This window comes from Variovorax xiamenensis (assembly GCF_050916385.1).
In the GTDB taxonomy this organism is placed as follows: domain Bacteria; phylum Pseudomonadota; class Gammaproteobacteria; order Burkholderiales; family Burkholderiaceae_C; genus Variovorax.
The window spans coordinates 2,098,930-2,990,855 of record NZ_CP139038.1; the positions used below are offsets into that span (position 1 = coordinate 2,098,930).

Below are 891,926 nucleotides of genomic sequence, written 5' to 3' on the forward strand. Positions count from 1 at the left end.
CTGATCAAGCAAGCTGCCTCGGCAGCTCCCAAGGCGGCGGCCTAAGCCGACCGCACGGCGATGCTGCCCGCACTCGAAGCCGCCGAATTGCCGGCGGATGCGATCGAAGTAGGGCGCATCGCCGATGCCTGGGGCATCAAGGGCTGGTTCAAGGTCCTGCCCCACAGCGCCCAACCCGAGGCGCTTTTTTCTTCCAAGCGCTGGTTCCTGCAGGCTCCCGGAGCCTCGGCGAGCACAGCCTTCCGGCTCGCGATCCGCGAAGCCAAGGAACATTCCGACTGCATCGTTGCCACGTCCGAAGACGTGCCTGACCGCAATGCCGCCGAGGCGTTGCGCGGTGCGCGCGTGTTCGTGCCGCGTTCGAGCTTTCCGACGGCCGGCGACGACGAGTACTACTGGGTCGACCTGATCGGCCTGTCGGTGGTCAACCGCGAAGGCGTCGCGCTCGGCACGGTGCGCGAGCTGCTCGCAACCGGACCGCAGACCACCCTGGTGCTGGCTGCCGAAGAAGACGGCAAGGCCATCGAGCGCATGGTGCCCTTCGTCTCCGCCTTCGTCGACAAGGTCGACCTGCCCGGGCGGCTTATTACGGTCGATTGGCAGCCGGACTACTGACCGGCGCCCCGCGCGGCATGCGCTTCGACGTTCTCACGCTCTTTCCCGAACTGTTCGCGCCCTTCGTGGTCAGCGGCGTGACGCGCCGTGCCTACGAGTCGAAGCAGGTCGAGGTGGTGCTGTGGAATCCGCGTGACTTCGCGCAGGGCAACTACAAGCGCGTGGACGACCGGCCGTTCGGCGGCGGCCCCGGCATGGTCATGATGGCCGAGCCCTTGTCCGATTGCCTCGATGCGGCGCTCGCCGCACGTGGGGCCGAGGCGCCGGTCGTTCTGTTTTCCCCCATTGGCGAAGCGCTGCGGCACGAGGTGGTCGAGCGCTGGTCGGGGAGCGAGGGCGCTGTGCTGATCTGCGGCCGTTATGAAGGCATCGACCAGCGTTTCATCGACGCGCGCGTCACCCACCAGATCAGCCTGGGCGATTTCGTGTTGTCCGGCGGCGAGATTGCGGCCATGGCGCTGCTCGACGCCGTGGCGCGGCTGCAGCCGGGCGTGCTCGGCGACGAGGCCAGCCACGTGCAGGACAGCTTCAATCCGGCACTCGACGGGCTGCTCGATTGCCCGCACTACACGCGGCCCGAGCAATGGAACGGGCAGGGCGTTCCGGCGCCTTTGCTCTCGGGCCACCATGCCCAGATCGAGCGCTGGCGGCGCGACCAGCGCCTTGCCATCACGGCCGAGCGGCGCCCCGAGCTGATCGACGCGGCCCGTGCGGCAGGGCGTCTTGGCAAGGCCGATGAGGCTGCGCTGAAAAAAAAGCTATAATCCACGATTCCCCGATCCTCTGTCCGGCCGCGCCCGGTCTTTTTGCGGTCTTCCCGTGAAAGCCAAAGGCGCCTTTTGTGTAGCCCGGCACGATCGAATATCAGGAAATCATGAACCTCATCCAGACCCTCGAGCAGGAAGAAATCGCCCGTCTCGGCAAGACCATCCCCGAATTCATGCCCGGTGACACGGTCATCGTCAGCGTGAACGTCGTCGAAGGCACCCGCAAGCGCGTGCAGGCCTACGAAGGCGTCGTGATCGCCAAGCGCAATCGCGGCCTGAACAGCGGCTTCACCGTGCGCAAGATCTCCAGCGGCGAAGGCGTGGAGCGTACGTTCCAGACCTACAGCCCGCTGATCGCCGGCATCGAAGTCAAGCGTCGTGGCGACGTGCGCCGCGCCAAGCTGTACTACCTGCGCGACCGCAGCGGCCGTTCGGCACGCATCAAGGAAAAGCTGCCGAGCAAGTCGACGGCTGCATCGGCCGCGTAATAGCTGCCTTTCCTGTCGTGCAAAAAGCCGCCGCTCTGGCGGCTTTTTGCATTGTTGCCCCCGCTCAGCGACAACTTTCCCTTTTTCCGCTCTACTTCGTCCACCCGACTCCGGCACCTTTCATCTCTTGACCAACTCGTCCACTTCCCCGCAGGCCGCCTCCGCCGAAATCGTCAATGCCGTGGCGCCGCCCACGCTGATGCAATTCGACCCGCGCAAGGTGCCTTTCGTGGCTGGAGAGACCGAGGGATTGCCGGCGGTGGCAGCCGCGCAGCTGACGGCGCAGGCACTGCGAGCGCGTTTTGCGACCCCGCCCGCCTGGACGCCCGAACTGCGCCGCGAGCCGCGCATGACCGATCGCGTGCCCGCCCAGGCGGCGGTGCTGGTGCCGATCGTGCAGCGCCCTCAGGGCGCGACGGTGCTGCTGACCGAGCGCACATCGAACCTGTCGACCCATTCGGGCCAGGTCGCATTTCCCGGTGGCCGTGTCGACCCGGAAGACGCCAACATCGCCGCTGCCGCGCTGCGCGAAGCCTGGGAGGAGGTCGGCCTTTCGGCTCGATACATCGAGGTGCTCGGCAGCCTGCCGACGTACACGACGGTGACCTCGTTCATCGTGACGCCCGTGGTCGCGCTGGTGCAGCCCGACTTCGAGCTCACCATCAATCCCTACGAGGTCGCCGAGGCCTTCGAGGTGCCGCTCGACTGGCTGATGGACCCGGCCAATCACCGCCATCACACCGTGCCCGCGCCCGATGGCACCCGGCGCCAGTGGTACTCGATGCCCTACCAGGACGGCCCGGACGAGCGCTTCGTGTGGGGCGCGACCGCGGGCATGCTGCGCAATCTCTACCGCTTCCTCGCGGCCTGAATCCAGCCTGAATACGGCCTGAACCTTCAGGCGCTCTCGCTATCATCGAAGGATGAGCTTTTTTGCCATCCTGTGCGCGCTGCTGATAGAGCAGGTGCGGCCGCTGGGCCCGCACAACCCCGTGTACGGCGCGGTGCTTGCGTGGACACGCTGGACCAGCCGCAACTTCGACGCGGGCAAGCCGCATCACGGATGGATCGCCTGGGGGCTCGCGGTGTTCGTCCCCACGCTCGGCGCGCTGGGCGTCCACTGGCTTCTGGTGCTCACGCTCGGCCTGCCTTTCGCGGTGCTCTGGAGCATTGCCGTGCTCTACGTCACGCTGGGCTTCCGGCAGTTCAGCCACCACTTCACTGACATCCGCGATGCGCTCGACGAAGGCGACGAGCCTCTGGCGCGCTCGCTGCTCGCGCACTGGCAAGGCGTCGACGCGGCCGACCTGCCGCGCAGCGAGATCGTGCGCCACGTCATCGAGCACTCGGTGATCGCCGCGCACCGCCATGTGTTCGGCGTGCTCGCATGGTTCTCGATCATCGCGGCCGTCGGCCTCGGGCCCGCGGGCGCGGTGTTCTACCGCATGAGCGAATTCGTCTCGCGTTACTGGGCGCACAAGAACGGCGCCGCGGTTCAGCCTTCGAGCGTGTCGGTGCAGGAGGCCGCGGATCGCGCATGGCATGCCATCGACTGGCTGCCCGCGCGCATCACCGCGCTGGGCTTCGCGGTGGTCGGCAGCTTCGAGGAGGCGATCGACTGCTGGCGTAATGACGCGCAGCGCTTTCCCAACGAGAACGACGGCGTGATCCTCGCGGCCACCTCGGGCGCGGTGAACGTGCGGCTCGGCGGCGGTTCGCTGCGCCCGATCCCTGTTGCCGACCCGCTGCCGCGTGCCCAGGCTGGCGAATCGCTGGCCGACGGTCGCCGCACCGACAGCGGCAGCACGCCCGGCCGCGAGCCCGAGCCGGGCCATCTGCGCAGCGTCGTCGGCCTGGTCTGGCGCTCGGTCGTGATGTGGATGGTGCTGCTGGCCCTGCTGACCCTGGCTCGCCTGCTCGGCTGAGCGAAAGGCCAAAGCCATGCCTCAGCAGCAGCAGCAGCCGGTGCCGGCCTTCTGGAGCCCGCGGATCGCCGCGCTCGAACCCTACGTGCCCGGCGAGCAGCCGCGCATCGCGAACCTCATCAAGCTCAACACCAACGAGAACCCGTATCCGCCGTCGGCGGTGGCCGTGGAGGCCATCCGGCGCGCGGCCGAAGAGGGCCTGGAGCGCTACCCCGACCCCACCTCGTTCGCGTTGCGCGAGGCGGTCGCCCGCCGGCACGGCCTGCAGCCCGGCGAGGTATTCGCCGGCAACGGCTCCGACGAAGTGCTTGCGCACGCCTTCTTCGCGTTCTTCCAGCAGGCCGAGCCGTTGCTGATGCCGGACGTGAGCTACAGCTTCTACAAGGTCTACGCGCAGCTCTACGGCATCGCCTGCGAGCAGCAGCCTGTGGACGAAGGCCTGCGGATCGACGTCGACGCGCTTGCGGCCCGCGCGCGCCAGGGCTGCGGGGGCATCGTCGTCGCGAATCCGAACGCGCCGACCGGCATTGGCCTGCCGCTCTCGCGCATCGAGCAGCTGCTCGACGCCTGTCCTGATCGCGTGGTGCTGGTCGATGAGGCCTACGTCGATTTCGGTGGCGAGAGCGCGATGCCGTTGATCAGCAGGCATCCGAACCTGCTCGTCGTGCAGACCCTTTCGAAGTCGCACGCGCTGGCCGGCTTGCGCGTGGGCTTTGCCTGCGGCCAGTCTCATCTGATCGATGCGCTGGTTCGCGTGAAGGACAGCTTCAATTCGTACCCGCTCGACCGCCTGGCCTCGGCGGGTGCCATCGCCGCGCTCGAGGACGAGGACTGGTTCCGCGACGCCTGCCACAAGATCGTCGACACCCGGGAGGGCCTGGCCCTCCAGCTCGAAGACCTGGGCTTCGAGGTGCTGCCGTCGCAGACCAACTTCGTCTTCGCGCGCCATCCGCGCCGCGACGCGGCTGAACTGGCCGCCTTGCTGCGCGAGCGCGCGGTGCTGGTACGGCACTTCAGGCAGCCGCGCATCGCGCAGTACCTGCGCATCAGCATCGGCACGCGGGAGCAGTGCAGCGTGCTCGTGCAGCGCCTGCAGGACATCCTCGATACATCTCCTTGAAGGAAACGCTGGCAATGCCGATCCAAGACACCGATCCGCGCGCCGAGGCTTGCGCAGGCTTCTGGGAGGCCGTGAGCACCCGGCTCGAAAGCCTTCGGGCCTTGCCCGCCCGGGAGCTGATGGAAGGGCTGAACGCGCTGCTGGAGCCCCACTTCCCACGGCTGGCGGCCGAGGTGGCCGGTGATCCGCCCGAGTTCAAGCTCGTGCTTACCGCACATGGATCGGTGGACGACTTCGAGGACCTGATGATGCTGGTGCAGTCCAGCCCCAGGCTGCCCCGCGTCGAGGTGGAGGCCTTTCGTCAGCGGGCGAGCGACGGCTTCGGCATGCGCATGAACAACTTCGAGCTGGCCAGCTCCGAGGTGCTGGTGAAGCACGAGCCCTATCGCGGGCGGGTGGCGCTGGAGATCGGCTTCGCCAAGCCGATCCCGATGGACATGCAGGACCACGCCCGCCACATGAGCCTCATCATGCTCGACCACATCCTGGGCGAGTACGACTTCGCGGTGAAGGTGGGCGCGGTCGACTATGTCGATGCGGATGCGCAGGCGGACTTCAGCGGCGTGCCACTCGACGATTTCGTTCCCCTGTTCGACGCCTGCTGGCGAGACGAGCTCGGCCATACCGGGGCGTTTCTTCCGGGCGAGCATGCGTGGTCGGGCGTGAGCGCGACGCGCACGGCCGAGGACGGCCGCGAGATCGAGATGATCGTCATGCGCAACGACACGGCCACCGCGCTGGTGGGGCGTGCCGACCTGTGCCATCGCCTGTCAGTGGCGGTTCCGGTCGAATCGGGCGAGGAGCTGGAAGAGGCCCGCGCCTATGAAGACCGGCTGACTGCGCGGCTGCAGGTGCACGAGGCCGGCTGCTGCACGCATGTGGTGCTGGAGGAGGGCGTGCGCACCATCCACTTCCAGGTGGCCGACCCCGATAGCGCGATCACGCAGGCGCAATCGCTGCAGGACGACATGGAACTGTCGTCGACGATGGAACTGGTCTTCGATCCGACCTGGCAGTCCTACCGGGTCTGGCTCGGCTGAGGGCGTCGCCGCCGTTTGCGGTCGGTCAGTACCGCTTCTGGCTCAGCTCGGCGAACAGCTCGCCGTAGATCCTGTAGCGGCTCGCGCTGATGGCGCCCGGCGCATCGGCGGTTTCCACGTTCGCGATCACGCCGCAGCCCGGCTCGTGCAGATGGGTGCAGTTGTAGAACTTGCAGTCGCCGGCATGCTCGGCGATATCGGGCATGAGCCCGGCGAGCTGCATCGGCGCGATGTGGTTCAGGCCGAATTCCTGGAAACCGGGCGAATCGATCAGTCCGGTGGTACGAGCCTCGTCGATCCAGTACCAGGTGGTGCTGGTGGTCGTGTGCTTGCCCGAGTTGAGCGCCTGCGAAATCTCTTGCGTCAGCACCGCCGCGCCGGGCACCAGCAGGTTGGTCAGCGTGCTCTTGCCCGAGCCGGACGGGCCCAGTACCAGGGTAGATTTTCCGGCCAGCAGCTTCATCAGCGAGGCGTAGTCCGCCTCCGCAGAAGCCTTCAGCGACAGGGGCAGTACGCCGTGGTGCATGCGGCGATAGGGTGCGAGCCTGGCCCATGCGCGCTCGAAGGGCTCGACCAGGTCGCTCTTGTTGAGCGCGATGATCGGCGCGATGCGCTCGGCCTCGGCGGCGATCAGCGCGCGGGCCAGCTGATGCTCGGAAAACTCCGGCTCGGCCGCGATCAGGATCAGCACGTGGTCGAGATTGGCCGCGAACGACTTGGTGCGGATCTCGTCCTGCCGGTAGAAGAGATTGCGCCGCGGCAGCACCTGCTCGATGGTGCCTTCGTCCTCGCTGGCCTGCCAGTGCACGCGGTCGCCGACCACGGCCTGGCTCTTCTTGCCGCGCGGATGGCAGATCAGCCGTTCGCCCGTGGGCGTTTCGACGAGGCAGTGACGCCCATGGCTGGCGACGACGAGCCCTTCATGGAGGGCCTTTGCGGCAGCCGATGCTGCCGCTGCGCGGCCGGGTTTAGCCAAGGGCGCGTTCCATCAGGCGGCGGGAGTGGCGCCGACCAGCGCGTCGGCCTGGCGGGCGCAGTCGAAGTCGGTGACCGACAGGCCGTTCACGTCGTGCGTGTTGAAGCGCACCACGCAACGGTTGTAGTGCACCGACAGGTCGGGGTGATGGTCTTGCGTGTGCGCCACGAAGGCCAGCGCATTCACGAAGGCGATGGTCTCGAAATAGTTGGCGAAGCTGAAGGTCTTTTCGATGGCGACATCGGCGCCGTCGCCCGTGAGCTTCCAGCCGTCGAGGCGCGCCAGAGCGGACACGATCTCGGTGGCGCTCAGCGCCTTGCGGGGAGGGAGGTTCTTCCAGTCCTTGGGCTTGAACATGCTGCTCATGATGGGCTTCTTCGGGATGTGAGGGGAGGTCGGATCAGGCCGCCGTCGCCATGCGGGCGAGACGTTCGGAAGCAGGGGGGTGCGAATAGTAGAACTTGACGAACACCGGGTCTGGCGTGAGCGTCGATGCGTTGTCCTGGTAGAGCTTCAGCAGAGCGGCCGAAAGGTCGGCGCCGCTGGTCTGGGCTATCGCATAGGCATCTGCCTCGAATTCATGCTTGCGCGAAAGCAGGGCGGACAGCGGAGCAACGAAGAAGCCGAAGACCGGCACGGCGAGCATGAACAGCAGCAGCGCCAGCGCGCTGTTGGGCGCAGCCATGTTGGGCTGCACGCCCAGGCCGGCATAGAACCAGAGTTGCGTCGACACCCAGCCGAGCAGCGCGAAGCCGGCCAGGCTCAGCGCGAACATCGCGACCAGACGCTTCACGATATGCCGGTGCTTGAAGTGGCCGAGTTCGTGCGCCAGCACCGCCTCGACCTCGCCGGCATTGAGCTGGCGCAGCAGCGTGTCGTAGAACACAACGCGCTTGCTGGCGCCGAAGCCCGTGAAGTAGGCGTTGGCATGCGCGCTGCGCGTGCTGCCGTCCATCACGAACAGGCCTTTTGCAGCGAAGCCGCAGCGCTTCATGAGGGCCGTCACGCGCTCCTTGAGCGTGGGGTCGTCCAGTGGTTGGAACTTGTTGAACAGCGGAGCGATGAAGGTCGGATAGATCAGCATCAGCAGCAGGTTGAAGCCCATCCACGCGCCCCAGGCCCACAGCCACCACAACTGGCCGGCCGCGCCCATGAGCCAGAGGATCAGCGCCGCGATCGGCAGGCCGATCAGGGTGCCAAGAAGCGTCGACTTGAGCATGTCGGCCAGCCAAAGCTTCCAGGTCATCTTGTTGAAGCCGAAACGTTCTTCGAGCCGGAAGGTCTGCCAGAGCGTAAAGGGCAGCTCGAGCAGGCCGCCGATTCCGGCGAAGACGGCCAGCAGCACCAGTTGCTGCAGCATGCCGCCGCCCATCCAGCCCAGCAGGAGCTTGTTGAGCAGGTCGAGGCCGCCGAGCAGGGTCCAGCCTAGCAGCAGTACAGCGCTCCATGCCATCTCGATCAGGCCGAAGCGCGCCTTGGCGATGGTGTAGTCGGCCGCCTTCTGGTGGGCGGCGAGGGTGATGGTCTGTGCGAAAGCGGCCGGCACGATGCCGCGGTGTTGCGCCACGTGGCGGACCTGCCGCGTGGCCAGCCAGAACTTCACGAGCAGGCCCGCGACGATCGCGGCCGCGAAGGCGATGGTGAAGATGAGCGAATAGGACATGGATCGGCGAGTTTAGCCCTCGCTATCTGGGGCCGCAGCCCTTCGACGACAATCCTGCGATGCCCGAATCCCTTGACCCGACGTCTCCCGCGGCCACGCCCGTACTGAAGAAAAGCGACCAGAACCTGGTCTGGCTGGACTGCGAAATGAGCGGTCTCGACCCCGAAAAAGAGCGCCTGCTCGAAATCGCCGTGGTCGTGACCGGCCCCGACCTCACCCCCTGCATCGACGGCCCCGTGCTCGTCATCCACCAGAGCGACGCCGTGCTCGATGGCATGGACGCCTGGAACAAGGGCACGCATGGCCGCAGCGGCCTGATCGACAAGGTCAAGGCCTCCACCCTCGACGAAGCCGCCGCCGAGCAGCAACTGCTCGAATTCATCGCCAAGTACATTCCGCGCAGCGGCTCGCCCATGTGCGGCAACACCATCGGGCAGGACCGGCGATTCCTCGTCAAGTACATGCCCAAGCTGGAGGCCTATTTCCACTATCGGAACCTCGACGTGAGCACGCTGAAGGAACTGGCAAAGCGCTGGAAGCCCGCGGCTTACAACAGCTTCAAGAAGCAGCAGGCGCACACGGCGCTGGCGGACGTGCACGAGTCCATCGAGGAGCTTGCTCACTACCGCGAGACCTTTTTGCGCCTCGCGGACTGAGTCAAGGCTAGGGATTAGGTAAAAACCCGAATCCATGCCATAATCGCAGGCTTCGCTGACAGGGCAGGTATTTTTGGGCCCGGCCAGCGTTTCTTGCATCTCCCTATCTTGCACACCGCGCCCGATCGCATTCGCTGATCAAAAAAGGGCCGCAGCCTCGGGCATCCGCCCGGAGTTGAATGTCGTTGGATGGTTGATGTTTTTAACCACCAACGGGGCGCCGCCTACGGCAGCGCTCGCGTTTGAGATTGACATTCATGACCGACGCTTTTGAAGCGCAGGGCGAGTTCGCGCCTGTGCAATCCGCTACCCACAACGAATTCACCGCCGCCGCGGACACCGTGTCCGAGGCTCCCATCCTCGAAGCGCTGGACGGCACCGCTCCCGAAGCGGCTGCCGCCGAAGAGCCCGCTGCTCCCAATGGCTTCATCAAGCTGGGCCTTGCGCCCGAGCTGATCGCCGCCGTGGCGGACATGGGCTTCACCCAGCCCACCGCCGTGCAGGAAAAGGTCGTTCCCATCGCCATGGGCGACCAGGACGGCGCTGCCAAGTCGGCGCGCTTCGTCGACCTGATGGTCTCCAGCCAGACCGGCTCGGGCAAGACCGCCGCCTTCCTGCTGCCCGTGCTGCACACGCTGATCAAACGCCAGGCCGAAGCCGAAGCCGAAGCCCGGGCCGAGTTCCAGCGCCTGGCCGCCGAAGCCGCTGCCCGCGGCGAAGCTCCTCCCAAGAAGCCGAAGCGCAAGGACCCGACCAACGCCCGCCATTTCAAGGCCGCCACCCCCGGCGCCCTGGTGCTGTGCCCGACGCGCGAACTCGCGCAGCAGGTCGCGCACGACGCCATCGAACTGGTTCGCCACTGCCGCGGCCTGCGCATTGCCAACGTGGTGGGCGGCATGCCCTACCAGCTCCAGATCGCCCGCCTGCAGAACGCCGACCTCGTGGTCGCCACGCCGGGCCGCCTGCTCGACCTGCAACGCTCGATGCAGATCAAGCTCGACCAGGTCAAGTTCCTGGTTGTCGACGAAGCCGACCGCATGCTCGACCTGGGCTTTGCCGACGATCTGGCCGAGATCAACCAGCTCACCATCGAGCGCCAGCAGACCATGATGTTCAGCGCCACCTTCGCGCCGCGCATCCAGCAGCTGGCTGCTCGCGTGATGCGCGAGCCGCAGCGCGTGACCATCGACAGCCCGCAGGAAAAGCACGCCAACATCAAGCAGGTGCTGTTCTGGGCCGACAACGCCCAGCACAAGCGCAAGCTGCTCGACCACTGGCTGCGCGACACCAGCATCAACCAGGCCATCGTGTTCGCCAGCACGCAGGTCGAGTGCGACGGCCTCGCCAACGACCTGCAGCAGGACGGCTTCAGCGCCGTCGCGCTGCACGGCGCGCTGAGCCAGGGCCTGCGCAACCGTCGCCTGATGGCGCTGCGCAACGGCCAGGTGCAGATCCTGGTGGCCACCGACGTGGCTGCGCGCGGCATCGACGTGCCGACCATCACCCACGTCTTCAACTTCGGCCTGCCGATGAAGGCCGAGGACTACACCCACCGCATCGGCCGCACCGGTCGCGCGGGCCGCGACGGCATCGCCGTCACCTTCGCCGAGTTCCGCGATCGTCGCCGGATCATGGACATCGAGCACTACAGCCGCCAGCAGTTCAAGGCCGAAACGATTCCGGGCATGGAACCGCAGCAGCGCATGCCCCAGTTCCGCCCGCAAGGCGACTTCGGCGGCCGCGGCCGCGACGGCCACTCGCGCGATCGCAAGTTCGGCGGTGGCGGTGGTGGTGGCTACCGTGGCGGAAATGGTGGCGGCTACGCCGGCGCCAGCGGCTTCAACGACCGCAATTCGCGTGCCCCGGGCCCGCGCGGCTTCCAGGGCCAGAACGCCGGCTTCGGCGGTGGTGGCCGTGACGAAGCCGGCTACGGCCGCAAGCCCGGTTGGGGCGACAGCGCTCCGCGCGGTGGCCACGGTCACGCCGGCGGCGGTGGTCGTGGCGACGGCGGTGGCTTCGCGCCCCGCGGCAATGGCTCCGGCCATGGCGGCGCCGGCAAGGTGTTCGTGCCTCGCGACACGCAAAAGCGCGCGTTCAAGCCCGGTCGCTGATCCTCTCCAAGTGGCCAGACGGCCACTTTGCCCCCTTCAAAAGCCCACGTTCGTGAGAACGCGGGCTTTTTTCATTGCGGGTTTCCGAGCACATCGGCTTCGTTGAGTTTGATTGACATCTGAATCGATGAAAAGTAATGTAATGGCGCATCGCTTCCCCGGAGCCACTTCCCGGCTGCCGGTTCATCGACACCTGCTTTTCGACTTTCGACATGAAAATTGCGATTCTTGGGGGTGGTCATGGCGCCTACGCGGCTGCCGCGGACCTGTCTGAAACCGGCCATGAAGTGCGCCTCTGGCGCCGCGATGCCGCAGCGCTCGAGCCGCTGCAGCGCGCCGGGGCGATCACGCTGAAAGACGCCGATGGCCCGCGCGAGGTGCCCATCGCGCTCGCCACCGCCGACATCGGTGCCGCCATGCGAGGCGCCGAGCTGATCGTCATTCCCACGCCCGCCATCGCCCAGCACGACATTGCGCTCGCCATGGCGCCGCACCTGGTCGACTGCCAGGTCGTGTTCCTGCCGCCGGGCACCTTCGGCAGCTACGTGATGGCGAAGACGGTGAAAGAGGCGGGCAGCCGCGCCGACGTCGCCTGGGCCGAGACCGGCACCTTGCCCTATCTGGCGCGCAAGCACGGGGAGCGCGAAGTCAACGTCACCATTCGCGCCATCCGCCTGCCGACCGGCGTGTACCCCGCCCGCAAGGAGACGCAAGCCATCGAAGTGATCCGCAAGGCCTATCCGGCCGTGCATGGCTGCGGCGATGCACTCTCGGGTGCGCTGATGAACGCGGGCCCCGTCATCCACCCGCCGCTGATGGTGATGAACGCAGCGCCGCTGCAGCACTTCGAACGCTGGGACATCCACAACGAAGGCACGCAGCGTGCCGTGCGCGACGTGACCGACCGGCTCGACCAGGAGCGCATGGCCGTTCGCGAAGCCTTCGGACAGGGCGCGCCGCACTATCCGCTGGCCGACCACTACAACAACGACCAGTGGATGTATGGCGACGCGCACAAGCAGCTCGTCAAGTCGGGCGACTGGCGCGAGAACATCGACCTGCACACGCACCGCTACATCACCGAGGACACCGAGCTCGGCCTTGCCTTCCTGGCCTCGGCCGCGCGCCATGCGGGCGTGGATGCACCGATTGCGCACGGCCTGCTGGCCATCGTCGGCGGCTTTCTCGGACGCGATCTGCGGCGCGGCCCTCGCACCTTCGAGAGCCTGGGCTTCGCCGGTCTGAGCACGGCACAGCTCAAGCAGAGGCTTCACGATGGCGAATGAAGCGGCTTCGCCGCCACGCTTCGCAGCCGTGGGCGCGGGCCGCATGGGGCGCGGCATCGCGATCGCGTTCGCCTATGCCGGTCACCGCATCTCCCTGATCGACCTGCGCCAGCGCTCCGACGATGCATGGCAGCGCCTGCGCGACGAAGCGAAGGCCGAGATCGAGGCCAGCCTCTCCGGGCTCGCGCAGTTGGGCGTGATCGACGATTCGCAGATAGGCGCCATCGCCGGGCGTGTCGACTTCGTCAACGCCGCTGACGCCCCGCAGGCACTGGCCGCCGCCGAACTCGTGTTCGAAGGCGTGCCCGAAACCATGGAGGCCAAGCGCGAAGCATTCGAGCAGATCAACCGCCATTGCCGCGACAACGCGATCCTGACCTCGACCACCAGCAGCATCCTCGTGACGCAGCTCGCGTCGCTCGTGCGGCTGCCAGGGCGCTTCCTCAACATGCACTGGCTCAACCCGGCCTACGTGATCCCCGTGGTCGAGCTGAGCTGCCATCCCGGCACCGATGCCGCGGTGCTCGCGCGCACCAAGGCGCTGATGGAGCAGATCGGCAAGCTGCCCGTGGTTTGCGGTGCCTCTCCGGGTTACATCGTGCCGCGGCTGCAGGCGCTGGTGATGAACGAGGCCGCGCGAATGATCGAGGAGGGCGCGGCCACCGCCGAGGAAATCGACAAGGCCACGCGCTACGGCCTCGGCCTGCGCTTCGCGGCGTTGGGTGTGGTCGAGTTCATCGATTTCGGCGGCTGCGACATCCTGCATCACGCGAGCCGCGAGATGTCGGCCTCGCTCGATGCCGGCCGATACACCGCGCCGGCCATCGTCGGGAAGATGGTCGAGCAGGGGCGGCTGGGGCTCAAGAGCGGCAGCGGCTTCTACGAGTACGAGGGCCGCGACGTCGCCGTCTACCGGCGCGACGTGCTCTCGCGCACGCTCGGCGAACTGAAGCACGCTGGCCTGTGGCGCGCACCTGCCGACCGGACCTTGTCATGAGCATCCGCCGCGCCTTTGCCGACCTGTCGGTGGGGCAGGTGCACTACGCGGCATGCGGCGACCCTGCGGCGCCGGCTGTGTTGCTGCTGCACCAGTCGCCGCGCAGCTGGGCCGAGTACCGTGCGGTGCTGCCGTTGATCGGCGGGAGCCGCAGGGTCATCGCGATGGACACGGCAGGCTTCGGCGACTCCGCCGACGGCGGCGTGCCGGCAAGCATCGAGCAATGGGCGCGTGTGGCTGGCGAGCTGCTCGATGCATTGAACATCGGGCAGGCCGACGTGGTGGGGCATCACACCGGCGGCGTCATCGCGGTCGAGCTCGCCGCGGCGCTTCCGCAGCGCGTTCGCAGCCTGGTGCTGTCCTCCACTCCGTATACCGACGAATCCTTTCGCCGGGCGCGGGCCGAGCGCCCGCCCATCGACGAGGTGGCACCGAGCGAAGACGGCTCGCATCTCACCGCGCTGTGGCAGAAGCGCCAGGGCTTCTATCCGGCCGGTCGCCCCGATCTGCTCGAAGCCTTCGTGCTCGACGCGTTGAAGGTCGGGCATCGCGTGGAAGAGGGGCATCGCGCCGTTGCGTCCTACCGCATGGAAGACCGCATCGGCCTCGTTGCGCAACCCGTGCTGATCGTGCGCGCCACCGAAGATCCCTTTGCCGCGCCCCATGCGGCGGAACTGAAGCATCACCTGCCGCAGGCACGCATCGTCGATGTCGAAGGCGGCATGGTGCCGTTGCCCGATCAGTTGCCTGAGGCCTTTGCGCGCACGGTGCTCGACTTCCTGGAGACGCTGCCTTGAGAGCCGTGCGCATCCACGGCTTCAATGAAGCGCCAGTGCTGGAAGAGGTCGCCGACCCTGTGGCGCGGCCCGGCCGAACCATCGTGCGCATGGAGGCCGCGACGGTAGGGCACATCGACCGCACCGTGTGGCGCGGGAGCTTCCTGCGTCATCCGCCGATGCCGTACACGCCGGGTGTCGAGGCAGCGGGCGTCGTCATTGCGAGCAAGCGCTACGAAGCAGGACAGCGCATCTGGCTGCGCGGCAGTGGCCTGGGCACGCTCTTCGATGGAACCTGGTGCGAACAGATCGATGCGCCCGACGAAGCGCTCGGCCCGTTGCCGGATGCCGTGTCGATGGCGCTGGGCTCGGCATTCTTCTCGCCCACAACCTCGGCGTGGGTGGCGCTGCACGAGGTCGCGAAGCTGCAAGCCGGCGAACAGGTGCTGGTGACGGGTGCGAGCGGTGCCGTCGGTTCGCTCGTAATGCAGCTTGCGCGCGATGCGGGTTGCGTAGCTGTCGCCGTGGCACCGGAGGCTGGACCACCACCGGCCGCCAGCGCCGATCTGCTGATCGACACGGTCGGCGGAGACGTGCTTGCTCGCACGCTGCCCGCAGTGCGCCCGGGTGGGCGGGCCGTGCTGGTCGGCTACACCGCCGGGCCTTTGCTGTCCCTGGACATCGCGCACTTTCTCCAGCGCGACGTGGCGCTGCTGCCTCTCAACATGTTCCGGCGCGAAGCACAGGGTCGCGCTGCGGCTCCCGAATTGCTGGCGAGGCTGGCGGACGGGCGCCTGCATCTCGAAGTGCGACCGTTCGCGCTCGCGGACGCCGCTTCCGCGCTCGACTGGATCTCACAGCGCGGCCATCGCGGCCGCGCGGTTTTCGTGCCCCACCTCTGAGAGGCGGAGCCCGGAAGTCTCACTCTTCTTCCGGTTCGTCGCCCGGTACGCGCACGTGCAGGTCGATCATCTGCCGCAGCGTCTGCTTGAGCTCTTCCGCGCGCCGCAGTCCGAAGGGCTCCAGCACGCGCCGCTCGTGCTCGCGCGCCAGCTCCATCAGGTGCTCCACCGCCTTGAGTCCCTTGCGCGTGATTCGCACCAGCGTGATGCGGCGATCACTCTCGTGGGGCAGGCGCTCGACCTGCCCGCGTGCTTCCATGCGGTCCAGCAGCCGCGTCACCGTGGGCTGCTTGGTCACGGTCACCTGCGCGAGCTGGCCGATGCTGATCGGCTCGCTGCCGGCGAGCGAGGCCATCACTCGCCACTCCGACACGGAGAAGCCCTGCTGGCGCGCCACCTCGTGGAACTCCGAGGAGATCAGCTGGCTCGCCTGCGCCAGCAGCGCGGGCAGGTAGTCATCGACGAAGCGATGCGATTCGACGGGTTGATCAGCCATGAAGGCACCTCACAGTCGCCACGGGCACGCTGCTTGCATGTCTAGGGTAATTCATGATTGTGGATACATTCATTTGTCAACATTATATGAACCGCGATGCAGCTCCCGAAACTCATCGTCCCACGATAGACAACAAGGACCCAGATGGCCGAGCGTTCATTCGTTGAAGAAGTCAAGAAACTGCGGCTTTCCGGGGGAGAAGTCTTTCGTGGCGAGGGCATTCTCGCGGTCACCAAGGCCTTGCTGGAGTCGGGAGTTTCCTACGTGGCGGGCTACCAGGGCGCGCCCATCTCGCACCTGATGGACGTGCTGGCCGACGCACAGGACATCCTCGCCGAGCAGGGCATCCGCTTCGAGAACAGCGCGAGCGAAGCCACCGCGGCCGCCACGCTCGCAGCCTCCGTCAACTACCCGCTGCGCGGCGCCGTCACCTTCAAGGCCACCGTGGGCACCAACGTGGCTTCCGATGCGCTGGCCAATCTGGCGTCGGGCGGTGTGACTGGCGGCGCTCTCATCATCGTGGGCGAGGACTACGGCGAAGGCTCGTCCATCATGCAGGAGCGCAGCCACGCCTTCGCGATGAAGTCGCAGATCTGGCTGCTCGATCCGCGTCCCAACCTGCCGAGCATCGTCGATGCGGTGAAGCAGGGCTTCGATCTCTCCGAAGCCAGCAACACGCCGGTGATGCTGCAGCTGCGCATCCGCGCGTGCCACGTGCACGGCCACTTCGTCGCTGGCGACAACAAGCGCGCGAAGTTCACGCTGAAAGATGCGCTCGAAAACCCACAGCGCGACGTAGGCCGAATCGTTCTGCCGCCCGCTAGCTTCGTGCACGAGCAGGAAAAGGTGAAGGACCGCTGGCCCGCGGCCGTGCGCTTCATCGAGGAGCGCAAGCTCAACGAGTTCTTCTCGGAAGACGCCGACGACATCGGCATCATCGTGCAGGGCGGCAGCTACAACACCCTGATGCGTGCGCTGGAGCGCCTCGAACTGGCCGACGTCTACGGCAACACCAAGGTGCCGCTGTACGTGATGAACGTGGCCTACCCCGTCATCGAGAGCGAGGTGATCCGCTTCTGCGAAGGCAAGCGCGCGGTGCTGGTGGTGGAAGAGGGGCAGCCCAACTTCGTCGAGCAGAACCTCGCGACCATCCTGCGCCAGGCCGGCTCTTCCACCGTGCTGCACGGCAAGGACATGCTGCCGGTGGCCGGCGAGTACACAGCGGCCGAACTGCTCAAGGGCGCACGCAGCTTCTGCGAGCGCTATGAACGCATTGCACCCTTGCCGGTGCCCGCGCCCGTGCGCAAGGTGATTCCTCTCATCGAGGTCGCCGAACCCGCAGTGCCTTCCACGTCGCTTGGCGAAGTGGTGCACGCCCGCCCGCCGGGCTTCTGCACCGGCTGCCCCGAGCGTCCCATCTTCAGCGCAATGAAGCTGGTCGAGCGCGAACTCGGCCCGCACCACGTGAGCGCCGACATAGGCTGCCACCTGTTCTCCATCCTGCCGCCCTTCAACATCGGCAACACCACCATGGGCTACGGCCTGGGTGGCGCGGGTGCCGCGGCGCTCAACGCGCCTGCAGGCAAGCGCGCGATCTCGATGATGGGCGACGGCGGCTTCTGGCACAACGGCCTCACCAGCGGCGTTGCCAACGCGGTCTTCAACAAGAGCGACAACCTCACCATCGTCGTCGACAACAACTACACCTCGGCCACCGGCGGGCAGGACATCCTTTCATCGAATGCCGTCAACAAGACGCGCAGCACCGGCCACGAGATCGAGAGCGCGGTGCGCGGCGTGGGCGTCAAGTGGGTGAAGACGCTGCGCCGCACCTACGACATCGCCGGCATGCGCGATGCGCTCAAGGAGGCGCTCACCACCCGGGAGAAGGGCCCGAAGGTCCTGATCGCCCAGTCGGAGTGCATGCTCAACAAGCAGCGCCGCGAGAAGCCGCTGGTGCGCAAGGCCATTGCCGACGGCAAGCGCATGGTGCGCGAGAAGTTCGGCGTCGATTCCGACACCTGCACCGGCGACCACTCCTGCATCCGTCTTTCGGGCTGCCCTTCGCTGTCGATCAAGCCCAACCCCGATCCGCTGCGCACCGACCCGGTCGCGACCGTGCTCGACAGCTGCGTGGGCTGTGGCGTGTGCGGCGAGGTCTCGCACGCCGCCGTGCTGTGCCCTTCGTTCTACAAGGCTCAGATCGTGAGCAACCCCAGCCGCTGGGACCAGCTTCGCGAGCGCGTGCGCGCGGCCGTCATCGGCTGGCTGCAGCGCGGCGAAGCGCGCCGCCGTGAAGCCTATGCCTTCTGAAGCGATGACGACCACCAAGCCTCAACCGATCAAGATCGCGATCCTCGCCATGGGCGGCGAGGGCGGCGGCGTGCTCGCCGACTGGATCGTCGACATGGGCGAGGCCAACGGCTACGTCGCCCAGACCACTTCCGTGCCGGGCGTGGCCCAGCGCACCGGCGCGACCATCTACTACGTCGAGCTGTATCCCGTGGCGCAGGCCGACGCCGACGGCGGCACGCCGGTGCTCGCGCTGATGCCTCTGCCGGGCGACGTCGACGTGGTGCTCGCGTCGGAGCTCATGGAAGCGGGCCGCGCCGTCCAGCGTGGCCTCGTCACGCGGGACCGGACGACGCTGATCGCCTCCACGCACCGCGTTTTCTCCATCGCGGAAAAGAGCGCAATGGGCGACGGCCGCGTCGACAGCGACCAGCTTCTCGCACACACCGCGACTGCGGCCAAGCGATTCATCCGCTTCGACATGGCGCAAGCCGCCGAGGCCTCGGGCAGCGTGATCAGCGCCGTGCTCTTCGGCGCGCTCGCGGGCTCGGGCGTGCTGCCTTTCAGCCGCACGCAGTTCGAGGCGACCATCGAACGTGGCGGCGTGGGCGTGAAGCCCAGCCTCAAGGCCTTCGGAGCCGCATTCGCCCGCGCACAGGATGCCGGCGGCGATGAACCGGCGAAGGAAGCTCCGGCTGCCGTCCCGGTACCGCAGCCGCGCCACCCCGCCGTGCGCGCGCTGGTCGAACGCGTGCAGCGCGAATTTCCCTTGCCCGCGCAAGACCTGCTGCTCGAAGGCGTGCGCCGCCTCATCGACTACCAGGACCCACCCTACGCCGGCCTCTACCTCGACCGCATGGCCGCGGTCGCGGCGCTGCCGGGCAACGACGACCATCGCCTGCTTCGCGAGACCGCGCGCCATCTAGCGCTCTGGATGTCCTACGAGGACACAGCCCGCGTCGCGGCCCTGAAGACCCGTGCGACCCGTTTCGAGCGCGTGCGCGGCGAGGCTCGCGTGCAGCCGGGCCAAGTGCTCGCCATCAACGAGTACATGCATCCACGCCTGCAGGAAATCTGCGAGACCCTGCCCGGCGGCATCGGCCGCTGGCTGATGAACTCGACGCTGCCGAAGAAGATCGTCGAGCGCTTCACGCAGCACGGCCGCGTGATCCAGACCAGCTCCCTGCGCGGCTATCTCATGCTGCGCGCCGTGGCGGCATGCCGGCGCTGGCGCCTGTCGACCATGCGCTATGCCGAGGAGAACCGCCGCATCGAGGAGTGGCTGCAACGCATCGCCGCCACCGCGCAGCGCAACCCCGAGCTCGCCGTGGAGCTGGCCCAGTGCCAACGCCTCGTCAAGGGCTACAGCGACACGCACGAGCGCGGCATCCGCAACTACGACACCGTGATGCGAGCCTTCGAACGCGCTGGCACCGCGCTGGCACCGGCCACGCTGCGCGAGCTGCGCGACGCAGCGCTCGCCGACGAGCACGGCCACAAGCTGCAGGCTGCACTGGCGCAGCACGCATTGGCCTGAAGAGAGAACCACGAAGATGAGCACCCCCTCGGCCACCATTCCGCTGCGCGTCACCGAGGCGCGGCAACTGAATCCGCTGATCCGCATGCTTCGCCTGCGTGCCGAGGATGGCCGTGCGCTGCCCGGCTTCGCAGCCGGTGCCCATATCCGGGTGCAGGTATCGCTGGCCGATGGCAAGACCGACTGGCGCCACTACTCGCTCATCAACTTCGACACCGCGCGCAACGCAACCAACGCACCGATCGAATACGTGATCGCGGTGCGCAAGGAGGCCGAAGGCCGTGGCGGATCGCGCTTCATGCACGAAGGGCTGGAAGAGGGCGACGCCATCGCCATCGAGCCGCCGAAGAACGACTTTCCGCTGCACACCGGCCCGGGCGGCACGGTGCTCGTGGCGGGCGGCATCGGCGTGACGCCGCTGGCCACCATGGCTGCGCGCCGCCGTGCCGAAGGCGCGGCCGTGCGCATGCACTACGCCGGCCGCAGCCGCGAGCTGATGGCCTTCCTGCCCGAGCTCCAGGCCTTGCTGGGCGAGGACCTGCGCGTGCATGCCGACGCCGAGGCCGGCGCGCCGCTGAACATCGACGCGCTGCTCGACAGCGTTCCCGCCGGCGACCGCCTGTATGTCTGCGGCCCCAAGGTCATGCTCGACGCGGTGCTCGAACGCACCCAGGCGCGCGGCTGGGAACACGACCGCGTGCACTTCGAGCTTTTCACCGAGCCTGTCGCGGAAGAGGGCGACCAGCCCTTCGAGGTGGAGCTTGCCCAGTCGGGCCAGAGCTTCACCGTGCCGGCGGACCAGAGCATCCTCGACTGCCTCATCGAGCACGGCTGCGACCCGATGTTCGACTGCAAGCGCGGCGAATGCGGCGTGTGCGCCGTGCCCGTGCTCGAAGGCGAGATCGACCACCGCGACTACGTGCTCACCGCCCGCGAGAAGGCGCAAGGCAACGTCATGCAGATCTGCATCTCGCGCGCCAAGGGTGCGCGCCTGGTGCTGGACATCTGAAGCAAGGAGACATGAACGCCATGACCTCGTACAGAGACAACCCCGACGCAGTCCGCGCGCTGGTGCAGAACGACCGCGTGCACCGCGATCTCTACACCAGCCAGGAACTCTTCGAGCTTGAGCAGGAACACTTCTTCGCCAACACCTGGAACTACGTCGGCCACGAGAGCCAGCTGCCCAAGCCGGGCGACTGGATCAGCAACGAGATCGCCGGTCGTCCGCTGATCGTTGTGCGCCACTCCGACGGCAGCGTGCGCGCGATGATGAACCGCTGCGCCCACAAGGGCTCGCGCCTGGTCAACGGACCCTGCGGCAACACCGGCAAGTTCTTTCGCTGCCCGTACCACGCCTGGACCTTCAAGACCGACGGCGCGCCGCTCGCGATCCCGCTGAAGACCGGCTACGAGAACACCCAGCTGCACGAATGCGAGTCGGGCAAGGGCCTGACCACCGTGAAGCACGTGCGCAGCCACCGCGGCTTCATCTTCGTGAAGATCAACGACGCCGGGCCGGACTTCGAGGAGTACTTCGGCGACTCGCTGAGCTCCATCGACAACATGGCCGACCGCTCGCCCGAAGGCGAACTCGAAATCGCCGGCGGCTGCCTGCGCTTCATGCACCAGTGCAACTGGAAGATGTTCGTCGAGAACCTCAACGACACCATGCATCCGATGGTGGCGCACGAGTCCTCGGCCGGCACCGCCAAGCGCATGTGGGCCGACAAGCCCGAGAGCGAGCCCAAGCCCATGGCCGTGGAACAGTTCGTGCCCTTCATGTCCGACTACAAGTTCTTCGAGGACATGGGCATCCGCACCTACGACAACGGCCACAGCTTCACGGGCGTGCACTTCAGCATCCACAGCAAGTACAAGGCGATCCCCGAGTACGACAACGCCATGAAGGCGCGCTACGGCGAGGAAAAAACCGCGCAGATCCTCGGCATGGCACGGCACAACACCGTGTACTACCCGAACCTCACGATCAAGGGCGCGATCCAGGCGATCCGCGTGGTCAAGCCGATCTCGGCCGACAGGACGCTGATCGAGAGCTGGACCTTCCGCCTGAAGGGCGCGCCGCCCGAGCTGCTGCAGCGCACCGCCATGTACAACCGCCTCATCAACTCGCCGTTCTCGGTGGTGGGCCACGACGACCTGCAGGCCTATCGCGGCATGCAGGCCGGCTTGCACGCGAGCGGCAACGAATGGGTGAGCCTGCACCGCGACTACGACCCGGCCGAACTCAAGGGCGGCGAGATCACCACCGGCGGCACCAACGAGCTGCCGATGCGCAATCAATACCGCAGCTGGGTCCAGCGCATGACGGAGACGATGTGATGGCCGGCAACGCACCAGAAGTCACCCGCCAGGACCTGATCGACTTCGTCGTGAACGAGGCGCACCTGCTCGACACGCGCCGCTACGAGGAGTGGAACGCGCTCTTCACCGACGACGCCTTCTACTGGGTGCCGCTGATCCCCGACCAGGAAGACGGCCTCAACCACACCTCGCACCTCTACGAGGACAAGCTGCTGCGCGACCTGCGCATCGAGCGCCTGAAGAGCCCGCGCGCCTTCTCGCAGCAGCCGGCGAGCCGCTGCCACCACCTGCTGCAGGTGCCGGTGGTCGAGGAGTTCGATGCGGCCGCCAACCGCTACGTGGTGCGGACCTCGTTTCACTACACCGAGTCGCAGGGCGACGAGCTGCAGTTCTACGTCGGCACCTTCTTCCATCACCTCACGATGCAGGACGGCGCGCTGCGCATGACGCTCAAGCGCGTCAACCTGCTCAATTGCGACGCGGCCCTGCCGGCCGTGCAGCTCTTCATCTGACAGGGACGCGATGCCACACGCCACCGTCCATCAAGTCTTCGCGGCCACAGCGGCGCGTACGCCGCAGGCCGAGTTCCTGTTCACCGAATCGGTGACGGCAGCAGCCTACGGCATCGAAGCGGGCGCCATCCGCTGGGGCGAGGCTGCGACGCAGATCGACCGTCTGCGCACGGCCTACGCGCAGGCCGGCTACGGCCATGGCCACCGCGTCGGCCTGCTGCTGGAGAACCGGCCCGCCTTCATCTTCCACTGGCTCGCGCTGAACGCGTTGGGCGTGAGCGTGGTGCCGATCAATGCCGAGATGCGCTCGGCCGAACTGGTCTACCTGATCGGCCACAGCGAAATCGGCCTGGCCGTGACGCTGCCCGAGCGCGCGGCCGACCTGCGCGCCGCGGCGGCACAGGCCGGCATCGCCTTCGAGACGATGGGCCCCGACGACGCCGTGCCTCCTGCGAAGACCGCGGCGCCGCGTGCCCACGAGCCCGTCGGCGTCGACACCGAATGCGGCCTGCTCTACACCTCCGGAACCACGGGGCGCCCCAAGGGCTGCATCCTGAGCAATGCCTACTTCCTGCGCGCGGGCGAGTGGTATGCGGCGCTCGACGGCGTCTGCAGCATCAGGCCCGACAAGGAACGCGTCATCACGCCGCTGCCGCTCAACCACATGAACGCGATGGCCTTCTCCACCATGGTGGTGCTGGTCGCTGGCGGCTGCCTGGTGCAGCTCGATCGCTTCCATCCGAAGACCTGGCTGGCGAGCGCGAAGGAAAGCGGCGCGACCATCGTCCACTACCTCGGCGTGATGCCGGCCATGCTGCTGTCCGCGCCTGCATCGGCGGCCGACCGCGACCACGCCATCCGCTGGGGCTTCGGCGCCGGTGTCGACCGCAAGAATCACGCACCCTTCGAGGAACGCTTCGGCTTCCCGCTGGTCGAGGCCTGGGCCATGACCGAGACCGGTGCGGCCGCCTGCATCATGGCCAACCGCGAGCCACGCCTCGTGGGCACCAGCTGCTTCGGTCGCCAGGAAGACTTCGTCGAGATCCGCCTCGCGGGAGAAGACGGCAGCGATGTCGGCGTCGACGCTCCGGGCGAATTGCTGGTGCGCTCGGCAGGCCCTGACCCGAAGCGCTATTTCTTCTCCGGCTATCTGAAGGACGAGGAAGCCACGCGCGAAGCCTGGGCCGACGGCTGGTTCCACACCGGCGACCTGGTGCGCCGCGATGCCGAGGGCAACTTCTTCTTCGTCGATCGCAAGAAGAACGTGATCCGCCGCAGCGGCGAAAACATCTCCGCTGTCGAGGTCGAGAGCGTGCTCAACCAGCATCCGGCCGTGAAGGCATCGGCCGTGGCCGCCACGCCCGACGAAGTACGCGGCGACGAGGTGCTGGCTTGCATCGTGGTTCGCGAAGGTGTCGATGCCTCGCAGCGCGATCAGGTCGCGGCCAGCATCGTCGAGCACGCGCTGGCCCAGCTCGCTTACTACAAGGCGCCCGGCTACGTGGCCTTCGTCGATGCGCTGCCGCTCACGCCCTCGCAGAAGATCCAGCGCGGGCAACTGCGCGAGATGGCGCAGTCGTTGCCCGGCCAGGCCCATTGCATCGACACACGTTCGATGAAGAAGAGGCAGGCATGACGGCGAAGCGGCTTTCCTACGAAGGCGTCGCGGTCGCGGTGCCCGTGACCGTGCCCTATGTGCGCTACTCCACGCGCACGGCGCACTGGTTCGTCGGCCAGGCCATCGAGGCGCTGGTGAAGGCGAGCGGCGTGGCCAAGGAAGAGATCGACGGCCTGTGCCTCAGCAGCTTCTCGCTCGCGCCCGACACGGCCGTGGGCGTCACGCAGCACCTGGGCCTGTCGCCGCGCTGGCTCGACCATGTGCCCACCGGCGGTGCCTCGGGCGTGATGTGCCTGCGCCGTGCCGCGCGGGCAGTGCAGGCGGGCGACGCGGACATCGTCGCTTGCGTGGGCGCCGACACCAACCACGTCGACTCCTTCCGCCAGACGCTGGGCAGCTTCAGCAACTTCGCTCGCGATGCGAGCTACCCGTACGGCTCGGGCGGCCCGAACTCGATCTTCGCGTTCATCACCGCCAACTACATGCGCACCTACGGTGCCAGGCGCGAGGACTTCGGCCGCATCTGCGTGGATCAGCGCACCAACGCGCTGGGCAACCCCAATGCGATGTTCAAGAAGGCGCTGACGCTCGACGAGTACATGGCCGCGCGGCCCATCTCCGATCCGATTCATCTCTTCGATTGCGTGATGCCCTGCGCCGGCGCCGACGCCTTCCTCGTGATGAGCGAGGAGCGCGCGCGCGACCTGGGCCTGGCGCACGTGGTGATCCGCGGCGCCATCGAGCGCCACAACGCCTATGCCGAAGACCCGGTGATGGTGCAGGGCGGCTGGCGCAAGGACCGCGACGACCTCTACGCGCAGGCCGGCATTCAGCCCGCAGAACTTGACTTCGTGCAGACCTACGACGACTACCCCGTCATCGTGATGATGCAGTTCGAGGACCTCGGCTTCTGCGAGAAGGGCGAAGGCCCGGCCTTCGTACAGGCCAACACCATGACCTTCGACGGCAGCTTCCCGAACAACACCAGCGGCGGCCAGCTCTCGGCGGGGCAGGCAGGCGCTGCGGGCGGCTTCCTCGGCATGGTCGAGGCGATCAGGCAACTCACCGACCAGGCCGGACAACGTGCCGTGCCGAATGCCCAGTCGGGCCTCGTCGCCGGCTTCGGCATGGTGACCTACGACCGCTGCCTGTGCACAGGCGCGGTGATCCTGGGGAGACCGGAATGATGAGCCCCCACGTTTGCCGCTTCGCGGCTGCACTTCCCCCCGAGGGGGCCGCGCGCCTGCCTTGGGGCGGCCCGGCGGAGGCGCCATGACGATGCCCCTGATGCGCCCCCCGCGCAAGAACCCGGTGCTGCGCACCCGGCAGATGAATCTGCCGCCCGGCGCGCGCGGTCGCGTGGCGCTCGGCCTTACCGCTGCCGCAGCCGAAGGCCGCTTCGAACTCCAGACCTGCGACGACTGCGGCACGGTGCAGTACCCGCCGCGCGAGGTCTGCCACAAGTGTCTCTCGGCCGCGCTGCGCTGGCGCGAGCAGAGCGGCGAGGGCGAGCTGCTCGGCAGCACCACGCTGCATCACAGCAACGACCTGTTCTTCCGCGAACGGCTGCCCTGGCGGCTGGGCCTGGTGCACCTGGATGCCGGCCCCACGCTCATGGTCCACCTGCACGGCGAGGTCGGCGACGCGCCGCAGCGCGTGCGCGTCGGCGCCCGGCTCGACCGCGCGGGCCAGGCCGTACTCATTGGTTTTCCGAATGAAGGGAGTCCCCACATGGCCGACGACAAGATGCTGCGCGAGATGACCAGCGACCCCAAGTTCCGCAAGGTGCTGGTGACCGACGGCAAGACCGAGACCGGCCAGGCCATCGTGCGTGCGCTGGTGAAGGCCGGCGCCGACATCGTCTGGGTCGGCCACGCCGAGCCCTGGAAGAAGATGGGCGACGGGCTTGACGACATCTCGGCGCTGCCGCAGGTCACGCTGGTGCCGCTGGATTTGACCAACGGCCGCCAGGTGACGGAGCTTGCCGGCTCCATCGGCGGCAAGGTCGACATCGTCATCAACAACGCGGAGGTGCACCGCACCTTCGGCATCGGTGCCCGGCGCGGCACGGACGTGGCCAAGGCCGAGATGGACATCAACTACTTCGGGCTGCTGCGTCTCGCGCAGGAGTTCGGGCCCGCGCTGAAAGGCCGCTCGGCCGATGGCGTGACGGGCGCGACGGCCTGGGTCAACCTGCTGTCGATCTATGCACTGAGCAACTTCCCGCCGCACGGCACCTTCAGCGCATCGAAGGCGGCGGCGCATTCGCTCGCGCAATGCCTGCGCGCCGAGATGCGGCCGGCCGGCATCCGCGTGATCAACGTGTTCCCCGGGCCCATCGACGACGAATGGAACCAGCACACGCCGCCGCCCAAGCTCGCCCCCACCGCGCTGGCCAACGCCATCGTGAAGGCGCTGCGCGACGGCGTGGAGGACGTGTACCCCGGCGACGTGGCGCAGGAGTGGCTGGAGCGCTGGCGCGACAACCCCAAGGTGCTGGAGCGCGAGCTGGCTGCAGGCGGCTGAGACAGGAAGCACAAGAATGACCACCACGACCGAACTGATGTCCACCGCCGAGATCCTCGGTGGCCTGGTGACCGCCATGGCCAGCGGCCGCATCCGCGTGATCGACCTCACGCAGACGCTGACGCCCGAGTTCCCGCAGATCGCGCTGCCGCCCGAGATGGGTCAGTGCTGGCCCTTCCGCATCGAGGAAGTGTCGAAGTACGACGAGCGCGGCCCCGGCTGGTACTGGAACAACTTCTCCTGCGGCGAACACACCGGCACGCACTTCGACGCCCCGATCCACTGGATCTCGGGCCGCGACCTGCCGAACAACTCGGTCGACACCATTCCCGTGCAGCACTTCGTGGCGCCGGCCTGCGTGATCGACTGCTCGCCGCAGGTGAAGGACGACCCCGACTACCTGCTGACCCTCGAGGACATCGAGGCCTACGAGGCCGCGCATGGCCGCATCCCGAAGGGCGCATGGGTGCTGATGCGCACCGACTGGTCGAAACGCACCGACCCCGAGGCCTACCAAAACTTCGACGAGACGGGCCAGCACACGCCGGGCCCGAGCACCGCGGCCGTGCGTTTCCTGGTAGAGCAGCGCGACGTGCTGGGCTTCGGCTCGGAGGCCATCGGCACCGATGCCGGACAAGGCTATCACCTGCGCCCGCCGTACCCCTGCCACTACTACATGCACGGCGCGGGCCGCTACGGGCTGCAGTGCCTGAGCAACCTCGACCTGCTGCCGGCCTCGGGCGCAGTGCTGATCTGCCCGCCGCTGAAGATCGAGAAGGGCAGCGGCAGTCCTCTGCGCGTGCTCGCGCTGGTAGGAGCGCAAACATGAGCGCAGCACCCAAGGTCGCAGCCGTCACCGGCGGCAGCGCCGGCATCGGCAAGGCCATCTGCGAAGACCTGCTCGCGCAGGGCTACGAGGTGGTGTCGCTCGCGCGCCGCAAGGCGGAGATCGATCACCCGAAGCTGCACAGCATCGAGGTCGACCTGAGCGACCGCGCCGCCACGGGCGAGGCGGTGCGCGAGCTGGTCGAGCGCTTCTCGCCCACCACCATCGTCCACAACGCAGGCGTGATCCGCGCCGCGCTGCTGCCCGAGGTGAAGCTCGACGACCTCGACGCGCTGGTCGATCTGCACCTGGGCTGTGCGATCCAGCTCGTGCAAGGTGCATTGCCCGCGATGCGTGCGCATCGCTTCGGCCGCGTGGTGCTGCTGTCGTCGCGCGCCGCGCTGGGCCTGGCCACGCGCACCAGCTACTCGGCCACCAAGGCCGGCATGCTGGGCATGGCGCGCACCTGGGCGCTGGAGCTCGCGGCCGACGGCATCACGGTGAACGTGGTGGCACCGGGGCCCATCCGCACAGACATGTTCTACGACGTGATCGAGGCCGGCAGCGAGAAGGAACGCGCTCTCGCCGCCTCGGTGCCCGTCAAGCGCCTGGGCGAATCGGCCGACGTGGCACGCGCCGTGCGTTTCTTCGCGGATGCCGACAACAGCTTCGTCACCGGCCAGGTGCTGTATGTGTGCGGCGGCACCAGCGTCGGAAGTCTCGCCCTCTGAGTTCGCAGTTTTTCTCACGTCCAACCAAAACCACCTCTGGAGCATCGCCATGAAAGTCATGAACCGAATTCGCACACTCGCGGCCGTGGCCGTGGGCCTCGGCGCGCTGAGCGCCGCGGGCGCGTGGGCCGCCGATCTCAAGGTCGGCTTCATCACTTCGATGTCGGGGCCGGTGTCGTCGCTCGGCATTCCCTACGACAAGGGAATGAAGGCGGCCGTGGCCTACAAGTCGGAGGTCGGTGGCCGCAAGGTGCAGGTGATCCAGCTCGACGATGCGTCCGATCCGTCCACGGCCGCGCGCAACGCACGCAAGCTGATCGAGGAAGACAAGGTCGACGTCATCATCGGCACGGCCGGCGCGCCGGGTTCGCTTGCCATCGCCGGCGTGGCGCGTGAGACCAAGACGCCGCTGATCTCCATCGCCAACGCCGACCTGCCCGGCGATGACGGCGCGTGGATGGTGACGCTGCCGCAGCCCGCGCCGCTGATGATGGGTGCGATGGTCGAGAAGATGAAGCAGTCGGGCGTGAAGACGGTGGCCTATATCGGCTACTCCGATGCCTGGGGCGACTTGGTGTACGACGCGCTGATGAAGTCGGCGCCTGCTGCCGGCATCAAGGTGGTGTCGAACGAGCGCTATGCGCGCGCCGATTCGTCGGTGGCCGGCCAGGTGCTGAAGATCGTGGCGCTGCGCCCTGATGCGGTGATCACCGGCGCCTCGGGCACGCCGGGCGCGCTGCCGTACCTCGCGCTCACCGAGCGTGGCTACAAGGGAAAGATCTACGGCATGCATTCGTTGATCAACCCCGACTTCATCCGTGTCGGCGGCCCCTCGGTCGAAGGCTTGCTGGCGCCCACGGGCCCCGTGGTGGTTGCTGAGCAACTGCCCGACAACAACCCGATGAAGAAGATCGCGATGGACTTCCGCGCCGCCTTCCAGAAGGCCAACGGCGCACCGCCCACCGACACCTTCTCGGCCTACAGCTTCGATGCGTGGCTGATCTATCTCGACGCCGCGCAGCGCGCGCTGGCGAGCAAGGCCGAGCCAGGCACGCCGCAGTTCCGCCTCGCGCTGCGCGATGCCATCGTGAGCACGAAGGAGCTGGTGGGCACGCACAGCGTCTACAACTTCAAGCCGACCGACCGCTATGGCTCGGACGACCGCTCGCGCGTCGTCGTGAAGCTCGAGAAGGGCCAGTGGAAGCTGGTTCCCTGAAGTCCCCGACCTGAAAGCCCCAATGAAAAAGATCACCCGCATCCTCGCCGCCACTGCCGTCGCACTGGCCGCGGCGCAGGCCATGGCAGCCGACCTGAAGATCGGCTTCATCAGTTCGCTCTCGGGCCCGGTGGCCGCGTTGGGCGTGCCCTACGAGAAGGGCATTCGCGCCGCGATCGCCGAGCGTCCGGAGATCGCAGGGCGCAAGGTGCAGCTCATCGTGCTCGACGACGCGTCCGATCCCACCACCGCCGGCCGCAATGCCCGCAAGCTGGTGACCGAGGACAAGGTCGACGTGCTCATCGGCACCTCGGGCGTGCCGGGCGCGATGGCCATCGCCTCGGTGGCGCGCGAGCTCAACACGCCGCTGATCTCGCCCACGCCGGTGACCATTCCCGGCCCCGAGGGCGCGTGGACGGTGACGGTGTCGCAGCCCTTCCAGCTCATGGTGGCGGGCGTGGTCGATCGCATGAAGAAGTCGGGCGTGAAGACGGTGGCCTTCATCGGCTTCTCGGACGCGCTGGGCGACCTGGCCTACGACTCGCTGGTCAAGAGCGCCGACGCCGCCGGCATCAAGGTGGTGGCGAACGAGCGCTATGCGCGCAGCGATTCGTCGGTGGCCGGACAGGTGCTGAAGATCGTCGCGGCGCGGCCTGATGCGGTGTTCGCCGGCAACTCCGGCACGCCGGGCGCGCTGCCGTACATTGCGCTGGCCGACCGCGGCTACAAGGGAAAGATCTACGGCACGCACGGCCTGATCAACGCCGACTTCGTGCGCGTGGGTGGCGCTTCCATCGAAGGCCTGCAGGTGCCCAGCGGCCCGGTGCTGGTGGCCGACCAACTGCCCGATACCAACCCGATCAAGAAGGTGTCGATGGGCTTTCGCAATGCCTACCAGAAGCTCAACGGCGCGGTGCCGACCGATGCCTTCTCGTCGTACACCTACGACGCGTACCTGCTGCTGGCCGACGCGGCCTCGCGCGCCAAGGGCGAGCCGGGCACGCCGGCCTACCGCACGGCGTTGCGCGATGCCATCGTGAGCACGAAGGAGCTGGTGGGCACGCACGGCGTCTACACCTTCAAGCCCGACGACCGCTACGGCTCCGACCAGCGCGGCGTGGTCATTGTGCAGATGACCAAGGGCCAGTGGAAATTGGTCCCGTAGCCCCGGACCGTCCACCGAGCACATTGCCATGACCACCTACCGCAACCGCCCCGATCTCGTCGCGGCGCTGGTGCAGGACGACCGGGTGCACCGCGACCTGTACCTCAGCGAGGAGCTTTTCGTGCTGGAGCAGGAGCACCTGTTCGCCGGCACCTGGGTCTTCCTGGGCCATGCGAGCCAGGTGCCGCAGGCCGGCGACTTCATTACGCAGGAGATCGCGGGGCGGCCGCTGATCATGGTGCGCCAGCCCGACGGCGATGTGCACGTGCTCTACAACCGCTGCGCTCACAAGGGCACGCAGCTGGTGACGGACGAGTGCGGCAACACCGGCCGCTTCTTCCGCTGCCCGTATCACGCATGGACCTACAAGCTCGACGGCGCGCCGCTCGGGCTGCCGCTGAAGAACGGCTACGAGGGCACGCAGCTCAAGGCCTGCGAGTCGGGGCAGGGGTTGTCGGTGGTCAGGAACGTGAAGGTGTACCGCGACTTCGTGTTCGTGCGGCTCTCCGACACTGGGCCGTCGTTCGAGGACTACTTCGGCGAGGTGCTGGGCGCCCTCGATAACATGGTCGACCGCTCGCCTGAAGGCAAGTTGACAGTGGGCGGCGGCGTGCTGCGCAACATCGTCCACTGCAACTGGAAGATGTACCTGGAGAACATCAACGACACGGTGCATCCGATGTCCACGCACGAGTCGGCCACCAGGGCGGCCGAGGCGCTGTGGGAAGGCCATGCGCCCACTGACCCCAAGCCGATGGCGATGGAGCAGATCCTGCCCTTCGGCTCGGGCTACGAATTCTTCGACAGGATGGGCGGGCGCGTTTTCGCCAACGGCCACAGCGTGCTGGGGGTGAACTTCAGCATCCACTCCAACTATGCGCAGTTGCCGGAGTACGAGGCCGCGATGCGCGCCGCGCACGGCGAGGAGCGCGCAGCGGAGATCCTGCAGCGCTCGCCGCAGAACTCGGTCTTCTTTCCGAGCCTCTCGATCAAGGGCTCGCCCCAGGCCATTCGCGTGATCCGCCCGCTGGCGGCCGACCGTACGCTGATCGAGGCCTGGAGCTTCCGCGCGGCTGGGGCGCCCGCGCTGCTCTTCGAGCGGGCCATGAGCTACAACCGGCTCGTGTTCTCGCCGATGTCGGTGGTCGCGCACGATGACGTGCACCTGTTCGAGAGCATCCAGCAGGGCTTGCGCGCGGGCGGCAACGAATGGGTGAGCCTGCACCGCAACTTCGATCCGGCCGAGAAGCTGCAGTCGACGATCACCACCAACGGCACCAACGAACTGCTGATGCGCAACCAGTTCCGTGCATGGGCAAAGGCCATGGCGGCAGGCATGGAGGCCACGGCATGACGGACCCGCGCGATTTCGTCGCCCACGAGGCGGCGCTGCTCGACGAGCGCCGCTTCGACGACTGGCTGGCCCTCTTCGCGGAAGACGGCCACTACTGGGTGCCGCTGCTCGGCGCGGCCCAGGCCGATCCGTTCTCGCACAACTCGCTGGCCTATGAAGACCGGCTGCTGCTGCAGCTGCGGGTGGATCGACTGAAGAATCCGCGTGCGCACTCGCAACACCCCGCGAGCCACAGCCAGCATGTGCTGCAGCCCTCGCGTGTCGATCGCGAGGAGGGCAGCGAGGCGTGGCTGCGCACGCCGTTCCTCTATGTCGAGGCGCGCGGCGAAGGCCAGCTCCTGCTGAGCGGCACGGCACGCCACCACCTCGTTCGCACATCCACCGGCTGGCTGATCCGCGAGAAGCGCGTCGACCTGCTCAACGCGGGGCGTGCCCTGCCGGCCATCCAGCTGTTCATCTGAGTTACCCACCCACCTCTGTCCATTCCAACAATCCTCACCGGAGCTACGACATGAAGAGCCTGATGCAGACCTTGACGCGCGGCACCCTTGCCGCCGCGCTGACCGCCTGTGGCATTGCCAGCGCCATCGCCGCCGACCTGAAGGTCGGCCTGAGCGTGTCGCTGTCGGGGCCGAACTCATCGCTGGGCGTGCCCTACGCCAAGGGCATGCAGGCCGCGCTGGCCTACAAGCCCGAAGTGAACGGCCGCAAGATCCAGCTGGTGGTGCTCGACGACGGCTCCGACCCCACCACGGCCGGGCGCAACGCGCGCAAGCTCATCGAGGAAGAGAAGGTGGACGTGCTGATGGGCACCTCGGGCGTGCCGGCTGCCATTGCGATGGCGCAGGTCGGCAAGGAGGCGAAGACGCCGATGATCGGCCTCACGCCGATCCTGCTCGACCCCAACGAGAACCCGTGGGTGATGACGGTGGCCCAGCCCACGCAGCTGATGATCGACGCGGTGGTCGAGCGCATGAAGCGCAACAACGTGAAGACCGTGGGCTACATCGGCTTCTCCGACGCCTGGGGCGATCTGGTGTACGAGGCGCTGATGAAGGCCGCGCCCGCTGCAGGCATCAAGGTGGTGAGCAACGAGCGGTATGCGCGCGCCGACGCCTCGGTAACGGGGCAGGTGCTGAAGATCGTGGCGCTTCGCCCCGACGCGGTGATGACCGGCGGCGCCGGCACGCCGGGCGCGCTGCCGTTCCTGGCGCTGCAGGAGCGCGGCTACAAGGGCGGCGTGTACGGCCAGCACGGCCTCATCAACCCCGACTTCGTGCGCGTGGTCGGCGCCGCCGGCCAGAACGCGCTGATGCCCACCGGCCCGGTGATCGTGGCCGAGCAGCTGCCGGCCGAGTACCCGACCAAGAAGATCGCGACCGATTTCCGCGCCGTGTTCCAGAAGGTCAACAACGCGCCGACCAGCGATGCCTTCTCGGCCTACTCCTTCGACGGCTGGCTGGTGTTCGCCGATGCCGCCTCGCGCGCGATGAAGAAGGCCGAGCCGGGCACGCCCGAGTTCCGCGTGGCGCTGCGCGATGCCATCTTCAGCACGAAGGAAGTGGTGGGCACGCATGGCGTCTACACCTTCAAGCCCGGCAGCCTCTACGGCGTGGACGAACGCGCCCGGGTGATCGTCAAGCTCGACAACGGCCAATGGAAGCTCGCACCTTGAACCTCTCGCTTTCGACTTTCCGGAGGACCGCGCGATGACGTGGGACGTGGCGCTGATCCTTCTCACCGACGGCCTTGCCAACGGTGCCATCTACCTGCTGGCCGGCCTCGGGCTGGTGCTGATCTTCTCGGTCACGCGGGTGGTGTTCGTGCCTTTCGGCGACATCGCGGCCTTCGCGGCGCTGTCGCTCGCGGCCTTCGAGACCGGCCGCGTGCCGCCGACCATCGGCATGGTCGCGGTGCTGGCGGCGCTGGCCCTGGCCACCGAAATCGGCAGCCTGCTGCGCCGCGGCGAGGCCGCGCGCATTCCTAAGGCGGTGCTGACCTGGGGCGTGCTGCCCGCCATTCCGTGCGTTCTGGCATGGCTCGCGGCGCGGCCCGGCGTGCCGGTGGCGGTGCATATCGCCGTGGCGGTGCTGCTGGTGGTGCCCATCGCGCCGCTGCTGGCGCGGGTGGTATTCCAGCCGATCGCGGATGCCTCGGTGCTGGTGCTGCTGATCGTGTCGCTGGCGCTGCACTTCCTGTTGTCGGGCCTGGGCCTGCTGTTCTTCGGGCCCGAGGGCTCGCGCACCACGCCGCTGACCAGCGCCGTCTTCACGCTGGGCGAAGGCTTCACCGTGAGCGGGCAGGTGGTGCTGATGGTGGGGGCGGCCATCGTGCTGAGCGGCCTGTTCTTCCTGGTGTTCGAGCGCACGGTGGCCGGCAAGGCGCTGCGCGCGACGGCGGTCAACCGGGTGGGGGCGCGGCTGGTCGGCATCCGGCCCGTGCGCACCGCGCTGCTGGCGTATGGCTGCGCCTCGTTGCTGGCGGGGCTGATCGGCGTGCTGATCGCGCCGGTGACGACGATGTACTACGACTCGGGCTTCATCATCGGCCTGAAGGCCTTCGTGGCGGCGATCATCGGCGGGCTCGTGAGCTACCCGATGACGGCCGTGGGCGCGCTCGCGGTCGGCGTGGTCGAGAGCTTCGCCTCGTTCTGGAGCGGCGCGCTGAAGGACGTGATCGTGTTCAGCCTGCTGATCCCGGTGCTGATGCTGCGCTCCTTCATGGCCGCGCATGCCGAAGAGGAAGAAGACGAGGTGGACGAATGAACGGCAATCGCAAACGCATGGCGTGGATCGCCGTCATCGTCGTCCTGCTGGCACTGGTGCCGGTATTCGCGGGCAGCTTCACCGTCTCGCTGCTGAACGACATCGGCATCGGCGCGCTCGTGGCGCTGGGCCTCGTGCTGCTGACTGGCGTGGGCGGCGCAACCTCGTTCGGGCAGGCGGCCTTCGTGGGCATCGCGGCCTATGCGACCGCATGGCTCACCACCACGCAGGGCATGTCGCCCTGGCTGGGGCTGCTGTTCGCGCTGCTGCTCACGGGGCTGTCGGCGCTGGCCATCGGCATGCTCACGCTGCGGCTGGGCGGGCACTTCCTGCCGCTGAGCACCATCGCCTGGGGGCTGTCGATCGCGATGCTGTTCGGCAACGTCGACGCGCTGGGGCGGCACACGGGCCTGTCGAACATTCCGGCGCTGCAGATCGCCGGTTGGTCGCTGGCCGATCCGCGCGCGATGTACTGCCTGATCTGGACGGTGGTGGGGCTGGCCTGCCTGTTCAGCCACAACCTGCTGCAGTCGCGGCCGGGGCGTGCCATTCGCGGGCTGCGCGGTGGAGCGACGCTGCTGGCGAGCGTGGGGGCGGATGCATACCGCGTGCGGCTCTCGCTCTTCGTCACCGCTGCGCTGCTCGCGGGGCTGGCGGGCTGGCTCTATGCGCACATGAACCGCTTCGTGAGTCCGTCGCCCTTCGACGTGCGCGCCAGCATCGAGTACCTGCTGATGGCGGTGGCCGGCGGGCTCGGACAGCTCGGCGGCGCGCTGGTGGGCGCCGCGCTGGTGCTGGTGCTGAAGAACGGCCTGCAGGACGTGCTGCCGATGCTCACGCAGCGCGCAGGCCAGCTGGAGGCGGTGGCCTTCGCGGCGCTCTTCATCCTGCTGTTGCACTTCGCGCGCGGCGGCGTGATGGGGCTGCTGCGCCGCTGGACGCGTCGTCGCGCCGGTACGCGCGGACCTTCGCGCCACGAGGGGCCGGCCGTCGATCCGCTGCCGCATCGCACGCTGCCCGCGCGCGGTTCGCCGGTGCTGTCGGTGAATGGCGCGGTCAAGCGCTTCGGCGGGCTGGTGGCGGTGAACGACGTGAGCTTCGACGTGAAGGCCGGCGAGATCGTCGGGCTGATCGGGCCCAACGGCGCGGGCAAGTCGACCATGTTCAACCTGCTGACCTGCACGCTGCCGATGAGCTCGGGCCAGGTGCGCTTTCTCGAGCATGACATCGCCGGCATGCCGCAGCGCGAAGTGGCGCGCCTCGGGCTGGCGCGCACCTTCCAGCACGTGAAGCTGCGCCCGCACATGAGCCTGCTCGACAACGTGGCGCTGGGCGCGCATTCGCGCACGCGCTCGGGCATCCTGAAGGCGGGCCTGCGGCTGGACCGCACGGAAGAGCAGCAGATCCTGCAGGAGGCGCAACGCCAGCTCGACCGCATCGGCCTGGGCGATCGGGCGCACGAGCAGGCGGGCAGCCTGCCGCTGGGCACGCAGCGCATCCTCGAGATTGCGCGCGCGCTGGCCGCGGACCCGGTGCTGCTGGTGCTCGACGAGCCCGCCGCCGGCCTGCGACGCAAGGAAAAGATGGCGCTCGGCGACCTGCTGCGCAAGCTGCGCGAGGAGGGCGTAACCATCCTCATCGTCGAGCACGACATGGACTTCGTGATGAAACTGGTGGACAGGCTGGTGGTAATGAACTTCGGCTCCAAGCTCGTGGAGGGCGTGCCTTCGGCGGTGCGCGCGGACGAGCGCGTGCAGGCGGCTTACCTGGGGAGCGTCGTATGACCGCGATGCTGGAGATTGGCGACCTGCATGTGTCCTATGGGCAGGTGGAGGCCGTGCGCGGCGTGTCGCTCGACCTGCAGCCGGGCCAGATCATCTCGGTGATCGGCCCGAACGGCGCGGGCAAGACCACGCTGCTGGCCGCTGCCATGGGTCTGCTGCCCTGCAAGGGCACGCTGCGCTTCGAAGGTGAAGACTTGCAGGGGCTCGACGTGGAGGCGCGCGTGGAGCGCGGCCTGTGCCTCGTGCCCGAGAAGCGCGAGCTGTTCGGCGAGCTCACCGTGCTCGACAACCTGCAGCTCGGCGCGTTCGCCAAGCGGCTGCGCGGCGATGCGATGAAGAAGCGGCTGCAGTCGGTGTACGACCGCTTTCCGCGGCTGGCCGAACGCCGTGCGCAGCGTGCCGACACGCTTTCGGGCGGCGAGCGGCAGATGCTGGCGGTGGGGCGCGCGCTGATGTCGGCGCCGCGGTTGCTGATGCTCGACGAGCCCAGCCTGGGGCTGGCGCCGCTGATCGTGAGGGACATCCTCGCCATCGTGCGCAAGCTGCGGGAAGACGGCGTCTCGATCCTGCTGGTGGAGCAGAACGCGCGCGCGGCGCTCGAGAGTTCGGACCACGGCTATGTGCTGGAGACCGGCGAGATCGCGCTGTCCGGCGCCTCGGCCGAGTTGGCGAGCGACTCGCGCGTGCAGGCCACCTATCTCGGCGGAGGCACGCACGATGACGACTGAAGCCCGTGCCGTGCCGCCTGCGCAGCGCACGCTGCCGGCGATGCTGCAGCGGCAGGCCGGGTTGTTCGGCTCGCGCGCGCTGCTGCGCATTGCGGGCGGAGATTGGACGCATCGCGATGCGGCGCAGGTCGCAGCCATGCGTGCCGGGGCATTGGCCGCCGCCGGCGTGGCGCGCGGCGATCGCATCGCGGTGATGTGCGGCAATCGCGTCGAGTTTCTCGAGAGCTTTCTCGGGGCGGGTTGGCTGGGTGCGTCGACGGTGCCGGTCAACACGGCGTCGATGGGGCCGCAGATCGAATATTTCCTCGCAAACAGCGAGGCGAAGCTGCTGGTGATCGAGGCTGGTTTTCTGGAGCGGCTCTCGACGGCGGACCTGGCGCGCACCAGCCTGCGCGAGATCTGGGTCGTCGGCGAAGCGGCCGCCGCCTGGCCGGCACCGGCCGGCGTGGGCGTGGCCGCCTACCCGAAAGGCGGCGAGCCTGTCGCCCCCGCGCCGGTGCAGCCCGGCGACCCGCTCACGATCCTCTACACCTCGGGCACGACGGGGCCCGCCAAGGGCGTGGTCTGCCCGCATGCGCAGTATTTCTGGTGGGGCGTGAACAGCGCGGAAGTGCTCGGCGTGGGCGCCGACGACGTGCTCTGCACCACGCTGCCGCTGTTCCACATCAACGCACTCAACACTTTTGCGCAGGCCTCGCTCACCGGGGCCAAGGTGGTGTTCGAATCGCGCTTCTCGGCGTCGGGCTTCTGGCCGACGATGCGCGCGAGCGGGGCGACCGTGGTGTATCTGCTGGGGGCGATGGTGCCGATCCTGCTGGCGCAGCCCGAGGGCGAAGGGGAGCGCGACCATCGCGTGCGCACCGGCCTCGGGCCCGGCGTGCCGTCGGCCGCCGGTGCCGCGTTCAAGGCGCGCACGGGCGTGTCGCTGCTCGAGGGCTATGGCTCGACCGAGACCAACTTCGCCATCGCCACCGCGCCCGATTCGCCGCGCGGCGGCGTGATGGGCTGGCTGCGCCCGGGCTTCCAGGCGCGCGTGGCCGATGAGGACGACGTTGAACTGCCCTCTGGCGAGGCAGGCGAGCTGCTGTTGCGAGCGGATGAGCCTCATGCTTTCGCAAGCGGCTACTTCAACATGCCGGAGAAGACCGTCGAGGCCTGGCGCAATCTCTGGTTCCACACCGGTGACCGCGTGGTGCGCGATGCGGATGGGGCCTTCCGTTTCGTGGACCGCATCAAGGACGCGATCCGCCGGCGGGGGGAGAACATTTCTTCCTTCGAGGTCGAGCAGGTGCTGCTGAGCCATCCGGGCGTGGCTTCATGCGCCGTGTATCCGGTTCGTTCCGAACTGGCCGAGGACGAAGTCATGGCCGCGCTGGTGGCGCGCGAGGGCGCGGCGATCGACCCCGCCGAGCTCGCGCGCTTCTGCGAAGGCCGCCTGCCGTACTTTGCCGTGCCGCGATATATCGACGTGCTGGCCGACCTGCCGCGCACCGAGAACGGCAAGGTGCAGAAGTTCAAGCTGCGGGAGCGCGGCGTTGGGCCGCAGACCTGGGACGGCCGGCCCGCGAAGGCCTGAGCATGACAAACGCGGCGCCGCAGCTTCCTCTTTCCGGGCGCGTGGCGTTCGTGACGGGAGCGGGGCAGGGGCTGGGAGCAGCCATCGCGCGAGGGCTGAAGGAAGCTGGAGCGCGCGTGGCCCTGGCCGACATCGATCTTGCGAACGCCGAAGCGGTCGCAGCGGAGATCGGCGGGCTCGCATTGCAACTCGACGTGCGTGACGAGGCGGCGTTCTCCGGCTGCTTCGATCAGGCGGTCGCGCATTTCGGCGCCGTCGACATCATGGTCAACAACGCGGCACGCACGCCGACGACTTCGCTCTGGGACATCACGCCCGGGGAATGGGACGACGTGCTGGCCATCAACCTCCGCGGCAGCTTCTTCGGCTGCCGTATCGCCGGGCGCCACATGCGCGAGCGGGGCGAGGGGCGCATCGTCAACCTGAGCTCGATGGCCGGGCAGCAGGCCAGCAGCGCGACGGGCGTGCACTACGCGGCGAGCAAGGCAGGTCTGCTGGCACTGACGCGTTCGTTCGCACAGGAACTGGCGCCGCATGGCGTGACGGTGAATGCGCTGGCGCCGGCGGCAATCTCGAGCCCCGCGCTCGATGCCATGGAGCCTGCGCGGCAGCAGGCGTTGCGGGCTGGCATTCCGGTCGGCCGCTTCGGAATGGCCGAAGAGGTCGCTGCCGCGGTGGTCTATCTCGCATCGCCGGCGGCCGCCTTCATGACTGGCGCCACGCTGGACCTCAATGGCGGCCGTTTCATGCGCTGACAGCTTCGCCGGCGCACTCCGCTAAAATGGTTCACAACTAAATCATTCAGGCATGCAATCAAATTCACTGACTGGCCGGCACGCACTCGTCACCGGCGCGGCGCGCGGCATCGGGGCGGAGATCGCCCGCACGCTGGCTGCCGAAGGCGCCGTGCTGACACTGCTCGGGCGTGATCGCGAGGCGTTGCAGCGCGTGGCCGATTCGCTGGCGGGCAGCGGGCACGGGCTGGCCGCCGCCGACGTGGCGAGCCCGGAGGCCGTGCAGGCGGCGTTCGCGCAAGCTCGCGCGGCGCGTGGGCCCGTCGCGGTGCTCGTCAACAACGCCGGCGCGGCCGAGAGCGCGCCTTTCCTCAAGACTTCGTTCGAGCTCTGGCAGCGGATGCTGTCGGTCAACCTCACCGGCAGCTTCCTCTGCGCGCAGGCCGCGCTGCCGGACATGCTCGATGCAGGCTGGGGCCGGATCGTCAACATCGCCAGCACGGCGGGGCAGAAGGGCTATGCCTACGTCGCGGCCTACACCGCGGCCAAGCATGGTGTGGTCGGGCTCACGCGCTCGCTGGCGCTCGAAGTGGCGCGCAAGGGCATCACGGTGAATGCCGTGTGCCCGGGCTATACCGACACGGATATCCTGCGCAACAGCGTCGCCAACGTGGTCGGCAAGACCGGGCGCAGCGAGGCCGATGCGCTGGCGGAGTTCTCGAGCGTGAATCCGCAGAAGCGCATCGTGCAGCCTGCCGAAGTGGCCGACGCCGTGCGATGGCTGTGCGGCGAAGGTGCCGCGTCGGTCACCGGGCAGTCGATTTCGGTTTCAGGGGGAGAAGTGACATGACACGCAACAACGACGCATCGCACGCCGTGCTGAGCGATGCTGAAGAACTCGGCCACGAGGCCCGCGCAGGCCACGAGGACCACGCGATGCTCAAGCTGTGGCTGCGCATGCTGGCCAGCACCACGCAGATCGAGGCCGAGATCCGTCGCAGGCTGCGCGACCGCTTCGGCATCTCGCTGGCGCGCTTCGACTACATGGCGCAGCTCTATCGCTACAAGGACGGCCTGAAGATGCGCGTGCTGTCGCGCTACCTGATGGTGACCGGCGGCAACGTCACCGGCCTCACGGACGAGCTCGAGCGCGAAGGCATGGTGGCACGCTCGCCCAGCCCCGACGACCGTCGCGCGTGGATCGTGAGCCTCACGCCCACCGGACGCCGCACCTTCGAGACCATGGCGAGCGAACACGAGCAATGGATCCTCGAGATGTTCTCGGGGCTCGACATGAAGACGGTCAAGCAGTTGCATACGCAGCTCGGCCTGCTGCGCGTGCACGTGATGCGCGGCGAGCCTGCGGGCGAGGAGAGTTGAACATGGGCGAGAGCAGCGAGTTCTGCAGGCCGCGGCTGATCCGCTTTTCGGATTGCGATCCGGCGGGCATCGTCTTCTATCCGCAGTACTTCGTGATGCTCAATGGTCTCGTCGAGGACTGGGTGAACGAAGGCCTTGGGCTCAGCTATCACGGGCTTGTGGCGCAGCGCCGGATCGGCCTGCCGACAGTGAAGCTCGAAGCCGATTTCCGCGCGGTGAGCCGCATGGGCGATCAGGTGGCGCTGGGGTTGACCGTGGAGCGCCTGGGTTCGCGTTCGATGACCTTGCGGGTGCGCTGCTTCGAGCCGGTCGGCGGCGAAGTGCGCATGCAGATGCAGCAGGTGCTGGTGACGACGTCGCTCGAGACTCACCGGGCCGTCGCGATTCCGGACGACATGCGCGCAGCCATCGTGCGCAGCGCACCCGAACTGGGCTGACGGGCAGTCAGGGCGCGGGCTCGTTGCCGGCTGCGTCCTGGGCGCGTTTCTTCAGCCAGCCGGAGAGTTCCTTCTTTCCCTTGGCGTTGGCGCCGCGCCACGCTTCGCGCGCTGCGGCAATGAAGCGTTCTTCCGCCGCATCCGGTACCTCGCTGGGGCGGTCTTCCTTGTCGAGCCAGCCGGCCTCCACATTGCAGTGCCTTTCGATCTGCCTTGCCAGGTTGTCGCCGATGGGGCGGGAGCTCTTGATCTGGCTCCACATGCTGGGGGAAATCTCGATCTTCTTCGCGAACGCCTGGTCCAGCCCCTTGGCTGGCAAGCCTGCGGCAACGGCCTCTTCGAGAAAGCGGCGGTGCAGCGCAAGCGCATTGCGGCGGCGCGCGACGGTGATATTGGGCACTGTTCAAAAACAACAACAAGACAAAAAAAGATTGTCCCGGTTGTTGACGCAGTCGTAAACACTATTTACAGTTGCCCCCAATCGCGGCCCCAAGCCGTATCCTTTTTCCAACCCCTAACGGCCGACAGCGGCAATTTTTGACTCAGGAACCATCGTGAACACCGCACTGATCCTCACCAGCATTCGTCCCACATCGGGCCGATCGCTCGTGCGCGTCTGGGCGTGCGGTGGTTTCGACGGCATGTCGTCGGTCCGACCGAATCAGCACCAGAGCCACGTGTATTCCACGAAAGCTGCAGCGAGCCTGCGTTTTGGAAAAACCGAGGATCAGGTGCCACCGGGTGGAGGTTGCGCATAGGCGCAGACCTTCCAAGCTCTCTTGTTCAGAGGCCCGGAGACCGCAAGGTTCCGGGCTTTTTTGTTTTGTCGTGCGATTTTCTTGTTTGCCATTCCGGGTGTGCCTTCACCACACCGCCAGAGCCCACCGCGTAGACGGTCTGGCGGGATGTGCAGGAATTGATCACTCCTGTGCAGCGACGTCGTACGGGACAGCGCCCAGCGCGCTGTCCGTCGCGTGAGGACACAACCGAAATGGAAAACGGGCAGCCGTTTCTCGAACAACAACACCGAACCCGAGCGGGACCGGGCCATGCAGATGGTTCTCCCGCGGAAACCGGCCGCAAAGATTGGGCGGCGCCGGAACTCGTAACCGGACACTTTTTTGTTTACACCCGCGTTAGCTCAATGGATCAGAGCACTTGCCTACGAAGCAAGGGGTTGCACGTTCGAGTCGTGCACGTGGGGCCAGTTTTTTTCTTTGTTCCGCTGTCACGTCACCAAGGAGTAGTCACCATGCGCAAGCGCAACACCCCGATCCGGATGATCGCCGTGCGTCCGGCACAGCCGCGCGAGCGCACCACGATGCTGGCACTGGCCCGGCGCTTCGGCTTCGTCGCCAATGCACATCGCGCGAGCGAGTGTGAGGCGGGGCGCGAAGCAGCACCCGACGGGCTCGATCTCGACCAGCGCGTTCGCGCCGTCGGCGAGTGGTGACCCGACTGCCCGTCATTTCTTCATGGTGCGCGTAGCTCAATGGCAGAGCCGCGGGTTGTGGTCCCGCTGACGACGGTTCGATTCCGTTCGTGTACCCCACGGCTTCGTTTCTTCATTCATCAACCTTGCAACCATCGCCGCGAAAGGAGGCGATTCATGCACCCTCACGTCCTGCAACTCGACATTCAGGGCACGCCGCAAGCCTGGATCTCGCTGGAGCAGGCGGTGTTGCACTACGCGACCGGATCGGTCGCCTGGGAAGACGGCGGACTGCCGCTGGCCACGCTGCGCGGCGGCTTCAACGTCGCGCGCGGTGTTCAATCGCGTATCGAGGTGGCGCCGATCATCGCGCTGCGCGGTGCATCGAAGATCAACCTCTTCGAGGTGATTCCGAGCGTCACCAAGAGCAAGCTGCTGCGCCGCGACCGATACACCTGCGCGTACTGCGCGGGCGTCTTCCACGAACGCGACCTGCAATGCGAGCACGTGCTGCCCGAGTCGCGCGGAGGCCCCTGGACCTGGACCAACCTCGTGAGCGCATGCGCCGTCTGCAACAACCGCAAGGCTGCGCGTACCCCGGAGGAAGCGGGCATGCCGCTGGTCTACCTGCCATACGTGCCGAGCCGCTACGAGAACTTCCTGCTGGAAGGCCGCAACATTCGCGCGGACGTGCACGAGTGGCTGGCGAAACGGCTGCCCAAGGGCTCGCGGCTTCAGTAGGGACTGAGCGGTGATCTTGTCCGGCGCCCATGAAAAAAGCCCGCTGTCTTTCGGACGGCGGGCTTTTGTTCGTACGGGAGATTGCTGGTCAGCGCCCGACGCCGAAGAAGCGGTAGGCAATCACGCCCGCTGCCGCCAGGCCGCCCACGATCGCCAGGATCACCTTGGTTGCGCGGCCCGAGCCGCGCTTCGAACGGGGCCAGTGGTCCGGCCCGATCAGGTCGATGGGGACGGTGGGTTTGCCTATGTCGGACGCCTTTTCCATGGGAGGAAATATAGCTCACGCCCGAAAGCCGGCCCGGAATGGGGCGCATTCTGTGGCCGTCGTGCATCGCCATCGAACTCGGCGGCGACCGGGCAAAAAAATACCCGCATGAGCGGGCCGAACGAGCCGCTTGGCTTCGAAGTTGATATCCCTGTGTCTTTCTTGTTGCGCTGCGTGACAGCACATGCAAGATGCCATGCCGGATGGGTGCCGTTTGCAGCTTTAGGGGCAAGCGGCTTGTAGGTGATGGAGTAAACCGTGAAATATTCCCTTATGAACAAGAAAATCATCCTCGAAAGTTTGACGCGAGCACTGGAGAGCTGGGTTCGCAATGCTTCTGCAGCGCAACTCTGGCATGTGCACCAGGAAGGCGGCCTCGGTGCGGTGATCGAGGCGAACGATGAGGTCGTGCAGGTGCGCATCGTCCTCGGTGGCACGCCCGATGCGTTGTCGGACATCGGCAAGACAGACGGGCGGCTACCAGTCACCGAAGCTTTTCTCGGCACTGCAGCCTGGGGAGCACCGCCGGCGCAGGGAAACCCCGCGCGCGAGCAGTGGTTCATGTCGAGCGAACTGGCGCATGCCCATGCACGGCAGTACGTGGCGGCCGAAGTGGCAGAGCGGCGGGATCTGCTGGAGCGTTGCGTCGACGAGTGGATCGCGCGACAGGGCGGTGCACCCGAATCGGGCTCGTGACCAAGCCCGCGAGCCGAGCAAAGAAAAAGCCTCCTCAGGAAGACCTTGAGGAGGCTTTGACGAAAAAATAGCGCGGAGACCGCGCTATTTTTGTGTTGGTGGTGGGCCCTGAGTGACTCGAACACTCGACCTACGGATTAAGAGTCCAAGGGCAACCTGAGAAAAATCAACAACTTACCTTCGGATTTTGTTCCGCAACCGCAAAAATCAGGGGTCTTGAAACCCAGCATCCATGCGGGTGTCTTGGAAATTGCGGAACAAATCCCGCGGCTATTTGGGCTCCTTCTTCGGGGCTGCGATCCACACCTTCTTGCCGATCTTGCGGCGGATGTACTTCGAGGTCATGGCTTCGGTCGAGTGGCCCAGCAGAGTCTGTGCATCCTTGATGCCGGCCGACTCGTCAGTATCCGTGGCCGCCTTCGCACGCAGGTCGCGAAACTGGAACGTGGTGATGTCGATGCCCGCGCTTTTCCTGGCCTTGTCGAAGCGCCTGCGCAGCATCGCGGCAGTCATCGGAGCGCCGCGCTCGTTCACCAGTATCGGGGCCGATTGCTTAGGCCTGGCCGCCTTGAACATGCGGATCTCCTCGATCAGTTCTTCCAGCGCGTTCTCCACCACGATCCGCAGCTTCGCCTGGGTCTTGCCCTGGCGCACCCGCAGGTACTCGCTGCGGATGTGGTCCTCGCTCATGCCGAGCACGTCGGCGGGGCGCTGGCCGGTGATGTGCGCAAGGCGCAGGGCGAAGCGCAGGGGCTCGCAGGAGTGCTCCAACACCCGGTTCAGCATGTCGTCATCGACGTAGGCGTCCCGGGCCGTCTCGCGGAATCCTTCGATGCCTGCGCACGGATTCGACAGCTTCGTGAAGCCGTTGGCCCGGGCGTAGTTCCACATGTGCGAGATCAGCGCCTTCTCACGATTGGCGCGCACTTGGCCCCACTTCGCGGGGATCGGCACGATCTTGCGGCCGTTCTTCACGCGCTCGACGTTCTGGGCTTCGGCGATCTTCACCGCCTCTTTCACGCGCCAGTGCAGGTACTGATTGATGTGCTTCGGCTCGATCTTGTCGAGCGGTGCCGGCGGCGTGCTCGTGCGTGGGCTCCAGAACCGGCGTCAGTACGAGGCCAACTGGTGCCTAACGCTCGTGGAGGCGTCATGAAGCTCCATTGCGCCCTGTGCGGCGGCGAAGGACACACCGCGCCGCATTGCCCTTGGAGGCTCGCATGCTTTTCCCAGATCTGAGAACCCCGCTGCTCTGGGCCCTTGGCTTTGGGCTCGCGGCAGCGCTGACGACGGCCGGCATTGAACGCACGCGCGCGTCCGCCGCACGCGCTGAAGCTTCCGCTGCTCGCAAGGAACTAGCGAACCTCCGCGCCACCGCCGCCGAAGTCGCCCGTCTGGCCGAGCGCGCGGCCCGCAACACCGAACAGACCTGGCGCTCTCGCGTCGATGGAGTGATTCAAGATGGCCAACAACAGATTGCCCGTGCTCGGGACGATGCTGACCGCGCTGGTGCTGCTGAGCGCCGGGTGCGCGCACAACTCGACGCCTTCCGTTCCTCCGTCCGTGCTGCCGGCGCAGCGCCCACCACTGCCGGTGGAGGCCCGCCAGCCGAAGCCGCCCTCGATCTGCTTACCGACCTGCTTGGCAGGAGTGGAGCGGCTCTTCGAGAACTTGGGCAGTTCGCTGATGCTGCCCACACCGCTGGCATCACCTGCGAACGCTATGCCGATGCGACTAATCGATGAGAGCTCCAATTCCAAAAATTAGTTCTTTTGACTAAATCTGACTGCTGATTGGTTTGAGTTGGATGGGGTGTTCCCCTTATTGGTGCACGAGGCAACTTTGTGACACAAAGATGACGGTGGAGCGATGCGCCTCGAAGGGGCCAAAACAAGAACGTAGGGAACATGCACCCGACCACGATAACCATGGCCGCCGCTGAGGCAGCGAGTGAAAGCCATATCAAGTACCGCCGTGATATCGATGGTCTGCGCGCCATCGCCGTCGTCTCCGTGCTGCTCTTTCATGCGTACCCGCAATCCATGTCGGGGGGCTTCGTCGGAGTAGACGTCTTCTTCGTGATCTCGGGATTCCTGATTACCAAGGTCATTGCAACAACCCAGGAGCAGGGCACGTTCAGCATCGGCGACTTCTACAGCCGTCGGACTCGCCGCATCTTCCCCGCGCTGGCGGTGGTGCTCCTAACCTGCCTCGCAATCGGCTGGCAGATGCTGGTGGCTGAGGATCTGGTGCAACTGGCAAAGCACGTTGTGGGCGGCGCGACCTTCTCGTCGAACCTATTCCTATGGCAAGAGGCCGGCTACTTCGATGCGGCTTCCGAAACGAAGCCGTTGCTGCACCTGTGGTCGTTGGGCATCGAAGAGCAGTTCTATATCGTATGGCCGCTGCTGATGTGGCTGGGGATGCAGAAGCGAGTGCGGCCAATGCTTCTTATCGGCCTCACAGCACTCGCCTCGTTTGCCGTGAACATCTTCGGCATTGGTGAGCATCCGACAGCGACCTTCTACTCGCCGGCCTCGCGCGCGTGGGAGTTGCTGATGGGGGCGGCGATGGCTTTCATGCCCTTGAGCCGTAGCGATGCTGCAACGAGGGCGGCACGCAACGGAGCATCCGTTGTCGGCATCGTTCTCATCATCGCAACGACTGTTTTTCTGGATCCGTCGCGCACTTTCCCGGGCTGGTGGGCACTTCTGCCCGTGTGTGGGACATGCCTTGCAATATGGGCTGGACCAACTGCAACGCTCAATCGCTATCTTCTTTCGAGCCGCTTGATGGTTGGTGTTGGGCTGATCAGCTTTCCTCTGTACCTCTGGCACTGGCCGCTGCTCACGTTCGGCCGAGAGGTGATGCCAGAACTGGTGACAAAACCTGAGGCGCGCGGCGCACTTCTTGTGGCCAGCGTGGTGCTTGCATGGCTCACTTATCAGTTCGTCGAGAAGCCTTTGCGCTTCGGGTCAGGCGCTCGCGTGAGGGTCTATGGGTTAGGGGCAGTGATGCTGCTGATCGCCTGTTCAGCTGCTGCGATCTACAAGGCAGGTGGCGTACCAAGTCGCTATCCGGATGTCATTCAACATGCGACGCGCTACGACTTGCCAGGATTCCACAAAGCGATGCGATGGAAGACGTGTTTCCTGGAGTTTGGCGAAGGCCCCACCGACTTCGCGCCTGAGTGCATCGACAAAGGTCATCGGCCGTTGGTTGCAATTTGGGGGGATTCGACCGCCGCTGCCATGTTTCCAGGGTTTCGTGCATTGGCGCAAAAAACGGGAAACTTCCGGCTGGCGCAGTTCACAGCATCAGGGTGTCCGCCGCTGCTGGGGCGTCGGGCGAAATATCGGCCCGCGTGCCCGACTACGAACAAAAAGGCGATCGCCGCGATTCGACAGCTGAAGCCCGCGGTCGTTGTTCTTGCGGCTAGTTGGCAGATATACGAGGCGGACCACCTACACGGCACCATCACTGCGCTGAAGGACTCTGGAGTGTCCCGTGTGGTGGTGCTAGGACCGGGGCTGATCTGGAACTACCCACCGAGCCGCATCGTTCTTCGTCATTGGCGACTCGACCCATTGCATCGAGTGCCGTCCCCTCGCTTGGACTACTTGAAGCATGGGCACTACGAAGGGTGGGGCGACCGCCACGATCAGGAGTTCCGCCGGACGTATCGCACCGAGGAAATCACGCGAGATATAACCATGAAGGCAGGGGCTGAGTACGTTTCGCTCGTGAATGAACTTTGCAACGCGGAGGGGTGCTTGATGCGCGCGCCAGACAGCGGGTATTCCTTCTTTCTCGACACGTCGCACCTCAATCCGAACGGTGCCGAGTTTCTTGTGCGTGCCATTGCGCCACAACTGGCGCTGGGCGACGCTCCCGCAAGTGGCCGTACACCCTAAGAGCTATCTTATGATCCGCAGGCTTGCCGGCCGGGAGAGCTGGCACAGGACTAAAAATGAAAAGAATGCTGGCGGGGATCGCTGTCGCGATGATGGCTATGGCGCTTGTGTCTTGCGGAGGGGGGGGGGGTGGTGGAGGAACTGCTGCTGGCCTTTCAGTTGCTCAGCTATCTCCGTCTTCCGCCGACCCTTCTGCCACGGCTCAGTCCAGCAACTCGAAGTCGGAAGTAGACCAAGCGACCTTTGTCCAAGGGCTGGCCGCTCAGCAGGCCGATCAGGGTGGTGGTCTCGCCTCAGTGTTAGCCCAGGGACCTGGGGGCGTTGAGTTCATCAAGCAACGCCTCACCGAGGCCGGGGACCTCTCGCCGAGTAGACGGCGATTGTTTGCATCTCTCGCCGCAACAGCCAAGATTGCGTCAATTCCAAATCCAAACCCTGCGCCTGGGCAAGACGTCGCGATCAATTTGATTTTTCCTTATGTGATCGGTTCGGGTGGCTATAAATATAACGTTTTTGCGGGTAATCTTGCGTATGACGCAAGGCGAGATAGATTGTATGTCCCCATAAGTAATGGAAAGTTCGGAATAATTAAGAATGCGAGTGAGGCAAAAGGCGATGTCCTGATGAAGGCCTTCGCGGTGCCAACTCCAATGGATACATATAGCTCTCTTTATTTGGACGTCGAAGGCGACACTCTTTGGATGGTCGGTGCAACCGATTCAAGTGGTTGGTATTCCTCTATTGTAAAAATAAAAGGAATAAGCACTGTCGAAAAAAGTCGTACGTTGGACGATCAATTGAAATCTACTTTGCATTCAAGTCTCTTGACGGTATGGCATGTGGGATCGTACTCATTCACCGGCACATTCGCATTGGATGTCAAGCGCTCCGTGATCTATAAGGAATTTGGCGCTGTTTTTGATCTCAATGAGATTGCCCCAGTTCCACTGTCTGATCGGTTTGACGGGTTCGGCGACTATCCTCTCAACACCACCAAGGCATGGAACACCTTGCCAGTTCGAAAATTCTTCGATAGCCCGAAATATCTTACCGGCGTTGCACTGGACACAGTAAGAGATCGACTTTATTTCATCGATAGCGCTCGTAAACAGCTTTTGATTGTTGATGGAGCAAGTGTTGCTACAGGGGCTGTTATTCCGGTTGCAATAAATCTTCCTGATTCCCTTGCTTCCTATTCTTCTTTGACGTTCGACGCAAAGAATGACCGGCTTTACATCGGGGGAGCAAAAAATGATGCGTACATTATCAATAATGCAAGCACGCTCAATGCGGAGTCAATAATTCCTGCTGCATACGTTTTTGCTGAGCCGAATCCGACGACAACATGGAATGACGTATGGGGCATTGCCGTACCTCAGTAGATTGTCGCTAGTACTTCTTCAATGGATTGCCACTGTCCCTTCGGCAAGTGTCCGATATGCGTACGCGGAGCCCGCTTCGAGTGGCGCTAGCTTTGTGCTGTAGGTGCCTGGCACCTTGTGCCTGAAGACGGGGACATGAACGGACCGCTCTCCGTATTCCATATCCTGCTCGAACTCCACCCAGCAACACCATGCGTCACCACGCTGACCGATCGTGACGGCGACAAAGTAGCCTCCGAGTTCGAACGAACCGCCCAGTTCGAGGTAAGACATGCCGGTGCTCCACTGTTGAGGTTGCTGCCATGTTCCGCAGCGGCCGTTGGTGGTGCAACTGGCAGAAGATCAGGTGACACGCGAGCGGGAGAACGGGCGGAGCAATCGCAGATGAACGCGGTGTCGCTGGCGCGATCTGTGAGCGCTGGGCCGGCGCAACCGAGCAACTGTGAAAACAACAAAGCCCCACCGCGATGAAGCGTGGGGCTTTGTTGGGTCTTCTCAGCGGGGTGGGATTGGATACCCACTCTTGCTTTCGCGCGTCACCGCCGAGTGAACACTACCTGTCTGGGACACGGTAGATCGATTTTATCCTTGCTCGTCGCCAGACTTGAATAGCCCGCGCAGCTGCTTGCGTCACTTCCATGGCGCCATTGCTCTCTTATCGCCCCGGCGCTCAGCACCCTTGGCTGCGGCCTCCTTCTCGGCGAGTTCGTATTGGTCGCGTTCCTAAGGGGCTGCTCGCGGGCATACCAGGCAGGTGCATACGTCCGCCGCGGCGAGCAGAGGGCGAGCAGGGCGCCTGCTCGGTATTTGCGAGCGGCCTTTGAGACCTGCCGGCTCATGGACAATGAGTTCATGAAATCCATCCGATACATTGTCTCGATCCTGGTGTTTGCGGTAACTGGTCTAGCTCAGGCGGAGCAAGCCATGGCCGGCATAGGCGTAGCCACTTGCGACGTTTGGCTCAACGCAAGGAAGACGCCGCAGCAGGATAGAGAGGCTGTCATCGAAGGATTGATGCTCGCGTGGGTTCAAGGCTTTCTTTCGAGCAAGAACGCCACCGGGGCAAAAGGCAGCTCGGTCCTGGATGTACCGTCCCCCGAGACCATCGGGAAGGTGATCGACAAGATCTGTGGGGACAATCCAGATTGGAAGATCTACATAGTCGCTGATACCTTTGCAACCGTGCTCACCGACCAGTATCGAGGCAGCGGGCGCAAATAATCTGACGTCACTGCAGCGCCATTTCGGCGCCGTCGGCGGCCACCAAAAAGAAGGCCCACCGAAGTGGGCCGAATCACAGACCGGTGTGGTCTGCAGGGAGTTCCTCCGCAGGAGCTCCGCGGAGGTGGATAGTTTGTTGTGCGGGGCGCCAAATCTGTCGTGGTGAACAGTCACGTCGCAAGGCAACAAGAGTGAAGCGAGTGCAGCAGGGCGCCCATGAAAAAGCCGCCTCGAGGGCGGCTTTGGGAATGTGGTCGTGAACTCTTACGCGGTCCACGCTACGGCAAATTCTTTTGCATGAAGTCATTGTTGTTTTTCTCGTCGTAGTGACTTCGACGCGCTGGCGTGAGATTCAGCTTGCCTGGCCAGGCACTGCCCAGGAGTTCTGAGCGTGGCGCGATTGTATCAGGCGGGCGCGTGCCGGATCTCGACCGGTCCGATGCCGCTGTAGACCGTGGCGCTGTCTTTCAGGGAGGTGACTGTCCAGCGCCCCTCGCGCTGGCCCGGTGTGACCTTGTAGTCGTCTGGGCCCAGCGGGAGAGGGTGTTCCTCGCGCGCAGTGCTGCTGTACCAGGCTGGCGTGTAGAGGGTGGTGGTTTCGGCTGGGAAAATTTCGGCTTGGCTCATGGACTGGTTTGCGCTAGCGGCTTGCCGAAGTGGCTGGTGCGTTTGCCTGAAGCTTCAGGATCTCGGCTGCGCCAACATCGGCCGGAACCTCTTCCAGAGCCCAGCTCTCCGTTATGGTGCCTACTAGGAGCGCCCCTTGGGTTAGCTTGAGTCGTGCGTAGCTTCGCTGCTTCGGATGCACGCGAACATCGATTACAAGGTCCTTCATTAACTTGTCCCAATCCCACTTTTGCGTCACCTTGTAGGCGTCGGGAGGAAGACTCACAACAGAGTACGTGTTTGCTCCCACGGAGGCGATGTGGACGCCATCGGCATAAAAATAGGCGTTCCGCGCGTCAGAGAAAAAGGCCGCGGGGCGATAGATGACCAGTTCTCCGTTGTTCGTACCGGCAGTCCAAGACGCAGGCCTGGGTAATCCCTTCGGCGCACACCCGGCGAGCAACACGGCGCCGATCAACCACCAAAGATTTCTTCGCATGAATTCCCTTCCTCCTGAGATTTGAGCTGGCAAGTCTATGTCCTTGTGACTGCGTTCCCTGCTCACGAAGAAACCGCGAAACCGACGACTGTGAGGAATGTCTGTCGCGTTGCTGGCGTCACTTTGGCTTCGCGTCTCCAGGTGTGCGCCGGGATCGATGAGTGATGCGGAAAAGAAAAAACCTCCCAGTCTTTCGACGGGAGGCTTTTCTATTTGCGGAACACGTTCTGCGATTGCGGAACAGTGCTCTCATGGAAGTAGCGCGAGAACCGCGCCGTTCCTAGTGTTGGTGGTGGGCCCTGAGTGACTCGAACACTCGACCTACGGATTAAGAGTCCGCTGCTCTACCAACTGAGCTAAGAGCCCTTGCTTTGAAAACGTTTAGTGTTTTCTGGCAAGACCACGAGTATATCCCAGAATTCGCACCTTTCCAAAAAATTTGTGACTTGCAGCGTTAGGATTCGTCATCACCGATGGGGCAGGGCCCCTTAAACAGGAGAACTTCGATGAGCGACGCCAGCACCACGCCCCATGTCCTGATCACCGGCGCCGCAGGCGCGCTGGGCCGTGCGGTGGCCCAGCACTTCATCGACCAGGGCGCACGCCTCGCGTTGGTCGACCACCACGCGGGTCGCCTGGCCGAAGTGTTCCCGGGGCTCGACAACTCGCAGCATCTCCTGCTTTCGGGCGACGTGACTTCCACGGCCGAGATGGCTGCTCTTGCGGAGCAGACGCTCAAGTCCTTCGGTCGCATCGACACGCTGGTGCACATCGCGGGCGGCTTCGAGATGGGCGAGGCGACGCATGCGCTCACGCGTGCGAGCTGGGACCGGATGATGAATCTCAACGCATGGTCGTTCGTCGCGGTGACGCAGGCCGTGCTGCCCTCGATGATCGAGCGGCGTTCCGGCAGCGTCATCGCCGTCACGGCGAAGGTCGCTGCGCGCGGCGTGCCGGCCATGGCGGCGTACATCGCGTCGAAGAGTGCGCTGCAGCGACTGGTGGAGGCCATGGCGGCCGAGGCGGCACCGCACGGCGTCAATATCAACAGCGTGGCTCCGAGCGTGCTCGACACGCCCGCCAACCGGCAGGCCATGCCCGATGCGAACCCGGCCGAGTGGGTGTCCACGTCAGTCGCCGCTCAGACCGTTGCCTTCCTCGCATCGCCGGGCGCGGTTGCGTTGCACGGGCAGCATCTGACGCTCGATACCTGACCGAGCGCAAAAAAGAAAAGGCCTTGGCGGATGCCAAGGCCTTTTCTGTGTCGGTTGGTGGAGAGGAGGAGGATCGAACTCCCGACCTCCGCATTGCGAACGCGGCGCTCTCCCAGCTGAGCTACCCCCCCAACGCAGGTCGAATTTTAGCCGGAACTGCCGTTTTGGCGCATGTCGCCGTGCCAAGATGCGCCCCTCGCGAAACACGGAGCAAGAGCGCATGACCTCGTTCGATCCTGCCTGGCTGGAAGGCATGTACAACAACCTTGCGAGGGTCAAGGATCACCCCGCGTATTTCGAGCGCTGGGCGCGTGAATCGGCTGCGGCGCGGGAGGCCCTGCCGGCCCGCATCGACCTGCCCTACGGCCAGGGCGTGAACGAAACGCTCGACATCTTTCCCGCGCCGGTTCCCGATGCGCCGGTGCTGGTCTTCATCCACGGCGGTTACTGGCGTGCGATGGATAAGAAAGATCACTCCTTCATCGCCCCCGCCTTCAACGATCGCGGCATCTGCGTGGTCCAGCCCAACTATGCGCTTTGTCCCGGTACGCCGGAGCAGCCTGTCACCGTGCCCGGCATCATGCTGCAGATGGTGCGCGCGCTCGAGTGGACATGGCGCCACATCGCTGCCCACGGCGGCGATCCGACACGAATCACCGTCGCGGGCCACTCGGCCGGCGGCCACATGGCGGCGGCCCTGCTGGCCTGCGATTGGAAGTCGGTAGCGCCCGATCTGCCTGCGCACCTGGTGCGCAACGCGCTGTCGATCTCGGGTCTCTACGATCTGCGCCCGCTGCAGCGCACGCCATTCCTCGAAAACACGCTGAAGTTGACCGACGCCGACGTCCTGTGCGCAAGCCCCGCCTCGTGGCCCGCGCCGAAGCGTGGCCAGCTGTACACGGTGGCCGGCGGCAGCGAAAGCGAAGAGTTCATCCGCCACAACGCGATGATCCGCGAGGCGTGGGGTCGCAACACCGTGCCGGTGTGCGAAGTGCTTCCAGGGCTCAACCACTTCGACGTGGTCGATGCACTCGCCGATCCGGCGCACACGCTGCACCGGCACGCGGTGCAGCTCCTGGAAGCCTGAGGGGTCTTACATCAGCAGGTGTTCGCCTGCGTTGTCGCCGCCCAGCGTGACGTAGTTGACCTTGCGGATGTCCATCAGCGTGCGGCCGCCCGCGTAGCTGATGGAGCTCTGCACGTCCTGCTCCATCTCGACCAGCGTGTCGGCCAGCTTGCCCTTGATGGGCTCGAGGATGCGCTTGCCCTCGACGTGCTTGTATTCGCCCTTGTTGAAGTCGCTGGCCGAACCGTAGTACTCCTTGAAGAGCACGCCGTCGACCTCGACGGTCTTGCCGGGCGACTCCTCGTGGCCCGCGAACAGCGATCCGATCATCACCATCGAAGCGCCGAAGCGCACGCTCTTGGCGATGTCGCCATGGTCGCGGATGCCGCCGTCGGCAATGATCGGCTTGGTCGCCACGCGGGCGCACCACTTGAGCGCCGACAGCTGCCAGCCGCCCGTGCCGAAGCCGGTCTTGAGCTTGGTGATGCAGACCTTGCCCGGGCCGATGCCGACCTTGGTCGCGTCCGCGCCCCAGTTCTCGAGGTCGATCACCGCTTCGGGCGTGCCCACGTTGCCGGCGATCACGAAGGTCTTCGGCAGCTTCTGCTTGAGGTAGCCGATCATGTTCTTCACGCTGTCGGCATGGCCGTGCGCGATGTCGATCGTGACGTACTCGGGCACGAGGCCCTGGGCCACCAGCTGGTCGACGGTGTCGTAGTCGGCCTTCTTCACGCCGAGCGAGATGGAGGCGAACACTCCCTTGGCCTGCATCTCCTTGACGAACTTGACGTTGTCGAGGTCGAAGCGGTGCATCACGTAGAAGTAGCCGTTCTGCGCCAGCCACAGGCAGATCGACTCGTCGATCACCGTCTTCATGTTGGCGGGCACCACCGGCAGGCGGAAGCTGCGTTCACCCAGCGTGACGCTGGTGTCGCACTCGGAGCGGCTCTCCACGCGGCACTTGCGCGGGAGCAGAAGGATGTTGTCGTAATCGAAAATTTGCATGACCAGGCTCCTAGGAAGGAATCGTTGAAGGAAACGAATGAGCGCTTGGTCCGGCCGGCTCCTGCGGTGCGTTCTGCAAATGAAACGCCCACAAAAAACCGGGCGCAAGAAACTTGGGCCCGGTGATTGATTTTACGCGGACTCGCGAAGGCAGGTCTTCCGCTTCTTCATATAACCCGCATACGCCGTGGTTTCTACAATTGGAGGATGTTGTTTAACGATCCCGCGGCTGACGATGGCCATTCCCCGGCGCTGCCGCTGCTCCAGAACCTGAACGCGGAGCAACTCGCCGCGGTCACGTTGCCCGAAGGCAACGCTCTCATCCTGGCAGGCGCCGGCTCCGGCAAGACGCGCGTGCTCACCACCCGCATCGCCTGGCTGCTGCAGACGGGCCAGGTCTCCGCGGGCGGCATCCTCGCCGTGACCTTCACCAACAAGGCCGCGAAGGAAATGATGACGCGCCTGACGGCGATGCTGCCCGTCAACGTGCGCGGCATGTGGATCGGCACCTTCCACGGCCTGTGCAACCGCCTGCTGCGCGCGCACTGGAAGCTGGCGAACCTGCCCTCTACCTTCCAGATCCTCGACACGCAGGACCAGCTCTCGGCCATCAAGCGCCTGATGAAGCAGTTCAACGTCGACGACGAGCGCTTCCCGGCCAAGCAGACCCAGTGGTTCATCGCCGGCGCCAAGGAAGACGGCCTGCGGCCTGACGCCATCGAGGTGCGCAGCGACGACGACCGCAAGAAGGTCGAGCTCTACCGCCTGTACGAAGAGCAGTGCCAGCGCGAAGGCGTGGTCGACTTCGGCGAGCTCATGCTGCGCAGCTACGAACTGCTGCGCGACAACGAGCCGGTGCGCGAGCACTACCAGCGGCGCTTCCGCCACATCCTGATCGACGAGTTCCAGGACACCAACCGCCTGCAGTACGCGTGGATCAAGATGCTCGCCGGCAATACCGTCGAGGGTCGCTTCGTGCCCGGCCAGCACAACAGCGTGATCGCCGTGGGCGACGACGACCAGAGCATCTACGCCTTCCGCGGCGCGCGCGTGGGCAACATGACCGACTTCGTGCGCGAGTTCGACGTGCGCCACCAGATCAAGCTGGAGCAGAACTACCGCAGCTACAGCAACATCCTCGACTCCGCCAACGAACTCATCGGCCACAACAAGAAGCGCCTGGGCAAGAACCTGCGCACCGACCAGGGGCCGGGCGAGCCCGTGCGCGTGTACGAGTCGCCTACCGACCTGGCCGAAGCCCAGTGGATGGTCGAGGAAATGCGCCAGCTCGTGCGAGACGGCTACGAGCGCAAGGAAATGGCCGTGCTCTACCGCAGCAATGCGCAGAGCCGGGTGATCGAAACGGCGCTCTTCAATGCCTCCGTGCCGTACCGTGTGTACGGCGGATTGCGCTTCTTCGAGCGCGCCGAAATCAAGCACGCGCTGGCCTACTTGCGCCTGCTCGAGAACAAGGACGACGACACCAGCTTCCTGCGCGTCGTCAACTTCCCGCCGCGCGGCATCGGTGCGCGCACGCTGGAAACCCTGCAGGACGCCGCGCGCGCAGCCAACCGTTCGCTGCACGACGCGGTGAGCGTGGTCGGCGGCAAGGCCGGCGCCAACCTCACGGGCTTCGTCGCCAAGATCGACGTGCTGCGCGAGCAGACCCAGGGCGTGAGCCTGCGCGAGATCATCGAACTGGTGCTCGACCACAGCGGCCTCGTCGAGCACTACAGGGCCGACCGCGAAGGCGCCGACCGCATCGAGAATCTGGAAGAACTCGTGAACGCGGCCGAGAGCTTCGTCACGCAGGAAGGCTTCGGCCGCGACGCTGTGGCGCTGCCTGTCGACGAACTGCGCCAGTCCCCCGCGAGCCAAGGGCTCGACCCGAACCGCCCGGTGCTCGACGAGCCGCTCGCGCCCGATGCCGAAACGGGCGAAACGCTGAGCCCGCTGGCCGCCTTCCTCACGCATGCCGCGCTCGAATCGGGCGACAACCAGGCGCAGGCGGGGCAGGACGCGGTGCAGCTCATGACGGTGCACGCCGCCAAGGGCCTGGAGTTCGACTGCGTGTTCATCACCGGCATGGAAGAGGGCCTGTTCCCGCACGAGAACTCGATGAGCGACTTCGAGAGCCTCGAGGAAGAGCGCCGCCTGATGTACGTGGCGATCACGCGCGCCCGCAAGCGCCTGTACCTGAGCCACTCGCAGACCCGCATGCTGCACGGCCAGACCCGCTACAACGTCAAGAGCCGCTTCTTCGACGAACTGCCCGAAGGCGCCCTGAAATGGCTCACGCCGAAGAACCAGGGCTTTGCGCCCTCGGCCTTTGGCTACGGTGGCGGCTACGGAAGCACGCGCGGTGGTGCCGGCGGTTACGGTGGGGGCTATGGCGGCGGTTCAGGAGGCGGCGGTGGCCGCGACAAGGACACCTTCGCCAGCCCGCCCGTGCCGCCACAGAAGACGGCGCCCTCGCACGGCCTGCGCTCGGGCATGCAGGTGTTTCACAACAAGTTCGGAGAAGGCACCGTGACCGCGCTGGAAGGCACCGGGGACGATGCGCGCGCCCAGGTCAAGTTCGCGCGTCATGGCGTGAAGTGGCTGGCGCTGTCGGTGGCCAAGCTCACGCCGATCTGATGATGAGCTGATTCCGGCGCTGCCGGGGAGCGCCGTTCCGGCGGCGCTCAGTCCGGCTTGAAGGTGTCGCGGAAGGTGAACCAGTTCGACGCCTGCGTCATCGCGGCGAGCGTCAGCACCGTGCCGAGCATCAGGATATTGCCAGCGGTCATCGCGCCGGTGTCCGAGCCCAGCGAGCCCACGCCGATCACGATGGTGCCGACCAGTGCCGCCGCCAGCAGGCCGAGCAGCAGCACGCCGCACCATGCCAGCCAGTACAGCGCGTAGGCGCCGAAGTTCTTGAACATCGCGACTAGGCTGAAGAAGATGCTCTTCACCGGCTCCACCCGATGCCAGTGAACCAGCGCGGGCGCATGCCAGATGGCCGCGATCAGCGGCAGCGTCAGGCACATCTGCAGCAGGTTGGCCAGCTGGAAGCGGCTGCTTTCCATCACTTCCTTCGCGGGAGCCTCGCCGGCGAAGTAGCTGCGCATGAACTGGCCGCCGTCGACCAGTGCGGTCACGAACACCGTCAGCAGGCAGTACACCGCCGAGATCACGCCCAGCACTGCCAGCGAGCGCCATTCAGCCCGCATGGCCTGCGCCACCGACAGGAACATCAGTGCGCCGGTGGGCTTCCTGGGGCCGACCGCGCCGGAGCCGTCGTCGGCGGCTGCCTTGTCGCTGGCCGAGGCGTCGGCCACCGAGGCCGCGACCATGAAGCCCAGCGTGGAGAAGGGCAGGAGCACGAACGGCAGGAACCTGCCGATCACCGGCAGCTGGGAGATGGTCGAGATCAGCGCCATGAACATCAGGAACAGCGAGACGAAGGCCAGCGGCTGCCGCCAGAAGTTCCTGAGCCCGAGGCGGACCCATTCCACGCCGGTTCGCGCCGGCACGAGGTTGAGTTTCATGTGTGAAGTTCAGGCAGCCAGCAACGGCTCAAGGGCCTGCGCCATGGCGTGCGGATGGGTGGCGCGCTCGCGCAGCACGCGCTCGAAGTGCGTGGGGTCATGGGGCTTGAGCATGCTCGCCTCGCGCGGCAGATGGAAGTCCCAGAGGCGGGAAATCCAGAAGCGCAGCGCCGCGGCGCGCAGCATCGCGGGCAGCAGGGCGCGCTCGGCCGCGTTCAGCGCGCGCACGGACTCGTAGGCCGACAGCAGCGCGTCGGCGCGCTCAGGGTCGTGGCGGCCGGTCGGCAGGTCGATGGCCCAGTCGTTCAGGCACACGGCCAGGTCGAACAGCCAGGTGTCGGTGCCGGCGAAGTAGAAGTCGAACACGCCGGTCAGGCGCGGGGCGGCATCGGCTTCGCCGTCGGTCGCGAACATCACGTTGTCGCGGAACATGTCGGCGTGCACCGGGCCTCGCGGCAATGCCGCATAGGCCGACGACTCGGCGATGTGGTTCTGGTAGGCCAGCTCGGCGCGCAGCAGGGCGGCCTGATGCTCCTCGATGTACGGCAGCACCACCGGCACGGTTTCGTTCCACCAGGGCAGGCCGCGCAGGTTCGGCTGGATGCGGGGGTAGTCGCGCCCTGCGAGGTGCATGCGCGCCAGCATCGCGCCCAGTTCGGCGCAATGCGCAGCCGTCGGCGCCAGCTCGCTGCGGCCCGAGAGCTTCTGCACCACTGCCGCGGGCTTGCCGGCCACGACGTGCAGCAGGTCGCATGCTGCCTCGGCGGGTACGGGCGGCTGGCCCTTGCGGGGCTTCTCACCGGCATCGGGGCTGGCGGCCGGCACGGGGGCGGGCACCGGCAGGCCGGCGTCCGCCAGGTGTTTCATCAGACAAAGGTAGTAAGGCAGCTGCTCGGCGCTCAGGCGCTCGAACAGCGTCAGCACGAACTCGCCGGACTCGGTGGTCGCGAAGTAGTTGGTGTTCTCGATGCCGCCCTCGATGCCGCGCAGCTCGCGCAGCGGGCCCAGGCCCAGGCTCTGGACGAGCGCGTCTGCCTCGCCGAAGCCGACTTCGGTAAAAACTGCCATGGCGGTACTCAGCGCCGCATTGCTGCCGCGAAAACCAGAACGGAAGACCTCATTGCGGTCAGAACTTCAGCACGTTCCAGACGCGGGGGCCGTTGGCGCCCGTTTCGCTCGAACCCTGGCGGCCCGTGGCGGCGTCGGCCGGCAGCACCTCGTAGCCCGGCATGTTCGACTTGGGCTTGACGTTGATGCTCTGGGTGCGGCCGCCGTAGCGGACTTCGTCGACCGAGGCGCCGCTGTCCTCGGTGTGGATGTTTTCCACCTTCTGGTTGCGTCGACCCTCGGCCTTGGCCTGCTCCTGATTCGGGAGCGCTTCAGCAGGGGCTGCCGCGGGGGCGGGCGTGGCCTGCTGCTGCGCCTGCACGGCGGCAAAGGGGGTTGCGAAGGCCAGCGCCAGCAGGATGCGGCGGGCGACCAGGAGTGTGGAGCTAGGCATGCATGCATTGTAGGCGCGCGCCCGGTTCCGGGGCGTCGGTTGCCACCTCGTGGCGTCGTGGTTCCGGGCGCTGCTCCGGGCACGGCAAAATGCCCCGATGACCGACAAGAAAACGCTGCTGCTCGTGGATGGCTCGAGCTACCTCTACCGCGCCTTCCACGCCATGCCCGACCTGCGGGCCGTGCCCGGCGACCCGAAGAGCCCGGCGACCGGCGCCATCCGCGGAATGATCAACATGATGACCGCGCTGCGCCGCGAGGTGCGCGCGGACTACGCAGCCTGCATCTTCGACGCGCCCGGCAAGACCTTCCGCGACGACTGGTACCCCGAATACAAGGCCAACCGCTCGCCGATGCCCGACGACCTGCGCAGCCAGATCGACCCCATCCACGAAGTGGTGAAGCTGCTCGGCTGGCCCGTGCTCAGCGTGCCCGACGTGGAGGCCGACGACGTCATCGGCACGCTCGCCAGGGTGGCGGCCTCGCAGGGCGTGGAGGTCATCGTCTCCAGCGGCGACAAGGACCTGAGCCAGCTGGTCGACGAGCACATCACCATCATCGACACGATGAACGGCAAGCGGCGCGACGTGGCCGGGGTCACGGCCGAGTTCGGCGTGCCGCCCGGCCTGATGATCGACTACCAGACGCTGGTGGGCGACTCGGTCGACAACGTGCCCGGCGTTCCGAAGGTCGGCCCCAAGACGGCCGCCAAGTGGCTGCTCGAATACGGTTCGCTCGACGCGCTGCTGGAACGCGCGGCCGAAGTGAAGGGCGCCGCGGGCGAGAACCTGCGCCAGGCCATGGAACAGCTGCCGCTGAGCCGGCGCCTCGTGACCATCCGCACCGACTGCGATCTCGACGGCCACGTCACCGGCCTGCCCTCGCTCGAAGGCCTGCCGGTAGGTGCGCCGCAAACGGCCGAACTCAAGCCGTTCTACGAGAAGTTCGGGTTCAAGAGCCTGGTCAAGGCGCTCGAGGCGCAGGCCGTGCCGCCCGAGCTGATCGAGGAGAGCCTGAAGAAGAAGGCGGCTTCCGCGGGCGCCGGCACCGACCAGGGCGGCCTGTTCGACGAGCCCTCCGACATGCAGGCGCTTGAAGCCGCTTCGCCCGCGAGCAACCTGAAGTACGACACGATCATGAGCTGGGAGCAGTTCGACGCCTGGCTCGCGAAGCTCGAGGCGGCCGAGCTCGCCGCGATCGACACAGAGACCACCTCGCTCGACGAGATGGTCGCGCAGATCGTCGGCGTCAGCTTCAGCGTCACGCCCGGCGAGGCCGCCTACATCCCGCTCACGCACAACTATCCCGATGCGCCCCAGCAGTTGCCCATCGACGAAGTGCTGGCGAAGCTCAAGCCCTGGCTCGAGAACGGCGCGAAAAAGAAGCTCGGCCAGCACATCAAGTACGACCGGCACGTGTTCGCCAACCACGGCATCGAGGTGCAGGGCTACGCGCACGACACCATGCTGCAGAGCTACGTGCTCGAGGTGCACAAGCCGCACGGCCTCTCCAGCCTGGCAGAACGCCACCTGGGCCGCAGCGGCATCTCGTACGAGGACCTGTGCGGCAAGGGTGCGCACCAGATCCCGTTCAGCCAGGTCGACATCGCGAAAGCCGCCGAATACTCGTGCGAGGACAGCGACCAGACCCTCGACGTGCACAACACCCTGTGGCCGCGCCTGCAGGCCGACGAGAAGCTGAGCTTCATCTACCAGCTCGAGATGGATTCGAGCGAGGCGCTCTACCGCGTGGAGCGCAACGGCGTGATGATCGACAGCCCCACGCTGGCTGCGCAGAGCCACGAACTCGGCAAGCGCATCATGGAGCTGGAGCAGGAGGCCTACGAAATCGCCGGCCAGCCCTTCAACCTCGGTTCGCCCAAACAGATCGGCGAGATTTTCTTCACCAAGCTGGGCCTGCCCGTGGTCAAGAAGACGCCGAGCGGCGCGCCCAGCACCGACGAAGAGGTGCTCGAGAAGCTGGCGGAAGACTATCCGCTGCCGGCCAAGATCCTCGAGCACCGCAGCCTGTCGAAGCTCAAGGGCACCTACACCGACAAGCTCGGCCAGCTCGCCAACCCGCGCACCGGACGCGTGCACACGCACTACGCGCAGGCCGTGGCCGTCACCGGCCGGCTGTCGAGCAACGACCCGAACCTGCAGAACATCCCGATCCGCACGCCCGAAGGCCGGCGCGTGCGCGAGGCCTTCGTGGCGCCGGCGGGCAGCGTGATCGCCAGCGCCGACTACTCGCAGATCGAGCTGCGCATCATGGCCCACATCAGCGGCGACGAGTCGCTGCTGCGCGCATTCACCGAGGGCATCGACGTGCACCGCGCCACGGCCGCCGAGGTGTTCGGCTCCACGCCCGACCAGGTGTCGAGCGAGCAGCGCCGCTACGCCAAGGTCATCAACTTCGGCCTGATCTACGGCATGAGCAGCTTCGGCCTGGCAAAGAACCTCGGCATCGAGAACAAGGCCGCGGCCTCGTACATCGAGCGCTACTTCGCGCGCTACCCGGGCGTGAAGGCCTACATGGACGAGACCAAGGCGCTCGCCAAGGAGCAGGGCTACGTCGAGACCGTGTTCGGCCGGCGCCTGTACCTGCCCGAGATCAATTCGCCCAACGGCCCGCGCCGCGGCGGCGCCGAGCGCGCGGCCATCAATGCGCCGATGCAGGGCACGGCGGCCGACCTCATCAAGCTCAGCATGGTGAAGGTACAGAACGTGCTTGACGAGGAGAAGCGCGCCACCCGGATGATCATGCAGGTGCACGACGAACTGGTGTTCGAGGTGCCCGAGGCCGAGGTCGAATGGGTGCGCACCGAGATCCCGCGCATCATGGCCGGCGTTGCCTCGCTGAAGGTGCCGCTGCTGGCCGAGATCGGCGTCGGGCCCAACTGGGACAAGGCGCACTGAAAGAGAGAAGAGAACAGCAAGAAGAAGAGAGCAGGGAACGAACAAGGACGAGACAACCAGTCAGCCACAGAAGAAAGAACCGCAAGAACATGAACCGATTCCCGCACCGCAAATTCCTGCTCGCCGCCGTCTGCGCCGCGTTCCTGGGCACAGCCTTCGCGGCGCCCGACGCGAAGATCGCCGCGCTCGCCGCGAAGGAAAAGCCCGCCCTGCTCGACACGCTGAAGGAGCTGGTCTCCATCGAGTCCGGCAGCCGCGACCTCGACGGCCTCGAGAAGATCTCCGACCTGATTGCCGCGAAGTTCAAGGCGCTGGGCGGCGAGGTCGAGCTGATCGACCCTAGCGCCGAGGCCTACCGCATGGAAGACACGCCCGAGAAGATCGGCCGCGTGGTGCGCGCCACCTTCAAGGGCACGGGCAAGAAGAAGATCCTGCTGATCGCGCACATGGACACGGTCTACACCGTGGGCATGCTCAACAAGCAGCCCTTCCGCATCGACGGCGACAAGGCCTACGGCCTGGGCATCGCCGACGACAAGCAGGGCGTGGCCGTCATCACGCACATCGTGTCGATGCTGCAGTCGATGAAGTTCAAGGAATACGGCACGCTCACCGCGCTCATCAACGGCGACGAGGAAATCAGCTCGCCCGGCGCGCGCGCGCTCATCACCCGAATGGGCAGCGAGCACGACGCGGTGCTGTCCTTCGAGGGCGCCTCCGTCAAGGACGACAAGCTCTCGCTCGCCACCGCGGGCATCGCCTCGGTCACGCTGAACGTCACCGGCAAGGCCTCGCACGCGGGCTCGGCGCCCGAGCTGGGCGTGAACGCGCTGTACGAACTGTCGCACCAGATCCTGCAGATGCGCGACCTGTCCGACCCGGCCACGGGCCTGAAGATGAACTGGACCATCTCGAAGTCGGGCACCAACCGCAACGTGATCCCGGCCAGCGCCACCGCCGCGGCCGACGTGCGCGTGCTGAAGGTCAGCGACTACGACCGCATCGAGCAGCAGGTGAACGAGCGTGTGAAGAAGCAGCTCATTCCCGAGGCCAAGGTCGAGCTGAAGTTCGAGCGCCGCCGTCCGCCGCTGGAGTCTTCCGACGCCTCGATCGCCATGGCCCGCCATGCGCAGCAGATCTACAAGGACGAGCTCGGCCTGCCGCTGGGCGCCGACGACAAGGCAGCCGGCGGCGGCACCGATGCCGCCTTCGCCGCGCTCAAGACCAAGGCGCCGGTGGTCGAACGCTTCGGCCTGCAGGGCTTCGGCGCGCACTCGGCCGATGCCGAATACGTGCTGGTCAATTCGATCGAGCCGCGCCTGTACCTCGGCACGCGCATGGTCATGGACCTGGCCCGCGGCAAGGCTTCCTCCGGCAACTGACACACCAGCCGCCGCTCGCGATGCGCCTGCGCCACATCGAGGTCTTCAACGCGATCATGCTCACGGGCAGCGTGAGCGCGGCGGCGCGGCTCATCAACATCACGCAGCCGGCGGTCAGCCGCACGCTGCAGCATGCCGAGCTGCAGCTGGGCTTTCCGCTGTTCCAGCGCGCCAAGGGGCGGCTCACGCCGACCACCGAGGCGCTCACGCTGTATCCGCACATCGAGCGGCTTTTCGCGCAGCTCGACGAGGTGCAGCGGCTCGCCTCCAACCTGCGCACGGCGGGCGACACGGGCGAGCTGCGCATCCTGAGCGTGCTGGCGCTGAGCTACGACATCCTGCCGCGCGCGCTCAAGGCCTTCCGCGAGAAGCATCCGGGCTACTCCATCACCGTGGAGTCGCTGCACTCGCCACAGATCATGTCGGCGCTGCTGCTGCAGGAGGCCGACGTGGGCTTCGCCTTCAGCCCCGCGGTGCATCCCTCGCTCACGCAGGAGACGCTGGCCGACAGCCGCATGGTGTGCATCGCGCCCAAGGGCATGCTGCCGCGCGCGCTGGTGCGCAGCGGCGCGGTGGCGCTGCAGGACCTCGTCGACCGGCCGGTGATCGGCCTGGACAGCCGCGACCCCGTGGGCACCAGCCTGAGCCAGGCCTGCCGGCAGGCGGGCGTGGGCTTCCAGCAGGCGGTGGTCACGGTGCAGACCTACCACGCGGCGCTGGCCATGGCGCACCACGGCATCGGCATCGCGCTGGTCGACGGCTGCACTGCGCGCTCGGCCGACCGCGAGAAGGTCGATCTGCTGAGGCTGGAGCCGCACATACCGGTGCCGATACGCGCGCTGCGTTTCGCGGCGCGGCCCGACTCGGTGGCGGTGCGCGGCATCACGCGCTGCATGCGCGAGGCGATCGAGCAGACCGTCTGAGAACCGTGGGGCGAAAGCCTGCCGGGCCATAATCCGGCGCCATGCACGCCTTCCGAACCTTCCGCTCGCTGTACCGCCTGGTGCTCGCGTGGTTCATGGCGTCGCTGCTGATCGCGGCGGCTTCGCCGATCGTGCATCCGCAGGCCATCGAGCTGGTGTGCTCCAGCGCCGGTGCGGTCAAGGCCATCGTGCAAGGCGACGATGGCCCGGTCGAAATGGGCACCACCGCCATGGACTGCCCGCTGTGCCTGGTCTCCGTGCCGCTTCCCGTGACGGCGCAAGTCACGCTGCCGACGCCGCTGCCGCTGGGCCGCGCGCTGCAGTCCATTCCAGCCGCCCGCATCGCGGCGGCCACGGCCTCGCCGCTCCCCGCGCGCGGGCCGCCGACGCTCTCCTGACACCGTTTCCTCCTTCACTCGTCGCCGCCCGGCAAGCACCGGCGGCGCGGTGAGCTTCCGGTCGTCATGCGGCAGGCGTTGCTGTTCGGGCACGCCGCCGCAAAGAGAGATTCCATGCCACGTCGTTCCCTTTTCACGGGCGGTGCCGTCTTGCGCGGGGCCTTGCCTTCCCTTGTTCCATCCACTTCCGCGGTCGGGCTGCTGGCCCTGTTCGGCGCTTCCGGCGCGCCGGCATGGGCCCAGCAGCATGCCTTGCCGCAGATCGAAGTGACCGAGAGCACGCCCGCGCCCAATGGCCGGCTCGACCTCGACACGCCTTCGGACACCGCGAGCCGCCTCGGCCTCACGCCGCGCGAAACGCCAGCCTCGGTGACGGTGGTGAACCGGGCCGTCATCGATGCGCGCGGCGCGCAGAACACGCAGGAAATACTGCGCGCGATTCCGGGCATTACCGCGCACGACGCGCCGGGCAACATCGGCGTGAGCTACCGCGGCTTCGGCAGCAACTCCATCGCCCAGCTGTTCAACGGCATCAACGTGCAGTATTCGATCGCGGCCCGTCCGGTGGACAGCTGGATCTACGACCGCGTCGAAGCCATCGGCGGCCCGTCGAGTTTCCTCTTCGGCTCCGGGGCGCTGGGCGGCTCGATCAACTACATCACCAAGGTCGCCGAGCGAGGCGACTTCGCCGAGGCGCAACTGCGGCTGGGTACGCAGAACCTGAGGGAGGCCTCCTTCGGGCTCAACCGCCGCATCGCAGGCGAGGGCGGCGCGGGCAGCCACTACGCACGCATCGACGTGAACCGCCGAGAGGCCGACGGCTGGACCGACGGCACGCGCGGCAAGGCCACGCAGATGGCGGCCTCGCTGGTGTCCGACTTCGGCGGCGGCGTGAAGCACACGCTGGCCTACGAGTACCAGGACGAGCACGTCGACCGACCCTACTGGGGAACGCCGGTGCTCAACCCCGTGGCCGGCACGATGCGCATCGACCGCGACATCCGCTTCAAGAACTACAACAGCGCCGACGGCATCTACGCCCAGCGCGTGCAGTGGCTGCGCTCGGTGACCGAGTTGCAGGCCACCGATGCGCTGCAGTTCAGGAACACCTTCTATGCCTACGACGCGTTGCGCGACTACCGCAACGTCGAGAGCTATCGCTACAACGCCGCCAACACGGCGGTGAGCCGCTCCGGCGCGCTGCTGCAGCGGCACGACCAGGACCTGGTCGGCAACCGCGTCGAGGGCATCTACAAGGGGCAGCTCGGCGGCCTGCGCAGCGACTGGGCCTTCGGGCTGGACTTCAGCGTGAACCGGCAGACGCGCTTTCCCAACAGCCTGCCGGCGGTGGTGAGCACGGTGAACCCGTACGTCTTCGCCACCGAGCGCTTCTTCGAGGTGCCGGGCATGGTTCCGGGCTTTCGCCCCGACCGCAGCAACAAGGTCACCACGACGGCGCTCTACCTCGAGAACCGCACCGCGCTGCAGCCGTCGCTGCACCTGGTGACGGCGCTGCGCCACGAGCGCATCGACCTCGACCTGGTCAACCGGCGCACAGTGGACGCCGCCAATCCGGCGACCTTCCATCGCGGCTACAAGCCGACCACCGGGCGCATCGGCCTCGTGTGGGACGTCGCGCCCGGCGCCAGCCTCTACGCGCAGTACGCCACCGCTGCCGATCCGCCTTCGGGCGTGCTGTCCACGGCTTCCTTCGCCGACGTGCGCAACAACAGCGAGCTCACCACGGGCCGGCAGGCGGAGGTCGGCGGCAAGCTCGATTTCTGGCAGGGCAAGGGCACGGCCACGCTCGCGGCCTACAGCATCCGCCGCAGCAACATCGCGTCGCAGGACCCGAACAACAGCGCGCTCACGGTGCTCGTCGGGGAGCAGTCGTCCAAGGGCGTGGAGCTGGCGCTGGGGCTGCAGCCCACGCCACGGTGGTCGCTGCAGGGCAACCTCACCTACGTCGATGCGCGCTACGAGCGCTTCACGCAGGGCGGCGTTTCGCTCGCGGGCCGAACGCCGACCAACACGCCGGCCGTGGTCGCCAACCTCTGGGCGTCGTATGCCATCACGCCACAGCTGCAGACCAGCGCGGGGCTGCGGCATGTCGGCAAGGTCTATGCAGATGCGGCCAACACGACGAGCTGGCCGGCCTACACGCTGCTCGACCTGGGGCTGAGCTGGAAGCTGAGCCCCTCCGTCACCGTGGTGGGCCGCATCCGCAACGTGACGAACCGCGTCTACGCGGCGAACGTGGGCACTACCTTCGCCTACCTCGGTGCGCCGCGCACGGCCGATGTCGCGCTGCGCGTGAGTTTCTAGCGGGAGGAGAAACGCCATGCATTTCAAGCGCTGGCTGTTCCTTGTCCATCGCTGGCTGGGCATCGTCGCCTGCGCCTTCTTCGCGATGTGGTTCGTCTCGGGCGTGGTGATGATGTACGTGGGCTACCCCAAGCTCACGGAGGCCGAGCGGCTGCAGCACCTGCCGCCGCTCGATGCGTCGCAGCCGCTCCTGGGGCCGGCCCAGGCGCTGGAGGCTGCGGGCATCGAAGGGCCGCTGCAGACACTGCGGCTGGCGGTGGCCAGCGGCGGGCGAGCGGTGTACCTCGTCGTGCCCGCACGCGAGGCGGCACCGGGTGCGCGACGGACTCCACCGGGCAGCGGCACGGTCGTGGTCGATGCGCTGACCGGCGGCGTGCTGCGCGAGGTCGACCGCCAGCGCGTGCTCGCGAGCGCCGAGGCCTATGCCGGTGCCGGTGTGGCGGTGGACTATCGCGGCAGCATCGACGAGGACGCCTTCACGCATTCGCGCGGGCTCGATGCCCATCGCCCGCTTCACGTGGTCGAGCTGGCCGATGCGCAGGCGACGCGGCTCTACGTGTCGGGAAAGACCGGCGAAGTGGTGCGCGATGCGCCGCGCGCGGAGCGCCTCTGGAACTACGCCGGCGCGTGGATTCACTGGCTCTACCCGCTGCGTGGAACCGCGCTCGACCCGTACTGGGCCGACATCGTCAACTGGCTTTCCATCGCCGGCATCGCCGTCGCGCTGACGGGAACGGTCGTGGGCGTGATGCGCTGGCGCTTCAGGCATGTCTACAGGAGCGGATCGCACTCGCCGTACCAGGGCTTCATGATGCGCTGGCATCACATCAGCGGGCTTTTGTTCGCGCTCGTCACGCTGACATGGATCTTCAGCGGGCTGATGTCGATGAACCCATGGCGCGTGTTTGACGGCAAGGCAGCCGCGCTACGCGTCGATGCGATGAACGGCGGGGCGCTGACGGTGGGCATGGAGGATGCTTCGCCAACTGCCGTGCTGGCCTCGACGAGCGGCGGCGTGCGCGAACTGAACTGGGTGCGGCGCGCGGGGCAGACGCTGGTGCTGGCCAGCACCGCCGCGGGCCGGCCCATGGTGCGCGATGCGATCACCGCCCAGCCGTACACGCTTGACGCCGAAGCACTGAAACGCGCAGTCGCCCGCCTGCTGCCCGAAGCGATCGCGCGCATCGACGTGCTGCGCGCCTACGACAACCACTACTACGCGCGCGACGCGCACACCATGACCGGCGGCACCGACAAGCCGCTGCCCGTCTGGCGCGTCGTTTTCACCGATGCTCCCGCGAGTTGGGTGCACGTCGATCCGCTGACCGGCACCGTCCTCGGCCGCATCGACAGCCATCGCCGTGCCAGCCGCTGGCTATTCGCCATGCTGCACAGCTGGGACTGGCTGCCGCTGCTGGAGCGCCGCCCGTTGTGGGACGTGGTGCTGGTCGTCCTGAGCCTCGGTGGCGCGGTGCTGAGCCTGACCGGCGTGGTCATCGGCTGGCGGCGCCTCGGCCGCAAGCTCAGGGGTGCGAAGCCCCGGGGTCCAGCGCCTGCGCAATCCGCAGCGCCGAGCCGAAGGCCAGCGTGAAGCCCAGCGCGCCGTGGCCGGTGTTGAACAGCATGTTCGACGGCGCGCCCTGCAGCCGCCCGATGATCGGCAGCCCCTTGGGCGTGGCGGGGCGCATGCCGGTCCACGGGTGCAACTCTTCGAGCCGGCTCGCATGCGGGAAGAGGGCGCGCGTGGCGGCCGACAGCGTCTCGATGCGCGTGGCCGGAATGCTCGCGTCGTGGCCCACCAGTTCGGCCATGCCCGCCACGCGCAGGCGAGAGCCGATGCGCGCGAACACCACCTTGCGCGCGCTGTCGGTCACGTTCACGCGCGGTGCGGCGCCGGGGGCTGGGTCGACCTCTACCGTGATGCTGTAGCCCTTGAGCGGATACACCGGCAGGTAGGCGCCGAGCGCACGGCCCAGCTTGTGCGAGGCCGAGCCCAGCGCCATCACGAAGGCGTCGGCCTCCAGGTCGCCCTGGCTGGTGGATGCTGCGGCGACGCGGTTTCCACTGCGTGCGAAGCCGTGCACGTCGACGCCGGACATGAAGCGCACGCCGCGCTCGCTCAATGCCTTCGTCAGCTCGATGCACACCTTGAGGCAGTCGGCCGCGCATTCGCTCGGTGTGTGGACGGCGCCGGCCATATGGCTGCGGTAGCTGGCGAGCGCGGGCTCGATGGCGACGCACTCCTCGGGCGTCACCAGCCGCTGTTCGCTGCCCATGGTGCGCTGCAGCTCGAGCTGCGCCCGCGCGCCTTCGAGCGATGCCTGGCTGGCGTACAGCACCAGCTTGCCGGTGGCGGAGAAATCGCAGTCGGGCGAGAGCTCCGCGCGCATGGTTTCGAACTCGACGCGGCTCGATGCGGCCAGCTCCAGCAGCCTCGCGGTGGTGTCGCGCGAGGTGCGCGCGTTGCAGGCCGCGAGAAATTCCATGCCCCAGCGCCACTGCAGCGGATCGAGCTGAGGCCGCAGCTTGAGCGGCGAGGTGGGCGACAGCAGCAGCTTGGGCAGCTGCTTCCAGATCGACGGGTCGGCCAGCGGCTGCACGTACGAGTAGCTGAGCTGCGCGCCGTTACCGCCGCTCGCGCCCGAGCCGGGGGCGGCGCGGTCGATCACGGTGACCTGATGGCCCTGGCGCTCGAGCTGCCAGGCGGTCGCCAGGCCCACGATGCCGGCGCCGAGCACACACACATGCATGGGGGCAGCTTTCCGGAGATTGAATTGACTGGATCGGGAACGGTGAGCGTGACTGTAGGCGCGCGCGGCCCCGGCCGGAAATGCCAAAAGAACCGCCGCCCATAACCTTTGGGCATGGATCAGCTTTCTATTGGAATTTGTGGTTTTGTTTCTCCCCTTCCTACACTGGCCGCCTGTTCAGTTCAACCGAATGAAGGCTCGAATGAAACTCTCCGTCCTGATGGCTTCCATGGCCGCCACGGTGCTCTTCACCGCCACCGGCGCGCACGCCGCCGACACGCTCGCCAAGATCGCCGAGTCCGGCAAGATCACGCTGGCCTACCGTGAATCGTCGGTGCCCTTCAGCTATCTGGACGGCCCCAACAAGCCGATCGGGATGGCGGTCGAGCTCTCCAACGCGGTGGTCGAGGCGGTGAAGAAGAAGCTGAACAAGCCCAACCTGCAGGTCGCGCTCATGCCGGTGACCTCGCAGAACCGCATTCCGCTGATCACCAACGGCACCATCGACCTGGAGTGCGGCTCCACCACCAACAACACCGCGCGCGGCAAGGACGTGGCCTTCGCCATCAACCATTTCTATACCGGCACGCGCCTGCTGGTGAAGAAGTCGTCGAAGATCAAGAACTACGCCGATCTCGCGAAGAAGACAGTGACCAGCACCACCGGCACGACCAACGTGCTGGTCATGCGAAAGTACAACAGCGAGAAGAACCTCGGCATGGACATCGTGCTCGGCAAGGACCACGCCGATGCCTTCCTGCTGGTCGAGAGCGACCGCGCCGTGGCCTTCGCCATGGACGACATCCTGCTGTACGGCCTGATCGCCAACTCCAAGGCGCCGACCGACTACGAGGTGGTGGGCGACTCGCTCCAGGTAGAGCCCTATGCCTGCATGCTGCCCAAGGACGACCCCGCCTTCAAGAAACTGGTTGACGACACCTTCGCCGGCATGATGAAGAGCGGCGAATTCGAGAAGCTCTACAACAAGTGGTTCATGCAGCCGATTCCGCCGAAGAACGTGCCGCTCAACCTGCCGATGAGCCCGCAGCTGAAGGAAAACCTGAAGGCGCTGAGCGACAAGCCCGCGACCTGACAACGGCGCGGCGAGAGAGAGAAAGAAAAGGAAGTTGCAGTGACGCAGGTTGTCGGCATTCTCGGAGGCATGGGCCCGGCGGCGGGCGCCGACTTCGTGCGGCTTTTCGTGCAGGCCTGCACGCAGCAGATGCGTGCGCGCGGCGAGCCGGTGCGCGACCAGTCCTTTCCCGAGCACTGGCTCGCGCAGGTGCCGGTGCCCGACCGCACCGAGGCACTGGCTTCGGCCGACCAGGGTGCGCACCAGCCGCTGGAGCCGATGCTGCAGGCGCTGGGCCGGCTGGCGGCGCTCGGCAGCCGCACGGTGGCCATCGCCTGCAACACGGCGCATGCCTGGCATGCCAGCCTGCAGGAGCGCTTTCCGCAGGTGGAGCTGCTGCACATGGCGCGCGAGACGGCGCGCCACCTCGCGGCACAGGGCGCGACGGGCGTGGCGCTGATGGCCACCGAAGGCACCTACCGCATCCGCCTCTACGAACAGGCGCTGGCCGAGGAGGGGCTGGAATGCCACGTGCCGCTGCCCGAAGAGCGCCAGATCATTACGCGCGGCATCTTCGACGGCGTGAAGGCCGGCAACATGCAGCTCGCCGAGCAATGCTTCTCCGAGGTGGCGCTGCGGTTGGCCGGGCGCCATGGCCCGGTCACCATCGTCATGGGCTGCACCGAGGTGCCGCTGGGCCTGCAGGGTTCTGCCGCGGTGGCGGGGCTCGACCTCGTCGACCCCGCGCAGGTGCTTGCCGCGGCACTGGCCCGGCGGGCGTACGGGCCGCACCAACCCCAATGAAGTTCGGGGCATAGGGTCACCGGCCGATTTCGCCTACATTGCGGCGTGCGTTTTTTCACAGCGCCACGTCCCTTGTCCGACGATCCAACCGGAGCCCGATTCATGCCTCTCGACAACGACAGCCGTTCCGACTTCGATTCGCTTCGCCCCGGCGACAGCACCGAGCAGGGCGCCACGCGCCGCACCGCCCTCAAGGCCGCCATCGGCGTCGGCTATGCGGCCGCGGTGATGCCGGTGATGGCGCAGACCGCCATCAGCACCCCGGCGGACGGACTGAAGGCCGGCCCGGTCAAGTACACCGTCAACGGCTTCGAGGTGCCTGCCTATGCCGCCGCGCCCGAGGGCAAGACCGGCCTGCCCGTGATCCTGGTGATCCAGGAGATCTTCGGCGTACACGAATACATCGCCGACACCTGCCGCCGCTTCGCCAAGCTCGGCTACCTGGCCATCGCGCCCGAGCTCTATGCGCGCCAGGGCGACCCCCGCGGCTACACCGACATTCCGAAGCTGCAGGCCGACATCGTCAGCAAGGTGCCCGACGCGCAGGTCATGGCCGACCTCGACGGCGCCCTGGCCTATGCCAAGGCCAACGGCGGCGACACCAGCAAGGCCGGCATCACCGGCTTCTGCTGGGGCGGGCGCATCGTCTGGCTCTATGTGGCCACGGGCAAGGTCAAGGCGGGCGTCGCCTGGTACGGCCGCCTGGTCGGGCAGGCCAGCGAATTGACGCCCAAGCACCCCGTCGACATTGCCGCCGGCCTGCAGGCGCCGGTGCTCGGCCTCTACGGCGGAAAAGACCAGGGGATCCCCCTTGACACGGTTGATAAGATGAAAGCAGCTCTGGCAACCGGGACCCCGGCGGCCAAGGCGTCGAGCTTCGTCGTGTACCCTGAAGCGGGACACGCGTTCCATGCCGACTACCGCCCCAGCTATGTAAAGAGCGCGGCGGAAGACGGCTGGCAACGCGCCACGGCCTGGTTCAAAGCCAACGGCGTCGCCTGAACGGCGCCCGTCAGCCAATCCCCGCCGAAGGCCGTCCACGTGACGGCCTTTCTCTTTTTATGAACGGTATGCGGCCCTGAAACAGTCTCGGGGGCCGTCTTTCTTGCGCAAGCAGCTATGAATTTGATAGTCATCATCGCGGCGACCCTGGTTGCCGGTATCGGAAGCGTGTGGGTCGCGGCCCTGCTGTTGAAGGTGGGCGTGCGCAGCGGCTCGGGCGGGGTGAACCCGCAGCACCTGCTGAGCCTGGCGGCCGGCGCGCTGCTCGCCACCGCCTTCATGCACCTGCTGCCGGAGGCCTTCGAAAGCCGCATCGAACCCGCGCTGCTGTTCGCCGTGCTGCTGTTCGGGCTGGTGTTCTTCTTCCTGCTCGACAAGGCCGAGCTGTGGCACCACGGGCACGAGCATCACCATGGCGAGGAGAAGAGCGGGGCTGGCGGCCACGGGGGGCACGACCATCACCATGGCCACGATCACTCCCACGGCCATTCCCACGCGCACGACCACGGCCCCCGCACCGGCGGCTGGGCCGTGCTCACCGGCGACAGCGTGCACTGCTTCGGCGACGGCATCCTGATCGCCTCCGCCTTCACCGCTGACCTGCGCTTGGGCCTGGTGGCAGCCCTCGCGGTGCTGGCGCACGAGATTCCGCACCACATCGGCGACCTCGTCGTGCTGCGCCAGAGTTCGGCCAACCAGCGCGCGGCGCTGGTGAAGGTGTCGCTCGCAGGCACCATGACCGCGCTGGGCGGCATCGTGGGCTGGTGGCTGGTCGACCAGCTGCATGGCTGGCTGCCTTACTTCCTGGTGCTGGCGGGCAGCAGCTTCGTCTACGTGGCGCTGGCCGACCTGATTCCGCAACTGCAGAAGCGCCTGCCCGCTCGCCAGACGGCCGCGCAGATCCTCTGGCTGGCCGCGGGCATCGTGCTGGTCACGCTGGTGAGCCGCCTCGCGCACGGCGAGCACGGGCACGACCACGGCCATGACGACCCGGGCCACGGGGAGCATGGCCACGTGCACAAGGACTGACCGGCCGGTCGGCGGACTGGCTGGCTTGCTGGCTGATTGGCGGCGCGAAACTTTCCGACACCGACGCCGCGCGCCGGATGAACCGGAACGGCCGAAACAGGCGCACCATAGGGGGCCTGTCAGAAATCAGCCGAGGACCAGATCATGAATGCCACCGCGCGATCCGCTTCGCCCGCCGAAGACGATGAGGACAACACGCCCGCAGACGATTTCGAGGAGCCCGATGCCGACGTCGGCGACGATCTTTCGGAGGAAACGGGGATCGATCTTTCCGATGCGAGCGAGCTCGACGCGGACAACGTGCCGGCCGACGAGGAGTTCGACCGGGTCATGAACGCGCCTGATTGAGCCCTCTCAGGCAGCCGTTTCGCGCCGCGTGATCACCTGCCCGTTGCGCACCCCGCAGTGCGCGCCGTTGCGCCAGGTGAGGGCGCCATTCACGATCACCGCATCGATGCCTTCGGCAGGCCGCATCGGCGATTCGTAGTTCGCGGTGTCGCGCACCGTCGCGGCATCGAAGATCACCACGTCGGCGTGGTGGCCCGGCTTCAGCGTGCCGCGCTCGTGCAGGCCGAAGTTGCGCGCGGTGAGCCCCGTCATCTTCCACACGGCAGTCTCCAGCGGGAACAGGCCCACGTCGCGGCTGTAGTGCCCCAGCACGCGCGGGAAGGTGCCCCACAGGCGCGGATGCGGCTTGTCGCCCAGCGGAATGCCGTCGGAACCGATCATGGTCTCGTCGAAGGAGAGGATGCGCTGCACGTCGTCCTCGTCCATCATGAAGTAGATCGCGCTGCCGGGCTGCAGCCGTTTTGCCGCCTCCTCGCCCGACACGCCCCATTCGGCCGCGATGTCCTTCAGGTCGCGGCCCGCGCATTCGGGGTGCGGCACGCTCGAGGCGATGAGCACGCGGCCTTCCATCATTCCGCGATCGGTGCGGATCATGGTGGATCCGGCCGTGTAGGGGTAGCAGTCGAGGCCGATGCACTGGTGCTTCATCGCCTCCTGGATGAAGGGCAGCGTGACCTTCGTCTTGCCGAAGTTGCGCGTGTTCTGCACCTTGTGGTGCGACACCACCACCGGAATGCCGAGCGCGCGCCCGATGTGGAAGGTTTCCTCCAGCGACTCCATCACGCGGTCGCTCTCGTCGCGCATGTGCGTCACGTACAGCGCCTTGCGCGAACTGAGCGGGCGGCCGACCTCGATGATTTCCTCGGTCGTGGCCTTCACTGCCGGCGGATAGAAGGTGCCGGTCGACAGGCCGATGGCGCCGGCCTGCATCGCTTCCTCGACCATCGCCTGCATGGCCTTGATCTCGGCATCGTTCGCGGGCCGGTCGAGGGCGGCCATCGCCACCGCGCGCAGCGTCGAATGGCCCACCATCGCCGCCACGTTCACCGACAACGGCGTCGCGCGCAGCGCATCGAGGTACGCGGCGAAGCTGGTGAAGCGGCCCTCTGCGGGCGAATCGAGCAGGCTCAGCGGCATGGGCAGATCCATCTCGGCGCGCAGCGGAGCGGCGCTGATGCCGCAGTTGCCCGCCACCACCGTGGTCACGCCCTGCGACACCTTGAACGGCATCTGCGCTTGCGACAGCACGGCCTGGTCGTCGTGCGTGTGCGAGTCGATGAAGCCGGGGGCGACGATGCGTCCGGTGGCGTCGATCGTCTGCTCGGCCGTGTGACCCGCGAGCTTGCCGATGGCGACGATGCGGTCGCCCACGATGCCGATGTCTGCATCGAAGCGCGGCGCCTTGGTGCCGTCGATCACGGTGCCGCCGCGGATCAGCAGTTCGTAGTGGGGGAGCTTTTCGGACACGGGATGAATCCTTTCTTCAGCGGAAATGGCAGGCGACCAGATGGCTTCCGTTCGCGGACGACGACGGCCGCTCGCCCAGCTCCGGCGCCTTCTCCTTGCACACGGCCTGCGCCATCGGGCAGCGGGTGTGAAAGCGGCAGCCCGAAGGCGGATTGGCCGGGCTCGGCGGGTCGCCCTGCAGCAGCATGCGACGCGCGGGCGTGCGCGGGTTGGGCACCGGCACCGCCGACAGAAGAATCTCGGTGTACGGATGCAGCGGCGCGGAGAACAGCGTGTCGCGGTCGGCGATCTCCACGATGTGGCCGAGGTACATCACCGCCACGCGATGGCTGATGTGGCGCACCACCGCGAGGTCGTGCGCGACGAAGAGGTACGCGATGCCGAATTCGGCCTGCAGGTCCATCAGCAGGTTGACCACCTGCGCCTGCACCGACACGTCGAGCGCGGACACGGGCTCGTCGCACACGATCAGCTTCGGGTTCAGCGCCAGGGCGCGCGCGATGCCCAGCCGTTGCCGCTGGCCGCCCGAGAACTCGTGCGGAAACTTCTTCACCGCTTCCGGCCGCAACCCCACGCGCGAGAACAGCCACTGCACGCGCTCGCGCCGTTCGGCCGATGCGCCCATGCCGAAGTTGCGCAGCGGTTCCGCCACGATCTCCCCGGCCGTCAGCCGCGGGTTCAGCGAGGCATACGGGTCCTGAAAAATGATCTGCAGGTCGCGCCGGCGCATGCGCATGTCTTCGGCGGAAAGCGACAGCAGCTCCTGGCCTTCGAGCTCCACCGAGCCCGAGGTCGGCTCCACCAGCCGCATCACCGACTTGGCCGTGGTCGTCTTGCCGCAGCCCGACTCGCCGACCAGCGACAGCGTCTCTCCGCGCGCGACATTGAAGGAAACGCCGTCCACCGCCTGGATCGATGGTTTGGCCGGCCGCAGCCAGCGCTTGGGCGTTGTGTAGTGCTTGCGCAGGTTGCGCACCTGCAGCAATGGCGTTGCAGCGGTTGTCGTCATGCGGCGATCTCCTCGGCACCTGCCCAGTTTTCTTCGACTGCGAAGCAGGCCACAACGTGGTCGCCGCCTTGCTGTGCCAGCCTCGGCGTCTCGGCGCGGCAGCGTTCGCGCGCCTGGCTGCAACGAGCCGCGAAGGCGCAGCCGCGTCCCAGTTCGTGCGCGGCCGGCACCAGCCCCGGAATCTCGGTGAGCCGCGTGCTCGCGGTGTTCATCGCGGGCATCGAGGCCATCAGCGCGCGGGTGTAAGGGTGAAGCGGGCGGTCGAACAGGTCGACCACATCGGCTTCCTCCACTTTCTTTCCGGCGTACATGACGACCACGCGGTCGCAGCTCTCGGCCACCACGCCGAGGTCGTGCGTGATCATCACCACGCCCATGCCCAGCTCCTTCTGCAGCCGCTTGATGAGGTCGAGGATCTGCGCCTGGATCGTCACGTCCAGGGCTGTCGTCGGCTCGTCGGCGATCAGCACCTCGGGGTTGCAGGCCAGGGCCAGGGCGATCATCACGCGCTGGCGCATGCCGCCCGAGAGCTGGTGCGGGTACTCGTTCACGCGGCGCTCCGGCTCGGGGATCTGCACCACGCGCAGCATCTCGACCGCGCGCTTCATCGCGTCGGCGCGGCTGGCCTTCTGGTGCAGCTGCACCGTCTCGGCGATCTGCCGGCCCACGGTGAGCACCGGGTTCAGCGAGGTCATCGGTTCCTGGAAGATCATCGAGATGCGGTTGCCGCGGATCTGCCGCATCTCGCGTTCGTTCAGCTGCATCAGGTCGGTGCCGCGCAGCCGCACCGCGCCCATGTGGCGCCCGGGCGGCGTGGGCACCAGCCGCAGGATCGACAGCGCGGTCACGCTCTTGCCGCAGCCCGACTCGCCGACCACGCCGAGCGTGCGGCCCGCGCGCACCGTGTAGGAGACCCCGTCGACCGAACGCACCACGCCCGCCAGCGTGTGGAAGTGCGTGCGCAGGTTGTCGACCTCGAGCAGCGGCTCGCCGGGGGCGAGCGCGGTGTGGGACATGGTGATCGTCATGGCATGTCCTCCTTCACAGTTGCCGCGCCAGGCGCGGGTCGAGCGCGTCGCGCAGGCCGTCGCCCAGCAGGTTGATGGCCAGCACCGTCGCCGCCAGCAGCAGACCGGGGTACAGGATGATGTGGAAGGCCACGGCCACGAAGTTGCGGCCCTCGGCCATCATGTTGCCCCAGCTCGGCGTCTGCGAAGGCACGCCCACGCCGAGGAAGGAGAGCGCGGCTTCCGTCAGCACGGCGGCGGCCGCGACGAAGGTGGCCTGCACGATCAGCGGCGCCACGGTGTTCGGCAGCACGTGGCGCACCAGGATCACCGGAAGGCGCGTGCCCACCGCATGCGCGGCTTCCACGAAGAGCTGCTCGCGCAGCGTGAGCGCCAGCGAGCGCACCAGCCGCACCACGCGCGGTATCTCGGGCACCGTGATGGCGACGATCACCGTCGTCAGGCTGGCGCGGGTCACGGCCATGAGCGCGATGGCCAGCAGGATGCCGGGAATGGCCATGAGGCCGTCCATCACACGCATGATCGGCCCGTCCGCCCAGCGCACGAAGCCGGCTACCAGCCCGAGCGCGACGCCGAAGAAGGTGGCCAACAGCGCCACCGAGGCGCCGACGATCATCGAAACGCGTCCGCCCCACACCGCGCGGCTGAACACGTCGCGGCCCAACGCGTCGGTGCCGAACCAGTGCTCGGCCGAAGGCAGCTGCATGCGCGCGAGCGGGTCGATGTCCTGCGGGTCGTGCGTGGCGATCCATGGCGCGGCGATGGAAAGCGCCGCCACCGCGATCAGCAGCAGCGCGCCGACGATCAGCGTCGGGTGCTTGCGCAGCCAACGGAAGCGCGGCGGAACGAAAGGGGCCTCGACCGGCTGCGCGACTTCGGCGGCAGGCGTCGCGGGCATGTCGATGTCGCTCATGGGAAGTACGGTGGACATGAAGCGGTTCAATACTGGATGCGCGGGTCGAAGAGGCGGTAGCTCAGGTCGATCAGCAGGTTGATCAGCACGTACACCCCCGCCGACAGCAGCAGCACGCTCTGGATCACCGGGTAGTCGTGCCGCTGCACGGAATCGATCACGAGACGGCCCACGCCCGGAATGGCGAACACCGTCTCGGTGACCACCACGCCGCCGATCAGCAGCGCGATGCCCGCGCCCACGGTGGTGGCGATGGGAATGGCCGCGTTGCGCAGCGCATGCCCCAGCACCGGCAGCACGCCCAGGCCCTTGGCGCGCGCGGTGCGGATGTAGTCCTCGTGCAGCACCTCGAGCACCGTGGCGCGCGTCATGCGCGTCACCAGCGCGATGTAGACCAGCGCGAGGTTCACGCAGGGCAGCACCAGCGAGCGCAGCCACTCCACCGGGCCCTCGGCGAAGCGCACGTAGCCCTGCACCGGGAACCACGGCAGCTGGATCGCGAAGCTGTAGACCAGCAGGTAGCCCACCAGGAACACCGGCACCGAGAAGGCCAGCACGGCGAAGAGCATCACCAGGCGGTCGATCCAGCTGCCCGCGCGGTACGCCGCGAGCGTGCCCAGCGGCACCGACACTACCAGCGTGATGAGCATGGTCAGCGCGGCGATCGACACCGTGGGCTCCAGCCGCTGCCCCAGCAGTTGCGTCACGGGCATCTGCGTGAAGATCGAGGTGCCCAGGTCGCCGGTGAAAAGCTTGCCGATCCACAGCCCGAACTGCTGCCACAGCGGCAGGTTCAGGCCCAGCGCGGCGCGCAGCTTCTCGATGTCTTCCGTGGTGGCGAGGTCGCCCGCGATGAGCGCGGCCGGATCGCCCGGCGAGAGGTGGATCAGCAGGAACACCACCACGGCCACCACCGCCATGACGGGCAGGGTCGCGATGAAGCGTCGAACGATGTAGCCCATGGCGATGCCCTCGAATCCTTGTCGTTACTGCCGGTCGAGCGCCCAGACCGTCGGCATGCCGGACCAGAGCTTGTCCAGCCCCTTCAGGCTGGTGCGCGCGGCGAAGGCGGCCGAGTACTGGCCCGCGTTGATGTAGGGCACGGCCTCGTATGCGCGAGCCTGGAAGGCGTCGAGCAACTCCTTGCGCTTGGCCGGCACCGTTTCCTTCAGCCATGAAGTGCGCAGGTCGTCCAGCTGCTTGTCGCAGGGCCAGCCGGGCAGGGTGTTGCCGCAGGCCGCGCTCAGGTAGGCGTTGCTGATGGGCGAGTTGGCGTCGAACTCGCCGGCCACGGTGACGTACATGTTCCAGCCGCCCGCGTCGGGTGCGTCGCGCTTGGCACGGCGCGCGCCGATGGAGGCCCAGTCCATGGTCTGGGCATCGACGTTCAGGCCGATGCTCTTCATGGTCTGCGCGGCCATCAGCGCCTCGGCGTTCAGGTAGGGCACGTCGCTGGGCACCAGCAGCACCACCTTCTCGCCCTTGTAGCCGGCGTCGGCGAGCATCTTCTTGGCCTTCGCCACGTCGGCCTTGCGGTAGGGCTCGGCGCCGGCGGCCGTGTCGTTGGGGCTGCCGCAGATGAAATAGGTCGCGCAGTAGGCCATGCGCATGTCCAGCGGGAAGCCCATGGCCGCCATGAAGCGTTCCTGGCTCACGGCCTGCAGCAGCGCCTGGCGCACCTTCGGGTTGTTGAAAGGCGCGTGCAGCTGGTTCATCACCAGGAAGCCCTGGTAGGCGCCGCCCGAGCCGATCTTCACGCCCGTGTCCGCACGCAGCGGCGCGATGTAGTCGGGCGGCAGCTGCTCGATGATGTCGACCTCGCCGCGCTTGAGCGCAGCCACCGCGCTGTTGGCGTCGGGCAGGTAGAGCCACTCCACGCGCTCGAAATTGCTCTTCTTGCTGCCGGCCAGGCCGCTCGGCGGCTCGCTGCGCGCCACGTAGTTCGGGTTGCGCACGAACACGGCCTTGTTGCCCGGCACCCATTCGTCGCGCTTGAACACGTACGGGCCGGAGCCCAGCACTTCCGTCAGCGGCGCGGTGGCCGGCATCTTCGCCAGCCGCTCGGGCAGCACCACCGGCGGAAAGCCCGAGGGCTTGGCCAGCGCGTCGAGCACCATGCCGAAGGGTTCGTTGAGCGTGAGCGTGAAGCTGCGCGCGTCGGTGGCCTTCCACTCGGCGCCGCTGGCCGTCATCGCACGGCCCAGGCTGTCGCGTGCGGCCCAGCGCTGCAGCGAGGCGACCGCGTCGGCCGAGGTGACGGCGCTGCCGTCGGAGAACTTCAGGCCCGGGCGCAGCGTGAAGCTCCACTGCTTGCCGTCCTTCGAGGCGGTGTACTTCTCGACCATCTGCGGCTGCGGCTTGCCGTTTGCGTCCTGCGCGAAGAGCGTGTCGTACACCATGTAGCCGAAGTTGCGCGAGATGTAGGCGGTGGTGAAGGTCGGGTCGAGGATCTTCAGGTCGGCATGGGCCACCACCTTCAGCGTCTTGGGCTGTGGCGTCTGGGCATGCGCGGGAAGGCTCGCCGCGAAGGCGGTGGAAAGGGCCAGGGCGGCGAGAGCGCCAAGCGTCCGTCGTTTCATCGTCGGTTCTCCGGTGAGGGAAGGCAGCAGGAAAAAGAAGGAGGAGAGCGGCTCAGGCCGCGACGCCGATCGGCCACTTGGGCAGGCGGGCCTTGCGGTAGGGCAGCGTATTCAGATCGAGCGTGACCGCACCCGGCGCGCCCGCGTAGATGACGTGCTTCGCCACCTTGGAGTACGACGCGTAGAAATGCTGCGACGACTTCACGACGATGATCTTCTTCGCGGCAAGGTCGCAACCGAGCTGCGTGAACAGGTCGGTGCCCATCGCCTGGTTGCGCAGCGTGATCAGCACGACTTCGATGCCGTTGGCCTCGACCAGCGCGCAGTCGCCCATCAGCGTGGGCGTGCCGGCAAGGCCGGTCATCACCAGGTCGTGCTTCAGCGCCTTCACGGTGCACTCGACGTCCAGCGGGTCGCCCGACAGCGGGCTGATCTTGCCGCCGATGCGCATCTGCAGCCTGGCGCCCACGCCGGCATCGAAGGCGATGCGCACCGCGATCGGGTCCCACAGCGGGCCCAGCGCCGCGTTGGTGATGCCGCGCTCGACCATGCGGCGCAGGATGAATGTGGAGTCGCTCGCCGCGCCGCCGCCGGGGTTGTCGGCGCCGTCGGCCAGCACCACCGGGCCGCCGTCGAAGGCCAGGGCCTCGTCGAGCGAGGCATCGATGCCGGGGTAGTTCACGGTGAGGCCGTCGCGCATGGCGATGACCTCGTCGGCGAGCTGGCGTGCAAGCAGGTCGGCCTGGGCCTTGTCGCCGTCGGTGTAGACCAGCACCTTGGTGCCCATCTCGGGCACGTCGCCCCACGAGAAGCCGTGCGTGAGCGAGATCGACAGCACGCCGTTCCTGCCCTCGAGCGACTGCATGCGCTCGACGAAGCCGCGCGCGGGCTGGCGCGAGGTATGGACGGTGACGATCATGTCGCAGTCGACCACCGCGGGCACCGGGCGCACCTTGCCCTCGACCGTGGCGGCGCAGATGTCGACCAGCTCCAGCCCGCGTTCGAGCACGTCGGTGTGCGGGTACTCCTTGAAGGAGATCATCACGTCGGCGTTGGAGATCATCTCCGGCGTGAGGTGGTTGTGCGGATCGAGCTCGGCGCCGATCACCACGTCGGGCCCGACGATCTGCCGCACGCGCGCCAGCAGGTCGCCCTCGCAGTCGTCGTAGCCGTCGGCCACCATCGCGCCGTGCAGGCCGAGCAGCACCATGTCGACCGGCAGCACCGCGCGCAGGTCGTTCAGCAGTTCGTCGCGCAGCGTCTCGTATGCGTGGCGCGTGGTGGTGCCGCTGGGCTGCGCACCGGCCACCATGCCCTCGAACAGCGTCCAGCCCTTGTCGGCGCCGCGCATGCGCGCGGCCCACAGCGGGCCCGAGAACAGTGTCATCGCGTCGGGGTGCTTGCCCGCGGGGAAGTAGCCGCGGTCCTTGAAGGAGGCGAGGCCGGTCGGCATCGGGCCGAAGGTGTTGGTTTCGGTGGCAAGGGAAGCACTGAAGACGCGCATGGTCGGACCTCGTGGAGTGGTTCTGTGTGTGTTGTCGGGAACAGGCCGGGATCGAGCCGGGATCAGCCCGCGGCCGCGCGCAGCCGTTGCGGGCCCAGCATCTCGGCCGTGAGCCCGAAGGAGGCGATGCGTTCCGGCAGCGGCAGTCCGCGCGCCAGCGCGGCGCAGGCCTCGCCCATGGCGGCCGAGGTCTGGATGCCGTAGCCGCCTTGCGCCGCTACCCAGAAGAAGCCGGGAACGCCGGGCTCGAAGCCGCCCACCAGGTCGCCATCGGCCACGAAGGAACGCAGGCCGGCCCAGGTGCGCGTGGGGCGCCGGATGGCGAGCGTGGTCGCTTCCTCGATGCGGTGCATGGCGATGGCGATGTCCATCTCTTCCGGCTGCACGTCCTGCGGCTCGACCGGATCGGCGTTGGCCGGCGAGCCGAGCAGCATGCCGGCGTCGGGCTTGATGTACCAGCCCTCGTCGGCGCCGAACACCATGGGCCAGTGCGCGACGCTCTGGCCTTCGGGCGGCGCGAAGATGAAGGCCGAGCGCCGGCGCGGCTCGATGCCCAGCGGCGGCACGCCGGCCAGGCGCGCGATGGTGTCGACCCAGGCGCCGGCCGCGTTCAGCACCACCGGAGCCTCGTACACCGCGCCGCCGGCTTCCACGCGCCAGCGTTCGCCCTTGCGCTCGATGGCCGTCACGCCCGCGTCGCAGACCAGCTGGCCGCCCGCGCGCCGCATGCCGCGCAGGTAGCCCTGGTGGATGGCGTGCACGTCCATGTCGGCGGCGTCGGGCTCGTATACCGCGCCCTGCACCTGCTCGGGGCGCAGCGCCGGCACCATCTCGCGCGCCTCCTCGCCGCTCAGGCGCGAGGCGCCGGCGCCCATGTCGCGCAGCACCTGCCAGTGGGCTTCGAGCTCGGCCATGTGCTCGGCGCCCGCGACCATCATCGCGCCGCGCGGCGTGAGCAGCGGGTGCTCGCAGAAGCCTTCGGGAGGATGTTCGAGGAAGGCCCGGCTCGCCATGGTGAGGGCGCGCACCTGCGCGGTGCCGTAGCTCTCCATGAAGAGCGCGGCAGAGCGGCCGGTGGAGTGGTAGCCCGGTTGCGATTCGCGTTCGAGAAGGATCACGCTTGCGTGCGGCGCGAGCCAGTGGGCCACCGAGGCCCCGGCGATACCGCCGCCGATCACGAGGAAGTCAGCCACGACGGGCTCTTGGGTGCTGGAAGTCATCGCCGAAAAGTGTAGGAAGAAATTTGCGGATACGCAAATTGATTCAGGGGTGCCAAGGGGAAACCATGATGCACCGCATCGGTGAAATTTGCGTTCGCGCAATTTGCGTATACGCAACTTCCGGGCCCGCGTCATGCGGGTTGGCATGGATGGCGCGGGCCCTGGCTGGCAGAATCCACTGGCATCACAAGAGAAAGCCAAGCGTGAATCCACACACAGGGACCAAGACGGGCACCAGGCCCAGGGATGAGCCGCCCACGCTGGACCGCGCCACCTTCGGCAACCGCCTGCGCGCCGCGCGCAAGCGCTTCGGCTGGACGCTGGCGCAGCTGGCCGAGCGCTCGGGCGTGTCGATCACCACCATCTCGCGCGCCGAGCGCGGCCAGCTCGCGCTGGGCTACGAGAACTTCACCGCGCTGGGCCGCGCGCTGGAGATGGACATGAACGCCATGTTCGCGGGCGCCGGCGTCAAGCCCGCGCAGCTCGACGGGCCGGTGGTCACGCGCGCGGGCAAGGGCGTGGTCTACAAGGGGCTTTCCATCGCCTACGAATTCCTCGGCACCACCGCGGCGGGCAAGCAGATGAGTCCCATCGTCGGCACGGTGCACGCGCGGCAGATCCATGGGCCGGAAGATTTCGTGCGGCACGGTGGAGAGGAGTTCGCCTATGTGCTGTCGGGCGAGATCGAGGTGCACTTCGACAACGGCGACGTGGTGCGAATGGCCAAGGGCGATTCGCTCTACTTCGACAGCCGCCTGGGCCACGCCTACATCAGCGTGAGCCGGCAGCTCGCGCGCATCGTCGGCATGACCATCGGCGAGAGCGGGCACATGAAGTCGGCGCGGGAAGCGCCTGCGCTGAAGCCGGTGCGCAAGCCTGCGACGGTGAAGAAGACCGGTCGCGGCGTAAAGGGTTGAAAAGGGCTGAAAAGGACTGGATGAAAGGCGACCCGCGATGAGCCTGGCGAGCGACGCTGCCTTCTGGAACCGTATCTCGCGCAGGTACGCGAAAGGCACGATCGCCGATCAGGCCGGGTACGAGCGCACGCTGGAGCGGACCCGGTCCCTGATGAGCCCGGACGCGAGGGTGCTGGAACTGGGCTGTGGAACGGGAACGACGGCGCTGCGGCTTGCGGGCCACGTGCGCGAGTACCTCGCGACGGACATCGCCAGCGGGATGATCGCGATCGCCGACGAGAAGCTTGCCGCGGCTGCCATTCCGTCCCTCGCATTCCGCGTCGCGACCGCGGAGCAGCTCATGCCGGATGCCGCGCATTTCGACGTCGTCCTCGGGTTCAACTACCTGCACTTGGTCCGCGATCTGCCGGGCACGCTGCGCTGCATTCACGCGCTGCTCGGGCCCGAAGGACTGTTCATTTCCAAGACGCCTTGCGTGGGCGACATGAATCCGCTCATCGGGCGTGCCTTGCTGCCGGCGATGCGCGCGATCCGCATTGCGCCGCATGCAGCTGTCTTCTGCGCGACAGGCCTGGGCCGGTCGATGCATGAGGCGGGCTTCGACATCCAGGCCACGGAGCGCCATGCCTCCAGGGGAAAAGACAAGGACAGGCGCCCCTTCATCGTGGCTCGCAGGCGCTGAGCCTGTTTGGGTTTTCCGGAGTGCGTCGTTGCGCGTTGCGCCGCTATGCTGGCGCTCGCGACTCACTACATGAAAAGAGAATCCTCATGACCATGCGCTCCCCGTCCTTCCTTCCCCTGCGTTCCATTGCACTGGCCTGCGGCCTCGTGCTCGGCGCCGCCGCGGTGCAGGCCGCTCCCGATGCAAAGCTGCTCGCCGCCGCCGAGAAGGCGCAGCCCGCGGTGATCGACAACCTCAAGGAGATGGTGCTGATCGAATCGGGCAGCCTCAACGTCGACGGCCTGCTCAAGATGGCCGACGTGGTGGAAGGGCGCCTGAAGGCCGCCGGCTTCAAGACCGAGCGCCGCAAGGCCACGGGCGGCGCGGGTGCCGACATCGTGATCGGCACGCTCAAGGGCACGGGCAAGCGCAAGATCATGCTGCAGGGCCACATGGACACGGTGTACGCGCCGGGCATTCTCAACAGCCAGCCCTACAAGGTCGACGGCAACCGCATCTACGGCCCCGGCATCGCCGACGACAAGGGCGGCCTCGCGGTGATGCTGGCCTCGCTGAAGATCCTGGCGGACGCCGGCTGGCGCGACTACGACACGCTCACCGTGCTGATGAACCCCGACGAGGAAGTGGGCTCGGTCGGCTCCGGCGAACTGATCGCCACCATGGCCGACCAGCACGACACGGTGCTGTCGTTCGAGCCGACGGTGGCGAAGTCGGTGGTCAAGGGCGAGTCGCTGCTGCTGGGTGCGGCCGGCATCGCCACCGCCACGCTCGAGGTGAAGGGCCGTGCGTCGCATGCGGGCGCCGCGCCCGAGCTGGGCCGCAATGCGCTGTACGAGCTGTCGTACCAGATGCTGCAGACCAAGGATCTCGCCAAGGACATTCCCGGCGCGACGCTGAACTGGACCGTGGCGCGCGCCACCGGCCCGCTCAACCAGATCACCGAGAAGGCGCAGGCGCAAGGCGACATCCGCATCACGCAGCCCGGCGCCGAGAAGAAGCTCGCCGAGGCGCTGCAGGCGAAGATCGCCTCCGGCAAGCTGATTCCGGATACCGAGACCACGGTGAAGGTGGAAGTGGGCCGCCCGGCTTTCATCGCGGGCGACAAGGGCCGCGCGCTGGCCGAGAAGGCGCAGGCCATCTACAAGGAAATCGATCGCGACCTCGTGCTGACGCCCATGACCGGCGGCGGCACCGACGCGGGCTACGCGGGCCGCTCGGGCAAGGCCACGGTGGTCGAGAGTTTCGGCCTCGCGGGCTTCGGCTATCACGCGCGCGACGAATACATCGAGGCCGACTCGATCGTGCCGCGCTTGTATCTCGTCACGCGGCTGCTGACGGAGATCGGCAAGAACTGAGGCCGGTGACGAGAAGCGCCGCCGGCATGCGGCGGCGCGGGTGCGTCATCACTATTGCTGTTGCTGCCTCGGGTCGCCGGGGCGGTGTTGCTGTTGTTGCTGCCGTGCCGCGGCCGCGGCGGCCATGCGCTGCTGTTGCTGCTGGGCCTGCTGCTGCTGGTGCTGCGCTTGTTGTTGCGCCTGCTGCTGCGCGCGGGCCTGTTGCTGCTGCATCTGCTGCTGACGCTGTTGCTGCATGGCCTGCATCTGCTGCTGTTGCTGCATGCGCGCGGCCTGCTGCTGAGCCTGTTGCTGTGCCTGCTGTTGGCGGCGCATCTGCTCCTGCTGGGCCATCTGCTGTTGCTGCTGGCGGGCCTGGTTCTGCGCCTGTTGCTGCTGCATGGCCTGCTGGCGCTGGACCTGCTCCTGTTGCCGCTGGGCTTGCTGCTGCGCGCGCGCCTGCTGGTCGGCCTGTTGCTGGCGGCGCATCTGGTCCTGCTGCGTCTGCTGGCGGCGTGACTGCTCGAGTTGGGCCTGCTGCTGGCGTTGCTGCTCCTGCGCGGCCTGCTGTTGCTGGCGCTGCTGCGCGAGCTGCGCTTGCTGGCCTTGCTGTTGCTGAGGCTGCATCAGGCCCCGCGCCTGGCGTGCCTGCTGATCGCGCGCCTGTTGCTGGGCCTGCTGTTGCGCCTGTTGCTGACGGCGCATCTGCTCCTGCTGTGCTGCCGCCTGTTGCTGCTGCTGGCGGGACTGGTTCTGCGCCTGCTGTTGCTGCATGGCCTGCTGGCGCTGGATCTGCTGCTGTTGCCGCTGCTGGGCTTGCTGTTGTGCATGCGCCTGTTGCTGCTGCTGTTGCTGCGCGAGCGCGGCCTGCTGCTGGAGGCGCTGTTGTTGCTGTTGCTGCTGCGCCTGCTGTTGTTGGGCCTGCTGCTGGGCGAAGAGGGCCCGCTGCTGCTGTTGCTGCACCTGCTGCGCGGCGCCCGGGCCCGCGGCGAAGTTGGGCGGCACTCCCGGCGGCAGCACGCCGCGCGGTCCGCCGTTGTTGTTATAGACATTGACGTTGCGCACGTTGTTGACCACCGTGGTCGAGCGCGAGACGTACGTGCTGTTGTTGTAGACCACGGCGGGGCGGGCAAAGGCCGGCTGCACCGCGGGGCCGCGGTCGCGCCAGCGCGGCGCGCCCCAGTTCATGTTCCACGAATGCCAGCCCCAGTCGTGGCGCTCCAGCGCGGCGCCCACGATCACGCCCGCGCCGAATGCGAGCGCGCCGGCGGCCAGCACCTGGCCGCCGCTGTAGCCCGGCGACACCACCTGGACCGGCGGTGCATAGGCATAGCCCGGATACACCGGCTGCGGCGCGCCGTAGATCACCTGCGGGTCGTAGGCAGGCACATACACCACGTCGGGCTGCACGGGCTCGATGGTGATGAACTCCTGCGGCGGCTCGATCACCGCCGGGCCCGCGTACACGGGCTGCACGTCGGGCGCGGGTGCGTAGTTCGGCGGCGGCGCGGCGCTGGCCACGCGCATCTTGTCGTTGTTCTTGAGGCGGCCTGCCTTCGCCGCGCGCTGGCGCATGACCTGGATCGCGTTCATCACGTCGGCCGGGTCGTTGTAGTAGGCCTGCCCGAGCGCCTGGGTCCACGGGATGTTGCCGGCCATCTGGTCAAGGACGGGACGGAAGGCGGTGAGCGACTTCACACTCGGGTCCCACGATTGCTGGTTGGCCGCGTCGGCCAGCGGACCGGCCTTGAGATTGCGGTTCTGCGCGAGCCATTCGTGCGCCGCGGTGATCTGGTCGGGATAGGTGGCACCGGCCAGGACCTGCGCCACCAGCTTGTCGGGGTACAGCGCGATGGGCGCGACCATCTGGTAGAGCTGCTCGGCCGATGGGGGCGTGTAGGCGGCCTGCACGGGAGCGGCGGCGGGCGGCTGCGTCTGGGGCACGGAGGGCGCCGGGATGCCGCTCGCAGGTTCCTGCGTCGAGGCAACGGCCGCGGGGGTGTTCGTGGGGGACTTGTCGCAGCCTGCGAGGACGAGGGCGCCGATGCACAGCGAGATCGTCAACAGCCGCGGGGCGGTGGAGAGATTTTTTGTCATCTGGAGTTCCATGAGGACGCCGGCGTCGTGCCCGGAACTTCTTCAACGATGCGCGGCGGCAGGCGATGACAGAGCCTGCGCCGCGGATGCAACGGTCTGTGTCGGTTCCGTGCCGTCAAGCCTGTCGGCGCAGAACCACACGGCCCGGAGGCCGCGGCCTCCTTACTTGGAGCCGCCGGTGTACTTGGTGACGGTGGCGGCGCTCACGTGGTAGCCGCTCACGCCCATCATCGAGTCGTTGCGCAGGGTCTGCAGCTTGCCGGTGACCCACACGGTGTCCATGGCGCGGAACTTGGCGCCCTTCTGCGGCACCACGTGCAGGATCTGGTTGGCAGGCGGCGGCGGCGTGTGGATGCAGGCGCCGAAGTAGGGCACCAGCAGGAACTCGGTGACCTCGCCCTTGGCTTCTTCGAGCGGCACGATGAAGCCGGGGATCTTGATCTCGGTGCCGTTCATCGCCGGATTGGTCGGCGCGTTGTTCGACACCTCCTGCATCTTCATGAGCAGTTCGTTGGCGCGCGGGTCGCCGTCGTCGAGCGCGCTCAGGTCCATGCCCTTGAACTCCTTGGCTGGGTCCCAGTCCTTGGGCACCAGCTCTTCCCAGGTGATCTGGCGCGGCTGGCCCGGCGTGGCCTTGGCCGCGGCCGCTGGCGCGGCCTTGCCGCCCAGCGGGTTGGTGGCGGTCGTGTCCTTGGGCGCGGGCTCGGCGGCCCAGGCCGCGGCGGCGAGGCCGGCGCCTGCGATCAGCATCGAAAGCCAGGTGAAAGCTTTGCTCGTGGACAACGTCGACAACGTCTTTTCTTGTGCGAAGGGCATGGTTCAAATCCTCGGCGAGAGGCCGTCTGCAAGGGAGAGGCGATAGGCGCGGATGCCGGGCAAGAGGCTCGCCAGCCATCCGGCGACCAGCAGGCTTGCCATCAGCAGCCATTCGTTCAGTGTAGGTTCGGAAAGGCTCAGTGTCAGCCCGAACTGCGACTGCAGCCATGGCGAGAGCAGGGCGATGCCCAGCACCGCCATCACCAGGCCCAGCGCCACGCCCAGCACGGTGACCATCGCGCCTTCGAGCGCGAGCAGCGCCAGCACGTGGCGCAGGCCCGCACCCACGGCGCGCAGCACCGCGAGTTCGCGGCGGCGTTCGTTGAGGCCGGCCATCACCACCGACACGAGCCCTGCAAGGCTCACCAGCGCGACCAGCGCCGACATCAGCAGCAGCGCGTTCTCGCCGATGCCGATCACGCTCCACAGTTCGTCGAGCGCCACGCCGGGCAGGATGGCCATCAGCGGCTCGCCGGTGTAGGTCGAAATCCAGCGCTGCACGCCGAACACGGCCGCGCGGTTCTTCAGGCCCACCAGCACGGCCGTCACGTTCTTCGGCGTGAGGTCGAACTTGCGCACCTGCTCCGGCGAGATGTGCACGCCCGGCATCGGCGCGCCGCCCACCCATTCGAGATGGATGGCTTCCATCGCCGCGAGGCCGATGTGCACCGTGCGGTCCACCGGCGTGCCGGTGCGCGCGAGCACGCCGACCACGGTGAAGGGCTTGTCCGCGTGCTCCGCCACGTTGAGCTCGCCGCTGCCGTGCGCGAGCGTGATCTTCTGGCCCACGTGATAGCCGAGCTTGTCGGCCACCTCGGCGCCGACCACCGCGTCGAACAGCTCGCTGAAGGGCTTGCCTTCGCGCAGCTTCAGCGTCTGCCTGTCGCCGTAGCGGAAGTGCGCGAAGTAGTCGGTGGAGGTGGCCAGCACCGCGAAGCCGCGATGCGAATCGCCCAGCGACAGCGGCACGACCCAGTCGACGCCCGGATGCGCGGACAGCGCCTGCACGCTCTTCCACGAGATGTTGTTGGTGGCCGCGCCGATGCGGAACACCGAGTACAGCAGCAGCTGCGTGGAGCCTGTGCGCGCGCCGACGATCAGGTCGGTGCCCGAAACTGAAGACGCGAAGTTCTCGCGCAGCTCGGTGCGGATGCGTTCCACGCCAAGCAGCAGGAATGTGGAGAGCGCGATGGAGAACACCGTCAGCGCGAGCGTGAAGCGCCGGTTCCAGGCGCTGCGCCATGCAATGGAAAAGAGTGCCTTCATGCATCCACCGCCATCGCGCTGGTGGCCGCGCGGTTGATCTCGGGCAGCAGCACATGCCGCGCGAAGCGCTGCGCGATGCGCTGGTCGTGGCTCACGAACACGAGCGCGCTGTGGTGCTCAGCGCAGGCAGTGAGCAGCACATCGAGGAAGGCCTCGCGCCGGTCTTCGTCGAGCGCGGATGTGGGCTCGTCGGCGATCACCACCTCGGGCTGGCCGATGAGCGCACGCGCCGCGGCCACGCGCTGCTGCTGGCCGACCGAGAGCTGCAGCGCCTGGCGGCCCCACAGGTTGCAGTCCAGGCCCATCTGGTCGAGCAGGTGCTCGGCCTCGCCGCGCGAACTGCCGTTGCGCGATGCATTGGCCTCGCGCCGCTGCGAGAAGCGGCAGGGCAGCAGCACGTTGTCGATCACGCTTAGGTAAGGCAGAAGATTGAACTGCTGGAAGATGTAGCCCACGTGCGCCACGCGGCTGCGGTCGCGCTGCGTGCCCGAGAGCTTCGACCAGTCATGGCCCAGCAGCGTGACGCGGCCTTCGTCGGCCACCAGCACGCCGGCCAGGAGCGACAGCAGCGTGCTCTTGCCGCAGCCGCTCGGGCCGTGCAGGAACACCGATTCGCCGGCTGTGATGCGAAAGGCCTCTATGTCGATGCATGGTGCCTTGGCGGCCGGCCAGCTGAAGCGCAATGCTTCGGCTGCGAGCACGACGCGCAGGGCCGAGGCTTCGGCCTGTGGATGGTCGCTCACAGTGTCACTTGCCCCAGCTCAGGCGTGCAGGCTGGGCCGCCTGCGCACCGGCGGGGCGCTTCAGCTGGCGCTTGAACTGGCCCTGCGCGGTGGCGATCTGCGAGTCGATCTGGCGCAGGCCCTTGAACGCACCGAACAGGTTCAGATCGATGAACTTCGCGGCGGCCGCGTTCGTGCAGTTGAAGGAGAAGGTGGCGTCGAGGTCGGCATGGCCGACAGGCTCGTTGGGGTCGGGGTTGCCCAGGCCCAGTGCGCCGGAGCGCAGGTCGACCGGGCCCAGCTTGCAGTTGGCGGCCGGGTCGACGATGAAGAGCTTGTCCGCCGCGCGCAGCTGGGCGACGGCGTCTTCCACGATCTTCTTCTCGGCGTCGGTCTTGGGGGCGCGCTCGAAGCCGACGATGTTGTCGAGCGGGGATTCCATGTCGATCACCACCGTGGGGCCGTCGACGGCCACGTCGAGCTTGAGCTGGCCGTGCACGTGTGCGTGCTGCTGCTGGGCCTGTGCGGTGAGGAACGGGGCGGCCGCGAACATCGCGGCGGCTGCGATTGCGAGACCGGTGGTACGTCGGAGTCGGATGTGCTTCATGGTTCAGCGCCTTGCCGGGTCGGCAGCCCCGGCGTATTGCTCCATTCGCTCCAGCTGCCGGCATAGAGCGCGGTCGTCCCGAATCCCGCGATCTGCATGGCAAGCAGATTCGGCACGGCGCTCACGCCGCTGCCGCACTGGTGGACGACGGTCGCCGCGTCGCGTTCCGCGAGCAGCGCTTCGAACTCGGCACGCAATTGCGATGCCGGCTTGAACTTGCCGTCGGGGCCGAGGTTCTCGGCGAAAGGCCGGTTCAGGGCCCCGGGGATGTGACCGGCGATCGGGTCCAGAGGTTCCACCTCGCCGCGGTAACGTGCACCGGCGCGTGCGTCGATCAGGTTCTGGTCAGGCTGGCCCAGCCGGCGCAGCACCGTGTCGGTGGTCACGAGCTTCGCGATGGGATCGCTCGCGACAAAGTTCGATTGGAAGCGCGCGGGCTCCTCGCGGCTCGTGACTTCGCCGCCCGCGGCCTGCCAGGCCTGCAGCCCGCCGTCGAGCACGGCCACGGCGTCGTGGCCCATCCACTTGAGCATCCACCACAGGCGGCCGCAGTAGTTGGCGCCGTTGCGGTCGTAGACCACGGCCTGCATGTCGTTGGCGAAGCCGACGCTGGAGAGCCACGCAGCGAACTTCTCGCGGCTGGGCAGCGGATGGCGTCCGCCCGATGCGGGCAGGCCGTCTTCCTTCGCCACCACCACCTCGCCGTGGGCTCCGGGAGCGCCGTGCTTCGCGCTGAGATCGGTGTCGAGGTTGGCGTAGAGCGCGCCCGGAATGTGCGCGGCCTCGTACTGTTGCGCACCGGCTTCGGGCTTCATGAGGTCGAAGCTGCAATCGAACACCATGAAGGGCTGCTTGCCGGCCTGCAGCTGCTGGAGCTGTTCGACGGAGATGAGGGTGGTGTACATGGCGCTTGCTCCTTCGAAATCTGGAAATGCGGTTGCGTGCTTCAGTGTTCCTCGGCCGGCGCCTTGGGCACCGCCCGTTGTCGCAACACGGTTGCAGCAATGCCGCTTGCGATGATAAGGGCCATGCCGGCCCAGCCGGCCGCGTCGATGCGGTCGTCGAACAGCACCACGCCGTAGAACGCCGCGAAGACGATGCCCGAATACTGCAGGTTGGCGACCACCAGCGTGCCGGCCTGCGTCTTGGCGGTGGCGTAGGCGCGCGTCATGCACAGCTGGCCGAGCGCCGCGAGCAGGCCGATGGGCAGCAGCCACAGCGCATGCTGCCACGTCCAGGCGTTGCCGCCCGAGAACCCGGTGAACGCGGTGGCGATGGCGCCGGCCACGGCCGAGCCGACCGCGAAGTAGAAGACGGTACGCAGTTCAGGCTCGCCGATGCGCGACAGCGCCACCACCTGCATGTAGGCGAAGGCGGCCGTCAGGCCCGACAGCAGGCCCAGCAGCCCCGCGAAGCCTTCGTTGCCGTTCACGCTGGGCTTGAGCATGAGCACCACGCCCACGAAGCCCGCGAGCACCGTCATCGCCAGCGCACCCTGCAGCGGCGGGCGCTCCACGCGGCCGTCGCGCCCGGGCACCGGCACCCAGGCCAGCAGCGCGCCGCCGACCAGGAAGGCCGCGACCCACACGCTGCTCATGTAGTTGAGCGTGACGGCCGTGGCCAGCGGCATGTGGGCGATGGCATAGAACCACGCGCCCAGCGACACCACGCCGATGGTGCTGCGCCAGGCGTGCATGCCCGGGTACTTCGTGGCCAGCGGCACGCCGCGGTTGCGCGCCAGCAGCCAGAGAAAGACGATGCCGATCAGGCCGCGCCCGAGCACCATTTCGCCGCTGTTGAACCACGCCGAGGCGATTTTCACGACCACGCTCATCGTGGCGAACAGGAAGGCCCCCAGCACCATCCACAGCGCTTGCATCGTTTCGAATCCGGATCAAGAAAAAAGAAAGCCCCGGCGAATGCGGGGCGGGATGAGGCTCGGGTTCAGGCGGGTTGCTGCATGGCAGCTCTGTACCACTCGTGGAACTGCTGCATGCCGTCTTCCATCGGGCTCTGGTAGGGGCCGGTCTCGTTGTCGCCGCGCAGCATCAGCGCGCGGCGGCCGGCATCCATGCGCTCGGCGATCTCGTCGTCTTCCACGCAGGTTTCCATGTAGGCGGCCTGCTGGGCCTCGACGAACTCGCGCTCGAAGGCGACGATTTCCTCGGGGTAGAAGAACTCGACCATGTTGAGCGTCTTCGTCGGGCTCACGGGGTGCAGGGTCGACACCGTGAGCACGTGCGGATACCACTCGACCATCACGTGCGGGTAGTAGGTCAGCCAGATGGCGCCGTACTTCGGCGGCTTGCCCTCGCGGTACTTGAGCAGCTGCTCCTGCCACTTCTGGTAGACCGGGCTGCCCGCGCGGCCCAGGCGGTTGGCCACGCCCACCGTCTGCACCGAATAGCGCGGCTTGAACTCCCAGCGCAGGTCGTCGCAGGTGACGAAGCTGCCCAGGCCCGGGTGGAACGGGCCGACGTGGTAGTCCTCGAGGTAGACCTCGATGAAGGTCTTCCAGTTGTAGTTGCACTCGTGCAGCTCGACGCGGTCGAGCGCGTAGCCGCTGAAGTCCAGGTCGGCCTGCGGGCCGAGGCCGGCCATGTCGGCCGCCACGTCGGGGCCCGAGCCGTCGGGGTTCTTCTCGAACAGCAGGCCGTTCCACTCCGTGAGCGGGTAGTTGTGCAGGTTCAGGCAGGGGTCCTGCTCGAAGTGCGGGGCGCCGATCAGCGTGCCGGTGGTCCGCGGGTCGGCCGCGGCGTAGGTCCAGCGGTGCAGCGGGCAGACGATGTTGCCGCCGGACTGGCTCTCGAGCTGGCCCCGGCCCTTCAGTATCAGGGCCTGGCGGTGGCGGCAGACGTTGGAAATCAGCTCCACGCCCTTGGGCGTGTGGACGAGCGCACGGCCCTGGTGCTCCTGGGGCAGGGTGTGGAAGTCGCCCATTTCGGGCACGGCCAGGCGATGGCCGACATAGCGGGGCCCTCGCGAGAAAAGGTTCTGCATTTCGCGGGCGAAGAGCGCCTCGTCGAAATACGCGGAAACTGGAAGTTGGCTCGCGGCCTGCTGCAGTTGAAGACTTAAATCAGACATGGAGGACCTGACCAAGCTCCCCACAGGGAGGAAAGGAAGAAAAAAGAACGGAAGGCGCCGCCGGATGAGTTGGCTGGGCGGCCCGAAGCAGTGTTGAACGTCGTCAACGAGAGAAGTTCGCATTGTACCCGGGGCCATTTTTTCGTCCCCCGGGGCTTTCCATGCCATTTCGCGATGTGCGATGGGCGCTCCGCCAGCGGCAAAGGTTTGAAACAAGCGTGGACGTCCGGGCCGTCCCCGGGGAGGGCAGGCCGGAACCGCGCGCCATTTGTCCCGGTCCCGGTCCTAAAATGCCTCGTTTCACCCACGTTTCGCTTGCATGCCCAAGGTGCCTCCCCCTTCCTCGTCCAGCCCGGCGGCAACGCCCGACACGGGTCCGCTGCCTGCCAGTTACGAAGCCGGGCTCCAGGAGCTGGAGCAATTGGTCGCGGAACTCGAATCGGGTCAGCTGCCCCTGGACCAGCTGCTAGTCAGTTACCAGCGCGGCGCGGCGCTGCTCGCCTTCTGCCGCGACAAGCTGCAGGCGGTCGAAGACCAGATCAAGGTGCTCGATTCGGGCAGCCTCAAGGTCTGGACGCCTGAATGAGCGCCGCCACGCTGAATTCCGCCCACTGGGATGCCCGCACGCTTGCCGGCTGGAGCGAACCCCATCTGGCGAATGTCGAATCGGCGCTGTCGCGCTGGGTCGGCGTCGATGCCCCGGTGCTCCTGGGCGACGCAATGCGCTATGCCGTGCTCGACGGCGGCAAGCGGTTGCGGCCCCTGCTGGTGCTGGCCGCCAGCGAGGCCGTCGGCGGCAACAAGGCCGCCGCCCTGCGCGCGGCCTGCGCCACCGAGCTGATCCACGCCTATTCGCTGGTGCACGACGACCTGCCGTGCATGGACAACGACGTGCTGCGCCGCGGCAAGCCCACGGTGCACGTGAAGTTCGGCGAGGCCGACGCCCTGCTGGCCGGCGACGCGCTGCAGGCCCTGGCCTTCGAACTGCTGACACCCGAGGGCAACGAGGTTCCCGCCGCCACCCAGGCCCTGCTGTGCCGCCTGCTCGCGCGCGCCGCGGGCAGCCAGGGCATGGCCGGCGGCCAGGCCATCGACCTGGCCAGTGTCGGCATCGCATTGAACGAAACGCAGCTGCGCGAAATGCACCGCCTGAAGACCGGCGCGTTGCTGCAGGGCAGCGTCGAGATGGGCGCAGCCTGCGGCACGGTGAGCGCCGCGGCGCTGGCCGCGCTGCGCGACTACGGCGCGGCCATCGGCCTCGCGTTCCAGGTGGTCGACGACATCCTCGACGTCACGGCCGATTCGCAGACCCTGGGCAAGACCGCCGGCAAGGACGCCGCGGCCGACAAGCCCACCTACGTGTCGCTGCTCGGCCTCGATGGCGCCCGCGCCCAGGCCCGCCAGCTGCTGGCCGACGCGCTCGCAGCGCTGGAGCGCAGCGGCCTGGCCGACACCGCCGCGTTGCGCGCGCTGGCCCACATGGTGGTCGACCGCGACCGCTGAGAGAAAAGAACAAACCTCCCCCATGGCTGCACCGCTGCTTCCCACACTCCACGACCCTTCGCCCATCCGCAAATACGACCGGGCCCAGCTGCGCCAGCTGTCCGACGAGGTGCGCGCCAGCGTGCTCGACAACGTCTCCCGCACCGGCGGCCACCTGAGTTCCAACCTGGGCACCGTCGAGCTGACGGTCGCGCTGCACCACGTGTTCAACACGCCGCACGACCGGCTGGTGTGGGACGTGGGCCACCAGACCTATCCGCACAAGATCCTCACGGGGCGGCGCGAGCGCATGCCCACGCTGCGGCAGATCGGCGGCATCTCGGGCTTTCCGCAGCGCACCGAGAGCGAGTACGACACCTTCGGCACCGCCCATTCGTCGACCAGCATCTCGGCCGCGCTCGGTATGGCCATGGCCGCCAAGCAGAAGGGCGAGGACCGCCACACCGTGGCCATCATCGGCGACGGCGCGCTCACGGCCGGCATGGCCTTCGAGGCGCTGAACAACGCGGGCGTGTGCGACTGCAAGCTGCTGGTGATCCTGAACGACAACGACATGTCGATCAGCCCGCCGGTGGGCGCGCTCAACCGCTACCTCGCGCAGCTGATGAGCGGCAACTTCTACGCCGCCGCCAAGAACGTCGGCAAGAGCGTGCTGCGCAACGCGCCGCCGCTGTTCGAGCTGGCCAAGCGGCTGGAGCAGCACGCCAAGGGCATGGTCGTGCCGGCCACGCTGTTCGAGCAGTTCGGCTTCAACTACGTCGGCCCCATCGACGGCCACGACATCGACTCGCTGGTGCCCACGCTCGAGAACCTCAAGCACCTGGAAGGCCCGCAGTTCCTGCACGTGGTCACGAAGAAGGGGCAGGGCTACAAGCTGGCCGAGGCCGATCCGGTGGCCTACCACGGCCCCGGCAAGTTCGACCCGCAGGTGGGTCTGGTCAAGCCGGCTTCGGCGCCCAAGCAGACCTTCACGCAGGTGTTCGGCCAGTGGCTGTGCGACACCGCCGCCGCAGACGGCCGCCTCGTGGGCATCACGCCCGCGATGCGCGAGGGCTCGGGCCTCGTCGAGTTCGAGAAGCGCTTTCCTGACCGCTACTACGACGTCGGCATCGCCGAGCAGCACGCGGTGACCTTCGCCGCCGGCCTGGCCTGCGAGGGACTGAAGCCGGTGGTCGCGATCTACTCGACCTTCCTGCAGCGCGCCTACGACCAGCTCGTGCACGACGTGGCGATCCAGAACCTGCCGGTGGTGTTCGCGCTCGACCGCGCGGGCCTCGTGGGCGCCGACGGCGCGACGCACGCGGGCGCTTACGACATCCCGTTCCTGCGCTGCATCCCGAACATGAGCATCGCCTGCCCGGCCGACGAGCGCGAATGCCGCCAGCTGCTGACCAGCGCCTACGAGCAGAACCACCCGGTGGCGGTGCGCTATCCGCGCGGCTCGGGTGCGGGCGTGGCGCCGCACCTCACGCTCGATGCGCTGCCTTTCGGCAAGGGCGAGGTCCGGCGCGAGGGCAAGGGCATCGCCATCCTCGCGTTCGGCACGCTGCTGTATCCGGCTCTCACGGTGGCCGAGTCGCTCGATGCCACGGTGGTCAACATGCGCTGGGCCAAGCCGCTCGACGTCGAGCTGCTGCTGAAGGTGGCGGGCACGCACGATGCCATCGTCACGCTGGAAGAGGGCGCGATCATGGGCGGCGCTGGCAGCGCGGTGCTCGAGGCGCTGCAGGCTGCCGGCGTGCAGAAGCCGGTGCTGCAACTGGGCCTGCCCGACCAGTTCATCGAACATGGCGATCCGGCGAAGCTGCTGGCCGGCATCGGGCTCGATGCGATCGGCATCGAGGCCTCGATCCGTGAGCGTTTCGTGCGCAACAGCGCAGGGTAAACCCCCGCCGGAGGCCTGTAAGCGCGTTTTTACAATCGAGAAGACTTACCCAAAAGTCCCCAACGCGGTCACAAGCCGCGTTTCGTTTTTTTAAAAGAACCCGGAGTGAATTCAATGGATCGTCGTTCCCTCATCAAAAACGCCGGCATCGCCGGCGTTTTGGCCGCCGGCATTGCGCCCGCCGTGCATGCGCAGACTGCCGTGCGCTGGCGCCTGGCGTCGAGCTTCCCCCGTTCGCTCGACACCATCTTCGGCAGCGCCGAAATGCTGTCGAAGACCGTCAAGGCGCTGTCCAGCGGCAAGTTCGAGATCTCGGTCCATCCCGCCGGCGAACTGATGCCCGCCTTCGGCGTGGTCGACGCCCTGCAGGGCGACACCCTCGAAATGGCGCAGACCGCCGCCTACTACTTCACCGGCAAGGACCCGATCTTCGCGTTCAGCTGCGCAGTGCCCTTCGGCCTGACCGCGCGTCAGACGGACTCGTGGAAGGAATACGGCAATGGCCGCAAGCTGCTCGACGCCTTCTTCGCGCAGTACAACTTCCGCACCGCCAGCGCCGGCAACACCGGCACGCAGATGGGCGGCTGGTATCGCAAGGAAATCAAGACGGTCGCCGACCTGAAGGGCCTGAAGATGCGCATGGGCGGCGGCGTGTTCGGCGAGGCCATGGCCAAGCTGGGCGTGGTGTCGCAGAACATGCCTGCCGGCGACGTGTACCAGGCGCTCGAGAAGGGCACGCTGGACGCAGCCGAATTCGTCGGTCCCTACGACGACGAGAAGCTGGGCTTCAACAAGGTGGCCCCGTACTACTACTACCCCGGCTGGTGGGAAGGCGGCGCCGACCTCGAGTTCTTCATCAACAACAAGGCCTACGCCAAGCTGTCGGACGAGAACAAGGCCATCCTCGACGCGGCCACGAAGGTTGCCGCTCGCGACATGATCGCCAAGTACGACGCCTTCAACCCGGTGGCGCTCAAGCGCCTCGTGGCCGCCAAGACGCAGCTCAAGCCGTTCCCGAAGGAAGTGATGGACGCGGGCTTCAAGGCCTCGATGGAAGTGTTCGCCGAGCACGAAGCCAAGTCGCCCGAGTTCAAGAAGATCCACCAGGACATGCGCGCATTCCAGCGTGACCAGATCCTGTGGAACCGCTTCTCGGAGTACCCGTTCAACCAGTACATGAACACCGTCAAGATCTGATCCTGCCGCGGTTCCCATGAAAAAAGGCCGGCCCGTGCAAACGGGCCGGCCTTTTCCTTTTGTCTGGGCGCGACGATCAGGGCTTCTGCTGCTGCTTGAGCGCGTCCTGCATCGCCTTCATGGGGTCGTCGCTCTCCGTGGAAGGCGCAGGTGCAGGCGACGGCGACGGCGACGGCGCGGCGTCGGGCGTGGCAGGCGCGCCGGGCTGGGCGCCGGGCGGGGTCTCGACGGTGCCGCCATAGGGGTCGGCGGGCGTCGCATCGTTTTCCGGTTGCAGGCTCTCGCGCATCTGCGCGCCGATGTCGTCGAGGTTGACCTTGACCTCCTTGTCGAGGCTGCCCGTCACGATCTGCGGGAATGCGATCAGCACGCCCACCATGGTGAGCTGGATCAGCACGAAGGGCACGGCACCCTTGTAGATCTGCATCGTCGTCACCGGCTCCATGACCTTCTGGGTCACGCGGTCCACGTACTGCTTGTCGGGGGCCACGGAGCGCAGGAAGAACAGCGCGAAGCCGAACGGCGGGTGCATGAACGAGGTCTGCATGTTCACCGCGAGCAGTACGCCGAACCAGATCAGGTCGATGCCCAGCTTGTGTGCCACCGGCGCCAGCAGCGGCACCACGATGAACGACAGCTCGAAGTAGTCCAGGAAGAACGCCAGGAAGAACACCAGCACGTTCACCGCGATCAGGAAGCCCACCGGGCCGCCGGGCAGCGCCGACAGCAGGTGCTCGACCCAGATCGGCCCGTCCGCGGCCTGGAACACGAGGCTGAACACCGTGGCTCCGATCAGGATGAACATCACGAAGCTCGACAGCTTGGTGGTCGAGGCCAGGGCCTGCTTGAGCAGCGGCATGCTCATGCGCCGGCGGATCCAGGCCATGACCAGTGCGCCGACCGCGCCCATCGCGCCGCCTTCGGTGGGCGTCGCCACGCCCAGGAAGATGGTGCCCAGCACCAGGAAGATGAGCAGCAGCGGCGGGATCAGCACGAAGGTCACGCGCTCGGCCAGCCGTGACAGCAGGTTGAGCTTCAGGCCCTTGTTGATCAGCGCGATCACCAGCGCCACGAACACGCCGCCGCACATGGCGACCACCACCTTCTCGTCGGTTGCCACGAAGGTGACGGGCTCGCCCTGGAACCAGGTGTGCACGGCCTCCATGTTGCGCGCCAGCACGACAGCCACGACAGCCGACAGCGCCGTGATGCCGACCAGCGATGCATAGCCGCCGCTGCCGTTGGGTTCACGGAAGGTGCGCGCCTCCGGAGGCAGCGCGGGAACCTGCGAGGGCTTGAAGATCGCCAGGAACACCACGTAGAGCACGTACAGGCCCATCAGCATGAAGCCGGGCAGGAAGGCACCCTTGTACATGTCGCCGACGCTGCGGCCGAGCTGGTCGGCCATGATGATCAGCACCAGCGAGGGCGGGATGATCTGCGCCAGGGTGCCGGAGGCGGCGATGACGCCGCTGGTCAGCCGGCGGTCGTAGCCGTAGCGCAGCATGATCGGCAGCGAGATCAGGCCCATCGAGATCACCGAGGCGGCCACCACGCCGGTGGTGGCAGCCAGCAGCGCGCCGACGAAGATCACCGCCAGGGCGAGGCCGCCGCGCATCGGGCCGAAGACCTGGCCGACGGTGTCCAGCAGGTCCTCGGCCATGCCGCTTCGCTCTAGGATGAGGCCCATGAGCGTGAAGAACGGCACCGCCAGCAGGGTGTCGTTGGCCATGATGCCGATCAGGCGCTGGGGCAGCCAGGCCATCACCGAGGGCTGGAACACGCCGAGCTCGATGCCGATGAAACCGAAGAACAGGCCGCAGGCGCCGAGGCTGAATGCGACGGGAAAGCCCAATAGCAGGAAGCAGATCAGCCCCGCGAACATGATCGGGGCGAAGTTGGAAACGATGAATTCCATGATGTTCTTGTGCTCGACCGTTCAGTGCTGCGGCTTCGGCGCAGCGCCCGTCTCGGCGGCATTGGCCGCGTCCTTCTCGGCCTGCAGGCGCAGGGCTTCGATCAGCTCGGCCTCGGCCGTCTTGTCGGTCAGCCGGCCCATCGGGTCGGGGCCCTGGCCGCGCAGGAATGCGATGCGCTTGATGAGTTCCGACCAGCCCTGCAGCAGCAGCAGGACGAAGCCTGCCGGCAGCGCCGCCCACACGGGCCAGCGGATCAGGCCTCCCGAGTTGCCGGACATCTCGCCCGACTGATACATCTGGAGCACGACCGGCACCGACAGATAGAGCACCGTCAGGCACAGCGGCGTCAGGAAGAACGCGAATCCGATGATGTCGATCCAGACCTGCTTGCGTTTAGACAGGCGGCTGTTGATCACGTCGATGCGCACGTGCTCGCGGTGCAGCAGGGTGAAGCCGGCCGCGATCAGGAAGGACCAGGCGAACAGATACCACTGGACTTCGAGGAAAGCGTTCGAACTGGTGTTGAACACCTTGCGCACGACGGCATTGAGCGCGCTGATCACCGTGGCGGCCAGGATCAGCCATATCGCATATTTGCCCACCTGGGCGTTGAGCCAGTCGATGGCCCGGGAAAGCTTCAGCAAGCCTTGCATCACATCTCCATTTTTGTATTGGATTGCCTCCATATACGAGCGCACCCGACGCACCGGCGTTGTGCGCCGGCGGGTCGGGTGCATGAGGCGGAGCGGATTCTATCGGTGTAATCGAAAGTGTCGTTTCGGGGCGTACCCGAGGGCCGGGCCATGGCCATAATGGCTCATGGCCCAGACACCGCGCCCCCTGCCGGCTCCGGCTGCCGCAATGCCCCAGTCCATCGACTCTCCCGACATGTGCCGGGCCGGCCGCGACATGCTGTCGCTGGCGCTCATAGACGCCCGAAATCACACCTTGCACCTGCTGTCGCTCTTCGAGCAGGCCCTTGGCCAGGACATGCGCGTGGCGCCTGCGCCCGACGTGGTGCCGCCGGTGTGGCTTGCCGGCTACATCGGCTGGTTCGCCGAATGGTGGATCGGGCGCAACACGCAGCGGGCGTTCGGCGACGACTGCCCGTCGCGCCCGACCCGGCTGGCGTCCATCGAGCCCGGCGCGGACGACTGGTGGAGCGTCCAGCAGATGCCCCGGGCGCAGCAGCACGGCATTGCCGACCTGCCCGATCTCTCGCAGACCAAGGCCTATCTTCTCGACACCCTGGAAAGCACGCTCGAGCTGCTCGACAACGCGGCCGAGACCGACGCCGGCCTCTACTTCTACCGCCTCGCCCTGTTCCACGAGGACATGCGCGGCGAGCAGTTCGTGGTGATGGCGCAGACGCTGGGGCTGCCCCTGGGCGTCGAGCAGGCGCCCATCGCCGTCACGCGCGAGCCGCTGCTGCTGCCGGCAACGCGCTGGGAGCTGGGCGTGCCCGAGAGCGGATTCGCCTTTGCGCAGGAACGCGCGGCGCACCGGGTGGACGTGCCCGAGTTCGAGATCGACGCGCAGCCCGTCACCTGGAACCAGTACATCGAGTTCGTCGAGGACGGTGGCTACGACCGCGAGGAGCTCTGGCACGGCGAAGGCTGGCGCTGGCTCTCGGCGCAGATCGAGGGGCGGCGCGGGCCGCGCCATGTCGAGCAGATCGGCGCGGCGCGCAACGGCACGGGCGGCTCGGTGCTGCAGCAGCGCTTCGGCGCGACCGTTCGCGCGGCCGGCCACCACAGCGCGGTGCACCTGAGCTGGTGGGAGGCCGACGCATGGGCGCGCTGGGCCGGGCGGCGCGTGGCGACCGAGGTCGAATGGGAGATCGCCGCCCACACGGCGGCGCGACGCGGCTTCCGCTGGGCCGACGTTCACGAGTGGACCGCCGGCACCCTGCAGCCCTGGCCGGGCTACCGGGCCGATCCGTGGAGCACGGGCACCGAGTTCGACCCGGCCGCGGCCTTCGGCCGTGCGCGCGTGCTGCGCGGCGCCTCGTTCGCGACACGTGCCCGCCTGCGCTCGCCGCGCCGCCGCGGCTTCGCGCTGCCGGAGCGCGACGACGGCTTCTTCGGCTTCCGGACCTGCGCGCTGTAGCCGCGCCCGGCGCTCAGCGCTCGCCGCCGGCTTCGGACGACAGCGGCGGCGCCACTTCTTCCAGCGGCTTGCGTTCCGCGTCGGGCGCATGTCGCAGAGCCAGCAGCCCCGCCACGATGACCAGGGCGGCGCCGATGCAGTAGCCCACCATCACCGCGCCGCGGCTGCCGGTTTCGATCAGCAGGCCGAACAGCAGCGGCGCCGCGAAGCCGCCGGCGCCCATGCCCACCGCATAGAAGATGGCGATGGCGATCGCGCGCATCTCCAGCGGAAACACCTCGCTCACCGTGAGATACGCCGAGCTCGCCGCCGCCGACGCCAGGAAGAACACCGCCGACCAGCACAGAGCCTGCCCGCGCGCGTCCAGCCAGCCCTGCATGAAGGCCCAGCCCGTGAGCGCGAGGCCGACGCCCGCGAGCACATAGGTCAGCGCGATCATGCGGCGCCGGCCCACGCTGTCGAACAGCGGGCCCAGCAGCAGAGGCCCCAGCACGTTGCCCAGCGCGAACGGAAAGATGTAGAGCGCCACGCTGCCTTCGGGCACGCTGTAGAAGCGCGTGAGCACCAGCGCGTAGGTGAAGAAGATCGCGTTGTAGAAGAAGGCCTGCGAAATCATCAACGCCAGCGCGACCAGACTGCGCTGCGGATAGCGCTTGAGCAGCACGCGCGCCACCTGGCGCATCGGCGGGCTCTCGGGCCGCGCAGCGGTGTAGTTCACGACGAAGCCCTGCGGCGCCGGCAGCGGCCCGTGCTGCGCCTCGACCTCCGCCTCGATGCGCTCGACGATGCGCTTCGCTTCTTCGGCCCGCCCGTGCGCGACCAGCCATCGCGGGCTCTCGGGCACATGGCGCCGCACCAGCAGGATGGCCACCGCCAGCACCGCGCCCAGCGCGAAGCCGGCGCGCCAGCCCCACACCGGGCCGATCACGCGCGTGTCGAGCAGCACGAGGCTGAGCGCCGCGCCCAGCGCCGCGCCGATCCAGAAGCTGCCGTTGATCGCGAGGTTGACGCGCCCGCGCACGCGCGCCGGAATCAGCTCGTCGATGGCCGAGTTGATGGCCGCGTACTCGCCGCCGATGCCCAGCCCCGTGACGAAGCGGCACAGCGCGAAGAAGGCGAAGTCGGGAGAAAAGGCCGTGGCCAGCGTGCCGACCGTGTAGACCACCAGTGTGAGCAGGAAGAGCTTCTTGCGCCCGAGCCGGTCGGTCATCCGCCCGAAGAGCAGGGCGCCCAGCACCGCGCCCGCGACGTACACCGAGCCCGACAGCCCGATCTCGCCGGCCGTGAGCCCCAGCGTGTCGGGCCGCTCCAGCACCGCGCCGATGGAGCCCACCAGCGTGACCTCGAGCCCGTCGAGCACCCAGGCCACGCCCAGCGCGATCACCACGCGCCAGTGCCAGCGCGACCAGGGCAGTCGGTCGAGGCGGGCGGGGATGTCTGTCTGCAGCGTGGTCATCGGCGGCCCGGCAGATTCTGGGAACCTGCGGGCCGCGGGGCTGTAGGACCGCGCCGCTCACGGGCCGTCGCCTGGGCGGCGGTGCGGCGGCCCCTGTAGCGCTAAAGGATCAGGCCGTTTCGGCCAGCGCGTCGGCCAGTGCGTTCACCAGCCGGTCGATCTCGGCCTTCTCGGCGATGAAGGGCGGGGCGAGCTGGATGGTGTCGCCGCCGTAGCGCACGTAGAAGCCCTTCTTCCAGCAGTTCATCGCGATCTCGTACGGGCGGCGCGCGGGCTCGCCCGGCAGGGCCGCGATGGTGAGGCCGGCGGCCAGGCCGTAGTTGCGGATGTCGGTCACGTGCTTGCTGCCCTTCAGGCTGTGCACCGCGTTCTCGAAGTGCGGTGCGAGCGCCTGCACGCGGCCGATCATGTCTTCCTTCTGCAGCACGTCGAGCGCGGCGATGCCGGCGGCGCAGGCCACCGGATGCGCGCCGTAGGTGTAGCCGTGCGGGAACTCGAGCATGTACTCGGGTCCGCCCGCCGCCATGAAGGTGTCGTAGATGTCCTTGTTGGCGACCACGGCGCCCATCGGCTGCGCGCCGTTGGTGACCTGCTTGGCGATGTTCATGATGTCGGGCGTCACGCCGAAGGCTTCGGCGCCGGTAAGCGCGCCGCAGCGTCCGAAGCCGGTGATGACCTCGTCGAAGATCAGCAGGATGTTGTTGGCGGTGCAGATGTCGCGCAGGCGTTTGAGGTAGCCCTTGGGTGGAATCACCACGCCGGCCGAGCCTGCGAAGGGTTCGACGATCACGGCCGCGATGTTCGACGCGTCGTGCAGCGCGATGATGTCGAGCAGGCGGTCGGCCAGCTCGGCGCCGTTGTCGGCCATGCCGCGCGTGAAGGCATTCGAGGCGAGCTGCGTGTGCGGCAGGTGGTCGGCCTCCACGCCCTGGCCGAAGAGCTTGCGGTTGGCCGCGATGCCGCCGACCGAGATGCCGCCGTAGTTCACGCCGTGGTAGCCCTTCTCGCGGCCGATCAGGCGGGTCTTGCTCGCCTGGCCCTTGGTGCGCCAGTAGGCGCGCGCCATCTTCAGCGAGGTGTCGGCGGCTTCGGAACCGGAGCCGGTGAAGAACACGTAGTCGAGGCCGGCGGGCGTCATTTCCTTGATCCGGTTGGCCAGCTCGAAGGAGAGCGGGTGGCCGAACTGGAAGGCGGGCGAGTAGTCGAGCTTCGCGATCTGGCGGCTCACCGCCTCGGTGATCTCGGGGCGGCCGTGGCCCAGGCCCGAGCACCACAGGCCCGAGAGGCCGTCGAAGATCTTGCGGCCGTCGGCGTCGGTGAAGTAGGCGCCCTTGGCCTCCACGATGAGCCGCGGATCGGCCTTGAAGTTGCGGTTGCCGGTGTAGGGCATCCAGTGCGCTTCGAGCCAGGCGGCGTCGGTGCGCACGGCGGGCGTCGGTTCGGTGACGGGCGTTGCGATGGTCATGGCGTTTCCCGCGCGCTAGCGGGCTCCGGGGTGATGGGACGCGCCGATTGTTGATAGAGCCTTCAGTGTGGAGAATGGCGCAATATCAATGTTCACTTGACGTTTCATGCAAGTAAAGGCGAAAGCCCGAAACGGTGCCCAGGGCACCCGCAACCGCGCCGTCCTGGGGCAGCTCAGCGACATGGACCTGCGCCTGCTCAAGGTGTTCAAGAGCGTGGTCGACTGCGGCGGCATGGCTGCCGCCGAGCTGGAGCTGAACATCGGTACATCCACCGTGAGCCGCCACGTGAAGGACCTGGAAACGCGCCTCGGGCTGGTGCTATGCCGCCGGGGCAGGGCGGGTTTCGCGCTCACGGCCGAGGGGCAGCGCGTGTACGACGAGACGCTGCGCCTGCTGGCCTCGGTCGACGCCTTCCGCGGCAGCATCGACGACATCCACAACCGCATGGGCGGGCAGCTCGATGTGGCGCTGTTCGACAAGACGGCGACCAACCCGCAGGCGCACATCGGTGAAGCCATCGCCCGCTTCACCGAGATCGCGCCCGAGGTGCGGCTTGCCGTGCACGTGGGCTCGATCAACGCCATCGAGCAGGGGGTGCTGGAGGGCAATTTCCAGATCGGCATCATTCCTGCGCACCGCGCCTCCAAGAGCCTCGTCTATGCCGACCTGTTCGACGAGACCATGCTGCTGTACTGCGGCGCGGGGCATCCGCTCTTCGGCGTGAGCCACGACAAGCTCACCTGGGCCCGGCTGCGCGAGCACCATTTCGCGGGGCTGGGCTACCACTCGCCCAACATGGAGCTGAGCCACCGCGCGAAGCTCTCGCGCATGGCCACGGGCTTCGACCAGGAGGCGATCGCGACGCTGATTCTCTCGGGGCGCTTCCTGGGCTTCCTGCCCGACCACTACGCGCAGGTGTTCGAAGAGCGTGGGCTCATGAAGGCGGTGCTGCCGTCGCGCTTCAACTATGCGTGCCGCTTCGTCAGCCTGCTGCGGCGCTCGCCGAAGCCGTCGCGGGCGGTGCTGGCGTTCCAGGAGTGCCTGGAGCAGGCGCACCGGAAGTAGAAGTCAGCGGGTCAGCGCGGCCCGCTCGGCAGCAGCAGGTGCTTGGCGCCGATGTGCGCTTCCATCTCGTGCATGTGCTGTTCGGCGTCGACCATGTGCTCGGTCATCAGCCGGCGCACCTCTTCGGCGTCTTCCTTGCGGTAGGCCGCGAGCAGCTGCGTGTGGTAGTCGACGTTCGCCTCGCCGAAGTGATGATGGTCGAGCGCCTTCTTGTAGACCACGAGGTCGCGCAGCAGGTCGTTGAGGAAGCGGCACATGAAGGAAAGCACCGGATTGGGGCAGCTTTCCGCCAGCATGGTGTGAAACGCCAATTCGGCTTCGCGCTGGATGCGCAGTTCGTCCTCGCTGGTCGGCTCGACCGTGCACAGCCGGACGTTCTCTTCCAGCTTCCCGAACTGCTCCGGCGTCAGCCGGCCCACCACGCTCACGGCCAGCTCGGGCTCCAGCGCCTTGCGCAACTGGTAGATGTGATGGCCGTCGAGATGGTGGAAGTGCAGGAAGTTGCGCAGCGGCTCCGATGCATGGTCGACGGACACCTGCTGCAGGTAGGCCCCGCCGCCGGGGCCGGTGCGGATGGAGATCAGGCCGCGCACCTCCAGCGCCTTCAGCGCCTCGCGCACGGTGCTCTTCGAATAGCCGAAGAGCTCGATCAGTTCCTTCTCGTTCGGTAGCCGGTCGCCGGGCTGCTTGCGCTCCGCCACGATCCATCGCTTGACGTCTTCGACGATGACGTCCGAGAGCTTCTGCCGCTTAGGACGGTTCTGCCCCACTCTCATTGAAACGCTCCATGCCCATCGGGAGATGCGCGGGATGCGCAACAGCGCGCGATCTTAAACGGCGCGGTACGCGGGGTCGGTCTGGTGTTGGGCACAGGGCTTGCTAGCGGGTTTTTACCAACATATTAATCCAATTTATCCGCTTAAATTCGCCGCGACCGCAGGCGCCTCTCTCTTCCTTCTCTTCCTTACTTCCCCACCACGACCGGAGAACTCATGCAACGCAGACAACTTCTTCAGCTGGCCGCCCTGTCGGCTGCCCCCGCCTCGCTCCTGGGCGGCCGTGCCGCCTTCGCCCAGTCGGCCGACGCGATCCGATTCGGCTGCCCGGTCCCGATGTCGGGAGCCTTCGCGGCCAACGGCAAGTTCGCCGACCTGGGCATGAAGCTGGCGATCGAGCAGTACGGCAGCGTGCTGAAGCGCCCGCTGGCCTATACGGTGCTCGACACCGAGGGCAAGCCGGCCACCGCCGTGCGCAAGGTGCAGGAAGCCTCGCAGCAGCAGGGCGCGAAGTTCTTCGCGGGCGGCATCCTGTCGTCGGAAGCGCTGGCCATGGGCAAGGAGGCCGAGAAGGCCGGCGGCCTCTTCATCACCACCGCCGGTGCCGACGAGATCACCGGCAAGGACTGCAACCCCGCCACCTTCCGCTGGTCGGTGCCCACCTTCGGTGCGATCGAGCAGACGGTGCGCCCGCTGATCGCCTCCATGCCGAAGGCCAAGCGCTGGTACACCATCACGCCGCAATACGTGTTCGGCGACGGCCTGCTGAGCGCCGCCAAGAACATCTTCCAGGAGAAGGGCATCGAGCACGTGGGCAACAGCTACCACTCGCTCAACGAGAAGGAGTTCAGCGGCTACCTCACCAACGCCATGGCCGCCAAGCCCGACGTGCTGCTGCTGCTGAACTTCGGCGCCCAGTCGTCGGCCGCGCTGCGCCAGGCGGTGAGCTTCGGCATGCACAAGAACATGACGATCCTGATGGCCTGGGCCTCGGGGCTCGAACAGTTCGACGAGCTGGGCGCGGACCTGTGCGACGGCGTCTACTTCGGCGCGCAGTACTGGCACACCGCCGACACACCGCTCAACAAGGACCTGGTGAAGCGCACCGCCGACAAGCTCAAGATCGTGCCCAACTACAGCCTCGCCGGCTCGTACATCTGCACCAAGATCCTGATCGACGGCATCGTGAAGGCCGGCTCGGTCGACCAGAAGGCGGTGATCGCCGCGCTCGAAGGCATGAAGTTCGACGGCCTCACCGGCAGCGAGGAGATCCGCAAGGCCGACCACCAGGTCATCAAGGACTACTACCTGCTCAAGGGCAAGGCCAAGTCGAAGATGAAGGACGCGGCGGACTACGTCGACGTGGTCAGCTCGGGCAAGTCCTTCCTCCCGGTAGACAAGACCGGCTGCAAGCTGGCCTGACGCCGCCCGGACCGATGCCTTCGCCCGCTCCCGTTCCGGGTGCGGTGGGGCCCCGGTCCGCCCGCACGTACCTGCGCGTACACCTCGACTCCCATGTCCGTCTACCTGCTACAGACCATCAACGGAATCGGCATCGGCATGCTGTATTTCCTGCTGGCGGTCGGCCTGTCCATCGTGTTCGGCCTGCTGCGCTTCGTGAACTTCGCGCACGGGGCCTTCTACCTGCTGGGCGCCTACCTCTGCTTCCAGGCCCTGCAATGGGGCATGAACTTCTGGCTCGCGCTGGTGCTGGTGCCGCTCTTCGTGGGCGCGCTGGGCTGGCTGGCCGAGAAGCTGCTGCTGCGCCGCGTGTATGCCAAGGCGCATGAGTTCCACATCCTCGTGACGGTGGGCCTCGCGCTCGCGGTGCAGGAGATGGTGATCGTGTTCTGGGGCCCGCTGGGCAACAGCGTCGCCACGCCCGACCTGCTGCAGGGCGTGGTCATGTGGGGCTCGTTCGTCTATCCCAAGTACCGGCTCTTCGTGATCGGCTTCACCGCCGTGCTCGCGGTGCTGCTGTGGTGGGTGCTCGAGGGCACGCGCCTGGGCAGCGCGGTGCGCGCGGGCAGCGAATCGACCGAGATGGTGTCGCTGCTCGGCATCAACGTGTTCCGCGTGTTCAGCCTGGTGTTCGCGCTCGGCGCGGCCACGGCGGCGCTGGCCGGCGTGCTGGCCGCGCCCATCCGCGGCGCCGAGCCCTTCATGGGCGTGGAAGCGCTGGCCGTGGCCTTCGTGGTCGTGGTGATCGGCGGCCTCGGCAGCTTCGGTGGCGCGCTCGTGGGTGGCCTGCTCATCGGCATCGTGCAGAGCCTGATGAGCACCATCTGGCCGCCGGGCGCGAGCCTGATGGTCTACATCGCGATGGCTGCAGTGCTGCTGCTGCGCCCCCATGGCCTGCTCGGCCGCAAAGCATGAACGGACACGCCATGCCGAGAAAAATCACTTTCCTTCTGGCGTTCATCGCCGTGCTGGGCCTGCCGCTGGTGCTGAGCTCGGGCTCGCTCGCGAGCGAGGTGCTCATCTACGCGCTGGCCGCGCTGGGCTGCAACCTGCTGCTGGGCTACACCGGGCTGCTTTCTTTCGGGCAGGGCATATTCTTCGGGCTGGGCAGCTACACCATCGCGATCCTCCTCACGCGGCTGCAACTGCCGATGCCGCTCGCGCTGCTTGCCGCCGTGGCGATGGGCGCGCTGGGCGCGGCGGTGGTGGGCTGGGTCGCCATCCGCCAGCGCGGCACCTACTTCGTGATGCTCACGCTGGCCTTCGCGCAGATGTTCTATTTCATCGCCTACACCGCCACTGGTCTCACCGGCGGCGACAACGGCCTGCTCGACGTGCCGCGCCCCGGCTTCATGGACACGCCGTGGAAGTACTACGCCTTCGTGGCCGTGATGTTCCTCGTCGCCTTCGGCCTGCTGCTGCGCGTGACCGACTCGGTCTTCGGCCGCACGCTGCTGGCCATCCGCGACAACGAGGACCGCGCCGCCGCGGTGGGCTACGACCTCAAGCGCTTCAAGCTGCTGGCCTTCGTGATCTCCGGGGCCGTCACCGGTCTCGCGGGCGGGCTGCACGCGATGATGACCGGCATCGCGCCGCTGTCGAACGCCGAGTACCACACGAGCGAGATGATCCTGGTCATCACCGTGATCGGTGGCACCGGCAACCTGTTCGCCTCCGTGCTGGGCTCGGCCTTCTACGTGCTGCTGGCCGACTGGCTCTCCACGCTGTGGCCGCGCTGGCTGCTGCTGCTGGGGCTGCTGCTGATCGGCGTGAGCATCGGCATGCAGCGCGGGCTCTGGGGGCTGGGCGAGGGCGCATGGAAACGCATCTTCCGCAAGGCTCCGGCCGCGCCTGTTGCTCCTGTCTCGCCTGCCGCGCAAGGAGAAAAAGCATGAGCGACGTTCTCATCGAAGCCGTCGGCGTCACCAAGCACTACGGCAAGTTCGCGGCGCTCGGCGGGGTCGACCTGAAGATCCGGCGCAACACGGTGCACTCGGTGATCGGCCCCAACGGCGCGGGCAAGACCACGCTGTTCCACATGCTCACCGGCACCGGCATGACCACCGGCGGGCGCATTCTGTTCGACGGCCATGACGTCACGCGCGAGCCCGACCACAAGCGCGTGCAGCGCGGCATGGCGCGCTCGTTCCAGGTCACCGCGCTGTTCGCGAGCCTTCCGGTGCGCGAGAACCTGCGCGTGGCGGCGCAGGGCGTGTCGCCGCGCCAGGCCATGAACTGCTGGCGTGCGCCGGTCGGCGAACTGGCCTGCACGCGGATCGTGGACGAGGTGCTGCAGCGCATCGGGCTGGAGCGCCTGGCGAACACGCCGGCCGGCGAGCTCTCGCACGGCCAGCAGCGCCGGCTCGAAGTGGGCATGGCGCTGGCCGCGAGGCCGAAGGCGATCTTCCTCGACGAGCCGACCTCGGGCATGGGCATCGACGACCTCGACGACATGAAACAGCTGATCCGCGGACTGCGCGACGCGCACACCGTGGTGCTCATCGAGCACAACATGAACATCGTGATGGACATCTCCGACACCGTCACCGTGATGCAACTGGGCCGCGTGCTGGCCGAGGGGCTCCCGGGCGACATCCGCGCCGATGCGCGCGTGCGCAACGCATATCTCGGCAACATGATCACCGGAGGCAAGGCATGAGCAACATCCTTGAAGTCGAGGGCCTGCACGCGCACTACGGCAAGAGCCACGTGCTGCAGGGCGTGTCGATGACCGTGGGCGAGGCCGAGCTGGTCACGCTGCTGGGGCGCAACGGCGCCGGCAAGTCGACCACGCTCAAGAGCATCGCTGGCGCGGTCGCGCCCACCGGCGGACGCGTGCGCTTCCAGGGTGCCGACATCGCGGGCATGCCGGCCCACCGCATCGCCACGCGCGGCGTGTGCCTGGTGCCCGAGCACCGCGGCATCTTCAAGCTGCTGACGGTGGAAGAGAACCTGCTGCTCGGCCTGCGCCGCCAGTCGCCCTGGCAGCTGGCCGACATCTACCGCATCTTCCCGCGCCTTAAGGAGCGGCGGCGCAACGGCGGCGGGCAGCTCTCGGGCGGCGAGCAGCAGATGCTGGCCATCGGCCGCGCGCTCATGAACCACCCGCGCCTGCTCATCCTCGACGAGCCGGTCGAAGGCCTGGCGCCGGTGATCGTCGAGGAGATCGTCGCGCAGCTCAAGACCATCAAGGCCGCCGGCGTGGCGATCCTGCTGGTCGAACAGAACCTCGAAGTCTGCGTGCAGCTGGCCGACCGCCACTACATCGTGGAGCAGGGCGTGATCGTGCACGAGGCCGGCAACGCCGACTTCATGGCCGACCACGAAGTCAAAGACCGCTACCTGGGCGTGGGCCTCGCCTGAGGCCTGCCGCCGGACCATTCCTTTTCGCAAAGCCATGAAGAACTCTCACAACGAACTCCGCATCGACGGCGGGCGGCTCTGGAACTCGCTGATGGAACTGGCGCAACTGGGCGCCACCGAGAAAGGCGGCGTCTGCCGCATCGCGCTGACCGATCTCGACCGCCAGGGCCGCGACCTGTTCTCGCGCTGGGCCCGCGAGGCGGGCTGCGAAGTGCGCGTGGACGCCATCGGCAACATCTTCGCGCGCCGTGCAGGCCGCAACAACGTGCTGCCGCCGGTTTCCACGGGTAGCCACATCGACACCCAGCCCACGGGCGGCAAGTTCGACGGCAACTACGGCGTGCTCGCCGGGCTTGAAGTGATCCGCACACTGAACGACGCCAAGGTCGAGACCGAGGCGCCGCTCGAAGTGGCGGTGTGGACCAACGAGGAAGGCTCGCGCTTCGTGCCCGTGATGATGGGCTCGGGCGTGTTCGCCGGCGCCTTCACGCTCGAGCATGCGCTGGCGCAGCGCGACAACGATGGCGTGAGCGTGTCCGAAGCGCTGGCCGCCATCGGCTACGCGGGCAGCGCGCCGGCCTCGGCCGCTACATCGCCCGTGGGCGCGTACTTCGAGGCGCACATCGAGCAGGGCCCCGTGCTCGAAGCCAACGAGCGCGTGATCGGCGTGGTCGAGGGCGCGCTGGGCCAGCGCTGGTACGACGTGGTTGTGCAGGGCATGGAAGCCCATGCCGGCCCCACGCCGATGGAGCTGCGCAAGGACGCGCTGCTCGCTGCCTCCGAACTCGTGATCGAGGTCAACCGCATCGCGCTGGCCCATGCGCCGCATGCGCGCGGCACGGTCGGCTGGATCGACTCGTATCCCAACTCGCGCAATGTGATCCCGGGCCGCGTGAAGCTCAGCGTCGACCTGCGCGCGGCCGACGACGTGGTGCTGTCGGCCCTCGACGCCGCGCTGAAGGAAACCGTGCAGCGCATTGCGGCGAAGGCCAAGGTCGAGATGTCGGTGGAGCAGGTGGTGTACTTCCCGCCGCAGCCCTTCACGCCGAAGCTGGTGTCGGCCGTGCGCGGTGCGGCGCAGGCGCAGGGCATGAGCTGGATGAACGTGATCAGCGGCGCGGGCCACGACGCGGTGTACCTGGCGCGCGTGTGCCCCACCGCCATGATCTTCGTGCCCTGCCTCGACGGCATCAGCCACAACGAGATCGAGGACGCGCAGCCCGAGCACCTGGAGGCCGGCTGCAACGTGCTGCTGCAGGCGATGCTGCAGAGCGCGGGAGTCGCGCCGTGAAGGCCTGGCGTCTTGCCCTCGCGGCGCTGACCCTGGCGTGGGCCGCTGCGGCGCCGGCCGCCGAGCCCATCCTCGTCGGCCAGTCCGCCGTGCTGACCGGCCCGCTGGCACCCAACAGCCTTGCGTTCATGGAAGGCCAGAAGCTGCTGTTCGACCAGCTGAACAAGGCCGGCGGTGTCGGCGGGCGGCCCGTGAAGCTGATCACCTACGACGACGTGTATGCGCCGGACAAGGCGGCGGCCAATGCCGAGAAGCTGCTCGGCAGCGACCGCGTGGTCTGCCTCTTCGGCACCATGGGCACGGGCATCGGCGCGGCCATGGTGCCCGTCGCGGCGAAGTACGACAGCTTCATCTTCGGCGGGCTGACCGGCGCGGCGGTGCTGCGCGGGCCGAAGGTGCCGATCTATCACGTGCGCGAGTCGTACGCCGACGAAGTGCACCGCGTGATGAACCACCTGAAGACGGTGGGCGTGGTGCGCATCGCCGTCGTGTCGAGCGACGACGCCTACGGCAAGGGCATCGAGAAGGACGCGCTGGAGGCGCTGCAGAAGAACGGGCTGGCCCCGGTGCTGACGCTGCGCTTCGATCCGCAGGAGAAGGAGCCGGCGCGCACCGCGCAGCAGGTCATCGCCAGCGGCGCGCAGGCGGTGTACGTCATCGCGGCTGGCATGCCGGCGATCAACGTCATCCGCGCGCTGGTCGCGGCGCCGGTGCATCCGCAGATCTACACGAACTCGGTGGCCAGCTCCTTCCTGCTCTACAAGGAGCTGGGCGACAAGAGCCGCGGCATCGTGCTGTCGCAGGTGATGCCGCCGTTCTGGAAGACCCGCTTTCCCATCGTCGACGAATACCAGCGCGCGCGCAGGAGCGCGGGCAGCGAAGGCGAGGGCTCCTACCTGGGCCTGGAGGGCTACATCACGGCCAAGGCCTTCGCGGAAGCGCTGCAGCGCGTGAAGGGGCCGGTGACCACCGAGTCGCTGCGCCGCAGCATCGAGGCTTCGCCTCCCATGGACCTGGGCGGATACACGCTCGCCTTCAGGCCCGACAACCGCAACGGCTCCAGCTTCGGCGACATCACCATGCTGGCCAGCGGTGGAAAGTTTGCGCAATGAAAGTACTGATCGCACGTCTCAACCACGAAACCAACACCTTCTCGCCGGTGCCCACGCCGCTCGCGGCCTTCGGGCCCGACGGCCCGACCTTCGGCGAGCAGGCCTACAAGGACAACAAGGGCATGCGCACCGCGATGTCGGCCTTCATCGACCTGGCCGAAGCGGCTGGCGCTGAGGTCGTCACGCCGGTGTCTGCCTCGGCCAATCCGAGCGGGCCGGTCGATGCGCAGGCCTACACCGTGCTGACGCAACGCATCGTCGACGCGGCCCCGGGCTGCGACGCGATCCTGCTCGACCTGCACGGCGCGATGGTGGCGCAGAACAGCGCCGACGGCGAAGGCGACCTGCTGGTGCGCCTGCGCGCAGCGGCGCCGGGCGTGCCCATCGGCGTGGCGCTCGACCTGCATGCCAACGTCACGCCGGCGATGGTGGATAGCGCCGACGTCATCGTCGGGTTCAAGACCTATCCGCACGTCGACATGTACGAGACCGGCGAGCACGCCGGCCGACTGCTGCTCGACCTGCTGGCTGGCCGCAGTAAACCCGCGATGCGCTGGCACCGGCTGCCGCTGATGGCGCATACGCTGCGCAGCGCATCGTTCATCGGCGCGATGAAGCGCGCCATCGAGGCAGCTTGCGAGGCCGAGAAGTCGGAATCGCTGGCGGTATCGATCCTCGCGGGCTTCTCGCTGTCGGACATCGAGGCGCCGTGCATGAGCGTGATCGTCGTCGACGCGCATTCGCCCGAGCGCGCGCAGGCCACGGCCGACCGCATCGCCGCGCAGATGTGGGCGGAGCGCGAGGCCTTCGTCTACCGCAGCGAGCCGTTGAAGGAATCGGTCGCGCGCGCGAAGCTGATTGCCGAAGGCGCGACGCGCCCGGTGCTGCTGCTCGACCACGGCGACAACTGCATGTCGGGCGGCAGCTGCGACACCATGGACGTGCTGCAGGAGGCGCTCGCGCAGGGCCTGCACGGCATCGGCGTGGGGCCGCTGTGCGACCCCGAGGCCGTGGTGCAGCTCATCGCCGCGGGCGAGGGCGCGCAGGTGACGGTGGCGCTCGGCAACAAGGTCTCGCTCGCGGGCATCGGCCTCGAGAAGACGCCGGTGCGCCTGACGGGCACGGTGCGCAGCATTTCGAACGGCGAGTACGTCATCACCGGCCCCACCTACACCGGCCAGCGCAGCAGCATGGGGCGCACGGTGCTCTTCGACACGGGCGCGGCGCGCATCGTGGTGACAGAGCGCACGCAGGAGCCGTGGGACATCGGTGTCTTCGAATGCGCGGGGCTCGATCCGCGAAAGGAACGCTTTCTGCTGCTCAAGTCGCGCATGTACTGCCGCCCTGTCTTCGAGCCGCTCTCGGCCGCGCTGGTGGAGTGCGACAGCCCCGGTGTCACCAGTTCGGACTACAGCCTGTTCCCGTTCGGCAAGGTGCGCCGGCCGGTCTTCCCTCTCGACGCAATGTGATCTTCAGCTTGGGCGGCCGAATCTCACTACCATCGCTTGCGACAAGAACCGAGAGGAAACACCGTGAAGCGATCCCTGCTGTCCCTGCCCGCGATCCTGATGGCGCTTGCATGCGCCGCGCCGGCACAGGCCCAGACCCTCAACTGCAATCGCGACTTCGCGCAGAGGGGCGATTCCAAGTTCACCATCCTGCAGAAGTGCGGCGAGCCGGTGTTCAAGGACAGCTTCTGCGCCAGGCCCGACCCGAACCCGCAGGTGATCGTGCCGCCGGCTTCCTCCACCGGAAGCAAGACCGTCATCGTCAACAACAACAGCAATTGCGACCAGAGCGAGGAGTGGACCTACCGGCCGGGTTCGGGGCAGTTCGAGACGATGCTGCTGTTCCAGAACGGCGAACTCAAGAGCATCCGCTACGGCAGCCGCATTCCATGACCTGAGAGGTCATCGACGCTGATCGCGTGCGACGCGACCATTCCCTCACCCCGCGATGTTGCGGGTCTGAACACCGAAAGGAATGGTCACCATGAACACCGCCGCACACGACGCCACCGCGATTGCCCAACGCTACATCGCCGTCTGGAATGAAACCGACGCCGCACGTCGCGCGGCGCTGATCGAAGCCGGATGGACCGCCGACGCGCGCTACGTCGATCCGATCACGCAGGCCAGCGGGCACGAGCAGATCAGCGCGCTGGTCGGCGCGGTGCACCAGCGCTACCCGGGCTTCCGCTTCAACCTGCTGGGCAAGGCCGACTCGCATGGCGATCACCTGCGCTTCTCGTGGACGCTGGGGCCCAGCGGTGCCGAAGATTTGATCCAGGGCACCGACTTCGCGCAGGTCGATGCGGGCAAGCTGCGTTCGGTGACGGGCTTCCTGGACAAGGTGCCGGTCGGCGCCTGAACGAAGGCTGAACGGCCGGGGCCTGCTTCAGTCCGGCGCCCCGGCAGGCCGCCCGCGCCACAGCTTGCGGTAGACGGTCGCGCGGCTGATGCCCAAGGTGCGCGCGGCCTCCGCCACATTGCCGCGTGCATCGGCCACCGCCTTGCGGATCAGCGCGGTTTCGACATCGCGCAGCCTGGGCCGGCTGTCGGCGGAAACGTTTGCGGTGGACGTGCCGGCGGCACCGCCGCGCTGGGGCCGCACCTGCACACGCAGGCCCGACCACAGCGGAACCTCGAGCACCGCGTCGCCGCGACGGGCCGCGTCGAACATCATGTGAAGGGGCAGTGCGAACAGGTCGTTGAAGTTCAATGCGTGTTCGCTGCGCGGCAGCGGCTGGTGAAGCATCTGCCGCGCAGCCGCGTTGGCGCCGGTGACGGTGCCCGCGGCGTCGATGCACAGGAGCCCTTCAGTGGCCTCGCTGCCCGAACCGCCGGGCCATGCCAGGTGCAGCAGCAGTTCGCAGGGCTCGCGCATCACCAGCATGTTCTCGATGTTGCGCGCCGAAAGGGTGGCCAGGTGGCGTAGCTCGGGCCGCTCCACCACCTGCACGCCGGTCAGGTCGAGCATGCCGATGCAGTCGCCCAGGGGACCGAAGAGCGGAGCGCCGGCGCAGCTGTAGACGCTGGTGTCGTCGAAGAAATGCTCGCCGCGGTGCAGCCACACCGATTCCTGCTCCGCCAGCGCGGTGCCGATGGCGCTGGTGCCGATGGCGCGCTCCGAAAGATCGACGCCGATGCGTCCGATGTCGCGCGCGTAGCGGCTTGCGGCATCGGTGCCGTCGGGCAGGTTGCCCACGTCGACCACGATGCCCTGGGCATCGGTGAGAACGGCGAAATAGCGGGTGTCGGCGATGGCGCGGGAGAGCTGGTCGATGACCGGTCGGGCCGCCGCGACCAGTGCCCGGTTGCGCTCGGCGATGTCGATGCTGGCCGACCGGCTCACCGGCTCGAAGCTGACGCGCTGCTGGGGCCGGCGGCCGGCCTCGATGCAGCGCTGCCAGGAGCGGGTGATCCACGAATCGATGCAGGCGGCGCCGCGCGCGCGGGGTAGCGACTCGCCTTCGATCAGTTCGCGGCGGGCTTGGGCAATGGCCAGGGAACGCTCAGGAGGCTGCGAAACGATTGATACAGACATCGTGGTTTTTCGCGCATGTATGCAGGCTTTTCCTGGCCCGCCGGATGGCAAGCTGTTTCATTTTGAGAATTTCGCGCGGTCTGTGCAAGTGTCAAGGGTTTTGCCTAGGATAGTGCGAAAGGTCGGCATCCAAGATGCCTTCGCTGAAATAGCCATCACCTTTTACGGAGACAGCCAAATGCAGGTCGCTTTCAAGGTCAACGGCCGCCAGGTCACGGTCGACGCTCCTCCCAACACCTTCCTCGTACACGCGCTGCGCGAGCATCTCCATCTCACCGGAACCCACGTCGGCTGCGACACCGCCCAGTGCGGCGCCTGCACCGTCCACGTCAACGGCAGGGCCGTCAAGTCGTGCAATGTGCTGGTGGCCCAGGCAGCCGGCGCCGACATCACCACCATCGAGGGCATCGCGGAGGCGGACGGCACCATGCATCCCATGCAGGCGGCCTTCAAGGAGTGCCACGGCCTGCAGTGCGGCTTCTGCACCCCGGGCATGGTCATGAGCGCCATCGACCTGTGCACCCACCACCCCAAGTCGAGCGAGTCCGAGATCCGCGAACTGCTCGACGGCAACCTGTGCCGCTGCACGGGCTACCAGAACATCGTCAAGGCAGTGAAGATGGGCGGCGAGGCCATGGCCTCGGGCACCCCCGTCAAGGCAACGGCCGCGGCCTGAGGAGAGCGACATGGGCGCTTCCGATTTCTCGAACCTGCCCCACATCGGCGAGGCGGTACGGCGCAAGGAGGACTACCGCTTCCTCACCGGCGCGGGCAACTACACCGACGACATCACGCTGGCCAACCAGAGCCATGCGGTCTTCGTGCGCTCGCCGCACGCCCACGCCGCCATCAAGTCGGTCGACACCGCCGAGGCGCTGAAGATGCCCGGCGTGATCGGCATCTTCAGCGGCAAGGACATCGAGGGAAAGATGGGCGGGCTGCCCTGCGGCTGGCTCATCAACAACCCCGACGGCACTCCCATGAAGGAGCCGATGCACCCGATCCTGGCCATCAAGAAGGTGCGCTACGTGGGCGACCACGTGGCCATGGTGGTGGCCGAGACGGTCGAGCAGGCGAAGAACGCGGCCGAGGCGGTGGTGGTCGACTACGACGTGCTCCCCGCGCTCGTGAGCGTTGCCGACGCGGCGAAGAAGGCCGGCGGCGTCACTCTGCACGACGAAGCGCCCGACAACCAGTGCTACAAGTGGGCGCTGGGCGACAAGGCGGCGGTCGATGCGGTGTTCGCCGGCGCGGCGCACGTGACCAAGCTCGACCTGGTCAACAACCGGCTGGTGCCCAACCCCATCGAGCCGCGCGTGGCCATCGGCAGCTACAACCGCGCGGGCGACGACTACACGCTGTACGTGTCCAACCAGAACCCGCACGTCGAGCGCCTGCTGATGACGGCCTTCGTGCTGGGCCTGCCCGAGCACAAGGTTCGCGTGATCGCGCCCGACGTGGGCGGCGGCTTCGGCTCCAAGATCTTCCTGTATGCGGAAGACGTATGCCTGACCTGGGCGGCCCGGCAGCTCAACCGCAACATCAAGTGGACGGCCGACCGCTCGGAGTGCTTCCTGTCCGACGCGCACGGCCGCGACCACGTGAGCCACGCCGAGATGGCGATGGACAAGGACGGCAAGTTCCTCGCGCTGCGCGTGCACACCGACGCCAACCTGGGCGCCTACCTGTCGACCTTCTCGACGGCAGTACCCACCATCCTCTACGCCACGCTGCTGGCGGGCCAGTACACCACGCCGCAGATCTACGTCGAGGTGGATGCCTGGTTCACCAACACCGCGCCGGTCGATGCCTACCGCGGGGCGGGCCGGCCCGAGGCCACCTACCTGCTGGAGCGGCTGGTGTCGCGCTGCGCCTGGGAAATGAACCTGGGGCAGGACGAGATCCGCAAGCGCAACTTCATCACCGCCTTCCCGTACCAGACGCCGGTGGCGCTGCAGTACGACACCGGCGACTTCCACGCCTGCATGGACAAGGCCCGGGTGCTCGCCGAAGTCGACGGCTATGCGGCGCGCAAGACGGCGAGCGAAGGCAAGGGCAAGCTGCGCGGCATCGGGTATTCGAGCTACATCGAAGCCTGCGGTATCGCGCCTTCGAACATCGCGGGTGCGCTCGGCGCGCGTGCGGGCCTGTTCGAGTGCGGCGAGATCCGCGTGCACCCGACCGGCAGCGTGACGGTGTTCACCGGCTCGCACAGCCACGGGCAAGGGCATGAAACCACCTTCGCCCAAGTGGTGGCGGCGCGGCTGGGCATTCCGGTGGAGAACGTCGACGTGGTGCACGGCGACACCGGCCGCGTGCCATTCGGCATGGGCACCTACGGCTCGCGCTCCATCTCGGTGGGCGGCGCGGCCATCATGAAGGCGCTCGACAAGATCGAGACCAAGGCCAGGAAGATCGCCGCGCACCTGATGGAGGCGAGCGACGCCGACGTCGAGTTCGCCAACGGCGAGTTCACGGTCAAGGGCACCGACAAGAAGATCCCGTTCGGCCAGGTGGCGCTCACGGCCTACGTGCCGCACAACTACCCGCTCGACAAGCTCGAGCCGGGCCTGAACGAGACCGCCTTCTACGACCCGACCAACTTCACCTTCCCGGGCGGCACCTACATCTGCGAAGTCGAGGTCGACAGGCAGACCGGCGAGGTCAGGGTCGACCGCTTCACCGCCGTGGACGACTTCGGCACCATCATCAACCCGATGATCGTCGAGGGCCAGGTGCACGGCGGGCTGGTGCAGGGCATCGGCCAGGCGCTGCTGGAGAACTGCGTCTACGACAAGGAAACCGGCCAGCTGCTCACCGGCAGCTTCATGGACTACGCCATGCCGCGCGCCGGCGACTTCCCGCAGTTCAAGCTGGACACCGTGTGCACCCCGTGCACGCACAACCCGCTGGGCACCAAGGGCTGCGGCGAGGCGGGGGCCATCGGCTCGCCACCGGCCGTGATCAATGCCGTGCTCGACGCGCTGGCGCCGCTGGGCGTCAAGGATTTCGACATGCCTGCTTCGCCCGCCCGCGTGTGGGAAGCGATGCAGGCCGCAGCCGCCAACCCCTGAACTAGAACAAAGAAGGAATCACACCATGTATGCCTTCACACTCGAACGGCCCGCCTCGGTGGCCGACGCGGCAAGACTCGTGGCCTCCGGCGCCAAGCCGCTGGCCGGCGGACAGACCCTGCTGGCTTCCATGAAGCTGCGCCTCTCGGCCCCCGAACAGCTCGTGGACCTGAGCGGCATCAAGGAACTCACCGGCATCGCGAAGAACGGCAGTGCCATCACCATCGGAGCCATGTCGCGCCACCTCGACGTGGCGAACAACGCCGACGTGAAGGCCGCCTACCCGGCGCTGGCCGACCTGGCCTCGCGCATCGGCGACCGCCAGGTGCGCGCGATGGGCACCATCGGCGGCTCGGTGGCCAACAACGACCCGGCCGCGTGCTACCCCAGCGCGGTGCTGGCCTCGGGCGCGACCATCGTCACCTCGAAGCGCGAGATCGCCGCCGACGACTTCTTCCTCGGCCTCTTCACCACGGCACTGGAAGACGACGAGCTGATCACCGCGATCCGCTTCCCGATTCCGAAGCGCGCCGTGTACGAGAAGCTGCGCCAGAAGGCGTCGAACTTCCCGCTGGTCGGCGTGTTCCTCGCGCAGTACGACAGCGGCGTGCGCGTGGCGGTCACCGGCGCGGGCAACGGCGTGTTCCGCCATGCGGGGCTGGAAGACGCGCTCAACAAGAGCTTCACGGCCGCAGCAGCCACGGCCGTGAAGATCGATGCGAGCGACCTCAACAGCGACCTGCATGCCTCGGCCGCGTATCGGGCCAACCTGATCAGCGTGCTGACCCAACGCGCAGTCACCAAGGCCCTGGGCTGAGGAAGCCCGGGGCGCTTGCTTTGCCTGCTCATCGGAAGACGCGACAGCCTCGCGTCTTCCGCTACGCTTCGCCATGATCTTCCCGAGCATCGACTCCCTTTCCGCCGGACTCATGCAGGCCGGCTACTTCGCCGACCGCCGGCTGGCCACGGCCGTGTTCCTCGCGCTGAAGCTGCAGCGCCCGCTGCTGCTCGAAGGCGAACCCGGCGTCGGCAAGACCGAACTGGCGAAGGCGCTTTCGACGGCGCTGGGCCGCGAGCTGCTGCGCCTGCAGTGCTACGACGGCCTGGAGCAGCGCGAGGCGCTCTACGAATGGAACTACGCCGCGCAGTTGCTGCACATGCGCGCGGCCGAGGCCACCGGCGCGGCGCGCGACGTGGAGGCCGAGGTCTACCAGCCGCACTACCTGATCCGCCGGCCGCTGCTGCAGGCACTGCAGACCCCGCTGCCGGGTGCCGTGCTGCTGATCGACGAGGTCGATCGTGCCGACGAGCCCTTCGAGGCCTTCCTGCTCGAGTACCTGGGCGAGTACCAGGTGAGCATTCCCGAGCTGGGCACGGTGCGGGCGGTGGCGCCACCCGTCACCATCCTCACGAGCAACCGCACGCGCGAGCTCAACGATGCGGTCAAGCGCCGCTGCCTCTATCACTGGCTCGACTACCCGGAGCGCGAGCGTGAGCTCGCCATCGTGCGTGCGCAGGTGCCCGAGGCCGGCGAAAAGCTGTCGGCCCAGGTGGCCGCCTTCGTCGCGCGGCTGCGCGAGGCGCCTTTCGCCAACGCCTTCCAGCGCGCGCCCGGCATCGCGGAGAGCGTCGAGTGGGTGAGGGCGCTGATTGCGCTCGACACCGTGGAGCTCGATCCCGAGGTGGTGGTCGACACCGCCGGCATCCTGTTCAAGCAGCGCGACGACGTGGCCGCGCTCACGCAGGAGCTGGCGTCGGACCTGCTCAAGCCCGAGGCGTGAGTTGTCGATGGCAACCACTGGCGTGCAGCAACTCGGCGACGTCCGCAGCGGCAAGCTGGCGGGCAATATCGCCGCGTTCGGCCGGGCACTGCGCCGTGCGGGCGTTCGCACCGACGCCATGCGCATCGCGCTGGCCGCCGAGGCCGCCACGCTGGTGGGCGTGGAAGACAAGCTCGACCTGAGTGCCGCCATGGAGGCGGTGATGGTCAGCCGCGAGCAGGACCGCATGGTGTTCCGCGAACTCTTCGATGCCTGGTTCCGCGACCCGGAACTGGCCAACAAGCTGCTCGCCCAGATGCTGCCGAGCGCCGAAGGCAAGGCCGAGCCCTCGAAGCGTCGTCCGCGCGTGCGCGAAGCCCTCAGCGCGCCGCGCACCCTCGCCAAGCCGGTGGAGCCGGCCAAGCCCGACCGCGAGATCGAGTTCGATGCCGCCATGACCTCGAGCGACAGGCAGCGCCTGCAGCATGCCGACTTCAATGCGCTCGGCGCCGCCGAATACCGGCTGGTCGAGCGGCTCGCGCGCGACATCCGCCTGCCCATTCCCGAACTGCCGTCGCGCCGCCTGCGCGTGGCCGGCGACGCGGGCCGCCAGCATGCGCGCATGCACTGGCCGGGCGTGCTGCACGAGGCGGCGCGCACCGGCGGCGAGATCATGCGTCTGCCCAGGCTTGCCCGGCGCGAGCAGCCGTTGCCGCTGCTGGTGCTGGTCGACGTCTCCGGCTCGATGGAGCGCTATGCGCGCCTGCTGCTGGCCTTTTTGCATGCCGCGACCCGGCGGGCCGGCCGGCGCGACGTGTTCGCCTTCGGCACCCGGCTGACCGACCTGACGCCTGCCTTCAGACTGGCCGACACCGACGCGATGCTGGGCGCCGCCAGCCTCGCTATCGACGACTTCGCGGGCGGCACCCGCTTCGGCGCCTCGCTGGCCGAGCTGCGCCGCGCGCACGCCCGTCGCCTGACCGGCCGCCGCACGCTGGTGCTGGTGATCAGCGACGGCCTCGACACCGGCGAGCCCTCGCTGCTGGAGCAGGAGCTGCAGTGGCTCAAGCGCCATTCGCGCCGACTGCTGTGGCTCAACCCCCTGCTGCGCTTCGAGGGCTACGCCCCTCTGGCGCGTGGGGCCGCCGTATTGCACCGGCAAGCGGACGCGATGCTGGCGGTTCACAATCTCAGCGCACTCGAACAGCTCGCAGCGAGCCTTGCCGCCCTGATGCGGTCGGGCCGCTAGCGGCGCACGGGAAGGAAGACAAAGGAAACCCACCATGGAAATGCTCGGAAACCGCCGCCTCGGCGTCACCCAACAACAGGCCTGGGAAGCGCTCAACGATCCGGAAACACTGAAGAAGTGCATTCCCGGCTGCGACAAGTTCGAGCTCACGGGCGACAACCAGTACAGCGTCGCGCTGGCGGTGAAGATCGGCCCGGTCTCGGCCAAGTTCAACGGCAAGGTGCTGCTGTCGGACATCGTGGCGCCCGACGGCTACAAGCTCACCTTCGAAGGGCAGGGCGGCGTGGCCGGATTCGCCAAGGGCTCCTCGAGCGTCACGCTCAAGCCCGTGGCGGCTGAAGCGCCTGTTGCTATTGCCGCATCGGCGGACGCTGGCATCGCGCACGAGGCGGATGCCGCCACACCGCCTGCTCCCGCCGCAGGCTGCGAGCTCGACTACACCGTGCAGGCCCAGGTCGGCGGCAAGATCGCCCAGCTCGGCCAGCGCCTGATCGACGGCGCCGCCAAGTCCACGGCCGACGACTTCTTCAAGCGCTTCGAGGCCGAGATGCAGAGCCGCTACGGCCCGCCGCCCGCGCCCGCGGCGGAAGCCGCCGAGCCGCCTGCCGAGAAGGCGGGGATGATGTCCGGCCTCATGAAGAAGATCGGCCTCGGCAAGAAGGACGACAAGGACGCGCCCGCCGCACCGGGCGGCGACGCCGCCTGACACGCCGGACAGCACTGTCATGGAAAACCTCGACGTCATGGTGCTGCGCACGCTGCGCGACTGGCGGCGTGCCGGCAAGCGCGCGCTGCTGGCGACGGTGGTGCGAACCTGGGGCTCGTCGCCCCGGCCGGTGGGCTCGATCATGGCCCTCGCGGAAGACGGCGCGATGGTGGGGTCGGTCTCGGGCGGCTGCATCGAGGACGACCTGATCGCGCGCTACAGCCACGCCCACGGAAAGGCCGAAGACGTGCCGCTGGGCGCGCCCCCCGCGCTCGTGAAGTACGGCATCACCGCCGACGAGGCACACCGCTTCGGGCTGCCCTGCGGCGGCACGCTGGAGCTGCTGCTCGAATACGCCCCCGATGCCGGCTCGCTCGAGCTGCTGGTGGCACAGCTCGAGCAGGGCAGGCTCATGCAGCGCACGGTGACGCTCGCCACCGGCGCGGTGCGGCTGGCGGAGGCGACGGCACCCGACGAGCTCACGGTGAACGACACCGAGCTGACGAACACCTTCGGCCCCGAGTACCGCATGCTGCTGATCGGCGCCGGCCAGCTCGCCGAGTACCTCGCCACCATGGCCAAGTTCAGCGGCTTCGCGGTCACGCTGTGCGATCCGCGCGCCGAGTACCGCACCGCGTGGTCGCTGCCCGGCGTGCACATCACGACCGACATGCCCGACGACGCGGTGACCGCCTTCAGGCCCGACCGCCGCAGCTGCGTGGTTGCGCTCACGCACGACCCGAAGCTCGACGACCTCGCACTGCTGGAAGCGCTGCAGAGCGAGGCCTTCTACGTCGGCGCCATCGGTTCGCGGCGCAATGCCGACGCGCGGCGCGAGCGCATGATCGAGCACTTCGACCAGACCGAGGAATCGCTCGCGCGGCTGCGCGGGCCCATCGGCATCTACATCGGCAGCAAGACGCCGCCGGAGATCGCGGTGAGCGTGATGGCGGAGATTCTTGCGGTGAAGAACGCGGTGACGCTGCCGCGCGAGATGGAAGTGGCGCAGGCCAAGGAGCGGCTGCTGGCCGCTTGACTTCGCTGCAGCCTTTTTTCTATCAGCCCTCGTAGGGCGGGATCGGTCCCTGGTCCGAAGGCGAGGGCGGCGGCACCTCGCCATTCTTCTGCCGTTCGCGGAACAGGGCGGCGCGCATCAGGAAGATGGTGGTGACCGGCGTGGTCAGGGCCACGAACAGCACGATCAGCACTCCATGCAGCGAGAGGCTGTGGCCCTGCACCGAGAAGTACACGATGGTGGCGACCGTCATCGACCACACGCCACCCGTGGCGCCCAGCGTGGGCGCGTGGATGCGGCGGAAGAAGGTCGGCAGCCGCACAAGCCCGAAGGAGCCGATGGCGGCGAAGGCCGCGCCCAGCACCGCGAAGACGGCGGTGACGATCTCGGCCCACAGCGGCAGCGGGCCCAAGATGAAATCGTTCATTCGATCACCTCCCCGCGCAGCAAAAACTTGGCCATCGCCGTCGAGCTCACGAAGCCGAACAGCGCGATCAGCATCGCGGCGGCGAAGTACACGTCGCTCGCGTAGACGATGCCCAGCACCAGCATCATCAGCATGCCGTTGATGTAGAGGCAGTCCAGCGCCATCACGCGGTCTTGCGCGGAAGGGCCGATCAGCAGGCGCGCGACGGCGCAGAGCATCGCCACCGCCAGCAGGAACAGCGCGAACTTGAGCGACCAGAAAAGGATGGGCGTCATGATTCGAAGATCTCCATCAGCGGACGTTCGTAGCGGCTCTTGATCTGCGCGATGAAGGCCGCCTCGTCCTCGAGGTCGAACACGTGGATCAGCAGGGTGCTGCGGTCGAAGGCCACCTCGCCCCAGGCGGTGCCGGGCGTGAGGCACATGATCATCGAGAGCACCGCGAGACCGTTGGGATCGCGCATGTCGAGCGGAATGCGCAGGAAGCTCGCCTGGATGTGCTCGCTGCGGCGCGTGAGCAGCGCGCGCGACACCGCGAACACCGACATCGACATGTCGTAGAGCACGACGGCGCACAGCCGCAGCGCCACGCCGGGCCGGCGCATGCGCACCGTGGCGGGCCGCAGTCCCTTGGTCAGCAGCGGCACGGCAATGGCGAGCAGCACGCCCGAGAGCAGCGTGCTGGCCTCGAGCGACTGGTTGAGCAGAAGCCAGATGACCAACAGCGCGAGGGACAGGGGCGGGGAGGGGATCAGGCGTTTCATGGCGCGGCGCCCTTTCCTTCGGCTTTGGCGGCGGGCGCAGGGTTGGGCACTTGCCGCGCCTCCATGACCGCCGCACGGTATGCAGCAGGCGTGCGCAGGCCCTCGGCGGTGGCCATCGCATGGCGCAGCACTGGTTCGGCCCAGACGGTGAGCGCGATGCAGGTCACGATCAGCCCGGCCACCGGCAGCACCTCGAGCGCTGGCAGCGAAGGGAGGTTGCCGTGCGGCTGGGTCCAGAAATGCCGGATGCCGGTGCGGGTCAGCGCGATCAGGGCGAGGAAGCCGGAGGCGATCAGCAGCACCAGGAAGGTCCAGCCGGCCGTACTGATGGCGCCGCTGCCGCCCATGAGTCCCGAGAGCATCGCGAACTTGCCGACGAAGCCCGACAGCGGCGGCAGGCCTGTCAGCAGCAGCGTGCAGATCATGAAGCTCAGGCCGAGGAAGGCGACGCCGGCCGGGATCGCCCGGCCGTAGAGCGCCTGCGCGTCGTCGTCGAGGTTCACGTCGCTCAGCGCGCTCAGGTCCTCGGCCAGGAACGGCGCGTTGCCCGCGGCCTCGTGCGGCGCCACGCTCATGCCGGCATTGCGCCAGCGCTCGATCATGTCGATCAGCAGGAAGAAGGCGCTCACCGCGAGGGTGGAACTCAGCATGTAGAAGAGCGCGCCGGCCCACACGGCCGGCTGCCCAAGCCCCACCGCGGCGAGCAGCGTGCCGGCCGAGATCAGCACGCTGAAGCCCGCGAGGTTCGACAGCCGCTGCGTGCCGAGGATGCCGAGGGCCGCCACGAACAGCGTCGCGATGCCCGCGCCGACCAGCACCGGCTGGCCGAAGGCGGCCGATGCGCCGGTGTCGGGCGCGAACAGCACGGTCCAAAGCCGCAGGATCGTGTAGACGCCCAGCTTGGTGAGCAGTGCGAACACAGCGCCCACCGGCGAGACCGCCGATCCGTAGGCCGGCACCAGCCAGAAGTTGAGCGGCCACGCACCGGCCTTGGCGAAGAAGGCGGTGAAGAGGATGGCCGTGGCCGCGTGCACCAGGCCGCGGTCGCCTGGCGCGAGCTCGGCGATGCGCATGCCGAGGTCGGCCATGTTGAGCGTGCCGGTCACGCCGTAGAGGATGGCCGCGCCGATCAGGAACAGCGAGGACGCCGCGAGGTTGATCGCGATGTAGTGCAGCCCCGCCTGCACGCGCAGCCGGCCCGAGCCGTGCAGCAGCAGGCCGTAGGAGGCCGCGAGCATCACCTCGAAGAACACGAACAGGTTGAACAGGTCGCCCGTGAGGAAGGCGCCGTTCAGGCCCATGAGCTGCAGCTGCAGCAGCGGGTGGAAATGCACGCCCGCGCGGTCCCAGCGCGAGGTGGAATAGATCGACGCGGCGAAGGCGACCACGCCGGTGAGCGCCACCATCATGGTCGAGAGCCGGTCGGCCACCAGCACGATGCCGAAGGGCGCGCGCCAGTTGCCCGGCAGGTAGACACCGATGGAGCCCGGCCCGCCACCGGTGTCGGGTGCGTTCACCCAGCGCAGCAGCGCGAGCGCCGCCAGCAGGCCGACGAGGCCCGAGACCACGCTCAGGGCCGACTTGGCGCGCCGGCGGTTCTCGCCCAGCAGCAGCATGAGCGCGGCCGTGAGCATGGGCACGAGGATCGGCACCGCCACCAGGTGCGGCATGCTGAACTCGAGCAGCCGGTCGAGCAGATGGAAGAGTTCTGTCACTCCGCCTCCTGCCTTTCTTCACCGTCCACGTGGTCGGTGCCGGTGAGGCCGCGCGAGGCGAGCATCACGACGAGGAAGAGCGCCGTCATCGCGAAGCCGATCACGATGGCGGTGAGCACCAGCGCCTGCGGCATCGGGTCGGCCGTGTTGGCCAGCGTGGCGGCCAGGCCCTTGATGAGCACCGGCTCGCTGTCGACTTTGAGCCGGCCCATGCTGAAGATGAAGAGATTGACCGCGTACGAGATCAGCGTCAGGCCCATGATGACCTGGAAGGTGCGCGGGCGCAGCAGCATGTAGACGCCCGAGCCGGTGAGCACGCCGATGGCGAGTGCGAGCACGATTTCCATCAGCTGGCTCCTCCCTCGGTGGCAGCAGCAGCCTCGGCTTCTTTTTCAGCCTGCTCGTCGGCCCAGCGGTGGCTTCGTATCGACTGGTGGGCCAGCGCGGTCAGGATCAGCATGGTGGCGCCGAGCACCAGCGCGAACACGCCGATGTCGAAGAAGAGGGCACTCGGCACGTGGACTTCGCCCAGCAGCGGCAGGTGCAGGTGCGCGGTGTGCGTGGTCAGGAACGGGTAGCCGAAGACCACCGCCCCGCCGCCGGTGGCCAGGGCCAGCAGCAGGCCCATGGCGATCCAGCGGCGCGGGTAGATGCGCAGGTGCTCTTCCACCCACTCGGTGCCCGACACGATGAACTGCAGCACCAGCGCGACCGACATCACCAGCCCCGCGACGAAGCCGCCGCCGGGCGCGTTGTGGCCGCGCATGAAGAAGTAGACCGACACCAGCACCGAGACCGGCAGCAGCAGGCGCACCAGCACGGCCGGCACCATCAGGTAGCCGACGGCGGTGTCCTTGGCGCGGCGCGGGTTCAGCAGGTCGCTGCTGCCGTCGTCGGCCTGCAGCCGCTGCTGGATGGGCAGCGCCATCGATTCGATGGCGGGGCGGAAGCGCCGCAGCAGCGCATACACGGTGAGCGCCACGATGCCCAGCACGGTGATCTCGCCGAAGGTGTCGAAGCCGCGGAAGTCGACCAGCATCACGTTGACCACGTTGGTGCCGCCGCCCTCGGTGAGCGCACGCTCGAGGAAGAAGGGCGAGATGCTCTGCGGGAAGGTGCGCGTCATCATGGCCCAGGCCAGCGCGGCCATGCCGCTGCCCGCGATGGCGGCGATCAGCAGGTCGCGGCCGCGGCGTCCCCAGGGCTTGAGCCGTGCGCGCGCGGGCTGCACCACGTCCTTGCTGCGCATCGGCAGCCAGCGCAGGCCCAGCAGGATCAGCACGGTAGTGACGGCCTCGACCACCAACTGGGTCAGCGCGAGGTCGGGGGCCGAGAACCAGATGTAGGTGACGCACGAGACCAGGCCCGCGCCCGCGGCCAGCATCAGCGCCGCCAGCCGGTGGAACTTGGCCTGCCACGCGGCAGCCACCGCGCAGGTGCCGCCGATGAGCCAGGTCATGGCGAACATCGGCGAGAAGGGCAGCAGCTCGCGCGTGCCGGGCGCGGCGGGCGTGAGCCACAGCGAAGCGCTTGCGCCCGCGACGGCCACCACCACCAGCAGCAGCAATTGCCACTGCATGCGCTTGGTGCCGAAGAGGCGGCGGCTGCGCCGGCCGGCCTCGCTCAGCAGCGCGATGAGGTGCTCGAAGATGACCTGGCCGTCGAAGCGATGCAGCAGCGGCGTGTTCTCGAGGCCGCCGCGCGCGCGCTGGCGGCGCTGCAGCAGGTACAGCGCGGCGCCGCCCGCCAGCGCCACGAAGCTCATCAGGAGCGGCAGGTTGAAGCCGTGCCATACGGCCAGGCTGTATTCGGGCAGCGTGCCGCCGACGACAGGCGTGGCGGCCGCCGCGAGCATCGGCCCGACCGACCATGCCGGCGCCACGCCCACCACCAGGCACAGCAGCACCAGCAGCTCGACCGGCACCCGCATCCAGTGCGGCGGCTCGTGCGGATGCTTGGGCACCTCGTCGCCGCAGGGCGGGCCGAAGAACACGTCGAACACGAATCGCGCCGAGTAGGCCACGCTGAAGATGCCGGCCAGCGTGGCGATCAGCGGCAGGCTGAAGTCGACCCACGGCGTGGCCTGGATGAACACCGTCTCCGCGAAGAACATCTCCTTCGAGAGGAAGCCGTTGAGCAGCGGCACGCCGGCCATCGAGGCGCTGGCGATGATGGCCAGCGTGCCGGTGATCGGCATGAGCCGCATCAGGCCGCTGAGCTTGCGGATGTCGCGCGTGCCGGTCTCGTGGTCGATGATGCCGGCCGCCATGAAGAGCGAGGCCTTGAAGGTGGCGTGGTTCATCACGTGGAAGACCGCCGCCACCGCCGCGAGCGGGCTGTTCAGGCCCAGCAGCAGCGTGATGAGCCCGAGGTGCGAGATGGTGGAGTAGGCCAGCAGCGCCTTCAGGTCGCGCTGGAACATGGCGATGAAGCCGCCCAGCAGCAGCGTGATGGCGCCGGCGCCGCCCACCATCCAGAACCACTGCTCGGTGCCCGAGAGCACGGGCCACAGCCGCGCCATCAGGAACACGCCCAGCTTCACCATGGTGGCCGAGTGCAGGTAGGCCGACACCGGCGTGGGCGCGGCCATGGCGCGCGGCAGCCAGAAGTGGAACGGGAACTGCGCGCTCTTGGTGAAGGCGCCCAGCAATATCAGCGTGAGCGCCGCCGGATAGAGCTCATGCGAGCGGATGAGGTCGCCCGAGGCCAGCACCTTGTCGAGCTCGTAGCTGCCGGTAATGCGGCCCAGCACCAGCACGCCGGCCAGCAGGCACAGCCCGCCCGCGCCGGTGACGGTGAGCGCCATGCGCGCGCCGCGCCGTGCGTCGCGGCGGTGGTGCCAGTAGCCGATCAGCAGGAATGAGAACAGGCTGGTGAGCTCCCAGAACAGCACCATCTGGATGAGGTTGCCCGAGAGCACCACGCCCATCATCGCGCCCATGAACGCGAGGAAGAACGAGAAGAAGCGCGGCACCGGGTCCGAGGCCGACATGTAGTAGCGCGCATACAGCACCACCAGCGCGCCGATGCCCAGCACCAGCATGCAGAACAGCCATGCGAAGCCGTCCATGCGGAACACGAGGTTGAGGCCCAGGGCCGGCAGCCATTCGATCTGCTGGCGCAGCACGCCGCCGTTGGCGATCTGCGGGAAGAACCATGCGGCCTGGATGGCGCAGCCCAGCGCGACCAGCCCCGCCAGCGTCGACTCCCTGTTGCGCGCGTTGGACGGCATCAACGCGGCCAGCACGCTGGCAATGAAGGGGAGGGCGACGAGAAAGACCAGGGGCATTGGGGTCGATTCTATCGGCGCACCCTATGGAAAGCCTTATCTATAACCGCAAGACATAAGGCAGTTTTTCACCTGGTTTTCATGCGATTCAGGAGGAGAACGCCTGCACCGTGCGGATCCCGAGCCAGGTGAGAAAAAGCGATCCGCCGAGATGGGCCGCTGCCGTCACCATCGCCACGCCCAGCCTGCCTTCCAGCAGCATGGTCGTGACTTCGGCCGAGAAGCTGGAGAAAGTGGTGAGGCCCCCGAGGAAGCCGGTTACGAGCGCGAGGCGCCAGACCGGATCCAGATTGGGCAGCAGCTGGAAGGTGGCGACCGCCAGGCCGATGAGGTAGCCGCCGATCAGGTTGGCTGCCAGCGTGCCCCAGGGCATGAGGCCGCCGACGCCGAACCAGAGGGCCAGGCCCCAGCGGGCCAGTGCGCCGATCGAGGCGCCGATGCAGATGGCGAGAATCGGAAGAAGCATGCCCCGATTGTCAGGGAGCCATCTGCTGCGGCAGCCACGTCACCAGTTGCGGCACGAAGTAGATGATCAGCACCGCGGCCACCATGAGGAAGAACATCGGCAGCGTGACGCGCGCGATGTAGAGCAGGTCCTTCCCGGTCATGCCCTGCAGCACGAACAGGTTGAAGCCTACCGGCGGCGTGATCTGTGCCATTTCGACCACCAGCACGATGAAGATGCCGAACCACACCGGGTCGATGCCGGCCGCGTTGACGGTCGGCATGATCACGCCCATGGTCAGCACGACCATCGAGATGCCGTCGAGAAAGCAGCCGAGCACGATGTAGAACACCGCCAGCATCAGGATGAGCTGGAACTTCGACAGGCCGAGCGAGCCGATCCATTCGGCCAGGTGGCGCGGCAGGCCGATGTACCCCATGGCCAGCGTGAGGAAGGCCGCGCCCGCGAGGATCAGCGCCATCATGCAATACAGGCGCGTGGCGCCGAGCAGCGCTTCCTTGAAGCTGTGCCAGGTCAGCGAGCCCTGTGCGCCCGAGATGACCATCGCCCCCACCACGCCCACGGCCGCCGCCTCGGTGGCAGTGGCGATGCCCGCGTAGATGGAGCCGAGCACCGACAGGATCAGCAGCGCCACCGGAATCAGCGACATCGAGGCCTTGAGCTTCTCGGCGAAGGGCAGCTTCGCGTCGGCCGGCGGCACCCGCTCGGGGTTGCGCAGTGCCCAGAACATGATGTAGCCCGAGAACATCAGCGCCAGCAGGATGCCCGGGATGACTCCAGCGATGAAGAGCCGCGCGATCGACACGTCCGCGCTGACGCCGTAGACGATCATGATGATCGAGGGCGGGATCAGCAGGCCGAGCGTGCCGGCGCCAGCCAGCGTGCCGATGACCATGTCGTCGGGGTAGCCGCGGCGCTTGAGTTCGGGCAGGCTCATCTTGCCGATGGTGGCGCAGGTGGCCGCGCTCGACCCCGACACCGCGGCGAACACCGCGCAACCCGCCACGTTGGTGTGCAGCAGCCGGCCCGGCAGGCTTTGCATCCAGGGGGCCAGGCCCTTGAACATGTCCTGCGAGAGCCGCGTGCGGAAAAGGATCTCGCCCATCCACACGAAAAGCGGCAATGCTGTGAGCGTCCAGCTGGAGGCCGAGCCCCAGATGGTCACGGCCATGGCATCCCCGGCGGGGCGGGACGAGAAGATCTGCATGGCGATCCATGCCACGCCCGAGAGCGTGAGGCCGATCCAGACGCCGCTGCCCAGGATGAGGAAAAGCGCGGCGATCAGGATGCCCGCGATGGCGATGTCACTCATGGCGAAGCGCCTCCGTCTCGGCGGCCTTGGCGGGGCGGCCGCGCCACTCGATCACGAATTCGTCCAGCGACGCCACGGCGAAGACGATGGCACCTAGCGCCATCGACAGCTGCGGGATCCACAGCGGAGTGGCGTCGTTGCCGGTGGAGATGTCGTGGTAGTCGTAAGACTGCCAGGCCAGGCGGATGCTGTACCAGGCGAAAAGCAGCGCGAGCAGCGCTGCCGCGCCCATGGCCCAGCGCTCGAGCCAGCGCTGCGCCGAAGGATGCAGGTTCTGCAGGATCAGCGTCACGCGGATGTGTTCGCCACGCTTGAGCGTGTGCGCGAGCGCCATGAAGCCCGCGCCGGCCATCAGGTAGCCGGCGTAGGCGTCGATGCCGGGAATGTTGAAGTGGAACTGGCGGCCGAGGATGGACAGCAGCACCATCGCCAGCAGACCGATCATGAAAAGCGCCGCCAGTGCGGCGGCGCTCATGTAGAGAAGATCAAGCGTCTTGCGCATCGGATGCAGTTCAAGTCCGCTTCACATCTTCTTGTAGGCGTCGATCACGGCCTGGCCCTCGGCGCCGGCCTTCTCGGTCCACTCCTTGATCATGGTGTCGCCGACCTTCTTCATGTCGGCCTTCAGCTGCGCGGAGGGAACGTGCACAGTCATGCCGTTCTTCTTGAGCAGGTCGAGGTATTCGAGGTTCTTCTTCTTCGACAGGTCCCAGCCGCGCTTCTCCGCATCCGCGGCGGCCTTGAGCACCGCGTCCTGCGTGGGCTTGTCGAGCGCGTCGAAGGCCTTCTTGTTCATGAGCACCGCGTTCTTCGGCAGCCAGGCCTGGGTGTCGTAGAAGTTCTTGATGTACTCGTAGGTCTTGGTGTCGTAGCCGGTGGAGCCCGATGACATGTACGACTCGATCACGCCCGTGGCCATGGCCTGCGACAGCTCGGCCTGCTGGACCGTGACGGGCTGCGCGCCGACGAGTTCGCCGATGCGCGCGGTGGCGGGGCTGTAGGCGCGCCACTTCACGCCCTTCAGGTCGGCGGCCGAAGCGATTTCCTTCTTCACGAAGATGCCCTGCGGCGGCCAGGCCACCGTGTACAGCAGCACGATGCCCTGTTCGGCCAGCTTCTTCTCGAGCGCCGGCTTTTGCGCCTGGTAGAGCTTCCAGGCGGCGTCGTAGCTGTCGGCCAGGAACGGAATGCCATCGGCACCGAACATCTGCCATTCGTTCTGGTAGTTCACCAGCAGGATCTCGCCGAGTTGCGCCTGGCCGCCTTGCACCGCGCGCTTGATCTCGGGCGCCTTGAACAGAGAGGCGTTGGCGTGCACCGTGATCTTGAGCTTGCCGCCACTGCCTTTTTCCGCGTCGCTCGCGAACTGGGTGATGTTCTCCGTGTGGAAGTTGCTCGCCGGGTAGGCGGTGGGCAGGTCCCACTTGGTCTGCGCGAAGGCTGCGGCGCCGAGGGTCAGGCCAGCGAGGGCAATGCCGAACTTGTGATTCATGAGCTCTCCGGAACGTATGAAAGTGAAAACGTAAATGAGCTTACGTGCAAATTCCGGGCCACTTCCTGAGGCTTTTCCCTGCCATCGCGTGCATGCTCGCGCGCATGAAAAAGCCGCCCGAAGGCGGCTTTGCATATTTCTAATGGAGCGGAATCAGGGCTTGGCGGCCTTCGCTTCCTTCGTGCCCTTCGCTTCCTTCGATGGAGCAGGTGCCGCGTCGCTGAAGCTCTTGCCGTTGACCGTGAGGCCCTCGGCCGACAGCTTGGCCGCCTTCTTCTCCTTCACGCCCTTCACGCGCTGCATGAAGTCGGGCCAGTCCTTGAACTCGCCTTGCTTGCGTGCATCGAGGATGCGCTTGGACATCGACGGGCCGACGCCCTTGATGCCGTCGAGATCGGCCTCCGTGCCCTTGTTGACGTCGACGGCGGCAAACGATGCGACCGCGAACAGCATGGCCGTGGTAGCCAGGATCTTCTTGAACATGGTGATGAAAACTCCCTGTATTTGTTGATGAGTGAAAAGCCGACGGAAATGTCGGCCCGCGCTCAACGAGGCACAAAAGCAGGGCGTTGACGCATGGAGGCCTTGCCGGCATCCATGTGACCATTGTTCAGAAACGTGATCAGAGTTCTTCGACGCGGCGCGGCGGATAGCTGTCCCAGGCCTGGCAGCCGGGGCAATGCCAGAAGTACTGGTGCGCCTCGAAACCACAGGCCGCGCAGCGGTAGCGCATGAGCGGCCGCGTGGCCTGGTCGAGCGCGCGCTGCACCTGCGGGTGGAACTGCTCGTGCTCGAAGCGTTCGCCGGCGAGCCAGCGCGAAGCCGCCACCAGCGAGGGCTGCTGCGCGAGGTGTGCGATGTAGCCGTCGCGCGGCGTGGGGTTCGGCTCTTCCGTGGTCGCGGATGGCTTGCCGCCGAGCGCCATCAGCGCCTCGAGCACGTCGATGGAAGGCGACTCGACATAGCGCCGCTGCAGCAGTTCGAGCGCCTCGGCTTCGCGGTGCGCGGCCACGGCCGCTTGCTGCAGCGCGGCGGCATAGAGCGGCAGCGCCAGGGGGGCGGTGTCGCTCAGGGCCACGAGCGTGTCGAAGGCCGCATTCGCTTCACCGTTGCGCAGTTGCAGGTTGGCGGTGTCGATGGCCGGGCGCGGTGCCTGCGGCGCGAGTTCGACGGCCTGCCCCAGCAGCTTTGCAGCACCGGGCAGGTCGCCCGCCGCCACGCGCTCGGTGGCCTGTTCGCAGAGGTGATGCGCGCGACGCGTGCTGTAGCTGGCCTGGTCGGACTCGTCGAGCTTCTGCGCCACGTCGGCGGCCTGGGCCCATTCGCGCGAGCGCTCGTAGATGGCCAGCAGCGACAGCCGGGCCTCGTTCTCGTAGCGCGTGCCTTCGAGCTTCTGCAGCGCGGCTTCGGCCCGGTCGAGCAGGCCGGCGCGCAGGAAGTCTTGAGCGAGCGCGTGCTGCGCGCGTTCGCGGTCGCTGCGGCTCAGGTCGCCCCGGCCCAGCAGGTGCTCGTGCACGCGCACCGCGCGCTGGTACTCGCCGCGGCGGCGGAACAGGTTGCCGAGCGCGAAGTGCAGCTCCTGCGTGTCGGGGTCGTTCTGCACGGCCTCGATGAAGGCATCGATGGCCTGGTCCTGCTGCTCGTTGAGCAGGAAGTTCAGGCCGCGGAAGTAGGCCTTCGGTGCCTGGCGGTTCTCGAGCTTGAGTTGCCGGATGTCGAAGCGCGATGCGAGCCAGCCCAGTACGAAGGCGACGGGCAGGCTGATCAGCAGCCAGCTGGGATCAAAGTCCATGTTGACGTGCGGCGGGGAGGTCGGTTGTGGCGATGGCCGGCGTTGCCACTGCTGCCACGGCGGCGGCAACCGCGGTCGTGGCCGCCGGAGGCGTGGAGGGCTGGGCGGCTTCGCCTGTGGACGGTGCCTGCGCGGCTGCGGCGCGGTGCTTCCACCAGCCCGGCAGCATGCCCAGCGCGCCCACCACGAGGCCGCCCGCGAAGGCCGCGAGCACGACCAGCACCAGCGGCGCGCGCCAGTAGGTGCCGAAGAAGAAGTAGACGGTCGCGTCGTGCTGGTTGTTCAGCGCGAAGGCGAATAGCGTAAAAAAAATGGCTGCCTTGAGCAGCCACAGGAGGTATTTCATAGCCGTTCCCGTTGCCGGGAGCATTCTACGTTTGCGGGCATTCCGATCGTCCGCGCGTCAGGCCTTGCGGCTCTTGGCTTCCTTGCCTGCGTCGAGTTCGGCCGTCTTTGCATCGACGGCTTCGCGCAGCGCCTTGCCGGGCTTGAAGTGCGGCACCCGCTTCTCGGGAATCTGCACGCTCTCGCCCGAGCGCGGGTTGCGGCCGATGCGCGGCGGACGCCGGTTGACCGAGAAGCTGCCGAAGCCGCGGATCTCGATGCGGTGCCCGCGCACCAGCGCGTCGCTCATCGCGTCGAGGATGGTCTTGACGGCGTATTCGGCATCGCGGTGCGTGAGCTGTGCAAAGCGGGCTGCGAGTTCTTCGACGAGGTCCGAGCGTGTCATAGGCCAAACATAAACGAAAAACGTGGACGAAAAAAAAGACAGAGCGGCCCCAGGGCCTGCTCTGTCTTCGGACTCAGCTTACTTGCTGTCGTTGTTGTCCAGCTTGGCGCGCAGCAGGGCGCCCAGGCTGGTCGTGCCCGCGTTCTCGCGTGCCGACTGCTGGCTCAGGCTGGCCATGGCGCCTTGCTCGTCGACCATGTCCTTCTGCTTGATCGACAGCTGGATGTTGCGGGTCTTGCGATCCACGTTCACGACGATGGCCGTGACTTCGTCGCCTTCCTTCAGCACGTTGCGGGCATCTTCGACGCGGTCGCGCGAGATTTCCGAAGCACGCAGGTAGCCGACGATGTCTTCGCCGAGGTCGATTTCAGCGCCGCGGGCGTCGACCGTCTTGACCTTACCGGTCACGATCTGGCCCTTGTCGTTCACGGTGGTGAACGTGGTGAACGGGTCGCTGTCGAGCTGCTTGATGCCCAGCGAGATGCGCTCGCGGTCGACGTCGACTGCCAGCACGATCGCTTCGACTTCCTGGCCCTTCTTGTAGTTGCGAACGGCGGTTTCGCCGGCTTCGTTCCACGAGAGGTCGGACAGGTGAACCAGGCCGTCGATGCCGGCAGCCAGACCCACGAACACGCCGAAGTCGGTGATCGACTTGATCGGGCCCTTGACGCGGTCGCCGCGCTTCGTGTTTTGAGCGAACTCTTGCCACGGGTTGGCCTTGCACTGCTTCATGCCCAGGCTGATGCGGCGCTTGTCTTCGTCGATTTCCAGGACCATGACTTCGACTTCGTCGCCCAGCGAGACGATCTTGTTCGGAGCGATGTTCTTGTTGGTCCAGTCCATTTCGGAGACGTGCACCAGGCCTTCGATGCCGGGCTCGAGCTCGACGAACGCGCCGTAGTCGGCGATGTTCGTGACCTTGCCGAACAGGCGGGTGCCTTGCGGGTAGCGGCGCGAAACACCCATCCACGGGTCGTCGCCCATCTGCTTCAGACCCAGCGACACGCGGTTCTTCTCGGTGTCGAACTTGAGGATCTTGGCGGTGATTTCCTGGCCGGCCTGAACGACTTCGCTCGGGTGGCGCACGCGACGCCATGCCATGTCGGTGATGTGCAGCAGGCCGTCGATGCCGCCGAGGTCCACGAACGCACCGTATTCGGTGATGTTCTTGACCACGCCGCGCACCACTGCGCCTTCCTTCAGCGTTTCCATCAGCTTGGCGCGTTCTTCGCCCATGCTGGCCTCGACCACGGCGCGGCGCGACAGCACGACGTTGTTGCGCTTGCGGTCCAGCTTGATGACCTTGAATTCGAGGGTCTTGTTCTCGTACGGGGTCAGGTCCTTGATCGGACGCGTGTCGATCAGCGAGCCCGGCAGGAATGCGCGGATGCCGTTGACCAGGACCGTGAGGCCGCCCTTGACCTTGCCGCTGGTGGTACCGGTGACGAAGTCGCCCGATTCCAGAGCCTTCTCGAGGGCGAGCCACGAAGCCAGACGCTTGGCGGTGTCGCGCGAGAGGATGGTGTCGCCGTAGCCGTTTTCAACGCTGCCGATGGCAACGGAAACGAAGTCGCCGGCCTGCACTTCGAGTTCGCCCTTGTCGTTCTTGAACTCTTCGATCGGCACATACGCTTCGGACTTCAGGCCGGCGTTGACGACGACGTGGTTGTGTTCGACACGCACGACTTCGGCGGTGATGACCTCGCCCGTGCGCATTTCGGAACGCTTCAGGGACTCTTCGAACAGATCGGCAAAAGATTCAGACATTTATGTTTCCTTCCGTCAGGCAGGGTTGACAGGCGCTCTTGCGAAATTGCGTGCGGCTGCTGTGGGTCTGTAGACGGCGGTTTTGTGGGCGTGAGCCCGGTTGGTTGAACAACCAGCAGGCCGGTGCGCTGTCGCGCGGAAGGAGCCTGCTGGAGCGGTATGCGCCTTGGGATATTCCGTCTGGCGCGGGCTTTTCAAGCGGACCCGGAAAGCCGTGTCTTCAATTCGATCAAGCGGACTTGAACGGTTGAATTTCCTGCCACCAGTCCAACACTGTGTCGATCGATTGCTCGATGGACAACTGGGAGTTGTCGAGGTGGCGGGCGTCCTGCGCCGGCTTCAGGGGGGCGACGCTGCGGGATGAATCCCTGGCGTCACGGGCCTCCAAGTCGGAGCGAAGACTGTCGAGTGTAGTCGAAATTCCCTTTGAAATCAACTGCTTATGCCGCCGTTCGGCCCGCTGGGCGGCGCTGGCCGTGAGGAAGACCTTGAGCGTGGCGTCGGGGAAGATGACGGTGCCCATGTCGCGGCCGTCGGCCACCAGGCCGGGCAGCTGGCGAAAACGCTGCTGCAGGGCCAGCAGCGCCTCGCGCACGGCCGGCAGCGCGGAGACGCGGGAGGCGTCCATGCCGGCGGCTTCGGTGCGAATCTCGTCGCTCACGTCCTCGCCGTCCAGCAGCACCTTGCCTTCGGTGAACTGCAGGGGCAGGGCGGCGGCCAGGGCCGCGACTTCGGCCTCGTGCTGCGCATCGGCGCTCAGGCCGGCGCGGCGCACGGCGAGGCCGGTCACGCGGTAGAGGGAGCCCGAGTCGAGGTAGTGGTAGCCCAGCAGGCGCGCCACTTCGGCCGCCAGCGTGCCCTTGCCGGAGGCGGTCGGGCCGTCGATGCAGATCACCGGCATCTCGGTGGCCTCGGCCACGGAAAAGAGCGTCTCGAAATAGTCGGGGAAGGTCTTGGCGACGCAGTGCGGATCGAGGATGCGCACCGGCACCCCCCCCGGATTGAACGCCGCCAGCGAGAAGCACATCGCCACCCGGTGGTCGTCGTAGGTGCGGATGCTCGCCGGGCGCCAGCCGGCCTGCGCCAGCGGATGCACCCGGATGAAATCAGGGCCGGCCTCGACCGTGGCGCCGAGCTTCTGCAGCTCGTTGGCCATGGCGTCGATGCGGTCGGTTTCCTTCACGCGCCAGCTCGCGATGTTGCGCAGCGTGGTGGGGCCGTCGGCGTAGAGCGCCATCACGGCCAGCGTCATCGCGGCGTCGGGAATGTGGTTGGCGTCGAGGTCGATGGCCTTGAGCGGCCAGGCGCCGCGGCGGATTTCGAGCCAGTTCGGCCCGCTGTCGACCAGCGCGCCCATCTGGCGGGCGGCGTCGATGAAGCGGATGTCGCCCTGGATCGAGTCGGCGCCCACGCCTTCGATGCGGATGCCGTCCTTGCCGGAAACGCCCGTGGCGATGGCGCCGAGCGCGATGAAATAGCTGGCGGACGAGGCGTCGGCCTCGACGTGGATATCGCCCGGCGAGCTGTAGCGGCTGCCGGCGGGAATGGTGAAGCGCTCCCAGCCGTCGCGCATCACCTGGATGCCGAAGCGCGCCAGCAGGTTCAGCGTGATCTCGATGTAAGGCTTGGAGATCAGCTCGCCGACCACCTCGATCACGATGTCGTTTGCCGCCGCCAGCGGCAGCGCCAGCAGCAAGGCGGTGAGGAACTGGCTCGACACGTCGCCGCGCACGCGGATCGGGGCGTCGAGCACCAGGTCGCCGTGCGGCACCGGATGGATGCGCAGCGGCGGATAGCCGGGGTTGCCAAGGTAGTCGATGCGGCAGCCCAGCTGTGTCAGCGCGTCGACGAGGTCGCCGATGGGGCGCTCGTGCATGCGCGGCACGCCGCTGAGCTCGAATTCGCCGCCCAGCAGCGACAGCGCGGCCGTCAGCGGGCGCATCGCCGTGCCGGCATTGCCGAGGAAGAGGGGCAGCAGCGCCTCGCTGGGCTTCAGCTGCCCGCCGAGGCCGGTGATGCGCAGCGTGCCGCCGACCGGATCGACGCCGCAGCCCAGGGCGCGCAACGCGTCGAGCATCACGCGGGTGTCGTCGGAGTCCAGCAGGTCGTGGATGGTGGTGGTGCCGCTGGCGAGCGCAGCCAGCAGCAGCACGCGGTTCGAGATGCTCTTGGAACCCGGCAGCCGAACCGTGCCGGCCGCGCCCGCGAGGGGCGGGAGGTCGAGGAAAGTCGTCGAGAACATCTCAGTTGTCCTGCTGCTGCGACGAGGTGTCGGTGGCCGGCTTCCAGGCCGCCCGCGTCTTGCTGGCGGCGGCGATCGACAGTTCCAGGCCCTGCAGGTCGCTTGCGCCCATCATCGCCTCGAAGTCGTCCAGTGCCTTGCGGAAGGCGCGCGACTGCTCCAGCACGTGCTCGCGATTGGCCAGAAGCACGTCGCGCCACATGACCGGATCGCTCGCGGCGATGCGCGAGAAATCGCGGAAACCCGGCCCCGCGAGGCTCAGAAAGCGCTCGCCCTGCGGCTGCGCGGCCAGGCCGTTGATGTACGCGAAGGCCAACAGGTGCGGCAGGTGGCTCACGGCGGCGAAGGCACCGTCGTGCTCCTCGTGGGTCATCGTGACGACGTTGGCGCCGATGCCGCTCCACACCTGCGTGGCGCGCTGCACGTTGGAGCGCAGCGTGGTCTTCACCGGCGTCAGCACGACCTGGCGGCCGGAGAAGAGCGAGGCCTCGGCATGCTCGATGCCCGAGAGTTCCTTGCCGGCAATGGGGTGCGCCGGCACGAAGTTCGCGAACTGGCGCTGCAGGCCGTTGCGCGCCGCCTCGATCACGTCGCCCTTGGTCGAGCCCACGTCCATCACCAGCGTTTCGCTCGAGATGCCGTGGCGGATGGCCTTGAAAGTGGCTTCCGACGCGGCCACCGGCACCGCCAGCAGCACGATGTCGGCACCCGACACCGCCAGCAGCGCCGAGGGCGCCGCCACGTCGATCACGCCGAGCTGGCGCGCCCGTTCGGTGGTGGAGGGCGACTTGCTGTAGCCCACCACGCGTTTCACCAGCTTCGCGCGCTTGAGTGCGAGCGCGAAGGAGCCGCCCATCAGGCCGCAGCCGATCAGTCCCAGTTGTTCGAACATGCTGTCTCTGTGTGTCTGCCTGCCGATCAGGCCTTGACGGGGTATGCGCCGAGCACCTTGTAGAAGGCGCAGAGGCCGCGCAGTTCGGCCAGCGCGGCAGCCACGTTGGGCTGCGAGGGGTGGCCGTCGAGGTCGATGTAGAAGTAGTACTCCCACTGGCCCGTGCGCGCGGGGCGCGACTCGAAGCGCGTCATCGAGACGTTGTTGACCTTCAGCGGCACCAGCAGGTCATGCACCGCGCCGGGCCGGTTTGGCACCGAGACGATCAGGCTCGTGCAGTCGCGGCCCGAGGCTGGCGGCATGGCCAGCGTCTGCGGCAGGCAGATCACCGAGAAGCGGGTGCGGTTGTAGGAGTCGTCCTGGATCGCGTGCGCCACGATGTGCAGGCCGAAGCGCGTGGCGGCGCGTTCGCCGGCCAGCGCGGCCCAGTTCGGGTTGGTGGCCGCGAGGCGTGCGCCCTCGGCGTTGCTCGACACGGCGCGCCGCTCGGCGTTGGGCAGGTGCTTGGACAGCCAGGTCTGGCACTGCGCCAGCGCCTGGGGATGGGCCAGCACGGCCTCGATGCCTTCGAGCGAGTTGCTGCTGCGCAGCAGGTGGTGGCGAACCAGCAGGCTGACTTCGCCGACCACATGGGTGGGCGAGTGCAGGAACAGGTCGAGCGAGCGCGTGACCACGCCTTCGGTCGAGTTCTCGACGCCGACCACGCCGTACTGGGCGCTGCCCGCGGCGGTGGCGTGGAACACCTCGTCGAAGCTGGCGCAGTAGATCAGGTCGGCGGCGCCGCCGAAGTACTCGATGGCGGCCTGTTCGCAGAAGGTGCCTTCGGGGCCGAGCACGGCCACGCGTTGCGGCGACTCGAGCGCCAGGCAGGCCGACATGATCTCGCGCCAGATGGCGGCCACGTGGATGTCCTTGAGCGGGCCGCCATTGCTCTTCTGCATCTTGTCGATGACCTGCGCCACGCGATCGGGGCGGAAGTACGGCGTGCCTTCGCGCTTCTTGACCTCGCCGACCAGTTCGGCCACATGGGCCCGCTCGTTGAGCAGGCTGAGCAGTCGCTGGTCGAGCGAGTCGATCTGCACGCGCAGATCGGCCAGGCTTTCGGAGTTGTCGGGAGAAGAGGAGGGTGGTGTGGGTGCGGAGGCGGTCATCGGTGCGAGCGGCTGGGCATGCGCCTAGGCATGCGATCGCTCGAATTCTCGCATGTAGGCCACCAGAGCCTGCACCCCTGCCAGCGGCATGGCGTTGTAGATGCTCGCGCGCATGCCTCCGACCGACTTGTGGCCCTTGAGCTGCAGCAGCCCGGCTTCGCGCGCGCCGGCCAGGAAGGCCTCGTTGCGGCCCTCGTCGGCCAGGAAGAACGGCACGTTCATGCGCGAACGGCAGCCCGGGTCGATCCGGTTCGCGTAGAAGTCGGAGCCGTCAATGAAGTCGTACAGCAGCTTCGCCTTGGCGATGTTGCGCTGTTCCATGGCGGCGACGCCGGTGTGCGAGCCTTCGGTCTGCTCCAGCAGCCACTTGAACGTGAGCCCCGCCATGTAGATGCCCCAGGTCGGCGGGGTGTTGTACATGGAGTGGTTGTCGGCCACGGTCTTGTAGTTGAAGGCGCTCGGGCAGATCTCGAGCGCATGGCCCAGCAGGTCGTCGCGCACGACCACGATGGTCAGGCCGGCGGGGCCGAGGTTCTTCTGGGCGCCACCGAAGGCCAGGCCCACGCGGCTCCAGTCGACGCCGCGCGAGGCGACGTGGGAGGAAAAATCGATGACCAGCGGCGCGTTGCTGCCGAGTGCGGCCAGGTCAGGCAGTTGCTGGAACTCGATGCCGTTGATGGTCTCGTTCGAGCACACGTGCACGTACGAGGCATCCTTGGAAAGCTGCCAGGTCGCGGGATCGGGCAGCTTCGTGTGTTGGTCGTCGGCGTTGCTGGCGGCCACGCGCGCGGTGCAGTAGCGCTGCGCTTCCTTGTGCGACTTGGTGCTCCAGCTGCCGGTGATGACGAAGTCGGCGGTCTTGCCGCGCGACAGGTTCAGCGGAACGATGGCGTTCTCGCCGAGCCCGCCGCCCTGCATGAACAGGATGTGGAAGTGCGAGGGAATGGCCAGCAGGGTGCGGATGTCGGCTTCGGCCTGCGTGCAGATCGAGCCGAATTCCTTGCCGCGATGGCTCATCTCCATCACGCTCATGCCGCTGCCCTGCCAGTCGAGCATTTCGGCGGCGGCGCGTTGCAGCACCGCCTCCGGCATGGCAGCCGGACCGGCCGAGAAGTTGTAGGGGCGCTTGCCGGCCGGCGTCTGCTGCTGGGTCACGTTGCTCTTACTTCTTGGCTGGAGCCTTGGCAGGTGCCTTGGCGGGAGCGGCGCCGTCGGTCGGAGCGCCGAGCGCCTTGGCGACGGCGGTGTCGAGCGCCTGCATCTTGGGCTCGACCGTGGCACGCGTTTCGGTCACGAGCTTTTCGGTCAGGGCCGTCTGCATCTTGGGGTTCAGTTCCTGGTACTTCTTGCTCAGGGGCGAGTTGATCCAGGCCAGCAGCTGCTTGAGTTCGTCTTCGTTGAAGTTCTGCTCCATCAGCGGGGTGAGGGCGCCGGGCGCCAGCTGCACGGCCTTGTCGCGCACGATGGGGTAGGTCTCGTCGAAGTACTTCTTCAGCTCGGCGTCGGCGGCCTTGGCGGCGGCTTCGCGCTTGGCTTCGGGCACTTGCGTCTGCAGGTATTGCGAACCCGCCTGGGCGATCGGGGCGCTCGACTGCTCGACCAGGCCGCGTGCCAGCGATTCGATGCCGGGACGCTGGATGTCGATGAACTGCTTGATGAGCGCGGCCTTGTCCTGGGCCATGGCTGCCATCGAGCTGCTTGCCAGGGCGACCGTCAGAAGTGCGAGTTTGATTGTTTTCACTGAGGATTCTCCGTTGAAGATGAGGAAGTATCGTCTGCGTCAGGCTCGGTTTCGCCGTTCGCGTCGTTTTCGACGATACGTTGTAGCCCGCTGAGTTTGGCGCCTTCGTCGAGCCCGATCAGCGTAACGCCTTGCGTCGCGCGACCCAGCTCTCGAATTTCGGCAACCCGGGTGCGCACCAGCACACCCTTGTCGGTGATGAGCATGATCTCATCATCGGCGTGCACGAGAGTGGCGGCGACGACCTTGCCGTTGCGCTCACTCTGTTGAATCGCGATCATGCCCTTGGTTCCCCGTCCGTGACGGGTGTATTCGGTAATGCTTGTTCGCTTTCCGTAACCATTTTCCGTGGCGGTGAGCACGCTCTGCTGCTCGTCCTCGGCCACCAGCATGGCGATCACGCCTTGTCCGGCCTCGAGCGACATGCCGCGCACGCCGCGGGCATTGCGGCCCAGCGGGCGGACGTCTTCCTCGTCGAAGCGCACGGCCTTGCCGCCGTCGCTGAAGAGCATCACGTCGTGCTTGCCGTCGGTGAGTGCCGCGCCGATCAGGTAGTCGCCCTCGTCGAGGTTGACGGCGATGATGCCGCCCTTGCGCGGGTTGCTGAACTCGTCGAGCGCGGTCTTCTTGACCGTGCCCATCGAGGTCGCCATGAACACGTACTGGTCCGCCGGGAAGTTGCGCTTTTCACCCGTCAGCGCGAGCGCGACGTTGATCTTCTCGCCTTCCTGCAGCGGGAACATGTTGACGATGGGACGCCCGCGCGAGCCGCGCGAACCCGCCGGCACTTCCCACACCTTGAGCCAGTAGAGCCGGCCGCGGTTGGAGAAGCACAGGATGTAGTCGTGCGTGTTGGCGATGAAGAGCTGATCGATCCAGTCGTCGTCCTTGGTGGTGGTGGCCTGCTTGCCGCGGCCGCCGCGCTTCTGCGCTCGGTATTCGCCCAATGGCTGGCTCTTGATGTAGCCGCTGTGCGAGAGCGTGACCACCATGTCGGTCGGCGTGATCAGGTCTTCGGTCGAGAGGTCGTAGGCGCTGTGCTCCACCTGGCTGCGGCGCGCGCCGACCTTCGACTGGCCGAACTCCTGCTTGAGGGTGCCGAGTTCGTCGCCGATGATGGTCGAGACGCGCTCGGGCTTGGCCAGGATGTCGAGCAGGTCGTCGATCTCGGCCATGACTTCCTTGTACTCGGCGACGATCTTGTCCTGCTCGAGGCCGGTCAGGCGCTGCAGGCGCATCTGCAGGATTTCCTGGGCCTGCGTTTCCGACAGACGGTAGAGGCCGTCGTTGCCCATGCCGAACTCGCGCTCGAGGCCCTCGGGGCGATAGTCGTCCGCGTTGACCACGCCGCCGTCGGCGCGCGTGCGCGTGAGCATCTCGCGCACCAGCTTGCTGTCCCAGCTGCGCGTCATGAGCTCGGCCTTGGCCACGGGCGGCGTGGGCGACTCGCGGATGATGCGGATGAACTCGTCGATGTTCGCCAGCGCCACCGCCAGGCCTTCGAGCACATGGCCGCGCTCGCGGGCCTTGCGCAGGTTGAAGACCGTGCGGCGGGTGACCACTTCGCGGCGGTGCTGCAGGAAGACCTCGATCAGGTCCTTCAGGTTGCACAGCTTCGGCTGGCCGTCGACCAGCGCCACCATGTTGATGCCGAAGGTGTCCTGCAGCTGCGTCTGCTTGTAGAGGTTGTTGAGCACCACCTCGGGCACTTCGCCGCGCTTGAGCTCGATGACCAGGCGCATGCCCGACTTGTCGGACTCGTCCTGGATGTGGCTGATGCCTTCGATCTTCTTCTCGTGCACCAGCTCGGCCATGCGCTCCTGCAGCGTCTTCTTGTTGACCTGGTAGGGGAGCTCGTCGACGATGATCGCCTGGCGCTGGCCGCGGTCGATGTCCTCGAAGTGGCACTTGGCGCGCATCACGACCTTGCCGCGGCCGGTGCGGTAGCCGTCCTTCACGCCGTTGATGCCGTAGATGATGCCGGCGGTGGGGAAGTCGGGCGCGGGCACGATCTCCATCAGCTCGTCGATGCTAGCCTGGGGGTTGCGCAGCAGGTACAGGCAGGCGTCCACCACCTCGTTCAGGTTGTGCGGCGGGATATTCGTGGCCATGCCGACCGCAATACCGCCGGAGCCATTGACCAGCAAATTCGGCAGCTGGCTCGGCAGCACCTTGGGCTCTTTTTCGGAGCCGTCGTAATTGTCCTGAAAGTCGACAGTTTCCTTGTCGATATCGGCCAGCATTTCGTGCGCAATTTTGGCCAGCCGGATTTCCGTATACCGCATTGCGGCTGCGTTGTCTCCATCGACAGACCCGAAGTTGCCCTGGCCGTCGACCAGCATGTGGCGCATCGAGAAGTCCTGGGCCAGGCGAACGATGGTGTCGTAGACCGACTGGTCGCCGTGGGGGTGGTACTTACCGATGACGTCGCCGACGATACGGGCCGACTTCTTGTACGGGCGGTTCCAGTCGTTGTTGAGCTCGTGCATCGCGTAGAGCACGCGGCGGTGCACCGGCTTGAGGCCGTCACGGGCATCGGGGAGCGCTCGGCCCACGATCACGCTCATGGCGTAATCGAGATAGCTGCTGCGCATTTCCTCTTCGAGACTGATGGGCAGGGTTTCTTTTGCGAAGGAGGTCATGAGCGAGGGGCTGGCGGCAGGAAGGCGAAATTTTACGCTGTGAGGGGTGTCGCACCGCCGCAACACAAGGCGCCTATTCCGCCTCCGTCCTACGCTTCCGGGCCGTCCGGCGGGCTGTTTGCCAAAGACCCTATGGCACAATCGCCTCAACGTTTTGGGTGGTGGTCACTTAAAGCGTCCTTGATTCGCAGCGCGGCTGCGGCTTTTTCCCCAAGAGGAGAACCATGAAGAAACTGAATAAAGTGGCGATGATGTTTGCAGTCGCTGCGCTCGCCACTGCCGCCGGCGCGCAGACCCGTGTCACCGCTGCGGACGGCGGTCCTACGATCGACAACTGGCAAAACGGCACCGGCGAACTGGTTTGGAAGAACGGCACGAATGAACTGTGCTGGCGCGATGCCAACTGGACGCCTGCTACGGCTGCCGCTGGTTGCGACGGTGCTCTGGTTCCTGCAGCTCCCGCTGCCGTGGCTCCGACCCCCGGCGCCCCGACCCCCCCGCCCGCTGCCCAAGTCGCCGCTTCGAAGGTGACCTTCGCTGCTGACGCCTTCTTCGACTTCGACAAGTCGGTTCTGAAGCCCGAAGGCCGCGCCAAGCTGACCGATCTGGTCGAGAAGATCCGTGGCGTCAACCTGGAAGTCATCATTGCCGTGGGCCACACCGACTCGATCGGTACGGACGCCTACAACCAGCGTCTGTCGGTGCGTCGCGCCGAAGCCGTCAAGGCCTTCCTGGTCTCGAAGGGCATCGAACGCAACCGCGTCTACACCGAAGGCAAGGGCAAGAAGCAGCCTGTGGCTGACAACCGCACCAAGGAAGGCCGCGCCAAGAACCGTCGCGTGGAAATCGAAGTGGTCGGCACCCGCGCCAACTAATCGATCGATTCCATCGACCATGAAACCCCGCCTCGGCGGGGTTTTTTTATGGCTGCCGAATTCGCGATTGATCTTCGGTAAAGGCTATGCAGTATTTCTCGGACTTCGCCCGTTTCATAATCGCTTCATGACAGAAAACCTGAATGCGGATCCGGCCGAACTGGCCAAGTTTTCAGAACTCGCGCATCGTTGGTGGGATTTGGAAAGCGAATTTCGCCCGCTCCATGAAATCAATCCATTGCGCCTGGAATGGATTGACGGTATTGCCCCGATTTCGCAGCGTCGCGTGCTGGATATCGGCTGCGGCGGCGGAATCCTGGCCGATTCGATGGCCCGCAAGGGCGCCGATGTCCTGGGCATCGACCTCGCAGGCAAGGCGCTCAAGGTCGCGCAGTTGCATGCGCTGGAGGCTGGAACCCGCGGCGTGAAGTACCGCGAGATCAGCGCCGAGGCGCTGGCGGCCGAACAGCCGGGCAGCTTCGACGTCGTCACCTGCATGGAGATGCTCGAGCATGTGCCGCAGCCAGCTTCGGTGATCCAGGCCTGCGCCACGCTCGTGAAGCCGGGTGGCTGGGTGTTCTTCTCGACGATCAATCGCAGCCTGAAGTCCTTCCTGCTGGCAATCGTGGGCGCGGAGTACGTCCTTGGCATGCTGCCCCGTGGAACTCATGAATATGCAAAGCTGATTCGTCCCAGCGAGCTGGCGGGCTATTGCCGTGCAGCGGGCCTGGACCTGCGGCACACACGCGGAATGGAGCACAACCCCTTGACCCGGCGCTACTGGCTCAGCGGCGACACCAGCGTCAACTACATGTTCGCCACGCAGAAGCCGGGATCGCAAGGATGATGGGCGTTGAAACGAAGGCCGTGCTGTTCGACCTGGACGGCACGCTGATCGACAGTGCGCCCGACCTCGGCGCCGCAGCCGACAAGATGCGCACCGACCGTGGCCTCGATTCGTACCCGCTGGAGCGCTACCGCCCCATGGCCGGGGCTGGCGCTCGCGGCATGCTCGGCGTGGCATTCGGCATCACACCGGAATCGCCCGAGTTTCCCGAGCTGCGTGAAGAGTTCTTCGTGGCCTACGAGCGTCGCATGCTGCTCAACACGCATGTGTTCGATGGCATCCAGGCGCTGATCGAGGCGCTGCAGGAGCGCGGGCTGCTGTGGGGCGTCGTCACCAACAAGTCGATGCGCTTCACCGATCCGCTGACGCAAGCCATTCCGCTCTTTGCCAGTGCGGGAGCGGTGGTAAGCGGCGACACCACGCCGTTCGCCAAGCCGCACCCAGAGCCGCTGCACGAGGCCGCGCGCCGGCTCGGCGTGGCGTCCGAGGCGTGCATCTACGTTGGCGACGACGAGCGGGACATCATCGCGGGCCGTGCTGCGGGCATGAGAACGGTCGCGGCAACCTATGGCTACATGGGGCCGCAGGCCGATTCGACCCTCTGGCAAGCCGATGCATCGATCTCTTCGCCCCTCGAGCTCTTGAAGTTGCTCAATAGCGCCTAAAATACTGTTCCCTTGGGGCTGCACTGGTTTCGACGTGGGTTCGGAGTCGCAGCGGGGCATGTCGAGCTGAATGCGCTCGTAAAACAGATTCAAACAAACTAACTGCAAACGACGAACGTTTCGCACTCGCTGCTTAATTGCCAGTGAGCCTTGCAACAGTTGGCCGATGGGCTGGGCAAGGGGGTCTGGAGCAATCCTGACCTCCCGGCTGCAAGGATAACTACATGGGCTGGCTCCGATCCGGGTACCTTGGGTCGGGGCGAGAAAATAGGGTACTGGCGTCCGGTTTAGCGTGTGACTGCGCGACTCCGGAAGCGAGACTTAAAACAGATCACTAAACATGTAGAACTGCGCGATGAAGGCTTGCGGACGGGGGTTCAAATCCCCCCAGCTCCACCAACATTACGTCCGAGGGCGTTCACCGACATCCGGTGAGCGCCCTTTTTCATTGGGGGAACGCCTTGCGCATCGCTTGTGTGGACGTCGACTACCGGCCCGACATGGCGGTCGCCGCCGCGATCTGGTTTCGTGGTTGGGACGCTGCAGTGGCCGAGGCGCAGGCTGTCGCCGGTTTCCGTGGCGGCGTCGCGCCCTATGAGCCTGGTGCGTTCTACCTTCGGGAGCTGCCCTGTCTGCTGGGCGTCTTGCGCGAAGGCCCTCCCGCCGATCTCGTGATCGTCGACGGATATGTGTCGCTGGACGAGGGCCGCGCGGGCCTGGGCGCTCACCTCCATCAAGCCCTCGACTGCCAGACACCCGTGGTCGGAGTGGCGAAGACACGCTATCGCAGCGCCAGCAACACCGTGGAGGTGCTGCGTGGCACAAGCTCGTCGCCGCTGTTCGTGACGGCTGTTGGCATCGACGTAGCCGTCGCGGCCGATGAGGTCAGGCGCATGCATGGCCCCCACCGCGTGCCCACCCTGCTCAGGAGCGTCGACCAGCTGGCCCGTCACGAACTGCCGACGCGGCTGATCGAGCATTGAAACGGTCGCTGTCCAACAGCCTCACCTTGCCGACGCAAATTTGTCTGACTATAGTCAGACGATGAGGCAAGACCAGATCGACGCAGTACGGCGGTTCAACCGCGCAATCACCCAGCGAGTCGGCGCGCTGGACGACGCCTATCTCTCCCGCGGGCGCTCGCTCGGGCTGTCACGGCTGCTCTGGGAAATCGAGCCGGCCGGATCCGAGGTCCGGCTGCTGCGCGCCCGGCTCGGCCTGGATTCGGGCTACTTCAGCAGGCAGTTGCGTCGCCTGGAGGCAGACGGGCTGGTCACCACCGATGCAGACGACAGCGATGGCCGCGTGCGCAGGGTGCGACTCACCCCCGAAGGCCTCGCCGAGCGGGCGATGCTCGGCAGTTCATCCGACGAACTCGCCGCATCGATGCTGGAGCCCTTGACCGAGCCGCAGCGGGATTGCCTGGTTGCCGCGATGGCCGATGTGGAAAGACTCGTCCTGGCATCGCAGGTGCGAATCCAGATCACAGATCCACGCGAGCCCGATGCACGCCATTGCCTGCGGTCGTATTTCGAGGAGCTCGGTCGCCGGTTCGACGCGGGCTTCGACCCTGCGCAGAGCATCTCCGCCAGCGACGAGGAGGTGACCTTGCCGAACGGCCTGTTGCTGGTGGCGACCCTGCAAGGGGCACCTGCAGGGTGCGGCGCGCTCAAGCTTCATCCCGACACCGGCATCGCCGAGGTGAAGCGGATGTGGGCGTCGCCTGACGTTCGCGGCCTCGGACTGGGGCGTCGCCTGCTCGATCGACTCGCCGAAGAAGCTGCGTCGCGCGGCATGCTGACCTTGCGGCTGGAAACGAACCGCTCGCTCACCGAGGCAAGGCATCTCTACGAGACCGCGGGCTTCGTCGAAGTCGAGGCGTTCAACGACGAGCCGTATGCGCACCACTGGTTCCAGAAGGATCTTCAGCGCCCCTGAGAGCAAGCGCCGTCACGCACCAGCGACAAGGGACTCGCGTTCGACCTGCGCCCGCGCAAGCCGCCCCAGCCGTCTCACGCCCGCGTCGATCCGCTCCGTCCACGCATGCCCCGCGCTCAGCCGCAGGCAGTTGCGAAAGCGCCGGCTCGCCGAAAACACGTCGCCGGGCGCGAAGCAGATACCGTGCTCCAGCGCTTCCTCGAAAAGCGCGCGCGAGTCGAAGTGCTTCGGGAGCTCCAGCCACAGCATGAAGCCGCCCGCGGGCCGGCTCACCTTGGTCTCGGCTGGAAAGCTCGCCTCTATCGCGCGCACCATGCGCGTGAGGTTCTCCTCGAGCACGCGCCGCATCCGGCGCAGATGCACGTCGTAGGCGTTGCTCGCCAGGAACTCCGCCACCGCGAGTTGCGGCAGCACCGGGCTGCAGAGGCTGAAGGCCAGCTTGCGCTCCATGACCTTCTGCGAATAGGCACCCGGCACGATCCAGCCCACCCGGTAGCCCGGCGCGAGGCTCTTCGAGAACGAGCTGCAGTAGATGACCGTGCTGGCGCCCTTGTTCAGCGCGATGAAAGGCTTGGGCCGGTTGCGTCCGAAGTGGACATCGCCATAGACATCGTCCTCGATCAGGGGAACGGCGTGCTCCGACAGCAGCGCGAGCAGCGAGAGCTTGTCGGCCTCGGCCATCGCGAACCCCAGCGGATTGTTGAAGCTCGACGAAAGCACGCAGGCAGCGACCGGCTCCTTGTCGAGCAGCCGCCCCAGTGCCACGATATCGACGCCGCGAAGCGGGTCAGTGGGCAGCTCCAGCGCTTTCAGGCCCAGCACTTCCAGCGTGTGCAGAAGCCCGAAATAGGTGGGCGACTCGACGGCGATGGTGTCGCCAGGCCTGGCCACTGCGCCGAGTGCGAGCGTGAGCGCCTCGGTGCAGCCGCTGGTGACGAGCACGTCGTCCGGCGAGAGCGCATGCCCGATGCGCATCGATCGCTTCGCGATCTCGCGGCGCAGCGCCGGTTCGCCGCGCGGCGGGCTGTACACGTTGTGGCGCGGGCCGTGCTGGCGCGCCATGCGTGCCAGCGTGAGGTCCAGGCGCTGCGATTGCAGCAGGCCCACGTCGGGCACCGCGCAGCCGAGCGGAACGAGCGACATGTTCGAAGCGTGCTCCAGCAGCGTCGCGACCACGCCGCTGATCGACACGGTCGATGCCTTCGCGCGAGGCCGTGAAGTGGAGGGCAGGGCGAATGCCGCATGGCGGGCATTCGATACGTAGAAGCCGGACTGCGGCCTCGCCACAAGAATCCCCTGGTCTTCCAGTTGCCGGTATGCCTGCAGCGCGGTCGCGATGCTGATCCGGTGCTGCTCGCTGATGGCGCGCACGGACGGAACCCGCATTCCCGGCGACAGCGCGCCCTTGTCGATCATGCCGACGATGAGGTCGGCGAGCTGTTCGTAGCGATAGGGGGCGTGCGCTTCCATGGGCGCGATTGTCGAGGGCAGCGGTGCGGTTCGCCAAGCAAACTGTGATGGTCGAAAAAGAGAAAAACTGTGGCTGTTGCAGTCGGCTTCCGCTCGATACGATGCCTTCACCACAGGCATTCACAACGGATTCGGGACCAAAGAATGACAGCTGTTCAAGAGAGCCTTGCCGGCGACCGGCAAGCCGCAAGGCGCGAGGCGAACTCTCCGCCATGGCGCGGAAGATTCCCCTACAACGAGATCATTTCCCTGCTCGACGTGAACCGCCCGTTCAACCTGGCGGAGAGCACTTCGCAGGACCTGAGCCTGGGCGAACTGCTGGAGTTGCCCGGCCTGGAGAACATCCGCGACCTGAAGCTCGGCTACGGAACCTCCGCCGGCGCGCTCGCGCTGCGGCAGGAGATCGCGGCTGCCTGCAAGGTCCTGCCGGAGCAGGTCATCACGACGCAGGGCGCGGCGCTGGGCCTTTTCCTTCTTGCCTTCGAAGCCTGCCGCGCGGGCGACGAGGCCGTGCTGGCGACGCCATGCTTTCCGCCGAGCCGCGACTGCCTCGTGGGCGCCGGCGTGACGGTGCGTGAGGTGAAGCTCTCGTTCGAGAGCGGCTACCGGCTGGAGCCGCAGCGCTTCGCCGCCAGCCTGACGCCGAAGACCAAGCTGGTCAGCATCGCGTCGCCCCAGAACCCGAGCGGCGTTCGCATCTCCCGCGCGGACGTGCTCGAACTCCTCGGGCTGATGCAGAGGCTGTCTCCGAACGCGCTTCTCTTCATCGACGAGACCTACCGAGAAGCCACCTATGGAGACGGCGCGGAGGTCGAGAGCTTCGCGAGCCTCGATCCGCGCATCGTCACCGGTTCGTCCGTGTCGAAGGCGCTCGGCGCGCCGGGGCTGCGCACCGGCTGGCTGACCGTCGCGGACCCGGATCTCAGGTCGCGCCTCACGGTCGCGAAATTGAACACCGTGATCTCAGGATCGGTCCTCGACGAAACGCTCGCCGCGGCCCTGTTGCGCAACAGGCAACGCGTGCTCGCACCGAGGCGCCGGCTTCTTGCAAGTGCGCTGGAAGAGCTGTCGGGCTGGTGCCAGCGCGAGCACGAGCGCATCGAGTGGATACGGCCCGGCGGCGGCGCGCTGTGCTGCATGAGGCTGCGCGCCGACGCGTTCGACGATGCCGCCGTCGCGCGATTCTGGCGCGTGCTGCCGGAGCACGACCTTCAGCTCGCATCGGGAAGATGGTTCGGCGAGAGCGACAGGGTGTTCCGGCTGGGCTTCGGGTTCCTGCCTGCCGCGCGTCTCGGACCCGCGCTGGCCGCGCTTTCGTCGAGCCTCGACGCGGCCACGCGATGAGCGGCGCACGAGCCGTGCATTTCCCCCTGCAGAACTGGAGCAAGGAATGAAGGTACGCATCGCATACATCGAAGAGCCGCCTTTCTACTGGACAGGCCCGCACGGAGCCGCGACCGGCGCGGACATCGAGTTGGCCGACGTGGTGCTGCGGGCGATGGGAGTTTCGAACATCGAGCACCACCCGACAACTTTCGGCGAGCTTCTGCCCGGCCTGCAGGAAGGCCGCTGGGACATGAACGTGCCGATCTTCATCACGCCCGAGCGCGCGAAGCTGGTCGCCTTCAGCGAACCGGTCTGGGCGATCGGCGACGGCTTCCTGGTGCCACGCGGAAATCCGAAGGCACTGACGGGCTACAGGGCGGTCGCGTCCCGCAGCGATGCCCTGCTGGGCGCGGTCGTCGGCACTGTGCAGATCGACTCCGCAAAGGCAGCGGGCGTGAGCGACGGCCAGATCGCGACTTTCAAGGATCAGCCCACGGCCATCGCCGCACTGCTGGCGGGAAAGATCGATGCCTACGTGAGCACCACGGTCGGCAACCGCGCATTCGCGGCAACCAGCAAGGACGTGGAAGCGGTCGCCGAAGACGAGGGCGTGGGCGGGCGGGCGCCCGCCGGCGGCTTCTCGTTCAACCGGAAGAAGCTGGAGCTCGTGCAGGCGGTGAACAGGCAGCTGCGCGCTTACCTGGGCACGCCCGACCACCGGACTCGGATGGCGAAGTACGGCATCGAGGCGGCAGAAATCGACAGCGTGGTCGCAGCAGGAGGGCATGCGCGATGAAAAGATCCTTCAAGGTGGTCGACGTCTTCACGTCCAGGCCCTTCCTGGGCAACCCCGTCGCGGTGATCCTCGACGCAGAAGGGCTCGACACGGCGCAGATGCAGGCCATTGCGGGCTGGACCAACCTGTCTGAAACGACTTTCGTGCTCCCGCCGTCGTCGTCCGAGGCCGACTACCGCCTGCGGATCTTCACGCCGCGCAACGAACTACCCTTTGCCGGCCACCCGACGCTGGGCAGCGCGCATGCGATCCTGGAAGCAGGGCGTGTAGCCGCTCGCGATGGCGGGCGGTTGATACAAGAGTGCGGCATCGGCCACGTCGAACTGGGCGTTGCGCAAACGGGCGACGGCCGCCGCCTGAGCTTCGAACTGCCGCCCGCGAAGCTGGACGCCGTGGGCAAGGCGGACCTGTCGGAGCTGGAGTCGATCCTCGGCTGCAGGCTGAAGATCGAGCCGGCCATCGTGAACGTCGGGCCGGTCTGGCTCATCGCGCACCTGGAGGATGCGGCCAGCGTCGTCGGCCTGCGTCCCGATCTTGCGAAGCTGGCCGCCTTCGAGCGCCGCCTCGGCATCACCGGCGTGACGGTGTTCGGCCCGCATCGTTCGGGAGACGCCGCGATAGAGGTGCGCACCTTCGCGCCTTCGTGCGGCGTGGATGAAGACCCGGTCTGCGGAAGCGGCAACGGCAGCGTGGCCGCATTCCTCCGGGCGCGAGGCCTGCTGCCAGCCGGCGGAAAGGACTACGTGGCGACCCAGGGGCAATGCGTGGGACGCGATGGCCGCATCGAAGCGAGCGTGGATGCCAATGGACGCATCCGCATCGGCGGTGCCTGCATCACGTGCGTAGACGGCTCGATCGCAGGCTGAAGGAAAGAAAAGAGGTCAGCCCCGCATCCACGCCTCGAACGCATCGGGCAGCACATTGGCGCCGCAGATCACCGAGGCCACGCGCTTGCCGCGATAACGCGCGGGGTCCTCCAGGATGGCGGCAACGCCAAGCGCGGCCGAAGGCTCCACCACGAGCGCGGCATGCCGGTACAGCAGCCGCATGCCTTCGAGGATGCTTTCTTCCTCGACCAGAGGAACGCGGTCCGCCACCGCCAGCAGGTCGTCGAGTACCGCCGGAATGGGGCATCGGCCGGCGACGCCGTCGGCAATGGTGTCGGTGCGCTCGGTGGTCACGACAGTCCGCGCACGCCATGACATGGCCATCGCAGGCGCGCCGCGGGGCTGGATGCACACGACTTCCGTCGCCGGCGAAAGGCTCTTGAAGACATGCCCCACGCCCGTGGCCATGGCTCCGCCGCCGAGGGCGAGCAAGACCGTGTCGATGCGGTCGACGCCTTCGACGAGTTCGAGTCCGATGGTGGCCGCGCCTTCGCAGGTGTCGAGGTTCTCGCTGTCTTCCACGAGGACTGCGCCGCCGAGCGCCGCCAGTTCCCGGGCGCGCGCGCGGGCATCGTCGAAGTCTCCCTCGACGAATTCGATCGTCGCGCCCAGCCGGCGGATTCTTTCGATCTTGGCCGCGTTGGCGTTCCTGGCCGCAACCACCGTGACGGCGACGCCGCGCGCGCGTCCGCTGTACGCGAGCGCCTGACCGAGGTTGCCGGCGCTGGCGCAGACAGCGGCCCTCGGGCCCTGGCTGCTCGCGATCCGCGAGGCCACCAACTCTGTTCCGCGTCCCTTGAAGCAGCCGACAGGGTTGGCGGTCTCGAGCTTGACGATGAACTCGCAGCCCAGGACTTCGCCGAGCGCGGGGCTTTCGAATTGCGGGGTGTCGCGAAACACGCGGGCGATCTCGCGCCTCGCTTCGCGGATGTGCTGGAGATCGAGTCTTGTGGCGGGCTGGTCGGTGTGCATGGAGCAAACAAGTACGGCTACCACGTCGGAGCGCGGCGGCCTTCTTCGGTCAGGAATTCGACCAGCGTGGGCAGCGACGCATCCATGGGCCGGTTGGCGTGGATGCGCATCACGTAGCCCCACGAGCCGGGCATGCTCAGGCCGGGCGTCAGCGCCACCAGCCGGCCGCGGGCCAGTTCCTCGTCGATCAGCGGCGCGCGGCCCAGCGCGATGCCCACGCCCGCCGCGGCGGCCGCGACCACGGTGCTCAGGCCGCTGAGCACCAGCGGGTCCTGTCCGGCGCCTTCCGGCAGGCCCAGGCGGAGGCGCCAGGTGCGCCAGTCCGTCTCGGGGCTGTCGATGTGCTTTTCCTGCAGCCAGCGGTGGCGCGCGAAGACGAGCGGGTCGTCGCGCTCGTGCGGCGCGACCAGCGCAGGGCTGCACACCGGCACCACGGTCTCGCTCATCAGCGGTATGTCTCCGGGCGCCGCCAGGTGCGGACCGAGATCGCGCACATGCAGGAATGCGAGGTCGATGTCCTGCGCCTTCCAGGCCGGGTCCTGGCTGGCGTGCAGGAACACCTGGACGTCGATGTCGGGATGCAGTTCGACGAAGCGACCGATCCGCGGCGCCAGCCACAGGGCGGCCAGCGAGGGATTGGCCGAGATGTTCAGGCTGCGGCGCTGCCTGCCGCGGGCACTGGCGCGCGCATTGCCGCAGGCGGTTTCCAGCAGGGTCAAAGCCTGTTGTACCGACGCCAGCAGCGCGGCGCCCGCCTCGGTGGTCTGCGCCCGGCGTACCGTGCCGCCCCGGTGCAGCAAGCTCACGCCCAGGTCGGCCTCCAGCGTACGCAACTGGTGGCTGACGGCACTCTTGGTGACGTTGAGTTCCAGCGCGGCGCGGCTCAGGCTGCCAAGACGGGCAACGGCTTCGAACGCGCGCAAGGCGGCCAGGGGCGGCATGGGGATCGGTATGGCAGGCAGGTGGTCGAAGGGTGCAATTTATCTCAACCTTCGATTGAAAAACTATCGCTTTCGCGCGGATGGCGGATGCGTGACCATCGCGGCTTCGCAGGAAGCATCGACACACATGTACTTCGACATCAGGCTCTGGCAATTGACCGCGGGACTGCGCTTGCGCATGGCCGGCGGCATCTTTCTGGGCTTGCTCGCGCTGGCCGCCGGCATCGCCCGCTACGTATTCCTCGGCCAGCTGCTGGCGCGCGTGTTCGAGGGCGCCCCCGCCGGCGACTGGATCGCGCCGGCCGCCCTGGTCGGTGCGATGGTGCTGCTGCGCGCCTGGCTCGACCATCTGCGCACGGTGCAGGCCAACCGCTCATCGGCCGACGTGCAGCAGGCGCTGCGCGCGAAGCTGTACGACCGCATCGTCGCGCTGGGCCCGGCCTGGTTCGCGACGCAGCGCACCGGCGGCGTGATGCTGACGGTGGTGGACGGCGTGGAGCAGCTGCAGACCTTCTTCGGCCAGTACCTGCCGCAGGTCGTCATCGCGGCGGTGGCGCCGTTCGCGATCTTCGCGGTCATCGCCTTCTGGGACGTGCCGACCGCGCTGGTGTTCCTGGTCGCGGCGCTGTTCGCGCTGTTCGGCCCGATGGCGGTGCACATGCTGGACCGCCGCGCCAGCCTGGCGCGAAGCCGTTCCATGGACGAGTTCGGCGAGGAGTTCCTCGACGCTGTGCAGGGCCTGCCGACCCTGAAGTCCTACGGCCAGGGCAAGGCCTGGGGCGAGCGCCTGGCCGCCCGTGCGCGCAAGCTGTCCGACAGCACTTTCTGGGTGCTCTCGGTCAGCCTGCTCACGCGCGGCATCAGCGACCTGGGCGTGGCGCTGGGTGCCGCGCTGGCGCTTGCGCTGGGTGCCTGGCGCGTGGCGGCCGGCGACATGAGCGTCGAGGCCCTGCTGATCGTGCTGATGGCCGGCACCGAGATCTTCCGTCCGCTGCGCGAGCTGCGTTCCGTCCTGCACCGGGGCATGCTGGGGCAGTCCGCCGCGGCCAGCATCCACGCGCTGACGGATGCCCAGCCGGTGACCGTGCCACCCACCGTGCCGGCAGCAACAGCCGCGCCGGCGCGGCTGGAGCCCACCATCGAATTCGACGGCGTGGCGTTCTCGTACTCGCCGCAGCGCCCCGCTCACCGGGGCCTGTCGTTCCGCATCGCGGCCGGCGAGCGCGTCGGCATCGTGGGGCCGAGCGGCGCGGGCAAGTCGACCATCGTGCGGCTGCTGCTGCGCGAATGCGTGCCGCAGGGCGGCACCGTGCGCGTGGGCGGCCAAGACATCAACAACCTCGACACGCAGACGCTGCTGGGCCAGATCGCGCTGGTGAGCCAGGACATCACGCTGTTCCACGGCACCATCGACGACAACCTGCGGCTGGGCCGCCCCGACGCCACGCATGAACAGGTGCGCGCCGCGGCCCGCGCCGCCAACATCGACGACTTCATCATGGCGCTGCCGCAGGGCTACGCCACGCCCATCGGCGAGCGCGGCCTGCAGCTTTCGGGCGGCCAGCGCCAGCGCGTGGCCATCGCGCGTGCGCTGCTGCGCGACGCGCCCATCCTCATCCTGGACGAAGCACTGTCGTCGGTGGACACCGAGAACGAGGCGCTGATCCAGCAGGCGCTCGACCGCCTGATGGCCGGACGCACCACGCTGGTCCTCGCGCACCGGCTGGCCAGCGTCATCGGCGCCGACCGCTGCCTGGTGCTGGACCAGGGACGCGTGGTCGAGCAGGGCCGGCACGCCGAGCTGATGCGCCAGCAAGGCCTCTACCACCGGCTGATGCGCGAACAGGCCCTCGACCTGGCGGCCACCGACACGGCGAGCGCCACTGTGCCCGCTGCGGCGCGGTCCGCCTCGCCGCGCGCTTCCGGCAATGGCAATGGAGACGGCGACAGCGATCGCGAACCGGCAGCGCGCCCCCTGGACGACGACGCCGACAAGGTCGGCTGGAAGGCCACCCTGGCCACGCTGTTGTCGGTGGTCCGGCCCTGGCGCGGCACGCTGGTCGCCACGATCCTGCTGGGCGTGGCGCGCGTGGCGGCCTTCATCGGTGTCGGCGTGCTCGGCGCGCTGGTGGTGGCCGCGATCCGCGACGGCCGCGACACCTCGGCGCTGATCGTCGGCCTGCTGATCGCCGCGCCGCTGGCCGCGCTGTTCCACTGGCTCGAGTCATGGCTGGCGCATGCGATGGCCTACCGGCTGCTCGCCGACATGCGCATCAAGCTCTACGACAAGCTGGAGCGGCTGGCGCCGGCCTACCTGCTGCAGCGGCGCTCGGGCGACCTGGTGGCGCTGGCCACGCACGACGTGGAAATGGTCGAGTACTTCTACGCGCACACCATCGCACCGGCGATCGTTTCGGTCCTGGTGCCGCTGTCGGTGCTGGGCTTCCTGGCGGTGTACAGCTGGCCCGTCGCGCTGGCGCTGCTGCCGTTCCTGGCCTATGCCCTGATGTCGCCCATCAGGGGGCGACGCAAGATCGACGCGCTGGGAGATCGGGCCCGCCACGCACTGGGCGAGATGAGCGCCCATACCGCCGAGACCATCCAGGGCCTCGCAGACCTGACCGCCTTCCAGGCCACGGGCCGCCGCCGCGAGCAGTTCCTGGAGGTCGCGGACCGCAGCCGCGCCAGGCGCCTCGACATCCTGCACGACCTGTCTCGCCAGACAGCATGGTTCGAAGTCGCCATGGGCCTCGGCGGCCTGACCGTCGCCGTGATCGGCGCATGGCAGGTGGCGACCGGCGCCTTGCCCGCCGGCATGCTGCCGCTGCTGGTGCTGATCGCGTCGGCCACCTTCCTGCCGGTGTCGGAGATCTCGCAGGTCGGCCGCCAGCTGGCCGACACCATCGCCGCCACCCGCCGGCTGCATGTGGTCAACAGCGAGCCCGAACCGGTCGTCGATGGTCCGCTGCTTCCGCCGGTGTCCGCCCATGGCTTGTCGCTGGCCTTCGAGCGGGTCTTCTTCGCCTATCCCGGCAAGACGCAGGATGCGCTGCGCGACCTCAGCTTCACCGTTCCGGCAGGCGCTACCGTGGCCGTGGTCGGCGCGTCGGGTGCCGGCAAGAGCACCGTCGCCAGCCTGCTGCTGCGGTTCTGGGACCCGCGCCAGGGCACCGTCAGGCTCGACGGCGCGGACGTGCGCGAGCTTCGGCTGGATGGCCTTCGCGAGCGCGTCGCGCTGGTGTCGCAGGACACCTATCTGTTCAACGACACGCTCGAAGGAAACATCCGCCTGGCCCGGCCCGATGCGAGCAGCGAAGAGCTGGCCCTTGCACTGGAACGTGCCGCCCTCACGGCCTTCGTGCAGAGCCTGCCCGACGGCCTGGCCACGCGCGTCGGCGAACGCGGCATGCAGCTGTCCGGCGGCCAGCGCCAGCGCATCTCGATCGCCCGCGCATTCCTGAAGAACGCGCCGGTGCTGATCCTGGACGAGGCCACCTCGCACCTGGACACGCTCTCGGAAATGCAGGTGCGCGGCGCGCTGGACGCGCTGATGCGGCACCGGACCACGCTCGTCATCGCCCACCGTCTCTCCACCATCCGCGACGCCGACCTGATCCTCGTGCTGGAGGAGGGCGCGCTGGCCGAGGCCGGCACGCACGAGCAGCTGTTGCGCAAGCAAGGCATCTACGCGAAGCTGGCCAGCCATCAGGGGGCAGGCGTGGTGCAGCCGTTGCGGGCGCAGGCATGAAGCTCGCGACTGTCGGATGTTTTCACCTTCGAGCGGGCCAGTCATGACGACGCGACATTTTTCCTTGCCTGCTGCGAGGGGCGGCCTGCTCGCACTGCTGGCGGCGTTTCTCTTCGGTGTGAGCACGCCGCTGGTCCAGCATTTCGGCAAGGGCGTGGGCGCCTTCACCACGGCGGCCTTGCTCTATGCGGGAGCGGCGGCAGTCGGCCTCGCGTCCCGCCAGCGGGTGGAGCGGGAAGCCCGAGTGGTGCGCGGCGACGTGCCGCGCCTGCTGTCGATGGCGGCCTTCGGCGCGGTGCTCGGTCCCGTGGCGCTGGCCTGGGGCTTGCAGCACACGAGCGGCACCAGCGCTTCGCTGATGCTGACCCTGGAGGCGCTGTTCACCGCGCTGCTGGCGCGATGGCTCTACCGCGAGACGATGGACCGGCGCGTGTGGGCGGCCATGCTGCTCCTGCTCGCGGGAGGCGTGGCACTGGTCCTCGACCAGGGGCGCAGCGGCGGTCCGCAGCTGTGGGGCCTGCTTGCGGTGCTCGTCGCGACGGCCTCCTGGGGCGCGGACAACACGCTCTCCCGGGCTCTTGCGGAGCGCGACCCGGGCCAGGTGGTGCTGGGCAAGGCCGCCATCGGCGCCGCCGCGACGGCAGTCCTGGCCGTGGTGCTGGGCGAGCCTGTTCCGTCGACGGCCGCCGCGCTCATCCTTCTTGCCGTGGGGGCGAGCGGCTACGGCCTCAGCCTGCGCTTCTATCTGCTGGCGCAGAGGGCCTTCGGTGCCGCGCGAACGGGCTCGGTCTTCGCCTTCGCGCCGTTCATCGGCGCGGCCTTCGCGATCGCGCTCGGCGATCGAAGCGGAACCTGGATCATGGCCATCGGCGGCATGCTGATGATGCTTGGCGTGGCCCTTCACCTGATCGAGTCGCACGCGCATGAGCACGTGCACGAGCGCCTCGAGCACGAGCACGCGCACCGCCATGACGACGGCCATCACGACCACACGCACAGCGTGCTGCCGGAAGGCTCCCACAGCCACGCGCACGTGCACGAGCCGATGCGCCATGCCCATGCGCACGTTCCCGACGCGCATCATCGGCACGCGCATTGAATCGCGCGCTTCCGGCCCGGCCTGTAATGAGGCGAAATGGATCGGCCCACGCGCAACCGCCACACTGCCTTGGTTCGGTTGCCATCAGTGGCGCAGATGAGTAAGACGATCGTCTTCTTCACTCCACGGCCGACATGCGCGACAGGATTCCACGGCGCGCGACGTTCGGGCCATTGCTCCACCTGCTGACATTCCGGCATCCCCGCCAGGGCTGGTGACGGGGACGCACTTGTCCAGCCATCCACTCGAGCAAGGAGCGACCACCATGTCTTTCAAGATTCTCTGCTGCGACGGCGGCGGCATTCGCGGCGTCATCACGGCGCTGCTGATCCAGGACCTGGATCGGAGCTTCGGCATCGTCAAGAGCGCGAACGGTTTCGCGGGCACTTCCACCGGGGGCCTGATCTCGCTGGGGCTCGTGAACAACGTGGCCATCGGCGACATCGTCAGCGTCTACGAGAACGACGGGGACCAGATCTTCAAGCCCAACGGCTGGCTGCTCGACGCGCAGGCCAGGCAGCAGGACAAGCCGCCGGCGCAGTCGACCGAGGAACTGCTGGGCAGCGGCCCGGGCATCTTCGAGTGCCAGTACGTCAACACCGGCCTGCAGACCGTTGCGCAGAACCTCGTGGGCAATGGCGCGCTGTCGTCGGCAAGCCGCTTCGTGGCCGTCAATTCCGCGCGGCTGTGGGACGCGAGCGAGAAATGCTGGGAGCCGTGCACCATCTCCAACGGCCCGAGCAACGCCTACCGCGGCATCAGCATGGTCGACGCCGCGCTGGCCACCTCGGCCGCGCCGACGTACTTTCCGCCGTACCAGGTGGGCAGCTTCGGCTACTTCGCGGACGGCGGCACCTTCGCCAACAACCCCTCGATGACGGCGCTCGTGGAGGCGATCTACCAGGGCTACGCCAGCGCCCCGTCGGACATCGTGATGCTGTCGCTGGGCACCGGCGTCAATCCGGTCGGCATTTCGCCAGGCTCCGTGCCCAACCCGCTGGACTGGGGCGTCACGCACTGGCTCTGGCCGTTCAGCAGCGGCACGGTGCCGGCGACGGCGCTGCTCAATCTCACGATGGACGCCACCGCGGAGCTGGCGGCGATCCAGGCCGGCCAGATGCTGGGCGGCAACTACATGCGCGGCAACGTGCCGCTGGCCCAGCCGTTCGCTCTGGACGACTACAAGAACGTGGGCCAGCTGGTGAGCGCGACGCAGAACTACATCAAGACCTCGCCCGACTGGGCGGCGGTGCGCAACTGGGTGGAGCAGAACTGGAGCTGAACGGGGCAGGGGGCGCCGGGCCCTGAAGCCCGCGATGCGCCGGCGTTCTCCCCGTAGTTGCTGAACTGCCTGCCGGCTCCGGCATCGAGCCCGGAGCCGCGCTTCGTCTTGCCACGCCTGCCTTTTCCGGCGTGGATCTCCCAGGCTGCCTTCGTCGGCAGTCCGCACGTGCCTTCCCCAATCTGGGGCGCGCCGGTCCCCGAATCGGGGCCGGGCCGCATCTTGAGCACCACATTTGTCTTCGGCGAAGGTGCATGAGCCTTGTATACCAGTGGCACGGTTCGTGCGACCCGGCGCCCGCGCGGCTCGGGCGACCGGCCGCGCACTCGAGATCGAACCCACACAACCACTACTCATCGTTCAGGCATCATGAATTTCGGCAAATTGCAGATGGTTCTCGGACTGGCGCTCAGCGGTTTCCTGGCAACTGGCGCAGTGCATGCGCAAAGCGCGCTGGACACCATCCTGAAGAACAAGAAGATCGCGATCGCGGTTCCCCCCGACTTCCCGCCCTACGGGGCGATGGACCGGGACTTCAAGATGCACGGCCTGGACATCGACATGGCCAACTACATCGGCGCCAAGCTCGGCGTGGAAGTCGACCTGATCCCCGTGACCAGCGCGAACCGCATCGCGTACCTGCAGAAGAGAAAGGCCGCGCTGGTCATTTCCACCCTGGGCAAGAACCCCGACCGCGAGAAGCAGATCGACTTCACCGCCGCGTATTCACCGTTCTACCAGGCCATCTTCGGGGCGAAGACGCTGAACATCAGGAGCTTCGCCGACCTGTCCGGCAAGTCGATCGCCGTCACGCGCGGCTCGGTCGAGGACCAGGAACTCAACAAGGTCGCGCCGGCGGGTGCCGACATCAGGCGCTTCGACGACAACACCCGGACTGTCTCGGCCTTCGTCTCCGGGCAGGCGCAACTGATCGCCACGGGCGCGTCGGTCGCGAACACCATCATGACCAGCAACCCCTCGCTCGGCACCACCTACAAGCTGCTGCTGAAGGAGAGCCCGAACTACATCGGCGTGCCCAAGGGCGAGGACGCGCTGCGGCTGAAGGTGAACGGCATCATCGAAGAAGCGAAGAAGAGCGGCGAGCTCGACCGGCTGTCGATGAAGTGGCTGGAGCGCCCGGCCGGAGAGCTGCCACAGTAGGCAACAAAAAAAGACGGAAGCTGTCGCGCCACGCGGAGGGCGCCGTCGCCGCTGCGATGGAAGAGCGCATGATGGCGGCCGGCCTCCGTGAGCGCGAATGCCGTGAAGCACCGGCTCGCAAGGAGCGGCTGCTTTTTCGACAAGTTTCCTGGAGACACGAGTGAATCGGACGGAGATCCTGGCTACGGCGATCAGCATGGCCCGAGACGGGCATGGGTTCACGCCGACCCATGCGCTCGACTGCATCGTTGCAATGATCGGCGAGGAGAACCCGCTGGGCGATCTCCACGATGCGAACGTCGAGCGGCTGCTGCGACTGGCCGCATGCATCTGGAGCCTGAAGCGCGAGTCGCTTCAGCCGTAGGCGTTGCACGCCGCTGTTCCTCCAGGCTTCGATACCCCCTGATCCGCGCAAGCACGCCAGACGGGCGTGAGGTGATCGCCGTTGCATTCGTGCCGGCGCAGGGCTGACGCGGGCTTCTCTTTTCGAGCGCGAGATGGTGGGCAAGGAGTGCCCGGCCGCGGGGCGATTTTCCGGTCGGCTGCTCGAAAACCTACACCCGATCCTCATTCCCCTATAAGCGAAACATTTTGTTGCGCTATGTAAGATTTCTCCCATGTCGAGGAGCGGCATTTGTTCATTCTTCATTGGGAAGAATGCCTTAACAACCAGGAGAGATCGGATGAATTTGTGTTACAGGACGGTATGGAACGCGGCGCTGGGCGCCTGCGTCGCGGCAGCGGAGAACGTGCGCGCGACGCGAGGCGGCAAGGCAAGCGGCTCGCGGCGTACCGCCACGGCAGGCGCGACCTTGGCGCTGGTCGCGTTGGCCGCCGGTGGAGTCGCGCAGGCTGCGACCTTCAACGCCGCCAGCGAGGCGGAACTGATCACGGCCATCAATGACGCCAACGCCAGCCCGGACCTGGCCTCCACCATCACCGTCACCAAGGCCATCACCGTCACGACGTCGTTGCCCCAGCTCTCGTCGAAAGTGACGGTGAATACCGGCACGTTCGCCACGACCATCGGGTCGGCTGCCGGGGCAACGCTGGACCTTCAGACTGGTGCAACCTATCAAGCCGCAGCAGTCCAGGTGGGGACTACTGCCAACACGACCGGAACCGTGGTTGCCCAGGGCAGCGGCACGACGCTGTCGGGTACGACCCTGACGACAGGGGCCGGTCAGAGCACGATCAGCATCCTGAAGGGTGCTTCCGCGGTATTCACGGGCAACCTGAGCACCGGGGCGGGCTCGGCCACCATCAACGTCGGGACAGGTGCCTCGGTGTCGGCGGACAACCTGAACTCGGGAACAGGCCAGACCACGATCAATGTGACTGGTGGCGGAAAGATTTCGGTCGACACCAACGCCAATCTGGGGGGCGGCAATGGCGCGGCGAACGGCGGCGTCACCAACGTCGTGGTGAGTGGTACCGGTTCTTCTCTGCGATCCGTCGGTGCGGGCGGCTACTACCACCATGCCGGCACGCTGGAGGTTTCCGACGGTGGCTTCGTCGGGGCCAACACGGTGCAGGTGGGGTTCAGAGCGGGCGATGTCTTCACTGCGACCGTGACTGGCGCAGGGTCTGTTTTCGGCAGCATCAACAACAATCTGAGTTTCGGCGGAGCAGGAACGGCAACTGTCACCGTGGCAGACGGAGCCAAGCTGACGTCAGGCACCAACGGGAGCAACCCGCTCTTCCTGGCCAATTCGGCGACTGGCGTGGCGACCTTGAACATCGGTGCTCCAGTGGGAAGCGCTCCTGTCGCGCCCGGTGTCGTGACCGCAAGCGGCATTACCTCCAGTGCCGGCCAATCGACGATCAACTTCAACCACAACGCGAGCAACTATGAGTTCGCGGTCCCGGTCGGAGGAACTGTCGCAGTCAATCAGATCGGCAGCGGCACGACCGCGCTGACGGGGGCCAACACCTACACCGGCGGTACCACCATCACCTCCGGCACGCTGCAGCTTGGCAACGGCGGCACCACCGGCTCGATCTCCGGCAACGTCGTCAACAACGCCACGCTGGCCATCAACCATTCGAATGCCTTCGGCTTCGCCGGCGCCATCAGCGGCGGCGGCGTTCTCCAGCAGCTGGGCGCGGGCACCACGACGCTGACCGGAACCAACACCTACACCGGCGGCACCGTCGTGCAGGCCGGCCGGCTGCTGGCCGGCAGCGCCGGTGCCTTCGTGCAGAACACCGCCTACACGGTCAACGGCGGCACGCTGGACCTGGGCACCTGGGACCTCACCGCCTCCAGCCTTTCCGGCACCGGCGGCACCGTGGCGCTGAACGCCCAGACCCTCACCGTCAACCAGGCCGGCGACAGCACCTACGCCGGCGCCATCACGGGCACGGGCGGCGTCGTCAAGTCCGGTGCCGGCGTGCTCACGCTCTCCGGCACGAACAACTACAGCGGCACCACCTCCGTGACGCAAGGCACCTTGCGCGCCGGCGCAGTGAACACCTTCAGCTCGAAGAGTTCCACCGTCGTCGCCAATGGCGCGACGCTCGACCTGGCGGGCCGCAACCAGACCCTGGCATCCGTGAACAACAGCGGCACGGTGAGCCTCGCCGGCACGACGCCGGGCACCGCGCTCACCGTCACCGGCCCGTGGGTCGGCAACGGCGGCACGCTGCGCCTGGGCACGGCACTGGGCGACAGCAGCAGCGCGAGCGACAAGCTCGTGCTCAGCGGCGCGACCGCCATCGCCAGCGGCACGACCAACGTGCAGGTGAGCAACCTGGGCGGCCTTGGCGCGCTGACCACCGGCAACGGCATCGAAGTCGTCAGCGCGATCAACGGCGCGACGACCACCGCGCAGACGACGAAGAATGCCTTCGCGCTCGCGGGCGGCCACGTCGATGCCGGCGCCTACGAGTACCGGCTGTACGCAGCCGATGCAAACGGCGCAGGCGAGAACTGGTATCTGCGCTCGACCGTCGCGGCGGTGCCGCCTGCCAACGGAGGCGGCAGCTCGGGTGGCGGCGTGGTCGTGCCGGCCTATCGCGCCGAAGTGCCGCTCTACGCAGTGCTGCCCGAGCAGTTCCGCCAGGCCAACCTGTCGATGCTCGGCAGCCTGCACATCCGCATGGGCGACAGCGGCCGTCCCGCCACCAACGACGCGGGCCCCGCCATCCCCGGCCAGAGCTACCGCCAGGCCTGGGGCCGCATCATCAGCACCGACCGCACCACCAGCCAGTCGGGCACCGTGAGCCCCACCAGCGAGGGCCGTCTCACCGGCTTCCAGGCCGGTACCGACCTCTGGGCCGATGCCAACTGGCGCACCGGCGTCTACGTCGGCCAGCTCGACGGCGACATGCGCGTCAACGGATTCGCCAGCGGCCTGCTCAACCTCGGCGTGGGCATCAACGACCTCAAGAACCGGTACTTCGGCGTGTACGGAACCTGGAAGAACGACGGCGGCCTGTATGTCGACGGCGTGCTCCAGGGTGGTCGCCACCGCTATACCGCATCGCCCGCGCTGGGCCTGGGCAGCAGCGGAAAGGGCAGCAGCCTGCTGGCGTCGATCGAAGTGGGCCAGCCATTCGGCATCGCTGCCGGCTGGACCATCGAGCCGCAGCTGCAACTGGTGCACCAGCGCGTGAGCCTGGACGACACCGGCATCGTCGGCGCGCTGATCCGCCAGGACAGCCACGACGGCTGGCTCGTGCGCGCCGGCGTGCGGGTCAAGGGCGAGATCGACACCAGCGCGGGCCTGGTGCAGCCCTATGCGCGGCTGAACCTCTACCACTCGGGCGGCGGCACCGACGTGGCGCGCTTCATCGGTCCGGCCGGCTTTGCCGACATCGCCACGCGCACGGGCGGCAGCAGCGGCGAGCTGGCATTGGGTGCCTCCTGGCAGCTGAGCCGCAGCACCAGCCTGTACGGCGAACTGGGCAAGCTGTGGGACATGAGCGGCGACGCGCGCAACAGCAGCGACATCAACGCCAGCATCGGCGTGAAGGTGCTCTGGTAAGGCGCCACCAGCGGGAGGCCGGCGACTATCTTCTGGTGTCGTCGGCCTCGAGCCGCGAGGTCTGCGACGGCAGCTCGCCGAACAGCCCCTTGTAGCTGGCTGCGAAGTGGCTCAGGTGGATGAACCCCTGGTCCGTCGCCGCCTGCGCCACGCTCAGCTCGGCCTGGCTGGTCGAGCCCAGGCGCTGCCGCACGAGGTTGAGCCGCAGGTTGCGCAGGTAGTGCGTTGCCGTCGTGCCGGTCACCTGCCTGAAGCCGCTCTGCAGGCTGCGCCTGCTGGTGCGCAGGCGCCGGCACAGCGCGTCGATGCCGGGCGGTGAATGCCCGCTGCCCGCCACGATGCGATGGCACTCCTCGACGATGAAACCGGCCGATGAGCTTGCGACGCTCTCACGCGAGCCGGCGGCCTGTTCCAGCAGATCCCGCAGCGACTCGAAGAGCATCGTCGGGGCCATCGGGGCGTCCATGCCCGGCTGCCGGGTGGCCGGGCGCTGGAGAAGCTGCCGCAGGTCCTGCCGCACGCGCCGCAGCGCACCGGCCGGCGCCTGCAGGACGTGGCGCGAGAGCAGCGAGCGCGCCTGCTGCGACAGGGGCCGCTCGTCGAGCAGCCGGCGGAAGTCTTCCTCGCGGAAGGTGACCGCCAGCAGCTCCATTCCCTTGGGGCGCTGGATGGTGAACTCCTCGCCGCTGCCGAGCACGAGAAAACTGTCGTCCCGCAGTTCGCGCCCCTGCACGCGGGGCGTTGCGTCGGGGGCGCCCTGCAGCAGCGCAAAGCAGATCTCGCCCGCGGGAAGGCAGCCTTGCTGCACCACCCGTTCGCTCATCCACTTGTGGAACACATGGACGCCGCTGGCGGTGGCTTCGGTCAGCGAACTGCGCATCGCGCCCGAAGAAAGCTGCGAGTAGCGCTGGTTCCATGCCGGCGCCGATGCACCGTGCACATGGAAATCGTCGAACACATCCACCTTGACCGGCATGGCGATCATTTCCTTGCGGTTGCTGCGCGTCACGTCATCGCATCGATTTGCCGATTTGGGCTACCGCTCCCGCCGGGCGCCAAAACATACTGGGCCGCCCGCCGGGCAAGCAGAGCAGAAGAGAAATTCTATGACCATGACCCAACAGCAGATACAGCAGGACATGATCGGAGAGTGGGCGAGCATCGCCCCTGAAATCCGTCCGAGCGCCAGCAAGAATCCCGACGGCAGCCTCAAGCCGTTCTACCTGAGCCGCGAGTTCAGGTACCTCGAGGGCGACGTCTTCGAGCTCGCCATCCTCAACTCGGCCGACCCCTACGGCAAGGTGCCGCTGGCGCGCATCTTCATCCGGGGCCATGTGTCCTGGCGCGGCCCTCACCCGATCTCCGTGGGCGCGCAGAAGGTCGACTTCGTGGCGGACGAGGCTTATGAAGTGACGCCGCTGCACCCCGGCTTCGTGGAACTCCTGAACAAGGTCGCCGCGCAGGGCTACGACAAGTGGGAGGCGCAGAAGCCGCAGAGCATCTTCGGCAAGTCCTTCGCGCCCTTCGGCCTCGTCGCGGGCCGGAACTTCATGGAGTACGACCTGGTCCACATCTACCGCGGCATGTTGTTCTGGGGCGCCCGCAACATCGATGGCCGCGGTTTCGACAGCGAGGAGAACAGGCCGACCAATCTGCAGATTCCGCTGGTGCGCAGATAGGCCGGCCGCTCCCCGCGAACAGAGCGCATCGATAGCGGCACCCGGCAAGGGTGCCGTGTGCCCTCAGAAGTTGTGCGAGATGCCGAACTGCAACCCCCTGGCCCCCGCACCCGGCACGCCGGCCGGCGACGAATCGCTCACGACGTACGCCGCATTGCCGCGGTTGCGGATGTGCGAGTAGGTGCCGTACAGCGCGGTGCGCTTGCTAAGGTAGTGCACGTAGCCGATGGCGTACTGCGTGGCGTCGTCGCCGTCGATGCCCGGACCCGAGCGGCTGGATCGTGCCGCCGAGGCCTTGATGACGCCCGGGCCCACCGGCACGCTCACGCCCAGCATCACGTTGACCTGCTTGTCGCCGTCGGCCTTCTGCCGGTAGTAGTTGGCGTAGAGCTTCGCGACGCCGAAGTCGTAGGTGCCGCCGATGCTCGCCACGCGGTAGTCGGCGATGCCGACCGGCGTCACGCCGTAGGCGGCCGCGACGTCGATGGTGCCGTTGGACCAGCCCAGTCGCGCGCCGCGGTAGCGTGAACCTTCCTGGCCTTCGGGCAGCGCGTACATCGCCTGCCCGTAGAAGCCGCCCAGGCCCTTCGGCAGGAAGTAGCCCACCGAGTTGTTGGCCCGCGCCAGCGTGCGCGCGCCGCCGAGGCCGAAGGGCCAGCCCTCGACGATGTTGGCGGAGCCGCCGACGCCCACGGTGCCGAAAGGCGAGAACTGCGAGATGTTCCAGAAGGTTGGCGTGTAGTCGCGCCCGAGCCGCACTTCTCCGAAGTTGTTGTGCGACAGGCTCAGCGTGGAGCGCCGGTGGAAGCCGGTGCCCTGTATCTCGCCCGTGTCGGGCAGCAGCGCCATCTCGAGCCAGAAGCTCGCGGCCAGCCCGCCGCCCAGGTCTTCGGTGCCGCGAAAGCCGAGGCGGCTGGGGAAGATGTTGCCTCCCTGGTCCATCGACTTGACCGAGGCGCCACCTGTCTTCGGCCAGGTGATGTTCATGTCCAGCGTACCGAACATCTGCACGCTCGATTGCGCGCTGGCGCCCGCGGTGGCCGCCATGCAGATCGCACCCGTGAAGGCGCGCGGCAGCAGCCTGCGCCGTGGCACGGCGGCGGCAGCAGCGGGCGAGTGGTTGGTTCTGATCCTCTTCATGCTTGTCTCCTCGTTGTAGAAATTCGAAAGGCGTGCGCCGGCGCACGGCGCTTGCGCCGCAAGCACCGTGGCGTGGGAACCCGGGGGTAAGGAAAGATGGCGCGGCGGCGTGCTGCGGCCGCGCCGGGCACCGTCAGTCGATGCGGATGTTCTTGGCCTTGATCAGCCGGCTCATGGCCTGCGCTTCGCGATCGACGGTGGCGGCCGCCTCGGCGGGCGTGCTGCCGATGGGGTCGAGGCCGGCGTCATTGATCAGCTTCGCCAGCTCGGGCGAATGCGTGATGGCGACGATCTCCTTGTTGAGCCGCTCGATGATCGCGGGCGGCGTCTTCGCCGGCACCCAGAAGCCCAGCCAGGTGAAGACCTCCACGCCCGGATAGGTCTCCGAGAGCGTGGGCACGTTGGGCATCGCCGCGCTGCGCTTGTTGCCGGTGTAGGCCAGTGCCTTCACGCGCCCCGACTTGATGTTGGGCAGCGCCGAGACGGGCGGCTCGAACCCCAGCTGCACCTGGCCGGCGATGAGGTCCGGCGCGGCGCTCTGCTTGTAGGGCACGTGCAGCAGCTCGATGCCCGCGGCTTCCTGGAACAGCTCGAATCCCAGGTGCGAGGTGGTGCCGGAGCCGTAGGAGGCGAAGGAGATCCTGCCCGGCTCCCGCTTGGCCATCGCGACCAGTTCGGGAATGTTCTTCACTGGCACCGCGGCATTGGCGAGGATGAACGACCCGCCCTTGAGCGCCTGCGTGACGGGCACGAGGTCGTTCTTCGCGTCGTAGGGCATCTTCGAGAGCAGGAACGGCGTCATCGTGAACGGGTTGCTCGTCGAGAACAAAATCGTGTAGCCGTCGGGCGCAGCCTTGGCGACCGCGTCGGTGCCGATGGAGGCCAGCGCGCCGGGCCTGTTCTCGACCACCACCGGCGTGTTGAGCGCGCGGGCCAGCCGGTCCGCGTAGGCCCGGGCGAAGAGGTCGGAGCCGACGCCTACGGGCGTGGGCGTGATGATCCTGATGGGCCGGCTGGGCCAGGCGGCCTGGCTCCATGCGGTGGCGGACAGGGTGGCGGCGGCCAGCGCCGCCAGCAGCGGACGTGCGAATTTCATTGTCTTGTCTCCTTGTATTTGCTTGTCTCGAGAGCCGGTGCCGCTCAGGCAGGCAGCGGTGGATAGGCCGTGCCGTCGAGGCCCGGCACCACCACATGCGACGGGTCGTTTCCGTGCGCCTGCAGCTGCTCGACCGCGTAGTCGGTCACGCAGCCCGATAGCAGCTGCCGCGGGTCTTCCAGCACCACGCGCAGCCGCGTGTTGAGAGCCCGCCAGTCGTCGGGCCCGGCAATGGCCGGCATCTCCGCGACCGCGCGTGTGTCCGAAGTCAGCACGGGGCGCGTGGTGGATTGCGGCTCGTAGCGCGGATAGCCCTCGTACATCAGCGACCCGAGCTCGCTCACCGCGCGTGTATGCGCCCAGAGCTGGCGCATGGGCGTTTCGAAGGCGCGCACCGCGGCGATGTCCGAGGTCGCGTCGGGCGGCAGCGTCGGCGCATGCGGCGCGATGAAGAGCCGGTCGAGCGAGAGCTCGTGGCGCGAGGCGCCGAGGATCATCGCGGCCACCGAGTTGGTGGTCCACGTCACGCCGGCGGTGGGGCGGCCCTGGCGGCCGACCACCAGCGCCATCGCGCGCGACCAGTCGATCCGGTGGCCGTGCAGCCAGGCGATCACGCGGTGGCTGATGTCCATGCCGACCAGGAAGAAGGTCGCGATCATCACCGCGTTCATCGGCACCGTGGCACCGACCGCGGAGCCGGTGGCTTCGAGATAGTGCTCGCGCATGTCGGCGGCGGTGAACGACTCGGGCCGCTGCAGCGCGCGCTCCAGGTAGCGCTCGGTGAGCACGCAGGAGTAGTGCACCAGCTCGGCGATGCGCTGCTCGCGGCCGCGATACGCGGCCACCGCGATCACGTCGCGCCACAGCGCGACCGAGTTGGCTTCGCGCGCGCTGCGCGTGGCCGCCAGCAGGCGCTCGGCCTCGCGGCGCCACAGCATGCCGTCGGGCTCCACCAGCCGCATCTGCAGGATGGAGGCGACGGCCGGGCCATGGTGGGAGATGCCGGCGAGTTCCTTGAAGCCGCGCGTCGAGAGGCGGAAGCCCTGGACCTCCGGGTCGCGGCCTCCGCCCGGAAACAGAACCACGTCGGCGCTGGTGGCGACGATGAGCGGGTCCGCCGCGGTGGCCGCGCCGGTCAGCGCGGCCAGGTTCGCGCCGATGCCTTGCGGGCCGCCGGTGTAGGTTTCGAAAAGGCGCAGCAGCTCGGGGCTCTGGTGCGGGGCGTGGGGTGTGTTCATCGGGTCACCTCTTGCGGGTTCACCTGTTCAGCGCGAGCCGGTAGACGCGGCTCGGCGTGCGGAAGCGCACTTCGGCGCTCAGGCTGTTTGTGACGACCAGGTAGCGCTGGCCGCCGGACTCGAAGCTGGCGGCATCGGTGCCGCCCGAGGTCGGGAAGTTCTGCACCGGCACCAGCTCGCCGCCGCGCATCCGGTAGATCACCGACTGCAGCTGCGTGATGGGCGCTTCGCGCGTGCCGTGCAGGAAGTTGACGAGCACCAGCCAGCCGCCGTCGCCATTGCCTTCGCTGTCTGGAATCCATTCGAACTCCCGGCCTCCGGGGCCGCTGAGCACCTGGTGCGGCACGAAGCGCCCGTCGCTCCACTTGTACAGCGTGGTCTTGTCATGCAGGCAGGCGAAGGCGAGCCAGTGCGCGCCCTCCGCGTCGAAGCGGCAGAAGGCGCGGCCGCTGCGGCCTTCGAGTTCCTGCCAGGGTTCGAAGCGCTCGCCGTTCCAGCGCAGCAGTTGCGAGGGCACCGACTGGTCGGCATAGGCCAGCAGCCTGTGTCCTTCCACCTCGAAGAAGGCCCAGTTGTATCCCCAGCCCGAGCGCACCGTCTGGAAGAGGCGGAAGGCCTGGCCGTCCCATTCGAGGATGCGCGATTCGGCGCCGGAATCCGCCGGCGTCTCGCCGTGCGACACGCCCTGCGCCAGCGCGAGGAAGTGCCTGCCGTCGATTTCGAAGTGCGTCCACTGCTTGGCCGCCATCGTCTCCACCCGCTGCAGCACCTCGAAGCGCCCGTCGACCAGTTCGAAGATGGTCGACTGCGTGTGGAGCGAATACGGGTCCGAGCCGGTGCGCAGGCTGGCGGTCGCGACGAAGGCGCGCGTGCCGATGCGGAAGAACTCCGCGTCCTCCCCGCCGGGCACGGGCAGGCGCGCGTGCTCGACGAAGCGGCCGCCGTCCTGTGCTCCTTCCTGATCGTCTTCCCACCGGTAGACCAGCGCATCGACGTCGCTGTTGCCCAGCGTCATCTGCGCGGGCTGGCCCGCGACGTCCTGCGCGAGCTGCGGCACGAAGAGATAGCGCACGCCACCGTCCTCGAAGATGCCGGCCGCGCGCGCGCCGGAGGTGTCGAGTTCCTGGATGCAGTCCATGGTCGCGTTCCCTTTCAGAAGCCGAAGAGCCGCGCGGGGTTGTCGACCAGCACCTTGCGGCGCGACGCCGCATCGGGAATCCAGTCGCCCAGCAGGTTCAGCAGCTCGCCGGTGTCGCGTCCGCCCTCGGGAATGTGCGGCCAGTCGCTGCCCCAGATCACGCGGTCGGGCACGGCATCGACGATCGCCTGCGCCAGCGGCCTGAGCTTCGCGTAGTTGCCGTCCTTGGCGAGACGATAGGGGCCCGAAAGCTTGAACCACCCGCGTCCATCGGCAACGGCGCGCAGCAGCCGGTCGAAGTCGGCGCGCGTGAGGCCGTCGGTTTCGAGCATGTAGCCCATGTGGTCGATCACGAAGTCGGTCTCCAGCGACGGCAGCACCGGGATGAGATCGCGCACCACCCAGCCCGGCGTGTAGAACTGCACGTGCCAGCCCAGCGGCTGCACGCGGCGAATGCTGCGTTCGATGAAGGCCCGCAGTTCGGCCGTGGGCAATTGCGAGCGCAGGAACAGGTCCAGCCGCAGCGCGCGCACACGGCGGCGGTGCAGCTCGCGCAGCGCCTCGTCGCTCAGGTCGTCATCCACCATTGCAACGCCGCGCGCGCAGTCGCCGGCGGCATCGAGCGCGTCGAGCATGCAGCGGTTGTCGGTGCCGTAGAAGCTGGGCTGCACGATCGCGAAGCGCTCCACGCCCAGCGTGCCCAGCGCGCGCTGGAGCTGGCCGAGATTGCCGTCCGGCAGCGTGTAGTGCGGGCGGTCGACGCGCGGGTAGCGGTCGGCCGGGCCGAAGACGTGGACGTGCGCATCGCATGCGCCGGCAGGCACTTCGAAGGTCGGGCGCGCGAGCGTGTCGGCATCGCGCATGGGCTTGGAGGTCAGGGTCTCGTCGGTCATTGGAAGAGCGAGGGAAGGGGAAAGGAAAAGAGAAGGAGGAAAGGGAATGCGCGGATCTCAGTCGAGGCTGACGCGCCCGCTCGCGAGCAGCGCGCGGTGCGCGAAGGGCATCGGCACGAGCGTCAGCCCGAGGGCCGACAGCACGAGCGCGCGGCGGCGTCGCTGTCGATTCGCCATTTCAGGCCGCACGCGCATGCAGCGACTCCTGCACCACCGCGTAGTTCGCCAGCGCGTTGCGGGCGCGCTCCTGCATCGCGAGGGCCAGCACGTCGGTGTCGATGCCCGTCATGAGAAAGGGCACCGCGCCGCGCGCCAGCAGCTCTGCGTTGAGTGCCGCGTCGGCGATGCCGCCGATCGACAGCGGCTTGCCCGCCCGCTCGCATGCGCGCAGGGCCGCCTCGAATGCCTCGGTCACCAGCGGATGCCTGTAGTCGCCCGGCACGCCCAGCTCGGCGCTCAGGTCGTTGGCGCCGATGCTCACCAGGTCGACGCCGGGCACGCGCGCGATGGCTTCCGCGTTGGCGATGCCCAGCGGGCTTTCGATCAGCACGTTGACCAGCACCGTGTCGTTGGCCAGCCGGTAGGTCTCGGCCGCGGGCAGGCGCTGGAATCCGAACTGGGGCAGGGCGGCGATGGCCGAGCGGTGGCCGTGCGGCGGAAAGCGGCAGGCCGCGGCAAGGTCGGCGGCCTGCTCGGCCGTCTCGATGCGCGGAAAGATCAGGCCGGACGCGCCGGCATCCAGCAGCCGCCCGATGGCGCCGTATTCGCGCTCGGGAACGCGCGCCAGCGCCATCAGGCCCAGGTCGTGGGCCGCGGCGCACAGCGCGCCGGCGGCGTCCAGGGGAATGGTGCTGTGCTCGAGGTCGATCCACAGCACGTGGTGCCCGGTCGCCTTGGCCAGCCGCGCGATGTCGGGTGTGCGGCACAGGCGCACGCCGAATGCCGCCACCGGCTCGCGGCGCAGCAGCCGCCGCAGTACTGGATGGCCCTGGAAAGTAGGGGAAGCAGGGGGCTCCTGCGTTTTGTCTCTGCCTGTCATGCGGTCATCGTAGGCAGACTGGCATATATTTGGAAATACCGATTTCAGCCTGATATCCATACTTCATAAATATCATGGAACTGCGCCACCTGCGCTACTTCGTAGCGGTTGCCGAAGAACTCAACTTCACGCGCGCGGCACAGCGGCTGCACATCGCACAGCCGCCGCTGAGCATGCAGATCCGCGCGCTGGAAGAAGAGCTGAAGGTCCAGCTCTTCGAGCGCGACAGGCGGCGCGTTTTTCTCACGCAGGCCGGGCGCCATTTCCTCGATCGCGCGCAGGCCATCCTGCGGGACGTGGACCACGCCACCGGCGAGGCGCGCAGCGCGGCATCGGGCGAGATCGGGCGCATCGCGCTGGGCTACACGGCTTCCTCGATGCTGTCGCTGGTGCTGCCCGCCGCGCTGCAGCGCTTTCGCGAAGAGCAGCCGCAGGTGGTGCTGACGCTGCACGAGATGACGTCGCTGCAGCAGCTCGACGCGGTGCACGAGCGCGTGCTGGACATCGGCATCCTGCGCCGCCCGGACGTGGTGATCCCGGAAGACCTGGTCATCGAGGAATGGCACCAGTCGCCGCTGGTCGCCGCGATACCGCGCGGGCACCGCCTGAGCGGCGGGCCGATCCGGCTGGCCGACCTGCGCGACGAGCCGCTGGTGATGTACCCGCGAGACGCGGGCATCGGGCTGTACTGGAAGGTCCAGGACCTGTGCGCGAAGGCCGGCTTCCGGCCGCGCATGGTGCACGAGGCGCGCGACGCCTCGACCATCGTCGGGCTCGTCGCGGCCGGCACCGGCATCGCACTGGTGCCGAGCGACACCAGCTGCATCCATCTGCAGGGCACCGTCTACCAGCCGGTGCGCGACAAGGGCGCGGTGACGAGCCTGTGGCTGGCGCGCCGCGCGTCGGACCCCAGCCCCTTCACCGCGCAGATGATCGGCACGCTGCGCGCGGAGCGCAGGCGTGCCTCGGCGAAGGCGCCGCGTCAGGTGCAGGTGTAGTTCGCGGCTGCGTTCGCGTCGCCCGATCCGTTGTACTTCGGGTACCTCGGGTACTGGCACACGGGCATGCTGCGGGCCGTGCCGCCGCTCGTGAACGAATAGGTCATCCGCGTGGGCGCGTTGCCGTCCTCGACCCAGCCCATGATGGCGGAGGCCCAGTCCACTTCCTGCAGCGATGCGCCCGCGCCGTGACCGCCGCCCGGCACGATGAAGAAGCGCGTGGCGGTATCGGGATCGGCGAGGCCCATCGACTTCGCGATGCCGGTCATGGTCGTCCAGTTGCGATAGTGGTCATTGGGCGAGAGCAGCGCATCGCTGCCGTCGTGCCACGAGATCAGCTTCTTTCCCGAAGCCACGAAGCTGGCGATGGCCACCTTGTCGTGATCGGCTCCGGCGCGCGCGAGACCGGAGCTGAGCATGTAGAAGTCGGTGTCCAGCACGAAGCCCGACTGCCTGGCCGGCGTGAACCAGGCCGCGTCACCGCTCGCCAGGAAGGCGAATCCGCCGCCGAGCCCGCCCCAGCCGAGCCCGAGTCCGTTGCCCCACGAATAGCCCGAGAGCACGGTGCTGCCGTTCGAGAGCTTGAGATCGGAGAGGAAGGACTTCAGCGTGCCCACCTGCGCCGCGCTCAGGCAGATCGATGGATCGGTGCTGGCGCCTGCCATGCCACATTGCAGGACAGCGGGATCGAAGGTGCAGGCCTGCGGATTGCCGATGAGGTTGTCGCTCGCGCCGTCGAGCGAATCGCACGCCGACAGCGCCGCGGCGTAGGCGGCGCCGGTCTGCGCGGGGCTCAGGGCGGCGGGCGTGCCGGTCAGCGAGGCCGCGCGCAGCCAGGCGCTGGTCTGTCCCGCCATGTCCATGGTCTCGCAGCCCGAGACGATGCCGTCGAACTCCTGGGGCCAGCGCTGCGCGACGATGTAGGCGTTGCGTCCTCCGTTGGAGCAGCCGTTGAAGTAGCTGCGCTTGGGCAGAGAGCCGAAGAAGGCCTTGGCGACCGCCTTGCCGAAATGCATGGTGGTGCCCAGCGCCGCATAGGCGTAGTCGGTCGCCGACTGCTGGCCATCGGCGGTGCCGTTCGCCCATACCGCCGGTGCCGCCTGCGCGGGTACGTTCGCACGGTTCCCGCCGTTGGAGGCGGCGTACACGGCGCCCTTGAGGGCGAGTGTCGGATCGACGGCAGTCACGGTGCCGCCCGCATCGGTCGTCACGGCGCTGGCGATGCGTCCGTCGAAGCCTCCGCCGCCTTGCTGCCAGTAGCGGCCGCTCCAGTTGTCGGGCACGTCGATCTCGATGTCGAGGAACGGCGCGCGTGTTCCCAGCACCTGGCAGAAGCCCGACGAGTACAGCGGCGCCTTGGCTTCGAAACGAGTCGTCTGCGTGACCGTGACGCCTTCGATGACCTGGCCCTTGAGCGAGCCGCAGGTGCTGCGAAGCTGCTCGGCACTGGGGGACGAGGAGGCCGCCGGAGGCGGTGCCGCGGGTGCCGGCGCAGGCGCGGGCGCAGGCAACGGAATGAAGCCGGCGCCCCCGCCACCGCCGCCTCCGCAGCCATGAAGCGCGAGGCCTAGGGCCAGCAGCAGGCCATGCCGCGCAAGGGTGTGGGGCAGGCGTTTTTCGTCTTGCATCGTCGTTGTCTCCGGTGAGTGTGTTTGTGTGCCGCTTCCTCGGCCTGGGCCGATGGATCGGGTGCGCTTTTCGTCGCCTCAGCATCCCGACCGAACGGTCGGTCGGGATGGCGGGCGAGATTAACGCAGCAGCGAGAGCCGCAGCAAGCGGCGGCAGGTCGGGACTAACCCCTAAGATCGGCGATCGCGCCACCTGGCGCCGGCCCTCTCACCTCGACCGATGACCGCTGAACCTTCCTCCCCACGCTCCGGAGACCACCGCAAGCTGATTGCCAGGAACGCGGCCGAGCTGTTTGCCCGAAAGGGCTATGCCGCGACGTCGATGAACGAGATCGCCGAAGCCTGCGGGCTCTCGAAGCCCGGCCTGTACCACCACTTCAAGGACAAGGCCGAAGTGCTGCTGTTCATCGCGGAGGGGCATGTCTCGCGGCTGGTAGACATCGTGACGGGCGTGGAAGCGCTCGAGCTCGCCCCGGAGCAACGGCTGCCCGAGCTGATCGAGGCGTTCATGCTCGAGTACGCGGAAGCGCAGAACGAGCACCGCGTCCTGACAGAGGACGTGCGCTTCCTGTCACCCGAGGCGCATGCCCGAGTGCTCGACAAGGAACGGATCGTGGTGCAGGTGTTCGCGAATGCGATCGCCGCGGCGCGGCCGGACCTGCAGGCCTCTCAGCTTCACAGGCTGCTGACGATGTTCCTGTTCGGCATGCTCAACTGGATGTTCACCTGGTTCCGGCCCGAAGGCCGATTCACGTATGAGCAGATGGTGCCCATCGCGACGCAGCTCTTCGTGAATGGGATCTCGGGGCTCGAGGTCGAGTCGGTCGAGCCGCGCGAGCCGTAAGGCGATTGATCTGTAGCGTTTGCGGAACGGCAATCGCGCGCTCAGTGCAGCTCGCCTTCCAAGGTCGGCTGCAGCGCCTTGTTGCGCGCCACGATGTAGCTGGCCAGCGCCTCCAGGGCGCGCGAGCTGATGAGCCAGCCGGAAATCTTGCGCACCCGCGTCTCAGAGTGGTATTGGAGTCGGAGGGAGGAGCTCAGCGCACGCATGTCATAGCGCTGGGTCACCGCGATCACGCCCTGGATCGGCACTTCCGTATTGGCCAGTGCGCCGCGGATGAGGACGCGATCGGCGAACACCTCGATGCGGCGGTGTCGCAGCCACAGCCGCAGCAGTATCTGGAGCACGAGCACGCCGAGAGGCACGCCGATGATCGCCGCCCAGGTGGCGCCGTTCCAACTGGCGATCTGTTCCACCATCAGCTCGCGCTTCTTGAGCCATCCGATGAGGGGCGCGCACAGCGCGATGCACCACAGGCCCCAGACGGCCAGCGAGATGATGCCGAATGGCGCGACGTAGACGTGGAACGGGCTGCTGCGCAGTACATCGCCGGCGCGCACGGCTGAACGGACTTGCTTCATGTGGCCTCCCTCTTTTTTTTAGAGCCGGCCGCAGCATAGCGCCCGGCTGGAGCGGAGGAACGGCTACGCCGGAGTCGCGGCGACTTGGCTCATGGCCGGCGGAGCTTGTCCGCCAGCAGCCTGATCGAGCGGTCGTACGTCGAGCGGGTCGCAGGGACTGCTGATCTGGTTCCCGTCGAACTTCACGCGCAGGAACGGGCCGCTCGCTCCCGATACCGTGCCGAACCTGCCGTCGCACAGCACACGGCTTCCTCTTTCGAGATCAAGTCCGTGCTGCCTGCAAATCTCCTTGATGGTCATCTTTGTTGCTCACAGGTTTTAATTGTTAGCAAATTGTTGATGGGAGATCGGCTGGCTTCTCCTGCCGGGATTCGCTCGCGTGCGTAGGACAGGTGCTGCAGACCGTGTACGGCGCAGCTGGCGCTGAACGGGGAAGCGCTATTCCGGTATTGCGTCGGGCGACGCTCTGTTATCCAGGCTCAGTAGCACTGGAACAGGACGCCCTGTTCCGCGGGAGCCTTGCCGAGCCAGCGCGGCGTCTTGTCGCGCGCATCGCAGTAGTCCGAGGCCTGGACGTAGGTCACGGCGCGCAGCACGCCTTCGCGGACTTGCGTCACCTCGTTGGGGGGAGTCGAGCAGCCGGCGACGAGGACCAGGGCAAGCGGAAGCAGTGTGCGCCAATTCATCGCGGCATTCTAAGACCGAGGATCGTTGGAGCTGCGCCCGCGGCCGGGGTAGAGATACTGGAAATACTCGCCGGACTGGCCGAACAATTGCCGCGCCAGCTGCACCGGATCTTCGCCCTTGTGCTTCTCGTAGAGCACCGGTCCCCAGATGATGAAGCCGTCGATGCTGAGGCTCCTGGGGGACGGCTCGATGGCCTTCCATGCATGCGCGAACTTCGAGATCCAGGCGAGCGCGTCCTTGAGCGCATGGTTGGGCGGGGAGGTCGTTTCTTCGGTCGGAGACATTGCGGACATCCTTGTTGAAAAGACTGTACAAATATACAGTAAACTATGTCCATGGAAAACATGCCCGCCACGCTCTGGATCGCCGCCTGCGCCCATCGGCTGCGGCAGCAGTGGCACACCGTGGACGCCCTCGAACTGGAGGACGTCGCGCGGGGCCTGTGGCGCGATGCGCGCCTGCGCGCCATGTGGCCGGAAGACGCCGCGGCCGACTGGCTTCGGCCGGTCGCCCGTCCGGCCGAACGCCGCGCCGATGAATGTTCCTCCCATCCCAGTTTCTCCTTGACGGGTAAACCGTCCCCCGCTGGTCAACCTGTGCGGGGGCCTTGATGCAATGCCAAGCAGATAGGCTTTTTCAAGCCCGGCCACACGGCCGGGCTTTTTTTATGCGCGCGACGTTTCTTTGTGCCGATGCCCCGTGCAGCCTCGCTTCTTTTTGCCCGGACGCACGGCTATAGTCGGCCAGCACTGTCACATTGCAGTCACCGCCCGCAATCGCCTCCCAGTGCTCGTGCTACCCGCCCAGATCCCGAAAAGGACGCCCGTGCCGGATTCCCTGACTTCCGAGTTGACCAGCTACTACGACACGGTGCCCTATGACTCGCATCCGTTCCCGCAATCGGCGATGGAGCACCTGGAAGCGCTGGCCTTTCTCTTCGGCCTCGACGTTCCTTCCCCCGCAACGGCCCGCGTGCTGGAACTCGGCTGCGCGGCCGGCGGCAACCTGATTCCCTTCGCGGCGCGCCATCCCGAGTCGCGCGCGGTCGGCGTCGACCTGTCGACGGTGCAGGTGGCGCAGGGCACAGCGGCCATCTCGCGCGCGGGGCTCTCGAACATCGAGCTCAAGGTCTTCAATCTGGCGGACATCGATGCCTCGTTCGGCCAGTTCGACTACATCGTCTGCCATGGCGTCTACAGCTGGGTGCCGGGCCCGGTGCAGGACGCGATCCTGCGCATCTGCAGCGAGAACCTCGCACCCGACGGCGTGGCCTACGTGAGCTACAACGTGTACCCCGGCTGGAAGGCGCGCGAGATCGTGCGCGACGCGATGATCCTGCGCGGCGGCCCCCGCGACACGCCCGACGAAAAGCTGTCCTACGCCCGCGGCATGCTCGATTTCCTCGAGCAGTCGGCCCGCGCCGACAGCGTGCTCAAGAAGACGCTCGAAGAGGCGATGCCCATCGTGCGCAACGCCAACAGCTCGTACCTGCTGCACGAGTTCCTCGAGCCCTGCAACGCGCCGTGCTATTTCAAGGAGTTCGTCGCGCGCGCCGAGGCCCGCGGCCTGGCCTATCTCTGCGACGCGGAGCCCTCGACGATGTTCGTGCAGAACTACGGCGAGAAGGTGCGCGATCCGCTGCTGCGCGAGTGCGGCGGCAGCCAGGTCCTGATGGAGCAGTACCTCGATTTCCTGGTGAACCGCACGTTCCGCCAGACGCTGCTGGTCCGGCAGCCGCGCGCCGGGGGCATCCGCTACAAGCTGGAGCCGGCGCGCATCCGCCAGCTCGAGTTCGCCGGCATGTTCAAGACCGAGGACGGCGCCGCGCTGGCGCTCGACGCGCGCGAGCAGCCCTGCAACGCGCAGCGCGGCCTGAAGGTCACGCTGCGGCTGCCGGTGCACAAGGCGGTGGCCCACCTGCTCGACACGCGCTATCCGGCCTCGATGTCCGCGGCGGCGCTCATCGACGCCGCGGTGGGGTTGACGGGGCAGCCCGCGGCGGCGGTCGAGCCGGTCGTGATGGCGATGGTCGAGGAACTGCTGATCCTCGGCGCGCTGCGCTTCAGGCGTTCGCCGGTGCACACGGCCGACACGGTTTCCGGCCTGCCCCGGGCGTTGCCCGCGGTGCGCGGCTCGGTGGGCCTGGTGCCCGGCGCCAACGTCACGACCAGCACCTGCAACCAGTGGCACGAGCATGTGACGGTGTCGCTGCTCGAGCGAAGCCTGCTGCCGCTGCTCGACGGCACCCGTTCGCACGAGGCGCTGGCCGAGCATCTCGAAGCCGAGGTGCGCGGCGACCGCCTGCGCTTCGTCAAGGACGACAAGCCGCTGACCGAGCCGGCGGCCGTCAGGGAGTTCGCGCGCCAGCAGGTCGCGATCGCGCTCGATGCCCTGCGCCGCAAGGCACTGCTCACCGGTTGATCCCACTACAACACTTCAGATTCTTCAACACGCTCTAGAGGAGACTTCTACATGCAACAAATCCACTGGACTCCCAGGCTGCGCAGCGCCGTCGCGGCGGTGCTCGCGCTGGCGGCCGCCGGCGCGTCGAATGCCGCTTCGGTGGCACCCGTCGCGGCCGAGAACGGCATGGTCGTGAGCGCCCAGCACCTGGCCAGCAAGGTCGGCGTCGACGTGCTCAAGCGCGGCGGCAACGCGGTCGACGCGGCGGTGGCCGTGGGCTATGCGCTGGCGGTGGTGTACCCCGCGGCCGGCAACCTCGGCGGCGGCGGCTTCATGACCGTGCAGCTGGCCGACGGGCGCAAGACCTTCCTCGATTTCCGCGAGAAGGCACCGCTGGCCGCCACGGCCAACATGTACCTCGACAAGGACGGCAACGTCATCAAGGGCCTGAGCACCAAGGGCCACCTCGCCGTGGGCGTGCCGGGCAGCGTCTCGGGCATGGAATACGCGCGCGAGAAGTACGGCACCATGAAGCGCGGCGAGCTGCTCGCCCCCTCGATCCAGCTGGCCGAGAAGGGCTTCGCGCTGCAGCAGGGCGACATCGACCTGCTCGCCACCGCCACGGCCGACTTCAAGGACGACGCGGCCACGGCCGCCATCTTCCTGAACAAGGGCGAGCCCTACAAGGTTGGCGACAAGCTGGTCCAGAAGGACCTGGCCAAGACCCTGCGCGAGATCAGCGCCAAGGGCACCGACGGCTTCTACAAGGGCTGGGTCGGCAGCGCCATCGTGGCGTCGAGCCAGGCAGGCAAGGGCCTGATCACGCAGGCCGACCTCGACCAGTACAAGACGCGCGAACTCGCGCCGGTGGAATGCGACTACCGCGGCTACCGCGTCGTGTCGGCGCCCCCGCCGAGCTCGGGCGGCGTGATCATCTGCGAGATGCTCAACATCCTCGAAGGCTATCCGCTCAAGGACCTGGGCTACCACTCGGCACAGGCCGTGCACTACCAGATCGAGGCCATGCGCCACGCCTACGTGGACCGCAACAGCTACCTGGGCGATCCCGACTTCGTGAAGAACCCGCTCGAGCGCCTGCTCGACAAGGGCTACGCCGAGAAGATCCGCGCCGTCATCGACCCGAAGAAGGCCGGCGTCTCAAAGGACATCAAGCCAGGCGTCGCGCCGCACGAAGGCAGCAACACCACCCACTACTCGATCGCCGACAAGTGGGGCAACGCGGTCTCGGTGACCTACACGCTGAACGACTGGTTCGGCGCCAAGGTCACGGCCGCCAAGACCGGCGTGCTGCTGAACGACGAGATGGACGACTTCACCTCGAAGGTGGGCGTGCCCAACCTCTACGGCCTGGTGCAGGGCGAGGCCAACAAGATCGAGCCGGGCAAGCGCCCGCTGAGCTCGATGAGCCCGACCATCGTGTCCAAGGACGGCAAGCCGGTGATGGTGGTCGGCACGCCGGGCGGCAGCCGCATCATCACCGCGGTGATGCTGACCATGATCAACGCCATCGACTACGGCATGAACGTGCAGGAAGCCGTCGACGCGCCGCGCTTCCACCAGCAGTGGCTGCCCGACGTCACCAACGTCGAGACCTACGCGCTGAGCCCCGACACGCGCAAGATCCTGACCGACATGGGCCACAACCTGGGCGTGCCGCAGCCGGCCAACCACCTGGCGGCGATCATCGTCGGCGCGCCCTCGCTGGGCGGCAAGCCGGTGGGCAACAACCGCTTCTACGGCGCCAACGACCCGCGCCGCAACACGGGCCTGGCGGCAGGGTACTGATCCTGCGGCAAACTCGAAGGCGGTCGTGCCCCTTGCGGCGCGGCCGCTTTTTCATTTCTCCATGCATCTGCAAGACATCCTCTATACCCAGGGCTTCGGCACGCGCCGCGTGTGCGCGGGGCTGGTCCAGCAAGGCCACGTGAGCATCGGCGGCGAGGTGGTGGACGATCCGTTCGCCGACATCGACCCCGAGGGCCTTCAATACACGGTGCAGGGCACCCCGTGGGAGTACCACGAGAAGGCCTACCTGATGCTGCACAAGCCCGCCGGCACCGAGTGCTCGCAGAAGCCCTCGACCTACCCGAGCATCTACACGCTGCTGCCGTCGCCGCTGCGCCTGCGGCCCAACAAGGGCGCGGTGCAGGGCGTGCAGGCCATCGGCCGGCTCGACCAGGACACCACCGGCCTGCTGCTGCTGACCGACGACGGGCAGTTCATCCACAAGATGGGCTCGCCGAAGCACCACGTGCCCAAGGTCTACGAAGTGACGGCCAGGCACCCGGTGGACGAGGCCCAGATCGCGAAGCTGCTGGCCGGCGTGGTGCTCGATGACGACCCGAAGCCGGTGCGCGCCGCCGCCTGCGAATCGGACAGCCCGCTGCACCTGCGGCTCACCCTCACCGAGGGCAAGTACCACCAGGTCAAGCGCATGCTGGCGGCGGTTGGTAACAGAGTGGAGGGGCTGCACCGCTCGCGCATCGGCGACCTGGCGCTGCCCGCCGACCTGGCGCCGGGGCAGTGGCGCTGGCTGACCGCCGACGAAGTCGCGGCCCTGCGCGCGCCGGCCAAGCCCGCCAAACCGGCGAAAGCGCCGAAATAGAAGGGAAAAGCGGGGGAAAGGGCACAGTCCCGGTCAGCCAGTCTTAAGGGCCGGCCGTTAACATTCCGAACTCTCTCCCGGAACCTTCCCTTGCGACTTTCTGCCCGACCGAACGGCCGCCGCGTCACGGCCTTCCTGTTTTCCTGCCTGACGGCTCTCGCGATGTATCCGGCCGCCGCCACGGCAGCCGAGCCGCCCCCGATCTTCGTGCTCAACTCGCTGGATGCGAACGTGAGCGTGATCAATCCCGTCGACTGGTCGGAAAAGCTGCGCATTCCCACCGGCAAGGAGCCGCACCACATCTACATGACGCCCGACGAGAAGTCGGTCATCGTGGCCAATTCGGCGGGCGACTCCCTGACCTTCCTGAACCCCCGCACGGCGGAAGTGCAGCGCGTGGTCTACGGCATCATCGATCCGTACCAGCTGCAGTTCTCGCGCGACATGAAGTGGTTCGTGACGGCCGGCAACCGCCTGAACCACGTGGACGTCTACCGCTGGGACGGCAAGGACCTGAAGCTGGCCAAGCGCATCGCCAGCGGCAAGACGCCCAGCCACATCTGGATCGACAACACCAGCACCATCGCCTACGTGACCATGCAGGACAGCGACGAGATGATCGCCGTCGACCTGCCCACGCAGACCATCAAGTGGCGTGTGGCCACCGGCACCATGCCGGCCGACATCTTCGGCGTGCACAACGACAAGACGCTGCTCGTGGGCCTGACCGGCAGCGATGGCGTGCAGGTGTTCGACGTGGCCGGTGCCGAGCCGAAGCTGGTCGGCAAGATCCCCACGGGCAAGGGCGCCCACGCCTTCCGCTCGGCCGGCGACGGCAAGAGCGTTTTCGTGAGCAACCGCGTGGCCAACACCATCAGCCGCATCGACCTGGCGACGCTGAAGGTGGTCGCGACCTACCCGGTGCCGGGCGGCCCCGACTGCATGGACGTCTCCGCCGACGGCAAGACGCTCTACGTGACCTCGCGCTGGGCCAAGAAGCTCAGCGTGGTCGACCTGGCCAGCAACAAGGTCGTGCGCCAGGTCAATGTCGGCCGCTCGCCGCACGGCGTGTGGACCCTGGACCATGCGAAGCGCATCTAGGCGCGCCGGGGTCGCCGCCGCGGTCTCGATGGTCGTCCTGGCTGCGGCGCTCGCGCCCGGCGCCTGGGCGGCGCAAGAGCCGACCGCCTGCGAGAAGCCCGTCTACCTGACCTTCGACACCGGCCACATGGGCATCGCCCCGCTGGTGGCCGACGTGCTCAAGCGGCAGGACGTGCGCGTCACCTTCTTCGCCGCCGCCGAGCGCACCCAGACCGACGGCGACAGCCTCGACGACCACTGGGCGCCCTGGTGGAAGGCGAGGGCGGCCGAGGGCAACGAATTCGGCTCGCACACCTACGACCACTCCTACTGGCGCGCCGACGTGAAGGGCACGCCGCCCAGCTTCCGCATCAAGCCCTCGGCCGGCCCGCAGAACGGCAAGGAATCGACCTGGAGCGCGGCCGAGTACTGTGCCAACATCAAGAAGGCCTCCGACCGGCTGGCGGCAGTCACCGGCAAGAAGCCGTTGCCGCTGTACCGCGCGCCGGGCGGCAAGACCTCGCCCGCGCTGCTGGCCGCCGCCGAGGGCTGCGGCTACAAGTACGTGGGCTGGGCACCTGCCGGTTTCCTCGGCGACGAGCTGCCGAGCGAGAAATTCAGCAACGCGAAGCTGCTGACGCAGGCGCTGGACACCATCCGCCCCGGCGACATCCTGCTCGCGCACCTGGGCATCTGGTCGCGCAAGGATCCGTGGGCCCCGGCCAACCTCGAACCGCTGATCGTCGGCCTGAAGGCCAAGGGCTTCTGCTTCCGCACGCTGCGCCAGCATCCGGACTTCAAGGCCTGGATCGCCTCCCACCCCTGAACGACGAGTTTCCTGATCGTGATCGACTGGCTGACAGACGCCTTTTCCGCCATGCAGGGCTGGTTCTTCGAGACCGTCGTGCAGCCGCTGGTCTACGCCGTGGGGCTGGGCGGCTGGACCGAGGACGCCTTCGACGCCACCGGCTGGCTGCTGGTCGGCGTGATCCAGATCCTGGTGCTGCTGGCCGTCATCGGGCCGCTGCAGCGCTGGCGCTCGGTGGAGCCGGTGGTCGACCGCCACGCGATCCGCATCGACGTGCTCTACACGCTGATCCACCGGCTCGGACTGTTCCGGCTGGCGCTCTTCTTCACGCTCCAGCCCTTCTTCGACGACGCCCTGGGCGCGCTGCGCACGGCGGGGTGGGGCACCTTCCACCTCGACGAGGTGTGGCCCGGCGTGACCGACATTCCGTGGGTGGCCTTCGCCATGTACCTCGTGGTGCTCGACTTCGTGGGCTACTGGATCCACCGCGGCCAGCACCAGTTCAACTGGTGGTGGGGGCTGCATTCGCTGCACCACTCGCAGCGGCAGATGACGATGTGGAGCGACGACCGCAACCACCTGCTCGACGACATCATCCACGACACGCTGATCGTCATCGTGGCGCAGCTCATCGGCGTGGCGCCCGGGCAGTTCATCGCCTTCGTCGCCTTCACCCAGCTCAGCGAGAGCCTGCAGCACGCCAACCTGAGGGTGAGCTTCGGCGCCATCGGCGAGCGGCTGTGGATCAGCCCGCGCTTCCACCGGCTGCACCACAGCATCGGGCTGGGTCACGAATCGAACGGCGCCAGCACGCTCGGCGGCCATAACTTCGGCGTGCTGCTGCCGTGGTGGGACATGCTCTTCGGCACAGCCAACTTCGAGAACCGCTACGACCCGACCGGCATCCGCGACCAGGTCGAGCCCCGCGCCGACGGCCGCGTGCGCGACTACGGCCGCGGTTTCTGGGCCCAGCAATGGCTCGGGCTGAAGCGAATGGTCGGGCGCGGTTGAGGGGCTCCGGGCCCTGAAAGGCGCGCCCGAGGCGTTATCCTCGCTGACTCATGCGCCTGCTCCTCGACTCCTTCTGGCGCGCGGTCGCCTATTGCATGCTGCCGCGCGTGATCGTGCTGTCGCTGCTTCCGCTGGGGCTCATGATCGTGCTGGCCGCGGCGCTCGGCTACTTCTACTGGGACGCCGCGGTGGCCTGGACGCGCGGCGCGCTCGACGCCTGGCCGCTCCTGTCGAGCTTCTGGGCCTGGATCGGCCGCCTTTTCTCCGGTGACGTCACCTCCGTGCTGGCCTCGCTGGTCGTGGTCTTCGCGGCCACGCCGGTGATCGTGGTGATCTGCCTGCTGATCGTGGCCGGCTTCATGGCGCCCGCGCTGACCAAGCTGGTGGGCGATCGGCGTTTTCCGGGGCTCGAGCAGAAGAAGGGCGCTTCGTTCCTGGGCAGCGTGGCGCGTTCGCTCGGCGCGACCGTGCTGGCGGTGATCGCGCTGGTGGTGTCGATGCCGCTGTGGCTCATTCCGCCGCTGGTGCTGATATTGCCGCCGCTGATCTGGGGGTGGCTCACTTACCGCGTGATGAGCTTCGACGCGCTGGCCGAGCATGCCAGCCCCGAGGAGCGCGCCGCGCTGATCCGCGCCCACCGGGTGCCGCTGCTGTGCATCGGCGTGCTGTGCGGATACCTGGGGGCCGCGCCCAGCATCGTCTGGGCCTCGGGCCTGCTGTTCGCTGCCGCCTTCTTCGTGCTGGTGCCGATCGCCATCTGGATCTACACACTGGTTTTCGCCTTCTCGGCTCTCTGGTTCGCCCACTACTGCCTCGACGCGCTCGCGCAGCTTCGCGCCCGGCGCGCGGCCGCGGAGGCTTCGGCCAACGGCGGCACCCCTGCCATCGAGGCCGACGAGGCCAGCAAGGCCGCTCTTTCCCAATGGGGTTCTCCATGACTCGCGCATTCGGTCTCATCGTCGTCGGCGACGAGATCCTCTCCGGCAAGCGTGCCGACAAGCACATGGCCAAGTTCATCGAACTGCTCGCCACCCGCGGCCTGCAGCTGGGCTGGGCCGAATACGTGGGCGACGAGCCCGCGCGCATCACGGCGGCGCTGCAGCGCGCCTTTGCCGGCGGCGACATCGTCTTCTCGACCGGCGGCATCGGCGCCACGCCCGACGACCACACCCGCCAGTGCGCCGCGAAGGCGCTGGGCGTGCCGCTGGCGTTGCACCCCGAGGCCGAGCTGCTGATCCGCGAGCGCATGCAGGACACCGCGCGCGAGCAGGGCCTGCCCTACGAGCCCGACCGGTCCGACAACGTGCACCGGCTCAACATGGGCGTGTTTCCCGAGGGCGCCACGCTCATCTACAACCCGTACAACAAGATCCCCGGCTTCAGCGTGGGCGACGTGCACTTCGTGCCGGGCTTCCCCGTCATGGCCTGGCCGATGATCGAATCGGTGCTCGACGGCCGCTACGCCGGGCTTTTCGCCAGCAACGCGGTCGCCGAGAAGTCCGTGATCGTTTTCGGTGCCATGGAAGCGACGCTGACGCCGCTCATGGAAGCCATCGAGGCCACCCATGCCGGCATCAAGGTGTTCAGCCTGCCCAGCGTCGACCACCCCACGTACGGCCGCCACATCGAGCTGGGCGTCAAGGGCAACGCCGAGCGGCTCGATGCCGCCTACGCCCAGCTGATCTCGGGCCTGCACACTTTTGACGCCAAGCTTGGCACCGAATTGGTGCGATAAAAGTCATTGCACCAAAATGGTGATATTTCGCCTCCATTTGGGTTTCGAGGCGGCCATCGAAGCCTCATCCGGTGAGGTGACAATGGCACAGAAACTGCATCCCACGTCCCTGTATTCCTAACCACCATCCAACTCAGGAGAAACTGATGGCAAAGACCGTCGCCGATGTACTCAAGCTCGTCAAGGAAAACGAGGTCAAGTTCGTCGACTTCCGCTTCACCGATACCCGCGGCAAAGAGCAGCACGTGACCGTGCCGGTCTCGGCTTTCGATGAAGACAAATTCACCTCGGGCCACGCATTCGACGGCTCGTCCATCGCCGGCTGGAAGGGGATCGAAGCTTCGGACATGCAGCTCATGCCCGACCCGAACACCGCCAACATCGATCCGTTCTTCGAAGAGACGACGATGATCCTGACCTGCGACGTGATCGACCCCGCCGACGGCAAGGCCTACGAGCGCGATCCGCGTTCGCTCGCCAAGCGCGCCGAGGCCTACATGAAGGCATCGGGCCTGGGCGACACCGCCTACTTCGGTCCGGAACCCGAATTCTTCGTGTTCGACGGCGTGCGCTGGAAGAACGACATGTCGGGCTGCTTCGTGAAGATCGAGTCCGAAGAAGCCTCGTGGAACACCGACAAGGAGTTCGAGCACGGCAACTCCGGCCACCGTCCCGCTGTCAAGGGCGGCTACTTCCCGGTTCCCCCGGTCGACAGCTTCCAGGACATGCGCTCGGAAATGTGCCTGGTGCTCGAATCGCTGGGCATTCCGGTCGAAGTGCATCACCATGAAGTGGCCAACGCCGGCCAGCTCGAGATCGGCACCAAGTTCAGCACGCTGGTGCAGCGCGCCGACTGGGTCCAGCTGCAGAAGTACGTGATCCACAACGTGGCCCACGCCTACGGCAAGACCGCCACCTTCATGCCCAAGCCCATCGTCGGCGACAACGGCTCCGGCATGCACGTGCACCAGTCGGTCTGGAAGGACGGCAAGAACCTGTTCGCCGGCGACGGCTATGCGGGCCTCTCGGACTTCGCCCTGCACTACATCGGCGGCATCATCAAGCACGCACGTGCCCTGAACGCCATCACGAACCCCGGCACCAACAGCTACAAGCGCCTGGTCCCCGGCTTCGAAGCCCCGGTGAAGCTGGCCTACTCGGCCAAGAACCGCTCGGCCTCGATCCGCATCCCGTTCGTGCCCAACCCGAAGGGCCGTCGCGTCGAAGCACGCTTCCCCGATCCGCTGATGAACCCGTACCTGGGCTTCGCCGCGCTGCTGATGGCCGGCCTGGACGGCGTGGAAAACAAGATCCATCCGGGCGAAGCCGCCAGCAAGGACCTGTACCACCTGCCGCCGGAAGAAGACGCGCTGATCCCGACCGTCTGCCACAGCCTGGACCAGGCCCTGGAAAACCTGGACAAGGACCGTGCGTTCCTGACCAAGGGCGGCGTGTTCACTGATTCCTACATCGACGCGTACATCGACCTGAAGATGCAGGAAGTCACGCGCTTCCGCATGGCGACCCATCCGGTCGAGTTCGACATGTACTACTCGTTGTAATTGGTTCGCCCCCAGGCTTCGCGCACTTCGTGTCGCTGCGCCAACCCCCTTCCGGGGGCGATACCTGCGGCCCGGCTGAGCCGGTTCCGCGGTATCTCCCGAAGGGGGCAGGGCCTGATGTAAGCCTGATGGGTTATGGAAGGACGGCTGGGCCGTCCTTTTTCTTTGGGGTGGAACATCTGGTCACTTTCGCCGTCGAATTGCACGAAAATGCGCCTTTGTCGCCGCTCTCCACCGATACACATGAAGACAGCTTCCCTCATCTTTCTGGCCGGTTCACTGATCGCGTTGCCGGCGCTCGCGCAGGAGCGCGTCTGGCGTTGCGGCAACGAGTACACGAACAACGCGACGGTCGCGCAGCAGAAGGGCTGCAAGATCATGGAAGGCGGCAACGTCACGGTCGTGCAGGGCACCAGGGCTTCGGGCGGCGGCTCCGCTTCTTCCTCGTCGAGCGGCTCGTCCGCTGCGCGTTCGCCGGCTGGCAGCCCGCGGATTGAGGGCGTCGACCAACGTGCCCGTGACGGCGAGGCGCGCTCGGTGCTCGAGGCCGAACTCAAGAAGGCCGAGGCGCGTCAGGCGGAGCTGCAGAAGGAATACAACAACGGCGAGCCCGAGAAGCAGGGCAGCGAGGGCCGCAACTACCAGAAGTACCTGGACCGCGTCGCCGAGATGAAGGCCGAGCTGGCACGCAACGAGAGCGACATCGCCGGCATCCGCCGCGAGATCGGACGCCTGCCGGCCAAGCAGCAGCCGCAGTAATCGTCATGGTGTTCGGGAAGAAGGCGGCCAGCGCCAACTCGCGCTTCCAGTCCTTCGACCTGCTGTCCACGCTGATCGCGGTGGTCGACAGCAAGGGCTCGGTGCTGTTTGCCAATGCGGGACTCGAAGACGCACTCGGCACCTCGCGCCGCACGCTCGAAGGCTCGCAGTTCGGCGCATGTTTCCATGAGCCGCAGGTGCTGCGCACGGCCATCGACGGCGCCAGCAGCAACGACTTTGCCACGCTGCGCTACGAAGCCTTCCTGCGCCGCGTCAACCACGAGCTGATGCCTGTGCAGGTTTCGCTCGCGCATGGCGAGAAGAAGGGCGAGCTCATCATCGAGATGTCGCCGCTCGAGCAGCAGGTGCGGCAGGACCGCGAGGAGCGGCTCATCGACCAGGCGCAGGCGAACAAGGAACTCATCCGCAACCTCGCGCACGAGATCAAGAACCCGCTGGGCGGCATCCGCGGCGCGGCGCAGCTGCTGCAGATGGAGGTCGAATCGCGCGACCTCATCGAGTACACCCAGGTCATCATCCATGAGGCCGACCGGCTGCAGACGCTGGTCGACCGGCTATTGGCACCGCACCGCCGCCCGCACGTGGTGGGCGACGTCAACATCCACGAAGTCTGCGAGCGGGTGCGCTCGGTCATCCTCGCGGAGTTTCCGCGCGACCTGCACATCGAGCGCGACTTCGACGTCTCCATTCCCGAGTTCCGCGGCGACCGCGAGCAGCTCATCCAGGCCACGCTCAACATCGCGCACAACGCGGCGCAGGCGCTGGCCGAGCGCCGCGCGGCGGGTGATGCGCAGATCACATTCAAGACGCGGGTGGCCCGCCAGGTGATCTTCAACAAGCAGTGGTATCGATTGGCATTGGAATTGCATGTAATCGACAATGGACCGGGTGTGCCGGACACGATCAAGGACCGCATCTTCTATCCGCTCGTATCGGGCAGGGAAGGCGGAACTGGGCTGGGATTGACGCTCGCACAAACTTTTGTGCAACAGCATCACGGCGTGATCGAGTGCGACAGCGTCCCGGGCCGAACCGATTTCAAGATATTGATACCGCTGCCCTAGCGCAGCCACCGGCAACAGAGGAGATGCATGAAGCCGATCTGGATAGTTGATGACGACCAATCGATTCGCTTCGTGCTCGAGAAGGCTCTGCTGCGCGAAGACCTGCCCACGCGCAGTTTCACCAACACGCGCGAGGTGCTCGCGGCACTCGAACAGGCTGCCGACGACGATCAGCTCGCGCCCCAGGTCCTGGTGAGCGACATCCGCATGCCCGGCGGCTCCGGGCTCGACCTGCTCGACAAGATCAAGGCCCTGCACCCGGGCCTGCCCGTCATCATCATGACGGCCTTCTCGGACCTCGACAGTGCCGTCTCTGCCTTCCAGGGCGGCGCCTTCGAATACCTGCCCAAGCCCTTCGACCTGCCGCGCGCAGTCGAGCTCATCCGCCGCGCGGTCGACGAGAGCCAGCGCGAGGAAGTGGCGGAAGAGCGCATGGTCGCCGCGCCCGAGATGCTCGGCCAGGCGCCTGCCATGCAGGACGTGTTCCGCGCGATCGGCAGGCTTTCGCAGAGCAACGTCACGGTGCTCATCACCGGCGAGTCGGGCTCGGGCAAGGAACTGGTGGCGCGTGCGCTGCACAAGCACTCGCCGCGCGCCAACGGCCCCTTCGTGGCCATCAACACCGCCGCCATTCCGAAGGACCTGCTGGAGAGCGAGCTCTTCGGCCACGAGCGCGGCGCTTTCACCGGCGCGCAGACCATGCGCCGCGGGCGCTTCGAGCAGGCCGAGGGCGGCACGCTCTTCCTCGACGAAATCGGCGACATGCCCTTCGACCTGCAGACGCGCCTGCTGCGCGTGCTGAGCGACGGTCATTTCTATCGCGTGGGCGGCCACAACTCGGTGAAAGCCAACGTGCGCGTCATCGCGGCGACCCACCAGGACCTGGAGCAGCGCGTCAAGCTCGGCGGCTTCCGCGAAGACCTGTTCCACCGCCTCAACGTGATCCGCCTGCGCCTGCCGGCCCTGCGCGAGCGCGGCGAGGACGTTCCCGCGCTCACGCGCCACTTCCTGCAGGTGAGCGCGCGTCAGCTCGGCGTGGAGCCCAAGCGCATCTCGGATGCCGCATTGGCGAAGCTCGCGGCATTCAATTTCCCGGGCAACGTGCGCCAGTTGGAGAACATCTGCCACTGGCTGACGGTGATGGCGCCGGCCCAGCTGATCGAGGCGAAGGATCTTCCGCCGGAAGTGATGGCCGGCGGCGCTGCTGCCGAGGCGCACGCTGCAGCCGAAGCGCCAGTCGTTTCGTCGGCCGTCGCGGCACAGCCCGCGCCAACGCTGCCGGCAACGAGCGGCGAGTCGCCGGCTCCTGCGTACGCAGTCCCGGAGCCTGTCGAAGCTCATGCTCCCGCGGCGAGCACCGTCAGCAACTGGGAAAGCGGCCTCGAAGCCGAGGCCCAGGCCCTGCTGGCGGCCGGCCGCACCGATGTGTGGGACGTGCTCTCGCGCCGCTTCGAGTCGAGGCTGATCCTCACCGCGCTGGCCAATACGCGCGGGCGCCGCATAGAAGCCGCGCAGAAGCTGGGCATCGGGCGCAACACCATCACCCGGAAGATCCAGGAACTCGGCATCGAATGAAAAAGGCCCCTTCAGGGCCTTTTTTCTTTCAGCGGCTTCTCTGCCCCTGGGTCAGCGAGTCGATCTGGAACTTGTCGCTCCTGTCCCAGAGCCAGGTGTCCACGTAGGTGTGGCCGCCCAGCTTGCCCGGGTTGGGCAGGGGAGACGCGGCCTTGATCATCTCCGCGATCATCGGCGCCACTTCCGGCGCATGGCTCGGCGTTCGGCTGAAGGTGACGTTGACCACCTTGCCCGTCGCATCGATGTCGGTCTCTACCACCACCACGGCATACACCAGCGGCGGCAGCTTGCCCTTGTAGATGCGGCTCGCGTACTTGTTGTAGAGGTGGCGCGCGCCGATCTTGCGATAGGTGCGCACCGCGGGCGTCTGCGCGGTGATGAGCCGCACCGTCGGCACCTCGCGGCCGTCCGTCGCAGTCTCGCCGGTGGGCGAGGCCGTGGTGGCCTTGTCGCCTTCCTCGGCCTTGTCGGCCGGCTTCAGCAGCGAGCAGGCCGAGAGCGCCAGCGCTACAGCGACCACCGCCAGTTTGCGCGCGACCATCGGTCAGGCACCCCGGTCGAGATCGAGCACCACCGGCGCGTGGTCGCTCGGCTTTTCCCACTTGCGCGGCACGCGGTCGATGACGCAGCCCTTCACGCGCGGCGCCAGCGGCTCGCTCACCAGGATGTGGTCGATGCGCAGTCCGCGGTTCTTCTGGTAGCCCAGCATGCGGTAGTCCCACCATGAATAGCTTTTCTCGGGCTGGTCGAACATGCGGAAGCTGTCCTTCAGGCCCAGGTCGAGCAGCGCCTTGAAGTGGTTGCGCTCCTCGGTCGTGTGGTGGATCGTTTCCTTCAGGCCCACGGGGTCGAAGCTGTCCCGGTCCTCGGGCGTGATGTTGAAGTCGCCCAGCAGCACGAGGTCGGGGTTGGCCACCAGCTCCTGGCGCAGCGCGTCGCGCAGCGCGTCGAGCCACTTCATCTTGTATTCGAACTTGTCCGTGCCCGGCGCCTGGCCGTTGACGAAGTAGCCGTTGACCACGCGCAGCGGGCCCGATGGCGTCTCCACGGTGGCCGCGATCACGCGGGACTGGTCGTCGCTGAAGCCGGTGATGTTCTTCACCACGTCGCGCACTGGCGCGAGGCTCAGGATGGCAACGCCGTTGTACGTCTTCTGGCCGAACACCGCGGCTTCGTAGCCGGCCGACTTGAGCACGTCGAGCGGGAATTTGTCGTCCGTCATCTTGAGCTCCTGCAGGCACAGCACGTCGACCGGGTTGGCGATGAGCCAGTCGAGCACGTGCTGCAGGCGCGCGGTGAGTGAGTTGACGTTCCAGGTGGCGATTTTCATGAGGCTCTCGGAGGTCCTGATTTCAAGGGGATTTCGTTTTTCTCGATCTCTTGCTGTCATCGCATGCCCAGGCAAGGCCCCCGTCTTGGCCGGGGACGCTGCAGTATGGCGGCGGCGCGCGGGCGGCCAGCTTAGCAAAAGCACTCGATTTCCCCGTGGCACGCAGGGTAAGCAGGTGAAACGGAGAGAGAGGAGACAAAGGAGGGGCGGCATTGCCCGCCGGCCGGCGCACGAGGGTGAACGGAGCCGTGACCCCGGAATGCATCCATTCGCCACGCCAGGCGTCTGCCTATTGCGGCAGGAATGCGGGATTCGACGCGGGGAGCTCCCCATCAAGCTCGCGTTCATAGATTTCCAGCGGCTGCGGTACGCCGAACAGGTAGCCCTGGCAAAGGCAACACCCGTGGCGCACCAGGAAGTCGCGTTGCGCAGGTGTCTCCACGCCCTCGGCCACGATCTCCAGTTCGAGGCTGCGCGCCATGCCGATGATGGCCTGGATGATCGACTCCACCTTCGGGTCGAGCCCGATGCGGTGCACGAAGAACTTGTCGACCTTCACCTGGCTCAACGGCAACTGGGTCATGTAGGACAGCGACGAGTAGCCGGTGCCGAAGTCGTCCATGGAAAACCGGATGCCCAGCGCGGCGAGCGCTTCCATCTTCCCGATCGCGTCGGCCACCTTCTCGTGCAGCAGGCTCTCGGTGAGTTCCAGCTTGAGCTTGTGCGGATCGGCGCCGGTGCGCGCCAGCACCTGGCTCACCTGGTCGACGAAATCTCCCTCGCGGAACTGCCGGGCACTCACGTTGACCGACAGCTGGAGGTGTTGCCTGTGCGGGTCATCGCGCCATGCCGTGAGTTGCCTGCAGGCTGTCTCCAGCACCCACAGGCCCAGCGGAATGATGAGCCCGGTGTCTTCCGCCACGTCGATGAACTGGCCCGGCAGCAGCAGCCCGCGCACCGGGTGGCGCCAGCGCACCAGCACTTCAGCGCCCACCACCCGGTTCTCGCTGGTGACCTGGCTCTGGTAGTGCAGCACGAACTGCTGCGCCGCGATGGCGGCATGCAGTTCGTTTTCCAGCGCGGCGCGGGCGGTGATGCGGGTCTGCATGTCCGCCTCGAAGAAGCGCAGCGCGTTGCCGCCGTCCGCCTTGGCGCGGTACATGGCGATGTCGGCCTGCTTGAGCACCTCCTCGATAGAGGCCGCATGGGCATCGAACAGGGATGCCCCGATGCTGCACGTGCCGTGATGGTGCTGCGCGCCGAGCCGGTAGGGCTGGTTCAGGTGCGCGAGGATGGCAGCGCCCACGGCCTGGGTCTGCGAAGTGGCCACCGCGACCTGGTCGCTCAGGTTCTCCAGGACCACCACGAACTCGTCGCCGCCCAGGCGCGCCACGATATCCCCGGCGCGCAGGCGGCTCCTGAGCCTCTGCGCCACCTGCTTGAGCAGCAGGTCGCCGACATCGTGGCCGAGCGCGTCGTTCAGCGTCTTGAAGTTGTCCAGATCGAGAAAGAGCAGCGCGCACAGCCCCGGGTGCCGCGCGGCGTCGCCCGTGGCCTGGTGGAGCCGGTCGAGCAGCTGCCGCCGGTTGGGCAGGCCGGTGAGCGTGTCGTAGAAGGCAAGGTGTTCGATCTCGCGTGCCGCGTGCTTGCTCTGCGTGATGTCGCGCAGGATCACGATGAAGCGCGCGCAAGGCGCCTCGGCCTTGCCGGTGGGGTCGTCGACCGGTTCATTGACCGTCTCATCGACGGCCTCGCCGGTCGCCTCGCCGATCGCATCATCAAGCGACTTGCGCGATGCCGAGATCTCGAACCAGGTGCGCTCGCCGTTGTCGCGCCGCTCGAACTGGCGCCCGGCCGAATAGCCCTTGGCGTGGGCTTCGCGCAGCGCCGCCATCACGTGCGAGGCGGCCGCGGCCGGCAGCAGCTCCTGCAGGGTGCGCCCCACCGGGTTCTCGAGGCCGGCGGCGGGGAAGGGCAGGCGCGGCGCGTGGTGGCCGTGGCAGCGACCCTCCAGGTCCACCTCGAGCAGCAGGTCGGGCAGGGCGTCGAGGGTGGCCTGCAGCTGCGCCTTGCTCTCGATGATGGCAGCCGTGTGGCGACGCTTCTCGGTGATGTCGTGGTAGACGCAGACCATGCCGCCGTCCGGTGTCCGGCTGCGCGTGGCGCGGATCACCTGGCCGTTCTTCAGCAGTGCCTCCTGCTCGGAGTGCGGCTGCTCCATCTGCGGCGCATTCAATGCCGACCAGCCGGCGGGCCCCCGGCCATGCACCACGTGCTGCGCGGTTTCGTCCATGATGCGCCGGAAGGGCAGCTGCGGCGCGATCATCGATGCGGTCCATGGAAACATCGCGACGAAGCTGCGGTTCCAGGTGAGCACGCGGTGCTCGGCGTCCAGCAGGATGAAGCCGTCGACCATGGATTCCAGTGCCTGGTCCAGCGTGGCCTTCGACCGCACGAGCTCCATGCGGGAGCGCCATTGCCGGCGCAGCTGGACATGCGTGAAGCGCGCCACCGCCATGATCATCAGCGCGATGACCGCGCCGGTCCACGCGATCAGGTCCCGCTCGCGGCGCCAGTCCCGCAGCGCTGCGCTCAGCGGCATGCTCGCCACTATCAGCAGGTTGCGGTGCAGCGTGGGACGGGCCACCACGATGGCCGGTTCGCCGCTCAGGCGCGCGGCCATGCGCTGCGGCTTGCCGTCGCTGGTCTGCTCGTGCAGGGGCGGTTCGAGTTGCCTGCCGGCGAGGTCGTCTCGCGGCGGCAGGCTAGCCAGGAGCGGGCCGGCGTCGCGCTCCAGCGTGATCTCCAGGTCGCGCAGGCCGGCGCCCTGCGTCATGATCGTCGCGAGCAGCGACAGCTGCACCTCCGCCACGGACAGCATGCGCGAGCCGTCCGCGAGCCTCACGGCGCGGGCGAGGTACAGCACCTTCTGCGAGGTCACCATGCTGATGGCCGGTACGCTGATCGCCAGTGTCGACACGGGCTTGGCCAGCACGCTGTCCACGAAGCCCGCGGGCAGGGCGAGCGGCAGATGATCGCCACGCCGGTCCGAGGAGGCCACCACCGCGCCGCGCCCATCGACGAAGGCGACGTGGCGCACGAGCAGGTTCTGCCGCACGAGGTTCTCGAGCAGCTGGTGCGGGCCGGGGCTGCTCGCGTCGTCGCCGGCGCTGGCGGCCTTCGAACCGCGCAGAATTTCGTTGGCGCCCGCGAGCAGCATGTCGACGCTCAGCAGCGCGCGATTGAGTGCCGCTTCGGAACCGGTCACGAAGCGAACCGTCTGGTTCTCGTGATCGGTGATGGCCTTCTGCCTGGCTTCCCAGACGATGACGGAGGCCACCGTCCCGACGGTAGCGAGGAAGGCCAGCGCCACGCCATAGATGATGGCGGTGATACGGCGCGGAAATCGGGGCGTCACTGTGCTGCTGTCCGGGCCTGGACGCCTACCACCGGTGCGACCGTCTGGTTCCACACCGTGGCGCATACCGGGCCGCAGCGCTGCACCCACCCGGGCAGTACGCGGCTCGCGAAGATGTCGCGGCGGCGGGCCTCGTCCTGCGGCGAGGGCCGCACGGCCACCATGCGACCCTTGGTGGGCCTGCCGCAGCCCGCGGCGCCCGTGTTGCAGGCGATGCCTTCCTCGGTTTCCCGCTCCGACTGGGCCCACACCGCGGTTTCCAGCCGCGGCAGTTCCTTGCGCAGCAGCGCCTGCAGGTCAGGCGGCAGCGCGTCGAAGCTCTCGCGGTTGGCGGCGAAGACCGCCACGCCCCAGTTCAACGGCATGGCATAGAGCACGCTGGTGACCTGATGCAGGCCCAGCGTGTGGCCGGACATGGTGCCGGTGATGACGCAGTCGGTGTTGCCCGATTTCATGTTCGCCATGATCTGCGAGAACTCGGTGTACACCGGCGTACCGCCGAGCGCGGTGATGAAGTCGGCCTGCGTCGAGCTGGACACGCGCGTGCGCCGGCCCGCGAGGTCGCCGAGCTGCTGCATCGGCTTGCTGCAGAACACTACCTGTGCCGGATAGATGTAGACCGCCAGCACCTCCACGCCATAGCGTTCGCGCAATGCCCGCGACAGGTAGGGGCGGAATGCACCGACCACCCGGCGCAGCGTGGCGACGTCGGGGTTCAGCCCGGCCATGTCGGGCGCGCCGAGTTCCGGCAACTGGGTGGAGATCTGGCTCATCAGCGCCGTGCCGAACGGCACGACGCCCAGCTGCATCAGGTTCAGCATTTCCTGGCCGGGCACACCGGCGCGGTCGAAGGGCACGATGCTGGCGGTGTAGCGTCCACCGGACAGCGCCGCGAGGTCGCGCGTCCAGAACTGCTCTTCCTGTCCCGTGTACTGCGTGACCCCGGCCAGTCCTCCGACGATGCGCAGGCGCTGCACAGGCGCCGTCTGCGCATGGCACAGCGATGCGACGAACATCAGAAGCGCGACGAGGTAGGCCAAGGTGACGTCGAATGAGCGAGAGGGGCGGCTCCCGAGTGCGGGAAGATGAGGCGGCGAGCTTCATCATGGCACGGGAACGCTGGGCAGCGACATGCCGGGGCGTCACGTGTTGCGCGGCGGGGACGCTTGCATTCGAATGACGGCAGGCAGATGCGATCGCACTCGACCGCGCGGAGGTTTCACGCTTTCCTCCATTGGCAGCGAGGGGTGACCGCGACTTTTCCCTTCGAGAAACGCCAGATGCTCTGGGTGCCACACGCGGCACACCCCCCAATCTGCACCGCCCGGACGCTCAGCGCGAGAGCCCCGTTTCGTACCAGCCCCGCGAGCGGTTCACGATGGCCACCACTGCCAGCATCACCGGCACCTCGATCAGCACGCCCACGACCGTGGCCAGCGCCGCGCCCGACTGGAAGCCGAACAGGCTGATGGCCGTGGCGACGGCGAGCTCGAAGAAGTTGCTCGCGCCGATGAGCGCCGATGGCCCGGCGACGCAGTGCGCAACGCCGAGCCTGCGGTTCAGCAGGTAGGCGAGCCCCGAGTTCAGCACGACCTGGCACAGGATAGGCACGGCCAGCAGCGCGATCACCAGCGGCTGCGCGATGATCGCCTCGCCCTGGAACGCGAAGAGAAGCACCAGCGTCAGCAGCAGTGCGCCGATGGACCAGCGGCCGAGCCTGGCACCCACGGCCTGCAGGTGCGCCTGGCTCTTCTTCAGAAGATGCCGGCGCAGCACCTGGGCGACGACGACCGGAACCACGATGTACAGGCCCACCGAGATCAGCAGCGTGGCCCACGGCACCGTGATGGACGACAGCCCCAGCAGCAGCGCCACCAGCGGCGCGAAGCCCACGACCATCAGCGCGTCGTTGAGCGCCACCTGCGACAGCGTGAAATACGGGTCGCCGCGGCAGAGCTGGCTCCACACGAAGACCATCGCGGTGCAGGGCGCCGCAGCGAGCAGGATGAGGCCGGCCACGTAGCTGTCGAGCTGGTCCGCCGGCAGCAGCGGCGCGAACGCGTGGCGGACGAAGAGCCAGCCCAGCAGCGCCATCGAGAACGGCTTGACGAGCCAGTTGACCACCAGCGTCACGCCGATGCCGCGCCAGTGCGTCTTGACCTGCCCCAGTGCCCCGAAGTCGATCTTCAGGAGCATCGGCACGATCATCACCCAGATGAGCAGGCCCACAGGCAGGTTGACCCTGGCGACTTCGAGGCGCGCCACGGCCTGGAACACGGTCGGGAACCATTGGCCCAGGGCCACGCCCGCGACGATGCACAGCGCCACCCACACGGTGAGATAGCGCTCGAAGCCGCCGATCGACGGCGGCGCGGCTGTTTCATCCGCGCGAAGCGGCGCGATGGACGACATCTCCTCAGGACCTTGCCAGCTCGCGGGCGGTTGCCTGCAGCACCATCCTGTCGAGGCTAGCCGCCGGCAGGTTCACCAGCAGGTCGAGGCGGTGGCGGATGGCGTGCAGGGTCTGGCGGAAGGCTTCGCGCTTGTGCTCGTCGTCGCCGGTCGCCTCGGAGGGATCGGCGTAGCCCCAGTGGGCCGTCGCCGGCTGGCCGGGCCAGTAGGGGCAGGCCTCGCCCGCGGCGTTGTCGCACACGGTGACGACGAGGTCCATGCGGGGCGCATCCGGTTGGCCGAACTCGTCCCAGCTCTTGCTGCGCAGGCCCGAGGTGGCGATCCCCGCCTTCTGCAGCGCCTCGATGGCCATCGGGTTGGGCTGCTGGTTCGCGCGCGGGCTGCTGCCGGCCGAATAGGCCTTGAAGCGCCCGGCACCGATGTCGTTCAGCACCGCTTCGGCGAGGATGCTGCGCGCCGAGTTGTGCGTGCAGAGGAAGAGCACGTTGAGCGGGGTTGCGTTGGTGTCGTTCATGAGAAGAGGCTCAGCAGCAGGTGGTGGCCTTGCCGGGAGTGACGCAGCATGCGGATGCTTGCTCGAGAGGCTTGCCGTGAACGGGCACTGAGTCGAGCGTGCGGTAGTGCTCCCAGGCGATGCCCTGCGGGTCGGTCACCCAGTGCTTGTCGCTGCGGGCGTAGCAGCAACTGGTTTCGCCCTCGTCGAGCAGCGACCGGTCGGCCAGTTCGGCGCGCGAGCGCAGCTCCTGCAGTTCGCCTTCGTCCTCGGCCTGGATGCCGAGATGGTCGATGCCCTGGCCGCTGCCGAATGTCGAGATGGCGAAGTTCACGCGCGGGTCTTCGAGCATCCACTTTGCGTAGTCCCGCTCGACGCGCGTGGGCTGGGCGGCGAACAGGCGGGAATAGAACGCAATGCTCCGGTCCAGGTCGTCGACATGCAGGTGAACGTGGAATCGCTTCATGAGGTTGCTCCGTGGGGGTTGCAGGACTTGGCTTTGCCATCGACGCCGCAGTCGGCGCCGGCGCAGCAGTTCTCGGTGAGGAAGCCCAGCAGCGCATTCATCTGCTCGAAGGCGGCGCGGTAGACCAGGTTGCGGCCGCTGCGCTCCTGCGTGATGAGGCCGGAGTTCGTCAGCTCCTTCAGGTGGAACGACAGGCTGGTGGCCGGCACGCCCATCGCCTCGACCAGCGCCCCGGGCGTCAGGCCCTCGGGGCCGGCGACGACGAGGGCGCGAAAGACGCGAAGGCGCAGGGGCTGGGCCAGCGCCGCGAGGGATTGAATGACTTTTGATTCTTCCATGATTCGAGAATATTTGAATTATTGAATCGATGCAACCCCGGCGTGGATCTTCAATGCCATGTCTTTCGCACGTCTTCCGTAATTCGAGGAAGACAGGAAGACACGGCGCGGCCGGGACCTATTCCGGCTGCTTCAGTTCTTCCCGCAGCAAGGCCTTCGGCGAAGGCCGTGCCAGCATGCCGTGCCTCAGGCTCCACACGCACGCGCCCAGCCGGAGCAGCCTCTCCACGTTGGCGTCGTGCAGGGGGCTGTGCCTGTCTTCCAGCTCTATCAGCTCGCTGATGCAGTCGAGCGCGTCGGCGGGCGTGAAGCCGACGCCTTCGCGGGCCATGCCGATCACCGTCACGAGAACGTCGGTCTTCTTCATTTCATCCTGTTCCCGGTGGGCGGGCCGGTGCGCGCGTCAGCGCACGCCGGCGACCATGCGCACCTCGCTGCACAGGCGCGGGCCGTAGTCCTCGCAGCGTGTCGCGAAGCCGTAGGCGGCCGCCCGGCGCAGCGCGAAGGTGGTCACGTCGCGCAGGTAGGTGCTGCCCGGCTCGCGGCCGGCGGCGGCGCGGGCCTCGAAGTCGGCCTGGAAGTCGCGGGCCCATTCCTCGCAGAGCCTGTAGCGATCTCCATGAGGGTCGATGAAGCCCGCGCGCGCCAGCGTCTGCGCGATGTCGACCAGCGGGACCGTGATGGGAATCTCGTCTTTGCGTGCGCGCATTGCCGGCCCCTCAGAACTTGCCCAGCACGTTCAGGAACCACCCCTTGCTGCGGTAGCTCATGTCGGTGAGGTTGTCGGAGTAGTCGGTGAAGTTGTAGCCGATGCCCACCTTCAGGTTCTCGTTGACGTGGTAGTACGCGGCCGTGACCCAGCCGCTCTTGCGGTCCTTGAGTTCCTTGGCGCGCAGCGTGCGCCATTCGAGCATCCAGTCCCAGTTGCGCACCAGCTTCCAGTCGACGCGCAGCACCGCGAGCTCGGCCGAGCTCTTGAACCATGGCGACGAGTTGTCGCGGCTCGCGCGCAACTCGCCGCGGCGCCAGGCGTACTTGCCGCCCAGCGTCCAGCGCTCGTTCAGGTCCCAGGTGGCGTCGATGGCGAAGACGTGGCTGCGCTGCTGGTAGTCGATGCCAGTGGTCGAGACGGTGCCCAGCGTGGAATCGACACCGCCCGACACCACCTGGCCCGGCGACGAGAGGTCGTACAGGTAGGTGTACTTGAAGAGCAGGTTGAGCTTGTCGTTCAGCGCCGGGCGCAGCGCGTAGCCGAGCATGGCCTCGGTGTACTTGGCGGCGGCCAGCGTGCCGGTGGTGCTGTCGCTGTCGGCCCAGTTGAACTTGCCGATCCAGCGCGAGTCGTCGTCCACCTTCCAGCTGAAGGAGTTCTTCACGAGCCAGCTGGTACGGGTCTCGGCCGTGGTGCGGTCCTTGCGGTATTCGAGGCCGCCGCTGTACTTCAGGCGTTCGCTCGAATAGCCGCTGGTGAAGGCCACCGCCTGGCGGCGCGTGGCGCCCAGGGTCTCGGCGCCGACCCAGCCGTTCTCGAAGTTCACGCCGAAGGTCCAGCGCGTGTCGGGCGCGTACTGCACGCCATAGGCGTGCGTGAGGCCCGGCTGCGTGCCGGTGGCCTGGCGGTGCTCGGTGAACATGGTGAGGCCGTCGCCCACGCGCGAGCGCACGCCGGTCACCAGGCTGCCGCCGCGGCCGATGAGGTTCTCGTCGGTGCGGCCGGTGTCCGACACGTAGGTCATGTAGACGCTGGAGCGGTCGTCGTACTGGTAGTCGACGCCGGCCTTGCCCGCGAAGCCGCCGTCGCCGGTGGAGAGTTCGCCGCGCAGCGCGAGCTTGTCGTTGACGCGGTAGCGCCCACCGAAGCCCAGCCGGTCGTTCTCCAGCCGCGTGCCGGTGCGCCGCAGTGTCTTCTGCGCGAAGCCGTAGGCGCTCCAGCGGTCCGCTCCGGTGTATTCGAGCTGCACGGCCGCGTCGGCGCGCTCGCCCGACACCGCCTGCGTGGTCGGCAGCGATGGGCTGGTGATGAGCGAGTCGCCCGTCTTGTCGTCGTAGCGCAGGCCGAGGCCCAGCTTCCATTCCGGCGACAGGGCCAGCGAGTACTGCGCGTCGAGCACGCTGCTGTTGTAGCCATTCTGCTCATCGCGGCGGTCGGCCTTCAGGCGCAGCTCGCCGTTCTCGCCCTTCTCGCCGAAGGGCACGGAGGCCTGCACGCCGACCTGCCGCGTGGCGTTGCTCGCGTACTGGCCCGGCGCGGAGAAGCCGGCGTCGCGCGACTGCGCATAGGCGCTCACGCGGCCGCCGCCGCGGATGTCGAAGTCGCCCAGGTCGGCCTGGCCTTCGAGGCGCCAGGCGTTGGCGCTGCCGGTGGGGCCGTTGCCCAGGCCGTTGGTCAGCGAACCGTTGCGCCCGGTGAAGCTGAAGCCACCGTCCATCGAGTCGAGCTGGCTGGTGCCCGGGCCCCGGCTGCGCGCGAACTCGCCCTTGAGGTAGGTGTTCTCGGTCTTGCGCAGCGTGATGTCGGCGCCGGCCAGGCGCTGGTCGCCGCCGATCTGGTCCTGGCGCGAGGCGGTCACGCCCACGCCCACGTGGTCGTTGGCCCACCACGAGACGCGGCCGCCCACGGCCAGCGTGTCGAGCGAGGTGGCCAGCGGCGTGTATTCGTAGTCCACCACCAGGTAGGTCGGCATGCCGGTGAAGCCGCCCGCGCGCACCAGCGAGCCGTCGTCCGACAGGCTGGGCAGCGGCGCGGACAGCAGCACGCGGCCCTGCAGGTAGTCGATCTCGTAGTCGGTGGTGGGCACGAGCTGCGTGCGCTTGAGCACCAGGCCCGAGTCGCGGTCGCGGATCTCCAGCGTCACGCGCTCGGCGCCGCGCGTGATGTCCTGGTTGCGCAGGTAGTAGAGCGAGCCGCCGGTGCCGCGGAACTCTTCGCGCGCGGCCAGCGTGCCGGGCTCGGCCGCGAAGGCGTCGATCTTCAGGCGCGCCTCGCCGAAGGAGGTCGACTCCTCGCCGAGGTAGCGGCCGTGGAAGCCGTAGAGGCCGCGGCTCACGCGGGTGAGTTCGGTGTCGCCGAAGTTGAGCTTGAAGTTGCCCCACATCGCCTGCGAGCGGCCGTCGTCCACGCGCAGGTAGAAGCGGCCCTGCGTGGGCGCGTCCTCGATGGTGGTGGAGTCGTCGCCGAAGGTGCTCCACGAGTCCTCGGGGTCGAAGCGGCGGAAGAGGGAGGTCGGGTCCTTGCGATCGAGGTTGCGGAACAGCTCCTTCAGCGGGCGCTCCTCGGTGTCGACGCTGGCCGTGAGCGTCCAGCGGTCGTTGAGCTGGCCCTTGGCGTAGCCGGCGATGCGGCCTTCGCTCCAGCCGCCACCGCCGTAGCGGTTCTTGTCGTTGGTCATGATCGCGGCCGGGCCGCTCACGCTGTTGCTGCCCACGGTGAGGTCGGCCTGGCCCACGAAGAACCAGTCGCTGGTGGGCAGGTCGAAGTCGCGCCGGTAGACGCGCGTGGCGCCCTGCGCGTCGGTGACGGCGATCTCGCCGGTCTGCACGCGGCGCGGCACCAGCTGCTGGAACACGAAGCGCCCGCTCTCGTCCACCGGCACTGCGAAGCCCAGCGCACGCACGCTCTCGCCAGGGCGGATGGCCGCGCCGCTGGCGGTGACGGTGCCCGCGCTCAGCGGAATGTTGGCGATGGCGATGTTGTTCTGGCCGTAGCCGCGCAGCAGCTCGCGCGCCGGGTCGGGCGGCGTGCCGGCCTCGGGCTTGTGGCGCCTGGCCATCGTGAGCGAGAGGTCGTCGGTCTCGTCGAAGCGGCCTTGGCGGTCGTACACGCGCACGCGGTAGTAGAGCTTGCCGGTCGCGCTTTCGGGCATGCGATCGAGCAGGCCCTCGGGCACCTGCCATTCGCCGCGCAGGCCGGCGTCCAGCGGCACGGTGGCCAGCAGGCGGCGTTGCATCGCCTCGTTGGCGGTGTACACGCGCAGCTCGGCCTTCGAGGTGAAGAGCAGGTAGTTGCTGTAGCCCGCGAAGCGCACCGTGTCGCCGGCCACCGCGGTGGTGGGCCAGGCGCTGGCGCTCAGGCGGCGCGGCTGCGAGAGGTTGTCGTACTGCAGGCGCAGCTGGTTGCGCTCGAGCTGCACGTCGACGCAGCGCTGGCGGTCGGCACTTGTGGTGCCATCGGCCGCAGGCTGCTTGCCGTCGGTCGACAGCAGCTGGCCATCCACGCTCAGGCGCAGCGGTGCGTCGTCGGTGCCGAAGGCTGTGAAGGTGCGGCAGACGCCGGGGTCGACTGATGCTGAAGCCGGTGCGGCTGCAACGGGCGCATCGCGCCAGTACACGCGCACTTCGACGCGGCGGTTGGCGGCCCAGTTGGCAGGGTCGGTGGCTGGTGTCGCAACGGGCGCATCGGGGCCGCGCGAGCTCGCGGATGCGGCCGTCTCCGGCAGCCCGAGCCGCTGCGTGAGATAGCGCGCGGCCTGCTGCGCGCGCGCCAGTCCCAGCGCGTGGTTGTCGGCGAAGCGTTCGCGCGACTTCGCGCTCAGCGCCTGCGTGTCGGTGTGGCCGACGATCTCGAAGCGCAGTCCGTCGCGGCCCTTCACCTGCTCGGCGATGCGGTCGAGCTGCACACGGTCGGCGGGGGAGAGCGCGTCGGCGCCGGAGTCGAAATGCGGCGTGCTGGCGTCGCTGCGTTCGACGGGCATGGCGACTGGCGATGCCGCCGCGGCCTTCGGCACTTCGCGCTCGTCGCCGAGCACGAAGGTGGCCTTGGGCAGCTCGCGTTCGCTGCTGCGCGGCAGGTGGCGCGTGGCGTCGATGTCGACTGCGCGCGGGTCGGCCGCGGCGCGGTCGAGCATGCGGCCGCGCACGGCGGTTTCCTGCGCGGCGGCCAGGCCCATGCTCAGGCAGGCGGCGGTCACGGCGCCGGCAAGGGCCATGCGCCTGGGCAGCGTCTTCTTGTTCTTTCTTCTCATGTGGGCTCGCTCGATCGGGTTCGATGTCTGGGGGCGGGGCATGGCAGCGGTGTCTTTTCCTCGCGTCATGGCTTCACCTCCCCGGAAGAGGCGGCGGCAGGCACCAGCTCGATCTCGACGTCCAGGTTGAAGAGCGGCGGCTCGTTGCGCGAGGCGCGCTGCTCGCCGAGCTGCTTCCAGCGCGAGAGCACCGCGGCCTTCACCGCGTCGGTGCGGTCGCGGCCCAGCGATGCAGGCTCGCCCGGCGCGGCCTTGTAGGCCAGCCGCAGCACCGAGGTCTTCTCGGCCAGCACGGTCACCGTGCGTTCGAGTTCGCCCGCGAAGGCGGCGCGCAGCGTGGCGGCGCCGTCGTCGAAGGCCGCGCCCTGCAGCGCGAGGCGCACCACGCGGTGCACGGTGGCGCCGAAGTTGATCTTCAGCACCTTGCCGCGCGTGGCGCGCTCGGCCGCCGGGTTCTCGCTGGTGGTGCGATAGCCCGAGGGCAGGGTGCGCTCGTCGAGCTTGAGCACCAGGTTGCTGCCGGTGCCTTCCTTCGGAATGGCGGCGCAGGCGATGTGGTAGCGACCCTCGGCGTCGGTGGTGGCCAGCACGCCGTTGACGGTGGCGATGCGCACGTTGGCCAGGCCCGGTTCGCCGTCGTCCTGGTAGCCGTTGGCGTTCCTGTCGTCGTAGACCTTGCCGATCACGTCGGTGCAGTCGAAGAGGGCGTCGGGCACCACGCGCACGCTGGCGGTGGCCAGGTTCGACAGCGTCCTGCCGCCAACGCCCTGCGTTGCCACGACCTGGTTGACGAATTCGCCTTCGCCCACGCCGACGCCCACGCCCGCGACCATCAGGTATTCCTTGGTCTCGTTGGGCGCGAAGTTCTGGCCGGGCACCACGACCTGGCGGCCGCTGATCTGCGGGATCACCGGCAGCGCCACGCCGCCGGGCAGCGTGCGCACGCTGAGCGAGCCCTGGATGTAGCGGAAGCCCGGCGGCAGGGTGTCGACCACGGCCACGCCCGGCACGGCCGTGCCGCGCGTGTTGCGCGCCGTGATGCGGTAGGGCAGTAGTTCGCTCTTCTTCACGGTGAGCTTCGAGGTGGTCTTGCGCAGCTCGATGAGCGTGGCGTTCGACGGGTCGAGCGGAATGTTGTTGGCCACCACGTGCTGGCCGCCGCCGCCCGGCATGTTGAACACCATGTAGTAGCCCGCGCCCGGCACCAGTGCCGCGCCGGGGCTCACCACGCAGGGGTTGGTCTGCGCGGGTGCCGGTCCGTTGGCGGGCGCCGCGCACGACTGCGTGCCCAGCGCGCCGGCCGCCGCCGGATACATCGTCGATGGCAGGTAGGCGCCCGGCGGGGTGACGACCAGGCGGTATTCGCCGGCCGGCGCGCCCGGCAGCACGAAGAAGTCGTAGTAGCCGCTCGGGCCGGTGGTGTAGCTGTCGCGCCCGTCGAGCAGGTGCTGCGCGGGGTCGAAGCCGGCCGGGCCGACCAGCTTCACCACGGCGCCGGGCACGGGCGTGCCGCTCACGCTGTCGTAGACCACGCCGCCCGGGTCGTAGGGCAGGTCCTGCTTCTGCACGTTGGCGCCCGCGTTCACGCGCACCTTGATGCTGAAGCGCGGATCGCTAGCCGCGGGCGTCGGGTAGGGGCCGTTCGCGCCGTTCTGCGCGGTGTCGGTCGGCCACACGCCGCCCACGACGCGGCCGTCGGGCGAGCGGAAGCGCACGCGGTATTCGCCGGGCACCAGGTCGCCGAAGCGGTAGCTGCCGTCGGCGTTGGTGGTCACGGTGTAGAGCACGGTGGCCGCGTTCTCGGCGCAGGCGTTGCCGCCGTCGGCGCAGCGCAGCAGCTCCACCGTCCAGCCTTCGCCCTGGCCTTCGCCCGATTCGCGGCTGCGGTTGTGGTTCTGGTCGAACCACACGGTGCCGGTGAGCGACGCGGGCTGGTTGCTGTGCTCGGTGAAGTCGTAGCCGGTGCCGTGGGCTTCCAGGCCGGTGAAGTTCACGCGGATCTGGTTCGGGCCCTGCGCGGTGCCGCCCAGCGTGCCGGGGACGGCGATGCCTTCGTCGTAGCCGGTGGGCTGTGTTTCGGTGACGGTGTAGCCGCCGCTGCCGGGCAGGGGCAGGCCGGGCAGCTCGTAGCGGCCGTTGGCGTCGGTGACGGCAGTGCGCGTCACCGGCTGGCCGGCGGCGTCGGTGCCGGTGAGCGTGATGGTCACGCCGGCGATCGGCAAGTCCTGCGGCTCGCGCTTGCCGTTGCGGTTGGCGTCGTTGTAGACGGTGCCCGCCAGCGACGCGCCGCGTTCGCCGAAGTTGTAGTTGTCGCCGTTGCCGCCGCGGTAGGCGATGGCGCTGATGACGTCGTTGCCCAGCGTGCCGGTGACCGCGCCCTCGACCGTGCCCACGGCGTCGAGGCCGTCGGCGTACGTCACGGGCTGCGTCTCGCGGATCGTGTAGCCCGCAGCGTCGGCCGGCAGCAGGCCTGTGAAGACGTAGCGGCCGTTCGCGTCGGTGACCACCGTGGCGTTCACCGCGAGGCCGCTGGCGGAGCGGCCGGTGAGCGTGAGCGTCACGCCCGGAATGCCGGCCTCGGTGGGCTGGCGGATGCCGTCGTTGTTGGTGTCGACGTACACCCAGCCCGCGATCTGGCCGCCGCGCTCGCCGAAGTTGTAGTCGATGCCCGCGTCTTCCGACACCAGTGCGAGGCCGCCGAAGCGGTCGTTGGTGCCGCCGGGGTTGGCGGTGCCGCGCGGCGCGCCACCCACGGTGCCGAGCGACTCGGGGCCGTCGGCCACGCCGGCGGGTTGCGTCTCGTCGATCTGGTAGGTGCCGGGCGTGAGCGCGTCCACCAGGTAGCGGCCGTCGGCGGCGGTCTGCACCGTGCGGTCGACCGCGTTGCCCTGGAAGTCGGTGCCGGTCACGCGGATGGTGGTGCCTGCGATGCCGGGCTCGCCGCTGTCGCGGGTGCCGTTGGAAGGCGCCACGTCGGCGTACACGTAGCCCGAGAGGCTGGCGGGCTTCACGGCCGAGAAGTTGTTGCCGGTGGAGCCCGCGCCCGCCGCGCCGAGCACGATGTTCTGGATGACGTTGGCGTTCGAGCCGTTGGGGCCGTTGGTCACGCCGCTGCCGCTGGTGGGAACCGCGCCCGGGGTGCTGCCCGCGCCGCTGACGTTGCCGGCGCGCGTGATGCCGGGCAGGTAGCCCGCGGGCCGCGCCTCGGTCACGGTGTAGCTGCCCGGCGCGAGGTTCGGGAAGCTGTAGTCGCCATTGGCGTCGGTGACGGCTGTGCGCGACACCGGCTGGCCGTTGACGTCCGTGCCGGTGAGCGTGATGGTCACGCCCGCCAGGCCCGGCTCGGTGGCCGGCGCGCCCTGCGCGCCATTGCCGTCGCGGTCGTAGTACACGCGGCCCGAGATGCCGCCGGGCAGCAACTCGCCGAACCAGTACTCGCCCTGCGTCGCCGGCACGCTGGTGCCCGAGACGGTCACGCCGGTGATGACGTTGCCCCCGCCTTGCGGCGTGCCGGGCTGGCCGTTGTTGTTGGCCTTGCCGGGCGCGTAGTTGGCCGGCTGCGTCTCGGTGATGGTGTAGCCGCCCGCGCCCGAGGGAGGCACGTTGCGGAACTCGTAGGCGCCGGGCGTGCCGGTGGCCACCGCGAGGATGTTCACCGCGTTGCCCGCGGCGTCGGTGCCCGTCAGGCGCAGCTCGACGTTCGGGATGCCGGTGTCGCCGGCCTGCGGGATGCCGTCGTTGTTGCCGTCGACGAACACGCGCGTCGTGATGCGGGTGAGCTGCTCGCCGAAGTTGTAGCCCGTGCCGTTCACGTTGGAAGCCAGCGTGATGGCGCTCACCACGTCGTTGCCCACCGTGCCGCCTGCGGAGCCGGCCGCGTCGGCGCCGTCGACGAAGCCGGCCGGCTGCGTCTCGGTCAGCGTGTAGCTGCCGGGCGTGAGGTTGTTGAAGGTGTAGTTGCCGGTGCCCGCCGCCGTGGTGGTGGTCAGCGACACCGGGTTGCCGTACATGTCCGTGCCGGTGAGGGTGACGCTCACGCCGGCGATGCCGGGGTCGCCCGCGCTGGCGGTGCCGCTGTAGTCGGCGTCCTGGTAGACGCGTCCGGCCAGGCTGGACGCACGCACCTCGCCGAAGTTGTTGGCGCTGGAAGCGCCGCCCGTGCCGAGCACGATGTTGTCGATGCGGTTGGCGTTGGAGCCGTTCGGTCCGTTGCCGGTGCCCGGCGGTACGGTGCCGGCTGCGCTGCCCGCGCCGCTGACGGTGCCCGCGCGGGTGATGCCGGGCAGGTACGCGGCAGGCTGGTCTTCCACCACGCTGTAGGTGCCGGCGGGCACGGTGAAGCTCCAGTTGCCGGCGGCGTCGGTGGTGGTCGTGAGGGTGATGGCGTTGCCCGAGCTGTCGGTGCCGCTCAGGCGGATGGTCACGCCGGCGATGGCGGGCTCGCCGCTGTCGATCAGGCCGTTGCCGTTCAGGTCTTCGTACACGCGGCCCGAGAGCGCGCTGTTCTGCACCGTGACGCTGCCGTCGTTGAAGTTGTTGCCGCCGTTCGGGTCGGTGCCGCCGTTGGTGTCGCCCGAGCCGGTGGTGACGATGTGCGCGCGGTTGGTCAGCACGGTGCCGTTGGCCGGCGCCGCGCCGCTGAAGCGCACCGGAATGCGCACGGTGGCCGTGCCGTTGGCCGGCATCGAGGTGATCGCGCAGCTCACGGCGGTGCTGCCGGCCGTGCCGGTGCAGGTGGGCGCCGCGGGCGTGAAGCTGCCGCCCGTCACGGTGAACACCGGCGGGCCGGCCAGCACCAGCGATGCGGGCAGGGTGTCGGTGAAGCTGGTGGTCTCGGCGCTGTCGGGGCCGTTGTTGCGCAGCTGCACGAGCCAATCGAAGGGCACGGCCGAGGACGCGGTGGTCACCGGCGTGGTGGTGCCGGCCATGACGGCGGTCTTGGAGACCACCTGCACGTCGGCCTTGAAGCGGAAGGTGGTGTTCTCGGCCACCGCGTTGTTGCCCTGGACGGTGTCGAAGGCGTTGCGCGCGGCGTCGAAGAAATCGACCCTGGCGTTGTTCTGGAAGGTGCCGCGCGAGACGCCGCGCAGCACCACGCGGAATTGCAGCGCGTTGGGCTCGCCCGTGGATGTGGCGCCGGTGCCTCCCAGTGTGGGAATGGTGAACACGATCTGCCCGCCGGCCGAGCCGATGGCGGCGCCGTTGGCCAGCGCGAAGGTGGTGCCGCCCGGGGCGGTCACCGACACCAGCGTGGGCGGCAGCTCGCCGCCGGGGCCCGGCAGCGGCAGCGTGTCGACCAGGCGCACGTCTTCCGCCGTCGAGGCGCTGTTGTTCGACACCGTGATGGTGTAGCCCACGTCGTCGCCCACGTTCACCGGGTCGACGTCGTCGCGCTTGGTGACGACGAGGTCGTACGCCGGCGCGGTCACCGTGGCGGGCACGGCGGCGCTGTTGTTGGTCGTGCTGAGCTCGGGCGTGGCCGTGGAGACCTGCGCGTTATTGGTCACCGTGGAGCCGTTGAGCACGTACAGCGGCCGCGCGCGCACCGTGACGGTCTGCTGCACGTTGCGGTCGAGCGAGGTCCAGGCGCACTCGAGCTGGTTGTTGGTTCCGCCGGTGCCCGTGGGCTGGGTGGTGCTCGGCACCGTCGAGCAACTGCCGCCGCCGGATGCAGTTGCCGAGATGAACATCAGGTTGGCCGGCAGCGTGTCGACCACGTGCACGTCGTAGGCGCGGCTGAGGCTGCCCTGGGCGAGGCTCAGGTTGCGCGCGGTGAGCGTGTAGGTGAGCAGCTGGCCCACCGGCACCGAGGCGGGGCTGGCCGACTTGGTGACCGTCACGTCGGTGCGCGCGAGCAGGTACGCGGTGGCGCTGCCGTCGTTGTTGCCCAGGTTCGGATCGGCCGGCGTGGTCGCCAGCGCGTTGGCCGTGTTGTTGATCTGGAAGCCGTGATCGGTGGCCGAGGCGCCGTCGCCGTAGTGCTTGGCGACGACCCGGATGACGGGGCACAGCGGCAGCGCGCTGGCGGGGTCGGTGCTCGCGCGGCAGACCGGCAGGGTCGACAGCGTGCAGTTCGACAGCGACGCTTGTCCGAAGCCGCTGCCATTGGCCGGCAGCGCGCAGGCGCCGGCGAAGGTGCCGCCGTTGGCCGTCTGCGAGACGCTGCCCGCGCCGATCACCTGCGCGAAGGCGTCGGTGACGACCACGTTCTGTGCTTCGGAGGGGCCGGCGTTGACCACCTCGAGTTCCCAGGTGACGTTCTGGCCCGCGACCTGGCGGTTGCCCGCGCTGTCGCCGATGCCCACCACGCGCTTGAGCACCTTCACGTCGGCCGCGGTGGCGGTGTCGTTCACGCCGGTGCCAAGGCTCACGCAGTCGTTGCCGGTGTTGGCGTCGGGGTCGGCGCCGAGCGTTGGCGCGGCCGCTGGCAGCGCCACGTTCACGCACATGCTGTTGACGATCTGGCCGCCGCCCGAGGGCAGTGCCGGGATGGTGGCGTTCACGATGATGTAGCCGCCGTTGCGCGCGCTGTTGCCGGCGGACAGGTCGACGCTGATGTCGGAGGCGAGCGTGCGCGTGCAGGTCACGGTGGCCGGGCCGGGCACCGGCGTGGCGGGCGTCGGGACGACGGTGGCGCCGCCCTTGGTCACCGTGCAGGTGTAGCCGTCGCGCTGCGTGACGCTGTTGATCTGCACGCCGGCCGGCAGGTCGTCCACCAGCTGGATCGTGCTGCCCGCGAGCAGGCGCGTGCTGCCGAGGTTGGTGCTGCCGACCTGGTAGTCGAAGGCCTGGCCCAGCGGCACGTTGTTCTGCGGCCAGCCGCGGCGCTTGTCGGCGCGGAAGTCGGTGGCCGATACGGCCACGTCGGCCGGCACGCTGCCGGTGGCCGAGTTGGCGATGGGGCCGGTCGCGCTCACGGTGGCCTCGTTGACGACGCCGGTGCCGGCGGTCATGGCGATGACTGGCACCACGATGTCGCCGAGCGCCACGTTGGCGCCGTTGCTGCCGCCGATGTTGCTGCGCGTGCAGCTCACCGTCTGGCCGCTGACGGAGCAGTTCCAGCCGGCGGCGGCATTGATCGGCGTCTGGATCGCGAAATTGGCGGGGATGGTGTCGCTCAGCGTCACGCCGGTGGGCGGGCTGCCGCTGAAGCTCGGGCTCAGCCTGAAGTTGAAGCGCTGGCCCACCAGCAGCTGGCCGCCGTCATGGCTCTTCGCGAGCGCGAGCACGTAGCCCGCCGTCACGGTGGTGTTGGCGGTGATCGTGTTGTTGGTGGAAACGCCGTCGCCCACGCCGCCCACGGCCGCCACGGCCGGCTGGTGCGTGATGGTCGAGCCCGCGCCCGCGGTGACCACGCCGTTGATGCTGAAGGTGCGCGTGTTGCTGCCGGCGCTTGCCGGCGTGGCCGGCACGTTGCAGGTCAGCAGGCTGCCGCTGATCGAGCAGCCCGAGGGCAGGCCGCTGCCGGAGACCGACAGGCCGGTGGGAATCGGGTAGGTCAGCGTCGAGCCCGTGCTGGTGTCGGGGCCGTTGTTGGTGACCGTGAAGACGATCGGCACCGTCGAGCCGCTCGGCGCGTTGACCGGCGCGCTGATGGTCACCGCCATGTCCGCGCCCTGGTTCACAGTGATCGTCTTGGTCTCGCTGGAGCCGCCGTCGCTGGGCGTGGCGGTCACGCTCAGCGTGCCCTGCGCGACCGTGCGCAGCAGCACTTCGAAGTTGCGCAGCTGGTTCGCCGCCAGCGTGATGCCGGAGCAGGTCAGCGTGCCGGGGCCGGCGGAGCCTACCGACACGGTGGCCGAGCAGGTGCCCACGGGAACCGCGCCGGTGCCCATGTAGATGCTGTTCCCTGGGATCGTGTACGTGAAGGACGCACCCGGCGCGCCGATCGGCAGGCTGTCGGTCTCGGCGATGGTGACGGTGCTCGTCACCGTGCCGCCGGCGGGAAGGATGTCCGGCGAATGCACGAGGCTCGACACCTGCGGCACCGCATGCGCGGCCGTGGCGAAGAGCAGCCCGGCAACGGGCGCGGCAAGGCGCGTCAGGCAACGGCGCCAAAGGCCGTGGCGCAGGCGCGCGGCGTTGGAAGACACGTCGCGCCGCGCCTGCGCGTGCGACAGATTCGATGGGGTCCTGAACATCCCGTCCCTCGTGATGGCTCTGGTGGCCGGGCACCGTTTCTTGTCGCGCCGTGAAGGCGGCGGGTGCTCCGGAAAGGGCGGGATTCTTCGGTGGGCCCCCGAAGGGAGCCTTTGCGAATCAGGACGAAAGCTTTGCTAATGATGACATTTGTTTACCAATGCAACATAATGTGAACTGAATGTGAACTAATTCACGCTGCTTTTAGGCGACGCACTCCTACGCTCGACGCCCATGTCCTACTGGTCGACCACGCCGCCCCGGCGCGCGCACATCCTCGTCATCGACGACAACATCGAAGAGTTGCAGTTGCTGCTCGGCGTGTTGCGCGAGGCGGGGCACCGCATCAGCCTGGCGTTCGATGCGCTGGAGGGCTATCGCCGGGCGACCGCGCTGCAGCCCGACCTGGTGCTGCTCGACGTTCGCATGGGCGCCACCGACGGTTTCGCGACCTGCCGGCTGCTGAAGGCCGACCGCGTTACGGCGCGCATCCCGGTGATCTTCGTGACCTCGTCGAGCTCGGTGGAAGAGCGCCTCACGGGCCTGCGCGAAGGCGCGGTCGACTACATCCTCAAGCCCTTCGAGCCGGCGGAAGTGCTGGCGCGCGTGGCCGTGCATCTCGCTCTCGCGAGTTGCCGCGATCAGGCGAAGGCCTGCATCGAGGAGGCCGAGAGCGCGTTGGAGCATGCCAGGGGTGAGCCAACCACCGACCACGCCGACCGCGTGCTCGCGCAGGCGGTCGAACGGCTGGTGCGTTCCGACCTCGCGAACGTGCCGGCGCTGCCCGCGCTGGCGGCGAGCGTGGGCACGCACGAGAAGCGCCTGTCGCGCGTGTTCAAGGAGCAGACCGGCCGCACGGTGTTCGAGTTCGCGCGCGAGGCTCGGCTCGCGGAGGCGCAGCGGCTGCTCGCGAACTCGGCGCTCAGCGTGGAAGAAGTGGCCCTGGCCGTCGGCTTCTCGGGCGCGGCCAATTTCTCGACCGCATTCCGCGAACGCTTCGGCACCACGCCCACCGCCTTTCGCCAGGCAGGGGCAGCGCCGGTCGCGCCTCCGTCGGTGCCTTCGGCCTGACGCGGCACCGGCAAAGGCGGTGACCACCCCGGGCCTTCGCGGCGTTCGCTCGCTCCTGCTTTGCGCCGTCTTCTGGCTGATGGCGCTCCCCGCCGCCTGGGCGGACATGCTGCGCATCGACGACGAGACCCGCTGGCCGGTGCTGCTCGACACGCGCGCCGAACTGTTCGAAGACACCAGCGCGCGCATGTCGCTCGACGAGGTCGACGCGCTGCCAGGCGAAAGCCCGGACGGATTCCAGCCCGGCACTTCCGCGCGCATGCGGCCGGGTTTCTCGACCTCCGCCTTCTGGATGCGGCTGACGGTGGTCAACGGCAGCACCGCGATCCAGCCGCTGCGGCTGGTGCTCGACGCCACATGGCTGCAGCATGTCGACTTCCACGCGCGCCGCGAACTCGCCGGCTGGGCCACCTGGACGCACGAGCGCGCGGGCGTGTCGGTGCGTCCGGTCAAGTGGCGCGACCGTGACCGCGTGCCCACGCTCGATCTCGACCTGCGTCCCGGCGAGCAGGCGCGCGTGCTGGTGCGCGTGCGCACGGACAGCAGCGTCAAGCTCGTGCCGAAGCTGTATTCGGCCGACGCCTGGCGCACGTCGGAAAGCAGCCACGCGCTGCTCGACGGCCTGCTCATCGGCGGCCTGCTGGTGCTGTCGGTGTATTCGCTGTCGCTGTGGGTCATCTCGCGCAACCTGGCGATGGCGCTACAGAGCATGGGCTTCGCGCTGGTGGCGCTCTACGAGAGCACCTATCGCGGCCACGCGCGGCTCGCGCTGTGGCCCGACAGCATCGAATGGAGCTACCGCGCGGCCGGCGTCACCGCGGGCTGCTGCGTGCTGTCGCTGATGTTCTACCTGTACACGGTGTCGCGGCGCGGCCCGGTGCGCGTGCCCGGGCTGTCGTTGTTCGTGGTGCTCGCGGTGGCGCAATGCGTGGTGGTGCTGGGCACGCTCTTCGGACCCTACGCGCCCTTCGCGACGGCGGGCACGCTGAGCGCGCCGCTGGTGGTGCTGTCGCTGACCGTCAGCACCTTCATCTACATGCGCCGCGCCGGGCCGGGCGGGCGGCTGGCCTTTCCGGTGATGAGCATCATCACCGTCGGCGTGTGCCTGCGCCTCGTGGAACTGGCGATGCCCTCGCACATGCTTCCCGGCTTCGACGCCTATGCGCTGGGCTTCCCGGGCATGCTGGTCGGCCTCGTGGCCCTGGCTGTGTGGGCGCATCACCTGTCGCGGCAGCGGCACTCCGCGCAGCGCACGCTGGCGCACTGGCAGGCGGAAGAACAGCAGCGCCTGCGCGAGGAGGTGGAGCGCAAGACCCATGCGCTGAACGCGGCGCTGGAGCAGGCAGAGCAGCAGTCGCGCGAGCAGACGCAACTGCTGGCCTACATCAGCCACGACCTGCGCGCGCCGCTGTCGACCATCATCGGCAACGTGCGCCGGCTCAACGAAGACGGCTCGGCGCCGCCCGATCGGCTGCAGGCCATCGAGCGCAGCGCGGCCTACCAGCTCACCCTCATCGACGACCTGCTCGACTACGCGAGAAGCGAGTTGCTGCCCTTTTCCTTCGAGTCGAAACCCGTGCACCTGCGCGCACTGATCGACGACATCGCGCAGTACGCCGACACGCTCGCGCAGCGCCAGCACAACCGCTTCGAGCTCGACGTGCTGGGCGCGCTGCCCGCTGCCGTGTACCTCGACAGCAAGCGCTTCCAGCAGCTGCTCTTAAACCTGCTGTCGAACTCCGCGAAGTTCACGCGCGACGGCACGATGGGCCTGCGCGTGCAGGCGCGGCCGCGCGAGGATTCGTGGCGGCTCGAGTTCGACGTGTGGGACAGCGGCGTCGGCATCGAGAAGGAAGAGCAGGCGCGCATCATGCGGGCCTTCGAGCAGGGAGCGCCCAGCTCGAACGGACACGGGCTCGGCCTGACGATCGCGCGGCGCATCGTGCAGCACATGGGCGGCAGGCTGCAGCTCGAAAGCCGTCGCAACCTGGGCACGCGCGTGCGCTTCTCGGTGATCGTGAAGGAGGCACCCAAGGAACTGGTGCCCGTCGTCGCGAAGCCGCTGCCCATGCCCGTGCCCGCATCGGCCCGCAGCGCCGGCAGGCGCTTGCCGGTGCCCGCGATCGCGCCGCTGCCCGCGGCGGTGCGCGACGAACTGGAGACGCTCGCGCGCGACGGCCGCTGGAGCGACCTGCACGATTGGGCCGACCGCCTCGCGGCCGACGCGCGCCATTCGGCGCTGGTCGAGGCAGTGCGGCACGCGCTGGACCTGCTCGACTTCGAGCACATCCGCCTGCTGGCGCGCGCGACGCCGAACGCGAGCCAGTGAACGAGCTTCGATCCGAAGGCGGCCGCTGCTATTGCGGCGAGGCCGGTGCCTGCGTTTCCTTCGGAGGTGTCTGCGCCTGCTGCTGGGCCTGCTGCGCATCGGGCGCGGCAGCCGGCTCGCCCGTGTCGTGATGCTTTATCGCGATGCCCTTGACGAGGTGGCGGGGCAGGTGGTGCGTCTTCCGCAACTGGGCCAGCGCCTCGCTGCGCGCCGGCTCGCATACCGGTAGAAACATGTGCAAAACGCTCATGGTGTCGTCCCGTGGAGTAACCGGCGGACATTGTGAGCGCATGAAGTCCGCAACGGGGGAATCGCCCTCCCGGCGCAGATGGCTTCGCCGGAGGGCGGCTTCACCTGAAGATCACCATGGCAGCGAGTAGGTCTTGGTGTTGGTGAAGCTCTTCATCGCCTCCAGCACGCCTTCCTTGTAGCCCAGCCCCGAGTCCTTGATGCCGCCGAAGGGCGTGAGTTCCAGCCGGTAGCCCGGCACCTCGCGCACGTTCACGCTGCCCACGTTCAGCTCGCGGATGAATCGCGTGATGTAGTCCATGCGGTTCGTGCACACCGCGGACGAGAGACCGTAGGCCGTGCCGTTGGAGATGCGGATCGCCTCCTCGATGCTCGAGAAGCGGATCACCGGCGAGACCGGCCCGAAGGTCTCGTGCTTCGCGACGGTCATCCCCGGTTCGACGTGGTCCAGCACTGTGGGCGAGTACAGCGCGCCGCGGCGCACGTTGCCGCACATCAGCTTCGCGCCGCCGGCAATGGCCTCGCCGACCACCGACTCGAACTGCCTCGCCGCGGCCTCGTCGATCACCGTGCCCATGTCCGTGTGCGGGTCCATCGGGTCGCCGTACTTCAGCGCCTCGGTCTTGCGCACCAGCAGCTCGACGAAGCGGTCGGCCACCGCCTCGTGCACCAGCATGCGCTTGATGGCCGTGCAGCGCTGGCCCGAGTTCTTGTAGGAGCCGCTGGCGGCCAGCGTCGCGGCTTCCTCGACGTCGGCGTCTTCCATCACGATGATCGGATCATTGCCGCCCAGCTCCAGGATCTGCCGCTTGTAGACCGCCTTGCCCGCGATGTACTTGCCGATGGCCACGCCGCCGGTGAAGGTGACGAGGTCGACGTCGGCGCTGGTGAGCATCTCGTCGGCAATCTCTCGCGGGTCTCCGGTGATCACCGAAAGCATCTGCGGCGGCAGCCCCGCCTCGTACAGGATGTCTGCGAGGATGAAGGCCGAAAGCGGCGTCTTCTCGCTGGGCTTGAGCACCATGCGGTTGTTGGTTGCGATGGAAGGCGCCACCTTGTGGATCACCTGGTTCAGCGGATGGTTGAACGGCGTGATCGCCGTGATCGCGCCCTGCAGCGGCTCGCGCAGCGTGTAGACCTTGCGGCTCTTGCCGTGGTGCGTGAGGTCGCAGGAGAACACCTGGCCGTCGTCCACCAGCGCCTGGTTGGCGGCGAACAGCAGCACGTCGGAGGCGCGGCCCACCTCGTACAGCGAATCCTTGCGGCACAGGCCCGACTCCAGCGTGATGGTGCGCGAAATCTCGTCCAGGCGCGAGGCGATGAGCTCGCCCGCGCGCATCAGGATGCGGTAGCGCTCGTAGCGCGTGAGCGTGGGCCTGTAGTCGCAGGCGATGCGGTAGGCGCGCCGCACGTCCGCCAGCGTGGCCTTCGGCACGGTGGCGATCACTTCGCCGGTGTAGGGATAGGTCACCTCGATGACCTCGTCGCGGTAGACGCGTTCGCCGGCGATGCGCAGGGCTTCGTAGTGGACTTCGGTGGTCTTTTGCAATGGCTGGTTCATGGCGGGCCTTCCGGGCGGTTACTGGGCGTGGTTCAGCGCGAGGTCGAGCGCATCGAAGTTGCGCAGCCGGCGCCCGGCCGCGATGCCTGAGACCGGGCGGTTGCAGATCAGCGGCACGCGCTGCTCCGAGACGCCTCCGTGCGAGCGCAGCGGCACCTCCAGCGCCGAGAGGTCGTGCCGGCTCGCAGACGTGCCGATGACCGTGCTGCGCTCGCTGACGACCACGATGTCGCCGATGCGATCGGGCGGCAGCTCGAAGCGCTGGGCCGCGTCCTTGCGCGAGAGCACGAGTTCCATGCCCGGCAGGCTCTGCAGCCGGTCGATCCAGCCCGGCACGCGGGCCTCGTCGGGCGCGTACACGGTGGCGAAGGAGCCGAGCGCGCCGTGGTGCACCACGTAGGGGTCGGTGATCGGGAGGATGACGCGCGCCTCGTCCTGGCCGTACCAGTCGTCGAGCACGTCCTGCAGGTAGACGACCTTCGGCGCGCCTTGCGCGTCGTGCTTGTCGTTCATGCCGTGGTCGGCGGTGAGGACGATGGTGGCGCCCAGTTCGTCGAGCCGTGCGAGGTAGCCGTCCATCATCGCGTAGAAGGCATTGGCGGCGGGACTGCCGGGTGCGGCCTTGTGCTGCACATAGTCGGTGGTCGAGAGATACATCAGGTCGGGGCGGCGCGACTCCATGAGCTTCACGCCGGCCGCGAACACGAACTCCGACAGCTCCGCGCTGTACACGGAGGGCACGGGCATGCCGACCATCGCGACCACGCCGTCGATGCCGTTCTCCTCCACGGTGGCCTGGTCGGCTTTCTCCGACGAGAAGCAGATGCCCTTCATGCGGTGGCCCAGCAGCTTGCGCAGCTTGTCCTTGGCGGTCACCACGGCGACCTTCGCTCCGGCATCGGAGAAGGCCGCGAGCACCGTGCCGGCGCGCAGGTACTTCGGGTCGTTCATCATCACTTCCTGGCCGAGCTCGCGGTCGAAGAAGTAGTTGCCGCAGATGCCGTGCACCGCGGGCGGCGCGCCGGTCACGATCGACAGGTTGTTCGGGTTGGTGAACGAGGGCACCACGCAGTCGGCCAGCAGGTCGGCGCCGGTCTTTCTCATGCGCTCGATGTACGGCGCCACGCCGGCGGCGATGGCTGCGTCGAGGTAGGCGGGCTCGCAGCCGTCGACGCACACGACCACGACGGGGCGGCTCATCCAGCGATAGCTGCGGGCGTTGACTTCCAGCGATTCGGGTTTCATGGCAGAGGGTTCCTTGATGGAGATGGATGGATCGATCGATCGGTTGGATGAAGGGAAGGGCGGCCCGCCTCAGCGCCGGATGAAGACCGCGATGGCGGCGCTGATGAGGCAACTGGTCGCGACGATCGGGAAGACCATCGACGTGCTGCCCGAGTGGTCCAGCAGCCGGCCGATCAACGGTTCGCCCAGGCCCGCCAGCAGGTAGGAGAAGAAGTTCATGACGCCGGTGGCCGTGCCCGAGCGCTTGGCTCCCACGAGGTCGGGGCACAGGGCCCAGAAGGAGGAGGCTGGGCCGTAGACGAAGAAGCCCGCGAGAAAGAGCAGCGCCAGGCCGGCGATGCTCGTGGGCGTGAGGTACATGCCGATGGAGGCGGCCGCGCCCAGCAGCATGTAGAGCACGATGGCCTTGTAGCGCTTCGAGCCGAAGACGCGGTCGGAGATCCAGCCGTTGGTGAGCGCGCCGAAGGCCATGCCCACGGGCAGAGCCACCGAGATCCAGGCCGGATCGATCATGCCGTCGGCCATCTTGCTCCAGTCCTTGCCGAGGAAGTGCACCGGCACCCAGACGATCAGCCCGTAGCGCGCCGCGTTCTGGAAGCCGATGGCGAGCGCGGCGATGAGCAGCCTCGGGTTGCAAAGCACGGCCTTGTAGCGGCTCCACGAGCTTTCTTCGGGTGCGACGTGGCTCGCGGTGGCGGCCTTCGCGTCTTCCGCGTTGGCGATGCCGGTGTCGGGCGACTTGAAGCCCAGGTCCTCGGGGCGTTCCCGGGCGATCAGGTAGAACGCGATGCCGCCCACCAGCATCAGCAGCACGGGCAGCCTGAAGATCCAGCGCCAGTCCAGGTGCAGCACGTTGACGACGATGATGGAGGTGACGAACGAGAGGATCGACGCGCACCCGGCCGCGAAGGTGTAGAAGCCGAACACCTTGCCGCGCTCGCCGGTGCCCCACCAGTTCGACAGCAGTCGGCTGCCCGGCGCCCAGCCGAGCGCCTGGAAGTAGCCGTTGACGCCCCATGGAATCGCGAGCGTCCTGAAGCCGACGGCGAAGCTCACCACCCAGTTGGCCGCGCACGAAAGGATTGCGCCCGCGGTCATCACGCGACGGCCGCCGAACTTGTCGGCGAGGTTGCCGTTGATCGCCTGGCCGATGGCGTAGCACCACAGAAGGCTGGCCGAGGCCCAGCCCAGCACTTCCTTCGACAGCCCGAATTCCTTCTGCAGGCCCGGAATGGCGAAGCCGAAAGTCTGCCGGCCGGTGTAGAAGAAGAGATAGCAGAACATGGCGGCCAGCAGCATTCGCCACTGCGCGCGCCGGAATGAAAGCTCATGGGGCTGCGCGTACGCGCCGGCCTGCAAACCCTGGTTCGCCAATTGCATGTTTGTCTCCTGTGCTTGACGGGCGTGGACCCGTGGGGCCGGCTGTGGCGCCGGCGTTGTTTTTCTCGAGGCTTTGCGGCTCCGGCCGGCTAGGCCGACACCGCGCCGATGAAGTTCCTGCCGCGCGCTCCTTCCATGGCGCGCGCGATCATGGCCGTGGCCTCGGCGTCCGCCACGCCGTAGTCCGCGAACTCGGTCTTCACGCCCAGCCCCTGCAGGAAGCCGCGCAGATGCAGGGCACCGGCGCGCAGGTCGGGACCGAAGAGGCGCTGCAGCGTGCGGTCGCGATCAGGGGAGCGCGCCCATGCCTTCTCCAGCACGATGGGCAGCGTGAACGAGCAGGCGATGCCGTGAGGCAGGCCGTAGCGCAGCGTCATCTCGTACGAGATCGAATGGGCCAGCGCCGTCTTCGTGTTGGAGAACGCGAGCCCGGCCTTGAGCGCGGCCATCGCCATGCGCTCGCGCAGTTCGATGCTGCGCAGGTCTTTCACCAGGGCCGGCAGGCATTCGAAGATGTCCTGCACGGCCGAGACGGCGAAGGTGTCGGAGACCGGGTTCGCATTCACGTTCCACACCGACTCCAGCGCATGGGACAGCGCATCGAGCCCGGTCGACACGGTGGTTCCCGCCGGCACCGAGAGCATCAGCTCGGGGTCGACGATGGCGGCCTCGGGCCAGGTGGCCTCCAGGTGCAGCGAATACTTCTTCTGCCGGGCTGCGTCCCAGATCGTCGCCCAGGGCGTCACCTCGCTGCCGGTGCCGGCCGTCGTCGGCACGGCGATCAGCGGCTTGACGCTCGCGGGCTCGAAGGACTTGCCCGCCGACAGCAGCTCGACCAGTTCGTCGAAGCGGCCGCTGGCCGTGCCCACCATCAGCGCCTTGGCTGTGTCGATGGCGCTGCCGCCACCGACTGCCACGATCGCGTCGCAGGCATCGGGCGACTGCCAGAAGCGGTCGTACAGGGCGCTCAGGTGCGCCACGTCGGGGTTGGGCCGCACGTCGTCGATCACCTCGACCAGCGAGCCGGGCAGGAGCTTCTCGAGGCGCTCGACCAGCCCGAGCTCGCGTGCCTCGGGAAAGGTGACGACAGCGACGCGGCGGCCGGCGAGTATCGACGGGAGCCGTTCAAGGCTGCCTCGGCCGCTGTGGATGGATACGGGGTTGCGATATGCGTGGGGCATCGGGTTTGTCTCGTGTCGGCGGTTGTTTCGGTGGCTTCTCTTTTCGCTGCTTCTGCATCGCGCTGTGCCGCGCGTTTCTTTCTTGGTGAAGGCAGTGTCGAAGCGGCCCGAAGTTCCGTCCAATCGCATTTCCGGTGTGCGCCTGGTCGAAAACCGATGGATGAACGCCCCGCGCCGGCATCGCGACCCGGGGAAAGCGCCCATTCGCGCGCGGGCGCGCCTGTGAGAGGCTGCACGCCCCCGGGGCCCGAATCCATGTTCCACCAGTACTACAAATCGATCAGATGCTTTCACGCCGTGGCGAAGACCGGCGGCTTCACCTCGGCGGCGCAATACCTGCACATCGGGCAGCCGACGGTGACCGACCAGGTCAAGTCGCTGGAGACACGCTTCAACGTGGAGCTCTTCCTGCGCAGCGGCCGCAGCGTGAAGCTCACGGCGGCGGGCGAGCGGCTCTATGCCATCACGCAGGGCCTGTTCGGGCAGGAAGAGGAGGCCATGCTCTTCCTGCAGAGCGCGCGCAAGCTCAAGGTGGGGCTGGTGCGCGTCGGCGCGGTGTCGCCGCCCATCGCGATGGAGCTGGCGCGCAACTTCAAGGAAGCGCATCCGTCGCTGGACATCACGGTGTCGATCGGGTCGGAGGAGTCCACCCTGCAGGGCCTGCAGGACTTCAGCATCGACGTCGGCATCGTCGTCGATCCGGCCGGGGCCGAGGGCCTGCATGTCGAGCCCTACCGCACGGAGCGCATCGTCGCGGTGGTGCCCGAGGGCCACGCATGGACGAAGCGCAAGTCCATCTCCACTCGCGACATCGAAGGCGAGACGGTCATCATGCGCGAGCCCGGCTCCAAGACCCGGCATCGCGTCGAGCGCGCCTGCCGGCAGCAGGACGTGAACCTGCACTGCGCAATGGAGATCAACAGCCGCGAGGCCATCCAGCACGCGGTGGCCAACGGAATGGGCGTTTCCTTCGTCACGCAGGTGGAGTTCATCCCGCTGCCGGGACTCGTGGCTGTTGCCATCGACGACGACCAGCTGTCGATCAGCTATTCGTTGTGCTGCCTCTCCATCCGCAGGGAACGGCCGCTGATCGATGCCCTGTTCGCGGTCGCGCTCGGATGAGCCCCGGGTGAACCTCCGGGCTGGGCCCGGTGGCTGCGGGATTCCACCAAGCTTGCGCTCCAGCCTGAGCGGCGCATACTCCGCCAAAAGCGCCACAAGCCACTCGTCGGCCCCTCCGGGGTTCCGGGCGACAGCCAGGAGACACGCGTTGCAGCGAACGAACATTGCCAACCCGGCCTACTTCCACAAGGTCGTCGATTGCCAGTACGCCTGCCCGGCGCACACTCCCGTCCCCGAGTACATACGCATGATCGCGCAGCGCCGATACGGCGACGCGTACATGGTCAACTGGGTTTCCAACGTCTTCCCCGGCATCCTCGGGCGCACCTGCGACAGGCCCTGCGAGCCGGCCTGCCGGCGCGGACGTGTGGAAGAAAGCAATACAGAGGCCCCGGAGCCGGTGGCTATCTGCAGGCTCAAGCGCGTGGCCGCCGACATGAAGGAGGACGTGCGCGCCCGCATGCCCAAGCCCGTGCCGAAGAACGGCAAGCGCGTCGCCTGTATCGGCGCAGGGCCGGCCTCGCTCACCGTCGCGCGCGACCTGGCGCCCCTGGGCTACGAGGTCACGGTGTTCGACGGCGAGGCCAAGCCCGGCGGCTTCATCCGCACGCAGATTCCGCGCTTCCGGCTGCCCGAGTCGATCATCGACGAGGAGACGGGCTACGTGCTCGACCTGGGCGCCGAGTTCCGCGGCGGCGAGCGCATCGATTCGATGAAGGCGCTGATGGGGCAGGGCTGGGACGCGATCTTCGTCGGCTGCGGCGCGCCGCGCGGTCGCGACCTCGACATTCCGGGTCGCCAGGAAGCGGCCGCGAGCATCCACATCGGCATCGACTGGCTGAGCTCGGTGTCCTTCGGCCATGTGAGCAGCATCGGCCAGCGCGTGATCGTGCTGGGCGGCGGCAACACGGCGATGGACTGCTGCCGCTCGGCCCGGCGCCTGGGCGGCAGCGACGTGAAGGTCATCGTGCGAAGCGGCTTCGAGGAGATGAAGGCCTCGCCCTGGGAGAAGGAAGACGCCGCGCACGAGGGCATTCCGATCATCAACTTCCACGTGCCCAAGGCCTTCGTGCACGACAACGGCAAGCTCGTGGGCATGCGCTTCGAGATCGTGAAGGCGGTCTACGACGACAAGGGCCGTCGCACGCTGCAGCCCACGGGCGAGCCCGATGCGTACTTCGAGTGCGATGAGGTGCTGGTGGCGGTGGGCCAGGAGAACTCCTTTCCCTGGATCGAGCGCGACTGCGGCATCGACTTCGACAAGTGGGGCCTGCCGGTGCTGGACGCGAACACCTTCCAGTCGTCGGTGTCCAACGTGTTCTTCGGCGGCGACGCGGCCTTCGGCCCGAAGAACATCATCTCCGCCGTGGCCCACGGCCACGAGGCCGCGGTGTCCATCGACAAGCTGCTGCGCGCGGAGCCTATCGAAGTGCGTCCGCCGCCGATGACCAACCTGGTGTCGCAGAAGATGGGCATCCACGAGTGGAGCTACGACAACGACACCTCCAACGACCTGCGCTACAAGGTGCCGTGGGCCAAGGCCGAGGCGGCGCTGGCCAGCATCCGCGTGGAGGTGGAACTGGGCTTCGACGCCGCCACCGCCTTCAAGGAGGCAGCGCGCTGCCTGAACTGCGACGTGCAGACGGTGTTCAACGAGCCCGCCTGCATCGAGTGCGACGCCTGCGTGGACATCTGCCCGATGGACTGCATCAACTTCGTCGACAACGGCGAGGAGGAGGGCCTGCGTTCGCGGCTCAAGGCGCCAGCGCTGAACCTGGCGCAGGACCTGTACGTGTCGGGTGGGTTGAAAACGGGCCGCGTGATGGTGAAGGACGAGGACGTCTGCCTGCATTGCGGCCTGTGTGCCGAGCGCTGCCCGACCGGTGCCTGGGACATGCAGAAGTTCCTGCTGAAGATGACGCTCGCGGGTCAGGAGAAGGGCCAGGAGCAAGTCCGGAAGGAGCCCGCATGAGCACGAAACGGATCGAGGCGGTCAACGACTTCGTCATCAAGTTCGCCAACGTCAACGGCTCGGGCTCGGCCTCGGCCAACGAGCTCTTCGCCAAGGCCATCCTGCGCATGGGCGTGCCGGTGAGCCCGCGCAACATCTTCCCCAGCAACATCCAGGGCCTGCCGACCTGGTACGAGGTGCGCGTGACCGAGCAAGGCCACCTGGGCCGGCGTGGCGGCACCGACATGATGGTGGCGATGAACCCGCAGACGTGGGACGCCGACATCGCCGAACTGGAGCCCGGCGGCTATCTCTTCTACGACAGCACGCGGCCGCTGCCGCCCTCGAAGTTCCGCGACGACATCCGCGTGATCGGCATGCCGCTCACCGAGATCTGCAACGCCGTCTACCAGGACCCGCGCCAGCGGCAGCTGTTCAAGAACATCGTCTACGTGGGCGCGCTGGCCATCCTGCTGGGCATCGAGCCCGAGGTGGTCGAGAAGCTCTTCGGCGAGCAGTACAAGGGCAAGGAGAAGCTGCTCGCCTCCAACGTGCAGGCGCTGCACCTGGGCTGCGACTTCGCGCGCGAGAACCTGCGCGAGCCCGTGGGCCTGAAGGTGCGGCGCGCCGACCGCGTGGGAAACAGCATCTTCGTGGACGGCAACAGCGCGGCGGCGCTGGGCTGCGTGTACGGCGGCGCGACAGTGGCGGCGTGGTATCCGATTACGCCTTCGTCCTCGGTGGCAGAGGCCTTCCAGAAGTACTGCACCAAGTTCCGCGTGGACCAGTCCACGGGCCAGCACCGCTTCGCCATCGTGCAGGCGGAGGACGAGCTCGCATCGATCGGCGTGGTGGTCGGCGCCGGCTGGAACGGCGCGCGGGCCTTCACCGCGACATCGGGGCCGGGCATTTCGTTGATGACGGAGTTCATCGGGCTGGCCTACTTCGCGGAGATTCCGGTCACGCTCATCAACGTGCAGCGTGGCGGTCCTTCCACCGGCATGCCCACGCGCACGCAGCAGGCCGACATCCTCTGCTGCGCCTATGCGTCGCACGGCGACACCAAGCATGTGCTGCTCTTTCCCGAGGACCCGCACGAGTGCTTCGAGCATGCGGCTGCCGCGCTGGACCTGGCCGACAGGCTGCAGACGCCGGTGTTCGTGATGACCGACCTGGACATCGGCATGAACCAGCGCCTGTGCAAGCCCTTCGAGTGGGACGACAGCAAGGCCTACGACCGCGGCAAGGTCATGAGTGCCGAAGAGCTGGAGGCCGGCCGCGACTTCGGCCGCTACAAGGACGTGGACGGCGACGGCATTCCGTGGCGCACGCTGCCGGGCACGCATCCGACCAAGGGCAGCTACTTCACGCGCGGCACGACGCGCGATGCCTACGCGCGCTATTCGGAGCGCGGGCCGGACTACATCTACAACATGGAGCGGCTGCTGAAGAAGTTCGCGACCGCGGCCACGCTGGTGCCGCAGCCGGTGCTGAAGCCTGCTGCCCGGAAGACCGACCTGGGCGTGATCTATTTCGGCTCGACCAGCCCCTCGATGCACGAGGCGCTGCAGGAGTTGGAAGAGCGCGGCATCCATCTCGACGCGATGCGGCTGCGGGCATTTCCGTTTCCCGACAGCGTGGTGCAGTTCCTTGCGCAACATTCGCGCGTGTTCGTGGTCGAGCAGAACCGCGACGCGCAGATGCGCAGCCTGCTGGTCAACGAGCTGGATGCCGATCCGGCGAAGCTGGTGCGGGTGCTGCACTTCGACGGCACGCCCATCACCGCGCGCTTCATCGTCCAGGCGATCGACACGCATGTCGGCAAGACGGCGCATGCGCCAGGCAACACCGGTGCGAAGGAGCCCGCATGACCTACCTCGCCAAGCCCAGGCTGCGGCATCCGACGCTGGCCACCAACAAGGTCGGCTACACGCGGCGCGACTACGAAGGAAAGATTTCCACGCTGTGCGCGGGATGCGGGCATGACTCGATCTCTGCCTCCATCATCGAGGCCTGCTGGGAACTCGACATCGAGCCGCATCGCGTGGCGAAGCTCTCGGGCATAGGCTGCAGCTCGAAGACGCCGGACTACTTTCTCGGCGCATCGCACGGCTTCAACACCGTGCATGGCCGCATGCCCAGCGTGCTGACCGGCGCCAACCTCGCCAACCGCGACCTGCTGTATCTCGGTGTCTCCGGTGACGGCGATTCGGCCTCCATCGGCCTGGGCCAGTTCGCGCATGCGATGCGGCGCGGCGTGCGCATGGCCTACATCGTGGAGAACAACGGTGTCTACGGCCTCACCAAGGGCCAGTTCTCGGCGACCGCCGACCAGGGCTCGAAGAGCAAGAAGGGCGTGGTCAACACCGACAGCCCGGTGGACCTGGTCGCCATGGCGCTGCAGCTCGGCGCGAGCTACGTGGGTCGGGGCTTCTCGGGCAACAAGGCGCAGCTGGTGCCGCTCATCAAGGGAGCGATCAGCCATGGCGGCTCGGCCTTCATCGACGTGATCAGCCCCTGCGTGGCCTTCAACAACCATCCGGGCAGCACCAAGAGCTACGACTACATCCGCGAGCACAACGAGGCGGTGAGCCGCATCGACTTCATCAGCGGACGGGAGGAGATCGCCGTGGACATGGAGCCCGGCGAGGTGATGGACGTGCGCCAGCACGACGGCACGCTGCTGCGCCTGCGAAGCCTGCACCCGGACTACGACCCGGGCGACCGCTTCGCCGCCATGGCCTACATGCAGCGTCATCACGAGATGGGCGAGGTGGTCACGGGGCTGCTCTACGTCGACCCGCTGGCCACCGACCTGCACACGGCACTCAACACCTGCGACCGGCCGCTCAATGCATTGGGGCCGGAACAGCTGTGCCCCGGCGCCCAGGCGCTGGAGCGGCTCAACGCCTCCTTGCGCTGAGCAACGGCCGGCGGCACCATTCAGAGTTCGACTCACGGAGGGCGCATCATGTCCGAGCGCACCGTTTTCCAATCGATTTCGCGCAAGCACGTGCTCAGCGTGGCTCCCCAGGCCACGGTACGTGACGCCGCATGCGTGATGACGCGCGCCAACTGCGGCAGCGTGCTCGTCATGGAACTGCCCGACACGCTGCTGGGCATACTGACCGAGCGCGACCTCATGACCCGCGTGCTCGCCAAGGGGCTCGACCCCGACGGCACGGCGGTGCGCGAGGTGATGACGCCCAACCCGATCTGCGTGCCGCCGGAGACGCTGGTGTCGGACGCCGTGGTGCTGATGCTGGAGCGCGGCTTTCGCCATCTGCCGCTGGTGGCGGGAGCGAAGGTGCTGGGTGTGTTCTCGGTGCGCGACGCGCTGCCGAGGGAGATCGGCGCGGCGGTGAGTTTGAGCGAGTTCAGGGAGCAGGTGAACGACGCGCTGGGGTGAAGGGGCAGAGAAGCCCTTTCAGGCAATCACGTAGTCGGGATACTGCTTGCAGATCTCGTTCACGGCACTGAGCGTGCCCGACAGATGCTTGCGCACCGCGGCCTGGGCTGCGTCCGGGTCCTTCGCCTCGATCGCGCGCGTGATGGCGCGATGGTCGCGCAGGATCGCCTCTGTCTTGCCGGCGGTGGGCAGGTGCAGGCGGCGCAGGCGGTCGACGTGGCCGGAGACGCGGCCCACAAGGTCCCAGAGGCCCAGCACGCCGCCGGCTTCGTACATCAGGCGATGGAACGTGCGGTCTGCGTTGACGAAGTCGCCGTAGCGCTGCGAGGTTGCCAGCGCTGCTTGCTGGGCGATGACGCCTTTCAGCTGGTCGACAAGGCCCGGTGATTCTTCGACGGCCAGCTGGTGCACCAGTTCCAGCTCGATGGAGCGCCGCAGGAAGTGCGCTTCGCGCGCCGCGGAGATGTCGATTCGGCTGACCAGCGTCGCGTGCTGAGGGAACACGTCCACCAGTCCTTCCTCGTTGAGCCGAAGCAGGGCCTCGCGCACGGGCGTCTGGCTCACGCCGAAACGGTCGGCGAGCTCCTGCCGCTGCAGCACGGTTCCGGGAACGAGCTCGAGCGCGAGGATGGCTTCGCGCAGTTTCTCCAGCACCTGCGGCGCGGCAAGGCGGGTGCGGTCAAGTCGGATCTTCGGGGAGGCGCTCATCGCGGGCGATTGTGTCATTGACGCACTAATATACTAGTGTTTTAATTCGATGGACGACGCCGGCGAAGGTCGGCAAGGCCGCACCTTTCACGCAGCGGCCATGGAGACAACCCTTGACGAAACGCACCTACGAATCCCTTCGCAGCGCCCGCTGGTTCGCGCCTGACGATTTCCGCTCCTTCGGCCACCGCTCGCGCGTGCTGCAGATGGGCTACAGCTACGCCGACTGGATGGGCAAGCCCGTCATCGCCATCGTCAACACCTGGAGCGACGCCAACCAGTGCCACTCGCATTTCAAGCAGCGCGTGGAAGACGTGAAGCGCGGCGTGCTGCAGGCGGGAGGCTTCCCGCTCGAGCTGCCTGCAATCTCGCTTTCGGAAAGCATGGTCAAGCCCACGACCATGCTCTATCGCAACTTCCTCGCGATGGAAACCGAAGAACTGCTGCGCAGCCATCCGATCGATGGCGCCGTGCTGATGGGCGGCTGCGACAAGACCACGCCCGGCCTCACGATGGGCGCGCTCAGCATGGGCATTCCCTTCATCTACCTGCCGGCCGGCCCCATGCTGCGCGGCAACTGGAAGGGCAAGGTGCTCGGCTCGGGCTCCGACGCCTTCAAATACTGGGACGAGCGCCGTGCCGGCCGCCTTGGCGAGCAGGCATGGGCCGAGATGGAAGCCGGCATTGCCCGCAGCCACGGCACCTGCATGACCATGGGCACGGCCGCCACCATGATGGGCATCGCCGAGGCGGTGGGCCTGACGCTACCGGGCGCATCGAGCATTCCTGCGGCCGATGCCAACCACATCCGCATGAGCGCCGACTGCGGCCGCCGCATCGTCGAGATGGTGTGGGAAGACCTCACGCCCGCGAAGATGCTCACCCGAGCCAACTTCGAGAACGGCATCGCCTGCGCGATGGCCATGGGCTGCAGCACCAACGCCGTCATCCACCTGATCGCGATGTCGCGCCGCGCCGGCCACGCGGTGAGCCTCGAAGACTTCGATGCCTTCAGCCGCCGCGTGCCTGTCATCGCCAACATCCGGCCCAGCGGCGATGCCTACCTGATGGAAGACTTCTTCTATGCGGGCGGCCTGCCCGCAATGCTGGAGCGCATCCGCGGCCACCTGCGCACCGACGCGCTCACTGTCAACGGCCGCAGCATCGGCGAGAACATCGAAGGCGCCGAGGTCTACAACGACGACGTGATCCGGCCGCTGTCGAACCCCATCTACGCCGAAGGCGCGCTGGCCGTGCTGCGCGGCAACCTCGCGCCCGACGGCGTGATCATCAAGCCCAGCGCCTGCGCGCCGCACCTGTTGAAGCACACCGGCCGTGCGCTGGTGTTCGACGACTACCCGTCGCTCAAGAAGGCGGTGGAAGACCCGGAACTCGACGTGACGGGCGAAGACATCCTCGTGCTGCGCAATGCCGGCCCGCGCGGCGCCGGCATGCCCGAGTGGGGCATGCTGCCCATTCCGACCAAGCTGCTGAAGCAGGGCGTGAAGGACATGCTGCGTCTCTCCGATGCACGCATGAGCGGCACCAGCTACGGCGGCTGCCTGCTGCACTGCTCGCCCGAAGCGGCCATCGGCGGGCCGCTCGCACTGGTGCAGACGGGCGACCGCATCACGGTCGACGTGCCCGCGCGTCGCATCCACCTCGAGATCGACGACGAAGAACTCGCACGCCGCAAGGCCGCATGGACACCTCCGCCGCCTCGCTACGAACGCGGCTACGGCTGGATGTTCGGCCGCCACATCAGGCAGGCCGACGAAGGCTGCGACTTCGACTTCCTCGAGACCAGCTTCGGCAAGCCGGTGCCCGAGCCCGACATCTTCTGACCCGTCCTTCAACCCGACTTCATCTCGACAACGGAGACCACACGTGAATCCCGCCACCCGCGAGCAGCTCATGAAGGTGAGCACCGCCACCCTTTGTACGGCCCTGTTCAAGCGCGGCCTGCGCCACCAGTTCATCCAGGATGTGCGTCCGCTCAACCCCGGCTTGCCCAACATGGTGGGCGAGGCCTTCACGCTGCGCTACATGCCGGCGCGTGAAGACCTGAACCAGATCAGCGTCTTCCTCGACCGCGACCATCCGCAGCGCAAGGCCGTGGAGCAGTGCCCCGAGGGCGCGGTGCTCGTCATCGACAGTCGCAAGGACGCGCGCGCCGCATCGGCCGGCGGCATCCTCGTCACCCGGCTCATGAAGCGCGGCGTGGCCGGTGTGGTCACCGACGGGGGCTTTCGCGACAGCCCCGACATCGCGAAGCTCGGCTTTTCCGCCTACCACCAGCGCCCCAGCGCGCCCACCAACCTCACGCTGCACCAGGCCATCGACATCAACGTGCCCATCGGCTGCGGCGACGCGCCCGTGTTCCCCGGCGATGTGATCGTGGGCGACGCCGAGGGCGTGATCGTGATCCCGGCCCACATGGCCGACGAGATCGCCGCCGAGGCCACCGAGATGACTGCCTTCGAAGACTTCGTGCAGGAGAAGGTGCTCGAAGGCCGCTCCATCCTCGGCCTCTATCCGCCCACCGAGGAGCAGAGCCGCACCGACTTCGCGGCGTGGCGCCAGGCCAACGGCCGCTGAGCCCGCATCGACAACAGAAATCCAAGGAGACAAGACATGCGTTTCATCCGCCTCGCCGCGGCGCTGCTTTCGGCTGCGCTCGTTCCGCTGGCCGCGCCGGCCCAGACAACCGAATGGCCCGCCGCCAAGCCGATCGTGTACGTCGTGCCGTTCACTCCCGGTGGCTCCACCGACATCGTCGGCCGCACGCTGGCACAGAAGCTCGGCGAGAGCCTCAAGCAGTCGGTGGTGGTCGACAACAAGCCCGGCCAGGCCGGTGGCATTGGTGCCGCCTACGTGGCCAAGGCCGCGCCCGACGGCTACACGCTCTTCGGCGGAACCATCAGCACGCACGCCATCAACGCCAGCCTCTACAAGAAGCTCTCCTACGACCCGATGAAGGACTTCGAGCCCGTATCGCTGGTCGCGCGCCTGCCCAACGTGCTCATCGTCAACAGCCAGCTCGGCGTGAATTCGGTGGCCGAGCTCGTCGCGCTGCTGAAGAAGGACGAGAGCAAGCGCACCTTCGCTTCGTCGGGCTCCGGCACTTCGACGCACCTCGCGGGCGAGATGTTCGCCGACCTCATCGGCGTGAAGCTCACCCATGTGCCGTACAAGGGAACGCCTCCGGCATTGACCGACGTGGCCGCGGGGCAGGTGCCCTTCATGTTCGACCAGGTGACGGCAGCGCTGCCGCTGGTCAAGAGCGGCAAGCTCAAGCTGCTGGCGGTAACCACCGCCAAGCGCATCGCCCTGGTGCCCGACCTGCCGACCATGATCGAGTCGGGCATCCCGGGCTTCGAGATGTCGTCCTGGCAAGCGGTGTACGCGCCCAAGGGCACGCCCAAGCCGATCGTGCAGCGCCTCAATGCCGAGATCGTGAAGGCGCTGCACCAGCCCGACGTGCAGGCCAAGCTCTCCGGCCAGCTCGCGATGGAACTCGTGGGCAGCACGCCCGAGGAGCTGCGCGATCACATGGCCAGGGAGATTCCACGCTGGGCCGAGCTGGTGAAGAAGTCGGGTGCGGTGGCCGACTGACCGGGCATCCTCGAACAACCATCCAAGGAGACATCCGATGCAGAACAAGACCGACAACGAACGGCGCCGATTCCTGAAGACGGCCGCGGGCGTCGGCACCGCCGCTCTCACCGGAATTGCCGGTGCGCAATCCTTCGACTTCAAGCCCAGCCAGCGCTACCCCGATCCGGCGGTGCTGATCCTCGACCCGAGCTTCACCAGGTACCGGCTCTATAGCAGCACGCTGGAGCAACTCGGGTCCGGCATGCGCTGGGCCGAGGGCCCCGTGTACTTTCCCGAGCATGGCTACCTGCTGCTGAGCGACATCCCGAACAACCGGCTCATGAAGTACGACGAGAAGACCGGCAAGTTCAGCGTGCACAAGACAGGCGTCAACTACGCCAACGGCAACACCCGCGACCGCCAGGGCCGGCTCGTCACCTGCGAGCACTCGGTGACGCGACGCGTGGTTCGCACCGAGAAGGACGGCCGCACCACCGTGCTGGCCGACAACTACCAGGGCAAGCGCCTCAACGCGCCGAACGACATCGTCGTGAAGTCCGACGAGACGGTCTGGTTCACCGACCCCACCTTCGGCATCAACGGCGAATGGGAGGGCAGCAGGGCAGCCTCCGAGCAGGCAACGACGAACGTCTATCGCATCGCAACGGACGGCAAGCTCACCGCGGTCATCACCGACCTCGTCAACCCGAACGGCATCGCGTTCTCGCCCGACGAGAAGAAGCTCTACGTCGTCGAGTGGAAGGGAACGCCCAACCGAAGCATCTGGAGCTACGACGTGTCACAGGACGGCACGAGCGTCTCGAACAAGACCAAGCTCATCGACGCCGATGGCCCAGGCTCGCTCGACGGCTTCCGCGTCGACCGCGACGGCAACCTCTGGTGCGGCTGGGGTCATTCAGGCGCCATCGCGTCCGAGCCCACCGACGTCGGCGGCGGTATGAAGGCCTACCTGCCCACCGGCAAGTCGGAGGAAATGGACGGCGTGAAGGTCTTCAACCCGCAGGGCAAGCCCATCGGCTTCATCCGCCTGCCCGAGCGCTGCGCGAACCTGGAGTTCGGCGGGCCCAAGCGCAACCGGCTCTACATGGCGAGCAGCCATTCGCTTTATGCGCTGTATGTGGAGGCGCACGGGGCGGTGTGAGCGGGGCGGCGGCGTGCGGCGCCCTCGGCATATCAGTACTTTCTCGGGACCAGCACCTTGGTGGTACCGCCTTTGCGTGTGTTCTGGTGGTGCTCCATCAGTTCGTCGTAGACGGTGGGAAGGTCCAGGCAGAGAAAATTCTCGGCATTGATGTTGGCGATCACGCTGACAGTGGCGCCAGCGCTGCCCAGAAGCGTGCGCTTCACTCCGTTGTGAAGGGTTGCAAGAATCAGCTTGTCGTGTTGCAGCCGCTCCTGTCCGCCCACCACTGTCACGGGCGTCTGAACATAGACCTTGCCGCCGCTTCGCATCAGCTGCGAGGCGGCGGCCTGTACGAATCCGTATTTGTCGTAGGCCGCCTCGTCTAGGAAGACTTCCACTTCCGCGCCTTCTTTCGCCATCCAGCACAGAAAAGGCACGACGCTGTAGTCGTCGTCGCGGCCGGCAGTGCTCACAAGGAATTGCCGCACTGTGATCTTCACCGCATCCCGCAGGTTTTCCACGATGAAGTCGCTGATGTTGATGGTGGGCGCGAAGGCGGCTTGCACGCGGACGGATTTGCTGTTGTATTGCGCGAGCTGCTGGCCGAAGGCCTGCCAATCCTCCGAGTCGACGGAGTAGGGGGTGCTCAGCAGCTGGAAGTAGCGCTGGTAGAGCGGTGCAAGCTTGGCGCTGCGGATGTAGATGCAGCTCTCGAAGTTGCCGCCGTCCATGGCGGAGAAGCTCACGTTGGGCGAGCCGGTGACGATGCCGTCGTTGTCCAGTATCCAGAACTTGTTGTGCATCAGCCCCGTCTGCGTGTGCCCGCCGGGCAGCTTGAGTTTCAAGCTGCCGAACTGGGTGACGGTCTCGCTTTCGTAGTCGAGGAGGGCGGGCTCCTCGCGCTTGCGCGCCAACTCCCGGATTTCCGCGTATTTGTAGATGAAGGTCGGATCCTGGGAGGCCCTGAGCAACTGTTCCTGCAGCTTCGGGTTCGGCGTGCCCAGCTTGAGCGTGAGCTTGATCTTGTGCTTGACGATGTATGCCAGGATGCTGCCCCCGTCGCCGGGGCTGATCGGCATGAACTTGTCTACCGCCAGCGAAAGGTTCCTCGTGGTCGCAAGAAGGCCCAGTATCTGGCTCTTCATCGTGAGGCCCGATCCCGAGCCGAATCCTCGTGCATCGTCCACGTAGCGCCGCAGCACGATGACGGCTGCCTGATGCCAGCGCCTGCATACCCGTGCGAGCAGGCCGACGCTGCGTTCGTCGAACAACTCGAAGAGCTGAACAAGAATGTCGCTCAATAGAAGCGGATGCGGCGGCATCGCGACCGTCAGTGCCTTGCCCGACGGCGTCGGAGTCGGGATCGTAGCCTTGCTCGGTGGCTTCGACGTTGTCGCCTTGCCGATAGGGACCACTGTGCGCACCACCGGCTGGCTAGAAGAGGGCACCGTTGCCGTGACCTCCTGGCGCAGGGCGGTGCCCTTGCAGTGAGGGCATGTCTTCACTGCGACCCACGCGTTCTCTGTGGTTCGTCCGCAGATTGGGTTGAGGCAGGTATAGCGCGCCATGATGTCCAGGGTTGAGTACGAGCGCTCTCAGAGCGCAATCACATCCGCAATCGGCTTGTTGGCCTTGAAGCACGACAGCGCCTCCATCTGCTTCCACGCCTGCAACTGCGTGAAGTTCGTCTGGTACTCGATGTAGCAGGCTGTCAGCGCCTCGTCGATGATCTTGTCGGCCCGCTCGAAGAGGATCTGGTTGTCCTCCAGGTCGCGGAAGTAGGTGCGCCAGGTGTCGCGCTCCTTCGATTGCCCCAGCAGCGTGAGATAGGCGCTGTAGTAGAGCGAGTTGAACGCCCGCCCGATGTTGTCCTGGTACACGGTGAATTCGCCGCCGCCGCCCGCGCCCACGCCGACCGTCAGGTCTGCCTCGATGCCCAGCTTGGAGCCGCCGAACGCCGACGATTCGAACTCCAGCGAGAAGGATGCGCCCACGCCCGCCGACAGCGATCCCTTGGCCGTGCCCTTGATGATGTCGTAGCCGCACATGCGCACCGAGAGCGACGCCTCGCCCTTGATGCGCGCACCGGCGAAGGCCTCGGCGTCCACCTTGAACTTCACGCCGTCGACCGTGGCGTTGAATTCGACCTCGGCCTTGGCCATCGCGCCCGCGAATGCCTCGGCGCTGGCTTCGATCAGGAAGATGTCGGACACGTCGATCTTCGCGTCGAGCTTGATCTTCACGCCCACCATCGCCTCGACGCTCGCCTTGGCCGTCACGCCCTTGCCGCGCTCGTAGCTTGCTTCCGCCTCGGCGCTGGCCGATGCGCCGGCGAATGCCTCGGCCTTGAACTCGGCGCGCAGCCCGGTGATCTCGATCACGCATTCGCCCGTGGCACGCACGCCGTAGCCCACGGAGGCCTCGGCCTTCACGGCTTTCTTGAATTCCTCGTCGGTCCAGGTCACCTTGCTGAACTTGCCGTTCTCGCCACCGCGCATGAGACCGGTCTCGACCGTGCCACTGGTCTGCAGCCATGGACGCGGATCGCCGAACTTGATCTTGGTGAGGTCCTTGCACAGCACATCGAGAAAGAGCCGCACCTTGGCCGGCTCGTTGTTGCCCATGTACTGCAGCGAGAGCGACACGTCGTCGAGGTGTTCACCGCCGTTGCGCAGGCCGTCCATCCAGAACTTGAGCAACTGCTTCTTGCGCACGATGAGATCGCGGCGCACCGCGTTCACGGCCATCTTGTCGGCGACCGTCGCGAGCTCGTTGGGCAGGCGCAGGATGGGCATGTCCAGCAGGCTGCCGAACTGCCGCTTGTACTCGGCGTTGAAGTCGTTCATCTTCTGCAGCACCAGGGCGGGCTCGGGCGAATGCGTGCCGCGCGTGAGCTTCTCCAGCATCTGCTTGTAGACGTAGAGAAACTGCAGGAACTCCTGCGCGAGCGCCTTGCGCTCCTTGCTGGAAGGGCCGCCGATCACCTTGCCCAGCAGCTTGAGCCAGGCCTTGGTCCTGGTGTTGAACTCGCCGCTGGGCAACTCGGCCCAGACGACTTCGTACTTGTACGTGAACTTGGCGCTCGCGAGCGCGTTGAACAGGGGAGCGGAGGTGGCCATTGTGACGTTGTCGGGAAAGAGCTTGAGAAGGGAGCGACATGCAGGCGTCGTGCTGCAAGCCGGTGGCGGGAAATCGTGATTGAGGTTGCTGCTCCTGCCCCGCTGGTCAGCGGGCGAAGCCGACAGGCTGTGTGTCCGGGAACTCGAAGAAACTCCGGGTTTCCTTGAAGTCCTTGTACGTGTCAGGAACCGCATCGAACCTGCGTGTCGCTTCAGCCGCACTCGCGAAGAGATAGAACTTGTACCAACGTTGGTTGCGCCGGTACGACAGCGTCTCCTCGTCCAGCCAGCCAGTGAGGCCCTGTGTCTTCCATGCACCTTCGACAGCCTTGAAAGTCGCCGAGCCGTTCTCGTCTGTGCCCGGATGCGAGATCGCTACGACTTTCTTGCCCAGGTCCTTGAAACGGATGGCCGCGAGTGGCACGCTTGCACGGATCAGTACTTCGCGTGTTCTGATGACGTCGCGCGCGGCTAGGTGCTGTTCCTCGGCAAGCTCCCTCTGGGCTGCATTCTGGTGAGTTGAACTGAACGGGGTCAGCAGTGCGTCTGCTGTGGTGCTGAAATGATGAAGTGCGTCTGGCGTGTGGAGGTCGTAGATGTTCTGTCCTGGAACAAATGCGAGGTCGATGAGAACCTTGCCGAAGACGCTCCTGAACTCCTCGCCACGGGTCGAGTAGACAGTGCGCGAGGTGGTGGTTGCCGATATGAAACGCTTGTACCAGCCGCGCGTGTGACTCAGGATCTGCTGGTCGAGACTCAGCACTGAACCTTCTTCAACATCGTGTCTGCCATTGGCGCCTTCCTTGCGAATCTCCAGGTCGGAAGCCGATGTACCGCTGCCGGCAGCTCGCAGGGCTGAATTGGTGGCGAGTTGAAGCGAGTCATCCTGGTTGAGCCCTCGGGCAACATATCTTCTGATGAAGTGCTGGGCTCCATCTCGCTGATACCCGATGTAATGCTGGTGAGGCTTCGTGCGCTTGACGTAGATGGTGTTCACCACATCAGGCGGCTGGGGAGTGAGCAATTCGAACCTGTCATTGCCGCGGTAGACATTGCCGATGACGACTGGAGCGACCGCCGTGCCTACGGTTGTCCGCGCTTGGACGAGGATGTTCCATGAATTGGTTCCGGTCGGGGTGTGGGTGAGTGCCCCTATCGAATCCAGAGCGGGACGGGGGGCGTTGTGCTGCGCCCATGAGAACGGCCAGTACCTGTCGCGGTAGTCGCTCAGAACCCGCTCTTTGAGATTGCCGACCAACTGGTCTATGGTGGCGGTGCCGATGCTCAGGTACTTCTCTTCAAAGGCAATCTGGTGCTTCTTGACATATGAGAAGTCGGACTGCCCATTTTTTTCGGACATCGCTTTCTGCAGTGCCTTGGACGCAGTTTCCGCAGCTGACTTCCTTGCTCCCTTTTGTCCGGAGAAGTAGCTTGCTACCAGCCCGCACATGTATGCGAGATGGGAGCCCGGGATTGGTGGGGCGCCGGTGGGTTCGAAGATGTACTTGTCTCGCATGGCAGGCTCCGTAGCATCGGGCTTGAAATTGGCGCTGATAGAGGTTGTCCAAGCGCGCTCTAGAGGTCCGGCCTGACGCCGATCATCGAGAAGTAGCGATTCAGGTCCCCGTCCTCGCGCAGCACTTCCTGCATCAACTGGGGCAGCGGCATGCGCCCCCAGGCCACTGCGCGGTTCACCAGATAGGGCGTCGGGCTGTGCGGCTCCTCGCGCATCAGGTAGGCGGCGGCCAGCTCCAGCAGTTGATAGGCCTCGGCGCGGCTGCCGATGCGGCCGCTGGCCAGGGGCTGCGGAAGCGTCTCCGCGGCGTGGGGGAAAGAGGGGGAAGGGGCGTCGCTCATGTGGCTGTCGTCCATCGGGGTTGTGGCGGGCGCGAAGTCGTTCTCTGCAGTCCAGTTGGCGGGCGGTGCCATCGGCAGGGCGGGCTTCACTTCGTCGCGCGGATCGCGGTCCTGCAGCAGGCTGCGCAGCGCCTGCCGCATGCGCGCGAGCATCTCCATCAGCCTCGACAGGCTGGGCGCGTCGATGCCCATGCGCTCGTCGAGCAGGGCATCGAGTTCGCGCCAGGCGTCGACGGCCAGCGCCACCTGGTCATCGAGTGCCGCCAGCGCATGCAGGTCTCGCGCGGCACGGTCGAGGATGTCCTGGCGCGACACCGTCTGCGCGCTGGGTTCCTCGGCCACTTCCTTCGCCTTCGACTTGGCGTTGCCCGCGGCAGCCGCCGCCCCAACGCCGTACTCGCTGCTCAGTGCCCGCTGCCAGTCCCCCAGGTTGATATACGGCGGAGAAAAATCCGGCCATGCCAGCAGCGGCACGCGCATCAGCAATGCCTGCGCAAGGGTGTCGTTGATCCACACGAAGGTGGCCGCGCGCATGTCGGCATCGCCGTCGTCGCCGATGCGCGGGTGCACTTCGCCCCAGTAGTCGCGCGCCAGGCCTGCGAGCAAGCGGGCCCCGGCGATCAGCCCGTCGATCGCATGGCGATGCGTCCAGGCCTCGGTGAGCCACGCGGCGACCTGCAGGTCCTTGCTGCGCCGCTGCAGCACCTCGGTGCACAGCGTCTCGACGGCGCGCCAGTCGGCCTTCTTGAGCGGGCGGGTCCATTCGCCCATCGGCAGGCTGGCGTCCTCCTCCGAGCGCGCATCTCGGATGCGGGCATGGACGGGGTCATAGCGAAGCGATGGGCCGGCGGGGCCGTCGATGGCGTCTTCCAGCGGCGCGAGAAAGGCCGCGAGGTCGGGCGCGAACGCGCTGCCGGCCTCGGCGATGTTCAGGGGAGCGAGCAGGGCGGCCATCAGGGCATGTTCCATTCGGGAGCGCGCGCGGGGAACGCGGTGGGCCAGATCAGTGCGTTCTTCTTTCCGGCGGGGCTGGCGGCGATGCGCAGGAACACGCGCGCGCGTCCTCCGTCGGGCGCTTGCGCGGCGTCGCCGGCCGACTGCGCCACCAGCGGAAACTCGAACTTCAGCAGCTGCGAGCGGCCGTCGGGCCGCTGCGCCGGGTCGCCTTCGCGCTGCCGCTGCGCCAGCGTGAACAGCGCCCACGGGTCGGCGAAGCGGAAGCTCACGGTCTGGCCGTCGGTGATGAGCGCGTGCTGCTGCGGATCGGCGCGTGCCATCAGCGGCGAGTCCTTCGCGATGCGCAGCACCAGCGCCACCGGCATGCCGTATTCCCAGCGCAGCGTGCGCGGAGCGTCGCGCAGCCTGAGCACCTGATCGCCCACCTCGAAGGACCAGTCGATGATCTTGTTGCCTTCGATCTCGGCCGTGGTGTTCGCGCGGAAGTCCACGCTCAGGTCATAGCCCGGCGAGGCGCCTTCCTCGGTCGGGAACAGCGGCTGCAGGAAGTCGCGCGCCCGGGCGAACTGCTCGGTGAAGCGGCGCGCACCCGCGCCCGGCATGCCTGCGTTGCGCACGCCTGCGTCCGCGCCGCGGTTCTCCTTCAGCGCGCGTGCCAGCGGGTCGAAGGCGCGCGCCAGGTCGTTCACATCGGCCGGGTCGGCGAGTTCGAAGGAGCGCCCCGTCGCCGGGCCGAACGGGTGGCGGCCTGCCAGCGAGCGGTTGAAGCGGGTGGAGAACTGCGTCCACAACTCCTGCTGGTCGCCGAACTGCAGCTCCTGGCAGCGCGCGAGCAATGCGCTGTAGATCTGCTGGTGACGGTCGGCGAAGTAGTCGCCGACGCGCGTCGCCGGCGCCTTGCCGGCGAGCTTGGCACCGCAGGTCTCGCGGTCGATCTCGGCACCGGTCGTGCCCAGGAACTGCTCGAGCAGCAGCAGGCTGCTGTTCGGGTTCTTGAGCCGGTAGCGCTCCAGGTCGCGGTTGATCGCCTGCCAGCGCTGCGCGAGCACCGAGCCGGCGCCCGCGCCGTCGAGCGCCGCGATGTAGGTGTCGGCCAGCTTGCCCAGCATTTCGGTGCGGCTGAACTGCTGGCCCAGGTAGGCCGCGAGCGAGCCCACGTCGGATACGCCGAAGGCCACCAGCATCGGCCCGCGTTCGCCGCGCCAGCCCTGGAAGTCGCGCCCGCGCATCGCGTACAGCTCCGACTGGTTGAAGGCCTCGTCCACGGACTCCAGGCGCTGCAGCGCATCGCGCGAGACCATCGCGCGCAGGTCTTCGGCGCGCGAGCCCGCCCCCAGTTCGTAGAGCAGCGCCTGGAGCTTGGCGAGGCGCTGGCGCGAGGCTTCGTAGGCCGAGGCCTGCGTGTCGGTGACGCGGCCGCCATCGCCCATGCCGTTCGCGGCCTCGGCGACCTGGTCGACCACCAGCTGCGCGAAATGCGCGTTCAGCGCGCCCTCGATGCCGGGGCGCAGCGTCGCCGGGAATGACTGCAGGCCTTCGCTCATGTAGCGCTTGCGGATGTCGCCGACGGCCAGTGCCTGGTCGAGCCGCGGCAGGTCCCATGCGGCCAGGCCGCGCATGCCGGCGCCCGGCAGCTCGCGATCGCGCGCGGGGGCCATGAAGGGCTGCGCGAGCAGCGCGGTGAGCGCATCGCGCAATGCGATGCGTTCGGGCGCCAGCGCGAAGCGGCCATCCTTGTCCTGCCACACCAAGCCCGGCTGCGAGCCGCCGAAGCGCAGGTTGAACTCGGCGCGGAATTTCTGGAAGGCGTCCTGCGCGCGGCCTCGCACCGCGTCGGCCGACTCCAGCCCCAGCAGCCGGTTCTGCTCGATGCGCGCGATGGTGCGGTCGTAGGAAGAGCCCAGCACCAGCACCGGCTGGCGCATCCAGCCGCCCTTGCCCGAGGCGACCAGGTCTTCCTGGTCCTTGATGGCCGCGATCACTTCACGGAAGCTGGCCGTGGTGCGCGCGAAGGTGCCGGTGCTCGCGAGCGAAGGCAGCAGCCGCGCGAGCGATTGCTCGGACACCAGCAGCTCGTTGTTGACGAAGAGCCGTGCGTCGAGTTGCGCCGTGCCCTTGTCGAGCGCGCAGCGCAGTGCCGATTGCACTGGCGCCAGCGGAATGGCCAGCGCGTTGCCTTCGGCCGCCTGGCGGAAGTAGCGCAGGTTGCGGCTCAGGTCGGCCGGCAGCTCGGCACCCAGCGCGTAGCGCACGGCCACGCGCAGGTCCTCGGCATTGCCGGTGGCGGGCTGGCGCAGGCGCTCCACCGCCTGCAGCGCGGCGTCGAGCTGCTCGACCGAGCCCAGGTAGCGCTGCAGCGCGCCGAACTCGGGCTGGTCTTCCACCAGCAGGCCGTTCTTGCGCGGCGCATCGCCGATGGTCTTGAAGCTCGGCGGCAGGCCGCAGCTCGCGCCGGTGATGAACTCGCCGGTGGCCTCGTCCTGCTCCACGCCGCTGAGCTGACTCACGCGGGCCATCAGCTCGCGCCGCAGCGTGCTCACCGCGATGTCGCCGAACTCGCGCTCGATGCGCTCGATCACGCGCTCGTTCAAGTCGTCGAAGGGCTGCCACGAGCCGGGCATGAAGAAGGAGTACGTGCCGTCGGTGCGCAGCCGCTCGTTCATGGCCAGCAGCGACAGCGCCTTGTTGCGATACCAGGCGGTCGGAATGGTCTCGCCCCGCTGCAGTGCGCGCATGCGGTATTGCGCGTCGTGCTGCAGCTGTGCGAGCGCCGACACCAGCGTCGCGTTGTGCCGGTGCAGCTGCCAGGTGGCGACCATCAGCCCGATGCCCCAGCCGCCGAGGAAGATCACCGCCGCCCAGCGCAGCGCGCGGTGCAGCACCGGGCGCGTGAGCGTCTGCGTGCGCGAGGGTCGCGTGAGGCCGTACTCCAGGAAGATCTTCTTCTCGAACAGGTCGCGCAGGAAGGCCGGCTGGCGCATGAGCTGCGCGATCAGGTCCCCGCCGATAGGCTCCAGGTCCTTGTGGCCGTAGGCATCGTGCTGGGCATCGATGGCGGCGACCGTCTGCGCCGACTCGCCGGCGTCGCCCGTGAGGTAGATGCCGCGGAAGAAGAAGGGCTCGTGGTACGCGCTCGGGCGCATCAGCTCGTCGACGTACAGCTGCAGCTGGCCGCGCAGCGCCTCGATGCGCGAGGGCAGCAGCAGCTGCGGGCCGGCGCCCTGCGGCTCCGTGCCGGTGGCGAAGAGTTCGGCCGACACGTCGGACACCGAGCGCACCACGGTGCCCACCGCCTCGTCGACCCACGCCGGCTGATAGGTCGTCGACAGGTCGTAAGGCGAAGACCAGCCCAGCATGCTCGCGCGCAGCGGCTCGGGCAGGGCGCTCGCGAAGGCGCTGAAGCCTTCGAGCTGCTCCGCGCCGGTCACCAGAACGTACACCGCGAAGCGCATCGCGAAGCGGTTCTGGGCAAGCCACAGGCGGCGGTGCGCGAGCTTGGCGCGCTTCGAAAGCTCGAGCCGCCCGTCGGTGCTGTCGTCCAGCAGCAGCGCCGCCGGAATGGTGATGACCACCGAGTCGAAGGGCCGCTGCGGCCGGTAGGCGCGGCACATGCCCAGGAACTCGTCCCACGGCTTCTCGGAGGCGTCGTCGTCATCGGGCGAGCCGAGGTACGCGCCCTGGATGTCGATGACCACGCCACGATCGAAGAAGTGCCACGAGATGCCCTGCGTGGCCGCCGCCGAGGCCGATTCGGTGCTCAGCGCGCTCGCCACGCCCGACTGTTCGATGGGCAGCTGCCGGTGGTCGTCGCCCTCGTTGAGCAGCATGATCCAAGGGATGCCGTAGCGGTCCGCGCGCGAGGCGATGTTGCCTTCGATCAGCTCGACCGCCTGGCGGAACGAACTGCGCAGCGAGTCGAAGCGGATGCGCGCGACCTTCGGGTCGCTCGACGGCTTGGCGTGCGAGCGCCGCGCCGCGAAGTACAGCACCATGCCGAGCACGAGCAGCACCACCAGCGTCAGCACCGCGATGGAAATGAGGAAGAGCTGGTCCGTCAGCATCGCGACGACCTCCGGTGAATGCTGTGGAGACGCGTGTCGTTCATCGCTGGTAGGCCCCCGATGCTTCGACCGACCCCGGCTGCAGCACCTGCCGCACCGGCCACGACTGCCACAGCCACAGAAGTTCCGACACCGCCAGCAGCGTGGCCACGCCCAGCAGGAAGAGCACCGTCCAGCGGCTCAGCGTGGGCAGCTTGCGCGGCGCGATGTGCGAGAGCGTGCTCGCGTAGGCCCGCTCGGACACCACGCGATCTCGGCCCGAGAAGTCGGCCGGCCGCTGGTAGACGAACTGGAAGAGTTCCTCGCGGTAGCCGAGCAGGCGGGCTTCCTCGCCCGCGCCTCGGTACTTGCCCTGGAAGCCCAGCGCGAGGGCGAAGAGGTACAGCCGAGCGATGTCGCGCTTGGAGGGCTCGCGGCCCGAGAGCAGCTCCTCGATGCGGCTGAACACCAGGTCGCCCGCGATGTTGGTGCGGAACAGCGACGACTCCAGCAGGTGGCCCGTCCAGTGCTCGCGGCCGATCCACGGCGTGTGCAGCAGGATCTCGTCGGCCAGCGCGGCCTTTAGGTAGCGCGCGTCGGCCACGTTCTCCAGCTCGAAGCGCGAACTCTCGCGGCGCGATTCGAGCGACTGCAGCTCCAGCAGGTTCTCCAGGTGGCGCGCCAGCGTCTGCGCCACCGCGTCGATGTCGCTCTCGCGCGATTCGGCGGTGCGGTCGCGTGCCTTCACGATCTCGTCGTAGAAGGCGCGGAACTGCCTCGTGATGTGGTCGTCGACCGCAAGGTCGGGGAGGTTGCGTGCCATGAGGCGTCAGTCCTTGATGAACAGCACGATTTCCTGCGGAGGCTGCGCGGTGGCGCCCTCATTGGCGTTGGCGATCACCAGCAGTTCGCCGGGAACGGTCAGCGCCGCGCTGGTCTGGATCGCGTAGAGCAGGTAGCCCGAGCCGGTGCGCAGGCCGAGCTCGTCGGCCGACTCGATGCAGCGGCGCACCGCGCCCAGCACGCGGCGCTCGCGCAGCGAGGGGTAGGCCGACTGCGAGCCGACGATGGCACTGTCCATCCAGGCCAGCAGGTCCTTGTCGGACTGGCCGCGCAGGCCGATCACGATGCGTGCGCCGGCCACCCACTGCGGCTGCAGCGTGGTCTCGAAGGCGCCCTGGCGGAAATCGAACTTGTGCTCGCGGTACTCCTGGCTGACTTCCGACACCGCATCGCGCAGCGCCAGCAGCAGCGGCTGGAACACGCGCGACGGGTCGGCATGGTCGTAGTCCATTGGCACCGGCGGCACGCCACCGGGGCGCAGCAGGCTCAGCGAGGCCAGCAGCGCGCACAGCGACCAGTACATCGGCAGCGGATGCAGGTGCGGCGTGCGCAGCACGGCCTCCGCGTGCGGCAGGCCCGACAGCAGGCTGCGCAGCCGGTCCTTCAGCTCCAGGTGGGCAAGGCGGTCATCGATGCGCGAGGAGGGCACGGCAGTCTGCTTGGCCACGAAGGCGGCCTTGCCGCGCAGCTGGCCCAGCAGGGCGGAGGCGGCGGTCCACAGCGGGTTGTCGCGCGCCACCTCCAGCAGCGGCGGTTGCGCATCGCCCAGCTTCACCACCTCGTTGTCCTTGAACACCTGGCCCAGGCGCAGGTGCACGTGGGTGCCAGGGGGCACTGTGCCGGCGCTGAGCGCGAGGCGCGGCAGCATGCGCGGGATGTTCGCGGGCTCGGCGTCCGACACCGCGTCTTCCACCGGCGCGCCGGCCACCGAGCGGAAGCGCACGGTAGCGGCGCGATGGCGGTTGGGCGCGGTCACCGGCAGCGTGAGGTAGATGTCCAGCGGCTCGTTGGCCAGCCGCTCCGCATACGGCGCAAGCGAGAGTTCGAGTGCGCCGTGCGCGGCCTCGGCGGCCGAGAACTGAATCGCGGTGCCGTCCGGCAGGATGGCTTCGAGCGACAGCACGCGCAGCAGGCCGGCGGGCAGCAGTCCCTGGTCGAACACGAGGCGGCGCACGCCCCAGGCGAAGGGCGCGGCGGCCAGCATCTGCCAGGCGACGAGGGTGTCCATGCGCGAGGAGAACTGCTGGAAGTGCTGCGGCGACAGCAGCATGCCTTCGTGCCACTCGACGCGGTCGGTGATGGGGGCGGCGCGGTGCAGGTCAGACATGGTGTTCTCCCGCACGGCTGGAATGGAATTCGGTGTTCACTTGAGAAAAATCCGGGTTGTTCAACGCGACGCGGCGGACACGTCGAAGCTCTGTGCATCGAAGCGGGCGACGATCGAGCCCTTGAGGTCTTCCACCCGGATGCGGTTCGCACCGGGCGTCGTGTAGTTCGCGAAGACGAGCACCGCCGCCACGCGCGGCGAGCCGATGGCGCCCGAGGGCACGCGGATCGTCTGCCCGGGCACCAGCTCCCACGAGAGGTACGACAGGCTCTGCGGAAAGGTCTTCTGCAGGTCGGCGCGCGCGCCGAACCACTTGGCGGCCGTGAGTTCGGTCACGCGGGCGAGCATGGCGTCGTCGAGCACCATCACCACGTCGACCGCGATGGGGCTGTTCTGGTTGGCGCCGGGCGCGGCCGAGAGCGTGAGCTCGTTCCAGTTCACGCGCGTGCCCTTGGGAAAGAGGCTGCCGCACGCGGCGAGCAAAGAGAGGAGCAGCAGCGCCGCCATCCACCTGAGAAAGTTCTTCGTCGTCCGGTTCATCGCGGAATTCCTGTGTTCGCCGTGGCGGAAGATGCGTGCGTGACCGCCGACTGCGCCTGCCGCACGCCCACGGCGATGCCCATCAGCAGGATCAGCACCGAGGCCAGCACGCTGCAGCCCGCCAGCAGCGCGACGTGCCCGCGTGCGAACACGAAGCGCAGCGGCTGCGCCGGCGCGGTCTCCGCGGCGGGAGCCGTCACGCGCTCGGAGGGCAGGCCCGCGGACACCACGGAGATCAGCGCGCAGGTGGCCAGCAGCGTCAGCACGTTGCGCGGGCCCTCGCAGATCAGGTCGATGGCCAGGAAAAGCGCCAGCGCGGCCTCGATGGGCAGCTGCAGCATCGACAGCACGATGCCCGCGTAGCCCACGTTGGTCATGCTGTTGTTGCCGGCCGAGGCAAAGGCCGCGATGGTCGCGCCGATGCCGATGGTCGCGATGTCGGCCGCGCCCAGCGTGCGGTCGTAGAGGTTGGCGACGAAAAGCGCCGCCAGCACGTAGTAGAGCGCCGAGCCCGCGCGCAGGAACACCGAGGCCGTGGGCACCACCAGTTCCACGATGCCGCGGCTGAAGCCCAGGCGCGCGCTCATCGCCTCGATGGTGTGCGGAATGCTCGCCGTGGTGCTCGACGACATCAGGCTCACAAGCATCGGCGTCTTCAGGTGCTGCAGCACCTCGGCCAGCGGCTGGTTGCCGCGCCGGTGGATCACCGCGATGGCCAGCGCACCCAGCAGCGCCACCAGCACCACGAAATGCAGCAGGAAGCCGCTCATCGCGCGGATGGTCACGGCGTCGGTCTGCGACAGCACGTGCGCCGACATGCCGAAGGCCACCACCGGCAGCAGGATGTTGGCGCGCGCGATGATGAGCTCGAGCGTGCGGTAGATGCCCTCGAACATGTGGTTGAGCGCCGTGTGCTGCGTGCGCGCGAGCGCTGCGAAGGCCAGCCCGAAGAGCAGCGCGCACGAGAGGATGCCCAGCGAGCGGCCCTCCGCCAGCACGCGGAAGAAGTTGTCGGGCAGCAGCGTGGCGCGCGGGCGCTCGATGGGCGTCGCCTGCATGCCGTTGTCGTGCAGCCGCATCTCGATGTCGCCGCCGTCGCCGGCCCTCTGCACCAGTTCGCCCAGGTGGGTGCGCGACGCGGCGTCGAGCTGCGTGCCCGGCGCGTTGATCCAGCCCAGCGCCAGACCGGCCGCCGCGCAGCTCGTCACCAACAGCAGCGCGAGGCCCGCGATCATCAGGATGCGCCGCCCCGGAAAGGGCAGCCCCATGGTCTGGCGCAGGCCGAAGAAGGTGGCTACCACCAGCAGCGGAATGGCCGCCATGCTCACGATCGACAGGTAGACCTGCGCCACCGCATATGCCACGTCGCCCGCCACGGGCAGGTACACGCCCGCGACACCGCCTGCCGCCATGCACACGAGCAGGGCGAACAGGCTGTGGGACATGCGCGTCAGGAAACCCATGTCGGCTTGTTCCATCCCTTGTCGAGCGCGAAGGCGACCGTGGCGCGGGCCAGTTCGAGCGAGCTGTCGACCAGGGTGAGGGGCGTGTGCTCGGCGGCATGCGCGGCCTGCGCGGCGATGGGAAGTTCGGTGCAGCCCATGATCACGGCGGTGGCGCCGGTGGCGGCCAGCGCTTCCAGTGCGCGCCCGAATGCGGCCGCGCCGGCGTCGATGTCGCCGCCCTTCACGGCGCGGATGCAGGCGTCCACGTGGTCCTGGCCGGTGGCGGTATCGGGTACGAGGAAGTCGATGCCGCGCTCGCGCAGCGCCTGCTGGTAGAAGCCCGAGGCCAGCGCGCCGCGCGTGGCGAGCACCGCCACCCGCATCGGCCGGTCGTCCGGTGCGGTGGCGATCGCGGCCACGCACGACTGCGCGATGTGGATCACCGGCGCGCGGCTGTGAGCTGCGATCTGCGCGTACCAGTGGTGCGACGAGTTGCAGGGAATGGCGATCACGCCCACGCCGGCGTCGTTGAGCACGTCGATGCCCGCGAGCAGCGCGTCCAGCGGATCGGGGCCGGTGCCCAGGATGGCGCTGGAGCGGTCGGGCACGTGCGGCAGGTTCGCCACGATCACCGGCAGGTGCTCCTGGTCGCGCGTGGCGGGGGTGAGCTGGATGATCTTGTCCATGAAGTCCACCGTTGCCGATGGGCCCATGCCGCCGAGAACGCCGATGCGTGACATGAAGGCGCGCTCCCTAGATCTTCAGCGGCCGCGGGCACACCACGGCCACGGCGGCGGTGTTGCCGATGACCAGCACCAGCGTGCGCAGCATGTCGCACACAGGGTCCACCGCCAGGAACAGGATGAAGGCCGCCTCGAAGGGCAGGCCCAGGTAGGTGCAGGTCATGCCGATCAGCGACACCGTCACCAGCCCCGTCATGCCGGCAGAGGCGAAACCCGCGAGCACGGAGGAGGTGAGCACGATGCCGATTTCCACCGGCGTGAGCGAGCGCCCGTAGATCTGCGCGATGAAGAGCGTGGCGCACACGTAGTACACGACCGGCCCGATGCGCAGCAGCGACACCGTGAGCGGCACCAGCAGCTCCACGCGCGAGCGCGCGAAGCCCAGCCGCGTGACCAGGCTCTCGATCATGATCGGCATGCAGGTCGCGCTGCTGCGCGTGGCCAGTGCCAGCGCGAAGGGGCCGCGCAGCGCGTTGAGCGTCTGCCCCAGCGTGCCGTTGGAGCGCTTCCAGATGATGACCGCCGCCACGGCGAGCAGCAGCGCCGACACGACGAGGAAGGCCACCACGAAGGCGCCCATCGCGCGCAGCGGCTCGATGCCCGTCTTGCCCAGCTGCGCCGCGCTCATGCAGAACAGCACCACCGGCAGCGGAAAGCTCAGCCAGCGCATCAGCGTCTGGCAGGCGTGGTAGACGGTCTCCAGCGCCTGCGTGAGGCCGTCGGAGATGCGCGTGGGCACGTGCCCCACCGCCAGGCCGAAGAGCAGCGCGAACACCAGCGTCTTCAGCGTGTCGCCGTTGGCCAGCGCCGAGAAGATGTTGGCGGGCACCAGGCTCACCAGCATGTCGGCGAAGCTGGCGGTCTTCTTGACCTCGTCCACGCCGCGCAGGTTCATGGCCGTGTCGCTGGCGCTGAGGTCGCCGCCGACGATCTGGCCGAAGGTCTGCATGGTGCTGGCGGGCAGGTTCTCGCCGGGGCGCAGCACGAGCAGCGTGACCGCGCCCGCGATGGCCACGAAGGCCGAGAAGCCGAGGAACACCAGCGCCACGCGGCCCAGCAGGCTGGCCGTGCCGCCGTCGCGGAACAGCCGCTGCAGGCTGAAGATCACGGCCGAGACCATGAAGGGCAGCGTGATCATCTTCAGCAGGTCGACATAGATGTCGCCCACGAAGGCGAGAGGCGTGGCGAGCAGCGGTGCGAGCATGCCGAAGGCGACACCGGCGCCGAGGCTGATGATCACCACCCACGGGTTGAGGACGAAGGCGTAGATCCTGGAGGTATTCATGATGGTTTGCGTGTCCTGTGCCGTTCAGCGGTCGAGTGCCTGCAGCACCTTCTGGATGTCCAGCTTCTCCGCGCGCTGCGCGAGGAACTGGTTGACGTAGGCCAGCAGCGTGGTGTCGGTCACGGCCACGCCGATGCCCAGCGTGTCTTCCAGGTCCTTCAGCGTCACGGTGCGCAACACCAGCGAGACGGTGGGGTCGGCCTTGAGCACGCGCTTGACCTCGAACTCGTCGCGGTAGGCGCTCACGATCTCGCCCTTGTGCACGGCCACCAGCACGTCGTTCCAGGTGGGGTACTCCTGCACCTTGGCGTGCGGGAAGTTGGTGCGTGCGTAGTCGGCGAACGACGACTTGGCGATCACGCCGATGCTGCCGTTGAAGTTGCGGATGACCTCCGGCAGCGGGCGCCCGTGCGCGAGCTGCGCGAACTTCACGCGGTTGAGGATCAGCGAATGGTTCAGCGTGAGGTAGGAGTCGCTGAAGGCGATGGTCTGCGAGCGCGCCAGCGTGCGCGACAGCTTGCTGATGGCCAGGTCGGCCTGGCCGTTGGCCAGCAGGTCGACCACCGCGTTGAAGGTGCCGGCCTCGCGGTTGAAGCGCAGCTTCACGCCCAGTTCCTTGGCGAGCGACTGCGCGAGGCCGACTTCGAGCCCGGTCCACTGGCCGCTGTCGTCGAAGAAGAAGAAGGGCGGCGTGTCGACCTTGAGCATGGCCACCACCAGCTCGCCGCGCGTCACGATGCGGGCGATGTCGGGCGCGAGCAGGCGGCCGTCGGGCACGCGCACCAGGCCGTTGACGAGCAGGGGCGGCGTGGCGGGAGCGGCCGGTTCGACGGCGAAGGTGGCGGCCGCCGGTGCCGCCGGTGCCGCAGGTGCAGCGACGACGGGCGTCGCGACCGCGGCGGGTACAGCGGTCGCGGGCGCGCTGAGCGTGCCCTGCGCCACGGGCCTTTCGCCCGCCGCGAGCGCACCGGTGCCGGCGCAGAGGCCGGCGAGCGCCAGCAATGTGGGAAGGGCAAGGCGGCGAAGCGCGTTGTGCATGCCCGTGAGGTGTCGTGCGTTGTTCGACATGCTTGGAGTCGGTTTGGTCATTGGGTGGAGGCCGCGGGAGCGGGCGCCTGTGCGGGTGCCGGTGCGGCGGAAGGGGGTTGCTGCTGCGCCGGTGCAGCCGCGGCGGGCGCCGGCAGCGGCGCGGGCGCCAGCAGCTTGCCGATCTCGATGCCCATCAGGAACAGCAGGACGCACAGCAGCACCAGGCAAGCGGCGGTGATGGCGACCATGCGGGAACTCATCGTGAAAACGTATTGGGACATGGGGTAATCGGTGCGTGCCGCTCGTTCGTCGTGGTGTCAGGGAACCATGGAAGTGAATTGCCCGGGCGCGACCACCTGGATCACGCCGCCCCAGTTGCAGGCGAGCTTGGAGCTGTCCTGCAGCGCGGGCATGTTGCCGACCAGCACCGTGGGCGAGCCCGGCGCCCAGGGCGCGGCGGTCACCGGAATGCAGGGCATGGGTGTGAAGGCGCCGAGCGCGGCGGCCGTGGCCGCGGCCACCATCGGGTTCGACATGCTGTTGCAGGTGCCGAACGGCATGATGTTGACGATCGGCTTGCTGTCCATGATGTTGGCGCCCGGCGTCCCGCCGGTGAGCACGCCGCTCGCGGGCAGCACCACGAGGTTGGATGGCGCGGCGCCGAAGCTGCATTGCAGCGTGGCCCCCATGCAGACGTGCATGCCCATGGCTCAGCCTCCCCTCACCAGTTTTTCGAGGCTCTTCATGAAGCCCGGCGATGCGGCGGTTTCCACGATCTCGCGGCCAGCCTGGTCGAAGCGGCGCAGGCCTCCGTGCGGCTTGCCCTGGCGGTAGGAGACTTCTTCCATCAGCTGCCCGTTGGGCCAGAAGCGGCGCAGCGGGCCGTGCAGCACGTTGGCCACGTAGGTGGACGACTGCGCCACGCCGCCGCCTTGCGCGTAGTCGATCACCTCGCCGTCGAGCAGCCCGGCGCGGTAGCGCTCGCGCCGCAGCATGCGGCCTTCGTTGAAATAGCTGGCTTCGCCTTCGAGGCGGCCGGCCGCGTAGGGCAGGCGCGCCGTGACGTCGCCCGATTCGGCATACGACACCGCCTCGCCGTGCTGCACGCCGCGCACGTGCTGCTGCGTCTGCATCAGCTTGCCGCTGGGGTAGTAGCTGCGCGTGATGCCCTCGGCCACGCCGCCCAGGCGCTGCGTTTCCTGCAGCAGCTGGCCGCGTTCGTCGAAGAGGCGCATCGTGCCGTGCGGCAGGCCAGCCTGGTAGGAGGCATCGAGCGCCGGCTTGCCCGCCGCGGAGAAGACCTGCATCGGCCCGTGCGGCAGCTCACCGACGAAGGAGGCGCGCACCACCGTCTGGCCGGCGTCGTCCAGCGTCTCGCGCACGACCATGGCGGGCACGGCGGCGAGGTCCTTGGCGGGGAGTGAAGAGGGAAGTGCCATGGCGCCGCTCAATTGATCTTCACCAGCCCGCCCTTGAGCGTGACCATGCCGCCGCCCTCGACGGCGTTCATGCCCGAGGCCTTGCTGCTGATGGAAGGCGCCTCGTTCGAGAGCGAGGCACCGCCCTTGGCCGACAGCGCCACGCCGGCTTCCGCCGCGAAGTTCATGCCCGCGTTGGCGCCCAGGTTGGTGCCGGCCTTCAGGTCCAGCGTCTGGGCCGACTTGATGAGCAGCGTTCCCGTCACGTCGATCACCAGGTTGCCCGTGACCTTGAGCTCGTAGTTGCCCGTCACCGTCTGCGTGAAGTTGGCCTTGTTGTCGTGCGTCTCGTTGCCGGTGACCTCGAGCGCGCGCGTTCCCTTCACCGAGTGGGTCTCGTTGCCGGTGTCGACCTTGACGGTGCGATTGCCCTTGGTGACGGTGTGCAGCTCGTTGCCGGCCATCACCGTGGTGGTCAGGTCGTTCTCGACTTCGGTGCGCATGTCCTTCTGCGCATGCATGTAGAACTCCTCGGAGTCCTTCTTGTCCTCGAAGCGCATCTCGTTGCCGGCCTCGCCGGCCTTGGTCGAGCGCGAGCGGATGGTGCTCTGCGAGGAACTGCCCGGCAGGGCGACCGGCGTGGCGTGCGTGCCGTTGTAGACGCTGCCCGAGACCAGCGGCCTGTCGGGGTCGCCGTCGACGTAGCTCACGACCACTTCCTGCCCGATGCGCGGCAGGAAGAGCGCGCCCCAGCCTTCGCCGGCCCACATCTGCGAGACGCGGATCCAGCACGAGCTCTTCTCGTCCTTCTTGCCCAGGCGGTCCCACGGGAACTGCACCTTGATGCGCCCGTGCTGGTCGGTCCAGATCTCCTCGCCGGCGGGGCCGACCACCCGGGCGGTGTGGCTGCCGGCCACCACCGGCCGCGGCGTGAGCAGCGGCGGACGGAACGGCGTGGCGGGAGGCAGGGTCTCGAAGCTGTTGCCGTAGTGCTCCAGATCGGCGTGGTGCCGCACGCTGTGGACCATGTGCTCCGCGTTGAGGTCCGCGCGCGGATGCTCTTCGAGCGTGAAGGTGGTGCCGGGCGTGAGGTAGTGGCAATGGCTGTCGCCGCGGCCCGACTGGCCGCCGGCCTGGTGCCCTTCCACGCGGATGCGCGCGCGCGCCTGGCCCGCCGACAGCGCCACGCGCGAGGGGTATTCGTAGTCGGAGCCACGCCCGGCTTCGGCGTCGAGGCTCTTCAGCAGGCTGGTGTCGGGCGTGAGGAAGTCGTAGTCGTCCACCGTGTGCGACTTGGTCACCAGCCGCGCGTCCGATTCGAAGCGCGTCACGGCGTGGGCATGCGCGAAGCCTTCCTCGGCGCTGCGCACGAGCAGCTTCTCGGCGTGCTGGCACGGCGTGCAGGCCGAATTGCTGTCCGCCAGCACCAGCGTGTGCTCGCCGTCCGCGAAGGTGAAGAAGTAGAAGATGCCTTCTTCCTCCATCAGCCGCGAGACGAAGTCGAAGGCCGTCTCGTCGTAGCGCACGCAGTACTCGCGCGGCGTGTAGCTGCCGCTGAGCTGGAGCTTGAAGGTCACGCCGAAATCGCCGAGCACCTTCTGCACGATGTCGGGCGTGCTCAGGTTCTGGTAGATCACGCGGTCGCGGCCCAGCGTGAGCAGCCACATGCGCGGCACCAGTTCGAGCGTGTAGGTCGCGAAGTCGCGGCTGCTGCCCATGTAGGTGAAGCGCGAGACGATGCCGTTGAAGAAGCGGCTTTCCTTCTCGGGCCGCTGCAGCACCACCGTGGCCGAGGTGCCGATCACGGTGGCGGAGTCCAGCGCGTCGTCGGAGGAGCGCATGGTCAGCGAGCAGGCGAAGAGCTGCGACAGGCCCTCGGCGGCCTGGAAGGATTCCAGCAGCAGCGTGTCGGGGCCGAACGCGGTCTTCACCGTCAGAAAGGCGGCGTGCTGGGTGAAGCCTTCGCGCATGTTCATCGCTTCGTCAGCTCAGCGTGGCCGGCTCGAAGCCGAAGGAGAAGGCACCGTCGGCGCTCACGCCCATATGCACCGCGGTGAAGGCGGCGGCCATCGAGATGCGCTCCAGCACCTGGCGCGAGAGCTCGGGCAGCACCGCGTGGGCCAGGATGTGGTCGATGTTGCGGGCGCCGCTGTCCACCTCGGTGCAGCGCGCGGTGATGGCGTCTTCCACCTGCGTGTCCCAGGTGAACTCGGTGTGGTGGTTCAGCGCGAAGCGCCGCGCCAGCTTGCCGAGCTTGAGGTTGACGATGGAACGGATCTGTTCGTCGCCGAGGTGGTGGTAGGGCACCAGCGCCAGCCGGCCGAGGAAGGCGGGGCTGAACTGCTTGAGCAGCTCGGGGCGCAGGCGGTCCACCAGTTCCTCGGGGTCGGGCCGGCGCCCGCCCTGCGAGGCCTGCGTGATCACGTCCTGCGCGGCGTTGGAGGTCAGCAGGATCAGCGTGTTCTTGAAATCGATCTGCACGCCTTCGCCGTCTTCCATGATGCCCTTGTCGAACACCTGGAAGAAGAGCTCCAGCACGTCGGGGTGCGCCTTCTCCATCTCGTCGAGCAGCACCACGCTGTAGGGGCGGCGGCGCACGGCTTCTGTCAGCACGCCGCCGCGTCCGTAGCCCACATAGCCGGGCGGCGCGCCCTTGAGGCTGGAGACGGTGTGGGCCTCCTGGAACTCCGACATGTTCACCGTGATGACGTTGCGCTCGCCGCCGTACAGCAGGTCGGCCAGCGCGAAGGCGGTCTCGGTCTTGCCCACGCCGCTCGGGCCCACCAGCATGAACACGCCCACCGGCTTGCCGGGGTCATCGAGATCGGCACGGAAGGTGCGCACGCGCCGCGCGATGGCGTCGAGTGCGTCGTCCTGGCCGACCACGCGCTCGGCGAGCTTCTCCTTCAGGTTGAGCACCGTGTGAAGCTCGTCGGTCATCATCTTGCCGACCGGGATGCCGGTCCAGCCGGAGATGACTTCGGCCACCATCACGCCATCGACGCACACCGGCACCATGGGCTCGTCGTTCTGCAGCGCCTCCAGGCCTTTCTCCAGCCGGCGCAGCGCGGCGGTGAGCAGGGCGGGCTCGTTCTCCTCGTCGGCCGGCGGTGCGTCGCTTCGCAGGCTGTCGGCGATCTTCCGGCGCAGAGCGACGATCTCCATCACCGCGTGCTTTTCCTCGTCGACCTTGTCGGACAGGCGCTTGTGCTTCTGGCGCAGCGTGTCGAGCCGCGCGGAAAGGGCCACGATGGCTTCCTGGTGGTCGCCGCCCGTGGCCGCTTCGTGGCGCAGCACGCGCAGTTCGCTCTCGCCCGTGGCGATGTCGCGCGCGGCCGATTCGAGTTCGGCCGGCAGCCCGTTCTGCCCGATGGCCACGCGCGCGCAGGCTGTGTCGAGCACGCTGATGGCCTTGTCGGGCAGCTGGCGGCCGGTGATGTAGCGGTGCGAGAGCTTCACGGCCTCGCGCACCGCGTCGTCGACGATCTCCACGCCGTGGTGCTTCTCCAGCGTCTCGACCATGCCGCGCAGCATGTCGATGGCGACGTCCTCGCTCGGCTCCTCGACCTTCACGACCTGGAAGCGCCGCGCCAGCGCCGGGTCGCGCTCCACGTATTTCTTGTACTCGGCCCAGGTGGTGGCGGCGATGGTGCGCAGCTCGCCGCGCGCCAGTGCCGGCTTGAGCAGGTTGGCCGCGTCGCCCTGGCCCTCGGCGCCGCCCGCTCCGATGAGCTGGTGCGCCTCGTCGATGAACAGGATCACCGGCGTGGGCGAGGCCTTGACCTCGGCGATGACCGACTTGAGCCGGTTCTCGAACTCGCCCTTCACGCCTGCACCGGCCTGCAGCAGCGCGAGGTCGAGCGAACGCACAGACACCTGGCGCAGCGCGGGCGGCACGTCGCCCTGCACCACGCGCTGCGCGAAGCCTTCGACCACGGCTGTCTTGCCCACGCCGGCCTCGCCGGTGAGGATGGGGTTGTTCTGGCGGCGGCGCAGCAGCACGTCGATGATCTGGCGGATCTCGCCGTCGCGGCCGCGGATGGGGTCGATGGCGCCGTCGCGCGCGAGCTGCGTCATGTCGACCGTGTACTGGTCGAGCGATGGCGTGGCCGAGCTGCTGCGGCGCGCGGTGGGCATCTGCATCGCACCTGTTTCAGGAGCCGGTTGCGGCGCGGCAGGCTGGCTCGCCGCGGGGACTGAAGGCGCCGGTGCGATCGGCGCCGCGGCCAGTGCCGCGCCCGCCGCGTCTTCCGGCGAGGACTGCAGCAGGCCGGCCAGCTCGTCGCGCAGCGAGCCGCGCGGAATCTGCAGCAGCGCGGGCGCGGCGTCGACCAGCCGGCCGCGCAGGCGGTCGACTTCGAGCAGCGCCAGCATCAGCGTGCCCGAGCGCACGTGCTGCTGGCCCAGCAGCATCGAGCTCATGAGCCAGGCTTCCTGGAAGAGCGGCGCGAAGTCGGGCGCCAGGCTCGGCGTGCGGCCGTTGCCGCGCTTGAAGGTGTCGAGCGACTTCTGCAGCTGCGCCTGTACCGTGTCGGGCCGGATGCCGAAGCGGCCGAACACCAGCCGCAGGTCGGGCGCCTCGTTGTCCACCAGCTTCATCAGCAGGTGCTCGATGTCGACGTTGTAGTGCGTCTGCTGCACGCACAGCTCGGCGGCCTGTTCCATGGCGCGCTTGCACTCCGGATTGAGCCGGCCGAGCAGGGTGCGGATGTCGATGTCCATAGGAGAGCGTGTTCGGATCAGCCGCGGGGCGCGTCGCCGCCGTCGCTGGTCAGGGTGTGTTGAACGGGCGGCAGCGCGCCGCGGAAGGTCGGGCCGGCGACCCACGAGGTCCAGCCCAGGCGCATCGGGTTGGCCGCGCCGAGCACGCTGCTGCGCGCCTCGGCGGGCGCCAGCCGCAGTTCCATCTCGACCTTCAGGTCCTGCGGGAGGAAGCGGCGCACCAGCCACTTGGCGAGGGCGTGGTCGGCCCCCTTGGGCAGCAGGTCGCGAAGCCGCTGCTGGCTCAGGTCGCTGAAGACGAGGCGGATGCCGGCGCCCTGGTCCCACACGCGCTTGCCCAGCACGGCACCGCCGCCCAGCGGCTTGCGCATGTCCAGCCGCGCCGAGGCGTCGGGCTCCAGCGCCAGCCAGCGGCCGCGGAACTGCGTGCCGTCCACCTGCACGCCGAGGCGATCGCGCAGCAGTGCCAGCAGCGCTGTCATGCCGCGCGGCGCGCCACCGAGCAGGCCGGCATGGCGCAGCCACAGCGCGGAGCCGTCGGGCGCGCGCACGCCGGCGCGCAGGCCGAGCGCGCTGGCGGCGTCGAGCGTGGTGGCCAGCGTGGAGCGCGCGGGCGACTGCGGGTTGAGCGCGACGTGGTGCTTGCGGCGGCTGCGGTACAGGAAGGCCAGGAAGCGGTGGTTGAAGATGTCGAGGAAGTCCGCCGTGGCGTGGTCGCGCTGCTGGCGGCGCTCCAGCAGCATCTCGGTGAAGGGCATCGGCAGCGGGCCGCCGCTGCCGGCCAGCGAGAGCGTGGGCGTCGTGAGGGAATAGGGCTCGCCGGTGGGCGCCCCGGTGCCGACTTCGCGCACGTCGCTGGCTTCGAAGGCGAGCGAGACGAAGGCGTGCAGCCGCACGGCTTCGCGTTCGCGCGGGCCCTGCGAGCGGCCGACCGGCACTGCCTCGGGCGCGGCGCGCTCGAGCAGGCTGATGGCCTGGAACAGGTTGAAGTCCTGCGGGCGGGCGGCGAGTTCTTCGACGATCACAGCACCACCTGACGGCCCGTCATCGGCGCCCATTGCTTGCGGATCTCGTCGCCGCTGCGCACCGCGAGGCGCACGAAGGAGTTGACCGAGGTGTACATCGCGAAGAAGCGCGCGAGCACCGCCGACATCATGAGCGGCGAGCCGCCGACGAAGGCGTCGTCCTCGAATTCGAGCGTGACCTGCGTGCCGCGGCAGTAGCCGCGCCATGCCTCGGTGCCCACATGCGCGGTGACGCCACGCGCCGAGAGGCCCGCGATGCCGCGGATCTGCGCGTGGTCGCGGCGGCTGTCGGAGGCGAACAGCAGCAGCATCTCGCGCAGCTGCTCGCGGCCGGTGGAACCATCGACCAGCGACTGGTGGTTGAGCGTGAGCAGCGACACCAGCCGCCACAGCGTCTCGCTGCCCAGCGGCGGATCGCGCTGCGCGGTGGGCTCGTACAGGCAGCGCACGTGCGTGGGCTGCGGCGGGCCCTCGGCCAGCAGGCGCGCGCCCACGGGCACCTGTTCGGCCAGGCGGCGGTTGGTGCACAGCAGGTGCGCGTAGACCACAGGCTGCGCGGGACGGACGTGCGACTTGCCCTGGTCGACGAAGGACAGGAAGACGTCGGTGCCGGGAATGTTCTGGCGCAGGCAGGGCTCGCGCCGCGCCGACCAGAAGACCGCGCGGTCCTTCACTCCCGGCGCGCCATCGACGTGGCCCAGCGCGGCGAAGCCCGGCACGTTCACGGGCTTGTCGGCGTCCGGGTCGGAGGCCACCACGGAGACGATGGAATGCACCTCGGTGGTCGCGTCGCGCTGGCGGTCGGGCACCAGCATGTACTCGTAGTGGCGCTGGTCCATCGCCAGCGGCTCGCTCACGCGCGGGAACAGGTTGACGATGGGCGTGCAGCCGAGCTGGAAGTTGTCGGCGTCGATGTAGCGCAGCGCGCGCGTCGACCGGTCGAGCTGGAACGCGAGTTCGCAGCGGCGCCCGCTGCCCAGGCGCGAGCGCAGGTGGTGCAGGTCGAAGAAGTGGAACTTGCGCGGGAACGCGAAGTACTCCTGCAGCAGGCCGTAGGCGGGCTGCGCGTTGGCGGGCTGCGGCAGCACTTCCTCGCCTTCGGCGAAGCCGACCTCGCGCCATGCGTCGGCCGGCAGCATCTGCGCCATGCCGCCTTCGGGAATGACGGCCACCGACTTCACGCCCGACACCAGCGCGTCGTACAGCGGCATCGTGGTCATCCAGTCGCCCTGCAGGTGGATGCGCAGGCTGTCGATCTCCAGCTCGGAGAAGTCGGCCTCGGAGTCGCACTCGAGCACCAGCCGCAGCACCGCGTCGGTGTCGATGGCGGCATGCGAGATGCGCAGCGGCCACAGCACGGTGTCCCAGGCGGTGCGGAAGCGGCAGTCCTGCGACTGGGATTGCGACTGCGACGACGGAGAAGTAGTGCGCGCATGCAGCATCGTGTGGCGCGGCACCCTGAAGCCCGCCGTGACCTTGCCCTGCGCCGGATCGAGCCCGAACTGCGCCACCGACATCGACGGCAGCGGCTGCACGAGCGAGGGGCAGAGGTTGTCGAGCAGGGCGTAGGCGACGTCCGGAAATTCCTGGTCGAGGTCGCGATGCACGCGCGCCGAGAGAAAGGCGACCGACTCGATCAGCCGTTCGGTATGCGGGTCGAGCGATTCGCCGCCGTGCAGCGAGAGACGCGAGGCGACCTTGGGATAGCGCTGGGCGAAGTCCGCCCCCTGTCCCCTGAGGTAGGACAGTTCGCGCTTGTAGTACTGCAGCAGGTCGCTGTGCTGGATGTCGGACACGTCAGGCGACTTTCATCAGGCTGTCCGGCGCGCCGAGCAGCATCTCGAAGTCCACGCGGCGCAGCGCGAGCCCGGCCCGCGCCTGCGCGCCGATGCGCACCAGCGCCACTTCGTGCCGGTTGGGCGCGGGGCTGACCTGCACGCTCACTTCCGACAGGCGCGGCTCGTAGCGCGAAACGGCCGTGCGCAGAAGCGCGGCCAACCTCTGCAGGTCGGCCGCGTTCTGCGAGCTGAACACGGAAAAATCGGGAATGCCGTACTCCAGGACGGTGCCGCTGCCTTGTGCGTAGTCATCCGCCGAAAGCGGCGAGCGCGTGTTGAAGAGCCGGCGCAGCTCGCGGCCGATGGAGTCCTGCACGGACTCCATCGTCTCGAGATGCGCGGCACCGCGCACGTGCTCGGACTGCGCCGACGCCAACCGGTCGAACAGGGGGGCGACGCCCCCTTTGACGAGTTCGGACACGGTGGTCGGCGCCCGAGGTCAGCGGCGCCTCATCAGGCCACCGCGACGTTCTTCGAGAGATCCCAGCCGAACGGAGCGATGCCTTCCTGGCCGCCTTCTTCCTTCTGCTTCGTGTAGTCGACCTTGATGGCCGCGTAGTTCAGGGAGATGCTTTCCTGGGGCAGGTCGCCGCCGCTGGAGACCGAGAAGCCGCTGAGGATCACGTCGGTCAGCGTCACCACCATCAGGGGCAGCAGGCCGCTCTTGTCCTCGCGCGGGAAGGTGATGACGGTGTCGCCCGCGAACACCTCGCCGCCGGCGAGCTTCTGCATCAGCTGGGGCGTGGCCGAGTCGCTGGTACGCGTCACGGTGATTTCGGAGAAGCTGGGCTTGCCCGCGGTGCGTTCCTGGTTGGAGGTGCCCGAGGTCACGGCGAGGCCGGCGCCGAACTGGAAGCTCTGCACTTCCATTTCGTCCTTGTGGCCTTCGATCTGGGTCTGGCCGGTGACGCCCGGCATCTTGAGGTAGATAGGCATTTCTGGATTTCTTTCTGTCGGTCGGTTGGTTGTCGACGTTGATTGACGGGATGCGGTGCGATCAGGCGGCGGCTGCCGGCAGGTCGGCCACGAGGCGGATCGAGGCCGAGAGTTCTTCCAGCTGGAAGTGCGGCTTCAGGAAGGCGATGGCGCGGTACGAGCCCGGCTTGCCCGGCACTTCGGTCACGTCGACGCGGGCCTGGCTCAGCGGGTACTTGGCCTTCATGGCCTGCGGCGCCGACGGGCTCACCAGCACGTAGTTGGCGACCCAGTTGTTCAGGTGCTTCTGCATGTCGGCCTGCGTCTGGAAGCTGCCGATCTTGTCGCGCACGATCACCTTCAGGTAGTGGGCGAAGCGCGATGCGGCCAGGATGTAGGGCAGGCGGGCCGAGACGGCCGCGTTGGCGTTGGCCGCGTCCTTGTCGTAAACCTTGGGCTTGTTCACGGTCTGGCCGCCGAAGAAGGTGGCGGTGTTCGAGCCCTTGGAGTTGACGATGGCGATGAAGCCCAGGTCGCTCAGTTCCTTCTCGCGGCGGTCGGTGATGGTCACTTCCGTCGGCGGCTTCAGGGCGATGTCGCCTTCGTCCGTCTTGTAGGCGTGGGCCACCATGCCGTCGACCTTGCCGCCGCCTTCCACGCCGCGGATGGCGGTGGTCCAGCCGTACAGCGAGTGCGCCTGCGTGATGCGAAGGCCCAGCTGGTAGGCCGCGTTGGCCCACAGGTACTTGCCGTGGTCGGTGCCGTCCACGTCTTCCTCGTAGTTGAAGTTCTCCACGGGAATGGTCTTGGCGCCGTAGGGCAGGCGAGCCGCGTAGCTGGGCAGCACCAGCGACACGTAGCGCGAGTCTTCCGATTCGCGGAAGCCGCGCCACGAGGCGAGCTCGGCGCTCTCGAAGGTCTTCGACAGGTCGCGCGGAATGCCCAGCTCGGTGAACGACTTGAAGTCGAACAGGGCCGGCGCGGCGGCGGCGATGAAGGGCGCGTGCGCGGCGGCGGCCACGCGGGAGATGCGCTCCAGCAGGGCGATGTCCTGTGGGTGGCGGCCGAAGTAGTAGTCGCCGATCAGCAGCGAGTAGGGGTGGCCGCCGTAGGTGCCGTATTCCTCTTCGTAGATCTTCTTGAAGAGCACGCTGGTGTCGTGGTCGACGGCGGTCTCCAGGTCCTTCAGCAGGTCCTTCTTGCTCACGTTGAGCAGGCGCAGCTTGAGGTTGCTGCCGGTCTCGGTGCCGAACACCAGGTCGTGCAGGCCGCGCCACGAGGCTTCGAGGGCCTGGAACTCGGGGGCGTGCAGGATCGCGTTGAGCTGGTCGGTCAGCAGGCGGTCGATTTCGGCGACGCGCTCGTTGATCAGCGTGACCACGCCCTTGTCGGGGCTGGTCTTCATGCCTTCGTCGAGGATCTGCGAAGCAAGCTGGCCGATCAGCTTCTTCGCGTAGGCGCCCTGCGAGGGCTCGGTCGTCATGTTGCCTTCGTAGACGATCTTGTCGAGCAGGCTCATGTCACTGGTCGTGACGGTGGTTGCTGCTGCACTGCCGGCTTCGGCGGCTTTGGATTTGTTGGCCATCTCTATCACCATTCATGAATTGCCGGTCGCGCCGCGAGGGGGCAGCGGCCGGCGTGGTTGATCACGCTGCCGGTGCTTCGGCTTCGGGGGACGTCTGGGGAGCGGCTTCCGAAGAAGCTGCAGCGGAAGTCGAGGCCGGTGCGGTGTCGGCTTCGGCCTTGGCCTGGCTCTGGACCGTCTTGAGGTCTTCGCTGTTCTGCACCACGCGCTCGAGCAGGCCGTCGAGTTCGTCGTTGCCGTCGAGCTTGGCCAGCAGGTCGCGCAGCTGCTGGCGCGCTTCGAGCAGCTTGGCCAGGCGGGGCACCTGGCTCACGATGGCTTCGGGATGGAAGTCGGCGAACTCCTTGAAGTTCAGTTCGATCTTCAGGTTGCCGTCGCCCTTCATGGTGTCGGGCACCGAGAGGTCCAGGCGCGGGGAGACGTTGCCGAGAACGCCGTCGAAGTTGTCGCGGTCGATCTCGACGAAGCGGCGCTCCTTGAGCTTGGGCAGCGGCTGCTCGGGCTGGCCCGACAGGTCGGCCAGCAGGCCCACCACGAGCGGCAGCTCCTTCTTTTCGACTGCGTCACCGATCTCGACGTCGTAGGTGATCTGGACGCGCGGAGGACGATTGCGTCCCACCCATTTTTGCAAGCTGTTCGACATTGTTCGCTCTCAGAAAAGGTTGAATTGACAAGAACACACGTTGGAGTTTTCGACGCTGCTGCGCCCTGTGAAGGCGCCCGCGCGGCCCGTTGCCGTTGCAGTCCCGGCATGCATTGAGACGAACGAAAGATACAAATCGAGATATCTGCTAACAATCCCCAGAATTGGGTAGGTACCCCGTGAAGCGGGTAGAACCCGGGGAAAAAGCAAGCTTCGGATCTGGGAAAAATCTTGTAATTGGGTGCTTTGTCACGTAATTGACACTCAAATGGCCGGCGTGCTACCGGAAAGGCGCACGAAGGTGCGCGTCCGGTCAAGCGGATGAGGAGCGGGGGAGGAGTGCAGGACGTCCGCGTGCCGGCCGATGCACGCGGAAAAGAGGGCTACTTGTAACAGCCGATGTGGAGGGGCCGGGGCCGTTGCCGCGGCAGTGGAGCGATGCCCGCGCGAAGGAAAACGCCGGGGCGTCTTCCTAGAGTTCGATGAATGCCGAGGTGGCCTTGTTGAGTGCGAGCATGCCCTTGGCCGTGATCGATTCGACCTGGGCGAGCTGCCGGATCGCGCGCGCATCGGGCGCACGGTCCGAAGGCGGGATGAATGCTGTCACCAACTCTGCCGCACGCAGCACGCGCAGCCTGTCGATGTCGGCCGGCGTGTGGATGACATATGGCAATTTCTGCTCGGCGATGACCCGAAGAAATTCCATGGACATGAGCCGTCTCCTTTTGGTTGAGGGCGTTCCGGACATTGTGCGCACAAACAATTAGCGTTGTCTAAACCCTGCGCTGTGCGTGCCTTTGCGTGCGTGTACCGAAGTGTTCTTTTCGTACCGCGAAGGCGATGAAGGTGCCAGTTTGTTTGAGGCGACCTGCCTGCTGGCTGACCTGCAGGGAGGCTAGTTGATGGCCTGCACGGGCCACGCGGCGGTGTCGGGCATCACGATGTGCCAGCGCACCGGATCGATGCCTTCGAAGGTCGTGCGATAGCGATCGGAGGTGCGGCCTTCGCCCGTCACATCGCGTATCACGATGCTGTCGATGCGCCGCGGATGCGAGCGAAACGTTTGCGCGTAGATCTCGGGGTCGGCTTCGCCCGAATCGCCCACCAGCACGAAGCGGCGCTGCGGAAATTCGGCGAGCAGGCGCTCGATCACGCCGAGCTTGTGTCCGCGCGAATCGTCGTCGCCGGGAATCAGCGTGCGCCACGTCGTGCTCTCGCGCAGGTGCATGCTGCCCTGCGGAAAGTCGGCGTTGCGGATGAAGTCCGAGAGCGCCGGATAGAGCTGCACGGGGCTCGCCGAAAGATAGTGGAAGCGCGTGCCGGGCACCTTCGCCAGTGCGCGATACCAGGCCGCCATGCGCGGTGCCGCCTCGAAGCGGCGCGCGAAGGTGTTGAGCAGCATCTCGCGCCGCTCGCGCACCTGCGTGCGCTTGATGGTGTCGTCGATGTCCGAGATGACGGAGATGCCCTGCTCGGGCACGACGAGCGCCTGGCCCCTGAAGCGGTGCAGCAGTTCGCCCGGACCGGTCACGCCATGGAACTGCACCCACTCCTGCGGCGAAGGCGAAGTCGGCAGCAGCGGCGCGCGCGGCATGTCGATCACGATGCGCAGGTTGCAGCGGCCGTCCTTGCCTGACGGTGGCATCGTCACGCGCGTGGAGCTGCCGTCGAAGTCGATGTCGATCACCTTGCCTTCTTCCGACTCCGCGTGGAAGAGCGCGGTGCGCTGGTTGAAGCGCAGGCGCGCGGCGGGCGAGAGCTTCTTCAGGCTGAGGCCCAGGTAGCGCGCGAAGGCCGCGTTGAGGCCCCAGCGGTTCTCGCGCTCGAAGATCCATGCATGGATGTCGACTTCGAGCCGGCCGTCGGCGGTGGGGCGTGCCGTGCCCGTCATGAAGAGCGCTTCCTCGTCGGGCTCCAGGGGCTCCGCGGCGTGCAGAAGCCGCATCGGAGCAAGGCCCGCGAACAGCGCCGCGCCGGCGATCACAGACCGGCGCCGCAAGCCGGACGGAAGCGGCCGGTGTGCGACGCCTTTGTTCATGGCCTCATTTCGCCGCGGGGGGCGGGGGCGATGCGCTCGTAGGTCACGAAGCTGAAGCCCAGGCCTTCCTTGGCGGACACATGCGATTCGCGCTGTGTCTCGCGCCACGAGGCGGCATCGAGTTCCGGTGCGTAGGCATCGCCTTCGTAGTCGCGCGCGACCTCGGTCACCACCGCGCGTTGTGCGAGCGGCTCGGCCTCGGCATAGATCTGAGCGCCGCCGATGACCCAGACGGCATCGACCTGCGGTGATTCGCACAGCGACAGCGCCTCCTGCAGGCTGCCCGCGCGCTGCGCACCCTCGGCCTGCCAGCCGGCCTGCCGCGTGACCACGATGTTGCGCCGGCCCGGCAGCGGGCGGAAGCGCGGCGGCAGCGAGTCCCAGGTCTTGCGGCCCATGATCACCGGCGCGCCCGCGGTCTGCTGCTTGAAGTGCGCCATGTCCTCCGGGATGTGCCAGGGAATGGTGTTGTTCACGCCGATCACGCCGTTGGCGGCGCGGGCGAAGATGATGTTGATGCGGGGCTTGCTCATACGGCCACGGGCGCCTTGATCGCGTCGTGGTGCCGGTAGTCGAGCACCTCGAAGTCCTCGTACTGGTAGTCGAAGATCGAGGCCGGCTTGCGCTTGATGTTCAGCGTGGGGTACGGGTAGGGCGTGCGGCTCAACTGCAGCGCCACCTGCTCGGCGTGGTTGCTGTAGATGTGGCAGTCGCCGCCGGTCCAGACGAAGTCGCCCACGTCGAGGTCGCACTGCTGCGCGATCATGTGCGTGAGCAGCGCGTAGCTCGCGATGTTGAAGGGCACGCCCAGGAAGATGTCGGCGCTGCGCTGGTAGAGCTGGCAGCTGAGCTTGCCGCGTTCACCCTCGGCCTGCGGCGGCGCCACGTAGAACTGGAAGAAGGTATGGCAGGGCATGAGCGCCATCTTCGAGAGCTCGGCCACGTTCCAGGCGCTCACGATGATGCGGCGCGAGTCGGGGTTGGTCTTCAGCGTCTTGATGACTTCGGCGATCTGGTCGATGTGGCCGCCGTCAGGCGTGGGCCAGCTGCGCCACTGCACGCCGTACACTGGGCCGAGGTCGCCGTCCTCGCGCGCCCATTCGTCCCAGATGGTGACGCCGCGCTCCTTGAGCCAGTTGTTGTTGCTCGATCCGGTGAGGAACCACAGCAGTTCCTGGATGATGGACTTCAGGTGCACCTTCTTGGTGGTGACCAGCGGGAAGCCCTCGTTCAGGTCGAAGCGCATCTGGTGGCCGAACACGCTCTTGGTGCCCGTGCCCGTGCGGTCGCTCTTGAAGACGCCATGGGTGTCGACGTGGCGCATGAAATCTTCGTACTGGGAGCGGACGGGGCGGGCGGGCGTGGAGATCATGGAGGAGAGGCTTCCGGGGGGATCTGGCGGGAGGCTTCGAATTTTAAGTGCCCGGGCGTAGCATCGCCCGGATGAGCCCGAACCACCCCCACGACGATCACCAGCATCACGACCACGACCACGGCCACGGCCACGAACACAGCGAGCTCGGCGAGATGGACCTTCGCGTGCGCGCCCTCGAGAGCGTGCTCGCGCAGAAGGGCTACATCGACCCGGCCGCGCTCGATGTGCTGATCGACACCTACCAGACCCGCATCGGCCCGCGCAACGGCGCGAGGGTGGTGGCGCGGGCCTGGGTCGATCCGGCCTTCCGGCAGTGGCTGCTGGCCGACGCCACGGCGGCGATCGCGTCGCTGGGCTACACGGGCCGCCAGGGCGAGCACATGGTGGCGGTGGAGAACACCGACGACACCCACCACATGGTGGTCTGCACCCTGTGCAGCTGCTACCCGTGGCCGGTGCTGGGCCTGCCGCCCACCTGGTACAAGAGTGCGCCGTACCGCTCGCGCGCGGTGAGGGACCCGCGCGGCGTGCTCGCCGACTTCGGCACCACGCTGCCCGAGACCACGCGCATCCGCGTGTGGGACTCGACCGCCGAGGTGCGCTATCTCGTCATTCCGCAACGACCCGCCGGCACCGAAGGCCTGGGTGAAGAAGAGCTTGCCGATCTGGTCTCGCGCGACTCGATGATCGGCACCCGGCTGGCCGGCGCATCCACGGAAGCGGAGGGCGCCGCATGAGCTACGCGACGAAGGCCGACCTCGGCGGCCAGCCGGGCTTCGGCAAGGTGGTGCCCGAAGCCGAGGGCGAACTCTTCCACGCCGGCTGGGAACCGCGCGCGCTGGCGCTGGTGCTGGCCATGGGCGCGACGGGCTCGTGGAACATCGACGCGAGCCGCTCCGTGCGCGAGACGCTGCCCGACTACAGCGATCTGAGCTATTACCAGATCTGGCTTCGCGCGCTGGAGCAGCTGATGCTGCAGCGCGGGCAGGTCTTTCCGGACGAGATCGAGAGCGGGGAGATGCGCCACCCGGCCGCGCCCGTGGCCCGCGTGCTGCAGGCGGCCAATGTGCCTGCCGTCCTTGCCAAGGGCTCGCCCGCCGAGCGGCCGGCGGTAGGCCCGGCGCGCTTCGCGCAGGGCCAGCCGGTGCGCATGCATCTCGGCAAGGTCGACCACCACACGCGCCTGCCGGGCTATGTACAGGGCAAGCGCGGCACCATCGTCCGCGTGCATGGCGCGCATGTGTTCGCCGATACCAACGCGCAAGGGCTCGGCGAGCAGCCGCAGTGGCTCTACACGGTGGAGTTCGACGAAGCCGAGCTGTGGGGCGAAGATGCGCCGCGCCAGAATCTTTCGGTGTCGGTCGACGCGTGGGAAAGCTATCTGGAGGCGGTGGCATGAGCGGCATGCCTCTTTCGCCCGGCATGCCTCGCGATGCGGACGGGCCGGTGTTCAGCGCGCCATGGGAGGCCCAGGCTTTCGCGATGACGCTGGCGCTGCATGAGCGCGGCCTCTTCACGTGGCCCGAATGGGCCGAGGCCCTGGCCGCGCAGATTGCCGAGGCTCAGGCCGGGGGCGACCCCGACACCGGCCAGACCTATTACCGCCACTGGCTTCGCGCGCTCGAGAAGCTTGTCGCCAGCAAGGGCGCCAGTTCGGATGGCGAGCTGGCCCGCTACCGTCATGCCTGGGAGCACGCGGCCAGCCGCACGCCGCACGGCCAGCCGATCGAGCTGAGTGAACAAGACTTTCCCGCTCGCCACCCCTGAGCTTGACCCGTTCTCGAAGCGGGTGATAGCCTGCCGCGCCGTCTTCGGCCCAGGTTATCTCCCGACAAACAAAGAAAGAACAGAACGGACAACATGACGACTCTCTCGCGCCATCTCTCCTTCGCTTCCCCGGCCACGAAATCCCCGGCACCCGCCCGCCGCCGCATGCTCGCGGTTGCCCAGTGCACTGCGCTCGCATGCGCGCTGCTTGCCGGCAACGCCATGGCCCAGAAGCCGCATCAGGGCGTGCTCGACGCGGCCACGCAGAGCAAGGACGGCGCGCTCAAGATGCTGGAGACGATGGTCAACATCGATTCGGGCTCGACCGATACGGCAGGCCTGGCCAAGGTCCGCGAGATGGCGGTGGAAGAACTGCGCAAGCTCGGCGCGCGCATCGAGACCTTTCCGGCGGAGCCGCATCCCGGCACCAACGTGGTCGCCACGCTGACGGGCCAGGGCAAGAAGAAGATCCTGATCCTTGCGCACATGGACACCGTCTTCAAGGAAGGCACGGCCGCCGCCAAGCCCTTCTACATCAAGGACGGCCGCGCCTACGGCCCCGGCGTGATGGACGACAAGGGCGGCGTGGTGGCCGGCCTTTACGCGCTGAAGATCCTGCAGCAGGTCGGCTTCAAGGACTATGGGCAGATCACCTTCCTGCTCGACACCAACGAAGAGACCGGCTCCGTGGGCACCAGCGCGCTCATCGAGCGCGTGGCCAGGCAGCATGACGTGGCCTTGAACCTGGAGCCGGGCCGTCCGGCCGACGGCCTCGTGGTCGAGCGCAAGGGCTCGGCCACCGCGCTCATCGAGGTGAAGGGGCTCGCTGCCCACGCGGGCGTGGCGCCCGAGGCAGGCCGCAACGCTGCGATGGAAGTGGCGCACCAGGTGCTGCAGCTGTCGAAGACGGCCGATGCGGCGAAGAAGACCACCGTCAACTTCACGGTGCTCACGGCCAACGGCCCGACCAACGTGATCCCCGCGACGGCCAGCGCCAAGGGCGACGTGCGCGCCGCCACGCCCGAGGAACTCGACCGCGTGGAGAAGGACCTGGTCCGCATCTCGCAGAACAAGCTCATTCCCGAGACCGAGGTGCGCGTGCGCCTGATCCGCGGCCTGCCGCCGATGCCGCGCTCGCCCGCGTCCGACAAGCTGGTGGCCATGGCCGAAGGCATCTACGCGGAGATCGGCAAGAAGCTCACCATCGAGAGCAGCGGCGGCGCGGCCGACGCGAGCCTGGTGGCGGGCGTCGGCGTGCCGGTGCTCGACGGCTTCGGCATCGTGGGCGGCGGCATCCACACGCCGGAGGAATACGCGGAGGTCGAGAGCGTGGTGCCGCGGCTCTACCTGCTCTCGCGCATGCTGATGGACCTGTCCAGCAGCAACTGAGGCCGCTCAGCCGCGCTTCGGAATGCCCAGCCCCGCCACGACGGCGGGGCGCGCCACGAAGGCCTCGAGCGTGCGCGCCACGTTCGGGAAGTCCTTGAAGCCGACCAGGTCGGCTGCCTCGTAGAAGCCGATCAGGTTGCGCACCCAGGGAAAGGTGGCGATGTCGGCGATGGTGTAGCTGTCGCCCATGATCCATGCGCGGTCGGCGAGCCGCTTGTCGAGCACGCCCAGCAGGCGCTTCGACTCGTTCACGTAGCGGTCGCGCGGGCGCTTGTCTTCGTAGTCCTTGCCCGCGAACTTGTTGAAGAAGCCGAGCTGGCCGAACATCGGGCCGATGCCGCCCATCTGGAACATCACCCACTGCAGGGTCTCGTAGCGGCCGGCGGCGTCCTGCGGAATGAGCTTGCCGGTCTTCTCGGCCAGGTACACGAGGATCGCGCCCGACTCGAACAGTGCCAGCGGCTTGCCGCCGGGCCCGTTAGGGTCGAGGATGGCCGGGATCTTGTTGTTCGGGTTGAGCGACAGGAACTCCGGCGACATCTGGTCGTTGGTCTCGAAGCTCACCAGGTGCGGCTCGTAGGGCAGGCCGGTTTCCTCCAGCATGATCGACACCTTCACGCCGTTGGGCGTGGGCAGCGAGTACAGCTGCAGCCGGTCGGGGTGCTGCGCGGGCCACTTCTTCGTGATGGGGAAGCTCGAGAGATCGGTCATGAAAGGGTCCTTGAGAGAGGCAAACTGCAAGCGCTGGATTCTGCCCGGGCCGGTACCCGGGCGTGCGCGTGCGGTCTTGCCCTCGGTCAGATCCCGAGCCAGTTCATCAGCGAGGCTTCGACGTCGGCCGAGGGCTTGACGAAGCCCACGTAGCTCGATGCCGCCAGCGCGCGCTTGCCCGCGTCGGTCTGCGCCAGGCCCAGCAGCGCGTCGCGCGCTGCATTCACGGTGGCTGCGTCGAGCTTGCTGGACGCGAGCCATTGCTTGATCGGCACCGCGCGCGATTCCGCGCAGATCTTGCCGCCGCCGTCCTTCCAGGTCTTGACCACGTTCGAGGCGGCGGTGGCGCCGTAGGCCGCGAAGCCGTTCTGCACATAGAAGGGCACTGCCTCCTGGAAGCGGGTGTTCGTCACCTTCACGGCCGTCGCGCCCTGCAGGCCCTGTTCGCGCAGCATGGCGCGCGTGATGACGGAGGTGATGGAGTCCGCATCGGGCATCACCAGCTGCTTGCCGGCCACGCTCTTCCAGTCGGAGATCGGCTGCTGCTCCTTGCACAGGAACGACACCTTGTAGTCGGTGTAGCCGGTGGTCCAGGCGAAGGCCTTGTATTGCCCGCTCTTGATGGCGCCGAGCGCCACGTGCGAGGGATGCACGAAGGCCAGGTCGACCTGCTGCTGCTTGAGCGCATCGCGCGCGCCGTTGTATGAATTGAGCACCTTCACCGTCACCGGCTGCTTGAGCGCCTTGGAGAGCACCTCGGCGATGGGCTCGAAGCGGGCGGTGATCTGCGCGTCGGACACGTCGTAGCTCACGCCTTCGCTGACGCCGATCACCAGGGCATGCGCCGAGGCGCTCGCCGCGAGAAGCACGCCCGCGGCGACGCGGACGGTGGTGCGAAGCGAAGGATGAAGGGGCTGGCGTTGCATGGCGGGGCTTTCTTCGGAAGGAGGGTGGTTGTGAATTTTGTAACTAAATTATTACATTGATCCAGTCTGGTGCACCAGGCCCGTGCGATCGATGACGCGCCGATGGCGGCCGATAGTAGGTTCGTGCTACGGACTGCGCATTGACGCGGGTCAACGGGCCGGCCTCGGGCGGCAGCACGCCCTGCCATTTATCGGAGGCGGAATACAAGGCGCGCCAGCTTTGTCCGACGCGATCGGAGTCCAGGGGCACGCAGACTCCTGCCGTCATCAATCGGAGGAAAAAGAGATGAGAAGTCGCAGTCGACGAGGCCATCAGCAGCCGCAGTCCGGGTCCCAGCCCCAGCCGTTGCGGGGCGAGCTCTGGCTCCTGTTCGCCATGGCGGTGCTGATCGCAACCATTGCCCTGTTGCACCTCGCCGTGGAACGCGAGCGCGCGGGAGGAGCCTTCCAGTTCGACCTCCAGCAGCTGCTGTCCGAGGCGCCCGCCAAGAGCCCGGTGACGGCGATGAGCCTGCCGCAGGAAATCCGTTGATGCCGGCGAAGCACCGGCCCGCAAGTCTCGCGCTTGCCGGCATGGATGTCGCCATCGAGCGCCGACCGGGGCGGTGATTCGCGGCTCAGGTGCCGGAGAACTGCCGCAGTAGAACCCTGAAGCCGGGACGCCGACGCTCAGTGCTCGGCCGCTTCGACGATCACCCTGGCGACCGCCTCGGGCTGGGAGGTCATCACGACGTGCGATGCGCCCTTGACCACCACCGTCTTCTGAGCGTTGGCGCGTTGCGCCATGAAAGCCAGCGCAGCAGGCGGAATGTTCTTGTCGCGATCGCCATACACGAACCATGAGGGCACCGATTTCCATGCCGGAGCCTGCGCCGCCTCGTTCAGAGCCGCCTCGGCGATGGGCCGCTGCCCCACGGCCATCAGGCGCGCCTTGGCGAGCGGAACGTCGGCCGCGAACTGCGCTGGAAACTTGTCCTGCTGGATGTACAGGTCCTTGCCGCCATCGGCGAGCGGCACCGCCGGCGCCAGCGTGGGGCCGAGCGTGCTGCCGGGGAACTTGCCCGTGAGGCCGAGCGCCGTTTCGCCGGCTTCGGGCGCGAAGGCCGCCACGTAGACCAGCGCCTTCACGTTCGGCTTGCCGTTCGCTGCGGCAGAGATCACCGAGCCGCCATACGAGTGCCCGACGAGCACCACCGGCCCCTTCACCGAATCGACGACGCCGGCGACGTACGCCGCATCGAACGAGGGTCCGCGCAGCGGGTTCGCGGCGGAGATCACGGAATAGTGCCGCGCCTGCAGGCGCTGAACCACGCCGTCCCAGCTCGACGAATCGGCGAAGGCGCCATGCACGAGCACGATCGTGGGCTTGGTGGACGAGGCGGGGTCCGCCGGCTGCGCGAACGAGTGCAGGGGCGCCAGCGCGGCCAGGCCGAGCGCATGGGCCATCAGGGTCGTGGCGAGACGGCGAGAGAACTTCTTCATGACGATTCTTCCTTGGTTGAACTTGGGGGAACAGGATCGGGATCGACCTGGGTCGACGGCGCTGAATCTATGGGCGATGCGAAGGAAGTCCGGCCCGGTCTGTATGCCTGTGTGTCCGAGGGGCGTGCGGTGACATTACTTTTCAAGCGGACCGACCGAAACCGCCGCGGCGCAGGCCCGCGCCTAACAACGCCTAACACCAGCCAACGACCGCAGCGCCAATCTCGCGATCGGCGGAGTTCCAATGGCATCCGTACCCGAGTGCATCCCGTATGCGCCCGAGTGCGCCCGAAGACGGGGAGAAACAAGAACAACGGCGGGCTCCGTCCCGCGCCCACGCATTTCGCGGCCCGGCCGGCCGCAAGAGGCTCACATCCATGCCCATGCAACATCAGGAATCCGCCGGACAGGAGGAGGCAGAAGCAGTCCTGCCGGATGCTCCCGTGGTCGCGCGGCACGGAGCCTCGTCGGTGCGATACCGGGACTTTCGCGAGCTGGGCGCAGGCACGCCGCGCCTGGAGCGCGCACGGGCGCACGGCGTGGCCTCCTCGCTCGTGGCCGGGCGCGGCCAGACCACGCCGACCACCGCCGCGCTGCTTCAACGGGAGTACTCGTTGCGCCACGTGCTTCGCGACGAATGGGCCGCGGTGCCGGTCGCGCTGGTGCCCCATGGAGAGAGCTTCCTGCTGATCCTGAAGGACCCCGGCGGCGAGCCGCTTCCCCGCAGCGGCGCACCGTGTGCCGATGCGGGCGTCTTCGTCGAGTTCGCGCTGCGCCTCACCGCCGCCGTGGGCGCGATGCACGCGGCCGGCGTGCTGCATCGCGCGCTCACGCCCGATCGCATGCTGCTCTGCGAAGACGGCCGGGCCTGTCTCACCGGCTTCGGCCAGGCAGCCACCGTCGGCGGCGAGGACAAGGCCGCGGGCGACGACCAGCTCTCCTGGGACGAGGACAGCTTCAACTACATGGCGCCCGAGCTGGGCGCGCGCATGAACCTGCGCGTGGATGCGCGGGCCGACCTCTACGCGCTCGGCTGCATCTTCTACGAGTCGATGACCGGCAGGCTTCCCTTCGAGGGCGCAGACGCCGCCGCGCGCGTGCACGCGCATGCGACCCGCGTCGCCCGTGCGCCCGCCGAGCTGGTGCCGGGGCTTCCGGAGCAACTCTCGCTGCTGGTCATGAAGCTGCTCGAGAAGACGCCGGAGCACCGGTACGCGGACGCTGCCGGCGTGCTGGCGGACCTGCGGCGCTGCGAGACCCTGCTGCGCCAGCACGGGCGCATTCCCCGTTTCGCGCTCGATGCCCATTCGACCCTGCGCAAGCCCGGCGGCACAGGCCCTGTGCTCGGACGCGACGCCGAGCTGCAGACATTGCTTTCGCTCTACCGCGAGGTCGCGGACAGCGCCCGCTCGCGCGCGGCCTGGGTCTCGGGCCCGTCGGGCATCGGCAAGTCGACGCTCCTGCGCGAGGCGGTGGCCCGCATGCAGCACCCGGGCGCACCGCTGCTTGCCGCGGCCAAGAGCGAGCAAGGGCGCCGCGGCAAGCCGTATGCGCTGCTGGTGGAGGCGCTCGATCCGCTGCTGCAGCACGTGATCGGCTGCGCGAACGAAGAGTTCGCGGTCTGGCGCAATCGCATCGCCGCCGCCGCGAAGCCGGTGGAGCGGACCCTGGCGGGCCTGCTGCCGGCGCTCGGCGTCATCCTCGGCGCGCCGTCCGGACAGCCTGTGCCCGCGCCCCCCGACGCGGCCCCCGCGCTTGAGCGCGAGCGCGTGCTGCAGGGCATGGCGCGGCTGATCGCATGCTTCGCCGCGCCCACGCGTCCGCTCGTGATGCTGCTCGACGACCTGCAATGGGCCGACGTCGAAACCCTGCAGGTGCTCGAGCGCCTGCTGTATCAACACGACGATGCCGCGCTGCTGCTCATAGGAACCTTCCGCGACAACGAGGTGGATGCGGCTCATCCGCTGCGCGCGGGCCGGCTCGCGGAGGTGCCGCAAGCCGCGCGCATCGAACTCGGTCCGCTGGACGAAGGCGCCTTGCGCGAAATGATCGCGCTCACGCTGCAACAGGACGCGAGCGTCGTCGGCGAACTGGCCGACCTCATTGGCCGGAAGACCGAGCGGAATCCGCTCTTCGCCCGGCACCTGCTCCATCTGCTGGCCGACGACGGCCTGCTTGCCTACGACGCGGAGACCGCCTCGTGGCGCTGGAGCCTCGAACAGCTCGCGTCCCACCCCGGCGCCGACACCGTCGGCGACCTGATGGCGCGCCGCTTCGAACAGCTGCCCGCGGAGACACAGGCGGTCCTGCGCGTGATGGCATGCCTCGGTCACCGGACCTCGGGCGACGAACTCGCGCTGGCGATGGACGTGCAGCCCGGAGCCGATGCGGCCAGGCGCCTGCAGGCCGCGCTCGACAGTGCGCGCGAGGCAGGCAGCATCCAGCGCGACGGTGAGGACTGGGGCTTCTGGCACGACCGCATCCGCGAAGCCGCCTACGCCTCGATCCCGCCTGGGGAGCGGCCGCGCATGCACCTGCAGATCGTGCGCCGCCAGCTGCGGCATGCGTCCGACTCCGCGCGGGTGTTCTCGCTCGCCGCGCAAGCCGGCCTCGCACGTCCGGCCGTCGATGCACCGCAGGAGCGACGCGACTTCGCGCGGCTCAACCTCGAGGCCGGCAGGCAGGCGAAGGCCGCGACCGCCCACCATTCGGCGCTCGGCTTCTTCCGCGCCGCGCTCGCCTTCCTGGGCGAAGCCGACACCAGCGAAGACGGCCTGCACGCGCGCGCGCTCTGTGGCGAGGCCGAGTTCATGACCGGGGCGCTGGAGGCCGCGGAGGGCCGCCTGTCGGCGCTGGAGGAGGTTGCGGGAGACGGCATCTTCGGGGCCGATCTCGCGCGCCTGCGTGCTGCGCTGTACACCACGCTCGGCAACTTCGACCGGGCACTGGACGTGGGGCTGGCCTTCCTGCGCAAGTCAGGCATCGTCATGCCGAGGCGGCCCGACGCCGCGGCGGTCGACCGGGAGCACGCGGTGCTGCAGGAATGGATCGACCAGCACGGCATCGGGGCCCTGCGCCAGCTGCCCGTCGTGGCCGACCCGCTGCGGCGTGCGATCACCGACATCTTCGCGGACCTGATTCCGCCGGCGCTGTACACCGACCAGGACCTGGTCGACCTGATCCTGCTGCGCATGATCGGCCTCAACATTGCGCAGGGTCACTCCGACGCCTCGGCGGACGGCTATGTCTGCATGACGCAGGTCTTCGGCGTGCGCTACGGCAACTACGCCGCCGCGCGGGAGTTCGGCGCGCTCGCGCTGCACCTGGTCGACGAGCGCGGGCTCGCCCAGTACCGGGGCCGGGTCTACATGACCTTCGGCACCATGGTGGTCCCGTGGACGCAGCCGGCACGCGCGGCGCGCGACTACATCCGGCGCGCCTACGACGTGGCCGTGGCGAGCGGCGATCACACCTTCGCGATCTACTGCGGGCGCAACCAGGCCACGGGCATGCTCTTCGCCGGGGAATATCTCGGCGATGTGCGGGACACGGTCGAGCGCGGGCTGGCGGTTGCGCGCGACGCGAATTTCCAGCTCGTGATCGAGGCACTGCTGGCCCAGAAGGTGTTGCTGGCGCAGCTGCAGGACGGGACCATCGGCGATCGCGAAGAACAGCCCAGCCCGCCGCGGGAAGACCAGCCCGCCACGCTCGTCGACTTCGCCTACTGGGTGTACCGCCTGCAGGCGGCGCTCCTCGGCGGCAGGCTCGCCGAGGCGATCGAGGCACGCCACCGGGCAGAAGCCTGCGCGGCCTCGGGCCGCACCTTCGCCGAGAGCGGGGACCTGCCGTTCTACGGCGCGCTCGCCTTGCTCGCGCTTCCCACGCGCGATGCGTTGCAGCAGGCCGCGCTGCAGCGGGATGCGAAGCAGCTCCAGGCCTGGAGCCAGGCCTGCCCGGCCAACTTCCTGGCCCGCTTCCAGCTGGTGCGCGCGGAGATGTGCCGCATCGACGGCGATCCGCTCCCGGCGGTGGAGGCCTATGCGCGGGCGGTGTCGCATGCGCGGCGCCACGGCTTCACGCAGGTCGAGGCACTGGCGGCCGAGCATGCCGCGGCCTTCCATGCCGGGCGCGGCGACGACCTGTCCGCGCACGGCAACCTGCGCCACGCACGCGGCGCGTGGCAGCGCTGGGGCGCCACGGCCAAGGTGCGCCAGCTGCAGGCCTCGCACCCGGGGCTCTTCGAGATCGAGGACCCGGTGCCGAACACGCGGCGGATGCAGGGGCTCGACGCGCAGGCTGTCCTGCGCATCTCGACTGCGCTCGCCGGCGAGATCGTGCCGGTGCGCCTGGTCGAGACGCTGCTTCGCACCGCGCTCGAGAACGCCGGCGCCGAGTCCGGCACGCTGGCGCTGTTGCGGCACGAGGCGTGGCAGGTGCGTGCCCAGGCGCGGGTGCTCGACGGTGCCGTCACGCTCACGCAGGAGGGCGTCGCCTTCGATGCAGGGACGTTGCCGGTCTCCATCGTCCAGGCGGTCGCGCGCACCCAGCAGCACGTCGTGGTGGACGATGCGCGCGAGAGCGCGTCGCTCGCGCAGGACGACTACATCCGCCGCCGGCGTCCGCGCTCGATCCTGTGCGTGCCGCTGATGCGTCACGCGATGCTCGTCGGCGTGCTCTACCTGGAGAACAACCTGGCCTCCCACGTGTTCACGCCCGCCAAGGCGGAGGTGCTGGAGGTGATCGCCTCGCAGGCGGCCTTCGCGCTGGAGAACGCGCGGCTGTACGAGGAACTGATCGACCAGAACCAGCAGCGCGCGCAGGCCGAAGAGCAGCTGCGCAGCACGCTCGCCGAACTCGAGCGCGCGACCCGCCTGAAGGCGATGGGCGAGCTGGTGGCTTCCATCGTGCACGAGGTCGGCCAGCCGATCGCCGCGGTCGACACCTCGGCCAGCGCCGCGCTGCGCTGGCTCGACCGCAGCCCGCCCGACATCGGCGAGGCCCGCGAGATGCTCACGCACATCAGCAGGAGCGCATTGCGCGCGCGCACCATCATCCAAGGCCTTCGCGCCAAGGCGCGCAACGCGGAGCCGCAGTTCGGCGTCTTCGATCTCGGCGAGGCGCTGCGCGAGGCGGCGACGCTGGTCGCCGGGGCGCTCGACACCATGGGCGTCACGCTGGAGACGAAGGGCCTGGACACGCCACTGGCCGTGCACGGCGACCGCGTGCAGCTGCAGCAGGTGGCGGTCAACCTGCTGATGAACGGGGCCGAGTCGATGGCTTCCCTCCCGCCCGGCCCCCGCCCGCTGTCGATGGCCTGCGTGCACGACGACGACCACGTGCGCATCGTGGTGGAGGATGCCGGGCCGGGCGTCGTTGTCGGAGCGGCGGAGCACCTGCTCAAGCCGCTCTTCACCACCAAGTCCAACGGCATGGGCATGGGGCTGGCCATCTGCAAGTCGATCCTCGATGCGCACGGCGGAACGCTCGAGCTGCGGCAGCGCGAGCCCACCGGCATGCGCGCCGTCTTCAGCCTGCCTCGGCCGGGCCCCGGCCATCGATGAAAGGGCAGGCAACCCCGATGCCCTCACCAACCTTTCGTTTCATGCGTCCTTCCGATCCACTCCAGGCACCCCTTCGTTGCGTGTTCATCGTCGATGACGACGAGCTCGTGCGCGATGCGCTGAGCAGCCTGCTGCGCTCCATCGACCTGGCGGTGCACGCCTTTGCGACGACGGAGGAGTTCCTCGCCGCACCGCGCTCCGGCGAGCCCTCCTGCCTGGTGCTGGACGTGCGCCTGCGCGGCCAGAGCGGCCTTTCCTTCCAGCAGGCCCTGCTGGAGCGCGGCGAGCCTCACATGCCGATCGTGTTCATGACCGGGCACGGCGACATCGCCATGACCGTGAAGGCGATGAAGGCCGGGGCCGTTGATTTCCTGGCGAAGCCCTTCCGCGATCAGGACATGATCGACGCGGTGATCGCCGCGCTGGATCGCGATGCGCGGCGCCTGGAGAGCGAGCGCCTGCTGCAGGCCGCGCGTGCCTGCTGGGAATCGCTCACGCCGCGCGAGTGCGAGGTGGTGCAGCACGTGGCCGGCGGCCTGATGAACAAGCAGATCGCCGATCGCATGGGCATTGCCGAGATCACGGCCAAGATCCACCGGGGCCAGGCGATGCGCAAGATGAACGCGCGCTCGGTTGCCGAACTGGTGCGCAGGATGGAGGCGCTGGGTGTGGTGGAGAGCGCCTGCTGAGGCGGTGGCATACCTATGGATGATGGCGCCGCGCGCTGGCGCCGGTATCCTGCAATCCTGGGCAGGGGCGGGAATGTTCCTGTGCCTTCACCGGAAACCCCCGGGGTAGAGAACGGGCTTCCTCCTTGTCCCTGTCAGCAGCCATCGAACTCGTTTCCATCGTCGACGACGATCCCTTCGTTCGCGCCGCGACGAGCAGCCTCGTGCGCTCGTTCGGATGGGAAGCCCGCGCGTTCGAGTCGGCCATCGACTTCCTGGCCTCCGACGTTCCGGCGCGCACGCGCTGCCTCGTCTGCGACATCCAGATGCCGGCCATGGACGGCATCGCGCTGGTCGAACGCCTGGAGCGCGAAGGCCTGCGCCCGCCCGTCATCTTCATCAGCGCCTTCGCCAACGCCCGCACGCGAGAGCGCGTGAAGGCCAGCGCCGCTCTCTGCCTGATCGAGAAGCCGATCGACGCCGCCGAGCTCGAGGCCTGGATCGGCCGTGCGCTGAGCCGGGACTGAAGCGCCGGGAGGTCGGAGGAGGCGGGGAGAGCCGGCCTCGCGCCACCCCGGCGCATGAAGAGGGCAAACCTTCGTAGGGGGGCGACAAACGCTGATGCAATGGTGTGCGCTCCCCCTCGCGTGATGTCATCTCTCCCATGCCGGCCCGTGCGCCGGCAGCAGGAGAAAACCAATGACGAAGAAGTCCCGCGCATCCATCAGTTCCTTCCATCCGGCGTGCGCATCCGACGCGCGCGCCGGGACCGTTTCGAAAACCATGCAACCCGGCCGCCGTTCCCAAGGCCTGGCGTTGGGCACGGCGCGCGCGATCGCGGTGGCCACGCTCGGGCAGAACGTCCATGCCGCGACGCTGTCGCCGCTGAGCTGCCCGCTCGACGACAGCCTGCGGTGGATCGTGTGCGTGTCGGTGCTCGTCGGCCTGATGCTGCTTGCCGTCTTCCTCTGGCTGGAGGCGATGGATCACCGCGCGGGCGCGGCGCGCCTGGCGCGTGCCATCGAGCACCGCGGCAGCGGCGCCGGCGTGCCCGAGCTCGCTGAAAGCGGCCCGCGCGCCATCGTGCGGCTGGCGCGAGCGATCAACAACCTTCGCCGCCGCCAGGCCGAGCGCGACGTGGCCCACCTGGACGTGCAGGCCGCCTACGCGCACGACCTGCGTACGCCGCTGACCCGCATGGGGCTGCGCTGCGAAATGCTGGAGGACCACGCGCTGCGCGAAGCCATGGAGCGCGACCTTGCCCAGATGCGCGAACTGGTCGAGGCCAGCGTGGCCAGCGCACGGATGCAGCGCAGCGTGGCCGAGCCGCTGCAGCGCGTCGATGCCGACGGATTGCTGGGCAACCTGATGCGCGACTATCGTGAGGCCGGCCGGGCGATCGTTCTCGACGGCCGTATCGGACAGCCGGTGATGGTCTGTCCACTCGCGCTGCGCCGCGTGCTCGCCAACCTGATCGACAACGCGCTGCGCTACGGTCGCGACGTGCGGGTCTGCGCCAGCGTCGATTCGACGAGCCTCGTGCTGGCTGTGGTCGACTCGGGCCCGGGCATCCGGTCGGCACAGATGGAGGCGGTTTTCGCACCATGGGTCCGGGCAGGGCAGGGCGGTTCCGAAGGCAAGGCCGGGTCGGGTCTCGGCCTCGCGATCGCCAGGCGCCTGGCCCGCTCGATGCAGGGCGACCTGCAGCTGCAGAACCGCCGCTGCGGCGGGCTCGAGGCACGGCTCACGCTGCCGCTCGTGGTCGCATGACGCAACCCCGGTCAGCGCAGCGACCTGAACGCCGCGCGCACTTCCTGGCTGAACAGCGCCGGCTGTTCCCACGCGGCGAAATGACCGCCGGTGTCGACCTCGTTCCAGTAGATCAGGTCGTGGTACGCGCGGTCGGCCCAGCTGCGCGGCGCCTGGTAGATCTCGCCGGGAAACACCGTCACGGCGGCCGGCAGCGAGATGTCGACGGCGTTGAAGTTGTTCGAATGGTCTTCCCAGTAGATCTGCGCGGCCGAGGTCGCGCTGTTGGTCAGCCAGTACAGCGAGATGTCGTCGAGCATCTCGTCGCGCGCAAGCACCCGCTCGGGCACGCCGCCCGAGTAGGTCCAGGTGGCGAACTTGTCGTAGATCCATGCGGCCTGGCCCACGGGCGAGTCGGCCAGCGCATAGCCCAGCGTCTGCGGGCGCGTGACCATCATCGCGGAGTAGCCCGAGCTGTTTTTGTAGAAGTCGTCCAGCTTGTCGAAGGCCGCGCGCTCCTTGGTCGACAGTCCGGCGGGCGCGGGGCCGCCCGCGGCGAGGATCGAGGCGATCTCGGCGGGCACGGTGCCCGGCATGTTGACGTGGATCGCCATCAGGCCCGGCACCTTCTGCATCGCCATGCGATGCGAGATGACCGAGCCGCAGTCGCCGCCCTGCGAGACGAACTGCCTGTAGCCCAGGCGCGCCATCAGCACACCCCAGGCGCGCGCGATGTGGTTGGAGTCCCAGCCGGTGCCCTGGGGCTGGCCCGAGAAACCGAAGCCGGGCAGCGAGGGCAGCACGAGATGGAACGCGTCCTGCGCGCGGCCGCCGTGGGCGGTGGGGTCGGTCAGCGGGCCCACGACCTTGAGCAGTTCGAAGATCGAGCCCGGCCAGCCGTGCGTCATGATCAGCGGCATCGCATCGGCATGGCGCGAGCGGATGTGCGCGAACTGGATGTCGAGGCCGTCGATGGTGGTCACGAACTGCGGAATGGCGTTGAGCCGGGCTTCGCCCTTGCGCCAGTCGTAGTCGGTGGACCAGTGGCGCACCAGCGAGCGCAGCGTGGCGAGCCGCACGCCCTGCGAGTCGTCGGCGACGGTCTCGGCGCTCGGCCAACGGGTGGCGCCGAGCCGCCGGCGCAGGTCGACGAGGGCCTCGCGGTCGACGCTGATGCGGAACGGCCGCACCGAGGTGTCGTCGGGGCCGGAGGCGCTGGACGGCCGCAGCATGGCGAAGGCACCGGAGGCCGCCGACGCCGCGCCGAGGGCGATCGACGTGGCCAGGAGGTGGCGGCGCGAGAGGGATGGATGGAGGGTGTTCATGCAGGCATTTCCGTGAAGTTGAAACGCCTCCATTGAAGTGGGCGGATGTATCCCGCGTGTGTGAAGAAAGGGCCGAATCGCATGCGCAGGTACCTCGGGGGCGGGCCGACACACGGCCATACAAATCGGCCTGCGCGGGGCGTGCTGCGACCCTCGGTTATGCTCCGTCCGCCCGCGCTGCCGAGGCGGCCGGCGGGTTCGCCGGGCCGATCGGATCGATCGCGTCCGGCCTGGCATTGCACCGCCTGCGCGGCACGCCGCAGTTCCCCATCTTCATGAGCGACGACACCTCCTTCAAGACCGCCGGCCCCATCTCCTTCGGGCCGTTCACCCTGCGCGTCGCGCAGCGGCTCCTCGAGCGCGACGGGGCGCCGGTGGATCTCGGCGGACGGGCGATGGACGTTCTGCTCGCCCTGGTCGCCAATGCCAACACCATCGTGAGCAAGCGGGAACTCATGGCGCTGGCCTGGCCCGGCATGGTCGTTTCGGACGGCAGCCTGCGCTACCAGATCGCGATGCTGCGGCAGGCGCTGGGCGACGGGCAGGACGGCGCGCGGTATCTGTCGAACGTCGTCGGCCGCGGCTACTGTTTCGTTGCCCGCATCGCCCCCGCGGCCGCTGCCCCCGACACGCAGCCGGAGCCCGAGGCGAGCCCTGTCGAACCCGGTCTTCCCGCGCAGCCGGTGGAACTGCTCGGCCGTGCGAAGGACCTGGCCGCGATCCCGGCCCAGCTGGCCAGGACGCGGTTCGTCACCATCGTTGGCTCGGGCGGAGTGGGCAAGACCTCCGTCGCAGTCCGCACGGGCCAGGACATGCTCGGCGACTTCAACGGGGCCGTGGTGTTCGTGGATCTTTCGATGCTGCTGGACCCCGGCCTGGTGCCGAGCGCCATCGCATCGATGCTGGGGCTGTCGGTGCGTTCCGCCGACCCGATACCGAGCCTGATCGCCTACCTGCGCGAAAGGCGGATGCTGCTGATACTGGACAACTGCGAGCACGTGATCGCGGCTGCCGCGTCGCTGGCCGAGCGCATCTTCCAGGCGGCGCCACGCATCCACATACTTGCCACGAGCCGCGAGGCGCTGCGCGTGCAGGGGGAGCACATCCATCTGCTCGATCCGCTGGACAACCCGCCCGACCAGCCCGGTCTTGCGGCGCGCGACATCCTCATGTATCCCGCCACGCGCCTGTTCGTCGACCGGGCCGGCGCCAGCGGCGCGATGCCCGAGCTGAACGACGAGGACGCACCCGTCATCGCGAGCATCTGCAGAAAGCTCGACGGGGTCGCGCTGGCCATCGAACTCGCGGCCCGGCGCGTTGCCGCCTACGGACTCCAGCAGACGGCAGCCCTGCTCGACGAACGCCTGGCGCTCTCGTGGCTCGGGCAGCGCACGGCGCAGCCACGGCACCAGACCCTGCAGGCCACGCTGGACTGGAGCTACGAGCTTCTGGACATGCCGGAGCGCCTCGTGCTTTGCCGGCTGTCGGTCTTCGTGGGTCACTTTTCGCTGGAAGCCGCGCGCGAAGTGGCAGCGGACCAGGAGCTGACGCAGGTACAGGTGGTCGATGCCGTCGCGAGCCTCGCGGAAAAATCGCTGCTCTCCATCCGGCGCTCCGGCACCTCGACCCAATACCGCTTGCTCGAGAGCACCCGCGCGTACGCGCATTCGAAGGCCGGAGTGGATCTGGCTGACTCGGCTGCGCGGCGCCACGCGGTCTACTTCCGCAAGCGCCTGGAACAGATGGCCGAGCAGGACGACGCCTTCTCGCGCGACGCAGCACGAGCGTCGGATCTCGCGGACCTGGGCAACGTGAGGGCCGCGCTCGCCTGGTGCTTCGATCGCGCCGATGCCAGGGAGCTGGGCGTTTCCCTGGTGCTGGCGGCAGTGCCGGCTTTCATGGCGATGTCCTTGCTGGCGGAGTGCCACGACTGGTCGAAGCGCGCGCTCGTCGAGCTGGGTACGGGCTTGGCAGGCAGCGCCGCCGAGATGCATCTGCAGGCGGCCGTCGGCCTCTCGCAGATGTTCACCCGCGGCCACAGCGACGAGGTGCGGCACGCGCTCGAACGCAGCCTCCAGGTGGCGGAGGAGCTCGGCGACTCGCGCAGCCAGGTCGAGCTGCTGGGCCGGCTGCAAATCTTCCATGAGCGCATTGGCGACTTTGTCGAGTCGCTCAGCCATGCCAGGCGCTGCGCCGCCGTGGCAGCTTCGATCGACGATGCGACGGCGCAGGCAACGGCCAATTCGCTGGTGGGCCTTTGCCATCACCTGGTGGGCGACCAGCCCCGTGCGCGCCACTTCCTGGAGGCGGCGATCGCCGGCGCCCCGGTGTCGCGGCAGCGCAGCAGCATCCACGCCGGCTTCGATTTCCACAACCGCGCATGCATCGCGCTGGCCAGGACCTTGTGGCTTCAAGGGCAGCCTTCGCAGGCCGTGGTCGTCGCCCAGCGCGCGGTCGAGGAGGCGCGGCACCTGAACCACCCCGTGACGCTGTGCATCGCCCTGATATGGGCCGTGTCGGTCTACATGTGGGTTGGCGACCTCGCGCGCGCCGAGCAGGACATCGACCGGTTCATCGCCTACGCGGAGTCGCATTCGCTGACGCCGTACCTCGCCGTAGGCCGCGGCGTCAAGGGCGAACTCGCCATCAAGCGCGGTGAGGCGGCGCGGGGCGTTCAGGCGATCCGGGATTCGCTGATCGAGCTGCGTGCGTCACGCTACGAGTTGCTCACCACGTCGTTCAACATCACGCTCGCCGAAGGCCTGAACGCCATCGGCAGGAACGGTGACGCGCTGGAGCTGATGAACGACACGCTCGCACTGGTGCACGCCAAGGGCGACCTCTACAACCTGCCGGAGCTTCTTCGCGTGAAGGCGCGTGCCCTCTCGGGTGCCGTGGCGCCGAATGCGGCGAGCGCAGAAGAGTCGCTGCTCGAAGCGCTGGCGGTGAGCAGGCAGCAGGGCGCACGCTCGTGGGAGTTGCGCGTGGCGATGGACCTGGCCCGCCTGTGGGAGAAGGCCGGGCGCGGAGGCGAAGGCAATGAGCTGCTGGCCGGCGTGCTCGCCCAATACGCCGAGGGCTTCGAAACAGTAGATCTGCAGGAAGCCGAGCGGCTGCTCGACGTGTCGATGGACTAGGGCAGGGTGCGGCCTGCTGCCCTTGCAGCCACGCCGCGCTTCCTTGATGAGGAACGAGCGGCGGGCTGCTGCCGGGAAAGGACCATCTGTATTTCCCGGACTCAGGAGCGATGGAAGCGGATGCGCATCGGTGGCCGCTTACAGCGTTCCCTCGGTCACGCCGCGGGCCGCCGTTGCGCGTGCCTGCGCACGCACCGTCGCGCGGTCGAGCGTGCTGGTGAACGTACGAGGCGCGTCGGCATTGGCGCCGTCCGCGTAGATGTTGCCGGCGCGGGCTGCCGCCACGGCTTCGGCACGCGTGTCCGCGCGCATGGCCAAGGTGGGCAGCGCGGGAGCGACGTCTGCCGAAGCGCCCTCGCGATAGGGGTCGGCGCCGTGCGAGGCAACGACGGCCTCGGCCCTGACGCTGGCGCGGCTCGCGCTCGAATGGAACTGGAGCACGCCCTGGTATTGCTCGGCGCTCGCGCTCAAGGCGAACAACGAGGAAACGGCAGCGGCGGCGAGGAGAACAGAAGCTTTCATGATGAATCCTTTCGGGTAGGTGATGACGATTCGGAAGAGCGGTTGTCAGTCGGATCGCATGTGCTTTTCCGAACTGATGGAGAGATTGTTCGGCTCATGAGGCACCTCGCGATCGATTTGCGTATGCCTCTGTATCCGGGCCGTGTTCGTCAACACTAAATTTCAAAATCTCAGGTGCGAGCCATCGGCTGCGACCCATCAGGGCGCGAGCCGCGTGAACACGTAGTCGTGGTTCTTCACCAGCGACTGATGGCAGGCAAAGCAGGTCTGGTGCTGTGCCAGGTCCGCGGGCTTGCCGTCGATGAAGCGGCCGAAGCCCCAGCCGCCGGTGGCGGCGTATTTCTTCGAGTCCTTCACCATCACCTGCACGGTGGTGGCCGCGCCCGGAATGGATGCCGGTGCGAACTCCGGCGACTGCACATGCTTCCAGGCGAGCTTGACGAGCACGGTTCCGTCGGGAAAGGGCAGCGTGCCCTTGTCGTAGGCCTGGATGGCCTTGGCGTTGCCGAGCACGGCGCGCAACTCGTTCAGCGGCTCCGCCTCGATGGCGGGCGCGATCAGCTGCCACTGCCGGTAGCCCTTGGGGATGGTGACGCCGTAGATCGGCGATGCGTCGGAGCCTGCCGCGGCGGTGCGGGTCTCCTTCGCCGCGATGGGCGCGACCGCGAAGGTGGCCAGGGCGGCAGCGAGCGCGAGGAGGCCGAAGCTGGCGAGCTTCGCCGGCGCGCCTTTGAAGGAACGGGGCGATGCCTCCGCTGCGTCCGTGCCGGAAGGCTGGTGCGTGTGTGGATTGTTCATGGGTGTGCGGTGTTGGTTGGACAAGGTCGAAATGCCAACAGGACGCTGGCTCGCGCCCCGGGGCGCGCCGATGGTCTGCCGCCTTCTCCCTTGTCCCCGCACGTTGCGTATGCGCGTGTATCGCGCTTCGCCGGTCCACACACTACGTTACGGGGGGCGATCGCACCTGCGCATCGGTCCGGTGCATCTCCAGCGCGGCGTGCACCGTCTTCGCCACGTGCACCCGCCTCGCGCATCTCGTTGCGAGATACACCGATCTTCAATCCATATGAATATTGCGTGGAAACCCGCAGCAGCGCCGCGGGTGCGGACGCGACCATCGCCTGCAGCCGAACCAGGCGAAGGAAAGCGACGCACCCATGAGCACCAGCACCATCGCGCAGCCCTACGAGGGCCGCTTCGACAGCACCTCCGATGCCGTCTACCGCAAGGTCGGATGGCGGCTGATTCCGCTGCTCTTCCTCTGCTACATCGTGGCCTACCTCGACCGCGTGAACGTCGGCTTCGCCAAGCTGCAGATGCAGGGCGACCTGCGGTTCAGCGATGCGGTCTACGGACTGGGCGCGGGCATCTTCTTCATCGGCTACTTTCTCTTCGAGGTGCCGAGCAACGTGGTGCTGCACCGCGTGGGGGCTCGCCGCTGGATCGCGCGGATCATGATCACCTGGGGCCTGCTGTCGGCGGGCACCATGTTCGTGAGTTCGCCCACCTCGTTCTACGTGATCCGCTTCCTGCTCGGTGCGGCCGAGGCGGGCTTCTTCCCCGGCATCATCCTGTACCTCACCTACTGGTACCCGGCCGCGCGGCGCGGCAAGGCCACGTCGCTGTTCCTCGCGGCGATCCCGTTCGCGGGCATCCTCGGCGGGCCCTTCTCGGGCTGGATCCTGCAGGGCATGGGCGGCGTCAACGGCTGGGCCGGCTGGCAGTGGCTGTTCCTGCTGCAGGGTCTGCCGACAGTGGCGCTGGGCCTGGTCGTGTGGCGCTACCTCGACGACCGCGTGAAGGACGTGCGCTGGCTCACGCCGGCGGAGCGCGAAATCATTGCACGCGACATCGCCGCCGAGGCGGCCGGCAAGACCGAGCCGCGCATCGCCAGCGTGCTGGGCAACGGCCGCGTGTGGCTGCTGGCGCTGGTGTACTTCGCCTACACCTCGGGGCTTTACGGCATCTCGTTCTGGCTGCCCAGCATCATCAAGGCGGCGGGCGTGAAGGGCGCTCTGGACATCGGCCTGCTCAGCGCCATTCCGTGGACCTTCGGGGTGGTCGCGATGTACTTCATGGCCCGCAGCGCGGACCGCCGGCTCGAGTACCGCTGGCACAGCGCGATCGGCGCGGTCGTCGGCGCGGCGGGGCTCGTGCTGAGCGTGGCCTCGCACGGCAACGTGACGCTCGCGATGGCGGGGCTCACGCTGGCCACCATGGGCATCATGTCGACCTTCCCGGTCTTCTGGGGCATGCCCACGGCCTTTCTCGGCGGCGCGGCGGCGGCCGCGGGCATCGCGCTCATCAACTCGTTCGGCAATCTCTCGGGCTTCAGCGCGCCGTATCTCATCGGGCTCATCAAGGACGCGACGCAGAGCACCGACGCGGGGCTGCACATGCTGGCGGGCCTGCTGGTGGCCGGTGCGGTGCTGGTGCTGTTCGTCAAGCCGGGGCGCGCGGCATCGCAGCGCTGACCGGTATTCAGGAGGTTCCCCATGGACTCGGTCGTGAACATTCCCGTGCGTTCGAACACGCGGCGTTCCCCGTCGCCGGAACTGCTTGCGCTGTTGCAAGGCAGGTTCGCTGAACGCTTTTCAACCAGCAAGGTCGTGCTGCTGCAGCACGGCACCGACGAATCGACCTACCCGCCGCAGCCGCCCGACGCGGTGGTGTACGTGCGCAGTACCGAGGAGGCGGCCTTCGTGGTGCATGCCTGCGCGCGCGAGCGCGTGCCGGTCATCGGCTTCGGCGTGGGTTCGTCGGTGGAGGGGCATCTGCTGGCCGTCGAGGGCGGCGTGTGCGTCGACTTCTCGCAGATGAACCAGGTGCTGGCGATCCGGCCCGGCGATCTCACGGCCACCGTGGAGGCGGGCGTCACGCGCGGGCAGCTGAACGCGGCGCTGCAGGGCACGGGGTTCTTCTTCTCGGTCGATCCCGGTGCCGATGCGTCCATCGGCGGCATGGTCGCCACTGCGGCATCGGGCACCAACACAGTCCGCTACGGCACCATGCGCGACAACCTCGTGAGCCTGACGGTGATCACGGCCGAAGGCGAGATCGTGCGCACCGCCTCGCGGGCGCGCAAGAGCTCGGCGGGCTACAACCTCACGCAGCTGTACTGCGGCTCCGAAGGCACGCTGGGGCTGATTGCCGAGGCCACTGTGCGGCTGCATCCGCATCCCGAGACGTACGCGGCCGCGGTGGTGCACTTTCCGTCGGTGCGCGCGGTGGTCGATTGCGTGATCGAAGCCATACAGATGGGCGTGCCGCTGGCGCGCGCGGAGCTGCTGGACGCGCTCACCATCCGCGCCGTGAACGCCCACAGCCGCACGACGCTGGGCGAGCACCCGACGCTCTTCCTTGAGTTCGGCGGCAGCCAGGCGCAGATAGACGAGCAGGCGGCCATCGTGCGAGAGATCGCGGCCAGCCATGGCGGCGGCGCCTTCCAGTGGGCGAAGCTGCCCGAGGAGCGATCGCGCCTGTGGACGCCGCGCCATCACGCGTACTTCGCCTGCCTGCAGCTGAAGGCGGGCTGCCGCAGCCTGAGCACGGATGCCTGCGTGCCGCTTTCCGCGCTCGCGCAGTGCATCGAGGAGACGCAGGCCGACATCGCCGAGCATGGCCTGCTCGTGCCGGTGCTGGGTCATGTCGGTGATGGCAACTTCCATTGCCTGGTGCTCGTGGACCCGGGCAATGCCGCGGAGAACGAAGGGGCCGAAGCCTTCAGCCACCGGCTGGTGCAGCGTGCGTTGCGCCACGGTGGCACTTCGACCGGCGAGCACGGAGTCGGGCTGCACAAGATGAAGTACCTGGTCGAGGAACATGGCGAACACACGGTGGCGCTGATGCGCGCGGTGAAGAAGGCGCTGGACCCGCACGACATCTTCAACCCCGGGAAGGTCGTCGCCCTGGCCCAGGGCTGAAGAGCGGGTGTGCGATCTAGAATTTCCGGCCTCGCCCGCGCCTCGCGGCGAATGGCCGGAGGTGCCTCGATGGAGTTGCGTCAGTTCAAGTACTTCGTTGCCATCGTGGATTGCGGCAGCCTCTCTCGCGCCGCGCAGCAACTCTTCATCGCGCAGTCGGCCCTGAGCAAGCAGATGGCCGAGCTCGAGTCGGAACTCGGCACCCAGCTGCTCCTGCGCAGCCGCAACGGCGTCGCGATGACGGAAGCCGGCAAGGTCTTCTATGAATACGCGCAGGGCATCACCAAGCAGGTGCACGATGCGAAGGCAGCGGTGCATGTCGCTGCCGAGTCGGTGGCGGGTTCGGTGGTGGCGGCGCTGCCGCAGAGCGTGTCGCCCATGATCGCGTTGCCGCTGATGCGCGCTGCGGCGCGGCGCTATCCCGACGTGGTGCTGCACCTGAACGAGGAACTCACCGGCAACATGGCCGACCAGCTGCTGCGCGGCCGCGTCGACGTGGCGGTGTTCTCGCCCACCATGCCCGCGGAAGACATCCGCTTCGTTCCGCTGGTCGAAGAAGACTTCGTCTTCCTCGATTCGCCGCAGAGCCCGCATGCATTGCCGCCCGGCGACGTGAGCATCGCGCAGGCCACCGCGCGGCCGCTGGTGTGGCCCGCCCATGCGCACGGGCATTGCACGCGATGGCTGGTCGATGCGGTGCTGGAGCAGGCGGGGCACCCGGCTGCGCGGGTGGCGGCGGAGATCAACTCGGTCTACACGCTGAAGGCGGCGGTGGAGGCGGGGCTCGGGCCGACGATCATGCCGTTCGGACTCGCGCAGCGTGAGGTGCAGGAAGGGCGTCTCGCCGCGCATCGCATCGATTCGCCTTCGATGCACCGCACGCTGGGGCTGTGCGTGTCGGTGCATCTGCCGACCACGAACGCGAAGCGCGCGGTGTGCACGTTGATCGGCGACGTGGTGCGCGACCTGTGCGAGAGCGGGCAGTGGGCCGGCGCGCGTGCACTCGCGCCGGCGAAGAGAGCGAAGTAGGGCGGTGCTGGCGCCTCAGGCGCGGCGCTTGCGGGCCGCGGGCGCAGCCTTTGCCGGAGGCGTGAAGAGGCGCATGATGGCTTGGCGCACATCCGCCTGCATGTTCTCGATGGCCTTCGCGTCGCCCGACATGTGCTTGAGCAGCGCCTGCTGGAAGAGCCCGTCGAAGAGCGCGTAGGTGGCCGGGGGCGACATGCCGGGCTGCTCGCCCGAAAGCTCGGCGAAGCGGCTCATGATGCGCCAGATCATGTCTTCGAGGCTCTTGTCGATCTGCACGACATCGGCGCGGAAGGCTTCCTCGAAGAGCGCCTGCGAGCGCAGGTCGTACCAGAGGCGGTGCACGTGGCCTTCGTCGCACAGCGTGTCGCCGAGGCTCTTGAGAAAGCCGTCCATCAGCTCGTCGTAGGTGGTGGCGCTTTCCACCGCGTGGTCGTAGCGCGTGACGCAGCGGGCCTTGTACTGCTTCACGCTGCAGATGATCAGGTCGACCTTGTCGCTGAAGTAGTAGTGCAGCACGCCGTGCGAGAACTCGGAGTTCTGCGCGATCTCTCGCAGGCTGGTGCGTGCGTAGCCCAGTGCCGCCAGCGTTGTCAGCGCGGCTTCGCCCAGCTCGGCGCGGCGCTCGGAGAACTTGTCGACCCGCGCCTTGGGCACTCGTTCAGCGTGTTTCTTTACCCGTTGATGTGTCGTCATTGAAAGCCGGGCCGCATGCATGCCAGCCCCTGTGTTCCTCGTGATTGCAGACCATAGCACGCAAGCGGGAGAACCCGCATCCGGCGTGCCACGGATGCCATTCTAGAAAATCTTGACGAGTGACAAGAAAAATCTTGACAGTCGTAAAGTCGATTTCTAGGATGGCCGCTCCATCTCACAACATATCCACAGGAGACAAGTGATGGCCAAGTTCGACTTGAAAGGGCGCCGTGCGCTCGTGACGGGTGGTGCGCGCGGCATCGGCGCGAGCATCGCCGAGACGCTGGCCGCCGCCGGCGCGTCCGTGATGATTGGCGACGTGCTCGCCGACCTGGGGCGCGAAACCGCCGCCAGGCTCTCCTCCCCGGGGGCGAAGGTGGGCTTCGTCCCGCTCGACGTCACCAGGGACGGCGACTGGGCCTCGGCCACCGAGACCACGGTGAAGGAGCTCGGCGGCTTCGACATCCTCGTCAACAACGCGGGCATCGAGATCACCTCGCTGGTGGTCGACGTCGACGGCGACGACCTGCGCCGCATGCTCGACGTGAACGTGGCCGGCACGCTGCTCGGCATGAAGCACGCGTTCCGCGCGATGCGCCCCGGCGGCAGCGCTGGCAAGGGCGGGGCGGTGGTCAACATCGCATCGGTCGCCGCCACCATCGCGTTCCCCGCCATCTCCGGCTACTCCGCCACCAAATCCGCCGTCGATCGCGCCACCCGCGTCGCCGCCATGGAGTCCGGCAAGCTGGGCTACGGCGTACGCGTGAACTGCATCTACCCCGGCCTCGTGCCCACCGAGATGGGCATGAAGCTCGCCCAGGACATCGTGGCCGCCGGCCTCGCACCGAGCGTCGAGGCGGCCGTGGGCGACGTGGTCGGCCAGACGCCCCTGGGCCGTCTCGGCGAAGTCGGCGACATGGCCGACGTGGTGGTGTTCCTCTGCTCCGATGCGGCCCGGTTCATCACCGGCGCGGGCATCGCGGTGGACGGCGGCATGGGCATGTAACTCACACAGTCAAGCAATCAGGAAGGAGACAAATCATGAGCAGCAACAGCAAGAAGAAGCCCGTCGTCGTCTACGGCGCCTCCGGCTACACGGGCCGGCTGGTATGCGAATACCTGCGCGAGTACAACATCCCCTTCATCGCCGCGGGCCGCAGCGCGCAGAAGGTGGAAGCGGCGATGAAGTCCAACGTGCCCGGCATCGAGACCGCGAGCTACGAGGTGGTGGAGGTGGCGCATTCGGTCGAGGCGCTCACCGAACTCTTCACCGGCGCCTCGGTGGTCCTCAACACGGTCGGCCCCTTCGCCCGTTTCGGCCCCGAAGTCGTCGATGCCTGCCTGGCCGCCGGATGCCACTACACCGACACCACCGGCGAGCAGGACTGGCTCATCACCCTCGACCAGAAATACGGCGCCCGCTTCGCCGCCGCGGGCCTGCTGCTCTCGCCCGGTCTCGCCCACATGTACACCACCGGCGAGATCGCGGCCCAGCTGTGCCTGGAGACGCCCGGCCTCGACACGCTCGACATCGCCGTGTTCTGGGGCGGCAGCCCGACGATCGCATCCACCCAGACCATCCTGGTGAATGCCGCCACCTCGAAGGCCTTCTACCTGGAGCAGAACGAGTACGTCGAATGGCAGCCCGACGCCGGCCTCTACCACCTGTCCATTCCGGGCCAGCATGAAGCGGCACTTGCATTGCCCTGGGGCGGCACCTCGCACCCGGTGTGGTTCAAGCGCGATCCGCGCGTGGCCAACGTGAAGGTGCTCGGCGGCGTCTTCAACAAGCCCCTGATGCAGGGCGTGCCGCACATCGTTGCCGCCGCGCTCAAGGCCACCGAGGGCATGAACGACGAGGACCGCTATGCCGCGCTGGCCCAGACCGCTTCGGGCGTGATGAACACCATGCCCCCGCGCGAGAACCCGCGCATCAACAAGTCCGTCGATTCGGTGCATGCCTCCGGCCCGCTGGGCCGCGTGCACTGCGTGATCTTCGGCAACTGCAACTACAAGCAGACCGGCCTGCTGCAGGCCTATGCGGCAGCCTCGCTGCTGCAGCAGCCGCCACGGCGCGCCGGCTTCGCATCGGGCTGCCAGGCCTTCGGGCATCGCGAACTGCTGGGTGCGCTGCGCGGCTTCGGACTGGTGCAGGAGCCCGTGCTCACGCGGATGGGCTGACTCCCATGCGCCTCGTCGACTATCTCGACAAGGGCGCCCAGCTGGGCGCCCAAGCGCCATGCCTGACCATGGCCGGCAAGGACCTCAGCTATGGCCAGGTCCAGCGCATCAGCTGGCGCGTGGCGCGCGGCCTCCAGCGCGCCGGCATCGGGCCGGGGGACAAGGTGGCCGTGCTCTCCAGCAACGACGCGACCGCCTTCGCCACGGTGTTCGGCATCTCGCGCGCGGGCTGCGTGTGGTGCCCGATCAACCCGCGCAACGAGGCGAGCGAGAACGCCTTCGTGCTCGATGCCTTCGATTGCGCCTGCCTTATCTTCCACGGCAACTACGCGGCCATGGTCGAGCAGATGCGCTCGCAGCTGCCCAAGCTGCGGGCGCTGGTGTGCCTGGACCAGCGGCAGCCTTTCGCGCCCTCGATGGACGACTGGCTCGAAGGCCTGGACGATTCGCCGCTCGACATCGCCCCGCCGGACGACGTCGCGATGATCGCCGGCACCGGCGGCACCACCGGCCAGCCCAAGGGCGTGATGCTGTCGGGACGCAACCTCGAGGCGATGTCCGCGCTGACGCTGATGGGCTATCCCTTCGAAGGGCGGCCCGTCTACCTTGCGCTGGCGCCGCTCACGCATGCGGCCGGTGTGCTGTGCCTGCCGATCATGGCGCTGGGCGGGCAGGTGGTGATCATGCCCAAGCCCGATCTGGCCGAGTTCCTCGGGCTCATCGAGCAGCACCGCGTCACCCACACCTTCCTGCCGCCCACGCTGATCTACATGCTGCTGCAGCATCCGCAGCTCGCGCAGACGAGGCTCGATTCGCTGCAGTGCTTCTGGTACGGCGCAGCGCCCATGTCGTCGGCGCGGCTCGAAGAGGCGCTGCAGAAGATCGGCCCCGTCATGGCCCAGCTCTTCGGCCAGACCGAGGCGCCGATGATGATTTCCATGATGTCTCCGCGCGAGCACTTCAACGCCGACGGCACCGTCGCGCGCCATCGCCTCTCGTCGGCCGGCCGTCCCGGGCCGCTGGTGCAGGTCGGCGTGATGAATTCCGAAGGCGCGCTGCTGCCCACGGGCGAGAGCGGAGAGATCGTGGTGCGAGGCTCGCTCGTGATGCTCGGCTACTACAGGAACCCGGGCGCGACCGAAGAGGCTTCGCGCCACGGCTGGCACCACACGGGCGACATCGGCTATCTCGATGCCGACGGTTTCCTCTACATCGTCGACCGCGCCAAGGACATGATCATTTCGGGCGGCTTCAACGTCTATTCGGCCGAGGTCGAGCAGGTGTTGCTGCAGCACCCCGACGTGCAGGACAGCGCCGTCGTCGGCCTGCCCGACGAGAAGTGGGGCGAGCGCGTGGTGGCGGTGCTGCAACTGCACGACGGCAGGCAGGTGGATGTGGAGGACATCAAGGCCTTCGTCAAGGCGCGCATCGGCAGCGTGAAGGCGCCCAAGCAGATCGAGGTGTGGCTCGAACTGCCCCGTTCCAAGGTGGGCAAGGTGCTGAAGAAGGACGTGCGCACGACGCTGCTGCAGCGCGCCGGCCAGCCGGGCTGACCTGATCAGCCGCCCAGCCCACCGGCCTGTTCGTAGTGGTCGTGGTGCGCGCGGCGCAGCTCGAACTTCTGGATCTTGCCGGTCGAGGTCATCGGCAGCGCCGCGAGGAAGATGATCTTCTTCGGCACTTCGAAGCCGCCCAGGTGTCCCTTGCAGTGCGCCGCGAGCACGGCCTCGTCGAAGTCCGCGGGCGCATCGGGCCTGCGCGTGACGAAGGCCGTGATGGCCTCGCCCCAGCGCTCGTGCGGCAGGCCCACCACCGCGGCGTTGAGCACGGCGGGGTGCCGCAGCAGCACTTCCTCGACCTTGATCGACGGCACGTTCTCGCCGCCCGACTTGACCATGTCCTTCAACCGGTCGAGAAAGATCAGCTGCCCGTCGGCGTCGAGCTTGCCCAGGTCGCCCGAGTGGTGCCATCCGAAGCGCTGCGCGTTCGCCGTCGCCTCGGGGTCGTTGTAGTAGCCCAGCATCACGTTGGGGCCGCGGAAGACGATCTCGCCGACTTGTTCCGGCCCGAGCAGCTCGCCGTCGTCGCCCATCACCGCGACCTCGTTCACTAGCGTGCCCACGCCCCAGTAGGAGCCGAAGCGCCTGCGCTGTTCGTGCGCCTCGAAGATGGTGGCACCGGGGTACATCTCGGTCTGGCCGGAGACGAGCGCGAAGTCGGGACAGAACTCGTCGAGCAGGCGCAGCAGCAGCGTGCGCGACATCGGCGCCATCGCGTACACGCAAAGCCGCAGGCTCGAGATGTCCCGCGCGGCGCGTTGCGGGTGCGCGAGCAGCGCGCCGTACATCATCGGCAGCCCAACCATCACCGTGATGCGATGTCGCTCGATGGCCGCCAGCACCGCGCCGGGGTCGAAGCCGCGCAGCACGACCAGCGATCCGCCCACCGCCAGCGCCGACATCAGCACCGTGTGCTGGCCGCAGTGGAAAAGCGGCAGCACGCTGCTCCACACGTCGGCGCGCTCGGGGCTGCTGCCCCATTCGACCATGTTGCTCAGCAGCACCGAATGCACCGAGGCGTGCGAATGCATCACGCCTTTCTGGCGACCGGTGGTGCCGCTCGTGTACATGATGAGCGCGAGCTGCGTGCTGTCGATGGCCACGTCGGGCAGCGTCGCGGGGCCCTGCGCGATGGCCTGCGGCACGGTCGGCACGCCGGCGGGCGGCGCGTCGCCATCGAGCACGCAGAGCATCGGCGCCACGCCTTTCGCCTCCAGCAGTTCGCGCAGCTCGGGCCTTGCGTGCAGCGCGGTGTCGATCACGAGGTGGCGCACGCCGGCGTGGCCGAGGATGTAGCCGATGGCATCCACCGTCAGCGCGGTGTTGATCGGCACCCACACCAGTCCGGCCTTCTGGATGCCCAGCATGGCGACCACCATCTGGATCGAGTTGTTGCACAGCATGCCGACGCGGTCGCCGCCGGCGAGGCCCAGCCCCAGCAGATGGTGCGCGAAGCGGTTCGATGCGGCGTCGAGCTCGCCGTAGGTCATGCGGTGCTCGCCCTCTATCAGCGCGATGCGCGCGCCGAAGCGGCGGGCGCTGCGATGGATCACGTCTCCCAGCGCGATGCGCGAGATGCGCGAATGGAACTGCGGCGGCACAGGGCCGGTGGCGGCTGCGGGCATGCTCTTCGTCTCCGTTCTTCGATGGTGGGCGCAGCCTAAGGCCGCACGCCGGACCGCGTCTTGCGAAGACTGGCTGCCGCCCGCAGCCGGAGCGGGCTGCTAGAAGCGCGCCTTGAGGAAGGCCGAAGGCCCCTGCAGCTTGACCTTCAGGCGCGAATCGGCAAAGTCGTTCTCGCGCGTCAGGTCGATGTTCGTCACGCCGTAGGCCAGCACCACGCCGATGTTCTTCACGGGGAACCACTCCACGCCGGCCGAGGCGTTGTAGATGTTGCCGTGGAAGCGGCCGCTGCTCTTCCACACGCCCGAGGCGTCCGCGAACAGGCGCAGGTCGGGCGTGATGGCGTGGCGCACGCCTATCTCGAGCAGCGGCGCCACGGTGCTGCCGCTGGAGCTCTCGCTCAGCGTGCCGATCTGGCCGTTCACCGAGGCGAGTGCGGTGGTGCCGAGCGTCGCGCGGTAGTAGGCCGCGCCGGCGCCGAGACCCAGCACGGTGTTGCCCGAGCCGATCCACCATTTGTAGGAGAGCTTGGCGAAGTCGAGCTTGGTGCTGAGGTTCGCGTTGCCGAAGGTGCTGAGCGTGCCGAAAGGCCCGAGCGAGGTGCTGCTGTCGACGTTGCCCGAATAGTCGCGCTTGTACCGGTAGTAGTCGAACGAGATGCCCTGGCTGTCGCCGAGCAGCAGGTCGGCGGAGATGCGCGGCATGGTGACGCGGCCCGGCTTGACGTCGCCGGTCTGCAACGCGCCATAGGCCGTGCCGAAGGAGGCGTTGAGCTTCGGGTCGGCGCTGAAGCCGCCGACCGAGAGGCTGAAGCGATCGAGCGCGGGCGAGGGGTCGGCGAAGGCCGGCACGGCGGCCAGCAGCAGGCCGGCGCCGAGCATCGCGGGATGGCCGAAAAGGCGGGAGCAGGAAGGGGCGCAGGAACGGGGGCGGCGAAGCAGCAGCATGAAACGAATCCTCGATGACCCGGATGGGGCGGAATGAATGGATGAATGCCGCGGGCGCGTCGTGACGCGGACGTGCTGCCGGGCGGGGCTCCCTTGCGAACAGCGACGACACTAGTGGCCCGCACGCGTGCCGCGGATGCGCGGAATGCCGCACTGGTTGTAGGAATTCCTCTACGCCGGGACGGCCGGTGCGCGCCTTGGCGGGCGCTACAGTGCCGGCATGCGCAGACATCTCTCCACCACCACCGGCCCCCAACGTCTTCTCTATGGCGCCGCCGCGGGCTGCGCCGTCGCCGCCGCGCTGATGCCGGTGCCCATGAGCGGCATGGCCCGCGGCCTGGCCGGATGGGGCGCGGGCGTGGCGGTGCACCAGGTGCTGGCGTGGTGGCTGGCCTGCGCTTTCGATGCGAAGCGCACGCGCGAGCGGGCGCAGTCGCTGGACCAGCCCAACGTGGTGATCCTGGTGTCGATGCTGGTGGTGGTGGCGATGAGCGTGGTTGCCATCGCGATGCTGCTGCAGCAGGTGAAGGGCCTGAGCGGCTGGGAGCGCGCGGCGCACATCGCGCTTGGCCTGGTGGCGCTGGCGGGCTCGTGGCTGACGATGCACACCATCTACGCCTTCCACTACGCGCACCGCTACTACATCGACCAGCGGGACGGAACGCCCGACGGCGGCCTCGACTTTCCGGGCAAGGACGACGCGCCCGACTACTTCGACTTTCTCTACTACTCGTACGTGATCGGCATGACCTCGCAGGTGTCCGACGTGCAGGCGACCTCGAAGGAGATGCGGCGCATCACGCTGCTGCACAGCGTGCTGGCCTTCGCCTTCAACATGCTGGTGCTGGCGCTTTCCGTGAACGTGGTCGCGGGTGCCGTGTAGGCGCCCCGCGATGCACGCTCAGGCCGGGGCCTTGCGCGGCCAGCCCGGCTTGACGATGCCTGTAGACAGCGCCACGCCGCACACGATCACCACCGCGCAGATCAGCATCCACTGCGTGATGCTCTCGCCGAGGAACACCGCGCCGTAGAACAGCGCGAACACCGGCACCAGGAAGGTCACGGTCAGCGCGCGGGCCGGGCCGGCGCGCTCGATCAGCCGGAAGAACAGGATGTAGGCCACCCCCGTGCAGGCGATACCCAGCGCCAGCAGCGCGAGCCATGCGCGCAGGCTGGGCATCTGCGCGGGCCAGAGCAAGAAGGCGGGCAGGGCGAGGAACACGGTGGCGCCGATCTGGCTGCCGGTGGCCGTGGTCAGCGCGGGCACGCCGCCCAGGTAGGCGCGCGTGGCGCTGGCCGAGATGCCGTAGCAGAGACACGCGCCCAGGCAGGCCAGCACCGCGAAGAGCGCGGCATTGCTGCTGGCGCCGGCGTGCAGGCCGGCGCTGCGGCTGGCGAGCATCGCCACGCCGGCAAAACCGATCAGCAACCCGACGAGGCGCCAGTTGGCGGGGCGCTCGCGGAACCAGGCCCAGGCCACGAGCGCGCCGAACATCGGCGTGGTGGCGTTGAGCACCGCCGCGAGGCCGGTGTTGATGGTCAGCAGCGCGAAGCAGAAGAGCGCGAAGGGCATGCCCGAGTTGAAGACGCCGACCAGCAGACTGGCCTTCCAGTGCTTCGCGAGCGATGGCCCCTGTCCGCGCAGCAGCGCGATGGGCAGCAGGAACAGCGCGGCGATCGCCACCCGCACCGCGGCCGTCGGCAGCGCGCCGAACTCGGCGGCGCCGATGCGCATGAAGAGGAAGGAGGCGCCCCACAGCGCGCCCAGCAGCACCAGGTCGATGAGCCAGGCGGTGGGCGCGAGGGGTTTGGCAGCGGCGGTGGTGGCGGCGGTTGCGGGTGCGTTGTTGTTCTGCGTTGTGGTCATGCGTCCTCGGTCGTTCTTTTCTGTGCGCTGCTGTTGCGCTGATGGCGCCGGTGGCGCCGATTGCTCAGATCGCCTTTTCGAGCTGCAGCAATGCGGTCTTGCGTTCGAGCCCGCCAGCGTAACCGGTCAGCGAGCCGTCCGAGCCGAGCACGCGGTGGCAGGGCACGATCACGCTGATCGGGTTGCGCCCCACGGCCGCGCCCACCGCGCGCACCGCGGCGGGGTTGCCCACGTTGACGCTCAGCGCGCCGTAGCTCGTGGTGGCGCCGGCCGGAATGGTCAGCAGCTGCTGCCACACGCTCTGCTGGAAGGCGGTGCCGTGCGACAGGTCGAGCTTCATGTCGAAGTTGTCGCGCCTGCCGGCGAAGTAGTCGCGCAGCTGTGCGGCGGCCTCGACCAGCGCGGGGTGGTCGTCCCTGGTGACCCAGCCGCTGGTGTCGGGCCAGTGGCGCTGCTGGTCGAACCAGACGCCGGCCAGGCCCTTGTCGGTGGCCGCCATCGTGATGCCGCCCAGCGGCGTGTCGATGTGCGAGGTGTAGATGACTTTGCTCTTGAACTTCATGACGTTTCAGGCTGCGACGCCTGCCGTTGCGATGAGGGGAGATCCGGCGTCGTCCGCCGGAAGAGGTGAAGGGGCCGCGGCGGGCGCATGCCAGGCCCGCAGCACCGCATAGCTGCGCCAGGGCCGCCAGGCCTGCGAGGCTTCGCTGGCGGCGCGCGCGGTGGTCACGCCCAGCGCCTTCTGCAGCGCGACGTCGCCGGCCGGGAAGGCGTCGGGCCAGCGCAGCGCGCGCATCGCGATGTACTGCGCGGTCCAGGCGCCGATGCCAGGCAGCTCCTGCAGCGCCGCGATGGTGGAAGGCACGTCGGCTCCCGCATGCAACGCCAGCTTGCCGGCAGCCACTTCGCGGGCGATGGCGTGCAGCGCGGTCTGCCGCTGCCGCACGATGCCGAGGCGGCCCAGTTCGTCGCCGCTCGCGGCGGCGATGGCGGCCGGCGTGGGAAAGAGCCGGTTCAGCCCTTCGACGGGCGTGGCCAGCGGTTCGCCGAAGGCCTCGACCAGCCGCGAGCCCAGCGTGCGTGCCGCGGCCACGGTGATCTGCTGGCCCAGCACCGCGCGCACCGCAAGCTCGAAGCCGTCGACCGCGCCCGGCACGCGCAGTCCGTCGCCGTGCGGGAAGGCCGCGTGCAGCGCCGCATTGATCGCCATCGGCTCCGCATCGAGGTCGAACAATGCCCGGGCACGGCTGATGACGATGGGCAGCACCGCGGCCAGCGAATCGCTGACCGAAAGCAGCATCTGCTCGCGCTCCAGGTCGAAGCGCAGCTGCAGCCAGCCGGCGTGCGCCTGCCCGCCCTGCTGGATGCGCAGGGTGCGGGTCAGCTTCACGTATTGCGGCGTGCTGCCCTTGGCGGGCTCCTTGCCGTCGGCCGTGGAGACGACCTCCACGCCGCGCAGCGCACGGCGCGCGAAGAAGCCCAGCATGGCGCTGGCGTCGTAGGGCGGGCGGAAGCCCAGTCGCACCTCGATGGCCTTGCCTTCGCCGCCGCCGGTGCCGTTGTTGTCCCCGGCGCGCCGCAGTGCGCTGGGATTCAGTCCATAGTGCTCCAGGAACGCCGCATTGAAGCGCCGCACGCTGGCGAAGCCGCTGGCCAGCGCCACCTGCGTCATCGGCAGGCGCGTGTCGGCGATGAGCTGCTTGGCGGCGAGCAGGCGGCGCGTCTGCAGATACTGGAGGGGCGAGACGCCGAACTGCGACTCGAAGATGCGCCGCAGGTGGCGGTCGCTCACACCCAGTCGGGCCGCGATCTGCGCCGCGCCGGGGCCGTCCTCCGACCACGCATCGGGTTCGTCGATCAGCCGTGCCGCCTGCAGCGCGAGGATGCGCGAGGCGTCTTCGGTTGACCAGCTGGCCGCGCGCGGCGCCAGCTCGGGCCGGCAGCGCAGGCAGGGGCGGAAGCCCGCGGCTTCGGCCTGTGCCGCATGGCGGAAGAATCGGCAGTTCTCGCGCCGCGGCAGCTTCACGCGGCAGACGGGGCGGCAATAGATGCCGGTGGATGTCACTGCGGTGAAGAACGACCCGTCGAAGCGCGCGTCATGCGTCTTCATCGCCAGGTAGCAGGCGTCGCTCTCGAGCGCTTCGGTGGAGGTGTGGTTGGCAGGCATGGAGAAATGATACGGTTTCGACTCGTTTCAACTGGCCGTTTCCGGACATGTGGGCCCCCGGAGCCTTGCCTACAATGCCTCGTTTACAAATCCAACAGGGAAACGCCTTTCATGCAGCTCAGCGCGTCGATCTTCAAGGCCTATGACATTCGCGGCGTCGTGCCGGTCACTCTCGATGCGGAGGTGGCTGAAGCACTCGGCAGGGCCTTCGGCAGCGCGGCCCGTGCGGCAGGCGAGAAGTCGGTGGCGGTGGGACGCGATGGCCGCCTGTCGGGCCCCGCGCTGGCCGACGCCCTGATCAAGGGGTTGGTGGCCACCGGCATCGAGGTCATCGACGTGGGCGCGGTCACCACCCCGATGCTGTACTTCGCGGCCCACACGCTTTGCAAGAGCGGCATCCAGGTCACCGGCAGCCACAACCCCAAGGACTACAACGGCTTCAAGATGGTGCTGGCCGGCCGCGCGATCTACGGCGACGAGATCCAGGCCCTGCGCAGGACCATGGAAGCCGGCACCGCCCAGCTCGCGGAGGGCGGCAGCGTGCGCAAGGTCGACGTGGCCCCGGCCTACATCGAACGCATCGCGGGCGACATCAAGCTGGCGCGCCCGATGAAGATCGTGGTCGATTCGGGCAACGGCATCGCCGGCGCCTCGGCCCCGGCCATCTTCCGCGCCCTGGGCTGCGAGGTGACCGAGCTCTACAGCGAGGTCGACGGCAATTTCCCCAACCACCACCCCGACCCGAGCAAGCCCGAGAACCTGAAGGACCTGATCACGGCGCTGGCCAAGGGCGACGCGGAACTGGGCCTGGCCTTCGACGGCGACGGCGACCGGCTGGGCATCGTCACCAAGGACGGCCAGAACATCTTCCCCGACCGCCAGATGCAACTCTTTGCACAGGACGTGCTTTCGCGCGTGCCCGGCGGCACCATCGTCTACGACGTGAAGTGCTCGCAGCGCCTGGCGCCGGCCATCGAAGCCGCGGGCGGCAAGCCGATGATCTTCAAGACCGGCCATTCGCTCATCAAGGCGAAGATGAAGGAAATCGATTCGCCGCTGGGTGGCGAGATGAGCGGCCACATCTTCTTCAAGGAGCGCTGGTTCGGTTTCGATGACGGCACTTATGCAGGTTGCCGCCTGCTGGAGATCCTGAGCAAGAGCCCGGACGCGAACGCCGTGCTCAACGCGCTGCCCACGAGCTTCTCGACGCCCGAGCTGAACGTGGCCTGCGCCGAGGGCGAACCGCACGCGGTGGTCGACAAGCTGGTGAAGGGCGCGAGTTTCGCGGCCCCCGCCAAGGTCTCGACCATCGACGGCCTGCGCGTCGACTGGCCCGATGGTTTCGGCCTGATCCGCGCTTCGAACACCACGCCCGTGCTGGTGCTGCGCTTCGAAGGCCAGACGGAGGCCGCGCTCAAGCGCATCGAGGCCGAGATGCTGGCCCTTTTGAGAACCGCGAAGCCCGACGCCAAGCTGGCCGAAGCCGCCCACTGACAATCGAGCCCGTGCGTTCCCTGCTGCTGCGCCTCTACGGCGTCTTCACAACCATCGTGCAACCGCTGGTGCGCCGCAAGCTGCGGCGCCGCGCGGAGGCCGAGCCGGGCTATGGCGCAGCCGTGGAGGAACGCTTCGGCTACTACGACGAAGCCACCACCGGCCAGGCCCAGTGCTGGGTGCATGCGGTCTCACTCGGCGAGACGCGCGCGGCGGCCATCCTGATCGCCGAGCTGCGGCGGCAGTATCCGGGCGTGCCGATCCTGCTCACGCATGGCACCGCCACCGGCCGCGAAGAGGGCGCCAAGCTGCTCGAGCCGGGCGATACGCAGGTCTGGCAGCCCTGGGACACCCCGGGCGCCGTGCGGCGCTTCCTGGACCGCTTTCAGCCGCGCATCGGCGTGCTGATGGAAACCGAGGTGTGGCCCGAGATGACGGCCGCCTGCGCCGAGCGCCGCATTCCGCTGGTGCTGGCCAATGCGCGGCTCAACGAGAAATCGCTGGCGGCCGCCGAGCGCCTCGCCTGGCTGGCGAGGCCTGCGTATTCGGCCCTCACGGCCGTGTGGGCGCAGACCGAGGCCGACGCGCACCGGCTGGTGTCGCTGGGCGCCAAGGTCGCCGGCATCTACGGCAACCTCAAGTTCGACGCCACGCCCGACACGCGCCAGCTCGCAACAGCCACCTCGCTGCGCGAGCGTCTGCCCAAGCCGATGGTCGTGCTCGCGAGCTCGCGCGACGGCGAGGAACGCATGCTGCTGGAGGTGCTCAAGCGCTTCGGCGCGACTTCGCCGGTGCCGCCCGAGCAGGGCGCGATCCGCTCGATTGCCAAGCGCGTGCACGACGTGCAATGGATGATCGTGCCGCGCCATCCGCAGCGCTTCGACGAGGTGGCGGCGCTGATCGAGGCCGAGGGCTTCGCGGTTGCGCGCCGCAGCGCGGCGGGCCAGCCGGCAGAGGCCGAAATCTGGCTCGGAGACTCGCTCGGCGAGATGGCGCTGTACTACGGCCTGGCCGACGTGGCGTTGCTCGGCGGCAGCTTCGAACCACTGGGCGGGCAGAACCTGATCGAGCCGGCGGCCTGCGGCTGTCCGGTGGTCATGGGGCCGTCCACATTCAACTTCGCAGAAGCGGCGCAGCTTTCGCTGGCTGCCGGCGCCTCGCTGCGCGTCGAGGGCATGGAGCAGGCCGTGACGGCCGCCCTGAAGCTGGTCGAGAACCCCGAGCGCCGCGCCACGATGGCGCAGGCCGCGCTGGCGTTCTCATCGTCCAACCGTGGCGCGGCCGAGCGCACGGCTGCCGCGGTGCTCGCCATCGCCCAGGCGGCGGAGCCGGTGACGGAGCAGGGTGCGCCGGTGGAACCCGGCGAGCCTGCGCGGGCCGAGCCCACGCTGGACTGATCGAAGCGAAAGCCGGAAAACGCGCTTGCTCAGCGCACCGGCGGATTCAGGATCACCGGCGGCACGGGTGCCGAAGGCATCGTCGGCGCCGGAGGATTGAACTGCGGCGTCTGCACCGGCGGGACCACGGGAATGCTCGGCGGCGCCACAGGCACTGCGGGCACCGCGGGCGACGTCGTGCCGCGATCGGGGCCGATGGCCGGCGGCACGGCAGGCACGCTGCCGCTGCTCGCCAGCGTCGCGTTGATCGCGTTCATGTCGTCGGTGGTCAGCGTGCCGTTGGCCTGGCGCAGCTTCAGGTTGCCCAGCAGCACGTTGTAGCGCGCCTGCGCGAGGTCGCGCTTGGTCTGGTAGAGCTGGCTCTGCGAGTTCAGCACGTCGATGTTGATGCGCACGCCCACCTGGTAGCCGAGGCGGTTGGCATCGAGCGCGCTCTGGCTCGAGGCCTCGGCGGCTTCCAGCGCCTTCACCTGCCCCGCACCCGAGACGAGCCCGAGGTACGCCGCGCGCGTGGCCTGCGCCACGCTGCGGCGCGTGCCTTCGAGCACGCTGCGCGACTGGTCTTCGAGCGCCAGCGTTTCCTTGATGCGGTTCTCGGTGGCGAAGCCGGCGAAAAGCGGCAGGTTGAAGGTGACGCCCACGGTGGCCGCGTTGACGCGCGTGCCCACGGTGCTCGTGCTGGTGCCGGTCGGGTTGCGCGTGACGTTGTAGCCCAGGTTGGCGTCCAGCGTGGGCTTGTGGCCGGCCTTGGCCTTGTCCACTTCGAGCCCGGCCACGTCGAGTCCGAGGCGGGCCTGGCGGATGGCGGGGTGCACATCGTCGGCCTGCGAGACCCAGGCGTTGATGTCGGCGGGCGTCGCGGTCGGCAGCACCACCGGCACTGCCAGCGGCACCGGCACGCTGCCGGGGCGGCCCACCAGCTGGTCGAGCACCACCTTCTTCACCTGCAGGTCGTTCTCGGCCGCGATTTCCTGCGCGATCACCAGGTCGTATCGGGCCTGGGCCTCGCGCGAGTCGGTGATGGTGGAGGTGCCGACCTCGAAGTTGCGCTTGGCGGAAGCCAGCTGCTCGGCCACGGCGACCTTCTGCGCGCGCACGAGCGCCAGGCTGTCCTGGCTCGCGAGCACGTCGAAGTAGGCCTGGCTCACGCGCACGATCAGGTCCTGTTCGGCGATGGTGAGCACCGCCTGCGCGATGTCGGCCTGGCGCTTGCCCTGCTCGTAGGTGGCCCAGTTGGCGGGCCGGTACAGCGGCTGCGTGGCGTTGATGCCGACGTTCTGCGTGTTGAAGTCGCGCGACGCGGAGGTGCCCCGGCCGGTGCCCGTGAGGGTGTCGATGTCGAGGTCGCTGCGCGTCACGCCGGCCGTGAGCCCCACGGAGGGCAGGATGCCGGCCTTGGCCTGCGCGGCGCGCGCGATGTTCGCGTCGTACTGCGCCCGCGCACCCTGGTAGGTGGCGTCGAAGCCGCGGGCGGATTCGTAGAGTTCGTTCAGTGTCTGGGCCTGGGTCAGGGCCGGCGATGCGAGCAGGGCTGCGAAGGTGGTTGCGAGCGCTGCGGAAAGAGGCGAAAGCCGGGGCCTGGAAGGCATTGAACGTCCTTGGGGAAAGAATCAGTAGCGCGGGACCGTAGGGTCGTGCGAGGACCAGGCGTCGATGCCGCCCGCCACGTTGGCGAGCTGGTCAAAGCCGTTCTGGTTCAGGAAGGCGGCCACGCGCTGGCTGCGCGCGCCGTGGTGGCACAGGCAGGCGATGCGTTGGCCGTCATTCAGCTCGGCCAACCGCCCGGGGATCTCGTTCATCGGAATCGCCACCAGGGTGAAGCCCTGGGGCGCGACGCTCGCCGTCTGCAACTCCCAGGGCTCGCGCACGTCGAGCAGCACGGGGGCGGCGTCGGCGTTCTGCGCGAACCAGGCGGCGAGGTCGGCGGGGCGGACTTGGTCGATCATGCTTCGGTCAACCGTCTGCTCAGAACGCGAAGCGCGAGGGCTCGGGGAAGTTCAGCAGGCGCGGCGCCATCGTGTCCCAGGGCTGGACGGTGTCCCACTTGCTTTCGCTGGTGCGGGTGACGAAGTGGGCGCGCATCATCGGCTCGTCGCCGACGATGGCCGAGAGACGGCCGCCGACCTTGAGCGAACCCAGCAGGTTCTGCGGAATGCGGGCGACGGAACCGCTGAGCACGATCACGTCGAAGCTCGGGCCGCTGGGCAGGGGCACGGCGCCGTCGGCATTGCGCACTTCGACGTTGGTCACGCCGTTCTGGCGCAGCGTCTCCGCGGCACGGGCGGCCAGCACGGGGTTGATTTCGAGCGACAGCACCTGCGCGGCGCGGGCGCCCAGCAGGGCGGCCATGAAGCCGGAGCCGGTGCCGATCTCGAGCACGGTCTCGTGCTTCTGGATGTGCAGGTCCTGCAGCGTGCGGGCCTCGACCTTGGGCGACAGCATGATCTCGCCGGGCACGGAGCCGTCGAGCAGCGGCAGTTCCATGTCGAAGAACGATAGCGTGCGGTGCGCGTCGGGCACGTAGTCCTCGCGGTGGATTTCGGCCAGCAGCTCGAGGATGTCGTTGTCGAGCACGTCCCAGGGGCGGATCTGCTGCTCGATCATGTTGAAGCGCAAGCGCTCGAGGGTGGGGGTGGGGTTCATGGCGTGGCTTTCCTTGTGGGCTCAGGACAAACCTTCAATTTTAGGTGCCACCGATGACACCCCCGGTTCGGTCGGCCTTCCGGGGCGCACGCTGAGGCCGTTGATCACCACTTCCGCCTGGGTCGCCAGGTACTTTTCGGGGTCGAGCGCCGCGGTGCCGTCGACGCAGACCATGGCCGAATGCTTCCAGAGCATGAGAAAGACCATGGGCGCGACCACCGAGTAGATCGCGTGGTCGATGTCCATGGGCGCGAACTCGCCGCTGTCGATGCCGCGCTGGAAAATGCGCCGCAGCAGGTCGTGGCCGGGGCGGACCACCTGCTCGCGGTAGAACTCCGCCAACGCGGGAAAATTGGCGCCCTCGCTCATCATGAGCTTGGTCAGGCCCGAGGCCTGGGTCTTGCCGACGCGTTCCCACCACACGTTCATGCAGTAGCGCAGCATGTCGGCGGTGGTGCCCTCGAAGGCCTCGAACTCGGCATTCCACTCAGTGAAACGGCCGCCGAGGTTTTCGATGACCACGGCCTTGAACAGTTCTTCCTTGCTCGGAAAGTAGAGGAAGAGGGTGCCCTTGGAAACGCCGGCGCGCGCCGCCACTTCCTCGGAGCGGGTGGCGGCGAAGCCCTTTTCGACGAACAGATCGAGCGCGGCCGCCAGCAGTTCGCCGGGGCGCGCCTCCTTCCGGCGCTCGCGCTTGGCGCGGACCGGGCAGATCTTGTCGACGAAGGAACGGGGCGTGGACATGCTCTTAATGACTCGTTGGTTAGTAATGTAGTGACGGGCATCCGTCACGTCAAGCCGCGACAATATCGGGTTCGCCTTTTCAACCTCCTCCGGAGCAGCACCATGTCCACATCATCGTCGCCCACCGAAACCATCGTTTTGGGCGGAGGCTGCTTCTGGTGCACCGAGGCGGTTTTCGACCGGGTCCAGGGCGTGCTCGACGTCGAATCGGGCTACTGCAACGGCCAGACCGTCAATCCGACCTACGAGCAGGTCTGCACCGGCCGCACCGGCCATGCCGAGGTGGTGAAGCTCGAATTCGACCCGGCGCAGATCAGCCTGCGCGAGATCCTCGAGATCTTCTTCGTCGTGCACGACCCGACCACGCTCAACCGCCAGGGCAACGACGTCGGCACCCAGTACCGCAGCGGCATCTACTACACGGATGAAGCGCAGAAGCAGGTGGCGCAGGACGTCATCCGCGAGATCGAGGCCAGCAAGACCTACCACTCGCCCGTCGTGACCGAGGTTGCGCCGCTGGCCAACTATTCGACGGCCGAGGCCTATCACCAGGACTACTTCCTGAACAACCCGAACCAGGGCTACTGCGCGTTCGTCGTGGGGCCGAAGGTCGAGAAGTTCCAGAAGACCTTCGCGTCGCGCCTCAAGGCCTGAAGCCAGCTTCTTCGTGCACGTCGCCATCCGCCAGCACCGCACCCGCTCGACCCGCGCGCTCGTCTGCGTGCTCGCGGTGGCGCTGTGGTTCGCGGGCACGCTGGGGCTGATGCACCGTTCGCTGCACGTGCCGGGCCTGCCGGCCGCCGTGGCGCAGGCCGCGCAGGTGGTGCACAAGCACGCGGGCCATCACCTGGCCAGCCTTTTCGGCGATCACACCGACGCCGAGTGCCGGCTGTACGACCAGCTTTCCCACGGCTCGGCGGCGCCCGGCGTGCCGCTGGTGGTGCTGCCGGTGCTGCTGCCATCGGCCACTTTCGCTTTCCTGCAGGGCGAGGCTCTCGCCCGCTGGGTCGCGCTCTTCGACGCGCGCGGCCCGCCTTCCACTCGCTGAATCCCCTGTGTTCCGGCTGCTGCACCCGCTTCGCGCGCGGTGGCGGCTGGTCGTCCCTTGATTCACCGAGTGTCCATTCATGACTCCCAATTTCCGTCGCAACGCCATCGGCGTTGCCGTTCTTTCGCTTGCCTCCTTCGCAAGCATGGCCCAGACGCAGGCGCCTGATACCGCCCAGGCCGCCCCGGCCGCCCAGCCCCAAGCCGCCGACGCCGCGAGCCTGCGCGAGATCACCGTCACCGGCAACCCGCTCGGGGCCTCCGACCTGATTGCGCCGACCACCTCCCTTTCGGGCGACAAGCTGTTGCTTCGCTCCCAGTCGACCCTCGGCGAAACGCTGGACAACGTGCCCGGCGTGAGCAGCAGCTACTTCGGCCCCAACGCGAGCCGGCCGATCATCCGCGGCCAGGACGGCGACCGCATCCGCATCCTGCAGAACGGCGGCGCCGCGCCCGATGCCTCGTCGCTGAGCTACGACCACGCCGTGCCGGTCGATGCGCTGGTCACCGAGCGCATCGAGGTGCTGCGCGGGCCCTCGGCGCTGCAGTACGGCGGCAGCGCCGTGGGCGGCGTGGTCAACGTGATCGACAACCGCATTCCCACGGAGCCGATCAACGGCTTCGGTGGCCGCGCTGACCTGGGCTACTCCACTGGCAACAAGGAGAAGAACGGCGGCGTGGTGGTCGAAGGCGGCAACGACCGCATCGCGCTGCACGTCGATGCCTTCAACCGCGACTCCAAGGACGTCTCGGTGCCGATCAGCCTCGAGTGCAGCAAGCCGGGCTCGCCTTGGACGGCGCGCAAGATCTGCAACTCGGCCAACGAGGCGAACGGCGGCGCGTTCGGCGGCACGGTGTTCTTCGACCAGGGCTACATCGGCGCCTCGGTCAGCAGCTACCGAAGCAAGTACGGCACGGTGGCCGAGGACGACGTGACCATCAACATGAAGTCCGACCGCTACGCGCTCGAGGGCGAGTGGCGCCCGGGCGGCTTCATCAGCAGCATCCACGCCAAGCTCAGCCACACGAACTACCGCCACACCGAGTTCGAGGGCGGCACGCCCGGCACGACCTTCTCGAACATGAGCAACGACCTGCGCATCGAGGCGCGCCACCAGAAGATCGGCAACTTCGAGGGCCTGGTCGGCTTCAGCAGCGAGACCAACCGCTTCGCCGCCGACGGCGAGGAAGCCTTCGCGCCGCACAGCCGCACGCGCACGAACGCGCTGTTCCTGTTCGAGGAATACGGCACTTCGTGGGGCCGCCTGAGCTTCGGTGCGCGCACCGAGCAGGTCCGCATCCGCTCGCTGGGCTACCCCGACGATCCGACGGTCACGCGCTTCGCCATCGGCGAGCGCACCTTCAATCCGCACAGCGCGGCCTTCGGTGCGCTGGTGAACCTCGCGCCGCAGTGGCAACTGACCTCGAACCTCGCCTACACCGAGCGCGCGCCGAAGGACTACGAACTGCTGGCCAACGGCCCCCACGTCGCCACCGGCGCCTGGGAAGTGGGCGACCCGAACCTGAAGAAGGAGAAGTCCACCGGCTTCGACCTGGGCGCCCAGTGGAAGTCGGGCCCCAACACGGCCCGCGTGAACGCCTACGTCACGCGCTTCAGCAACTACATCGGCCTGACGGCGACGGGGCGCAACCTCGACGAGGAAGGCAACGTGGCCGAGCCCGGCGCCACCGACACGCTGGCCGAGTACGTCTACGGCGGCGTGCGCGCGCGCTTCACCGGCATCGAGGCCAACGGCAACCTGCGCCTGCTGGGCTCCGACGGCTTCGCGCGCATGGACGACGCGGGCACGCTCGACCTCGAATGGCGCGGCGACATCGTGCGCGCGAAGAACCTCGACACCGGCGAGCCGCTGCCGCGCATCGCGCCGCTGCGCCTGGGCGCGACGCTGGCCTACAACAACGGCCCGTGGGGCGCACGCTTCGGCTTCGACTACAACGCCGCGCAGCGCCGCGTGCCCTCGGTGGGCGCGCGCGAGACCGATGCCTACACGCTGTGGAACGCCGCCATCACCTACCGCATGAAGGTGCAGCGCGCCAACCTCACCTGGTACGCGCGCATGGACAACATCACGAACAAGCTGGCCTACAGCGCGACCTCGATCCTGACGACGACGGTGTACCCGAACGCCCCGCTTCCGGGCCGCTCGCTGAAGGTCGGCCTGCGCGTGACCTTCTGAGCCTGAGCGCAGGGGAGGGCGGCGGAAGCCCCTCGGCTATCCTCGCCGGGTGAATTCCTTCGTCATCTCCTCGCTCGTGCCCGTGGTCGTGCTGATTGCCGCGGGCTACCTGGCCGGCAAGCGGCGCTGGATCGGCGGCGGCGCGGTGAAGGACCTCTCGCACCTCATCTTCCTGCTGCTCGCGCCCGCGCTGCTGTTCCGCGCGATGAGCACGGTGCACGTCGAGCAACTGAGCCTGAAGCCGGTGGCGGCGTACTTCATCGCCTCAGGCCTGCTGTTCGCTGGCACGCTGGCGCTGCGCGGCTTCAACCGCACGGCGGCGGTGATCGCGCTGGCCAACACCTACAGCAACACCGTGATGATCGGCATCGCGCTGATCGGCCTGGCCTACGGCGAGGAAGGCATGGTGGTGCTGCTCACTCTGATCTCGCTGCATTCGCTGGTGCTGCTGACCAGCGCCACCGTGGTGCTGGAGCTGGCCGTGGCGCGCGAGCAGGCCGGTGCCTCCGGCAGCGAGAAGCGCCCGTCGATGGCGCGCACCGTGATGCGCGCGCTGCGCAACGCCATCATTCACCCGGTGCCCTTGCCGATCATCGCGGGCCTGCTGTTCGCGCAGACCGGGCTGGTGATGCCCGAGGCGCTCGACAAGCCGATCCAGCTTCTCGGCCAGGCCTTCGGCCCGATCGCGCTGGTGATGGTGGGCATCACGCTCGCGCTCACGCCCATCGGGCGGCACTGGCGCGGCGCGCTGGTGCAGGCGCTGGTGAAGAACCTGCTGCATCCGCTGCTGGTGGCGCTCATCGGCTGGCTGCTGGGCGTGCGCGGCATTCCGCTCACGGTGATGGTGGTGGCCGCAGCGCTGCCCATTGGCGCCAACGTGTTCCTGTTCTCGCAGCGCTACCGCACGGCCGAAGACCTGGTGACGGCCAGCGTCGCGGTCTCGACGGTGCTCGCGCTCGCCACGCTCACGCTGGTGATGATGTGCGTGCAGTGGCTGCCCTGAGTCCTTCCGTCTCCTTCAGTCTCCTTCCCTTGGCGTCCCGCGCACTTTCGCCTTAGCGCTCCAGCGCGGCCCGCCTATGCCGTTCGGCAGGGTGGCCGTTTGGCGAGATGCCGCGCGGGCTTCGGGCCCCTACATTTCCGGGCTGATGATTCACCCGGCGCGCTCTTCGCCCCTTCTTGCTATGGCGGTGGTCGCGACGGTGATCGCGCTGCACGGCCGTCCCGCACAGGCTGCCGAGACAGCCGCCGAGGCGCCCAAGCCGTGCCGCACGCCCTGCCTTTCGGTGAGCGTGCCGCGCGGCGAGCCGACGGAACTGCCGGGTGCGGGCAAGGCAGACAAGACGGAAAAACCGGAAAAAACGGAGAAGGCCGAGGAGGGGCCGTCGAAACCGAAGCCGGTGGCCAGGGTCCGCCCGCAGCCGGCCGCGCCGCCGCCATCGCCACAACCACCGGTGCAACGCGAAGCCGCCGCCGCGCCACGCCCCGCGCCGTCGAAGCGCTGCACCGAAATCAACATGCGCGCCGCCGTCGGCGAGCCGCTGTCGGACCAGGACATGAAGACATTGAGGAGCCAATGCTGATGACGACCCCCACTCACCGCGCTCGCCTGGCGCTGCGCGCGTTCGCGCTGTGCGCCGCCGTGCTCGCCGCCGCCTGCGCACACCGCCCCGCGCCCGGCAACGCCATGCCCTTCGACCAGGCCGTGAACCAGGCGGTCGACGACCTGATGGTGCAGACCCAGAAACTGCCGGCCTTCCTCGCCAAGGTGGAGTCGACGCTCGCGCAGCGCCGCATCGTGATCGACCCTCTGCTCGAAGGCGCGAGCGGCCAGCAGACCGAGGTGACGCGCGTGGCCGAGCAGCGCATCGTCCAGCGCATGCAGGCGCAGTTCAAGCAGTTCACCGTCTCGCCCTTCAACGCCACCGAGATCGGCAACGCGCAGTACGTGCTCAACGGCACGCTGGTGCGCGACAAGGACGCCTCGGGCGCTCCCTACCGGCTGAACCTCGCGCTCACCGAGATCAAGAGCGGCGTGGTGATCGCGCAATCGGTGACGCGCATCAGCGACGCCTCGCTCGACACCCGCCCCACCGCCTTCTTCCGCGACAGCCCGGTGAATGGCAAGGACCGCGGCGTCGAGGGCTACATCCGCACCGCCGAAACGCAGCCCGGCCAGGCGGCCGACGCGCTGTACCTGGAGCGCCTGCCGACCGCCACCGTGCTGCAGGAAGCCACCGCCGCCTACGAGGCCGGCCGCATGAGCGAGGCGCTGAGCCGATACGAGGCCGCGTCGAAGCGGCCCGACGGGCAGCAGCTGCGCATCTACAGCGGGCTGTACCTCACGCAGTCGCAGCTCGGCCGCACGGCCGACGCCGAGAAGACCTTCGGCACCATCGCGCGGCTGGGGCTCGAAACCAACAACCTGAGCGTGAAGTTCCTGTTCAAGCCGGGCTCGACCGACTTTCTTTCCGATCCGAAGATCAGCGCCGCCTATCCGATGTGGCTGCGCCAGATCGCGCGGCAGGCGGCGCAGATCGATTCGTGCGTGGTGGTCACGGGCCACACCAGCCGCACGGGCTCCGAGGCGGTGAACGAGCGGCTGTCGCTGCAGCGCGCGACCAGCGTGAAGGCGAAGTTGGTGGGCGAGGCCCCGCCGCTGTCGAAGAAGCTGCGCGAATCGGGCATGGGCTTCCGCGAGAACATCGTCGGCACAGGTGCCGACGACGCGAGCGACGCGCTGGATCGGCGCGTCGAATTCAAGGTCGTAGGTTGCGAGGCCTGACGACGATCCGCCTCACGGAGCCAGGCGCTCGCGCACCCAGTCCGCGCCTTCGAGCCTGTAGCGCAGCCGGTCGTGCAGCCGGCTCTTGCGGCCCTGCCAGAACTCCCAGCGGTCGGGCACCAGCCGGTAGCCGCCCCAGTGCGGCGGGCGCGGCGGCGAGAGCAGGTGCTTGGCGGCGAACACGGCGGCGTTCTTCACGAGCACTTCGCGCCCGCTGATCACTTCGCTCTGCGGGCTGGCCCATGCGCCGATGCGCGAGTCGAGCGGGCGGCTTGCGAAGTAGGCGTCGCTTTCCTCGGCGCTGGCCTTCTCGACGCGGCCCTCGATGCGCACCACGCGCTCCAGCTCGACCCAGTGGAACTGCAGCGAGGCATACGGATTGCCCGAGAGTTCGCGGCCCTTGCGGCTTTCGTAGTTGGTGTACCAGACGAGTCCGCGTGCGTCGTAACCCTTGATGAGAACGATGCGGCTGGAGGGCCGCAGGTCGCTGCCCACGGTGCACAGCGTCATCGCGTTGGGCTCGGGCACGTGGGCGTCGACGGCCTCGGTGAGCCAGCGTTCGAACTGCTTCAGCGGATCGCCTGCGCTGCGGGTCTCGTCGAGCTCGGCGCGCTCGTAGCTCTTGCGCAGCGCGGCCAGCTCGTCTTTGGAAAGAGGAGAAGTCATGCCGGGATTGTTGCGCACATACTCCGCCCATGACGATGCAGAAGGCGAATTCCCCGGTGGTGATCGTGCTGGCCTCTGGCCGTGGCGAGCGCTTCGTCGCGGCTGGCGGCACCGGTTCGAAGCTCAAGGCGTTGCTGGCCGGAAGGCCGGTGCTGGAGCGCACGCTGGACGCGGTGCGTGCCAGCGGCCTGCCGTGGCACGTGGAAGACGCCGGGCATCCCGGCATGGGCGACTCGATCGCGGCCGCGGTGCGAGCCACTCAGGACGCTGCGGGCTGGCTGATATTGCCGGGCGACCTTCCGCTGGTGCTGCCGCAGACGCTGCAGGCCGTGGCGGCCGCCCTCGCCGGTACGGTGAATGCAGTCCAGCCGCAGTACCAGGGCGAGCGGGGCCACCCCGTGGGCTTCGCAGCCGTGTGCGGCGAGCAGCTTGCTTTGTTGGAAGGGGCGGCCGGCGCGGCATCGGTCCTGCGGGCGATGCGCGCCATCGATTCGGTCGCAGATCTCGCGGTGGACGACGTGGGCGTGGTCACCGACATCGACACGCCCGAGGCGCTGGCGCAGGCCGAGGCGCTGTGGCTGGCGCGCGGGGGCGCCTAGCCTCCTGCTTTTTCTTTCCCGTTCAGGGCTTCGGGATCACCGAGCAGGCGATGCGCGGGCCCGAATTGCCGGCGGGCTGCGTCGTGAAGTCGTCGGGGTCGCGGTGCACCACGAGTGCGCGGCCGACGACGCTGTTGGTGGCTCCCGGGGTGAGCGAGATCGAGTGGTCTTCCACGCTGAAGCGGGCCACGCCCTTGGCATCGGCCACCAGGCTGGGCAGCTCGCCGGCGTGGCTGCCCGGCGCGCCGAACTTGCCGTGCGTGCCGCCGGTCGGATTGAAGTGGCCGCCCGAGGCATTGCCGTTGTCGCCGCAGTCGCCCTTTTCGTGGATGTGGAAGCCGTGCTCGCTGCCCGGCACCAGGCCGCGCACTTCGCCCGCCACGCGCACGCCATGGTCGAGGGCGGTGAAGGTCACCGTGCCGCGCGTCGGGTTGGGCGTGATCGCTGCGGTCGGCACCAGCTCGACGGCGGCGCTGGGCTTGCCGCCCATGCTGCCGCAGGCGGCCAGCAGGGCCGAGGCGAGGAGGGCGGCGCCGGTGGCGATGAGACGACTTTGGTTCATGTGTTTTCCTTGAAAGGACCGGAGTTTTGGGAAGGGTTGTCTGAAGACCCCGGAACATATACCGGAGCCTGCGGCGCATCGCAATCGGACAGCAGCTGTTCCTTCGCCTCGGCCAGCGCCACCAGCCGCGCCAGCGCGGCATCGTGGATCGAGTGGCGCTGCAGCTCCAGCAGCGTCTGCTGGGCGTAGTCGAGCGAGCTGCCGTAGCGGCCGACGGCGTTGGCGAAGATGTGGCGGTAGCGCTCGTCGCTGAGCTGGCCGGTGAAGTTGGGGCTGCGCCTCGAGAGCGTGAAGGCCAGCGCGCGCACATTGCCCTCGGCCGTGCCGCAGCGCAGCCACTTGGGGTCGTACACCCCGGTAGGCATTTCGCGCAGCCAGAGGCGGCGAAGGGTCTCGAGGCCCTCGGCCCTGGGCACGCGGAACACCATGCCGCGGCAGCTGCCGCCGGAGAGCAGCCCGAACACCAGGCCCGGCGTCTGCACGCTGCCCCGGTTCACGCGGCTCCACATCTTCAGCGCCCGGTGCCAGCCGTGCACCCAGGCCGGCCTGCGCTCGGAAAAGCCGAAATCGGGCCGCCAGATCAGTGAGCCGTAGCCGAAGAGCCAGAGATCCTCGTGCCCGCCCCAGTCGGCAATGGCGCGCTCGAGCATCGGCTGCGGGTCGCGCAGGGGAGTGGGCATGGGGTCGAGTCCCGGCGGACCGGGGTTCGGCGCCGGCTCCGACACGGAAGTGCCGGAACCGCCACCTACAATTTCCTGATCATGGTTCACCGCACCATTATTTACCGGCCCCTTCCCTACGGAGCAAGACCCCCGATGAGCGACGACGACAGCCAGCAGAACTTCATCCTCGGATTCGTCATGGCGTTGATCGCCCTGGTGATCTTCTTCGTGATCGGCATCGCCATCTGGCACAAGGGCCACGGCGGCGTGGCGGTCGCCAAGCCGCCGGTGGTGACGGCCATGACGACCACGATGCCGCCGGCACCGCCGGCCGAGGCGGCGCCCAAGGTGGCCGAAGTCACCGAGACGGTGACCGTGGTCATCCCCGACGGCGCGAGCATCCGCGTGGTCGACGGCGTGGTGAACTTCTATTTCGCGACCGGCAGCGCCGATCTCGCGCCGGGCGCCGCCGAGGCCCTGGCCGCGGTCATCAAGGGCGTCGAGAGCGGCCGCAAGGCGGTGGTCTCGGGCTTCCACGACACCACCGGCGACGCCGCCATCAACGAGCAGCTCGCGAAGAAGCGCGCCGAAACGGTGCGCGACGTGCTCGTGGGCCTGGGTGTTCCGGCCGCCAAGGTCGACCTGCAGAAGCCCGCCGTGACGGCCGGCTCGGGCAACAACGCCGAGGCGCGCCGGGTCGAGGTGAAGCTGGTCGACTGAGGAGCACAGCCTCGCCGCCAGCACAGGAAGCCCGGCCATGCCGGGCTTTTTTGCGTGCGCCGGCTTTCGGCGTGCGGATGGGTAAATTCGTATTGCCCTGCGCCCGGATTTCATCGGGTATTCGCGCCTGACTTGTTACCATGGGCCCCAGGCCCAAAGTCGCCCGTGCGACAGCAGCAAGAGCCATCGACTCCCCATGAGCAGCAGCACCAACCCCACCGTACGCGACGTCACCGATCGCATCCGCGAGCGCAGCCAGGGGCTGCGCGGCGCCTACCTCACCCGCCTTGCCGAGATCCGCAACCGCGACCGCGGCTCGGACCGCATGGGCTGCGCCAACGTCGCGCACGCCGTGGCCGGCATTCCGGCCAGCGACAAGTTCCGCGTGGTGACCGAGCGCGCGCCCAACATCGGCATCGTCACCGCCTACAACGACATGCTCTCGGCTCACGCGCCGTACCAGGGCTACCCGGACATCATCAAAAACGAGGCCCGCGGCCTCGGCGCCACTGCCCAGGTGGCCGGCGGCGTGCCCGCCATGTGCGACGGCGTGACGCAGGGCACGCCCGGCATGGAGCTCAGCCTCTTCAGCCGCGACCTCATCGCCATGAGCACCGCTGTCGCGCTCACCCACGACATGTTCGACGCCGCGCTCATGCTCGGCGTGTGCGACAAGATCGTGCCGGGCCTGCTGATCGGCGCGCTGCACTTCGGCCACCTGCCCACCGTGTTCGTGCCCGCCGGCCCGATGCCCTCGGGCCTGTCGAACAACGCCAAGTCGAAGGTGCGCGAGCAGGCGGCGCAGGGCCTCGTGGGCCGCCAGGGCCTGCTCGATGCCGAGATGGCCGCCTATCACACGCTCGGCACCTGCACCTTCTACGGCACCGCCAACAGCAACCAGATGCTGCTGGAGGCCATGGGCCTGCACGTGCCCGGCACGGCCTTCATCCAGCCCGGCGACGCGATGCGCGAGACGCTCACGCGCGAGGCCGTGCGCACGGTGCTGGGCAAGGCGGGCAATGCGCCATTCGACTGCCCGCCCATTGGCGTGATGGTCGACGAGCGCTGCATCGTCAACGCGATGGTCGCGCTGCTGGCCACGGGCGGCTCCACCAACCACCTGATCCACTGGGTGGCCGTGGCGCGCGCCGCCGGCATCCTGATCGACTGGGACGACTTCTCGAAGCTCTCCGACGTGGTGCCGCTGCTGACCCGCGTGTACCCCAACGGCAGCGCCGACGTGAACGAGTTCCAGGCCTCGGGCGGCCCCGGCCTGGTGATCGGCGAGCTGGTCGATGCCGGCCTCATGCACGCCGACGTGCTGACGGTTCGCTCGGGCGGCATCCGCGAATTCGCGAACATTCCGTCGCTGGCGGAGCAAGCTGGCGGGCAGGGCGGGAAGCGCCTGCAATGGACTCCGGGCGCCGCACTGCAGAACGATGCCGTCACCCGTCCCGTCGCCAATCCGTTCAGCGCCACCGGCGGCCTCAAGCTGCTGAGCGGCAACCTGGGCCGCAGCGTCATCAAGGTTTCGTCGGTGCCCGACGACCGCCACGTCATCGAAGCGCCCGCGCGCGTGTTCGACTCGCAGGCCGCGCTGCAGAAGGCGTTCACGGCGGGCGAGCTGGAACGCGACGTGGTCTGCGTGGTGCGCTGGCAGGGCCCGCAGGCCAACGGCATGCCCGAGCTGCACAAGCTCACGCCGCCGCTGTCGGTGCTGCAGGGCAAGGGATTCCGCGTCGCGCTGGTCACAGACGGCCGCATGAGCGGCGCGTCGGGCAAGATCCCGGCAGCGATCCACGTCTCGCCCGAGGCCGCCGCGGGCGGGCCGCTGGCCAAGGTGCGCGACGGCGACCTGATCCGCCTCGATTCCGTCGCGGGTACGCTCGCCGTGTTGCTGCCCGAGGACGAATGGGCCGCGCGCGAGACCGCGACGCTGCCCGATGCACAGCGCATCGCCGACGGACACGGCCTGGGCCGTGAACTGTTCGCCGGCATGCGCCGCAATGCACTGACCGCCGAAGAGGGCGCCTGCTCCTGGCTGTGACCAGGGCGGCCTCGAAGGCGATGCGTACGTAACGAATTGGAGCCAGGAAAATGACTGAAAAACTCACCCCCCTCGACGTGATGCGCGACGCACCGGTCATCCCGGTCATCGTGCTCAACGATGTGAAAGACGCCGTCCCGCTCGCCCGCGCCCTGGTGGCCGGCGGCATCCGCATGCTCGAGGTCACCCTGCGCACGCCGCAGGCGCTGCAGTGCATCGAAGCCATCGCCAGGGACGTGCCCGAGGCCGTGGCCGGCGCCGGCACCATCCGCAGCGCCGCCGACGCACAAGCTTCGGCGCTGGCAGGCGCGAAGTTCGGCGTGAGCCCGGGCTACACGCGCGCGGTCGGCAAGGCCTGCCACGACATCGGCCTACCGCTTCTGCCCGGCGTGGCCACCGGCAGCGAAATCATGACGGCGCAGGAAGACGGCTACACCCAGCTGAAGTTCTTCCCCGCGCTGCAGGCCGGCGGCCTTCCCATGCTCAAGGCATGGCAGGGCCCGTTCGGCGATGTCACCTTCTGCCCGACCGGCGGCATCCATGCCGGCAACGCGGCCGAGTTCCTCGCGCTGTCGAACGTGGCCTGCGTGGGCGGCTCGTGGATCGTGCCGACCGACGCGATCCGCGACGGCGACTGGACCCGCATCGAGCAGCTGGCACGCGCCGCGAGCCAGCTGCCGCGCTGAGCGTCATTGCCATGAGCAGCGCGGATTTCGACGCGAGCGACCTCAAGGTCATCGCGTTCGACGTCTTCGGAACGGTGGTCGACTGGCACAGCGGCATCGCCGCCGAGGTCGAGCGCGTGTTCCCGGGCGTGGACGGCGCGGCCTTCGCGCTGGCGTGGCGCGCCGGCTACCAGCCGGCCATGAAGGCCGTGATGGAGCGCATCGCCGCGGGCGAGGGCGGCTTCACGCTGCTCGACGAGCTCCACCTGAGCATGCTCGACCAGGTGCTGCACGACTTCAGCCTGGCCGATCGCATCGACAGCGCCGCCAGGCGCGACCTGAGCCGAGCCTGGCACCGCCTGCCGGCCTGGCCCGATTCGGTGGCGGGGCTCGCGCGGCTCAAGAAGAAGTTCACCATCTGCACGCTGTCGAACGGCAACATCGGCCTGCTCACCGAGATGGCCAAGCGCGCAGGCCTGCCCTGGGATTGCATCCTGTCGGCCGAAGTGTTCAAGGCCTACAAGCCCGATCCGCGCACCTATCTTGGCGTGGCGGGCGTGTTCGATGCGACGCCCGGGCAGGTGATGTTGGCGGCCGCGCACCACGATGACCTCGCGGCCGCGCGCGCCTGCGGCCTGAAGACGGCGTACATCGAGCGCCCGCACGAGTTCGGCCGCGCGAGGCCGAAGGATGTGTCGCCGGTGCCGGACAACAACCTGCACGCGCGCGACATCGGCCAGCTGGCCGATCTGCTGGGCTGCTGAGGCCCGGGCCGCTCAGTACCCGTAGGCCGCGCCCGAGCGCCGGTTGTCCGCCGCGCCGCTGTAGGTCGCGCCGCCATTCGCGTCGTGGGTCACCGCGATGCCGCTGATGCCGCTCAACAGCCCGGTCGCCTGCAGCGTGCTCGGGGTGTAGCCGTAGCGCGTGCGCATGTCTGCCGCCAGCGGCGCTAGCGCCGAGCCTGCCTCCAGTTCGGCGATGCCGTTCTGTCCCGTGAAGTTGGGTGCGTTCACCGCGGCCTGGATGTCCAGCCCGTAGACCACGTTGCCCATGAAGGTCTTCACGATGTAGTCGGGAATTGGCCCACCGCCGGCCGAACCCCACACCAGCCGCAGCCTGCCCGAGCCGTCGAACGCGATGGCGGGCGAGATCGACGTGCGCGGGCGCTTGGTGCCGGCATAGCCGTTGACTTCCGATCCGCTCAGGGCGGTGCCGGCGGAGAAGTTCGACATCACGTCGTTGAGCATGATGCCCGCCGCCTCGATGTGCGCGCCCCAGTGCGTGTTGATGGTGGTGGTCATCGACAGCGCGTTGCCGTAGCCGTCGACGATGGCGAGGTTGCTGGTGGTGTTCCAGTCCTCGTCGTGCGCCGTGGTGCCGGAAGCAGCCTTCGCGAGCATCGTCCTGCGCGGCTTGCCTGAGTTGGCGGCGGCGGCCATCGTGTCGTAGCCGGCCGGGTCGGTGGCCACGAAGCTGCCGATGTTGCCGGTGGGCACGGTGGAGAAGGCGGTGTCGCCGATCTGGGCGGCGCGGTTGTCGAGCTCGATGTCGCTCAGCAGCACCGAGGCGCGCGAGTTCACGTTCGACCATGCCGGATCGCCGATGACCGCGCGGCGATCCGCGTTGGCGAGGCGGCTGGCCTCGTTCGCCAGGTAGACGAAGCGCGGCGTGTCCAGCGTGTTCTCGGCCGTCGCCTGCTTGCGCTCGAGGATGCCCAGCGAATAGAGCGTGACGAAGCCGCCGAACGAGGGCGCGGGCTGCGTGTAGATGGTGGTGCCGAAGCGCGAGCCGACCAGCGGCTTGCGTTCCACCGCCTTGTAGGCCTGGAAGTCGGCCGCCACCATCAGGCTCGGGATCGATGCGATGGTGGTCGCCACGCTCGGCGAGCCGGCCGTGCCCGCGCTCGGCAGGATCGACTTGCAGGGCAGGCTGTCGACGGTGGTGCGCTTGACGATGGCTTTCACCGTGTCGCCGGCCGGGTCGTAGAAGGCCGCGGCGCCGCCGTCGCGCACCAGCTGCATGGTCTGGGCGAGTTCGGGGTTCTTGATGAGCGTGCCGACGGGCAGCGGCTTTTCCTTCTTCGCGTCGGTCGCGTCGCAATACCGCTTCGCGATGTCGGGGTAGGCGCAGCGCGCGGCGCCGCGCACGGTGTTCGCGGAGTTGACCCAGGCCGCGACGCCGCTGCCGGCGGCCACCGGGTTGCCGTCGTCGTCGAACTCGGCGCTGTCGGCATACAGCGTCGAGTACATGTACTTCGTCATCGGGAAGCCGTTGCGCGCGAGATCGATGGCGTCGTCCCACAGCGTGTTCCAGGGCTTCCTGCCGTAGGCCTTGTGCACGAGGTCGAGCACCGCCACGGTGCCCGGAATGCCAACGGCGCGGGCCGAGATGTTGGTGTTGCCCTGCTGCGAGGAGATGCTGGCGCCGACGGTGTTGAGGCCGGTCTTGCATTGGTTGTATGGGGCGGTGCTCGAGATGTCCTGCGCCACGGCCTGGTAGATCGATGCCGCGCCACCCGTGCTCGACGGCGCAGCCGAAAGCCCGTCGAAGGTGCGCACCCTCTTGCTGGCCGCGTCGTAATAGGTGATGAGCGCGCCGCCGCCCAGTCCCGAGGCGAAGGGCTCGGCGGTGCCCAGCACGGCCTGTACCGCGATCGCCGCATCGATGGCCGTGCCGCCGCCCGCGAGGATCTTGCAGCCGGCCTTCGAGGCCTCGTAGTGGGCCGAGGTCACCATCATGTTGGTACCGGTGATGCCGGCGGTCTGGCCGTGCGGCGTGCCGGTCTGCTGGGTGCACAGCGCCGGGTCGAATCGCACGGCGGGCGGCGAGCTGCCAGGAGGCGGTGCCGCAGGCGGCTGGGTCGCCGCGGGTGGCGGTGCGGCCGCGAAGCCGAAGGAGGAACCGGAGCCGCCGCAGGCCGCGAGCAGGGCCGTGGCAACTGCCGCCGCAGTGGCGGCGGGCAGGAAAGACGTGGGAGTGCGCATCGGAAGGGGGATTCAGCGGATTCGTATGATTTCGAATCTATTGCAACCCCCGTGCCACCGGGACCCTCGCTTTCACCGAGGCAGCACTGGTCGGCCTCGCCGGCCAGCTTCAGTCGGCGAGCAGTTTCTCGACCGTGCGCAGGTTGCGCGTGGTGGTGCCCGACTTGTAGCGGGCCTTGCCGAGCAGCTTGGCGACCGGCGTGTCCAGGCTCTCGCCGCGAGGGCACTGCCAGTACAGAACGCCCTTGCCACGTTCCAGCCGCTCGGTGGCGGCATCGACCGCGCCGGCCTTTTCCATGATCTCGTCGAGCATCGCGGCGTCGGAGCCGAACACGATGTACGGATGGCGCTCCTCGTCGATGCGCTCGAAGGGGTAGCCCTCGGCCATCGCGGCCACGGTCTTCTGCGTGAGCAGGACGATCCATGCGTCGTAGTCGAAGCGCTTGCGCAGCGCCTGCTCGATGCGCGTGCGCAGCGCGGCGGCATCGCTCTCGGCGGTGTCGAACAGCACGTTGCCGCTGGCGAGCACGGTGCGCACCGCACCGAAGCCCAGTTCGACGAAGAGCGCCTTCAGGTCCGCGCTCTTGATCGTGATGCCGTTGACGTTCACGCCGCGCAGCAGCGCGACATGGCGGGTGGTCGTGGCTTGTTTCTTCGTGCTCGCCATGGGGCCGCCCCGCAGTGGCTCAGCGCAGGCCGCCGCCGGTGGCGTTCTCGTCGCGCTGGATGAGTTCGATCTTGTAGCCGTCGGGGTCCGTGACGAACGCGATCACGGTGGTGCCGCCCTTGACCGGGCCGGCCTCGCGCGTCACGTTGCCGCCCGCGGCCTTGATCTTCTCGCAGGCCGCGTAGGCGTCGGGCACGCCGAGCGCGATGTGGCCGTAGGCGGTGCCGAGCTCGTAGCTCTCGGTGCCCCAGTTGTAGGTGAGCTCGATCTCTGCCTGGTCGGGGTTGCCGTTGCCGTAGCCGATGAAGGCGAGGCTGTACTTGTACTCGGGGTTCTCGGAAGTGCGCAGCAGGTTCATGCCGAGCACCTTGGTGTAGAAGTCGATGGAGCGCTGCAGGTTGCCGACGCGCAGCATGGTGTGGAGGAGTCGCATCTCGTGGTGCCTTGCTTGTAGTTGTGGGAAGTAAGCCCGCTATTGTGGGCCTGCGGGCGCCGCGATCAAGCGGCCAGGGTCAACAGGTGGGCCTGGTGGCGCTTCAGGAATTCCATCAGGTGCTGCGGGTATTCGGGCACCACCGCGTTGCGCACGCTGGGGCGGGCGGCCAGCGCCTTGCGCCATGCGTCGACCTTGGGCAGGGCGTCGAAGATGTGCGAGTCGCTGATCGCGTCGAACACTTCGAAGTAGCGGAACACCGGCGCGAAGACCGCGTCGACGAGGCTGAAGCCGTCGCCCGCGAAGTAGGGGCCTTCGCCCAGCGCCGCTTCCACGCGCTGGAACTTGGCGAGCAGGGCCTGGCGCTTCTGCTCGAACACGGCGGCGTCCTGCGTGGTCTCGTAGCCCCAGAGATCGCCGAGGATGGCCGAGCCGAATTCCATCCATGCACGATGCTGGGCGCGGGCGAGCGGGTCTTCGGGGTGCAGGCGTGCGCCGGGCTGGGTTTCTTCGAGGTACTCGCAGATCACGTTGCTCTCGAACAGCACGGCCTCGTTGCCGTCAGGGCGGCGCACCTTCAGCAGGGGCACTTTGCCGAGCGGGGAGATGTCGAGAAACCACTGCGGCTTGTTCGCGAGGTCGATCACGACGCGCTCGAAGGGCACGTTCTTTTCATGCAGCGCGATCGCCGCGCGCTGCACGTAGGGGCACAGCAGGTGGCTGACGAGGGTGAGGGCTTGCTGGGTCATGGGGCTCTCCGTTTGCTGGATCGGTTGTGTCTGGATCGCGGCGATTCTTGCGATCCCGAACAACCTTTTCCCGGAAAGCCCATTAGCGAAACGGGCGTCTTGTGCTAGACCGGATCGACGGCGTCGGTATCGATCCAGTGCGTGATGCGCCCGCCGTGCATCACTCCGATGCGGTCAGCCATGGCATGCGCCTCGGCTTCGTTGTGCGTGACGAGGATGGCCGTCTGCCCGGCATGCTTGAGGATGTCGCGCACCTCCACCGTAAGCCGTTCGCGGGTGCCGCCGTCGAGGTTGGAGAAGGGCTCGTCGAGCAGCAGCAGGGCGGGCGAGGGTGCGAGCGCACGGGCCAGCGCAATGCGCTGCTGCTGGCCGCCCGAGAGTTCGTGCGGGTAGCGCTCGCCCGCGTCGGCGAGGCCGACCAGCGCGAGCATTTCGGCGACGCGCGATTGCTGTTCGGCGCGGCCCAGCCGGCGCAGCCCGAAGGCCACGTTCTTCGCGGCCGACAGATGCGGAAACAGCGCGTATTCCTGGAACATCATGCCCACGCGCCGCTGCTCGGGCGGCAGGTGCTTCTGCGCGGAAGACAGCAGCGCGTCGCCGAGCCTGATCGTGCCGGCGCGCACCGGCTCGAAGCCCGCGATGGCGCGCAGCACCGTCGTCTTGCCGCAGCCCGAGGGGCCGAACAGGCAGGCGATGTCGCCCGCGTTCAGCGCCAGCGAGAAGCCGTCGACGACGGTGTGCGGGCCGCGTGGCGTGTCGTAGGCGAGCCTGATCGCGTCGAGTTGCAGTGGGGAGCTCATGTCATGTCTTCTCGGCGGCCAGTGTGGCCGAAGGCGCGCCCAGCTGGTTGCGCGCGAGCAGCACCACGGGCAGCAGGCCGGCCAGCACGATGGCGAGCGCGGCGATCGCGCCTTCCTCGTAGGTGCCGCGCGCGGCCTCGGCATAGAGCCAGGTGGCCAGGGTGTCGAAGTTGGCGGGACGCAGCAGCAGCGTGGCCGGCAGTTCCTTCATTGCGTCGACGAACACCAGCAGCGCGGCGGCGGCCATGGCGGGCTGCAGCAGCGGCAGGTGCACGCGGCGCAGCGTGCCGGCGGTGGTCTCGCCGAGCAGCCGCGAGGCCTGCTCGATGGCGGGTGGAATGCGCGAGAGGCCGGCCTCGATGCCGCCGACCGGCATCGCAAGAAAGCGGATCGCGCAGGCCACGACCAGCACCACGCCGCAGCTCATCAGCGGCAGGCCCTGCCAGCCAAAGGCCGTGGCCAGCGCCGAATCGAAGGCCAGCGCCGGCGTGAGCAGGCCGATGGCCAGCACCGTGCCCGGCACCGCGTAGCCCAGCGTCGCGGCGCGCGCCTGCCAGCGGGCACGGCCGGGGCCCGAGCCCTGGCTGCGCGCGGCCCATGCGACGACCAGCCCCGCCGCCACCGCGACGGCGGTGACGCCCGTGGCCAGTGCCAGCGTGTTGCCCAGGCTCGCGACCAGCCCCTGAGAAATGCCGCCGCCCTGGCGCAGTCGCTTGGCGCTTTCCCAGACCAGGTAGAGGGCCGGCGCCACGAAGCCGATCAGCACCGGCAGTGTGGCGGCCGTTGTCGCGGCCCAGGCCGCGCCCCCGCGCAGGCGGCGCGGCTGCGCCGCGCGCATGCGCTGCGCCGAACCGAAGCGCTGGTGCCGACGCCCGTTGCGCTCCAGCCAGACCAGCGCGATCACCACGAACAGCATCGCGCAGGCGATCTGCGCGGCGCCCGCGAGGTCGGAGCGCGTGATCCAGGTCGTGTAGACCGCCACCGTCAGCGTGTTCACGCCGAGAAATTCGGAAGCGCCGATGTCGTTGAGCGTCTCGAGCAGCGCAAGGCTCAGCCCCACGGCCAACGCAGGACGCGCCAGCGGCAGCGCCACCCGGAAGAACGCGCCGCGCCGGCTCTCGCCGAGCATGCGCGCCGCCTCCATGAGGTGCGCGGGCTGCGTCATGAACATCGCGCGCGCCGTCATGTAGACGTACGGATAAAGCACGAAGCCCAGCACGAAGATCGCGCCCGGCATCGAGCGCAGGTCGGGCAGGCGGAACTGGCGCGGGCTGTCGAAGCCCAGCATCCAGCGGATCGCGCCCTGCACCGGGCCGATGGGATGCAGCAGGTCGAGGTAGGCGAAGGCGACGATGTAGGTCGGCATCGCCAGCGGAAGCAGCAGGGCCCAGTGCAGCGTGCCGCGTCCGGGGAAGTCGTGCGCCGTCACCAGCCAGGCGCAGCCGGTGCCGATCACCAGCACCAGCGTGCCGACGCCGGCAAGCAGCACGGCCGTGTTGAGCGTCGCCTGCGGCAGCACGTGGGCGAACAGCGGCCCCCAATGGCCGAGGCCCGACCCGAACGCGAGCCACGCCAGCGTGAGAACCGGCGCGAGCACACCGATGGCGACAAGGAAAGACGCGCAGCGCCAAGCCGGGCCTGCGGCTTGCAGGCCCGGCGGCTGGCGCCGCGGGAAGATCATTCAGTCAGTCGCCGGCAGGCATGCCCGGCGCTCGTCGCTGTCACTGGTCGAAGCCAACCTTGTCTACCAGGGCGCTGGCCTGCTTGCGGTACTTGGCGATCTCGGTCAGCGGCAGCGGGTCGACCTTCAGCTCGCCGATGGACTGGCCGATGATCGGGTCGAGCGCCACGCCCTTGCGCACCGGGTACTCGTAGTTGGTCTGCGCGTACAGGGCCTGTGCCGGCTCCGACACCAGGAACTCGAGCAGCTTGACCGCGTTGGCGCGCTGCGGTGCGTTCTTCGCCACGGCAGCGCCGCTGATGTTGACGTGCGTGCCGCCGCTCTTGGCGTTGGCGAAGGTCGGGCGAATCACCTTGATGGCATCGCCCCACTTGCGCGCGTCGGTGCCTTCCTTGGCGCTCTTCATCTGGCCGACGTAGTACGAGTTGGCCAGGCCCACGTCGCAGATGCCGCCGAGGATGTCGCGCGCCACGTCGCGGTCGCCCCCGGTGGCCTTGCGTGCCAGGTTGGCCTTCACGCCGCGCAGCCATCGCTCGGCCTTGGCCTCGCCGTCGTGCGCGATCAGCGAGGCGACCAGCGCGGTGTTGTACGGATGCTGGCCCGCGCGGATGCAGACCTTGCCCTTGTACTTGGGGTTGGCCAGGTCTTCGTAGCGGAAGCTGGTGAGCGGCAGGCTCTTGTCGGCGTAGAGCACGCGGGCGCGCAGCGAGAGCGAGAACCACTGGCCGTCGGCGCCGCGCAGGTTGGCCGGAATGGCCGATTCGAGCGCCGCCGACTTCACGGGCTGCGTCACGCCGCCGTCGACGAGGTCCATGAGGTTGCCGATGTCCACGGTCATCAGCACGTCGGCGGGCGAGCGTGCGCCTTCGGCCTTCACGCGCTCCAGCAGACCGTCCTTCACGAAGACGGTGTTGACCTTGATGTTGCTCTGCGCACTGAAGGCCGAGATGAGGGGCTGGATCAGCGCCGGCTCGCGCGTCGTGTAGAGCGTGAGTTCTTCGGCGGCCTGCGCGGGCAGGGCGGTGGCGGCCAGCCAGGCAGCGCCTGCGCCAAGCAGTGCGCGCGCGGCGCGGCCTTGGACGCGTGAGCGTTGTTCGGTCATGAGGATCCTCCAGGAGCGGGTGTTCTAGAAAGCTCCGGCGCCGGCAGAAGATGGTGTTGCCGGGTGTTGCGAGTGCCGGATGAGAATAATTATCACTGGGGCCGCGAATTGCGATGCCTTTGGACTTACAGGTTGAAGGCCTACTGCAGATCGTTGCAAGTACGGCGCCTTCGCCGCTCGACAACTGGCGACCGGACCGCTAAAACGGCCGATGCTTTTTTCCTGAACCGGAGGGAGTGCCGATGAGTGGTCGAGAGTTCTGTGCGCCCGACAACGCCAACTATCCGAAGTGGACGTCGTGGGATGCCTTCAAGTGGAAGCTGATGCCCGAGCGCTTCGGCGGCGGCTTTCCGTACCTGGACAACTACAAGGACGCGTGGGTTCTCTACAACCGCCTGCGCATCGTCGCGGTGGCGAAGAAGCACAACATTCCGCCCGTGCTGCTGGGCAGCGTGGCCTGGGCCGAGGTGGGCGGCAAGCCCGACGGGACCAAGCGGCCCGCCTTCGCCTTCCGCACCTTCGACTGGAGCGGCCCCGACTGGGTGGACCGCAACCTCACGATCACCAAGCCGCCGGGCGAGACCTCGTTCGGCGCGGTCAGCATCCAGATGCGCGCCGCCGTGCGCGAACTGGGGCTCGACGCCGACACCCTGACCTACTCGGACGAACTGCGCCTCGTCTCCTGCCTGGAGACGGACCTCTTCAACCTCGAGATCGTGGCCAGGCACCTGCAGGGGCTGGTGGAGCACGACTACCCCGGCGCCGACAGCTCGAACCTGTCGGAGGAGCAGTTCATCGTGGCCGGTGCGCGCTACAACCGCGGCATCGAGCGCAAGCTCTCCGACATCGTCGACTCGCTGAAGGCCGCGCCGGGCAGCTCGGGGCGCGAATACTCGTCGTATGGCCGCGCCATGGTGAAGCACCGCGAGCACGTCGAATCGCTGCTCAGCAGGTGAGCGGGCCGCCGACCCGATGAGCCTGAAGCGGTCCGTTCTTGCACCGATCTTCGCGGTGGTGTCGGCGCTCTATGCGCTCTTCTGCGCCGCGATGCTGTTCGCCATTCCGCGCAACCGCTACGAGTGGATGCTGGAAGACCCGGCGATGCGCGGAGACGGCATGACCTTCTGCACCCTGCCCATCGACCACGGGCTGGACGCGAGGATCGAGTCCTTCGCGTACCTGGTTCCGCTGCTGGTCGTGGCCGTGGTGCTGTCGGTGCGGCGGCGCAGGCCGCACTGGCTGCTGTGGGTGGGGCTGGTGCTGGTGGTGCTGTGGGGCGTGCGCTTCGTGGTGCTCACGCCGTCCTGCCCCGCCCGCTAGTGCCGGGACTCAACGCGCCGGAGGCACCTCGAACACCAGGCAGGTGGTCGTGGCATGCGCGTACAGCGTGCCGTCGGGGCCGTAGAGGCGCGCCTCGGCGGTGGCGAGCTGCTTGCCGCAGTGGATCACCTTGCCTTCGGCGCGCACGCGCTGCACCTTGGGAGTGAGGCCCTTCACGTAGTTCACGCCCAGCTCGGCGGTGGTGTAGGCGCGGCCGGGCGGCATCATGGTGTGGACCGAGCAGCCGAGGGCGGAGTCGAGCATCGTCGCGACCCAGCCGCCGTGGATGGTGCCCAGCGGGTTCAGGTGCTGCGGCAGCGGCGTGCCCTGGAAGATGGCCACGCCCTGGCGCACCTCGAGGATCGTGAAGTCCAGCGTCTTGGCGATGGCGGCATAGGGAATGTCGCCATTGAGCATCGCCTGCATGATCTCGAGGCCGGTCTTGCCGGCGATCTGGTCGGGGCGGGCGAGACCGGGGCCGGGGCCCGTTTCGAGGCGGTCGGTGATCCTGCGTTCTTCTGCGATCCAGGCCTCGAGCTGGCTGGGGTTCTGTGTCATGCCTGTGTTCCTTCTGGGGGCTTTGTCCCGGGGTGTTGATTGCATATGCAATAGTTGCACATACAATAATATCCCATGGACACCCCCACCAAGCCACGCGGCTGCACCAGTTTCAAGGTGCGCCAGCTTTCGCGGCGACTCTCGCAGCACTACGACGCCGAAGTCTCGCAAAGCGGCCTCAAGACCACGCAGTACTCGCTGCTGTCGCACCTGGCGCGGCTCGGTCCCACGCGACCCGTCGACCTGGCGGCCGAACTCAAGATGACCGCCTCCACCCTCAGCCGCAACCTGCAGCCGCTGATCGTGGCGGGCTGGATCACGCAGGGCGCGGGCGCCGATGCGCGCAGCCGGCTGGTGCAGCTCACCGAGGACGGCGAGGTCAAGCGGCGCGAGGCGCTGGCGCACTGGAAGACCGCGCAGCAGAAGCTGAATGCATTGTTGGGCGTCGAGCGCGTGCTCGCGCTGCACCTGCTGATCGACGAGGCCATGGAGCTGCTGGGCGGCGAGGAAGAGCCCGCCAGCGACGACTGACCCTTCAGCTTTTTCTTCACCAACCCCCATTCATTCATCGTGCGCCGGGGCGCGCGAGGGACCCGTTTCGCCTTTTTCTTCCTCCCATTCAATCAAATCCAACAGCAGAGGCCCCATGTTCGCCACACCCGTTTCCGCATGGCTGCAGCGCCGCGGCATTCACTACGGCTGGATCGTCGCCGCCATCACCTTCCTCACCATGCTGACGATGTCGGCCGCGCTCGGCCTGCCGGGCGCGATGCTGCAGCCGCTGGGCAAGGAGTTCGGCTGGAGCACCGAGCAGATTTCCTCGTCGCTCGCGCTGCGCTTCGCGCTCTTCGGGCTCATGGGGCCCTTCGCCGCCGTGCTGATGGAGCGCTACGGCCTGCGCGCGGTGATCTGCACCGGCCTTGCGCTCGTCGGCCTGGGCATGGCGCTGGTGACCATGGCTTCGCAGCTGTGGCAGCTCTTCGTGTTGTGGAGCCTGATGCTGGGCCTGGGCACCGGCATGACGGCGCTGGTGCTCGGCGCGGTGGTGGCCAACCGCTGGTTCGTCGCGCGGCGCGGGCTGGTGGTGGGCATGCTCACGGCCAGTTCGGCGACCGGGCAACTGGCCTTCCTGCCGCTCGCGGCCTGGATGATCGAGCACTGGGGCTGGCGCTCGGCCATCGTGCCGGTGGTGATCGGCACCATCCTCATCGGCCTGCTGGCGCTGTGCTTCGTGCGCAACCGGCCTTCCGACGTCGGCCTGCTGCCGTACGGCGAAGCTCCGGGCACGCAGCCCGCCGCGCCCGCAGCTGCAGCCCCGGCCATGAACTTCGCCACGCCGTTCCGCGTGCTGAAGGAGGTCTCCACCAACCGCACCTTCTGGGTCCTGGCCGGCACATTCTTCATCTGCGGCCTGAGCACCAACGGGCTCGTGCAGACGCACTTCATCTCGCTGTGCGGCGACTACGGCATGAGCGCAGTGCCCGCGGCCTCGGTGCTCGCGATGATGGGTGCCTTCGACTTCGTCGGCACGATCCTCTCGGGCTGGCTCTCCGACCGCTACGACAACCGCAAGCTGCTCTTCTGGTACTACGGCCTGCGCGGGCTGTCGCTCTTCTGGTTGCCGCACTCGGAATTCACCATCTACGGCCTCGGCATCTTCGCGATGTTCTACGGGCTCGACTGGATCGCAACCGTGCCGCCGACCGTCAAGCTCGCGGGCGCTGCCTTCGGCCCGGCCAAGGTCGGCCTGGTGTTCGGCTGGGTCTTCGCTGCGCACCAGCTGGGCGCCGCCACGGCCGCATACGGCGCCGGCTTTGCCCGCACGCTGCTGCTGACCTACACGCCCGCGCTCTACACCGCAGGCGCCGCATGCCTGGTGGCGGCGCTGATCGTGATGACGATCCGCCGCCCGGCCGCGAAGTCCGGCTCTCCGGCCACGCCTGCCGCGGCCCGCGCCTGAACCTGCCGGAGCTGACGTCATGACGACTCCTCAACACGGCACCGAACTCGATCCGCGCACGCGCCGCCTGCTCGAGGCGCCCATCGTCCCCACGCTGCTGCGCCTGGCCGCGCCCAACGTGCTGGTGATGGTGGCGCAGGCCTCCGTCGGCCTCATCGAGACCTACTTCGTCGGCAAGCTCGGCACCGATGCATTGGCCGGCATGGCACTGGTGTTTCCCATCGTGATGCTGATGCAGATGACCTCCAGCGGTGCCATGGGCGGCGGCATCGCCTCGTCGATCGCCCGCGCGCTCGGCGCGCGCCGCCGCGACGACGCGGACGCGCTGGTGTGGCACGCCATCGTCATCGCGCTGGGCTTCGGCCTGTGCTTCACGCTGGCGCTGCTGCTGGGCGGGCGCTGGCTCTACGGCGTGATGGGCGGCTCCGGGGCCGCGCTCGACGCGGCGCTCACGTACTCGAACTGGGTGTTCGCCGGCGCGACGCTGGTGTGGCTCTTCAATTCGCTCGCGGCCATCATCCGCGGCACCGGCAACATGTCGGTGCCGGCCAACGTGACGGTGGTGGGCGTGGTGTTCCTCATTCCGGCGTCGCCGCTGCTGATCTTCGGCGTCGGGCCGCTGCCGGGCATGGGCATCGCCGGCGGCGCGATGGCGCTGCTGCTGTACTACCTGCTGGGCTCCATCGCGCTCATCGCCTACCTGCGCTCGCCGCGCAGCCTGCTCAAGCCCACGCTCGACGCGCTGAAGCTGCGCTGGCCGCTGTTCTGCGACATCCTGCGCATCGGGCTGGTGGGCGCTGTCTCGACGGTGGCGACCAATCTTTCCATCGGCATCGCCACCGCGCTGACCGGGCATTTCGGGTCGGGTGCGCTGGCCGGCTACGGCACGGCCTCGCGGCTCGAATACCTGCTGGTGCCGCTGGTGTTCGGCCTGGGCGCGCCGCTGGTGGCGATGGTCGGCACCTGCATGGGGGCGGGGCTGCGCGAGCGGGCCCTGCGCGCCACCTGGGCCGGCGCTGCCCTGGCCTTCGCGCTGACCGAGGCCATCGGCCTGGCGGCGGCGCTCTTCCCGCGTCCGTGGCTGCTGCTGTTCGGCAACGACCCGACGATGCTGGAGACGGGCTCGCACTACCTGCGCGTGGTGGGTCCGATGTACGGCCTCTTCGGTGTCGGGCTGGTGCTGTACTTCGCATCGCAGGGCGCGGGCCGGCTGCTGTGGCCGGTGCTTGGCAACATCGCGCGGCTCGCGGTGGCCGGCACGGGCGGCTGGCTGGCGCTGCGCTGGGGCGGTGGGCTCACCGGCGTGTTCGCGGCGCAGGGCGTGGCGCTCGCGGTGTACGGCGTCGTGATCGCGTCGGCCATCGCGGGCGGAGCATGGTTCGGCCGCGTGGGCTGGCCGCGTACCACCAGCGGGCTGCTGCGGCGCATGGCTCAGGCCTGAACCGGACGATCAGTTTCCCAACGACGACTTCCATCAACGAAAGACGCATCATGAAAATCAAGGACTCCGTGGTCTTCATCACCGGCGCGAATCGCGGCCTCGGTCTCGCATTCGCCAAGGCAGCATTGGCTGCCGGCGCCCGCAAGGTCTATGGCGCGGCGCGCGACCCGAAGAGCATCAGCCTGCCGGGCGTGACGCCGGTGGCGCTCGACGTGACGCAGCCCGCGCAGATCGAGGCGGCCGTGCGCGCCTGTGGCGACGTGACGGTGCTGGTCAACAACGCGGGCATCTCGCGCGGCTCCAGCTTCCTCGGCTCGCCCGATGCGGTGGCCGCGGCGCGCGCCGAATTCGAAACCAACTTCTTCGGCCCCTGGGCGCTGACGCAGGCCTTTGCGCCAGTGCTCGCGGCCAACGGCGGCGGGGGCGTGATCAACGTGCTGTCGGCGCTGGCCTGGACCACTTTCCCGAGCGTGGCGACCTACAGCGCGACCAAGTCGGCGGCATGGTCGCTGAGCAACGGCCTGCGCAACGAGCTGGCCGGGCAGGGCACGACGGTGACGAGCCTGCACGTGGGCTACATGGACACCGACATGGCGGCGCATGTGCAGGGCGCGCCCAAGGCATCGCCCGACGATGTCGCGCGCCAGGCGCTGGCGGGCCTCGAAGCGGGGCAGCCCGAGGTGCTTGCCGACGAGCCTTCGCGACAGCTCAAGCAGGGCCTGTCGAGCCCCACGCCTCCCTATGCCGGCACGCCGCAGGCGGCCTGAACGGGCAAAGACCCGGGCACGGGGCCCAGGTCTTGATGCCGATCAGTAGCGGTAGGGGTTGTTGGGACGGCGGTCGTAACGGTTGGGAACACCGTCGCCGTCGTTGTCCCGTCGGCCGTAGCGGCGGCGGTCGTCCCAGCGGCGGTCGTAATGATGGTCGCGGCGGTAGCCGGGGCCGTAGTAGTGGCGCGGCGGAGGCGGCGGCGCGTAGTAGCGCCGGGGCGGCGGCGGTGCGGGCACGACGTACACCTGCGCCTGGATGAAGGAGCCGCCGGTCTGTGCCTGTGCGGGTGCGGTGAACGCAGCCAGCGAGAGAAGGGCCGCGGCGCCGAATGCAAAAGAAAGCTTTTTCATGTGATCCCCCGGTTATGAGTTGGAAGCCTCATCCTCGCGGCCCTTTGTTAAGTTGGTGTAAGGCTTGAGCGAAATCGGATGAAGAGCTGTAAGCCGGTGCGCGCAGGGCGCGGCACAGGCGAGACACAATTGTGAATGGAGTTTGCACCGCGGAACATCGTCCGCGGGTAGGCCATCGGCTCTATCGGCCGAAGGTTCAGCCGCGCGGCGCGGGCAGGAGGCGGCGCAGGGCCTCGAAGAACAGGTCTGACTGCTCGCGCTCGCCCTGGATCTGCGCCGCCACGTGCGCGGCCAGCTTCGGGTTCACAGGCGCCAGCGGGCGGCCGGTCGATTGCGCGATCACCTGGTGCAGGCAGGCGCGCTCCAGGTAGTAGAGATCGTCGTAGGCGTGGGCGATGGTGCCGCCGGCCACGATCACGCCATGGTTCGCGAGAAAGGCCACGTCCTTGCCGGCCATCGCGCGGGCGATGCGCTCGCCCTCGGCGTCGTCGAGCGCCAGGCCGTTGTACTCGGCGTCGATGGCGATGCGGTTCATGTAGCGCATCGCGTTCTGGCTCGCGGTGGGGTCGAGCGCGCGGTCGACCGTGATCGTGAGCGCCGTCGCGTAGGGCATGTGGCAGTGCAGCACCACCGCATGGCCGGTGAGCCGGTGCACCGCGCCGTGGATGAAGAGGGCGGTGGGCTCCACGCGATGGCGGCCCGCCAGTACCTCGCCGTGCACGTCGATGAGCACGATGTCGTCGGGGCCGATCTCGCTCCAGTGCAGCCCGCGCGGGTTGATGAGGTAGCGGTCCTGCGTGCCCGGCAGCATCACGCTGAAGTGATTGCAGACGCCTTCCGAAAGTCCGTGATGGGCGGCGGCGCGCAGGGCCAGGGCGAGGTCTTCGCGCAGCTTGCGGACGGCGGGGCTGGCGTAGGTGGCATCGGCGGACATCGGTGGGGTCTCCATTTCTTTCTTGTTGCTCGTGAGGTTCAGGCGCGGACGAGGCCCTTCCAGGCCGCGACGAACTTGTTGGCGTCCTCGCGCACGGCGGCAGCCTGCTTGCCCGGCTTGTAGAGCGAGGAGCCGATGCCGAAGCCGGCGGCACCGGCCGCGCGCCATTCGGCCATGTTGCCGGGCGCGATGCCGCCCACGGGCATCACCGGCGTGCCGGCCGGCAGAACGGCCAGCAACGCCTTCACCACGGCGGGCGAGGCGAGCTCGGCCGGGAACAGCTTGAGACCGGTGGCGCCGGCCGCGAGCGCGCCGAAGGCCTCGGTCGGAGTCATCACGCCGGGCAGGCACACCATGCCCAGGCGCACCGCCTCGGCGATGACCTCGGCGTTGAAGTTGGGCGAGACGATCAGCTCGCCGCCCGCGGCATGCACCTCGCGCACCTGCTGCGCGCCGAGCACCGTGCCGGCGCCGACCAGCGCCCGCGGAAAGCGCTTGCGCATCAGCGCGATGCTTTCGAGCGGCTGCGGCGAGTTGAGCGGCACTTCGAGCAGCCGGAAGCCGGGCTCGACGATGGCGTCTCCGACATCGGCCGCCTCGGCGGGAGAGAGGCCGCGCAGGATGGCCACCAGCGGCAGCTCGCGCATCGCTGCATCGAATTTTTCTTTGGGGGTGGGGGAGGTCATGCCGGAATTCTGTCGGAATCGAGAAAGCCGGACAGCGCGTGCAGTCCGGCCCAGGTGGCTTCGGCGCCGAGCGTGCGCGTGGCGACGCCGGTGGCGCGCAGGGCCAGCGTGTAGCGCTCGGTGAGGTTGGACGAGCCGATCAGGATCACCTCGCCCGATGCCTGCAGCGCCTGCGTGCGCAGCTCCTCGCCGATCAGCAGGCCCGAGAGGTAGCTCGACAGCTCTTCCTTCGGCATGCGCTCGAACAGCGCGAGCGTGCGCGTGCCGAAGGCGTTGTGCAGCAGGCCGTGTCCGTTCTCGGAGCGGGTCACGCCTTCGAGAAAGGCCGCCTCGTCGAGCGGTGCCGAGGCGTCGAGCGTGCGCGCGAGGATCGAATGCTGGCTCAGCAGCGCGTAGAACTCGCCCGTCATGTAGGTGCGGAAGCCCGCGACGCGGCCCTTCTTCACCGAGGCCCACTTGTTGTGCGTGCCGGGCAGCACGAAGACGCCTTCGCTCAGCCCGGTGAGCTCCATCGCTCCAAAGATCTGCACCTCTTCTCCGCGCATCACGTCGGGCACGCCGGCGTGCTCGTCGCTCAGGCCAGGCACGATCGCGATGCGCGCACCCGGAATGGCGTCGATGTCGATGATCCTGCGGCCCACTTCAACGCGGCCCGCGGGGCAGGCGCAGTAGGGCGCTTCCACCCAGCCCTGCTTGCTGCCGGCCATGCCGGAGATCAGGCAGCGTGCGCCGTCGAGGCGCATCCAGTCGCCGAAGAGCTTGTCGAAGACGGCCGGAAAGCCGCCTTCGGGCACCGTGAGGATTCCGCGCGCATCGCTGCGCTCTTCCAGCACCTTGCCGCCGGCGTCAAGCAGCGCGCCGCGCAGTGAACTCGTGCCCCAGTCGATTGCTACCAGTCTTGTCATCTAGTGATTGTCGCGCGGCACGAAGGCCCCGCGGCGGCCGCGCAGGAAGGCCAGGTCGGCCCCCTGGTCGGCCTGCAGCACTGTGTCGACATACAACTTCCAGTAACCGGATTCGAGCGGCGCCTTGGGTGCGACCCATTTCTCGCGGCGCTTCGCGAGCTCTTCGTCGCTCACATGCAGGTGCAGCTTGCGGTTGGGCACGTCGAGCTCGACGATGTCGCCGTCCTGCACCAGCGCCAGCGGGCCTCCGGCGGCCGCCTCGGGCGCGGTGTGCAGCACCACGGTGCCGTAGGCCGTGCCGCTCATGCGCGCGTCGCTGATGCGGACCATGTCGGTGATGCCCTTGCGCAGCACCTTCGGCGGTAGCGGCATGTTGCCGGCCTCGGCCATGCCGGGGTAGCCCTTGGGGCCGCAGTTCTTGAGCACCATCACGCAGTTCTCGTCGATGTCGAGGTTCTCGTCGTCGATGCGCTTGTGCAGGTCGTCGGCGTTCTCGAACACCACCGCGCGGCCCTTGTGCACCAGCAGTTCGGGCGTGGCCGCGCTGGGCTTGATGATGGCGCCGTTGGGCGCGAGGTTGCCGCGCAGCACGCAGATGCCGGCCTTGTCCTTGAAGGGCTCGGCCTGTGTACGGATGACCTGCGGGTTAAAGTTCTCGGCGTCCTTCACGTTCTCCCACACGCTCTGGCCGGTGACAGTGAGGATGTCCTTGTGCAGATGGTCTGCGATTTCCTTGATGACCACCGGCAGGCCGCCTGCGTAGCAGAAGTCTTCCATCAGGAACTGGCCCGAGGGCTGCAGGTTCACCAGGCAGGGCAGCTCGGAGGCGAGGCGGTCGAAGTCCTCCAGCGTGAGCTCGACGCCCATGCGTCCCGCGATGGCCAGCAGGTGGATCACGAAGTTTGTCGAGCCGCCGATGGCCGCGTTGACCTTGATCGCGTTCTCGATGGCCTGGCGCGTGAGGATCTTCGACATGTTCATGTTTTCATGAACCATGCCGACGATGCGCCGGCCCGCCTGCCGCGCGAGCACATTGCGGCGGCCGTCAACGGCGGGGTAGGCCGCGTTGCCCGGCAGGCCGATGCCCAGCGACTCGACCATGCTTGCCATGGTGCTCGCGGTGCCCATCGTCATGCAGTGGCCGTGGCTGCGGTGCATGCAGCTCTCGGCCTCGAAGAACTCCTGCAGCTTGAGCGTGCCGGCGCGCACCTGTTCGCTCATCTGCCACACGCCGGTGCCGGAGCCGAGCTCCTGTCCGCGCCACTTGCCCGAGAGCATCGGGCCGCCCGACACGCCGATGGTCGGCAGGTCGACGCTGGCGGCGCCCATCATGAGCGCGGGCGTGGTCTTGTCGCAGCCCATGAGCAGCACCACGCCGTCGAGCGGATTGCCGCGGATGCTCTCTTCAACGTCCATGCTCGCGAGGTTGCGATACAGCATGGCGGTGGGCCGCAGCAGCGTCTCGCCGAGCGACATCACAGGGAACTCTAGAGGGAAGCCGCCTGCTTCGTACACGCCGATCTTCACCTGCTCCGCGAGCGTCCTGAAGTGCGAGTTGCAGGGCGTGAGTTCGCTGAAGGTGTTGCAGATGCCGATGACCGGGCGGCCGTCGAACTGGTCATGCGGAACGCCCTTGCCCTTCATCCAGCTTCGGTAGATGAAGCCGTCGCGGTCGTGTCGGCCGAACCATTGCTGGCTGCGGAGTTCTTCGGGTTTCTTCCTGGGGGCGGTGCTCATTGGATGTCTCTCTTTGTTGTCGAAACCTGCGCCGGATCGTCAGGGTTTGTCCTGCCGATAGAGCGTTTCAATCATCATATGATAAGCGCGAACAACGCGCCGGACCCTTAGTGTTTTCGAGCGACGGGATACCAGTTTTCACATCACGCATGATCAAGAACATCCACGGTCGCACGCTCGAACTCCTCGGTGAAGCCGTGGTGTCGGGCCGCTATGCGATCGGCGCATCCATCCCTTCCGAGCCCGTGCTGGGCGAGGAGCTGGGCGTGAGCCGCACCGTGGTGCGCGAGGCCATCAAGTCGCTGGTGGCCAAGGGCCTGATCGTGACCGGCCCGAAGGTCGGCACGCGCGTGCTGCCCAAGGACAAGTGGAACTGGTTCGACCCCGATGTCATCACCTGGCAGGCTCGCGCCGGCCTCACGCCCGAGTTCCTGCGCGACCTGCAGGACCTGCGCCGCGCGGTGGAACCGGCGGCGGTGCGGCTGGCCGCGGAGAGGGCCACCGAGGAAGACATCGACGAGATCGAGCGTGCCTATGCAGGCATGAAGGAAGCGGTGGAGAACGGCGGTGACTACGTCACCTTCGACCTGCGCTTTCACAATGGCCTGCTGAGTGCCGCGCGCAACAGGATGATTGCGCAGATGAGCAAGGTGCTCAACGCATTGCTGCGCACCAGCTTCGAGATATCGACCACCAAGCCCGACGGGCCCACGCTCTCGCTGCCGCTTCATCGCGCGGTGCTCGACGCGGTGATCGCGCATGACCCCGACGTCGCGGAGCGCGCGATCCTGCGGCTCATCGACGGCGCCCGCCAGGACATCGAGGATGTGCTGGGCTCGCGCCGCCGCCTGCCCCGCCTGAGCAGGCCGCCACCCAGGCTCAGGGCCAGCTAGCCGCGCGGGCAGCACGGCTCTTGCGTTTCACGTCCGGTTCTTTCACCCCACGCTCGCATGTCGAGCAGATTCCACCCAGAAGAGAAGGAGACAACGTCCATGAAACTCGTCAAGTCGCTGATCGCGCCGACGCTGGTCGCGATGGGCCTGCTGTCGGCAGGCCACGTCGCCGCGCAGGAAAAACTCACCGTCTGGTGGGTCAAGGGCTTCTACAAGGCCGAGGACGATGCGCTGTACGCGGCCATCAAGAAGTTCGAGGAGAAGAACAAGAACGTGAAGATCGAGCTGTCGCAGTACCCGATCCAGGACATGATCCCCAAGACCGTGTCCGCGCTCGACTCGGGCAGCCCGCCCGACGTGGCGTACGCCGACGTGTACGACTTCCAGGTCACCGGCAAGTGGGCCTACGACGGCAAGCTCGAGGACATCAGCAGCGTGCTCACGCCCATGAAGGACCGCTTCGCGCCCAACACGCTGGAGACCACCTACCTCTACAACGACCAGACGAAGAACAAGGCGTACTACGCCTTCCCGATCAAGCAGCAGACCATGCACATCGAGTACTGGCTCGACATGCTGGCCGAGGCCGGGTTCAAGGAGTCCGACATTCCCACTGGCTGGAAGGACTACTGGTCGTTCTGGTGCGAGAAGGTGCAGCCCGCCAGCCGCCAGAAGAGCGGCAAGCGCAACTTCGGCATCGGCATGCCGATGGGCGTTGATTCGAGCGACGCGTTCTATTCGTTCCTGACCTTCATGGACGCCTACAACGTCAAGCTGGTGGACGACAACGGCAAGCTGCTGGTCGACGACCCGAAGGTGCGCACCGGCCTGATCGGCGCCATGACCGACTACACCATGCCCTACACCAAGGGCTGCACGCCGCCTTCTTCCACCAGCTGGAAGGACCCGGACAACAACGTCGCCTTCCACAACAAGACGACGGTGATGACGCACAACGCGACCATCTCCATTGCCGCCAAGTGGCTCGACGACTCGAACAACGCATCGCTCACGCCCGAGCAGCGTGAAGAGGCCCGCAAGAACTACACCGAGCGCATCCGCACGGCAGGCTTCCCGAACAAGCCCGACGGCAGCAAGATGGTCTACCGCACGGCCGTGAAGACTGGCGTGGTGTTCAAGGACGCGAAGAACAAGGCGCGCGCCAAGGAGTTCGTGTCGTTCCTGCTGCAGGAAGAAAACCTCACGCCTTACGTCGAGGGCTCGCTGGGCCGCTGGTTCCCCGTGACCAAGACCGCGCAGCAGCGTGACTTCTGGAAGGCCGACCCGCACCGCCTCTCGGTCTACAACCAGTACGCCGCCGGCACCGTGACCTTCGAATTCACGAAGAACTACAAGTTCACCGTGCTGAACAACGAGAACGTCTGGGCCAAGGCCATGAGCCGCATCGTCACCGACAAGGTGCCGGTGGACAAGGCCGTGGACGAGATGATCGCCCGCATCAAGACGGTGGCGGGGCAGTAAGCCGCGCACGTACGGCACACGTCGCCACCAACAACAGCAGCTGCATGCCATGAGCGCCACTGCCACCGCCGCCGCGTCGACCACACCGGCGCCTGTCGTCAATCTCGGAGCGCGGCATGCGCGCTGGCAGTTCTGGGGCGCGGTCATGGTCGTGCCCTACCTGCTGGTGTTCGTGGTGTTCGTGCTGTACCCGGTGGGTTATGGCCTCTGGCTCGCCCGCCATCCGCAAAGCTACGTGAAGCTGGTCGAGGATCCGATCTTCTTCCGCTCGGTGATCAACACGGCCATCTTCCTGGTCGTGGCGATCAACCTCAAGATGCTCGTGGCGCTGGTGCTCTCGGGCTTCTTCGTGACGTCGCGCTGGTGGATCAAGATCGTCTCGGCGATCTTCATCCTGCCGTGGGCGATGCCCTCCATTCCGACCATCCTGTCGATCCGCTTCATGCTGAACCCGGAGTGGGGCGTGATCAACAGCACCATCTTCCGCCTGACCGGTGCCGACGGCCCCAACTGGCTCAACGATCCCTCGCTGGCGCTGGCCTTCGCGATGCTCGTGCACATCTGGAAGTCGCTGCCGTTCTGGACGCTCATCCTCGTGGCCGGCCGGCTGGCCATTCCCACCGAGCAATACGAAGCGGCATCGGTCGACGGCGCCTCGTCGTGGCAGAAGTTCCGCTTCGTGAGCTGGCCGGCGCTCAAGACGCTCTACATCACCTCGCTGATCCTCTCGATGATCTGGACGTTGGGCGACTTCAACAGCGTCTACCTGCTCACCGGCGGTGGGCCTGCCGACCTGACGCACGTGCTCGCCACGCTGGGCATCCGCTACCTGCGCCTCGACCAGGTCGACCTGTCGATGGCATCCATCGTGGTGGCAATGCCGCTCGTGCTGCCCCTCGTGTACTTCATGATGAAGAGGCTCTCGAAATGAGCCCCCACGTTCATCACTTCGTGTATTCACTGCCCCCCGAGGGGGCGCCCGCCCTCCTAGAGGCGGCTCGTCGGAGGGCGGTATGAAGCGCTGGACCCCCAAGGCTGTGCTCACCGAGGCCCGGCTGCTGCTCATCGGCATCCCGGTGCTGCTGTGGACGCTGATCCCGGTCTACCACATGGTGCTGTTCGCGATCTCGTCGAAGGACTCCGCGACCTCGGGCCACCTGTGGCCCAAGAATGCGACGCTGGACAACTTCCGCATCGTGTTCCAGCAGAAGCACTTCTACCTCGACCACTTCTGGTTGCAGTTGTGGAACTCGCTGCTGATCGCGGTTTCGGTGGGCGCGCTCACGCTCTTCGTGGCGACCACCGCCGCATTCGCCATCAGCCGGCTGCGCGTGCGTGGCGGGCGCACGGTGATGAACATGGCGCTGTTCACGTACTTCATCCCGGCCGCCTTCCTCGCGGTGCCCATGTACAAGACCATGGGCAACTACGGCCTGCTCAACAGCCAGTGGGCGTTGATTCTTGCGATGGTGACCATCGCCTCGCCGTACTGCATCTGGGTGCTGAAGCAGGCTTCCGACAAGCTGCCCTATGAGCTCGACGAAGCCGCGCGCATGGACGGCGCCTCGCCGCTGCAGCTGTTCCGCCTCGTGTACCTGCCGCTGATGGTGCCTTCGCTGGTGGCCGTGGGCACGTATTCGCTGCTGCTGGCCTGGAACGAGTACCTCTATGCCTTCCTGCTGCTGTCGAACGACAAGAGCGTGACGCTGGCGGTGGCGCTGGGCAACTTCCTGTCGGCCGACGATTCGCCGTGGGAACTGCTGATGGCCACCGGCCTGATCTACGCGCTGCCACCCGCAGCCATTTACTACGCATTCAAGCGCTACATGGTCGGCGGCATCACAGCCGGCGCGGTCAAGAGCTGAGAGAGCCCACGCAGGAAACGAAAAAATGGCATCCGTATCCTTTCGCAATATCCAGAAATCCTTCGGCAAGGTCCAGATCATCAAGGGCCTGGGCTTCGACATCACCGACGGCGAATTCGTCGTGCTGGTGGGCCCCTCGGGCTGCGGCAAGTCGACGCTCCTGCGCATGCTCGCGGGCCTGGAGGACATCAGCGGCGGCGAGATCGTCATCGACGGCCGCGTGGTCAACGACCTCGAGTCGAAGGACCGCGACATCGCCATGGTGTTCCAGAGCTACGCGCTCTATCCGCACATGACGGTGGGCGAGAACATGGGCTTCAGCCTGCGCCTGCGCAATGCCGAGAAGTCCGTGACCGACGAGCGCGTGGCCAAGGCCGCGAAGATCCTCAACCTCGACGCGCTGCTGGGCCGCTACCCGCGCGAACTCTCGGGCGGCCAGCGCCAGCGCGTGGCCATGGGGCGCGCCATCGTGCGCGATCCGAAGGTTTTTCTCTTCGACGAGCCGCTGTCCAACCTCGACGCCAAGCTGCGCGTGGCGATGCGCGCCGAGATCAAGGCGTTGCACCAGCGGCTGAAGACCACCACCGTCTACGTGACGCACGACCAGATCGAGGCCATGACCATGGCCGACCGCATCGTCGTGATGCACGACGGCATCGTGGAGCAGATCGGCACGCCGCTCGACTTGTACGACCGGCCCGACAACCTGTTCGTCGCGCAGTTCATCGGCTCGCCGTCGATGAACGTGATCGAGGGCACGGTGCGGCGCTCGGGCGGCGAATGCTGGGTGGAGTCGCAGGGCGCACGCTGGCCGGTTCCCGCCGCCACCGCGGTGCCCGACGGCCAGCCGGTGCACTACGGCATCCGGCCCGGCGACATGACGCTGGGCGGCGGATCGCACGGCGTGGAAGCCAGGGTCGTCGTGGTGGAGCCTACCGGCGCCGAGACCGAGCTGCTGGTGCAGGTCGGCGAAGCCCGGCTGGTGCTCGCGGTGCACGGCCGCGTCGACGCGGGGCCGGACGACACGGTGCGGCTGGCCATCGAGTCCGAGAACGTGCACCTGTTCGACCGGCAGACCGGCCGGCGCATGGGCTGAGCCGGGCCGTTCGGCTTCAGGCCGTGCGCAGCCGCAGGAGGGCGCGCACGAAGCCGTGGTCCGAGCGCGAGCGGTCGCGCCCTTCGTGCAGGTGGTCGTTGAAGTAGTCGACGCGCCGCACGTCGCCCAGGCTGTGGCGGCTGGTGGCGACGAATTCCTCGCTCACGAGGATCTGGTCGAGCACTTCCGGATAGCCCTGGTGGATGTGCGAGTAGGCCACGTCCTTCTTGAGCGCCGACTCGCCCTGCATCTCGTAGGCGTTGAACAGCGCCACGTCGCGCGCGGCCTTGTCGTAGGCCACTTCGGAGGTGGCCGCCACGAGTTGCGTGGTCACGCTGTGCGGGTTGTCGTTGAAGTCGCCCATCACCACCAGCGGCACGTTCGTGCCCTGCAGCAGGTCGATCACGATGCAGCGCAGGGCGGCCGCTTCGGCGCCGCGCATCAGCAGTGAGCGCAAAGAGGCCATCACGCCCACCTTGCGGTCGTCGCGGTCCTCGAGATGATTGCCTTGCGCGTCCTGCAGGAACTTGGGGCGCTTGGACTTCAGATGCACCGTGAGCACATGCACCTGCTGGCCATGCTTCATGCGCACCGTGGCGAGCAGGGGAGGTCGCTCGAAGCGCGTGTGGGGGCCGAGCCCCGGCACATCGACGCCGAAGCCCGGCGGAAAGTCTATGAAGGAGCGGATCTCGTCCACCTTCAGCCGCGTCGCGATGCCCACGCGCGGCGTGCCCTGCGCACCCGGCGGCGCGGGCGTGCCCTCGGGGCTGCCGGGCGGCGGCGTGTTCTCCGCGCCGGGCGCCGAGATGAAGTCGTAGCGCAGGCCGCTGCGTGCGATGCAGGCCTTCAGCGCCGACTCGTCCCACACCTCCTGCACCGCCAGCACGTCGGCATTGAGCGCGTGGAAGCGCTCGCCGGCCCACTCGATCTTCCGCTCGTACTCGCGTTCGGTGTAGGCGTCCTGGTTCTCGTAGTACACGCGGTTCGGCGTCGCGAGGTTGAGAAGATTGCAGGTGGCTACGAAGAGGGTGGCGTAGTTGGGCGGGATGTATTGCATGGCGTGACGATTGTGGCCCGGGTTACGATTCCCGACCAAGGTGCAGCCGCCATGCCATTCGAGGCCGAGGCCGGCGGCACAAACAACAACGAAACGAGGGAGCCGCCCCGGGGCGGAATGTATGAAGTTGATCCATATCACCGCGTGCGCCGTGTCGGCGTTGCTCGCTGCGGGCTGCGCTTCCAGGGGCAATCCGTCGATGTCCTTCGGCGGCAAACTTGTCGAACACAGCTTGCTGCGCATCGACGATCACGTTTCCTTTGCGCTGGAAGACGGGCCCGAGACCCGCAACTTCACTGTCTCGTGCAATGCCGAGCAGGCGTGGTTGCTCTACTCCGACTTGCGCACCGGCCGAAGCTATCCGGTGACCGGGCCGCGCTTTGGCGTGCGCAAGGAATTGGTGGAGCGCCAGGCACAGGCACTGAAAGCGTTGCCCGAGGTCGAGCGTGCGTGCCGAGCGGCGCGGCCCGACTGGCGCGAAGTGCAACGTAGCCCGGACGGGACATTCACGCTCATCGACATCGCAAGCGTCGACACATCGAACGGCGCATTGCTCTTCTGGGGCGCGTTCGACTATCCGCGAATGGACTTCGACTTGCCTTACCGGGCCCCCTTCGGCCAGAAGCGCGAGCGCTTCAGGCTCGAATGCCTAACGAAGTCCTATGCCCAGGTGAGCGGCTTCGACATCGACGAGCGCAGTCGTGTCACGGACGGGCGGGTCGATGGCGCCAAGGCGAAGTCGAGCGCTATCGGCACCGATACGAATTCGGACTACCAGGCGCTCTTCAAGGCGGCCTGCAGCGGCGCTTCGGCGGCGCAGGCGCTACCCGTTTTCGCTCCTCGCGCCAAGTCGATGCCCGATTCCCGAGGCCTGACGGCACTCAGCTCGGAGGTGACGAACGCCGTTTCGCGATCGGGCCTTCCCCCGGCGCCCAAGCGCCTGAGGCGCGTCGTGCTCGAAGGCACATGGACCAGGGACGGGAAGACGACTCCGACCCGCAGCGAGGTCCAGATCGACGCGGACGCCACAGCTTCCATTTTCCGGACCCGCACCAGGGAGGCCGACGGCACACGGGGGCAATTCGCCTCGTTCGCAGGTTTGGTCGATTTGAGTGCCTTCGTCAACTTTCTTCCCAGCTCCGCCACGATCAGCCAGGTCGTGACCGATCTCTCGCTGGCCGGGGACTGGCAACGCATGACCGTCGGCTCCGAGTTGCGTTACGCCACGAAGAAGCTGAGCCTGTTCAGCACGATGGGTGGAACGACCTACGACTACACGACTGTCTGCAAGATCGTCGGCGTCAGCGCGGCTGCCGAACTTCACGCCGATCTGAGCGGCGAGGCCAAGCGCCTGCAGTGCCGTATGGAGCCCGACTCGCTCGGCCGGACCAGCACCTATGCCTACCTGACCGACTACGGATACGCGGTGCAGCTCGGGGAGGCCGGGGCAAAGCCGCCTTCCGAAGGCGTCAAGAAGATCACGGCGGTCGAGCAATGAGCGGCGTGTCCATCACACATCGGCGTGGTTTTCTGTGCAACCTGGGCAGGTGATGACTTGTGCAGCCGTGCCTGCCCTCGTCGCATGCGGCTCCGGTCCCCGGATGCCGCCGCCGTTGCCCAAGATCACTCGCGTCATGGTGATCCCCGTCGCCCCCATCGAAAAGATGTACACCGAGAACAAGAGCATCCCTTTGGGCGTGCTGTGGCAGTCGCTGGCCGACCGAATCAAGGGCGCCGATTTCAACGAGCGCATGGAGGCAGTGCGCCGCGGGATGGGCCCCAAACTGACGACTGCGCTGGTGCAGCAGCTGAATGCGCAGGGCTACCAAGCAGAAGCGCTCGGAGGCGTGTCGCGTCCGGCGGCGTCGCCGGACAACATCGATTACAGCCGGCTGCCAACCACCGAGCCGGTGTTGCACGTGTACTTCAACGAGGTCGGCATGTATTCGGCGCGCTTCTCCACCGACTATGTCCCGCGGGTCAACGTGAGCGCCTACCTGATGGATTCGAAGGACGGGGACACCGTCTATTCCGAAACCCTGTACTACGGGGCCGATGCGAGTGGAGACAAAACGGTCAATGTGCCGGCCGACCCCGGCCACCGGTGGGGCAGCTTTGGCGAGCTGGTCGCCCAGCCGCAAGCGGTTGCCGCGAGCTATGACGCGGCGGTAGTCGCGCTTGCAACCCGCATCGCCAGGAACATCCAGGCACAGACGGCACCACCTCCTCTGAGGGCGGTTGCTGCCCGAGGGCAAAAAAAGAAAGGGCACCGAGGTGCCCTTTTCAATTTTCAAGCAGGCGTGCTGCTCGCGGCGCCTTCTCAGCGGCCGAACGAACGGCCACCGCCGCCGCCGGAGCGGTTGCCACCGCCGTAGCCGCCGCCACCCGAGCGGCCACCGCCGCCCGAACGGTTGCCGCCACCGTAGCCACCACCACCGCCGCCCGAGCGGCCGCCGCGTCCACGGCCACCCATGTGGTCGACGCTCGTGCGAAGCGGATCGGGCTGGCCGGCGCCGCCGCCACCGACCGATTCGGCGCGCAGGTGCGCGACCTGGTTGGCCTGCGTCGGGCTGTGGCTGTTGCCGTGGTGGCGCGGCTGGCGCTCCTCGTGCGGTGCGTGATGATGGTGCTGCGGCGCGCGCGCCGGGCCCTGCGGGCCGCGGGCTTGCTGCGGGCGGACGCCCTGGCCGCGCGGGCCCTGGCCTTGACCCTGGCCCTGACCGCCGCCATTGGCGCTGCGGCCCTGGCCGTTACCGCCGCCCTGGCCACCGCCACGGCGCTGGCCGCCGCCATTGCCACCGCCGTTGCCGCCACCCTGGCCGGCCTTGTTCTCGCGGATGCGCTGCAGCATCTCGGTGCGCGCAGCCTTGGCGGCCGCCTGCATCACTTCACGGCTCGGCGGACGGCCGGCGCCGCCCCAGATGGTCTGGCGGCCCATGGCGATGGGCTCGGCGCGCTCGCCTTCCTCGGGGCCGTAGCCCTCGATGACCTGCACGGGGATCGTCTGCTTGGTGAAGCGCTCGATCTCCTGCATGAAGCCTTCCTCGTCCAGGCAAACGAAGCTCACGGCCTCGCCGCTGGAGCCGGCGCGGCCCGTGCGGCCGATGCGGTGCACGTAGTCTTCGCTGACGTTCGGGATCTCGTAGTTCACGACGTGCGGCAGCTCGTCGATGTCGATGCCGCGGGCGGCGATGTCGGTGGCTACCAGCGCGCGCAGCTCGCCGCTCTTGAAGCCGGCCAGTGCCTGGGTGCGGGCGCTCTGGCTCTTGTTGCCGTGCAGCGCCATCGCCTCGATGCCGTTCTTGGTGAGGAATTCGGCCACGCTGTTGGCGCCGAACTTGGTGCGCGTGAACACGAGCACCTGGCTCCACTTGTTCTCGTTGATGATGTGCGCGAGCAGCGCCTTCTTCTTGCCGCGGCCCACGGGGTGGATCACCTGGGTGATGCGCTGCACCGTGGTGTTGCGCGGCGTGACCTGGATGCTCTGCGGGTTGCGCAGCAGCGTGGCGGCCAGGTCGCGGATCTCGTCGCTGAAGGTGGCCGAGAACAGCAGGCTCTGCTTTTCCTTGGGCACCAGCGCCAGCACCTTGCGCACGTCGTGGATGAAGCCCATGTCGAGCATGCGGTCGGCTTCGTCGAGGATCAGCATCTGGACCTGGTTCAGGTCGAGCATGCCCTGCTGCTGCAGGTCGAGCAGGCGGCCGGGGGTGGCCACGAGGATGTCGACGCCGCTCTTGAGCTTGCTGATCTGCGGGTTCATGCCCACGCCGCCGAAGATCACGGTGGAGCTCAGCTGCAGGTACTTGCCGTAGGTGCGCACCGATTCCTCGACCTGGGCAGCGAGTTCGCGCGTGGGGGTCAGCACGAGGGCGCGGATGCCGGTGCCGCCGAACTTGTTGGTGGCGCTGCGGCTCATCGTGAGCTTGTGCAGCATCGGCAGCGTGAAGGCGGCGGTCTTGCCGGTGCCGGTCTGGGCGCCGCCGAGCAGGTCATGGCCCTCGAGCACCGCGGGGATGGCTTGCGCCTGGATGGGGGTGGGGGAGTCGTAGCCGTGTTCGTGCACAGCCTTCAAGATGGCGGGAGCCAGCTTCAGTTCGTCAAAATTCATTGGAAACAACAAGCGCCATACACGGCGCGGTGGCATCGGCCCGCCAGGCGTTTCTTGGACAACGCCGAGCCAGTCAAGGCAGATGAGGGTCAGGGGTGGGAGCCGGAAAGTCCGCCCTTGCAAAAGGGTGAAATGGACCTTTCTTCGTCCCCGGCAGAGAGCCGGTGTTGCGGGCAACTGGACCCGGCAACGGGGCCTATTGTCGCATGAGTCGATAATCGGTGGTTTGCCGCGCCCGAATGCCTCCATTCCGGCGGCCGCGCATTCCCTCGAATCCCGCTACCCAAGGTAACAAACCACACATGGCTCAATACGTCTATTCGATGAACCGTGTCAGCAAGACCGTGCCGCCCAAGCGGCAGATCTTGAAAGACATTTCGCTGTCCTTCTTCCCCGGCGCCAAGATCGGCGTGCTCGGCCTGAACGGCTCGGGCAAGTCCACGCTGCTCAAGATCATGGCGGGCGTCGACAAGGAAATCGAGGGCGAGGCGCTGCCCATGCCCGGCCTGACCATCGGCTACCTGGAGCAGGAGCCCAAGCTGAACCCCGAGCACACGGTGCGCGAATCGGTCGAGGAATCGATGGGCGCCGTCAACGCGGCCAAGAAGCGCCTGGAAGAGGTCTACGAGCTGTACGCCGCCGAAGACGCCGACTTCGACGCACTTGCCGCGGAACAGGCCGAACTCGAAGCCGTAATCGCCACCGCCGGCACCGATTCCGAGCACCAGCTCGAGATCGCCGCCGACGCCCTGCGCCTGCCGGCCTGGGACGCCAAGATCGGCGTGCTCTCCGGCGGCGAGAAGCGCCGCGTCGCGCTGTGCCGCCTGCTGCTGAGCAAGCCCGACATGCTGCTGCTCGACGAACCGACCAACCACCTTGACGCCGAATCGGTCGAGTGGCTCGAAGTGTTCCTGCAGCGCTTCCCGGGCACCGTGGTGGCCATCACCCACGATCGCTACTTCCTCGACAACGCCGCCGAGTGGATTCTCGAACTGGACCGCGGCCGCGGCATTCCATGGAAGGGCAACTACAGCACCTGGCTCGAGCAGAAGGGCGAACGCCTGGCGCAGGAGCAGAAGAGCGAGGAAGCCCACGCCAAGGCCCTGAAGAAGGAACTCGAGTGGTCGCGCCAGAACCCGAAGGCCCGCCAGGCCAAGAGCAAGTCGCGCCTGGCCCGCTTCGAGGAGCTGAGCGACGTCGAATACCAGAAGCGCAACGAAACGCAGGAAATCTTCATTCCCGTGGCCGAGCGCCTGGGCAGCCAGGTGTTCGAGTTCAAGAACGTCAGCAAGTCCTTCGGCGACCGCATGCTGATCGACAATCTGAGCTTCAACATCCCCGCGGGTGCCATCGTCGGCATCATCGGCCCGAACGGCGCCGGCAAGTCGACGCTCTTCAAGCTGCTCGCGGGCAAGGAAAAGCCGGATTCGGGGGAGGTCGTCATCGGCCAGACCGTGAAGATGGCCTTCGTCGACCAGTCGCGCGACGCGCTGGGCGACCAGAAGACCGTGTGGGAAGACATCTCGAACGGCCTGGACATCATCAACGTCGGCAAGTTCCAGATGGCCAGCCGCGCGTATGCGGGCCGCTTCAACTTCAACGGCGCCGACCAGCAGAAGAAGGTCGGCACGCTGTCGGGCGGTGAACGCGGCCGCCTGCACCTGGCCAAGACGCTGATCGCGGGCGGCAACGTGCTGCTGCTTGACGAACCGTCGAACGACCTGGACGTGGAAACCCTTCGCGCGCTCGAAGACGCGCTGCTCGAGTTCGCCGGCACGGTCCTGGTGATCAGCCACGACCGCTGGTTCCTCGACCGCATCGCCACGCACATCCTCGCGGCCGAAGGCGACAGCCAGTGGACCTTCTTCGACGGCAACTACCAGGAGTACGAGGCCGACAAGAAGAAGCGCCTGGGCGAGGAAGGCGCAAAGCCCAAGCGCATGCGCTACAAGGCCCTTAAATAAGGCTCGCCCCCAGGCTGCGCGCACTTCGTGTCGCTACGCCAACCCCCTACCGGGGGCAACACCTGCGGCCCGGCAAAGCCGGTTCCGCGGTGTTCCTGGAATGGGTTCAGACTGCTTCGGCAAGAGCGCGCGGTTCCGCAAGGGGCCGCGCGCTTTTTTCATCGTCCGCCGCGAACACGTCGCGCGCCGCGAAGATGCCGTTGAGTGCCGCCGGGAAGCCCGCGTACACGGCCATCTGCATGATGACTTCGATCACCTCGTCGCGCGTCACGCCGACGTTCAGCGCGGCCTGGATGTGCACCTTCAGCTGCGGCGTGGCATTGCCCATGGCGGTGAGCGCCGCCACCGTCGCGATCTCGCGGGAGCGCAGGTCGAGGCCGGGGCGCGAGTAGATGTCGCCGAAGGGAAACTCGATCACCAGGCGGCCGAAGTCCGGCGCGATGCCGGCCAGGCTCTCGACCACCTTGACGCCGCCTTCGCCGTCGATCTCATGAAGCCTGGCCAGGCCACGCGCGTAGCGCTGGTTGTCGCTTTGGCCCTGGTCTTGTTGTTTGTTCGTCATTGCTCGTCTTTCCTTCCCGGGCCTTGCCCGACTTTGGAGGACGTTTCTGCGTCTTCTCGACCTCGCGGTAGTGGTCGATCTTGAACGACAGCGCCTGCATGGATTGCTGCAGCGCCGCCACCTTGGCCTGAACTCCGGCGAGGTGCTGTTCGAGCATCTCGCGCCGTTCGCCGACGCTGGCGTCCCCCTGGCTTCGAAGCCTGACGAAGGCCTGCATGCCCTGGATGGACATGCCGGTCTCGCGCAGGCGCAACAGGAAATCCAGCAGGTCCATGTCGGCGCTTGCATAGCGCCGCTGACCGCCCGGTGCACGGGACACCGCGGCGATCAGCCCGATGCGTTCGTAGTAGCGCAGCGTGTAGGCCGTGAGGCCGGTTCGTTCCGCGACTTCCGCAATGGTCAGGCTGGTTTCCATGGCATCGATTCTCGAAATTAGAGCGCGCTCTAAGTCAAGCGCGTTGTCGAACTATTTTTGAAAGCCGTCCAGGTCGGCCTCCAGCCAGCCGCGCAGGCTGTTCACGAAGGCCAGGGCCTGCACGCGAGGGAGGTCGTCCACCCGCACGACCGCTTCGGCAAGCTGGCCGCCGCGCACGCGGTTGGCGCGGCCGATGCCGTTCAGCAGGCCGCAGTGCAAGGGCGGCGTGACCCAGCGGCCGTCCAGCAGCAAGGCGATGTTGCCGCGCGTGCATTCGGTGATTTCGCCGTCGCGGTTCCACAGCAGGGTGTCGAACACGCCCGGGGCGCTGGGCGCGAAGGCTTCGTAGTGGGCGCGGCGGGTGGTCTTGAATCGGGTGAAGTCGCCCTGGGCTTCGTCGAATGGCCGCTCTGCGAGTTGCAGGCGCACGCGCGCCGGCGGCGCTTCCATCGCGAAGGCCTCGGCACGCGGCGTGCCCTGCGCATCGAGCAGCAGGCGCACGCGCCACATGGCCGCGGCATGACGCGCCTTCAGTCCATCGAGACAGCGGGAGACCGTCTCCTCGTTCCACGGGCGGCCGAAGTGCGTTGCCGCGGCCGCCATGCGCGCCAGGTGCGCGGGCGCGTCGCGCAGTTCGCCGTCCGCCAGCGCGAGCGTTTCGAGCAGGTCGAACGATGGCGTCGAGGCCTGGCCTGCCCGGTCCAGGAAGGCCCGCTTGTGATGCCATTCCTCCCACTCCGCATCGGCCCGCGCATCGGCCGTGATGCCGCTGCCGATGCCGCAGCGCGCCTGGCCATCGCGCAGCGTCACGGTGCGGATCGGCACGTTGAAAGTCGTGTGCCCGCCGGGCCGCACGACGCCCACGGCGCCGCAGTACACGCCGCGCGCCTCGTGCTCAAGCTCGCGGATCATGCGCATCGCGCTGACCTTGGGCGCGCCGGTGATCGAGCCGCAAGGGAACAGCGCCCCGAAAACGTCCGCCAGTGTGGTGCCTTCGCGCACGAGCGCTTCGACGTCTGAGGTCATCTGCCACACGGTCGGCAGCGCCTCGGTGTGGAACAGGCGCGGCACGCGCACCGAGAAAGGCCGCGCCACGCGCGAGAGGTCGTTGCGGATCAGGTCCACGATCATCACGTTCTCGGCCCGCTCCTTCGGCACGGTGCGCAGCCGCTGTGCGAGCGCTTCGTCCTCGGCGGGCGTGGCGCCGCGCGGGGCCGTGCCCTTCATGGGCCGGGTCAGGATGCGTTCGCCCTCCCAGTCGAAGAAGAGCTCGGGCGACACCGACAGCACTTGTTCTTCGCCGGTGTCGATGAAGGCGGTGTAGCCGTCGGGCTGCGCCTGCCGCAGCGCCATGAACAGGGCCTGCGGATCGCCATCGAAGCCGGCGCGCAACGCTGCGGTGTAGTTGAGCTGGTAGAGCTCGCCGTCCGAGATCGCGCGATGGATGGCCTGCATGCGGCTGTCGAAGTTCGCTCGCGGAAGATCGAGCTGCCAGTCGATCGGCTGCAGGGCAGCGTCGCTCGTGGCCTCAGACCACGGCAGCGCTTCGTCATGCACGCCGAACCACGCCAGCGGTCCATCCGCCGCATGCACGGCGAATGCGCGATCGAAGGCCGCGGCGGCCTCATAGCGCAGATAGCCCACGCACCAGCGCCCCTCGCGCGCCAGTGCCTCGACGGCATCGAGCACGGGCCGCACCTCGGCCGCTGTGCGCGCCACCAGCACGCGCGAAGGCGCGCCGAAGCGCAGGCGCAGCCGGCCGACCCGGCCGACATCGCCGCGCGGCCGTGCGAAGTCGATCAGCGTGCCCAATGCTCCGGCCGTTGCCTCGTCAGGTGGCATCGTTCGCGGCGGCGGTCGTGGCCGCGCCGGGCACGCCGCCCTGCGGCGTCCTGGCCAGCACCCGCTTGCGCACGGCGTAGATGTTGTTGCGCAGCGCATAGAGCTCGTCGGCGTACGACAGCGGCACCGCCACCTTGTTGACCACGCGGTCGAGCTGGTCGAGGTCTTCGAGCAGGTCCTTCTGTTCGCCTTGCTGGGCGTCGACCTTCGCCTCGATGTCGCGCAGCCGCGCATACCAGCGGAACACGCGCCGGCGCACGCGGAACTGGTACAGCGGCGGCACCACGCGGCTCAGCGGCAGCATCAGCACCAGCAGGCCGCCCAGCACCAGCCACATGCGTTCCACGAGGTTGCTGGCCCAGAAGGGCAGGTAGCGCTGCCACACCGGCGGCGTGCCGTTGATGGCGCGGTCGCCTTCGGGGCTCACCGGCAGTTCGCTGGTGCGGGTGTTGGGGAAGTCGCGCGCCCGGTTGAACCAGCCGGCGCCGCTGTGCACCGACTGCGCCGCCTGCGCGAAGAGCTGGCGCAGGGCGGGGTGCGTCTCGTCGCGCGACAGCAGCGAGGTGGTGGCCGCGAGCAGCGACACGTCGTGCGGCGGCATGTCCTTCGCCAGGTCGATCATCCCGCGCGGCAGCGTCACCGACGAGAGGAACGGAAAGCGCCGCGAGTAGGCGTCGGCCTGCCCGAAGTCCATGAGCTTCACCGCGTCGGAGCGCAGCAGGCGCTGCACCTGCGGCGACTGCGGTGCGGAAGACAGCACGATGGCGTCGAGGATGCCGGCCTCCAGCGCCTCGGCGGCGGATGCCTGCTCCAGGTTCGACAGCAGCAGGTCGTCGGGGCCCAGCCTGTTGGCCTTGAGCATGCGCTCCATGATGTCCGGCAGCCCGCTGCCCTGCAGGTCGATGTTCACGCGCAGGCCGCGCAGTTGCGCGAGCGAGGTCAGCGTGGCGGTCTTGCGGTCGATCTTCTGCGCCGAGTCGGTGCGGTAGAAGAGCCAGATCGGTTCGTAGAACAGGCTGCCCAGCGAGGTGAGGCCGGCTTCCTCGTCGGCCACAGGGTCGGCGCTGCCGCCGCGCACGAAGCCCACGTCGGCGCCGCCGGTGCGCAGCAGCTGCAGGTTCTCGGTCGAGCCCGAGGTGGGCTTGAGCTCCACCTCGATGCCGCTGTGCTTGAGCGCCTCCGCATAGCGCTTGCCGAACTGCGCGTAGGCGCTGCCCGTGGGGCCGGTGGCCAGGGTCACGTGCTTGGGCGGCTGGGGCTGCAGCCACCAGTAGGCGGCGATCAGCAGGCCGATGACGATGAACACGATCGGCCCCGCCGAAGCGATCAGGTCGCGGATCGACAGCAGTATCAGCTTCAGGGTTCTGGGGAACGCCATGGTGATCCCTCCGGTTTTCAGCCGCGCGCCTTGCCGAGATCCGCGGCGCAGGGAATGTGCAGCTCGCCCACCGTCACCGTGCGCGCCGCATGCACCGCGCGCAGCGTGGCGATGGCGACTGCCTCGGCGGCCATGGTGCTCAGCACCGTCATGCCGGGGGCCTCGCCCTCCAGCGGCACGCGGCCGGTGGCCAGTGCGAACAGCGTGTCGCCGTCGCTCATGGTGTGCACCGGGTTGATGGCGCGCGCCAGGCCGTCGTGCGCCACGGTGGCGAGCCGGTTGGCCTGCACCTTGGTCAGCACCGCGTCGGTGGCGATCACGCCGATGGTGGTGTTGGTGCCGGCGAGCAGCGGCTTGGGGCTCAGGCCGCGCAGCAGGGCGCGGCGGGTGTCGAGCAGCGCCTTGCCGTCCTCGGTGCGTGCGCCGGCCACGGGCTGGCCGGTGTCGTGGTCGATCACGTCGCCCAGCGAGTTCACCGCGATCAGCGCGCCCACCGTGACGCCGCCGACCCTGACGGAGGCGGTGCCGATGCCGCCCTTCATCGCGCGGTGCACGCCGAAGAGCTTGCCCACCAGCGCGCCGGTGCCGGCGCCCACGTTGCCCTCGGCGGGCGCGGCGGTGCTGGCGGCTTCGCAGGCGGCATAGCCGGCCGCGGCGTCGGGACGGATGCGCGCGTCGCCCATGGGCAGGTCGAACAGCACGGCCCCCGGCACGATGGGCAGGGTGCCGAAGCGCACGTCCATGCCGATGTTGCGTTCCTCCATCCAGCGCATCGCGCCCTCGGCCGCCGCGAGGCCCCAGGCGCTGCCGCCCGCGAGCATCACCGCGTGCACCTGCTGCACGAGGTTGCCGGGCGCGAGCAGGTCGGTCTCGCGCGTGCCGGGCGCGGCGCCGCGCACGTCGACGCCGGCCACGGCGCCCTCGCGCGCCATGATCACGGTGCAGCCGGTGGGGCGGCGGGTTTCGGTGAAATGGCCGACCTCGATGCCGGCGACGTCGGTGATGGCACCGGCGGAATGGGAAGAGGGGGATGAGGAAGACAGGGCAGACATGGCGGCCGATTATGAGACCGCACCCTCTACGATCTCCGCCATGACGGTTGCAAGAAGTTTCTCTTCCGCGGGCGCTGCCCGACACGTGGTGGTGATCGGCGCTGGCGCGGTCGGCAGCGCCACCGCCATCGAAGCACTGCGCGCGGGCCTGCGCGTGACGGTGGTGGAGCCCGGCGAGCCGGGCGGCCAGCACGCGACCAGCTACGGCAATGCCGGCTGGCTCTCATCGCACTCCGTGGTGCCACCCGCGCTGCCGGGCGCATGGCGCAAGGTGCCGGGCTGGCTGGCCGATCCCCTCGGACCGCTGGCCCTGCGCTGGCGCTACCTGCCGCGCGCCTTGCCGTGGCTGCTGCGCTACCTGGCCTCGGGCTGGACCGAGGCGCGCGTGCAGCGCACCGCCGACGCGCTGCGCACGCTGCTGGCCGATGCCCCGGCTCTGCATGCGCAACTGGCCGCCGAAGCCGGCGTGCCCAAGCTCGTCGAGCGGCGCGGGCTGCTGCACGCCTATCGCTCGCGTGCCGAGTTCGAGGGCGATGCGCTCGGCTGGCGCGTACGCGGGCGTACGGGCGTCCAGTGGGAAGAATGGCAGGAGGACGAACTGCGCCGCCGCGAGCCCGACCTCGACGCGCGCTACACGCTCGGCATCTTCGTGCCCGAGGCCGGCCACTGCCGCAACCCGGGCGCCTACGTGGCCGCGCTGGCACGGCATGCGCTCGATGCAGGCGCCGAACGCGTCGCCACCCGCGCGACGGGCTTCCGCATCGAGGGCGGCCGGCTACGCGCCGTGCTCACCGAGGCCGGCGAGATCGCCTGCGACGGCGCCGCCATCTGTGCCGGTGCACGTTCCGGTCCGCTGGCCGCCGCGGCCGGCTCCGCGGTGCCGCTGGAGTCGGAGCGCGGCTATCACGTGGTCGTCGAGGACGCCAAGGTCGGACCACGCACGCCGACGATGGTGGCCGACGGCAAGCTCATCGCGCACTGGATGGACGGCGGCCTGCGCGCGGCGGGGCAGGTGGAGATCGCCGGCCTCGAGGCCGCGCCCGACTGGCGGCGTGCCGAGATCCTGCATGCGCATCTGAGGTCGATGTTTCCCTCGCTTGCGCTGCCCGAGCCGGGATCGCCGACTCCCGTCAGGCACTGGCTTGGACACCGCCCGAGCCTGCCCGACGGACTGCCCTGCATCGGCCCGGCCGCCGCTACTTCAGACGTCGTGCTGGCTTTCGGGCATGGCCACGTCGGCCTGTGCGGCTCTGCGCGCACGGGGCGGCTGGCGGCGCAACTGCTCGCGGGAGCCGCGCCGGAGATCCCGCTGGCGCCCTTCGACCCGGCGCGCTTCTAGAGTTCGGCGCGCTCCAGTTCGGCGAGCAGGGCGCGCGTGGCGCGGCTGAGAAAGGCCGAGCGGCGCACCACGCAGGCCACGGGAACGCGCACATCCAGGTCGTCGATGCGGATCAGCGCGAGGCTTCCCCGCGCGACTTCCTCGGCAATGCCGCTTTCCTGCAGGAACGCGAGCCCGAACCCCGCCTCGACCAGCCGCTTCTGCGCCGTGAGGCTGTCGACGGCGCTCCAGTCGATGCGCTCCACGCCGCGCACGAGGAACTGCGAAAAGATCGCCTCCGCGTGCGGCTCGGCACGACGTGGCGGTTGAGGAAAGGCCAGCCACCGCTCCTTCGAGAGCCGCACCAGCGACTTCAGCCGCTTGCCCGCCAGCGGATGCGAGGGCGCGCAGGCGACCACCAGTTGCTCCTGGTGGATGACTTTGCACAGCAGGTCCGTCGACGGGTCTTCGTAGTAGCGCAGCCCCACCGCCACGTCGCTGGCGCGCACCTTCTCGCTGACCTCGGCGCTGGTGGCCGTCTGCAGGCGGATGTCGAGGCCGGGCAGCGAAGACCGAAGCTTCGCGAGCACCGACGCGAGGCCCGAACTCGCCAGCGTGCCGACGGCGGCGACGTGCACCGTTCCCGCCGCGTCGGACTTCGCGGCCTGCACGGCGGCCACCGCATCGCCGAGAGCGGCCGCAACCTTCTCGGCGTGCGGCAGCAGAGCCTCGCCCGCCTGGCTCAGCCGCAGCCCGCGGCCGACGCGCTCGAAGAGCGGCGCGTCGAGTTCCTCCTCGAGCAGCGCGAGGCGGCGGCTGATTGCCGACTGCGTGCGCGAAAGCGCGGTCGCGGCGGCGGAGACGCCACCTTGCCGGTGGACCATGAGGAATGTGGCGAGTGCTTCCGAATCCATGAGACGCAATCCATGCAAGGAATCGATGGGTTGAAGAAATATTATGCGTTTGACGCACGTCGGAGCGAACTCCACCATCGGGGCCTTTCATCGATCACGCCGGAGCTGGAATGGACCCGAAGACACGCATGGCGCGCGGCCGCGCCTTTCTCGAACTGCATCGCGCGAACCGCGGCTTCGTCATGCCCAATGCCTGGGACCCGGGCAGCGCCGTGCTTCTCGCGGCGGAGGGCTTCGAGGCGATAGGCACCACCAGCGCGGGCATCGCGTTCTCGCTGGGCCGGCCCGACTACAACGTCAGGGATTCCCGCCTCGCGGTGAGCCGCGAGCAAATGCTCGAAGTGGTCGGAAAGATCGCCGGGGCCGTGTCGATCCCCGTGAACGCCGACCTGGAGGCCGGCTACGGCGATGCGCCGCAGGACGTGGCCGACACCGTCCGCATGGCGATGGACGTTGGAGCCGCGGGCGGCAACATCGAGGACACCGATGCCGCGCATGGCCGCCTGTTCGACGAGGAACCGGCCGTCGCCCGCATCGCGGCGGCGCGTGCCGCGATCGACGCGGCGGGCGGCGGCTTCGTGCTGAATGCGCGCACCGACGCATTCCAGTTCCCGGGCAACGGCGCGCTGCGCATCGCGATCCAGCGCGCCAACCGTTTCATCGAGGCGGGCGCGGACTGCGTGTTCGTGCCCGGCGTCACCGATCCCTCCCTGGTCGCGACGCTGGCGCGCGAGATTGCGGGGCCGCTCAACATCGTGATGGGGCTGAACGAGGCCGGCGCCAGCGCCTGCGGCCTGATCGAAGCTGGCGCCCGGCGCATCAGCGTGGGCGGCTCGATCGCCCGCTCGGTCATGGCGCTCGTGAGGCGCAGCGCGCAGGAGCTGCATACGCTCGGAACGGTGTCCTACGCGAGCAGCCAGATCCCGCAGCGCGAGCTGAACGCGGTGTTCGAAGCCGCGCTGCGGGCGGGCCTCAGTTCGCCGGCGTCAGCGACAGCACGGTGAGCGCGCCGTCGACCTTGTCGGCCGTGAACTGAACCTTGTCGCCCGGCTTCACCTTGGCGAGCAGCGCGGGGTCGCTCACGCGGAACACCATCGTCATGCCCGTCATCTCGAGGTTGGGAATGTCGCCGTGCCTCAGCGTGATCTTCTTCGCGTCGACATCGATCTTGCGCACCTCGCCTTCGACGGAGGGCAGGGCGGCTTGAGCGAAGGCGGCCGCGGCGAGCAGTGCGGCAGAGAGGGCGGTGAACAGTTTCTTCATGATGGATTCGCTTCCTTGTTGGTGTTTCGTCGAGGTTGGTTCGATTCAGCGATAGCTCTGGTAGACGCGCGTGCTGCCGTCGGCCAGCACCAGCAGCACGTCGTAGGGGTCGCGCTGGTCGCCGTAGGCGGGGCCGTCCATGCCCGGCGAGCCCACCGGCATGCCGGGCACGGCGAGGCCGACGGCCGTGGGCTTCTCCTTGAGCAGCCGCTGCACTTCGCGCGCGGGCACATGGCCTTCGATGGCGTAGCCGCCGACCAGGCCCGTGTGGCACGAGCCCAGCTTGGCGGGCACGCCCAAGCGGTTGCGCGCGGCCGTGTTGCCTTCGTCGTGCACGCGGGTGGCGAAGCCGTTCTTGTTGAGGTGCTTCACCCAGTCCTGGCAGCAGCCGCAGTTCGGGTCCTTCCAGATCTCGACCATCGGCGCGGCGGCCATCGCGGTCGTCGTGGCGAACGGCAAGGCGGTGGAGGCCATTGCCAGCAGCATGTTTCTTCTGCGCATGGCGTTCTCTTTCAGGACTTGCCGGCGGCAGGCAGCACGCGCACGCGGCCGGCCATGCCGAGCTCGTAGTGGTCCTTCACGAGGCAGGCGAAGTCGAAGTCGCCCGCGCGGTTGAAGGTCCAGACCATGCTGCCGGTCTTGCCGGCGGGCACGTGGACCATCCACGGGTCGTCGTGCTCCATGTCGGGAAACTTCTTCATCATGGCCGCGTGGGCCTCGATCTCGGCGGTGGTGCCGAGCACGAGTTCGTGCAGCTCCTTGCCGCGGTTCTTCAGCCGCAGGCGGATGGTGTCGCCTTCGCGCACCTCGATGACCGAGGGCGTGAAGGTCATGTCGTCGGCCATCGCGATGTCGATGGTGCGCTTCACCGCGCTGCTCTTGCCCGCGATGCCCCAGGGCTTCTGCTCGGGGGCGAGTTCCGCCGCGCCTTTCGGCTTGGGGCTGTTGTGGGCCTCGTGCGCCAGCGACGCAGTGGCTGAAACCGCGAGCGCGAGGCCCGCGACGATGGACTTGAGGTGTGTCTTCTTCATGAGGTGAGCTCCGTAAAGAAAAGAGGGAGAAGAGAAGGGGTCAGTGGTTGTGAGCGTCATGCCCCGATGGCTTGCGCACGGTCGCGTCGGGCTTGCCGCCCTTCGGCGGCGCAGGCATTTCCTTGCGGGTTGCCGGCGGCACGTTGGTGTTCGGCACCTCGCGCGCGACCGTGCCGGCCGGATGCCTGAACCAGCCCGGATCGCGGTAGTCGCCCGGCTTCTGGTCGCGCCGCACCTTCAGCAGCGTGAACATGCCGCCCATCTCGGCCGAGCCGAAGGGGCCCGTGCCGGTCATCATCGGCACGGTGTTGTCGGGAATGGGCATCTCCATCTCGCCCATGTCGGCCATGCCCTTGTCGCCCATCACCATGTAGTCGGGCACGAGCTTGCGGATCTTCTCGGCCACGCCCTTGTGGTCGACGCCGATCATGGTCGGTACGTCGTGGCCCATCGGTCCCATCGTGTGGTGCGACTTGTGGCAGTGCAGCGCCCAGTCGCCTTCCTCGTCGGCGATGAACTCCATCTGCCGCATCTGGCCCACCGCCACATCCACCGACACCTCGGGCCAGCGCGCCGTGCGCGGCACGGGGCCGCCGTCGGTGCCGGTCACCTCGAACTCGTGGCCGTGGATGTGAATGGGGTGGTTGGTCATCGTCAGGTTGCCCGCGCGGATGCGCACGCGGTCTCCCTTGCGCACGTTGAGCGTGTCGATGCCCGGGAACACGCGGCTGTTGAAGCTCCAGATGTTGAAGTCGGTCATGGTGTTGACCTTGGGCGTGGCGCTGCCGGGCTCCACGTCGAAGCTGCCGAGGAGGAAGCAGAAGTCGCGGTCGACCTTCTCGATCAGCGGGTGCTCGGCCTTCGGGTGCGTGACCCAGAAGCCCATCATCCCCATCGCCATCTGCACCATCTCGTCGGCGTGCGGGTGGTACATGAAGGTGCCGGGGCGGCGCGCGGTGAACTCGTAGACGAAGGTCTTGCCCGGCGGTATGTGCGGCTGCGTGATGCCGCCCACGCCGTCCATGCCGTTGGGCAGGCGCTGGCCGTGCCAGTGCACGGTGGTGTGCTCGGGCAGCCTGTTGGTGACGAAGACGCGCACGCGGTCGCCTTCGACCACCTCGATGGTCGGGCCGGGCGACTGGCCGTTGTAGCCCCACATGTTGACCTTGAAGCCCGGTGCCATCTCGCGCACGACCGGCTCGGCGACAAGGTGGAATTCCTTGACGCCCGCGTTCATGCGCCAGGGCAGCGTCCAGCCGTTGAGCGTGACTACAGGGTTGTAGGGTCGGCCGTTGGGTGGTGAAAGCGGTGGCGCGGTGGCGGTGGAGCCCTGCGACACAGGTTCGGGCAGCGCTGCCATGGACACGCGGCTCACGCTCGTGGCGGCGACGGCCGTGGCCGCGCCCGCGAAGAAGTTGCGGCGGTTCATGTCAGTGGCCTCCCGTTGCCGGAGCTTCGGCGGCCGAAGCGGTCTGCAGCGCCGACATGCCGCCGGGCGAGCTGCCCGTGAGCACCAGCTGCAGGTCGGTGTCGGCGATCCAGAAGTCGCGCTGCGCCTCGATGCCCGCGTTCACCGCGAGCATGCTGGCGCGCGTCTCGCCGAGCAGTTCCCACACGCTGGCGAGCATGCCGTTGTAGCGCAGCACCATTTCCTCGTTGACCTTCCTGCGCAGCGGCAGCACCTCGTCGCGGTAGCGGCGGGCCAGCGCATAGGCCGTGTTCCAGCCCTGCCATGCCTCGCGCGCCTCGCTCGCAGCGAGCACGCCCACGTCGCGCACGCGCGCGGCCGACTGCAGGTACTGCGCCTCGGCGCGGCCGTTGCGCGACTGGCCCCAGTCGAAGATCGGTATCGGCAGGTCTAGCTCGAAGCCGCGCTGGGTCTTCTTCGTGCGGTCGGCGTCGTTGTCGAAGGTGGTGTTGCGCACCACGCCCAGTTCCATCGCGTTGATGACGCTGGTGGCATGCGTGAGGCCGAGCGAGCCGGCCACGGCGGTGTTCTGCGCCTGCGCCGAGCGCACGTCCAATCGGTCGCGCAGCGCCAGCGCCTGCACGTCGCCGAGTTCGGGCGCGGCCTTCGGCAGCGGCGGCAGGCGATCGGGCAGGGTGTAGCGGGCGGCGCGCTCGCCGTTCAGGCCCATCAGGCGCGTGAGCTGCTCGCGCGAGGCGACGGCGGCCTGCTCGGCGCGCGCGAGCTGCGCGGCCGCGTCGGCCAGCAGGAGCTGCTCGCGGGTGCGTTGCAGCGCGCTCCAGTTGCCGACCTGAGCCATGCGGTGCGCGAGCTCGGCACCGGCTTCGGCGGCTTCCTTCGCGTCGCGCAGGTAGGCCACGCCCTGCTGCGCCGCCACCGCGCGCACCCAGGCGCGGCGCGTGTCGGCGGCCAGCATCAGCACGCTCTGCGCGGCCTGCAGCTTGGCCGCCTCGTGCCGCTGGCCGGCCCACCGGGCCTGCCATGGCAGCGTGACGAGGCCCAGCACGTTGAAGCTGAGCATGCGCTCGAACTCGCGCTCGCGGCCCTGCGCCAGCCGGCTGAACGAGAGCACCGGGTTCGGCAGGCTCGCGGCCTGCACGCGATCGGCATCGCTCAGCTGCAGGGTGGCGAAGGCGTCCTGTACGCGCGGGCCGTTGATGAGCGCGATGCGCACCGCGGATTCGACGTCCAGCGGCCTGGCGAGCAGCTCGTCGACGTTCTTCTGCGAGGCCTCGTCGGGCGTGCGCTGGGCGGAGGCGCCCGCCATGAGCGGGTTGCCCGAAACCAGCGCCTGCACGTCGGCGCTGCCGCCGTCGGGCGAGAGGCTGGCGCAGCCGGCGAGCACCAGCACGGTGGCCAGCGCGGCGCCGGTCCTGATGAATGGAAGCAGGGGCCTGTCGCCGACCTCGATCGGGCCGGGCGAGCGGGCTTTGCTACGCTTCCGATAGCGATGAGTGCCGGCGGCATGCCGGCGGATGAGGGAATTCACTTTCGATCTCCATGAGCAATACGACGGACGCCGCGAGCCGGAAATGGCTCACCGCGGACGGACTACGGGCAGGGAGATCAGGAAATGGGCGGCTTCAGGCCCTGGACGGGCTCCGCGCTGGCGAAGCGGGCCGCGTGGGCCGCGGGCGACGCCTGGGGCGCGCCATGGACGATGGCGACCAGGGGCATGCCGCCGAGTGCCACCGTGTGGCAGACCTGGCATGCGACGCAGGTGCCGCAGCCCTGGTGGTCGGTGTTGTGGTTGGTGCTGTTGCCGCCGCCGTCGTCATGGCCGGCGTGGGCCGACATGTCCATCGCCATGTCGCCGCCCGCATCCATCGCCTCGTGGCAATGGGCTTCGGCCGCGGCGGAAGCCACTGTCGCGGCCTCCATGGCCATCGGCAGCGAGTGCCGCACCATCTCGACCGCCATTGCATCGCCCAGCCAGCCGCGCACGGGCAGCAGGACGATCATGAGGGCAAGCAGCAGGGTGCGCATGGGGCGGGATGATAAACCGGCGTATCGGGCGGCCGGTCAAGACACCAGCTGGCCGCGGGCCTTGTCGACCCACACCTGCAGGTTGTCGAGCAGGTCCTTCTGGCTGAACGAGCAGCTTTCCTCGCTGAAGAGCGCGCTCGATTCCAGCCGGTCGAGCAGCCCCAGCAGCACCTCGCCGTAGCGCGGGGGCAGGGCGCCCAGCAGCTCGATGCTGGCGCGGGCCTCGTCCGACAGCGTGGTGACGGAGCCGCCACCGGTGCGCAGGGCCGCGACGCGCGCGGCGACGGCGTCGAGCTGCTGCAGCGCGGCGCTCACGACGCGTTCTTTCCGGGAGGCGGCAGCGAGAGGCCGCGCTCGCGCATCAGGTCGCGCAGGATGTCGGGGTAGTCGGTGATGATCCCGTCGGCGCCCCAGTCCATCAGCCGCTGCATGTCGGCGCGCTGGTTCACCGTCCAGGGCAGCACCTTCAGGTCGAGCTTCTGCGCCTCGCGGATGACCTCGGGCGTAAGGTCGGCGAAGGCCGGCGACCAGATCACCGGCCCCGGCGCGTTGGCCGACGCGGCCCTCACCATCTGCGGCACCGAGGCGAAGCTGGCCGCGTCGAAGCCGTCGGTCCAGCGCTTGTCCTTCAGCGTGCGGGCCGTGCTGAGATAGGCGCGCGGCATCTGCGGCGCGAGCTTGCCGACCAGCGTGAGCGTGCGCCAGTCGAAGCTCTGGATGGTCACGCGCCCGGCCATGTTCGCCTTGTCGATCTCGGCGAGCAGCGCGCGCACCATCGGCTCGGGCGCGGCGGTTTCGTCGGGCTTCGAGGGATCGATCTTGGTCTCGATGTTGAAGCGCACCGTGGCGGCGTCGGCGCCGCGCGCCTGCACCTGCGCGAAGAGCGAGGCCAGCGTGGGAATGCGCTCGCCGTCGCGCGGAATCTGCAGCGCGAACAGCTTGCCGTAGTTGCTCGCAGGGTTGATGCGGCCCACGTCGTAGGTCTGCAGCTGCGCCAGCGTGAGCGTGCGGATCGGCGCGCCGCTCTTCGGCGCCAGCCAGGCGCCGCTCGCGTCGCGCGTGTGATCGGGGTTGAGCGAGGTGTCGTGCGAGATCACGACCACGCCGTCGGCCGTGAGCCCGATGTCCAGTTCCAGCGTGGTCACGCCCATGTCGACGGCATTGGAGAACGCGGCCAGCGTGTTCTCGGGCGCCAGCCCGCGCCCGCCGCGGTGGGCCTCGAGGTCGAAATGCTGCCTGGCCTTGGGTGCCACGGCCGCGCAGCCCGCAAGCACAAGGAGAAGGGCGGAGGCGATGAGTGTGTGTTTCTTCTTCATTTGAGCTGTACCTTGATTCCGTTGTCCTGCACCGTGATGTCGCCGATTTCGTAGGTCTTGCGCCCGACGGTGAGTTCGTCGGCGGTGAAGCTGCGCAGCACCTGTCCCTGCAGGAGCTCCTGGGCGACCACTGCGCCCACCTTCTGCAGCCGCTCCGCGTCGCGGCCTTCGATGCCCTGCAGCTCGAGGCGCTCGGCCTTGGGCTGGTCCAGCCGCAGCGCGCGCGCCGTGGTGTCGTACCTCAGCGCGCTGCTGACCGACACCACGCCCTGCACAGGCGAGGCTGCGAGCAGCGGGCTCGCGATGGTCAGCGTGGCGGTGATGGCCGCGCGGTTGGCCTTCGAGTCCAGGCCCAGCTGCGGATCGCGCAGGCCGACCATGAAGATCTCGGCATAGCGCTCGGCCACCGGAAAGCGCTTGGCGATCTGCGTCTGAAGCTCGTCGCGGCTGGCGGTGTATTCGCTGGTGAAGAAATTGAAACCGGCCAGCGCCGCGAAGGGCGCCTGCAGGGCCGTGACGCCCAGCAGCGCGCGCAGCACCCGGCGGCGGGAGGTGGGGGGATGCATGGGACGGAAGTTCATAGCCGTCGGAGCTTGCCACAGGCACGGGCGGTTCCCTGAAGCCGGCCCCGGCGGCGCTGAATTTTTAAACGGCATGTAAATTTTTCCGTACCGAAGGTAAAGATATGTAGTGCGAAATGGCTATATTCGGCGTGCGCACCAGGCAGCATTCCTGCGCCTACAGGAATGCCCACCCATGCGAGCGACGGGAGGCGGCTCGAGTGCCCGCCCGTTTCACTCCCACACGGATGCTTTTTCATGCTGCTTCAACCCGATGGCACCGGGGATGCTTCAGCGCGCCCGGCAGGCCTTGCAGTGCGCGACGACGCGGCATCGCCGCCGGCCCGGCCTTGCGCCAGTTCCCACTTTGCTTCCGCGATGGCCTGGATGGCGGTCTGGGCCATCGCGTGGATCTCGGTGCTCTCGGCCCTGCACCTCACGCCGCCGACGGATTCGGTCGAGCAGCTCACCTGGGTGCGCTCCATCGAGTGGGGCTATCACAAGCACCCGCCGCTGCCCACGATGATGATCTGGCCACTGGTGCAACTCTTCGGCATCCAAGAGTGGGTGGTGGGCGCCGCCGGCGCGCTGGTCATTTCGGGGGCGCTCGTGATCTCGTGGCGGCTGGTGCGCGAGCTGGCGGGCAATCATTTCGCGGCGCTGGCCATGCTCGGCTCGCTGAGCGTCACCTACTACAGCGGCCGCACCAACTTCTACAACCACAACACGGTGCTGCTGCTCTTCGTGGCGGCCGCCGCGTGGTTCTGCTGGCGCGCCTTCGCCGATCGCTCGCGTGGGGCCTGGCTCGCGCTGGGGCTCATGCTCGGTCTTGGCGCGCTGGCCAAGTACCAGGTCGCGCTGGCGGCCCTCAGCGTGATCGCCTTCTGGCTCCGGCAGCGCGGCTGGCGCGACCCGCTGCATCTGCACGGACTGCTGAGTGCCGCCGCAGTCGCCGCCGTGGTCTTCGCGCCGCACCTCTGGTGGCTGGTGGCGCACGACTTCCTTCCGCTGCGCTACGCCAGTCACACCTCGCTCGGCGCCGCGATGGGCTGCGCGCAGCGCGCGGCCCACGCGCTGCTGTGGCTGGCTGACCAGTGCAACCGCCTGAGCCCGGCGCTGCTGCTGGCGGCGGGCCTGTTGTGGAAGACGCGGCGCGGCGCCGGGCCGGCCGTGCGCGAACCGGGGCCGCCGCTGCCCGAGGTCCGCGCCGATGCCCGCGCATTCCTCTTCATCTGGGGCCTGCTGCCGCTGGCGACGATCGTGCTGATCGGCCTGGCGACCGGTGCCGACCTGCAGTTCCAGTGGGGCACCGCCTTCATGTCCTTCACCTGCGCGGCGCTGATGCTGCTGCTGCCGATGAGCCGCTGGCACCGCATCGAGCGCCGCGACGCGACGACCGGTTTCCTGGCCGTGCAGATCCTGCTGTTCGCGATGACCTGGGTGATGTCGCCGATGAGCGGGCTGGGGCTGTCCAAGAGCCGTTCGGGCGGTTTCCGCTCGGAACACTTCGCGGCCCGCATCGGCCCGCCCGCGCGCATCGTGCTGGGCGGGCCGGTCATGATCGTCGGCGGCTCCTCGCGCATCGCGAGCGCCATCGCGCTTCGCCTGCCCGAGCGACCGCTGGTGCTGCTCGAAGGCGATCTGGTCGCAAGCCCGTGGGTGTCCGTCGCGCAGATCGAGCGGCATGGCGTGCTGTGGGTGGGCGACGAGCGCTCGCTGCCGCCGCCGCCCGGCCTCGAGCGGCATTGGGTGACCGGCAAGCTGTGGTGGGCCGTGCAGCTGCCCAGGCCTGACCTGGACTGAAGCCGGACTGAACCCGGACTGAAGCGGCTCAGGCGCCGGCGACGCGCAATTCGTAGCGGGCGAAGCTCCGCTCGCCCTTGTGCATGACGCTGTGCAGCGAGAAGCCGAAGCGCTCGTACAGCGAGCGCAAGGGTGCCCGGTCGGCCACGCAGTCCAGCCTCAGGTACGGACGGCCGAGCTGCGCGGTGCGTTCGCGCGCGAACTCCAGAAGCCGCATCGAAACCCCGCGTCCCGCCCAGGCCCGGCTCACCGCGAGCTTGTGAACGTAGAGCGAGGTGCCGGCTTCGATCTCGGGCCAGAAGCCCGGGTCTTCGAGGTCGAGCCGCACCACGCCCGCCACGCCACCCAGGTCTCCGCCTTCGCGTGCGATGAAGTAGCCGCCGGCATCGGTGTCGCGCTGGATGCGCTCCAGCCCGACGTCGCCCGCCGACCAGAGCGGCCGGCCCTCGCCGGCGATCCACTGGGCGGCTTCGTTCAGCACGGCCGCGACGGTGGCGGCCTCGGAGGGCTTGGCTTGTTCGATCTGCATGGGGGCAGGAGCATAGCGACGCCGGGGCTCAGGCATGCCTGACGACGTCGAAGCCTTCTTCCGGCGAAGGTGCCGCGAAGTGGCTGCTGATCAGGTCGAACTGCTCGTCCGTCGTCTCGAAGGGATGCGTGCCGCTCGCGTTGCGCGCGCGAAGCCGCTCCTTGCAGACCGCGTCGGGCACGTCGAGAAAGTGCAGCGCGTGCGCAGCGCCGGCCGCCTCGAAGATGCCGCGCATCCACTGGCGGCTGGCCACCGTGTTGGCGGGAAAGTCGAGCACTACCGACACGCCGGCCCGGAGCAACCCGGCCACATGGGGCGCCATGGCCTGCTTCAGCCGGCCCGCGCAGCGCACGTAGTCGGGCAGTTCGCGGATCTCGCCGGGGTAGAGCGCGGCGAGCCATGCGTCCTCGCTGATCAGCACCGTGCCCGGCGCCGTTGCGAGCTGCTTCGTGAGCGTCGACTTGCCGGCGCCGATCTTGCCGCAGACCATGTGAAGCACGGGGGTGGATGTGGCGGTCAATTCGTTTCTCCTGCTGGATGGGTCTTGAAGACACCCCGGAAACGAAAAACCCGCCTCCTGGGGCGGGTCGCGTGGCATGTGCCTGTGAAGCTGCGCGCTAACCCGCCATCCCTTTCGGGATGATGCGAATGATCGGCGCGATGTACAGGCAGGCCACGGGCAGAGGATAGCCCAGGCCGCTCTGCGCGGTCGTCAGTCGTGCAGCGACGACAGGAACTGCTTCAGCTCCGCCGTCTGCGGATTGCCGAACAGCTCCGCCGGCGGCCCCATCTCGTGGACGCGGCCCTGGTGCATGAAGATCACGCGGTCGCTGACCTTGCGCGCGAAGCTCATCTCGTGCGTGACCATCAGCAGCGTCATGCCCTCGTCGGCCAGCGACTCCACCACGCGCAGCACCTCGCCGACCAGTTCGGGGTCGAGCGCGGAAGTGATCTCGTCGCACAGCAGCACGGCCGGCTCCATCGCCAGCGCGCGGGCGATGGCCACGCGCTGCTGCTGGCCGCCCGAGAGCTGGTCGGGCATGGCGTCGAACTTCTCGGCCAGGCCCACGCGCGCGAGCAGCTTGCGCGCCTGCGAAGCGGCTTCGAGGCTGCTGCGCTTCTTCACCAGCGTGGGCGCGAGCATCACGTTGCGGCCCACCGACAGGTGCGGGAACAGGTTGAAGCTCTGGAAGATCATGCCCACGCGCTGGCGCAGCTCGCGCATGGCCATGGTGCTTTCGTGCAGCAGCGGCTTGCCGTCGACCGTGAGAGAGCCCTCCTGGAACACCTCCAGCCCGTTGACGCAGCGAAGCAGCGTGCTCTTGCCCGAGCCGCTCTTGCCGATGATGGCGATCACCTCGCCGCGCTTCACCTCGAGGTCGATGCCCTTGAGCACCTCGTTGGTACCGTAGGACTTGCGCAGCGCGGTGATGCGCACGATGGGGGCGCCCACCGAGGTGGCGGGTTGCTGTTGCGGCTCAAGCACGGCGGCCATGGGATTTCCTCTCGAGATTCTTGGCGTACAGGCTCACCGGGAAGCACAGCACGAAATAAAGCAGGGCCACGCAGCTGAACACCACGAAGGGCTGGAAGGTGGCGTTCGAAATCATGCTGCCGGCCTTGGTGAGTTCGACGAAGCCGATCACCGACGCGAGCGCCGTGCCCTTGATGACCTGCACCAGGAAGCCCACGGTGGGCGCAATGGCGATCTTCACGGCCTGCGGCAGGATCACGTGGCGAAGCTGCTCGCCGAAGCTCAGCGCGAGGCTGCCCGATGCTTCCCACTGTCCCTTCGGGATCGAGGCCACGCAGCCGCGCCAGATCTCGGTGAGGAAGGCGCTGGTGTAGAGCGTGAGCGCCACGCTGGCGGCGGTCCACGCCGACACATCGATGCCGAAGAGGGCGATGCCGAAATAGGCCAGGAAGAGCTGCATCAGCAGCGGCGTGCCCTGGAAGAGCTGCACGTACAGGCCCACGGCCTTGCCGATCGCCTTGCCGCCGCGCAGCCGCAGGAAGAGCAGCAGCGCGCCCACGATGCCGCCGCCGATGAAGGCGATGAGCGAGAGCACGACGGTCCAGCGCAGCGCCAGCAGCAGGTTGCGCAGGATGTCCCAGAGAGAGAAGTCAGCCATGTTGGTGAAAGTGCCCGTGTTCGCTCAGCGCCCGAAGAAGAACTTCGGCCCCGCCCAGTCGAGCAGCCGCCGCAGCGCCACAGACAGTGCCAGGTAGACCAGCGTGGCGACGATGAAGGCCTCGAAGGCGCGGAAGTTTCGGCTCTGGATCAGGTTGGCCGCGTAGCTCAGCTCCTCGGTGGAGATCTGGCCGCACACCGCCGAGCCCAGCATCACGATGACGATCTGGCTCACCATCGCGGGCCACACCTTCTTCAGCGCCGGCGGCAGCACCACGCGCAGGAACACCTGCGAGCGGCTCAGTGCCAGGCTCACGGCCGCCTCGATCTGCCCCTTGGGCGTGGCCTCGATGCCGGCGCGGATGATCTCGGTGGAGTAGGCCCCCAGGTTCAGCACCATCGCGATCACCGAGGCCACCTCCGGCGTGAGCTTGACGCCCGCCGCCGGCAGTCCGAAGAAGATGAAGAACAGCTGCACGATGAAGGGCGTGTTGCGGATCAGCTCCACGTACGTGCCCACGACGGCGCGCAGCCACCCGGGGCCGTCGGCACGCGCCCACGCGCAGAAGGTGCCCACGATCATGCCCAGCACGGTGCCGATGGCGGTCAGGCCGACGGTCCATGCCACGCCGCGCAGCAGCAGCGGCCACTCGGAGAGCACCGCACCGAAATCAAACTCGATGTTCATAGGTCAGTCTGTTCGTGGAACGCCGCGAAACCGGCTTCGCCGGGCCGCAGGCGTTGCCCCCGGCGAGGGGGTGTGCGCAGCGACACGAAGTGCGCGAAGCATGGGGGGAGTGCCCGTTCAGACGGGAAGGTCGCCGGCGGCCTTGCCGAGCCACTTCTTGGACATGGCGTCGAGCGTGCCGTCCTTCTTGGCCGCCGCGATGATCTCGTTGACCTTGGTCTTCAGCGCGGTCTCGCCCTTGGCGACGCCCACGAAGCAGGGGCTGTCCTTCAGCAGCAGCTTGAACTCGGCGCTCACCTTCGGGTTCTTGGCGAGCATGTCGCCGGCGACCGCCGCGCTGGTCGCGAGGGTCTGCGTCTGGCCGGCCACGAAAGCGGCGATGGTCGCGTTGTTGTCCTCGAAACGGCGGTAGTCGACGTTCGGCGGCGCCACCTTGTTCAGCTCCTGGTCTTCCATCGCGCCGCGCGTCACGGCCACGGTCTTGCCGGCCATGTCGGCGAAGCTGGTGAGCTTCATGCTCTTGGCCGCATACACGGCCTGGAAGAAGGGCGCGTAGGCCGACGAGAAGTCGATCACCTTCTCGCGCTCGGGGTTCTTGCCCAGCGTGGAGATCACGAGGTCGGCCTTCTTCGTCTGCAGGTAGGGGATGCGGTTGGCGCTGGTCACCGGCACCAGCTCGACCTTCACGCCGAGCTTGGCGGCGATGAGTTCGGCCATTTCAACGTCGAGGCCCTGCGGCTTCATGTTCTTGTCGACCGAGCCGTACGGGGGGTAGTCGGTGGGCACGGCGATCTTGATGGTCCTGGCCTTGAGCACGTTGTCGAGCGCGTTCTGGGCATGCGCGGCGCCGGCCGAGGCCAGCATGGCGGCGGAAGCGAGCGCGAGGGCGACGCGGCGTTTGGATGCAGAGAAGGTCATAGCAAGGCTCCTAGGTAAGTCGAAGAATCGGAATCGGGTGGCGCGCCGGGCTTGCGGCCCTTGCCTTTGGGTGCGGTCGTGGGCGCCGCCGTGTTCTGCAGCGGCGCCAGCGCGTCGCGCAACTGCGCCAGCGGGTCGGTGGGCGCCTGCACGCGCAGCGCCGACTGCACCGTGCCGATGTGCTCGGCCATCAGCGCCTCGGCGGCGGCGTGGTCGCCGCGCTCCAGCGCCGCGACGATGCGCACGTGGTCCTCGCACGACTGCACCGCGTCGTGCGTGGACTGGTAGAGCATGGCGATCAGCGTGGTGCGGGCCGTGTAGTCGCGCAGCGTGTCGGCCAGCAGCGTGTTGCCCAGGCACTCGGCCAGGCACACGTGGAAGTCACCCAAGAGGAAGCTGCGGTTGCCGACGTCGCTCTCTTTCAGTGCGGCCTTTTCACGCTGCAGGTGCGCCTTCAGCTGGCGCAGGGCGGTCTTTTCGATCTTGCCGGCGGTGCCCGCGCTGCGGATCAGGCCCAGCTCGATCACGCGCCGCGCCTCGAAAGCCTCGCGCGCCTCGTCCTGCGAAGGCTCGATGACGAACCAGCCGCGCCGCGCGCTCACCGTGACGATGCCGCGCGCCGCCAGCCGGGTGAGGGCCTCGCGCACGATGGTGCGGCTGCAGTCGAACAGCATCGCCAGCTGCTGCTCGCCCAGGCGCGAACCCGGCGCGAGCTTCTGCGCCATCACCGCCTCGACGATGCGTGCACTGATTTCGGATGCGGAAATGGCCATATGCCTGCATACCAGCAGCTTCTGTGCCAACTGGTATGCAAGATTTGCGCACCTGAATGGAGCGCGGCCCGGCGCGGGGCCCCCGCGGCGTGCCCCGGTTCAGTGCCGGGCGCGGCCCAGCGCGCTGGCCGGCAGCGCCAAAAGCATGAGCAATGCCGACAGCACCAGCGCCCCGCTCAGCACGTACAGGCTGGCCGTGAAGCCGCCCGTCAGCGTCTTGAGCCAGCCGACCATCATCGGCGCCACCAGCCCCGCGCTGCCGCCGATGGTGCTGATGAGCGCGATGCCCGCCGCCGCCGCGCTCTTCGACATGAAGTTGCCGGGCACCGCCCACAGCACGGTGAACGCCGCCGAGATGCCCATGGCCGCCAGCGCGAGGCACAGCACGGCGGCGATGGCGTCGTGCATGAAGAGCGTGGTGAGCGCCAGCCCGGCCGCGCCGGCGACGGCACTGAGCGCGAAGTGCCAGCGCCGCTCCTTGCTGCGGTCGGAGTGCCGCCCCACGACGATGTTGGCCGCGATGCCCGCCACAGCCGGAATCACCGAATAGAAGCCGATCTGCAGCACGCTCAGCCCCATCGACTTCAGGATCGTGGGCTGCCAGAACGACAGCGCGTAGATGCCCAGGATGATGAGGAAGGACATGAAGCCGATCAGCCAGACCCGCCCGTCGCGCATCGCCGCGCCGAAGGTGTGGCGCTCGGCGGCGCCGTGCGCGGCCTGGTCCTCGGCCAGCAGGCGGGCCACGCGCTGCTTCTCGGCGGCGGAAAGCCAGGCCGCCTGCGCCGGGCTGTTCGACAGCCAGCGGAAGGCCGCGATGCCCAGCAGCACGCTCGGCAGCCCCTCCAGCAGGAAGAGCCACTGCCAGCCGCGCAGCGACAGCACACCGTCGAGATACGTCATCGTCAGCCCGGCGATCGGCCCGGCCACGATGGGCGCCGCGCCGAAGGCCATGAAGAAGAGCGCCGTGGCCTGCGCGCGCCGGTGCGAGGGGAACCACAGCGTCAGGTAGAACAGCACGCCCGGCGCGAAGCCCGCCTCGAACACGCCGATGAGAAAACGCAGCACATAGAACTGCGTGGGCGTGGTCGCGAACATCATCGCGGCCGAGGCCAGTCCCCACAGGCCCATGATGCGCAGGAGCGTCGCGCGCACGCCGACCTTCGCGAGCATCAGGTTGCTCGGAATCTCGAACACCGCGTAGCCGATGAAGAAGATGCCCGCGCCCAGGCCGAACACGGCGTCGCTGAAACCCAGCTGGTCCTTCATCTGCAGCTGGGCATAGCCCACGTTGGTGCGGTCCAGGTAGTTCAGCACGTAGCAGGCGCACAGCAGCGGCATCAGGCGCCAGGTGATCTTGCGGAAGAGGGTCGCGTCGTCGCGCGCGCTCGCGTCGGTCGAGGTGTCCGGCGAGCGCGCCTTGGCGGCATCGAGGGCGGCGGTGTTCATCGATGTGTCTCCTTCGTTCTTCTTGAATGAGCTTCAGGCGGTGGTTGGCGTGCCGTGGCTGGTCTCGCCCCAGAGGTGGCTGGTGGGCGCTCCCGGGAACAGCCAGTGCGGCGTGCATTCGGCCGAGGGCACCACGTTGCTGAAGCCGTGCGCGGCAGAGGTGCCGGCGAGCGTCTTCTCCAGCACCATCGACAGGTACTGGTCGTTGCTGCTTTCCTGCGTGTTGCCGTTGAGGATCACCTCCGCGCCGGTTGCCTTGGCATAGCGGCGGATGCCGTTGTGCCGCGACTGCATCGGCGCCCAGCTGTCGGCCGACACGCCGTTCTCGCTGCTCACCCGCAGGCCGTCGCCGCTGCGGTAGACCAGCGAGTGGTTGCCTTCGGTATGGCCCGGCGTGTGCACCAGCGCCAGCCCGCGGCCGAGCTGGATGCTGCCGTCGAAGGGCACGATGCGTTCGGTCGGAATGCCGTCGAGGCCGTGCGGGCAGTACCACTCGGCCTGCACCGGCAAGAGGCCTTGCACGCTGGCGAGTTCCTGGCGGTGCACCAGCAGCCTCGCATTCGGCAGCAGGCCCGGCGTTCCGGCGCTGCCCAGCCAGCGGCGCACGTCCTGCGTGTGCAGGTGGTCGTAGGTGATGTAGTCGATCTGCTCCGGCGCGATGCCGCAGCTCGCCAGCGCCTGCGGCACGGTCTGGTAGACCGGCGCGATCGCCTTGTGCAGGAACTTCGGTGTCTGCTCGGCCAGTCGCTTGAAGTAGGGCGTCTCGTTGCCGGCCTCGAAGTCGGCCGGGGTGAACAGCAGTGTGCGCAGCTGGCCCTCGAAGTCGTCGTACTGGATCAGCACGGTGCGCGCCAGCAGATGCACCATGTGCGGCTTGAGCAACTGCTGCGAGTAGACGCCGGTGAAGGCGAACCACGCGGGATATGGAATGCGCAGCAGGTTGAAGCTGCGCGCGAAGCGCACCGGTGGCGCATCGAGCAGGCGCTCGCGCAGCCCTTCGGCGGCGTGGCGGATGGCGCGCAGGCGGTCCTGCGGCATGGCGGCGTCGCGCGCGCCGTCGAAATCCGCCAGCTGCGCGAGCCCGGAGGGCTCTGGGTCTCGGATCATGTGGGTCTCCTTGTCTGCCTCGAAGGAAGCGAAGCGAAATGGATGGGGCGCGCTCAGTACATCGAGCGTCCGCCCGAGATGTCGAACACCGCGCCGGTGCTGAACGAGCAGTCGTCCGACGCGAGCCAGGCGGCCATGGCCGCCACCTCGTCGACCTCGACGAAGCGCCCCATCGGCACGCGCGAGAGCAGGGCGGTGCGAAGCTGCTCCCGGTGCTCGGCAGGGACGGCAGCGAACACCTCGGTGTCGGCGGCCGAGGGCGTGATGCAGTTCACCAGCACCCCCGACGAGGCCAGCTCCTTGCCCAGCGACTTGGTGAGCGCGATGAGCCCGGCCTTCGAGGCGGAGTACGCGGCGTTGAAGCCGTTGCCCTCCTTGCCGGCAACCGATGCGATGTTCACGATGCGACCGCGCCGCCGGGCGAGCATCGCCGGCACGATCGCGCGGCAGCACAGCCATGCGCCCGTGAGGTTGATGTCGAGCACGCTGCGCCACTGCGCGGGCGTGTGTTCCCAGGCCGGCACGGTCGGGCCGAGCACGCCGGCGTTGTTGACGAGGATGTCGATGCCGCCGAAGCGCTCCTGCGACTGCGCGGTCGCGCCGGCGATCTGGTCTTCGTCGCGCACGTCGACGACTGCCGAGGTGGCGGTGCCGAGCGGCGCGAGCGTTTCCAGGGCATCGGCGAGCGACGACGCATCGAGGTCCCACAGCGCGACGCTCGCGCCGGCCGCGAGGTATCGCCGCGCGATTGCCAGCCCGATGCCGCGCGCGCCGCCGGTCACGATGGCATGCCGGCCCGCGAGCGCGTCGCCGCGCAGCGCGCTCATGCGGCCGCCGTCTCGGCTGCGCGCGCGGTGGCCGGCTGCTGGCCCAGCAATCCGCCGACCAGCGCGGCGACATGTTCCGCCGGCACGCCCGCCAGCAGCTGCCGCAGCATCGTCAACGTGTCGAAGTACACGCGCTCGCATACCAGCCGGTCGCCCTCGAAGATGAAGAAGGCATTCATGCGGCAGCGGAAGCTGTTGCCGGTCGGCGGCAGGCCCTTGAGCGGACCCTTGTGCGTGCCCAGCAGCCAGAACTCGACCACCACCGAGTCGTCGGCGTGGCGCAACTGGATGATCTCGTGGCGCTGGTCCGGAAAGGCCCGGCGCGTGTCGATGTAGTACTGGCGCACCTCGGCGGTGCCGTCGTGTACTTCGCCGCTGGGAATCAGCTCGTAGTGCGGATGAGGGAAGGTGCCGAGCACCGCGTCGAAGTCCTGCCTGGTCTCGTCTGCGAAGTGGTCGAGCACGAGGCGCTCGCGGCGGGCCTGGAGTTCGGTGCGTGGGGTGTTGTCGTTGCTCATCGGGGTGTGCTCCATGTGACAGGAATGGCTGCTGACATCGGGTTGGCGCGAATGCGCCTGCCCGGGCTCGCTGCGTACTATCGGCACGCCCCTGAAACAAGACTGTCCGGTGTTGGCAATCGCCGCTACGGACAAACCCGCGATGCCACGCACGCCCCCTTCATCCCCCGACACGCCGCCGGACGCGCAGCCTTCGCCGGTGCACAACGGCGACATGCGGCTGGCCGAAGACGTGCAGCAGCGCCTGCTGGCCGTGGCGCACCGGCGCACGCTGGCGCGCGGCGAATCGCTCTTCCACAAGGGCTCGTCGCCCGATGCGCTCTTCGGCGTGGTGGCCGGATCGCTGCGCGTGAGCGTGGTCGCGCCGGGCGGGCGCGAGGCGGTGATCGCGATGCTCGAACCCGGCCACTGGTTCGGCGAGGTGTCGCTGCTGGTGGGGCGCGAGCGCGTCTACGACACCTGCGCGGTCGATACCACCGAGATGGCGGTGGTCGCGGCGGCCGACTTCCATCGCCTCGTGGCCGAGCATCCCGACGTGCACATGGCCTTCACGCGGCTGGTGTGCCTGCGGCTGCGGCAGGCGCTGGCGTGGATCGACGATGTGATCCTGATGCCGCTGCCGGTGCGGCTCGCGCACCGCCTGCTCACGCTGGACGCGCGCGCCGAGGGCACGGGCGAGGGCGGCGGCACGCTGCTGGGCGTGTCGCAGGAAGACCTGTCGTTCATGCTCGGCGTGTCGCGCCAGAGCGTGAACCGGCAGTTGAAGCTGTGGGAGGAGGACGGCACGCTGCGCGTGCGCTACCGCAGCATCGAGCTGCTGGACCGCGCGCAGCTTGAGCGGCACGCGGCCACGCCGCCCTGAATGAACTCCGCGGGTGGTTCAGTCCATCCGCGCGCCGGATGCCTTCACCGCCTTTTCCCAGCGCGGTGTCTCCGTCGCCAGGAAGCGCGCGAAATCCTCGCTGCCCAGGAAGGCCGGGTCGGCGCCCTGGCTCACCATGCGCTCGCGTACTTCGGGGTTGTTGAGCACCTGCTTGAAGGCGTCGCTCAGCTTGGCGACCACGTCCTTGGGCGTGTCCTTCGGCGCGAGAAAACCGTAGAAGCCCACCACCTCGAAGCCCTTGACGCCCGACTCGATCACGGTCGGGATGTCGGGCAGGGCGGGGTTGCGCTCGCGGCTGGTCACGGCCAGCGCGCGCACCTTGCCCTGCTTGTGATAGTTGGCCGCCTGCGGGATCGACTCGGCCATGAATTGCACCTGCCCGCCCATCAGGTCGGTGAAGGCCGGCGCGCTGCCGCGGTAGGGGATGTGCACCATGAAGATGCCGGTGGCGGTCTTGAACATCTCGGGCACCAGGTGGCTGATGCCGCCGTTGCCCGCGGAGCCGTAGTTGACCTGGCCGGGCCGTGCCTTGGCGTAGTCGATGAACTGCTTCAGGTTCTGCACCGGCAGCTTGGGCGTGACCAGCAGCGCCAGCGGCTGCATGGCGGTGCGCGCGATGGGCACGAAGTCGCGCTGCGTGTTGTAGGGCAGCTTGCTGTAGAGCGCGCCGTTGATCACCGCCACGCCGGTGTTCGCCAGCATCAGCGTGTAGCCGTCGGCCGGGCTCTTGGCGACCGCGTCGGCGCCCACCGAGCCGCCGGCGCCGGGCTTGTAGTCGACGATCAGCGGCTGGCCCAGCACCGCCTGCAGCTTGTCGGTGAGCAGGCGCGCGTGCTGGTCGAGCGGGCCGCCGGCCGGGAAGCCGATGACGATCTTGATCGGCTTGTCGGGAAAGGCGGCCATTGCCGCCGTGGCGCCGAGGCCGATGGAAAGGACCGCGAGCGCGGTCCGGATGGGCTTGTTGTTCATGATCCGTCTCCTGTTTTTGTGAGGAGACGATCATAGGCAGCGCCCTCAGCCGGCCAGCGTGGCCTTCAGCGTGATCTCGGGCACGCTCGCCAGCGCCTTCGACAGCGGGCAGCCGGCCTTGGCGGCGGCCGCGATCTGCTGGAACTTCGCCTCGTCGAGGTTCGGCACGCTGGCGTCGAGCTCGAGCGCGATGCGGTCGATCTTGAAGCCCTCGCCATCCTTGGCCAGCCGCACGGCGGCCCGGGTGTCGATCTTCGTGGCCGCCAGGCCTTCCTTTTCCAGCGCGAAGGCGAAGGCCATCGTGAAGCAGGCGGCGTGCGCGGCGCCGACGATTTCCTCGGGGTTGGTGCCGCGCCTGTCGTCCTCGAAGCGGCTGGCGAAGCCGTAGGGGTAGTCCTTCAGGGCGCCGGTCTCGGTGCTGACCAGGCCCTTGCCGGTCTTGCCGGCGCCTTCCCAGTGAACGCTCGCGTGCTTTTCTGCTGCCATGGAAGCTCCTTCGGTGGGTGAGTGGGTGAGTGGGGTGGAGGATGGAGGGGGAGGCTGCAGGTATCGCGCGGAAGCCGGCGCCTGTCTGTAGTCGCAGGGCGCGTCCGGTGAAGGCCGGCATGTGAGAAGAAATGGCGTCACCTAGGCGACGCCCCCGGGGGCTTCCCCGATGCGAGCGGCGCACGCGGCGGCTTAGGCTGGCGGGCATCGCTCTTCCCGTCCTCCCCGTCCTCCCGCCCGTGCTCACCATGGAACAACGCCCGCATCACAAGTTCTGGCCCAAGCGCCTCCCGCACTCGATCACCGTCCCCGCCACCTCGCTCTGGCACAACCTGGCCACCTCGGCCGCGCGCTATCCCGACAAGCCCGCGCTGGTGTTCTTCGGCCGCGTCGTCAGCTATCGCGAGTTCGCGGCCCAGGCCGAGCGGCTGGCCGGCGCGCTGCATGCGCTGGGCGTGAAGCGCGGCGACCGCGTGATCCTGGACATGCAGAACTGCCCGCAACTGGTGATCGCGCATTTCGCGATCCTGCGCGCCAACGCCGTGGTGGTGCCGGTCAACCCGATGAACCGGGCCGAGGAGCTCAAGCACTACATCACCGATCCGGACGCCAAGGTGGCGATCATCACCGGCGACCTGGCTGGCGAACTGGCCAAGGCCAGCAATGCACTGCCGCCCGAGCAGCGGCTGGCCCACATGATCGTGACCCAGTTCACCGATGCCTTCGACGCCGACGCATCGGGCGACGACGCCCCGGCGCCCGCCTGGAAGGAGTGGCTCACCACCCGCCACCCGCTGCCCGAACTGGAAGGCGGCAAGGTCGTCGCCTGGACCGACGCGCTCGAGGCCGGCCACACGCCGCCCGAGCATGTGGTGGGCGCCAACGACATGGCGCTGCTGCCCTACACCAGCGGCACCACCGGCCTGCCCAAGGGCTGCATCCACCACCATTCGAGCCTGATGCACAACGCCTTCGCCGGCCTGATGTGGGGCGGCTCGACCTCGGAGACGGTGGTGCTGGCCGTGGTGCCCATGTTCCACATCACGGGCGTGGTGAGCATGATGCACACCGCCATCCTGGCGGCGGCCACGCTGATCATCATGCCGCGCTGGGACCGCGACGTGGCCGGCCGGCTCATCTCGCGCTGGAAGGTCACGGCCTGGAACAACATCCCGACCATGGTCATCGACCTGATGGCCAGCCCCAACTTCGCGAACTACGACCTGTCGAGCATGACCTACATCGGCGGCGGCGGCGCCGCCATGCCGCAGGCCGTGGCGCAGCGACTGCTGGAACAGTACGGCCTGAAGTACCAGGAAGGCTACGGCCTCACCGAGACCGCCGCACCCTCGCACACCAACCCCTCGGACCACCCCAAGCAGCAGTGCCTGGGCATTCCGTTCATGAGCACCGACGCGCGCGTGGTCGACCCCGACACGCTGAAGGAAATGCCCATCGGCGAATCGGGCGAGATCATCATCCACGGCCCCGAGGTGTTCCAGGGCTACTGGAAGCGCCCCGACGCCACCGCGGCCGCCTTCGTCGAGTTCGAGGGCAAGCGCTTCTTCCGCTCGGGCGACATGGGCCGCATGGACGAGGACGGCTACTTCTTCATCACCGACCGCCTCAAGCGCATGATCAACGCCAGCGGCTTCAAGGTGTGGCCGGCCGAGGTCGAACTGCTCATGTTCCGCCACCCCGCCATCCAGGAAGCCTGCGTGATCTCGACGAAGGACGACTACCGCGGCGAATCGGTCAAGGCCGTGGTGGTGCTGCGCGCCACGCACAAGGACACCACCGAGCAGCAGATCATCGACTGGTGCCGAGAGAACATGGCGGTTTACAAGATCCCGCGCAAGGTGCAGTTCGTGGACGCGTTGCCCAAGAGCGGGAGCGGGAAGGTGATGTGGAGGCTGCTGCAGGAGGCGGAGAGCGAGGCGAAGTGAGGCCGCGGCCGCTTACTTGCGGCCCAGCGACTTCAGCAGCTTCCCGGCTTCTTCCCTTCCGTTCGGCGTGACGTACTGCGCCGCCACCGCCTTCGTCAGGTAGTCGACGACCTTGCGGTGGTTCTTGTGCGGGCCTTCCCAGAGGAAGAGGCGGCCCAGCTCGAGCGCCGCGTCGCCGTCGCCCTTGGCGTAGGCGCGTTCGAACCAGTAGCGGGCCCAGCGGAAATTGCCCTCGTCGCGGTAGCAGATGGCGAGGTTGGCGCAGCCTGCCACGTCGCCCGCCCTGGCAGCCTTGCGGTACCACTCGCGGGCGGCGGCGCTGTCCTGCTTCACGCCGATGCCGTGGTCGAGGAAGTAGCCGACGCTGTTGAGCGCGTGAATCTCGCCGGCGGCGGCCGCCTTGAGGAACAGCGACAGCGCCTTCTTGTGTTCGCCGGCGTCCCAGGCGTCGTTCGCCGCGGAAAACCAGTCGTCCCGGGTGGGTTCCTGCATGTGAGAGGTCTCCTTCGAAGCGCCGTTCTGAAGAACGCGAGAAAGAAAAAAACTGTGTCCCGATCCCTCCCGGCGCATGGATCACTTAGCCTTGATCGGTTTGGCGATTCTGCCAATCTCCAGGTCTTTCCGGCTCTTTCATGCACTTTCGCGCGCTGCTTTCCATTCTTCTTTTTCTTGCCTTTCCCCTTCTTTCCCAGGCCGCTCCCCGCAACTGCCTCGTCGTCGGCATCAGCGACGGCGACACGCTCACCGCCCGCTGCGGGCGCATCGGCGCCTACGAGCGCGTGAAGGTGCGCATCGCCGCCATCGACGCGCCCGAGAAGGCCCAACCCTACGGCCAGCGCAGCAGGCAGGCGCTGAGCAGCATCTGCTTTCGCGAGCAGGCGCTCATCACCGAGATCGACACCGACCGCTACGGCCGCACCGTGGCAGACGTGAGCTGCAACGGCGAGGACGCCGGCAGCCGCATGGTGGCCGACGGCTGGGCCTGGGTGTACGACTACAACCGCCTGGCCACCAAGCGCGGCGGCGGGCTCTTCAAGCTGCAGGACAGCGCACGGGCGCGCCGTGCCGGCCTCTGGGCCGACCCGAAACCGACGCCGCCGTGGGAATGGCGCAAGCACCAGCGCGAGGAGCAGTCGCACGGAAGCGGCGGCTGGGGCGCCCACTGGGGCAGCCTTTTCTAGCCTTCGGCGCGGGCTCGAGGGGAAACACTCGTGTCATGGCAAATTCACGCGATCGCATGACCATCGCGGGTTCCCACAATCCCCCGCGACAAGAACATGGCCAAAGACTTCGCCCGCATGGAGGACTCCAACCCGTCCGCCAACCCCACGATCCATGAAGTTTCCGACCCGGCCCGGCGCGTGTTCGTGCGCGGCGGCATGGCGGCGGCGGTGGCAGGGCTCTTCGGCCCGCTGGCGGCCGGCACGCTGGCCGGATGCGCCACCACCGGCGGCGGCAGCAGCAACGTGAGCGGCCTGGGTCGCGCCATCGGCTTCAAGAGCGTTCCGATGGCGGCCGTCGACACCGTGGTCGTTCCCGAGGGCTACAGCACGCAGGTTCTCTACCGCTGGGGCGACCCCACCGGCATCGCGGGCGCCATGCCCGCCTTCAAGACCGACGGCTCCAACACCGCCGAGGAGCAGGCGCTGCAGGCCGGCATGCACCACGACGGCATGGCCTTCTTTCCGATCGAAGGCTCCAACCGCGGCCTGCTGGTGCTGAACCACGAATACGTCGACGACGGCCTGCTGCATGCCGACGGCATGAAGACCTGGACGCCCGAGAAGGTGCGCAAGTCGATGAACGCGCACGGCGTGTCGGTCATCGAGCTGCAGCGCGACGGCGCGGGCAAATGGACGCAGCTCGCGCCTTCGCGTTTCGCCCGCCGCGTCACCGCGCTCACGCCGATGACGCTGAGCGGTCCCGCCGCCGGCCACGCCATGCTGCGCACCGCCGCCGACCCCTCGGGCACGCAGGTGCTGGGCACCTTCAACAACTGTGCCAACGGCCATACGCCGTGGGGTACCTACCTCACCTGCGAGGAGAACTTCGCCGACTACTTCGAGGGGCCCGACTCGCCCGACGCCCACCAGAAGCGCTGGGGCATCAAGAAGGGCAACGGCGCCAAGTACCGCTGGCACGAGCACGAGGCGCGCTTCGATGTGTCGAAGCACCCGAACGAATCGAACCGCTACGGCTGGGTGGTCGAGATCGACCCGCAGGACCCGAGCTCCACGCCGCGCAAGCGCACCGCGCTGGGCCGCGCCGCGCACGAAGGCGCCGCCACCGCGCTCACCAACGACGGCCGCGCCGTCATCTACATGGGCGAGGACTCGCGCTTCGAATACATCTACAAGTTCGTGAGCCGCGACGCGGTCAAGCCCGGCGGCGCCGCCGCCAACCGCGACCTGCTCGACCACGGCACGCTGTACGTGGCCCGCTTCGACGTGGACGGCACCGGCGAATGGCTGCCGCTGACGCAGGGCAAGGGCGGCCTCGTGGCTGACAAGGGCTTCACCACGCAGGGCGACGTGCTCATCAAGGCGCGACAGGCCAGCGACCTGCTGGGCGCCACGAAGATGGACCGCCCCGAGTGGACCACGGTGGACCCGCTCACCAAGGAGGTCTACTGCACGCTGACCAACAACAGCAACCGCGGCGGCGCCGGCCAGCCCTTCATGGACGCAGCCAACCCGCGCTCCAACAACACGATGGGCCAGATCATCCGCTGGAAGGAAACCGGCGACCTGGATGCAACGAAGTTCGCCTGGAACCACCTCGTGCTCGCGGGCGACCCGAAGCAGACGCGCTACGAGGCGCAGGGCAACATCAAGGGCGACACCTTCGGCAGCCCCGACGGCCTGATGGTCGACGCGCGCGGCGTGCTGTGGATCGAGACCGACGTGTCGACCTCCACGCTGGGCAAGGGCGAGTACGCCAACATGCCCAACAACCAGATGCTGGCCTGCGACCCGACCAAGGGCGAGATCCGCCGCTTCCTGCTCGGCCCGGCCGGCTGCGAGATCACCGGCCTCACGGCCACGCCCGACCTGCGCACGCTGTTCATCAACATCCAGCACCCGGGCGAGCCGGCCAACGAGCGCAGCGACCCCGACCGCCCGCTCGCCGTGTCGAAGTGGCCCGACGGCGCCGGCCGGCCGCGCTCGGCAACCATTGCCATCACCAAGAACGACGGCGGTGTGATCGGGACCTGAACCTGAAGGCGCGCGCGCTTCAGCAGGTTCCCCAGCATCGCAGCGAGGGCACGAAAAGCCCCGCCGCGAAGCTGACGCCGCAGAACACCAGCAGGATCAGCGCCGCCATCTTCAGCCCTTCGGCGCTCCATCGTGGTGCGAAGCTGCTGATGAGGAAGCCCGAGGCAAAAGTGCCCTCGAGCCGCTCGGCGCCGCCCCAGCGCAGCACCCAGAGGCAGAAGAGGGCCTCGGCGGCGTGCGCCACCATCCACACGAGGAAGGACAGCATTGCCGCGGGCCCCGTCAGGATTCGCTCTTGCCCTGCACGTCGGCCACCACGCGCGCATTGCGCTGGAAGCTCCAGTAGGCGCTGGCCCAGTCCATCATCACGACCACGCGGTTGCGAAAGCCGATCAGGAAGTAGGCGTGCGCGAACAGCCAGAACAGCCATGCGAGCCGTCCGCTGAAGCGCAGCGGGCCGAAAGGCGTGCCCAGGTCGACCACCGCCGAATTGCGGCCGATGGTGGCGAGGTTGCCGTAGTCGGCATAGCGGAACGGCACCGTCGGCTGGCCCGCGATGCGGCGCAGGATGTTGGCGGCCGCCGCGCGCCCCGCCTGCTTGGCGCCGGGCGACACGCCGGGCACCGGCTTGGGCGGCTTGCCGGGCGCGTGGCTCATGGCGGCGGCGAGGTCGCCGACCACGCTGATCTCTGGGTGGCCCGCGAGGCTCAGGTCGGGCTCGACCTTGATGCGGCCCGCGCGGTCGCATTCGACACCCGTGGCCGCGCCGAGCATGCGTCCCAGCGGCGAGGCCGCCACGCCTGCGGCCCACACCACGCAGCTGCTATCGATTCGGTAGCTGGTGGCCGGTGCGCCGTCCGCGCCGCCACCGGTCTGCACTTCGAGCCCCGTGGCATCGATGGCGGTCACCCGGGCGTTCAGGCGCACTTCGACGCCGAGCTTTTCCAGCTGTTCCTGCGCCTTGCCGCTCAGCGATTCGGGCATGGCCTGCAGCACGCGCGGGCCGCCCTCGACCAGCAGCACCTGCGCGCTGGCGGGGTCGATGTGGCGGAACTCGCCCGACAGCGTGTGCTTGGCGATCTCGGCCAGCGTGCCGGCCATCTCGACGCCCGTGGGCCCGGCGCCGATCACCACGAAGGTGAGCAGCGCGCGGCGGCGTTCCAGGTCGGCGGTGATCTCGGCGGTCTCGAACGACAGCAGCACGCGGCGGCGGATGTCGAAGGCGTCGGCCAGCGTCTTCAGCCCGGGCGCCACGGTGGCCCATTCGTCGTGCCCGAAATAGCTGTGCGTGGCGCCGGCCGCGACGATCAGGTGGTCGTAGGGCACGCGGTCGCCGTTGGCCAGTTGCACCGAGCGCGAGGCCGGATCGATGCCGCTCACCTCTCCCAGCAGCGTGGTGATGTTCGGCTGCTTGCGGAAGAGCCCGCGCACCGGCGCCGCGATGGAAGGCGCGGCGAGCCCGGCGGTCGCCACCTGGTACAGCAGCGGCTGGAACAGGTGGTGGTTGGTCTTGTCGATCACCGTCACGTCGACGTCCGCCTTCTGCAGCTTGCGCGCGGCTTCGAGTCCGCCGAATCCGCAGCCGACGATGACGACTTTGGGCCTGCCCGATGGGTTGGTCGTTTGCATGCGTCGGATGATACGCAGCCGCCCTGCACGCCCCGGCGTCTTGTGCCACAGTGGCTGCCCCTTGCGCCTCTTTGCGCTCCCTCGTGCTCTTTGCCGAAGTCGCGGCGGCAGGCCTGCGGCGTTTTGTCCTACGTGCCGCCGCGACCCGGATGGGCTAAAACTTGCGGCTGACCCGACTGGAGATTCCATGACGCTTTCCCGGCCGACCACTCAGGCGGCGGGCGCGCTGCGCGACAGGTTTCGCGAAGTGCGCGCAACGAGCCTGGCGCTTGCCGCGCCGCTCTCCGCCGAAGACCAGTGCATCCAGTCGATGCCCGACGCGAGCCCCACCAAGTGGCACCTCGCGCACACCACCTGGTTCTTCGAAAGCGTGCTGCTGCAGCCGCATGCAGGCGGCTACCAGCCCTTCGACGCGCGCTTTCTCTATCTCTTCAACTCGTACTACGAGGCGCTCGGCCCGCGCCATCCGCGCCCGCATCGCGGCCTGCTGACGCGCCCCTCGCTCGACGAAGTGCACGCGTACCGTCGCCACGTCGACGAAGCGGTGGTGGCGCTGCTGGAAGACGGCGGCTTCGACTGGGCCGCGATCGAGCCCATCGTCACCCTGGGGCTGAACCACGAGCAGCAGCACCAGGAACTGCTGCTCACCGACATCCTGCACGGGCTCTCGTGCAACCCCATGCTGCCGGCCTACAAGCCGGCTGGCGGACCCGCCTTGCGCCTTGCAGCCGTACCGCCCGCGATGCGCTGGATCGAGCGGCACGGCGGCGTGGTCGAGGTGGGGCACGACGGCGCGGGCTTCTCCTTCGACAACGAGACGCCGCGCCACCGCGCGCTGCTGCAGCCCTACGCCATTGCAGATCGCCTGGTGAACTGCGGCGACTATGCCCAGTTCATCGCTGACGGCGGCTATCAGCGGCCCGAGCTGTGGCTGTCCGACGGCTGGGCCGCGGTGCAGGCCAACGGCTGGCGGCATCCGGCCTACTGGCTGGCGCAGGACGATCCGAGGCTGCACTTTGCTGAAGGATCTTTTTCTTCTTCCCCTTCGCCGCAGAACACCGGCGGCTGGCATGTGTTCGGCCTGCACGGCGTGCGGCCGATGGAGGCCGACGCGCCCGTGTCGCAGCTCAGTTTTTATGAAGCCGCCGCATACGCCGAATGGGCCGGCGCGCGGCTGCCGACCGAGTTCGAATGGGAAGCCGCATGCGACGCGCCCGGCATCTCGCAGATGACGGGGCATGTCTGGCAATGGACGCGGTCGTCGTACGACCCGTACCCGGGCTTCAGGCCGCTGCCGGGCATCGCTGCCGAATACAACGGCAAGTTCATGGTGGGGCAACTGGTGCTGCGCGGCGGCAGCGTCGCCACGCCGGCGGGGCATGCGCGGCCCAGCTATCGCAACTTCTTCCCGCCGGCGGCGCGCTGGCAGTTCACGGGGCTGCGGCTCGCGAAAGACCTTTGATCATGCGCAATCCAACTTCCTCGTCCTCGCTGTCGTCTTTCGTGCCCGCGAAGGCACGGCAGAAGCCCGCTGCTTCGCCGTCGCAGGCGGTGGCTGCAACGCCGCCCCTGTCGGAGTTCGGCCGCGAGATGCAGGCGGGGCTGGCGCGTTCGCCGCGCAGCATCTCGCCAAAGTTCTTTTATGACGCCGCCGGCTCGCAGCTCTTCGACCGCATCTGCGAGCTGCCCGAGTACTACCCGACGCGCACCGAGTTGCGCATCCTCGGGGAGTGCGCTGGAGAGATCGCCGGGCAGATCGGGCCGAACGCGGAGATCGTCGAGTTCGGTGCCGGATCGCTGACCAAGGTGCGGCTGCTGCTCGATGCGCTGGAGACGCCGAAGCGCTACCTGCCCATCGACATCTCGGGCGAGCATCTGGAGGCGGCGGCTGCGCGGCTGAAGGCGGACTATCCGGAACTGGCGATTCAGCCCATCGCGGCCGACTACACGATGCCGCTGGTGCTGCCTGCTCCCATGGCTGGTTCCGGCCGGCGGGTGGGGTTCTTTCCGGGGTCGACGATCGGGAACTTCGAGCCTGACGAGGCGCTGGCCTTCTTGCAGCTGGCTGCGCGGATGTTGCGGGGGGGCGGGTTGCTGATTGGGGTTGATCTGGTGAAGGATCCTGCGCGGTTGCATGCGGCCTACAACGATGCGCAAGGGGTTACCGGGGAGTTCAATCTCAACCTGCTGCGGAGGGCCAATGCGGAGCTTGATGCTGACTTCGATCTTGAGGGGTTCTCGCATGCGGCGTTCTACAACGCGCCTCGGCAGAGGATCGAGATGCATCTTGTGAGTCGGCGGGTTCAGAGCGTTTCTTTGAATGGGCAGGTTTTTGGGTTTGAAGAGGGCGAGACTATTCATACGGAGTACTCGCATAAGTTCACTGTTGAAGGGCTTCGGGCGTTGGCTGTGAGGGCTGGGTTTCGGCCGGGGGCTGTTTGGACTGATCCGGAGAGGCTTTTCAGCGTGCACTGGCTGGCTGCTTAGGTTTTTGCTGGGGTTTGGTTTCCCGGGGCCGGGAGTTCCGCCCGGCGGCGGACCTACTTTCTTTTGCTTCGCCAAAAGAAAGTAGGCAAAGAAAAGGCGACCCCACTGTCTGCGACCCCTGCGCTTCGCTCCGGGGCAACCTGCGGTGCTCGCGTTTCGTGGGGTCTCGCCCAAACTCGCTTCGCTCAAACAAGGGCGAGCCCTTATCCGCGAAACGCTGCGCTCCTCGGCGCAGCCAGAGGGGAGGGGAGACGTACGGGCCATCGCGTTGCTCGGCCTCCAAGGCACGGCAAGCGCTTCGCGCCTGCCGTGCTTGGAATGAGGCATTGGGCCGGTTGAAGCCGTCGCGATTGAATTGAGATTCCGGGCCGAGCGAAGTGAGGGCCAGTGTGGGCTGTTCAGAGGCCGAGCGCAGCGATGGCCTGCTCGGTCTCCAACTCCCTTCTGGCTGCGCCGAGGAGCGCAGACGTAGGAGGGATAAGGGCCGCAGCTGCTTGAGCGAAGCGAGTTCTGCGGACCCCCCCCTACGTCGAGCACCGCAGGTTGCCCGTAGCGAAGCGGAGGGACGCAGACAGTAGGGTCGCCTTTTCTTTGCTTACTTTCTTTTGGCGAAGCAAAAGAAAGTGAGTCGGCCGCCGGGCCGAGACCCGGCCCCGAAAAGCAAACTCCCAGCAGGGGTAGATAACAAGCACCGAGAGGCCAAAGCCGTGGCAACGGCACAATAACCCCCGAAAGCGGCACCCGGCCGCCCCCGGAGACCCCCAAAACCATGAAAGCAACCTGGAACGGCGTAACCATCGCCGAAAGCGACGACACCGTCCTCGTCGAAGGCAACCACTATTTCCCGATGAGCTCGCTCAACCGCGACTTCGTCACCTTCAGCAACCACAGGACCACCTGCCCTTGGAAGGGCACGGCGAACTACTACTCGCTGCTGGTCAACGGCGAGCTCAACACCGACGCCGCCTGGTACTACGCCGATCCGAAGCCCGAAGCCGAAGAGATCCGCGACCGCGTCGCGTTCTGGAAGGACGTGAAGGTCAGCGCGCAGTGACCACCGCCGCATTCACTCCCCCGTTCATCGCGCCCGCCGAGCTGCCCGCGGCTCTGCGCGAACAAGGCTATGCCGTGCTGAGCCCCCAGGGCGTGGGCGAATGGCTGGGCTTGCCGGTCTCGCAGCTCGAGGCGCTGCATGCCGACTGGAACGATCTTCCGCCCGACGACTACCTGAAGGACGGCGGCCGCTACCGCACGCGACGCCATGCCTGCTTCACGGTCGAGGCCGACGAGCAGGCCACGCTCGCGCAGGTGCCGCATCGCGCGCACTGGCAGCCGGTGGAATACAACGCGCTGCACGGCGGCATGCAGCGCTGGTTCGCGCCGATGCTCGACGCCACCATCGCGCAGCCGGTGTGGCAGCGGCTGCTGCAGCAGCTCGGCAGGGCCAGCAGCGAGATGCGCGGCGCGGCGCAGCGCTGGTACGTGGAAGCGCACCAGTTCCGCATCGACACCGCCGGCGGCATCGGCCGGCCGACGCCCGAGGGCGCGCACCGCGATGGCGTGGATCTGGTGGCGGTGGCGCTCGTGAGCCGGCATGGCATCAAGGGTGGTGAGACGCGTGTGTTCGAGGCCAACGGAAGGCGCGGCGAGCGCTTCACGATGACCGAGCCGTGGACGCTCCTGCTGCTCGACGATGCGCGCGTGATCCACGAGTCGACGCCGATCCAGCCGCTCGAAGAAGGCGGCGAAGGCTGGCGCGATACGCTGGTGATCACCTGCCGCGCCGAGGGTTTCCAGGGGGATTGAACCCAGGCGATATCGGGGCTTGCCCTTGCTGGCACGAGTCCTACAGCCCGCGCCACGTAACAGCGGTTAAATTCGGGGCCCCGGTCCCTTGTGGGCCGAGTCTGTCTGCGAACGAAAGCGAGGTCCCGCCATGTTCAATCACATCCTGGTTCCGATCGACGGCTCCGAAACTTCCATGCTCGCCGTCAGCAAGGCCAGCGGCCTCGCGCTGGCCTTCGGTAGCCGCATCACGCTGATCCACGTGATCGACAACTACCCCTTCATCGGCGTGGGCGCGGACTACGCGCTCGGCCAGAACGAATACCTCGCTGCGGCTACTGCCAGTGCCAATGCGGCTCTCGCGCGAGGCGTGGCGGCGCTCGCGGCCGAGGGCCTGCACAGCGACCAGCGCGTGATCGACGGCCACGTGGTGCACGAAGGCATCGTCGACACGGCCATCGCCATCGCGGCCGACCTGATCGTGATGGGCTCGCATGGCCGCAGCGGCATCGAGAAACTGCTGCTGGGCAGCGTGACCCAGCGCGTGCTGCAGGACGCGAACATGCCGGTGCTGGTCGTCAAGGGCGGCTGAGCGCCCGGTCCGTCAGTTCCAGCCAGGCGGCCGGTTGAAGAAAAGGCTCTGCTGCGTCACCGGATGCACGAACCCCAGCTCGCTCGCATGCAGCAGCAGGCGAGGCGCACGCGCCTGCAGTGCGGCGTCGCCGTACAGCGCGTCGCCCAGGATGGGATACCCGATCGACAGCAGATGCACGCGCAGCTGATGCGAGCGGCCGGTCAGCGGCTCCAGCAGCACGTGCGTGGATGCCGGCTCGCCGGGCAGCACTGAAACGGCCTTCCATCGGGTGAGGCTGGGCTTGCCGGCCGGGTCGATCTTCTGCAGCGGCCGGCGCGGCCAGTCGGCCATCAGCGGCGCATCGATCAGCGACCACTCTTCTCGCAGCGGCATCGCGCCATCGACGACGGCTTCATAGCGCTTGTGCACCTGGCGCTCGGCAAAGGCCGCGCTCAGCGCGCGCTGCATCTCGATGCCGCGCGCCATCAGCACGAGGCCGCTGGTGGCCATGTCGAGCCGGTGCACGATCAGCGCATCGGGCCATTGCCGCATGGCGCGTGCGCTGAGGCAGTCCTGCTTGTCCTCGCCACGGCCGGGCACGCAGAGCAGGCCGGCGGGCTTGTCGAGCACCAGCAGGTAAGGATCTTCGTGAACGGGTTGCAGCTGCGGCGGTGAAACGGTCATGGGCGCCGCCGAGTGTAGACAGCAGGGCGGTGGCGGGACTGCGGAGGCTCCTTGCCCACGCCCTTGCCCACGCTCACGCCCCGCTCATCCGGCGTCGGCTATCCTCGGGCGAATGTCCGGCCCCGCCCAAGCCTCCGCTTCCCCTTCTTCTCCCGACGCCCAGGCCACATTGCCGGCCGCGGCGGTTTCTCCCCCCAGCTTTTCCGACCTGACGCGCGAGCGCCCGTTCATGCAGATGTGGACGGCGCGCCTCTTCGGCACGGCCGCCTCGCAGATGCTGCTGGTGGCCATCGGCTGGCACATGTACGAGCTCACGGGCAGCGCCTGGGACCTGGGCCTGGTCGGCCTCTACCAGTTCGTGCCGGCGCTGCTGCTGGCGCTGCTGGCCGGCCATGTGGTCGACCGCCACCATCGGGGGCGCATCGTGGCGGCCTGCTTCGCGGTGCAGGGGCTGGTGGCGCTGGTGCTGCTGCTCGCGGTGCTCGAGAAGCACGACACGCGCGCGCTGCTGCTGGGGCTGTCGCTGGTGCTGGGCGCGGTGCGGGCCTTCCAGATGCCGGCTCAGCAGGCGCTGACGCCGCTGCTGGTGCCACCCACCATGCTCGCGCGCGCGATGGCCTTCAGTTCGGCGGGCATGCAGGGCGCGATCATCGGCGGACCGGCCCTGGGCGGCCTGCTGTTCGTGGCAGGCATGGCGGTGGTCTACGGCGCCAGCGTGGCCTTCTTCGCGGTTGCCTGCGCGCTGGTGCTGCGGCTGCGCTACGCCTACACGCCGGCTGCTCGCGAGCCGGTCACGCTGTCCACGGTGTTCGCGGGCGTCGACTTCATCTGGAAGCGCAAGCCGGTGCTCGGCGCCGTCTCGCTCGACCTGTTCGCGGTGCTGCTGGGCGGCGCGGTGGCGCTGCTGCCGATCTATGCCAAGGACATCCTGCACACCGGCCCCTGGGGCCTGGGCCTGCTGCGCAGCGCCCCGGCCGTGGGGGCTCTCGTGATGTCGATCGCGCTCACGCGCCGGCCGGTGGAGCGCCACGTGGGACGCACGCTGCTGCTGGCCATCGGCATCTTCGGGCTGTGCATGGTGGTGTTCGGCATCTCGAAGAGCTTCGTCGTCTCGCTGATCGCGCTCGCGGTCTCGGGCGGCGCAGACATGGTCAACGTGGTGATCCGCCAGACGCTGGTGCAGCTGGAGACGCCCGATGCCATGCGCGGCCGGGTGAGCGCGGTCAACTCGATCTTCATCGGCGCGAGCAACCAGCTCGGCGAGTTCGAGTCGGGCGCAACGGCGGCGCTGCTCGGGCCGGTCGGCTCGGTGGTAGTGGGCGGCGTCGGCACGATGCTGGTCGCGCTGACCTGGTTCAGGATCTTCCCCTCGCTGGCGCAGCGCGACCGGCTGGTGGTGGCGGCGCCTTCGGTCAGGCCACCGGCCTGATCAGTCCGCGAACAGGGCGCGTGCGCCGGGCACATCGAGCGTGATGTCGCCGAGGGCCTGCGCCACGCAGGGCAGGATCCAGCCCTCTGCCTTTTCCTCGGCGCTCAGGCCGGGCCATTCGATGATGTGGCGGGTTTCGCCCGCGAGCCGCAGGCAGATGCAGGTGCGGCAGGTGCCGTTGCGGCACGAGCTCGGCAGCTCGATGCCCGCGGCCTCGGCGGCTTTCAGCAGGGTGGTTTCGGCGTCGGCCTCGAAGCCGAGGCCCGAGGGCTCCAGCCGGACCTTCATGGCCGTTGTCGGGGTTGCTGTTGTGGTTGCTGCTGCTCGCGGCGTTGCTCGCGCAGCATGAAGAGGTAAAGGCTCTCGACCTTCTCGCGCGCCCACGGCGTCTTGCGCAGGAACTTGAGGCTGGAGCCCACGCTCGGGTCGAGCGTGAAACAACGGATGGGAACGAGCTCGCTCAGGCGCTGCCACCCGTAGTGACCGGCCAGCGCCGTGACGATGGCCTCCAGCGTGACCCCGTGCAGCGGGTTGCGCGGCTGGGCCTGTCTGGGCGTGGGGTCTGCGGGGGCGGGTGCTGGCGCCGGCGAGTCGTTCGTCGTCACTTCTTACTTGTTCTTGAGCTTGCCGCGGGGAATGACTTCCGTCGTGACCGTGCGGACCGGCTCGATGCCGCCGGTGCTCACAGGCTTGGGCGGCGAGGTGTCTTTCTTGGGTTTTTTCGCTTCCTTGTTGCTGCGCTGCTGACCCTTGGCCATGTCGGTTTCTCCTGTAGTTGCGACGTATGCGGCACGCAGTTTAGCGGTGCGGCGACAATATGCGGTTCCATTCGATTTCCCGCATTCATGTCAGATTACGAAGTTCGCCCCGCGACCCTGCGCGACGCCAAGGCCGTCGCAGAAATCCACGCTCTCGCCGTCAAGGCAGCCTACGAGGGCATCCTCCCCGAGGAAGAGCTGCGCACCCTGGCCCCGGCCACGCGCGAAGCCAAGTGGCGCGAGGCCATCGAATACAGCGAGCCGCAGGTGTGGGTGGCCGTGTCGGGCAGCGAGATCGTCGGCTTCGTCGGCTTCGACCGCTCGCGCGACCCCAAGACGCCGCCCACCACAGGCGAGATCTGGGCCATCTACGTCAAGCCCGAGCACTGGAGCAAGGGCGCCGGCGTGGCCCTCTGGGACGCCGCACGCGAAGGCCTGGAGGAAGAGGGCTGCACGACGGTCACCATCTGGGTGCCGATCCGCAACGAGCGCGCCATGCGTTTCCACGAACTCGCGGGCTTCAAGCGCGAGATGAAGACCGCCAAGACCACCGCCTTCGGCACCGTGCGCGTCGAAGAGATCCGCCTGAAGCGCGACGTGGCCTGACATGGACGCCGCCGGCAGCAACACACTGGGCCACGCCGCGCGCGTGCGCTCGCACCAGCGCCGTACGACCGCTGTGCAGTGGATTCGTCGCACCCACGGCTGGTTCGGCCTCTGGGGCGCCGTGCTGGGGCTGCTGTTCGGCTTCAGCGGCATCTGGCTCAACCACCGCAACGTGCTGAAGCTGCCACAGGCCCAGGAGCGCTCGCGCGCGCAGCTGGCGCTGCCCGATCCGGTGCCGGAAACGCCGGAGGCCATGAGCCGGTGGCTGCAGGAAGCGCTGCGCATGAGCGGCCCGCCCAATTCCAGCCGCATCGAGCCCGCCAAGCCCGTCGCATGGGCGGACAAGAGCGACAAGAACGCTCCCGCGCTCACGCAGCCGGCGCACTGGATCTTCAACTTCGGCGGCCCCAACGAGATCGTCCAGGCCGAGTACTGGCAGGGCAACCGCTCGGTGGGTGTCACCACCACGCACAACGGGCTCGTCGCCACGCTCACCAACATGCACAAGGGCGGCGGCATGCCGCTGCCCTGGATCCTGCTGGTCGACACGCTGGCCGGCAGCCTGATCTTCCTGTCGATCTCGGGCGTGGTGCTGTGGATGCTCACGCACCGCCGCCGCCGCGTGGGCCTGGCGCTGTTCGGCGCCTCGCTGGCGGCCGTGCTGGCCATTGCGCTGAGCGCGCTCTGAGCCGGCCGGCTCCTGCCGTTCGTTCTTCAGGGCGCCGGCGTACGGGTATTGCAGGGGCGGATCGCGGCTGCGGATAAGCTCGCCGCTTCTTTTCAGCCCCGACCCTGCCCATGGCCTCCAGCCTGCTCCTGCTGCTCGACGACATCGCGACCGTTCTCGACGACGTATCGGTCCTCACCAAAGTAGCCGCCAAGAAGACGGCCGGCGTCCTCGGCGACGACCTCGCGCTCAATGCCCAGCAGGTCACCGGCGTCAAGGCCGAGCGCGAGATCCCGGTGGTGTGGGCCGTGTGCAAGGGCTCCTTCATCAACAAGGCCATCCTCGTGCCGGCCGCGCTGGCCATCGGCACCTGGCTGCCCTGGCTGGTGACGCCGCTGCTGATGATCGGCGGCGCCTTCCTGTGCTTCGAGGGCGCCGAGAAGCTGGCGCACAAGTTCCTGCACAAGAACGCACATGACGCCGACACGCAACGCCACGAGAAAGCCATCGCCGACGCCTCGGTCGACGTGGTCGCGATCGAGAAGGACAAGATCAAGGGCGCGGTGCGCACCGACTTCATTCTCTCGGCCGAAATCATCGCCATCACGCTGGGCACCGTGCAGGGCCAGCCCTTCACCACCCAGCTGAGCGTGCTGGTGGGCATCGCGCTCATCATGACCATCGGCGTCTACGGCCTCGTGGCCGGCATCGTGAAGCTCGACGACGCGGGCCTCTACCTGAGCCAGCGCGCGAGCGCGGGCGCGCAGGCCCTCGGCCGGGGCATCCTGGCCGCGGCGCCGTGGCTCATGAAGGCGCTGTCGGTGGCCGGTACGGCCGCGATGTTCCTCGTGGGTGGCGGCATCCTCGTGCACGGCGTGCCGGCATTGGGCCACGCGGTGGAAGACTGGGCCAAGGCCACGGGCGGCGTGTTCGGCACGCTGGGCTCGATGGGCGTGAATGCCGGCGTGGGCATCGTGGCCGGCGCGATCGTGCTGGTCGTGGTGGAACTGATCGGCAAGATGCGCGGCAAGAAGGCCTGACGCGGGCCCGTCGGCACCAACGAAACCCGCCGCAAGGCGGGTTTTTTTATTGCCGGCGCGATTTGCCCAGCTTCACCAGCTCGACCACGATCAGCACCGTGCCCAGCACCAGCGCGAACCAGCCCACCAGATAGGCTCCCGCCACCATCTCGAACCAGCGCGTGCCCTGCAGGAAGCGCGGCCCCAGCAGGACGGCGGCGCCGATCACGAGGCAGAGGATGCCGCGTTCGAGTGTGCGGAGGGGGCGGGATGGTCGCGTCATGGGAGCGGGAGTTTAACGGTGCGACATCAGTAGCTGACGTTCAGGCTAACCCCGGAATAGCCGATGTATCCGTAGATCGCGATGTAGAAGTCGCCAGGCGGCGGATTCCCGATACTCGCGATCTCATTGCTGCCATTGACGTAGGGGCGAATGTCCCAGGCCGTTGCACTCGGCAGGCCGCCAAAACGGATGTACATGTCACCGTCGCCGCCGGCTGGCCCGGCCATGCTGACGTTCATTTGCGTAATGCCGGGTGGCACTGTGATCTTGAAGTACTTCCAGCTTCCTGCCGCGCCGGACAGGCCTTGAGCCGGTTGGCCATTGTTGAGTGTCGTAATCGCTGGCTGGGTGTCGATTTTGTACGAGCGGACCTTCACATCGAAGCCGGACACAGCGTCGTAGGCATTCCAGGCGACAGTGAAGTTGCCCGCGAGGTCGCTCGCGACATTGGCATATCGGCCAGCGATGCCCGGCAGATCGACCTGGAATTCGTTGCCGATGGGTGTGCCGTCGCTGGCGAATTGCTGCGCCACGACGATGGGCCATGTCCCCGGCGTCGGGTTGTCGATGTTCCAGGCGGCGAAGAAGCCGCCATCTTCCATCATGCTCACGTTCAGTAGCGAGAAGACGGAAGATGCAGCTTTCGTGATGCGGATGGGGGACCCTATGGCTGCGCCTGTCGAGCTGTACCGTTGAACGTACGCGTTCTGGAGATTGTTGGCCTCGTACGAATTCCACGCGATCACGAAGTTGCCGTTCGGACTCATGGCGAGAGATGCGCCATCCTGCGTGGAGGGGGCCGTGACCACCGGTGTCGCGTTGATGAGAGGCGCGCCGGCGCTGTTGAAGCGTTGCATCCAGACATCGCCCGCGGTCGAGGGGTTGTCGACGGTCCAGGCGACAGTGATGTTCCCCGATGCATCGGAGGCGATGCTGTTGGCAACCACCACAGCCGTAGATGCAGGAGTGACCTGTACCTCGCTGCTCACTGGCACCCCGGCGATATTGAATCTTCTCAGCGCGAGCCAGCGGTTGCCACCGGAACTGACGGAGTAAAAGGCCGAGAGATTTCCATCGAAATCGAAGCCGATGCAGCCACCTTCAGCGCCCGGATTCGGCCGGAAGGCATTTGCCCGGAGATTGCCATTTCGGTCGTAGAGAGTGATTTCCGCAAGACTGCCAATGACTGCGAAGTTCCCGACGCGATCTGCCGCGATGCAATTTCCTCGCGGCACGGGAAACTTGACAGGGGAAAGCACGCCTGAGGAGTTGATCCGCTGAACATAGGTCATGTTCGTAGGCGAGTCTCGCCACATCACGAGCTTTTCCCCATTCCTTCCCGCAGTCAGCGAGAACTGGCCCGAGAGTTCCTGAGTGCCAGCCGTGCTGGTGTTGACCATGACTGGATCACCGAGAGGTCCCGCCTGAGCGGAGGTCGCGACTCCAAAAAGCAAAGCGCTGCTCAGCGCTCCCAAAAAGCGCTTCGATGAAGCAAACAACATAAATTCCCTCTTCCTCTGTTTCGATTTCTAGTCTTCGATTGGCGGCTCGAAGAAAAGCCGATTCATTTGTGCGAGGCAGTCCCGAGCCTTGTCCTGTCAGTGTGTCATGGCACCACGCATCGCTGCCGGGTGGCCTTGCAGCGGAAAAGACTTCCCAGTCGGCATCAGCGTATCGCCATCGAGCCGCAGGATCGTGATGTCCTGGTCGATGAAGTTGCCCACGTACAGGTACTTCCCGTCGGCGCTCCACACCGCCCCCTCGGGCAGGCCGCGCACCACAACCTCATTGGCGCGCGTGACCTTCTTGCCGTCGATCTTCAGCAGCACCACCGAGCCGTTGCGGTTGTAGAAGTAGGCGTTCTTCGCTGCGTTGCTGCCGCGCAAGATAACTGCCACGGCGTGCCGGCCGGTCGGGCTCACGGCCAGGCCTTCGGGGCCGTCGCCGACGACCACCTTGTCGATCACGCGCGGCGGCGCGGCTTCCATGTCGATCACGCTGACCGTGTCGACCTGGCCGTCGGAGGCGCCCGAATTGCCGTTGTCGGCCGTCAGCGCGAGCTTGCCGTCGGGCGTCACGTCGACGTTGTAGGGCCACAGGCCGGCGGCGAGGTCGACCTTGTTGTAGCTGACCTTCTCGCCGTTCACGTCGAGCAGCGCGATCTTGTGGCTCGGGAACTTGGCCGCCAGTGCGCGCTTGCCGTCGGGCGTGAAGCGCACGTGCGCCACCGAGTCGCCCATGGCGACGGTGTCGACCAGCGTCACCTTCTTGCCCGAGATGCGCAGCACGCTCACCGAGTTGTCGGCGCGGTTGGCCACCAGCGCGAGGTCGCCCGTGCGGTTGATCGACAGGCCCGAGGGCTGCTTGCCGACCTGCAGCGTGTCGAGCAGCTTGGGCGGCGTGGTGGTCAGGTCGATCACGAAGAGCCGGTTGTCGGGCACCTGCCTGCGTGCGCCGTTCTCCTCGACCACGTTGAGCGAGTTGGCGACCAGCGCCAGCGTTTCGCCGGGCGTGATCGCGAGGTTGGTCGGCGGGCCGGCGATGGTGTTGTCCAGCTGCAGCGTGCCGAGCACCTTGGGCGCCAGCGGATCGGTGCCGATGTCCAGCACCTGCACCGTGTCGCGTCCCATCGGGCCGAGGATCACCGCGCCGGCGTCGTTCCACGACTGCTTCTCGTCGTTGGCGACCAGCATCAGCTGGCGCTGGGGCACGGTGGGGGTGAGGTTCGTGCAGCCGGCGAGTGCCGCGAGGGCAAGGGCCGCGAGCGCGGCGGGGCGGAACTTCATGATCGGTGTCTCCGGTGTTGTTGTGAGCGCGCATGGTAGCGAAGGGCGCCAGGGAGGGACACGGGCGGCGGCCGGCACAATCGACGGCCCGAACCTCCCGAGGCAGGAAGACCCATGACCATCGAGATCCCGAAGGAAGCCCGCCAGCAGGCCATCACCTCCATCGAGCGCTATTTCCGCGAGAACATGGAAGAGCCCATCGGCAACATCGCGGCCGGAGCGCTGCTCGGCTTCTTCCTGGAGGAGATCGGGCCGCTGGTCTACAACAGGGCGGTGACGGAGGTGCAGGAGCGGCTGCAGTCGCGCATCTCCGAGATCGACCTCGAGGTGCACGAGGACGAATTCCAGTACTGGCGCAAATTCGACAAACAGAAGAAGGGCCGCTAGCAAAGCCGGACGGCGTGGCGCCTGCGCATCGCGACCGGTTCAGAAATGCTTCAAAACGTTGCAGAATTCGGGGCCATGCACCTTCACCGCACCTTCCAACGCCGCGCAGCCTCTCCCGTTCTGCGTGCCCTTGCGGCCTTGCCCTTCGTGCTCGCCGCATCCTTCGCCACCGCACAGCAGGACCCGTCGGGCTTTCCGCTCGACTCGGTCGGTTACCTGAACGAGGAGCTGCCCCGCATGGAGGCCGCCATCGCCGCCAAGGACCGCAGCTTCTTCCACGGCGCGATGGTCCGCACGGTGCAGTTCTCCGAACGCTGGGGCTTCAAGAGCAAGGCCAATCCCGAACTCGCCGCATACCCCATGTGCACGGCGGCGGTGATGGACTACGCTGTGGTCGGCATGTGCAGGCTCGCTCCCTCAGAGGAGTGCGAACCGGGCCTGGCCTCGCGCTTCGACGCGAACGTGCAGCGCTGCCGCGAAGTGGCGGCAAGAAAGTAGCCGAACAGCCGAAAGAGACACCCGCCATGGACTACGCCGCCCGCTACAAGACCCTCGCCATCGAGCGCCGCGGCGCGAACGGCGCGGTGCTCGACATCCGGATGCTGGCGGCCAACGGCAAGCTGCCCACGGCGGGCCATGACGGCCATCGCGAGCTCGCAGAGATCTGGCGCGACGTGTCGGCCGACGACAGCGTGCGCTGCGCGGTACTGCGGGGCGAGGGGCTGGGCTTCTCGGGCGGCGGCGACCTGGCCATGGTGCAGGACATGACCACCGACGACGCGGTGCGCCAGCGCGTGTGGCGCGAGGCGCGCGACCTCGTCTACAACATCATCAACTGCGACAAGCCCATCGTGAGCGCCATGCACGGCCCGGCGGTGGGCGCGGGCCTGGTGGCGGGACTGCTCGCCGACATCTCCATCGCCACGAAGAACGCGAAGATCGTCGACGGCCACACCCGCCTGGGCGTGGCGGCGGGCGACCATGCAGCCATCGTCTGGCCGCTCCTGTGCGGCATGGCCAAGGCCAAGTACCACCTGCTGCTGTGCGAGCCGGTGAGCGGCGAGGAGGCCGAGCGCATCGGCCTCGTGTCGCTCGCGGTGGAAGAGGCCGACCTGTTGCCGCGCGCCTACGAGGTGGCAGACCGGCTCGCGGCCGGCAGCCAGAGCGCCATCCGCTTCACCAAGTACGCGCTCAACAACTGGCTGCGCCAGGCCGGCCCGACCTTCGACGCATCGCTGGCGCTCGAATTCATGGGCTTCGCGGGCGCCGACGTGCGCGAGGGTGTCGCCTCGCTGCGCGAGAAGCGGGCTCCCGACTTCGGCTGAGGCGAAGCCCGGCTTCCTGATTCGTCAGGCCTTGCGCAGTCCCTGCAGCGTCTGCAGCAGCACGACGCGCGTCTGGCCCAGGATCATTCCCTTCCACTCGTCGTTGTCGCAGTAGAAGCCGTCGCGCAGCCGCGTGCGGATCTCGCGCTTCTGCGCTTCCGGCGCCTCGGGGTGGCGGCGCAGCCAGGTGTCGGCGCGCAGGCGGTCGAGCACTTCCAGGTCGGGCAGCGTGCCGAACTCGAGGCCCATCGGCGCGATCTTCGCGTTCGGGCATTCGTCGTAAGCGGTCGAGATCACCGGGCCCGACACGTCGGCCGAGGCCGAGTCGCCGGCGAAGGGCGCGAACACGTCGGCGCCCCACCAGTCGTGGGCTCGCGCCAGGTCTTCGGGTGTGTTGCGGCCGGGGTAGATCTTCTCGCCATGGCCGTAGGGGCCCAGGCCCGTGTGCACGTCGATCCAGCCGAGGTGCGTGGCCGATGCGGCGTACTTGCGCAGGATCTTGCGGATGGTCCTGTTGCTCCACGAAGGCCCCGTGCCGCCGTAGAAGAGGCCGTCGGGCGAGGTGTACTGGCCGCGCGTCACGGCGGCGCGGAAGGCGCGCATGCCGTGCTTCGCCACGTAGGCGGCCACGGCCGCTTCGTCGGCGGGCGTCGGCGGCCAGGTCGCGGGCAGCACCAGCGGCTCGACGTCGGCGTATTCGGCGTTCACCGGCAGCGGCGCACCGAAGTCGATGTGGTTGCGGTTCAGGTCGATGTTGTCTTCGTTCGTGCGGTGCAGGTGCGAAAAGCCGTGCGGGTTGACCGCGTGCACCAGCAGCAGCGAGACGCCGGCCTGCTCCAGCCGCGAGAGCAGGTCCGCGTCGTTGAGCGTGGCGACCTGCGTGCCCGAGCCGCAGAAGCCTTCGGGGCCGTGCGTGCCGGAGCTCACGAGCAGCACCTTCTTCGCGTCGATGGCGCCGATCAGCGCGACGTCGGTGGCCAGTTCTTCGCCGAGCGCGCCCTTGTGCGCCTCCATCACGAACGACTCGACGGCGGCGCCGCGCTGCGCGGCGGCCTCCAGGAACTTGGCGCGGGCTTCGACGTAGGTGCCCGAAAAGAACCGCGTGGCGGCGGTGGGTTGTGCTTGCATGAAGTGGGGACTCCTGTGCTTGGAATGATGAAGGCCGTCAGGCGTTTGCGTGGGCGCCGGCCGCGTCGATGTCGCGGCCCGTATGGTCGCGCAGCCAGAGCAGGCCCAGCAGCGAGACCACCGTCATCGCCACCAGGTACCAGGCCGGCGCGAGCTTGCTGCCCGTGGCGTTGAGCAGCCAGGTGCTGATGAAGGGCGCGAAGCCGCCGAAGAGCGCCACGCCCACGCTGTACACCAGCGACATGCCGCTGGCGCGCACCGCCTTCGGGAACATCTCGGGCAGCATCGTGATGCCGGGCACCGTCTGCACGACCAGCCCGAAGCTGAACACGCCGAGCACCACGAACAGCACCGTGGGCGTGGGCGAGGCGTTGAGCCACAGGAAGCCGGGGTAGATAAGCAGCGCCAGCGCGACGCGGCTCCACACGATCAGCGTCTTGCGGCCCACCACGTCCGACAGCTTGCCGACGAAGGGCGCGAAGGCGAACGAGATCAGCCCGGTGAGCGCGGCGCCGAAGAGCGCCACCGAGGGCGTGAAGCCCAGCTCGCGCACGGCGTACGTCGGCATGTAGAAGGTCACCACATACGCGGCCGTGGTGCCGCCGACCAGCGAAAGAATGGCCGCCAGCACCGTCCTGCCGTGCTGCGTGCAGACGATCTTCAGGCTGCTCTCGCGCGGTGCGGCGGCCTGCTGGGGCGAGATGTGCAGCGATTCCTCGAGGTGACGGCGGATGTACATGCCCACCGGCGCGATCAGCATGCCGATGATGAAGGGAATGCGCCAGCCCCAGCTCTGCATGGCCTCCTGCGAGAGCGAGGCCGTGAGCACGCCCACCACCACCGCGCCCATCAGCACGCCCAGTCCCTGGCTCGCGAACTGCCAGCTCGCCATGTAGCCGCGGTTGGCCGGCGTGGCGTGCTCCACCAGCAGAGTGGTCGATGCGCCGACCTCGCCGCCGGCCGAGAAGCCCTGGATCAGCCGCGCCAGCACGATGACGATCGGCGCCGCGACGCCGATGGAGGCATAGGTGGGCGTGAACGCGATCAGGGCGCAGCCCAGCGCCATCAGGAAGATGGTGAGCGTCATGGCCTTCTTGCGGCCTGCGCGGTCGGCGTACGCGCCGATGACGATGCCGCCCAGCGGCCGCATGATGAAGCCCACGCCGAAGCTGGCCACCGTCAGCAGCAGCTGGCCGTAGGAACTGAAGGTCGGGAAGAACAGCTTGCCGATCACGAGCGCCAGGAAGCCGTAGACGGTGAAGTCGAAGAACTCCAGCCCGTTGCCGATGGTGGTGGCCACGATGGTCTGGCGGCGGCGCGCGGGGGAAGAGGACGGCGCGGGCCGGTTGCTTGGGGTGCTCATGTGTCTCCAGTGTTGGCTTTGCTTTTCGGAATGTCGGTCGAAGGTCTACGCCTTGGCCGCGCCGGATGCTAGAGATTCGCCGCTGTCATGAAAAGACAATAATTGGGCGTCGAAGATAACTTTTTGTTTTCATGAAACCCAACCAGCTGCATGCCTTCGTGGCCGTGGTCGAGCAGTTGAGCATCCGGGCCGCCGCGCGCGTGCTGGGCATCTCTCAGCCGGCCGTCACCAAGATCGTGCGGGAGCTGGAGCGCGAGGTCGGCGCGCCGCTGGTGGAGCGCAGCGTCAAGGGCGTGCAGCTCACCGAGTTCGGCAAGGCCTTCGCGCCGCGCGCAAGGCTGCTGCTGGCCGACATGCAGCGCGCCCGCGACGAGATCGCGCAGATCCGCGACGGGCTCACCGGCAAGGTGGCGCTGGCCGTGAGCACCTCGTTCGCGCTCACGGTGCTGCCGGCGGCGTTCCAGGACTTCCACGCGCGCCTGCCGGCGGTCGACGTGCAGTTCAGCGAAACCGTGCTGCCCTGGATGCTCGCGCGCCTGCGCGAAGGCTCGCTCGACTTCGCGGTGGCGCACGTGGTGCCGGGCCGGCTCGATCCGCAGTTCGAGGCGATGGAGCTCTTTCCGGTGAAGCTGGTGGTGGGCATGCGCGAGCACCATCCGCTGCGCGGGAGTCGCTCGATCCGCGACCTCTACAAGGCCGAATGGATTCTTCCCGGCGACGACCACTTCAGCGGCCGCGAGGCCGTGTCGCCGCTGCTGCCGCTGGGCCTGCCGCAGCCGGCGCGGGTGATACAGGGGCAGTCGGTCACGGTGGCGCTGGCGCTGGTCGGGCAGATGGACCTGGTCGGCCTGTTCGTCGAGCCGCTGGCCACGCTGACCTTCAAGCGCCACGGCATCCGCCGCGTGGAGATCGAGGAGCAGTTGCCGATGCTCAGCGTGAGCGTGATCAAGCGCCGCGGGCAGTTGCTGACGCCGGCCGCGCAGCATTTCGTCGAATGCATCCAGCGGGCGTCGGCTGCGGCGATGGCGAGTTAGACGGGTGGCGGAAAGTCGATGCCGGTCTCACCCGCATTCCAGGGCTCGTACTTGTGCATCGCGCGCTCGAAGAGAGTTGAGGCGGTCCAGCCCGAGAGCCATGCCTGCAGCCGCGGCCAGGGTTGGGCGCCGAACCACGCCGCATCGACCATCGCGAACTGGCGCACGAAGGGCATGAGGGCGGCGTCGGCCAGCGTCGCGTGGGCACCGGTCAGTTGCGGCGAGTTCGACAGACGGGCTTCCAGGTCGCGCAGGAAGGCCGCGCCGCGCTCGCGTGCGGGCTCGCCGCCGTCCGCATGCCGGTCGGGGTACTTGTAGCGGTCGAGCTGGGGCTTGAAGCCGTCGTCGCAGGCGGCGACCAGCGCGAGCATGTCCTGCAGCGTGCCGGTTTCGGGCCGAAGCCAGCCTGCCGGGTCGCTGCGGCGCAGGGTCCACAGCATCACGTCGAGGCTCTGCTCCAGCACCGTGCCGTCTTCGGCGACCAGCACGGGCACCGTGCCCTTGGGCGAAGCCGCGAGCATCTCGGCCGGCTTGTTCTTCAGCGCCACCTCGCGCAGCTCGCACTGCTGGCCGCTGGCGACCAGCGCGAGGCGGGCGCGCATCGCGTAGGGGCAGCGGCGGAACGAGTAGAGGACGGGCAGGGCGGACGTCATTCGATTCGGACAGACGAAGCGGCCGATTTTCGGACATGCCCGGGCGGCGTTTTTCAACACAATCGGTACCCATGGGCGAACGCCTCTTCCTCCGGCTCGACGACGACCCCCTGCACGGGCCGGAGTCGGGCGTGCCCGCCGGCGCGCTGAGCGCGTTCCCGGTCGGTGCCGCGCTGCGCGGGCATGTCTCGCACATCATGCTGTATCGCGAGAGTTTCGCCGCCGGCCACGAGGTACGCGAACGCGTGCTGCCCGACGGTGCCGTGCGCCTGGTCTTCAATTTCGGCGACGCACCCTCCGTCGGCGACGTGGAAGGGCACGCGCTGGAGGCCATCGGCGCGTCGGCCGCGCCGGTGGTCGTGCGCATGCGGCGGAAGGTGGAGGGGCTTTCCGTCACCCTGCGTCCCGGCGCTGCTGCCGCGCTGCTGGGCCTGCCGGCCGGCGAGATCGGCGGCACTGCCGTGCACCTCGATGCGCTGTGGCGCGGCGAAGGCGCGGAACTGCTCGAACGCATGACCGAAGCGCCCGACGATGCGGCGCGGGTGGCGATGCTGCAGGCCGTTCTGCATCGCAGGATTCGCGACAGCGGCGCCGCGGGAAATGCCATTGCGATGCATGCCGCAGGGCTCATCGCCGGATCGGACGGGCGGCGCCCGTTGCGCGAGGTGGCCGCCGCCGTCGGCGTCGGCGAGCGACGCCTGCAGCAGCTCTTTCATGCCCACGTGGGGCTTTCGCCGCGCGCGTGGAGCCGGCTCGCGCGCATGCACGGCTGCCTGCGCGCGCTGCGGCAGCAGCCTTCGCCGGCCTGGGCCGAGGTGGCGCTGGAGGGCGGCTTCTACGACCAGTCGCATCTGGTCAACGAGTTCCGCGCGCTGTGCGGCGTCACGCCCACCGAATTCCTCGACCAGGCGGTTTCGGGTTCTTCCAAGACGCCGGGCTGAGCGCTGGCTATCTTCATCCGCTCTGAGGCCAACGGATCAAAAGGAACGAACAGGATGAACAACGAAGAGAACACGGCAGGCGGCCCGCTGAAGGACTGCGTGGCGGTCGTGACCGGCGCGAGCCGCGGCGCTGGGCGCGGCATTGCGATCGAACTGGGCGCCGCCGGTGCCACCGTGTACGTCACCGGGCGCAGCACGCGCGCGCAGCCCGCCGCCACCTACGGCCAGCTGATGGCCCTGTCGGACATGTCGACGCTGCCTGGCAGCATCGACGACACCGCCGACGAAGTCACCCGTCTTGGCGGTCGGGGCATTGCGGTGGGCTGCGACCACACGAGCGAGCACGACGTGGCCGCGCTCTTCGCCCGCGTGGAGCGCGAGGCCGGCCGCCTGGACCTGCTCGTGAACAACGCCTGGGGCGGCCACGAGACCTTCACCGGCGTGTTCGAGGCGCCGTTCTGGGAGCACCCGCTGTCGAACTGGGACTCGATGTTCGACCGCGGCGTGCGCAACCACCTCCTGGGCGGCCGCTGCGCCGCGCCGCTCATGGTGCGGCAGAAGAAGGGTCTGATCGTCACCACCACCTTCTGGGACCGCGGCCACTACCTGCGCGGCAACCTCTTCTACGACCTCGCCAAGGCGTCGATGACGCGGCTGGCCTTCGGCATGGCGCAGGAGCTGAAGCCGCATGGCGTCGCCTCGGTGGCGGTGTCGCCCGGCTGGATGCGCACCGAGTTCGTGCTGGCCGGCCACAAGACCGACGAGGCGCACTGGCAGGAGCGGCCCGAGCTTGCGCGCACCGAGTCGCCGCGCTACCTTGGCCGGGCGATCGCGGCGCTGGCCGGCGACGCCCGGGTACTGGACAAGAGCGGCGAGGTGCTTCGCGTGGCCGACCTCGCACGCGAATACGGCTTCACCGACATCGACGGACGGCAGGTCGCGGCCTTCGAGATGTAGCGGCTGCATCGGCGGCAGAGGCAGCGGCGGCACAAGGCCGGCGCAGGCCGGGGATGGCAGCCGGTGCAGGCGAAGACTGACAGGCGCATGCGGTCGTGCGGTGAGGAAATTCCGTTCTTCGTTCCTTCCGGAGGCGATTCATCGTGACCCAGGCATCACAGACACAACAGCAGCAGCTCAGGCCCGCCATCGAGCTGGCCCGGGCCAGCCTGGCCCGCTTTCCCAACGAAAGCGCCGAATACCGCACGGCCCGCACGGCGCTCCTGGCCGAGGAAATCGAACTGCGCCGCCACCTGGAGCGCGTGGCTCGGCAGCGCCGCGAACTGCCGCCCGGAGGCGTTGTGCCCGAGGACTATCTCTTCGAAGGCCGGGAAGGGCCTGTGCGGCTCTCCGGGCTCTTCGGCCGGCACGGCACGCTCATCACCTACAACTGGATGTTCGGCCCCAAGCGCGAGCGGCCGTGCCCCATGTGCACTTCGCTGCTGAGCTCCTACGACGGCGAGATGCCCGACATCCTGCAGCGCGTGGCGTTCGCGGTGATCGCCCGCTCGCCGATCGAGCGGATGACGGCCTTTGCCACCGAGCGCGGCTGGCGCTACCTGCCGCTGTATTCGTCGGCGGGCAACACCTTCAACCGCGACTATGCGGGCGAGACGCCCGACACCGGCGACAACGCGGCGTTCAACGTGTTCCGCCGCGAAGGCGACGGAACCATCCGGCATTTCTGGGCCGGCGAAATGGGCCCCGGAACCTCCGACCCGGGGCAGGACCCGCGCAGCGCGCCGGACCCGATGCCGATCTGGAACCTGCTCGACATGACGCCCGAAGGCCGGGGGAAGGACTGGTATCCGAAGCTGGCCTATTGAGAGCGCGCAGCCAGATCGCGCACGTCGATGCGGAAGCGCAGTTCGGGCGTGCCGCCGAGCCCGGGCAGCTTGACGAACTCTTCGACCAGCACGCCGCCGTTGGCGCGGATCACCTGCTGCGAGGCGATGTTGCTTGGGTCCGTCGTGATGTCCACGTGGTCGAGGCCCTTGGCGCGCGCCTCGGGCAGCAGCTCGCGCAGCGCCGCCTTGGCGTAGCCCCGGCCGCTTTTCCAGGGCACGACGGCGTAGCCGATGTGGCCCAGGCAGTAGTCGGGCAGGGCGTTGGTGCCGGCCTGCCAGCGAAGCTGGATGCTTCCGCAGAATTCGCCGTCCCACATCCAGCGCCGGTAGCCCGGCAGCCGGGGCACGGTGCCGCCATCGGGCAGGGTGACAGGCGGGCCCTTGGCCTCGGGGTCGACGAGGCTGGCGAGAAAGCGTGCGGAGTCGATGCGGATCTGGGCGAGTTCCTCCCGGCCTGCTTCGGGCCGGAGGTTGTTGGGAGACCAGCCGCGCTCCAGCGCCGCGATGTAGCTTGAGAGATGTTCCTGCGAGGGCCAGACGAGTTGCATGGAGAGCCTTTTTCCTTTTCCTTCAGTAGGAGCGCAGCGCGATTCCCCAGCGCCCATCGGTCCGCACGACGATCCACAGGTTGACGTGCGTGCTGAGCACCGAGCCCGCCGCATCGCGGCGCGTATAGGTCACCACGAAGTGCACCTTGTCGTTGCCGGCCAGCACCGGTTCCTTCTTCTCGTACTGCGTGCGCGCCCAGCCGGTGGCCTTGAGCGTGTCGAAGAAGTCGTGCGGATGCTGGCCCGGGCCGGCCCAGTCGAGCCGCTGCGCGCCCGACAGCATCACATGCGGGAAGTGCAGCTCGGCGTCCATGCCGCGGGTGTCCGATGCGTTGAACGCGGCGGTGAAGCGGTCGAGGCAGGCCGAGGCGGCATCGACCGCTGCGGCATGGGGCTCGCCGGAAGGCGGTGGCGCGACGAAGGCGGAGAAGTCGGAGAAGTCGGAGCGGGCGGTCATGCCGCCGATGGTAGGCGAAGGCCCCGGCGCCGCAACAAATGCAACGCAGTTGCATTGGATTCATATAATGCAATCCTGTTGCATATATGGAGCCTCCTCCCATGGCCGACCGCCTCCCCGTCACCGTGCTCTCCGGCTTCCTCGGCGCCGGCAAGACGACGCTGCTGAACCACATCCTCCACAACCGCGAAGGCCGGCGCGTCGCGGTCATCGTCAACGACATGAGCGAGGTCAACATCGACGCCGCGCTGGTGCGCGACGGCGGCGCCGAACTCTCGCGCACGGACGAGAAGCTGGTGGAGATGAGCAACGGCTGCATCTGCTGCACCCTGCGCGAAGACCTGCTGGTGGAGGTGAGGCGCCTCGCGAAGGAAAAGCGCTTCGACCAGCTGGTGATCGAGTCGACCGGCATCTCGGAGCCCCTGCCGGTGGCCGAGACCTTCACCTTCGCTGGCGAGGACGGCAAGAGCCTGTCCGACGTGGCGCGGCTCGACACCATGGTGACGGTGGTCGACGCCTTCAATTTCCTGCGCGACTATGGCTCGCCCGACAGCCTCGGCCAGCGCGGCCAGTCGCTCGGCGACGAGGACACCCGCACGGTGGTCGACCTGCTGATCGAGCAGATCGAGTTCTGCGACGTGCTGGTGGTGAACAAGACCGACCTTGTCACGCCCGAGGAGCGAGAGCGGCTGATGGCGATATTGCGCAGCCTGAACCCGCGAGCGCGCATCGAAGTGTCGGAATTCGGCCGCGTCGCGCTCGACCGCGTGCTCGACACCGGCCTCTTCGACTTCGAGCAGGCCGAGCAGGCCCCGGGTTGGCTGGCCGAACTGCGCGGCGAGCATGTGCCCGAGAGCGAGGAATACGGCATCCGCAGCTTCGTCTACCGCTCGCGGCTGCCGTTCCACCCGATGCGCTTCTGGAAGCTGGTGCAGAGCGAATGGGAGGGCGTTGTGCGCTCCAAGGGTTTCTTCTGGCTCGCCAGCCGCGCCACCCGCGCAGGCTCGTGGTCGCAGGCCGGCGGAGCTTGCCGCTACGGCGCGGCGGGCTTCTGGTGGGCGGCGGTACCGCGCGAGCACTGGCCGACCGACCCGGATGCGCTGGAGCTGATCCACAAGAACTGGGACCCGGCCACGGGCGACGCCCGCCAGGAGCTTGTGCTGATCGGCATCGGCATGGATGAGGACGCATTGCGTGCCCGGCTCGACGCCTGCCTGCTCACGGAGAACGAGATGCGCTTCGGCGCCTCGTGGTGGCAGAACTTTCCGGATCCGTTCCCGTCCTGGAACGTCTAGAGAGCGGCTAGCGGGCGCAGTCGCCGCAGGTGCCGTGAAGGGTGAGGGCGGTGTGGCGGGTGTCGATGCCCTGCTTGCGCAGCGCGCGGCCCAGGCGACCCATCACCTTCGGCAGCTCAGGGTCGGAAGGCAGCGCCAGCACCTTGTGGCACTGGTCGCATTCGAAGGTGTTGCCCGACTCGGCTTCCACGTGGCGCGAGAAGCGGTTGACGCGGTCGGCGCCCACGCGGCGGTCGCACAGGCCGGCCTCGACCAGCCGGTCCAGCACCCGGTAGACCGTCACCCGGTCGGGCGCCTCGCCGGCGGCGGCGGTGTAGGCGGCGGCCACTTCCTCGTGCGTCAGGGGTTGCGAGCTGTGCTCGATGAGTTCGAGCACGGTCTGGGCGGCGCGCGTCACGCGCAGGCCGCTTTCGCGCAGCAGCGTTTCGCTGTCGAACGGGGCGGCGCGCGGGGGCTTCGGGTGCGAGGGCGTTGTCTTCATGCGGTCTTCTTGCGAAACGCCATTGTGTTGCATCCCGGGGCACCATGGGTAGCGGGCGGCCGAATCGCCCGCCCGGCATGCCAGATAATCGCCGCCATCTCCGAGACAGACAGACCACCGGGCGGCACGAACAGCATGGACACAGAGCGGGACGGCGACGTACTCAGCCATGTGCTTGCGACGTACAGGTCCGAAAGGGCCGTGACCGCGCGCTTCTCGCTGTCCGCCCCCTGGTCGCTGCACTCGAGCGGCGTTGCCGGCCCGCTGATCCGCATGTGTACCGGCGAGCCCTACTGGATCGCGGTGGACGGTGCCGAGCCGGTGCAGGTCGCGCCGCACGACATCGCGATGCTGCCGCAGGGCGGCGCGCACACCGTGTCGTCGGCGCCGGGGCTGCAGCCGATGCCGTTCCGCACGCTGATCGAGGCGCACTCGGTCGGCCGGCATGGCGACCATCCCATCGTCTTCTCGCACGGCGGCGGCGGTCCGGCCACCGAACTCTTCTCGCTGCACCTGTGGATGCCCGCGCAGGGGCTGGGCTCGATCATCGGCAGCCTGCCGCCGCTGATCGTGCTGCGGCAGGCGCAGATTCCCACCACCGCCTCGCTCGCGCAGGCCATGGAGTCGCTGGTGAACGAGACCATCGCCCAGCGCCCGGGCTGGCAGCTGTCGGCGGCGCGCATGGCCGACCTGCTGCTGGTGCACATCCTCTGCGAGCACCTCTACGCCCAGCCGCAGGCTCACGAGCACGGCGGCAGGTTCGGCAGCCTGCGCGGGCTGGACGACGAGAGCATCGCCCGCGCGATCTCGCTGATGCACGAGAAACCCGGGCACCCGTGGTCGGTCGCCTCGCTGGCGCAGGCCAGCTACCTGTCGCGCACCGTCTTCAGCGAACGCTTCCGCGCGCTGGTGGGCGTGACGCCCATGCACTACCTGGGCTCCTACCGCATGACGCTGGCGGCCGAGAAACTCAAGAACCGGCAGCTGAGCCTGCACCAGGTGGCCGAGGCGGTCGGCTACGAGTCGGAGAAGGCGTTCTCGCGCGCCTTCCAGCGCTGGACGGGCATGACGCCCAGTGCCTACGCGCGCCGGCCTGAAGCGGACTGAATCCGCTTCCCCGTACGCCCGGTGCCCAAATCCGGCCTGCCGGAGGTTGAGGCCGCCACGCGCGCGCCGAACAATCGGCGCATGGCCACCATCCCACGCAAGAGAGTCATTCCCGAAGTCCGCAACCCCGCGCTCGAACTGTCGCTGGTGAAGTCCATCGCCACCGGCGACAACGCCCAGCGCGCCACGACCGTGCGCGACACCGACGGCGAGCCGCTGACCGCCTTCGAGGGCGCCAGCAACCCCTACCTGGAGCACCAGCGCAACGACCTGCTGCTGAGCCTGCAGCACATGCGCAGCGAAGGCCACGACGAGATGGTCTTCATGTGCATCACGCACTGCAAGGAGCTGACCTTCAAGGCCATCCACTGCGAGCTGGCCAACATGCAGGCGCGCATCCGCGCCGACGACGTGGCCGGCGCGCTGCAGCTGGCGCCGCGCGTGAAGGCGCTGCTCGAATTCCTCGGCAAGACCTGGGACGTGCTCTCGACCATCACGCCGCACGGCTTCAACCAGTTCCGCAACACGCTGGGCATCGCCTCGGGGCAGCAGTCGTACATGTACCGGCATGTGGAGTTCATCCTCGGCAACAAGTCGGTGCCGCTGGCGCGTGCGCATGCCAACAACCCCGACGTGTGGCCCTGGATCGAGCGCGCGCTGAATTCGCCGAGCCTCTACGACGACGTGCTGGCGCTGATGCACCGCCGAGACATCGCGGTGCCGTCCGAGGCGCTGTCGCGCGACTGGTCGGCGCCCTATGTGCCGAACCCTGGCGTGGAGGCCGCGTGGCTGTGGGTGTACGGCGATCCGACGCCCGAGAACGAGCTCTACCGCCTCGGCGAGGCGCTGATGGACATCGCCGACGTGTTCTCGCAGTACCGCTGGCGGCACTTCGTGTCGGTCGAGCGCATCCTGGGCTTCAAGCCCGGCACGGGCGGCTCGGCCGGCGTGGGGTGGCTGCGCAGCGTGGTCGATCACCGGTTCTTTCCCGAGCTGTGGTCGGTGCGCACGCAGCTCTGAGCCTTCTTTTATTTCCCCCCAGGAGCTTTCGTGTTCGATCAATTGCCGGCCTATGCCGACGACCCCATCCTTGGCCTCTTCGAGGCCTACAAAGCCGATCCGAGGCCATTCAAGGTCAACCTCGGGATCGGCATCTACTGCGACGAAGCGGGGCAGGTGCCGGTGCTCGAATCAGTGCGCGCCGCGCGCGAGGCTGGCGTGGGCGCCCGCGGCCCCAGCGTCTATCTGCCCACTGAAGGCGGAGAAGCCTATCGCCACGCGGTGCGGGACCTGGTCTTCGGCAAGGGCGTCGACGACATCGTGGTGGTGCAGACCGTCGCCGGCACCGGCGCGCTGAAGGTCGGCGCCGATTTACTGAAGGGCGTGCTGCCCGACGCCGCGATCTGGATGCCCGACCCGACCTGGGCAAACCACGCGGCCATCTTCGCCGGCGCGGGTTTCCGCGTCGAAAGCTATCCGTACTACGCGAAGGCGACCAGCGGCTTCGACCTCGATGGCGCCGTCTCCGCGCTGCAAAGGCTGCAGGCCGGCAGCGTGGTGCTGCTGCACCCTTGCTGCCACAACCCCACCGGCGTCGATCCGACGCAGGCCGAGTGGCATGCGCTCCTCGACGTGATCGGACAGCGCGGCCTGTTGCCCTTCTTCGACATGGCCTACCAGGGCTTCGCGCACGGCGTGGACGAGGACGCATGGGCGGTGCGCGAATGCGTGCGGCGCGGCATCGCCTGCCTGGTGGCGAGCTCGTTCTCGAAGATCTTCTCGCTGTACGGCGAGCGCGTGGGCGCGCTGAGCGTGCATGCGCCATCGGCCGACAAGGCGCGGCTGCTGGGGCAGCTCAAGCTGGCGATCCGCCGCAGCTACTCGTGCCCGCCGGCACTGGGAGCCGCGCTGGTGGAGGCGGTGCTTTCCGACCCGACGTCGAACGCGCAATGGCGCGGCGAGCTCGATGCGATGCGCGGCCGCATGCGCGCAATGCGCACCAGCCTGCATCGCAAGCTGGGCGAAGCACTGCCGGGGCGAGACTTCGGATTCCTCGTCTCGCAGAACGGCATGTTCAGCTACTCGGGGCTTTCGGCCGCGCAGATCGAGGCGCTGCGCTCGCGCTTCGGGGTGTACGTGGTGTCGTCGGGGCGCATCTGCGTGGCGGGGCTCAACGCTTCCAACATCTCCCATGTGTGCGAGGCGCTGGCCGACGTGTGTTCCGGCGGGGGCGGGCGATGAAGCAGGGCGGCAGCATCCTGATCGTCGGCGCCGGCATCGCGGGCTGTTCGGCCGCCATCGCGCTGGCCCGCAAGGGCTTCGGCGTCACGCTGGTCGAGAGGCAGGCCGAGTGGCGCTTCCAGAGCTCGGGCATCTTCATCTACGGCAACGGGCTGGAGGCGCTGCGCCGCGTCGGCGTACTGCCGGAGATTCTCGATGCCGGCTTCGCCATCGAGGACGGGCGCAACGTGTACCTCGACCATCGCGGCGAGCCGATCGTCGACGTGTTCTATCCGCGCTCCAGCGGCGGCGCGGCGCCCATCGTGGGCATCAAGCGCGCGGAGATGCACCGCATCCTGGCCACGCAGCTGGACGTGCTGGGCGTGGAGATCAGGCTGGCGACGACGGTGGCGAAGATCGATGCGCCTGCTGGCGGCGATCGCGCGGAGGTCGTGTTCTCCGATGGCACCGCACGGCGCTTCGACCTCGTCGTCGGCGCCGACGGCATCCGCTCGCAGCTGCGCGAGGCCGTCGCCGGCCCCATCGCGCCGCGCTATACCGGCTTCGGCGTCTGGCGCAGCGTGCACGAGCGGCCGCGGGAGCTGGACGCCAAGATCATGATGATGGGCATCGGCAAGCGGCTGGGCATCATGCCGATCAGCGACGACAGGCTCTACATCTTCGGCACTGTGAGCGAGGCGGCTGGGCGCTGGTATCCGAAAGAGGACTGGCCCGCGCGGATGCGCGAGCGCTTCGCCGAGTTCGGCGGGCCGGCGCGGCAGTTTCTCGATCAGCTCGGCGCGGATTCGGAAGTGCTCTACACGGCGGTCGAGGAGGTGCAGGCACCGCTGCCCTGGTATGCGGGCCGCGTGCTGCTGATCGGCGATGCGGCGCATGCCTCCACGCCCTTCATGGGGCAGGGCGGTGCGATGGCGGTGGAAGACGCGGTGGTGCTGGCCGACATGCTCGCGCGGCACGGCATCGCCGAAGCCACGCTGCGGGCGTTCGGCGAGCGCCGGTTCCCGATGTGCCGCTTCGTGCAGGAGGCATCGCGCAAGGTGGGCGAGGCGGGCGCGATGGAAGACGCCGAAAGCTGCGCCCGGCGCAACGCTGCCATGCGTGAGGGGGCGCAGCAGCAGGTCGATGCCTTTTACCGGCAACTGGCCGGGTTCGCGCAGCCGCATATGCCGGAACCGGCCTAAGCATCTGACAAATGGGTCGTTCGCTTGCGGGCGGGGGCGCGACAGAATCGCGCCCTTTGTTTCCTGCAATCGAAAGTTCGCCATGCGTGCCCATTCCCCTCTGTCGAAGCTGCTGAAACCCGCCCTCGTGCTCCTGGCGTGCGCTTCGCTGGGCATCGCCGCGCAGGCACAGACGGCCGCGGTGGCCTATCCATCGAAGCCGGTGCACATCACGGTGGCGAACACGCCCGGCAGCTCGCCCGACGTGCTGGCGCGCTACCTGGGGCAGCGCCTGTCGGAGCAGTGGAAGCAGCCGGTGGTAATCGACAACCGCGCCGGCGCCGCCGGCATCCTGGCGGCCGACGGGCTGGCCAAGGCGCAGCCCGACGGTTATTCGCTGCTGGTGGGTGCGGACGGGCCCATCACCATCCTCCCGAACATCCAGGCCGGTCTTCCTTATGACGCACGGCGCGACCTGGTGCCGGTGGTGTCGCTCGGGCAGATCGACTTCGTGCTGGTCGCCAACCCGAAGACGGGCTTCCGCACGGTTGCCGACTTCGTTCACGCGGCGAAGGCCCGCCCGGGGCACATCAACTACGCCTCCGCCGGCAACGGCAGCCCGCAGCAGCTGAGCATGGAGCTGCTCAAGCAGAAGGCGGGCATCTACGTCACCCACATTCCGTACCGCGGCGGCCCGCTGGGCATGCAGGACGTGATCGCGGGGCAGGTCGACGTGATGTTCATCGCGGTGGGGCCGGCGCTGCCGCACATCCGCAGCGGCCGGCTGGTGGCGCTGGGCACCAGCGGCGAGAAGCGCCATGCGCTGCTGCCCGAGGTGCCGACCGTGGCCGAAAGCTACAAGGGCTATCGCTCGGGCACGTGGTTCGGCCTGTTCGCGCCGGCGCGCACGCCGCAGCCGGTGCTCGACGCCATCGCCTCGGAGGCCGGGCGCATCGTGCAGGCCCCTGCCGCCCGCGCCGAACTCGCGGCGCAGGGCATCGAGGCCACGGGCTTCCAGCAACGCCAGTTCCAGACGCAGGTGTCGGCCGAATACGAGCGCTATGCGCAGATCGTGAAGGCCGTGGGCATCAAGGCCGAGTAGCAACGCCGCCCAGGGTTCCGCCTGCGGACGTAACGGCAGGGCTCTACATCGAAACGTTGTGCAAGTCGGTCTACCGGCCGTTTCCGCGGCTCGGGCGGGGCCGGGATGCGCTAAGGTCCGGGCATCCGCGTTCCTGAATACCTTCGCCCGACCATGTCCCGTCCTTCCATCGAGATCGAAACCGCCCCCAACCCCACCGCCACGGTGATCGTGATGCACGGCCTCGGCGCCGACGGCAACGACTTCGTGCCCATTGCCGGCGAGCTCGACCTCTCGGCCGTGGGGCCGGTGCGCTTCGTGTTCCCCAACGCGCCGGTCATGCCCGTGAGCATCAACGGCGGCTACCAGATGCCGGCCTGGTACGACATCGTGGTGCCCGACCTCGAGGCTGAGGAAGACGAAGCCGGCCTGCGCCGCTCGCAGGCGACCATCGAGGCCGTCATCGCCGGCGAGAAGGCCCGCGGCATTGCCGCCGGACGCATCGTGGTGGCCGGCTTCTCGCAAGGCTGCGCGATGGCGCTGATGACCGGCCTGCGCCACACCGAGCGGCTGGCCGGCATCGTCGGCCTCTCGGGCTACCTGCCGATCGCCGCCACCACAGCGGCCGAGCGCCACGCTGCCAACCACGAGACACCGGTGTTCCTCGCCCACGGCCGGCAGGACCCGGTGGTGCCGTACGCCGCGGCCGTGCGCACGCGCGAGAAGCTCGGCGCGCTGGGCTACAGCGTCGAATGGCACGAATACGACATGGCGCACTCGGTGTGCATGGAAGAAGTCGCCGACCTGAACCGCTTCCTGCTGCGGGTGCTCGGCTGAACCTGAATCAACGCTCGCACGAAGGAGCCGCAAAATGATCCTCGTCATCGGACACGCGCTGGCCAAGCCGGACACCCTGCAGGCCATGCTCGCCATCAGCACCGAGCACGTGCTGCGCTCGCGCGCCGAGCCCGGCTGTATCTCGCATGAAGTCTCGACCGACGTGCAGGAGCCGCTGCGCCTGACCTTCGTGGAGCGCTGGAGCGACATGGACGCACTGCAGGCGCATTTCCGCGTGGATGCCTCGCGCGCCTTCGCCAAGGCGCTTTCGGCCATGGCCGAGGGCACGCCGCAGATCCATGTGTACAGGTCGGAAGAAGTCGACCTGACGGCGGGGCGGGCCAAGGCCTGAGATTCACCCTGGAACGCCGGCAGCTATCAAAAACATAGCGCGCAACAGGGTAGCCAGCCCCGGGATTCCCTGCACAAGCAGTGCCCGCTTGCCCGTGCTACCTTCCAGCCCCTCAGAAGATTGATGGGTCATAACAATATGAGCAACAGATTGCAGGAGAGGTTGGGCGCACTTTCAGCCGCACGACTGAAGGGCATGCGACGTGGAATCGAGAAGGAAAGCCTGCGCGCGCTGCCGGACGGCAAGCTCGCGCTGACGCCGCATCCGCTCGCGCTGGGCTCCGCGCTCACGCATCCGCACATCACCACCGACTTCAGCGAATCGCAGCTCGAACTCATCACGGGCGTGCACGCGGACGTCGACTCGGCCCTCGAGGAGCTCACGCGGGTGCACCAGTTCACCTACCGCGTGCTCGACGGCCTGGGCGACGAGCGCCTCTGGGTGTCGAGCATGCCCTGCGGCCTGCCCACCGACGAGACCATTCCGATCGGCCGCTACGGCTCCTCGAACGTGGGCCGCGCCAAGAGCGTCTACCGCATGGGCCTGAGCCACCGCTACGGCCGCCGCATGCAGACCATCTCGGGCATCCACTACAACTGGTCGCTGCCCGACGTGTCCAGCGAACAGTACTTCGCCCTCATCCGCAACTTCCGCCGCCAGGCCTTCCTGCTGCTGTACCTGTTCGGCGCCTCGCCGGCGCTGTGTTCGAGCTTCGTGGCCGGCCGCCCGCACGAACTGCAGCCGCTGGGCGACGGCAGCATGTTCATGCCGCACGGCACCTCGCTGCGCATGGGCCGCCTGGGCTACCAGAGCGACGCGCAGGCCTCGCTGGCCGTGAGCTACAACAGCCTCGAAGGCTACGGCGCCTCGCTGCAGGACGCGCTCACGCGCCCGTGGCCGGCCTACGAGGCCATCGGCATCCGCAACCTCGGCGGCGACTACAACCAGCTGGGCACCAGCCTGCTGCAGATCGAGAACGAGTTCTACGGCACCATCCGCCCCAAGCGTGTGATCAACCCCGGCGAGCGCCCGCTGCACGCGCTGCGCGAGCGCGGCGTGGAGTACGTCGAGGTGCGCCTGATGGACCTCGACCCCTTCGAGACCGTCGGCATCAACGCGCAGACCATGCGCTTCATCGACGTGTTCCTGCTGCACTGCCTGCTGAGCGACAGCCCCGACGACACGCCGCAGGAAATCGCCGACCTCGCGCAGAACCAGCACCTCACGGCCGCGCGCGGCCGCGAGCCGGGCCTGAAGCTGCGGCGCAACGGTGCCGAGGTGACGCTGGCCGACTGGGGCCTGGAGCTGGTCGAGCAGTGCCTGCCCATCGCCGCCGCGCTCGACGCGGCGCAGGGCAGCGGCACGGCCCATGCCGACGCTGTGCGCGCCGCCGCCGCTGCGCTGCGCAACCCCGACAGCCTGCCTTCGGCCCGCGTGCTCGCCGCCATCGAGAAGGAACACGCCAACTCCTTCGTCGGCTTCGTGCGCGCCCGTTCCGAGCAGACCCGCACCACGCTGCTGGGCCTGCCGTTCTCGGTGGCGCAGCAGGCCGAGTTCGAGCAGATGACGGCCGAGTCCATCCAGGAACAGAAGCGCATCGAGGCAGCCGACACCATGCCCTTCGAGATCTACCGCGAGCAATACGTCTCGCCCGCCCGCCTGGGCATGCCGCGCAGCCGCGCGGCGGTTGCCGCCTGACTCTCCTTTCCTGACGCGCTGGCGACTGGGCCAGCCGCCAGCGGGCTGCCTCGCGGTCGCTTTCTGGGGTAAAACGCCACGCTGCCGCCTGGGGAAGGCATTCCCGGCGCGGCAACGAACAACGGCAACTCCCATGGAAGGCGACACAGAGACATGAGCAACGGCAGCAGCAACCTCGATTTCAAGGGCCGCGTGGCCATCGTGACCGGCGCGGGCGGCGGCCTGGGCCGCCAGCATGCGCTGGCACTGGCGGCGCGCGGAGCGAAGGTGGTGGTCAACGACCTGGGTGGCGCGCGCGACGGCTCGGGCGGCTCGGTGAGCGCCGCGCAGGCGGTGGTTGACGAGATCAAGGCCGCCGGCGGCGAGGCCATTGCCAACGGCGCCTCGGTCACCGACTTCGAGGCTGTGCAGGCCATGGTCAAGGAGGCGGTCGACGCCTGGGGCCGCGTCGACATCCTCGTGAACAACGCCGGCATCCTGCGCGACAAGAGCTTCGCCAAGATGGATTTGGCCGACTTCAGGCTGGTGGTCGACGTGCACCTGATGGGAGCCGTGAACTGCACCAAGGCCGTCTGGGCGCTCATGAACGAGCAGAAGTACGGCCGCATCGTGATGACCACCTCGTCCACGGGCCTGTACGGCAACTTCGGCCAGAGCAACTACGGCGCCGCCAAGCTCGCGCTGGTGGGCCTGATGCAGACGCTGAGCATCGAGGGCGCGAAGAACGACATCCGCGTGAACTGTCTTGCGCCCACCGCCGCCACCCGCATGACCGAGGACCTGTTCCCCAAGGAAATGCTCGAAGCCTTCCGCCCCGAGGCCGTGGTGCCCGCCATGCTGGTGCTGGCCGCTCAGGACGCGCCCAACCGCACCGTGCTCTGCGCGGGCGCCGGCACCTTCGAGGCCGCGCACATCACGCTGACGCAGGGCGCCTGGCTGGGCATCGAGGCCGATACGCCCGAGCAACTCGCGGCACGCCTGTCGGAGGTGACCGACCGCGAAGGCGAGGCGGTGCCGCAAAGCGGCGCTGCGCAGGGCGCCAACGAAGTCGCCAAGGGCATGGCGAACGCGAAGCGCGGCTGATTCCGGCACCGTGTTCATGGCGCTTGACCTAGAGCGCACTCGAGCATTTCCAATGAATTCACCGGGTATCCGGTTCATTCAACAAGAGGAAATCAAGCCATGAACACGATCGAGAACAAGGCCCTGGTCCAGCACATCCACGACGAGCTGGACAAGGGCAACGGCCAGGCCTTCGTCGACAGCCTGGCCGACGACGCGAGCTGGAAGCTCGAGGGCAGCACCGCGTGGTCGCGCACGTACCGGGGCAAGAAGGCGATCCGCGAGGAGCTGCTGAACCCGCTCTTCGCCCAGTTCGCCGCGCCCTATAGGAGCCGGACCGAGCGCGTCATCGCCGAGGGTGACCGGGTGGTGGTGCTCTTCAGCGGCGACGTGCCCACCAAGGCCGGCAAGCGCTACAACAACCGCTATTGCTACGTCTACCGAATCGAAGGAGGCAAGGTGAAAGAGCTGACCGAATACTTCGACACCGCGCTGGTGCAGGAGGCGCTGCTGCCTCCGGCCGTCGTCCATGCCGGCTGAAAGAGGGACTCCCTTCCACATCGGCGAACTGGCCACGCGCACCGGCCGCACGGTGCACGCCATCCGCTGGTACGAGACGCAGGGGCTCGTGCCCGGCGTGGCGCGCGACGAGGGCGGCCGGCGGCTCTACGTCGAGCTTCACGTGGGCTGGCTCGACCTGATGGAGCGGCTTCGCCGCACCGGCATGTCGATCGCCGAGATGCGCGAATACACCGCGCTCGCGCTGCAGGGCAAGGTCACGCTGCGCGAGCGGCGCGACATGCTCGCCGCGCACCGCGAGCGCGTGAACGAGACCATCGCCGAGTGGAAGAGGGCGCTCTCGCTGGTCGAGCGCAAGATCGACTTCTACGACGAGTGGATGGCCAGCGGCCACCGCCCGCCGCTCATTGCCGCGGAGCCCTCGGCCGCGCCCGCCAGGCGCAGGCGCGGCGCTACTCGGCGATGAAATCCGGATCGGTGCGGATCGAGCCCCGGTCCCGGTGGTTGTGAAGCCGCCCCAGCGTGTTCTCGATCAGGCGCTTGAGCTTGTCGGACGCGCCCCGGAAGGCCTCGTCGAGGCTGGCCGCGTGCTGCGTCACCGCCAGCGGCTGGTGGTGCGCCAGGCGCGCCTCCATCACGCAGCACTTGTCGGCGCTGCCGGCCTTGTCGTGGTTCTCGTCGCTCAGGTGCACCTCGACGCGCGTCACGTCGTCGACGAAACGGCTCAGGTTCTGCTTGATCTCCGAATCGGCCCAACGCTCCAGCGCGTCCTTGTTGGTGATGCCGTTGCTCGTGTTGACCTGGATCTGCATGCAATATCCCCGCTGGATGGATGAACGAGGCCCCACTGTGCACCCTGGGGCGCCCGGGGGCGCGTAGGCCTGTTCCCTACCCGCGCGCCGGGCAAGGGCACAGGTGCCGCGCCGGCCCGCTCAGCTCTGGATGTACGTGGTGAGCTGCTCGATGGTGGCCTCGTGGTCCGAGATGATGTCGTCCATCAGGTCCTGGATGGAGATCATGCCGACCACCCTGTCGCCGTCGACCACCGGCAGGTGGCGGAACTTGCGCTGGCTCATGAGCGCCATGCAGGCGCGCGTGCGGGTCTGCGAGGTCACGGTCATCACGTCGGGCGTCATGATCTCGCGCACCTTCACTTCCTTCGAGTTCTTGCCCTGCAGCGCGACCTTGCGGGTGTAGTCGCGTTCGGAGAGAAAGCCCACCAGCTTCTCGCCGTCCATCACCATCAGCGCGCCCACCTCGAAGCGCGCCAGGATGGAAAGCGCGTCGAACACGCTGGTGTCGGGGGAGGTGCGCCATGCCGCGGAATCATGGCGCTTGAGCAGTTCGGAGACGGGTTTCATCGTGTGCAACTCCATGAAGGGTTTTCGATTCGACCGACGCTCGGGCGCCGCACTCGCACAAATCATAGGGGCGATGAATGACCGTGCGGCGCAAAAAACTCTAAGGGATTGCGCGTGTGTGCAAGACACGCGCAATGCGCGAGAACTTAAGGCTGCGCAGCCGGCGTCGCGACGAACACGCGGCTCAGCGCCACGGCATCGCCCACCACCGCCTTCACGAGGCCCTTCTCGTCGAACTGCACCTGGAACTCCGACCAGCTGTCGCGCCAGTAGCGCCACACGGGCGCGTCGAGGCTGGGGTTCTCGCTGGCCACCGGGTAGGCGATGGCCATGAGCACCTGCTCGCGCGTCATGCCGGTCATCACCTTGCCGGCGAGGATGGCGTCGCGCACCGGGGCGGGGAAGGTGGCCATCTTCTGCTTCGGGTCCTGGGTCACCACGTAGCGCTGTGCGAAGGTGGGCAACGGGATGTTGCGGCTGTAGTCGTTCTTGATGCGCTGCTGCTTGCCGCCGAGCTCCACGCCGAACCAGCGGAAGTCGTAGGTCGTGACGCGCGCCGGAGTGCCCACCGCCACGATGCTCGTGCCCTGTTCGTCGTAGTTGATGTCGCTGATCGAGTCGCCGTAGGTGCGCATGTTGCAGCACAGGAAACCGCTGACCAGCGGGCCGGGCGGCGGGGAGGGCCGCTGGGCATGGGCGACGGTAATGGTCGCGGGCACGACGGTGGCTGCCAGCAGGGCGGCAGCGGCAAGGCGCTTGAGCATTTTGATTTCCCTCGGAGTTGTTGGAATCGCCGCCCGTGGCGGCGAAGGGATTCTAGGAGCGAACAATCCGAGAGCGAAGGCAGAATGCGCGCCTGCAGCTATCGAAAGCGTAGCAACCAGTTTGCGTTCAGGTTCCCGGTTCACAATGCGCACCGGCCCTGTCCAGGCCCCATTCCCCACACACAGAGACAGCGCGAAAGAAAGAAGAGCCCACCGATGGCGATCCAGTGGTTCCCCGGTCACATGTATTCGACCCAGAAGGCCATCACCGAGCGGGTGAAGGACATCGATGTGGTCATCGAGCTGCTCGACGCGCGGCTGCCCGGCTCCAGCGCCAACCCGATGCTGGCCGAGCTCACGGCCGGCCGGCCCACGCTGAAGGTGCTCAACAAGCAGGACCTGGCCGACCCCGAGCGCACCGCGCTCTGGTTGGCGCACTACAACGCGCTGCCGGCCACCCGCGCCATTCCCCTCGATGCGAGCCAGACCACCCCGGCCCAGCAGATCGTGAAGGCCTGCCACGAGCTCTCGCCCAACCGTGGCGGCCTGGCCAAGCCGATGCGGGTGCTGATCTGCGGCATTCCCAACGTGGGCAAGTCCACCCTCATCAACACGCTCACCGGCAGCCGCAAGGCCAAGACCGGCGACGAGGCCGGCATCACCAAGCTCGAACAGCGCATCACGCTGGCCGACGACTTCTACCTGTGGGACACGCCCGGCATGCTGTGGCCGCGCATCATCGTGCCCAGGAGCGGCTACAACCTCGCGGCCAGCGGCGCGGTGGGGCGCAACGCCTTCGACGAGGAAGAAGTGGCGCTGGAGCTGCTCGGCTACCTCAAGTCGAGCTACGCCGCCGGCATCGCCGCACGATTCAAGCTCGTGGAGCTCGACACCGAGACCATGGCCGACATGAAGGACGAGGCCCTGCTCGACACCATCGGCCGCAAGCGCGGCGCCCTGCTGGGCAAGGGCCGCGTCAACCTGCAGAAGGCTGCCGAAATCGTGATGCACGAGTTCCGCGCCGGCAACCTCGGGCGAATCACGCTCGAGACGCCCGAGGAGTTCGCCGTGTGGCTGGTCGAGGGCCAGCGCGCCGACGCCGAGCGCGCGGCGAAGAAGGCCGCGCGCAAGCAGAAGGGCAAGCCGAAGGCCGAGGCCGGGCAGGACGACTGAGGCGGCCGCGATGCCTGCCGGGCGTGACGACGATGCTTCGGCCGCCACGGCCTGGCACCACGCACTGGCGAGGCGCTTTCCCGAACTGGCGCCGGCGTCCCTGACGGCACTCGCCGCGCAGGCGCGCCGTGAGACACCGGCTGCGCAAGCGACGCTGCTGGCGGCGGGCGATGTCTGGCAGCACGCCTTCTGGGTCGAGCGCGGCATGCTGCGGCTCTTCTACATCGACAGCGAAGGGCGCGAGTCGAACAAGAACTTCCACGCCGAGAACGCATTCATCTGGCCCGTGACCGAGGCAATGCAGCGCGAGCCCGCGGCCTTCTTCATCGCCGCACTGACCCCGGCCACCGTCTGGCGCCTGCCGTACGGCGCGCTGCAGGCCGAGGTGGGCGAGCTGCCTTCGTGGACGGCGCTGAGGCTGCAGGCGCTCGCCGGCCTGCTCGACGACAAGATGCGGCGCGAACAGACCTTCCTGCAGTGCACGGCACGCCAGCGCTACGAGGCCCTGCTGCGGGAACGCCCCGAGTGGACCGGCCGCATCCCGCTGCGCCACCTGGCTTCGTACCTGGGCATGACGGACGTGTCGCTGTCGCGGCTGCGCGCGGAGATGGGACTTATCGAGGGTTAAGGCGCCGAACGCGCGGCGGCGGGACAGTGCAGGCTTTTCCTTTCCCGCAGGAGGAGCCCCCGCAATGTTCTCTCGTCGACCGGCCATGCCGCCCTCGCTCGCCTGCCACGCGCTCGCCATCTTCTGGCTGGGCGTGATGGCCGGCTTCTTCTGGACCTACAGCGCCAACGTCAATTTCGCGACCCTGGAGATGGACGGCGCCACCTACGCGCGCGTGCAGTCGGGCCTGAACCGCAACGTGCGGCACGCGATGTTCTTCGGCTTCTTCTTCGGTCCGCCGATGCTGTGCGCACTGGCATTGGCCACGGCCTGGAGCGCGCGCCGCAGAGGCTGGTGGCGATGCCTGCTGCTGGCCGGCGTGCTCTACGGCCTGGGTATCGTGGTGTTCACGGCGCAGGTCAACCTGCCGCTCAACGCGTACACCGAATCGTGGGATCCGCTGGCATTGCCATCCGACTGGGCGCGCACGCGCGAGCGCTGGAACGCCGCGAACCTCTGGCGCACGGTGGCCAGCGCACTGGCCTTCGGGCTGGCGCTCGCGGCCCTGTGCGCGCGGGCCGTGGCGGCCGCTGCTCAGTCCAGCGCGAACAGCGCCGCGGCAGCCTCGTCGAGTGCGGCGACCCTGCGCGAGTCGGAGCCCGGGCCCGCCGCCTGCAGCGCGCGCTGATACATGGCCACGCGCGTGGCCGACACCGGCCTGCACAGCGGCCTCCCGCGCGTCTGCGCGACGCCTCGCCCCGGCACCACGTAGCGCCCCGGGTTGAGTCGCGCGAAGCGGATGTACGCCTGCAGCGCGGGGAGGACATCGGCGTGCAGCGCGTTCATGCGCTTCTCGGCCTCCTTGCCGATCTGCGCATAGCCCTTCGCGTCCTTCGTGACGGGCAGGCCGAGGATGTCGGCCATGTCGATCTCGAAATGCGTGAAGTCGCCGTACGGGCGCTTGCAGTCGATCACGAAGCTGCTCCAGTTGGCGTGCTGCAGGAGGCGGATGTGCTCGTCGGTCACGTCGAAGCTCGCGCGCTGCCCGAAGGGCGGCTGGAAGGCGTAGTGGCCGGCCACGAAGCTCGAATGCAGGAAGAAGGCGGCCGCCACGTTCACGAAGCGGTCGAAGGCCGGCGAGCTGCCGCCGTCGAGCACCTCGCCGAACTGTTCGAGCGTCATGTCGGGCGGCACGATGGCCGGCGCGCCCGATTCGCAGCCGACCCACTCGGCGTGGCTGCGGCGAAACCAGTCGATGTCCGCCTGCGTGATCTCGATGCTGCCCGGCTGGGGCGCCGCCGGGGCGGCTGCGGGCGCGTCCTGCGACTGGCCGCAGCCCGACGCGGCCAGCAGGGCGGTTGCGGCGCATGCGGCAGAAAGTACCAGCGCATCCCGCCGATGGAACCATCTCACGTTGTTCTCTCCACTGAAAAAGCTGTCTATCTCTGTCTGTTCGGCGAACGAGGATGCCATGCGGGCCTGACATCTGCCTGAGGAAGCCTCGCGCTCGGGCGCCCGGGGAGGCGGTGTAGGCTCGCCGCATCGACATCGCAAGGAGCGACATGACCGAAGCAGCGCAGGACCGGGACGACGAAGATGATCTCTCGCCCGGCTGGGACGCCATCACCGCCGCGGTGGAGCGCCTGTACCCCGGCCAGGAGCCGAAGCACTACGCCACGGTCATCAAGTGGATGCTGGGCGGGCCCGACCCGCTCGACGGCGTGAGCGTGTGGAAGCGCATGGAGCCTGTGCCGCACTGGCACTACCTGAGCTACGGACTCAGCGAGCTCTACGCCAAGGAATCCAGCGATGCCGAAACCAGCGGCTACGGCTTCGAGCTGACCTTCCGCGTCGCCTGCGAGCCCGACGATGAAGTTCCGCCCGCATGGGCCGTCAACTTCCTGCAGAACCTCGCGCGCTACGTGTTCAAGAGCGGCAACGTGTTCGACGACGGCCACTGGATGACTGCCAACGGCCCCATCGCACTGGAGCGCGAGACGCTGATCCGCTCGATGGGCTTCGTGTTCGACCCCGAGCTGCCGGCCATCGACACGCCGAACGGCCGCATGAGCTTCATACAGGTCGTGGGCCTGACGGATGACGAGGAACGCGCCGGCAAGCAATGGGATACACGCAAGCTGCTCGACGCGCTGCTGCCCGCGATGCCGCTGTGGGTGACCGACCTCGCGCGGCCTTCGCTGCTCGACGATGCCGAAGTGCGCAGGCGCGTGGAGGAGGGCGCGGCGCGCGACGGCTCGTCCAGCGGTTTCCTCTTCACCGACGTGCTCGGCTGGGAGACGAGCAAGCGGCTGCTGCGCGCGCCCGTCACCGAGATCACCATCGGCGCGCGGCAGGTCGACGAGCTGGTCGCGCTGCTGCCGCTGCGGCTGCCTTTCGGGCGCGACTTCCACTTCGCGAGCCGCGAGCGCGCACTGGTCTTCGCGCATGGCGAGGCCGACGGCGTTTCGGAGGAAGACGGCAGGCTCACGCTGCAACTGAGCGACGCCACGGTGCGCGAGCTGGCCCGCACGCTGAAGCCGGTTGCCGGCACCTACGAGGTGCAGGGTCTTGGCGCCGTGCGCTGGAAGGTGCAGAAGACGACAATCAGGGACCCGCAGGGGAACGTGGTCCGCACCGTAGGCTGACCGCCACGCCCCCGGTCGCCAACGCAAGCCAGCCCACAGCCAGCACCACGAATCCAGATGCAACGTCTCACGCGTCAACGCAACGCCGTCTTCTCCGCCTTCAGCGACGCGGGCCGCGTCCTCACCGCTCCGCAGATCCTGGCGCATGCGCGCGAGATCGTTCCCGAGATCAGCCTCTCGACCGTCTACCGTCAGGTCTCGCTGCTGCTGGCGGACGGCGAGATCGCCAAGGTCGAACTGCCCGGCGAGCCCGCCCGCTACGAGGTGGCGTGCAAGCCCGAGGCGCATGGCAAGCCGGGCCACGGCGCCAGGCACGCCGATCACCACCATCACTACTTCCATTGCTCCAGTTGCGGGCAGGTGTACCTGCTGCATTCCTGCCCCGGCCCGATGGACGACCTGGTGCCGAAGGGCTTCCAGGTGAAGAGCCACGAGGTGACGCTGCACGGGGTGTGCGCGTCGTGCGCCGGTACGGGAACGGCCGACAAGGCGCGCGCGGGCAAGGCGCACTGAAGGGTTCTGCTTTCATCCGGCTTTCGATTTATTGAGAATGAATTCTCAATAACGTATAGTCGCGGGTCCGAATCCTCTGGTTCCGATCCCGACCATGCAAGTCCTGTCCTCGCTCAAAGAAGCAAAGAAGCGCCACCGCGATTGCCAGGTGGTGACGCGGCGCGGCCGCACCTACGTCATCTGCAAGTCCAATCCGCGCTTCAAGGCCCGACAGGGCGGCGCGAAGAACAGGCACAAGCGCTGAGCGCCCAAACCCGGCGGCGCCCCGGCTGAATCGCCGGCGCCGCGGGTTTCCCCATCACTGAACGACCGCTTCGGCGCGCGTGCGCCGGCGCGTGGCTGCGCTCGTCTTTTTTTCTCCTCATACCGGGTTCCTTCCATGCTCCGAGCCACCGGCCTCACCAAGCAATACGGCGCGCACACCGCGCTCGACAGCCTCGACCTCGACATCCGCGCGGGCGACATCTACTGCCTGCTGGGCGCCAACGGCGCGGGCAAGACGACGACCATCAACCTCTTCCTGAACTTCGTCGAGCCGACTTCGGGCACGGTCGAGATCAACGGCATCGACGTCGTTCGCCACCCGGTGGCCACCAAGCAGCACGTGGCCTACATCCCCGAGCAGGTCACGCTGTACGGCCCGCTCTCGGGGCTGGAGAACCTGCGCTTCTTCGCCGGCCTGGCGCTGGGCCGGGAGCTGCCGCGCGAACGGCTGCTCGGGCTGATGACCGAAGTGGGGCTCGACCACGCCGCGGCCGACCGGCGCGTGTCGGCATATTCGAAGGGCATGCGTCAGAAGGTGTGGATCGCGGTGGCGCTGGCCAAGCAGGCCAAGGCGCTGCTGCTCGACGAGCCCACCTCGGGGCTCGACCCGCAGGCCGCCAGCGAGTTCTCGGGCCTGCTGCGCCGCGCGGCCGACAGCGGCGTGGCCGTGCTCACCACCACGCACGACCTCTTCCACGCGCAGCAGACCGCCACGCGCGTCGGGATCATGAAGCGCGGCCGCCTCGTCGAGAGCCTCGACGGCGAGGCGCAGATCGCGAAGACCGATCTGCAGTCTCTCTACCTGCAGCACATGAGGGCCTGACATGCTGACGAGCTGGATCGCACGCCGCGAATTCCTCGAACGCCTGCGCGACGGGCGCCTCTACTGGGCCGGCGGACTGGTCGCGGTGCTGCTCTTCACCGCACTCGCGGTGGGCTGGGCGCACCAGCGCGACGCACAGGCCGAGCAGCGCGCCGCGCAGGCCATGGACTACCGCGACTGGCTGCACCAGGACCGGCGGCATCCGCACGACGCCGCGCACCAGGGCATGCATGCCTTCAAGCCCGAGGCGGTGCTGTCGATGATCGACCCGGGCATCAACCTCTTCATCGGCAGCACCGTGTGGCTGCAGGCGCATCGCCAGAGCGAGGTGAAGTTCAACGCAGCGCAGGACGCGACCGGCCTGCAGCGCTTCGGCAATCTGTCGGTGGGCTGGATATTGCAGGTGCTGGGCCCGCTGCTGGTGATCGTGCTGGGCTTCAACGCCTTCGCGGCCGAGCGCGAGCAGGGCATCCTGAGGCAGACGCTGAGCCTGGGCGTGTCGCCGCTGCGGCTGCTGTACGGCAAGGCCCTGGCGCTCGCCTCGTCGCTGACGGCGCTGCTCGTGCCGGCGGCGCTGGTCGCGGCGGTGGCCGTGTCGGCGGGTGCCGAGGCGGGCGAGCGGCTCGATGCGCTGCTCAGGCTCGGCGCGTGGTCGCTCGGCTACGCGGTGTACCTGGGCATCTTCGTGTTCCTCGTGCTCGGCGTGTCGGCCGCTTCGTCGACCTCGCGCATGGCGATCACGCTGCTGCTGGCCATGTGGATCGCGCAGGCGGTGATGGCGCCGCGCGTGCTCTCTGAGCTCTCGCGCGCATGGTTCCCCAGCCCGACGCGGCTGGAGTTCAACCGCGAGCTCGGCGCGGAACTGAAGACCGTGTCCGACGATGTGTGGCGCAGGAACTTCGGCTCCACCGAGCGCTGGGGCCGCGACGTGCCGCTGAGCAAATGGGGCATCGCGCTGCGCCTGGACGACCAGGCCTCCTACCCGGTGTACGACCGTCACTACGGCCGCCTGTGGAACACCTGGGAACGCCAGCAGGCGGTGCAGGAATGGAGCGGCCTGCTGGTGCCCATCCTCGCCGTGCGCAGCTTCTCGATGGGCATGGCGGGCACCGACTTCGCGCACCACCGCAGCTTCACCACCGCCGCAGAACTGCACCGCCGCCACATCCAGGACCTGATGAGCGAAGACCTGGTGGCGCACGCCGATCCGCTGGGCGACCGCCATTTCGCCTACCAGGCCACGCCGGAACTGTGGGCGACCGTTCCGCCGTTCGACTACCACCCGCCGCGCGTGGGCTGGGCGCTGGCGCACCAGGTGCGCAGCTTCGCCGTGCTGTGCGCGGGCCTGCTGCTGGCCGCCGCCTTCGCGGCCTTCGCCGCATCGCGCCAGCGCGCGCTCTGAAGGAGGCAGCACATGACGATGAACACGACCGCCTCCGCTTCTTCCATCTCAATCTCCATCGACCGTCCACCGCAGGGCCGCCGCCTGCTGGCCGTGATGCGCCAGGAGTGCCGCCTGATGCTCGCCGAGCGCACGCTGTGGGCCGTCGGCGCGCTGTTCCTGCTGCTGGTGGCCTATGCGCTCGGCAACGGCCTGCTGCAGACCGCGAGCCGCGATCGCGCACAGGCGGCGGTGGCGCAGGCCGACCGCGACACCCGCGCCGCGCAGCGCGTGCTGCTCGAAAGCATCCTCGCGGGCACCGCGCAGCCCACGCCCTTCGAGAACCCGGCCGATCCATCGCGCATGGCCAGCAGCTACGGCGGGCATCACGCGATCCTGCCGAGCGCGCCGCTGGGCCCGGTCGCGCTGGGGCAGAGCGACCTGTACCCGAGCCAGTTCAAGGTCACGAACCAGAGCCGCGTGGTGTTCATGAACCCCAGCGACATCGAGAGCCCGTGGCATCTGCTGAGCGGGCATTTCGACCTGGCCTTCGTCATCGTCTACCTGCTGCCGCTGCTGATCTTCGCGCTCGGCTACAACCTGCTGTCGGCGGAACGAGAGAACGGCACGCTGCGCCTGCTGCTGTCGCAACCGTTGCGGCTGCGCACGCTGCTGGCGGGCAAGCTCACGGTGCGCGCGGCGGTGCTGCTGGGGCCCGCCGTGCTGCTGCCGGTGGCCGTGCTGCTGGTGGCGCGGCAGGCGGGCCTGGCAGGCTCTCCGGGCGCTGCGCTGTGGTGGTGGGCGCTGCTGGTGGGGGCGTACGCGCTCTTCTGGTTCGCGCTGGTGGTGGCGGTGAATGCCTTCGGCGCTTCGTCGGCGACGAACGCGATGGTGCTGGTCATCGCCTGGGTGCTGCTGGTGCTCGTGGTGCCGGTTCTGCTGAACCTGGCCGTGACGCAGGCCAGCCCTGCGCCATCGCGCACCGAGCTGGCCACGCGCCAGCGCATCGTGACGGCCGAAGCGATGAAGCGCCACGCCGACCTGATGAGCACCGATTACCGCCACGTGGGGCGCGGCGCGATCCTGGTGCCGCGCGACGGCAAGATCGAGATCGCCGGCCGCGCGCTGGGCAACTACCTGATCGAGAAGGAGGTCGACGAGGCCATCAAGCCCGAGCTCGACCGCTTCGACGCGCAGCAGGCCGGCCAGCAGGCGCTGCTGGCGCGCTTCAGCGGCGTGTCTCCGGCGGCCGTGGCCTACGAGGGCATGACCGCGCTCGCCGGCACCGGCACGCGGCGCCAGGCGCGTTTCGAGGCGCAGACCATCGCCTACCACGAGGCGTGGAAGAGCTTCTTCTTCCCGCGCATCGACGCGCGCGACGCGCTCGTGCCCTCCGAGTTCGACCGCATTCCCGCATTCGCGTGGCAGGAGGAGCCTGCCAGCCTCGTGCGCGGGCAGGCCGCGCTCGCCCTGCTGCAGCTGCTGGTGCCGAGCCTGCTGCTGTTCGGGCTGGCCGCATGGCGGCTGCGGCGGTTCTCCGTCGCGTAGCCGTCGCCCCGGCTTTCTTTCCTCACAGCACTTCCAAGCAAGCAAACCCAAAATGACCATGTTCATCCGCACGGCCATGGCGGCCGCCGCCGTCACCGCATTCCAGGCTTCCTACGCGCAGGAGGGCGCGGAGCTCGGCACCATCACCGTCGAAGGCAGCCGCGACGCAAGCGGCCTGCATCTGGAGGATTCGAGCGGCACCGCTTCGCGCCTGGGCCTTTCGGTGCGCGAGACGCCGGCCTCGGTCGAGGTCCTGCAGCAGGACACCATGCAGCAGCGCGGCGCGCGCACCTTCAGCGAGGCGCTGCGCGGCATGACCGGCCTTACCGGCGGCGGGCCGCCGTCGTCGCCGACCACCTTGTCGACGCGCGGCTTCACCAGCCTCATGTACCTGTACGACGGCGTGCGCAGCTCCGGCGCGGGCGTGACCAACCGCGTGCAGGACACCTGGAACTACGAGCGCATCGAGGTGCTGAAGGGCCCGGCCTCGGTGATCGACGGCGAGGGCGCCATCGGCGGCGTCGTCAATTTCGTGACCAAGCGGCCCGACCGCAACAATCCGAACAAGGAGGCGCTGCTTTCGTACGGCAGCTACGGCTCCACCCGCGCGGCATTCGGCTTCGGCGGCGCCCTGGGCGACGCCAGCGCCTACCGGCTGGACTACAGCCGCAACGACACGAAGGTCGGCACCATCGCGCGCAACGGCGAGCGCATCGACCACTTCACCAGCGGCCTGATGGTCGACTTCGGCGGCTCGGTGAAACTGGATCTTTCCTTCGACTACCTGCGCGACAACAACCAGGCCTACTGGGGCACGCCGCTGGTGCCGGCCAGCTTCGCCACGCAGCCGACGAACGTGGTCAGCACGCCCGACGGGCGCGTGATCGACCGGCGCCTGGCGCGCAGCAACTACAACGTGCCCGACGACGAGAACTCGTCCGAGACCTACTGGCTGCGCGCGCGCCTCACGGGCCAGCTCGACGGCGGCTGGTCGTGGCGCAACGAGTTCTCTGCCAACAAGGCGAACCGCGTGTTCCGCAACTCCGAGAGCGCGGTCTTCGTTGCGCCCGCCAGCATCGCGCGCGACCAGACGCTGATCACCCACGACCAGGACTTCTGGCTCGACCGCTTCGACGCCACGCACAAGGGCACGCTGGGCGGCATGGACAACCGCTTCGTCGTCGGCGGCGAATACAGCGAGACGCGCTTCGGCAGCCAGCGCCGCTTCTCCAACGGCAGCGCCGCCACCGCCAGCCTGTTGCGCGTGCCGGTGTTCGATCCGTACATCGCGCCTTTCAACGACAGCCTCGCGCTCACCACGGGCGCCGGCAACCGCACCAACACCACGTCGAACGTGAAGGTCACGTCGGCCTTCGTGGAAGACGCGATCAAGCCGGTGCGCGACCTCACGCTGGTGGGCGGCCTGCGCCACGACCGCACCGAGGTCGACCGGGGCATCGCCGACCTCAACGTGGGCAGCTACACGCGCTTCGGCGCCAGCTACCGCTCGACCTCGGGGCGCATCGGCGCGGTGTACGACATCACGCCGCAGTCGAGCGTGTATGCGCAGTACACCAACGCGACGCTGCCGGTGAATTCGCTCTTCCTGCTGTCGGCTTCCAACGCGGCCTTTCCGATGTCGCGCGGCAAGCAGGCCGAGGTGGGCTTCAAGCAGAGCATTCCCGAGGCGAACCTGGAGTGGACGGCGGCCCTCTACAAGATCGCGCTCGACAACGTGCTCTCGCGCGACCCCAACGATGCCCGCAACACGGTGAACAACGGGCGGCAGTCTTCGCGGGGCATCGAGCTGTCGGCCGTGTGGCGTCCGACGCGCGAATGGACGCTGGCCGGCAACCTCGCCGCGCTCGACGCGCGCTACGACACGCTGGTCGAGGCCGGTGGCGTCTCGCGCGTGGGCAAGACGCCGCCGAACGTGCCCGAACGGGTGGCCAATCTTTTCGCGACCTACCGGCCCGAGGGATCGAAGTTCGAGTACTTCGCATCGCTCAACCACACGGGCCGCATGTACACCGACAACGCCAACGAGATCCGCATCAACGCCTTCACCACGCTCGACGCCGCGGTGAGCTACCGGCTGCGCAACGCCTTGCTGAGCTTCCGCGTGCGCAACCTGACCGACAAGCTCTATGCCACCTGGGTGGGCCGCTCGACCTCGCAGGTGCTGCTGGCGCCGCGGCGCACCTTCGAGCTGTCGGCCAAGTTCGACTTTTGAACGGGCCTGCTCAGCGCATCTGCAGTCGCGCGTCCTTCGGATAGCCGATGGTGTAGTCGGCCGTCACGCGCGCCGTCTGGCCGGCTGCCAGGTCGAGCTGCCACATGGCCAGGCCGGGCTGCTTGTTCCAGGCCAGCTCGGCGGGCTGCGGCGAGAACTCCGAAGCCACGCGCACCTTCTCGTCGACCGACACCGGGGCGGCCTCGAGCACCTGCACCGTGACCGGCGTGCGGTGGCGGTTCTCGACCACGTAGGCGCGCTGCACCTTGCGCTCGGCGCGCGAACCGGCGAAGCCGCCGGTGCCCTGGTTGTCGCGCTCGGGCTCGGCCTGCACGCGCACCAGTTCGTCGCGGCCGAAGGAGAGCGTCAGGCGTGCATCGCTCGGTGCGTTCCACCGGCCGCTGCCCACGAAGGCGCCGTCGCGGTACAGCTGCATGGGGCCGGCGGGCCACACGCCGGCGGGCTGGTCGAGTTCGGCGACGAGGAAAGCGCTGGCGTCCACGCGCGGGCTGGTGCGCGCGGCGAGCTTGGCCGTGTCTTCGTGCTGGCCCAGCGCCATGGTCACGCGCTGTCCGTTGGAGGGCACGTCGATGGCCTGCGGTACGGAGAATTCGGTGGCGAAGCTGTTGTCGAACACGCTCACGTCGAACAGCGGCTCCACCCGGCGCTCGCGGCTGTCCATGGATTTGCTGGCCATGATGGGCGACGGCGCCATGGCCGCAACTGGCGCGGCGGGGTAGGCCATCTCGGTCGCCGGACGCGGCGGCGGCTCGATGCCGATGCGCCATGCCGTGGGCAGGCGGCCGGTGGTCTCGCGGCGCGGCTGGCCGGTGGAAAGCACCAGCTTCACGCCGCGCCAGTCTTCGCCCGTGGACTGCGCCACCAGCGCCTGGCGCTCGATGCGCACCTTGCGCGTGGTGGTGTCGAGCAGCGCGCGGTAGGTGGGCGTCCAGCCCGGGCCGTTGACCTGGTAGCTGAGCTTCACGTCGGCATCGGCGCCCGCGGCCAGCGTCACCGTCACGGCCGTCACCTGGCCGCCGTTGCCCTGGGCGCGCGTGCGCTCGGCCAGCAGCGGGTTGAGCTGGCGGTCGATCTCGGCCTGCCTGCGCTGGATCTGGTGTTGCTTGAGCAGCGAGTCCTGCCCGGTGCGGCGCATGGCCTCGGTCATCGCGGCGAGGTTGCGCGCGTCCATCGGTGCGCGAGCGCCTGAAGTGGCATCGCTGCCGCCTGCCAGCCCCTTGAGGTAGCCGGTGACCATGCCGAGCGCGTCGGTCTCCGCCTGCAGGGCGGCCTTCTGGTCTTCGAGTTCGCGGATGCGGCCGTCGAGCGGACTGGTCGAGCATCGCGCGGAGAGTTCGCGCTGCTCGCTGAGCACCGAGGTCTCGCCGATGCGCACCGAGGCATCGGCCGATACCTGCAGGCTCTGCACGTCCAGGCCCGCGGGCAGGCAGGCGAAGGTGACCGACCGGGCGCCGGCCGCGACACGCGCCACGCGCTCCACGGTGGCGCTGCCCGGGTAGACCTTGACCTGCGTGATGCGCGAATCGGCCGCTGCCGGGGCCTGCGGCGTTGCGGCCTGTCCCTGGGCGCTGAGGCTCAGTACCAGCAGGACGGCGGCACCGGCGGTGGCGCGGAGGAGGGCGGAAGTCGATGCTTTCATGGAGTGCCTTTGGAGCGGAAGTGATGAATGACCCCTGCTCATACGGACGACCCCGGCGAACGGGGTTAAGGCATCGTCAAAAAAATTTCACGCAACCCTGCGGCGCTGTCGCCAATGCAACCGCCGCGGCGTTTCCGGTCGCGCGCGCGACGGCGGATGCCGGGTGTGCTTCATAGAGTGGCCGCATCGTCTTTCCACCAACCCAGGACAAGGACACACAGCCATGCTCGACACCATCCAGGCCATCAACAAGACCGCCGCCTTCAACCGCTGGGCCGGCTTCGAAGTCACCAGCGCCGCCAACGGCGAAGCCGAACTGCGCATGAACTGGCGCGAGGAGGACATGGGCCAGTACGCCGGCTTCCTGCACGCCGGAATGATCGGCGCGATGCTCGACACCGTGAGCGGCTACGCGGCCGCCACCGTGGCGGGCCGCGTGCTGGCATCGCACTTTTCGGTGAACTGCATCTCGCCCGCCATCGGCCACGCATTCGTGGCGCGCGGGCGGGTCGTGAAGGCCGGGCGCAAGCAGGTGTTCGCGGTGGCCGAGCTCTATGCGCAGGGCGACAGCGAGGGCGCCGATGCGCTCAAGCTCGTGGCGACGGGGAACGCAATCCTGGTTCCGGTCGAAGAGCCTGCTTCGGCGCCGAAGAAGCCAGCGGCCGCCGCCTGAGCTTCAGTCCGAAGAGCGGACGCAGCAGGTTGGTGCGGCGGATCAGCCCGTCCGTCAGCAGCCAGCAGCCGAGCAGCGTCAGCGTCACCAGCAGCGCGGGCTCGATCACCGGGCCGAGCGCGAGCGGCGCCAGCAGGCTCACGCCGGCGATGATCAGCGTCTGGTGCAGCACGTACCACGGGTACACCGACTCGTTGGCCCAGCGCAGCCAGGGCCACGGGCGGTTCAGGTAGCGATGGCCGTGACCGAGGATGGTCGCGACGGCCAGCCACAGGTAGAGCATGCGCAGGGTGTCCATCAGCAGGCCCGAGGGGGGAGCCTTCACGCCTGCGCGCAACGCGATGAAGGTGGCGATGACGGCGACCGCCAGCGCGAGCGACACGCGGCGCAGCCGCTCCAGCTCCTTCCACACGCCGGTGTCCACGCCCATCCAGTAGCCGTAGAGGAACATCGTGAAGTAGAGGCTGTGCAGGTGGAAGTCGCGCACCAGGTTGTGCGTGGCCGGGAAGTGCGAGGCCAGCAGCATCGTGAACACCAGCAGCGGCACCACCGGCAACAGCAGCAGCCTCCAGCCGCGCAGGCCGTTGAAGGCGCGCCGCACCCACTGGCCGGTGGCCGAATTCCACAGCGGCAGCGTCAGCGCTACCAGCGCGGTGTAGATGAAAAGGTAGGGCAGGTACCAGAGGTGGTTCCAGGTGATGCCGAACTCCGCGCCGTCGAAGGCCTGCTTCGGCCACGGCTGGGCCATCGACAGGTAGCGCAGCAGGAAGGCGCCGAAGCCCGGTGCGACCAGCCCGTTGGCCACGCCTTGCGCGTAGGCTTGGTAGGGCACGACTACCGCCATGCCGAAGGCCAGCGGCAGCATCAGCCGCAGGCCCCGGCTGCGCAGCAGTCCCCATGTGCCCTGGCCCCGGCTCAGGAAGCCGAGCGACACGCCCGAGATCAAAAAGACCAGGTCCATGCGCCACAGGTTCAGGACGCGCATCGGCCATTGCAGCCACTCGGCCGCGTGCGGGCTCTTGAGGTGCCAGGGCCAGTCGGCCACGTAGTACATGCCCACGTGATAGAGGATGACGAAGAGGAAGGCCAGCGCGCGCAGGGCGTCGATGTCGTGGCGGCGGTGGTCGGGCGGGATGTGGGCGGCGGTCATGAACGGTTCCTCGAAGCGGGAAGGTCGCCATGCTCGGCCCGGTCGCCCCCGCGCGGCGCGGCCAGGGGACGGATCGTCCCGGCTTTGTGACGAGCGGTGGCCGGCGGGGACGAAATCCGGGGCGAAAAAACCGGCCCCGGGGCCTGTTTTCGCGAGAATTCCCCGCATGGGAGACCCCCGCAAGAATCTCTACGAGCGCTACGCACCGATCCGCCGCCCGCTGGAGGTGGCGTTCTGGATCGTGCTGATGAGCCTGCAGGCCGCGTTCAGCACGATGGTGGCGATCATGGATGTGCGCACGCGCGCCGTGCCGCGGCCCAACTGGGAGGTCGCGACCTGGGAGGTGTCCAGCCACCTGGTGCTGCTGCTCCTGGTGCCGGCGCTGTTCGCGGTGGAGCGCCGGCTGTCGCCATTGGTGCGCACCCGCCCGCTGCGCTTTCTGGCGTGGCATGCGGCGGCGAGCGTGGTGTTCAGCGTGGTCCACGTCGCGGGCATGTTCGGGCTGCGCTCGCTGGTCTACGCCATGGCCGGCGAGCGCTACGACTTCTGGAGCTGGGTCGGGCAGTGGGGCTACGAGTACCTGAAGGACGTGCGGGTGTACGTGAGCATCGTCTTCGGCATCTGGGCCTACCGGCTGTTCCTGCTTCGGTTGCAGGGGGAGGCTCGGGTGCTGGATGCGCCGGAGGAGGGGGCCGCGATGCCGCCTCCGGCTCCGGCGCCCGCAGTGGCGGAACCGGAGGGTTTCGAACCCTCGATGCCGGAAACACCCCAGCCCCCGCCGTCGCCACCATCGCCGCCCGCGCGCCCCGAGCGCTTCCTGGTGCGCAAGCTGCGCCGCGAGTTCCTCATTGCCGCCACCGACATCGACTGGCTCCAGGCCGAGGGCAACTACGTCGGCCTGCACGTCAACGGCCACGACTACCTGCTGCGCTCCACGCTGACCGATTTCCTGACCCAGCTCGACCCCGCGCTCTTCGCGCGCGTGCACCGCAGCCATGCGGTGAACCTGGGGCGCATCAGGGAAATCGAGCCGCTGGACGGCGGCGACGCCCGGCTGCACATGCACGACGGCACCACCGTGCCCTGCAGCCGCCGCTACCGGGACGCCCTGCGCACGGGCATCGGCGCGGCCTGATCCGGTGCGCGGCGGGCCGTGACCGGCCCGTTATTGGTTCATTTCGCACCATGAGAGAGCCTTCGGGCACCATTTTTGCTTCATTGGCCGGCCGCGCTGGTTGATTCGGGTGCGGCGCACCAATTCAAACCAAAAATCCGCAAGAAGCTCCAATGGACGCACTCAAACAGGGCGCAGATGCGCTGTTCATCCTTCTCGGCGCCATCATGGTCCTGGCCATGCACGCCGGCTTTGCCTTTCTCGAACTGGGCACCGTGCGCAAGAAGAATCAGGTCAATGCGCTGGTGAAGATCCTGGTCGACTTCTCGGTCTCGACCATCGTGTATTTCCTGGTGGGCTACGGAGTGGCCTACGGCACGCATTTCTTCGTGAGTGCCACCGAACTGTCGGCAAAGAGCGGCTACGAGCTGGTGAAGTTCTTCTTCCTGCTGACCTTCGCCGCGGCCATTCCGGCCATCATCTCGGGCGGCATCGCCGAGCGCGCCAAGTTCTGGCCGCAGCTGATCGCCACGGCGGTGATCGTCGGCTTCGTCTATCCGCTCTTCGAGGGCATCGCCTGGAACAAGCACTTCGGCATCCAGGACTGGATCGCCTCGCTCACCGGCCACGAGTTCCATGACTTCGCGGGCTCGGTGGTGGTGCACGCGGTGGGCGGCTGGCTGGCGCTGCCGGCGGTGCTGCTGCTGGGCGCGCGGCGCAACCGCTACCGGGGCGACGGCTCGCTGAGCGCGCATCCGCCGTCGAACATTCCCTTCCTGGCCCTCGGCGCCTGGGTGCTGTGCGTGGGCTGGTTCGGCTTCAACGTGATGAGCGCGCAGAGCATCGACAAGATCTCGGGCCTGGTGGCCGTCAACTCGCTGATGGCGATGGTGGGCGGCACGCTGGTGGCGCTGGCCATGGGCAAGAACGACCCGGGCTTCGTCTACAACGGCCCGCTCGCCGGCCTCGTGGCGGTGTGCGCCGGCTCCGACCTGATGCACCCGCTGGGTGCGCTGGTGGTGGGCGGCGTGGCGGGCGGCATCTTCGTCAAGCTGTTCACCCTCACGCAGAACAAATGGAAGATCGACGACGTGCTCGGCGTGTGGCCGCTGCATGGCCTGTGCGGCACCTGGGGCGGCATCGCGGCCGGCATCTTCGGCACGCAGGCGCTGGGCGGCATCGGCGGCGTGAACGTGTGGGCGCAGCTCATCGGCACCGTCATGGGCGTGGCCTGGGCCGCGCTGGCCGGTGCGGCGGTGTACGGCGCGCTGAAGGCTGTGGCGGGGCTGCGGCTGTCGCAGGAAGAGGAATACGACGGCGCCGACCTGTCGATCCACCATATCTCGGCCACGCCGGAGCGCGAGGTCAACTGGTAGGCTGGCGCCCTGCAGGGCCGGCCTGCCTCGGCTATTCTCGGCGCCCCTTCAAACCACCGAGGAGCCGAACCATGACAACAACACCCGCTCGCTGGCTGCGCAAAGGCATCGCCGCGCTGGCCGGCAGCCTGCTGATGCTTTCGTTTTCTTCCACGGCGCTGGCCGGCGCGCCGCAGGTCAAGACCCAGGCGCCGGGCTTCTACCGCATGATGCTCGGCGACTTCGAGGTGACGGCGCTCTTCGACGGCACCCTCGACCTCGAGCCCAAGAAGCTGCTCACCAACACCACCCAGGAACAGGTCGGCAAGCTGCTCGACCGGGGCTTCGAGAAGGACGCCGTGCCCACCTCGGTGAACGGCTACCTCATCAACACCGGCAGCAAGCTGGTGCTGGTCGACACCGGCGCCGGCGGCCTCTTCGGCCCCACGCTAGGCAACCTGCAGGCCAACCTCAAGGCCGCGGGCTACCAGCCCGACCAGGTCGACGACGTGCTCATCACCCACATGCACGGCGACCACGTCGGCGGCCTGGTGCAGGACGGCAAGCTGGTCTTTCCCAACGCCACCATCCACGCCGGACAGGAAGACGCCGACTTCTGGCTGAACAAGGCCAACCTGGAGAAGGCCTCGGCCGAGATGAAGGGCTTCTTCCAGGGCGCGATGGCCTCGCTGAACCCGTACGTGGAAGCCGGCAAGTTCAAGGGCATGAAGGGCGGCACCGAGCTGGCACCCGGCATCAGGGCCGTGCCGGCCCACGGCCACACGCCCGGCCACAACATCTACGTGGTCGAGTCCAAGGGCCAGAAGCTGGTGCTGTGGGGCGACCTGATGCACGTGGCCGCGGTGCAGTTCGCGCAGCCGCAGATCACCATTTCCTTCGACGTCGACTCGAAGCCCGCCGCCGTGGAGCGCAAGAAGGCGTACGCCGATGCGGCCAAGGGCCGCTACCTGGTGGGCAGCGCGCACCTGCCGTTCCCGGGGCTGGGCCACGTGCGCGCCGAGGGCAAAGGCTACGTCTGGGTGCCGGTGGACTACCAGCAGATCCGGTAGTCGACCCGGGGTGAAGGTTGAGCGTCGCGCGCCGGTGTTGCCGCGCGGGCGGGCGCGAACGCGCGCCCTGTAGCAAACTTGCCGGTCGCTTCGCTTCAACCATTCGCCCCATGACCCAAGCTCCCCCCGCCCTCGAAGTCCTTCCCCGCGATCTCTCCGCCTACCGCAAGGGCAACGTGGGCGTCGACTACGTGCACCGCTTCGAGTCCGGCAAGCCCGGCCCGCACGTGCTGATCAACGCGCTCACGCACGGCAACGAGATCTGCGGCATGACGGCGGCCACGCACCTGCTCGACAACAACGTGCGCCCGAAGATCGGCACGCTCACCGTGAGCTTCGCCAACGTGGCCGCCTACGAGTCGTTCAACGAGGCGCTGCCCTTCGACAGCCGGCAGCTGGTGCACAACCTGAATCGCATCTGGTCGCCGGAATGGCTGGACGGCACCGAAGACAGCCCCGAGCTGAGCCGCGCGCGCGTCCTGCGCCCGGTGGTCGAGGCGGCCGACCACATCCTCGACATCCACTCGACCAGCCAGCCCGTCGTGCCTTTCTGGGTGTACCCGGGCTTCGAGCGCAACGCCAAGGTCGCGCTGGCCATCGGCCGCCCCTCGGTGCACCTCGTGATGCCCGACGGCCTGGGCTCGGGCACGCCGCTCATCCAGTACGGCAGCCACGGCGGCCCGGACGGCAAGGGCGTGGCGATGGTGGTCGAGTGCGGCCAGCACTTCCTGCGCTCGGCCTCCGACCTGGCCACCGCCGTCACCTACGACTTCCTCGCCTACTTCGGCCTCGTCGACAAGGACCCGGCCACGCCGCCGGCCGAGCCGCAGCGGCGCTTCCAGCTGCTGCAGACGTTCGTCATCAAGTCGCCCGACTTCGCCTTCGTGCGCCCGCTGATTGGCTTCGAGACCTTCGCCAAGGGCGAACTGATCGCGACCAACGGCGACGAAGAGATTCGCGCGCTGTGCGACGACTGCACGATCTTCATGCCGGCCCAGCGCGCGATCGTGGGGCGCGAGGCGGTCTACCTGACCAAGCCGATCTGAGGCTGGTCGGCAGAAACGACCGCCGCGCCCGCAATGAACCGCTGGTGCGGGCGTTGATTGCGTGGCGCAGCGACGTCTTCAGACGTCTCGGCTCATGGAGCGGCAAGGCTCAGGATTTCAACAGCTCCGCAATCTGCTCGCGAAGCGATGGCAAATCGTGCTGGATGGTTTGCCAGACGATGGTGTGGTCGATGGTGAAGTAGCCGTGGGAAAGCGCGTTGCGCATCTCGTAGGCAAAACGCCAGGGAACGGCGGGGTGGGCAGCGGCGAATTCCGCGTGGTGCTTCACGATGTTGTTGCTGGCTTCCCCGATCACTTCCAGGTTGCGTACCACTGCATCCTGTGTTTTCCGGTCGACGAGATAACTGTCGGCGGTAGCGCCGCTCGTGTAGTCGTGAATACTGTCGATCGCTTGCAGGATATGACCCAAGTAATCCGCCACACGTTGCGGATCTCGTCGACTCATACCGGTACAGCCTCGCGCAGCACCTGATCGCGAAACTTGAGAGGCAGGCCGTTGGGCGTGAGCACGTCTACTTCCATGCCCAGAAGGTTCTTCAGTTCGTACCTGATGGCTCCTATGTCCATCAGTGTGGTTTGCGCCGTGGGCTCCACCAGCAGATCGAGATCGCTGTCGGGCCCGTCTTCGCCGCGCAAAGCGGAACCGAACACTCGCACGCTGCTGACGTGGTGACTCAGCGCGATCTCCCGGATGCGATCGCGATGCTGGAGCAGAGCTTCAGAGGGGCGCATGAGGCCGAGTGTAATGTGGCTCCTCGTTGGATCTCAGGCCGGAATGAACAACGCCGGGTCCACCATCGCCCGGTTCAGCATCACCGACCAGTGCAGGTGCGGCCCCGTCACCCGTCCGGTCGCGCCCACGGCGGCGAGCTGCTCGCCGGTCTTCATCACGTCTCCGACCTTCACGTCGATGCGGCTCAGGTGGCAGTACATGGTCAGCAGGCCGCCGCCGTGGTCGAGCCAGACGGTGCCGCCGTTGAAGAAATAGTCGCCCGTGTCGATCACCTTGCCGGGCAGCGGCGCGAGTACCGGCTTGCCGGTGCCTGCCGCGATGTCCATGCCGCTGTGCGGATTGCGCGACTGGCCGTTGAACACGCGGCGCAGGCCGAAGGAGCTGGAGCGGCGGCCGGGAACGGGCACGCGCATCTGCAGCACGGTGTCGGGGCGCATGTCGGTGAGGGTGGCCATCACGCCGGTGAGGTGGTCGCGTTCCTTGACATAGCGCGCCTCGTCTTCAGGCGACAGGTCGACGGTGCGCGGCGCCACCGTGAGGCGCTGTTCGCGGTATTGCTTCGGGGCGATGGTGTAGGCGATCTGGCGCTCGGGCTTGCCTTCGGCGCGCACCGTGATGCTGGCTTCGCCGGGTTCGGCGGCGAGGGGAATGCCGGCCAGCGCGGTCCATTCGATGGCGTCGCCCATCACCAGCAAGGGGATGTCACCCGCAAAGGCCTGCGGCCGCCTGGCCGACGGGCCCAGCGACAGGCGGGCCACGCCACCGGGCACTTGCGATGCGCGGGGCCATACACCGGGCGTTGCCGCGGGCTGCTTCTTTGTTGCCGTCGGCTTGGTCGCGGCGCCGGTGTGCATCGCGGCGAGCAGGCCGATGGTGCCGAGCACGGCGCCGCGGCGGTTGAGTACGAGAGGGTCGAAGGAAGAAGAGGGCGTTTGCTTCATGTGAAGAGGACGGAATGAGTTGGATGGAGGGAGCTATTCGCTCCAGGTTCCGGGCGCGAGGCCCTCGAGCGTGTGGGGCCCGATCGAGGCGCGGATGAGCCGCAGCGTCGGCAGCCCCACGGCGGCTGTCATGCGCCGCACCTGCCGGTTGCGGCCTTCGCGGATGGCGAGTTCGATCCAGGCGGTGGGGATGCTCTTGCGCTCGCGGATGGGCGGCTGTCGCTCCCACACCTCGGACGGTGGGGCGAGCAGCCGCGCCCTGGCCGGGCGCGTGGGGCCGTCGTTGAGCTGCACGCCGTTGCGCAGCGAGGCGAGCGCCGCCTCGGTCGGCTCGCCTTCTACCTGCACCCAGTAGATCTTCTCCATCTTGAAGCGCGGATCGGCGATGCGCGCCTGCAGCTTGCCATCGTCCGTGAGTAGCAGGAGCCCCTCGCTGTCGGCGTCGAGCCGTCCGGCGACATAGACGCCCGGAATGTCGATGAACTCCTTCAGGCCGCGCCAGCGGCCCTCGGGCGTGAACTGGCTGAGCACGCCATAAGGCTTGTTGAAGCGGATCAGCCGGGGGGAGGAAGCGGAGGGCGAAGAACGAGAGGGCGGAGGGCTCGGACGATTCATGTGCCGACAGGATAGCCCGGGTCTGTCCTGCAACCTCCGGCGGCCGCGGCGGCTCCAATCGACTGGTTCATGACACAGGGGAATCCGGTATGACGACGATGCGAAGCTCCATCCAACTCGCGTGCACGGTGGCCGTGGCCGGCCTTTTGCTGGCGGCATGCAACAGCCCGGGCATCCGGGTGGGCGGCGCGCCCGAGGCCAGCGTGAAGAACTGCGTGGCAGCGGCGGCGCGCGAACTGAAGGTGCCGCCGGCCAGCATCGTCGCCGACAAGGGCACGACGCCGCGCGACGGCGTCTACACGGTGAACCTGAAGGTCGGGCCGCAGGGACGCTCGGCGGTGTGCACCACCGACGAGAACAGCGCGGTGATCGGCGTGGTCTACAAGCAGGCCAACTAGGGAGTAATGTAGGTGAACGCGTCCTAAGTCAGATCGAAATGGCTAGTTCCTTGCGCCTTTGGGCACCTTGCATTGCTAGCAGTTCGATTTGATCCGCCAACGCGGAATGATGATTGGCATCGGGATAGCGAAGAATGAATAATCTTCTTATGGATTTTGAGAGATTGTCAATCTCTAGTTGATTTTTCCCAGCCATAAACGCGTAATGTGGACGCGTGTCGGAAAAACGGTATGCGTGCGACTCAACCAGCAATGAAACCGCCGGGTCATCCATTGAAAACCCAATAAACAAAAAGGTATGGGTTAGCAGTAAAGTGCTGATTAGATCTTGGTAGAATTGATTGGAAAATGCTGCGCGCTGAAAACTTGTTTTGTCGAATACAATGTTCTCGGGTTCGTCAATGGAGCCGTGAATTTTTATTAAATAAGATTCTTCGTCTCTGAATAATTTGAATGCTTGTTGGTCAATTTTTGAAATTACACGAGGGTAGCGCGATGCGTTGGATTCATTCCATGCATTTTCAATTAATTTGTCGAAGTTTGTTGTTACAACAATTCTTTGGCCAAGGGAGATGATGGCCCTGTGAAGCCTGGAGACGTCTGCAGCTTGTTGAAATTCTGCGGTAAGAATTGAAGACCATTGATCTGCCAAGTTTGATTTTAGTAATTCGCTGGCGATTAGGTAGTCTTTTGACTTTAAACGTTCTTTTACAAGTTTTTGAATTTTCAGGGGAGCATTTTTTGCCGCGTCTTGAAGAAAAGAAGCCCAATCCTTAAAGCTGCTCCCGCTGTATGGTTTTGCCCATTTTGATGCTCCGGCCCCAATAAAAACTACAACTCTCCGGCGAGCGATGTCTGCGACTAGATCGGCATTAAATGTCTGTGATTTAGTCATCTCGATGCAGATTATTTGAGATTTTGTGCAAATCTTGCGGAAAGAGCATCGTAAATCGCTCGCGCTTGAGCTCGCGTAGTCGTATAACTTCCCTTTGCGTTCACTGTAATCATTGGCATGTGAAGAGTTTGGGATTTAGGTGCCAGACTTGCTAAATGCTTGATATCTCCGAGATGAGGGTTGAACTCTCCTTTGGGAAATAATGTGCCTAAGTGATCCTTGATCGCCGCAGGAAGCTGCTGCTTGATGGCGTTATATGCTTCCACAACTCGAGGATTTCCGTTTTCGGCTTTCTCCTTGTGCTGCTGGGTTACATATCCTAAAAAGGATAACTGTGCGCGCTTATTCCATTCGTTTATCTCGTTGGGGTCTTCTGCTAAATTTAGTCCGTTGGACAATTCTTTTTGCCAAACTTTAAGTGCTTGGCCAATGTTTTTGATCGCCCACATGGAGAAAATGTCAATTGACATTGGAACGATGAAATGATCCGCAGATAAAAGAACTGATCGATTGATTGCCCCGAGTGAAGGCCCCATATCGAAGAATATGAAGTCATAGTTTTTCGAGACTCGAGAGATTAATTCGGAAAAAATAAAGGTGGTTCGAAGCCCTCGAGTTCCGCCTGCTTTTGCATCTCTCCAATCTTGGGCAAGCCAATCTTCTTTTAATGCTAAGCGAGGGTCTCCAGCAATTAAGTCAACTCCGAATTGATTGATTTTTCGAACTGGCAATTTGTTGGAGTAGCCTTTTCCCATGGAAAGAGGCTGGATGACGTCAAATATGGTCTTTGCGGGAAGGTCGACGCCATAAGTGGATGCAAACTCTGAGTCGTCGAGCAAATATTGTGTGAGATTGCATTGCGGATCTACATCGATTACCAGAATTTTCTGATGTAAATTTAGGGCTAACTGAGCAGCCAGGTTGGCGACCAAAGTTGTTTTTCCCACGCCACCTTTGTTGTTAAAAAAACATATTGACCGGGCCCCGGTCCTTTTGTTTTTTTCTAGTGTCTTTTCGGTGGTGACGTGTAGAGGCGTTTTTTTAATAGCCATTTCATTCCTGAAGAGTGTTAGTTGACCGAGCTCGGTAGTCATCGGAACATTTGGGTTTCTTCATTTGCCCCAGCTGTCCCGCATCCCGGCCGCGCGGTTGAACACCGGCTTGCCGACAGTGGCGCTGGCCTTCGCGTCGAGCACGAAGTAGCCGTGCCGCTCGAACTGGATGCCGACGCCGGGCTCCGCCTTGGCCAGCGAAGGCTCGACGAAGGCCGAGCACACTTCCAGGCTCTGCCTGTTCAGCTCTTCCAGCAGTTCGCCGCTGCCCGGATGGGCTTCGGCGAACAGGCGCTCGTAGAGCCGCACTTCGGCCTGCACCGCGTCGGCGGCGGCCACCCAAGTGATGTTGCCCTTCACCTTGATCGCGTCGGCGCCGGGCGTGCCGCTCTTGGTGTCGGGCACCAGCTTCGCCTGCACTTCGACCAGCTTGCCGTCGGCGTCCTTGGTGCCGCCGATGCACTCGATGACGTGGCCGTACTTCAGCCGCACCTTGTTGCCGGGGAACAGGCGGAAGAAGCCCTTGGGCTGCACTTCTTCATAGTCGGTGCGCTCGATCCAGACTTCGCGGCCCAGCTTGAACTCGCGGTGGCCCATCTCGGGGTGGTGCGGGTGCACCGGGGCCGAGCACGAGTCGAGCGCGTCGTCGCTACCCATCAGCTCGCCCCAGTTGGTGATGACCAGCTTGACCGGGTCGAGCACGGCCATGGCGCGCGGGGCGACGGGGTCGAGGGTGTCGCGCAGCGCGGCCTCGAGGCTGGCGTAGTCGATCCAGCCGCCCGACTTGGTGGTGCCGCTGCGCTCGCAGAACAGGCGCAGCGCCTCGGGCGTGTAGCCGCGGCGGCGCAGGCCGGCGATGGTGGGCATGCGGGGGTCGTCCCAGCCGTCGACGTACTTTTCTTCGACCAGCTGGCGCAGCTTGCGCTTGCTGGTGAGCACGTGGGTCACGTTGAGGCGCGCGAATTCGTACTGGCGCGGGTGCGGGCTGGCGACGAGGCCGCCTTCGGCGAGGCGGTCGAGCAGCCAGTCGTAGAAGGGGCGCTGGTCTTCGAACTCCAGTGTGCAGATGCTGTGGGTGATCTGCTCCAGCGCATCCTCGATGGGGTGCGCGTAGGTGTACATCGGGTAGATGCACCACTTGTCGCCCGTGTTGTGGTGATGGGCCCGGCGCACGCGGTACAGCGCGGGGTCGCGCATGTTGATGTTGGTGCTGGCCATGTCGATCTTCGCGCGCAGGATGGCGGCGCCGTCGGCCACCTGGCCGTCGCGCATGGCGCGGAAGCGCGCGAGGTTCTCCTCGGGCGTGCGGGTGCGGAAGGGGCTGTCGGTGCCGGGCGTGTTGAAGTCGCCGCGGTTCGCGCGCACTTCCTCCGCGGTCTGCTCGTCGACGTAGGCCAGGCCGGCGCCGATGAGGTATTCGGCGGCCTCGTACATGAAGTCGAAGTAGTCGCTCGCGAAGTATTCGTGCGGCTGCAGCGTGCCGGGGGCGCTGGGGCGGTCGGCCAGGTAGGTCTCGTAGCCGAGCCACTTCACCGCGTCGCGGATGGAGTCGACGTATTCCTGGTCTTCCTTCTCGGGGTTGGTGTCGTCGAAGCGCAGGTGGCTGACGCCGCCGTATTCCTTGGCCAGCTCGAAGTTGAGCCAGATGCTCTTGGCGTGGCCGATGTGCAGGTAGCCGTTGGGCTCGGGCGGAAAGCGCATGCGCACCTTGGCCGGATCGGCCATGCCCTGCGCGTGATGGGCGGCGTTGCCGGGCGATCCGCCCCACTTGCGGCCAGAATAGGCACCCTGTGCGAGGTCGTTCTCGATCACGTGGCGCAGGAAATTGCTCGGAGCGGCGGTCGTTTTGGTACCGTTTTTGTCGGTCGGGGAGGTCATCGTGGCATTTTAGGGTGCACCCCTCGTGGGTTACCTTTGGCAACTTTCTTCACAATGCCGAGTGCACCCTCTTTGCATTTGCCGCGTTCAATACACCACATGGGCGGTTCATACCCGAACGCAGCCCGACCAAACAAGGAGTGCAGGATCATGAGCTTCACACGTTCAACCTTTTTCAAGTGGGCTGCCGCCGGCGCCGTGGCAGCCGGTGCATTGTTTGCCGCCACTTCGGCCAGCGCCCGCAGCGACGTGAGCTGGTCGATCGGCGTCGGCGTTCCAGGCGTTGCAGTGGGCGTTGGCGGCCCGGCCTACTACCCGGCACCGGTCTACGTGCCGCCGGCCCCCGTCTACTACGCGCCGCCGCCGCCGGTTTACTACCGCCCGCCGCCGGTCTATTACCGTCCGGCCCCGGTCTACTACGGCCCGCCGGCTTATTACGGCCCGCGTTACTACGGTCGTGGCTACTACCGCGGACATGGCCACTGGCGTTAAAACGCCACGGCAATCGTGACTGAATGAAAAAAGCCGGCCCCGAAAGGGCCGGCTTTTTCTTTGGGCGCTCGCCCGCCCGATTTCACATTGCGCGAAAAAGATGGGCGTACAGGCGGCTGACCGGGATCTTCTCGGCCCGCCCGCGCAGCATCAGGTGCAGCTTGCCGGCCTCGTCGCGGTGCACCGATTCGATGGCCGAACTGCGCACCACCACCGCCCGGTGCACCTGCCAGAAGGTGTCGGCGTCGAGCTGGGGCAGCAGCTGCTTCAGCGGCGTGCGGATCAGGTATTCGTGCGTGGCGGTCAGCACGCGCAGGTATTTGTCGGCCGCCTCGAAATACAGCACTTCGTCGATCGGCACCATGCGCACGGTGCTGCCGCCGGCGTCGCTCGCGGCGATCATGCGCAGCGGAGCGGGCGCGGCCGAGGCCGCTCCGGCTCCTGCCGCGCCCAGCACCTGGCGCCACTGGGCGAGCGTCTGCTCGAGCGCCGCATCCGCCAGCGCGGGCGTCGGCGCCGGCTGCCGCGCGGCCAGCGCCTGTTGCAGGCGGCCAACGGTCTTGCGCAGTCGGTCGGGCTGCACCGGCTTGAGCACGTAGTCGATGGCCTGGGCCTCGAAGGCGCGGGCGGCGTACTCGTCGTAGGCCGTCACGAACACCAGCTGGGGCATGGGGGCCTCGTCGGCGGGCCAGCAGTCGGCCAGTTCGGCTGCGGCGCCGAGGCCGTCGAGGCCGGGCATGCGGATGTCGAAGAAAAGAACCTGCGGCAGCAGCCGCAGCGCCTCGCGCACGGCGCTGCGGCCGTCGCCCGCGGTGGCGACGATCTGCAGTTCGGGCCAGGCGGCGGCCAGTTCGGCCTTGAGGGCCTGCGCGAGCAGGGGCTCGTCTTCTGCGATGAGGGCGGTAGGGTTGGTCATCTTGTTGTTGTCGTGTGGGGGCGCATTCAGGCGGGCGCCGGGAAGCTCAGCGTGGTGCTGGTGCCGCCGGAAGGCGAGGGCCCGATGTTCATGCGGCCGTGCGCGCCATAGACGGTGGCGAGCCGCTCGCGCACTTGCTCCAGCCCGAAGCCGCTGCCTTCCGAGGGCGGCGCCGCGCCGAGGCCCACACCGGTGTCGTTCACCTCGATCACCAGCTGGCCGGCTTCCGTACGCGCACGCACGACGATCTCGCCGCCTTCCACCTTCGGCTCCAGCCCGTGGCGGATGCTGTTCTCCACCAGCGGCTGCAGCAGCAGCGGCGGCACCGGCGCGTCGCGCAGGTCGGGCGGCAGCTCGAGCGTGTAGCGCAGCCGGTCGCCCATGCGCACCGACATCAGCTCCAGGTAGTCGCCCAGCCGCTCGAATTCGGCCGACAGCGGATGCGAGAGCGCGCGCGAGCCGCTGAGCGTCATGCGCAGGTAGCTGTTGAGCCGGTCGAGCATGGCCACGGCGCGCGGCGGATCGACGGTGATCAGCACCCGCAGGTTGGCCAGCGTGTTGAACAGCATGTGCGGCTCCAGCTGCGTCTCGAGCAGCTTCAGCCGGGCCTCGGTGGCATTGCGCTGGGCCAGTTCGATCTGGCTCTGCATGTGCTTGCTCTTGCCGAGGCTGTAGAAGAAGAAGCTCATGCCGATCGCCGCGATGATGGTGATCGTGATGCCGGTGGCCAGCTTGTGGCCCTTGAGGTCGAGGAAGTCGAATGCCGGCGCGCCGATCCAGGCGTCGCCGGCGAGGTTGCCGACGAAGAAGCCGACGATCACGCCCCCCGCCACCAGCAGCATGCCCCACGGCCACTCGGGCCACAGAGACTCGCGGTGCCCGCTGATGAAGAGCCGGCCGAGGTCGATGAACAGCCACGTCACGATGCCGATCGACAGCGAGTACACCATGTGGGCGACCCAGTTGTCGCCGCCGGTGATGGTCAGCGCCGTGGCGATCAGGCAGCAGAAGACGACGGTGATCAGCCCATGCCGCAGCATGGACTTCAGGTTCTCGATCCTGAATTTGCCGGAGGCGTCGGCCGCGGGCTGGACCAGGCTCATCCGCGATCCCGCGAGCCCAGCGCGCGGCGCTCGCGTTCGACCAGCCTGTCGTAGAAGCCGCCGCCGGGCGCGATGAGCCAGATCACCGCGCCGTGGATCAGCAGCCCCAGCCCCCAGCCCATGAGCGGGTACATCGCCCAGCTGCGGCCGTTGGCGGCCGAGATGGCGACCAGGCCCAGGTTGACCAGCACGTAGACCAGGGCGTGGATGTACCAGCCCATCTTGGCGCCGGCGCGGCGGCGAGCGAGGCGCTCGATGTCGGAGCGGGAGGAATCGGAAGATGCGTAGGAAGTCATGACAGCTCCTTGTATTGGACAGGAATGAAATCGGTGGCTGCAGCGTGCTGCGGCGCCGCCTGCAGGGCCGCGCGCTGGCGCAGCTCCTCGGTCGTGTCGCCGGGGCCGTCGGGCTTCCAGCCCGGCGGCTTCACGAGGTAGCCGACGAAGGCGCGCACCGAGCGGGCCGAGGCGAGGTCGCGAAAGAGCGCGCGCCACTGGCCGAACTCGATCTCCAGGATGTTGTGCGTGGTGACCGGGTTGACCAGCCCGTAGCGGCAGGGCACGTCGGCGCGCTCGGGGATGTAGGTGCCGAACAGGCGGTCGAACACGATGAGCACGCCGCCGTAGTTGCCGTCCAGGTATTCCAGGTTCGAGGCGTGATGCACGCGGTGGGCCGAGGGGGTGTTCAGCACCCATTCCAGCGGGCCGAGGCGCGGAATCCAGGTCGCGTGGATCCAGAACTGGTAAAGCAGGTTCAGCGTGAGCATCAGCAGGATCACCCGGGGCGGCATGCCCAGCAGCGGCGCCAGCATGAAGAAGGCCAGGGTGCCGGTGAGGCGGCCGGTCCAGCCGAAGCGGTAGGCGGCCGACAGGTTCAACTGGTTCGGCGAGTGGTGGATGGCGTGGGTGCACCAGAACCAGCGCACCCGGTGCGCCGCGCGGTGATACCAGTAGTAGCAGAACTCCTGGCCGATGAAGCAGGCGACCCAGCCGCTCCAGTGGTCCATCGGCAGGGTGAAGAGGCGGTGGGCGTAGAACCAGTCCATCGCCCCGGTCCAGAAGGCCAGCGGCAGCAGCCAGCGCAGGGGGTATTCGCGCACCAGGAAGTCGAAGACCGAGACGCCGGCTGCCTTCCAGTCGTAGCTGCGCCAGCCGTTGCGCCACGACAGCGCCAGCGCCTCGGCGATGGAGGCGACGAGCACCACCGTGACGGAGATCTTGAGGATCAGCAAGAGCGCGTTCATGGTGGTGTGTCTTCTTCTGGAAGTCGTGGCTCTGGAATCTTAGGCGGCGCGGGCGGCCGCGGCCATGGCGTCAGTACGGATGGCCAGCTTCCACAGGCGCACGGCGCGGGCCGCGAAGACACCGGTGAACGCGCCGTACAGCACGGGCACCACGAGGGCGAGGGTGGCGTCGTGGCGCAGCTCGGGGTGCATGGCCAGGGTGGCGCCGACCACGTACTTGGTCAGGAAGATGCCCATCATGAGCATCAGCGGCACCGGGCTGCCGGCCACCTGGAACTGGCGCGTGGCCGCGTCGTAGCTGGTGGCGGCGGGCAGCGGGCGCTGCAGCACGAGGGCCGCCATCACGGCCGCGGCGGCGGCCCAGCCCAGCAGGGCGCCGAAGGAGTCTCCGAAGACCGAGACCACGCCGTAGACCGACAGGCCGCCCATGGCGACGGGCATCAGCGTCACGCGGGACAGGCTCACCTGGTTGGCCAGCAGCTGCCGGGCGCCGAGCCACAGCAGCAGGAAGAAGACGGCGAACACCCACTTGGGCGTGTGAAGGATGATTTGCATCAGCATGGCGGCACTCCGTGGAAGGTGAAGGAAAACTTGAAAAACTGCGGGGAGGGAATCGATGGGGTGGACTGTGCCGACGCCCGCCCGGCCCCGCCATCGCCGTGCGACGGAATGCACGCACGCGGCGCGAATTGCAGCCCGGCAGCGTGAATTGCAGGGGGCGGCGGTCAGCTTTACCGTCGCTTTACGGCCCAGCAAAGAGCGGGACTACCATCCGCGCTGTACTACGCTGGTCCGCACCTCTGCACCTTTCGCACGCACCGTCCATGGAACAAGAAAAACCAACCGAGCCTCTGCCTTCCACCGTGTCTCCCACGCATCCGACGGTACGCAGACGCCGCTGGATGGGCAGCCTGCTGGCACTGTTGCTGCTGGCGGTGCTGGGCGGCGGCGCCTGGTATCTGGTCCAGCGCTCGAAGATGCCCGTCGCCGGCCCCGGTGCTGGCCCCGGCGCCGGCCGGCAGGGCGGGCCCGGCGGCCCGGGAGGCCCCGGCGGGCGGGGCGGCGGCGGCCCGGCCTCCAGCACGGTCGGCATCGCCACCGCCAGGCAGGCTGACATCCCGGTGCAGCTCGAGGCACTGGGCACCGTCACGCCGCTGGCCAACGTGATCGTCCAGCCGCAGGTGTCGGGCGTGCTCACGGCGGTGCTCTTCCAGGAAGGGCAGATGGTCAGGAAGGGCGACGTGCTCGCCACCATCGACCCGCAGCCGTTCCAGAACGCGCTTGGCCAGGCCACCGGCGCGCGGCAGCGCGACGAGGCGCAGCTCGCGGCGGCGCGCGTCACGCTGCAGCGCTACCAGACCCTGCTGGGCCAGGACTCCATCGCCCGCCAGGACGTGGACACCCAGGCCGCGTTGGTCAAGCAGCTCGAAGGCACCGTGGCCATCGACCGCGCCAACGAGAACACCGCCAAGCTCAACCTCGCCTGGAGCCGCATCACCGCGCCGGTGAGCGGGCGCATCGGCCTGCGGCCGGTGGACGCGGGCAACTACATCTCCACCGGCACCACCAACGGCGTGGCGACCATTACCCAGATCGCGCCCATCGACGTCGAATTCGCCATTCCGCAGGACCGCGTGCCCGAGGTGCAGGAGCGCCTGGGCCAGGGCGCCAAGCTCGACGCCACGGCCTTCGACCGCACCCGCACGCGCCGGCTCGCGAACGGCACCTTCTCCACGCTCGACAACCTGGTCGACACCGCCACCGGCACCGTCAAGGCCAAGGCCCGCTTCGCCAACGCCGACAACGCGCTGTTCCCGAACCAGTTCGTCAACCTGCGGCTGCTGCTGCGCACGGTGGCCAGCGCTGTCGTGGTGCCCGTCACGGCGCTGCGCCACGGCCCCAACGGCGACTACGTGTACGTGCTGAACGACGACAGCACCGTCTCGCAGCGTCCGGTGACGCGAGGCGAATCGAGCGTGGACAACGTGGCGATCATGTCGGGCCTGAAGGCCGGCGAGCAGGTCGTGACCGAAGGCGGCGACCGCCTGAAGGACGGTGCGCGGGTGCAGACCCAGGTCGAGCGTCCGGCCGGCGCGGCATCGGCGCCCGCCGGCGGTGCGCGCGGCGGACGCCGGCATGGCGGTGGCGGCAGCAACGGCGGCGCTGGCGGTCCCGCAGGCCCCGGCGCGCCGAAGGCCGGCGAAGCCGGTCCGGCCGCTGCTGCTCCGGCGGCTCCTGCAGCCCCCGCGGCCCCGTCCGCGACCCCGGCACCTTCGGCGGAACCGGCGCCCGCGGCCCCCGCCAAGCTCCCGACCGCCGAGCAGCGCCAGCGCATGCTCGATTCGGCCAAGGACAACCCCGAGCAGCTCGAGCGCCGCAAGCGCTTCCTCGAGGCACTCGACCGCGGCGACCCGGCCGCGCTGGAGCGCTGGCAGCGCATGTCCGAAGGCCGCGGCGGCGAAGGCGGGCAGGGCGGGCGCAGCCAATGACGAACAACGGTCGCAGTCGCAGTAACTGCAGTGGCACGGAGGCTTGCCTGTGAGCCCGTCGCGCCCGTTCATCCTCCGGCCGGTGGCGACTTCGCTGCTGATGGTCGCCATCGTGCTGGCCGGCCTGGTGGCGTTCCGCTTCCTGCCGCTGTCGGCATTGCCGCAGGTCGACTACCCGACCATCCAGGTGCAGACGCTCTACCCCGGGGGCAGCCCCGAGGTCATGAGCAACACGGTCACCGCGCCGCTGGAGCGACAGTTCGGCCAGATGTCGGGGCTGGACCGCATGAGCTCGACCAGCGCCGCGGGCGTGTCGATCATCACGCTGCAGTTCTCGCTGGGCCAGACGCTGGACGTGGCCGAGCAGGAAGTGCAGGCCGCCATCAACGCCGGCGGCTCGCTGCTGCCGGCCGACCTGCCGGCGCCGCCCGTGTACGCCAAGGTCAATCCGGCCGACGCGCCGGTGCTCACGCTTTCCATCACCTCCGACACGCTGCCGCTCACCGACGTGCAGAACCTGGTCAACACCCGGCTCGCGCAGAAGATCAGCCAGGTCTCGGGCGTGGGGCTGGTGTCGCTCAGCGGCGGGCAGCGCCCGGCCGTGCGCATCCAGGCCAACACCCAGGCGCTGGCGGCCAACGGCATCGGGCTGGACACGCTGCGCACGGCCATCTCGGCGGCCAACTCCAACGGCGCCAAGGGCAGCTTCGACGGACCGAAGCGCGCCTACACGATCAATTCGAACGACCAGCTGATGACGGTCGACGACTACAAGAACCTGATCGTCTCGTACAAGAACGGCGCGCCGATCCGCATGGTCGACGTGGCGCAGGTGGTCAACAGCGCCGAGAACAACCAGCTCGCCGCCTGGGCCGGCAACAAGGCCGACGGCACCAGCAGGCTGTCGCCCGCGATCATCATGAACGTGCAGCGCCAGCCGGGCGCCAACGTGATCGCCACCGTCGACGCCATCAAGCGGCAGTTGCCCGAGCTGCAGGCCGGCCTGCCCGCCGGGCTGAAGATCGAGGTGCTCAGCGACCGCACGGCCGGCATCCGCGCCTCGGTGCAGCACGTCGAGATGGAGCTGGTGCTGGCCGTGGTGCTCGTGGTGCTGGTGATCTTCGCCTTCCTGGGCAGCCTGCGCGCCACCGTCATCGCGAGCATCGCGGTGCCGATCTCGCTGATCGGCACCTTCGGGCTGATGTACCTGCTGGGCTACAGCCTCAACAACCTGAGCCTGATGGCGCTGACCATCGCCACCGGCTTCGTGGTGGACGACGCGATCGTCATGATCGAGAACATCGCGCGCTACATCGAGGAAGGCGAGAAGCCCCTGCAGGCCGCGTTCAAGGGCGCCACGCAGATCGGCTTCACCATCATCTCGCTGACCGTGTCGCTCATTGCGGTGCTGATCCCGCTGCTGTTCATGGGCGACGTGGTGGGCCGCCTGTTCCGCGAGTTCGCGGTGACGCTGGCCATCACCATCCTGATCTCCGCCGTGGTGTCGCTCACGCTGGTGCCGATGATGTCGGCGCGCTGGCTCAAGCATGAGGAAAAGAAGGAGCCCACCAACAAGGGCTTCGGTGCACGCGCGCAGCGCTTCTTCAGCGGCGTGATGGTGCGCTACGACCGATCGCTGCACTGGGTGATCGACCACCAGGCGCTCACGCTGCTGGTCGCGCTGCTGACGCTGGTGTTGACGGTGGTGCTCTACCTCTCGATTCCGAAGGGGCTGTTCCCCACGCAGGACACCGGCCAGCTGCAGGCCCGCGTGCAGGCCGCGCAGGACGTGTCGTTCGAGCGCATGTCGCAGCTGCAGCTGCAGGCGGCGCAAGCCATCCTCGAAGACCCGGCGGTCGAGAACCTCAGCTCCTTCGTCGGCGTGGACGCCGCCAACAACACCATGCTGCACACCGGCAGCATGCTCATCAACCTGGCGAAGAGCCGCGACAGCCAGCAGGAGGTGATGGACCGCCTGCGCGAACGCGTGCGGCAGGTTGCGGGCGTCACGCTCTACCTGCAGCCCACGCAGGACCTCACCATCGACGCCGAGACCGGCCCCACCGAATACCGCATGTCGCTCGAAGGCGTGGACAGCGCCGCCATCACCGAGTGGATGAAGAAGCTGGTGGCGAAGCTGCAGGAGTCGGACAAGGTCCGCAACGTCAGCAGCGACGCCGGCGCGCAGGGCCTGGCCGCCTTCGTGAACGTGAACCGCGACACCGCGGCGCGGCTGTCGATCACCGCGAGCACCGTGGACGACGCGCTCTACAGCGCCTTCGGCCAGCGCATCGTCTCGACGATCTTCACCGAGACCAACCAGTACCGCGTGATCCTCGAGGCCCAGCCCGGCATGGTGAACACGCCCCAGACCCTGGGGCAGCTGAGCCTGATCGCCGGCTCCGGCACCGCCACGCCGCTGTCGGCCATTGCGCAGATCAGCGAGCAGCAGGCGCCGCTGCAGATCACGCACGTGGCGCAGTACCCGGCCAGCACGCTGAACTTCGACACCGCGCCCGGCGTCTCGCTCGGCGCTTCGGTCGATGCCATCCGCGCGGCCGCGAAGGAAATCGGGCTGCCGAGCAGCGTGACCATGACCTTCCTAGGTGCCTCGGGGGCCTACGAGAAGTCGCTGTCGAACCAGCTGTGGCTGATTCTTGCAGCTGTGGTCTGCGTGTACATCGTGCTGGGGGTGCTGTACGAGAGTTATGTGCATCCGCTGACGATTCTTTCCACGCTGCCGTCGGCAGGCGTGGGGGCGCTGCTGGCGTTGATGATCACGGGCAACGACCTGGGGGTGATCGGGATCATCGGGATCATCCTGCTGATCGGCATCGTGAAGAAGAACGCGATCATGATGATCGACTTTGCCATCGATGCGGAGCGGACTCAGGGGAAGTCTCCTCGGGAGGCTATTCACCAAGCCGCCTTGCTGCGGTTCCGGCCTATCTTGATGACTACGCTGGCGGCGCTGTTTGCTGCTGTGCCGTTGATGTTGAGTTTTGGGGATGGGGCTGAGTTGCGGCGGCCGCTTGGGCTTGCGATCTTTGGGGGGTTGATCGTCAGTCAACTGCTTACTCTGTTCACTACGCCTGTTATTTATCTGGCGTTTGATCGGCTGGGTGGGGGGAGTGCTCGGCGGGTTGTGATTGAGGAGGAGGCGGTTTGACTTGGTTCGCCTCTTGTCGTTTTGCTTTCCGGAGCCGGGTCTCGCCCCGGCGGGCGACCTACTTTTCTTTGCTTCGCCAAAGAAAGGTAGGCAAAAGAAAGGCGACCCTACTGTCTGTGTCCCTTCGCTTCGCTACGGGCAACCTGCGGTGTTCGGCGCAGGAGGGGGTCCGCAGAACTCGCTTCGCTCAAACAGCTGCGGCCCTGATCCCTCCTGCGCCTGCGCTCCTCGGCACAGCCAGAAGGGAGTGGGACGCGCCATCGCTGCGCTCGGCTACCGAACTGCCTGGACTGGCCTTCGCTTCGCTCGGCGGGGCATTAAGGCACCGCGGCTCCAACAGACCCTTCGCCCGATTCCAGGCGCCGCAAGCGCGAAGCGCTTGTGGTGCCTTGGTGGCCGAGCAACGCGACGGCCCGTGCGTCTCCCCACCCCTCTGGCTGCGCCGAGGAGCGCAGCGTTTCGCGGATCAGGGCTCGCAGCTGTTTGAGCGAAGCGAGTTCTGCGAGACCCCGCGAAACGCGAGCACCGCAGGTTGCCCGCAGCGAAGCGGAGGGTCGCAGACAGTGGGGTCGCCTTTTCTTTGCTTACTTTCTTTTGGCGAAGCAAAAGAAAGTGAGTCGGCCGCCGGGCCGAGACCCGGCCTCCGCCCTCCGCAAGGAGAGCAGCAATGAACTTGTCGCTCCCCTTCGTCCGCCGCCCCATAGGCACAGTGCTACTGACCATAGGCGTAGCCCTGGCCGGCATAGCCGCCTTCTTCGTCCTCCCGGTCTCCCCACTCCCCCAGGTCGACTACCCCGTCATCTCGGTAAGAGCAGCAATCCCCGGCGCCAGCCCGGAAACGATGGCCACCAGCGTAGCCACCCCGCTGGAGCGCCACCTGGGAACAATCGCAGGCGTCAACGAAATGACGTCCACCAGCTCGGTAGGCTCCACCCGCGTCACGCTGCAGTTCGACCTGAGCCGCAACATCGACGGCGCAGCAAGAGAAGTGCAGGCCGCGATCAACGCGAGCCGCATCGACCTGCCCGCCACGCTGCGCAGCAATCCGACCTACCGCAAGGCCAACCCGGCGGCGTCGCCGGTGATCATCCTGGCGCTCACGTCGAAGACCAAGACGCCGGGCCAGATCTACGACGCGGTGTCGAACATCGTCAGCCAGCGCCTGTCGCAGGTGGACGGGGTGGGCGACGTGGAGATCGGCGGGGGCTCGCTGCCGGCGGTGCGCATCGAGCTGCTGCCGTTCGCGCTCAACCGCTACGGCATCAGCACCGAGGACGTGCGCGCCGCCATCCAGGCCTCGAACGCCAACCGGCCCAAGGGCATGGTGCAGGGCGACGGGCGCAAGCTGCAGATCTACACGCAGACGCCGGCGCTGCGCGCGAGCGACTACGCGCCGATGGTCATCGCCTGGCGCAACGGCGCGGCGGTGCGGCTGCAGGACGTGGCGGAGGTGGTCGACGGCGTGGAGGACACGCGCACGCTGGGCCTCTTCAACGGCGAGCCGGCGATCATCGTGCTGATCACGCGGCAGCCCTCGGCCAACATCATCGAGACCGTCGACAGCGTGCGGGCGCTGCTGCCCGAGCTGCAGGCGCAGCTGCCGCCGGACGTGACGCTGCAGGTGGCGTCGGACAGTACCAACTCCATCCGCGGCTCGCTGCGCGAGGTGGAGCTCACGCTGGTCATTTCCGTCATCCTGGTGGTGCTGGTGGTGAGCCTGTTCCTGCGCAGCGTGCGCGCGACGATCGTGCCGGCGGTGGCGACGGTGGCGGCGCTGCTGGGCACCTTCGGGGTGATGTACCTGCTGGGCTTCAGCCTCAACAACCTGAGCCTGATGGCGCTCACGGTGGCCACCGGCTTCGTGGTGGACGACGCCATCGTGGTGCTGGAGAACACGAGCCGGCACATCGAATCCGGCATGACGCGCATGAAGGCGGCGCTGCTGGGCGCGAAGGAAGTGGGCTTCACGGTGCTGTCGATCAGCGTGTCGCTGGTGGCGGTGTTCATTCCGCTGCTGTTCATGGGCGGGCAGGTGGGGCGGCTGTTCCGCGAGTTCGCGGTCACGCTTTCGGCGGCGGTGCTGATCTCGCTGGTCATCTCGCTGACCACCACGCCGATGATGTGCGCCTGGCTGCTCAAGCCCGGCGGCGAACACGACAAGAACAAGCCGCAAGGGCGCATGGGCCGCATGGCCGCGCGCAGCTACGACTGGGTGCTCAGGCAGTACGAGCGCAGCCTCGACTGGGCGCTGGACAGCAAGGCGCTGGTCATGCTCATTCTGGTGGCGGTGATCGGGCTCAACGTGTATCTCTTCAGCGCGGCGCCCAAGGGCTTCTTCCCGCAGCAGGACAGCGGCCAGCTCAACGGCGGCCTGCGCGCCGACCAGAGCATCTCGTCGCAGGCGCTGGCGGCCAAGCTGCGGCAGGTGGTCGACATCATCCGCAAGGACGAGGCGGTCGACACCGTGGTGGGCTTCACCGGCGCCGGCCGGGCAGGGGGCGGCTTCATGTTCGTCAACCTGAAGCCTGCGAACCAGCGCAAGGACAGCGGGCTGGCCGTGATCGCGCGGCTGCGGCCGCAGCTCAACCAGGTGACCGGCCTGCGCGTGTTCCTGGGCACGGTGCAGGACGTGCGCTCGGGCGGCCGCGCCAGCAACTCGACCTACCAGTACACGCTCAAGAGCGACAACGTCGCCGACCTGCGCAACTGGGCCGTGAAGCTGGCCGACGAACTGAAGATGCAGCCGGTGCTGACCGACATCGACACCGACCAGGACCAGAACGGCGTGGAAACGGTGGCCAAGGTCGACCCCGACAGCGCGCGCCGGCTGGGACTGACTTCCACGGCCATCGACAACGCGCTCTACAACGCCTTCGGCCAGCGGCAGGTGGCGACCATCTACACCGAGCTGAACCAGTACCACGTGGTGATGGAATGGGCACAGCGCTACACGCGCAGCCCGAATTCGCTGAGCGACGTGTATGTGCCGGCCACCAAGACTTCGGTGGTGGGGGGGCAGACCGTGACCACGCAGGTGGCGGCGAGCAGCACGGCGACGGGGTCTTCTTCGTCCTCGTCCGGGTCCTCTTCGTCATCGTCATCGTCATCGTCCTCGGCCGCCACGGCCACCGTGCCGGTGTCGGCCAACGCGGCCCTGCGCAATGCCTCGACGGGCAACGTGCTGAGCAACACCGCCACCGCGCTGGTGCCGCTGTCGGCGGTCGCGAAGTTCGAGGAGCAGTCGGTGGCCACCTCGGTGAGCCACGAAGACGGCGAGCTGGCCACGACCATCTCGTTCAACCTCGCCGAAGGCGCCAACCTGGGCGACGCGCGCGAGGCCATCGCCAAGGCCGAGGCCAACATCGCCATGCCCACCAACGTGCGCGGCGCGTTCGCGGGCACGGCGGCGAGCGCGCAGCAGTCGCAGGGCCAGCAGGCAATGCTGATCCTGGCGGCGCTGATCGTGATCTACATCGTGCTGGGCATCCTGTACGAGAGCCTGGTGCACCCGATCACGGTGCTGTCGACGCTGCCATCGGCCGGCGTGGGCGCGGTGCTGGCGCTGCTGATGTTCCGCATGGAGTTTTCCATCATCGCGCTGATCGGCGTGTTCCTGCTGATCGGCATCGTGAAGAAGAACGCCATCCTGATCATCGACTTCGCGCTGGAGGCCGAGCGCTCGCGCGGGCTCACGCCGCTGGAGGCGGTGCGCGAGGCCTGCCTGCTGCGCTTCCGGCCGATCCTGATGACGACCATGGCGGCCGCGCTCGGCGCGCTGCCGCTGGCCATCGGCTTCGGCGAGGGCGCCGAACTGCGCCGGCCGCTGGGCGTGGCCATCATCGGCGGCCTGATCGCGAGTCAGCTGCTGACCCTGCTGACGACGCCGGTGGTGTACCTGCTGCTCGACAAGCTGCGCCGCCGCAGCGCCAACGAACACCAGCTGAGCCGCGCGACGGCAGCCTGAGCGAGAAACGACAACGACATGAACGCACTGTTTTCTTCCACTTCACGCTTTTCGCTTTCGGCGCTCGCGCTGGCCGCCATGCTCGCGGGCTGCGCGGTCGGCCCGCGCTACGAGCAGCCGGGCACGGCCGTATCGGCCGGCTGGAAGGAGCAGAAGGCCGCCGAAGGCTGGCTGCCCGCCGCGCCGGCCGACGCGCTCGACCGCGGCGAATGGTGGAAGCTCTTCGGCGATGCCACGCTCGACGAGCTGGCCGGCCGCGTGCAGGTCTCGAACCAGAACATCGCCGCGGCGGTGGCCAATTACACGCAGGCCCAGGCGCTGGTGCGCGGCGAGCGCGCGGCGCTGTTCCCGTCGGTGTCGCTCGACGGCAGCGGCAAGCGCTCCGGCACGGTGGGCGGCAGCAGCACATCGAGCCCGTCGAACAGCTTCTCTGCTTCGCTGGGCGCGAGCTGGACGCCCGACGTCTGGGGCCGGCTGCGCGAGGCCGTGAGCAGCGCGCAGGCCAACGCCCAGGCCAGCGAGGCCGACCTGGCCGCGGCGCGGCTGTCGGCCATCGGCGACCTGGCGACCAACTACTTCTCGCTGCGCGAGGCCGATGCCGAGATCGTGCTGCTCGACGAAACCATCCAGGGCTACCAGCGCGCCTTCGACATCACGAGCAACCGCTATGCCGCCGGCATCGCCGCGCAGACCGACGTGCTGCAGGCGCAGACGCAGCTGGTCAATGCCAAGGCGGACCGCGTGGGCCTGCAGCGCACGCGTGCCACCTACGAGCACGCGATTGCGGCGCTGATCGGCGTGGCCCCGGCCGACTTCAGCCTGCCGGCCGCGCAATGGACGCCAACGGTGCCGGGCGTGCCGCTGGGCGTGCCCTCGACGCTGCTGCAGCGCCGGCCCGACATCGCGGCGGCCGAGCGTTCGGTGGCGGCGGCGAATGCGCAAATCGGCATCGCGCGCGCGGCCTACTTTCCGAACATCAGCCTCACGGCCTCTGTCGGCAGCAGCAACGTCAGCCGCGTGAAGGACCTCTTCGGCTCGTCCAACACGCTGTGGGGGCTGGGGCTTTCGGTGGCGCAGGTGGTGTTCGACGCGGGCGCGATCGCGGCCAACGTCGATTCGGCCAAGGCAGCCTATGAATCCAGCGTGGCGCGCTATCGGCAGACGGCGCTCACGGCCTTCCAGGCAGTGGAAGACCAGCTGACGGCGAGCGCCACGCTCGCGCAGCAGGAAGGCCTGCGCCGCGAGGCTTCGGCGGCGGCGGACAAGACCGAGCAGCAGCTGCTCAACCGCTATCGCGCGGGGCAGGTGAGCTACACCGACGTGGTCACGGCACAGGCCGCCGCACTCAGCGCGCGGCGCACGCTGGTGCAGTTGCAGGTCAACCGCCAGACCACGGCCATCGCACTGATCCAGGCGATGGGCGGCGGCTGGCAGGCCGGCTGGATGGACGGTGCCGCGCAGGCGCAGCCCGCCGCTTCACCCACCGCGCCCGCCACGCAGTGAGCGCGGCGAGCGTCGACGCCTGACCGGCTCAGGCAGTCGTCAGTGCGCCGGACGGTCGATGGTGTGGCCCAGGTAGTCCTTGTCGGTCACCAGAACCCAGAGCGCCAGCACCAGGATCACCGCGGCCACGAGCACCGCGTTGACCATCGCCGACTCGTTGCCCCGGAAGCCCAGCACCCAGGGCGACACCGCGAGCCAGGCCGCCAGCGCGACCTCGGTCCATTCTTCCCACTGTCGGGGCACGAAGGTCGCACCCAGAGCCACCGCGCCGAGCACGATGCCGGTCGCCACCATCGTCCACATGGCGGCCGTCATGCCCGAAAAGCCCAGGACCCAGGGCGAGACGATCAGCCAGGCGCCGGCGACGGCGTTGACGGGGTCTTGCCAATGCTTCACTTGCTTCATGGTCATTACCTCCTGTCGCGACAAGGCGCCGCGACAAGGTTTTGGACCCGTGGCGCAGGGGAGGGGTTCCTGACGGCGCTGCCCGGTTCCTAGAGTGGCAGCTCCAATGTTTCCCACTTGCGCAGCATGGTCACCTGGCGGCGCAGGTAGTCGGTGGGCATGGCCTGGGAGCCCCAGACGGGAACGCGCCCCGCGTACTCGCCGAGCAGCCAGAACTGGCGTACTGCCATGAAGCGCGGGATGGCTGCGAGGTCGGCATCGGGCACAGGCCGTGCCTCGCGGTAAGCGGAGATGAAATGCCGCCACTGCTGCTGCGCCTTGTCGCTCAGGACGCCATCGGCCGTGTGGGGATGCAGGCCCCACGGATAGACGGCCAGTTCGTAGGCCAGGTAGCCGGGGCCCGATTCGTCGAAGTCGAAGAACACCGCCTCGCGCCGCCCTTGCGCATCGTCGCCCACGATGAAGTTGTTGCTGCCGTGCGCGTCGCCGTGGCACAGCACCCAGCTGAGTTCGCCGAGGGCCAGGATGGCAGCGTGCAGGCGCTCGCCGAGTTCCTCGAACCGGGGGCGCAGCTCGACCGTCATGGTCGGCGCGCGCAGCAGGCCTTGAAGCGGTCGCAGGAGCAGGTAGTCGAGATCGAGGCGATAGGCGCTATCGGGTCCGCGATAGCTTTCGCCCGCCGCGTGCAAGCCTGCAAGTCCGCGCGCGAAGGCTTCGATGTCGGCGGCCGAGTCGCCGGTGAATTCGCCGGTCAGATGCTCGAACAGCATCAGTGGCCGCGGGCCTTCGGGCAGCTGTACCTGGACGGCGATTTCGCCGTCGGCGGTCGGCACGCAGCGCGACACGCGGCATCCGGCTCTAGCCCAGTGTTCCAGCGCGGCCGACTCGAACTGCAGGTTGGGCGCGCCGCGCGGCCGTTCGGCACTGAGGCGGGCCACGACGCGGCGCCCGTCGGCAAGGCCCAGGCGGTAGACCTGGTTGAAGCTGCGGCGCAGGAATTCGCTCTCGACCACCTCGCCGAGCCCGTAGCGCTCCTGCACGAGCATCGCGATGCTGGCGGCCGTCGGTGTGGATTGCGCGATTTCCAGTTTCATCCGACGCTCCCGAAAGGAAAAAGGGCGCGATTATGCGGGCTTGCGGCAGGCGGGCCCGGAAACTCGTCTTTCCACACAGGAGATCGTCGATGCGCAACTTGGCCAAGCACTGGATCGCGGGTTTTCTCTTTCTGGCTGCATCGTCGGCTGCGCAGGTCCAGGCGCAGACCACGCAGAAGGTGGTGGACATTCCCACCCGGGCCGGCGTGACGCAACGGATGCTCGTGCTGTCGCCGCCCGCGCCGAAGGCCGCCGTGATCCTGCTCGCGGGCGGGCACGGCGGGCTGCAGATCTTTCCGAACGGCTCGTTCGGCTGGGGCGCCGGCAATTTCCTGGTTCGCACGCGGCAGTCGTTCGCTGATCAGGGGCTCATGGTCGCCGTCGTCGATGCGCCGTCGGACAGGCAGAGCCCGCCCTACCTGAGCGGCTTTCGCCAGAAGCCGGAGCACGCGGTCGACATCAAGGCGGTCATCGCGTGGATGCGGGAGCAATCGAAGGTGCCGGTGTGGCTCGTGGGCACCAGCCGCGGCACGCAGTCGGCGGCCTACGTCGCCACCGAGCTTGCGGGCGCAGAAGGGCCGGACGGCATCGTGCTGACTTCGACCATCCTCACCGATCCGAAAGGGCGGCCCGTGCCGGCGATGCCGCTGGAGAAGATCCGCGTGCCGGTCCTGGTCGTGCACCACGAGCAGGACGGCTGCCCGCTCTGCGCGTTCTCCAGCGCGCCCGGGCTCATGGAGAAGCTCGCGAACTCGCCGCGCAAGGAACTGCTGGCCTTCAGGGGCGGGGAGAGCAGGGGCGATCCTTGCGAGGCGATGGCGTACCACGGCTTCAACGGGCTCGAGCAGGAGGTCGTTGCGAAGATCGCCGGCTGGATCCTCGCCAGATAGAAGCCAGAAGTCGAAAGCCGAAACAGGACAGTTGCCATCCGCCGGAATGCGTTTTTATAATTGAGCACGTACTCAATCAATAAAGAATTCCGCCGCAAACCATGGCCAGACCCAGAAGCGAAGACAAGCGCAACGCGATCCTCGATGCAGCCGTTGCCGAGTTCGCCGTGCGTGGTGCGTGGAGCACGCCCACCTCGGCCATCTCGCGCGCAGCCGGCGTTGCCGAGGGCACGCTCTTCACCTACTTCGCGAGCAAGGAAGTGCTGGTCAACGAGCTCTACCGCCAGCTGAAGACCGAACTTGCCGAGACCATGCTCGCCGACTGGCCCGAGGAGGCCGACCCCAGGACCAAGTTCCGCCACATCTGGGACCGCTACGTCTGCTGGGGCGTCGACAACCCGGAGAAATTCAAGGTGATGTCGCAACTCAAGGTATCAGACCAGGTGAGCGACGAAAGCAAGGCCGCCGGCATGGCGCCGTTCCTGCGGCTCGAGGTGCTCGCCAAGGACTGCATCGACAAGAAGCTGATACGCGACCAGCCGCTGCCGTTTCTCGGCGCGATGCTGGGCGCGATGGCCGAGGCCACGATGGTCTTCGTCGCGCAGGCGAAGAGCAGGAAAGGGCGCGCCGACTACTGCGAAGCCGGCTTCGAAACCTTCTGGCGCGGCATCGTCGTCGCCTGATCTCACGCACGCAGATTCCCACTTAAGAGAACCGCACCATGCCCAAGCTCAAGCGCCGTCATTTCGTCCTTGGCACCGTGGGGGCCGTCGGCGCCCTCGTCGTCGGCTGGTCGGCCACGCCGGCCGCACCGCGGCTCGTGCCGGCCGAGCCGTTGCCGGTAGCGCCGGGGCAGGTCGCGCTCAACGGCTGGGTCAAGGTGGGCAGCGACAACACGGTCACGCTGATGATGTCGCAGTCGGAAATGGGGCAGGGCACGCACACCGGGCTGTCGATGCTGCTGGCCGAGGAGATGGGCGCTTCGCTCGACCAGATCCGGCTCGAGACCGCGGGCTCCGACGCCATGTACAACAACCAGGCCGCGATCCTCGACGCGCTGCCTTTCCGGCCCGGCGACGAGGGCGCCATGAAGCGCTCGACGCAGCACGTGGTCGGCAAGCTGCTGCGCTCGATCCCGGGGCTCTCGGGCACGGGCGGCTCCTCGAGCATCACCGACCAGTGGCAGCCGCTGCGCGAAGCCGGCGCGTCGGCGCGCGCCATGCTGGTGGGCGCCGCGGCCGCACTGTGGCAGGTGCCCGTGGCCGAGTGCCGCGCCGAAGCCGGGCGTGTGCTGCATGCCGGCGGCAGGAGCGCCAGCTTCGGCGAGCTGGCCCCGAAGGCAGCGCAGCAGCCGCTGCCGACGCAGGTGGCGCTGAAGAAGCCGGCCGACTTCAAGCTCATCGGCCAGCCCGCGCGGCGCGTCGACGGCGCGGCCAAGCTCGACGGCTCCGCCACCTTCGGCCTCGACGTGCTGCCGCCGGGCCTGCTGTACGCGAGCATCGCGATGTGCCCGACCACCGGCGGCCGCGTGGCGAGCTTCGACGCCACCGCCGCGCAGAAGCTGCCCGGCGTGCGCAAGGTGATGGCACTGGAGCCGGTCGGCGCCACCCTCATCGGTACCGGCGCCACGCCGGGCGGCGTGGCGGTGATCGCCGACACGCCGTACCACGCGATGCGCGCGGTGAAGGCGCTCGCGATCGAATGGGACCACGGCCCGGCCGCCAGCCTTTCCAGCGCAGAGATGATCGAGCGCCTCTCGCAGACGCTGCGCAACAAGCCCGGCAATGCCCAGCTGAACGACGGCGACGTGTCCGCCGCGTTCCGCTCGGCCGCCAGGACCGTCGAGGCCGAGTACCGCGTGCCCTTCCTGGCCCACGCGACCATGGAGCCGATGAACTGCACCGTGCAGTTCAAGGACGGCAAGGCGACCGTCTGGGCGCCCACGCAGGCACCGGGCTTCACGCGCAATGCAGCGGCCAAGGCGCTGGGCATCGACGCCGCAAAGGTCGAACTGCATGTGACCTATCTGGGCGGCGGCTTCGGCCGGCGCTACAGCACCGACTTCGTCACCCAGGCAGCCACGCTGGCGCGCGAGACCGCCGGCGCGCCGGTGCAGCTCTTCTGGTCGCGCGAGGAAGACATGGCGCACGACTTCTACCGGCCGGCCTACGTGGCGCACTGCAAGGCGGCCTTCGACGCCGCCGGCGCGCTGGTCGCCTGGCAGACCACCACGGCCGGCTCGAGCATGGGCGCGCCGTCGTTCATGGACACCAGCACCGATGGCGCATGGAACACCGCCTACGCCTTTCCCAACGCGCGCGTCGCCCACGAGCCGGTGGAGTCGGCCATGCCCACAGGCGTGTGGCGCTCGGTTGCGCACTCCCAGAACGCCTTCTTCGTGGAGAGCTTCATCGACGAATGCGCCGCCGCCGCGGGCAAGGACCCGGTGGCGTTCCGCGCCGCGCTGCTCGCGAAGGACGAGCGCCATCTGCGCGTGCTGAAGCGGGTGGCCGAGCTGTCGGGCTGGGGCCAGCAGCCACCGGCGCCGGGGCCCGACGGCGTGAAGAGGGCGCGCGGCCTCGCGATCCACCGCTCCTTCGGCAGCATCGTGGCGCAGGTGGCGGAGGTGTCGGTCTCCCCGGACAAGCAGGTGCGTGTGCACCGCGTGGTCTGCGTCATCGACTGCGGCGTGGCCGTCAACCCGAACCTGATCCGCCAGCAGATGGAAGGCGCGATCGTCTACGGCCTCTCGGCCGCGCTGCACGGAGAAATCACGGTCGAGAAGGGGCAGGTGCAGCAGAGCAACTTCCACGACTACATGCCGCTGCGCATGAACGAATGCCCGGCCATCGAGGTGGAGATCGTCGCCAGCGGCGAAACGCCCGGCGGCGTGGGCGAGCCCGGTACGCCGCCCATTGCGCCAGCGGTGGCGAACGCGGTGTTCGCGCTCACCGGGCAGCGGCTGCGCAGCCTGCCGCTCAAGCTCGCCTGAACCGGAAGAAAGCCAGCAAGGAAGGAAAGAACCCCATGACCACCACGCTCACCGTCAACGGCAAGGCCGTCACCGTCAACGCCGAACCCGACACGCCCCTGCTGTGGGTGCTGCGCGGTGAAATGCAGCTCGTCGGCACCAAGTTCGGCTGCGGCAAGGCGCTTTGCGGCGCCTGCACCGTGCACCTCGACGGCGAGGCGGTGCGTTCCTGCGTCACGCCGCTCGAAGCGGTGGGAAGCCGCGAGGTCACCACCATCGAGGGCCTGAAGGGCAGGGAGGCCGACGCGCTGCGCCAGGCCTGGACCGAGGTCGACGTGGTGCAGTGCGGCTACTGCCAGAGCGGCCAGCTCATGTCGGCCTGCGCGCTGCTCAAAAAGTCGCCCAAACCAAGTGATGACGACGTTTCGAGTGCCATGAGCGGAAACATTTGTCGCTGCGGGACCTATCCGCGCATCCGCGCGGCGATCCACCTCGCGGCGCAGACAGCCGCGAATTGAGGCGCCGGCCAGGGTTTGGGGGACCTTGGAGCCTGTCGGGGCGGGTTAACGCTTTTGGCCCAGGGCAGTTTACAAAAGTTAAGAAAATTTCCGTAATCATCGAAAAAGTCCAGAAATAAAATTTTTACGGAAACAGGGGATATGAAGCTTTTGTACGCCGCCGTACCATCCGCGCGGCCCGCTCCTGGCCGCCCCCAGTTCCCGACTTTCGATGACCCCCCCAGATCCTTCACGGACCCGAGCGTTGTCCGTGGCCGACACCCTGCGTGACCGCATCTTCGATGGCGAAATCGCACCCGGCTCCCACCTGATGGAAATATCGCTGGCCAACGAGCTCGGCGTGTCGCGCACGCCCGTTCGTGGCGCCATGGCACGGCTGGCCGACGAGGGGCTGCTGGTGTATCTGCCCAACAAGGGCTTCCAGGTGCGCCGCTTCAACGCCAAGGACGTGCACGACGCCTTCAGCGTGCGCGCCACGCTCGAGGGCATGTGCTGCCGCCTGATCGGCGAGGTCGGGCTCGACGGCACGGCCCTGGAGCAGCTGACGGCCATGCTCGACGAGCAGCACGAGTTGCTGCACCACACCGGGGAATGGTCCGACGGCCGCGCCGCGCGCTGGCAGGACCTGGACCAGGCCTTCCACCGCAAGCTGCTGGCGCTGGCGGACAACCGCTGGCTCACCGAGGCGGTGCAGCGCGCCAGCCAGCTGCCGATCATCTTCGACAGCAAGCTGCGCCCCCACAACCGCGACGCGTCGATGCTGCTGCACAAGCACGAGCAGGCCCTGCAGGCGCTGGCGGAACACTGCCGGATCGTCGAGGCGCTGGGCCGGCAGGAATCCGCCGCCGCCGATGCCGCCATGCGCGACCACATCAATTCCAACCGCGACCTGCTGGTGCTCTACCTGAGCCAGAAGAACCCGACCCGCGTCCGGGCGCTGGTCTGAAAGAGGAAAAGAAGAAGGCGAAGGCGGCAGGCCCCCGCTAGCCGCCGCGCGCCGCCGGCGCCGTGAGGTAGGCCCCCGACTCGAAGAGCTGCGCCTCGGCCTGGTCGATGCGCCGGATCACCGGCTTGCCTGCGCGGCTGGCCAGCAGCTCGACCAGCGCTTCCGTCACAGCCACCCCGGCCGCGACCGAGGGAAAGAAGGAGGGGCTGTTGATCGTGAAGAGCAGCGTCTCGTCCGCCAGCAGCGACAGCGGCGAGGCCACGCTGTCGGTGATGGCGACGATGCGGCAGCCCGCCGCCTTGGCTGCCTGCGCCACCTGCAGCGCCTCGCGCGAGTAGGGCACGAAGCTCGCCACCACCAGCGCGTCGCCCTTGGCGAAGGCGCGCTGCTGCATCTCCAGCGAGCCGCCCTGGCCGTCGACCAGGTGCACGCTGGCGCGGAAGAGCCGGTACACGTAGACGAATGAAAAGGCGATCGGGAAACACGCCCTGAAGCCGGCGGCGTGCACGGCCGGCGCCTTCTCGATCAGCGCGCAGGCCTTCTGCAGCGCCTGCTCGCTCTGCTGGTGCGTGGCCTCGAGGTTGCGGCGCTGCACCTCGAACATCTCGCCGGTCAGCGTCTGGTCGCTCGCGCGGCCGACGAGCTGCTTGGCCCGGCCGCCGTAGGTTTCGGAGCCCAGGCCCATCTCGGCGGCAAAGGCCTCCTTCAGCTGCGGCCAGCCCTCGAAGCCCATGTGCTGCGCGAAACGCACGAGCGTGGCGGGCGTGCTCTGCGAGCGCGTGCCGACATTGCGCATCGAGCCCGTGACCACTTCGTTGGGGTGGTCGAGCACGTAGCGCGCCACCTGCTGCAGGGCGGGGCTCAGTTCGTTGAAACGCTGGCGGATCTGCTCTTTGGCGCCCATGGCGGTGTCTCTCTTTGGCGGGGTTGGAACGAATGTACCGGAGCAGCGAAACATCGGCAGTTGACGGAACAAATGTTCCAAACAATAATTCGACGGAAACGTTAGTTCCAAATCCCGAATACAGCCGCCTGCAGCCATGACGCACGTCTTCCACCGCCATCTCCGCCAGACCCCGCCCGTTGCCGTGGGCTCCCACGGCATGTTCATCCGCGACGCCGAAGGCCGCGAATACCTCGACGCCTCCGGCGGCGCCGCCGTCTCGTCGCTCGGCCATGCCCACCCCGAAGTGATGGCCGCGATGCACGCGCAGATCGACAGGCTGGCCTATGCCCACACCAGCTTCTTCACGAGCGAAGTCGCCGAGCAGCTGGCCGACGAAATGATCGGCTCCGCCCCCGAGGGCATGAGCCATGTCTACCTGGTGAGCGGCGGCTCCGAGGCGGTGGAGTCGGCGCTGAAGATGGCGCGGCAGTACTTCGTGGAAATCGGCCAGCCGCAGCGCACGCACTTCATCGCGCGCCGCCAGAGCTACCACGGCAACACGCTGGGCGCGCTCGCCGTGGGCGGCAACGCCTGGCGCCGCGAACCCTTCGCGCCCATCCTCGTGCCCGCCACGCACGTGTCGCCCTGCTATCCATACCGCGAGCAGCGTGCCGACGAGAGCGCCGAGCAGTACGGCCTGCGCCTCGCTGCCGAGCTCGAAGCCGCCATCCTCGCGCAGGGCGCCGACCGCGTGATCGCCTTCGTTGCAGAGACCGTCGGCGGCGCCACGGCCGGCGTGCTCACGCCGGTGCCGGGCTACTTCAAGGCCGTGCGCGCGGTGTGCGACAGGTACGGCGTGCTGCTGATCCTCGACGAGGTGATGTGCGGCATGGGACGCACCGGCTCGCTGCACGCCTGCGAGCAGGAGGGCGTGGTGCCCGATCTCATGACCGTCGCCAAGGGCCTGGGCGGCGGCTACCAGCCGGTGGGCGCGGTGCTGGCGCAGCGCCGCATCGTCGAGGCGATGTCCAAGGGCAGCGGCTTCTTCCAGCATGGCCACACCTACCTCGGCCACCCCATGGCCTGCGCCGCCGCGCTGGCGGTGCAGCAGGTGATCCGCCGCGACGGCCTGGTCGCCAAGGTGCGGGAAGACGGCATCGCCTTCGGCGCGATGCTGGCCGAGGCGCTGGGCTCGCACCCGCACGTGGGCGACATCCGCGGCCGCGGCTTCTTCTGGGGCATCGAACTGGTGGCCGACCGCGCGAGCAAGGCGCCGTTCGATCCGGCGCTGAAGGTCAACGCCACCGTCAAGAAGGACGCGATGTCGCGCGGCCTGCTGTGCTACCCCTTCGGCGGCACGGTCGACGGCCGCCAGGGCGACCACGTGCTGTTGGCGCCGCCCTTCATCGCCACGCGGCAGGACCTGCAGGAGATCGCCGCGCGGCTCGCGGCCTCCATCGACGCGGTCACGCGCGCGGCAGCGGCCGCCATGGCGCGCTGAGCGCTACCACTTTCCCCTTCGTTTTTTCTTCAACCATCGTTCCGAGGAGCGTTCCATGCCCAAGCTTCGTCCGCTGTTTCCCTTCGTCGCTGCGCTCGCGGCAGTCTTCGCCACCCTCGTGCCGCTCACGGCCGCGCAGGCGCAGGAAAACGACACACTCGCCAAGATCAAGGCCAGCGGCTCCATCACCTTCGGCTATCGCGAATCGTCCTTCGGCTTCTCGTACCTCGACGCCAACCTCAAGCCGGTGGGCTACAGCATCGAGATCTGCAACCGCATCGTCGAGGCGGTGAAGAGCGAGCTGAAGATGCCGGCCGTCGATATCAAGTACCAGGCCGTCACCTCGGCCAACCGCATTCCGCTGGTGCAGAACGGCACGGTCGACATCGAATGCGGCTCCACCACCAATCTCGTCGAGCGGCAGAAGCTGGTGGCGTTCTCGCCGGACATCTTCCGCTACAACGTGCGCATGCTGGTGAAGGCCGATTCGGGCATCAAGAGCATTGCCGATCTGCAGGGCAAGACGGTGGCCACCACCAGCGGCACCACCTCGTTCCGCCTGCTGCGCGAGGCCGACCGCGGCCGCAACCTGGAGGTGACCAACCTCGCGGGCAAGGACCACAGCGACTCCTTCCTGCTGGTGGAAAGCGGCCGCGCCCAGGCCTTCGTGCTCGACGACATCCTGCTGGCCGGCCAGATCGCGAATGCGCGCAACCCCAAGGACTTCATCATCACCGGCGAGAGCCTGCGCACCGAGAACCAGTCGCTGATGTTCCGCAAGGACGATCCGGCCTTCAAGGCGCTGGTCGACCGCGTGGTCTCGGGCATGATGAAGTCGGGCGAGATGGAAAAGCTCTATGCCAAGTGGTTCATGTCGCCGATTCCGCCCAAGGGCATCAACATCAACTACCCGCTGAATGCCGAGACGAAGGACGCCTTCGCGAATCCTTCCTCCAAGGGCATCTGAACCATTTCCCTTGAACCCATGACCCGCATTGCCCTGATCCACGCGCTCTCGCATTCCGTCGCGCCCATCAACGAAGCCTTCGCGCGCGACTGGCCCGAGGCGGTGCGCATGAACCTGCTCGACGACAGCCTCTCGGCCGACCTGGCGCGCAACGGCAAGGGGCTCGATGCCGCGATGCACGAGCGCTTCCAGCGCCTCGCGCAGTACGCGGTCGATACCGGCGCCCAGGGCATCCTCTTCACCTGCTCGGCTTTCGGGCCGTGCATCGAGGCGGTGGCGCGGCGGCATGCGGGCATTCCGGTGCTCAAGCCGAACGAGGCCATGATCGACGAGGCGGTGCAGGGGCAGCAGGGCAGGCTGGGGCTCATCGCCACATTCGCGCCCACGCTGGCGTCGATGCCGCCCGAGTTTCCGCAGGGCACCCTGCTCGAAACCGCGCTGGCCGAGGGTGCGCTCGATGCGCTGAATGCCGGCGACACGCAGCGCCACGACGCGCTGATCGCCGCACAGGCGGCAGCACTGCGCGAGCGCGGCTGCACGCGCATCGCGCTGGCCCAGTTCAGCATGGCGCGGGCCCGCGCCGCCTGCGAGGCGGCCAGCGGCCTGCCGGTGCTCACCACGGTCGACAGCGCGGTGCGCGCACTGCGCCGCCGCACCGGGGCCGGCTCAGCGTAGGCGCGAAGACTCGATCACCGAGAACAGCGCCGTCATCGCGATCTGCGCGGCGTCGCTGCGTCCGAGGTTGCGGGCGATGCCGGTTTCGCGGTCGGTCGCCTCCAGCCCCTGCGACAGGCGCCGGTAGATGTCCGCCGAGGGCATGCACGCCGAGGTGCCCAGTGCGTCGCAGTAGGTGTCGGCGAGCACGCCCGCGAGCTGCTCGCTCTGCTCGTTGGAAAGCTTCATCGGATCGCCGGTGAACACCGAGGCGATGCAGTGCATCAGGTAAGCCTGTGTTTCCAGCGAGAACGACTGTTGCCGCACGTAGCATTCGACGGCGGCCCAGAACAACGGCTCGGAAGTGCGGCGCCAGCTTTCGAGAACCTTTCGCGCCTTGGCCACCAGGTCGGCATGCGTGTCGCCGGGCTCGGTGGGGCGCAGCGCCAGCCCCTGCAGCGTGAGCGCGGCCTCGGAGCCGGCCGCGCCGAGGATGAAGCTCCAGAACTTCCAGCGGGCGTACCACTTCTTGTCGTGCGCGGGGTCCAGCGGCTCGAGCAGCCAGAAGTCGATGCTCTGCACCGCGTCGCCGCGCTGCTCGGCCACGTTGCCATCGCCCAGGTCGAGGGCCGCCATGCCCGACTGCATGCGGTCGGCCGCGATGTGGCCCTGCGCGACGATGCCCGCGCTGGAGCCGGCGCGGTCGATGTCGAGCAGCCGCTGCATCAGCTGTTGCAGCTCGTGGGCCGACGCGCCGGTGGCCTCGGTCACGCGGCGCATCGAGGCGCACTGCTCGCGCTCCAGGTCCTGGGCGTTCTTGCGGCGGTCTTCGCCGTGATCGTCGAAAGTCGAGGCGTGTTCTTCGAGTCTGTCGCCGGGCGTGAACGTTCGCATTACCAATGGCTCCTTCGGCATCACATGCCTTCTCACACCCTCGACTGTGTGTCAACGCGACGTGTCTGAACATCACCGGAACAGGGGAGTCTGAGCCCGGGCTGACTTGCCCCCTCGCGATAATGGCCGCACTTGAAAAGGAGTCCGCGTGGATATTGTTTTGCTGGCCAAGGCCGCCGTCATGGGCATCGTCGAAGGTCTCACCGAGTTTCTTCCCATCTCTTCGACCGGCCACCTGATCCTTGCGGGCTCCCTGCTCGGCGGCTTCGGCGACAACCGGGGCAAGGTCTTCGAGATCGCCATCCAGACCGGCGCGATCTTCGCGGTGATCCTGGTCTACTGGCAGAAGATCAGATCGACCGTCGTCGCGCTGCCGCGCCAGCCCAAGGCGCAACGCCTCGCGCTCAACATCTTCATCGGCTTCCTGCCCGCGGTGGTGCTGGGCCTGCTGTTCGGCAAGGTCATCAAGGAGCACCTGTTCATTCCGACCGTGGTGGCCAGCACTTTCATCATCGGCGGCTTCATCATCCTCTGGGCCGAGAAGCGTCCGCCCGGATCGGTGCGCGTCGAGCATGTCGACGACATGACGCCGTGGGACGCGCTCAAGGTCGGCCTGGTGCAGTGCTTCGCGATGATCCCGGGCACGAGCCGCAGCGGCTCGACCATCATCGGCGGCATGCTGCTGGGCCTTTCTCGCCAGGCGGCGACCGACTTCTCGTTCTTCCTCGCCATCCCGACGCTGATCGGCGCGGGCGTCTACAGCATCTACAAGGAGCGCGCGGCGCTGTCGATGGCCGACGTGCCGCTGTTCGCCGTGGGTCTGGTGTTCTCGTTCATCAGCGCCTGGCTGTGCGTGCGCTGGCTGCTGAAGTACATCAGCAGCCACAGCTTCATTCCCTTCGCCTGGTACCGCATCGCCTTCGGCATCCTGGTGCTGGCCACGGCGTGGACCGGCACGGTCGTCTGGGCCGATTGATCCGGCCTTGACGCTTCAGTCCGCGGCGCCCAGCAGGGCGCTCGCGGCCTTCGCTTCCTGCCGCACGGCCACCGCAATGGGGCCGTCGATGGCCGGATCGAAGCCGCCGGTGGCACCCAGCGCGGTGATCACGGCGCAGACCCTTCCCGCATAGTCGTACACCGGCGCCGCCACGGCGCTGATGCCGCGCAGGTAGGTGTCCTTCACGCTGGCGCAGCGCGCCTGCCGCACCTCGCGGCGCAACTGGCCGATCGGGTCTTTCGCATCGAGCAGCGCGCGCATTTCCGGCGTGGCCTCGCCCAGTTCCTGCTCGGCCAGCGCCACCACGCGCGACTCGTCGAGCAGGCCCAGGAAGGCGCGGCCGGTGGCCGACCACAGCATCGACATCACCGAGCCCGCGCGCACGTTCACCGTGACCGGCAGGCCCGGCTCCTCGAAACGCACGATGGTCGGGCCCTTGTTTCCCATCACCGCCACGAAGCACGTCACCTCCAGCGATTCGCGCAGGCGGATGAGGCAGGGCTCGGCCGCGCGGATCGGGTCGGCCTGCCGCATGGCGGCCAGGCCGATCTGGATGGCTTCCGTGCCCAGGTAGTAGTGCTGCGAGGCGGCGTCCTGCAGCACGAGGCCGGCCTCCATCAGGCTGGCGAGGTAGCGGTGCACCTTCGCCGGGCTCTCCGCGACGTGCGCCGACAGCGCGGTCAGGCTGCTTCGTCCGCCCAGGTGCGCCAGCCCCTTGAGCACGGACATGCCGGTTTCGGCGGATTGCACGCGCTGGCGGCGCTCGCGGGCGGGGGAGGAATCGGATGGCGAGGGCTGGGTCATGACGCTCGGATGTTAGGTGCTCGGTCGATGTGGCCGGGTAAACCCGCTATCCATGAATTACGCAATGCGTATGATAATTACGCAATACACAAAATCCAGTACGGAGACTCCCCATGAAGAAGCACTTCGCCCGCTGCCTCGCGGTTCTTTCGCTGGCTGCCGTCGCCGCGGGCGCCGGCGCCCAGCAGGCCTTTCCCGCCAAGCCGATCCGCTGGATCGTTCCCTACGCGGCCGGCGGCGGCTCCGATTTCCTGGCGCGCACGGTCGCGCAGACGCTGTCCACCCAGGTCGCGCAGCCGGTGCTGGTGGACAACAAGCCCGGCGGCAACACCGCGCTGGCCGCGTCCGAAACCGCGCGCGCTCCGGCCGACGGCTACACGGTGCTGTCGGCGGACAACGGCACGCTGGTGTTCAACCCCGCGCTCTACAAGTCGCTGAGCTACAGCCCCACCAAGGACCTCGCGCCCGTCACGCTGATGGGCAAGTTCCCGATGATCCTGGTCGTCGGCGCCAACTCGGGCTTCAGCTCGGCCAAGGACTTCATCGCCCAGGCCCGCGCCAAGCCGGGCGGCATCAACTACGCATCGGCCGGCGCCGGCAGCCCGCACCACCTCGCGATGGAGCTGCTGAAAGTGGAGGCCAAGCTCTTCATGGTCCACGTGCCGTACCGCGGCGCGGCGCCCGCGCTGGCCGACGTGGTCGGCGGGCAGCTGCCGGCCATGATGGTCGACCTCGCAGCGGGCTCCGGCTTCATCAAGGGCGGCAAGGTGAAGGCCCTGGCGGTGGCCAACCCGACCCGCCTGCCGCAGCTGCCCGATGTGCCCACCTTCGCCGAGCTCGGCTACAAGAACGTCGAGGCGGCCGCGCTGGTCGGCGTGGTGGTGCCCTCGGCCACGCCCGCCGAAGTGGTGAACACGCTCAACCGCCAGCTCGTGACCGCCATCAACGAGCCCTCGGTGCGCACCCGCATGGTCGACTTCGGCGTGGAGCCGGTGGGCAACACGCCCGCGCAGTACGCCGCGCTGCTCAAGAGCGAGACCGAGCGCTGGCACAAGCTGATCCGCGACCTGAAGATCACCCTCGACTGAACCTGCCCGCCATGTCCGATACCGCCACGTCCTCGCGCACCTCCGGCTGCCCCGTCGCGCACGGCCCGCTGTCTTCCGAGCGCACGCCCACCGGCTGCCCCGTGAGCCAGCGCGCCGCCGGCTTCGATCCCTTCGAGGACGGCTACCAGCAGGACCCGCCCGAGTACGTGCGCTGGGCGCGCGAGCAGGAGCCCATCTTCTTCAGCCCGAAGCTGGGCTATTGGGTGCTCACGCGCTACGAGGACATCAAGGCGGTGTTCCGCGACAACATCACCTTCAGCCCGTCGATCGCGCTGGAGAAGATCACGCCCACCGGCGAGGAAGCCAACGCGGTGCTGGCCTCGTACGGCTTCGCGCTCAACCGCACGCTGGTGAACGAGGACGAGCCCGCCCACATGCCGCGCCGCCGCGCGCTGATGGACCCCTTCACGCCCGAGGCGCTGAAGCACCACGAGCCCATGGTGCGCGAGCTGGCGCGCGAGTACGTCGACCGCTTCATCGACGACGGCCGCGCCGACCTCGTCGACCAGATGCTGTGGGAGATTCCGCTCACCGTGGCGCTGCACTTCCTCGGCGTGCCCGAGGAAGACATGGACACGCTGCGCAAGTACTCGATCGCGCACACGGTCAACACCTGGGGCCGCCCGAAGCCCGAGGAGCAGGTGGCGGTGGCGCACGCGGTCGGCAACTTCTGGCAGTACGCCGGCAAGGTGCTCGACAAGATGCGGCAGGACCCCGACGCGCCCGGCTGGATGCAGTACGGCATCCGCAAGCAGATGCAGCACCCCGAGGTCGTGACCGACTCGTACCTGCACTCGATGATGATGGCCGGCATCGTCGCCGCCCACGAGACCACCGCCAACGCCACGGCCAACGCGGTGAAGCTGCTGCTGCAGCACCCCCATGTGTGGCGCGAGCTGTGCGAGGACCCCGGGCTCATTCCCAATGCGGTGGAGGAGTGCCTGCGCCACAACGGCTCGGTCGCCGCGTGGCGCCGCATGGTCACGAAAGACACGCAGGTCGGCGGCGTCGATTTGCCTGCCGGCTCGCGCCTGCTGATCGTCACCTCGTCGGCCAATCACGACGAGGGGCATTTCTCCGATGCCGACCTGTTCGACATCCGCCGCGACAACGCCAGCGACCATCTCACCTTCGGCTACGGCTCGCACCAGTGCATGGGCAAGAACCTGGCGCGCATGGAGATGCAGATCTTCCTGGAGGAGTTCACGCGCCGGCTGCCGCACATGCGCCTTTCGGAGCAGCGCTTCACCTACGTGCCCAACACGTCTTTCCGTGGCCCCGAGCATCTGTGGGTGGAATGGGACCCGGCGGCCAACCCCGAGCGCGCGAACCCGGGCCTGCGCGACGTGCGCGTGCCGGTGCGCATCGGCGAGCCTTCGGCGCATTCCATCGCGCGGCCGGTGGTGGTGCAGGGCGTGACGCCGGTGGCCGACGGCATCGTCAGGCTGCGCCTCGCGTCGCCCGATAGCAAGCCGCTGCCGCGCTGGACTGCCGGCGCGCACATCGACGTGGAATGCGGCACGCCGGAGCTGTCGCGCCAGTACTCGCTGTGCGGCGACCCCGACGACACGGGCGCGTTCGAGATCGCCGTGCTGCACGAGCCCGAAGGGCGCGGCGGCTCCGCATGGGTGCATGCGAACGTGAAGCAGGGCGACCGGCTGCGCATCCGCGGCCCGCGCAACCACTTCAGGCTCGACGAGTCGCTGAAGAAGGCGATCTTCATCGCCGGCGGCATCGGCATCACGCCGGTGAGCGCGATGGCGCGGCGCGCGAAGGCGCTCGGCATGGACTACGAGCTGCACTACAGCGGCCGGAGCCGCGCGAGCATGGCCTTCGTCGACGAGCTGGCCGCGCTGCATGGCGAACGCCTGCACGTGCATGCCGCCGACGAGGGCCGGCGCAACGACCTGCGGGCGCTGCTCGCGCAGCCGGTGCAAGGCGCGCAGGTCTACGCCTGCGGTCCGCTGCGCATGCTCGAGGCGCTGGAAGACTGCTGCGCCGCATGGCCCGAGGGCGCGCTGCGCGTGGAGCATTTCGAATCCACGCTGGCCACGCTCGATCCGTCGAAGGAACACGCTTTCGAGGTGGAGCTGAAGGATTCGGGCCTCGTTCTCACCGTGCCGCCCGATCAGACCCTGCTGACCGCGCTGCGCGCCGCGAACGTCGACGTGCAGAGCGATTGCGAAGAAGGCCTGTGCGGCTCGTGCGAAGTGCGCGTGCTCTCCGGCAAGGTCGATCACCGCGACGTGGTGCTCACGCGGGTGGAGCGCGAGGCCAACACCAAGATGATGTCCTGCTGCTCGCGCGCCTGCGAGGGGCGGCTGGTGCTGGAGCTCTGAAGCCTCAGCCGGCGAGCGGCATGCGCAGCGCCACCCGGGTCTCGCCGGGGCGCGACTGCAGGTGCAGCTCGGCGCCCAGGCGGCGCGCCCGCGTGCGCAGGCTGCGCAGCCCCGCTCCGGCTGTATGGTCCTCGACCGCGAAGCCGCGCCCGTCGTCGCGCACGCTGAGCTGCAGCTCGGCGCCCGCGCGCGCCACCGTCACGTCCACGCGCCGGCTCGCGCTGTGCTTTAGCACATTGGTCAGCGCCTCCTGCAGGAAGCGCATCAGGTCCAGGCTCTGCGAGGGCGGCAGTTCCAGCGTGTCGATACCCGACACCTGCCAGCGGCAGTCGATGCCGTTGGCGTCGAGCAGCTCCGAACTGCGGTGGCGCATCGGCACCAGCAGTTCGCCGAGCGCACGGGCGCCGTCGTCGCGGCCGGTGGCGTCGATGATCAGCCGCAGGTCGTCGCGCAGGCGCTTGAGCATGGCGAGCAGCTCGGGCGCGCTGAGGTTCTCGGGCTTGCGCTCCAGCGTCGCGATGCTGCCCACCAGCATGCCGCCCAGGCCGTCGTGCAGGTCGCTCACCAGGTTCACGCGCTCGCCGATGCGCGCATGGGCCAGTTCCAGCGCATGCTGCTGCGCCAGCGTGGCGGCCAGCTCGGCCTTGGCCGCGTTCACTTCCTCGATCAGCTCGGTGTTGAAGTTCTCGATGCGCCGCAGGCTCTGCGCGAAGCGCGCGGCCTGCGTCAGTGCCATGCCCAGCAGCAGCACGTACGACGACATGTTGGTGTAGTAGATGTTGCTGTCGATCACCTGCGTGAACACCAGCAGGTCGTGCGCGCCCGTTACCGCCGAGAGCGCCATGAAGGGCGCGATGGAGCGCACCGGGCTGCCGCGATGGCGCCAGCCGTACACGAGGGCGCAGCTGTTCACCACGATGACCGTGAGGCCGCCCACCAGCGTCCAGATGGCCCGGTGCACCGCCAGCGATGGCTCTGGCGCCAGCCACAGGTCGAGCACGCCGGCCAGCGCCACCAGCGCGGCCGCGCGTTCGAGCCATGGCAGGCGGCGCCCGCAGTAGCGCAGCACGAACAGCAGGTACGACACGCTGAACACCAGCAGCAGCGAGGTGTTGAGCGCCTGCCAGTGGTGATTGGAGCCGAACGGCCAGGGGCTGGTCGCGATCTGGTTGTAGGCGAACAGCAGCCACAGCACCGACATCGCCGCGAACCAGCCATAGGCCGTCTCGCGCCGGCGCAGCCACCACCAGGCGGCGAAGAAGGCCGAGACCGCCGCGCTGACCGCGAGGCCCAGCACCTGCAGGTCGCGCCGCACCAGCCGCTCGCGCTCGAAGCGCGACTGCACGGCCGCCGGCTCGCCGATCTCGACCGGCCCCAGCCCCGCCTGGTAGGGCGCCAGCCCCGACACGCGCACCAGCAGCGTGTTGGTGCCGGGCTTGAGCAGCGGCGGCGCCAGCAGCCAGTAGCGCGGCGTGTTCCAGGCGCGCGTGAGCGGCTCGACCAGGCTTTCGTCGCGCGAGATCGTCGTGCCGTTGAGCGAGACCTCGCCGGCCATGTTCAGGTAGTTCAGCAGCAGGCCGGCTTCACGCACCTGCTCGGGCTGCTCCCAGGTCAGGCGGTACCAGACCACGCCGTCGAAGCCGGGCCAGCGCGTGGCCCAGCTGTCGGGCAGGGTGACGGGCGCCCAGCCTTCGGCGGGCGCGGCGGTGTCCTGCCAGCCGGCGCCGCGCACTGCCTCCACGCGCAATGAGGGCGCGGCTCTCTCATCGGCGGCGAAGGCCGGGCAGGCCGCGGCAAGAAGCAGCAGCAGCGCGCCCGTCAGCGCAGCAAGCCATGCCGCCGCGCCTCGAAGACCGCTTCGGTGCGCGAGCTGACGGCCAGCTTGCGGTAGATGTTCTTGGTGTGGCATTCCACGGTCAGTCTGGAGATCGATAGCGACTCGGCCATGTCGCGATTGCTCAGGCCCTGCGAGACGAGCTCCAGTATCTTGCGCTCGCGCCGGGTGAGCGCGGCCGGTGCTTCCCCGGAGGCCTGCACTGCCGCCTCGGTCGGCGGCTGCTGGTGCGTCGCCAGCCAGGCGAGGATGTGGCGCGCGATGCTCGGGTCGATGGGCGCGCCGCCCTGCTCGATGCTGCGCAGCGCGATGCCCAGCTCGACGTCGTCGCGCTCTTTCAGCAGGTAGCCGATGGCGCCCGCGCGCAGCGCCGCGAAGATGATCTCCTCGGTGCGCCATGCCGAGATCACCACCGCCGGAACGGCCGGATGGTGCGCCTGCAGCCAGCCGATGAGCTCCACGCCGCTGCCGTCGGGCAGGCCGATGTCCACCAGTACCACGCCGTAGCTGTGCTCGCCCAGCAGTTGCCGGGCACCGGCGACGCTGTCGGTCACCGAGATGCGGCTCTCGTCGCAGCCGAGGGTGGACAGCACGTAGCGCAGTCGCTCCTGCATGGCCGGATCGTCCTCGACGATCAGCGTGGGGCTCAGCGAAACGGGTTCGGCGTCTTCGGTCGGAAGAGGGGACATGCGGCGGATTCTTCGGCCAGGCTGGCGCGGCTGGCGCAACGTATTTACTTATTTTCCAGGCTTGTTGCCAACTATTGCCGCGCAGGCCTGCACATGATCAGGTACGCCGAGTTCGTGACCGGCTCCAGGTGCTCCGCCTCGCCACGAAAGCCCAGGCGCTCGTAGAAGGCCACGCTGCGCGGCGTGAAGGTTTCCAGGAAGCAGGGCACGCCCGCCGCGTCGGCCTCGGCCAGCGTGGGCGCGAGCAGTTGCGCGCCCAGCCCGCGCCCCTGTGCGGCCGGCGAAATGCCGAGAATCGACAGGTACCAGGCATGCGAAGGGGCCACGGCCGGCGAGCGCGCGGCCATGAAGTCGACGATGCGGCGGTAGTTGTCGTGGCCCCTCGGGCCCAGCGTGGCGGCGAGGTACTCGCCCTTCGCCGCCGACTCGGCCGCGTCGGTCGCATCGGCGCGTGGCAGCAGCCAGGCCGCGGCGCCGAGTCGTGCGTCGTCGGCTGCGAGGTAGCGGCCGGTGCGCGCGGCCTCGCCCAGCGAATAGGCGAAGTAGTCGGCGAGCACCGCCTTGCGCGCCGGCATGTCGTGCTCGAAATCGACGGAGATCGCCAGGTAGAACGGATCGACGATCAGTGCGTCGGCCAGCGTGGGCGCTGGCGGGAAGTCGGGCTGCATGCGGAATCGGCTGGGTTCGGGAATGACCCGGGCGATTCTAGGGAGCCCGCCCGGGCACGGCCTTAGTCCAGCGTGATGCCCCCGCTCAGGTTGAGCACTGCGCCGGTCATCGCGCCGGCGCCCGCGGAGGCTGCAAACAGCGCGGTGGCGGCCATCTGGTCCAGCGAGGGCAGCCGCTCCACCAGCAGGCCGGGCGGCTTGGCCGCGAGCATCTGCTCGACCGTGAGCCCCATGCTTTCCGCAGCTGGCCGGAACACCTCGCGGGCATGCGAGCCGGCCGTCACAGCCTCCGGAATGGCATGCGAGCGGATGCACACGGTGCGGATATTGAAGGCTGCCAGCTCGCCCGCCATGTGGCGCGAGAGCGCCTCCACGCCTGCGCAGGCCACCGCGTGGCCCAGGTAGCCCGGCCCCGGCAGGCGCGAGGCCGGCGTCGATACCGAAAGAATCACGCCGCCGCCACGCTTCGCCATGTGCGGCGCCACGGCCTTTGCCGTGAGAAAGCAGCTACGGGTGTAGGCCTGTACGGGAAGGAAGAAGTCTTCCAGCGGCAGTTCCGCGAGCGGCGTGCCCTGCACGTGCATGACGCCGATGGCGTTGAGCGCGATGTCGATGCCGCCGGCGCGCCCGGCAACTTCGGCGGCGTGGCGCAGCATGGCCTGCTCGTCGAGCGCATCGACCACGGCCGCTTCCGCGCGCCCGCCCTCGGCCTCGATGGCCCGTGCCGCCGCGTCGAGCCTGGCGCGGTTGCGCCCCGTGATGAACAGCCTGGCACCTTCACGCGCGAAGGCCCGGGCCACCGCGCCGCCGATGGCACCGCTGCCACCGTGAATCACCACGCACTTGTCCTTGAATGTCTGAGGCATCGTCTTCTCCTTGGTTTGCCGCCCGCGAAATGCGTGCGTTCCAGCCAAGGACGGGCGGCGACGGCCCGATCCGACAACACCGGCTGATTTTTTTCTTTTTTCTTTCAGACCTGCGGAATGCGCGCCGGAATCACGCCCGGGTCGTACCAGGTGATCGGCCGGATCTCGAACACGCCGCCCTCGAAGGCCAGCCGGTGCGCGGCGTGGGTGGCTTCCTCCACCGACTCGCACTCCACCACGTAGATGCCCATGAGCTGCTCCTTCGTCTCGGCGAAGGGGCCGTCGGTGACCAACGGATGCAGGTCGCCCGCGCGGCGCACCGTGCTGGCCACGTTGGGCATCAGCCGCAACACGGTGCCGAGCTTGCCCTGCTCCTGGAGATCCTCGCGCAGGTCGGTGTGGCGTTCGAGCATCTCCTCTTCGACGCCGGGCTCCCAGGCGGCCACCGTGGATTCGGAGCCGTAGATGAGGATGGAATAGAGCATGGTCTTCCTTTTCTTTCCTTGGTTCGTGGCGGGTGAGTCGAATCGGGTCAGTTGGTCGTGCCGAGGCGATCGAGCATCGCGCGGATGTGCGCGGCCTCGGCGGCGGTGCGGGCCATGCCGAGGGCGCGCGCGAATGCGGCTCGGGCTTCATCGGCGCGCTCCAGTTGCATCAGCAAAGCGCCCCGCAGCCCGTGGAAGTGGAAGTAGCCGTCCAGCGCGCCCGCCAATGACTCTGTCAGCGCCAGCGCGGTCTGCGGTCCGTGCAGCTTGTGTACCGCCACCGCGCGGTTGAGCGTGACGACAGGCGAGGGCTGCACGACTTCGAGCGCGGCGTAGAGCCGGTCGATCTCGGCCCAGTCGGTGTCTTCGGCGCGCGCGGCCTGCGCGTGGGTGGCGGCGATGGCGGCCTGCAGCTGGTAGGGGCCGGGCCTTCGCTGCCGCAGCGCGCCTTCGACCAGCGCCAGGCCTTCGTCGATGAACGCGCGGTTCCATCGCGCGCGGTCCTGGTCCTCGAGCAGCACGACCATGCCGCCGGCATCGAGCCGTGCCTCGGCGCGCGCATGCTGCAGCAGGAGCAGGGCGAGCAGGCCCATCAGCTCGGGCTCGCCGGGGAAGAGTTCGAGCAGCAGCCGCGCGAGGCGTATCGCCTCTTCGCACAGCGCGCCGCGCACGTGCTCCTCGCCACCACTGGCCGAATAGCCTTCGTTGAAGAGCAGGTAGACGGTGGTGCACACGGCCGCCAGCCGCTCGTCGCGCTCGCGCCGGCCCGGCGTGTCGAAGGGAATGCCGGCCGTGGCCACGCGTTTCTTGGCGCGGGTGATGCGCTGCTCCATCGCGCTTTCGCCGACCAGGAAGGCGCGCGCGATCTCGCGCACCGACAGGCCCGAGACGATGCGCAGCGCCAGCGCGATCTGCTGCGTCAGCGGCAGCTCTGGATGGCAGCAGACGAAGAGCAGGCGCAGCACGTCGTCGCGGTAGTGCGCCTGGTCGAGCTGCTCGACGAGCGCCGCTTCGGTGTCGTCGAGGTCGGAGACGAGCGCATCGTCCTCGGGCAGCGGCTCGTGCTGGCCGCGCCGGCGCACTTCGTCGAGCGCCGCGTTGCGCCCCACGAAGATCAGCCAGGCCAGCGGATCGCGCGGCGGGCCGCTCTCGGGCCAGTGGCGCAGGGCGCGCAGGCTGGCTTCCTGGAAGGCTTCCTCGGCCGTGTCGAGCTCGCGGAAGTAGCGCAGCAGCGCGGCCACCGCGCGCGGGCGCGAGGCGGTCAGCGTGGTGGCGATCCAGGCGGTGTCGTCGTCGGTCATGCGGTGCGCTTGTTTGTCCTTCGTTCCTGCTCACCCAAGGACGCACCAGTATGCGTCGCGCCGACACGCTCGGCAAAATCGGACGCACTTTCCTCAACGAACAAGAAATGGAGCACTGCGAATGACGCTGGCAATGAGCTGGAGCGAATGGGCCGATCACGACGGCATCGGCCTGGCCGAACGGGTCCGCAAGGGCGAAGTGACGGCGGTGGAGCTGGCCGCGCAGGCGGCGGCCGGTATCGCCAAGCTCGATCCGCAGCTCGACGCGGTCGTCGAGGTCTTCGACGACGTGGTGGCCGATCCGCTGAAGGACGGCATGAACCCCGAGGGCGTGTTCGCGGGCCTGCCCTACCTGATGAAGGACCTGGGCCCCACGCTGAAGGGCCGGCTGCAGGAGTTCGGCTCGATGATGATGCAGGGCCATCGCCCGGCGGCCGACAGCTTCCTCACGCAGCAGCTACGCAAGGCGGGCCTGAACATCGTGGGCCGCAGCACGACGCCGGAGTTCGGCGTGTGCAGCTCGGCCGAGAACGCCTTCCATGTCACGCACAACCCCTGGGACCTCGAATACACCACCTGCGGCTCGTCGGCAGGCACCGCGGCGATCGTGGCTGCCGGCGTGCTGCCGCTGTCGCACGCCACCGACGGCGGGGGCTCCATCCGCATTCCGGCGGGCGTGAACGGCAACATCGGGCTGAAGGTGTCGCGCGGCGTGTTCTCGCTGGCGCCGGGGCTGTCGGACCTTTCGGGGCTGGTGTCGATCCAGGGCTGCCACAGCCGCACGGTGCGCGACACGGCGGCCTTCGTCGATCACTGCCGCGGCGGCGCGCCCGGCGAGTTCATGCCCTTCTGGTCGCCGGCCGAGCCGTACAGCGAGCTCATCAAGCGCGACCCGGGGCGGCTACGCATCGCGCTGTCGCACGAGTGGGGAGACTTCCGCGCCACGCCGCATTTCGTGGCCGAGCTGGAGCGCGTGGGCAAATTCCTGGAGGGGCTGGGCCACCATGTCGAGTGGGTGCTGCCGGAGGTGGACTTCAAGACGGCCTTCGACGCCCAGACCACCTGCTACATCAGCAACTTCGCGCAGGTCATCGACGGCCACCTGCACCGGCTCGGGCTGGAACGCCCGCCGGCCGAACTGCTGGAGCCGATCAACATCAAGATCTGGGAAGCCGGGCTGCACACCTCGTACACCGAGCGCGCGAAGATGCAGGCGGTGTTCAACACCACCTCGCGCGCCTTCGGCGACTTCTTCCAGCGCTGGGACATCATCCTCACGCCGATCACCGCGCTGCCCACGCCCAAGGTGGGCACCAGCGAGTACCTCACGACCAGCACGAACCCGTCGGTCTACGACTGGTTCGCCAACCTCTGGCAGAACTTCGCGTACACGCCGCTGGCCAACCTGTGCGGCATGCCGGGCATCTCGCTGCCGATGGCCGAGCAGGAAAACGGCATGCCGCTGGGCATCCAGGCGCAGGCGGCACAGGCCAACGACGGGCTGCTGCTGCAGCTGGCCGCGCAGATCGAGCGGGCGCTCGGGGGCAAGTGGAATGCGGGGCGCAGGCCCGGGGTGCACGTCACGCAGGCGTGACGGGGCTGCAGCCCCTCAGAGCAGATTGCGCAGCGCGGCCTCGATGGCCGCCGCCGTCGCCAGCGGCTTCTCCATGGGGAAGAGGTGCGTGCCGTCCATCATGGCGATGCGGCCCTTGGTGACCTGCTGGGTCATCGTCATGCCCACGCGCTTCATCTCGGCCGACTGGCGCCCGCCGATGAAGGCCGCCTTGCACTTGAGCGGGTGCGCGCGCAGCAGCGCGCCCAGGTTGTGGGGCAGGGTGTTGTAGATGGCGGTCTCGACGTCGCGGTCGAAGCTCAGGGCCCGGGCGTCGTCCGCGTCGAAGGTGCCGTGGTCGATGTAGTCGTGCAGCACCTGCTCGTCCCACTTCGCGAAGGCCTTCTTGGCGCGGAAGTGCTCGAACACCGCCTCGCGGTGCTCCCAGCTGTTCTTGCGCTTGCGGCTGATGGCGCCGGGCGAGACGCTCTTCATGAGCGGCGTGCGCTTGACCACGTTGAGCGTGTTCGCGCGCCAGCCGCCGAGGATGGGCGAGTCGATCAGCAGCACGCCGCGCGCCAGTTCGGGGTGCAGGGCGGCGCACATGAGGCTCAGGAATCCGCCCAGCGAATGGCCGATGAGGAACACCGGGCCGCCCGCGCGATCGGCGCGAGCCTTGGCGAAGTCGGCCAGCTGCTGCACCAGGTGCGGCCAGTTGTCGGTGACGGGGTACTTCGGGTCATGCCCGAATTTCTCGATGGCGTCGACCTCGAAGCCGCGGTTGCGCAGGCTGTCGAGGACGACTCGGTAGGTGCTCGCGGGAAAGCTGTTGCCGTGCGAGAAGACGACGGGGGGCATCACGGCTGCCGCCGGGCCGCCCCAAGGCGGCCGAGCCTCCCCCTCGGGGGGTGGAGAAGCACACGAAGTGGCAAGCCGGGGGGCATCATTTTCAGATCAACTTTTCGTCGGGGGTCGAGATCTTGCGCAGCGGGCTGTGGCGCGTGGCGGGCATCTTCAACGGGTGCTCGGTATGGCTGTCGTCCCAGACCGGGTCCTCGATGCTGTCGAACACTTCGCGCAGCTTCTGGCCCCAGCTGTTGTGCACCATGCGGTAGTAGGGGTTGTCGGCGTCGATGCAGATCACGCGGTCGGTCTCGAGCTTGTTGGCCTCGTAGACCACCATGTCCAGCGGCAGGCCGACCGACAGGTTCGACTTCATGGTCGAATCCATCGACACCAGCGCGCACTTGGCGGCTTCGTCCAGCGGCGTCTCGGGCGTGAGCACGCGGTCGAGCACGGGCTTGCCGTACTTCGACTCGCCGACCTGGAAGTAGGGCGTCTCGGTGGTGGCCTCGATGAAGTTGCCGGCCGCGTAGACCAGGAAGAGGCGCATGCCCTCGCCCTTGACCTGCCCGCCGAAGATGAAGGACACGTTGAAGTCCAGCCCCGCGTGCTTCAGCGCCTCGGCGTCGCGGTCGTACACGTGTCGAACCGCCGAGCCCAGCACGCGGGCGGCGTCGAACATGCTCTTGGCGTTCCAGATGGTGATGGGCTCGCCCTGGGTGCCGTCCTCGCGGGTTTCGCGCAGTTCCTCGATCTGGAGGATTTCGCGCACCGACTGCGAGATGCTCAGGTTGCCCGACGACAGCAGCACCATGACGCGGTCGCCCGGCTGTTCGTACACGATCATCTTGCGGAAGGTGCTGATGTGGTCCACGCCCGCGTTGGTGCGCGAGTCGGAAAGAAACACCAGGCCGGCGTTGAGTTTGATGCCTACGCAGTAAGTCATGGGTTCAGGTTCATCTGGCATGAACTGTGCCGGGTCATGCGGCGCCGAGTTCACGTTTGTTCAGTTTCTGAAGGGCATACAAGGCATCGAGGGCCTCGCGTGGGCTCATCGTGTCGGGGTCGAGCGCGGCCAGCGCGGATTCTACGGCGCTGGCCATGGGTGTTTCGGCCACCGGGGGCGGCGCGAACAGGTCGACCTGTGCACGAGTTTGCGCATGTTGCGATTCAAGTGCCTCCAGCGCCTGCCGCGCGTGGTTGACCACCGCCGCGGGCATGCCCGCCAGCCGGGCCACCTGGATGCCGTAGCTCTTGCTGGCCGGACCGGGCTGCATTTCGTGCAGGAACACGATGTCGCGGCCCGCCTCGGTGGCGCTCACGTGCATGTTCACCGCGCCGTGGTGGGTGGCCGGGAACTCGGTCAGCTCGAAATAGTGCGTGGCGAACAGGGTGAAGGCCTTGCTGCGGTCGTGCAGCTGGGCGGCGATGCCGGCGGCCAGCGCCAGGCCGTCGAAGGTGCTGGTGCCGCGGCCGATCTCGTCCATCAGCACCAGCGACTGCGCGGTGGCGCTGTGCAGGATTTGTGCGGCCTCGGTCATTTCGAGCATGAAGGTCGACTGCGCGTTGGCCAGGTCGTCCGCCGCGCCGATGCGGGTGTGGATCGCGTCGATCGGCCCGAGCCGGCAGGCGGCCGCCGGCACGTGCGAGCCGATGGACGCCAGCAGCACGATGATCGCCACCTGCCGCATGTACGTCGACTTACCGCCCATGTTGGGGCCGGTGATGACCTGCATGCGCTGCTGCGGTCCGAGCTGCGTGTCGTTGGCGATGAAGCCGCCCGACGACTTCTCGGCCAGCCGCGCCTCCACCACCGGGTGGCGGCCCTGCTGGATCTCGATGCAGGGGTGCGACACGAAGCTCGGTGCGCGCCAGTGCAGGGTGTGCGAGCGCTCGGCCAGCGCGCACAGCGCGTCGAGCGTGGCGATGCCGCCGGCAAGCTGCGTGAGCGCGGGCACCGAGGGCTGCAGCGCGTCGAGCAACTGCTCGTAGAGCCACTTCTCGCGGGCCAGGGCGCGATCTTGCGCGCTCAGGGCCTTGTCCTCGAAGGCCTTCAGCTCGGGCGTGATGAAGCGCTCGGCGTTCTTCAGCGTCTGGCGGCGGCGGTAGTTGTCGGGCACCTTCGAGAGCGCGCTCTGCGTCACCTCGATGTAGAAGCCGTGCACGCGGTTGAACTGCACCCGCAGGTTGCTGATGCCGGTGCGCTCGCGCTCGCTGATCTCGAGCTTGAGCAGGAAGTCGTCGCAGTTCTCGCTGATGGCGCGCAGTTCGTCGAGCTCGGCGTCGTGGCCGGTGGCGATCACGCCGCCGTCGCGCACGAGGGCGGACGGATCGGGCTTGATGGCGCTGGTCAGCAGGGCGGCGCAGCCCGGCGGCGGGGCGAGCCGCTCGACGATCTGGCCGAGCAGGGCGGACGCGCCCGGCAGCATCGGCGCGAGCTGCTGCGCCTTCGCGAGTGCCAGCTGCAGCGCCAGCAGTTCGCGCGGGCGCACCTGCCGCAGTGCGATGCGCGCGGCGATGCGCTCCACGTCGCTGGTGTTCTTGAGTTGCTCGCGCAGCGTGCGCCAGGGGGCGGCCGTGGCGCCGAGCACCGTGGCCTGCAGCGCGCCGATGGCTTCCAGCCGGCCCTGCGCCTCGGAACGGTCGCGCCGGGGCGAGAGCAGCCAGCGCTTGAGCAGGCGGCTGCCCATGCCGGTCATGCAGGTGTCGAGCAGCGAGAACATGGTGGGCGAGTCTTCGCCGCGCAGCGTCTGCACCAGTTCGAGGTTGCGCCGCGTGGTGGGCGGCAGCTCGATCAGGTCGCCGTCGCGTTCCACCGAAAGGCGCTGCACGTGCGAGAGCGCGCGGCCCTGCGTGTGTTCGGCATAGCCCAGCAGCGCGGCGGCCGCGGCGTGCGCGTTGGTGAGCGATTCGGCGTTCCACGCGGCCAGGCTGTTGCTGCCCATCTGCTCGGCCAGCTTGCGCTCGCCCAGGCCGCCGTCGAACTGCCACGCCGGGCGCAGCGAGAGCGTGAAGGGCGTGGCGGCGCGTGCGGCCTTCAGGCGCTGCTCGAAGGCGGGTGTCACTTCCGCGCTGTACAGCAGCTCGCTGGGGCCGATGCGGGCGATCCAGGCTTCGAGCGCGTCGGAGGGGCACTCGGCCAGCCGCAGCTCGGCACCGGTCACGCTGAGCCAGGCCAGCCCGCAGAAGTTGCGCGAACCCGCGTGCACCGCGAGCAGCAGCGAATCGCTCTTGTCATTGAGAAGCTCGGTGTCGGTCAGCGTGCCGGGCGTGACCACGCGCACCACCTTGCGTTCGACCGGCCCCTTGGCGGCGCCCACTTCGCCCACCTGCTCGCAGATGGCGACCGATTCGCCCAGCTTGATGAGGCGGGCCAGGTAGGTGTCGACCGAGTGGAAGGGCACGCCGCACATCACCACCGGCTGGCCGGCCGACTGGCCGCGCTGGGTGAGCGTGATGTCGAGCAGGCGCGCGGCCTTCTCGGCGTCGGCCCAGAAGAGTTCGTAGAAATCGCCCATCCGGTAGAACAGGAGGGTGTCCGGATGGTCGGCTTTCAGGCCCAGGTACTGGGCCATCATCGGCGTGTGCCCAGAGAGGTCTGTCTTGTTCATTTCAATCAGTAGCTTGCGATCCATGCCGCCGGGCTCCGGGGCAGGTGAGGGACATCCGTAGGCATTCTCCGCGCGGCGCTGCGTTCAGTCGGCATGGCGATTGCCCCCGAGCCGCCATTGCCTCGTCTTGAGCATGAACAGCTCGAACAGGCCGGGCGCCATCGAGCGGTCGCCGGCCTCCCATTGCTGCCATCCGCGCAGCGAGGCCTGCACCGTCTGGGCGGCCTCGGTCTGCGTGAGGCCCGCGGCAATGCGGGCGTCGCGGACGGCGGCGGGTGCCGGGCTGGATGGCTTGTTCGGGGAGGGCATGGGGAGCGTGGCGCCGCGGCGCGTGCGGACACGGGTGAAAGTGCCGCGGGCATTCTACGTTCAATGCGCGTATCTCCAGGCCGTTGCGCCGGTGCCGGGCGCGCCCTCAGGCATCGGCGAATTCTTCCTCGCTCACGGCGCGGTTGCGCCCGCTTTCCTTGGCCTTGTACAGCGCGCGATCGGCGGCTTCGACGAGCAGCTGTTCCGGCTCGTCCGAGTGCCGGGCTTCCAGCGCCGCCACGCCGATGCTGACCGTGACCCGTCCATGCGGGCTGGCGCTGTGCGGGATGTCGAGCGCGAGGACCTGGGCGAGTATCTGTTCGGCGACCTTCCGCGCGCCCGGCAGGTCGGTGCGCGGCAGGACCACCGCCAGCTCCTCGCCGCCGTAGCGCGCCACCAGGTCGCCCGGGCGCCTGGCGCTGCGCCTCAATGCCGTGGCGACCCCCTTCAGGCACTGGTCGCCGGCCACGTGGCCGTACGCGTCGTTGAAGCGCTTGAAGTAGTCCAGGTCCAGCAGCAGGAGCGACAGGGCCGTGCCCTCCCTGGCCGCGCGGCGGCACTCGTGCGCCAGCACTTCGTCGAAGCTGCGGCGGTTGGCCAGGCCGGTGAGCTGGTCCTGCGTGGCCAGGACCTCCAGCCGGCGGTTGGCCCGCAGCAGGTCTTCGCGCGCGGCCAGCAGCGAAGCCTCGGCGCTGATGCGGCGCTGGATGTTGACGATCAGCCGCCAGCCCACGGCGGCGACGATCGCCAGCAAGGCCCCCACCACGCCGATCGTCAGCAGCGCCTGGTGCCTCCAGGCCTTCAGCGCCTCGTCGCGGCCGAGCGCCACGGTGGTCAGCACCGGGTAGCGGTCGCTCTTGCGGAAGGCGTAGAGCCGCTTCATTCCGTCGATGCTGGAGCGGAACGACGCGGTACCCGACGTGCCGCCGAAGTGGCGCTGGAAATTGGCCGATCCGGAAAAATCGAGCCCGATGGCTTTTTCGCTGTAGGGGTAGAGCACCAGCATCTGCCCGTGGTTGGTGGTCAGTCCGATGGTGCCGGTGCCGGGGAGCGCGATGGTCCCGAACGCGCGCAGGAAGTTCTGCAGGCCCAGGCCGACGACCACGACACCGGCGAACCGGCCTTCGGCGTCGTCCAGCCGGCGGCTGACCGTGATTCCCCATTCGCCGGTGAAGGGGTTGCGGATCGGTGGGCTGATGAGGACGTCGTTCGAGCGGTTTTCCCGGTGGTGGATGAAGTACGCCCGGCTGGCGCTGTTGATGCCTTTCGTGAGGGGCCCCTTGGAGTACATCAGCCAGTCGCCCCCGGCGTCGAGGACGGCCAGGCCGTCGAGCTGGTCGAGCAGGCGCTTCTGGCGCTCGACCAGCGACTGCACGCGCTGCAGCCGCTCGGGCTCGTCGCCTTCGCCCTTCAGCGTCTCGGCCACGCCCTGCAAAAGCATGTCGCTCTGGGTGAAGACGCCCTCGGCGTAGATGTTCAGCGCATTGGCCAGGTTGAGATTGTTGGTGTCGGCCGCGGCCAGCGTCTGGTCGCGCGACGCGTACAGCTGCCAGCCCGTGGCCGCCGACACCGAAAGCATGACGGCCAGCAGCAGGAACTTCGCAAGGCGAACGTCCCGCTTCACTTGAGCACTCCCTCGAACGAGGCTGTTTCCATGACTTTCCGCTCCCTGTCTGTCTTTCTGTGCAGCGTCGGTGGCGCGCTGCTCGTCTTCTCGTTTTGTTCTCATCCGCCAGGCAAATCGACCCGCACTCTATACGACCCGGCTGAAGCGGCGGTGGCGAAGCGGTGGGCCGGCGGGGGCTTGCGGCCCTCGTGGCACCATCGGCGGCTTTCGCCAACGTGAACTCCGGGAGATACCGATGCTGATCAACTGCGTCGCCTACGAAAACGGCTCCAAGCTCGCCGACATATCGGTCGAGGACATCAGCGAGTACATCGGCCGGCCCGGCTGCTTCGTCTGGGTGGCGCTCAGCGATGCCTCCGACGACGAGCTGCGCGAGATGCAGAAGGAGTTCGGCCTGCATCCGCTGGCGGTGGAGGACGCCCACCACGGCCACCAGCGACCGAAGATGGAGGAATACGGCGATTCGCTCTTCGTCGTCATGCACCTGGTGGAGCCCTCGGCCGAGGGCGAGCACTGCATGAACGTGGGCGAGGTCGACGTGTTCGTCGGCGCCAACTACGTGCTGTCGGTGCGCAATCGCAGCAAGCAGGGCTTCCTGGGCGTGCGCGAGCGCTGCGAGCGCGAGCCGGACCTGCTGCGCCACGGCGCCGGCTTCGTGCTGTATGCGCTGATGGACGCGGTGGTCGACCGCTACTTCCCGGTGATCGACGCGCTGGAGGTGGAGCTGGAATCCATCGAGCAGCAGATCTTCGGGCAGGGCGGCGCGGCGCGAGACAAGATCAAGCAGCTCTACGATCTCAAGCGGCGCAGCATGGTCCTCAAGCGCGCGGTGGCGCCGCTGGTGGAAGCGGCCGGCAAGATGCACGGCGGGCGCGTGCCGCAGATCTGCATGAGCTCGCAGGAATACTTCCGCGACGTGGGCGACCACCTGGTGCGCATCAACGCATCGATCGACGCGATGCGCGACACCATCGCCACGGCGATCCAGGTGAACCTGTCGATGGTCACCATCGAGGAAAGCGAAGTCACCAAGCGCCTGGCGGCCTGGGCCAGCATCTTCGCGGTGTGCACCGCCTTCGCCGGCATCTGGGGCATGAACTTCGAGAACATGCCGGAGCTGAAATTCCGCTACGGCTACGGCATCGCCCTGGGGCTGATCGTCAGCACCTGCGGCTATCTCTACTACCGGTTCAGGCGCGCCGGGTGGCTCTGAGCGGCTTCGCGTGCTCGCCGAAACCTCGGACGGGCGCATTGCTAATGCCCAACTAATAAACATGTAGACAATCAAGTCCCTTATGAAAAGGGACTTCACCCAGCGCTTCGGCTTTCTCGTCAAGAGCGTGGGCAAGCTCTACGGCGAGGAGTTCGACCGCCTCGCGCGCGAGCGCATCGGACTCACCAGCGCCCAGTGCCGCCTGCTCGGCGTGCTGGCCATGCACGGAGGCCCCGACGAGGTCGAGCCGCTCTCTCAGGCCGAGCTCGCGCAGCGGCTGGACCTGACCCCGATGGCCGTGGCCGGCCTGTGCGACCGCATGGCGGCTGCCGGCTGGATACGCCGCGAGCCCAGTCCCACCGATCGCCGCGTCAACAAGATCCATCTGGAGCCCAGCGCCGAGAAAGCGCTCGACAGCGCGCTCGGCATCAGCGACGGGCTCAACGCCCGCGTGATGTCGGTGCTGTCGCAGGCCGAGCGCGCCCAGCTGCTGGGCCTGCTCGCCAGGGTGCACGGCAGCCTCGTGGAGATCACCTCGCCCGGCGGCCGCAAGCCATCATGAGCGTCGCGCCCGGAACCACCGTGCCGCATCGCGGCATGATCACCATCTCGATCATGCTGGCGACCATCATGCAGGCGCTGGACACCACCATCGCCAACGTGGCCCTGCCGCACATGCAGGGCAGCCTGCAGGCCTCGCAGGACCAGATCACCTGGGTGCTGACCTCGTACATCGTGGCCTCGGCCATCGCGCTGCCGCTCACGGGCTGGCTGTGCGGGCACTGGGGGCGCAGGCGCGTGTTCATCATCTCGGTGATCGGCTTCACCGTGGCCTCGGCGCTGTGCGGGCTGGCGACCTCGCTGGTCGGCATCGTGGCGGCGCGGCTGCTGCAGGGCATCTTCGGCGCGGCGCTGGTGCCGTTGTCGCAGGCTGTGCTGCTGGACATCAACCCGCGCGAGAAGGTCGGCCAGGCCATGGCCATCTGGGGCGCGGGCATCATGGTCGGGCCCATCCTCGGGCCGCTGCTGGGCGGCTGGCTCACCGAGAACTTCGACTGGCGCTGGGTCTTCTTCATCAACCTGCCGGTGGGCGTCTTCGCCTTCTGGGGCATCGCGCGCTACCTGCCCGAAAGCCGGCCGCAGGGCGAGCGGCTCGACATCTTCGGTTTCGTCACGCTGAGCATCGCCATCGGCATGCTGCAGCTCTTTCTCGACCGGGGCGAGCAGCTCGACTGGTTCGAGTCGTGGGAGATCAAGCTCGAAGCCGCGGCCGCGCTGGTGGCCTTCTGCTTCTTCGTGGTCCACACATGGACGGTGCAGGGCGTATCTTTCTTCGACCGCGACCTGCTGAAGGACCGCAACTTCGTCACCGGCCTGCTGTTCGCGTTCATCGTCGGCATGATCCTGTTCGCGACGATGGCGCTCTTGCCCAACTTCCTGCAGGGCCTGATGGGCTACCCGGTGATCTACACCGGCGAGGTGACGGCGCCGCGCGGCGTGGGAACGATGATCGCGATGATCATCGTCGGGCGGCTGGTGCAGCGCATCGACGTGCGCGCGATCATGGCGCTGGGCTTCGGCCTCACGGCGTTCTCGCTCTACCAGATGACGCGGCTCACGCTGCAGATGGACAGCACGCTGATCGTGGTCTCGGGCTTCATCCAGGGGCTGGGCATCGGCTTCACCTTCGTGCCGCTTTCAACCGCCACCTTCGCCACATTGGCACCGAGGCTGCGCAACCAGGGCACGCCGATCTTCAGCCTGCTGCGCAACATCGGCAGCAGCGTGGGCATCTCGATCGTGCAGGCGCTCCTGACCGAAGGCTCGAGCAAGGCGCATGCGCAGATTGCGGCGACCGTGGCGCCGGGCAACGCGGCGCTGTCGACCCTGCCGCAGATGATGTCTCCCGACACGGCCACGGGGCTCGCGCTGCTCAACGCCGAGGTGACGCGGCAAGGTGCGCTGATCGGCTACCTCGACGACTTCGCCATCATGATGATCATCACGGTGCTGGCGATTCCGCTGCTGCTGCTGATCCGCAGCCCCCGGCGCAGCGCGGTGGCTTCGGGCCCAGCCGAAGTGCCGCACTGAGCCGGGAACGAAGCACGGCTTATTCGTCGTGCGAATCGTGCGTGGCCGCCGCGCCGCGGCGCCAGTAGCCCGAGGCCCGTGTCCATTTCGGGTTCGCGCCGCGCTCGCCCACCAGGTGCGCGCGCAGCGCCTTGGCGATGGCCGATTCGCAGCCCACCCACGTATGGAAATCGCCGGCCGGCAACTGCATCGCTTTCAGCGTTTCGAGCAGCACGGGGCTCTGGCCCGGCTCGGTGCCGCGGCGGTGCGCCCATTTCAGGGTGAGTTCGGCCTGGGTGTCGAACGGGAGCTCGTCGGCTTCGCTGTCGACCTCGGCCAGCACCACCACGCGCGCGCCGGCCGGCAATTCGGCAAGGCGCCGCGAGATGGCGGGCAGGGCGGTGTCGTCGCCGATCAGCAGGTGCCAGTCGAATTCGGTCGGCACGATGAACGAGCCGCGCGGGCCGCCCACGCCGAGGATGTCGCCGGGCCTGGCCTGCTCGGCCCATTGCGTGGCGGGGCCGGCTTCATGCAGCGCGAAGTCGATCTCGAGCGTGCCGGCCTTCGCGTCGTGGCGGCGCGGCGTGTAGTCGCGCATGGTGGGGCGGCCTTCGGGCCAGACGGGGCCTTCGGGGCCCATGGCGGGCAGGCTCAGCTTGCCGGTGGCGGCGTCGGGAAAGAAGATCTTCGCGTGGTCGTCGAAGCCGGGGCTGTTGAAGCCGGCGAGGTCGTCGCCCGTGAGCGTGACGCGGATCAGGTGCGGCGTCACGCGCTGCACGGTCTTCACCGTCAGCCGGCGAAAGCGCAGATCGTGACGCACCCGGCGGGGCGTGCGATCGGGTGCGGCGGGCGCTGCGGACGATGGTGATGTACTGAAGTCAGTCATTGCGGAAATCCTGTTGCGAGACAGGGTTGGTTGGGATTCGTGTTGCCGCCGGCCCCTCAGATCCTTTCGATCTGCTGGGCCGCGGCGTCGAGCACCGCGGCGAATTCGTGCGCCTGCTGCTCGGTGAGGGGCGCGCCCGTCAGGCGCATGCGCATGGCCATCTTGAGGTTCTCTATGGCGCGCGTGACTTGAGGCGGGCGTCCGCCGCGCGGGCCTGCGCCGTCGACGCCGCCACTCATGCGGGCCATCATGGCGTCGGCCATCTCGCGGTTGGCTTCGAGGAACTCGCGGCCGCTGGCCGTGATGCTGTAGCTCTTGCGGCCGCCGTCTGCGGCTTCGACGCTGAGGTAGCCCATTTCCTCGAGCAGCGTGAGCGTGGGGTAGACCACGCCGGGGCTGGGCGCGTAGCTGCCGCCGAGGCGGTCTTCGATGGCCTTGATGAGTTCGTAGCCGTGCGAGGGCTTGTCGGCAATGAGCTGCAGCAGCACGAAGCGCAGGCCGCCATGGCCGAATACGCGCCCGCCGCCGCCACGCCCGCCGCGGTGTCCGCGGCCGCCGGAAAGACCGTCTTCATGCTCGCCGCGGGCGGTGCGGCAGTGGTGATGGCCGAAGTGGAAATGTCTCATGGTGGGGATCCTTCTTGAGGTATGTCGGAATTATTTTAGATATATCTAAAATAAAGTCAAACCGATACCCGGCCGGGCGGTTCGCCGCATGGGCAGCCCGCCGCGTCTGCGTTGCGCCGTGGGTTCTGTTTGCTAGCGTGCCGCCGGCACGTTCTTCTGGTCCGCGTCCGTCAGCGTGCGCAGGAACGCAGCCACGTCGCGGATCTCCGCCTCGGTCAGCGCCGGCTTGTCGCCACGCTTCTGGCCGAAGGGTGCATCGGTGTTGATGTTGGCGTGGTACTGCTGCGGCAGGTCGTCGTACTGCTGCACGATGCCCTTTGCCGAGCGCGCATACCAGCGCTGCGGCGAGGTGTCGCGCTGCGCATAGAAGCGGATGGCGTCTTCGAGCGAATGAAAGACGCCGTTGTGGAAGAAGCTCTGCCGCACCGCCACGTTGCGTAGCGTGGGCGTACGGAACAGGCCGCAGTACTCGGGGTGGTCCTTCATGTCCGTGCGGTAGGGGCCGCACAGGCCGAGGTCATGAAACCCGGGATCGGCATTCGCCTTCAGCTTGCGGTTGCGCGGCACGGCGAGCGCGATCAGGCCGAAGTCGGTGAAGAGCGGAAACGCCCCGTCCTGCGTGCGCTGGCTGATGTGGCACGAAGCGCAGTTGCCCTTGTCCTCGTCATTGAAGAGCCGCATTCCGCGCGCCTCGGCCACGCTGAGCTTCGCCTGGCCGCGCAGCACCGCGTCGTACTTGCTGGTGAACGGATAGAAGTCTTTCGGCGACTGCTGGAACACCTCCAGCGCAAGGCCCGCCGCCTTGAAGGCCGCCTTCGGGCTGTCGAACACGTCTTCGCCGAAGGCCTGGCGCATGTCGCCGGCATAGGGCGCGCGCGCGAGCTTGGCGACCACGTCTTCTTCCGACGCGTTGGCCATCTCTGCGGGCGAGAGCAGCGGCATGGCCGCCTGCTCGTGCGCGGAGCCCGCGCGGCCGTCCCACATGTGGCCGCCGGTCGGGCCGGCGTCGATGCTGTCGTCGCCGTCGTTGTCGTGGTGATGTTCGGTGAAGGCGATGAGCGTCTGCAGGTAGCGCAGCGACGGCGCGGCGCGCGGGCCTTCCTGTCTGCCGTCGGCGCCGCCGAGCTGCACCGACAGCGCATTGGGCGGCCCCCACGCATGCTGCGGATCGTGGCAGCTCGCGCACGAGGCCCTGCCCGATGCCGAGAGGCTGCTGTCGAAGAAGATGCGCCGGCCGATCTCGGTGAGCTGCGCGGCGCTGGGCTGCGGCCTGCCGGGCACGGGCGCGTAGGTGGCGCCGACGTAGGCCGGCGGTGCGGGAGGCGCAGGCGTCGGTGCTGCCTGCGGCGCCGCAGGGGGTGTCGGCGACGACAGCTCGGGGTCCCGTCCGCATGCCGCCAGCAGGCCGCAAAGCAGCAATGCCGTGGCCAGCAGGGCCGGGCGGCGATGGAGGAGGGGCGACGTCGCAAGCACGTGAAAACGGGAAGAAAAACAGGCGGGCCCGCAGGGCAACCCGAGAGGGTCTGTCTCGCATATGTCGGCCGCGTGACAACCCTGGGGAGATTTCTTAGCCCTGAATTAGCAAGCCCGATGTACGAAGAATTGCAACGTGGCTGTCATGGGCCGGGCAGAGCATCACGCCGCCCGGCCGCCGGTCGGGTTCATCCAAATCTCATAACTCCACACATGATGACCCCCTCCCAACCTAGCGAGAAGGCGTCCTCTCGCGGACGCAAACTGGTACGCCACCTGAGCCCCTGGCCGACGGCCATTGCGGCAGCGGCGATGGTCGCTGCCTGCGGCGGCAGCGACAGTGGCCCGGGCTTCTTCGGGTTCCCCTCCGGCGGCAGCACCGCGACCACGACCTCTGGCGTCGTCACCGGCAGCTATTACCGCAATGCCAAGGTCTGCATCGACGCGAACAACAACGGTCGCTGCGACAGCGGCGAGGTGAGCACCACCACCGACGCCAACGGCGCCTTCACACTCTCGGGCCAGGGTGCCGTGGTGGCCGAGATCGGCACCTCCAGCAAGCGCTTCGACCCGGCCACCAACACGGAAACCGCCGTCACCCAACCGCTGGTGTTTCGCGCACCGTCGGCCGCCAATGGCGTGGTGAACGCCATCAGCACTGAGCTCGTCGCGCTGATGGACGGCAACGGCGGCAACCTCGCCGCCGCACGCACGGCCCTGGCCACGCGCCTCGGCGTGCCCGAAGCCCAGCTCCTGGCGGACCACAACAAGGTGACCGATTCGGCCATCAGGACCGCGCTGCAGAACGAGATCGACCAGTCCATCGAGCGCATCGCCGAGGCAGTGGCCGAAGCCGGCCCGGGCGGAGACGTCGTCGCCGCGCTGCGCAACCGCTTCGCGCTCGACAAGATCACCAACGTCGTCGTCATCTACGCCGAAAACCGCGGCTTCGACAACCTCTACGGCCTCTTCCCCGGCGCCAACGGCATTCCGGGCGTGAACCCGACCTCGTCGACCAGCACGCCCGAGCCGCAGAAGGACTTCGACGGCTCGACGCTGCCGACGCTGCCGCCGGTGTGGGGCGGTGTCACCGCTTCCGGCCAGACCACCACGATCACGCAGCAGCAGACCGTGGGCATGCCCAACAAGATGTTCCAGATCGACGCCGACGCAGGCTTCTTCAACACCGGCACCAAGATCGACCAGACCATCATCTCGCGCGACCTCGTCCATCGCTTCTACAACAACCAGATGCAGATCGACGGCGGCAAGAACGACAAGTTCACCGCCTACTCCGACGCTGGCGGCCTCAGCATGGGCTACTACGACGGCTCGAAGATGAAGCTCTGGCAGGTGGCCAAGAGCTTCACGCTCGCCGACAACTTCTTCATGGGCGCCTTCGGCGGTTCGTTCCTGAACCACCAGTACCTCGTGTGCGCCTGCGCGCCGCTGTACCCGAACGCCGATGCCAGCACCTCGCCCGCCAAGGCTTCCATCTCGGCCATCGACACCGACTCCAGCGGCAACTTCGTGCGCCTCACGCCCGCCGCCAACGCGCCGACCTCGGTGCTCAACGGCGCGCCCACGTACCTCAACGACAGCACGATCACGCCGAAGGATGCCGCCGGCAACTTCTACGCCGTGAACACCATGCAGCCGCCGTACCAGCCCAGCGGCAACGCGCCTGCAAGCGCCGACACGACCAAGCTGTTCGCCGACACAACCAAGGCCACCACGCTGCCGCCGCAGACGCAGACCACCATCGGCGACCTGCTCACCGCCAAGGGCCTGAGCTGGGCCTGGTACGGCGGCGCGTGGAAGGACACCACCGCCATCGCGACGGGCAACCGCCAGTTCCCGGCCGCCGTGCCGCCGGCTGCGCAGACGCCGAACTTCCAGTTCCACCACCAGCCCTTCAACTACTACGCGGCCTTCGACCCGAGCGCCCACCCCGACGCACGCGCCGCCCACCTGAAGGACTTCGACGCCGACTTCCTGAAGGACGTGTCCGCCGGCACGCTGCCCGCCGTGAGCTTCTACAAGCCGCAGGGCAACCTCAACCAGCACGCCGGCTACGCCAGCGTGGCCGATGGCGACGCGCACATCGCCGACGTCATCGCCAAGCTGCAGGCCAGCCCGCAGTGGAAGAACATGCTCGTGGTCGTTACCTACGACGAAAACGGCGGCTTCTACGACCACGCCACCGTGCCGAAGGGCGACCGCTGGGGCCCCGGCACGCGCATTCCGGCGCTCATCATCTCGCCGTTCGCGAAGAAGGGCTTCGTCGACAAGACCCAGTACGACACCGCCTCCACGCTGCGCTTCATCACGCACCGCTGGTCGCTCACGCCGCTGCAGGGCCTTGTCGACCGCGACGCCGCGCTCGTGAAGAACGGCAGCCACCCCATGGGCGACCTGACCGGCGCGCTCGACTTCTCGAAGTCCTGAGCGGCATTGCTCCAGAAAAAGGGGAGGCGGGCGTGGAGCCCGCCTCCCTTTTTCATTCCGGCTGACGCCGCGGCAGGAGTGAAGAATTCATCAGAATCCGGGCCCGCGCGCCTGTGTAGCATCGGTCCCTTTTCGTGCTGCGGCGCGCGTATCGCGCCAGGCCGGCACCCGCTTGCCGGCCGCGTAGCCCTTCTGTTTTCAATCACAGGGATTTCCATGGGAATGATGGATGCGCTCGGCCACGCGCTGATGGACAACCAGGAGCTTCACTTCGACACCGCCGACGTGCTCGCGGGTGAAGAGCAGTGGCTGGTCACGCTGAGTGCGCCGCTGTCCGCCTTCAACGGCGACTTCGTGAATGCGGTGGCCACCGGCAAGGACGACGACGTGCTGCGCGAAGGCATCGCCGATATCTGGAGCGTGCACGACCGCGCCAGCTTCGAGCAGACCGCCCGGTGGCTCGTCGAGGAGGGCCAGCGCTCGGCCTATGGCCCCGTGTGGAAAGCAGTCGCCGCGGTCGATACGGCGACGCAGGAAACGCCCGCCGTCCTGCGCATGGTCATGGACGCCTTCTTTCCCTCGTTCTTCCAGATCAAGGCGCGCAAGAGCCTGGACTACCGCGAGCTCGCAGCGCAAAGCGGCAAGTCGATGGCGGAGCTCGGCCAGCTGATGGCGGGCAGCAGGAGCTGGGTCGATGCGTTGCGCAAGCATTTCAAGGCTGCGCCCGGCCAGATCTCCAACCTCGTCGCATGGGACGCAGTGCGCTTGGCCAGCCTGTCGCGCTGGGCGGTGCAGTTGGGCTACATCGAGCGCGCGGAATTCGCGGGCTTTGCCGGCGGGCTTGCGAAGCAGATGCGCGCGGCATACACCGATTGGTCGCAGGTGAGCGCGGCGTACATCGCGGGCGGCCTGATCTGGAAGTACTCCGACGCGCGCGAAGAGCACCTGCTTCGCACCAACCGCATGCTGCTGAGCGAGGCGCGCAGCCCTTATCGCAGCGTGCCGTTCGCCGGAAGCATCGGCAGCTGATCCACCCCGGCGCCGGGCTCGCCTGCCGTTGTCGCCGATGCCGGCACGGGCAGGTGCAGCCGCAGGCTGGTTTCCCCCGGCTGCGAGCGCACGGTGAGCGTGCCTCCCAGCGCGCCGGCGCGCGTGCGCATGTTCGCCAGCCCCTTGCCCGCGAACGCGGCCTGCGTGTCGAAGCCCCGGCCGTTGTCGCGCAGCTCGATCTCGATGGCAGGCTCCGCCGAACCTTCCACCAGCCTCGCGCCCAGGCTGGCCTGCGTCGCCTGCGCATGCGCCATCAGGTTGCCGAAGGCCTCGAACAGCAGCATCTGCAGCTGGTGCGATTCGCGTGCGCTCCAGCCCGTCATCGTCGGCAGCGAATCCACGTCCCACTGCAGGTCGATGCCGGCCGCCTGAAGGCGCGGCCCGAGGCGGTAGCGCACGCTGCCCAGCGCGGAAGCCACGTCGCCTTCGCAGCCGTGCATGGCGTCCACCGTGAGCTTGAGCTGGTCCACCGCGTCCCGCAGATGCAGCGCAACGTCGCCCATGGCGGCGCCGGGCTGCTGCGCCATCTGCAGCAGGCCGACCAGTTGGCCGCCGAGGCCGTCGTGCAGGTCCTGCGTGAGGCGCTGGCGTTCTTCGAGTGCGCCGCGTGCTTTTTCGCCTTCGCGTTCGCGCGTGAAGACGGCTTCGAGCGCCGCATTGCGCTCGGCCAGTTCGGCTTCCAGCGAGGCATTCATTTGCGCCATGGCGCGCACGTCCTTGCGCATGCGCTCGGCGATCACCCAGGCCAGCGAGATTGCGAAGCCCACCCAGGCAAAGCGGATCCACGGCACCACCGCATAGGCTTCGGGCGAGGTGCGCATCACCCAGTTGTCGCGCGCGGCGCTCAGCACCACCAGCACCACCGCCACGCCCAGCACGCGATGCTCCAGCACGGAGCTGCGCACCGCCACCCGCACGACCACCACCACCATCGCCAGCCCGGCCAGGAAGAAGAGGATCTGCCATGCCGGCATCAGCCACAGCAGCGGCACCGTGATGCCGATCGCAGCCGTGACGGGCGCCAGCAGCGCCAGCAGGCCCAGGAAGCGCGCAAGCCGCGTGTCGCCCTTGCCCACCACCGCCAGCGCGAAGCGGCACAAGAGCGGCACCGCCGCCTGGAACGCCGCCAGCGGCACCACGCCCCACCACGGCCAGGGCAGCGGCGCATGCGTGAACAGCACCCGCGCCGTCTGCACCGACCAGAGCAGCTCGCCCAGCCCGTAATAGAGGTACACCGATTCGCGCTGCCGCAGCCACACCAGCAGCGACAGCGCCCCCAGCACGCCGCTCACGATGGCGATGAAGCGCCCGCCGCTGATCTGCCAGAAGAGGGCGCTCTCGTACAGCGGCCGTATGTCGGCCTCCGTGCCCGCCACCACCGGCGACAGCCCGCCCTGGCGCGCGGCCTGCGCCCCGATGACGATCTCCACCCGCTGCACCGTTGCCGTTCCCGCCGCCGGCAGCGCGAAGTACTGCGGCGTGAAGGAGGCGTCGTCATAGGGCCCGGGCGGAAAGGTGCCGAAGCGCGCCAGCTCCTGCCCGTTCACCAGCACCCGAAAGCTGTTGCCGATGCGCGGCACGAAGAGTGCGCGCGGCACGTTCGGATCGGTGACGGGAACGTCGAACGCGAACATCGCCTCGCCGTCGATCGCGCCTTGCCGCTGGTCCCAGTTGTAGGGAAGCTGCACCGCGTGCGGCTCGGGCGGCTGGGCCGAGGGGTGGTTGCCATGCAGCGTCAGCGTGAGTTGCGCCTGCTCGACCACCGTGACGGCTCGGGCGGAGAACCCCCAGCCGGCGCCCAGTACTGCGAGCACGAGCAGTACCAGCAGGCGCAGTCCGAGCATTTCTTTTTGTTGTTGTCGTCGCATGACGCGTACGACTTTAGCAATCTTTTTTCACAATTCGGGGCAGGAATTGCCCGTCCTCGCGAGAAAGCAACGCTCAGGCCCTGGCCTCGATGATCGGGTCCAGCTTGGCTCGCAGGCGCCTCACCGCCAGCTCGTGCTTCAGCGTCTGCGGCCCCCGCCCGTAGGTCGCGGCCTTGCGGATCAGCCGCAGCTGCTCGCGCTGCAGATGCGTCTTCAGGCGCCTTGCGCGCCAGCCATACGTCCAGCCCATTTCGCGGCGTACCTTGTAGCGCTGCATCGGCGCGCCCAGCCGCACCCATTCGTCGTCGCGGATCAGGTCGCGCTCCGGCACGAACCAGGCCGCCAGCGCGTGCAGGTACGTACCGTTCTCGCGCGCCGCAACCTGCCAGAAGAGGGCGGTCACGATGATCGCGGGCAGGCCCTTGATCACCAGCATGACGGCCATCTCTCCGTAGCCGCCGTCGAACAGGTCTTCGAGAAAGGGCGAGTTCCAGATGAAGTGCATCGCCCATGCGAGCACGAAGCACAGCACCGCCACCGCGATGCGCACCGCCTTCGGCCGCTGCGGATGCAGCAGGAACCACGCAACGCCGAACGAGGCGATCGTCGTGTAGGCCGCATGGCTCCACAGCCCGCTCAGCAGCCCGCGCGTGAACAGGTTGAGCAGCACCGGGTAGACCTGGTTCTCCAGCGGAAAGTGCACCGCCGACTTGACCGTGTAGCTCAGGTTCTCCACCACCTGGAAGCCCAGCCCCACCATCGCGCCGACGATCAGCACCGAGAGATACGTCTGGAACTGGTTGCGCGCCACCAGCACCATCAGGATGACGCCCGCGAGCTTCAGGAACTCCTCGGTGATCGGCCCCGCGACCGCCGGCCCCCATGTGGCCACGAACTCCGGCGACACCAGCTTCGCGCACAGGCTCTGGATGGCCACGTTCGCCGGCGCTGCAAAGTAGACGGCGCCCATGCCGCCCCACGCGAAGGCCAGCACATAGGCCTCGGTCGAGTGCTGCTCCAGCAGGTCGAGCATGCGGAAGGCCTGCACGAAAAGCAGCGTGTAGATGCCCCACACCGTCAGCCCCAGAAAGGCCGTGACCGGCACCACGCGCACGCCCAGCCAGAACATGTAGCCCGTGTAGAACAGGCCGTTCAATATCAGTGCCGCCAGCACCCAGAACGCCACGCGCCGAGGCTGGAAGAACGAGTCGGTGCCTACCGGCCAGCCGGCCACTTCGGTCACCTGCTGGCCGCTTGAGCCTCTCTGGCCGCCTTGATCGCCCTGGTCGAACACCGGCGGGTTCATTGCTCGGCCTCCAAGTCCATCGAGTCGAGCATCGAGCGCGCCTCGGTCAGCGCCTCGTCCATGCCGTCGTCGGCGCCCCAGAAGTCGATCTGCACCAGCGACTTGCGCCGCACGTCGACCACCTGCCAGAACCGGCCCGCCAGCTTCGAGCTGTAGTACGCGAAAGTCTTGCCCTGCAGGCCCCAGGAAGTGATGAAGTCCGACACGTCGCCGTCGATCTGCAGACGCTGGCCGCGCTCCATCAGCCGCTGCTGGCGCACCAGCGGGCCGTCGGGCCCGCCCGCCCACGGGAAGGTTGTCACGAGGAACTTGTGGCCGCCCTTGAACAGCATCAGCGACTGGCCCGCCTTGGAGCGCGAAACGTCCATTTCCCACCCCTCGGCCGGCACGAACCTCGCCTGGCCCGCCTCGACCGTCTGTCCGGGCTTCAGCGGGCGGTTGCCCGGCGTGTGGCGGTCCCAGAAGCCGAGGCCGCCCACGTAGGCAGCAATGGCAAGGAGCACCGCCAGCGCCCCCGGCCAGGTGCGGTACGGTATGCGGCGTGAGGGCTCGTTCATCCTTTGATCGTGCCATACGATTGCCCGCCGCCGAGCGGCCGCGCCGGTCGATGCGGCATACTCCCCACCCCCTCAAACTCACCAGAATTCCGCTGAATGGACAAGGAAGTCGACCCCCGCGTACTCACTGTGATCGACGAGATGCGGCTCTCGGGCCCTCGGCTCACGCCGGTGGAAATCGTCGCCAAGATGGGTGTGTTCGACGCGCGCGACAAGCCATTCGAGCACGCATGGCTGGCCACCGGCGACAACGTCATCGCCACCATCTGGGCCGAATGGGTGAACCTGGCGGCCAACGGGCGCTGGTTCTACCTCGAGTCGCTCGACGTTCACCACCGCGCCGGCGGCGGCGAGCGCAGCGCCCAGCAGGTGCAGCGCGCCAAGGACCGCCTCGCGCTGCTCAAGCGCAGCTATGACGCCGGCAACGGCTTCCGCGCCGTGGTGCAGACCAACCGCATCGCCATCCTCGAAGTGGAAAGCAACAAGGACGCCAAGGTGTCCACCCGCGTGCGCGACGACGACGAATGGCACGTCGCCAGCTGGGAGCCCGACCAGAAACTCGCCGTGCTCGTGCGCGGCCCGCGCGGCTGGGTGCCCAGCGAAGCCGAAGTGCAGGCCGCCCGCGAACGCGGCAACGTGCCGCAGAAACTCTCCGCCGCGTCCAAGGCCGCGGACGACGCCAAGGCCACGCCCGAGGCCGTGCAGGCCGCCGCCCTCGAATACGTGGTGAAGCACTTCACCGGCTACGGCTACAAGGCCGAGAACATGACCGGCAAGGGCTTCGACCTCGAAGTGTCCAACGCCAAGGGCCAGACCCTGCTGCGCGTGACCGTCAAGGGCACCGCGCCCGGCGTGCCCAGCTTCAAGCTCAGCAAGGAAGAAAGCGACTGCTCCAAGCGCGAGCCGCTGTGGCGCCTGCTGGTGGTGACCGATGCGGGGAGCGGGGTGGCGCAGCACAAGATCTACAAGCCGACGGAGATCAGTTCGGCGCCGGGGTTTGATCCGGCTTGATTGAACAGTGAGCGGCCCTAGGCCGCACTGTTGCCCATCGCCATGAAGCCTCTCTGGGTCGAGTTTCCCCATATCCCCTGGGGAAGCATTGGCTGGCGCATGGGGTGGGGCGAAGACTACTGGGTCAAGTGGAGCGCCTTCTTCCTGGCGCTGGACTCACAAGACCGCGACCGCTATCGAAACGCGTGGCCCGAGCCGGAGCCTTGGAGTGGCCTCTACGCATTTATCGAGACAGGCCTCATGCCGGAGGGAGCGGAGGAGCATCGCAGGAAGTTGGCTGGTCCGCATTCGGTTCCTGATGCCGATGAGATGACCATCTCTGACTACTATCGAACTGTGTGGTTGATCAGGCGCTACATGACTCCACTGGGGTTGCATGACGTTCCGGCACGCTTCCCCACGCCAGACCTCGGAAAAGCTCCCGATGAAGAGCATGTCAACTTCTATTCAGAGCCCAACGGCGCATGGTGGCGCCTGTCGTGCCTGAAAGTCGGCGGAATGCTTCTGCATCGGCTAACTCGGGCGGCCGAACCAGATCGCCTGCTGTTCGGCAATCAGTGACTGTCGACCAAGCGAAGCTGTCGCGTCGAACTGCGTCACTTCAGTGAGCAGCAGCCCCTAACTGTCATAGCTTTGTGTCTCGCCGCATCGCCCCGGCAGATATCTCATCGATTCGAGAAATCCTCGACGAATTCTTTTCTCTCGCGCGGCTTTCCCTTCTCTACAGTGAATGCCCCTGCCGCAAGACGCCCCTTCTTGTGGGCGACGAACACTGATCGTGAAAGGAGCTCTCCCCAACAGCTGACCAAGTGAACTGATGAACCGCCTACCTCACGGCGGGTTGCCGGTGCTCCTCGCTGCACTGGTGCGAACGTGAGGCACAAAAGGCGACGGCCAGGGCGCGCAAACACCCTGACCGTCTGACCACATGACGTGCAGTACTTTGGAAAGGAAGCACACCAAATGGCTAAGCGAATTATGGCCGGGCGTCCCACGCCCAAATCTTCCCGCCGCAGCAGCAACACCACGCGCGGCACCACCACCAAGCCCACGGCGCCCACCCCGACGCCCGACGAGGCAAGGGAACTACTCGAAATCAAACTAGCGCAGCTGAACTCGCTGCTTTGGTGCTGTTATGGCGACGGCAACGGGTGGTTCGAGGAGGCGGGGGAGAAGCATCGGGATCACATGCTCTGGATTGCCTCTGATCTGGCTCGGGAGGCGGAGATGTTGTTGGAGGCGAGTAGCAAGGGGTAGGGGCAGGCCGGGATCGGCTGACGACCCCGGGGCATCCCACAAAAAAGGGATGCTCTAGAACTTTCCTCTCCGCTAATGTCGCGCCGAGGAGGGTTCCCATGCCGATCCCAAACTTGTTCTACGGGCACCAAGATGCCCTGATGAGAGGCGCATCGCCCACGACGCTTGCTGTGGGCGATTCCTGGTTCTGGTATCCGTTCGACAACCTACTCGGCGAGATTGCGGGAAGCCGCCCGCTGCAGTCGATCGTCGTTGCCGGCTACAACGGCTCCGAGGCGTCGGAATGGAAGGGCAAGTACGCCGACTCCATCAAGACCACCTTCGACATGTACGCAAGAGGCCCTCTTGTGAAGGCTCTTCTGCTTAGCGGTGGCGGGAACGACATCGTGGGCCAGACGAACTTCCCGAAGCTGATCAAGGCCAACTGCTCGGCCTGCCAGTCGGTTCCAGCCTGCTACTCCGATGGTCAGCCGTCCATGGCGTTGGACAAGATCATCGGGCACTACCGAAGGCTCATCAAACTCTTCAGAACATACAGCCCGACCGCCGCTGTTGTGCTCCACAACTACGACGATGCGTACGCGACGGGAGAGGGGGTCTTTGGGCCTGCCGACTGGCTCAAGGTGCCGATGGAGAAATGCAGCGTTCCTGTCTCTCTGCGCAAGGACCTCTTCGCAGATCTAGTAGCTGCGTTCGGCAAAGCCCAGGGTGCGTTAGCGGCAGAGCCCGGCCTGGGAAAGATCGTTGCATTGAAGACGGCGGGCACATTGACGGTGCGTCAGTGGGCTAACGAGCTACATCCCACTCCAGATGGGTTTCAGCGGCTTGCGGAGCGGAAGTTCTTGCCGGCGTTGGACGTTGTTTGGTAGCGGCCGGCAAGGCCCTACAAGAGAAATCCGAAGAACTACGGAGGTCGGAAGATGCATTGGACCGCGACAAGTGCAGCCGCAGTGGTACTCACGCTGATTCCTTGGACGTCATTCGCTTTCGAGTTGTCGCCAGACGGAACTTCTTTCGAGAAGAAGCTTGCGCGAAAGGGTCAGCCGACCGGAGATAGGTTGTTGAGCAAGCTTACGGACTTGGGCGTTCGAAAGTTTGGCAGTCCGGTTCATGAAGAGATTGCGAACCGGTCACTAGATTGCGATGGAGACGCCGACATTTGCGCGGACCCTGATTGGGATCCGGCACAGGCCTATGTGCTCGCCGGGGTACGTTGGAATGACGACCCGCCATTCAGGTTCGAGTCTTCATTTGGCAAGTACGGAGGATGCAAAGCCGGAGACACGGTGCGCCTTGTTGTCCAACCGGAGTGCTGGGGGCGAGTGTTCTATGACGGCAAGAAGAGGGCTGCTCGCGGCGAAGTGCTGAATGCCAAAACTGCTCCGCTGCTCGTGCGGTCTCATTTCGGGGATATGCAGTTCCTTCACGCGATGGGCTCAGTCGATGGTGAGCCACCGGATGTCACCTACAGCCGCATCATGATGTGGGCCGAGTTCACGTGGAAGGTCGCGACGAAGAAGATTCCCTCTGACGCCATCGTTGCGAATCAGGACGTGACTGGTATTCGCGATGTCTTCGGGATGAATGGCTGGAGCGTGCAAGACCTCTTTGCTCTAGGAAATCCGAACATCCGCAAGCCGGCATATTTGGGAGCCGTTGCATTCGGGAGCCTCTTGCATACGGTTCAGGATTCGTTCTCTCGTGCGCATGTCGAACGAGAGCAAGTGACGAAGGGGGCTAAGTGTTCCGGTGTCGCAAGCGACTACGCGGCACCAGGGCGTATCAAAGAGTTCCACTCCTACAGCCATCAAGATGCGGACAAGCACTCTGATGCGGACGTTCGTGCTGCGTTCTCGATTCACTGGGCTTCCGGAGCACCAAGCGCGGTGGACGTAGGAAGAGTGCTTGCACAGTTTTATGACCGTCAAGCGGAGTGGATGGAGGTTCGGCCGTATGTGGAATGCGTATTTCGGTTGGCGCCGAATGCGACGGCTGCGTCTCCTGGTGACTACGCGGTTGATTGAACGGCGCGCGACTCATTGAGATTTCAAATGATTTGCCGTGACTATCTCTTTGGTGGCGTAGCGGGTAGTTCACTAAGCCAAGAAAATTCTCCGCTGTCGGTCGACAATGCACTAGTTTAGGAAAATGAGATGGCAAAGAGCTACCGCCGCCTGAATATTTTTATGGCAAAGCCATTAGGCGAAGGCCAAACTTTTGAGAACCTGCTCGCTGACGCACCAGTGGACACTTACTCAACGGCAGATGCCTTGGGTATCGATGGGGCCCTTTACGTGCGGCGAAGCGCGGAGAAGAGGCCTAGCTGGGGTTCTGTGCTCGACGAGGTTGCGGGCCACGTCATACTGGGTCTCGCAAATCAATCGAGTTCTGCGGTGCTGCTGCTTCGAGTGGATGGCGACATCTTTGCTTTTGCCTTTGGCTATGGCCGGTATCTAATCGAGCAGTCGCTTTTTGTTCAGGACTTTGGCCTCCGTACAGCGCTCAACACGCTCGACGACAAGTCACTGCGCAGCGTCGATTTGCATACCCTAGAAGACCAGCCTGTTCAGAAGAAATCTCAGGCTGCTCGCGACTCGGAGGTAGGGGTGTTCGGCATCGACATCCTACGGGACGTTCTTCGCGCCGTGACGGGTGTCCCCAAGCGCGGAGTTGGCCTTATGCACATCGCCGGTGGAGACGCGATGTTCTCTTTTGGTGCCGACATGGAAGCTGCGGATTTCCCTACATTGGCCCGCAGCGTCAAAGGCTACTACACCAACGACGACTACAAGACGTCCTTCTCGTGGGTGGACAACGTCCGCAAGGTCAAGGACGATGCCTCAATCAATGCGCTGAACGCGGAGTTGGTCCAAGCTGTCTCTGTGCGTAATCCTGGAATCATGGTCACGCTGCCAGAGATCGGCGCATGGGACACGATCCTAGGCTTTAGCTTTACACGGAATAAGGACGGTGTGCGTCCCGTTATCGATTCGGCCGACTACTTCGACACCATTCCTGATTTGGCGCGTCTAACCATCGAGGGCTTAAAGCGCGACCGGCTTTTTGTTCACGACGTCGATGGCAACATTACCGAACACTCCGTGTATCGCTGTATCTACTTCGAGATCGTCGACGGCGACAAAACGAAGATCATCTTCGATGGAAAGTGGTACGAGGTTGATGCAACATTCATTGGCCGTATCGCCGAGATATTGAACCTGGTCCAGATATCTACCCTTACATTCCCAGCAGTTGAAGTTTGGGAAGAAGGGGGTAAATCGAAAATTGAGTCCGAGGGCGACTACAACATTCGAGCGGCCGCGACGCATGGATATTTCCTGCTGGACAAGAAGCTCGTCAGGACCGACAGATCCACATCGCCCATAGAACTCTGCGACCTCCTGACTCCTGCTAAGCAATTGGTGCACGTAAAGCATCGCAAGGGTGGATCGGCTGGACTGAGCCATCTCTTTGCTCAGGGCGGAGTGGCCGCTGAAATCATGCTTGGTGACAAGGCGTTCCGCAAAAAGGCGCGAACGGTGCTGCGCGGGGTAAATCCAGCCGCACGTGATCTTGTGCCCTTGGACATCCTCAGGAGCGCCGACTATGAGATTGTTTTCCTTATCCTGGGCGAGGGCAGTGCGACGCTCAAGCAGAACTTGCCGTTTTTCAGCAAGGTCAACCTATCGAAAGCTTTCGAAAACCTCACCCAACGTGGATTCCGGGTGTCGATTTCTGGCGCGCCAACGACACCGCGTTTGATCCCTTAATCAAGAAGTCTGTGCAGGCGGTAGAGCCCGGATTGGGAAAGCTAGTTGAGCGTAAGACGACAGGTGCTTTGGTGAAGGATCAATGGGCCACCGAATTGCATCCCACGCCTGAGGGGGTTCGACAGCTCAAAAAAGTGAAGTTCTTGTTGGTGCTGGATGCTGTGTGATTGCAGCTAGCAGAAGGCAGCAAGAGAAGAGCAAAGAAGTACGACGGCCGAAAGATGCAATAAACCGCGACGAGCGTAGCTGCTGCGGCGTTCCTGTTGAGCCGGGGAGCGTAACGAATGTCCTGGGGCCAAGAGACTACTAAGCGCGCCGCCCCTTACTAACATGGAGGCCATGAAGTGCTCAAGAGCATCAAGAGGATTAAGGGGCTGGGAGTGTTTGGCGATTACGCTCCCCCCGCCGGGGCTGCTGAATTCGGCGTCAAAAACATCATCTACGGATGGAACTACTCGGGAAAGACGACCCTCTCGCGCGTGTTCTCCCACTTGGAGCGCGGCGACTATCCGCCGGATCTTGGCGGCTACAGCTTCGTCGTCGACACAGACACTGGATATGTCAACGAGGGCAACGCCAAGACCTGCGACCACCTTGTGCGTGTCTTCAACTCGGATTTCATTCATGAAAACCTGAACTTCGGGGGCTCCACGGCGCGTCCCATCCTGCTTCTGGGGGCTGAGTCCGAGGAGGCTCAAAAGAAGATTGCTGAACTGACCGACCTGCGGAAACGGATCAATCAGGCCTTTGCAAAGCAGGAGAACAAGGCGACTGCGGCCGAGAAGGCCCTTGGTGACCTTAAGAAGAAGGCGGCGGGCGCCACCAAAGATGCCCTGCAGCTCACCGAGATCTACACAGCGACACAGCTCGAGAAGGATCTGACCACCGTCGCGATCGGCGTGGACTGTAAGTTGTCCGACGAGCAACTCGAGGCTGACACGAAGCTTGCTCGAACGTCGGAGCAAGACGCGTTGCCGCCGATTGACAAGTTGGACGCCCAGAGCTCGTTGCCTGACGTCTGGAACGACGCCCGTAAGCTGCTCGCGCAGAAGCCAGAGATGGTGCATGTGATCGGATACCTCACTCAAAACACCGCGGTCGCGCGTTGGATTGAGATCGGACTTCCGTTGCATGAGCACAAGGAGATTTGCGAATTCTGCGGAAACTCTCTGAGCGCGGAGCGGTTGGAGGAACTCCACGAGCACTTTTCAAAGGATCAGGCTGACTTCAAGGACAAGCTTGAAATGCTCCTCGAACGTGTTTCCCAGGCCCAGCTGGCATTCGCTCCAGCGAGCGCGCTGACGGTGAATGCGCAGTTTCGAGATCGCTATACGGCAGCAGCTGACACTGCGCAAGCAGCGGGCGAAGCGCATGACAAGCTCGTAGCCGAGTTGGAAGGAGAGGTGCGAGAGAAAATCGCGGCGCCCTTCGCCGCCCGAGAGATTGCGACCCTTGACGAGACTGCAGTGAACACCTGGATCAAAGCGGGAGTGGCCTTGGACAAGGTGATCGGCGAGCACAATCAAGTGGCTCAGCACTTCAAGCAGGAGAAGCTCGAGGCGATCAAGCGTGCCAAGCTTCATCATGCCCAAGCCTTTTATGAGCGCGAGGATCTGGACGGACGTGCGGGGAAACAAAAACGATATGGCACGCGAGTGCAGAAGCTGAAAGCATGTGGAGACTCGGTCGAAAAGCAGAGGATCGATCTGGAAGCCACGATCAGCCAATCGCAAAAAGGCCGCGAGGAAATCAACCAGCGCATCGAGAACCTCCTTGGCTCGGACAGCGTGCAGATCAAGGTGCTGAAGATTGCGGGCGAGGAGCGATTCCAACTGGTGCGACGTGACGGCAGCATCGCTAAGCATCTAAGCGAAGGCGAGAAGACGGCCATTGCCTTCTCGTTCTTCCTAACAAAACTCAAGGAACTCAAGGACTTCGACAAGGCGATCGTCTATATCGATGATCCGATCTCTAGCCTTGACAGCAATCACATCTTCCAGGTTGCCGCAATCGTTCGTGAGATCTTCTTTGAGCAGGCCGGAGGGCCGGGAGGAGAGTGGAAGACGAAGTGCCAGCAGGTCTTTTTTTCCACGCACAACTTCGAATTCTTCGGACTTCTCCGCGAGCTGCCGGTGAGCGCGAAGAAGACCTCAAATTACTTGATCAAGCGAGTCTCGCCAACCGCATCGACTTTCGGGAATATGCCGGATTCGATGTCCAAGTACTCCTCGGAATATCACTTCCTCTTTTCGGTGCTAGATGATTTCAGTAACGCCACAGACAAGTCCGACTACAAGGTGCTGATGCACATTCCCAATGCGGTACGTCGCTTCGTAGAGCTCTACACCTACGCGAAATATCCTGATTCGGTCAACGGAACGGTGGACCAACGCGCCGAGAGGCTGTTTGGCCTGGAGAAGTCCAAACGCATATTGAAGGTTCTGCACTACTTCTCACACGCCAACAACATCGAACGCATTGCCTCGAATACCGACCTGATCTGCGACATCGAGGCTGCGGTGGATGATCTGATCTCTCTCATCGAAGTGCAAGACCCATTGCACTTTGAAGCGCTTAGATCCGCCCTTTGAGACGGCTCAATCATGTCGCCGATGCAGGCCTTCGGGTTCGGGCCCTGCGTTTTCGAGCGCATGCGCGCGCTTTCTACGGCAACAGCCTTTGCTGCCGCCCCTCACCTCTGCGGCATATCCTTCGCCGAATACCCAAGACTCACAGTCGAATCCTCCGGAATAGGCGGCATAGTCGCACTCTAGGCCTGCCAATCCGCCCGCATCGCAGCAAGCCTCTCCGGCTCCTTCTTCGCCGGATTCGTCTGCTCGCGTTCATCGCCGAGATGTTGAACAGGTACTCGCTCCCGTCCACCTGCAGATACTTCCAATCGTCGTTGCGCATGGCTTCCTGAAAGCAGTGGCCGCGCCAAGAGTCGCCGCAGCGGTGGTGCCGGCGCAGTGAAGGAACTGGCGACGGTACATGGCCCTCCTGGGGAATGAGGTGCGGGCGAGCATGCCGCCGCCCCTTGGTGTCCAATGCCACACACCATGGACATCGAGCCCTTCACCCCCGCCGATGCCGCGCGCCGCGCGCGACTGGAAATGCCAATGCTCTACGCCTGGCTCAAGCCCGACGAGGCAGTGCAGGCCGCCATCGCCGAGCACCGCGCACAGTGGGTCTGGCGCAAGCAACCCAAGCCCAGCTTGCCGAAGCCGCACCGGTTGCACATGACGCTGTGCCACATCTCGCCGCAGGGCGATGCCGCCGTCGAAGGCATCCGCCAGGCGTTGGGCGAGTTGCGCATGGAAGAAGACTTCGAGCTGCTGCTGGACTGGTCCGGCGTCTGGGCCCACAACGGCATCGCCATCGTGCGCCCGCAGCCGAACGCCGCGCTCGACCGGTTGCATCTGGCCGTGGTGCGTCAGCTCGCGCCGTGGCTGTCGGGCCGCCACGATGACTGGTCGCCGCACATCACCATCGCTCGCAAGGCATCGGGGGCCGCCGCGCCTACCATGCCGCCTGTTCGCTGGCCGGTGCGCGAGTTTCAGTTCGTGCGTTCGTGGCTGAAGACGCGGCCCGTGTGGCACGAGGTGCTGGCGTCCTATCCGCTTCAGTCTTCCGGCAGGAAGGCCGGGTTGTAGACCACTTCCCACAGATGCCCGTCCAGGTCCTGGAAGTAGCCCGCAAAGCCGCCCCAGAAGGTCTTCTGCGCCGGCTTCACGATGGTCGCGCCGGCGGCCTCGGCCTGCGCCATGGTGGCCTGCACTTCGGCTTCGCTGTGCAGGTTGTGGCCGATGGTGAAGTCGGGCGAGGCGCTGCCGCGGCGTGCGATGCCGCTGTCGTGCGCCAGGCTGTCGCGCGGCCACAGCGCCAGCTTCAGGCCGGGCTGCAGGTCGAAGAAGGCGACCGCGCCGTGTTCGAATTCCTGGCCGATGACGCCCGGCGTCGCCAGGCCCAGGCCGTCGCGGTAGAAGCGCAGCGCGCGCTCCAGGTCGTCTACGCAGATGGTGAGAACGGAAATACGGGCTTTCATGCGGGAGGCTCCTGCTTCGCAGTTGTTGTTCAATGGAAGCCCCGAGATTGCTCCACGCCATGTCCGCCGACTTGAACAAAACGGCCACGCCACCGCTCGCGCAGGAGGTCGGCCGCTATGCCGAAGCCCCGGTGCCGCCTTCCTTGCGCGGCATCTTTGCCTGCCAGTGGATGCATGTGCTGCCCGCTGATGCCGCCGGCACGCTGCCGCTGCTGGTGGTGCCCGATGGCTCGATCGACCTGCAGTGGATCGATGGCGTGGTGCGCGTGGCCGGCCCCGACCGACAACCGCATGCCGAAGCGCTGCGGCCCGGCACGCGGGTGCTGGGCCTGCGCTTCCATCCCGGTGCGGCGGCCGCGTGGCTGGGCATCGACATGAGCGCGCTCGCGGATCGCCGCGTTGCGCTGCGCGATCTGTGGGGTGCGCGTGCGGCGGCATGTTTCGCCGCGGATTCGTCCGCCCAGTTCGTGCACAAGGTGGCTGCGCGGCCACAGCCAGCCGCCAATCTCACGCCCGATGCCGCAATGGCCGAAGCCTTCCGCTTGCTGCAGTCCGGCATGGCCCCTGAAGACTCGCCGCTGCGCTGGCTCTCCGAGCGCCTGCAGCAGCCCGAGCGCACGCTGCGTCGCCGTTTCGTGAAGCACTTCGGCTATGGCCCGCAGACGCTGGCACGCGTGCTGCGCTACCAGCGCTTTCTGCAGCTGGCGCGTGCGGAGCTATCGACGTCGTTGGCCCATCTGGCCGCCGAGGCTGGCTATGCCGATCAGCCGCATCTGGCGCGCGAAAGCCGGCGTCTGGCGGGGCGCCCGCCATCGGCGTTGCCGCGCGATCAGGCTTCCAGCACTTTGACTTTCGGCCAGCGGGCGGCGTAGTTTTTCTGTTCCACGCGTTGCCGGTAGGTGGCCAGGCTCACGCGCGTGGGGTTCCGGCGCACGATGCAGCCGAACAGGTCGTCGAGGCCGTGGGGCGCGATGACGCTGATCGAATCGTCTTCATTGAGAGCCAGCCCGACACAGGTGGCGTATTCAGGCCATGACGCCACCGCATCGTGCAGCGAACGCAGCGGCTCTACAGCGTGCCCGAAGTGCCCTTCGAACCAGTGATGCACCGCCGCCTGGTTGGTGACTTCCCAAGGCGCGCCGGGCAGGGCGGAGCACAGGCGAGTTTGAATCTCCGCGTCGCGCTCGGGACTCAGGTCTGTTGCGTCGAAGTACGCAACATCGACATCCGGCAGGTGCGTGGGTGTCGAGTAGCCGTGCAAGGCGTCCCACACCAGATTGCGGACCGCACCGGCCCCGATGCACCATGAGGCCAGACCTTGGTCACGCACCGCGCGCAGGGCGGGTGCAAGCCATGAGGAGCGTCGCGCAAGTTCGCGAAGGCGCTCCTCCATTTTATTCGTTGATGGTGTCGGCATGCAGATCCAGTTTCCCTCGCCGCAGAGACGCCGCCCGGCGTCTCTGACGGAAGGGCAGGATGGTAGTAGCCCTGCTGCCGTCGCCGATCACCTCTGCGGCATGTCCTTCACCGAATAGCCAAGGCTCACAGTCGCGTCCTCAGGAATCGCCGGCATGGTCGCATTCCAGGCCTGCCAATCCGCCCGCATCGCAGCCAGCCTCTGCGGCTCCTTCTTCGCCAGATTCGCCCGCTCGCGTTCGTCGCCGGGAATGTTGAACAGGTACTCGTTGCCGTCGACCTTCAGGTACTTCCAGTCGCCGTCGCGCATGGCTTCCTGCCCGCGATGGTTCATGCGCCAGTGCAGCGGGCGGCGGAAGCTCTTCGACGCGTCCTTGAGCACGGGCATCAGCGAGACGCCGTCGAGCGGGTAGTCGGGGTGCGCGGCCACGCCGGCTGCATCGAGCATGGTGGCCGACCAGTCCATGGTCATGCACAGCTGGGTGCTTTCGCCGCCCTTGCCGATCACGGCGGGCCAGTGCGCGATCCATGGCACGCGGATGCCGCCTTCGGTCAGGTCCATCTTGCCGCCGACCAGCGGCCAGTTGTCGGAGAAGCGTTCGCCGCCGTTGTCGCTGGTGAACACCACCAGGGTGTTGTCGGCCATGCCGTGCTTCTCGAGCGCGGCCATGATCCAGCCGATGCCTTCGTCCATGTGATGGATCATGCGGCGATACACGTTGATGTTGCCGCCGGCCAGGTCGAACAGGTTGTCCTTGATGCTCGGGGCCTTGGCTGCGTCGTCGCGGGTTTCCCACGGCCAGTGCGGGGCGGTGTAGTGCAGGCTCAGGAAGAAGGGGGCGTCCTGCTTTGCCATGCGCTCCACGTAGTCGACCGCGCGCTTCGAAAGGATGTCGGTGAGGTAGCCCTCTTCCTGCCTGTCTTCCTCGCCGAACCACAGGTCGTGGCGACCGGTGGAGTCGCAATGCGTGAAGTAGTCGACGCCGCCCGACATGGGGCCGAAGAACTCGTCGTACCCCGAGCGCAGCGGGCCGAAGGTGGGCGGGTAGCCCAGGTGCCACTTGCCGATGAGGGCGGTCTGGTAGCCGCTGGCCTTCAGCAGCGAGGGCAGGGTGGGGTGGTCGGTGGGCAGGCCGAGGGTGGTGCTGCCGCGGCTCTTGCTGTTGATGGGCTCCTCGGCCGCGCCGCGCAGGCGGTACTGGTAGCGGCCGGTGATCATGCCGAAGCGCGTGGGCGAGCACACGGGCGAGTTCGAGTAGCCCTGGGTGAGCTTCAGGCCGTTGGCGGCAAGGCCGTCGAGCACCGGCGAGACGGGGCCGAACACAGCGTCGCGGCCGCCGTAGCAGCCGAGGTCGGCATAGCCGAGGTCGTCGGCCACGATGAAGATGATGTTGGGTCTTGCCATGTGTCTCTTTGGTCTTTTCTCTGAACTCTGAAGGAATGGGTCAGGGCTGGTAGCCCGACTTCTGCACCACCGGTGCCCATTGCGTGCGGTAGGCCTTGAGCATCGCGGCGGTCTGCGCCTGCGTGCTCACCACGGGCGTCATGCCCGAGTCCTTGAACTTGCGCTGCGTGTCCGCGTCCTGCATGACTTCGCGGATGACGGTGGCCAGGCGCTCGACCTTCTCCTTGGGCATGCTGGCCGGGGCGAAGAAGGTGTTCCAGCCGGTGGCGGCGAGGTCGAGGCCGGCTTCCTTGAAGGTGGGCACGTCGGGTGCGAAGGGCGAGCGCTTGGTGCCCGAGATCGCGAGGATGCGCGCCTTGCCCGCGGTGTGCTGCGGCACGACCACGTCTTCGGTGTCCACCGCGATGGGAATCTGCCCGCCGATCAGGTCGTTGAGCAGCGGGGCCGAGCCGCGGTAGCCGATCACCTGGGTCTGCACCTTGGCCTTCTCGCCCACCATGAGGCCGAAAAAGTGCGGCAGGCTGCCGGTGGCGGGCACGCCCACGTTGGCCTGCGCGGGGTTGGCGCGCATCCAGGCGAGCAGGTGGTTCAGCTCGCGCACGGGCAGGGTGGGCGACACGGCTAGCGCGAAGTTGTAGTCGTTGACGTGCGACACAGGCACGAAGTCGTGGTCGGGGTCGTAGTTGTTGTCCTTGAAGACCAGCGGCGCCACCACCATCACGGCGGGGTTGGCGAGCATCAGCACGTTCTGGCTGGCGGGCGTGGTCTTCACCTGCTGCGCGGCAAGGCGGCCGCCGGCGCCGGGCTTGTTGTCGACCACCACGGGCACGCCCAGGCGCGAGGTGAGCTTGTCGCCCACGATGCGCGCCACGCGGTCGGTGGCGCCGCCGGGGGCGTAGCCGACCACGATGCGCAGCGGGGTGTCGAACTTGACCGGTTGTTGCTGGGCGACCGCATGGGTGGCGAAAGCCGTCGCGAGGCCGGCAATGGCCAGCATGCCGGCGAGGCGGCGGGTCATGGAGAGGGATTGGGTCGGCAGCATGGTGAGCAAGTCCTTGTCTTCGTCGTTCAGGCGATGGCACGCCAGTGTGGCCGCGAGATCCGCAGTTGCGGACGATTCTGTAGACGCGGCGCTCGATTGTTCAAATCAACCATTACCCGGACTTACCCTTTGCTCTCTTCCTGCCTGCTCAGTCGACCTTCATGCCCGTGGCCTTGACGATGCGCCCGTAGCGCGCCTGGCTGGCGGCCAGGTGCTCGCTGGCGGCGCTGCCGGTTTCGCCGAGCGGCACCATGTCCAGCGAGGAAAGGCGCGACTTGATCTCGGGCAGCGCCAGCGCCTTCTGCAGCGAGGCGCGCAGCGTCTGCATCACCGGCTCGGGCGTGGCGGCGGGCACCATGGCGAGGTAGAGCACCTCGAATTCCAGGCCCTTCAGCCCCAGCTCGCCCACGGTGGGCACCTGCGGCAGCAGCGGCGAGCGTTGCTTGCCGGTAACAGCCAGCGCGCGCAGCTTGCCTGACTGGATCTGAGGCAGCAGGCCCGGCGTGGCCAGGATGCCGGCCTGCACCTCGTCGCCCATCAGCGCCAGCACGGCCGGCGCGTTGCCCTTGTAGGGCACATGCGTGATCTTCGCGCCCGTCTCGCTGGCAAAGATCTCGGCGGCGATGTGGCCGGGGCTGCCGTTGCCGGCCGAGCTGAAGGTGGCGGGCTCGGCCTTGGCCTGGGTAATGAACTCGGGCAGCGTCTTGGCCTTCACGCCCTGCGCCACGCCGAAGGCCAGGCCCGAGGAGCTGAAGATCATCAGCGGCTTCAGGTCCTTGACCGCGAAGGGCATCGAGGCGTACAGGTGCGGGTTGATGGTGAAGGTGCTGTCGATGCCCATCAGCACCGTGTAGCCGTCGGCTGGGGCCTTGGCGACGAAGTCGGCGCCGATGTTGCCGCCCGCGCCGGGCCGGTTGTCGACGATGAAGGGCTGCTTCAGGTCTTTCTGCAGCGCGTCGCCCAGCGCGCGGGCGAGGATGTCGATGGGGCCGCCCGCCGGGAAGTTGGTGAGGAACTTCACCGGCTTGGTGGGGTAGGGCGCATCGGCCGCGAAGGCGCTGGTGGCGGTGGCTCCGGCCCCAAGGGCGAGCGCCGCGCAGGCTGCGGCAATGGCGAGGCGGCGGCGGGTGCCGCCGAAGAAGGTGCTGGGCGAACCGGTGGTCGTCATGTCGTCTGTCTCCGTTATCCGGCCGACTCTAGGTGCCTGACGGGGGCGGCACAACTGAAAGCTCTTCTGCCAGCTATTCCGGCTGGTTATATTGAAGCTGCCACTCTCCCAAGGAAACGCCGTGTCAGCCATGAACTTTGCGCGCCTGAAGATGCGCCATCTGCAATGCCTCGTGATGGTGGCGCAGGAGCGGAACCTCGTGCGCGCCGCCAAGGCGCTGTCGCTCACGCAGCCGGCCGTCTCCAAGACGGTCGCCGAGCTGGAAGAGATCGTCGGTCGCCAGCTGCTGCTGCGGCGCCGCCGGGGCGTGGAGCTCACGCCGACGGCCGAGGTGCTGGTGCGCCACGCGGTTTCGGCGCTGCGCGGGTTGCGAGAAGGGATGGGCCTGGCCATGGACCAGCCCGAGGCCGACCAGCTTCGCGTGGCCGTCGGGGCGCTGCCGAACATGGTGGCCAACCTGCTGCCGGAGGTGGTCGTCGCGCTGCACGCCTCGCACCCGGCGCTGCGGGTGCGCGTGGTGAGCGGCACCAACGCGCAGTTGATGACGCAGCTGCGCCAGGGCGAAATCGACCTCGTGCTCGGCCGTCTCGCGCAGGCCTCGGCCATGGCCGACCTGGCCTTCGAGCAGCTCTACAGCGAGCCGCTGCTTCTTGTGGCGCGGCCGGGGCATCCGCTGGCGGCGCGGCGCAAGCCGCCGCTCGATGCGCTGGCGGGTCATCCGCTGGTGCTGCCGGTGTCGGGCACGCTGATACGGCACACGGCCGATGCATTCCTCATCGCGCAGGGCATGGCGCTGCCAGGCAGGCTGGTGGAGGCCACCGACACCAGCTTCGTGCTGGGGCTGCTTCAGCGCTCCGATGCCGTGTGGTTCGCGCCGCAGGGGGCGGTCGAAGGGCTGATCGAGCGGGGAGAGCTCAAGCGGCTGGCCATCGACACCACGAGCACAGAGGGGCCGGTGGGGCTCACCGTGCGGCGCAGCGACGCGCCGGGCGAGGGCGCGCGGCTGCTGATCGAGGCGATTCGCGAGGTGGTGACCACGCGCAAGAGCCGGCTTGCCCCGAAGGCTTCAGGGGTTCTTAATAAATAGATCGACTAGTTAGTCTAATAATTGGCGCATGACCGAACACCCCAAGTCAGCGCCATGAGAAAGATCGACCCCGAACGCCAGCAGGCCAAGCGCCGCCAGATCATGGAGGCGGCCGGCAACTGCTTCGCCCGGCGCGGCTTCCACGCCACCACTACTGCCGAGATCTGCGCCGAGGCCGGCATGAGCCCCGGCAATCTCTTTCATTACTTCGAAAGCAAGAGCGCCATCGTCGAGGCCATCGTCGAAGAGGAGCGCGCCGACACCGCTGCGTACTTCGCCGCGCTCGACGAGTCTTCCGACCTGCTGGAGGCGCTGCTCGACTTCCTCGACGCGGTCATGGCCTTTGCGGCCGACAAGACCTATGCCCGGCTGGCGCTCGAAATCGCCGCCGAGGCCACGCGCAACCCGGCCATCAACACGCAGATGGCAGCCGGCGACGCGCAGACCCGCGCCGACATCACCAGGCTGCTGCGCGGCGCCATGGCGAGCGGGCAGGTCGATGCAAGCCTCGACCCCGAGCAGGCCGCGAGCTGGATCGTCGCGCTGATCGACGGCGTGTTCTCGCGCCTCGCCATGGATGCGGGCTTCGACCCGCAGCGCGAGGCGCCGATGCTGCGGCTCATCGTGAGCCGCTTCCTGAAGGCCGGAGGCGCCCGATGAGCGCCTTCGTGTCCGCGCCCGCATCGGTGCACGCGTATGCACCGGCGCAGCGCCCCGCGTGGGACCGCGCCAGCGGCCGCGTGTTCGGCAAGGTGGCGCTGGTGACGGGCGCGGCGTCGGGCATCGGGCGCGCGGCGGTGCTGCGGCTGGCCGCCGAGGGCGCGACCGTGGTCGCCACCGACGTCGACGGGAAGGGCGGCGAGGAAACCGCCGGCCTTGCGCGCGCCACCGGTGGGCGCGCCATGTTCGTCGCGCACGACGTGAGCAGCGAGTCCGCCTGGAAGGAGGTGATCGACGTGGTCATCGCCGCCCATGGCGCATTGCACGTGCTCGTGAACAACGCCGGCATCGCGCTCGCGGGCAGCACTTTCGAGATGAGCGTGGAAGACTGGCGCCGCCAGCTCGCGGTGAACCTCGACGGCGTGTTCCTGGGCCTGAAGCACGGCGTGCCGCTGATGTCGAGGTCGGGCGGCGGCTCCGTCGTCAACATGTCGTCGACGGCCGGCCTGGTCGGCAATGCGGGGCTGTCGGCCTATTCGGCCAGCAAGGGCGGCGTGCGCATGCTCTCCAAGTCGGTGGCGCTGGAGTGCGCCCGCGCTCGCAACGGTGTGCGGGTCAACTCGCTGCACCCGGGCGTCATCGATACGCCGATCTGGAGCACGAATGCCCGCGCGCAGCAGCAGCCTGAGCAGCCGGGTGGCGGCGTGGCGTGCAGCCTGAAAAGGCTCTGGCGCCGCGCGGTACTCGGCGCGGCGGGGCGCAGCGCGGTGCCGCTCGGCCATGCGGGCACGGTGCTCGACGTTGCCAACGCCATCCTCTATCTCGCCAGCGACGAGTCGCGCTACGTGACCGGCAGCGAGCTCGTCATCGACGGCGGCCTGACCGCCGCCTGAAGCATGCAGGGCATGCAGAAAGAACACATGTCGTCGCTACCCAATCTCCCGGCGCAGCCCGGGGCCGCGCGAAGCCGAGAGCGCCAGTCGCTGGTCGATGCCTTGCGTGGCTTCGCGCTGCTGGGCATCCTCGTGGTGAACATCGCGAGCTTCTCCTCGACCTACTACGGCCTGGGCATACCCGACCCGATGGCGCAGTCGGTGCTCGAACGCGCGGCGCTGCTGGTGCGCACGCTGGTCTTCGAGACCAAGTTCTACCTGCTGTTCTCGTTCCTCTTCGGCTACAGCTTCACGCTGCAGATGCAGTCGGCCGAGCGCGACGGAAAGGCTTTCGCGCCGCGCATGGGGCGTCGGCTGGTTGGGCTGTGGGTGCTGGGGCTGGTGCATGCCGTGGTGCTGTACCACGGCGACATCCTCACCACCTACGCGGTGCTGGGCGCGGTGCTGCTGGTGCTGCGGCGGCGCGGCGATGTGTTCATGGCGCGCTGCGCCATCGGGCTGGTGCTGCTCACCTCGCTGCTGTGGGCGGCCATCGGCTTCCTGCTGACGAAGGCCGGCGTGCCGAACGACACGCGCACCGCCTACGCGGATGCCGTAGCGGCGCTGGCGGCGTATCGCGGCACGCCCTTCACCGTGATCGTGCAGCATCTGCGCGAGCTGTCGCAGATCTGGTGGATCACCGGGCTGGTGCAGGCGCCCACCGCGCTGGCGATGTTCTTCGCGGGCTTCATCGCCGGGCGGCGCGAGCTGTTCGTGAATGCCGATGCGTACCGGCCGCTGTTCCGGCGTCTGCTGCTGTGGGGGCTGGTCATCGGTCTGCCGGGTGCTGCGGTATATGCCTTCCCGTCGATCCGCCTGGACAACGCGGTCAAGGAACTCTACGGGCTTGCAGCCACGCTGCTGACGGCGCCTTTCCTCACCGCAGCCTATGCGGCCGGCATGGTGCTGCTCATGATGACGCCGCGCGGCCGGGTGCTCGAAGGCGTGCTGGCGCCAGCGGGACGCATGGCACTGACCAACTACCTGCTGCAGTCGCTCATCTGCGCATGGCTCTTCCTGGCCTACGGTCTGCGCTGGATCGGCACCGTGGGCCCGCTGGCCGCAACGGGCATCGCCTTCGTCATCTTCGCGGCGCAGCTCGTGCTGAGCCGCTGGTGGCTGGGCCGCTTCGTCTATGGGCCGGTCGAATGGCTGCTGCGTGCCTTCACGAACCTGGAGCTTCCGCCGATGCGCCGCAAGCCCATGGCGCCGGCTCAGCGCGGCAGCAGTGTCGACAGCTGATACACCGCAAAGGCCAGCAGGATCACGCCCGAGAGCCGGTTGATCGACTGCATCGTCTTTGCGCTGAGCTTGTGCCGCACCGACGACACCATCGTCGACAGCCCCAGCCACCACAGCGCGGAACCCAGGAACACGCCGAGCACCATCGTCACCGCCTGGCTGCCGCCGGTGGCATGGCCCGTGGAGATGGAGGCGAACACCGCGACGAAGGAAAGGATCGTCATCGGGTTCGCCAGCGTCAGCAGGAAGACCGACAGCGTGGCCTTCAGCGGCGTGGTGGCGTCCGCCGCCTGGCGGGCCTGCGTGGCGACCGGTGCGCGAAGCAGCTGAAAGCCCATCCATGCGAGGAAGGCCGCTCCGGCCAGCGCCAGCGGCACCCGTGCCGCCACCATCGACGCGATGACGGCCGATACGCCCAGCGCGCCGACGGCGCCGTAGCAGGCGTCGGCCAGCGCGGCGCCCAGCCCGCTGAGGAAGCCGATGGCGCGGCCGTGCGCGAGGGTGCGCTGGATGCAGAGCAGGCCGATGGGGCCGACGGGCGCTGCGATGGAGAGGCCGATGACGAGGGCCTTGAGGAAGAGGGTAGAGTCCATTTGTAAATTGTCTTTACCTCGTCGGCTGAAGAAAATGGCGAAGCTCAGGCGGAATGCGCCTCTTGCCTGAAATTCAAGACGAATCCCTCGCCGGAGCCTGAAATCCATGGAAATCGACAGCAAGAACTGGCAGATCCTCGAAGTGCTCCAGGCCGATGCGCGCACCTCGCTCACCGCGCTGGCGCGGCAGGTCGGCCTGTCGGTGCCCTCGACCTCGGAGCGCGTGAAGCGGCTGGAAGAATCCGGCGTGCTCGCCGGCTACCGCGCCGTGGTGCCGCCGCGCCAGGCCGGCTACACGGTGATGGCGCTGATCGGCATCACCACGCCGCAGCCCGACAAGGCGCGGCTGCTGAAGCTGCTCGAGGGCAGGAAGGAAGTGCTCGAATGCTTCCACGTGACGGGGCAGGACTCGTACGTGCTGAAGGTGGTCGGGCGCGACATCGAGCACCTCGAAGCCTTCGTGAGCGGCATCAACCACCTGGGCGAGACGCGCACGTCGATCGTGATGTCGGTGCCGATTCCGGCCCGCGCCGTCACCCCGCCGGACGTGAAAGACCCGCCACGCCGCTAGGGCGGAGGCAAGGGCCGCGACCAGAGCCACGCCAGCACGCAGGCCATGCACCCGATGGCCAGCGCGGCCAGCCACGCGCGGTGCGCGGTGAACGACACGATCACCGCGCACGCCGCCATGGTGATGGTGGCGCTCCATTTGGCGCGGCGGCTCACGGTGCGGCCGTTGGCCCAGTTGTGCAGCAACGGGCCGAAGAGGCGGTGGTTCAGCAGCCATGCGTGCAGCCGCGGAGAGCTGCGGGCGGCGGCCCATGCGGCCATCAGGATGAACACTGTGGTCGGCATGCCGGGCACGACCACGCCGATGAGGCCCAGAACAAGGCACAGCACCGCGAAGGCATAGAGCAGCGCCCGCGTGAGCGCGGATTTGCGTTCGGGGGGCGGCTGCGGGTTCAAGGCCGGATCAGGCCGGGGCCTGTCCCTGTTGGGGCAGCGACTGCGGCTGCTGTTCGCGCTCGGGCAGGCCATCGGCCGAGATGCGCATCTTCGGCAGGAACTGCGGGTACTCGCGCTGCATGAAGTCGATCAGGCCCTCGCGCACGCTGCAGCGCAGGTCGAAGGTCAGGCCCGAGGTGGCGGCCGTGCACAGCACGCGGATCTGCATGGTGCGCTCGGTGGCGTCGGTCACGCGCAGGTTGAAGAAGCGGCCGTCCCACTCGGGCGCGGCCTTCACGATGCGCTCGACCTCCGCGCGCAGCGGCGCGAGCGGCATGCCGTAGTCGACGTAGATGAACACCGCGCCCAGCAGTTGCGACGAATGCCGCGTCCAGTTCTGGAAAGGCTTCTCGATGAAGTAGGTGAGCGGCAGGATCAGCCGGCGCTCGTCCCAGATCTTCACGACCACGAAGGTGCCGGTGATTTCCTCGACGCGGCCCCATTCGCCCTCGACCACCAGCACGTCGTCGATGCGGATGGGCTGCGCCAGCGCGATCTGCAGGCCGGCGATGAGGTTGCTGAACACCGGCTTGGCGGCGAGACCGGCCACGATGCCGATCACGCCCGCCGAGGCCAGCAGGCTCGCGCCCACCTGGCGCGCGCCGGGGAAGGTCATGAGCATCATCGCGCCGCCGGCCACGATGACCACCGACATGGCGGTGCGCGCCAGCACGCGCGTCTGCGTGAGCACGCGGCGGGCCTGCAGGTTGTCGGCGATGTCGGAGGGGTTCTGCGCCAGCACGCCCTCGGCAAAGCCGCTGATGGCCTTCACCGTGAGCCAGGTGGCCGCGGCGATGAGCAGCAGGCCGGTGAGGTGGCGCACGTTGCCGATGAAGCGCAGGTCGTCGGGCGCACCCTGCCACACCACGGTGAGCGCCACCAGCGGGAACACCAGCCGCGCGGGCGCCCTGCAATTGACCACCAGCGCATGGAGCGCCGGCGCGGGGCGGGTGATCCGCCTGAGCACGAGGCCGACGATGCGGTGGGCGAGAAGAGAGAGGGGAACTGCGATCAGTGCGGCAATCCAGGTGCCGAACCAGGGGTGGGCGAGTATCTCTTTGGTCATCAGGCGGTGGTCGTCTTCGCTTGTTCTGTTGTCTCGTTCAGAGGTTGAAGAATGCGCGCCGCGTCGTCGCGCAGCTGCGTGGCGAGTGCCGTGGCCAGGTCGAGCCGGCGAAGCAGCCAGGGGCTGATGTCGTTGTCGAACGGGTCGGGCAGGGGGATCGGGCCGCCGACCGTGGTCGAACCGGCACTCTCGGGGTGGGAGGGACCGGTGGTTGGAATAGTTCCGATGGCCGCCTCGATGCGTTGCGCGGTGCGGCCGATGGGCCCCTCGACCTCCGCAGGCGTGAGGCGGTCGCGGCGCAGCACCAGCATCGACTTCACTGCGCTGAGCTGCGCGAGCAGCTGGTAGCTGTGGGCCTGCAGGTGTTCCAGCGGCTCCAGCGGCGGCTGCACCGCGCGCGGCTCCGACAGCGAGCGCTGCGTGGCCTGCACCAGCGCCGAGAGGCTGTCGTAGGCCTCGCGGCGCGCAAGGCGCCATTCGAGCTCGGGGCTGCTGTCGATGGCCTTGAGCTGGCCCAGGCCGAGCGCGAGCCGTGCATGCCGTGCCTGCGCGGTGAGCACGCGCGACACCAGCGCCGGGATCTGCGTGCGCTCCCACGAGGGCAGCACGTAGCAGAAGCCCCAGGCCAGCGCCGCGCCGATGAGCGTGTCGGCGATGCGCTCGAAGAGCGCGAAGATCGGCGCGATGCCCACGTTCAGCATGTGGGCCTGTACCAGGCCGAGCACCGTGGCGGCCACCGCGGTGATGAGATAGCGCCGCACCGCGAAGCTGTGCGCGATGGCCTGCGCCACCGTCACGATGACCAGCAGCGCCAGCGCCGACGGGTGTGCAGACAGCAGCCCCACCGCGAGCACGCAGCCCAGCAGCGTACCGGCCACGCGGGCGTTGCGGCGCTCCAGCGTCTGCGAGAGGCTGCCGCGCAGCACCACCACGATGGTCAGCAGGATCCAGTAGTCGTGAGAGCCCCAGGGCATCGACACCGCGATGGCGTAGCCGGCCGCGATGGCCAGCGCGGCGCGGATGGCGTGGCGCAGCGGCGGCTGGTCCCAGCTCCACAGCGTGAAGAAGGGGCGCAGCGACCAGTCGGTGGGGCTCACGAAGAGCTGCCAGTTGGCGCGCACCACGGCGAGGTTGGGCTCGGCGTCGCCGCGCGCCATGGCCGACAGGCGCAGCACCTCGTCGTTGATGTGGCCGATGCGGCTGGCCAGCCCGCGCGCGAGCATGGCGGCCGTGGGGCCGATGTGGCCGCCGCTGGCGGTGCTGTCGTCGGCCGAGACGTGGATGGCCGCGAGGCGCGGGCGGCGGTCGGCCACGGCGTCGGGCTGGCGGCCCAGCAGGAGCGAATCGGCCAGCGCGATGGTTTCGTCGGCGAGCTCCTCGAGCACGTGGCGCATCTCGATGAGCGCCTCGGCATGCGCGGGGTGGGCGCGCAGGGTGTCGAGGTCGAGCTCGCTGGCCAGCAGCTGGTCGCGCATCTCGAGCACGATCACCAGCATGGCCGCCAGGCGCTGGCGGCGCGGGGTGCGCGGCGATTCAAGCACGATGTCGCGCGTGGCCTGCAGCTGGTCGGCCAGCGCGGCCTGCTCGCGCAGCAGCTGGCCCAGCATGGGTGCTGGCGTGTCGCGTATGTCGCGGGTCTCGTCCTGCGGCAGGAACTGGCTGGCCTCGGTGCGCATGAGCGCGGCCAGCGAATACAGCACGTCGGCCACCGACTGGGTGCGAAAGCGCCCGTTGAGCAGCAGGTTGGCCAGCGTGGCCCAGATCACGTAGAGGCCCGCGCCGATGCCGAAATGCCAGGTGCGCTCGATGGCGTCGGCCATGCCGGTGGGCGCCGGCGTGGCCATGGAGAACACCATCGAGAACATCACCGCGATGGCGATCGGGATGCCCCGCTTGCCCCAGGCCATGGCCAGGAAGGCCATGAAGGTGGCGGGCACCAGTACGAGGCCGAGGCGGATGGGGGCGCTGTGCAGCATCTGCACCGCGAAGAAGAGCGGCAGGCCGATGAGCGGCGCCGGCAGCATCTGCAGGAACTTGCCGCGGCGCGGGCCGGGCAGGTCGGGCGGCGCGGTGACGATCACGCCGGTGGCGGCCGCGGAGGCCGCGATGGTGCCCAGCCAGAGGTGCACCCCGCCCGAGATGAACAGCAGGCCCAGCGCGACGGTGAGCCCGCTCGCGACGTAGTGGCTCAGCGCGATGCGCAGAGCGGCACGGACCCGGGGCGCGGCGTTGCTGGGCCCCAGCATCGTCACTTGGCGGAAGAGTTGCCCTCGGGGGGCATCCCGTTGGTGGGCGCTTCGCGGCGCACGCGCGTGAGCTTGCGGGGGGCGGGAGCCGCGGCCACGGCGGGAGCGGCGCCTTCGGCCTTGTCGTCAGCGAAGTCGACCACCGTGCTGCGCGCATAGAGATCGACCGAGGCGTCGGCCGCGCTCGACTTGGTGGACGCCGACACGGCGCGCACGCGGTCGCTGGCGCGCAGCTTGTCGTCCACGTTGGCGAACTTGGAGTACTTGGCGAGCAGCGGCACCAGCTGGCCGTACACGCGCGGGGCGCCGGCCAGGCATTCGCGCTGGTCGATGAACTCGGGCTCGCCCGTGAAGTTGCCGATCAGGCCGCCGGCCTCGGTGACCAGCAGCGAACCCGCTGCCACGTCCCAGGGGTTCAGGCCGGTCTCGAAGAAGGCGTCGGTGAAGCCGGCCGCAACGTAGGCCAGGTCGAGCGCGGCGGCGCCGGGGCGGCGCAGGCCGGCGGCGCGGGGCATCATGTCCGCCATGATGGCCAGGTACTGCTTGAAGTTGTCGCCGGTGCGGAAGGGGAAGCCGGTGGAGATCAGGCACTCGTTGAGCCGGGTGCGCTTCGAGACGCGGATGCGGCGCTCGTTCATGTAGGCGCCGCGGCCCTTGGTGGCGGTGAAGAGGTCGTTGCGGGTGGGGTCGTAGACCACGGCCTGCTCGATCTTGCCGCGCACCGACAGCGCGATGGACACGCAGTAGACCGGGAAGCCGTGGATGAAGTTGGTGGTGCCGTCGAGCGGATCGATGATCCAGACGTAGTCGGAGTCCTTGGCGCCGTACTGGCTGCCGGATTCTTCCGCCAGGATGCCGTGCCCCGGGTACGCGCCGAGCAGCGTCTCGATGATCGCTTGCTCGCTGGCGTGATCGACTTCGGTGACGAAGTCGTTGACCTGCTTCTGGGAAATGCGCACGGCCTCGACGTCGAGGGCGGCACGATTGATGATTGCGCCAGCGGCGCGTGCGGCCTTGACGGCCACGTTGAGCATGGGATGCAGGTTGGGGGACGACATTGGATTGTGGGAAGAACGGAGGGGAGAGCCCCGGAGACGGCCCGGCGATGCGGGCGGCGAGAATCGGGGGATTTTACCGGCTCCGCCCGTTAGTGTCTCCAAACCCGTCATGCGCACCCGTTTCATCCTGATCCAGACCAGTCACGCCGGCAATGTGGGCGCCGCCGCCCGCGCCATGAAGACCATGGGCTTTTCCGACCTGGTGCTGGTGGCTCCGCGCTGGGCCAACGTGCTGCGGCGCGAGGAAACCATCCAGCGCGCGAGCGGGGCGCTGGACGTTCTGGCCAACGCCCGCATCGTCGAGACGCTCGACGAGGCCCTCGACGGCGTGACCCACATGTGCGCCACCGCCATGATCCCGCGCGACTTCGGTCCGCCCACCCGCACGCCCCGGGAACACCTGGAGCCGCTCGCGAAAGACGGGGAAAAGGGCGACCAGCACGTGGCCTTCCTGTTCGGCTCCGAGCGTTTCGGCATGCGGAACGAGGACGTCTACCGCTGCAACGTGGCCCTGAGCATCCCCACCGACCCGAAATTCGGCTCGCTCAACCTGGGCGCGGCCATCCAGGTGATCGCCTACGAATGGCGGCTGGCGCTGGGCGGCTACGAGGTGCGCGAGGCCATCCAGCCCGTGCAGGCTGCCGACGCGCAGGCCGTGACCGGGATGCTCGACCACTGGGAGCGCTCGCTGGTGGAAATCGGCTTCCTCGACCCCGAGGCCCCCAAGAAGCTCATGCCCAGGCTGCGGCAGCTCTTCAACCGCGCCCAGCCCACGCCCGAGGAAATCCACATCCTGCGCGGCATCGCCAAGGCCATGAGCGACGCCACGCGCCCGCCCCGCGGCGGCGCGGGCTCCTGACGAAGCGACTAAAACCCCATCGCCCGTACGCGAAGACCCCGGGCCTTAGACTGCGCGGCCCCTATCGATATAACGACAACAGACAGAAGGCATAAGGCAGCGATGTTCTCCAGACTGCGCGCCGACATCCGGTGCATCCTCGAACGCGACCCGGCCGCCCGAAGCGCCTGGGAAGTGATCACGGTCTATCCCGGCTTCCATGCCGTGGTGCTGCATCGCTGGGCGCACGCCTGTTGGACCCATGGCTTCAAGTGGCCCGCGCGCTTCATCGCGCACTGGGCCCGCTGGCTGACCGGCATCGAGATCCACCCCGCGGCCAAGATCGGCGAGCGCGTGTTCTTCGACCACGCCATGGGCGTCGTCGTGGGCGAGACGGCCGAGATCGGCGACGGCTGCACCATCTACCAGGGCGTGACCCTGGGCGGCACCTCGCTCTACAAGGGCACCAAGCGGCATCCGACGCTGGGGCGCAACGTGGTGGTGGGCGCGGGCGCCAAAGTGCTCGGCGGCTTCGTGGTGGGCGACGGCGCCAAGGTCGGCTCGAACGCGGTGGTCACCAAGCCGGTGCCCGCGGGCGCCACGGCGGTGGGCAACCCGGCGCGCATCATCGAGGCCGAAGCGGCAGCGCGGCGCGAGGAAACCGCCTCGCGCATGGGCTTCTCGGCCTACGGCGTCACGCAGAACGACGACCCGCTGAGCCAGGCGCTGCGCGGTCTGATCGACAACGCCTCGGGCCAGGAGCACCAGATCGCGCTGCTGTGGCAGGCCATCGAGAAGCTGTCGGCCCAGCCGGGCAGCAAGGACTGCGTGCCGGGCGACGCGGCGCGCGACGAGAACTTCGAGGCCGACAAGCTCACGCAGCTGATCGGCAAGTAAACGGGGCGACGGGCGCTTGCCGCAAGGCCGCGCCCGTCATGGCCCGTCATAGGCCGTCGTTCAGCGGGCCGTTTCCAGCTGCGTCACGGTCGGCTTGCCCTTCACGATCTCCACATGGAACCGGACCTTGTCGCCGGGCTTGAGCGCGTCGAGCATCTTCCTGTCGGCCACGTCGAAGCCCATGGTCATGGCCGGCATGGCGAGGTTGGGGATGTCGCCGTGCTTGAGCACGACCAGGCCCTTGGTTGTGTCGATCTTCTGGACGACCGCGTCGGTCATCATGGCGCCCGCCTGTTGGGCCGGCTGCCCTTGCGCGGGCATCTTCATGGACGACATTTCGTCCTTCGACATCTGAGCGTGCGCGACGGCAGCCGAGGCTGCAAACAGTGCGAATGCGAGGGAGTGCGAGACTTTCATTGGGTAGCTCCTTGGTTCGGGGTGAGAGTGGGGGGAACAGCAGACAAGGCAGGACGCGCCGCATGGCCGCGGCGGCGCAGCAGGTACCAGGCGGCGGGAACGACGAGCATGCTCAGCAGCGGCGCGGTGACCATGCCGCCCACCATCGGCGCGGCGATGCGCGTCATCACCTCCGAGCCGGTGCCGCTGCCCCACAGGATGGGCAGCAGCCCGGCCATCACGACCGCCACGGTCATGGCCTTGGGCCGTACGCGCAGCACGGCGCCTTCGCGAATGGCGGCGAGCAGCGTCTCGTCGTTCGCCGGCTCGCCGGCTTCGAGGCGCCGCGCCAGCGCGTTCTTCAGGTAGACCAGCATCACCACGCCGAACTCGGCCGCCACGCCGGCCAGCGCGATGAAGCCGACCACCGTGGCCACCGAGATCGAATGGCCCAGCGCCCAGATAAGCCAGAAGCCGCCGACGAGCGAGAACGGCACGGCCGCCATCACGAGGGCCGCGTCGGCGAACGACCTGAAGAGCAGGTACAGCAGCACGAAGATCACCGCCAGCGTGACCGGCACCACCAGCTTCAGCCGCTCGGTCGCGCGTTCCAGGTACTCGAACTGGCCCGACCACGACACCGCATAGCCCGCGGGCATCTTCACGGCCTTGTCGACCGCCGCCTGCATGTCGTTGACGGCAGAGCGCAGGTCGCGGCCGCGCACGTCGACGTAGACCCAGCCCGACAGCCGGGCGTTTTCGCTGCGCAGCATGGGCGGGCCGTCCTCGACGGTGATGCGCGCGACGTCGCCCAGCAGAAGCTGCGCGCCCTTGTCGGTCACGAAGGGCAGCTGCCGCAGCCGCTCCAGCGAATCGCGGATCTCACGCGGGTAGCGCAGGTTGATCGGGTAACGCTCGCGGCCTTGGATGATCTCGCCGACGTTGTCGCCGCCAATGGCCGTCGACACCACGGCCTGCACGTCCGCCACCGAAAGCCCGTAGCGCGCGGCGGCGAGCCGGTCGACATCGACGTCGATATAGCGCCCGCCCGTGAGCCGCTCCGCCAGCGCGGAGGAAACGCCGGGCACGCCCTTGAGCGCCGCCTCGATCTGCGTGGTCAGCGAATCGATGGTCGCCAGGTCCGCGCCCGCCACCTTGATGCCGACGGGGCTCTTGATGCCCGTGGCCAGCATGTCGATGCGGTTGCGGATGGGCGGCACCCATACGTTGGTCAGGCCCGGCACCTTGACGGCGCGGTCCAGCTCCTCGACCAGCCTGTCCGGCGTCATGCCCGCGCGCCATTGCGACCTGGGCTTGAACTGGATGGTGGTCTCGAACATCTCCAGCGGCGCGGGGTCGGTCGCGGTGTCGGCGCGGCCGGCCTTGCCGAACACGCGGGCGACCTCGGGCACCGTCTTGATGAGGCGGTCGGTCTGCTGCAGGAGTTCTGAGGACTTCGACGCCGACAGCCCCGGCAGCGCCGAGGGCATGTAGAGCAGGTCGCCTTCGTCCAGCGGCGGCATGAACTCGCCGCCGAGCCGGCTCAGCGGCACGGCGGTGAGCGCAAGCAGCAGCGCGGCGATGGCGAGCGTTCCCTTGGGAAAGCGAAGCACCAGCTCCAGCGCCGGCCGGTAAGCCGCCATCAGGAAGCGGTTCACCGGATTGGCCTCCTCGTGCGGGATGCGTCCGCGTATCAGGTAACCCATGAGCACCGGGATCAGCGTCACGGACAGGCCGGCCGCCGCCGCCATCGCGTAGGTCTTGGTGAAGGCCAGCGGCGAGAACAGCCGTCCCTCCTGCGCCTCGAGCGAGAACACGGGCACGAACGAGAGCGTGATCACCAGCAGCGAGAAGAAGAGCGCGGGCCCCACCTCCACGGAGGCATCGGCGACGAGCCGCCATCGCTCCGCTGTCGTAGGCTGCCGGCCTTGTGCGGTCTCGAAGGCCTCGAGGTGCTTGTGCACGTTCTCGACCATCACGATGGCGCCGTCCACCATCGCGCCGATGGCGATCGCGATGCCGCCCAGCGACATGATGTTGGCGTTGACGCCCTGCCAGTGCATGACGATGAAGGCTGCCAGGACGCCGACCGGCAGCGCCACCACCGCCACCAGCGCCGAGCGCAGGTGGAACAGGAAGACCGCGCAGACCAGCGCCACCACGACGAACTCCTCGACCAGCTTGCCGCGCAGGTTCTCCACGGCGCGGTCGATCAGCAGCGACCGGTCGTAGGTCGGCACGATCTCCACGCCCGGCGGCAGGCCGGGCTTGAGCTTCTCGAGCTTCGCCTTGACGGCCTCGATGGTCGATCGGGCGTTCTTGCCCGAGCGCATGACGATCACGCCGCCGGCCACTTCGCCTTCGCCGTCCAGCTCGGCAATGCCTCGGCGCATCTCGGGGCCGACCTGCACCGTTGCCACGTCGCGCAGCAGCACCGGCGTGGCGCCCGTCGCCGAAAGCGGAATGGCCCGGAAGTCGTCCAGCGAACGCAGGTAGCCGCGAGAGCGCACCATGTACTCGGCCTCGGCGAACTCGACGACCGAGCCGCCCGAGGCCTGGTTGGCCTTCTGCAATGCCTCCACCACCGTCTGCTGTGTGATGCCGAGCGCGCGCATGCGGTCGGGGTCGAGCACCACCTGGTACTGGCGCACCATGCCGCCGATGCTGGCGACCTCGGCCACGTCGGGCACGGTCTTGAGCTCGAACCTGAGGAACCAGTCGTTCAGCGCGCGCAACTGGCCGATGTCGCGCGTGCCGGTGCGGTCGACCAGCGCGTACTCGTAGACCCATCCCACGCCGGTGGCATCGGGGCCCAGCGACGCGTTCGCGCCCGGGGGAAGCCTGCTCTGCACCTGGTTGAGGTACTCGACCACGCGCGAGCGCGCCCAGTAGGGATCGGTCTTGTCGTCGAACAGCACGTAGACGAAGGAATCGCCGAAGAACGAGTAGCCGCGCACCGTCTTCGCGCCCGGCACGCTGAGCATGGTGGTGGTCAGCGGGTAGGTGACGAGGTCCTCGACCACCTGCGGCGCCTTGCCGGGGAAGGGCGTGCGGATGATGACCTGCGTGTCCGACAGGTCGGGCAGTGCATCGAGCGGCGTGCGGGCGACGGACCACCAGCCCGCGGCCACGAGGAACAGGGTCGCGATCAGCACCAGGAAGCGATTGCCGACCGACCAGCGGATGAGGGCGGCGATCATTGCTTGGCGCCCTGTTGCACGCGCTGGACGGAGACCAGCTCGTAACCCGTGGGGCCGCCTTCCATGAACTCGAAGCGGACCTGGTCACCGGGCCTGATTCCGGCGAAGGCATCCGGCGACGCCTTCGCGAAGCCCATCGTCATGGCCGGCCACTTCAGCGTGGCGACGGGGCCGTGCGAGATCGTGATGCCGTCGGGCGCCACGCTCTCGACCTTGCCTTCCGCCTTGTGCAGCGTCGCGGCCGGCGGGGCTGCGGGCGCAGGCGTGGAGGGAGGTGCGGAGGCCGCCATGTTGCCGAGCACGGAGCGCAGCCGGGCTTCCGAGTCGATCAGGAACTGGCCGCTGGCGACCACCTGCTCGCCTTCATTCAGGCCCGCGAGGACTTCGGTGTCGTCGCCCAAGTCCGCGCCAGGCGACACATCGCGCGGCTCGAAGGCGCCATCGGCCTTGCGCACGATGACGACGGCGCGCCTGCCGGTGCGGATGACTGCTTCCGCGGGCACGACCAGCCGCGTGCTTGCAGGGCCGCCCACCTGCAGGCGCAGCAGCATGCCGGGCGTGAGCCCGCCGCTCCTGTTGTCGACCTCGAAGCGGGCCTTCAGCGTGCGCGTCGAGCCGCTGATCTCGGGAAGCAGCTCGTCGAGCGTCCCGTCGAAGGAGCGGGTCGCGTCCGCCTGGAGCACCGCCTTGACCTTCTGGCCGCGCGCGAGACGCGCCGCCTGCGCTTCCGGAATCTCGGCCACGGCCCAGACCTTCTCCAGGCCCGCGATGCGGAACAGCGTCATACCTGGCGTGACGGCGGCACCTTCGCGCACGCCAAGCTCGGCCACGACGCCGTCGGACGGTGCGGAGAGCACATAGCGCGCCTGCGCCGTGCCGCTTTGCTCGCTGCGGCGGACGAGCTCGTCGGGAATGGACATGGCCCGCATGCGCTCGCGCGCTGCGGCCACGAGTTCCGGCGCCACGCCTGATCGCCTGAGCGCCAGAAGCTCGTTCTGCGGCCCCAGCCACTCCGGCGCGAAGACGGTCGCCAGCGCTTGGCCCTTGCGCACACGCTCCATGGGCGCGCGCACCGAAAGGCGCTCGACGTAGCCGGCGACGCGCGTCTGCACCGCGATGTTGAGTCGCTCGTCGAATTGCACGCTGCCCACCGCATCGAAGGACGCGGAGGTCTCAGCCCTTCGCACGGCGGCAAGGCGGATGCCGAGGTTCTGCTGTACTCCCGGGCTCACCTGCACGCCGCCTTCGCTGGCCGTACCGGTCGAGCTGTCCGCGTACACAGGCACCAGCTGCATGTCCATGAAAGGCGACTTGCCGGGCTTGTCGAAGCGTTGGCCGGGCACCATGGGGTCGTGCCAGTAGAGAACCTTGCGGCCGTCGGCCGCCGACGTGGCGGGCGGCGTGTCCACGGGCTGCGCCGTCTTGCGGCCCAGGTAGAAGGCGCCCGTAGCGAGCAGCAGGGCGGCCAGCAGCGACGCGCCGATCATGCGGATTCTGTTCATTGCGCCACCTCGGCAGTGAGCGGCCGGAAGGCCAGTTGGACTTGGGTTTTCGCAAGATCGCGCTGCAGCGTCAGCAGCTTGCGTTGCGCCTCGACTTCGGCGTGGCGCGCCTCGAACAGTGAGACGAGGCTGCCCTGGCCGGATCGGTACGAAGCCGTCGCGACCGCGGTTCGCTGGCCGGCGGGAACGACGACGCTGGCGCGGTATCGCTCGATGCGTTGTTCCAGGCGTTGCGCGTCGCTGCGCAGCGACCGGTATTCGGCCGTCGCCGCCCGGGTCGCTTCGGCCAGGTCGGCCTCGGCCTTCGCTGCCAGCGCCAGCTTGGCGGCGGTGTTCCGGTCCTGGCGTTCGCCGGGGGCGACGGGCAGGGGGATGCTCACGCCCACCGACACCATGTCGGCATAGCCGGTGCGCTGGCCGTAGGCGATCTCCCAGGTCCAGTTGGGCTTGCGGTCGGTCGCGGTGACGTCGGCGGCCCGCCTTGCCACTTCGAGGTCGCGCTGCATCGCCGCGACCGTGGGGTGCGCGGCCACGTAGCTTTCCTCGGAAGGCAGTGCGATGGCGCCGGGAGGCTGCAGCCCATCGGGCGGCACGCCGGTCCAGCGCTCGAAGGCCACGGCGGCGGTGCCCTGCTGCTGCAGGACGTCGGCCGTCTCGTCTTCGGAGGCGCCTCTTGCGCCGGTCAGCGCCAGCGCTTCCTGGCTGCTGGCCGTGGCGGAGGACAGGCGTGCGCGCGATGCTTCGAGCTCTTCGTGCGCATGGTGCTCCATGAGCCTGGCGAGCTTCAGGCTCTCGCCGGCGTAGAAGGCGTCGACATAGGCGAGCGCGGCCTGCCGGCGGGTGTCGGCTGCAGCGGCCTGCACCAGCAGCGTCTCGCGGCCGACCGATGCGTCGGCGGCCGCCTGCCGCGCGGCGCGCTTCTCGGCGGACAGCCATTCCTGGCTGATGCCGATGCGCTTCATCGTCATCGAGTCGCTGGTCGTGCGAAAGCGATCGGGGCCGGTCGCAGGCAGGTTGTCGATGCCGATGCGCAGCGTGGGGTCGGGAAGCTGCGCGGCGGAATGCGCCGCTTCGGTGGCGCTGGATGCGCCGGCACGGGCGGCACGCGTGGTTTCGGAGCGCCGGACTGCAAGCCGGAGCGCTTCCTCGAGGGACAGGGGGGCCGCCGTGGCGAGGTACGGCAGCAGCGCGGCGGCCAGCACGGCCGCGCGCGGGAAAAGAATGGACATGAAAACTCCGCGGACGAACGAGGTGATCGCTGGCAGGCGGACAAGCCGCGCCAGCACCGGTCAGTCGACGGAGATTTCAGACTCGCAGTCTGAGCGTGGAGAGAAAAACGGGATCGGGCGGTGGATGCTGCCGCTCGGGCACGGCCTGCCGCGGAAGGGCATGGCCTTCCGACGCCAGCACCAGCGGCATGACCACGACCTGCACGATGGCCGGCAGCGAAGGCGTGGCCAGCTTCACGGGCTCGAAGGAGAGCGACATGTCGGCCGCGTGCTGGAAGCACAGCACCGGCTGGGCCATGTCCATGCCTTCGCAGGGAGCGCCCGTCGCCATCATCTCGGCCATGGAATCCGTGTCTGGCGTGCCCGGGCAGACATAGCTCGCCAGTGCCAACTGCGAGAACAGCAGCGACATGACCACGAGAAGCGCGGTCAGGCAGCGATGGATGGAATGCCGGCGGGCCATGTTCGGAAGGATGAGGGAGCGCAGTGTAGCGTTGCGTGCGCCGGTCCGGCTTTCGACCTTCTTCAGGCCGAGCGTTTCGCTCCGGTACCGTGCAGCGAACCATGCACGTGCCCCGCGTGCTGCCCGAAGGTCTCGGGCGCGAGCGCCGCGGTGTCCAGCTCCTGCAGGATGCCGCAGGCGCTCGCCGATTCGGGGCCGCAGCATTGCTGGCGCAGCGCCTTCAATTGCTTTTCCAGCGTCTTCAGCTCGGCGATGCGCGCGGCCACGTGGCCGATGTGGTCGTCCAGCAGCTGGTTGACCTCGCCGCAGTCTTCCTGCGGTGCGTCGCGGAATTTCAGCAGGCTGCGGATCTCGTCGAGCGTCATGTCCAGCGAGCGGCAGCGGCGGATGAAGCCCAGGCGCTGGGCGTGGTCTTCGTCGTAGATGCGGTAGTTGCCGTCGGTGCGCGCGGGCTCGGGCAGCAGTTGCTCGCGCTCGTAGTACCGGATGGTTTCGACCGGCGTGTTCGCGACCTTGGCCAGTTCACCGATTTTCATGATGCGGCAAATGAAAGGGTGGAGATGGGTGGTTGACTCTACACCTGCTTCAGGGTTTCCAATCGATTCCATGACGAATCAGAACGCCCTGAACCCGCCCGTGCCGCGCGCGCATGCGCACCCTCATCCGCATCAGCACTCGCATGCACACGAGGAGGGCCACGGCCATGACCATGCGCACGAGCACGCGAAGCCGCAGGCGGCCGATGCATGCTGCGGCTGCAGCGGCAGCAGCCACTCGGCGATTCCCATGGCGCCCGACGCGAGCGACGTGCCCACCGGCGCCTTGCTCTTTCGCATTCCCACCATGGACTGCGCGGTGGAGGAATCGGAAATCCGCCGCGCGCTGGAGCCGATCGCGGGCGTCAAGGCCCTGCGCTTCCGGCTCGGCGAGCGCACCATGGCCATCACCACCGACGACGGCGTGCTGCCCGAGGCGCTGGCCGCCATCCGCAAGGCTGGCTTCAAGCCCGAGCCGCTGAATGCTTCAGGAGCGCAGGCCGCAGCCGCGGCGCCCGCGAAGATCGCGGGCATGAGCGCAGGGCTCGCGCGGCTGGTCGCGGCGCTGGTGCTGGCCATCGCGGCCGAGTCGGTTTCCTTCATGGGGCTGGAGGGCAAGGGCTTCATGGTGCTCGAGATGGGGCTGGCGCTGGGCGCCATCGGCCTCGCGGGCCTCGACACCTACAAGAAGGGCTTCGCGGCGCTGGTGCGCGGGCGCCTGAACATCAACGCCCTGATGGCGGTGGCCGTCACCGGCGCCTTCATCATCGGCCAGTGGCCCGAGGCCGCGATGGTGATGGCGCTCTACGCCATTGCCGAACTCATCGAGGCTCGCGCCGTGGACCGCGCGCGCAACGCCATCCAGAGCCTGCTGGCGCTCGCGCCCGAGCAGGCCGAGGTGAAGCAGGCCGACGGTAGCTGGAAGACCGTGATGGCCAGCGAGGTTGCGCTGGACGCCATCGCGCGCATCCGCCCCGGCGAGCGCGTACCGCTGGACGGCGTCGTCACCGAAGGCACCAGCGCCATCGACCAGGCGCCGGTCACCGGCGAGAGCATTCCGGTCGACAAGACCATCGGCGACCAGGTGTTCGCAGGCACCATCAACCAGACTGCCGCGCTTGAATTCCGCGTGACGGCCGTGGCTGCCAACACCACGCTCGCGCGCATCATCCACGCGGTCGAGGAAGCGCAGGGCTCGCGCGCGCCCACGCAGCGCTTCGTCGACAGGTTCGCCGCCATCTACACGCCCACCGTCTTCGTGCTGGCGCTCGCCATCGCGGTGCTCACGCCGTTCTTCATGGACTGGACCTGGCTGCAGGCCATCTACAAGGCGCTGGTGCTGCTGGTCATCGCCTGCCCGTGCGCGCTGGTGATCTCCACGCCGGTCACGGTGGTGAGCGCGCTGGCCTCGGCCGCGCGGCGCGGCATTCTGATCAAGGGCGGCACCTACCTCGAGGAGGCGCGCAAGCTCAAGGCGGTGGCCCTCGACAAGACCGGCACCATCACCGAAGGCAAGCCGAAGCTGGTGGAGTCGTCGCTGGTCGGCGACTCCTCTTCGGGCGACGAAGCCGCGGTGTTCGCCATTGCCGCCAGCATCGCCGGCCGCTCCGATCACCCGGTGTCGAAGGCCATCGCCGAGGGACTGAAGAGCGAGCAGGGCGAAGTCGCCGACTTCACCGCGCTGCCCGGCCGCGGCGTGCAGGCCGCGCACGCGGGGCAGGTCTACGTGCTGGGCAACCACCGGCTGATCGAGGAGCGCGGCCTTTGCACGCCGTCGCTCGAAGCCGAGCTCAAGCGGCATGAGGAAGCCGGCCGCACCGTCACGCTGCTGGCGTCCGACAAGGCCGTGCTCGCGCTCTTCGCCGTGGCCGACACCATCAAGGAATCGTCGCAGGCGGCGGTGGCAGAGCTGCGTGCGCTCGGCGTGGTGCCGGTGATGCTCACCGGCGACAACACCGCCACCGCGAAGACCATCGGCGCCCACGCCGGCATCGAGGATGTGCGCGGCAACCTGCTGCCCGAGGAGAAGCTCGACGCCGTCAAGGCCATGCAGCAGCGCTACGGCGCCGCGGCGATGACCGGCGACGGCATCAACGACGCCCCCGCGCTAGCGCAGGCCGACATCGGCTTCGCGATGGGCGGCGCCGGCACCGACACCGCGATGGAAGCGGCCGACGTGGTCATCATGAACGACGACCTGCGCCGCATCCCCGAGACCATCCGCCTCTCGCGCCGCGCGCACTCGGTGCTGTGGCAGAACATCACGCTGGCCCTGGGCATCAAGGCCGTGTTCTTCGTGCTCGCCGTGTTCGGCAGCGCGACGATGTGGATGGCGGTGTTCGCGGACATGGGGGCGAGCCTGCTGGTGGTGGCGAACGGGCTGCGGTTGATGCGTACCGCCAAGGACTGAAGGTGAATGCGGGGCGCGAGGAGGGGGCGGCCGATGAGAGCACGGAGTGGTTCGAGCGGGCGCGGCAGCTATTCACCGAGGCCTATCGCGCGAACCCTCATGCGAAGTGGGCGGACGAGCACGCCGGGCACTGCGCCCTTGCCCTGCAGGAAGTCGCGGCGGGGCACGGCGCGGACCTGTGCGCGCAGTGGAAGCGGGTGACGTACGAGGCGCTCAAGCTGGAGAAGCACTTCGGCCCTCTGAAGGCGTGAAATCCGCTTGCGAATCCCTCGACGAGCAGTACGACCGCCTCGGTGCCCCTGCCGCTGAACCAGTGGACCAGCCACTGGCCGGCCGACACGGCTTCGAACTAACATAGGCCGGATTTCCCCTCCAACTCCAGCCCTTCGATGTCCGTCACTTCGCTCCTGCTGCAGCTCATCGTCATCCTGGTCACCGCCCGCTTCTGCGGATGGGTTCTCCGCCATGTCGGCCAGCCTGGCGTGGTCGGCGAGATGGCGGCGGGCCTGATGCTCGGGCCGGTCGTGATGGGGGCGCTCTTTCCCTCGCTGCATGCGCAGCTGTTCTCCAAGGAATCGCTGCAGGGGCTCTCGTCGCTTTCCACGCTGGGGTTGGTGCTGTTCATGTTCGTGGTCGGACTGGAGCTGCGGGCCTCGCAGGGCGTGCGCGAGCAGCTTCGCTCGGCGGGCTACGTGGGCGTGCTGAGCGTGGTCGTGCCGATGGCGCTGGGGGTTGCGATCGCGCCGGCGCTGCATCCCGCGCTGGCGCCGGCCGGCGTCGGCTTCTGGCCCTTCGCGCTGTTCATTGCGGCGGCGCTGTCGATCACGGCCTTCCCGGTGATGGCGCGCATCCTGAAGGACCGCGGCATGACGCGAACGCCCTTCGGCCAGCTTTCGCTGGGCGCGGCGGCCGTGGTCGACGTGTTCGCCTGGATCCTGCTGGCCTTCGTGGTCGCGATGGTCGGCGCGGGCGAGGGCTACCAGGGGCTGCTGAAGATCACGCTCGGCATGGCGGTGGTGCTGGCGGCGCTGTTCCTCGGGCTCAAGCCGGCCTTCGCATGGCTGCTGCGCGTCAAGGCGCCCGAGGGCGAGCCTTCGACCACGGTGATGGCGGCGCTGATGATCGGCCTGCTCGCGACTTCGCTCGCCACCGAGTGGCTGCATCTGCACGCGGTGTTCGGCGCCTTCCTCTTCGGCGCCTGCCTGCCGCGCGACGACCGCCTGCTGAAGTCGCTCACCGAGCGCATCGAGCCGATTTCCATCGTGGTGCTGATGCCGCTCTTCTTCGCGCTCGCCGGGCTGGGCACCACGCCCAACGCGTTCTCGGGTGCCAGCCTGGGGGCGATGCTGCTGATCGTGGGCGTGGCCACCGTGGGCAAGATCGCCGGCGGCGCGGCCGGCGCGCGCATGGCGGGCTACGGCTGGCGCGACAGCCTGGCCACCGGCTCGCTCATGAATGCGCGCGGGCTGATGGAACTCATCGTGATGAAGATCGGCCTCGACGCGGGGCTGATCGGCCCCGAGCTGTTCACCATGCTGCTGGTGATGGCCCTCGCGACCACCGCGATGACGGGGCCGCTCATCAACCTGTTCATCGGCCGCAAGGCCGCGGTCGCGGCCGATGCCGCGCACGCCAAGCCCTGATGCCGGTCACTACTGACGCGCGACGGTGAACCCGATGCGCGTCTCGCCGCTCCGGCTGGCCGCGAACACCCGCCCGCCGTGCATGCGGGCGATGGCTTCCACGATCGACAGGCCCAGCCCGTGGTGGCGGGTCGAGCCGTCGCGGGCCTGCGCGGCGCGGTAGAAGCGCTCGAACAGGCGGGGCAGGGCGGTGGGGTCGATGGGCTCGCCCTTGTTGACGACAGCCACGGCGAACTCGCCTGCGTTCTCCTCGCCGATCTCGATGCGTATCGTCGAGGCCGGCGCTGCGAAGCGGATCGCATTGCCCAGCAGGTTGAAGAGCGCGCGGCGGACCAGCGCCGCGTCCACGTCGGCCATGGCATCGCCGCGCACCTCGGCGCGCAGGCCGGCTTCTTCCAGCATGGCGTCGTAGAAGTCGATCACGTCGGTGGCCTGCGCGGCCAGGCTCGTCGCGGCCCGGGTGCGCATCGGCGCGCCGCGCTCGGCCTGCGAGAGAAACAGCATGTCGGTGACGATGCCCGAGAGCCGCCCGACCTCCTCGAGGTTGGACGCGAGCACGGTCTGCAGCTCCTCGTTGCTGCGCGGGCGCGTGAGCGCGAGTTCGGTGGAGCCGATCAGGTTGGCCAGCGGCGTGCGCAGCTCGTGCGCCACGTCGGCATTGAAGGATTCGAGCTGCACGTAGGCGCGCTGCACCCGCAGCAGCAGCGCGTTGAACTGGGTGATCCAGGGGCGCAGTTCCTCCGCGAAGTCCGCGGCGTCGATGGGCTGGTTGGCCTTGTCGGGCGCCATGGCGGCGGTGCGCTCGGTCAGCGTCTTGAGCGGCTTCAGGCCCCGGCGCACCAGCCACATGCCCGTGAGCGAGACCAGTGCGGTGCCCAGCACCACGGCGCCCAGCAGGGTCCATGCGAGGCGGTGCAGCAGTTGCGCCTCCTGCGCGGTGTTCACGCCGATGCGTACTGCCAGCTGGGTGGTGGCGCCGGCCTGCGTCCAGGGCACCTCCACGTCGCGCAGCATCCACTTGCCGCCCGCCGCGGGCCTCGATTCGAAGAGCAGCCTGCCGCCGGCGGAGATCGACAGCGTCACGTCGTCCTGCATCGAGAAGAAGTCGTCGAGCTTGTGGCGCAGGAAGACGAGGTCGCCGCCTTTCTCGGCCTCCAGCAGCAGGTGCTGCACCAGCACCGCCTTGTTGGCGAGCTCTTCCTCCTGCTTCTGGCCGAAGTTCCAGGCCGTCACGAGGTAGATGGCGAAGCAGATCACGCTCAGCCCGAACAGGGTCTGGGCTGCGAACCAGAGCGACAGGCGGCTCTGCAGGGATTGCGGCCGGGCGGTCAAGTCAGGACCAGGAGCGGTCTTCCAGCACGTAGCCCATGCCGCGCACCGTGTGCAGCAGCTTCACCTCGAACGGATCGTCCAGCTTGCTGCGCAGGCGCCGGATGGCCACTTCGACCACGTTGGTGTCGCTGTCGAAGTTCATGTCCCACACCTGCTCGGCGAGCGTGGTGCGCGAAAGAATCTGGCCGCGCCGGCGCAGCAGCACCAGCAGCAGCGTGAATTCCTTGGCCGTGAGGTCCAGCCGCGCGCGGTTGCGCATGCACTTGCGGCTGACCAGGTCGACCTCCAGGTCGGCCAGCCGCAGCACGGTGGATTCCTGCGGTTTGCCCCGGCGCAGCAGGGCCTGCACGCGCGCCAGCAGCTCCGAGAAGGAGAAGGGCTTGACCAGGTAGTCGTCGGCGCCCTGTTGCAGCCCCTGCACGCGGTCCTCGACCTTGTCGCGGGCCGTGAGAACCAGCACAGGCACGTTCTTGGTGCGCCGGATGGCCTGCAGCACGGCGAAGCCGTCGATGCCGGGCAGCATCACGTCGAGCAGGATCAGCGCGTAGTCACCCTCAGTGGCGAGGTACTTTCCCTCGATGCCGTCGCGGGCTATGTCCACGACGTAACCGTTCTCCTCCAGCCCCTTCTTGAGGTAGTCGCCCAGCTTGGGCTCGTCTTCTATCACCAGGATGCGCATGGACGAATAGTAGCGAAGCACTTTAGATACGTGGGTTACGTTTCGGTAATCCTATTGACGGACAAAGCCGCACCCCGGCGTCATACATTGCGCCGGGGCCTGCATCCCGCAGGGCCTGCGCCTTGCAGGGCCATTGCCGGAATGCCCGCTGCAGGCCATCGATATACTTTTTGCCTCCATGCGCCGCTGGTTCCTCATCTTCATGCTCGCCCTGCTGCCGTTCCAGTTCAGCTGGGCGTCGGCATCGGCGTACTGCCAGCATGAGCGCGACACCCGGCCCGACCACTGGGGCCACCACGAAAGCGAAAGCCGCGGCACCGACCGCAGCCACAGCGGCGAGGGTGCGCAGAAGAACTCCAGCACCCAGCCCAACGCGGTGGTCGGCGATTGCGCGGTCTGTCATTTCGGCCACGCCCAGCACGCAGACGCGCTGGACGAGCCGGTGGAATCCGTGGCGCGCGTGGCCCAGCCGCTGCGCGCGACGCCCGACGAGCGTTTCGCCTCGCATGTCTCCGACGTTCCGGTCCGCCCCGACTGGTCTCTCGCCTCCTGATTCGGCGAGAGAACACGACCCCCTTCTGATACCAACCATCAGCTAGCCGAGCTCTCGCCGAATTCGTCCGTCCGTTGTTTCGCAACCCAGGAGAATTCGATGCGCACGCTCTTCGTGCCGCTGGCCGTGCTGGCCATGGCGGCGCCCCCGGCTTTTTCGCAGGTCGCCCAGGCCTCGGCGGGAGCCTTCTATTCACAACCCGCGCAGCCCGGCGCGGCCATTGCACCCCGCGTGCAGGAGCCCGCGGGCCCGCTGACTCTTCGCAGCGCCGTCGCCATGGCGCTGCAGGCCAACCCCGGCCTGTCTTCCGCATTGCGCGAGCAGGAGGCCACCGAGGCCGCCATCGTCCAGGCCGGCGCCTGGCCCAACCCCACGCTCGGTGCGCAGCTCGAAGACCTGCGCCGCGACAACCGTACAACCACGCTGCAGCTGAGCCAGCCCATCGAACTGGGCGGCAAGCGCTCGGCCCGCGTCACGGCGGCCGAGCGGGCGCGCGACCAGGCCGCGTCGGCGCTGGCCGGGCGCCGCGCCGAGATCCGCGCGGCCACCGTCACGGCCTTCTTCGACGTGCTGACCGCGCAGGAGCGCCTGCGGCTCGCGCAGGATTCGGTCGGGCTCGCGCAGACCGCCACCCGCGCCGCAGCCAACCGCGTGGCGGCGGGCAAGGTCTCGCCGCTGGAGGAAACCAAGGCCCGCGTGGCCGAGGCCGGTATCCGCGTCGAGCTGATGCAGGCCGAGGGCACGCTGCGCTCGGCGCGCCAGCAGCTCGCCGCGCTGTGGGGCAACCCGAATCCCCGCTTCACGCAGGTGGATGGCGCGGTCGACCAGTTGCCCGCCACGGCCTCCGGGCAGGACATCGCCGGCAGGCTCGCCGATGCACCGGTGATACGGCAGGCACGGCTCGAGGTCGAGCGGCGCAAGGCGCTGACCGACCTGGAGCGCGCCAAGCGCATTCCCGACGTGACCGTCTCGCTCGGCGCCAAGCGCGTGCCGGCTTCCGAGGGCGAGACCGGCAGCAGCCGGCGCAACCAGGTGGTGCTGGGCCTGTCAGTTCCGCTGCCGATCTTCGACACCAACCGGGGCAACGTCGCCGAGGCCCTGAGCCGTGAGGAAAAGGCGCGCGACGACCTCGCCGTCGCCGAGCTGCAACTGGGCACCGACGTGGCCCAGGCCACCGAGCGCCTGCGCTCGGCGCACGCCACGGCCGAGACGCTGCAGCGCGACGCGCTGCCGGGCGCCGAGAGCGCCTACAAGGCCGCGACCAAGGGCTTCGAGCTGGGCAAGTTCAGCTTCCTCGAGGCGCTGGATGCGCAGCGCACGCTGTTCCAGGTGCGCGCGCAGTACCTGCTCGCGCTGGCCGACGCGCATCGCGCGACGGGCGACCTCGACCGGCTGCTGGGCAACGAGGGCGACGCAATCCCTTCCGCGACGGCGACGACAACAACAACGACGCCCTCTGCACGCTGACAGGCAAACAAGGAATTCCACAGATCATGAACACAGAAGAACGCAAGACTTTCGCCGAGCGCGTCGGCAAGAAGCAGCTGGTCGCGATTGCGGCCGTGCTCGCGCTGGGCGTGGGCGCCGGGGCGCTGATCCTGCGCAGCGCACCCGCCAAGCCCGAGGCGGCCGGCCATTCGGAAGCTGCCGGCCATGGCGACGGCGAGCATCACGAGGAGGGAGGCCACAAGGAAGAGGGCAACAAGGCCTCCAAGGCCGGCGACGACCACGACCACAGCCATAGCGAGGCCAAGGGCCACGGCGACAAGGAGCACCACGCCGAGGAAGGCAAGGGCGAGGCCAAGGCCGCCTCCGGCGAAGCCAAGGGCGAGGAGAAGTCCGCCGCGCACAAGGAGGACGAGGAAAAGATCGCCTTCACCGACGAGCAGGTCAAGGCCGCCGACATCTCCATCGAAAGCGCCGGGCCCGCGCGCATCAAGCTGTCGCTGCAGCTGCCCGGCGAGATCAAGTTCAACGAGGACCGCACGGCCCACGTGGTGCCGCGCGTGGCGGGCGTGGTCGACAGCGTCTCGGCCAATCTCGGCCAGGAGGTCAAGCGCGGGCAGGTGCTCGCGGTGCTGTCGAGCCCGGGGCTTTCGGAGCAGCGCAGCGAGCTGCAGTCGGCGCAGCGCCGGCTGGAGCTGGCCCGAACCACCTACGAGCGCGAGAAGAAGCTGTGGGAGGAAAAGATCTCGCCGCAGCAGGACTACCTGCAGGCCGAGCAGGCCATGCAGGAGGCGCGCATCGCCGTGGCCAACGCCAACCAGAAGCTGCTGGCGCTGGGGGCGGCGCCCGGTTCGTCGGCGCTGGGCCGCTACGAGCTGCGCGCGCCCTTCGACGGCATGGTGGTCGAAAAGCACATCTCGCTCGGCGAATCGGTGGGCGAGGCGGTCAACGTCTTCACCATCTCCGACCTGTCGACGGTGTGGGCCGAGATCAGCGTGGCGGCCAACAACCTGAACCTGGTGCGCATCGGCGAGCCGGTGAAGATCCGCTCGACCGCCTTCGACCAGACCGCGACCGGCAAGGTGTCGTACGTCGGCTCGCTGATCGGCGCGCAGACGCGCACCGCCACGGCGCGCGTCACGCTGACCAACCCCGAGCGCATCTGGCGCCCGGGCCTGTTCGTGAACGTCGAGCTGGTGGCCTCCGAGACGGAGGCGCCGGTGACGGTCGCGGCCGACGCGGTGCAGACCGTGGAAGACAAGCCCACCGTGTTCCTGCGCGTGCCCGGCGGCTTTTTGCCGCAGCACGTGCAGACCGGGCGCAGCGACGGCAAGCGCATCGAGATCGTCGGCGGGCTCAAGCCCGGCGCGGCCTACGCCGCCAGCGGCAGCTTCGTCGTGAAGTCGCAGCAGGGCAAGAGCTCGGCCACGCACACCCACTGAGGAAGCCCGCATGTTCGAACGAATCATCCGCTTCTCCATCGAGCAGCGCTGGCTGGTCCTGCTCGCCGTGTTCGGCATGGCCGCACTGGGCATCTTCAGCTACCAGAAGCTGCCCATCGACGCCGTGCCCGACATCACCAACGTGCAGGTGCAGATCAACACCGCCGCGCCCGGCTACTCCCCGCTGGAGACCGAGCAGCGCGTGACCTATCCGATCGAGACCGTCATGGCCGGCCTGCCGGGCCTGCAGCAGACGCGCTCGCTCTCGCGCTACGGCCTCTCGCAGGTCACTGTGATCTTCAAGGACGGCACCGACATCTACTTCGCGCGGCAGCTCGTCAACGAGCGCATACAGTCCGCGCGGGAGAGCATGCCGCGCGGCATCTCGCCGGTGATAGGGCCGATTTCCACCGGGCTGGGCGAGATCTACCTCTGGACCGTCGAGGCGGAAGAGGGCGCGAAGAAGGCCGACGGCAAGCCCTATTCGCCCACCGACCTGCGCGAGATACAGGACTGGATCATCAAGCCGCAACTGCGCAACGTGCCGGGCGTGACCGAGATCAACTCCATCGGCGGCTTCGCCAAGGAGTTCCAGATCGCGCCCGACCCGGCCAAGCTGCTGGCCCACGGCCTCACGATGAGCGACATCGTGCTCGCGCTGGAGCGCAACAACGCCAACGTGGGCGCGGGCTACATCGAGAAGCGCGGCGAGCAGTACCTCATCCGCGCGCCGGGGCAGGTGAAGTCGGCCGAAGACATCGGCAACGTGATCCTCGGCAACGCCAACGGCATTCCGCTGCGCGTGCAGGACGTGGCGGAGGTCGGCATCGGCCGCGAGTTGCGCACGGGCGCCGCCACCGACAACGGGCGCGAGGTGGTGCTGGGCACCGTGTTCATGCTGATCGGCGAGAACAGCCGCACCGTGTCTCAGGCCGTCGACAGGAAGATGCAGGAGATCAACCGCACGCTGCCCGCCGGCGTGAAGGCGGTGACTGTGTACGACCGCACGGTGCTGGTCGACAAGGCCATCGCGACGGTGAAGAAGAACCTGTTCGAGGGCGCGGTGCTGGTCATCGCGATCCTGTTCCTGTTCCTGGGCAACATCCGCGCGGCGATCATCACCGCGCTGGTGATTCCGCTGTCGATGCTCTTCACCTTCACCGGCATGGTGAACCAGAAGGTCAGCGCCAACCTCATGAGCCTGGGCGCACTGGACTTCGGCATCATCATCGACGGGGCGGTGGTGATCGTGGAGAACTGCGTGAGGCGCCTTGCCCACGCGCAGGCCCACAAGGGGCGGCCGCTCACACGCAGCGAGCGCTTCCACGAAGTGTTCGCGGCCTCGCAGGAGGCTCGGCGCGCGCTGCTCTTCGGCCAGCTGATCATCATGATCGTGTACCTGCCGATCTTTGCGCTCACGGGCGTCGAGGGCAAGCTGTTCCACCCGATGGCCTTCACCGTGGTGATCGCGCTGCTGGGCGCGATGATCCTGTCGATCACCTTCATTCCGGCTGCAGTCGCGCTCTTCATCGGCAACAAGGTCAGCGAGAAGGAAAACCGCCTGATGGTTTGGGCCAAGCGCGCCTACGAGCCGCTGCTGGCGCGCGTGATGGCTGCCAAGCCGCTGGTCATCACCTTCGCGGCCGTGGCCGTGGTGCTGTCGGGCCTGCTGGCTACCCGCCTGGGCACGGAGTTCGTGCCGAGCCTCAGCGAAGGCGACTTCGCCATCCAGGCACTGCGCATTCCGGGCACCAGCCTCACGCAGTCGGTGGAGATGCAGAAGCAGCTCGAAAGCACGCTGAAGGCGAAGTTCCCCGAGATCGAGCGCGTGTTCGCGCGCACCGGCACGGCGGAGATTGCGTCGGACCCGATGCCGCCGAACATCTCGGACGGCTACATCATGCTCAAGTCCGAGAGCGAATGGCCCAAGCCGAAGCGTTCGCGCGCGGAGGTGCTCGCGGCGGTTCAGGAAGAAGTCGAGAAGCTGCCGGGCAACAACTACGAGTTCTCCCAGCCGATCCAGCTTCGCTTCAACGAGCTGATCTCGGGCGTGCGCAGCGACGTGGCGGTGAAGATCTTCGGCGACGACATGGACGTGCTGAACAAGACCGCCGCCGAAGTGGCCGGCGTGCTCAACGGCATCGCCGGCGCGGCCGAGGTGAAGGTCGAGCAGACCACCGGCCTGCCCATGCTCACGGTGAACATCGACCGCAGCAAGACCGCGCGCTACGGCCTCAACGTGGGCGACGTGCAGGACGCGATCTCCGCCGCCGTCGGCGGGCGCGAGGCGGGCACGCTGTTCGACGGCGACCGGCGCTTCGACATCATCGTGCGGCTGCCCGAGGACCTGCGCACCGACCTCGAAGCCATCAAGCGCCTGCCCGTGGCCCTGCCCAAGGGCGCGGGCGCCGAAGGCCTTCGCACCAGTTTCATTCCGCTGGGCGAGGTGGCCACGCTGGACATCGCGCCCGGCCCCAACCAGGTGAGCCGCGAGGACGGCAAGCGCCGCATTGTGGTCAGCGCCAACGTGCGCGGCCGCGACCTGGGCTCCTTCGTGGCAGAGGCCGAGGAAGCCATGCGCAACGTGAAGATCCCCACCGGCTACTGGACCGTGTGGGGCGGGCAGTACGAGAACCTCGCCTCGGCCACGCAGCGGCTGCAGATCGTGGTGCCGGTGTCGCTGCTGCTGGTGTTCACGCTGCTGTTCGCGATGTTCGGCAACATCAAGGACGGGCTGCTGGTGTTCACCGGCATTCCGTTCGCGCTCACGGGCGGCATCGTGGCTCTGTGGATGCGCGGCATTCCGCTGTCGATCTCGGCGGCGGTGGGCTTCATCGCGCTGTCGGGCGTGGCGGTGCTCAACGGGCTGGTGATGATCTCCTTCATCCGCAACCTGCGCGAGGGCGGCCTGCCGCTGGACGCAGCGATTCGCGAAGGTGCGCTCACGCGCCTGCGCCCGGTGCTGATGACCGCGCTGGTCGCCTCGCTGGGCTTCGTGCCGATGGCCATCGCCACCGGCACCGGCGCCGAGGTGCAGCGGCCGCTGGCCACGGTGGTGATCGGCGGTATCCTGTCGTCGACCGCGCTGACGCTGCTGGTGCTTCCGCTGCTCTACCGCATCGCGCACCGGCGCGACGAAGAAGAGGCAGAAGAGGCGCAGGTGGAAGGGCGGGAGCAGGCCCACGGCGCGCCGCTCGATCCTTCAGGTTCTTCACTGCGAGGTTCCCATGGCACATGAGCATTCGCACGCCACCGGCGGCAACGAGAAGGCGCTGCGCTGGGCGCTGCTGCTGACTTCGGTCTATCTCGTCGCCGAGGTGGTGGGCGGGCTGGTGTCGGGCAGCCTCGCGCTGCTGTCCGATGCCGCGCACATGTTCACCGACACCGTGGCGCTGGCGATCTCGCTGACCGCCATCTGGATCGGCAAGCGGCCAGCCGACAGGCGGCGCACCTTCGGCTACTACCGCTTCGAGATCCTGGCGGCGGTGCTCAACGCGGTGCTGCTCTTCTTCGTGGCGATCTACGTGCTGTACGAGGCCTACCGGCGCATCTCGGCGCCGGCCGAGATCCAGTCGACCATGATGCTGCTGGTGGCCGCCGGCGGGCTGGTGGTCAACCTCATCGGCATGCGGCTGCTGGCGTCGGGCAAGGACGAGAGCCTCAACGTGAAGGGGGCGTACCTGGAGGTATGGGCCGACATGCTGGGCTCCATCGGCGTGATCGTCGGTGCCATCGTCATCCGCTACACGGGCTGGGGCTGGGTCGACTCGGTGATCGCCGTGGCCATCGGGCTGTGGGTGCTGCCGCGCACCTGGCGCCTTTTGCGCGAGAGCCTGAACGTGCTGCTCGAAGGCGTGCCCGACGAGGTGGATCTGCCCGCTGTCGAAAGTGCGCTCCTGGGCAGCGAAGGCGTAGCGAGCCTGCACGACCTGCATGTGTGGGCGCTGTCCAGCGGCAAGGTGAGCCTGAGCGTGCACGTGGTGTGCACGCCGGAGACCGGCGACATGGCGCCGCTGACGCAGCAACTGCGCGCGATGCTGGCCGAGCGCTTCGACATCCACCACTCGACCGTGCAGGTCGAGCGGGTGCCCTGCGAGCAGGCGGCCGATACGCACGGTTTCGGGGCGGCGAAGGTCTAGGAAAGGTTCCGAGGCCGATTTTTTGGAAGAAAGAGCGATCCGGCTGTCACAGGCGCGTGCGGCCGGACGTCTTGCAGGCGAGGGTCGCCATCGGGGCGCTCCTTTCGCACTCTTTCTCGACCAAGGAATCACCATGAAAATCGTCATCATCGGAGGCTCCGGCCTCATCGGCTCCAGGCTCGCCGCACGGCTGCGCCAGGCCGGCCACGACGTCAACGCCGCATCGCCCTCCACGGGCGTCAACACCCTCACCGGCGAGGGCCTGAAGGAGGCGCTCGCGGGCGCCCGGGTCGTCGTCGACGTGGCGAATTCGCCCTCGTTCGAGGACGAGGCGGTGCGCAACTTCTTCGAGACCTCGGGACGCAATCTGCTCGCGGCCGAGGTGGAGGCCGGCGTGGCGCATCACGTCGCGCTGTCGGTGGTCGGCACCGAGCGCCTGCTCGACAGCGGCTACTTCCGCGCCAAGCAGCTCCAGGAAGACCTGATCGAGGCTTCGCCCGTGCCCTACACCATCGTGCAGGCCACGCAGTTCTTCGAGTTCGTGGGTGGCATCGCGGCGTCCAGCGTGCAGGACGGCGTTGTGCGGCTTTCGGACGCGCTCATCCAGCCGATGGCGGCCGACGACGTCGCTGCGGCGCTCGCCGAAGTCGTGACCGAGCTCCCGGCACGCGGCCGGATCGAGATCGCCGGGCCGCAGGCCGTTCCGCTCGATGCGCTGGTGCGACGCTTCTTCGAGGCGACGGGCGACACGCGCAGGGTCGTGACCGATCCTGGGGCGCGCTATTTCGGCGTACGCCTCGACGACCGCTCGCTGACGCCCGGCGCCAGTCCGCGCCTGGGGGCGATCCGCTTCGACGAATGGCTGGCGCAGCGCGCGGCGGCCTGAGCGCGGAGGACAGACAGCCATGACCCGTCTCATCAAGACCATCTGCATCCCGCTCGGCATCGCCCTCGGCGCATTCGCCGCGATGCCCGCCTCGGCGGCCCCCGAAGCCGCCGTGACCGTGCTCAGCACGAAGGACCTGGCGGACATGCCCGGCAAGGAGGCTATCGTGCTCGCCGTGGACTTTCCGCCTGGCTCGGTCGACCCCGTCCACCGCCACGACGCCCACGCATTCGTCTACGTGATCGAGGGTTCCATCGTGATGGGCGTGAAGGGTGGCCAGGAGGTTACGCTGACGCCCGGCCAGACCTTCTACGAGGGCCCGGGCGACATCCATACCGTGGGACGCAACGCGAGCGCTACGAAGCCGGCGAAGTTCATCGTGACCATGGTGAAGAACAAGGGCGTGCCGTTCTTCATTCCGGTGAAGTAGCGCCGGGGCTGCCATTTCAGCTTGCCGGGCCGGGGTGTTGGACAATCGCGCCCGGACTACCTTCCCATGCACGCAGATCGATGAGCAGCAGCCGCTACGACAACAAGTCTTTCACCCCAGCAAAGACCGAGGCGCGCGCGTCGCAGCGCCGCAGGGTCCACGGCGGCTCGTCGGCGCAGCCGCCCATGGCCTTCGATGTCGGCTACGCAGCGGCGCCTCCCGCCGCGCCCGTGCGGACCTGGCGGTCGACCGTGGTGGGCATCGCGATCGGTTTCGGCATCGTGCTCGCCTTCGCCATGAAGTGGCTCATGGCCTACCAGATCGACAGCGCGCAGGAGCGCCACGAGCAGCAGAAGGCAATGCGCGCGGCCGCCGCGCGCTGCTACGAACTCGCCTCGAACGCGGCGATCAACGCCTGCCTGAAGGACGTGGAAGCCAGGGGGCGCGAGGCCCAGTAACAGCCTCAGCGGGCGCGGATGGCCGATTTCGGCCGGAACGCCTTGCAGACCGAGTCGTCCGTCTCGAGGTAGGGCCCGCCGATCAGGTCGATGCAGTAGGGCACGGCCGCGAAGATGCCCGGCACCACCTGCACGCCCTCGGTGTCCTTCAGCCCTTCGAGCGTCTCGGCGATCGACTTCGGCTGGCCGGGCAGGTTGATGATCAGGCTCCTGTCGCGGATCACCGCCACCTGGCGCGAGAGGATCGCGGTGGGCACGAAGCGCAGGCTGATCTGGCGCATCTGCTCGCCGAAACCCGGCATTTCCTTGTGTGCCACGGCCAGCGTGGCCTCGGGTGTCACGTCGCGCAGGGCGGGGCCGGTGCCGCCGGTGGTCAGCACCAGCGAACAGCCGGCGTCGACCAGCTCGATCAGCGTGGCGCTGATGCGTTCGGCCTCGTCCGGAATGAGGCGGGGTTCGAACTCGATCGGGTTCTTCAGCGCCCGGCCCAGCCATTCCTTCAGCGAGGGCAGGCCCTTGTCTTCGTAGGTGCCGCTGGAGGCGCGGTCGCTGATGGAGACGATGCCGATGCGCACCGGGTCGAAGGAACCTTCGCTCATGCGTCTTCTTCCCTGTCCTGCGCGGCGGCAGCGGCGGCATGGTCGGCGCCGCCGTGGATCGCCAGCTGGGCGCGCACCACCTGGAACACTTCGCGATAAGCCTTGCCCTGGCGGGGCGCTTCGCCGGCGGGGCCGGCCTTCATGTCCTTGCGGGCCTGGCGCACCAGGGCGCGCAGCTGCTGGGCGTCGGTGGCGGGGTGGGTTTCGATCCAGCCGCCGAGGGCGTCGTCGTCGGCAATCAGCCGGTCGCGCCAGCGCTCGGCCTCGTGCAGGGCGGCGACTTCGGCTGCGGGCACGGTGTTCTGCTCGGTCAGGGCCTGTTTCACGGCCTCCAGTACTTCGGGCTCCAGCTTGCGCATGAGCTTGCCGATGAACTGCATCTGGCGGCGCTTGCCCTCGAAATTGGTGATCCGCTTGGCCTCGGCGAGGGCTTCGACCAGCTTTTCGTCGAGCTGGAGCGCGTCGAACAGGCCGGCGCGCAGGGTGAGCAGCTCGGCGCCCAGCTTCTGCAGCTCTTCGCTTTCGCGCTTCAGGTCGGTGCGGCTGGCGTCGTCGGAGCCCTTGAGCTCGCGCTTGAGCTCGAGGTCGAGCTCGCTGCCTTCGGCCACGAAATGGCCGCGGACGTAATAGCCTTTTTTGGGTTTGCGGGACATGGGATGGATTCTGGGCCGCGCCGTGCAGCGTTGCAACGCGCGGCGGGAAGCTGGGGAAAACCGGAAATGGGGGGCGCAAGTATCATAGCCACCACATGACGACATCCTCCTCGCGCGCCGATTCCGGCTTCGCCTACAGCCGCTCCTTCTTCGAAAACCTGGTCGACACGGCCCTGGCGCACGCCAAGCGGCTGGGCGCCACCGACGCCGGGGCCGAGGCCTCCGAGGGCTGCGGCCTGAGCGTCTCGGTGCGCAAGGGCGAACTGGAAAACGTCGAGCGCAACCGCGACAAGTCGCTGGGCGTCACGGTCTACGTGGGCCACCGCCGCGGCAACGCCAGCACCTCCGACTTCTCCGAGGCGGCCATCGCCCAGACGGTGCAGGCGGCCTACGACATCGCCCGTTTCACCGCAGAAGACCCCGTGAGCGGCCTGCCGGACGAGGCGGACATCGCCAAGGAATACCCCGAGCTCGATCTGTTCCATCCCTGGGACGTGACCAGTGAGCAGGCCGCGAAGCTGGCCCTCGAGTGCGAAGAAGCGGCCCTTTCGACCGACAAGCGCATCACCAACAGCGAAGGCGCGGGCGTCTCGGCCCAGCAGAGCCATTTCTTCAGCGCCCACACGCATGGTTTCCGGGGCGGCTATGCCAGCTCCCGGCACTCCATCTCGGTGGCGCCCATCGCCGGCAAGGGCGACGACATGCAGCGCGACGCCTGGTACAGCTCCATGCGCTCCGCGGACGAGCTGGCCAGCCCGCAGGCCGTTGGCCGCTATGCCGCCGAGCGGGCGCTCAGCCGCCTGAAGTCGCGCAAGATCAAGACCACCGAATGCCCGGTGCTGTTCGAGTCGCCGCTGGCCGTGGGCCTGCTGGGCTCGCTGGTGCAGGCCGTGAGCGGCGGGTCGCTGTACCGCAAGAGCACCTTCCTGCTCGATTCGCTGGGCAAGCCGGTGCTGCCCGCGCACGTCGACGTGGCCGAAGACCCGCACCTGCAGCGCGGCAAGGGCAGCGCTCCCTTCGACGACGAAGGCGTGACCACCCGGGCGCGCAAGGTGGTCGACGCCGGCCGCCTCGAGGGCTACTTTCTCTCGACCTACTCGGCCCGCAAGCTGGGCATGAAGACCACCGGCAACGCCGGCGGCTCGCACAACCTGACGCTGAGCTCGCGCCTGACGAAGCACACCGACGACCTCGACGCCATGCTCGCCAAGCTGGGCACCGGTCTCTTCGTCATCGAGCTGATGGGGCAGGGCGTGAACTACGTGACCGGCGACTACTCGCGCGGCGCCAGCGGCTTCTGGGTCGAGAAGGGCAAGATCGCCTTTCCGGTGCAGGAGATCACCATCGCCGGCAATCTCAAGGACATGCTGCTGGGTATTGAAGCCATCGGGGCGGATGCCTACACTTTCGGCGCCAAGACCACCGGATCGGTCCTGGTGAACCGCATGAAGGTCGCCGGCGCCTGAAGGCTGCGCCACCGGCCTGCGCGCGAGGGGCTTGTCGAACCATGAGACATAACGCGGCGCGAAAACCGGAACTCGAGCACGAACTGATGCGCGACCCGAGGCTCGGCTTCGAGCCGGCGGGCGGCAGTTCGGTGCGCTGCCTGCAGCACGGCGTGCCCTGGCCCTTCGACTGCTGGCACTACCACGACGAATACGAGCTGCAGTGCATCAACCGCAGCAGCGGCGACGCCTTCGTCGGCGACCACATCGGGCACTTCGAGCCCGGCTATGTGGCGCTGGTGGGGGCCAGGCTGCCCCACACCTGGATCTCGCACGACGTGCCGCCCGAGGGCATCGCCGAGCGCAGCATGGTCATCCACTTCCGCGACGAGCCGTTGCGCAAGGGCACCGACCTCTTCCCCGAGCTGAAGGCTGTGCTGCCGATGCTCGACCGGGCGAAGCTGGGCATCGAGTTCTTCGGCATCGGCGACCTGGTGCGCGAGCGTTTCCAGCGAGTGCAGGGCCAGGAGGGCATGGCGCGGCTCTCGGCCTTCATCGGCCTGCTGCACGAACTGGCCCGATGGCCAGACTGGCGGCAGATTTCGAGCACGGCGGAGCCCGTGGCCGAGGATCCGAGCGTCAACACGCGCATGCGCCGCGTACTCGACTATCTCGACCGGCACTTGACCGAGGAACTCTCGCTGCCGGCCGTGTGCGCCGTGGCCAACATGGCCGAGAGCAGCTTCTCGCGCTGGTTCCACCGGCACATGGGCGCCACCTTCACCGACTTCGTCACGCGGCTGCGCGTGGCCAAGGCCTGCGAGATGCTGCAGAAGTCCGACCGGCTGGTGAGCGACATCTGCTACGAGGTGGGCTTCGCGAATCTCGCCAACTTCAACCGCCGCTTCCTGCAGCTCAAGGGCATGACGCCCTCGGCCTACCGGCAGCAGGCGCAGGACCGCTTCGGGCTGCGCACCGCGCAGAACACGCCGCTCGCCACCACGGACTGAGCTGCTGCCGAGGCTTCAGGAGACCGTGTCCTGCGGCGTCAGGTGCCGTGTCAGTGCCCAGAACGCCAGCGCTGCGCCGCTGACGAGGGCCCCGGCAATGCAGACGCCGTTCCAGCCCGCATGGGCGTACACCATCGTCGAGGCCATCGACCCGGTGGCCGAGCCGACGGAATAGAAGATCATGTACCCGGCCGTCAGCCGGCTCTGCGCCTCGGGGCGCACGCGGTAGATGAGGCTCTGGTTGGCCACGTGCACCGACTGCAGCCCGAAGTCGATGACGACCACGCCGGCCACCATCGCCCAGATGGACCACGGCAGCATCGCGATGAGCGGCCACGACAGCAGCATCGCGCTCAGGCCGATGAAGGTGGTGCGCTGCGCGCGGCCACGATCGGCCTGGCGGCCGGCGCGCGCGGCACCCAGGGCCCCGGCCGCGCCCGCGAGGCCGAAAAGACCCACCTGCGTGTGCGACAGCGAGAAGGGCGGGGCGGTCAGCGGCAGCACCATCGGCGTCAGCATCATGGTGATGGCCATGAAGATCAGCATCGCGAGCACGGCGCGGATGCGCAGCACCGGCTCCTGCGCGAAGAGCGCGAACACCGAACGGATCAGCTGCGCGTAGGAGATGCCCGGCGCGGGCCGCGTGCGGCTCGGCAGCACCATCCACAGCAGTCCCGAGACGACCAGCGTGGCCGCCGCCGACGCCAGGTACACCGAGCGCCAGCCGAAGAGATCCGACAGCGTGCCCGAGACCGCCCGCGCCAGCAGGATGCCGATGATGATGCCGCTGGTGACCGTGCCCACCACGCGGCCGCGTTCGCCCGGCGCGGCCATGCTCGCGGCGTAGGCGACCAGCACCTGCGTCACGACCGCCAGCACGCCCATGGCGGCCATTGCCGGCAGCAGCACCGCAGCGCCCGGCGCGAGCGCCACGGCCAGCAGCGCGGCCACCGACAGCAGCGACTGTCCGACGATCAGCCGCCGCCGGTCGACGAGGTCGCCCAGCGGAACCACCAGCAGCAGCCCCAGCCCGTAGCCGATCTGCGTGATGGTGATGACCACGCCGACCGTCGCGGGCCGGATGCCGAAGGTGTGCGACAGCGTGTCCAGCAGCGGCTGGGCGTAGTAGACGTTGGCCACCGCGAGTCCGCAGGCGACTGCGAACAGCAGCGCCAGCGCGCCCGATATCGACGGCGTGGGGCACGGCCGTGCCCCCGCCGCATCGGCGTTCAGTTCCATGGCGGCTCTCCTCAGGCGTTCAGCGCGTCGTGGAAACGCTCGATGTGGGTGGCGATCGCCTCGCCGAGCTCCTCGAGCGCGAAATGGCCGGTGTCGAGCAGCTTGAAGTCGACTTGCCGCAGATCGCGCTGGTAGGGGTAGGCGCCCGAGGGCGGAAAGATCACGTCGTTGGCGCCCCAGACGATCAGCGTCGGCGGCTGGTGCTGCCTGAAGTACGCCTGCCAGGCGGGGTAGAGCGACAGGTTGCTGCCGTAGTCGTACAGCAGCGCCGCCATCGCGTCCTTGTTGCCGGGGCGTGCCAGCAGGGCGCGCTGCAGCAGCCAGCTGTCGGGGTCGATGCGTTCCACGTCCTTCATGCCGTGGGTGTAGTTCCACGCCAGGGCTTCGTCGGACATGGCGGCCTCGCGGATGCGCGCGTAGTTGGCGGGCGACGGGTCGCGCCACAGCTCGCGCGCCAGTCCCCAGAAGCTGTCGGGCAAGCCTTCCTCGTAGGCGTTGGCGTTCTGCACGACCAGGAAGTCCACCTTCTCCGGATTGCGGTTGGCCAGGCGAAAGCCCACCGGGCCGCCGAAGTCCTGCATGTAGAGGCCGTAGCGATCGAGACCTAGCTGCTGCGTGAGCTTGCCCACGATGTCGGCCAGATGGTCGAAGGTGTAGCTGAACTCCACGACCGAGGGCGCATCGCTGTGCCCGAAGCCGGGGTAGTCCGGCGCGATGACGTGGAAGCGATGCGCGAGCCGCTCGATCAGCCCGCGATACATGAAGGACGAGGCCGGAAAGCCGTGCAGCAGGAGCAGGGCGGGCCGTGCCGGGTCGCCTGCCTCGCGATAGAAGATCTTCAGGCCGTCGATGGTGGTGGTGCGGTAGTGGGTCATGGCGGTGCGGCGGGGTGCCGGTTCTGGTTTCAAAAGAAGACCGGTCGGATTCTATCGATCTGGTTTTACATTGCAACCGATATGGCGTGCCCGGCACCTGGTACGAATCTGCCTCCGGCAAAACCCCAAGCAGGCTGGTCATCAAAATACCAGTGCCCCGGCTCGCGTGTACGCGGCGCCGCGCCGCCGCTGCCTACGCTTCGTCCCACCTGTTTCCGCCGCGATTCCCCGGCAATCCACGACAGGCTCAAAGGAGACAAAAGCGATGGCTGTTCAAGAAAACCGGCGCCGGCTGAAGGGCTGCGCGATGCTGCTGGCGGCGCTGGCCGCATGGGGCGGCGCGGCCCAGGCCCAGCAGGTCTGCAAGGAGGATCTGCGCGTCCTGTCCCAGCCCCGTGACGGGCTGACCCTGCTCGAGAAGTACAAGGACGAGTTCAAGGCCCTCAGCGGCGCCTCGTTCAACATCGACAACCTCAACGAGAACGACCGCCGCACCAAGACCCGCGCGGACGCCTCCACGGTGGGCAAGTACCACGTGTACTACGTCGACGAGGCGAACGTGCCGCTGTTCGCCCAGTCGAAGTGGATCGTGCCGCTGGCGAAGTACTACCCCGCCGACTACGACTACGCCGATTTCGACCCCGGCCGCCAGAAGGTCGCCACCTTCGACGGCCAGGTCTGGTTCGCGCCGCTCACCGGCGGCGGCGACCTGCTGGTCTACCGCAAGGACCTGCTCGAGAAGGCCGGCATCAAGCCGCCGACCACGCTCGACGAGTTCGTCGCCGCGGCGAAGAAGCTCAACGATCCGGCCAACGGCGTCTACGGCGTGGCGCTGCGCGGCCAGCGCGGCTCGGGCGCCAACGTGTGGCGCTGGATGCCGTTCTTCCGCGGCTACGGCGGCCAGTGGTTCGAGGGCGACAAGCCCGTGTTCGATTCGGCCGCCGCGGTGAAGGCCACGCAGACCTACCTCGAGCTGTTCAAGTACTCGGCGCCCGGCACCAAGACCGGCGGCTGGGACGAGTCCACCGGCGCCTTCCTGGCCGGCAAGGTGGCGATGCTGGTCGAGTCGACCCCGCTGGCGGGCAATGCACTCGACCCGAAGATGTCGACCGTGATCGGCAAGGTCGCCTACCTGCCGCCGCCCACGCCGCTGACCGGCGGCGGCTACGGCCATGGCCTGGCCATCGGCGCCAAGGCCAACAAGACCGAGGAGGCGAAGAAGTGCGCGGGCCTGTTCGTCGCCTGGGCCACTTCCAAGAAGCAGGAGCAGCGCCGCCTCGCGGAAGGCCAGTTCGGCGAGCTCAACCGCACCAGCGTGCTCTCGAGTCCCGAGTTCGCCAAGCGCTACGGCGCCGACCTCGGCAAGGCGCTGGCCGACACCGGCAAGGTCACGGCCGTGAACTTCTGGCAGGACCCGGCCTGGCCCGACCTCGGCGACCGCTGGGGGATCATCCTCGAAGAGCTGATCACCGGATCGCGTACCGACATCAAGGCCGGCCTCGACGAACTCGACGGCTACGCGAAGCAACTGGTCGCGCGGCGCAAGAAGTAATGACGCTCAGGGAGAAGAAAAAGAAGACGACGAGGCTGCCACTCGTCTTCATCGGGCCCGGCCTGCTGGTGCTTGCAGTGCTGGCGCTGGTGCCCACCCTTTTCGCGATCGGCATCTCGCTGCAGGACCGCGAGCTGGGCCAGGCCGACACGGCCTGGGTCTGGCTGTCGAACTACACCCAGCTCTTTTCCGACCGGCGCTTCCTCAACTCGGTGCGCGTGTCGCTGGTGTGGGAGGTGCTGACGGTCAGCGCCACCATGGGCCTTGCGGTGCTGCTGGGCGTGCTGATGTTCCAGTGCACCACCGCGCGCTGGCGCAACGTGCTGTCGATGCTGTTCATCGTGCCGGTGCTGCTGCCGCGCGTGTCGGCCGCCTTCGTGTGGAAGTTCGCCTTCCATCCGCTCTTCGGCCTGCTGACCTGGCCGTACAAGGCCATCACCGGCGAGCCGCTCGACCTGCTGGCCAACCCGCTCACCGCGCTGCTTACCGTGGCTTTCGTCGACGTGTGGCAGTGGGGCCTCTTCTTCGCCGTCATCGTGCTCAAGCTGCTCGAGACCCTGCCGCCGCAGCCCTTCGAGGCCGCGCGCATGGACCACGCGAAGACCTGGGAGGTCTACGCCTACGTGGCGCTGCCCATGCTCAAGGCGCCGCTGGTGAGCCTGTGCTTCGTGAAGATGGTGGAGTCGCTGCGCGCCTTCGACCTCATCTACGTGATGACCCGCGGCGGCCCTGGCATCTCGACCGAGACGCTGGACATGTACGCCTTCTCGCAGGGCTTCATCGAGTCGGGCCGCATCTCGTATGCCTCGGGCATGGCGGTGCTGATGATGATCGCCTCGACCGTGGCCTTCACCTACATCTGGAAATGGACGCGGCCGAAATGAGCGCTGCTGCAAAGAAGAAGTTCTCCGTCGGCACGCTGCTAGCGCGGCTGATGCTGATCCTGGCCGGCCTCTCGGCGCTGGTGCCGGTGCTGTGGACCTTTCTCAACTCGTTCAAGAACCGGGTCGACATCGTCTCGGCGGTGCCCAAGTTCTTCTTCACGCCCACGCTGGAGAACTACGTCTACGTGCTCAGCCGCGAGGCGGTGGCGCAGGGGCTGCTGAATTCCGTCGTGGTGGTGGGCTCGGCGGTGATCGCCGGCGCGGTGCTCGGGCTGCCCGCGGCCTATGCGCTCGCGCGCTATCCGCTGCGCTGGGCCAACGACATCCAGTTCTTCGTGCTCTCCATGCGCTTCCTGCCGCCGGTGGCGGTGGCCATTCCGCTGATGGTGATCTGGCTGCAGCTGGAGCTGTACGACACGCGCATCGCGCTCGTCGTCACCTACACGCTGCTCACGCTCTCCACCGTGATCTGGCTCGCCATTCCCGCCTTCAAGGCGGTGCCCAAGGAAGTGGAGGAGGCCGGCCGCGTCGACGGCTACGGCCCCTACGCGATCTTCTTCAAGGTGGCGCTGCCGATCGCCGCGCGCTCGCTGATCGGTGCCATCGCCTTCGGCTTCGTGCTGGTGTGGAACGAGTTCCTCATCGCGCTGATGCTCACCACCTCGGACGCCAAGACGCTGCCCATCGTGGCCTCTGAGCTGAGCCAGCTCGGGCGCGACGTGCCCTGGGGCATCCTGAACGCGTCCGTCATCCTGCTCTCGCTGCCGCCGCTGCTCATGGTCGGCGTGCTCAGCGGTTTTCTCAACGCGGCGTTCAAGCGCAGGCGCGACGCGGCATGAGCCCCGAGCCGATCCCTCTTTCCCGGAACAACGAAATGTCCGCAATCAGCTGTCACAAGATCATCAAGCGGTACGGCGACACGCAGGTCGTCCACCAGTTCGACCTCGACGTGTCCGACAACGAGTTCGTCGTGTTCCTCGGCCCCTCGGGCTGCGGCAAGTCGACCATCCTGCGCATGCTCGCGGGCCTGGAGGACATCTCCGACGGCGATCTCATGATCGGCGGCCAGCGCGTGAACGACCTGCCGCCGCAGGATCGCGGCATCGCCATGGTGTTCCAGAACTACGCGCTCTATCCGCACATGAGCGTGCGCGACAACATCGCCTTCGGCCTCAAGCGGCTGAAGGTGCCCAAGGCCGAGATCGACGCGCGCATCAAGGAGGTGTCGGACACGCTGGGGCTGGAGCGCTACCTGCAGCGCAAGCCCACCGAGCTCTCGGGCGGGCAGCAGCAGCGCGTGGCGATCGCGCGGGCGATGATCAAGACGCCCAAGGTTTTCCTCTTCGACGAGCCGCTGTCGAACCTCGACGCCAAGCTGCGCAACCACATGCGCATCGAGATCGCCCGGCTGCACCAGGCGCTGAAGACCACCACCGTTTACGTGACCCACGACCAGCACGAAGCGATGACGCTGGCCGACCGCATCGTGCTGCTGCGCGACGGGCGCATCGAGCAGGTCGGCTCGCCGCGCGAGATCTTCGAGCGGCCGCGCTCGGCCTTCGTGGCCGGCTTCATCGGCACGCCACCGATGAACCTGGTGGAGATGAGCGTGCGCGACGCCGGCGGCCATTTCGAGCTGGCGGGCCGCGAGGGCACGGTGCGCGTGGACCCGCGGCGCTTCGCGCTGGAAGGCCGCGAGCGCGTGACGCTGGGCATCCGGCCGGCGCACCTGCAGGTCGATACGCAGGACGGCCGCGATGGTGGCTTCGTCGGCGAAGTGCAGCTCGTCGAATATCTCGGCAACGAGGTGCTGGTGAGCTTCGGCCAGGGCGGCGGCGAGGTTGCCGCGCTCATGCCCTCCGCGCTACGCCCGGAGCTGCGCGAGTGCGTGCGCTTCGTGGCCGACCCGGCGCAGGTGCACCTGTTCGACATCGATTCGGGCGCCTCGCTGCTGCGTGCCGAAGCCTCATTGCATTGACGACACACCGACAACACCACGACAACACTCCTGCAAGGACTCAAAGAGATGAAAGCACTGGTTCTGGAAAAGGCGCACGAGCTCAGGCTGCGCGACGTCGAGATTCCCCTGGACATGGGGCCGCGCGACGTGAAGATCCGCATGCACACCGTGGGCGTGTGCGGCAGCGACGTTCACTACTACCAGCACGGCGGCATCGGCCCCTACGTGGTGGAAGACCCGATGGTCCTCGGCCATGAAGCCTCCGGCATCGTGGCCGAGGTGGGCGCCGAGGTCACGCACCTGAAGCCTGGCGACCGCGTGTGCATGGAGCCCGGCATCCCTGCCGCGGATTCGCGCGCCACGCTCGAGGGCATCTACAACCTCGACCCGGCCGTGCGCTTCTGGGCCACGCCGCCCATCCACGGCTGCCTCACGCCCTACGTGGTGCACCCGGCGGCCTTCACCTTCAGGCTGCCCGACAACGTGAGCTTCGGCGAGGGCGCCATCGTCGAGCCCCTGTCGATCGGCCTGCAGGCGGCGAAGAAGGCCGCGCTGAAGCCGGGCGACGTGGCAGTGGTCGTCGGCGCGGGCACCATCGGCGCGATGACGGCGCTGGCGGCGCTCGCCGGTGGCGCGGCGCGCGTGATCCTCGCCGACCTCGTGCCCGAGAAGCTGGCGCTGTTCAAGGACAACCCGGCGGTCACGACGATCGACGTGCGCAGCACCAACCTCGCCGAGGCCGTGAAGTCGCTGACAGACGGCTGGGGCGCCAACGTGGTCTTCGAAGCCAGCGGCAGCGCGCGCGCCTTCGAGGGCATCGTCGACCTGCTGTGCCCCGGCGGCTGCCTGGTGCTGGTGGGCATGCCCGGCGGCAAGGTGCCGATGGACATCGTCGCGATCCAGTCGAAGGAAGTGCGCATCGAGTCGGTGTTCCGCTACGCCAACATCTTCCCGCGCGCGCTGGCGCTGATCGCCTCGGGGCAGGTCGACGTGAAGCCCTTCATCTCGCGCACCTTCGCTTTCGAAGATGGCGTGCGGGCCTTCGAGGAAGCCGCGGCGGGGCGCGCGGGCGACGTGAAGATCCAGATCGAGTTTCCGCAGGGCGCCGAAGCCTGACGCATTCCTGAAGCCCCGCTCCGGCAGCCGCCGGGGCAAGGGGAAATGCCGGGGGGCGCGGCTCGCGTGCGCGGCTACAGTGGCCGGGTTTTGCCACCCGGAGACCGCGAGCCGATGCCCCTGCAGTTTCGCAACGTAGTCCTCACAGGCGCCTGCGGCGGCCTGGGCCAGGCACTGGCGCGCGAGCTGATCGAGGGTGGCGCGCAGGTCGCGCTGGCGGGGCTCGACGCAGGAAGGCTCGAGGCGCTTGCCGCGCTGGCGCCCGGGCGCTGCGCGGTCTACACGCCCGACGTGTCGAACGGGCAGCAGATGCAGGCGCTGGCCGCCGACTGGATGGCCAGGGCCGGCGTGCCCGACCTTGTGATCGCCAATGCCGGCGTCGCGGGCGGCTACGACACCTCGCAGGCCGACGACCTCGCCGTGTTCCGCCGCATGCTCGAGATCAACCTGCTGGGTGCGGCCACCACCTTCCAGCCTTTCCTGAACGCGATGCGCGGGCAGCGGCGCGGCTCGATCGTCGGCGTGGCCAGCATCGCGGGCTGGCGCGGCATGCCGGGCAACGGCGCCTACTGCGCGAGCAAGGCCGGCCTGATCCGCTACCTGGAGAGCCTGCGCGCCGAACTGCGCGAATCCGGGCTGGGCGTGCACACCGTGAGCCCCGGCTACATCCGCACCGCGCTTACGGCCGGCAACCGTTTCGCGATGCCGGGGCTGCTGGAGGCCGACGACGCCGCGCATCGGCTGCTGGCCGCCGTGGCGGCGGGGCGCGAGAAGATCGTGCTGCCGCGCCGCATCGGCTGGCTCTCGAAGGCGCTCGACTTGCTGCCCGAGTCATTGCACGACCGCCTGCTGCGCGGCCAGCCGCGCAAGCCGCGCGTGGGCGAGGCGGGCGCCACTGCCATTCCCGGCCTTTCTTCCGGTCTGTCTTCCGATCTCCCGAAGGAGCCTCCGTCCCGATGACGACGTCCAACGCCGCCGCAGTACCGACCCATGAACAGATCGCGCTGATCGGCGCGGGCCCCTCCGGCCTTGCCGGCGCGCGCAACCTGCAGAAGCACGGCGTGCCGTTCCAGGGCTTCGAGGCGCATGGCGACGTGGGCGGGCTTTGGGACATCTCCAACCCGCGCTCCACCGTCTACCACTCGGCGCACCTGATATCGAGCAAGCGCACCACCGAGTTCACGGAATTCCCGATGGCCGACACGGTGGCCGACTACCCGAGCCACCGCGAGTTGCGCCGCTACTTCAGCGACTTCGCGGACCGCTTCGGACTGCGCGAGCACTTCCGCTTCAACACGCGCGTGCTGCGCGTCGAGCCGGTGAGCGATGCGCCCGACACGCGCTGGCTCGTGACCACCGAGGACGGCGAGGGCAGCGTCGAGACGGCAGAGTACAGGGGCGTGGTCATCGCCAACGGCACGCTCGCAGAGCCCAAGCGGCCCAGCTTCGACGGCAACTTCGAGGGCGAGCTGCTGCACACCAGCGACTACAAGCACCCGGAGCTCTTCAAGGACAAGCGCGTGCTGATCGTCGGCGCGGGCAACTCGGGCTGCGACATCGCCGTGGATGCCGTGCACTACGCCAGGAGCGTCGACATCTCGGTGCGGCGCGGCTACTACTTCGTGCCCAAGTACGTGTTCGGCAAGCCGGCCGACACGCTGGGCGGCAAGCGGCCGCTGCCGCCGTGGCTCAAGCAGCGCATCGACTCGACGGTGCTCAAGTGGTTCACCGGCGACCCGGTGCGCTTCGGCTTTCCGAAACCCGACTACCGGATGTACGAGTCGCACCCCATCGTGAACTCGCTGGTGCTGCACCACGTGGGCCACGGCGACATCGGCGTGCGCGCCGACATCGCGCGGCTCGACGGGCGCACGGTGCACTTCAGGGACGGCGGCGCGCGCGACTACGACCTGATCCTCGCGGCCACCGGCTACGCGCTGCACTACCCGTTCATCGACCGCGAGCTGCTGAACTGGCAGGGCATGGCGCCGCGGCTTTACCTCAACATCTTCTCGCCGCGCTTCGAGAACATCGCGGTGCTCGGGATGATCGAGGCCAGTGGCATCGGTTGGCAGGGCCGCTACGAGCAGGCCGAGCTGGTGGCGCGCTACTTCCGTGCGCAGGCGGGCGGTTCGCCCAAGGCTGGCGTGCTGCGTGCCGCGGCGCAAGGTCCGGCGCCCGACCTGTCGGGCGGCTTCAAGTACCTGCAGCTGGAACGCATGGCGTACTACGTGCACAAGGACACCTACCGCGCGGCCGTGCGCAACGCGGCCGCGGCGCTGGCCGACCCCGCCTGAAGACCAAGAAAGAAGGAGGCCCCGCGCATGCTGCCCGTCGACGAGATACGCCTGCACTTCAACCCGGCCTCGCTGGTGCTGCTCAACGTGGTGCTGGGCTTTTTGATGTTCGGCATCGCGCTGGACACGCGCATCGAGGACTTCAAGCGCGTGGCGCGCATGCCCGGCGCCATGGCCGTGGGCATCGGCGCGCAGTTCATCGTGCTGCCGGCCGTGACTTACGTGCTCACGCTGATCCTCAAGCCAGGCCCGAGCATCGCGCTGGGCATGATCCTGGTGGCCTGCTGCCCGCCGGGGAACATCTCGCAGATCCTCACGCACCGGGCGCGCGGCAACGTGGCGCTGTCGGTGTCGATGACGGCGATCTCGAACGCTATCTCCATCGTGGTGATGCCCCTGAACTTCGCGTTCTGGGGCGGGCTGCATCCGACGGCCTCGGCGCTCTTGAAGACCATCGCGCTCGATCCGCTGGACATGCTGGGGCACATCGTGGCGATCATCGGCATTCCCTTCGTGCTGGGCGTGGCCTGCGCGCACAGGTTTCCGGCGCTCACGGCGCGCATCAAGAAGCCGGTGGGGGTGCTGAGCTTCGCCGCACTGATCGTGTTCATCATCGGTGCCATCGCGGGCAACTGGCGCTTCTTCCTCGACTACGTGGGGCTGGTGCTGATGGCGGTGGTGATCCACGACGCGCTGGCCTTCGGCACCGGCTACCTGTGCGCGCGGCTCTCGGGGCTGGGCGACTACGACCGGCGCGCGGTGTCCATCGAGGTGGGCATCCGCAACTCGGGACTCGGACTGGTGCTGATATTCAGCTTCTTCGGCGGGCTCGGCGGCATGGCCGTGGTGGCGGGCGTGTGGGGCTTCTGGGACATCATCGCCGGCCTCGCGCTGGCGAGCTGGTGGGGGCGCAAGCCTGTGAAGCCATGAGTGGCGGCGAAGGAATCGTTGCGCGCCGCGTGCTGGTGACCGGGGCCGATGGCTTCCTGGGACGCAGTCTGCTCGCCGCACTGGCGCAGCAAGGCACGTTGGAAGCGCTGGTCGCGGTCGACGTGCGCGAGGTGCCGGCGGACCGGCGGCTGATGGGCGTGACCTACCGGCAGCTGGACGTGCGCGACTCGCGCATCTCAGAGACCATTGCCGACCATGCAATCGACACCGTCGTGCATCTCGCTTCCATCGTCACGCCGGGCAAGGATTCGAACCGCGCCTTCGAGCATTCCGTGGACGTGGGCGGCACGCGCAACGTGCTCGATGCCTGCGTGGCGCAGGGTGTGCGGCACATCGCGGTGTCGTCCAGCGGCGCGGCCTACGGCTACCACGCGGACAACCCGGCGTGGATCACCGAGTCGCAGCCGCTGCGCGGCAACGTGGTGTTCGCCTATGCGGACCACAAGCGGCAGGTGGAGGAGATGCTGGCCGAATGCCGCGAACGGCATCCGGCGCTGGCGCAGACGGTGCTGCGCATCGGCACCATCCTCGGCGAGCGGGTGGACAACCAGATCACGGCGCTGTTCGAGAAGAAGCGGCTCATCGCCATCCGCGGCAGCGCGAGTCCGTTCGTGTTCGTGTGGGACGAGGACGTGACCGGCGCCATCGCGCATGCGCTCGGCGGCGCGCCGCCCGGCTGCTACAACCTTGCGGGCGACGGCGCACTGGCCATCCACGAGATCGCCTCGAGGCTCGGCAAGCGCGCCACCGACTGGCCGGCCGGCGTGCTGAAGACGGCACTGGCGGTGGGCTCTGCGCTGGGCGTGAGCCGCTATGGGCCGGAGCAGCTGGACTTTCTGCGCTACAGGCCGGTGCTGCTCAACACCGCGCTGAAGGATCGCTTCGGCTATGTGCCGCGCAAGACCAGCAGCGAGGCCTTCGACGCCTTCGTGGCGGCGCGGGCGCGGCTGGGGCGGCCCGTCACTGCTTCTTCCTGACTTCTTCCGGCGGCGGCGCGACCAGGTACTCGAGCATGCGCCGGGCGTTGAGCGGCAGGTCTTCCGACGAGCGCACGCAGGCCATCAGCGTTCGCTCGGCCCAGGCGTCGGCGAGCGAGGCGCGCGCGATCTTCATCGAGCGGGCGCAGCGCTCTGCCGCGGTCTGCGGCACGATGCCCACGCCGATGCCGTACTCGACCATGCGGCACACCGCCTCGAAATTGCGCACGCGCACCCGGTAGGCGAGGTGCTTGCCGAGGGCGCGCACGTGCTGGGTGATCAGCAGCTGCAGCGCGCTGTCGGCGGGCAGGCCGACGAACTCGCTGTCGACCACTTCGGCCAGCCGGAGGCGACGGCGGCTGGCCAGTGCATGGCCCCTCGGCATGACCAGTACTAGGTCGTCACGGCGGAAGGGATGGCATTCGAGGCCCTCGCTGTCGATGGCGTCGGAGACGATGCCTATGTCGCACAGGCCTGCGCGCAGCGCCTCCACCGTGTCGGGGCTGGGGCGCTCTTCCAGGTCGACCGAGATGCGCGGGTGCTCCGCGAGAAAGCGGCTCAGCACCTCGGGCAGGTGCTCGGTCAGCGCCGAGGTGCCGCACATGAAGCGCACATGGCCCTTGAGGCCCTGGCCGTACTCGCCGAGTTCGCCGCGCAGCCGCTCCATCTGCTGCAGCACGACGCGCGCATGGTGCAGCAGCGTCCGGCCGGCCTCGGTGGGGCGCACGCCCTGCGCGTGGCGGGTGAGCAGGGGGCTGCCGAGGGCGTCCTCCATGCCGCGCACGCGCTGGCTGGCGGAGGCCAGCGTCATGTGCGAGCGGCCGGCGCCGGCGGTGAGGCTGCCGGCCTCGACGACGTGGATGAAGAGCCGCAGGTCGGTGAGATCGAAGCGCATGGTGGGCGGAGTGTGCACCAGGAGCCTCAGTCCCAGCCTGAGGCCGGCTGCGCGAATGCCGCATTTCAGGGCGCGGGCTTCATCGGCAGACTCGGCCGCGATGACAGCCATGCAACCCCCCGACACGATGATCTTCTGGGCCGCCGCCACGGCCGTGTACCTGCTGGCCGGGGTGATCAAGGGCGTGGTCGGCCTCGGGCTGCCGACGGTGTCGATGGGACTGCTCGCGCTGTGGATGTCGCCGGCGCAGGCCGCGGCGCTGCTGATCGTGCCTTCGCTGGTCACCAACATCTGGCAGACCGGGCCGCGCGCGACCTTCATGCCGGTGCTGCGGCGCATCGGCGGCATGCAGGCGGGAGTGGTGGTCGGCACGCTGGGTGGCGCGCTCTGGCTGGGCGTACCGGCCGGGGCATGGGCGACGGTGGCGCTCGGCGTGGCGCTAATCGTCTATGCGGTCTGGGGACTGACCGGGCGGCAGTTGCATGTGACCGATGCACAGGCGCGCTGGGTGGGACCTGTGGTGGGCGTCGTCACCGGGCTGGTCACGGCGGTGACGGGGGTGTTCGCAGTGCCGGCGGTGCCTTATCTGCAGGCGCTGGGGTTCCAGCGGGATTCGCTGATCCAGGCGATGGGGATCTCGTTCACCACCTCGACTGTGGTGCTGGCCATCGGGCTGGCCGGGAACGGGGGCTATCCGATGTCGGTGATCGGAGGATCGGTTGCGATGCTGGCGCCGGCCATCGGCGGCATGGTGCTCGGGACCTGGCTGCGCAAGAGGCTGTCGGTGGCGGTGTTCAAGCGCTGCTTCCTGATCGGGCTGGCGCTGCTGGGCCTGTACATGGCCGTGCGGGCGGCCGGGGTGTGACGGCGGCGTTTCAGGCCGCGAGCAGCAGGGCCGAGCGCACGCGCTCGATGGTCTGGCGATAGGGCAGGGCGAAGTCGTCGAGCGGATCGCCGGCTTCGAGCCAGCTGAAGAGGAACACCAGGCCTTCTTCCTCGGGGCTGCCGGTCGCGGTGTGGGTGAAGCTCTCGGGCAGCTCGCCCTCGGCGCGCATCAGGAACAGGTGCCACAGCTGCGGATGGCGGTGCGTGTTGCCTTCGACGCCGGCTTCGCATTCGCGGTCCAGCGTGCCCAGCGACTGCAGCTCTCCGGCGAAGTCGATGCCCGATTCCTCGAGCAGCTCGCGGCGCACGGCGAGTTCGGGTGACTCGCCGGGCTCGATGGTGCCCTTGGGAAGCTGCATGTTGCCGTCCTCGGGATGGCGGAACACCAGCAGCCGGCCCCGGGCATCGACCAGGCAGGCGCAGGCCTTGGGGATGGTGACGCTCGGGCTGCCGGCGTTCATGCTCAGGCGCCCGTCAGAGCGGCCTTGACCGCTGCGCTGACCTGGCCCATGTCGGCCTTGCCGGCCAGGCGGGTCTTGACCACGCCCATCACCTTGCCCATGTCGCCGGGGCCGCTGGCGCCCAGCTCGGCCACGATCGCCTTCACTTCGGCGGCGACTTCATCGGCGCCCATGCGCTGGGGCAGGTAGACCTCCAGCACCTTGATCTCGGCGGCTTCCTTGTCGGCGAGGTCGGTGCGGCCGCCGGTGGTGAAGGCGGCGATGGAATCCTTGCGCTGCTTGACCATCTTGTCGACGATGGCGACGACCATGGCGTCGTCGAGCTCCACGCGCTCGTCGACTTCCTTCTGCTTCATGGCGGCCAGCAGCAGGCGGATGGTGGCCAGGCGCTCTGATTCCTTGGCGCGCATCGCCGTCTTCATGTCTTCGGTGATCTGTTCTTTGATAGTCATTCGGCAACCTTTCGGAAAAAACAAAAGCCGCGGCAGGTTTCCCTGGCGCGGCTGAGGCAACGGAGCGGCTGTGCGGACTTTCGTCTGGCGCCTGCCGCCCGGGGCGTTGCTTAGTACAGCTTCTTGGGCAGCTGCATGCTGCGCACGCGCTTGTAGTGGCGCTTGACCGCGGCTGCCTTCTTGCGCTTGCGCTCGGCGGTCGGCTTTTCGTAGAACTCGCGGGCACGCAGGTCGGTCAGCAGGCCGAGCTTTTCGATGGTGCGCTTGAAACGGCGCAGTGCGACGTCGAAGGGCTCGTTTTCTTTAACGCGGATGGTGGTCATTGATGAATCGTTGAAATGAATTTGGCCTGGAGAGATCGAGGCCCCAAGCCGGGGTTCCTCAACTGAAAAACATTGCGGCCGTTGAGGTAAGGCCAAGAGTTAGCCCGCGATTATAGCGCGTTTGCACACGCATGGGCGCTCGCCCAGGCCCACTGGAAGTTGTATCCGCCTAGCCAGCCCGTCACATCGACCACTTCGCCGATGAAATACAGGCCCGGCTGCTTCGACTCCATGGTCTGGGACGACAGGTCGCGGGTGTCGACGCCGCCGGCCGTGACCTCGGCCTTCTTGTAGCCCTCGGTGCCGCTCGGGACGATCTGCCAGCGGGCGATGCGCTCGGACAGGGCCGCCAGCGCCTTGTCGGCCGCCTCGTTCACCGGCCGCTGCAGTGCCGGGTCCTGCCCGACCCAGGCGTCCGCCAGCCGCGAAGGCACCAGTGTGGCCAGTTCGTTGGCGATGCGTTTCTTCGACCGCAACTTGGCTTCGCCCAGTGACTCGGCCACGTTGACGCCCGGGGCGAAATCGAGCGTCAGCGGGGCGCCGGGCTTCCAGTAGCTCGAAATCTGCAGCACCGCCGGGCCCGAAAGGCCCCGGTGGGTGAAGAGCAGGTCTTCGAGGAAGGCCGTCTTCTCCTTCTTGGAGCCGGTCTCGATGCGCACCGGCAGCGCCAGCCCGGCCAGTTCGGCGTATGGCGCCCAGGCGTCGCCACCGAAGGTCAGCGGCACCAGCGCGGGGCGGGGCGCGACCATCCGCAGGCCGAACTGCTCGGCGATGCGGTAGCCGAAGTCGCTGGCGCCGATCTGCGGGATCGACAGACCGCCGGTGGCGACGACGATCTTCGGCGTCTCGATCGGTCCCCGGATGCTCTCGATTCGATAGCTGCCAGAGCCCGCCCCGTCTGCGCTGGAGGCGGAAAACGCGATGCTCCCGATCCTGCACGGCTGCCACCGCTCGACCCCGCCCGCCGCGCACTCGGCCAGCAGCATGTCGACGATCTGCTGCGAGGAGCCGTCGCAGAAAAGCTGCCCCTTGTGCTTCTCGTGGAAGGCGATGCCGTGCTTCTGCACCAGCTCGATGAACTGCTGCGGCGCATAGCGCGACAGCGCCGAGCGGCAGAAATTCGGGTTGTCGCCGATGAAGTGGCGCTGCGGCGCGCGCACGTCGAGGTCGCGGTTCGTGAAGTTGGCGCGCCCGCCGCCCGAGATGCGGATCTTCTCGCCCACCTTCTCGCTGTGGTCCACCAGCAGCACCTTCAGGCCTCGCTGGCCCGCCACGCCGGCGCAGAAGAGCCCGGCCGCCCCCGCGCCGATCACGACGACGTCGAAGCGCGACGAAGAGGAGCCAGCCGCGCTCAAGGGCCGTCGGCCGCCAGAATCGGCGGCGGGTTGTATTTCAGGTGGCCGACATAGCGCAGCGGCTGCGTGGCGGCGATGGAGGGCACGTCGCCCTCGCGCATGTGGAGCAGGTCGGCCGGGCTCACCCAGCGCGGGTCGACGTTGGTGATCGGCAGGCCGGCCTGCCTGTAGGCCTCCAGCACGAACTGGGAGCAGAAAAACTGGTCGTCGCGGCTCGCGCCCAGTTGCACCATGGCCATGCCGCTCATGCAGTAGTGGCTCACGGCGGTGGGCATCAGCGGCAGCTCGCACAGGCGGCGGTTCAGCACGAAGGGTGCGTTCAGCAGCACGCCCACGGTGTTGTAGCTGGTGCCGACCTGCGACAGCGCCCATTCGCGCATGCGGGCGGCGCTGGCGTCGTCCACGCCCGGCACGCGGAAGGCCACGACCATCTGTTCCTCGTCGACTACCTCTGCGAGCGGCCGCGCACGCACGCCGGTGCCCACGGCTTCGGCGATCTGGCCGTCGCCCAGGTAAAGCACCGCGTGGCTCACCGGCGAGAAGGTGCCCAGCCGGATGCCGAAGGAGTTCACCGTGGCGATCGAGGTCAGCAGGATGTCGCCCGGCGCCAGCGCGTCGGCGGCGATGAGCTCGCCGCCGTTGCCCGGCGCGATCACCGAACTCTGCACGCGCAGGCGCAGGCCGTTGTCCTTGGTCGGCAGGTCGAGGCGGGTGGCGCAGGCCGAGAGCAGCAGGGCGGCGCCCGCGGCGGCGGCGGCCGCGGCGGTGCGGAAGGCGATGCGCATCAGCCCTTCCAGACGAACGGGAACTTCAGCTGCTTGAAGAAGCCGTTGGGCACGTAGTCGCCCAGCACGCCGTACTTCTCTGGCCAGAGCTTGGTGCTCTTCACGGCCGTGCCGAAGATGTAGTCGAGGAAGGCGTAGTGCGCCGCGTAGTTCTTGTCCAGCGCTTCCTGGTCCTGGCTGTGGTGCCAGTGGTGGAAGTTGGGCGTCACGATCAGGTAGCGCAGCGGGCCGAGCCGCACGCTCACGTTGCAGTGGTTGAAAACCGCCTGGAAGCCCACCACCACGATGTAGGCGTCGATCACGTCCTTGCTGAAGCCCAGCACGTAGATGGGAGCCAGCACCAGCGTGCGCGTGATCAGCAGCTCCAGGATGTGCTGGCGCGAGCCCGCCATCCAGTCCATGCTCTTCACGCTGTGGTGCACCGCGTGCAGGCGCCACAGCACGGGCACCTCGTGGTAGGCGCGGTGCGTCCAGTACTGCACCAGGTCGGCCACCAGGATGATCAGCAGCAGTCCCGCCCAGAACGGCAGGTTGCCCACCCAGCCCCGGATGCCGTCGTTCGCGGCCCAGCCGAAGAGCTTGTGCACCATCAGGTTGGTCGCCAGCAGCACGAAGCCCACGATCATGTGGTTCACCACGAAGTGGTGGAAGTCGGTCTGCCACTCCTCGCGGAACACCGGCTGGTCCTTGCGCAGCGCGAACAGCTTCTCGATGAAGATGAAGATCAGCGAGGAGCCCAGCAGGTCGAGGATGAACCAGTCGAGCCCGATGTATGGCGTGTTGTCCGCGAAGTCGTGCACCGGCACCTTGTGCCCGCCCAGCAGCGCCGAGGCCGCCACGAGCAGGAACGCGGCCGAAGACAGCCAGCGCGAGCGGTTGAAGATGATGTTGACCAGCGAAAGCCCGCCCGAGATGACCAGGGCCGTCAGCAGGATGATGCGCATCACGTCGACGTTGTAGCTCTTGCGCAACTCCGGCGTCGTGAGGTACTGCGGAAAGTGGAAAGCCAGCACGCCCAGAAAGCACAGGATGGCAAGGCTCAGCGCGATGGTCCCCGTGACCAGGCCCTTGCCGCGGCGCAGTTCGCCGTGGCTTTCCGTGAATTCGTTGAGTTTCTCGAGCATTTCCGCCTCTCTCGCTTGTGTTTTTGTCGGGGCGCGATTTTAGGCGGCTGAAGGAAAACGCTCACGCTGGCCGTACGGACCATGCCGTTCGGCCGTGGCCCGCACGGGCCGGGGTCAGGTCCCGAAGCGCCCTGCGTCCAGCGAGGCCGGCACCGTTAGCGCCGCCGCGGCCAGCCCGCGCAGCACGTCGCCCACGACGATCACCGCCGGGCTCGCCAGCCCGGCCTCGGCGATGCCGTCCTGCAGCTTCTCCAGCGTGGTCGCGATGTGTTTCTGGTGCGGCAGGCTCGCGTGCTGGATGACCGCCACCGGCGTGTCGCCCGGCAGGCCTTGCAGAAGTTCGCGCTCGATGTGTGCCACGCCCGACACGCCCATGTAGATCACCAGCGTGAGCCGGGCGTTGTACGCCGTCGCAGCTAGCGCGCGCCAGTCGGTCGGGTCTTCCGCCGCGCCGGCACCGGTCCTGGCGTGGCCGGTGACGAACACCACGCCCTGCGCGTGGTCGCGGTGGGTGAGGGGCACGCCCAGCGTGGTCACTGCCGCGAGGCCTGCGGTGATGCCGTTGACCACCGTGCATTCGATGCCGGCTTCGCGCAGGTGCTCCACCTCTTCGCCGCCGCGGCCGAAGATGAACGGGTCGCCGCCCTTGAGGCGCACCACCGTCTCGCCTTCGCGCACGGCGGTGATCATCAGCCGCTCGATGAAAGCCTGCGGCGTGCTCTTGCAGCCGCCGCGCTTGCCCACGTGCACGATGCGCGCGCCGGGGCGGGCGTAGGCCTGCACGATCTGGTCGTTCACGAGGTCGTCGACCAGCAGCACCGTCGCGGCCTGGATCGCCTTCACGGCCTTGATGGTCAGCAGCTCGGGGTCGCCGGGGCCGGCGCCCACCAGCGTGCATCGGCCGGCGATGAGGGAATTGGTGGTGGGGTTGTCGTTGTTCATGCGTGGGATGCCAATGCCAGTTGCGTGATGTGCCTGACCTGCGTCGCGATGGCCTCCGGCACGGGAAGCTCGCCGGCCAGCACGCGGCGCGTGTAGTCGGCGGTGGTTGCAACGTCGATTTCCTTCGGCAGCCCCGGCACCTCGGATGCGGTGCCGGCCTGCTGCGACTGCAGCTCGGTGCGCACGCCGCGCACGAAGCCGTCGATCTGCGCGGTGCGGCGCGGGTCCGACACCACTTCGCCTTCGAGGCCGCGCGAGAGCAGGGCGGTCATGCCCGTGAGTTCGAAGGTCTCGGCCATGACGCGCGCGTACTCCGGATGCGTGTAGCTGGCCACCACCACGCTCGGGCCCGCGGTGGGCTGCATCAGCTTCACCACGCTGTGGCCGGGGTTGCGCAGGCCGACCACGCGGCGCACGTCGAGCAGGCGCTTGAGCGCGGGGTTCAGCAGTTCGGTGGGCGCAAAGGCCACCTCGCCGCTGGCGACGGGGCGGATGGCCGTCATCGGCGCATGGCCCAGGGCAGCCAGCACGTTCGACGCCAGCACGCGCGAGGTTTCGCTCGCGCTGCCGTGCACCAGTACCGGCAGGCCCTCGCGCGCCAGCAGCAGCGCCAGCAGCGGCGTGAGCACCGGCAGCTTGCGCGCGCCGTTGTAGCTCGGCAGCACGACCAGCGGGCGCTCGCCGGCTGGAATCATGTGGAGCCGCGCATGGGTTGCATCGAGAAAACCGGCCATCTCCTCGGGCGTCTCGCCCTTGATGCGCATGGCCAGGCAGAAGCCGCCGATCTCGAGGTCGGTCACGGTGCCGTCGAGCACCTGGCCGAACAGGTCGGTGGCCTGTTCGCGCGTGAGCGGCTTGGCGCCTCGCGCGCCGCGGCCGATTTCCTTGATGTATTGGCTGATTCCCATGGGTAGGCGGATTGTCCCGCAAGGCTTATGCCGAAACGTCATTCGGCTTATGCCCAGGGCAGTCACGGGGCCTCCGCCATGGCTTCGGCCGGCGTCGCCCGCACCATGCGCTTGAGCTCGGGAATGCACGAGCCGCAGTTGGTGCCGCACTTCAGCGCCCCCTGCAGCTTCGCCAGCCGCTCGTCGGCGGTGCCGGTGCAGCGGGCCAGTTCGGTCTGGATTGCCACGTCCGCCACGTTGAAGCAGGTGCACACCGTCTTGCCGCGCGACTGCACCGCCACCGGCGCCTTCGAGCCCGGCGACAGCAGCAGGCGGCCGTAGCTCTGCGCGGGCAGTTCCTCGCGCAGCAGGGTGGCGATCCACGCTTCGGCGCTGGTGTCGCCGCCCAGCAGGAAGGCTTCGAGGCCCGCGCTGCCGTCGGCGCGGCGCACCAGCCGGGCCGTCCGGCGCTGGCCGCGGCGGCGGTCGGCATAGCGCAGCGCGTCGGCGGCCTGCAGGCCGAGCAGCGTCTCGATCTTCTCGACCAGCGCGTCGTCGGGCGCGTCGTGCGCTGCGGCGCGAAAGAGGATGCCGGTGCGCTCGGTGCCTTGCGTGTTGCCGGAAAACGGCACGCAGGTCGCGAAAGGAAACAGCGCCATCGTCTGCTGCAGCGCGCGGTGCGCCGCCAATGCCTCGCCGGCGGGCAGCCAGGCCATGGCCAGCAGCGACCACGGCAGCTCGGCCTTGAGGATCTTCACCGGCGTGTGCTTCAGCTCCGGCTGCTTCGACGTGGGGCAGAAGGCCGGCGTGGTCAGCGCGTTGATGCCCGCCAGCCGCGTGCCGCTCGACGAGCAGCCGCTCAGGTATTCCTCGCCCCAGTGCATGGCGACGAAGGCCTGGCTCAGCCCCACCTCGGCGCTGGCGCGCGCGGGCAGCATGATCGAGCCGCGCTTCGAAGTCAGGTGCACCAGGTCGCCTTCGCCGATCTGGCGGCGCGCCATGTCCTGTGCGTTCATCTGCACCACCGGCTCGGGCACGTGGCCGAACAGGCGACCGGCCGTGCCGGTGCGGCTCATGCCGTGCCACTGGTCGCGCAGGCGGCCGGTGTTCAGCGAGAAGGGGTAGCGGGCCTCGCGCGCCTCGGCCACAGGCTTGTAGACGGTGTCGACGAAGCGGGCGCGGCCGTCGGGCGTTGGGAACACGCCGTCCTCGTACAGGCGCACGCTGCCTGTGCTTTCGCCTTCCTTCAGCGGCCATTGCTGCGGGCCGGCGGTCTCCAGCATCGCGTAGCTCATGCCGGTGATGTCCAGGTCTCGGCCGCGCGTGGATTCGCGATGCTCGTTCCAGACCGATTCGGCCGTCTCGTACGGAAAGAGCGTGAAAGTGCGGCCCATCTGCCGTTCGAGCCGGTGCGCGAAGGTCACCGCGATCGACCAGTCATTGCGCGCCTCGCCAGGCGCCGGCACGGCCGGTCGCACGCGCGAGATGCGGCGCTCGCTGTTGGTCACGGTGCCTTCCTTTTCGCCCCAGGTGGTGGCGGGCAGCAGCAGGTCGGCGAAGGCGCAGGTGGCGGTGGTGGAGAAGGCTTCTTGAACCACCACGAACTCGGCGCGCTCCAGCGCGCGGCGCACCGTGGCCTGGTCGGGCATCGACTGCGCCGGGTTGGTGCAGGCGATCCAAAGTGCGCGGATCTCGCCGTCGGCCGCGGCCTGGAACATCTCCACTGCGGTCTTGCCCGGCTTCTCCGGCACGGAAGGCACGCCCCACAGCGCCGCCACTTCGGCCCGATGCTCGGGGTTGGCCAGGTCGCGGTGCGCGCTCAGCAGGTTGGCAAGACCGCCCACCTCGCGCCCGCCCATCGCGTTCGGCTGGCCGGTCAGCGAGAAGGGTCCGGCGCCGGGCTTGCCGATCTGCGCGGTCGCCAGGTGCAGGTTGATGAGCGCGGCGTTCTTCGCCGTGCCGCTGGAAGACTGGTTCAGCCCCTGGCAGTACAGGCTCAGCGTGGCCGGCGATGTAGCGAAGAGCCGCGCCGCCTCCAGCAGGTCGTCCTTCGGGATGCCGCAGACCTGCGCCACCTTCTCCGGCGTGCATTCGCGCACCGTGGCCTTCAGCGCGTCGAAGCCGTTGGTATGCGCCGCGATGTACTTCGCGTCGGTCCAGCCTTCCCACAGCATCAGGTGCAGCATGCCGTTGAAGAGCATCACGTCCGTGCCGGGCTGGATGGGCAGGAACAGGTCGGCGATCTCTACCGTGTCTGTGCGGCGCGGATCCGCCACCACGATCTTCAGCGCCGGGTTCGCGGCCTTCGCGTCCTCGATGCGGCGAAAAAGAATCGGGTGCGCCCAGGCCGTGTTACTGCCCACGATGAAGAGGCACTGCGCGTCCTTCAGGTCGTCGTAGCAGGCCGGTGGCGCGTCGGCGCCCAGCGTCTGCTTGTAGCCGGCCACCGCGCTGCTCATGCACAGGCGCGAGTTGGTGTCGATGTTGTTGGTGCCGATCAGTCCCTTGGCGAGCTTGTTGAAGACGTAGTAGTCCTCGGTCAGCAGCTGGCCCGACACGTAGAAGCCGACCGAGTCCGGGCCGTGGTCGCGGATCACCTGCGCGAACTTGCCGGCGGCGTTGTCGAGCGCAATGTCCCAGCTCACCACCGAGGGCGCTTCGGCGCGCGCGAGGCGCTGCATGGGCTGCAGCAGCCGTGTTTGCCGCGTGACCGTGGCGCTGGCCGTGAGATGCAGCGTCGAGCCCTTGGTGCAAAGCCGCCCGAAGTTCGCCGGGTGCTCCGGGTCGCCGCGCACGCCGGTGACCTCGTCGCCGGTCGACTCGATGATCACCCCGCAGCCGACGCCGCAATACGGGCAGGTGGACCGGGTCTCCCGCGTCATGGGTTATTCCAGCGGAAGAACGGACAGCACCGCGAAAGGCTTCGGGCCGGCGACCGGGCGCTCCAGGTCGATGGCGTGCGTAGCCAGCTCGGCCGCGTCGAGGTGCACCACGCCGTCTTCCACCTTCACGGCGAACTTCGGCGTGCAGCCCTCGTCGGGCGCCTTGGCGCAGCCGTCGTCCAGCCCGATGGCCCAGTTGTGCAGCGGGCAGGCCACGCTGGTGCCGAAGACGATGCCCTGGCTCAGCGGGCCGCCCTTGTGCGGGCAGCGGTCGAGCAGCGCGAACACCTGGTCGTCGGAGTTGCGGAACACGGCCACGTCCAGCCCGGCCGGCCGCGCGACGCGGCGCGCGCCGAGCACGGGGATGTCGTCGATGCGGCAGATCACTTTCCAGTCGCTCATGGTGGGGCTCTCTTCTTTTCTCTAAGACTTGATTTCGGAATACAGGCCGGTCACGCGGTCCATGATCGCCAGCAGGTTCTCGCTGCTGACGAACACGTCGGACATCAGCGCGGGCGAGGCGCCGGCACCTTCGAGGCGCTGCAGGCCGCGGTTGAAGAAGATCCACTGCGCATCGGCCAGCACCAGCTCCTGCCGGATCTGCGCGGTGGCCTCGGGCGCGTTGCGCAGCAGCTCGAGCGCGGCCACGAATTCGGTGCGCGACTTGCCGATCTCGGCCGTGCTGCCGGCCGGGTCGATCTGCATCGCGGTGGCCAGGTAGAACTTGGCCATGCGCTGCGACAGCATGCGCTGGCGGCCCGCGATGTTGACCAGCTTGCCCACCGGCTTGCCCGAGGCGGCCTCGTACTGGCCGGTGCCCTGGTTGGCCAGCGCGAGCACGGCGGCGTCGAGCCTCACGACGCGGGCGGCGGCTTCCTTTCCGGGGGCGGCGTCGGTGAGCTCGGCCTTGAATGCGCCCCAGGCCGTGTCCAGCGACTCGTAGGTGGCGCGGATGGCCGGGCCGGGCGCGAAGGCCTTCAGTTCGCCGAGCTGACGCTCGAACAGCGCGATTGACCGGTCGAGCACCTGCCGGGCATTGCGCGACTCGACCTGCTGCACCAGCGCCAGGTAGGCCTTGCTCGCGCGCTGCGACAGCATGCGCTGGCGGCCGGCCTTGTTGATCGCGTCGTTCAGGTCGGCGACCTGCGCGTTTGCGCCCAGGCCGACGCCCATGCCCGCGACGGCTGCGGCAGTGCTGGCGATGAAGGCCCTGCGCTTCATGCCGTCAGCGGCGTGAACTGCCGCACGTCGACCGAGGCCTGCGCCGACTCGAACCACGGATCGGGCTCGCCGTCGAGCGCGAACTGCAGGCGCTCCCACAGCGCCTTGCGGCCCTCGGCGTCGTCGAGGATCTTCTTCTTCACGTAGTCCAGGCCCACGCGGCCGATGTAGTGCACCGTGCGCTCCAGGTACCAGCCTTCCTCGCGGTAGAGCTGCAGGAAGGCGCCCGAATACTCCATCACTTCCTCGGCGGTCTTCACTTTCACGAGGAACTGCGCCACCTCGGTCTTGATGCCGCCGTTGCCGCCCACGTAGAGCTCCCAGCCCGAGTCGACGCCGATCACGCCCACGTCCTTGATGCCGGCCTCGGCGCAGTTGCGCGGGCAGCCCGAGACGGCCAGCTTGACCTTGTGCGGCGAGTACATGGCCCACAGCGCACGCTCCAGGTCCTTGCCCATCTGCGTGGAGTCCTGCGTGCCGAAGCGGCACCACTCGCTGCCCACGCAGGTCTTCACCGTGCGCAGCGACTTGGCATAGGCGAAGCCGCTGGGCATGCCGATGTCCTTCCAGACGTTCTCCAGGTCTTCCTTCTTCACGCCCAGCAGGTCGATGCGCTGGCCGCCCGTGACCTTGACGGTCGGGATCTTGTACTTGTCGGCCGCGTCCGCGATGCGGCGCAGCTCGTCTGGCGTTGTGTGGCCGCCCCACATGCGCGGAATGACGGAGTAGGTGCCGTCCTTCTGGATGTTGGCGTGGCTGCGCTCGTTGATGAAGCGGCTCTGCGGATCGTCCTTCGCCTCCTTGGGCCAGGTGCTGATCAGGTAGTAGTTGATGGCCGGGCGGCAGGTGGAGCAGCCGTTGGGCGTGCGCCAGCCGAGGTTGCGGTACACCTCGTCGTGCGTCAGGTAGTGCTCCTTGCGGATGGCGTCGCGCACGTCCTGGTGGCTCACGTCGGTGCAGCCGCACACGGCCTTCTTCTTGGGCGTGGCGGAGTAGTCGCCGCCGGCGGTGAACATCAGGATCTGCTCCACCAGCCCGGTGCACGAGCCGCAGCTCGCGCTGGCCTTGGTGTGCTTCTTCACCTCGTCGAGCGTGAACAGGCCCTTTTCCTTGATGGCCTTGCAGATGGTGCCCTTGTTCACGCCGTTGCAGCCGCAGACCTCGGCGTCGTCGGGCATGCTGGCGGCCTTGTTGTGGCCCTCGTGGCCGGTGTCGCCGATGTTCGATTCGCCGAACATCAGCTTGTCGCGGATGTCGTGCACGCTGCGGCCGTCGCGCAGCAGCTTGAAATACCAGCTGCCGTCCACCGTGTCGCCGTAGAGGCAGGCGCCCACCAGCTTGTCGTCCTTGATGACCAGCTTCTTGTAGACCCCGCCGAAGGGGTCGCTCATGACGATCTCTTCCGTGCCTTCGCCGCCCATGAACTCGCCGGCCGAGAACAGGTCGATGCCCGTCACCTTCAGCTTGGTGGAAGTGAGCGAACCCAGGTAGCGGCCGATGCCGAACTGCGCCAGGTGGTTGGCCGCAACCTTGGCCTGCTCGAAGAGGGGCGCGACCAGCCCGTAGGCAATGCCGCGGTGCGCCGCGCATTCGCCCACCGAGTAGATGCGCGCGTCGGTCACGGTCTGCATGGTGTCGGTGACGACGATGCCGCGGTTGCAGTGCAGCCGCATCTTTTCGGCCAGCTCCACGTTGGGGCGGATGCCCACGGCCATCACCACCAGATCGGCAGCGACCTCGGTGCCGTCCTTGAAGCGGATGGCCTTCACGCGGCCGTCTTCCCCGCCGACCAGATCCTGCGTCTGCGCGCCCATCAGGAACTTCAGGCCCCGGTCTTCCAGCGACTTCTGCAGCAGCTTGCCCGCCACGTCGTCGAGCTGGCGCTCCATCAGCCAGGGCATGACGTGCACCACCGTCACGTTCATGCCGCGCAGCATCAGGCCGTTGGCGGCTTCCAGGCCCAGCAGGCCGCCGCCGATGACCACCGCGTTCTTGTGCGTGCGCGCGGTCTCGATCATGTAGTCGGTGTCGGCGATGTCGCGGTAGGCGATCACGCCCTTCAGGTCCTTGCCGGGCACCGGCAGCATGAAGGGGTTGGAGCCGGTGCACATCAGCAGGCGGTCGTAGGCGGCCTCGGTGCCATCCTCGGCGCGCACGATGCGCTTCACGCGGTCGACCTCCACCACCTTCTTGCCGGCGTGCAGCGTGATGTTGTTCTCGGAGTACCACTCCCAGCTGTTGAGCACGATCTCGTCGATGGTCTGCTCGCCCGCGAGCACCGGCGACAGCAGGATGCGGTTGTAGTTGGGGTGCGGCTCCGCGCCGAAGACGGTGATGTCGTACAGGTCGGGCGCGATCTTCAGCAGCTCTTCGAGCGTGCGCACGCCGGCCATGCCGTTGCCGACCATCACGAGTTTCATTTTCTTCATGGGGCTCCGCCTTTCCTGGAATCAAGCAAACGTGTGCCCGCGGCGCGCGTGGAGAATCGCGCCATGAGCTTTGAAGTGGACATCGGCTACAGCAGCCGGCGCGGACCGCGCGAGGTGAACGAGGACTTCGCCGGCGCGGTCCATGCGCCGCCGGGCGACGAGGCGCGCGGGCTCATCGCCGCGATTGCCGATGGCGTGTCCAGCGGCGGCCACGGCCGCGAGGCGGCGCAGACCACGGTGATGGGCCTTCTGGCCGACTACTTCGCCACGCCCGCCACCTGGGAACCGACCGCAGCGCTCGACCGGCTCATCGCCGCGCAGAACGGCTGGCTGGCCGACCACAACCGCCGCCGCCAGAGCAGGGAAGAGGGCCAGGGCGGCACCGCGCTCACCACGCTCACCGCACTGGTGCTGCACGGCCAGAGCTACACGCTGGCCCACGTGGGCGACACCCGTGCCTGGCGCGTGCGCGCCGGCGGCGAGGCGGCCGTGCCGCTCACGCAGGACCACGCCTTCGACCATCCCGACATGCGCAGCCGCCTGACGCGCGCCATCGGCCTCGACGACCAGGTGCGCGTCGACTACGTGCAGGGCGACGTTCGCGTGGGCGACTGCTTCGTGCTCACTTCCGACGGCGTGCACGGCGTGCTCAGGCCGCAGCAGGTGGCCGTGCTGGCCCTGCAGGGCGACGCCGAGGCGGCCAGCGATGCGCTGGTGAATGCGGCGCTCGACGCCGGCACGCGCGACAACGCGACCGCGCTGGTCATTCGCGTGGTGGGGCTCGACGCCCGGCAGCTCGACGACGAACTCGGCGACGGCCGCCGGCTCGCACCGCCGCCCGCGCTGAAGGTGGGCGACGTGCTCGACGGCTACGCCGTCACCGCGCTGGTGGCCGACACCGGCGTGCACCTGCTGTACCAGGCGCGCCATCCGGTCACGCGCGAGCTGGTCGCGCTGAAGACGCTGCATCCCTCGCGCGCCAGCGACCCGCAGGAGCGCGCGATGCTGGCGCACGAGGCGTGGCTGGGGCTGCGCGTGGGCGGCGGTGGTTTCGTCCGCGTGCACGAGCGCGCCGAGAACGCGAGCGCGCTGTACGTCGTGTTCGACTGGCATGGCGGGCGCACGCTGGAGCAGTTGCGCAAGGCCAATCCGCGCGGCGCGGTGGCCGAGGTCGTGGCCGCCGGCATCGAGCTCAGCCGCGCGCTCGGCCGGCTGCACCGGCAGGGCGTGATCCATCGCGACATCAAGCCCGGCAACCTGCACCTGGGCGACGACGGGCGCTGGCGCATCCTCGACCTGGGCGTGGCCCTGTCCGGCCGGGAGGGCGCGGCCCAGCGCGAGCTGCATGCGGGCACGCCCAGCTACATCAATCCCGAGCAGTGGGAGGAGGGTGGCACCGCCGACGCGGGCAGCGACCTGTTCGCCCTCGGCGTGACGCTGTACCAGTGGCTCACCGGCCATCTGCCCTACGGCGAGATCGAGCCCTACCAGGTGGCGCGCTACCGTCGTGACCCGGTCGCGCTCTCGCGCCTGCGACCCGACGTGCCGATCTGGCTCGACCATCTGGTGCGCAAGGCCGTCGCCCGCGATCCGCGCGAGCGCTTCGAAACCGCCGAGGAACTGCTGCTCGCGCTCGAGCGCGGTGCATCCCGCCCCGTGAGCGCGCCCGCCGCCACGCCGCTGATCCGCCGCGATCCGCTGGCGCTCTACCAGCTGGCGCTGGGCGTCTCGGTGCTGTTCAACGTGCTGCTCATCGTGTGGCTGCTTTTCCTGCCACGCTGAGCGGATGCGGGCGGGGCGAGTCATGAGCGGGTAGCCTTGCGAACGTGGGTGGCGGCCGCGGGGTTGTGCGGCGTCGTGACGCGCGCACGGCCACCCTTCTCGGCCCAGGTGCGGGTCCAGCGGATCTGCATCACGCGCATCACGCCCAGCATCACCAGCGACAGCGCCGCGAAGAAGACGAAGCCCCAGAGGTAGCTGCCGAGGTACTGCTTCGACAGGCCCATCGCGTTGGGCACGAGGCCGCCGCCCAGGGCGCCGATCTCGCCGATCATCGAGCCGGCCACCGCCGTGCTCGCGGGCCAGCGCAGCGGCACCAGCTGGAACAACGCGCCGTTGCCTGCGCCCAGTGCGGCGAAGCAGACGATCAGCACCAGCGTGGTGACGGTCAGCGAGGCCGAGGAGAAACCCACCAGTACAAGGCTCACGGCCACCACCAGCAGCACCACGGTGAGCGTGTTCACGCCGCCCCAGCGGTCGGAGATCCAGCCGCCCACGATGCGCACCGCCGCGCCCATGAAGGCCGCGAGCATGGTCAGCTGGCCGGCCTGCACCTTGCTCACGCCGAACTGGTCGTAGTAGTACGAGGGCAGGAAGGTCGTGAGGCCGATGAAGCCGCCGAAGGTCACGCCGTAGATCAGGCTGAACACCCAGCCGTCTTTTTCGAACAGGCAGGCGATGTGCTCGCGGAAGCTCGAATGGGCGTTCACGTCCGGCGGCTCCTTGGCGAAGAGCACCATCACGACCATCGGAATGAGGATGGCGACGGCGGCCACGCCGTACACCGCCTGCCAGCCCAGCCAGTTGGCCAGCGGCGGCGCCACCAGCACCGACACGGCCGTGCCCACGTTGCCCGCGCCTACCAGGCCCATGGCCAGGCCCTTGTGCTGCGGCGGGAACCAGCCCGAGCCCAGCGACAGCGCGACGCCGAAGCTCGCGCCCGCGATGCCCAGCAGCACGCCCATGGCGAGCAGGTCGTTGAAGCTCTTCACGAAGAAGAAGCCGAAGAGCATCGCCACCGCGATCAGCGCCATCTCGACCAGCGTGGCCTTCTTGCGGCCGATGTACTGCGAGAGGATGCCCAGCGGAAAGCGCATGAGCGCGCCCGCGATGATCGGCACCGACAGCATCAGCCCCTTCTGCGCCGGCGAGAGGCTGAAGGTCTCGCCGATGAAGGGCGCCATGGCGCCGTTCAGCACCCAGATGCAGCAGGAGAACGAGAAGTACAGGAAGGCCGCGAACAGTGTCGGACTGTGGCCTGACTGCAAGAAATTCCTGAAACCTGACATGGCGTTCAAAGATGCAAAAAGCCGCGGCGCGGCCCTGGAGAGGCCGTGTCGACGGACGGGGTTGGGAGCGGGGTGCCGGCAGCGGACGCTGTCGACGTGGAGGTGCGCGCGGCATGTGCGTTGCCTGGCCGGATGCAGGAGCCTGCAGCCTCTTCACCAAAGCGGTGCTTCGTTACACCGCGCCCTGTTTCATGCAAGAGGCGTGCCTGCGAGTTCGCGCTGGCGTGGCCTATGCTCGCGCTGCGTTCCCACACCGCTTTCCCACCAAGATGTCGCTCCTCGTTGTCCTGCCCGATGAACCTGCCGGCCTCGTGCTGCCCGAGGCGCTTGCGCAGGCGCTTTCCGGTGCCGGGCTCGATGTGCTCGGCCTTGCGGACTGCGCCGGCCTTGCGCGGCAGGTCGAGGCGCTGGCTCCCGGTCAGGTGCTGATCTGGTTGCCGCTGGTCAAGCCTGAACTGCTCGATGCCTTGCGCACTTGGTCCGGCCAGCCGCCGTGCGCGCTGAGCCTTGCCAGTGCGGCCTTGAGCGGCGCCGGGCACGAAGAACTGGTCGGACTCGGCGTGCACGCCTGGATGCAAATCGACGCCATCGACGCGGATTCGGTCGCCGCATTGACCGCACGCGCCCATGCCCGCTGGCAGCGCGAGGCCGCCCTGCGCACCGAACTGGAGAACCTGCGCACCCGCATGGACGAGCGCAAGTGGGTCGACCGCGCCAAGGGCCTGCTGATGTCCGCGCGCGGCATCGGCGAGGACGAAGCCTTCGGCCTGCTGCGCGGCGCTGCGATGCACGCCAACCTGCGGCTCGGCGAGGTGTCGCGCTCGGTCATCGAGGCGGCGCAGTGGGCCGACGCGATCAACCGCGCCGGGCAGCTGCGCATGCTCTCGCAGCGGCTGGTGCGCGTGGCGGCGCAGCTGCTGGGCGGCATCGACGCGCAGCGCGCGCGGGTGCTGCGCACTCAGTCGTCCGAGCGGGTGCAGCAGAACCTCGATCATCTGGCGGCCCTCGGGCTCGGCGCGGCCGGTGTCGAGGCGCTCGCGCAGGCGCAGGCCGCGTGGAGCGGACTGGCCGACGCCCTCACGGCGAAGCCGACGGCGGCGGGACTGGCCGACATCGACCGGCGTGCCGAAGTGCTGCTGGCAGCGGCAGAGGGGCTGACCGAAGCGCTCGAAACCTCGGGCGCGCGGCGTGCACTGCGCATCGTCAACATCTGCGGGCGCCAGCGCATGCGCGCGCAGCGGCTCGCGAAAGACGCGCTGCTGGCCGCCGCGCTGAAGGAAGAAGCCGCGAACGCGCGGCTGGTGCCGACCATGGCCGAGTTCGAAGCGGCCTTGCTCGAACTGGAGCGCGCGCCGCTGAGCACCACCGAGATCCGCGCCGCGCTCGCGAGCGCGCGCGACGAATGGCTGCGGCTGGTCGGCGGCGTGCAGGCACTCGACAGCGCCGACGGACGCGCCACGCTGGTGCGTTCCAGCGAGGCGCTGCTCGACACCTTCGAACGCCTCACGGCGTCGTACGAGCACAGCCTCCAGGTCATCATGTCCTGAACCTGGCACACCCCCAGGCTTCGCGCACTTCGTGTCGCTACGCCAACCCCCTTGCAGGGGGCAACACCTGCGGCCCGGCAAAGCCGGTTCCGCGGTGTTCGCCGGAAGGCGGTCATGGCTCGATGCGCCTGGACGCCGCGTCGATCTGTCAGGCCGCGACCTTCTCCACGTGCGCCTGGCGCGTGTAGAGGAAGTCGATCACCGCCTTGCGCGCGTGCACGTAGGCCGGGTCCTCTGCCAGTTCGACGCGGTTGCGCGGGCGCGGGATGTCCACCGACAGCACGTCGCCGATGGTGGCGGCCGGGCCGTTGGTCAGCATCACGATGCGGTCGCTCAGCAGCACGGCCTCGTCCACGTCGTGCGTGACCATGACGACGGTGCTGTGCGTCTTCTGCACGATGGCGAGCAGCTCGTCCTGCAGCTTGGCGCGGGTGAGGGCGTCGAGCGCGCCGAAGGGCTCGTCCATCAGCAGCACCTTGGGCTCCATCGACAGCGCGCGTGCGATGCCTACGCGCTGCTTCATGCCGCCGGAGATTTCGCCGGGGCGCTTCTGGGCAGCGGCCGTGAGGCCGACCAGCGCCAGCGCGGCGTCGGTGCGTGCGCGAAGCTGCGCCTTGCCCTCGGTGGCCGCGAACACGCGCTCGACCGCGAGGTAGACGTTTTCGAAGCAGGTCAGCCAGGGCAGCAGCGAGTGGTTCTGGAACACCACCGCGCGCTCGGGGCCGGGGCCCTTGATCTCCTTGTTGGCGCACAGCAGCGCGCCTTCGGTGGGCGTCGTAAGCCCGGCGATCAGGTTCAGCAGCGTCGACTTGCCGCAGCCCGAGTGCCCGATGAGCGTGATGAACTCGCCTTTGGCCACGTTCAGGTTCACGTCGCGCAGTGCGACGAAGCGGCCCTTGGGCGTCTTGAAGGCCTGCTCGACGCCGTGAATCTCGATGTACTTGCCGTCGTCGGTCATGACTTCACCTCTTCGAACGTGAATGCGGTAGCCAGCTTAATGAGCGCGAACTCCAGCACCAGCCCCACGATGCCGATCACGAAGATCGCGATGATGATGTTGGCGACGTTGAGGTTGTTCCACTCGTCCCACACCCAGAACCCGATGCCGACGCCGCCCGTGAGCATTTCGGCCGCCACGATCACCAGCCAGGCCGTGCCCACGGCCAGCCGCACGCCAGTGAGCATGTAGGGCAGCACGGCGGGAAAGAGGATCTTGGTGAGGATCTTCCATTCGCTGAGGTTCAGCACCTTGGCCACGTTCATGTAGTCGGTGGGCACGCGCTGCACGCCCACGGCGGTGTTGATGACCATCGGCCAGATCGAGCAGATGAAGATGGTCCAGATGGCTGCCGGGTTGGCGCCCTTGAACACCAGCAGGCCGATGGGCAGCCAGGCCAGCGGCGACACCGGGCGCAGCAGGCTGATCAGCGGATTGAACATGCGCGAGAGGAACTCGAAGCGCCCGATGGCGAAGCCGGCCGGAATGCCGACCAGCGCCGCCAGGCCGAAGCCCAGCGCCACGCGCTGCAGCGAGGAGAGCACGTTCCAACCCACGCCCTGGTCGTTGGGGCCCTTGCTGTAGAACGGGTCGCTGAACACCGTTACCGCCTGCTGCCAGGTGGCCAGCGGCGAAGGAAAGCCGGTGGTGCTTTTCATCGCCACTATTTCCCAGATCAGAAGCAGCAGGCCGAAGCCCGCGAGCGGCGGCAGCACGCGCATCCAGAAAGCGCGCAGGTCGAGCGGCGCGCGGGTGCGCGGCTCGGGTGCAGGTGCGGGCACCGGATGCGGAGCCGCCACCTTGGAGGCGGCCGGCTTGGCCGGGGCGGAAGGCGCCGACTGCGCGGCGGCCACATCGAGCGGCGAGTGGAAGACTGCGCTGACCATGGTGTTCTCCCTATGCATGGAGCTTGAAGGAATCGGCGTACTTCTTCGGGTCCTTGCCGTCCCAGACGGAGCCGTCGAAGAGCTTGCTGCTGCGCATCGCGTCCTTGGGCACCGGCGTCTGCGTGGCTGCGGCGGCCTGCTTATAGATGTCGATGCGGTTGATCTCGGTGGCCACCTTCAGGTAGTCGGGGTGCTCCTTCAGCAGGCCCCAGCGCTTGTGCTGCGTGAGGAACCACATGCCGTCCGACAGGTACGGGAAGTTCACGGCGCCGCCGTTGTAGAACTTCATGTGGTTGGGGTCGTCCCAGCTCTTGCCCAGGCCGTTGGTGTAGCGGCCCAGGATGCGCTGGTTGATGGCGTCCACGCTGGTGTTGACGTAGCTCTTGTCGGCGATGGTCTCGGCCATCTTGTTCTTGTTCTGCAGGCCGGTGTCGATCCACTTGCCGGCCTCCAGGATCGCGGCGGTCACGGCGCGTGCCGTGTTGGGGTACTTCTTCGCGAACTCGCCGGTGGTGCCCAGCACCTTCTCGGGGTGGTCCTTCCAGATGTCCTGCGTGGTGATGGCGGTGATGCCGATGCCGTCCATGATGGCGCGCTGGCCCCAGGGCTCGCCCACGCAGTAGCCGTCCATGTTGCCCACGCGCATGTTGGCCACCATCTGCGGAGGCGGCACGGTGATGTTCTTCACGTCCTTGAACGGGTCGATGCCGGCCGACGCGAGCCAGTAGTAGAGCCACATGGCGTGCGTGCCGGTGGGGAAGGTCTGCGCGAAGGTGTATTCGCGCTTCTCGCTGGCGATGAGCTTGGCGAGCGATGCGGCATCGACCGCGCCCTTGTCGGCGAGCTTCTTCGACAGCGTGATGGCCTGGCCGTTGTTGTTCAGGGTCATGAGCACGGCCATGTCCTTCTTCGGGCCGCTCAGGCCCAGGTGCATGCCGTAGACCAGGCCGTAGAGCACGTGGGCGAAATCGAGCTCGCCGTTGGCCAGCTTGTCGCGCACGCCGGCCCAGCTGGCTTCCTTGCTGGGCACGATCTTCACGCCGTATTTCTTGTCGATGCCCAGCACCGAGGCCATCACCACGCTGGCGCAGTCGGTCAGCGGGATAAAGCCGATCTTCACTTCTTCCTTCTCGGGCTTGTCCGAGCCCTGGGCCCAGACGGCCGCGCGCAGGGCGGGATCGATGCCCACGGCGCCGATGGCTGCGGCTTGCAGGACGCGGCGTCGGCTGAGGCGGGTTTTGAGCAGGTCGGTCATGGGGCGGGGCTCCGGTTGAAGACGAACAAACGACAAGGAAGAAAGACAAAAACGAAAAGGCGTCCGCACCACGCACGGGCTGCTCGAAAACGAGCCCTTGCGGGATGGGGACGCCTTTGTCCGGTTCGGTGGGGAGACACCCGCCGTTGGGTGCCGCCCTGCCTGAAGGCCTTTGGGGGCCTGCGAAACTTTCGCTTGCAAGCGGTGTGCCAGCCTTTGCAGGCAGGGCCTGCTATCAGGAAAGTAGCTGCATGCGGCGGGCCGTCGCGGGTGAAGCTCCAATCGGGCCGATCGGACCGATCAGGCCGACTGCAGGAGATGGCACGGTTGTTGTGCAGTGCACCAAGTTGAACGGCCGTGCCCGCCGCGGCTGCCTCAGCGCGGCGGTGCGCGATCGAGCATGGGCAGGTAGTCGGCCATCGCGAGCATCGACTCGGCCACGTCCACCAGCCTGCGCTTCTGGTTCATGGCGGTCTGGCGCAGCATCTTGTGGGCTTCTTCCTCGCTGAGGCGGCGGTGCGCCATCAGCAGGCCCTTGGCGCGCTCGACGATCTTGCGTTCGTTGAGCGAGGCGCGCACGGTCTCGAGCTCGTCGCTCATGGCCTGCAGCCGCTGCGACTGCTCCCGGACCATGTCGAGCACCGAGCGCTCCAGGTGGCGCCCGAACTGGGCGGGCGCGGCTGCCTGCGCGTCGGCGTCGTCGAAGAAGAGGGCGCCGGCCTGCGGCGTGAGCGTGTCGAGCAGCCGGCGGTATTCGCGCAGCTCGCTGCGCGCCTGCGCGGTCTTGTGCTCGCAGAGCGCGCGCAGGTCGGCGGCCAGGCGGTCCTCGACGGTCTTCATGGCGTCGATGCGGCGGGTGCAGCAGTCGAACCAGTCCTGGCTCAGCGGCACGTCGGCCGGCGCCGCGATGCCGCCGCGCCGGCGGATGCGCTCGAGCTCGGCGACGTCCGCATCGGGCTGGCTGTCGCGCCAGAGCGCGAGCACCGCCTCGCCCGAAAAGTCGGTGAACACCTGGAAGCAGCGCTCCTGCGATTCGATCAGGTGCAGCCACTGCAGGCGCTGCGCCTCGTCGCTGCGGCCCAGCGCGAGCGCGGCGGCGCCGAATGCGCGCTCCTGGCCTGCGAACTCCTTGCCCTGCATGAAGTTGAACATCGCGACCAGCAGGCGCGAGATCTCGGGGTCGGTGGCGCCGTCGGCCGCTTCGAACACCACCGAGAGCAGCCCTGCGACCAGCTTGGCGAAGGCGGCGGTGGACTGGGCCGGCTTCAGCTCCTGCGCATCGATGCGGCGGCGCAGGGCGGGCAGGGCATCGAGGCCCGGAAGCACCCAGGCGATGCGGCTGAAGAGGCGCGCGTTGTTGCCGGCGTCGGCGCCGCGGTGGTAGTTGTCGGCCTCGAGCTGGTCGAAACCGGCGCGCACCTCCTGCTCGAGCACCATGCATTCGGCGATCTGCGGGCAGCGCTGTTCGGCGAAACGGCCGCCGCGCGAGGTGAGGAACATGTTCGACATGCCGCGCTCGCGCTGCAGCGCGTGGACCAGCCGGCCGATCAGGCCCACCAGCTCGCTCGTGCGGGCGAGCCGGTCCAGCTCGTCGATTTCGCAGCGGCGGGCGGCGATGAGGAAGCTCAGTCCGGATTTCATGGCGTGGGGCGCGGGGCTCTGTGTCCGGTCACTGCAACATCCGTGCCTCAAGGAGGCGGAACGCGGCACCGTTTGCCCCTTCCCGGGCGCCGGCCGGGAGGTGCCGCCTACACTCGGCGGCATGCTCTTGTTGGGAATCGAATCATCCTGCGATGAAACCGGCGTGGCGCTGGTCGAGTCGCAAGGCGACGCGCTGCCGGTGCTGCGTTCGCACGCGTTGCACAGCCAGATCGCCATGCACCAGGCCTACGGCGGCGTGGTGCCCGAACTGGCCAGCCGCGACCACATCCGCCGCGTGCTGCCGCTGACCGAGACGGTCATGGCCGAAGCCGGCCGTTCGCTGGACGAGATCGACGTGGTGGCCTACACGCGCGGGCCGGGCCTGGCGGGCGCACTGCTGGTGGGCGCGGGCGTGGCCTGCGCGCTGGGCGTGGCGCTGGGCAAGCCGGTGCTGGGGGTGCATCACCTCGAAGGGCATCTGCTGTCGCCGTTCCTGAGCGCCGATCCGCCGGAGTTTCCGTTCGTCGCGCTGCTGGTGTCGGGCGGCCACACGCAGCTGATGCGGGTGGATGGCGTGGGGCGCTACGAGCTGCTCGGCGAGACCATCGACGACGCGGCCGGCGAGGCCTTCGACAAGAGCGCCAAGCTCATGGGGCTTCCGTACCCAGGCGGCCCATGGCTCGCGAAGCTGGCGGAAGGCGGCGATGCCGCGGCCTTCAAGCTGCCGCGGCCGCTGCTGCACAGCGGCGATCTCGACTTCTCCTTTGCCGGCCTGAAGACGGCCGTGCTCACGCAGGCCAAGAAGCTGGGCGACGAACTCGAGGCCCGCAAGGCGGATCTGGCTGCATCCACGCAGGCGGCCATCGTCGAGGTGCTGCTGAAGAAATCGCTCTCGGCGCTCGACCAGACCGGGCTCAAGCGGCTGGTGGTGGCGGGCGGCGTGGGGGCCAACAGGAGCCTGCGCGAGCAGCTGAATGCCGCGTGCGCGAAGCGCAAGGTGCGGGTGCACTACCCCGAGCTGCACCTGTGCACCGACAACGGCGCCATGATCGCCATGGCCGCCGCGATGCGCCTGCAGTCGGGGCTGTCGCAGGCAAGCGAGCGCTATGCCTTCGACGTCAGGCCGCGATGGCCCATGGCTTCGCTGTCGCTACCTGAGACTGCGTAATCGTTTGCTTCGACGACCGGCCGACGGCCGGCAGCGGCAACACGTCCAGCACATTGCGCCATAGCTGGCGCCATTGCGGCCAGTCGTGGCCGCCCTCGATCGTGAAGACCTGCTCCGGCGGCAGGGCGTCGGCCAGCAGCTTGTGGTTGCTGGCGAAGCGGTCGTCCAGCCCGAAGCCCAGGTACAGCCGCGGCAGGTTCTTCGACGGCTTGGCCGACAGGTACTGCTGGAAGAAGGGCCAGAGCTTGCGGTCCGGCTCTTCGTCGGGCTGCGGTCCGGTGGGCGCCTGCCAGGTGCGCAGGCCGCCGGCCTTCTTGATTTCCGCGCCGAGCACCCGGCGCCCGAGGTAGGGCGCGAGCGCCACGATGCCGTCCACCGAACCCGGCCGCGCCAGTTCGTGGATCAGCGCGCCGAAGCCGCCGATGGAAATGCCCACGAGCCAGATCGACTTGTAGCCCTTGGCGCGCTGCGGCTCGATGACCTCGGTGTGCAGGCGGTCGCTGAGGGTCTGCTCGTAGTAGTAGGAGACGTCCGCGTCCACCAGCAGTGCGTCGGCCGCCAGGTGGCGTTCGCGCACGGCGGCGATGAATCCTTCGCGCTCGAACTCGTCGGGCTTGAGGTACGCGCCTGGCAGGAACACCAGGAGCGTGTCGGATTGTTCGTCGGGATTTGCGGGCTGGAGATGTGTATTCATGGTGCCTTGAGGGGGCACCCGAACCGCACCGTCGGGAAATCAGTGCGTTTACAAGACGCCCACGAAGAAGAAAGTTCTAAAAAAACGTCACATGATGTGACGTTAATCCAGCGCTATTGTGAATAAGGTGCTCGTTTAATGTCAAAAACGGGGTCTTACTAACATTTTCCTCTTGTGGGCATAGGGCCGATTAGTTGATTTGCAACTGGGTGGCCTGGCTCACCGGCACCAGCTTGCCGAGCTTCAGCGTGAGCACGCCGTTCTCGAGCTTCGCTTCGCTGGCGGCCACGTCGATGTCCTGCGGCAGCTCATAGGCGGCCTTGAACTGGCGCTTGGCTTCGGCCTTGCTCTCGATGCGCAGCACGGCGCCTTCGATGCTGATCGCGAGGTCTTCACGAGCGAAGCCCGGCACGTCGAGCGAGAGGGTCCAGCTCTTTTCGTCCTGCTCCACGAGCGGCGAGCGGCGGGTGCCTGCGAAGGCCTCCGCGGCGAAGCGCTCGAATGCGCGGTCATAGGCACGGGGTGCGAAGCGGGCGGTGCGAAGGGTAGGGGCGAAAAACATGGTGAAGAACTCCTGAATGAACACAATGGGGACAAGGAATGTGTGTCCCTTACACTGCGCGGCCGTTCCATCGTGAGTGCCGCTTGAGACCTCATCTAGGCGCAGCGGCACGCGTTTCAAGACAATGAATCCCCCCTTTAATTTGCGTCGCGAGGCCTTGAAATTCGCGGCGCTGGCGCTATGCGCGAGGCCCTTCGCGGCGCTTGCGCAGACGCCTCCTACGCCCATTCGCCTTGCCCTCATCGAAAGCATGAGCGGGCCCTTCGCCAACACCGGCGAGGCCGTGTTCCGCAACCTGCTGTGGGCGGTGGAGCGCGTGAATGCGCGTGGCGGCGTCAAGCTGCCTGGTGTTCCCGGAGGCGCGCGGCCCCTGCAGCTCGACCGCTACGACAGCAAGGGACAGAACGAGGAAGCGCTTTCCGCGCTGCGCGCCGCGCTGGACGACGGCGCGCGCATCGTGCTGCAGGGCAACTCTTCGGCCACCGCGGCGGCGCTGATCGACGCCATCGACAAGAACAACGAGCGGGAGCCGTCGCGGCGCGCGATCTTCCTCAACTACGCGGCGGTCGACCCGGCGCTCACCAACGAGCGCTGCAGCTTCTGGCACTTCCGCTTCGACGCGCATGCCGACATGCGCATGGCCGCGCTGATGGACGTGATGAAGGACGACACGGCGCTCAAGCGCGTCTACCTGATCGGTCAGGACTACAGCTTCGGCCAGGCCGTGCTGCGCGAGGCGCGCCGGCAGCTCGGCGCGCAGCGGCCCGACGTGGAGATCGTCGGCGACGAGCTGCACCCCATGGGCAAGGTGAAGGACTTCGCGCCGTATGCCACCAAGATCATCGCGAGCGGCGCGCAGGCCGTGATCACCGGCAACTGGGGCAACGACCTCACGCTGCTCGTGAAGGCCGCGCGCGAGGCGGGCTTCAATGGCAGCTTCTATACCTTCTACGGCAATGCGCTGGGTGCGCCTGCTGCCATCGGCGACGCGGGCATCGGGCGCGTGGTGGCCGTGGCCGACTGGTTGCCCAATGTGCAGACGGTGCAGTCCGAAGCCTTCTACCGGGCCTTCCGCGCGCGCTTTCCGAAGCCGGCCGACGACTACGTGCACATGCGGCTGCAACTGATGATCGAGGCGCTCGTGCAGGCCATCGAGCGCGCGGGCAGCGCTGATGCGTTGCCCGTGGCGCGCGCCCTGGAGCAGGCCGATGTGAGCATGTACGGCCAGCGCGGGCGCATGCGTGCAGCGGACCACCAGTTCCAGCAGCAGCTCGTGGTGGGCGTGATGGACAGGCAGGGCCGGCCGGGTGTGCAGTTCGACGTCGAGGGCTCCGGCTACGGCTTCCGCGTGGTCAAGACGATCGCCCCCGAGCGCGCCGAGCTGCCGACCTCGTGCAAGATGAAGAAACCTTGACCTGAAGTTGACGAAGAACAGGAACCCCGGACATGCGTGAAGCCATCCACAACCTCGAAGCATCGAAGATCCGCGAAGTCGCCAATGCCGGCATGGGCCGCGACGACGTGCTGGCCTTCTGGTTCGGCGAGAGCGACGAAGTCACCCCCGAAGTGGTCCGCCAGGCGGCCATCGAATCGCTGCAGCGCGGCGAGACCTTCTATGCCCACAACCTCGGCCTGCCCGAGCTGCGCGAAGCCATCGCGCGCTACGCCAGCGGGCTGCATCCGACGGTGGATGCCTCGCGCATCGCCGTCACTTCGGGCGGCGTGAGCGCGCTGATGCTGGCGGTGCAGGCGCTGGTCGACGCGGGCGACGAGGTGGTCGCCGTCACGCCGGTGTGGCCCAACCTGACGGCGCAGCCCGCCATCATGGGCGCGCACGTGCGCACGCTGCCGCTGGTGCCGGTGAACGGGCAGTGGACGCTCGACCTGCCGGCGCTGCGCGCGGCGGTCACGTCGAAGACGAAGCTGCTGATCGTCAACGCGCCGAACAATCCCACGGGCTGGACCATGAGCCGCGACGAGCAGCAGGCCGTGCTCGATCACTGCCGCCAGACCGGCACCTGGATCCTGGCCGACGAGGTGTACGAGCGGCTCTACTTCGAGCCCGCGCCCAACGCTTGCGCGCCGAGCTTCCTCGACATCTCGAAGCCGGACGACCGGCTCGTGGTCACGCACAGTTTCTCGAAGAGCTTCCTGATGACCGGCTGGCGACTGGGCTGGCTGGTGCTGCCGCCTTCGATGGTGGACGGCATCGGCAAGCTGATCGAGTTCAACACTTCGTGCGCCAGCGTGTTCACCCAGCGCGCCGCGATCGCCGCTATCGAGCACGCGGGCGAGATCACGCCGCGCGTGGTGGCGCACCTCAAGCAGTGCCGCGACACGCTGGTGCCGCTGCTGGCGGCGCTGCCGGGCGTGCAGGTGGCGCCGGCCAAGGGCGGCATGTACGCCTTCTTCCGTCTCGAGGGCTTCGGCGATTCGCTCGAGGTGGCCAAGCGGCTGGTGGCCGAGGCGGGCCTGGGGCTGGCGCCGGGCAATGCTTTCGCGCCCGAAGCGCAGGGCTGGCTGCGCTGGTGCTTCGCCTCGAAGGATCCGCAGCGGCTGGTGAAGGGCGTGGAACGGCTGCGCGACTGGCTGGCGCGGCAGAAGTAGCCCGCCGGCTGCAATTTCGTTCAATACGCGGCGCGACCGGGCCGCGAAGCTCGGGCTTTTCTTTCGGAAGGGCTCGGGATGTCGTCGCAACGGTTGAAAGGCATGGCGCTGTGTGCGCTGGCAATGGTCACGGTCGGGAGCACGGTGGTGGCCAGCAAGGTCATCGCGGCGGGGCTGCCGCCTTTCACCGCGACGGCGCTGCGCTTCGCGCTGGCGCTGCCGGTGTTCCTGGTGCTGCTGCGGCTGACCCGTACGCCATGGCCGCGGCCCGGCAGGCGCGATCTGGCGCTGCTCGTGTGTCAGGCCGGGCTGGGGAGCGTGGGCTACACCGTGCTGCTGATCCTGGGCGTGCGCTGGGCGCCGGCGGCCAGCGCGGGCGTGGTGGCGGGCACCTTGCCGGCGGTGGCCGCGCTGGTGGCGGTGATCGCGCTGCGCGAGCGGCCGGGGCGGTTTCTGGTGGGCAGCATCGTGCTGGCGACGGCGGGGGTGCTGGCGATCAGTTGGCCCGGAGCCGGCGCGGTTGGGGCAGGGGGATCGAGCTCCCCTGCGGCGCTGGCGGGCAACCTGCTGGTGCTGGGGGCGGTGGTCTGCGAAGCGATGTTCATCCTGCTCAACAAGCGCCTGCAGGTGCCTGTGCGCCCGCTGGCGCTGTCCACGCTGATGACGGCCTTCGGGCTGCTGCTGTCGCTGGTGCCGGCCCTTTTCGAGCGGGCATGGGAGCAGCCCTTGCCTGCGCAGGCGCTGGCCGGAGTCGTTTACTACGCCCTGGTGCCCACGGTGCTGGGCTTCGTGCTGTGGTTTGCCGGCTCTTCCCGGCTGAATGGGGCCGAGGCGGCGCTTTTCACCGCCGTGCTGCCGGTTTCGGCGCTGGTGCTGGCGGCGCTGTGGCTGGGGGAAAGCATCAGCCCGGCCCAGATCGGCGGGGCCGCCTGCGTTCTGGGGGCGGTGGGGCTGGCGTCGCTCGACGGTAGGCCTTCCGCGCCTTCCGAGGGGGCAAAAAGCCCGGGGAGGGCGGTCGGGCTATAATTCCAAGGCTTTGCATGCCGCAAGGCGCACGGCGAGGGCAGTTCCAGTCCTTGCCGCAAGTCAAACATCCCGGAACAAGGAAATCAACATGATCGCAGCCTCCATCAAGGCCGAAGTTGTCAAGGACAACGCCCGCGCCGCCAACGACACCGGCAGCCCCGAAGTGCAAGTCGCACTGCTGACCGCCCGCATCAACGAGCTCACCCCCCACTTCAAGACGCACGCCAAGGACCACCACGGCCGTCGCGGCCTGCTTCGCATGGTGAGCCGCCGTCGCAAGCTCCTCGACTACCTCAAGTCCAAGGATGCCGACCGTTACACCGCGCTGATCGCCAAGCTGGGTCTGCGCAAGTAATCCAAATCGCATGAAAAAACGCCTGGGTTAGTCCGCTAGCTCAGGCGTTTTTTACTTCGCGATCCACTTTCGGAGTGCCCAAACAGAGCGAAGCTGTGTCATTCCAATGAAGTTCGCCCCGAGCTTCGCTGGAATGGCATCGTGTTCTGAGAAGCCTCCGTCACCTGCGGACTCCATGTAGTTCGCTATCAAAACAGGAGCAAAACATGAGCCTCTTCAACAAAGTCACCAAGTCGTTCCAATGGGGCGGCAAGACCGTGGTCATGGAAACGGGCGAAATCGCCCGCCAGGCCAGCGGCGCAGTGCTCGTCGACATCGAAGGCACCGTCATCCTCGCGACCGTGGTCGCATCCAAGTCGGCCAAGCCCGGCCAGGACTTCTTCCCGCTGACCGTCGACTACATCGAGAAGACCTACGCCGCCGGCAAGATTCCCGGCAGCTTCTTCAAGCGCGAAGCCAAGCCCAGCGAGCACGAAACGCTGACCAGCCGCCTGATCGACCGCCCGATCCGCCCGCTGTTCCCCGAAGGCTTCCTGAACGAAGTGCATGTGGTCATCCACACCATCTCGCTGAACCCCGAAGTCGATGCCGACATCGCCGCCATGATCGGCGTGAGCGCCGCGCTGTCGATCTCCGGCGTGCCGTTCAACGGCCCGATCGGTGCCGCCCGCGTGGGTTACATCAACGGCCAGTACGTGCTGAATCCGGGCCAGACCGCTCGCAAGGATTCGCAGATGGACCTCGTCGTCGCCGGCACGCAAGCCGCCGTGCTGATGGTCGAATCCGAAGCCCTGCAACTGAGCGAAGAAATCATGCTGGGCGGCGTGGTGTTCGGCCACGAACAGGCCAACATCGCCATCGACGCGATCCATGAACTCGTGCGCGACGCCGGCAAGCCCGTGTGGGACTGGAAGGCCCCCGCCGAAGACGAAGCCTTCGTCGCCAAGGTCAAGGGGCTGGCCGAAGACAAGCTGCGCGCCGTCTACCAGATCCGCAGCAAGCAGGCGCGTACGCAAGCACTGCGCGAAGCCAACGCCAGCGTGCTCGAGGCCCTGAAGGCTGAAGGCACCGAATTCGACTCCGGCAAGGTTTCCGATCTGCTGTTCGCCATCGAGTCGAAGATCGTGCGCAGCCAGATCCTGTCGGGCGAGCCGCGCATCGACGGCCGCGACACGCGCACCGTGCGCCCCATCGAGATCCGCAACTCGGTGCTGCCCCGCACCCACGGCTCGGCCCTGTTCACGCGCGGCGAAACGCAGGCGCTGGTCATCACCACGCTCGGCACCGAGCGCGACGCGCAGCGCATCGACGCGCTGGCTGGCGAGTACGAAGACCGCTTCCTGTTCCACTACAACATGCCTCCCTTCGCCACCGGTGAAGTGGGCCGCATGGGCTCGACCAAGCGCCGCGAAATCGGCCACGGCCGTCTGGCCAAGCGTGCGCTCGTCGCCGTGCTGCCGAACAAGGAAGAGTTCCCCTACACGGTTCGCGTGGTGTCGGAAATCACCGAGTCGAACGGCTCCTCGTCGATGGCTTCGGTCTGCGGCGGCTGCCTCTCGATGATGGATGCCGGCGTGCCCATGAAGGCGCACGTGGCCGGTATCGCCATGGGCCTGATCAAGGAAGACAACCGCTTCGCGGTGCTGACCGACATCCTGGGCGACGAAGATCACCTGGGCGACATGGACTTCAAGGTGGCCGGCACGACCAACGGCATCACCGCCTTGCAGATGGACATCAAGATCCAGGGCATCACCAAGGAAATCATGCAGGTCGCACTGGCGCAGGCCAAGGAAGCGCGCATGCACATCCTCGGCAAGATGCAGGAAGCGATGGGCGAGGCCAAGTCCGACGTGTCGCAGTTCGCGCCGCGCCTGACCACGCTGAAGATCAACCCCGAGAAGATCCGCGACGTGATCGGCAAGGGCGGCGCGGTCATCCGCGGCCTGCAGGAAGAAACCGGCACGACGATCAACATCGACGAAGACGGCACCATCACCATCGCCTCGACCGATCCGGAAAAGGCCGAGATGGCCAAGAAGCGCATCGAGCAGATCACGGCGGAAGTCGAAATCGGCAAGGTGTACGAAGGCCCGGTCACCAAGATCCTGGACTTCGGTGCGCTCGTGAACCTGCTGCCCGGCAAGGACGGCCTGCTGCACATCAGCCAGATCGCGCACGAACGCGTCGAGAAGGTGACCGACTACCTGAGCGAGGGCCAGATCGTGAAGGTCAAGGTCCTCGAGACCGACGACAAGGGCCGCGTCAAGCTGTCCATGAAGGCCCTGACCGAGCGTCCGGCCGGCATGGAATTCAGCGAGCGTCCGCCGCGCGAAGACCGTGGTGACCGTGGCGATCGTCGTGAGCGCGGCGACCGTGGCGATCGCGGCGAGCGTGGTGGTGACCGCGGCGGCGACCGTGGCGAACGCGCTCCGCGCTTCAACAACGAGCAACAGCAGCAGCCGCGCAGCGAAGCTCCGGCCGGCGAGCAGCCGCAGCAAGCAGCTCCGCGCGAGCCTCAGGAGTAAGAAGGGCGCAGCGGCGGTCCCTGATCGCCGCTGCTATCTTTTGAACGTCAAGCTTCGCCCCATCTGCGGGCGTTGGAGGCCGAAAGACCATGAAAGCCATTGAAATCACTTCGTACGGTGCCCCCGAGGTGCTGCGCGTCGCGGAGCGTCCCGACCCCGTTGCGGGCGCGGGCGAACTGCTGATCCGCGTTGCGGCAAGTGGCGTCAATCGTCCCGACGTGCTGCAGCGCAAGGGGCACTACCCCGTGCCGCCGGGCGCGTCCGATCTGCCGGGCCTCGAAGTGGCCGGCGAGATCGTGTCGGGCGACGCCGCGGCGCTGGCCGAGGCTGGCTTCAAGGTCGGCGATCGCGTCTGCGCGCTGATCGCCGGTGGTGGCTATGCCGAGCTGTGCGTGGCGCCCGTGGCGCAATGCCTGCCGGTGCCCAAGGGCTGGAGCGATCTCGAGGCGGCCTCGCTGCCCGAGACCTTCTTCACCGTCTGGAGCAACGTGTTCGAGCGCGGTCGCCTGCAGAAGGGCGAGACGCTGCTCATCCAGGGCGGCTCGAGCGGCATCGGCGTCACGGCGATCCAGATCGCCAAGGCGCTCGGCGCCACCGTGATCGTCACGGCCGGCAGCGACGACAAGTGCGAAGCTTGCCTCAAGCTCGGCGCCGACCATGCGATCAACTACCGCACGAGCGATTTCGTCGAAGAGGCGAAGAAGCTCACTGGCGGCAAGGGCGTGGACGTGGTGCTCGACATGGTCGCCGGCGACTACGTGGCGCGCGAGGTCGAGTGCCTGGCCGAGGACGGCCGGCTTGTGATCATCGCGGTGCAGGGCGGCGTGAAGAGCGAGATCAACGCGGGCCTCGTGCTGCGCAGGCGTCTCACGATCACCGGCTCGACGCTGCGTCCGCGGCCCGTGGCGTTCAAGGGCGCCATTGCCAAGGCGCTGCGCGAGAAGGTGTGGCCGCTGCTGGAAAGCGGCGCGATCAAGCCCGTGATCCACAGCACGTTCGCTGCCGCAGGTGAGCCCAGCGGTGCTGCACAGGCCCACGCGCTGATGGAATCGAACCAGCACATCGGCAAGATCGTGCTGACATGGTGACGAAAAGAACGCGATGACAACCAAGAAGAAACTGATCGCCGGCAACTGGAAGATGAATGGCGGCCTGGCTGCCAACGAATCGCTGGTGAAGGCTCTTCAGCAGGGCCTGGCCGCGAGCCCGGCTGCCTGCGACGTGGCGCTGTGCGCGCCCGCGCCGTATTTCGCGCAACTGCAATCGCTGCTGGCAAGTTCGCCGGCGATGGCGCTCGGTGCGCAGGACGTCTCTGCGCATCCGCAGGGTGCGTTCACGGGCGAGCAGTCGGCTGCGATGCTGAAGGACTTCGGCGTGCGCTATGCGATCGTCGGTCACTCCGAGCGTCGCCAGTACCACGGCGAGAGCGATGAAGTGGTCGCTGCCAAGACGGCGGCGGTGCTGGCCAACGGCATCACGCCGATCGTCTGCGTGGGCGAGACCCTGGCGCAGCGCGAAGCAGGGCAGACCGAAGAAGTGGTGAAGCGCCAGCTGGCTGCCGTCATTCACGTGAACGGCCACTGCATCAGCGAGATCGTCGTGGCGTACGAGCCTGTCTGGGCCATCGGCACGGGCAAGACGGCTACGCCGGAGCAGGCGCAGGCGGTGCATGCGGTGCTGCGCGCGCAGCTGCATCACGCAGCCAGCGAGCATGCGGCGGGCATCCGGATTCTCTATGGCGGCAGCATGAATGCGGCGAATGCCGCGGAGCTGCTGGCGCAGGCCGACATCGATGGTGGCCTCATCGGCGGCGCGTCGCTCAAGGCGCCCGACTTTCTGCAGATCATTTCCGCCGCTGCGCGCTGAACGCGCAACGGCTGCATCAAATTAGGAGTAAGAACGAATGAACGTGGTCCTCAACCTTCTGGTCGGCGTGCAGATGCTGGCAGCCCTGGCAATGATCGGCCTGATCCTGATCCAGCACGGCAAGGGCGCCGACATGGGCGCGGCCTTCGGCAGCGGCAGTGCCGGCAGTCTGTTCGGTGCCAGCGGCAGTGCCAACTTCCTTTCGCGCACCACTGCAGTGCTTGCTGCAGTGTTCTTTGCGTGCACGCTGCTGCTTGCCTATTTCAGCCATGCGCGCCCCGCGGGCGGCGGCAGTCTTCTGGAGCGTGCAGCAGTGGGTGCGCCTGCTGCGCCGGCCTCCGGTGCTGCCAGCGAAATCCCCGGTGCGGCTGCTCCGAGTGCTCCTGCTTCGGCTCCTGCAGCCCCTGTTTCTGGTGCGGGGCAGATTCCGAGCAAGTAATCAACTCGTTTTCATGAGTTGCCTGTGAGAAATGGCTTCATTTCAGGGTAAACTCTAAATCTGTTCGGAAAGCCAAATTCCTCTTGCAGGTACCTCATGCCATCCGAACAGCAAAAACCGCGGTCGTGGTGAAATTGGTAGACACGCTATCTTGAGGGGGTAGTGGCGAAAGCTGTGCGAGTTCGAGTCTCGCCGACCGCACCAAATCTCATCGGCAGAAAACCTCATCCAGAGGTTCTTCCTGCCGGTGGCAAGCGGTGAAAAACTCTCGATGAATCTCGACTCCTACCTCCCCGTCCTTTTGTTCATTCTGGTCGGAGTCGGCGTAGGCGTCGCCCCTCAGGTCATCGGATACATTCTCGGCCCCAACAGGCCCGACACCGCGAAGAACTCCCCGTACGAGTGTGGCTTTGAGGCCTTCGAGGATGCGCGCATGAAGTTCGACGTGCGCTATTACCTCGTCGCGATTCTCTTCATCCTGTTCGACCTCGAAATCGCATTTCTCTTTCCGTGGGCTATTGCGCTCAAGGAGATCGGTGCCGTTGGCTTCTGGGCCATGATGATCTTTCTCGCCATCCTCGTCGTGGGCTTCGCCTACGAGTGGAAAAAAGGCGCGCTCGACTGGGAATGACAAGGAAGAAACACGATGGCCATTGAAGGCGTTCTCAAGGAAGGCTTCGTCACAACGACCTACGATTCGGTCGTCAACTGGGCGAAGACTGGTTCTCTCTGGCCGATGACCTTCGGCCTCGCATGCTGTGCGGTGGAAATGATGCACGCGGGCGCTGCCCGTTACGACATCGACCGCTTCGGCATGCTGTTCCGCCCCAGCCCGCGGCAGTCCGACCTGATGATCGTGGCCGGCACGCTGTGCAACAAGATGGCGCCGGCCCTGCGCAAGGTCTACGACCAGATGCCCGAGCCGCGCTGGGTGCTCTCGATGGGTTCGTGCGCGAATGGCGGTGGCTACTACCACTACAGCTACTCGGTCGTGCGCGGCTGCGACCGCATCGTGCCGGTCGACGTCTATGTTCCGGGTTGCCCGCCCACCGCCGAGGCATTGCTCTACGGCGTGATCCAGTTGCAGCAGAAGATTCGCCGCACCAACACCATTGCCCGCGCCTGAGGGATTGCCGACGATGACTGACTTTGCAATTTCGCCGGAGGTGCTGCGCGCCACCATCGCCGAGACGCTCGGCGCCAAGGCCAAGAGCGTGACCGTCGCCCTCGACGAAGTGAATGTGGTGGTGGGTGCTGCCGATTACATCGAGGCCGCGTTGCTGCTGCGCGATGCGCCCGGCTGCCGCTTCGAGCAGCTGATCGACCTCTGCGGCATGGACTACTCCGACTACCGCGATGGCGAGTGGCAGGGCGAGCGCTACGGCGTCGTCTCCCACCTGCTGTCGGTGAGCCTCAACCAGCGCGTTCGCCTCACCGTGTTCGCGCCGAGCGACGACTTCCCCGTGGTCGAGTCGCTGCAGCCCGTCTGGAATGCCTCCACCTGGTTCGAGCGCGAAGCCTTCGACCTCTACGGCATCGTGTTCGAAGGCCACGACGACCTGCGTCGCCTGCTGACCGACTACGGCTTCATCGGCCACCCGTTCCGCAAGGACTTCCCGGTGTCGGGTCACGTGGAGATGCGCTACGACGAAGAGCAGAAGCGAGTGGTCTACCAGCCGGTTTCCATCGAGCCGCGCGAAATCACCCCGCGCGTGATCCGCGAAGACAACTACGGCGGCGGTTTGCACTGACTGATATGGCCGAAATCAAGAACTACACACTCAACTTCGGTCCCCAGCACCCGGCAGCGCACGGCGTGCTGCGCCTGGTGCTCGAGCTGGACGGCGAAGTCATCCAGCGCGCCGATCCCCACATCGGCCTGCTGCATCGCGCGACCGAGAAGCTCGCCGAAACGCGCACCTTCATCCAGTCGCTGCCGTACATGGACCGTCTCGACTACGTGTCGATGATGAGCAACGAGCACGCCTACTGCCTCGCCATCGAGCGGATGATGGGCCTCGAAGTGCCCGAGCGCGCGCAGTACATCCGCGTGATGTTCGCCGAGATCACCCGTCTGCTGAACCACCTGCTGTGGCTCGGCGCGCATGGGCTGGACTGCGGTGCGATGAACATGCTCATCTACTGCTTCCGCGAGCGCGAAGACCTGTTCGACCTGTACGAGGCCGTGTCCGGCGCGCGCATGCACGCGGCGTATTTCCGTCCGGGCGGTGTGTACCGCGACCTGCCGGATGCGATGCCGCAGTACAAGGTCAGCAAGGTCAAGAACGCGAAGGCGATCGAGAAGCTCAACGAGAACCGCCAGGGCTCGATGCTCGACTTCGTCGATGACTTCTGCAAGCGCTTCCCGAAGATGGTCGACGAGTACGAGACGCTGCTCACCGACAACCGCATCTGGAAGCAGCGCACCGTGGGCATCGGCGTGGTCTCGCCGGAGCGTGCGCTGAATCTCGGTTTCACCGGCCCCATGCTGCGTGGCTCGGGCATCGAATGGGACCTGCGCAAGAAGCAGCCCTACGACGTCTACGACCGCATGCAGTTCGACGTGCCCGTGGGCAAGACCGGCGACTGCTACGACCGCTATCTGGTTCGCGTGGAAGAAATGCGCCAGGCCAACCGGATCATCCAGCAGTGCTCGGCCTGGCTGCGCGCCAACCCCGGTCCTGTCATCACCGACAACCACAAGGTCGCCGCGCCCGCGCGCGAATCGATGAAGGCGAACATGGAGGAGCTGATCCACCATTTCAAGCTCTTCACCGAAGGCTTCCACGTGCCCGAAGGCCAGGCGTATGCCGCCGTCGAGCATCCGAAGGGCGAGTTCGGCATCTATCTCGTGAGCGACGGCGCCAACAAGCCGTACCGCCTGAAGATCCGCGCCCCTGGTTTCCCGCACCTCGCCGCCCTCGACGAAATGTCGCGCGGTCACATGATCGCCGACGCTGTCGCGGTGATCGGCACGATGGACATCGTGTTCGGCGAGATCGACAGGTGAGAAAGAGCGAATGACTTCCTCGACCCACCATCACTCGGCGCCTTCGGCGCCTTCTTCTCCTTTGAAGCCCGCGATCCTCGAGCGCTTTGCGCGCGAGGTGGCGAAGTACCCCGAAGCGGGCAAGCAGTCGGCCGTGATGGCCTGCCTGTCCATCGTCCAGCAGGACGAGGGCTACGTCAGCCTGCAGCGCGAGCGCGAGATCGCCGAGTACCTCGGCATGGCGCCCATCGCCGTGCACGAGGTGACGACCTTCTACAACATGTACAACCAGCACCCGGTGGGCAAGTTCAAGCTCAATGTGTGCACCAACCTGCCTTGCCAGCTGCGCGACGGCGTCACCGCTCTCGTGCATCTCGAGAAGAAGCTCGGCATCAAGATGGGCGAGACCACGGCCGACGGCCTGTTCACGCTGCAGCAGAGCGAATGCCTCGGCGCCTGCGCCGATTCGCCCGTGATGCTGGTCAACGACCGCACGATGTGCAGCTTCATGAGCAACGAGAAGCTCGACCAGCTCGTCGACGGTCTGCGCAGCTCCGCACCGGCCACCAAGGGGGAGGCTTCCTGATGTCACCCGAGCAAGTTCTCCAGCAGTTCCAGGCGACCGGCGTCCAGACCTGCTTCCATGACCGCCACATCGAGCCGCAGATCTATGCCGGCCTCGACGGCACCAACTGGCGCCTGGCCGACTACGAAGCGCGCGGCGGCTACCAGGCCCTGCGCAAGATCCTGACCGAGGGCCTCACGCCCGACCAGGTGATCGCCGAAGTCAAGGCTTCGGGCCTTCGCGGCCGCGGCGGCGCCGGCTTCCCGACCGGCCTGAAGTGGAGCTTCATGCCCCGTCAGTTCCCGGGCCAGAAGTACCTCGTCTGCAACTCGGACGAAGGCGAGCCGGGCACGTGCAAGGACCGCGACATCCTGCAGTTCAACCCGCACATCGTGATCGAAGGCATGGCCATCGCCGCATATGCGATGGGCATCAGCGTGGGCTACAACTACATCCACGGCGAGATCTTCCAGACCTACGACCGCTTCGAGGAAGCTCTCGAAGAGGCACGCGCCGCCGGCTACCTCGGCGACAAGATCATGGGCAGCACGTACAACTTCCAGTTGCACGCGGCCCACGGCTTCGGCGCCTACATCTGCGGCGAGGAAACCGCGCTGCTCGAATCGCTGGAAGGCAAGAAGGGCCAGCCGCGCTTCAAGCCGCCGTTCCCGGCGAGCTTCGGCCTGTACGGCAAGCCGACCACCATCAACAACACCGAGACCTTCGCTGCGGTGCCCTGGATCATCCGCAACGGCGGCCAGGCCTACCTCGAGTGCGGCAAGCCGAACAACGGCGGCACCAAGATCTACTCGGTGAGCGGTGACGTCGAGATGCCCGGCAACTACGAGATCCCGATGGGCACTCCGTTCTCCAAGCTCCTCGAGCTGGCCGGTGGCGTGCGCAAGGGCCGCACGCTGAAGGCGGTGATTCCCGGCGGCTCGTCGGCGCCGGTGCTGCCCGCGTCGATCATGATGGACTGCACGATGGACTACGACTCCATCTCCAAGGCCGGCTCCATGCTCGGTTCGGGCGCGGTGATCGTCATGGACGACAGCCGCTCGATGGTCGAGTCGCTCAAGCGCCTCTCGTATTTCTACATGCACGAGTCCTGCGGCCAGTGCACGCCGTGCCGCGAAGGCACGGGCTGGCTCTACCGCGTGGTCGACCGCATTCACAACGGACAGGGCAAGCCCAGCGACATGCAGCTGCTGGACTCCGTCGCCGGCGACATCATGGGCCGCACGATCTGCGCGCTCGGCGATGCCGCGGCCATGCCTGTGCGCGCAATGATCAAGCACTTCCGCCACGAGTTCGAAGCCCTGATCCCGGGCCACGTTCCGACGGCGCCCGTCAAGGCCTGAGCGCGAGAAGAAACATACTCATGATCGAAATCGAACTCGACGGCAAGAAGGTCGAAGTGACCGAAGGCAGCATGGTCATGCATGCTGCCGACAAGGCGGGCACGTACATCCCGCACTTCTGCTATCACAAGAAACTGAGCATCGCGGCCAACTGTCGCATGTGCCTCGTTGACGTGGAAAAGGCGCCCAAGCCGATGCCGGCCTGCGCCACGCCCGTCACGCAGGGCATGATCGTCCGCACCAAGAGCGAGAAGGCCATCAAGGCGCAGCAGTCGGTCATGGAGTTCCTCCTGATCAACCACCCGCTGGATTGCCCCATCTGCGACCAGGGCGGCGAATGCCAGCTGCAGGACCTGGCCGTGGGCTACGGCGGTTCCTCTTCGCGCTACGAAGAGGAAAAGCGCGTCGTCTTCCACAAGGACGTCGGCCCGCTGATCAGCATGGAAGAAATGAGCCGCTGCATCCATTGCACGCGCTGCGTCCGCTTCGGCCAGGAAGTGGCCGGCGTGATGGAGCTCGGCATGTCGCACCGCGGCGAGCACTCCGAGATCGAGACCTTCGTGGGCGACTCGGTCGACTCCGAGCTGTCGGGCAACATGATCGACATCTGCCCGGTCGGCGCGCTCACGAGCAAGCCTTTCCGCTACAGCGCTCGCACCTGGGAACTGTCGCGCCGCAAGTCGGTGAGCCCGCACGACTCCACCGGTGCCAACCTGATCGTCCAGGTCAAGAACAACCGCGTGATGCGCGTGGTGCCGCTCGAGAACGAAGACGTCAACGAATGCTGGATCGCCGACCGCGACCGTTTCTCGTACGAAGCGCTCAACGGCACGGAACGCCTGACGCAGCCCATGCTGAAGCAGGGCGGTCAGTGGCAGCAGGTCGACTGGCAGACGGCGCTCGAGTACGTCGCCAACGGCCTGAAGCAGATCAAGGCCGACCACGGCGCACAGAGCATCGGTACGCTGGTCAGCCCGCACAGCACGCTCGAAGAACTGCAGCTCGCCACCATGCTCACGCGTGAGCTCGGCAGCGACAACATCGACTACCGCCTGCGCAACGCCGAATTCTCGGCCTTCGAAGGCGTTCGCTGGCTCGGCACCTCGATCGCATCGCTCACGCAGGTGCAGCGCGCGCTGGTCGTCGGCTCGAACCTGCGCAAGGAACATCCGCTGTTCGCACAGCGCATCCGCCAGGCCGTGCGCAAGGGCGCCGCGCTGTCGGTGATCACCTCGGCCAGCCTCATGGCTGACCGCAATGCCTGGGCCATCGACGTGGCGCAGTCGTCCATCGTCGAAGCCGACCAGTGGGTAGAGGCACTGGCCGCCGTGGCCGCCGCCGTCGGTGAAACCAACGGCGCAACCGCGCCGCTGGCTCCGAAGAACGCTCCCGATGCCGCCGCCAAGGCCATCGCGGCCTCGCTGCTGAGCGGCGAACGCAAGGCCATCCTGCTCGGCAATGCCGCCGCGCACCACGCCCAGGCCAGCAGCCTGCTGGCGCTGGCGAACTGGATCGGCGCGCAGACCGGCGCCACCGTCGGCTACCTGACCGAAGCCGCCAACACCGTGGGCGCGCAGCTCGTCGGCGCGTTCCCGAAGAACGGCGGCCTCGATGCCGGCCGCATGCTCGCCGCCGGTTCCGGCCTGAAGGCCGTGCTGCTGCTGAACAACGAGCCGGTGTTCGACTCAGCTGCCGGCAAGGCCGCTGCCGATGTCATCGGCAATGCGCAAATGGTCGTCACGCTCAGCCCGTTCAAGGCCAACCTCGAGTTCAGCGACGTGCTGCTCCCGATCGCTCCGTTCACCGAAACCCCTGGCACCTTCGTCAATGCCGAAGGCCGCCTGCAAGGTTTCCATGCCGTCGTGAAGCCGCAAGGCGAAGCGCGTCCGGCGTGGAAGGTGCTGCGCGTGCTGGCCAACCTGCTGGGCCTGCCGGGCTTCGCGTTCGAATCGACCGCCGAAGTGTTGGCCACCATCGGTGACAAGGGCGCCGTGCCTGCCAACGCACTGAGCAACGCGACCGCCGCCGCTGCCGTCGCTTCCAACGGTGCGGCTGCCGCGCCCGTGGTTGCGAGCATCTACCAGCTCGACTCGATCGTGCGCCGCGCGCCGTCGCTGCAGCTGACCGCCGACGCGCGCAACGCATCGGCCGGATCGAACGTGACGGCTCGTGCCGAGGAGGCACTGGCATGATCGTCGACACCATTCACGGCTTCGGCCAAGGCTTGGTTGCCGCAGGCTGGTGGACTGGCGTGGTCTGGCCCGTGGTCTGGACGCTGATCAAGATCATCGTCGTCGTCATTCCGCTGATGCTGGCCGTGGCGTACCTCACGCTGTGGGAACGCAAGGCCATCGGCTTCACGCAGATCCGCATCGGCCCGAACCGCATCGGACCGCTGGGCCTGCTCCAGCCGATCGCCGACGCGCTCAAGCTGATGACCAAGGAAATCATTCTTCCGACGGTCGCCAACAAGGGCCTGTTCCTGCTCGGCCCGATCATGACCATCATGCCGGCGCTCGCCGCGTGGGCCGTGATTCCCTTCGGCCCCGACGTGGCGCTGGCCAACATCAATGCCGGCCTGCTGTTCGTGATGGCCATCACCTCGCTCGAGGTGTACGGCGTGATCATCGCCGGCTGGGCGTCGAACTCGAAGTACGCCTTCCTGGGCGCGCTGCGCGCCTCGGCACAGATGGTGAGCTACGAAATCGCGATGGGCTTCTGCTTCGTCGTGGTGCTGATGGTCACCGGCAGCCTGAACATGACCGAGATCGTCAACGTTCAGGGCAAGGGCATGTTCGCCAACATGGGCGTCGGCTTCCTTTCGTGGAATTGGCTGCCGCTGCTGCCGATCTTCGTCGTCTACTTCATCTCGGGCCTCGCCGAAACCAACCGCCACCCCTTCGACGTGGTGGAAGGCGAGTCCGAAATCGTGGCCGGCCACATGATCGAGTACTCGGGCATGAGCTTCGCGATGTTCTTCCTGGCCGAGTACGCCAACATGTGGCTGGTGTCGATCCTGACCGTGGTGCTGTTCCTCGGCGGGTGGCTGCCTCCGTTCGAGTTCCTGAGCTTCATCCCGGGCTGGATCTGGCTGGGCCTCAAGACCTTCTGCGTGGTCACCATGTTCCTGTGGGTGCGCTCGACGTTCCCGCGCTTCCGCTATGACCAGATCATGCGTCTGGGCTGGAAGATCTTCATTCCCGTCACGCTCGTGTGGCTGGTCGTGGTCGGTGGCTGGATGCAGACGCCGTTCAACATTTGGAAATAACAGGGAGCGCCAACATCATGTCTGCTGCTCACACCGCAACACCATCCGCGCCTTTCTCGCTCAAGGACTTCCTGAGCAGCTTCATGCTGTTCGAGCTGTTCAAGGGCCTGGCCATCACCGGCAAGTACGCCTTCGCCCGCAAGATCACGGTGCAGTTCCCCGAAGAGAAGACGCCGCTGTCGCCGCGCTTCCGCGGCCTGCACGCGCTGCGCCGCTATGAGAACGGCGAAGAGCGCTGCATCGCCTGCAAGCTGTGCGAAGCCGTCTGCCCGGCGCTGGCCATCACCATCGAATCGGATGTGCGCGACGACGGCTCGCGCCGCACGACGCGCTACGACATCGACCTGACCAAGTGCATCTTCTGCGGCTTCTGCGAAGAGAGCTGCCCGGTCGACTCGATCGTGGAGACGCACATCTTCGAATACCACGGCGAAAAGCGCGGCGACCTGTACTTCACCAAGGACATGCTGCTGGCCGTGGGCGACCGCTACGAGAAGGAAATCGCAGCGAACAAGGCGGCCGACGCCAAGTACCGCTGACCCGGTTCAGCCCGAAACCCGTACCAATTCGAATTCCAATGGACGTCAAGACCGGTCTGTTCTATCTGTTTGCCGTGGTGCTGCTGTTCGCAGCCTTCCGCGTCATCACCGCCCGCAACCCCGTGTACGCCGCGCTGTACCTGGTTCTGGCCTTCTTCCAGGCATCGGCCATCTGGCTGCTGCTGCGCGCCGAGTTCCTCGCGATCTCGCTCGTGCTCGTGTATGTGGGCGCCGTGATGGTGCTGTTCCTGTTCGTGGTGATGATGCTGGACATCAACGTCGACAGCTTGCGGGAGGGCTTCTGGAAGCACTTCCCGCTGGCGGCGGGCGTGGGTGCGCTGATCGCGCTCGAAATGGCGGCCGTGCTCATGGGCGGCTTCCGCCTGGGCGAGGCGCCGCGCGCTGCGGCCAACGCGGCAGCGGCCAACACTTCCAATACGCTCGAACTCGGCAAGCTGCTTTACTCCGAATATCTCTACCCGCTGGAAATCGCCGCGGTCATCCTGCTCGTGGCCATCGTGGCCGCCATCGCACTGACGCTGCGCACCCGCAAGGACAGCAAGTACGTCAACCCGGCCGACCAGGTTCGCGTGAAGGCGCGCGATCGCGTGCGCATCGTGCAGATGCCGGCAACGCGTGCCGCGGAGCCTGTGGTTGAAGCTGCGGACGCTGCAAAGGAAAACAAGGCATGACGCTCACGCTCGGACACTTTCTTTCGCTCGGCGCGATGCTCTTCGCGCTGTCCGTGATCGGCATCTTCCTGAACCGCAAGAACCTGATCGTCCTGCTGATGGCCATCGAGTTGATGCTGCTGGCGGTCAACATGAACTTCGTGGCGTTCTCGCACTTCCTGGGCGACATGCACGGCCAGATCTTCGTGTTCTTCATCCTGACGGTGGCCGCGGCCGAGTCGGCCATCGGGCTGGCGCTGCTGGTGCTGCTGTTCCGCAACAAGTCGAACATCAACGTCGACGAACTCAACTCGCTCAAGGGTTGACAGCAACATGAGCGCAACCCTTTCCGCATCCACACTGCTGGCCGTTCCGCTGGCACCCCTGGTCGGCGCAGCCCTCGCCGGCGTGTTCGGCACGAAGTTCGGCGGCAATCACATCGGCCGCAAGGTCACGCACTCGCTGACCATCCTGGGCGTGCTGGTCGCCTTCATCATCTCGGCGATGACGCTCAAGAGCGTGATCGCCGACGGCGCCCGCTTCAACGAGACCCTCTACGAATGGATGGTGGTCGGCGGCCTGAAGATGGAAGTCGGCTTCATGGTCGACGGCCTCACCGCCATGATGATGTGCGTCGTGACCTTCGTGTCGCTGATGGTCCACATCTACACCATCGGCTACATGGAAGAGGACGACGGCTACAACCGCTTCTTCGCGTACATCTCGCTGTTCACCTTCTCGATGCTGATGCTCGTCATGAGCAACAACATGCTCCAGCTGTTCTTCGGCTGGGAAGCGGTGGGTCTGGTGTCGTACCTGCTGATCGGCTTCTGGTTCAACAAGCCGACCGCGATCTTCGCGAACATGAAGGCCTTCCTGGTCAACCGCGTGGGCGACTTCGGCTTCATCCTCGGCATCGGCCTGATCGCCGCCTACGCCGGCACGCTGAACTACACCGAGGCGTTTGCCAAGGCGGGCACGCTGGCCGGCATCACCTTCCCGGGCACCGAGTGGATGCTCATCACGGTGATCTGCATCTGCCTGTTCATCGGCGCGATGGGCAAGAGCGCCCAGTTCCCGCTGCACGTGTGGCTGCCCGACTCGATGGAAGGCCCGACCCCCATCTCGGCGCTGATCCACGCGGCGACCATGGTGACGGCCGGCATCTTCATGGTGGCGCGCATGTCGCCGCTGTTCGAGCTGAGCGACACGGCCCTGAGCTTCATCCTCGTGATCGGCGCCATCACCGCGCTGTTCATGGGCTTCCTGGGCATCATCCAGAACGACATCAAGCGCGTGGTCGCGTATTCGACGCTTTCGCAGCTCGGCTACATGACGGTGGCGCTGGGCGCCTCGGCCTACTCGGTCGCGGTGTTCCACCTGATGACGCACGCGTTCTTCAAGGCGCTGCTGTTCCTCGGCGCGGGCTCGGTCATCATCGGCATGCACCACAACCAGGACATCCGCTGGATGGGCGGCGTGCGCAAGTACATGCCGATCACCTGGATCACCTCGCTGCTGGGTTCGCTCGCGCTGATCGGCACGCCGTTCTTCTCGGGCTTCTACTCGAAGGACAGCATCATCGAGGCTGTGCACGAAAGCCACCTGTGGGGCGCGAACTTCGCGTACTACGCGGTTCTGGCCGGCGTGTTCATCACGGCGTTCTACTCGTTCCGCATGTACTTCCTGGTCTTCCACGGCAAGGAACGCTACGACCAGAACCCCGACGCGCACCACGACGACCATGGCCACGGTCATGACGATCATGGTCACGGCCATGACCACAAGCCGCACGAGTCGCCCTGGGTCGTCTGGCTGCCGCTGGTGCTGCTGGCAATTCCGTCGGTCGTGATCGGCTTCATGACGATCGAGCCGATGCTCTTCGGCGAGTTCTTCAAGAACGCCATCTTCGTGGACGCTTCCAAGCACCACGCGATGAAGGAGCTGGAAGAGGCCTTCCATGGCCCGGTGGCCATGGCCATCCACGGCCTGCAGACGGCTCCGTTCTGGCTGGCGCTGGCCGGCGTGGTCCTGTCCTGGTACATGTACATGATCAACCCGGCGCTGCCGGCGGCAATCAAGCGCGCCTTCGGCCCGATCTACCGCCTGCTCGAGAACAAGTACTACATGGACTGGTTCAACGAAAACGTCATCGCCCGCGCCACGCGTGCCCTGGGCACCGGCCTGTGGAAGGGCGGCGACCAGGCGCTGATCGACGGTGCCGTGGTGAATGGTTCCTGGAAGGTGGTGGGTCGTATCTCCGGCGTGGTGCGCTGGATGCAGTCGGGCTACATCTACCACTACGCCTTCGCGATGCTGCTCGGCATCTTCATCCTGATGACGTACTTCGTCTGGTTCAAACGCTGAGCCTAGCGCTGGAGAAAAAGAAAAATGGGTTTGTTGAGCCTTGCCATCTGGGTGCCGATCGCATTCGGCGCCGTGCTGCTGGCGTTTGGCCGTGACGAGCACGCCAAGGGCGTGCGCTGGGTCGCGCTCGTCGGTGCCATCGTGAGCTTCCTGGTCACGGTGCCGCTGTTCACGCGCTTCCAGAACGGCACCGCCGCGATGCAGTTCGTCGAGAAGACGAGCTGGATCTCGCGCTTCAACGTCAACTACCACCTCGGGATCGACGGCCTGTCGCTCTGGCTGGTGCTGCTGACGTCGTTCATCACGGTCATCGTGGTGATCTCGGCCTGGGAAGTGATCACCGAGCGCGTGAACCAGTACATGGGCGCGTTCCTGATCCTGTCGGGCTTCATGATCGGCGTGTTCGCCGCGCTCGACGGCGTGCTGTTCTACGTGTTCTTCGAAGCCACGCTGATCCCGATGTACCTGATCATCGGCATCTGGGGCGGTCCGAACAAGATCTACGCGGCATTCAAGTTCTTCCTCTACACCTTGCTCGGCTCGCTGCTGATGCTGGTGGCGCTGATCTACCTGTACAACAAGTCGGGCGGCAGCTTCGACATCCTGTCGTGGCACAAGCTGCCGCTGGGTTCGACCGCGCAGACCTTCCTGTTCTTCGCCTTCTTCGCGGCCTTCGCGGTGAAGGTGCCGATGTGGCCGGTGCACACCTGGCTGCCCGACGTGCACGTCGAAGCGCCGACCGGCGGTTCCGCCGTGCTGGCCGCGATCATGCTGAAGCTGGGTGCCTACGGCTTCCTGCGCTTCTCGATGCCCATCGCTCCCGACGCTTCGCACGAATGGGCCTGGCTCATGATCGCGCTGTCGCTGATCGCCGTGATCTACGTGGGCCTGGTGGCACTGGTGCAACAGGACATGAAGAAGCTGGTGGCTTACTCGTCGGTCGCTCACATGGGCTTCGTGACGCTCGGCTTCTTCATCTTCAACGAGCTGGGCGTGTCCGGCGGCATCGTTCAGATGATCGCCCACGGCTTCGTGTCGGGTGCCATGTTCCTTGGCATCGGCGTGCTGTACGACCGTGTGCACTCGCGCCAGATCGCCGACTACGGCGGCGTCGTGAACACCATGCCCAAGTTCGCCGCGTTCGCGCTGCTGTTCGCCATGGCCAACTGCGGCCTGCCGGGCACCGCCGGTTTCGTGGGCGAGTGGATGGTGATCCTGGGTGCGGTGAAGGCCAATTTCTGGATCGGCCTCGGAGCCGCTACCGCGCTGATCTTCGGCGCCGCCTATACCCTCTGGATGTACAAGCGCGTGTATCTGGGACCGGTCGGCAACGACCACGTGAAGGAACTCAGCGACATCAATTCGCGCGAATTCCTGATGCTGGCACTGCTGGCCATCGCCGTGCTGTGGATGGGCCTGTTCCCGAAGCCGTTCACCGACGCGATGGACGCTTCCGTGACCGAGCTCCTGCGCCACGTGGCGATTTCCAAGTTGCCCTCCTGATGCCACGCTGAAGAAGAGAACGAGATGATTGACAAACTCAGCTGGGTCACGATCTACCCCGAAATCGTGTTGCTGGTCATGGCCTGCATCATTGCGCTGGTCGACCTGTCGGACACGAGCCCGCGCCGTACCCGCACCTATGTGCTCACGCTGCTCACGCTGGCCGTGGTCGCCGTGCTGTCGGGCCTGCAGGCTTCCGAAGCCAAGACCATCTATGGTTTCGGCGGCATGGTCGTCAGCGACCCGATGGGCAACTGGCTCAAGTGCTTCGCCACCGTCGCCCTGATGGTCACGCTGGTCTACGGCCGTCCCTACGCTGCCGACCGCGAGATGCTGCGCGGCGGCGAACTGTTCACCGTCAGCATGTTCGCGCTGCTGGGCATGTTCGTGATGATCTCGGGCAGCAACTTCCTGCTGATCTACCTGGGCCTCGAACTGCTCACGCTGTCGAGCTACGCGCTGGTGGCGCTGCGCCGCGACAACGCCGTGGCCAGCGAAGCCGCCATGAAGTACTTCGTGCTCGGCGCCATGGCCAGCGGCTTCCTGCTGTACGGCCTGTCGATGATGTACGGCGCGACCGGTTCGCTCGACGTGAACGACGTGTTCAAGACCATCGCCAGCGGCAAGGTCAACCACCAGGTGCTGGTGTTCGGTCTGGTGTTCATCGTCGCCGGCCTGGCCTTCAAGGTGGGCGCTGCTCCGTTCCACATGTGGGTGCCCGACGTCTACCAGGGTGCTCCGACGGCGATCACGCTGCTGATCGGCGCGGCGCCCGAGCTGGCCGCCTTCGCCATCATCATTCGCCTGCTGGTCGACGCACTGCAGCCGCTGGCCATCGACTGGCAGCAGATGCTTGCGGTGCTGGCCATTGCCTCGCTGCTGGTCGGCAACCTGGCCGCCATCGCGCAGAGCAACCTGAAGCGCATGCTGGCCTATTCGACGATCTCGCAGATGGGCTTCATGCTCCTCGGCCTGGTCGCCGGCTCGGACCAGCAGGGCACCTACAACGCCCAGTACGCCTACAGCGCCTCGATGTTCTACATCGTGACCTACGTGCTGACCACGCTGGCGAGCTTCGGCATCATCCTGCTGCTGGCGCGCGAAGGCTTCGAGAGCGAAGAGATCACCGATCTGGCCGGCCTGAACCAGCGCAGCCCGCTGTACGCCGGCGTGATGTCGATCGCGATGTTCTCGCTGGCCGGCTTGCCGCCGCTGGTCGGCTTCTACGCGAAGCTGGCCGTGCTGCAGGCGCTGATCGCCTCGGGCCACGCCATCTATATCGGCCTGGCCGTGTTCGCGGTGATGATGTCGCTGATCGGCGCCTTCTACTACCTGCGCGTGGTCAAGGTCATGTACTTCGACGCGCCCGTCACGGCCACCACCGTGTCGGCACCGCGCGACGTGCGCACCGTGCTCACGATCAACGGCGCGCTGATCCTGATCCTGGGCATCGTGCCCGGCGGCCTGATGACGCTGTGCTACGACGCGATCGTGGCAACCCTGGCCCACTGACGCGGCCGACCTCGGGTGTCGCAAACCGCGTCGGTCTGGGTCGTTCTGCTGGTGGCCCTCGTGGCCGCCAACCTGCCGTTCTTCAACGACCGCCTGTTCGGGGTCGTGCCGCTGGCGACTGCTCCCAAGTCGCTCGCGATGCGTCTCGCCGAACTGGTGGTCTTGTACTTTTTGGCCGGCGGCGTCGGGCTGCTGTTCGAGCGCAGGGCAGGGCAGATCGCCGCGCAGGGCTGGGAGTTCTATGCGGTGACAGGCTCGCTGTTCATCGTGCTGGCCTTTCCGGGGTTCACCTGGCGCTACCTGATGAAGCACAGGCACTGAAGAAGACGAGCGACCGACCATGACCACCAAGCCGACCGACACCTCCACAGCCGATTCGCACCTGAAGGAAGAGCTCCAGAGCCGCGAGGAGCTGTTCAACGGCAAGTTCCTGAAGGCCCGCCGCGACACCATCCGCCTGCCCGACGGCCACAGCGCCACGCGCGAGTACGTGGTGCATCCGGGCGCCGTGGTGGTGATCCCGCTGCTGGACGACGGCCGCGTCGTGCTGGAGCGGCAGTTCCGTTACCCGGTAGGCTACGTGATGATCGAGTTTCCCGCGGGCAAGCTCGACGCGGGCGAGGATCCGTTCGACTGCGGCCGACGCGAGCTGATCGAGGAGACCGGCTACACCGCGCGCGAATGGGCCTACGCGGGTGCGATGCACCTCGCGGTGGCGTACTCCACCGAGATCATCCACATCTACTTCGCGCGCGGACTCTCGCTCGGCGAGCGGCAGCTCGACCACGGCGAGTTCCTCGACGTTTTCACAGCCACCCCCGACGAACTGGCCGGCTGGTGCCGTGAAGGTAAGGTCACCGATGCCAAGACGCTGACCTGCACGCTCTGGCTGCAGAACGTCCTTTCGGGCGCATGGGCACTGGACTGGCAGGCCGCACCCGCCCAAGGCAGCGCGGGATAATCCGCGCCATGAAGGTTCTCGATCTCCGCTGCACCCACGGCCACGGCTTCGAAGGCTGGTTCGCCTCGAGCGAGGACTTCGAGACCCAATTGGCTTCAGGCCTGGTCGAATGCCCGGTTTGCGGCGACACCGCCATCGTCAAGCTGCTGAGCGCGCCGCGCCTCAACCTGGGCAATGCCAAGGCGCCGCAGGAGGCCGCAGCGCCTGCACCCGCGGCAGCAGCAGCCAATGTTCCCGCCGATACTTCGCCGGAAGCCCGCTGGATACGCGCCGTGCGCGAAGTGCTGGCAAAGACCGAGGACGTCGGCGAGCGCTTTGCCGACGAGGCCCGGAAGATGCACTACGGCGAGACTCGCGAACGCGGCATCCGCGGGCAGGCTACCCCCGAGCAGACCGAAGCGCTGCTCGATGAAGGTATTCCGGTCATGGCGCTGCCGATTCCGGCGGCGCTAAAGGAAACCCTGCAGTAGCTGGAAGCGCAGTCGGCCCGCTCAGGCCGTGAACTGCAGCGCGGCCAGCCGCGCATACACACCGCCCTGTGCAACCAGCGCCGCGTGCGTTCCCTGTTCGACGATCCCGCCGTGGTCCAGCACGATGATGCGGTCGGCCTTCTGCACCGTGGCCAGGCGGTGCGCGATCACCAGCGTGGTCCGGTTCTCCATCGCCGATTCCAGCGCCGCCTGCACCATGCGTTCGCTTTCCGCATCGAGCGCGCTCGTGGCTTCGTCGAGCAGCAGCAGCGGCGGGTTCTTCAGGATCGCGCGCGCGATCGCGATGCGCTGGCGCTGTCCGCCCGAAAGCCGCACGCCGCGCTCGCCGAGGAAGGTGTCGTAGCCCTCGGGCAGGGCCTGCAGGAAGTCGTGGGCGAAGGCGGCGCGGGCGGCGGCCTCCACTTCCTCCGGGGTCGCCTCGGGGCGGCCGTAGCGGATGTTCTCGAAGGCGCTTGCCGAGAAGATCACCGCGTCCTGCGGGACGAGGCCGATGCGGTTGCGCAGTTCGGGCAGGGCGAGCGAGGCCAGCGGCGCGCCGTCGAGCAGCAGGCGGCCCGATTGCGGGTCGTAGTAGCGCAGCAGCAGCTGGAACACGGTGCTCTTGCCGGCGCCGCTCGATCCCACCAGCGCCACGGTTTCGCCCGGTGCGATGTCCAGGCTGAAGTCGCGCAATGCCGGCGTGCCGGGGCGGGAAGGGTAGTGGAAGGTCACGGCGTCGAAGCTGATTGCGCTGCCCGCGACGGGAACGGGCGCAACCGCCGGGTTCGCGGGTGAAACGATGGCGGCGGGCGCATGCAGCAGTTCCATCAGCCGTTCGGTCGCACCGGCCGCGCGCAGCAGGTCGCCGTATACCTCGCCGAGCACGGCGGTCGCGCTGGCGAGGATGGCCACGTAGACGACGGTCTGGCCCAGGTGGCCGGCGGTGATGTCGCCGCGCAGCACGGCCTGCGTGCCCTGGTAGAGGCCCCACAGCAACGCCGCCGAGGTCGCGATGATGATGAAGGCCACCAGCACCGACCGCGCCCTGGTCCGGCGCACGGCGGTGCGGAAGGCGTTTTCGGTCGAACCGCTGAAACGGTCGGCCTCGCGGCCTTCGGCGGTGTAGCTCTGCACGACCGGAATGGCGTTCAGCACTTCGGCTGCGATGGCACTCGAGTCGGCCACGCGGTCCTGGCTGGCGCGAGAGAGCTTTCGCACACGGCGCCCGAACACCATGCTCGGCAGCACCACCAGCACGAGGATGCCCAGCACCTGCACCATGACGTAGGGGTTTGTCCAGATCAGCACCGCCAGGGCGCCCACGCCCATCACCGCGTTGCGCAGGCCCATGCTCAGCGAGGAGCCGACGACCGTCTGCACCAGCGTGGTGTCGGCCGTCAGGCGCGACAGCACCTCGCCGGTCTGCGTGGTCTCGAAGAAAGCGGGGCTCTGCCTGAGCACGTGGCCGTAGACGGCGTTGCGGATGTCGGCCGTCACGCGCTCGCCCAGCCAGCTCACCGTATAGAAACGCGCCGCCGAGAACACGCCCAGCGCCACGGCCACGGCGAAGAGGGCGCCGAAGTGCTCGCGCAGCGCCATGGTCTGGGCGCCCTTGTCGGAGCTGATGAGGCCGTTGTCAATCAGGCTGCGCAAGGCGATAGGAAAAGCCAGCGTGGTGACCGCCGCCATCACCAGGAAGACGCCCGCCAGCACGATCTGCACGCGGTACGGGCGAAGAAAAGGGCTCAGGCCCGATAGCGATCGGGGCGAGCCCTTGGCCATGGAAGACGGTGGGGTGGAAGCCATGCGCCGATTCTACCGATCCCTTGCCTCTACAAAGGTAGCCTTGACAATAATTGCCGAGGCAACTAATATTCGTCCCATGAGCGATGCCAACACCCCTCAAGACCCGTCGGTCCCCGCCGGCGAGGAGCGTCGTGCGCCCGTCGCCTTCTACAGCCCGGAAACCTATCGCGCCGAGGACAGCATCGGCTACCTCATGCGCCGCATCGTCACGGCGGTCGGCCAGTCGGTCGAAACCCGCATGTGCGAGCCGGGCAGCCCCACCTATCCGCAATGGGTGCCCCTCTACAAGCTGCACGTCGGCGCGGCCACCACGGTGGCCGAACTGGCCCGAGCCTGCGAGCTCGACACCGGCGCCATGACGCGCCTGCTCGATCGCCTCGAGGCCAAGGGCCTGTGCCGCCGGGTGCGCTCGCTCGAAGACCGCCGCGTGGTCAACATCGAGCTCACGGACGAGGGCCGCGCGGCCGCCAAGGAAGTGCCGCACGTGCTCAGCAGGGTGCAGAACGAGCACCTCGCAGGTTTCACCACCGAGGAGTGGGAGCAGCTCAAGGGTTACCTGCGCCGCATCCTCGACAACGCCCAGGCCCTCGCGGCCCGTGGAGATAAAAATGACTGATTCCCTCGCCGCGCGCGCCATGCGCCGCACTCCCGTCGTTGCTGCCGCGCTGCTGCTGGTCGCGCTTGCCGGCTGCGCCGACATGGCCGGCATCGGCTCGCAGGCCAGGCTGCGCGACGCCACCTCGCTGGGCATCGCGCCCGACAGCGCGGCGGTGCCGGTGTCCCGTCTCGACAGCCAGTGGTGGCTCGCCTTCGGCGATTCGCAGCTCAATTCGCTCGTCGACCAGGCCGTGGCCGGCAACCCCAACCTGCAGGTCGCGCAGGCCCGCCTCGTGCGCGCGCAGGCGTCGGCCGACATCGCCGGCGCGGCGCTCAAGCCGCAGGTCAAGGGCGAGCTCGACCTGAATCGCCAGAAGTTCAACACCAACTACATCTACCCGGCGCCGCTGGGCGGCTCCACGCAGAACATCGGCCTGCTGCAGCTGGGCGCGAGCTGGGAGCTCGACTTCTTCGGCAAGAACCGCACCGCGCTCGACACCGCCATCGGCGCTGCCAACGCCGCCGCGGCCGATGCCGACGCGGCCCGCGTGCTGCTCGCGAGCAACGTGACCCGCAGCTACTTCCAGTGGGCCCGCCTGAACGACCAGCTCACCGTCGCCCAGCGCACGCTCGCCCAGCGCGACGAAACGCTGAAGCTGGTGCGCGACCGCGTTTCGGCCGGCCTCGACACCCGCCTCGAACTGCGCCAGAGCGAAGGCGGCCTGCCCGAGGCGCGCCAGCAGATCGAAGCGCTCAACGAGCAGATCGCGCTGCAGCAGCACGCGCTCGACGCGCTCGTGGGCCAGCCCAACGTCACCGCGTCGCTCAAGCCGCCGGTGCTGGCCGGCGTGAAGCCGATGGCGCTGCAGGCGAACATCCCGGCCGACCTGCTCGGCCGCCGCGCCGACATCGCCGCCGCGCGCTGGCGCGTCGAGGCCGCCACCAGCGACGTGGCCAACGCGAAGACGCTCTTCTATCCCAACGTGAACCTCACGGCCTTCGTCGGCTTCCAGAGCCTGGGCTTCGGCAAGCTGCTGAAGTCGGGCAGCGAGCAGTGGGGCGTGGGCCCGGCCATCAGCCTGCCGATCTTCGAGGGCGGCAAGCTGCGCGCCAACCTGCGCGGCAAGTCGGCCGACCTCGACGTGGCCATCGAGAGCTACAACGCCACCGTGATCGACGCGGTGCGCGACGCGGCCGACCAGGTCACGAGCGCTCAGTCGATCGCACGCCAGCAGGCCGAACAGCGTGCCGCGCAGACCGCCTCGGAAGGCGCCTACGACATCGCCGTGCAGCGCTACCGCGCGGGCCTCGGCAACTACCTCAACGTGCTGACGGCCGAAACCTCCGTGCTGGCGCAGCGCCGGCTCGCGGTGGACCTCGCCGCCCGCGCGCTCGACACCCAGGTGGGCCTGGCGCGCGCACTCGGCGGCGGCTGGCAGCCCCCGGCCACCGCCACCGCATCGGCTCCCTCGGCCCCGCTGAACTGACCGGCACAGCCCAGGTACAGCCCGGCCCGACCCCTTCGTCTTCGGAAAGAACTTCATCATCATGAGCGACAACAACACTCCGACGCCCGCTGCAGCAGCAGCTTCCGCAGCCCCCGAGGCGCCCGCCGGCAACGGCAAGCGCCGCCGCGCACTCACCGCGCTCGCCGCGGTGGTGATCGTCGCCGGCGGCGGCTGGGGCCTCTACGAATGGCTGGTCGCCAGCCACTACGAGGACACCGACAACGCCTACGTCTCGGGCAACGTCATCCAGATCACGCCGCAGATCGGCGGCACCGTGATGGCCATCAACGCCGACGACACCGACTTCGTGAAGGCCGGCCAGCCGCTGGTGCAACTCGACCCGGCCGACGCCAAGGTGTCGCTCGAGCAGGCCGAGGCCGCGCTCGCGCAAGCGGTGCGCCAGGTGCGCACGCTGTATGCCAACAACGGCTCGTTGGCCGCGCAGATCACGCTGCGCCAGGCCGACATCGTCAAGGCGCAGAGCGACATCGCCAAGGCCCAGGACGACCTTCAGCGCCGCCGCGCGCTGTCGGGCAACGGCGCCGTGTCGAAGGAAGAACTCAACCACGCCGAGACGCAGCTCGACACCGCCAAGAGCCAGCTCGCCGCCGCGCAGGCCGGCGTCGTCGCCGCGAAGGAAGCGCTGGTCAGCAACCAGTCGCTGACCGAAGGCACCAGCGTGGCCCAGCACCCGAGCGTGCTGGCCGCCGCCGCCAAGGTGCGCGAGGCCTACCTCGCCACGCAGCGCGTCGCCATGCCGGCGCCGGTCGACGGCTACGTCGCCAAGCGCACCGTGCAGCTGGGCCAGCGCGTCGCCGCCGGCACGCCGATGATGTCGATCGTGCCGCTCAACCAGCTGTGGGTCGACGCCAACTTCAAGGAAGTGCAGCTGCGCAACATCCGCATCGACCAGCCCGTGAAGCTCACCGCCGACGTGTACGGCAAGAAGGTCGAGTACACCGGCAAGGTCGCCGGCCTGGGCGTGGGCACCGGCAGCGCCTTCGCGCTGCTGCCCGCGCAGAACGCCACCGGCAACTGGATCAAGGTGGTGCAGCGCGTGCCGGTTCGCATCGCGCTCGACCCCGAGCAGCTCAAGGCCAACCCGCTGCGCATCGGCCTGTCGATGGACGCCGAGGTCGACATCTCGCAGAAGGGCGGCAAGATGCTCGCCGACGCGCCGCGCGCCAGCGCTCTGGCGCAGACGACGGTCTACAGCCAGCTCGACCGCGGCGCCGACGCCGAAGTGGAGCGCATCGTCGCGGCCAACCTCGGCAAGGGCGGCGCACCGGCCACGGCCGCGGCGCCCGCCAAGGCGCCCGCCGGCAACACGTCGGTGGCAGTGCAGGGCCAGCCGGGCTGATCGCGCCAGCGTTCGTCCGGACTCTTCTTCCGTCCAGGTAAACAGCCCGCCCCATGGCCACCGCTGCTCCTGCATACGTTGCGCATCCACCGCTCGAGGGCGCAGCCCGCGTCTGGGGCACGGTCGCGCTTTCTGCGGCAACCTTCATGAACGTGCTCGATTCGTCGATCGCGAACGTGTCGCTGCCCGCCATCTCGGGTGACCTGGGCGTGAGCACCACGCAGGGCACCTGGGTCATCACCAGCTTCGCGGTGGCCAACGCCATCGCGGTGCCGCTCACGGGCTTCATGACGCAGCGCTTCGGCCAGGTGCGCCTGTTCATGGCCAGCGTGATCCTGTTCATGATCAGCTCGCTGCTGTGCGGCCTCGCGCCGAACATGACGACGCTCATCGCCTTCCGCGCGCTGCAGGGCTTCGTCGCGGGGCCGATGATCCCGCTGTCGCAGGCGCTGCTGCTGTCGAGCTATCCGCGCGCCAAGGCGGGCCTCGCGATGGCGATGTGGTCGATGACCACGCTGGTCGCGCCGGTGATGGGGCCGCTGCTTGGCGGCTGGATCACCGACAACATCTCGTGGCCGTGGATCTTCTACATCAACATCCCGGTGGGCATCGTCGCCGCCGCCATCACCTGGGCGCTGTACCACAAGCGCGAGAGCGTCACGCACAAGGTGCCCATCGACGCCGTCGGCCTTGCGCTGCTGGTGCTGTGGGTGGGCTCGCTGCAGCTCATGCTCGACAAGGGCAAGGAGCTCGACTGGTTCCACTCGGCGCAGATCGTCACGCTGGCGGTGGTGTCCGTCGTCGGCTTCGCCTTCTTCCTCGTCTGGGAGCTGACCGACAAGCACCCGGTGGTCGACCTGTCGCTCTTCAAGCGCCGCAACTTCTGGTCGGGCGCGGTGGCGACGGCGGTGGCCTACGGTCTCTTCTTCGGCAACGTGGTGCTGCTGCCGCTGTGGCTGCAGCAGTGGATGGGCTACACCGCCACGCAGGCGGGGATGATCATGGCGCCCGTGGGGCTGCTGGCCATCTTCTTCTCGCCGGTTGTGGGGCTCACGGTGGCCAAGATCGACCCGCGCCGCTATGCGACCTTCTCGTTCCTGGTGTTCGCGCTGGTGCTGTGGATGCGCTCGAACTTCAACACGCAGGCCGACTTCGTGACGATCATCATCCCGACGATCATCCAGGGCATCGCGATGGCGTTCTTCTTCATCCCGCTGGTGACGATCACGCTGTCGGGCCTCACGCCCGACCGCATCCCGGCCGCGTCGGGCCTGTCGAACTTCCTGCGGATCACCGCGGGCGCGATGGGCACTTCGATCACGACCACGCTGTGGGACAACCGCGCGACGCTGCACCACGCCCAGCTGGCCGAAACGGTCAACCAGGGCAACAACGCAGCCGCCAGCGCGATGGCCGGGCTCAACGCCAACGGCTTCAGCACCGACCAGGTGATGGGGCAGATCAACCGCCTTGTCGACCAGCAGTCCTACATGCTGGCGACCAACGACATCTTCTATGCGTCGGCGGTCCTGTTCCTGCTGCTGATTCCGCTGGTGTGGCTGGCACGGCCCCAGAAAGGTGGAGCAGGCGGTGACGCTGCCGCCGGCGCACACTGATCCTCATCTCATCGCACCGCAACCCCCAGCCTCCGCGAGGAGCCTGGGGGTTTCTTCTTTTTCCGTTTACTTGCGCAGCGCCCTGAGCACGTCGTAGCAGGCGCCCATCGTGTGGTAGTCGCTCTTGCCGGCCGGGCTCTTCTCGTCGCTCATCCTGCGGTTCTCCGGCGTGAGGATGCGGTACCAGGCGCCGTGGCGGTGGTCGACGAAGTGCGCCCAGCTGTAGGTCCAGATGCTGTCGTACCAGTCCCAGTAGCCGGTCTCGCCGGTGCGCACCGCCAGCAGGGCGGCCGCGGCGAAGCTCTCTGCCTGCACCCAGAAATACTTGTCGCCGTCGCACACCGTGCCGTCGGGGCCGAAGCCATAGACCAGCCCGCCGTTGTCCACGTCCCAGCCGCGGAACATGGCGGTGTCGAAGAAGTGGCGCGCGCGCGGCACGATCCATTCCGCCTTGCGGTCTTGCGTGGCGAGGTGGCCTTCGAGCTGCAGCAGCAGCTTGGCCCATTCGGTGAGGTGGCCGGTCTGGAAGCCCCAGGGCCTGAAGATGTCGGTCTTGTTGCCGCGGTTGAAGTCCCAGTCGACCGACCAGTCCTCGCGGTAGTGCTCCCACACCAGCCCGTCGGCCAGCGCGGCCAGCCGGCCGGTGACCGACTCGGCCACCGCCAGCGCGCGGTCGAGGTAGTGCGCTTCCTGCGTGGCCTCGAAGGCGGCCATCAGCGCCTCGCAGGCGTGCATGTTGGCGTTCTGGCCGCGATAGGCGCCCACGCGCCAGTCCGTCGTGGCCTCGTCGGCATAGAGCTGGTGCGACGGCTCCCAGAAATGCTCCTCCATCAGCCGCCAGGTGTGCTCCAGGCCCGGGTATGCCTCCTCGATGCCGGCCATGAGCGCATGCGCCTGCGCGAGCAGCACGAAGTCGAGGCCGTAGCAGCGGTTGGTGTCGTCCTGCACGGTGGCGCGCCGCTCGTGCCAGTCGAGCTGCCATGCATAGCCGCCACCCTGCTGCCTGTGGGCACGTTCGATGAACGCGAGGCCGTGCCGCGCGGCCGCGAGATCCGGGGGGGTGCCGAAGCGGCGATAGGCCATCGCGTGGTTGAACACGAAGCGCGTGCTGCTCACCAGGTGGCGCGTGCGCCGGTCGTACACCGTGCCGTCGTCCCTGAAGAAATGGAAGAAGCCGCCGGTGGCGTCGAGGTTGCGCGTCTCGTAGAAGGCCAGCGTGTGCCGGATGTGGTCGATGAGGAAGTCGGGGGAGCGAAAGTCTGGCATGTGAGGCTCTGTCATTGGTCCCATGGACGCAGCCCCATCTGGCGCTGGCCCAGGGGCGTGAGATCGTCGATGGTGGCGCGGCCTTCGAAGTCTGTCTCGTAGTCCTCGGGCGCGAAATCGGGGCTGCTGCGGCCCGACAGGAAGGCGGGCGCCTGTCGTGCCATGAAGTTGCGGTTCTTGTCGCACCAGGGGGCGGCGGCGATGTAGATGACGCTGCTGTGCTCGCTGCCGCGATGCTGGTCTTCGACCGCGTGGATCACGTCCGGGTGCCACCACACGGTGTCGCCGGGCTCCATCGGCGGTATCGAGACGAGGCCCTCGCGCAGCGCCGCATGCCATTGGGGCGTGGCGCCGAGTGCGCGGCCGGGCTGCGCGCCGCAGAGGTCGCCCTCGGGCACGTCGGGCATCAGGGCGCGCAGCAGCATCCATGGCGTGGTGCGCGCCACCGGCACCAGGCGCAGCGTGCCGTCGCCCGGCCCCTGGCGCGAGAGCGCGGTCCAGCCCTGGAAGGTGCGAAAGGCCGAGCACACGGCGGGGGAGGGGATCTCGCGGGTCTCGGTGCGGCCTTCGGCGTCGAAGGGATCGAAGCGCGCCAGGTCGCCCTCGAAGATCTGGCGATACACGCCGCGGAAGCTCGGCTCGCACCAGCGCTCGACCGAGCCGCCGTCGGAGTGCGGCGACAGGCCCAGCGTCGCGTCGCCGGGCTCGCGGCGGCGGATGCGATCGGCGTAGTTCGCCTGCCGGTCCGGGTCGAAGAAGCGCACGCCGTTCTTCTCGAAGGTCCACAGCCTGTTGAGAAAGGCGCGCGTGCGGTCCATGGTCCCGGCCTGGCGCGCCTGCATCTGCGGGCGCGACCAGTAGAGCCCGAATATCTGCGGCCGGCCGGAGGCGAGGGCGCTGAAGTACTTGTCGAGGCCGGCCCTGGAGCGCGCGCGTTCGAGGTAGTCGTTGTCCTCGATGTAGCGGCGGATTTCCTCGTTCCACTCCCGCACCTGCGCGGGGTCGAACACCCGCCGCACCACGACGCAGCCGCGCCGGCGGATGCGCTCGACCTGCCGCTGCGACACGCGGCCCTGCGCGATGTCGTCGTAGCCGATCTCGGGCACCGCGCCGCCGGCCGCTTCTTCGGCATGCACCAGCGCCACTTCGTCGCGCAGCCATTCGCTTTCGTGCAGGAAGCGCCATTGCAGGTTGGGAACGCTCGCGCGCAGCGCGCGCTGGGCCTGCGAGACGGCGCGCGGAATGTCGTTCATCCAGTCTGTGGGCAGCTCGTTCATCTGGCTGTGCATGGGCCTTGGTGTGTAGGGTCCGCGGCAGTTTAGGTTCGCATCGCCGACGCGGCGCGCTGTGCTTTCCCGAACGAAAGTCGGCGCTGCAAGCGCAACAAGGCCATGACCTTCGTCATGCCCTCGATGCCGCCTTTGTCGTCGAGACGACAGTCGTGGGCAAGGCGACTGGCGGAACCGTGAAATGGTTGCACTGCAGCATAGGCATTTGCCCCAGTATGCAAGCCGGAGGCACCCACGAACAATCGGTCCGCGCTCGCTGGTGGCGCATTGAGACGGACCGCATGACCCACATTCTTTCCACGAACCCGGGCGACCTCGCGAGATGAGCGACGTCATCCTCGAAACACGCCAGCTCACCAAGGAATTCAAGGGGTTCACAGCGGTCAGCAAGGTCAACCTGTCCGTGGTGCGCGGTTCCATCCACGCGCTCATCGGCCCGAACGGCGCGGGCAAGACGACCTGCTTCAACCTGCTCACGAAATTCCTCGAGCCCACCACCGGCACGATCCTGTTCAACGGACAGGACATCACGCGCGAGCGCCCCGCGCAGATCGCGCGCCGCGGCATCATCCGCTCGTTCCAGATCTCGGCCGTGTTCCCGCACCTCACGCTGCTGGAGAACGTGCGCCTGGGCCTGCAGCGCAGGCTGGGCACTTCGTACCACTTCTGGAAGAGCGAGAAGTCGCTCAAGCCGCTGGATGCCAGAGCCCGCGAGCTGCTGGCTGAAGTCGGCCTCGAGGAGCTCGCCGACGAACAGACCGTGAACCTGCCCTACGGCCGCAAGCGCGCGCTCGAGATCGCGACCACGCTCGCGATGGAGCCCGAGCTCATGCTGCTCGACGAGCCCACGCAGGGCATGGGCCATGAAGACGTGCACCGCGTGGCCGAGCTCATCAAGCGCGTGTCGGCCGGACGCACCATCCTGATGGTCGAGCACAACATGAGCGTGGTCTCGACCATCGCCGACACCATCACCGTGCTCCAGCGCGGCGCCGTGCTGGCCGAAGGCCCGTATGCCGTGGTCTCGAAGAACCCGCAGGTCATGGAGGCCTACATGGGCACCACCGAAGGCCAACTGCAAGGGGCGCACTGAGATATGAGCCCCCACGCTTCTCACTTCGTGTATTCGCTGCCCCCCGAGGGGGCGCGGGCCTCCTTTGGGGCGGCCCGGCAGGAGGCCCAATGACCGCCGCACTCCAGATCAAGGGCCTGCAAGCCTGGTACGGCGAATCGCATGTGCTGCACGGCGTCGACATGGTCGTGCAGCCCGGCGAAGTCGTCACGCTGCTGGGCCGCAACGGCGCGGGCCGCACCACCACGCTGCGCGCCATCATGGGGCTCACTGGCGCGCGCAAGGGCAGCATCGAGGTCAACGGTCGCGAGACCATCGGCATGCCCACGCACCGCATCGCGCACCTGGGCATCGGCTACTGCCCCGAGGAGCGTGGCATCTTCGCCAGCCTCTCGTGCGAGGAAAACCTGATGCTGCCGCCCGAACTCAAGGGCGCCGGGCAGGGCATGTCGGTCGAAGAGATCTACGCCATGTTCCCCAACCTCGCCGAGCGCCGCCACAGCCAGGGCACGCGCCTGTCGGGCGGCGAGCAGCAGATGCTGGCCGTGGCGCGCATCCTGCGCACCGGCGCCAAGCTGCTGCTGCTCGACGAGATTTCCGAAGGCCTCGCGCCGGTCATCGTGCAGGCGCTGGCCCGCATGATCACCACGCTGCGCGCCAAGGGCTACACCATCGTGATGGTGGAGCAGAACTTCCGCTTCGCCGCGCCGCTGGCCGACCGCTTCTACGTGATGGAGCACGGTCGCATCGTCGAGAAGTTCGGCGCCGCCGAGCTCGAAGCCAAGATGCCCGTGCTCACCGAGCTGCTGGGCGTCTGAGCAAGAACACAGCCGAATCCGTCCACAAGACTTTTCTTCCGTCCCACAAAGATTTCTCCAGGAGACAAACGCCATGATCAAGAAACTCGGCCTCATCGCTACCGCCGTCGGCATCCTCGCCATGAGCGCGGGCGCCGCGCAGGCGCAGGAAAAAGTGAAGATCGGCTTCGTCACCGACCTGTCGAGCCTGTACGCCGACCTCGAAGGCAAGGGCGGCGCCACCGCCATCCAGATGGCCATCGACGACTTCGGCGGCAAGGCGCTGGGCCAGCCCATCGAGCTGCTGACCGCAGACCACCAGAACAAGGCCGACATCGCTGCCTCCAAGGCCCGCGAATGGATCGACACCGCCGGCGTGACCATGGTCTTCGGCGGCACCAACTCGGGCGTGGCGCTGGCCACCGCCAAGGTGGCGGAAGAAAAGAAGCGCGTGTACTTCAACAACGGCGCGGGCAGCTCGGTGCTCACCAACGAGCAGTGCAGCCCCTACACCATCCACTACGCCTACGACACGGTGGCGCTGGCCAAGGGCACCGGCGCGGCGGTGGTCGACCGCGGCGGCAAGAGCTGGTTCTTCCTGACGGCCGACTACGCCTTCGGCCACGCGCTGGAAGCCGACACCACCAAGGTGGTGAAGGAGAAGGGCGGCACCGTGGTGGGCGCTGTGCGCCATCCGCTGAACGCATCGGACTTCTCCTCGTTCCTGCTGCAGGCGCAGAACTCCAAGGCGCAGATCCTGGGCCTGGCCAACGCGGGCGGCGACACCATCAACTCGATCAAGGCCGCCAAGGAATTCGGCATCAACAAGACGATGAAGACCGCCGGCCTGCTGGTCTTCCTGAGCGACATCCACAGCCTGGGCCTTAAGAACACCGAGGGCCTGCTGCACACCACCAGCTGGTACTGGGACCTGAACGACGAGTCGCGCAAGTTCGCCAACCGCTTCTTCGAGAAGACCAAGCGCATGCCCACCGACGTGCAGGCCGCCGACTACTCGGCCACCATGACCTACCTGAAGGCCGTGGCCGCCGCCAAGACCACCGACTCCGACAAGGTGATGGCGCAGCTCAAGAGCATGAAGATCGACGACTTCTACGGCAAGGGCCAGATCCGCGCCGACGGCAGCTTCATCCACGACATGTACCTGGTCGAGGTGAAGTCGCCCGCCGAATCGAAGAAGCCCTGGGACTACCTGAAGGTGCTGAAGACGCTGCCGGGCGACCAAGTCTTCACGACCAAGGCCGAGACGAAGTGCGCGCTCTGGAAGTGAACGGCTGACACAAGCCGCGCCAGCACCTTCTCTTTCTCACTCCACCGAAGTCTGTCAACCAAGAGGATCAAGCCATGAAACGCACGCTCATCGCCTCCGCCTGCCTTGCCGCCACCTGCCTCTTGGCGATGGGCGCCGCTCAGGCCCAGGACAAGGTCAAGATCGGCTTCATCACCGACATGTCGAGCCTCTACGCTGACGTGGAGGGCAAGAACGGGGCGCTGGCGATCCAGATGGCCATCGACGACTTCGGCGGCAAGGTCAACGGCATGCCCATCGAGCTGCTGCAGGCCGACCACCAGAACAAGGCCGACATCGCAGCCTCCAAGGCGCGCGAGTGGATCGACACTCAGGGCCTGACGATGCTGTTCGGCGGCACCAGCTCGGGCACCGGCCTGGCCATGGCCAAGGTGGCGCAGGAGAAGAAGCGCGTGTTCATGGTGAACGGCGCGGGCAGCTCGGCGCTCACCAACGAGCAGTGCAGCCCCTACACCGTGCACTACGCCTACGACACCGTGGCGCTGGCCAAGGGCACGGGCAGCGCCGTCATCGCGCGCGGCGACAAGAGCTGGTACTTCCTGACGGCCGACTACGCCTTCGGGCAGGCCCTCGAAGCCGACGCGACCAAGGTCGTGAAGGAAAAGGGCGGCACCGTGCTCGGCAGCGTGAAGCATCCGCTCAACACTTCGGATTTCTCCTCGTTCCTGCTGCAGGCGCAGAACTCCAAGGCCCAGGTGCTGGCGCTCGCCAATGCCGGCGGCGACACGCAGAACGCGATCAAGGCGGCGCGTGAATTCGGCATCTCCAAGACCATGAAGATGGTCGGCCTGCTGGTGTTCGTGACCGACGTGCACAGCCTGGGCCTGAAGAATACCGAGGGCCTGCTGCTGACCACCAGCTGGGACTGGAACCTCGACGACAAGACGCGCGCCTTCGGCAAGAAGTTCTTCGAGAAGACCAAGCGCATGCCCACCGACATCCAGGCCGCCGACTACTCGGCCACCATGACCTACCTGAAGGCCGTGCAGGCCGCCAAGAGCACCGATGCCGACACGGTGATGGCGCAGATCAAGAAGACGCCGATCGACGACTTCTACGCCAAGGGCTACGTGCGCGAGGACGGCCGTTTCGTGCACGACATGTACCTGGTGCAGGTGAAGTCGCTGGCCGAGTCGAAGCAGCCGTGGGACTACTACAAGGTGGTCCAGAAGCTGAAGGGCGAAGAGGTCTTCACGACGAAGGCCGAGAGCAAATGCGCCCTCTGGAAGTGATCTCCCGCGGGCGCCGCCGTGGCGCCCGCGTTCGTTGAAAGCTTATGAACATTTCCCTTCCCGCCTTGCTGAGCCAGCTCCTGCTGGGGCTGGTCAACGGCTCTTTCTACGCCATCCTGAGCCTCGGGCTGGCGGTGATCTTCGGCCTGCTCAACGTCATCAACTTCGCGCACGGCGCACTGTTCATGCTCGGTGCCGTCCTGACGTGGATGGCCATGGAGTATTTCGGCATCAACTACTGGGTGATGCTGATCGCGGCGCCCGTCGTCATCGGCATCTTCGGCGTGCTCATCGAGCGGCTGCTGCTGCGCTGGATCTACAAGCTCGACCACCTCTACGGCCTGCTGCTCACGCTGGGCCTCACGCTGCTGATCGAGGGCGTGTTCCGCTCGGTCTACGGCGTCTCGGGGCTGCCCTACGACGCGCCCGACGCGCTGTCGAGCGCCACCGACCTCGGCTTCATGGTGCTGCCCAACTACCGCGCGTGGGTGGTGGTGGCATCGCTGGTGGTGTGCTTCGCCACCTGGTACGTGATCGAGAAGACGCGCATCGGCGCCTACCTGCGCGCCGGCACCGAGAACCCGCGCCTGGTGGAGGCCTTCGGCGTCAACGTGCCGCTGATGATCACGTTGACCTACGCCTTCGGCGCCGGGCTGGCGGCCTTTGCCGGCGTACTCGCCGCGCCGGTCATCCAGGTTTCTCCGCTGATGGGGCAGAACCTCATCATCGTGGTGTTCGCCGTGGTCGTGATCGGCGGCATGGGCTCGATCATGGGTGCCATCCTCACCGGCCTCGGGCTGGGCGTGATCGAGGGGCTCACCAAGGTTTTCTATCCGGAAGCGTCTTCGACGGTTGTGTTCGTGATCATGGTCATCGTGCTGCTCATCCGCCCCGCCGGCCTGTTCGGCAAAGAGAAGTGAAGAGGCGAGCGGCATGAACACAAAGAAAATTTCCACCGTCGTCTACGCGCTGCTGCTGCTCGCACTGGTGCTGGCTCCGTTCTTCGGCGCCTATCCGGTGTTCGTGATGAAGCTCATGTGCTTCGCGCTCTTCGCGGCTGCCTTCAACCTGCTGCTTGGCTTCACGGGGCTGCTGTCCTTTGGCCACGCGGCCTTCCTCGGCGGCTCGGCCTATGTGGCGGGCCATGCGATCAAGGTCTGGGGGCTCACGCCCGAGCTCGGGCTGGTCGCGGGCACGCTCACCGGTGCCTTTCTCGGCTGGGTCTTCGGCGTGCTGGCCATCCGCCGCCAGGGCATCTACTTCGCGATGATCACGCTGGCGCTCGCGCAGATGATGTTCTTCGTCGCGCTGCAGGCCAAGTTCACCGGCGGCGAGGACGGCCTGCAGGGCGTGCCGCGCGGCAAGCTGTTCGGCGTGATCGACCTGTCGAACGACCTCACCATGTACTACGTGGCGCTGGTCATCGTGGTCGCGGCCTTCCTGCTGATCGTGCGCACCATCCATTCGCCGTTCGGGCAGGTGCTCAAGGGCATCAAGGAGAACGAGCCGCGCGCACTCTCGCTGGGCTACGACGTGAGCCGCTTCAAGCTGCTGGCCTTCGTGATCTCGGCGGCGCTGTCGGGCCTGGCCGGTTCGCTCAAGACGCTGGTGCTGGGCTTCGCCACGCTGTCCGACGTGCACTGGACCGCCTCGGGCCAGGTCATCCTGATGACGCTGGTGGGCGGCCTCGGCACGCTCTCGGGCCCGCTGGTGGGCTCGGCCGTGGTGGTGCTGCTGGAGAACAAGATCGGCGAACTCGGCAGCTTCCTCGCACGCATCACCACCGTGGACTGGTTCAATACGCTGGGCGAGTCGGTGACCATGGTCACGGGCCTGATCTTCGTGATCTGCGTGCTGGCCTTCCGCAAGGGGATCATGGGCGAGATCATTGCCTTCCTCGATCGGCGGCGGGCGAAGTAAGGACGCGGACAAGCAAGAAAGAACAAAGGGAGCCTTCCGGCTCCCTTTTTTGTTGAGGGCGCTGTGGGCCTGCGCCTCAGCAGTTGCCCTTCTTGGCCTGGCCGGGCGGGCAGAAATCGCCGCGGTCATGGCCGTGCCGGTGATCGCGTTCGTAGCGGTCATGGCGGCGGTCTTCCTCCCATTCGCGTTCACGGCGCGCTTCGCGGCGGGCCTCGCGGCGCCAGTCGCCGTCGGTCCAGCGCCAGCCGCCGCGGTCCTCGATCCAGCGGCCCGGGGCATAGACATAGCCCGCGCGCTCGGGCTGCCAGCCGCCCGGGCGCCATCCGTAGGCACGGCCGTCCCAGACCCAGCGGCCCGGCACCCAGACGAAGCCGCCGCGCGGCGGCGGCAGGGGCTCGTAGCGCGGCGGAGGCGGGGCCGTCATCACCAGGCCGGGAACATTGATGTTGACCGAGACCTGCGCGTTGGCGGCCAGCGGGCTCGCGAGGATGGAGAGCGCGCCGGCCGCGGCCAGCATTGCGATTCGGGTTTTCATGGTGGGGCTCCTCTGCTTTGGAATGAATCTGGGAAATTTTCCCAACGCACCCGGGAGTCGTTCGGTTGTCAGTTCTTGTGCGCCGCTACAACAGTTACAGCTTCAGCGGCGAGGCATAGCCAGTCATTTCGAGGTAGCCGCGCCCGATGCGCCGGCCCTTGGCGTCGAGCAGGTCGCTCACGCCTTCCCAGTACACGCCGCCCGTGGAGCCACGGCTGTCCAGTTCCTGGTCGTCGAGCAGGGCCCGCACTTCGAAGCTGCCGGCGGGCGTCTGTACGCGCCATTGCGTGGGGTACTTCGCCCGGGTGCGAGGGCTGTCCCAGGTCTTGAGGCTCTCGAAGCGGACTTCGTCGTTCCTGAAGATGCGCGCGGCGCCATCACGCTGCCGGTACGAGCCACCGGCCCACAGCGCGCTGCCGTCGCTGCGCCGCAGGTGGAAGGCGGTGAGGGCGCTGCCGTCGTCGAGGTTCATGCCGATCCAGTCCCAGCCCACGGCCTCGGGGTGCATCAGTGCCTCGCTCCATTCGTGGTCCAGCCAGGCGGTGCCCCCGATGTCGAAGGCCTGGCCCTTGAGCGTGAGCTTGCCCTGCGCCTTGAGCTGGGGTTCGCTGTAGTAGTAGCTCGCCTGCGATTCCTCCGGGCCCTTGCGGGAGAGTCCGGCGTTGCCTTGCAGCAGCACCGGCTGCGTGGGCGTGAAGCGGAGGTCGAGCGCGAATTCGCCGGCCGGAATGCGCGCGACATAGATGCCGTTCTCGCGTACCAGCGACCAGTCGCGGATGCGCACGTCGGTGTCGCTTGCCGAGGCCTCGGCCACGCCGAAGCCCGCGCGCGCGATGCGCTGGTCGTGCGAGAGCACGCGGCCTTCGAGGTCGGTGACGGCCGCGTGTGCGAACACAAGGTGCTTCGCTGCAAAGGCCGAGCGCATGCCCATCGCGGCCTCGACGCGCGAGCGAAAGAAGGTAACCTGGAAACCGAACTCGCGCCCCGCCGGCGTCTTCGCATGGCCGGTGATGTACCACCACTCGGTGTGCAGGTCGGGGTGGCTGCCGAAGTCGCGCGGGAACTCCAGGCGGCGTTCGGGCAGTGCCCATGCGGCCAGCGGCCCCGATGCGAGCGCGGCCAGCAGCAGGCCTCGGCGCGAAAGAGAGAAGGAAGAAGGGGCTTGCTGCATGGTGTGCCAGTCTACAAGTCGCGCCTTGTAACGCCCACGAGGCGCGCAAATCGGGATACTGTTCGTTGCCACCCCTCTACGAACAACACAAGGCAGGAGACGAGGCCCATGAAAAGAAGAAACCTGCGCCCGGCATCGCGGCGCTCGGTAGGTCAAAGGCATTCCTTTCGCGCGGTTGCGCTTGCATCCCTCACCACTCTGATGCTCGCGGGCTGCGCTTCCGGTCCTCCGGATTCGCAGACGACGGCGCGTCCTTCCTCATCCTTCGCCGTACCAGGCCTCGAGAAGCCGGCCGAGGTGCTGGTGGACCGCTGGGGCGTGCCGCATCTTTACGCGGGCACGCTCTACGACGCCTTCGTGGCGCAGGGCTTCATCGCCGCGCGCGACCGCCTCTGGCAGATGGACCTCTGGCGCAAGCGCGGCCTCGGCGAGATGGCGAAGGACTTCGGCCCCGCGTGGGTCGAGAACGACCGCGCCGCGCGCGCCGTGCTCTATCGGGGCGACATGTACCGCGAATGGCTGGCCTACGGCTCAGACGCCAAGCGCGTGGCCGAAGCCTTCACGGCCGGCGTGAATGCGTACGTGGCGCAGGTGCGCGCGCAGCCGTCGCTCCTGCCGCCGGAGTTCGCGTTGCTGGGCTACCAGCCGGCCACGTGGTCGCCGGAAGACGTGGTTCGCATCCGCCACCACGGCCTCACGCTCAACTTCACTTCCGAGATCGACCGGGCACGCGCCTTCTGCGCGGGCGGCCCCGGCATCAAGGCCGACTGGCTGCGCCGCGAACTCGATCCGCCGGTCAATCCGCGCGTGCCGCAGGGGCTGGACCCGTGCACCATTCCGGCGGCCGAACTGCGCGCGGCCTACATGCGTGCGACCGAGGCGCCGCAGTTCAGCAAGACCAACACGCGGCTGGCGGTGACCGCCGCGAGCCTGCGGCCCGACGGCGGCGAGCCTGCCGAACAGCAGGCATCGCAGGGCGACCCCACAGCCGGCTACGGCAGCAACAACTGGGTGATCTCGCCGAAGCTCACTTCCACCGGCAGGCCCATCCTCGCCAACGACCCGCACCGCGCGCACGGCGCACCGAGCCTGCGCTACATGGCGCACCTGAGCGCGCCGGGCATGGACGTGATCGGCGCGGGCGAGCCCTTCCTGCCGGGCCTTTCGATCGGCCACAACGGCACCATCGCCTTCGGCCTCACGCGCTTCTACATGGACCAGGAAGACCTGTACGTGTACCAGCTCAACCCGCGCAACCCCAACGAGTACCGCTACCAGGGCCGCTGGGAGCCGATGGTGCGCGTCACCGAGCGCATCGCGGTGAAGGGCGAGGGCACACCGCGCGAGGTCGTCAACACATTCACGCGCCACGGGCCGGTGCTGCTGTCCGAGCCCGGCAGGCAGCGTGCATTCGCACTGCGCGCGGCCTGGCTGGAGCCCGGTATGGCTCCGTACTTCGGCTCGATGGACTACATGCGCGCGCGCAACTGGGACCAGTTCCGCGCCGCCATGAACCGCTGGGGCGCGCCGGGCGAGAACCAGGTCTATGCCGACACCAGCGGTAACGTCGGCTGGATTCCGGGCGGCCTCACGCCCATACGCCCCAACTGGGACGGGCTGATGCCTGTGCCGGGCGATGGCCGCTACGAGTGGTCGGGCTTCCGCAACGGCGACGAGCTGCCCTCGGAGTTCAACCCGGCACGCGGCTATGTTGTGACGGCCAACGAGAACAACATTCCGCCCGACCATCCCGCGGCGAAGAAAGGCGTGGGCTACGAGTGGAGCGACGCGGCACGCGCTCGTCGGCTCAAGGAGCTGTTCGCGGCCAAGGTGGCGGCGGGTTCGCGCTTCTCCGTCGAGGATTCGGAGCGCATGCAGAACGACATCGTCGCCACGCCCGCGCAGCGGCTGCTGAAGCTGCTCGCCGGCCTGCGCAGCGACGACGCCCAGACCGCGACCGCGCTGCGCATGCTGCAAGGCTGGGACGGCACCATGGACCGCGACAGCGCCGCCGCCGCGCTCTACGAGGTGTGGAGCAGCAAGCCGTTGCGCACCGCCGTGCTCAAGGCCGGCGCGGGCGATGCAGGCGCAGCGCTGGCCGCGCCTGGCGACAACACGCGCATGGTGCTGCTGCTGGAGAACCCGTTCGGCTGGGTCACGAACGAGCAGCGCGACGCGCTGCTGCTCAAGACCCTGCCCACCGCGATGCAGGAACTGAGCGCCAAGCTCGGCCCCGATCCCGCTGCCTGGAAATGGGGCGCGCTGCACCGCGCCGAATTCCGTCATCCGCTGGGCGGCGTGGTCGATGCCGCCACGCGCAAGAAGCTCGACGTGGGCGACTGGCCGATGTCGGGTTCGTCCTTCACGCCGATGGCGGCCACCTATCGCGCGAGCGACTACAGACTGACCTCGGGCGCGTCGTTCCGCATGGTGCTGGACGTGGGCAACTGGGACGCCTCGCGCGTCATCAACGCGCCGGGCCAGTCGGGCAACCCCGCGAGCCCGAACTACCGCGACCTCGCGCCGCTGTGGCTCGAAGGCAAGTACGTGCCGCTGGTCTACAGCCGGGCCGCCGTGGAGAAGGAAACGCTGGAAAGAATCCAGCTGACGCCCGCGCGCTGAGCGGGGCGATCGCCGGGCCTTCCTGCCTGCCTACCAGTCTTCCTTCACCGCCAGCACCACGTCCTTGCCCGCGGCGGCCCGGCCCGCGAGCCAGGCGGTGATGGTTCCGGCCGCCACCACTGCGCCGCAAAGCGCCAGCAGGCGCTCCCATGGCACCAGCAGGTCCATGCTCCAGTGGAAGCTCTGCGGGTTCACCACCTTCACGAGCACCACCGACACGGCCAGCCCCAGGCCCAGCCCGGCCACGGCGCCGATGGCCGTCCACGCCGCGCCTTCGCCCGCCACCACTGCGAGCACCTGTCGCCGCGTGAAGCCCAGGTGCGCGAGCAGGCCGAATTCCTTGCGCCGCGCCAGCACCTGCGCGCTGAAGCTCGCGGCAATGCCGAAGAGGCCGATGGCGATGGCCACGGCCTGCAGCCAGTAGGTGACGGCGAAGCTGCGGTCGAAGATGCGCAGCGAGGTCGTGCGGATCTGCCCCACCGAGGCGATCTCGACCGAGCCGGCGGACGAGTCGCCCTGGCGCGCGGCCAGTTCGCGCACCGCCGCCTGGACCGCGCTTTCCGGCGCGCCGGGCGCGAGCCACAGCGCCACGTCGCTCACGTTGTGCTCGCCGGTGACGCTCTCGTAGTCGCGGGCGTCCATGGTGATGGCGCCGAACTGCCGTGCGTAGTCGCGCCACACGCCGGCCACGAAGAACGACGCCTGCGCCTTGCCCATGGCGGCCGACAGCGGCGCGAACACCGTGCCCGGCTTCGCGCCGTAGAGCTCCACCATCGGCTCGCTCACGTAGATGCCGATCTGTCCCTCGGGCACGGGCAGCGCGCTGCCCACGAGCGGCAGCGACTGCGAGGCCCCGCCTTCCAGGCTGCGCGCGATCAGCGTCACGGCGGGACGCGTGGCATCGAGCTGCAGCGGCTGCGTGCGCAGCGTGCCCGTGCGCGCCACGCCGGGCAACTGCGCCAGCGACTGCACGAAGGCTGGCGCGAAGGTGGCGGTGTCGGTGCTGCTGCCGCCGCCGCTGTTGCCGCCGCTGTTGCCGCCGCGTCCGCCCGAGGTGGCGCGCACGTACAGGTCGGCCGGAAGCACCACGTCGAGCCAGTGAGTCACCGAGTCGCGAAAGCTCGCGACCATCACCGTGAGCGCGACCGCGAGGCTCAGGCTCGCGACCACGCCGCTGACGGCGACAGCCGCCGTGCCGCGCATGCGGCGCGCGCGTTCCACCGCCAGCATCGGCAGCACCCGTTGCGAGAAGAGCGGCGCGACGCGGTCGTACAGCAGCGCGATCAGCCAGGGCAGGGCGGTGATACCGCCCACCAGCAGGCAGGCCACCGAGAGATACGCGGCCACCGGAATGCCGCCGATGGCCGGCAGGTTGGCCAGCACTGCGCCCAGCGCGATCAGCCCCAGCGCCAGCCAGTGGCCGTTGCCTTGCGTGGGCGCTGCACCCAGGCCCTTGAGCGTCTGCGCCTCGGGCAGCGCCTGCGCCGCGCGCGCGGGCCACCAGCCGCCGACCAGCGCGGCCAGCACGCCGAGCCCGCCGTAGAGCAGGGCCGCGCCCGCGCTCCAGTGCAGCGTGGGCGCCACGCCTTCGAAGTAGCCGCCGCCCAGGTCGCCACCCAGCACGCGCAGCGCGAAGGCTGCCAGCGCCGTGCCCAGCGCGAGGCCGGCCACGCTGCCAATCAGGCCCAGCACCAGCGATTCGGCCAGCACCAGCCGCAGCCGCTCGCGCGGCGTGAGCCCGAGCACGCCGAGCAGCGCGAACTGCTGCGCGCGCTTGGCCACGCTGAGCGCCAGCACCGAGAACACGAGGAAGGCGCCCGTGAAAAGAGCCACCAGCGCCAGCACCGTGAGGTTCACGCGGTAGGCGCGCGACAGGTTGCTCACGCGCTGCGCCGCGTCGCCGGGCTCCGCGAACTGCACGCCCGCCGGCCAGCCGGGCGACTTTTGCAGCGAGGCCATGAAGGCGGCCCGGTCGGTGCCGGGCGCGAGCCGCAGGTCGATGCGGCTCAGCTGGCCGATGCTGCCGAAGAGCTCCTGTGCCGCGGCGATATCCATCACCGCGAGCGCCTTGCCGCCGGCTGCCACGTGGCCGGCCACCGCGAGGCTGTGCCAGGCGTCGCCGCTGCGCAGCTGCACCGTCTCGGCCCCGTCTTCGCCCGATGCCTGCGCGGGCAGGCCCAGCGCGTCGCGCGCCGCGAGGTTGAGGAACACATGGCCCGGCGCGAAGAGCGCGAAGCGGTCGGCGCCCGCCGTGGCCTGCGGCATCAGGGCGGGTGCGATGGTCGGCAGCGCGAGCGCGTCGATACCGATCACTCGGATCGGCACCTGGCTGTCGCCCGCCAGCGCCAGGCCCTGGACCTCGACCACCGGGCTCGCGAGCGCCACCTGCGGATGGCGGGCCAGCTGCGCGAACACGGCCTCGTCGAAGCCGCCTTGCACGGCGCGCACTTCCAGGTCGGGCTCGCCGTTGACCGAGCGCACCGCGCTCGAGAACTCGTCGAGCGCCGACGCGTTGATCAGCTGTACCGAGAAAGCGAGCGCAACGCCGAGCATCACGGCCAGCACGGCCGCCGCGTTGCGCCAGGGGTGGTGGCGGAGTTCCTGCCAGGAGAAGGTGCCGAGCAATGCGCGCATCGGGCCATTGTCGTCGGGGCGCGTGGGGTGTTGTCCGACCATGGCAGGATTGCGGCTCTTCGACGACGCCTGAGGAATCCGACGATGCGGCTCCTGCCCCATGCCTTGCTGTACCGCTCCTGGCTCGCGGCCTGGCTTTTCGTCCCCTTGCTGGCCGGCAACGCGGTCGCGCAGCTGCAGCCACCGCAGCAGCAACAACAGCCGCTGACGCTCGCGAGCGATCCGGCGCTTCTCGCCAGGACCGCGCTGGGCACCGAGCGGGGCACGCTGGTGGTGGGCACATGGCACAACGGGCAGGCGGCCTACGGCGCGGCCTACAACCCGGAGCCGCCGTCTTCGCCGCGTGCCATCGCATCCGGCAGCGCCGAACAGCCGATGTTCGAGATCGGCTCCGTCACCAAGGTGTTCACCGGCCTTCTGCTCGCGCAGGCGGTGCAGCGCGGCGACCTGAAGCTGGACGACACGGTCGGCAAGCTGCTCGCCGGCAAGGTCGACGGCCTCTCGCCCGCGGTGGCCTCCGTCACGCTGCGCCAGCTCGTCACGCACACCGGCTGCATGCCCGTGATGGCGGACGGCGTGACCGGCGGCGCGCCGCTCGCCGAGCAGTTCCGCACCTACGACAAGACCATGTTCTGGGCCGCGCTCGCGCGCATCAGGCTCACGGCCGCCGCGCCGCCTTGCGAAGGCGCCTACAGCAACTTCGGCATGGCGCTGCTCGGCCAGTTGCTCGCGGAGCACTACGACACCTCGTGGGGCGAACTGGTGCGCGCGCGCATCACCGAGCCGCTGGGTATGAACGACACCGTCATCACGCTCGGCGACAAGGCTTCGCGCATGGCGCCGGCCTTCGCGGGCGAGCGCCGCCAGCCGCTCTTCGACATGCTGGCCTATGCGCCGGCCAGCGCGTTGCGTTCCACGGCCGCCGACATGATGACCTTCAGCCGCGCCATCCTCGCAGGCGCCGGTGGCCCGCTGGGCTCGGCCGCCGCGCGCATGCTCACGCCGCTGGCGCGCTACGAGGGCGCCGAGATCGGTTACGCGGTGATGGTGCGCGGCCCAGAGGGCGGCCGGCGCACCTACTACCACGCGGGCGTCACAGAGGGCTACCGCACGCTGTGGCTGCTCGCGCCCGACACCGGCGAGGCGATGATCGTGCTCAGCAGCAACGCGCGCGCGCCGATGCAGTCGGTGATGCTGGCCATCGGCAAGAGCCGCTATCCGGTGCCGACCACCGAGGTGCCTGTCGATCCGAAGCGGCTGGAAGAGTACCGGGGCGAATACCGCGTGGCGAAGGGCAAGTCGCTCAGCTTCACTGTTCGCAGCGGCAGGCTGCTGGTGCGCGAGACGGGGCGCGGCTACAACGCGCTCACGCCCACCGGCAACGATCGCTTTGCCGTGACTGCCATCGGGGCACAGCTGGTGTTCAGGCGCGATGCCTCGAACGCGGTGGTTGCCGTGTCGCTGATGCAGGGAGGCAGCCAGCTCGACGGCCGTCGCGTGGGCGAGGCGCCTGCCGTCACGCAGGAGTGACCGGCGGGCTCAAGCTGCCGACAGTGCCAGCAGTTTGCCGGCCATTCGCTCGATGTCGTCGCGCATGACGAGCTTGCCTAGCCAGTCGCGCGGAATGTCACCGACACCATAGAAGGCGCCCGCGAGCTGGCCGCAGATGGCCGCCGTGGTGTCCGCATCGTTGCCCAGGTTGGTTGCGGCAAGCACGGCCTCTTCGAAGGAACCGGTGTTCGCGAAGCACCAGAGCGCCGCTTCCAGAGACTCGACGCAGTAGCCCGATCCCTTGATCTGCTCGACGGGCTTCGAGGCGTAGCCGCCGCTCGCCAGCGCCGCGACCTTCGTGCTCAACGGGGCCAGTGGTTCGGTCGAAAGGATCGCGGCCTTCTTATCGCCACGCAGTGCCGAGCGCAGTTGCAGCGCGAAGAGCTGCGAGCATTCGATGGCCTCCTGCGCGCCGTGCGTGGTGCGGGTGCTTTCACCGGCCTGCTTCCATGTGGCCTCGTCATTGGCCGCATAAAACATCGGCACGGGCGCGAGCCGCATCAGTGCACCGTTGCCTGCCGTACGCGGATCGGGGTCGCCTGCGAACGGGTCGCCCGATGCAAGGTAGCGGGTGAGGGCGCCCGACACCGTCAGGCCGATGTCGAAGCAGTTGCCGGTGCTGCTCATGTAGCCCACGCTGCGCCAGTTGCAGTAGCGGTTCATCTGGTCGACCGCGTCGAAGCCCTTGCAATGAATCAGGCTCGCCGCCAGGCACAAGGCCATCGATGTGTCGTCCGTCCATTCGCCGGCAATCAGTCCGAAGGGGCCGCCGCCGTGCATGCCCGTGACCGGGGCGAAGCTGCCGCGCGAGCGGAACTCGACCGTGGTGCCCACCGCGTCGCCGCAGGCCAGACCGAGCAGGCAGCCCTGGTAGCGTTCGATGGCGCTCATTGCGGGTGCCTCAGCGCTTCGCGCGCGGCCATGAGCGCGAAGCCCAGCAGGTTGAGGCCCTTCCATTCGCGCGGGTCCTGTGCCGAAGGGCTGTTGGCCGCAAGCCCGATGCCCCAGATCGAATCGACCGGGCTGGCCTCCACCAGCACCTGATGGCCGGTGCCGAGCAGGAAGGCGCCGAGCTCCGCGTTCTGCGCGAACTTGGCGATGTTGCCTTGCGTCACGATGTCCAGCCGGGCCGCAACCCACGCAGCCTCGTCGAAGCCGCTGATCTGCCGGCCCAGCTTCTTGGCCTCGCCGGGCGTGCGCGCGGCGAGGATGCGTTCGCAGATTTCGTTGTCGCCGAACAGGCGTGCCTTGCCCGCCATCATGAAATGCTCGGCCGTGCGGTACGAGACGCCGTCGACCTTGAACGCGGCCTCGAACCACTGGCTGAAGCAGCTCTTGTTCACGCCGGTCTTGGGCGCCTGGTGGCCCCAGAAGAGCAGGTACTCGGGGCGATGGCCCTGCGCGAAGTAGGCGGGCAGCTCGCGGGTGCTGCGGGGTACGGTCGTCATTTCTTCTTTTCTCCTTCTCAGTCGATGACGAGCTGGTGCTCGACCGGCAGTTCCAGTTCGGGGTTGTCATCCTGTGCCAGCGGGCGCTGTGCGTCCACGAAGGGACGCATGTCGATGACCTCCAGCAGCTCTTCGTGCGCGAATGCGGCCAGCGTGCGGCCACGCAGTCCGAGCTGGATCGCGCGTCGCTCCAGCTTGCCGCCCTCCGGCGAGTGGTCGGGGTCCCATTGCAGGCGAACCTCGGACCGCTCGACGGCTTCCTGCCACGCTTCGCGGCTCGGGTAGCCCGCTGCATCGAAGGTCGACGGTACCGCCTCGCGCACCACGCGCTCGAAGAACGCGCGGCGCAACCGCAGGCCCAGCGTGACCTCCTGGCCTTCCTTGGTGCCCCAGCCCGAGCGGTACATCATCCAGAGGAAGTTCGGCTTGATCCAGCTCATGCGCGAGAGGCTGAAGTCCGGACCGTCGAGCCGGCCATGGCGGATGGCGTACTCGCCGATGGCGGGACGATAGGCCTGGTAGACGATGACCGATGCCTCGTCATGGTGGGCGAGGATGTGCTGGCCGCTCTGTGGCCAGCGGGCGCGCTGGGCGAGGTGCGACTCTGTCGGGAGCGACGCGTTCATGATGCAAGCCCCTCTTTGAATGTCTCGTAGACCTTCTGGTGCACCGAGGTATCGAACACCGAGAAGATGACTCGTTCGAACCGGGCCGCCCACGCCGCATTGCCGTAGAGGTGGTCGCGAAATGCCCGCGCCACCATGGCCGGATCATTCCGGAAGACGCCACAGCCCCACGCACCAAGAATCAGGGTGGGACAGTCTTGAAGGGCAGCCAGTGCCAGCACGAACTCGGCGCGCTTGCGAAGCGTGTCCTCAACCTGCCCGACGTCGCCCGGCTGGTTCCTGGCGACTGCACCAGCATTCGGCGCAGCACAGGTGATGAACGTCACCAGCTCTGGCTTCTGCATGAGTCCGCCGTCATCGGCACGGAAGACAGGGCAGTCAGGCGACAAGATCAATGCGTCCGAATACAAGCACGACTCCATGGCGCGGTGTCGCTCATAGAACTCCGGTGCTTGCAGCAGCGACGAATAGAGGGCGGAACTGCTTGCCAGCGATTCTTCTTGAGCGAGACTTCCCCCGAGGAAACCGCCACCGGGGTTGCGAGCGGATGCGAAGCTCAGCGCCGCGACACGGCCATTGTTGTTGCGCAATGCGCGCGAGACACCGGCGAGCGTAGTTTCATTGACTACCTCGATAGATGCCGGATGAAGTTGCCGAGGCCGCGTAGAGACTTGCCCGAGCAGTGCGTGGGCTTCGGGTGCGTCGAGATAGCGGGTCGAGCGCACGCATTCATCGACGAGTGCCGTGAGATCTACGGGCAAGCCCGCAGGTGCCGTGTAGCGCTTTTGCGTAAGGATGGTCAGCGTTTCTTGCGCCAGGAGCATGCGTTGGTGGCGATTCATTTTTTGTTCTTCGTTGTTGATGTTGTGACAGCATTTTCTTAGTTGCTCAGTACAACTAATCAAGGGTTGTATAGTACAACTAAATAACCCCGAGTCAAGCAATCCGTGAATCAGCCTTCTTCGAAGTTCCCGCCACTGACCTTCCCGCGCCCGCTGGTCACGGTCGACGTGGTGATGTTCACCGTGCTCGACGATGCCCTGCAGGTGCTGCTGGTGAAGCGCCCCGCCGACACCGACGAGCCCTTCCCGGGCAAGTGGGCCTTGCCGGGCGGCTTCGTGAACATCGACGAGGACGCCACGCTGCTCGACTGCGCGCTGCGCAAGCTGCGCGAGAAGACCGGTGTGGTCACGCCCTACCTGGAGCAGCTCGGCAGCTGGGGTGGGGCGCAGCGCGACCCTCGGGGCTGGTCGGCCACGCACTGCTTCTATGCGCTGATTCCCGCGCAGGCGATGCAGTTGCGCAGCGGTGCGAATGCGGCCGAGGTGGCGTGGTTCGAGGTCGATGCGGCCTCGCGCAAGCGGCTGGCCTTCGACCATGGCGAGCTGCTCGATGCTGCAGTCGCGCGGCTGCGCAGCAAGGTCGAATACACCTCGCTGCCGGCTTTCCTGCTGGAGGAGCCGTTCACGCTGCCGGCGCTGCAGCACACCTACGAGGTCGTGCTGGGCCGAGAGATCGACAAGAGCGCCTTCCGAAAGCGCATGCTCGATGGCGGATTCATGGAAGAGGCCGGCATGGTCACCGGCAGCCTCGGCCGGCCTGCCATGAGCTACCGGCTGCGCGATCGGTCGCAGGCCGCGTTGTTCCCGCGCACCTTCAACGCGACGAAGTAGCTCGCTCGCTCCGGGCTTCAGAGCCTGTCCGACATCGCGTGCAGGTACGCACGCACCGCCGCGTTGGAGCTCAGGCCGATGGCCCTGTCGAATGCTTGGCGCGCGGCAGAGCGGGCGCCGCCGGCCGCGAGAAGATGCGCACGCGCCGCCCAGTACGGCTGATAGTTCGCCACGTCCTGCGCGGAAATGGCCTCCAGCGCCCGAAGGCCGATCTCGGGGCCGCGTGCGTTCGCGAGCGCACAGGCGAGGCTGACCTGTGCGCCGATGCTGGAGCGCAGCGCCAGCAGTCCTTCGTACAGCGACACCAGCGCCTCGGGCGGCACCGGCGCGCCCACGCGGCGTTCGCAGTGGGCCGACTGGATCGCCGCCTCGAGCTGGTAGGCGCCCAGCGTCTTCATGTCCGAGGCGCGGCGCAGGCAGAGTTCCGCTTCTGCGAGCAGGTCGGGGTCCCAGCGCAGCGGGTCCTGCTGGTCGAGCGGCACGTAGGCACCGGTGTCGCTGCGCCGCGCGGCCATGCGGGCCTCGCAGAACAGCATCAGCGCCAGCAGGCCCAGCGGTTCGGGCTCGCCGGGCATCAGGCCGCAGAGGATGCGGCAGAGGTCGATGGCCTCGGCCGTGAGGCCGCGGGGCAGGGCGTCGGCGCCGTCCACGTCGTCCCAGCCTGTGCCGTAGGCCGCATAGATGCCGTCGAGCACGTCCTGCAGCCGCTGCGGCAGGTCGCGTGACTGCGGATACTCGAAGGGAATGCCGGCCGCGCGGATGCGGGCCTTGGCGCGCACGAGTCGCTGGCCGAGCGTGGAGGGCGCGGTCAGGAAGGCGCCGGCCATGCGCGCGGCGTCGAGGCCGAGCACCGTCTGCAGCATGAGCGGCGCGCGCGCCGCCGCGTCGACGGCCGGATGCGCGCACACGAAGAGCAGGCGCAGCCGCTCGTCGGGAATGGCGCTGCTGCCGTCGGCGGCGTCGTCGACTTCGCCAGCGAGCAGCAGCAGGGTCTGGGTGGCCTGGTCCTGCACGCGGCTGTGGCGCCAGGCATCGAGCTTGCGGTGGCGTGCCACGCTCAGCAGCCAGGCGTCGGGCTGCTGCGGAATGCCATCGGCGGGCCAGCGTTCGAGCGCGCGGGCGAAGGCATCGGCCAGCGCGTCTTCGGATGCGGCGATGTCATGGGTGCGCGCGGAGAGGATGGCCAGCAGCCGGCCATACGACTCGCGCGCCGCCCGTTCGGCGGCCCCGTGAACCGCCGGGTCGCTCATGCGGCAGCAGCCAGGGCCGTGGCCACGAAGACGGGCCGCACCTCCACCCCGCCGCTGGTCGCGCAGGGGGCGCGCGCCGCCCATTCGAGCGCAGCGTCGAGGTCGGGCACGTCGATCACGAAGTAGCCGCCCAGTTGCTCCTTGGTGTCGGCGAAGGGGCCGTCCTGCACCTGACGCTTGTCGCCGCGCACGCGCAGCGTGGTGCCGGTCATGGGCGGGAAGAGGCCGTGGCCGCCGAGTGAGATGCCCGACTGGCGCACGGCGTCGGCGTATGCGACCCAGCTGGCCCGGTAGGCCTGCGCGGACGCGTCCTCGCGTTGCTCGAATTCGGCCGCGGGCTGATAGAACATCAACATGTACTGCATGGTGTTTCTCCGTCGTGGAAAAGCTTGCTGAGCAGGATCGCTCACCACAATGACGGCCCGCCGGCGGTCATTTCGACACGGGCTTCGTGCCGAGCAGAATATTTTTTACGCGAACGCCCGCCGGCGCAACGGTGGCTGCACCGAGGCGGGCGGGTTCTCAGCTGGCGGTCAGGCGGCTTGGGCCCGTACCTGGGGCTTGGGCGCGAACAATGCTTCCATTTCGCTGCGCACCTTGTAGGCGGCGGTGGTGGTGTCGATGGCCACGTCGGCCCAGCTCAGGCTCTGGCCCTTCTTCACCGGGCGTGCCAGCCTGACGTTGTGCGCCAGCCCCAGCGGCAGCCCGCCCAGCCGCAGCGAGCGGTCGGCCGGCAGCAGCTTGCCCCAGACGGTGTAGCCGCCTTCGCCGTCGAGCATCTCGCCGGCCGCGAGGTCGCGCTTGGCGGTGGCGACCACGTCGGCGTTCCAGCAGGTGGCCACGCCGGTGGGCTCGCCGCGCAGCGCCACGCTGGCCACCGACATGCCCACTTCGAGCCCGATCAGGTGCCAGCGCTTGTAGAGCGTGAAGTAGCGCCCGCTCGGGTCGGTGTGGGCGTTGTACTCCTCGAAGCAGTTCCTGATGTAGTCGGTCTCGGCCTCGACCGTGACCCACACGCCCATGCGGATGTCGTACGGGATCTTCCGGCCGTCGGCCTCCAACGAGGAGATCACCTCGACCATGCCCTTGCGCTCCAGCACGCCGCCTTCGCTCCTCGGTCGCGTGACGAAGGGGATGTCCTCCACGCTGGCAGGCGGGTAGAGCAGGCCGTCCAAAGGCACGGTGAGCCCGGTGGCGTTGGCCACCGCCGAGCTTTCGATCGAAGGCTTGGAGCCGTCGAGGAAGCTGTTGAACATCTTCGGATTGAGCCCGCCGCGCTTCGCCTGCTCGGGCGTAAGGCCATAGTTGCCCCACACCGTCTCGGGCGTCGATTCGGTGAAGTGCGGCAGCCACTTGTGGCCGCGCCCGGCCGCCACCACCGGAAAGCCGCACGTGCGCGCCCAGTCGACCAGGTCGCAGATCAGCGCGGGCTGGTCGCCGAAGGCCAGCGAATAGACAACGCCGGCCTGCTGCGCCTTGCGCGCGAGCAGCGGGCCGCAGAAGGCGTCGGCCTCCACGGTCACGTTCACCACATGCTTGCCGTGGGCGAAGGCGTCGAGGCAATGCTCCACGGCGGCGATGGGGTTGCCGGTGCACTCGACCACGATGTCGATGGAGGGCCCGCGCGTCACGGCCTGCCAGTCGTCGGTGATCCAGGTGGTGCCGAGCTTCAGCGCCTCCTGCACCGAGGCGGCCGCGGCGCGTTCGCGCTGCCAGCCCACGCGCTCGAGGTTGACGCGGGCCGCGTCCGGCGACAGGTCGGCTATAGCCACCAACTGCACGCCGGGCGTGCGCGGAATCTGCGCGAGATACATCGCGCCGAACTTGCCGGCGCCGATCAGGCCGACGCGGATGGGGCGGCCTTCGGCGGCGCGCTGCTGCAGGCGGGAATGGAGGCTCATGTCACTCAGGCCTCCACCGTGTCGAGGACATCGGGCGAGGTGCGCAGCGCGCTCTCGGGCAGGCCGTTCTTCCACGGCACTTCCACCGGGTAGGGCTTCAGCAGGCAGTCGTCGGGCAGCAGTTCGATGGGCGTGAAGTCGCGGTGCGCGATGTACTCGGGCCGCTTGTGGCGGCGGATGTGGTTGCTGACCGCGCACAGGCTCAGGTACACCGCCACGCGGTTGAAGGGCGAGAGGTTGCTGCCCGAGGCGTGCACGAGGCAGCTGTGGAACAGGATCATCGAGCCGGCCGGCCCCTTGGGCGAGACGATGCCGCCTTGCTTGCCGCCGGCGCGATCCACCAGCTGGCGGATCAGGTCGTTGTCGACGGTCCACAGCGGGTAGCTGGTGGTGGTGAGGTCATGTCTGGCATCGACCACGCCCTTGCGGTGGCTGCCCGGGATGAACATCAGCGGTCCGTTGTGCTCGTTCACGTCGTCGAGAAAGATCGCGACGTTCATCGCGCGCTCGGTGGGCATCAGGTCGTCGTTGAGCCAGGTGCCGTAGTCCTGGTGCCACTGCCACACGTCGCCTTCGAAGGCCATCTTTCCGTTGATCTTGAACTGGTGCATGTAGACCTCCTCGCCGAAGAGATCGGTCACCGGCTCGACCATGCGCGGGTGGCGCGCGAGCCGGGCGAAGGGCTCGCTCACGAGGTGCGCGGCGAAGTTCGTGCGCACGGCGTCGGAGCCTTTCTCGCGCACGTTGAAGGCCTCGCGCCTGGCGTAGAGCTCGGGCACCGCGTCGGTCAGCGCCCTGGTTTCTTCGGCCGAGAAGTGGCCGGGGAAGAACAGATAGCCGTCGCGCTCGAACTGCGCGCGCTGCTCGGGTGTCAGTTTCATGCCTTGTCTCCTTTTCTCGTGGGTGTGGCAGTGGTGGTATGGGCGGACGCGGCATGTGCCCGCAGCCGCTCGCTCAGTGCCTCGCTGGCCAGCGAGACGTGTTCCTCGCTCAGGCGCGCGGCGCGATCGGCATTGCCCGCGGCGATGGCTTCGGCAATGGCCTCGTGCTCGTCCCACAGCGTCTCGCGCTGCGGCTCGGCCTGCAGCACCGCGCCCATCGCGCGGCGCAGGTGGCGCCAGTGCGGATCGGCGCTCTGGCCGATGAGCGGATTGCCCGAGGCTTCGTAGATGGCCTGGTGGAAGGCGACGTCGGCGTCGAGCATGGCTTCGACATTGCGCCCGCGCGCGGCGCGCCGGCCGCGCTCGATGAGCTTCGGGTCGATGCGAAAGCGCTGCTGCGCCGCCAGCCGCGCGGCCAGCGCGTCGAGCGCGCCACGCACCTGGTAGACCTTGCGCATCGCCTCGGCTTCCAGCGGCGCCACCAGCACGCCGCGGCCGGGAGCATCGAGCACGAAGCCGTCTTTCTTGAGCAGCCGCAGCGCCTGCAGCACCGGCTGGCGCGACACCGAGAGGCGGGAGGCGATGTCTTCCTGCGTGATGCGCTCGCCCGGCGCGAGCGTGCCGCTGCTGATGGCGCCGAGCAGGGCGCGGTAGACCTGGTCGACGAGGTCGGGAGCGACTTCGATGCTGACGAGCTGGGCGGGCATGGCTGTCTCCTTGCGCCAGTTTTTGAACTCTGTATACAGAGTACGGAGTTCCGCGATGCCACGCATACCGGGTTTTTACCCATCGGGACTGCAAAAAATTGCAGGCCGCCGCTAAGCTCGACCCCATGCAACTACCTACCTACGACGACGTCATCGCCGCGGCCGCGCGGCTCGAAGGCCATGCCCACCGCACGCCGGTGCTGCGCTCCACCACCGCCAACGAGCGCTGGGGCGCCGAGTTCTTCTTCAAGTGCGAGAACTTCCAGCGCATGGGCGCGTTCAAGTTCCGTGGTGCGTTCAACGCGCTGTCGAAGTTCGACGCCACGCAGCGCAAGGGCGGCGTGATCGCCTTCTCGTCGGGCAACCATGCACAGGCCATCGCGCTGTCGGCGCGCCTGCTGGAGATGCCCGCGGTGATCGTGATGCCCAAGGACGCGCCTGCTGCCAAGGTCGCGGCCACCAAGGGCTACGGTGCCGAGGTGGTGATGTACGACCGCTTCACCGAAGACCGCGAGGCGCTGACGAAGCGGCTCGCGCAGGAGCGCGGCATGACGATGATCCCGCCCTACGACCACCCCGACGTGCTGACGGGCCAGGGCACGGCGGTGAAGGAGCTGATCGAGGAAACCGGCCCGCTCGACCATCTGTTCGTGTGCTTGGGCGGCGGCGGGTTGCTCTCGGGTTCGGCGCTTTCGGCGCGCGCCCTGTCGCCGCAGTGCAAGGTCTACGGCGTCGAGCCCGAGGCGGGCAACGACGGTCAGCAGTCGTTCCGCGCGGGGAAGATCGTGCACATCGAAACGCCGAAGACCATCGCCGACGGCGCGCAGACGCAGCACCTCGGCGAGTACACCTTCGGCATCATCCGCCGCGACGTGGACGACATCTTCACCGTCACCGACGAGCAGCTCGTCGACGCGATGCGCTTCTTCGCCGAGCGCATGAAGATGGTGGTGGAGCCCACCGGCTGCCTCGCCTTCGCGGGAGCGATCGCGGCGGGCAAGGCCATCGCTGGAAAGCGCGTGGGTGTGCTGATCAGCGGCGGCAACGTCGACCTGTCGCGCTTCGCGGCGCTGATCGCGCCGCAGTAATCCCGCAGCTGCAGGCTCAGGCCCGGATGCCGCCGGCCGTCAGGTGAAGCAGGCGGTCGGCCTGGGCCGCCGCGCTCTCCGAGTGCGTCACCAGCACCAGCGAGGCGCCGTGCTCGCGGGTCTGGCCGATCAGCAGCTCCATCACCTTCGCCGCGGTGGTCGGGTCGAGGTTGCCCGTGGGCTCGTCGGCCAGCAGCAGGGCGGGGCGATGCACCAGTGCACGCGCGATGGCCACGCGCTGCAGCTGCCCGCCCGACAGCGTCTGCGGCAGCCGCGCGCCCATGCCGGGCAGGCCGACCGCATCAAGCATGTGCGCGATGCGGCCTTCGCTGTCCTTCTGCTGGCCCAGCAGCATCAGCGGCAGCGAAACGTTCTGTGCCACATCGAGATGCGGCAGCACGTGAAAGGCCTGAAACACGAAGCCGACATGACGCCGCCGCCAGAGCGCGCAGGCTTCGCCGTCGAGCGCGCCGATGTCGGTGCCGTCGTGCGTCACCGTGCCCTGGTCCCAGCTGTCGAGGCCGGCCATGCAGTTGAGCAGAGTCGACTTGCCAACGCCCGATTCGCCCACGATGGCGACGAACTCGCCGGGCTCGACGGTGAGCGTCACGTTCTCGAAGACAGGCGCATCACCGTAGTGCTTGCCGAGGTTGGATATGCGCAGCGTCATCTGTGTGAGACGGTCCTGACGATGAGTTGAACGGCGGTCTGCACCGCGTCGGGTGCGTCGCAGGCGATCACGGTGCGTTGCGGCATGCTGCGCAGCCAGGTGATCTGCCGCTTCGCGAGCTGGCGCGTGGCGGCGATGCCGCGTTCGCGCAGGTCGGCCATGGCCTTGGTGTCGAGCGCCGCATTGCCGCAGGCATCGAGCGTTTCCCAGGCCTGGCGGTAGCCGACGCAGCGCATCGAGGGCAGGTCGGTCGAAAGATCGCCGCGCGCGCGCAGGGCACGCACTTCGTCGAGAAAGCCCATGGCCAGCATGGCGTCGAAGCGCTCGGCGATGCGGCCGTGCAGCCAGGCGCGGTCGGTGGGTTCGAGCGAGAACAGCGCGCCGCCTTCGACTGCGCTGGCGGCCTTGTTGTCGCTTGCGTGAAAGCTCGACAGCGGCCGGCCGCTGCTCTCCCAGACTTCGAGCGCGCGCTGGATGCGCTGGCTGTCCTGCGGCGCGAGCCGCGCGGCGGTGACCGGATCGACCTGCGCCAGCCGCGCGTGCATGGCGGGCCAGCCCAGCGCGGCCGCGTCGGCGTCGATGCGCGCGCGCACCGCGGCGTCGGCGGCGGGCATGGCATCGATGCCGTCGAACAGCGCCTTGAAGTAGAGCATGGTGCCGCCCACAAGCAGCGGCAATGCGCCGCGCGCGCGGATCTCGCCGATGAGCCGCGTGGCGTCGGCCACGAAGGCGGCGGCGCTGTAGCTGTCGCGCGGATCGAGGATGTCGATCAGGTGGTGCGGCACGGCGGCCTGCTCGGCGGGCGTGGGCTTGGCGGTGCCGATGTCCATGCCGCGATAGACCAGCGCCGAGTCGACCGAGACGATCTCCACCGGCAGCAGGCGCGCGAGCGCCAGCGCGGCGGCCGTCTTGCCCGAGGCCGTGGGGCCGGCGAGCGCGACGTAGCGCGGAGGAGTCGAAGGAGGCGCGGCATCCGGCGATGCCCGGGTGGCGGCCGTTGCGGCCGCGTCGGAACTGGGAGACATGGTGCGCCGAGCGTAGCAAATGGCGCGGGCCCGGCCGGATGCCGGGCCTTGTCTCTGGCCGGCGGCCGCGGCAGCCGTCAGATGGCGGCGGGAACCGGCTGCTGCACCTTGCCGCTCACGTCCTGGGGCGTCAGCGGGCCGGAGGCCGCCGGCGGCGCGAGGCGCGGTGTCGGGCGCTGCACCGCGGCGTTGCTGGCGACCATGTTTTCGGGCTTCATGCGAAACAGCTGGGTCAGCGCCGCGCGGTATTGCGCCTCGCCGATCGAATTGGTGTTGTGGTGCGAGCCGCCCTCGACCAGCACGAACATCTTGGGCCCGGTGGCCGCGTCGTACAGCTTGCGGCCCAGTGTCGGGTTGATGAGGCTGTCGGCCGTGCCGTGCACCACCAGCAGGGGCGAGCCGATGTCCTTCACCGCGTTGATCGCCTCGAAGCGCTGCGTGATGAGCGGGCCGAAGGGCAGCCAGCCCCACTTGAAGCCGCTGACCACGTCGGCGATGGAAGTGAAGGTGCTTTCGACGATGGTGCCGCTCTCGTCCTTCACGTGGGCCGCCAGGTCGATGCCGATGGCGCCGCCGAGCGAGTGGCCGAAGATGTAACGGTGCTGCCTCGGGTGGCGCGCGGCCAGCCAGGTCCAGGCGGCGCGGGCGTCCTCGCGGGCCGATTCCTCCGAGGGCAGGCCCTTCGAACTCTTCCCGAAGCCGCGGTAGTCGATGGCCAGCACCGAGAAGCCCAGCTCGTGCATGCGCTGGATCCGCGGGGCCGAGCCGGCCACGTTGTAGCGGGCGCCGTGCAGGTACAGCATCACGGGCGTGTCGGTGGTCTCGGGGGCGCCGCCCAGCCACAGGCCGTGCAGGCGTGCCGGCTCGCCGGTGATGGAGGACTGGAAGTCGATCCACACGTCCTCCATGCCCTGGGTCATGGAAGCGGTGTTGCCCCAGCTGCGGTCGCTGGGCTGGAAGATCCATTCGCGTTGCTGTTCGTCGAGCGTCGAGCAACCGGCGGCGAGCAAAGCACACAGCGAGAAGACAGACGCGAGGATGGTCCAGCGTTTCATCATGGGGTTGAGGGACAGCGGAGTCGGCTTAAAAGTTCACCTGCTTTCACCTTGATGCGCCGACACAGCACCTTGGTAACCCCCCGAAACAGCGCTCACCGGCGCTTTACAGAGCACATGCAACGTATGTGCCCGGGATTCCGCTGACTGTGGAAAACCCTAGAAAAAAGGCCTAAAAAGTCCGAAAACCGGTGATCGGGCCGGCTTTCGTTTTTATCGGCCACGCATGAACAGCGAATCGAGCTCGCGCACCGAAAGCTGGCGCCAGGTCGGCCGGCCGTGGTTGCACTGGTCCGAGCGCTCGGTGGCCTCCATCTGGCGCAGCAGCGCGTTCATTTCGTCGATGGTGAGCTTGCGATTGGCCCGCACCGCCCCGTGGCAGGCCATGGTGGACAGCAGCTCGTTCTGGGCCCTCTGGACCACCGTGCTGGCGTCGTGCTGGCCCAGTTCGGCCAGCACGCTGCGCGCCAGCTCCACCGGATCGCCATCGGCCAGCGTTCCGGGCACGGCACGCACCGCGAGCGTGCGCGCCGAGAACGGCGTGATTTCCAGGCCCAGCGTCGGCAGTACCTCGGCGCAGGCTTCGGCCGTAGCCACTTCCTGCGGCGTGGCCGCGAAGGTGGCCGGAATCAGCAGCGGCTGGCTGCTGATGGCGGCGCCGTCGAGCTGCGTCTTGAGCCGCTCGTACACGATGCGCTCGTGCGCGGCGTGCATGTCGACGATCACCAGGCCCTGGCTGTTCTCGGCCAGGATGTAGACGCCCTGCAGCTGGGCCAGTGCCCGCCCGAGCGGCCAGGCTTCATCGTTGTTGGCGATGGATTGCGCACCGGCATTCGGCGCCAGGGGCAGCCCGGCCGGCGCCTGGAAGCTCGCCGGGGCCGCGCTCGCCGCGGGCCAGGGCGGCGGCGCGGAGGGTTCGGCCGCGTGCAGCGGAGCCTGGTCGTTGCTGCGCTGGGGCCACATGGCCTCGAAGTCGCCGGCACCGCGCTGCTCGCGCGGCGTGAAATCCATGGCCGGCTGCGCCCAGCTGGCGTTCGAGGGCAGCGGAGTCGGCTTGAAGAACGGTTGCGGCGCACCCGACGGCGCTACCGCGTCGCCGGCGCGCGGGGCCGCCAGCGCGTCTTCCACGGCATGGCGCACCGCCTGGTGCACTTCGCGTCCGTCGCGAAAGCGCACTTCGATCTTGGTCGGATGCACGTTCACGTCGACGCGCGACGGATCGATCTCGAGGTACAGCGCGTAGATGGGCTGGCGCTGGCCGTGCAGCACGTCTTCGTAGGCGCTGCGCACCGCGTGCGACAGCACCTTGTCGCGCACGAAGCGGCCATTGACGTAGAAGAACTGCTGGTCGCCGCGCGAACGCGCCGCGTCGGGAATGCCGGCACGGCCGACCACACGCACCGGGCCGCCTTCGCGCTCGACAGCCACGCTCTGCGACACGAACTCGTCGCTCAACGCATCGGCCAGCCGCTGCTCGCGCGTGGTGGCGGCGCGCCACTGCTCGACCAGCTTGCCGTCATGCCAGATCGAGAAGCCCACTTCGGGCCGCGCGAGCGCATGGCGGCGCACCGCCTCGATGCAATGGGCCAGTTCGGTGGCGTCGGTCTTCAGGAATTTGCGTCGCGCGGGCGTGGCGAAGAACAGTTCGCGCACCTCGACCGTGGTGCCGGTGGAGCGGGCCACCGGCCGCAGCTCGCCGGTGCGTCCGTCGAGCGCGAAGGCCGAGTCGGAGCCGGCGAAGCGCGAAAGAATGCTGAGCTCGGCAATCGAGTTGATGGCTGCCAGCGCCTCGCCGCGAAAGCCCATCGTTCCGACCGTCTCGAGGTCGATGAGGCTGGCGATCTTGCTGGTCGCATGGCGACGCAGCGCCACCGTGAGTTCTTCGCGCGGAATACCCAGGCCGTCGTCTTCCACCGAGATCAGCCGCACGCCGCCCGAGGCCAGCCGCAAAGTGATCTGGCTCGCGCCCGCATCGAGCGCGTTGTCCAGCAGCTCGCGCACCACCGAGGCCGGGCGCTCGACGACTTCGCCGGCGGCGATCTGGCTGATCAACTCGTCGGGGAGTTCGCGGATGGGGCGGCGTTCGGCGGGGGGGATGGAGGTGGGGAGGGCGCTCACCGGGGCATTCTAAAAGCGGGGCAATCGAGGCGCCGGCTCAGGGCTGCTGCAGCTGCTTGAACATGACGTACGCATCCACGAAGCCATGCCGCGGATGCCTGAACGCTCCAGGCAGCGTCCCCACGATAGCGAAGCCCATCTTGCGCCACAGGCGCACCGCGCCTTCGTTGGTGGACACCACGAAGTTGAACTGCATCGCGCGAAAGCCCATGCGCAGGGCCTCCTGCTGCGAGTGTTCGCACAGGGCCGATGCCACGCCCATGCCGCGCGCCGCATCGGACACGACGTAACCGCAATTGCTTACGTGCGAGCCCTGGCCGGGCTGGTTGGGCCGGATGACGTAGGTGCCGAGCACCGTGCCCTCGTCGTCGCAGGCAACGAAGATCGCCGTGGGCACCTTCATCCACGAGTTGCGCGCCTGCTCTTCGGTCACGTCCGGGGGATAGGTGTAGGTGTCTGCGCGACGGAAGGTGGGTTCGAGGACCGACCAGATGGCGGGCCAGTCGAGCTCGGTGGCGGCGCGTATGTGCAGCATGGGGTGATTCACGAGGGTGTCGGGGGTCGAGCAAGGATAATCCGCGCCCATGGAAATCATCAGCTTTCTCGTCGACTTCATCCTTCACGTCGACAAACACCTCGAGGCCTTCGTCATTGCCTACGGCCCCTGGGTCTATGCCTTGCTGTTCCTCATCGTCTTCGTGGAAACCGGCGCGGTAGTGATGCCGTTCCTGCCCGGCGACTCGCTGCTCTTCATCGTCGGCGCTCTGTGCGGCGCGGGGCTCATGAACTATCCGCTGGCCTGCGCAATACTGATCGCGGCCGCGATCCTGGGCGACCAGTGCAACTACTCCATCGGCCGCTACTTCGGGCCGAAGGTGTTCCAGTGGGAGAACTCGCGCTTCTTCAACCGCAAGGCCTTCGACCAGGCGCATGCCTTCTACGAGCGCTATGGCGGCATCACGATCATCCTCGCGCGCTTCATGCCCTTCATCCGCACCTTCGCGCCCTTCGTGGCGGGCGTGGCCGAGATGAGCCGCGCGAAGTTCACGATGTTCAACGTGGTGGGCGCGCTGATCTGGGTGCTGGGCATCGCGACCGCGGGCTACTTCTTCGGCAACCTGCCGTTCGTGCGCCAGCACCTCGACAAGATCATCTGGGCGCTGATCTTCGTGCCTGGCCTGCTGGCGATCTATGGCGCATGGCGCGCCTCGAAGGCCGAGAAGGCGCGCGAGGCGCAGCAGGCTTCGCAGGCCTGATCTCCGGTTTCGTGGACCCACGAAAAAAGCGCGCCGATGGCGCGCTTTTTCATTCAGCCCTGTGGCTCTGCCTGCGTGTCAGTAGTTCGGGCCGTTGCCCGGGTAGTAGCCGCTGCCGCGCGGATAGCGTTGCTGGTTGTAATAGTTGCGTTCATCGGCATTGCGGCCGACCTGGTTGCCGATGATGCCGCCGATGGCCGCGCCGCCCACGGTGCTCGCGGTGTTGCCGCCGATGGCATTGCCCACCAGTGCTCCGCCCACGGCGCCCACGCCGGTACCGAGGTTCTGATTGGGGCCGCTTGCGCAGCCCGCAATCGTCATGACCGAAGTGGCTGCGGCTGCAGCGATCCAAAGACGTGTATTCATGATGTCCACCTTTCGATGAGTGATGGTTCATCATGTCCAACACACCCCCGTGTGCCGTGTAGGAACCAGCCGCACGTGCCTGTGCGGTCTCGCGGGGCGCACCGCGTGGGACAGGAGTGCATGCTTTGGCTCTACAGCCGGCCGGACTCGGCGCAGAGCGAGGGCTAGAGCTGCCGGCTGCGCGCCAGCGGCGGGTTCTGCGCGAAGTAGCGCTGGATGCCGCGCATCAGCGCGTCGGCCAGGTTCTCCTGGTAGTCGACACGGCGCAGGTTGGCTTCTTCTTCCGGATTGCTGATGAAGGCGGTTTCCACCAGCACGCTCGGGATGTCGGGCGCCTTCAGCACCGCGAAGCCGGCCTGCTCGACCGAGCCCTTGTGCAGCCGCGCACCGATGCCCTTGATCTCGCCGAGCATCGCGCCGCCGAGCTTCAGGCTGTCGTTGATCTGCGCGGTGGTGCTCATGTCGAGCAGCGCGCGCTGCACCTGCGCCTCGTGGTTGCCCACGTTCACGCCGCCCACGCGGTCGGCGTCGTTTTCCTTGTTGGCCAGCCAGCGCGCGGCACTGCTCGACGCGCCGCTCTGGCTCAGCGCGAACACGCTGGCGCCGCGCGCGGCGGGCGTGGTGAAGGCGTCGGCGTGGATGCTCACGAACAGGTCGGCCTGAACGCGCCGCGCCTTCTGCACGCGCACGCCCAAAGGCACGAAGAAGTCGGCATCGCGCGTGAGAAAGGCGCGCATCGGGCTGCCGTTCACGCTGCTCGCGTTGATGCGCTGGCGCAGGCGGTGGGCCACCTGCAGCACGATGTCCTTCTCGCGCGTGCCGTTGGGGCCGATGGCGCCGGGGTCCTCGCCGCCGTGGCCGGGGTCGAGCGCGACGATGATGATGCGGTCGGTGCGATTGGCCGTGGCTGCAACCGGTGGGGGTGGCGCGGGCGGTGTAGCGGGCCTGATGGGCGCGGTGGCCACCACGGGAGGAGGAGGCGGCGTCGAAGGCCTGTCGCCGCCTGTCACTGCGGCGGGCGGCGGCGATTGCGGGCCGGGGCGCATCGACTGTTGCGCCATCAGGTCGCCGAGCGGATCGCCGGCCGGTGCAGTCGCCACAGCCGGCGGTGCAACCGTTGAGCCGCCGCCCGTGGAGCGGGGCGCATCGCGCAGGCGCTCGGCGATCAGCGCTTCCATCGGGTCGACTGCCTGCTCGGGATACAGGTCGAGCACCAGCCGGTGCTTGTAGGCCGCCACGGGCGCGAGCGAGAACACCTGCGGCACCACGGCCTGCTTCAGGTCGAACACGATGCGCACCACCTTCGGCGCGTTCTGCCCGACGCGCAGGCCGTTGATGTAGGGGTCGCCGGGCTTGATCTTGCCGACCAGCTCGCGCAGCTCGGGATTGAGCTCGATGCCTTCGATGTCGACGGCGAGCCGCGGCGGGCTGCCCACCACGAGCTGTTGCGAATTGAGCCGTGCGTCGGATTCGATGGTCACGCGTGTGTAGTCGGCGGCGGGCCATACGCGCACTGCGAGGATGGTGGCTCCGCGCGCGATCTGGTGCACGCCGAGCATCAGCGCGATGCTGCCGCCCTGCAGCAGCACGCGCCGTTTCAGGCCGGCCGCCTTCATGCGGCGATGCGCGCCAGCAGATCGCTGCCGCGAGGGGTGTTCGCGAGGAGGGTCACGCTGCGTGTGTCGTCAGTCATTGCTTCTATTTTAATAGCGAGGTCGGCAATTGGTGTGCGGCCGGCGGCGTTGTCCGGCCATTCGGCCAGCTTGAGGCCCGGCCCGGCGAAGATGTCGCGGAAGCCGGCGTCGTCCCATTCGCGCGGATCGGCGAAGCGATAGAAGTCGAAATGGAAGATCTGCAGCCCGTCGGGCGCCTCGTGGGGCTCGACCACCGCGTAGGTGGGGCTCTTGATGCGCCCGGCGATGCCCAGGGCGCGCAGCAGATGGCGTACGAAAGTGGTCTTGCCGGCGCCGAGGTCGCCATGAAGTTCGATGAAGGCGTCGCGCAATGCAGGCGATGCGGCCAGTGCCCGCGCGAAGGCATCGGTGTCGGCTTCGCTGCACCAGCGCAGGCTGCGGGTGCTCTTGTGCGTTTCTACAATCGGCAAGTGATCGTCAGCCATCCACTCGTTGTTCGTATTCAGGCCTTGGCCCGGGAACTCGGATTCTCCCAAATCGGAATCGCGGGCGTCGATTTGTCGAGCGCCGAAGCCGGTCTGATGCAATGGCTGGCCCATGGGTTCCATGGCGAGATGCAATACATGGAAACGCACGGCACGCGCCGCGCCCGGCCGGCCGAGCTGGTGCCGGGCACGGTGAGCGTGATCACCGCGCGCATGGACTACCTGCCGCGCAGCACCAGCCCCGAGTGGCAGACCGTCGAGTTCGACAGGCTCAAGCGGCCCGGCGAGGCCATCGTCTCCGTCTACGCACGGGGCCGCGACTATCACAAGGTGCTGCGCAACCGGCTCGCGAAGCTGGCCGAACGCATCGCCGAAGAGGTCGGCCCCTTCGGCCACCGCGCCTTCACCGACTCGGCCCCCGTGCTCGAGGCCGAACTGGCCTCGCGCAGCGGCCAGGGCTGGCGCGGCAAGCACACGCTGGTGCTCGACCGCGACGCGGGCTCGATGTTCTTCCTGGGCGAGATCTATGTCGACATGGAGCTGCCCCCCAGCGAACCCGTCACCGCGCACTGCGGCAGCTGCAGCGCCTGCATCGATGTGTGCCCGACGCAGGCCATCGTGGCGCCGAAGAGGCTCGATGCGCGGCGCTGCATCTCGTACCTCACCATCGAGCACGGCGGGCCCATTCCGGTCGAGCTGCGCCCGCTGATGGCCAACCGCATCTACGGCTGCGACGACTGCCAGCTGATCTGCCCCTGGAACAAGTTCGCGAAGAAGAGCACGCTGCCCGACTTCGACGCACGGGAGGAGCTCACGGGGCGCACGCTGGCCGATCTCTTCGCGTGGACCGAGCAGGACTTTCTTCGCCGCACCGAAGGCAGCCCGATCCGTCGCATCGGGCACGAGCGCTGGCTGCGCAATATCGCGGTCGCGTTGGGCAACGCGGTGAGGGCGGGCGAGGGCGGTGCGAAAGAGGCGCTGGCAACCCGTGCCGAACACCCGAGCGAGCTGGTGCGCGAGCACGTCGCCTGGGGCCTCGCGCAGCAGGCCGCGGGCTGAGGCTCTATCCGTTCAGGCCGGCAGGATCTCGCGCACGCGCTCCCACGGCCGGCACATCAGCGTGCCGCGCGGCGACACCACGATGGGCCGCTGCAGCAGGATCGGGTGCTCGACGATGAAGTCGAATATCTGGTCGTCGCTCCACTTCGAGTCGGCCAGGTTCAGCTCTTCGTACGGAGCTTCCTTGGTGCGCAGCAGCTCGCGCGCGCCCATGCCCATGGCCTTGGAGAGCTCGCGCAGCTTCTTCTTCGAGGGCGGGGTTTCAAGGTAGAGAACGATCTCGGGCTCCACGCCGCTTTCGCGGATCAACGACAGCACGTTGCGGGACGTGCTGCAGTTGGGCTTGTGGTAGATCGTCATCGGGTAGGCGGTGGTCGGGGTGCGTGTGGTCATGGCGTCGATGATAGGAAACCGGCCTCAGCCTTACTGTGCCGGGTCGGGCGAGAGCGGAAATCGCTTCGCCCAGAACTCCGCCAGCCGCGGATCGGCATCCACGCGACGCACCACCCGCGTCATGCGTGGTGCCACGCGGTAGAAGCGCCTGCGGCCCGGCGTCCAGCGCGACATCACGGTCACGTACAGGTCGAGCATGCTGATGCGGTCGCCGAGCAGGTAGGGCGCAGGCTCGTCGATCTGCGAATCCATCAGCTGCCAGCAATGCGCGATGCGCTCGGCCGTGCGTTCGAGCATGGCCGGCTGCGCCGCGGGGTCGGGTACCAGGCGCGAAGGCTCGTCGCGCACCCAGAACATCGAATAGATGGCAGCCGGCAGGTAGACCATCCAGCGCAGGTAGCACGAGCGCATCGGGTCGCCAGGCGCGGGGCAGAGCCCGGCTTCGGGATAGCGGTCGCCGAGCCAGATCAGGATGGCCGCGCTCTCGGTCATCACCTCGCCCGAAGGCAGCACCAGCGCGGGCACTTGTCGCATCGGGTTGATGCCCGAGATGCGCTCGCGCTCGGCCTCGCTCTCCCAGGTGGCGACGTCGACGGTTTCGACCTGCGCGCCGATCAGCGTGAGTGCGGCGTGTATGGGCGTCGCACCCGAGCCGGGCGCGCCGTAGAGGGTGTAGCGGTCTTCGTGTGCGGATGTGGATGGCATCCGCGCAGGTTACGCAGGCCGCCCCCCGTTGTCACGTAGGTCAGGCGGCCAGCAGCGCGTCGACTTTCTTCAGGGCTTCGAGCGTCTTGAAGCAGGCCTCGGCCACTTCCGTTCCCTTGACCGCGAAGTGGCGGTGGAAGTATTTGCGGTGCTCCACGTGCTCGTGGAAGTGGTGCGGCGTGAGCACGGCCGAGAAGATCGGCACGTCGGTCTCCAGCTGCAGCGACATCAGCGTGCTGACCACCGTGTTCGCCACGAACTCGTGGCGGTAGATGCCGCCGTCCACCACCAGCGCGCAGCCGATGATGGCCGCGTACTTGCCCGAGTTGGCGAGCCGCTTGGCGTGCAGCGGAATCTCGAAGGCGCCGGGCACGTCGAAGATGTCGATGAGATCGCGCGCCACGCCGAGGCGGTCCATCTCCTCGAGGAAGGCGTCGCGCGCCTGGTGGACGATGTCGGAATGCCACTGCGCCTCGACGAATGCGATGCGCGTGCCGCGTGGCGAACCCGACGCGGTGACGGCGGAAAGGGGAAGGTCGTTGATCTGACTCATGGTGTGCCTCTTGAAAGCAGGTTTCCTGAATCAGGGCGCACGAAACCGCAAGGCCACTCGCGCGCCAGCACAAAGCGAAGCGCGCGGGCAGACCCGCATTTCGCGCTCTCTTTCATCCGGACTGTGACCGTCGGCTTCGGAATCGCACCGAAATCTGCTGACCCTGGAGCTCGTTGCGAGCCCCAGGCGCTCGCGGGCTTGTGCTGCTGTTCCTTCCGGAACGTGCCGCCATCACCGCCGGTGGGGAGTTTCACCCCGCCCTGAGAACGCTTGCCGCCCGGCAAGCCGGACAGCGGGGCGATTTTAGGTGGCGCCTGCCGCCAGGGCCTGTCGCCCCCGCGCCAGACCTTCGCCCGGGCGGGGATTTTCTTCAGAAGCGATACGTGGCCGCCGCAGTCACGGTACGGCGCTGGCCGTAGAAGCAGTCGCCGCGCGCCAGGCAGGTGGTGAGCTGCACCTTGTCGGTCAGGTTGCCCACGTTGAGCGACAGGCGCAGCGGGCCGTTGTCCCACGCGAACATCGCGTCCAGCAGCGTCACCGAGGGCACCGGATTGGCGTCCATGCCGTCCCACGACTTGCCCAGGTAGCGCACGCCGCCGCCCACCGAGAAGCCGGGTACGCCGCCGATGGAGAAGCGCCGCATCAGCCAGGCCGAGGCCGTGTGCTTCGGCACGCCCGAGATGCGCTTGCCCAGGTCGGTGCCGTTGCTGCGCGAGACGCGCGCGTCGGTGTAGGCGTAGGAGGCGACCCAGTCCCAGTCGCGCCCGATGCTGCCCTTGTATTCGAGCTCCAGCCCCTTCACGTGCACCTCGCCGAGTTGGATGCTGTTGAGCGGGTTGGTCGGGTCGGTGGTCTTGCGGTTGGTGTCGCGCAGGTCGTACACCGCCGCCATGAACGAGGTGCGCTGGCCTTCGGGTTCCCACTTCACGCCGGCCTCCCATTGCTTGCCGCGCTGCGGCTTGAAGGGCGTGTTGTTCACGTCCACGCCGCCCAGCGGCAGGAAAGACTCGGCATAGCTCAGGTACGGTGCCCAGCCGCCGTCGGCCAGGTAGACCAGCCCGGCGCGCTTGGTGGTGGCCTTGTCGTCGGCGGCCGCGGCGGGGCGGCCCTCGGTGTCGGTGGTGGCCTTGTCGTGGCGCAGGCCCAGCAGGCCGATCCAGCGGCCGTACTTGACCTGGTCCTGCACGTAGATGCCTGCCTGCTTCTGCACCACAGCAGGCTGCCGCGTGAGGAATGCGGGCGGCGTGTAGTTGCCGTACACCGGCGCATACACGTCGAGCGCGCCCGCGCGGCCGCGGCCCGTGAGCTGCGAGGTCTCGTTGCGCTGGAAGTCCGCGCCGACGAGCAGCGTGTGCTCCGCCGCACCGGTCTTGAAGTGGGCCTCGGCCTGGTTGTCGATCAGCAGCATCTTGCCGCCGTTGATGGTGGCGCTCAGGTCGCGCTCGATGGTGCGTTGGTCGGCGTTGAACACCGGGCGTGCGGGGCGGTTGGTAAGCCTGTTGGCGGTGAAGCTGGTGTAGGAGGTGTTGTAGACCACCTTGCTCTCGGTCGAGCGCAGGTTCTGCCTGAAGGTCCAGGTGTCGTTCAGGCGGTGGCTGAACAGGTAGCCGAGCGAGGTGTTGCGCGTGTCATAGCGGTCGAAGCCCGGTTCGCCCGTGAAGGTCGACGTGGGAATCTGCCCGTAGAGCGACGGCAGCAGCGTGCCCTGCCACGGGAAGAAGCCGATCATCGAACCGCTCTTGTCCTTCTGATAGAGCGCCTGCAGCGTGAGCGAGGTGTCGGCGTTCGGGCGCCAGGTGAGCGAGGGCGCGAGCACGATGCGGTCGTCGGGCACGTGGTCGACCTGCGTGCCGCTGTCGCGGTTCACTGCCACCAGGCGATAGAGCCACTTGCCCTCGGTGTCCAGCGGCCCGGTGAAATCGGCCGCGACCTGCTTGCGGTTGTGGCTGCCCACCTGCACCTGCACTTCGCGCTGCAGCTCGGCCTGCGGCCGCTTCGACACCAGGTTCAGCACGCCGCCGATGCCCCCTTGGCCGTAGAGCACCGAGGAGGGCCCGCGCAGCAGCTCGACGCGCTCCAGCGTGTATGGATCGGCCCGCGTGGTGTTGTAGACGCCGTAGCTGCGCTGCAGCCCGTCGAGGTACTGGATGGCGTCGCCGCCGCGCACCTTGAACGAGTCGACGCGGCTGTCGAAATAGCTCGACACCACGCCGGCCGTGTAGTTGGTGGTTTCGCGCAGCGTGAGCGCGCTCTGCGCCTCCATCTGGTCGCGCGTGACCACCGAGATGGCCTGCGGCGTTTCGATCAACGGCGTGTCGGTCTTCGTGGCGGTGCCGCCGCGCCTGGCGACGAAGCCGGTCACCGGGCCGGTCGCGCTTTCGACTGCGTCGCCCGTCACGGTGATCGTGGGCAGGGCCTTGCGGGTCTCGGCGGATTCGTCTTTTTCCTGGGCATAGGCCGGCACGGCGGCGCCCAGCGCCATGGCGGTTGCCGCGAGTGTGGCGCGGCGGGTGTGCGAAATGCGCCAGGTGGAGCGCCCAGCCGGGCGCCGATGCTTCTTCGATGTCATGTGCAGCTTCTCCTGTGTCCTGCGTTTGGGGGGAGTGGCTGCGGCGCGCGCCGTATGCGGGCGCGCCATGGCTTCTCTGATCCGGTCCTGTCAGATCCGGACGAGCGCAACCGGCGGCTCGCTTCGGGCTGGCTGCCGGTGGGTTTTATGGGTTCTTGTTGCGTCGTCGCGGGCAGCCGTTGCGGCTGCGGTCTTCGTTCCTTCGAAGACGGCTTGCGCGCCCGTTGCGGGCGGCTGGCTGAGCGGCGCGATTATAGGAAGAAAGGCATCAGCGTCCGCCGAGGAACTGCGTCATGCGCTGCAGTTCGTCGTCGAGCGCCGCGCGGAAGGTCGCGTCGCGCGGCTTCTTGCCGGCATAACCGAAGGCTGGCTGCAGCCTGCCCTCGGGCGCGCTCACGTTCGCCCAGCCGATCACGCGGTCGTGCCACAACACCGGCAGCGCGTAGTAGCCGAACTGGCGCTTGGGCGCGGGCGTGTAGGCCTCGAACTTGTAGGTCCAGTCCCAGAGCAGTTCGAAGCGGCGGCGGTCCCACACCACCGGGTCGAAGGGCGCGAGCAGGCGCACTTCGTCGTCGGGCGCATGGCGGCGCGAGGCCGGGTTCTCGTCGGCTGGCCAATACCAGGTCGTGCCGTCGATGCTGCAGCTCGCGAGTTCGTCGCGCGCGATGCGCAGCGCCGCCTGCGTCTGCGCTGCGAGATGCGGTGCACCGTAGCCGAGCAGACGCACGAGGTAGGTGAGGCTCGAGGCCGGCAGCGGCGCGTACTTGCGCACCACCAGCTCGATCAATGCCGCCGCGCGGCGAGCGCGGCCGGCGGGGCTGTCATCGGCCGGCTCGTGCGTCACCGCCTCGTAGACGCGAGTGCCGCTGTCGCGCCGCACCACGCGCAGCATGCCGCGGTAGTGCATGCCGTCGAGCAGGTGCGTGGTCGCGTTGCTGGAGCCGCCCCAGTAGTTCTTGATGCGGCCGTGCGCGAAGTGCTGCTCCACCTGGCGCGGATGCACCGGTCCATGTTCCTGCACGTAGGCGAGCACGTCGGCCGCCTTGCGCCGCGTGTCGGCGTCCCATGCCTGCCTGGCCTCACGCGGATGCATCAGCGCCAGATGCTCGCGTGGCAGGAAGCCGTAGTTGACGAGGCAGTCTTCCTCGACGGCGAGGCGGGTGTAGCGGCTTTCGAGATCGCCCGCGCGGTAGTCCTTGACGCGGTGGCGCAGTGTCAGGTCTTGTGCGCGAGCGGGAGCGCGGATCGGGTCGGCCTGCACGAAGCCCAGCTGGCGGATCGCCGCGGGCAGCGTCGTGGGCTTGAAGAGGGTGCGCGCCACTGCGTAGCGGCGCAGATCGTCGAGGGTCGGGGCTGGCATCAGCGGATTGCAGCACAGGCGGCGGACTTTCGCTTTGCTGCGTTGTGCGTTGGGCGCTGCTGTCGTTCGGGGCGCGCTCACGCCGACGGGGTGCCTTGCTCCGCGAATGTCCTCCGCCCTTCGGGCTCCCCCTTTATTTCGCTGCGCAAGGCACCCCATCGGCGTGAGCGTTCAGCGCTGCTGCGGAAGCTGTATTTGTTGGCAGTCTTCGTGACTTCGTGCTCTAGCAGCGGCTGCTTTGCCGGGTTCTTCTCTAGAGTGAATGCCCCTGTCACTCAACACCCCACCAAGGGGAGAAGAAAGGCGCAACACACCCGAGTCACCCAGATGTTTGAAGGCTGCTTGCCTCGCGGCAGGTTGTCGGTGCGAGAGCAGCGATGCAGATGCGAGGTATCAAAAGGCGACGGCCGGGGTGTTATCAGCACCCCGACCGTCTAACCAAGTTCGTGCACCACCTTGGAAGGAACGCACAAAAATGGCTACCAAGACTATAGCCCGGCCTCGCACGCCGGTAGCTTCCGCAGAAACCGCCCAAGACCCGGCGGATCTTCTAGAAAACACACTCTCTCAGCTCGAAGCTCTACTGTGGGTTTGCCACGGGGAAGACGTCGACTGGTGCAGCGGTGATGGGCCTCGACGACTCGACAACCTGCTTTGGCTTGCGGCGGAACTGGCGCGCAGGGCTGGAGAGCTGTTTCAGATGAGCGAGAAGGCGCGATGTGGGGCGCCTGAGACTGGCGGTTAGCGGCTGGTTTGCGGGCTGCGGATTTCGCGGCCCGCCTGAAGCCTTCGGGGTAAAGGTGATTCGGGTTGACTGAAGTTTGCAGGGTAGAGCTCGATGGCAGCCATGTATTCCGAGCTGATCGTCGGCAAACAATGCGAGCCCCTGCTTTGCAGCGATGCCGTCGTTGGCGCCGGCGAGGTGAATAGGTACTATCGACTCAGAAGCGCTCCTTCGTCACAGTCTTTCAATCTCGCCTAGACGGAGTTCAACGCCTGAATTTCTCACTTTCCTCGAAACAGCAGACCCCCATGAACCTCACGGAACACCAACAACGTTTGCTTGATGAAGCTGAAAGCTGGGTGAAACGGCTGTTGGAGACAAATGGCCGTCTCGACGTATTTGCCATTACGGAACTGCCCGGCGGAAAGATGTCCGTCGTTCAGTCGCCCATTGAGAGTGACGACTGGGAACGGGCACTGAAACACACGGTCGCGGAACTGACCGGCCTTGCGCTCCGTCGCGAAATCATCGCGAGTGTGGTCATCACTCCAATCACCGATGACTCCAACGGCATGGTGATGCTGGATGTCGAAAGCCGTGAAGACGGCCGTGTGTCAGTCCGCCTCATGCTGAAGAAAAAGATGTTCGGCGGATGGACTCTGGTCGACAGGAAAATTGAGGCACAGGAGAGAGGCATCTTCAAGATTCAGCAGTCGACTCAGCCGAGCAAGCCCGAGGTGCGATCCTTCACACGCGACGATCTGAAGCTCGTCTACCCATACATAGTCCCTAAGTCCTGGGTCGACTACGCGGGCAAGGATGCGCTGCTGACATGGGAGTTCTCAGAGGATGTCCGCATGGTCCTTGTTGTAGACAGGTTTGGAACCGTGCAGAACGTCAGGCCGCAAGACCTTGAAGAAGTGAACGAAACGCCAGATAGCCTCTTCGAGATTGCGGCACAGAATCTGTCCAATTCTTTCCAGCAGGAAGAATTCGAGGTCGGTGGTGCCACGCTGCTGGATGGGCGTGAGATTGGCTATGCCCGCGGCAGCTGGATGGCGCCGGCCGGTGGATTGATGTTGAGCGCGCTTTACCAAGGCCTTCAGAAGCAGTTCAAGCAGGACGAATTTGCCGCAATCGCGGTCAACCAACAATTCCTGCTGGCTTTCCCCCTGGATGAAGGCACCCTGAACTCGGACTCACTGCGACGAGCTGTCGATGACGAATGGCGTGCAACCAAACCGATCTCGCAGTCGTGGCTGCTACTGGACGGGCAATGGCCTCGGGAGTATCCGTACACGCCGACCTTCGGGCCGAAAAAGGATGCGATCCATTGAAAGTAACGGTGGATCTGTTCAACGCGTGCGGGCTATCGGCCAACACCAGACCTTCCCGACGACCTGCCAATCCCGTCAACGCCCTCGCATGACCATCGAAGCTGAGCTCAACATCGTCGAGGTTCCCTATGAGTCGGGAGCCATCCGCTTCCGCTATGCGCGCTACCTGGCACCGGACGGTGCCCGTTGGATTCGACATGGCTTGTTCGTCGCGTACCACGAGAACGGCGTCGTGAGCTCCGAAGGCAGGTACTTCAATGGAAAGGAGACCGGCGTCTGGCGCGACTTCCATGTGAACGGCCAACTGGCCTCTGAAGGCAACTATCTCGAGGGCCTGGAGGTCGGGACCTGGCGCTTCTGGGACCCGGACGGCAGCGAGCAGCCGCCGACGCAGTACAACCACTGATGCCCACTTCCGAAGCGCGTGCGCACTGCCCACACGGTAGGCAACAATCGGCCACAAGCAGACACTGGATGATTGAATGGATCGATACAAGAACAACAACCATTTGCTGCGTCTTCTCGACTGCTACTTGCTGGACTCGATAGGCGAGTTGGGACAGGAGCAATTGCAGACCCTGGTCAGTCTTGAGCCGATGTTGCAAAGGGCATGGAAATCGGAAGGAACATGGAGACAGTTGATCGAAGAGCAAATGAATTTCCAACCTACTGTCCCCGCCAAGATCCGGACGTTTTGGTTGGGCTACATCAAGGCGGCCGAAGTGCAGGGGTTGCCGGCCTTGCCGATCGATTTCGTTGTGTCATTCGTTGACCAGAACTTCCCGCACTTAGTGGGGGGCGAGGACGTTCATTGACGCTGGTTCGAGTGCTTCCAGAGTACCCCCAGAAGAGCGGCAATGGGTCGCGGCAAATGTCTTCTATGGAGCAGGGAGAACTTCGCCTTTGGGCCCGTTGCTGAAATTAGGTCACCCCCGCAGGGCGCCGGAAAAGCAGTCAAGTTCGGACATGGATCACTATCGGATGACTGGCGCCAGAGTACCCGCGCCGCTCGCTGAAGTTCGGCGGAGTAGCTAGCCCGCAGTGCCACACGTTCAAACCATCACGCGTCCGCCGGCGACGTCCAGCACGATGCCGGAGATCCACGAAGACACATCGCTGAGCAGGAACAGCGAGGCTTCGGCGATGTCATCCGGTGTGCCCAGCCGACCCAGCGGAAAAGCGCGCAGCATCTGCGCTTGCCGCTCAGGCGACATGTTCATTTGCGTGCGCTCAGTGAGTACCGCCGATGGTGAGATGCAATTGACGCGCAAGCCGCTCGGTCCGACTTCCTGGGCCAGGTGGCGCGTGAGCATGATCACACCGGCCTTTGCAGCGCCATAGCCAGCCGGAGCACCGGAGGCCACGCGTGCGCCCGCCGAAGCCATCGTCAAGATGCCGCCACTGCCGCGCGCAAGCATGCCGGGCAGAAAGCTCTTGATCGTGAAGAAGGTCGAGGTCAGGTTGTTGTCGAGACTGGAGCGCCAATCCTCTTCGCTGATCTCATGCACCGGCACAGGCTTTCCAGTACCACCGCCAGCAAAAGCCAGTACGAAATGCGGTGCGCCGAAATGCGCTTCGACCTCGTCGCGCATCCGCAGCACTTGCGCCAGATCTGCACAGTCGGCCTGGATGGCGATCGCATCCACGCCCAATGCCCGCACGGCGGCCAAGCTTCTCTGCAATGCCACGTCGTCGCGCCCGTTGATGGCCAGGCGCACACCACTGCGCGCGAGCGCGAGGCAAGTCGCGGCACCGATGCCGCGCGAGCCGCCGGTCACGACCGCGACCTTGCCGTGCAGGTCGCCAAAAACGGGCGAGGTGGTCGCGGCTGCGAGAGCTTCGCCGTCAGGGCTTGTCATAGGTCCTCACTTCAATGTTGTGATGATCAGGGTCGTGAAAGTACAGTGCGTCCGCCCAACCACGCGCGCCGTATTGCGATGCGACCCGGCCATCCCGTGTGAACGGGTCTCCGCCAAACGGAATACCCAGCTTCTGTAGTCGCTGATGAACTGCTTCGAACGCATTTCGATCAAGGATAAGCGCCAGGTGGGCCGGATCTCTCGGTGCCTGCGCCAGCAAGTCGATCACGCTGTCATCGCTGAGGCGCAGCATGTCGAAAGGCGGATCGCTTTCGCGAGTAAGGCCCAGGACCTGCCGGTAGAAACCGGCGGATCTGGCAGCGTCGGTGACGCGCAGGATGAGATGATCTATTTGCATCGTAGTGTTGGCAAAGGATGGGGCAGCCCCTCTCGCCTTCATGACATCCTAGGCAGCGTCGATCGCGGATGCACTCAACGATGCAACATGCCCCCCATTCGAAAACGCATAGCAAGGTACGACGATGTCGATCAACTGGGATGATCTGAAATTCGCACTTGCCATCGCGCGCCACGGCACGCTGAGCGCCGCTGCGCGCGAACTCGGTACAACCCAGCCCACGGTCAGCCGGAGGCTCGATGCCTTGGAGCTTCGCTTGCAGGCGAAACTGTTCGACCGGGAAGCGAGCGGCTTTCGGCCGACGGTGTTGGCGCGTTCGCTGCTCGATGGTCTTGAGCAGATGGATGCGGGCGCACTGTCGATACAGCGGCAGGTGGCGGCACGCGACACCGGCTTGAGCGGTGAAATCCTCGTGACCAGCTTGGACTGGCTGGGCGACGAAGTGATCGCGCCGATGCTCGCTCGTTTCGGCGCACTGCATCCAGGCGTGGTGGTCGAACTGATAAACGGACCACAGGTGTTCAACCTTGCGCGGCGTGAAGCGGACTTGGCTTTTCGCTTCGGAGCGTTCACGCAGGAGAACCTCATCGAGCGCCGCGTCGGCGAAGTCGCCTACGCGCTCTACGCGTCCGATGCGTATCTGCAGAAACATGGATTGCCGGATGTCGCTCACGGCCTTGCTGGCCACCGCTTGGTCTATCTCGATCGCGCCGCAGGCGAAGTGCCACATGAAGCCTGGCTACGGGCCTTGGCGACACGCGCCCGCGCAGTGCTGCACGTCAATGGATTGCGCGCACACCTGGCCGCCGCACGCGATGGCGTGGCGATGGCTGTACTACCCCGTTTGCTTGGGGATAGGGAGCCGCAATTGCGTCGCGTGGAGTTGCAGCACCGAATGCCGGCAAGATCGGTGCGCGTGGGGTTTCATTCCGACATGCGCGAGACCCCTCGCATTCGCGCCCTTGTGGATTTTGTCGTGCAAGAACTGGAGCTGCTGCAGATGAAATTGAACCCCGGGAGCTAGTTCAGTGCGACGGAAAGTATTCGCGCATCGTAGCGAAGCACCGTAGCCTCGAGAGGCCGCCGCCTCTTCCCGCATCTCTGTGGCATGCCGATGGGCAAAGTCATCCCTCTCAGTTGACGTCACTCCCTGCCACTCATAAGTAGGGGCCCGCAGGCCGAGGGACATTCACCCGGCGGGAGGTGGCCTGTGCACGCGCCCTGAACAACGAGCAGCTCTAGACAGCCTGCCGGTGCCGCTCGATGCAGACGTCCAGTGTCTCCGCGCCAGGCCGCTGCCACCAATCGAGGTTCGAGAAGATCTCCACCTCGCTGAACCCGGCAAAGCCCGCATCCTCCACCCACCCGCGGATCTTCTTCAACTCGACCACGCCATCCCCCATCATCCCACGGTCACTCAGCAGATCACGCGTAGGCGTGAGCCAGTCGCAGACGTGATACGCCAGCAGGCGCTCGCGGCCGGCGCGGGCGATCTGCTGCTGCAGCTTCGGGTCCCACCACACGTGGTAGACGTCCAGCGCCACGCCGAGCATGCCGCTTTTACCCGCGTCGAGTTCGTCGCACAGGTCGAGCGCGTGTTCGAGCGTGTTGATGCAGGCACGGTCGGCAGCCTGCATCGGGTGCAGGGGCTCGATGGCCAGCGGCATGCCGACTTCGCGGGCGTATTCGAGCGATGCGGCGATGCCGTCGCGCACCTCGGTGCGGGCGCGGCCGATGTCCTTGTAGGCGGCCTTGCCCTCGAGCGCGCCGGGCAGGGCGCCGACCACCAGCACGAGGCAGGGGGCGTCGAGCGTCTTCGCCTCGTCGATGGCGCGGCGGTTGTCGTCGAGCGCGGCCTTCAGGCCGGCCGCGTCGGGCGCGGGGAAGAAGCCGCCGCGGCAATAGCCTGAGAGGCCGATGCCGTGCGCCTTCAGCTGCTTAGCCACCTTGTCGAGGCCGACGGCCGCCACTTGGTCGCGCCAGGGGCTGATCGCACGGATGCCGCGTTCGGCGCACTGGTCGATGATGCGGTCCAGCGGCACCTCGGCGCCCGACTGCTTGCGCACCGTGGCGGTGTTGATCGACAGCCAGTCGTGGTTCTGCGAGAAATCGCGCATGCTCGTCTTCAGCCTTCCACGCCGTACAGGGCCAGCAGGGTCTTCATGCGTCGCACCGCCAGCTCGGGCTGCTCCAGCAGGTTGGCGGCATCGGCCAGCCTGAACAGTTCCGCGAAGTGCTGCAGCGAGCGCGTGCTCTGCTGGCCGCCGACCATCGTGAAGTGCTTCTGGTGGCCGTTGAGCCAGGCCATGAATACCACGCCGGTCTTGTAGAAGCGCGTGGGCGCGGCAAAGATGTGACGCGACAGCGGCACTGTGGGGCCGAGGATGTCGTGGAACTTCTTTTCGTTGCCCTGCGCCAGTGCGCCAAGGGCCGCGCTGGCCGCCGGCGCGATCGCGTCGAAGATGCCCAGCAGCGCATCGCTCTTGCCGTGCGTGGGTTCGCTGCCGAAGCCGTCGCCGGCGATCAGCTCGGCATAGTTGAAGTCGTCGCCGGTGTACATGCGCACGCCCGGCGGCAGGCGGCGGCGCATCGCGATCTCCTTGTCCTTGTCGAGCAGGGAGATCTTGATGCCGTCTACCTTGTCAGGATGCGCGGCGATGATGCCCAGCGCCGTGTCCATGGCCGCGTCCACGTCCTTCGTGCCCCAGTAGCCTGCGAGCGCCGGGTCGAACATGTCGCCCAGCCAGTGCAGCACCACCGGCTGCTTCGCCTGGCTCAGGATGCGGTCATACACGCGCTCGTAGTCGGCGGGGCTCTTCGCCACGCGGGCCAGCGCGCGGCTGGCCATCACGATCAGCTTGCCGCCCAACGCCTCGATGGCGGCCATCTGCTCTTCGTAGCCGCGGATCACGTCGTCGACGCTCTTCACGCTGTCGATGTCCAGGTGGTCGGTGCCGCAGCCCGAGGCGACCAGCGCGCCGGGCACGTCCTTCGCGGCGTCGAGCGAGCGGCGGATCAGCTCCAGCGAGGTCGGCCAGTCCAGGCCCATGCCGCGCTGGGCGGTGTCCATGGCCTCGGCCACGCCCAGGCCCAGCGAGAACAGGTGGCGGCGGTAGGCGATGGTGGTGTCCCAGTCGACCGCGCATTGCAGCCACGGGTCGATGGCGGCCATCGGGTCGGCAACCACGTGGGCGGCCGAGTAGGCGATGCGGTTGAACTTCACGCCCGCATCGGGCTTCACCGGAACGGTGCCGCGCAGCGCGTAGGGCGCGAGCGTGCCGCCCGCGGTGGGAAGGTTCAGCGAGAGAGCCATGTCGCGAACCTCGTCAGACCTTCAGCGCGGGCACGTCGACCCAGCGGCGGTCCTGCCACGACTCGAGCGCGGCCTCGACCAACTGCACGCCCTTGGCGCCTTCGGGCAGCGTCCACTTGTAGGGCGCGTCTTCCACCACGTGGCGGATGAAGTGCTCCCACTGGATCTTGAAGCCGTTGTCGTAGACCTGCGAGTCCGGAATCTCCTGCCACTGGTCGAAGAAGTTCATGGTCTGCTTCTCGTCGGGGTTCCACACCGGGCGCGGCGTGGCCACGCGCGACTGAGCGCGGCAGCTCGACAGGCCCGCCACGGCTGAGCCGTCGGTGCCGTCGACGTGGAAGGTGACGAGGTCGTCGCGGCGCACGCGCGTGACCCAGCTCATGTTGATCTGCGCGATGACGGGCTCACCGTTGTGGCCGGTGAGCTCGCAGGTAGCGTAGGCCGCGTCGTCGGCGGTGGCCTCGTAGGGCTTGCCGGCTTCGTCCCAGCGCTTCGGAATGTGGGTGGTGCCCAGGCAGCTCACCGACTTCACCTCACCGAACAGGTTGTCCAGCACGTAGCGCCAATGGCACATCATGTCCAGGATCATGCCGCCGCCGTCTTCCTTGCGGTAGTTCCAGCTCGGGCGCTGGATGGGCTGCAGGTCGCCCTCGAACACCCAGTAGCCGAACTCCAGGCGCACGCTGAGCATGCGGCCGAAGAAGCCGGCGCGGCGCAGCATGTCGAGCTTGCGCAGGCCGGGCAGGAAGAGCTTGTCCTGCACGGCGCCGTGCTTCAGGCCCTTGGTCTTCGAAGCTTCCTCGGCCAGGCGGGCGATCTCGACAGCCTCGTTGAGGTTGGTGGCAATGGGCTTCTCGCAGTAGACGTGCTTGCCGGCGCGGATGGCCTTGGCCAGCAGGGCGGGGCGCATCTGCGTGGTGCCGGCGTCGAAGAAGATGGTGTCGTCCTTGTTCTCCAGCGCCTTGTCGAGGTCGGTGCCCCAGCGCGGGATGTTGTGGGCCTTGGCGAGCGCTTCCATCTTCTCGGCGTTGCGGCCGATGAGGATCGGGTCGGGCATGACCTTGTCGCCGTTCGACAGCGTGACGCCGCCCTGGGCGCGGATGGCGCAGATCGAGCGGATCAGGTGCTGGTTCATGCCCATGCGCCCGGTGACGCCGTGCATGATGATTCCTAGACGTTGGGTGGCCATCGTTTTCTTCCTTGGGTGCGAGAGATTGGTGCGGGCTGGACGCGCGCTTCAGTAGACGGAACGCATCGCGTCCCACGAGATGCCTGCGCCTGGCTTGCCGGTGGCGAAGCCGGGCGCGGCGGTGAGCGAGGGCAGGTCGAGCTGCCCTTCGCGGATGGCGAGGCGCACTGCGCCTTCGCTGGATTCGTAGAGGCCGGGGTGCAGCCTCATCAGCGCCTGCTGCTCGGCTTGGGGCGCCGCGGCAAGGCCGTTGACGTAATGGTGGCCGTTGCGCTCCACGTGCGAGAGGCCCAGCCATGCGACGAGCGCCAGGTCCTGCTGCACGCCGATGCCGGCCTGCATGGTGAGGTCTTCGCCGGAGAGAAAGTAGCGCGGCTTCTCCGCCGCGGCATTCCATTGCGCGCAGCGCGCCGAATTGATCACCGACTTGTAGAAGCCCTTGCAGCTCTTGCTCGATACGCCGGTGTAGCCCAGCGCGCGGGCCTGCACGAAGGCATCGAGCGTGGCGTCCGATTCGTCGATGAGCAGCGGAATGCGCTTGCCTAGTGCGGAGACGTCGCGTTGCAGTGCGGCATCGCGGCGGATCGGCTGCTCGACGAAGACCGTCTTCTGCGCGAGCTTCCACAGCACGGGCGTGGAAAGCATGCGGTCCAGGAAAGTCGCGAAGGCATCGGCGTCCGCGTATTGCTCGTTGCCGTCGAGCGTCACGAGCTGCGCGTGGCCGTCTATCACGCGGGCGATACGCTGGAGCCGGTCGATGTCCTGCGCGGTGTTGCCGCACAGCTTGAGCTTGAAATGCGTGTGGCCGTAGCGCTGCACGGCGGCCTGCAGCGTGGTCGGCAGGCCGTCGGCTGGCGCATCGGGTGAAGCGTCGCTGTCGTCGATGGCATCGGCCAGCCCGACGGTGTGTCGTGCCGCGATGCGGGTTCGCGGCGACTGTTTCGCCAGGAACCCGGGCATGTCGAAACCCGAGAGATCGTCGACCAGGCCGCTGCCGGCGATGTCGATGCCGCAGAGGTTGCCGCTCATCGCCGCCGCAAAGCTCGTGCCGCTGTGCAGGCACAGCGCGTCGAGGAGGGCGCGGTCGATCAGCGCGGGGCCGTAGCTCGCCACCAGCGGCTGCAGGCCCTTGGCCCTGGCGCGCGACTGGAGTGCGGCGTAGTTCGAGGCGAAGTGCGTCCAGGCGGTCTGCGCATCGGGCTCGGCGGTATAGGCCTCGCGCGCATCGCGCAGGGCGAAGCGCAGCTGCTCGAAGTTCTGTTCGTTGGTGAGCGCCGGGTTCTTGTCGAACCACTTCGGAATCATCATCTCCGCAGCGCAGCCCTCGGCCGTGCGGCCGTCGGCGAAGCGGATGCGCGCCTTCACGTAGACCTGCGGGCAGGCGGTGACGGTGGCCGCGCCGAAGCGGAAGGGCAGCCGCAGCGCCACGTTGCGCTCGGCGAAGCGGATCTCCTCGACGTGGAAACGGATCGCGTCCATGGCTCGCATCTGCTCTTCAGTGGTCCAGGATGCCCTGCGAATAGAAATGCGCGCGCACCAGCTTGGTGTAGGCGCCGAATTCGGGTGAGGACATGACGTCCAGCGTGCGCGGGCGCGGCAGGTCGATGTCGTACACGGCGGCGATGGAGCCGGGACGCTCGCTCATCACCATTACGCGGTCCGACAGGAAGATGGCTTCCGGAATGCTGTGGGTGATGAGCATCACCGTCTTCTTCGACGTCATCCAGATGCGCTGCAGCTCCAGGTTCATCTTCTCGCGCGTCATCGCGTCGAGCGCGCCGAAGGGCTCGTCCATCAGCAGCACCGACGGGTCGTGCAGCAGGGCTCGGCAGATCGACGCGCGCTGCTGCATGCCGCCCGAGAGCTGCCAGGGGTACTTCTTCTCGAAGCCCTTCAGGCCCGCCATTTCCATCAGCTCGCGGGCGCGGGCACGCGACGCCTCCGAAGGCAGATGGCGCATCTCGGCCTGCAGCAGGATGTTGTCTTCCACGCTGCGCCAGGGCAGCAGCACCGCGCTCTGGAACACGATGCCCACGTCCTTCTGTGGTCCCTTGATCGGGTGGCCCGCCAGCGTGAGGCTGCCGCCGCTGATGGGCAGCAGGCCTGCCACCATCTTCAGCAGCGTGCTCTTGCCGCAGCCCGAAGGGCCGACGACGGAGACGAACTCGCCTTCCTTGATGGCGAAGTCGAGCGGCTTGAGCGACTCGACGGGGCCGTCCTTGCTTTGGTAGATCTTCGAGACGCCGCGCGCTTCGATCAGGTTGACTGGAGACATGGAGTGCGTAGGGGAGACAGGCGGATTCGGGAGCGGCGGACCGGCGTCGGCAGGGTCAGGGCAGGAAGTCGAGGGTGACGTAGTCCTCGGGCTTGCCACGGGTGGATGCATCCATGCCGCCGTACTGCACCAGCAGGTCGAGCGAATCGCTCACGTTCTTCGTCGTCACGCGGAACGGACGCTGGTTGGCCGTTTCCTTCGTGTGATAGAGCGCCACGCTCTGCTTCATGCCCACGATGAGCGTGTCGCGCACGCCGGCCTTGGGGTTGGCCTTGAGCATCGCGTCGACCGCGGCCTCGGGGCTCTTCTCGGCGGCTTCGGCGGCCTTGGTGGAGGCGCGCATGAAGCGCTTCACCAGGTCGGGGTTCTCGGTCAGCAGGTTCTTGTTGGTGATGATCCCGGAGCTGATCTGGTTCACGCCCGAGTCGGCGAAGCGGATCGGCGTCACCGGCTTGCCGGTGGCGTCCTGCAGCTTGATGGCCTGGTCCATCACGTAGCCCAGCAGCAGGTCGGCCTGGCCGTTGGTCACCGCATTGAGTTTGGTCTGGCCGTCGCCCGAGACGATCTTCACCTGGTCGGGCTTGATGTCGTTGACCTTGAGGAAGAGGGGCCACATCTGCGACATCGAGTCGCCCGGCGTCACGGCCACGGTCTTGCCGATGATGTCCTTCGGCGTCTTGATGTTCTTTTCGGAGAAGCCCATCACCGACATCGGACTCACCTGGAACAGCACGCCGGTCGACTTCAGCGGCGCGCCCTTGGCGGCGGCCTTGATCATGGTCGTGACGTCGATGTAGCCGAAGGTCGCCGACTTGGCGGCCACCGCCTGCGCGGTGACGGCGGAGCCGCGGCCTTCCTGGATGTCGAGGTCAATGCCTTCCTCGGCGTAGAAGCCCTTTTCCTTGCCGAGGAAGAAGGGCGCGTGCTCGCTGTAGAGGTACCAGTTGAGCATCAGCGTGACCTTGTCCTTGGGCTTGTCGCCCTGGGCATGCGCCGGGGCGATGGCGAAGGTGGCGAGCGCGGCCGCTGCGAGCAGCGAGGGAAGCAGTTTCTTCATGGTGTTGTCTCCGGGAGTTGTTGGCTTTGCGAAGGAACCTGGAACGGGAGGCTCAGTGGGTGTGGCGCTGCGAGGCGTGCCAGGGAATCATCACGCGCTCGACGATGTCGACGGCCACGAAAAGGATCACGCCGATGCTCGAAAGAACCACCAGCGCCGCGAACATCAGCGGCAAGTCGAAGTTGCCGTTGGCCACCTGCAGCACGTAGCCGATGCCCGAGTTGGAACCGACGAACTCGCCGACCACGGCACCCACCACCGCCAGCGTGACCGACACCTTCAGGCCGCTGAAGATCTGGGGTAGGGCCTGCGGCAGGCTGATCTTGAAGAAGGTCTGCAGGCGGCTCGCGCCCATGGAGCGCGAGAGATCGAGCATGTCGGGCTCGACCGACTTGAAGCCCATCACCGTGGACACCACTACCGGGAAGAAGCCCAGCAGGAAGGCGCTGATCACCTTCGGGAAGATGCCGAAGCCGAACCACACCACGAACAGCGGTGCGATCGCCACCTTGGGAATGCTCTGCGAGAACACCAGCAGCGGGTAGACGTACGACTCGACGACGCGCGAGTAGGCGATGACCATCGCGATCGGAATGCCGATCAGGATCGTCAGCCCGAAGCCACCCAGCGTGGCGAGCGTGGTCTTCCAGCTTTCGGCGAGCAGGCGCGGCCATTCGGCAACGAGCTGCTTCACTACTTCCCACGGCGGGGGAATCAGGTAGGCCGGAATCTTGAACAGGCGGATCGCCAGGTCCCACAGCACCAGCAGCAACAGGATCAGGATGAAGGGGCGCAGGGCCGGGGAGAGCAGGAGCTTGCGGAACATGGCGAGGGCCGGGACTTTCGGGAGAGCGAAGAGAGCGTGCTTGCGGTGCTTACTGCTGGACCGAGAGGCCAGCCGCCTTCACGAGCTGGGCATTGCTCGCGATCTCTTCCTTGATGTAGGCGTCGAACTGCTCGGGCTTGAGCGTCCACGGGTCAGCGCCGAGCTTGGCGAAGCGCTCCTTCACCTCGGGCGAGGCCAGCGCTTTCGCCACCTCGGCGTTCAGGCGCTCGACGACGTCGCGCGGCGTCTTGGCGGGCGCCATCATTCCGATCCAGAAGTTGAATTCGGAGCCGGGCACGCCGGCTTCGCTGGTGGTGGGCACGTCGGGCAGGGCGGCGGCGCGCTTCGGCGAGCCCACGGCCAGCGCCAGCAGGTGGCCTTCCTTGATCTGGCCGATGACCGGCGCGATGGGCGAGAAGTAGTAGTCGACGCGGCCCGAGAGCACTTCGGTGACGGCCTCGCCCGATCCCTTGAAGGGGATGTTGGTGGCGTCGATCTTCGCGGCCATCTTGAACTTCTCGGCGTTCAGGTGCGTGGCGCTGCCCTGGCCGGCCGAGGCGAAGTTCATGCTGCCCGGCTTGGCGCGCGCGGCGGCCAGCAGCTGCGGCAGCGTCTTGATGTTCTTGCTCGGCGAGATCACCAGCGCGTTGGGCAGCGACGAGATCGGCGTGACGCCCGCGAAGTCGTGCACCGTGTCGAACGGCAGCTTGGCGAAGGTGGAAGGGCTCACCGTGTGCGACGACGAATGGATCATCACCGTATAGCCGTCGGGCGCGGCCGTGGCCACAGCCTGCTGGCCGATCGTGCCGCTGGCGCCGCCGCGGTTGTCGATCACCAGCGTCTGGCCCATGCTGGCGCTCATCTTGTCGGTGATGGCGCGGGCAATGATGTCGGTGGTGCTGCCGGCCGCGAACGGAACGATCACGCGGATCGGCTTGGTGGGGTAGCCGTTCTGCGCGGCCGCCAGTGCGGGCAGCAGGGCTGCGATGCAGGTCAGCGAGGCAAGGACGGTGGTGCGTGCAGTGCTGGCAAAGAGCTTCATGAATGTCTCCGCGCGGTCGGGCCGCTTCTTGAATCGATCAATTCACCATTGAGTGAATTATCGATTGTAGGAACGCCCGCGCGGCAGCGTCAACCGGAGCTGCCTAGTGAATACCCGGAGGAGCGGTTCAGTCGTTCGTAGAGAGGATTTGCGCCGCGCGCGGCGCATGAAACTGGCGCAGCCAAGGCCAGGAACACCGAGGAACCGGCTCTGCCGGGCCTCAGGTGTTGCCCCCGGAAGGGGGTTGGCGAAGCGACACGAAGTGCGCGCAGCCTGGGGGCGAACCTATTTCAGAACATAGCCCAGGACCAGGTCGGTCATGTGCGAGAGGCGTTGCGCCATCGCCTTGGGCGCACGCAGGTCGCGGCCGAAGATGGCCGAGAGCGTGTGGTTGTTCGAGAGGTAGAAGTAGCAGAGCGAGGCGATGGAGATGTAGAGCTGCACCGGGTCCACGCCCGCGCGGAACAGGTCGTCGCGACGGCCGCGCTCCAGCACGGTGTCGAGCAGCTGCACCAGCGGCGAGTTCATTTCCTGGATGCGCTCGGAGCGCTTCAGGTGTGCCGCGCAGTGCAGGTTCTCGCTGTTGAGCAGCGTGATGAACTCGGGGTGCTCGAGGTAGTAGTTCCAGGTGAACGACACCAGCTGGCGGATGGCCTCCACGGGGTCGATCTCTTCGAGGTGCAGGCGCTGCTCGGCTTCCCGGATGTCGGCGTACACGCGCTCCAGCACCGCGAGGAACAGGTCGTCCTTGCTGCCGAAGTAGTAGTAGATGAGGCGCTTGTTGAGGCCGGCGCGCTCGGCGATGCTGTCCATGCGCGCGCCGGCGAGCCCGCGCGCGGAGAACTCGTCGCGCGCCGAGGCGAGGATGGCGAGCTGCGAGCGGTCGGCGTCGCGCGAGCGGGGTTCGATTGCCTCGATGCTGATGTCAGGCGTGGAGTCCTTGGAAGCCTTCATGGCGCGAATTTAACCAATTGGGGAATTAACGCAAGGCGTCTGGAGCGGGCGCACATAATTGCCGGAGACATTTGCAGCTGAGGTTCTACTTCCCATGAGTACATCACAACCCGCCGGCCACCTGATCGTGGAATGCCTGGTCGAACAGGGCATGGAGATCGCGTTCGGCGTGCCCGGCGAGAGCTTTCTTGCGGTGCTCGACGGCTTCCATGCCTACCGCGACCGCACGCGCTTCGTCGTCAACCGTCAGGAGGGCGGCGCGGCCTTCATGGCCGAGGCGCATGGCAAGCTCACCGGGCGGCCGGGCGTGTGCTTCGTCACCCGCGGGCCGGGCGCGACCAATGCGTCGATCGGCGTGCACAACGCCTTCCAGGATTCGACGCCGATGGTGCTGTTCGTCGGTGACGTCGGCAGCGACTTCCGCGACCGCGAGGCCTTCCAGGAGGTCGACTACGCCAGCTTCTTCGGCCCGAGCACCAAGGGCTTCGCCAAGCGCGTGGAGCGCATCGACGACGCGAACCGCATTCCCGAATACATCGCGCGGGCCTTCGCCACTGCGATGAACGGGCGGCCCGGACCTGTGGTGCTGGTGCTGCCAGAAGACATGCTGCGCAGCGAGACCGCCGCCCGACCGCTGGCGCGCGTGGAGGCGGTGGAGCCGTGGAGCGATCCGGGCGCGCTGCGCACCTTGCGCGAGCTGCTGCTGAAGTCGCAGCGCCCGCTGGTGATTGCCGGCGGCGGCGGCTGGACGACGCAGGCCGCGCAGGCGCTTCAGCGCTTCGCCGAGAACTGGCGACTGCCGGTGGCGAACGCCTTCCGCTTCCAGGACACCTTCGACAACCACCATCCGCAGTACGCGGGCGACGTCGGCATCGCGATCAATCCGAAGCTCGCTCAGCGCGTGAAGGACGCAGACCTGATCCTGGCCATCGGCCCGCGACTTGGCGAGATGACGACCGGCGGCTACACGCTGCTGGAGGCACCAAAGGCGAAGCAGACGCTGGTGCACATCCATGCGAGCGCCGAGGAGCTCAACCGCGTCTACCAGGCCGACCTGGCGATCAACGCCGGCATGAGCGCGGCCGCGCGCAGCCTGGAGGTGTTGAGCGCGCCGCCGACGCTGCCGTGGGAAGACTGGACGCTGCAGGCCCGTGGCGACTACGACGCCAACCTCGTGCCGCAGGCGTTGGCCGGCATGCCGGCCGAGACGCCGCGCGGGGCGGTCGACATGGCGGCGGTCGTCGCGCTGCTGCAGAAGCACTTGCCGGCGGACGCGGCCATCACCAACGGCGCAGGCAATTTCGCGAGCTGGGTGCATCGCTACTTCAGCTACCACGGCCTCGCCAAGGGCGCGAAGACGCAGCTGGCGCCGACCAGCGGAGCGATGGGCTATGGCGTGCCGGCCGGCATCGCGGCCAACCTGGCGACGGGGCGCGTGGCCTTCACCATTGCGGGCGACGGCGATTTCCTGATGACGGGGCAGGAGCTGGCGACGGCTTCACAGCACGGCGGCAAGAGCATCATCGTGCTGCTCAACAACGGCATGTTCGGCACGATCCGCATGCACCAGGAGCGCGAGTATCCCGAGCGCACCAGCGGCACGGCGCTGCGCAACCCCGACTTCTGCGGGCTTGCGCGCGCCTACGGCTATGCGGCCGAGCGGGTGACGGAAACGGCGCAGTTCGAAGCGGCGCTGCTGCGCGCGCTGGAGGCAGACACCGGCACGCTGATCGAGATTCCGCTGGACCCCGAAGTCATCACCACGCGCGGCACGCTGTCGTCGATCACGCGCTCGGCGAAGCAGGCGCAGGGCTGAGCGCGGCGCGATGGCGGTCGACCTCCTCGCGCAGGGATGGCGAGCGCAGTTCGAACACGTCGAACAGGCCGAGTGCGTCGAGGGTGGGGATCAGCGCGACCAGGTCCTGCCCGGCGGCGTGCTTGTCCGCGGCCGAAGCGCCCGCGTCCTCGAGGATCCGCACGTTGGCGAGGAACGCGCCTACCGATCCCTTGCGCAATGTGCGGCCGTTGATGACGGTGAAGTCGTCGCCGTCGGGGAGTACGTCCTGGGCTTTCATGGATGCTGTTCCTTGATGGGAGTGAAGATGGGTTCGATGCTAGGCAGCGCGGCGCATCCGGGCTTGCGGCGCGGGGCCAATCGATATCTCCGGCGGGCCATCCATGGCTGACGAAGCTCCCGCAAGGCTCTGGATCACGGCCTACGAGGCGCCGCGCGTCACGGGCTATCACTCGCACGACACCGGCCAGCTCTTCGCCTTGCGCGAGGGCCTGCAGGTCATCGAGACCCCCTCGGGCCGATGGGTTCAGCCGCCGGGATGGATCGGCTGGATAGCGCCGCGTTGTGCCCATGCGGCGCAGAGCTTCGGTGCCACCGCGGGCTGGAGCCTGCACATCGATCCGACGGCTGCCGCCGCGTTGCCGGACGGGCCGCATGTGTTCGCCGTCGCGCCGCTGATGCAGGCGCTGGTGGATAGGCTGACGTCGCTGGATGCTTCCGAGCCCTTGCTGGAGCCGCGAAGAGCGCGTCTGGTGGCTGTGCTGGTCGATGAGCTGGCTGCGAGCGGCGAGGCATCGCTGCACCTGCCGATGCCGCAGGACAGGCGCCTCGCTTCGATGGCCGCGGCACTGGCCGACGATCCTGCGCTGCCGGATGGCATCGACGAATGGGCCGATCGCATCGGCATGGCTCGCAGGACGCTCACGCGCCGCTTCGCCGCGGAGACGGGGCTGAGCTTTGCGCAGTGGCGCCAGCAGGCGCGATTGCTGAAGGCCGTCGAACTGCTGAGCCTGCGAGAGCCGGTGACGGCAGTGGCGTTGACGGTGGGCTACAGCTCCGTGAGCGCCTTCATAGAGGCCTTCCGCAAGCACTTCGGCCGCACGCCTGCGCGATTCTTCGAGGAGGGCGCGGCCTCGCCGCAGGCGAAAAAAAAGCCCGCGTGACGCGGGCTTTTTGATTCAGGAGCTCGAGGCCCCTGAGCGCTTACTTGACGTGCTTGCCGATCAGCGCGGCCAGTTCGAACATCGACACTTGGGCCTTGCCGAAGATTTCCTTCAGCTTGGCGTCGGCGTTGATGTTGCGCTTGTTGGCCTTGTCCTGAAGGTTGTTCTTCTTGATGTAGTCCCACAGCTTGCTCACGACAGCGGTACGCGGCAGCGGCGTGGAGCCGACGACGGCGGCCAGTGCCGGGCTGGGGGTCAGTGCCTTCATGAACGCGGCGTTGGGCGTGCGCTTCTTGGCGGGAGCGGCCTTCTTCGCGGGGGCCTTCTTTGCAGGAGCCTTCTTCGCCGGTGCGGCCTTCTTCGCAGGAGCCGCCTTCTTGGCCGGAGCGGCCTTCTTCGCCGGAGCCGCAGCCTTCTTTGCGGGAGCGGCCTTCTTCGCCGGAGCTTTCTTGGCCGGAGCCTTCTTTGCAGTTGCCATGGTTGATTTCCTTTTTTGGTTGAACACTCACCAATGAAAAACTTGCGTCTCCAGTGGCACTGCGGATGCTAAATGAGAAAAAACGCGTTTCCAAGGGAAAAAGCGCTTTTTTCATTGGGAGTTGTTGTTTTTTCAGAGGGGAGAAGCCCTCTTTTTCACGTTCGGCGCCCGGGCCACGTTGCGAGCACCACGCCAATGAGCGCAACGACGAACGCAACCAGCTGTGGGGAAGAGAGGTTTTCGCCCAGCACGAGCACGCCCACGAGGGCCGCGCTCACTGGCAGCAGCACGGCGAAAACACCCGCTTGTGCGGCTGGTACGTGGCGAAGTCCGGTCATCCAGAGCCACACCGTCCAGATGCTCGCGGCCATTGCATAGGCCACGAGCAGCGCCCAGGTGCCGAAGCGGACCGCAGTGAAATCGAACTGCAGCGCGAACCAGATGCCGAACGGCATCGACAGCACGAAGCCCCAGAGGTTGATGAGCGATGCGATGCGCTTGGGGCCCAGGCGCCCGGTGAGCGACTTGCCGATCACCGCATAGGCCGTCTCGCAGAGCACTGCGCAGAACACGAGCAGGTTGCCGAGCCAGGGCATCGAAGTGGGCGAAGCGTTCGCAGACGGCGAGGGCGCATGCGATGCCGACGGAGACAGCGCCAGCAGCCCGATGCCGACCGCCGCGCAGGCGATGGCCAGGCCGATGCGCACCGTGATGCGTTCGCGCAGGAAGAGCCAGCTCGCGACGGCGACGCACGCGGGGATCGACGCCATGATCACGCCCGCCGACACCGCGCTGGTTAGGCTCACGCCGAACAGCATGCAGATCGAGAACAGGAAGTTGCCGAGGAACGACTCGAGGAACACCAGCCAGCGCGTGCGCGTCGTCATCGGCGGCTCGTCGGGCGAGCGCTTGAGCCAGTGCGGCATGGCCAGTGCCGCGATGCCGAAGCGCAGCCATGCGAGCAGCAGCACCGGAAAGGCGGCGACAAGGGGCTTGGAGAGGGCGACGTAGCCGCCGACTAGCGACATGCTCAGGGCCAGGCAGCCGTAGGCCACGAGACGGCCTGATGCGGGGGCAGCGGAGTTCAATAGACTGGACGAGGTGTTGTTGTTGCGAAGAAAGGAGCGCGCTTTCGATGATGCCCCACGTTTTTGTCTACGGCACGCTGCGCTGCGGCGGCCGCAACGACATCGCACGCTACCGGCCTGCGCCGCAGCTGGTTGGCGAGGCGAGCGTCGCCGGCACGCTGTACGACCTGGGCGCCTATCCGGGCATCGTGCTCGGAGGCGAGGGGCGGGTGAGGGGCGAGGTCTACGCCATCGAATCCACGGTCGAAGCTGCGCTCGATGTGCTGGAGGAAGTGGCGGACGACGACTCGGGCGAATACATCAAGAGGCGTGTGCGCGTGGATGTGGGCGGGCAGTGGTTCGACTGCCTGGTCTACGAGATTCACCCGACGCGCATCGCCGGTCGAAAGGTGATCGAAAGCGGCGACTGGATCGCACATGCCGCACGTCGGAGCGCTTCGTTTTCACAACCGAAAGATTGATTGCGCATTGCGGAATCTTCGACTGCTGCGCCGCAATATTTTTCTCAATATGGGAAAAATGATTCTGCATTGAGAAATATCTCCATAAGTTATTGATTTTGTTGAGTGAAAAATATGTCTTCTATAAGACATAAGAGTCTTCGGCGGAGTTACAGTAACTCCACGGCCGCAGCGCCCGACCTTCAATCAACCTCACGGAGTGACCATGCCCCAGACCCTCACAGAACAACTGAGCCGCGAACAGCAGATCGCCGCACTCGAGAAAGAATGGGCCACCGACCCCCGCTGGAAGGGCGTCAAGCGCGGCTACAGCGCGGCTGACGTCGTGCGCCTGCGCGGCTCCTTCCCCATCGAGCACACGCTGGCCAAGCGCGGTGCGGAGAAGCTCTGGGAAAAGATCAACGGCGGCGCCAAGAAGGGCTACGTGAACGCCTTCGGCGCGATCTCCGCCGGCCAAGCGATGCAGCAGGCCAAGGCAGGCCTCGAGGCCGTGTACCTGTCGGGCTGGCAGGTTGCCGCCGACGGCAATACGTCCGAGACGATGTATCCCGACCAGTCGCTCTACGCCTACGACTCGGTGCCGACGATGGTCCGTCGCATCAACAACACCTTCCGTCGCGCCGATGAAATCCAGTGGGGCCGCGGCATCAACCCCGGCGACAAGGAGTTCATCGACTACTTCCTGCCCATCGTGGCCGACGCGGAAGCCGGTTTCGGCGGCGTGCTCAACGCCTTCGAACTCATGAAGAACATGATCACGGCAGGCGCTGCCGGCGTGCACTTCGAAGACCAACTGGCCGCAGTGAAGAAGTGCGGCCACATGGGCGGCAAGGTGCTCGTGCCGACGCAGGAAGCCTGCGAGAAGCTGATTGCCGCGCGCTTCGCTGCCGACGTTCTGGGCGTGCCCACCATCGTCCTGGCCCGTACCGACGCTGAAGCGGCGAACCTGATCACCTCCGATCACGACGCCAACGACAAGCCGTTCCTGACCGGCGAACGCACGCAGGAAGGCTTCTACCGCGTCAAGAACGGCCTGGAGCAAGCCATCAGCCGCGGCGTGGCCTACGCACCGTACGCCGACCTGGTGTGGTGCGAAACCGGCGTGCCCGACATCGGCTTCGCCCGCGAATTCGCGCAAGCCGTGCACGCCGCCTGCCCGGGCAAGCTGCTGTCGTACAACTGCTCGCCTTCCTTCAACTGGAAGAAGAACCTCGACGACAAGCAGATCGCCTCGTTCCAGGAAGACCTGTCGGCGCTGGGCTACAAGTACCAGTTCATCACGCTGGCCGGCATCCACGTCAACTGGTTCAACACCTTCCAGTTCGCCCACGCCTACGCCCGCGGCGAAGGCATGAAGCACTACGTGAACATGGTCCAGGAACCCGAGTTCGCCGCACGCGACAAGGGCTATACCTTCGTGTCGCACCAGCAGGAAGTCGGCGCAGGCTACTTCGACGACGTGACCACCGTGATCCAGGGCGGTTCGTCCAGCGTGAAGGCGCTGACGGGTTCGACCGAGGAAGAACAGTTCCACTGATCCGACGGACGGCTTTTTTCGCTGTCACTTTCAGCCCGGCCGCGTGCCGGGCTTTTTTGTTGTTGCGTTCGCCGGGAGTTCAGGCTTCGAGCCGCACTTCGCGCACGCCGCGTCCCAGGCGCTGGCGCAGCAGGGTGCGCAAGGTGACGCCATCGGCATAGCCGACCATGCCTGCGATCTGCTCCAGGCTCTTGTCGCTGGTCTTGAGCAGGTGCACGGCGCGCTCGACGCGCAGATCCTGCACGTAGGAAAGGGGGCTCTTGCCGAGCACCTGCTGCATGCGACGGGCGAGCGTTCGCTTGCTCGTGCCCGCGGCCTGCGCGGCTTCGTCGAGCGAGAAGCCCTCGGCCAGCCGGCCGCGTGCCCAGCGTTCGAAGCGTTCCACCAGCGGATCGGAGTGCGAGAGGTGGTCGGAGATCACATAGGCCGATTGCGAGGGCCGCGAGTCGACGATCAGGTAGCGCGCGACCAGCGTGGCGAGCTCGGGGCTCGCCTGGCGCACGATCCACAACGCCATGTCGACATGGCTCAGCGCCGCGCCGGCGGTGACCAGATGGCCCGAGCTGACGAGCATGCGGGAGTCTTCCAGCTGCACGGCGGGGTAGCGCTGGCGGAATAGCGTGGCGAGCCACCAGGTCGTGGTCGCCTTGTGCCGATCGAGCACGCCCGATTCGGCCAGCACGAAGGTGCCGATGCAGGCGGCGGCCACGTTGGCGTTCTTGCCTGAGCGTTCCTGCAGGGCGAAGCAGGCGTCGCGCACATCGGGGCGGCGCAAGGCTGGCTCCAGCGTTTCGGGCATCTTGCAGCCCAGCGCGGGGACGATGAGCCAGTCGGCCGTACCGGTGTCGAGCGCGCGGGCCACCGGCACCACGAAGCCCTGCGAGGTTCGCACGCGCTTGCGAACGCCAGTCAGCGTGACTTCGAACGGCGGCACGTCGAGCTGCAGCATCGCCGTGAGTTCGTTGGCGGTGGTGAACACGTCGAGCACCGTGGACAGGCCTGTGTCGAACACGCCGTCGAGGGCGAGTATGTCGAGCTTCATGGCCATAACGATATCAAAGATGTCAAAAATGCCAATGGCTCCAGAGGCGGAGACTGCCTAGAGTTCGTGCCAACGCCGCGCAATGTCGCGCGCCGTTCAACTCAGGAGATTGACCCATGATCAAGTACGCACTGTTCGCTCGCCTCGAAGCCAAGCCGGGCAAGGAAGGCGATGTCGAGAAATTCCTGGAAGCAGGCCTTGCCATGGCCCGCGACGAGAAGACCACGCCGATCTGGTTTGCGCTGCGCCTGTCGCCGACCACCTTCGGCGTGTTCGACGCATTCGAGAACGAAGCCGGCCGCCAGGCCCATCTGACCGGCCCGATCGCCCAGGCGCTGATGGCGAAGGCGCCCGAGCTGTTTGCCGCGCCGCCGTCGATCGAGCCCATCGAAGTGCTGGGGCTCAAGAACGCCGCGCCTGCGTCCTGAAGCGGGCAAAGGCTAGAATCGTCGTCTCTGCACTCAACAAGAGCGAGAAAGGCACCTTGGTTATGACACCGCGAACTACCCCGCAAGTATTCAGCGGCTTTTTCTTCACTGAAGGAAAAGGCCGGTAGCCCCGCGCTCGCTGGTTTCTTCCAGCTCCACGACCAAGCAAAGCGCGGCATCCACCGCGCTTTTTTGTTTTTCTCTTCGAGGTTTTCTTCAAATGATCCAGATCACGCTCCCCGACAACTCGCGCCGCGAGTTCCCCGGCCCGGTTTCGGTGGCCGAAGTCGCCCAGTCCATCGGTCCCGGCCTGGCCAAGATGACGGTGGCCGGCAAGATCGACGGCAGGCTCGTCGACGCCAGCGACGTCATCGACCATGACGCGAAGCTGCAGATCATCACGCCCAAGGACGAAGAGGGCCTGGAGATCATCCGCCACTCGACGGCCCACCTGGTCGGCCATGCGGTGAAGCAGCTCTACCCGACGGCAAAGATGGTGATCGGGCCCGTGATCGACGAGGGCTTCTACTACGACATCGCCTACGAGCGCCCCTTCACGCCCGAGGACATGGCGGCCATCGAGGCGCGCATGCGCGAGCTGATCGCGCAGGACTACGACGTGATCAAGAAGATGACGCCGCGTGCCGAGGTCATCGAGGTCTTCAAGTCGCGCGGCGAGGACTACAAGCTGCGCCTGGTCGAGGACATGCCCGACGAGCAGGCCATGGGCCTGTACTACCACCAGGAATACGTCGACATGTGCCGTGGCCCCCACGTGCCGAACACGCGCTTCCTGAAGGTCTTCAAGCTCACGAAGCTGGCCGGCGCCTACTGGCGCGGCGATGCCAAGAACGAGCAGCTGCAGCGCATCTACGGCACGGCATGGGCCGACAAGAAGCAGCTCGACCAGTACATCCAGCGCATCGAGGAAGCCGAGAAGCGCGACCACCGCCGGCTGGGCAAGGAGCTCGACCTGTTCCACATCGACGAAGTGGCTCCGGGCGTGGTGTTCTGGCACCCGAAGGGCTGGGCTATCTGGCAGGCGGTCGAGCAGTACATGCGCAACATCTACCGCGACACGGGCTACTGGGAAGTGAAGGGCCCGCAGATCCTCGACAAGAGCCTGTGGGAAAAGACGGGCCACTGGCAGAACTATCGCGACAACATGTTCACGACGGAATCGGAGAAGCGCGAGTACGCGCTGAAGCCGATGAACTGCCCGGGCCACGTGCTGATCTTCAAGAGCGACCTGCGCAGCTACCGCGACTTGCCGCTGCGCTACGGCGAGTTCGGCCAGTGCCACCGCAACGAGCCCAGCGGCGCGCTGCACGGCATCATGCGCGTGCGCGGCTTCACGCAGGACGACGGGCACATCTTCTGCACGGAAGACCAGATCCTCGACGAGTGCATTGCGTACACGGCGCAGCTGCAGAAGGTCTATGCCGACTTCGGCTTCACGGACATCCTCTACAAGGTCGCGACGCGCCCCGAGAACCGCGTCGGCTCCGACGAACTCTGGGACAAGGCCGAGCACGCAGTGATGGAGTCGCTGCGCCGCTCGGGTGTCGACTTCGTCATCGCTCCCGGCGATGGTGCGTTCTATGGTCCGAAGATCGAGTACACGCTGCGCGATGCCATCGGCCGGCAGTGGCAGTGCGGCACGATGCAGGTCGACTTCAACACGGCCGAGCGCCTGGGCGGCGAGTACGTGACGGAATCGAGCGGTCGTGCGCATCCTGTGATGCTGCATCGCGCCATCGTGGGCAGCTTGGAGCGCTTCATCGGCATGCTGATCGAACACCACTCCGGCGCACTGCCTGCATGGCTCGCTCCGGTGCAGGTCGCGGTGCTGAATATCAGCGAAGGGCAGGCCGATTACGCCTCGCAAGTTGCGAAAACGCTGCAAAATCAAGGGCTTAGAGTCCAGCTCGACCTGCACAACGAAAAGATTACGTATAAAATACGGAAGCATTCGTTGCAAAAGCTCCCTTATATCGTTGTCGTGGGTGACAAGGAAAAGGAAGCAGGTGCCGTCGCAGTGCGCGCCCGGGGCAATCAAGACCTCGGTGCAATGTCCCTCGAATCGTTCGTGCAACGGCTCGTCCAGGATGTTGCCGACAAGCGTTGATTTGTCTCCGGAACACCCCATATGTTTCCCAGCCAAATCGTGCCGCTTGTCCGCGAGGGCTGTGCGGCGTTCGCTACAGATTTTGTAGCAAATTTTGAAGGATTCTGACCATCGCTACTGCATTCCGCGACCGCCGCCACCGCGAGGAACGCCAACACCGCCTGAACCGGGAAATCATGGCCCCGGAAGTCCGCCTGATCGGCCCGGATAACGAGCAATTGGGTGTCGTGAGTCTTGCAGAGGCTCTACGCCTTGCTGGTGAGCAGGACGTGGATCTGGTGGAGGTCGTCGCGGCGGCCAACCCGCCCGTCTGCCGCCTGATCGAGTACGGCAAGTTCAAGTACCACGAGCAGAAGAAGGCAGCCGAGGCGAAGTCGAAGCAGAAGGTCATCGAGGTCAAGGAAATCAAGTTCCGGCCCGGTACCGACGATGGCGACTACAACATCAAGATGCGCAACATCCGGCGCTTTCTTGATGAGGGTGACAAGTGCAAGATCACGCTGCGCTTTCGCGGCCGCGAGATCACGCACCAGGAACTCGGTCTGGCCCTGCTACAGCGCATTCGCGACGAGCTGGGCGACTCGATCATCGTCGAGCAGTTTCCGAAGCTCGAAGGCCGGCAGATGATCATGATGATCGCGCCGGGCCGCAAGAAGCCCGGTGGCGGTGGGCAGAAGCCGGCAGCGGATGCCGGTGCCGCTCCGGCAGCGACGCCTGCAACGGCCTGACGGGCCGAAGGCGGGAGTCGCGGTAGAGAGGTTTTGAAGGGATTTCGCCTTTGCCCGCATTTCGAAAGAAATGCAGGCAGGGGCGGGATGAAGAAGTGTCTCGGGGCCAACAAGTCCGTGGAGCATCCATGGCGCCTCACGAGCACAAACTAAAGGAGCATTCACATGCCCAAAATGAAGACCAAGAGCAGCGCGAAAAAACGTTTCCGCGTTCGTCCCGGTGGCACCGTCAAGCGCGGTCAAGCCTTCAAGCGTCACATCCTGACGAAGAAGACCACCAAGAACAAGCGTCACCTGCGTGGTGCAGTCGCAGTGCATGAGACCAACATGGTTTCTGTCGCCGCCATGCTGCCCGGCCGTGGCATCTAACTCAGACGAACAAGGAGTACACACATGCCTCGCGTCAAACGTGGTGTAACGGCTCGCGCCCGCCACAAGAAAGTTCTCGCACTCGCCAAGGGTTTCCGCGGTCGCCGCGGCAATGTCTTCCGCGTCGCCAAACAGGCGGTGATGAAGGCAGGCCAATACGCCTACCGTGACCGCCGTACCAAGAAGCGCGTGTTCCGTCAGCTGTGGATTGCGCGTATCAACGCCGCCTCGCGTGAACTGGGCCTGACCTACAGCCAGTTCGCCAATGGCATCCGCAAGGCCGGTATCGAGATCGACCGCAAGATGCTTGCGGACATCGCCGTGCACGACAAGGCCGCTTTTGCCGGCATCGTGGAGCAGGTCAAGGCCAAGCTGGCTGCTTGATTCTGCACAGCAGGGCGCTGCCTCCGGGCGGCTTCCTGCGCCCACGGCTCAAGGGCTGGCGCTTGAAAAGGCTCCAGCTCTTTTTTATTTCCCCTCGAAGATTTTTGTTGCTATGAACGAGTTGGACTCCCTGGTCGACACCGCACGCGCCGCCTTCGCCGAAGCGAAGACGCCCGCAGAGCTCGAAAACGCCAAGGCCCAGTTCCTCGGCAAGTCGGGCCGCATCACCGAGCTGATGAAGGGCATGGCCGCGCTGAGTGTCGAAGAGAAGAAGTCCCGCGGCGCCGCCATCAACGTCGCCAAGCAGGCCATCGAGGCCGCTCTGACCGACCGCCGCCAGCAACTGGCCGACGACGAACTCTCGCTGCAACTTCGCGCCGAGGCGCTCGACGTGAGCCTGCCCGGCCGCCGCCGCATCTCCGGCGGGCTGCACCCCGTGAGCCGCACCCTGGAGCGCATCGAGGAGATCTTCTCGAGCATGGGCTTCGACGTGGCCGACGGCCCCGAGATCGAGAGCGACTGGCACAGCTTCACCTCGCTCAACAACCCGCCTAACCATCCTGCGCGTTCGATGCAGGACACCTTCTACGTCGACCTGAACGGCGACGACGGCATCCCCTACAACCTGCGTCCGCACACCAGCCCGATGCAGGTGCGCTATGCGCATCAGCACATCAAGAAGTACGCCGCCGATTTCGCTGCGGCCGCAGCCGACACCACCGGCACCGTGAAGGCGCCCGAGATCCGTGTGATCGCGCCGGGCCGCACCTATCGCGTCGACAGCGACGCCACCCATTCGCCCATGTTCCACCAGTGCGAGGGCCTGTGGCTCGGCGAGAACGTGAGCTTCAAGGACCTGAAGGTCGTCTTCACCGACTTCTGCCGCACTTTCTTCGAGCGCGACGACCTCGTGCTGCGCTTCCGCCCGAGCTTCTTTCCGTTCACCGAGCCGAGCGCCGAGATCGACATCCAGTTCGCGAGCGGCCCCCTGGCCGGCCGCTGGCTCGAAGTGTCGGGCTCGGGCCAGGTGCACCCGAACGTGGTGCGCAACATGGGCCTCGACCCCGAGCGCTACATCGGCTTCGCCTTCGGCATGGGCCCCGACCGGCTCACGATGCTGCGCTACGGTGTGAACGACCTGCGCCTCTTCTTCGACGGCGACCTGCGTTTTCTCTCGCAGTTCCAGTAAGCAGCACCCCATCACAGAAAAAACCAGATCGAGATCGAAGAGATGCAATTCCCGGAATCCTGGCTGCGCGAGTTCTGCAACCCGCCCATCGACAGCGCCACGTTGGCCGAAACGCTCACCATGGGCGGTTTCGAGGTCGAAGAGCGCCGACCGGTGGCGCCGCCTTTCACGCGCATCGTGGTCGGCGAAATCAAGGAAGCGGTGCAGCACCCGAACGCTGATCGCCTGCGCGTGTGCCAGGTCGACGCGGGGCAGGGCGCTCTGCTGAACATCGTGTGCGGCGCGCCCAACGCGCGCGTCGGCATCAAGGTGCCTTGCGCGCTCGTCGGTGCCGAACTGCCGCCGGGTGAAGACGGCAAGCCGTTCCTCATCAAGCTCGGCAAGCTGCGCGGTGTTGAGAGCCAGGGCATGCTGTGCTCGGCGCGCGAACTGCAGCTGAGCGAAGACCACGGCGGCCTGCTCGAGCTCGATGCCGACGCGCCCATTGGCGCCGACGTGCGCGATGTGCTCAAGCTCGACGACATGCTGCTCACGCTCAAGCTCACGCCCAACCTGGCGCACGGCCTGAGCGTCTACGGCGTGGCGCGCGAGCTGGCTGCGCTCACCGGCGCACCGCTCAAGACGCCCGCCATCGCACCGGTCGCCACCTCGTTCGCCGACGTGCTGCCGGTGAAGGTCGAGGCGCCAGAGCTCTGCGGCCGCTTTTCGGGCCGCATCATGCGCGGCGTGAACACGAAGGTCGCGACGCCGGCCTGGATGGTCGAGCGCCTCGCACGCTGCGGCCAGCGCAGCGTGACGCCGCTGGTCGACATCTCGAACTACGTGATGTTCGAGTACGGACAGCCCAGCCACATCTTCGACCTCGACAAGATCCACGGCGGCCTCACGGTGCGCTGGGGCAAGGCGGGCGAGCAGCTCAAGCTGCTCAATGGCACGACGATCACTGTCGACGACAAGGTCGGCGTGATCGCCGACGACCGCGAAGTCGAGTCGCTCGCCGGCATCATGGGCGGCGACGCCACCTCGGTGTCCGACGACACCCGCAACATCTACGTCGAGGCTGCCTTCTGGTGGCCCGAGGCCGTGCAGGGCCGCTCGCGCCGCTTCAACTTCTCGACCGACGCCGGCCACCGCTACGAGCGCGGTGTCGATCCGAGCCGCACGGTCCAGATCATCGAGCGCATCACGCAGCTGATCGTCGAGATCTGCGGCGGCCAGGCCGGCCGGATGGACGACCAGACGCTGAGCGTGCCCGAAGCCGCGCCCGTCACCCTTCGCGTGGCGCGTGCCGCGCGCGTGATCGGCATGCCGCTGACTCAGGCGCAATGCGCCGAGGCACTGAGCCGCCTCGGTTTCACGATCGCCGAAGGCGAAGGCACGCTGACCGTGACCCCGCCACCGCACCGCTTCGACCTGCTGATCGAGGAAGACCTGATCGAAGAAGTCGCGCGCCTGATCGGCTTCAACAACCTGCCGACCACCGCGCCGCTCGCGCCCATCACCGCCCGCGTGCGGCCCGAGGCGCAGCGCAGCCGCTTCGCGGTTCGTCGCAGCGTCGCCGCGCTGGGCTACCAGGAAACGATCAACTTCAGCTTCGTCGAAGCGCACTGGGAGCAGGACCTGGCGGGCAACGCCAACCCGGTGAAGCTGCTGAACCCCATCGCCAGCCAGATGAGCGTGATGCGCTCCTCGCTGATGGGCTCGCTGCTGCAGGTGCTCAAGTTCAACCTCGACCGCAAGGCGCCCCGCGTGCGCGTGTTCGAGCTGGGCCGCGTGTTCATGCGCGACGACAGCGTCGTCACGACCGACAGCACCGTGCGCGGCGTGAACCAGCCGATGCGCGTGGCGGGTCTTGCATGGGGCGATGCCGATGAGGCGCGCTGGGACGGCAAGCCTGAGCGCATCGACTTCTACGACGTGAAGGGCGACGTCGAGGCGCTGCTCGCGCCGCTGCAGCCCGTGTTCGAGGCGGCCGAGCATCCGGCCCTGCACCCGGGCCGCTCGGCACGCGTGCTGGTCGACGGCAAGGCCATCGGCTTCGTCGGCGAACTGCATCCGCGCTGGCGCCAGAAGTGGGATTTCTCGCAGGCGCCCGTGCTGTTCGAACTCGATCTCGACGCCGTCACGGCGCGGCTCGTGCCGGTGGCGCAGCCGGTGCCCAAGCACCAGGCCGTCGAGCGCGACATCGCCGTCGTGGTGGCCGAGGCCGTCACGCACGATGCGCTGATGCAGACCATCCGCTCCGCCGCGGCGGCGCAGGGCCTGCTGCGCGACGCGACGCTGTTCGACATCTACCGTCCGCAGCCGCTGCGCGACGGCGCAGTGGTCGCGCCCGGTGCACTGGCGCAGGGTGAGAAGAGCATGGCGGTGCGCCTGAGCTTCCTGAGCGACAGCGCCACCCTGACGGACGAACAGGTCGAGCCCGCTGTCCGCGCAATCGTCGAACAACTGGGCGCCAAGCTCGGCGGCCGCTTGAGGGGATGATGAGAATGAACGCTGCCGAATTCACGCTCGAGGCTCTCGAAACGCCTGCGCTCACCAAGGCGCATCTCGCCGATCTGCTGTTCGAGCAGATCGGCCTGAACAAGCGTGAGTCCAAGGACATGGTCGAGGCGTTCTTCGAGCTCGTGGCCAACAGCCTCATCGAGGGCACGGACGTGAAGATCTCGGGTTTCGGCAATTTCCAGATCCGTGTGAAGGCGCCGCGGCCCGGGCGCAATCCGCGCACCGGCGAAGCCATTCCGATCGGCGAGCGCCGCGTGGCCACGTTCCATGCGAGCGCCAAGCTCAAGGAACAGATCCACGGAAGCATCGACCAGGGCAATACCTCCGAAGTCGAGTGGAGCCTCGGCTCCGAATAAGTGCTTGGTGCTGCGCGGCCGCGTAGAGTAATCTCTGAGGTTTCCCGCGCACAGTCTTGATTTCAATGGAGAAAACGCTCCCTCCGATTCCCGTCAAACGCTACTTCACCATCGGTGAGGTCGGCGAGCTGTGCGGCGTCAAGCCGCACGTGCTGCGTTATTGGGAGCAGGAGTTCACGCAGCTGCGACCCATGAAGCGGCGTGGCAATCGCCGGTACTACCAGCACCACGAGGTGCTCATGATCCGCCGCATCCGCGATCTGCTCTACGACCAGGGCTTCACGATCAGCGGCGCGCGCAACAAGCTGCAGGAACTCGTGCAGGGCGAGCGCGACCGCCGCAAGGCAGGCGAGGTGCCGCTCGAAGGCGTGGAGGCCATCGAGATCGATCAGGAAGAGTTCGATGCCGCCGTCGTCGAAGATTCGCCCGCGTCGGCAGCCGTGCAAACGGCCGATCTGTCGCAGTTGTTGCACCTTCGGCGCGAACTCTTTGAAATTCGTGAGCTGCTGACCGTCGGACGCTGAATTTCCAAGGCTATAATCGAGAGCTTCGGTGTGTGGCGCAGCCTGGTAGCGCACTTGCATGGGGTGCAAGGGGTCGAAGGTTCGAATCCTTTCACACCGACCAAAGTCAGTAGACGGAAAACGGCTTACGCCCACAAGGCGTAAGCCGTTTTTCTTTGGCGCCTTCTTTCTTGGCATCGCCCAAAAAAAAGCTCGCCAAAAGGCGAGCTGAAGGACCCCGTTCTCGCATGGGGTCGGAGGGAGGAGCCCGCCGGAGGGAGGCGGGCAAGCCGATGATCGTGATCAATTTGGGAGAAATTGAGGATGAGTGGCTCCGTCTCGAAGCTCTCATGCAGTGATCCCCAAGAAATACGAATACCCAGGCATTAATTCCTTTGGTTGCTTTGCCTTCGCGCCTATCCTCGGCGCCCACCATGAACCCCGCACAGCAACTGCAACTCCTCGTCGACCTGCCTGATGGCTGGTCAAGCCGTATCGATATCAAGCGCACCACCAGCGGCCGTTATGCGGGCGTTGCCGAACTGAATCTGCGCGGACTCCGGCGCGGGGTTCTCGTCTTCATGCAGCAACCCTCGCTCGAAGCCGCGCTGCAGCGCGTACGGCTGCGGGCCAGCCAGTTCGCGCGGGAGAGGCTCGCGCTGCAGGACGCCTCGTTGAAGATGAAGGGCAGGGCGCTGGCCGACTGAAGCCGCACTGCTGAACGAAGGTTGGTGTTTCCTATCCCGCGGATGAGGATTCCCAACCCACGAACGGGCCGCCCTGCGGCACCATCAAGCGTCACTCCATCACCACGCAAGGAGAACGCCATGAAGGCATTCAGAAGATTCGTGGGCGGCGCCATCTCCATCGCTGGAGCCGTGCTGCTCGTCACCCAGCACCTGTAGAAGAAGGCGGAAAAGACGGTGCGGCCACGCACCGATCGGACATTCATCCAATGGCGGCAACGGCCCTCGAAGCGGACAGTACGGGCTTCCCAATCAATCCGCTTCGTACAGAAAGCCTCCGCCATGAAAACCATCCGCCGCTTCAAGCTCGCCGCTGCTGCCGTCGCCATCGGCCTTTCGTTTTCCGCCGTTGCCGCAACGCCTGCCGCCGCATCTGATGCCGCTTCCAGGCCCAGCGTCGTGATCGTCCACGGCGCCTTCGCCGACGGCTCCGACTGGGCCAAGGTGATTCCGCTGCTGCAGGCCAAGGGCCTGCACGTGGTCGCAGTCCAGAACCCGTTGAGCTCGCTCGAAGACGACGTTGCTGCCGCCAAGCGAGCGATCGACGCGCAGCCTGGCAAGGTGGTGCTGGTCGGCCATTCCTGGGGCGGCTCGGTCATCACCGAGGCTGGCGCCAATGACAAGGTCGCGTCGCTGGTCTACGTGGCCGCCTTCGCGCCCGATGCAGGGCAGAACACCGCCGAGCTCGGCAAGGACTACCCGCCCGCGCCCGGCTTCGCGCACATCGTGCCCGATGCCTCCGGCTATCTCTCGCTCACGAAGGAGGGCATGACGAAGCACTTCGCGCAGGACCTGCCGGCCTCCGCCACCGCAGTGATGACCGCGACGCAGGGTCCGATCCTCGGCAAGTCCTTCGAGCAGAAGCTGACCGTGGCCGCCTGGAAGACCAAGCCCTCGTGGTACCTGGCCACCAGCGCCGACCACATGATCCAGCCCGCGCTGCAGCTCGACATGGCGAAGAAGATCGGCGCGCACCTCACGCGCGTGAACGCCAGCCACGTGCCGCAGCAGTCGCAGCCGGCGAAGGTGGCCGAGGTGATCCTGGACGCTGTGCGTCAATCCAAGTAAGGTCCCGCCCTTGAGTCAACGAGCCGTCCGCATCGCGGGCGGCTCGTTTCTTTCTTTTCGCGTACACCGATTCCAGTGCACCCTTCTTCTCCCATCCGGGTCTTCGACGCCAGCCGCGCGCTTGCCTTCGTGGGCGACCTCAGCATGGGCCAGCCCATCGACCATTCGGTGCGCACCGGCTGGCTCGCATCGCAGCTTGCAGCGGCTACCGGGCGCGATGCGGCGACGCAGGGCCATGTGGTGTGCGTGGCGCTGTTGCGCTGGTCGGGCTGCACGGCCAACGCGCCCGAGTTCTCCGACCTGCTGGGCGACGACGTGGGCGGGCGCCGCACCATGCTCGCCACCGCCTCCGCGCGTGCCGCGGCGGACTTTGCGAGTTCCGTCAGCCCGCTCGCCGAGATCCATTGCGAGGTCTCGGGCGACATCGCGCGCACGCTGGGCATGCCCGCGGCCGTGGAGCTGCCGCTGCGCCACATCTTCGAAACCTTCGACGGCCAGGGCAAGCCGAACGGCCTTCGTGCCGCGGACATTCCCGCCGAGGTGTTCCTCGTTTCCATCGCGGGCGACCTGGAGATCTTCTCGCGCGTGCATGGCCTGGGCAACGCGCTGCGCTACATCGCCGAGCGCGCGGACGCTCGCTACCCGGCCTTCCTGGTCGACGCGGTGCGCGAGCACGCAGTGGACTGGCTCCACATGCTGGAGCAGGGCGCAGCCAACGAACAGCCGCCGCCGCTTTCCGCCGCGCTGCAGGACGCGACCGCGCCCCTCGAGCTGATCGCCGACGTCATCGACCTCAAGCTGCCGTGGATGACCGGCTACTCGCGCAAGGTCGCCGAAGCGGCCGTGCGCTGCGCCGCCGGCATGGGCCTCGACACGGACCAGCAGCAGCGCATCTACCGCGCGGGGCTGATCCACGGCATGGGCCGCGCCTCGGTGCCGAACGCGGTCTGGGACTCTCCCCAGGCGCGCAGCGAAGCGGACGCCGAACGGCTGCGCCTCGTACCCTACTGGACCGAGCGCGCGGCGCGCCGCATCGACACGCTGCGCGACGAGGCCGCAATCGCCTCCTTCGTCGATGAACGCCTGGACGGCTCGGGCTTCTTTCGCGGAGCCAGGGGCGCTGCCATCGACATGGAGGCCCGCGTTCTCGCGGTTGCAGCGCACTGGGTGACGCTGTGCACGAGCCGGCCCGGCAGGCAGGCGCTCGAGCAGGCCGAGGCCACAGCGGCGTTGCGGGCCGAAGCCGATGCCGGCCGACTGGACCCGCAGGCCGTCGCGGCGCTCACCGGACAGCCGCATCCTGCTTCAGGATCGCTACAGCCATCCGGCGAAGCCGCGGCGCTTCTTTCCGGCCGCGAGGTGGAGGTGCTCGGCCGCATCAGCCTCGGCGAGAGCAACAAGGAGGCCGCGCGCTCACTGGGCATCAGTCCGAGCACGGTGCGCGCGCACCTGGAAAACATCTTCCGAAAGCTGGGCTGCACGACACGCGCGGCCGCCACGCTGAAGGCGATGACGCTGGGCCTGCTCTGAAGAAGAGCAGGCCCAGTGCCGATCAGCCGAAGGTGAACGCGTAGGCCTGCGCGCCTGCGTCGAGAAACTCGATCTCGAAGAGCCGGTCCTTTCCGTTTGCCGTCTGGCGCACCAGCTGGTAGAGCCGCTGTCCGTCGATAACGCCGTTGCCCTGCGCGTCGGTGTCGGTGCCGTGGTCCGCGAGCGGTGGCGCGCCGTCGATCCGCACCCTGAAGCGCACCGGCTTTCCGTCGGCCGACGGGCCGAGCACCAGGTGCAGGTCGCGCGCATGGAAGCGGTAGGCGATGCGGCCGTTGGCCTGCGCCAGCACGGCACGCTCGCCTTCCACCTTCCATTCGCCGGCCAGCGTCCACTGGTTGGGCTGCAGCGCTGCAACACCTGAGTAGACGCGCACGCGGTCGTTCGAAATGCCGCCGGGCGAGGCGAAGTTGCGTGCCTGCTCGTAGCCCAGGTAGGTCTCGCCCGAGAGGGCCGGCTCCGCGGCAGCGGCCGCCTGCGTGCCCTTGCCCTCGGGCGAGACGAGCCCTGCCGATGCAACTGGCCGGCCAGCTTCCGCCAGCAGCTGCTGGATGGCCTGTTCCGACTTCGCGTACCCGCCTTCGCCGAACTGGTGATGCCGGATGCGGCCCTGCGCGTCGACGAGGTAGAAGGCCGGCCAGTACTGGTTGCCGAAAGCGCGCCAGATCGCGTAATCGCTGTCGATGGCCACCGGGAAGCCGATGCCCAGGTCCTTCGTCGCGCGGCGCACGTTGGCGGGCTGCTTCTCGAACGCGAACTCCGGCGTGTGCACGCCGACCACCACGAGCCCGGCGTCCTTGTACTTCTCGGCCCATGCGCGAACATAGGGCAGCGTGCGCAGGCAGTTGATGCAGGAGTAGGTCCAGAAATCGACCAGCACCACCTTGCCGCGAAGGCTCTCGGGCGTGAGCGGTGGCGAGTTGATCCACTCGGTGGCGCCCGCGAGCGAGGGGAGCTTGCCTTCGTCGGGCAACGCCGATGCCGGCTTCCTCGGCTCGGGCTGCGCCGATGTCAGCACCAGGCCACCCGGGTCGACGGATGCCTGCGGCCCGGACGGCTGCCGCGGCGACGCCGGCATGGGCATGTCGATCTTCTCCACCAGCGCCTTTTCGAGCGCCGAGGTCGTGCCGATCGAAAGCTGGCTCAGCAGCCCCGTGTCCAGCCCCGACGCGATGGCTGCCACGCCTGCGAGCACTGCCACGCCGGCTACGCGCCTCATCCATTCGCCCGCGTGCAGCGAGCCCTTCATCATCGAGAACAGCCGTCCGCCGAAGAGCAGCGCGGCCGCAAGCGAAGTGCACGCGCCCGCCGCGTAGGCCAGCAGCAGCAGCGAGGTGCCGACGCTCGCGCCGTTGAGCGCCGCGCCTGTCAGGATCAGCCCGAGGATCGGCCCCGCGCAGGGCGCCCACAGCAGCCCGGTGCCCACGCCCAGCAGCAGCGGCGAGAACACCGACGCCTTCGATTCCGACGCGGGCCCCGACAGCCGCAGCCCGAGCGCCACCAGCGGCCGGCTCAGCCGGTCGGCCACCGACGGAAACAGCAGCGTCACGCCGAACAGCGCCAGCAGCGCGATCGCCGCGTACCGCCCGTACTCGTTGAGCGCCACGACCCAGCCGCCGCCCACCGCCGCCAGCGTGGCGACGGCAGAGAACGCCAGCGCCATGCCCAGCAGCATCGGCAGCCCGTGCGAGCGGAAAGGCCTGTCGGCGCGAGCGAACACGAAGGGAAGCACGGGCAGGATGCACGGGCTCAGGATGGTGAGCAGGCCACCGAGATAGGCAACGATGAGGAGAAGCATGATCGGGTTCCTGTCGGTGAATGTTGGCGATGAATGGCTGAAAAGAGAAGGGTCGGGGCGAGCGGGGTCCTTCGCGGCCTCGCCATGCGAGCCGCGTCGTCTTCGGTCGGTGGGTGTTTGTGCGGCGGCTCAGTCCGGTGGCGCGGCCGCGCTGGTATCCATGGTCAGCCGGGCTTCCAGCCCGCCTTCGTCACGGTTGCGCAGCGTGAGCTCCGCGCCCATCGCCGTCGCCAGCTGCTGGGCGATGGCCAGGCCCAGCCCGGTGCCGCCGGTGTTGCGGTTGCGCGAGCCCTCCACGCGGTAGAAGGGCTTGAGCACGTTCTCCAGCTGGTCGGGCGGAATGCCCGGGCCGTTGTCGACGACGGCCAGCGTCAGCCGGTTGCCGGCGCCTGCGTGCACCTGCAGTCGAACGTCGGTGCCGAACTTCAGCGCGTTGTCGATCAGGTTCGTGAGGATGCGGCGCAGCGCGTTCGGCCGCGTCACGATGGGCTCGCCCGCGCGGCCCTCCAGCAGCACCTGCTCGCCCGAGTCCTCGTAGTCGGCCACCATGCTCTCGAACAGTGCATCGGCGTCGACGCGGCGCGGCGGCTCGGTGGCGCCGTGCAGGGTGCGCGCATAGGTCACGCCTTCGCGCACAAGGGCGTGCATGGCGTCGAGGTCCTGGCGGAACTTGTCGCGGTCGTGGCCGTCGTCCATCAGGTCGGTGCGCAGCCGCATGCGGGTGATGGGCGTCTGCAGGTCGTGCGAGATGGCCGCGAGGATCTCCACGCGCTCCGCCATGTAGCCGGCGATGCGCTTCTGCATCGCATTGAAGGCGCGTGCCGCATGCCTCACTTCGGTCGGGCCTTCCTCGGCCAGTTGCTGGCCCTTCAGGTCGGGGCCCAGCTCGTCGGCCGCATCGGCCAGCTGCGCCAGCGGCCGCGTGACCAGCCGTACCGCGTACCAGGCGCACACCGCCAGCACCAGCAGCTGGGTCCACAGCAGCCACATCACCCAGCTCGACACCGGCATGTCCACGCGCCGGGCGTGAACCACCAGCGAGGAGCCATCCGACAGCCGCACCTGGATCTGCAGTCCCTGCGGCGGATTGCTCACCTGGCCGACCTTGACGATCTCGAACGGACGCATCGCGTCGGTGATGGCCGTGGCGAACTGCTGCGACGACGGCGTATCGGGCGCCTTGCCCTCGGCGCTGCCGCCGAGCATGAAGCGGTAGTTGCGCCGCTCCAGCCGCGCCAGCCAGCCTTCGCGCTCGGCGGCAGGCAGCCGGTCGAGGATGGCGACCGAGCTGGCGATGTCGCGCTCGATGCCGATCATCATCAGCTCGCGCATCGCGATGCCGCGCTCGTAGCCGATGGCCATGAAGGTCAGCAGCTGCGCGATGGCCAGCCCGACGACGATGATCAGCGTCACCCGCGAGAACAGCGAGCGCGGCAGCAGCCGGCGCAGGCCGGTGGCGGCGGAGGGCGCGGAAGCGAGGTCGGCGGGAAGGCTTGCAGCGGATGTAGGCATGGGCTGGTTTATAGACCCGGTTCCCCTCCGTGGCGCGCCGCTTTGTATTCCAGTGTGTTGGGCAGCGTGGCCCGACATACAACATTACCCGCCGCGGCGCCTGCCTTGCCCGCCGCCCGCGCGAGCAACATAGTGTGGTTGCCCGGCCCGCCGGATACACGGGAATACAAAGCCGCCCGATCCGGCGCCCGCCCGGGCTACATTGCACCTACCCGTCGCGCTCACCTGTCGCGCCCGAGGGCGCATCACCGCACTGCCATGAACATTCCCAAGACCTCCGACCACATCCTCATCGTCGACGACGACCGGGAAATCCGCGAACTGCTCAGCACCTACCTGGTCAAGAACGGCCTGCGCGTGGTGACGGTGCCCACCGGGCGGCACATGCGCGCGGCGCTGGAGGAGTCGGGGCCCTTCGATCTCATCATCCTCGACCTGATGCTCCCCGGCGAAGACGGCCTCACGCTGTGTCGCGACCTGCGCACGGGCAAGTACAAGGCCACGCCCATCCTCATGCTCACCGCGCGCAGCGAGGAGGCCGACCGCATCCTCGGCCTGGAGATGGGCGCGGACGACTACCTGGCCAAGCCTTTCTCGGCGCGCGAGCTGCTGGCGCGCATCCGCTCGGTGCTGCGCCGCACGCGCATGCTGCCGCCGAACATGCGCTCCACCGAAGCGGCCTCGAAGCTGGCGTTCGGCGACTGGCAGGTCGACACCACCGCGCGCACCCTGATCGACGACAGTGGCGTGATGGTGGCGCTCAGCGGCGCGGAGTACCGGCTGCTGATGGTTTTCCTGGACCATCCCCAGAAGGTGCTGAGCCGCGACCAGCTGCTGAGCCTCACGCAGGGCCGCGAGGCGGAGCTGTTCGAGCGCTCCATCGACCTGCTGGTGAGCCGCCTGCGCCAGCGCCTGCGCGACGATGCGCGCGAGCCGCGCTATATCAAGACGGTGCGCAGCGAGGGCTACGTCTTCTCGTCGGCAGTGGAAGCGCTGGACTGAGACTGGAATGGAGGAAAGTCGCGAGCCTACACTCGCGACATGATCAAGGCACTGTTCCTCCCATCGGGCGCGCTTTCGCTTCTTCTGGTCGCAGCGTGCGCGCAGCCTGACCCTCCACGGCCCCTGCCGCCGCCGGTCGGCATGGCGAATCCGGCTTCGGTCTACTGCAACAGTCTTGGTGGCAAGACCCTCATGAGATCGAACGACAAGGGGCAGTACGGCATCTGCCAGCTTCCGGACGGCCGGCAGATCGAGGAGTGGGAGCTTTACCGCCGGGATCATCCGGCGAAGTAGCGAAGCAGGGCGGTTTCAATTCGACGGCTTCCGCGAGCGCTTGCGCAAGCCGTCTTCCTGCCGGGAGGAGATGCACTGGCAGCTCACCGGGTTGCGGATTTCGTGGGCGACGCCGCCTGCGAAGAAGAGCAGGGCGAGCCAGAGTTTCTTCATTTGCTTTGCTCCTGTTTGGTTTTGTTCGGGGGGCATGTTCGGGGTGCGTGCGAATGGCCCCGGGTACTCCCTCCGCGAATGTCCCCCGGCCTGCGGCCTCCCCCTTTATTTCGCTGCGGGAGCACCCGGTGCCATTCGCACATGGGCGCTGCGCCTATGCGGCCGGATCGACCGCCGCGTCCATCGATCGCGACGATGGGGTGCCTTGCGCAGCGAAATAAAGGGGGAGGCCGAAGGCCGGAGGACATTCGCGGAGCAAGGTACCCCGTCGGCGTGATCGCGCCCTGAACGACGGCTCCGCTTCAGATACCCGAAGGCGCAGGCTCGGCCAGCAGCGCCTGGATCTTCTTCTCGGTCGTGCCGTAGCTGCCCTCGCCGAAGTGCGAGTAGACGATCTTTCCCTGCTTGTCGATCAGGTACACGGCAGGCCAGTACTGGTTCCTGAAGGCCTTCCAGGTGCCGTAGCTGTTGTCCTGCGCCACGGCATGCCTGATCTGCAGGCGCTCGATGGCCTCCTTCACGTTCTTCGTCGACTTCTCGTACGCGAACTCCGGCGTGTGCACGCCGACGACCACCAGGCCCTTGTCCTTGTACTTCTGGTTCCAGTCCTTCACGTATGGAAGGTGGTTCAGGCAGTTGATGCAGGTGTAGGTCCAGAAGTCGACCAGCACCACCTTGCCGCGCAGCTCGCTCAGCTTGAGCGGCTGCGAGTTGAGCCAGGTGTCGATGTTCTGGAATTCGGGCGCCGCGACGGCTTCAGAAGCCGGTATGTCGCCGCCGAACGGCGAGGGCGCCGCGAAGGTCAGCGTGAGGGCGGCCGCCGAGGCGGCGACGGCAACGGCGAAATAGAGGGCGGAAGAGCGAAAGCGCATGGCGGTTCCTTCGGAAGAGTGACGGGCGTTCGTCTGTGAACGGAACCGATTCTTCGCCGGGGTGCCCGCCAGTGGCGCGGATTGCGTATTCCTCTGTATCCGCGGGACGCAGCCCGCACACTACGTTTCACACGCCGCCGGGCGCGAGGGTCAATCGACCCTGATGTTCCGCGAGCGAACCAGCGCGCTCACCCTGCCGGTCTCGTCATGCACGAACTTCGCGAAAGCTTCGGGCGTGGTGCCGGCCGGCTCCAGGCCGAGCTGCAGCAGCTTCTGCCGCACTGCAGGATCGTTCACCGCGGCCTGCACCGCTTTACCGAGCTTCTGCACGATGTCGGCGGGCGTGCCCTTGGGCAGGAACACGCCGTTCCACTCGACCACGTTGTAGCCCGGCAGGCCCGACTCGGCGAGCGTCGGCACTTCCGGCAACCCCGGCACGCGCTTGAGCGAACTCACGCCCAGCGCGCGCAGCTTGCCGCTCTTCACGTAGCCCAGCGTCGAGGCCACGTTGCCGAAATAGGCCGACACCTGCTCGCCCATCACGTCGGTCAGCGCGGGGGCGCCGCCCTTGTAGGGCACGTGCATCAGGTTGATCTTCGCCTGCTCGTTCAGCGCCTCGCCCGCCAAGTGCGAACCCGTGCCGCCGCCCGCCGACGCGAAGCTCAGCTTGCCCGGGTTCTTGCGCGCGTAGTCGATGAACTCCGGCACGGTCTTGTAAGGGGCGGTCGCCGGCACGACGAGGATCTGCGGCGCGGTGGCCACCAGCGAAACGGGAATGAAGTCCTTCGCCGCGTCGAAGGGCAGCTTGCGCAGCGAGGGGTTCACCGAGAACGCCGAGGCGTCGTAGAGCACGGTGTAGCCGTCGGCCGCCGCCTTGGCCACGTTGTCGGCACCGATCACACCGCCCGCGCCGGGCTTGTTGTCGATGACGATCTGCTGCCCCAGCGAGGCGCTCATCTGCTGCGCGACGATGCGCGCCGTGTTGTCGGCGCCGCCGCCGGCCGCGTAGGGCACGACCATGCGGATCGGCTTGTCGGGCCACGCGGCCCAGCCCAGCAGGGGAGCGGCGCAGGCGGCCAGCGTGGCGATGGATTTCAGGAGTCGCTTCTTCATCTCGATGTCTCGGGTCTTGGAGGTCAGGAAAAGCCGTAGAGCCGCGCCGGGTTGTCGACCAGCACGCGGCGGCGCGCGGCCTCGTCGGGCACCCATTCGCCCAGCAGGTCGAAGAGCTGGGCGTCATCGGGCTTGGCCGTGCGCTCGGTGGGATGGGGCCAGTCGCTGCCCCACACGATGCGTTCGGGCGCCTGTCGCGCCCAGGCACGGGCGACTTCGACGGTGTCGGCATAACCGCCTTCAGCGCCGACGGTGGAGTCGAGGTACGCGCCCGACAGCTTGATCCAGGTGCGGCCGTTGTCGAGCAGCCGGCTCACCACGCCGTACGCGGGGTGCGAGAGGCCACCGGGCTGCGGCAGGCGGGCGAGATGGTCGAACACCACCGTGCAGGGCAGGCGCTCGAGCAGCGCCGAGTGCGCGGCGATCTGGTCGGCGCTCCAGTGCAGCTGCACATGCCAGCCGAGCGCGTGAACGCGATGCGCCAGCGGCTCGACCATGGAGAAATCTGTCGTCGCGTTCGCTGCCGTGTACAGCGTGAAGCGGATGCCGCGGATGCCGCCCGCGTGCAGATGCTGCAACTCGGCATCACTCACCTCGGGCCGCACCACGGCCACGCCGCGCGTGCGCTCCGCGCCCAGTGCCTGGATGGCCGCCAGCGTCACGCTGTTGTCCGTACCGTGCACGCGCGGCTGCACGATCACCGTGCGCTGCGTGCCGGTGCGCTGCTGCAGCAGGCGATAGTCGTCGGCGGTGGCGTTTTCCAGCATCGCGTCGGGCGAGCCGTGCAGCGCGAAGCGGCGGTCGTACACGTGGATGTGCGCGTCGCATGCGCCTTCGGGTGCCGCGATGCGCGGCTTGCGCGTGCCGCTGCTGTGGGGCACGGCGGGTTCGTCGTGCATGGCTCAGTCGTCCTTGCCCCGAGTGGCCAGCACGGCCGATGTGTGCTGCCCAAGCGTCGGCGCCGCGAAAGGCTCCGGGCCCGGCGTGCGGCCGAAGCGCACAGGGCGGGTGAAGCCGCGGTAAGAACCCAGCGTGGGATGAGAAAAGTTCGCCACCATGTCTTCGGCCAGCACCTGCTCGTTGTCGAACATGTCTTCCACCGTGCGCGCGGCGGAGCAGGGCACTTCCTCGCCGAAGAGCTCTTCCCATTCGAGCGCGGTGCGCCCGGCCAGCGCGGCGCGCAGCTTCGGCACGATCTCGGCCGCGTGCTGCGCGCGCTTGCGCACCGAGTCGTAGCGCTCGTCGGCCGCCAGCTCCGGCAGCCCGACCTTCGCGCACAGCGCCTGCCAGAAGTGCGGCGTGTTGGCCGAGATGTAGATGTGCCCCTCGCGCGTGGGATGGATGCCCGTGATGCCGCCCGAGCGCATGTCGCGCCCCACGTCCTTGGGCTCGCCCTCGGCCCACACCATGCGCGCCGACTGCATCGTGAGCGCCGAGCGCAGCAGCGAGACGCCGACGAACTGGCCTTCGCCGCTCTTTTCCCGCTCGTACAGCGCCGAGGCGACGCCGGCGGCCACCAGCGCGGCCGCGTAGTAGTCGACCACCGAGCCGTAGATGATCTCGGGCGGCTCGCCGCGCTTGCCCTGCAGCGCGCACATGCCGGTCATGGTCTGCAGCACCTGGTCGTAGCCAGCCTTCTCGCGCAGCGGCCCGGTCTCGCCGTAGCCGGTGACGGCGCAGTAGATGAGCCGCGGGTTCACCGCCTTCAGCTGCTCGTAGGCGATGCCCAGCCGTGGCGGCACGCTGGGGCGGAAGTTGTGCACCAGCACGTCGGCTGTGCGCACCAGCTCCATCAGCGCGGCCAGGTCTTCCCGGTTCTTGAGGTCGAGCATCACGCCAAGCTTGCTGCGGTTCACGCCGATGAAGGCGCGGCTCTCGGCTTCCAGCGTCGAGGGGTACTTGCGCAGGTTGTCGCCGGCGGGCGGCTCGATCTTGATGACTTCCGCGCCCTGGTCGGCCAGCAGCGAGCAGCCGTACGGGCCCGCGATGTAGGCGCTCAGGTCGAGCACGCGCAGGCCGCTCAGCGGGCCGGTGGGGCCCCGGCGTTCGGGCAGGCGCGTGTCGTCAGGGGCGGTGATGCTCATGGGCTTTCTCTTTCCTCGTTCAGTCTGCGGTGATGTTCTGTTGCTTTGCCAGCTTCTTCCAGCGCTCCACGTCGTCGGCGATGACGGTGCCGAACTGCGCCGGCGTGAGCGGCGTGGCGATGGCGCCTTCGCGCAGGAAGTTGGCGGTGATCTCGGGCTTGGCCAGGATCTGGTTGACCGCGCCGTTCAGCTTGGCGACCACGTCGGCCGGCGTGCCCGCCGGGGCCAGCAGGCCCCACCAGAGCTCGAATTCGTAGCCGGGCACTGCGGTGGATATGGGCGTGAGGTCGGGCGCGATGGGGCTGGGCTTCAGGCTGGTGATGCCCACCGCGCGCAACTTGCCGGCGCGCACCATCGGCAGCAGCGAGGGGCCGCTGGAAATCAGCAGCTGCGTCTGGTTGCCCACGAGGTCGGTCACGGCGGGGCCCATGCCCTTGTACGGGATGTGCGCGATCTGCAGGTCGCCCACCTTGGCCTTGAGCAGCTCGGTGCCGAACTGGTTGACGCTGCCCGAGCCGGACGAGGCGTAGTTGTACTGGCCCGGCTTCGCCTTGATGGCGGCGATCAGCTCGGCCGGCGTCTTGGCCGGAAACTCGTTGTTCACCGCGACGATGAACGGCCCCTTGGCGAACATCGCCACGGGCGCGAGGCCCTTGACCGGATCGAAGGGCAGCTTCGTCTGCACCGCAGCGTTGGTCGTCATGCTCGACGACACGGCCACCAGCGTGTAGCCGTCCGGCGCGGAGCGTGCCACCTGCGCCGTGCCGGTGTTGCCGCTCGCGCCGGGCCGGTTGTCGATGATGACCGGCTGCTTGAGCTGGTCGCCCAGTTCCTTGGCCACCTGCCGCGCGAAGGTGTCGTTGGAGCCGCCGGCCGGGTAGGGCACGACGATGGTGATGGTCTTGTTGGGATAACCCCCTTGGGCGAACGCGGCGCCGGCGAATGCGGCAAACGCGACGACGGCGAGCGCTCGCGGACGAAGGAAGGATGGGAAATGCATTTTCTTGTCTCCGGTTTCTTTTATTGATGGAAGGCAGTTCAGCCAGGAATCAAGCCCAGGCTGCGTGCGCTCTCGACGATGGCGCGCGCGCGGATCACGAAGGGGATGTCGATCATCTTTCCGTCCACCACGTAGGCGCCGACACCATTGGCATCGGCATCGCGCGCCGCCTCGACCACCTTGCAGGCATGCGCGATCTCCTCGTCGGTGGGGCGGAACACCTCGTTGGCGATGGCGATCTGGCTCGGGTGGATGCAGGTCTTGCCGAGGAATCCGAGGTCGCGTGCCAGCATCGCCTCGGCACGGAAACCCTCGGCGTCGCGGATGTTCGCGAAGGCGCTGTCGTAGGCATACAGGCCCGCCTCGCCGGCCGCGACGCGCACCGCGAACATCGCCTGCCGGATCGCCGAAGGCTCGCGCCGGGCGATGCCCAGCGGCTCGAACAGGTCGCCCAGACCCAGTTGGAGGCCAGCCACGCGGGGATGCGCCAGCGCCAGTTCGGCGGCCGTGCGCAGCGCGTTGGGCGTCTCGATGTTCAGCAGCAGGCCGATGGGTGCCTGCACGCCGTTGGCCCGCTCCGCGCGCTCGATGGCTTCGGCGGCCGCGCGCACGTGCGCGGGGCTCTGCGGCTTGGGAAGGTTGATCAGGTGCACGCCGGTGCGCGCGACCGCCGCGACGTCGCGCTCGAAGTGCGGCGTGTCCATGGCATTGACGCGAACGATCAGGGTCTTGCGCGACGAGGTGGTCTCGCCGCTTTCGAGGAACCTGCGCACGGTTTCGCGCGCCTCGTCCTTGCGCGGTTCGGACACGGCGTCTTCCAGGTCGAGGCTGATGGCGTCCGCTTCGCCGGCGAGCGCCTTGGCGAACAGTTCGGGGCGGGTGCCGGGAACGAATAGCTTGCTTCTCATGGGAGGGCAGTGTTCCCGGTTCATGAGATGAGAAAAACAGCTGTTTGCTGCGATCACATCGCAGAAAATCTATCTTCATGGAAACGGCCTACCTGCAAAGCTTTCTTCTGGTGGTGGAGTCGGGCTCGATGTCCGAGGCCGCGCGCCGGCTCGACCTGACGCCCGGCGCGGTGGCGCAGCAGATCCGCGCGCTGGAGCGCGAGCTCAACGCGCCGCTGCTCGCGCGCGCCGGCCGCACGGTGCAGCCCACCGAGGCCGGGCACCGGCTGGTGCAGCGGGCTCGCACGCTGCTGCGCGAGGTGAGCGACATCAAGGCGCTGGTGGGCAGCGAGGCGGCCGGGGGCGAGCTGCTCGTCGGCACCATCAACACGGCCATCCACAGCCTGCTGCCGGACATCCTCGCGCGCTTCGTGAAGACGCATCCGGGCGTCAAGGTATTCCTTCAGTCGGGCACCACCGCCACGCTCTACAAGGCCATGCAGCAGGGCGAGCTAGACGCGGCCGTGTGCCTGTACCCGCCGTTCGCGCTCGCCAAGACCTTCGACTGGGCCCTGCTGCGCGAGGAGCCGCTGGTGCTGCTCGCGCCCAGCCGCCTCGCGCGGCGCGATCCGCACGAGCTGCTGCGCACATCGCCGCTCATCCGCTACGACCGCAACCTCGGCGGCGGCAAGCAGGCCGACCGCTACCTGCGCGCGGCGGGTATCGTGCCGCAGGAGCGCTTCGAACTCAGCTCGCTGCTGGCGATCGCGATGATGGTGGACCGCGGCCTCGGCGTGGCGGTCGTGCCCGACATCGCCTCGCCGCTGCTCGACGGGCAGCGCATCGTGAAGATCCCGCTGCCGCTGCCTTCGGAGACGCGGCGCTTCGGCATCCTGTGGATGCGGTCTTCGCCCCGGCTGAGGCTGATCCACGGCTTTGTCGAAAGCGCGGGGCTTGTCACTGCCGCGAAGGGCAATGGCAACGGCAGCGGCTCCCGCAAGCCGGCCGCGCGCTAGGCCGGCTCCATGCCGTGCCGGCGCTTGGCGTCTCCGGTGGCCGGCGAGGCGAGGTAGGCGAGCAGCCCGTCCACGGCATCCGGCCTGGAGGCATTCGCCACCGGTGCGGCACTGAAGACGGTCGTGATCTGTATCTCCGGCGGAAGAGGCCCCAGCAGCTCGATGCCTTCGACGCCGATCAGTTCGCTGAGCTGCTGGAAACCCAGCGAGGCTTCCCCGCGCGCCACCAGCGAGCCCACCGGAACGCCGGGAGCCGCCTGCACCAGCCGTTCCTTGATGGTGTCGGCGATGCCCCATCGCTCGAACAGCGCGATCAACGCAACGCCGCTGGGCCCGGTCGAGTACGCGATGCGGGCCGCGTCCAGCACGGCACGGCGCACCGCTTCCCCGGTGGAGATGTCGATCCGCGCCGCTCCGGCGGCAACCGCAACCGCAACGCCCGAGCGCACCACGTCGACCTTGCGCGACGCATCCACCTTGCCCGCGGCCGCCAGCTTGTCGATGGCGTCCGATGCCAGGACCACCACGTCGAAGGGCTCTCCCGCCGACACGCGCCTCGCGGCATCCACGCCGGCCACCGCTTCGAAAGCGACCGGCACGCCGCTCGCGCCCGTGTACGCAGCGGCGAGTTCCGCCAGCAGGCCCTTGGTGGCCATGGAACTGATGCCCCTGATCGAACCGGCCATGCTCACTTGCGCCCGATGAGCCGGTCCGCGTAGGCCTGCCAGTCGCTCGATGCGTCGAGCCCTTCGAACAGCCCGTCGCGCGCCTGCGCGGCAACCCAGTCCTGCTTGGCCGCGATGGCCGCCGTCATCAGCGGCTCGAAGCCTGCTTCGCGAACGGTCTGCGCGGCCTCGCACATTTCCTCGGCGCGGCGCTTGCCGTGCTGCACGACGCGGCTGAAGAAGTAGGCGCCTTGCCTTTCCCAGTCGATCTGCGGAAAGGTCTCCTTCAGCGTCGGCAGCACGTGCTCCTCGACGCCGTAGCGCCTTGCGGTGGCGTAGCTCTCGATGACCAGCGCCTCGAGTCCCTTGATCATGATGCTGCGGCTCATCTTGATCGCCGAGGCGATGCCGAGCCGGTCGCTCACCACGCGCACGTCCATGCCCCAGCCGGCCAGCGTGGTGGCGAGCGCGTCGGCCTGCGCGCCGCCCAGCAGCATCGGCACGCGAATGCCGTAGGGCGGCACCGAGGTCATGACGCCGGCCTCGACGTAGGCGACGCCCGCGGCCTCCAGCGCGGCGGCCGCGCTCTGCTTGGTGCCGGGCGATGCCGAGTTGAGGTCGAGAAAGCGGCTGCCGCTGCGCCCGTGCCGCGCGGCCTCCTCGGCCACGGCGAGCGTGCTGGATGCGGTGACGGCCGACACCAGCAGGTCGGCGTGGCTGCACAGTTCCTGCATGCCGCCTGCAACCTGCATCCCGTCGCCTTCGGCCGCGGCGCGCGCTGCAGCGCCGGTGGCGGGTTCGGCGAAGCGCTTGTCCCAGACCCGGACGGCGTCCACGCCGTCCTTCCCGCGCAGGCCGCGTCCGAAGATGCCGCCCACCTCGCCGTAGCCGATGAGGCCCAGTGTGATTCCCATGATCGTGCGTGTCCTTCCTTCAGAAGATGGCTTTCTCGCCGGGCTTCAGCGCCAGCACGCGCGTGCCGCTGCTGCCCAGTGCGCGGATGTACTCGTCCGGCGTGCCCTTGCCGAGCGGGTTGGCGCCATAGTGCATCGGTATCACCGCGGGCGGGCGCAGCCATTCGCGCGTGGCGTAGGCCGCGTCGGCCGGGCCCATCGTGAAGTGGCCGCCGATGGGCATCAGCACGAGGTCGGGCCTGTAGTAGTCGGCGATGAACTTCATGTCGGCGAACAGGCCCGTATCGCCCATGTGGTAGATGCGGAAGCCGTTCTCCAGCTCGATGATGTAGCCCACCGGCTCGCCGCCGGGGTGCACCTCGTCCTTGCCGGTGGCCGGGTTCTTCCACACGATGATCGACGAGTGCTCGGCGTGCACGGCCGTCACCTTGATGCCCGGCACCGGGGTGATGGTGCCGCTCTTGTTGAAGCGCGGCGCCAGGGCGGGCGGCAGGATGCCGAGCACGCTCACCGTCTGGTTCATGTCGCCGGGCGCATACATCGGCACCTGGTTGAGCTGCGCGAGCGCCGGCGCGTCGGCGAAGTGGTCGAGGTGGCCGTGCGTGACCAGCAGCACGTCGACCTTGCCCAAGGCCTCGAGGTTCTTGTACTCGGCGGGCGTCAGCGGGTTCTGCTTGAGCCACGGGTCGGTCACGATCACCTTGCCGCCCGGCGTGGTGATGCGGAACGCGGACTGGCCGAGCCAGAGCACTTCGGTCTTGCCGCCGCCCCTGGCTTGCGGGGATTGCGGCGATTGAGGTGCTTGTGCGCAGGCGGCGAGCAGCGTCGCGGTGACGAGGGCGAGAAGCAGGCGGGCGAGGAGCTTCATGTTCGTTGTGTTCCTGCGTGATGTCAGTCGACGGTGATGCGGGCGGTCTTGATCACGCGGTTCCAGCGCTTCATCTCGCTCGCGATCAGCTCGCCGAAGGCCTGCGGCGTGGTGGGCGTGGGCTCGGCACCTTCGGCCGCGAGCCGCGCGTGAACCTCCGCCGCATTGAGCGACTGGTTGATCTGCCTGTTCAGCATGGCGACGATGTCCGCTGGCGTTCCGGCCGGAGCGACCACGCCGTACCACTGGTCGGCTTCGAAGTCCTTGGTGCCGGGCACGCCGCTTTCAGCCACCGTCGGCACGTCGGGCAGCAGCGCGATGCGCTTCGGGCTCGACACCGCCAGCGCGCGCAGCTTGCCGGCCTTGATGTGCGGCAGCAGCGCGGGCGCGCCGGTGAAGAGCAGCTGCAGCTGGCCCGCCAGCAGGTCGGTGACGGCCGGCGCCGTGCCCCGGTACGGCACGTGCATGAAGGAGGCGCCCGTCTGCAGCTTGAGGTATTCGGTGGCGATGTGCGCCGCGCTGCCGTTGCCGCCCGATCCGAAGGCCAGCTGGCCCGGACGCGTCTTCGCCAGCGCGATGAGCTCCGCCAGCGAACGCGCCGGCACCGAGGCGTGCACCACCAGCACGTTCGGCACGCGCGCCACCCAGGCCACCGGCGCGAAGCTGCGCACCGGGTCATAGTCGAGCTTCGGGTACAGCGAAGGGTTGATCGCCAGCGTGCCGATGTGCCCCATCAGCAGCGTGTAGCCGTCGGCGGGCGACTTCGCCACCTTGTCCGCGCCGATGGAGCCGCCCGCGCCGGGCAGGTTGTCGACCACCACCGGCTGGTGCCATGCACGGCCCAGCTCGATGCCGATGGCTCGCCCGAGCACGTCGGTGGACCCGCCGGGCGTGAAGGGAATGACCATGCGTATCGGCTTGGCGGGATAGGCCTGCTGCGCCATGGCGGCGCGGCTTGCCGGAAGCAGGGCCGTGGCCGCGACGAGGGCCTGGCGACGGGTGATGCCTGTGGTCATGGCCTTCGTCCTCAATCGGGCTTGATGCCGGCTTCGCGGATCAGCTTGCCGTAGCGCGCCACGTCGGCCTTGAGCAGCCTGTCGAACTGCGCGGTCGGTCCCGGCAGCGGAACACCGCCCGCAGCCGCGAGCTGGTTGCGCACCTCGGGCGAGTCGATGGCCTTCTGCACCGCGTCGTGCAGCTTCTCGACCACCGGCTTGGGTAGCCCGGCCGGTCCGACGAAGCCGTACCAGACGCTGGCCTCGAAGCCCGGGTAGCCCGACTCCGCGACGGTCGGCACGCCCGGCAGCACGGCGGAGCGCTCGGCGCTCATCACCGCCAGCACGCGCAGCTTGCCGGACTTGGCCAGCGGCAGCGCCTCGAGCGCGTTGACAGCCACCACTTCGACGTGGCCGCCGAGCACGTCGGTGAGCGCCTGCGCGCCGCCCTTGTACGGAACGTGCCGCAACTGCAGTCCGGCGGTGTGCTGGAACAGCTCCATCGCGAGATGCGGCGTGGAGCCGTTGCCGGGCGTGGCGACCGTCACGCCGCCTGGCTTGGCCTTGGCCGCTGCGACCAGCTCCTGCAGCGTCCTGATCGGCGATTCCTCGCGCACCGTGAACACCACCGGCACGCGGCCGACCGAGGCGATGGGCGTCAACTCGCGTTCCAGGTCGTAGGGCGCGGGCTGGAACAGCGAGGGGTTCACCGCCAGCGCATTGGCGGCCAGCAGCAGCGTGTAGCCGTCGGGCGCGCTGGTGATGACCGACTTGATCGCGATGTTCGTGCCGGCACCCGGCTTGTTCTCGACCACCACCGGCTGGCCGAGGATGGCCGACATGCGCAGGCCCACCGAGCGCGCGATGGCATCGACCGCGCCACCGGCGCTGTAGCCCACGAGGATCTTCAGGGGCTTCGAGGGAAAGGCGTCGGCCGCATTGGCCGTGCCGATCTGGCCGAATGCGACCAGCGTGGCCATGCCCAGTGCAAGGCGCCGGGAAAGCAGGGTTCTCGTCATCTTCTTTGTCTCCGGAATCGAAATCGGGGGCGGGCTCAGCGCGGCTGCGGTGCGGCGGCGTTGTCCCAGGCTTGCGGTGCGGCATCCTTGCCGGCCACCGAATACAGCGCGCCGGGCGCGTTGCGGGTCTGCTGGAAGTCCTCCAGCGACTGGCCGCGCATCGCGGCGTAGATGTGCAGGTTCGACACGCCCACCACCGCGCCCAGCTTCTCCAGCATGAAGAAGATCACGCCGTACTGGATCAGCGCGCGCCAGTCGCGGTGGCGCACCATGTCGCGCTCCCTGTCCGTCAGGCCGGCGGCCTCGAAGGCTGCTTCCTCGTCGGCAAGGAATGCCTCGCGATGGGCGGGGCGCGTCATGCCGTGCAGGAACTTGTTGAGGCGGTAGGTGCGCACGCTGGTCTCCAGCGTGAACGGGTAGGTGCCCTGCAGCCTCTCGACGCCGGCCAGCTCCTGGGCCATGCGCTGGCGGTGGCGCTCCACCTCGCCGGCGACGGGCGGGCTCGCCAGGTTCTCGTAGATGGCGGTGGCAATGCCCGTCATCGAGGGCAGGTAGTAGCTCTGGTGCGTCTTGCGCACGTTCGACGACAGCGCGCCGCGCATCACCAGCCACATGATGACTTCGGCGCCTTCCATGCCGCCCAGCGTCGCCAGCTCGGCCTGCGTCATCTCGGTCAGACGCACCGGGTCGTTCTCGATGAGTTCGAGAAACTGTGCGTCCCATGCCGTGTTGTTGAAGCCCGCGCGCTCGCCGTGCACCTGGTGCGAGAGGCCGCCCGTGGCGACGATGGCCACCTTGATGTCGTCCGGATAGCTCTCGATCGCGCGCCGCAGCGCCTGCCCGAGCCGGTAGCAGCGCCGCGCCGAGGGCACCGGCGACTGCAGCACGCCGACCTGCAGCGGAATCACCGGAATCGGCCATGCCGGCTTGTGCGGGCACAGCAGCGACATCGGCGAGAACACGCCGTGGTCGAGCGCGCGGTCCTGGAAGAAGGACATGTCGAACTCGTCGGCCACCAGCGAGCGGCCGATGTGCCGCGCCAGCGCCGGATGGCCGGCCAGCGGCGGCAGGTCGCGCGCGCCGCCGCCTTCGTCGGCCACCTCGTGCCGCTCGCCCACGCCCAGCGAGAAGGCCGAGTAGTGGTCGAAGAAGAAGGAGCTGACGTGGTCGTTGTAGATGAAGAAGAGCGCGTCGGGCTTCTTCTCCGCCAGCCATTGCTGCACCGGCGCGAAGGCCTCGAAGATGGGAGCCCACACCGGGTCGCTCTGCTTGTTCTTGTCGAAGGCGAAGCCGATGGTGGGTGTGTGCGAGCAGGCGACGGCGCCGATGATCTGGGCCATATTGGGTTACTCCTGCGCCCTGTGTGGCGCGATGAAGGGAGAAAGTGCGAAGAAAGGAGCCGGCATGCGGGTTCAGCCCCGCGCCAGCTCGGGCCTGCCGGCGGAGTCGTCGTCGGCTTCGGCCGGGCGGGCCTTGAGCACGGCGGCTGCCGCCAGCAGCGCGGGCAGGGCCAGCAGCGACACGATGGCGCCGAAGCCCCAGCCCATGGTGAGCAGCACGCCGCCGAACATCGAGCCGACGATGCTGCCGAAGCGGCCCATGCCCAGCATCCAGCTCACGCCGGTGGCGCGCGCCATCGTCGGGTAGCAGCCGGGTGCGAAGGCGTTGAGTCCCGTCTGCGCGCCGCTCATGAAGAAGCCGGCCAGCGCCACCAGCAGCGCGAGCGATGCCGACAGCGCACCGGCCGAGCCGAGGCAAAGGATGCAGGCCGCGCCGGCCGCATAGGCCGCGGCGATGACGCGCGTCGGCGCCACGCGGTCCATCGTCCAGCCGACGAGGATGGCGCCGACCGTGCCGCCGATCTGGAACATCGCGGTCACGGTCGCGGCGGTCTCGATGGGCAGGCCCGCGTCCTTGATGAGCGTGGGCAGCCAGCCCGTCAGCAGGTAGATGACCAAGAGGCCCATGAAGTAGGTGACCCACAGCGCCAGCGTCATCAGCCCGTAGCCGCGCGAGAAGAGCACGCCGATGGGCTTCTTCGCCGCGACCGGCGGCTCCGTCGCGACGAAGGTGGCGCCGGCCGGGAACACGGTGCGGCAGATGCGGCCCAGCACCGCGGCGATGCGTTCGGCCGGCTGCCGGCGCACGACCATGAAGCGGGCCGACTCGGGCAGCAACGCGAGCAGCAGGGGCACGAGCACCAGCGGCAGCGCGCCGCCCATCACCAGCACCGAGCGCCAGCCGAAGTGCGGAATGAGCCATGCGGCCGCGAAGCCCACCACGCCCGAGCCCAGGTTGAAGCCGGTGAACATCACGGCGATCAGCAGAGAGCGGGAACGCTGCGGCACGTATTCCGACAGCAGCGTGGTGGTGTTGGGCATCGCCGCGCCGAGACCTAGACCGGTCAGGAAGCGCAGTGCCCCCATCTGCGTCAGGTCCTGCGCGAACGCGGTGGCGACCGTGAACACGCCGAACAGGAACACCGACGCCGTCAGCACCGTCTTGCGGCCCAGCCGGTCCGAGGCGGGGCCGGCCACGAGCGCGCCGAACACCAGCCCGATGGGCGCGGCGCTCATCACGAGGCCGAAGGCGGCGCGCGACACGCCCCATTCCTGCAGGATGGAGGGCGCGAGGAAGCCCATGATCGCGACGTCCATGCCGTCGGCCGCGACCACGAGGAAGCACAGCGCCAGCAGCAGCCACTGCATGGCGCTCATGGGGCGCTCGTCGATGAACGCCTTGACGTCGATACGGGCCGGGTTGTTCATTGCCGTTGTCTCTCGTTGTTCTGAACAGGCGGTCCCGGTCTAGTCCACGTAGCGCAGGCCGGCCTTGGCCAGCGGCTCGCGCATGCCGTACATGTCCAGCCCCAGCTCGCCGGCGGCGAAGCGGGCGCGCTTGCCGGTTTCGTTGGCTTCGCGCGCTTCGGCGGCATCGGCCACGCGCGCCGCGAGCTGCGCGGGCACGACCACCACGCCGTCGATGTCCGCCACCACCACGTCGCCCGGCTGCACCAGCGCGCCGGCGCAGACCACCGGCACGTTGACCGAGCCCAGCGTGGCCTTGATCGTCCCCTTGGAGTGGATGGCGCGGCTGAACACCGGGAAGTCCATCGCGATGAGGTCGCGCACGTCGCGCACGCCGCCATCGATCACGAGGCCCTTGCAGCCGCGCGCCTTGAACGACGTGGCGAGCAGGTCGCCGAAGAAGCCGTCGGTGCTGTCGGCGGTGCAGGCGGCAACGACCACGTCGCCGGGCTGGATCTGCTCCGCGGCCACATGCAGCATCCAGTTGTCGCCGGGCTGCAGCAGCACGGTCACGGCGGTGCCGCACATGCGTGCCTCGGGGTGGATGGGGCGGATGCGCGGTGCCATCAGGCCGAGGCGGCCCAGCGCCTCGTGCACGGTGGAGACGCCGAAGCGCGAGAGCTTCTCGACGGTGGCCGCGTCGGCGCGCACTACGTTGCGGTGCACTACGCCGAGTTCCTGGAGGAGGGGAGTGGCAGGCATGGTCTTTCAGAGTCCTCTTTGCTTGAGTGCGCGGTCCAGCCGCGGATACACGCGGCGCGCGTTGCCCTCGTAGATCTGATGGCGCGCCTTGTCGTCGAGCATCGGCGTGGCGTCGATGTAGCGGCGCGTGTCGTCGTAGTTGAAGCCGGTCTCGGGGTCTATGCCGCGCACCGCGCCGATCATTTCGCTGGCGAAGAGCACGTTGTCGACCGGGATCACGCGCGTGAGCAGGTCGATGCCCGGCTGGTGGTACACGCAGGTGTCGAAGAAGATGTTGTTGAGCAGGTGGTCCTTCAGCAGCGGCTTCTTCATCTCCTGCGCCAGGCCCCGGAAGCGGCCCCAGTGGTAGGGCACAGCGCCGCCGCCGTGCGGGATGACGAAGCGCAGCGTCGGGAAGTCCTTGAACAGGTCCGAGGTGAGGCACTGCATGAAGGCCGTGGTGTCGGCGTTCAGGTAGTGCGCGCCGGTGGTGTGGAAGCAGGCGTTGCAGCTCGTGCTCACGTGCACCATGGCGGGAATGCCCAGCTCCACCATCTTTTCGTAGATCGGATACCAGTGCCGGTCGGACAGCGGCGGGCTGGTCCAGTGGCCGCCCGACGGGTCGGGGTTGAGGTTGATGCCCACGAAGCCGTACTCGTTCACGCAGCGCTCCAGCTCGGGGATGCAGCTGGCCGGATCGACCCCGGGCGACTGCGGCAGCATGGCCGCGCCGATGAAGTGATCGGGAAAGAGCTGGCTCACGCGATGGCACAACTCGTTGCAGATGGCGGCCCAGGTGGAGGACACCTCGAAGTCGCCGATGTGGTGCGCCATGAAGCTGGCGCGCGGGCTGAAGATGGTGAGGTCGCTGCCGCGCTCCTTCATCAGCCGCAGCTGGTTGCTTTCGATGGATTCGCGCAACTCGTCGTCGCTGATCTTCAGCTCAGACACCTTTGGCCTGGCCGACGGGTCCTGGATGGCGGCGACCTGCCGGTTGCGCCAGGCCTCCAGGGCCTTGGGCGCGGTGGTGTAGTGGCCGTGGCAGTCGATGATCATGCGCGGCGCTCCGGGTGGTGTGCAGGGGATGCTTCAAGCATGGAAGAAGTCTGCGCCGCGGCCGCCTTGCGTGGCGTGAGTTAGCGTTGCGCTGCCATCAGTCTTTTTTATCGCCGAGGGTTTACCCGTGGTGGCGAAAATGGCGGCTTGAGAGGAATCTTCGGGGCCATGAGTCGCAACGACGGGAATCACAAAGTTATCGAGCACGCCGACAGCGTGGCGCTGGGCATCAACCTGCGCCACCTGCGCGCGTTCTCTGCCGTGGCGTCGGCGGGCAGCATCGCGGCGGCGGCCGATGCGCTTTTCCGCGTGGCGTCGGCGGTGACGCGTTCGATCCTCGACCTGGAGGCCGTGCTCGGCAGGCCGCTGTTCGACAGGGGGCCGCGCGGCGTGGCGCTCAATGCGTACGGCGAGCTGGTGCTTGTGCGCGCGCTTCGCATCGAGCGGGAGTTCGAGGAGGCGCGCACGCAACTGGCGGCGCGCGGCGGCGTCGATGGTGCGGCCGACGTGCATTCGCTCTTCGCTTCCATCCTGAACGGCCGGCGGCTCGCGGTCATCGCGAGCCTCGCGGAGAAGCGCAACATGCCTGCCGTCGCGCGCGAGTTCGGCATCACGCAGCCGGCCATCAGCAGTGCGCTGAAGGACCTCGAAAGCGGGCTGGGCGTGACGCTCTTCAACCGCAACGCGCGCGGGCTCTCGGCCACTCCGGCCGGTGAGATCGTGGCTTTCTACTTCAGGCGCGTGCTGTCGGAGCTGCGACACATCGGCCCCGACATCGCGGCCAGCGAAGGCACCCTGCAGGGCCGCGTGGTGGTGGGCGCGCTGCCGCTGGGGCGCACGCAGATACTGCCGCTGGCCATCGCCTCGCTGCTGGAGCGGCATCCGCGCCTGCACGTCGCGACGGTGGAGAGCCCCTACGACGTGCTGGCCGCGTCGCTGCGCAGCGGCGACATCGATTTCATCCTCGGCGCGCTGCGCACCGCAGGGGAGGCCAAAGACCTGCAGCAGGAGCCGCTCTTCGAGGACCGCATCTCGGTGATCGCGCGCGCGGGCCATCCGCTTGCGCGCGCGAAGCGCATCGATTTCAGGATGCTGCGCGAGGCGAGGTGGACGCTCTCGCGCCCCGGTTCGCCCTCGCGCGAACTGCTGGAACGCTTCTTTTCCGATGCGCGCCAGGAGCCGCCGGTGCCCGCGGTGGAAACCGGTGACCTTGCCGTGCTGCGCAGCCTGCTGCTGGAGAGCGACATGCTCACCGCGATCTCCGCGCACCAGCTGCGTTACGAGATCCGCGACGGCAGCCTCGTGGTGCTGGACTTTCCGCTGGAGGAAACCCAGCGCGAGATCGGCCTGAGCCAGCGCCAGGGCGCCTTCCCCTCGCCGGGCGCGCGGGCATTGATGGAGGAGATCCGCAAGGTGGTGGCCGGGTCGCCCGACTTCCGCGCGCCGAATGGACGCAAGTGAAGCTGCGCCGCGGCGACGTCGACGCCGTGGCATACCCCGGCCGCGACCGCACCGGTGACGGCCAGCATCGCCGTCATGTGCACGCCGACCGCCGCGAACGCCAGCATCAGCGAGCCTGACGCGGTGATCTCTCGGGCCGCCGGAGCCTCGCTCATGCACAGCGGGATCAGCGCCGGCACCAGCATCAGCCCGGCGCCGTGGGCGGTGGACATCATGAAGGACCAGAGCGCCAGCCCGGCGTGGCCGGACGGCACGCGCTTGTGGACCGGTCTCTTGCTGTGCCACAGGTGATGCGCGAGAGCCGCGACAAGCAACGCACCCGCGGCCAACTGCAGAGCAATGCGATCCATCGACGGAACGAACAGCACGGCAGTTGCTACCAGCGCGATGGACGTGGCGTGCCCTGCGGCGATCGGCACGAGGGCCCGGAGCACCCGCGAACTGTCACCCGACCGGAGTCCCCACGCGGCCGCGAAGCCCCAGCCGGTGGCGGGGTTCAGCCCGTGGAGGGCTCCCACTCCCGCGACCGCCAGCCAGGGCCAGAGGCTTGCCATGATGTCTCCGCTTTCACGCGCCCGGACTGCCGCTCGCGCCTCAGGCGTGCTTGTCGTGGCAGCAGGCGCCGATGGCCGGCGCCTGCGCCTGCGACTCGTAGCGGTCGTGGTGGCGCACCCATTCCATCTTGTAGGGCACCTCGCGCTCGTCGCGGCCCTTGGGCATGAGGTCCATCAGGTTGTAGGCGCCCATCATCACTTCCACGCCACGGCCGAAGGTCGAGTAGGTGTGGAACACCTCGCCGGCTTCGTTCCGGTAGAACGCGCTGATGCCGGGCGCCTCGTCGTGCGGGAAGGGCAGCTTGCCGTAGTTGTAGTAGACCTCGCCGGTGGCGATCTCCTCCGGCGTGAAGCTGACATGGAAGTCCATGTTGAAGTCGCTGTCGTGCGACGACACCCAGTCGAAGTGCCAGCCCATGCGTTCGCGGAACTGCGCGATCCTGGCGAGCGGCGCGCGAGAGACGGCCACCAGCGTGATGTCGCGATGTGCGAGGTGCACGTTCATTCCGTCGGTGTGGTCGGCCATGAAGGAGCAGCTCTGGCAGCCTTGCTCCCAGTCCGGGCCGAGCATGAAGTGCTGCACCAGCAGCTGGCTGCGGCCCTTGAAGAGCTCGGCCAGCGTGCGCTTGCCCTCGGGCGTGTCGAAGACGTAGTTCTTCTGCACGCGCTCCCACGGCAGCGCGCGGCGCTCGCGGGCGATCTGGTCGCGCAGGTGCGTCAGCTCTTTCTCGCGAGCCAGGAATGCCTTGCGCTCGGCGAGCCATTGCTCGCTGGAGACGACGCGATGGTTCGTCATGCCGGGTGTTTCGATGGTCGAGGTGTTCATGGTGACTCCTGACTGAGTGATTGATTGAATGAATGAACGATTCACTGCTGGCGGCTGGAGTGGGGCCGGCGCACCGCGCGCACCTTGCCGCTCGCGCCGCCGCCGGCATAGAAGAGATCCGCGCCGTCCGACTCGAGCCCGCTCACGCCGGCGCCGCGCGGCATTTCGAGCCGCTCCAGCACTGCGCCGGTCTGCGGGTCGATGCGGCGGATGTCGCTTTCCTCGGCTTCCCATGTGCCGTGCCAGAGTTCGCCGTCGACCCAGGTCACGCCGGTGACGAAGCGGTTCGACTCGATGGTGCGCACCACCGCGCCGGTCTCGGGGTTGACCTGGTGGATCTTGCGGTCGCGGTACTGGCCCACCCACAGGCTGCCCTCGGCCCAGGTGAGGCCCGAGTCGTAGCCGTTGCCGGGAGAGGGGATGGAGGCGAGCACCTTGCCCGTGGCGGGGTCGATCTTGTCGATGCGCGATTCGGCGATCTGGTAGAGGTACTTGCCGTCGAAGGCGGTGCCGGCGTCGCAGGCGACGTCGAGCGTCTGGCTGGTCTCGCCGCTGGCCGGGTCGAAGGCCACCAGCTTCGCGCCGGTGGCGGCCCAGACGCGCTTGCCGTCGTGGGTCACGCCGTGGATCTGGCCGGCGCCGCCGAACGGGCCGTATTCGCGCACGATCTCGGCTGCGCGCACTGTTGCCTGGGGACGGCCCTTGCCTGCTGTCTTGCTGCTGCTCATCGTTGGCTCCTTGTGTGAAGCGCCTCGGATCGGCGCCTGGAGACAACTCTATTCAATAGGCAGCGCGGCGGGGAGTAACAAGATCGTCGTGAATCCCGCCAGCGGCGGCGCGAGCCACTTCTGCGCCCGCGCCTTGCCGATGGAGCGCACCCGGCCCTGCGCCTCCAGCTCGACCAGAGCGCGCTGCACCGTGCGCTGGCTGGCCCCCAGCGCCAGCGCGAGGGCCGAGGTGGACCATGCCGCGCCGTCGGAGAGCAGCGCCGTCAGCGAAGCCTGCTCGCCGTCGATGGGCGGCGCCAGCACCGCGACGCCGCGCCCGCCGTGCGGCCCGAGCACGAAGCCGCGCGGCGTGGCCTCGATGCTCGCCAGCGTCGCCACGAGCGCGCGCAGGCGGCCGATCTCGACGCGCAGGCGCGCGCGATGCGTCTCGTCGGGGTGGCGCGTGCGAAAGGCGCTCTCGATCAACGCTTCGCGATCGACGTCGCCCGGCCATGCCTCGGCCAGCGAGCGTGCCAGCGAGAACAGCACCGGCCGTCGCGCCAGCGGCCGCCATGCATCGCCGGCACCCAGGCCGCGGCGGCAGGCGTCGACCACCAGCGTGTCGGAGGCGAGGAGGGCGGCGACTTCGTCGAGGCGCAAGGGCTGCTCGCCGCCGGAGCCGATCCGCCGGGCGGCGGGGCGTTCGAACGCGGCCCGTGCCTCGGTCACTTCGGCGAGCAGGGCGGGCACGCGCGCGCGCATCGCCGCCTCGTTCGCGCGCGCAAGTGCCGCCTGCGCGGGCGCGATGCGCAGAGAGCGAAGCGACAGTTCGGCCGCCGCCAGTTCGGCCACCGCCACAAGCGACGGCGGCAGGCCGCGCGTGTTGAGTCGGGCGAGTGCGGCGCCCGCTTCTTCGAGCCGGCCCAGCAGCAGCAGGCGCCGTGCCGCGATCAGCCGGGCCTGCACCGCGTTGGCATGGTCTTCGTGGGCCTCCAGCGCGTTGGCCGCCGCCGTCAGCGAGCGCGGCGAACCGCCGAGGTCGCGCATCGCCAGCGCAACCTCGGCCTCCGCGACGATGCAGCGGGCGCGCGAGAGCTCTTCATGCGCGCCGAAGCCGCGCGCGGCCCGGCGCAGCAGCTCGCGGGCACGCGGATGCTCGCCGAGCTGCGCCATCGCGATGCCGCGCAGCGCCAGCGCCGGCGGGTCGTCGCGCAGGGCGACCCGCTTGAGCGCGCCGAGTGCATCGCCGGCGGCGAGGGCGCGTGCGGAGGCGGCGATGAGGGAGTCCATGGAGGCGGATTATCTTGATGGCGGCCTCCGGCGCCCGTTTTTGTGCTGTTTCGCTTCAGGCGGCCAGCTTCCCGCCCTTAGGCTCCGTTGCGCGCGCCACGGACGGTTGCCTGGGCCAGACGCCCGAGCAGTAGAGCGCCCATGCGATGAAGACAGGCTGGAACAGCGGCCGGATCCAGAAGTACCAGGCGCCGAACTCCAGCCCCTGCACCGTCTGGCCCTTGAGCGCGACGCTGATGTTCGCGCTGACCACGCACACCAGCATCACCGAGAGCCAGATGCCCGCCTGCCGCTGCAGGTTGGGCAAACCGAGGCGCTTGTAGACCGACACGGGGATCAGCAGGCCCAGCCCGCCGGCGAGCTCGGCCACGCCGGTCAGGTAGACCCACGCCAGCGCGTGCCCGGCGAGGGCGTCGGGAATCATCGGTGCATAGCGGGTGGAGGCGCTCACGAAGTGATCGACACCGGTGAACAGGAAGCCGAGGCCCATGCCCCAGCGCATGGCGGCACGCAGGCCGAGCGGACGCTTCAGCAGCCGGGAAACCACCCAGGAGATCGCGCCGAAGGAGGCGATGAAAAGAAGAAAGCTCATGATGGAAGACAGGTGTGTTTACAGTGGAAACATTGTGCGAGCGTATAGTTTCCACTGTCAACATCAGGGCGTTTCCGATGAGCACCTCGCCTTCATCCACTTCCTCGTATCACCACGGCGACCTGAAAGCCGTCCTCCTCGCCTATGCCCGCGAGCAGATGGAACGCGACAACCTCGACGGCCTGTCGATGCGCGAGATGGCCAAGGCCGTCGGCGTTTCGCATACCGCGGCGTATCGTCATTTCCAGGACAAGCGCGCGCTGATGGAGGCTGTGGCGCTGCAGGGCTTCGAGGAAATGCTGGCAGCCTGCCAGTCGGCAATCGACGCCGCCCCCGCCGGGCCTCGTCCGAGGCTCAAGGCATGCGGGCGCGCCTACGTCGGCTTCGGGCTGAGGTTTCCCCGGCTGCTGGCCCACATGTTCGGCGCGGTGTCGCAATCGCAGTCGAACGAGGGGCTGGTGCAGGCCGGCGCCCGGCTCTTCGATCAGCTGCTCCAGCTGGTCGCAGACGGCCAGGCCGACCGCACCTTCCGGGAGGGCGACACCAGGCAGCTTTCGCACACCTGCTGGGCGATGGTGCATGGCCTTTCCACGCTGCTGGGCGTGGGCGTGATGCGCACACCCGAGACACCGCTGGATGCATTGCTGCTCAGCGCCGAGCAGGCGCTCGACGTCCTGCTCGACGGCATCGCGGCGAAGGCTGCCCCGGACTGAAGGCGAGGGCGTGCTGTGCGCATTCCGCACAACACATGTCGCCGCGCCAGCCTAGGCGCAGGGCAGGGCCGTTCCTAGACTTTCCTCCATCACTTTCGATGGACCTACAGGAACAGCAAACATGCCTTTCTCATCAGGACTTTCTCGCCGCGGACTCATGGGCGCACTCGTCGCGCCGTACGCAGCCGGCATCGTCGGCGCCTCCGCAGCCGCAGCGGCAACAACCACGGGCTCGCCCACGCCCACGATTCGCGCCATGTCGGGCGCGAAGCCGGTCCAGCGGCTGCGCCGCAACGCGACGGCCCTGCTGGTGATCGACTTCCAGAACGAATACTTCACCGGCCGCATGCCGATCGTCGATGGTCCGCGCGCCGCGGCCCAGGCGAAGCGCCTGCTGGCCTGGGCCGACGAGCACGCCATTCCCGTCTTCCAGATCCAGCACATCGCGCCTGAAGGCTCGGCCACCTTCGCCAAGGAGGGCGACACAGTCAGGTTCCACGCCGACATGCAGCCGCGCCCGCGCGACAAGGTCGTGCAGAAGACCACCGTCAGCGTCTTCGCGAGCACCGACATCGCGCAGCAGCTGCGTTCGGCCGGCGTGCAGACGTTGGTGATCGCAGGCCTCATGACCCATGCATGCGTGGCCGGCGCGGCCCGCGATGCAGGCCCGCAGGGCTTCGACGTGGTGGTGTCGTCCGACGCCACCGCCACCCGGGCGATCCGCCGCGAGAACGGCGATACCGTGTCGCACGACAGCCTGCATCGCGCGGCGCTGGCCGAGATCGAGGACACCTTCGGCGACGTGCTGACCACCGCGCAGATCGTGGCCCTGCCGGTCGCCTGACGGCCTGGCGGAAAATACGCGGCTTCAGCAGTACCCGCGGGAGGGCGGCGCATGGATCAGGTCAAGGCGATGCGCGCCTTTCAGCGCATTGCGCAGGCGAAGAGCCTCTCCGCCGCGGCGCAGTCGCTGGACACGACGCACTCCAGCCTGTCGCGCCAGCTGCAGGCGCTCGAGAAATCGCTGGGCGCGCAGCTGGTGCGGCGCGACACGCGCGGCATCACGCTGACCGAGGCGGGCAACCGCTACCACGCCGCATGCACCGACATCCTTTCGCGGCTCGACGCCGCCCAGGCGGATGTCGCGGCCGACGGCAAGGCGCCCTCGGGCACGCTGAAGGTGAGCATGCCGCTGGCGATCGCGACGCTCGACCTGCCCGAGTGGCTGCCGGCGTTCCAGGCGCGCCATCCCGGCATCCGGCTGGAAGTGGTCTGCACCGACCGCTTCACGAAGCTGGTCGCCGAGGGCATCGACGTCGCCCTGCGCATCAGTGCCGAGCTCGAGGACGCCTCGATGATGGCGAGGACGCTGGCGGTATCGGACATGGTGCTGGTCGCCGCGCCACGCTACCTGGTGGACCACGGCCTGCCCGAGACGCCGCAGGAGCTGTCGAAGCACCAGTGCCTGCTTCACAACGGGCCGGAAAGCCCCGCGCACTGGACGCTGCAAACGCCCGACGGTGGGCAGCAGACGTTCAAGCCGGAGGCGCGCTTTGCCTGCGACACGATCACCGCGCTGTACTCGGCCGCGAAATGCGGGCTCGGCATTGCGGCGCTGACATGGCACACGGTACGCTCCGACCTGCAGTCGGGTGCCCTGGTGCGCGTGCTGCCGGAAGTCACTCTGGGGCAGCGCACTTACGCGGCGCTGTATCCGCGCACGCGGCATGTGCAGCCCGCGGTGCGCGCCTTCATCGATTTCATGGCGGGCCACTACCGCTAGCAGCCGCGCGGCGGACTACGCCTCCTTCAGCTCGGGAAGCACCGAGGTCAGTGCGAAGTCGACGAGGTGCAGCCAGGTCGCTTCCAGGCCCATGATGTTGTGGTGGTCCGATGCCGGCACGGTCGTCACGCTCACCGGCGTGGGCCATGCGGCGATGAGCTTCTGCGAGCGTTCGGGCAGCACCACGTCGTCGGTCTCGGCCAGCAGCACCTGTGTCTTCGCCGCGACTTCCCTGCAGTGCTCCAGCGAGTTGAACTGGTGGCGCAGCAGCAGCGACAGCGGCACCAGCGGAAAGCGCTTCTTCGCCACTTCCAGCATCGAGTCGTAGGGCGTCACCAGCTGCAGGCTCGCGAAGTCCTGCCGCGCCACGAGCTGGATCGCTACGCCCGTGCCCAGGCTGCGGCCCACCACGTGCAGGCGCGCGTGGGGAAAGGCCTTGCGCAGGTGCCGGGCGAACTGGCAGGCGTCCTGCACCGAGGCAATTTCCGACGGATGCCCCTGCGAATCGGCCACCCCGCGGTAGTTGACCGCCGCGAAGCCGAAGCCCTCCGGCAGCCAGTGCAGGGTCTGCGCGGTGGCGCGCACGTCCTCGCCGCGACCGGCGAAGTAGATGAAGAGGTCCTGCAGCGCCTCTTCGCCCTGCGGGTGGTAGACATAGCCGCGCACCATGCCGCCCGGCACGGTGTGGGAGTAGGTCGAGAAATCGTCGGACAGCGGAACGACCGGGAGCTTCCGGGCATTGAAGAGGATGTGCCCCTGGCGCGTGGCGAGCAGCGTCCAGTAGGCGGCGATGCTTCCGATCGCGGCGGCCGAGGCGGACAGGGCAATGCGGGCGGCTTTGGATGACAAATTGGGCTCCGGGAGAAAGGCTGGCGCCTAGTTTCGCCTCTTTCCCCGGCGCGAATCTCCGATGCGAAGCCCTTGCCGGTCTTTTCGCCTGTTTCCCTTTCTTTCCTTTTTCTAGCGGGCCGCGATCAGCTGCAGCTGGCTGGCGCCGAGGCCCATGGGCTCGTCGGCATGGTGCTGCTGGAGGTGTTGTTGCCGGTGCTCGAGCCGGAACCTGCCGACGATGCGCGAAAGGCTGCCCGCCTGTTCCTGCAGCGACTGGGCCGCGGCGGAAGCCTCTTCGACCAGCGCCGCGTTCTGCTGCGTCGTCTGGTCCATCTGCGTGACGGCCTGGTTGATCTGCTCGATGCCCGAGGTCTGCTCCTGGCTCGCCGCGCTGATCTCGCCCATGATGTCCGTCACGCGCTTCACGCTGCCGACGATCTCTTCCATGGTGCGGCCCGCGTCGGCCACCTGGCGGCTGCCTTCCTCGACCTTCTCGACCGAGTCGCCGATCAGCGCCTTGATTTCCTTGGCCGCCGCGGCCGAGCGCTGCGCGAGGCTGCGCACTTCCGATGCCACCACCGCGAAGCCGCGCCCCTGGTCGCCCGCGCGAGCCGCCTCTACGGCCGCGTTCAGCGCGAGGATGTTGGTCTGGAAGGCGATGCCGTCGATCACGCTGATGATGTCCACCACTTTCCTCGAAGAGGCATTGATCGAGCCCATCGTCTCCACCACCTGGAACACCACGCTGCCGCCGCGCGCGGCCACTTCCGAGGCGGAGGTGGCGAGCTGGTTGGCCTGGCGGGCGTTGTCGGCGTTCTGCTTCACGGTGGAGGTCAGTTCCTCGAGCGAAGCGGCGGTCTGCTCGAGCGAGCTCGCCTGTTCCTCGGTGCGCGAGGACAGGTCCTGGTTGCCCATGGCGATCTGCGTGCTGGCGGTCGACACGTTCGCCACCACGCCGTGCACCTGGGCGAGCGAGCCCTGCAGGGCGTCGCGCATCAGGTCGAGGGCGCGCAGCAGGTGGCCGGTTTCGTCGCTGGCGTAGGCGGCCTGCGGCTTGCCCGTGAGGTCCATCGCGGCGATCGACTGGGCAATGGCCTCGGCGTTGCGCAGCGGCCGCGTGATGCTGCGCGCCAGCAGCCAGGCGAGCAGCGTGCCGAGCACCAGGCTCACCGCGGAGCACACGATCAGCAGGGTGCCGGTCTGCGAGCGCAGGTTGTTGGCGCGGACGGCTGCGGCGTCGAGGTGCTCGCGCTGCATGTCCACCACCTGCTGCACGCCCGCGATGTAGCTGACCGAGGTGGGCTGGAACTGCGCGTCGAAGACGCGGTTGGCGCCCTCGAGGTCGCCTGCGAGCTTGAGCTTGCTCACTTCCTCGCGCGCGGCCAGGTAGGCCTTGCGCAGGCCGGCGACCTTCTCGAGCAGCGCGCGCTCGTCGGGCTGGACCAGCTTTTCCTCGATGAATTTCTGCAGCTCGTTGGTGTTCTTGATCGACGCCGCCGTGGCCGGAGCGAAGTAGTCGATCAGGCTCGCGTCGCTGCTCTTGGCGATGGCCGCCGCGCGCTGCACGCCGGCGGTGGTGTGGCGCAGCCAGTCGGAGCCGGCGCGCTCGGTCTTCACGTTGTCCTCGATCATGACGTCGATCTCGCGGCTGAGCTGCTGCAGCTTCCACACCGCGGCGGCGCTGGTGGCGAGAAAGAGCGCCAGGATGATGCCCAGCACGATGGCCAGGCGCTTGCCGATTGAGACGTTGCTCAGGAACATGATCGAACTCCGGAAACCAGGAAAAAGAAGGCGGAGGGCGACCACCGGGTCGCCCTCCGCCGCTGGTTATCGGCAGTTCAATTGAAAACTTTAGAAAACTCCGGGCGGAGTTTTCCGGGCGCACCGGCTGTCAGCCGGCACCCGAGTCTCAGATCTTCAGCGGCGGGAACGACTTCACCAGGTCGTCCAGCGCCTTGATCTGCGTGAGGAAGGGCTCCAGCCGGTCCAGCGGCAGGGCGCTCGGGCCGTCGCACTTGGCCTGGGCCGGGTCCGGGTGGGCTTCGAGGAAGAGGCCCGCCAGGCCCACCGCCATGCCGGCGCGCGCCAGGTCGGCCACCTGCTCGCGGCGCCCGCCCGACGCGGCGGCGCCCGATTCGCGCTGCTGCAGCGCGTGGGTCACGTCGAAGATGATGGGCAGGTTCTGCGACACCTTCTTCATCACGCCGAAGCCCAGCATGTCCACCACGAGGTTGTCGTAGCCGAAGCAGGTGCCACGGTCGCACAGGATGAGCTTGTCGTTGCCGGCTTCCTTGAACTTCTCGACGATGTTGAGCATCTGCGAGGGGCTCAGGAACTGGGGCTTCTTGATGTTGATCACCCGGCCGGTCCTGGCCAGCGCCACCACCAGGTCGGTCTGGCGCGCCAGGAAGGCGGGCAGCTGGAGCACGTCGACCACTTCGGCCACCGGATCGGCCTGGGCGATCTCGTGCACGTCGGTGAGCACCGGCACGCCGAAGCCGTCCTTCACGGCCTGCAGGATCTTCAGGCCTTCGTCCAGCCCGGGACCGCGGTAGGAGTGGATGGAAGACCGGTTGGCCTTGTCGAAGCTTCCCTTGAACACGTAGGGAATGCCCAGCTTCCGCGTGACGCGCACGTATTCCTCGGCGCTGCGCATGGCGAGGTCCTTCGACTCGAGGACGTTGACGCCGCCGAAGAGGACGAAGGGGGCCTCGTTGCTGGTGGCGACTTGGGGGGTGATGGTGACGGTGGACAAGGTTTTCTCCTGGCGGTGCTTCGTTCGGTGCAGGGGCCTATTGTCGTTGCGCCGGCCGGGCCGGTGCTCAACCCCCCGGCGTCACCGTCAGGTAGAAGGGCGTGAGCGTGCCCGCCACCGGCCGCAGCAGCTTGAGCAGCAGCGGCTTTCCGTAGCCTTCGCCCGCCAGCCGCTTGAGCAGGTCGGACAGCTGGGCCAGCGGTACCCCGTCGCAGCCGATGAGGATGTCGCCGCTGCGCAGCCCGTCGCGCGCGGCCGCCGAGCCGGCCACCACCTCGACCACCCGCACGCCGGTGGCCACCGGCCACTCGTTCTCGCGCACCCAGCGCCGGGGCAGGGCCATTGCCGCGCACTGCACGCCCAGCTTGCCGCGGCGCACCGCGCCGTGGCGCATCAGCTCGCCGGCCACCCAGCGGGCGGTGTCGATGGCCACCGCGAAGCTCAGGCCCTGCGCCGAGGGAATCACGGCCGTGTTCACGCCGATGACCTGCGCTGCGCTGTCCAGCAGCGGGCCGCCCGAGTTGCCGGGGTTGAGCGCCACGTCGGTCTGGATCACGTCCTCGATCATCCGGCCGCCGCGCGAGGGCAGGCTGCGGCCCAGCGCGCTCACGATCCCGGCGGTCACGGTGAAGTCGAAGCCCAGCGGATTGCCCACCGCCACGGCCAGTTGGCCCGGCTGCAGCGTGGCCGAGCTGCCCAGCGGCAGGAAGGCGCTGAGGTGCGATTCGATGCGCAGCACCGCGATGTCGGTGGAGGCGTCGATGCCGACCAGCCGCGCCACGCTCTCGGTGCCGTCGGCAAAAGCGGCGCGCAGCTCGGTCGCGCCTTCGACCACGTGGGCGTTGGTGATCGTGAAGCCGTCGGGGGTGAAGAGAAAGCCCGAGCCGCTGCCCTGGGCGCCGGGCCCGTTGCCGCCGCGCTGGGCCGCCTTGCGGACCTTGATGTGGGCGACCGCCGCGCTGGCGGTGTGCGCCACCTGCGTCACGGTGGCCGAGTAGGAGTCGAGAAGGAATTCGTCGCGCGCGCCCATGGAGCACCTCTTCTTTCAGTCGGCGGAACCAGAAGGAAATGGCGGTGCGCGGCGGGTTTTCAACCCGGCCAGGAGGCGCGGGGAAAGAGGGGGCCGGCTGCCGCGCCGCGCCCGATGTTCACGAAGCCTTCAGCCAAGGCTCAGCGAGCCTTCAGCAGGCTTTCGGACACTGGGACTCCCAAGAACTACACCCACACCCACGGGACACCAGCTTGAAGCACTTCATTCTCCTGATCGCCGTCGCCACCCTCGCGGCGGGCTGCGGCCACGATCGCCACCGCCACGACAGGGACCGCGACCACAACGGCATTCCCGACCGATACGAGCGCAACCGGGACAGCGACCGCGATGGCATCCCCGACCGCTACGACCGCCGGCCGTACGACCCGCGCCGCTACTGATCGGGCCGGCATCGGGGCGCCTTCAGGGGGCCCTGGGCCGAGACGACGGCTCCCACGAGTCGGGCGTGGTCGCCACCAGCGACTTGAAGTCCTTCCACGGCCGTGCGCCCGGGATGGTGCGCCCGCCGACGATCAGCCCCTTGGCGAACACCACCATGCGCTCGCGCAGGTAGGCCCGGTCGGATTCGGGCCAGGTCTCGATGGAATGCGGCCCGCGCGCGAGCACGATCTCCTTCAGGCCGCGGATGCGGTTGTAGGCGGCCACGGTGCCTTCCAGCGTTTCAGCGCGGTCCCACAGGCCCTTTCCGAAGAAGGCGGCCGGCCAGCGGTCCATGCCCGCGAGCGTGGACGAGTTGGGATAGAACACGATGTGGTGCTCCGCCGCCATGCCGCCCAGGAACAGGTTGCGGTCGGCCAGGTCGGGCGAGTCGCCCACGTAGCCGGCGCCGCTGGCGAACGACGACAGCAGCAGCGCGCCGCGGATGTTGCGCAGGCCCTTGGGCGGGGTGCAGTTGGGCTGGGGCATGTCGAAGCTGCACTGGGCGACGTAGTTCTTCGTCATGGCCCAGGCGGTGGACATCGAGCCGCGCGAGTAGCCGCCGAGCACCAGCGGGATCTCGCTGGCCGGCATGCCCGCCAGCAGCCGGCCGCGCGTGGCTTCGCCTTCCAGCACCTCGCCCTTCGGCGTAAGGATGCGCAGGCCGCGCCCCGTTTCCAGCGCCGCGAGCGCGCGGAACACGTCCTCGCCTTGCTCCAGCGTGTTGGTGTCGCTGAAGCCGCCCGAGAGTCCCTCGCCGCGCCGGTCGTAGGCCAGCACGTCGAAGCCGGCCTTGTTGAGCGCGTAGAGGTTCTCGCGCCACCAGCGCTGGCCCATGGTCTCGGTGGTCGCGTTGGGGAAGCTGACCGCCACTGTCTTGCCGGTCTTCTGGTCGATTCGATAGGCGACCTCGTCCGGATGCTGGATCGCCGTGAGCTGCCCGCCGCCGCCCGGCGCCATGACGACCAGCGCGCGCGTCTTCCTGCCCTTGCCGTCGTCCACGCCCGCGCCCTCGATGTACCAACCGCGCAGCTTGATGTCGCCGGTCATCTTCAGGTCGATGCGCTCGAAGGTGTCGCGCGGCGCGGTGAATTCCACCACGTAGGTGCGCGCGTCGGCTTCGGCGATACCTTCGCGGTACGGCGCCTTGGCGAAGAAGGCAGGGCGGCGGATCTGCCTGAGGTCGACGTTGCCGTCGGGGTCGATCCGGCCGGACGGATCCCACGCCGGTCGAGCGCGTGGCGCGCTCCTTGTTGGGCGGCAGCCAGCGCTGCATCTGCGCGTCGATGCGCTTGAAGCACGCCGGGTCTTCCTTGCAGGCGCGCCAGCGGGCCTTGAGCTTTTCGTCGGTGAATTCGCTGATGTAGTAGTTGCCGCCTGCATAACCGGCGGGCGGGTGGTTGGCCGTCATCAGCACTGGCACGCACACCTTGGCTCCCTTGCTGTTCTTCGGGTCCTGCGGCAGCAGGTAGCCGCCCATCATCGCGTTGCGGTCGGTGCCTACCCAGGCGGCGCAGTCGGTGGGCGGCGCCGTCGTCACCGCGGCCTGGCGCTGCGCCTCGCTGGGACCACCGCACGCGCCGAGTTGAAGAACGAGGACGGCGGCGGCAAGGCCTGACGCGACGGTCCGGGGGCGAAGCCGGGCAGGGCGCGTCGTGATGGTCTCGGTCATCGGATCAGGGTTTCCGGTGGGAAGAGAAAAAGGCATGAAGCGAGGCGCGAATCTGGAGGCCCCGATCTTCGCCGGATCGACGCGCGGAAAACGAAGCCATGGCCGTTTCAGGGTGAAAGCGCACGCCTCGATTCGCGTAGGACGTGTCCTGCACGCGCATGCGCTCCTTTCCACCCTCCATGACCGCGCCGGGCGCGCCCAATCGCCGCCGATCCGCAAGGAAACCGCCAGACACCGGCAGACACAAGGAGACAAGAGAGATGATGAATTTCGAAGGCATCTACTGCTTCGACACCGCAAGCGTGCGTTTCGCCTTCTATCCCGACGGCCCGAGCGGCCCCCGCGTGCTCGCGCAGATTTCCGAGGAAACGCTGCACGACGAATTCGGCGTGCGCGAGATGGGCGAGCACCTGCTCGACGCGTGCCAGGAGCATTTCCGCGCCATAGAGCCCGTCGCCGTCGCGCGGTATCGCGCAACGCCGGGCGGCGCCATCACGCTCACCATCAAAGACTTCGGGCTTCACGCTTGAAAGCCTGAAGCGTCGCGGCCAGCGCGCGGACCGTCGCGCGGGGCACGGGCACCTCTCCGACATGGCGAGGAGGTCCGGGCCGTACCCGGGGCATCCGGCACCCCGGCAGATTGGCATCAGGCCGCAACAGAAAGCGAACCCGCCGCTCCCGCAGATGCGGGGCGCCGTGGCCGGTATGGCTGCTGCTACGTGCCCGCCCCGGGCGGCGCGCGATGCCGGATCTCGCTTTGCAGGGCCCGCTGGCCGGACGAAAGCGCCAGCTCGTAGCTCTCCGCAGGCTCGAAGGCCTTGCGCAGCACGCGCGGGTGCGTGCCCTGATCGTCGGTTTCGAGCAGCTGCCAGACATAGGCACCCGGCAGCGGCTCCTCGATGGTGAGTTCGATGGGATGAGTCATGGCGCCACCATGGCGCTGTGCGCGTGTTCTGTCTGTAGGCCTGGAACGACGTTGGGGCTGCGCGCCGCGGCCTCTTTCTTTTTGAAAACAAGCAAGCAAAGGACCCATGCCATGGAAACCACACCGCCAGCCTTCGAGGAACGCCTCGTCACCTTCAGCTACCGCGGCCGGCTGTTCCTGTGCCGCGCCGAGCGGCTCGACGACCAGACCTATCGGCCCGTCGTGATCTGCCGCGCGCCGTCGGTGGGCGAGGACGACGTCGAACTGCCCGCCGACACCGACAACGCTTCCTACGGCACCGAAGCAGAGGCACTGCGCCATGCCGAGCAGCAGGCCATGCGATGGGTGCACGACAGGACGGAAGGCGCACCAGGGCAGGCCTGAGCTGCCGCAGGCCCCGGGGCGGCTCAGGCGATGTCGCCGTGCACCAGCCGTTCGAACACGTCCTGCGTTCCCATCTGCCCACCCTTGAGCATGACTTCCATGCCGTCGAGCGACGCGTCGTCGCTGTGCACGCGGCACAGCGATGCGCCGGCGCCCATGTCGGCGACATAGGAAAGCCCCCACACGTCCAGTGCCTGCATGCCATGGCTCGACGTGTCGCCGCCGGCTATGCCGATGCGCCCGAGCGGCTGCTTCGCCAGCACGGCGGCCAGAAGGTCGCCGCCGGCGCGGGCGAGAGCCTGTGCGTCGAGATCCGCCGCCGCAGGCATGCCCGTGGAGCTGGCCGGGTGCGGCGCTCGCGTGCATGCCAGGACGTTGCGCCCCTGCGCGAGGCTGCGCGAGATCGCATCCGCCTGGTCGGCCAGGGCCGCCGCATCGCGTCGGGCGAGCTGCGCTGCATCGAGCCACACGATGTCGAAGGACTTCGCGGCCGCGACCTGCGACGCGGTCACGGGCGACAGGCTTCCCGCCAGGACCAGCACCGGCCCCCGCGCGGGCGCCAGCTTTGTACGCTCGACCCGTGTGTCGCCCCAAGAGGGCATGGCCGTGGCGAGCGCATCGACCACGCTGCTCGGGCCGGCGGCCAGCATGGTCGCGCCCTGCGCGCGGGCCCACAGCACCTCGCCGATGGCTGCGAGCTGCCCGGCATCCGCGACGTCGAACAGGACGGCGTCCGCTGGCGGCGCGTTGAGCGCCTGCCGCAGCGCGGTATCCAGCGCGTCGCTGCCGCGCGAGGCGGCGGTGAAGGGCACGCAGTGCACCTCGGCCAGGCCCTGCCTGGCAAGGTGCAGCCGGAGGTCCGCCTCGTCCATGGGCGTCACGGGGTGCCGGCTCATGGTGGGATGGCGGTCGATGCGGAACACTTCGCCGCCGCTTCCCGCCGCGGCGAAGAGGTTGCCGAAGAGGCAGTAGCGGCCAAGGCCGGGCTGCCCGCCGACGATCGCGGTCCACGGCTGCTGCACGGCCGAGCGCAGCAGGCGCACAGCCGCGCCGATGGAGCCGATGTGCGGCGCGCTGTCGAAGGTCGAGCAGGTCTTGTAGTGCAGCACGCGCGCGCCGAGCGAGCGGAACAGCGCGGCCACCGGGCGGAGCTCTGCCTGCATCTCTTCCGGCGTCATGGCGCGTGCCGCGCCCGCGATGCCCAGCACGTCGAGCGGCCCAGCGCGGCCGAGGCGCACCGCGTCGGGCGTCTTCAGGAAGAGCAGCGCGCGCAGGCCCGCGCGTGCCGCCGTGCCGAGGGTGTCGGTCGCGCCGGTGAAGTCGTCTCCGTAGTAGACGATCGCCGGCGCCGGCGCCGGCGCCGATGCCTCGGGCCTCATGGCCTGCCGAAGAAGGCGAGGGCGCGTGCCAGCTCGGGCTGGTCCCTGGCCGCGTCGGCCAGCGACACGCCCGCGCGCGCGGCCGACCATGCCTGGCGGATGCTCGCCACGCCCGCCGCCGCGCCGTCGGGGTGGGCGAGGATGCCGCCGCCGGCCATGAAGAGCAGGTCGTCGCTGCCGACGGCCGCCCAGGTGGCGGGTACGGTGCCGGCCCATTGGCCCGACGAGAACGCCGGCATCACGCGGTCGTCCGCCGCTTCGGTGAGCGGGGTGAAGCAGTCGCGCGCCGATTCGACGACCTCGCTGTCGGGCTGCGAGAACTTGCCCTGCAGCCCGTGCACGTGCATGTGGTCCACGCCGGCCAGCCGCCACAGCGTCTGGTAAGCCTGGAAGGAGATGCCCAGCAGCGGATGCCGCGACAGCGCGCCGTAGCCGTTGCGATGCCCGTGCAGTGCCAGGCCGGTGTGCCGGCGCAGCGTCTGGATGCCCGAGTGCCCGCACCAGTTGAGGCTGGCCATCACGCAGGAGCCGCCCTCGCGCTCGACCAGGTCGGCGTGGCGCTTCATCGCATCGGTCTCGTCGGTGATGTTGAAGGCCACCATCACGTGCTTGCCGGTGCGCTCGCGGTGCGCGCGCACGACGGCCATCACCGCAGGCACGCGCTCGGCCAGCGGGGCGTGCGCGGGGTCGGCGCAGACTTCGTCGTCCTTGATGAAGTCGACACCCGCGGCGCACAGTCGGCCCACCAGCTCGGCGGTGTCGGAAGCCCGCATGCCCACGTTGGGCTTGATGATGGTGCCGATCAGCGCGCCGCTTTGCACGCCGGTGGCGCGCCGCGTTCCGGCGATGCCCGCGCGCGGCATCTCGAAGCGCGCGCGGTAGTCGGCCGGCAACTGCAGCGACTCGAGCCGCAGCCCCGTCACCTCGCCCAGGTCGTACAGGTTGCCCGAGACCGTGGCCGCGAGCGTCGGCAGGTTCGCGCCGATGTTCGCCACCGGAAACGCGATGTCCACGTGCGCGCGCCGCCATGGCCCCGGGGTGCCCTTGCGTTCGAGCAGCGCGTTGGGCAGCGAGGGTGCGGCGGCGGCATCGAGCTCTGTGATTGCTTCGACCGTCGCGCGCGCGCGTTCGCGCAGCGCGTCGGTCTCGCCCTCCACCCGCGTGAAGGTGCCGCAGGACTGCTCGCCCGCCATCACCTCGGCCACGGCGGCCGGATCGAGCGGCGTCTCGATGAGATACCGCGCGCGTATGAACCCTGGTGCCGTCGCGCTCACAGCTTGTCCAGCGCGGGGAAGGGCCGCACCGGCTCGCTGCCGTCCCAGCCTTGCGACGCGCTGCGGATCAGGTCGAACATCCTGCCCTTGGGGCCGGCCACCTCCGACAGCTCGATGACGGTGCCCGGGTGGTATTCGGTGTCGAAGTAGACGAAGCGCCCGCGCTCGCCCACCTCGCCGCTCATGACCGGCTTGAAGCCCTGCGCGGTGAGGCGCGCGAGGTCGGCGTCGTAGTCGGCGGTCCAGTAGGCCACGTGCTGCAGCCCGGTGCGCCCGGCCTGGAGGAAGTCGCGGTACATCGAGGGCACGTCGTTGCGCGTCTGGATGAGCTCGACCTGCACGTAGCCCGAGTTGGCCAGCGCCACCGAGTTGTGGGGCTCGTGCGCTTCGCCGTTGTAGCGGTAGTTCCTGATCGGCACCTTGGGGTTGTAGAACCAGGGGCCCACGCCGAGCGTGGTGCTCCAGTAGTCCATGGCGGCTTCGATGTCGTGCACGACATAGCCCAGTTGGCGGATCTCGCCGAGGAATCGACTCATTGCGGGTGGCTCCGTGGATGTGAGTTGTTGTCTGTTGTGTCGTCTGTGGAACGCGAGGGCCGGCTCAGGACTTCAGGAAGCCCGTCGAGAACCACGGGAACGCGGCCACGATCACGAGGCCGATCAGCATCGCGGCGATGTAGCCCCAGATGTGCCTGATGCCCTCGTCGGGATTGACCTTGCTCACCGCGCAGGCGCCGTAGTAGCCCACGCCGAAGGGCGGTGCGAACAGGCCGATGCCCATCGCGAAGATCACGACCATCGCGTAGTGCACCTCGTGCACGCCCGCGGCCTTTGCAATGGGAAAGAGCAGCGGCCCGAACAGCACGATGGCCGGGATGCCCTCCAGCACGCTGCCCAGCACGATGAAGGCGACGATCGACACCGCCAGGAAGCCGTAGGCCCCGCCGGGCAGCTCGCCCATCAGCCGCGCCAGGTCCTGCGAGAAGCCCGACTGCGTGAGCCCCCAGGCCATGGCGGTGGCGCAGCCGACGATGAAGATGATGGCGCCCGAGAGCGAAGCGGTGTCCACCAGCATCGGCTTGATGCGCTTCCAGTCGAACTGCCGGTACACCACCAGGCCCACGATGGCCGAGTAGACGATGCCGATGGTCGACACCTCGGTGGCCGTGGCCACGCCCTCGACCACGGCCGCGCGGATCACGAAGGGCAGCAGCACGGCCGGCAGCGCGACCAGCAGCAGCTTGCCGATCTCCCGCTTGCTGTGACGCTGTACCGCGCTCAGGTCTTCGCGGCGGTAGCGCCACCACACCACCACGCACAGCGCCGCGCCGAGCACCACGGCCGGGAGCAGGCCGCCCGTGAACAGCGCGGCAATCGAGATGCCGGTCACCGAGCCGATGGTGATGAGCACGATCGACGGCGGGATGGTCTCGGTCTGCGCGCCGGTGGCCGACAGCAGCGCCACCAGGTCGCCGGGCTTGGCGCCGCGCTTGGTCATCTCGGGGAAGAGCACCGGCGCGATGGCCGCCATGTCGGCGATCTTCGAACCCGAGATGCCCGACACCAGGTACATGGCGCCGATGAGCACATAAGAGAGGCCGCCGCGCACGTGGCCCAGCAGGCTGGCCAGGAACTGGATCATGGCGCGAGCCATGCCGGTCATCTCGATGAGCGCGCCGAGGAAGATGAAAAGCGGCACCGCCAGCAGGATCAGGTGCGACATGCCCTCGTCGAGCCGCCCGACCATCACCAGCAGCGGCGTGCGCGTGGTCAGCGCCAGGTAGCCGAAAGTGGCCAGCGCGAAGGAGAACGCGATGGGCACGCCCGAGAGCACCGTGGCCGCCACGACGACCACGAAGAAGATCACAAGGTTGAACTTGCCCAGCGTGGCGAAGAGCGGCGCGGCCAGCCAGAAGGCGCCGACCAGCGCCGCCATGCCGAGCAGGGCCACCGCGATCTGCCGGCCGGAGCACACGCGCAGCAGCCGCAGCAGCGCCATCGTCAGCATGATGCCGATGCCTGCGGGAATGGCCGCGGCGCGCCATGCGTTGCTGACCTCCAGCGCGGGCGTGACGATGAACGACTCCTCGTGCGCGTAGTCGATGGACGGCCAGATGATGAGCGCGAGGAACGCGACCGAGGCGGCGATGGCGAAGGCGTCGAGCATGGCGCGCGCCTGCGGGCGCACCTTCTGCACCAGCGCCGTCATGCGCATGTGCTCGCCGCGCCGCAGCGCCACCACCGCGCCGAGCATCGACAGCCACAGGAAGAGGATGGACGCGAGTTCGTCCGACCACACCAGCGGCGCGTGGAACACGTAGCGCGACACCACGCCCGCGAACAGCACGCAGATCTCGGCCAGCACCAGCAGCGCGGCCACCGCCTCGACCGCGCCGCCGAGCACGCGGTCGGCGTGCAAGGCGATGCGGCCCAGCGGGTTGGGCGGGGTGCCGGCGGCCGCGCCCGTGCCTGGAATGGCCGCAGCCTCGAAGGTCGATTCGTGCACCATGGGTCTTCAGGCCAGCTTGCCGACCGCGCCTTCGAGCAGTGCCCAGGCCTCGGGGCCGAAGCGGCCCTTCCATTCGCCGTAGAAGCCCGAGTCGCGCAGCTTGGCGCGGAAGCTGTCGGCCGCCGGACGGTTGATGGCGAGACCCTTGGCCTGCAGGTCGCCGACGACCGATTCGTTGAGCTTCCTGATGTCCTCGCGCTGCTGCATGCCGGCGTCGTTGATGGCGCGCGCCACGATGGTCTTCAGGTCGTCGGGCAGGGCGTCCCAGGCGCGGCCGTTGGCGATGAACCAGTAGCCGTCCCAGATGTGGTTGGTGAGCGAGCAGAACTTCTGCACTTCGAAGAGCTTCGCCACCTGGATGATGGGCAGCGGGTTCTCCTGCGCGTCGACGATCTTCGTCTGCAGCGCCGAATACACCTCGCTGAACTGCAGGCTGGCCGGCGCGGCTCCCAGGCCCTTGAACATGGAGATCGACAGCGGGCTCACCGGCACGCGGATCTTCAGGCCGTCCATGTCCTTCGCGGTGGCGACCGCCGCCTTGCTGCTGGTGGTCTGGCGAAAGCCGTTGTCCCACATCTTCTCGAAGGCGTACAGGCGCGACTTGGCGATGGCGCCGCGCACGTGCGCGCCGAGCTTGCCGTCCATGGCGGCCCACACCTGGGCGTAGTCGCTGAACGCGAATCCCACCGCGTTGATGGCGGCCACGGGCACCAGCGTGGCGATGACCAGCGCCGAGGGCGTGAAGAACTCGATGCCGCCGGAGCGCACCTGCGCCAGCATGTCGGTGTCGCCGCCGAGCTGGTTGTTGGGAAAGATCTTGATCTCGACGCGGCCCTTGGTCTCCCTGGCGATGCGGTCGGCCGCTTCCTGCGCGCGGATGTTCAGCGGGTGCGTCAGCGGCAGGTTGTTGCCGTACTTGTACGAGAACTCCGCGGCGCGCGCGATGCGCGGCACCGCCGCCACGATGCCCGCGGCGGGCAGGGCGGAGAAAGTGCGCAGGGCATCCCTGCGGGTCAGGCGGCTGGTTGGGGTCATGTCTCGTTGTCTCCGTGATCTTCTGAAGAAGCGCTGCCCGGCCGATGGGCCGACCAGCTGATTGACGGGTTGCGCCGTTGATGCAATCTGATGCATCGCCGAATTCGATGCACAGCGAAGATAAAAGCCTGCATCATTCGGGTCAAACTTCTGTCTGATGGTTTTTGATGTATGCGGGAAAACCCTTCACACACATCCCGGCCCGGCTCGCCGCGTGAGGCGCGGCGGGCCCGCGTGGTCGACATCGCCCGCACGGCGCAGGTGTCGACCGCGACCGTCGACCGCGTGCTGAACCGCCGCCCCGGCGTGCGCGACGCCACGGTGCAGCGGGTGCTCAAGGCGGCGGGCGAGCTCGACTACCTGCCGGGCCCCGAGCTCTATGCCGCGCTCACGCCGCCGCCGCTGCGGCTGGTGTTCCTGCTGCCGGCCGGCACCAACCGCTTCATCCGCATGCTGGGCGACATGGTGGGCTACTCGCAGGAGCACTGGGCGCCGTTCAACGTGCAGTGCCGCACGGTGTTCATCGAGAGCTTCAACCCCCACGAGCTGGCCGACGCCCTGCGCAGGCACGGCCAGCGCTGCGACGGCATCGCGATGATGGCGCTGGAGCATCCGGCCGTGCGCGAGGCGGTGGCCGCGCTGGCGGCGCGCGGGCTGCCGGTGGTCACGCTGATCTCCGACCTGTCGAACTCGGAGCGCGCGGCCTTCGTCGGGCTGGACAACCGCGCGGCCGGGCGCACGGCGGGCTACCTCATCGGGCGCTTCATCGGCGCGCGGGCCGCCAAGGTCGCGCTGATCGCGGGCAGCCTGAGCTACAAGGCGCACGAGGAGCGCGAGGCCGGCTTTTTGCACGTCATCGACGAGATGTTCCCGCGGCTGGAGGTGGTGGGCCTGCGCGAAGGACAGGACGACGCGGACAAGAACTACCGCCAGACGCGTGCGCTGCTGGAGCAGCACCCCGACATGGGCGGCATCTACAACATCGGCGGCGCCTCCGACGGCGTGGCGCGCGCGCTGAAGGAGGCGGGGCGCGAGCAGAAGGTGGTCTTCATCGGCCACGGGCTCACGCCCGACACGCGCGCGCTGCTGATCGACGGCAGCATGGACGCGGTGATCACACAGAGCCCGCACACCACGCTCATGAACTGCGTGCGCATCTTCACCAACCTGCGCGACCGGCGCGAGGCGCTCAGCGGCGTGGAGACGACGCGCAGCCAGGTGATCTTCAGGGAGAACCTGCCGTAGGCGGCTTTCCGCTCAGGCCGGCGCGCCGGCCGGCACGGCCATCCGCTGCAGCAGCGGCTGCCTTTGCAGCACCTCCTTGCACGGCCCGTGGTCGAGCACATGGCCTGCCTCCATCAGCACCACGGTGTCGAAGCGCTCGAGCAGGCTCAGCCTGTGGACAGACGCGATCAGGCAGGCATCGGGGAACGCGGCTGCGATGCGCTCGAGCACGCGGGCCTCGGTATTCGCATCGAGTGCGCTGGTCGGCTCGTCGAGCAGCAGCAGCGAGCTGCCCTGCGCCGCGAGCACGCCGCGCGCGAGGCACAGCCGCTGGCGCTGGCCGCCCGAAAGATTGAATCCGCGCTCCGACACGGCTGTGTCGAGGCTGCCGTGGGTCGCCTCCAGCACTTCGTCGAAGGTGCTGACGTGCAGCGCGGCCTCGAGCAGCGCATCGTCGTGAGGCTGGCCGAAGGCGAGGTTCTCGCGCACGCTGGCTTCGAAGAGTTCGGTTTCCTGCGGGATCAGCGTGGCGAGGCGGCGCAGCCGTGTCCATTCGGCGGGCTCGCCGTCGAGCAGCAGCGTGCCGCTGCCCGGCGGATAGAGCCCGGCCAGCACGCGCAGCAGCGTGCTCTTGCCGCCGCCGCTCGGGCCGACGAGGGCGACGCGCTCGCCGCGGCGCAGGCTGAGCGCCACGTCGTGCAGGCCGCCGCGCGCCGGCTTCGGGGCGTCGGCATCGACATCGGCTTGCGCCTGGGCCGGATTGCCGCGCGGCGCATAGCGCCATTGCAGCGCCTGCATCTCCAGCTGCCGCCATTGCGCGTCGGCCTCGATCCGCTCCGAGCCGGGCACCTGCTCGGGCGGCGTCTCGAGCGCCTCCTTGCTCGAAGGCGCCTGCCAGATCGGCTCCGCGCTGCCGTAGTCGGTGTGCATGCGCGCGAAGAAGCTGAAGTTGGCCGCCACCGAGGAGACGACGCCGGCCGCCTGCTGCGCGTACTGGTGGATCATGAAAACCGCGCCCAGCATCACCGCCTGCCCGGGCGCGCGGGCCTGCCACACGTAGACCACCACAAGTCCCCAGGTCAGCGCCAGCCCCATGAGGTCGACAGCGAACCACTTGCCCTCGTTCAGCACCACGGTGCGCTTCAGCGGCAGCGAGATGGCGGCCATGCGCCGGCGCAGCACGAGCCGCGAGGCGCCCTGCAGGCGCAGGCCGATCATGGTCGAGGCGTTGCCCAGGAAGTCGAGCAGGGCGGCCACGTAGCGCCGGTCGGCGTCGTTCTCGGCGCGCGCCAGCTTCATGAGCGCGCGGTCGATGCGCACGATGACGAGGCCGATCAGCACGTAGCCCGCGAGCGCCGTCATGCCGCTGGTGCGCGACAGCAGCGCCAGCGCCACCAGCGGCCCGACGAAGTTGACGGCGTTGGTGAGCCAGATGAACTGGTTCTGCGCGAAGTCCGAGAGCGCGCGGCTGGCCTGGTGCACGCGGTGCTGCAGCTCGCCGGAGTGGTGTCCGTCGTGCCACGCCAGCGGCGCGGCGGCGATGCGCGCATAGAGCTGGTCGGCCAACGTCTCGCGCACCTTCACGCCCACGTTGCGCTCGAGGATGCGGCCCGGCCCGTGCAGCATCCACGCGCCCAGGTACACGCCGGCGAGCGCCGCGATCCAGCGGCCGGCGGTGTTCAGCTCGCCGCGTTGCAGCGCGTTGATGGCCTGGCCCGCGAGGTAGGGCACGGTCAGCCGGATCAGCTGCGAGCCCGCGAGCAGTGCGGTGGCCGCAAGCAGTTGCGTGCGCGCGCCGGCCGCGAAGTGCCACAGCGCGGCATAGAGCTCGCGCATCGCGCCGGCGGGGCTGATCTTCCTGTTCCGGGTCGCCTGCATGCGCTCAGCCCGCCTTGCGGAAGGTGAGGTTGATGCGGATGGCGCCCAGCAGCGGATGCGGCGCGTCCTTCAGCGGCAGCACGCCGTGGTAGCGCAGCCGGTCCTCGCCGCCCCAGACCACCACGTCGCCATGCGCGAGCGGCACGCGCGCCGCCTTGTCGCCGCGGGCATGTCCGCCGAACAGGAACACGGCCGGCATGCCCAGCGACACCGAGACGATGGGCGCGCCGTAGTCGCGCTCGTCCTTGTCCTGGTGCAGCGACAGGCGCGCGCCGGGCGCGTAGCGGTTGACGAGGCAGGCGTCGGGCGCGAAGCCGTCGAAGCCCGCTGCCGAGGCTGCTTCGCGCGCCAGCCGCACGAGCGGTTCGGGCATGGCGGGCCAGGGCTTGCCGCTGTCGGGGTCGGTCGGGCTGTAGCGGTAGCCGCGCCGGTCGCTGGTCCAGCCCAGCGCACCGCAGTTGGTCAGCGCGACGGACATGGTGAAGCCGCCCGGCGTGACGAGGTGGCGGAAAGGCGCGCCCGCCTCCACGCCGCGGATCGCGGGCAGCAGCTCGTCGACGAAGGGCAGGGCGAAGCCGGGCAGCACGAAGGCGCCGGTGCCCAGCGGCTCGCGCGCCGGGCGGGGCGGATCGTCGAAGAGGGCGAGGGTGGTGGCGCCGGAGGTGGTCGTGTTCGTTGTCGTCGTCATCGCGTTCATGCTCCCCGATCTTTGCCCAAAAGCCGGGCCGCGGCCGCAGGCCCTGTCCGACGCACGGGCCGGCCGATGCGCCGGCGCCTCCCATGTTCAGGCGATGCCGTTTGCAGACAAAGCCCTTAGCCTCGTCACCCCTCGCGCCCAAAGGTAGTGCTTAGGGTTTAAATTCATGGAAGTACGTTAATAAATGGGTTATGGTGAATCCATCATGGACGGCGCTCGACTCGCTCTCAGCGTTCCGGAAGGCTGGACAGGCTGGCTCGAACTCATGCGTACGCCAAGCGGTACCTACGCCGGTATCGCCGAACTGAGCTTCAGCGGGGTTCCCCGCTGCGCGCTCGTCATCACCCAGCAGCTTTCATGGGACGCGGCGGTCGAAAGGGCCACGCTGCGGGCCGATCACTTCGTCAGGCAGTGGGGGCCGGGGCCGGCGCGCGGCTCCTGAACCCGGCTTCTTGAAACTGCTGCGGCGGCGCAGCACATAGGGCGGGCTCGTGGTAGAAACCGCGAGCTTTTTCGGGCCATGTCCCGATCCACGATTCACACCCCCACGCGCCGCCCTCCATGCCGAACTTCCTCCGCCGGACTGCCGACCAACCGCATGTCCGATGGCTGGCCTGGCTGCTTCTGGCCGTCGCGACGCTGTTCATGGCGGGCTGCGCCGGCCTGCCGGCGGAGGTGCAGCGCAAGCCTTCGACGGCCATAGCCGACGGCGCCGACACCAGGCTCGGCCGCCTCGTGAAGGCGTCGGCGCCGCCCGGCGAGCCGCTGAGCGGTTTCCGGCTGCTGCCGATGCCGCAGTTCTCGTTGCACGCGCGCATCGAACTCGCGCGCCGCGCGCAGCGCTCCATCGACGTGCAGTACTACCTCGTGCAGAACGACGAGACCGGCCGCTACCTGCTGCGCGCCCTGCGCGACGCGGCCGACCGGGGCGTGCGGGTGCGGCTGCTGGTGGACGACCTCTACACCGCCGGCGCCGATCCGCTGTTCACCAGCTTCGCCTCGCACCCGAACGTGGAGGTGCGGCTCTTCAATCCGTTTCCCGCCGGGCGCGACCGCTTCGGCACGCGCTGGGCCTGGTCGATCCTGGACTTCGACCGCGTGCACCGCCGCATGCACAACAAGCTCTACGTGGTGGACAACACCATCGCCGTGATGGGCGGGCGCAACATGGCCAACGAGTACTTCCTGCGCGACGGAGGCTCGAACTTCATCGACATCGACACGCTGGTGGCCGGCGAGGTGGTGCCCAGGCTGTCCTCGCTGTTCGACATGTACTGGAACAGCCAGTACGTCTACCCCATCGAGTCGCTGGTGCCGCCCGGCGGCGAGACGCCGCAGCAGCTGCGCGAGCGCTTCGACCGCCTCACCACCGGTCCGGAACAGCTGCACCCCGAGGAGCCCGGGTCCACCGACCTGCTGGGCAACAACCCGCTGGCCAAGGACCTCGACGCCGGCGCGCTGAAGCTGGTCTGGGCGCGCGCCGAGGCGTATGCCGATCCGCCCGCCAAGGCGCTTGGCGCGACCGACGAGGCGCGGGGCCTGCCCGCCGACGAGTCCAAGGACAGCGTGCTCTACAACGTGCAGCGCTACCTGCGCGGCGCCGAGAACGAGATCATGCAGACCACGCCCTACCTGATTCCGGGGCGCGGCGGCATGGAGACGATCCGCATCGTGCGCGGCAACGGCGTGGGCTACACCATCGTCACCAATTCGCTGGCGGCCACCGACGAATCGCTGGTGCACATCGGCTACCGGCGCTACCGCGGCCAGATGCTGCGCCTGGGCGTGGAGCTGTACGAGCTCAGCCCCAAGCGGGTGGAGCAGACCAAGCGCTTCGGCATGTACGGCTCGGCCAGCGGACGGCTGCACGGCAAGTCGGCGGTGATCGACCGCAAGATCGTCTTCATCGGCTCGATGAACTTCGACCCGCGCTCGATGCTGCACAACACCGAAGTCGGCATCTTCATCTTCAGCCCGCAGATCGCCCAGCAGCTCACCAGCCTGATCGGCTTCATCCGGCTGGACGGCGCCTACCAGCTCCAACTGGGGCCGAAGGGCGCCATCGAGTGGGTGAGCCCGGCCTCCGGCGACGCGGCCGACACCATCCTGCACCAGGAGCCCGAGACGGACTTCTGGTCGCGCTGGAAGCTGGAACTGCTGGCGCCGCTGGTACCCGAGAGCCTGCTTTAGGCGGGCACGTCCCGCATCCTCAAAACAGAGGATGGTCGACAGGAGGGGCCTCCAGAAGAATCGCATCGCTCGTGTTACGAGTTGATTCTTTTGTTTGCTCCTTCACTAGACAAGACCATCCATGAAAACAAACTTCGCGACCTCCGCGGCCTCCGGCCAGTCCTTCTTCAAGACGACGCGCTGCGCATGCGCAGTGGCGCTCCTGATCTCGCTCGGCGCCTGCGGCGGCGGCGGGGGTGGTGGAGGCGGCGGCTTTGCCGGCTTCCCGGCCGCGGGCGGCAGCAGCAACCCGCCGGCCGCCGAGCCTCCAGCCGCGTCGGCGCCTGTTACGTTTTCGGGCACGGCGGCCGCCGGCCTGCCGCTGGTAGGTACCGTCACCGTCAAGGATGCCAAGGGCGCGAGCAAGACCGTGCCGCTGGTCGACGGCAAGTACGAGATCGACGTGAAAGGCATGACCGCGCCTTTCGTCTTCCGTGCGGAGGGCACGGTGGCCGGCGAGCGCACGGTGATCCATTCGGCCGCGACCGCGGCCGACGTCAACGGCAACATCAACATCACGCCGCTGACCGACCTGGTGGTGGCCAACATCGCCGGCCGGCTGGCCTCGCAGTATTTCGACGGCGGCGAGTTCGCCTCGCTCTCGGCCGACGAGCTCAAGGCCGAGTCCGACGCGCTGAAGGCCAAGCTGCTGCCGGTGCTGCAGGCCATGGGCGTGGACGCCAGCATCGACCTGCTGCGCACCGCCTTCACGCCGCTGTCGAGTGCGCTGGACAAGGCGCTGGACGTGCTGCGCGTGAGCGTCGATCCGGCCACCAACGTGGCGACCATCACCAACATCGTCACGCAGCAGCAGATTGCAGACGACCTGGCGGTGAAGGCGGCGGCCGAGCCCGCCACCACGCCGATGAGCGGCTCCGGCATGGACACCGCCGCCGCCGACATCGTGGCGATCCGCAAGGTGCTCGCGGACTTCGTGGGCAAGTTCGCCACCGGGCTGCCCGCGCCGTCGCAACTGCTGTCGCTGATGACCGACGGCACCAACCCCGTCACCGGCACCTACGGCTTCAGGTTCTCCGACCTCAGCGCCTCGCAGTTCGCCAACGAGACGGCGACCGACACCAGCCTCGTGGGCGCCAGCTTCACCGACGTGGTGATCCAGCGCATCAACTACACCATCGACGCGAACAACACGAGCCCGCGCGCCTTCGTCGAGTTCACGCACAAGGACAAGAACGGCATCGCCTTCAGCAACACGCAGGGCATGCAGATCGTCAAGGGCACGGACGGCGCCTGGCGCCTGCGCGGCGACGGGCGCGTGCTGGACATCAATCCGCACATGCATGCCACCAAGGAGAAGGCGACCGGTTGCGTGAGCAGCTCGCTGCAGTTCGAGATCCAGGACATGAACACCGGCAACAGCGGCAATGTCGCGTCGGTGGTCGTCACCGGCCCGGGCCTGCCCGCGGGCGGCCTGCGCCACCTGCGTCCATCGGGCGGCGGTGCATGGCCAATCGACGGCAGCTCGAGCTTCAACTACTACTACCTGACCTCGAACTGCAGCGGCCGTCCGACCGCCGGCCTGAGCGACAGCGCGATCGCCGCGCTTCCCGCCACGCCCGAGTACACCTTCACCGCGTACGAGAGCGACGGCACCACGGTGGCCAAGTTCAGCGGCTTCGACATCATCTACAAGCACCGCTTCCATGGCCGTCCGCTGACGCTGGCCGAAACCGCCGCCGTCAGCTACCCGGCCTTCTCGACCACGCCGGCCCTGTCGTCCTATGTGGGCGGGAGCGATTTCGCTATCAGCGCCACCGGGCTGGACCCGACTTTCGCCGCGCAGTTCTTCCTGAGCCTGATCGGCGGCCCCTCGGCCGGCGCGGAAGACAGGGCCGACGTCGCACCCTCGGCCACGGGCACGGCATCGAAGACCTTCAACCTGCCGGCGCAGGGCTCGGTGTACTACCGCAACATGTTCGTCAGCACCTACGACAGCAACTGGCGCGAGATCGTGCTGCGCGACACCACGACGGCCGAGTGAGGGAGCGAGGCAGGGAGAGGGCGCCCGCTTCCTCGGGCGCCCGGAAAAACGAAAAGCCCCCGGAAGGGGGCTTTTTCATGGGCGGCCGAACTTATCTAGTTGATGCAAAAAATCAAAAAAATCAACAACTTAGAGGGTCGCTCTGGATTAAGAGGGCGCGAGCCGCGTGAAATTTCCTCTCCCCATTTGCACCGGTCGGGCCAAAGTCCCATCCTTGCTGGCGGCCTTCAAGGCGAGCATTTGGCGCCCTCGACCTTATACACGTGGCCGATGACCTCGGTGCCATCACCAGCGTCCGTGTTACGTCGATGCGGGCGGCGCCACTGCAGCCTTCGAAGTGAGTGCGCAGGGCCATAGGCCTGTCGGACCCAATGGCCACGAACCCAGTGGATGACCCTCGCCGCAGAATTCCCCGGGGCTTCCTGCTGGAAGTTCTGATCAAACGACTTGCCGCAAAGCTGGATTGCCGCATAGCCGAGCATTCCGAGTTCGGTTTTAGCCTGCCGCTGATCCTTCGTTGTCGCCGCCTTGCTGATTTTTTCCACCAGTTGGCTCGGCGCGCCTGCAGGCCATCGTGCCTCCACATCATCAGGGTATGCCGACAAGTACGCCAATGCATTGACAATCAGACGTGTGATCCGCTCCCAGCAGTCCTGAAGCCGCGGCAACTCCTCGAGTGCAGTTCTGGCGCTCTCCGATTGCTTGCTGGATAGCCCTAGCTGCTTGGCCTGATCGGCAAACTCGGTTGTGCCGTCGCGCTCCTTGCGCAAGCGTGCGATTCGATTGCTGATCTCGCGATCACTGGCCTCTCCAATTCCCATCCGCAACGCCTCGTCGCCGAACGCCATGAGAAGAAATGGCTCGGGGTTCTCGGCGAGCCGGCCATAGCAATCCGGATCGGCCACTGGCGCAAACGTCACGCAGAACTGGACGAACGACAACGTGCGGCGGCCATCGTCCTCGGTGATGTCATGGCAGAAAACATAGGCCCCATCAGCCTGCCAGCCAGGGGCGGGCTCGAGTCCGGACTGCGGACCGAATGATAGATAGAGTGCCTCGTAAGGAAAGTGCAGGGACTCCAGCGCAAGGTCATCGACGTCCGTGCGCTCAAGCATTTCCATCAAGCGCTTGGGGAACTGGAAGATGTTGCGTCCGCCGGCGTGAAATGCAACGTTGAACATCGCTGCGGTAAAGCTCTCTGACTCTCTCCTGGGCGCGGCCTTCGTGTTCGCGAGACGCACACGCAACCGTGTTGTCGAATAGTCTTGCGTGTTTCTCATGATCAGCGCCGCGATCTCGTTCTGCGTGTCCACGGTGAAGACGTCAGATGCCCTGGCGTGACGTCCCGCAAAGCGAGCCAATGATTCGCCGGCGGGATGGAGCATCCGGAATCGCTGCGGATGCACGGCGAACATTGGTGCACTGTCCGCGCTCCAGGTTTCGACGACCTTTGCAGGTTGATCACTCAGCCGACCACTTGGGAGCGACGACGCCAAGCGCTGTGCCACGATCTGAGGCTGCTCCGCCCCAATATCGACCTCAACGTAATCCCAGAGAAAGCTCGACGCGATCGCTGAGCGACTGTCCAGCCACCACAGTTGCAGGTGGAGCACGCCGGGGTCAGCAAGTGCATGCCGCATCTCGAAGCGCGGCCGCTCCCCATTCTCGCAGTGCAAATTGTGTTCGGTAAGCGCAGCGAGACTGACGCTCAGATGGGTTGCGGCTTCAGATTCGATCATGGTGTCCATACGTGACATCGTGCCGGCATTCTGCGGAAACGAGGGGGAAGCCGCCTGGGACCAAGGGGGTTCGGAAGGCGTACGGCGACGTGAGACGGCGCCGACACTTCTCGGTCCTGTTTTAGCTCATGATGCACAGCTGGATCTTGTGGGAAGTGAGACGCTCAGGTCTAATCGTCGAAGTTAGAAATTGGACAGTAAAAGATGATGACGAAGACTAGGCAGAAGGCACCAAGGGCGATTGATCTCTATTCTGGGGTCGGTGGGTGGGCTCTGGGCCTGCGTCTTGCGGGTATCGAAGTGGTTGCTTCGTACGAACGTTGGGGGGTCGCCAACGAGACGAACTTTAAAAACAATCACCACCAAGCTCAGACCGTCGATATTCGACGGCTTGAACTTGCCGACTTGCCTTCTGATATAGACATCGTGGTTGGAAGTCCGCCTTGCACTCAGTTCTCCTTCTCGAACCGAGGTGGAAGCGGAGATTTGGCCGATGGCCTTAAAGACGTGATCCAATTTCTATCCATTGTGGAACATCTCAAACCCAAAGTTTGGGCAATGGAGAATGTGCCCCGAATGGCAAAGATCATTGAGGCGGAATTGCGAAAGGGGGGGGTGCTACACCGATTCTCAAGCCTCGGCGTGCAGGCCCATATCGTGAACACCGCGGACTATGGCGTGCCACAGCGCCGAATGCGCTGCATAGCAGGAAACTTCGACTTTGCTCTTTTGCAAAGCTATCGAGCGACATTAGTTCCGCCGACGTTAGGTGACGTTGTCGACTCGCTCGCGGCCAAGGTGGTGACGGATCCGATATATGGCATGACGCTCCCGCAGAGCGAGCTCCGCGATCACATCGAAGAGACACCACTTAGCGAGGAAGAGGTTCGAATCAATCGCGCAGCAAAGACGACTCATACTGTTTACAACGCCATGGCGTTTCCCGATCAGTTGAATCGCCCGGTACGGACGATCACTGCAACGTGCACCCGTGTCTCCCGCGAAAGCATCGTGATAGCCACAGCGGATACTCCGACGCGATTCAGACGGCTCACCATTAGGGAGCGCGCGAGTTTGCAAGGTTTTCCAATCACGTTCCAGTTCTACGCCGAGGTTTACGGGCACAAGCAGCAAATGGTGGGGAACGCGATTCCTCCTGCATTCACGTACTACTTGGCGCATGCATTGCTTGAGACCCCGGTGGACGCCGTGCCACCACTCTTTGAGGTAGGGAGGGATTTGACCTGCCCCTCACCACCCGCCACTGACGCCATGCCCAATCGTGCAGGCTCCAAGTATGCGGAAGACCGCCGATTTCGATTTGCGATACCAAGTTTGCAGCTCAAAAGCGGCGTTCGCTTCGAGCTCGTGAATCGAGTCGCATCGCAACCAATCACATGGGGAGTCGACTTTTACTTCGGCACCTCGAAATCAATCATTTCTCTTGACTTGAGCGAAGGCTTGCAAAGCCGGGTACTTGCCCTATTTTCAACGGCATTGATCAAGCGAGTCGCCGGAGCTCTGGGAGGATTGCATGATTTCCTGAAGATCGCAGATTTGGATGGCATGCAGAGAATTTGGTCACGTCGTGGTTTGGGAACTACGACTCCTTTCATGCTGCTGGATCAGCTAGACCTGACGGGAAGCAGTTTAGCTTCGGTACTTGCGGATGATGAGCACTTTGCAAAATGGGTTTTGGGTATGGTCATAAATTTGGAGTATGGACACGATGAAGCGCGTTGCCTTCCGGGCTTAGGAAAGCTCGCCAACAACGCTTCGCTTGTTGTCGCAGGCCTGCTCGTTGGTTCTACCGCCAACGCTTACCTCACTCATCCGCAAGCCAAGGCCAGAAACCAGTTGCAGTTGGTGGCGTGATGTCCAACAAGCTCAAGAGGATCGCAAAGGGGGCCCTACGCATTCGTAGCCATCTGGGCTGATCGTCCACCCAGGTAATCCCGTCTGAAAAAGAGCCGAATAGGGCCCTTTGATGATTTGAGCCGTGTAGCCTGCCATCGTCATTGCTGCGCGGTCGACCAAGTGCAGGCTGTATTGCTCACCCAGTGCCTCTGCGACCGCAATCTCGTTACGACTCCAAAAGAAACGACGAGTACCCGCGTAGGACTTCACCTCAATATGAAGGTCATGCTGGAGAGCGCTTAATGAGGAAAAAGACAATATGTCGAAGCCAGCAGATACATCCTCATCAGAGATTCGGCGAATCTGATCGACAAGCGGGTGGTCTTTGAGTCTCTCTCGCTCCTGTGAAAGAACCCATTCCTCGGCCAAGATACCATTGGCAGCATCGAGATCACGCTTGGCTGCGAACTGTTCGGCAGTTATAAGACGTCGAGTGTGATAAATATTAGATCGACGTGCGACGTCTAAGAAAGTCGCCTCGAATGGTGTTGCTACGCGCCAAAGGCGGCTGGTAGTACGCTCACGAAAAGCCACCGAGAACTCTATTGCCCAGAATGAAAGGCCATCGTGAGAGCCCGGGAGCGACATCGAATCAAGCCAAAGACTACCGTCGTCACTCACACGCCGTACGCACCCAACCGACCCACGTTGCACGAGCCGCTCGGCAAGGGTGTGTGCTGTCCGTCGCCCGATCTCGTCATACGGTGCCACCGAAGCCCAGCTGTCGCTGATGCGGAGGCTCGAACTGCCATCGACAAGCTCCAGGGCGTTGAATCGCCGAAGCATCTCGATTGTGTTGTGCGTCTTCGCGAACGAGGCTGATGTCTTAACATGCAGTTCTCGTGCGAGCTGATCCGAGGTCGGCCGACTACATGAGGTGGAAATTAAATTTAGGAGTGCGTCGACTTTTTCCGCCTCCAGCAGACCGTCAGACTCCCTTGCGCCGCTCATAGGCTTCAAGCACGGCACGAATGTCGTCGTCGTCGTCCCCAACGGATGTCAAGAGTGGAATGTCTTCCGAGTCAACAAGATCGGATAGTCGCCGCTCCTTCAATTGAAGGCGTGAGTCAATGTCGTCATCAATCGTATTGCTGCACCCGAGGTAAAAATACGAAACCGGGCCGCCCCCGACAGGGTTATATCGATGAATTCGATCTTTCGATTGAATGAAACGGCCTGCGTTGAAATCGCGGTCGTAGTAGATCGCAGTGCGACATGCCTTGTGCAGGGAGATCGATTCACCAACAGCCTGAGGGTTAGCAATCAGCACGGCGGCACCTCGGACGCTATGGAAGCGATCGATGATTTCCTCGCGGGTTCCTACGGTAGTCGCATCTTCATCGCCGCCGCCGACGGGCGTCACGCCGGTCAGTGCCTCTAAGAACTGGACTCTGCCTTCAAACAGGCTCTTGATTCTTTCGAGATTCCCAAGGAAATATGTCCAAATAAGCACCTTGCCTTCAGCAGTCAATGTGCGCGTCGCGATTTCATCGCAGATTCGAATACGCTCGAGATCACGGCTGATGTCAAAATTTCCAACTAAATTCACCACTTGCTGCTCAGTTATTGAGTAGTCCCCGGATACTCCCGCCTCGAAGAGAGTGTCTTTTTCTATGGGCAGCAGCAAGAGCTCGGGATTCACAGCCGCTTGCCTCAATCGAATAAGGCGTGCCTTGACTCTCATAGGGGCATTTGCGCTTGCCAGATCCCGGCGAAACTGAGGCACGATTCTGCTCTCAAGGGCGCGGTAAATTTTTTCTTGAATTGCTCCCATCGGCACACTGACTCGGTGTTCAGTTGCTGCCGGAAGGTTAAGGTCTGATTTCCTTATTCGCGTAAAAAAAGGCTTGATCTTTGCCTTTAGTTGAGGTATTGCGCGCTCCATCGCACCATCGGACATCGCTCGCAGCGATGAGGTTGGAAAACCTATAATGTCGCGCGTGGGATATAGGAAACGAAATAAGTTGCCCAAGTCTTCATAACCATTTGGAGCAGGTGTTCCCGTTAAGACAACGCGGCACGATGCAAAACGAGCAAGTCTGAGGGCTGCAGCGGCCCAGAATCCATCTTCGTTCTTGATGTAGTGGGCTTCGTCCAAAACCATCATAGTTCGACTGCCTGTTCGTTGCAGGAGCGAAGCAAAACCGTCTTCTGAATAGGCTAATGTCTGGTAAGACGTGAGTGTCAGCTCGATGTCTCTGGACGCGACGGTGATCCCTTTCAGATGATCTAAGCGAGCCGAAACAGGCATAGCACCAGAAATTCGTAACGACCTTGCCGGCCTCCCGAAGATCGCATTGTATTCATCTTCCCACGCCTTGAACGAAGCCAGCGGTCCAACAATCAGCAGCCTGTCAACCCTTCGCTTATCGTCAGCCGGTAGGTTTTTCAGGAATGCATAGGCTGCGTAAACGATTGATGTCTTTCCGGCTCCAGGGACCGAGAAATTGCAGGCGTTTCGCGCAAAAGAAAGGTGAAAAGCAGAGAGCAGTTGTTTTCGGTAAAAAGTTCGATTACCACACACTTCTTCAATGGTGCTGACGAATTTTCGAAACTCATCCGAATCAATTGAGCGCTCCCATATCTCGGCGGCCAAGGCTGAGAATTTCGCAAAATCTTCGGACTCTGTTTTTACCGCATCGAGTGCCGCAGATATCCCCGCCTCCAAGACCGCCTCGACTCCAGCATAGTCAAGCAGCTTCGAGACAGTACGGTACTGTTGACTCAGTCCATTTACGCCCGTTGGCAGGTAGAGTGTCCCGCTCGAATCGGTTGTACCACCTTCTTTGGTGAAGTGTGCAGCGAACATGGGGTTGCGCGTGAGTGATGGACCTGCTCCGACAAAGCACAAAGATTTCGTCGCTTCATCGTACCCAAGCTGAATTTTCGTCACGGCAGGTTTCCCGGGTCAATTAACACGTTCAAAGCGCTTTTTCATCTCATAGGTCATCTGATTTAACTCGCGCACCAGCGTTTCATTTGCTGGGTCGGCGGTCAAGCTATCGCCGTCAATCTCGATTCCCTCAAGGGCCAACTTGGCCTTCTCCAAAAGTTCTTTTGGTTTGAGCTCTTCAACTCGATAATAAAGCTTGTCGCCTGATGTTCCGAAGTTTCTCTTCATTAGACCCGAAACAATTGCACGCCAATCTTCGTCGCGTGCCCTGGCAGCATCTGCTTTTGCCTCGTGATGAGGATTTTTTGCTATATATTCCTCTAGCGTATCCATGGTCGCATTCTGAGGATCAATCATTTTGGTGTGATCCTTCGAGAAAGCGTCCCATATATCTTGATGGCCAAAAAAATTCTTATTCTTTCCTTGGTGGGAGAGGGCTCGATAGGATTTTTTTGCATCCGCAAACTCGCCAAGGCGGATGTAGTCGTACTGGATGGTTTTCAATCGAAGAAGGTCAACTTCATCAAATGCCCAGTCAACTTTTGGATTTCTGCCTTGGAGACGTTTAATATCACTGTAGAGGTCTACAAACATCCCTTCCTTGGTGCCGTCACTATCCTTGAGCATCGTATACAGATGAGGGCATCCGATGTGTTGCAAGTAGCCGTCCATCAAATCCATGATGCCGAGCAATCCTTTGGCGTAACCACGCTCACGCCCCATTAATGAATCTATCTCGGCCTCGTCAATACCTAAATCTATTTTTAACCGCCGCGCGTGAAGATATTTTTGGATGGGGCCATACTCGACTTTTGAATCCTCGCCGAGTTGATATTGCGTCTCAAGTCGGACAATCTCCTTTTCGTTGTCGGCGTACGCATCAGGAAGAATAATTGCATCGAGGTACTGTGGCTTGTGATCCTCCTGTTGAATCCGCCGTAGCAGCATTGCTCTTCGGTTTCCGTCAATGATGACGCCGTCCAAGCTAACGATGCCAGGACGCTGTTGGGATTTCTCTTTGAGATCTTCAAGCGTGGCCTTGTTGCGAGCAACACTTAGATGCCACAAAAGCGAATCAATCAGCTCGTGCTTTTCTTCGGTGTAAGTAGTAGATGCCTGATGCTCTTGCTTCCAGGTCAGCATCTCGGCTTCAATGCGCCCGTTGTGCTCGTTGTAGATTAGCCAGTCAAGGTCGATCCGATGGACAGCAAAAGCCTGTGCACGGCCTTTATAAAAAAGCTTCTGAGTGCCTTCTGGCGCGGCCTTCCTAAGGTCATCCAGTTTCTGTTTGCGAATCGATGCCGAAAGTACCATTTACGCCCCCGAAAGAGTTGAGCTGCAGAATTGAATGCATGAACCACGGGGGCGCGCTCTCAGAGAGCTCCTCCCGCGCGAGTTTGTTTTTTTGATTGTGACTGATCGTAATGCACTATTTGTCGGCGAAGCAATCGGTGTGTGGCCGTAGTTTGAGTGCGTCAAGCTGCCGACAGTGGTGCCGCTGCCGCGACCTTGAACTACGCCTAGAAGGTGCCGACTCGGCACGTATGAGTCGGCAGTTGCGGCTGCCTTGCGAGAAGTTCCAAGCGCGCAGACTCAAGGACCTCTTCCTGATCCAGTTCGACAGCGTTTTCATCGACGCGGGTTTCCCAATGGTTTTCAAGCCAAAGGTCTCGAGTGTCGAAGCACTCGACTACGCAGTAGAGCCAACTGGCGTACCTGGCGAGCGGTAGCAATGGCTTCCGAATGGTAAAGAGAATTCACCTTGCTGACGTGGTAGCGGCAGCATGCGACCCAGTAGCCGATCGGACGAGGGCATTCGTTTGCTCAGTGCGGCTTTGCCTTCGGAAAACGGAGTGAAGCGCGCCGCGATAAATGCGCCGCACCGTTGCGATAAGTCGAATCCGATCCATTTTTACCGGCTGTAGCGGAATTGCACCGAGTCGTCCTCGGTCGTCATGGCAGTAGAGTTGCCTCCCTGCAACCGTCGCCCCAAGATAAAAGGATTCACCGTGCCCGCAGACCCTCATTGGACGGCCTATCTTTCTCCTGTGATTCAGTTTTTCACAGCGATTGCTGCGGTCTTAGTGGCCTACAAGTTCGGAGCGATCCAGGCGGGCATTTCAAAGCAACAAGCCGCTACAGCAGTTTCAGCTGCTCAGACGGCGGCTGCGGCAGCACAGACAGCTCGAAATCGGCTCAAGTTCGACCTCTTCGAGCGTCGACTGGTGATGTACGACCGCGTGTACGCCTATATCGACACCGTGGTGGCGGCAGCGAAACTTCACCCTGACACCGACAGCGAGTTCTTGGCGTCCGTGCGCGCTATGGGCTGGCTCACCGACAAGGCTGTGGTCGAGTACGTTCACAGGGACTTGAGAGGCAAGATGTCCGAGCTTTCCAACGTCACCCACGAGCTCGAAAGCACTCCCTCTGGGCAGAGGCAGATGGATCTCTTGATAAAGCAGTCTCTTTTGCTGACGAACCTGTACCAAGAACATGAGGCGCTTGCCAGGGTCTTCGAGCCCTTCCTCAAACTGGAACACTAGGGAGCGAAAGCCCGGGGAATGCAGGTATGCCCACGCTTGTCAGACACGCGTCCTGGGCCGAACAGACGCTTATCGACTGCGGCCGCAAGACCCCGGAGGCGCACCTGCGCTACTACGCAAGCATCTTCCCGCTTGTCGAGGTGGATTCCAGCTACTACGCCATCCCCTCGCAGACGATGGTGCACAGCCGATCTAGCGCGCCGGGTCGATCAAGAACTGCATCGACAACAATACGGCCCGCCGACTGCCTGACGCCGGATGTTCCAGGCTTTCGCTGTCGGCCTACAGGAGGAGCAGCATGGCGACGACGACTTCCAGCGAGAGGGTGACCGACTTTGGAACCTATGCCAAAGCAGTTGAGCGCTTACAACAGAAACCGGGGCAGTACATTTTCCGTGGGCAGGACAGGCGCGGTAACCTGCTGCCGGGCGTAGCGCGCGGCACCCCGAATCGCAACCGCGTGTTGAGCGAGAAGGAGGCATTGGAGCAGTTTGAACTGTTGGGGGCGTCCTTCTTATCCCCTGGCCAGCACGGTCTGGTCGATCTAATGGTCGTAGCCCAGCATCATGGGCTCAAGACTCGGCTACTCGACTGGACAGCCAACCCGCTGGTGGCCTTATTTTTCGCCTGCAATTCCCAATCGACAGGGGCCGTATTTGTCTACGTGTTGCACGCCGAGCCGCTTCTCGACAAGTCGGTCTACGACAGAGATCCCTTCGAGCGACGGAAGACGGTTGTGTTCCAACCGCGGCTGAACAATCCGCGTGTCACAGCCCAAGATGGATGGTTCACCTTGCACGCTTTTTCGGGCCAAGGCCGCTTCATAACCTTGGAGAGCAATCGGGAGGTAAAGCCCCACCTGTTCCAGATCATGATCCCCGCCGCTGCAAGGGGGCCTATCCTGGACATGCTGCAAGCAATGGGCTTTAGCCCCAAGTCCATGTTCCCGGATCTCGTCGGCTTGTGCACGCATCTGAACCTCAAGCACAACCTGACCTTTCGGCCAGACTTTGCTGATATCTAGGTTCAGAAAAGGCCGGCAGGCTCCGCCTCTCGGTGTCAGCTGCAGATGATCAGTTCCTGGCACTCTGCCCGGTTGGCCCCGCAGCCCATGGTGTAGTCGATGGCCAGGCTCATCACGCGCGTCCGTGCCAAACTGGCATCTTCCCGGCACGAGCAGTAGCTCGACATGTTTGAGCCCCGTAAGACCGCTCAACGTGAGCGATTCGCGCCATGGGGCGCGTTTACCACCGGCGCAAACCCATTACACGACTTGTCCCAAGCGGTCCCGTCTGGTCCCGGAAAATCCCGATTTATCGCGCCGTTTTGGGTTGTTGTTTCTCCATACCGCTCAACGGAGATCGTTGAGAATCGCAATCAGACGGGGGAAGATTTGCTGACTCGTTCACGCCGTCCGTCAGGATATTCCTTGAATACCACTCCATCGACAGTGACAGCCTTTGGCAATCTCAATCGCGCACGCGTCGCGGCCACCTTCTTTAAGCTCTTACTCAACCGCCGCTTGAATGCGGCAGAGGTCGTGAGCTCGAGCAGTGATTTCGTCATCTTGGCCTACCTTTGATGCTGACAGCGTTGGCCTCAAAAGTTTACATGTCGTCCCGATGCCCCCAATCGCCAATGAGCGATATGCACTCGTAGATATCGCTCGTGCTCAAGTCAAGCACCTTGGCTTTTTGTCGATTGACGCTCCACAAACGACAATGCGAGGACTGGCCTGGCTGACTGATTGTGGGCAAGAAGTAGCGCCCCTCCATCTGAACGATCAGCAGATGTCCCGCTGTTCAAGCAAAGATCCAACAGATCCTGATAAGTTTCAGCAGCCTCGGACCAAGGGAGACGCTGCGACATCGCAAGGTCGATAGTTTTATCTAGCATGCTGCAGACAGATTCGGCAGCCCTGAAGTTGGTTGAGCCCTTCGCCTCCTTGAAGAGCGCGAGGAGCAGACTCAGGCGGTCGTACCATGCAAGTTCGGATAGCGCTGACGCAAGACTCGCATTGAAGACGCTGCGTTCATCCATTTGCGCGCTCCCAAAGAGATGGCGGCTTGCCTCAGGCCAGTCGAGCCGGACCAGCCCGTACAGCTCAAGCAAGTCGTCAACGTTCTGGCTGCATTGGGCAAGCGAAGTCTTGTCGTCTCTCACCAACGTCCAAAAGGGGGCCTCGTACAGGCGCCGAGTCCCGGGGATGTTCAGGTCAACTCGATGAAGCACATCGGTACGCGGCGGTTTGGCTTTCTGTTCGATGAGATCGAACTCTTTGCGTCGGTCCGCTGAAGAAGCTCCAGGTTCGGACGAGAACATCTGGTCCAGCTCGTAATTGCTGCCCCCTCCCGATTCCCGGCGTACTTCATTGAGCCAAAGCTTCACCTGTAAATGGTCGAGCCAGTCCTTCTTTTTCATGCTTAAAGCAAAAAAGGTCGTTTGTCTAGGCTCCGATGATGCCTGCATCAGAGCCTAGATTTTCGGTCTGGCCGCTCACACGATCGGCAGTCCATTCAACCCAGGTGAAGCGAAATGAACGCTGAAAGCACCCCGGCCGCGCTGCGGCGCAGAGAAATGCTCGAGATGTACGGTCCCATGGTCAGCGGGAGTGCAATCGCGACGGTGCTCGGCTTCAAGAGCTATTCCGCCTTTTACAAAGCAAGGCGCGAGGAAAAACTCCCGGTCAAGGTCTTCGACCTGGAGGGGCGCCGCGGGCCTTTCGCCCGGACCGCTGATATCGCCGATTGGCTGGAGTCGATGAGCGAACAGCTCTAGCCGATCTCCTATCCGCACAACACCAGGAGGACATTTCAGCAGCACGACCACATTGAACATGCACTGCTTCAGTGCAGGTGATCGAGAAACACAAAAGCCGCCAGCTCCCTAGGGAACTGGCGGCTTTGTGCGGGATTAATGCTTGGACGGCGATTTATCTTGCGCAAATTGTGTGTCATGTCCTGTGCCCCGTCAACCCCTTGACGGCGTGCGGCGGGTTCTCGTTCGCCTGCGTCCTGCGCCCTCGGCGCACCAAGCTTCGCGACGACACACATGACCCAGTTTCCCTCTGGCGGTGCTCACGTGCTCCACCAAGCGCCAGCACGTTCTCAACCTAGCGATCTCGATCTATCTGCCACGTGGGGCATGCGCCCTGCGGGAATAGCAAAGCCACCAGCAGTGCACTCCTAGTGCCGCCAAGCACAAGGAAATCGGCTTGTCTTCCGATCGGTCTCGCACGGCAGCGCGCCTGCGACCTTTTCTGAAGCCGAGGAGGCTGACCTTCCCGGAGATCGAGAAGATGTCCGAGGAGGATGTGCACGCGAGGTTCGCCAAGCGCCGCTGGGGCATGCACACGGCGATGGCAAGCAAGTCTGCCCCTCGTGTGGCTGCATAGACAGTCACTATGTCATCCACCGCCGGCATCAGTGGCGATGCAAGGTCGCTGGATGCGGGCGCACCTTCTCGGTCACCAGCGGTACAAAACTGCAAGATCACAAGATCCCGCTAAAGCAGATTCTGCGAATCATGCTGACCTACGTCGTAAGAAGCGGCGGAATCAATGCCATGTACATCAAGGACACGGAGGGGTTGGCATACCAGACAGCATTCACACTTCTGCACAAGCTACGTGAGGGTTTGCTGGACGACCGAAATCTCGCGCAGCTCGAAAGGCATGTGGAGGTCGACGGAGGGCATTTTTCCGGGCGAATTCGCAAGCCACGCAAGAAAATCAAGACGACCGGATTGCCCGCGCGCGCCAAGCTGGGCAAGAAATGGTTTGCCACTCATCCGAACCGGCGTATCGTAGTCGTGCTTCGAGAGATTTCACCGACGAAGCTGCAAGGTGCCGTTCGGACGATCGTGGCGGTAGTCAAGGCTGAAAACGAGGCATGCGTCACCCCGGTGGTTTACCGATACGTCAAGCAGGGATCGGAAATCCAGACCGACGAGAGCAACGCATTCTGCAGACTGGCGATGCGCTTCGAGCACCGCACCGTCAATCACAGCGTCGAGTTTTCGACAGACGATGGTGTCAACGACAACCAGGCCGAGAGCTTCTATTCGCGCTGCAGGCGCTTGAACTGGGAAGTTCGTCGGATCACGCCCAAGTACATGTTGGACTACATGAACGAGATGGCGTGGCGAGAGGACCGGCGTCGCGACTCCTTCGAAGAGCGCATCGACTCTCTTTTGGATGGGATCATGAAACACGGACTATCCAAATGGTGGAGGGGCTATTGGCAAGGCCACCATCGCGCTGGCGAGCTGATATTCGATGCTCAGGCGCCGTCTGGGTTCGTTGTCGCCTGACCCATCACCAACGACCAGTTCCCCATTTCTGCACCGCCCTGCGAATGGTGTCTGTGCACACAATCAATGTAAGCGTACGGCTAAGCCGGATCATTGGCGTACGGTAGAGCGGTTGGTGCTCTTGTGGCGGGACGCTATGATTGCCCCCCACCACTCCGCCCTTGCGGCGTCATTAAGTTGACCTTCGCTTGGGAAAAAGGACCGCCTTAGGGCGGTTTTTTTATGCCTTTCACCCCCTCAGGTGCCGTCTGGGTTCGTCATCGCCTGATCCATCACCAAAGACCAGTTCCCCATTTCTGCTCTGCCTTGCGGATGGTGTCTGCGCACGATGCCGAGTGCGCAGAGTGCCTTGAGTCGCGTGCGGACGCGTATGACCAGCTCACGCACCCTCATCTGATGGAGGTCAAGGCCAACTTCGCGAGCGAAAAAGTGCGCGATTTCCGGGGTATGGACGGGCTTGCCATTCGCGGCTTTCAAACAGCGGATGATCTGCTTCGTCATCTGGCCGCGGGGGGCCAGAGACTTTTTCTTCGGACGCCTCCCGACGATGACGGTCGGATCCACTTTGACTTCGTGAAATGGGATCACCGCATCAATTGCGGCGAGTTCCTCCTCAGTCTTGGCGATCAGTTCAGGAAGTTCGTTCTGGAGCTTCAGAAGCTTGTCAAGCCGCCCTTTGTGGACCTGGCGAACTCGAATCAGCCACGCCATCGACGAGGGGGTCCGTTCCAGCCCTGTGTAGTCACGGTTCTTTTTCATTCCCCGAGAGTTTCAAAACTCCCGGGGAATGTCTTGTGCAACAACTAGATAAGAGCGTGGGCGGCGAGCGCGGCCGTCGTTACTGCATCAGCCGGCCGCTGAGATACGGCTCGGGGTCGACCGGGCTGCCGTTCTTGCGGATCTCGAAGCGCAGCTTCACGCGGTCGGCGTTGCTGCGGCCCATCTCGGCGATCTTGTCGCCTTGGCGGACGACGGAGTTTTCCTTCACGAGGATGGTCTGCACGTGGGCGTAGGCCGTGAGGAAGGTCTCGTTGTGCTTGACGATGACCATGTTGCCGTAGGCCGGCAGTTCGCTGCCCACGTACACCACGCGGCCGTCGGCCGAGGCGACGATCGGATCGCCGAGGTTGCCGGCGATGTCGATGCCCTTGACGCGGTCGCCGTCGAAGCGGGCGATGGTCGGGCCGTTCGCGGGGCGGATGAACAAGGCCGCGGGGCGCTGCTGCACCGGCGGCTTGGCTGCCGGGGGCGCCGGCCAGGGCGTGTTGAGGTCGACGGTGGAGCAGGCCGCGAGGCCCGCGGCGAGCAGCGCCATGGCGCCGGTGCGTAAAACAAAAGTCTGAAGGTGCATGGGCTCTGTTCGAACGGGTTCGTTGCGGAGGGTTCCTGCAAACCGGCACGCCGGGCGCGCCACGCGGGCGATGCTAGCAAACCCCCGCGACGGCGCCCGACGAAAGAGCAACCGGCTGTGAAGAGGGCATTGGCCGCCCCGCTACTTGAGCGGGATGGGCGTGCCGCGGTCGATGGGCACCGCCGTCACGCTGTTCTTGGGCGAGCCGTCGATCAGCAGGTCGGAGTAGGTCAGGTAGACCAGCGTGTTGCGCTTGGCGTCCACCATGCGAACCACGCGCAGGCGCTTGAAGAGCACCGACAGCCGCTCGCTGTAGACCTCCTCGCGCTTGGGCAGCGGCTGCGTGATGCTCACCGGGCCGACCTGGCGGCAGGCGATGGAGGCTTCGGCCTTGTCCTCGGCCACGCCGAAGGCGCCCGCCAGCCCACCGGTCTTGGCGCGCGAGACATAGCAGGTCACGCCGTTGACCTTGGGGTCGTCGTAGGCCTCGATCACGATCTTGTGGTCGGGGCCGATGAGCTTGAAGGCGGTGTCGACGTCGCCCACGGTTTCCGCCCTGGCCGCCGCTGCCGCCAGCGCAAAGCCGAGGCTGGCGCCGCACAACATGGTGGCGCGAAGAGTCTTGTTCATGGATCTGGTCAAACGATGCTGAGTTCGTGCACGCGGTCGAAGCTGCCGCGCCGCCGGTCCTCGAAGTAGTGCTCGAGCGTCTCGCGCACCGTGCGGAAGGCGATCTCGTCCCAGGGAATCTCTTCCTCGGTGAAGAGCCGCGCCTCGATGGTCTCGTGGCCCGGGTCGAACTTGTCGTCGAGCAGCCGGGCGCGGTAGAACAGGTGCACCTGGCCCACGCGCACCACGCTGATCACCGAGAACAGGCCCTCGATCTCGAAGTTCGCACCGGCCTCCTCGTCGGTCTCGCGGGCCGCGCCCTGGGCGGTGGTTTCCTCGAGTTCCATGAAGCCGGCCGGCAGCGTCCACTTGCCCCAGCGCGGCTCGATGTTGCGCTTGCACAGCAGCACCTTCTCGCCCAGGACCGGAATGGTGCCGACCACGTTCAGCGGGTTCTCGTAGTGGATGGTGTGGCAGGCCGGGCAGACGGCGCGCTGCTTGGTGTCGCCGTCGTCCGGCACGCGGTAGACCACCGCGGTGCCACAGTTCTTGCAATGCTTGATGGGTACGCGCAGGAGCATGAAACCGACCGCCGTCTTCAGACGACCTTGACGGTCAGCTTGGGCAGGCCCGCGACCTCGCCCACGAGCGTGTCGCCGGCCACCACGGCGGCCACGCCTTCGGGCGTGCCGGTGTAGATCAGGTCGCCGGGCTGCAGCTCCCAGGCCGCCGACAGGTGCTCGATGGTCTCGGCCACGTTCCAGATCAGCTTGCTCACGTTGCTGCGCTGGCGGTCGGTGCCGTTGACCTGCAGCGAGATCTCGGCCTTCTCGGCGTCGCCGGCCTGCGCCACGGGCACGATCGGCCCGATGGGCGCGCTCTGCTCGAAGCCCTTGCCGATGTCCCAGGGGCGGCCCTGCTTCTTCATGTCGTTCTGCAGGTCGCGGCGCGTCATGTCGAGGCCGACCGCGTAGCCGTAGATGTGCTTGTGGGCGTCGGCCGCGGCGATGTTCCTGCCGCCGGTGCCGATGGCGACCACGAGTTCGATCTCGTGATGCAGGTTCTTCGTGAGCGAGGGGTAGGCCATGGTGCCGGTCTGGCCCGCATCGACCACCACCAGCGCGTCGGCGGGCTTCATGAAGAAGAAGGGCGGTTCGCGGCCGGTGAAGCCCATTTCCTTGGCGTGATCTTCGTAGTTGCGGCCCACGCAGTAGATGCGGTGCACCGGGAAGCGGGCGGACTGGCCGGCCACCGGCACCGAAACGGCGGCGGGCGGGGCGAAGACGAACTCGGAAGCCATTGCGACGTGTCCTTTTTTCAGGGAAGCCAAGCGGGAAACCGGCAGTGTGCCAGAGGCGGGAGGCTCACAATAGACGGCCCCGGCGGCGTATTTCCTCTCCATTCCCCTCATTTCCCACCATGCCCATCCGATTCGGCAAGGCCGGCAAGGCCAATGCTCTCAACGAACTAGGCCGCCAGCGCGACGAGGAGGGCGACCAGGACGGTGCGCTCGAGGCCTATGCGCAGGCCGGCGCCGTGCTGCCGAACTGGTCGGCTCCCTGGTACAACATCGGCCTCATCCACAAGTACCGCGGCGACTGGGCCGCCTCGCTGCAGGCCAATGCCCGCGCCGTGCAATGCGATCCGCGCAACGAGGGCGCGATCTGGAACCTCGGCATCGCCGCCACCGCACTGGGCGACTGGACCACGGCCCGCAGCGCCTGGCGGCAGTACGGCATCGAGGTGCCTGAAGGCGACGGGCCGGTCGATCTCTTCATCGGCCTCACGCCCATTCGCGTGCACGGCGACGAGGCCAGCGAAGTCGTGTGGGCCGACCGCATCGACCCGGCGCGCGCCGTTTTGCGCAATGTCCCCACGCCCGACTGCGGCCACCGCTATGGCGACCTCGTGCTGCACGACGGTGCGGCCAACGGCTACCGGCTGCGCGGCGAGCGCGAGGTGCCGGTGTTCGACGCGCTCGAGCTGATCGCGCCTTCCGACTATTCGACCTACGAAGTCACCGTCGAGGACGCGACGAAGGAAGACATCGAGGCGCTGGTCCGGCGCTTCGAGGCGGCCGACGCCAGCGCCGAGAACTGGACCACCAGCATGCAGATGCTCTGCCGCGCCTGTTCCGAAGGCCGGCCGTACGGCGAGGGCCAGCACAACCACGGCGAGGGCGAGGAGCCCGGCGCGCTGGGGCCCTGGCGCATCGGCATCGCCGCCCGAGAGGAAGAGGCCGCGCGCCGCATCCTCGGCGAGTGGCGCGATGCCATAGCCATCACCTCGCCGAAGGCCGTCCTGCAGGACTTCCGCTGCGTGCTGGCGGCTATAGCCCGCTCGTGACGCTGCGCCATGGAGGGAGCGCTATGCTTGCGAAATCATGAAGCTGCATAACTACTTCCGCTCCTCCGCCTCGTTCCGCGTGCGCATCGCCCTCAACCTGAAGGGCCTCGACTTCGACTACGTTCCCGTGCACATCGCGCGCGGCGACCACCGCACCGGCCCCTTCGCCTCCATCTCCGCCGACAGGCTGGTGCCGCTGCTCGAAGACGAGGGCGAGCGCTTCTCGCAGTCGATGGCCATCATCGAGTACCTCGACGAAGTGCATCCTGAGCCCGCGCTGCTGCCGCGCGACCCCGCGGGCCGCGCCCATGTGCGCGCACTGGCGCAGTCGATCGCCTGCGAGATCCATCCGCTCAACAACCTGCGCGTGCTCAAGTACCTGGTGAAGGACCTGAAGCTCGACGAGGACGCCAAGAACGCCTGGTACCGCCACTGGGTGCGCGACGGCCTCATGGCCTTCGAGCGCCAGCTCGCGCAATACCCCGCCGGCACCTACTGCTGGGGCGACACGCCCACCATGGCCGACTGCTGCCTGGTGCCGCAGATCTTCAACGGCCGCCGCTTCGACTGCGACTTCAGCGGCCTGCCGCGCACCATGGCCGCCTTCGATGCCTGCATGGAGCTCGACGCCTTCCAGCGCGCGCAGCCTTCGCAAGCGCCCGACGCGGAAGCCTGAAGCCGATGGATGCACGCTGGCTCGTGCCCGAGTGGCCCGCGCCGCCGAACGTGCGGGCCGTGTGCACCACGCGCGAAGGCGGGGTTTCGACGGCGCGCTATGAAAGCCTGAACCTCGGCGACCACGTGGGCGACGAGCCCGCGCACGTGGCGGACAACCGCAACCGTTTGCGCGCGGCGATCGGCGCGCGTCCGGTCTTCCTCCAGCAGGTGCACGGCACCGGCGTGGTCGAACTCGATGCCGCGCAGAACATCGTGCGCGACGGTACCGCCGCCGATGCCTGTACCGCCACCGTGCCCGGGCTGGCCTGCACGATCATGGTGGCCGACTGCCTGCCGGTGCTCTTCACCGACGAAGCCGGCCACCGCGTCGCGGCCGCGCACGCCGGTTGGCGCGGGCTGGCTGGCGGGGTGCTCGAGCAGACTGCGAGGGCTTTCGATGACGCCGCGAAAGTCATCGCCTGGCTGGGGCCGTGCATCGGTCCCAAGGCCTTCGAGGTGGGGCCGGAGGTCAAGGCCGCCTTCGAGGCGCATGCCGCCGAAGCGGCGTCCTGCTTCCGGCCTGCACCGGCGCCCGGGAAATGGCTGGCCGACCTGCCCGGGCTCGCGCGCCAGCGGCTGCGCACGGCGGGCATCGAAGCGATCCATGGCAACGACGGCGGCGACCCCTGGTGCACCGTCGGCAACCCGTCACGGTTCTTTTCGCACCGGCGCGACGGCATCAGCGGCCGCTTTGCCGCCCTGGTCTGGAAGGTCTGAACTTGCCGCCTCGCCGGGTGGGGCGGCTTCTTCGGCCGCTGCGCGCCGTGCGGCTTCCTGTGCCTCGAGTTCGCGCTGCCTGATCGCGCGGCGACGTCCGGGAGTGCCCATCAGGTAAACCACCAGTGCGACCGGCGCCAAACCGTACAAAAGAAATGTGAAGATGGCGCCCAGCACGGTGCCGGTGGTGTTGGTGGCTTCGGCCACGGCCATCATCAAGGCGACATACAACCAACCGATGACGATCAGATGGACAAACACGAGAAGTTTCAGTTGGTAAGTGGAGGGGGCGGCGTTGTGAGGGCCCTTTGAATGCAGCATACTCAAAACACGCAAGCCATCCGTACCGTTTCAGGCGAGGACCAGGAGACATGATGAAGCAACAAGCCACGGGGGCCGATGCGTTCGCGCCCTTCCAGCAGGCTCTTTCACAAGGATGGACCCAGGCGCTGGAATCTTTCCGGCAGTCCACCGCGCAGGCCGGCTCCGCCTTCGACATCGGCGGCACGCCGCTATGGCAGCTGCCGAAAATGCCGCAGATGCCCGAGCTGCCCCGTTTCTCCATCGATCCCGAAAAGCTCCAGTCCATCCAGCAGCAGTACCTCGCCGAGGCCACCGAGCTCTGGCGCAAGGGCTTCGATGCGAAACCCGAGGGCGACAAGCGCTTCGCGGGCGACGCCTGGGGGCACAACCCCCTGTCGGCCTTCTCCGCGGCCGTGTACCTGCTCAACGGCCGCACCATGCTGAGCATGGCCGAGTCCATCGAGGCCGACGAAAAGACCAAGGCGCGCCTGCGCTTCGCGGTCGAGCAGTGGATGGCCGCCTCGGCGCCCAGCAACTCGCTGGCCTTCAACGCCGAGGCGCAGAAGAAGGCCATCGACACGCAGGGCGAGAGCATCGCCAAGGGCATCCAGAACCTGCTGAACGACGTCAGGCAGGGCCACCTCAGCATGACCGACGAGAGCGCCTTCGAAGTGGGGCGCAACGTGGCCACCACCGAGGGCGCGGTGGTGTTCGAGAACGAGTTCTTCCAGCTGCTCGAATACAAGCCGCTCACCGCCAAGGTGCACGAGCGGCCCTTCCTGCTGGTGCCGCCCTGCATCAACAAGTTCTACATCCTCGACCTGCAGCCCGAGAACTCGCTGATCCGCTATGCGAACGAGCAGGGCCACCGCGTGTTCGTGGTGAGCTGGCGCAACCCCGACGAGTCGATGGGCAAGGCCACCTGGGACGACTACATCGAGAACGCCGCCATCAAGGCGATCCACACGGTGCAGGAAATCAGCGGCAGCAACCAGATCAACACGCTGGGTTTCTGCGTGGGCGGCACCATCCTGAGCACCGCGCTGGCCGTGCTCGCGGCGCGCGGCGAGAAGCCGGCAGCGTCGGTCACGCTGCTGACCACCTTCCTCGACTTCAGCGACACCGGCATCCTCGACATCTTCGTGGACGAGCAGATGGTGCAGTACCGCGAGATGCAACTCGGCAACGGCGGCCTGCTGCCCGGCGGAGACCTGGCCTCGACCTTCAGCTTCCTGCGGCCCAACGACCTGGTGTGGAACTACGTGGTCGGCAACTACCTGAAGGGCGAGACCCCGCCGCCCTTCGACCTGCTTTACTGGAACAGCGACGCCACCAACCTGCCGGGCCCGTTCTACGCCTGGTACCTGCGCAACACGTACCACGAGAACAAGCTGGCCAAGCCGAACGCGCTCACCGTCTGCGGCGAGAAAATCGACCTCGGCAACATCGACATCCCGGCCTACATCTACGGCTCGCGCGAGGACCACATCGTGCCCATCGGCGGCGCCTATGCTTCCACGCAGCTGCTGCCCGGCAAGAAGCGCTTCGTGATGGGCGCTTCGGGCCACATCGCGGGCGTGATCAACCCGCCAGCCAAGAAGAAGCGCAGCCACTGGATCCGCGAGGACGGCAAGTTCCCCAAGACCCAGGCCGAATGGCTGAGCGGCGCGCAGGAGCATCCCGGCAGCTGGTGGACCGACTGGGCACAATGGCTCAAGGGGCACGCGGGCAAACAGGTTCCCGCTCCCAGGGCGTACGGCAACGGCAAGGCCTACAAGGCCATCGAGCCGGCACCCGGACGCTACGTCAAGGCCAAGGCCTGACGGAGTTCGGCAGCGCAAGACCGAAGCAACAGAGTTTCAAATCACTTCAACGGAGAACCTCATGGAAGACATCGTCATCGTTTCGGCAGCCCGCACGGCAGTCGGCAAGTTCGGCGGCTCGCTCGCCGGCATCCCGGCCACGGAGCTGGGTGCGATCGTGATCAAGGAAGTGATTGCACGCGCGAACCTCACGGCCGAGCAGGTCGGCGAGGCCATCATGGGCCAGGTGCTGGCAGCCGGCGCGGGCCAGAACCCCGCGCGCCAGGCATGGCTCAAGAGCGGCGGCACCAAGGAAACCCCGGCGCTCACCATCAACGCCGTGTGCGGTTCGGGCCTGAAGGCCGTGATGCTGGCGGCGCAGGCCGTGGCCACGGGCGACAGCGAGATCGTCATTGCCGGCGGCCAGGAAAACATGAGCGCCGCGCCGCACGTGCTGCCCAACTCGCGCAACGGCCAGCGCATGGGCGACTGGAAACTGGTCGACACCATGATCGTCGACGGCCTGTGGGACGTCTACAACCAGTACCACATGGGCATCACCGCCGAGAACGTGGCCAAGAAGTACGGCATCGACCGCTCCGCGCAGGACGAGTTGGCGCTGGGCAGCCAGACCAAGGCCGCCGCCGCGCAGGACGCCGGCAAGTTCAAGGACGAGATCGTCGGCGTGAGCATTCCGCAGAAGAAGGGCGACCCCGTCGTCTTCAACACCGACGAATTCATCAACCGCAAGACCAGCGCCGAAGGCCTGGCCGGCCTGCGCCCCGCCTTCGACAAGGCCGGCGGCGTGACCGCGGGCAATGCCTCGGGCCTGAACGACGGCGCCGCCGCCGTGATGGTGATGACTGCCAAGAAGGCAGCAGCCCTCGGTCTGAAGCCGCTGGGCCGCATCGCCAGCTACGCCACCGCCGGCCTCGACCCCGCCATCATGGGCATGGGCCCCGTGCCCGCCTCGACCAAGGCGCTGCAGCGCGCCGGCTGGAAGGCCGCCGACCTCGACCTGCTCGAGATCAACGAAGCCTTCGCCGCTCAGGCCTGCGCCGTGAACAAGGAAATGGGCTGGGACATCAACAAGGTGAACGTCAACGGCGGCGCCATCGCCATCGGCCACCCCATCGGCGCATCGGGCTGCCGCATCCTGGTGACGCTGCTGCACGAAATGCAGCGCCAGAACGCCAAGAAGGGCATCGCCTCGCTGTGCATCGGCGGCGGCATGGGCGTGGCGCTCACCATCGAGCGCTGATCGTCCAGTCGTTTCGATGACGGCGCCCGGTGCGCCGTCATCGCCGGCTCAGCGTGCCATCGCCATCGACGGCCGCTGCGCCATAGATGCGCGCCAGCGCAGCAGCTCAGGGTGCTGCTCCCCAGGCTTGGCCCGCACCACGCGGGCGAAATCCACCGCCACCACGGCGGTGATGTCGGCAATGCTGAACCGGTCGGTGGCGATGAAATCTCGGCCGGCCAGCCGTTCGTTCAGCGTCTCGAAGAAATGCTGGATTCGTGCCTGCCCGCGCTGCGCGAGCTCGGGGATCTGGGCGTAGTTCACCGGGCCGGGCAGCGCGCGGTCGGCCATGGCGGGTGAACTGTTGCGCAGCGTCTCGGCGATGGCCAGCAGGCCTTCGAATTCGATGCGCCAGTTCCAGCTGGCGATCTCGGCCTTCTCGCGCGGGGCGATGCCCATCAGCGGCGGCTGCGGGTATCGGGCCTCCACCCATGCCGCGATGGCTGCGTTGTCGGTCAGCAGCAAGCCGTCTTCTTCGTCCGTGCGCAGTGCCGGCACGGTGCATTGCGGGTTGATCGCGCGGTAGGCCTCGCCCATCTGCTCACCACGGGCGAGGTCGACCTGCACGGTCTCGTGGGCAATGCCCTTCTCGGCAAGCAGGATGCGCGCGCGCCGCGGGCTTGGGGCGGTGGCGCAGTCGTAGAGAATGATCATCGTCTGTCCAACTCCTGGAACTCATCGCATGAATGGCACGACAGCCTACACGCCGCCCACCGTCTGGTCATGGAACAAGCAAAGCGGCGGGCGCTTCGCGAACATCAACCGTCCGATCGCGGGCGCCACGCATGAGAAGGATCTGCCGGTAGGCAGGCATCCGCTGCAACTCTATTCGCTGGCAACGCCCAACGGCGTGAAGGTGACGGTGATGCTCGAGGAACTGCTGGCGCTGGGCCACGCGGGAGCCGAGTACGACGCCTGGCTGATCCGCATCAACGAAGGCGACCAGTTCGGCAGCGGCTTCGTGGCGGTGAATCCCAACTCCAAGATCCCCGCGCTGATGGACCGCAGCGGCTCCTCGCCGATCCGCGTGTTCGAGTCGGGCGCGATCCTGCAGTACCTGGCCGAGAAGTTCGGCAACGCCTTCCTGCCGACCGAGCGGGCGGCGCGCGCCGAGTGCCTGTCGTGGCTCTTCTGGCAGATGGGCAGCGCGCCGTACCTGGGCGGCGGCTTCGGGCATTTCTACGCCTACGCGCCCACGAAGATCGAGTACGCCATCGACCGCTTCGCCATGGAAACCAAGCGCCAGCTCGACGTGCTCGACCGCCGCCTGGCCGAGAGCCGCTATCTGGCGGGCGAGGAGTACACCATCGCCGACATGGCCGTCTGGCCCTGGTACGGCACGCTGGCCAAGGGGCAGCTCTACGAAGCGGGCGAGTTCCTGCAGGTGGGCGAATACAGGAACGTGCTGCGCTGGACCGACGAGATCGCCCGGCGACCGGCCGTGCAGCGCGGCCGCATGGTCAACCGCACCTGGGGCCAGCCCTCCAGCCAGCTGCACGAGCGCCACGACGCCGGTGATTTCGACACCCGCACGCAGGACAAGCTCGAAGCGGAACGGAAATAGGGCGAAGCCATGAGCGACAAGATCCTGGTTTTCTACGGCTCCTACCGCTCCGACCGCATGGGCGTGCGCCTGGCGGACTACATCGTCGCCGGCCTGCGCGAACGCGGCGACGACGCGGAGCTGATCGACGCGAAGGCGGTCGACCTGCCCATGCTCGACCGCATGTACAAGGAATATCCGAAGGGCACGGCGCCCGCGGCGATGGAAGCGCTCGCCGAGAAGATCCGCACGGCCGACGCCTTCGTCTTCGTCACCGGCGAATACAACTGGGGCCCGCAGCCGGGCCTGAAGAACCTCACCGACCATTTCCTAGAGGAATGGTTCTGGCGCCCCGCGGCCATCGCGAGCTATTCGGCTGGGCGTTTCTCGGGCGTGCGCTCGGGCACGGTGTGGCATTCGATCCTGTCGGAGATGGGCATGGTCGTGGTGTCGAGCACGCTGGCCGTCGGGCCGATCTCGCAGACGCTGGATGCGGCAGGCAAGCCGACGGGGCCTGCCGGCGAATCGCTGCAGCGTTCGTTCGGCCGTTTTGCGGACGACCTCGCCTGGTGGACCGAGGCGGCGCGGGCGCAGCGTGCGCGCAAGGCGCCGCCGTACTGATCGATCGATGGCCATGAGCGCGCGCCGGCCGTTCGTCGCCGCTCTCGTGTTCCTGTTCCTGCTGTCGGGTTGCGTTTCCTTCCCGACGCGGTATGCCACGTTCGATTGCAGCTGCCGCGCGGACAGAGAGCCGATTCACCGGATTTCATTGAAGGCTCCAACCGGAAACTGGGCGGTCTCCGGCCACAACGGCTTCCTGTATGGGGAGGTCGCGTCGCTCTCGATTCGCCTGCCTGAAAAGCCGGTCGCGGCCGCGCGTTATGAAGCGGGGCAGATCGTTCTCACCGACGAGAGTCCGTTCCCTTCCGCCGTTGTGCCGGTCACGGGCGGCGACGTGCAGGTCGATCCGCAAGGAAGGAAAGTGACGGTCTCGCTTCAGACCGCTTCCGGCGCGTTCTGGGCGAACGGCGTCTATTCACTGCGCTAGCAGATTTTTGCCACCGGCACCGCCTCCAACGGCATCTTGTTCACCGCTCATTTTTTGGGCAAAGTGTGGAATGCCTTTGTAAAACAACAACTTACGTTGCTTTTACAACGCTCCTCATGAGTTATCCCCAAAGTTGTGCACTGAAAATGGGGAAGAAGCCGGCTTTTCCACATTCCGGCCGCAAGTGGCTGATCCGATAGCGTTTTTCGTTCACGGAAAACCGTGAAAAACCGGAGCGGGAGGTGGTTCGAGGGCTCGGCGAAGCGGTTTGGGCGGCCCAGGTTGTTCACCGCCCAAAAATTGAGCAAACTAAGGAATACCCTTGTAAAACAACGACTTGCATCCGTTTTACAAGGCTCCTCATGAGTTACCCCCAAAGTTGCCCACAGAAAATGGGGACGGGAGCAGGTTGTTCAGCAATCGCGCGCAAGTTGCTGTTTTTCCGGTGTCGTCGTCAGCTTTCGGAGGCTGCCTGCTGTTCTGCGTAATGCCGGCATAGCGTGTCGACCAGCGCCTGCGCATAGACCGGCAGCGCCGCGCGGTCCCGCACCAGCAGGTATCGCTCCCGCACGCACCAAGCGTCGGCGAGATCGATGAGCGCGAGCTGCATGCTTTCCTGGTTGCGCCGTGCCGCCGACTCCGGCACCACGCCGATGCCCACGCCGTTGCCGATCATCCGGCACATGGCGTCGAAGCTGCCGAGCTGGATGCGCAGCTTCTGCCGCTTGCCGAGGTTGTCGGTGATCTGCGAGAGAAAGGTCTGCAGCGTGCTGCCCTGCTGCATGCCGATGGCGTCTTCGTCCAGCGTCTCGGCGAAAGAGATCTTCCTGCGCTTCGCGAAGCGATGTTTGCGCGAAGTTGCGAGCACCAGCCGGTCGGTGCTGAAGTGGATGGCTTCCAGCCCCAGCGTGTCGACGCGGCCCGCGACGATGCCGATGTCGGCGCGGCCGTCGAGCACGCCGCGCGGTATCTGAGCATTCGGTTTTTCCTGAAGGTCGACGTTGATGCGCGGGTTGCGCGCCAGGAAGCCCGGCAGAATCTCGGGCAGGAAGTCGGTCACCGCCGTGGTGTTGGCGAACACGCGCAGGTGGCCGCGCAGGCCGCCGCCGTACTCGAGCAGGTCGGCGCGCAGCTGTTCGGTCTGGTGCAGCACGAGGCGAGCGTGATGCAGGAAGGCTTCGCCCGGCGGCAGCAGCCGCACGCCGCGGGCTTCGCGCTGCAACAGCTGCAGGCCGGCCTGCGTTTCCAGCGCCTTGATGCGTGCGCTGGCGGCGGCCAGCGACAGGTGCTGGCGCTCGGCGGCCCGCGTGAGGTTGCCGAGTTCGGCCGTGGCGACGAAGAGGCGCAGGTCGGTGAGGTCGAAGAGCATCGGGCGATGGTAGGCCGCGGGATGCCACCAGCCTTCGGAAATGCGGAAGGCTGGGTTCCGAAATCGCAGATTGCGCGCGAGGGTGGGGCGGCAGACCATGCGGGCCATGGAGACAAGACACACGAAATTCCGCGCATTGGCGCTGCTGTCGCTGGCGGCCGCGCTCGTGCTTCCGGCCGGCCCCGCGCTCGCGCAAAGCTATCCCTCGCGCCCCGTCACGCTCGTCGTGCCCCAGGCCGCAGGCGGCACCAACGACATCGTCGGCCGCCTCGTCGGCCAGAAGCTCGGCGAGGTGATGAACAACGCCAGCGTGGTGGTCGACAACCGCCCCGGCGCGGGCGGCAACATCGGCACGCAGCTGGTGGCCAAGGGCCCGAAGGACGGCTACACGCTGCTCATGACCATCAGCAGCAGCCAGGCCATCAACCCGGCGCTGTACAAGAACCCGGGCTTCGACCCCGAGAAGGATTTCAAGCCCGTCGGCCTCGTCGGCGCGGTGCCCAACGTGCTGCTGGTCAATCCTTCGTTCCCGGCGAAGAACCTCGCCGAGTTCCTGAAGCTCGCGCGGGCCAAGGGCGCCAACTACCAGTACGCCTCGGCCGGCAACGGCACGCTCAACCACCTGCTCGGCGAAATGCTCAACAGCATGGCCGGCATCTCGATGCAGCACGTGCCGTACAAGGGCGTGGCGCCGGCGCTCAACGACGTGCTGGGCGGGCAGCTGCCCATCGTGTTCGCGAGCCTGCCTTCGGCGCTGCCGCACATCAAGGCCGGCAAGCTGCGCGCGCTGGCGGTCAGCGGCGAGAAGCGCTCGCCCGTGCTGCCCGACGTGCCCACCATCGCCGAGGCCGTGCCCGGCTACAACGGCACGCTGTGGATCGGTCTCTTCGCTCCGGCGGGCGTGCCGGCCGACGTGCTCGCCACGCTGCAGGACGCCACGCGCAAGGCGCTGGCCTCGAAGGACCTGCGCGACAAGCTGGACCAGCAGGGCGTGGAGATCGCCGCGCCGACCACCCCCGAACAGTTCTCGGCGCTGCTGCATGACGACCTCGCCAAGTGGGCGCGGATCGTCAAGGCCTCCGGCGCCGCGGTCGACTGAACGACGAAGAAATCCATGAGCAACGACACACAGACCTCATCTCCCGCGATCGACAGCGACACGCTGGCGAAGCTGCAGGCCTGGCAGGGCCGCAGCGAAACGTTGGCCGACGACATCACCGCCGCGCCCGTGCGCGCGCTTTCCGCCACGCTCGACCGCGACGACGCGCCGCCGCAACCCGGCACGCGCCTGCCCGAGCTGTGGCACTGGCTCTACTTCCTGCCGCACCACCGCCAGTCGGAGATCGGCGAGGACGGCCACGCGAAGCGCGGCGGCTTCCTGCCACCGGTGCCGCTGCCGCGCCGCATGTGGGCGGGCGGGCGGCTCGCGTGGGAGCCGGGCAATCCGCTGCAGGTCGGCGACAAGGTGGAGCGCACCTCGCGCATCGTCTCGGTCACGCACAAGGCGGGCCGCAGCGGCGAGCTGGTCTTCGTGCTGGTGCGCCACGAGGTGCGCAACGAACGCGGCCTCGCGCTGACCGAGGAGCACGACATCGTCTACCGCGCCGCGGCGCAACCGGGCGAAGCAGGCCCGCCGCCCACGCCAGCGCCGAAGGACGCCACCTTCAGCCGCGACATCGCGCCCGACGACGTGCTGCTCTTCCGCTACTCGGCGCTCACCTTCAACGGCCATCGCATCCACTACGACCGCCGCTATGTCACGCAGGTCGAGGGCTACCCGGGCCTGATCGTGCACGGCCCGCTGATCGCGACGCTGCTGGTCGACCTGCTGCGCCGCAACGTGCCGGGCGCGCAGCTCGCGCGCTTCGAGTTCCGCGCAGTGCGACCGACTTTCGATATCGCGCCGTTCCGTGTGCACGGCAAGCCGTCGAGCGACGGAAAGACCTTTGCGCTCTGGGGCGAGGACGCCGACGGCTGGCTCACCATGCAGGCCACGGCCGTGCTGGCCTGAGCGGGGAAGGAAGAACACATGACAAGACCCCTGGACGGCATCACCGTCATCTCTCTCGAGCACGCCATCGCCGCGCCGTTCTGCACGCGCCAACTGGCCGACCTCGGCGCACGCGTCATCAAGGTGGAGCGCCCCGGCGCGGGCGACTTCGCGCGGGCCTACGACGCCCGCGTCGGCGGCGAGGCCTCGCATTTCGTGTGGGTGAACCGCTCGAAGGAAAGCCTCACGCTCGATCTCAAGCAGCCCGCCGCGCTCGCCGTGCTGCAGGAGCTGCTGGCCGATGCCGACGTGCTGGTGCAGAACCTCGCGCCCGGCGCCGCCGCGCGCATGGGGCTGGGCGCGCAAGCGCTGCAGGCGAAGCACCCGAAGCTCATCGTCTGCGACATCTCGGGCTACGGCGAGGACGGCCCGTACCGCGACAAGAAGGCCTACGACCTGCTGATCCAGAGCGAGGCGGGCTTTCTCTCGGTGACTGGCACGCCGGACGAGCCCTGCAAGTCGGGCAACTCCATCGCCGACATCGCGGCCGGCATGTATGCGTACACCGGCATCCTCGCGGCGCTGCTCCAGCGCGGAAAGACGGGCAAGGGCTCGCACATCGACGTGTCGATGCTCGAATCGCTCGCCGAGTGGATGGGCTACCCGATGTACTACGCCTACGACGGCGCGCCGCCGCCGCCGCGCAGCGCCGCGTCGCACGCGACCATCTACCCGTACGGCCCGTTCCCCGCGGGCGACGGCGGCACCGTGATGCTGGGCCTGCAGAACGAGCGCGAGTGGCGCACCTTCTGCGAGAAGGTGCTGCTGCAGGCGGGGCTTGCCGCCGACCCGCGCTTCGACAGCAACGCGCGGCGCAACGAGAACCGCGAGACGCTGCGCGCCATCATCCTCGAGACCTTCGGCGCGCTGAGCACGGCGCAGGTGCTGGAGCGGCTCGACACCGCGCAGATCGCCAACGCCCGCATGAACGACATGGCCGGCTTGTGGGCGCATCCGCAGCTGCAGGCGCGCGAGCGCTGGCGGCAGGTGGGCTCGCCGGCGGGGGACATTCCCGCCTTGCTGCCGGCAGGGCGCCAGAGCGCCTTCGACTACCGCATGGACCCGATCCCGGCGGTCGGCGAACACACCGACGCCATCCTGCGCGGCCTCGGGCGCAGCGAGGCGGACATCGCGGCCCTGCGCGAGGCGAGGGCGGTGTGAGCGCGCCGTCGCTTTCGCTGGCACGCGCCTTTCTCTTCGTGCCCGCCGACCGGCCGGAGCGCCATGCGCGCGCGCTCGCAACCGGGGCGGGCGGCGTGATCGTCGATCTGGAAGACGCCGTCGCGCCCGAGCGCAAGGCATCGGCGCGCGAGCAACTGGCATCTTCGTTCGCCGCGCTGCCCGCCGAAGACCGGCGACGGCTGCTGGTGCGCATCAACGCGGCCGGCACGTCGTGGCACGACGACGATCGCGCGCAGGTCGGGGCGCTCGCCGCGCAGGGGCTGATCGCCGGCATCGTGCTGCCCAAGGCGGAGCGCGTGGCCGATCTCTCTCGGCTGGCTGCCGCAGCGGGGCCGTCGGCCGTGCTGGTGCCGCTGATCGAATCGGCCGCCGGCCTTGCTGGGGTCGACGAACTTGCTGCCGCCCCGCAGGTGCTGCGCCTGGCGTTCGGCAACCTGGATTTCCAGGCCGACCTGGGTCTGGCCTGCGATGCGGACGAGGCCGAGCTGGTGCCGGTGCGTCTCGCGCTGCTGCTGGCCACGCGCCGCGCCGGCCTTGCAGCGCCCATCGACGGCGTGACCCCCGACTGGCGCGACGCCGCCCGGCTGGCCACCGACACCGCACGTACTCGGCGCGGCGGCTTCGGCGCCAAGCTGTGCATCCACCCCGACCAGGTCGCGCCGGTCCATGCGGCGCTCGGCCCCACGGCGCAGGAGCTGGCGTGGGCCCGCCGCGTGGTCGAGGCCATACGCGCGGCCGGCGGCGGTGTCGTGAGCCTCGACGGGCGGATGGTCGATGCACCCGTGGTGCGGCTGGCCGAACGCCTGCTCGCGCTCGAAGAGCAACCCTGAACAGAGACAAACCACAAAGGAGACAAGCAAGTGACGAGAGCAACGAGAGCAACGAAGAAGACCTGGAAACTCAAGACCCTGATCGCCGCATCCGCCGGCGCCTGCCTGCTCGCCTTCCAGGCGTCGGCATCGGCGCAGGCCGCATGGCCCGACAAGCCGGTGACGATGGTCGTGCCGTACTCGGCCGGCGGCCCGACCGACGTGGTGGCGCGCATGCTGGCCATTCCCATGGGCAAGTCGCTGGGCCAGCCGGTGATCGTCGAGAACACCGTGGGCGCGGGCGGCACCATCGCGCCCACGCGGGTGGCCAAGGCGGCGCCCAACGGCTACACCATCCTGATCCACCACATGGGCATGGCCACCGCGCCCGCGCTCTACAAGAAGCTCAACTACGACCCGCTGAAGGACTTCGAATACGTCGGCCAGGTGCTGGACGTGCCGATGACGCTGCTGTCGCGCAAGGACTTTCCGGCCAACAACTACCAGGAGCTGCTGGCCTACGTGAAAGCCAACAAGGACAAGGTCACGCTGGCCAACGCTGGCGTGGGCGCGGTGTCGCAGCTTTGCGGGCTGCTCTTCATGAACCAGATCGGGGTGCAGCTGACCACCGTGCCCTACAAGGGTGCGGGGCCGGCGCTCAACGACCTGATGGGCGGGCAGGTCGACCTGCTGTGCGACCAGACCACGCAGACCGCGCCGGTCATCAAGGACGGCAACCGGGTGAAGGTGTTCGGCGTGACCACGCCGCAGCGGCTGTGGAGCCTGCCGAACATCCCGACGCTCGATGAGCAGGGGCTCAAGGGATTCGACGTGCGGGTGTGGCACGGCATCTATGCGCCCAAGGGCACCCCGCCCGCGGTGATCGAGAGGCTCAACGCCGCCCTGCGCGCGGGGCTGCAGGACGACATGGTGAAGCACCGGCTGGCCGAACTCAGCTCGGAGATCGTGCCGGTGGAAAAGCAGACGCCCGAGAGCCTGCGCTCGCATCTGACGGCGGAGGTCGCCAAGTGGGGCAAGGTGATCCGCGCGGCGGGCGTGCAGGCGGACTGATCTTTTCCTTCGTCAGGCCGGGGGCTGTTCGCGCAGGACTTCGTCGAAGAGTGTGAGCAGGTGCCGCGCGAACAGGTCCATGTTCGCCGGCCGGTCCGCATCGCCGGTCTCGACGGTGCGGCTCACAGTGATCGGGCCGACGATCGCGAGGCACACGCGTCCCGGCACGTCGCCGTACGGGCTCGGCGACGGCCCGGCCGCGCCGCTTTCGGCGATGCCCCAGCTCGAGTGGTGGGTGTCGCGCACCCGGCCGGCGACGAGCCGGGCGTAGGGCTCGGTCTCGCCGCGCATGCCGGCCATGTCTTCGGCGGTCAGGTCCAGCAGGGCGCGGCCGGCTCGCCTCGAGTAGACGATCGCACCGCCCTTGAAGTACGCCGAGGCGCCCGCGATGGCGAGCAGGGCGGCCGACACCAGGCCGCCGGCCGACGATTCGACCACCGCCACAGTCTGGCCCCGTGCCCGCAGTGCTTCGCCCACGCGGGCCGCGAGCACCGGCAGCGGTTCGGGGAGGACAGGCGCGCTCATTGCGCGTGGAAGCGCGGACCGGGCCGCTTCACGTAGGCCGGTGCGCGCTCGTGGCTCGCGGTGTTGCCGTAGACGGTGTCCGCAGGGTAGTACTCGGCCTGCAGCTGCACCTTGGCGGCGGCTTCCTCGCCCGCGCTGTGGGCGATGTAGGCCAGCATCAGGTCGGTACCGGCCGATACCCCAGCCGATGTCCAGACGTTGCCGTCCTGCACGAAGCGCTGCTCCACCACCTTCACGTCGCCCAGTGCGCGCAGGCGGTCGAGCGATCCCCAGTGCGTGGTCGCGGTCTTGCCCGAGAGCAACCCGGCTGCGTGCAGCACGAAGGCGCCGGTGCATACCGACATCAGCGTGGTGCATCCGGGCGCCTGGTCGGCGAGGAAGCGGGTCATGACCACGTTGTCGACCTCGCGACGGGTGCCCATGCCGCCGGGAACGAGCAGGCAGTCGAGCTGGGGGCAGTCGGCGAAGGAAACGTGGGGGTTGATCGAGAGGCCCTTGGCGCAGGCCACCGGCTCGCGCTTCTCGGCCACGATCAGGCAGTGCTCGGGACCGCCGGCCAGCTTGCTCCACATGGTGAGCATTTCCCAGGGGCCGACGAAGTCGAGTTCCTCGACGTCGGGGAAGACGATGATCCCGAAATTCATACTTTGGAACTCCTTGGGTTTTTTGCCTGCGCGGACACGCACGGATGCGAGGATAGAGGGTGAGCACGAAGGCCGCCTCATGAACAATCTTCGTGACAGCTGGTTGCAAGCTTGGCTCAGTGTTTTCCTGAGAGGGCCCATGGCTTGAAACTCGCTAGAGTGAAGGCGGCCGTTCAGGCTTTTGCCATTACACAAAGGAAATCTCATGAGCAAGAAAGTTGCATATGTCACCGGGGGCATGGGTGGCATCGGAACAGCCATCTGCCAGCGTCTCTACAAGGACGGGTTCACCGTGGTCGCAGGTTGCGGCCCCACGCGCGACTACGCCAAGTGGCTGGCCGAACAGAAAGCCGCAGGCTTCGAGTTCCATGCGTCGGTCGGCAATGTCGGCGACTGGCAATCCACCGTCGAAGCCTTCTCCGCCGCCAAGGCCGCGCACGGCCCCATCGACGTGCTGGTCAACAACGCCGGCATCACGCGGGACCGCATGTTCCTCAAGATGACGCCCGAGGACTGGAGCGCGGTCATCGAGACCAACCTCAACAGCATGTTCAACGTCACCAAGCAGGTGGTGGGCGACATGGTCGAAAAGGGCTGGGGCCGCATCATCAACATCAGCTCGGTCAACGGCGCCAAGGGCCAGGCGGGCCAGACCAACTATTCGGCGGCCAAGGCCGGCATGCACGGCTTCACCATGGCGCTGGCGCAGGAACTGGCCAACAAGGGCGTGACGGTCAACACCGTGAGCCCGGGCTACATCGGCACCGACATGGTCAAGGCCATCCGCCAGGAAGTGCTCGACAAGATCGTGGCCACCATTCCGGTCAAGCGCCTGGGCGAGCCGAGCGAAATCGCCTCCATCATCTCGTGGCTGGCCACAGATGAAGGCGGCTACAGCACGGGGGCCGACTTCTCCGTCAACGGCGGCCTGCACATGCATTAAGCATGCTGACTTACACCTGATCGACAAGACCCGCTTCGGCGGGTCTTTTCATTTCGACGATGCGGGTTCCACGGATAGAAAACCGCGAATGCGCGTCCTACAGTTTTCAACCCTCCGGAGGCAAACATGGAAAGCACAACAAGCACATCCGCCAGAAAGCTCCCGCTGTACCGCTCGCTCTACGTGCAGGTGATCACTGCCGTGATCATCGGCGTGCTGCTCGGCCACTTCTACCCGGCGGCCGGCGAGGCGATGAAGCCGCTGGGCGACGGCTTCATCAAGCTGATCAAGATGATCATCGCGCCGATCATCTTCTGCACGGTGGTGGTGGGCATCGCCGGCATGGAAGACATGAAGAAGGTCGGCAAGACCGGCGGCCTCGCGCTTCTGTATTTCGAGATCGTGAGCAGCATCGCGCTGATCGTGGGCCTGGTGCTCGTGAACGTGCTCAAGCCCGGCGCCGGCATGAACGTCGACCCGGCCACGCTCGACACCAAGGGCATCGCGGCCTACACCGGCCCGGGCAAGATGACCGGCACGGTCGACTTCATCATGAACATCATCCCGAACACCATCGTGGATGCCTTCGCCAAGGGCGAGATCCTGCAGGTGCTGCTGATCGCTGTGCTGTTCGGCTTCGCGCTGCACCGCTTCGGAGGGCGCGGCACGCTGGTGTTCGACGTGATCGAGAAGGGCTCCCACGTGCTCTTCGGCATCGTCAACTACATCATGAAGCTGGCGCCCATCGGTGCCTTCGGCGCGATGGCCTTCACCATCGGCAAGTACGGGCTGGGCAGCCTGTTCTCTCTCGGCAAGCTGATGGGTACCTTCTACCTGACCTGCCTGCTGTTCATCTTCGTGGTGCTGGGGCTGATCGCGAGATTCCACGGGTTCAGCATCTGGAAGTTCATCAAGTACATCAAGGAAGAGCTGCTGATCGTTCTGGGCACCTCGTCCAGCGAATCGGTGCTGCCGCGCATGATGGAGAAGATGGAGAACCTGGGCGCGAACAAGACCTGCGTGGGCCTCGTGATCCCGACCGGCTATTCGTTCAACCTCGACGGCACTTCCATCTACCTGACGATGGCGGCGGTGTTCATCGCGCAGGCGACCAACACGCCGATGACGCTCACGCAGGAAATCACGCTGCTCGCGGTGCTGCTGCTCACCTCGAAGGGCGCGGCCGGCGTCACGGGCAGCGGCTTCATCGTGCTGGCGGCCACGCTGTCGGCGGTGGGCCACGTGCCGGTGGCGGGGCTGGCGCTGATCCTGGGCATCGACCGCTTCATGTCAGAGGCCCGCGCGCTCACCAACCTGATCGGCAACGGCGTCGCCACCATCGTGGTCGCCAAGTGGACCAACGAGCTCGACGAGACCCGGCTGCAGGCCGGCCTGAACAACGAGAGCTGGGTGGAGGCGCAGGAGCCCGAGGCGCTGGACGCCGCCCGCGCGGGCAAGATGGCCGGGTGAACTGGCTGGCTGAACTGGCCGGCTGAGACGGCCGGCCGGGAAGGCCGTTCGAAATGAAAGGCCGGGCATCGTTCCTGCAAAATGGAGCGATGCCCCACAGCGTCTCCCTCATCAACACGATCGCCGCCGGCCTGGGGCTGGCGCTCATGCTCGGATTCCTGGCGGCGAGGCTGCGATTGCCGGCGCTGGTCGGCTACCTGCTGGCGGGCGTGATCATCGGCCCCTTTACCCCCGGTTTCGTGGCCGATGCGGGCATTGCTGCGCAGCTCGCCGAAATCGGCGTGATGCTGCTGATGTTCGGCGTGGGCCTTCATTTTTCCCTCGACGACCTGCTGGCCGTGCGCAAGATCGCGCTGCCCGGCGCGCTTGCGCAGATCGCCGTGGCCACGCTGCTGGGCGGCGGGCTGGCGATGTGGTGGGGCTGGAGCCCTGGGGCTGCGCTGGTGTTCGGGCTGGCGCTCTCGGTGGCGAGCACGGTGGTGCTGCTGCGCGCGCTCGAAAGCCTGGGCATCCTCGATTCCTTCACCGGCCGCATCGCCGTAGGCTGGCTCGTGGTCGAAGACCTGGCGATGGTGCTGGTGCTGGTGCTCATGCCGCCGCTGGCGGGCACGCTCGGCGGGCAGGGCGCGCAGGCCGGCGGCAACGCCGATCCGCTGTGGCAGACGCTGGGCCTCACGCTGCTGCAGGTCGGCGGCTTCGTCGCGCTGATGCTGGTGGTGGGGCGGCGGGTGTTCCCGTGGATCCTCTGGCAGGTCACGCGCACCGGCTCGCGCGAGCTGTTCACGCTGTGCGTGGTGGCGGCGGCCGTGAGCATCGCCTATGCGTCGGCGGCGCTTTTCGGCGTGTCTTTCGCGCTGGGCGCCTTCTTCGCTGGCATGGTGATGCGCGAGTCGCAGTTCGCCCACCGCGCGGCGCAGGAATCGCTGCCGTTGCGCGACGCCTTCGCGGTGCTCTTCTTCGTGTCGGTCGGCATGCTGTTCGACCCCTCGGTGCTGCTCGAGCGGCCGCTGCAGGTGCTGGCGGTGGTGCTGGTGATCGTGCTGGGCAAGTCGCTCGCGGCCTGTGCGCTGGTGCTGGTGTTCCGTTACCCGCTGGGCACGGCGCTCACGGTGAGCGCCAGCCTGGCGCAGATCGGCGAGTTCTCTTTCATCCTGGCCGGCCTGGGCGTTTCGCTGGGCCTGCTGCCGGTGGAGGGGCAGAGCCTGGTGCTGGCGGGGGCGCTGATTTCCATCGCCACCAATCCGCTGTGGTTCAGCCTGATCGCGCCGATGCAGAAATGGCTGCATGCCCACTCTTCCTTCGCGCGCGGGCTGGAGATGCGCGACGACCCGCTGGCCGAACTGCCCATGACCACCGAGGCCAGGTACCTCTCGCGGCAGGTGGTGCTGGTGGGCTACGGGCGGGTGGGGCGCCGCATTGCGGCCGAACTCGACGCGAACGACATTCCCTATGTGGTGGCGGAGCAGAACCGCGAACTGGTCGAGAAGCTGCGCGAGGCCGGCACGCCGGCCGTGTGGGGCGACGCGGCCGACCCGGCCGTGCTGATCCAGGCGCACATCGCGCGCGCGCGCGTGCTGGTGGTGGCCACGCCCGACGCCATGAACGTGCGCCAGATGATGGAAACCGCGCGTACGCTCAATCCGGCCATCCAGACGGTGATCCGAAGCCACAACGAGCAGGAGGCCCGGCTGCTCACGCAGGAAACCTCCGCCACCGTCTTCCTCGGCGAGCACGAACTGGCCCAGGCCATGGCCCGCGACGTGGTCCAGCGCGCGGTGTCGATGGCCGTGCCGGCCTCGGCCTGACGGGGGACAGGCTCAGGGGCTCAGGGACTCAGAGGTCTTCGATCACCAGCGTGCGGTAGCGCTGGGCGATGGAGTAGGGCACGGTGCGCACCAGCTCCATCATCTGCTCGGCCGCCGCGCCGTCCTTGGTCCTGACCAGCAGGCCGGTGTGGCCCTCGTGCGCCAGCTTGGCGTAGGCGCGCACGGTGGCCGCGTCGGTGCCGGCGGACGGCAGCGGGTCATCGGCGATCTTCACCGTGGGGACGATCTCGCTGAGCACCGTCTCGGCGGGGAGCAGGTAGACCTCGTCGCCGCTCACGCCCTTCTCGATCAGGCGGTGACCGATGCGGTCCGCGTCCTCCGCGCTCGGGAACATCACCATCGAGTAGCCGGTCGGATAGAAGGCGCCGCCGATGCTCGAGCGCATCCGGGGTTCAAGAGTGAAGTGCTTCATGCTGCCTCCTGGTTCTTGTGTCTTGTGGAAGTCCCTGGATACAACATTAGGTCGCACCCGGAGGCTGCTCTGTAGGAGAACCCCGAAAGCTCTGTCAACCGCTGGCCTCCATGGCCTGTTCAATTCATTCAGCAGTCAGCAAGCATCGCCATCCTCGTCACATGCCATCGCCCAGGAACATCGCACTCACCGTCCACGAACTGGAGGCAGGGGAGTTCTACTGGGTGCTGATGGAGGCGGTGGACGGTGTCCCCGGCGACACCACCCATGTCTACGTGCCGCTGGAGGCGGCCCACGAGCCCTACGCCACCTACTCGAACGCGCTGGTGGCGGGCGTGGCCATGATGCGGCGCCTCTTCGGGCCCGACGGCAAGCCTGCCGCCTGAGGCGGGCGACAGGCCCCGGAGCAAGGTCTCAAGGGGCGCTACCTATAATCCCGCCGTTCCGGTGCGGCAGTTTTCATTAGTTACCCGCCGCACCGGACAACACGGTTCGAAGGTGCCCCGCACGCCATCTCATCCTTGGCGACGGGGTTAAACGGGAAGCAGGTGAGCCGCGTCGTCGTTCTTTTCCGAAGAGCGATCGACGCGCCGATTCCTGCGCTGCCCCCGCAACGGTCAGCGGATCTGGAAACCCTCGGGCTCGTGCCTCCTCGATTGGCACGGGCAGCCACTGCGCTTCGGCGTGGGAAGGCGAGGGGTTCCGCCGCGGCGCGCAATCAACAGCGCGCCGCGGCACTCCGCAAGCCCGGATACCGGCCTTCGCAACCGCCTTCGGACGCTGCGGGAGTGCGTGTCCGGGCCAGCAGCTTTCCGCGCCCGCCGCGGGCCGCCGCAGCCCTTTCGCCTCTTCCGCCACGTCCTTCATCGGTCGGGAGCCTGCGGGGACGCAGGCCGGAGGAGAAATTTCATGGGCAATGCATCGCCGCCAAGGCGCGATCGCAGGGGGGCGTCGCAGCGGCTGCGGCACTGGGCGCGGTTTTCGGGGCTTTCCGGTCTTTCGCTGGGTTGGGGGCTTGCCTTGGGCCCCTGTACGGCGGCTTTTGCGCAGACGCCCGACGGCCAGACACTCAAGCCGATCCAGGTGGACGCCGAGCGGCACACGCCCCTGGCCATCGACGAACCCACCCAGACCGGCAGCCGCCTCGGCCTCACGCCGCTGGAGACGCCGGCCAGCGTCGAGGTGCTGACGGGCGACACCATCCGCGCACGCGGCGACGCCTCGGTGATCGATGCCGTCACCCGCGCAACCGGCATCACCGGTGCTCCGGGCCCGGGCAACGGCGGCACCGCGCTGGGGGCTCGCGGCTTCCTGGGCCACGGCTCGGTGATGCAGCTCTTCGACGGCACGCGTCTCTACGCGGGCGCGGGCACCGTCACTTTTCCCTTCGACACCTGGTCGGCCGACCGCATCGAGGTGCTGCGCGGCGCGGCCTCGGTGATGTATGGCGAGGGCGCCATCGGCGGCGCGATCAACGTGGTGCCCAAGAAGCCCACGCGCGGGCCGATCCGCAACGAGGCGCTGGTCACGCTGGGCTCGGACGCCACCCGGCAGGTGGCCTTCGGCAGCGGCGGGGCGATCAATGACCGGCTTTCCTACCGCTTCGACATCAGCCAGCGCAACACCGACGGCTTCATGCAGCGCGGCGAGGCCGAGAGCCTTGCCGTGAGCGCGGCCGTGCGGCTGGACGTATCGCCGCAGCTGCAGTTCACGCTCTCGCACGACGAGGGCCGCCAGACGCCGCAGCGCTACTACGGCGTGCCGCTGATCGACGGCCGCCTGAGCAGCCAGACCCTGCGCCAGAACTACAACGTGGACGACGCCGAGATCAAGTACCGCGACAAGTGGACCCGTCTCGACGCCCAGTGGACGCCCAGCGAGTCCGTCACCGTGCGCAACCAGCTCTACCGGCTGGAGAGCAAGCGCCACTGGCGCAACAGCGAAACCTACACCTACAGCCCCGCCACCCGGCGCGTGACGCGCGGCGACTACCTGGAGATCGGCCACGACCAGGAGCAGATCGGCAACCGCACCGACGCCACCTTCAGGCACCGGCCGTTCGGCCTCGCCAACCAGGTGCTCGTGGGCTTCGACGCGAACCGCATCGACTTCACCCACACCAACGACTCGCCCTACGGCGGCCGCTCGGTGGTCGACCCCTTCGTCTTCAACCCCGGCTACTACGCCTCGCCCGTGGCCTACACGCCGCGATACAAGACGAAGACCAGCACCTACGCCTTCTTCGCCGAGGACAAGCTGGCCTTCGACGAGCAGTGGTCGGTGGTGGGCAGCCTGCGCTGGGACCACGCGAAGATCGCGCGCACCGACCTGCAGAACGCCGCCAACAGCTTCGGCAAGACCTTCGAGTACGCCACCGGCCGCCTCGGCGTGGTCTACGCGCCGGACGCCTCGCAGTCGTTCTACGCGCAGATTGCGCGTGCGGCCGATCCGCTGGGCTCGCTGGTGACCACCTCGGCTTCGCAGGCGGCCTTCGACCTCAGCACCGGCAGGCAGGTCGAGGTCGGCTACAAGCGCCAGCTCGCGGACAACCGCGGCGCCTGGACCGTGGCTGCGTACAGCATCAAGAAGAACAAGCTGCTCTCGCGCGACGCCATCGACCCGACCGTCACCCAGCAGGTCGGCAGCCAGTCTTCGCAAGGCATCGAGGCCACGTTCGACCTGGCGCTCAGCTCCACGCTGCGGCTGGAGGCCAACGCCACCAAGCTGCGCGCGCGCTATGACGACTTCAACGAAGTCGCCGGCGGCAGGCTGGTCTCGCGAGCGGGCAACACGCCCACCGGCGTGCCCGAGGAGGCCGCGAACATCTGGCTCACCTGGCGCTTCCTGCCGCAGTGGGAGGCCGACCTCGGCGTGCGCTACGTCGGCCCGCGCCAGGTCGATGCGGCCAACTCCCGCCGGATCGGCTCGTACACCGTGGCAGACGCGGGCGTGAGCTGGCAGGCAAACCCCTCGCTCAAGCTCGCGCTGCGTGCCTACAACCTGGCCGACCGGCGCTACCCGGTGTCGTTCTCGAACGGCGGCAACCAGTGGCTGCTGGGGCGTCCGCGCTCCTTCGAGCTGTCGGCGCTGGTCAGCTTCTGAACGGCGGACAGGACCAGCAACGCATGACCTCCGCATGGCGCCGCGCCTGGCCGCGCATCCGGCACTGGCTCTACTGGACGCACCGGTGGCTGGGCATCGGCGGCTGCCTGCTGTTCGTCATGTGGTTCGTCTCGGGCGTGGTGATGATGTACGTGGGGTATCCGAACCTCACGGACGAGGAGCGCCTCGCGGGGCTCTCGCCGCTGCGCTTCGGGGAGGCCGTGGTGTCGCCGGCTGCCGCGCTCGACGCGCTGCCGAAGGAGGCGCGGGCGCAGCCGCCGCGGCGCATGGTGCTGGAGATGCAGGGCGGAGACGGTGCCACCCCCGTCTGGCGCATCGTCGACGCGCGCGGCGGCCGGCACACCGTGTCGGCGCGCGACGGCCATGTGCCCGGCCCGGTCGGGGCAGCGCAGGCCGAATCCATCGCGCGCGCCTTCTCGGGCCACGCCGGCGCGCGCTGGGCCGAGACGCTGGAGCGCGACCAGTGGACCGTGCCGCAGGGGCTGAATCCGCTGCGCCCGCTGCACCGCATCGAGGTCGGCGACGAGGCGGGCGCCGAGCTCTACGTGTCGCAGGTCAACGGCGAGGTGGTGCGCGACACCACGCGCTCCGAGCGCTTCTGGAACTGGCTGGGCTCGGTGCCGCACTGGATCTACTTCACGCCGCTGCGCGCCGATCCGCCGCTGTGGCACGACGTGGTGGTGTGGCTGTCGGCCGCCTGCATCGTCTCGGCCGTGACGGGCATCGTCATCGGCATCCTGCGGGTGCGGCTGAGGAGGCGCTTTCGTAATGGCGCGGTCACGCCCTACAACGGATGGATGGCGTGGCACCACATCGCGGGGCTGGTCGGCGGCTTCTTCGTGCTGACGTGGATCGTCAGCGGCTGGCTGTCTATGAACCCCAACGGCTGGTTCCAGCGCGGGGCGGGCGACGCGGCGACGATGGCGAGCTACACGGGGGCCGGCAAGTCGCCGTTCCCGTGGCCGCCGGCTTCGCTGCCGGCGGGCGAGGGCGAAGCTGCCTTGCGCGAGGCCGTGTTGCTGTGGTTCGACGGCAGGCCGCTGCTGCAGTTGCGCGATGCGAAGGCGCGGGTGCGCGTGGTCGATGCGGTCACCGGCGAGCCGGCCGTCATCGCGAAGGACGACATCCTGCGCGCCGCAGCCCGTCTGAGGCCCGGATACGCCATCACCCAGGCCACGCTCCAGATTCGCGAAGACTTCCACTGGTACGGCCACCACCGCGAGCGCATCGTGCCCGTGTGGCGCCTGCAGTTCGACGACCCGGCGCGCAGCTGGATCTACATCGAACCCGCCAGCGGCCAGGTCGCGGGCAGCAACGACGGCAACTCGCGCCTTCGCCGCTGGCTCTTCAATGCGGCGCACAGCCTCGACTTTCCCTGGCTCATCCAGTACCGGCCGGCCTGGGATCTCGTGATGTGGCTGCTTTCCATCGTCGGCGCCGTGGCCTCGGCCAGCGGCGTCGTGATCGGCTGGCGCCGGCTGCGGCGAAGGCCGAAGCCGACGGCCGTGCCGGGCGCGCAGCCTGCGCTGCGGCGTTCATGAACGGGGCTTGCGTGAGCCTGCCTATCCACCAACAATCAACTTTCGCACTGCGGTGCACTTCAGGAGGTGCTCGATGCACATCGAACCAGGTCTAGTCGACGGATCCAAGATATTCCTCAGCTACGCGACGGCAGCCGCCGCTCTTGCCTACACGGGCAAGGTCGCGTTCCAGACGCTCGTGAAGGACGGCCCCGCCGCCCTGTTGCTGCGCTCGGCGATCGCCATCGCGCTGGTGTTCTGCTTCTTCGAGGTGTTCCCGCATCACCCCGTGGGCGTGTCCGAAGTGCACCTGATCCTCGGCACCACGCTGCTGCTGGTGTTCGGGCTGGCGCCCGCCGCCATCGGCCTGGCGGGCGGGCTGCTGATCCAGGGCCTGTTCTTCGAGCCGCAGGATATTCCGCAGTACGGGATGAACGTCACGACCCTGCTGGTGCCGCTGTTCGCGACTTCCGCGCTGGCGCGCCGCATCATTCCCGAGAAGCTGGCCTACGTGGACATCGGCTACCAGCAGGCCTTCAAGCTGTCGGTGGCCTACCAGGGCGGCATCGTGGTGTGGGTCGGTTTCTGGGCGCTGTACGGGCGCGGCACCGGCATCGAGAACATGAGCCAGATCGCCAGCTTCGGCGCCGCCTACATGACCGTCGTGCTCGTCGAGCCGCTGGTCGACCTGGGCGTGCTGGCGGCGGCTAAGGCCTGGCGCCGGCTGCAGGGCACGGTATTCGTCGAGCGCCGCCTGTACGGCGGCGTCTGATCGCTTCCTGTCGCCGCTTCCCCGGGCTTGTCCGGGGAAGCCATTCATCACCATCAGTGGCGCCGGAATCATCCGGCGCCACTTTTGCCTTGCCGGCTGCATGCCGCGCGCAGGCGCCTGAAAGAATCCACCCATGACCCCAAGCAACGCCAAGATCCCCGTCACCATCGTCACGGGCTTCCTCGGCAGCGGCAAGACCACGCTGCTGCGCCACATCCTCGGCAACGCCGAAGGCCGCCGCATCGCGGTGATCGTCAACGAGTTCGGCGAGCTGGGCATCGACGGCGAGATCCTGCGCGGCTGCGGCATCGGCTGCGACGACGAAGGCAACGAGCGCGAAGGCGCGCTCTACGAGCTGGCCAACGGCTGCGTCTGCTGCACCGTGCAGGAAGAGTTCCTGCCCGTGATGCTGCAGCTGGCCGAGCGGCGCGGCGAGCTCGACGCGGTGCTCATCGAGACCTCGGGCCTCGCGCTGCCCAAGCCGCTGGTGCAGGCCTTCCAATGGCCGGACATCGCCAACATCTTCACCGTCGATTCGGTCGTCACCGTGGTCGACGGCCCGGCTGCAGCCTCGGGCCAGTTTGCCGAGAACCCCGAAGCCGTCGACGAAGCCCGCCGCGCCGACCCCAACCTCGACCACGAATCGCCGCTGCACGAGCTGTTCGAAGACCAGCTCTCGGCCGCCGACCTCGTGGTGCTCAACAAGACCGACCTGATGGACGACGCTGCGCGCGCCAAGGTCGAGGCACTGGTGCGCGAAGAGCTGCCGCCCGAGGTGAAGATCGTCGCCGCCAGCGAGGGCAAGCTGCCGCTCGCGCTGCTGCTGGGCCAGGGCCGCGCGGCCGAGGCCACCATCCACCTGCGTGAGAGCCACCACGACCACGAGGAAGACCACGACCACGACGAGTTCGACTCGCTCGTGATCGAGCTGCCGCCCGTGGACCGCGACGGCCTGCTCGCCGTGCTCGGCAAACTGGTCGAGCAGCACACCATCTACCGCGTGAAGGGTTTCGTCGCCGTTCCGGGCAAGCCGATGCGCCTGCTGGTGCAGGGCGTGGGCCGCCGCTTCGACCATCACTTCGACCGCCGCTGGCGCGACGACGAGGCGCAGCGCACGCGGCTCGTGTTCATCGGCGAAGACCTCGACGAGGCGGCGCTGCGCAAGGCGCTCGACGAGGTGAGCGCGGTCGCCGCCTGACGCCGCCCTGATCGCATGCACCTGCTGAGCACCCAGCCCGGACGCTTCGTCGAGGACGACAGCGTCGTCACCCGTCTCGACCAGACGCCGGGCGACATCGTGGTGCTCAGCTCGGCCGACACCACGCTCGCGCTGCTCGCCGCCGCGCGCACCGCGCTGGCGGCCACCGACCCCGGCTATCCGTCGCTGCGGCTGGCGAACCTCATGTACCTGCGCCAGCCGGCCTCGCTCGACCTGTATGTCGACGAGGTGCTGCAGCATGCGCGCGTGGTGGTGGTCGACCACCTGGGGGCCGAATCGGCCTGGGCCTACGGGCTGCAGCAGCTCGAGAAGCTGGCGAAGCGCAAGGGCCAGCAGCTCGCGATGTTCTCCGGCGACCTTCAGGAAGACGAAGACCTGCTCGCACGCGGCACGGCGTCGCGCGCGGTGAGCCGCCAGCTCTGGCAGTACATGCGCGGCGGCGGTGCGGGCAACGCGATGCAGTTCCTGCGCGCGGTGGCCTTTCACGGACTCGACCATGGCGAGGCGCCGCTGCCGCCGCGCAGCCTGCCGCAGGTGGCGCTGCACGTGCCGCGCGGAATGGACGCGGCGCACACCGTGGCCGGCATCGACGACCTGCGCGCGGGCTGGCACGCGGGCGCGCCGGTGGTGGCTCTGGTGTTCTATCGCTCGCACCTGCTGTCGGGCAACACGGCGGCTTTCGATGCGATGGCCGCGGCGTTGAGCGCGCAGGGGCTGAACCCGCTGCCCGTCGCGCTCGATTCGCTGAAAGATCCGCTGTGCCTGTCCACGCTGCGCGAGTTGTGCGCGGAGCACGACGTGCAGCTCGTGCTCAACACGACGGCTTTCGCCGCGCTAGGGCAGGCCGAGGATGTCGAACTGGCCGGCGACGCGCCCGTGCTGCAGGTGATCGTGAGCGGCGGCAACCGCGAGGACTGGCTGGCCGACAGCCAAGGCCTGCGCCCGCGCGACATCGCCATGCAGATCGCGCTGCCCGAGATGGACGGCCGCATCGTCACGCGGGCCGTGAGCTTCAAGGGCCTCTCGCACCGCTGCGAACTCACGCAGACCGAGGTGGTCAGCTACCAGCCCGAGCCCGACCGCATCGCCTTCGTGGCCGAGCTGGCGCGGCGCTGGTGCCGGCTGCGCAGCCTGCGCACGGAAGAGAAGCGCATCGCGCTGATCCTCGCCAACTACCCCGGCAGCGAAGGTCGCATCGGCAGCGGCGTGGGGCTGGACACGCCGGCCTCGGTGATGGCGATCCTGCATGCGATGGCGGCCGAAGGCTACGTGCTGGGCGAGCCCGGCTCGCTGCCCGCCGATGGCGACGCGCTGATGCGCAGGCTGCAGGAGGGCATCGCCAACGATCCTTCGCAATGGGCTGCGCGGCCCGCGTGGCAGAGCTTCGGTCTGGCCGAGTACCGCGCGTGCCTGGCGAAGCTGCCCGAGGGCATGGCGGCGGCCATCGACGAGCGCTGGGGCACGCCCGAACAAGACCCGATGCTGCGCAACGGCCGCTTCATGATCGCCGGCCTGCGGCTGGGCCGCGTGTTCGTCGGCATCCAGCCCGCGCGCGCGCTCGGCACATCGGGTGCCGCCGACTACGCGAGCTACCACGATGCAGAGCTGGTTCCGCCGCACGGCTATCTCGCCTTCTATTTCTGGCTGCGCGAGGCCTTCGCCATCGATGCCGTGGTGCACGTGGGCAAGCACGGCAACCTCGAATGGCTGCCGGGCAAGAGCATCGCGCTGTCGCAGGCCTGCTGGCCCGACGCGATCCTCGGGCCGCTGCCCAACGTGTACCCGTTCATCGTCAACGACCCGGGCGAAGGCGCGCAGGCCAAGCGGCGCACGCAGGCGGTCATCGTCGATCACCTGATGCCGCCGCTCACGCGTGCCGAGAACCACGGCCCGATGCAGGACCTGGAGCGGCAGGTCGACGAGTACTACGACGCGCTGCTGGTCGACGCACGCCGCGCGAAGGTGCTGCGCGCGCAGATCCTCGCGGCGGTGCGCGCGCAGCACCTGGTCGAGGAGCTGGGCCTGCCGGGCGATGAAGACGACGCCGTGCTCGCGCGGGTGGATGCCTACCTCTGCGAGTTGAAGGAAACGCAGATCCGAGACGGCCTGCATGTGTTCGGCGCTTCCCCGCACGGACGGTTGCGGCGCGACACGCTGCTGGCGCTGGCGCGCTATCCGGCTGCCGACGGCGCGGGAGCGAACGCGGGGCTGCTCGGCGCGCTGTCGCAGGACCTGCTGCCGGACGACGGCTTCGATCCGCTGGACATCGACGCCGCCAGGCCATGGCAGGGCGCACGCCCCGCGCTGCTGCAGTCGGTGAGCGCCGATGCATGGCGGCACTACGGCGACACGCGCGAACGGCTGGAACTGCTGGCGCAGCGGCTGATGGAAGAGGGCGCATGCCCGCCGGAACTGCCGCGCGCCGCCGCCGTGATGGCACGCATCGACCGCAGCCTCGCGCCCGCGCTCGACGCCTGCGGTGCGCAGGAGCTGCGTCAGCTTTCCCGCGCACTGCAGGGGCGCTTCGTGCCGCCGGGCCCGAGCGGCTCTCCCTCGCGTGGCCGCCCCGATGTGCTGCCCACCGGCCGCAATTTCTACGCAGTCGACACCCGCGCCATCCCGACGCCCACGGCCTGGATGCTGGGCCTCAAGTCGGCCGCGCAACTGGTCGAGCGGCACATGCAGGAGCACGGCGACTATCCGGTGGCGATGGGCCTGTCGGTCTGGGGCACGGCCACCATGCGCACCGGCGGCGACGATCTGGCGCAGGCCTTCGCGCTCATCGGCGTGCGGCCCAGGTGGGCGCCGGGCAGCCAGCGCGTGGTCGATTTCGAGGTGCTGCCGACGGTGGGGCTCGGGCGTCCGCGCATCGACGTCACGCTGCGCATCTCCGGCTTCTTCCGCGACGCCTTTCCGAATGCCGTGCAGATGTTCGACGCCGCCGTGCAGGCCGTGGCCGCGCAGGAGGATGAAGACGAGGAGCGCAATCCGATCCGCGCGCGAATCCTCCGCGAAGCCACCGCGCTGCAGGCGCAGGGCATCGCGCCCGAGGCGGCCCGCACGCAGGCCGGCTGGCGCGTCTTCGGCTCGGCGCCCGGCAGCTACGGCAGCGGCCTGCAGCCGCTCTTCGACCATGGCAGCTGGCAGACCGACGACGATCTGTCGAAGGCCTACGTCGGCGGCAGCGCCCATGCCTACGGACAGGGCAGCAACGGCGTGCCGGCGGCCGATGCGCTGAAGCGGCGGCTGCGCGCGATGACCGTCGTCATGCAGAACCAGGACAGCCGCGAGCACGACCTGCTCGACTCCAACGACTACTACCAGTTCCAAGGCGGAATGGCCGCCGCGGTGCGTCACCTGAGCGGCCGGCAGCCGGCCATGTACCACGGCGACCACGGCAATCCGCAGGCGCCGCGCGTGCGCACGCTGAAGGAAGAAATCGGCCGCGTCGTGCGCGCGCGCGTGGTCAACCCCAAGTGGATCGACGGCGTGAAACGCCACGGCTACAAGGGCGCTTTCGAGATGGCCGCGACGGTCGACTACCTGTTCGGCTTCGACGCCACCGCGCGCGTGGTCGGCGACCACCAGTACGCCATGGTGGCCGACGCCTACGTGCTCGACGAAGCCACCCGCGACTTCGTGAGCGAACACAATCCGCGCGCGCTGCACGACATGCTCAGCCGCCTGCTCGAAGCCATGCAGCGCGGCCTCTGGCAATCGCCCGGCGACTACCGCGCCCGGCTCGAAAACCTGCTGCTCGACCACGAGCAGCGGATGGAAGGAAGCCTCCGATGACGACCACCGACGCCGCCGTGCCGGCGCCTTTTCCCTTCGCCGCGATCGCGGGGCAGCCGCACCTGCGGCAGGCGCTGCTGCTGGCCGCCGTCGATCCCGGCCTGGGCGGCGTGCTCATCGAAGGGCCGCGCGGCACGGCCAAGACCACCGCGGCGCGAGCGCTCGCCGAGTTGCTGCCCGACGCGCCCTTCGTCACGCTGCCGCTGGGCGCGAGTCTCGAAAGCCTGGTCGGCACGCTCGACCTCGGGCGGGCGATGGCGGGCCACGAGCTCCGGTTCGCGCCCGGCCTGCTGGCGCGCGCGCACGGCGGCGTGCTCTACGTCGATGAAATCAACCTGCTGCCCGACGCGCTCATCGATTCGCTGCTCGATGCGGCAGCCAGCGGCGTCAACGTGGTTGAGCGCGACGGCATCTCGCACCGGCACGCCGCGCGCTTCGTGCTCGTGGGCACCATGAACCCGGAAGAGGGTACGCTGCGCCCCCAGCTGCTCGACCGCTTCGGCTTGTGCGTGCAACTGCACAACATCGAGGAGCCGGCCGAGCGACAGGCCATCGTGCGCGCACGGCTGGCCTTCGACGCCGATCCGCAGGGCTTTCGCGACAGGCATGCGCAGGCGCAGGCCGAACTGTCGTCGGCGCTGGTCCGCGCACGTACTCTCGTGGCGGATGCGTCCGCGCTGCCGTACCCCGACGCGGTGCACGAGGCGGTGAGTGCGATGTGCATCGCTGCCGCCGTCGACGGACTGCGCGCCGACCTCGTGATGCTGCGCTCGGCCCGCGCCCTTGCGGCCTGGCAGGGTGCAGCGGCCATCACTGTCGACCACGTACAGCGCGTGGCCGAGGCCGTGCTGCTGCACCGGCGCAAGCCCGAAGCCGACGTGCCCGCGCCCCGGGCCGCTGCAATGCCCCAGGTAGGCGGCAATGCGGATGGAAACAGCAGCACGGGCAACTCCGACGGCGCGAGCGACGAGGACTGGGGCGCCATGCCCCCCGAGCCCGTCGGTATCGAGCGCGTGAAGCCGCTGCGTCCGCTGATTTCTCCGCAACAGGCGGCCGCCCCAAAAAAAGCCTGAGCCTCCGGCACGCCGCACCGCCCGCTGGCGCACGCCAGGGCGACCGGAGGCAGGGTCCGCAAAGGGACGCATGGCATGGCGCCGCGAAGCAGGGCACGGCCTTCGACTGGCCGCGCACCTTTGCCGCGCGCGGCGCCGACCGGCTTCGTGCCGGGCATCTGCGCCTTCGCCCGCAGGAAGCACGCAGCGGCGTGCTCCACTGCTTCCTGCTCGATTGCTCGGCCTCGATGCGCAACGACGGCAACCTGGCGCGCGCCAAGGGCCTGCTGCTCGAGCTGATGCAGGAGGCCTACCGGCGCCGTGACCATGTCGCGCTGCTGTGTTTCGCAGGCGATGTCGTCGAGCTGCGCCTGCCGCCGCGCCGCGCCAGTGCCTGGAACGACGACTGGATCGCTCCGATTGCGGCCGGCGGCGGCACGCCGCTCGCGCTGGGCGTTCGTCGCGCCGACCAGCTTCTTGCGAAGAGCGACGGAGCGCGGCAGCGCTGGCTGTGGCTGCTGACCGATGGCCGCAGCAGCGAAAGCCCGCAGAGGCCCGAATCGGCCGATGTGGTGTGCGTGGTCGATTTCGAGGCGGCACGGTTGCCGCTGCACCGGGCGCGGCAACTGGCCGGGCGCTGGGACGCGCGCTACCTCGCGGCGGACGGCGCCTAGGCGGGCTGCTCGGCCGGCGTTTCCTCCGCCGGCGCTTCCTCGGGCGGCGCCAGCATCGTCCCCCGGCAGCCCGGCGAGCCGCAATGGCAGGGGTACTTCGACGGCGGCGAGCCGTCGTCCGCGGTGAGCGAGTAGTCGATGAAGAGCTCGTCGCCCGCGTCCACCGCCACCAGCGTCTGGAACTTGAGCACCAGTTCGCCGCCCTCGTCGTATTCCTCCACCGCCTCGCAGTTCGGCTCGCAGGAATGATTGAGGTGGCGGGTGGCGTTGCCTCCCTTGGCGCCGTCGATGGTCTCTTGATTCGACAGCGTGAACAGGTAGGTGAGCTGGTCGTCCCAGACCTTGGTGGCGATCTCGGCCTTGGTGTAGCGGCGGCCTTCGTAGAGGCCCAGGAAGGCTTCGGCCGGAAGGTCGCGCGTGGCGAAGGCGCCGAGGCCGTGGACGCCGCTGGGGCCTACCCGGACGAAGGGGGTGGACGAGGTTCGCTTGTGATGCTTCATGGAGGGGAGGAGGGGCAGTCGGGCGTGTTGCTCTTGGTGTTGTCTTGCTGGAGTGTCAACGACATTTCGATCCGGCGGATGACATGCGCATCGTTGTCCGGCCGTTCAGGGCTTCGGATCGCCGAGGGAGGTGAGGCAGCCAACGATCGCGTCGGCCGCCTCGTCGAGCCGGGGGCCGGGGCGCATCATCAGGTCGAAGCGCGCCGAGGCGAAGCTGCAGACGCGTCCGCGCTGGATGGCCGACATGGCCGACCAGCCCGGCCGCGCGGCCATGGCCGAGATCTCGCCGAGGGCCGAGACCATCAGCACGTCCGGATTGGCGCGCACCACGAATTCGGGGCTCATCTTCGGGAAGGGGCCGAGCGTGCCGGGCACGGCGTTGCCCAGCCCGAGGCGGGCCAGCGTCTCGCCGATGAAGGAGCTTTCGCTGGCCGCGGCCATGCCGCCATGCACCTCGAAATACACGCGTCGGCCCTGCCAGCCGGCCGGCACGCGGGCGCGGGCCGCGTCCAGTCCGGCATCGAGCTTGCGCCAGTAGGCCTCGCCCGCGCCGGGGCGGCCTGTGGCGCGTGCCACGGTTTCCATCACGCGACGCATGTCGGCGTGGGTCTTGGCGTCGAGCGCCAGCACCTTCAGTCCCAGGCGCTCCAGTGGCTCGGCGGCGCGGCTGCGCGGGCGCAGCAGCACCAGGTCGGGCTTGAGCGCGACGATGCGCTCCACGTTCGCGTCGTCGATGCCGCCCACCTGCGGCATCCCGTTCACAGAGGCCGGCCAGTTGGCGTGGCGGTCGATGCCCACCAGCCGGTCGCAGGCATCCAGGGCACAGACGGTCTCGGTCAGCGATGGCATCAGCGACACGATGCGTCTTGCCGGCGCCTGCAGCTCGACCGTGGTGCCGCGGTCGTCCTCCAGGCGGATGCCTGCGGCATGGGATGCCGCGGCGCCGAGGCCCAGGGCCACGAAGGCGGCGGCCTTCGCGACCTGCCGGGCGGCGATGGAGGAAGAGAGCGGGAGCGGCTGCAGGGTGGAGGAATTCATCGAAAGGGGCATCGTCGGCGCGACGGCTATTGTCGTCGCGGCGTCCGCGGGCGAAGGCGTCGGGCCGTTTCTTCTTCCGCGCGAGCGTCGTGCACCTCGCGCAGCACGGCCCGCAGGTCGACCGGGCCGGTCTCGTGCGTGAAGGCTCCGGTCAATTCCGTCTCCGGGCGCAGCTGGCCGCGTTCGTAGAGGTGCCAGATTTCTTCGCCGTAGCTGGTGCGCAGCAGTTCGGGTGCGAAGCGGCCGAAGAAGCCGCGCAGGTTGGCCACGTCGCGCAGCAGCATGCGCTGCGCGTGGTTGTTGCCAGCCGCATCGACCGCCTGCGGCAGGTCGATGATCACCGGCCCGTCCTCGGCCAGCAGCACGTTGAACTCCGAGAGATCGCCGTGCACGACGCCGGCGCAGAGCATGCGCACCACCTCCCTCAGCAGGCTGGCGTGGTGGCGCAACGCGTCGCGGGGCGAGAAGGCCACGTCGCCGATGCGCGGGGCGGCATCGCCGTGGGCGTCGGTCACCAGGTCCATGAGCAGCACGCCCTCGAGGAAGTTGTGCGGCGCGGGCACGCGAACGCCCGCGGCGGCCAGGCGGTAGAGCGCATCGACCTCGGCGCTCTGCCAGATGGCCTCGGTCACCTTGCGTCCGAAGCGCGTGCCCTTGGCCATGGCGCGCGCCTCGCGGCTGTTCTTGACGCGCCGGTTCTCGGTGTAGTCGACGGCCTGCCGGAAGCTGCGCTTGTTGGCCTCCTTGTAGACCTTGGCGCAGCGCGTCTCGTCGCCGCAGCGCACGACGTAGACCATGGCCTCCTTGCCGCTCATGAGCTGGCGGACTACGGAGTCGATCAGCCCTTCGTCGACCAGCGCCTGGAGTCGTTGCGGGGCCTTCATGGGCGGTCCTCCCCGGCAACGGCGGGGCGGGACGAGAGGTAGGCCCGCAGGTTCTCCGTGCCGATCTGGTAGAGCCCGTCGTGCCTGTGCACCGCGTAGCCGAGCCGGTGATTGATGGCCAGCATGGCCGCGTTGACTTCGGCGTTGCTGGTGACTGCCATCGCGACCTCGGGATGCCGCTCGCGCACGAGCTGCATCATGGCCGCCTTCACGCCCTTGGCCAGGCCCTTGCCCCGCCACCGGCGCGCGACGGCAGTGAGCCGCTGTTGCATGCGGTCGGGAAAGTGCCGGTTCCAGCTGGCGTCGCATACCGCGACCACCTCGTCGCCATCGAGCAGCAGCACGAGGAAGTGCTCGCCGCCGCGGCGGTCCATGTCGGCGTACCAGGGCGGGAAGTCTTCCAGCTCGAATCGCATCGGCGGCCGCTCGAGGTTCGTGGTGGGTGCGTCGTTCAGCAGCACCGACAGCGGCTCCATCAGCGTCGCGAGCCGCTCGAAGGGCACGCGGCCGGCGTGCACCTCGGCGCGCAGGCCGTGGGCAGGCGCGAAGCCTTCGGCGCGCCAGCGGGCGAGGGCCTGCCAGTCGAGATCCGCGAAGGCCATGCGGTTCTCGACGCTGCGGTGCTTCTCGGTGGCGCCGATGGCGCGCAGGAAGGCGTGGCCTTCGGGCTGGTGGGCCTTGATGGTTGCGACCGACTTGCCCCGGGCTTCCATCAGCGCCAGCAAGGCGCGAAGCAGCGCGCTGGCCACGCCGCGGCGCCGGTGTGGACGCAGCACGCCGCCCCAGGCTTCGAGGAACGGCGCGAAGTCTTCGTGCCCGGGCGTGCCTTCGCGGCGGAAGCTCGCGCTCAGGCTGCCGATGAATTCGCCATGCGCGCCGACGGCCAGCACGCGGTGAAAGACATACAGCGGGTTGGGTCGCTGCACGTTGTGCCGGGTATCGGCGTCGGGCGTGATCGGGTCGCCCGGAGAGTCCTCTTCGGCGCGCAGGCGCCAGTAGGCGAGGAAGTTGCCCCAGTCGGATTCGCTCGCGCGCTGGGGATCGAAAACAATGGTCACGGGATGCCGCGCGGATGCGGCACGTTCTTCAAGCATGGTTGCAAGCCTTGATTCTTCGACGGATGAACGGGACGCCGCAGGCACGAGCGTGCCAACGGCGGCGTTTGAATCGGGGCGGCTTTGGGGGCGTCGCGACGGCCGGGAGGCCGTGCGGGGCAGACTGGTTACGCGATGAACGCGTGAACGATCAGCTGTTCAGATGAGGCCCGGCAAACCGCATGTGGGTGGGGGCATGAATTGCAATGACTACCATCTTGCACCTCCTCTTTCTGCGTGGTTGCGGGATCGGTGAATGTAGCGGCCTTGCCGCGCGCTGTGAAGTGCCGTGTTGTTTCGGCGCATGCGCCGGTTCACTTCGCAGTACGAGGGCGCTCGATGCGATAGACGAAGTGCGCCGTTCCGTGGATCGGGTTGTCCGGCGTGAGCGGCCCTTCGGCCACGCGCGCGAAGCCCGCGCGTTCCAGCACGCGCCAGGAGGCGGTGTTGCCGGCCGACACCGGCACCACGATGCAGGGCGCGGCAGGGTAGTCGTGCCATGTGGCGTCGACGAGCGTGCGGATCATCGCTGCGCCCAGGCCTTGGCGTACCGCATCGGGCTCGCCGACGAAGTAGTCGATGCTCAGCGCTTCGCCCGGCACTTCCAGCAGCGGCGAGAGCTCGTCGAGATAGCCGGGGTTGTCCTCGAAGGTGTAGCGCTGCACGAGGCCGAAGTCGCGGCCATCGATGGAGGCGATGTAGATCTCGGCCGTGTCGCTTCCGTCCACCGACGGACCGAAGTCGTGCTCGATGGCTTCCGGCGTCGTCTCGTGGTTCCACCAGCGCGCCACGTGCGGCTCGGCGAGCCACCGCGCGAGCATCGCGAAGTCGGACCGCGAGAGCCGGCGCAGTGCGATCGGTGCGTCGGCCCTGAACATGCCGCCTCAGTTCTTCATGCTGTGGACAAGGGACGCCAGCGCCGACGAAATGAAGATGGCCACGATGAAGCGCAGCCAGCCGGACTTGCGCTGCACGAAGTTGCCGATGACGACGCCCCCCGTCAACAGCCAGATCAGCGGGCTGGTTCCCGAGAGGAAGACGCTGACGACGTAGAGCGCCTGCAGCATCATGCTGGCGATCCAGCCGATCTGCGAGAGGGCGCCCAGTGTCTGCTTCGCGCTCGGCGTGGCGGCTTGCCCGGATGCCGGCTGCGCCGTGGCGGGCGCGCGCGCCGCCGACTGTGTGGAGCCGGCCGTGGCAGCCTGCTGCGGACGTGCCGCTTCGCGCAGAGCCTTCTTCTCTTCCGCGATCTGCTCGGCGGTTTTTTCCAGCACGGGCGCGGCCGCCTGCACCGGTTGCCACCATTCGGGCCATGGCGCCTTGCCCGCGGCGGACTGCTTGCGGAATTCGCCCTCGGCAAGCTTGCGCTTCGGGGGCTGTGGCGTCGTTGCCGTCGTTGTCGAAACACCGCGGCCTTCATGCTTCGCCGCCAGTTCGCGAACACGCTTCAGATACGGTTCGCCGCGCGCCGCGTCAGTCATCGCGATGAAGTTCGCATAGCCGCGCAGCGCGCCGATCACGTCGCTGTTGCCGTTCCACTGCAGGCCCTGCGGCCCGTTGCGCTCGGCCTGGTGCAGCACCGCGCGGAAGCGCCGCACGGTGTCGCGGTCGACCGAGAGCTTGTCGTTGACGACGATGCCCGTCACATGCTGCTGGCGGTGCTTCCGCATCACCTGCTGCTTGTCGGGATGCACGGTGAGGCCTTCGCTGGCCACGATCTGCTTCGCGCGCCAGAGCAGCTTGGCCGTGTCGCGGCTGTGCTCCGGGCCGGCCGAGAAAGTCAGGTCGTCTGCGTAGCGCGTGTAGCGAAAGCCCAGCTTCGCCGCGCTCGCGGCCAGTCGTGCGTCGAGCCTGCGGCACAGCAGGTTGGTGATCATCGGACTGGTGGGCGCGCCCTGCGGCAGCACGCGCTCGCCGCGCGCGACGAAGTAGCGGCTGCCGTCGAGCTGCACCTCGTCGGTCGGCGCCTCGGTGCACACCAGCGCCAGCAGGCTCGCCACCTGCGACGAGTACCCGAGCTGGCGGAACACGCCCCGCACGCGGCGCATGCCGATGGAGGGAAAGAAATCCTTCAGGTCGAGGTTGATGACCACGTCGCGGCCCACGTGCGGCGCGGCATTGGTGAGGATCGAACGGCCCGGCATGAAGCCGTGCGCGGCCTCGTGCACCGGCATCTTCGCGAGGATGTTGTCGAGCACCCAGTACTGCGCGCGCTTCAGCCGCGGCATGGGCGCCGAGATGTGGCGCTCGCCGCCGCTTTTCTTCGGCATGGTGAAGCGCTGGTAGTGGCTCACGCTCGACACCTCGCGATGCCAGGCGAGAAAGCGCAGCTCGCCCAGCCCGATGCCCATGGCCTGCGCAAGATCGCTCGCGTGGTCCAGCGCGGGCAGGGCGTTGCGGGCCAGCGCCTGGCTGTCGCTGTGCGCGTCGTTCAGGCCGCCCGAGACGCCGTCGCCCACGTAGAGCAGCTCGCGCTGGCGCCGCTCGTGCCATGCCACGGCGCGCGCATGGCGACCCTGTGCGGCGCGCTGACGGGTTTCCTCGCGGCGCTCGCGGGCGCGGGCCATGCGCTCCTTGCGCATCGTCTTCAGGGCCCGGTCGCGGTCCTCGATGCCGCGCAGCTCGTCGCCGAGCTTCGTGAGGGCCGTCTGCAGCTCGCCTTCGCGGCGGATCAGCTGTTCCTCGACCGTCGGCTGCGCCGTGTTGCGCGGCCAGAAGCCCAGGCGCTGCATTTCCTCGAGGACGACTTCCTGCTTGGAACTCTTGCGGATGCGCTCGTACAGCTCCTCGCGGGTGAGCGCGGAGTCGGGAATGGAAGATGAAGAAGAGGCGGGAGACTGCATGGTCATGGCGCTGCGCCACCGGCCGATGCACTGCTTGAAGAGAAAGATTGCGAACGAAGCGGGAATCTCGTCGAAGAGCCTCGGGACTGGAGGGCTCCACTCGACGCCGGATGGCCATGGTGACGCCGATGAGCTTCGAGGAAGCCGCACTGTTGTCGCGTCACCATGGCCATCCGGCACAGTGAAGAGACGTCCAGTGACGCTTGGGAAGTGCTGTATGCGAGGGCGGCGATACGCCGACCGGACTGCAAGAGCCTTCCCGCTCCGTTCGCAAAAAGCAGTGTATCAGCCGATGTGGGCGGTGGTCCTTTCCTGATCGGTCGTCTTTGTTGTCTTTTCCGTCATCGCCGTCACTGCAGGCGTGGCCGAGAGGCGCAGCGCGAGCATGTGCTCGCACGGGCCCTTGGTCATGCGGTGGCGCACGAAGTGGCTGCACTGGCATTCGCCCGAGGCCACGCGCTGGTCGGCGTCGAGCTGGAGGTTCGTGAAGTACTCGCGCTGGCCGGCAGAGCCCTTGCACTTGCCGCTGATCGAGACGCCGCCGTCGGAGCGCGCCTGCGTCTTCACATTGGCGATGCGGCGTGAGCGCACCAACTCGGCGGCGGCTTCTTCCTCGGGGCTGGCGTAGCGCAGCTTGTCCATCGGCAGTGGCTCGCGGCTGAGCTCGCGCAGCCGCCACACGCCGTGCGCGATGTCGTACACCACGCGCCCGGCCTGCACGTAGCCGCCGAGCGCCGCATCGACCGTGAGCGTCGAAAGGCCCGTGGCTGCTGCCAGCTCGTCGGTGGTGGCGCGCCAGCGCTCGCCCAGTGCCGCGAATACGCGCAGCAGGCTGTCCTGGTCGACCGTCTGGCGCGGCTGCAGCAGCTCGAAGTGGCCGTTGCGCGACCAGTCGTTGGCGGTCCAGCCGGAGAGGCCGAGCGTGAACTCCATGTCGGGCAGCTGCGCCACCCAGAAGCTGGGCATGCCGGTGCCCAGCAGGTGCACCGTGAAGCCCTGGGCCACTGGCACGAGGCGTTCGAGCTGCAGCAGCCGGCGCCGGCCCCACACGCGGATGTCGATGTCGGAGGTGGCGCTGTGCGTAGAGCGCGGGCACACCAGCTCGTGCCCCCAGGGCTCGAACACGATGCGCACCGGCTGCCCCGGCCGCAGCACGAAGCGCAGCGAGCGCGGTCCCACGCGCTCCTTGCGCCGGCGCAGCACCAGGCAGATGTTGTGGATGTCCATCGGATGCAGCTGCAGCCGCTGCGCGGGCAGCAGCATCGCGCTGCTCACCTGCAGGAAGCCGCGCACCCAGCTGTCGGGCACGTCGATCTTCGGCTCGTGGAAGGCCGGGTCGTTGTCGCTCTGCACCTGGAAGCCGCCGGGGTCGATGGCCAGCCGCGTGGTCTTGTAGTCGCGGATCTTCTGGAACTCGTCGTACAGCGACTCGGAGTAGTCGACGTTGGTGGTGCCGAAGGCGTGGTCGCTCACGCGGTCGAAGATGTCGTGGCTGCACGAGAACATGCCGTAGCTCGACTCGTCCTGGCTGAAGCACTCGAAGAACACGCGGTCGGGGTGCACCGTGATGACGGGGTCGAGCACGAACCATGCCTCGCGGTTGACCTTGTAGATATGGTCGAAGTAGCGCTGCTGCGCGCTCATGAAGGGCTGCATCACCGCGCGCTTGCTCTTGCGCAGCTCGGCCAGCTCCTTGCTGATCGGCTCCATCTGCGCTTTGATCGCGTCGCTGCGCGCCATGAATTGCGCGAGCAGTTCGCCTTCCTGCCCGGCCAGCCATTCGAGGTACGCGCTCTTGTCGCGCGGCTTGAAGCGCAGGTCGCCCACCACCACGTCGTGCAGCGCCGACATGCCCTCGCGGAACGGCAGGTGGCGGTTGATGTCGGCGACGAAGTGCACCGGCGCGCGCAGGGTGTCGGGCGCGAACTGCAGCGCGGTGCTGTTCGCCGTGTGCTGCGCGCCCGAGTGGCCGAAGTAGCGGTACTGGAATCTCATGCGGCGGGCCCTCCCGAGGGGGCAACGAAGGGAGGGGCGCGGCGCGGGGCGATGCTGCGCACCGGTGCGGTCTGCAACGGGTTGTCCAGGTCCGGGAAGAGGGCCTGGATGCTGCGCAGCCCGGCCACGTACTGGGCGCGTTCGGTGATGGCGCCTGTGACGGCCTGCCGCGCGAACACGCGAGCCACGATGCGCGCGATGTCTTCCGAATGCGCGGCCTGCGCGGCCAGGAACTCCATGACGCGGGCCTTGGCCAGCCGGCCCCGGTTGGCCTGCGAGAGCACGCTCAGGAAGTAGGGCTCCAGCCGCCCGAGCACGTCTGCATTGCGGCTCGCGGCCGAAGCCAGCCAGTTGGTCACGAAGAGCTGCATGCCAGGCGATGGATGCTGGCTGAGCTGCAGCATGTAGGTGGTGACATCGGTCACGTCGAAATGCGTGGTGAGCAGTTCGCGGCCCAGGCGCTGGGCACCGGCGTCCTTGTGGTCGCACAGGCGTACGAGCAGCGCCGGTGTCCAGGCGCTGGCGCTGCCTTGCGCGCCGAACCACTGGCGTGCCCAGTCGCGCGCGTCGTCCCAGCGGCTGTCGAAGATGCGCAGCGCGTCGCCGAGCTCGGCGAGCGTGCGTTCCGGCCTTGCCGCGAGTTGCTCCGTGGCCCACTCGCGTGCGGCGGCCGTATCGACGAGGCCGAGACTGGCGGTCTGCAGCACGCTGAAGCTCTGTGCGTCCTGCTGAGGCAGCAGCCAGGCGCCGAGGCGCTGCGCGCCCTTGCTGCGCGCTTCGAGCAGCCGCAGCGTGACGGCGGGCTCACCGCGGCGCGTGTGTTCCGCCATCGGGCCGCAAAGCCATTGCAGCAGCGAATCGAACACACCCTCGGCGGCTTCGGCGCGGAACAGTTCGTCCCGCAGCAGCGGCATCAGCGCGGCGCCGAAGTCCGGGTGCGAGGGCAGCAACTGTGCCAGGCGCGGCGCGACTGCCGCGCGCACGACCGGCATCGGGCTGCTGCAGAAGGCGGCGAACAGTTCGGGCTGTGTGACCAGCGACTCGTCGGGAAGGGAGGTGAAGAGCCGCACACCCGCGCCGCGCAGGCGCTCGTCGTCAGCTTGCAGCAGCCGCGTGAGCACGCTCACCGGCAGGCCCTGCACCGAGGCCGGGTGCAGCAGCAGCCACTCGGCAGCGGTGCGCACGACATCCGGGCTCGCATGCTCGAAGAGCGCAAGAATCCTGTTGAGCGGCGCCTTGGCGGCCGCCGTTCGCAGCAGGCCCTCCAGCGCCCACTGCACGTTTTCGCAGACGGCGTCGAGCTGGGGCTGCGCGGCGTCGCAGGCCGAGAGCCACGCGAGCAGGTCGGAGGCCAGCGCATCGAGCGTCGAAGGATTCGGCGCCGCGGCCTGCAGCAGAAGACGCGAGGCGCGGCGCACTTCGGCATCGGCAGAGGTCAGCAGCATCAGCAGCAGGTCGACCTGCTGGCTGTAGAGGCCCGGGTCCTGCCCGATGTATTCGAGCGCCAGCGTGCGCGCCTCGGCCAGAGGCGAGCCCAGCAGCGCGGGTAGCCAGGGCAGGGGAGCTTCGCCCGCCGTGATGCGCTGGCGCGCGATGCCGAGTGCGAAGCGCGCCGTGTCGTCCCAGGTGCTGGCCAGCAGGCGCCAGACCGTGGGCGTTTCCAGGGCTTCGCAGAAGGGCTTGTTGTCCTGCAGCGCGCGCGCGGCGAAGGCATGCACAGCCGCGCAGCGGCCCTGCTGCATCAGCTGCAGCAGCGCCTGCGGATGGCGGTCCCAGCGTTCGGGCCAGGCTTCGGTGCGGTTCAGGCGCAGCGTGGGCAGCGGCGTGCTGCGGCGCCAATGCAGGCCGCCGCGCTGGGCTTCCCATTCGGAATCGTGGCGGTGCAGCAGCTGCATCAGCACCAGCCAGCGGCTGTAGGGGCCGGTGTGCCAGCTGCGCGGCTCCGGCGTCCAGCGCGTTTCGCGCTGCTGGCCGGTGGTGCCGGCTTCGGTGTCGTCGGCCGCGAGCAGCACGCCCATGGCGAGCCGCAGCCAGTCGGCTTCGTCGGCCGCGCCGGCCAGTGCCAGCCTGCGCAGGTTGCGCCATGTGCGGCGGCGCAGGTAGTCGCGCGTGCGCTGGCTGTAGGCGAGGCGGCTGTCGGGCCGCACGATTTCCTTGGCGATCTCGACATAGCGGCCGTTGACCTGCGCCCAGCGGCCTCCGGTGCGGAAGGCCGCGCGCTGCGTTTCCAGGCGCTGGTGCAGCACGCCGAGCAGGGCGTAGTCGCCCGCGAACTCCGCGCCCTTGTAGAGGCGCCGCCAAGCGCGGAAGCTGCCGGCCGCGAGTTGCAGCGTCGGCGCGATTTCGAGCAGCGAGGCATGCGCAAGCCCACCGGCCGCGGAGCCTTCGAGCAGCGAGAGGTCGAAGAGCTGCTCGACCCAGGCGGCGTACTTCAGTCCGTTCCAGAGCGCGGGGTCGGCCAGATGCTGTCGAAGCAGGGGCATGGCCTGCGCGATAGGCACCTCGCCCATTGCGGACCAGGCACGGCGCAGCGGCGCGGGCCAGTCGTCGACGATGCGTGCCGTCTCGGCCGCGCGTTGCTCCTCGGGCCAGAGGGCGAGGGCGGCCCAGCGCGCGGCGCGGGTGACGACCGGCGTGCGGCCGCGCTTCGACAGCTCGCGCATCGCCTCGAAGGCGCCGACGTCGCCGCAGCGGCCGATGGCCCAGGCGATGCAGTAGTCGAGCATCGGCTCGCCGGTCTCGATGTGGTCGATGAGCTGCGGCACGGCCGCCGCGAGCCTGCGCTCGCCGATGCGCCACACCACGCGGCTGCGGCGCACGGGGGGAAGCAGGCGCCATGCGTCGGGCTGGATGGCGGCCAGCAGCACCGCATCGCCGGGATGCGCGATGGCAGTAGTGGCGGCCGTGGTTGCCGCCGGTGCCGCAGCGGCCGAGCCTTCGAGCACATAGCCCTGGGCGATCTGCGCCGCCACGGCGCGCTCGAAGGCGGCGTTGGCGGGCTCGAACGGCAGCGGCGACGGGGTGTAGACCGTTTCCTTCCACTGCAGCCCGTCGCGGCTGGTGCTCACATGCACCACGTGGCCGGGAGCTTCCGGCAGGGCGAACAGTTCCACGGTGCTGAAGCCGGCGGCGCCTGCCGCGCCGGGCTTCGTGCGGATCAATTTCTCTGAGCGAATGCGCTTCACGCGGAGGCCTCCCCTGCCTTCGGTTGGTGCTTGTGCTGCTTTCTTGTGTCGCCGCGCATCTTAGCGGGCGTTTGCGGCGGCACGGCTGTGTAGCATGCGCGCTCCGGCAACCACCCAGCGATTCTCCAGATGTCGAATACCCAGCAGGTTCCGCAGTCGAGCTTTCTCTACTTCACGGGCGGAGGTTCGGACAAGGTCTACCAGGTGCACCTGCGCCCGAAGGACGACGGCTGGGTTGTCGACTACGGCAACGGCCGCCGCGGCGGCACGCTTTCCACAGGCACCAAGACCAGCAGCCCGGTCGCCTACGAGGCCGCGCTGAAGATCTACGACAAGGTCGTCAAGGAAAAGACATCCAAGGGCTACACGCCCGACCAGTCGGGCGCGCTCTACACCTCCACCGACCTCGCCGGCCGCGTGAGCGGGGAGCTGCCGCAATTGCCCACGCTGATCCTCGAGGAGCAGGCTGCGCGCTACTTCGACGACCCCGGCTGGGGCCTGCAGGAAAAAGCCGATGGAGAGAACCGCATCCTGCTGATCGAAGGCGAGGCGGTGCGCGGCACCAACCGGCGCGGGCTCTTCGTCGACATTCCGCAGGCATGGGTCGGCTCCGCCGCCGCGAAGGCCGGTCGCACCGTGATCGCCGGCGAGCACGTGGGCGATGCCTTCATGGCCTTCGACCTGCTCGAGCTTCACGGCGAGGACCTGCGCGGCGCGCCCTTCATCGACCGCTTCGGTCACCTGCGCACCGTTGCGCTGTCGGTGCCGTGGATCACCCTGCTCGAACTGGAACTCACCGCCGAAGGCAAGCGCCGTCGCGCTGCAGAACTGCTGGCTGCGCATGGCGAGGGCTATGTGCTCAAGGCGCTCGACGCGCCTTTCGCCGCGGGCCGCAGCACGAGCAGCCTGAAGTTCAAGTTCAACCAGAGCGCGACCTGCGAAGTCATCCGGGTCAACGCCCAGCGTTCGGTGGCCGTGGGGCTGCGCGACGATGCGGGCGCGATGATCGACCTGGGCAACGTGACGGTGCCGCCCAACGAGGCGTTGCCGGCAGTGGGCACGCTGGTGGAAGTGCGCTATCTCTATCGCTACGCCGGCGGCAAGTTCGAACAGCCGGTCTACAAGGGACAGAGGCCGGACATGACTGCGGAAGACGCGGTGCTGTCGCAGGTCACGCGCATCAAGGACCGCAGCGCTGCGGCCGGCGACGACGACGCGGCCTGAAGCGAGCCGGTCAACCCAGCGCCGTTCGCAGCCTTGCCGCCAGCCGGCCGGCTTCGGCGGCGGTGGCGATGTTGGTGAAGCCCATCAGCAGCCCTTGCGCGCCGGGTGCCGAGACACCGCGTGCCGACAGCGGCTGGCAGTTGAGCCCGGCCTGCTGCGCGCGGCGGGCCAGCGTCACGTCGTCTTCTTCGCGCCCGTCGAAGCGCGCGATGAGGTGCATGCCGCCGCTGCGCAGGTCGATGCGCACCGCGTCGCCGAAAGCCTTCTGCAGCGCCGCCACGAGCATTGCGCGCCGGCGTGCGTAGAGCAGGCGCATCTTCTTCAGGTGGCGTGGGAAGTGGCCTTCGCGCATGAAGTCGGCCACCACGGCCTGCGTGCTCTGCGGGCTGCCGTTCGACCAGGTGCGCGCCGCTTCCTCGAAGCGCGCGCACAGCGATTCGGGAACCACCAGGTAGCCCAGCGCCAGTCCCGGAAAGAGCACCTTCGAGAAGCTGCCGGCGTACAGCACGCGATCGTGGCCGTCGAGGCTCTTGAGCGCGGGCAGCGGCGCGCCGGCATAGCGGTACTCGCCGTCGTAGTCGTCCTCGACGACCCAGGCGTTCGCCTTCGAGGCCCAGTCGAGCAGCTGCAGCCGCCGCGCGAGCGTCATCGACACGCCCAGCGGCGCCTGGTGCGAAGGCGTCACGACGGCCATGCGGGCTTGCGGCGCCTTGCGCAGGCCGCGGGCGACGACAAGGCCGTCCTCGTCCACGGGCACCGGTACCGCGCGATGGCCGGCGGCGCGCAGCACCTCCTGCGTCGACGGAAACCCGGGGTCCTCGATCCACACGCGGTCGTCCTTCTTCAGCAGCGTGCGCGCGACGAGCGCGAGCGACGCGCGATAGCCGCCCGTCACCAGCACCTGCGAGGCATGGCACGAGACGCCGCGCGACACCAGCAGGTAGGCCGCGATCGCCTCGCGCAGCGGCGCATGGCCGCAAGGGTCGCCGTAGAACATGTCGGCCGCGTTCATCGCCCGTGCGCGGCGCGCGGCGAGGCGCGACCACAGCTTGCGCGGAAACGCATCGAGCGCCGGGATGCCCAGCTGCATGAGCGGCGGCTCGCCTGGTTGCTTGAGGGGGTCTCCACTCAGTGGAGCACCGGCGCGACGGGGTGGCTCGCGTCGCACCGCCCGATGCGTCGGCAGCGACGGCGACACCACGGTGCCCGCCTGTCCGTGCGACGAGAAATAGCCTTCGCCCACCAGCTGGTTGTAGGCCGCCTCGATGGTGCCGCGCGCCACGCCGAGCTCGGCCGCGAGGCTGCGCGCCGAGGCGACGCGGTCGCCGGGGCGCAGTGCGCCTTGCTCGATGGCACTGCGATAGCGCTCGTAGACCTGGCGGAACAGCGGCGTCTTCTTCGCCCGGTCGATCTCGGGGACGCTTGGCGAGTGCTGTGGCTTGGACATCATGGCCTGGTCATTCTGACGATTCTTGGCTCTTTTGGATGGGTCATCGTAGACCTAAGCTCGTCCCCATGAACAGCCTGGAAGGAAGAATGCAATGAGCGAGAAGGTATTTTTGGCGGGCGCCACCGGTGCGGTCGGTGTCGCGCTGGTTCCGATGCTGATCGGCGCGGGCTACACCGTGCATGGCAGCACGCGCCGGGCCGAGCGTGCGGATGCGCTGGAGGCGATGGGCGTGCATCCGGTGGTCGTCGACGTGTTCGACGCGGCGGCCCTGCGCGAAGCGCTGGTGCGCATCGCGCCATGGGGCGTGATCCACCAGCTCACCGACCTGCCCAAGGATCTGGACCCGGCCCGCATGGCCGAGGCCGCGGTGCTCAACGCGCGGGTGCGCACCGAGGGCACGCGCAACCTCGTGGCCGCGGCGCAGGCGGCGGGTGCGAAGCGGCTGGTGGCGCAGAGCATTGCGTGGGCCTACGCGCCGGGGCCGAAGCCTTACACCGAAGCGCAGCCCCTGGACATCGAGGCCGAAGGCGCGCGCCGCGTCAGCGTGGACGGTGTGGTTGCGCTGGAGCAAAGCGTGATGGGCGCGCAGGGCATGACGGCCACCGTGCTGCGCTACGGGCAGCTCCACGGGCCCAACACCTCGAGCGAAACGCCCAGGGGCACGAGCCCGCTGCATGTGGAGGCCGCCGCGCGGGCTGCCCTGCTGGCGCTGCAGCGTTCCCCGGGGGGCATCTTCAATATCGCGGAAGACGGCGCCGAATCCAGCAGCGAGAAGGCGAAGCAGGTGCTGGGATGGCGGGCCGATGCGCGGTCGGGAGCAACGCCGTGAACGCGCAGCCGATCTTCATGCAGCGTCGCGCGGGCATCGGCTTCACCGTGCTCGCGATCGCGGCGGCGGGCTGGGCCTTGCTGCCGCATGCGAGCAAACAATCGACGGTGCAGCTCATCGACGATATCTGCAGCACCGTGAGCCGGCCGATGTTCTCGTCGGCGCCCGCGCCCGAGGGCTCTGCCGCCGCCGCGCGGCCTCGTACCTCGGTCAAGGTGATTTCTTGCGAGGCGCTGCCCCATGTGCCCGGCAAGTCGGTGACCACCGCCATCGTCGACTTTCCGCCGATGGCCTATTCGCCAGCGCACCGGCATCCGGGCTCGGTGACGGCGATCATTCTCGAAGGCACGGTGCGTTCGCAGTTGGCTGGTGGCCCGGTGGGCGACTACAAGGTGGGCGAGACATTCTTCGAGCCACCGCGCGCGCTGCATCTGTTCGCGGAGAACCCCGATCCGGTGAAGCCGGCCAGGCTGGTGTCGGTGTTCGTGACCGAGGAGAACTGCGGGCCGCTGGTGCTGCCGCCCTGAGCGGCGCCGCGTTCGTTCAGGCAGTCGCCTCGAAGGCCGCGTGATACGAGACGGTGCCCGAGGGCATCGCGCCGGCCAGGAGCAGTGCCTGGAAGTATTGCGGCGGCACACCGGGGTAGATCAGCCCCGGCGTGGCCGCGAAGCCGAAGCGGCCGTAGTAGGCAGGGTCGCCAAGCACCACGCAACCCGCTGCGCCCAACTCGCGCAATGCGGTCAGCGCCTTGTTCACGAGCTGCGTGCCGATGCCCTGTCCCTGATGCCCGGGTGTGACCGAAACCGGGCCGAGCCCGTACCAGTCGGCCGAGCCGTCGGAAATGCGCACCGGCGAGATTGCGACGTGGCCGACGACGAGCCCGCTGGCATCCTCCGCAACGAGCGAGACTGAAAGCTGGCCGGCGCGCCGCAAGGCGGTGACGATGAATTGCTCCGTGTGGCTCGAATGCTCGGCCTCGAGAAAGGCCGCGACTGTCACGGCCTCGATGGCCGTAGCGTCGGATGCTGCTTCGTTTCTGATCTTGATGTTCATCTATCGCATCTTCTCGCCGTCGCGCACCGATTCGACCGCGCCGTTGTAGAACCTCACGATGCCGAGGAAGTTGCCCTGGCCGCGGTGATACACCCAGTCTTCCATCGGCACGCATGCCTGCGTCACCACCTGCTGCGCCGGGCCGCCCGGGTAGGGAGAAGGCACCCAGGCCACCTGCGGGCGGGGCACGCAGACGAACTCCTTGGACATCGGCTCGCCGCATTTCTGCACCACGGAGAACTTGGAATCGCCCACGCCGGAGAGCGATCCGCCGCAGCTCAGCGACTGGGCCGATGCGCCGCCGGCGTGCATGAGGGCGACAAGACAGAAGAGGGCGCTCGCGGCGAATGTGCGCATGGTGTCGGAAGGCTCCTTGTGCAGGCTGGGACCGCGGCCGGTCCCGATAGTTTCCCTTGCCTTCATCAGGACCTCGATCCGCGCAGCTTCGCGACGCCGAAGCCCAGCGCGACGGCCGCGCAGAGAAACACGAGCAGGGTCAGCCAGATCGACCGCGTGAACGCATAGGTGCCCAGCCCCGCGCCGGCGGACAGAACGACGGCCATCCATTCGAGCACGGGATCGATCCAACTCCTGGGCTTGCTCCTGTGTTCCACGGGCCGGGACGCCGCTCCTTCTTTTCGCGGCTTTCGTTGCCTCGGATCGGGAAAGAGGGCTCTCAATTCCGGTGGGGGCCACGGGCCATCCGGCGATGCGCCGACGCCAGCCAGCAGCCAGACCGGGTCGGCGTCGTGGCGCGAGAGATCGGACATGAGGTTGGCGAGGGCGCTGCTGTCGCCCAGCCGGTCGATGAGGGTCAATTCGGCGCGAAGCCACGGCTCGGCATCGGCGGCATCGGGCAGCCCTTCGGTTCGCAGCAGGATGTGGCTCGCGAAGCCTTGTGCGGTCCAGGCCTCGAAGCCTTCGTAGAGCGGCCGGTAGCCCTCGCCGATGGCTGCGACGACGGCTTCGCGCCGCGCTGCGAGCCGTGCGAGCGCGGTGGCCTTGTCGGTGACGAGATACGGGTAGGTGGCTTCGGCGCCGAAGTCTTCCAGGCACTCCTCGCGTTCGATGGTGCTGTCTTCGTCGTCGACGTCGTACGAGTCGATGAAGCGTGCGTGGCGGATGTCGCCTTCGCTGAAGAGCGCGCGCCAGAACAGCGGAAAGAAGGCATTGGCTTCCAGCTCTGCACCGTGGCCGAAGAAGCCGCGCCATTCGTTGCGGCTGCCTTCGGGCATGCGCGGCAGGTTCGAGCTGGAAAGGTAGATGGGGTGGGACATCTTTTTCTTCTTCGCTCCGGGACGGAGCGCGCCATCTTACGGGCGGGCATGTGGATTACGCCCTTGTAATCCGCGTGAAAGGCGGTGGCCGGGCGGGCTTTCCAGAATCCGGCGGTGTCGGTCTGTCTGCTTTCTTCTTCATTCCTCATCCATCTCAAGGAGCATCGCATCATGAAATACGCATTCCTCGCCACCTCCGCCTTCGCAACGCTGCTCGCCGTGTTCGCCTCCGGCGCGTCGGCCTCTGGTGCGCACAACGACGCCATCGGCAAGCCCGGCGTGGCCGCCAAGGCGACCCGCACGGTCGAGGTCGACATGACGGACGGCATGCGCTTCACGCCCGCCGACATCAGCGTCAAGCAGGGCGAGACCGTGCGCTTCGTGGTCAGGAACTCGGGCAAGCTGAAGCACGAGCTGGTGCTGGGCACCGCGCAGGAGCTGAAGTCGCACTACGCCGCGATGATGAAGAACCCGGAGATGGAGCACGCCGAGCCGAACATGGTGACGCTGGCGCCGGGCAAGACCGGTGAAGTCGTCTGGCAGTTCACGAAAGCCGGGAAGGTCGATTTCGGATGCCTGCAGCCGGGGCACTACGACGCGGGGATGAAGGGCGTGGTGAGCGTGGCGCAGGCTGGTCGATAGATAGGGGCATTGAGGGCGTGGCGGTCGGGATTGGATAGATTCCCAGGAGCAACCTGGCAACACACCCGCACCTGTCTTCACATGCACCTGGACCCCCGGCACCTTCTTCCCGCTCCGCCAGCAGGCATCGAATGGCTCGCAGTGAATCTCGGCGAGTCGGAAGACAGCGTCTATCGCCGCAGCGATGGCTCGGCATTCGCCAAGGTGTCGGTCGGAAGTGCCGGCGGCGTGGAGTCGCTGGCCGGCGAACGGCTTCGCACCGAATGGCTGGCGCCTTTCGATCTGGGGTCCGCGAAAGTGCTCGACTGGCGTGCATCGCCAGCGGGTGCCTGCCTGGTGACGAGTGCCGTTCCCGGCGTGCCCGCGAGCGAACTTTCCGCTGAAAAGCTGCTGCAGGCGTGGCCTTCGATGGCGCGGCGGCTCAGGCTGCTACACGAAGTTCCTGCGGCGGATTGCCCGTTCGCACGCGCTCTCTCGACGATGTTCGATCGCGCCGCGGACGTGGTCGCGCGCGATGCGGTCAACAAGGAGTTCCTGGACCCGGATCAGCAGGACATTCCACCGCCGCTGCTTCTCGATGCCCTGCGCGTGCAATTGCCGCAGCGCCTGGCGCAGGAGGCACGCGACCGCGTGGTGTGCCACGGCGATGCGTGCATGCCGAACTTCATGGTCGATCCGCAGACGCTTCGCTGCACCGGGCTGATCGACCTGGGCCGGCTCGGCACCGCCGACCGGTACGTCGACCTGTCGCTCTTTCTCGCGAATGCACGCGACAGCTGGCGCGGCCCGGACGACGAGCTTGCTGCTCGCAGAAGCCTGTTCGACACCCTGGAGATCGGCGAGCCCGATGACGGGCGGCTCGAGTTCTACCTGCGCCTCGATCCGCTGACCTGGGGCTGAGGGGGCACGCCCGCTGCGGCGCTGCGATTGTTTCCATCGCATGAACGCCGCGGTTCTTTTTGCTGCGGGTTTTTACCTATTCGGCGGCTCACAATTCATTCCACAGACCAGCCGAAAACAAACAAGCCAGTCTGGATGAACAGGCCCCGAGCGAGGTGGCCGCCCCCGAAAGGGACGGTGCCCCACCCAAGACCGGTTCGAAACCATCCCGTATGCAAAGAACTGAATTGAAGGAAATCCAAATGACCGCCTCGAAGCTCCTCTCCGCCATCGCCGTTGCTCTGCTGGCCGCCGCCGGTGCCGCCCATGCCGAAAGCTATGACGGCGTGCATCAACTGACCTCGGCCGCAAGCCGTGCCGACGTTGCCAGCCAGGCCGTGGTTGCCGCACGCAGCGGCAATCCGTATGCAGACGGCGCCAACCAGGGCCCCGTGCAGCTGATCGCTTCCACCACCAGCCGCGCCGCCGTCCGCGCCGAAGCCGTGGCCGCCGCCCACAGCGAGAACCCGTATGCCGAAGGCGTGACCTCGCGTGTCGCTCCGGTCCTGGCCAGCGGCGTCGATCGCTCCACCGTGCGTGCCGCTGCCCGTGCGGCAGCGCGCGGCGATGCACTGCCGCTGTAATCGTCGGTAGCGCGAAAAGCGCGAAAGCAAAAAAAGCCGGGCCCCGCGAAAGCAGGGCCCGGCTTTTTGTTTGCTCGTTTGTTCGTGTATCCGGCTGTGAATCTGGTGCGCGCAGCCTTCAGTAGACGCGCTCTTCGATAGGCCCGACGCGATCGGGATAGAAGGCCACGTAGTCCTTGAGTTGCGAGACCGAGTCGTACGGCGACTCGTAGGTCCACACCGCATTCACCGAGCGCTCGCCGCCGGCGGGGATGCTGTAGTAGTTGCACTCGCCCTTGTACGGGCAGTAGGTCGCATGCCTGGTGCGTTCCAGCAGCGACATCTTCACGTCTTTGCGAGGGAAGTAGTGCACCGTACCGAAATGCGCCTCGCGCACGGTCAGTGCCTCGCGCGTATCGGCAATGACGCGGCCGTCGACCGACACCACCACGCGCAGCGGATTGGGTGTGATGGTGATCGGGTGGTCGGGGCCGGGGGTCTTGATGGTGCGCTCTGCGGTAGCGAACATGGAAAGCTCCTTAGTCCTCAGGTCAGATCAGGTGACACAAGAATCGGGGGATGCGGATATTGCCGCGACCGCGTGTCGATTTGAAGTCCCTTGAAAATCAGCCCATTCCCGACATGGTTAAAGGCCAGGACCCCATCAGAAGCGCTCTGCAAGCCTTTCGGCTTCATTTCGTGCCCGGGCCAGGGAGGCCGCGACGGCCTCCGGTGAGGCAAGCGTTGGTGCCGCCGTCAGCTCGACAACGTGGTCGATTCCGAGGAAGCCGAGCCAGGTGCGCATGTATGGTTTCTGGAAATCCTTATCGTGCGACGGCACGCCCACGGGATAGTCCCCGGCACTCGAATAGACGAGCGCCGCGCGCTTGCCGTGCAGCAGGCCGCTATAGCCTTCCTGTGGCGTCCAGAGCCAGTTTTCGCCTGGCAAGGTAACGATATCGATGTAGTGCTTCAGTATGTAAGGAATGCCGAAATTCCACATCGGCAGACTGAAGACGTACTTGTCGGCTGCATTGAAGGCGCGTGCCAGTTGCACGGCGCCTTGCCAGCGGCGCTTCTGTTCCTCGGTGGCGCTGGTGGAACGCAGCACGGCGAACTTGGCTTCGATCATCGTCGCGTCGAACGCGGGAAGCTCCATGTCCCAGAGGCACAGCGTCTCGATCTCCACCTCGGGATGAAGTTCGCGATGCCGTTGCAGGAAGTGGCGAGCCGTGTCGGTGGAGCGCGAACGTTCGCCGGAAGGCGATGCCTCGATATGCAGGATGCGTGTGGTCACGATTCTGTTTCCTTTACGCATCAGGCGTTGACCAGGCGCAGGCCCACGGTGCCGCCGATCACCATGGCGATGCATGCCAGGCGCACCGCCGAGAGCGCTTCGCCGAAGAAGAACACGCCCATCAGCACCACGCCCACCGAGCCGATGCCGGTCCAGATCGCGTAGGCCGGGCCCAGCGGCAGGTAGCGCAGCGCCCGGGCCAGCAGGTAGATGCTGAGCAGCGCGGTCAGCACGCCGATCACCGACGGCACGAGCCGCGACCAGTCTTCCGACTGCTTGAGCGCGGCGGCCATCGCGATCTCGACCAGTCCGGCCGCCAGCAGAAATATCCAACCCATGAAAAAACTCCTTCGATGTCGTTCGTTGCGGAAAAGAGGAACCGGATAATTCCGGCCCGGGCACCGATCAACAAGTACGCACCTTCTGGTAACCATGGGAAATTCAAAGATGCCGTCGCAGAAGACCTTGGATGTGGCAGAGGCCGAGCCGGCTCCCGCCGATGTGTGGAGCGCGGACTGTCCCTCGCGCCGCGTGCTGGAGCTCATCGCCAACAAGTGGGCGCTGCTGCTCATTCCGCTCTTGCGCGGCAAGCCGCAGCGCAACAACGAGCTGCTGCGCAAGGTGGGCGGCATCTCGCAGAAGATGCTCACGCAGACGCTGCGCGACCTGGAGCTCAACGGGCTGGTGCTGCGCGAAGACCACCAGACCGTGCCGCCGCACGTCGAATACAGGCTGAGCCCCCTGGGGCTGTCGCTGAGCAGGACGCTGATCGCGGTCGACCGCTGGGCCGAGGCCAATCACGCGCAGATCGATGCGGCGCGAGAGGAGGCGCGGAAGTGAGGAAGAACCCGTTCGCCGCTCTTGCCGTCCTCCTGTTCGCCGGCCTGCTGACCGCAGGCGCGCAGGCGCAGCAGCAGACGTGGCCTTCGAAGCCGGTGCGCGTGATCGTTCCCGCGCCCGCCGGCAGTTCGCTCGACCTGATCGCCCGCACGCTCGCCGATCGCCTGCGCGTGATGTGGAAGCAGCCCGTGGTGATCGAAACCAAGGCCGGCGCCGGCGGCCTGATCGGCATGGACACCGTCGCCAAGGCGCCGCACGACGGCTACACGCTGGGCATCGGCTTCAACGGACCGATCGCATTCGGTCCCTACATGTACGCCCGCATGCCTTATGCGCCCGCGCGCGACCTCATCCCGATCGTGCTCACGACCTCGCAGCCCAACGTGCTCGCGGTGCAGGCCGACAACCCCGCCAGCACGCTGCCCGAATTCGTCGAATGGGCGAAGAAGCGCGGCAACAGGTTCAGCTATGCGTCGGTGGGGGCGGGCAGTTCGTCGCATCTCACGATGGAGCTCTTCCGCAGCGCGACGCACATCGAGGCGGTGCATGTGCCGTATTCGGGCTCGCCGCCCGCCGGGCTTTCGCTGGCGGCCGGCGACACGCAAGCGCTCTTCACGGTGGCGCCGGCGCTGCTGCCGCTGATCCAGGGCCAGCGTGTGAAGCTCATCGCCATCACCAGCGCGAAGCGTTCCGAACTCATGAAGGACCTGCCCACGGTGGCTGAGTCGGGCTATCCCGGCTTCGAGTCGCTGGCCTGGAACGGCCTTTTCACCGCCGCCGGCACGCCGCACGAGGTGGTGGAGCGGATCAATGCCGACGTCAACGCCGTGCTGCGCGAGCCGGCGGTGCGCGAACTGCTGGCCAACCAGGGACTGGTGGCAGGCGGCGGTTCGCCCGAGGAGTTCAGGGCCTTCATCGATGCCGAGGGCCGCAAATGGGGCGCGATCATCGCCAAGGTCGGCATCCGGCTCGACCAGTGAGGCGGCGAGTCAGGGAAGCGGAAGGCTGGTGAGCGACACTCCGGCACCCCCACCCAAAGAATCATCGAGGAAGGAAGAGAAGAACATGGAACAGCAGCCCGCGACCCCATTCCCCAGCGACATCTACACCGAGCCGGAGCCCGATCCGCACACGCTGGCCAACCTGGGCCCGCTCGCCGCGCTGGCCGGCATCTGGACCGGCACCGCCGGCCACGACGTGAGCCCCAAGGAAGACGGCCCCGAAGCCGAGGCCTACATCGAGCATGCGGAGTTCCAGCCCATCGACGCGCAGACCAACGGGCCGCAGATCTTCTACGGGCTGCGCTACCACCTGCGCATCGTCAAGCCCGACGAGGTCGAGAGCTTCCACGACCAGGTCGGCTACTGGCTCTGGGAGCCATCCACGGGCGCGCTGATCCAGACGCTGACCATTCCGCGCGGGCTCACCGCCATGGCCACCGGCCGCGCCAAGGCCGACGACCGCAGCTTCAGGCTCGAGGCCGTGCGCGGCGGCGAGACCAACGGCATCGTGGCCAACCCGTTCCTGGAGCACGCGTTCAAGACGCTGCGCTACAGCATCGAGGTGACGGTGCACGACGACGGCAGCTGGTCGTACGAGCTCGAGACGGTGCTGGACGTGCTCGGCAAGCCCGAGCCCTTCAGTCACACCGACCGCAACACGATGCGCAAGATCGGCGAGCCCACGCCGAACCCGACGGCGCGCGCGGCGATGGAAGCGGAAGCGGGCACCGCGGCGGCCTGAACCGTCTCTACGCCGCGAGCGCTGCTTCCACGTCCGCGTGGAAGCGCGCCGAGCAGCATTCCGTAGCCCCGAAGTACAGCGACGACTGCGCGCCGCTCGTGAGCGTGGACTGCGCCGACACGCCGAGCGCGAAATCTTCGTCGAGCGCACCCCAGAACGATTCGACGTTCCTGCGCCAGTAGTTGGTCGACTTCTCCGTCTTCGGCAACTCGGGGATCAGCGTGCTCGCGATCACGCGCGAGCGGCCCGGCGACTCCGGCAGCACCGTGAACGCATTGGCGTGATCGCCCTCGTGCAGGATGAAGGTCGCGGGGAAGAAGTAGTAGATGATGTTCGAGTGCGGCCCTACCTGCCACTCATGCTCGGGTACATCACGCAGCCCCTCGATGCTGCGCTTGGGCAGGAAGAGGCGCTGGTGTTGCCGCTCGTGGTCGGCCACCAGCAGGTTGTCGTAGAAGAGCCCGGCGATGCTGTCGCGGTGCGCGTACTGGAAGTGGTACGTCTCCAGGTTGGCCTCGAAGGGGATCTTCCAGTTGGCCGCGTTGTCGAAGGCGCGCTGGTGGAAAGGCACCCAGCCGTCGTAGCCCCACGAACGCAGGTCGGCGCCGAAGCGGCCCAGCCACTCGCCCATGTCGAGCCAGTCGTTTTCTCCATCGGCCAGCACGCGCGGAATGGCCCAGACGAAGCCCAGCGCCTCCGCGACCGGCACGCGCGCCAGGCTGCATTGCGATGCCGGTGCATGCGGAAAGTCTTCGGCCGAGGGGCGGCCGCGCAGGGCGCCATCGAGGCCGTAGGTCCAGCTGTGATAAGGGCAGATCAGCGCGCGCTGGCCCGGCGATGCGCCGGGCGGCTTCAGCCGGGCGCCGCGATGGCGGCAGGCGTTGACGAAGCCATTGATCTTTCCGTCCTGCCCGCGCACGAACAGCAGTGGGATGCCGGCCACGTCGATCGCGAAGCTGTCGCCGGCATTCGGCAGCGAGCCCGAAGGACACAGCGCCAGCGGATAGCGGCGGAAGATGCGCTCCACCTCCAGCTCGTGGCGTGCCGGATCGATGTATCGCGTCACCGGGCTCACGGCCGGCTCGCCGCGCTCGCTGCCGCCGGTCTCGATCAGCGCGAGCGCGCGCCGGACAAGAGCGATCTGTTCTTCTTGCTGCATGCGCGCGATTGTGGCGAGAGGAGCGCGCCATGGCTTGGCTCAACTGGTCATCTTCGCCCAGACGGACGGGTGGAGAACGCCAGCCCTCAGTCCAGCCGCAGCGACCCGAGCCGCTCGACGATCAGGTCGTGCAGCGTCTGCGCGGCCACCGACAGGCTGCCCTCGCGCCGCTGCACCAGGTAGAGCGTGCGTGTGAGGGCAGCTACCGGCAGCGGCCGTGTCACCAGCGTTTCGCGCTGGAAGTGGAACAGCGTGAGCGCCGGAACCACGCTGATGCCCAGGCCGGCTTCGACCAGTCCCATCACGGTGGCCAGGTGCTCCACTTCGAACACTGCGTTCAGTCTCTGCGGATGCAGCGCCGCGTCGAGCGCCTGCCGCACGCTGCTGTTGCGCGCCATCTGGATGAACGGGTAGGGCGCGATCTTCTTGACCGTCAGCCGTGGCTCGTGCGCGAGCGGATGGTCGGCGCGGCACACGAGGTGGAAGCGGTCGGTGCAGAGCCTGCTTGCGCGCAGGTCGCTGTCGGCCGTGCCGCCCGCGCCCGAGGCAGCGAGCGCGAAGTCGGCCTGGCCGCTGCGCACGAGTGCGATGCAGGCATCGGAGAGCGCGTCATCCAGGTCGATGCGGATGCCCGGCCAGGCCTGCATGAACTCCGCGAAGACGGTCGGCAGCCAGCCGGCCGCGAGCGAAGGCAGGGCGGCCACGCGCACGCGGCCCTTGCGGCGCTCGACATGGTCGGCAAGGTCGCCCATGGCGCTGCCCATGTCGTCGAGCAGCCGGCGCGCCGAGCCTTCGAAGAGCCGGCCTTCGGGCGTGAGCTGCACGCTGCGCGTGTCGCGGTCGAAAAGCCGTGTGCCGACGGCGTCTTCGAGCGTGCGTATCAGCGCGCTGAAGGCGGGCTGCGACAGATGGCTGCCCTGCGCCGCGCGCGTGAAGTTGCGGTGCTCGGCCAGCGCGAGAAAGGCGCGCAGCTGGCGCGTCGAGAGGTCGGGCGTCTTCCTCATGTCTTTTCTGTCTCCGGTGCCTGTGGCCGGCTTTTTATTTGAAAAGCGGATCAATCGATCCGTATTTTCGATTTTACGGATGACCGGCCGCTGCCTAAAGTGCGCCGCGATGAACCTCATTGACAAGCCAACGCTGTTGATCGGCTGCGCCGCAGGCTTCTCGGGCGACCGCACCGACGCCGCCGGGCCGGTGGTCGACACGCTGATCGCGCGGCTGGCCGCTGGTCCGCAGGGGCAGCGTGCCTTCCTGATCTTCGAGACCTTGGCCGAACGCACGCTCGCGCTGGCCCAGCTGCGCCGCCGCGACAACCCCGAGGCTGGCTACGAGCCGCTGCTCGACCACATGCTGCGGCCCGTGCTCGCGCGCTGCCTGGCGCATGGCATCCGCATCGTGAGCAATTTCGGCGCGGCCAATCCGCGTGCCGCAGCACGGCACATCGCCCGCATGGCGCGCGAACTCGGTGCGGGCGCACCGCGCATCGCGGTGGTGGAGGGCGACGACCTGTCGGGCCCGGAGCATCGCGCGATGCTGCAGGAGGCGCTCGGCGCGCGCATCGCGGGCCTGCGCGTGGTGAGCGCCAATGCCTATATCGGCGCCGAGCCCATCGCCGCCGCGCTCGACGCTGGCGCGCAGATCGTGGTGTGCGGCCGCGTGGCCGATCCGTCGCTGACAGTCGGCCCTGCCATGTCGCATTTCGGCTGGCGCGCCGACGACTGGAACCGGCTGGCCCGCGCGACCATGGCCGGCCATCTGCTCGAATGCGGTGCCCAGGTGTGCGGCGGCTACTTCGCCGACCCGGGCTACAAGGACGTGCCGGGGCTGGAATCGGTGGGCTTCCCGATTGCCGAGATCGACGCCGACGGCCGCTGCACCATCTTCAAGGCCGACGGCACGGGCGGCCTCGTGAGCGAGGCGACGGTGAAGGAACAGCTGCTCTACGAGGTGCACGACCCGGCGGCCTACCTGACGCCCGACGTGGTCGCCGACATTTCCGAAGCCGAGGTGCAGGCGCTCGCGGGCACCGATCGGGTCGCGCTCTCGGGCGTGTGCGGTCACGCGCGGCCGGACCGCTACAAGGTCAACGTGTGCCATGAAGGCGGCTGGCTGGCCGAGGGCGAAATCTCCTACGCCGGCCCACGCGCCGAGGCCCGGGCCCGGCTCGCGGCGGATGTGCTGAGACAGCGCCTCGACGGCCTCTCGCTGCGCGTGGACCTGATCGGCGCGCTGAGCATCTTCGGCGACGACGCCGGCCGTGCGCTGGCGGATACGCCCGATGCCGGCCTGCGCGACGTGCGCCTGCGCGTCGCGGCTTCGCACGCCGAGCGCGCGCAGGCCGAGCGGTTGGTGCGCGAGGTGACGGCGCTCTACACCTGCGGCCCGGCGGGCGGCGGTGGCGTGCGCACCGCGCTCACGCCCAGGCTGAACACGCTGTCGTGCCTGCTGCCGCGCGAGGCGATACCGGTGCGCTTCGAACTGATTCCGCAGGAGGAACTGGCATGAACGGCATTGCAGACGCCGTCGAAGTGCCGCTGTACCGCGCCGCCCACGGCCGCACCGGCGACAAGGGCGACCGGTCGAACATCAGCGTCATCGCCTGGCATCCGCGGCTCTATCCCGTGCTGGTCGGGCAGCTCACGCCCGAGCGCGTGGCGGCGCAATTCCACCATCGCGCGCCTTCGCAGGTGCAGCGCTTCCTGCTGCCCAAGCTGCACGCGATGAACTTCGTGCTCGATGCGGTGCTCGACGGCGGCGTCAACGACGCACTGAACCTCGACACGCACGGCAAGGCGCTTTCCTTCCTGCTGCTCGACATGCCGGTGCGCGTGCCGCGCGAGCTCGAACCGCTGCTGGCCGGGCCGTAGCCGCGGCGTCCCTTTTTCCCCTTTTTCCTTTTTTTTCACCTGACTCATACGGAGACAAGACAATGAAGCTGTTCCCCCTCGCCGCGCTGGCTGCCGCCATGGTCGTGGCATCGCTGCCGGGCCACGCGCAGACCTTCCCCGAGAAGCCCATCACCTTCGTCGTGCCCTTCGCGGCGGGCACCGCCACCGACCAGATCGCACGCGCGCTCGGCAACCAGATCACCGCCGAGACGAAGCAGGCCGTGGTCATCGACAACAGGGCCGGCGCCAGCGGCTTCATCGCCTCGCAGAACGTCGCCAAGGCTCCGGCCGACGGCTACACGGTGCTCATCACCACCAACACCACGCACGCGGCCAACGAGCACCTGTTCAAGAAGCTGCCCTACGACCCGGTGAAGGACTTCGCGCCAGTCGCCGCGCTGGGCAAGGGCGGCCAGATCATGGTGGTGAACCCCACGTTCCCCGCGAAGAGCGTGGCCGAGTTCATCGCGCTCGCAAAGAAGGAGCCGGGCAAGTACAGCTTCGGCAGCGGCAGCTCTTCGAGCCGCATGGCGGGCGAGCTGCTGCAGCAGATGGCCGATATCAGGCTGCTGCACGTGCCCTACAAGAGCAACACGCTCGCCGTGACCGACCTGCTGGGCGGGCAGATCAACATGATGATCACCGACACCGCCACCGGCCTGCCGCAGGTCAAGGCCGGCAAGCTGCGCGCGCTGGGCTTCTCCAGCTCCACGCGCTCGGCGCTCGCGCCCGACGTGCCAACCATCGCCGAAGCCGGGGTGAAGGGCTACGAGATGGGCTACTGGTTCGCGGCCTACGCGCCCGCGAAGACGCCGCCGGCCGTGGTCAAGCGGCTCAACGAGCTGCTGGTGAAGGCTGCGAAGAGCGAGGCCGCGAAAACCGCGTTCTACGAGCCGACCGGCACCGAGGTGTTCACCAGTTCGCCCGAGGAGCTCGGCAAGTTCCAGGCTGGCGAGTCGCAGAAGTGGGGCCGCATCGTGAAGGCCGCCGGCATCGAGGCCGAGTGACCTGACGGCCCGCCAAGCCGGGCAGCCTGTACGCCGTAGCGGAGATCGGCGCCGCGCGCAGACAAAAGATCCACAACGAAGGAGACAAACCATGAAACGCTGGAGCCTCAGGGCTGCCACGGTGGCTTCGGCCGCCCTTTTTCTTCTGAGCGGCTGCGGTGGCAGCGGCGGCGGGGGAGGCGGTGGGCTACTGCTGCCGCCCGTGACCACGCCGCCGGCCACGACACCACCGGCGACCGCCTCCGCGCCGAAATACAAGCTCGCCATCACCGCCACGGAAGATGTGCCGGGCACCTTCGGCAGCGCCGGCGCCTACGAGAAGATCAGCGGCACCTTCACCGGAGAGGTCGATCCGAAGGACGCGCGCAACGCGATCATCCAGGACCTGCAGCTCGCGCCGCTCAACGCCAACGGCAAGGTCGAGTACACGTCCGACTTCGTGCTCTTCAAGCCCAAGGACATGAGCAAGGCCAGCGGCGTGCTGCGCTACGACGCGCCGAACCGCGGCAACATCGTGAACCTCGATCCGTACTTCGCCTCGCGCGGCTATGTGTTCCTCACGGCCGCATGGCAAGGCGACGTGCCGGCCGCGGCCGGCAAGCTCACGCTGAAGGTGCCGGTCGCGAAGAATGCCGACGGCAGCAGCATCACCGGCACCTATCGCGCCGAGCTGCTGCCCACCGCCGCGACCAACGATTCGCTGCCGCTGCCCGGCGGTCCGTTCAATGCCGCGATGCAGGCCTACGCCACCGCGAGCCTGGACAACACGAAGCCCGGCTACGTGCTCACGCGCCGCATCAACGAAGGCGACGCGCGCCAGCTCATTCCCGCGAGCGAATGGAAGTTCGCCAAGTGCAGCGCTGCCGCGCCGTTTCCCGGCACGCCCGACGAGACCAACGTGTGCCTGAAGGACAAGTGGGACCCCGCCTACCTGTACGAGCTGGTCTACGTCGCTAAAGACCCGAAGGTCATGGGCCTGGGTCTCGCGGCGTTGCGCGACATGATCACCTTCTTCCATCGCGACGCCAGCGATTCGTCCGGCACGGCCAACCCGGTAGCTGCTGCGATAAGGAACACGATCGCCTCCGGCGTCTCGCAGTGCGGCAACTTCATGAAGACCTTCGTGCATCTCGGCTTCAACGAGGACCGCGCGGGCCAGAAAGTGTTCGACGGCGTGTTCGCGCAGATCGCGGCGCGGCAGACCAACATCAACATGCGCTTCTCCATCCCCGGCGGTGGCGGCGGCGTGCGTTCCGACCACACGGCCTTCGGGCAGGCCGGCACGCGTGGCCTTTCGAAGGACTATGTGGACGACGTGGCACAGCGTCGCGGCGGCATCCTGTCGCGCTGCGAGGCGAGCGGCACCTGCCCCAAGCTCTTCATCGGCTTCAGCGGCACCGAGTTCTACGTGCTGCAGGGTTCGCCGCTGCTGACCGACGCCTGGGGCACGACCGATCTCGTGCAGCCCGCCAACGCGCGCGTCTACTACTACGCGAGCACGCACCACCTGCTGGGTCTCGCATCGCTGCCGGGCGCGAGCGCCGGCGCGCTCTACGCGACCAACGGCAATGCCGGCGTGATCCCGGTGGTGCGCGCGCTGTACCAGAACCTTGAAGACTGGGTCGTCAAGGGCACGACGCCGCCCGACAGCCAGGTCCCGAAGATCGCCGACGCCACGTTGGTGCGCCCGCAGCAGGTCAAGTTCCCGGCCATTCCGGGCGTGAGCTACACCGGTCTCGTCAACACCTACTCGCTGCTCGACTGGGGCCCGAACTACCGCCCGCAGGACGAGAGCGGCATCGCCACGCAGGTGCCACCTGCCTACCTGGGCCGCGACTACGCGATCCTGGTGCCGCAGGTGGACACCGACGGCAACGACATCGCCGGCATCCGCAGCCTCGACGTGGCCGTGCCGCTGGGCACCAACACCGGCTGGAACTACACCAGCGTGCCCGGGCGCATCGACCAGGCGGGCCTATTCGGCTCGTACTTCCCGCTCGCGAAGACGGCCGCGCTGCGTGGAGCGGATCCGCGCCCCTCGCTGCAGGAGCGCTATACCGACCAGGCGGGCTACGTGGCGGCAGTGACTGCTGCCGCCAACGACCTGGTGGCGAAGCGCTTCATGCTGCGCGTGGATGCGGACGCGGCGATCGCGAATGCGGTGGCCAATCCCGTGCTGCCCTGAGACTCGAGACATCTGCTGTGATGCACGCAGTGGTCGGACCCTCAGCGGGTTCGGCCAGTCGGCCTGCGGGCCCAATCGACTTATCACTGCAATGCGTGTGTCCTCCAATTGATGGGCTCGCCGGAAGGCGTGCCTATCAAAAAAAGGGGGGAACATGTCGACTGAAATCAATTCAGTGGGGCGAGCTCAGCATTCCGAGCCGACCTTCACTCTCTACGGACGGATTGCCGCAGGCTTCATCGGTAAGATGAGCAGGCCCAAGCCGAGCCTGCACATTTCGCTGGTGATCGATGATGCCTACAGCGGTATCACCGTAATCGATGGGCAACCTACATATGGAGAAGCCGGCCTGCGGAATGTCCTGCGAATCAGGACCAACATCTATGCAAATCAGTTGCCGGGTGAAGCGCTCATCAAGATTCCCCTCGACCCCCCGAGCGGTATGAGCCGTCAAACGTTCGCGCAGGAGCTGATCAAGCGGGCGTTGAACTTTGCAAGCTATGTCTCGCCGTACAGTTTTCCGGCCAAAGTGAGAGGCGAGAAGATGAACCCCGGTGAGTACAACAGCAGTTCGTATCTCGCAGCATTGCTTCGCAGCGTGATGGGGTATGTGCCGGAACTAAAGGTGGCCGGCTATCAGATGCCCGGTTGGGAGGAGCCCATGCCCCTGCATTTCTTCAAGGGCGAGGCCCTGCGGTGAAAGTCGGTTGGCGACTTGCTCTGAGCGTCGCCCTCTGGGCGGTCGCATTTCCTGTCATCGGTGTGTTGACCTCGGTGCTCGCCAGGACGATCTATCCGACCATCACCACCGACTGGTTGCCTGTTCCGCTTGCGTGGACGGCAATGGTCCTGTGGGGGCTCTGGATCTACTGGCGTCGCGTACCTTCCACCCCGAGCATTCCAAGGCGTGTCATGTATCTCGCGCTTTTTGCACTGCTCATGGTGATCGTCGGCATCCTTGCACTGGACTTCGCCATCGTGCTGGTCGTTGTGATCTTTGGCGTCTGATTTGCGGCGGCCTACCGGAGTCAGGTTGGAGAAGTGCCGGCATAAGCGCTGCCGGCATCTGCTTCAGGCAGTGTGCGCCGCGAATCCCGACTTGCCCGGCGCGATGTGCTCGCGCAGGGTCAGGGCGGGAATCTCGTAGTCGCCCGCGTTCTGGCGGCGGAAGGGAATCGGGTCGGCGGTGAAGAGCGTGTCCAGCCGTTGGCCCAGTTCATCCGTGATGCGCGCATAGGCGGCCTCGTCGACCTTGTGGGTGCGATGCACCACGTAGGGCGGCAGCACGTCGAAGCCGGGGTAGTAGAGGATGCCGTGGTGGATCGGGAAGAGCAGGTCGTCCATCGGGCCGTTGATGCCGCGCGGCGCATAGTGCGAGGCCCAGCCGCCGGTCGTGACCACCAGCATGGCGCGCTTGCCGGCCATGACGCCTTCGCCGAAGCGGTCGCCCCAGTGGGTGTCTGAATGCTCGCCCACGCCGTAGGCAAAGCCGTAGGCGTAGATGCGCTCGATCCAGCCCTTGAGGATGGCGGGCATCGAATACCACCAGAGCGGGAATTGCAGGATCACCGCGTCGGCCCAGAGCAGCTTTTCCTGCTCGGCGGCGATGTCGGCGGTCTGGGTGCCTGCCTCGAAGGCCTGTTGCGAATCGAGTGCCGGGTCGAAGCGCGCGGTGGCGTCGCGCGCGGGAAAGTCGTCGGCATCGAGCGCCGGCTTCCAGCGCATGGCGTACAGGTCGGACACGCGCACGGTGTGGCCGGCGGCGGCAAGGCGATCGGCCATGAAGCGATGGAGCGCGCCGTTGAGCGAGGCGGCTTCGGGATGGGCAAGTACCAGCAGGACGTTCATGATTTCGTTGGGGTTCGAGTGGAGATGCCCTCAGGTTAGGTGTCATGGAGATATATTGGAAATGAATAGTCTGAATTCCAGGAATTGCCATGAACAATTTCAGCCGCCTCGACCTCAACCTGCTGGTCACCCTCGACACCTTGCTGGCCGAGCGCAACGTCACGCGTGCTGCCGAGCGGCTGAACCTTTCGCAGCCCTCGGTGAGCGTGCAGCTGGCCAAGCTGCGGGAGGTGTTCGGCGATCCGCTGCTGCTGCCCGCGCAGCGGGGCATGCGGCCCACCGCGCGGGCCGATGAACTGCGCGAGCCGCTGCGCGACGCGCTGGAGGCGCTGGGCCGTGCGGTGGCGCCGACACGGCCCTTCGAGCCGGCCGAGGCCGTCACCACATGGCGCGTTGCAGCCGCCGACTACGCCGAGTCGGCCATCCTGCTGCCGGCGCTGGCCGGGCTGCGAGCGGCGGCGCCCAACACGCGGCTGGCCGTGGTGGAGGCGGTGCCTTCGCGCATGGCGCGGCAGCTCGAAAGCGGCGAGATCGATCTCTTCTTCCACACCAGCGTGGGCGCGCCGCCGGGGCTGCATGCGCGTGTGCTCTTCAACGAGCGCTATGTGCTCGTTGGGCGCGCCGGCCATCCGCGCCTGAAGCGCCGGCCGACGCTCGCGCAGTTCTGCGCGCTGGAGCATGTGGTGGTGTCGCTCGGCGGCGGCGGCTTCGCGGGGCCCACCGACGAGGCGCTGGCGCAGAAGGGCCTGGCGCGGCGGGTCGTGCTGTCGGTGCCGCATTTTCTTTTCATGATGTCGGCGGTAGCTGGCACCGACATGGTCGCGATGCTGCCCGAGCGGCTGGCGCGCGGCGCGGCCGGGCTGAGCGTGGTGGAGGCGCCGCTGGAGGTGCCCGGCTACGAGATGGCGATGCTCTGGCACGAGCGCCGGCATCGCGATCCGGCGCACAGGTGGCTGCGCGAGCACATCGCGGCGAGCCTCTGAGCCGGGTCAGGCCACGCCCAGGATCTTGTTGCTGCCGGCTCCGGCCGCGCGCTCCAGCGGAAGCCAGAGCACGAAGCGCGTGCCGGCGGCGCCCGCTTCCCAGTTCACGGTGCCGCCGATCTCCTGGGCGCGCCGCTGCTGGTTGCGCAGGCCGCGGCCGCCGCGCCGCATGGCCTCGCTCACGTCGAAGCCGCCGCCGTTGTCCTCGACGATCACGCACACGCCGTCGTCCACCGTCGTGGTGCTGACGCAGATGGTGGTGGCGCGCGTGTGGCGCAGCACGTTGGCCACGCACTCCTGGACGATGCGCAGGATGTGCAGCGCGCCGTCCGGGTCCAGCCATGAGAGGGCGGGCACGGGCTGCACCTCCCATTGGAGGGCGATGCCCGCGCTCTCGATGCGCGGCGCCAGGCGAAAGCGCATGGTCGCCAGCAGCAGGAGCAGGTCGGCGTCGACGCTTTCCATGGAGTCGATCACCAGCCGCAGGTCTTCCATGCAGCCCTTGAGCACGCGGGAGATCTCGGCCTCGGACATGGCGCCGCGTTCCACCGATCGGATCGCGCTGATGAGCGAAGAGCCCAGCCCGTCGTGCATGTCCTGCATGAGGCGGCGGCGCTCGGCGCTGAGCATGTGCTGGTTCTCGCTCACGCGCAGCCGCTGGTAGCTCTGCTCCAGCTCGGCCTCGCGCTCCTTCAGGCGTAGGGCCAGGCCCCTGTTCAGCCTGCCCACTTCGGCGAAGGCGCCGGTGTAGCGCTGGAACATGATGTATGAGAAGACGAAGAACAGGCTGATGATGGCGTAGGGAGACATGTACACGCTCTCCGGGCTCACCAGGTTGTTCTGCAGCAGCCCGTCGTAGGAGGTCAGCGCGAGCGCGAACACCGTCCAGCCCGCCACCAGCCGCCCCTCGTTCTGCTGGTTGCGCAGCGACTTGCGCAGGTTCACCGTGAAGATCAGCACCGCCACCGGCAGTACCGCGAGATTGAGCAGCGGCGTGAACAGGTAGAGGCTGACGATCTTTTCCGACAGGTGCGGCAGCGTCGAGACGCTGCAGGCCACCGCCAGCGTCACCGCGATGCGGGTGAGCCAGACCGAGGGCTGCTGGTGCAGGCGCTGCAGGAACAGGTGGATGAGGATGACCAGCCAGAGCAGGCTGGAGACGGTCATCCATTCGAACCACTCGTCGGAAATCGGGATGTAGCTGCCGCCCGCGTAGTAGTGCAGCGTCCTGAAGAAGGCGAGCGCGGAGATGGCGAAGAACAGCAGGTAGAGCAGTTCGCGCCTGCGGCCCAGCCACACCGCGAAAGCGAATGCGCCGACCGCCAGGAAGGCCGCGCTGCCCATGAAGGGCAACTGCACCTGCAGCAGCTGGCGGGTCTGGTAGCGCCAGCTCAGCGATTCCTCGTCGCCCACCCAGACGGTGGAGAACCCGCTGCCGCTGTTGCGCAGGCGGTCCACGCGGATCAGCACCGTCTTGGGCGGCGGCGTGTCGGCCGTCGGGTTCAGCGGCAGCAGCAGCGGATGGTTGTAGCCGTTGTGGATTGGGCTGCCATGCGACTGGTAGAGCAGGGCGCCGTCGCCGTACACCGCGATGTGGCCCAGGGTCTTCCAGCGCGGGAGATAGAGCAGCTGGGGCTCGCGCGACGGCGGGATGCCGGAGAGGTCGAGGCGGTACCAGTCGGTGACGGTGCGCGCGCCGCTGGCCGCGTCGGGCACCAGTTCGCGCCCGACCGTGTACGGGAGGTTGACGTTTCTCCAGCCCTTTTCAGGAAGCGAAGCCTCCTGCGCGTCGCGCGGCGGCGCGGTGTAGCCGTTGCCGGTGACGGAGAGCAGCTCGGCCCGGGTGATGTGGACGGCCTCGTCGGCATGGGGTGATTGCGGCGCCGCCGTCGTCGCCGGTGCCTGCTCGGCGGCGCTCACTGAAGACAGGAGTACTGGCGCGGCGGCCAGCAAAAGCTTCGCGATCCACCTGCCGATTCGCCAACAGCTCTTGCTGCCCAGCCTCATAGATCGCTTTTGCCTTGGAAGTCGCTTCTTTGTGGTTTGCAGCGGCCCTAAGCCGTTGCGGTTCGGCTCCACACCGTGGAGCCCGGGTCTCGCCCTCGCGAGCCGGGCGCAATTATGTTCTGGGGTAAATACTCCTGCGATTACGCCTGTTAACACGGCGGCGACCGGGCGGCCGTGCGCTCGGGGAGCGGCATAGGCCGTCCGTCGAATGCACAGCGCCAGCGGCATTCCCTAGCATGGACGTGCCGCTCTTCCTTCCCTCCCTTTCTGCTTTCATTTCTCTTCCGGGCCCGTCGATGAAACAGTCTGCCCTCATGGTTTTTCTCGCCCGCCTTGCGGCAGGAGCGTTGCTCTCGACGGCCACCGGCTCCTTCGCCGCCGAGCCGGCCAAGGACAACCCCCTCGTCGGCCGCTACGAAGGCTCGGTGCTCGACGGTTACAAGGCCGCGGCCTACGACGAGGTCGGCCTCATCAAGGAGCCGCTCCAGAACTGGGGCGGCGGCAAGCCCGAGCTGCTCAAGGTCGAAGGAAAGGTGACGCTCTATCTATACAGGCTGCCCAAGGAGCGCTCGCTGCTGGAGGTGCAGCGCAACTACGAGTCCAGCCTCAAGGCCAAGGGCTTCGAGATCGTGTTCAGCTGCGGCACCGCCAATGCCTCGTGCTACAAGCCGCGCCCCGGAAGCGTGGACACCACCACGCCCTACGACTTCGCACTGGCCTTCGACGAGCCCGAGTGGCCCCGCCTGGGCAGTCGCGGAGACTACGCGCGCAACTATTTCGCCGTGAGCGGCCGCTACCTGCTGGCCAGGAAGACCGGGCCCGCCGGCTCCGTCTACGCGAGCATCGCGCTGGCCGAGCACAACGCCGACGTCGGCAACCACGCCTTCGTGCGGGTGGTGGAGAGCAAGGCGATGGAGGAGAACAAGATCGTGTTCCTCGACGCCACGGCCATGCAGAAGAGCCTGGCGGAGACGGGGCGCGTCAATCTATACGGCATCCTGTTCGACCTCGACAAGGACGTGATCCGCCCCGAGTCGCAGCCCACGCTCGACGAGATGACCAAGCTGATGCGCAGCAACCCGCCGCTGAAGCTGTCGGTGGTGGGCCATACCGACGCGCAGGGCGAAGCGAAGCACAACGACGACCTGTCGAAACGCCGGGCACTGGCGGTGATCGCCGTACTGGTGAAGGCCGGAGTGGACCCCCGCCGCTTCACCACGCGCGGCGCGGGCGCCTCGGAGCCGGTCGCGCCCAACGACAGCGAGGCCGGGCGGGCGAAGAACCGGCGGGTGGAGCTGATCCGGCTCTGAGCCCGGGCTCAGATGACAGGCACGCTCGCTTCCTTCAGCACGCGCAGCACGAAGTGCGACTTGCTGTGCCGGATGCCGGGGATCTTGTAGAGCTTCTCGCGCAGCAGCCGCTCGTAGTCGCGCGTATCGCGCACGGCGATGCGGATGTAGTAGTCGTAGTCGCCCGAGACGAGGTAGGCCTCCTGGATCTCGGGAATAGTGGCGAGCGTGCGGCCGAAGTCGTAGAGCGTCTCGTCGGTGTGGCTCTCGAGCGTGACCTGCACGATCACCGAGTCGTGGTAGCCGAGCTTGGCCGGGTCGACGTCGACCGTGTAGCGCTTGATGACGCCAGTGGCCTCCAGTTTCTTGATGCGCGTCCAGCAACTGGTGGGCGACAGGCCGACCTCGTTGCCGATTTCCTGCAGGGTCTTGCGCGAGTCGAGCAGGAGCACCCGCAGGATCGCCAGGTCGGTCTTGTCGAAAGATCCTTCGCTGTCGTTCGGGGTTTGCCGATTGGTTTTCATGAATCGAGCTTAAAGGGCCAAAAGAAAGATGCATATTCTGCGCCCGAAACGGAAGAATTGACGGCATGCGACTGCTCGACCTAACCCCCACGTCCTCCCCGTCTCTCCACCCTGACACGAAGCCGGCCCGCATCCGCAACGGCGCCGAAGCCCTGCTCGACACGCTGGTCGAGTGCGGCGTGGACACCATCTTCGGCTACCCGGGCGGCGCGGCGCTGCCGCTGTACGACGCGCTGCACGGCGAACCACGGCTGCGCCATGTGCTGGTGCGCCATGAGCAGGCCGCCGTGCACGCGGCCGAGGGCTATGCGCGCAGCACCGGCCGCGTGGGCGTGGTGCTGGTCACCTCGGGGCCGGGCGTGGGCAACACCATCACCGGGCTGCTGGACGCGATGAGCGATTCCGTGCCGGTGCTGTGCATCAGCGGGCAGGTCGCCACTGCCGTCATCGGTACGCAGGCGTTCCAGGAAAGCGACGCGCTGGGCATGTCGCGCCCGGTGACGAAGTGGAACCGCCAGGTGCGCGCCGCCGACGACGTGCCCGCGCTGGTTCGCCGCGCGCTGGAGATCGCATCGACCGGTCGACCCGGCCCCGTGCTGCTCGACGTGCCGAAGGACATCCAGCTCCAGCGCCTGGGCCATGCCTCAGAGCCCGCGCCGCTGCGCGCCCTGCGCACCAGCCGTACGGCGCTGCCGCCGAAGGCCATGGTGCAGCGCGCCGCCGATCTGCTCTCGACCGCGCGCCGTCCCGTCATCTACGGCGGCGGCGGGCTGGTCAACTCGGGGCCTGCGGCCTGCGAAGCCTTCACGAAGCTCGTGAACCTGATGCATGCGCCGTGCACGCTCACGCTGATGGGGCTGGGCGCATTCCCGGCATCGGACCCGAAGTTCATCGGCATGCTGGGCATGCACGGCATGCTCGAGGCCAACCTCGCGATGCATGAAGCCGACCTGGTGGTATGCGTCGGCGCGCGCTTCGACGACCGCGTGACCGGCAAGCTCGACGAGTTCTGCCCGCACGCCCGCAAGATCCACATCGACATCGATCCCGGCAGCATCAACAAGGTGGTGCGCGTGGACGTGCCGATGGTGGGCGACTGCGCGGCGATCCTCGAGAGCCTGCTGGCGTTGCTGCCGGCCGAAGGCTTCGCGCCGGAGCGGCTGGCGCCATGGTGGGCGCGCATCGAGCGCTGGCGCGACGTGGACTGCCTGGGCTTCGAGCCGAAGGCCGGTTCGATCCTGCCGCAGCAACTGATGTCGTCGCTGCAGCGTGCCATTGCCGGCCGCGACGCCATCGTGTCGACCGACGTGGGCCAGCACCAGATGTGGGCCGCGCAGTACCTGCGCTTCGACAGCCCGCGCCGCTGGCTCACCTCGGGCGGTGCGGGCACCATGGGCTACGGGCTGCCCGCCGCCATCGGCGCGCAGATCGGCCACCCCGGCGCACTGACCGTGTGCGTGAGCGGCGATGCATCGGTGCTGATGAACATCCAGGAGCTGTCCACTGCGGTGCAGCATCGCGTGCCGGTGAAACTGGTGCTGAGCAACAACGGCTACATGGGCATGGTGCGCCAGTGGCAGGAGCTGAACCACGGCAACCGCCTGAGCCACAGCTGGAACGAGGCGCTGCCCGACTTCGTGGCGCTGGCCAAGGCCTTCGGCTGGGGCGCGCGGCGGGTGTCCGATCCGGCGGAGCTGGAAGATGCGCTGGCCGAGTGCCTCGCGAGCGAGGGGCCGTTCTTCCTCGACGCGCAGGTGGAGGCGCAGGAGAACTGCTTCCCGATGATGCCCTCGGGGCACGGGCACCACCGTGTGATGCTGGCGAAGGACCGGTGGTACGAGGAGTCCTGAAGACAGGCCTCAGACGCTCTGCAGCCGCACGTCGTTCGCCGGGATGGCGCTGAGCTCGGCCCAGTCCATCTCTTCCTCGAGCTGGTGATAGGCGTCGTCCTCGATGCGGCCCGCGCGGCGCAGCGAATCCAGCGCCTGCCGCTGCGCGCGGATGGCCACGGCGCGCAGCCGGTCGTGCGCGGTCTTGGCCTGCGGCTGGCTCTGGTCCTGCGCCAGGACGCGCGCGGCGCGGTATTCGTCGCGCACCGCGTCGGCCTCGCGGCCGTCCTCGGCTTCGATGGCGGCGAGCGCCGCGTCCATCATCGCGGTGCGGGCGAGCGAGATTTCCTTGTCGAGCGAATCGTCGGGCTCGATCTTCAGAGCCCGGATCAGCGGCCCGATGGTGAAGCCCTGGATCACCAGCGTGCCCAGCACCACCGCGAACGCGCTGAGCACGATGAGGTCGCGCCCCGGAAAATCCGCCGGCAGCGCGAAGGCGGTGGCCAGCGTCACAAGCCCGCGCATGCCCGACCACCCGACCAGCAGGCTGATGCGCTTCGAGGGCAGTGGAACCTTGTGCCCCTGGGCGATCAGGCGCAGCTTGTACCGCCGCATGGCCGCGCCGTAGACGAGCACCCAGGCCACCCGCACCGCGATGACCAGCACCAGCACGAGGCCGGCGAACTCCAGCGCGTGCGCAAGCTGCGGCCCCGACAGCCGCGTGAGAATGCTGCGCGCCTGCAGCCCCATCAGGAAGAAGGCCAGCACGTTGAGCGTGAACACCACCGCGCCCCACACCGCATAGGAATGCACGCGGTCGCGCGGTGCATGGCGCTTCGGCGCGTACTGGCCCAGCGTCATGCCGAAGGCCACCACCGAGATGATGGGCGACAGGTGCAGCCGCTCGGCCACGATCCAGGCGCCGAAGGTCATCACGAACTGGAAGATGATGGCCGAGCGCGTGCCCGCGAAAAGCGGTGCGCCGAAATGCAGGTTGAGCTTGGCGAACGCGAAGCCGACCAGCGCACCTCCCGGCACCGCAACAAGCAGCATCGGCAGAGAACTCGACATGGGCACGTGCGCCGCGCCTGCCGCCGACACCGCCACGCCGAACACCAGCAGGGCCACCGCGTCGTTGAGCAGGCTCTCGCCGTTGATGATCGACAGCGTGCGCCGCGGAATGCGGAACTGCTGCATCACTGCCGCCGCGGCCACCGCGTCGGGCGGCGCGACGATGGCGCCGAGCGTGATCGCCGCGGCCAGCGGCAGCCCCGCGAAGGCCCAGCCGGCCCACGCGACCACCGCAGTGGTCAGCAGCACCGCCACCAGCACCAGCGAGACCAGCGACATCCAGTTGCGCCGCAGCTCGCGCGGCGAGGTGTCGAAGGCCGAGTCGAGCAGCGCGGGCGCGATGAAGAGCGCCAGCGCCAGATGCGGGTCGAGGTTGATGTGCGGCACCCATGGCATGGCGCCCAGGCACACGCCGGCCAGCGCCAGCATCGACGGGTAGGGCAGTGCGAGACGCCGCGAGAGCTGAAGCAGCAGGCAGGCGGCGACCAGCATGACGAGCACGTTCTCGAAGATGTCCATCGGGGCCTCGGTCTTGGTGTTGTTTGCCCCGAATACTAAGAGGTCGGGTCGCGCGCCCGATGAAAAAAGGGGCCACGGCGGGCCCCTTCATTTCCTGGTCGGTGCGTCAACGCATCAGGACTTGGCGAACGCCAGCAGGTCGGCGTTGAACTTGTCCTTGTGCGTGTCGGTCAGGCCGTGCGGCGCACCGGGGTAGACGATCAGCTTGTTGTTCTTCACCAGCTTGGCCGAGGCCAGGCCGGCGGCGCCGATCGGCACGATCTGGTCGTCGTCGCCGTGCACGATGAGCGTGGGCACGTCGAACTTCTTCAGGTCCTCGGTGAAGTCCGTTTCAGAGAAGGCCTTGATCGAGTCGTAGGTGTTCTTGTGGCCGCCCGTCATGCCCTGCGCCCACCACGAGTCGATGAGGCCCTGCGACACCTTCGCGCCGGGGCGGTTGAAGCCGAAGAAGGGGCCCGAGGGCACGTCCTTGTAGAACTGCGAGCGGTTCGCCAGCTGCGCTGCACGCAGGCCATCGAACACTTCGATGGGCAGGCCGCCGGGGTTGGCGGCGGTCTTCAGCATCAGCGGCGGCACGGCGGAGATCAGGGCCGCCTTGGCCACGCGCTTCGTGCCGTGGCGGCCGATGTAGCGCGCCACCTCGCCGCCGCCGGTCGAGAAACCGACCAGGATGGCGTTCTTCAGGTCCAGCGTCTCGATGACGGTGGCGAGGTCGTCGGCGTAGGTGTCCATGTCGTTGCCGTTCCACGGCTGGCTGGAGCGGCCGTGGCCGCGGCGGTCATGGGCCACGGTGCGGAAACCCTGCGATGCGAGGAAGAGCATCTGCGATTCCCAGCTGTCGGAGTTCAGCGGCCAGCCGTGGCTGAACACGACGGGCTGGCCGGTGCTGGGGCCCCAGTCCTTGTAGTAGAGCTCGGTGCCGTCCTTGGTGACGATGGTGTTCTTGCTCATGATCTGCTTTCCTTTTGAAGAGGCGTGGGCCGCGCCCGAATCGGGCGCGGCGGTGGAAGCGGCGGATGCCGCGCTGGAGAAGCCGGTGCCCACGAGGGCGCCGGCTGCGACGGAGGCTCCGCCCAGCAGCAGGCTGCGGCGGGTCGGAGCGGGGGAGACGAGGATCTGGGTGCGTTCTGCGGTCATGGTGCTTTTCTCTTGATGGCGGGTCGAGGGAGGGAATGGTGTACAAAAGATCGCATGAATTAATATCGCATGCGATGTATTTGCCTTGAAAAAACAGGAACGGCGAGGCGGCTGAGGCGCATCACGCGTTCCTGTCGAGGCTGGCGCGCAGGCCCAGCAGCTGGGTGCGCAGTTCGCCGATCTGTTCCGGGGACAACTCCATGGCCTGCGCGACGCAACCCGGCAGCCCTTGTGCCTTGGCGCGCAGTGCGCGTCCGCCTGCGGTGAGCGACACGATGACCTGCCGCTCGTCCTTGGGCGAACGCACGCGCTGGATGAGCCCGCGCGCCTCGAGCCGCTTGAGCAGCGGGGTGAGGGTGGTGGTTTCGAGCGCAAGGCGCGAGCAGATCTCGGAGACGTTGATCTCGTCCTTCTCCCACAGCACGAGCATGACGAGGTACTGCAGATAGGTCAGATCGAGATCGCGCAGCAGGCCGCGGTACACCTTGTTGAGGCTCAGCATCGTCGAGTAGACGGCGAAGCAGAGCTGCTCGTCCAGCGCCAGCGCATTGCTCGCGGGGGCTTCGGCGGAAGGGGCTGTGGCGCGCTTGGCAGGCATGGCGCGAATATTAGATCGCATGCGATCTAATGGCAAGCAATATTTCTGGGCCAGACGGATCGCTCAGTCCGGCAACTTGCGAAAGGCCCCCGGAGGCACGCCGAACCGGTCCCTGAAGCATCGGCTGAAATGGCTCGCATCGCCGAAGCCGCTGCGGTAGGCGATCTCCGAAACGCTGAGGTGATCCAGCCGCCGGTTCTGCAGCTCGTCCTTCGCACGCTCCAGGCGGCGCATCCGGAGGTACGCGCCGTATTGCGTGCGCTGCATCTCGAAGAGCCGATGCGTGAGCCGCCTCGAAATGCCGAGCTCCCGCGAGACCGCATCGACCGACAGTTCCGCATCGCCCAGGTGCGCCTCGATGAAGGCCACCAGCCGCTGCCAGCGGTCGCGCTCGCGGCGCTTGCCGTCGGCCGCGTCTTCGTCCACCGATTCGCAATAGGCCGCGGCCAGCAGCGAGACGAACGACTGCTCGGAGAAGTAAGCCAGCGCCGGCGCGGCCTGCGCAGTGCCCGGAAACACATGGCCCATGTGCGCACGAGCCGCCTGGGCCATGCGCGAATCCGCCTGTGCGATCGAGGGCACGAAGCGGTCGTGCAGGTCTGCGTAGATGCCGAAGAACCGCTCGGAGGGCACCCGCAGCACCACCAGCTTGCCGGGAGCGGTCAGCGTGCAGGCAGAGGGAAGCCGCGTGGTCCTGAACGTGATGTCGCCCTGGCGAAAGGGCATGCGGCGCCCGCCTTGTTCGATGGTGCCTTCGCCCTCGACGGCGATCATCGCGAGCACGTCGCCCGCGCCGCCGATCGAAGCCAGGGCGCTGTCATGGCGAACCGCGAGCGGCGTGGACGAGAAGCTGATCGCCAGCCCGCCGCCCACGAGCCGGCAGGCTTCGAGGCTCATGCGCGGATTGCTGTCCTGCACGCTGAGCTCGCCGGGATAGACCAGCGAATCGAGCGCGTTCGAGTAGCCCTGCACGTCGCCCGGATAGAACGGGCGGAAGCATGGCGCGAAGCTCAGGTCGGATGCTGCTGCTGTGTCGTGGTGCATGGATGGGACTCCTGCCGCTGGTCCGCACGCTCCGTGCCAGGCAGGTCCGGCGCACGCAGTCTAGGCGGCCGTCCGTCCCGCGGGAGCTAAGACTTTCCACTAGTTGGCACGCCGGATCAATGCGCGTGCACCCACGCGCAAGAGCAAAGCGCGGGCTGCTTCTTACATTGAATCCACCCCCCACGAATGCACAGGAGCCACCGAGTGAGCGACACCCGCACGACACCCCACGAAAGCCCCGCACCGTCCCTCGACGGCCTCAGCTACGGCAACTGGACCGAGGCCGAAAAGCTCGCGCTGAGCTGCCGCATCCTCGCGAAGGAAGGCCACTGCGAAACGCTGGCCGGCCAGATCACCGTGCGGCAGGCCGACGGCACCTTCTTGACCACGCCGCTCGCGCACGCCTTCGACGAGATCCGGCCGGATTCGGTCATGCGCATCGACGATTCGCTGCGCGTCCTCGAAGGCCGCGGCGTGCCCAATCCGGCGGTGCGCTTCCACCTGTGGGTCTACAAACGCAGGCCGGACGTGAACTGCGTGATCCACACGCACCCGCCGTACGTGTCGGCACTGTCGATGACCGGCGAGCCGCTGCAGATCGCGCACATGGACGCCACTCCCTTCTTCGACGACTGCGCCTTCCTGCCCGAGTGGCCCGGCCTGCCGATCGCCGACGTCGAGGGCGAGATCATCTCGGCCGCGCTGGGCGGCAAGCGCTGCGTGCTGCTTGCGAACCACGGCTTCCTGGCCGCCACGCCGACCATCGAGGAGTCGCTGTACATGTCGGTGCTCATCGAGCGCGCGGCGCGCAACCAGCTGATCGCGCAGTCGGCCTACGGTCGCCTCAAGCTGGTGGACCCGGCGCTGGCAAAGGAGTCGCACGACTTCCTGCTGCAGCGGAGCATCGTCAACGCCAGCTTCGCGATGTTCGCGCGGCAGATCACCGGGGAGCGCCCATGAACAGCATCGCCACCCCGCTGCAGGGCGCAGTGGAGAAGAAGCACCAGAGCGTGTGGAAGATCGGCGCAGCCACCATGGTCGGCACGGCCATCGAGGCCTTCGACTTCCTCGCCTACGGCACCGCCGCGGCGCTGGTGTTCAACAAGCTCTTCTTTCCCAACTTCGACCCCACCGTCGGCACGCTCGCGGCCTTCGGCACCTTCGCGAGCGGCATGCTCGCGCGGCCGCTGGGCGGCATCATCTTCGGGCACTACGGAGACAGGCTGGGCCGCAAGTCGATGCTCACGCTGAGCCTGCTGATGATGGGTATCTGCACGGTGCTGATAGGCCTGCTGCCGACCTACGAATCCATCGGCCTGTGGGCCGCGGTGCTGCTCGTGCTGCTGCGCATCGGGCAGGGCCTGTCGTTCGGAGGCGAACTCGGCGGTGCGATGCTGATGGCGGTGGAGCACGCGCCGCCCCGGTGGCGCTCGCTGGTGGGCAGCATGCCGCAGATGGGGGCACCCATCGGCGTGCTGCTGTCCTCCGGCGCCTTCGCGCTGGTCACGCAACTGCCCGAGGCGAGCTTCCTGAGCTGGGGTTGGCGGCTGCCTTTCCTCGCGAGCGCGGTGCTGATCGTGCTGGGCATCTTCATCCGCATGAAGGTGGACGAGTCGCCCGAGTTCATGCAGGTCAAGGTCCATCGCAAGACGGCGGTGCTCCCGGCGCGCGAGGTGGTGGTGGCGCACCTGAAGCCGCTGCTGCTGACCATCGGCGGCAAGCTGGCCGAGGTGACGCTGATCTACACGGTGCTGGTGTTCTCGATCTCGTACGCGACCAGCCGTCTGGGTTTCTCGCGCGCCGACGCGCTGCATGCGCTGATCGCCGGTTCTGCTGCGATGGTCGTCACCATCCCGGCCAGCGGCTGGCTCGCCGACAAGGTGGGCGCACGGCGGCTGTACGTGTTCGGCGGGCTGCTGCTGGCGCTCATGGCGGTGCCGCTTTTCCAGGCCATCGGCAGCGGATCGCTCACGGCCTACACGGTGGCGATGGTGCTGGCGCTGTCGCTCAACTACCCGCTGATGTTCGCGCCGCAGTCCAGCCTTTATGCGGCGCAGTTTCCGCCCGAGCTGCGCTACTCGGGCATCTCCATCGGCATCCAGTTCGCGGCGGCCATCGGCGGCGGGCTGGCGCCGATCATCGCGGCCACGCTGGTCGCGAAGTATTCGAGCATCGTGCCGGTGGGCGTGTACGTCGCGGTGCTGGGCGTGGTGGCGGCGGTGTCGGCCTGGCTGATGCGGCCGGCGGCGAATGAGTGATCGTCGCCGTCAGGAGTGCCCGTCCACCCGCATCTGGAACAGGAAGTAGGGCGGGATGCAGGCGCCGTGCCCCTCGGGCCGGCCCTCGGCCTGCGCGCAGATGTAGTCGTCGCGGCAGGCCTGTTGCGCCGAACAGCTGCGCAGGTTGCCGGGGCGCGTGTGCTTCGCCAGGCATTCGCCGAAAGGCTTGTTCGCCGCGAGGCAGCTGTTGAAGTCGCTGAGGATCGCGATGCCGCCGCAGGTGCCGCTCGGGTCCTTGGGATCGCAGGGGCCGGAGCACATGCCGCCCGGAAAACCGACAGAGGTTTTCTCGCACACCGAGGCCGCACCCTCGCAGGAGATGCGCGGCAGCTTCTCGGCCCGGTCCAGCCATGCATTGGCCGACTGCGTGATGCGCGTGGGCTCGCAGCGCGCGCCGACCGTTGCGCGCTCGCCGGCTGCGTCCGTCTCCAGAGGCTCGGCCAGCGGACGGAACGGATCGGGCCGTGGCGTGGAGAGCGCGGCCCGCACGTAGCTTTCGCGTCGCGCCAGTTCGTCCTGCACGTGCGGCGAGTGAGGCACCGCCAGCGCGTTGCCGGTGGTGAAGGTCCGCGAGGCACCGCGCCGGTCCACGCCGAGCAGGTGGAAGCCAGCGACCGCGCGGCTCTGGTGACAGCCCATGCAGCTCAGGTCGTCGAGGCGGCGCAGCACCGCTTGCGGCGACTGCAGCGTGCGGCTGCCGGGCACGGCCTGCCAGTCGCCGGGCGTGAAGATCTGCGCGAAAGGCCGGTTCGCCAGCCGCTCGAGTCCGCGCGGTGCGACCGAGACGGCCTCGGTGGCAAGGAACTTCTGCGGAATCTGCAGCGTGGCTTCATCCAATGCAAGGAGGTTGGCGGGCTGCTGCAGCCACTGCTGCAGTTCCTTGCGCAGCGGAGCGTTGGCCTTGAGCCTGGCGACATCGGGCGTGTTCTCCAGCGGCGCGACATCGAAGCGCTTGCCGCCAGCGTTCCAGCGGAAGGCGCGCAGCATGTATTCGGCATGGCCGCCCAGGTCGGGCCGCACTGCCGAGGGCCAGCGCACGCTCTGCAGGTTGGTCGTGACCTGCGCGATGCGCGCGTGCTCCAGCCGCTTCGGCGCGAGCGGGCCATCGGCCGATACCAGCCAGCGGCCCAGCGCCTCGTCCGTCATCGCGGCCTGCGGCGGTTGCCAGCGTTTCGCGGCAGCGGCGCAGCTTCCGTCGGCATCGGGCGCGTCGCCGCGCAGTTCGACGTTGACGGTCATCGGCAGGCGCGACTGCATCGCGGCCGTGCGATAGGCCAGCCGGTACACCAGCCTCGTCTCGCCGCATGCGCCGTTCTGGAAGGGTCGGCGGTCCATGCGGTTGGCCACGCCGACCAGCTCGAAGAAGGCATCGGGGCTCGCGAGCCAGCGCGCGTCGAAGAGCCGGTGCGGATAGCGCGAGATGCCCACGCCCGCCTGCCTGTCGCGCCGCTGGATGCCGGCAAGGCTGTCGCCCAGCGGCTCGGCGATGGAACGCCAGGCCGGCGCACGCATCAACGCCTGGTTGGCGGTGACGCCATCGGCGGACTGCGCCGTCTCGCCGTTCATCCAGTGCGCGAAGCCGGCGCCGGATTTCTCCGCGGCCTGCAGCGCGGCGGGCGACGTGACGAGCAGCACCGGCTCCGCGGCGTGCGCCACGGGCATGGCGAGCGCGAGTGTCAGTGCGAGGAGGGCGGCGGGGAGGATGGGTGGCACGCGAACGATTGTGCCGCCGTGCCACCCGCGATCACGCGAAAGCCCGTCCCGCTTCGGGCATTGCCTCGGCCGCATCCAGCGCCGCGAGCGGCCGTGGCGTGGCGGCGAGCAGCGCCTGCGTGTAGGCATGGCGCGGATCGTCGAACACCGCGTCGCGCGCGCCTTGCTCCACGATGCGCCCGCGCTCCATCACGATCACCCGGTCTGCGATCTGCTCCACCGCTGCAAGGTCGTGGCTGATGAAGAGGCATGCGAAGCCGTGGTGCTGCTGCAGGCTCTGGAAAAGCTTGAGCACCTGCGCCTGGATCGTCATGTCGAGCGCCGACACCGGCTCGTCGGCCACCACGAAGGCCGGGCGTCGCACCAGCGCGCGGGCGATCGCCACCCGCTGACGCTGGCCGCCCGAGAGCTCGTGCGGGTAGCGCGCGCCGAGGCCGTCCAGGCCGACCTCGTCCAGCGTTTCCTTCACGCGCCGCGTGCGGGCCGCCGCATCCAGCTCGGGCAGGTGCCTCAGCGGCTCGGCCACGATGTCCTGCACGCGCATGCGCGGGTCGAGCGAGGAGAACGGGTCCTGGAACACCAGCTGGCAGGCCAGCCTGAAGCGGTGCAGCGCCGCGCGGCCGGCGCTGCGCACGTCCTCGCCGCGGAACAGGATCTGCCCGCTCTGCGACGGCGCGAGCCGCAGGATGGCGCGCCCCAGCGTGGTCTTGCCCGAGCCGCTGCCGCCCACCAGCGCGACCATCTCGCCCGGGTGGATGTCGAGGTCGAGCGAGTCGATCACGCGAACGGGCGCGTGCCGCCTGAAGAAGCCGGCACGCGCGCCGGCGTAGCTCACGCTGAGGCCGCGCACCTGCACAAGCGGCTGGCGTTGCTCCGCGAGCCCGGCCTTGGCGGCCTGCCGGCGCGGCAGCGCGTCGACCAGCTTGCGGGTGTAGGGCTGCTTCGGCTCCAGCAGGATGCCGGGCACCTCGCCGGTCTCGACCAGCCTGCCTTTCTCCAGCACGATGGCGCGCTGCGCGTAGCATCCCACGAGGCCGAGGTTGTGCGTGATGAGCAGCACGGCGGTGCCGTTGTCGCGCGCCAGGCCCACCATCAGGTCGAGCACTTCGCGCTGGCTCAGCGTGTCGAGTGCGGTGGTCGGCTCGTCGGCGATCAGCAGGCGCGGCTTCAGCAGCATCACGCTGGCCAGCATGATGCGCTGGCGCATGCCGCCCGAAAACTCGTGCGGATAGGCATGCATGCAGCGCTCGGGGTCGGCGATCTGCACGCGGCGCAGCATGTCGACGATGCGCGCGCGAATCTCCTGCGCCGGCAGCTGCGTGTGCATGCGCAGGCCTTCGGCCATCTGCTCGCCGATGCGGTGCACCGGGTTGAGCGAGACCATCGGCTCCTGGAACACCATGCCGATGCCCGGGCCGCGAATGGGCCGCATGGCCTTCGCGTCGCGCGTGCTCAGGTCTTCGCCGTCGAACACGATGCGCCCGCCCGTCTGCGAGATGCCCGGCGGCAGCAGCTGCAGGATGGCGCGCGCGGCCATGGTCTTGCCGCTGCCCGATTCGCCCACCACCGCCAGGAATTCGCCGGCCTTCACGTCGAAGGACAGGTCGTGCACCAATAGCTGGGCGCCGTTGCGCAGTTCGATCTTCAGGTGCTCGACGGAGAGCACGGTCTGCTTCGCTGCAAGGTTCACGGCATTCATGACTTCTCCGTCCGCGGATCGAGCCGGTCGCGCAGCGATTCGCCCAGCAGGTTGATGCCCAGCAGCGTGAGCGCGATGCACAGGCCCGGCACCACGCACAGCCACACGGCCGAGGCCATGTAGGGCCGGGCGCTCGCGAGCATGTTGCCCCAGGTGGGCGCGGGCGGCGGCACGCCCAGGCCCAGGAAGCTCAGCGCGCTTTCCGACAGCAGCACCCAGCCGAACATGCTGGTGGCCAGCACCGCCACCGGCGCCATGCAGTTGGGCAGCACGTGGCGCCACATGGTGTAGAGCTCGCCGTTGCCGATCATCCGCGAGGCCTCGACGTACTCGCGCTCGCGCAGCGACAGCACCGTGCCGCGCACCACGCGCACCACCGAGGGCGCGTAGGCCATGCTCAGCGCCAGCACGATGCCCCACTTGTTGGCGCCGACGATCACCATCACGCCCAGCGCCAGCAGCAGGCCCGGAAAGGCCAGCAGCGTGTCGTTGAAGGCCATCAGCACGTGGTCGGTCCAGCCGCGCACGAAGCCAGCGACCACGCCGACCACCAGGCCCATGGCGGTGGCCAGCGTCACGGTGAGCAGCGCGACCAGGCAGCTGGTGGAAGCGCCCTGCATCGCGCGGCTGGCCACGTCGCGGCCGAACTCGTCGGTGCCCAGCCAGTGGGCGGCCGAGGGCGGCTGCAGCTTGGAGCGCAGGTCGATGCCCAGCGGGTTGTAGGGCGTCCACAGGGCGGCGGCCACGGCCACTGCCAGCAGCACCGCGATGAGCACGCCGCCGATGAGGGTATGGGTCTTGAACTTCGTCTTCACTGCACAGTGACCCGCGGGTCGAAGAGGGGGTAGCACATGTCGACGATCAGGTTGATCACGACGTAGATGCAGGCGGTGAACAGCAGGCAGCCCTGCAGCACCGGGTAGTCGCGCGCGAAGATCGAATCGATCATCAGGCGCCCCAGGCCAGGCAGGGTGAACACCGTCTCCAGCACCGCGATGCCGCTGAGCAGGTGCCCGAGGATCAGCCCGATCATGGTGAGCGTCGGGTTGAAGGCGTTGGGCAGCACGTGGCGGCGCAGCACCTGCGACTCGGGCACGCCCTTGGCGCGCGCATGCGTCACGTACTCCAGGCGAAGGATCTCGATGGTGCTGGCGCGCGACATGCGAGTGAGCACGCCGGTCTCCACCAGCAGCAGCGTCGCGACGGGCAGGATGACGTAGAGCACGCCCTGCGAGAAGTTCTCCGACATGGGCACGTAGCCCACCACCGGCAGCCAGCCCAGGTACTGGCCGAAGAACATCAGCAGCAGCAGGCCCAGCCAGAAGCTGGGCACCGAGAGCATCAGCGTGGCCGCGCCGATGATGGCGAGGTCGGTGGGCTTGTCCTTGCGCCAGGCGGCAACGAGCCCGGCGGGCACCGCGATCAGCGAGGCCAGGGCCACCGCGACCAGCACGATGACCGCGCTCACGTGAAAGCGCTCCCAGATCAGCGGCAGCACCGCCAGCCCGTTGGTGGTCGACACGCCCAGGTCGCCGGCCAGCGCGTGGCGCAGCCATACGAGGTACTGCACGGGCAGGGGCTGGTCCAGCCCCATCTGGTGGCGCATGAGTGCCAGCTGCGCGGGGTCGGCGCCTTCGCCCAGCATGAGCAGCACCGGGTCGCCCGGAATCAGCCGCATGAGGGTGAAGACGGCGATGGAAACCAGCAGCAGCGTCGGGATCGTCATCGCGATCCGGCGCAGGAGATAGGCGGGCATTGCTCGCGCGGCTCCGTTCAGCCCGCGGCGGCCAGCCGCACGTTCCAGAACCTCGGCTTGGCCGGCGCCCAGCCCTTGAAGCCGGTCACGCTCTTGCGCATGGCGGTGGCGTCACTGGCGTTGAAGAGCACGATCATCGGCACGTCCTGCAGCATCTGCTTGTGCATCTCGTCGAAGAGCACCTGGCGGCGCGCCTTGTCGCGCGTGACCATCGATTCGGCAAGCCTGCTCTGGCCGTAGGCGCTGTCCCAGACCTTGCGCGGCTGGCTGGCCTTGTCGCCCGACACCATCTCGAAGTTGAGCGAGGGATCGATGCGCGCCGAGTAGATGAAGGCCATGCTCTGGTACTGGCCCTTGGTGTAGCGGTCGAGCTGGGTGGCCCAGTCGAGCACCTCCAGCTCGATGTTGATGCCCGCCTCGGAGGCCATGGCCTGCACCAGCACGGCGGCCGAGTACAGCGCCTCGTAGCGCTTGTTGGCGATCATGCGGATCGGCTGGTTGCGGTAGCCGGCCTCGGCCAGCAGCTTCTTCGCGGCGGCGATGTCGCGCTTGAAGCCGCTGCCCTGCGCCGCGTCGTAGTAGGGGCTGGAAGAAGGCACCACCGAGTTGTTGACCGGCGAGAGGCCCTCGGTGACGGAGCGCGCGATCTCGGGCGTGTCGAGCGAGAGCGCCAGCGCGCGGCGGATGCGCACGTCCTTCAGCACCGGGTCGTTGGTCTGCAGCAGCAGGGCGACCATCGACATCACCGGCGTGGTGTCGACCAGCACGTCGGAGCGCTTGCGCATCTCGACCACGTCGGCCGGGCTGGGGTTGACGAATGCGTCGATGCCGCCGCTATAGAGCGCGGCCTTGGCGGCGGCCGAGTCGGGAATGACGACGAAGCGCAGGTTCTCGATCTCGGCCTTCTTGCCGCCCGCGAGGCCGTCGCGCGGTTCGGCGCGCGAGGTGTAGCCGTCGAAGCGCGTGAGCTCCACGTACTGGCCGCGCTTCCATTCCTTGAGCCTGTAGGGGCCGGTGCCCACCGGCTCCTTCCACTGGCCGTCGGGCCCGACCGAGCTGCGATGCAGGATGGCGGCGCCGCCGCAGTCGGGCCGGGCCATCATCGTGAGGAAGAGGGCGCTCGCGCGCTCCAGCTTGAACACCACCGTCTTCGGATTGGGCGCCTCCACCGAGAGCACCTTGGTCATGCCCTTGCCGTCGAACTCGGGCAGGCAGCGCCAGCCGCCGGTGGGCTTGAGGTAGCGCTGCCAGTTCCACACCACGTCGTCGGCCGTGAGCGTGGCGCCGTTCTGGAACTTCACGCCGTCGCGCAGGGTGAAGGTGTAGGTCAGGCCGTCGGCCGAGGTGTCGACCTTGCTCGCGAGCATGGGGCCCACCGAGGTGTCCTCGCGCAGCGCGACCAGCCCTTCGGCCACGTGCAGCAGCACGTTGTCGGTGTTGTCGTCGCGGTTGCCGCCCGGGTCGGTGCTGCGGATGTCGGAGTTCATCTGGATGCGCAGCGTCTGGCCCGCGCCCACGGTGGGCTGGGCGAGCACGGGCGCGGCGGCGGCCAGACCCAGCGCGATGACGGCGACTCGCGATGCGCAAGACCGACGAGAGGGCGGGCGGGACGGAGGAACGGGGACTTTCTTCATGGCAACACTCCTGGCATGGACTGGCTGGGCGGGCGGTGGGCGGTCGGACTCAGAGGGAATATTCGGTGAAGCGGTGTTCCTTGAAGGGCGCCGGGGCGATGCGCATCTTCCGTGCCGCCGGGTCCATCACGATGGTCGCCACCGTGGCGGAAGAGGCGCCGCCCGGCCCTGCGCTCGGGCTGCGGCACACGGCGCGCGGCGCGCCGAAGCGGTCCTGCAGCGCGTCGATCACGTCCTGGTCGGTCAGAAGTCCCGCGGCGCGCCGGTTGTGCAGCGCCTCGGTCACGCGGCGGTCGCGGTAGAGCGAATCGGGCGTGGTCTCCAGGCTGCGGTCCACCACGCGCGCCAGCGCGGCCGGCGTCTTGAAGTGGTTGGCGTGCACCAGGATGCCGCCTTCGGGCTGCTGCCAGAACACCTGCTCGGGGCAGGTCTCCAGGCTCACGGCCTCGCCCTCGGCGTGCGTGACGATCATGTTGTTGGAGATCGAGCGCGCGGTGCGGCACACCACGCCCAGCGCGTTGGCGTACAGCTCCGACTGCAGGATGCCGCGGCGGATGAGCGCCAGCGGCACGCCCTGCTGCCGGCCGTCGCTGTCGGCCTTGATGAAATTGCCGGTAACGGCGATGCCCGCGCTGTTGAGGCCGGCGCGAGCGAGCGTGCCCGCCTCGGCGAAGGTCAGCATCGACGGGCCCTTGGCGGGCTGGATGCGCAGCACGATGCCCAGCTCCAGGCTTTCCACGCGCCAGTCCCAGTTCTGCGCGTGGATGAGCCGGCCGTCGCGCGATGCCGAAGGCATGACCACCACGCCGGTGCAGCCGTCGGGCGGCTCCGTGGCTTCGAGCTGCTGGAAGGCATAGAGCATCTCGCTGCGCGCGTTCAGCGCCACGATGTCTTCCGGCGGCACGCCCGCGCCCTCGGCCACGCCCTCGATCTCGCGCAGCATGCCGGCGTCGAAGGTTTCGATCACAGGCATGAAGCGGCGGGCCAGCGCGCGCGTGCGGTCCCAGCTCAGGCCCACGCGCTCGAAGGCGGAGCGGTAGGTGCGCAGGCTCAGGTCGATGCGCTCGCCGGCGGCGCGGCCGTACTGCTGGCCGCACTGGCGGGCGTCGCCCTCGATGTCGTAGAGCGGAAACGATTCGATGTCCATCTGGTGCTTTCGTCTGTGGCGTGTTTGTTCAGCGTGTGTGCGCGGCGGGTTCAGGCGGCGGTGTCGGTGGGCCGGGCGGTCTGCGCGATGGCCGCGCGCAGGCTGTCGACGATCTGGTCGACGTGCCGGCGCTCCAGCGTGAAGGGCGGCGACAGCGCGATGGTGTCGCCCACCGAGCGCACCAGCACGCCGCCCTGGTCCAGGCAATGCTGCGCGACTGCCTGCGCGTGGGTGCCCGCGCCCTCGGCCCAGGGCTGCAGCTCGATGCCGGCGAGCAGGCCGACGTTGCGCACGTCGATCACGCCCGGCAGGCCGCGCAGCGTGTGCAGGCATTCCTCGAAGTAGGGCGCGAGCGCCGCCGCCTGCGCGATCAGGCCGTCCTGCGTGTAGGCGTCGAGCGTGGCCATCGCGGCCGCGCAGGCCAGCGGGTGGCCGGAGTAGGTGTAGCCGTGCGAGAGCTCGATGCCGCTCACGCTGCCCTGCATGAAGGCGTCGTGCACCTCGTCGCGCATCAGCACCGCGCCCATGGGCACCGCGCCGTTGGTCAGGCCCTTGGCGGTGGTGATGAGGTCGGGCGTCACGCCGAACAGGTCGGCCGCGAAGTTGGTGCCCAGGCGGCCGAAGCCGGTGATGACCTCGTCGAAGATCAGCAGCACGCCGTGCTTGTCGCAGATCTCGCGCAGGCGCTTCAGGTAGCCGCGCGGCGGCGGCAGCACGCCGGTGGAGCCGGCCACGGGCTCGACGATGACGGCCGCCACGGTCGACGCATCGTGCAGCGCGAGCAGGGCCTCGAGCGCATCGGCCTTCTCGATGCCGTGCGCGGGCTCGCCGCGCGAGAAGGCGTTGCGTGGCAGGTCGAGCGTGTGCGGCAGGTGGTCCACGCCGTTGAGCAGCGGACCGAAGGTGCTGCGCTGGCGCCCGATGCCGCCCACCGAGATGCCGCCGAAGCCCACGCCGTGATAGGCGCGCTCGCGGCCGATGAGCCGGTAGCGGCCCGCGTCGCCGCGCGCGCGGTGGTAGGCCAGCGCGATCTTCAGCGCGGTGTCGACCGACTCGGAGCCCGAATTGGTGAAGAACACGTGGTTCATGCCGGCAGGCGCCATTTCGGCCAGCCGCTGCGCGAGCACGAATGCGGCGGGGTGGCCGATCTGGAAGCTGGAGGCGTAGTCGAGCACGTCGATCTGCGCCTTCATCGCGGCGCTGATGCGCGGGTGGCGGTGCCCTGCGTTCACGCACCACAGGCCGGCGATGGCGTCGAGCACGCGGCGGCCGTCGGCCAGGTCGTAGTGCAGGCCCTCGCTGCCGACGATGAGGCGCGGCGACTGCTTGAACTTGCGGTTGGGGGTGAAGGGCATCCAGAACGCGTCGAGCGACGCGGGGGAGGCGAGGGTGTCGGCAAGGGCCACGAGATGGTTCTCCGTTGGGAAGCAGCGACCCGGTTCTCGGGTCGTCGTGGGGCCGATCTTGAAACTCGAATTGTATTTTTGGCGCGAGATGTACATGGTTTTTTCGGGCCAAAAATACAAAAGCCGGGCGATGATCTGTACCCGAGCCTCCCTCGCGATCCCGGAGAACCCCGGATGGCCGTATCCCAGATGGACGACAAGCCCCTCGCATCGCCGATTGCATCGACTGCACTGTCTGCACCGATCGCCCCGCTGGTCCAGCGCGTGAGCCGCTACGTGCTCGACCAGGCGCTGGCCGGCGGCTACGAGAACGGCCGCCACCTCACCGAGGCCGAACTCGCGGGCCGGCTCGGCATCTCCCGCACGCCGGTGCGCGCGGCGCTGCGCTTCCTGCACGGGCGGGCGCTGCTGGCGCATGTGCCGAACCGGGGCTACACCCTCGTCGCCGACCGCCAGGCGCTGGCCCGGGCGCGGCGCGAGATGCCCGAGGACGAGGAAAAGACGCTCTATTACCGGCTGCTGCGCGACCGCCTCGCCGGCAAGCTGCCCACGCGTGTCAACGAGCTGGAACTGGCGCAGGCCTATGCCGTGCCCCGGCCGCTGCTGCGCACCGTGCTCACCACGCTGCTGCAGGACGGCGTGCTGCGCGGGCGCCACTACCAGCGCTGGGAGTTCACCGAGACGCTGGACTCGGTCGAGAGCGAGCGCGAGAGCTACCGGTTTCGCCTGACCGTCGAATGCGCCGGGCTGCGCGAGCCGGGCTTCAAGATCGACCTGCAGCGGCTGCGAGCCTGCCGCGAGCGACAGCAGGGGCTGCTCGCGCAGGCTTCGCGCCATTCATGGATGGATTTCTTCGAGGCCAACGCGCAGTTCCACGAACTGCTGGCCAGCGCCTCGGGCAACCGCTTCTTTCTCGATGCGGTGCAGCAGCAGAACCGGCTGCGGCGCATGTCGGACCTCTCGGACTATCCGCTGGTGAACATCGACCTGCTGCACAAGTCCTGCCACGAGCACCTGGCGATCCTCGATGCGGTGGAGCAAGGCGATCTCGAAACCGCCGCCGAGCACATGCGGCGGCACCTGAGCCGCGCCAGCGACCTGGTCGAACAGCGGGTGACGGGCGTGCTGGGCGACTGAGCCCCGGCGTTCAGCGGCGCGGGGAGATGTTCAGCGTCCTGCAGAAGTCGTAGAAGGCTTCGAGTTGCAGCGACTTGTCGAACACTGCGTCCACTCCGGCGGAGAGCGCGCCTTCGCGCACTTCGGACGTGGCGTGGTTCATGAGCACCACGGTGCGCTGTGCGGGCGACTTGTGCTCCTGCAGGTACTGCGCCACGGTGAGCCCGTTGCCCTCGGCCAGGAAGATGTCGATGACCGCCGCATCCCATTCCCCCGGGTTCTGCCTGAGCCAGTCGATGGCGCTGCCCGAGGTGGCGGCGGTGCCGATCACGTCGCAGTCGGAAAACTCCTGCAGGCCGTCGGTCAGCGTGGTGGCGATCAGGGGGTTGTCTTCTATCAGGTAGATACGGGTCATTGTTCGCAGTCGGGGCTTCTCGTTCTGTTCTGTTGTTGCTGTCTTGCTCTCGTCGGCTTGTCTCGGGCCGACCGGGGCATTGTCCCTGCCGGTGCGGCGAGTCGAGTCGGACAACGCCTCCATCTGCCGTAGAACCCTGCGCTGGAGAAAGGGAGCGGAAAAGAGGGATCACTGGCGTACAAGACGCGGCGGCATGCGCGGCCATATCGTGCGGCGGTCTTCAACAGAGCGGCCCCGTCCGCAGCGCAACCGTCATGCCGCAATCCTTTACGCCTCCTTTCACATCTTCCGGCCGCAGCGCGCTGGTGCAGGCGCCGCCCTGGCACTACGCAGGCTGGCTCGTCAACGTCGCCTTCGAGTTCGACGCCGCGTGCGGCGCCGCGCTGGTGCCGGCCGAGCTCGGCACGGCCACCGGCAAGGGCTGCGTCCATTTCGCGGACTGGCAGTACTGCGGCGACGACGGCCGCGAGCTGCTCGACCCGGTGTATGCGCAGTACCGCGAGACCATCGTGGTGCTCGAGATCGCGCCCAGGCACGGTGCCGGCGATGCGCGTTCCTTCCATTGCCCGCTGATCTACGTCGACCAGGACATCTCGCTGCTGCGCGGCTGGCTGCAGGGCTGGCCCAAGAAGATCGGGCAGACCTGGCTCACGCGCAGCATGCCGCTGATCCATCCGGCGGCGGCGCCGCTTGCCGCGGGAAGCCGGCTCGGTGCGAGCCTCAGCGTGAAGGAACGGCGCCTGGTGGATGCGTCGGTCACGCTGTCGGGCGAGAAAACGGGGCGGCTGGGTTTTCTCTCCGCGCCGACCGTGGGTGCGATCGGCTGGCCCGACCTGACGCAGCCCGGAATCGCGCCAGTGCCGCGCTACCTGCGCGCCGACATCATCGACCGCGTCGAGCCAGGCTGGACGGGCGGCAGCGCGACATTGCAGTTCCACGAGCACCCCGTCGAGGAGCTGGCGTCGCTCGGCGCGGTGGAAGCCACGGCCGCGAGCGCCGGATGGATGGGACTCACCGTGCGCGGCGCCATCGCGGCGTGACGCCGCCGGCCGCGCTACCCTTTGCGGGATGAGCCGCAGCCCGACCGCAAATCCGCCAGCCTCGCACGTCATCGGCCTGCCGATGGAAGGCGGCGCGCAGATCGAGGCCATGTTCGCGGCCGATCCCAAGGCGCGCTTCGAGCTGCACTGGCACGCGGAGTGGAGCGTGGGCGCCATCCTCGAAGGCCGCTGCGAATTCACCTGCGCCGGCGAGCGGCAGGTGGCGCAGGCCGGCGACATCGTGCTGATGGCGCCTTTCATGCTGCACACCGCCGGCGTGAGCGCGCAGGGCTTTCGGATGGTGATGCTCTACGTGCCGCACGCCTGGGCGAGCGGGCGCCTCGGCTGGCCAGCGCAGTTGCGAGGCACGCTGAGGCAGGGCGTGTGGCACGACGCGGACATGGCCGATGCGCTGGCATCCGCCGCGCGGGCGGAAGACGGTGCACAGGTAGGCCGGCTGCTGGAAAGGATTCTTCGCGCACAGGCCGATGGCGAACTCGTGCCGGTCGAGCGCCACATGGGCGACGCGCGCGTGGAGGCCGTCTGCGAGGCGCTGGCGACGCAAGACGCCTGCCGGATCGATCCCGCCGGGCTGGCACAGAGGCTGGGCGTGTCGCGAGAGCACTTCCATCGGCTTTTCCGGGTGGCCGTGGGCATGACGCCGGCCCACTACGCGCGGCTCGCGCGCATCGGCCGGGCCAAGGCGCTGCTGCGCGACGGCCACGCGGCCGCGGAGGTGGCGGCACAGTGCGGCTTTACCGACCAGGCCCATTTCTCGCGCTGGTTCCGCCGCTGCTTCGGCGTGACGCCGGGCAACTACATGGCCGCCCGGGAGCGCGTGGAAAGGGCCGCGTGAGAAACTAGCGGGCTTGCCCGCCCGGGCCGATCGATGTCCGGGCCATCGCCGCCAACCACAGGAATCCCGCGTTTTGGAAGAGAAGGTCGTCTCCGTTGCACCCATGATGGATTGGATGGGGCGATCCGAAAAAGCGCTTAAAAATCAATAGCCTAGGGATAGGCCGTTCTCCGATGTGGCGCCGATGTGGCACCGATGCCGTGATCGTGTGCGACCTGCCATCCTGTTGAACTCTGCAGCGCGCCTATAGCAAGCGAGGCATTCGCAGTCTCGAAGCGTTGGCAAAACGGGCACAGCAATGCCACTCACAAGCGCGCCGAAGGCGACGCACGTATAATTTTTCCGTGCTCCCTAGAGAGAGCCGGCTGGCCCGCGCTTGCGAAGCGAAAGCATCTCCGAATTTCAATTTTTCGCGTAGCTCTGCGAGCGCGTGGGAACTGCGGGCCGTGCCCCTTTGAATGCGCTCTCAACCGGAGATACACGATGCCTTCTATTACGTTTTCTTTTCTCGACTATCTGTCGAAACAGGATTTTCTGGACTTGGCAAAGCGCTTTGCCAAGTTGAACCGGAAAGCTGATCCTGATGGCAACGGCCTTACCTTTCACCAAGACAGGATTGCCGTCAGCCTAGGATTTAAAAACTGGGCCCTACTACACAAGCATGTCGAGTCCGCAAGTTGGGCCGCATGGCACACCTTGCGAGAACTTGCATTGAAAAAGCCTGGTCTCGGCGCGTTCATCGAAGAGCGCGGCTTCAGGACTATCGATGAGGACGAAGCCGTTGACGCGATGCGGCGCTGGGCTCGCTCGAAGTACACGCCGCTCATCGACTTCGCCTACTACGATTCGGAGTCCGAAACCGGATATAGCTGGCCGGATGTCGATATGGCTGAAGAACTTAGCGAGGAGTTCGCCGGGCGATATCCCGATGATCTTATCGAGCGGGTAGGCAACGAGCTGGATGTGGACGAAGGGCCGTGGGGGTTGGAAAAGTACGATTGACAGCTTCAACATGTTGAGGTGCTTACCGGGCGCTGCTCGTGAAGACCCAGACATTCGATTCAATGCAAACGGCCCGCTGATGCGGGCCGTTTTTTATCTGGCGGTAAGCTGCTCCAGCTCTCTACGCGCCGCCTGCTGGCGGTCATCAAGATACCGGGCAAGGTCTTGAATGCCTATTCCTTTCGGTGACTTTTGGCTACCGGGATCAGTACGCACGAGCGGGAGCTTGATTTCGCCGGTAGTGCACTTTGCCGCAAGTTTCTTTACGTCCAGATGGCTGAAGAAATCGCGTTGGACCCATTCGAGCGGTATGACGGGGCGAGCATCGTATTGCGCCATAAGCAGAAATATCGTCTTCATTGCACGTCCTCCATCACTGCTTCGATGAACGCTTTTGCGGCTTCTGCATTGATTGCATTGCCATAACCGCGCAGTCGTCCCACGCGGGCGGGAGACCCATGAGCCAGCGGGAATGTGCCGGGTTCAACTGGGCGCCACTTTCCATCTCGGCACAGAAGCCAGTCAGCATGTTGCCAAGGGCTGTTCGTCGCGTCGAGGTCACCAAGTAGGCCTGCCGCGGCAACTGGTCCAATCGCTGGTCGCCATCCCGCAAGGCCGACATCCCCAGCGTGTCCTTCCAGTCGCGCGTGGTCGGCGTGACCCACCCAGTAGACCCGGTCGCGGATGTGCGGCGCACCGACGCCCGCAGACGGAAACGCGATCGCCCCGAAGGCATAACCCAAGGCTTCCAAGTCAGTCTGTACAAGGTCGACCCATGGGTTTGCGTCCTTGCTCGCAACTTGCTCACCAATAAGGATTCCAGGGCGGCGCTGGCCGACGAGGTGGTAGAGGTGGGGCCAGAGGTGCCGCTCGTCAGCAAACCCAGCGCCTTCGCCTTCCTGGCTGAAAGGCTGGCAAGGGCAGGATGCGGTCCAGACCTGACGATCGTCGGGCCATCCTGCTCGACGAAGTGCGTAGCTCCATACGCCAATGCCGGCGAAGAAGTGGCATTGGGTGTATCCCACAAGCTCATCTGGTACGACATCCTCGATGCTCCTTTCGTCCACCACCCCCGGGGCGATATGTCCGTGCTTGATGAGTTCGCGCAGCCAAGCCGCCGCCTTCGGGTCGAACTCGTTGTAGTAGGCGATCAAGAGGCGTGCCCTCCCAAATCGAGCTGCACCGGGCGGCTTCGCTCTTCAGCGAAGATGCTCTCGAGCGCTTCCTCAATTCGCCGGCACGCGATGTCGAAGTACTGCAGGCTCTGCTCGCACCCGATGAACCGGCGGCCCAGCTTGAGTGCAGCGACACCGGTGGTGCCCGATCCCATGAAAGGGTCCAGCACCAAGCCGCCTGGCTCGCAGATCTCGACCATGTCGGCCATCAGCGCCACCGGCTTCTGCGTCACGTGCTCGCGATCTGTTGGTGCGTGGTATTCGTAGAAGCCAGGCAGGCACCCCACGCCGCGATCGACAGGCATTGGCCCAGCCGAACCCCAGACGACGTACTCGGCGGCTGACGTGAAGCGCCCCATCTGCGGCCGCGGCGACTTCTTTACCCACGGCACCACGCCGCGCCACACCCACCCGCCGGCCTGCAGGTAGTCGGACGAGACAGGCAATTGCCGCCAGTCCGAGAAGAACGCTGCGGGGGCGCCGGGCTTCGATGCACGAAGCGCAGCCGCTGACCAGAGCGTCGACCAGAAATGGAATGAGCGTTGATCGCGGTTGTCGCCACCAAAGTCCGACGTTTTCTCATGGTTGCCGGATCCGGTGCTGAGGTACTTGGCTTTCGTGTCCAGCGCGCGATCGCCCCGGAAGGCACCGCCGCTTGAGTAGGGTGGGTCGGTGATGACGGCGTCGGCCGTTCCAGGCATGAGAGCCTGCAGTACTTCGAGGGCTTCGCCGTGGTACAGCGTGGCGCCGCCGATGGTTTCGACCCGCATCACGCACCGCCTTTCTCGGCGGCGCCGGCATTAGCGTAGATCTCGGCGCCGGCCACGTCGGTGAGTCGCGCTACGCCATCGCGTATCCGCGCCGCGATGTAGTCGCCGCTTGAGATCTGCTCGACGCCGATTCCGGGATGCGCGATCAGCAGGGCGCTCGCCTCGTTGGCCGCGTCCGACAGCACGCCGGCCTGCGCCGCTTGCCATGCGTTGTCCATGCTGAGCTGGACCACCGTGCGCAGCGCGGCATGGAGCCGCTTGGCTTGCGGAAGGCCGGGCGCTACCTCGGCGGCGATCTCCGCACCGATGCCGATGACCCATCCCAGGTGCGAGAGCAGATCGCGCGCGGGCTCGCCGTCGGCCGTCATGTAGACGGCGATGCTGACCGTGGTCATGTGACTGGCCATCCTCGCTTTCGCGACTGCGGTTGCGACCGGATGGCTGTGGCACAGCTCGCCGCCGTCACGGCGAGCGTGTCGCTGCCTTCGAGCGGTTTTCAAAGCAGCCTCCCCGTTCCCGTGATGCACCAGAGGCCCTTGACGTGCTCGATCCGCTCCTGTTTGCGCAGTGCCTGCAGTCTCCGGTCGAGGATTCGCCACGTCGGGCCCTTGACTCCGAACCGATCCGGAACGGTGAAGGGCTCTGCCGCGGCCATGATCTCGGCTTCTTGGAGATTGGCGAAGCCGGTCGGCGCGCGCGCGATTCGCGCTAGCAGCAGTTTGTCGAGCGCCTCGTATTTGCTGGCCGTGGTGGATTGCTTGTTAGTCGTCATGTCGGTCTCCGTTTCGGACAGCCGGCGCTTAAGCACCGGCAAGCGGCTCGGCAGTTGGGAGCGCTGCGGGCGTAGGTGAGCAGGCCGCTGCGCTCTCGGCGCCGTCGGCCAGCGTGACCAGCAGGCCCAGGGCGCTCGCGATGTGGTGCTCCAGCGCGGCGCCCTTGCTGTTCGACCAGCCCGGCAGCAGGTGAATGCGATCGCACGTCACCAGCTGCGCGATATCGGCGCGCATGCATGCGGCCCAGCCCATGTTCGGGTCGACGTTGATCTCGGCGGGGTTGATGACTTCGAGGCCGGCGATGCGCAGGGCCTTGGCTTCGGCGTGGAAGGCCGGAAAGTTGAGTTCGGCGTAGCCGGTCATCGGGCCGGCGATGTAGACGCGGCCGGCGCGCAGGGAGGTGTGTGCTGCGCTCATTGCCCGAGGCCTCCCGTCAGGCTCAGAGCGAGCAATGCCAGCGTGGCCAGCGCGCAGCCCAGCAGCGTGATGCGATCGGCGATGCGCGCCGCCCGCGCCTTGCGCCTGGCTCGCTCCTCGATAGTCTTCACGGCCTGGATGTCGTGGTGGTTGAGGCGGTGCGCGTTCATGCGGCCCTCCGTTGCTGCACGGCGGCGATTCGCACGACGGTGGACGGGAACATGTCGGCCTGCTGTTCGGGCCGCACGTCCGCGCGGCGCGGCTTGCGCCGGCCGGTGGCCTGGGCTTCGAGCAGGCCGCGCACGCGCTCGATGGTGGCGCGCACGTCGGTGGCGCACGCCGGCAGGTAGGGCGCGGTGATGTGAACCTTATGCGCCATCGGAGGTGCGTAGGGTTTGTGCTGCGCGATCTGTACGACGGCAGCGGTGCTGGTGCGTGGCATGTTGATGCGGCTCCGGTTGGTGGTTGAAAGGGTTGGGTGCATGGGGGAACTCAGCGACCGGCCGCAGTCAGCTCGCGCATGACCGGCGCGAAGGCCTTCATGCGTGCGAGCAGGGCGTCGAGGTCGTTGGCGGGTTGGGCCGTGGCTGGGGTTGCGGGCGCGATCCGGACGCACTCAGGCATGCGGAATGTGGTTCGCTCGCCGGCGATGTGGTTGACTTGCTCGATCGGGGCGGCCGGGGCGGGCTTTCGGGGCGCCGGCGGCTCGATTTCGTCGGTGTCGTGGGCCTTCGGCCACGGCAGATCGCCGCGCATCAGCAGTCGCTGCGGCTCTTCGTTGAGCCGGACCGTACAGTTATTGAAACGAGTCCAAGGGCGGCCCAGCGCTTCGCGCTCGGCCTTGTCCTGCGCGGCTTCGCTCGCGCAGGAACGCCACGCCTGCCGGCGGCTCACGAGCCAGTGCCCGACGCGCGTTTCGACGCCCACCACCGTCTTGCGGCCGATGGTCTCGCCGTAGCTGTTGGTCGTGTCCTTGGTGACGCGCACGGCGCTGCGCAGCATCCATTCGCGGCGCTTGCGACACATGCCGCCCTGGGAGCGGACGTAGCCTTCCCACGAAGCCTGAATAGCGCCTTGCTTGTGGCAGGCCCACCATGCCTTCACCGCGGCGGCGTCGCCCAGGTCGAGGCGCATCTGCGCGTGGTCGATCTGGTCCTTGGTGACCCGGCGCATCTCGCGCCACACCGACACCGGCGGCTGACCGAGGGGCTGAAACTGCCGAATCCCCCAGGTGCTGGCCCAGGCGTCCACGCGCTGCCAGCCCTTGAATTCGCGCGTGTCCATGACGTGCTCGAAGCCGTCCATGGTGTCGGTGTGCTGGCCGACACCGGCGTCGCCACCGTCCTCGGCGCCGATGTTCTTGGCCACGTACTTCGCCACGTAGCCCGCGGCGCCGCCGCGCTCCATGGCGATGAACTTGCAACGGTTGCGCACGGCGCCGGGCTCATCGCCCGCGTCGCTGAGCTAGTAGCCGCTGATGATGTCTTGAGCCTGCTGGGCCTGCTCTGGCGTATCGAACCACAGCAGCGCATGCCAATGCGGGCACCCGTCGTGATGCGGCTCGGCGACGCGGAAGCCGTAGCCCGCGATGCCCTTGCGGCCCATCTTCGCGCGTGCCTTTGCCCACATGCTGCACAGCCGCTGCTGCGCATCGCGGGGCGTGGCGCCCTCGTATTTGTTGTTTCGGGTTGGCTTCGCCCACCGAGACTTCCCGCCCGACAGCACGGCATGAAAGCGGCTCGGGCACGTGAGCGTCAGAAAGAGGCCGTGGTGCCCGTTGGCATCTGCGAATTCCTCACAGCCGCGAATGCGCGTCATCAGCTCGCCGCGGCGGATGTCCCGGTTGCTGGGCGACAGCGCGGCCAGCTCGGCCAGGCTGTAGACCTGACCGGCCTCGTTGCGCATCTTCACGCGGGCCAGCAGATCGGCGTTGCGCTTGTGCTGGTCGACGCGCCGGCGGCAAGCCTCATCGCTCGCATAGCCGCCGTTACGGTGATGCACGACGGCCAGCTTGATTGCCGCGTGCTCCACGGTGCGCGCCACCTTGCGGCGCAGCGCGCGCCGCCACCATTGCTCTGTGATGGCGCGGGCGATCAGTCCCTCGGGCGTCTTGGAGTTGGGCTTGTCGACGCCCAGGCGCTCGCAGTAGTCGAGCACCGTGTCCAGCTTGTCCTGCAGACTCATTGGCAGCGGATGGCCGTTGAGCATGTCGTCGAGCGCCCTGGCGCAGCGGCGAGCGCGGGCGCACACCTCCGAATCGCCAACGGCCCAATGCAGGATGTCCTTGTGCTCGTGCTCGAAGTCACGCATCGCGTCAACGCGCGCAAGGTTCCAGCTCAGCCAGTCGCCGCCGACGGCGCGCACCGTCGGCTTGAGCGGCATGATGATGTCGAACGCCGGCTCCCACTGCGGCGGCAGCTCGCCGCGCATGCGGGCGTCCATTTCGCGCGCCACCCGCGCGACGTGCTGGTCGTGCGGGAGGCTGGAGCGAAACCGCATCCAGAAGACCGGATCGGGCTTGGCGTGGCGTTTGGCGACGATGCGCATGGGGTGCCTACAAGGTCAGCGCGAAGACCGTGCGAAGGTCGTTCTGCAGCTCGCGGATGGCCTCGCCGACGGCGCTGCGCTCAAGAGGCGGCAGCTCACGCCAAGCCCGCTCCACGGCGAAGGCGATGCCGTTGACGTCGTAGCCGGCCCAGAAGAGCAGCATTGCGCGCGAGCGCTTGGAGATGCCTTCCCACTCGCGCTCAGCCGCAGTGATGTTTCGCGCATGGCTCGTGCCCTGGGCGAACTCTTCGCGCAGCTCGGCGAGCCGGGCCGCGTGGCGGGCATAGAACGGGTTGGGAGTGCCATCGGCAATGTGTGTTGAGGGTTGGGTCGGGCCATGGAGCGCTGGTTGTGCTGGTGGCTCGGCGCTGTGCATGCGGTCAGATATCGCAGGCGGTGCGGCGGGCGGTGAGGGACATGACTTCGGCTCCTGTGCTGAAAAAGGCGTGAGAAGGGCCGCACGCCTTGAAAAAGGCGCGTGGCAGGGGTTGGGCGGTGGTGGGTGCGCCGCGAGGGCGCGGACTAGATCAGTCGGGCGGGGCGCCACTCATGGCGCCGCCCGTGCCCCAGTCGTTGGTGGGCGTGTGCAGGTTCGCGGCGTAGGCGGCTTCGTCGTCGGCGACGTTGCCTTCGTCCGCGAGCGCCAGGGCGAGCTGGCCGCGGCGGATGTGGCGCGAGAGCGGCAGTGAAACGTCTGCCGCGGGAATGCTGGAGAGCACCAGCACCCGCTGAAACTCCAGCGTGGCCACGCCCGTGAAGCCGCACCGCCAGTTGCGGCAGCGGTAGGTGATCTCGCGCATGGTCTTGCTCATGGCGCGGCTGTCGCAGGCCACGCAGCGGGTGCCGCAGTGCGGGCACTCGATGGTGATCCGCATGTAGCGGTTGCCGGCTTCGCCGGCCTGCTCGTGAAGGCTCTCGCTCATTGCCGCTTTCCTCCCGAGGCAACCAGACGGGGGCCGCGACGGCGGCCGGTGATGTGTTCGATGCCCTTGCGCAGCCGGGTCCGCACCAGCCATTCGATGGCGTCGGCGACGTCCGCCAGACCTTGCTCCCGGCGCACCCGATCGAACACGTCGTGTTCGGCGTCGGTGAGTTCGATCTCTTTGGATGTCATCTTTTCGTCAGACATTCGGCGTTTGTTGCGCTGGCTTCAGGCCGCGTTGATGCGGCTGGGCTTAGCCCGCGGCGCGGGGCAGACTGGCGTCGGCCTTGGGCTCCTGGCCGAAGAACGCGTCGGCCAGCATTTCCTCGGCCTGGCGCATGGCCAGCTCACGGATGAGCGTCGAGGTCTGCGCGCCGGTCATCTTGGACAGGATTCGCAGCAGCTCGTCTTCGTAGTCGTCAAACCGGACGGTCTGGCGGTTGTCGCGCACGCGCTTGGGATCGGGGTACATCGTCGAGAGTCCTTCGGGCAAAGGAGGGGAGAGACTGGTGCGGTGGGTCAGGCGGCGGATGTGGTGGCGCCGGCCTGTTCGGCCTCGTACTGCGCGAGGCCCTTGAGGTACACGCGGCGCGTGAAATTGCCGAGAGAACGGCCCTCGCGCGCTGCGTATTGCTGGGTGCGTTCTTTCTCGTCTGGGGCGAGGCGCATGGCGATGGGCGCTTCGTTGACGAGGCGGATCTCGGGTGGAAGCTGGGGGCGACCACGGCGACGGGCGGTGTGAGCCATGCGTTTAATATCCGAACGGATTAATTTGTGTGTGCGGCGGACTTTATCGCTCGAATGGATGAAGTTCAATCATTTTTTATCCATATGGGTGATTTTTCGTCTCGACTAAGGGAAGAGCGCAAGCGCCTTGGCCTGTCGCAAGAGGCCCTGGCAGAGCTTGGCGGCGTGAAGCTGAACGCTCAGTCGAACTACGAGACGGGGAAGCGCGCGCCCGATGCGGACTACTTGACTCGTGTAGCTGCGCACGGCGTGGACGTGGCGTTCCTGTTTTCGGGCCAGCGGATGCTCGCTGGCAAAGGTACGCCCGCAAATGATGAGCAGCCGCAGTCAGCCGCGTCGGTAGACACCGTAATGCGAGTTGTCACGCGGGAAGAGGCGGCACTGCTCGATAACTATGAAGCGGCAGACGAGCGAGGCCGAGCCGCGGCGCGTAGCGTTCTTGATGCGCTCGCGCAACCGAAGAGGGCCAACGGGTAGGCTAGGTCTGGTCCTCTGGACCCTGGCCCGTTGGATGTTCATGGCGATGGGGGACGCCGCGACCGAGGCGGCGGAGTAGGGGGACAGATGCGACGCGTTGTGTTGGCACTGCTGCTTGCCATCGTGCCTATTGCGCAGGCACAGGCCGCCCGTGTCGATCAGCTCATCGAAGAGATGGCGCGGCGCAACCGCGCCCAGGACGAGGCTGAGCGTCGGGAGGAAGAGGCCGAGGAGCAGCGGCGGCGCGCGCGAGCCGAGGCGGATGCTGCCCCAAAGCAGCGCTCACCCGAGCGACGAGCCGTCAGTGCGGATGGTGCCAATAAGCCTCCTTCGCGGCCAGCACGCGCCGATGCGACGCGAAGTACACGAAGCGAGGCCTATCGACCTAGCGGACGCAGCTCTGACGGATGCGGAGGGCGGGGCGGGCCGGGTTGGCGCAAGCCGAATGGCAAGTGCGCGAGTTGGCGGGACTGATGCTCTGGGCATCTGCAAACAAGGGAGCCAGATGAAGTATTTCTTGTCGGTCTTCTCAGGCGAAGAGGTACTGCGTGAGCAGGAAGAGTTCGCAGACTTCGCGGAGGCGATTGCGGCCTGTGGCGAGTATTACGAGCCTCGGGCAAGGGGCTCAGTTCTGAACTTCACAACAGTGGTGACTGGAAAGCAATTCATGCGTTCCTATGCCCAGCTCGTGCGTATCGATGATCTCCCAAGCGATGTGGCACCCGGCTCGCCGCAATCACTTGCAGCCATCAAGCAGGACAACGCCTTTTCGTTCGCGCGGTCATATCACTTTTTAATTGAAAGTGAAGCGGGATTGGAGCAAGCGGCGCAGTGGCAGCGTGAGGAGGACGAGGACTAATGCGACGCTTTCTTGTAGCGCTATCGATCGTTTGCGGACTGCTGTTCGCGTCCACGCCTGTCGCGGCTCAGACGGAGCTCAAGGTCGGCGTGTTGGTGAAAGCTGCGCCTGGCGATCAGTTCTTTTGCACCACGGAGGCCGATGTTCAGAAAGCCCTCAAGCTCCGGGCCCGAGGCGGCATGAGCCGTCTCGATCTCAGTAGGGCGCTCAACAAGTTCGTCTGCTTGGCACTCCCAGAGTCCCAGGTTCTCAGGATCGTTGCGATAACGCCTGGGGCCATTGAGTTCGTCAACTTCGCGAATAAGGCGAACACACCGAGCTTGTGGACGGATCGCCCTGCGTTCTTGCCGTACAGCGCGACGCGCTGAGAAGGTTGGCGGATGCAAATACTTTGGGCGTTGGTGTTCCTCGCGGTGATGGCCATAAGTTGCATCTGGGCTTGGCGCCGCACGCGCGCAGCGCTGATGTTTCGTTCAATTCCGTCGCATTGCGTCGGCGCAGTAGCCGGAGTGTTTGCCGCGGTAGTCGCGCTCGTTCGGCGCCTTCGCTGCTAAGACATTTTTTGGAGGAGCGCTCGTGACGCTTGAAAAGACAAAAAAACAGTTGATCGACCTGCTCGCAAAAGGAGACAACAACGTGATTGCCTTGTCGGGAAAATGGGGGACGGGCAAGACTCATCTATGGAACGAAGTCAAACGCGATTCCGAAGATGAGAAGGTCAAGAAGTCGCTTTACGTGTCGATCTTTGGCCTGTCCACAGTTGACCAAATAAAGCGCAAGTTGATGGAAGGTGCGCTTCCCGACTCGGCCGTAAGAGGGGGGAAATTCGAGGTCATCAAGAACCTTTTTAAGAGTGGTGTGACGATTGCGGCGGCACACTACAAAGCGCTCGCTGCGATCAACGATCTGAATTTGATATTGATGGCACCAATAGTTCTCCGCGAGAGAATGATCGTGATCGATGACATCGAGCGCAAACACGAGAAACTTGGCATCGACGAGGTACTCGGGTTCATCGACGAGTATTCGAAGGAGTTCAGCGTCCGCTTTTTGCTCGTGCTCAACGACGATCAGCTCTCGAGCAAAGGCGAACAGGCAAAGCTCTGGACTACCTTCCGCGAAAAGGTGATCGATCAAGAGATCAGGCTTTCAACCTCACCAGCAGAGGCCTTCTCTATCGCCATCCAGCTTTGGCCCTCGAAGTACGCCCAGAATCTGCGTAGCGCAGTGGTTGCTTGCGGCCTCACCAACATTCGAATTATCAGCAAGATCATCAAAGCGACCAATCAGGTCCTCGCTGGTCGCGATTTGATTGACTCGATTCAGGCTAGAGTCGTGCCGTCGATCGTACTGTTTGCCGCAATTCACTATCGAGGGCTTGAAGACGGACCGAGCTTCCAGTTTGCCCTCAATATCGCTGATCCACTGCGAACCAGTATTCTTCGAGATAAGCGTCGAGATGAGAACAAGGAGCCGACTGAGCAGGAGAAGCGCGAGGACGTTTGGCGGTTGCTCATCCACGGAATGGGAGTCTTCGGGTGTGGTGAGTTCGAGAAGCTACTTGTTGAGTTCTTGGAGTCAGGACTTTTCGAGGACGATCAGGTAAAGGCAATCATCGATCGCTATATCGTGGAGGGTCAGGCGACGGAGGCTCGTCAAAGGGCGCAAGCCTTCATCAAGAAGGCGAGTTGGGACCACCGAGTGACCGATGCTCAATTGATTGCCGAGGCCATGCCGTTCCCAGAAATCGCGGGCCAACTCGATCCGTATCTCGCTACTTCGCTTTATGACGTCTTGAGCGGCTTGGCGCAAGGGCAAAGCTTGGCGAACGAATTCATTCAAGCCTGGATCACGGCCTTTCGTGCTGAAGGGAGAAATGCTGCCGACGAGGAGGTCTCATTTGGTAGGCCACTTCATGCCGATATCAAAGCAGCGTTCGACGCATCCATTGCCAGCGATCAAGCTCAAACAACTGTCTTGGAAGCTTGCCTGCACATCATCGAGCACAGCGGCTGGGGAACGATGCAGGAAGTGGTAATGAAGAGGACAACGGCTGCTGAATTCGAAACGGCCATTCGGAACATGGATGTCGAGATACTGCCCAAATTCATGCGGCGGATGATCCAAATGCGGCTGCAGCAAGAGGCCTATGAGCCTCACTTCGGGCACGCGATGGAGCGCTTTGTGGAAGCTTGCCGCAGCATTGTCAACGATCCTAGCCCGGGTTCCGCTCGTCTATCGAGGCTGGTCAGAGGACTCTTCCAGAACACCACCCTTGCCACCGAACTCAATCTCGCACCCGCAACGCCTTCCCAGTCGGCTGAGCCCGCTCGACTTCTAGCGTAAACCTGATTCCAGCCTAAGCCGGTGCTCCTTGGCGCGCAAACTGCGGCCGATGTCATTCATCGCCGTAGATTCTGAAATATTCTTGTGCGTGGGCCATGTATAGATCGGTGTAGACGTTGTAAATCTCAAACCATTGAAGGCCCCGGATCGGCCCAGTTTCTTTGTTTGTGGACAGAAAAAAATCTACCGCCTGTGGATGTGATGCTCTGTCTAGAAAAGACCAAATCACTGTTAACGTGTAGCCATCGAATTTCACTTCTTTCACGTTTGAGGGATGTTCATCATCCTTCGGGAACGATGTTCCTCGCCTACTGCATACGACCATGAACCGAAGTTGCCCTTCGATGGGGTCATAACGTCCCAAAGGCTCAAGTCGGTCATTGCACCTGGCAGGCAGCTGGTACCGGTCTCGTGAGAGATCACCACAAACGCGGAACAGAACGGGCACGAATAAGTCGTCTTGCTTGATGCCAGTCGTCACTTGGCATTCGGTCACTTCTCTGTTCGGGAAAGTTTGGGTCCGCTTAATGACATTGACCGATGCGCTTTTCTTGCTGGCGTGAACCGAAATATGCTTCTCGCAAAACTCGGCTTTTGATTCGTCACAGATGGCTACCAGTTCGCCAAGGGTAGCGGCGGAGTACGCCCTGCCTCCACCTGTTATGTGGATGTTCAGATCTCCGCCTCGCGTTTCATGCACGCTGAACATCGTTCGAGGCGAGTCCTCCACTTCGATGACAAAGCGAGTTTTCATTCTTGAGCTTCCGCGTAGGGGCTACTTAGCTAGGATAGCGGGAAGCCCGTTAGACGGGTACCGGCACACGTTGGTAAGTGTTCAAAGTACTTGGCCTGTGACTTCCAACGCCTCCGGCGATGTGGCCTGATACGCTTGACAAGTGCAAGTCCGCTGCGAGGAGACCATAGGCGATGAACTGTGTAATTTGTCTGACTGAACTCGTTTCCAGCAATGATTCGCTAGAGCACATCATTCCCGCGTCGGTGGGGGGAAAGCTCAAGAAGCGAGGCGTGCTCTGCAGGGCGTGCAACAACACCGCTGGCGAAGACTGGGACTCGGATCTGGCTAGGCAGCTCAACTTCTTCAGCGTTACGTTCGATGTCGTTCGCGAACGGGGCCCGGCGCCGCCGGAGAAAGTTCAGACGTCGAACGGGGGAGAACTGCTCCTTCACCCCGGCAAGCCGATGACGCAGGTCAGTCCGGTGTTTAAGTCCACACAGCTCCCAGGATGTATCGCCTATGAGATTCAGGCGAGATCGATGGACGAGGCGAAAGCGATGGTCAAAAAGCTTGCGCGGAGGCACCCCGATCTCGACGTTGAGGCCGTGCTCGCCAGCGCGCAGATCAGCAACGACCTGCTTGATGGATACATTCACGTATCAACAGATTTCGCCGGAGTCCTTGCGGGTCGGTCAATTGTGAAGAGTGCCCTGTGTTGGGCGGCCTTGCAGGGGGTGCCAGCGACTGTATGCCACGAAGCCCGCGAGTACCTAACCAACACTGCGGCTGAGCCTTGCTTCGGGTTCATAAATGAACCTGACCCAGTATTGAACAGGCCTATAGGTGTTCCTCTGCATTGCGTCGCAGTAAGCAGTGTGGGGGCGGCAGGGCAATTACTAGGCTATGTCGAGTTCTTCGGCTGGCGGAGGATAGTGATTCAGCTCGCGAGGGACTACAGGGGCCCCACTGTCCATGCAAGTCACTTTATCGACCCTCGCACGAGCGAGGTTCTAGAACTTGATGTCGACCTTCGCTTTGACCATGCGACGGTGGCATCGATTTTCGACTACAAGCATTGCCTACCGGACCAAGTCATTGCCTCAGCAGAGCCAATTATTGAGACCATGCTCGAAAGGCTGAGCAAGCAAGAGACCGATCGAGCGAGCGCCGAAATGGTCGAGCGGGCATTTCGTGAATGCGGAGCGAGTGAAGGCGAGATGCTTACTGAAGAACATCTCCGGAAGCTTGCAGAGTCCATGGCCGAGCAGATCGTGCAATATCAAGCAAAGTTAAGCAAGCGGTAGACTGCGTGCGCTTCGATTGGCACTAGCTGGTAGTGGCCATCCGCGACCCGGGACGCTGTAGGTTGAGTCAACCTGGGGCTGCGCGTGTGTCAGGGCTTGGCGTCTCCGGCCTTTTCGGCCGATCTTTGCTTCGCCTTTTTCATCTCCGCGAATGTCTCGCCTGAAAACTTAAACAGATAAGAGTTGTTCCGCGTTTCTAGCCTTTTTTTGCTACGCAACATGCGGCGCACACGAGCGTATGTGATGACTCCATGCATCCAGGAAAGCCGCCGGATGTGCTTCACGAGTTGCTTCTCGCATAGGTCTAGCGAAACTTCGTGCAATGAGGCGACCCGTACGTACATCTCTCTGCTTTTAGCCGACTCACTGAGCGATGTCTTCTTGCTTTTAAGCAGAGCGTCTAGGATGGCTTGAAACTTAACCGCGTGTAGTGGGTAGTCCGTTGACACGTCGTCAATAGCCTTCTGAAGGCCATCCACCTTCTCAGGCGGCTCAAGAAAATGGCGATCCGAAATCCCTTTTCGGTATCGCTCGTAGTCAGCCCAGTCGTCAGCGTGGTTCTTGAATTCCTCGGTGACCGTCATGATGACGCGCAGTTCGTTGTGCGCAAGAACGAACTTTGACAGGAGCCGTCCGACCCGCCCTCGGCGCGCCTCTGAATCCTTCATTCGCGTTGCGATGAATGTCAGCAGCCACCCAAGCACTACGCCAACAAGGGGCCATAGATACTTTTCGTCCATCAGGTGGCCTAACGTAAGGCAGACCGCAGAATATGCAGCCTAAGCTGGTTGGTGCGGGATTTTTGGGACACTGGAATCACCTGAAAGAGTTTCTCAGATCAGTTGTTTGGTTAGATGTTTTTCTGCACTTGCCCAGATACAGATCACCTGCGCAAACCGGCATCATGCCCGTCGAGCCTACGCCTCCGAGCGAACGTCTGCGGTTGGCCGAAAGTTGCATTTGGTCCCATTCTGCCCGGAGTCCGCGGCAAAGCCGACGTTTCAGCTGTCTGCACCCGCGCCTTCTTGACCTTCCACACCTTCAGCCTGCTCGGTCTCCAGCGTGAGCTGGCTGACGTAGCCGGATTGGTCGATTGTGTGGCGCACGCTGGCTACGATCCAAGGCGTCTCGTCGATCTTCTTCTTGTAGCCAGCCACGCGCGCTGGCCGCTGCGGTGTGATGTCAGCGCGGCCGTAGGCGATGGTGATCTCGAAATCGAAGATCCCGCGCTGAATACGCAGCCACTCGGCGC

The 891,926-nt window shown here is 67.6% G+C and carries 838 protein-coding genes, 6 tRNA genes, 1 other RNA gene, 3 pseudogenes and 2 riboswitches (2 of these 850 only partly in view); of the genes and pseudogenes, 422 read left to right on the forward strand and 426 right to left on the reverse strand.

Going from position 1 to position 891,926, the window contains the following annotated elements; genetic code table 11:
- From rpsP to SFB74_RS09210, 8 genes are all read left to right on the forward strand, one after another.
- Positions 1-45 carry the end of a 30S ribosomal protein S16 gene (gene rpsP / locus SFB74_RS09175; protein ID WP_093198680.1) on the forward strand. It extends 219 nt beyond the left edge of the window, so the window shows 45 of its 264 coding nt (coding positions 220-264); its start codon lies beyond the left edge, outside the window; the stop codon is at positions 43-45.
- 15 nt (positions 46-60) lie between these two features.
- On the forward strand, positions 61-615 hold the full coding sequence (rimM, locus tag SFB74_RS09180) for a ribosome maturation factor RimM (protein ID WP_432730482.1): 555 nt from the start codon (positions 61-63) through the stop codon (positions 613-615).
- Positions 616-632: 17 nt separating this feature from the next.
- A complete protein-coding gene (gene trmD / locus SFB74_RS09185) occupies positions 633-1,379 on the forward strand; it encodes a tRNA (guanosine(37)-N1)-methyltransferase TrmD (protein WP_432730483.1) in 747 nt (248 codons plus the stop codon).
- Positions 1,380-1,489: 110 nt separating this feature from the next.
- Complete coding sequence (gene rplS, locus SFB74_RS09190; protein ID WP_093198687.1) at positions 1,490-1,870, forward strand: 50S ribosomal protein L19; 381 nt, start codon at positions 1,490-1,492, stop codon at positions 1,868-1,870.
- 127 nt (positions 1,871-1,997) lie between these two features.
- A complete protein-coding gene (locus SFB74_RS09195) occupies positions 1,998-2,741 on the forward strand; it encodes a CoA pyrophosphatase (RefSeq protein WP_432730484.1) in 744 nt (247 codons plus the stop codon).
- Positions 2,742-2,793: 52 nt separating this feature from the next.
- On the forward strand, positions 2,794-3,795 hold the full coding sequence (locus SFB74_RS09200) for a CobD/CbiB family protein (protein WP_432730485.1): 1,002 nt from the start codon (positions 2,794-2,796) through the stop codon (positions 3,793-3,795).
- Between the two features lie 16 nt (positions 3,796-3,811).
- Positions 3,812-4,915, forward strand: a complete 1,104-nt coding sequence (hisC, locus tag SFB74_RS09205) for a histidinol-phosphate transaminase (RefSeq protein WP_432730486.1) — start codon at positions 3,812-3,814, stop codon at positions 4,913-4,915.
- Between the two features lie 14 nt (positions 4,916-4,929).
- Entirely contained in the window at positions 4,930-5,955 is a 1,026-nt protein-coding gene (locus SFB74_RS09210; RefSeq protein WP_432730487.1) for a hypothetical protein, read from the forward strand.
- A 25-nt stretch (positions 5,956-5,980) separates the two neighbouring features.
- Here SFB74_RS09210 and rsgA read toward each other — a convergent pair whose 3' ends face one another.
- Genes rsgA through SFB74_RS09225 form a run of 3 tightly spaced genes read right to left on the reverse strand, consistent with a single transcriptional unit; the run spans position 5,981 to position 8,594 of the window.
- A complete protein-coding gene (rsgA, locus tag SFB74_RS09215; protein WP_432730488.1) occupies positions 5,981-6,931 on the reverse strand; it encodes a ribosome small subunit-dependent GTPase A in 951 nt (316 codons plus the stop codon).
- A gap of 12 nt (positions 6,932-6,943) precedes the next feature.
- Positions 6,944-7,297: a 4a-hydroxytetrahydrobiopterin dehydratase gene (locus SFB74_RS09220; protein WP_432730489.1), complete on the reverse strand. Its 354-nt coding sequence runs from the start codon at positions 7,295-7,297 to the stop codon at positions 6,944-6,946.
- Positions 7,298-7,331: 34 nt separating this feature from the next.
- Positions 7,332-8,594: a M48 family metallopeptidase gene (locus SFB74_RS09225; RefSeq protein ID WP_432730490.1), complete on the reverse strand. Its 1,263-nt coding sequence runs from the start codon at positions 8,592-8,594 to the stop codon at positions 7,332-7,334.
- A gap of 59 nt (positions 8,595-8,653) precedes the next feature.
- On the opposite strand from SFB74_RS09225, the gene orn reads away from it, so the two are divergent.
- Together orn and SFB74_RS09235 are read left to right on the forward strand one after the other, a co-directional pair.
- Positions 8,654-9,250, forward strand: a complete 597-nt coding sequence (gene orn, locus SFB74_RS09230) for an oligoribonuclease (RefSeq protein ID WP_432730491.1) — start codon at positions 8,654-8,656, stop codon at positions 9,248-9,250.
- Between the two features lie 257 nt (positions 9,251-9,507).
- A complete protein-coding gene (locus SFB74_RS09235; protein WP_432730493.1) occupies positions 9,508-11,361 on the forward strand; it encodes a DEAD/DEAH box helicase in 1,854 nt (617 codons plus the stop codon).
- A gap of 71 nt (positions 11,362-11,432) precedes the next feature.
- Here the strand turns inward: SFB74_RS09235 and SFB74_RS09240 are convergent, their stop codons facing one another.
- Positions 11,433-11,603, reverse strand: coding sequence for a hypothetical protein (locus tag SFB74_RS09240; RefSeq protein WP_432732042.1), 171 nt, complete (start codon positions 11,601-11,603; stop codon positions 11,433-11,435).
- On the opposite strand from SFB74_RS09240, the gene SFB74_RS09245 reads away from it, so the two are divergent.
- From SFB74_RS09245 to SFB74_RS09260, 4 genes are read left to right on the forward strand one after another with little or no spacing between them, the layout of a single operon-like run.
- Positions 11,574-12,647, forward strand: coding sequence for an NAD/NADP octopine/nopaline dehydrogenase family protein (locus SFB74_RS09245; RefSeq protein ID WP_432730494.1), 1,074 nt, complete (start codon positions 11,574-11,576; stop codon positions 12,645-12,647). The genes SFB74_RS09240 and SFB74_RS09245 overlap by 30 nt on opposite strands.
- Positions 12,637-13,644 (forward strand): 3-hydroxybutyryl-CoA dehydrogenase, encoded by a 1,008-nt coding sequence (locus tag SFB74_RS09250; protein WP_432730495.1) that lies wholly within the window; start codon positions 12,637-12,639, stop codon positions 13,642-13,644. The genes SFB74_RS09245 and SFB74_RS09250 overlap by 11 nt, the downstream gene beginning before the upstream one ends.
- Complete coding sequence (locus SFB74_RS09255; protein WP_432730496.1) at positions 13,641-14,441, forward strand: alpha/beta fold hydrolase; 801 nt, start codon at positions 13,641-13,643, stop codon at positions 14,439-14,441. Before SFB74_RS09250 ends, SFB74_RS09255 begins: the two co-directional genes overlap by 4 nt.
- A gap of 5 nt (positions 14,442-14,446) precedes the next feature.
- Positions 14,447-15,322: a quinone oxidoreductase family protein gene (locus SFB74_RS09260; protein ID WP_432731903.1), complete on the forward strand. Its 876-nt coding sequence runs from the start codon at positions 14,447-14,449 to the stop codon at positions 15,320-15,322.
- A gap of 19 nt (positions 15,323-15,341) precedes the next feature.
- On the opposite strand, the gene SFB74_RS09265 is transcribed toward SFB74_RS09260, so the two are convergent.
- A complete protein-coding gene (locus SFB74_RS09265; protein ID WP_093307056.1) occupies positions 15,342-15,818 on the reverse strand; it encodes a MarR family winged helix-turn-helix transcriptional regulator in 477 nt (158 codons plus the stop codon).
- A gap of 144 nt (positions 15,819-15,962) precedes the next feature.
- On the opposite strand from SFB74_RS09265, the gene SFB74_RS09270 reads away from it, so the two are divergent.
- From SFB74_RS09270 to SFB74_RS09380, 23 genes are all read left to right on the forward strand, one after another.
- The gene (locus tag SFB74_RS09270; RefSeq protein WP_432730498.1) at positions 15,963-18,131 is read left to right on the forward strand and encodes a thiamine pyrophosphate-dependent enzyme; all 2,169 of its coding nucleotides are present in this window, start codon (positions 15,963-15,965) and stop codon (positions 18,129-18,131) included.
- A 4-nt stretch (positions 18,132-18,135) separates the two neighbouring features.
- Positions 18,136-19,647: an indolepyruvate oxidoreductase subunit beta family protein gene (locus tag SFB74_RS09275; RefSeq protein WP_432730499.1), complete on the forward strand. Its 1,512-nt coding sequence runs from the start codon at positions 18,136-18,138 to the stop codon at positions 19,645-19,647.
- Between the two features lie 16 nt (positions 19,648-19,663).
- Positions 19,664-20,656: a PDR/VanB family oxidoreductase gene (locus tag SFB74_RS09280; protein ID WP_432730500.1), complete on the forward strand. Its 993-nt coding sequence runs from the start codon at positions 19,664-19,666 to the stop codon at positions 20,654-20,656.
- A 20-nt stretch (positions 20,657-20,676) separates the two neighbouring features.
- Positions 20,677-21,990: an aromatic ring-hydroxylating dioxygenase subunit alpha gene (locus SFB74_RS09285; RefSeq protein WP_432730501.1), complete on the forward strand. Its 1,314-nt coding sequence runs from the start codon at positions 20,677-20,679 to the stop codon at positions 21,988-21,990.
- The gene (locus SFB74_RS09290; RefSeq protein WP_432730502.1) at positions 21,990-22,484 is read left to right on the forward strand and encodes an aromatic-ring-hydroxylating dioxygenase subunit beta; all 495 of its coding nucleotides are present in this window, start codon (positions 21,990-21,992) and stop codon (positions 22,482-22,484) included. The genes SFB74_RS09285 and SFB74_RS09290 overlap by 1 nt, the downstream gene beginning before the upstream one ends.
- A 10-nt stretch (positions 22,485-22,494) precedes the next feature.
- Positions 22,495-24,120: an AMP-binding protein gene (locus SFB74_RS09295; RefSeq protein WP_432730503.1), complete on the forward strand. Its 1,626-nt coding sequence runs from the start codon at positions 22,495-22,497 to the stop codon at positions 24,118-24,120.
- The gene (locus SFB74_RS09300) at positions 24,117-25,289 is read left to right on the forward strand and encodes a thiolase family protein (protein WP_432730505.1); all 1,173 of its coding nucleotides are present in this window, start codon (positions 24,117-24,119) and stop codon (positions 25,287-25,289) included. The genes SFB74_RS09295 and SFB74_RS09300 overlap by 4 nt, the downstream gene beginning before the upstream one ends.
- 85 nt (positions 25,290-25,374) lie before the next feature.
- The gene (locus SFB74_RS09305; protein ID WP_126470567.1) at positions 25,375-26,628 is read left to right on the forward strand and encodes an SDR family NAD(P)-dependent oxidoreductase; all 1,254 of its coding nucleotides are present in this window, start codon (positions 25,375-25,377) and stop codon (positions 26,626-26,628) included.
- Between the two features lie 16 nt (positions 26,629-26,644).
- Complete coding sequence (locus tag SFB74_RS09310) at positions 26,645-27,457, forward strand: cyclase family protein (RefSeq protein WP_432730506.1); 813 nt, start codon at positions 26,645-26,647, stop codon at positions 27,455-27,457.
- Entirely contained in the window at positions 27,454-28,185 is a 732-nt protein-coding gene (locus SFB74_RS09315) for an SDR family oxidoreductase (protein WP_432730507.1), read from the forward strand. The genes SFB74_RS09310 and SFB74_RS09315 overlap by 4 nt, the downstream gene beginning before the upstream one ends.
- Before the next feature lie 49 nt (positions 28,186-28,234).
- Positions 28,235-29,401, forward strand: a complete 1,167-nt coding sequence (locus SFB74_RS09320) for an ABC transporter substrate-binding protein (protein WP_432730508.1) — start codon at positions 28,235-28,237, stop codon at positions 29,399-29,401.
- Between the two features lie 22 nt (positions 29,402-29,423).
- Positions 29,424-30,566: an ABC transporter substrate-binding protein gene (locus tag SFB74_RS09325; RefSeq protein WP_432730509.1), complete on the forward strand. Its 1,143-nt coding sequence runs from the start codon at positions 29,424-29,426 to the stop codon at positions 30,564-30,566.
- A gap of 28 nt (positions 30,567-30,594) precedes the next feature.
- The gene (locus SFB74_RS09330; RefSeq protein WP_432730510.1) at positions 30,595-31,920 is read left to right on the forward strand and encodes an aromatic ring-hydroxylating dioxygenase subunit alpha; all 1,326 of its coding nucleotides are present in this window, start codon (positions 30,595-30,597) and stop codon (positions 31,918-31,920) included.
- A complete protein-coding gene (locus tag SFB74_RS09335; RefSeq protein ID WP_432730511.1) occupies positions 31,917-32,381 on the forward strand; it encodes an aromatic-ring-hydroxylating dioxygenase subunit beta in 465 nt (154 codons plus the stop codon). Before SFB74_RS09330 ends, SFB74_RS09335 begins: the two co-directional genes overlap by 4 nt.
- Before the next feature lie 50 nt (positions 32,382-32,431).
- A complete protein-coding gene (locus tag SFB74_RS09340) occupies positions 32,432-33,595 on the forward strand; it encodes an ABC transporter substrate-binding protein (RefSeq protein WP_432730512.1) in 1,164 nt (387 codons plus the stop codon).
- 34 nt (positions 33,596-33,629) lie between these two features.
- Complete coding sequence (locus tag SFB74_RS09345) at positions 33,630-34,685, forward strand: branched-chain amino acid ABC transporter permease (RefSeq protein WP_432730513.1); 1,056 nt, start codon at positions 33,630-33,632, stop codon at positions 34,683-34,685.
- The gene (locus SFB74_RS09350) at positions 34,682-36,469 is read left to right on the forward strand and encodes a branched-chain amino acid ABC transporter ATP-binding protein/permease (protein ID WP_432730515.1); all 1,788 of its coding nucleotides are present in this window, start codon (positions 34,682-34,684) and stop codon (positions 36,467-36,469) included. Before SFB74_RS09345 ends, SFB74_RS09350 begins: the two co-directional genes overlap by 4 nt.
- The gene (locus SFB74_RS09355) at positions 36,466-37,197 is read left to right on the forward strand and encodes an ABC transporter ATP-binding protein (protein ID WP_432730516.1); all 732 of its coding nucleotides are present in this window, start codon (positions 36,466-36,468) and stop codon (positions 37,195-37,197) included. The genes SFB74_RS09350 and SFB74_RS09355 overlap by 4 nt, the downstream gene beginning before the upstream one ends.
- The gene (locus SFB74_RS09360; protein WP_432730517.1) at positions 37,187-38,773 is read left to right on the forward strand and encodes an ATP-dependent acyl-CoA ligase; all 1,587 of its coding nucleotides are present in this window, start codon (positions 37,187-37,189) and stop codon (positions 38,771-38,773) included. Before SFB74_RS09355 ends, SFB74_RS09360 begins: the two co-directional genes overlap by 11 nt.
- A gap of 2 nt (positions 38,774-38,775) precedes the next feature.
- Entirely contained in the window at positions 38,776-39,528 is a 753-nt protein-coding gene (locus SFB74_RS09365) for an SDR family NAD(P)-dependent oxidoreductase (protein ID WP_432730518.1), read from the forward strand.
- A 52-nt stretch (positions 39,529-39,580) separates the two neighbouring features.
- On the forward strand, positions 39,581-40,357 hold the full coding sequence (locus SFB74_RS09370) for an SDR family NAD(P)-dependent oxidoreductase (RefSeq protein ID WP_432730519.1): 777 nt from the start codon (positions 39,581-39,583) through the stop codon (positions 40,355-40,357).
- Entirely contained in the window at positions 40,354-40,887 is a 534-nt protein-coding gene (locus tag SFB74_RS09375; RefSeq protein WP_432730520.1) for a MarR family winged helix-turn-helix transcriptional regulator, read from the forward strand. The genes SFB74_RS09370 and SFB74_RS09375 overlap by 4 nt, the downstream gene beginning before the upstream one ends.
- 2 nt (positions 40,888-40,889) lie before the next feature.
- On the forward strand, positions 40,890-41,324 hold the full coding sequence (locus SFB74_RS09380; RefSeq protein WP_432730521.1) for an acyl-CoA thioesterase: 435 nt from the start codon (positions 40,890-40,892) through the stop codon (positions 41,322-41,324).
- 7 nt (positions 41,325-41,331) lie between these two features.
- On the opposite strand, the gene SFB74_RS09385 is transcribed toward SFB74_RS09380, so the two are convergent.
- Positions 41,332-41,724 carry a hypothetical protein gene (locus SFB74_RS09385; RefSeq protein WP_432730522.1) on the reverse strand — a complete coding sequence of 131 codons (393 nt, stop codon included), beginning with the start codon at positions 41,722-41,724 and terminating at the stop codon, positions 41,332-41,334.
- A 730-nt stretch (positions 41,725-42,454) separates the two neighbouring features.
- On the opposite strand from SFB74_RS09385, the gene SFB74_RS09390 reads away from it, so the two are divergent.
- From SFB74_RS09390 to SFB74_RS09405, 4 genes are all read left to right on the forward strand, one after another.
- A tRNA-Arg gene (locus SFB74_RS09390) sits at positions 42,455-42,531 on the forward strand.
- Between the two features lie 45 nt (positions 42,532-42,576).
- Positions 42,577-42,777, forward strand: coding sequence for a short-chain dehydrogenase (locus SFB74_RS09395; protein WP_432730523.1), 201 nt, complete (start codon positions 42,577-42,579; stop codon positions 42,775-42,777).
- A 25-nt stretch (positions 42,778-42,802) separates the two neighbouring features.
- A tRNA-His gene (locus tag SFB74_RS09400) sits at positions 42,803-42,876 on the forward strand.
- A gap of 57 nt (positions 42,877-42,933) precedes the next feature.
- Positions 42,934-43,497, forward strand: a complete 564-nt coding sequence (locus SFB74_RS09405; protein WP_432730524.1) for an HNH endonuclease — start codon at positions 42,934-42,936, stop codon at positions 43,495-43,497.
- Positions 43,498-43,585: 88 nt separating this feature from the next.
- Here SFB74_RS09405 and SFB74_RS09410 read toward each other — a convergent pair whose 3' ends face one another.
- Positions 43,586-43,762 (reverse strand): hypothetical protein, encoded by a 177-nt coding sequence (locus SFB74_RS09410; protein WP_432730525.1) that lies wholly within the window; start codon positions 43,760-43,762, stop codon positions 43,586-43,588.
- 273 nt (positions 43,763-44,035) lie between these two features.
- Here SFB74_RS09410 and SFB74_RS09415 point away from each other — a divergent pair, with 273 nt between their 5' ends.
- A complete protein-coding gene (locus tag SFB74_RS09415; protein ID WP_432730526.1) occupies positions 44,036-44,458 on the forward strand; it encodes a hypothetical protein in 423 nt (140 codons plus the stop codon).
- Positions 44,459-44,728: 270 nt separating this feature from the next.
- Here the strand turns inward: SFB74_RS09415 and SFB74_RS09420 are convergent, their stop codons facing one another.
- Positions 44,729-45,466 carry a tyrosine-type recombinase/integrase gene (locus SFB74_RS09420; protein WP_432730527.1) on the reverse strand — a complete coding sequence of 246 codons (738 nt, stop codon included), beginning with the start codon at positions 45,464-45,466 and terminating at the stop codon, positions 44,729-44,731.
- 212 nt (positions 45,467-45,678) lie between these two features.
- On the opposite strand from SFB74_RS09420, the gene SFB74_RS09425 reads away from it, so the two are divergent.
- From SFB74_RS09425 to SFB74_RS09440, 4 genes are all read left to right on the forward strand, one after another.
- Positions 45,679-46,203 (forward strand): DUF2514 family protein, encoded by a 525-nt coding sequence (locus SFB74_RS09425; RefSeq protein WP_432730528.1) that lies wholly within the window; start codon positions 45,679-45,681, stop codon positions 46,201-46,203.
- 162 nt (positions 46,204-46,365) lie between these two features.
- Positions 46,366-48,372 carry an acyltransferase family protein gene (locus tag SFB74_RS09430; protein ID WP_432730529.1) on the forward strand — a complete coding sequence of 669 codons (2,007 nt, stop codon included), beginning with the start codon at positions 46,366-46,368 and terminating at the stop codon, positions 48,370-48,372.
- A gap of 56 nt (positions 48,373-48,428) precedes the next feature.
- Positions 48,429-49,754 (forward strand): hypothetical protein, encoded by a 1,326-nt coding sequence (locus SFB74_RS09435; protein ID WP_432730530.1) that lies wholly within the window; start codon positions 48,429-48,431, stop codon positions 49,752-49,754.
- 852 nt (positions 49,755-50,606) lie between these two features.
- Positions 50,607-50,975 carry a hypothetical protein gene (locus tag SFB74_RS09440; protein ID WP_432730531.1) on the forward strand — a complete coding sequence of 123 codons (369 nt, stop codon included), beginning with the start codon at positions 50,607-50,609 and terminating at the stop codon, positions 50,973-50,975.
- 405 nt (positions 50,976-51,380) lie between these two features.
- On the opposite strand, the gene SFB74_RS09445 is transcribed toward SFB74_RS09440, so the two are convergent.
- From SFB74_RS09445 to SFB74_RS09455, 3 genes are all read right to left on the reverse strand, one after another.
- Positions 51,381-51,602 (reverse strand): hypothetical protein, encoded by a 222-nt coding sequence (locus SFB74_RS09445; RefSeq protein ID WP_432730532.1) that lies wholly within the window; start codon positions 51,600-51,602, stop codon positions 51,381-51,383.
- Between the two features lie 13 nt (positions 51,603-51,615).
- Positions 51,616-52,080, reverse strand: a complete 465-nt coding sequence (locus SFB74_RS09450; protein ID WP_432730533.1) for a hypothetical protein — start codon at positions 52,078-52,080, stop codon at positions 51,616-51,618.
- A gap of 290 nt (positions 52,081-52,370) precedes the next feature.
- Positions 52,371-52,446, reverse strand: a tRNA-Lys gene (locus SFB74_RS09455).
- 140 nt (positions 52,447-52,586) lie between these two features.
- On the opposite strand from SFB74_RS09455, the gene SFB74_RS09460 reads away from it, so the two are divergent.
- Complete coding sequence (locus SFB74_RS09460) at positions 52,587-53,294, forward strand: SDR family NAD(P)-dependent oxidoreductase (RefSeq protein ID WP_432730534.1); 708 nt, start codon at positions 52,587-52,589, stop codon at positions 53,292-53,294.
- 55 nt (positions 53,295-53,349) lie between these two features.
- On the opposite strand, the gene SFB74_RS09465 is transcribed toward SFB74_RS09460, so the two are convergent.
- A tRNA-Ala gene (locus tag SFB74_RS09465) sits at positions 53,350-53,425 on the reverse strand.
- Between the two features lie 89 nt (positions 53,426-53,514).
- Between SFB74_RS09465 and SFB74_RS09470 the strand changes: the two genes are divergently transcribed.
- Entirely contained in the window at positions 53,515-54,381 is an 867-nt protein-coding gene (locus tag SFB74_RS09470) for an alpha/beta hydrolase (RefSeq protein WP_432730535.1), read from the forward strand.
- A gap of 6 nt (positions 54,382-54,387) precedes the next feature.
- On the opposite strand, the gene SFB74_RS09475 is transcribed toward SFB74_RS09470, so the two are convergent.
- A complete protein-coding gene (locus SFB74_RS09475; protein ID WP_432730536.1) occupies positions 54,388-55,365 on the reverse strand; it encodes a GMP reductase in 978 nt (325 codons plus the stop codon).
- 207 nt (positions 55,366-55,572) lie between these two features.
- Here SFB74_RS09475 and SFB74_RS09480 point away from each other — a divergent pair, with 207 nt between their 5' ends.
- A complete protein-coding gene (locus tag SFB74_RS09480) occupies positions 55,573-58,002 on the forward strand; it encodes a UvrD-helicase domain-containing protein (RefSeq protein WP_432730537.1) in 2,430 nt (809 codons plus the stop codon).
- 47 nt (positions 58,003-58,049) lie between these two features.
- Here the strand turns inward: SFB74_RS09480 and SFB74_RS09485 are convergent, their stop codons facing one another.
- Genes SFB74_RS09485 through SFB74_RS09495 form a run of 3 tightly spaced genes read right to left on the reverse strand, consistent with a single transcriptional unit; the run spans position 58,050 to position 60,396 of the window.
- Entirely contained in the window at positions 58,050-58,895 is an 846-nt protein-coding gene (locus SFB74_RS09485; RefSeq protein ID WP_432730538.1) for a BPSS1780 family membrane protein, read from the reverse strand.
- A gap of 9 nt (positions 58,896-58,904) precedes the next feature.
- Positions 58,905-59,963: a homoserine kinase gene (locus tag SFB74_RS09490; protein ID WP_432730539.1), complete on the reverse strand. Its 1,059-nt coding sequence runs from the start codon at positions 59,961-59,963 to the stop codon at positions 58,905-58,907.
- Between the two features lie 58 nt (positions 59,964-60,021).
- Entirely contained in the window at positions 60,022-60,396 is a 375-nt protein-coding gene (locus SFB74_RS09495) for a hypothetical protein (protein WP_432730540.1), read from the reverse strand.
- A gap of 97 nt (positions 60,397-60,493) precedes the next feature.
- Here SFB74_RS09495 and polA point away from each other — a divergent pair, with 97 nt between their 5' ends.
- From polA to SFB74_RS09525, 6 genes are all read left to right on the forward strand, one after another.
- A complete protein-coding gene (polA, locus tag SFB74_RS09500) occupies positions 60,494-63,313 on the forward strand; it encodes a DNA polymerase I (RefSeq protein ID WP_432730541.1) in 2,820 nt (939 codons plus the stop codon).
- Positions 63,314-63,402: 89 nt separating this feature from the next.
- Positions 63,403-64,695 (forward strand): M20/M25/M40 family metallo-hydrolase, encoded by a 1,293-nt coding sequence (locus SFB74_RS09505; protein WP_432730542.1) that lies wholly within the window; start codon positions 63,403-63,405, stop codon positions 64,693-64,695.
- Between the two features lie 20 nt (positions 64,696-64,715).
- Positions 64,716-65,618 carry a LysR family transcriptional regulator gene (locus tag SFB74_RS09510; protein WP_432730543.1) on the forward strand — a complete coding sequence of 301 codons (903 nt, stop codon included), beginning with the start codon at positions 64,716-64,718 and terminating at the stop codon, positions 65,616-65,618.
- 41 nt (positions 65,619-65,659) lie between these two features.
- Positions 65,660-66,016 carry a DUF2946 family protein gene (locus SFB74_RS09515; RefSeq protein ID WP_432730544.1) on the forward strand — a complete coding sequence of 119 codons (357 nt, stop codon included), beginning with the start codon at positions 65,660-65,662 and terminating at the stop codon, positions 66,014-66,016.
- 114 nt (positions 66,017-66,130) lie between these two features.
- The gene (locus SFB74_RS09520) at positions 66,131-68,341 is read left to right on the forward strand and encodes a TonB-dependent receptor (RefSeq protein WP_432730545.1); all 2,211 of its coding nucleotides are present in this window, start codon (positions 66,131-66,133) and stop codon (positions 68,339-68,341) included.
- Between the two features lie 16 nt (positions 68,342-68,357).
- Positions 68,358-69,932, forward strand: coding sequence for a PepSY domain-containing protein (locus SFB74_RS09525; protein ID WP_432730546.1), 1,575 nt, complete (start codon positions 68,358-68,360; stop codon positions 69,930-69,932).
- On the opposite strand, the gene SFB74_RS09530 is transcribed toward SFB74_RS09525, so the two are convergent.
- On the reverse strand, positions 69,865-71,091 hold the full coding sequence (locus tag SFB74_RS09530; protein WP_432730547.1) for a D-amino acid dehydrogenase: 1,227 nt from the start codon (positions 71,089-71,091) through the stop codon (positions 69,865-69,867). The two genes, SFB74_RS09525 and SFB74_RS09530, sit on opposite strands and share 68 nt — an antisense overlap.
- 202 nt (positions 71,092-71,293) lie before the next feature.
- Between SFB74_RS09530 and SFB74_RS09535 the strand changes: the two genes are divergently transcribed.
- From SFB74_RS09535 to SFB74_RS09555, 5 genes are all read left to right on the forward strand, one after another.
- Positions 71,294-72,184, forward strand: a complete 891-nt coding sequence (locus SFB74_RS09535; RefSeq protein WP_432730548.1) for a transporter substrate-binding domain-containing protein — start codon at positions 71,294-71,296, stop codon at positions 72,182-72,184.
- Positions 72,185-72,253: 69 nt separating this feature from the next.
- Positions 72,254-72,967, forward strand: coding sequence for an aspartate/glutamate racemase family protein (locus SFB74_RS09540; protein WP_432731904.1), 714 nt, complete (start codon positions 72,254-72,256; stop codon positions 72,965-72,967).
- A 102-nt stretch (positions 72,968-73,069) separates the two neighbouring features.
- Entirely contained in the window at positions 73,070-73,969 is a 900-nt protein-coding gene (locus tag SFB74_RS09545; RefSeq protein ID WP_432730549.1) for a dienelactone hydrolase family protein, read from the forward strand.
- A gap of 117 nt (positions 73,970-74,086) precedes the next feature.
- The gene (locus SFB74_RS09550) at positions 74,087-74,998 is read left to right on the forward strand and encodes a ZIP family metal transporter (protein WP_432730550.1); all 912 of its coding nucleotides are present in this window, start codon (positions 74,087-74,089) and stop codon (positions 74,996-74,998) included.
- Between the two features lie 144 nt (positions 74,999-75,142).
- Entirely contained in the window at positions 75,143-75,346 is a 204-nt protein-coding gene (locus SFB74_RS09555; protein WP_432730551.1) for a hypothetical protein, read from the forward strand.
- A gap of 6 nt (positions 75,347-75,352) precedes the next feature.
- Here SFB74_RS09555 and SFB74_RS09560 read toward each other — a convergent pair whose 3' ends face one another.
- The 8 genes from SFB74_RS09560 to SFB74_RS09595 all read right to left on the reverse strand — a co-directional run bounded on the left by SFB74_RS09560 (position 75,353) and on the right by SFB74_RS09595 (position 85,066).
- Positions 75,353-76,813: an N-acyl-D-amino-acid deacylase family protein gene (locus SFB74_RS09560; RefSeq protein WP_432730553.1), complete on the reverse strand. Its 1,461-nt coding sequence runs from the start codon at positions 76,811-76,813 to the stop codon at positions 75,353-75,355.
- Positions 76,814-76,829: 16 nt separating this feature from the next.
- On the reverse strand, positions 76,830-77,822 hold the full coding sequence (locus SFB74_RS09565) for an ABC transporter ATP-binding protein (RefSeq protein ID WP_432730555.1): 993 nt from the start codon (positions 77,820-77,822) through the stop codon (positions 76,830-76,832).
- The gene (locus SFB74_RS09570; RefSeq protein WP_432730557.1) at positions 77,819-78,850 is read right to left on the reverse strand and encodes an ABC transporter ATP-binding protein; all 1,032 of its coding nucleotides are present in this window, start codon (positions 78,848-78,850) and stop codon (positions 77,819-77,821) included. The genes SFB74_RS09565 and SFB74_RS09570 overlap by 4 nt, the downstream gene beginning before the upstream one ends.
- A 13-nt stretch (positions 78,851-78,863) precedes the next feature.
- Positions 78,864-79,781, reverse strand: coding sequence for an ABC transporter permease (locus SFB74_RS09575; protein ID WP_432730558.1), 918 nt, complete (start codon positions 79,779-79,781; stop codon positions 78,864-78,866).
- 8 nt (positions 79,782-79,789) lie between these two features.
- A complete protein-coding gene (locus SFB74_RS09580; RefSeq protein WP_145760392.1) occupies positions 79,790-80,725 on the reverse strand; it encodes an ABC transporter permease in 936 nt (311 codons plus the stop codon).
- 24 nt (positions 80,726-80,749) lie between these two features.
- Positions 80,750-82,342: an ABC transporter substrate-binding protein gene (locus SFB74_RS09585; protein WP_432730560.1), complete on the reverse strand. Its 1,593-nt coding sequence runs from the start codon at positions 82,340-82,342 to the stop codon at positions 80,750-80,752.
- A 52-nt stretch (positions 82,343-82,394) separates the two neighbouring features.
- Positions 82,395-83,846: a M81 family metallopeptidase gene (locus tag SFB74_RS09590; RefSeq protein WP_432730561.1), complete on the reverse strand. Its 1,452-nt coding sequence runs from the start codon at positions 83,844-83,846 to the stop codon at positions 82,395-82,397.
- Positions 83,847-83,908: 62 nt separating this feature from the next.
- Positions 83,909-85,066 carry an NAD(P)/FAD-dependent oxidoreductase gene (locus SFB74_RS09595; protein ID WP_432730562.1) on the reverse strand — a complete coding sequence of 386 codons (1,158 nt, stop codon included), beginning with the start codon at positions 85,064-85,066 and terminating at the stop codon, positions 83,909-83,911.
- Between the two features lie 203 nt (positions 85,067-85,269).
- On the opposite strand from SFB74_RS09595, the gene SFB74_RS09600 reads away from it, so the two are divergent.
- The 3 genes from SFB74_RS09600 to SFB74_RS09610 all read left to right on the forward strand — a co-directional run bounded on the left by SFB74_RS09600 (position 85,270) and on the right by SFB74_RS09610 (position 88,020).
- Entirely contained in the window at positions 85,270-85,983 is a 714-nt protein-coding gene (locus SFB74_RS09600; protein ID WP_432730563.1) for a helix-turn-helix domain-containing protein, read from the forward strand.
- A gap of 37 nt (positions 85,984-86,020) precedes the next feature.
- Complete coding sequence (locus SFB74_RS09605; RefSeq protein ID WP_432730565.1) at positions 86,021-86,665, forward strand: class I SAM-dependent methyltransferase; 645 nt, start codon at positions 86,021-86,023, stop codon at positions 86,663-86,665.
- Between the two features lie 86 nt (positions 86,666-86,751).
- Positions 86,752-88,020 (forward strand): M20/M25/M40 family metallo-hydrolase, encoded by a 1,269-nt coding sequence (locus SFB74_RS09610; protein WP_432730566.1) that lies wholly within the window; start codon positions 86,752-86,754, stop codon positions 88,018-88,020.
- Between the two features lie 51 nt (positions 88,021-88,071).
- Here SFB74_RS09610 and SFB74_RS09615 read toward each other — a convergent pair whose 3' ends face one another.
- The 8 genes from SFB74_RS09615 to SFB74_RS09650 all read right to left on the reverse strand — a co-directional run bounded on the left by SFB74_RS09615 (position 88,072) and on the right by SFB74_RS09650 (position 96,594).
- Positions 88,072-90,096, reverse strand: a complete 2,025-nt coding sequence (locus tag SFB74_RS09615) for a DUF3300 domain-containing protein (RefSeq protein WP_432730567.1) — start codon at positions 90,094-90,096, stop codon at positions 88,072-88,074.
- A gap of 162 nt (positions 90,097-90,258) precedes the next feature.
- Positions 90,259-90,846, reverse strand: a complete 588-nt coding sequence (locus SFB74_RS09620) for a DUF3299 domain-containing protein (RefSeq protein ID WP_432730568.1) — start codon at positions 90,844-90,846, stop codon at positions 90,259-90,261.
- Between the two features lie 69 nt (positions 90,847-90,915).
- Positions 90,916-92,178 carry an ABC transporter permease gene (locus tag SFB74_RS09625; RefSeq protein ID WP_432730569.1) on the reverse strand — a complete coding sequence of 421 codons (1,263 nt, stop codon included), beginning with the start codon at positions 92,176-92,178 and terminating at the stop codon, positions 90,916-90,918.
- Positions 92,175-92,921 carry an ABC transporter ATP-binding protein gene (locus SFB74_RS09630; RefSeq protein WP_432730570.1) on the reverse strand — a complete coding sequence of 249 codons (747 nt, stop codon included), beginning with the start codon at positions 92,919-92,921 and terminating at the stop codon, positions 92,175-92,177. Before SFB74_RS09630 ends, SFB74_RS09625 begins: the two co-directional genes overlap by 4 nt.
- A 4-nt stretch (positions 92,922-92,925) precedes the next feature.
- Positions 92,926-93,507, reverse strand: a complete 582-nt coding sequence (locus SFB74_RS09635; protein WP_432730572.1) for a DUF2796 domain-containing protein — start codon at positions 93,505-93,507, stop codon at positions 92,926-92,928.
- Entirely contained in the window at positions 93,504-94,412 is a 909-nt protein-coding gene (locus SFB74_RS09640) for a sulfurtransferase (protein WP_432730573.1), read from the reverse strand. The genes SFB74_RS09635 and SFB74_RS09640 overlap by 4 nt, the downstream gene beginning before the upstream one ends.
- A gap of 41 nt (positions 94,413-94,453) precedes the next feature.
- Complete coding sequence (locus tag SFB74_RS09645) at positions 94,454-95,386, reverse strand: DMT family transporter (protein ID WP_432730575.1); 933 nt, start codon at positions 95,384-95,386, stop codon at positions 94,454-94,456.
- Between the two features lie 65 nt (positions 95,387-95,451).
- Positions 95,452-96,594 (reverse strand): aromatic ring-hydroxylating oxygenase subunit alpha, encoded by a 1,143-nt coding sequence (locus SFB74_RS09650; protein ID WP_432730576.1) that lies wholly within the window; start codon positions 96,592-96,594, stop codon positions 95,452-95,454.
- 319 nt (positions 96,595-96,913) lie between these two features.
- Here SFB74_RS09650 and xseB point away from each other — a divergent pair, with 319 nt between their 5' ends.
- The 4 genes from xseB (at position 96,914) to SFB74_RS09670 (ending at position 101,179) form a co-directional block, all read left to right on the forward strand.
- Positions 96,914-97,180: an exodeoxyribonuclease VII small subunit gene (gene xseB / locus SFB74_RS09655; RefSeq protein ID WP_007829283.1), complete on the forward strand. Its 267-nt coding sequence runs from the start codon at positions 96,914-96,916 to the stop codon at positions 97,178-97,180.
- Positions 97,177-98,097, forward strand: a complete 921-nt coding sequence (locus SFB74_RS09660; RefSeq protein WP_432730578.1) for a polyprenyl synthetase family protein — start codon at positions 97,177-97,179, stop codon at positions 98,095-98,097. Before xseB ends, SFB74_RS09660 begins: the two co-directional genes overlap by 4 nt.
- Positions 98,098-98,119: 22 nt before the next feature.
- On the forward strand, positions 98,120-99,982 hold the full coding sequence (dxs, locus tag SFB74_RS09665) for a 1-deoxy-D-xylulose-5-phosphate synthase (protein ID WP_432730580.1): 1,863 nt from the start codon (positions 98,120-98,122) through the stop codon (positions 99,980-99,982).
- A 114-nt stretch (positions 99,983-100,096) separates the two neighbouring features.
- A complete protein-coding gene (locus SFB74_RS09670; protein ID WP_432730583.1) occupies positions 100,097-101,179 on the forward strand; it encodes a TRAP transporter substrate-binding protein in 1,083 nt (360 codons plus the stop codon).
- A gap of 76 nt (positions 101,180-101,255) precedes the next feature.
- On the opposite strand, the gene SFB74_RS09675 is transcribed toward SFB74_RS09670, so the two are convergent.
- Entirely contained in the window at positions 101,256-103,097 is a 1,842-nt protein-coding gene (locus tag SFB74_RS09675; protein WP_432730584.1) for a TRAP transporter large permease, read from the reverse strand.
- A gap of 21 nt (positions 103,098-103,118) precedes the next feature.
- Positions 103,119-103,751: a TRAP transporter small permease subunit gene (locus SFB74_RS09680; RefSeq protein ID WP_432730585.1), complete on the reverse strand. Its 633-nt coding sequence runs from the start codon at positions 103,749-103,751 to the stop codon at positions 103,119-103,121.
- Between the two features lie 208 nt (positions 103,752-103,959).
- Here SFB74_RS09680 and SFB74_RS09685 point away from each other — a divergent pair, with 208 nt between their 5' ends.
- Positions 103,960-105,207, forward strand: coding sequence for an SUMF1/EgtB/PvdO family nonheme iron enzyme (locus SFB74_RS09685; protein WP_432730587.1), 1,248 nt, complete (start codon positions 103,960-103,962; stop codon positions 105,205-105,207).
- A gap of 13 nt (positions 105,208-105,220) precedes the next feature.
- Here the strand turns inward: SFB74_RS09685 and SFB74_RS09690 are convergent, their stop codons facing one another.
- Positions 105,221-106,663, reverse strand: coding sequence for an MFS transporter (locus tag SFB74_RS09690; RefSeq protein ID WP_432730588.1), 1,443 nt, complete (start codon positions 106,661-106,663; stop codon positions 105,221-105,223).
- A gap of 109 nt (positions 106,664-106,772) precedes the next feature.
- Entirely contained in the window at positions 106,773-108,128 is a 1,356-nt protein-coding gene (locus SFB74_RS09695) for an aspartate aminotransferase family protein (protein ID WP_432730589.1), read from the reverse strand.
- Positions 108,129-108,234: 106 nt separating this feature from the next.
- Here SFB74_RS09695 and SFB74_RS09700 point away from each other — a divergent pair, with 106 nt between their 5' ends.
- A complete protein-coding gene (locus tag SFB74_RS09700; protein ID WP_432730590.1) occupies positions 108,235-109,194 on the forward strand; it encodes a LysR family transcriptional regulator in 960 nt (319 codons plus the stop codon).
- An 11-nt stretch (positions 109,195-109,205) separates the two neighbouring features.
- Here the strand turns inward: SFB74_RS09700 and SFB74_RS09705 are convergent, their stop codons facing one another.
- The gene (locus SFB74_RS09705; protein WP_432730591.1) at positions 109,206-109,970 is read right to left on the reverse strand and encodes a FadR/GntR family transcriptional regulator; all 765 of its coding nucleotides are present in this window, start codon (positions 109,968-109,970) and stop codon (positions 109,206-109,208) included.
- Between the two features lie 216 nt (positions 109,971-110,186).
- On the opposite strand from SFB74_RS09705, the gene SFB74_RS09710 reads away from it, so the two are divergent.
- The 10 genes from SFB74_RS09710 (at position 110,187) to SFB74_RS09755 (ending at position 119,567) form a co-directional block, all read left to right on the forward strand.
- A complete protein-coding gene (locus SFB74_RS09710) occupies positions 110,187-111,392 on the forward strand; it encodes an ABC transporter substrate-binding protein (RefSeq protein ID WP_432730592.1) in 1,206 nt (401 codons plus the stop codon).
- A gap of 93 nt (positions 111,393-111,485) precedes the next feature.
- A complete protein-coding gene (locus tag SFB74_RS09715) occupies positions 111,486-112,346 on the forward strand; it encodes a branched-chain amino acid ABC transporter permease (protein ID WP_432730594.1) in 861 nt (286 codons plus the stop codon).
- An 11-nt stretch (positions 112,347-112,357) separates the two neighbouring features.
- Complete coding sequence (locus tag SFB74_RS09720) at positions 112,358-113,326, forward strand: branched-chain amino acid ABC transporter permease (RefSeq protein ID WP_432730595.1); 969 nt, start codon at positions 112,358-112,360, stop codon at positions 113,324-113,326.
- Entirely contained in the window at positions 113,323-114,090 is a 768-nt protein-coding gene (locus SFB74_RS09725; protein WP_432730596.1) for an ABC transporter ATP-binding protein, read from the forward strand. Before SFB74_RS09720 ends, SFB74_RS09725 begins: the two co-directional genes overlap by 4 nt.
- Positions 114,087-114,794: an ABC transporter ATP-binding protein gene (locus SFB74_RS09730; RefSeq protein ID WP_432730597.1), complete on the forward strand. Its 708-nt coding sequence runs from the start codon at positions 114,087-114,089 to the stop codon at positions 114,792-114,794. The genes SFB74_RS09725 and SFB74_RS09730 overlap by 4 nt, the downstream gene beginning before the upstream one ends.
- A 34-nt stretch (positions 114,795-114,828) precedes the next feature.
- Positions 114,829-116,085, forward strand: coding sequence for a Zn-dependent hydrolase (locus SFB74_RS09735; protein WP_432730598.1), 1,257 nt, complete (start codon positions 114,829-114,831; stop codon positions 116,083-116,085).
- Positions 116,082-117,197, forward strand: a complete 1,116-nt coding sequence (locus SFB74_RS09740) for an ABC transporter substrate-binding protein (RefSeq protein ID WP_432730599.1) — start codon at positions 116,082-116,084, stop codon at positions 117,195-117,197. Before SFB74_RS09735 ends, SFB74_RS09740 begins: the two co-directional genes overlap by 4 nt.
- Positions 117,194-118,666, forward strand: coding sequence for a M81 family metallopeptidase (locus SFB74_RS09745; protein ID WP_432730600.1), 1,473 nt, complete (start codon positions 117,194-117,196; stop codon positions 118,664-118,666). The genes SFB74_RS09740 and SFB74_RS09745 overlap by 4 nt, the downstream gene beginning before the upstream one ends.
- Before the next feature lie 63 nt (positions 118,667-118,729).
- Positions 118,730-119,098, forward strand: coding sequence for a DUF2845 domain-containing protein (locus SFB74_RS09750; RefSeq protein ID WP_432730601.1), 369 nt, complete (start codon positions 118,730-118,732; stop codon positions 119,096-119,098).
- 91 nt (positions 119,099-119,189) lie between these two features.
- Entirely contained in the window at positions 119,190-119,567 is a 378-nt protein-coding gene (locus tag SFB74_RS09755) for a nuclear transport factor 2 family protein (RefSeq protein ID WP_432730602.1), read from the forward strand.
- A 27-nt stretch (positions 119,568-119,594) separates the two neighbouring features.
- On the opposite strand, the gene SFB74_RS09760 is transcribed toward SFB74_RS09755, so the two are convergent.
- Positions 119,595-120,743 carry a helix-turn-helix domain-containing protein gene (locus tag SFB74_RS09760; RefSeq protein WP_432730603.1) on the reverse strand — a complete coding sequence of 383 codons (1,149 nt, stop codon included), beginning with the start codon at positions 120,741-120,743 and terminating at the stop codon, positions 119,595-119,597.
- A gap of 178 nt (positions 120,744-120,921) precedes the next feature.
- Between SFB74_RS09760 and SFB74_RS09765 the strand changes: the two genes are divergently transcribed.
- The 7 genes from SFB74_RS09765 (at position 120,922) to SFB74_RS09795 (ending at position 128,568) form a co-directional block, all read left to right on the forward strand.
- Positions 120,922-121,419, forward strand: a complete 498-nt coding sequence (locus tag SFB74_RS09765) for a (2Fe-2S)-binding protein (RefSeq protein ID WP_126022897.1) — start codon at positions 120,922-120,924, stop codon at positions 121,417-121,419.
- Between the two features lie 10 nt (positions 121,420-121,429).
- The gene (locus tag SFB74_RS09770) at positions 121,430-123,817 is read left to right on the forward strand and encodes a xanthine dehydrogenase family protein molybdopterin-binding subunit (RefSeq protein ID WP_432730604.1); all 2,388 of its coding nucleotides are present in this window, start codon (positions 121,430-121,432) and stop codon (positions 123,815-123,817) included.
- 25 nt (positions 123,818-123,842) lie between these two features.
- Positions 123,843-124,634, forward strand: coding sequence for an FAD binding domain-containing protein (locus tag SFB74_RS09775; RefSeq protein WP_432730606.1), 792 nt, complete (start codon positions 123,843-123,845; stop codon positions 124,632-124,634).
- A 73-nt stretch (positions 124,635-124,707) separates the two neighbouring features.
- Positions 124,708-125,598: an AAA family ATPase gene (locus tag SFB74_RS09780; RefSeq protein WP_432730607.1), complete on the forward strand. Its 891-nt coding sequence runs from the start codon at positions 124,708-124,710 to the stop codon at positions 125,596-125,598.
- Between the two features lie 7 nt (positions 125,599-125,605).
- The gene (locus SFB74_RS09785; protein WP_432730609.1) at positions 125,606-126,826 is read left to right on the forward strand and encodes a vWA domain-containing protein; all 1,221 of its coding nucleotides are present in this window, start codon (positions 125,606-125,608) and stop codon (positions 126,824-126,826) included.
- A 34-nt stretch (positions 126,827-126,860) separates the two neighbouring features.
- Entirely contained in the window at positions 126,861-127,532 is a 672-nt protein-coding gene (locus tag SFB74_RS09790; protein WP_432730610.1) for a CoxG family protein, read from the forward strand.
- A 19-nt stretch (positions 127,533-127,551) separates the two neighbouring features.
- The gene (locus SFB74_RS09795) at positions 127,552-128,568 is read left to right on the forward strand and encodes an XdhC family protein (RefSeq protein WP_432730611.1); all 1,017 of its coding nucleotides are present in this window, start codon (positions 127,552-127,554) and stop codon (positions 128,566-128,568) included.
- Positions 128,569-128,590: 22 nt separating this feature from the next.
- Here SFB74_RS09795 and mnhG read toward each other — a convergent pair whose 3' ends face one another.
- The 21 genes from mnhG to gyrA form a co-directional block, all read right to left on the reverse strand.
- A complete protein-coding gene (gene mnhG / locus SFB74_RS09800) occupies positions 128,591-128,974 on the reverse strand; it encodes a monovalent cation/H(+) antiporter subunit G (protein ID WP_432730612.1) in 384 nt (127 codons plus the stop codon).
- Positions 128,971-129,249, reverse strand: a complete 279-nt coding sequence (locus SFB74_RS09805) for a K+/H+ antiporter subunit F (RefSeq protein WP_019654754.1) — start codon at positions 129,247-129,249, stop codon at positions 128,971-128,973. The genes mnhG and SFB74_RS09805 overlap by 4 nt, the downstream gene beginning before the upstream one ends.
- Complete coding sequence (locus tag SFB74_RS09810; protein WP_432730613.1) at positions 129,246-129,737, reverse strand: Na+/H+ antiporter subunit E; 492 nt, start codon at positions 129,735-129,737, stop codon at positions 129,246-129,248. Before SFB74_RS09810 ends, SFB74_RS09805 begins: the two co-directional genes overlap by 4 nt.
- On the reverse strand, positions 129,734-131,407 hold the full coding sequence (locus SFB74_RS09815) for a monovalent cation/H+ antiporter subunit D (RefSeq protein WP_432731905.1): 1,674 nt from the start codon (positions 131,405-131,407) through the stop codon (positions 129,734-129,736). The genes SFB74_RS09810 and SFB74_RS09815 overlap by 4 nt, the downstream gene beginning before the upstream one ends.
- A 41-nt stretch (positions 131,408-131,448) precedes the next feature.
- Positions 131,449-131,799 (reverse strand): Na+/H+ antiporter subunit C, encoded by a 351-nt coding sequence (locus SFB74_RS09820; protein ID WP_432730614.1) that lies wholly within the window; start codon positions 131,797-131,799, stop codon positions 131,449-131,451.
- Complete coding sequence (locus SFB74_RS09825; RefSeq protein WP_432730615.1) at positions 131,799-134,741, reverse strand: monovalent cation/H+ antiporter subunit A; 2,943 nt, start codon at positions 134,739-134,741, stop codon at positions 131,799-131,801. The genes SFB74_RS09820 and SFB74_RS09825 overlap by 1 nt, the downstream gene beginning before the upstream one ends.
- An 88-nt stretch (positions 134,742-134,829) precedes the next feature.
- Entirely contained in the window at positions 134,830-135,207 is a 378-nt protein-coding gene (gene crcB / locus SFB74_RS09830) for a fluoride efflux transporter CrcB (protein ID WP_432730616.1), read from the reverse strand.
- A 10-nt stretch (positions 135,208-135,217) separates the two neighbouring features.
- Positions 135,218-136,519, reverse strand: coding sequence for a TRAP transporter large permease (locus SFB74_RS09835; RefSeq protein WP_432730617.1), 1,302 nt, complete (start codon positions 136,517-136,519; stop codon positions 135,218-135,220).
- Positions 136,512-137,021 carry a TRAP transporter small permease gene (locus SFB74_RS09840; protein ID WP_432730620.1) on the reverse strand — a complete coding sequence of 170 codons (510 nt, stop codon included), beginning with the start codon at positions 137,019-137,021 and terminating at the stop codon, positions 136,512-136,514. Before SFB74_RS09840 ends, SFB74_RS09835 begins: the two co-directional genes overlap by 8 nt.
- Before the next feature lie 21 nt (positions 137,022-137,042).
- Entirely contained in the window at positions 137,043-138,011 is a 969-nt protein-coding gene (locus SFB74_RS09845; RefSeq protein ID WP_432730622.1) for a TRAP transporter substrate-binding protein, read from the reverse strand.
- Between the two features lie 153 nt (positions 138,012-138,164).
- Positions 138,165-138,494, reverse strand: a complete 330-nt coding sequence (locus SFB74_RS09850; protein ID WP_432730624.1) for a ComEA family DNA-binding protein — start codon at positions 138,492-138,494, stop codon at positions 138,165-138,167.
- Positions 138,495-138,633: 139 nt separating this feature from the next.
- Complete coding sequence (lapB, locus tag SFB74_RS09855; RefSeq protein ID WP_432730625.1) at positions 138,634-139,803, reverse strand: lipopolysaccharide assembly protein LapB; 1,170 nt, start codon at positions 139,801-139,803, stop codon at positions 138,634-138,636.
- Positions 139,793-140,149 (reverse strand): LapA family protein, encoded by a 357-nt coding sequence (locus SFB74_RS09860; RefSeq protein ID WP_432730626.1) that lies wholly within the window; start codon positions 140,147-140,149, stop codon positions 139,793-139,795. The genes lapB and SFB74_RS09860 overlap by 11 nt, the downstream gene beginning before the upstream one ends.
- A 57-nt stretch (positions 140,150-140,206) precedes the next feature.
- Positions 140,207-140,533 (reverse strand): integration host factor subunit beta, encoded by a 327-nt coding sequence (locus SFB74_RS09865; protein ID WP_126022915.1) that lies wholly within the window; start codon positions 140,531-140,533, stop codon positions 140,207-140,209.
- A 78-nt stretch (positions 140,534-140,611) separates the two neighbouring features.
- Positions 140,612-142,300 carry a 30S ribosomal protein S1 gene (gene rpsA, locus SFB74_RS09870; RefSeq protein WP_019654767.1) on the reverse strand — a complete coding sequence of 563 codons (1,689 nt, stop codon included), beginning with the start codon at positions 142,298-142,300 and terminating at the stop codon, positions 140,612-140,614.
- Between the two features lie 229 nt (positions 142,301-142,529).
- Entirely contained in the window at positions 142,530-144,542 is a 2,013-nt protein-coding gene (locus tag SFB74_RS09875; protein WP_432730628.1) for a bifunctional 3-phosphoshikimate 1-carboxyvinyltransferase/cytidylate kinase, read from the reverse strand.
- Between the two features lies 1 nt (position 144,543).
- Positions 144,544-145,434: a prephenate dehydrogenase gene (locus SFB74_RS09880; protein ID WP_432730629.1), complete on the reverse strand. Its 891-nt coding sequence runs from the start codon at positions 145,432-145,434 to the stop codon at positions 144,544-144,546.
- Between the two features lie 26 nt (positions 145,435-145,460).
- Positions 145,461-146,585, reverse strand: coding sequence for a prephenate dehydratase (gene pheA / locus SFB74_RS09885; RefSeq protein ID WP_093199070.1), 1,125 nt, complete (start codon positions 146,583-146,585; stop codon positions 145,461-145,463).
- A 24-nt stretch (positions 146,586-146,609) separates the two neighbouring features.
- Positions 146,610-147,677, reverse strand: coding sequence for a 3-phosphoserine/phosphohydroxythreonine transaminase (gene serC / locus SFB74_RS09890; RefSeq protein ID WP_432731907.1), 1,068 nt, complete (start codon positions 147,675-147,677; stop codon positions 146,610-146,612).
- 70 nt (positions 147,678-147,747) lie between these two features.
- The gene (locus SFB74_RS09895; protein ID WP_432730632.1) at positions 147,748-148,326 is read right to left on the reverse strand and encodes a DUF2059 domain-containing protein; all 579 of its coding nucleotides are present in this window, start codon (positions 148,324-148,326) and stop codon (positions 147,748-147,750) included.
- A complete protein-coding gene (gene gyrA / locus SFB74_RS09900) occupies positions 148,323-150,968 on the reverse strand; it encodes a DNA gyrase subunit A (RefSeq protein ID WP_432730633.1) in 2,646 nt (881 codons plus the stop codon). Before gyrA ends, SFB74_RS09895 begins: the two co-directional genes overlap by 4 nt.
- 224 nt (positions 150,969-151,192) lie before the next feature.
- Here gyrA and ompA point away from each other — a divergent pair, with 224 nt between their 5' ends.
- The 6 genes from ompA to SFB74_RS09930 all read left to right on the forward strand — a co-directional run bounded on the left by ompA (position 151,193) and on the right by SFB74_RS09930 (position 155,293).
- Positions 151,193-151,843: an outer membrane protein OmpA gene (gene ompA / locus SFB74_RS09905; protein WP_126022922.1), complete on the forward strand. Its 651-nt coding sequence runs from the start codon at positions 151,193-151,195 to the stop codon at positions 151,841-151,843.
- A gap of 127 nt (positions 151,844-151,970) precedes the next feature.
- The gene (gene ubiG / locus SFB74_RS09910; protein WP_432731909.1) at positions 151,971-152,690 is read left to right on the forward strand and encodes a bifunctional 2-polyprenyl-6-hydroxyphenol methylase/3-demethylubiquinol 3-O-methyltransferase UbiG; all 720 of its coding nucleotides are present in this window, start codon (positions 151,971-151,973) and stop codon (positions 152,688-152,690) included.
- Positions 152,687-153,355: an HAD family hydrolase gene (locus SFB74_RS09915; protein ID WP_432730634.1), complete on the forward strand. Its 669-nt coding sequence runs from the start codon at positions 152,687-152,689 to the stop codon at positions 153,353-153,355. Before ubiG ends, SFB74_RS09915 begins: the two co-directional genes overlap by 4 nt.
- 14 nt (positions 153,356-153,369) lie before the next feature.
- Positions 153,370-153,754, forward strand: a transfer-messenger RNA (tmRNA) gene (ssrA, locus tag SFB74_RS09920).
- Positions 153,755-153,786: 32 nt separating this feature from the next.
- On the forward strand, positions 153,787-154,338 hold the full coding sequence (locus tag SFB74_RS09925) for an endonuclease V (protein ID WP_432730635.1): 552 nt from the start codon (positions 153,787-153,789) through the stop codon (positions 154,336-154,338).
- A gap of 61 nt (positions 154,339-154,399) precedes the next feature.
- Positions 154,400-155,293 (forward strand): GNAT family N-acetyltransferase, encoded by an 894-nt coding sequence (locus SFB74_RS09930; protein WP_432730636.1) that lies wholly within the window; start codon positions 154,400-154,402, stop codon positions 155,291-155,293.
- A gap of 12 nt (positions 155,294-155,305) precedes the next feature.
- Here SFB74_RS09930 and SFB74_RS09935 read toward each other — a convergent pair whose 3' ends face one another.
- A complete protein-coding gene (locus tag SFB74_RS09935; RefSeq protein WP_432730637.1) occupies positions 155,306-156,763 on the reverse strand; it encodes a PLP-dependent aminotransferase family protein in 1,458 nt (485 codons plus the stop codon).
- Between the two features lie 144 nt (positions 156,764-156,907).
- On the opposite strand from SFB74_RS09935, the gene SFB74_RS09940 reads away from it, so the two are divergent.
- The 3 genes from SFB74_RS09940 to SFB74_RS09950 are packed head-to-tail and all read left to right on the forward strand — an operon-like array spanning position 156,908 to position 159,751.
- The gene (locus tag SFB74_RS09940) at positions 156,908-158,107 is read left to right on the forward strand and encodes a pyridoxal phosphate-dependent aminotransferase (protein ID WP_432730638.1); all 1,200 of its coding nucleotides are present in this window, start codon (positions 156,908-156,910) and stop codon (positions 158,105-158,107) included.
- A gap of 46 nt (positions 158,108-158,153) precedes the next feature.
- Positions 158,154-158,885, forward strand: a complete 732-nt coding sequence (locus SFB74_RS09945) for a transporter substrate-binding domain-containing protein (protein WP_432730639.1) — start codon at positions 158,154-158,156, stop codon at positions 158,883-158,885.
- Positions 158,882-159,751 carry a PhzF family phenazine biosynthesis protein gene (locus SFB74_RS09950; RefSeq protein ID WP_432730640.1) on the forward strand — a complete coding sequence of 290 codons (870 nt, stop codon included), beginning with the start codon at positions 158,882-158,884 and terminating at the stop codon, positions 159,749-159,751. The genes SFB74_RS09945 and SFB74_RS09950 overlap by 4 nt, the downstream gene beginning before the upstream one ends.
- A gap of 15 nt (positions 159,752-159,766) precedes the next feature.
- Here the strand turns inward: SFB74_RS09950 and SFB74_RS09955 are convergent, their stop codons facing one another.
- Both SFB74_RS09955 and SFB74_RS09960 read right to left on the reverse strand, forming a co-directional pair.
- On the reverse strand, positions 159,767-160,744 hold the full coding sequence (locus SFB74_RS09955; RefSeq protein WP_432730641.1) for a threonine ammonia-lyase: 978 nt from the start codon (positions 160,742-160,744) through the stop codon (positions 159,767-159,769).
- A 17-nt stretch (positions 160,745-160,761) separates the two neighbouring features.
- Positions 160,762-161,685, reverse strand: coding sequence for a LysR substrate-binding domain-containing protein (locus SFB74_RS09960; RefSeq protein WP_432730642.1), 924 nt, complete (start codon positions 161,683-161,685; stop codon positions 160,762-160,764).
- A gap of 127 nt (positions 161,686-161,812) precedes the next feature.
- On the opposite strand from SFB74_RS09960, the gene SFB74_RS09965 reads away from it, so the two are divergent.
- The 6 genes from SFB74_RS09965 (at position 161,813) to SFB74_RS09990 (ending at position 172,964) form a co-directional block, all read left to right on the forward strand.
- Positions 161,813-165,433, forward strand: a complete 3,621-nt coding sequence (locus SFB74_RS09965) for an ATP-binding cassette domain-containing protein (protein ID WP_432730643.1) — start codon at positions 161,813-161,815, stop codon at positions 165,431-165,433.
- A gap of 43 nt (positions 165,434-165,476) precedes the next feature.
- Positions 165,477-166,532 carry a DMT family transporter gene (locus tag SFB74_RS09970; RefSeq protein WP_432730644.1) on the forward strand — a complete coding sequence of 352 codons (1,056 nt, stop codon included), beginning with the start codon at positions 165,477-165,479 and terminating at the stop codon, positions 166,530-166,532.
- Between the two features lie 265 nt (positions 166,533-166,797).
- Positions 166,798-167,814, forward strand: coding sequence for a patatin-like phospholipase family protein (locus tag SFB74_RS09975; RefSeq protein ID WP_432730645.1), 1,017 nt, complete (start codon positions 166,798-166,800; stop codon positions 167,812-167,814).
- Positions 167,815-168,183: 369 nt separating this feature from the next.
- Positions 168,184-168,975, forward strand: a complete 792-nt coding sequence (locus SFB74_RS09980) for a transporter substrate-binding domain-containing protein (RefSeq protein ID WP_432730646.1) — start codon at positions 168,184-168,186, stop codon at positions 168,973-168,975.
- 160 nt (positions 168,976-169,135) lie between these two features.
- Positions 169,136-169,339, forward strand: coding sequence for a hypothetical protein (locus SFB74_RS09985; RefSeq protein WP_432730647.1), 204 nt, complete (start codon positions 169,136-169,138; stop codon positions 169,337-169,339).
- A 319-nt stretch (positions 169,340-169,658) separates the two neighbouring features.
- Positions 169,659-172,964, forward strand: coding sequence for an autotransporter outer membrane beta-barrel domain-containing protein (locus SFB74_RS09990; protein ID WP_432730648.1), 3,306 nt, complete (start codon positions 169,659-169,661; stop codon positions 172,962-172,964).
- Between the two features lie 25 nt (positions 172,965-172,989).
- On the opposite strand, the gene SFB74_RS09995 is transcribed toward SFB74_RS09990, so the two are convergent.
- Positions 172,990-173,973 (reverse strand): helix-turn-helix domain-containing protein, encoded by a 984-nt coding sequence (locus SFB74_RS09995; protein WP_432730649.1) that lies wholly within the window; start codon positions 173,971-173,973, stop codon positions 172,990-172,992.
- 97 nt (positions 173,974-174,070) lie between these two features.
- Here SFB74_RS09995 and SFB74_RS10000 point away from each other — a divergent pair, with 97 nt between their 5' ends.
- Positions 174,071-174,643: a hypothetical protein gene (locus tag SFB74_RS10000; protein WP_432730650.1), complete on the forward strand. Its 573-nt coding sequence runs from the start codon at positions 174,071-174,073 to the stop codon at positions 174,641-174,643.
- Positions 174,644-174,706: 63 nt separating this feature from the next.
- On the opposite strand, the gene SFB74_RS10005 is transcribed toward SFB74_RS10000, so the two are convergent.
- From SFB74_RS10005 to SFB74_RS10030, 6 genes are all read right to left on the reverse strand, one after another.
- Positions 174,707-175,783, reverse strand: coding sequence for a porin (locus SFB74_RS10005; RefSeq protein WP_432730651.1), 1,077 nt, complete (start codon positions 175,781-175,783; stop codon positions 174,707-174,709).
- Positions 175,784-175,916: 133 nt separating this feature from the next.
- Positions 175,917-176,879: a Bug family tripartite tricarboxylate transporter substrate binding protein gene (locus SFB74_RS10010; protein WP_432730652.1), complete on the reverse strand. Its 963-nt coding sequence runs from the start codon at positions 176,877-176,879 to the stop codon at positions 175,917-175,919.
- Between the two features lie 44 nt (positions 176,880-176,923).
- Positions 176,924-178,117, reverse strand: a complete 1,194-nt coding sequence (locus SFB74_RS10015) for a DUF5624 domain-containing protein (RefSeq protein ID WP_432730653.1) — start codon at positions 178,115-178,117, stop codon at positions 176,924-176,926.
- Between the two features lie 19 nt (positions 178,118-178,136).
- Positions 178,137-179,255, reverse strand: coding sequence for a hypothetical protein (locus SFB74_RS10020; protein ID WP_432730654.1), 1,119 nt, complete (start codon positions 179,253-179,255; stop codon positions 178,137-178,139).
- Between the two features lie 14 nt (positions 179,256-179,269).
- A complete protein-coding gene (locus SFB74_RS10025) occupies positions 179,270-180,148 on the reverse strand; it encodes an amidohydrolase family protein (protein ID WP_432730655.1) in 879 nt (292 codons plus the stop codon).
- Positions 180,149-180,326: 178 nt separating this feature from the next.
- A complete protein-coding gene (locus tag SFB74_RS10030; protein WP_432730656.1) occupies positions 180,327-181,187 on the reverse strand; it encodes an HpcH/HpaI aldolase family protein in 861 nt (286 codons plus the stop codon).
- Positions 181,188-181,261: 74 nt separating this feature from the next.
- On the opposite strand from SFB74_RS10030, the gene SFB74_RS10035 reads away from it, so the two are divergent.
- Complete coding sequence (locus SFB74_RS10035; protein ID WP_432730657.1) at positions 181,262-182,185, forward strand: LysR substrate-binding domain-containing protein; 924 nt, start codon at positions 181,262-181,264, stop codon at positions 182,183-182,185.
- Here the strand turns inward: SFB74_RS10035 and SFB74_RS10040 are convergent.
- Positions 182,170-183,813, reverse strand: coding sequence for a tannase/feruloyl esterase family alpha/beta hydrolase (locus SFB74_RS10040; RefSeq protein WP_432730658.1), 1,644 nt, complete (start codon positions 183,811-183,813; stop codon positions 182,170-182,172). The genes SFB74_RS10035 and SFB74_RS10040 overlap by 16 nt on opposite strands.
- A 220-nt stretch (positions 183,814-184,033) precedes the next feature.
- Between SFB74_RS10040 and SFB74_RS10045 the strand changes: the two genes are divergently transcribed.
- Positions 184,034-184,657, forward strand: a complete 624-nt coding sequence (locus tag SFB74_RS10045; RefSeq protein WP_432730659.1) for a TetR/AcrR family transcriptional regulator — start codon at positions 184,034-184,036, stop codon at positions 184,655-184,657.
- A 41-nt stretch (positions 184,658-184,698) separates the two neighbouring features.
- On the opposite strand, the gene SFB74_RS10050 is transcribed toward SFB74_RS10045, so the two are convergent.
- From SFB74_RS10050 to SFB74_RS10065, 4 genes are all read right to left on the reverse strand, one after another.
- A complete protein-coding gene (locus tag SFB74_RS10050; RefSeq protein WP_432730660.1) occupies positions 184,699-185,235 on the reverse strand; it encodes a hypothetical protein in 537 nt (178 codons plus the stop codon).
- A 63-nt stretch (positions 185,236-185,298) separates the two neighbouring features.
- Positions 185,299-185,535, reverse strand: coding sequence for a hypothetical protein (locus tag SFB74_RS10055; RefSeq protein ID WP_432730661.1), 237 nt, complete (start codon positions 185,533-185,535; stop codon positions 185,299-185,301).
- A gap of 179 nt (positions 185,536-185,714) precedes the next feature.
- The gene (locus SFB74_RS10060) at positions 185,715-185,921 is read right to left on the reverse strand and encodes a hypothetical protein (protein ID WP_432730662.1); all 207 of its coding nucleotides are present in this window, start codon (positions 185,919-185,921) and stop codon (positions 185,715-185,717) included.
- Positions 185,922-185,930: 9 nt separating this feature from the next.
- Complete coding sequence (locus SFB74_RS10065; protein WP_432730663.1) at positions 185,931-186,206, reverse strand: hypothetical protein; 276 nt, start codon at positions 186,204-186,206, stop codon at positions 185,931-185,933.
- A gap of 51 nt (positions 186,207-186,257) precedes the next feature.
- Between SFB74_RS10065 and SFB74_RS10070 the strand changes: the two genes are divergently transcribed.
- From SFB74_RS10070 to ntrC, 13 genes are all read left to right on the forward strand, one after another.
- Positions 186,258-186,533: a hypothetical protein gene (locus SFB74_RS10070; protein ID WP_432730665.1), complete on the forward strand. Its 276-nt coding sequence runs from the start codon at positions 186,258-186,260 to the stop codon at positions 186,531-186,533.
- Positions 186,534-186,747: 214 nt separating this feature from the next.
- Positions 186,748-188,343, forward strand: a complete 1,596-nt coding sequence (locus SFB74_RS10075) for a methyltransferase regulatory domain-containing protein (protein ID WP_432730666.1) — start codon at positions 186,748-186,750, stop codon at positions 188,341-188,343.
- Positions 188,344-188,394: 51 nt separating this feature from the next.
- Positions 188,395-190,131, forward strand: coding sequence for a gamma-glutamyltransferase (gene ggt / locus SFB74_RS10080; protein WP_432730667.1), 1,737 nt, complete (start codon positions 188,395-188,397; stop codon positions 190,129-190,131).
- A 61-nt stretch (positions 190,132-190,192) separates the two neighbouring features.
- Complete coding sequence (locus tag SFB74_RS10085; RefSeq protein ID WP_432730668.1) at positions 190,193-190,951, forward strand: pseudouridine synthase; 759 nt, start codon at positions 190,193-190,195, stop codon at positions 190,949-190,951.
- A 90-nt stretch (positions 190,952-191,041) separates the two neighbouring features.
- Positions 191,042-192,052 (forward strand): YncE family protein, encoded by a 1,011-nt coding sequence (locus tag SFB74_RS10090; RefSeq protein WP_432730669.1) that lies wholly within the window; start codon positions 191,042-191,044, stop codon positions 192,050-192,052.
- Positions 192,036-192,857, forward strand: a complete 822-nt coding sequence (locus SFB74_RS10095) for a polysaccharide deacetylase family protein (protein ID WP_432730670.1) — start codon at positions 192,036-192,038, stop codon at positions 192,855-192,857. Before SFB74_RS10090 ends, SFB74_RS10095 begins: the two co-directional genes overlap by 17 nt.
- Positions 192,858-192,875: 18 nt before the next feature.
- Entirely contained in the window at positions 192,876-193,850 is a 975-nt protein-coding gene (locus tag SFB74_RS10100) for a sterol desaturase family protein (protein ID WP_432730671.1), read from the forward strand.
- A 50-nt stretch (positions 193,851-193,900) separates the two neighbouring features.
- Positions 193,901-194,788 (forward strand): EI24 domain-containing protein, encoded by an 888-nt coding sequence (locus tag SFB74_RS10105; RefSeq protein ID WP_432730672.1) that lies wholly within the window; start codon positions 193,901-193,903, stop codon positions 194,786-194,788.
- Positions 194,785-195,585, forward strand: a complete 801-nt coding sequence (locus SFB74_RS10110; protein WP_432730673.1) for a competence/damage-inducible protein A — start codon at positions 194,785-194,787, stop codon at positions 195,583-195,585. The genes SFB74_RS10105 and SFB74_RS10110 overlap by 4 nt, the downstream gene beginning before the upstream one ends.
- 146 nt (positions 195,586-195,731) lie before the next feature.
- Positions 195,732-197,147: a type I glutamate--ammonia ligase gene (glnA, locus tag SFB74_RS10115; RefSeq protein WP_432730674.1), complete on the forward strand. Its 1,416-nt coding sequence runs from the start codon at positions 195,732-195,734 to the stop codon at positions 197,145-197,147.
- 243 nt (positions 197,148-197,390) lie between these two features.
- The gene (locus SFB74_RS10120) at positions 197,391-197,906 is read left to right on the forward strand and encodes a hypothetical protein (RefSeq protein WP_432730675.1); all 516 of its coding nucleotides are present in this window, start codon (positions 197,391-197,393) and stop codon (positions 197,904-197,906) included.
- A gap of 5 nt (positions 197,907-197,911) precedes the next feature.
- Positions 197,912-198,991 carry a nitrogen regulation protein NR(II) gene (gene glnL, locus SFB74_RS10125; RefSeq protein ID WP_432730677.1) on the forward strand — a complete coding sequence of 360 codons (1,080 nt, stop codon included), beginning with the start codon at positions 197,912-197,914 and terminating at the stop codon, positions 198,989-198,991.
- A gap of 27 nt (positions 198,992-199,018) precedes the next feature.
- A complete protein-coding gene (gene ntrC / locus SFB74_RS10130; protein WP_432730678.1) occupies positions 199,019-200,566 on the forward strand; it encodes a nitrogen regulation protein NR(I) in 1,548 nt (515 codons plus the stop codon).
- A 28-nt stretch (positions 200,567-200,594) separates the two neighbouring features.
- On the opposite strand, the gene SFB74_RS10135 is transcribed toward ntrC, so the two are convergent.
- The 12 genes from SFB74_RS10135 to SFB74_RS10190 form a co-directional block, all read right to left on the reverse strand.
- Entirely contained in the window at positions 200,595-201,107 is a 513-nt protein-coding gene (locus SFB74_RS10135) for a hypothetical protein (RefSeq protein WP_432730680.1), read from the reverse strand.
- A 3-nt stretch (positions 201,108-201,110) separates the two neighbouring features.
- Positions 201,111-201,896, reverse strand: a complete 786-nt coding sequence (gene xth, locus SFB74_RS10140; protein ID WP_432730681.1) for an exodeoxyribonuclease III — start codon at positions 201,894-201,896, stop codon at positions 201,111-201,113.
- A 289-nt stretch (positions 201,897-202,185) separates the two neighbouring features.
- Positions 202,186-204,840: an EAL domain-containing protein gene (locus SFB74_RS10145; protein WP_432731911.1), complete on the reverse strand. Its 2,655-nt coding sequence runs from the start codon at positions 204,838-204,840 to the stop codon at positions 202,186-202,188.
- A 470-nt stretch (positions 204,841-205,310) separates the two neighbouring features.
- Positions 205,311-206,330, reverse strand: coding sequence for a TRAP transporter substrate-binding protein (locus SFB74_RS10150; protein WP_432731912.1), 1,020 nt, complete (start codon positions 206,328-206,330; stop codon positions 205,311-205,313).
- 316 nt (positions 206,331-206,646) lie between these two features.
- Entirely contained in the window at positions 206,647-207,726 is a 1,080-nt protein-coding gene (gene arsB, locus SFB74_RS10155) for an ACR3 family arsenite efflux transporter (protein ID WP_432730682.1), read from the reverse strand.
- A 4-nt stretch (positions 207,727-207,730) separates the two neighbouring features.
- Positions 207,731-208,240, reverse strand: a complete 510-nt coding sequence (locus SFB74_RS10160; RefSeq protein ID WP_432730683.1) for an arsenate reductase ArsC — start codon at positions 208,238-208,240, stop codon at positions 207,731-207,733.
- 10 nt (positions 208,241-208,250) lie between these two features.
- On the reverse strand, positions 208,251-208,685 hold the full coding sequence (locus SFB74_RS10165) for an ArsI/CadI family heavy metal resistance metalloenzyme (protein WP_432730684.1): 435 nt from the start codon (positions 208,683-208,685) through the stop codon (positions 208,251-208,253).
- Complete coding sequence (locus SFB74_RS10170) at positions 208,682-209,023, reverse strand: ArsR/SmtB family transcription factor (RefSeq protein WP_432730685.1); 342 nt, start codon at positions 209,021-209,023, stop codon at positions 208,682-208,684. Before SFB74_RS10170 ends, SFB74_RS10165 begins: the two co-directional genes overlap by 4 nt.
- Before the next feature lie 118 nt (positions 209,024-209,141).
- On the reverse strand, positions 209,142-209,390 hold the full coding sequence (locus SFB74_RS10175) for a hypothetical protein (protein ID WP_432730686.1): 249 nt from the start codon (positions 209,388-209,390) through the stop codon (positions 209,142-209,144).
- A 36-nt stretch (positions 209,391-209,426) separates the two neighbouring features.
- The gene (locus SFB74_RS10180) at positions 209,427-209,732 is read right to left on the reverse strand and encodes a hypothetical protein (protein ID WP_432730687.1); all 306 of its coding nucleotides are present in this window, start codon (positions 209,730-209,732) and stop codon (positions 209,427-209,429) included.
- Positions 209,733-209,742: 10 nt separating this feature from the next.
- Positions 209,743-213,984 (reverse strand): OmpA family protein, encoded by a 4,242-nt coding sequence (locus SFB74_RS10185; RefSeq protein WP_432730688.1) that lies wholly within the window; start codon positions 213,982-213,984, stop codon positions 209,743-209,745.
- Between the two features lie 65 nt (positions 213,985-214,049).
- Positions 214,050-222,125 (reverse strand): SdrD B-like domain-containing protein, encoded by an 8,076-nt coding sequence (locus SFB74_RS10190; RefSeq protein WP_432730689.1) that lies wholly within the window; start codon positions 222,123-222,125, stop codon positions 214,050-214,052.
- A gap of 232 nt (positions 222,126-222,357) precedes the next feature.
- Here SFB74_RS10190 and SFB74_RS10195 point away from each other — a divergent pair, with 232 nt between their 5' ends.
- Both SFB74_RS10195 and SFB74_RS10200 read left to right on the forward strand, forming a co-directional pair.
- Positions 222,358-223,194, forward strand: a complete 837-nt coding sequence (locus tag SFB74_RS10195; RefSeq protein ID WP_432730690.1) for a helix-turn-helix domain-containing protein — start codon at positions 222,358-222,360, stop codon at positions 223,192-223,194.
- 79 nt (positions 223,195-223,273) lie between these two features.
- On the forward strand, positions 223,274-225,523 hold the full coding sequence (locus SFB74_RS10200) for a sensor histidine kinase (protein WP_432730691.1): 2,250 nt from the start codon (positions 223,274-223,276) through the stop codon (positions 225,521-225,523).
- Positions 225,524-225,551: 28 nt separating this feature from the next.
- Here SFB74_RS10200 and SFB74_RS10205 read toward each other — a convergent pair whose 3' ends face one another.
- From SFB74_RS10205 to psrA, 5 genes are all read right to left on the reverse strand, one after another.
- Positions 225,552-225,773: a hypothetical protein gene (locus SFB74_RS10205; protein ID WP_432730692.1), complete on the reverse strand. Its 222-nt coding sequence runs from the start codon at positions 225,771-225,773 to the stop codon at positions 225,552-225,554.
- 111 nt (positions 225,774-225,884) lie between these two features.
- Positions 225,885-227,333 (reverse strand): phosphonoacetaldehyde dehydrogenase, encoded by a 1,449-nt coding sequence (gene phnY / locus SFB74_RS10210; RefSeq protein WP_432730693.1) that lies wholly within the window; start codon positions 227,331-227,333, stop codon positions 225,885-225,887.
- Between the two features lie 18 nt (positions 227,334-227,351).
- Positions 227,352-228,578, reverse strand: coding sequence for a phosphonoacetate hydrolase (phnA, locus tag SFB74_RS10215; RefSeq protein ID WP_432730694.1), 1,227 nt, complete (start codon positions 228,576-228,578; stop codon positions 227,352-227,354).
- 69 nt (positions 228,579-228,647) lie between these two features.
- Positions 228,648-229,958, reverse strand: a complete 1,311-nt coding sequence (locus SFB74_RS10220) for an MFS transporter (protein ID WP_432730695.1) — start codon at positions 229,956-229,958, stop codon at positions 228,648-228,650.
- Between the two features lie 89 nt (positions 229,959-230,047).
- The gene (gene psrA / locus SFB74_RS10225; RefSeq protein WP_432730696.1) at positions 230,048-231,139 is read right to left on the reverse strand and encodes an iron-containing alcohol dehydrogenase PsrA; all 1,092 of its coding nucleotides are present in this window, start codon (positions 231,137-231,139) and stop codon (positions 230,048-230,050) included.
- A 255-nt stretch (positions 231,140-231,394) separates the two neighbouring features.
- On the opposite strand from psrA, the gene SFB74_RS10230 reads away from it, so the two are divergent.
- From SFB74_RS10230 to SFB74_RS10250, 5 genes are all read left to right on the forward strand, one after another.
- Positions 231,395-232,261 (forward strand): LysR substrate-binding domain-containing protein, encoded by an 867-nt coding sequence (locus tag SFB74_RS10230; protein ID WP_432730697.1) that lies wholly within the window; start codon positions 231,395-231,397, stop codon positions 232,259-232,261.
- A gap of 148 nt (positions 232,262-232,409) precedes the next feature.
- A complete protein-coding gene (locus tag SFB74_RS10235; protein ID WP_432730698.1) occupies positions 232,410-234,233 on the forward strand; it encodes an FAD-dependent oxidoreductase in 1,824 nt (607 codons plus the stop codon).
- Positions 234,230-236,083 carry a 2-oxoacid:acceptor oxidoreductase subunit alpha gene (locus SFB74_RS10240; protein WP_432730699.1) on the forward strand — a complete coding sequence of 618 codons (1,854 nt, stop codon included), beginning with the start codon at positions 234,230-234,232 and terminating at the stop codon, positions 236,081-236,083. Before SFB74_RS10235 ends, SFB74_RS10240 begins: the two co-directional genes overlap by 4 nt.
- Entirely contained in the window at positions 236,080-237,135 is a 1,056-nt protein-coding gene (locus SFB74_RS10245; protein WP_432730701.1) for a 2-oxoacid:ferredoxin oxidoreductase subunit beta, read from the forward strand. The genes SFB74_RS10240 and SFB74_RS10245 overlap by 4 nt, the downstream gene beginning before the upstream one ends.
- A 48-nt stretch (positions 237,136-237,183) precedes the next feature.
- Complete coding sequence (locus SFB74_RS10250; RefSeq protein WP_432730702.1) at positions 237,184-237,621, forward strand: CBS domain-containing protein; 438 nt, start codon at positions 237,184-237,186, stop codon at positions 237,619-237,621.
- A gap of 18 nt (positions 237,622-237,639) precedes the next feature.
- Here the strand turns inward: SFB74_RS10250 and SFB74_RS10255 are convergent, their stop codons facing one another.
- Positions 237,640-238,329: a GntR family transcriptional regulator gene (locus SFB74_RS10255; RefSeq protein ID WP_432730703.1), complete on the reverse strand. Its 690-nt coding sequence runs from the start codon at positions 238,327-238,329 to the stop codon at positions 237,640-237,642.
- A 113-nt stretch (positions 238,330-238,442) separates the two neighbouring features.
- On the opposite strand from SFB74_RS10255, the gene araD reads away from it, so the two are divergent.
- The 4 genes from araD to SFB74_RS10275 are packed head-to-tail and all read left to right on the forward strand — an operon-like array spanning position 238,443 to position 243,088.
- On the forward strand, positions 238,443-240,173 hold the full coding sequence (gene araD / locus SFB74_RS10260) for an L-arabinonate dehydratase (protein ID WP_432730704.1): 1,731 nt from the start codon (positions 238,443-238,445) through the stop codon (positions 240,171-240,173).
- A gap of 43 nt (positions 240,174-240,216) precedes the next feature.
- The gene (locus SFB74_RS10265; RefSeq protein ID WP_432730705.1) at positions 240,217-240,927 is read left to right on the forward strand and encodes a ribonuclease activity regulator RraA; all 711 of its coding nucleotides are present in this window, start codon (positions 240,217-240,219) and stop codon (positions 240,925-240,927) included.
- Between the two features lie 36 nt (positions 240,928-240,963).
- Positions 240,964-241,944 (forward strand): Bug family tripartite tricarboxylate transporter substrate binding protein, encoded by a 981-nt coding sequence (locus SFB74_RS10270; protein ID WP_432730706.1) that lies wholly within the window; start codon positions 240,964-240,966, stop codon positions 241,942-241,944.
- A gap of 37 nt (positions 241,945-241,981) precedes the next feature.
- Positions 241,982-243,088, forward strand: a complete 1,107-nt coding sequence (locus SFB74_RS10275) for an SMP-30/gluconolactonase/LRE family protein (protein ID WP_432730707.1) — start codon at positions 241,982-241,984, stop codon at positions 243,086-243,088.
- Between the two features lie 32 nt (positions 243,089-243,120).
- Here SFB74_RS10275 and SFB74_RS10280 read toward each other — a convergent pair whose 3' ends face one another.
- From SFB74_RS10280 to SFB74_RS10410, 27 genes are all read right to left on the reverse strand, one after another.
- Positions 243,121-244,638, reverse strand: coding sequence for a phospholipase D-like domain-containing protein (locus SFB74_RS10280; protein WP_432730708.1), 1,518 nt, complete (start codon positions 244,636-244,638; stop codon positions 243,121-243,123).
- 27 nt (positions 244,639-244,665) lie between these two features.
- Entirely contained in the window at positions 244,666-246,189 is a 1,524-nt protein-coding gene (locus tag SFB74_RS10285; RefSeq protein ID WP_432730710.1) for a hypothetical protein, read from the reverse strand.
- A 106-nt stretch (positions 246,190-246,295) separates the two neighbouring features.
- Entirely contained in the window at positions 246,296-247,705 is a 1,410-nt protein-coding gene (locus SFB74_RS10290; RefSeq protein ID WP_432730711.1) for a hypothetical protein, read from the reverse strand.
- Positions 247,706-247,764: 59 nt separating this feature from the next.
- On the reverse strand, positions 247,765-249,000 hold the full coding sequence (gene tssA, locus SFB74_RS10295; protein WP_432730712.1) for a type VI secretion system protein TssA: 1,236 nt from the start codon (positions 248,998-249,000) through the stop codon (positions 247,765-247,767).
- Positions 249,000-253,064, reverse strand: coding sequence for a type VI secretion system protein (locus SFB74_RS10300; protein WP_432730713.1), 4,065 nt, complete (start codon positions 253,062-253,064; stop codon positions 249,000-249,002). Before SFB74_RS10300 ends, tssA begins: the two co-directional genes overlap by 1 nt.
- 40 nt (positions 253,065-253,104) lie before the next feature.
- Entirely contained in the window at positions 253,105-253,866 is a 762-nt protein-coding gene (locus SFB74_RS10305; protein ID WP_432730715.1) for a DotU family type IV/VI secretion system protein, read from the reverse strand.
- A 6-nt stretch (positions 253,867-253,872) separates the two neighbouring features.
- Positions 253,873-255,213: a type VI secretion system baseplate subunit TssK gene (tssK, locus tag SFB74_RS10310; RefSeq protein WP_432730716.1), complete on the reverse strand. Its 1,341-nt coding sequence runs from the start codon at positions 255,211-255,213 to the stop codon at positions 253,873-253,875.
- Positions 255,214-255,273: 60 nt separating this feature from the next.
- Positions 255,274-255,753 carry a hypothetical protein gene (locus SFB74_RS10315; protein ID WP_432730717.1) on the reverse strand — a complete coding sequence of 160 codons (480 nt, stop codon included), beginning with the start codon at positions 255,751-255,753 and terminating at the stop codon, positions 255,274-255,276.
- Positions 255,750-257,216, reverse strand: coding sequence for a dicarboxylate/amino acid:cation symporter (locus SFB74_RS10320; RefSeq protein WP_432730718.1), 1,467 nt, complete (start codon positions 257,214-257,216; stop codon positions 255,750-255,752). Before SFB74_RS10320 ends, SFB74_RS10315 begins: the two co-directional genes overlap by 4 nt.
- Positions 257,204-257,938: an aspartate/glutamate racemase family protein gene (locus tag SFB74_RS10325; protein ID WP_432730719.1), complete on the reverse strand. Its 735-nt coding sequence runs from the start codon at positions 257,936-257,938 to the stop codon at positions 257,204-257,206. Before SFB74_RS10325 ends, SFB74_RS10320 begins: the two co-directional genes overlap by 13 nt.
- A 13-nt stretch (positions 257,939-257,951) precedes the next feature.
- Positions 257,952-259,226 (reverse strand): dicarboxylate/amino acid:cation symporter, encoded by a 1,275-nt coding sequence (locus tag SFB74_RS10330; RefSeq protein ID WP_432730720.1) that lies wholly within the window; start codon positions 259,224-259,226, stop codon positions 257,952-257,954.
- Between the two features lie 24 nt (positions 259,227-259,250).
- Positions 259,251-260,294 (reverse strand): ABC transporter substrate-binding protein, encoded by a 1,044-nt coding sequence (locus SFB74_RS10335; RefSeq protein WP_432730721.1) that lies wholly within the window; start codon positions 260,292-260,294, stop codon positions 259,251-259,253.
- A gap of 17 nt (positions 260,295-260,311) precedes the next feature.
- Positions 260,312-260,515 carry a hypothetical protein gene (locus SFB74_RS10340; RefSeq protein WP_432730722.1) on the reverse strand — a complete coding sequence of 68 codons (204 nt, stop codon included), beginning with the start codon at positions 260,513-260,515 and terminating at the stop codon, positions 260,312-260,314.
- Positions 260,516-260,572: 57 nt separating this feature from the next.
- The gene (locus SFB74_RS10345) at positions 260,573-260,962 is read right to left on the reverse strand and encodes a DUF4280 domain-containing protein (RefSeq protein WP_432730724.1); all 390 of its coding nucleotides are present in this window, start codon (positions 260,960-260,962) and stop codon (positions 260,573-260,575) included.
- Positions 260,963-260,965: 3 nt separating this feature from the next.
- Positions 260,966-261,694, reverse strand: coding sequence for a toxin-antitoxin system YwqK family antitoxin (locus SFB74_RS10350; RefSeq protein ID WP_432730725.1), 729 nt, complete (start codon positions 261,692-261,694; stop codon positions 260,966-260,968).
- Between the two features lie 8 nt (positions 261,695-261,702).
- A complete protein-coding gene (locus SFB74_RS10355; protein ID WP_432730726.1) occupies positions 261,703-263,649 on the reverse strand; it encodes a type VI secretion system Vgr family protein in 1,947 nt (648 codons plus the stop codon).
- 7 nt (positions 263,650-263,656) lie between these two features.
- On the reverse strand, positions 263,657-266,395 hold the full coding sequence (tssH, locus tag SFB74_RS10360; RefSeq protein ID WP_432730727.1) for a type VI secretion system ATPase TssH: 2,739 nt from the start codon (positions 266,393-266,395) through the stop codon (positions 263,657-263,659).
- A gap of 17 nt (positions 266,396-266,412) precedes the next feature.
- Positions 266,413-267,453, reverse strand: a complete 1,041-nt coding sequence (gene tssG, locus SFB74_RS10365) for a type VI secretion system baseplate subunit TssG (protein ID WP_432730728.1) — start codon at positions 267,451-267,453, stop codon at positions 266,413-266,415.
- Complete coding sequence (gene tssF / locus SFB74_RS10370) at positions 267,417-269,207, reverse strand: type VI secretion system baseplate subunit TssF (RefSeq protein ID WP_432731913.1); 1,791 nt, start codon at positions 269,205-269,207, stop codon at positions 267,417-267,419. The genes tssG and tssF overlap by 37 nt, the downstream gene beginning before the upstream one ends.
- Positions 269,208-269,217: 10 nt before the next feature.
- Entirely contained in the window at positions 269,218-269,679 is a 462-nt protein-coding gene (tssE, locus tag SFB74_RS10375) for a type VI secretion system baseplate subunit TssE (protein ID WP_432730730.1), read from the reverse strand.
- Between the two features lie 32 nt (positions 269,680-269,711).
- Positions 269,712-270,194, reverse strand: coding sequence for an Hcp family type VI secretion system effector (locus SFB74_RS10380; protein ID WP_432730731.1), 483 nt, complete (start codon positions 270,192-270,194; stop codon positions 269,712-269,714).
- Positions 270,195-270,255: 61 nt separating this feature from the next.
- On the reverse strand, positions 270,256-271,758 hold the full coding sequence (gene tssC / locus SFB74_RS10385; RefSeq protein ID WP_432730732.1) for a type VI secretion system contractile sheath large subunit: 1,503 nt from the start codon (positions 271,756-271,758) through the stop codon (positions 270,256-270,258).
- Positions 271,759-271,819: 61 nt separating this feature from the next.
- Complete coding sequence (tssB, locus tag SFB74_RS10390) at positions 271,820-272,401, reverse strand: type VI secretion system contractile sheath small subunit (RefSeq protein WP_432730734.1); 582 nt, start codon at positions 272,399-272,401, stop codon at positions 271,820-271,822.
- Between the two features lie 472 nt (positions 272,402-272,873).
- Positions 272,874-273,113, reverse strand: a complete 240-nt coding sequence (locus tag SFB74_RS10395; RefSeq protein WP_432730735.1) for a hypothetical protein — start codon at positions 273,111-273,113, stop codon at positions 272,874-272,876.
- A gap of 183 nt (positions 273,114-273,296) precedes the next feature.
- Positions 273,297-274,439, reverse strand: a complete 1,143-nt coding sequence (locus SFB74_RS10400; RefSeq protein ID WP_432730736.1) for a phosphatidate phosphatase App1 family protein — start codon at positions 274,437-274,439, stop codon at positions 273,297-273,299.
- The gene (locus SFB74_RS10405) at positions 274,436-274,972 is read right to left on the reverse strand and encodes a dihydrofolate reductase (protein WP_432730737.1); all 537 of its coding nucleotides are present in this window, start codon (positions 274,970-274,972) and stop codon (positions 274,436-274,438) included. The genes SFB74_RS10400 and SFB74_RS10405 overlap by 4 nt, the downstream gene beginning before the upstream one ends.
- Complete coding sequence (locus SFB74_RS10410; RefSeq protein WP_432731914.1) at positions 274,969-275,808, reverse strand: thymidylate synthase; 840 nt, start codon at positions 275,806-275,808, stop codon at positions 274,969-274,971. Before SFB74_RS10410 ends, SFB74_RS10405 begins: the two co-directional genes overlap by 4 nt.
- A 74-nt stretch (positions 275,809-275,882) precedes the next feature.
- Between SFB74_RS10410 and nthA the strand changes: the two genes are divergently transcribed.
- The 4 genes from nthA (at position 275,883) to SFB74_RS10430 (ending at position 278,970) form a co-directional block, all read left to right on the forward strand.
- Positions 275,883-276,551 carry a nitrile hydratase subunit alpha gene (nthA, locus tag SFB74_RS10415; protein WP_432730738.1) on the forward strand — a complete coding sequence of 223 codons (669 nt, stop codon included), beginning with the start codon at positions 275,883-275,885 and terminating at the stop codon, positions 276,549-276,551.
- Positions 276,548-277,213 (forward strand): nitrile hydratase subunit beta, encoded by a 666-nt coding sequence (nthB, locus tag SFB74_RS10420; protein WP_432730739.1) that lies wholly within the window; start codon positions 276,548-276,550, stop codon positions 277,211-277,213. Before nthA ends, nthB begins: the two co-directional genes overlap by 4 nt.
- Complete coding sequence (locus tag SFB74_RS10425; RefSeq protein ID WP_432730740.1) at positions 277,210-277,581, forward strand: nitrile hydratase accessory protein; 372 nt, start codon at positions 277,210-277,212, stop codon at positions 277,579-277,581. Before nthB ends, SFB74_RS10425 begins: the two co-directional genes overlap by 4 nt.
- A gap of 165 nt (positions 277,582-277,746) precedes the next feature.
- Positions 277,747-278,970: a glutamate carboxypeptidase gene (locus tag SFB74_RS10430; RefSeq protein WP_432731916.1), complete on the forward strand. Its 1,224-nt coding sequence runs from the start codon at positions 277,747-277,749 to the stop codon at positions 278,968-278,970.
- 6 nt (positions 278,971-278,976) lie between these two features.
- Here SFB74_RS10430 and SFB74_RS10435 read toward each other — a convergent pair whose 3' ends face one another.
- Together SFB74_RS10435 and SFB74_RS10440 are read right to left on the reverse strand one after the other, a co-directional pair.
- Positions 278,977-279,681: a glutathione S-transferase N-terminal domain-containing protein gene (locus SFB74_RS10435; RefSeq protein WP_432730741.1), complete on the reverse strand. Its 705-nt coding sequence runs from the start codon at positions 279,679-279,681 to the stop codon at positions 278,977-278,979.
- Between the two features lie 86 nt (positions 279,682-279,767).
- Positions 279,768-280,607: a phosphate/phosphite/phosphonate ABC transporter substrate-binding protein gene (locus tag SFB74_RS10440; RefSeq protein ID WP_432730742.1), complete on the reverse strand. Its 840-nt coding sequence runs from the start codon at positions 280,605-280,607 to the stop codon at positions 279,768-279,770.
- A gap of 376 nt (positions 280,608-280,983) precedes the next feature.
- Here SFB74_RS10440 and SFB74_RS10445 point away from each other — a divergent pair, with 376 nt between their 5' ends.
- Entirely contained in the window at positions 280,984-281,139 is a 156-nt protein-coding gene (locus SFB74_RS10445) for a hypothetical protein (protein ID WP_432730743.1), read from the forward strand.
- Positions 281,140-281,276: 137 nt separating this feature from the next.
- Here SFB74_RS10445 and SFB74_RS10450 read toward each other — a convergent pair whose 3' ends face one another.
- Positions 281,277-282,089, reverse strand: coding sequence for an alpha/beta fold hydrolase (locus SFB74_RS10450; protein WP_432730744.1), 813 nt, complete (start codon positions 282,087-282,089; stop codon positions 281,277-281,279).
- Positions 282,090-282,466: 377 nt separating this feature from the next.
- Here SFB74_RS10450 and SFB74_RS10455 point away from each other — a divergent pair, with 377 nt between their 5' ends.
- The 3 genes from SFB74_RS10455 to SFB74_RS10465 all read left to right on the forward strand — a co-directional run bounded on the left by SFB74_RS10455 (position 282,467) and on the right by SFB74_RS10465 (position 288,845).
- Complete coding sequence (locus SFB74_RS10455; protein WP_432730745.1) at positions 282,467-287,650, forward strand: trifunctional serine/threonine-protein kinase/ATP-binding protein/sensor histidine kinase; 5,184 nt, start codon at positions 282,467-282,469, stop codon at positions 287,648-287,650.
- Positions 287,651-287,691: 41 nt separating this feature from the next.
- Positions 287,692-288,339 carry a response regulator transcription factor gene (locus tag SFB74_RS10460; RefSeq protein ID WP_126473154.1) on the forward strand — a complete coding sequence of 216 codons (648 nt, stop codon included), beginning with the start codon at positions 287,692-287,694 and terminating at the stop codon, positions 288,337-288,339.
- 125 nt (positions 288,340-288,464) lie between these two features.
- A complete protein-coding gene (locus SFB74_RS10465; RefSeq protein ID WP_432730747.1) occupies positions 288,465-288,845 on the forward strand; it encodes a response regulator transcription factor in 381 nt (126 codons plus the stop codon).
- 126 nt (positions 288,846-288,971) lie between these two features.
- Here the strand turns inward: SFB74_RS10465 and SFB74_RS10470 are convergent, their stop codons facing one another.
- Positions 288,972-289,103, reverse strand: coding sequence for a hypothetical protein (locus tag SFB74_RS10470; RefSeq protein WP_432730748.1), 132 nt, complete (start codon positions 289,101-289,103; stop codon positions 288,972-288,974).
- Here SFB74_RS10470 and SFB74_RS10475 point away from each other — a divergent pair.
- Positions 289,102-290,088 (forward strand): sensor histidine kinase, encoded by a 987-nt coding sequence (locus SFB74_RS10475; protein WP_432730749.1) that lies wholly within the window; start codon positions 289,102-289,104, stop codon positions 290,086-290,088. The genes SFB74_RS10470 and SFB74_RS10475 overlap by 2 nt on opposite strands.
- 11 nt (positions 290,089-290,099) lie before the next feature.
- Here SFB74_RS10475 and SFB74_RS10480 read toward each other — a convergent pair whose 3' ends face one another.
- On the reverse strand, positions 290,100-291,299 hold the full coding sequence (locus SFB74_RS10480; protein WP_432731917.1) for an epoxide hydrolase family protein: 1,200 nt from the start codon (positions 291,297-291,299) through the stop codon (positions 290,100-290,102).
- A gap of 368 nt (positions 291,300-291,667) precedes the next feature.
- Here SFB74_RS10480 and SFB74_RS10485 point away from each other — a divergent pair, with 368 nt between their 5' ends.
- The gene (locus SFB74_RS10485; protein WP_432730750.1) at positions 291,668-294,529 is read left to right on the forward strand and encodes an ATP-binding protein; all 2,862 of its coding nucleotides are present in this window, start codon (positions 291,668-291,670) and stop codon (positions 294,527-294,529) included.
- Positions 294,530-294,667: 138 nt separating this feature from the next.
- Here SFB74_RS10485 and SFB74_RS10490 read toward each other — a convergent pair whose 3' ends face one another.
- Together SFB74_RS10490 and SFB74_RS10495 are read right to left on the reverse strand one after the other, a co-directional pair.
- The gene (locus SFB74_RS10490; protein WP_432730751.1) at positions 294,668-295,051 is read right to left on the reverse strand and encodes a helicase SNF2; all 384 of its coding nucleotides are present in this window, start codon (positions 295,049-295,051) and stop codon (positions 294,668-294,670) included.
- Positions 295,052-295,249: 198 nt separating this feature from the next.
- A complete protein-coding gene (locus tag SFB74_RS10495; RefSeq protein WP_432730752.1) occupies positions 295,250-295,849 on the reverse strand; it encodes a cytochrome P460 family protein in 600 nt (199 codons plus the stop codon).
- A 359-nt stretch (positions 295,850-296,208) separates the two neighbouring features.
- Between SFB74_RS10495 and SFB74_RS10500 the strand changes: the two genes are divergently transcribed.
- From SFB74_RS10500 to SFB74_RS10510, 3 genes are all read left to right on the forward strand, one after another.
- On the forward strand, positions 296,209-297,525 hold the full coding sequence (locus SFB74_RS10500) for an MFS transporter (protein ID WP_432730753.1): 1,317 nt from the start codon (positions 296,209-296,211) through the stop codon (positions 297,523-297,525).
- 21 nt (positions 297,526-297,546) lie between these two features.
- A complete protein-coding gene (locus SFB74_RS10505; protein WP_432730754.1) occupies positions 297,547-298,974 on the forward strand; it encodes an FAD-binding oxidoreductase in 1,428 nt (475 codons plus the stop codon).
- A 69-nt stretch (positions 298,975-299,043) separates the two neighbouring features.
- Positions 299,044-300,003, forward strand: coding sequence for a LysR substrate-binding domain-containing protein (locus SFB74_RS10510; protein WP_432730755.1), 960 nt, complete (start codon positions 299,044-299,046; stop codon positions 300,001-300,003).
- A 15-nt stretch (positions 300,004-300,018) separates the two neighbouring features.
- Here the strand turns inward: SFB74_RS10510 and SFB74_RS10515 are convergent, their stop codons facing one another.
- Entirely contained in the window at positions 300,019-300,657 is a 639-nt protein-coding gene (locus tag SFB74_RS10515; RefSeq protein WP_432730756.1) for a TetR/AcrR family transcriptional regulator, read from the reverse strand.
- A 241-nt stretch (positions 300,658-300,898) separates the two neighbouring features.
- Here SFB74_RS10515 and SFB74_RS10520 point away from each other — a divergent pair, with 241 nt between their 5' ends.
- The 3 genes from SFB74_RS10520 to SFB74_RS10530 are packed head-to-tail and all read left to right on the forward strand — an operon-like array spanning position 300,899 to position 304,430.
- The gene (locus SFB74_RS10520) at positions 300,899-301,702 is read left to right on the forward strand and encodes an SDR family NAD(P)-dependent oxidoreductase (protein ID WP_432730757.1); all 804 of its coding nucleotides are present in this window, start codon (positions 300,899-300,901) and stop codon (positions 301,700-301,702) included.
- Positions 301,703-301,737: 35 nt separating this feature from the next.
- Positions 301,738-302,877, forward strand: coding sequence for a DUF5938 domain-containing protein (locus SFB74_RS10525; RefSeq protein WP_432730758.1), 1,140 nt, complete (start codon positions 301,738-301,740; stop codon positions 302,875-302,877).
- Between the two features lie 5 nt (positions 302,878-302,882).
- Positions 302,883-304,430, forward strand: coding sequence for an acyl-CoA synthetase (locus tag SFB74_RS10530; protein ID WP_432730760.1), 1,548 nt, complete (start codon positions 302,883-302,885; stop codon positions 304,428-304,430).
- A gap of 5 nt (positions 304,431-304,435) precedes the next feature.
- On the opposite strand, the gene SFB74_RS10535 is transcribed toward SFB74_RS10530, so the two are convergent.
- On the reverse strand, positions 304,436-306,061 hold the full coding sequence (locus SFB74_RS10535; protein WP_432730761.1) for a class I adenylate-forming enzyme family protein: 1,626 nt from the start codon (positions 306,059-306,061) through the stop codon (positions 304,436-304,438).
- Between the two features lie 99 nt (positions 306,062-306,160).
- Complete coding sequence (locus SFB74_RS10540; protein ID WP_432730763.1) at positions 306,161-307,006, reverse strand: hypothetical protein; 846 nt, start codon at positions 307,004-307,006, stop codon at positions 306,161-306,163.
- Between the two features lie 220 nt (positions 307,007-307,226).
- Here SFB74_RS10540 and SFB74_RS10545 point away from each other — a divergent pair, with 220 nt between their 5' ends.
- The gene (locus tag SFB74_RS10545; RefSeq protein ID WP_432730764.1) at positions 307,227-307,889 is read left to right on the forward strand and encodes a DUF1345 domain-containing protein; all 663 of its coding nucleotides are present in this window, start codon (positions 307,227-307,229) and stop codon (positions 307,887-307,889) included.
- An 18-nt stretch (positions 307,890-307,907) separates the two neighbouring features.
- On the opposite strand, the gene SFB74_RS10550 is transcribed toward SFB74_RS10545, so the two are convergent.
- From SFB74_RS10550 to SFB74_RS10560, 3 genes are all read right to left on the reverse strand, one after another.
- Positions 307,908-308,873, reverse strand: a complete 966-nt coding sequence (locus SFB74_RS10550; RefSeq protein WP_432730766.1) for a DMT family transporter — start codon at positions 308,871-308,873, stop codon at positions 307,908-307,910.
- A 64-nt stretch (positions 308,874-308,937) separates the two neighbouring features.
- Positions 308,938-309,435, reverse strand: coding sequence for a methylated-DNA--[protein]-cysteine S-methyltransferase (locus tag SFB74_RS10555; protein ID WP_432730767.1), 498 nt, complete (start codon positions 309,433-309,435; stop codon positions 308,938-308,940).
- A gap of 6 nt (positions 309,436-309,441) precedes the next feature.
- Positions 309,442-311,040, reverse strand: coding sequence for a DNA-3-methyladenine glycosylase 2 family protein (locus tag SFB74_RS10560; protein ID WP_432730768.1), 1,599 nt, complete (start codon positions 311,038-311,040; stop codon positions 309,442-309,444).
- A gap of 111 nt (positions 311,041-311,151) precedes the next feature.
- Here SFB74_RS10560 and SFB74_RS10565 point away from each other — a divergent pair, with 111 nt between their 5' ends.
- Both SFB74_RS10565 and SFB74_RS10570 read left to right on the forward strand, forming a co-directional pair.
- Positions 311,152-312,534: a phosphomannomutase/phosphoglucomutase gene (locus SFB74_RS10565; protein WP_432730769.1), complete on the forward strand. Its 1,383-nt coding sequence runs from the start codon at positions 311,152-311,154 to the stop codon at positions 312,532-312,534.
- Between the two features lie 11 nt (positions 312,535-312,545).
- The gene (locus SFB74_RS10570; protein ID WP_432730770.1) at positions 312,546-313,931 is read left to right on the forward strand and encodes a 3-deoxy-D-manno-octulosonic acid transferase; all 1,386 of its coding nucleotides are present in this window, start codon (positions 312,546-312,548) and stop codon (positions 313,929-313,931) included.
- Positions 313,932-313,960: 29 nt separating this feature from the next.
- On the opposite strand, the gene SFB74_RS10575 is transcribed toward SFB74_RS10570, so the two are convergent.
- From SFB74_RS10575 to SFB74_RS10590, 4 genes are read right to left on the reverse strand one after another with little or no spacing between them, the layout of a single operon-like run.
- The gene (locus SFB74_RS10575; RefSeq protein ID WP_432730771.1) at positions 313,961-315,520 is read right to left on the reverse strand and encodes a TolC family outer membrane protein; all 1,560 of its coding nucleotides are present in this window, start codon (positions 315,518-315,520) and stop codon (positions 313,961-313,963) included.
- Positions 315,521-315,541: 21 nt separating this feature from the next.
- Positions 315,542-315,877 (reverse strand): rhodanese-like domain-containing protein, encoded by a 336-nt coding sequence (locus SFB74_RS10580; protein ID WP_093300961.1) that lies wholly within the window; start codon positions 315,875-315,877, stop codon positions 315,542-315,544.
- A gap of 19 nt (positions 315,878-315,896) precedes the next feature.
- Positions 315,897-316,574 carry a protein-L-isoaspartate O-methyltransferase family protein gene (locus SFB74_RS10585; RefSeq protein WP_432730772.1) on the reverse strand — a complete coding sequence of 226 codons (678 nt, stop codon included), beginning with the start codon at positions 316,572-316,574 and terminating at the stop codon, positions 315,897-315,899.
- A gap of 21 nt (positions 316,575-316,595) precedes the next feature.
- The gene (locus SFB74_RS10590; protein WP_432731918.1) at positions 316,596-317,318 is read right to left on the reverse strand and encodes a TetR/AcrR family transcriptional regulator; all 723 of its coding nucleotides are present in this window, start codon (positions 317,316-317,318) and stop codon (positions 316,596-316,598) included.
- A gap of 102 nt (positions 317,319-317,420) precedes the next feature.
- Between SFB74_RS10590 and msrA the strand changes: the two genes are divergently transcribed.
- The 6 genes from msrA to SFB74_RS10620 all read left to right on the forward strand — a co-directional run bounded on the left by msrA (position 317,421) and on the right by SFB74_RS10620 (position 323,348).
- Positions 317,421-317,972 carry a peptide-methionine (S)-S-oxide reductase MsrA gene (gene msrA, locus SFB74_RS10595; RefSeq protein ID WP_432730773.1) on the forward strand — a complete coding sequence of 184 codons (552 nt, stop codon included), beginning with the start codon at positions 317,421-317,423 and terminating at the stop codon, positions 317,970-317,972.
- Between the two features lie 13 nt (positions 317,973-317,985).
- Positions 317,986-318,366: a hypothetical protein gene (locus tag SFB74_RS10600; RefSeq protein WP_432730774.1), complete on the forward strand. Its 381-nt coding sequence runs from the start codon at positions 317,986-317,988 to the stop codon at positions 318,364-318,366.
- 79 nt (positions 318,367-318,445) lie between these two features.
- Positions 318,446-320,563 carry a TonB-dependent receptor gene (locus SFB74_RS10605; protein WP_432730775.1) on the forward strand — a complete coding sequence of 706 codons (2,118 nt, stop codon included), beginning with the start codon at positions 318,446-318,448 and terminating at the stop codon, positions 320,561-320,563.
- 49 nt (positions 320,564-320,612) lie between these two features.
- Entirely contained in the window at positions 320,613-321,566 is a 954-nt protein-coding gene (locus tag SFB74_RS10610) for an AEC family transporter (protein ID WP_432730776.1), read from the forward strand.
- Positions 321,567-321,747: 181 nt separating this feature from the next.
- A complete protein-coding gene (locus SFB74_RS10615) occupies positions 321,748-322,146 on the forward strand; it encodes a hypothetical protein (protein WP_432730777.1) in 399 nt (132 codons plus the stop codon).
- The gene (locus tag SFB74_RS10620; protein ID WP_432730778.1) at positions 322,140-323,348 is read left to right on the forward strand and encodes an OmpA family protein; all 1,209 of its coding nucleotides are present in this window, start codon (positions 322,140-322,142) and stop codon (positions 323,346-323,348) included. Before SFB74_RS10615 ends, SFB74_RS10620 begins: the two co-directional genes overlap by 7 nt.
- A gap of 12 nt (positions 323,349-323,360) precedes the next feature.
- On the opposite strand, the gene pdxH is transcribed toward SFB74_RS10620, so the two are convergent.
- Positions 323,361-324,014, reverse strand: a complete 654-nt coding sequence (pdxH, locus tag SFB74_RS10625; RefSeq protein WP_432730779.1) for a pyridoxamine 5'-phosphate oxidase — start codon at positions 324,012-324,014, stop codon at positions 323,361-323,363.
- Positions 324,015-324,043: 29 nt separating this feature from the next.
- Between pdxH and SFB74_RS10630 the strand changes: the two genes are divergently transcribed.
- Positions 324,044-324,613, forward strand: coding sequence for a nucleotidyltransferase family protein (locus SFB74_RS10630; RefSeq protein ID WP_432730781.1), 570 nt, complete (start codon positions 324,044-324,046; stop codon positions 324,611-324,613).
- A gap of 22 nt (positions 324,614-324,635) precedes the next feature.
- On the opposite strand, the gene SFB74_RS10635 is transcribed toward SFB74_RS10630, so the two are convergent.
- Positions 324,636-325,175 carry a superoxide dismutase family protein gene (locus SFB74_RS10635; protein WP_432730782.1) on the reverse strand — a complete coding sequence of 180 codons (540 nt, stop codon included), beginning with the start codon at positions 325,173-325,175 and terminating at the stop codon, positions 324,636-324,638.
- Positions 325,172-325,855 carry a gamma-glutamylcyclotransferase gene (locus SFB74_RS10640; RefSeq protein ID WP_432730783.1) on the reverse strand — a complete coding sequence of 228 codons (684 nt, stop codon included), beginning with the start codon at positions 325,853-325,855 and terminating at the stop codon, positions 325,172-325,174. Before SFB74_RS10640 ends, SFB74_RS10635 begins: the two co-directional genes overlap by 4 nt.
- 135 nt (positions 325,856-325,990) lie before the next feature.
- Here SFB74_RS10640 and SFB74_RS10645 point away from each other — a divergent pair, with 135 nt between their 5' ends.
- The 4 genes from SFB74_RS10645 to SFB74_RS10660 all read left to right on the forward strand — a co-directional run bounded on the left by SFB74_RS10645 (position 325,991) and on the right by SFB74_RS10660 (position 330,033).
- Entirely contained in the window at positions 325,991-326,557 is a 567-nt protein-coding gene (locus SFB74_RS10645) for an OmpA family protein (protein ID WP_432730784.1), read from the forward strand.
- Between the two features lie 196 nt (positions 326,558-326,753).
- Positions 326,754-328,604: a phosphogluconate dehydratase gene (edd, locus tag SFB74_RS10650; protein WP_432730785.1), complete on the forward strand. Its 1,851-nt coding sequence runs from the start codon at positions 326,754-326,756 to the stop codon at positions 328,602-328,604.
- A gap of 50 nt (positions 328,605-328,654) precedes the next feature.
- Positions 328,655-329,290, forward strand: a complete 636-nt coding sequence (eda, locus tag SFB74_RS10655; RefSeq protein ID WP_432730787.1) for a bifunctional 4-hydroxy-2-oxoglutarate aldolase/2-dehydro-3-deoxy-phosphogluconate aldolase — start codon at positions 328,655-328,657, stop codon at positions 329,288-329,290.
- Between the two features lie 11 nt (positions 329,291-329,301).
- On the forward strand, positions 329,302-330,033 hold the full coding sequence (locus SFB74_RS10660) for a haloacid dehalogenase type II (RefSeq protein WP_432730788.1): 732 nt from the start codon (positions 329,302-329,304) through the stop codon (positions 330,031-330,033).
- A gap of 12 nt (positions 330,034-330,045) precedes the next feature.
- Here the strand turns inward: SFB74_RS10660 and SFB74_RS10665 are convergent, their stop codons facing one another.
- From SFB74_RS10665 to SFB74_RS10695, 7 genes are all read right to left on the reverse strand, one after another.
- Entirely contained in the window at positions 330,046-332,253 is a 2,208-nt protein-coding gene (locus tag SFB74_RS10665; protein ID WP_432730789.1) for a gamma-glutamyltransferase family protein, read from the reverse strand.
- 109 nt (positions 332,254-332,362) lie between these two features.
- A complete protein-coding gene (locus SFB74_RS10670; protein ID WP_432730790.1) occupies positions 332,363-332,920 on the reverse strand; it encodes a DUF1697 domain-containing protein in 558 nt (185 codons plus the stop codon).
- Between the two features lie 19 nt (positions 332,921-332,939).
- Complete coding sequence (gene gloA, locus SFB74_RS10675) at positions 332,940-333,353, reverse strand: lactoylglutathione lyase (RefSeq protein WP_432730791.1); 414 nt, start codon at positions 333,351-333,353, stop codon at positions 332,940-332,942.
- 65 nt (positions 333,354-333,418) lie between these two features.
- Positions 333,419-334,102, reverse strand: coding sequence for a glutathione S-transferase family protein (locus tag SFB74_RS10680; protein WP_432730792.1), 684 nt, complete (start codon positions 334,100-334,102; stop codon positions 333,419-333,421).
- Between the two features lie 104 nt (positions 334,103-334,206).
- Positions 334,207-334,902: an ABC transporter ATP-binding protein gene (locus tag SFB74_RS10685; RefSeq protein ID WP_432730793.1), complete on the reverse strand. Its 696-nt coding sequence runs from the start codon at positions 334,900-334,902 to the stop codon at positions 334,207-334,209.
- A gap of 1 nt (position 334,903) precedes the next feature.
- A complete protein-coding gene (locus SFB74_RS10690) occupies positions 334,904-336,583 on the reverse strand; it encodes an ABC transporter permease (protein WP_432730795.1) in 1,680 nt (559 codons plus the stop codon).
- A gap of 40 nt (positions 336,584-336,623) precedes the next feature.
- Positions 336,624-337,685 carry a Fe(3+) ABC transporter substrate-binding protein gene (locus SFB74_RS10695; protein WP_432730796.1) on the reverse strand — a complete coding sequence of 354 codons (1,062 nt, stop codon included), beginning with the start codon at positions 337,683-337,685 and terminating at the stop codon, positions 336,624-336,626.
- A 242-nt stretch (positions 337,686-337,927) separates the two neighbouring features.
- Here SFB74_RS10695 and SFB74_RS10700 point away from each other — a divergent pair, with 242 nt between their 5' ends.
- Both SFB74_RS10700 and SFB74_RS10705 read left to right on the forward strand, forming a co-directional pair.
- Positions 337,928-338,641, forward strand: coding sequence for a hypothetical protein (locus SFB74_RS10700; protein ID WP_432730797.1), 714 nt, complete (start codon positions 337,928-337,930; stop codon positions 338,639-338,641).
- Between the two features lie 16 nt (positions 338,642-338,657).
- Complete coding sequence (locus SFB74_RS10705; protein WP_432730798.1) at positions 338,658-339,005, forward strand: hypothetical protein; 348 nt, start codon at positions 338,658-338,660, stop codon at positions 339,003-339,005.
- Between the two features lie 9 nt (positions 339,006-339,014).
- Here SFB74_RS10705 and SFB74_RS10710 read toward each other — a convergent pair whose 3' ends face one another.
- Complete coding sequence (locus SFB74_RS10710) at positions 339,015-339,563, reverse strand: PaaI family thioesterase (protein ID WP_432730799.1); 549 nt, start codon at positions 339,561-339,563, stop codon at positions 339,015-339,017.
- Between the two features lie 75 nt (positions 339,564-339,638).
- Here SFB74_RS10710 and SFB74_RS10715 point away from each other — a divergent pair, with 75 nt between their 5' ends.
- The 4 genes from SFB74_RS10715 (at position 339,639) to SFB74_RS10730 (ending at position 343,731) form a co-directional block, all read left to right on the forward strand.
- Positions 339,639-340,094: a MarR family winged helix-turn-helix transcriptional regulator gene (locus SFB74_RS10715; protein WP_432730800.1), complete on the forward strand. Its 456-nt coding sequence runs from the start codon at positions 339,639-339,641 to the stop codon at positions 340,092-340,094.
- A gap of 115 nt (positions 340,095-340,209) precedes the next feature.
- A complete protein-coding gene (locus SFB74_RS10720) occupies positions 340,210-341,523 on the forward strand; it encodes an MFS transporter (RefSeq protein WP_432730801.1) in 1,314 nt (437 codons plus the stop codon).
- A 19-nt stretch (positions 341,524-341,542) separates the two neighbouring features.
- Entirely contained in the window at positions 341,543-342,964 is a 1,422-nt protein-coding gene (locus tag SFB74_RS10725; protein ID WP_432730802.1) for an MATE family efflux transporter, read from the forward strand.
- Positions 342,965-343,014: 50 nt separating this feature from the next.
- Positions 343,015-343,731: an SDR family oxidoreductase gene (locus SFB74_RS10730; protein ID WP_432730803.1), complete on the forward strand. Its 717-nt coding sequence runs from the start codon at positions 343,015-343,017 to the stop codon at positions 343,729-343,731.
- 42 nt (positions 343,732-343,773) lie between these two features.
- Here SFB74_RS10730 and SFB74_RS10735 read toward each other — a convergent pair whose 3' ends face one another.
- The 5 genes from SFB74_RS10735 to SFB74_RS10755 form a co-directional block, all read right to left on the reverse strand.
- Positions 343,774-344,085, reverse strand: coding sequence for a hypothetical protein (locus SFB74_RS10735; RefSeq protein ID WP_432730804.1), 312 nt, complete (start codon positions 344,083-344,085; stop codon positions 343,774-343,776).
- Between the two features lie 196 nt (positions 344,086-344,281).
- Positions 344,282-345,019: an aldolase gene (locus SFB74_RS10740; RefSeq protein ID WP_432730805.1), complete on the reverse strand. Its 738-nt coding sequence runs from the start codon at positions 345,017-345,019 to the stop codon at positions 344,282-344,284.
- Positions 345,020-345,057: 38 nt separating this feature from the next.
- A complete protein-coding gene (locus SFB74_RS10745) occupies positions 345,058-345,705 on the reverse strand; it encodes a 2-dehydro-3-deoxy-6-phosphogalactonate aldolase (protein ID WP_432730806.1) in 648 nt (215 codons plus the stop codon).
- Positions 345,702-346,610: a 2-dehydro-3-deoxygalactonokinase gene (locus SFB74_RS10750; RefSeq protein WP_432730807.1), complete on the reverse strand. Its 909-nt coding sequence runs from the start codon at positions 346,608-346,610 to the stop codon at positions 345,702-345,704. Before SFB74_RS10750 ends, SFB74_RS10745 begins: the two co-directional genes overlap by 4 nt.
- Positions 346,611-348,347 (reverse strand): IlvD/Edd family dehydratase, encoded by a 1,737-nt coding sequence (locus tag SFB74_RS10755; RefSeq protein ID WP_432730808.1) that lies wholly within the window; start codon positions 348,345-348,347, stop codon positions 346,611-346,613.
- Between the two features lie 149 nt (positions 348,348-348,496).
- Between SFB74_RS10755 and SFB74_RS10760 the strand changes: the two genes are divergently transcribed.
- From SFB74_RS10760 to SFB74_RS10780, 5 genes are all read left to right on the forward strand, one after another.
- A complete protein-coding gene (locus SFB74_RS10760; RefSeq protein ID WP_432730809.1) occupies positions 348,497-349,240 on the forward strand; it encodes a FadR/GntR family transcriptional regulator in 744 nt (247 codons plus the stop codon).
- A gap of 99 nt (positions 349,241-349,339) precedes the next feature.
- A complete protein-coding gene (locus SFB74_RS10765; protein ID WP_432730810.1) occupies positions 349,340-350,722 on the forward strand; it encodes an ABC transporter substrate-binding protein in 1,383 nt (460 codons plus the stop codon).
- 49 nt (positions 350,723-350,771) lie between these two features.
- Positions 350,772-351,653, forward strand: a complete 882-nt coding sequence (locus SFB74_RS10770; RefSeq protein WP_432730811.1) for a carbohydrate ABC transporter permease — start codon at positions 350,772-350,774, stop codon at positions 351,651-351,653.
- A gap of 82 nt (positions 351,654-351,735) precedes the next feature.
- Positions 351,736-352,587 carry a carbohydrate ABC transporter permease gene (locus tag SFB74_RS10775; protein WP_176664817.1) on the forward strand — a complete coding sequence of 284 codons (852 nt, stop codon included), beginning with the start codon at positions 351,736-351,738 and terminating at the stop codon, positions 352,585-352,587.
- A 25-nt stretch (positions 352,588-352,612) separates the two neighbouring features.
- On the forward strand, positions 352,613-353,683 hold the full coding sequence (locus tag SFB74_RS10780) for an ABC transporter ATP-binding protein (protein ID WP_432730812.1): 1,071 nt from the start codon (positions 352,613-352,615) through the stop codon (positions 353,681-353,683).
- A 16-nt stretch (positions 353,684-353,699) separates the two neighbouring features.
- On the opposite strand, the gene SFB74_RS10785 is transcribed toward SFB74_RS10780, so the two are convergent.
- On the reverse strand, positions 353,700-354,740 hold the full coding sequence (locus SFB74_RS10785; RefSeq protein WP_432730813.1) for an endonuclease/exonuclease/phosphatase family protein: 1,041 nt from the start codon (positions 354,738-354,740) through the stop codon (positions 353,700-353,702).
- Positions 354,741-354,867: 127 nt separating this feature from the next.
- Between SFB74_RS10785 and SFB74_RS10790 the strand changes: the two genes are divergently transcribed.
- The gene (locus SFB74_RS10790; protein WP_432730814.1) at positions 354,868-356,238 is read left to right on the forward strand and encodes a hypothetical protein; all 1,371 of its coding nucleotides are present in this window, start codon (positions 354,868-354,870) and stop codon (positions 356,236-356,238) included.
- Positions 356,239-356,374: 136 nt separating this feature from the next.
- Positions 356,375-357,115, forward strand: coding sequence for a hypothetical protein (locus SFB74_RS10795; RefSeq protein WP_432730816.1), 741 nt, complete (start codon positions 356,375-356,377; stop codon positions 357,113-357,115).
- Here the strand turns inward: SFB74_RS10795 and SFB74_RS10800 are convergent.
- The gene (locus tag SFB74_RS10800) at positions 357,061-358,848 is read right to left on the reverse strand and encodes a DEAD/DEAH box helicase (RefSeq protein ID WP_432730817.1); all 1,788 of its coding nucleotides are present in this window, start codon (positions 358,846-358,848) and stop codon (positions 357,061-357,063) included. The two genes, SFB74_RS10795 and SFB74_RS10800, sit on opposite strands and share 55 nt — an antisense overlap.
- Positions 358,849-359,150: 302 nt before the next feature.
- On the opposite strand from SFB74_RS10800, the gene ettA reads away from it, so the two are divergent.
- A complete protein-coding gene (ettA, locus tag SFB74_RS10805) occupies positions 359,151-360,812 on the forward strand; it encodes an energy-dependent translational throttle protein EttA (protein WP_432730818.1) in 1,662 nt (553 codons plus the stop codon).
- Between the two features lie 106 nt (positions 360,813-360,918).
- On the opposite strand, the gene SFB74_RS10810 is transcribed toward ettA, so the two are convergent.
- From SFB74_RS10810 to SFB74_RS10830, 5 genes are read right to left on the reverse strand one after another with little or no spacing between them, the layout of a single operon-like run.
- Positions 360,919-361,374, reverse strand: a complete 456-nt coding sequence (locus SFB74_RS10810) for a carboxymuconolactone decarboxylase family protein (RefSeq protein WP_432730819.1) — start codon at positions 361,372-361,374, stop codon at positions 360,919-360,921.
- Positions 361,301-361,789: a MerR family transcriptional regulator gene (locus SFB74_RS10815; protein ID WP_432730820.1), complete on the reverse strand. Its 489-nt coding sequence runs from the start codon at positions 361,787-361,789 to the stop codon at positions 361,301-361,303. Before SFB74_RS10815 ends, SFB74_RS10810 begins: the two co-directional genes overlap by 74 nt.
- Positions 361,790-361,840: 51 nt before the next feature.
- Positions 361,841-363,631, reverse strand: coding sequence for an aminodeoxychorismate synthase component I (pabB, locus tag SFB74_RS10820; protein ID WP_432730821.1), 1,791 nt, complete (start codon positions 363,629-363,631; stop codon positions 361,841-361,843).
- Positions 363,621-365,009 (reverse strand): TAXI family TRAP transporter solute-binding subunit, encoded by a 1,389-nt coding sequence (locus SFB74_RS10825; RefSeq protein ID WP_432730822.1) that lies wholly within the window; start codon positions 365,007-365,009, stop codon positions 363,621-363,623. The genes pabB and SFB74_RS10825 overlap by 11 nt, the downstream gene beginning before the upstream one ends.
- A gap of 17 nt (positions 365,010-365,026) precedes the next feature.
- Positions 365,027-366,061 carry a P1 family peptidase gene (locus tag SFB74_RS10830; protein ID WP_432730823.1) on the reverse strand — a complete coding sequence of 345 codons (1,035 nt, stop codon included), beginning with the start codon at positions 366,059-366,061 and terminating at the stop codon, positions 365,027-365,029.
- Positions 366,062-366,101: 40 nt separating this feature from the next.
- Between SFB74_RS10830 and SFB74_RS10835 the strand changes: the two genes are divergently transcribed.
- Positions 366,102-367,400, forward strand: coding sequence for an NAD(P)/FAD-dependent oxidoreductase (locus SFB74_RS10835; RefSeq protein ID WP_432730824.1), 1,299 nt, complete (start codon positions 366,102-366,104; stop codon positions 367,398-367,400).
- Here the strand turns inward: SFB74_RS10835 and SFB74_RS10840 are convergent.
- Positions 367,397-368,293, reverse strand: a complete 897-nt coding sequence (locus SFB74_RS10840) for a LysR family transcriptional regulator (protein ID WP_432730825.1) — start codon at positions 368,291-368,293, stop codon at positions 367,397-367,399. The two genes, SFB74_RS10835 and SFB74_RS10840, sit on opposite strands and share 4 nt — an antisense overlap.
- Before the next feature lie 110 nt (positions 368,294-368,403).
- Between SFB74_RS10840 and SFB74_RS10845 the strand changes: the two genes are divergently transcribed.
- The gene (locus tag SFB74_RS10845; RefSeq protein WP_432730826.1) at positions 368,404-369,297 is read left to right on the forward strand and encodes an isocitrate lyase/PEP mutase family protein; all 894 of its coding nucleotides are present in this window, start codon (positions 368,404-368,406) and stop codon (positions 369,295-369,297) included.
- Here SFB74_RS10845 and SFB74_RS10850 read toward each other — a convergent pair.
- From SFB74_RS10850 to SFB74_RS10890, 9 genes are all read right to left on the reverse strand, one after another.
- Positions 369,266-369,556 carry a copper-binding protein gene (locus SFB74_RS10850; protein ID WP_237679549.1) on the reverse strand — a complete coding sequence of 97 codons (291 nt, stop codon included), beginning with the start codon at positions 369,554-369,556 and terminating at the stop codon, positions 369,266-369,268. The genes SFB74_RS10845 and SFB74_RS10850 overlap by 32 nt on opposite strands.
- A 45-nt stretch (positions 369,557-369,601) precedes the next feature.
- Entirely contained in the window at positions 369,602-370,057 is a 456-nt protein-coding gene (locus SFB74_RS10855; protein WP_432730827.1) for a DUF411 domain-containing protein, read from the reverse strand.
- Between the two features lie 11 nt (positions 370,058-370,068).
- Complete coding sequence (locus SFB74_RS10860) at positions 370,069-370,587, reverse strand: cupredoxin domain-containing protein (protein ID WP_432730828.1); 519 nt, start codon at positions 370,585-370,587, stop codon at positions 370,069-370,071.
- 40 nt (positions 370,588-370,627) lie between these two features.
- On the reverse strand, positions 370,628-372,016 hold the full coding sequence (locus SFB74_RS10865; protein ID WP_432730829.1) for a multicopper oxidase family protein: 1,389 nt from the start codon (positions 372,014-372,016) through the stop codon (positions 370,628-370,630).
- A 1-nt stretch (position 372,017) separates the two neighbouring features.
- On the reverse strand, positions 372,018-373,544 hold the full coding sequence (locus SFB74_RS10870; RefSeq protein ID WP_432730830.1) for a TolC family protein: 1,527 nt from the start codon (positions 373,542-373,544) through the stop codon (positions 372,018-372,020).
- Positions 373,545-373,621: 77 nt separating this feature from the next.
- A complete protein-coding gene (locus SFB74_RS10875; protein ID WP_432730831.1) occupies positions 373,622-374,041 on the reverse strand; it encodes a hypothetical protein in 420 nt (139 codons plus the stop codon).
- 36 nt (positions 374,042-374,077) lie between these two features.
- The gene (locus SFB74_RS10880; RefSeq protein ID WP_432730832.1) at positions 374,078-374,356 is read right to left on the reverse strand and encodes a hypothetical protein; all 279 of its coding nucleotides are present in this window, start codon (positions 374,354-374,356) and stop codon (positions 374,078-374,080) included.
- Positions 374,353-375,357 (reverse strand): glycerophosphodiester phosphodiesterase family protein, encoded by a 1,005-nt coding sequence (locus tag SFB74_RS10885; protein WP_432730833.1) that lies wholly within the window; start codon positions 375,355-375,357, stop codon positions 374,353-374,355. The genes SFB74_RS10880 and SFB74_RS10885 overlap by 4 nt, the downstream gene beginning before the upstream one ends.
- Positions 375,354-375,923 (reverse strand): DUF1439 domain-containing protein, encoded by a 570-nt coding sequence (locus tag SFB74_RS10890; RefSeq protein ID WP_432730834.1) that lies wholly within the window; start codon positions 375,921-375,923, stop codon positions 375,354-375,356. The genes SFB74_RS10885 and SFB74_RS10890 overlap by 4 nt, the downstream gene beginning before the upstream one ends.
- A 252-nt stretch (positions 375,924-376,175) precedes the next feature.
- Between SFB74_RS10890 and SFB74_RS10895 the strand changes: the two genes are divergently transcribed.
- Entirely contained in the window at positions 376,176-377,720 is a 1,545-nt protein-coding gene (locus SFB74_RS10895) for an ArnT family glycosyltransferase (RefSeq protein ID WP_432730835.1), read from the forward strand.
- A 28-nt stretch (positions 377,721-377,748) separates the two neighbouring features.
- On the opposite strand, the gene SFB74_RS10900 is transcribed toward SFB74_RS10895, so the two are convergent.
- The 11 genes from SFB74_RS10900 to SFB74_RS10950 all read right to left on the reverse strand — a co-directional run bounded on the left by SFB74_RS10900 (position 377,749) and on the right by SFB74_RS10950 (position 386,660).
- Positions 377,749-378,249, reverse strand: a complete 501-nt coding sequence (locus SFB74_RS10900; protein ID WP_432730836.1) for a GNAT family N-acetyltransferase — start codon at positions 378,247-378,249, stop codon at positions 377,749-377,751.
- 28 nt (positions 378,250-378,277) lie between these two features.
- Positions 378,278-378,739, reverse strand: coding sequence for an AAA family ATPase (locus SFB74_RS10905; RefSeq protein ID WP_432731919.1), 462 nt, complete (start codon positions 378,737-378,739; stop codon positions 378,278-378,280).
- A 222-nt stretch (positions 378,740-378,961) separates the two neighbouring features.
- Entirely contained in the window at positions 378,962-379,744 is a 783-nt protein-coding gene (locus tag SFB74_RS10910) for an amino acid ABC transporter ATP-binding protein (protein WP_432730837.1), read from the reverse strand.
- Positions 379,728-380,381, reverse strand: a complete 654-nt coding sequence (locus tag SFB74_RS10915; RefSeq protein ID WP_432730838.1) for an amino acid ABC transporter permease — start codon at positions 380,379-380,381, stop codon at positions 379,728-379,730. The genes SFB74_RS10910 and SFB74_RS10915 overlap by 17 nt, the downstream gene beginning before the upstream one ends.
- 24 nt (positions 380,382-380,405) lie before the next feature.
- A complete protein-coding gene (locus SFB74_RS10920; RefSeq protein WP_093300901.1) occupies positions 380,406-381,068 on the reverse strand; it encodes an amino acid ABC transporter permease in 663 nt (220 codons plus the stop codon).
- Between the two features lie 117 nt (positions 381,069-381,185).
- Entirely contained in the window at positions 381,186-381,986 is an 801-nt protein-coding gene (locus tag SFB74_RS10925; protein ID WP_432730839.1) for a transporter substrate-binding domain-containing protein, read from the reverse strand.
- Positions 381,983-382,759, reverse strand: a complete 777-nt coding sequence (locus SFB74_RS10930) for a GntR family transcriptional regulator (protein WP_432730840.1) — start codon at positions 382,757-382,759, stop codon at positions 381,983-381,985. Before SFB74_RS10930 ends, SFB74_RS10925 begins: the two co-directional genes overlap by 4 nt.
- Before the next feature lie 99 nt (positions 382,760-382,858).
- The gene (locus tag SFB74_RS10935; RefSeq protein ID WP_432730841.1) at positions 382,859-384,208 is read right to left on the reverse strand and encodes an MFS transporter; all 1,350 of its coding nucleotides are present in this window, start codon (positions 384,206-384,208) and stop codon (positions 382,859-382,861) included.
- Between the two features lie 33 nt (positions 384,209-384,241).
- Complete coding sequence (locus SFB74_RS10940; RefSeq protein WP_432730842.1) at positions 384,242-385,315, reverse strand: hypothetical protein; 1,074 nt, start codon at positions 385,313-385,315, stop codon at positions 384,242-384,244.
- Between the two features lie 53 nt (positions 385,316-385,368).
- Entirely contained in the window at positions 385,369-386,142 is a 774-nt protein-coding gene (locus SFB74_RS10945) for an SDR family NAD(P)-dependent oxidoreductase (RefSeq protein ID WP_432730843.1), read from the reverse strand.
- The gene (locus tag SFB74_RS10950) at positions 386,139-386,660 is read right to left on the reverse strand and encodes an ester cyclase (RefSeq protein ID WP_432730844.1); all 522 of its coding nucleotides are present in this window, start codon (positions 386,658-386,660) and stop codon (positions 386,139-386,141) included. The genes SFB74_RS10945 and SFB74_RS10950 overlap by 4 nt, the downstream gene beginning before the upstream one ends.
- Before the next feature lie 142 nt (positions 386,661-386,802).
- On the opposite strand from SFB74_RS10950, the gene SFB74_RS10955 reads away from it, so the two are divergent.
- Entirely contained in the window at positions 386,803-387,522 is a 720-nt protein-coding gene (locus tag SFB74_RS10955) for a Crp/Fnr family transcriptional regulator (protein WP_125951136.1), read from the forward strand.
- Between the two features lie 18 nt (positions 387,523-387,540).
- Here SFB74_RS10955 and SFB74_RS10960 read toward each other — a convergent pair whose 3' ends face one another.
- Positions 387,541-388,512: a Bug family tripartite tricarboxylate transporter substrate binding protein gene (locus SFB74_RS10960; RefSeq protein WP_432730845.1), complete on the reverse strand. Its 972-nt coding sequence runs from the start codon at positions 388,510-388,512 to the stop codon at positions 387,541-387,543.
- 45 nt (positions 388,513-388,557) lie between these two features.
- Complete coding sequence (locus tag SFB74_RS10965; RefSeq protein WP_432730846.1) at positions 388,558-388,998, reverse strand: OsmC family protein; 441 nt, start codon at positions 388,996-388,998, stop codon at positions 388,558-388,560.
- A 248-nt stretch (positions 388,999-389,246) separates the two neighbouring features.
- Here SFB74_RS10965 and SFB74_RS10970 point away from each other — a divergent pair, with 248 nt between their 5' ends.
- Complete coding sequence (locus SFB74_RS10970; protein WP_432730847.1) at positions 389,247-390,944, forward strand: long-chain fatty acid--CoA ligase; 1,698 nt, start codon at positions 389,247-389,249, stop codon at positions 390,942-390,944.
- 12 nt (positions 390,945-390,956) lie between these two features.
- Here the strand turns inward: SFB74_RS10970 and SFB74_RS10975 are convergent, their stop codons facing one another.
- Positions 390,957-391,436, reverse strand: coding sequence for a tetratricopeptide repeat protein (locus tag SFB74_RS10975; protein ID WP_432730848.1), 480 nt, complete (start codon positions 391,434-391,436; stop codon positions 390,957-390,959).
- Between the two features lie 140 nt (positions 391,437-391,576).
- Here SFB74_RS10975 and SFB74_RS10980 point away from each other — a divergent pair, with 140 nt between their 5' ends.
- On the forward strand, positions 391,577-392,125 hold the full coding sequence (locus SFB74_RS10980; protein ID WP_432730849.1) for a thermonuclease family protein: 549 nt from the start codon (positions 391,577-391,579) through the stop codon (positions 392,123-392,125).
- Positions 392,126-392,221: 96 nt separating this feature from the next.
- On the forward strand, positions 392,222-394,159 hold the full coding sequence (locus SFB74_RS10985; protein WP_432730850.1) for a PhoX family protein: 1,938 nt from the start codon (positions 392,222-392,224) through the stop codon (positions 394,157-394,159).
- A gap of 19 nt (positions 394,160-394,178) precedes the next feature.
- On the opposite strand, the gene SFB74_RS10990 is transcribed toward SFB74_RS10985, so the two are convergent.
- Positions 394,179-394,427, reverse strand: a complete 249-nt coding sequence (locus tag SFB74_RS10990; protein ID WP_432730851.1) for a hypothetical protein — start codon at positions 394,425-394,427, stop codon at positions 394,179-394,181.
- A gap of 14 nt (positions 394,428-394,441) precedes the next feature.
- Positions 394,442-395,788, reverse strand: coding sequence for an NAD(P)/FAD-dependent oxidoreductase (locus SFB74_RS10995; RefSeq protein WP_432730852.1), 1,347 nt, complete (start codon positions 395,786-395,788; stop codon positions 394,442-394,444).
- A 187-nt stretch (positions 395,789-395,975) separates the two neighbouring features.
- Between SFB74_RS10995 and egtB the strand changes: the two genes are divergently transcribed.
- The 5 genes from egtB to SFB74_RS11020 all read left to right on the forward strand — a co-directional run bounded on the left by egtB (position 395,976) and on the right by SFB74_RS11020 (position 400,652).
- On the forward strand, positions 395,976-397,250 hold the full coding sequence (gene egtB, locus SFB74_RS11000; protein WP_432730853.1) for an ergothioneine biosynthesis protein EgtB: 1,275 nt from the start codon (positions 395,976-395,978) through the stop codon (positions 397,248-397,250).
- Positions 397,251-397,252: 2 nt separating this feature from the next.
- A complete protein-coding gene (gene egtD / locus SFB74_RS11005) occupies positions 397,253-398,275 on the forward strand; it encodes an L-histidine N(alpha)-methyltransferase (protein ID WP_432730854.1) in 1,023 nt (340 codons plus the stop codon).
- Between the two features lie 769 nt (positions 398,276-399,044).
- Positions 399,045-399,329: a DUF427 domain-containing protein gene (locus SFB74_RS11010; RefSeq protein WP_432730855.1), complete on the forward strand. Its 285-nt coding sequence runs from the start codon at positions 399,045-399,047 to the stop codon at positions 399,327-399,329.
- Complete coding sequence (locus SFB74_RS11015) at positions 399,326-400,081, forward strand: 2OG-Fe dioxygenase family protein (protein WP_432730856.1); 756 nt, start codon at positions 399,326-399,328, stop codon at positions 400,079-400,081. Before SFB74_RS11010 ends, SFB74_RS11015 begins: the two co-directional genes overlap by 4 nt.
- Before the next feature lie 130 nt (positions 400,082-400,211).
- Complete coding sequence (locus SFB74_RS11020; RefSeq protein ID WP_007833935.1) at positions 400,212-400,652, forward strand: universal stress protein; 441 nt, start codon at positions 400,212-400,214, stop codon at positions 400,650-400,652.
- Between the two features lie 12 nt (positions 400,653-400,664).
- On the opposite strand, the gene SFB74_RS11025 is transcribed toward SFB74_RS11020, so the two are convergent.
- Positions 400,665-401,318, reverse strand: a complete 654-nt coding sequence (locus tag SFB74_RS11025; RefSeq protein WP_432730857.1) for an RluA family pseudouridine synthase — start codon at positions 401,316-401,318, stop codon at positions 400,665-400,667.
- Between the two features lie 112 nt (positions 401,319-401,430).
- On the opposite strand from SFB74_RS11025, the gene SFB74_RS11030 reads away from it, so the two are divergent.
- A complete protein-coding gene (locus SFB74_RS11030; RefSeq protein WP_432730858.1) occupies positions 401,431-402,747 on the forward strand; it encodes an MFS transporter in 1,317 nt (438 codons plus the stop codon).
- Here the strand turns inward: SFB74_RS11030 and SFB74_RS11035 are convergent, their stop codons facing one another.
- Genes SFB74_RS11035 through SFB74_RS11045 form a run of 3 tightly spaced genes read right to left on the reverse strand, consistent with a single transcriptional unit; the run spans position 402,748 to position 403,505 of the window.
- Complete coding sequence (locus SFB74_RS11035) at positions 402,748-403,035, reverse strand: 2Fe-2S iron-sulfur cluster-binding protein (protein WP_432730859.1); 288 nt, start codon at positions 403,033-403,035, stop codon at positions 402,748-402,750.
- On the reverse strand, positions 403,032-403,352 hold the full coding sequence (locus tag SFB74_RS11040; protein ID WP_432730860.1) for a VF530 family DNA-binding protein: 321 nt from the start codon (positions 403,350-403,352) through the stop codon (positions 403,032-403,034). The genes SFB74_RS11035 and SFB74_RS11040 overlap by 4 nt, the downstream gene beginning before the upstream one ends.
- 3 nt (positions 403,353-403,355) lie before the next feature.
- The gene (locus tag SFB74_RS11045) at positions 403,356-403,505 is read right to left on the reverse strand and encodes a hypothetical protein (RefSeq protein WP_170217229.1); all 150 of its coding nucleotides are present in this window, start codon (positions 403,503-403,505) and stop codon (positions 403,356-403,358) included.
- Positions 403,506-403,592: 87 nt separating this feature from the next.
- On the opposite strand from SFB74_RS11045, the gene SFB74_RS11050 reads away from it, so the two are divergent.
- The 3 genes from SFB74_RS11050 to SFB74_RS11060 all read left to right on the forward strand — a co-directional run bounded on the left by SFB74_RS11050 (position 403,593) and on the right by SFB74_RS11060 (position 405,818).
- The gene (locus SFB74_RS11050) at positions 403,593-404,111 is read left to right on the forward strand and encodes a GNAT family N-acetyltransferase (RefSeq protein ID WP_432730861.1); all 519 of its coding nucleotides are present in this window, start codon (positions 403,593-403,595) and stop codon (positions 404,109-404,111) included.
- A gap of 1 nt (position 404,112) precedes the next feature.
- The gene (locus SFB74_RS11055) at positions 404,113-404,799 is read left to right on the forward strand and encodes a PepSY-associated TM helix domain-containing protein (RefSeq protein ID WP_432730862.1); all 687 of its coding nucleotides are present in this window, start codon (positions 404,113-404,115) and stop codon (positions 404,797-404,799) included.
- Positions 404,800-404,909: 110 nt separating this feature from the next.
- Positions 404,910-405,818: a DUF808 domain-containing protein gene (locus SFB74_RS11060; RefSeq protein WP_432730863.1), complete on the forward strand. Its 909-nt coding sequence runs from the start codon at positions 404,910-404,912 to the stop codon at positions 405,816-405,818.
- A gap of 46 nt (positions 405,819-405,864) precedes the next feature.
- On the opposite strand, the gene SFB74_RS11065 is transcribed toward SFB74_RS11060, so the two are convergent.
- From SFB74_RS11065 to SFB74_RS11075, 3 genes are all read right to left on the reverse strand, one after another.
- Positions 405,865-406,080 carry a hypothetical protein gene (locus SFB74_RS11065; protein ID WP_432730864.1) on the reverse strand — a complete coding sequence of 72 codons (216 nt, stop codon included), beginning with the start codon at positions 406,078-406,080 and terminating at the stop codon, positions 405,865-405,867.
- A 26-nt stretch (positions 406,081-406,106) separates the two neighbouring features.
- The gene (locus SFB74_RS11070; RefSeq protein ID WP_432730865.1) at positions 406,107-407,480 is read right to left on the reverse strand and encodes a PPC domain-containing protein; all 1,374 of its coding nucleotides are present in this window, start codon (positions 407,478-407,480) and stop codon (positions 406,107-406,109) included.
- 198 nt (positions 407,481-407,678) lie between these two features.
- Positions 407,679-408,866, reverse strand: coding sequence for a lactonase family protein (locus SFB74_RS11075; RefSeq protein WP_432730866.1), 1,188 nt, complete (start codon positions 408,864-408,866; stop codon positions 407,679-407,681).
- Between the two features lie 114 nt (positions 408,867-408,980).
- Here SFB74_RS11075 and SFB74_RS11080 point away from each other — a divergent pair, with 114 nt between their 5' ends.
- The 3 genes from SFB74_RS11080 (at position 408,981) to SFB74_RS11090 (ending at position 410,578) form a co-directional block, all read left to right on the forward strand.
- Positions 408,981-409,253, forward strand: a complete 273-nt coding sequence (locus SFB74_RS11080) for a DUF2164 domain-containing protein (protein ID WP_432730867.1) — start codon at positions 408,981-408,983, stop codon at positions 409,251-409,253.
- Positions 409,254-409,328: 75 nt separating this feature from the next.
- A complete protein-coding gene (locus tag SFB74_RS11085; RefSeq protein WP_432730868.1) occupies positions 409,329-409,751 on the forward strand; it encodes a hypothetical protein in 423 nt (140 codons plus the stop codon).
- A 26-nt stretch (positions 409,752-409,777) separates the two neighbouring features.
- Entirely contained in the window at positions 409,778-410,578 is an 801-nt protein-coding gene (locus SFB74_RS11090; protein WP_432730869.1) for an enoyl-CoA hydratase/isomerase family protein, read from the forward strand.
- A 24-nt stretch (positions 410,579-410,602) separates the two neighbouring features.
- Here the strand turns inward: SFB74_RS11090 and SFB74_RS11095 are convergent, their stop codons facing one another.
- The gene (locus SFB74_RS11095; protein WP_432730870.1) at positions 410,603-411,706 is read right to left on the reverse strand and encodes a M14 family metallopeptidase; all 1,104 of its coding nucleotides are present in this window, start codon (positions 411,704-411,706) and stop codon (positions 410,603-410,605) included.
- A gap of 37 nt (positions 411,707-411,743) precedes the next feature.
- On the reverse strand, positions 411,744-413,069 hold the full coding sequence (locus SFB74_RS11100) for an MFS transporter (protein WP_432730871.1): 1,326 nt from the start codon (positions 413,067-413,069) through the stop codon (positions 411,744-411,746).
- A 131-nt stretch (positions 413,070-413,200) separates the two neighbouring features.
- Here SFB74_RS11100 and SFB74_RS11105 point away from each other — a divergent pair, with 131 nt between their 5' ends.
- The gene (locus tag SFB74_RS11105; RefSeq protein WP_432730872.1) at positions 413,201-414,103 is read left to right on the forward strand and encodes a LysR family transcriptional regulator; all 903 of its coding nucleotides are present in this window, start codon (positions 413,201-413,203) and stop codon (positions 414,101-414,103) included.
- Here SFB74_RS11105 and SFB74_RS11110 read toward each other — a convergent pair.
- Complete coding sequence (locus SFB74_RS11110) at positions 414,100-414,756, reverse strand: glutathione S-transferase (RefSeq protein WP_432730873.1); 657 nt, start codon at positions 414,754-414,756, stop codon at positions 414,100-414,102. The genes SFB74_RS11105 and SFB74_RS11110 overlap by 4 nt on opposite strands.
- 71 nt (positions 414,757-414,827) lie before the next feature.
- On the opposite strand from SFB74_RS11110, the gene SFB74_RS11115 reads away from it, so the two are divergent.
- The 3 genes from SFB74_RS11115 (at position 414,828) to SFB74_RS11125 (ending at position 417,520) form a co-directional block, all read left to right on the forward strand.
- Entirely contained in the window at positions 414,828-415,697 is an 870-nt protein-coding gene (locus SFB74_RS11115; protein ID WP_432730874.1) for a helix-turn-helix domain-containing protein, read from the forward strand.
- A 54-nt stretch (positions 415,698-415,751) separates the two neighbouring features.
- Positions 415,752-416,654, forward strand: a complete 903-nt coding sequence (locus SFB74_RS11120; protein ID WP_432730875.1) for an SDR family NAD(P)-dependent oxidoreductase — start codon at positions 415,752-415,754, stop codon at positions 416,652-416,654.
- Positions 416,655-416,797: 143 nt separating this feature from the next.
- Positions 416,798-417,520, forward strand: a complete 723-nt coding sequence (locus SFB74_RS11125; RefSeq protein WP_432730876.1) for a DUF899 family protein — start codon at positions 416,798-416,800, stop codon at positions 417,518-417,520.
- Here the strand turns inward: SFB74_RS11125 and SFB74_RS11130 are convergent.
- Both SFB74_RS11130 and SFB74_RS11135 read right to left on the reverse strand, forming a co-directional pair.
- The gene (locus tag SFB74_RS11130; protein ID WP_432730877.1) at positions 417,514-418,089 is read right to left on the reverse strand and encodes a GNAT family N-acetyltransferase; all 576 of its coding nucleotides are present in this window, start codon (positions 418,087-418,089) and stop codon (positions 417,514-417,516) included. The genes SFB74_RS11125 and SFB74_RS11130 overlap by 7 nt on opposite strands.
- 22 nt (positions 418,090-418,111) lie before the next feature.
- A complete protein-coding gene (locus tag SFB74_RS11135) occupies positions 418,112-418,546 on the reverse strand; it encodes a hypothetical protein (protein ID WP_432730878.1) in 435 nt (144 codons plus the stop codon).
- A 101-nt stretch (positions 418,547-418,647) separates the two neighbouring features.
- Here SFB74_RS11135 and zigA point away from each other — a divergent pair, with 101 nt between their 5' ends.
- On the forward strand, positions 418,648-419,841 hold the full coding sequence (zigA, locus tag SFB74_RS11140) for a zinc metallochaperone GTPase ZigA (RefSeq protein WP_432730879.1): 1,194 nt from the start codon (positions 418,648-418,650) through the stop codon (positions 419,839-419,841).
- Positions 419,842-419,848: 7 nt separating this feature from the next.
- On the opposite strand, the gene SFB74_RS11145 is transcribed toward zigA, so the two are convergent.
- Positions 419,849-420,322, reverse strand: coding sequence for a Fur family transcriptional regulator (locus SFB74_RS11145; protein WP_432730880.1), 474 nt, complete (start codon positions 420,320-420,322; stop codon positions 419,849-419,851).
- 135 nt (positions 420,323-420,457) lie between these two features.
- Here SFB74_RS11145 and SFB74_RS11150 point away from each other — a divergent pair, with 135 nt between their 5' ends.
- From SFB74_RS11150 to SFB74_RS11200, 11 genes are all read left to right on the forward strand, one after another.
- A complete protein-coding gene (locus SFB74_RS11150; RefSeq protein ID WP_432730881.1) occupies positions 420,458-421,429 on the forward strand; it encodes an AraC family transcriptional regulator in 972 nt (323 codons plus the stop codon).
- An 81-nt stretch (positions 421,430-421,510) separates the two neighbouring features.
- Positions 421,511-422,449 carry a tryptophan 2,3-dioxygenase gene (locus SFB74_RS11155; RefSeq protein ID WP_432730882.1) on the forward strand — a complete coding sequence of 313 codons (939 nt, stop codon included), beginning with the start codon at positions 421,511-421,513 and terminating at the stop codon, positions 422,447-422,449.
- Between the two features lie 30 nt (positions 422,450-422,479).
- Positions 422,480-423,670 carry an aromatic amino acid transaminase gene (locus SFB74_RS11160; protein WP_432730883.1) on the forward strand — a complete coding sequence of 397 codons (1,191 nt, stop codon included), beginning with the start codon at positions 422,480-422,482 and terminating at the stop codon, positions 423,668-423,670.
- Complete coding sequence (locus SFB74_RS11165; RefSeq protein ID WP_432730884.1) at positions 423,667-424,851, forward strand: FAD-dependent oxidoreductase; 1,185 nt, start codon at positions 423,667-423,669, stop codon at positions 424,849-424,851. The genes SFB74_RS11160 and SFB74_RS11165 overlap by 4 nt, the downstream gene beginning before the upstream one ends.
- 82 nt (positions 424,852-424,933) lie before the next feature.
- Positions 424,934-425,932 carry a Bug family tripartite tricarboxylate transporter substrate binding protein gene (locus tag SFB74_RS11170; RefSeq protein ID WP_432730885.1) on the forward strand — a complete coding sequence of 333 codons (999 nt, stop codon included), beginning with the start codon at positions 424,934-424,936 and terminating at the stop codon, positions 425,930-425,932.
- Positions 425,933-426,085: 153 nt separating this feature from the next.
- Positions 426,086-426,748, forward strand: a complete 663-nt coding sequence (locus SFB74_RS11175) for an alpha/beta hydrolase (protein ID WP_432730886.1) — start codon at positions 426,086-426,088, stop codon at positions 426,746-426,748.
- Between the two features lie 34 nt (positions 426,749-426,782).
- Positions 426,783-427,100, forward strand: coding sequence for a putative quinol monooxygenase (locus SFB74_RS11180; protein ID WP_432730887.1), 318 nt, complete (start codon positions 426,783-426,785; stop codon positions 427,098-427,100).
- Between the two features lie 138 nt (positions 427,101-427,238).
- Positions 427,239-428,798 carry a glutamate--cysteine ligase gene (gene gshA, locus SFB74_RS11185; protein WP_432730888.1) on the forward strand — a complete coding sequence of 520 codons (1,560 nt, stop codon included), beginning with the start codon at positions 427,239-427,241 and terminating at the stop codon, positions 428,796-428,798.
- Positions 428,799-428,951: 153 nt separating this feature from the next.
- Positions 428,952-429,881, forward strand: a complete 930-nt coding sequence (locus SFB74_RS11190; RefSeq protein ID WP_432730889.1) for an SDR family NAD(P)-dependent oxidoreductase — start codon at positions 428,952-428,954, stop codon at positions 429,879-429,881.
- Positions 429,882-429,980: 99 nt separating this feature from the next.
- A complete protein-coding gene (locus SFB74_RS11195) occupies positions 429,981-430,400 on the forward strand; it encodes a nuclear transport factor 2 family protein (protein ID WP_432730890.1) in 420 nt (139 codons plus the stop codon).
- Complete coding sequence (locus SFB74_RS11200; protein WP_432730891.1) at positions 430,390-430,845, forward strand: MerR family transcriptional regulator; 456 nt, start codon at positions 430,390-430,392, stop codon at positions 430,843-430,845. Before SFB74_RS11195 ends, SFB74_RS11200 begins: the two co-directional genes overlap by 11 nt.
- Here SFB74_RS11200 and SFB74_RS11205 read toward each other — a convergent pair.
- The 3 genes from SFB74_RS11205 to SFB74_RS11215 all read right to left on the reverse strand — a co-directional run bounded on the left by SFB74_RS11205 (position 430,832) and on the right by SFB74_RS11215 (position 432,504).
- Positions 430,832-431,191: an HPF/RaiA family ribosome-associated protein gene (locus tag SFB74_RS11205; protein ID WP_432730892.1), complete on the reverse strand. Its 360-nt coding sequence runs from the start codon at positions 431,189-431,191 to the stop codon at positions 430,832-430,834. The genes SFB74_RS11200 and SFB74_RS11205 overlap by 14 nt on opposite strands.
- 120 nt (positions 431,192-431,311) lie before the next feature.
- Positions 431,312-431,740 carry a CBS domain-containing protein gene (locus tag SFB74_RS11210; protein WP_432730893.1) on the reverse strand — a complete coding sequence of 143 codons (429 nt, stop codon included), beginning with the start codon at positions 431,738-431,740 and terminating at the stop codon, positions 431,312-431,314.
- A 146-nt stretch (positions 431,741-431,886) separates the two neighbouring features.
- Positions 431,887-432,504 carry a cell envelope protein SmpA gene (locus SFB74_RS11215; protein ID WP_432730894.1) on the reverse strand — a complete coding sequence of 206 codons (618 nt, stop codon included), beginning with the start codon at positions 432,502-432,504 and terminating at the stop codon, positions 431,887-431,889.
- A gap of 216 nt (positions 432,505-432,720) precedes the next feature.
- Here SFB74_RS11215 and ylqF point away from each other — a divergent pair, with 216 nt between their 5' ends.
- The 3 genes from ylqF to SFB74_RS11230 all read left to right on the forward strand — a co-directional run bounded on the left by ylqF (position 432,721) and on the right by SFB74_RS11230 (position 434,972).
- Positions 432,721-433,677, forward strand: a complete 957-nt coding sequence (gene ylqF, locus SFB74_RS11220; protein ID WP_432730895.1) for a ribosome biogenesis GTPase YlqF — start codon at positions 432,721-432,723, stop codon at positions 433,675-433,677.
- A 10-nt stretch (positions 433,678-433,687) separates the two neighbouring features.
- On the forward strand, positions 433,688-434,305 hold the full coding sequence (locus SFB74_RS11225; RefSeq protein WP_432730896.1) for a Crp/Fnr family transcriptional regulator: 618 nt from the start codon (positions 433,688-433,690) through the stop codon (positions 434,303-434,305).
- A gap of 64 nt (positions 434,306-434,369) precedes the next feature.
- Positions 434,370-434,972 (forward strand): anthrone oxygenase family protein, encoded by a 603-nt coding sequence (locus tag SFB74_RS11230; protein WP_432730897.1) that lies wholly within the window; start codon positions 434,370-434,372, stop codon positions 434,970-434,972.
- Here the strand turns inward: SFB74_RS11230 and SFB74_RS11235 are convergent.
- Entirely contained in the window at positions 434,879-435,697 is an 819-nt protein-coding gene (locus SFB74_RS11235) for a hypothetical protein (RefSeq protein WP_432730898.1), read from the reverse strand. The genes SFB74_RS11230 and SFB74_RS11235 overlap by 94 nt on opposite strands.
- A 149-nt stretch (positions 435,698-435,846) precedes the next feature.
- On the opposite strand from SFB74_RS11235, the gene SFB74_RS11240 reads away from it, so the two are divergent.
- The 7 genes from SFB74_RS11240 (at position 435,847) to SFB74_RS11270 (ending at position 443,691) form a co-directional block, all read left to right on the forward strand.
- Complete coding sequence (locus SFB74_RS11240) at positions 435,847-436,929, forward strand: suppressor of fused domain protein (RefSeq protein ID WP_432730899.1); 1,083 nt, start codon at positions 435,847-435,849, stop codon at positions 436,927-436,929.
- 57 nt (positions 436,930-436,986) lie between these two features.
- Positions 436,987-437,442, forward strand: a complete 456-nt coding sequence (locus SFB74_RS11245; protein ID WP_432730900.1) for a Fur family transcriptional regulator — start codon at positions 436,987-436,989, stop codon at positions 437,440-437,442.
- 94 nt (positions 437,443-437,536) lie between these two features.
- The gene (ykgO, locus tag SFB74_RS11250; protein WP_019654976.1) at positions 437,537-437,686 is read left to right on the forward strand and encodes a type B 50S ribosomal protein L36; all 150 of its coding nucleotides are present in this window, start codon (positions 437,537-437,539) and stop codon (positions 437,684-437,686) included.
- Positions 437,687-437,821: 135 nt separating this feature from the next.
- The gene (locus tag SFB74_RS11255; RefSeq protein WP_432730901.1) at positions 437,822-438,529 is read left to right on the forward strand and encodes an ABC transporter ATP-binding protein; all 708 of its coding nucleotides are present in this window, start codon (positions 437,822-437,824) and stop codon (positions 438,527-438,529) included.
- Position 438,530: 1 nt separating this feature from the next.
- Complete coding sequence (locus SFB74_RS11260) at positions 438,531-439,931, forward strand: ABC transporter permease subunit (protein WP_432730902.1); 1,401 nt, start codon at positions 438,531-438,533, stop codon at positions 439,929-439,931.
- Positions 439,932-439,943: 12 nt separating this feature from the next.
- Positions 439,944-441,458 (forward strand): ABC transporter permease subunit, encoded by a 1,515-nt coding sequence (locus SFB74_RS11265; RefSeq protein ID WP_432730903.1) that lies wholly within the window; start codon positions 439,944-439,946, stop codon positions 441,456-441,458.
- 52 nt (positions 441,459-441,510) lie between these two features.
- Positions 441,511-443,691, forward strand: a complete 2,181-nt coding sequence (locus tag SFB74_RS11270) for a TonB-dependent receptor (protein ID WP_432730904.1) — start codon at positions 441,511-441,513, stop codon at positions 443,689-443,691.
- A 10-nt stretch (positions 443,692-443,701) separates the two neighbouring features.
- Here the strand turns inward: SFB74_RS11270 and SFB74_RS11275 are convergent, their stop codons facing one another.
- On the reverse strand, positions 443,702-445,351 hold the full coding sequence (locus SFB74_RS11275; RefSeq protein ID WP_432730905.1) for a DUF4139 domain-containing protein: 1,650 nt from the start codon (positions 445,349-445,351) through the stop codon (positions 443,702-443,704).
- A gap of 223 nt (positions 445,352-445,574) precedes the next feature.
- On the opposite strand from SFB74_RS11275, the gene SFB74_RS11280 reads away from it, so the two are divergent.
- On the forward strand, positions 445,575-446,024 hold the full coding sequence (locus SFB74_RS11280) for a PaaI family thioesterase (protein ID WP_432730906.1): 450 nt from the start codon (positions 445,575-445,577) through the stop codon (positions 446,022-446,024).
- Here the strand turns inward: SFB74_RS11280 and SFB74_RS11285 are convergent.
- The gene (locus tag SFB74_RS11285; protein ID WP_432730907.1) at positions 445,939-447,174 is read right to left on the reverse strand and encodes an acyltransferase family protein; all 1,236 of its coding nucleotides are present in this window, start codon (positions 447,172-447,174) and stop codon (positions 445,939-445,941) included. The genes SFB74_RS11280 and SFB74_RS11285 overlap by 86 nt on opposite strands.
- Before the next feature lie 166 nt (positions 447,175-447,340).
- Between SFB74_RS11285 and SFB74_RS11290 the strand changes: the two genes are divergently transcribed.
- The 4 genes from SFB74_RS11290 to SFB74_RS11305 all read left to right on the forward strand — a co-directional run bounded on the left by SFB74_RS11290 (position 447,341) and on the right by SFB74_RS11305 (position 451,759).
- Complete coding sequence (locus tag SFB74_RS11290) at positions 447,341-448,309, forward strand: LytTR family DNA-binding domain-containing protein (RefSeq protein WP_432730908.1); 969 nt, start codon at positions 447,341-447,343, stop codon at positions 448,307-448,309.
- A 152-nt stretch (positions 448,310-448,461) separates the two neighbouring features.
- Entirely contained in the window at positions 448,462-449,664 is a 1,203-nt protein-coding gene (locus tag SFB74_RS11295; RefSeq protein ID WP_432730909.1) for an ammonium transporter, read from the forward strand.
- 71 nt (positions 449,665-449,735) lie between these two features.
- Entirely contained in the window at positions 449,736-450,713 is a 978-nt protein-coding gene (locus SFB74_RS11300; RefSeq protein WP_432730910.1) for an MBL fold metallo-hydrolase, read from the forward strand.
- A 110-nt stretch (positions 450,714-450,823) separates the two neighbouring features.
- On the forward strand, positions 450,824-451,759 hold the full coding sequence (locus SFB74_RS11305; RefSeq protein WP_432730911.1) for a succinylglutamate desuccinylase: 936 nt from the start codon (positions 450,824-450,826) through the stop codon (positions 451,757-451,759).
- Between the two features lie 109 nt (positions 451,760-451,868).
- Here the strand turns inward: SFB74_RS11305 and SFB74_RS11310 are convergent, their stop codons facing one another.
- The 4 genes from SFB74_RS11310 to SFB74_RS11325 are packed head-to-tail and all read right to left on the reverse strand — an operon-like array spanning position 451,869 to position 454,069.
- Positions 451,869-452,225: a HepT-like ribonuclease domain-containing protein gene (locus SFB74_RS11310; RefSeq protein WP_432730912.1), complete on the reverse strand. Its 357-nt coding sequence runs from the start codon at positions 452,223-452,225 to the stop codon at positions 451,869-451,871.
- Complete coding sequence (locus SFB74_RS11315) at positions 452,222-452,512, reverse strand: nucleotidyltransferase family protein (protein ID WP_432730913.1); 291 nt, start codon at positions 452,510-452,512, stop codon at positions 452,222-452,224. The genes SFB74_RS11310 and SFB74_RS11315 overlap by 4 nt, the downstream gene beginning before the upstream one ends.
- Positions 452,513-452,545: 33 nt before the next feature.
- A complete protein-coding gene (locus SFB74_RS11320; protein ID WP_432730914.1) occupies positions 452,546-453,454 on the reverse strand; it encodes a peptidoglycan DD-metalloendopeptidase family protein in 909 nt (302 codons plus the stop codon).
- 33 nt (positions 453,455-453,487) lie between these two features.
- Entirely contained in the window at positions 453,488-454,069 is a 582-nt protein-coding gene (locus SFB74_RS11325) for a pseudouridine synthase (protein WP_432730915.1), read from the reverse strand.
- 89 nt (positions 454,070-454,158) lie between these two features.
- On the opposite strand from SFB74_RS11325, the gene SFB74_RS11330 reads away from it, so the two are divergent.
- Positions 454,159-454,467 carry a hypothetical protein gene (locus SFB74_RS11330; protein WP_432730916.1) on the forward strand — a complete coding sequence of 103 codons (309 nt, stop codon included), beginning with the start codon at positions 454,159-454,161 and terminating at the stop codon, positions 454,465-454,467.
- 28 nt (positions 454,468-454,495) lie between these two features.
- On the opposite strand, the gene SFB74_RS11335 is transcribed toward SFB74_RS11330, so the two are convergent.
- The 3 genes from SFB74_RS11335 to SFB74_RS11345 are packed head-to-tail and all read right to left on the reverse strand — an operon-like array spanning position 454,496 to position 458,292.
- Positions 454,496-455,362 (reverse strand): SIR2 family protein, encoded by an 867-nt coding sequence (locus SFB74_RS11335; protein WP_432730917.1) that lies wholly within the window; start codon positions 455,360-455,362, stop codon positions 454,496-454,498.
- An 11-nt stretch (positions 455,363-455,373) separates the two neighbouring features.
- Entirely contained in the window at positions 455,374-456,456 is a 1,083-nt protein-coding gene (locus SFB74_RS11340) for a ParA family protein (protein WP_432730918.1), read from the reverse strand.
- 18 nt (positions 456,457-456,474) lie between these two features.
- The gene (locus SFB74_RS11345) at positions 456,475-458,292 is read right to left on the reverse strand and encodes a glutamine--tRNA ligase/YqeY domain fusion protein (RefSeq protein WP_432730919.1); all 1,818 of its coding nucleotides are present in this window, start codon (positions 458,290-458,292) and stop codon (positions 456,475-456,477) included.
- A 150-nt stretch (positions 458,293-458,442) separates the two neighbouring features.
- Here SFB74_RS11345 and SFB74_RS11350 point away from each other — a divergent pair, with 150 nt between their 5' ends.
- Complete coding sequence (locus SFB74_RS11350) at positions 458,443-458,784, forward strand: hypothetical protein (protein ID WP_432730920.1); 342 nt, start codon at positions 458,443-458,445, stop codon at positions 458,782-458,784.
- A gap of 82 nt (positions 458,785-458,866) precedes the next feature.
- Here SFB74_RS11350 and SFB74_RS11355 read toward each other — a convergent pair whose 3' ends face one another.
- Genes SFB74_RS11355 through SFB74_RS11375 form a run of 5 tightly spaced genes read right to left on the reverse strand, consistent with a single transcriptional unit; the run spans position 458,867 to position 462,607 of the window.
- Positions 458,867-459,700 carry a LytR/AlgR family response regulator transcription factor gene (locus SFB74_RS11355; protein ID WP_432730921.1) on the reverse strand — a complete coding sequence of 278 codons (834 nt, stop codon included), beginning with the start codon at positions 459,698-459,700 and terminating at the stop codon, positions 458,867-458,869.
- A gap of 26 nt (positions 459,701-459,726) precedes the next feature.
- Positions 459,727-460,803, reverse strand: a complete 1,077-nt coding sequence (locus tag SFB74_RS11360; protein ID WP_432730922.1) for a sensor histidine kinase — start codon at positions 460,801-460,803, stop codon at positions 459,727-459,729.
- Positions 460,800-461,099: a 2TM domain-containing protein gene (locus SFB74_RS11365; RefSeq protein WP_432730923.1), complete on the reverse strand. Its 300-nt coding sequence runs from the start codon at positions 461,097-461,099 to the stop codon at positions 460,800-460,802. Before SFB74_RS11365 ends, SFB74_RS11360 begins: the two co-directional genes overlap by 4 nt.
- Positions 461,096-462,046: a sterol desaturase family protein gene (locus tag SFB74_RS11370; protein WP_432730924.1), complete on the reverse strand. Its 951-nt coding sequence runs from the start codon at positions 462,044-462,046 to the stop codon at positions 461,096-461,098. Before SFB74_RS11370 ends, SFB74_RS11365 begins: the two co-directional genes overlap by 4 nt.
- A gap of 39 nt (positions 462,047-462,085) precedes the next feature.
- Positions 462,086-462,607 (reverse strand): DUF6622 family protein, encoded by a 522-nt coding sequence (locus SFB74_RS11375; protein WP_432730925.1) that lies wholly within the window; start codon positions 462,605-462,607, stop codon positions 462,086-462,088.
- A 263-nt stretch (positions 462,608-462,870) separates the two neighbouring features.
- Here SFB74_RS11375 and SFB74_RS11380 point away from each other — a divergent pair, with 263 nt between their 5' ends.
- From SFB74_RS11380 to SFB74_RS11395, 4 genes are all read left to right on the forward strand, one after another.
- A complete protein-coding gene (locus SFB74_RS11380) occupies positions 462,871-464,535 on the forward strand; it encodes an efflux RND transporter periplasmic adaptor subunit (protein WP_432730926.1) in 1,665 nt (554 codons plus the stop codon).
- Positions 464,536-464,584: 49 nt separating this feature from the next.
- Positions 464,585-467,704, forward strand: a complete 3,120-nt coding sequence (locus SFB74_RS11385) for an efflux RND transporter permease subunit (RefSeq protein WP_432730927.1) — start codon at positions 464,585-464,587, stop codon at positions 467,702-467,704.
- A gap of 667 nt (positions 467,705-468,371) precedes the next feature.
- Positions 468,372-471,668: an efflux RND transporter permease subunit gene (locus SFB74_RS11390; protein ID WP_432730928.1), complete on the forward strand. Its 3,297-nt coding sequence runs from the start codon at positions 468,372-468,374 to the stop codon at positions 471,666-471,668.
- 18 nt (positions 471,669-471,686) lie between these two features.
- Positions 471,687-473,171 carry an efflux transporter outer membrane subunit gene (locus tag SFB74_RS11395; protein WP_432730929.1) on the forward strand — a complete coding sequence of 495 codons (1,485 nt, stop codon included), beginning with the start codon at positions 471,687-471,689 and terminating at the stop codon, positions 473,169-473,171.
- Positions 473,172-473,210: 39 nt separating this feature from the next.
- Here the strand turns inward: SFB74_RS11395 and SFB74_RS11400 are convergent, their stop codons facing one another.
- Together SFB74_RS11400 and SFB74_RS11405 are read right to left on the reverse strand one after the other, a co-directional pair.
- On the reverse strand, positions 473,211-473,576 hold the full coding sequence (locus SFB74_RS11400; RefSeq protein ID WP_432730930.1) for an SPW repeat protein: 366 nt from the start codon (positions 473,574-473,576) through the stop codon (positions 473,211-473,213).
- A gap of 89 nt (positions 473,577-473,665) precedes the next feature.
- Positions 473,666-474,670, reverse strand: a complete 1,005-nt coding sequence (locus SFB74_RS11405; RefSeq protein ID WP_432730931.1) for a phosphotransferase enzyme family protein — start codon at positions 474,668-474,670, stop codon at positions 473,666-473,668.
- 89 nt (positions 474,671-474,759) lie between these two features.
- Between SFB74_RS11405 and SFB74_RS11410 the strand changes: the two genes are divergently transcribed.
- The 5 genes from SFB74_RS11410 to SFB74_RS11430 all read left to right on the forward strand — a co-directional run bounded on the left by SFB74_RS11410 (position 474,760) and on the right by SFB74_RS11430 (position 479,995).
- Positions 474,760-475,560 (forward strand): alpha/beta hydrolase, encoded by an 801-nt coding sequence (locus SFB74_RS11410; protein ID WP_432730932.1) that lies wholly within the window; start codon positions 474,760-474,762, stop codon positions 475,558-475,560.
- 101 nt (positions 475,561-475,661) lie between these two features.
- Entirely contained in the window at positions 475,662-476,243 is a 582-nt protein-coding gene (locus tag SFB74_RS11415) for a TetR/AcrR family transcriptional regulator (protein ID WP_432730933.1), read from the forward strand.
- A 38-nt stretch (positions 476,244-476,281) separates the two neighbouring features.
- Entirely contained in the window at positions 476,282-478,552 is a 2,271-nt protein-coding gene (locus SFB74_RS11420; protein ID WP_432730934.1) for a molybdopterin cofactor-binding domain-containing protein, read from the forward strand.
- Between the two features lie 35 nt (positions 478,553-478,587).
- Complete coding sequence (locus SFB74_RS11425; protein ID WP_432730935.1) at positions 478,588-479,049, forward strand: (2Fe-2S)-binding protein; 462 nt, start codon at positions 478,588-478,590, stop codon at positions 479,047-479,049.
- Between the two features lie 250 nt (positions 479,050-479,299).
- Positions 479,300-479,995, forward strand: a complete 696-nt coding sequence (locus SFB74_RS11430) for a GntR family transcriptional regulator (protein WP_432730936.1) — start codon at positions 479,300-479,302, stop codon at positions 479,993-479,995.
- Positions 479,996-480,032: 37 nt separating this feature from the next.
- Here the strand turns inward: SFB74_RS11430 and SFB74_RS11435 are convergent, their stop codons facing one another.
- Positions 480,033-480,899 (reverse strand): MurR/RpiR family transcriptional regulator, encoded by an 867-nt coding sequence (locus SFB74_RS11435; RefSeq protein WP_432730937.1) that lies wholly within the window; start codon positions 480,897-480,899, stop codon positions 480,033-480,035.
- Positions 480,900-481,035: 136 nt separating this feature from the next.
- Here SFB74_RS11435 and SFB74_RS11440 point away from each other — a divergent pair, with 136 nt between their 5' ends.
- The 3 genes from SFB74_RS11440 to SFB74_RS11450 are packed head-to-tail and all read left to right on the forward strand — an operon-like array spanning position 481,036 to position 484,024.
- Positions 481,036-482,382, forward strand: a complete 1,347-nt coding sequence (locus SFB74_RS11440) for an aspartate aminotransferase family protein (protein WP_432730938.1) — start codon at positions 481,036-481,038, stop codon at positions 482,380-482,382.
- A gap of 55 nt (positions 482,383-482,437) precedes the next feature.
- On the forward strand, positions 482,438-483,349 hold the full coding sequence (locus tag SFB74_RS11445; protein ID WP_432730939.1) for an amino acid ABC transporter substrate-binding protein: 912 nt from the start codon (positions 482,438-482,440) through the stop codon (positions 483,347-483,349).
- An 18-nt stretch (positions 483,350-483,367) separates the two neighbouring features.
- Positions 483,368-484,024, forward strand: a complete 657-nt coding sequence (locus SFB74_RS11450; protein WP_432730940.1) for an aspartate/glutamate racemase family protein — start codon at positions 483,368-483,370, stop codon at positions 484,022-484,024.
- Here the strand turns inward: SFB74_RS11450 and SFB74_RS11455 are convergent.
- Complete coding sequence (locus tag SFB74_RS11455; protein WP_432730941.1) at positions 484,016-484,897, reverse strand: hypothetical protein; 882 nt, start codon at positions 484,895-484,897, stop codon at positions 484,016-484,018. The genes SFB74_RS11450 and SFB74_RS11455 overlap by 9 nt on opposite strands.
- Before the next feature lie 148 nt (positions 484,898-485,045).
- On the opposite strand from SFB74_RS11455, the gene SFB74_RS11460 reads away from it, so the two are divergent.
- Positions 485,046-485,873 carry an undecaprenyl-diphosphate phosphatase gene (locus SFB74_RS11460; protein WP_019655015.1) on the forward strand — a complete coding sequence of 276 codons (828 nt, stop codon included), beginning with the start codon at positions 485,046-485,048 and terminating at the stop codon, positions 485,871-485,873.
- 15 nt (positions 485,874-485,888) lie between these two features.
- Here the strand turns inward: SFB74_RS11460 and SFB74_RS11465 are convergent, their stop codons facing one another.
- Positions 485,889-486,698, reverse strand: a complete 810-nt coding sequence (locus SFB74_RS11465) for an IclR family transcriptional regulator (RefSeq protein ID WP_432730942.1) — start codon at positions 486,696-486,698, stop codon at positions 485,889-485,891.
- Positions 486,699-486,811: 113 nt separating this feature from the next.
- On the opposite strand from SFB74_RS11465, the gene SFB74_RS11470 reads away from it, so the two are divergent.
- Both SFB74_RS11470 and SFB74_RS11475 read left to right on the forward strand, forming a co-directional pair.
- Complete coding sequence (locus SFB74_RS11470) at positions 486,812-487,786, forward strand: Bug family tripartite tricarboxylate transporter substrate binding protein (protein ID WP_432730943.1); 975 nt, start codon at positions 486,812-486,814, stop codon at positions 487,784-487,786.
- A gap of 11 nt (positions 487,787-487,797) precedes the next feature.
- Entirely contained in the window at positions 487,798-490,146 is a 2,349-nt protein-coding gene (locus tag SFB74_RS11475) for a cytochrome P450/oxidoreductase (protein WP_432730944.1), read from the forward strand.
- A 4-nt stretch (positions 490,147-490,150) separates the two neighbouring features.
- On the opposite strand, the gene SFB74_RS11480 is transcribed toward SFB74_RS11475, so the two are convergent.
- The 6 genes from SFB74_RS11480 to SFB74_RS11505 all read right to left on the reverse strand — a co-directional run bounded on the left by SFB74_RS11480 (position 490,151) and on the right by SFB74_RS11505 (position 495,989).
- Positions 490,151-492,055, reverse strand: a complete 1,905-nt coding sequence (locus SFB74_RS11480) for an ATP-binding protein (RefSeq protein ID WP_432730945.1) — start codon at positions 492,053-492,055, stop codon at positions 490,151-490,153.
- A complete protein-coding gene (locus SFB74_RS11485) occupies positions 491,965-492,669 on the reverse strand; it encodes a response regulator (protein ID WP_432730946.1) in 705 nt (234 codons plus the stop codon). The genes SFB74_RS11480 and SFB74_RS11485 overlap by 91 nt, the downstream gene beginning before the upstream one ends.
- Before the next feature lie 71 nt (positions 492,670-492,740).
- Entirely contained in the window at positions 492,741-493,337 is a 597-nt protein-coding gene (locus SFB74_RS11490) for a GNAT family N-acetyltransferase (protein WP_432730947.1), read from the reverse strand.
- Positions 493,338-493,399: 62 nt separating this feature from the next.
- Positions 493,400-494,203, reverse strand: coding sequence for an SDR family NAD(P)-dependent oxidoreductase (locus SFB74_RS11495; RefSeq protein WP_432730948.1), 804 nt, complete (start codon positions 494,201-494,203; stop codon positions 493,400-493,402).
- 104 nt (positions 494,204-494,307) lie between these two features.
- Positions 494,308-494,688, reverse strand: a complete 381-nt coding sequence (locus SFB74_RS11500; protein WP_432730949.1) for a YciI family protein — start codon at positions 494,686-494,688, stop codon at positions 494,308-494,310.
- A gap of 47 nt (positions 494,689-494,735) precedes the next feature.
- Positions 494,736-495,989: an RNA polymerase sigma factor gene (locus SFB74_RS11505; protein WP_432730950.1), complete on the reverse strand. Its 1,254-nt coding sequence runs from the start codon at positions 495,987-495,989 to the stop codon at positions 494,736-494,738.
- A gap of 121 nt (positions 495,990-496,110) precedes the next feature.
- Here SFB74_RS11505 and SFB74_RS11510 point away from each other — a divergent pair, with 121 nt between their 5' ends.
- Positions 496,111-497,583, forward strand: a complete 1,473-nt coding sequence (locus tag SFB74_RS11510) for an amidase (protein ID WP_432730951.1) — start codon at positions 496,111-496,113, stop codon at positions 497,581-497,583.
- A 15-nt stretch (positions 497,584-497,598) separates the two neighbouring features.
- On the opposite strand, the gene SFB74_RS11515 is transcribed toward SFB74_RS11510, so the two are convergent.
- The 5 genes from SFB74_RS11515 to SFB74_RS11535 form a co-directional block, all read right to left on the reverse strand.
- Positions 497,599-498,399, reverse strand: a complete 801-nt coding sequence (locus tag SFB74_RS11515; protein ID WP_126469226.1) for an alpha/beta fold hydrolase — start codon at positions 498,397-498,399, stop codon at positions 497,599-497,601.
- A 91-nt stretch (positions 498,400-498,490) separates the two neighbouring features.
- Positions 498,491-499,330 carry a peptidase gene (locus SFB74_RS11520; protein WP_432730952.1) on the reverse strand — a complete coding sequence of 280 codons (840 nt, stop codon included), beginning with the start codon at positions 499,328-499,330 and terminating at the stop codon, positions 498,491-498,493.
- A 34-nt stretch (positions 499,331-499,364) separates the two neighbouring features.
- On the reverse strand, positions 499,365-501,995 hold the full coding sequence (mutS, locus tag SFB74_RS11525) for a DNA mismatch repair protein MutS (RefSeq protein WP_432730953.1): 2,631 nt from the start codon (positions 501,993-501,995) through the stop codon (positions 499,365-499,367).
- Positions 501,996-502,079: 84 nt separating this feature from the next.
- Positions 502,080-502,304, reverse strand: a complete 225-nt coding sequence (locus SFB74_RS11530; protein ID WP_432730954.1) for an XRE family transcriptional regulator — start codon at positions 502,302-502,304, stop codon at positions 502,080-502,082.
- 106 nt (positions 502,305-502,410) lie between these two features.
- The gene (locus SFB74_RS11535; protein WP_432730955.1) at positions 502,411-503,928 is read right to left on the reverse strand and encodes a sensor domain-containing diguanylate cyclase; all 1,518 of its coding nucleotides are present in this window, start codon (positions 503,926-503,928) and stop codon (positions 502,411-502,413) included.
- 238 nt (positions 503,929-504,166) lie between these two features.
- Here SFB74_RS11535 and SFB74_RS11540 point away from each other — a divergent pair, with 238 nt between their 5' ends.
- From SFB74_RS11540 to SFB74_RS11550, 3 genes are all read left to right on the forward strand, one after another.
- A complete protein-coding gene (locus SFB74_RS11540) occupies positions 504,167-505,144 on the forward strand; it encodes a magnesium and cobalt transport protein CorA (protein WP_432730956.1) in 978 nt (325 codons plus the stop codon).
- An 82-nt stretch (positions 505,145-505,226) separates the two neighbouring features.
- Positions 505,227-505,706 carry a MarR family winged helix-turn-helix transcriptional regulator gene (locus SFB74_RS11545; RefSeq protein WP_432730957.1) on the forward strand — a complete coding sequence of 160 codons (480 nt, stop codon included), beginning with the start codon at positions 505,227-505,229 and terminating at the stop codon, positions 505,704-505,706.
- Positions 505,703-507,235, forward strand: coding sequence for a DHA2 family efflux MFS transporter permease subunit (locus SFB74_RS11550; protein ID WP_432730958.1), 1,533 nt, complete (start codon positions 505,703-505,705; stop codon positions 507,233-507,235). Before SFB74_RS11545 ends, SFB74_RS11550 begins: the two co-directional genes overlap by 4 nt.
- 19 nt (positions 507,236-507,254) lie before the next feature.
- Here SFB74_RS11550 and SFB74_RS11555 read toward each other — a convergent pair whose 3' ends face one another.
- From SFB74_RS11555 to SFB74_RS11565, 3 genes are all read right to left on the reverse strand, one after another.
- Positions 507,255-508,100: a siderophore-interacting protein gene (locus tag SFB74_RS11555; protein ID WP_432730959.1), complete on the reverse strand. Its 846-nt coding sequence runs from the start codon at positions 508,098-508,100 to the stop codon at positions 507,255-507,257.
- Between the two features lie 56 nt (positions 508,101-508,156).
- On the reverse strand, positions 508,157-508,726 hold the full coding sequence (locus tag SFB74_RS11560; protein ID WP_432730960.1) for a PadR family transcriptional regulator: 570 nt from the start codon (positions 508,724-508,726) through the stop codon (positions 508,157-508,159).
- Between the two features lie 132 nt (positions 508,727-508,858).
- On the reverse strand, positions 508,859-510,199 hold the full coding sequence (locus SFB74_RS11565; protein ID WP_432730961.1) for a cytochrome-c peroxidase: 1,341 nt from the start codon (positions 510,197-510,199) through the stop codon (positions 508,859-508,861).
- A 312-nt stretch (positions 510,200-510,511) separates the two neighbouring features.
- On the opposite strand from SFB74_RS11565, the gene acpA reads away from it, so the two are divergent.
- On the forward strand, positions 510,512-512,647 hold the full coding sequence (acpA, locus tag SFB74_RS11570; protein ID WP_432731920.1) for an acid phosphatase: 2,136 nt from the start codon (positions 510,512-510,514) through the stop codon (positions 512,645-512,647).
- A gap of 216 nt (positions 512,648-512,863) precedes the next feature.
- Entirely contained in the window at positions 512,864-513,676 is an 813-nt protein-coding gene (locus SFB74_RS11575; protein ID WP_432730962.1) for a DUF1266 domain-containing protein, read from the forward strand.
- Here the strand turns inward: SFB74_RS11575 and SFB74_RS11580 are convergent.
- From SFB74_RS11580 to SFB74_RS11590, 3 genes are all read right to left on the reverse strand, one after another.
- Positions 513,637-515,541 (reverse strand): ATP-binding protein, encoded by a 1,905-nt coding sequence (locus SFB74_RS11580; RefSeq protein ID WP_432730963.1) that lies wholly within the window; start codon positions 515,539-515,541, stop codon positions 513,637-513,639. The two genes, SFB74_RS11575 and SFB74_RS11580, sit on opposite strands and share 40 nt — an antisense overlap.
- A 97-nt stretch (positions 515,542-515,638) precedes the next feature.
- Positions 515,639-516,871 carry a PrsW family intramembrane metalloprotease gene (locus SFB74_RS11585; protein WP_432730964.1) on the reverse strand — a complete coding sequence of 411 codons (1,233 nt, stop codon included), beginning with the start codon at positions 516,869-516,871 and terminating at the stop codon, positions 515,639-515,641.
- Positions 516,868-517,428 carry a hypothetical protein gene (locus SFB74_RS11590; protein ID WP_432730965.1) on the reverse strand — a complete coding sequence of 187 codons (561 nt, stop codon included), beginning with the start codon at positions 517,426-517,428 and terminating at the stop codon, positions 516,868-516,870. The genes SFB74_RS11585 and SFB74_RS11590 overlap by 4 nt, the downstream gene beginning before the upstream one ends.
- A 96-nt stretch (positions 517,429-517,524) precedes the next feature.
- On the opposite strand from SFB74_RS11590, the gene SFB74_RS11595 reads away from it, so the two are divergent.
- The 7 genes from SFB74_RS11595 to SFB74_RS11625 all read left to right on the forward strand — a co-directional run bounded on the left by SFB74_RS11595 (position 517,525) and on the right by SFB74_RS11625 (position 526,057).
- Positions 517,525-518,439: a protein NO VEIN domain-containing protein gene (locus SFB74_RS11595; protein WP_432730966.1), complete on the forward strand. Its 915-nt coding sequence runs from the start codon at positions 517,525-517,527 to the stop codon at positions 518,437-518,439.
- Between the two features lie 30 nt (positions 518,440-518,469).
- Entirely contained in the window at positions 518,470-519,000 is a 531-nt protein-coding gene (locus tag SFB74_RS11600) for a hypothetical protein (RefSeq protein ID WP_432730967.1), read from the forward strand.
- 402 nt (positions 519,001-519,402) lie between these two features.
- Positions 519,403-519,696, forward strand: a complete 294-nt coding sequence (locus tag SFB74_RS11605; protein ID WP_432730968.1) for a hypothetical protein — start codon at positions 519,403-519,405, stop codon at positions 519,694-519,696.
- A gap of 98 nt (positions 519,697-519,794) precedes the next feature.
- Entirely contained in the window at positions 519,795-520,565 is a 771-nt protein-coding gene (locus SFB74_RS11610) for a hypothetical protein (protein WP_432730969.1), read from the forward strand.
- 51 nt (positions 520,566-520,616) lie between these two features.
- Positions 520,617-521,720 (forward strand): hypothetical protein, encoded by a 1,104-nt coding sequence (locus tag SFB74_RS11615; RefSeq protein WP_432730970.1) that lies wholly within the window; start codon positions 520,617-520,619, stop codon positions 521,718-521,720.
- A 129-nt stretch (positions 521,721-521,849) separates the two neighbouring features.
- A complete protein-coding gene (locus tag SFB74_RS11620) occupies positions 521,850-523,466 on the forward strand; it encodes a TIGR04141 family sporadically distributed protein (protein WP_432730971.1) in 1,617 nt (538 codons plus the stop codon).
- 344 nt (positions 523,467-523,810) lie between these two features.
- Positions 523,811-526,057: an AAA family ATPase gene (locus SFB74_RS11625; RefSeq protein WP_432730972.1), complete on the forward strand. Its 2,247-nt coding sequence runs from the start codon at positions 523,811-523,813 to the stop codon at positions 526,055-526,057.
- Between the two features lie 101 nt (positions 526,058-526,158).
- Here the strand turns inward: SFB74_RS11625 and SFB74_RS11630 are convergent.
- A pseudogene (locus SFB74_RS11630) lies at positions 526,159-526,406 on the reverse strand (twin-arginine translocation pathway signal protein); the annotation flags it as partial.
- Positions 526,407-526,525: 119 nt separating this feature from the next.
- Here SFB74_RS11630 and SFB74_RS11635 point away from each other — a divergent pair.
- Positions 526,526-527,119: a 2'-5' RNA ligase family protein gene (locus SFB74_RS11635; protein WP_432730973.1), complete on the forward strand. Its 594-nt coding sequence runs from the start codon at positions 526,526-526,528 to the stop codon at positions 527,117-527,119.
- Here the strand turns inward: SFB74_RS11635 and SFB74_RS11640 are convergent.
- Positions 527,089-527,511 (reverse strand): VOC family protein, encoded by a 423-nt coding sequence (locus SFB74_RS11640; protein ID WP_432730974.1) that lies wholly within the window; start codon positions 527,509-527,511, stop codon positions 527,089-527,091. The two genes, SFB74_RS11635 and SFB74_RS11640, sit on opposite strands and share 31 nt — an antisense overlap.
- A 59-nt stretch (positions 527,512-527,570) precedes the next feature.
- Between SFB74_RS11640 and SFB74_RS11645 the strand changes: the two genes are divergently transcribed.
- Complete coding sequence (locus tag SFB74_RS11645) at positions 527,571-528,383, forward strand: helix-turn-helix domain-containing protein (protein ID WP_432730975.1); 813 nt, start codon at positions 527,571-527,573, stop codon at positions 528,381-528,383.
- Here the strand turns inward: SFB74_RS11645 and SFB74_RS11650 are convergent.
- The 4 genes from SFB74_RS11650 to SFB74_RS11665 all read right to left on the reverse strand — a co-directional run bounded on the left by SFB74_RS11650 (position 528,341) and on the right by SFB74_RS11665 (position 532,542).
- On the reverse strand, positions 528,341-528,928 hold the full coding sequence (locus SFB74_RS11650; RefSeq protein WP_432730976.1) for a nucleotidyltransferase family protein: 588 nt from the start codon (positions 528,926-528,928) through the stop codon (positions 528,341-528,343). The two genes, SFB74_RS11645 and SFB74_RS11650, sit on opposite strands and share 43 nt — an antisense overlap.
- Before the next feature lie 87 nt (positions 528,929-529,015).
- The gene (locus SFB74_RS11655; RefSeq protein ID WP_432730977.1) at positions 529,016-530,332 is read right to left on the reverse strand and encodes a sulfatase family protein; all 1,317 of its coding nucleotides are present in this window, start codon (positions 530,330-530,332) and stop codon (positions 529,016-529,018) included.
- 40 nt (positions 530,333-530,372) lie between these two features.
- Entirely contained in the window at positions 530,373-531,350 is a 978-nt protein-coding gene (locus tag SFB74_RS11660) for a Bug family tripartite tricarboxylate transporter substrate binding protein (protein WP_432730978.1), read from the reverse strand.
- 172 nt (positions 531,351-531,522) lie between these two features.
- Positions 531,523-532,542 carry a Bug family tripartite tricarboxylate transporter substrate binding protein gene (locus SFB74_RS11665; RefSeq protein WP_432730979.1) on the reverse strand — a complete coding sequence of 340 codons (1,020 nt, stop codon included), beginning with the start codon at positions 532,540-532,542 and terminating at the stop codon, positions 531,523-531,525.
- Between the two features lie 130 nt (positions 532,543-532,672).
- Here SFB74_RS11665 and pcaQ point away from each other — a divergent pair, with 130 nt between their 5' ends.
- Genes pcaQ through SFB74_RS11685 form a run of 4 tightly spaced genes read left to right on the forward strand, consistent with a single transcriptional unit; the run spans position 532,673 to position 536,463 of the window.
- Positions 532,673-533,629, forward strand: coding sequence for a pca operon transcription factor PcaQ (pcaQ, locus tag SFB74_RS11670; RefSeq protein ID WP_432731922.1), 957 nt, complete (start codon positions 532,673-532,675; stop codon positions 533,627-533,629).
- Positions 533,630-533,683: 54 nt separating this feature from the next.
- Positions 533,684-534,289: a TetR/AcrR family transcriptional regulator gene (locus SFB74_RS11675; protein ID WP_432730980.1), complete on the forward strand. Its 606-nt coding sequence runs from the start codon at positions 533,684-533,686 to the stop codon at positions 534,287-534,289.
- The gene (locus SFB74_RS11680) at positions 534,286-535,182 is read left to right on the forward strand and encodes an SDR family oxidoreductase (RefSeq protein ID WP_432730981.1); all 897 of its coding nucleotides are present in this window, start codon (positions 534,286-534,288) and stop codon (positions 535,180-535,182) included. The genes SFB74_RS11675 and SFB74_RS11680 overlap by 4 nt, the downstream gene beginning before the upstream one ends.
- Before the next feature lie 27 nt (positions 535,183-535,209).
- Positions 535,210-536,463, forward strand: a complete 1,254-nt coding sequence (locus tag SFB74_RS11685; protein ID WP_432731923.1) for a DUF418 domain-containing protein — start codon at positions 535,210-535,212, stop codon at positions 536,461-536,463.
- Here SFB74_RS11685 and SFB74_RS11690 read toward each other — a convergent pair.
- Complete coding sequence (locus SFB74_RS11690; RefSeq protein WP_432730982.1) at positions 536,436-537,056, reverse strand: LysE family translocator; 621 nt, start codon at positions 537,054-537,056, stop codon at positions 536,436-536,438. The two genes, SFB74_RS11685 and SFB74_RS11690, sit on opposite strands and share 28 nt — an antisense overlap.
- A gap of 106 nt (positions 537,057-537,162) precedes the next feature.
- Here SFB74_RS11690 and SFB74_RS11695 point away from each other — a divergent pair, with 106 nt between their 5' ends.
- The gene (locus tag SFB74_RS11695) at positions 537,163-537,627 is read left to right on the forward strand and encodes an Lrp/AsnC family transcriptional regulator (protein ID WP_432730983.1); all 465 of its coding nucleotides are present in this window, start codon (positions 537,163-537,165) and stop codon (positions 537,625-537,627) included.
- On the opposite strand, the gene SFB74_RS11700 is transcribed toward SFB74_RS11695, so the two are convergent.
- The 4 genes from SFB74_RS11700 to SFB74_RS11715 are packed head-to-tail and all read right to left on the reverse strand — an operon-like array spanning position 537,624 to position 542,431.
- A complete protein-coding gene (locus tag SFB74_RS11700) occupies positions 537,624-538,094 on the reverse strand; it encodes a YbaN family protein (RefSeq protein ID WP_432730984.1) in 471 nt (156 codons plus the stop codon). The two genes, SFB74_RS11695 and SFB74_RS11700, sit on opposite strands and share 4 nt — an antisense overlap.
- Complete coding sequence (locus SFB74_RS11705; RefSeq protein WP_432730985.1) at positions 538,030-539,127, reverse strand: mechanosensitive ion channel family protein; 1,098 nt, start codon at positions 539,125-539,127, stop codon at positions 538,030-538,032. Before SFB74_RS11705 ends, SFB74_RS11700 begins: the two co-directional genes overlap by 65 nt.
- On the reverse strand, positions 539,127-541,373 hold the full coding sequence (locus SFB74_RS11710) for an FUSC family membrane protein (protein WP_432730986.1): 2,247 nt from the start codon (positions 541,371-541,373) through the stop codon (positions 539,127-539,129). Before SFB74_RS11710 ends, SFB74_RS11705 begins: the two co-directional genes overlap by 1 nt.
- Positions 541,374-541,375: 2 nt before the next feature.
- Positions 541,376-542,431 carry an inositol monophosphatase family protein gene (locus tag SFB74_RS11715; RefSeq protein ID WP_432730987.1) on the reverse strand — a complete coding sequence of 352 codons (1,056 nt, stop codon included), beginning with the start codon at positions 542,429-542,431 and terminating at the stop codon, positions 541,376-541,378.
- A gap of 109 nt (positions 542,432-542,540) precedes the next feature.
- On the opposite strand from SFB74_RS11715, the gene SFB74_RS11720 reads away from it, so the two are divergent.
- Together SFB74_RS11720 and cysE are read left to right on the forward strand one after the other, a co-directional pair.
- Entirely contained in the window at positions 542,541-543,290 is a 750-nt protein-coding gene (locus tag SFB74_RS11720; protein WP_093204651.1) for an RNA methyltransferase, read from the forward strand.
- Positions 543,291-543,392: 102 nt separating this feature from the next.
- Complete coding sequence (gene cysE, locus SFB74_RS11725; protein ID WP_432730988.1) at positions 543,393-544,166, forward strand: serine O-acetyltransferase; 774 nt, start codon at positions 543,393-543,395, stop codon at positions 544,164-544,166.
- A gap of 60 nt (positions 544,167-544,226) precedes the next feature.
- Here cysE and SFB74_RS11730 read toward each other — a convergent pair whose 3' ends face one another.
- From SFB74_RS11730 to cadR, 6 genes are all read right to left on the reverse strand, one after another.
- On the reverse strand, positions 544,227-544,583 hold the full coding sequence (locus SFB74_RS11730) for a copper-binding protein (protein WP_432730989.1): 357 nt from the start codon (positions 544,581-544,583) through the stop codon (positions 544,227-544,229).
- Complete coding sequence (locus SFB74_RS11735; protein WP_432730990.1) at positions 544,580-547,762, reverse strand: efflux RND transporter permease subunit; 3,183 nt, start codon at positions 547,760-547,762, stop codon at positions 544,580-544,582. The genes SFB74_RS11730 and SFB74_RS11735 overlap by 4 nt, the downstream gene beginning before the upstream one ends.
- Positions 547,759-549,264, reverse strand: a complete 1,506-nt coding sequence (locus tag SFB74_RS11740; protein WP_432730991.1) for an efflux RND transporter periplasmic adaptor subunit — start codon at positions 549,262-549,264, stop codon at positions 547,759-547,761. Before SFB74_RS11740 ends, SFB74_RS11735 begins: the two co-directional genes overlap by 4 nt.
- Positions 549,261-550,493 carry a TolC family protein gene (locus SFB74_RS11745; RefSeq protein ID WP_432730992.1) on the reverse strand — a complete coding sequence of 411 codons (1,233 nt, stop codon included), beginning with the start codon at positions 550,491-550,493 and terminating at the stop codon, positions 549,261-549,263. Before SFB74_RS11745 ends, SFB74_RS11740 begins: the two co-directional genes overlap by 4 nt.
- A 76-nt stretch (positions 550,494-550,569) precedes the next feature.
- Positions 550,570-550,956 (reverse strand): hypothetical protein, encoded by a 387-nt coding sequence (locus SFB74_RS11750; RefSeq protein ID WP_432730993.1) that lies wholly within the window; start codon positions 550,954-550,956, stop codon positions 550,570-550,572.
- 62 nt (positions 550,957-551,018) lie between these two features.
- Entirely contained in the window at positions 551,019-551,492 is a 474-nt protein-coding gene (cadR, locus tag SFB74_RS11755; RefSeq protein WP_432730994.1) for a Cd(II)/Pb(II)-responsive transcriptional regulator, read from the reverse strand.
- Positions 551,493-551,562: 70 nt separating this feature from the next.
- Here cadR and SFB74_RS11760 point away from each other — a divergent pair, with 70 nt between their 5' ends.
- From SFB74_RS11760 to SFB74_RS11770, 3 genes are all read left to right on the forward strand, one after another.
- Complete coding sequence (locus SFB74_RS11760; RefSeq protein ID WP_432730995.1) at positions 551,563-553,902, forward strand: heavy metal translocating P-type ATPase; 2,340 nt, start codon at positions 551,563-551,565, stop codon at positions 553,900-553,902.
- A gap of 2 nt (positions 553,903-553,904) precedes the next feature.
- Positions 553,905-554,153 carry a hypothetical protein gene (locus tag SFB74_RS11765; protein WP_432730996.1) on the forward strand — a complete coding sequence of 83 codons (249 nt, stop codon included), beginning with the start codon at positions 553,905-553,907 and terminating at the stop codon, positions 554,151-554,153.
- Positions 554,154-554,291: 138 nt separating this feature from the next.
- A complete protein-coding gene (locus SFB74_RS11770; RefSeq protein WP_432730997.1) occupies positions 554,292-555,545 on the forward strand; it encodes a cation:proton antiporter in 1,254 nt (417 codons plus the stop codon).
- A 9-nt stretch (positions 555,546-555,554) separates the two neighbouring features.
- Here SFB74_RS11770 and SFB74_RS11775 read toward each other — a convergent pair whose 3' ends face one another.
- Positions 555,555-556,877: a heavy metal sensor histidine kinase gene (locus SFB74_RS11775; protein ID WP_432730998.1), complete on the reverse strand. Its 1,323-nt coding sequence runs from the start codon at positions 556,875-556,877 to the stop codon at positions 555,555-555,557.
- A gap of 1 nt (position 556,878) precedes the next feature.
- On the reverse strand, positions 556,879-557,556 hold the full coding sequence (locus tag SFB74_RS11780; RefSeq protein ID WP_432730999.1) for a heavy metal response regulator transcription factor: 678 nt from the start codon (positions 557,554-557,556) through the stop codon (positions 556,879-556,881).
- Positions 557,557-557,734: 178 nt separating this feature from the next.
- Here SFB74_RS11780 and czcI point away from each other — a divergent pair, with 178 nt between their 5' ends.
- The 8 genes from czcI (at position 557,735) to SFB74_RS11820 (ending at position 566,910) form a co-directional block, all read left to right on the forward strand.
- On the forward strand, positions 557,735-558,109 hold the full coding sequence (czcI, locus tag SFB74_RS11785; protein WP_432731000.1) for a cation efflux protein, CzcI family: 375 nt from the start codon (positions 557,735-557,737) through the stop codon (positions 558,107-558,109).
- 99 nt (positions 558,110-558,208) lie between these two features.
- Complete coding sequence (locus SFB74_RS11790; RefSeq protein WP_432731001.1) at positions 558,209-559,576, forward strand: TolC family protein; 1,368 nt, start codon at positions 558,209-558,211, stop codon at positions 559,574-559,576.
- Positions 559,577-559,602: 26 nt separating this feature from the next.
- Positions 559,603-560,997: an efflux RND transporter periplasmic adaptor subunit gene (locus tag SFB74_RS11795; protein WP_432731002.1), complete on the forward strand. Its 1,395-nt coding sequence runs from the start codon at positions 559,603-559,605 to the stop codon at positions 560,995-560,997.
- A 10-nt stretch (positions 560,998-561,007) separates the two neighbouring features.
- The gene (locus tag SFB74_RS11800) at positions 561,008-564,235 is read left to right on the forward strand and encodes a CusA/CzcA family heavy metal efflux RND transporter (protein WP_432731003.1); all 3,228 of its coding nucleotides are present in this window, start codon (positions 561,008-561,010) and stop codon (positions 564,233-564,235) included.
- Positions 564,225-565,136 carry a cation diffusion facilitator family transporter gene (locus SFB74_RS11805; protein ID WP_432731004.1) on the forward strand — a complete coding sequence of 304 codons (912 nt, stop codon included), beginning with the start codon at positions 564,225-564,227 and terminating at the stop codon, positions 565,134-565,136. The genes SFB74_RS11800 and SFB74_RS11805 overlap by 11 nt, the downstream gene beginning before the upstream one ends.
- A 133-nt stretch (positions 565,137-565,269) precedes the next feature.
- On the forward strand, positions 565,270-566,022 hold the full coding sequence (locus tag SFB74_RS11810; RefSeq protein ID WP_093300693.1) for an SDR family oxidoreductase: 753 nt from the start codon (positions 565,270-565,272) through the stop codon (positions 566,020-566,022).
- Positions 566,023-566,041: 19 nt separating this feature from the next.
- A complete protein-coding gene (locus SFB74_RS11815) occupies positions 566,042-566,452 on the forward strand; it encodes a cupin domain-containing protein (protein WP_432731005.1) in 411 nt (136 codons plus the stop codon).
- An 80-nt stretch (positions 566,453-566,532) separates the two neighbouring features.
- Positions 566,533-566,910 (forward strand): hypothetical protein, encoded by a 378-nt coding sequence (locus SFB74_RS11820; protein ID WP_432731006.1) that lies wholly within the window; start codon positions 566,533-566,535, stop codon positions 566,908-566,910.
- 5 nt (positions 566,911-566,915) lie between these two features.
- Here the strand turns inward: SFB74_RS11820 and mog are convergent, their stop codons facing one another.
- Together mog and yjgA are read right to left on the reverse strand one after the other, a co-directional pair.
- Positions 566,916-567,509: a molybdopterin adenylyltransferase gene (gene mog, locus SFB74_RS11825; RefSeq protein ID WP_432731007.1), complete on the reverse strand. Its 594-nt coding sequence runs from the start codon at positions 567,507-567,509 to the stop codon at positions 566,916-566,918.
- Positions 567,506-568,162 carry a ribosome biogenesis factor YjgA gene (gene yjgA / locus SFB74_RS11830; protein WP_432731008.1) on the reverse strand — a complete coding sequence of 219 codons (657 nt, stop codon included), beginning with the start codon at positions 568,160-568,162 and terminating at the stop codon, positions 567,506-567,508. Before yjgA ends, mog begins: the two co-directional genes overlap by 4 nt.
- Positions 568,163-568,257: 95 nt before the next feature.
- Here yjgA and pmbA point away from each other — a divergent pair, with 95 nt between their 5' ends.
- Together pmbA and SFB74_RS11840 are read left to right on the forward strand one after the other, a co-directional pair.
- Positions 568,258-569,628 (forward strand): metalloprotease PmbA, encoded by a 1,371-nt coding sequence (gene pmbA / locus SFB74_RS11835; protein ID WP_432731009.1) that lies wholly within the window; start codon positions 568,258-568,260, stop codon positions 569,626-569,628.
- A 41-nt stretch (positions 569,629-569,669) separates the two neighbouring features.
- Positions 569,670-570,617 (forward strand): helix-turn-helix domain-containing protein, encoded by a 948-nt coding sequence (locus tag SFB74_RS11840; RefSeq protein WP_432731010.1) that lies wholly within the window; start codon positions 569,670-569,672, stop codon positions 570,615-570,617.
- Positions 570,618-570,632: 15 nt separating this feature from the next.
- On the opposite strand, the gene SFB74_RS11845 is transcribed toward SFB74_RS11840, so the two are convergent.
- Together SFB74_RS11845 and SFB74_RS11850 are read right to left on the reverse strand one after the other, a co-directional pair.
- Positions 570,633-571,856 carry an MFS transporter gene (locus SFB74_RS11845; RefSeq protein ID WP_432731011.1) on the reverse strand — a complete coding sequence of 408 codons (1,224 nt, stop codon included), beginning with the start codon at positions 571,854-571,856 and terminating at the stop codon, positions 570,633-570,635.
- An 11-nt stretch (positions 571,857-571,867) separates the two neighbouring features.
- Positions 571,868-572,731: an alpha/beta fold hydrolase gene (locus tag SFB74_RS11850; protein ID WP_432731012.1), complete on the reverse strand. Its 864-nt coding sequence runs from the start codon at positions 572,729-572,731 to the stop codon at positions 571,868-571,870.
- 265 nt (positions 572,732-572,996) lie between these two features.
- On the opposite strand from SFB74_RS11850, the gene SFB74_RS11855 reads away from it, so the two are divergent.
- The 9 genes from SFB74_RS11855 (at position 572,997) to SFB74_RS11895 (ending at position 582,468) form a co-directional block, all read left to right on the forward strand.
- The gene (locus tag SFB74_RS11855; RefSeq protein ID WP_432731013.1) at positions 572,997-574,283 is read left to right on the forward strand and encodes an ABC transporter substrate-binding protein; all 1,287 of its coding nucleotides are present in this window, start codon (positions 572,997-572,999) and stop codon (positions 574,281-574,283) included.
- The gene (locus SFB74_RS11860) at positions 574,283-575,167 is read left to right on the forward strand and encodes a carbohydrate ABC transporter permease (protein ID WP_432731014.1); all 885 of its coding nucleotides are present in this window, start codon (positions 574,283-574,285) and stop codon (positions 575,165-575,167) included. Before SFB74_RS11855 ends, SFB74_RS11860 begins: the two co-directional genes overlap by 1 nt.
- A complete protein-coding gene (locus tag SFB74_RS11865) occupies positions 575,164-576,006 on the forward strand; it encodes a carbohydrate ABC transporter permease (RefSeq protein ID WP_432731015.1) in 843 nt (280 codons plus the stop codon). Before SFB74_RS11860 ends, SFB74_RS11865 begins: the two co-directional genes overlap by 4 nt.
- A 35-nt stretch (positions 576,007-576,041) precedes the next feature.
- The gene (locus SFB74_RS11870) at positions 576,042-577,145 is read left to right on the forward strand and encodes an ABC transporter ATP-binding protein (RefSeq protein ID WP_432731016.1); all 1,104 of its coding nucleotides are present in this window, start codon (positions 576,042-576,044) and stop codon (positions 577,143-577,145) included.
- A gap of 48 nt (positions 577,146-577,193) precedes the next feature.
- Positions 577,194-578,243, forward strand: coding sequence for an NAD(P)-dependent alcohol dehydrogenase (locus tag SFB74_RS11875; protein ID WP_432731017.1), 1,050 nt, complete (start codon positions 577,194-577,196; stop codon positions 578,241-578,243).
- A 114-nt stretch (positions 578,244-578,357) separates the two neighbouring features.
- Positions 578,358-579,203, forward strand: coding sequence for an SDR family oxidoreductase (locus SFB74_RS11880; protein WP_432731018.1), 846 nt, complete (start codon positions 578,358-578,360; stop codon positions 579,201-579,203).
- Positions 579,200-580,540, forward strand: coding sequence for a flavin-containing monooxygenase (locus SFB74_RS11885; protein ID WP_432731019.1), 1,341 nt, complete (start codon positions 579,200-579,202; stop codon positions 580,538-580,540). The genes SFB74_RS11880 and SFB74_RS11885 overlap by 4 nt, the downstream gene beginning before the upstream one ends.
- Positions 580,541-580,567: 27 nt before the next feature.
- Positions 580,568-581,470, forward strand: a complete 903-nt coding sequence (locus SFB74_RS11890) for a bile acid:sodium symporter family protein (protein ID WP_432731020.1) — start codon at positions 580,568-580,570, stop codon at positions 581,468-581,470.
- The gene (locus SFB74_RS11895; RefSeq protein ID WP_432731021.1) at positions 581,467-582,468 is read left to right on the forward strand and encodes an SDR family oxidoreductase; all 1,002 of its coding nucleotides are present in this window, start codon (positions 581,467-581,469) and stop codon (positions 582,466-582,468) included. Before SFB74_RS11890 ends, SFB74_RS11895 begins: the two co-directional genes overlap by 4 nt.
- On the opposite strand, the gene SFB74_RS11900 is transcribed toward SFB74_RS11895, so the two are convergent.
- On the reverse strand, positions 582,452-583,363 hold the full coding sequence (locus SFB74_RS11900) for a LysR family transcriptional regulator (RefSeq protein WP_432731924.1): 912 nt from the start codon (positions 583,361-583,363) through the stop codon (positions 582,452-582,454). The genes SFB74_RS11895 and SFB74_RS11900 overlap by 17 nt on opposite strands.
- A gap of 109 nt (positions 583,364-583,472) precedes the next feature.
- Between SFB74_RS11900 and SFB74_RS11905 the strand changes: the two genes are divergently transcribed.
- Positions 583,473-584,228: a sulfite exporter TauE/SafE family protein gene (locus SFB74_RS11905; protein WP_432731022.1), complete on the forward strand. Its 756-nt coding sequence runs from the start codon at positions 583,473-583,475 to the stop codon at positions 584,226-584,228.
- A gap of 10 nt (positions 584,229-584,238) precedes the next feature.
- On the opposite strand, the gene SFB74_RS11910 is transcribed toward SFB74_RS11905, so the two are convergent.
- The 12 genes from SFB74_RS11910 to nirB form a co-directional block, all read right to left on the reverse strand.
- The gene (locus SFB74_RS11910) at positions 584,239-584,709 is read right to left on the reverse strand and encodes an NUDIX domain-containing protein (RefSeq protein ID WP_432731023.1); all 471 of its coding nucleotides are present in this window, start codon (positions 584,707-584,709) and stop codon (positions 584,239-584,241) included.
- A 2-nt stretch (positions 584,710-584,711) separates the two neighbouring features.
- Complete coding sequence (locus tag SFB74_RS11915; RefSeq protein ID WP_432731024.1) at positions 584,712-585,161, reverse strand: GatB/YqeY domain-containing protein; 450 nt, start codon at positions 585,159-585,161, stop codon at positions 584,712-584,714.
- 110 nt (positions 585,162-585,271) lie between these two features.
- Positions 585,272-585,484 (reverse strand): 30S ribosomal protein S21, encoded by a 213-nt coding sequence (rpsU, locus tag SFB74_RS11920; RefSeq protein ID WP_007833691.1) that lies wholly within the window; start codon positions 585,482-585,484, stop codon positions 585,272-585,274.
- A 110-nt stretch (positions 585,485-585,594) separates the two neighbouring features.
- The gene (locus SFB74_RS11925; protein ID WP_432731025.1) at positions 585,595-586,839 is read right to left on the reverse strand and encodes an NAD(P)/FAD-dependent oxidoreductase; all 1,245 of its coding nucleotides are present in this window, start codon (positions 586,837-586,839) and stop codon (positions 585,595-585,597) included.
- The gene (locus tag SFB74_RS11930) at positions 586,836-587,624 is read right to left on the reverse strand and encodes a YaeF family permuted papain-like enzyme (RefSeq protein WP_432731026.1); all 789 of its coding nucleotides are present in this window, start codon (positions 587,622-587,624) and stop codon (positions 586,836-586,838) included. The genes SFB74_RS11925 and SFB74_RS11930 overlap by 4 nt, the downstream gene beginning before the upstream one ends.
- The gene (locus SFB74_RS11935; RefSeq protein WP_432731027.1) at positions 587,624-588,748 is read right to left on the reverse strand and encodes a sterol desaturase family protein; all 1,125 of its coding nucleotides are present in this window, start codon (positions 588,746-588,748) and stop codon (positions 587,624-587,626) included. Before SFB74_RS11935 ends, SFB74_RS11930 begins: the two co-directional genes overlap by 1 nt.
- Before the next feature lie 114 nt (positions 588,749-588,862).
- Positions 588,863-589,690 (reverse strand): uroporphyrinogen-III C-methyltransferase, encoded by an 828-nt coding sequence (gene cobA / locus SFB74_RS11940; protein WP_432731028.1) that lies wholly within the window; start codon positions 589,688-589,690, stop codon positions 588,863-588,865.
- Positions 589,687-590,598 carry a DNA-binding protein YbiB gene (ybiB, locus tag SFB74_RS11945; RefSeq protein ID WP_432731029.1) on the reverse strand — a complete coding sequence of 304 codons (912 nt, stop codon included), beginning with the start codon at positions 590,596-590,598 and terminating at the stop codon, positions 589,687-589,689. The genes cobA and ybiB overlap by 4 nt, the downstream gene beginning before the upstream one ends.
- A gap of 62 nt (positions 590,599-590,660) precedes the next feature.
- Positions 590,661-593,459 (reverse strand): nitrate reductase, encoded by a 2,799-nt coding sequence (locus SFB74_RS11950; RefSeq protein ID WP_432731030.1) that lies wholly within the window; start codon positions 593,457-593,459, stop codon positions 590,661-590,663.
- A gap of 3 nt (positions 593,460-593,462) precedes the next feature.
- Positions 593,463-593,861 carry a nitrite reductase small subunit NirD gene (gene nirD / locus SFB74_RS11955; protein ID WP_432731031.1) on the reverse strand — a complete coding sequence of 133 codons (399 nt, stop codon included), beginning with the start codon at positions 593,859-593,861 and terminating at the stop codon, positions 593,463-593,465.
- Positions 593,862-593,882: 21 nt separating this feature from the next.
- Positions 593,883-594,680, reverse strand: a complete 798-nt coding sequence (locus tag SFB74_RS11960) for a type IV pili methyl-accepting chemotaxis transducer N-terminal domain-containing protein (protein WP_432731032.1) — start codon at positions 594,678-594,680, stop codon at positions 593,883-593,885.
- Positions 594,677-597,109 (reverse strand): nitrite reductase large subunit NirB, encoded by a 2,433-nt coding sequence (gene nirB / locus SFB74_RS11965; RefSeq protein WP_432731033.1) that lies wholly within the window; start codon positions 597,107-597,109, stop codon positions 594,677-594,679. The genes SFB74_RS11960 and nirB overlap by 4 nt, the downstream gene beginning before the upstream one ends.
- A gap of 63 nt (positions 597,110-597,172) precedes the next feature.
- Here nirB and SFB74_RS11970 point away from each other — a divergent pair, with 63 nt between their 5' ends.
- Complete coding sequence (locus SFB74_RS11970; protein WP_432731034.1) at positions 597,173-598,891, forward strand: protein kinase domain-containing protein; 1,719 nt, start codon at positions 597,173-597,175, stop codon at positions 598,889-598,891.
- A 20-nt stretch (positions 598,892-598,911) separates the two neighbouring features.
- On the opposite strand, the gene SFB74_RS11975 is transcribed toward SFB74_RS11970, so the two are convergent.
- Positions 598,912-600,177, reverse strand: coding sequence for an MFS transporter (locus SFB74_RS11975; RefSeq protein WP_432731035.1), 1,266 nt, complete (start codon positions 600,175-600,177; stop codon positions 598,912-598,914).
- A 269-nt stretch (positions 600,178-600,446) separates the two neighbouring features.
- Here SFB74_RS11975 and SFB74_RS11980 point away from each other — a divergent pair, with 269 nt between their 5' ends.
- Positions 600,447-601,724 carry an ANTAR domain-containing response regulator gene (locus tag SFB74_RS11980; protein ID WP_432731036.1) on the forward strand — a complete coding sequence of 426 codons (1,278 nt, stop codon included), beginning with the start codon at positions 600,447-600,449 and terminating at the stop codon, positions 601,722-601,724.
- A gap of 148 nt (positions 601,725-601,872) precedes the next feature.
- Here the strand turns inward: SFB74_RS11980 and SFB74_RS11985 are convergent, their stop codons facing one another.
- The 4 genes from SFB74_RS11985 to SFB74_RS12000 all read right to left on the reverse strand — a co-directional run bounded on the left by SFB74_RS11985 (position 601,873) and on the right by SFB74_RS12000 (position 606,504).
- Positions 601,873-602,682, reverse strand: a complete 810-nt coding sequence (locus SFB74_RS11985; RefSeq protein ID WP_432731037.1) for an ABC transporter ATP-binding protein — start codon at positions 602,680-602,682, stop codon at positions 601,873-601,875.
- Positions 602,679-603,608, reverse strand: a complete 930-nt coding sequence (gene ntrB, locus SFB74_RS11990) for a nitrate ABC transporter permease (RefSeq protein ID WP_432731038.1) — start codon at positions 603,606-603,608, stop codon at positions 602,679-602,681. The genes SFB74_RS11985 and ntrB overlap by 4 nt, the downstream gene beginning before the upstream one ends.
- Before the next feature lie 10 nt (positions 603,609-603,618).
- Positions 603,619-604,863: a CmpA/NrtA family ABC transporter substrate-binding protein gene (locus SFB74_RS11995; RefSeq protein ID WP_432731039.1), complete on the reverse strand. Its 1,245-nt coding sequence runs from the start codon at positions 604,861-604,863 to the stop codon at positions 603,619-603,621.
- 375 nt (positions 604,864-605,238) lie between these two features.
- Positions 605,239-606,504 (reverse strand): nitrate- and nitrite sensing domain-containing protein, encoded by a 1,266-nt coding sequence (locus tag SFB74_RS12000; protein ID WP_432731040.1) that lies wholly within the window; start codon positions 606,502-606,504, stop codon positions 605,239-605,241.
- 121 nt (positions 606,505-606,625) lie between these two features.
- Between SFB74_RS12000 and tsaD the strand changes: the two genes are divergently transcribed.
- Entirely contained in the window at positions 606,626-607,672 is a 1,047-nt protein-coding gene (gene tsaD, locus SFB74_RS12005) for a tRNA (adenosine(37)-N6)-threonylcarbamoyltransferase complex transferase subunit TsaD (RefSeq protein ID WP_432731041.1), read from the forward strand.
- Here tsaD and SFB74_RS12010 read toward each other — a convergent pair.
- Together SFB74_RS12010 and SFB74_RS12015 are read right to left on the reverse strand one after the other, a co-directional pair.
- A complete protein-coding gene (locus SFB74_RS12010; RefSeq protein WP_432731042.1) occupies positions 607,623-608,366 on the reverse strand; it encodes an alpha/beta fold hydrolase in 744 nt (247 codons plus the stop codon). The genes tsaD and SFB74_RS12010 overlap by 50 nt on opposite strands.
- A gap of 190 nt (positions 608,367-608,556) precedes the next feature.
- Positions 608,557-608,928: an Hsp20/alpha crystallin family protein gene (locus tag SFB74_RS12015; RefSeq protein ID WP_432731043.1), complete on the reverse strand. Its 372-nt coding sequence runs from the start codon at positions 608,926-608,928 to the stop codon at positions 608,557-608,559.
- A 124-nt stretch (positions 608,929-609,052) separates the two neighbouring features.
- On the opposite strand from SFB74_RS12015, the gene SFB74_RS12020 reads away from it, so the two are divergent.
- The 26 genes from SFB74_RS12020 to SFB74_RS12145 all read left to right on the forward strand — a co-directional run bounded on the left by SFB74_RS12020 (position 609,053) and on the right by SFB74_RS12145 (position 633,955).
- Positions 609,053-610,342 carry a branched-chain amino acid ABC transporter substrate-binding protein gene (locus SFB74_RS12020; RefSeq protein WP_432731044.1) on the forward strand — a complete coding sequence of 430 codons (1,290 nt, stop codon included), beginning with the start codon at positions 609,053-609,055 and terminating at the stop codon, positions 610,340-610,342.
- Between the two features lie 32 nt (positions 610,343-610,374).
- Positions 610,375-611,535, forward strand: coding sequence for a pyridoxal phosphate-dependent aminotransferase (locus SFB74_RS12025; RefSeq protein ID WP_432731045.1), 1,161 nt, complete (start codon positions 610,375-610,377; stop codon positions 611,533-611,535).
- Between the two features lie 78 nt (positions 611,536-611,613).
- Complete coding sequence (locus SFB74_RS12030) at positions 611,614-612,561, forward strand: DMT family transporter (RefSeq protein ID WP_432731046.1); 948 nt, start codon at positions 611,614-611,616, stop codon at positions 612,559-612,561.
- Positions 612,562-612,649: 88 nt separating this feature from the next.
- Entirely contained in the window at positions 612,650-612,916 is a 267-nt protein-coding gene (gene rpsO / locus SFB74_RS12035) for a 30S ribosomal protein S15 (RefSeq protein WP_007837783.1), read from the forward strand.
- Between the two features lie 206 nt (positions 612,917-613,122).
- Positions 613,123-615,444: a polyribonucleotide nucleotidyltransferase gene (gene pnp / locus SFB74_RS12040; protein WP_432731047.1), complete on the forward strand. Its 2,322-nt coding sequence runs from the start codon at positions 613,123-613,125 to the stop codon at positions 615,442-615,444.
- Positions 615,445-615,533: 89 nt separating this feature from the next.
- The gene (locus SFB74_RS12045; protein ID WP_176667365.1) at positions 615,534-616,532 is read left to right on the forward strand and encodes an NAD(P)H-quinone oxidoreductase; all 999 of its coding nucleotides are present in this window, start codon (positions 615,534-615,536) and stop codon (positions 616,530-616,532) included.
- 13 nt (positions 616,533-616,545) lie between these two features.
- Complete coding sequence (tpiA, locus tag SFB74_RS12050) at positions 616,546-617,310, forward strand: triose-phosphate isomerase (RefSeq protein ID WP_432731048.1); 765 nt, start codon at positions 616,546-616,548, stop codon at positions 617,308-617,310.
- Between the two features lie 37 nt (positions 617,311-617,347).
- Complete coding sequence (gene secG, locus SFB74_RS12055; RefSeq protein ID WP_301509162.1) at positions 617,348-617,749, forward strand: preprotein translocase subunit SecG; 402 nt, start codon at positions 617,348-617,350, stop codon at positions 617,747-617,749.
- A gap of 119 nt (positions 617,750-617,868) precedes the next feature.
- Positions 617,869-617,953 (forward strand) — tRNA-Leu (locus SFB74_RS12060).
- 67 nt (positions 617,954-618,020) lie between these two features.
- On the forward strand, positions 618,021-618,380 hold the full coding sequence (locus tag SFB74_RS12065; RefSeq protein ID WP_026346262.1) for an NADH-quinone oxidoreductase subunit A: 360 nt from the start codon (positions 618,021-618,023) through the stop codon (positions 618,378-618,380).
- Positions 618,381-618,395: 15 nt separating this feature from the next.
- A complete protein-coding gene (locus tag SFB74_RS12070) occupies positions 618,396-618,875 on the forward strand; it encodes a NuoB/complex I 20 kDa subunit family protein (RefSeq protein ID WP_007837763.1) in 480 nt (159 codons plus the stop codon).
- A 13-nt stretch (positions 618,876-618,888) separates the two neighbouring features.
- Positions 618,889-619,500: an NADH-quinone oxidoreductase subunit C gene (locus SFB74_RS12075; RefSeq protein WP_432731049.1), complete on the forward strand. Its 612-nt coding sequence runs from the start codon at positions 618,889-618,891 to the stop codon at positions 619,498-619,500.
- A 5-nt stretch (positions 619,501-619,505) separates the two neighbouring features.
- Positions 619,506-620,759, forward strand: coding sequence for an NADH-quinone oxidoreductase subunit D (locus SFB74_RS12080; RefSeq protein ID WP_432731050.1), 1,254 nt, complete (start codon positions 619,506-619,508; stop codon positions 620,757-620,759).
- Between the two features lie 10 nt (positions 620,760-620,769).
- Complete coding sequence (nuoE, locus tag SFB74_RS12085) at positions 620,770-621,324, forward strand: NADH-quinone oxidoreductase subunit NuoE (RefSeq protein ID WP_432731051.1); 555 nt, start codon at positions 620,770-620,772, stop codon at positions 621,322-621,324.
- Positions 621,324-622,664: an NADH-quinone oxidoreductase subunit NuoF gene (gene nuoF / locus SFB74_RS12090; protein WP_432731052.1), complete on the forward strand. Its 1,341-nt coding sequence runs from the start codon at positions 621,324-621,326 to the stop codon at positions 622,662-622,664. The genes nuoE and nuoF overlap by 1 nt, the downstream gene beginning before the upstream one ends.
- A 20-nt stretch (positions 622,665-622,684) precedes the next feature.
- The gene (gene nuoG, locus SFB74_RS12095; RefSeq protein ID WP_432731053.1) at positions 622,685-624,856 is read left to right on the forward strand and encodes an NADH-quinone oxidoreductase subunit NuoG; all 2,172 of its coding nucleotides are present in this window, start codon (positions 622,685-622,687) and stop codon (positions 624,854-624,856) included.
- Complete coding sequence (nuoH, locus tag SFB74_RS12100; protein ID WP_019653386.1) at positions 624,853-625,932, forward strand: NADH-quinone oxidoreductase subunit NuoH; 1,080 nt, start codon at positions 624,853-624,855, stop codon at positions 625,930-625,932. Before nuoG ends, nuoH begins: the two co-directional genes overlap by 4 nt.
- Before the next feature lie 17 nt (positions 625,933-625,949).
- Positions 625,950-626,471, forward strand: coding sequence for an NADH-quinone oxidoreductase subunit NuoI (nuoI, locus tag SFB74_RS12105; protein WP_019653385.1), 522 nt, complete (start codon positions 625,950-625,952; stop codon positions 626,469-626,471).
- A 38-nt stretch (positions 626,472-626,509) separates the two neighbouring features.
- Entirely contained in the window at positions 626,510-627,163 is a 654-nt protein-coding gene (locus SFB74_RS12110; RefSeq protein ID WP_126018304.1) for an NADH-quinone oxidoreductase subunit J, read from the forward strand.
- Positions 627,160-627,468 (forward strand): NADH-quinone oxidoreductase subunit NuoK, encoded by a 309-nt coding sequence (gene nuoK, locus SFB74_RS12115; protein WP_019653383.1) that lies wholly within the window; start codon positions 627,160-627,162, stop codon positions 627,466-627,468. Before SFB74_RS12110 ends, nuoK begins: the two co-directional genes overlap by 4 nt.
- Positions 627,469-627,475: 7 nt before the next feature.
- Positions 627,476-629,509, forward strand: a complete 2,034-nt coding sequence (nuoL, locus tag SFB74_RS12120) for an NADH-quinone oxidoreductase subunit L (protein WP_432731054.1) — start codon at positions 627,476-627,478, stop codon at positions 629,507-629,509.
- 24 nt (positions 629,510-629,533) lie between these two features.
- Positions 629,534-631,012: an NADH-quinone oxidoreductase subunit M gene (locus SFB74_RS12125; protein ID WP_432731055.1), complete on the forward strand. Its 1,479-nt coding sequence runs from the start codon at positions 629,534-629,536 to the stop codon at positions 631,010-631,012.
- A 24-nt stretch (positions 631,013-631,036) separates the two neighbouring features.
- Complete coding sequence (gene nuoN / locus SFB74_RS12130) at positions 631,037-632,524, forward strand: NADH-quinone oxidoreductase subunit NuoN (RefSeq protein WP_432731056.1); 1,488 nt, start codon at positions 631,037-631,039, stop codon at positions 632,522-632,524.
- A 15-nt stretch (positions 632,525-632,539) separates the two neighbouring features.
- Positions 632,540-632,845: a DUF2818 family protein gene (locus SFB74_RS12135; protein ID WP_432731057.1), complete on the forward strand. Its 306-nt coding sequence runs from the start codon at positions 632,540-632,542 to the stop codon at positions 632,843-632,845.
- Positions 632,846-632,864: 19 nt separating this feature from the next.
- The gene (locus SFB74_RS12140; RefSeq protein WP_432731058.1) at positions 632,865-633,485 is read left to right on the forward strand and encodes an NUDIX domain-containing protein; all 621 of its coding nucleotides are present in this window, start codon (positions 632,865-632,867) and stop codon (positions 633,483-633,485) included.
- 8 nt (positions 633,486-633,493) lie between these two features.
- Positions 633,494-633,955, forward strand: a complete 462-nt coding sequence (locus tag SFB74_RS12145; protein ID WP_432731059.1) for a DUF1178 family protein — start codon at positions 633,494-633,496, stop codon at positions 633,953-633,955.
- Between the two features lie 21 nt (positions 633,956-633,976).
- Here SFB74_RS12145 and SFB74_RS12150 read toward each other — a convergent pair whose 3' ends face one another.
- The gene (locus tag SFB74_RS12150) at positions 633,977-635,761 is read right to left on the reverse strand and encodes an ABC transporter transmembrane domain-containing protein (protein ID WP_432731060.1); all 1,785 of its coding nucleotides are present in this window, start codon (positions 635,759-635,761) and stop codon (positions 633,977-633,979) included.
- Positions 635,762-635,837: 76 nt separating this feature from the next.
- Between SFB74_RS12150 and SFB74_RS12155 the strand changes: the two genes are divergently transcribed.
- From SFB74_RS12155 to SFB74_RS12170, 4 genes are all read left to right on the forward strand, one after another.
- Complete coding sequence (locus tag SFB74_RS12155; RefSeq protein WP_432731061.1) at positions 635,838-636,377, forward strand: MarR family winged helix-turn-helix transcriptional regulator; 540 nt, start codon at positions 635,838-635,840, stop codon at positions 636,375-636,377.
- The gene (locus tag SFB74_RS12160) at positions 636,370-637,845 is read left to right on the forward strand and encodes an efflux transporter outer membrane subunit (RefSeq protein WP_432731062.1); all 1,476 of its coding nucleotides are present in this window, start codon (positions 636,370-636,372) and stop codon (positions 637,843-637,845) included. Before SFB74_RS12155 ends, SFB74_RS12160 begins: the two co-directional genes overlap by 8 nt.
- Positions 637,846-637,906: 61 nt before the next feature.
- Entirely contained in the window at positions 637,907-639,226 is a 1,320-nt protein-coding gene (locus tag SFB74_RS12165) for an efflux RND transporter periplasmic adaptor subunit (RefSeq protein ID WP_432731063.1), read from the forward strand.
- A gap of 53 nt (positions 639,227-639,279) precedes the next feature.
- The gene (locus SFB74_RS12170; RefSeq protein WP_432731064.1) at positions 639,280-640,842 is read left to right on the forward strand and encodes a DHA2 family efflux MFS transporter permease subunit; all 1,563 of its coding nucleotides are present in this window, start codon (positions 639,280-639,282) and stop codon (positions 640,840-640,842) included.
- Between the two features lie 66 nt (positions 640,843-640,908).
- On the opposite strand, the gene SFB74_RS12175 is transcribed toward SFB74_RS12170, so the two are convergent.
- Positions 640,909-642,108, reverse strand: a complete 1,200-nt coding sequence (locus SFB74_RS12175) for an AGE family epimerase/isomerase (protein ID WP_432731065.1) — start codon at positions 642,106-642,108, stop codon at positions 640,909-640,911.
- Between the two features lie 11 nt (positions 642,109-642,119).
- Positions 642,120-643,397: a YbiU family protein gene (locus SFB74_RS12180; RefSeq protein WP_432731066.1), complete on the reverse strand. Its 1,278-nt coding sequence runs from the start codon at positions 643,395-643,397 to the stop codon at positions 642,120-642,122.
- 322 nt (positions 643,398-643,719) lie between these two features.
- Here SFB74_RS12180 and SFB74_RS12185 point away from each other — a divergent pair, with 322 nt between their 5' ends.
- From SFB74_RS12185 to SFB74_RS12210, 6 genes are all read left to right on the forward strand, one after another.
- The gene (locus SFB74_RS12185; RefSeq protein WP_126018330.1) at positions 643,720-644,490 is read left to right on the forward strand and encodes an ABC transporter ATP-binding protein; all 771 of its coding nucleotides are present in this window, start codon (positions 643,720-643,722) and stop codon (positions 644,488-644,490) included.
- Between the two features lie 89 nt (positions 644,491-644,579).
- On the forward strand, positions 644,580-645,287 hold the full coding sequence (locus SFB74_RS12190) for an ABC transporter ATP-binding protein (RefSeq protein ID WP_432731067.1): 708 nt from the start codon (positions 644,580-644,582) through the stop codon (positions 645,285-645,287).
- Positions 645,288-645,360: 73 nt separating this feature from the next.
- Entirely contained in the window at positions 645,361-646,557 is a 1,197-nt protein-coding gene (locus tag SFB74_RS12195; protein WP_432731068.1) for an ABC transporter substrate-binding protein, read from the forward strand.
- Positions 646,558-646,685: 128 nt separating this feature from the next.
- On the forward strand, positions 646,686-647,828 hold the full coding sequence (locus SFB74_RS12200; RefSeq protein ID WP_432731925.1) for an ABC transporter substrate-binding protein: 1,143 nt from the start codon (positions 646,686-646,688) through the stop codon (positions 647,826-647,828).
- Between the two features lie 44 nt (positions 647,829-647,872).
- Positions 647,873-648,748: a branched-chain amino acid ABC transporter permease gene (locus SFB74_RS12205; RefSeq protein ID WP_432731069.1), complete on the forward strand. Its 876-nt coding sequence runs from the start codon at positions 647,873-647,875 to the stop codon at positions 648,746-648,748.
- 13 nt (positions 648,749-648,761) lie between these two features.
- Entirely contained in the window at positions 648,762-649,748 is a 987-nt protein-coding gene (locus SFB74_RS12210) for a branched-chain amino acid ABC transporter permease (protein ID WP_432731070.1), read from the forward strand.
- A 76-nt stretch (positions 649,749-649,824) separates the two neighbouring features.
- Here SFB74_RS12210 and SFB74_RS12215 read toward each other — a convergent pair whose 3' ends face one another.
- The gene (locus SFB74_RS12215) at positions 649,825-650,283 is read right to left on the reverse strand and encodes a hypothetical protein (protein ID WP_432731071.1); all 459 of its coding nucleotides are present in this window, start codon (positions 650,281-650,283) and stop codon (positions 649,825-649,827) included.
- 94 nt (positions 650,284-650,377) lie between these two features.
- Entirely contained in the window at positions 650,378-651,454 is a 1,077-nt protein-coding gene (locus SFB74_RS12220; protein ID WP_432731072.1) for a lipocalin-like domain-containing protein, read from the reverse strand.
- A 108-nt stretch (positions 651,455-651,562) separates the two neighbouring features.
- Here SFB74_RS12220 and SFB74_RS12225 point away from each other — a divergent pair, with 108 nt between their 5' ends.
- Positions 651,563-654,076, forward strand: a complete 2,514-nt coding sequence (locus SFB74_RS12225) for a penicillin acylase family protein (protein WP_432731073.1) — start codon at positions 651,563-651,565, stop codon at positions 654,074-654,076.
- Positions 654,077-654,106: 30 nt separating this feature from the next.
- On the opposite strand, the gene SFB74_RS12230 is transcribed toward SFB74_RS12225, so the two are convergent.
- On the reverse strand, positions 654,107-656,710 hold the full coding sequence (locus SFB74_RS12230) for an FtsX-like permease family protein (protein WP_432731926.1): 2,604 nt from the start codon (positions 656,708-656,710) through the stop codon (positions 654,107-654,109).
- Positions 656,711-656,794: 84 nt separating this feature from the next.
- Here SFB74_RS12230 and SFB74_RS12235 point away from each other — a divergent pair, with 84 nt between their 5' ends.
- Positions 656,795-658,240, forward strand: coding sequence for a serine hydrolase domain-containing protein (locus SFB74_RS12235; RefSeq protein WP_432731074.1), 1,446 nt, complete (start codon positions 656,795-656,797; stop codon positions 658,238-658,240).
- Positions 658,241-658,249: 9 nt separating this feature from the next.
- Here SFB74_RS12235 and SFB74_RS12240 read toward each other — a convergent pair whose 3' ends face one another.
- From SFB74_RS12240 to SFB74_RS12255, 4 genes are read right to left on the reverse strand one after another with little or no spacing between them, the layout of a single operon-like run.
- Positions 658,250-659,152 (reverse strand): ADP-ribosylglycohydrolase family protein, encoded by a 903-nt coding sequence (locus tag SFB74_RS12240; protein ID WP_432731075.1) that lies wholly within the window; start codon positions 659,150-659,152, stop codon positions 658,250-658,252.
- The gene (locus SFB74_RS12245; RefSeq protein WP_432731076.1) at positions 659,149-659,709 is read right to left on the reverse strand and encodes an NADAR family protein; all 561 of its coding nucleotides are present in this window, start codon (positions 659,707-659,709) and stop codon (positions 659,149-659,151) included. Before SFB74_RS12245 ends, SFB74_RS12240 begins: the two co-directional genes overlap by 4 nt.
- A 17-nt stretch (positions 659,710-659,726) precedes the next feature.
- Entirely contained in the window at positions 659,727-660,335 is a 609-nt protein-coding gene (locus tag SFB74_RS12250) for a DUF4291 domain-containing protein (protein WP_432731077.1), read from the reverse strand.
- Positions 660,332-661,177 (reverse strand): TIGR02452 family protein, encoded by an 846-nt coding sequence (locus SFB74_RS12255; RefSeq protein WP_432731078.1) that lies wholly within the window; start codon positions 661,175-661,177, stop codon positions 660,332-660,334. Before SFB74_RS12255 ends, SFB74_RS12250 begins: the two co-directional genes overlap by 4 nt.
- Before the next feature lie 105 nt (positions 661,178-661,282).
- Here SFB74_RS12255 and SFB74_RS12260 point away from each other — a divergent pair, with 105 nt between their 5' ends.
- Positions 661,283-662,008 carry an NUDIX hydrolase gene (locus SFB74_RS12260; RefSeq protein ID WP_432731079.1) on the forward strand — a complete coding sequence of 242 codons (726 nt, stop codon included), beginning with the start codon at positions 661,283-661,285 and terminating at the stop codon, positions 662,006-662,008.
- Positions 662,009-662,025: 17 nt separating this feature from the next.
- On the opposite strand, the gene SFB74_RS12265 is transcribed toward SFB74_RS12260, so the two are convergent.
- From SFB74_RS12265 to SFB74_RS12285, 5 genes are all read right to left on the reverse strand, one after another.
- Positions 662,026-663,258 carry an RNA polymerase sigma factor gene (locus SFB74_RS12265; RefSeq protein ID WP_432731080.1) on the reverse strand — a complete coding sequence of 411 codons (1,233 nt, stop codon included), beginning with the start codon at positions 663,256-663,258 and terminating at the stop codon, positions 662,026-662,028.
- Positions 663,255-663,623 (reverse strand): YciI family protein, encoded by a 369-nt coding sequence (locus SFB74_RS12270; protein WP_432731081.1) that lies wholly within the window; start codon positions 663,621-663,623, stop codon positions 663,255-663,257. The genes SFB74_RS12265 and SFB74_RS12270 overlap by 4 nt, the downstream gene beginning before the upstream one ends.
- Positions 663,624-663,791: 168 nt before the next feature.
- A complete protein-coding gene (locus SFB74_RS12275; protein WP_432731082.1) occupies positions 663,792-665,159 on the reverse strand; it encodes an NAD(P)H-dependent oxidoreductase in 1,368 nt (455 codons plus the stop codon).
- Between the two features lie 5 nt (positions 665,160-665,164).
- Complete coding sequence (locus SFB74_RS12280) at positions 665,165-666,040, reverse strand: phytanoyl-CoA dioxygenase family protein (protein ID WP_432731083.1); 876 nt, start codon at positions 666,038-666,040, stop codon at positions 665,165-665,167.
- Entirely contained in the window at positions 666,037-666,747 is a 711-nt protein-coding gene (locus SFB74_RS12285) for a GntR family transcriptional regulator (RefSeq protein WP_432731084.1), read from the reverse strand. Before SFB74_RS12285 ends, SFB74_RS12280 begins: the two co-directional genes overlap by 4 nt.
- Before the next feature lie 125 nt (positions 666,748-666,872).
- On the opposite strand from SFB74_RS12285, the gene SFB74_RS12290 reads away from it, so the two are divergent.
- On the forward strand, positions 666,873-667,835 hold the full coding sequence (locus SFB74_RS12290) for a threo-3-hydroxy-L-aspartate ammonia-lyase (RefSeq protein ID WP_432731085.1): 963 nt from the start codon (positions 666,873-666,875) through the stop codon (positions 667,833-667,835).
- 16 nt (positions 667,836-667,851) lie between these two features.
- On the opposite strand, the gene SFB74_RS12295 is transcribed toward SFB74_RS12290, so the two are convergent.
- The 5 genes from SFB74_RS12295 to SFB74_RS12315 all read right to left on the reverse strand — a co-directional run bounded on the left by SFB74_RS12295 (position 667,852) and on the right by SFB74_RS12315 (position 673,238).
- Entirely contained in the window at positions 667,852-668,505 is a 654-nt protein-coding gene (locus tag SFB74_RS12295) for an ABC transporter ATP-binding protein (RefSeq protein ID WP_432731086.1), read from the reverse strand.
- Positions 668,502-669,530 (reverse strand): tRNA (adenosine(37)-N6)-dimethylallyltransferase MiaA, encoded by a 1,029-nt coding sequence (gene miaA / locus SFB74_RS12300; protein WP_432731087.1) that lies wholly within the window; start codon positions 669,528-669,530, stop codon positions 668,502-668,504. The genes SFB74_RS12295 and miaA overlap by 4 nt, the downstream gene beginning before the upstream one ends.
- 77 nt (positions 669,531-669,607) lie before the next feature.
- Positions 669,608-670,585: an alpha/beta hydrolase gene (locus SFB74_RS12305; protein ID WP_432731927.1), complete on the reverse strand. Its 978-nt coding sequence runs from the start codon at positions 670,583-670,585 to the stop codon at positions 669,608-669,610.
- Between the two features lie 213 nt (positions 670,586-670,798).
- A complete protein-coding gene (gene mutL, locus SFB74_RS12310; protein ID WP_432731088.1) occupies positions 670,799-672,703 on the reverse strand; it encodes a DNA mismatch repair endonuclease MutL in 1,905 nt (634 codons plus the stop codon).
- A gap of 37 nt (positions 672,704-672,740) precedes the next feature.
- On the reverse strand, positions 672,741-673,238 hold the full coding sequence (locus SFB74_RS12315) for a GNAT family N-acetyltransferase (RefSeq protein WP_432731089.1): 498 nt from the start codon (positions 673,236-673,238) through the stop codon (positions 672,741-672,743).
- A gap of 49 nt (positions 673,239-673,287) precedes the next feature.
- On the opposite strand from SFB74_RS12315, the gene SFB74_RS12320 reads away from it, so the two are divergent.
- Positions 673,288-673,959 carry a DedA family protein gene (locus SFB74_RS12320; protein ID WP_432731090.1) on the forward strand — a complete coding sequence of 224 codons (672 nt, stop codon included), beginning with the start codon at positions 673,288-673,290 and terminating at the stop codon, positions 673,957-673,959.
- A 78-nt stretch (positions 673,960-674,037) separates the two neighbouring features.
- On the opposite strand, the gene SFB74_RS12325 is transcribed toward SFB74_RS12320, so the two are convergent.
- The 3 genes from SFB74_RS12325 to tsaE form a co-directional block, all read right to left on the reverse strand.
- Positions 674,038-674,325 (reverse strand): glycine zipper domain-containing protein, encoded by a 288-nt coding sequence (locus tag SFB74_RS12325; RefSeq protein ID WP_130422407.1) that lies wholly within the window; start codon positions 674,323-674,325, stop codon positions 674,038-674,040.
- Between the two features lie 164 nt (positions 674,326-674,489).
- A complete protein-coding gene (locus tag SFB74_RS12330) occupies positions 674,490-675,941 on the reverse strand; it encodes an N-acetylmuramoyl-L-alanine amidase (RefSeq protein WP_432731091.1) in 1,452 nt (483 codons plus the stop codon).
- Positions 675,938-676,444, reverse strand: coding sequence for a tRNA (adenosine(37)-N6)-threonylcarbamoyltransferase complex ATPase subunit type 1 TsaE (gene tsaE, locus SFB74_RS12335; protein WP_093300602.1), 507 nt, complete (start codon positions 676,442-676,444; stop codon positions 675,938-675,940). The genes SFB74_RS12330 and tsaE overlap by 4 nt, the downstream gene beginning before the upstream one ends.
- Here tsaE and queG point away from each other — a divergent pair.
- The gene (gene queG / locus SFB74_RS12340; protein ID WP_432731092.1) at positions 676,430-677,503 is read left to right on the forward strand and encodes a tRNA epoxyqueuosine(34) reductase QueG; all 1,074 of its coding nucleotides are present in this window, start codon (positions 676,430-676,432) and stop codon (positions 677,501-677,503) included. The two genes, tsaE and queG, sit on opposite strands and share 15 nt — an antisense overlap.
- A 12-nt stretch (positions 677,504-677,515) precedes the next feature.
- On the opposite strand, the gene arsC is transcribed toward queG, so the two are convergent.
- From arsC to SFB74_RS12365, 5 genes are all read right to left on the reverse strand, one after another.
- Positions 677,516-677,896, reverse strand: coding sequence for an arsenate reductase (glutaredoxin) (arsC, locus tag SFB74_RS12345; RefSeq protein ID WP_432731093.1), 381 nt, complete (start codon positions 677,894-677,896; stop codon positions 677,516-677,518).
- A gap of 30 nt (positions 677,897-677,926) precedes the next feature.
- The gene (locus SFB74_RS12350) at positions 677,927-678,601 is read right to left on the reverse strand and encodes a glutathione S-transferase family protein (protein ID WP_432731094.1); all 675 of its coding nucleotides are present in this window, start codon (positions 678,599-678,601) and stop codon (positions 677,927-677,929) included.
- Between the two features lie 40 nt (positions 678,602-678,641).
- Positions 678,642-679,154 (reverse strand): 6,7-dimethyl-8-ribityllumazine synthase, encoded by a 513-nt coding sequence (locus tag SFB74_RS12355; protein ID WP_093202171.1) that lies wholly within the window; start codon positions 679,152-679,154, stop codon positions 678,642-678,644.
- Positions 679,155-679,254: 100 nt separating this feature from the next.
- Positions 679,255-679,426: riboswitch (FMN riboswitch) on the reverse strand.
- Positions 679,427-679,524: 98 nt separating this feature from the next.
- Positions 679,525-681,723 (reverse strand): TonB-dependent siderophore receptor, encoded by a 2,199-nt coding sequence (locus SFB74_RS12360; RefSeq protein ID WP_432731095.1) that lies wholly within the window; start codon positions 681,721-681,723, stop codon positions 679,525-679,527.
- Between the two features lie 268 nt (positions 681,724-681,991).
- The gene (locus SFB74_RS12365; RefSeq protein WP_432731096.1) at positions 681,992-683,083 is read right to left on the reverse strand and encodes a DNA glycosylase AlkZ-like family protein; all 1,092 of its coding nucleotides are present in this window, start codon (positions 683,081-683,083) and stop codon (positions 681,992-681,994) included.
- 1,032 nt (positions 683,084-684,115) lie between these two features.
- Here SFB74_RS12365 and SFB74_RS12370 point away from each other — a divergent pair.
- From SFB74_RS12370 to SFB74_RS12380, 3 genes are all read left to right on the forward strand, one after another.
- Entirely contained in the window at positions 684,116-685,144 is a 1,029-nt protein-coding gene (locus SFB74_RS12370; RefSeq protein WP_432731097.1) for a hypothetical protein, read from the forward strand.
- 88 nt (positions 685,145-685,232) lie between these two features.
- Entirely contained in the window at positions 685,233-685,550 is a 318-nt protein-coding gene (locus SFB74_RS12375; protein ID WP_432731098.1) for a toxin-antitoxin system YwqK family antitoxin, read from the forward strand.
- Positions 685,551-685,626: 76 nt separating this feature from the next.
- Entirely contained in the window at positions 685,627-685,959 is a 333-nt protein-coding gene (locus SFB74_RS12380; protein ID WP_432731099.1) for a hypothetical protein, read from the forward strand.
- 237 nt (positions 685,960-686,196) lie between these two features.
- On the opposite strand, the gene SFB74_RS12385 is transcribed toward SFB74_RS12380, so the two are convergent.
- Both SFB74_RS12385 and SFB74_RS12390 read right to left on the reverse strand, forming a co-directional pair.
- The gene (locus tag SFB74_RS12385) at positions 686,197-687,003 is read right to left on the reverse strand and encodes an SDR family NAD(P)-dependent oxidoreductase (protein WP_432731100.1); all 807 of its coding nucleotides are present in this window, start codon (positions 687,001-687,003) and stop codon (positions 686,197-686,199) included.
- Positions 686,990-687,361 carry a VOC family protein gene (locus SFB74_RS12390; protein ID WP_432731101.1) on the reverse strand — a complete coding sequence of 124 codons (372 nt, stop codon included), beginning with the start codon at positions 687,359-687,361 and terminating at the stop codon, positions 686,990-686,992. The genes SFB74_RS12385 and SFB74_RS12390 overlap by 14 nt, the downstream gene beginning before the upstream one ends.
- Before the next feature lie 124 nt (positions 687,362-687,485).
- Between SFB74_RS12390 and SFB74_RS12395 the strand changes: the two genes are divergently transcribed.
- Positions 687,486-688,385, forward strand: a complete 900-nt coding sequence (locus SFB74_RS12395) for a LysR family transcriptional regulator (protein WP_432731102.1) — start codon at positions 687,486-687,488, stop codon at positions 688,383-688,385.
- Positions 688,386-688,599: 214 nt separating this feature from the next.
- On the opposite strand, the gene SFB74_RS12400 is transcribed toward SFB74_RS12395, so the two are convergent.
- From SFB74_RS12400 to SFB74_RS12440, 9 genes are all read right to left on the reverse strand, one after another.
- Positions 688,600-689,478 carry a sugar phosphate isomerase/epimerase family protein gene (locus SFB74_RS12400; protein WP_432731103.1) on the reverse strand — a complete coding sequence of 293 codons (879 nt, stop codon included), beginning with the start codon at positions 689,476-689,478 and terminating at the stop codon, positions 688,600-688,602.
- An 8-nt stretch (positions 689,479-689,486) separates the two neighbouring features.
- Positions 689,487-690,674: a dihydrodipicolinate synthase family protein gene (locus SFB74_RS12405; protein WP_432731104.1), complete on the reverse strand. Its 1,188-nt coding sequence runs from the start codon at positions 690,672-690,674 to the stop codon at positions 689,487-689,489.
- Between the two features lie 13 nt (positions 690,675-690,687).
- Positions 690,688-691,863 (reverse strand): Gfo/Idh/MocA family protein, encoded by a 1,176-nt coding sequence (locus tag SFB74_RS12410; RefSeq protein WP_093305188.1) that lies wholly within the window; start codon positions 691,861-691,863, stop codon positions 690,688-690,690.
- A 48-nt stretch (positions 691,864-691,911) separates the two neighbouring features.
- Entirely contained in the window at positions 691,912-693,342 is a 1,431-nt protein-coding gene (locus tag SFB74_RS12415) for an enolase C-terminal domain-like protein (RefSeq protein ID WP_432731105.1), read from the reverse strand.
- Between the two features lie 16 nt (positions 693,343-693,358).
- Entirely contained in the window at positions 693,359-694,138 is a 780-nt protein-coding gene (locus SFB74_RS12420) for an ABC transporter ATP-binding protein (protein WP_432731106.1), read from the reverse strand.
- A 55-nt stretch (positions 694,139-694,193) separates the two neighbouring features.
- Positions 694,194-695,195, reverse strand: coding sequence for an ABC transporter substrate-binding protein (locus SFB74_RS12425; protein ID WP_093305184.1), 1,002 nt, complete (start codon positions 695,193-695,195; stop codon positions 694,194-694,196).
- 52 nt (positions 695,196-695,247) lie between these two features.
- Positions 695,248-696,021, reverse strand: a complete 774-nt coding sequence (locus SFB74_RS12430; protein ID WP_093305183.1) for an ABC transporter permease — start codon at positions 696,019-696,021, stop codon at positions 695,248-695,250.
- A gap of 49 nt (positions 696,022-696,070) precedes the next feature.
- Positions 696,071-697,063 carry a tripartite tricarboxylate transporter substrate binding protein gene (locus SFB74_RS12435; protein WP_432731107.1) on the reverse strand — a complete coding sequence of 331 codons (993 nt, stop codon included), beginning with the start codon at positions 697,061-697,063 and terminating at the stop codon, positions 696,071-696,073.
- 285 nt (positions 697,064-697,348) lie between these two features.
- On the reverse strand, positions 697,349-698,017 hold the full coding sequence (locus SFB74_RS12440; RefSeq protein ID WP_093202134.1) for a TetR/AcrR family transcriptional regulator: 669 nt from the start codon (positions 698,015-698,017) through the stop codon (positions 697,349-697,351).
- 94 nt (positions 698,018-698,111) lie between these two features.
- Here SFB74_RS12440 and SFB74_RS12445 point away from each other — a divergent pair, with 94 nt between their 5' ends.
- Entirely contained in the window at positions 698,112-699,833 is a 1,722-nt protein-coding gene (locus SFB74_RS12445) for a thiamine pyrophosphate-binding protein (protein WP_432731108.1), read from the forward strand.
- Here the strand turns inward: SFB74_RS12445 and SFB74_RS12450 are convergent.
- Positions 699,802-700,092 (reverse strand): hypothetical protein, encoded by a 291-nt coding sequence (locus tag SFB74_RS12450; RefSeq protein ID WP_432731109.1) that lies wholly within the window; start codon positions 700,090-700,092, stop codon positions 699,802-699,804. The two genes, SFB74_RS12445 and SFB74_RS12450, sit on opposite strands and share 32 nt — an antisense overlap.
- Before the next feature lie 103 nt (positions 700,093-700,195).
- On the opposite strand from SFB74_RS12450, the gene SFB74_RS12455 reads away from it, so the two are divergent.
- Positions 700,196-700,975, forward strand: a complete 780-nt coding sequence (locus tag SFB74_RS12455) for an AraC family transcriptional regulator (RefSeq protein ID WP_432731110.1) — start codon at positions 700,196-700,198, stop codon at positions 700,973-700,975.
- Between the two features lie 40 nt (positions 700,976-701,015).
- On the opposite strand, the gene SFB74_RS12460 is transcribed toward SFB74_RS12455, so the two are convergent.
- Positions 701,016-701,453, reverse strand: coding sequence for an SWIB/MDM2 domain-containing protein (locus SFB74_RS12460; protein ID WP_093202124.1), 438 nt, complete (start codon positions 701,451-701,453; stop codon positions 701,016-701,018).
- A 155-nt stretch (positions 701,454-701,608) separates the two neighbouring features.
- Positions 701,609-702,541, reverse strand: a complete 933-nt coding sequence (locus tag SFB74_RS12465; RefSeq protein ID WP_432731111.1) for a DMT family transporter — start codon at positions 702,539-702,541, stop codon at positions 701,609-701,611.
- 47 nt (positions 702,542-702,588) lie between these two features.
- Between SFB74_RS12465 and SFB74_RS12470 the strand changes: the two genes are divergently transcribed.
- Positions 702,589-703,002, forward strand: coding sequence for a gamma-glutamylcyclotransferase family protein (locus SFB74_RS12470; RefSeq protein ID WP_432731112.1), 414 nt, complete (start codon positions 702,589-702,591; stop codon positions 703,000-703,002).
- Between the two features lie 205 nt (positions 703,003-703,207).
- Positions 703,208-704,539, forward strand: a complete 1,332-nt coding sequence (aceA, locus tag SFB74_RS12475) for an isocitrate lyase (RefSeq protein ID WP_093202116.1) — start codon at positions 703,208-703,210, stop codon at positions 704,537-704,539.
- Positions 704,540-704,618: 79 nt separating this feature from the next.
- Here the strand turns inward: aceA and SFB74_RS12480 are convergent, their stop codons facing one another.
- Positions 704,619-705,581, reverse strand: coding sequence for a GlxA family transcriptional regulator (locus tag SFB74_RS12480; protein WP_432731113.1), 963 nt, complete (start codon positions 705,579-705,581; stop codon positions 704,619-704,621).
- Positions 705,582-705,697: 116 nt separating this feature from the next.
- On the opposite strand from SFB74_RS12480, the gene SFB74_RS12485 reads away from it, so the two are divergent.
- From SFB74_RS12485 to SFB74_RS12545, 13 genes are all read left to right on the forward strand, one after another.
- Positions 705,698-706,009, forward strand: a complete 312-nt coding sequence (locus SFB74_RS12485) for a putative quinol monooxygenase (RefSeq protein WP_126469112.1) — start codon at positions 705,698-705,700, stop codon at positions 706,007-706,009.
- A 220-nt stretch (positions 706,010-706,229) separates the two neighbouring features.
- The gene (gene thrS, locus SFB74_RS12490) at positions 706,230-708,137 is read left to right on the forward strand and encodes a threonine--tRNA ligase (protein ID WP_432731114.1); all 1,908 of its coding nucleotides are present in this window, start codon (positions 706,230-706,232) and stop codon (positions 708,135-708,137) included.
- Positions 708,138-708,238: 101 nt separating this feature from the next.
- A complete protein-coding gene (gene infC / locus SFB74_RS12495) occupies positions 708,239-708,865 on the forward strand; it encodes a translation initiation factor IF-3 (protein WP_432731928.1) in 627 nt (208 codons plus the stop codon).
- Positions 708,866-709,030: 165 nt separating this feature from the next.
- Complete coding sequence (rpmI, locus tag SFB74_RS12500; protein WP_007832497.1) at positions 709,031-709,234, forward strand: 50S ribosomal protein L35; 204 nt, start codon at positions 709,031-709,033, stop codon at positions 709,232-709,234.
- Between the two features lie 24 nt (positions 709,235-709,258).
- On the forward strand, positions 709,259-709,618 hold the full coding sequence (rplT, locus tag SFB74_RS12505) for a 50S ribosomal protein L20 (RefSeq protein ID WP_007832499.1): 360 nt from the start codon (positions 709,259-709,261) through the stop codon (positions 709,616-709,618).
- A 112-nt stretch (positions 709,619-709,730) separates the two neighbouring features.
- A complete protein-coding gene (gene pheS, locus SFB74_RS12510; protein ID WP_432731115.1) occupies positions 709,731-710,807 on the forward strand; it encodes a phenylalanine--tRNA ligase subunit alpha in 1,077 nt (358 codons plus the stop codon).
- Between the two features lie 42 nt (positions 710,808-710,849).
- Positions 710,850-713,291 carry a phenylalanine--tRNA ligase subunit beta gene (gene pheT / locus SFB74_RS12515; protein WP_432731116.1) on the forward strand — a complete coding sequence of 814 codons (2,442 nt, stop codon included), beginning with the start codon at positions 710,850-710,852 and terminating at the stop codon, positions 713,289-713,291.
- Between the two features lie 5 nt (positions 713,292-713,296).
- Positions 713,297-713,668: an integration host factor subunit alpha gene (locus SFB74_RS12520; RefSeq protein ID WP_176667607.1), complete on the forward strand. Its 372-nt coding sequence runs from the start codon at positions 713,297-713,299 to the stop codon at positions 713,666-713,668.
- Positions 713,669-713,733: 65 nt separating this feature from the next.
- Positions 713,734-714,192, forward strand: a complete 459-nt coding sequence (locus SFB74_RS12525) for a MerR family transcriptional regulator (RefSeq protein ID WP_432731117.1) — start codon at positions 713,734-713,736, stop codon at positions 714,190-714,192.
- 26 nt (positions 714,193-714,218) lie between these two features.
- A tRNA-Pro gene (locus SFB74_RS12530) sits at positions 714,219-714,295 on the forward strand.
- A gap of 310 nt (positions 714,296-714,605) precedes the next feature.
- Positions 714,606-714,878 (forward strand): hypothetical protein, encoded by a 273-nt coding sequence (locus SFB74_RS12535; protein ID WP_432731118.1) that lies wholly within the window; start codon positions 714,606-714,608, stop codon positions 714,876-714,878.
- 321 nt (positions 714,879-715,199) lie between these two features.
- On the forward strand, positions 715,200-715,985 hold the full coding sequence (locus SFB74_RS12540) for an alpha/beta fold hydrolase (protein WP_432731119.1): 786 nt from the start codon (positions 715,200-715,202) through the stop codon (positions 715,983-715,985).
- Positions 715,986-716,060: 75 nt separating this feature from the next.
- Positions 716,061-717,515: an HD domain-containing phosphohydrolase gene (locus tag SFB74_RS12545; protein WP_432731120.1), complete on the forward strand. Its 1,455-nt coding sequence runs from the start codon at positions 716,061-716,063 to the stop codon at positions 717,513-717,515.
- A 22-nt stretch (positions 717,516-717,537) separates the two neighbouring features.
- On the opposite strand, the gene SFB74_RS12550 is transcribed toward SFB74_RS12545, so the two are convergent.
- Positions 717,538-719,331: a cytochrome c biogenesis protein DipZ gene (locus tag SFB74_RS12550; RefSeq protein ID WP_432731121.1), complete on the reverse strand. Its 1,794-nt coding sequence runs from the start codon at positions 719,329-719,331 to the stop codon at positions 717,538-717,540.
- A 129-nt stretch (positions 719,332-719,460) separates the two neighbouring features.
- Positions 719,461-720,843, reverse strand: a complete 1,383-nt coding sequence (locus SFB74_RS12555) for an ATP-binding protein (protein WP_432731123.1) — start codon at positions 720,841-720,843, stop codon at positions 719,461-719,463.
- A gap of 258 nt (positions 720,844-721,101) precedes the next feature.
- On the opposite strand from SFB74_RS12555, the gene SFB74_RS12560 reads away from it, so the two are divergent.
- Together SFB74_RS12560 and SFB74_RS12565 are read left to right on the forward strand one after the other, a co-directional pair.
- On the forward strand, positions 721,102-721,845 hold the full coding sequence (locus tag SFB74_RS12560) for a response regulator (protein ID WP_432731124.1): 744 nt from the start codon (positions 721,102-721,104) through the stop codon (positions 721,843-721,845).
- A 39-nt stretch (positions 721,846-721,884) separates the two neighbouring features.
- On the forward strand, positions 721,885-722,139 hold the full coding sequence (locus SFB74_RS12565; RefSeq protein WP_432731125.1) for a putative hemolysin: 255 nt from the start codon (positions 721,885-721,887) through the stop codon (positions 722,137-722,139).
- A gap of 15 nt (positions 722,140-722,154) precedes the next feature.
- On the opposite strand, the gene SFB74_RS12570 is transcribed toward SFB74_RS12565, so the two are convergent.
- From SFB74_RS12570 to SFB74_RS12600, 7 genes are all read right to left on the reverse strand, one after another.
- On the reverse strand, positions 722,155-722,292 hold the full coding sequence (locus tag SFB74_RS12570; RefSeq protein ID WP_432731126.1) for a hypothetical protein: 138 nt from the start codon (positions 722,290-722,292) through the stop codon (positions 722,155-722,157).
- 302 nt (positions 722,293-722,594) lie between these two features.
- Positions 722,595-723,164, reverse strand: a complete 570-nt coding sequence (locus tag SFB74_RS12575) for a thioredoxin family protein (protein WP_432731127.1) — start codon at positions 723,162-723,164, stop codon at positions 722,595-722,597.
- A 150-nt stretch (positions 723,165-723,314) separates the two neighbouring features.
- Entirely contained in the window at positions 723,315-724,277 is a 963-nt protein-coding gene (locus SFB74_RS12580; RefSeq protein ID WP_432731129.1) for a Bug family tripartite tricarboxylate transporter substrate binding protein, read from the reverse strand.
- 23 nt (positions 724,278-724,300) lie between these two features.
- Positions 724,301-725,176: an amidohydrolase family protein gene (locus SFB74_RS12585; protein WP_432731130.1), complete on the reverse strand. Its 876-nt coding sequence runs from the start codon at positions 725,174-725,176 to the stop codon at positions 724,301-724,303.
- Between the two features lie 3 nt (positions 725,177-725,179).
- The gene (locus tag SFB74_RS12590; RefSeq protein ID WP_432731131.1) at positions 725,180-726,361 is read right to left on the reverse strand and encodes a CoA transferase; all 1,182 of its coding nucleotides are present in this window, start codon (positions 726,359-726,361) and stop codon (positions 725,180-725,182) included.
- Between the two features lie 19 nt (positions 726,362-726,380).
- On the reverse strand, positions 726,381-727,361 hold the full coding sequence (locus SFB74_RS12595) for a tripartite tricarboxylate transporter substrate binding protein (RefSeq protein ID WP_432731132.1): 981 nt from the start codon (positions 727,359-727,361) through the stop codon (positions 726,381-726,383).
- A 38-nt stretch (positions 727,362-727,399) separates the two neighbouring features.
- Positions 727,400-728,269 carry an HpcH/HpaI aldolase/citrate lyase family protein gene (locus SFB74_RS12600; protein WP_432731133.1) on the reverse strand — a complete coding sequence of 290 codons (870 nt, stop codon included), beginning with the start codon at positions 728,267-728,269 and terminating at the stop codon, positions 727,400-727,402.
- 77 nt (positions 728,270-728,346) lie between these two features.
- Between SFB74_RS12600 and SFB74_RS12605 the strand changes: the two genes are divergently transcribed.
- The gene (locus tag SFB74_RS12605; RefSeq protein ID WP_093202059.1) at positions 728,347-729,264 is read left to right on the forward strand and encodes a LysR substrate-binding domain-containing protein; all 918 of its coding nucleotides are present in this window, start codon (positions 728,347-728,349) and stop codon (positions 729,262-729,264) included.
- Here SFB74_RS12605 and SFB74_RS12610 read toward each other — a convergent pair.
- The 9 genes from SFB74_RS12610 to SFB74_RS12650 all read right to left on the reverse strand — a co-directional run bounded on the left by SFB74_RS12610 (position 729,261) and on the right by SFB74_RS12650 (position 738,269).
- The gene (locus SFB74_RS12610; RefSeq protein WP_432731134.1) at positions 729,261-729,950 is read right to left on the reverse strand and encodes a substrate-binding domain-containing protein; all 690 of its coding nucleotides are present in this window, start codon (positions 729,948-729,950) and stop codon (positions 729,261-729,263) included. The two genes, SFB74_RS12605 and SFB74_RS12610, sit on opposite strands and share 4 nt — an antisense overlap.
- 2 nt (positions 729,951-729,952) lie before the next feature.
- Positions 729,953-730,843, reverse strand: a complete 891-nt coding sequence (locus tag SFB74_RS12615) for a DUF1932 domain-containing protein (protein WP_432731135.1) — start codon at positions 730,841-730,843, stop codon at positions 729,953-729,955.
- Positions 730,844-730,862: 19 nt separating this feature from the next.
- Positions 730,863-731,711 carry a metal-dependent hydrolase gene (locus SFB74_RS12620; RefSeq protein ID WP_432731136.1) on the reverse strand — a complete coding sequence of 283 codons (849 nt, stop codon included), beginning with the start codon at positions 731,709-731,711 and terminating at the stop codon, positions 730,863-730,865.
- Between the two features lie 23 nt (positions 731,712-731,734).
- Positions 731,735-732,727, reverse strand: coding sequence for a Bug family tripartite tricarboxylate transporter substrate binding protein (locus tag SFB74_RS12625; RefSeq protein WP_432731137.1), 993 nt, complete (start codon positions 732,725-732,727; stop codon positions 731,735-731,737).
- A gap of 11 nt (positions 732,728-732,738) precedes the next feature.
- Positions 732,739-733,725: a Bug family tripartite tricarboxylate transporter substrate binding protein gene (locus SFB74_RS12630; RefSeq protein ID WP_432731138.1), complete on the reverse strand. Its 987-nt coding sequence runs from the start codon at positions 733,723-733,725 to the stop codon at positions 732,739-732,741.
- 35 nt (positions 733,726-733,760) lie between these two features.
- Complete coding sequence (locus SFB74_RS12635; RefSeq protein WP_432731139.1) at positions 733,761-735,065, reverse strand: gallate dioxygenase; 1,305 nt, start codon at positions 735,063-735,065, stop codon at positions 733,761-733,763.
- Between the two features lie 72 nt (positions 735,066-735,137).
- A complete protein-coding gene (locus SFB74_RS12640; RefSeq protein WP_432731140.1) occupies positions 735,138-736,493 on the reverse strand; it encodes an MFS transporter in 1,356 nt (451 codons plus the stop codon).
- A 39-nt stretch (positions 736,494-736,532) separates the two neighbouring features.
- The gene (gene ligK, locus SFB74_RS12645) at positions 736,533-737,234 is read right to left on the reverse strand and encodes a 4-carboxy-4-hydroxy-2-oxoadipate aldolase/oxaloacetate decarboxylase (protein WP_432731141.1); all 702 of its coding nucleotides are present in this window, start codon (positions 737,232-737,234) and stop codon (positions 736,533-736,535) included.
- A 6-nt stretch (positions 737,235-737,240) separates the two neighbouring features.
- Entirely contained in the window at positions 737,241-738,269 is a 1,029-nt protein-coding gene (locus SFB74_RS12650; protein WP_432731142.1) for an amidohydrolase family protein, read from the reverse strand.
- Positions 738,270-738,437: 168 nt separating this feature from the next.
- Between SFB74_RS12650 and SFB74_RS12655 the strand changes: the two genes are divergently transcribed.
- Entirely contained in the window at positions 738,438-739,730 is a 1,293-nt protein-coding gene (locus SFB74_RS12655) for a LysR family transcriptional regulator (RefSeq protein ID WP_432731143.1), read from the forward strand.
- Between the two features lie 594 nt (positions 739,731-740,324).
- Here the strand turns inward: SFB74_RS12655 and SFB74_RS12660 are convergent.
- The 4 genes from SFB74_RS12660 to SFB74_RS12675 are packed head-to-tail and all read right to left on the reverse strand — an operon-like array spanning position 740,325 to position 743,699.
- Positions 740,325-741,110 carry a DUF899 domain-containing protein gene (locus SFB74_RS12660; protein ID WP_432731144.1) on the reverse strand — a complete coding sequence of 262 codons (786 nt, stop codon included), beginning with the start codon at positions 741,108-741,110 and terminating at the stop codon, positions 740,325-740,327.
- A 41-nt stretch (positions 741,111-741,151) separates the two neighbouring features.
- Positions 741,152-741,838 carry a Vgb family protein gene (locus SFB74_RS12665; RefSeq protein WP_432731145.1) on the reverse strand — a complete coding sequence of 229 codons (687 nt, stop codon included), beginning with the start codon at positions 741,836-741,838 and terminating at the stop codon, positions 741,152-741,154.
- 48 nt (positions 741,839-741,886) lie between these two features.
- Positions 741,887-743,107: a helix-turn-helix domain-containing protein gene (locus SFB74_RS12670; protein ID WP_432731146.1), complete on the reverse strand. Its 1,221-nt coding sequence runs from the start codon at positions 743,105-743,107 to the stop codon at positions 741,887-741,889.
- 55 nt (positions 743,108-743,162) lie between these two features.
- Entirely contained in the window at positions 743,163-743,699 is a 537-nt protein-coding gene (locus SFB74_RS12675; RefSeq protein ID WP_432731147.1) for a DoxX family protein, read from the reverse strand.
- A 77-nt stretch (positions 743,700-743,776) separates the two neighbouring features.
- Between SFB74_RS12675 and SFB74_RS12680 the strand changes: the two genes are divergently transcribed.
- The 3 genes from SFB74_RS12680 (at position 743,777) to SFB74_RS12690 (ending at position 746,195) form a co-directional block, all read left to right on the forward strand.
- Complete coding sequence (locus SFB74_RS12680) at positions 743,777-744,412, forward strand: TetR/AcrR family transcriptional regulator (protein WP_432731148.1); 636 nt, start codon at positions 743,777-743,779, stop codon at positions 744,410-744,412.
- Between the two features lie 157 nt (positions 744,413-744,569).
- On the forward strand, positions 744,570-745,256 hold the full coding sequence (locus SFB74_RS12685) for an isochorismatase family protein (protein WP_432731930.1): 687 nt from the start codon (positions 744,570-744,572) through the stop codon (positions 745,254-745,256).
- 51 nt (positions 745,257-745,307) lie between these two features.
- On the forward strand, positions 745,308-746,195 hold the full coding sequence (locus tag SFB74_RS12690; RefSeq protein WP_432731149.1) for a LysR family transcriptional regulator: 888 nt from the start codon (positions 745,308-745,310) through the stop codon (positions 746,193-746,195).
- A gap of 15 nt (positions 746,196-746,210) precedes the next feature.
- Here SFB74_RS12690 and SFB74_RS12695 read toward each other — a convergent pair whose 3' ends face one another.
- From SFB74_RS12695 to SFB74_RS12710, 4 genes are all read right to left on the reverse strand, one after another.
- Complete coding sequence (locus tag SFB74_RS12695) at positions 746,211-747,044, reverse strand: alpha/beta hydrolase (RefSeq protein WP_432731150.1); 834 nt, start codon at positions 747,042-747,044, stop codon at positions 746,211-746,213.
- A 111-nt stretch (positions 747,045-747,155) separates the two neighbouring features.
- A complete protein-coding gene (locus tag SFB74_RS12700) occupies positions 747,156-748,787 on the reverse strand; it encodes a methyl-accepting chemotaxis protein (protein WP_432731151.1) in 1,632 nt (543 codons plus the stop codon).
- Positions 748,788-748,935: 148 nt separating this feature from the next.
- A complete protein-coding gene (kdsA, locus tag SFB74_RS12705; RefSeq protein WP_432731152.1) occupies positions 748,936-749,781 on the reverse strand; it encodes a 3-deoxy-8-phosphooctulonate synthase in 846 nt (281 codons plus the stop codon).
- Positions 749,782-749,848: 67 nt separating this feature from the next.
- Positions 749,849-750,811 carry a S1C family serine protease gene (locus tag SFB74_RS12710; RefSeq protein WP_432731153.1) on the reverse strand — a complete coding sequence of 321 codons (963 nt, stop codon included), beginning with the start codon at positions 750,809-750,811 and terminating at the stop codon, positions 749,849-749,851.
- Between the two features lie 212 nt (positions 750,812-751,023).
- Here SFB74_RS12710 and SFB74_RS12715 point away from each other — a divergent pair, with 212 nt between their 5' ends.
- Entirely contained in the window at positions 751,024-751,212 is a 189-nt protein-coding gene (locus SFB74_RS12715; RefSeq protein ID WP_432731154.1) for a hypothetical protein, read from the forward strand.
- Between the two features lie 22 nt (positions 751,213-751,234).
- Here the strand turns inward: SFB74_RS12715 and SFB74_RS12720 are convergent.
- Positions 751,235-752,921: pseudogene (locus SFB74_RS12720) on the reverse strand (hypothetical protein).
- Between the two features lie 260 nt (positions 752,922-753,181).
- Here SFB74_RS12720 and SFB74_RS12725 point away from each other — a divergent pair.
- On the forward strand, positions 753,182-753,451 hold the full coding sequence (locus tag SFB74_RS12725) for a hypothetical protein (protein WP_432731155.1): 270 nt from the start codon (positions 753,182-753,184) through the stop codon (positions 753,449-753,451).
- Positions 753,452-753,636: 185 nt separating this feature from the next.
- Here the strand turns inward: SFB74_RS12725 and SFB74_RS12730 are convergent, their stop codons facing one another.
- Positions 753,637-753,846: a hypothetical protein gene (locus SFB74_RS12730; RefSeq protein WP_432731156.1), complete on the reverse strand. Its 210-nt coding sequence runs from the start codon at positions 753,844-753,846 to the stop codon at positions 753,637-753,639.
- A 111-nt stretch (positions 753,847-753,957) separates the two neighbouring features.
- On the opposite strand from SFB74_RS12730, the gene SFB74_RS12735 reads away from it, so the two are divergent.
- Complete coding sequence (locus SFB74_RS12735) at positions 753,958-754,230, forward strand: hypothetical protein (protein ID WP_432731157.1); 273 nt, start codon at positions 753,958-753,960, stop codon at positions 754,228-754,230.
- Positions 754,231-754,253: 23 nt separating this feature from the next.
- Here SFB74_RS12735 and SFB74_RS12740 read toward each other — a convergent pair whose 3' ends face one another.
- From SFB74_RS12740 to SFB74_RS12760, 5 genes are all read right to left on the reverse strand, one after another.
- Positions 754,254-755,609, reverse strand: coding sequence for a four-carbon acid sugar kinase family protein (locus SFB74_RS12740; protein WP_432731158.1), 1,356 nt, complete (start codon positions 755,607-755,609; stop codon positions 754,254-754,256).
- The gene (locus tag SFB74_RS12745; RefSeq protein ID WP_432731159.1) at positions 755,606-756,883 is read right to left on the reverse strand and encodes a ribulose-bisphosphate carboxylase large subunit family protein; all 1,278 of its coding nucleotides are present in this window, start codon (positions 756,881-756,883) and stop codon (positions 755,606-755,608) included. The genes SFB74_RS12740 and SFB74_RS12745 overlap by 4 nt, the downstream gene beginning before the upstream one ends.
- Positions 756,880-757,419 carry a VOC family protein gene (locus SFB74_RS12750; protein WP_432731160.1) on the reverse strand — a complete coding sequence of 180 codons (540 nt, stop codon included), beginning with the start codon at positions 757,417-757,419 and terminating at the stop codon, positions 756,880-756,882. The genes SFB74_RS12745 and SFB74_RS12750 overlap by 4 nt, the downstream gene beginning before the upstream one ends.
- 64 nt (positions 757,420-757,483) lie before the next feature.
- Positions 757,484-759,391, reverse strand: coding sequence for a TRAP transporter large permease subunit (locus SFB74_RS12755; RefSeq protein ID WP_432731161.1), 1,908 nt, complete (start codon positions 759,389-759,391; stop codon positions 757,484-757,486).
- 6 nt (positions 759,392-759,397) lie between these two features.
- Positions 759,398-760,426: a TRAP transporter substrate-binding protein gene (locus SFB74_RS12760; protein ID WP_432731162.1), complete on the reverse strand. Its 1,029-nt coding sequence runs from the start codon at positions 760,424-760,426 to the stop codon at positions 759,398-759,400.
- Positions 760,427-760,597: 171 nt separating this feature from the next.
- Between SFB74_RS12760 and SFB74_RS12765 the strand changes: the two genes are divergently transcribed.
- Complete coding sequence (locus SFB74_RS12765) at positions 760,598-761,671, forward strand: LacI family DNA-binding transcriptional regulator (protein ID WP_432731163.1); 1,074 nt, start codon at positions 760,598-760,600, stop codon at positions 761,669-761,671.
- Between the two features lie 12 nt (positions 761,672-761,683).
- Here SFB74_RS12765 and SFB74_RS12770 read toward each other — a convergent pair whose 3' ends face one another.
- A complete protein-coding gene (locus SFB74_RS12770; RefSeq protein WP_432731164.1) occupies positions 761,684-763,528 on the reverse strand; it encodes an ABC transporter ATP-binding protein in 1,845 nt (614 codons plus the stop codon).
- A 4-nt stretch (positions 763,529-763,532) separates the two neighbouring features.
- Positions 763,533-764,216: a DNA oxidative demethylase AlkB gene (gene alkB / locus SFB74_RS12775; protein WP_432731165.1), complete on the reverse strand. Its 684-nt coding sequence runs from the start codon at positions 764,214-764,216 to the stop codon at positions 763,533-763,535.
- Positions 764,217-764,490: 274 nt separating this feature from the next.
- Here alkB and SFB74_RS12780 point away from each other — a divergent pair, with 274 nt between their 5' ends.
- From SFB74_RS12780 to SFB74_RS12790, 3 genes are all read left to right on the forward strand, one after another.
- On the forward strand, positions 764,491-764,667 hold the full coding sequence (locus SFB74_RS12780) for a hypothetical protein (protein ID WP_432731166.1): 177 nt from the start codon (positions 764,491-764,493) through the stop codon (positions 764,665-764,667).
- A 119-nt stretch (positions 764,668-764,786) separates the two neighbouring features.
- Positions 764,787-766,415, forward strand: a complete 1,629-nt coding sequence (locus SFB74_RS12785; RefSeq protein ID WP_432731167.1) for a phospholipase D family protein — start codon at positions 764,787-764,789, stop codon at positions 766,413-766,415.
- 121 nt (positions 766,416-766,536) lie between these two features.
- Positions 766,537-768,456 (forward strand): hypothetical protein, encoded by a 1,920-nt coding sequence (locus tag SFB74_RS12790; protein WP_432731168.1) that lies wholly within the window; start codon positions 766,537-766,539, stop codon positions 768,454-768,456.
- Between the two features lie 227 nt (positions 768,457-768,683).
- Here SFB74_RS12790 and SFB74_RS12795 read toward each other — a convergent pair whose 3' ends face one another.
- Complete coding sequence (locus SFB74_RS12795; RefSeq protein ID WP_432731169.1) at positions 768,684-770,204, reverse strand: hypothetical protein; 1,521 nt, start codon at positions 770,202-770,204, stop codon at positions 768,684-768,686.
- A gap of 195 nt (positions 770,205-770,399) precedes the next feature.
- Between SFB74_RS12795 and SFB74_RS12800 the strand changes: the two genes are divergently transcribed.
- Positions 770,400-772,070: a DNA cytosine methyltransferase gene (locus SFB74_RS12800; protein ID WP_432731170.1), complete on the forward strand. Its 1,671-nt coding sequence runs from the start codon at positions 770,400-770,402 to the stop codon at positions 772,068-772,070.
- A gap of 12 nt (positions 772,071-772,082) precedes the next feature.
- Here the strand turns inward: SFB74_RS12800 and SFB74_RS12805 are convergent, their stop codons facing one another.
- The 3 genes from SFB74_RS12805 to SFB74_RS12815 all read right to left on the reverse strand — a co-directional run bounded on the left by SFB74_RS12805 (position 772,083) and on the right by SFB74_RS12815 (position 776,319).
- On the reverse strand, positions 772,083-772,646 hold the full coding sequence (locus SFB74_RS12805; RefSeq protein WP_432731171.1) for a DUF3883 domain-containing protein: 564 nt from the start codon (positions 772,644-772,646) through the stop codon (positions 772,083-772,085).
- 394 nt (positions 772,647-773,040) lie between these two features.
- Positions 773,041-774,921 (reverse strand): SNF2-related protein, encoded by a 1,881-nt coding sequence (locus SFB74_RS12810; protein ID WP_432731172.1) that lies wholly within the window; start codon positions 774,919-774,921, stop codon positions 773,041-773,043.
- A gap of 99 nt (positions 774,922-775,020) precedes the next feature.
- A complete protein-coding gene (locus tag SFB74_RS12815) occupies positions 775,021-776,319 on the reverse strand; it encodes a hypothetical protein (protein ID WP_432731173.1) in 1,299 nt (432 codons plus the stop codon).
- 695 nt (positions 776,320-777,014) lie between these two features.
- Here SFB74_RS12815 and SFB74_RS12820 point away from each other — a divergent pair.
- The 3 genes and pseudogenes from SFB74_RS12820 to SFB74_RS12830 all read left to right on the forward strand — a co-directional run bounded on the left by SFB74_RS12820 (position 777,015) and on the right by SFB74_RS12830 (position 778,575).
- Positions 777,015-777,551 (forward strand): hypothetical protein, encoded by a 537-nt coding sequence (locus SFB74_RS12820; protein ID WP_432731174.1) that lies wholly within the window; start codon positions 777,015-777,017, stop codon positions 777,549-777,551.
- A gap of 26 nt (positions 777,552-777,577) precedes the next feature.
- A pseudogene (locus tag SFB74_RS12825) lies at positions 777,578-777,727 on the forward strand (DUF72 domain-containing protein); the annotation flags it as partial.
- 122 nt (positions 777,728-777,849) lie between these two features.
- Complete coding sequence (locus tag SFB74_RS12830) at positions 777,850-778,575, forward strand: FRG domain-containing protein (protein ID WP_432731175.1); 726 nt, start codon at positions 777,850-777,852, stop codon at positions 778,573-778,575.
- A 653-nt stretch (positions 778,576-779,228) separates the two neighbouring features.
- Here the strand turns inward: SFB74_RS12830 and SFB74_RS12835 are convergent.
- Entirely contained in the window at positions 779,229-779,972 is a 744-nt protein-coding gene (locus SFB74_RS12835) for a hypothetical protein (RefSeq protein ID WP_432731176.1), read from the reverse strand.
- A 114-nt stretch (positions 779,973-780,086) separates the two neighbouring features.
- Between SFB74_RS12835 and SFB74_RS12840 the strand changes: the two genes are divergently transcribed.
- Complete coding sequence (locus tag SFB74_RS12840; protein WP_432731177.1) at positions 780,087-780,329, forward strand: hypothetical protein; 243 nt, start codon at positions 780,087-780,089, stop codon at positions 780,327-780,329.
- Between the two features lie 747 nt (positions 780,330-781,076).
- Positions 781,077-781,862 carry an IS1595 family transposase gene (locus SFB74_RS12845; protein ID WP_432731178.1) on the forward strand — a complete coding sequence of 262 codons (786 nt, stop codon included), beginning with the start codon at positions 781,077-781,079 and terminating at the stop codon, positions 781,860-781,862.
- A gap of 237 nt (positions 781,863-782,099) precedes the next feature.
- Here SFB74_RS12845 and SFB74_RS12850 read toward each other — a convergent pair whose 3' ends face one another.
- From SFB74_RS12850 to SFB74_RS12870, 5 genes are all read right to left on the reverse strand, one after another.
- The gene (locus SFB74_RS12850; protein ID WP_432731179.1) at positions 782,100-782,621 is read right to left on the reverse strand and encodes a hypothetical protein; all 522 of its coding nucleotides are present in this window, start codon (positions 782,619-782,621) and stop codon (positions 782,100-782,102) included.
- Between the two features lie 79 nt (positions 782,622-782,700).
- On the reverse strand, positions 782,701-783,177 hold the full coding sequence (locus SFB74_RS12855; RefSeq protein WP_432731180.1) for a murein hydrolase activator EnvC family protein: 477 nt from the start codon (positions 783,175-783,177) through the stop codon (positions 782,701-782,703).
- Positions 783,178-783,354: 177 nt separating this feature from the next.
- On the reverse strand, positions 783,355-783,843 hold the full coding sequence (locus tag SFB74_RS12860; protein ID WP_432731181.1) for a CreA family protein: 489 nt from the start codon (positions 783,841-783,843) through the stop codon (positions 783,355-783,357).
- An 8-nt stretch (positions 783,844-783,851) separates the two neighbouring features.
- The gene (locus SFB74_RS12865) at positions 783,852-784,403 is read right to left on the reverse strand and encodes an NUDIX hydrolase (RefSeq protein WP_432731182.1); all 552 of its coding nucleotides are present in this window, start codon (positions 784,401-784,403) and stop codon (positions 783,852-783,854) included.
- 17 nt (positions 784,404-784,420) lie between these two features.
- Positions 784,421-785,122 carry a fumarylacetoacetate hydrolase family protein gene (locus SFB74_RS12870; RefSeq protein WP_126018533.1) on the reverse strand — a complete coding sequence of 234 codons (702 nt, stop codon included), beginning with the start codon at positions 785,120-785,122 and terminating at the stop codon, positions 784,421-784,423.
- Positions 785,123-785,241: 119 nt separating this feature from the next.
- Between SFB74_RS12870 and SFB74_RS12875 the strand changes: the two genes are divergently transcribed.
- From SFB74_RS12875 to pgeF, 3 genes are read left to right on the forward strand one after another with little or no spacing between them, the layout of a single operon-like run.
- Entirely contained in the window at positions 785,242-786,168 is a 927-nt protein-coding gene (locus SFB74_RS12875) for a tetratricopeptide repeat protein (RefSeq protein WP_432731183.1), read from the forward strand.
- Positions 786,169-786,205: 37 nt separating this feature from the next.
- Complete coding sequence (maiA, locus tag SFB74_RS12880) at positions 786,206-786,844, forward strand: maleylacetoacetate isomerase (protein WP_432731184.1); 639 nt, start codon at positions 786,206-786,208, stop codon at positions 786,842-786,844.
- Between the two features lie 5 nt (positions 786,845-786,849).
- The gene (gene pgeF, locus SFB74_RS12885; protein ID WP_432731185.1) at positions 786,850-787,602 is read left to right on the forward strand and encodes a peptidoglycan editing factor PgeF; all 753 of its coding nucleotides are present in this window, start codon (positions 786,850-786,852) and stop codon (positions 787,600-787,602) included.
- On the opposite strand, the gene SFB74_RS12890 is transcribed toward pgeF, so the two are convergent.
- Complete coding sequence (locus SFB74_RS12890; protein WP_432731186.1) at positions 787,534-787,863, reverse strand: hypothetical protein; 330 nt, start codon at positions 787,861-787,863, stop codon at positions 787,534-787,536. The genes pgeF and SFB74_RS12890 overlap by 69 nt on opposite strands.
- 113 nt (positions 787,864-787,976) lie before the next feature.
- Between SFB74_RS12890 and phaC the strand changes: the two genes are divergently transcribed.
- Together phaC and SFB74_RS12900 are read left to right on the forward strand one after the other, a co-directional pair.
- Entirely contained in the window at positions 787,977-789,728 is a 1,752-nt protein-coding gene (gene phaC, locus SFB74_RS12895; RefSeq protein ID WP_432731931.1) for a class I poly(R)-hydroxyalkanoic acid synthase, read from the forward strand.
- Positions 789,729-789,789: 61 nt separating this feature from the next.
- Positions 789,790-790,968: an acetyl-CoA C-acetyltransferase gene (locus tag SFB74_RS12900; protein WP_093201945.1), complete on the forward strand. Its 1,179-nt coding sequence runs from the start codon at positions 789,790-789,792 to the stop codon at positions 790,966-790,968.
- Positions 790,969-791,016: 48 nt separating this feature from the next.
- Here SFB74_RS12900 and SFB74_RS12905 read toward each other — a convergent pair whose 3' ends face one another.
- Positions 791,017-791,661, reverse strand: coding sequence for a glutathione S-transferase family protein (locus tag SFB74_RS12905; protein ID WP_432731187.1), 645 nt, complete (start codon positions 791,659-791,661; stop codon positions 791,017-791,019).
- 28 nt (positions 791,662-791,689) lie between these two features.
- Between SFB74_RS12905 and yghU the strand changes: the two genes are divergently transcribed.
- Genes yghU through SFB74_RS12920 form a run of 3 tightly spaced genes read left to right on the forward strand, consistent with a single transcriptional unit; the run spans position 791,690 to position 793,598 of the window.
- The gene (gene yghU, locus SFB74_RS12910; protein ID WP_432731188.1) at positions 791,690-792,571 is read left to right on the forward strand and encodes a glutathione-dependent disulfide-bond oxidoreductase; all 882 of its coding nucleotides are present in this window, start codon (positions 791,690-791,692) and stop codon (positions 792,569-792,571) included.
- A 9-nt stretch (positions 792,572-792,580) separates the two neighbouring features.
- Positions 792,581-793,171, forward strand: a complete 591-nt coding sequence (locus tag SFB74_RS12915; RefSeq protein ID WP_432731189.1) for an NADPH-dependent FMN reductase — start codon at positions 792,581-792,583, stop codon at positions 793,169-793,171.
- A 7-nt stretch (positions 793,172-793,178) separates the two neighbouring features.
- A complete protein-coding gene (locus tag SFB74_RS12920; RefSeq protein ID WP_432731190.1) occupies positions 793,179-793,598 on the forward strand; it encodes a hypothetical protein in 420 nt (139 codons plus the stop codon).
- A 454-nt stretch (positions 793,599-794,052) separates the two neighbouring features.
- Here the strand turns inward: SFB74_RS12920 and SFB74_RS12925 are convergent, their stop codons facing one another.
- On the reverse strand, positions 794,053-794,967 hold the full coding sequence (locus SFB74_RS12925) for a LysR family transcriptional regulator (protein ID WP_432731191.1): 915 nt from the start codon (positions 794,965-794,967) through the stop codon (positions 794,053-794,055).
- A gap of 106 nt (positions 794,968-795,073) precedes the next feature.
- Here SFB74_RS12925 and SFB74_RS12930 point away from each other — a divergent pair, with 106 nt between their 5' ends.
- Genes SFB74_RS12930 through SFB74_RS12950 form a run of 5 tightly spaced genes read left to right on the forward strand, consistent with a single transcriptional unit; the run spans position 795,074 to position 800,079 of the window.
- Positions 795,074-796,066: a tripartite tricarboxylate transporter substrate binding protein gene (locus SFB74_RS12930; RefSeq protein ID WP_432731193.1), complete on the forward strand. Its 993-nt coding sequence runs from the start codon at positions 795,074-795,076 to the stop codon at positions 796,064-796,066.
- Positions 796,067-796,081: 15 nt separating this feature from the next.
- Entirely contained in the window at positions 796,082-796,978 is an 897-nt protein-coding gene (locus SFB74_RS12935; RefSeq protein ID WP_432731194.1) for an FAS1-like dehydratase domain-containing protein, read from the forward strand.
- A gap of 18 nt (positions 796,979-796,996) precedes the next feature.
- Complete coding sequence (locus SFB74_RS12940) at positions 796,997-798,178, forward strand: CaiB/BaiF CoA transferase family protein (protein ID WP_432731195.1); 1,182 nt, start codon at positions 796,997-796,999, stop codon at positions 798,176-798,178.
- Positions 798,175-799,029 (forward strand): HpcH/HpaI aldolase/citrate lyase family protein, encoded by an 855-nt coding sequence (locus SFB74_RS12945; protein WP_432731196.1) that lies wholly within the window; start codon positions 798,175-798,177, stop codon positions 799,027-799,029. The genes SFB74_RS12940 and SFB74_RS12945 overlap by 4 nt, the downstream gene beginning before the upstream one ends.
- Before the next feature lie 30 nt (positions 799,030-799,059).
- On the forward strand, positions 799,060-800,079 hold the full coding sequence (locus SFB74_RS12950; protein ID WP_432731197.1) for a tripartite tricarboxylate transporter substrate binding protein BugD: 1,020 nt from the start codon (positions 799,060-799,062) through the stop codon (positions 800,077-800,079).
- A 12-nt stretch (positions 800,080-800,091) separates the two neighbouring features.
- Here SFB74_RS12950 and SFB74_RS12955 read toward each other — a convergent pair whose 3' ends face one another.
- Positions 800,092-800,604 carry a CinA family protein gene (locus SFB74_RS12955; protein ID WP_432731198.1) on the reverse strand — a complete coding sequence of 171 codons (513 nt, stop codon included), beginning with the start codon at positions 800,602-800,604 and terminating at the stop codon, positions 800,092-800,094.
- Complete coding sequence (locus SFB74_RS12960) at positions 800,601-801,248, reverse strand: DJ-1/PfpI family protein (protein WP_432731199.1); 648 nt, start codon at positions 801,246-801,248, stop codon at positions 800,601-800,603. Before SFB74_RS12960 ends, SFB74_RS12955 begins: the two co-directional genes overlap by 4 nt.
- Positions 801,249-801,453: 205 nt before the next feature.
- Between SFB74_RS12960 and phbB the strand changes: the two genes are divergently transcribed.
- The 3 genes from phbB (at position 801,454) to ybaL (ending at position 805,466) form a co-directional block, all read left to right on the forward strand.
- Positions 801,454-802,191, forward strand: coding sequence for an acetoacetyl-CoA reductase (gene phbB, locus SFB74_RS12965; protein WP_093201910.1), 738 nt, complete (start codon positions 801,454-801,456; stop codon positions 802,189-802,191).
- Positions 802,192-802,317: 126 nt separating this feature from the next.
- Positions 802,318-803,661, forward strand: a complete 1,344-nt coding sequence (locus SFB74_RS12970; protein ID WP_432731200.1) for a dicarboxylate/amino acid:cation symporter — start codon at positions 802,318-802,320, stop codon at positions 803,659-803,661.
- Between the two features lie 89 nt (positions 803,662-803,750).
- Positions 803,751-805,466, forward strand: coding sequence for a YbaL family putative K(+) efflux transporter (ybaL, locus tag SFB74_RS12975; RefSeq protein ID WP_432731201.1), 1,716 nt, complete (start codon positions 803,751-803,753; stop codon positions 805,464-805,466).
- A 28-nt stretch (positions 805,467-805,494) separates the two neighbouring features.
- On the opposite strand, the gene SFB74_RS12980 is transcribed toward ybaL, so the two are convergent.
- Positions 805,495-805,899 carry a hypothetical protein gene (locus SFB74_RS12980; protein ID WP_432731202.1) on the reverse strand — a complete coding sequence of 135 codons (405 nt, stop codon included), beginning with the start codon at positions 805,897-805,899 and terminating at the stop codon, positions 805,495-805,497.
- A gap of 161 nt (positions 805,900-806,060) precedes the next feature.
- Here SFB74_RS12980 and SFB74_RS12985 point away from each other — a divergent pair, with 161 nt between their 5' ends.
- The 8 genes from SFB74_RS12985 to SFB74_RS13020 all read left to right on the forward strand — a co-directional run bounded on the left by SFB74_RS12985 (position 806,061) and on the right by SFB74_RS13020 (position 818,054).
- A complete protein-coding gene (locus SFB74_RS12985; protein WP_432731203.1) occupies positions 806,061-806,285 on the forward strand; it encodes a hypothetical protein in 225 nt (74 codons plus the stop codon).
- Positions 806,286-806,379: 94 nt separating this feature from the next.
- Positions 806,380-806,676, forward strand: a riboswitch (cobalamin riboswitch).
- Positions 806,677-806,919: 243 nt separating this feature from the next.
- Positions 806,920-809,001 (forward strand): TonB-dependent receptor, encoded by a 2,082-nt coding sequence (locus tag SFB74_RS12990; RefSeq protein ID WP_432731204.1) that lies wholly within the window; start codon positions 806,920-806,922, stop codon positions 808,999-809,001.
- Between the two features lie 23 nt (positions 809,002-809,024).
- A complete protein-coding gene (locus SFB74_RS12995; protein WP_432731205.1) occupies positions 809,025-810,563 on the forward strand; it encodes a PepSY domain-containing protein in 1,539 nt (512 codons plus the stop codon).
- A gap of 73 nt (positions 810,564-810,636) precedes the next feature.
- The gene (locus SFB74_RS13000) at positions 810,637-811,314 is read left to right on the forward strand and encodes an energy-coupling factor ABC transporter permease (RefSeq protein ID WP_432731206.1); all 678 of its coding nucleotides are present in this window, start codon (positions 810,637-810,639) and stop codon (positions 811,312-811,314) included.
- 133 nt (positions 811,315-811,447) lie between these two features.
- Positions 811,448-812,512 carry a cobalamin biosynthesis protein CobW gene (gene cobW / locus SFB74_RS13005; protein ID WP_432731207.1) on the forward strand — a complete coding sequence of 355 codons (1,065 nt, stop codon included), beginning with the start codon at positions 811,448-811,450 and terminating at the stop codon, positions 812,510-812,512.
- A 15-nt stretch (positions 812,513-812,527) separates the two neighbouring features.
- Positions 812,528-816,328 carry a cobaltochelatase subunit CobN gene (cobN, locus tag SFB74_RS13010; protein ID WP_432731208.1) on the forward strand — a complete coding sequence of 1,267 codons (3,801 nt, stop codon included), beginning with the start codon at positions 812,528-812,530 and terminating at the stop codon, positions 816,326-816,328.
- The gene (locus SFB74_RS13015; protein WP_432731209.1) at positions 816,325-817,401 is read left to right on the forward strand and encodes an ATP-binding protein; all 1,077 of its coding nucleotides are present in this window, start codon (positions 816,325-816,327) and stop codon (positions 817,399-817,401) included. The genes cobN and SFB74_RS13015 overlap by 4 nt, the downstream gene beginning before the upstream one ends.
- A gap of 191 nt (positions 817,402-817,592) precedes the next feature.
- Positions 817,593-818,054 carry a vWA domain-containing protein gene (locus SFB74_RS13020; protein WP_432731210.1) on the forward strand — a complete coding sequence of 154 codons (462 nt, stop codon included), beginning with the start codon at positions 817,593-817,595 and terminating at the stop codon, positions 818,052-818,054.
- Here SFB74_RS13020 and SFB74_RS13025 read toward each other — a convergent pair.
- The 8 genes from SFB74_RS13025 to SFB74_RS13060 all read right to left on the reverse strand — a co-directional run bounded on the left by SFB74_RS13025 (position 818,051) and on the right by SFB74_RS13060 (position 829,593).
- The gene (locus tag SFB74_RS13025) at positions 818,051-818,554 is read right to left on the reverse strand and encodes an SET domain-containing protein (RefSeq protein WP_432731211.1); all 504 of its coding nucleotides are present in this window, start codon (positions 818,552-818,554) and stop codon (positions 818,051-818,053) included. The two genes, SFB74_RS13020 and SFB74_RS13025, sit on opposite strands and share 4 nt — an antisense overlap.
- Before the next feature lie 105 nt (positions 818,555-818,659).
- A complete protein-coding gene (locus SFB74_RS13030) occupies positions 818,660-819,592 on the reverse strand; it encodes an ABC transporter substrate-binding protein (RefSeq protein ID WP_432731212.1) in 933 nt (310 codons plus the stop codon).
- 26 nt (positions 819,593-819,618) lie between these two features.
- Positions 819,619-820,476: a PA4780 family RIO1-like protein kinase gene (locus SFB74_RS13035; protein ID WP_432731213.1), complete on the reverse strand. Its 858-nt coding sequence runs from the start codon at positions 820,474-820,476 to the stop codon at positions 819,619-819,621.
- Entirely contained in the window at positions 820,473-821,570 is a 1,098-nt protein-coding gene (locus SFB74_RS13040; protein WP_432731214.1) for a GNAT family N-acetyltransferase, read from the reverse strand. Before SFB74_RS13040 ends, SFB74_RS13035 begins: the two co-directional genes overlap by 4 nt.
- A gap of 314 nt (positions 821,571-821,884) precedes the next feature.
- Positions 821,885-822,448, reverse strand: coding sequence for a GNAT family N-acetyltransferase (locus SFB74_RS13045; protein WP_432731215.1), 564 nt, complete (start codon positions 822,446-822,448; stop codon positions 821,885-821,887).
- A gap of 6 nt (positions 822,449-822,454) precedes the next feature.
- Complete coding sequence (locus SFB74_RS13050; protein ID WP_432731216.1) at positions 822,455-824,419, reverse strand: reverse transcriptase domain-containing protein; 1,965 nt, start codon at positions 824,417-824,419, stop codon at positions 822,455-822,457.
- A gap of 279 nt (positions 824,420-824,698) precedes the next feature.
- The gene (locus SFB74_RS13055) at positions 824,699-826,408 is read right to left on the reverse strand and encodes an SWIM zinc finger family protein (RefSeq protein ID WP_432731217.1); all 1,710 of its coding nucleotides are present in this window, start codon (positions 826,406-826,408) and stop codon (positions 824,699-824,701) included.
- Positions 826,405-829,593, reverse strand: coding sequence for a hypothetical protein (locus SFB74_RS13060; RefSeq protein ID WP_432731218.1), 3,189 nt, complete (start codon positions 829,591-829,593; stop codon positions 826,405-826,407). Before SFB74_RS13060 ends, SFB74_RS13055 begins: the two co-directional genes overlap by 4 nt.
- 129 nt (positions 829,594-829,722) lie before the next feature.
- On the opposite strand from SFB74_RS13060, the gene SFB74_RS13065 reads away from it, so the two are divergent.
- Positions 829,723-830,817: a hypothetical protein gene (locus tag SFB74_RS13065; protein WP_432731219.1), complete on the forward strand. Its 1,095-nt coding sequence runs from the start codon at positions 829,723-829,725 to the stop codon at positions 830,815-830,817.
- 10 nt (positions 830,818-830,827) lie between these two features.
- Here the strand turns inward: SFB74_RS13065 and SFB74_RS13070 are convergent, their stop codons facing one another.
- Positions 830,828-832,267: a PLP-dependent aminotransferase family protein gene (locus tag SFB74_RS13070; RefSeq protein WP_432731220.1), complete on the reverse strand. Its 1,440-nt coding sequence runs from the start codon at positions 832,265-832,267 to the stop codon at positions 830,828-830,830.
- A 91-nt stretch (positions 832,268-832,358) separates the two neighbouring features.
- Between SFB74_RS13070 and SFB74_RS13075 the strand changes: the two genes are divergently transcribed.
- Both SFB74_RS13075 and SFB74_RS13080 read left to right on the forward strand, forming a co-directional pair.
- Positions 832,359-833,096 (forward strand): NAD-dependent epimerase/dehydratase family protein, encoded by a 738-nt coding sequence (locus SFB74_RS13075; protein ID WP_432731221.1) that lies wholly within the window; start codon positions 832,359-832,361, stop codon positions 833,094-833,096.
- 17 nt (positions 833,097-833,113) lie between these two features.
- Positions 833,114-833,623, forward strand: coding sequence for a cupin domain-containing protein (locus tag SFB74_RS13080; protein WP_432731932.1), 510 nt, complete (start codon positions 833,114-833,116; stop codon positions 833,621-833,623).
- Positions 833,624-833,639: 16 nt separating this feature from the next.
- Here the strand turns inward: SFB74_RS13080 and SFB74_RS13085 are convergent, their stop codons facing one another.
- From SFB74_RS13085 to SFB74_RS13095, 3 genes are all read right to left on the reverse strand, one after another.
- On the reverse strand, positions 833,640-834,149 hold the full coding sequence (locus tag SFB74_RS13085; RefSeq protein ID WP_432731222.1) for a GNAT family N-acetyltransferase: 510 nt from the start codon (positions 834,147-834,149) through the stop codon (positions 833,640-833,642).
- Positions 834,150-834,506: a DUF2845 domain-containing protein gene (locus SFB74_RS13090; protein WP_432731223.1), complete on the reverse strand. Its 357-nt coding sequence runs from the start codon at positions 834,504-834,506 to the stop codon at positions 834,150-834,152. It lies immediately after the preceding gene.
- A gap of 65 nt (positions 834,507-834,571) precedes the next feature.
- The gene (locus SFB74_RS13095; protein WP_432731224.1) at positions 834,572-835,426 is read right to left on the reverse strand and encodes a hypothetical protein; all 855 of its coding nucleotides are present in this window, start codon (positions 835,424-835,426) and stop codon (positions 834,572-834,574) included.
- A gap of 171 nt (positions 835,427-835,597) precedes the next feature.
- Here SFB74_RS13095 and SFB74_RS13100 point away from each other — a divergent pair, with 171 nt between their 5' ends.
- The 3 genes from SFB74_RS13100 to SFB74_RS13110 all read left to right on the forward strand — a co-directional run bounded on the left by SFB74_RS13100 (position 835,598) and on the right by SFB74_RS13110 (position 837,591).
- Positions 835,598-836,068, forward strand: a complete 471-nt coding sequence (locus SFB74_RS13100; RefSeq protein WP_432731225.1) for a cupredoxin domain-containing protein — start codon at positions 835,598-835,600, stop codon at positions 836,066-836,068.
- Positions 836,069-836,149: 81 nt separating this feature from the next.
- On the forward strand, positions 836,150-836,968 hold the full coding sequence (locus tag SFB74_RS13105; protein WP_432731226.1) for an APH(3'') family aminoglycoside O-phosphotransferase: 819 nt from the start codon (positions 836,150-836,152) through the stop codon (positions 836,966-836,968).
- 242 nt (positions 836,969-837,210) lie between these two features.
- Positions 837,211-837,591: a helicase SNF2 gene (locus SFB74_RS13110; protein WP_432731227.1), complete on the forward strand. Its 381-nt coding sequence runs from the start codon at positions 837,211-837,213 to the stop codon at positions 837,589-837,591.
- Positions 837,592-837,709: 118 nt separating this feature from the next.
- On the opposite strand, the gene SFB74_RS13115 is transcribed toward SFB74_RS13110, so the two are convergent.
- The 3 genes from SFB74_RS13115 to SFB74_RS13125 all read right to left on the reverse strand — a co-directional run bounded on the left by SFB74_RS13115 (position 837,710) and on the right by SFB74_RS13125 (position 839,205).
- Complete coding sequence (locus tag SFB74_RS13115; RefSeq protein ID WP_432731228.1) at positions 837,710-838,099, reverse strand: DUF427 domain-containing protein; 390 nt, start codon at positions 838,097-838,099, stop codon at positions 837,710-837,712.
- Between the two features lie 135 nt (positions 838,100-838,234).
- Positions 838,235-838,867: an FMN-dependent NADH-azoreductase gene (locus SFB74_RS13120; protein WP_432731229.1), complete on the reverse strand. Its 633-nt coding sequence runs from the start codon at positions 838,865-838,867 to the stop codon at positions 838,235-838,237.
- A 20-nt stretch (positions 838,868-838,887) separates the two neighbouring features.
- Positions 838,888-839,205, reverse strand: coding sequence for a DMT family transporter (locus tag SFB74_RS13125; protein WP_432731230.1), 318 nt, complete (start codon positions 839,203-839,205; stop codon positions 838,888-838,890).
- 109 nt (positions 839,206-839,314) lie between these two features.
- Here SFB74_RS13125 and SFB74_RS13130 point away from each other — a divergent pair, with 109 nt between their 5' ends.
- The 3 genes from SFB74_RS13130 (at position 839,315) to SFB74_RS13140 (ending at position 841,450) form a co-directional block, all read left to right on the forward strand.
- Positions 839,315-839,707 carry a winged helix-turn-helix transcriptional regulator gene (locus tag SFB74_RS13130; protein ID WP_432731231.1) on the forward strand — a complete coding sequence of 131 codons (393 nt, stop codon included), beginning with the start codon at positions 839,315-839,317 and terminating at the stop codon, positions 839,705-839,707.
- Positions 839,704-840,687 (forward strand): Bug family tripartite tricarboxylate transporter substrate binding protein, encoded by a 984-nt coding sequence (locus SFB74_RS13135; protein WP_432731232.1) that lies wholly within the window; start codon positions 839,704-839,706, stop codon positions 840,685-840,687. Before SFB74_RS13130 ends, SFB74_RS13135 begins: the two co-directional genes overlap by 4 nt.
- An 85-nt stretch (positions 840,688-840,772) precedes the next feature.
- The gene (locus SFB74_RS13140; RefSeq protein WP_432731233.1) at positions 840,773-841,450 is read left to right on the forward strand and encodes an FABP family protein; all 678 of its coding nucleotides are present in this window, start codon (positions 840,773-840,775) and stop codon (positions 841,448-841,450) included.
- 7 nt (positions 841,451-841,457) lie between these two features.
- Here SFB74_RS13140 and SFB74_RS13145 read toward each other — a convergent pair whose 3' ends face one another.
- A complete protein-coding gene (locus tag SFB74_RS13145) occupies positions 841,458-842,609 on the reverse strand; it encodes an aromatic ring-hydroxylating oxygenase subunit alpha (RefSeq protein ID WP_432731234.1) in 1,152 nt (383 codons plus the stop codon).
- Between the two features lie 86 nt (positions 842,610-842,695).
- Complete coding sequence (locus SFB74_RS13150) at positions 842,696-843,613, reverse strand: LysR family transcriptional regulator (RefSeq protein WP_432731235.1); 918 nt, start codon at positions 843,611-843,613, stop codon at positions 842,696-842,698.
- A 109-nt stretch (positions 843,614-843,722) separates the two neighbouring features.
- On the opposite strand from SFB74_RS13150, the gene SFB74_RS13155 reads away from it, so the two are divergent.
- The 6 genes from SFB74_RS13155 (at position 843,723) to SFB74_RS13180 (ending at position 849,697) form a co-directional block, all read left to right on the forward strand.
- Positions 843,723-845,114: an acyclic terpene utilization AtuA family protein gene (locus SFB74_RS13155; protein ID WP_432731236.1), complete on the forward strand. Its 1,392-nt coding sequence runs from the start codon at positions 843,723-843,725 to the stop codon at positions 845,112-845,114.
- Positions 845,111-845,476 (forward strand): AtuA-related protein, encoded by a 366-nt coding sequence (locus tag SFB74_RS13160; protein WP_432731237.1) that lies wholly within the window; start codon positions 845,111-845,113, stop codon positions 845,474-845,476. Before SFB74_RS13155 ends, SFB74_RS13160 begins: the two co-directional genes overlap by 4 nt.
- Positions 845,477-845,538: 62 nt before the next feature.
- A complete protein-coding gene (locus SFB74_RS13165) occupies positions 845,539-846,504 on the forward strand; it encodes a Bug family tripartite tricarboxylate transporter substrate binding protein (RefSeq protein WP_432731238.1) in 966 nt (321 codons plus the stop codon).
- A gap of 91 nt (positions 846,505-846,595) precedes the next feature.
- Entirely contained in the window at positions 846,596-848,689 is a 2,094-nt protein-coding gene (locus SFB74_RS13170) for an alpha/beta hydrolase domain-containing protein (protein ID WP_432731240.1), read from the forward strand.
- Positions 848,690-848,843: 154 nt separating this feature from the next.
- Complete coding sequence (locus SFB74_RS13175; RefSeq protein WP_432731242.1) at positions 848,844-849,389, forward strand: hypothetical protein; 546 nt, start codon at positions 848,844-848,846, stop codon at positions 849,387-849,389.
- Entirely contained in the window at positions 849,386-849,697 is a 312-nt protein-coding gene (locus tag SFB74_RS13180; protein ID WP_432731243.1) for a hypothetical protein, read from the forward strand. The genes SFB74_RS13175 and SFB74_RS13180 overlap by 4 nt, the downstream gene beginning before the upstream one ends.
- Before the next feature lie 63 nt (positions 849,698-849,760).
- Here the strand turns inward: SFB74_RS13180 and SFB74_RS13185 are convergent, their stop codons facing one another.
- Positions 849,761-850,537 (reverse strand): NAD(P)H-dependent oxidoreductase, encoded by a 777-nt coding sequence (locus tag SFB74_RS13185; protein WP_432731245.1) that lies wholly within the window; start codon positions 850,535-850,537, stop codon positions 849,761-849,763.
- Positions 850,538-850,626: 89 nt separating this feature from the next.
- Here SFB74_RS13185 and SFB74_RS13190 point away from each other — a divergent pair, with 89 nt between their 5' ends.
- A complete protein-coding gene (locus SFB74_RS13190; RefSeq protein ID WP_432731246.1) occupies positions 850,627-851,520 on the forward strand; it encodes a LysR family transcriptional regulator in 894 nt (297 codons plus the stop codon).
- Positions 851,521-851,526: 6 nt separating this feature from the next.
- Here the strand turns inward: SFB74_RS13190 and SFB74_RS13195 are convergent, their stop codons facing one another.
- Positions 851,527-853,440, reverse strand: coding sequence for an ATP-binding protein (locus tag SFB74_RS13195; protein WP_432731247.1), 1,914 nt, complete (start codon positions 853,438-853,440; stop codon positions 851,527-851,529).
- 383 nt (positions 853,441-853,823) lie between these two features.
- On the opposite strand from SFB74_RS13195, the gene SFB74_RS13200 reads away from it, so the two are divergent.
- A complete protein-coding gene (locus SFB74_RS13200; RefSeq protein WP_432731248.1) occupies positions 853,824-854,837 on the forward strand; it encodes an OmpA family protein in 1,014 nt (337 codons plus the stop codon).
- Between the two features lie 8 nt (positions 854,838-854,845).
- On the opposite strand, the gene SFB74_RS13205 is transcribed toward SFB74_RS13200, so the two are convergent.
- Positions 854,846-855,340 (reverse strand): Lrp/AsnC family transcriptional regulator, encoded by a 495-nt coding sequence (locus SFB74_RS13205; RefSeq protein ID WP_432731250.1) that lies wholly within the window; start codon positions 855,338-855,340, stop codon positions 854,846-854,848.
- Positions 855,341-855,405: 65 nt separating this feature from the next.
- Between SFB74_RS13205 and ilvB the strand changes: the two genes are divergently transcribed.
- Positions 855,406-857,190: a biosynthetic-type acetolactate synthase large subunit gene (gene ilvB, locus SFB74_RS13210; protein ID WP_432731252.1), complete on the forward strand. Its 1,785-nt coding sequence runs from the start codon at positions 855,406-855,408 to the stop codon at positions 857,188-857,190.
- A gap of 9 nt (positions 857,191-857,199) precedes the next feature.
- Here ilvB and SFB74_RS13215 read toward each other — a convergent pair whose 3' ends face one another.
- The 4 genes from SFB74_RS13215 to SFB74_RS13230 form a co-directional block, all read right to left on the reverse strand.
- A complete protein-coding gene (locus SFB74_RS13215; RefSeq protein ID WP_432731253.1) occupies positions 857,200-858,759 on the reverse strand; it encodes a cation:proton antiporter in 1,560 nt (519 codons plus the stop codon).
- Positions 858,760-858,873: 114 nt separating this feature from the next.
- Positions 858,874-859,896 (reverse strand): alpha/beta fold hydrolase, encoded by a 1,023-nt coding sequence (locus SFB74_RS13220; protein WP_432731254.1) that lies wholly within the window; start codon positions 859,894-859,896, stop codon positions 858,874-858,876.
- A 121-nt stretch (positions 859,897-860,017) separates the two neighbouring features.
- Positions 860,018-860,494, reverse strand: a complete 477-nt coding sequence (locus SFB74_RS13225) for a MarR family winged helix-turn-helix transcriptional regulator (RefSeq protein ID WP_432731255.1) — start codon at positions 860,492-860,494, stop codon at positions 860,018-860,020.
- A gap of 63 nt (positions 860,495-860,557) precedes the next feature.
- Complete coding sequence (locus SFB74_RS13230; RefSeq protein ID WP_432731257.1) at positions 860,558-861,538, reverse strand: AraC family transcriptional regulator; 981 nt, start codon at positions 861,536-861,538, stop codon at positions 860,558-860,560.
- Between the two features lie 204 nt (positions 861,539-861,742).
- On the opposite strand from SFB74_RS13230, the gene SFB74_RS13235 reads away from it, so the two are divergent.
- Positions 861,743-862,498: an aldolase gene (locus SFB74_RS13235; RefSeq protein WP_432731258.1), complete on the forward strand. Its 756-nt coding sequence runs from the start codon at positions 861,743-861,745 to the stop codon at positions 862,496-862,498.
- Between the two features lie 74 nt (positions 862,499-862,572).
- Positions 862,573-863,796, forward strand: a complete 1,224-nt coding sequence (locus SFB74_RS13240; protein ID WP_432731933.1) for an MFS transporter — start codon at positions 862,573-862,575, stop codon at positions 863,794-863,796.
- A gap of 9 nt (positions 863,797-863,805) precedes the next feature.
- Here SFB74_RS13240 and SFB74_RS13245 read toward each other — a convergent pair whose 3' ends face one another.
- From SFB74_RS13245 to SFB74_RS13275, 7 genes are read right to left on the reverse strand one after another with little or no spacing between them, the layout of a single operon-like run.
- A complete protein-coding gene (locus SFB74_RS13245; RefSeq protein WP_432731259.1) occupies positions 863,806-865,530 on the reverse strand; it encodes a hypothetical protein in 1,725 nt (574 codons plus the stop codon).
- Positions 865,531-865,561: 31 nt separating this feature from the next.
- Entirely contained in the window at positions 865,562-867,229 is a 1,668-nt protein-coding gene (locus SFB74_RS13250) for an ABC transporter ATP-binding protein (RefSeq protein WP_432731261.1), read from the reverse strand.
- Positions 867,226-868,044, reverse strand: a complete 819-nt coding sequence (locus tag SFB74_RS13255) for an ABC transporter permease (RefSeq protein ID WP_432731262.1) — start codon at positions 868,042-868,044, stop codon at positions 867,226-867,228. The genes SFB74_RS13250 and SFB74_RS13255 overlap by 4 nt, the downstream gene beginning before the upstream one ends.
- Positions 868,041-868,985: an ABC transporter permease gene (locus tag SFB74_RS13260; protein WP_432731264.1), complete on the reverse strand. Its 945-nt coding sequence runs from the start codon at positions 868,983-868,985 to the stop codon at positions 868,041-868,043. The genes SFB74_RS13255 and SFB74_RS13260 overlap by 4 nt, the downstream gene beginning before the upstream one ends.
- 17 nt (positions 868,986-869,002) lie before the next feature.
- Positions 869,003-870,619, reverse strand: coding sequence for an ABC transporter substrate-binding protein (locus SFB74_RS13265; protein WP_432731265.1), 1,617 nt, complete (start codon positions 870,617-870,619; stop codon positions 869,003-869,005).
- A gap of 49 nt (positions 870,620-870,668) precedes the next feature.
- Positions 870,669-871,766 (reverse strand): C45 family autoproteolytic acyltransferase/hydolase, encoded by a 1,098-nt coding sequence (locus SFB74_RS13270; RefSeq protein ID WP_432731267.1) that lies wholly within the window; start codon positions 871,764-871,766, stop codon positions 870,669-870,671.
- A gap of 50 nt (positions 871,767-871,816) precedes the next feature.
- A complete protein-coding gene (locus SFB74_RS13275; RefSeq protein WP_432731268.1) occupies positions 871,817-873,172 on the reverse strand; it encodes an aspartate aminotransferase family protein in 1,356 nt (451 codons plus the stop codon).
- A gap of 174 nt (positions 873,173-873,346) precedes the next feature.
- Between SFB74_RS13275 and SFB74_RS13280 the strand changes: the two genes are divergently transcribed.
- Positions 873,347-874,309: a GntR family transcriptional regulator gene (locus tag SFB74_RS13280; RefSeq protein WP_432731269.1), complete on the forward strand. Its 963-nt coding sequence runs from the start codon at positions 873,347-873,349 to the stop codon at positions 874,307-874,309.
- Positions 874,310-874,319: 10 nt separating this feature from the next.
- Here SFB74_RS13280 and SFB74_RS13285 read toward each other — a convergent pair whose 3' ends face one another.
- Positions 874,320-874,703: a response regulator gene (locus SFB74_RS13285; protein ID WP_432731270.1), complete on the reverse strand. Its 384-nt coding sequence runs from the start codon at positions 874,701-874,703 to the stop codon at positions 874,320-874,322.
- A gap of 254 nt (positions 874,704-874,957) precedes the next feature.
- Between SFB74_RS13285 and SFB74_RS13290 the strand changes: the two genes are divergently transcribed.
- The 3 genes from SFB74_RS13290 to SFB74_RS13300 all read left to right on the forward strand — a co-directional run bounded on the left by SFB74_RS13290 (position 874,958) and on the right by SFB74_RS13300 (position 877,601).
- Positions 874,958-875,743: an acetoacetate decarboxylase family protein gene (locus SFB74_RS13290; RefSeq protein ID WP_432731271.1), complete on the forward strand. Its 786-nt coding sequence runs from the start codon at positions 874,958-874,960 to the stop codon at positions 875,741-875,743.
- A 28-nt stretch (positions 875,744-875,771) separates the two neighbouring features.
- Complete coding sequence (locus tag SFB74_RS13295) at positions 875,772-876,599, forward strand: AraC family transcriptional regulator (protein ID WP_432731272.1); 828 nt, start codon at positions 875,772-875,774, stop codon at positions 876,597-876,599.
- Positions 876,600-877,082: 483 nt separating this feature from the next.
- A complete protein-coding gene (locus tag SFB74_RS13300; RefSeq protein ID WP_432731273.1) occupies positions 877,083-877,601 on the forward strand; it encodes a hypothetical protein in 519 nt (172 codons plus the stop codon).
- Between the two features lie 93 nt (positions 877,602-877,694).
- Here the strand turns inward: SFB74_RS13300 and SFB74_RS13305 are convergent, their stop codons facing one another.
- The 15 genes from SFB74_RS13305 to SFB74_RS13375 all read right to left on the reverse strand — a co-directional run bounded on the left by SFB74_RS13305 (position 877,695) and on the right by SFB74_RS13375 (position 884,952).
- Positions 877,695-877,961, reverse strand: coding sequence for a pyocin activator PrtN family protein (locus SFB74_RS13305; protein WP_432731274.1), 267 nt, complete (start codon positions 877,959-877,961; stop codon positions 877,695-877,697).
- Complete coding sequence (locus SFB74_RS13310) at positions 877,958-878,755, reverse strand: DNA cytosine methyltransferase (protein ID WP_432731275.1); 798 nt, start codon at positions 878,753-878,755, stop codon at positions 877,958-877,960. Before SFB74_RS13310 ends, SFB74_RS13305 begins: the two co-directional genes overlap by 4 nt.
- Positions 878,752-879,546, reverse strand: a complete 795-nt coding sequence (locus SFB74_RS13315; RefSeq protein ID WP_432731276.1) for a DNA-methyltransferase — start codon at positions 879,544-879,546, stop codon at positions 878,752-878,754. The genes SFB74_RS13310 and SFB74_RS13315 overlap by 4 nt, the downstream gene beginning before the upstream one ends.
- Complete coding sequence (locus tag SFB74_RS13320; RefSeq protein ID WP_432731277.1) at positions 879,546-879,941, reverse strand: hypothetical protein; 396 nt, start codon at positions 879,939-879,941, stop codon at positions 879,546-879,548. The genes SFB74_RS13315 and SFB74_RS13320 overlap by 1 nt, the downstream gene beginning before the upstream one ends.
- Positions 879,942-880,042: 101 nt before the next feature.
- A complete protein-coding gene (locus SFB74_RS13325; RefSeq protein ID WP_432731278.1) occupies positions 880,043-880,318 on the reverse strand; it encodes a hypothetical protein in 276 nt (91 codons plus the stop codon).
- A gap of 28 nt (positions 880,319-880,346) precedes the next feature.
- The gene (locus SFB74_RS13330) at positions 880,347-880,736 is read right to left on the reverse strand and encodes a DUF4406 domain-containing protein (protein ID WP_432731279.1); all 390 of its coding nucleotides are present in this window, start codon (positions 880,734-880,736) and stop codon (positions 880,347-880,349) included.
- On the reverse strand, positions 880,733-880,906 hold the full coding sequence (locus SFB74_RS13335) for a hypothetical protein (RefSeq protein ID WP_432731280.1): 174 nt from the start codon (positions 880,904-880,906) through the stop codon (positions 880,733-880,735). Before SFB74_RS13335 ends, SFB74_RS13330 begins: the two co-directional genes overlap by 4 nt.
- Positions 880,903-881,178: a hypothetical protein gene (locus SFB74_RS13340; RefSeq protein WP_432731281.1), complete on the reverse strand. Its 276-nt coding sequence runs from the start codon at positions 881,176-881,178 to the stop codon at positions 880,903-880,905. The genes SFB74_RS13335 and SFB74_RS13340 overlap by 4 nt, the downstream gene beginning before the upstream one ends.
- Before the next feature lie 50 nt (positions 881,179-881,228).
- A complete protein-coding gene (locus SFB74_RS13345; protein ID WP_432731282.1) occupies positions 881,229-882,170 on the reverse strand; it encodes a hypothetical protein in 942 nt (313 codons plus the stop codon).
- Positions 882,171-882,200: 30 nt separating this feature from the next.
- Positions 882,201-883,283 carry a replication endonuclease gene (locus SFB74_RS13350; RefSeq protein ID WP_432731283.1) on the reverse strand — a complete coding sequence of 361 codons (1,083 nt, stop codon included), beginning with the start codon at positions 883,281-883,283 and terminating at the stop codon, positions 882,201-882,203.
- 7 nt (positions 883,284-883,290) lie between these two features.
- Positions 883,291-883,659 carry a hypothetical protein gene (locus SFB74_RS13355; RefSeq protein ID WP_432731284.1) on the reverse strand — a complete coding sequence of 123 codons (369 nt, stop codon included), beginning with the start codon at positions 883,657-883,659 and terminating at the stop codon, positions 883,291-883,293.
- A 151-nt stretch (positions 883,660-883,810) separates the two neighbouring features.
- Positions 883,811-884,206, reverse strand: a complete 396-nt coding sequence (locus SFB74_RS13360; protein WP_432731285.1) for an ogr/Delta-like zinc finger family protein — start codon at positions 884,204-884,206, stop codon at positions 883,811-883,813.
- The gene (locus tag SFB74_RS13365) at positions 884,203-884,412 is read right to left on the reverse strand and encodes a hypothetical protein (RefSeq protein WP_432731286.1); all 210 of its coding nucleotides are present in this window, start codon (positions 884,410-884,412) and stop codon (positions 884,203-884,205) included. Before SFB74_RS13365 ends, SFB74_RS13360 begins: the two co-directional genes overlap by 4 nt.
- Positions 884,413-884,458: 46 nt before the next feature.
- On the reverse strand, positions 884,459-884,677 hold the full coding sequence (locus SFB74_RS13370; protein ID WP_126182919.1) for a hypothetical protein: 219 nt from the start codon (positions 884,675-884,677) through the stop codon (positions 884,459-884,461).
- Between the two features lie 47 nt (positions 884,678-884,724).
- Complete coding sequence (locus SFB74_RS13375) at positions 884,725-884,952, reverse strand: hypothetical protein (protein WP_432731287.1); 228 nt, start codon at positions 884,950-884,952, stop codon at positions 884,725-884,727.
- 54 nt (positions 884,953-885,006) lie between these two features.
- Between SFB74_RS13375 and SFB74_RS13380 the strand changes: the two genes are divergently transcribed.
- The 3 genes from SFB74_RS13380 to SFB74_RS13390 all read left to right on the forward strand — a co-directional run bounded on the left by SFB74_RS13380 (position 885,007) and on the right by SFB74_RS13390 (position 888,634).
- Complete coding sequence (locus tag SFB74_RS13380) at positions 885,007-885,429, forward strand: helix-turn-helix domain-containing protein (protein ID WP_432731288.1); 423 nt, start codon at positions 885,007-885,009, stop codon at positions 885,427-885,429.
- 505 nt (positions 885,430-885,934) lie between these two features.
- Complete coding sequence (locus tag SFB74_RS13385) at positions 885,935-886,288, forward strand: hypothetical protein (RefSeq protein WP_432731289.1); 354 nt, start codon at positions 885,935-885,937, stop codon at positions 886,286-886,288.
- A gap of 576 nt (positions 886,289-886,864) precedes the next feature.
- Positions 886,865-888,634, forward strand: coding sequence for a P-loop NTPase fold protein (locus tag SFB74_RS13390; RefSeq protein WP_432731290.1), 1,770 nt, complete (start codon positions 886,865-886,867; stop codon positions 888,632-888,634).
- Positions 888,635-888,686: 52 nt separating this feature from the next.
- Here the strand turns inward: SFB74_RS13390 and SFB74_RS13395 are convergent, their stop codons facing one another.
- On the reverse strand, positions 888,687-889,388 hold the full coding sequence (locus tag SFB74_RS13395; RefSeq protein WP_432731291.1) for a hypothetical protein: 702 nt from the start codon (positions 889,386-889,388) through the stop codon (positions 888,687-888,689).
- 173 nt (positions 889,389-889,561) lie between these two features.
- Here SFB74_RS13395 and SFB74_RS13400 point away from each other — a divergent pair, with 173 nt between their 5' ends.
- Complete coding sequence (locus tag SFB74_RS13400) at positions 889,562-890,674, forward strand: HNH endonuclease (protein WP_432731292.1); 1,113 nt, start codon at positions 889,562-889,564, stop codon at positions 890,672-890,674.
- 89 nt (positions 890,675-890,763) lie between these two features.
- Here the strand turns inward: SFB74_RS13400 and SFB74_RS13405 are convergent, their stop codons facing one another.
- A complete protein-coding gene (locus tag SFB74_RS13405) occupies positions 890,764-891,342 on the reverse strand; it encodes a hypothetical protein (RefSeq protein ID WP_432731293.1) in 579 nt (192 codons plus the stop codon).
- Positions 891,343-891,675: 333 nt separating this feature from the next.
- Positions 891,676-891,926 carry the 3' end of a contractile injection system protein, VgrG/Pvc8 family gene (locus tag SFB74_RS13410; protein ID WP_432731294.1) on the reverse strand. It continues 913 nt past the right edge of the window, so the window shows 251 of its 1,164 coding nt (coding positions 914-1,164); the start codon falls outside the window, past its right edge; the stop codon is at positions 891,676-891,678.

What these genes read in the sequence shown, in the direction of transcription:
- rimM (WP_432730482.1), top strand. Translation starts at nt 61, where the DNA reads ATGCTGCCCGCACTCGAAGCCGCCGAATTGCCGGCGGATGCGATCGAA.
- trmD (WP_432730483.1), top strand. Translation starts at nt 633, where the DNA reads ATGCGCTTCGACGTTCTCACGCTCTTTCCCGAACTGTTCGCGCCCTTC.
- rplS (WP_093198687.1), top strand. Translation starts at nt 1,490, where the DNA reads ATGAACCTCATCCAGACCCTCGAGCAGGAAGAAATCGCCCGTCTCGGC.
- SFB74_RS09200 (WP_432730485.1), top strand. Translation starts at nt 2,794, where the DNA reads ATGAGCTTTTTTGCCATCCTGTGCGCGCTGCTGATAGAGCAGGTGCGG.
- hisC (WP_432730486.1), top strand. Translation starts at nt 3,812, where the DNA reads ATGCCTCAGCAGCAGCAGCAGCCGGTGCCGGCCTTCTGGAGCCCGCGG.
- SFB74_RS09210 (WP_432730487.1), top strand. Translation starts at nt 4,930, where the DNA reads ATGCCGATCCAAGACACCGATCCGCGCGCCGAGGCTTGCGCAGGCTTC.
- SFB74_RS09220 (WP_432730489.1), bottom strand. Translation starts at nt 7,297, where the DNA reads ATGAGCAGCATGTTCAAGCCCAAGGACTGGAAGAACCTCCCTCCCCGC.
- SFB74_RS09225 (WP_432730490.1), bottom strand. Translation starts at nt 8,594, where the DNA reads ATGTCCTATTCGCTCATCTTCACCATCGCCTTCGCGGCCGCGATCGTC.
- orn (WP_432730491.1), top strand. Translation starts at nt 8,654, where the DNA reads ATGCCCGAATCCCTTGACCCGACGTCTCCCGCGGCCACGCCCGTACTG.
- SFB74_RS09235 (WP_432730493.1), top strand. Translation starts at nt 9,508, where the DNA reads ATGACCGACGCTTTTGAAGCGCAGGGCGAGTTCGCGCCTGTGCAATCC.
- SFB74_RS09245 (WP_432730494.1), top strand. Translation starts at nt 11,574, where the DNA reads ATGAAAATTGCGATTCTTGGGGGTGGTCATGGCGCCTACGCGGCTGCC.
- SFB74_RS09240 (WP_432732042.1), bottom strand. Translation starts at nt 11,603, where the DNA reads ATGACCACCCCCAAGAATCGCAATTTTCATGTCGAAAGTCGAAAAGCA.
- SFB74_RS09250 (WP_432730495.1), top strand. Translation starts at nt 12,637, where the DNA reads ATGGCGAATGAAGCGGCTTCGCCGCCACGCTTCGCAGCCGTGGGCGCG.
- SFB74_RS09255 (WP_432730496.1), top strand. Translation starts at nt 13,641, where the DNA reads ATGAGCATCCGCCGCGCCTTTGCCGACCTGTCGGTGGGGCAGGTGCAC.
- SFB74_RS09265 (WP_093307056.1), bottom strand. Translation starts at nt 15,818, where the DNA reads ATGGCTGATCAACCCGTCGAATCGCATCGCTTCGTCGATGACTACCTG.
- SFB74_RS09270 (WP_432730498.1), top strand. Translation starts at nt 15,963, where the DNA reads ATGGCCGAGCGTTCATTCGTTGAAGAAGTCAAGAAACTGCGGCTTTCC.
- SFB74_RS09275 (WP_432730499.1), top strand. Translation starts at nt 18,136, where the DNA reads ATGACGACCACCAAGCCTCAACCGATCAAGATCGCGATCCTCGCCATG.
- SFB74_RS09280 (WP_432730500.1), top strand. Translation starts at nt 19,664, where the DNA reads ATGAGCACCCCCTCGGCCACCATTCCGCTGCGCGTCACCGAGGCGCGG.
- SFB74_RS09285 (WP_432730501.1), top strand. Translation starts at nt 20,677, where the DNA reads ATGACCTCGTACAGAGACAACCCCGACGCAGTCCGCGCGCTGGTGCAG.
- SFB74_RS09290 (WP_432730502.1), top strand. Translation starts at nt 21,990, where the DNA reads ATGGCCGGCAACGCACCAGAAGTCACCCGCCAGGACCTGATCGACTTC.
- SFB74_RS09295 (WP_432730503.1), top strand. Translation starts at nt 22,495, where the DNA reads ATGCCACACGCCACCGTCCATCAAGTCTTCGCGGCCACAGCGGCGCGT.
- SFB74_RS09300 (WP_432730505.1), top strand. Translation starts at nt 24,117, where the DNA reads ATGACGGCGAAGCGGCTTTCCTACGAAGGCGTCGCGGTCGCGGTGCCC.
- SFB74_RS09305 (WP_126470567.1), top strand. Translation starts at nt 25,375, where the DNA reads ATGACGATGCCCCTGATGCGCCCCCCGCGCAAGAACCCGGTGCTGCGC.
- SFB74_RS09310 (WP_432730506.1), top strand. Translation starts at nt 26,645, where the DNA reads ATGACCACCACGACCGAACTGATGTCCACCGCCGAGATCCTCGGTGGC.
- SFB74_RS09315 (WP_432730507.1), top strand. Translation starts at nt 27,454, where the DNA reads ATGAGCGCAGCACCCAAGGTCGCAGCCGTCACCGGCGGCAGCGCCGGC.
- SFB74_RS09320 (WP_432730508.1), top strand. Translation starts at nt 28,235, where the DNA reads ATGAAAGTCATGAACCGAATTCGCACACTCGCGGCCGTGGCCGTGGGC.
- SFB74_RS09325 (WP_432730509.1), top strand. Translation starts at nt 29,424, where the DNA reads ATGAAAAAGATCACCCGCATCCTCGCCGCCACTGCCGTCGCACTGGCC.
- SFB74_RS09330 (WP_432730510.1), top strand. Translation starts at nt 30,595, where the DNA reads ATGACCACCTACCGCAACCGCCCCGATCTCGTCGCGGCGCTGGTGCAG.
- SFB74_RS09335 (WP_432730511.1), top strand. Translation starts at nt 31,917, where the DNA reads ATGACGGACCCGCGCGATTTCGTCGCCCACGAGGCGGCGCTGCTCGAC.
- SFB74_RS09340 (WP_432730512.1), top strand. Translation starts at nt 32,432, where the DNA reads ATGAAGAGCCTGATGCAGACCTTGACGCGCGGCACCCTTGCCGCCGCG.
- SFB74_RS09345 (WP_432730513.1), top strand. Translation starts at nt 33,630, where the DNA reads ATGACGTGGGACGTGGCGCTGATCCTTCTCACCGACGGCCTTGCCAAC.
- SFB74_RS09350 (WP_432730515.1), top strand. Translation starts at nt 34,682, where the DNA reads ATGAACGGCAATCGCAAACGCATGGCGTGGATCGCCGTCATCGTCGTC.
- SFB74_RS09355 (WP_432730516.1), top strand. Translation starts at nt 36,466, where the DNA reads ATGACCGCGATGCTGGAGATTGGCGACCTGCATGTGTCCTATGGGCAG.
- SFB74_RS09360 (WP_432730517.1), top strand. Translation starts at nt 37,187, where the DNA reads ATGACGACTGAAGCCCGTGCCGTGCCGCCTGCGCAGCGCACGCTGCCG.
- SFB74_RS09365 (WP_432730518.1), top strand. Translation starts at nt 38,776, where the DNA reads ATGACAAACGCGGCGCCGCAGCTTCCTCTTTCCGGGCGCGTGGCGTTC.
- SFB74_RS09370 (WP_432730519.1), top strand. Translation starts at nt 39,581, where the DNA reads ATGCAATCAAATTCACTGACTGGCCGGCACGCACTCGTCACCGGCGCG.
- SFB74_RS09375 (WP_432730520.1), top strand. Translation starts at nt 40,354, where the DNA reads ATGACACGCAACAACGACGCATCGCACGCCGTGCTGAGCGATGCTGAA.
- SFB74_RS09380 (WP_432730521.1), top strand. Translation starts at nt 40,890, where the DNA reads ATGGGCGAGAGCAGCGAGTTCTGCAGGCCGCGGCTGATCCGCTTTTCG.
- SFB74_RS09395 (WP_432730523.1), top strand. Translation starts at nt 42,577, where the DNA reads ATGCGCAAGCGCAACACCCCGATCCGGATGATCGCCGTGCGTCCGGCA.
- SFB74_RS09405 (WP_432730524.1), top strand. Translation starts at nt 42,934, where the DNA reads ATGCACCCTCACGTCCTGCAACTCGACATTCAGGGCACGCCGCAAGCC.
- SFB74_RS09410 (WP_432730525.1), bottom strand. Translation starts at nt 43,762, where the DNA reads ATGGAAAAGGCGTCCGACATAGGCAAACCCACCGTCCCCATCGACCTG.
- SFB74_RS09415 (WP_432730526.1), top strand. Translation starts at nt 44,036, where the DNA reads ATGAACAAGAAAATCATCCTCGAAAGTTTGACGCGAGCACTGGAGAGC.
- SFB74_RS09425 (WP_432730528.1), top strand. Translation starts at nt 45,679, where the DNA reads ATGCTTTTCCCAGATCTGAGAACCCCGCTGCTCTGGGCCCTTGGCTTT.
- SFB74_RS09430 (WP_432730529.1), top strand. Translation starts at nt 46,366, where the DNA reads ATGCACCCGACCACGATAACCATGGCCGCCGCTGAGGCAGCGAGTGAA.
- SFB74_RS09435 (WP_432730530.1), top strand. Translation starts at nt 48,429, where the DNA reads ATGAAAAGAATGCTGGCGGGGATCGCTGTCGCGATGATGGCTATGGCG.
- SFB74_RS09440 (WP_432730531.1), top strand. Translation starts at nt 50,607, where the DNA reads ATGAAATCCATCCGATACATTGTCTCGATCCTGGTGTTTGCGGTAACT.
- SFB74_RS09445 (WP_432730532.1), bottom strand. Translation starts at nt 51,602, where the DNA reads ATGAGCCAAGCCGAAATTTTCCCAGCCGAAACCACCACCCTCTACACG.
- SFB74_RS09450 (WP_432730533.1), bottom strand. Translation starts at nt 52,080, where the DNA reads ATGCGAAGAAATCTTTGGTGGTTGATCGGCGCCGTGTTGCTCGCCGGG.
- SFB74_RS09460 (WP_432730534.1), top strand. Translation starts at nt 52,587, where the DNA reads ATGAGCGACGCCAGCACCACGCCCCATGTCCTGATCACCGGCGCCGCA.
- SFB74_RS09470 (WP_432730535.1), top strand. Translation starts at nt 53,515, where the DNA reads ATGACCTCGTTCGATCCTGCCTGGCTGGAAGGCATGTACAACAACCTT.
- SFB74_RS09475 (WP_432730536.1), bottom strand. Translation starts at nt 55,365, where the DNA reads ATGCAAATTTTCGATTACGACAACATCCTTCTGCTCCCGCGCAAGTGC.
- SFB74_RS09480 (WP_432730537.1), top strand. Translation starts at nt 55,573, where the DNA reads ATGTTGTTTAACGATCCCGCGGCTGACGATGGCCATTCCCCGGCGCTG.
- SFB74_RS09485 (WP_432730538.1), bottom strand. Translation starts at nt 58,895, where the DNA reads ATGAAACTCAACCTCGTGCCGGCGCGAACCGGCGTGGAATGGGTCCGC.
- SFB74_RS09490 (WP_432730539.1), bottom strand. Translation starts at nt 59,963, where the DNA reads ATGGCAGTTTTTACCGAAGTCGGCTTCGGCGAGGCAGACGCGCTCGTC.
- SFB74_RS09495 (WP_432730540.1), bottom strand. Translation starts at nt 60,396, where the DNA reads ATGCCTAGCTCCACACTCCTGGTCGCCCGCCGCATCCTGCTGGCGCTG.
- polA (WP_432730541.1), top strand. Translation starts at nt 60,494, where the DNA reads ATGACCGACAAGAAAACGCTGCTGCTCGTGGATGGCTCGAGCTACCTC.
- SFB74_RS09505 (WP_432730542.1), top strand. Translation starts at nt 63,403, where the DNA reads ATGAACCGATTCCCGCACCGCAAATTCCTGCTCGCCGCCGTCTGCGCC.
- SFB74_RS09510 (WP_432730543.1), top strand. Translation starts at nt 64,716, where the DNA reads ATGCGCCTGCGCCACATCGAGGTCTTCAACGCGATCATGCTCACGGGC.
- SFB74_RS09515 (WP_432730544.1), top strand. Translation starts at nt 65,660, where the DNA reads ATGCACGCCTTCCGAACCTTCCGCTCGCTGTACCGCCTGGTGCTCGCG.
- SFB74_RS09520 (WP_432730545.1), top strand. Translation starts at nt 66,131, where the DNA reads ATGCCACGTCGTTCCCTTTTCACGGGCGGTGCCGTCTTGCGCGGGGCC.
- SFB74_RS09525 (WP_432730546.1), top strand. Translation starts at nt 68,358, where the DNA reads ATGCATTTCAAGCGCTGGCTGTTCCTTGTCCATCGCTGGCTGGGCATC.
- SFB74_RS09530 (WP_432730547.1), bottom strand. Translation starts at nt 71,091, where the DNA reads ATGCATGTGTGTGTGCTCGGCGCCGGCATCGTGGGCCTGGCGACCGCC.
- SFB74_RS09535 (WP_432730548.1), top strand. Translation starts at nt 71,294, where the DNA reads ATGAAACTCTCCGTCCTGATGGCTTCCATGGCCGCCACGGTGCTCTTC.
- SFB74_RS09540 (WP_432731904.1), top strand. Translation starts at nt 72,254, where the DNA reads ATGGGCCCGGCGGCGGGCGCCGACTTCGTGCGGCTTTTCGTGCAGGCC.
- SFB74_RS09545 (WP_432730549.1), top strand. Translation starts at nt 73,070, where the DNA reads ATGCCTCTCGACAACGACAGCCGTTCCGACTTCGATTCGCTTCGCCCC.
- SFB74_RS09550 (WP_432730550.1), top strand. Translation starts at nt 74,087, where the DNA reads ATGAATTTGATAGTCATCATCGCGGCGACCCTGGTTGCCGGTATCGGA.
- SFB74_RS09555 (WP_432730551.1), top strand. Translation starts at nt 75,143, where the DNA reads ATGAATGCCACCGCGCGATCCGCTTCGCCCGCCGAAGACGATGAGGAC.
- SFB74_RS09565 (WP_432730555.1), bottom strand. Translation starts at nt 77,822, where the DNA reads ATGACGACAACCGCTGCAACGCCATTGCTGCAGGTGCGCAACCTGCGC.
- SFB74_RS09570 (WP_432730557.1), bottom strand. Translation starts at nt 78,850, where the DNA reads ATGACGATCACCATGTCCCACACCGCGCTCGCCCCCGGCGAGCCGCTG.
- SFB74_RS09575 (WP_432730558.1), bottom strand. Translation starts at nt 79,781, where the DNA reads ATGTCCACCGTACTTCCCATGAGCGACATCGACATGCCCGCGACGCCT.
- SFB74_RS09580 (WP_145760392.1), bottom strand. Translation starts at nt 80,725, where the DNA reads ATGGGCTACATCGTTCGACGCTTCATCGCGACCCTGCCCGTCATGGCG.
- SFB74_RS09585 (WP_432730560.1), bottom strand. Translation starts at nt 82,342, where the DNA reads ATGAAACGACGGACGCTTGGCGCTCTCGCCGCCCTGGCCCTTTCCACC.
- SFB74_RS09590 (WP_432730561.1), bottom strand. Translation starts at nt 83,846, where the DNA reads ATGCGCGTCTTCAGTGCTTCCCTTGCCACCGAAACCAACACCTTCGGC.
- SFB74_RS09595 (WP_432730562.1), bottom strand. Translation starts at nt 85,066, where the DNA reads ATGACTTCCAGCACCCAAGAGCCCGTCGTGGCTGACTTCCTCGTGATC.
- SFB74_RS09605 (WP_432730565.1), top strand. Translation starts at nt 86,021, where the DNA reads ATGAGCCTGGCGAGCGACGCTGCCTTCTGGAACCGTATCTCGCGCAGG.
- SFB74_RS09610 (WP_432730566.1), top strand. Translation starts at nt 86,752, where the DNA reads ATGACCATGCGCTCCCCGTCCTTCCTTCCCCTGCGTTCCATTGCACTG.
- SFB74_RS09615 (WP_432730567.1), bottom strand. Translation starts at nt 90,096, where the DNA reads ATGACAAAAAATCTCTCCACCGCCCCGCGGCTGTTGACGATCTCGCTG.
- SFB74_RS09620 (WP_432730568.1), bottom strand. Translation starts at nt 90,846, where the DNA reads ATGCTGATCGCAGGCGCCGGCCTCGCCGCCGCGGCCTGGGCCGCCGAG.
- SFB74_RS09625 (WP_432730569.1), bottom strand. Translation starts at nt 92,178, where the DNA reads ATGAAGGCACTCTTTTCCATTGCATGGCGCAGCGCCTGGAACCGGCGC.
- SFB74_RS09635 (WP_432730572.1), bottom strand. Translation starts at nt 93,507, where the DNA reads ATGAAGCACATCCGACTCCGACGTACCACCGGTCTCGCAATCGCAGCC.
- SFB74_RS09640 (WP_432730573.1), bottom strand. Translation starts at nt 94,412, where the DNA reads ATGTACACCACCCTCATCTCCGTCGAACAGCTCCAGCAGCTGCAGGCC.
- SFB74_RS09645 (WP_432730575.1), bottom strand. Translation starts at nt 95,386, where the DNA reads ATGCAAGCGCTGTGGATGGTGCTGGGGGCCTTCCTGTTCGCCACGATG.
- SFB74_RS09650 (WP_432730576.1), bottom strand. Translation starts at nt 96,594, where the DNA reads ATGTCTGATTTAAGTCTTCAACTGCAGCAGGCCGCGAGCCAACTTCCA.
- xseB (WP_007829283.1), top strand. Translation starts at nt 96,914, where the DNA reads ATGCCCAAGGTGCCTCCCCCTTCCTCGTCCAGCCCGGCGGCAACGCCC.
- SFB74_RS09660 (WP_432730578.1), top strand. Translation starts at nt 97,177, where the DNA reads ATGAGCGCCGCCACGCTGAATTCCGCCCACTGGGATGCCCGCACGCTT.
- dxs (WP_432730580.1), top strand. Translation starts at nt 98,120, where the DNA reads ATGGCTGCACCGCTGCTTCCCACACTCCACGACCCTTCGCCCATCCGC.
- SFB74_RS09670 (WP_432730583.1), top strand. Translation starts at nt 100,097, where the DNA reads ATGGATCGTCGTTCCCTCATCAAAAACGCCGGCATCGCCGGCGTTTTG.
- SFB74_RS09675 (WP_432730584.1), bottom strand. Translation starts at nt 103,097, where the DNA reads ATGGAATTCATCGTTTCCAACTTCGCCCCGATCATGTTCGCGGGGCTG.
- SFB74_RS09680 (WP_432730585.1), bottom strand. Translation starts at nt 103,751, where the DNA reads ATGCAAGGCTTGCTGAAGCTTTCCCGGGCCATCGACTGGCTCAACGCC.
- SFB74_RS09685 (WP_432730587.1), top strand. Translation starts at nt 103,960, where the DNA reads ATGCCCCAGTCCATCGACTCTCCCGACATGTGCCGGGCCGGCCGCGAC.
- SFB74_RS09690 (WP_432730588.1), bottom strand. Translation starts at nt 106,663, where the DNA reads ATGACCACGCTGCAGACAGACATCCCCGCCCGCCTCGACCGACTGCCC.
- SFB74_RS09695 (WP_432730589.1), bottom strand. Translation starts at nt 108,128, where the DNA reads ATGACCATCGCAACGCCCGTCACCGAACCGACGCCCGCCGTGCGCACC.
- SFB74_RS09700 (WP_432730590.1), top strand. Translation starts at nt 108,235, where the DNA reads ATGCAAGTAAAGGCGAAAGCCCGAAACGGTGCCCAGGGCACCCGCAAC.
- SFB74_RS09705 (WP_432730591.1), bottom strand. Translation starts at nt 109,970, where the DNA reads ATGAGAGTGGGGCAGAACCGTCCTAAGCGGCAGAAGCTCTCGGACGTC.
- SFB74_RS09710 (WP_432730592.1), top strand. Translation starts at nt 110,187, where the DNA reads ATGCAACGCAGACAACTTCTTCAGCTGGCCGCCCTGTCGGCTGCCCCC.
- SFB74_RS09715 (WP_432730594.1), top strand. Translation starts at nt 111,486, where the DNA reads ATGTCCGTCTACCTGCTACAGACCATCAACGGAATCGGCATCGGCATG.
- SFB74_RS09720 (WP_432730595.1), top strand. Translation starts at nt 112,358, where the DNA reads ATGCCGAGAAAAATCACTTTCCTTCTGGCGTTCATCGCCGTGCTGGGC.
- SFB74_RS09725 (WP_432730596.1), top strand. Translation starts at nt 113,323, where the DNA reads ATGAGCGACGTTCTCATCGAAGCCGTCGGCGTCACCAAGCACTACGGC.
- SFB74_RS09730 (WP_432730597.1), top strand. Translation starts at nt 114,087, where the DNA reads ATGAGCAACATCCTTGAAGTCGAGGGCCTGCACGCGCACTACGGCAAG.
- SFB74_RS09735 (WP_432730598.1), top strand. Translation starts at nt 114,829, where the DNA reads ATGAAGAACTCTCACAACGAACTCCGCATCGACGGCGGGCGGCTCTGG.
- SFB74_RS09745 (WP_432730600.1), top strand. Translation starts at nt 117,194, where the DNA reads ATGAAAGTACTGATCGCACGTCTCAACCACGAAACCAACACCTTCTCG.
- SFB74_RS09755 (WP_432730602.1), top strand. Translation starts at nt 119,190, where the DNA reads ATGAACACCGCCGCACACGACGCCACCGCGATTGCCCAACGCTACATC.
- SFB74_RS09760 (WP_432730603.1), bottom strand. Translation starts at nt 120,743, where the DNA reads ATGTCTGTATCAATCGTTTCGCAGCCTCCTGAGCGTTCCCTGGCCATT.
- SFB74_RS09765 (WP_126022897.1), top strand. Translation starts at nt 120,922, where the DNA reads ATGCAGGTCGCTTTCAAGGTCAACGGCCGCCAGGTCACGGTCGACGCT.
- SFB74_RS09770 (WP_432730604.1), top strand. Translation starts at nt 121,430, where the DNA reads ATGGGCGCTTCCGATTTCTCGAACCTGCCCCACATCGGCGAGGCGGTA.
- SFB74_RS09775 (WP_432730606.1), top strand. Translation starts at nt 123,843, where the DNA reads ATGTATGCCTTCACACTCGAACGGCCCGCCTCGGTGGCCGACGCGGCA.
- SFB74_RS09780 (WP_432730607.1), top strand. Translation starts at nt 124,708, where the DNA reads ATGATCTTCCCGAGCATCGACTCCCTTTCCGCCGGACTCATGCAGGCC.
- SFB74_RS09785 (WP_432730609.1), top strand. Translation starts at nt 125,606, where the DNA reads ATGGCAACCACTGGCGTGCAGCAACTCGGCGACGTCCGCAGCGGCAAG.
- SFB74_RS09790 (WP_432730610.1), top strand. Translation starts at nt 126,861, where the DNA reads ATGGAAATGCTCGGAAACCGCCGCCTCGGCGTCACCCAACAACAGGCC.
- SFB74_RS09795 (WP_432730611.1), top strand. Translation starts at nt 127,552, where the DNA reads ATGGAAAACCTCGACGTCATGGTGCTGCGCACGCTGCGCGACTGGCGG.
- mnhG (WP_432730612.1), bottom strand. Translation starts at nt 128,974, where the DNA reads ATGAACGATTTCATCTTGGGCCCGCTGCCGCTGTGGGCCGAGATCGTC.
- SFB74_RS09805 (WP_019654754.1), bottom strand. Translation starts at nt 129,249, where the DNA reads ATGACGCCCATCCTTTTCTGGTCGCTCAAGTTCGCGCTGTTCCTGCTG.
- SFB74_RS09810 (WP_432730613.1), bottom strand. Translation starts at nt 129,737, where the DNA reads ATGAAACGCCTGATCCCCTCCCCGCCCCTGTCCCTCGCGCTGTTGGTC.
- SFB74_RS09815 (WP_432731905.1), bottom strand. Translation starts at nt 131,407, where the DNA reads ATGCCGCACCTGGTGGCGGTGCCGATCCTCGTGCCCATGCTCACGGCC.
- SFB74_RS09820 (WP_432730614.1), bottom strand. Translation starts at nt 131,799, where the DNA reads ATGGAAATCGTGCTCGCACTCGCCATCGGCGTGCTCACCGGCTCGGGC.
- SFB74_RS09825 (WP_432730615.1), bottom strand. Translation starts at nt 134,741, where the DNA reads ATGCCCCTGGTCTTTCTCGTCGCCCTCCCCTTCATTGCCAGCGTGCTG.
- crcB (WP_432730616.1), bottom strand. Translation starts at nt 135,207, where the DNA reads ATGCTTCTTCCGATTCTCGCCATCTGCATCGGCGCCTCGATCGGCGCA.
- SFB74_RS09835 (WP_432730617.1), bottom strand. Translation starts at nt 136,519, where the DNA reads ATGAGTGACATCGCCATCGCGGGCATCCTGATCGCCGCGCTTTTCCTC.
- SFB74_RS09840 (WP_432730620.1), bottom strand. Translation starts at nt 137,021, where the DNA reads ATGCGCAAGACGCTTGATCTTCTCTACATGAGCGCCGCCGCACTGGCG.
- SFB74_RS09845 (WP_432730622.1), bottom strand. Translation starts at nt 138,011, where the DNA reads ATGAATCACAAGTTCGGCATTGCCCTCGCTGGCCTGACCCTCGGCGCC.
- SFB74_RS09850 (WP_432730624.1), bottom strand. Translation starts at nt 138,494, where the DNA reads ATGTTCAAGAAGATCCTGGCTACCACGGCCATGCTGTTCGCGGTCGCA.
- lapB (WP_432730625.1), bottom strand. Translation starts at nt 139,803, where the DNA reads ATGGACTTTGATCCCAGCTGGCTGCTGATCAGCCTGCCCGTCGCCTTC.
- SFB74_RS09860 (WP_432730626.1), bottom strand. Translation starts at nt 140,149, where the DNA reads ATGAAATACCTCCTGTGGCTGCTCAAGGCAGCCATTTTTTTTACGCTA.
- SFB74_RS09865 (WP_126022915.1), bottom strand. Translation starts at nt 140,533, where the DNA reads ATGACACGCTCGGACCTCGTCGAAGAACTCGCAGCCCGCTTTGCACAG.
- rpsA (WP_019654767.1), bottom strand. Translation starts at nt 142,300, where the DNA reads ATGTCTGAATCTTTTGCCGATCTGTTCGAAGAGTCCCTGAAGCGTTCC.
- SFB74_RS09875 (WP_432730628.1), bottom strand. Translation starts at nt 144,542, where the DNA reads ATGTTCTCGACGACTTTCCTCGACCTCCCGCCCCTCGCGGGCGCGGCC.
- SFB74_RS09880 (WP_432730629.1), bottom strand. Translation starts at nt 145,434, where the DNA reads ATGTTCGAACAACTGGGACTGATCGGCTGCGGCCTGATGGGCGGCTCC.
- pheA (WP_093199070.1), bottom strand. Translation starts at nt 146,585, where the DNA reads ATGACCGCCTCCGCACCCACACCACCCTCCTCTTCTCCCGACAACTCC.
- serC (WP_432731907.1), bottom strand. Translation starts at nt 147,677, where the DNA reads ATGCCGGAGGCGGTGCTGCAACGCGCCGCCGCCGAAATGCTCGACTGG.
- gyrA (WP_432730633.1), bottom strand. Translation starts at nt 150,968, where the DNA reads ATGACCTCCTTCGCAAAAGAAACCCTGCCCATCAGTCTCGAAGAGGAA.
- ompA (WP_126022922.1), top strand. Translation starts at nt 151,193, where the DNA reads ATGAAGAAACTGAATAAAGTGGCGATGATGTTTGCAGTCGCTGCGCTC.
- ubiG (WP_432731909.1), top strand. Translation starts at nt 151,971, where the DNA reads ATGACAGAAAACCTGAATGCGGATCCGGCCGAACTGGCCAAGTTTTCA.
- SFB74_RS09915 (WP_432730634.1), top strand. Translation starts at nt 152,687, where the DNA reads ATGATGGGCGTTGAAACGAAGGCCGTGCTGTTCGACCTGGACGGCACG.
- SFB74_RS09930 (WP_432730636.1), top strand. Translation starts at nt 154,400, where the DNA reads ATGAGGCAAGACCAGATCGACGCAGTACGGCGGTTCAACCGCGCAATC.
- SFB74_RS09935 (WP_432730637.1), bottom strand. Translation starts at nt 156,763, where the DNA reads ATGGAAGCGCACGCCCCCTATCGCTACGAACAGCTCGCCGACCTCATC.
- SFB74_RS09940 (WP_432730638.1), top strand. Translation starts at nt 156,908, where the DNA reads ATGACAGCTGTTCAAGAGAGCCTTGCCGGCGACCGGCAAGCCGCAAGG.
- SFB74_RS09945 (WP_432730639.1), top strand. Translation starts at nt 158,154, where the DNA reads ATGAAGGTACGCATCGCATACATCGAAGAGCCGCCTTTCTACTGGACA.
- SFB74_RS09950 (WP_432730640.1), top strand. Translation starts at nt 158,882, where the DNA reads ATGAAAAGATCCTTCAAGGTGGTCGACGTCTTCACGTCCAGGCCCTTC.
- SFB74_RS09955 (WP_432730641.1), bottom strand. Translation starts at nt 160,744, where the DNA reads ATGCACACCGACCAGCCCGCCACAAGACTCGATCTCCAGCACATCCGC.
- SFB74_RS09960 (WP_432730642.1), bottom strand. Translation starts at nt 161,685, where the DNA reads ATGCCGCCCCTGGCCGCCTTGCGCGCGTTCGAAGCCGTTGCCCGTCTT.
- SFB74_RS09965 (WP_432730643.1), top strand. Translation starts at nt 161,813, where the DNA reads ATGTACTTCGACATCAGGCTCTGGCAATTGACCGCGGGACTGCGCTTG.
- SFB74_RS09970 (WP_432730644.1), top strand. Translation starts at nt 165,477, where the DNA reads ATGACGACGCGACATTTTTCCTTGCCTGCTGCGAGGGGCGGCCTGCTC.
- SFB74_RS09975 (WP_432730645.1), top strand. Translation starts at nt 166,798, where the DNA reads ATGTCTTTCAAGATTCTCTGCTGCGACGGCGGCGGCATTCGCGGCGTC.
- SFB74_RS09980 (WP_432730646.1), top strand. Translation starts at nt 168,184, where the DNA reads ATGAATTTCGGCAAATTGCAGATGGTTCTCGGACTGGCGCTCAGCGGT.
- SFB74_RS09990 (WP_432730648.1), top strand. Translation starts at nt 169,659, where the DNA reads ATGAATTTGTGTTACAGGACGGTATGGAACGCGGCGCTGGGCGCCTGC.
- SFB74_RS10000 (WP_432730650.1), top strand. Translation starts at nt 174,071, where the DNA reads ATGACCATGACCCAACAGCAGATACAGCAGGACATGATCGGAGAGTGG.
- SFB74_RS10005 (WP_432730651.1), bottom strand. Translation starts at nt 175,783, where the DNA reads ATGAAGAGGATCAGAACCAACCACTCGCCCGCTGCTGCCGCCGCCGTG.
- SFB74_RS10010 (WP_432730652.1), bottom strand. Translation starts at nt 176,879, where the DNA reads ATGAAATTCGCACGTCCGCTGCTGGCGGCGCTGGCCGCCGCCACCCTG.
- SFB74_RS10015 (WP_432730653.1), bottom strand. Translation starts at nt 178,117, where the DNA reads ATGAACACACCCCACGCCCCGCACCAGAGCCCCGAGCTGCTGCGCCTT.
- SFB74_RS10020 (WP_432730654.1), bottom strand. Translation starts at nt 179,255, where the DNA reads ATGGACTGCATCCAGGAACTCGACACCTCCGGCGCGCGCGCGGCCGGC.
- SFB74_RS10025 (WP_432730655.1), bottom strand. Translation starts at nt 180,148, where the DNA reads ATGACCGACGAGACCCTGACCTCCAAGCCCATGCGCGATGCCGACACG.
- SFB74_RS10030 (WP_432730656.1), bottom strand. Translation starts at nt 181,187, where the DNA reads ATGACAGGCAGAGACAAAACGCAGGAGCCCCCTGCTTCCCCTACTTTC.
- SFB74_RS10035 (WP_432730657.1), top strand. Translation starts at nt 181,262, where the DNA reads ATGGAACTGCGCCACCTGCGCTACTTCGTAGCGGTTGCCGAAGAACTC.
- SFB74_RS10040 (WP_432730658.1), bottom strand. Translation starts at nt 183,813, where the DNA reads ATGCAAGACGAAAAACGCCTGCCCCACACCCTTGCGCGGCATGGCCTG.
- SFB74_RS10045 (WP_432730659.1), top strand. Translation starts at nt 184,034, where the DNA reads ATGACCGCTGAACCTTCCTCCCCACGCTCCGGAGACCACCGCAAGCTG.
- SFB74_RS10050 (WP_432730660.1), bottom strand. Translation starts at nt 185,235, where the DNA reads ATGAAGCAAGTCCGTTCAGCCGTGCGCGCCGGCGATGTACTGCGCAGC.
- SFB74_RS10055 (WP_432730661.1), bottom strand. Translation starts at nt 185,535, where the DNA reads ATGACCATCAAGGAGATTTGCAGGCAGCACGGACTTGATCTCGAAAGA.
- SFB74_RS10060 (WP_432730662.1), bottom strand. Translation starts at nt 185,921, where the DNA reads ATGAATTGGCGCACACTGCTTCCGCTTGCCCTGGTCCTCGTCGCCGGC.
- SFB74_RS10065 (WP_432730663.1), bottom strand. Translation starts at nt 186,206, where the DNA reads ATGTCTCCGACCGAAGAAACGACCTCCCCGCCCAACCATGCGCTCAAG.
- SFB74_RS10070 (WP_432730665.1), top strand. Translation starts at nt 186,258, where the DNA reads ATGGAAAACATGCCCGCCACGCTCTGGATCGCCGCCTGCGCCCATCGG.
- ggt (WP_432730667.1), top strand. Translation starts at nt 188,395, where the DNA reads ATGCAACAAATCCACTGGACTCCCAGGCTGCGCAGCGCCGTCGCGGCG.
- SFB74_RS10085 (WP_432730668.1), top strand. Translation starts at nt 190,193, where the DNA reads ATGCATCTGCAAGACATCCTCTATACCCAGGGCTTCGGCACGCGCCGC.
- SFB74_RS10095 (WP_432730670.1), top strand. Translation starts at nt 192,036, where the DNA reads ATGCGAAGCGCATCTAGGCGCGCCGGGGTCGCCGCCGCGGTCTCGATG.
- SFB74_RS10105 (WP_432730672.1), top strand. Translation starts at nt 193,901, where the DNA reads ATGCGCCTGCTCCTCGACTCCTTCTGGCGCGCGGTCGCCTATTGCATG.
- SFB74_RS10110 (WP_432730673.1), top strand. Translation starts at nt 194,785, where the DNA reads ATGACTCGCGCATTCGGTCTCATCGTCGTCGGCGACGAGATCCTCTCC.
- glnA (WP_432730674.1), top strand. Translation starts at nt 195,732, where the DNA reads ATGGCAAAGACCGTCGCCGATGTACTCAAGCTCGTCAAGGAAAACGAG.
- SFB74_RS10120 (WP_432730675.1), top strand. Translation starts at nt 197,391, where the DNA reads ATGAAGACAGCTTCCCTCATCTTTCTGGCCGGTTCACTGATCGCGTTG.
- glnL (WP_432730677.1), top strand. Translation starts at nt 197,912, where the DNA reads ATGGTGTTCGGGAAGAAGGCGGCCAGCGCCAACTCGCGCTTCCAGTCC.
- ntrC (WP_432730678.1), top strand. Translation starts at nt 199,019, where the DNA reads ATGAAGCCGATCTGGATAGTTGATGACGACCAATCGATTCGCTTCGTG.
- SFB74_RS10135 (WP_432730680.1), bottom strand. Translation starts at nt 201,107, where the DNA reads ATGGTCGCGCGCAAACTGGCGGTGGTCGCTGTAGCGCTGGCGCTCTCG.
- xth (WP_432730681.1), bottom strand. Translation starts at nt 201,896, where the DNA reads ATGAAAATCGCCACCTGGAACGTCAACTCACTCACCGCGCGCCTGCAG.
- SFB74_RS10145 (WP_432731911.1), bottom strand. Translation starts at nt 204,840, where the DNA reads ATGGTGACCTCGCAGAAGGTGCTGTACCTCGCCCGCGCCGTGAGGCTC.
- SFB74_RS10150 (WP_432731912.1), bottom strand. Translation starts at nt 206,330, where the DNA reads ATGTTCGTCGCATCGCTGTGCCATGCGCAGACGGCGCCTGTGCAGCGC.
- arsB (WP_432730682.1), bottom strand. Translation starts at nt 207,726, where the DNA reads ATGTCGTCCATCGCGCCGCTTCGCGCGGATGAAACAGCCGCGCCGCCG.
- SFB74_RS10160 (WP_432730683.1), bottom strand. Translation starts at nt 208,240, where the DNA reads ATGAACGACACCAACGCAACCCCGCTCAACGTGCTCTTCCTCTGCACG.
- SFB74_RS10165 (WP_432730684.1), bottom strand. Translation starts at nt 208,685, where the DNA reads ATGAAGCGATTCCACGTTCACCTGCATGTCGACGACCTGGACCGGAGC.
- SFB74_RS10170 (WP_432730685.1), bottom strand. Translation starts at nt 209,023, where the DNA reads ATGGAAGAATCAAAAGTCATTCAATCCCTCGCGGCGCTGGCCCAGCCC.
- SFB74_RS10175 (WP_432730686.1), bottom strand. Translation starts at nt 209,390, where the DNA reads ATGAAGAAGACCGACGTTCTCGTGACGGTGATCGGCATGGCCCGCGAA.
- SFB74_RS10180 (WP_432730687.1), bottom strand. Translation starts at nt 209,732, where the DNA reads ATGCGCGCACGCAAAGACGAGATTCCCATCACGGTCCCGCTGGTCGAC.
- SFB74_RS10185 (WP_432730688.1), bottom strand. Translation starts at nt 213,984, where the DNA reads ATGAGAAGAAAGAACAAGAAGACGCTGCCCAGGCGCATGGCCCTTGCC.
- SFB74_RS10190 (WP_432730689.1), bottom strand. Translation starts at nt 222,125, where the DNA reads ATGTTCAGGACCCCATCGAATCTGTCGCACGCGCAGGCGCGGCGCGAC.
- SFB74_RS10195 (WP_432730690.1), top strand. Translation starts at nt 222,358, where the DNA reads ATGTCCTACTGGTCGACCACGCCGCCCCGGCGCGCGCACATCCTCGTC.
- SFB74_RS10200 (WP_432730691.1), top strand. Translation starts at nt 223,274, where the DNA reads ATGGCGCTCCCCGCCGCCTGGGCGGACATGCTGCGCATCGACGACGAG.
- SFB74_RS10205 (WP_432730692.1), bottom strand. Translation starts at nt 225,773, where the DNA reads ATGAGCGTTTTGCACATGTTTCTACCGGTATGCGAGCCGGCGCGCAGC.
- phnY (WP_432730693.1), bottom strand. Translation starts at nt 227,333, where the DNA reads ATGAACCAGCCATTGCAAAAGACCACCGAAGTCCACTACGAAGCCCTG.
- phnA (WP_432730694.1), bottom strand. Translation starts at nt 228,578, where the DNA reads ATGAAACCCGAATCGCTGGAAGTCAACGCCCGCAGCTATCGCTGGATG.
- SFB74_RS10220 (WP_432730695.1), bottom strand. Translation starts at nt 229,958, where the DNA reads ATGCAATTGGCGAACCAGGGTTTGCAGGCCGGCGCGTACGCGCAGCCC.
- psrA (WP_432730696.1), bottom strand. Translation starts at nt 231,139, where the DNA reads ATGCCCCACGCATATCGCAACCCCGTATCCATCCACAGCGGCCGAGGC.
- SFB74_RS10230 (WP_432730697.1), top strand. Translation starts at nt 231,395, where the DNA reads ATGTTCCACCAGTACTACAAATCGATCAGATGCTTTCACGCCGTGGCG.
- SFB74_RS10240 (WP_432730699.1), top strand. Translation starts at nt 234,230, where the DNA reads ATGAGCACGAAACGGATCGAGGCGGTCAACGACTTCGTCATCAAGTTC.
- SFB74_RS10245 (WP_432730701.1), top strand. Translation starts at nt 236,080, where the DNA reads ATGACCTACCTCGCCAAGCCCAGGCTGCGGCATCCGACGCTGGCCACC.
- SFB74_RS10250 (WP_432730702.1), top strand. Translation starts at nt 237,184, where the DNA reads ATGTCCGAGCGCACCGTTTTCCAATCGATTTCGCGCAAGCACGTGCTC.
- SFB74_RS10255 (WP_432730703.1), bottom strand. Translation starts at nt 238,329, where the DNA reads ATGAGCGCCTCCCCGAAGATCCGACTTGACCGCACCCGCCTTGCCGCG.
- SFB74_RS10270 (WP_432730706.1), top strand. Translation starts at nt 240,964, where the DNA reads ATGCGTTTCATCCGCCTCGCCGCGGCGCTGCTTTCGGCTGCGCTCGTT.
- SFB74_RS10275 (WP_432730707.1), top strand. Translation starts at nt 241,982, where the DNA reads ATGCAGAACAAGACCGACAACGAACGGCGCCGATTCCTGAAGACGGCC.
- SFB74_RS10280 (WP_432730708.1), bottom strand. Translation starts at nt 244,638, where the DNA reads ATGGCGCGCTATACCTGCCTCAACCCAATCTGCGGACGAACCACAGAG.
- SFB74_RS10285 (WP_432730710.1), bottom strand. Translation starts at nt 246,189, where the DNA reads ATGGCCACCTCCGCTCCCCTGTTCAACGCGCTCGCGAGCGCCAAGTTC.
- SFB74_RS10290 (WP_432730711.1), bottom strand. Translation starts at nt 247,705, where the DNA reads ATGCGAGACAAGTACATCTTCGAACCCACCGGCGCCCCACCAATCCCG.
- tssA (WP_432730712.1), bottom strand. Translation starts at nt 249,000, where the DNA reads ATGGCCGCCCTGCTCGCTCCCCTGAACATCGCCGAGGCCGGCAGCGCG.
- SFB74_RS10300 (WP_432730713.1), bottom strand. Translation starts at nt 253,064, where the DNA reads ATGCTGACGGACCAGCTCTTCCTCATTTCCATCGCGGTGCTGACGCTG.
- SFB74_RS10305 (WP_432730715.1), bottom strand. Translation starts at nt 253,866, where the DNA reads ATGGCACGCAACCTCCCCGACCTTGCGGTCGACGACCACATCACGAGG.
- tssK (WP_432730716.1), bottom strand. Translation starts at nt 255,213, where the DNA reads ATGTCTGACCTGCACCGCGCCGCCCCCATCACCGACCGCGTCGAGTGG.
- SFB74_RS10315 (WP_432730717.1), bottom strand. Translation starts at nt 255,753, where the DNA reads ATGAACCGGACGACGAAGAACTTTCTCAGGTGGATGGCGGCGCTGCTG.
- SFB74_RS10320 (WP_432730718.1), bottom strand. Translation starts at nt 257,216, where the DNA reads ATGGGTTTCCTGACGCGCATGTCCCACAGCCTGTTCGCCCTGCTCGTG.
- SFB74_RS10325 (WP_432730719.1), bottom strand. Translation starts at nt 257,938, where the DNA reads ATGTCACGCATCGGCGTTCTCGGCGGCATGGGCCCATCGGCAACGGTG.
- SFB74_RS10330 (WP_432730720.1), bottom strand. Translation starts at nt 259,226, where the DNA reads ATGAATACCTCCAGGATCTACGCCTTCGTCCTCAACCCGTGGGTGGTG.
- SFB74_RS10335 (WP_432730721.1), bottom strand. Translation starts at nt 260,294, where the DNA reads ATGTCGAACAACGCACGACACCTCACGGGCATGCACAACGCGCTTCGC.
- SFB74_RS10340 (WP_432730722.1), bottom strand. Translation starts at nt 260,515, where the DNA reads ATGAGTTCCCGCATGGTCGCCATCACCGCCGCTTGCCTGGTGCTGCTG.
- SFB74_RS10345 (WP_432730724.1), bottom strand. Translation starts at nt 260,962, where the DNA reads ATGGGCATGCACGTCTGCATGGGGGCCACGCTGCAATGCAGCTTCGGC.
- SFB74_RS10350 (WP_432730725.1), bottom strand. Translation starts at nt 261,694, where the DNA reads ATGGCACTTCCCTCTTCACTCCCCGCCAAGGACCTCGCCGCCGTGCCC.
- SFB74_RS10355 (WP_432730726.1), bottom strand. Translation starts at nt 263,649, where the DNA reads ATGAACATGCGCGAAGGCTTCACCCAGCACGCCGCCTTTCTGACGGTG.
- tssH (WP_432730727.1), bottom strand. Translation starts at nt 266,395, where the DNA reads ATGGACATCGACATCCGCACCCTGCTCGGCCGGCTCAATCCGGAGTGC.
- tssG (WP_432730728.1), bottom strand. Translation starts at nt 267,453, where the DNA reads ATGGGCGCCGATGACGGGCCGTCAGGTGGTGCTGTGATCGTCGAAGAA.
- SFB74_RS10380 (WP_432730731.1), bottom strand. Translation starts at nt 270,194, where the DNA reads ATGCCTATCTACCTCAAGATGCCGGGCGTCACCGGCCAGACCCAGATC.
- tssC (WP_432730732.1), bottom strand. Translation starts at nt 271,758, where the DNA reads ATGGCCAACAAATCCAAAGCCGCCGAAGCCGGCAGTGCAGCAGCAACC.
- tssB (WP_432730734.1), bottom strand. Translation starts at nt 272,401, where the DNA reads ATGTCGAACAGCTTGCAAAAATGGGTGGGACGCAATCGTCCTCCGCGC.
- SFB74_RS10395 (WP_432730735.1), bottom strand. Translation starts at nt 273,113, where the DNA reads ATGTCCATGGAATTTCTTCGGGTCATCGCCGAGCAGAAATTGCCATAT.
- SFB74_RS10400 (WP_432730736.1), bottom strand. Translation starts at nt 274,439, where the DNA reads ATGAACAAAGGCGTCGCACACCGGCCGCTTCCGTCCGGCTTGCGGCGC.
- SFB74_RS10405 (WP_432730737.1), bottom strand. Translation starts at nt 274,972, where the DNA reads ATGAGCAAGCCCCGCATCAACATCATCTTCGCCCGCGCCGCCAACGGC.
- nthA (WP_432730738.1), top strand. Translation starts at nt 275,883, where the DNA reads ATGAGCCCGAACCACCCCCACGACGATCACCAGCATCACGACCACGAC.
- nthB (WP_432730739.1), top strand. Translation starts at nt 276,548, where the DNA reads ATGAGCTACGCGACGAAGGCCGACCTCGGCGGCCAGCCGGGCTTCGGC.
- SFB74_RS10425 (WP_432730740.1), top strand. Translation starts at nt 277,210, where the DNA reads ATGAGCGGCATGCCTCTTTCGCCCGGCATGCCTCGCGATGCGGACGGG.
- SFB74_RS10430 (WP_432731916.1), top strand. Translation starts at nt 277,747, where the DNA reads ATGCTCGCGGTTGCCCAGTGCACTGCGCTCGCATGCGCGCTGCTTGCC.
- SFB74_RS10435 (WP_432730741.1), bottom strand. Translation starts at nt 279,681, where the DNA reads ATGACCGATCTCTCGAGCTTCCCCATCACGAAGAAGTGGCCCGCGCAG.
- SFB74_RS10440 (WP_432730742.1), bottom strand. Translation starts at nt 280,607, where the DNA reads ATGCAACGCCAGCCCCTTCATCCTTCGCTTCGCACCACCGTCCGCGTC.
- SFB74_RS10445 (WP_432730743.1), top strand. Translation starts at nt 280,984, where the DNA reads ATGGCGGTGCTGATCGCAACCATTGCCCTGTTGCACCTCGCCGTGGAA.
- SFB74_RS10450 (WP_432730744.1), bottom strand. Translation starts at nt 282,089, where the DNA reads ATGAAGAAGTTCTCTCGCCGTCTCGCCACGACCCTGATGGCCCATGCG.
- SFB74_RS10455 (WP_432730745.1), top strand. Translation starts at nt 282,467, where the DNA reads ATGCCCATGCAACATCAGGAATCCGCCGGACAGGAGGAGGCAGAAGCA.
- SFB74_RS10460 (WP_126473154.1), top strand. Translation starts at nt 287,692, where the DNA reads ATGCGTCCTTCCGATCCACTCCAGGCACCCCTTCGTTGCGTGTTCATC.
- SFB74_RS10475 (WP_432730749.1), top strand. Translation starts at nt 289,102, where the DNA reads ATGCAACCCGGCCGCCGTTCCCAAGGCCTGGCGTTGGGCACGGCGCGC.
- SFB74_RS10470 (WP_432730748.1), bottom strand. Translation starts at nt 289,103, where the DNA reads ATGGTTTTCGAAACGGTCCCGGCGCGCGCGTCGGATGCGCACGCCGGA.
- SFB74_RS10480 (WP_432731917.1), bottom strand. Translation starts at nt 291,299, where the DNA reads ATGCTGCGGCCGTCCAGCGCCTCCGGCCCCGACGACACCTCGGTGCGG.
- SFB74_RS10485 (WP_432730750.1), top strand. Translation starts at nt 291,668, where the DNA reads ATGAGCGACGACACCTCCTTCAAGACCGCCGGCCCCATCTCCTTCGGG.
- SFB74_RS10490 (WP_432730751.1), bottom strand. Translation starts at nt 295,051, where the DNA reads ATGAAAGCTTCTGTTCTCCTCGCCGCCGCTGCCGTTTCCTCGTTGTTC.
- SFB74_RS10495 (WP_432730752.1), bottom strand. Translation starts at nt 295,849, where the DNA reads ATGAACAATCCACACACGCACCAGCCTTCCGGCACGGACGCAGCGGAG.
- SFB74_RS10500 (WP_432730753.1), top strand. Translation starts at nt 296,209, where the DNA reads ATGAGCACCAGCACCATCGCGCAGCCCTACGAGGGCCGCTTCGACAGC.
- SFB74_RS10505 (WP_432730754.1), top strand. Translation starts at nt 297,547, where the DNA reads ATGGACTCGGTCGTGAACATTCCCGTGCGTTCGAACACGCGGCGTTCC.
- SFB74_RS10510 (WP_432730755.1), top strand. Translation starts at nt 299,044, where the DNA reads ATGGAGTTGCGTCAGTTCAAGTACTTCGTTGCCATCGTGGATTGCGGC.
- SFB74_RS10520 (WP_432730757.1), top strand. Translation starts at nt 300,899, where the DNA reads ATGGCCAAGTTCGACTTGAAAGGGCGCCGTGCGCTCGTGACGGGTGGT.
- SFB74_RS10525 (WP_432730758.1), top strand. Translation starts at nt 301,738, where the DNA reads ATGAGCAGCAACAGCAAGAAGAAGCCCGTCGTCGTCTACGGCGCCTCC.
- SFB74_RS10530 (WP_432730760.1), top strand. Translation starts at nt 302,883, where the DNA reads ATGCGCCTCGTCGACTATCTCGACAAGGGCGCCCAGCTGGGCGCCCAA.
- SFB74_RS10535 (WP_432730761.1), bottom strand. Translation starts at nt 306,061, where the DNA reads ATGCCCGCAGCCGCCACCGGCCCTGTGCCGCCGCAGTTCCATTCGCGC.
- SFB74_RS10540 (WP_432730763.1), bottom strand. Translation starts at nt 307,006, where the DNA reads ATGCTGCTGCTTCGCCGCCCCCGTTCCTGCGCCCCTTCCTGCTCCCGC.
- SFB74_RS10545 (WP_432730764.1), top strand. Translation starts at nt 307,227, where the DNA reads ATGCGCAGACATCTCTCCACCACCACCGGCCCCCAACGTCTTCTCTAT.
- SFB74_RS10550 (WP_432730766.1), bottom strand. Translation starts at nt 308,873, where the DNA reads ATGACCACAACGCAGAACAACAACGCACCCGCAACCGCCGCCACCACC.
- SFB74_RS10555 (WP_432730767.1), bottom strand. Translation starts at nt 309,435, where the DNA reads ATGAAGTTCAAGAGCAAAGTCATCTACACCTCGCACATCGACACGCCG.
- SFB74_RS10560 (WP_432730768.1), bottom strand. Translation starts at nt 311,040, where the DNA reads ATGCCTGCCAACCACACCTCCACCGAAGCGCTCGAGAGCGACGCCTGC.
- SFB74_RS10565 (WP_432730769.1), top strand. Translation starts at nt 311,152, where the DNA reads ATGCAGCTCAGCGCGTCGATCTTCAAGGCCTATGACATTCGCGGCGTC.
- SFB74_RS10575 (WP_432730771.1), bottom strand. Translation starts at nt 315,520, where the DNA reads ATGCCTTCCAGGCCCCGGCTTTCGCCTCTTTCCGCAGCGCTCGCAACC.
- SFB74_RS10580 (WP_093300961.1), bottom strand. Translation starts at nt 315,877, where the DNA reads ATGATCGACCAAGTCCGCCCCGCCGACCTCGCCGCCTGGTTCGCGCAG.
- SFB74_RS10585 (WP_432730772.1), bottom strand. Translation starts at nt 316,574, where the DNA reads ATGAACCCCACCCCCACCCTCGAGCGCTTGCGCTTCAACATGATCGAG.
- SFB74_RS10590 (WP_432731918.1), bottom strand. Translation starts at nt 317,318, where the DNA reads ATGTCCACGCCCCGTTCCTTCGTCGACAAGATCTGCCCGGTCCGCGCC.
- msrA (WP_432730773.1), top strand. Translation starts at nt 317,421, where the DNA reads ATGTCCACATCATCGTCGCCCACCGAAACCATCGTTTTGGGCGGAGGC.
- SFB74_RS10605 (WP_432730775.1), top strand. Translation starts at nt 318,446, where the DNA reads ATGACTCCCAATTTCCGTCGCAACGCCATCGGCGTTGCCGTTCTTTCG.
- SFB74_RS10615 (WP_432730777.1), top strand. Translation starts at nt 321,748, where the DNA reads ATGGCGGTGGTCGCGACGGTGATCGCGCTGCACGGCCGTCCCGCACAG.
- SFB74_RS10620 (WP_432730778.1), top strand. Translation starts at nt 322,140, where the DNA reads ATGCTGATGACGACCCCCACTCACCGCGCTCGCCTGGCGCTGCGCGCG.
- pdxH (WP_432730779.1), bottom strand. Translation starts at nt 324,014, where the DNA reads ATGACTTCTCCTCTTTCCAAAGACGAGCTGGCCGCGCTGCGCAAGAGC.
- SFB74_RS10630 (WP_432730781.1), top strand. Translation starts at nt 324,044, where the DNA reads ATGACGATGCAGAAGGCGAATTCCCCGGTGGTGATCGTGCTGGCCTCT.
- SFB74_RS10635 (WP_432730782.1), bottom strand. Translation starts at nt 325,175, where the DNA reads ATGAACCAAAGTCGTCTCATCGCCACCGGCGCCGCCCTCCTCGCCTCG.
- SFB74_RS10640 (WP_432730783.1), bottom strand. Translation starts at nt 325,855, where the DNA reads ATGCCCACTCCCCTGCGCGACCCGCAGCCGATGCTCGAGCGCGCCATT.
- SFB74_RS10645 (WP_432730784.1), top strand. Translation starts at nt 325,991, where the DNA reads ATGAGCGACGACGACAGCCAGCAGAACTTCATCCTCGGATTCGTCATG.
- edd (WP_432730785.1), top strand. Translation starts at nt 326,754, where the DNA reads ATGAGCAGCAGCACCAACCCCACCGTACGCGACGTCACCGATCGCATC.
- eda (WP_432730787.1), top strand. Translation starts at nt 328,655, where the DNA reads ATGACTGAAAAACTCACCCCCCTCGACGTGATGCGCGACGCACCGGTC.
- SFB74_RS10660 (WP_432730788.1), top strand. Translation starts at nt 329,302, where the DNA reads ATGAGCAGCGCGGATTTCGACGCGAGCGACCTCAAGGTCATCGCGTTC.
- SFB74_RS10665 (WP_432730789.1), bottom strand. Translation starts at nt 332,253, where the DNA reads ATGCGCACTCCCACGTCTTTCCTGCCCGCCGCCACTGCGGCGGCAGTT.
- SFB74_RS10670 (WP_432730790.1), bottom strand. Translation starts at nt 332,920, where the DNA reads ATGGCGAGCACGAAGAAACAAGCCACGACCACCCGCCATGTCGCGCTG.
- gloA (WP_432730791.1), bottom strand. Translation starts at nt 333,353, where the DNA reads ATGCGACTCCTCCACACCATGCTGCGCGTCGGCAACCTGCAGCGCTCC.
- SFB74_RS10680 (WP_432730792.1), bottom strand. Translation starts at nt 334,102, where the DNA reads ATGACCCAGCAAGCCCTCACCCTCGTCAGCCACCTGCTGTGCCCCTAC.
- SFB74_RS10685 (WP_432730793.1), bottom strand. Translation starts at nt 334,902, where the DNA reads ATGAGCTCCCCACTGCAACTCGACGCGATCAGGCTCGCCTACGACACG.
- SFB74_RS10690 (WP_432730795.1), bottom strand. Translation starts at nt 336,583, where the DNA reads ATGATCTTCCCGCGGCGCCAGCCGCCGGGCCTGCAAGCCGCAGGCCCG.
- SFB74_RS10695 (WP_432730796.1), bottom strand. Translation starts at nt 337,685, where the DNA reads ATGACCGAACAACGCTCACGCGTCCAAGGCCGCGCCGCGCGCGCACTG.
- SFB74_RS10700 (WP_432730797.1), top strand. Translation starts at nt 337,928, where the DNA reads ATGAGTGGTCGAGAGTTCTGTGCGCCCGACAACGCCAACTATCCGAAG.
- SFB74_RS10705 (WP_432730798.1), top strand. Translation starts at nt 338,658, where the DNA reads ATGAGCCTGAAGCGGTCCGTTCTTGCACCGATCTTCGCGGTGGTGTCG.
- SFB74_RS10710 (WP_432730799.1), bottom strand. Translation starts at nt 339,563, where the DNA reads ATGACACAGAACCCCAGCCAGCTCGAGGCCTGGATCGCAGAAGAACGC.
- SFB74_RS10715 (WP_432730800.1), top strand. Translation starts at nt 339,639, where the DNA reads ATGGACACCCCCACCAAGCCACGCGGCTGCACCAGTTTCAAGGTGCGC.
- SFB74_RS10720 (WP_432730801.1), top strand. Translation starts at nt 340,210, where the DNA reads ATGTTCGCCACACCCGTTTCCGCATGGCTGCAGCGCCGCGGCATTCAC.
- SFB74_RS10725 (WP_432730802.1), top strand. Translation starts at nt 341,543, where the DNA reads ATGACGACTCCTCAACACGGCACCGAACTCGATCCGCGCACGCGCCGC.
- SFB74_RS10730 (WP_432730803.1), top strand. Translation starts at nt 343,015, where the DNA reads ATGAAAATCAAGGACTCCGTGGTCTTCATCACCGGCGCGAATCGCGGC.
- SFB74_RS10735 (WP_432730804.1), bottom strand. Translation starts at nt 344,085, where the DNA reads ATGAAAAAGCTTTCTTTTGCATTCGGCGCCGCGGCCCTTCTCTCGCTG.
- SFB74_RS10740 (WP_432730805.1), bottom strand. Translation starts at nt 345,019, where the DNA reads ATGTCCGCCGATGCCACCTACGCCAGCCCCGCCGTCCGCAAGCTGCGC.
- SFB74_RS10745 (WP_432730806.1), bottom strand. Translation starts at nt 345,705, where the DNA reads ATGACCTCCCCCACCCCCAAAGAAAAATTCGATGCAGCGATGCGCGAG.
- SFB74_RS10750 (WP_432730807.1), bottom strand. Translation starts at nt 346,610, where the DNA reads ATGACAAGACTGGTAGCAATCGACTGGGGCACGAGTTCACTGCGCGGC.
- SFB74_RS10755 (WP_432730808.1), bottom strand. Translation starts at nt 348,347, where the DNA reads ATGAGCACCGCCCCCAGGAAGAAACCCGAAGAACTCCGCAGCCAGCAA.
- SFB74_RS10760 (WP_432730809.1), top strand. Translation starts at nt 348,497, where the DNA reads ATGATCAAGAACATCCACGGTCGCACGCTCGAACTCCTCGGTGAAGCC.
- SFB74_RS10765 (WP_432730810.1), top strand. Translation starts at nt 349,340, where the DNA reads ATGAAACTCGTCAAGTCGCTGATCGCGCCGACGCTGGTCGCGATGGGC.
- SFB74_RS10770 (WP_432730811.1), top strand. Translation starts at nt 350,772, where the DNA reads ATGAGCGCCACTGCCACCGCCGCCGCGTCGACCACACCGGCGCCTGTC.
- SFB74_RS10775 (WP_176664817.1), top strand. Translation starts at nt 351,736, where the DNA reads ATGAAGCGCTGGACCCCCAAGGCTGTGCTCACCGAGGCCCGGCTGCTG.
- SFB74_RS10780 (WP_432730812.1), top strand. Translation starts at nt 352,613, where the DNA reads ATGGCATCCGTATCCTTTCGCAATATCCAGAAATCCTTCGGCAAGGTC.
- SFB74_RS10785 (WP_432730813.1), bottom strand. Translation starts at nt 354,740, where the DNA reads ATGCAATACATCCCGCCCAACTACGCCACCCTCTTCGTAGCCACCTGC.
- SFB74_RS10795 (WP_432730816.1), top strand. Translation starts at nt 356,375, where the DNA reads ATGGTGATCCCCGTCGCCCCCATCGAAAAGATGTACACCGAGAACAAG.
- SFB74_RS10800 (WP_432730817.1), bottom strand. Translation starts at nt 358,848, where the DNA reads ATGAATTTTGACGAACTGAAGCTGGCTCCCGCCATCTTGAAGGCTGTG.
- ettA (WP_432730818.1), top strand. Translation starts at nt 359,151, where the DNA reads ATGGCTCAATACGTCTATTCGATGAACCGTGTCAGCAAGACCGTGCCG.
- SFB74_RS10810 (WP_432730819.1), bottom strand. Translation starts at nt 361,374, where the DNA reads ATGACGAACAAACAACAAGACCAGGGCCAAAGCGACAACCAGCGCTAC.
- SFB74_RS10815 (WP_432730820.1), bottom strand. Translation starts at nt 361,789, where the DNA reads ATGGAAACCAGCCTGACCATTGCGGAAGTCGCGGAACGAACCGGCCTC.
- pabB (WP_432730821.1), bottom strand. Translation starts at nt 363,631, where the DNA reads ATGCCACCTGACGAGGCAACGGCCGGAGCATTGGGCACGCTGATCGAC.
- SFB74_RS10825 (WP_432730822.1), bottom strand. Translation starts at nt 365,009, where the DNA reads ATGGCGTTCCCCAGAACCCTGAAGCTGATACTGCTGTCGATCCGCGAC.
- SFB74_RS10830 (WP_432730823.1), bottom strand. Translation starts at nt 366,061, where the DNA reads ATGTCTGCCCTGTCTTCCTCATCCCCCTCTTCCCATTCCGCCGGTGCC.
- SFB74_RS10835 (WP_432730824.1), top strand. Translation starts at nt 366,102, where the DNA reads ATGACGGTTGCAAGAAGTTTCTCTTCCGCGGGCGCTGCCCGACACGTG.
- SFB74_RS10840 (WP_432730825.1), bottom strand. Translation starts at nt 368,293, where the DNA reads ATGGATTCGGAAGCACTCGCCACATTCCTCATGGTCCACCGGCAAGGT.
- SFB74_RS10845 (WP_432730826.1), top strand. Translation starts at nt 368,404, where the DNA reads ATGGACCCGAAGACACGCATGGCGCGCGGCCGCGCCTTTCTCGAACTG.
- SFB74_RS10850 (WP_237679549.1), bottom strand. Translation starts at nt 369,556, where the DNA reads ATGAAGAAACTGTTCACCGCCCTCTCTGCCGCACTGCTCGCCGCGGCC.
- SFB74_RS10855 (WP_432730827.1), bottom strand. Translation starts at nt 370,057, where the DNA reads ATGCGCAGAAGAAACATGCTGCTGGCAATGGCCTCCACCGCCTTGCCG.
- SFB74_RS10860 (WP_432730828.1), bottom strand. Translation starts at nt 370,587, where the DNA reads ATGAAGAAGACACACCTCAAGTCCATCGTCGCGGGCCTCGCGCTCGCG.
- SFB74_RS10865 (WP_432730829.1), bottom strand. Translation starts at nt 372,016, where the DNA reads ATGAACCGCCGCAACTTCTTCGCGGGCGCGGCCACGGCCGTCGCCGCC.
- SFB74_RS10875 (WP_432730831.1), bottom strand. Translation starts at nt 374,041, where the DNA reads ATGCGCACCCTGCTGCTTGCCCTCATGATCGTCCTGCTGCCCGTGCGC.
- SFB74_RS10885 (WP_432730833.1), bottom strand. Translation starts at nt 375,357, where the DNA reads ATGAAGAAGAAACACACACTCATCGCCTCCGCCCTTCTCCTTGTGCTT.
- SFB74_RS10890 (WP_432730834.1), bottom strand. Translation starts at nt 375,923, where the DNA reads ATGCATCCCCCCACCTCCCGCCGCCGGGTGCTGCGCGCGCTGCTGGGC.
- SFB74_RS10895 (WP_432730835.1), top strand. Translation starts at nt 376,176, where the DNA reads ATGCTGCTTCAACCCGATGGCACCGGGGATGCTTCAGCGCGCCCGGCA.
- SFB74_RS10900 (WP_432730836.1), bottom strand. Translation starts at nt 378,249, where the DNA reads ATGCAGATCGAACAAGCCAAGCCCTCCGAGGCCGCCACCGTCGCGGCC.
- SFB74_RS10905 (WP_432731919.1), bottom strand. Translation starts at nt 378,739, where the DNA reads ATGGTCTGCGGCAAGATCGGCGCCGGCAAGTCGACGCTCACGAAGCAG.
- SFB74_RS10910 (WP_432730837.1), bottom strand. Translation starts at nt 379,744, where the DNA reads ATGGCCGCCGTGCTTGAGCCGCAACAGCAACCCGCCACCTCGGTGGGC.
- SFB74_RS10915 (WP_432730838.1), bottom strand. Translation starts at nt 380,381, where the DNA reads ATGGCTGACTTCTCTCTCTGGGACATCCTGCGCAACCTGCTGCTGGCG.
- SFB74_RS10920 (WP_093300901.1), bottom strand. Translation starts at nt 381,068, where the DNA reads ATGAACATCGAGTTTGATTTCGGTGCGGTGCTCTCCGAGTGGCCGCTG.
- SFB74_RS10925 (WP_432730839.1), bottom strand. Translation starts at nt 381,986, where the DNA reads ATGACCTTCTCTGCATCCAAACGCCGCGTCGCCCTCGCGCTCGCTTCC.
- SFB74_RS10930 (WP_432730840.1), bottom strand. Translation starts at nt 382,759, where the DNA reads ATGGCCATTTCCGCATCCGAAATCAGTGCACGCATCGTCGAGGCGGTG.
- SFB74_RS10935 (WP_432730841.1), bottom strand. Translation starts at nt 384,208, where the DNA reads ATGAACACCGCCGCCCTCGATGCCGCCAAGGCGCGCTCGCCGGACACC.
- SFB74_RS10940 (WP_432730842.1), bottom strand. Translation starts at nt 385,315, where the DNA reads ATGATCCGAGACCCAGAGCCCTCCGGGCTCGCGCAGCTGGCGGATTTC.
- SFB74_RS10945 (WP_432730843.1), bottom strand. Translation starts at nt 386,142, where the DNA reads ATGAGCGCGCTGCGCGGCGACGCGCTCGCGGGCCGGCATGCCATCGTG.
- SFB74_RS10950 (WP_432730844.1), bottom strand. Translation starts at nt 386,660, where the DNA reads ATGAGCAACGACAACACCCCACGCACCGAACTCCAGGCCCGCCGCGAG.
- SFB74_RS10955 (WP_125951136.1), top strand. Translation starts at nt 386,803, where the DNA reads ATGCCACGCACGCCCCCTTCATCCCCCGACACGCCGCCGGACGCGCAG.
- SFB74_RS10960 (WP_432730845.1), bottom strand. Translation starts at nt 388,512, where the DNA reads ATGAACAACAAGCCCATCCGGACCGCGCTCGCGGTCCTTTCCATCGGC.
- SFB74_RS10965 (WP_432730846.1), bottom strand. Translation starts at nt 388,998, where the DNA reads ATGGCAGCAGAAAAGCACGCGAGCGTTCACTGGGAAGGCGCCGGCAAG.
- SFB74_RS10970 (WP_432730847.1), top strand. Translation starts at nt 389,247, where the DNA reads ATGGAACAACGCCCGCATCACAAGTTCTGGCCCAAGCGCCTCCCGCAC.
- SFB74_RS10975 (WP_432730848.1), bottom strand. Translation starts at nt 391,436, where the DNA reads ATGCAGGAACCCACCCGGGACGACTGGTTTTCCGCGGCGAACGACGCC.
- SFB74_RS10980 (WP_432730849.1), top strand. Translation starts at nt 391,577, where the DNA reads ATGCACTTTCGCGCGCTGCTTTCCATTCTTCTTTTTCTTGCCTTTCCC.
- SFB74_RS10985 (WP_432730850.1), top strand. Translation starts at nt 392,222, where the DNA reads ATGGCCAAAGACTTCGCCCGCATGGAGGACTCCAACCCGTCCGCCAAC.
- SFB74_RS10990 (WP_432730851.1), bottom strand. Translation starts at nt 394,427, where the DNA reads ATGCTGTCCTTCCTCGTGTGGATGGTGGCGCACGCCGCCGAGGCCCTC.
- SFB74_RS10995 (WP_432730852.1), bottom strand. Translation starts at nt 395,788, where the DNA reads ATGCAAACGACCAACCCATCGGGCAGGCCCAAAGTCGTCATCGTCGGC.
- egtB (WP_432730853.1), top strand. Translation starts at nt 395,976, where the DNA reads ATGACGCTTTCCCGGCCGACCACTCAGGCGGCGGGCGCGCTGCGCGAC.
- egtD (WP_432730854.1), top strand. Translation starts at nt 397,253, where the DNA reads ATGCGCAATCCAACTTCCTCGTCCTCGCTGTCGTCTTTCGTGCCCGCG.
- SFB74_RS11010 (WP_432730855.1), top strand. Translation starts at nt 399,045, where the DNA reads ATGAAAGCAACCTGGAACGGCGTAACCATCGCCGAAAGCGACGACACC.
- SFB74_RS11020 (WP_007833935.1), top strand. Translation starts at nt 400,212, where the DNA reads ATGTTCAATCACATCCTGGTTCCGATCGACGGCTCCGAAACTTCCATG.
- SFB74_RS11025 (WP_432730857.1), bottom strand. Translation starts at nt 401,318, where the DNA reads ATGACCGTTTCACCGCCGCAGCTGCAACCCGTTCACGAAGATCCTTAC.
- SFB74_RS11030 (WP_432730858.1), top strand. Translation starts at nt 401,431, where the DNA reads ATGTCCGGCCCCGCCCAAGCCTCCGCTTCCCCTTCTTCTCCCGACGCC.
- SFB74_RS11035 (WP_432730859.1), bottom strand. Translation starts at nt 403,035, where the DNA reads ATGAAGGTCCGGCTGGAGCCCTCGGGCCTCGGCTTCGAGGCCGACGCC.
- SFB74_RS11045 (WP_170217229.1), bottom strand. Translation starts at nt 403,505, where the DNA reads ATGGCCAAGGGTCAGCAGCGCAGCAACAAGGAAGCGAAAAAACCCAAG.
- SFB74_RS11050 (WP_432730861.1), top strand. Translation starts at nt 403,593, where the DNA reads ATGTCAGATTACGAAGTTCGCCCCGCGACCCTGCGCGACGCCAAGGCC.
- SFB74_RS11055 (WP_432730862.1), top strand. Translation starts at nt 404,113, where the DNA reads ATGGACGCCGCCGGCAGCAACACACTGGGCCACGCCGCGCGCGTGCGC.
- SFB74_RS11060 (WP_432730863.1), top strand. Translation starts at nt 404,910, where the DNA reads ATGGCCTCCAGCCTGCTCCTGCTGCTCGACGACATCGCGACCGTTCTC.
- SFB74_RS11065 (WP_432730864.1), bottom strand. Translation starts at nt 406,080, where the DNA reads ATGACGCGACCATCCCGCCCCCTCCGCACACTCGAACGCGGCATCCTC.
- SFB74_RS11070 (WP_432730865.1), bottom strand. Translation starts at nt 407,480, where the DNA reads ATGGTCAACACCAGCACGGCTGGCACTCAGGAACTCTCGGGCCAGTTC.
- SFB74_RS11075 (WP_432730866.1), bottom strand. Translation starts at nt 408,866, where the DNA reads ATGAAGTTCCGCCCCGCCGCGCTCGCGGCCCTTGCCCTCGCGGCACTC.
- SFB74_RS11080 (WP_432730867.1), top strand. Translation starts at nt 408,981, where the DNA reads ATGACCATCGAGATCCCGAAGGAAGCCCGCCAGCAGGCCATCACCTCC.
- SFB74_RS11085 (WP_432730868.1), top strand. Translation starts at nt 409,329, where the DNA reads ATGCACCTTCACCGCACCTTCCAACGCCGCGCAGCCTCTCCCGTTCTG.
- SFB74_RS11090 (WP_432730869.1), top strand. Translation starts at nt 409,778, where the DNA reads ATGGACTACGCCGCCCGCTACAAGACCCTCGCCATCGAGCGCCGCGGC.
- SFB74_RS11095 (WP_432730870.1), bottom strand. Translation starts at nt 411,706, where the DNA reads ATGCAAGCACAACCCACCGCCGCCACGCGGTTCTTTTCGGGCACCTAC.
- SFB74_RS11100 (WP_432730871.1), bottom strand. Translation starts at nt 413,069, where the DNA reads ATGAGCACCCCAAGCAACCGGCCCGCGCCGTCCTCTTCCCCCGCGCGC.
- SFB74_RS11105 (WP_432730872.1), top strand. Translation starts at nt 413,201, where the DNA reads ATGAAACCCAACCAGCTGCATGCCTTCGTGGCCGTGGTCGAGCAGTTG.
- SFB74_RS11110 (WP_432730873.1), bottom strand. Translation starts at nt 414,756, where the DNA reads ATGACGTCCGCCCTGCCCGTCCTCTACTCGTTCCGCCGCTGCCCCTAC.
- SFB74_RS11115 (WP_432730874.1), top strand. Translation starts at nt 414,828, where the DNA reads ATGGGCGAACGCCTCTTCCTCCGGCTCGACGACGACCCCCTGCACGGG.
- SFB74_RS11120 (WP_432730875.1), top strand. Translation starts at nt 415,752, where the DNA reads ATGAACAACGAAGAGAACACGGCAGGCGGCCCGCTGAAGGACTGCGTG.
- SFB74_RS11130 (WP_432730877.1), bottom strand. Translation starts at nt 418,089, where the DNA reads ATGCAACTCGTCTGGCCCTCGCAGGAACATCTCTCAAGCTACATCGCG.
- SFB74_RS11135 (WP_432730878.1), bottom strand. Translation starts at nt 418,546, where the DNA reads ATGACCGCCCGCTCCGACTTCTCCGACTTCTCCGCCTTCGTCGCGCCA.
- zigA (WP_432730879.1), top strand. Translation starts at nt 418,648, where the DNA reads ATGGCCGACCGCCTCCCCGTCACCGTGCTCTCCGGCTTCCTCGGCGCC.
- SFB74_RS11145 (WP_432730880.1), bottom strand. Translation starts at nt 420,322, where the DNA reads ATGAAGACAACGCCCTCGCACCCGAAGCCCCCGCGCGCCGCCCCGTTC.
- SFB74_RS11150 (WP_432730881.1), top strand. Translation starts at nt 420,458, where the DNA reads ATGGACACAGAGCGGGACGGCGACGTACTCAGCCATGTGCTTGCGACG.
- SFB74_RS11155 (WP_432730882.1), top strand. Translation starts at nt 421,511, where the DNA reads ATGGCCACCATCCCACGCAAGAGAGTCATTCCCGAAGTCCGCAACCCC.
- SFB74_RS11165 (WP_432730884.1), top strand. Translation starts at nt 423,667, where the DNA reads ATGAAGCAGGGCGGCAGCATCCTGATCGTCGGCGCCGGCATCGCGGGC.
- SFB74_RS11170 (WP_432730885.1), top strand. Translation starts at nt 424,934, where the DNA reads ATGCGTGCCCATTCCCCTCTGTCGAAGCTGCTGAAACCCGCCCTCGTG.
- SFB74_RS11175 (WP_432730886.1), top strand. Translation starts at nt 426,086, where the DNA reads ATGTCCCGTCCTTCCATCGAGATCGAAACCGCCCCCAACCCCACCGCC.
- SFB74_RS11180 (WP_432730887.1), top strand. Translation starts at nt 426,783, where the DNA reads ATGATCCTCGTCATCGGACACGCGCTGGCCAAGCCGGACACCCTGCAG.
- gshA (WP_432730888.1), top strand. Translation starts at nt 427,239, where the DNA reads ATGAGCAACAGATTGCAGGAGAGGTTGGGCGCACTTTCAGCCGCACGA.
- SFB74_RS11190 (WP_432730889.1), top strand. Translation starts at nt 428,952, where the DNA reads ATGAGCAACGGCAGCAGCAACCTCGATTTCAAGGGCCGCGTGGCCATC.
- SFB74_RS11195 (WP_432730890.1), top strand. Translation starts at nt 429,981, where the DNA reads ATGAACACGATCGAGAACAAGGCCCTGGTCCAGCACATCCACGACGAG.
- SFB74_RS11200 (WP_432730891.1), top strand. Translation starts at nt 430,390, where the DNA reads ATGCCGGCTGAAAGAGGGACTCCCTTCCACATCGGCGAACTGGCCACG.
- SFB74_RS11205 (WP_432730892.1), bottom strand. Translation starts at nt 431,191, where the DNA reads ATGCAGATCCAGGTCAACACGAGCAACGGCATCACCAACAAGGACGCG.
- SFB74_RS11210 (WP_432730893.1), bottom strand. Translation starts at nt 431,740, where the DNA reads ATGAAACCCGTCTCCGAACTGCTCAAGCGCCATGATTCCGCGGCATGG.
- SFB74_RS11215 (WP_432730894.1), bottom strand. Translation starts at nt 432,504, where the DNA reads ATGCTCAAGCGCCTTGCCGCTGCCGCCCTGCTGGCAGCCACCGTCGTG.
- ylqF (WP_432730895.1), top strand. Translation starts at nt 432,721, where the DNA reads ATGGCGATCCAGTGGTTCCCCGGTCACATGTATTCGACCCAGAAGGCC.
- SFB74_RS11225 (WP_432730896.1), top strand. Translation starts at nt 433,688, where the DNA reads ATGCCTGCCGGGCGTGACGACGATGCTTCGGCCGCCACGGCCTGGCAC.
- SFB74_RS11230 (WP_432730897.1), top strand. Translation starts at nt 434,370, where the DNA reads ATGTTCTCTCGTCGACCGGCCATGCCGCCCTCGCTCGCCTGCCACGCG.
- SFB74_RS11240 (WP_432730899.1), top strand. Translation starts at nt 435,847, where the DNA reads ATGACCGAAGCAGCGCAGGACCGGGACGACGAAGATGATCTCTCGCCC.
- SFB74_RS11245 (WP_432730900.1), top strand. Translation starts at nt 436,987, where the DNA reads ATGCAACGTCTCACGCGTCAACGCAACGCCGTCTTCTCCGCCTTCAGC.
- ykgO (WP_019654976.1), top strand. Translation starts at nt 437,537, where the DNA reads ATGCAAGTCCTGTCCTCGCTCAAAGAAGCAAAGAAGCGCCACCGCGAT.
- SFB74_RS11255 (WP_432730901.1), top strand. Translation starts at nt 437,822, where the DNA reads ATGCTCCGAGCCACCGGCCTCACCAAGCAATACGGCGCGCACACCGCG.
- SFB74_RS11260 (WP_432730902.1), top strand. Translation starts at nt 438,531, where the DNA reads ATGCTGACGAGCTGGATCGCACGCCGCGAATTCCTCGAACGCCTGCGC.
- SFB74_RS11265 (WP_432730903.1), top strand. Translation starts at nt 439,944, where the DNA reads ATGACGATGAACACGACCGCCTCCGCTTCTTCCATCTCAATCTCCATC.
- SFB74_RS11270 (WP_432730904.1), top strand. Translation starts at nt 441,511, where the DNA reads ATGACCATGTTCATCCGCACGGCCATGGCGGCCGCCGCCGTCACCGCA.
- SFB74_RS11275 (WP_432730905.1), bottom strand. Translation starts at nt 445,351, where the DNA reads ATGAAAGCATCGACTTCCGCCCTCCTCCGCGCCACCGCCGGTGCCGCC.
- SFB74_RS11280 (WP_432730906.1), top strand. Translation starts at nt 445,575, where the DNA reads ATGCTCGACACCATCCAGGCCATCAACAAGACCGCCGCCTTCAACCGC.
- SFB74_RS11285 (WP_432730907.1), bottom strand. Translation starts at nt 447,174, where the DNA reads ATGACCGCCGCCCACATCCCGCCCGACCACCGCCGCCACGACATCGAC.
- SFB74_RS11290 (WP_432730908.1), top strand. Translation starts at nt 447,341, where the DNA reads ATGGGAGACCCCCGCAAGAATCTCTACGAGCGCTACGCACCGATCCGC.
- SFB74_RS11295 (WP_432730909.1), top strand. Translation starts at nt 448,462, where the DNA reads ATGGACGCACTCAAACAGGGCGCAGATGCGCTGTTCATCCTTCTCGGC.
- SFB74_RS11300 (WP_432730910.1), top strand. Translation starts at nt 449,736, where the DNA reads ATGACAACAACACCCGCTCGCTGGCTGCGCAAAGGCATCGCCGCGCTG.
- SFB74_RS11305 (WP_432730911.1), top strand. Translation starts at nt 450,824, where the DNA reads ATGACCCAAGCTCCCCCCGCCCTCGAAGTCCTTCCCCGCGATCTCTCC.
- SFB74_RS11310 (WP_432730912.1), bottom strand. Translation starts at nt 452,225, where the DNA reads ATGAGTCGACGAGATCCGCAACGTGTGGCGGATTACTTGGGTCATATC.
- SFB74_RS11315 (WP_432730913.1), bottom strand. Translation starts at nt 452,512, where the DNA reads ATGCGCCCCTCTGAAGCTCTGCTCCAGCATCGCGATCGCATCCGGGAG.
- SFB74_RS11320 (WP_432730914.1), bottom strand. Translation starts at nt 453,454, where the DNA reads ATGAAGCAAACGCCCTCTTCTTCCTTCGACCCTCTCGTACTCAACCGC.
- SFB74_RS11325 (WP_432730915.1), bottom strand. Translation starts at nt 454,069, where the DNA reads ATGAATCGTCCGAGCCCTCCGCCCTCTCGTTCTTCGCCCTCCGCTTCC.
- SFB74_RS11330 (WP_432730916.1), top strand. Translation starts at nt 454,159, where the DNA reads ATGACGACGATGCGAAGCTCCATCCAACTCGCGTGCACGGTGGCCGTG.
- SFB74_RS11335 (WP_432730917.1), bottom strand. Translation starts at nt 455,362, where the DNA reads ATGACTAAATCACAGACATTTAATGCCGATCTAGTCGCAGACATCGCT.
- SFB74_RS11340 (WP_432730918.1), bottom strand. Translation starts at nt 456,456, where the DNA reads ATGACTACCGAGCTCGGTCAACTAACACTCTTCAGGAATGAAATGGCT.
- SFB74_RS11345 (WP_432730919.1), bottom strand. Translation starts at nt 458,292, where the DNA reads ATGACCTCCCCGACCGACAAAAACGGTACCAAAACGACCGCCGCTCCG.
- SFB74_RS11350 (WP_432730920.1), top strand. Translation starts at nt 458,443, where the DNA reads ATGAGCTTCACACGTTCAACCTTTTTCAAGTGGGCTGCCGCCGGCGCC.
- SFB74_RS11355 (WP_432730921.1), bottom strand. Translation starts at nt 459,700, where the DNA reads ATGACCAACCCTACCGCCCTCATCGCAGAAGACGAGCCCCTGCTCGCG.
- SFB74_RS11360 (WP_432730922.1), bottom strand. Translation starts at nt 460,803, where the DNA reads ATGAGCCTGGTCCAGCCCGCGGCCGACGCCTCCGGCAAATTCAGGATC.
- SFB74_RS11365 (WP_432730923.1), bottom strand. Translation starts at nt 461,099, where the DNA reads ATGACTTCCTACGCATCTTCCGATTCCTCCCGCTCCGACATCGAGCGC.
- SFB74_RS11370 (WP_432730924.1), bottom strand. Translation starts at nt 462,046, where the DNA reads ATGAACGCGCTCTTGCTGATCCTCAAGATCTCCGTCACGGTGGTGCTC.
- SFB74_RS11375 (WP_432730925.1), bottom strand. Translation starts at nt 462,607, where the DNA reads ATGCTGATGCAAATCATCCTTCACACGCCCAAGTGGGTGTTCGCCGTC.
- SFB74_RS11380 (WP_432730926.1), top strand. Translation starts at nt 462,871, where the DNA reads ATGGAACAAGAAAAACCAACCGAGCCTCTGCCTTCCACCGTGTCTCCC.
- SFB74_RS11390 (WP_432730928.1), top strand. Translation starts at nt 468,372, where the DNA reads ATGAACTTGTCGCTCCCCTTCGTCCGCCGCCCCATAGGCACAGTGCTA.
- SFB74_RS11395 (WP_432730929.1), top strand. Translation starts at nt 471,687, where the DNA reads ATGAACGCACTGTTTTCTTCCACTTCACGCTTTTCGCTTTCGGCGCTC.
- SFB74_RS11400 (WP_432730930.1), bottom strand. Translation starts at nt 473,576, where the DNA reads ATGAAGCAAGTGAAGCATTGGCAAGACCCCGTCAACGCCGTCGCCGGC.
- SFB74_RS11405 (WP_432730931.1), bottom strand. Translation starts at nt 474,670, where the DNA reads ATGAAACTGGAAATCGCGCAATCCACACCGACGGCCGCCAGCATCGCG.
- SFB74_RS11410 (WP_432730932.1), top strand. Translation starts at nt 474,760, where the DNA reads ATGCGCAACTTGGCCAAGCACTGGATCGCGGGTTTTCTCTTTCTGGCT.
- SFB74_RS11415 (WP_432730933.1), top strand. Translation starts at nt 475,662, where the DNA reads ATGGCCAGACCCAGAAGCGAAGACAAGCGCAACGCGATCCTCGATGCA.
- SFB74_RS11420 (WP_432730934.1), top strand. Translation starts at nt 476,282, where the DNA reads ATGCCCAAGCTCAAGCGCCGTCATTTCGTCCTTGGCACCGTGGGGGCC.
- SFB74_RS11425 (WP_432730935.1), top strand. Translation starts at nt 478,588, where the DNA reads ATGACCACCACGCTCACCGTCAACGGCAAGGCCGTCACCGTCAACGCC.
- SFB74_RS11435 (WP_432730937.1), bottom strand. Translation starts at nt 480,899, where the DNA reads ATGGGCGCCAAAGAGCAGATCCGCCAGCGTTTCAACGAACTGAGCCCC.
- SFB74_RS11440 (WP_432730938.1), top strand. Translation starts at nt 481,036, where the DNA reads ATGACGCACGTCTTCCACCGCCATCTCCGCCAGACCCCGCCCGTTGCC.
- SFB74_RS11445 (WP_432730939.1), top strand. Translation starts at nt 482,438, where the DNA reads ATGCCCAAGCTTCGTCCGCTGTTTCCCTTCGTCGCTGCGCTCGCGGCA.
- SFB74_RS11450 (WP_432730940.1), top strand. Translation starts at nt 483,368, where the DNA reads ATGACCCGCATTGCCCTGATCCACGCGCTCTCGCATTCCGTCGCGCCC.
- SFB74_RS11455 (WP_432730941.1), bottom strand. Translation starts at nt 484,897, where the DNA reads ATGCGAACGTTCACGCCCGGCGACAGACTCGAAGAACACGCCTCGACT.
- SFB74_RS11465 (WP_432730942.1), bottom strand. Translation starts at nt 486,698, where the DNA reads ATGACCCAGCCCTCGCCATCCGATTCCTCCCCCGCCCGCGAGCGCCGC.
- SFB74_RS11470 (WP_432730943.1), top strand. Translation starts at nt 486,812, where the DNA reads ATGAAGAAGCACTTCGCCCGCTGCCTCGCGGTTCTTTCGCTGGCTGCC.
- SFB74_RS11475 (WP_432730944.1), top strand. Translation starts at nt 487,798, where the DNA reads ATGTCCGATACCGCCACGTCCTCGCGCACCTCCGGCTGCCCCGTCGCG.
- SFB74_RS11480 (WP_432730945.1), bottom strand. Translation starts at nt 492,055, where the DNA reads ATGCCACACCAAGAACATCTACCGCAAGCTGGCCGTCAGCTCGCGCAC.
- SFB74_RS11485 (WP_432730946.1), bottom strand. Translation starts at nt 492,669, where the DNA reads ATGTCCCCTCTTCCGACCGAAGACGCCGAACCCGTTTCGCTGAGCCCC.
- SFB74_RS11490 (WP_432730947.1), bottom strand. Translation starts at nt 493,337, where the DNA reads ATGCAGCCCGACTTCCCGCCAGCGCCCACGCTGGCCGACGCACTGATC.
- SFB74_RS11495 (WP_432730948.1), bottom strand. Translation starts at nt 494,203, where the DNA reads ATGCCTCAGACATTCAAGGACAAGTGCGTGGTGATTCACGGTGGCAGC.
- SFB74_RS11500 (WP_432730949.1), bottom strand. Translation starts at nt 494,688, where the DNA reads ATGCTCTATTCCATCCTCATCTACGGCTCCGAATCCACGGTGGCCGCC.
- SFB74_RS11505 (WP_432730950.1), bottom strand. Translation starts at nt 495,989, where the DNA reads ATGACCGACGACGACACCGCCTGGATCGCCACCACGCTGACCGCCTCG.
- SFB74_RS11510 (WP_432730951.1), top strand. Translation starts at nt 496,111, where the DNA reads ATGACGCTGGCAATGAGCTGGAGCGAATGGGCCGATCACGACGGCATC.
- SFB74_RS11515 (WP_126469226.1), bottom strand. Translation starts at nt 498,399, where the DNA reads ATGCCCCCCGTCGTCTTCTCGCACGGCAACAGCTTTCCCGCGAGCACC.
- SFB74_RS11520 (WP_432730952.1), bottom strand. Translation starts at nt 499,330, where the DNA reads ATGACTTACTGCGTAGGCATCAAACTCAACGCCGGCCTGGTGTTTCTT.
- mutS (WP_432730953.1), bottom strand. Translation starts at nt 501,995, where the DNA reads ATGAACAAGACAGACCTCTCTGGGCACACGCCGATGATGGCCCAGTAC.
- SFB74_RS11530 (WP_432730954.1), bottom strand. Translation starts at nt 502,304, where the DNA reads ATGCCCTCCCCGAACAAGCCATCCAGCCCGGCACCCGCCGCCGTCCGC.
- SFB74_RS11540 (WP_432730956.1), top strand. Translation starts at nt 504,167, where the DNA reads ATGCTGATCAACTGCGTCGCCTACGAAAACGGCTCCAAGCTCGCCGAC.
- SFB74_RS11545 (WP_432730957.1), top strand. Translation starts at nt 505,227, where the DNA reads ATGAAAAGGGACTTCACCCAGCGCTTCGGCTTTCTCGTCAAGAGCGTG.
- SFB74_RS11550 (WP_432730958.1), top strand. Translation starts at nt 505,703, where the DNA reads ATGAGCGTCGCGCCCGGAACCACCGTGCCGCATCGCGGCATGATCACC.
- SFB74_RS11555 (WP_432730959.1), bottom strand. Translation starts at nt 508,100, where the DNA reads ATGACTGACTTCAGTACATCACCATCGTCCGCAGCGCCCGCCGCACCC.
- SFB74_RS11560 (WP_432730960.1), bottom strand. Translation starts at nt 508,726, where the DNA reads ATGAGACATTTCCACTTCGGCCATCACCACTGCCGCACCGCCCGCGGC.
- acpA (WP_432731920.1), top strand. Translation starts at nt 510,512, where the DNA reads ATGGTCGCTGCCTGCGGCGGCAGCGACAGTGGCCCGGGCTTCTTCGGG.
- SFB74_RS11575 (WP_432730962.1), top strand. Translation starts at nt 512,864, where the DNA reads ATGGGAATGATGGATGCGCTCGGCCACGCGCTGATGGACAACCAGGAG.
- SFB74_RS11580 (WP_432730963.1), bottom strand. Translation starts at nt 515,541, where the DNA reads ATGCTCGGACTGCGCCTGCTGGTACTGCTCGTGCTCGCAGTACTGGGC.
- SFB74_RS11585 (WP_432730964.1), bottom strand. Translation starts at nt 516,871, where the DNA reads ATGAACCCGCCGGTGTTCGACCAGGGCGATCAAGGCGGCCAGAGAGGC.
- SFB74_RS11590 (WP_432730965.1), bottom strand. Translation starts at nt 517,428, where the DNA reads ATGAACGAGCCCTCACGCCGCATACCGTACCGCACCTGGCCGGGGGCG.
- SFB74_RS11595 (WP_432730966.1), top strand. Translation starts at nt 517,525, where the DNA reads ATGGACAAGGAAGTCGACCCCCGCGTACTCACTGTGATCGACGAGATG.
- SFB74_RS11605 (WP_432730968.1), top strand. Translation starts at nt 519,403, where the DNA reads ATGGCTAAGCGAATTATGGCCGGGCGTCCCACGCCCAAATCTTCCCGC.
- SFB74_RS11610 (WP_432730969.1), top strand. Translation starts at nt 519,795, where the DNA reads ATGCCGATCCCAAACTTGTTCTACGGGCACCAAGATGCCCTGATGAGA.
- SFB74_RS11615 (WP_432730970.1), top strand. Translation starts at nt 520,617, where the DNA reads ATGCATTGGACCGCGACAAGTGCAGCCGCAGTGGTACTCACGCTGATT.
- SFB74_RS11620 (WP_432730971.1), top strand. Translation starts at nt 521,850, where the DNA reads ATGGCAAAGAGCTACCGCCGCCTGAATATTTTTATGGCAAAGCCATTA.
- SFB74_RS11635 (WP_432730973.1), top strand. Translation starts at nt 526,526, where the DNA reads ATGGACATCGAGCCCTTCACCCCCGCCGATGCCGCGCGCCGCGCGCGA.
- SFB74_RS11640 (WP_432730974.1), bottom strand. Translation starts at nt 527,511, where the DNA reads ATGAAAGCCCGTATTTCCGTTCTCACCATCTGCGTAGACGACCTGGAG.
- SFB74_RS11645 (WP_432730975.1), top strand. Translation starts at nt 527,571, where the DNA reads ATGTCCGCCGACTTGAACAAAACGGCCACGCCACCGCTCGCGCAGGAG.
- SFB74_RS11650 (WP_432730976.1), bottom strand. Translation starts at nt 528,928, where the DNA reads ATGCCGACACCATCAACGAATAAAATGGAGGAGCGCCTTCGCGAACTT.
- SFB74_RS11655 (WP_432730977.1), bottom strand. Translation starts at nt 530,332, where the DNA reads ATGGCAAGACCCAACATCATCTTCATCGTGGCCGACGACCTCGGCTAT.
- SFB74_RS11660 (WP_432730978.1), bottom strand. Translation starts at nt 531,350, where the DNA reads ATGACCCGCCGCCTCGCCGGCATGCTGGCCATTGCCGGCCTCGCGACG.
- SFB74_RS11665 (WP_432730979.1), bottom strand. Translation starts at nt 532,542, where the DNA reads ATGACGACCACCGGTTCGCCCAGCACCTTCTTCGGCGGCACCCGCCGC.
- pcaQ (WP_432731922.1), top strand. Translation starts at nt 532,673, where the DNA reads ATGAACTTTGCGCGCCTGAAGATGCGCCATCTGCAATGCCTCGTGATG.
- SFB74_RS11675 (WP_432730980.1), top strand. Translation starts at nt 533,684, where the DNA reads ATGAGAAAGATCGACCCCGAACGCCAGCAGGCCAAGCGCCGCCAGATC.
- SFB74_RS11680 (WP_432730981.1), top strand. Translation starts at nt 534,286, where the DNA reads ATGAGCGCCTTCGTGTCCGCGCCCGCATCGGTGCACGCGTATGCACCG.
- SFB74_RS11685 (WP_432731923.1), top strand. Translation starts at nt 535,210, where the DNA reads ATGTCGTCGCTACCCAATCTCCCGGCGCAGCCCGGGGCCGCGCGAAGC.
- SFB74_RS11690 (WP_432730982.1), bottom strand. Translation starts at nt 537,056, where the DNA reads ATGGACTCTACCCTCTTCCTCAAGGCCCTCGTCATCGGCCTCTCCATC.
- SFB74_RS11695 (WP_432730983.1), top strand. Translation starts at nt 537,163, where the DNA reads ATGGAAATCGACAGCAAGAACTGGCAGATCCTCGAAGTGCTCCAGGCC.
- SFB74_RS11700 (WP_432730984.1), bottom strand. Translation starts at nt 538,094, where the DNA reads ATGGCCTGCCCGAGCGCGAACAGCAGCCGCAGTCGCTGCCCCAACAGG.
- SFB74_RS11705 (WP_432730985.1), bottom strand. Translation starts at nt 539,127, where the DNA reads ATGACCAAAGAGATACTCGCCCACCCCTGGTTCGGCACCTGGATTGCC.
- SFB74_RS11710 (WP_432730986.1), bottom strand. Translation starts at nt 541,373, where the DNA reads ATGCTGGGGCCCAGCAACGCCGCGCCCCGGGTCCGTGCCGCTCTGCGC.
- SFB74_RS11715 (WP_432730987.1), bottom strand. Translation starts at nt 542,431, where the DNA reads ATGTCGTCCCCCAACCTGCATCCCATGCTCAACGTGGCCGTCAAGGCC.
- SFB74_RS11720 (WP_093204651.1), top strand. Translation starts at nt 542,541, where the DNA reads ATGCGCACCCGTTTCATCCTGATCCAGACCAGTCACGCCGGCAATGTG.
- cysE (WP_432730988.1), top strand. Translation starts at nt 543,393, where the DNA reads ATGTTCTCCAGACTGCGCGCCGACATCCGGTGCATCCTCGAACGCGAC.
- SFB74_RS11730 (WP_432730989.1), bottom strand. Translation starts at nt 544,583, where the DNA reads ATGAAAGTCTCGCACTCCCTCGCATTCGCACTGTTTGCAGCCTCGGCT.
- SFB74_RS11735 (WP_432730990.1), bottom strand. Translation starts at nt 547,762, where the DNA reads ATGATCGCCGCCCTCATCCGCTGGTCGGTCGGCAATCGCTTCCTGGTG.
- SFB74_RS11740 (WP_432730991.1), bottom strand. Translation starts at nt 549,264, where the DNA reads ATGAACAGAATCCGCATGATCGGCGCGTCGCTGCTGGCCGCCCTGCTG.
- SFB74_RS11745 (WP_432730992.1), bottom strand. Translation starts at nt 550,493, where the DNA reads ATGTCCATTCTTTTCCCGCGCGCGGCCGTGCTGGCCGCCGCGCTGCTG.
- SFB74_RS11750 (WP_432730993.1), bottom strand. Translation starts at nt 550,956, where the DNA reads ATGGCCCGCCGGCATTCCATCCATCGCTGCCTGACCGCGCTTCTCGTG.
- cadR (WP_432730994.1), bottom strand. Translation starts at nt 551,492, where the DNA reads ATGAAAATCGGTGAACTGGCCAAGGTCGCGAACACGCCGGTCGAAACC.
- SFB74_RS11760 (WP_432730995.1), top strand. Translation starts at nt 551,563, where the DNA reads ATGACGAATCAGAACGCCCTGAACCCGCCCGTGCCGCGCGCGCATGCG.
- SFB74_RS11770 (WP_432730997.1), top strand. Translation starts at nt 554,292, where the DNA reads ATGTCCGTCACTTCGCTCCTGCTGCAGCTCATCGTCATCCTGGTCACC.
- SFB74_RS11780 (WP_432730999.1), bottom strand. Translation starts at nt 557,556, where the DNA reads ATGCGCATCCTGGTGATAGAAGACGAGCCCAAGCTGGGCGACTACCTC.
- czcI (WP_432731000.1), top strand. Translation starts at nt 557,735, where the DNA reads ATGCGCCGCTGGTTCCTCATCTTCATGCTCGCCCTGCTGCCGTTCCAG.
- SFB74_RS11790 (WP_432731001.1), top strand. Translation starts at nt 558,209, where the DNA reads ATGCGCACGCTCTTCGTGCCGCTGGCCGTGCTGGCCATGGCGGCGCCC.
- SFB74_RS11795 (WP_432731002.1), top strand. Translation starts at nt 559,603, where the DNA reads ATGAACACAGAAGAACGCAAGACTTTCGCCGAGCGCGTCGGCAAGAAG.
- SFB74_RS11800 (WP_432731003.1), top strand. Translation starts at nt 561,008, where the DNA reads ATGTTCGAACGAATCATCCGCTTCTCCATCGAGCAGCGCTGGCTGGTC.
- SFB74_RS11805 (WP_432731004.1), top strand. Translation starts at nt 564,225, where the DNA reads ATGGCACATGAGCATTCGCACGCCACCGGCGGCAACGAGAAGGCGCTG.
- SFB74_RS11810 (WP_093300693.1), top strand. Translation starts at nt 565,270, where the DNA reads ATGAAAATCGTCATCATCGGAGGCTCCGGCCTCATCGGCTCCAGGCTC.
- SFB74_RS11815 (WP_432731005.1), top strand. Translation starts at nt 566,042, where the DNA reads ATGACCCGTCTCATCAAGACCATCTGCATCCCGCTCGGCATCGCCCTC.
- SFB74_RS11820 (WP_432731006.1), top strand. Translation starts at nt 566,533, where the DNA reads ATGAGCAGCAGCCGCTACGACAACAAGTCTTTCACCCCAGCAAAGACC.
- mog (WP_432731007.1), bottom strand. Translation starts at nt 567,509, where the DNA reads ATGAGCGAAGGTTCCTTCGACCCGGTGCGCATCGGCATCGTCTCCATC.
- yjgA (WP_432731008.1), bottom strand. Translation starts at nt 568,162, where the DNA reads ATGTCCCGCAAACCCAAAAAAGGCTATTACGTCCGCGGCCATTTCGTG.
- pmbA (WP_432731009.1), top strand. Translation starts at nt 568,258, where the DNA reads ATGACGACATCCTCCTCGCGCGCCGATTCCGGCTTCGCCTACAGCCGC.
- SFB74_RS11840 (WP_432731010.1), top strand. Translation starts at nt 569,670, where the DNA reads ATGAGACATAACGCGGCGCGAAAACCGGAACTCGAGCACGAACTGATG.
- SFB74_RS11845 (WP_432731011.1), bottom strand. Translation starts at nt 571,856, where the DNA reads ATGGAACTGAACGCCGATGCGGCGGGGGCACGGCCGTGCCCCACGCCG.
- SFB74_RS11850 (WP_432731012.1), bottom strand. Translation starts at nt 572,731, where the DNA reads ATGACCCACTACCGCACCACCACCATCGACGGCCTGAAGATCTTCTAT.
- SFB74_RS11855 (WP_432731013.1), top strand. Translation starts at nt 572,997, where the DNA reads ATGGCTGTTCAAGAAAACCGGCGCCGGCTGAAGGGCTGCGCGATGCTG.
- SFB74_RS11860 (WP_432731014.1), top strand. Translation starts at nt 574,283, where the DNA reads ATGACGCTCAGGGAGAAGAAAAAGAAGACGACGAGGCTGCCACTCGTC.
- SFB74_RS11865 (WP_432731015.1), top strand. Translation starts at nt 575,164, where the DNA reads ATGAGCGCTGCTGCAAAGAAGAAGTTCTCCGTCGGCACGCTGCTAGCG.
- SFB74_RS11870 (WP_432731016.1), top strand. Translation starts at nt 576,042, where the DNA reads ATGTCCGCAATCAGCTGTCACAAGATCATCAAGCGGTACGGCGACACG.
- SFB74_RS11875 (WP_432731017.1), top strand. Translation starts at nt 577,194, where the DNA reads ATGAAAGCACTGGTTCTGGAAAAGGCGCACGAGCTCAGGCTGCGCGAC.
- SFB74_RS11880 (WP_432731018.1), top strand. Translation starts at nt 578,358, where the DNA reads ATGCCCCTGCAGTTTCGCAACGTAGTCCTCACAGGCGCCTGCGGCGGC.
- SFB74_RS11885 (WP_432731019.1), top strand. Translation starts at nt 579,200, where the DNA reads ATGACGACGTCCAACGCCGCCGCAGTACCGACCCATGAACAGATCGCG.
- SFB74_RS11890 (WP_432731020.1), top strand. Translation starts at nt 580,568, where the DNA reads ATGCTGCCCGTCGACGAGATACGCCTGCACTTCAACCCGGCCTCGCTG.
- SFB74_RS11895 (WP_432731021.1), top strand. Translation starts at nt 581,467, where the DNA reads ATGAGTGGCGGCGAAGGAATCGTTGCGCGCCGCGTGCTGGTGACCGGG.
- SFB74_RS11900 (WP_432731924.1), bottom strand. Translation starts at nt 583,363, where the DNA reads ATGCGCTTCGATCTCACCGACCTGCGGCTCTTCATCCACGTCGTCGAG.
- SFB74_RS11905 (WP_432731022.1), top strand. Translation starts at nt 583,473, where the DNA reads ATGCAACCCCCCGACACGATGATCTTCTGGGCCGCCGCCACGGCCGTG.
- SFB74_RS11910 (WP_432731023.1), bottom strand. Translation starts at nt 584,709, where the DNA reads ATGAACGCCGGCAGCCCGAGCGTCACCATCCCCAAGGCCTGCGCCTGC.
- SFB74_RS11915 (WP_432731024.1), bottom strand. Translation starts at nt 585,161, where the DNA reads ATGACTATCAAAGAACAGATCACCGAAGACATGAAGACGGCGATGCGC.
- rpsU (WP_007833691.1), bottom strand. Translation starts at nt 585,484, where the DNA reads ATGACCACCATCCGCGTTAAAGAAAACGAGCCCTTCGACGTCGCACTG.
- SFB74_RS11930 (WP_432731026.1), bottom strand. Translation starts at nt 587,624, where the DNA reads ATGCGCATCGCCTTCCGCACCGCCGCGGCCGCCGCCGCCGCGGGCGCC.
- SFB74_RS11935 (WP_432731027.1), bottom strand. Translation starts at nt 588,748, where the DNA reads ATGCTCGAGAAACTCAACGAATTCACGGAAAGCCACGGCGAACTGCGC.
- cobA (WP_432731028.1), bottom strand. Translation starts at nt 589,690, where the DNA reads ATGAACAACGACAACCCCACCACCAATTCCCTCATCGCCGGCCGATGC.
- ybiB (WP_432731029.1), bottom strand. Translation starts at nt 590,598, where the DNA reads ATGGGAATCAGCCAATACATCAAGGAAATCGGCCGCGGCGCGCGAGGC.
- SFB74_RS11950 (WP_432731030.1), bottom strand. Translation starts at nt 593,459, where the DNA reads ATGACGCGGGAGACCCGGTCCACCTGCCCGTATTGCGGCGTCGGCTGC.
- nirD (WP_432731031.1), bottom strand. Translation starts at nt 593,861, where the DNA reads ATGAGCGACTGGAAAGTGATCTGCCGCATCGACGACATCCCCGTGCTC.
- SFB74_RS11960 (WP_432731032.1), bottom strand. Translation starts at nt 594,680, where the DNA reads ATGAAGCGCAGGGCCTTCATCGCCAGCACTGCCGCAGCCGTCGCGGGC.
- nirB (WP_432731033.1), bottom strand. Translation starts at nt 597,109, where the DNA reads ATGAAGAAAATGAAACTCGTGATGGTCGGCAACGGCATGGCCGGCGTG.
- SFB74_RS11970 (WP_432731034.1), top strand. Translation starts at nt 597,173, where the DNA reads ATGAGCTTTGAAGTGGACATCGGCTACAGCAGCCGGCGCGGACCGCGC.
- SFB74_RS11975 (WP_432731035.1), bottom strand. Translation starts at nt 600,177, where the DNA reads ATGTCAGGTTTCAGGAATTTCTTGCAGTCAGGCCACAGTCCGACACTG.
- SFB74_RS11980 (WP_432731036.1), top strand. Translation starts at nt 600,447, where the DNA reads ATGTCGCTCCTCGTTGTCCTGCCCGATGAACCTGCCGGCCTCGTGCTG.
- SFB74_RS11985 (WP_432731037.1), bottom strand. Translation starts at nt 602,682, where the DNA reads ATGACCGACGACGGCAAGTACATCGAGATTCACGGCGTCGAGCAGGCC.
- ntrB (WP_432731038.1), bottom strand. Translation starts at nt 603,608, where the DNA reads ATGGTCAGCGCAGTCTTCCACTCGCCGCTCGATGTGGCCGCCGCGCAG.
- SFB74_RS11995 (WP_432731039.1), bottom strand. Translation starts at nt 604,863, where the DNA reads ATGACCGACCTGCTCAAAACCCGCCTCAGCCGACGCCGCGTCCTGCAA.
- SFB74_RS12000 (WP_432731040.1), bottom strand. Translation starts at nt 606,504, where the DNA reads ATGAAATCCGGACTGAGCTTCCTCATCGCCGCCCGCCGCTGCGAAATC.
- tsaD (WP_432731041.1), top strand. Translation starts at nt 606,626, where the DNA reads ATGCTCTTGTTGGGAATCGAATCATCCTGCGATGAAACCGGCGTGGCG.
- SFB74_RS12010 (WP_432731042.1), bottom strand. Translation starts at nt 608,366, where the DNA reads ATGAATACACATCTCCAGCCCGCAAATCCCGACGAACAATCCGACACG.
- SFB74_RS12015 (WP_432731043.1), bottom strand. Translation starts at nt 608,928, where the DNA reads ATGTTTTTCGCCCCTACCCTTCGCACCGCCCGCTTCGCACCCCGTGCC.
- SFB74_RS12020 (WP_432731044.1), top strand. Translation starts at nt 609,053, where the DNA reads ATGAATCCCCCCTTTAATTTGCGTCGCGAGGCCTTGAAATTCGCGGCG.
- SFB74_RS12025 (WP_432731045.1), top strand. Translation starts at nt 610,375, where the DNA reads ATGCGTGAAGCCATCCACAACCTCGAAGCATCGAAGATCCGCGAAGTC.
- SFB74_RS12030 (WP_432731046.1), top strand. Translation starts at nt 611,614, where the DNA reads ATGTCGTCGCAACGGTTGAAAGGCATGGCGCTGTGTGCGCTGGCAATG.
- rpsO (WP_007837783.1), top strand. Translation starts at nt 612,650, where the DNA reads ATGATCGCAGCCTCCATCAAGGCCGAAGTTGTCAAGGACAACGCCCGC.
- pnp (WP_432731047.1), top strand. Translation starts at nt 613,123, where the DNA reads ATGAGCCTCTTCAACAAAGTCACCAAGTCGTTCCAATGGGGCGGCAAG.
- SFB74_RS12045 (WP_176667365.1), top strand. Translation starts at nt 615,534, where the DNA reads ATGAAAGCCATTGAAATCACTTCGTACGGTGCCCCCGAGGTGCTGCGC.
- tpiA (WP_432731048.1), top strand. Translation starts at nt 616,546, where the DNA reads ATGACAACCAAGAAGAAACTGATCGCCGGCAACTGGAAGATGAATGGC.
- secG (WP_301509162.1), top strand. Translation starts at nt 617,348, where the DNA reads ATGAACGTGGTCCTCAACCTTCTGGTCGGCGTGCAGATGCTGGCAGCC.
- SFB74_RS12065 (WP_026346262.1), top strand. Translation starts at nt 618,021, where the DNA reads ATGAATCTCGACTCCTACCTCCCCGTCCTTTTGTTCATTCTGGTCGGA.
- SFB74_RS12070 (WP_007837763.1), top strand. Translation starts at nt 618,396, where the DNA reads ATGGCCATTGAAGGCGTTCTCAAGGAAGGCTTCGTCACAACGACCTAC.
- SFB74_RS12075 (WP_432731049.1), top strand. Translation starts at nt 618,889, where the DNA reads ATGACTGACTTTGCAATTTCGCCGGAGGTGCTGCGCGCCACCATCGCC.
- SFB74_RS12080 (WP_432731050.1), top strand. Translation starts at nt 619,506, where the DNA reads ATGGCCGAAATCAAGAACTACACACTCAACTTCGGTCCCCAGCACCCG.
- nuoE (WP_432731051.1), top strand. Translation starts at nt 620,770, where the DNA reads ATGACTTCCTCGACCCACCATCACTCGGCGCCTTCGGCGCCTTCTTCT.
- nuoF (WP_432731052.1), top strand. Translation starts at nt 621,324, where the DNA reads ATGTCACCCGAGCAAGTTCTCCAGCAGTTCCAGGCGACCGGCGTCCAG.
- nuoG (WP_432731053.1), top strand. Translation starts at nt 622,685, where the DNA reads ATGATCGAAATCGAACTCGACGGCAAGAAGGTCGAAGTGACCGAAGGC.
- nuoH (WP_019653386.1), top strand. Translation starts at nt 624,853, where the DNA reads ATGATCGTCGACACCATTCACGGCTTCGGCCAAGGCTTGGTTGCCGCA.
- nuoI (WP_019653385.1), top strand. Translation starts at nt 625,950, where the DNA reads ATGTCTGCTGCTCACACCGCAACACCATCCGCGCCTTTCTCGCTCAAG.
- SFB74_RS12110 (WP_126018304.1), top strand. Translation starts at nt 626,510, where the DNA reads ATGGACGTCAAGACCGGTCTGTTCTATCTGTTTGCCGTGGTGCTGCTG.
- nuoK (WP_019653383.1), top strand. Translation starts at nt 627,160, where the DNA reads ATGACGCTCACGCTCGGACACTTTCTTTCGCTCGGCGCGATGCTCTTC.
- nuoL (WP_432731054.1), top strand. Translation starts at nt 627,476, where the DNA reads ATGAGCGCAACCCTTTCCGCATCCACACTGCTGGCCGTTCCGCTGGCA.
- SFB74_RS12125 (WP_432731055.1), top strand. Translation starts at nt 629,534, where the DNA reads ATGGGTTTGTTGAGCCTTGCCATCTGGGTGCCGATCGCATTCGGCGCC.
- nuoN (WP_432731056.1), top strand. Translation starts at nt 631,037, where the DNA reads ATGATTGACAAACTCAGCTGGGTCACGATCTACCCCGAAATCGTGTTG.
- SFB74_RS12140 (WP_432731058.1), top strand. Translation starts at nt 632,865, where the DNA reads ATGACCACCAAGCCGACCGACACCTCCACAGCCGATTCGCACCTGAAG.
- SFB74_RS12145 (WP_432731059.1), top strand. Translation starts at nt 633,494, where the DNA reads ATGAAGGTTCTCGATCTCCGCTGCACCCACGGCCACGGCTTCGAAGGC.
- SFB74_RS12150 (WP_432731060.1), bottom strand. Translation starts at nt 635,761, where the DNA reads ATGGCTTCCACCCCACCGTCTTCCATGGCCAAGGGCTCGCCCCGATCG.
- SFB74_RS12155 (WP_432731061.1), top strand. Translation starts at nt 635,838, where the DNA reads ATGAGCGATGCCAACACCCCTCAAGACCCGTCGGTCCCCGCCGGCGAG.
- SFB74_RS12160 (WP_432731062.1), top strand. Translation starts at nt 636,370, where the DNA reads ATGACTGATTCCCTCGCCGCGCGCGCCATGCGCCGCACTCCCGTCGTT.
- SFB74_RS12165 (WP_432731063.1), top strand. Translation starts at nt 637,907, where the DNA reads ATGAGCGACAACAACACTCCGACGCCCGCTGCAGCAGCAGCTTCCGCA.
- SFB74_RS12170 (WP_432731064.1), top strand. Translation starts at nt 639,280, where the DNA reads ATGGCCACCGCTGCTCCTGCATACGTTGCGCATCCACCGCTCGAGGGC.
- SFB74_RS12175 (WP_432731065.1), bottom strand. Translation starts at nt 642,108, where the DNA reads ATGCCAGACTTTCGCTCCCCCGACTTCCTCATCGACCACATCCGGCAC.
- SFB74_RS12180 (WP_432731066.1), bottom strand. Translation starts at nt 643,397, where the DNA reads ATGCACAGCCAGATGAACGAGCTGCCCACAGACTGGATGAACGACATT.
- SFB74_RS12185 (WP_126018330.1), top strand. Translation starts at nt 643,720, where the DNA reads ATGAGCGACGTCATCCTCGAAACACGCCAGCTCACCAAGGAATTCAAG.
- SFB74_RS12190 (WP_432731067.1), top strand. Translation starts at nt 644,580, where the DNA reads ATGACCGCCGCACTCCAGATCAAGGGCCTGCAAGCCTGGTACGGCGAA.
- SFB74_RS12195 (WP_432731068.1), top strand. Translation starts at nt 645,361, where the DNA reads ATGATCAAGAAACTCGGCCTCATCGCTACCGCCGTCGGCATCCTCGCC.
- SFB74_RS12200 (WP_432731925.1), top strand. Translation starts at nt 646,686, where the DNA reads ATGGGCGCCGCTCAGGCCCAGGACAAGGTCAAGATCGGCTTCATCACC.
- SFB74_RS12205 (WP_432731069.1), top strand. Translation starts at nt 647,873, where the DNA reads ATGAACATTTCCCTTCCCGCCTTGCTGAGCCAGCTCCTGCTGGGGCTG.
- SFB74_RS12210 (WP_432731070.1), top strand. Translation starts at nt 648,762, where the DNA reads ATGAACACAAAGAAAATTTCCACCGTCGTCTACGCGCTGCTGCTGCTC.
- SFB74_RS12215 (WP_432731071.1), bottom strand. Translation starts at nt 650,283, where the DNA reads ATGAAAACCCGAATCGCAATGCTGGCCGCGGCCGGCGCGCTCTCCATC.
- SFB74_RS12220 (WP_432731072.1), bottom strand. Translation starts at nt 651,454, where the DNA reads ATGCAGCAAGCCCCTTCTTCCTTCTCTCTTTCGCGCCGAGGCCTGCTG.
- SFB74_RS12225 (WP_432731073.1), top strand. Translation starts at nt 651,563, where the DNA reads ATGAAAAGAAGAAACCTGCGCCCGGCATCGCGGCGCTCGGTAGGTCAA.
- SFB74_RS12230 (WP_432731926.1), bottom strand. Translation starts at nt 656,710, where the DNA reads ATGCGCGCATTGCTCGGCACCTTCTCCTGGCAGGAACTCCGCCACCAC.
- SFB74_RS12235 (WP_432731074.1), top strand. Translation starts at nt 656,795, where the DNA reads ATGCGGCTCCTGCCCCATGCCTTGCTGTACCGCTCCTGGCTCGCGGCC.
- SFB74_RS12240 (WP_432731075.1), bottom strand. Translation starts at nt 659,152, where the DNA reads ATGAGCGCCATCGAACGCTACCAGGGCTGCCTGCTCGGTCTGGCCTGC.
- SFB74_RS12245 (WP_432731076.1), bottom strand. Translation starts at nt 659,709, where the DNA reads ATGACGACCGTACCCCGCAGCACCCGCGAGCTGCCCGCCTACTTCGCG.
- SFB74_RS12250 (WP_432731077.1), bottom strand. Translation starts at nt 660,335, where the DNA reads ATGAACGCGTCGCTCCCGACAGAGTCGCACCTCGCCCAGCGCGCCCGC.
- SFB74_RS12255 (WP_432731078.1), bottom strand. Translation starts at nt 661,177, where the DNA reads ATGAATCGCCACCAACGCATGCTCCTGGCGCAAGAAACGCTGACCATC.
- SFB74_RS12265 (WP_432731080.1), bottom strand. Translation starts at nt 663,258, where the DNA reads ATGAGCGACCCGGCGGTTCACGGGGCCGCCGAACGGGCGGCGCGCGAG.
- SFB74_RS12270 (WP_432731081.1), bottom strand. Translation starts at nt 663,623, where the DNA reads ATGCAGTACATGTTGATGTTCTATCAGCCCGCGGCCGAATTCGAGCAA.
- SFB74_RS12275 (WP_432731082.1), bottom strand. Translation starts at nt 665,159, where the DNA reads ATGAGCCTCCATTCCCGCCTGCAGCAGCGCGCCGCCGAAGGCCGCCCC.
- SFB74_RS12280 (WP_432731083.1), bottom strand. Translation starts at nt 666,040, where the DNA reads ATGAAACTGACACCCGAGCAGCGCGCGCAGTTCGAGCGCGACGGCTAT.
- SFB74_RS12285 (WP_432731084.1), bottom strand. Translation starts at nt 666,747, where the DNA reads ATGCCCGCCCAGCTCGTCAGCATCGAAGTCGCTCCCGACCTCGTCGAC.
- SFB74_RS12290 (WP_432731085.1), top strand. Translation starts at nt 666,873, where the DNA reads ATGCAACTACCTACCTACGACGACGTCATCGCCGCGGCCGCGCGGCTC.
- SFB74_RS12295 (WP_432731086.1), bottom strand. Translation starts at nt 668,505, where the DNA reads ATGACGCTGCGCATATCCAACCTCGGCAAGCACTACGGTGATGCGCCT.
- miaA (WP_432731087.1), bottom strand. Translation starts at nt 669,530, where the DNA reads ATGTCTCCCAGTTCCGACGCGGCCGCAACGGCCGCCACCCGGGCATCG.
- SFB74_RS12305 (WP_432731927.1), bottom strand. Translation starts at nt 670,585, where the DNA reads ATGAAACGCTGGACCATCCTCGCGTCTGTCTTCTCGCTGTGTGCTTTG.
- SFB74_RS12315 (WP_432731089.1), bottom strand. Translation starts at nt 673,238, where the DNA reads ATGCTGCACATACGCGCCGCCACCGAGCTCGACTGGCCCGCCATCTGG.
- SFB74_RS12320 (WP_432731090.1), top strand. Translation starts at nt 673,288, where the DNA reads ATGGAAATCATCAGCTTTCTCGTCGACTTCATCCTTCACGTCGACAAA.
- SFB74_RS12325 (WP_130422407.1), bottom strand. Translation starts at nt 674,325, where the DNA reads ATGAATACACGTCTTTGGATCGCTGCAGCCGCAGCCACTTCGGTCATG.
- SFB74_RS12330 (WP_432731091.1), bottom strand. Translation starts at nt 675,941, where the DNA reads ATGAAGGCGGCCGGCCTGAAACGGCGCGTGCTGCTGCAGGGCGGCAGC.
- tsaE (WP_093300602.1), bottom strand. Translation starts at nt 676,444, where the DNA reads ATGGCTGACGATCACTTGCCGATTGTAGAAACGCACAAGAGCACCCGC.
- arsC (WP_432731093.1), bottom strand. Translation starts at nt 677,896, where the DNA reads ATGACCACACGCACCCCGACCACCGCCTACCCGATGACGATCTACCAC.
- SFB74_RS12350 (WP_432731094.1), bottom strand. Translation starts at nt 678,601, where the DNA reads ATGCCATCCACATCCGCACACGAAGACCGCTACACCCTCTACGGCGCG.
- SFB74_RS12355 (WP_093202171.1), bottom strand. Translation starts at nt 679,154, where the DNA reads ATGAGTCAGATCAACGACCTTCCCCTTTCCGCCGTCACCGCGTCGGGT.
- SFB74_RS12360 (WP_432731095.1), bottom strand. Translation starts at nt 681,723, where the DNA reads ATGACATCGAAGAAGCATCGGCGCCCGGCTGGGCGCTCCACCTGGCGC.
- SFB74_RS12365 (WP_432731096.1), bottom strand. Translation starts at nt 683,083, where the DNA reads ATGCCAGCCCCGACCCTCGACGATCTGCGCCGCTACGCAGTGGCGCGC.
- SFB74_RS12370 (WP_432731097.1), top strand. Translation starts at nt 684,116, where the DNA reads ATGAACCTCACGGAACACCAACAACGTTTGCTTGATGAAGCTGAAAGC.
- SFB74_RS12375 (WP_432731098.1), top strand. Translation starts at nt 685,233, where the DNA reads ATGACCATCGAAGCTGAGCTCAACATCGTCGAGGTTCCCTATGAGTCG.
- SFB74_RS12380 (WP_432731099.1), top strand. Translation starts at nt 685,627, where the DNA reads ATGGATCGATACAAGAACAACAACCATTTGCTGCGTCTTCTCGACTGC.
- SFB74_RS12385 (WP_432731100.1), bottom strand. Translation starts at nt 687,003, where the DNA reads ATGACAAGCCCTGACGGCGAAGCTCTCGCAGCCGCGACCACCTCGCCC.
- SFB74_RS12390 (WP_432731101.1), bottom strand. Translation starts at nt 687,361, where the DNA reads ATGCAAATAGATCATCTCATCCTGCGCGTCACCGACGCTGCCAGATCC.
- SFB74_RS12395 (WP_432731102.1), top strand. Translation starts at nt 687,486, where the DNA reads ATGTCGATCAACTGGGATGATCTGAAATTCGCACTTGCCATCGCGCGC.
- SFB74_RS12400 (WP_432731103.1), bottom strand. Translation starts at nt 689,478, where the DNA reads ATGCGCGATTTCTCGCAGAACCACGACTGGCTGTCGATCAACACCGCC.
- SFB74_RS12405 (WP_432731104.1), bottom strand. Translation starts at nt 690,674, where the DNA reads ATGGCTCTCTCGCTGAACCTTCCCACCGCGGGCGGCACGCTCGCGCCC.
- SFB74_RS12410 (WP_093305188.1), bottom strand. Translation starts at nt 691,863, where the DNA reads ATGGCCACCCAACGTCTAGGAATCATCATGCACGGCGTCACCGGGCGC.
- SFB74_RS12415 (WP_432731105.1), bottom strand. Translation starts at nt 693,342, where the DNA reads ATGGACGCGATCCGTTTCCACGTCGAGGAGATCCGCTTCGCCGAGCGC.
- SFB74_RS12420 (WP_432731106.1), bottom strand. Translation starts at nt 694,138, where the DNA reads ATGTCTCCAGTCAACCTGATCGAAGCGCGCGGCGTCTCGAAGATCTAC.
- SFB74_RS12425 (WP_093305184.1), bottom strand. Translation starts at nt 695,195, where the DNA reads ATGAAGAAACTGCTTCCCTCGCTGCTCGCAGCGGCCGCGCTCGCCACC.
- SFB74_RS12430 (WP_093305183.1), bottom strand. Translation starts at nt 696,021, where the DNA reads ATGTTCCGCAAGCTCCTGCTCTCCCCGGCCCTGCGCCCCTTCATCCTG.
- SFB74_RS12435 (WP_432731107.1), bottom strand. Translation starts at nt 697,063, where the DNA reads ATGAAGCTCTTTGCCAGCACTGCACGCACCACCGTCCTTGCCTCGCTG.
- SFB74_RS12440 (WP_093202134.1), bottom strand. Translation starts at nt 698,017, where the DNA reads ATGAAGGCTTCCAAGGACTCCACGCCTGACATCAGCATCGAGGCAATC.
- SFB74_RS12445 (WP_432731108.1), top strand. Translation starts at nt 698,112, where the DNA reads ATGAGTACATCACAACCCGCCGGCCACCTGATCGTGGAATGCCTGGTC.
- SFB74_RS12450 (WP_432731109.1), bottom strand. Translation starts at nt 700,092, where the DNA reads ATGAAAGCCCAGGACGTACTCCCCGACGGCGACGACTTCACCGTCATC.
- SFB74_RS12455 (WP_432731110.1), top strand. Translation starts at nt 700,196, where the DNA reads ATGGCTGACGAAGCTCCCGCAAGGCTCTGGATCACGGCCTACGAGGCG.
- SFB74_RS12460 (WP_093202124.1), bottom strand. Translation starts at nt 701,453, where the DNA reads ATGGCAACTGCAAAGAAGGCTCCGGCCAAGAAAGCTCCGGCGAAGAAG.
- SFB74_RS12470 (WP_432731112.1), top strand. Translation starts at nt 702,589, where the DNA reads ATGATGCCCCACGTTTTTGTCTACGGCACGCTGCGCTGCGGCGGCCGC.
- aceA (WP_093202116.1), top strand. Translation starts at nt 703,208, where the DNA reads ATGCCCCAGACCCTCACAGAACAACTGAGCCGCGAACAGCAGATCGCC.
- SFB74_RS12480 (WP_432731113.1), bottom strand. Translation starts at nt 705,581, where the DNA reads ATGAAGCTCGACATACTCGCCCTCGACGGCGTGTTCGACACAGGCCTG.
- SFB74_RS12485 (WP_126469112.1), top strand. Translation starts at nt 705,698, where the DNA reads ATGATCAAGTACGCACTGTTCGCTCGCCTCGAAGCCAAGCCGGGCAAG.
- thrS (WP_432731114.1), top strand. Translation starts at nt 706,230, where the DNA reads ATGATCCAGATCACGCTCCCCGACAACTCGCGCCGCGAGTTCCCCGGC.
- rpmI (WP_007832497.1), top strand. Translation starts at nt 709,031, where the DNA reads ATGCCCAAAATGAAGACCAAGAGCAGCGCGAAAAAACGTTTCCGCGTT.
- rplT (WP_007832499.1), top strand. Translation starts at nt 709,259, where the DNA reads ATGCCTCGCGTCAAACGTGGTGTAACGGCTCGCGCCCGCCACAAGAAA.
- pheS (WP_432731115.1), top strand. Translation starts at nt 709,731, where the DNA reads ATGAACGAGTTGGACTCCCTGGTCGACACCGCACGCGCCGCCTTCGCC.
- pheT (WP_432731116.1), top strand. Translation starts at nt 710,850, where the DNA reads ATGCAATTCCCGGAATCCTGGCTGCGCGAGTTCTGCAACCCGCCCATC.
- SFB74_RS12520 (WP_176667607.1), top strand. Translation starts at nt 713,297, where the DNA reads ATGAACGCTGCCGAATTCACGCTCGAGGCTCTCGAAACGCCTGCGCTC.
- SFB74_RS12525 (WP_432731117.1), top strand. Translation starts at nt 713,734, where the DNA reads ATGGAGAAAACGCTCCCTCCGATTCCCGTCAAACGCTACTTCACCATC.
- SFB74_RS12535 (WP_432731118.1), top strand. Translation starts at nt 714,606, where the DNA reads ATGAACCCCGCACAGCAACTGCAACTCCTCGTCGACCTGCCTGATGGC.
- SFB74_RS12540 (WP_432731119.1), top strand. Translation starts at nt 715,200, where the DNA reads ATGAAAACCATCCGCCGCTTCAAGCTCGCCGCTGCTGCCGTCGCCATC.
- SFB74_RS12550 (WP_432731121.1), bottom strand. Translation starts at nt 719,331, where the DNA reads ATGCTTCTCCTCATCGTTGCCTATCTCGGTGGCCTGCTCACCATCCTG.
- SFB74_RS12555 (WP_432731123.1), bottom strand. Translation starts at nt 720,843, where the DNA reads ATGCCTACATCCGCTGCAAGCCTTCCCGCCGACCTCGCTTCCGCGCCC.
- SFB74_RS12560 (WP_432731124.1), top strand. Translation starts at nt 721,102, where the DNA reads ATGAACATTCCCAAGACCTCCGACCACATCCTCATCGTCGACGACGAC.
- SFB74_RS12565 (WP_432731125.1), top strand. Translation starts at nt 721,885, where the DNA reads ATGATCAAGGCACTGTTCCTCCCATCGGGCGCGCTTTCGCTTCTTCTG.
- SFB74_RS12570 (WP_432731126.1), bottom strand. Translation starts at nt 722,292, where the DNA reads ATGAAGAAACTCTGGCTCGCCCTGCTCTTCTTCGCAGGCGGCGTCGCC.
- SFB74_RS12575 (WP_432731127.1), bottom strand. Translation starts at nt 723,164, where the DNA reads ATGCGCTTTCGCTCTTCCGCCCTCTATTTCGCCGTTGCCGTCGCCGCC.
- SFB74_RS12580 (WP_432731129.1), bottom strand. Translation starts at nt 724,277, where the DNA reads ATGAAGAAGCGACTCCTGAAATCCATCGCCACGCTGGCCGCCTGCGCC.
- SFB74_RS12585 (WP_432731130.1), bottom strand. Translation starts at nt 725,176, where the DNA reads ATGCACGACGAACCCGCCGTGCCCCACAGCAGCGGCACGCGCAAGCCG.
- SFB74_RS12590 (WP_432731131.1), bottom strand. Translation starts at nt 726,361, where the DNA reads ATGAGCATCACCGCCCCTGACGACACGCGCCTGCCCGAACGCCGGGGC.
- SFB74_RS12595 (WP_432731132.1), bottom strand. Translation starts at nt 727,361, where the DNA reads ATGCATTTCCCATCCTTCCTTCGTCCGCGAGCGCTCGCCGTCGTCGCG.
- SFB74_RS12600 (WP_432731133.1), bottom strand. Translation starts at nt 728,269, where the DNA reads ATGAGAAGCAAGCTATTCGTTCCCGGCACCCGCCCCGAACTGTTCGCC.
- SFB74_RS12605 (WP_093202059.1), top strand. Translation starts at nt 728,347, where the DNA reads ATGGAAACGGCCTACCTGCAAAGCTTTCTTCTGGTGGTGGAGTCGGGC.
- SFB74_RS12610 (WP_432731134.1), bottom strand. Translation starts at nt 729,950, where the DNA reads ATGGCCGGTTCGATCAGGGGCATCAGTTCCATGGCCACCAAGGGCCTG.
- SFB74_RS12615 (WP_432731135.1), bottom strand. Translation starts at nt 730,843, where the DNA reads ATGGGAATCACACTGGGCCTCATCGGCTACGGCGAGGTGGGCGGCATC.
- SFB74_RS12620 (WP_432731136.1), bottom strand. Translation starts at nt 731,711, where the DNA reads ATGAAGCTCCTCGCCCGCCTGCTTCTCGCCCTCGTCACCGCGACGCTG.
- SFB74_RS12625 (WP_432731137.1), bottom strand. Translation starts at nt 732,727, where the DNA reads ATGACCACAGGCATCACCCGTCGCCAGGCCCTCGTCGCGGCCACGGCC.
- SFB74_RS12630 (WP_432731138.1), bottom strand. Translation starts at nt 733,725, where the DNA reads ATGACGAGAACCCTGCTTTCCCGGCGCCTTGCACTGGGCATGGCCACG.
- SFB74_RS12635 (WP_432731139.1), bottom strand. Translation starts at nt 735,065, where the DNA reads ATGGCCCAGATCATCGGCGCCGTCGCCTGCTCGCACACACCCACCATC.
- SFB74_RS12640 (WP_432731140.1), bottom strand. Translation starts at nt 736,493, where the DNA reads ATGAACAACCCGGCCCGTATCGACGTCAAGGCGTTCATCGACGAGCGC.
- ligK (WP_432731141.1), bottom strand. Translation starts at nt 737,234, where the DNA reads ATGCCTGCCACTCCCCTCCTCCAGGAACTCGGCGTAGTGCACCGCAAC.
- SFB74_RS12650 (WP_432731142.1), bottom strand. Translation starts at nt 738,269, where the DNA reads ATGATCATCGACTGCCACGGCCACTACACCACCGCGCCCAAGGCCCTG.
- SFB74_RS12655 (WP_432731143.1), top strand. Translation starts at nt 738,438, where the DNA reads ATGAGTCGCAACGACGGGAATCACAAAGTTATCGAGCACGCCGACAGC.
- SFB74_RS12660 (WP_432731144.1), bottom strand. Translation starts at nt 741,110, where the DNA reads ATGAACACCTCGACCATCGAAACACCCGGCATGACGAACCATCGCGTC.
- SFB74_RS12665 (WP_432731145.1), bottom strand. Translation starts at nt 741,838, where the DNA reads ATGAGCAGCAGCAAGACAGCAGGCAAGGGCCGTCCCCAGGCAACAGTG.
- SFB74_RS12670 (WP_432731146.1), bottom strand. Translation starts at nt 743,107, where the DNA reads ATGGACTCCCTCATCGCCGCCTCCGCACGCGCCCTCGCCGCCGGCGAT.
- SFB74_RS12675 (WP_432731147.1), bottom strand. Translation starts at nt 743,699, where the DNA reads ATGAGCTTTCTTCTTTTCATCGCCTCCTTCGGCGCGATCTCCTGGGTG.
- SFB74_RS12680 (WP_432731148.1), top strand. Translation starts at nt 743,777, where the DNA reads ATGAGCACCTCGCCTTCATCCACTTCCTCGTATCACCACGGCGACCTG.
- SFB74_RS12685 (WP_432731930.1), top strand. Translation starts at nt 744,570, where the DNA reads ATGGGCGCACTCGTCGCGCCGTACGCAGCCGGCATCGTCGGCGCCTCC.
- SFB74_RS12690 (WP_432731149.1), top strand. Translation starts at nt 745,308, where the DNA reads ATGGATCAGGTCAAGGCGATGCGCGCCTTTCAGCGCATTGCGCAGGCG.
- SFB74_RS12700 (WP_432731151.1), bottom strand. Translation starts at nt 748,787, where the DNA reads ATGTTCCTGAGCAACGTCTCAATCGGCAAGCGCCTGGCCATCGTGCTG.
- SFB74_RS12710 (WP_432731153.1), bottom strand. Translation starts at nt 750,811, where the DNA reads ATGGGCGCGCGCGACGAATTCCTTCTCGACTCCTACTCGGCCACCGTG.
- SFB74_RS12725 (WP_432731155.1), top strand. Translation starts at nt 753,182, where the DNA reads ATGATGAATTTCGAAGGCATCTACTGCTTCGACACCGCAAGCGTGCGT.
- SFB74_RS12730 (WP_432731156.1), bottom strand. Translation starts at nt 753,846, where the DNA reads ATGACTCATCCCATCGAACTCACCATCGAGGAGCCGCTGCCGGGTGCC.
- SFB74_RS12735 (WP_432731157.1), top strand. Translation starts at nt 753,958, where the DNA reads ATGGAAACCACACCGCCAGCCTTCGAGGAACGCCTCGTCACCTTCAGC.
- SFB74_RS12740 (WP_432731158.1), bottom strand. Translation starts at nt 755,609, where the DNA reads ATGAGGCCCGAGGCATCGGCGCCGGCGCCGGCGCCGGCGATCGTCTAC.
- SFB74_RS12750 (WP_432731160.1), bottom strand. Translation starts at nt 757,419, where the DNA reads ATGAGTCGATTCCTCGGCGAGATCCGCCAACTGGGCTATGTCGTGCAC.
- SFB74_RS12755 (WP_432731161.1), bottom strand. Translation starts at nt 759,391, where the DNA reads ATGGTGCACGAATCGACCTTCGAGGCTGCGGCCATTCCAGGCACGGGC.
- SFB74_RS12760 (WP_432731162.1), bottom strand. Translation starts at nt 760,426, where the DNA reads ATGACCCCAACCAGCCGCCTGACCCGCAGGGATGCCCTGCGCACTTTC.
- SFB74_RS12765 (WP_432731163.1), top strand. Translation starts at nt 760,598, where the DNA reads ATGCGGGAAAACCCTTCACACACATCCCGGCCCGGCTCGCCGCGTGAG.
- SFB74_RS12770 (WP_432731164.1), bottom strand. Translation starts at nt 763,528, where the DNA reads ATGCAGGCGACCCGGAACAGGAAGATCAGCCCCGCCGGCGCGATGCGC.
- alkB (WP_432731165.1), bottom strand. Translation starts at nt 764,216, where the DNA reads ATGACGACGACAACGAACACGACCACCTCCGGCGCCACCACCCTCGCC.
- SFB74_RS12780 (WP_432731166.1), top strand. Translation starts at nt 764,491, where the DNA reads ATGCGTACGCCAAGCGGTACCTACGCCGGTATCGCCGAACTGAGCTTC.
- SFB74_RS12785 (WP_432731167.1), top strand. Translation starts at nt 764,787, where the DNA reads ATGCCGAACTTCCTCCGCCGGACTGCCGACCAACCGCATGTCCGATGG.
- SFB74_RS12790 (WP_432731168.1), top strand. Translation starts at nt 766,537, where the DNA reads ATGAAAACAAACTTCGCGACCTCCGCGGCCTCCGGCCAGTCCTTCTTC.
- SFB74_RS12795 (WP_432731169.1), bottom strand. Translation starts at nt 770,204, where the DNA reads ATGGACACCATGATCGAATCTGAAGCCGCAACCCATCTGAGCGTCAGT.
- SFB74_RS12800 (WP_432731170.1), top strand. Translation starts at nt 770,400, where the DNA reads ATGATGACGAAGACTAGGCAGAAGGCACCAAGGGCGATTGATCTCTAT.
- SFB74_RS12810 (WP_432731172.1), bottom strand. Translation starts at nt 774,921, where the DNA reads ATGTTCGCTGCACACTTCACCAAAGAAGGTGGTACAACCGATTCGAGC.
- SFB74_RS12815 (WP_432731173.1), bottom strand. Translation starts at nt 776,319, where the DNA reads ATGGTACTTTCGGCATCGATTCGCAAACAGAAACTGGATGACCTTAGG.
- SFB74_RS12830 (WP_432731175.1), top strand. Translation starts at nt 777,850, where the DNA reads ATGGCGACGACGACTTCCAGCGAGAGGGTGACCGACTTTGGAACCTAT.
- SFB74_RS12835 (WP_432731176.1), bottom strand. Translation starts at nt 779,972, where the DNA reads ATGAAAAAGAAGGACTGGCTCGACCATTTACAGGTGAAGCTTTGGCTC.
- SFB74_RS12840 (WP_432731177.1), top strand. Translation starts at nt 780,087, where the DNA reads ATGAACGCTGAAAGCACCCCGGCCGCGCTGCGGCGCAGAGAAATGCTC.
- SFB74_RS12845 (WP_432731178.1), top strand. Translation starts at nt 781,077, where the DNA reads ATGCTGACCTACGTCGTAAGAAGCGGCGGAATCAATGCCATGTACATC.
- SFB74_RS12850 (WP_432731179.1), bottom strand. Translation starts at nt 782,621, where the DNA reads ATGAAAAAGAACCGTGACTACACAGGGCTGGAACGGACCCCCTCGTCG.
- SFB74_RS12855 (WP_432731180.1), bottom strand. Translation starts at nt 783,177, where the DNA reads ATGGCGCTGCTCGCCGCGGGCCTCGCGGCCTGCTCCACCGTCGACCTC.
- SFB74_RS12860 (WP_432731181.1), bottom strand. Translation starts at nt 783,843, where the DNA reads ATGAACAAGACTCTTCGCGCCACCATGTTGTGCGGCGCCAGCCTCGGC.
- SFB74_RS12865 (WP_432731182.1), bottom strand. Translation starts at nt 784,403, where the DNA reads ATGCTCCTGCGCGTACCCATCAAGCATTGCAAGAACTGTGGCACCGCG.
- SFB74_RS12870 (WP_126018533.1), bottom strand. Translation starts at nt 785,122, where the DNA reads ATGGCTTCCGAGTTCGTCTTCGCCCCGCCCGCCGCCGTTTCGGTGCCG.
- SFB74_RS12875 (WP_432731183.1), top strand. Translation starts at nt 785,242, where the DNA reads ATGCCCATCCGATTCGGCAAGGCCGGCAAGGCCAATGCTCTCAACGAA.
- maiA (WP_432731184.1), top strand. Translation starts at nt 786,206, where the DNA reads ATGAAGCTGCATAACTACTTCCGCTCCTCCGCCTCGTTCCGCGTGCGC.
- pgeF (WP_432731185.1), top strand. Translation starts at nt 786,850, where the DNA reads ATGGATGCACGCTGGCTCGTGCCCGAGTGGCCCGCGCCGCCGAACGTG.
- phaC (WP_432731931.1), top strand. Translation starts at nt 787,977, where the DNA reads ATGAAGCAACAAGCCACGGGGGCCGATGCGTTCGCGCCCTTCCAGCAG.
- SFB74_RS12900 (WP_093201945.1), top strand. Translation starts at nt 789,790, where the DNA reads ATGGAAGACATCGTCATCGTTTCGGCAGCCCGCACGGCAGTCGGCAAG.
- SFB74_RS12905 (WP_432731187.1), bottom strand. Translation starts at nt 791,661, where the DNA reads ATGATCATTCTCTACGACTGCGCCACCGCCCCAAGCCCGCGGCGCGCG.
- yghU (WP_432731188.1), top strand. Translation starts at nt 791,690, where the DNA reads ATGAATGGCACGACAGCCTACACGCCGCCCACCGTCTGGTCATGGAAC.
- SFB74_RS12915 (WP_432731189.1), top strand. Translation starts at nt 792,581, where the DNA reads ATGAGCGACAAGATCCTGGTTTTCTACGGCTCCTACCGCTCCGACCGC.
- SFB74_RS12920 (WP_432731190.1), top strand. Translation starts at nt 793,179, where the DNA reads ATGGCCATGAGCGCGCGCCGGCCGTTCGTCGCCGCTCTCGTGTTCCTG.
- SFB74_RS12925 (WP_432731191.1), bottom strand. Translation starts at nt 794,967, where the DNA reads ATGCTCTTCGACCTCACCGACCTGCGCCTCTTCGTCGCCACGGCCGAA.
- SFB74_RS12930 (WP_432731193.1), top strand. Translation starts at nt 795,074, where the DNA reads ATGGAGACAAGACACACGAAATTCCGCGCATTGGCGCTGCTGTCGCTG.
- SFB74_RS12935 (WP_432731194.1), top strand. Translation starts at nt 796,082, where the DNA reads ATGAGCAACGACACACAGACCTCATCTCCCGCGATCGACAGCGACACG.
- SFB74_RS12940 (WP_432731195.1), top strand. Translation starts at nt 796,997, where the DNA reads ATGACAAGACCCCTGGACGGCATCACCGTCATCTCTCTCGAGCACGCC.
- SFB74_RS12955 (WP_432731198.1), bottom strand. Translation starts at nt 800,604, where the DNA reads ATGAGCGCGCCTGTCCTCCCCGAACCGCTGCCGGTGCTCGCGGCCCGC.
- SFB74_RS12960 (WP_432731199.1), bottom strand. Translation starts at nt 801,248, where the DNA reads ATGAATTTCGGGATCATCGTCTTCCCCGACGTCGAGGAACTCGACTTC.
- phbB (WP_093201910.1), top strand. Translation starts at nt 801,454, where the DNA reads ATGAGCAAGAAAGTTGCATATGTCACCGGGGGCATGGGTGGCATCGGA.
- SFB74_RS12970 (WP_432731200.1), top strand. Translation starts at nt 802,318, where the DNA reads ATGGAAAGCACAACAAGCACATCCGCCAGAAAGCTCCCGCTGTACCGC.
- ybaL (WP_432731201.1), top strand. Translation starts at nt 803,751, where the DNA reads ATGCCCCACAGCGTCTCCCTCATCAACACGATCGCCGCCGGCCTGGGG.
- SFB74_RS12980 (WP_432731202.1), bottom strand. Translation starts at nt 805,899, where the DNA reads ATGAAGCACTTCACTCTTGAACCCCGGATGCGCTCGAGCATCGGCGGC.
- SFB74_RS12985 (WP_432731203.1), top strand. Translation starts at nt 806,061, where the DNA reads ATGCCATCGCCCAGGAACATCGCACTCACCGTCCACGAACTGGAGGCA.
- SFB74_RS12995 (WP_432731205.1), top strand. Translation starts at nt 809,025, where the DNA reads ATGACCTCCGCATGGCGCCGCGCCTGGCCGCGCATCCGGCACTGGCTC.
- SFB74_RS13000 (WP_432731206.1), top strand. Translation starts at nt 810,637, where the DNA reads ATGCACATCGAACCAGGTCTAGTCGACGGATCCAAGATATTCCTCAGC.
- cobW (WP_432731207.1), top strand. Translation starts at nt 811,448, where the DNA reads ATGACCCCAAGCAACGCCAAGATCCCCGTCACCATCGTCACGGGCTTC.
- cobN (WP_432731208.1), top strand. Translation starts at nt 812,528, where the DNA reads ATGCACCTGCTGAGCACCCAGCCCGGACGCTTCGTCGAGGACGACAGC.
- SFB74_RS13015 (WP_432731209.1), top strand. Translation starts at nt 816,325, where the DNA reads ATGACGACCACCGACGCCGCCGTGCCGGCGCCTTTTCCCTTCGCCGCG.
- SFB74_RS13025 (WP_432731211.1), bottom strand. Translation starts at nt 818,554, where the DNA reads ATGAAGCATCACAAGCGAACCTCGTCCACCCCCTTCGTCCGGGTAGGC.
- SFB74_RS13030 (WP_432731212.1), bottom strand. Translation starts at nt 819,592, where the DNA reads ATGAATTCCTCCACCCTGCAGCCGCTCCCGCTCTCTTCCTCCATCGCC.
- SFB74_RS13035 (WP_432731213.1), bottom strand. Translation starts at nt 820,476, where the DNA reads ATGAAGGCCCCGCAACGACTCCAGGCGCTGGTCGACGAAGGGCTGATC.
- SFB74_RS13040 (WP_432731214.1), bottom strand. Translation starts at nt 821,570, where the DNA reads ATGCTTGAAGAACGTGCCGCATCCGCGCGGCATCCCGTGACCATTGTT.
- SFB74_RS13045 (WP_432731215.1), bottom strand. Translation starts at nt 822,448, where the DNA reads ATGTTCAGGGCCGACGCACCGATCGCACTGCGCCGGCTCTCGCGGTCC.
- SFB74_RS13050 (WP_432731216.1), bottom strand. Translation starts at nt 824,419, where the DNA reads ATGACCATGCAGTCTCCCGCCTCTTCTTCATCTTCCATTCCCGACTCC.
- SFB74_RS13055 (WP_432731217.1), bottom strand. Translation starts at nt 826,408, where the DNA reads ATGAGATTCCAGTACCGCTACTTCGGCCACTCGGGCGCGCAGCACACG.
- SFB74_RS13065 (WP_432731219.1), top strand. Translation starts at nt 829,723, where the DNA reads ATGTCGAATACCCAGCAGGTTCCGCAGTCGAGCTTTCTCTACTTCACG.
- SFB74_RS13070 (WP_432731220.1), bottom strand. Translation starts at nt 832,267, where the DNA reads ATGATGTCCAAGCCACAGCACTCGCCAAGCGTCCCCGAGATCGACCGG.
- SFB74_RS13075 (WP_432731221.1), top strand. Translation starts at nt 832,359, where the DNA reads ATGAGCGAGAAGGTATTTTTGGCGGGCGCCACCGGTGCGGTCGGTGTC.
- SFB74_RS13080 (WP_432731932.1), top strand. Translation starts at nt 833,114, where the DNA reads ATGCAGCGTCGCGCGGGCATCGGCTTCACCGTGCTCGCGATCGCGGCG.
- SFB74_RS13085 (WP_432731222.1), bottom strand. Translation starts at nt 834,149, where the DNA reads ATGAACATCAAGATCAGAAACGAAGCAGCATCCGACGCTACGGCCATC.
- SFB74_RS13090 (WP_432731223.1), bottom strand. Translation starts at nt 834,506, where the DNA reads ATGCGCACATTCGCCGCGAGCGCCCTCTTCTGTCTTGTCGCCCTCATG.
- SFB74_RS13095 (WP_432731224.1), bottom strand. Translation starts at nt 835,426, where the DNA reads ATGTCCCACCCCATCTACCTTTCCAGCTCGAACCTGCCGCGCATGCCC.
- SFB74_RS13100 (WP_432731225.1), top strand. Translation starts at nt 835,598, where the DNA reads ATGAAATACGCATTCCTCGCCACCTCCGCCTTCGCAACGCTGCTCGCC.
- SFB74_RS13105 (WP_432731226.1), top strand. Translation starts at nt 836,150, where the DNA reads ATGCACCTGGACCCCCGGCACCTTCTTCCCGCTCCGCCAGCAGGCATC.
- SFB74_RS13110 (WP_432731227.1), top strand. Translation starts at nt 837,211, where the DNA reads ATGACCGCCTCGAAGCTCCTCTCCGCCATCGCCGTTGCTCTGCTGGCC.
- SFB74_RS13115 (WP_432731228.1), bottom strand. Translation starts at nt 838,099, where the DNA reads ATGTTCGCTACCGCAGAGCGCACCATCAAGACCCCCGGCCCCGACCAC.
- SFB74_RS13125 (WP_432731230.1), bottom strand. Translation starts at nt 839,205, where the DNA reads ATGGGTTGGATATTTCTGCTGGCGGCCGGACTGGTCGAGATCGCGATG.
- SFB74_RS13130 (WP_432731231.1), top strand. Translation starts at nt 839,315, where the DNA reads ATGCCGTCGCAGAAGACCTTGGATGTGGCAGAGGCCGAGCCGGCTCCC.
- SFB74_RS13140 (WP_432731233.1), top strand. Translation starts at nt 840,773, where the DNA reads ATGGAACAGCAGCCCGCGACCCCATTCCCCAGCGACATCTACACCGAG.
- SFB74_RS13145 (WP_432731234.1), bottom strand. Translation starts at nt 842,609, where the DNA reads ATGCAGCAAGAAGAACAGATCGCTCTTGTCCGGCGCGCGCTCGCGCTG.
- SFB74_RS13150 (WP_432731235.1), bottom strand. Translation starts at nt 843,613, where the DNA reads ATGAGGAAGACGCCCGACCTCTCGACGCGCCAGCTGCGCGCCTTTCTC.
- SFB74_RS13155 (WP_432731236.1), top strand. Translation starts at nt 843,723, where the DNA reads ATGAACCTCATTGACAAGCCAACGCTGTTGATCGGCTGCGCCGCAGGC.
- SFB74_RS13160 (WP_432731237.1), top strand. Translation starts at nt 845,111, where the DNA reads ATGAACGGCATTGCAGACGCCGTCGAAGTGCCGCTGTACCGCGCCGCC.
- SFB74_RS13165 (WP_432731238.1), top strand. Translation starts at nt 845,539, where the DNA reads ATGAAGCTGTTCCCCCTCGCCGCGCTGGCTGCCGCCATGGTCGTGGCA.
- SFB74_RS13170 (WP_432731240.1), top strand. Translation starts at nt 846,596, where the DNA reads ATGAAACGCTGGAGCCTCAGGGCTGCCACGGTGGCTTCGGCCGCCCTT.
- SFB74_RS13175 (WP_432731242.1), top strand. Translation starts at nt 848,844, where the DNA reads ATGTCGACTGAAATCAATTCAGTGGGGCGAGCTCAGCATTCCGAGCCG.
- SFB74_RS13185 (WP_432731245.1), bottom strand. Translation starts at nt 850,537, where the DNA reads ATGAACGTCCTGCTGGTACTTGCCCATCCCGAAGCCGCCTCGCTCAAC.
- SFB74_RS13190 (WP_432731246.1), top strand. Translation starts at nt 850,627, where the DNA reads ATGAACAATTTCAGCCGCCTCGACCTCAACCTGCTGGTCACCCTCGAC.
- SFB74_RS13200 (WP_432731248.1), top strand. Translation starts at nt 853,824, where the DNA reads ATGAAACAGTCTGCCCTCATGGTTTTTCTCGCCCGCCTTGCGGCAGGA.
- SFB74_RS13205 (WP_432731250.1), bottom strand. Translation starts at nt 855,340, where the DNA reads ATGAAAACCAATCGGCAAACCCCGAACGACAGCGAAGGATCTTTCGAC.
- ilvB (WP_432731252.1), top strand. Translation starts at nt 855,406, where the DNA reads ATGCGACTGCTCGACCTAACCCCCACGTCCTCCCCGTCTCTCCACCCT.
- SFB74_RS13215 (WP_432731253.1), bottom strand. Translation starts at nt 858,759, where the DNA reads ATGGACATCTTCGAGAACGTGCTCGTCATGCTGGTCGCCGCCTGCCTG.
- SFB74_RS13220 (WP_432731254.1), bottom strand. Translation starts at nt 859,896, where the DNA reads ATGACCGCAGAACGCACCCAGATCCTCGTCTCCCCCGCTCCGACCCGC.
- SFB74_RS13225 (WP_432731255.1), bottom strand. Translation starts at nt 860,494, where the DNA reads ATGCCTGCCAAGCGCGCCACAGCCCCTTCCGCCGAAGCCCCCGCGAGC.
- SFB74_RS13230 (WP_432731257.1), bottom strand. Translation starts at nt 861,538, where the DNA reads ATGCACCACGACACAGCAGCAGCATCCGACCTGAGCTTCGCGCCATGC.
- SFB74_RS13240 (WP_432731933.1), top strand. Translation starts at nt 862,573, where the DNA reads ATGGTCGGCACGGCCATCGAGGCCTTCGACTTCCTCGCCTACGGCACC.
- SFB74_RS13250 (WP_432731261.1), bottom strand. Translation starts at nt 867,229, where the DNA reads ATGAATGCCGTGAACCTTGCAGCGAAGCAGACCGTGCTCTCCGTCGAG.
- SFB74_RS13260 (WP_432731264.1), bottom strand. Translation starts at nt 868,985, where the DNA reads ATGCCCGCCTATCTCCTGCGCCGGATCGCGATGACGATCCCGACGCTG.
- SFB74_RS13265 (WP_432731265.1), bottom strand. Translation starts at nt 870,619, where the DNA reads ATGAAGAAAGTCCCCGTTCCTCCGTCCCGCCCGCCCTCTCGTCGGTCT.
- SFB74_RS13270 (WP_432731267.1), bottom strand. Translation starts at nt 871,766, where the DNA reads ATGGACATCGAATCGTTTCCGCTCTACGACATCGAGGGCGACGCCCGC.
- SFB74_RS13280 (WP_432731269.1), top strand. Translation starts at nt 873,347, where the DNA reads ATGGCCGTATCCCAGATGGACGACAAGCCCCTCGCATCGCCGATTGCA.
- SFB74_RS13285 (WP_432731270.1), bottom strand. Translation starts at nt 874,703, where the DNA reads ATGACCCGTATCTACCTGATAGAAGACAACCCCCTGATCGCCACCACG.
- SFB74_RS13290 (WP_432731271.1), top strand. Translation starts at nt 874,958, where the DNA reads ATGCCGCAATCCTTTACGCCTCCTTTCACATCTTCCGGCCGCAGCGCG.
- SFB74_RS13295 (WP_432731272.1), top strand. Translation starts at nt 875,772, where the DNA reads ATGAGCCGCAGCCCGACCGCAAATCCGCCAGCCTCGCACGTCATCGGC.
- SFB74_RS13300 (WP_432731273.1), top strand. Translation starts at nt 877,083, where the DNA reads ATGCCTTCTATTACGTTTTCTTTTCTCGACTATCTGTCGAAACAGGAT.
- SFB74_RS13305 (WP_432731274.1), bottom strand. Translation starts at nt 877,961, where the DNA reads ATGAAGACGATATTTCTGCTTATGGCGCAATACGATGCTCGCCCCGTC.
- SFB74_RS13315 (WP_432731276.1), bottom strand. Translation starts at nt 879,546, where the DNA reads ATGCGGGTCGAAACCATCGGCGGCGCCACGCTGTACCACGGCGAAGCC.
- SFB74_RS13320 (WP_432731277.1), bottom strand. Translation starts at nt 879,941, where the DNA reads ATGACCACGGTCAGCATCGCCGTCTACATGACGGCCGACGGCGAGCCC.
- SFB74_RS13325 (WP_432731278.1), bottom strand. Translation starts at nt 880,318, where the DNA reads ATGACGACTAACAAGCAATCCACCACGGCCAGCAAATACGAGGCGCTC.
- SFB74_RS13330 (WP_432731279.1), bottom strand. Translation starts at nt 880,736, where the DNA reads ATGAGCGCAGCACACACCTCCCTGCGCGCCGGCCGCGTCTACATCGCC.
- SFB74_RS13335 (WP_432731280.1), bottom strand. Translation starts at nt 880,906, where the DNA reads ATGAACGCGCACCGCCTCAACCACCACGACATCCAGGCCGTGAAGACT.
- SFB74_RS13340 (WP_432731281.1), bottom strand. Translation starts at nt 881,178, where the DNA reads ATGCCACGCACCAGCACCGCTGCCGTCGTACAGATCGCGCAGCACAAA.
- SFB74_RS13350 (WP_432731283.1), bottom strand. Translation starts at nt 883,283, where the DNA reads ATGCGCATCGTCGCCAAACGCCACGCCAAGCCCGATCCGGTCTTCTGG.
- SFB74_RS13355 (WP_432731284.1), bottom strand. Translation starts at nt 883,659, where the DNA reads ATGCACAGCGCCGAGCCACCAGCACAACCAGCGCTCCATGGCCCGACC.
- SFB74_RS13360 (WP_432731285.1), bottom strand. Translation starts at nt 884,206, where the DNA reads ATGAGCGAGAGCCTTCACGAGCAGGCCGGCGAAGCCGGCAACCGCTAC.
- SFB74_RS13365 (WP_432731286.1), bottom strand. Translation starts at nt 884,412, where the DNA reads ATGTCTGACGAAAAGATGACATCCAAAGAGATCGAACTCACCGACGCC.
- SFB74_RS13370 (WP_126182919.1), bottom strand. Translation starts at nt 884,677, where the DNA reads ATGTACCCCGATCCCAAGCGCGTGCGCGACAACCGCCAGACCGTCCGG.
- SFB74_RS13375 (WP_432731287.1), bottom strand. Translation starts at nt 884,952, where the DNA reads ATGGCTCACACCGCCCGTCGCCGTGGTCGCCCCCAGCTTCCACCCGAG.
- SFB74_RS13380 (WP_432731288.1), top strand. Translation starts at nt 885,007, where the DNA reads ATGGATGAAGTTCAATCATTTTTTATCCATATGGGTGATTTTTCGTCT.
- SFB74_RS13385 (WP_432731289.1), top strand. Translation starts at nt 885,935, where the DNA reads ATGAAGTATTTCTTGTCGGTCTTCTCAGGCGAAGAGGTACTGCGTGAG.
- SFB74_RS13395 (WP_432731291.1), bottom strand. Translation starts at nt 889,388, where the DNA reads ATGAAAACTCGCTTTGTCATCGAAGTGGAGGACTCGCCTCGAACGATG.
- SFB74_RS13400 (WP_432731292.1), top strand. Translation starts at nt 889,562, where the DNA reads ATGAACTGTGTAATTTGTCTGACTGAACTCGTTTCCAGCAATGATTCG.
- SFB74_RS13405 (WP_432731293.1), bottom strand. Translation starts at nt 891,342, where the DNA reads ATGAAGGATTCAGAGGCGCGCCGAGGGCGGGTCGGACGGCTCCTGTCA.